Source organism: Streptosporangium sp. NBC_01469, assembly GCF_036227305.1.
In the GTDB taxonomy this organism is placed as follows: Bacteria; Actinomycetota; Actinomycetes; order Streptosporangiales; family Streptosporangiaceae; genus Streptosporangium.
Map to the genome: position 1 here is coordinate 3,612,081 of NZ_CP109465.1, position 922,746 is coordinate 4,534,826.

771 protein-coding genes, 2 tRNA genes, 3 rRNA genes, 9 pseudogenes and 1 riboswitch (2 of these 786 running past the window's edge) are annotated in these 922,746 nt (G+C 69.9%); of the genes and pseudogenes, 454 read left to right on the forward strand and 331 right to left on the reverse strand.

Features of this window, described 5'->3' with window-relative positions; all coding sequences use genetic code 11:
• The 3 genes from OG587_RS16330 to OG587_RS16340 form a co-directional block, all read left to right on the forward strand.
• Positions 1–229 carry the 3' end of an ABC transporter ATP-binding protein gene (locus tag OG587_RS16330; RefSeq protein WP_329091173.1) on the forward strand. It extends 1,499 nt beyond the left edge of the window, so the window shows 229 of its 1,728 coding nt (coding positions 1,500–1,728); its start codon lies beyond the left edge, outside the window; its stop codon occupies positions 227–229.
• A gap of 338 nt (positions 230–567) precedes the next feature.
• Positions 568–2,223: a urocanate hydratase gene (hutU, locus tag OG587_RS16335; protein ID WP_329091175.1), complete on the forward strand. Its 1,656-nt coding sequence runs from the start codon at positions 568–570 to the stop codon at positions 2,221–2,223.
• 314 nt (positions 2,224–2,537) lie between these two features.
• Positions 2,538–3,362 carry a MurR/RpiR family transcriptional regulator gene (locus tag OG587_RS16340; RefSeq protein ID WP_329091176.1) on the forward strand — a complete coding sequence of 275 codons (825 nt, stop codon included), beginning with the start codon at positions 2,538–2,540 and terminating at the stop codon, positions 3,360–3,362.
• A gap of 44 nt (positions 3,363–3,406) precedes the next feature.
• On the opposite strand, the gene OG587_RS16345 is transcribed toward OG587_RS16340, so the two are convergent.
• The 3 genes from OG587_RS16345 to OG587_RS16355 all read right to left on the reverse strand — a co-directional run bounded on the left by OG587_RS16345 (position 3,407) and on the right by OG587_RS16355 (position 5,781).
• Complete coding sequence (locus tag OG587_RS16345) at positions 3,407–4,156, reverse strand: ABC transporter permease (RefSeq protein ID WP_329091177.1); 750 nt, start codon at positions 4,154–4,156, stop codon at positions 3,407–3,409.
• A gap of 25 nt (positions 4,157–4,181) precedes the next feature.
• A complete protein-coding gene (locus tag OG587_RS16350; protein ID WP_329091178.1) occupies positions 4,182–5,141 on the reverse strand; it encodes an ATP-binding cassette domain-containing protein in 960 nt (319 codons plus the stop codon).
• 109 nt (positions 5,142–5,250) lie between these two features.
• Positions 5,251–5,781, reverse strand: a complete 531-nt coding sequence (locus tag OG587_RS16355) for a PadR family transcriptional regulator (RefSeq protein ID WP_329091180.1) — start codon at positions 5,779–5,781, stop codon at positions 5,251–5,253.
• A gap of 126 nt (positions 5,782–5,907) precedes the next feature.
• Between OG587_RS16355 and OG587_RS16360 the strand changes: the two genes are divergently transcribed.
• The 13 genes from OG587_RS16360 to OG587_RS16420 all read left to right on the forward strand — a co-directional run bounded on the left by OG587_RS16360 (position 5,908) and on the right by OG587_RS16420 (position 22,447).
• Positions 5,908–6,594, forward strand: coding sequence for an SDR family oxidoreductase (locus OG587_RS16360; protein WP_329091182.1), 687 nt, complete (start codon positions 5,908–5,910; stop codon positions 6,592–6,594).
• 182 nt (positions 6,595–6,776) lie between these two features.
• Positions 6,777–7,976, forward strand: a complete 1,200-nt coding sequence (locus OG587_RS16365; RefSeq protein WP_329093881.1) for an allantoate amidohydrolase — start codon at positions 6,777–6,779, stop codon at positions 7,974–7,976.
• A complete protein-coding gene (locus OG587_RS16370; protein ID WP_329091184.1) occupies positions 7,964–9,325 on the forward strand; it encodes a formimidoylglutamate deiminase in 1,362 nt (453 codons plus the stop codon). The genes OG587_RS16365 and OG587_RS16370 overlap by 13 nt, the downstream gene beginning before the upstream one ends.
• Positions 9,322–10,494, forward strand: a complete 1,173-nt coding sequence (hutI, locus tag OG587_RS16375; protein WP_329091186.1) for an imidazolonepropionase — start codon at positions 9,322–9,324, stop codon at positions 10,492–10,494. Before OG587_RS16370 ends, hutI (OG587_RS16375) begins: the two co-directional genes overlap by 4 nt.
• 211 nt (positions 10,495–10,705) lie before the next feature.
• A complete protein-coding gene (locus tag OG587_RS16380; RefSeq protein ID WP_329091188.1) occupies positions 10,706–11,653 on the forward strand; it encodes a sigma-70 family RNA polymerase sigma factor in 948 nt (315 codons plus the stop codon).
• A gap of 577 nt (positions 11,654–12,230) precedes the next feature.
• Positions 12,231–13,253 (forward strand): hypothetical protein, encoded by a 1,023-nt coding sequence (locus OG587_RS16385; RefSeq protein WP_329091190.1) that lies wholly within the window; start codon positions 12,231–12,233, stop codon positions 13,251–13,253.
• Positions 13,254–14,018: 765 nt separating this feature from the next.
• On the forward strand, positions 14,019–15,332 hold the full coding sequence (locus tag OG587_RS16390; protein ID WP_329091192.1) for an ammonium transporter: 1,314 nt from the start codon (positions 14,019–14,021) through the stop codon (positions 15,330–15,332).
• A complete protein-coding gene (locus OG587_RS16395; RefSeq protein WP_329091194.1) occupies positions 15,329–15,667 on the forward strand; it encodes a P-II family nitrogen regulator in 339 nt (112 codons plus the stop codon). The genes OG587_RS16390 and OG587_RS16395 overlap by 4 nt, the downstream gene beginning before the upstream one ends.
• A 3-nt stretch (positions 15,668–15,670) precedes the next feature.
• A complete protein-coding gene (locus OG587_RS16400) occupies positions 15,671–17,947 on the forward strand; it encodes a [protein-PII] uridylyltransferase (RefSeq protein WP_329091195.1) in 2,277 nt (758 codons plus the stop codon).
• A 204-nt stretch (positions 17,948–18,151) separates the two neighbouring features.
• Positions 18,152–21,058 (forward strand): sensor histidine kinase, encoded by a 2,907-nt coding sequence (locus OG587_RS16405; protein ID WP_329091197.1) that lies wholly within the window; start codon positions 18,152–18,154, stop codon positions 21,056–21,058.
• Complete coding sequence (locus OG587_RS16410) at positions 21,055–21,477, forward strand: roadblock/LC7 domain-containing protein (RefSeq protein ID WP_386261768.1); 423 nt, start codon at positions 21,055–21,057, stop codon at positions 21,475–21,477. Before OG587_RS16405 ends, OG587_RS16410 begins: the two co-directional genes overlap by 4 nt.
• A 39-nt stretch (positions 21,478–21,516) precedes the next feature.
• Positions 21,517–21,879 carry a DUF742 domain-containing protein gene (locus tag OG587_RS16415; protein ID WP_329091199.1) on the forward strand — a complete coding sequence of 121 codons (363 nt, stop codon included), beginning with the start codon at positions 21,517–21,519 and terminating at the stop codon, positions 21,877–21,879.
• Positions 21,860–22,447: a GTP-binding protein gene (locus OG587_RS16420; protein ID WP_329091201.1), complete on the forward strand. Its 588-nt coding sequence runs from the start codon at positions 21,860–21,862 to the stop codon at positions 22,445–22,447. Before OG587_RS16415 ends, OG587_RS16420 begins: the two co-directional genes overlap by 20 nt.
• Positions 22,448–22,588: 141 nt before the next feature.
• Here the strand turns inward: OG587_RS16420 and OG587_RS16425 are convergent, their stop codons facing one another.
• Positions 22,589–23,611 carry an ABC transporter substrate-binding protein gene (locus OG587_RS16425; RefSeq protein WP_329091203.1) on the reverse strand — a complete coding sequence of 341 codons (1,023 nt, stop codon included), beginning with the start codon at positions 23,609–23,611 and terminating at the stop codon, positions 22,589–22,591.
• 379 nt (positions 23,612–23,990) lie between these two features.
• Here OG587_RS16425 and OG587_RS16430 point away from each other — a divergent pair, with 379 nt between their 5' ends.
• Together OG587_RS16430 and OG587_RS16435 are read left to right on the forward strand one after the other, a co-directional pair.
• The gene (locus OG587_RS16430; protein WP_329091206.1) at positions 23,991–26,846 is read left to right on the forward strand and encodes a sensor histidine kinase; all 2,856 of its coding nucleotides are present in this window, start codon (positions 23,991–23,993) and stop codon (positions 26,844–26,846) included.
• A gap of 1 nt (position 26,847) precedes the next feature.
• Positions 26,848–27,435: a DUF742 domain-containing protein gene (locus OG587_RS16435; protein ID WP_329091208.1), complete on the forward strand. Its 588-nt coding sequence runs from the start codon at positions 26,848–26,850 to the stop codon at positions 27,433–27,435.
• Between the two features lie 13 nt (positions 27,436–27,448).
• Here the strand turns inward: OG587_RS16435 and OG587_RS16440 are convergent, their stop codons facing one another.
• Positions 27,449–28,468: an SIS domain-containing protein gene (locus OG587_RS16440; protein WP_329091210.1), complete on the reverse strand. Its 1,020-nt coding sequence runs from the start codon at positions 28,466–28,468 to the stop codon at positions 27,449–27,451.
• A 100-nt stretch (positions 28,469–28,568) separates the two neighbouring features.
• Entirely contained in the window at positions 28,569–29,561 is a 993-nt protein-coding gene (locus tag OG587_RS16445; protein ID WP_329091212.1) for a hypothetical protein, read from the reverse strand.
• A 313-nt stretch (positions 29,562–29,874) separates the two neighbouring features.
• On the opposite strand from OG587_RS16445, the gene OG587_RS16450 reads away from it, so the two are divergent.
• From OG587_RS16450 to OG587_RS16465, 4 genes are read left to right on the forward strand one after another with little or no spacing between them, the layout of a single operon-like run.
• Positions 29,875–30,999, forward strand: a complete 1,125-nt coding sequence (locus tag OG587_RS16450) for a polyamine ABC transporter substrate-binding protein (protein ID WP_329091214.1) — start codon at positions 29,875–29,877, stop codon at positions 30,997–30,999.
• A 29-nt stretch (positions 31,000–31,028) separates the two neighbouring features.
• Positions 31,029–31,880, forward strand: coding sequence for an ABC transporter permease (locus OG587_RS16455; protein WP_329091216.1), 852 nt, complete (start codon positions 31,029–31,031; stop codon positions 31,878–31,880).
• Positions 31,873–32,646, forward strand: coding sequence for an ABC transporter permease (locus OG587_RS16460; protein WP_329091218.1), 774 nt, complete (start codon positions 31,873–31,875; stop codon positions 32,644–32,646). Before OG587_RS16455 ends, OG587_RS16460 begins: the two co-directional genes overlap by 8 nt.
• Positions 32,646–33,671, forward strand: a complete 1,026-nt coding sequence (locus tag OG587_RS16465; RefSeq protein WP_329091220.1) for an ABC transporter ATP-binding protein — start codon at positions 32,646–32,648, stop codon at positions 33,669–33,671. The genes OG587_RS16460 and OG587_RS16465 overlap by 1 nt, the downstream gene beginning before the upstream one ends.
• Here OG587_RS16465 and OG587_RS16470 read toward each other — a convergent pair.
• A complete protein-coding gene (locus OG587_RS16470; protein WP_329091222.1) occupies positions 33,665–34,273 on the reverse strand; it encodes a TetR/AcrR family transcriptional regulator in 609 nt (202 codons plus the stop codon). The two genes, OG587_RS16465 and OG587_RS16470, sit on opposite strands and share 7 nt — an antisense overlap.
• A 124-nt stretch (positions 34,274–34,397) precedes the next feature.
• Between OG587_RS16470 and OG587_RS16475 the strand changes: the two genes are divergently transcribed.
• The 6 genes from OG587_RS16475 to OG587_RS16500 all read left to right on the forward strand — a co-directional run bounded on the left by OG587_RS16475 (position 34,398) and on the right by OG587_RS16500 (position 41,654).
• Positions 34,398–35,669 (forward strand): glycosyltransferase, encoded by a 1,272-nt coding sequence (locus OG587_RS16475; protein WP_329091224.1) that lies wholly within the window; start codon positions 34,398–34,400, stop codon positions 35,667–35,669.
• A 34-nt stretch (positions 35,670–35,703) separates the two neighbouring features.
• The gene (locus tag OG587_RS16480; protein ID WP_329091226.1) at positions 35,704–37,110 is read left to right on the forward strand and encodes an aminobutyraldehyde dehydrogenase; all 1,407 of its coding nucleotides are present in this window, start codon (positions 35,704–35,706) and stop codon (positions 37,108–37,110) included.
• 197 nt (positions 37,111–37,307) lie between these two features.
• Positions 37,308–40,277, forward strand: a complete 2,970-nt coding sequence (locus tag OG587_RS16485; RefSeq protein WP_329091227.1) for a sensor histidine kinase — start codon at positions 37,308–37,310, stop codon at positions 40,275–40,277.
• On the forward strand, positions 40,274–40,696 hold the full coding sequence (locus tag OG587_RS16490; protein WP_030906232.1) for a roadblock/LC7 domain-containing protein: 423 nt from the start codon (positions 40,274–40,276) through the stop codon (positions 40,694–40,696). Before OG587_RS16485 ends, OG587_RS16490 begins: the two co-directional genes overlap by 4 nt.
• 9 nt (positions 40,697–40,705) lie before the next feature.
• Positions 40,706–41,107 (forward strand): DUF742 domain-containing protein, encoded by a 402-nt coding sequence (locus tag OG587_RS16495; RefSeq protein WP_329091231.1) that lies wholly within the window; start codon positions 40,706–40,708, stop codon positions 41,105–41,107.
• A 7-nt stretch (positions 41,108–41,114) separates the two neighbouring features.
• The gene (locus OG587_RS16500) at positions 41,115–41,654 is read left to right on the forward strand and encodes a GTP-binding protein (protein WP_329091233.1); all 540 of its coding nucleotides are present in this window, start codon (positions 41,115–41,117) and stop codon (positions 41,652–41,654) included.
• 498 nt (positions 41,655–42,152) lie between these two features.
• On the opposite strand, the gene OG587_RS16505 is transcribed toward OG587_RS16500, so the two are convergent.
• From OG587_RS16505 to OG587_RS16525, 5 genes are all read right to left on the reverse strand, one after another.
• The gene (locus OG587_RS16505; RefSeq protein ID WP_329091235.1) at positions 42,153–43,157 is read right to left on the reverse strand and encodes a methyltransferase; all 1,005 of its coding nucleotides are present in this window, start codon (positions 43,155–43,157) and stop codon (positions 42,153–42,155) included.
• 65 nt (positions 43,158–43,222) lie between these two features.
• Positions 43,223–44,005 (reverse strand): ABC transporter ATP-binding protein, encoded by a 783-nt coding sequence (locus OG587_RS16510; protein ID WP_329091238.1) that lies wholly within the window; start codon positions 44,003–44,005, stop codon positions 43,223–43,225.
• A gap of 9 nt (positions 44,006–44,014) precedes the next feature.
• A complete protein-coding gene (locus OG587_RS16515) occupies positions 44,015–44,806 on the reverse strand; it encodes an ABC transporter permease (RefSeq protein WP_329091240.1) in 792 nt (263 codons plus the stop codon).
• Positions 44,806–45,594 (reverse strand): ABC transporter permease, encoded by a 789-nt coding sequence (locus tag OG587_RS16520; RefSeq protein ID WP_329091242.1) that lies wholly within the window; start codon positions 45,592–45,594, stop codon positions 44,806–44,808. The genes OG587_RS16515 and OG587_RS16520 overlap by 1 nt, the downstream gene beginning before the upstream one ends.
• Positions 45,591–46,577, reverse strand: a complete 987-nt coding sequence (locus OG587_RS16525) for an ABC transporter substrate-binding protein (RefSeq protein ID WP_329091244.1) — start codon at positions 46,575–46,577, stop codon at positions 45,591–45,593. Before OG587_RS16525 ends, OG587_RS16520 begins: the two co-directional genes overlap by 4 nt.
• 500 nt (positions 46,578–47,077) lie before the next feature.
• Here OG587_RS16525 and OG587_RS16530 point away from each other — a divergent pair, with 500 nt between their 5' ends.
• The 17 genes from OG587_RS16530 (at position 47,078) to dprA (ending at position 64,016) form a co-directional block, all read left to right on the forward strand.
• On the forward strand, positions 47,078–50,254 hold the full coding sequence (locus tag OG587_RS16530) for a nitrate- and nitrite sensing domain-containing protein (protein WP_329091246.1): 3,177 nt from the start codon (positions 47,078–47,080) through the stop codon (positions 50,252–50,254).
• Between the two features lie 43 nt (positions 50,255–50,297).
• Positions 50,298–50,711, forward strand: a complete 414-nt coding sequence (locus tag OG587_RS16535; RefSeq protein ID WP_326646986.1) for a roadblock/LC7 domain-containing protein — start codon at positions 50,298–50,300, stop codon at positions 50,709–50,711.
• A 174-nt stretch (positions 50,712–50,885) separates the two neighbouring features.
• Positions 50,886–51,194, forward strand: coding sequence for a DUF742 domain-containing protein (locus OG587_RS16540; protein WP_443075584.1), 309 nt, complete (start codon positions 50,886–50,888; stop codon positions 51,192–51,194).
• Positions 51,175–51,768, forward strand: coding sequence for a GTP-binding protein (locus tag OG587_RS16545; RefSeq protein WP_329091247.1), 594 nt, complete (start codon positions 51,175–51,177; stop codon positions 51,766–51,768). The genes OG587_RS16540 and OG587_RS16545 overlap by 20 nt, the downstream gene beginning before the upstream one ends.
• Before the next feature lie 85 nt (positions 51,769–51,853).
• Entirely contained in the window at positions 51,854–53,413 is a 1,560-nt protein-coding gene (gene ffh, locus OG587_RS16550) for a signal recognition particle protein (RefSeq protein ID WP_329091249.1), read from the forward strand.
• 1,198 nt (positions 53,414–54,611) lie between these two features.
• Complete coding sequence (gene rpsP / locus OG587_RS16555; protein WP_329091250.1) at positions 54,612–55,115, forward strand: 30S ribosomal protein S16; 504 nt, start codon at positions 54,612–54,614, stop codon at positions 55,113–55,115.
• Position 55,116: 1 nt separating this feature from the next.
• A complete protein-coding gene (locus OG587_RS16560) occupies positions 55,117–55,359 on the forward strand; it encodes an RNA-binding protein (RefSeq protein WP_329091253.1) in 243 nt (80 codons plus the stop codon).
• 93 nt (positions 55,360–55,452) lie between these two features.
• Positions 55,453–55,986: a ribosome maturation factor RimM gene (rimM, locus tag OG587_RS16565; protein WP_329091255.1), complete on the forward strand. Its 534-nt coding sequence runs from the start codon at positions 55,453–55,455 to the stop codon at positions 55,984–55,986.
• A 1-nt stretch (position 55,987) separates the two neighbouring features.
• A complete protein-coding gene (trmD, locus tag OG587_RS16570) occupies positions 55,988–56,797 on the forward strand; it encodes a tRNA (guanosine(37)-N1)-methyltransferase TrmD (protein ID WP_329091256.1) in 810 nt (269 codons plus the stop codon).
• 195 nt (positions 56,798–56,992) lie between these two features.
• Positions 56,993–57,346: a 50S ribosomal protein L19 gene (gene rplS / locus OG587_RS16575; protein ID WP_329091258.1), complete on the forward strand. Its 354-nt coding sequence runs from the start codon at positions 56,993–56,995 to the stop codon at positions 57,344–57,346.
• Between the two features lie 156 nt (positions 57,347–57,502).
• Complete coding sequence (gene lepB, locus OG587_RS16580) at positions 57,503–58,369, forward strand: signal peptidase I (RefSeq protein WP_329091260.1); 867 nt, start codon at positions 57,503–57,505, stop codon at positions 58,367–58,369.
• A 9-nt stretch (positions 58,370–58,378) separates the two neighbouring features.
• Entirely contained in the window at positions 58,379–58,972 is a 594-nt protein-coding gene (gene lepB, locus OG587_RS16585; protein WP_329091262.1) for a signal peptidase I, read from the forward strand.
• Between the two features lie 64 nt (positions 58,973–59,036).
• A complete protein-coding gene (locus OG587_RS16590; protein ID WP_329091264.1) occupies positions 59,037–59,723 on the forward strand; it encodes a ribonuclease HII in 687 nt (228 codons plus the stop codon).
• A gap of 39 nt (positions 59,724–59,762) precedes the next feature.
• Positions 59,763–60,086, forward strand: coding sequence for a DUF2469 domain-containing protein (locus tag OG587_RS16595; protein ID WP_030511723.1), 324 nt, complete (start codon positions 59,763–59,765; stop codon positions 60,084–60,086).
• A 242-nt stretch (positions 60,087–60,328) separates the two neighbouring features.
• Positions 60,329–60,682: a YraN family protein gene (locus tag OG587_RS16600; RefSeq protein WP_329091272.1), complete on the forward strand. Its 354-nt coding sequence runs from the start codon at positions 60,329–60,331 to the stop codon at positions 60,680–60,682.
• A gap of 113 nt (positions 60,683–60,795) precedes the next feature.
• Positions 60,796–62,466, forward strand: a complete 1,671-nt coding sequence (locus tag OG587_RS16605) for a YifB family Mg chelatase-like AAA ATPase (protein ID WP_329091274.1) — start codon at positions 60,796–60,798, stop codon at positions 62,464–62,466.
• A complete protein-coding gene (dprA, locus tag OG587_RS16610; protein WP_329091276.1) occupies positions 62,463–64,016 on the forward strand; it encodes a DNA-processing protein DprA in 1,554 nt (517 codons plus the stop codon). The genes OG587_RS16605 and dprA overlap by 4 nt, the downstream gene beginning before the upstream one ends.
• Here dprA and OG587_RS16615 read toward each other — a convergent pair.
• Positions 63,956–64,705 (reverse strand): murein hydrolase activator EnvC family protein, encoded by a 750-nt coding sequence (locus tag OG587_RS16615; protein ID WP_329091279.1) that lies wholly within the window; start codon positions 64,703–64,705, stop codon positions 63,956–63,958. The genes dprA and OG587_RS16615 overlap by 61 nt on opposite strands.
• Before the next feature lie 241 nt (positions 64,706–64,946).
• Entirely contained in the window at positions 64,947–66,197 is a 1,251-nt protein-coding gene (locus OG587_RS16620) for an MFS transporter (RefSeq protein ID WP_329091281.1), read from the reverse strand.
• 118 nt (positions 66,198–66,315) lie between these two features.
• Here OG587_RS16620 and OG587_RS16625 point away from each other — a divergent pair, with 118 nt between their 5' ends.
• From OG587_RS16625 to OG587_RS16650, 6 genes are all read left to right on the forward strand, one after another.
• Positions 66,316–66,924 (forward strand): helix-turn-helix domain-containing protein, encoded by a 609-nt coding sequence (locus tag OG587_RS16625; RefSeq protein ID WP_329091283.1) that lies wholly within the window; start codon positions 66,316–66,318, stop codon positions 66,922–66,924.
• Positions 66,925–67,150: 226 nt separating this feature from the next.
• Positions 67,151–68,107 carry a 30S ribosomal protein S2 gene (rpsB, locus tag OG587_RS16630; RefSeq protein WP_329091285.1) on the forward strand — a complete coding sequence of 319 codons (957 nt, stop codon included), beginning with the start codon at positions 67,151–67,153 and terminating at the stop codon, positions 68,105–68,107.
• Positions 68,108–68,215: 108 nt separating this feature from the next.
• Positions 68,216–69,049: a translation elongation factor Ts gene (tsf, locus tag OG587_RS16635; protein WP_329091287.1), complete on the forward strand. Its 834-nt coding sequence runs from the start codon at positions 68,216–68,218 to the stop codon at positions 69,047–69,049.
• Between the two features lie 50 nt (positions 69,050–69,099).
• Positions 69,100–69,867, forward strand: coding sequence for a UMP kinase (gene pyrH, locus OG587_RS16640; protein WP_386160956.1), 768 nt, complete (start codon positions 69,100–69,102; stop codon positions 69,865–69,867).
• Positions 69,868–70,221: 354 nt separating this feature from the next.
• The gene (frr, locus tag OG587_RS16645; protein WP_329091290.1) at positions 70,222–70,779 is read left to right on the forward strand and encodes a ribosome recycling factor; all 558 of its coding nucleotides are present in this window, start codon (positions 70,222–70,224) and stop codon (positions 70,777–70,779) included.
• Positions 70,780–70,835: 56 nt separating this feature from the next.
• Positions 70,836–71,705, forward strand: coding sequence for a phosphatidate cytidylyltransferase (locus tag OG587_RS16650; RefSeq protein WP_329091291.1), 870 nt, complete (start codon positions 70,836–70,838; stop codon positions 71,703–71,705).
• 61 nt (positions 71,706–71,766) lie between these two features.
• On the opposite strand, the gene OG587_RS16655 is transcribed toward OG587_RS16650, so the two are convergent.
• Positions 71,767–72,840 carry a suppressor of fused domain protein gene (locus OG587_RS16655; RefSeq protein ID WP_329091292.1) on the reverse strand — a complete coding sequence of 358 codons (1,074 nt, stop codon included), beginning with the start codon at positions 72,838–72,840 and terminating at the stop codon, positions 71,767–71,769.
• 72 nt (positions 72,841–72,912) lie between these two features.
• Between OG587_RS16655 and rlmN the strand changes: the two genes are divergently transcribed.
• From rlmN to OG587_RS16670, 3 genes are all read left to right on the forward strand, one after another.
• On the forward strand, positions 72,913–74,037 hold the full coding sequence (gene rlmN / locus OG587_RS16660) for a 23S rRNA (adenine(2503)-C(2))-methyltransferase RlmN (protein WP_329091294.1): 1,125 nt from the start codon (positions 72,913–72,915) through the stop codon (positions 74,035–74,037).
• A 329-nt stretch (positions 74,038–74,366) separates the two neighbouring features.
• Entirely contained in the window at positions 74,367–74,939 is a 573-nt protein-coding gene (locus OG587_RS16665) for an RNA polymerase sigma factor (protein ID WP_329091295.1), read from the forward strand.
• Entirely contained in the window at positions 74,936–75,622 is a 687-nt protein-coding gene (locus tag OG587_RS16670) for a hypothetical protein (RefSeq protein ID WP_329091297.1), read from the forward strand. The genes OG587_RS16665 and OG587_RS16670 overlap by 4 nt, the downstream gene beginning before the upstream one ends.
• Positions 75,623–76,027: 405 nt before the next feature.
• Here the strand turns inward: OG587_RS16670 and OG587_RS16675 are convergent, their stop codons facing one another.
• The 4 genes from OG587_RS16675 to OG587_RS16690 all read right to left on the reverse strand — a co-directional run bounded on the left by OG587_RS16675 (position 76,028) and on the right by OG587_RS16690 (position 79,377).
• Positions 76,028–76,609: a dihydrofolate reductase family protein gene (locus tag OG587_RS16675; protein WP_155355973.1), complete on the reverse strand. Its 582-nt coding sequence runs from the start codon at positions 76,607–76,609 to the stop codon at positions 76,028–76,030.
• Positions 76,610–76,674: 65 nt separating this feature from the next.
• Entirely contained in the window at positions 76,675–77,520 is an 846-nt protein-coding gene (locus OG587_RS16680) for a helix-turn-helix domain-containing protein (protein ID WP_443075623.1), read from the reverse strand.
• Positions 77,521–77,923: 403 nt separating this feature from the next.
• Positions 77,924–78,988, reverse strand: coding sequence for a hypothetical protein (locus OG587_RS16685; protein WP_329091303.1), 1,065 nt, complete (start codon positions 78,986–78,988; stop codon positions 77,924–77,926).
• Positions 78,985–79,377, reverse strand: a complete 393-nt coding sequence (locus OG587_RS16690) for a PadR family transcriptional regulator (protein ID WP_329091304.1) — start codon at positions 79,375–79,377, stop codon at positions 78,985–78,987. The genes OG587_RS16685 and OG587_RS16690 overlap by 4 nt, the downstream gene beginning before the upstream one ends.
• Before the next feature lie 14 nt (positions 79,378–79,391).
• On the opposite strand from OG587_RS16690, the gene OG587_RS16695 reads away from it, so the two are divergent.
• Positions 79,392–79,757 carry a hypothetical protein gene (locus OG587_RS16695; protein WP_329091306.1) on the forward strand — a complete coding sequence of 122 codons (366 nt, stop codon included), beginning with the start codon at positions 79,392–79,394 and terminating at the stop codon, positions 79,755–79,757.
• Positions 79,758–80,380: 623 nt separating this feature from the next.
• Here the strand turns inward: OG587_RS16695 and OG587_RS16700 are convergent.
• Together OG587_RS16700 and OG587_RS16705 are read right to left on the reverse strand one after the other, a co-directional pair.
• Positions 80,381–80,611, reverse strand: a complete 231-nt coding sequence (locus tag OG587_RS16700) for a hypothetical protein (protein WP_329091308.1) — start codon at positions 80,609–80,611, stop codon at positions 80,381–80,383.
• Between the two features lie 37 nt (positions 80,612–80,648).
• Complete coding sequence (locus tag OG587_RS16705) at positions 80,649–81,074, reverse strand: ATP-binding protein (protein ID WP_329091309.1); 426 nt, start codon at positions 81,072–81,074, stop codon at positions 80,649–80,651.
• A gap of 234 nt (positions 81,075–81,308) precedes the next feature.
• On the opposite strand from OG587_RS16705, the gene OG587_RS16710 reads away from it, so the two are divergent.
• From OG587_RS16710 to OG587_RS16735, 6 genes are all read left to right on the forward strand, one after another.
• Positions 81,309–82,322 (forward strand): helix-turn-helix domain-containing protein, encoded by a 1,014-nt coding sequence (locus OG587_RS16710; protein ID WP_329091311.1) that lies wholly within the window; start codon positions 81,309–81,311, stop codon positions 82,320–82,322.
• The gene (locus tag OG587_RS16715) at positions 82,309–82,515 is read left to right on the forward strand and encodes a DUF397 domain-containing protein (RefSeq protein ID WP_329091314.1); all 207 of its coding nucleotides are present in this window, start codon (positions 82,309–82,311) and stop codon (positions 82,513–82,515) included. Before OG587_RS16710 ends, OG587_RS16715 begins: the two co-directional genes overlap by 14 nt.
• A 206-nt stretch (positions 82,516–82,721) precedes the next feature.
• On the forward strand, positions 82,722–83,339 hold the full coding sequence (locus OG587_RS16720) for a radical SAM protein (RefSeq protein ID WP_329091316.1): 618 nt from the start codon (positions 82,722–82,724) through the stop codon (positions 83,337–83,339).
• A 294-nt stretch (positions 83,340–83,633) separates the two neighbouring features.
• Positions 83,634–84,485, forward strand: coding sequence for an aminoglycoside phosphotransferase (locus OG587_RS16725; RefSeq protein ID WP_329091318.1), 852 nt, complete (start codon positions 83,634–83,636; stop codon positions 84,483–84,485).
• A gap of 3 nt (positions 84,486–84,488) precedes the next feature.
• Positions 84,489–85,229: an AAA family ATPase gene (locus tag OG587_RS16730; RefSeq protein WP_329091321.1), complete on the forward strand. Its 741-nt coding sequence runs from the start codon at positions 84,489–84,491 to the stop codon at positions 85,227–85,229.
• A gap of 316 nt (positions 85,230–85,545) precedes the next feature.
• Entirely contained in the window at positions 85,546–87,057 is a 1,512-nt protein-coding gene (locus OG587_RS16735; protein WP_329091323.1) for an alpha/beta fold hydrolase, read from the forward strand.
• A gap of 151 nt (positions 87,058–87,208) precedes the next feature.
• On the opposite strand, the gene OG587_RS16740 is transcribed toward OG587_RS16735, so the two are convergent.
• From OG587_RS16740 to OG587_RS16750, 3 genes are read right to left on the reverse strand one after another with little or no spacing between them, the layout of a single operon-like run.
• Positions 87,209–87,880 (reverse strand): hypothetical protein, encoded by a 672-nt coding sequence (locus OG587_RS16740; protein WP_329091325.1) that lies wholly within the window; start codon positions 87,878–87,880, stop codon positions 87,209–87,211.
• Positions 87,877–88,620 (reverse strand): ABC transporter ATP-binding protein, encoded by a 744-nt coding sequence (locus OG587_RS16745; protein WP_329091327.1) that lies wholly within the window; start codon positions 88,618–88,620, stop codon positions 87,877–87,879. The genes OG587_RS16740 and OG587_RS16745 overlap by 4 nt, the downstream gene beginning before the upstream one ends.
• Before the next feature lie 55 nt (positions 88,621–88,675).
• The gene (locus OG587_RS16750) at positions 88,676–89,596 is read right to left on the reverse strand and encodes a LysR family transcriptional regulator (RefSeq protein WP_329091328.1); all 921 of its coding nucleotides are present in this window, start codon (positions 89,594–89,596) and stop codon (positions 88,676–88,678) included.
• A 146-nt stretch (positions 89,597–89,742) separates the two neighbouring features.
• On the opposite strand from OG587_RS16750, the gene OG587_RS16755 reads away from it, so the two are divergent.
• Both OG587_RS16755 and OG587_RS16760 read left to right on the forward strand, forming a co-directional pair.
• Positions 89,743–90,999 carry an MFS transporter gene (locus OG587_RS16755; RefSeq protein ID WP_329091330.1) on the forward strand — a complete coding sequence of 419 codons (1,257 nt, stop codon included), beginning with the start codon at positions 89,743–89,745 and terminating at the stop codon, positions 90,997–90,999.
• Positions 90,996–91,592: a cysteine hydrolase family protein gene (locus tag OG587_RS16760; protein WP_329091332.1), complete on the forward strand. Its 597-nt coding sequence runs from the start codon at positions 90,996–90,998 to the stop codon at positions 91,590–91,592. Before OG587_RS16755 ends, OG587_RS16760 begins: the two co-directional genes overlap by 4 nt.
• Before the next feature lie 199 nt (positions 91,593–91,791).
• Here the strand turns inward: OG587_RS16760 and OG587_RS16765 are convergent, their stop codons facing one another.
• Positions 91,792–95,121 (reverse strand): galactose-binding domain-containing protein, encoded by a 3,330-nt coding sequence (locus OG587_RS16765; RefSeq protein WP_329091334.1) that lies wholly within the window; start codon positions 95,119–95,121, stop codon positions 91,792–91,794.
• 48 nt (positions 95,122–95,169) lie between these two features.
• Positions 95,170–97,299: a ThuA domain-containing protein gene (locus OG587_RS16770; protein ID WP_329091336.1), complete on the reverse strand. Its 2,130-nt coding sequence runs from the start codon at positions 97,297–97,299 to the stop codon at positions 95,170–95,172.
• 622 nt (positions 97,300–97,921) lie between these two features.
• Between OG587_RS16770 and OG587_RS16775 the strand changes: the two genes are divergently transcribed.
• Positions 97,922–100,678 carry a glycosyl hydrolase family 95 catalytic domain-containing protein gene (locus tag OG587_RS16775; RefSeq protein WP_329091337.1) on the forward strand — a complete coding sequence of 919 codons (2,757 nt, stop codon included), beginning with the start codon at positions 97,922–97,924 and terminating at the stop codon, positions 100,676–100,678.
• 388 nt (positions 100,679–101,066) lie between these two features.
• Positions 101,067–101,609, forward strand: a complete 543-nt coding sequence (locus OG587_RS16780) for a DivIVA domain-containing protein (protein ID WP_329091338.1) — start codon at positions 101,067–101,069, stop codon at positions 101,607–101,609.
• Positions 101,610–101,809: 200 nt separating this feature from the next.
• Here OG587_RS16780 and OG587_RS16785 read toward each other — a convergent pair whose 3' ends face one another.
• Complete coding sequence (locus OG587_RS16785; RefSeq protein ID WP_329091340.1) at positions 101,810–102,304, reverse strand: Lrp/AsnC family transcriptional regulator; 495 nt, start codon at positions 102,302–102,304, stop codon at positions 101,810–101,812.
• Between the two features lie 193 nt (positions 102,305–102,497).
• Here OG587_RS16785 and OG587_RS16790 point away from each other — a divergent pair, with 193 nt between their 5' ends.
• The 11 genes from OG587_RS16790 (at position 102,498) to OG587_RS16840 (ending at position 115,155) form a co-directional block, all read left to right on the forward strand.
• Positions 102,498–103,955, forward strand: coding sequence for a gamma-aminobutyraldehyde dehydrogenase (locus tag OG587_RS16790; protein WP_329091342.1), 1,458 nt, complete (start codon positions 102,498–102,500; stop codon positions 103,953–103,955).
• Positions 103,956–103,981: 26 nt separating this feature from the next.
• A complete protein-coding gene (locus OG587_RS16795; protein ID WP_329091343.1) occupies positions 103,982–105,127 on the forward strand; it encodes an ABC transporter ATP-binding protein in 1,146 nt (381 codons plus the stop codon).
• Between the two features lie 43 nt (positions 105,128–105,170).
• Positions 105,171–106,379, forward strand: coding sequence for a polyamine ABC transporter substrate-binding protein (locus OG587_RS16800; RefSeq protein ID WP_329091345.1), 1,209 nt, complete (start codon positions 105,171–105,173; stop codon positions 106,377–106,379).
• Positions 106,380–106,421: 42 nt separating this feature from the next.
• The gene (locus OG587_RS16805; RefSeq protein ID WP_329091347.1) at positions 106,422–107,273 is read left to right on the forward strand and encodes an ABC transporter permease; all 852 of its coding nucleotides are present in this window, start codon (positions 106,422–106,424) and stop codon (positions 107,271–107,273) included.
• A complete protein-coding gene (locus OG587_RS16810; protein ID WP_329091349.1) occupies positions 107,270–108,118 on the forward strand; it encodes an ABC transporter permease in 849 nt (282 codons plus the stop codon). The genes OG587_RS16805 and OG587_RS16810 overlap by 4 nt, the downstream gene beginning before the upstream one ends.
• Positions 108,119–108,353: 235 nt before the next feature.
• Positions 108,354–109,748, forward strand: coding sequence for an NAD(P)/FAD-dependent oxidoreductase (locus tag OG587_RS16815; RefSeq protein WP_329093886.1), 1,395 nt, complete (start codon positions 108,354–108,356; stop codon positions 109,746–109,748).
• A gap of 237 nt (positions 109,749–109,985) precedes the next feature.
• The gene (locus tag OG587_RS16820; protein WP_329091351.1) at positions 109,986–110,873 is read left to right on the forward strand and encodes an alpha/beta hydrolase; all 888 of its coding nucleotides are present in this window, start codon (positions 109,986–109,988) and stop codon (positions 110,871–110,873) included.
• Between the two features lie 5 nt (positions 110,874–110,878).
• Positions 110,879–112,066: an N-acetylglucosamine kinase gene (locus OG587_RS16825; protein WP_329091352.1), complete on the forward strand. Its 1,188-nt coding sequence runs from the start codon at positions 110,879–110,881 to the stop codon at positions 112,064–112,066.
• 292 nt (positions 112,067–112,358) lie between these two features.
• A complete protein-coding gene (locus OG587_RS16830; protein WP_329091353.1) occupies positions 112,359–113,525 on the forward strand; it encodes a DUF418 domain-containing protein in 1,167 nt (388 codons plus the stop codon).
• A gap of 8 nt (positions 113,526–113,533) precedes the next feature.
• Positions 113,534–113,866: a hypothetical protein gene (locus OG587_RS16835; RefSeq protein WP_329091354.1), complete on the forward strand. Its 333-nt coding sequence runs from the start codon at positions 113,534–113,536 to the stop codon at positions 113,864–113,866.
• Between the two features lie 68 nt (positions 113,867–113,934).
• Positions 113,935–115,155: a cation:proton antiporter gene (locus OG587_RS16840; RefSeq protein ID WP_329091355.1), complete on the forward strand. Its 1,221-nt coding sequence runs from the start codon at positions 113,935–113,937 to the stop codon at positions 115,153–115,155.
• A 44-nt stretch (positions 115,156–115,199) separates the two neighbouring features.
• On the opposite strand, the gene OG587_RS16845 is transcribed toward OG587_RS16840, so the two are convergent.
• Positions 115,200–115,946, reverse strand: coding sequence for a TetR/AcrR family transcriptional regulator (locus tag OG587_RS16845; RefSeq protein WP_329091356.1), 747 nt, complete (start codon positions 115,944–115,946; stop codon positions 115,200–115,202).
• Positions 115,947–116,039: 93 nt separating this feature from the next.
• On the opposite strand from OG587_RS16845, the gene OG587_RS16850 reads away from it, so the two are divergent.
• The 3 genes from OG587_RS16850 (at position 116,040) to OG587_RS16860 (ending at position 119,383) form a co-directional block, all read left to right on the forward strand.
• A complete protein-coding gene (locus tag OG587_RS16850) occupies positions 116,040–117,107 on the forward strand; it encodes an amidohydrolase family protein (protein WP_329091357.1) in 1,068 nt (355 codons plus the stop codon).
• Positions 117,108–117,764: 657 nt separating this feature from the next.
• Positions 117,765–119,147 (forward strand): endo-1,4-beta-xylanase, encoded by a 1,383-nt coding sequence (locus OG587_RS16855; protein ID WP_329091358.1) that lies wholly within the window; start codon positions 117,765–117,767, stop codon positions 119,145–119,147.
• Between the two features lie 17 nt (positions 119,148–119,164).
• Complete coding sequence (locus OG587_RS16860; RefSeq protein ID WP_329091359.1) at positions 119,165–119,383, forward strand: hypothetical protein; 219 nt, start codon at positions 119,165–119,167, stop codon at positions 119,381–119,383.
• A gap of 36 nt (positions 119,384–119,419) precedes the next feature.
• On the opposite strand, the gene OG587_RS16865 is transcribed toward OG587_RS16860, so the two are convergent.
• The 3 genes from OG587_RS16865 to OG587_RS16875 all read right to left on the reverse strand — a co-directional run bounded on the left by OG587_RS16865 (position 119,420) and on the right by OG587_RS16875 (position 124,671).
• A complete protein-coding gene (locus tag OG587_RS16865) occupies positions 119,420–121,735 on the reverse strand; it encodes a WD40 repeat domain-containing serine/threonine protein kinase (RefSeq protein WP_329091360.1) in 2,316 nt (771 codons plus the stop codon).
• Between the two features lie 282 nt (positions 121,736–122,017).
• Positions 122,018–123,904, reverse strand: coding sequence for a propionyl-CoA synthetase (locus OG587_RS16870; protein ID WP_329091361.1), 1,887 nt, complete (start codon positions 123,902–123,904; stop codon positions 122,018–122,020).
• Between the two features lie 233 nt (positions 123,905–124,137).
• Positions 124,138–124,671 (reverse strand): NUDIX hydrolase, encoded by a 534-nt coding sequence (locus OG587_RS16875; protein WP_329091362.1) that lies wholly within the window; start codon positions 124,669–124,671, stop codon positions 124,138–124,140.
• A gap of 429 nt (positions 124,672–125,100) precedes the next feature.
• Here OG587_RS16875 and OG587_RS16880 point away from each other — a divergent pair, with 429 nt between their 5' ends.
• Positions 125,101–126,429, forward strand: coding sequence for an SWIM zinc finger family protein (locus OG587_RS16880; RefSeq protein WP_329091363.1), 1,329 nt, complete (start codon positions 125,101–125,103; stop codon positions 126,427–126,429).
• A gap of 95 nt (positions 126,430–126,524) precedes the next feature.
• Here the strand turns inward: OG587_RS16880 and OG587_RS16885 are convergent, their stop codons facing one another.
• Positions 126,525–127,124: a hypothetical protein gene (locus tag OG587_RS16885; protein WP_329091364.1), complete on the reverse strand. Its 600-nt coding sequence runs from the start codon at positions 127,122–127,124 to the stop codon at positions 126,525–126,527.
• 10 nt (positions 127,125–127,134) lie between these two features.
• On the opposite strand from OG587_RS16885, the gene OG587_RS16890 reads away from it, so the two are divergent.
• The gene (locus tag OG587_RS16890) at positions 127,135–129,312 is read left to right on the forward strand and encodes a hypothetical protein (RefSeq protein WP_329091365.1); all 2,178 of its coding nucleotides are present in this window, start codon (positions 127,135–127,137) and stop codon (positions 129,310–129,312) included.
• A gap of 87 nt (positions 129,313–129,399) precedes the next feature.
• On the opposite strand, the gene OG587_RS16895 is transcribed toward OG587_RS16890, so the two are convergent.
• From OG587_RS16895 to OG587_RS16900, 3 genes and pseudogenes are all read right to left on the reverse strand, one after another.
• Positions 129,400–131,115: an HAD family hydrolase gene (locus tag OG587_RS16895; RefSeq protein ID WP_329091367.1), complete on the reverse strand. Its 1,716-nt coding sequence runs from the start codon at positions 131,113–131,115 to the stop codon at positions 129,400–129,402.
• A 309-nt stretch (positions 131,116–131,424) separates the two neighbouring features.
• Positions 131,425–131,577: pseudogene (locus OG587_RS47180) on the reverse strand (acetyl-coenzyme A synthetase N-terminal domain-containing protein); the annotation flags it as partial.
• A 151-nt stretch (positions 131,578–131,728) separates the two neighbouring features.
• Positions 131,729–132,334 (reverse strand): site-specific integrase, encoded by a 606-nt coding sequence (locus OG587_RS16900; RefSeq protein WP_329091369.1) that lies wholly within the window; start codon positions 132,332–132,334, stop codon positions 131,729–131,731.
• Between OG587_RS16900 and OG587_RS16905 the strand changes: the two genes are divergently transcribed.
• A complete protein-coding gene (locus OG587_RS16905) occupies positions 132,315–132,728 on the forward strand; it encodes a response regulator transcription factor (RefSeq protein WP_329091371.1) in 414 nt (137 codons plus the stop codon). The two genes, OG587_RS16900 and OG587_RS16905, sit on opposite strands and share 20 nt — an antisense overlap.
• Here OG587_RS16905 and OG587_RS16910 read toward each other — a convergent pair.
• Positions 132,713–133,375 (reverse strand): stage II sporulation protein M, encoded by a 663-nt coding sequence (locus OG587_RS16910; RefSeq protein ID WP_329091373.1) that lies wholly within the window; start codon positions 133,373–133,375, stop codon positions 132,713–132,715. The genes OG587_RS16905 and OG587_RS16910 overlap by 16 nt on opposite strands.
• A gap of 111 nt (positions 133,376–133,486) precedes the next feature.
• On the opposite strand from OG587_RS16910, the gene OG587_RS16915 reads away from it, so the two are divergent.
• From OG587_RS16915 to OG587_RS16925, 3 genes are read left to right on the forward strand one after another with little or no spacing between them, the layout of a single operon-like run.
• On the forward strand, positions 133,487–133,732 hold the full coding sequence (locus OG587_RS16915) for a hypothetical protein (protein WP_329091374.1): 246 nt from the start codon (positions 133,487–133,489) through the stop codon (positions 133,730–133,732).
• A gap of 44 nt (positions 133,733–133,776) precedes the next feature.
• The gene (locus tag OG587_RS16920; RefSeq protein ID WP_329091376.1) at positions 133,777–134,868 is read left to right on the forward strand and encodes a sensor histidine kinase; all 1,092 of its coding nucleotides are present in this window, start codon (positions 133,777–133,779) and stop codon (positions 134,866–134,868) included.
• Complete coding sequence (locus OG587_RS16925) at positions 134,865–135,482, forward strand: response regulator transcription factor (protein ID WP_329091378.1); 618 nt, start codon at positions 134,865–134,867, stop codon at positions 135,480–135,482. The genes OG587_RS16920 and OG587_RS16925 overlap by 4 nt, the downstream gene beginning before the upstream one ends.
• Positions 135,483–135,509: 27 nt before the next feature.
• Here OG587_RS16925 and OG587_RS47185 read toward each other — a convergent pair.
• Both OG587_RS47185 and OG587_RS16930 read right to left on the reverse strand, forming a co-directional pair.
• A pseudogene (locus OG587_RS47185) lies at positions 135,510–135,626 on the reverse strand (IS5/IS1182 family transposase); the annotation flags it as partial.
• Positions 135,627–135,766: 140 nt separating this feature from the next.
• Positions 135,767–135,994, reverse strand: a pseudogene (locus OG587_RS16930) (class I SAM-dependent methyltransferase); the annotation flags it as partial.
• Between the two features lie 421 nt (positions 135,995–136,415).
• Here OG587_RS16930 and OG587_RS16935 point away from each other — a divergent pair.
• Positions 136,416–137,018, forward strand: coding sequence for an XRE family transcriptional regulator (locus tag OG587_RS16935; RefSeq protein WP_329091379.1), 603 nt, complete (start codon positions 136,416–136,418; stop codon positions 137,016–137,018).
• A 161-nt stretch (positions 137,019–137,179) separates the two neighbouring features.
• On the opposite strand, the pseudogene OG587_RS16940 reads toward OG587_RS16935, so the two are convergent.
• Positions 137,180–137,767: pseudogene (locus OG587_RS16940) on the reverse strand (MerR family transcriptional regulator); the annotation flags it as partial.
• Between OG587_RS16940 and OG587_RS16945 the strand changes: the two are divergent.
• The 3 genes from OG587_RS16945 (at position 137,767) to OG587_RS16955 (ending at position 139,422) form a co-directional block, all read left to right on the forward strand.
• Positions 137,767–138,312, forward strand: a complete 546-nt coding sequence (locus tag OG587_RS16945; RefSeq protein ID WP_329091381.1) for a TetR/AcrR family transcriptional regulator — start codon at positions 137,767–137,769, stop codon at positions 138,310–138,312. The pseudogene OG587_RS16940 and the gene OG587_RS16945 overlap by 1 nt on opposite strands.
• 268 nt (positions 138,313–138,580) lie before the next feature.
• Entirely contained in the window at positions 138,581–138,847 is a 267-nt protein-coding gene (locus OG587_RS16950; protein ID WP_329091382.1) for a CPBP family glutamic-type intramembrane protease, read from the forward strand.
• A gap of 182 nt (positions 138,848–139,029) precedes the next feature.
• Positions 139,030–139,422 (forward strand): ester cyclase, encoded by a 393-nt coding sequence (locus OG587_RS16955; RefSeq protein WP_329091384.1) that lies wholly within the window; start codon positions 139,030–139,032, stop codon positions 139,420–139,422.
• 57 nt (positions 139,423–139,479) lie between these two features.
• Here the strand turns inward: OG587_RS16955 and OG587_RS16960 are convergent, their stop codons facing one another.
• The 8 genes from OG587_RS16960 to OG587_RS16995 form a co-directional block, all read right to left on the reverse strand.
• Positions 139,480–141,366 (reverse strand): adenylyl cyclase, encoded by a 1,887-nt coding sequence (locus OG587_RS16960; protein WP_329091386.1) that lies wholly within the window; start codon positions 141,364–141,366, stop codon positions 139,480–139,482.
• 360 nt (positions 141,367–141,726) lie between these two features.
• On the reverse strand, positions 141,727–142,446 hold the full coding sequence (locus tag OG587_RS16965) for a DUF6188 family protein (protein WP_329091388.1): 720 nt from the start codon (positions 142,444–142,446) through the stop codon (positions 141,727–141,729).
• A 101-nt stretch (positions 142,447–142,547) separates the two neighbouring features.
• Positions 142,548–143,213, reverse strand: coding sequence for a hypothetical protein (locus OG587_RS16970; RefSeq protein ID WP_329091390.1), 666 nt, complete (start codon positions 143,211–143,213; stop codon positions 142,548–142,550).
• A 27-nt stretch (positions 143,214–143,240) separates the two neighbouring features.
• Positions 143,241–143,783 carry a hypothetical protein gene (locus tag OG587_RS16975; RefSeq protein WP_329091392.1) on the reverse strand — a complete coding sequence of 181 codons (543 nt, stop codon included), beginning with the start codon at positions 143,781–143,783 and terminating at the stop codon, positions 143,241–143,243.
• Positions 143,784–143,954: 171 nt separating this feature from the next.
• Positions 143,955–149,765 (reverse strand): ThuA domain-containing protein, encoded by a 5,811-nt coding sequence (locus OG587_RS16980; RefSeq protein ID WP_329091393.1) that lies wholly within the window; start codon positions 149,763–149,765, stop codon positions 143,955–143,957.
• Positions 149,766–149,888: 123 nt separating this feature from the next.
• Positions 149,889–151,169, reverse strand: coding sequence for an ROK family transcriptional regulator (locus tag OG587_RS16985; RefSeq protein ID WP_329091395.1), 1,281 nt, complete (start codon positions 151,167–151,169; stop codon positions 149,889–149,891).
• Positions 151,170–151,908: 739 nt separating this feature from the next.
• Positions 151,909–154,323, reverse strand: a complete 2,415-nt coding sequence (locus OG587_RS16990) for a hypothetical protein (protein WP_329091396.1) — start codon at positions 154,321–154,323, stop codon at positions 151,909–151,911.
• 531 nt (positions 154,324–154,854) lie between these two features.
• On the reverse strand, positions 154,855–156,288 hold the full coding sequence (locus OG587_RS16995; RefSeq protein ID WP_329091399.1) for an MFS transporter: 1,434 nt from the start codon (positions 156,286–156,288) through the stop codon (positions 154,855–154,857).
• A 60-nt stretch (positions 156,289–156,348) separates the two neighbouring features.
• Here OG587_RS16995 and OG587_RS17000 point away from each other — a divergent pair, with 60 nt between their 5' ends.
• A complete protein-coding gene (locus OG587_RS17000) occupies positions 156,349–156,969 on the forward strand; it encodes a TetR/AcrR family transcriptional regulator (protein WP_329091401.1) in 621 nt (206 codons plus the stop codon).
• A gap of 176 nt (positions 156,970–157,145) precedes the next feature.
• Here the strand turns inward: OG587_RS17000 and OG587_RS17005 are convergent, their stop codons facing one another.
• From OG587_RS17005 to OG587_RS17020, 4 genes are all read right to left on the reverse strand, one after another.
• Positions 157,146–160,034 carry a PEP/pyruvate-binding domain-containing protein gene (locus OG587_RS17005; protein ID WP_329091402.1) on the reverse strand — a complete coding sequence of 963 codons (2,889 nt, stop codon included), beginning with the start codon at positions 160,032–160,034 and terminating at the stop codon, positions 157,146–157,148.
• Positions 160,003–160,488: a MarR family winged helix-turn-helix transcriptional regulator gene (locus OG587_RS17010; protein ID WP_329091403.1), complete on the reverse strand. Its 486-nt coding sequence runs from the start codon at positions 160,486–160,488 to the stop codon at positions 160,003–160,005. The genes OG587_RS17005 and OG587_RS17010 overlap by 32 nt, the downstream gene beginning before the upstream one ends.
• Before the next feature lie 517 nt (positions 160,489–161,005).
• On the reverse strand, positions 161,006–161,707 hold the full coding sequence (locus OG587_RS17015; protein WP_329091404.1) for a hypothetical protein: 702 nt from the start codon (positions 161,705–161,707) through the stop codon (positions 161,006–161,008).
• A gap of 437 nt (positions 161,708–162,144) precedes the next feature.
• Positions 162,145–163,524: an IS1380 family transposase gene (locus tag OG587_RS17020; RefSeq protein ID WP_329089163.1), complete on the reverse strand. Its 1,380-nt coding sequence runs from the start codon at positions 163,522–163,524 to the stop codon at positions 162,145–162,147.
• A gap of 403 nt (positions 163,525–163,927) precedes the next feature.
• On the opposite strand from OG587_RS17020, the gene OG587_RS17025 reads away from it, so the two are divergent.
• Both OG587_RS17025 and OG587_RS17030 read left to right on the forward strand, forming a co-directional pair.
• Positions 163,928–165,166, forward strand: a complete 1,239-nt coding sequence (locus OG587_RS17025; protein ID WP_329091405.1) for an NAD(P)/FAD-dependent oxidoreductase — start codon at positions 163,928–163,930, stop codon at positions 165,164–165,166.
• 116 nt (positions 165,167–165,282) lie between these two features.
• Positions 165,283–165,861, forward strand: coding sequence for a hypothetical protein (locus OG587_RS17030; protein WP_329091406.1), 579 nt, complete (start codon positions 165,283–165,285; stop codon positions 165,859–165,861).
• A gap of 24 nt (positions 165,862–165,885) precedes the next feature.
• On the opposite strand, the gene OG587_RS17035 is transcribed toward OG587_RS17030, so the two are convergent.
• On the reverse strand, positions 165,886–167,496 hold the full coding sequence (locus OG587_RS17035) for a hypothetical protein (RefSeq protein WP_329091408.1): 1,611 nt from the start codon (positions 167,494–167,496) through the stop codon (positions 165,886–165,888).
• 328 nt (positions 167,497–167,824) lie between these two features.
• Here OG587_RS17035 and OG587_RS17040 point away from each other — a divergent pair, with 328 nt between their 5' ends.
• A complete protein-coding gene (locus OG587_RS17040) occupies positions 167,825–168,454 on the forward strand; it encodes an ATP-binding protein (RefSeq protein ID WP_329091410.1) in 630 nt (209 codons plus the stop codon).
• A gap of 50 nt (positions 168,455–168,504) precedes the next feature.
• On the opposite strand, the gene OG587_RS17045 is transcribed toward OG587_RS17040, so the two are convergent.
• Positions 168,505–169,650 (reverse strand): hypothetical protein, encoded by a 1,146-nt coding sequence (locus OG587_RS17045; RefSeq protein ID WP_329091411.1) that lies wholly within the window; start codon positions 169,648–169,650, stop codon positions 168,505–168,507.
• Between the two features lie 288 nt (positions 169,651–169,938).
• Between OG587_RS17045 and OG587_RS17050 the strand changes: the two genes are divergently transcribed.
• The 4 genes from OG587_RS17050 to OG587_RS17065 all read left to right on the forward strand — a co-directional run bounded on the left by OG587_RS17050 (position 169,939) and on the right by OG587_RS17065 (position 174,346).
• Positions 169,939–171,009: a hypothetical protein gene (locus tag OG587_RS17050; protein ID WP_329091413.1), complete on the forward strand. Its 1,071-nt coding sequence runs from the start codon at positions 169,939–169,941 to the stop codon at positions 171,007–171,009.
• Positions 171,010–171,209: 200 nt separating this feature from the next.
• Positions 171,210–171,719, forward strand: a complete 510-nt coding sequence (locus OG587_RS17055) for a GbsR/MarR family transcriptional regulator (RefSeq protein ID WP_329091414.1) — start codon at positions 171,210–171,212, stop codon at positions 171,717–171,719.
• 315 nt (positions 171,720–172,034) lie between these two features.
• On the forward strand, positions 172,035–173,408 hold the full coding sequence (locus OG587_RS17060; RefSeq protein ID WP_329091416.1) for a serine hydrolase domain-containing protein: 1,374 nt from the start codon (positions 172,035–172,037) through the stop codon (positions 173,406–173,408).
• A 62-nt stretch (positions 173,409–173,470) separates the two neighbouring features.
• Positions 173,471–174,346 (forward strand): patatin-like phospholipase family protein, encoded by an 876-nt coding sequence (locus OG587_RS17065; protein ID WP_329091418.1) that lies wholly within the window; start codon positions 173,471–173,473, stop codon positions 174,344–174,346.
• A gap of 222 nt (positions 174,347–174,568) precedes the next feature.
• Here OG587_RS17065 and OG587_RS17070 read toward each other — a convergent pair whose 3' ends face one another.
• Both OG587_RS17070 and OG587_RS17075 read right to left on the reverse strand, forming a co-directional pair.
• A complete protein-coding gene (locus tag OG587_RS17070) occupies positions 174,569–175,069 on the reverse strand; it encodes a MarR family winged helix-turn-helix transcriptional regulator (protein WP_329091420.1) in 501 nt (166 codons plus the stop codon).
• Between the two features lie 411 nt (positions 175,070–175,480).
• Positions 175,481–176,470, reverse strand: a complete 990-nt coding sequence (locus OG587_RS17075; protein ID WP_329091422.1) for an AraC family transcriptional regulator — start codon at positions 176,468–176,470, stop codon at positions 175,481–175,483.
• A gap of 249 nt (positions 176,471–176,719) precedes the next feature.
• On the opposite strand from OG587_RS17075, the gene OG587_RS17080 reads away from it, so the two are divergent.
• On the forward strand, positions 176,720–177,679 hold the full coding sequence (locus tag OG587_RS17080) for an alpha/beta fold hydrolase (protein ID WP_329091424.1): 960 nt from the start codon (positions 176,720–176,722) through the stop codon (positions 177,677–177,679).
• Between the two features lie 199 nt (positions 177,680–177,878).
• Entirely contained in the window at positions 177,879–179,369 is a 1,491-nt protein-coding gene (locus OG587_RS17085; protein ID WP_329091426.1) for an MFS transporter, read from the forward strand.
• Here the strand turns inward: OG587_RS17085 and OG587_RS17090 are convergent.
• Complete coding sequence (locus tag OG587_RS17090; protein ID WP_329091427.1) at positions 179,335–180,237, reverse strand: hypothetical protein; 903 nt, start codon at positions 180,235–180,237, stop codon at positions 179,335–179,337. The two genes, OG587_RS17085 and OG587_RS17090, sit on opposite strands and share 35 nt — an antisense overlap.
• Before the next feature lie 148 nt (positions 180,238–180,385).
• On the opposite strand from OG587_RS17090, the gene OG587_RS17095 reads away from it, so the two are divergent.
• The gene (locus tag OG587_RS17095; RefSeq protein WP_329091429.1) at positions 180,386–181,129 is read left to right on the forward strand and encodes a group II truncated hemoglobin; all 744 of its coding nucleotides are present in this window, start codon (positions 180,386–180,388) and stop codon (positions 181,127–181,129) included.
• Between the two features lie 870 nt (positions 181,130–181,999).
• Here the strand turns inward: OG587_RS17095 and OG587_RS17100 are convergent.
• The 3 genes from OG587_RS17100 to OG587_RS17110 form a co-directional block, all read right to left on the reverse strand.
• A complete protein-coding gene (locus OG587_RS17100; RefSeq protein ID WP_329091431.1) occupies positions 182,000–182,749 on the reverse strand; it encodes a class I SAM-dependent DNA methyltransferase in 750 nt (249 codons plus the stop codon).
• A gap of 151 nt (positions 182,750–182,900) precedes the next feature.
• Entirely contained in the window at positions 182,901–183,197 is a 297-nt protein-coding gene (locus OG587_RS17105) for a hypothetical protein (RefSeq protein WP_329091433.1), read from the reverse strand.
• Positions 183,187–183,594 carry an ATP-binding protein gene (locus OG587_RS17110; protein WP_329091435.1) on the reverse strand — a complete coding sequence of 136 codons (408 nt, stop codon included), beginning with the start codon at positions 183,592–183,594 and terminating at the stop codon, positions 183,187–183,189. Before OG587_RS17110 ends, OG587_RS17105 begins: the two co-directional genes overlap by 11 nt.
• 461 nt (positions 183,595–184,055) lie before the next feature.
• Here OG587_RS17110 and OG587_RS17115 point away from each other — a divergent pair, with 461 nt between their 5' ends.
• Both OG587_RS17115 and OG587_RS17120 read left to right on the forward strand, forming a co-directional pair.
• Positions 184,056–184,937, forward strand: a complete 882-nt coding sequence (locus tag OG587_RS17115; RefSeq protein WP_329091437.1) for a helix-turn-helix domain-containing protein — start codon at positions 184,056–184,058, stop codon at positions 184,935–184,937.
• Positions 184,934–185,224, forward strand: coding sequence for a DUF397 domain-containing protein (locus OG587_RS17120; protein ID WP_329091439.1), 291 nt, complete (start codon positions 184,934–184,936; stop codon positions 185,222–185,224). The genes OG587_RS17115 and OG587_RS17120 overlap by 4 nt, the downstream gene beginning before the upstream one ends.
• A 1,826-nt stretch (positions 185,225–187,050) precedes the next feature.
• Here the strand turns inward: OG587_RS17120 and OG587_RS17125 are convergent.
• From OG587_RS17125 to OG587_RS17145, 5 genes are all read right to left on the reverse strand, one after another.
• Positions 187,051–187,986 (reverse strand): type I-G CRISPR-associated protein, Cas3-extension family, encoded by a 936-nt coding sequence (locus tag OG587_RS17125; RefSeq protein ID WP_329091441.1) that lies wholly within the window; start codon positions 187,984–187,986, stop codon positions 187,051–187,053.
• A complete protein-coding gene (gene cas3g, locus OG587_RS17130) occupies positions 187,983–190,838 on the reverse strand; it encodes a type I-G CRISPR-associated helicase/endonuclease Cas3g (RefSeq protein WP_329091443.1) in 2,856 nt (951 codons plus the stop codon). Before cas3g ends, OG587_RS17125 begins: the two co-directional genes overlap by 4 nt.
• A complete protein-coding gene (csb2, locus tag OG587_RS17135; RefSeq protein WP_329091445.1) occupies positions 190,835–192,217 on the reverse strand; it encodes a type I-G CRISPR-associated protein Csb2 in 1,383 nt (460 codons plus the stop codon). The genes cas3g and csb2 overlap by 4 nt, the downstream gene beginning before the upstream one ends.
• A 5-nt stretch (positions 192,218–192,222) precedes the next feature.
• Positions 192,223–193,392 carry a type I-G CRISPR-associated RAMP protein Csb1/Cas7g gene (gene cas7g, locus OG587_RS17140; protein WP_329091446.1) on the reverse strand — a complete coding sequence of 390 codons (1,170 nt, stop codon included), beginning with the start codon at positions 193,390–193,392 and terminating at the stop codon, positions 192,223–192,225.
• A gap of 582 nt (positions 193,393–193,974) precedes the next feature.
• Complete coding sequence (locus OG587_RS17145; protein ID WP_329091448.1) at positions 193,975–195,090, reverse strand: LacI family DNA-binding transcriptional regulator; 1,116 nt, start codon at positions 195,088–195,090, stop codon at positions 193,975–193,977.
• A gap of 54 nt (positions 195,091–195,144) precedes the next feature.
• Here OG587_RS17145 and OG587_RS17150 point away from each other — a divergent pair, with 54 nt between their 5' ends.
• Positions 195,145–196,539 (forward strand): MFS transporter, encoded by a 1,395-nt coding sequence (locus OG587_RS17150; protein ID WP_329091450.1) that lies wholly within the window; start codon positions 195,145–195,147, stop codon positions 196,537–196,539.
• Positions 196,540–196,837: 298 nt separating this feature from the next.
• On the forward strand, positions 196,838–198,055 hold the full coding sequence (locus tag OG587_RS17155) for an MFS transporter (RefSeq protein ID WP_329091452.1): 1,218 nt from the start codon (positions 196,838–196,840) through the stop codon (positions 198,053–198,055).
• A gap of 91 nt (positions 198,056–198,146) precedes the next feature.
• Here OG587_RS17155 and OG587_RS17160 read toward each other — a convergent pair whose 3' ends face one another.
• The 4 genes from OG587_RS17160 to OG587_RS17175 form a co-directional block, all read right to left on the reverse strand.
• The gene (locus tag OG587_RS17160) at positions 198,147–199,079 is read right to left on the reverse strand and encodes an acyl-ACP desaturase (RefSeq protein WP_329091455.1); all 933 of its coding nucleotides are present in this window, start codon (positions 199,077–199,079) and stop codon (positions 198,147–198,149) included.
• A gap of 122 nt (positions 199,080–199,201) precedes the next feature.
• The gene (locus OG587_RS17165; protein WP_329091457.1) at positions 199,202–199,909 is read right to left on the reverse strand and encodes a DUF998 domain-containing protein; all 708 of its coding nucleotides are present in this window, start codon (positions 199,907–199,909) and stop codon (positions 199,202–199,204) included.
• Positions 199,910–200,111: 202 nt separating this feature from the next.
• Complete coding sequence (locus OG587_RS17170; RefSeq protein WP_329091459.1) at positions 200,112–201,341, reverse strand: glycosyltransferase; 1,230 nt, start codon at positions 201,339–201,341, stop codon at positions 200,112–200,114.
• 11 nt (positions 201,342–201,352) lie between these two features.
• Positions 201,353–202,183: a DMT family transporter gene (locus OG587_RS17175; RefSeq protein ID WP_329091461.1), complete on the reverse strand. Its 831-nt coding sequence runs from the start codon at positions 202,181–202,183 to the stop codon at positions 201,353–201,355.
• A gap of 210 nt (positions 202,184–202,393) precedes the next feature.
• On the opposite strand from OG587_RS17175, the gene OG587_RS17180 reads away from it, so the two are divergent.
• Both OG587_RS17180 and OG587_RS17185 read left to right on the forward strand, forming a co-directional pair.
• Entirely contained in the window at positions 202,394–202,795 is a 402-nt protein-coding gene (locus OG587_RS17180) for a lipocalin-like domain-containing protein (protein WP_329091463.1), read from the forward strand.
• A gap of 85 nt (positions 202,796–202,880) precedes the next feature.
• Positions 202,881–203,327 carry a hypothetical protein gene (locus tag OG587_RS17185; RefSeq protein WP_329091465.1) on the forward strand — a complete coding sequence of 149 codons (447 nt, stop codon included), beginning with the start codon at positions 202,881–202,883 and terminating at the stop codon, positions 203,325–203,327.
• On the opposite strand, the gene OG587_RS17190 is transcribed toward OG587_RS17185, so the two are convergent.
• The 3 genes from OG587_RS17190 to OG587_RS17200 all read right to left on the reverse strand — a co-directional run bounded on the left by OG587_RS17190 (position 203,311) and on the right by OG587_RS17200 (position 205,396).
• Entirely contained in the window at positions 203,311–203,940 is a 630-nt protein-coding gene (locus OG587_RS17190; RefSeq protein WP_329091467.1) for a DedA family protein, read from the reverse strand. The two genes, OG587_RS17185 and OG587_RS17190, sit on opposite strands and share 17 nt — an antisense overlap.
• A gap of 230 nt (positions 203,941–204,170) precedes the next feature.
• Complete coding sequence (locus tag OG587_RS17195) at positions 204,171–204,644, reverse strand: TspO/MBR family protein (protein ID WP_329091468.1); 474 nt, start codon at positions 204,642–204,644, stop codon at positions 204,171–204,173.
• A gap of 92 nt (positions 204,645–204,736) precedes the next feature.
• On the reverse strand, positions 204,737–205,396 hold the full coding sequence (locus OG587_RS17200; protein WP_329091470.1) for a VC0807 family protein: 660 nt from the start codon (positions 205,394–205,396) through the stop codon (positions 204,737–204,739).
• 294 nt (positions 205,397–205,690) lie between these two features.
• Here OG587_RS17200 and OG587_RS17205 point away from each other — a divergent pair, with 294 nt between their 5' ends.
• A complete protein-coding gene (locus tag OG587_RS17205; RefSeq protein WP_329091471.1) occupies positions 205,691–206,038 on the forward strand; it encodes a luciferase domain-containing protein in 348 nt (115 codons plus the stop codon).
• Between the two features lie 149 nt (positions 206,039–206,187).
• Here OG587_RS17205 and leuE read toward each other — a convergent pair whose 3' ends face one another.
• Positions 206,188–206,850, reverse strand: coding sequence for a leucine efflux protein LeuE (gene leuE, locus OG587_RS17210; RefSeq protein WP_329091472.1), 663 nt, complete (start codon positions 206,848–206,850; stop codon positions 206,188–206,190).
• Positions 206,851–207,092: 242 nt separating this feature from the next.
• Positions 207,093–207,674, reverse strand: coding sequence for a TetR/AcrR family transcriptional regulator (locus tag OG587_RS17215; RefSeq protein WP_329091474.1), 582 nt, complete (start codon positions 207,672–207,674; stop codon positions 207,093–207,095).
• Between the two features lie 55 nt (positions 207,675–207,729).
• Between OG587_RS17215 and OG587_RS17220 the strand changes: the two genes are divergently transcribed.
• The 8 genes from OG587_RS17220 to OG587_RS17255 all read left to right on the forward strand — a co-directional run bounded on the left by OG587_RS17220 (position 207,730) and on the right by OG587_RS17255 (position 220,024).
• A complete protein-coding gene (locus tag OG587_RS17220) occupies positions 207,730–208,872 on the forward strand; it encodes an FAD-dependent oxidoreductase (RefSeq protein ID WP_329091476.1) in 1,143 nt (380 codons plus the stop codon).
• Between the two features lie 621 nt (positions 208,873–209,493).
• Positions 209,494–209,700 carry a hypothetical protein gene (locus OG587_RS17225; RefSeq protein ID WP_329091478.1) on the forward strand — a complete coding sequence of 69 codons (207 nt, stop codon included), beginning with the start codon at positions 209,494–209,496 and terminating at the stop codon, positions 209,698–209,700.
• Positions 209,701–209,873: 173 nt separating this feature from the next.
• Positions 209,874–211,715 (forward strand): cellulose binding domain-containing protein, encoded by a 1,842-nt coding sequence (locus OG587_RS17230; RefSeq protein ID WP_329091480.1) that lies wholly within the window; start codon positions 209,874–209,876, stop codon positions 211,713–211,715.
• A 163-nt stretch (positions 211,716–211,878) separates the two neighbouring features.
• Positions 211,879–213,438 carry a cellulose binding domain-containing protein gene (locus OG587_RS17235; protein ID WP_329091481.1) on the forward strand — a complete coding sequence of 520 codons (1,560 nt, stop codon included), beginning with the start codon at positions 211,879–211,881 and terminating at the stop codon, positions 213,436–213,438.
• A gap of 255 nt (positions 213,439–213,693) precedes the next feature.
• A complete protein-coding gene (locus OG587_RS17240; RefSeq protein WP_329091483.1) occupies positions 213,694–215,364 on the forward strand; it encodes a carbohydrate binding domain-containing protein in 1,671 nt (556 codons plus the stop codon).
• Positions 215,361–217,394, forward strand: coding sequence for a carbohydrate binding domain-containing protein (locus OG587_RS17245; protein ID WP_329091485.1), 2,034 nt, complete (start codon positions 215,361–215,363; stop codon positions 217,392–217,394). The genes OG587_RS17240 and OG587_RS17245 overlap by 4 nt, the downstream gene beginning before the upstream one ends.
• 201 nt (positions 217,395–217,595) lie before the next feature.
• Positions 217,596–218,984, forward strand: a complete 1,389-nt coding sequence (locus OG587_RS17250) for a hypothetical protein (protein ID WP_329091487.1) — start codon at positions 217,596–217,598, stop codon at positions 218,982–218,984.
• A gap of 188 nt (positions 218,985–219,172) precedes the next feature.
• Entirely contained in the window at positions 219,173–220,024 is an 852-nt protein-coding gene (locus OG587_RS17255) for a PhzF family phenazine biosynthesis protein (RefSeq protein ID WP_329091489.1), read from the forward strand.
• A 168-nt stretch (positions 220,025–220,192) separates the two neighbouring features.
• Here the strand turns inward: OG587_RS17255 and OG587_RS17260 are convergent, their stop codons facing one another.
• Together OG587_RS17260 and OG587_RS17265 are read right to left on the reverse strand one after the other, a co-directional pair.
• Positions 220,193–220,951: a DUF6597 domain-containing transcriptional factor gene (locus tag OG587_RS17260; protein WP_329091492.1), complete on the reverse strand. Its 759-nt coding sequence runs from the start codon at positions 220,949–220,951 to the stop codon at positions 220,193–220,195.
• 4 nt (positions 220,952–220,955) lie between these two features.
• Positions 220,956–222,083 carry an AI-2E family transporter gene (locus OG587_RS17265; RefSeq protein ID WP_329091495.1) on the reverse strand — a complete coding sequence of 376 codons (1,128 nt, stop codon included), beginning with the start codon at positions 222,081–222,083 and terminating at the stop codon, positions 220,956–220,958.
• A gap of 551 nt (positions 222,084–222,634) precedes the next feature.
• Here OG587_RS17265 and OG587_RS17270 point away from each other — a divergent pair.
• From OG587_RS17270 to rrf, 3 genes are all read left to right on the forward strand, one after another.
• Positions 222,635–224,158: ribosomal RNA gene (locus OG587_RS17270) — 16S ribosomal RNA — on the forward strand.
• 436 nt (positions 224,159–224,594) lie between these two features.
• Positions 224,595–227,719: ribosomal RNA gene (locus OG587_RS17275) — 23S ribosomal RNA — on the forward strand.
• Between the two features lie 131 nt (positions 227,720–227,850).
• A 5S ribosomal RNA gene (gene rrf, locus OG587_RS17280) occupies positions 227,851–227,967 on the forward strand.
• Together the 16S, 23S and 5S rRNA genes form the textbook arrangement of a ribosomal RNA operon.
• Before the next feature lie 313 nt (positions 227,968–228,280).
• Here the strand turns inward: rrf and OG587_RS17285 are convergent.
• Positions 228,281–229,528, reverse strand: coding sequence for a phosphodiester glycosidase family protein (locus OG587_RS17285; protein ID WP_329091496.1), 1,248 nt, complete (start codon positions 229,526–229,528; stop codon positions 228,281–228,283).
• Positions 229,529–230,072: 544 nt separating this feature from the next.
• On the opposite strand from OG587_RS17285, the gene OG587_RS17290 reads away from it, so the two are divergent.
• Positions 230,073–230,210 (forward strand): hypothetical protein, encoded by a 138-nt coding sequence (locus tag OG587_RS17290; RefSeq protein WP_329091498.1) that lies wholly within the window; start codon positions 230,073–230,075, stop codon positions 230,208–230,210.
• Between the two features lie 275 nt (positions 230,211–230,485).
• On the opposite strand, the gene OG587_RS17295 is transcribed toward OG587_RS17290, so the two are convergent.
• The 3 genes from OG587_RS17295 to OG587_RS17305 all read right to left on the reverse strand — a co-directional run bounded on the left by OG587_RS17295 (position 230,486) and on the right by OG587_RS17305 (position 232,828).
• A complete protein-coding gene (locus OG587_RS17295) occupies positions 230,486–230,881 on the reverse strand; it encodes a cupin domain-containing protein (protein ID WP_329091500.1) in 396 nt (131 codons plus the stop codon).
• A gap of 9 nt (positions 230,882–230,890) precedes the next feature.
• The gene (locus tag OG587_RS17300) at positions 230,891–232,516 is read right to left on the reverse strand and encodes a PucR family transcriptional regulator (protein ID WP_329091502.1); all 1,626 of its coding nucleotides are present in this window, start codon (positions 232,514–232,516) and stop codon (positions 230,891–230,893) included.
• Positions 232,517–232,690: 174 nt separating this feature from the next.
• On the reverse strand, positions 232,691–232,828 hold the full coding sequence (locus OG587_RS17305; protein WP_329091504.1) for a hypothetical protein: 138 nt from the start codon (positions 232,826–232,828) through the stop codon (positions 232,691–232,693).
• A gap of 467 nt (positions 232,829–233,295) precedes the next feature.
• Between OG587_RS17305 and OG587_RS17310 the strand changes: the two genes are divergently transcribed.
• Positions 233,296–237,816, forward strand: coding sequence for a hybrid sensor histidine kinase/response regulator (locus tag OG587_RS17310; RefSeq protein WP_329091506.1), 4,521 nt, complete (start codon positions 233,296–233,298; stop codon positions 237,814–237,816).
• Between the two features lie 62 nt (positions 237,817–237,878).
• On the opposite strand, the gene OG587_RS17315 is transcribed toward OG587_RS17310, so the two are convergent.
• Positions 237,879–238,652 carry a TetR/AcrR family transcriptional regulator gene (locus OG587_RS17315; protein ID WP_329091508.1) on the reverse strand — a complete coding sequence of 258 codons (774 nt, stop codon included), beginning with the start codon at positions 238,650–238,652 and terminating at the stop codon, positions 237,879–237,881.
• Between the two features lie 54 nt (positions 238,653–238,706).
• On the opposite strand from OG587_RS17315, the gene OG587_RS17320 reads away from it, so the two are divergent.
• From OG587_RS17320 to OG587_RS17340, 5 genes are all read left to right on the forward strand, one after another.
• Entirely contained in the window at positions 238,707–240,221 is a 1,515-nt protein-coding gene (locus OG587_RS17320) for an MFS transporter (protein ID WP_329091510.1), read from the forward strand.
• Positions 240,222–240,719: 498 nt separating this feature from the next.
• A complete protein-coding gene (locus OG587_RS17325; protein ID WP_329091512.1) occupies positions 240,720–242,018 on the forward strand; it encodes an aspartate aminotransferase family protein in 1,299 nt (432 codons plus the stop codon).
• Positions 242,015–243,520, forward strand: a complete 1,506-nt coding sequence (locus tag OG587_RS17330; protein WP_329091514.1) for a CoA-acylating methylmalonate-semialdehyde dehydrogenase — start codon at positions 242,015–242,017, stop codon at positions 243,518–243,520. Before OG587_RS17325 ends, OG587_RS17330 begins: the two co-directional genes overlap by 4 nt.
• Positions 243,521–243,695: 175 nt before the next feature.
• The gene (locus tag OG587_RS17335) at positions 243,696–244,928 is read left to right on the forward strand and encodes an ABC transporter substrate-binding protein (protein ID WP_329091516.1); all 1,233 of its coding nucleotides are present in this window, start codon (positions 243,696–243,698) and stop codon (positions 244,926–244,928) included.
• A 197-nt stretch (positions 244,929–245,125) separates the two neighbouring features.
• The gene (locus OG587_RS17340) at positions 245,126–246,352 is read left to right on the forward strand and encodes a saccharopine dehydrogenase family protein (RefSeq protein WP_329091517.1); all 1,227 of its coding nucleotides are present in this window, start codon (positions 245,126–245,128) and stop codon (positions 246,350–246,352) included.
• Positions 246,353–246,656: 304 nt separating this feature from the next.
• Here the strand turns inward: OG587_RS17340 and OG587_RS17345 are convergent, their stop codons facing one another.
• Both OG587_RS17345 and gabT read right to left on the reverse strand, forming a co-directional pair.
• Positions 246,657–246,899: a hypothetical protein gene (locus tag OG587_RS17345; RefSeq protein WP_329091518.1), complete on the reverse strand. Its 243-nt coding sequence runs from the start codon at positions 246,897–246,899 to the stop codon at positions 246,657–246,659.
• 244 nt (positions 246,900–247,143) lie between these two features.
• Entirely contained in the window at positions 247,144–248,496 is a 1,353-nt protein-coding gene (gene gabT / locus OG587_RS17350) for a 4-aminobutyrate--2-oxoglutarate transaminase (RefSeq protein WP_329091520.1), read from the reverse strand.
• 98 nt (positions 248,497–248,594) lie between these two features.
• Between gabT and OG587_RS17355 the strand changes: the two genes are divergently transcribed.
• On the forward strand, positions 248,595–250,055 hold the full coding sequence (locus OG587_RS17355; protein ID WP_329091522.1) for a PucR family transcriptional regulator: 1,461 nt from the start codon (positions 248,595–248,597) through the stop codon (positions 250,053–250,055).
• A gap of 147 nt (positions 250,056–250,202) precedes the next feature.
• On the opposite strand, the gene OG587_RS17360 is transcribed toward OG587_RS17355, so the two are convergent.
• Positions 250,203–250,832 carry a TetR/AcrR family transcriptional regulator gene (locus OG587_RS17360; RefSeq protein ID WP_329091523.1) on the reverse strand — a complete coding sequence of 210 codons (630 nt, stop codon included), beginning with the start codon at positions 250,830–250,832 and terminating at the stop codon, positions 250,203–250,205.
• Positions 250,833–251,045: 213 nt separating this feature from the next.
• Here OG587_RS17360 and OG587_RS17365 point away from each other — a divergent pair, with 213 nt between their 5' ends.
• The gene (locus tag OG587_RS17365; protein ID WP_329091524.1) at positions 251,046–252,473 is read left to right on the forward strand and encodes an aldehyde dehydrogenase family protein; all 1,428 of its coding nucleotides are present in this window, start codon (positions 251,046–251,048) and stop codon (positions 252,471–252,473) included.
• Positions 252,474–252,508: 35 nt separating this feature from the next.
• On the opposite strand, the gene OG587_RS17370 is transcribed toward OG587_RS17365, so the two are convergent.
• Both OG587_RS17370 and OG587_RS17375 read right to left on the reverse strand, forming a co-directional pair.
• On the reverse strand, positions 252,509–253,570 hold the full coding sequence (locus tag OG587_RS17370; RefSeq protein ID WP_329091526.1) for a trypsin-like serine peptidase: 1,062 nt from the start codon (positions 253,568–253,570) through the stop codon (positions 252,509–252,511).
• Between the two features lie 53 nt (positions 253,571–253,623).
• A complete protein-coding gene (locus OG587_RS17375; protein ID WP_329091528.1) occupies positions 253,624–254,727 on the reverse strand; it encodes a trypsin-like serine peptidase in 1,104 nt (367 codons plus the stop codon).
• A 234-nt stretch (positions 254,728–254,961) separates the two neighbouring features.
• On the opposite strand from OG587_RS17375, the gene dxr reads away from it, so the two are divergent.
• The 4 genes from dxr (at position 254,962) to OG587_RS17395 (ending at position 260,311) form a co-directional block, all read left to right on the forward strand.
• Positions 254,962–256,146, forward strand: a complete 1,185-nt coding sequence (dxr, locus tag OG587_RS17380) for a 1-deoxy-D-xylulose-5-phosphate reductoisomerase (protein ID WP_329091530.1) — start codon at positions 254,962–254,964, stop codon at positions 256,144–256,146.
• A 35-nt stretch (positions 256,147–256,181) separates the two neighbouring features.
• Positions 256,182–257,348, forward strand: coding sequence for a flavodoxin-dependent (E)-4-hydroxy-3-methylbut-2-enyl-diphosphate synthase (gene ispG / locus OG587_RS17385; protein WP_329091533.1), 1,167 nt, complete (start codon positions 256,182–256,184; stop codon positions 257,346–257,348).
• Between the two features lie 446 nt (positions 257,349–257,794).
• The gene (locus OG587_RS17390; RefSeq protein WP_329091534.1) at positions 257,795–259,408 is read left to right on the forward strand and encodes an alpha/beta hydrolase; all 1,614 of its coding nucleotides are present in this window, start codon (positions 257,795–257,797) and stop codon (positions 259,406–259,408) included.
• 60 nt (positions 259,409–259,468) lie between these two features.
• Positions 259,469–260,311, forward strand: a complete 843-nt coding sequence (locus tag OG587_RS17395; protein WP_329093888.1) for a GNAT family N-acetyltransferase — start codon at positions 259,469–259,471, stop codon at positions 260,309–260,311.
• Between the two features lie 60 nt (positions 260,312–260,371).
• On the opposite strand, the gene OG587_RS17400 is transcribed toward OG587_RS17395, so the two are convergent.
• Positions 260,372–260,749 carry a DUF3037 domain-containing protein gene (locus tag OG587_RS17400; RefSeq protein WP_329091536.1) on the reverse strand — a complete coding sequence of 126 codons (378 nt, stop codon included), beginning with the start codon at positions 260,747–260,749 and terminating at the stop codon, positions 260,372–260,374.
• Positions 260,746–261,564: a HipA family kinase gene (locus OG587_RS17405; RefSeq protein WP_329091538.1), complete on the reverse strand. Its 819-nt coding sequence runs from the start codon at positions 261,562–261,564 to the stop codon at positions 260,746–260,748. Before OG587_RS17405 ends, OG587_RS17400 begins: the two co-directional genes overlap by 4 nt.
• 494 nt (positions 261,565–262,058) lie before the next feature.
• Here OG587_RS17405 and OG587_RS17410 point away from each other — a divergent pair, with 494 nt between their 5' ends.
• From OG587_RS17410 to OG587_RS17420, 3 genes are all read left to right on the forward strand, one after another.
• Complete coding sequence (locus OG587_RS17410; protein WP_329091540.1) at positions 262,059–263,381, forward strand: helix-turn-helix domain-containing protein; 1,323 nt, start codon at positions 262,059–262,061, stop codon at positions 263,379–263,381.
• Entirely contained in the window at positions 263,378–263,917 is a 540-nt protein-coding gene (locus OG587_RS17415) for a GNAT family N-acetyltransferase (protein ID WP_329091542.1), read from the forward strand. Before OG587_RS17410 ends, OG587_RS17415 begins: the two co-directional genes overlap by 4 nt.
• A 286-nt stretch (positions 263,918–264,203) precedes the next feature.
• Positions 264,204–266,255, forward strand: a complete 2,052-nt coding sequence (locus OG587_RS17420; protein ID WP_329091544.1) for a protein kinase domain-containing protein — start codon at positions 264,204–264,206, stop codon at positions 266,253–266,255.
• A gap of 118 nt (positions 266,256–266,373) precedes the next feature.
• Here OG587_RS17420 and OG587_RS17425 read toward each other — a convergent pair whose 3' ends face one another.
• From OG587_RS17425 to OG587_RS17465, 9 genes are all read right to left on the reverse strand, one after another.
• Positions 266,374–267,393 carry an ABC transporter permease gene (locus OG587_RS17425; RefSeq protein ID WP_329091546.1) on the reverse strand — a complete coding sequence of 340 codons (1,020 nt, stop codon included), beginning with the start codon at positions 267,391–267,393 and terminating at the stop codon, positions 266,374–266,376.
• Positions 267,380–268,906 (reverse strand): sugar ABC transporter ATP-binding protein, encoded by a 1,527-nt coding sequence (locus OG587_RS17430; protein WP_329091548.1) that lies wholly within the window; start codon positions 268,904–268,906, stop codon positions 267,380–267,382. Before OG587_RS17430 ends, OG587_RS17425 begins: the two co-directional genes overlap by 14 nt.
• 5 nt (positions 268,907–268,911) lie before the next feature.
• Positions 268,912–269,985, reverse strand: a complete 1,074-nt coding sequence (locus OG587_RS17435; RefSeq protein WP_329091549.1) for a sugar ABC transporter substrate-binding protein — start codon at positions 269,983–269,985, stop codon at positions 268,912–268,914.
• Positions 269,986–270,130: 145 nt separating this feature from the next.
• On the reverse strand, positions 270,131–270,439 hold the full coding sequence (locus OG587_RS17440; RefSeq protein ID WP_329091550.1) for a hypothetical protein: 309 nt from the start codon (positions 270,437–270,439) through the stop codon (positions 270,131–270,133).
• The gene (locus OG587_RS17445) at positions 270,439–270,885 is read right to left on the reverse strand and encodes a cupin domain-containing protein (protein ID WP_329091552.1); all 447 of its coding nucleotides are present in this window, start codon (positions 270,883–270,885) and stop codon (positions 270,439–270,441) included. The genes OG587_RS17440 and OG587_RS17445 overlap by 1 nt, the downstream gene beginning before the upstream one ends.
• Positions 270,886–270,937: 52 nt before the next feature.
• Complete coding sequence (locus tag OG587_RS17450; protein ID WP_329091554.1) at positions 270,938–271,861, reverse strand: VOC family protein; 924 nt, start codon at positions 271,859–271,861, stop codon at positions 270,938–270,940.
• Between the two features lie 12 nt (positions 271,862–271,873).
• Positions 271,874–272,662 (reverse strand): SDR family NAD(P)-dependent oxidoreductase, encoded by a 789-nt coding sequence (locus OG587_RS17455; protein ID WP_329091556.1) that lies wholly within the window; start codon positions 272,660–272,662, stop codon positions 271,874–271,876.
• Positions 272,663–272,888: 226 nt separating this feature from the next.
• Positions 272,889–273,827: a fumarylacetoacetate hydrolase family protein gene (locus OG587_RS17460; RefSeq protein ID WP_329091558.1), complete on the reverse strand. Its 939-nt coding sequence runs from the start codon at positions 273,825–273,827 to the stop codon at positions 272,889–272,891.
• A gap of 55 nt (positions 273,828–273,882) precedes the next feature.
• Entirely contained in the window at positions 273,883–274,182 is a 300-nt protein-coding gene (locus tag OG587_RS17465) for a Dabb family protein (RefSeq protein WP_329091559.1), read from the reverse strand.
• A gap of 174 nt (positions 274,183–274,356) precedes the next feature.
• Here OG587_RS17465 and OG587_RS17470 point away from each other — a divergent pair, with 174 nt between their 5' ends.
• Positions 274,357–275,034, forward strand: a complete 678-nt coding sequence (locus tag OG587_RS17470; protein ID WP_329091560.1) for a GntR family transcriptional regulator — start codon at positions 274,357–274,359, stop codon at positions 275,032–275,034.
• A gap of 68 nt (positions 275,035–275,102) precedes the next feature.
• Positions 275,103–276,008 (forward strand): NADP-dependent oxidoreductase, encoded by a 906-nt coding sequence (locus OG587_RS17475; RefSeq protein ID WP_329091561.1) that lies wholly within the window; start codon positions 275,103–275,105, stop codon positions 276,006–276,008.
• 138 nt (positions 276,009–276,146) lie between these two features.
• On the opposite strand, the gene OG587_RS17480 is transcribed toward OG587_RS17475, so the two are convergent.
• The gene (locus OG587_RS17480; RefSeq protein WP_329091562.1) at positions 276,147–276,680 is read right to left on the reverse strand and encodes a TetR/AcrR family transcriptional regulator; all 534 of its coding nucleotides are present in this window, start codon (positions 276,678–276,680) and stop codon (positions 276,147–276,149) included.
• Between the two features lie 124 nt (positions 276,681–276,804).
• Between OG587_RS17480 and OG587_RS17485 the strand changes: the two genes are divergently transcribed.
• A complete protein-coding gene (locus OG587_RS17485) occupies positions 276,805–279,039 on the forward strand; it encodes an MMPL family transporter (RefSeq protein ID WP_329091563.1) in 2,235 nt (744 codons plus the stop codon).
• Between the two features lie 151 nt (positions 279,040–279,190).
• Here the strand turns inward: OG587_RS17485 and OG587_RS17490 are convergent, their stop codons facing one another.
• The 4 genes from OG587_RS17490 to OG587_RS17505 form a co-directional block, all read right to left on the reverse strand.
• A complete protein-coding gene (locus tag OG587_RS17490) occupies positions 279,191–279,913 on the reverse strand; it encodes a calcium-binding protein (RefSeq protein ID WP_329091565.1) in 723 nt (240 codons plus the stop codon).
• Between the two features lie 38 nt (positions 279,914–279,951).
• Positions 279,952–280,125, reverse strand: coding sequence for a hypothetical protein (locus OG587_RS17495; RefSeq protein WP_329091566.1), 174 nt, complete (start codon positions 280,123–280,125; stop codon positions 279,952–279,954).
• A gap of 118 nt (positions 280,126–280,243) precedes the next feature.
• Positions 280,244–280,369, reverse strand: coding sequence for a hypothetical protein (locus OG587_RS17500; protein ID WP_329091568.1), 126 nt, complete (start codon positions 280,367–280,369; stop codon positions 280,244–280,246).
• Positions 280,370–280,489: 120 nt separating this feature from the next.
• On the reverse strand, positions 280,490–281,134 hold the full coding sequence (locus OG587_RS17505; protein ID WP_329091569.1) for a hypothetical protein: 645 nt from the start codon (positions 281,132–281,134) through the stop codon (positions 280,490–280,492).
• 102 nt (positions 281,135–281,236) lie between these two features.
• On the opposite strand from OG587_RS17505, the gene OG587_RS17510 reads away from it, so the two are divergent.
• The 3 genes from OG587_RS17510 (at position 281,237) to OG587_RS17520 (ending at position 284,774) form a co-directional block, all read left to right on the forward strand.
• Positions 281,237–283,999, forward strand: a complete 2,763-nt coding sequence (locus OG587_RS17510; RefSeq protein WP_329091571.1) for an ATP-binding protein — start codon at positions 281,237–281,239, stop codon at positions 283,997–283,999.
• Between the two features lie 86 nt (positions 284,000–284,085).
• A complete protein-coding gene (locus OG587_RS17515) occupies positions 284,086–284,412 on the forward strand; it encodes a hypothetical protein (RefSeq protein WP_329091572.1) in 327 nt (108 codons plus the stop codon).
• A gap of 116 nt (positions 284,413–284,528) precedes the next feature.
• Positions 284,529–284,774 carry a hypothetical protein gene (locus OG587_RS17520; protein ID WP_329091574.1) on the forward strand — a complete coding sequence of 82 codons (246 nt, stop codon included), beginning with the start codon at positions 284,529–284,531 and terminating at the stop codon, positions 284,772–284,774.
• Between the two features lie 158 nt (positions 284,775–284,932).
• Here OG587_RS17520 and OG587_RS17525 read toward each other — a convergent pair whose 3' ends face one another.
• The gene (locus tag OG587_RS17525; protein ID WP_329091575.1) at positions 284,933–285,601 is read right to left on the reverse strand and encodes a GAP family protein; all 669 of its coding nucleotides are present in this window, start codon (positions 285,599–285,601) and stop codon (positions 284,933–284,935) included.
• 82 nt (positions 285,602–285,683) lie between these two features.
• Between OG587_RS17525 and OG587_RS17530 the strand changes: the two genes are divergently transcribed.
• Positions 285,684–286,337 (forward strand): TetR/AcrR family transcriptional regulator, encoded by a 654-nt coding sequence (locus tag OG587_RS17530; RefSeq protein WP_329091576.1) that lies wholly within the window; start codon positions 285,684–285,686, stop codon positions 286,335–286,337.
• Between the two features lie 153 nt (positions 286,338–286,490).
• Here OG587_RS17530 and OG587_RS17535 read toward each other — a convergent pair whose 3' ends face one another.
• The gene (locus tag OG587_RS17535) at positions 286,491–288,068 is read right to left on the reverse strand and encodes a CHAP domain-containing protein (RefSeq protein WP_329091577.1); all 1,578 of its coding nucleotides are present in this window, start codon (positions 288,066–288,068) and stop codon (positions 286,491–286,493) included.
• A gap of 523 nt (positions 288,069–288,591) precedes the next feature.
• Here OG587_RS17535 and OG587_RS17540 point away from each other — a divergent pair.
• The gene (locus OG587_RS17540; protein ID WP_329091578.1) at positions 288,592–288,801 is read left to right on the forward strand and encodes a DUF5999 family protein; all 210 of its coding nucleotides are present in this window, start codon (positions 288,592–288,594) and stop codon (positions 288,799–288,801) included.
• Between the two features lie 142 nt (positions 288,802–288,943).
• Positions 288,944–289,354 carry an ATP-binding protein gene (locus tag OG587_RS17545; protein WP_329091579.1) on the forward strand — a complete coding sequence of 137 codons (411 nt, stop codon included), beginning with the start codon at positions 288,944–288,946 and terminating at the stop codon, positions 289,352–289,354.
• Between the two features lie 200 nt (positions 289,355–289,554).
• On the opposite strand, the gene OG587_RS17550 is transcribed toward OG587_RS17545, so the two are convergent.
• From OG587_RS17550 to OG587_RS17560, 3 genes are all read right to left on the reverse strand, one after another.
• On the reverse strand, positions 289,555–291,936 hold the full coding sequence (locus OG587_RS17550) for an ATP-binding protein (protein WP_329091580.1): 2,382 nt from the start codon (positions 291,934–291,936) through the stop codon (positions 289,555–289,557).
• Positions 291,937–292,170: 234 nt separating this feature from the next.
• Positions 292,171–294,432: a serine/threonine-protein kinase gene (locus tag OG587_RS17555; protein ID WP_329091581.1), complete on the reverse strand. Its 2,262-nt coding sequence runs from the start codon at positions 294,430–294,432 to the stop codon at positions 292,171–292,173.
• Positions 294,433–294,564: 132 nt separating this feature from the next.
• The gene (locus OG587_RS17560; protein WP_329091582.1) at positions 294,565–295,821 is read right to left on the reverse strand and encodes a serine hydrolase domain-containing protein; all 1,257 of its coding nucleotides are present in this window, start codon (positions 295,819–295,821) and stop codon (positions 294,565–294,567) included.
• A gap of 302 nt (positions 295,822–296,123) precedes the next feature.
• Between OG587_RS17560 and OG587_RS17565 the strand changes: the two genes are divergently transcribed.
• From OG587_RS17565 to OG587_RS17580, 4 genes are all read left to right on the forward strand, one after another.
• Positions 296,124–297,350 (forward strand): ROK family transcriptional regulator, encoded by a 1,227-nt coding sequence (locus OG587_RS17565; RefSeq protein ID WP_329091583.1) that lies wholly within the window; start codon positions 296,124–296,126, stop codon positions 297,348–297,350.
• A gap of 306 nt (positions 297,351–297,656) precedes the next feature.
• Positions 297,657–299,072: an aldehyde dehydrogenase family protein gene (locus OG587_RS17570; protein WP_329091585.1), complete on the forward strand. Its 1,416-nt coding sequence runs from the start codon at positions 297,657–297,659 to the stop codon at positions 299,070–299,072.
• Positions 299,069–299,701 carry a ThuA domain-containing protein gene (locus OG587_RS17575; RefSeq protein ID WP_329091587.1) on the forward strand — a complete coding sequence of 211 codons (633 nt, stop codon included), beginning with the start codon at positions 299,069–299,071 and terminating at the stop codon, positions 299,699–299,701. The genes OG587_RS17570 and OG587_RS17575 overlap by 4 nt, the downstream gene beginning before the upstream one ends.
• A complete protein-coding gene (locus OG587_RS17580) occupies positions 299,698–300,720 on the forward strand; it encodes a hydroxyacid dehydrogenase (RefSeq protein ID WP_329091588.1) in 1,023 nt (340 codons plus the stop codon). Before OG587_RS17575 ends, OG587_RS17580 begins: the two co-directional genes overlap by 4 nt.
• A gap of 134 nt (positions 300,721–300,854) precedes the next feature.
• Here the strand turns inward: OG587_RS17580 and OG587_RS17585 are convergent, their stop codons facing one another.
• On the reverse strand, positions 300,855–302,240 hold the full coding sequence (locus OG587_RS17585; protein ID WP_329091590.1) for a GH1 family beta-glucosidase: 1,386 nt from the start codon (positions 302,238–302,240) through the stop codon (positions 300,855–300,857).
• Positions 302,241–302,665: 425 nt separating this feature from the next.
• Between OG587_RS17585 and OG587_RS17590 the strand changes: the two genes are divergently transcribed.
• Positions 302,666–303,925, forward strand: coding sequence for an alpha/beta fold hydrolase (locus OG587_RS17590; protein WP_329091592.1), 1,260 nt, complete (start codon positions 302,666–302,668; stop codon positions 303,923–303,925).
• 10 nt (positions 303,926–303,935) lie between these two features.
• On the opposite strand, the gene OG587_RS17595 is transcribed toward OG587_RS17590, so the two are convergent.
• From OG587_RS17595 to OG587_RS17630, 8 genes are all read right to left on the reverse strand, one after another.
• Positions 303,936–305,357: an ATP-binding protein gene (locus OG587_RS17595; RefSeq protein WP_329091594.1), complete on the reverse strand. Its 1,422-nt coding sequence runs from the start codon at positions 305,355–305,357 to the stop codon at positions 303,936–303,938.
• Between the two features lie 44 nt (positions 305,358–305,401).
• A complete protein-coding gene (locus OG587_RS17600; protein ID WP_329091596.1) occupies positions 305,402–307,081 on the reverse strand; it encodes an FAD-dependent oxidoreductase in 1,680 nt (559 codons plus the stop codon).
• A gap of 85 nt (positions 307,082–307,166) precedes the next feature.
• Positions 307,167–308,084, reverse strand: coding sequence for a TrmB family transcriptional regulator (locus OG587_RS17605; protein ID WP_329091597.1), 918 nt, complete (start codon positions 308,082–308,084; stop codon positions 307,167–307,169).
• A 351-nt stretch (positions 308,085–308,435) separates the two neighbouring features.
• Positions 308,436–309,026 carry a TetR/AcrR family transcriptional regulator gene (locus tag OG587_RS17610; protein WP_329091599.1) on the reverse strand — a complete coding sequence of 197 codons (591 nt, stop codon included), beginning with the start codon at positions 309,024–309,026 and terminating at the stop codon, positions 308,436–308,438.
• Positions 309,027–309,308: 282 nt separating this feature from the next.
• Entirely contained in the window at positions 309,309–310,322 is a 1,014-nt protein-coding gene (gene glnII, locus OG587_RS17615; RefSeq protein ID WP_329091601.1) for a glutamine synthetase, read from the reverse strand.
• Between the two features lie 238 nt (positions 310,323–310,560).
• Entirely contained in the window at positions 310,561–311,217 is a 657-nt protein-coding gene (locus OG587_RS17620) for a MerR family transcriptional regulator (protein WP_329091603.1), read from the reverse strand.
• A gap of 46 nt (positions 311,218–311,263) precedes the next feature.
• Complete coding sequence (locus OG587_RS17625) at positions 311,264–311,857, reverse strand: HAD family hydrolase (protein WP_329091604.1); 594 nt, start codon at positions 311,855–311,857, stop codon at positions 311,264–311,266.
• Positions 311,858–312,054: 197 nt separating this feature from the next.
• Positions 312,055–312,423 carry a hypothetical protein gene (locus OG587_RS17630; RefSeq protein ID WP_329091606.1) on the reverse strand — a complete coding sequence of 123 codons (369 nt, stop codon included), beginning with the start codon at positions 312,421–312,423 and terminating at the stop codon, positions 312,055–312,057.
• 199 nt (positions 312,424–312,622) lie between these two features.
• On the opposite strand from OG587_RS17630, the gene OG587_RS17635 reads away from it, so the two are divergent.
• From OG587_RS17635 to OG587_RS17655, 5 genes are all read left to right on the forward strand, one after another.
• Complete coding sequence (locus tag OG587_RS17635; protein WP_329091608.1) at positions 312,623–313,498, forward strand: MurR/RpiR family transcriptional regulator; 876 nt, start codon at positions 312,623–312,625, stop codon at positions 313,496–313,498.
• 2 nt (positions 313,499–313,500) lie between these two features.
• Positions 313,501–314,259: an SIS domain-containing protein gene (locus tag OG587_RS17640; protein ID WP_329091610.1), complete on the forward strand. Its 759-nt coding sequence runs from the start codon at positions 313,501–313,503 to the stop codon at positions 314,257–314,259.
• A gap of 39 nt (positions 314,260–314,298) precedes the next feature.
• Positions 314,299–315,708 (forward strand): N-acetylglucosamine/diacetylchitobiose ABC transporter substrate-binding protein, encoded by a 1,410-nt coding sequence (ngcE, locus tag OG587_RS17645; RefSeq protein WP_329091612.1) that lies wholly within the window; start codon positions 314,299–314,301, stop codon positions 315,706–315,708.
• A gap of 156 nt (positions 315,709–315,864) precedes the next feature.
• The gene (locus OG587_RS17650) at positions 315,865–316,767 is read left to right on the forward strand and encodes a carbohydrate ABC transporter permease (RefSeq protein ID WP_329091614.1); all 903 of its coding nucleotides are present in this window, start codon (positions 315,865–315,867) and stop codon (positions 316,765–316,767) included.
• Positions 316,767–317,678: a carbohydrate ABC transporter permease gene (locus OG587_RS17655; RefSeq protein WP_329091615.1), complete on the forward strand. Its 912-nt coding sequence runs from the start codon at positions 316,767–316,769 to the stop codon at positions 317,676–317,678. Before OG587_RS17650 ends, OG587_RS17655 begins: the two co-directional genes overlap by 1 nt.
• Here OG587_RS17655 and OG587_RS17660 read toward each other — a convergent pair.
• Together OG587_RS17660 and OG587_RS17665 are read right to left on the reverse strand one after the other, a co-directional pair.
• Positions 317,671–318,507, reverse strand: a complete 837-nt coding sequence (locus tag OG587_RS17660) for an SDR family NAD(P)-dependent oxidoreductase (protein WP_329091617.1) — start codon at positions 318,505–318,507, stop codon at positions 317,671–317,673. The two genes, OG587_RS17655 and OG587_RS17660, sit on opposite strands and share 8 nt — an antisense overlap.
• Positions 318,508–318,622: 115 nt before the next feature.
• The gene (locus OG587_RS17665; RefSeq protein WP_329091618.1) at positions 318,623–318,940 is read right to left on the reverse strand and encodes an ArsR/SmtB family transcription factor; all 318 of its coding nucleotides are present in this window, start codon (positions 318,938–318,940) and stop codon (positions 318,623–318,625) included.
• A 457-nt stretch (positions 318,941–319,397) separates the two neighbouring features.
• Between OG587_RS17665 and OG587_RS17670 the strand changes: the two genes are divergently transcribed.
• Entirely contained in the window at positions 319,398–320,273 is an 876-nt protein-coding gene (locus tag OG587_RS17670; protein ID WP_329091620.1) for a chitosanase, read from the forward strand.
• Between the two features lie 200 nt (positions 320,274–320,473).
• Here the strand turns inward: OG587_RS17670 and OG587_RS17675 are convergent, their stop codons facing one another.
• The gene (locus OG587_RS17675; protein WP_329091622.1) at positions 320,474–320,710 is read right to left on the reverse strand and encodes a hypothetical protein; all 237 of its coding nucleotides are present in this window, start codon (positions 320,708–320,710) and stop codon (positions 320,474–320,476) included.
• A gap of 387 nt (positions 320,711–321,097) precedes the next feature.
• Between OG587_RS17675 and OG587_RS17680 the strand changes: the two genes are divergently transcribed.
• The 3 genes from OG587_RS17680 (at position 321,098) to OG587_RS17690 (ending at position 323,327) form a co-directional block, all read left to right on the forward strand.
• Entirely contained in the window at positions 321,098–321,526 is a 429-nt protein-coding gene (locus tag OG587_RS17680; RefSeq protein WP_329091624.1) for a hypothetical protein, read from the forward strand.
• A gap of 231 nt (positions 321,527–321,757) precedes the next feature.
• Positions 321,758–322,783 carry a hypothetical protein gene (locus OG587_RS17685; protein ID WP_329091626.1) on the forward strand — a complete coding sequence of 342 codons (1,026 nt, stop codon included), beginning with the start codon at positions 321,758–321,760 and terminating at the stop codon, positions 322,781–322,783.
• A 115-nt stretch (positions 322,784–322,898) separates the two neighbouring features.
• Positions 322,899–323,327 (forward strand): hypothetical protein, encoded by a 429-nt coding sequence (locus tag OG587_RS17690; protein WP_329091628.1) that lies wholly within the window; start codon positions 322,899–322,901, stop codon positions 323,325–323,327.
• 194 nt (positions 323,328–323,521) lie between these two features.
• Here OG587_RS17690 and OG587_RS17695 read toward each other — a convergent pair whose 3' ends face one another.
• Positions 323,522–324,205, reverse strand: coding sequence for a DNA alkylation repair protein (locus OG587_RS17695; protein ID WP_329091629.1), 684 nt, complete (start codon positions 324,203–324,205; stop codon positions 323,522–323,524).
• An 82-nt stretch (positions 324,206–324,287) separates the two neighbouring features.
• A complete protein-coding gene (locus OG587_RS17700) occupies positions 324,288–324,977 on the reverse strand; it encodes a TetR/AcrR family transcriptional regulator (protein ID WP_329091630.1) in 690 nt (229 codons plus the stop codon).
• A 530-nt stretch (positions 324,978–325,507) separates the two neighbouring features.
• On the opposite strand from OG587_RS17700, the gene OG587_RS17705 reads away from it, so the two are divergent.
• The 4 genes and pseudogenes from OG587_RS17705 to OG587_RS17720 all read left to right on the forward strand — a co-directional run bounded on the left by OG587_RS17705 (position 325,508) and on the right by OG587_RS17720 (position 330,381).
• Complete coding sequence (locus tag OG587_RS17705; protein WP_329091632.1) at positions 325,508–327,031, forward strand: glycoside hydrolase family 3 protein; 1,524 nt, start codon at positions 325,508–325,510, stop codon at positions 327,029–327,031.
• 137 nt (positions 327,032–327,168) lie between these two features.
• On the forward strand, positions 327,169–327,870 hold the full coding sequence (locus OG587_RS17710; RefSeq protein ID WP_329091634.1) for a pentapeptide repeat-containing protein: 702 nt from the start codon (positions 327,169–327,171) through the stop codon (positions 327,868–327,870).
• A gap of 107 nt (positions 327,871–327,977) precedes the next feature.
• Positions 327,978–328,916 carry an SDR family oxidoreductase gene (locus tag OG587_RS17715; protein WP_329091635.1) on the forward strand — a complete coding sequence of 313 codons (939 nt, stop codon included), beginning with the start codon at positions 327,978–327,980 and terminating at the stop codon, positions 328,914–328,916.
• A 467-nt stretch (positions 328,917–329,383) separates the two neighbouring features.
• Positions 329,384–330,381 (forward strand): annotated as a pseudogene (locus tag OG587_RS17720) (IS481 family transposase).
• Here OG587_RS17720 and OG587_RS17725 read toward each other — a convergent pair.
• The 4 genes from OG587_RS17725 to OG587_RS17740 all read right to left on the reverse strand — a co-directional run bounded on the left by OG587_RS17725 (position 330,378) and on the right by OG587_RS17740 (position 335,845).
• On the reverse strand, positions 330,378–330,884 hold the full coding sequence (locus tag OG587_RS17725; RefSeq protein ID WP_329091636.1) for a hypothetical protein: 507 nt from the start codon (positions 330,882–330,884) through the stop codon (positions 330,378–330,380). The pseudogene OG587_RS17720 and the gene OG587_RS17725 sit on opposite strands and share 4 nt — an antisense overlap.
• Positions 330,885–330,893: 9 nt before the next feature.
• Positions 330,894–332,315, reverse strand: coding sequence for an SGNH/GDSL hydrolase family protein (locus OG587_RS17730; protein ID WP_329091637.1), 1,422 nt, complete (start codon positions 332,313–332,315; stop codon positions 330,894–330,896).
• Positions 332,219–334,846: a hypothetical protein gene (locus tag OG587_RS17735; RefSeq protein ID WP_329091639.1), complete on the reverse strand. Its 2,628-nt coding sequence runs from the start codon at positions 334,844–334,846 to the stop codon at positions 332,219–332,221. Before OG587_RS17735 ends, OG587_RS17730 begins: the two co-directional genes overlap by 97 nt.
• 804 nt (positions 334,847–335,650) lie before the next feature.
• A complete protein-coding gene (locus tag OG587_RS17740) occupies positions 335,651–335,845 on the reverse strand; it encodes a transposase (RefSeq protein ID WP_329091640.1) in 195 nt (64 codons plus the stop codon).
• Positions 335,846–336,155: 310 nt separating this feature from the next.
• Between OG587_RS17740 and OG587_RS17745 the strand changes: the two genes are divergently transcribed.
• The gene (locus OG587_RS17745) at positions 336,156–336,629 is read left to right on the forward strand and encodes a hypothetical protein (protein ID WP_329091641.1); all 474 of its coding nucleotides are present in this window, start codon (positions 336,156–336,158) and stop codon (positions 336,627–336,629) included.
• 276 nt (positions 336,630–336,905) lie between these two features.
• Here OG587_RS17745 and OG587_RS17750 read toward each other — a convergent pair whose 3' ends face one another.
• The 5 genes from OG587_RS17750 to OG587_RS17770 all read right to left on the reverse strand — a co-directional run bounded on the left by OG587_RS17750 (position 336,906) and on the right by OG587_RS17770 (position 340,437).
• Positions 336,906–337,493 carry an RICIN domain-containing protein gene (locus OG587_RS17750; RefSeq protein ID WP_329091643.1) on the reverse strand — a complete coding sequence of 196 codons (588 nt, stop codon included), beginning with the start codon at positions 337,491–337,493 and terminating at the stop codon, positions 336,906–336,908.
• A gap of 184 nt (positions 337,494–337,677) precedes the next feature.
• The gene (locus OG587_RS17755; RefSeq protein WP_329091646.1) at positions 337,678–338,499 is read right to left on the reverse strand and encodes a hypothetical protein; all 822 of its coding nucleotides are present in this window, start codon (positions 338,497–338,499) and stop codon (positions 337,678–337,680) included.
• 1,322 nt (positions 338,500–339,821) lie between these two features.
• Entirely contained in the window at positions 339,822–340,028 is a 207-nt protein-coding gene (locus OG587_RS17760) for a hypothetical protein (RefSeq protein ID WP_329091647.1), read from the reverse strand.
• A gap of 56 nt (positions 340,029–340,084) precedes the next feature.
• Positions 340,085–340,270 (reverse strand): hypothetical protein, encoded by a 186-nt coding sequence (locus tag OG587_RS17765; RefSeq protein WP_329091649.1) that lies wholly within the window; start codon positions 340,268–340,270, stop codon positions 340,085–340,087.
• Complete coding sequence (locus OG587_RS17770) at positions 340,270–340,437, reverse strand: hypothetical protein (protein ID WP_329091651.1); 168 nt, start codon at positions 340,435–340,437, stop codon at positions 340,270–340,272. Before OG587_RS17770 ends, OG587_RS17765 begins: the two co-directional genes overlap by 1 nt.
• A gap of 353 nt (positions 340,438–340,790) precedes the next feature.
• Between OG587_RS17770 and OG587_RS17775 the strand changes: the two genes are divergently transcribed.
• Entirely contained in the window at positions 340,791–341,804 is a 1,014-nt protein-coding gene (locus tag OG587_RS17775) for a nitronate monooxygenase (protein WP_329091653.1), read from the forward strand.
• Between the two features lie 259 nt (positions 341,805–342,063).
• On the opposite strand, the gene OG587_RS17780 is transcribed toward OG587_RS17775, so the two are convergent.
• Complete coding sequence (locus OG587_RS17780) at positions 342,064–342,558, reverse strand: ATP-binding protein (RefSeq protein ID WP_329091655.1); 495 nt, start codon at positions 342,556–342,558, stop codon at positions 342,064–342,066.
• The gene (locus OG587_RS17785; RefSeq protein WP_329091657.1) at positions 342,555–342,845 is read right to left on the reverse strand and encodes a hypothetical protein; all 291 of its coding nucleotides are present in this window, start codon (positions 342,843–342,845) and stop codon (positions 342,555–342,557) included. Before OG587_RS17785 ends, OG587_RS17780 begins: the two co-directional genes overlap by 4 nt.
• 280 nt (positions 342,846–343,125) lie before the next feature.
• On the opposite strand from OG587_RS17785, the gene OG587_RS17790 reads away from it, so the two are divergent.
• Both OG587_RS17790 and OG587_RS17795 read left to right on the forward strand, forming a co-directional pair.
• Positions 343,126–343,986: a helix-turn-helix domain-containing protein gene (locus tag OG587_RS17790; RefSeq protein WP_329091659.1), complete on the forward strand. Its 861-nt coding sequence runs from the start codon at positions 343,126–343,128 to the stop codon at positions 343,984–343,986.
• Between the two features lie 28 nt (positions 343,987–344,014).
• Positions 344,015–344,254 carry a DUF397 domain-containing protein gene (locus OG587_RS17795; RefSeq protein ID WP_329091661.1) on the forward strand — a complete coding sequence of 80 codons (240 nt, stop codon included), beginning with the start codon at positions 344,015–344,017 and terminating at the stop codon, positions 344,252–344,254.
• A 513-nt stretch (positions 344,255–344,767) separates the two neighbouring features.
• Here the strand turns inward: OG587_RS17795 and OG587_RS17800 are convergent.
• Positions 344,768–345,133: a MerR family transcriptional regulator gene (locus OG587_RS17800; RefSeq protein ID WP_329091663.1), complete on the reverse strand. Its 366-nt coding sequence runs from the start codon at positions 345,131–345,133 to the stop codon at positions 344,768–344,770.
• Positions 345,134–345,226: 93 nt separating this feature from the next.
• Here OG587_RS17800 and OG587_RS17805 point away from each other — a divergent pair, with 93 nt between their 5' ends.
• On the forward strand, positions 345,227–345,670 hold the full coding sequence (locus OG587_RS17805) for a hypothetical protein (protein ID WP_329091664.1): 444 nt from the start codon (positions 345,227–345,229) through the stop codon (positions 345,668–345,670).
• A 342-nt stretch (positions 345,671–346,012) separates the two neighbouring features.
• Entirely contained in the window at positions 346,013–346,231 is a 219-nt protein-coding gene (locus tag OG587_RS17810) for a hypothetical protein (protein WP_329091666.1), read from the forward strand.
• On the opposite strand, the gene OG587_RS17815 is transcribed toward OG587_RS17810, so the two are convergent.
• Positions 346,198–347,397 carry a JmjC domain-containing protein gene (locus OG587_RS17815; RefSeq protein ID WP_329091668.1) on the reverse strand — a complete coding sequence of 400 codons (1,200 nt, stop codon included), beginning with the start codon at positions 347,395–347,397 and terminating at the stop codon, positions 346,198–346,200. The two genes, OG587_RS17810 and OG587_RS17815, sit on opposite strands and share 34 nt — an antisense overlap.
• A gap of 140 nt (positions 347,398–347,537) precedes the next feature.
• Positions 347,538–347,666 (reverse strand): hypothetical protein, encoded by a 129-nt coding sequence (locus tag OG587_RS17820; protein WP_329091670.1) that lies wholly within the window; start codon positions 347,664–347,666, stop codon positions 347,538–347,540.
• Between the two features lie 214 nt (positions 347,667–347,880).
• On the opposite strand from OG587_RS17820, the gene OG587_RS17825 reads away from it, so the two are divergent.
• The 4 genes from OG587_RS17825 (at position 347,881) to OG587_RS17840 (ending at position 350,763) form a co-directional block, all read left to right on the forward strand.
• Entirely contained in the window at positions 347,881–348,057 is a 177-nt protein-coding gene (locus tag OG587_RS17825) for a zinc ribbon domain-containing protein (RefSeq protein ID WP_329091672.1), read from the forward strand.
• Between the two features lie 100 nt (positions 348,058–348,157).
• Entirely contained in the window at positions 348,158–348,721 is a 564-nt protein-coding gene (locus OG587_RS17830) for an RNA polymerase sigma factor (RefSeq protein WP_329091674.1), read from the forward strand.
• A complete protein-coding gene (locus OG587_RS17835; protein WP_329091676.1) occupies positions 348,721–349,659 on the forward strand; it encodes a CU044_5270 family protein in 939 nt (312 codons plus the stop codon). The genes OG587_RS17830 and OG587_RS17835 overlap by 1 nt, the downstream gene beginning before the upstream one ends.
• 270 nt (positions 349,660–349,929) lie before the next feature.
• On the forward strand, positions 349,930–350,763 hold the full coding sequence (locus OG587_RS17840; RefSeq protein WP_329091678.1) for an ATP-grasp domain-containing protein: 834 nt from the start codon (positions 349,930–349,932) through the stop codon (positions 350,761–350,763).
• A 161-nt stretch (positions 350,764–350,924) separates the two neighbouring features.
• Here the strand turns inward: OG587_RS17840 and OG587_RS17845 are convergent, their stop codons facing one another.
• Together OG587_RS17845 and OG587_RS17850 are read right to left on the reverse strand one after the other, a co-directional pair.
• On the reverse strand, positions 350,925–353,450 hold the full coding sequence (locus OG587_RS17845; protein WP_329091679.1) for a M14 family zinc carboxypeptidase: 2,526 nt from the start codon (positions 353,448–353,450) through the stop codon (positions 350,925–350,927).
• A gap of 237 nt (positions 353,451–353,687) precedes the next feature.
• Entirely contained in the window at positions 353,688–354,449 is a 762-nt protein-coding gene (locus tag OG587_RS17850; protein WP_329091680.1) for an SDR family oxidoreductase, read from the reverse strand.
• A gap of 241 nt (positions 354,450–354,690) precedes the next feature.
• Here OG587_RS17850 and OG587_RS17855 point away from each other — a divergent pair, with 241 nt between their 5' ends.
• The 5 genes from OG587_RS17855 (at position 354,691) to OG587_RS17875 (ending at position 360,713) form a co-directional block, all read left to right on the forward strand.
• A complete protein-coding gene (locus OG587_RS17855; RefSeq protein WP_329091681.1) occupies positions 354,691–356,586 on the forward strand; it encodes an ABC transporter substrate-binding protein in 1,896 nt (631 codons plus the stop codon).
• A 6-nt stretch (positions 356,587–356,592) separates the two neighbouring features.
• Complete coding sequence (locus tag OG587_RS17860) at positions 356,593–357,636, forward strand: ABC transporter permease (protein ID WP_329091683.1); 1,044 nt, start codon at positions 356,593–356,595, stop codon at positions 357,634–357,636.
• Entirely contained in the window at positions 357,633–358,565 is a 933-nt protein-coding gene (locus OG587_RS17865; protein WP_329091685.1) for an ABC transporter permease, read from the forward strand. Before OG587_RS17860 ends, OG587_RS17865 begins: the two co-directional genes overlap by 4 nt.
• 97 nt (positions 358,566–358,662) lie before the next feature.
• Entirely contained in the window at positions 358,663–359,721 is a 1,059-nt protein-coding gene (locus tag OG587_RS17870) for an ABC transporter ATP-binding protein (protein ID WP_329091687.1), read from the forward strand.
• Positions 359,718–360,713: an ABC transporter ATP-binding protein gene (locus tag OG587_RS17875; protein WP_329091688.1), complete on the forward strand. Its 996-nt coding sequence runs from the start codon at positions 359,718–359,720 to the stop codon at positions 360,711–360,713. The genes OG587_RS17870 and OG587_RS17875 overlap by 4 nt, the downstream gene beginning before the upstream one ends.
• 150 nt (positions 360,714–360,863) lie before the next feature.
• Here OG587_RS17875 and OG587_RS17880 read toward each other — a convergent pair whose 3' ends face one another.
• Positions 360,864–362,162, reverse strand: coding sequence for a DUF2252 domain-containing protein (locus OG587_RS17880; RefSeq protein WP_329091690.1), 1,299 nt, complete (start codon positions 362,160–362,162; stop codon positions 360,864–360,866).
• Positions 362,163–362,484: 322 nt separating this feature from the next.
• Here OG587_RS17880 and OG587_RS17885 point away from each other — a divergent pair, with 322 nt between their 5' ends.
• Complete coding sequence (locus tag OG587_RS17885; protein ID WP_329091691.1) at positions 362,485–363,228, forward strand: SDR family oxidoreductase; 744 nt, start codon at positions 362,485–362,487, stop codon at positions 363,226–363,228.
• Between the two features lie 261 nt (positions 363,229–363,489).
• On the forward strand, positions 363,490–366,057 hold the full coding sequence (locus OG587_RS17890) for a glycosyl hydrolase family 18 protein (protein ID WP_329091693.1): 2,568 nt from the start codon (positions 363,490–363,492) through the stop codon (positions 366,055–366,057).
• A gap of 239 nt (positions 366,058–366,296) precedes the next feature.
• Here OG587_RS17890 and OG587_RS17895 read toward each other — a convergent pair whose 3' ends face one another.
• From OG587_RS17895 to OG587_RS17920, 6 genes are all read right to left on the reverse strand, one after another.
• On the reverse strand, positions 366,297–368,036 hold the full coding sequence (locus tag OG587_RS17895) for an ABC-three component system protein (RefSeq protein ID WP_329093890.1): 1,740 nt from the start codon (positions 368,034–368,036) through the stop codon (positions 366,297–366,299).
• Entirely contained in the window at positions 368,026–368,286 is a 261-nt protein-coding gene (locus OG587_RS17900) for an ABC-three component system middle component 6 (protein WP_326637041.1), read from the reverse strand. The genes OG587_RS17895 and OG587_RS17900 overlap by 11 nt, the downstream gene beginning before the upstream one ends.
• The gene (locus OG587_RS17905; RefSeq protein WP_329091698.1) at positions 368,283–369,188 is read right to left on the reverse strand and encodes an ABC-three component system protein; all 906 of its coding nucleotides are present in this window, start codon (positions 369,186–369,188) and stop codon (positions 368,283–368,285) included. The genes OG587_RS17900 and OG587_RS17905 overlap by 4 nt, the downstream gene beginning before the upstream one ends.
• A gap of 510 nt (positions 369,189–369,698) precedes the next feature.
• Positions 369,699–370,901: an FAD-dependent monooxygenase gene (locus OG587_RS17910; RefSeq protein ID WP_329091701.1), complete on the reverse strand. Its 1,203-nt coding sequence runs from the start codon at positions 370,899–370,901 to the stop codon at positions 369,699–369,701.
• Between the two features lie 292 nt (positions 370,902–371,193).
• The gene (locus OG587_RS17915) at positions 371,194–374,397 is read right to left on the reverse strand and encodes a BTAD domain-containing putative transcriptional regulator (RefSeq protein WP_329091703.1); all 3,204 of its coding nucleotides are present in this window, start codon (positions 374,395–374,397) and stop codon (positions 371,194–371,196) included.
• A 232-nt stretch (positions 374,398–374,629) separates the two neighbouring features.
• A complete protein-coding gene (locus OG587_RS17920; RefSeq protein WP_329091705.1) occupies positions 374,630–374,983 on the reverse strand; it encodes a hypothetical protein in 354 nt (117 codons plus the stop codon).
• Between the two features lie 136 nt (positions 374,984–375,119).
• Between OG587_RS17920 and OG587_RS17925 the strand changes: the two genes are divergently transcribed.
• From OG587_RS17925 to OG587_RS17935, 3 genes are all read left to right on the forward strand, one after another.
• The gene (locus OG587_RS17925; protein WP_329091706.1) at positions 375,120–375,866 is read left to right on the forward strand and encodes a GntR family transcriptional regulator; all 747 of its coding nucleotides are present in this window, start codon (positions 375,120–375,122) and stop codon (positions 375,864–375,866) included.
• A gap of 281 nt (positions 375,867–376,147) precedes the next feature.
• Positions 376,148–376,762 (forward strand): GNAT family N-acetyltransferase, encoded by a 615-nt coding sequence (locus OG587_RS17930; RefSeq protein ID WP_329091708.1) that lies wholly within the window; start codon positions 376,148–376,150, stop codon positions 376,760–376,762.
• Between the two features lie 43 nt (positions 376,763–376,805).
• A complete protein-coding gene (locus OG587_RS17935) occupies positions 376,806–377,480 on the forward strand; it encodes a copper homeostasis protein CutC (protein ID WP_329091710.1) in 675 nt (224 codons plus the stop codon).
• A gap of 192 nt (positions 377,481–377,672) precedes the next feature.
• Here the strand turns inward: OG587_RS17935 and OG587_RS17940 are convergent, their stop codons facing one another.
• Positions 377,673–378,887 carry a DUF6986 family protein gene (locus OG587_RS17940; RefSeq protein ID WP_329091713.1) on the reverse strand — a complete coding sequence of 405 codons (1,215 nt, stop codon included), beginning with the start codon at positions 378,885–378,887 and terminating at the stop codon, positions 377,673–377,675.
• A gap of 214 nt (positions 378,888–379,101) precedes the next feature.
• Positions 379,102–380,433, reverse strand: coding sequence for an FAD-dependent oxidoreductase (locus OG587_RS17945; RefSeq protein WP_329091715.1), 1,332 nt, complete (start codon positions 380,431–380,433; stop codon positions 379,102–379,104).
• A gap of 468 nt (positions 380,434–380,901) precedes the next feature.
• On the opposite strand from OG587_RS17945, the gene OG587_RS17950 reads away from it, so the two are divergent.
• The 3 genes from OG587_RS17950 (at position 380,902) to OG587_RS17960 (ending at position 384,114) form a co-directional block, all read left to right on the forward strand.
• Positions 380,902–381,336, forward strand: a complete 435-nt coding sequence (locus tag OG587_RS17950; RefSeq protein ID WP_329091717.1) for a hypothetical protein — start codon at positions 380,902–380,904, stop codon at positions 381,334–381,336.
• 355 nt (positions 381,337–381,691) lie between these two features.
• On the forward strand, positions 381,692–382,258 hold the full coding sequence (locus OG587_RS17955; protein ID WP_329091719.1) for a hypothetical protein: 567 nt from the start codon (positions 381,692–381,694) through the stop codon (positions 382,256–382,258).
• Between the two features lie 113 nt (positions 382,259–382,371).
• Positions 382,372–384,114, forward strand: a complete 1,743-nt coding sequence (locus OG587_RS17960) for a proline--tRNA ligase (RefSeq protein ID WP_329091721.1) — start codon at positions 382,372–382,374, stop codon at positions 384,112–384,114.
• A 373-nt stretch (positions 384,115–384,487) separates the two neighbouring features.
• On the opposite strand, the gene OG587_RS17965 is transcribed toward OG587_RS17960, so the two are convergent.
• The 4 genes from OG587_RS17965 to OG587_RS17980 form a co-directional block, all read right to left on the reverse strand.
• Positions 384,488–384,697 (reverse strand): DUF4236 domain-containing protein, encoded by a 210-nt coding sequence (locus OG587_RS17965; RefSeq protein ID WP_329091722.1) that lies wholly within the window; start codon positions 384,695–384,697, stop codon positions 384,488–384,490.
• Positions 384,698–384,780: 83 nt separating this feature from the next.
• Entirely contained in the window at positions 384,781–384,978 is a 198-nt protein-coding gene (locus OG587_RS17970; RefSeq protein WP_329091724.1) for a DUF4236 domain-containing protein, read from the reverse strand.
• 317 nt (positions 384,979–385,295) lie between these two features.
• Positions 385,296–385,778, reverse strand: coding sequence for a ferritin-like domain-containing protein (locus OG587_RS17975; RefSeq protein WP_329091726.1), 483 nt, complete (start codon positions 385,776–385,778; stop codon positions 385,296–385,298).
• Positions 385,775–386,266 (reverse strand): hypothetical protein, encoded by a 492-nt coding sequence (locus OG587_RS17980; protein WP_329091728.1) that lies wholly within the window; start codon positions 386,264–386,266, stop codon positions 385,775–385,777. Before OG587_RS17980 ends, OG587_RS17975 begins: the two co-directional genes overlap by 4 nt.
• Positions 386,267–386,457: 191 nt before the next feature.
• Here OG587_RS17980 and rimP point away from each other — a divergent pair, with 191 nt between their 5' ends.
• The 15 genes from rimP (at position 386,458) to OG587_RS18055 (ending at position 401,738) form a co-directional block, all read left to right on the forward strand.
• Positions 386,458–386,958 (forward strand): ribosome maturation factor RimP, encoded by a 501-nt coding sequence (gene rimP, locus OG587_RS17985; RefSeq protein WP_329091730.1) that lies wholly within the window; start codon positions 386,458–386,460, stop codon positions 386,956–386,958.
• Positions 386,959–386,970: 12 nt separating this feature from the next.
• Positions 386,971–387,978 carry a transcription termination factor NusA gene (nusA, locus tag OG587_RS17990; RefSeq protein WP_329091732.1) on the forward strand — a complete coding sequence of 336 codons (1,008 nt, stop codon included), beginning with the start codon at positions 386,971–386,973 and terminating at the stop codon, positions 387,976–387,978.
• Positions 387,962–388,264: a YlxR family protein gene (locus OG587_RS17995; RefSeq protein ID WP_329091734.1), complete on the forward strand. Its 303-nt coding sequence runs from the start codon at positions 387,962–387,964 to the stop codon at positions 388,262–388,264. Before nusA ends, OG587_RS17995 begins: the two co-directional genes overlap by 17 nt.
• Positions 388,265–388,407: 143 nt before the next feature.
• On the forward strand, positions 388,408–391,590 hold the full coding sequence (gene infB / locus OG587_RS18000) for a translation initiation factor IF-2 (protein ID WP_329091736.1): 3,183 nt from the start codon (positions 388,408–388,410) through the stop codon (positions 391,588–391,590).
• Between the two features lie 109 nt (positions 391,591–391,699).
• Positions 391,700–391,999 (forward strand): DUF503 domain-containing protein, encoded by a 300-nt coding sequence (locus OG587_RS18005; RefSeq protein WP_329091737.1) that lies wholly within the window; start codon positions 391,700–391,702, stop codon positions 391,997–391,999.
• A 65-nt stretch (positions 392,000–392,064) separates the two neighbouring features.
• Complete coding sequence (gene rbfA, locus OG587_RS18010; RefSeq protein WP_329091739.1) at positions 392,065–392,547, forward strand: 30S ribosome-binding factor RbfA; 483 nt, start codon at positions 392,065–392,067, stop codon at positions 392,545–392,547.
• Positions 392,544–393,551 (forward strand): DHH family phosphoesterase, encoded by a 1,008-nt coding sequence (locus OG587_RS18015; RefSeq protein WP_329091741.1) that lies wholly within the window; start codon positions 392,544–392,546, stop codon positions 393,549–393,551. Before rbfA ends, OG587_RS18015 begins: the two co-directional genes overlap by 4 nt.
• Positions 393,552–393,581: 30 nt before the next feature.
• Complete coding sequence (gene truB, locus OG587_RS18020) at positions 393,582–394,481, forward strand: tRNA pseudouridine(55) synthase TruB (protein ID WP_329091743.1); 900 nt, start codon at positions 393,582–393,584, stop codon at positions 394,479–394,481.
• A gap of 189 nt (positions 394,482–394,670) precedes the next feature.
• Positions 394,671–395,624: a bifunctional riboflavin kinase/FAD synthetase gene (locus tag OG587_RS18025; RefSeq protein ID WP_329091745.1), complete on the forward strand. Its 954-nt coding sequence runs from the start codon at positions 394,671–394,673 to the stop codon at positions 395,622–395,624.
• A gap of 278 nt (positions 395,625–395,902) precedes the next feature.
• On the forward strand, positions 395,903–396,172 hold the full coding sequence (rpsO, locus tag OG587_RS18030; protein ID WP_030904195.1) for a 30S ribosomal protein S15: 270 nt from the start codon (positions 395,903–395,905) through the stop codon (positions 396,170–396,172).
• Between the two features lie 319 nt (positions 396,173–396,491).
• The gene (locus OG587_RS18035) at positions 396,492–398,855 is read left to right on the forward strand and encodes a polyribonucleotide nucleotidyltransferase (RefSeq protein ID WP_329091750.1); all 2,364 of its coding nucleotides are present in this window, start codon (positions 396,492–396,494) and stop codon (positions 398,853–398,855) included.
• Complete coding sequence (locus OG587_RS18040) at positions 398,855–400,168, forward strand: M16 family metallopeptidase (protein WP_329093892.1); 1,314 nt, start codon at positions 398,855–398,857, stop codon at positions 400,166–400,168. Before OG587_RS18035 ends, OG587_RS18040 begins: the two co-directional genes overlap by 1 nt.
• Before the next feature lie 112 nt (positions 400,169–400,280).
• Positions 400,281–401,018 (forward strand): 4-hydroxy-tetrahydrodipicolinate reductase, encoded by a 738-nt coding sequence (dapB, locus tag OG587_RS18045; RefSeq protein WP_329091752.1) that lies wholly within the window; start codon positions 400,281–400,283, stop codon positions 401,016–401,018.
• Positions 401,019–401,083: 65 nt separating this feature from the next.
• On the forward strand, positions 401,084–401,260 hold the full coding sequence (locus OG587_RS18050; protein WP_329091754.1) for a hypothetical protein: 177 nt from the start codon (positions 401,084–401,086) through the stop codon (positions 401,258–401,260).
• Positions 401,229–401,738: a GNAT family N-acetyltransferase gene (locus OG587_RS18055; protein WP_329091756.1), complete on the forward strand. Its 510-nt coding sequence runs from the start codon at positions 401,229–401,231 to the stop codon at positions 401,736–401,738. Before OG587_RS18050 ends, OG587_RS18055 begins: the two co-directional genes overlap by 32 nt.
• Before the next feature lie 145 nt (positions 401,739–401,883).
• Here the strand turns inward: OG587_RS18055 and OG587_RS18060 are convergent, their stop codons facing one another.
• From OG587_RS18060 to OG587_RS18070, 3 genes are all read right to left on the reverse strand, one after another.
• Complete coding sequence (locus OG587_RS18060) at positions 401,884–402,753, reverse strand: 1,4-dihydroxy-2-naphthoate polyprenyltransferase (RefSeq protein WP_329091758.1); 870 nt, start codon at positions 402,751–402,753, stop codon at positions 401,884–401,886.
• A gap of 25 nt (positions 402,754–402,778) precedes the next feature.
• Positions 402,779–403,390 carry a GNAT family N-acetyltransferase gene (locus tag OG587_RS18065; RefSeq protein ID WP_329091761.1) on the reverse strand — a complete coding sequence of 204 codons (612 nt, stop codon included), beginning with the start codon at positions 403,388–403,390 and terminating at the stop codon, positions 402,779–402,781.
• A 132-nt stretch (positions 403,391–403,522) separates the two neighbouring features.
• Positions 403,523–404,095, reverse strand: a complete 573-nt coding sequence (locus OG587_RS18070) for a CGNR zinc finger domain-containing protein (RefSeq protein WP_329091763.1) — start codon at positions 404,093–404,095, stop codon at positions 403,523–403,525.
• Between the two features lie 94 nt (positions 404,096–404,189).
• Between OG587_RS18070 and OG587_RS18075 the strand changes: the two genes are divergently transcribed.
• A complete protein-coding gene (locus OG587_RS18075) occupies positions 404,190–404,348 on the forward strand; it encodes a hypothetical protein (RefSeq protein WP_329091765.1) in 159 nt (52 codons plus the stop codon).
• 117 nt (positions 404,349–404,465) lie between these two features.
• Here OG587_RS18075 and OG587_RS18080 read toward each other — a convergent pair whose 3' ends face one another.
• The gene (locus OG587_RS18080) at positions 404,466–405,863 is read right to left on the reverse strand and encodes an aminotransferase-like domain-containing protein (RefSeq protein ID WP_329091766.1); all 1,398 of its coding nucleotides are present in this window, start codon (positions 405,861–405,863) and stop codon (positions 404,466–404,468) included.
• Positions 405,864–405,885: 22 nt separating this feature from the next.
• Here OG587_RS18080 and OG587_RS18085 point away from each other — a divergent pair, with 22 nt between their 5' ends.
• The 5 genes from OG587_RS18085 (at position 405,886) to OG587_RS18105 (ending at position 410,401) form a co-directional block, all read left to right on the forward strand.
• The gene (locus OG587_RS18085; protein ID WP_329091768.1) at positions 405,886–406,872 is read left to right on the forward strand and encodes a DMT family transporter; all 987 of its coding nucleotides are present in this window, start codon (positions 405,886–405,888) and stop codon (positions 406,870–406,872) included.
• Positions 406,873–407,199: 327 nt separating this feature from the next.
• Positions 407,200–407,700: a SigE family RNA polymerase sigma factor gene (locus tag OG587_RS18090; RefSeq protein WP_329091770.1), complete on the forward strand. Its 501-nt coding sequence runs from the start codon at positions 407,200–407,202 to the stop codon at positions 407,698–407,700.
• 1 nt (position 407,701) lies between these two features.
• The gene (locus tag OG587_RS18095) at positions 407,702–408,598 is read left to right on the forward strand and encodes a hypothetical protein (protein WP_329091772.1); all 897 of its coding nucleotides are present in this window, start codon (positions 407,702–407,704) and stop codon (positions 408,596–408,598) included.
• Positions 408,599–408,892: 294 nt separating this feature from the next.
• Complete coding sequence (locus OG587_RS18100; RefSeq protein ID WP_329091774.1) at positions 408,893–409,738, forward strand: YoaK family protein; 846 nt, start codon at positions 408,893–408,895, stop codon at positions 409,736–409,738.
• Between the two features lie 186 nt (positions 409,739–409,924).
• A complete protein-coding gene (locus OG587_RS18105; RefSeq protein WP_329091776.1) occupies positions 409,925–410,401 on the forward strand; it encodes a peroxiredoxin in 477 nt (158 codons plus the stop codon).
• A 66-nt stretch (positions 410,402–410,467) separates the two neighbouring features.
• Here the strand turns inward: OG587_RS18105 and OG587_RS18110 are convergent, their stop codons facing one another.
• Together OG587_RS18110 and OG587_RS18115 are read right to left on the reverse strand one after the other, a co-directional pair.
• Positions 410,468–411,535: a glycerophosphodiester phosphodiesterase family protein gene (locus tag OG587_RS18110; RefSeq protein WP_329091778.1), complete on the reverse strand. Its 1,068-nt coding sequence runs from the start codon at positions 411,533–411,535 to the stop codon at positions 410,468–410,470.
• 270 nt (positions 411,536–411,805) lie between these two features.
• Complete coding sequence (locus OG587_RS18115) at positions 411,806–412,528, reverse strand: GntR family transcriptional regulator (RefSeq protein ID WP_329091780.1); 723 nt, start codon at positions 412,526–412,528, stop codon at positions 411,806–411,808.
• A gap of 570 nt (positions 412,529–413,098) precedes the next feature.
• Between OG587_RS18115 and dapA the strand changes: the two genes are divergently transcribed.
• Together dapA and OG587_RS18125 are read left to right on the forward strand one after the other, a co-directional pair.
• A complete protein-coding gene (gene dapA / locus OG587_RS18120; protein WP_329091782.1) occupies positions 413,099–414,025 on the forward strand; it encodes a 4-hydroxy-tetrahydrodipicolinate synthase in 927 nt (308 codons plus the stop codon).
• A 164-nt stretch (positions 414,026–414,189) separates the two neighbouring features.
• Positions 414,190–415,875, forward strand: coding sequence for a ribonuclease J (locus OG587_RS18125; protein ID WP_329091784.1), 1,686 nt, complete (start codon positions 414,190–414,192; stop codon positions 415,873–415,875).
• A gap of 248 nt (positions 415,876–416,123) precedes the next feature.
• Here the strand turns inward: OG587_RS18125 and OG587_RS18130 are convergent, their stop codons facing one another.
• Positions 416,124–416,801, reverse strand: a complete 678-nt coding sequence (locus tag OG587_RS18130; RefSeq protein WP_329091786.1) for a hypothetical protein — start codon at positions 416,799–416,801, stop codon at positions 416,124–416,126.
• 196 nt (positions 416,802–416,997) lie between these two features.
• On the opposite strand from OG587_RS18130, the gene kduI reads away from it, so the two are divergent.
• The 4 genes from kduI (at position 416,998) to OG587_RS18150 (ending at position 419,617) form a co-directional block, all read left to right on the forward strand.
• Positions 416,998–417,810, forward strand: a complete 813-nt coding sequence (kduI, locus tag OG587_RS18135; RefSeq protein WP_329091788.1) for a 5-dehydro-4-deoxy-D-glucuronate isomerase — start codon at positions 416,998–417,000, stop codon at positions 417,808–417,810.
• Positions 417,810–418,547 carry an SDR family oxidoreductase gene (locus tag OG587_RS18140; protein ID WP_329091791.1) on the forward strand — a complete coding sequence of 246 codons (738 nt, stop codon included), beginning with the start codon at positions 417,810–417,812 and terminating at the stop codon, positions 418,545–418,547. The genes kduI and OG587_RS18140 overlap by 1 nt, the downstream gene beginning before the upstream one ends.
• Positions 418,548–418,564: 17 nt before the next feature.
• Complete coding sequence (locus OG587_RS18145) at positions 418,565–419,329, forward strand: IclR family transcriptional regulator (protein WP_329091793.1); 765 nt, start codon at positions 418,565–418,567, stop codon at positions 419,327–419,329.
• A 102-nt stretch (positions 419,330–419,431) separates the two neighbouring features.
• Positions 419,432–419,617, forward strand: a complete 186-nt coding sequence (locus OG587_RS18150; RefSeq protein ID WP_329091794.1) for a tautomerase family protein — start codon at positions 419,432–419,434, stop codon at positions 419,615–419,617.
• Positions 419,618–419,789: 172 nt separating this feature from the next.
• On the opposite strand, the gene OG587_RS18155 is transcribed toward OG587_RS18150, so the two are convergent.
• Positions 419,790–421,301, reverse strand: a complete 1,512-nt coding sequence (locus OG587_RS18155; protein ID WP_329091796.1) for a sodium:solute symporter family protein — start codon at positions 421,299–421,301, stop codon at positions 419,790–419,792.
• 219 nt (positions 421,302–421,520) lie between these two features.
• Here OG587_RS18155 and OG587_RS18160 point away from each other — a divergent pair, with 219 nt between their 5' ends.
• The 6 genes from OG587_RS18160 to OG587_RS18185 all read left to right on the forward strand — a co-directional run bounded on the left by OG587_RS18160 (position 421,521) and on the right by OG587_RS18185 (position 428,171).
• Entirely contained in the window at positions 421,521–424,040 is a 2,520-nt protein-coding gene (locus OG587_RS18160) for a DNA translocase FtsK (RefSeq protein WP_329091798.1), read from the forward strand.
• A gap of 101 nt (positions 424,041–424,141) precedes the next feature.
• Positions 424,142–424,894, forward strand: coding sequence for a helix-turn-helix domain-containing protein (locus OG587_RS18165; RefSeq protein ID WP_329091800.1), 753 nt, complete (start codon positions 424,142–424,144; stop codon positions 424,892–424,894).
• A 167-nt stretch (positions 424,895–425,061) separates the two neighbouring features.
• Positions 425,062–426,471, forward strand: a complete 1,410-nt coding sequence (rimO, locus tag OG587_RS18170) for a 30S ribosomal protein S12 methylthiotransferase RimO (protein WP_329091803.1) — start codon at positions 425,062–425,064, stop codon at positions 426,469–426,471.
• 25 nt (positions 426,472–426,496) lie between these two features.
• On the forward strand, positions 426,497–427,102 hold the full coding sequence (pgsA, locus tag OG587_RS18175; RefSeq protein WP_329091805.1) for a CDP-diacylglycerol--glycerol-3-phosphate 3-phosphatidyltransferase: 606 nt from the start codon (positions 426,497–426,499) through the stop codon (positions 427,100–427,102).
• A 10-nt stretch (positions 427,103–427,112) separates the two neighbouring features.
• A complete protein-coding gene (locus tag OG587_RS18180) occupies positions 427,113–427,616 on the forward strand; it encodes a CinA family protein (RefSeq protein ID WP_329091807.1) in 504 nt (167 codons plus the stop codon).
• Between the two features lie 207 nt (positions 427,617–427,823).
• Positions 427,824–428,171: a helix-turn-helix domain-containing protein gene (locus tag OG587_RS18185; protein WP_030904158.1), complete on the forward strand. Its 348-nt coding sequence runs from the start codon at positions 427,824–427,826 to the stop codon at positions 428,169–428,171.
• Here the strand turns inward: OG587_RS18185 and OG587_RS18190 are convergent.
• The 3 genes from OG587_RS18190 to OG587_RS18200 all read right to left on the reverse strand — a co-directional run bounded on the left by OG587_RS18190 (position 428,168) and on the right by OG587_RS18200 (position 431,268).
• Positions 428,168–428,959 carry an Fpg/Nei family DNA glycosylase gene (locus OG587_RS18190; protein ID WP_329091811.1) on the reverse strand — a complete coding sequence of 264 codons (792 nt, stop codon included), beginning with the start codon at positions 428,957–428,959 and terminating at the stop codon, positions 428,168–428,170. The genes OG587_RS18185 and OG587_RS18190 overlap by 4 nt on opposite strands.
• A 168-nt stretch (positions 428,960–429,127) precedes the next feature.
• Positions 429,128–429,577 carry an RrF2 family transcriptional regulator gene (locus OG587_RS18195; RefSeq protein ID WP_326637143.1) on the reverse strand — a complete coding sequence of 150 codons (450 nt, stop codon included), beginning with the start codon at positions 429,575–429,577 and terminating at the stop codon, positions 429,128–429,130.
• A 20-nt stretch (positions 429,578–429,597) separates the two neighbouring features.
• Complete coding sequence (locus OG587_RS18200) at positions 429,598–431,268, reverse strand: condensation domain-containing protein (protein ID WP_329091813.1); 1,671 nt, start codon at positions 431,266–431,268, stop codon at positions 429,598–429,600.
• Positions 431,269–431,574: 306 nt separating this feature from the next.
• Between OG587_RS18200 and OG587_RS18205 the strand changes: the two genes are divergently transcribed.
• From OG587_RS18205 to OG587_RS18215, 3 genes are all read left to right on the forward strand, one after another.
• Positions 431,575–432,753, forward strand: a complete 1,179-nt coding sequence (locus OG587_RS18205; RefSeq protein WP_329091815.1) for an ROK family transcriptional regulator — start codon at positions 431,575–431,577, stop codon at positions 432,751–432,753.
• A gap of 184 nt (positions 432,754–432,937) precedes the next feature.
• The gene (locus OG587_RS18210) at positions 432,938–434,161 is read left to right on the forward strand and encodes a hypothetical protein (RefSeq protein ID WP_329091816.1); all 1,224 of its coding nucleotides are present in this window, start codon (positions 432,938–432,940) and stop codon (positions 434,159–434,161) included.
• Positions 434,158–434,856 (forward strand): PIG-L deacetylase family protein, encoded by a 699-nt coding sequence (locus OG587_RS18215; RefSeq protein ID WP_329091818.1) that lies wholly within the window; start codon positions 434,158–434,160, stop codon positions 434,854–434,856. Before OG587_RS18210 ends, OG587_RS18215 begins: the two co-directional genes overlap by 4 nt.
• Before the next feature lie 214 nt (positions 434,857–435,070).
• Here the strand turns inward: OG587_RS18215 and OG587_RS18220 are convergent, their stop codons facing one another.
• Positions 435,071–436,591 (reverse strand): glycoside hydrolase family 3 protein, encoded by a 1,521-nt coding sequence (locus OG587_RS18220; RefSeq protein ID WP_329091820.1) that lies wholly within the window; start codon positions 436,589–436,591, stop codon positions 435,071–435,073.
• A gap of 180 nt (positions 436,592–436,771) precedes the next feature.
• Between OG587_RS18220 and OG587_RS18225 the strand changes: the two genes are divergently transcribed.
• The 6 genes from OG587_RS18225 to OG587_RS18250 are packed head-to-tail and all read left to right on the forward strand — an operon-like array spanning position 436,772 to position 447,798.
• The gene (locus tag OG587_RS18225) at positions 436,772–438,271 is read left to right on the forward strand and encodes a condensation domain-containing protein (protein ID WP_329091822.1); all 1,500 of its coding nucleotides are present in this window, start codon (positions 436,772–436,774) and stop codon (positions 438,269–438,271) included.
• Complete coding sequence (locus OG587_RS18230) at positions 438,268–442,992, forward strand: non-ribosomal peptide synthetase (protein WP_329091824.1); 4,725 nt, start codon at positions 438,268–438,270, stop codon at positions 442,990–442,992. The genes OG587_RS18225 and OG587_RS18230 overlap by 4 nt, the downstream gene beginning before the upstream one ends.
• On the forward strand, positions 442,985–444,505 hold the full coding sequence (locus OG587_RS18235) for an MFS transporter (RefSeq protein ID WP_329091826.1): 1,521 nt from the start codon (positions 442,985–442,987) through the stop codon (positions 444,503–444,505). The genes OG587_RS18230 and OG587_RS18235 overlap by 8 nt, the downstream gene beginning before the upstream one ends.
• Positions 444,483–445,538 carry a methyltransferase gene (locus tag OG587_RS18240; RefSeq protein WP_329091827.1) on the forward strand — a complete coding sequence of 352 codons (1,056 nt, stop codon included), beginning with the start codon at positions 444,483–444,485 and terminating at the stop codon, positions 445,536–445,538. The genes OG587_RS18235 and OG587_RS18240 overlap by 23 nt, the downstream gene beginning before the upstream one ends.
• On the forward strand, positions 445,535–447,097 hold the full coding sequence (locus tag OG587_RS18245; RefSeq protein ID WP_329091828.1) for an FAD-dependent oxidoreductase: 1,563 nt from the start codon (positions 445,535–445,537) through the stop codon (positions 447,095–447,097). Before OG587_RS18240 ends, OG587_RS18245 begins: the two co-directional genes overlap by 4 nt.
• Positions 447,091–447,798, forward strand: a complete 708-nt coding sequence (locus OG587_RS18250; protein ID WP_329091830.1) for a DUF6875 domain-containing protein — start codon at positions 447,091–447,093, stop codon at positions 447,796–447,798. The genes OG587_RS18245 and OG587_RS18250 overlap by 7 nt, the downstream gene beginning before the upstream one ends.
• A 208-nt stretch (positions 447,799–448,006) precedes the next feature.
• Here OG587_RS18250 and OG587_RS18255 read toward each other — a convergent pair whose 3' ends face one another.
• The 4 genes from OG587_RS18255 to OG587_RS18270 all read right to left on the reverse strand — a co-directional run bounded on the left by OG587_RS18255 (position 448,007) and on the right by OG587_RS18270 (position 452,847).
• On the reverse strand, positions 448,007–449,464 hold the full coding sequence (locus OG587_RS18255; RefSeq protein WP_329091832.1) for a glycoside hydrolase family 3 protein: 1,458 nt from the start codon (positions 449,462–449,464) through the stop codon (positions 448,007–448,009).
• Between the two features lie 124 nt (positions 449,465–449,588).
• A complete protein-coding gene (locus OG587_RS18260) occupies positions 449,589–450,497 on the reverse strand; it encodes a carbohydrate ABC transporter permease (protein WP_329091834.1) in 909 nt (302 codons plus the stop codon).
• Positions 450,494–451,507, reverse strand: a complete 1,014-nt coding sequence (locus tag OG587_RS18265; protein WP_329091836.1) for a carbohydrate ABC transporter permease — start codon at positions 451,505–451,507, stop codon at positions 450,494–450,496. The genes OG587_RS18260 and OG587_RS18265 overlap by 4 nt, the downstream gene beginning before the upstream one ends.
• 2 nt (positions 451,508–451,509) lie before the next feature.
• The gene (locus tag OG587_RS18270; RefSeq protein ID WP_329091838.1) at positions 451,510–452,847 is read right to left on the reverse strand and encodes an extracellular solute-binding protein; all 1,338 of its coding nucleotides are present in this window, start codon (positions 452,845–452,847) and stop codon (positions 451,510–451,512) included.
• 208 nt (positions 452,848–453,055) lie between these two features.
• Here OG587_RS18270 and OG587_RS18275 point away from each other — a divergent pair, with 208 nt between their 5' ends.
• On the forward strand, positions 453,056–454,234 hold the full coding sequence (locus tag OG587_RS18275; RefSeq protein WP_329091840.1) for an ROK family transcriptional regulator: 1,179 nt from the start codon (positions 453,056–453,058) through the stop codon (positions 454,232–454,234).
• Positions 454,235–454,449: 215 nt separating this feature from the next.
• Here OG587_RS18275 and OG587_RS18280 read toward each other — a convergent pair whose 3' ends face one another.
• Positions 454,450–455,358 carry a MerR family transcriptional regulator gene (locus OG587_RS18280; protein ID WP_329091842.1) on the reverse strand — a complete coding sequence of 303 codons (909 nt, stop codon included), beginning with the start codon at positions 455,356–455,358 and terminating at the stop codon, positions 454,450–454,452.
• Between the two features lie 291 nt (positions 455,359–455,649).
• On the opposite strand from OG587_RS18280, the gene OG587_RS18285 reads away from it, so the two are divergent.
• The 7 genes from OG587_RS18285 to OG587_RS18315 all read left to right on the forward strand — a co-directional run bounded on the left by OG587_RS18285 (position 455,650) and on the right by OG587_RS18315 (position 460,509).
• On the forward strand, positions 455,650–456,294 hold the full coding sequence (locus tag OG587_RS18285) for a M15 family metallopeptidase (RefSeq protein WP_329091844.1): 645 nt from the start codon (positions 455,650–455,652) through the stop codon (positions 456,292–456,294).
• Positions 456,295–456,485: 191 nt separating this feature from the next.
• The gene (locus OG587_RS18290) at positions 456,486–457,817 is read left to right on the forward strand and encodes a helix-turn-helix transcriptional regulator (RefSeq protein ID WP_329091846.1); all 1,332 of its coding nucleotides are present in this window, start codon (positions 456,486–456,488) and stop codon (positions 457,815–457,817) included.
• A 17-nt stretch (positions 457,818–457,834) separates the two neighbouring features.
• Positions 457,835–458,443, forward strand: coding sequence for an HAD family hydrolase (locus OG587_RS18295; protein ID WP_329091847.1), 609 nt, complete (start codon positions 457,835–457,837; stop codon positions 458,441–458,443).
• Positions 458,444–458,684: 241 nt separating this feature from the next.
• Positions 458,685–459,188: an ATP-binding protein gene (locus tag OG587_RS18300; protein ID WP_329091848.1), complete on the forward strand. Its 504-nt coding sequence runs from the start codon at positions 458,685–458,687 to the stop codon at positions 459,186–459,188.
• A 130-nt stretch (positions 459,189–459,318) separates the two neighbouring features.
• A complete protein-coding gene (locus OG587_RS18305) occupies positions 459,319–459,612 on the forward strand; it encodes a hypothetical protein (protein WP_329091849.1) in 294 nt (97 codons plus the stop codon).
• A 203-nt stretch (positions 459,613–459,815) separates the two neighbouring features.
• Positions 459,816–460,154, forward strand: coding sequence for a hypothetical protein (locus tag OG587_RS18310; RefSeq protein WP_329091851.1), 339 nt, complete (start codon positions 459,816–459,818; stop codon positions 460,152–460,154).
• Positions 460,144–460,509 carry a hypothetical protein gene (locus OG587_RS18315; protein WP_329091853.1) on the forward strand — a complete coding sequence of 122 codons (366 nt, stop codon included), beginning with the start codon at positions 460,144–460,146 and terminating at the stop codon, positions 460,507–460,509. Before OG587_RS18310 ends, OG587_RS18315 begins: the two co-directional genes overlap by 11 nt.
• An 11-nt stretch (positions 460,510–460,520) precedes the next feature.
• Here the strand turns inward: OG587_RS18315 and OG587_RS18320 are convergent, their stop codons facing one another.
• Both OG587_RS18320 and OG587_RS18325 read right to left on the reverse strand, forming a co-directional pair.
• Complete coding sequence (locus OG587_RS18320; RefSeq protein WP_329091855.1) at positions 460,521–462,935, reverse strand: ABC transporter permease; 2,415 nt, start codon at positions 462,933–462,935, stop codon at positions 460,521–460,523.
• The gene (locus OG587_RS18325; protein ID WP_443075585.1) at positions 462,935–463,666 is read right to left on the reverse strand and encodes an ABC transporter ATP-binding protein; all 732 of its coding nucleotides are present in this window, start codon (positions 463,664–463,666) and stop codon (positions 462,935–462,937) included. Before OG587_RS18325 ends, OG587_RS18320 begins: the two co-directional genes overlap by 1 nt.
• A 116-nt stretch (positions 463,667–463,782) precedes the next feature.
• On the opposite strand from OG587_RS18325, the gene OG587_RS18330 reads away from it, so the two are divergent.
• From OG587_RS18330 to OG587_RS18340, 3 genes and pseudogenes are all read left to right on the forward strand, one after another.
• Positions 463,783–464,457 (forward strand): response regulator transcription factor, encoded by a 675-nt coding sequence (locus tag OG587_RS18330; RefSeq protein ID WP_329091857.1) that lies wholly within the window; start codon positions 463,783–463,785, stop codon positions 464,455–464,457.
• A complete protein-coding gene (locus tag OG587_RS18335; protein WP_329091859.1) occupies positions 464,450–465,523 on the forward strand; it encodes a sensor histidine kinase in 1,074 nt (357 codons plus the stop codon). Before OG587_RS18330 ends, OG587_RS18335 begins: the two co-directional genes overlap by 8 nt.
• A 72-nt stretch (positions 465,524–465,595) precedes the next feature.
• A pseudogene (locus tag OG587_RS18340) lies at positions 465,596–465,776 on the forward strand (IS5/IS1182 family transposase); the annotation flags it as partial.
• A 294-nt stretch (positions 465,777–466,070) separates the two neighbouring features.
• On the opposite strand, the gene OG587_RS18345 reads toward OG587_RS18340, so the two are convergent.
• Positions 466,071–467,036, reverse strand: a complete 966-nt coding sequence (locus OG587_RS18345) for a helix-turn-helix domain-containing protein (RefSeq protein ID WP_329091861.1) — start codon at positions 467,034–467,036, stop codon at positions 466,071–466,073.
• Between the two features lie 70 nt (positions 467,037–467,106).
• Here OG587_RS18345 and OG587_RS18350 point away from each other — a divergent pair, with 70 nt between their 5' ends.
• A complete protein-coding gene (locus OG587_RS18350; protein ID WP_329091862.1) occupies positions 467,107–467,439 on the forward strand; it encodes a cupin domain-containing protein in 333 nt (110 codons plus the stop codon).
• 300 nt (positions 467,440–467,739) lie between these two features.
• Here the strand turns inward: OG587_RS18350 and OG587_RS18355 are convergent, their stop codons facing one another.
• The 3 genes from OG587_RS18355 to OG587_RS18365 all read right to left on the reverse strand — a co-directional run bounded on the left by OG587_RS18355 (position 467,740) and on the right by OG587_RS18365 (position 469,974).
• The gene (locus OG587_RS18355; RefSeq protein ID WP_329091863.1) at positions 467,740–468,621 is read right to left on the reverse strand and encodes a hypothetical protein; all 882 of its coding nucleotides are present in this window, start codon (positions 468,619–468,621) and stop codon (positions 467,740–467,742) included.
• Entirely contained in the window at positions 468,618–469,169 is a 552-nt protein-coding gene (locus OG587_RS18360) for an RNA polymerase sigma factor (protein ID WP_329091865.1), read from the reverse strand. The genes OG587_RS18355 and OG587_RS18360 overlap by 4 nt, the downstream gene beginning before the upstream one ends.
• A gap of 211 nt (positions 469,170–469,380) precedes the next feature.
• Complete coding sequence (locus OG587_RS18365) at positions 469,381–469,974, reverse strand: DUF4291 domain-containing protein (RefSeq protein WP_329091867.1); 594 nt, start codon at positions 469,972–469,974, stop codon at positions 469,381–469,383.
• A gap of 151 nt (positions 469,975–470,125) precedes the next feature.
• Here OG587_RS18365 and OG587_RS18370 point away from each other — a divergent pair, with 151 nt between their 5' ends.
• Positions 470,126–473,245, forward strand: a complete 3,120-nt coding sequence (locus OG587_RS18370) for a BTAD domain-containing putative transcriptional regulator (RefSeq protein ID WP_329091869.1) — start codon at positions 470,126–470,128, stop codon at positions 473,243–473,245.
• A gap of 78 nt (positions 473,246–473,323) precedes the next feature.
• On the forward strand, positions 473,324–474,490 hold the full coding sequence (locus OG587_RS18375) for an FAD-dependent monooxygenase (protein ID WP_329091871.1): 1,167 nt from the start codon (positions 473,324–473,326) through the stop codon (positions 474,488–474,490).
• A 146-nt stretch (positions 474,491–474,636) separates the two neighbouring features.
• On the opposite strand, the gene OG587_RS18380 is transcribed toward OG587_RS18375, so the two are convergent.
• The 5 genes from OG587_RS18380 to OG587_RS18400 all read right to left on the reverse strand — a co-directional run bounded on the left by OG587_RS18380 (position 474,637) and on the right by OG587_RS18400 (position 485,064).
• The gene (locus OG587_RS18380; RefSeq protein ID WP_329091873.1) at positions 474,637–476,469 is read right to left on the reverse strand and encodes a N,N-dimethylformamidase beta subunit family domain-containing protein; all 1,833 of its coding nucleotides are present in this window, start codon (positions 476,467–476,469) and stop codon (positions 474,637–474,639) included.
• Between the two features lie 49 nt (positions 476,470–476,518).
• Positions 476,519–477,937 carry a hypothetical protein gene (locus tag OG587_RS18385; protein WP_329091874.1) on the reverse strand — a complete coding sequence of 473 codons (1,419 nt, stop codon included), beginning with the start codon at positions 477,935–477,937 and terminating at the stop codon, positions 476,519–476,521.
• Between the two features lie 25 nt (positions 477,938–477,962).
• On the reverse strand, positions 477,963–478,214 hold the full coding sequence (locus OG587_RS18390; protein ID WP_329091875.1) for an acyl carrier protein: 252 nt from the start codon (positions 478,212–478,214) through the stop codon (positions 477,963–477,965).
• Between the two features lie 75 nt (positions 478,215–478,289).
• Positions 478,290–478,463 (reverse strand): MbtH family protein, encoded by a 174-nt coding sequence (locus OG587_RS18395; protein ID WP_329091877.1) that lies wholly within the window; start codon positions 478,461–478,463, stop codon positions 478,290–478,292.
• 1 nt (position 478,464) lies between these two features.
• Positions 478,465–485,064 carry a non-ribosomal peptide synthetase gene (locus OG587_RS18400; protein WP_329091878.1) on the reverse strand — a complete coding sequence of 2,200 codons (6,600 nt, stop codon included), beginning with the start codon at positions 485,062–485,064 and terminating at the stop codon, positions 478,465–478,467.
• Positions 485,065–485,325: 261 nt separating this feature from the next.
• On the opposite strand from OG587_RS18400, the gene OG587_RS18405 reads away from it, so the two are divergent.
• The 6 genes from OG587_RS18405 (at position 485,326) to OG587_RS18430 (ending at position 497,669) form a co-directional block, all read left to right on the forward strand.
• Entirely contained in the window at positions 485,326–486,783 is a 1,458-nt protein-coding gene (locus tag OG587_RS18405; protein ID WP_329091880.1) for a class I adenylate-forming enzyme family protein, read from the forward strand.
• 155 nt (positions 486,784–486,938) lie between these two features.
• Entirely contained in the window at positions 486,939–488,843 is a 1,905-nt protein-coding gene (locus tag OG587_RS18410) for a condensation domain-containing protein (RefSeq protein ID WP_329091883.1), read from the forward strand.
• Positions 488,836–489,759: a thiamine pyrophosphate-dependent dehydrogenase E1 component subunit alpha gene (locus OG587_RS18415; RefSeq protein WP_329091885.1), complete on the forward strand. Its 924-nt coding sequence runs from the start codon at positions 488,836–488,838 to the stop codon at positions 489,757–489,759. Before OG587_RS18410 ends, OG587_RS18415 begins: the two co-directional genes overlap by 8 nt.
• Positions 489,750–490,733 (forward strand): alpha-ketoacid dehydrogenase subunit beta, encoded by a 984-nt coding sequence (locus OG587_RS18420; protein WP_329091887.1) that lies wholly within the window; start codon positions 489,750–489,752, stop codon positions 490,731–490,733. The genes OG587_RS18415 and OG587_RS18420 overlap by 10 nt, the downstream gene beginning before the upstream one ends.
• Positions 490,726–491,985, forward strand: a complete 1,260-nt coding sequence (locus tag OG587_RS18425) for a 2-oxo acid dehydrogenase subunit E2 (protein WP_329091888.1) — start codon at positions 490,726–490,728, stop codon at positions 491,983–491,985. Before OG587_RS18420 ends, OG587_RS18425 begins: the two co-directional genes overlap by 8 nt.
• The gene (locus OG587_RS18430) at positions 491,982–497,669 is read left to right on the forward strand and encodes a non-ribosomal peptide synthetase/MFS transporter (RefSeq protein WP_329091890.1); all 5,688 of its coding nucleotides are present in this window, start codon (positions 491,982–491,984) and stop codon (positions 497,667–497,669) included. Before OG587_RS18425 ends, OG587_RS18430 begins: the two co-directional genes overlap by 4 nt.
• Before the next feature lie 100 nt (positions 497,670–497,769).
• On the opposite strand, the gene OG587_RS18435 is transcribed toward OG587_RS18430, so the two are convergent.
• The 4 genes from OG587_RS18435 to OG587_RS18450 all read right to left on the reverse strand — a co-directional run bounded on the left by OG587_RS18435 (position 497,770) and on the right by OG587_RS18450 (position 507,908).
• Positions 497,770–499,959, reverse strand: coding sequence for a hypothetical protein (locus OG587_RS18435; RefSeq protein WP_329091891.1), 2,190 nt, complete (start codon positions 499,957–499,959; stop codon positions 497,770–497,772).
• A gap of 88 nt (positions 499,960–500,047) precedes the next feature.
• The gene (locus OG587_RS18440; RefSeq protein WP_329091892.1) at positions 500,048–500,386 is read right to left on the reverse strand and encodes a hypothetical protein; all 339 of its coding nucleotides are present in this window, start codon (positions 500,384–500,386) and stop codon (positions 500,048–500,050) included.
• Between the two features lie 74 nt (positions 500,387–500,460).
• Positions 500,461–501,963, reverse strand: a complete 1,503-nt coding sequence (locus OG587_RS18445) for a PrsW family glutamic-type intramembrane protease (protein ID WP_329091894.1) — start codon at positions 501,961–501,963, stop codon at positions 500,461–500,463.
• A 938-nt stretch (positions 501,964–502,901) separates the two neighbouring features.
• A complete protein-coding gene (locus tag OG587_RS18450) occupies positions 502,902–507,908 on the reverse strand; it encodes an ATP-dependent helicase (protein ID WP_329091896.1) in 5,007 nt (1,668 codons plus the stop codon).
• A gap of 285 nt (positions 507,909–508,193) precedes the next feature.
• Between OG587_RS18450 and OG587_RS18455 the strand changes: the two genes are divergently transcribed.
• Entirely contained in the window at positions 508,194–508,682 is a 489-nt protein-coding gene (locus OG587_RS18455) for a VOC family protein (RefSeq protein WP_329091898.1), read from the forward strand.
• 180 nt (positions 508,683–508,862) lie between these two features.
• On the forward strand, positions 508,863–509,057 hold the full coding sequence (locus tag OG587_RS18460; RefSeq protein ID WP_329091901.1) for a DUF3046 domain-containing protein: 195 nt from the start codon (positions 508,863–508,865) through the stop codon (positions 509,055–509,057).
• A gap of 181 nt (positions 509,058–509,238) precedes the next feature.
• Here the strand turns inward: OG587_RS18460 and OG587_RS18465 are convergent, their stop codons facing one another.
• The gene (locus OG587_RS18465; RefSeq protein ID WP_329091903.1) at positions 509,239–509,517 is read right to left on the reverse strand and encodes a hypothetical protein; all 279 of its coding nucleotides are present in this window, start codon (positions 509,515–509,517) and stop codon (positions 509,239–509,241) included.
• Positions 509,518–509,842: 325 nt separating this feature from the next.
• Here OG587_RS18465 and recA point away from each other — a divergent pair, with 325 nt between their 5' ends.
• From recA to rny, 3 genes are all read left to right on the forward strand, one after another.
• Positions 509,843–510,985: a recombinase RecA gene (gene recA / locus OG587_RS18470; RefSeq protein WP_329091905.1), complete on the forward strand. Its 1,143-nt coding sequence runs from the start codon at positions 509,843–509,845 to the stop codon at positions 510,983–510,985.
• 14 nt (positions 510,986–510,999) lie between these two features.
• Positions 511,000–511,851, forward strand: coding sequence for a recombination regulator RecX (recX, locus tag OG587_RS18475; protein ID WP_329091907.1), 852 nt, complete (start codon positions 511,000–511,002; stop codon positions 511,849–511,851).
• 286 nt (positions 511,852–512,137) lie between these two features.
• Positions 512,138–513,754: a ribonuclease Y gene (gene rny / locus OG587_RS18480; RefSeq protein ID WP_329091909.1), complete on the forward strand. Its 1,617-nt coding sequence runs from the start codon at positions 512,138–512,140 to the stop codon at positions 513,752–513,754.
• 272 nt (positions 513,755–514,026) lie between these two features.
• Here the strand turns inward: rny and OG587_RS18485 are convergent, their stop codons facing one another.
• The 6 genes from OG587_RS18485 to OG587_RS18510 form a co-directional block, all read right to left on the reverse strand.
• Complete coding sequence (locus tag OG587_RS18485) at positions 514,027–515,904, reverse strand: S9 family peptidase (RefSeq protein ID WP_329091911.1); 1,878 nt, start codon at positions 515,902–515,904, stop codon at positions 514,027–514,029.
• Between the two features lie 225 nt (positions 515,905–516,129).
• Positions 516,130–517,068 (reverse strand): amino acid ABC transporter permease, encoded by a 939-nt coding sequence (locus OG587_RS18490; protein WP_443075586.1) that lies wholly within the window; start codon positions 517,066–517,068, stop codon positions 516,130–516,132.
• Positions 517,069–517,073: 5 nt separating this feature from the next.
• Positions 517,074–517,742, reverse strand: a complete 669-nt coding sequence (locus OG587_RS18495) for an amino acid ABC transporter permease (protein ID WP_386262767.1) — start codon at positions 517,740–517,742, stop codon at positions 517,074–517,076.
• 59 nt (positions 517,743–517,801) lie between these two features.
• The gene (locus OG587_RS18500) at positions 517,802–518,620 is read right to left on the reverse strand and encodes a glutamate ABC transporter substrate-binding protein (protein ID WP_329091917.1); all 819 of its coding nucleotides are present in this window, start codon (positions 518,618–518,620) and stop codon (positions 517,802–517,804) included.
• A 39-nt stretch (positions 518,621–518,659) separates the two neighbouring features.
• Positions 518,660–519,415: an amino acid ABC transporter ATP-binding protein gene (locus OG587_RS18505; RefSeq protein WP_329091919.1), complete on the reverse strand. Its 756-nt coding sequence runs from the start codon at positions 519,413–519,415 to the stop codon at positions 518,660–518,662.
• A gap of 69 nt (positions 519,416–519,484) precedes the next feature.
• Complete coding sequence (locus tag OG587_RS18510; protein ID WP_329091921.1) at positions 519,485–519,724, reverse strand: hypothetical protein; 240 nt, start codon at positions 519,722–519,724, stop codon at positions 519,485–519,487.
• A 133-nt stretch (positions 519,725–519,857) separates the two neighbouring features.
• Here OG587_RS18510 and miaB point away from each other — a divergent pair, with 133 nt between their 5' ends.
• The 4 genes from miaB (at position 519,858) to OG587_RS18530 (ending at position 523,835) form a co-directional block, all read left to right on the forward strand.
• Entirely contained in the window at positions 519,858–521,351 is a 1,494-nt protein-coding gene (gene miaB / locus OG587_RS18515; RefSeq protein ID WP_329091922.1) for a tRNA (N6-isopentenyl adenosine(37)-C2)-methylthiotransferase MiaB, read from the forward strand.
• A gap of 526 nt (positions 521,352–521,877) precedes the next feature.
• Positions 521,878–522,411 (forward strand): hypothetical protein, encoded by a 534-nt coding sequence (locus OG587_RS18520; RefSeq protein ID WP_329091924.1) that lies wholly within the window; start codon positions 521,878–521,880, stop codon positions 522,409–522,411.
• Between the two features lie 140 nt (positions 522,412–522,551).
• Positions 522,552–523,220 carry a class III extradiol dioxygenase subunit B-like domain-containing protein gene (locus OG587_RS18525; RefSeq protein WP_329091926.1) on the forward strand — a complete coding sequence of 223 codons (669 nt, stop codon included), beginning with the start codon at positions 522,552–522,554 and terminating at the stop codon, positions 523,218–523,220.
• 87 nt (positions 523,221–523,307) lie between these two features.
• Positions 523,308–523,835 (forward strand): methylated-DNA--[protein]-cysteine S-methyltransferase, encoded by a 528-nt coding sequence (locus OG587_RS18530; protein ID WP_329091927.1) that lies wholly within the window; start codon positions 523,308–523,310, stop codon positions 523,833–523,835.
• Positions 523,836–523,864: 29 nt separating this feature from the next.
• Here OG587_RS18530 and OG587_RS18535 read toward each other — a convergent pair whose 3' ends face one another.
• Positions 523,865–524,200, reverse strand: coding sequence for an antitoxin (locus OG587_RS18535; protein WP_329091928.1), 336 nt, complete (start codon positions 524,198–524,200; stop codon positions 523,865–523,867).
• Between the two features lie 73 nt (positions 524,201–524,273).
• On the opposite strand from OG587_RS18535, the gene miaA reads away from it, so the two are divergent.
• The 4 genes from miaA to OG587_RS18555 all read left to right on the forward strand — a co-directional run bounded on the left by miaA (position 524,274) and on the right by OG587_RS18555 (position 529,606).
• Positions 524,274–525,179 carry a tRNA (adenosine(37)-N6)-dimethylallyltransferase MiaA gene (gene miaA / locus OG587_RS18540; protein ID WP_329091930.1) on the forward strand — a complete coding sequence of 302 codons (906 nt, stop codon included), beginning with the start codon at positions 524,274–524,276 and terminating at the stop codon, positions 525,177–525,179.
• 110 nt (positions 525,180–525,289) lie between these two features.
• On the forward strand, positions 525,290–526,096 hold the full coding sequence (dapF, locus tag OG587_RS18545; RefSeq protein WP_329091932.1) for a diaminopimelate epimerase: 807 nt from the start codon (positions 525,290–525,292) through the stop codon (positions 526,094–526,096).
• 254 nt (positions 526,097–526,350) lie between these two features.
• Positions 526,351–528,627 (forward strand): tetratricopeptide repeat protein, encoded by a 2,277-nt coding sequence (locus tag OG587_RS18550; protein ID WP_329091934.1) that lies wholly within the window; start codon positions 526,351–526,353, stop codon positions 528,625–528,627.
• Between the two features lie 220 nt (positions 528,628–528,847).
• Positions 528,848–529,606 (forward strand): SDR family NAD(P)-dependent oxidoreductase, encoded by a 759-nt coding sequence (locus OG587_RS18555; RefSeq protein WP_329091936.1) that lies wholly within the window; start codon positions 528,848–528,850, stop codon positions 529,604–529,606.
• A gap of 240 nt (positions 529,607–529,846) precedes the next feature.
• Here OG587_RS18555 and OG587_RS18560 read toward each other — a convergent pair whose 3' ends face one another.
• Positions 529,847–530,314 (reverse strand): peptidase inhibitor family I36 protein, encoded by a 468-nt coding sequence (locus tag OG587_RS18560; RefSeq protein ID WP_329091938.1) that lies wholly within the window; start codon positions 530,312–530,314, stop codon positions 529,847–529,849.
• Between the two features lie 317 nt (positions 530,315–530,631).
• On the opposite strand from OG587_RS18560, the gene OG587_RS18565 reads away from it, so the two are divergent.
• Positions 530,632–531,309, forward strand: coding sequence for an HNH endonuclease family protein (locus OG587_RS18565; protein WP_329091939.1), 678 nt, complete (start codon positions 530,632–530,634; stop codon positions 531,307–531,309).
• Here OG587_RS18565 and OG587_RS18570 read toward each other — a convergent pair whose 3' ends face one another.
• The 3 genes from OG587_RS18570 to OG587_RS18580 all read right to left on the reverse strand — a co-directional run bounded on the left by OG587_RS18570 (position 531,310) and on the right by OG587_RS18580 (position 533,351).
• Positions 531,310–531,702, reverse strand: a complete 393-nt coding sequence (locus OG587_RS18570) for a PepSY domain-containing protein (protein ID WP_329091942.1) — start codon at positions 531,700–531,702, stop codon at positions 531,310–531,312.
• 117 nt (positions 531,703–531,819) lie between these two features.
• Entirely contained in the window at positions 531,820–532,350 is a 531-nt protein-coding gene (locus OG587_RS18575; RefSeq protein WP_329091944.1) for a hypothetical protein, read from the reverse strand.
• Positions 532,351–532,502: 152 nt separating this feature from the next.
• On the reverse strand, positions 532,503–533,351 hold the full coding sequence (locus tag OG587_RS18580) for an STAS domain-containing protein (RefSeq protein WP_329091946.1): 849 nt from the start codon (positions 533,349–533,351) through the stop codon (positions 532,503–532,505).
• Positions 533,352–533,462: 111 nt separating this feature from the next.
• On the opposite strand from OG587_RS18580, the gene OG587_RS47190 reads away from it, so the two are divergent.
• Both OG587_RS47190 and OG587_RS18585 read left to right on the forward strand, forming a co-directional pair.
• On the forward strand, positions 533,463–533,699 hold the full coding sequence (locus OG587_RS47190) for a chemotaxis protein CheB (protein WP_443075624.1): 237 nt from the start codon (positions 533,463–533,465) through the stop codon (positions 533,697–533,699).
• Between the two features lie 31 nt (positions 533,700–533,730).
• A complete protein-coding gene (locus OG587_RS18585; protein WP_329093896.1) occupies positions 533,731–535,617 on the forward strand; it encodes a CheR family methyltransferase in 1,887 nt (628 codons plus the stop codon).
• 21 nt (positions 535,618–535,638) lie between these two features.
• Here the strand turns inward: OG587_RS18585 and OG587_RS18590 are convergent, their stop codons facing one another.
• Together OG587_RS18590 and OG587_RS18595 are read right to left on the reverse strand one after the other, a co-directional pair.
• The gene (locus tag OG587_RS18590) at positions 535,639–536,898 is read right to left on the reverse strand and encodes a HAMP domain-containing sensor histidine kinase (protein ID WP_329091948.1); all 1,260 of its coding nucleotides are present in this window, start codon (positions 536,896–536,898) and stop codon (positions 535,639–535,641) included.
• Entirely contained in the window at positions 536,895–537,578 is a 684-nt protein-coding gene (locus OG587_RS18595) for a response regulator transcription factor (protein WP_329091950.1), read from the reverse strand. Before OG587_RS18595 ends, OG587_RS18590 begins: the two co-directional genes overlap by 4 nt.
• 94 nt (positions 537,579–537,672) lie before the next feature.
• On the opposite strand from OG587_RS18595, the gene OG587_RS18600 reads away from it, so the two are divergent.
• Together OG587_RS18600 and OG587_RS18605 are read left to right on the forward strand one after the other, a co-directional pair.
• A complete protein-coding gene (locus OG587_RS18600; RefSeq protein WP_329091952.1) occupies positions 537,673–538,197 on the forward strand; it encodes a hypothetical protein in 525 nt (174 codons plus the stop codon).
• Positions 538,198–538,362: 165 nt separating this feature from the next.
• Positions 538,363–539,295: a hypothetical protein gene (locus OG587_RS18605; protein WP_329091953.1), complete on the forward strand. Its 933-nt coding sequence runs from the start codon at positions 538,363–538,365 to the stop codon at positions 539,293–539,295.
• Between the two features lie 75 nt (positions 539,296–539,370).
• Here the strand turns inward: OG587_RS18605 and OG587_RS18610 are convergent, their stop codons facing one another.
• From OG587_RS18610 to aceB, 6 genes are all read right to left on the reverse strand, one after another.
• Entirely contained in the window at positions 539,371–540,141 is a 771-nt protein-coding gene (locus OG587_RS18610; protein WP_329091955.1) for an IclR family transcriptional regulator, read from the reverse strand.
• A gap of 205 nt (positions 540,142–540,346) precedes the next feature.
• Positions 540,347–541,594, reverse strand: a complete 1,248-nt coding sequence (locus tag OG587_RS18615; protein ID WP_329091957.1) for a (Fe-S)-binding protein — start codon at positions 541,592–541,594, stop codon at positions 540,347–540,349.
• Between the two features lies 1 nt (position 541,595).
• Positions 541,596–542,879 carry an FAD-binding oxidoreductase gene (locus OG587_RS18620; RefSeq protein ID WP_329091959.1) on the reverse strand — a complete coding sequence of 428 codons (1,284 nt, stop codon included), beginning with the start codon at positions 542,877–542,879 and terminating at the stop codon, positions 541,596–541,598.
• Between the two features lie 23 nt (positions 542,880–542,902).
• Positions 542,903–544,360: an FAD-binding oxidoreductase gene (locus tag OG587_RS18625; RefSeq protein ID WP_329091961.1), complete on the reverse strand. Its 1,458-nt coding sequence runs from the start codon at positions 544,358–544,360 to the stop codon at positions 542,903–542,905.
• Positions 544,361–544,442: 82 nt separating this feature from the next.
• A complete protein-coding gene (locus tag OG587_RS18630) occupies positions 544,443–545,078 on the reverse strand; it encodes a DUF1016 N-terminal domain-containing protein (protein ID WP_329091963.1) in 636 nt (211 codons plus the stop codon).
• A 109-nt stretch (positions 545,079–545,187) separates the two neighbouring features.
• Positions 545,188–546,774 carry a malate synthase A gene (gene aceB / locus OG587_RS18635; protein WP_329091965.1) on the reverse strand — a complete coding sequence of 529 codons (1,587 nt, stop codon included), beginning with the start codon at positions 546,772–546,774 and terminating at the stop codon, positions 545,188–545,190.
• Positions 546,775–547,028: 254 nt separating this feature from the next.
• Between aceB and OG587_RS18640 the strand changes: the two genes are divergently transcribed.
• Together OG587_RS18640 and hflX are read left to right on the forward strand one after the other, a co-directional pair.
• Positions 547,029–547,718, forward strand: coding sequence for a DUF4097 family beta strand repeat-containing protein (locus tag OG587_RS18640; protein ID WP_329091966.1), 690 nt, complete (start codon positions 547,029–547,031; stop codon positions 547,716–547,718).
• Positions 547,719–547,971: 253 nt separating this feature from the next.
• Positions 547,972–549,342, forward strand: coding sequence for a GTPase HflX (gene hflX, locus OG587_RS18645; RefSeq protein WP_329093898.1), 1,371 nt, complete (start codon positions 547,972–547,974; stop codon positions 549,340–549,342).
• Positions 549,343–549,422: 80 nt separating this feature from the next.
• On the opposite strand, the gene OG587_RS18650 is transcribed toward hflX, so the two are convergent.
• Genes OG587_RS18650 through OG587_RS18675 form a run of 6 tightly spaced genes read right to left on the reverse strand, consistent with a single transcriptional unit; the run spans position 549,423 to position 555,326 of the window.
• Positions 549,423–551,006: a fused response regulator/phosphatase gene (locus OG587_RS18650; RefSeq protein WP_329091968.1), complete on the reverse strand. Its 1,584-nt coding sequence runs from the start codon at positions 551,004–551,006 to the stop codon at positions 549,423–549,425.
• On the reverse strand, positions 550,999–552,681 hold the full coding sequence (locus tag OG587_RS18655) for an ATP-binding response regulator (RefSeq protein WP_329091970.1): 1,683 nt from the start codon (positions 552,679–552,681) through the stop codon (positions 550,999–551,001). The genes OG587_RS18650 and OG587_RS18655 overlap by 8 nt, the downstream gene beginning before the upstream one ends.
• Positions 552,678–553,688 (reverse strand): SpoIIE family protein phosphatase, encoded by a 1,011-nt coding sequence (locus OG587_RS18660; RefSeq protein ID WP_329091972.1) that lies wholly within the window; start codon positions 553,686–553,688, stop codon positions 552,678–552,680. Before OG587_RS18660 ends, OG587_RS18655 begins: the two co-directional genes overlap by 4 nt.
• Positions 553,676–554,077, reverse strand: coding sequence for an anti-sigma regulatory factor (locus OG587_RS18665; RefSeq protein ID WP_329091974.1), 402 nt, complete (start codon positions 554,075–554,077; stop codon positions 553,676–553,678). Before OG587_RS18665 ends, OG587_RS18660 begins: the two co-directional genes overlap by 13 nt.
• Complete coding sequence (locus tag OG587_RS18670; protein WP_329091975.1) at positions 554,074–554,454, reverse strand: STAS domain-containing protein; 381 nt, start codon at positions 554,452–554,454, stop codon at positions 554,074–554,076. The genes OG587_RS18665 and OG587_RS18670 overlap by 4 nt, the downstream gene beginning before the upstream one ends.
• Complete coding sequence (locus OG587_RS18675) at positions 554,454–555,326, reverse strand: STAS domain-containing protein (RefSeq protein WP_443075587.1); 873 nt, start codon at positions 555,324–555,326, stop codon at positions 554,454–554,456. Before OG587_RS18675 ends, OG587_RS18670 begins: the two co-directional genes overlap by 1 nt.
• Positions 555,327–556,142: 816 nt before the next feature.
• Here OG587_RS18675 and hutI (OG587_RS18680) point away from each other — a divergent pair.
• From hutI (OG587_RS18680) to holA, 5 genes are all read left to right on the forward strand, one after another.
• Entirely contained in the window at positions 556,143–557,351 is a 1,209-nt protein-coding gene (gene hutI / locus OG587_RS18680; protein WP_329091979.1) for an imidazolonepropionase, read from the forward strand.
• Positions 557,352–557,644: 293 nt separating this feature from the next.
• Positions 557,645–558,520 (forward strand): DegV family protein, encoded by an 876-nt coding sequence (locus tag OG587_RS18685; RefSeq protein WP_329091981.1) that lies wholly within the window; start codon positions 557,645–557,647, stop codon positions 558,518–558,520.
• Between the two features lie 342 nt (positions 558,521–558,862).
• Complete coding sequence (locus OG587_RS18690; RefSeq protein ID WP_329091984.1) at positions 558,863–559,738, forward strand: ComEA family DNA-binding protein; 876 nt, start codon at positions 558,863–558,865, stop codon at positions 559,736–559,738.
• Between the two features lie 67 nt (positions 559,739–559,805).
• Complete coding sequence (locus tag OG587_RS18695; protein ID WP_329091986.1) at positions 559,806–562,712, forward strand: ComEC/Rec2 family competence protein; 2,907 nt, start codon at positions 559,806–559,808, stop codon at positions 562,710–562,712.
• A complete protein-coding gene (gene holA, locus OG587_RS18700; RefSeq protein ID WP_329091988.1) occupies positions 562,685–563,656 on the forward strand; it encodes a DNA polymerase III subunit delta in 972 nt (323 codons plus the stop codon). Before OG587_RS18695 ends, holA begins: the two co-directional genes overlap by 28 nt.
• Positions 563,657–563,807: 151 nt before the next feature.
• Here holA and rpsT read toward each other — a convergent pair whose 3' ends face one another.
• Positions 563,808–564,080 (reverse strand): 30S ribosomal protein S20, encoded by a 273-nt coding sequence (rpsT, locus tag OG587_RS18705; RefSeq protein ID WP_329091989.1) that lies wholly within the window; start codon positions 564,078–564,080, stop codon positions 563,808–563,810.
• A gap of 168 nt (positions 564,081–564,248) precedes the next feature.
• Positions 564,249–565,250 (reverse strand): hypothetical protein, encoded by a 1,002-nt coding sequence (locus OG587_RS18710; protein ID WP_329091991.1) that lies wholly within the window; start codon positions 565,248–565,250, stop codon positions 564,249–564,251.
• Positions 565,251–565,291: 41 nt separating this feature from the next.
• On the opposite strand from OG587_RS18710, the gene lepA reads away from it, so the two are divergent.
• A complete protein-coding gene (lepA, locus tag OG587_RS18715; protein ID WP_329091993.1) occupies positions 565,292–567,163 on the forward strand; it encodes a translation elongation factor 4 in 1,872 nt (623 codons plus the stop codon).
• Between the two features lie 63 nt (positions 567,164–567,226).
• Here lepA and OG587_RS18720 read toward each other — a convergent pair whose 3' ends face one another.
• Positions 567,227–568,504 (reverse strand): glycoside hydrolase family 18 protein, encoded by a 1,278-nt coding sequence (locus OG587_RS18720; RefSeq protein WP_329091995.1) that lies wholly within the window; start codon positions 568,502–568,504, stop codon positions 567,227–567,229.
• A 532-nt stretch (positions 568,505–569,036) separates the two neighbouring features.
• Between OG587_RS18720 and OG587_RS18725 the strand changes: the two genes are divergently transcribed.
• Together OG587_RS18725 and hemW are read left to right on the forward strand one after the other, a co-directional pair.
• A complete protein-coding gene (locus tag OG587_RS18725; protein WP_329091997.1) occupies positions 569,037–569,633 on the forward strand; it encodes a hypothetical protein in 597 nt (198 codons plus the stop codon).
• A gap of 220 nt (positions 569,634–569,853) precedes the next feature.
• The gene (gene hemW / locus OG587_RS18730) at positions 569,854–571,065 is read left to right on the forward strand and encodes a radical SAM family heme chaperone HemW (protein ID WP_329091999.1); all 1,212 of its coding nucleotides are present in this window, start codon (positions 569,854–569,856) and stop codon (positions 571,063–571,065) included.
• 34 nt (positions 571,066–571,099) lie between these two features.
• On the opposite strand, the gene OG587_RS18735 is transcribed toward hemW, so the two are convergent.
• From OG587_RS18735 to OG587_RS18745, 3 genes are read right to left on the reverse strand one after another with little or no spacing between them, the layout of a single operon-like run.
• On the reverse strand, positions 571,100–571,795 hold the full coding sequence (locus OG587_RS18735) for a DUF4870 domain-containing protein (protein ID WP_329092000.1): 696 nt from the start codon (positions 571,793–571,795) through the stop codon (positions 571,100–571,102).
• Positions 571,796–571,819: 24 nt separating this feature from the next.
• A complete protein-coding gene (locus OG587_RS18740) occupies positions 571,820–572,635 on the reverse strand; it encodes a DUF3097 domain-containing protein (protein ID WP_329093899.1) in 816 nt (271 codons plus the stop codon).
• 58 nt (positions 572,636–572,693) lie between these two features.
• Positions 572,694–573,443 carry a hypothetical protein gene (locus OG587_RS18745; protein WP_329092002.1) on the reverse strand — a complete coding sequence of 250 codons (750 nt, stop codon included), beginning with the start codon at positions 573,441–573,443 and terminating at the stop codon, positions 572,694–572,696.
• Between the two features lie 182 nt (positions 573,444–573,625).
• On the opposite strand from OG587_RS18745, the gene hrcA reads away from it, so the two are divergent.
• From hrcA to OG587_RS18760, 3 genes are all read left to right on the forward strand, one after another.
• A complete protein-coding gene (hrcA, locus tag OG587_RS18750) occupies positions 573,626–574,639 on the forward strand; it encodes a heat-inducible transcriptional repressor HrcA (protein WP_329093901.1) in 1,014 nt (337 codons plus the stop codon).
• Positions 574,640–574,653: 14 nt separating this feature from the next.
• On the forward strand, positions 574,654–575,796 hold the full coding sequence (gene dnaJ / locus OG587_RS18755; RefSeq protein WP_329092004.1) for a molecular chaperone DnaJ: 1,143 nt from the start codon (positions 574,654–574,656) through the stop codon (positions 575,794–575,796).
• Positions 575,797–575,898: 102 nt separating this feature from the next.
• Positions 575,899–576,630, forward strand: a complete 732-nt coding sequence (locus tag OG587_RS18760) for a 16S rRNA (uracil(1498)-N(3))-methyltransferase (protein ID WP_329092006.1) — start codon at positions 575,899–575,901, stop codon at positions 576,628–576,630.
• Between the two features lie 187 nt (positions 576,631–576,817).
• Here the strand turns inward: OG587_RS18760 and OG587_RS18765 are convergent, their stop codons facing one another.
• Together OG587_RS18765 and OG587_RS18770 are read right to left on the reverse strand one after the other, a co-directional pair.
• The gene (locus OG587_RS18765) at positions 576,818–577,528 is read right to left on the reverse strand and encodes a hypothetical protein (protein ID WP_329092008.1); all 711 of its coding nucleotides are present in this window, start codon (positions 577,526–577,528) and stop codon (positions 576,818–576,820) included.
• On the reverse strand, positions 577,525–578,004 hold the full coding sequence (locus OG587_RS18770; protein ID WP_043655278.1) for a SigE family RNA polymerase sigma factor: 480 nt from the start codon (positions 578,002–578,004) through the stop codon (positions 577,525–577,527). Before OG587_RS18770 ends, OG587_RS18765 begins: the two co-directional genes overlap by 4 nt.
• A 284-nt stretch (positions 578,005–578,288) precedes the next feature.
• Here OG587_RS18770 and OG587_RS18775 point away from each other — a divergent pair, with 284 nt between their 5' ends.
• The 7 genes from OG587_RS18775 (at position 578,289) to era (ending at position 584,223) form a co-directional block, all read left to right on the forward strand.
• Positions 578,289–578,639, forward strand: coding sequence for a histidine triad nucleotide-binding protein (locus tag OG587_RS18775; protein ID WP_329093906.1), 351 nt, complete (start codon positions 578,289–578,291; stop codon positions 578,637–578,639).
• A gap of 92 nt (positions 578,640–578,731) precedes the next feature.
• Positions 578,732–579,799, forward strand: coding sequence for a PhoH family protein (locus OG587_RS18780; RefSeq protein ID WP_329092010.1), 1,068 nt, complete (start codon positions 578,732–578,734; stop codon positions 579,797–579,799).
• A 132-nt stretch (positions 579,800–579,931) separates the two neighbouring features.
• A complete protein-coding gene (ybeY, locus tag OG587_RS18785; protein WP_329092012.1) occupies positions 579,932–580,414 on the forward strand; it encodes an rRNA maturation RNase YbeY in 483 nt (160 codons plus the stop codon).
• Positions 580,411–581,712, forward strand: coding sequence for a hemolysin family protein (locus OG587_RS18790; RefSeq protein WP_329092013.1), 1,302 nt, complete (start codon positions 580,411–580,413; stop codon positions 581,710–581,712). The genes ybeY and OG587_RS18790 overlap by 4 nt, the downstream gene beginning before the upstream one ends.
• A gap of 426 nt (positions 581,713–582,138) precedes the next feature.
• On the forward strand, positions 582,139–582,762 hold the full coding sequence (locus tag OG587_RS18795; protein WP_329092015.1) for a hypothetical protein: 624 nt from the start codon (positions 582,139–582,141) through the stop codon (positions 582,760–582,762).
• Between the two features lie 190 nt (positions 582,763–582,952).
• Positions 582,953–583,285, forward strand: coding sequence for a cytidine deaminase (locus OG587_RS18800; RefSeq protein WP_329092017.1), 333 nt, complete (start codon positions 582,953–582,955; stop codon positions 583,283–583,285).
• A gap of 17 nt (positions 583,286–583,302) precedes the next feature.
• Positions 583,303–584,223 carry a GTPase Era gene (era, locus tag OG587_RS18805; RefSeq protein WP_329092019.1) on the forward strand — a complete coding sequence of 307 codons (921 nt, stop codon included), beginning with the start codon at positions 583,303–583,305 and terminating at the stop codon, positions 584,221–584,223.
• Here era and OG587_RS18810 read toward each other — a convergent pair.
• The 6 genes from OG587_RS18810 to OG587_RS18835 all read right to left on the reverse strand — a co-directional run bounded on the left by OG587_RS18810 (position 584,214) and on the right by OG587_RS18835 (position 589,061).
• Complete coding sequence (locus tag OG587_RS18810) at positions 584,214–585,053, reverse strand: urease accessory protein UreD (protein ID WP_329092021.1); 840 nt, start codon at positions 585,051–585,053, stop codon at positions 584,214–584,216. The genes era and OG587_RS18810 overlap by 10 nt on opposite strands.
• Before the next feature lie 4 nt (positions 585,054–585,057).
• On the reverse strand, positions 585,058–585,726 hold the full coding sequence (ureG, locus tag OG587_RS18815; protein WP_329092023.1) for an urease accessory protein UreG: 669 nt from the start codon (positions 585,724–585,726) through the stop codon (positions 585,058–585,060).
• Positions 585,727–585,754: 28 nt separating this feature from the next.
• Positions 585,755–586,588, reverse strand: a complete 834-nt coding sequence (locus tag OG587_RS18820; protein ID WP_329092025.1) for an urease accessory protein UreF — start codon at positions 586,586–586,588, stop codon at positions 585,755–585,757.
• A gap of 78 nt (positions 586,589–586,666) precedes the next feature.
• Entirely contained in the window at positions 586,667–588,382 is a 1,716-nt protein-coding gene (locus OG587_RS18825; RefSeq protein ID WP_329092026.1) for an urease subunit alpha, read from the reverse strand.
• Positions 588,372–588,698, reverse strand: coding sequence for an urease subunit beta (locus OG587_RS18830; RefSeq protein ID WP_329092028.1), 327 nt, complete (start codon positions 588,696–588,698; stop codon positions 588,372–588,374). Before OG587_RS18830 ends, OG587_RS18825 begins: the two co-directional genes overlap by 11 nt.
• 60 nt (positions 588,699–588,758) lie before the next feature.
• Positions 588,759–589,061 (reverse strand): urease subunit gamma, encoded by a 303-nt coding sequence (locus OG587_RS18835; RefSeq protein WP_329092030.1) that lies wholly within the window; start codon positions 589,059–589,061, stop codon positions 588,759–588,761.
• A gap of 331 nt (positions 589,062–589,392) precedes the next feature.
• Here OG587_RS18835 and urtA point away from each other — a divergent pair, with 331 nt between their 5' ends.
• The 7 genes from urtA to OG587_RS18870 all read left to right on the forward strand — a co-directional run bounded on the left by urtA (position 589,393) and on the right by OG587_RS18870 (position 597,160).
• Positions 589,393–590,628, forward strand: a complete 1,236-nt coding sequence (gene urtA / locus OG587_RS18840; protein WP_329092032.1) for an urea ABC transporter substrate-binding protein — start codon at positions 589,393–589,395, stop codon at positions 590,626–590,628.
• A 117-nt stretch (positions 590,629–590,745) separates the two neighbouring features.
• On the forward strand, positions 590,746–591,612 hold the full coding sequence (urtB, locus tag OG587_RS18845) for an urea ABC transporter permease subunit UrtB (protein WP_329092034.1): 867 nt from the start codon (positions 590,746–590,748) through the stop codon (positions 591,610–591,612).
• A 265-nt stretch (positions 591,613–591,877) separates the two neighbouring features.
• On the forward strand, positions 591,878–592,984 hold the full coding sequence (urtC, locus tag OG587_RS18850) for an urea ABC transporter permease subunit UrtC (RefSeq protein ID WP_329092036.1): 1,107 nt from the start codon (positions 591,878–591,880) through the stop codon (positions 592,982–592,984).
• A complete protein-coding gene (urtD, locus tag OG587_RS18855; RefSeq protein ID WP_329092038.1) occupies positions 592,981–593,739 on the forward strand; it encodes an urea ABC transporter ATP-binding protein UrtD in 759 nt (252 codons plus the stop codon). Before urtC ends, urtD begins: the two co-directional genes overlap by 4 nt.
• Positions 593,717–594,406 carry an urea ABC transporter ATP-binding subunit UrtE gene (gene urtE, locus OG587_RS18860; RefSeq protein ID WP_329092040.1) on the forward strand — a complete coding sequence of 230 codons (690 nt, stop codon included), beginning with the start codon at positions 593,717–593,719 and terminating at the stop codon, positions 594,404–594,406. The genes urtD and urtE overlap by 23 nt, the downstream gene beginning before the upstream one ends.
• Positions 594,407–594,533: 127 nt before the next feature.
• Complete coding sequence (locus tag OG587_RS18865) at positions 594,534–596,063, forward strand: transporter substrate-binding domain-containing protein (RefSeq protein WP_329092042.1); 1,530 nt, start codon at positions 594,534–594,536, stop codon at positions 596,061–596,063.
• Complete coding sequence (locus OG587_RS18870) at positions 596,060–597,160, forward strand: hypothetical protein (protein WP_329092044.1); 1,101 nt, start codon at positions 596,060–596,062, stop codon at positions 597,158–597,160. Before OG587_RS18865 ends, OG587_RS18870 begins: the two co-directional genes overlap by 4 nt.
• An 81-nt stretch (positions 597,161–597,241) precedes the next feature.
• On the opposite strand, the gene OG587_RS18875 is transcribed toward OG587_RS18870, so the two are convergent.
• Positions 597,242–597,487, reverse strand: a complete 246-nt coding sequence (locus tag OG587_RS18875) for a DUF2630 family protein (protein WP_329092046.1) — start codon at positions 597,485–597,487, stop codon at positions 597,242–597,244.
• Between the two features lie 294 nt (positions 597,488–597,781).
• Between OG587_RS18875 and leuA the strand changes: the two genes are divergently transcribed.
• From leuA to OG587_RS18900, 5 genes are all read left to right on the forward strand, one after another.
• Positions 597,782–599,494: a 2-isopropylmalate synthase gene (gene leuA, locus OG587_RS18880; RefSeq protein WP_329092048.1), complete on the forward strand. Its 1,713-nt coding sequence runs from the start codon at positions 597,782–597,784 to the stop codon at positions 599,492–599,494.
• Between the two features lie 1,165 nt (positions 599,495–600,659).
• On the forward strand, positions 600,660–600,995 hold the full coding sequence (locus tag OG587_RS18885) for an SSI family serine proteinase inhibitor (protein ID WP_329092049.1): 336 nt from the start codon (positions 600,660–600,662) through the stop codon (positions 600,993–600,995).
• 258 nt (positions 600,996–601,253) lie between these two features.
• Positions 601,254–601,589 (forward strand): TraR/DksA family transcriptional regulator, encoded by a 336-nt coding sequence (locus OG587_RS18890; RefSeq protein ID WP_329092051.1) that lies wholly within the window; start codon positions 601,254–601,256, stop codon positions 601,587–601,589.
• A gap of 237 nt (positions 601,590–601,826) precedes the next feature.
• Entirely contained in the window at positions 601,827–603,104 is a 1,278-nt protein-coding gene (locus tag OG587_RS18895; RefSeq protein ID WP_443075625.1) for an FAD-binding protein, read from the forward strand.
• Positions 603,105–603,252: 148 nt separating this feature from the next.
• Complete coding sequence (locus tag OG587_RS18900) at positions 603,253–603,804, forward strand: hypothetical protein (RefSeq protein ID WP_329092055.1); 552 nt, start codon at positions 603,253–603,255, stop codon at positions 603,802–603,804.
• 209 nt (positions 603,805–604,013) lie between these two features.
• Here OG587_RS18900 and OG587_RS18905 read toward each other — a convergent pair whose 3' ends face one another.
• Both OG587_RS18905 and OG587_RS18910 read right to left on the reverse strand, forming a co-directional pair.
• On the reverse strand, positions 604,014–606,188 hold the full coding sequence (locus OG587_RS18905) for a GmrSD restriction endonuclease domain-containing protein (RefSeq protein ID WP_329092057.1): 2,175 nt from the start codon (positions 606,186–606,188) through the stop codon (positions 604,014–604,016).
• Between the two features lie 142 nt (positions 606,189–606,330).
• Positions 606,331–607,029 carry a TetR/AcrR family transcriptional regulator gene (locus OG587_RS18910; protein WP_329092060.1) on the reverse strand — a complete coding sequence of 233 codons (699 nt, stop codon included), beginning with the start codon at positions 607,027–607,029 and terminating at the stop codon, positions 606,331–606,333.
• 113 nt (positions 607,030–607,142) lie between these two features.
• Here OG587_RS18910 and OG587_RS18915 point away from each other — a divergent pair, with 113 nt between their 5' ends.
• The 3 genes from OG587_RS18915 to OG587_RS18925 all read left to right on the forward strand — a co-directional run bounded on the left by OG587_RS18915 (position 607,143) and on the right by OG587_RS18925 (position 609,512).
• Complete coding sequence (locus tag OG587_RS18915; protein WP_329092062.1) at positions 607,143–607,490, forward strand: YrdB family protein; 348 nt, start codon at positions 607,143–607,145, stop codon at positions 607,488–607,490.
• A gap of 36 nt (positions 607,491–607,526) precedes the next feature.
• Entirely contained in the window at positions 607,527–608,471 is a 945-nt protein-coding gene (locus tag OG587_RS18920; RefSeq protein ID WP_329092064.1) for an NAD-dependent epimerase/dehydratase family protein, read from the forward strand.
• A gap of 153 nt (positions 608,472–608,624) precedes the next feature.
• Entirely contained in the window at positions 608,625–609,512 is an 888-nt protein-coding gene (locus tag OG587_RS18925) for a Gfo/Idh/MocA family protein (RefSeq protein ID WP_329092066.1), read from the forward strand.
• Between the two features lie 113 nt (positions 609,513–609,625).
• Here the strand turns inward: OG587_RS18925 and OG587_RS18930 are convergent, their stop codons facing one another.
• From OG587_RS18930 to OG587_RS18940, 3 genes are all read right to left on the reverse strand, one after another.
• Positions 609,626–610,636: an acetamidase/formamidase family protein gene (locus OG587_RS18930; protein ID WP_329092068.1), complete on the reverse strand. Its 1,011-nt coding sequence runs from the start codon at positions 610,634–610,636 to the stop codon at positions 609,626–609,628.
• 145 nt (positions 610,637–610,781) lie between these two features.
• Entirely contained in the window at positions 610,782–612,197 is a 1,416-nt protein-coding gene (locus tag OG587_RS18935; RefSeq protein WP_329092070.1) for an APC family permease, read from the reverse strand.
• Positions 612,198–612,299: 102 nt separating this feature from the next.
• Complete coding sequence (locus OG587_RS18940) at positions 612,300–613,388, reverse strand: substrate-binding domain-containing protein (RefSeq protein WP_329092071.1); 1,089 nt, start codon at positions 613,386–613,388, stop codon at positions 612,300–612,302.
• Between the two features lie 89 nt (positions 613,389–613,477).
• On the opposite strand from OG587_RS18940, the gene OG587_RS18945 reads away from it, so the two are divergent.
• Positions 613,478–613,951 carry a MarR family winged helix-turn-helix transcriptional regulator gene (locus OG587_RS18945; protein WP_329092073.1) on the forward strand — a complete coding sequence of 158 codons (474 nt, stop codon included), beginning with the start codon at positions 613,478–613,480 and terminating at the stop codon, positions 613,949–613,951.
• A gap of 205 nt (positions 613,952–614,156) precedes the next feature.
• On the opposite strand, the gene OG587_RS18950 is transcribed toward OG587_RS18945, so the two are convergent.
• Positions 614,157–615,446: a Glu/Leu/Phe/Val family dehydrogenase gene (locus OG587_RS18950; protein WP_329092076.1), complete on the reverse strand. Its 1,290-nt coding sequence runs from the start codon at positions 615,444–615,446 to the stop codon at positions 614,157–614,159.
• Positions 615,447–615,704: 258 nt separating this feature from the next.
• Here OG587_RS18950 and OG587_RS18955 point away from each other — a divergent pair, with 258 nt between their 5' ends.
• Entirely contained in the window at positions 615,705–617,276 is a 1,572-nt protein-coding gene (locus OG587_RS18955) for an alkaline phosphatase D family protein (RefSeq protein ID WP_329092077.1), read from the forward strand.
• A 161-nt stretch (positions 617,277–617,437) separates the two neighbouring features.
• Here OG587_RS18955 and rocD read toward each other — a convergent pair whose 3' ends face one another.
• From rocD to OG587_RS18980, 5 genes are all read right to left on the reverse strand, one after another.
• Complete coding sequence (gene rocD / locus OG587_RS18960) at positions 617,438–618,649, reverse strand: ornithine--oxo-acid transaminase (RefSeq protein WP_329092078.1); 1,212 nt, start codon at positions 618,647–618,649, stop codon at positions 617,438–617,440.
• Positions 618,650–618,701: 52 nt separating this feature from the next.
• Positions 618,702–619,496 carry a dimethylargininase gene (gene ddaH, locus OG587_RS18965; RefSeq protein ID WP_329092080.1) on the reverse strand — a complete coding sequence of 265 codons (795 nt, stop codon included), beginning with the start codon at positions 619,494–619,496 and terminating at the stop codon, positions 618,702–618,704.
• Between the two features lie 135 nt (positions 619,497–619,631).
• On the reverse strand, positions 619,632–620,129 hold the full coding sequence (locus tag OG587_RS18970; protein ID WP_329092082.1) for an Lrp/AsnC family transcriptional regulator: 498 nt from the start codon (positions 620,127–620,129) through the stop codon (positions 619,632–619,634).
• Between the two features lie 148 nt (positions 620,130–620,277).
• Entirely contained in the window at positions 620,278–620,988 is a 711-nt protein-coding gene (locus OG587_RS18975) for a DUF5941 domain-containing protein (protein ID WP_329092084.1), read from the reverse strand.
• Positions 620,985–622,559, reverse strand: a complete 1,575-nt coding sequence (locus tag OG587_RS18980; RefSeq protein WP_329092086.1) for a CDP-alcohol phosphatidyltransferase family protein — start codon at positions 622,557–622,559, stop codon at positions 620,985–620,987. The genes OG587_RS18975 and OG587_RS18980 overlap by 4 nt, the downstream gene beginning before the upstream one ends.
• Before the next feature lie 170 nt (positions 622,560–622,729).
• Here OG587_RS18980 and recO point away from each other — a divergent pair, with 170 nt between their 5' ends.
• The 3 genes from recO to OG587_RS18995 are packed head-to-tail and all read left to right on the forward strand — an operon-like array spanning position 622,730 to position 625,082.
• Positions 622,730–623,467 (forward strand): DNA repair protein RecO, encoded by a 738-nt coding sequence (recO, locus tag OG587_RS18985; protein ID WP_329092088.1) that lies wholly within the window; start codon positions 622,730–622,732, stop codon positions 623,465–623,467.
• A complete protein-coding gene (locus OG587_RS18990) occupies positions 623,464–624,282 on the forward strand; it encodes an isoprenyl transferase (RefSeq protein ID WP_329092090.1) in 819 nt (272 codons plus the stop codon). Before recO ends, OG587_RS18990 begins: the two co-directional genes overlap by 4 nt.
• 44 nt (positions 624,283–624,326) lie before the next feature.
• Positions 624,327–625,082: a crotonase/enoyl-CoA hydratase family protein gene (locus tag OG587_RS18995; protein ID WP_329092093.1), complete on the forward strand. Its 756-nt coding sequence runs from the start codon at positions 624,327–624,329 to the stop codon at positions 625,080–625,082.
• A 203-nt stretch (positions 625,083–625,285) separates the two neighbouring features.
• Here the strand turns inward: OG587_RS18995 and OG587_RS19000 are convergent, their stop codons facing one another.
• Together OG587_RS19000 and OG587_RS19005 are read right to left on the reverse strand one after the other, a co-directional pair.
• Positions 625,286–626,062, reverse strand: coding sequence for an SDR family NAD(P)-dependent oxidoreductase (locus OG587_RS19000; RefSeq protein ID WP_329092095.1), 777 nt, complete (start codon positions 626,060–626,062; stop codon positions 625,286–625,288).
• A complete protein-coding gene (locus OG587_RS19005; RefSeq protein WP_329092096.1) occupies positions 626,059–626,781 on the reverse strand; it encodes a DUF998 domain-containing protein in 723 nt (240 codons plus the stop codon). The genes OG587_RS19000 and OG587_RS19005 overlap by 4 nt, the downstream gene beginning before the upstream one ends.
• Before the next feature lie 60 nt (positions 626,782–626,841).
• On the opposite strand from OG587_RS19005, the gene OG587_RS19010 reads away from it, so the two are divergent.
• Positions 626,842–627,432, forward strand: coding sequence for a TetR/AcrR family transcriptional regulator (locus OG587_RS19010; protein WP_329092098.1), 591 nt, complete (start codon positions 626,842–626,844; stop codon positions 627,430–627,432).
• A gap of 162 nt (positions 627,433–627,594) precedes the next feature.
• Here the strand turns inward: OG587_RS19010 and OG587_RS19015 are convergent, their stop codons facing one another.
• The 11 genes from OG587_RS19015 to OG587_RS19065 form a co-directional block, all read right to left on the reverse strand.
• Positions 627,595–628,089, reverse strand: coding sequence for a beta-class carbonic anhydrase (locus tag OG587_RS19015; RefSeq protein WP_329092100.1), 495 nt, complete (start codon positions 628,087–628,089; stop codon positions 627,595–627,597).
• 85 nt (positions 628,090–628,174) lie between these two features.
• Entirely contained in the window at positions 628,175–628,723 is a 549-nt protein-coding gene (locus tag OG587_RS19020) for a CGNR zinc finger domain-containing protein (RefSeq protein ID WP_329092101.1), read from the reverse strand.
• A gap of 224 nt (positions 628,724–628,947) precedes the next feature.
• A complete protein-coding gene (locus tag OG587_RS19025; protein WP_329092103.1) occupies positions 628,948–629,355 on the reverse strand; it encodes a Fur family transcriptional regulator in 408 nt (135 codons plus the stop codon).
• Entirely contained in the window at positions 629,352–630,185 is an 834-nt protein-coding gene (locus tag OG587_RS19030; RefSeq protein ID WP_329092106.1) for a metal ABC transporter permease, read from the reverse strand. Before OG587_RS19030 ends, OG587_RS19025 begins: the two co-directional genes overlap by 4 nt.
• On the reverse strand, positions 630,182–630,934 hold the full coding sequence (locus OG587_RS19035) for a metal ABC transporter ATP-binding protein (protein WP_329093907.1): 753 nt from the start codon (positions 630,932–630,934) through the stop codon (positions 630,182–630,184). The genes OG587_RS19030 and OG587_RS19035 overlap by 4 nt, the downstream gene beginning before the upstream one ends.
• Before the next feature lie 36 nt (positions 630,935–630,970).
• Positions 630,971–631,951: a metal ABC transporter substrate-binding protein gene (locus OG587_RS19040; protein ID WP_329092108.1), complete on the reverse strand. Its 981-nt coding sequence runs from the start codon at positions 631,949–631,951 to the stop codon at positions 630,971–630,973.
• A gap of 327 nt (positions 631,952–632,278) precedes the next feature.
• Positions 632,279–633,112 carry a formate dehydrogenase accessory sulfurtransferase FdhD gene (gene fdhD, locus OG587_RS19045; RefSeq protein ID WP_329092110.1) on the reverse strand — a complete coding sequence of 278 codons (834 nt, stop codon included), beginning with the start codon at positions 633,110–633,112 and terminating at the stop codon, positions 632,279–632,281.
• Positions 633,105–634,064 (reverse strand): 2Fe-2S iron-sulfur cluster-binding protein, encoded by a 960-nt coding sequence (locus OG587_RS19050; protein WP_329092112.1) that lies wholly within the window; start codon positions 634,062–634,064, stop codon positions 633,105–633,107. The genes fdhD and OG587_RS19050 overlap by 8 nt, the downstream gene beginning before the upstream one ends.
• Entirely contained in the window at positions 634,061–636,082 is a 2,022-nt protein-coding gene (locus OG587_RS19055) for an NAD(P)H-dependent oxidoreductase subunit E (protein WP_329092113.1), read from the reverse strand. The genes OG587_RS19050 and OG587_RS19055 overlap by 4 nt, the downstream gene beginning before the upstream one ends.
• Positions 636,083–636,089: 7 nt before the next feature.
• On the reverse strand, positions 636,090–638,024 hold the full coding sequence (locus OG587_RS19060; protein ID WP_329092114.1) for a molybdopterin oxidoreductase family protein: 1,935 nt from the start codon (positions 638,022–638,024) through the stop codon (positions 636,090–636,092).
• 46 nt (positions 638,025–638,070) lie between these two features.
• Positions 638,071–639,060, reverse strand: a complete 990-nt coding sequence (locus tag OG587_RS19065) for a 2-dehydropantoate 2-reductase (protein WP_329092115.1) — start codon at positions 639,058–639,060, stop codon at positions 638,071–638,073.
• Between the two features lie 72 nt (positions 639,061–639,132).
• On the opposite strand from OG587_RS19065, the gene OG587_RS19070 reads away from it, so the two are divergent.
• The 7 genes from OG587_RS19070 (at position 639,133) to OG587_RS19100 (ending at position 648,872) form a co-directional block, all read left to right on the forward strand.
• Positions 639,133–640,548, forward strand: a complete 1,416-nt coding sequence (locus OG587_RS19070) for a molybdopterin molybdotransferase MoeA (protein WP_329092117.1) — start codon at positions 639,133–639,135, stop codon at positions 640,546–640,548.
• Positions 640,549–640,626: 78 nt separating this feature from the next.
• Positions 640,627–642,318 (forward strand): thiamine pyrophosphate-binding protein, encoded by a 1,692-nt coding sequence (locus tag OG587_RS19075; protein WP_329092120.1) that lies wholly within the window; start codon positions 640,627–640,629, stop codon positions 642,316–642,318.
• A 10-nt stretch (positions 642,319–642,328) separates the two neighbouring features.
• Positions 642,329–643,552: a formyl-CoA transferase gene (frc, locus tag OG587_RS19080; protein WP_329092122.1), complete on the forward strand. Its 1,224-nt coding sequence runs from the start codon at positions 642,329–642,331 to the stop codon at positions 643,550–643,552.
• Positions 643,552–645,687, forward strand: a complete 2,136-nt coding sequence (locus OG587_RS19085; RefSeq protein WP_329092124.1) for an acetate--CoA ligase family protein — start codon at positions 643,552–643,554, stop codon at positions 645,685–645,687. Before frc ends, OG587_RS19085 begins: the two co-directional genes overlap by 1 nt.
• A 71-nt stretch (positions 645,688–645,758) precedes the next feature.
• Positions 645,759–647,264 (forward strand): Nramp family divalent metal transporter, encoded by a 1,506-nt coding sequence (locus tag OG587_RS19090; protein ID WP_329092126.1) that lies wholly within the window; start codon positions 645,759–645,761, stop codon positions 647,262–647,264.
• A 10-nt stretch (positions 647,265–647,274) separates the two neighbouring features.
• Positions 647,275–647,790, forward strand: a complete 516-nt coding sequence (locus OG587_RS19095; RefSeq protein WP_329092128.1) for a hypothetical protein — start codon at positions 647,275–647,277, stop codon at positions 647,788–647,790.
• The gene (locus OG587_RS19100; RefSeq protein ID WP_329092130.1) at positions 647,787–648,872 is read left to right on the forward strand and encodes a TerC family protein; all 1,086 of its coding nucleotides are present in this window, start codon (positions 647,787–647,789) and stop codon (positions 648,870–648,872) included. Before OG587_RS19095 ends, OG587_RS19100 begins: the two co-directional genes overlap by 4 nt.
• Positions 648,873–648,927: 55 nt before the next feature.
• On the opposite strand, the gene OG587_RS19105 is transcribed toward OG587_RS19100, so the two are convergent.
• From OG587_RS19105 to OG587_RS19115, 3 genes are all read right to left on the reverse strand, one after another.
• Positions 648,928–649,116, reverse strand: coding sequence for a hypothetical protein (locus tag OG587_RS19105; RefSeq protein ID WP_329092132.1), 189 nt, complete (start codon positions 649,114–649,116; stop codon positions 648,928–648,930).
• Between the two features lie 662 nt (positions 649,117–649,778).
• Positions 649,779–650,528, reverse strand: a complete 750-nt coding sequence (locus OG587_RS19110; protein WP_329092133.1) for a GntR family transcriptional regulator — start codon at positions 650,526–650,528, stop codon at positions 649,779–649,781.
• A gap of 127 nt (positions 650,529–650,655) precedes the next feature.
• On the reverse strand, positions 650,656–651,969 hold the full coding sequence (locus OG587_RS19115) for an MFS transporter (protein ID WP_329092136.1): 1,314 nt from the start codon (positions 651,967–651,969) through the stop codon (positions 650,656–650,658).
• Positions 651,970–652,068: 99 nt separating this feature from the next.
• Between OG587_RS19115 and sucC the strand changes: the two genes are divergently transcribed.
• The 6 genes from sucC to OG587_RS19145 all read left to right on the forward strand — a co-directional run bounded on the left by sucC (position 652,069) and on the right by OG587_RS19145 (position 659,329).
• Positions 652,069–653,232, forward strand: coding sequence for an ADP-forming succinate--CoA ligase subunit beta (gene sucC, locus OG587_RS19120; RefSeq protein WP_443075588.1), 1,164 nt, complete (start codon positions 652,069–652,071; stop codon positions 653,230–653,232).
• A gap of 79 nt (positions 653,233–653,311) precedes the next feature.
• Entirely contained in the window at positions 653,312–654,253 is a 942-nt protein-coding gene (sucD, locus tag OG587_RS19125; RefSeq protein ID WP_329092138.1) for a succinate--CoA ligase subunit alpha, read from the forward strand.
• Complete coding sequence (locus OG587_RS19130) at positions 654,250–655,035, forward strand: hydroxypyruvate isomerase family protein (RefSeq protein ID WP_329092140.1); 786 nt, start codon at positions 654,250–654,252, stop codon at positions 655,033–655,035. Before sucD ends, OG587_RS19130 begins: the two co-directional genes overlap by 4 nt.
• A gap of 141 nt (positions 655,036–655,176) precedes the next feature.
• Positions 655,177–656,046, forward strand: coding sequence for a 2-hydroxy-3-oxopropionate reductase (locus OG587_RS19135; RefSeq protein ID WP_329092142.1), 870 nt, complete (start codon positions 655,177–655,179; stop codon positions 656,044–656,046).
• Complete coding sequence (gene gcl / locus OG587_RS19140; RefSeq protein WP_329092144.1) at positions 656,043–657,773, forward strand: glyoxylate carboligase; 1,731 nt, start codon at positions 656,043–656,045, stop codon at positions 657,771–657,773. The genes OG587_RS19135 and gcl overlap by 4 nt, the downstream gene beginning before the upstream one ends.
• An 11-nt stretch (positions 657,774–657,784) precedes the next feature.
• Entirely contained in the window at positions 657,785–659,329 is a 1,545-nt protein-coding gene (locus tag OG587_RS19145; protein WP_329092145.1) for an aldehyde dehydrogenase family protein, read from the forward strand.
• A gap of 21 nt (positions 659,330–659,350) precedes the next feature.
• Here OG587_RS19145 and OG587_RS19150 read toward each other — a convergent pair whose 3' ends face one another.
• Positions 659,351–659,740: a DUF6703 family protein gene (locus tag OG587_RS19150; RefSeq protein ID WP_329092147.1), complete on the reverse strand. Its 390-nt coding sequence runs from the start codon at positions 659,738–659,740 to the stop codon at positions 659,351–659,353.
• A gap of 198 nt (positions 659,741–659,938) precedes the next feature.
• Positions 659,939–660,595, reverse strand: coding sequence for an NADPH-dependent F420 reductase (locus OG587_RS19155; RefSeq protein ID WP_329092149.1), 657 nt, complete (start codon positions 660,593–660,595; stop codon positions 659,939–659,941).
• 178 nt (positions 660,596–660,773) lie between these two features.
• On the opposite strand from OG587_RS19155, the gene OG587_RS19160 reads away from it, so the two are divergent.
• From OG587_RS19160 to OG587_RS19210, 11 genes are all read left to right on the forward strand, one after another.
• Positions 660,774–661,052 carry an antibiotic biosynthesis monooxygenase family protein gene (locus tag OG587_RS19160; protein ID WP_329092151.1) on the forward strand — a complete coding sequence of 93 codons (279 nt, stop codon included), beginning with the start codon at positions 660,774–660,776 and terminating at the stop codon, positions 661,050–661,052.
• Between the two features lie 203 nt (positions 661,053–661,255).
• Positions 661,256–662,641 carry a glycine--tRNA ligase gene (locus tag OG587_RS19165; RefSeq protein WP_329092153.1) on the forward strand — a complete coding sequence of 462 codons (1,386 nt, stop codon included), beginning with the start codon at positions 661,256–661,258 and terminating at the stop codon, positions 662,639–662,641.
• 411 nt (positions 662,642–663,052) lie between these two features.
• The gene (locus OG587_RS19170; protein WP_329092155.1) at positions 663,053–663,226 is read left to right on the forward strand and encodes a hypothetical protein; all 174 of its coding nucleotides are present in this window, start codon (positions 663,053–663,055) and stop codon (positions 663,224–663,226) included.
• On the forward strand, positions 663,223–664,275 hold the full coding sequence (locus OG587_RS19175; RefSeq protein WP_443075589.1) for an AAA family ATPase: 1,053 nt from the start codon (positions 663,223–663,225) through the stop codon (positions 664,273–664,275). The genes OG587_RS19170 and OG587_RS19175 overlap by 4 nt, the downstream gene beginning before the upstream one ends.
• Entirely contained in the window at positions 664,275–665,222 is a 948-nt protein-coding gene (locus OG587_RS19180) for a DUF58 domain-containing protein (protein WP_329092158.1), read from the forward strand. Before OG587_RS19175 ends, OG587_RS19180 begins: the two co-directional genes overlap by 1 nt.
• The gene (locus OG587_RS19185; protein WP_329092160.1) at positions 665,219–666,166 is read left to right on the forward strand and encodes a VWA domain-containing protein; all 948 of its coding nucleotides are present in this window, start codon (positions 665,219–665,221) and stop codon (positions 666,164–666,166) included. The genes OG587_RS19180 and OG587_RS19185 overlap by 4 nt, the downstream gene beginning before the upstream one ends.
• A gap of 10 nt (positions 666,167–666,176) precedes the next feature.
• A complete protein-coding gene (locus OG587_RS19190) occupies positions 666,177–667,067 on the forward strand; it encodes a S1C family serine protease (protein ID WP_329092162.1) in 891 nt (296 codons plus the stop codon).
• Between the two features lie 86 nt (positions 667,068–667,153).
• On the forward strand, positions 667,154–667,825 hold the full coding sequence (locus OG587_RS19195) for a response regulator transcription factor (RefSeq protein ID WP_329092164.1): 672 nt from the start codon (positions 667,154–667,156) through the stop codon (positions 667,823–667,825).
• On the forward strand, positions 667,822–669,033 hold the full coding sequence (locus OG587_RS19200) for a sensor histidine kinase (protein WP_329092166.1): 1,212 nt from the start codon (positions 667,822–667,824) through the stop codon (positions 669,031–669,033). Before OG587_RS19195 ends, OG587_RS19200 begins: the two co-directional genes overlap by 4 nt.
• A 246-nt stretch (positions 669,034–669,279) precedes the next feature.
• Positions 669,280–671,922: a pyruvate, phosphate dikinase gene (gene ppdK / locus OG587_RS19205; RefSeq protein ID WP_329092168.1), complete on the forward strand. Its 2,643-nt coding sequence runs from the start codon at positions 669,280–669,282 to the stop codon at positions 671,920–671,922.
• A 350-nt stretch (positions 671,923–672,272) separates the two neighbouring features.
• Positions 672,273–673,505 carry a deoxyguanosinetriphosphate triphosphohydrolase gene (locus tag OG587_RS19210; protein WP_329092170.1) on the forward strand — a complete coding sequence of 411 codons (1,233 nt, stop codon included), beginning with the start codon at positions 672,273–672,275 and terminating at the stop codon, positions 673,503–673,505.
• A gap of 134 nt (positions 673,506–673,639) precedes the next feature.
• On the opposite strand, the gene OG587_RS19215 is transcribed toward OG587_RS19210, so the two are convergent.
• Positions 673,640–674,518, reverse strand: a complete 879-nt coding sequence (locus OG587_RS19215; protein WP_329093911.1) for a M23 family metallopeptidase — start codon at positions 674,516–674,518, stop codon at positions 673,640–673,642.
• A 202-nt stretch (positions 674,519–674,720) separates the two neighbouring features.
• On the opposite strand from OG587_RS19215, the gene dnaG reads away from it, so the two are divergent.
• The 4 genes from dnaG to OG587_RS19235 all read left to right on the forward strand — a co-directional run bounded on the left by dnaG (position 674,721) and on the right by OG587_RS19235 (position 680,107).
• Positions 674,721–676,571, forward strand: coding sequence for a DNA primase (gene dnaG, locus OG587_RS19220; protein ID WP_329092171.1), 1,851 nt, complete (start codon positions 674,721–674,723; stop codon positions 676,569–676,571).
• Positions 676,572–676,723: 152 nt separating this feature from the next.
• A complete protein-coding gene (gene rpoD, locus OG587_RS19225) occupies positions 676,724–677,860 on the forward strand; it encodes an RNA polymerase sigma factor RpoD (RefSeq protein WP_329093914.1) in 1,137 nt (378 codons plus the stop codon).
• Between the two features lie 487 nt (positions 677,861–678,347).
• Positions 678,348–679,649, forward strand: a complete 1,302-nt coding sequence (locus OG587_RS19230; protein ID WP_329092173.1) for an MGH1-like glycoside hydrolase domain-containing protein — start codon at positions 678,348–678,350, stop codon at positions 679,647–679,649.
• Complete coding sequence (locus OG587_RS19235; RefSeq protein WP_329092175.1) at positions 679,646–680,107, forward strand: hypothetical protein; 462 nt, start codon at positions 679,646–679,648, stop codon at positions 680,105–680,107. Before OG587_RS19230 ends, OG587_RS19235 begins: the two co-directional genes overlap by 4 nt.
• Positions 680,108–680,262: 155 nt before the next feature.
• Here OG587_RS19235 and OG587_RS19240 read toward each other — a convergent pair whose 3' ends face one another.
• The gene (locus OG587_RS19240) at positions 680,263–680,574 is read right to left on the reverse strand and encodes a YtxH domain-containing protein (protein WP_329092177.1); all 312 of its coding nucleotides are present in this window, start codon (positions 680,572–680,574) and stop codon (positions 680,263–680,265) included.
• 170 nt (positions 680,575–680,744) lie between these two features.
• On the opposite strand from OG587_RS19240, the gene OG587_RS19245 reads away from it, so the two are divergent.
• The 4 genes from OG587_RS19245 to OG587_RS19260 all read left to right on the forward strand — a co-directional run bounded on the left by OG587_RS19245 (position 680,745) and on the right by OG587_RS19260 (position 684,231).
• Positions 680,745–680,820: transfer RNA gene (locus OG587_RS19245), tRNA-Asn, on the forward strand.
• A 273-nt stretch (positions 680,821–681,093) separates the two neighbouring features.
• A complete protein-coding gene (locus OG587_RS19250) occupies positions 681,094–682,356 on the forward strand; it encodes a nitric oxide synthase oxygenase (RefSeq protein ID WP_329092179.1) in 1,263 nt (420 codons plus the stop codon).
• 180 nt (positions 682,357–682,536) lie between these two features.
• Complete coding sequence (gene tnpA, locus OG587_RS19255) at positions 682,537–682,935, forward strand: IS200/IS605 family transposase (protein ID WP_329092181.1); 399 nt, start codon at positions 682,537–682,539, stop codon at positions 682,933–682,935.
• 6 nt (positions 682,936–682,941) lie between these two features.
• Positions 682,942–684,231 (forward strand): RNA-guided endonuclease InsQ/TnpB family protein, encoded by a 1,290-nt coding sequence (locus tag OG587_RS19260; protein WP_329092183.1) that lies wholly within the window; start codon positions 682,942–682,944, stop codon positions 684,229–684,231.
• 77 nt (positions 684,232–684,308) lie between these two features.
• On the opposite strand, the gene OG587_RS19265 is transcribed toward OG587_RS19260, so the two are convergent.
• Entirely contained in the window at positions 684,309–684,452 is a 144-nt protein-coding gene (locus OG587_RS19265) for a hypothetical protein (RefSeq protein WP_329092185.1), read from the reverse strand.
• Positions 684,453–684,475: 23 nt separating this feature from the next.
• Here OG587_RS19265 and OG587_RS19270 point away from each other — a divergent pair, with 23 nt between their 5' ends.
• Both OG587_RS19270 and OG587_RS19275 read left to right on the forward strand, forming a co-directional pair.
• A complete protein-coding gene (locus OG587_RS19270; protein ID WP_329092187.1) occupies positions 684,476–684,721 on the forward strand; it encodes a hypothetical protein in 246 nt (81 codons plus the stop codon).
• A gap of 43 nt (positions 684,722–684,764) precedes the next feature.
• Positions 684,765–685,538: an enoyl-CoA hydratase-related protein gene (locus tag OG587_RS19275; protein WP_329092188.1), complete on the forward strand. Its 774-nt coding sequence runs from the start codon at positions 684,765–684,767 to the stop codon at positions 685,536–685,538.
• 422 nt (positions 685,539–685,960) lie between these two features.
• Here OG587_RS19275 and OG587_RS19280 read toward each other — a convergent pair whose 3' ends face one another.
• The gene (locus OG587_RS19280; protein WP_329092190.1) at positions 685,961–686,698 is read right to left on the reverse strand and encodes a TetR/AcrR family transcriptional regulator; all 738 of its coding nucleotides are present in this window, start codon (positions 686,696–686,698) and stop codon (positions 685,961–685,963) included.
• A 100-nt stretch (positions 686,699–686,798) separates the two neighbouring features.
• On the opposite strand from OG587_RS19280, the gene OG587_RS19285 reads away from it, so the two are divergent.
• Together OG587_RS19285 and OG587_RS19290 are read left to right on the forward strand one after the other, a co-directional pair.
• Positions 686,799–687,737, forward strand: a complete 939-nt coding sequence (locus tag OG587_RS19285) for an ATP-binding cassette domain-containing protein (RefSeq protein WP_329092191.1) — start codon at positions 686,799–686,801, stop codon at positions 687,735–687,737.
• On the forward strand, positions 687,730–688,482 hold the full coding sequence (locus OG587_RS19290; RefSeq protein WP_329092193.1) for an ABC transporter permease: 753 nt from the start codon (positions 687,730–687,732) through the stop codon (positions 688,480–688,482). Before OG587_RS19285 ends, OG587_RS19290 begins: the two co-directional genes overlap by 8 nt.
• Positions 688,483–688,704: 222 nt before the next feature.
• Here the strand turns inward: OG587_RS19290 and OG587_RS19295 are convergent, their stop codons facing one another.
• The gene (locus OG587_RS19295) at positions 688,705–689,226 is read right to left on the reverse strand and encodes a DUF402 domain-containing protein (protein ID WP_329092195.1); all 522 of its coding nucleotides are present in this window, start codon (positions 689,224–689,226) and stop codon (positions 688,705–688,707) included.
• Positions 689,227–689,278: 52 nt separating this feature from the next.
• Positions 689,279–689,391, forward strand: a riboswitch (SAM riboswitch).
• Between the two features lie 39 nt (positions 689,392–689,430).
• Between OG587_RS19295 and OG587_RS19300 the strand changes: the two genes are divergently transcribed.
• From OG587_RS19300 to OG587_RS19325, 6 genes are all read left to right on the forward strand, one after another.
• Complete coding sequence (locus tag OG587_RS19300) at positions 689,431–690,375, forward strand: glutathione S-transferase C-terminal domain-containing protein (RefSeq protein WP_329092197.1); 945 nt, start codon at positions 689,431–689,433, stop codon at positions 690,373–690,375.
• Positions 690,372–692,129 carry an FAD/NAD(P)-binding protein gene (locus OG587_RS19305; protein ID WP_329092199.1) on the forward strand — a complete coding sequence of 586 codons (1,758 nt, stop codon included), beginning with the start codon at positions 690,372–690,374 and terminating at the stop codon, positions 692,127–692,129. Before OG587_RS19300 ends, OG587_RS19305 begins: the two co-directional genes overlap by 4 nt.
• A 221-nt stretch (positions 692,130–692,350) precedes the next feature.
• Entirely contained in the window at positions 692,351–693,991 is a 1,641-nt protein-coding gene (locus OG587_RS19310) for an ABC transporter substrate-binding protein (protein WP_329092201.1), read from the forward strand.
• Positions 693,988–694,965, forward strand: a complete 978-nt coding sequence (locus OG587_RS19315) for an ABC transporter permease (protein ID WP_329092203.1) — start codon at positions 693,988–693,990, stop codon at positions 694,963–694,965. The genes OG587_RS19310 and OG587_RS19315 overlap by 4 nt, the downstream gene beginning before the upstream one ends.
• 160 nt (positions 694,966–695,125) lie before the next feature.
• Positions 695,126–695,995, forward strand: coding sequence for an ABC transporter permease (locus OG587_RS19320; protein ID WP_329092205.1), 870 nt, complete (start codon positions 695,126–695,128; stop codon positions 695,993–695,995).
• The gene (locus tag OG587_RS19325) at positions 695,992–697,872 is read left to right on the forward strand and encodes an ABC transporter ATP-binding protein (RefSeq protein WP_329092206.1); all 1,881 of its coding nucleotides are present in this window, start codon (positions 695,992–695,994) and stop codon (positions 697,870–697,872) included. Before OG587_RS19320 ends, OG587_RS19325 begins: the two co-directional genes overlap by 4 nt.
• Here the strand turns inward: OG587_RS19325 and OG587_RS19330 are convergent.
• Positions 697,818–699,074 carry an MFS transporter gene (locus OG587_RS19330; RefSeq protein ID WP_329092208.1) on the reverse strand — a complete coding sequence of 419 codons (1,257 nt, stop codon included), beginning with the start codon at positions 699,072–699,074 and terminating at the stop codon, positions 697,818–697,820. The genes OG587_RS19325 and OG587_RS19330 overlap by 55 nt on opposite strands.
• 80 nt (positions 699,075–699,154) lie before the next feature.
• On the opposite strand from OG587_RS19330, the gene OG587_RS19335 reads away from it, so the two are divergent.
• Positions 699,155–699,826, forward strand: a complete 672-nt coding sequence (locus tag OG587_RS19335; RefSeq protein WP_329092210.1) for a MarR family winged helix-turn-helix transcriptional regulator — start codon at positions 699,155–699,157, stop codon at positions 699,824–699,826.
• 133 nt (positions 699,827–699,959) lie between these two features.
• Here OG587_RS19335 and galK read toward each other — a convergent pair whose 3' ends face one another.
• Entirely contained in the window at positions 699,960–701,126 is a 1,167-nt protein-coding gene (gene galK / locus OG587_RS19340) for a galactokinase (RefSeq protein WP_329092212.1), read from the reverse strand.
• Positions 701,127–701,288: 162 nt separating this feature from the next.
• On the opposite strand from galK, the gene OG587_RS19345 reads away from it, so the two are divergent.
• A tRNA-Ile gene (locus OG587_RS19345) sits at positions 701,289–701,362 on the forward strand.
• 73 nt (positions 701,363–701,435) lie between these two features.
• Here OG587_RS19345 and OG587_RS19350 read toward each other — a convergent pair.
• Positions 701,436–701,858, reverse strand: coding sequence for a hypothetical protein (locus OG587_RS19350; protein ID WP_329092214.1), 423 nt, complete (start codon positions 701,856–701,858; stop codon positions 701,436–701,438).
• 225 nt (positions 701,859–702,083) lie between these two features.
• Here OG587_RS19350 and OG587_RS19355 point away from each other — a divergent pair, with 225 nt between their 5' ends.
• A complete protein-coding gene (locus tag OG587_RS19355; protein WP_329092216.1) occupies positions 702,084–702,506 on the forward strand; it encodes a hypothetical protein in 423 nt (140 codons plus the stop codon).
• Between the two features lie 36 nt (positions 702,507–702,542).
• Here OG587_RS19355 and OG587_RS19360 read toward each other — a convergent pair whose 3' ends face one another.
• Positions 702,543–702,668, reverse strand: a complete 126-nt coding sequence (locus OG587_RS19360; RefSeq protein WP_329092218.1) for a hypothetical protein — start codon at positions 702,666–702,668, stop codon at positions 702,543–702,545.
• A gap of 66 nt (positions 702,669–702,734) precedes the next feature.
• The gene (locus tag OG587_RS19365; RefSeq protein ID WP_443075590.1) at positions 702,735–703,562 is read right to left on the reverse strand and encodes a sulfite exporter TauE/SafE family protein; all 828 of its coding nucleotides are present in this window, start codon (positions 703,560–703,562) and stop codon (positions 702,735–702,737) included.
• A gap of 425 nt (positions 703,563–703,987) precedes the next feature.
• Here OG587_RS19365 and OG587_RS19370 point away from each other — a divergent pair, with 425 nt between their 5' ends.
• Together OG587_RS19370 and OG587_RS19375 are read left to right on the forward strand one after the other, a co-directional pair.
• Positions 703,988–704,773 (forward strand): carbon-nitrogen hydrolase family protein, encoded by a 786-nt coding sequence (locus OG587_RS19370; protein ID WP_329092221.1) that lies wholly within the window; start codon positions 703,988–703,990, stop codon positions 704,771–704,773.
• A gap of 210 nt (positions 704,774–704,983) precedes the next feature.
• The gene (locus OG587_RS19375; RefSeq protein WP_329092223.1) at positions 704,984–705,487 is read left to right on the forward strand and encodes an NUDIX hydrolase; all 504 of its coding nucleotides are present in this window, start codon (positions 704,984–704,986) and stop codon (positions 705,485–705,487) included.
• Here the strand turns inward: OG587_RS19375 and OG587_RS19380 are convergent.
• From OG587_RS19380 to OG587_RS19385, 3 genes are all read right to left on the reverse strand, one after another.
• On the reverse strand, positions 705,427–705,834 hold the full coding sequence (locus OG587_RS19380; protein ID WP_329430866.1) for a transposase: 408 nt from the start codon (positions 705,832–705,834) through the stop codon (positions 705,427–705,429). The two genes, OG587_RS19375 and OG587_RS19380, sit on opposite strands and share 61 nt — an antisense overlap.
• 4 nt (positions 705,835–705,838) lie before the next feature.
• A complete protein-coding gene (locus OG587_RS47195) occupies positions 705,839–705,895 on the reverse strand; it encodes a hypothetical protein (protein WP_443075626.1) in 57 nt (18 codons plus the stop codon).
• Between the two features lie 203 nt (positions 705,896–706,098).
• Positions 706,099–706,839 carry a VOC family protein gene (locus OG587_RS19385; protein ID WP_329092225.1) on the reverse strand — a complete coding sequence of 247 codons (741 nt, stop codon included), beginning with the start codon at positions 706,837–706,839 and terminating at the stop codon, positions 706,099–706,101.
• A gap of 249 nt (positions 706,840–707,088) precedes the next feature.
• Between OG587_RS19385 and OG587_RS19390 the strand changes: the two genes are divergently transcribed.
• Together OG587_RS19390 and OG587_RS19395 are read left to right on the forward strand one after the other, a co-directional pair.
• A complete protein-coding gene (locus OG587_RS19390) occupies positions 707,089–707,517 on the forward strand; it encodes a hypothetical protein (protein WP_329092227.1) in 429 nt (142 codons plus the stop codon).
• Positions 707,518–707,899: 382 nt separating this feature from the next.
• Positions 707,900–708,598 carry a hypothetical protein gene (locus OG587_RS19395; protein ID WP_329092229.1) on the forward strand — a complete coding sequence of 233 codons (699 nt, stop codon included), beginning with the start codon at positions 707,900–707,902 and terminating at the stop codon, positions 708,596–708,598.
• Between the two features lie 157 nt (positions 708,599–708,755).
• Here the strand turns inward: OG587_RS19395 and OG587_RS19400 are convergent, their stop codons facing one another.
• Positions 708,756–710,858, reverse strand: coding sequence for a UvrD-helicase domain-containing protein (locus OG587_RS19400; protein ID WP_329092231.1), 2,103 nt, complete (start codon positions 710,856–710,858; stop codon positions 708,756–708,758).
• Positions 710,859–710,993: 135 nt separating this feature from the next.
• Here OG587_RS19400 and drmD point away from each other — a divergent pair, with 135 nt between their 5' ends.
• A complete protein-coding gene (gene drmD / locus OG587_RS19405) occupies positions 710,994–714,167 on the forward strand; it encodes a DISARM system SNF2-like helicase DrmD (RefSeq protein ID WP_329092233.1) in 3,174 nt (1,057 codons plus the stop codon).
• Positions 714,168–714,403: 236 nt separating this feature from the next.
• The gene (locus tag OG587_RS19410; RefSeq protein WP_329092235.1) at positions 714,404–718,462 is read left to right on the forward strand and encodes an Eco57I restriction-modification methylase domain-containing protein; all 4,059 of its coding nucleotides are present in this window, start codon (positions 714,404–714,406) and stop codon (positions 718,460–718,462) included.
• Between the two features lie 79 nt (positions 718,463–718,541).
• Here OG587_RS19410 and OG587_RS19415 read toward each other — a convergent pair whose 3' ends face one another.
• Together OG587_RS19415 and OG587_RS19420 are read right to left on the reverse strand one after the other, a co-directional pair.
• Positions 718,542–718,742 (reverse strand): DUF397 domain-containing protein, encoded by a 201-nt coding sequence (locus OG587_RS19415; protein WP_329092237.1) that lies wholly within the window; start codon positions 718,740–718,742, stop codon positions 718,542–718,544.
• Positions 718,733–719,635, reverse strand: a complete 903-nt coding sequence (locus OG587_RS19420) for a helix-turn-helix domain-containing protein (protein WP_329092239.1) — start codon at positions 719,633–719,635, stop codon at positions 718,733–718,735. Before OG587_RS19420 ends, OG587_RS19415 begins: the two co-directional genes overlap by 10 nt.
• Before the next feature lie 216 nt (positions 719,636–719,851).
• Here OG587_RS19420 and OG587_RS19425 point away from each other — a divergent pair, with 216 nt between their 5' ends.
• Together OG587_RS19425 and OG587_RS19430 are read left to right on the forward strand one after the other, a co-directional pair.
• The gene (locus tag OG587_RS19425) at positions 719,852–720,010 is read left to right on the forward strand and encodes a hypothetical protein (protein ID WP_329092242.1); all 159 of its coding nucleotides are present in this window, start codon (positions 719,852–719,854) and stop codon (positions 720,008–720,010) included.
• Between the two features lie 42 nt (positions 720,011–720,052).
• Positions 720,053–720,526 (forward strand): hypothetical protein, encoded by a 474-nt coding sequence (locus tag OG587_RS19430; protein ID WP_329092244.1) that lies wholly within the window; start codon positions 720,053–720,055, stop codon positions 720,524–720,526.
• A gap of 14 nt (positions 720,527–720,540) precedes the next feature.
• Here OG587_RS19430 and OG587_RS19435 read toward each other — a convergent pair whose 3' ends face one another.
• Positions 720,541–722,529, reverse strand: coding sequence for a hypothetical protein (locus OG587_RS19435; RefSeq protein ID WP_329092246.1), 1,989 nt, complete (start codon positions 722,527–722,529; stop codon positions 720,541–720,543).
• 28 nt (positions 722,530–722,557) lie between these two features.
• Positions 722,558–722,866, reverse strand: coding sequence for a hypothetical protein (locus tag OG587_RS19440; RefSeq protein ID WP_329092250.1), 309 nt, complete (start codon positions 722,864–722,866; stop codon positions 722,558–722,560).
• Positions 722,867–723,079: 213 nt separating this feature from the next.
• Here OG587_RS19440 and OG587_RS19445 point away from each other — a divergent pair, with 213 nt between their 5' ends.
• Entirely contained in the window at positions 723,080–723,406 is a 327-nt protein-coding gene (locus OG587_RS19445) for a hypothetical protein (protein ID WP_329092252.1), read from the forward strand.
• Between the two features lie 339 nt (positions 723,407–723,745).
• Here the strand turns inward: OG587_RS19445 and OG587_RS19450 are convergent, their stop codons facing one another.
• From OG587_RS19450 to OG587_RS19460, 4 genes and pseudogenes are all read right to left on the reverse strand, one after another.
• On the reverse strand, positions 723,746–724,003 hold the full coding sequence (locus tag OG587_RS19450) for a MafI family immunity protein (protein ID WP_329092254.1): 258 nt from the start codon (positions 724,001–724,003) through the stop codon (positions 723,746–723,748).
• Between the two features lie 10 nt (positions 724,004–724,013).
• Positions 724,014–724,250 (reverse strand): annotated as a pseudogene (locus OG587_RS47200) (EndoU domain-containing protein); the annotation flags it as partial.
• Between the two features lie 203 nt (positions 724,251–724,453).
• Positions 724,454–724,840, reverse strand: a complete 387-nt coding sequence (locus OG587_RS19455) for a hypothetical protein (protein ID WP_329092256.1) — start codon at positions 724,838–724,840, stop codon at positions 724,454–724,456.
• 936 nt (positions 724,841–725,776) lie between these two features.
• Positions 725,777–732,493, reverse strand: coding sequence for a polymorphic toxin-type HINT domain-containing protein (locus OG587_RS19460; RefSeq protein ID WP_329092257.1), 6,717 nt, complete (start codon positions 732,491–732,493; stop codon positions 725,777–725,779).
• 782 nt (positions 732,494–733,275) lie between these two features.
• Here OG587_RS19460 and drmA point away from each other — a divergent pair.
• Genes drmA through drmC form a run of 3 tightly spaced genes read left to right on the forward strand, consistent with a single transcriptional unit; the run spans position 733,276 to position 739,423 of the window.
• Positions 733,276–736,806, forward strand: a complete 3,531-nt coding sequence (gene drmA, locus OG587_RS19465) for a DISARM system helicase DrmA (protein ID WP_329092259.1) — start codon at positions 733,276–733,278, stop codon at positions 736,804–736,806.
• Positions 736,803–738,644, forward strand: coding sequence for a DUF1998 domain-containing protein (locus OG587_RS19470; protein WP_329092260.1), 1,842 nt, complete (start codon positions 736,803–736,805; stop codon positions 738,642–738,644). The genes drmA and OG587_RS19470 overlap by 4 nt, the downstream gene beginning before the upstream one ends.
• Positions 738,641–739,423, forward strand: a complete 783-nt coding sequence (drmC, locus tag OG587_RS19475) for a DISARM system phospholipase D-like protein DrmC (RefSeq protein ID WP_329092263.1) — start codon at positions 738,641–738,643, stop codon at positions 739,421–739,423. Before OG587_RS19470 ends, drmC begins: the two co-directional genes overlap by 4 nt.
• Positions 739,424–739,450: 27 nt before the next feature.
• On the opposite strand, the gene OG587_RS19480 is transcribed toward drmC, so the two are convergent.
• From OG587_RS19480 to OG587_RS19510, 7 genes are all read right to left on the reverse strand, one after another.
• Positions 739,451–740,596 carry a hypothetical protein gene (locus tag OG587_RS19480; RefSeq protein WP_329092264.1) on the reverse strand — a complete coding sequence of 382 codons (1,146 nt, stop codon included), beginning with the start codon at positions 740,594–740,596 and terminating at the stop codon, positions 739,451–739,453.
• Complete coding sequence (locus OG587_RS19485) at positions 740,593–741,054, reverse strand: DUF4365 domain-containing protein (RefSeq protein WP_329092266.1); 462 nt, start codon at positions 741,052–741,054, stop codon at positions 740,593–740,595. Before OG587_RS19485 ends, OG587_RS19480 begins: the two co-directional genes overlap by 4 nt.
• A gap of 415 nt (positions 741,055–741,469) precedes the next feature.
• Positions 741,470–742,042 (reverse strand): NADAR family protein, encoded by a 573-nt coding sequence (locus OG587_RS19490; RefSeq protein ID WP_329092268.1) that lies wholly within the window; start codon positions 742,040–742,042, stop codon positions 741,470–741,472.
• Positions 742,043–742,139: 97 nt separating this feature from the next.
• Positions 742,140–743,768: a heparinase II/III domain-containing protein gene (locus tag OG587_RS19495; RefSeq protein ID WP_329092270.1), complete on the reverse strand. Its 1,629-nt coding sequence runs from the start codon at positions 743,766–743,768 to the stop codon at positions 742,140–742,142.
• A 409-nt stretch (positions 743,769–744,177) separates the two neighbouring features.
• Positions 744,178–745,410: a hypothetical protein gene (locus OG587_RS19500; RefSeq protein WP_329092273.1), complete on the reverse strand. Its 1,233-nt coding sequence runs from the start codon at positions 745,408–745,410 to the stop codon at positions 744,178–744,180.
• On the reverse strand, positions 745,403–745,996 hold the full coding sequence (locus tag OG587_RS19505) for an RNA polymerase sigma factor (RefSeq protein ID WP_329092275.1): 594 nt from the start codon (positions 745,994–745,996) through the stop codon (positions 745,403–745,405). The genes OG587_RS19500 and OG587_RS19505 overlap by 8 nt, the downstream gene beginning before the upstream one ends.
• A gap of 307 nt (positions 745,997–746,303) precedes the next feature.
• Complete coding sequence (locus OG587_RS19510) at positions 746,304–749,186, reverse strand: DUF7824 domain-containing protein (protein WP_329092277.1); 2,883 nt, start codon at positions 749,184–749,186, stop codon at positions 746,304–746,306.
• A 159-nt stretch (positions 749,187–749,345) separates the two neighbouring features.
• Between OG587_RS19510 and OG587_RS19515 the strand changes: the two genes are divergently transcribed.
• On the forward strand, positions 749,346–750,206 hold the full coding sequence (locus tag OG587_RS19515) for a DUF4184 family protein (protein ID WP_329092279.1): 861 nt from the start codon (positions 749,346–749,348) through the stop codon (positions 750,204–750,206).
• Positions 750,207–750,336: 130 nt separating this feature from the next.
• Here OG587_RS19515 and OG587_RS19520 read toward each other — a convergent pair whose 3' ends face one another.
• A complete protein-coding gene (locus OG587_RS19520; protein WP_329092283.1) occupies positions 750,337–751,281 on the reverse strand; it encodes a metallophosphoesterase in 945 nt (314 codons plus the stop codon).
• Between the two features lie 545 nt (positions 751,282–751,826).
• On the opposite strand from OG587_RS19520, the gene OG587_RS19525 reads away from it, so the two are divergent.
• From OG587_RS19525 to OG587_RS19535, 3 genes are all read left to right on the forward strand, one after another.
• A complete protein-coding gene (locus OG587_RS19525) occupies positions 751,827–752,693 on the forward strand; it encodes a class II glutamine amidotransferase (protein WP_329092285.1) in 867 nt (288 codons plus the stop codon).
• 221 nt (positions 752,694–752,914) lie between these two features.
• Complete coding sequence (locus OG587_RS19530) at positions 752,915–753,226, forward strand: hypothetical protein (protein ID WP_329092287.1); 312 nt, start codon at positions 752,915–752,917, stop codon at positions 753,224–753,226.
• Between the two features lie 2 nt (positions 753,227–753,228).
• Positions 753,229–754,407, forward strand: a complete 1,179-nt coding sequence (locus OG587_RS19535; RefSeq protein ID WP_329092289.1) for a hypothetical protein — start codon at positions 753,229–753,231, stop codon at positions 754,405–754,407.
• Positions 754,408–754,425: 18 nt separating this feature from the next.
• Here OG587_RS19535 and OG587_RS19540 read toward each other — a convergent pair whose 3' ends face one another.
• From OG587_RS19540 to OG587_RS19560, 5 genes are all read right to left on the reverse strand, one after another.
• A complete protein-coding gene (locus OG587_RS19540) occupies positions 754,426–755,667 on the reverse strand; it encodes a TIGR02679 family protein (protein WP_329092291.1) in 1,242 nt (413 codons plus the stop codon).
• A 160-nt stretch (positions 755,668–755,827) separates the two neighbouring features.
• Positions 755,828–759,907, reverse strand: a complete 4,080-nt coding sequence (locus tag OG587_RS19545) for a TIGR02680 family protein (protein WP_329092293.1) — start codon at positions 759,905–759,907, stop codon at positions 755,828–755,830.
• Complete coding sequence (locus tag OG587_RS19550; protein WP_329092295.1) at positions 759,904–761,070, reverse strand: TIGR02678 family protein; 1,167 nt, start codon at positions 761,068–761,070, stop codon at positions 759,904–759,906. The genes OG587_RS19545 and OG587_RS19550 overlap by 4 nt, the downstream gene beginning before the upstream one ends.
• Complete coding sequence (locus tag OG587_RS19555; protein WP_329092297.1) at positions 761,067–762,617, reverse strand: TIGR02677 family protein; 1,551 nt, start codon at positions 762,615–762,617, stop codon at positions 761,067–761,069. The genes OG587_RS19550 and OG587_RS19555 overlap by 4 nt, the downstream gene beginning before the upstream one ends.
• A gap of 168 nt (positions 762,618–762,785) precedes the next feature.
• Positions 762,786–763,049, reverse strand: a complete 264-nt coding sequence (locus OG587_RS19560) for an SAV_915 family protein (RefSeq protein ID WP_329092298.1) — start codon at positions 763,047–763,049, stop codon at positions 762,786–762,788.
• A 775-nt stretch (positions 763,050–763,824) separates the two neighbouring features.
• Here OG587_RS19560 and OG587_RS19565 point away from each other — a divergent pair.
• From OG587_RS19565 to OG587_RS19585, 5 genes are all read left to right on the forward strand, one after another.
• Positions 763,825–764,688 (forward strand): SAM-dependent methyltransferase, encoded by an 864-nt coding sequence (locus OG587_RS19565; protein ID WP_329092300.1) that lies wholly within the window; start codon positions 763,825–763,827, stop codon positions 764,686–764,688.
• Position 764,689: 1 nt separating this feature from the next.
• Positions 764,690–765,574: an NAD(P)-dependent oxidoreductase gene (locus OG587_RS19570; protein WP_329092303.1), complete on the forward strand. Its 885-nt coding sequence runs from the start codon at positions 764,690–764,692 to the stop codon at positions 765,572–765,574.
• Between the two features lie 66 nt (positions 765,575–765,640).
• Positions 765,641–766,201 (forward strand): hypothetical protein, encoded by a 561-nt coding sequence (locus OG587_RS19575; RefSeq protein WP_329092305.1) that lies wholly within the window; start codon positions 765,641–765,643, stop codon positions 766,199–766,201.
• A complete protein-coding gene (locus OG587_RS19580) occupies positions 766,198–767,013 on the forward strand; it encodes a thioesterase II family protein (RefSeq protein WP_329092307.1) in 816 nt (271 codons plus the stop codon). The genes OG587_RS19575 and OG587_RS19580 overlap by 4 nt, the downstream gene beginning before the upstream one ends.
• A gap of 371 nt (positions 767,014–767,384) precedes the next feature.
• Positions 767,385–768,143 (forward strand): restriction endonuclease, encoded by a 759-nt coding sequence (locus tag OG587_RS19585; RefSeq protein WP_329092309.1) that lies wholly within the window; start codon positions 767,385–767,387, stop codon positions 768,141–768,143.
• A gap of 137 nt (positions 768,144–768,280) precedes the next feature.
• Here the strand turns inward: OG587_RS19585 and OG587_RS19590 are convergent, their stop codons facing one another.
• Positions 768,281–768,799 carry an O-acetyl-ADP-ribose deacetylase gene (locus OG587_RS19590; RefSeq protein WP_329092311.1) on the reverse strand — a complete coding sequence of 173 codons (519 nt, stop codon included), beginning with the start codon at positions 768,797–768,799 and terminating at the stop codon, positions 768,281–768,283.
• Positions 768,800–768,886: 87 nt separating this feature from the next.
• On the opposite strand from OG587_RS19590, the pseudogene OG587_RS19595 reads away from it, so the two are divergent.
• A pseudogene (locus OG587_RS19595) lies at positions 768,887–769,000 on the forward strand (hypothetical protein); the annotation flags it as partial.
• Positions 769,001–769,009: 9 nt separating this feature from the next.
• Positions 769,010–770,071, forward strand: coding sequence for a PLP-dependent cysteine synthase family protein (locus tag OG587_RS19600; RefSeq protein WP_329092313.1), 1,062 nt, complete (start codon positions 769,010–769,012; stop codon positions 770,069–770,071).
• A gap of 153 nt (positions 770,072–770,224) precedes the next feature.
• Here the strand turns inward: OG587_RS19600 and OG587_RS19605 are convergent, their stop codons facing one another.
• On the reverse strand, positions 770,225–770,812 hold the full coding sequence (locus OG587_RS19605; RefSeq protein WP_329092315.1) for an ATP-binding protein: 588 nt from the start codon (positions 770,810–770,812) through the stop codon (positions 770,225–770,227).
• A gap of 186 nt (positions 770,813–770,998) precedes the next feature.
• Between OG587_RS19605 and OG587_RS19610 the strand changes: the two genes are divergently transcribed.
• Together OG587_RS19610 and OG587_RS19615 are read left to right on the forward strand one after the other, a co-directional pair.
• The gene (locus OG587_RS19610; RefSeq protein WP_329092317.1) at positions 770,999–772,366 is read left to right on the forward strand and encodes a helix-turn-helix domain-containing protein; all 1,368 of its coding nucleotides are present in this window, start codon (positions 770,999–771,001) and stop codon (positions 772,364–772,366) included.
• Positions 772,363–773,271: a phosphotransferase enzyme family protein gene (locus tag OG587_RS19615; RefSeq protein WP_329092319.1), complete on the forward strand. Its 909-nt coding sequence runs from the start codon at positions 772,363–772,365 to the stop codon at positions 773,269–773,271. Before OG587_RS19610 ends, OG587_RS19615 begins: the two co-directional genes overlap by 4 nt.
• Before the next feature lie 203 nt (positions 773,272–773,474).
• On the opposite strand, the gene OG587_RS19620 is transcribed toward OG587_RS19615, so the two are convergent.
• The 3 genes from OG587_RS19620 to OG587_RS19630 all read right to left on the reverse strand — a co-directional run bounded on the left by OG587_RS19620 (position 773,475) and on the right by OG587_RS19630 (position 777,010).
• On the reverse strand, positions 773,475–773,768 hold the full coding sequence (locus OG587_RS19620; RefSeq protein WP_329092320.1) for a hypothetical protein: 294 nt from the start codon (positions 773,766–773,768) through the stop codon (positions 773,475–773,477).
• Between the two features lie 148 nt (positions 773,769–773,916).
• Positions 773,917–774,708, reverse strand: coding sequence for a neutral zinc metallopeptidase (locus OG587_RS19625; protein WP_329092322.1), 792 nt, complete (start codon positions 774,706–774,708; stop codon positions 773,917–773,919).
• Positions 774,709–774,835: 127 nt separating this feature from the next.
• Positions 774,836–777,010 (reverse strand): NACHT domain-containing protein, encoded by a 2,175-nt coding sequence (locus tag OG587_RS19630; RefSeq protein WP_329092324.1) that lies wholly within the window; start codon positions 777,008–777,010, stop codon positions 774,836–774,838.
• Positions 777,011–777,075: 65 nt separating this feature from the next.
• On the opposite strand from OG587_RS19630, the gene OG587_RS19635 reads away from it, so the two are divergent.
• Positions 777,076–777,369 carry a hypothetical protein gene (locus tag OG587_RS19635; protein ID WP_329092327.1) on the forward strand — a complete coding sequence of 98 codons (294 nt, stop codon included), beginning with the start codon at positions 777,076–777,078 and terminating at the stop codon, positions 777,367–777,369.
• 94 nt (positions 777,370–777,463) lie between these two features.
• On the opposite strand, the gene OG587_RS19640 is transcribed toward OG587_RS19635, so the two are convergent.
• Positions 777,464–779,818 (reverse strand): hypothetical protein, encoded by a 2,355-nt coding sequence (locus OG587_RS19640; protein WP_329092328.1) that lies wholly within the window; start codon positions 779,816–779,818, stop codon positions 777,464–777,466.
• A gap of 381 nt (positions 779,819–780,199) precedes the next feature.
• On the opposite strand from OG587_RS19640, the gene OG587_RS19645 reads away from it, so the two are divergent.
• Positions 780,200–783,637, forward strand: a complete 3,438-nt coding sequence (locus tag OG587_RS19645; RefSeq protein ID WP_329092330.1) for a BTAD domain-containing putative transcriptional regulator — start codon at positions 780,200–780,202, stop codon at positions 783,635–783,637.
• A 62-nt stretch (positions 783,638–783,699) separates the two neighbouring features.
• Here the strand turns inward: OG587_RS19645 and OG587_RS19650 are convergent, their stop codons facing one another.
• The gene (locus tag OG587_RS19650; protein ID WP_329092332.1) at positions 783,700–784,635 is read right to left on the reverse strand and encodes an AraC family transcriptional regulator; all 936 of its coding nucleotides are present in this window, start codon (positions 784,633–784,635) and stop codon (positions 783,700–783,702) included.
• A 111-nt stretch (positions 784,636–784,746) separates the two neighbouring features.
• Between OG587_RS19650 and OG587_RS19655 the strand changes: the two genes are divergently transcribed.
• A complete protein-coding gene (locus tag OG587_RS19655; protein WP_329093919.1) occupies positions 784,747–785,655 on the forward strand; it encodes an NADP-dependent oxidoreductase in 909 nt (302 codons plus the stop codon).
• 10 nt (positions 785,656–785,665) lie between these two features.
• Positions 785,666–786,085 (forward strand): DUF6069 family protein, encoded by a 420-nt coding sequence (locus OG587_RS19660; RefSeq protein WP_329092334.1) that lies wholly within the window; start codon positions 785,666–785,668, stop codon positions 786,083–786,085.
• A gap of 41 nt (positions 786,086–786,126) precedes the next feature.
• Here the strand turns inward: OG587_RS19660 and OG587_RS19665 are convergent, their stop codons facing one another.
• Both OG587_RS19665 and OG587_RS19670 read right to left on the reverse strand, forming a co-directional pair.
• Complete coding sequence (locus OG587_RS19665; protein WP_329092336.1) at positions 786,127–786,537, reverse strand: type II toxin-antitoxin system VapC family toxin; 411 nt, start codon at positions 786,535–786,537, stop codon at positions 786,127–786,129.
• Between the two features lie 3 nt (positions 786,538–786,540).
• A complete protein-coding gene (locus OG587_RS19670) occupies positions 786,541–786,813 on the reverse strand; it encodes an AbrB/MazE/SpoVT family DNA-binding domain-containing protein (RefSeq protein ID WP_329092338.1) in 273 nt (90 codons plus the stop codon).
• Positions 786,814–787,133: 320 nt separating this feature from the next.
• On the opposite strand from OG587_RS19670, the gene OG587_RS19675 reads away from it, so the two are divergent.
• Both OG587_RS19675 and OG587_RS19680 read left to right on the forward strand, forming a co-directional pair.
• Positions 787,134–789,545: a lamin tail domain-containing protein gene (locus OG587_RS19675; RefSeq protein WP_329092342.1), complete on the forward strand. Its 2,412-nt coding sequence runs from the start codon at positions 787,134–787,136 to the stop codon at positions 789,543–789,545.
• Between the two features lie 162 nt (positions 789,546–789,707).
• Positions 789,708–789,992 carry a putative quinol monooxygenase gene (locus OG587_RS19680; protein ID WP_329092344.1) on the forward strand — a complete coding sequence of 95 codons (285 nt, stop codon included), beginning with the start codon at positions 789,708–789,710 and terminating at the stop codon, positions 789,990–789,992.
• Between the two features lie 257 nt (positions 789,993–790,249).
• Here the strand turns inward: OG587_RS19680 and OG587_RS19685 are convergent, their stop codons facing one another.
• Positions 790,250–790,786, reverse strand: a complete 537-nt coding sequence (locus tag OG587_RS19685; protein WP_329092345.1) for a DUF4240 domain-containing protein — start codon at positions 790,784–790,786, stop codon at positions 790,250–790,252.
• A 105-nt stretch (positions 790,787–790,891) separates the two neighbouring features.
• Here OG587_RS19685 and OG587_RS19690 point away from each other — a divergent pair, with 105 nt between their 5' ends.
• The gene (locus tag OG587_RS19690; RefSeq protein WP_329092347.1) at positions 790,892–791,272 is read left to right on the forward strand and encodes an HNH endonuclease; all 381 of its coding nucleotides are present in this window, start codon (positions 790,892–790,894) and stop codon (positions 791,270–791,272) included.
• Positions 791,273–791,406: 134 nt separating this feature from the next.
• Here the strand turns inward: OG587_RS19690 and OG587_RS19695 are convergent, their stop codons facing one another.
• Both OG587_RS19695 and OG587_RS19700 read right to left on the reverse strand, forming a co-directional pair.
• Entirely contained in the window at positions 791,407–791,931 is a 525-nt protein-coding gene (locus OG587_RS19695; protein WP_329092349.1) for a hypothetical protein, read from the reverse strand.
• 292 nt (positions 791,932–792,223) lie between these two features.
• Positions 792,224–792,724, reverse strand: a complete 501-nt coding sequence (locus OG587_RS19700) for an ATP-binding protein (RefSeq protein WP_329092351.1) — start codon at positions 792,722–792,724, stop codon at positions 792,224–792,226.
• Between the two features lie 404 nt (positions 792,725–793,128).
• Here OG587_RS19700 and OG587_RS19705 point away from each other — a divergent pair, with 404 nt between their 5' ends.
• The gene (locus OG587_RS19705; protein ID WP_329092353.1) at positions 793,129–794,379 is read left to right on the forward strand and encodes a hypothetical protein; all 1,251 of its coding nucleotides are present in this window, start codon (positions 793,129–793,131) and stop codon (positions 794,377–794,379) included.
• 149 nt (positions 794,380–794,528) lie between these two features.
• On the opposite strand, the gene OG587_RS19710 is transcribed toward OG587_RS19705, so the two are convergent.
• A complete protein-coding gene (locus OG587_RS19710) occupies positions 794,529–795,827 on the reverse strand; it encodes a restriction endonuclease (RefSeq protein ID WP_329092355.1) in 1,299 nt (432 codons plus the stop codon).
• A 1,303-nt stretch (positions 795,828–797,130) separates the two neighbouring features.
• On the opposite strand from OG587_RS19710, the gene OG587_RS19715 reads away from it, so the two are divergent.
• The 9 genes and pseudogenes from OG587_RS19715 (at position 797,131) to OG587_RS47205 (ending at position 805,624) form a co-directional block, all read left to right on the forward strand.
• Positions 797,131–797,931 (forward strand): Lsr2 family DNA-binding protein, encoded by an 801-nt coding sequence (locus OG587_RS19715; protein WP_329092357.1) that lies wholly within the window; start codon positions 797,131–797,133, stop codon positions 797,929–797,931.
• 341 nt (positions 797,932–798,272) lie between these two features.
• Positions 798,273–800,396 (forward strand): DEAD/DEAH box helicase family protein, encoded by a 2,124-nt coding sequence (locus OG587_RS19720; protein ID WP_329092358.1) that lies wholly within the window; start codon positions 798,273–798,275, stop codon positions 800,394–800,396.
• A 12-nt stretch (positions 800,397–800,408) separates the two neighbouring features.
• Positions 800,409–800,597 (forward strand): hypothetical protein, encoded by a 189-nt coding sequence (locus OG587_RS19725; protein ID WP_329092359.1) that lies wholly within the window; start codon positions 800,409–800,411, stop codon positions 800,595–800,597.
• On the forward strand, positions 800,597–802,666 hold the full coding sequence (locus OG587_RS19730) for an AAA family ATPase (RefSeq protein ID WP_329092362.1): 2,070 nt from the start codon (positions 800,597–800,599) through the stop codon (positions 802,664–802,666). The genes OG587_RS19725 and OG587_RS19730 overlap by 1 nt, the downstream gene beginning before the upstream one ends.
• Positions 802,666–803,154: a DNA phosphorothioation-associated protein 4 gene (locus OG587_RS19735; RefSeq protein ID WP_329092364.1), complete on the forward strand. Its 489-nt coding sequence runs from the start codon at positions 802,666–802,668 to the stop codon at positions 803,152–803,154. The genes OG587_RS19730 and OG587_RS19735 overlap by 1 nt, the downstream gene beginning before the upstream one ends.
• Positions 803,155–803,559: 405 nt before the next feature.
• A pseudogene (locus tag OG587_RS19740) lies at positions 803,560–803,793 on the forward strand (transposase); the annotation flags it as partial.
• 660 nt (positions 803,794–804,453) lie between these two features.
• Complete coding sequence (locus OG587_RS19745) at positions 804,454–804,708, forward strand: hypothetical protein (protein ID WP_329092366.1); 255 nt, start codon at positions 804,454–804,456, stop codon at positions 804,706–804,708.
• Positions 804,705–805,196 carry a helix-turn-helix domain-containing protein gene (locus OG587_RS19750; protein ID WP_329092368.1) on the forward strand — a complete coding sequence of 164 codons (492 nt, stop codon included), beginning with the start codon at positions 804,705–804,707 and terminating at the stop codon, positions 805,194–805,196. Before OG587_RS19745 ends, OG587_RS19750 begins: the two co-directional genes overlap by 4 nt.
• Positions 805,196–805,624 (forward strand): DUF6941 family protein, encoded by a 429-nt coding sequence (locus OG587_RS47205; protein ID WP_443075591.1) that lies wholly within the window; start codon positions 805,196–805,198, stop codon positions 805,622–805,624. Before OG587_RS19750 ends, OG587_RS47205 begins: the two co-directional genes overlap by 1 nt.
• A 350-nt stretch (positions 805,625–805,974) precedes the next feature.
• Here the strand turns inward: OG587_RS47205 and dndE are convergent, their stop codons facing one another.
• From dndE to dndB, 4 genes are read right to left on the reverse strand one after another with little or no spacing between them, the layout of a single operon-like run.
• The gene (dndE, locus tag OG587_RS19760) at positions 805,975–806,352 is read right to left on the reverse strand and encodes a DNA sulfur modification protein DndE (RefSeq protein WP_329092372.1); all 378 of its coding nucleotides are present in this window, start codon (positions 806,350–806,352) and stop codon (positions 805,975–805,977) included.
• Positions 806,342–808,330 carry a DNA sulfur modification protein DndD gene (gene dndD / locus OG587_RS19765; RefSeq protein ID WP_329092374.1) on the reverse strand — a complete coding sequence of 663 codons (1,989 nt, stop codon included), beginning with the start codon at positions 808,328–808,330 and terminating at the stop codon, positions 806,342–806,344. Before dndD ends, dndE begins: the two co-directional genes overlap by 11 nt.
• Complete coding sequence (gene dndC / locus OG587_RS19770) at positions 808,317–809,840, reverse strand: DNA phosphorothioation system sulfurtransferase DndC (RefSeq protein ID WP_329092377.1); 1,524 nt, start codon at positions 809,838–809,840, stop codon at positions 808,317–808,319. Before dndC ends, dndD begins: the two co-directional genes overlap by 14 nt.
• Positions 809,837–810,988, reverse strand: coding sequence for a DNA sulfur modification protein DndB (gene dndB / locus OG587_RS19775; RefSeq protein ID WP_329092379.1), 1,152 nt, complete (start codon positions 810,986–810,988; stop codon positions 809,837–809,839). The genes dndC and dndB overlap by 4 nt, the downstream gene beginning before the upstream one ends.
• A 38-nt stretch (positions 810,989–811,026) precedes the next feature.
• On the opposite strand from dndB, the gene dndA reads away from it, so the two are divergent.
• Entirely contained in the window at positions 811,027–812,193 is a 1,167-nt protein-coding gene (gene dndA, locus OG587_RS19780) for a cysteine desulfurase DndA (protein ID WP_329092381.1), read from the forward strand.
• Here the strand turns inward: dndA and OG587_RS19785 are convergent.
• Positions 812,190–813,638: a DNA phosphorothioation-associated putative methyltransferase gene (locus OG587_RS19785; RefSeq protein WP_329092383.1), complete on the reverse strand. Its 1,449-nt coding sequence runs from the start codon at positions 813,636–813,638 to the stop codon at positions 812,190–812,192. The two genes, dndA and OG587_RS19785, sit on opposite strands and share 4 nt — an antisense overlap.
• A 519-nt stretch (positions 813,639–814,157) precedes the next feature.
• Between OG587_RS19785 and OG587_RS19790 the strand changes: the two genes are divergently transcribed.
• Positions 814,158–814,871 (forward strand): hypothetical protein, encoded by a 714-nt coding sequence (locus tag OG587_RS19790; protein ID WP_329092385.1) that lies wholly within the window; start codon positions 814,158–814,160, stop codon positions 814,869–814,871.
• A 2-nt stretch (positions 814,872–814,873) separates the two neighbouring features.
• Complete coding sequence (locus OG587_RS19795) at positions 814,874–817,126, forward strand: hypothetical protein (RefSeq protein WP_329092387.1); 2,253 nt, start codon at positions 814,874–814,876, stop codon at positions 817,124–817,126.
• A gap of 9 nt (positions 817,127–817,135) precedes the next feature.
• Here OG587_RS19795 and OG587_RS19800 read toward each other — a convergent pair whose 3' ends face one another.
• On the reverse strand, positions 817,136–817,867 hold the full coding sequence (locus tag OG587_RS19800; RefSeq protein WP_329092389.1) for a thymidylate synthase: 732 nt from the start codon (positions 817,865–817,867) through the stop codon (positions 817,136–817,138).
• Between the two features lie 395 nt (positions 817,868–818,262).
• On the opposite strand from OG587_RS19800, the gene OG587_RS19805 reads away from it, so the two are divergent.
• Genes OG587_RS19805 through OG587_RS19820 form a run of 4 tightly spaced genes read left to right on the forward strand, consistent with a single transcriptional unit; the run spans position 818,263 to position 819,804 of the window.
• Positions 818,263–818,517 (forward strand): hypothetical protein, encoded by a 255-nt coding sequence (locus OG587_RS19805; protein ID WP_329092390.1) that lies wholly within the window; start codon positions 818,263–818,265, stop codon positions 818,515–818,517.
• Positions 818,495–819,013: a DUF6879 family protein gene (locus OG587_RS19810; protein WP_329092392.1), complete on the forward strand. Its 519-nt coding sequence runs from the start codon at positions 818,495–818,497 to the stop codon at positions 819,011–819,013. Before OG587_RS19805 ends, OG587_RS19810 begins: the two co-directional genes overlap by 23 nt.
• Positions 819,014–819,026: 13 nt before the next feature.
• The gene (locus OG587_RS19815; protein WP_329092394.1) at positions 819,027–819,431 is read left to right on the forward strand and encodes a helix-turn-helix transcriptional regulator; all 405 of its coding nucleotides are present in this window, start codon (positions 819,027–819,029) and stop codon (positions 819,429–819,431) included.
• 34 nt (positions 819,432–819,465) lie between these two features.
• Positions 819,466–819,804 (forward strand): nucleoside triphosphate pyrophosphohydrolase, encoded by a 339-nt coding sequence (locus OG587_RS19820; protein WP_329092396.1) that lies wholly within the window; start codon positions 819,466–819,468, stop codon positions 819,802–819,804.
• Positions 819,805–820,008: 204 nt separating this feature from the next.
• Here OG587_RS19820 and OG587_RS19825 read toward each other — a convergent pair whose 3' ends face one another.
• Positions 820,009–821,028, reverse strand: a complete 1,020-nt coding sequence (locus tag OG587_RS19825) for a methyltransferase (protein WP_329092398.1) — start codon at positions 821,026–821,028, stop codon at positions 820,009–820,011.
• A 716-nt stretch (positions 821,029–821,744) separates the two neighbouring features.
• On the opposite strand from OG587_RS19825, the gene OG587_RS19830 reads away from it, so the two are divergent.
• From OG587_RS19830 to OG587_RS19880, 11 genes are all read left to right on the forward strand, one after another.
• On the forward strand, positions 821,745–821,876 hold the full coding sequence (locus OG587_RS19830; RefSeq protein WP_329092400.1) for a hypothetical protein: 132 nt from the start codon (positions 821,745–821,747) through the stop codon (positions 821,874–821,876).
• A gap of 203 nt (positions 821,877–822,079) precedes the next feature.
• Positions 822,080–822,310, forward strand: a complete 231-nt coding sequence (locus OG587_RS19835) for a hypothetical protein (protein ID WP_329092401.1) — start codon at positions 822,080–822,082, stop codon at positions 822,308–822,310.
• A gap of 99 nt (positions 822,311–822,409) precedes the next feature.
• Entirely contained in the window at positions 822,410–824,251 is a 1,842-nt protein-coding gene (gene asnB / locus OG587_RS19840) for an asparagine synthase (glutamine-hydrolyzing) (RefSeq protein ID WP_329092403.1), read from the forward strand.
• A 204-nt stretch (positions 824,252–824,455) separates the two neighbouring features.
• Entirely contained in the window at positions 824,456–824,923 is a 468-nt protein-coding gene (locus tag OG587_RS19845; RefSeq protein ID WP_329092405.1) for a PhzA/PhzB family protein, read from the forward strand.
• A gap of 229 nt (positions 824,924–825,152) precedes the next feature.
• On the forward strand, positions 825,153–825,380 hold the full coding sequence (locus tag OG587_RS19850; protein WP_329092407.1) for a hypothetical protein: 228 nt from the start codon (positions 825,153–825,155) through the stop codon (positions 825,378–825,380).
• A 39-nt stretch (positions 825,381–825,419) separates the two neighbouring features.
• Positions 825,420–826,043: an isochorismatase family protein gene (locus tag OG587_RS19855; protein ID WP_329092409.1), complete on the forward strand. Its 624-nt coding sequence runs from the start codon at positions 825,420–825,422 to the stop codon at positions 826,041–826,043.
• A complete protein-coding gene (locus OG587_RS19860) occupies positions 826,040–827,881 on the forward strand; it encodes an anthranilate synthase family protein (protein WP_329092411.1) in 1,842 nt (613 codons plus the stop codon). Before OG587_RS19855 ends, OG587_RS19860 begins: the two co-directional genes overlap by 4 nt.
• 64 nt (positions 827,882–827,945) lie before the next feature.
• Entirely contained in the window at positions 827,946–828,773 is an 828-nt protein-coding gene (locus tag OG587_RS19865; RefSeq protein WP_329092412.1) for a PhzF family phenazine biosynthesis protein, read from the forward strand.
• On the forward strand, positions 828,766–829,401 hold the full coding sequence (gene phzG / locus OG587_RS19870; RefSeq protein WP_329092414.1) for a phenazine biosynthesis FMN-dependent oxidase PhzG: 636 nt from the start codon (positions 828,766–828,768) through the stop codon (positions 829,399–829,401). The genes OG587_RS19865 and phzG overlap by 8 nt, the downstream gene beginning before the upstream one ends.
• Before the next feature lie 236 nt (positions 829,402–829,637).
• Positions 829,638–831,116 carry an SDR family NAD(P)-dependent oxidoreductase gene (locus OG587_RS19875; protein WP_329092416.1) on the forward strand — a complete coding sequence of 493 codons (1,479 nt, stop codon included), beginning with the start codon at positions 829,638–829,640 and terminating at the stop codon, positions 831,114–831,116.
• Positions 831,117–831,239: 123 nt separating this feature from the next.
• The gene (locus OG587_RS19880; protein WP_329092418.1) at positions 831,240–832,214 is read left to right on the forward strand and encodes a GNAT family N-acetyltransferase; all 975 of its coding nucleotides are present in this window, start codon (positions 831,240–831,242) and stop codon (positions 832,212–832,214) included.
• A gap of 183 nt (positions 832,215–832,397) precedes the next feature.
• Here the strand turns inward: OG587_RS19880 and OG587_RS19885 are convergent, their stop codons facing one another.
• On the reverse strand, positions 832,398–834,446 hold the full coding sequence (locus tag OG587_RS19885; RefSeq protein ID WP_329092420.1) for a hypothetical protein: 2,049 nt from the start codon (positions 834,444–834,446) through the stop codon (positions 832,398–832,400).
• A 416-nt stretch (positions 834,447–834,862) separates the two neighbouring features.
• On the reverse strand, positions 834,863–837,184 hold the full coding sequence (locus OG587_RS19890; RefSeq protein WP_329092421.1) for a M64 family metallopeptidase: 2,322 nt from the start codon (positions 837,182–837,184) through the stop codon (positions 834,863–834,865).
• Between the two features lie 176 nt (positions 837,185–837,360).
• Between OG587_RS19890 and OG587_RS19895 the strand changes: the two genes are divergently transcribed.
• Both OG587_RS19895 and OG587_RS19900 read left to right on the forward strand, forming a co-directional pair.
• The gene (locus tag OG587_RS19895; RefSeq protein WP_329092423.1) at positions 837,361–837,849 is read left to right on the forward strand and encodes a cupin domain-containing protein; all 489 of its coding nucleotides are present in this window, start codon (positions 837,361–837,363) and stop codon (positions 837,847–837,849) included.
• A gap of 5 nt (positions 837,850–837,854) precedes the next feature.
• A complete protein-coding gene (locus OG587_RS19900; protein ID WP_329092425.1) occupies positions 837,855–838,583 on the forward strand; it encodes an ArsR/SmtB family transcription factor in 729 nt (242 codons plus the stop codon).
• 169 nt (positions 838,584–838,752) lie between these two features.
• Here OG587_RS19900 and OG587_RS19905 read toward each other — a convergent pair whose 3' ends face one another.
• From OG587_RS19905 to OG587_RS19915, 3 genes are read right to left on the reverse strand one after another with little or no spacing between them, the layout of a single operon-like run.
• A complete protein-coding gene (locus OG587_RS19905; protein WP_329092427.1) occupies positions 838,753–841,146 on the reverse strand; it encodes an SDR family NAD(P)-dependent oxidoreductase in 2,394 nt (797 codons plus the stop codon).
• A 35-nt stretch (positions 841,147–841,181) separates the two neighbouring features.
• The gene (locus OG587_RS19910; protein ID WP_329092429.1) at positions 841,182–841,913 is read right to left on the reverse strand and encodes a TetR/AcrR family transcriptional regulator; all 732 of its coding nucleotides are present in this window, start codon (positions 841,911–841,913) and stop codon (positions 841,182–841,184) included.
• Between the two features lie 39 nt (positions 841,914–841,952).
• Positions 841,953–845,408, reverse strand: coding sequence for a BTAD domain-containing putative transcriptional regulator (locus OG587_RS19915; protein ID WP_329092431.1), 3,456 nt, complete (start codon positions 845,406–845,408; stop codon positions 841,953–841,955).
• A 150-nt stretch (positions 845,409–845,558) separates the two neighbouring features.
• Between OG587_RS19915 and OG587_RS19920 the strand changes: the two genes are divergently transcribed.
• The 3 genes from OG587_RS19920 to OG587_RS19930 all read left to right on the forward strand — a co-directional run bounded on the left by OG587_RS19920 (position 845,559) and on the right by OG587_RS19930 (position 848,563).
• Complete coding sequence (locus OG587_RS19920; protein ID WP_329092433.1) at positions 845,559–846,146, forward strand: NADPH-dependent FMN reductase; 588 nt, start codon at positions 845,559–845,561, stop codon at positions 846,144–846,146.
• A gap of 40 nt (positions 846,147–846,186) precedes the next feature.
• Entirely contained in the window at positions 846,187–846,756 is a 570-nt protein-coding gene (locus OG587_RS19925) for a dihydrofolate reductase family protein (protein ID WP_329092435.1), read from the forward strand.
• A gap of 280 nt (positions 846,757–847,036) precedes the next feature.
• Positions 847,037–848,563 (forward strand): serine/threonine-protein kinase, encoded by a 1,527-nt coding sequence (locus OG587_RS19930; protein ID WP_329092437.1) that lies wholly within the window; start codon positions 847,037–847,039, stop codon positions 848,561–848,563.
• Between the two features lie 111 nt (positions 848,564–848,674).
• On the opposite strand, the gene OG587_RS19935 is transcribed toward OG587_RS19930, so the two are convergent.
• On the reverse strand, positions 848,675–848,845 hold the full coding sequence (locus tag OG587_RS19935; RefSeq protein ID WP_329092439.1) for a hypothetical protein: 171 nt from the start codon (positions 848,843–848,845) through the stop codon (positions 848,675–848,677).
• A gap of 144 nt (positions 848,846–848,989) precedes the next feature.
• Here OG587_RS19935 and OG587_RS19940 point away from each other — a divergent pair, with 144 nt between their 5' ends.
• Positions 848,990–849,706 carry a maleylpyruvate isomerase family mycothiol-dependent enzyme gene (locus OG587_RS19940; RefSeq protein ID WP_329092441.1) on the forward strand — a complete coding sequence of 239 codons (717 nt, stop codon included), beginning with the start codon at positions 848,990–848,992 and terminating at the stop codon, positions 849,704–849,706.
• A gap of 210 nt (positions 849,707–849,916) precedes the next feature.
• Here the strand turns inward: OG587_RS19940 and OG587_RS19945 are convergent, their stop codons facing one another.
• The 4 genes from OG587_RS19945 to chvE all read right to left on the reverse strand — a co-directional run bounded on the left by OG587_RS19945 (position 849,917) and on the right by chvE (position 855,243).
• The gene (locus OG587_RS19945; protein ID WP_329092443.1) at positions 849,917–850,984 is read right to left on the reverse strand and encodes a TerC family protein; all 1,068 of its coding nucleotides are present in this window, start codon (positions 850,982–850,984) and stop codon (positions 849,917–849,919) included.
• Between the two features lie 183 nt (positions 850,985–851,167).
• Positions 851,168–852,451, reverse strand: a complete 1,284-nt coding sequence (gene mmsB, locus OG587_RS19950; RefSeq protein ID WP_329092445.1) for a multiple monosaccharide ABC transporter permease — start codon at positions 852,449–852,451, stop codon at positions 851,168–851,170.
• Positions 852,452–852,476: 25 nt separating this feature from the next.
• The gene (gene mmsA, locus OG587_RS19955) at positions 852,477–854,006 is read right to left on the reverse strand and encodes a multiple monosaccharide ABC transporter ATP-binding protein (RefSeq protein WP_329092448.1); all 1,530 of its coding nucleotides are present in this window, start codon (positions 854,004–854,006) and stop codon (positions 852,477–852,479) included.
• 100 nt (positions 854,007–854,106) lie between these two features.
• Entirely contained in the window at positions 854,107–855,243 is a 1,137-nt protein-coding gene (gene chvE, locus OG587_RS19960; RefSeq protein WP_329092450.1) for a multiple monosaccharide ABC transporter substrate-binding protein, read from the reverse strand.
• Between the two features lie 614 nt (positions 855,244–855,857).
• Here chvE and OG587_RS19965 point away from each other — a divergent pair.
• The 20 genes from OG587_RS19965 (at position 855,858) to OG587_RS20060 (ending at position 888,077) form a co-directional block, all read left to right on the forward strand.
• The gene (locus OG587_RS19965) at positions 855,858–856,847 is read left to right on the forward strand and encodes a LacI family DNA-binding transcriptional regulator (RefSeq protein WP_329093921.1); all 990 of its coding nucleotides are present in this window, start codon (positions 855,858–855,860) and stop codon (positions 856,845–856,847) included.
• A gap of 279 nt (positions 856,848–857,126) precedes the next feature.
• Positions 857,127–858,830: a ribulokinase gene (gene araB / locus OG587_RS19970; protein WP_329092452.1), complete on the forward strand. Its 1,704-nt coding sequence runs from the start codon at positions 857,127–857,129 to the stop codon at positions 858,828–858,830.
• 91 nt (positions 858,831–858,921) lie between these two features.
• A complete protein-coding gene (locus OG587_RS19975) occupies positions 858,922–859,590 on the forward strand; it encodes an L-ribulose-5-phosphate 4-epimerase (RefSeq protein WP_329092454.1) in 669 nt (222 codons plus the stop codon).
• Positions 859,587–861,083 (forward strand): L-arabinose isomerase, encoded by a 1,497-nt coding sequence (araA, locus tag OG587_RS19980; protein WP_329092456.1) that lies wholly within the window; start codon positions 859,587–859,589, stop codon positions 861,081–861,083. The genes OG587_RS19975 and araA overlap by 4 nt, the downstream gene beginning before the upstream one ends.
• A 254-nt stretch (positions 861,084–861,337) precedes the next feature.
• On the forward strand, positions 861,338–862,291 hold the full coding sequence (locus tag OG587_RS19985; protein ID WP_329092458.1) for a hypothetical protein: 954 nt from the start codon (positions 861,338–861,340) through the stop codon (positions 862,289–862,291).
• 199 nt (positions 862,292–862,490) lie between these two features.
• Positions 862,491–868,379 (forward strand): DNRLRE domain-containing protein, encoded by a 5,889-nt coding sequence (locus OG587_RS19990; protein WP_329092460.1) that lies wholly within the window; start codon positions 862,491–862,493, stop codon positions 868,377–868,379.
• Between the two features lie 468 nt (positions 868,380–868,847).
• Positions 868,848–870,527: an ABC transporter substrate-binding protein gene (locus OG587_RS19995; protein WP_329092462.1), complete on the forward strand. Its 1,680-nt coding sequence runs from the start codon at positions 868,848–868,850 to the stop codon at positions 870,525–870,527.
• Positions 870,528–870,530: 3 nt separating this feature from the next.
• Positions 870,531–871,541, forward strand: a complete 1,011-nt coding sequence (locus tag OG587_RS20000; protein ID WP_329092464.1) for an ABC transporter permease — start codon at positions 870,531–870,533, stop codon at positions 871,539–871,541.
• Positions 871,541–872,632: an ABC transporter permease gene (locus OG587_RS20005; protein WP_329092466.1), complete on the forward strand. Its 1,092-nt coding sequence runs from the start codon at positions 871,541–871,543 to the stop codon at positions 872,630–872,632. Before OG587_RS20000 ends, OG587_RS20005 begins: the two co-directional genes overlap by 1 nt.
• A gap of 6 nt (positions 872,633–872,638) precedes the next feature.
• A complete protein-coding gene (locus OG587_RS20010; RefSeq protein ID WP_329092467.1) occupies positions 872,639–874,777 on the forward strand; it encodes an ABC transporter ATP-binding protein in 2,139 nt (712 codons plus the stop codon).
• A gap of 8 nt (positions 874,778–874,785) precedes the next feature.
• On the forward strand, positions 874,786–876,843 hold the full coding sequence (locus tag OG587_RS20015; protein WP_329092468.1) for a hydantoinase/oxoprolinase family protein: 2,058 nt from the start codon (positions 874,786–874,788) through the stop codon (positions 876,841–876,843).
• Positions 876,840–878,669, forward strand: coding sequence for a hydantoinase B/oxoprolinase family protein (locus tag OG587_RS20020; protein WP_329092471.1), 1,830 nt, complete (start codon positions 876,840–876,842; stop codon positions 878,667–878,669). Before OG587_RS20015 ends, OG587_RS20020 begins: the two co-directional genes overlap by 4 nt.
• A complete protein-coding gene (locus OG587_RS20025; RefSeq protein ID WP_329092473.1) occupies positions 878,662–880,575 on the forward strand; it encodes a hydantoinase B/oxoprolinase family protein in 1,914 nt (637 codons plus the stop codon). The genes OG587_RS20020 and OG587_RS20025 overlap by 8 nt, the downstream gene beginning before the upstream one ends.
• Positions 880,572–881,858 carry an amidohydrolase family protein gene (locus OG587_RS20030; protein ID WP_329092474.1) on the forward strand — a complete coding sequence of 429 codons (1,287 nt, stop codon included), beginning with the start codon at positions 880,572–880,574 and terminating at the stop codon, positions 881,856–881,858. Before OG587_RS20025 ends, OG587_RS20030 begins: the two co-directional genes overlap by 4 nt.
• A 71-nt stretch (positions 881,859–881,929) precedes the next feature.
• On the forward strand, positions 881,930–882,388 hold the full coding sequence (locus OG587_RS20035) for a DUF4440 domain-containing protein (RefSeq protein WP_329092476.1): 459 nt from the start codon (positions 881,930–881,932) through the stop codon (positions 882,386–882,388).
• On the forward strand, positions 882,385–883,374 hold the full coding sequence (locus OG587_RS20040; protein WP_329092478.1) for a zinc-binding dehydrogenase: 990 nt from the start codon (positions 882,385–882,387) through the stop codon (positions 883,372–883,374). Before OG587_RS20035 ends, OG587_RS20040 begins: the two co-directional genes overlap by 4 nt.
• A 20-nt stretch (positions 883,375–883,394) precedes the next feature.
• Positions 883,395–883,742, forward strand: coding sequence for a TIGR04076 family protein (locus OG587_RS20045; RefSeq protein WP_329092480.1), 348 nt, complete (start codon positions 883,395–883,397; stop codon positions 883,740–883,742).
• A 217-nt stretch (positions 883,743–883,959) separates the two neighbouring features.
• Positions 883,960–884,988: an LLM class flavin-dependent oxidoreductase gene (locus tag OG587_RS20050; RefSeq protein WP_329092482.1), complete on the forward strand. Its 1,029-nt coding sequence runs from the start codon at positions 883,960–883,962 to the stop codon at positions 884,986–884,988.
• Between the two features lie 513 nt (positions 884,989–885,501).
• Entirely contained in the window at positions 885,502–886,746 is a 1,245-nt protein-coding gene (gene kynU / locus OG587_RS20055) for a kynureninase (RefSeq protein ID WP_329092484.1), read from the forward strand.
• Positions 886,743–888,077 carry an FAD-dependent oxidoreductase gene (locus tag OG587_RS20060; protein WP_329092486.1) on the forward strand — a complete coding sequence of 445 codons (1,335 nt, stop codon included), beginning with the start codon at positions 886,743–886,745 and terminating at the stop codon, positions 888,075–888,077. The genes kynU and OG587_RS20060 overlap by 4 nt, the downstream gene beginning before the upstream one ends.
• 28 nt (positions 888,078–888,105) lie before the next feature.
• On the opposite strand, the gene OG587_RS20065 is transcribed toward OG587_RS20060, so the two are convergent.
• A complete protein-coding gene (locus tag OG587_RS20065) occupies positions 888,106–888,735 on the reverse strand; it encodes a helix-turn-helix domain-containing protein (protein WP_329092487.1) in 630 nt (209 codons plus the stop codon).
• A 95-nt stretch (positions 888,736–888,830) separates the two neighbouring features.
• Here OG587_RS20065 and OG587_RS20070 point away from each other — a divergent pair, with 95 nt between their 5' ends.
• On the forward strand, positions 888,831–890,201 hold the full coding sequence (locus tag OG587_RS20070) for a damage-control phosphatase ARMT1 family protein (protein WP_329092488.1): 1,371 nt from the start codon (positions 888,831–888,833) through the stop codon (positions 890,199–890,201).
• Positions 890,202–890,234: 33 nt separating this feature from the next.
• Here the strand turns inward: OG587_RS20070 and OG587_RS20075 are convergent, their stop codons facing one another.
• From OG587_RS20075 to OG587_RS20090, 4 genes are all read right to left on the reverse strand, one after another.
• Positions 890,235–890,900 (reverse strand): AIM24 family protein, encoded by a 666-nt coding sequence (locus OG587_RS20075; RefSeq protein ID WP_329092490.1) that lies wholly within the window; start codon positions 890,898–890,900, stop codon positions 890,235–890,237.
• Positions 890,901–891,059: 159 nt separating this feature from the next.
• Positions 891,060–891,716 carry a DUF47 domain-containing protein gene (locus OG587_RS20080; RefSeq protein ID WP_329092491.1) on the reverse strand — a complete coding sequence of 219 codons (657 nt, stop codon included), beginning with the start codon at positions 891,714–891,716 and terminating at the stop codon, positions 891,060–891,062.
• Positions 891,713–892,693, reverse strand: a complete 981-nt coding sequence (locus OG587_RS20085; protein WP_329092493.1) for an inorganic phosphate transporter — start codon at positions 892,691–892,693, stop codon at positions 891,713–891,715. Before OG587_RS20085 ends, OG587_RS20080 begins: the two co-directional genes overlap by 4 nt.
• Before the next feature lie 64 nt (positions 892,694–892,757).
• The gene (locus OG587_RS20090) at positions 892,758–892,949 is read right to left on the reverse strand and encodes a hypothetical protein (RefSeq protein WP_329092495.1); all 192 of its coding nucleotides are present in this window, start codon (positions 892,947–892,949) and stop codon (positions 892,758–892,760) included.
• A gap of 209 nt (positions 892,950–893,158) precedes the next feature.
• Here OG587_RS20090 and OG587_RS20095 point away from each other — a divergent pair, with 209 nt between their 5' ends.
• The 6 genes from OG587_RS20095 (at position 893,159) to OG587_RS20120 (ending at position 899,386) form a co-directional block, all read left to right on the forward strand.
• Positions 893,159–893,851 (forward strand): RibD family protein, encoded by a 693-nt coding sequence (locus tag OG587_RS20095; RefSeq protein ID WP_329092497.1) that lies wholly within the window; start codon positions 893,159–893,161, stop codon positions 893,849–893,851.
• Position 893,852: 1 nt separating this feature from the next.
• On the forward strand, positions 893,853–894,320 hold the full coding sequence (locus OG587_RS20100) for a dCMP deaminase (protein WP_329092499.1): 468 nt from the start codon (positions 893,853–893,855) through the stop codon (positions 894,318–894,320).
• Positions 894,321–894,855: 535 nt separating this feature from the next.
• Positions 894,856–896,091 carry a glycosyltransferase family 9 protein gene (locus OG587_RS20105; RefSeq protein WP_329093923.1) on the forward strand — a complete coding sequence of 412 codons (1,236 nt, stop codon included), beginning with the start codon at positions 894,856–894,858 and terminating at the stop codon, positions 896,089–896,091.
• A gap of 34 nt (positions 896,092–896,125) precedes the next feature.
• Positions 896,126–897,160, forward strand: coding sequence for a glycosyltransferase family 9 protein (locus OG587_RS20110; RefSeq protein ID WP_329092501.1), 1,035 nt, complete (start codon positions 896,126–896,128; stop codon positions 897,158–897,160).
• Entirely contained in the window at positions 897,157–898,182 is a 1,026-nt protein-coding gene (locus OG587_RS20115) for a UDP-glucuronic acid decarboxylase family protein (protein ID WP_329092503.1), read from the forward strand. The genes OG587_RS20110 and OG587_RS20115 overlap by 4 nt, the downstream gene beginning before the upstream one ends.
• Positions 898,183–898,192: 10 nt before the next feature.
• Positions 898,193–899,386: an RNA-guided endonuclease InsQ/TnpB family protein gene (locus OG587_RS20120; RefSeq protein ID WP_329092505.1), complete on the forward strand. Its 1,194-nt coding sequence runs from the start codon at positions 898,193–898,195 to the stop codon at positions 899,384–899,386.
• A gap of 158 nt (positions 899,387–899,544) precedes the next feature.
• On the opposite strand, the gene OG587_RS20125 is transcribed toward OG587_RS20120, so the two are convergent.
• From OG587_RS20125 to OG587_RS20135, 3 genes are all read right to left on the reverse strand, one after another.
• Entirely contained in the window at positions 899,545–900,279 is a 735-nt protein-coding gene (locus OG587_RS20125) for a hypothetical protein (RefSeq protein WP_329092507.1), read from the reverse strand.
• Positions 900,280–900,394: 115 nt separating this feature from the next.
• Complete coding sequence (locus OG587_RS20130; protein WP_329092509.1) at positions 900,395–900,898, reverse strand: GNAT family N-acetyltransferase; 504 nt, start codon at positions 900,896–900,898, stop codon at positions 900,395–900,397.
• A gap of 202 nt (positions 900,899–901,100) precedes the next feature.
• A complete protein-coding gene (locus OG587_RS20135; protein ID WP_329092510.1) occupies positions 901,101–902,288 on the reverse strand; it encodes an ROK family protein in 1,188 nt (395 codons plus the stop codon).
• Positions 902,289–902,577: 289 nt separating this feature from the next.
• On the opposite strand from OG587_RS20135, the gene OG587_RS20140 reads away from it, so the two are divergent.
• The 5 genes from OG587_RS20140 to OG587_RS20160 all read left to right on the forward strand — a co-directional run bounded on the left by OG587_RS20140 (position 902,578) and on the right by OG587_RS20160 (position 908,329).
• Positions 902,578–904,050 carry a sugar ABC transporter ATP-binding protein gene (locus OG587_RS20140; protein WP_329092512.1) on the forward strand — a complete coding sequence of 491 codons (1,473 nt, stop codon included), beginning with the start codon at positions 902,578–902,580 and terminating at the stop codon, positions 904,048–904,050.
• The gene (locus OG587_RS20145) at positions 904,047–905,090 is read left to right on the forward strand and encodes an ABC transporter permease (RefSeq protein WP_329092514.1); all 1,044 of its coding nucleotides are present in this window, start codon (positions 904,047–904,049) and stop codon (positions 905,088–905,090) included. The genes OG587_RS20140 and OG587_RS20145 overlap by 4 nt, the downstream gene beginning before the upstream one ends.
• 78 nt (positions 905,091–905,168) lie before the next feature.
• The gene (locus OG587_RS20150; RefSeq protein ID WP_329092516.1) at positions 905,169–906,107 is read left to right on the forward strand and encodes an ABC transporter permease; all 939 of its coding nucleotides are present in this window, start codon (positions 905,169–905,171) and stop codon (positions 906,105–906,107) included.
• 30 nt (positions 906,108–906,137) lie between these two features.
• On the forward strand, positions 906,138–907,346 hold the full coding sequence (locus tag OG587_RS20155) for a substrate-binding domain-containing protein (RefSeq protein WP_329092518.1): 1,209 nt from the start codon (positions 906,138–906,140) through the stop codon (positions 907,344–907,346).
• A 143-nt stretch (positions 907,347–907,489) separates the two neighbouring features.
• Positions 907,490–908,329: a sugar phosphate isomerase/epimerase family protein gene (locus tag OG587_RS20160; protein ID WP_329092520.1), complete on the forward strand. Its 840-nt coding sequence runs from the start codon at positions 907,490–907,492 to the stop codon at positions 908,327–908,329.
• A gap of 174 nt (positions 908,330–908,503) precedes the next feature.
• Here the strand turns inward: OG587_RS20160 and OG587_RS20165 are convergent, their stop codons facing one another.
• The 3 genes from OG587_RS20165 to OG587_RS20175 all read right to left on the reverse strand — a co-directional run bounded on the left by OG587_RS20165 (position 908,504) and on the right by OG587_RS20175 (position 912,759).
• Complete coding sequence (locus OG587_RS20165; RefSeq protein WP_329092522.1) at positions 908,504–909,982, reverse strand: hypothetical protein; 1,479 nt, start codon at positions 909,980–909,982, stop codon at positions 908,504–908,506.
• 225 nt (positions 909,983–910,207) lie between these two features.
• Positions 910,208–911,713, reverse strand: a complete 1,506-nt coding sequence (locus OG587_RS20170) for a S1 family peptidase (protein WP_329092524.1) — start codon at positions 911,711–911,713, stop codon at positions 910,208–910,210.
• 86 nt (positions 911,714–911,799) lie between these two features.
• Positions 911,800–912,759: a LysR family transcriptional regulator gene (locus tag OG587_RS20175; RefSeq protein WP_329092526.1), complete on the reverse strand. Its 960-nt coding sequence runs from the start codon at positions 912,757–912,759 to the stop codon at positions 911,800–911,802.
• Positions 912,760–913,084: 325 nt separating this feature from the next.
• Here OG587_RS20175 and OG587_RS20180 point away from each other — a divergent pair, with 325 nt between their 5' ends.
• Positions 913,085–913,864, forward strand: coding sequence for a putative hydro-lyase (locus OG587_RS20180; RefSeq protein ID WP_329092528.1), 780 nt, complete (start codon positions 913,085–913,087; stop codon positions 913,862–913,864).
• 48 nt (positions 913,865–913,912) lie between these two features.
• Here OG587_RS20180 and OG587_RS20185 read toward each other — a convergent pair whose 3' ends face one another.
• From OG587_RS20185 to OG587_RS20195, 3 genes are all read right to left on the reverse strand, one after another.
• Positions 913,913–914,500, reverse strand: a complete 588-nt coding sequence (locus OG587_RS20185) for an AAA family ATPase (RefSeq protein WP_443075592.1) — start codon at positions 914,498–914,500, stop codon at positions 913,913–913,915.
• 256 nt (positions 914,501–914,756) lie between these two features.
• Positions 914,757–915,578, reverse strand: coding sequence for a patatin-like phospholipase family protein (locus OG587_RS20190; protein WP_329092530.1), 822 nt, complete (start codon positions 915,576–915,578; stop codon positions 914,757–914,759).
• 57 nt (positions 915,579–915,635) lie between these two features.
• Positions 915,636–916,034, reverse strand: a complete 399-nt coding sequence (locus tag OG587_RS20195; RefSeq protein WP_329092532.1) for a PPOX class F420-dependent oxidoreductase — start codon at positions 916,032–916,034, stop codon at positions 915,636–915,638.
• Between the two features lie 49 nt (positions 916,035–916,083).
• Between OG587_RS20195 and soxR the strand changes: the two genes are divergently transcribed.
• The 4 genes from soxR to OG587_RS20215 all read left to right on the forward strand — a co-directional run bounded on the left by soxR (position 916,084) and on the right by OG587_RS20215 (position 921,357).
• On the forward strand, positions 916,084–916,554 hold the full coding sequence (soxR, locus tag OG587_RS20200; protein ID WP_329092534.1) for a redox-sensitive transcriptional activator SoxR: 471 nt from the start codon (positions 916,084–916,086) through the stop codon (positions 916,552–916,554).
• Between the two features lie 246 nt (positions 916,555–916,800).
• Entirely contained in the window at positions 916,801–919,797 is a 2,997-nt protein-coding gene (locus OG587_RS20205; protein WP_329092537.1) for a cellulose binding domain-containing protein, read from the forward strand.
• Positions 919,798–920,049: 252 nt separating this feature from the next.
• On the forward strand, positions 920,050–920,577 hold the full coding sequence (locus tag OG587_RS20210) for a TIGR02611 family protein (protein ID WP_329092539.1): 528 nt from the start codon (positions 920,050–920,052) through the stop codon (positions 920,575–920,577).
• Positions 920,578–920,982: 405 nt separating this feature from the next.
• Positions 920,983–921,357 carry a hypothetical protein gene (locus tag OG587_RS20215; protein WP_329092541.1) on the forward strand — a complete coding sequence of 125 codons (375 nt, stop codon included), beginning with the start codon at positions 920,983–920,985 and terminating at the stop codon, positions 921,355–921,357.
• 381 nt (positions 921,358–921,738) lie between these two features.
• Here OG587_RS20215 and OG587_RS20220 read toward each other — a convergent pair whose 3' ends face one another.
• Complete coding sequence (locus OG587_RS20220; protein WP_329092543.1) at positions 921,739–922,509, reverse strand: TetR/AcrR family transcriptional regulator; 771 nt, start codon at positions 922,507–922,509, stop codon at positions 921,739–921,741.
• A 146-nt stretch (positions 922,510–922,655) separates the two neighbouring features.
• Here OG587_RS20220 and OG587_RS20225 point away from each other — a divergent pair, with 146 nt between their 5' ends.
• Positions 922,656–922,746, forward strand: the beginning of a protein-coding gene (locus OG587_RS20225) for an ATP-binding cassette domain-containing protein (RefSeq protein ID WP_443075593.1). Its footprint extends 929 nt past the window's final position; 91 of the gene's 1,020 nt are visible here — the first part of the coding sequence; the start codon lies at positions 922,656–922,658; the stop codon falls past the right edge of the window.

A 922,746-nucleotide genomic window follows, 5' to 3' on the forward strand; every position in this document is an offset into this window, starting at 1 on the left:
CCAGCTCGACGCGGTCAACGAGCTGCGGCTCCGTGAGGTGATCGCGGAGGTGGCGGCGGAGACGACCGTGCTGGTGATCGCCCACCGCCTCTCCACCGTGGCGGGGGCCGACCGGATCGTGGTGATGGAGGCGGGCCGGGTGCGGGCCGTGGGGACCCACGACGAGCTGCTCGCCGGCGACGCCCTCTACCGTGAGCTGGCCGCCACCCAGTTCCTGCTGCCCACCTAGACCTGCGGTCACCGGCTCGGTTGGGTAAATTCATATCGTTCATAAAGGAATAATTCGGACACCGGGCCGAGGGGCTGATTCGCCGTCCGGCGAACCGGGCATCCCCGCCTGTGCGAAGCCTCTCCTTCGCATCGGAGCGCCCATCGGGCGCGCGCGCCGCATTCGATCACCCGGTCCCGTCCGTGCGGGACGAGGATCGGGGCGTGGCGATCGTTACGGCTACCACCAGGGGGTGCCACGGGCGTGCTGCCCGCGGCACCCCCTTTTCCGGGTTGACCTGTAGCCTCCGGGTGACCAAATATGAATACGTTCATTCATTCCTGAGGGGGAGGTCGGGCATGTCCGGCAGCCGGATTGTGCGCGCGCCGCGCGGCACCACGCTCACCGCCAAGGGGTGGCCGCAGGAGGCGGCGCTCCGCATGATCCAGAACAATCTCGATCCCGAGGTAGCCGAGCATCCGGAACAGCTCGTCGTCTACGGCGGCTCGGGCAAGGCCGCCCGAGACTGGCGCTCCTTCGACGCGATCACCCGTACCCTGACCACCCTGGAGGGCGACGAGACGCTGCTGGTGCAGTCGGGCCGCCCCGTCGGGGTGTTCCGCACCCACGAGTGGGCCCCCCGGGTGCTCATCGCCAACTCCAACCTGGTGCCCGACTGGGCCAACTGGGAGGAGTTCCGGCGCCTGGAGGCCGCCGGGCTGACCATGTACGGGCAGATGACGGCCGGTTCCTGGATCTACATCGGCACCCAGGGCATCCTGCAGGGCACCTACGAGACCTTCGGGGCCGTGGCCGCCAAGCGGTTCGGCGGGAGCCTCGCCGGGACGATCACGCTGACCGCCGGGCTCGGCGGCATGGGCGGCGCCCAGCCGCTGGCCGTGACCATGAACGGCGGCGTGGTGATCTGCGTCGACTGCGACCCCAGGTCGATCGACCGGCGGATCGAGCACCGCTACCTGGACGTCCGCGCCGCCGACCTCGACGAGGCGCTGCGCCTGGCGTACGAGGCCCGCGACCAGCGCAGGCCGCTGAGCATCGGGGTCGAGGGCAACGCGGCCGAGGTCGTGCCCGAGCTGCTCCGCAGGGGCGCCGAGATCGACGTCGTCACCGACCAGACGTCCGCCCACGACCCGCTGATGTACCTGCCGGTCGGCGTGGCCTTCGAGGACATGGCCGACGAGCGCGAGAAGGACCCGGCGGGCTTCACCCGCAGGGCCCGTGAGTCCATGGCCGCCCACGTGGAGGCGATGGTCGGTTTCCAGGACGCCGGGGCCGAGGTCTTCGACTACGGCAACTCGATCCGGGGCGAGGCGCAGCTCGCGGGCTACACCCGCGCGTTCGACTTCCCCGGCTTCGTGCCCGCCTACATCCGGCCGCTGTTCTGCGAGGGCAAGGGCCCGTTCCGCTGGGCCGCGCTGTCCGGCGCCGCCTCCGACATCGCCAAGACCGACCGCGCGATCCTGGAGCTGTTCCCCGACAACGAGCCGCTCGCCAGGTGGATCCGGCTGGCCGGGGAGAAGGTCCACTTCCAGGGCCTGCCCGCCCGCATCTGCTGGCTCGGGTACGGCGAGCGCCACCTGGCCGGGGAGCGGTTCAACGACATGGTGGCCTCGGGGGAGATCGAGGCCCCGCTGGTGATCGGCCGCGACCACCTCGACTGCGGCAGCGTCGCGAGCCCGTACCGGGAGACCGAGGGCATGGCCGACGGCTCCGACGCGATCGCCGACTGGCCGCTGCTGAACGCCATGCTCAACGTCGCCTCCGGCGCCGCGTGGGTCTCCATCCACCACGGCGGCGGCGTCGGCATCGGCCGTTCCATCCACGCCGGGCAGGTCACTGTGGCCGACGGCACCAGGCTCGGCGCCGAGAAGCTCAACCGGGTCCTCACCAACGACCCGGGCATGGGCGTCATCCGTCACGTCGACGCCGGGTACGACGAGGCCGTCACCGTGGCCGAGGAGCGGGGCGTCCGCGTCCCGATGCGCGAGTCCTGACGCGCGAGTCCTGACGGGACGCGCGCCGTGACCGGGGCATGCGAGTCCTGCCCGGCCCGCTGTCGGCCGGGGGCATGCGAGTCCCGGCCGGCCCGCTGTCGACCGGCGACATGCGAGGTCCGGCCGGCGCGCGTCCTGACCGGGTATAACCGGCTTTCTGCTGGTTCGAACGGGCGCCGATTCGCGTACCGCGTCCCGATCGGGGGGCGAATCCTCCGGGCGCCGCTCGCTCCCTCCCGTCCGGGTGTATGAACGACAGCGGGGCGGGACGGGGGAGGGGAATGCTCGTGGGTGTTCGAGCGGTTGGAGGGGGCGTGGGTGACGGACTCGATCGGCTTCTGGAGGGGCGGCGGCTGTCGCCCGTGCAGCGGCGGATCGCGCGCTATCTGGGTGACCACCTGTCCGAGGCCGTCTTCCTGTCCAGCGTGGAGCTGGCCGACCGGGCCGGGGTCAGCCAGCCGTCGGTGACGAGATTCGCCATGGTGCTCGGTTTCGCGGGATACCCCGAGCTCAGGCAGGCGCTGCGGCCCCTGGTCGTGGGCGGCAGGAGGCCGTCGCGGGCCAACGACCTGCAGACCGCGATCGATGTGGAGATCGACAACCTGCGGAGCGTGCGCGACGCGCTGAGCGACCCCTCCGACCTCGCGGAGCTGGGCGCCAACCTGGCGGGATGCGAGCCCCTGCCGGTGCTGGGCCTGCGGGTGTCGAGCGGGCTGGCCACCACGTTCGCCTACTTCGCGCGCCGGATCCACCCCGACGTCCGCCTGCTGACCCACGGTGGTTCCGAGCTGGCCGACGGCCTGTACGCCGCGCGCCGGGCGGGGGCGGCCTGGCTGGTCGCGGTGGTCCTGCCCCGCTACCCGGCCGAGGCCGTACAGGCCCTGCGGAGCGCCCGCGACCTCGGCCTGCGTACGGCGGTGATCACCGACCGGCGGGACGTGCCCTTCGAGGCCGACGTGATCCTGGCCGCCCCCGTCGGCGAGCGGCTGGTCTTCGACTCGCACGCGGGGCCGCTCGCCCTGGCCATGGTGCTGGTGGAGGCGATGGCCGACGCGGCGCCGCTGCGCACCCAGGCCCGGCTGGATGAGTACGAGCGGATGATCGACCAGGCCGGGGTCTTCACCGAGCAGCTCGACTGACGGCACGGGGGCTCCACCGGGCGCCGTGGAGCCCTCGCCGGGGCCTATCCGGCGATCCGCCTCATCGAGGCGACCGACCAGCGCAGGCTGATCGCGGACAGGGCCAGGATGAGGCCGAAGGCCAGCGGGATCGAGCCGTCGGAGAAGTCGCCGTCGAACAGCGCCCGGCCGGCCTCGACCGCGTGGTAGAGCGGGTTGAACTGCGCGACCGCCCGCATCCAGTCGGGGGCCAGCGACATGGGCAGCATGATGCCGGTGAGCATGATCAGCGGCAGCGCGAAGAACTGCATGATCTGCGACATGCCGTTCTCGTCGCGCAGCGCCAGAGCCATGCCGTACGACAGGCCGGAGGCGAGCAGCCCGGTGGCGGCCATCAGCACCAGCATGAGCGCGAGCCCCGGCAGGCTGGCCCGCATGCCCATCAGTGTGGCCAGCGCGATCACCAGCAGGGCCTGGACGACCAGCACGATCATGTCGCGCAGGGTGCGGCCCAGCACGATCGCGGGTCGCCAGACGGCGCTGACCGCGAGCCGTTCCAGGTAGCCGTTGCGGATCTCGTTGATCATGCCGAAGCCCACGAAGAGCGAGCCGAACAGGGCGATCATCATCATCACGCCGGGAGTGAACATCCGCAGCGTGTCGCCCATGGTGCCGCCCGCGTTGGTGTTGGCCACCAGCGGCGCGAAGAGGATCAGGTACAGGACGGGCTGCATCAGGCCGAACAGCGGCCAGACGGGGTTGCGCAGGGTGGCCCTGAGCTCGTAGCCCAGGAACAGCATCGTGTGTCGGAGCACGGGGGGTCCTTGTCGTCCTAGTTCGCTAGTTCGCGTCGCGCAGGGAACGGCCGGTGTGGCGCAGGAACACGTCGTCGAGCGTGGCCCGGTCCAGGGAGATCGACCGGATCGGCAGCCCCCCGGACTCCAGGACGCGGAGCAGGGCGGGCAGGTTGTGCTCCCCGTCGTCGAGGTAGGCGCGCAGGACGTCCTCCTCCTCGCGGACCTCTCTGACGTACGGCTCGGCGTCGAGGAGCGTCCGCGCCTCGGAGGCCCGGTCGAGGCGGAGCGTGACGACGTCGCCCGCGACCTCCTTCTTGAGCTCGGCGGGGGTGCCCTCCGCGACGACGCGGCCGTGGTCGATGATGACCAGCCGGTCGCAGAGCGCGTCGGCCTCCTCCAGGTAGTGGGTGGTCAGCAGCACGCTGGTGCCCCGATCGCGCAGGGAGCGCACCTCGTCCCACAGGTTGGCGCGGTTCTGCGGGTCGAGGCCGGTGGTGGGCTCGTCGAGGAAGAACAGCGGCGGGTGGTTGACCAGGCCGACGGCGAGGGCGAACCTGCGCTTCTGACCGCCGGACAGCGTCCGTACGGGACGGTCGGCCAGCTCGGCCAGGTCGAAGGCGGCCAGGAGCTCGTCGCTTCGCGCCTTCGCCCGCGCGCGGGACATGCCGCCGATCCTGGCGGCGAGAACCAGGCCCTCGCGGCCGGGGGAGTTCTCGTCCACCCCGCCGCCCTGGCCGACGTAGCCGATCTTCTCTCGCACCCTGGCCGCCTCGGTGACCACGTCGTGGCCCGCCACCCGGGCGGTGCCGGAGGTGGGGGTCACGAGGGTGGCAAGCATCCGGATCGTGGTGGTCTTGCCGGCCCCGTTGGGGCCGAGGAAGGCGAAGATCTCGCCCTCGGCGACGGACAGGTCGACGCCTTTGACGGCCTCGACCTCCCGGGGACCGTCTTTGCCACGCCTGGTGGTGAAGGTCTTGCGCAGGTCGTGCGCTTCGATGATCATGACTCTCCGTCGTGGGGGGGAGGGGAAGAGTTTCGGGGAACCGCGGCGGCGGCTCAACCGGATTTCCGGCCCGGTGGTCTTCCGGGGGCCGGTGTCCCGGGGCGGGGTCTCAGGGGAGTTTTCCGGCCCTGACATCCGCGACGGACGCCTCGATCCAGTCGAGCTGCGCCTGGAACTGGAGGATGTTGAGCCGGAGGCACTCGTCGATGTGCCGGGGGGCTCCGTAGCCCTGCTTGCCGCCCAGTGCCCGCCGCATCATCGAGATCGACGCCCGCAGCTGCTCGGCCCTCGCCTCCATGGCGTTGACCAGGTCGGCCGGGGGAAGGCGGTCCATGAAGGTGAGCGCGACCTGGAAGGGGTCGACGATCGGCTTCACGAACCACCAGCTGTTCATCAGCTGCTGGTGGAATTCGGCCCGTCCCGCCTCGGTGACGCCGTAGACCGTCCTGCCGCCCCTGCCCTGCTCGACGATCTCCAACAGTCCCTCCTCGGCCATCTTGGCCAGGCCGTGGTAGATCGAGCCGTAGGCCACGTTGGCCCAGCTGTCGGCGCCCCACAGCTCGAGGCGGCGCCGTACCTCGTAGCCGTGCAGCGGGCCGTCGAGCAGCACGCCGAGCAGCAGGGTCCGGGTGGAAGACATATTCAAATTTATATTCAAGTTTGAGTAAAGTGTCAAGCATGCGAGAGATCAGGCGTGAGGACGTCCTCGCGGTGACGCCGGAGCGTCCCGGGCCGGAGACGTTCCGCCCAGAGTAAAGTGATCAACATGCCCGCACGCCCTACCGCGCTGGTCACCGGCGCCTCCAGGGGGGTCGGCGCCGCGATCGCCCGCGCCCTGGCTCCCACGCACGACCTGATGCTCGGCGGTCGCGACCCCGAGGCGCTGGCCGAGGTGGTCTCCGGCCTGCCCGGCGCGCGGTCCTGGCCGGTGGAGCTCACCGCCGTCACGGAGGCCGACGTCGCCGGCGTCGACCGGCTCGACGTGCTGGTGCACAGTGCGGGCGTGGTGACCCTGGGACGTGTCGAGGAGACCCCGGCCGAGGTGTGGCGGCGCACGATGGAGGTCAACGTGATCGCGGTGGCCGAGCTGACCCGGCTGCTGCTGCCCGCGCTCCGCGAGGCGCGGGGCCACGTGGTGCTGATCAACTCCGGCGCGGGGCAGCGGACCAACCCGAACTGGGTCTCCTACGCGGCCAGCAAGCACGCGCTGCGCGCTTTCGCGGACGGGCTCCGCCTGGAGGAGCCCGAGCTCCAGGTCACCACGATCTACCCGGGGCGGATCGCCACCGACATGCAGCGCGAGCTGCGGGCCGTCGAGGGCGGTCCCTACCAGCCGGAGAACTACCTCGACCCGGACTCGGTGGCCAGGGTGGCGCTGACGGCCCTGACCGCGTCCCCCGACGCCCACATCACCGAGATCACCGTCCGTCCCGCCGCCGGACCTCCGAACTGAGAACGGCGTGGCGGGCCGAGGGCGCGCCGGCGTCGAGAGCGTGGCGGGCCGAGGGAGTGCCGGGTCGAGGCTGAGAAAACGGCGGGCCGAAGGGGTGCCGGGTTGGGAGAGCGGCGGGCCGAGGGGGTGCCGGGCTCGCCAATGAATGGGCTCATTCACATAATGGGAGGGTGTTCGACGAGATGTGGGGTGCCATAGAGCACCTCGGACGTGACGGCCGGACCCGAGGCTACCTGCGAGACGCATGGTCGCCCGCGGATCTGGAACTCCGGCGGTGGTTCGGGCAGGAGGCCGCCCGGCGCGGCCTCGACCTGAGGGAGGACCGCAACGGCAACCTGTGGGCCTGGTGGGGTGACCCCTCGGCCCGGCCCGGCGTGGTCACCGGCAGCCATCTCGACTCGGTGCGGCAGGGCGGCGCCTTCGACGGCCCCCTCGGAGTCGTGTCGGCCTTCGCCGCCCTCGACCTGCTGCGGGCCGCGGACTTCCGGCCCGCGCGCCCCCTCGGAATCGCCTGCTTCACCGACGAGGAGGGCGCCAGGTTCGGCGTCCCGTGCGTCGGCTCCCGCCTGCTGACCGGGATCCTCGACCCGGACAGGGCCCGCGCCCTGAAGGACGACGAGGGCGACTCGCTGGCCGAGGTGCTGCGCGGGGCGGGGCGCGACCCCGGCGGCCTGGGCCGGGACGAGGAGACCCTGCGGCACATCGGCGTCTTCGTCGAACTCCACGTCGAGCAGGGACAGGACCTGGTCCACCGGGACGCCCGGGTCGGCGTCGCCTCGGCCATCTGGCCGCACGGCCGCTGGCGGTTCGACTTCCACGGCCAGGCCAACCACGCGGGCACCACCCGCCTGGCCGACCGCGACGACCCGATGCTGCCCTTCGCCCGTACCGTCCTGCACGCCCGCCAGGCCGCCGAGCGCGGCGGCGTGGTCGCGACCTTCGGCAGGACGCGCGTGTCGCCCAACAACGCCAACGCCGTCCCCGGCCTGGTCAGCGCCTGGCTGGACGCCAGGGGCGGCGACGAGGACGCGGTCAGGGCGCTGGTCGCCGAGCTGACCGAGTTCTCCGGCGCCGAGGTCACCGTCGAGTCGTGGACCCCGGTCGTCGACTTCGACGCGGTCCTGCGGGAGCGGGTCGCCGCCGCCGCCGGGGGCGCGGTCGCCGCCGGGAGTGCGGCCGGGGGCGGGAGCGCGCCCGTCCTGCCGACCGGCGCCGGACACGACGCGGGCATCCTCGCGTCCGCGGGTGTGCCCAGTGCGATGGTGTTCGTCCGCAATCCGACGGGCATCTCTCACTCTCCGGAGGAACACGCGGACAGGGCCGACTGCCACGCCGGGGTCGCCGCCCTCGCCGCCGTTATGGAGGACCTGTGCGGGAGCTGAGCTACTGGTGCGAGCTGGCCTGGCTGCCACCGGGCGAGGTCGTCGCGGGGGTACTCGTCAGGGTCAGGGACACCCTGATCGCCGAGATCGTCACCGGCGTGGCGGCCCCGCCGGGCGGAGCCGTCCGGCTGGCCGGGCTCACCCTCCCCGGGCTGGCCAACGCGCACTCCCACGCCTTCCATCGCGCCCTGCGCGGGGTGACACAGCGGGAGAAGGGCAGCTTCTGGACCTGGCGCGAGCAGATGTACGGCGTGGCGGGCACCCTCGACCCCGACTCCTACCTCAGGCTCGCCAGGGCCACGTTCGCCGAGATGTCGCTGGCCGGGATCACCTGCGTGGGGGAGTTCCACTACCTGCACCACGGGCCGGACGGCAGGCCGTACGACGACCCGAACGCCATGGGACACGCGCTCGTCCAGGCCGCGCGGGAGGCGGGGCTGCGCATCGCGCTGCTGGACGCCTGCTACCTGACCGGCGGTGTCGGCACCCCGCTGAGCGGCGTGCAGCGACGGTTCGGCGACAGGGACGCCGACGGGTGGGCCGCGCGGGCGGAGATGCTCGTGGCCGGCTACCAGGGCGAGCCGGATGTGGAGATCGGCGTGGCCGTGCACTCGGTCCGCGCGGTCAGGGCGGAGCACATCCCCGTGGTCGCCGAGTTCTCCCGGCACCACGCGGTCCCGCTGCACGCCCACGTCTCCGAGCAGCGCGCGGAGAACGCCGCCTGCGTGGAGGCCTACGCCGCGACCCCGGTCCAGCTGCTGGACGCGCACGGCGCGCTCGGCCCCCGCTCGACCGCCGTACACGCCACCCACCTGTCGGACGTGGACGTCGCGCTGCTCGGTGCCTCCGGCACGCGCGTGTGCATGTGCCCGACGACCGAGCGCGACCTCGCCGACGGCATCGGACCGGCCAGGAGACTGTTCGAGGCGGGCACGCCCATCACGCTCGGCTCAGACAGTCACGCGGTCATCGACCTGTTCGAGGAGGCCCGCGCGGTCGAGCTGGACGAGCGGCTGGCCACCGAGCGGCGCGGCCACTGGTCGGCCGCCGAACTCCTGAACGCCGCCACGGTCGCGGGGCACGACTCGCTCGGCTTCGCCGACGCGGGCATGCTCGTCCCCGGTGCGTGGGCGGACCTGGTGTCGGTGCGCCTCGACTCGGTCCGTACGGCCGGAGCCTCCCCGGCGCACCTGGCCGAGACCGTGCTCTTCGCCGCCACGGCCGCCGACGTGCACTCCGTGGTGTCGGGCGGGCGCCACGTGGTCGTCGACGGCAGGCACGCCCTCGGCGACGTGGGCACCATGCTCGGCGAGGCGGTCGCCGAGGCGCGAGAGGAGAGGTCGGTATGACGAGCGAGGACCGGCCGGCGACGAGCACCCTTTTCGACCGCATCGGCCTGCTTTACACGGGCGACCCGGCCCGGGAGGAGATCGAGAACGCGGCGCTGGTGGTCGAGGGCGGAGAGGTGGTGTGGGTGGGACCCGCCGGCGCGGCTCCGCACGCCGACGAACGGGTGGACGTGGACGGGCGATGCGTCATCCCCGGCTTCGTCGACAGCCACGCCCACCTCGTCTTCGCGGGCGACCGCACGGCCGAGTTCGCCGCCCGCATGGCGGGCCGCCCGTACACGGCGGGAGGCATCCGCACGACGGTGTCGGCCACCCGCGCCGCCTCCGACGCCGAGCTCGTGACGCGCACCGCCGGCCTGGTCGCCGAGATGCTCGCCCAGGGGACGACCACGGTCGAGATCAAGAGCGGCTACGGCCTCACGGTCGAGGACGAGCGCCGGTCACTGGAGATCGCGCGGGGGTTCACCCGGGAGACCACCTACCTGGGCGCGCACGTCGTACCCCCTGACGCCTCCTCGGCCGACGAGTACGTCCGCACCGTCACCGGGGAGATGCTGGAGGCCTGCGCGCCGCACGCCCGGTGGGTCGACGTGTTCTGCGAGCGCGGAGCCTTCGACGCCGACCAGAGCAGGGAGATCCTCCTCGCCGGGATGAAGGCGGGGCTGCTGCCGCGGATCCACGCCAACCAGCTGGGCGAGGGGCCCGGGGTGCGGATCGCCGCCGAGGTGGGCGCGGCCTCCGCCGACCACTGCACCCACCTGACCGACGACGACGTCTCGGCGCTGTCGTCGTCGGGGGTGGTGGCCACCCTGCTGCCGGGCGCGGAGTTCTCCACCCGCTCGCCCTACCCGGACGCCCGCCGCCTGCTGGACGCCGGGGTGACGGTCGCGCTGGCCACCGACTGCAACCCGGGCTCCTCCTTCACCTCCTCCATGCCGTTCTGCGTGGCGCTGGCGGTCCGTGAGATGCGGATGACGCCGCTGGAGGCGATCAGGGCCGCCACGTACGGCGGTGCCAAGGCGCTGCGTCGCGGGGACGTCGGCACGCTGCGGGTGGGCAGCAGCGGGGATCTGGTGATTCTCGACACACCCACGTACGTCCATCTCGCCTACCGGCCGGGGGTGCCGCTGGTGACACAGGTGTGGAAGGAGGGACGCCGCCTGGTTTGAGCCCCTTTGCAGGGGTTAGTTGTGGGCCGTGTCGTGGCGCAGGGAAACATCCTCCTTGAGGAGGAAATCCAAAACCATTCTCCAGGCGTACTTCTTGAGGGAATCTTTGCCCTGATCCATCCGTTGAAAAGACAAGCGATGTGTCTGCGCGCACGGGGCGTTGAGCGAGCGGGTGGACACGTCATAAGCAGGCGGAGCGAGGTGCCATCGGATGGCAAGGCCGACGGGGAATCGGACGCAGGATCAGCACGTCTCTGATCGAGACCTGCTGGGGACCTACCTGGCAGAGATCGGACGGGTGCCCCTGCTCACCGCGGAGGAAGAGGTCGAGCTCGCCAAGCGGATCGAGGCGGGTCTTTTCGCGGAGCAGTTGCTGGACGGTGGATTGGGCGGGTTGACGGAGCCGCGGATCGCGGACGCGGCCGACGAGGAGCTTGAACGACTGGCCGTTTCCGGACGGAGGGCCAAAGACGAATTCATCCAGGCCAATCTACGTCTTGTGGTGGCCGTCGCGCGCAAATATTCCGGGCGGGGAATGCCGCTGATCGATCTGGTCCAGGAGGGAAACCTGGGGCTGGTCCGCGCGGTCGAGAAGTTCGACTACCGACGCGGTTACAAGTTCTCGACATACGCCACGTGGTGGATCAGGCAGTCGGTGGGGCGCGCCATCCACGAGCAGGCCCGGCCGGTGCGCCTGCCCACCCACGCGGGCGAGCAGATGACCAGGCTGATGCGGGTCCGCCGCGACATGCTGGCCGAGTCCGACCAGGAGCCGACCGACGCCGATCTGGCGGCGGTGCTCGAACTCCCCATCGAGCGGGTCCGTGAGCTCCGCCGCTGGGCCTCCGACCCCGTCTCGCTGCAACTGGGCGTGGGCGACGAGGACGAGACCGAGCTCGGCGACATGATCGCCGACGACACGTGGGCCGATCCCGAGCAGCAGGCGATGGACATCCTGGAGCGCGAGCGTCTGGAGGAGTGGCTGACCGGGCTTGAGGGGCAGACCCGCGAGATGCTCCGCTGGCGCTACGGCCTGATGGACGGCCGCGAGCACACGCTGACCGAGGTCGGCGAGCGCTACGGCATCGGCCGCGACCGCGCCCGCCGGATCGAGCGTGACGCTCTGGCCCGGCTGCGGAAGATGGCCACGGCCGCCTGACCCTGATCCGGCACGGTCTCGTTTGGACCGTGCCGGATCGTCTTGGTTGTGCTTTCGCGCGGGTTTTGTCACTGCGGCGGTTCCATGGCCTGTTCACGCGGTGGTGGGTTTCATCACTTGTGCAGGCTCCGTGACCGTTCGCGTTGCGGTGGGTTCTGTGACCGTTCGCGCTGCGGTGGGTTTCGTCGCCGTTCACGCTGCGGTGGGCGGGTATTCCGGACGGCCGTCTCAGTCGCCGTCTTGTGGTTCAGGCCTCCGGCCTGCGCGGGCGTGATGGTTGCGGGCTCTTTTTAAGCCGTCCGGAACACCCGCCCACCTCCGCTGCACGAGTTCTCGCCGTACGGCGTGCGACCGTAGTGGCTTTCTCTCCGGCCGCCCGGTGTCCTGTGTGCGGCTGAAGCGATCCGTACGGGACCGTCCGGCGCGGGGCGCCGTAGCTGAAGCGTCACCCCGGAAAGGAGCGCAGGGCGGGGCACCGTACCGTGCCACGGTTGAGCCCCCCCGGCAGGACGGACACCCTCGCTCTACGGCTGTGCCCGTTAGTGTTGAACCTCACCTGGCAGGGGAGGATGAGGCCGTGAAGCGACGCCGGTTTCTCGCCGGGCTCACCGGTCTGACCGGGGCAGCCCTCCTCGCGGGGCCTCAGGAGGCGGCCAATGCCGCGACGATGGCTCAGCGTCTCGAGCGGTTCCTCACCACGGACACCGCCGGAACCCCGGCGGCCATGACCGAGTTGCGCGCGGCTCTGGACGTGGCGCGTACGACATTCGACGCCTGCCGGTACGGCGATCTGTCGATCATGCTTCCCAGGGTCGCGGCCACCGCTCAGGCCACCCTCGCCCAGGTGGAAGGACGGGAGCGGGAACAGGTGAACGCCTGTCTCGCGGAGGCCTACATGCTGACCAGTGAGCTCGCGGTCAAGCTCAATCAGGACGGCATGGCCTGGGTGGCGGCCGACCGTGCCCTGGCCACGGCCACCCTCTCGGGTGACCCGTTCGCGATCGCCGGGGCTTCCAGGGGTGTGGCGATCGCCATGCGGCGCCAGGGGCGTCATGAGGGTGCGGTCGGCATGCTCACGCGTACTGCTCTCGACCTGGGGGCGGATGGCGGGACTCCCGGGCCGCAGACGCTTCAGGTGTACGCCGCGTTGCTTTGTACCGCCGCCTACTCCTGCGCCCAGAACGGCCTGAGGGCCCAGTCGCTCGATCTGATCGGGGAGGCCGAGCAGGCGGCGGGCCGTCTTCCCGAGGCCATGTCGCGGGGGAGGCTTCCGACGCCCGCGAACGTCGCGGTGTATCGGGTCGGCATCCATACCGCCCTTGGTGAGCCGGGGGTCGCTCTCGATCACGCTCGTGGGGTGAACCACCGCCTGCTCACCACTCCTGAGCGCCATGCTCGCTGGTGTGTTGACACGGCTCGCGCCTGGGAGCAGTTCGGCCGCAGGGATCGGGCGGTGACCGCGTTGCTCGCCGCCGAGCGGACCGCTCCCCAGGAGATCCGCCGACCCTCGGTGTCCACGCTGATCTCGGGGATGCGGTACGGCACGGGCCCGGTCCCCTCGGAGCTTCACGCGCTGGCCATTCGTAATGGTGTGAACTGACCCGGTTGGCTGTTTTGTGGCTGGCGTTTCTGGGAGTTCCGCGACGTACGGTCGCATTGTGCGGTGAGAAGGACCGGCACGGTGGAGCTCTGGTTTTTTACGGTGCTCGCCGTGCGCTCCTTTCGAAAGTAACGCTTCAGTTACGGCGGCCCGCTCTGAACGGTCTCGTACGGATTGCTTCAGCCGCATAGCGTTCACAGGGCGGTCGGAGAGTGAGCGGCTACGGTCGCAACGCCGTGCGGCGGGGGTGTGCGCAGCGGAGGTGGGCGGGTGTTCCGGACGGCTTAAAAAGAGCCCGTAACCACCGCGCCCGCGCAGGCCGGAGGCCTGAATCACGAGACGGCGACTGAGACGGCCGTCCGGAATGCCCGCCCACCGCAGCGTGAGCGGTGCCGAAGTCGATCAAGACCGCGCGGGGACGTGGCCAGGGGTTACGGCTCTACCTATTTGTCCGGATTGAGGGGGCATGGTGGGCGTGGCGACGGTCATGGGCAGGGTCGCCGACGTCTCTGCGAACCCCCAAGCGGGGTTCACCTGGGCTCTTTTAAGGTCACCTCTAAGTCATGGCACACCGCGTCCGAAACATGTCTGAAACACCATGTGGCCGAGATTCACAGATGTGAAACACGCAAGGTCGCACCTTGAAACGGTGGAAGAACACGCTGTGGCGCAACGTCAGTGCGCGGCCGGTCGATGGAGCCCAGGAAGCGATCACTGCGACTGTGAAACCGGCCACACGCCATTTGTAAGGGAGGGTCGCGTCGAATGAAGATCGATAGCGGCACCACTGCCTGGATGCTCACAGCCACCGCGTTGGTGCTGTTGATGACTCCTGGCCTTGCGTTCTTCTACGGGGGAATGACCAGGGCCAAGAGTGTCCTGAACATGATGATGATGTCGTTCGTCAGCATCATCACCGTCACCATCACATGGGTGCTTTACGGGCACTCGCTGACCTTCACCGACAACGGCAGCGAGCTCGTCAACAAGTTCATCGGCGGCTTCGACGCCCTTGGGCTGCAGAGCCTGGTCGACACCGCCACCAAGGACGATGGCACGGGCATGCCGAGCCTGGTGTTCTCGGCCTTCCAGCTCACTTTCGCGATCATCACCGTCGCGCTGATCAGTGGTGCCATCGCCGACCGCGCCAAGTTCGGCGCCTGGGTGCTGTTCACCATCGTCTGGGCGACCGTCGTCTACTTCCCCGTGGCCCACTGGGTCTGGGGCAACGGCTGGCTGTTCAACCTCGGCATCGAGGACTTCGCCGGTGGCACCGTGGTCCACATCAACGCGGGAGCCGCGGCCCTGGCACTGGCACTCGTGCTCGGCAAGCGCGCCGGCTGGCGCAAGGAGCCGATGCGGCCGCACAACCTGACCCTGGTCCTGCTCGGCGCCGGTCTCCTGTGGTTCGGCTGGTTCGGTTTCAACGCGGGCTCCGAGCTCGCGGTGGACGGCACCGCCGGCCTGGCGTTCATGAACACCCAGATCGCCACCGCCGCGGCGGCGGGCGCCTGGCTCGTGGTCGAGAAGATGCGTGACGGCCACGCCACCAGCCTCGGTGTCGCCTCCGGTGCCGTCGCCGGTCTGGTCGCCATCACCCCGGCCTGTGGTTTCGTGGACCCCTGGGCGGCCCTCGTGCTCGGCCTCATCGCCGGCGCGGTCTGCGCCTACGCGGTCGGCCTGAAGTACAAGTTCGGCTACGACGACTCCCTCGACGTGGTCGGCGTGCACCTGGTCGGCGGTGTGATCGGCGCGGTCTCCCTCGGCTTCATCGCCGCCTACCCGTTCCTGGAGCAGCAGAGCACCGGCCTCCTGTACGGCGGCGGCTTCAAGCAGCTGGGCCTGCAGATCCTCGGCCCGGTCGCGGTCGGCGCCTACTCCTTCATCATCACCTGGATCATCGCTAAGATCATCGACAAGACGATGGGCTTCCGGATCGGCGCCGAGGAAGAGATCACCGGCGTCGACATCACCTCCCACGCCGAGACCGGTTACGACCTCGGCACCATCCACTCCTCGGGTGTGGCCGCCGTCAACGGTCCGGCCCCCACCCCGGCGTCTAAGAAGGTGGACGCATGAGACTCATCACCGCGATCATCAAGCCGTTCAAGCTCGATGATGTGAAGGCGGCCCTGGAGCAGTTCGGGGTCAAGGGCATGACGGTCAGCGAGGCCAGCGGCTACGGCCGTCAGCGTGGTCACACCGAGGTCTACCGCGGTGCCGAGTACCAGGTCGACCTGGTGCCCAAGGTCCGCCTCGAAGTGCTCGCCGAGGAGGAGGACGCCGAGGACGTCATCGACGTCATCGTCAAGGCCTCGCAGACCGGCAAGATCGGTGACGGCAAGGTCTGGTCCGTTCCTGTGGACACGGTGGTCCGTGTCCGCACCGGGGAACGCGGACCTGAGGCGCTCTAACCGGTGAGAGGCGACACTCGCTCGTACGCCGCGGCCCGTAAGGAACGGGCCGCGGACATCGACCGCTGGCTGACGGACCTGGTCCGCACCGCTGCCGGTACGCCGTACGGGCCCAACGGGGGAACGACGAGAAACGACGAGCGCGGCGCCCTCAGCGGAGTCGCGCTCGTCGCGGTTGGGAGCCTCGGACGCTCCGAGCTCGCGCCGGGCAGTGACCTCGACCTGGTCCTGCTCCACGACGGGCGGGAGGACGTGGCGCGCATCGCCGACCGCATCTGGTACCCGATCTGGGACTCCGGAGTCGGCCTCGACCACTCGGTGCGGACGGTGGACGAGGCGGCCAAGGTCGCCAGGGAGGACCTCAAGGCGGTTCTCGGCCTGATCCAGGCACGGCACGTGGCGGGAGACCCGGAGTTGACGCGCTCGGCGCGCGAGATCGTGCTCGCCGAGTGGCGTGCCGACTCCCGGCGCCGCCTGGGCGAGTTGCGCGACGCCGCCGACAAGCGGGCGGAGGCCAGCGGCGAGCTGGCGTTCCTGCTCGAACCCGACCTCAAGGACTCCCGGGGCGGCATCCGCGACGTGCAGGCGATGCAGGCCGTGGCGGCGGCCTGGGTCGCCTCGGCCCCCGGCCCCCGGGTCCGCGAGGCCTACGAGCTGCTGCTCGACATCCGGCACGGCCTGCACCTGGTGACCGCCCGCGGTGCGGACAGGCTGGTGCTCCAGGAGCAGGACGCGGTCGCGGGGGTTCTCGGCCTGCTCGACGCCGAGGCGCTGATGCGCAGGCTCGCCGAGGCCGCCAGGACGATCGGGCACGCCTTCGACGCCACCTGGCGCACCGTCGACCGGCTGCTGACCGGTCCCACTCCCCGTGGCCGCCGCCCGCTCGCCGACGGCGTCGTCGAGCACGGCGGAGAGGTCGTGCTCGCCCGCGGGGTCAACCCGCGCAAGGACCCGGTCCTGGTGCTGCGCGCCGCCGCCGCCGCGGCCGAGGCGGGGCTGCCGCTGGCGCCCGCCACGGTCACCACGCTGGCCGCCCAGTCGCCGCCGCTGCCCGTGCCCTGGCCGGACGAGGCGCGTGACGCGCTGGTGGCGCTGCTCGGCGCCGGTCGCGCGGCCGTGCCCGTCTGGGAGGAGCTCGACCAGGCGGGGGTGCTGGTCCGCCTGCTGCCCGACTGGGAGCGGGTGCGGCACCGCCCGCAGCGCAACCCGGTGCACCGTTACACCGTCGACCGGCACCTGATCGAGGCCGCCGCGGGGGCCGCCTCGTTCACCCGCGAGGTCTCCCGGCCCGACCTGCTGCTCATCTCCGCGCTCCTGCACGACATCGGCAAGGGATACCCCGGCGACCACTCCACCACCGGCGCCGTCGTCGCCCGCGACATCGGCACCCGGATGGGCCTGCCCCCGGCCGACGTCGACATCCTGGAGACCGTGGTCCGCCACCACCTGCTGCTGCCCGAGACGGCCACCCGCCGCGACCTGGACGACCCGGTGACGATCTCCCGGGTGGCCGAGGCCGTCGGCTCGCGTGAGGTCCTCGAACTGCTGGCGGCCCTCGCCGTGGCCGACGGTCACGCCACCGGGCCCGCCGCCTGGAACTCGTGGAAGGCCTCGCTCGTCGCCGACCTGGTGCGCCGGGTGCGCTCGGCGCTGTCGGGAACCCCGCTGCGCCCCGCGCCCTCGCTCTCGGTGGAGCAGGCGTCCCTGGCCCGTCACGGCGGCGGCGCCGTGCGCGTCAACGGGGGAGCGGTCACCGTGGTCGCGCCCGACCGCGCCGGTCTGCTCTGGCGCGCGGCCGGGGTGCTGGCCGCGCACCGGATGGTGGTGCGCGCCGCGTCGGCCGCCTCGGCGGGGGCGACCGCCGTCATCGAGTTCTCCGTCGTTCCCGAGTACGGCTCGCCGCCCGACCCCGCGACGCTGGAGGCCGACCTGAGACTGGTCCTGGCCGGTCGCCTCGACATCGAACAACGCCTGGCCAGGAGGACCAGGTCGCTGCGCCCGGCCCGGGTGCCGGTGGCGCCGCCGAGGGTGAATCTGGTGGACGACGCCTCCAACACCGCGACCGTCATCGAGGTGCGAGCCCATGATCGTCCGGGGCTTTTGTGGCGGATTGGTAGAGCATTTGGTGAATGTGGCCTTGACGTACGAGCCGCCCGTGTGGAGACTCTCGGCGCAGAGGCGGTGGACGTCTTCTACGTGGTCGACCGAGCCGGCCGCCCGCTGACCGACGAGGTCCAGCGGGCGCAGGTACGGGATCAGGTGCTGGCTGCCCTGCGGTAACCGTAAAAAATCGGTCTCTCGTCGCCTTCGTAACGATTAAAGTCGGTATGTCGGTTTTGCCGATTTTTTGCCATGACCTTGTGGTCTGATGTTGTCCACTTGTGTCGTGATTGAGGGGTAGCGAGAGCGGTGACTACGGCGACATCCGAAAGCGGAGGTGCTTCGGCACCCGACCGTGGCAAGCGGCCTGCCGCCCGGTTCGGTTTGAAGAACTGGCGCGTCCGTTCGCGCCTGACGGCCCTGATCCTGGTGCCGACGGCGGTGGGCGTCGTGCTCGCCGGCACGCGTGTGGTGGCCTCCGTCGACAGCGTGGCGGGATACCAGCGGACCGCCTCCGCGGCGGAGTACTCCGGCGGGCTCCGCGACCTGGCCCAGGCACTCGGGTTGGAACGTGACCGCGGCGCCTGGTCGTCGTTCCAGCCCTCGAACAAGGGCCTGAAGGACAGCTCCGACGCGCAGCGGAAGACCGTGGACGCGCTGGTCAAGAAGGTGCGGCTGGAAGTCCAGGCGATCGACGACTCCTACGGCGCCCGAGCCGTCGAGGCGGCCAAGAACGCGGACTACCAGCTGGAGGGCCTCCCCGAGCTGCGCCGCCTGGCGGGCGTCACCCGAGTGGAACGATACAGTTTCATGATCGCCCCGCTGCTCACGCTCCACGAGGAGCTCACGCTGGTCAGCGACGATCCGGGGATCATCGGCGACACCCGCGCGCTCAGCGCCCTGGCGTACGCCAAGGAGGAGGTCTCCAAGCAGCGCGCCCGGCTGCTGGCCGGTTACTACGCGCCCTCGCTCATCAACCCGCAGGAGGTCGAGAAGTTCATCGCCTCCCGCTCCCGCATGGACGAGTACGAGGCGGACTTCGGCGTCGAGACGAGCCCGGAGAACGCGCAGCTTCTCACCACCGCGCTGATCGACGAGAGGGTGCACCGGGCCGAGCTGACCAAGGCCAGGGTCATCGTGCTCGCCAGCGACCCCACGCGCACCGGGCGGCTGCTGTCCGACTTCGACGAGGTCAAGCAGTGGTTCTCGGACAACACCGCGGTCCTCGACCGGATGCGGAAGGTCGAGACGAAGGTCGCCGGTGACGTGGTCACCCGGGCCAGGGACCTGGAGGACGCCGAGCAGCGCAACGCGATCATCACCTCCGGGCTGATCCTGCTCCTGCTCCTGCTGGTGCTCGGCCTCACGGTCGTCATCGCCCGCTCGATGGTGACGCCGCTGCGCCGCCTACGCGCCGAGGCGCTGGAGGTCGCGAGCTTCAGGCTTCCCGAGATCGTGCGACGCCTCCGGGTCTCCGGCGACACCCGTACGCCCGAGATCGATCCCATCTCGGTCGACACCGCCGACGAGATCGGTGAGGTCGCCAAGGCCTTCGACGAGGTCCACCGGCAGGCCGTGCGCCTGGCCTCGGAGGAGTCCGAGCTCAGGTCCAACATCAGCGCGATGTTCGTCAACCTGTCGCGGCGCACGCAGACCCTGGTCGAGCGGCAGATCTCGCTGATCGACGGCCTGGAGAAGGGCGAGGAGGACGGCGGACGCCTGGCCGACCTGTTCAGGCTCGACCACCTGGCCACCCGCATGCGCCGCAACTCCGAGAACCTCCTGGTCCTCGCCGGTCACGAGCCGACCCGCAGGCGAAGCCAGCCGGCCAAGCTCGTCGACGTCGTCCGCGCCTCCCTGTCGGAGGTCGAGGACTACGAGCGGGTCCAGGTCAAGGTGCACCGCACGATCTCGGTCGCGGGCAGCACCGCCAACGACATCGTGCACCTGGTCGCCGAGCTGGTGGAGAACGCCCTCCAGTTCTCGCCCCGGGCCAGCCAGGTCGTGGTCTCCAGCAGCGTCATCGAGGGTGGTGGCGCGCTGCTCGCGGTCAGCGACCCGGGCATCGGCATGACCCACGAGGAACTGGTCGAGACGAACCGCCGGCTCGCCGACCCGCCCGTCGTCGACGTCTCGGTGTCGCGGCGGATGGGCCTGTTCGTGGTCGGCCGCCTCGCGCTGCGCCACGGCATCCGGGTCCAGCTGCGCCCGCAGGAGGGCGGCGGTCTCGTCGCCATGGTCCTGTTCCCGCCGGCGCTCGTCGTCCAGGCGGTGCAGCCGGTGCAGACGCCCTCCTGGGGGACCGAGCAGGTTCCCTCGCAGGCTCCCTCGCAGGACCTTTTCGCCGCCCCCGCCCGCCCGCCCGTCCAGCAGCCCTCGTACGGGCGGCCCGAGGCCGGGCCGGCGCACACCCACCCCTCGTTCGAGCAGGGTCGGGACCCGTTCGGGCGGGATCCGTTCGGGCAGCCGTCGTACGGGCAGAGCTCGTTCGGCCAGACGTCGTTCGGCCAGATGTCCGTGGACGCGCCCTCGTTCGGCTCCGCTCCGGCGCCCGGTGACCGCCCGGTCCCGGACTGGCCGGTTCCCGCCGGTCCCTCCGGCTCGCCCGGTGCTCCGGCGAGGGGCGGCCCGCCCCTGCCCAAGCGCCAGGTCAACGGCAACGGCGGCGCCCCCGCCTCCGAGTTCTCCCCCTGGAACCAGTCCTCGTACGAGGACACGACGGCGGGGGTGATGCCCGCGGTGGGCGTCTCCCCGCTCGAGGCCGAGGAGGAGGAGTACCTGCCCATCTTCGCCTCGATCGAGTCCGCCTGGTTCCGCCGCGCGGAGGGATCGGGCGAGTTCTCGGGACCGGTGGCGTCCCCCGGACCGGAGAGCGGGTTCCACGAGCCGGAGGCCGCGTGGGCGGAGGAGACGACACCCCCGACCGGCATGCCGGTCCGCGAGACACCGCCGAGGAGAGAGCAGGTGAGGGCGGTGGCGGCCGAGCAGCCCGCGCCGTCGGGCGACCCGGACAGCTGGAACACCCCCGCCGACGCCGGGTGGCGCGCCGCCCAGGCGGCGAGTGAACCCGCACTCGGCGGGGTGACCGCGGCCGGTCTGCCCAAGCGCACTCCCAAGGCGAACCTCGTACCCGGTACGGCCGCCGCCGTGCCGTCCAGCCCCATGCCGCCCCTGTCACCGGACAGGGTGCGCAACCGTCTGTCGAGCTTCCAGCAAGGCGTACGGCGGGGCCGCGCCGAAGTAGTCGAAACCACCACCGGAAACCCGGTGGACGAGGAGGAGGGCTCGTGACGATCCTGAGTCATGAGGCACGCAGGTTCGACTGGCTGATCACCGAGTTCGTCCGCGGCACGCCCGGTGTCGCGCACGCGGTGTGCGTCTCCGCCGACGGGCTGCGGATCGCCAGTTCCGAGGGGTTCCCGCCCGACAGGGCCGACCAGCTCGCCGCCGTCTCGGCGGGACTGCTCAGCCTGACGGTGGGCGCCTCCCGCGTGTTCGAGGGGGGTTCCGTCACCCAGACCGTGGTCGAGATGGAGCGTGGCCTGCTGCTGGTCATGGCGATCAGCGACGGCTCCGTGCTCGCCGTGCTGGCCTCCCCCGACTGCGACATGGGTCTGGTGGCGTACCAGATGACCCTGCTCGTCGACAGGGCGGGACAGGTGCTCACCCCGGCGCTCCGCGCCGAGCTGCAGTCTTCCCGGGGCCGGTGATGACCGCGCTCACACCCGGTCTCCTCACGGGAGAGGCTCGTGCTCGGGACTGACGGAACCGGGGACGACGAGCCCCTGTTCCGTCCGTACGCCGTGACCGGTGGCAGGTCGGAGCCCCGGTTCCACATGGCGATGGAGGCGCTGGTCTCCTCCTCCTTCATCATGGAGGAGGACCTGGCGCTGCTCACCCCCGAGCAGGATGCGATCATCAGGCTCTGCCGTTCGTACCGCTCGGTCGCCGAGATCTCGGCTCTGCTGAAGGTCCCGCTCGGAGTGGCCCGCGTGCTGGTGGCGGATATGGTCGACGAGGGCTTCGTCCGCATCCACCAGCCGCATCTCAACGAGGGACAACCGGACCTCAACATGCTCGAAAGGGTTCTCAGTGGACTTCGCAGGCTCTAGCCAGGGTGGCCTGACGTCAACGAAGATCGTTGTCGCGGGTGGGTTCGGCGTCGGCAAGACCACGTTCGTGGGGGCGGTGTCGGAGATCGTGCCGCTGACCACGGAGGCGGTGATGACCGACGCCAGCGCCGGGATCGACGACCTCGGGCTGACTCCCCACAAGACCACCACTACGGTCGCGATGGACTTCGGCCGCCTCTCGCTGGACCGTGACCTGATCCTGTACCTGTTCGGTACGCCGGGTCAGCACCGGTTCTGGTTCATGTGGGACGACCTGGTCCGCGGCGCGATCGGCGCGGTGGTCCTGATCGACACCCGGCGGCTGGCCGACGGCTTCCCGGCGATCGACTACTTCGAGGAGGCCAAGCTCCCCTTCGTGGTCGGCGTCAACGGCTGGAACGGGGAGTTCCCGCACCACGAGGAGGAGGTGCGCGAGGCCCTGACGCTGGCTCCGCACATTCCCGTCGTGCGGACCGACGCCCGCTCCCGCGACTCCGTCAAGAGCACGCTGATCACTCTGGTCGAGCACGTTCTGCGGGTCCGCACGGCCTACGGCACGTCGGTGTAGTTCCGGCGTTCTCTCCGGGGGCGGGCCCGCGTTTCACGGGACCGTCTCGGTGAGAACGCGACCGGGGGTTCCGGGCTCTCCGGGAGCGATCTTCGGGCGTCTCGGCCGGAAGAGGGGAACGCTCCGGTTCGTTTGGGGGGGTCAGCCCGGTATCCACTGCTTCCAGGTTATTTTGTTGGCGTCGATCCACTTCTGGGCCGCCCGAGCGGCGTCGAGGCCGTTGTCGGTCATGTCGTTCGCCACCGCGTTCTGCTGCTCGTTCGTCCAGGTGAAGTTCCTGACCAGCTCGTAGGCCCTGCCGCCGGTGTCGGCGAACCGCCTGCTCACGATCTTGTCGAGCAGGTAGGGCGGGTAGTCGCACCTGACCTTGGCGGGGTCGGCGTCGCAGCCGATCGCGTAGGGCGGAAGGCTGACCTTCGCCAGTTTGATCTGGGTGAAAAGCCACTGCGGCTCGTAGAAGTGCATCAGCAGCGGGGTCCGGTCGCGGGTCGCCCGCCTGGCGGCGTCGATCAGCGCCTTCTCGCCGCCCGCGTGGACGACCCGGTAGCCGAGGTCGAGGTTGCGGATCAGGGCCTCGTCGTTGGTGGCACGCGAGGGGTCTCCGTCGAGCAGCTGACCCAGATCGCCGGATTTTTTGGTTCTGAAGAGGCGGGCGTACTTGTTGAGCTGCCGCCAGTCGGTGATCCCGGGATACTCGTCCACCATCCACTGGGGGACGTACCAGCCGATGACGCCCCTGGGGCCGCTTCTTCCGGCGGAGACCGCGACCTTTTTCTCCTCGATGTAGGTCTGCTTCAGCGCCTCCCGTCCCCAGTTCTCCACGATCACGTCCACCGTGCCCTTTTCGAGGCCCTCCCAGGACTGGAGCGGGTCGAGGCTCACCGTCTGTACCCGGTAGCCGAGCTCCTGGGTCAGCAGGCGGCCGATGACCGCGGCACCGGCCTCGTAGCCCGCCCATCCGTTGACGGCGATCCTCACGGTCCCGCCGCCGGAGGCCGGGGACGCCGGCGCGGTCGCCTCCCGCGCGTCCTGGCCGGTGCACGCGGCGAGCGAGAGGAGCAGCGCGGTGGCCGCGCCGAGCGCCGGGAGGCGGGAAAGGGGCCGGGGAAGGGAGGGCGGGCGGGAAGCGCGAACCTGGTTCGCGGCGTCGCCGGGTGTGGCCACGGTCTCCTCCAGGGCCCGCCGCCCGGATTCGGTGGACCGGGGGCGTGGTGAGGATTACGGATGTAGGGAGTCAAGATAGGGGGTAAATATCGTGGATCACAATGTTGCGGTCTTCCGAAAGCCGACGGGCTCCCCTCGCGACCCCGGGTTGGAACGGTGCAAACGGCCATACGGGGCGGGAAATACCTAATGAGAGTATTCGGACGACCGAAACCGGGGTTCCAGCCATAGCTGGAGCACCGGATCCAGTCCCTACTTCACCACGAATACCCATTTATAGAGCTGTGTTCGCTTGGCCCCACCGGTTGATATGTGCTCGAATTGCCGGGAACCACGGGAAATTCGGCCAGGGGTTCATCCACCGAGAGGGCAGCGTTCGGTGAGTACACACGAGATCCAAGGCGCGGGCGGTCGTCTGCGCCTGCGGAACTGGCGGGTGCGCCGTCGCCTGGTCGCGCTCATTCTGGTGCCCACGATCGCCGCGGCGCTGCTCGGCGGTGTCCAGGTGTTCGCCTCGATGCGCGCCGCGGGCGACTACCAGCGGGTAAACGACCTCGCCCGGCTCTCCGCCCGCATCGGCACGCTCACCCACGAGCTGGCCGAGGAGCGCGACCACACCGCCTGGTTCATCGTCCGCGGCCGCCCGCAGGACGGCGTGGAGAACCTACGGGCCCAGATGGACCTGGTCGACAGCTCCGTGGCGCGCGTCCGCGAGAGCGGTTCCCTGCTCGGCGCGGAGGTGACCGGCCGTACCAGGGACGAGGTCGAGACCGCGATCACCCGTCTGGACGACCTCCTCCCGCTGCGCGAGCAGGCCCTGAAGTCGACGCTGCTGCCCGACGCGGCCATCGCCGCCTACTCCCTGGTCATCGCCGACCTGCTCTCCCTGCACGACGAGCTCGGCAAGGGCAGCGCCGACGACGTCCTGTTCGGCCAGGCGCTCACCCTGGACGCGCTCGCCCGCGCCAAGGAGGCCATCTCCTTCCAGCGGGCACTGCTGACGGTTGTGCTCGTGGCGGGACGGTTCGAGCAGGGGCAGATGGAGCAGTTCCTCGGCGCGCTCTCCACCGAGCGCAACGAGCGCAGGACCTTCGCCGCCGAGGCCGGCAGCCGGGACCGCCGTCTCTTCGACGAGACCGTCAACGGCCGTACCGCCGAACGCGCCGAGCTCATCCGCGAGCTGGTCCTGCTCCGCGCGGCCTCCGGCATCCCGCTGAAGGGCCTGGACCTGGAGCGGAAGGACGACGCCAAGGAGTGGTACGACGCAGCCACCGTCATCATCGGCAACATGCGCGAGGCCGAGGAGCGGCACGCCCAGGACATCGTCGCGCGCAGCCAGCGGCTCGGCGACGACGAGAAGAACCAAGCCCTGCTGGTCACGGTGGCCGTCGTCGCCCTGCTGGCGCTCGTGCTGGTGATCACCATCGGGGTGGTGCGCTCGCTGGTCAGGCCGCTGCGGCGGCTGCGCAGGGAGGCGCTGGAGGTGGCGGGGGAGCGGCTGCCCGCATACGTCCAGCGGGTCCGCGAGTCGCACGGAGGGGAGATCGTCGCCGACGTGCCACCGATCGGGGTGCTGTCGCGCGACGAGATCGGCGAGGTGGCCAGGGCGTTCGACGAGGTCCACCGGGAGGCCGTGCGGCTGGCAGGCGACGAGGCCAGGCTGCGCAACACCGTGAACGCGATGTTCGTCAACCTCTCCCGGCGGAGCCAGACCCTGGTGGAACGCCAGCTCAGCCTGGTCGAGCGGCTGGAGCGCGGCGAGCGTGACGACCAGCGGCTGGCGGACCTGTTCAAGCTCGACCACCTCGCCACCCGCATGCGCCGCAACAGCGAGAACCTGCTCGTCCTCGCCGGGCAGGAGGTGGCACGGCGCTGGAGGGAGCCGGTCGAGCTGATGGACGTGGTCAGGGCCTCGCTGTCGGAGGTGGAGAACTACGAGCGGGTGACGAACCGGGTCCAGTCGGAGGTGGCCGTCGCGGGCCCCGCGGTGAGCGACGTGGTCCACCTCCTCGCCGAGCTGGTCGAGAACGCCGTCTCGTTCTCACAGCCGGACACCAGGGTCACGGTGTCCAGCAGCCGCATCGACGGCGGCGGCGTGATGGTCTCGGTGACCGACAGGGGCATCGGCATGACGCTCGACGAGCTCTCGGAGGCCAACTGGCGCCTGGCCAACCCGCAGGCCGCCGACGCCTCAATCGCCCGCCACATGGGCCTGTTCGTCGTCAGCCGCCTCGCGCTCAAGCACGGTATCCGCGTCCAGCTCCGCCCCCAGGACTCCGGCCTGGCCGCGATGATCCTGCTCCCTGAGGCGCTCCTCGTCCTGCCGCCCATCGGGATCCAGCAGACCGGCTACCCGGGGTCCGCCGCGGCCTTCCCCGGCATGCCGCCGGGCGCGGCCGGTCTTCCCGCCGGTGTGGTCGGCTTCCCCGGGGCCGGTGCCCCGTTCCCCGGTGACACGGGTGGTTCACCCGGTTCGCCGTTCCCCCACGTTCCCGGCGACGCGTCCGGTTCGCCGTTCCCCCAGGCTCCGGGGGCCGCGGGCCCGCCCCCGAGGGTTCCCCTGCTCGCGGCGCCCACGACCACGGAATTTCCCGCCGAGCGGGTGCCGTCGCCGCCCTCGCGGAGCGTGTGGAGCCCGCCCGCGGAGCGGCTCCGCCCGCCGGGGGAACGAGGGGAGTTCCCGCAGCCGCCCCCCGGCCCGTTCGACCGCCTCCCGGGACCGCTCGACTCCCCGTCCGGTTCCTTCGCCGGCCAGGGCCCGGCGGAGCGGGAGGACGACTTTCTGCCGATCTTCGCCGCGGTCGAGTCCGGCTGGTTCCGGATCTCCGAGATCTCCCGGGACTCCGGTGCGCGGGCGGCCCACCCCGAGGAGGGCGCCGCCTCCGGCGACTCCGCTTCCGGTGACTCCGCCTCTGGTGAATCCGCCTCCGGCGATCCCGCGCCCGGGGAGTCCCCGGCCGAGCCCGAGCCGTGGACCTCGCCCGGTGACAGCGGCTGGCAGGCCGCCCAGGCGGCGAGCGCCCCCGCGCACGGCGGTACGACCGAGGCCGGCCTGCCCAGGCGCACTCCCCGGGCCAACCTGGTCCCCGGCTCGGTCGCGCCGCTCGCCCGGCCCGAGCCGTCCCCGGCGCCAGGCACGCCGCCCCTCTCGCCCGAGCGGGTGCGCAGCCGCCTGTCGAGCTTCCAGGAGGGCGTGCGCAGGGCACGCAACGAGCTCCCGAACCGGGAGGGGTAGCGTGCGGGCCGACAACCGGGACCGGGGGCAGGGGCTTCACGACGGCCGCGCCTTCCCGTGGGACGAGCGGTGGGAGGACACGCCCCGGTACGGCTTCCCGGCCGAGCCGTCGGGGGAGACGCCCGAGGTCGCGTCGTCCGTTCCCCCCACCGGCGCCGAACCGCCGCGATACGGCTCACCCGGGGAGACGCCCGGGTCCGGAGCCCGGCGGGACGGGCGTTTCGGGTACGAGCCCGAGCACGACGAGCCGGCCGACGAGGAGAGCTCGCTGGTCCGGATGTACGCCGTGACCGGGGGGCGGGTCGTCCCGAGTTCCAGGCTCGCCATGGAGGCGCTGGTCTCGACCACGACCACGGCCCCGCTCGGCCTGTCCTACGTCCGGGAATATCGCTTCATCAGCGATCTGTGCCGCAGTATCCGCTCGATCGCGGAGATATCCGCTCTCCTGAGTGTCCCTCTCGGCGTCACCCGCGTCCTGGTCTCCGACATGGAGTCCGAGGGCCTGGTGCGGATCCACCACCCCAGGGTCACCGCGGCGGGCCCCGGGCCCGACCTCCTCGAACGCGTCCTCAACCACCTCAGGGGCTAGTGCTCCGGGAGCCTCAGGCGAGCCACCAGCGGGCGGCGACGAGCTCGGCCACCAGGGTCTCGGTCAGGAGCGCCACGTCGGGGTCGTCGTCGTGGAGGTAGCGGACGGAGGCCCTGGCGCCGGGAAGGTCGCCGCCGACGGTCAGGACGGTGGAGCCACGCTGCCGGATCCAGTCCATGGCCTGCTCGTCGTAGCGGGAGCCGGGGAAGAGGATGGCCCGGTAGTCGAGGGTCTTGGTGAGGTAGACGTCCACATGGGCCCAGTCACCGGTCTCGCACGCGTCGGCCGCCCTGCGGGGGCCCTCCCGGAACATCAGGGCCGACTGCTCGGCCGAGGACAGGTGTTCGGCGGGAGCGATCGTGTAGACGCCGTGCGGGCCGTCGAGCAGCGCCGCCGCCGGTTCCAGCCACTCGCCACGGCGGTCGAGCAGGTCGGCGGTGGCCTCGGCCGTACGGCGGAGCAGCTCGGGCACGTCCCGGCCGAAACCACCGGGCTCGCCCCCCACCGGGCCCGATGTCGCCCCGGCCAGGGCGGGCACCTCCCGGCCGGGGGTGGTGAGACGGTCGCCGAGTGCCAGGAGCAGGGCGAGGGTGTGCTGGAAGGTCCGGCAGGAGACGCCGCCGCGCTCCTCGCCCGCCACCATCGGGACCACCAGGTCGGCGCCCTCGGTGACGGCCGAGTCCGGGTTGTTGGTCAGCGCGAGGACGAAGGACCGGCCTCGGTGGCGGGCGACCGCGTCCAGGGTCTCCCGGCTGCCGCCGGTGGCGGAGATGGCGACCACCAGGGTCTCCGGTCCCGGCGGGTACGACAGGGCGGCGGAGGCGTACTCGGCCACGGCGTCCACCCCCGCGGCCCGCAGGCGCAGCGCGGCCACCCGGGCGGCGTACCGGGAGCTGCCCATGCCGAGGAGGAGCACCCGCCGGATCCCCGAGGGGATCCCCGCGAAGGGGTCGCCCGTCTCCAGGGCACCGGCCAGGGCGGCCAGCGCGGAGGGCTTGGCCTCCAGGTCGGCGAGGTACAGCTCGGGGATCACGGGGTCTCCTTCGTCGGGTTCAGCGAGTTCGGCGAGTTAAGCGGGTTCGTCGGCTTTACCGGGTTCCTCGGGTTCCTCGGGTTCCTCGGAGTCAGCGGGTTCACCGGTATCGGGACCGCAGCACGCCCATCGGGGCGTAGCGCCAGCGGGGGAGGTGCCTGGCCGCGTAGACGAGCTCGCGGCACTCCTGCTCGATCTCGAACGGGCGCAGCAGGGAACGGTCCAGGAGTGCGGCGTGGCCCAGCTCGTCCAGCCGACCGAGGTAGGCCGACTCCAGGGTCGCGCGGGCCGTGGCGGCCCATCCGGCGATCACCTCGGGGTCGGCGTCGCGGCGCCTGATCGCGACCTGGCCGACGTGTTCGAGGCTCGTGGTGAGCTGGGCGAGGTCGCGGGCCGCGGGCTGGAAGGGGTCGGCGCCCGCGACAGTCGGGTTGCCGTCGAAGTCGATCACCGCGTAGCCGTCCCGCCAGCGCAGGATCTGGCCGACGTGCAGGTCCCCGTGGATGCGGATCAGCGGGGTGGCCGCCGCGGAGGCCAGGGGCGCCAGCTCGGCGCGGAGCACGCCCGCGTGCTCCGCGAGCCAGTCGCCGTCCTCGCCGCCGGTCAGCGCCAGCGCCTCCTCCAGCGCCTCGCCCGCCCGGAGCGACCACGGGTTCTCCCCCTTCTCCTCCGCTCGTACGGCGCCCGCGTGTCTCACGGGGGCGGGGAAGGTCGCGGACGGGGTGGCCATCGCCGCGTGCAGGTCGGCGGAGAGGACGCCCAGGTCGGCGGCGAAGGAGGTGCCGCCGGAGACGGCCTCGTCCACGCACCACTCCCAGCCGTCCGCGGCCTCGGGCAGGTACGCGGTGACGAGGGCGAGCAGCAGCTCGGAGCCGTCGTCGGCGCGCCGGGAGACGGACGCGTACGGCGTGGCGGTCGCGGTGAAGCCGACGGACGCCAGGTGCGCGAACACGTCGGGCGCGGGCTGGGGGAGCGGCGCGGGAGGGGTGAGCCATTTCACGACGACCCTCTCGCCGACGACCACCGAGTAGTTGGTCTGGTCGACCTCGAAGCCCCGTTCGGCCCCTCGGACGGCCCTGTCGATCGATGACAATTGAGTGTCGATTGAGAAAAGAGCAGTGATCGCCGCGGGGAGCGAGTGGAATCGGCGAACTCCGAATGGGGCGGGAACGTCGCAGGTCAGCGCCTCAATGAGCTCACTGGTCCGCCCGTCGCCGGCCCGGGGAACCGTGTCGATCCGGTCCCAGATTGAAGCAGGATTTAACAAACGGATCAAACTTTCCAGTGGTGATGTCGGGGGAAGTCTTGCTCAAGTTAATGTTGACTGCAACACTCCTGCTTTGGTCTGCCGTGTCCCTTACGGCCGGTCTACCCCACTTACACTGAATTCTGAAGGAGTAGCGGCCGTGTCCCGCACTCGGTACACCCGTCGTCTTCCGGCCGCCGCCCTGGCCGCCGGTCTCGCGCTCGCAGTCTCGGCATGTGGAGGGGAGGCCGCGGACACCGCTGCCGCGCCCGCCGCCAGTGCCTCGTCGGCGCAGCTCAACCCCAACGCCGATCTCTCCAAGCAGAGCGTCACCATCTCCGTCTGGGCGGGCTACACGCCCACCGACCTGCCCCAGCGGATCAAGGACAACCTCAAGACCACCCTCAAGGTGACGGAGCACGCCACCAACGAGGACATCATGGCGAAGCTCACCGCCGGCGCCGACACCGGTCTCGACGTGGCCTTCGTCTCCGGCCAGTACGCCCAGGCGCTCAACGAGGCCGGGCTGCTGGAGCCGATCCACCCCGAGCTGATCCCGAACCTCGCGAACCTCTATCCCGAGGCCAAGGAGCTGTCCTACGACAAGGGCAACGTCTTCTCGGTCCCCTACACCTGGGGCACCACGGGCATCTGCTACCGCACCGACCTGGTGAATACCCCGCCGACGAGTTGGAACGATATTCTCAACCCGCCGGCCGAGGCGCTCAAGAAGGTCACCATGATGACCACCGAGCGCTGGCTCGCCCTTCCCGCCATCAAGGCGCTCGGCTACTCGGTCAACACCAGGAGCGACGAGGAGCTCGCCAAGGTCAAGGCGAAGCTTGAGGAGGCGAAGCCGAAGCTGCTCAAGTACGAGGACGTCACCTTCGGCGACATGCTCAAGAGCGGCGAGATCGTGATGGCCGAGGCGTGGGACGGCTGGTGCCCGACCACCGAGAAGAACATCAAGTTCGTGATCCCGAAGGAGGGCAGCGACCTGTGGGTGGACACCATGGTCGTGCTGAAGTCCTCCAAGAACAAGGAGGCGGGGCACGCCTTCATCAACTACATCCTGGACCCGAAGGTCCACGGCTGGGCCGCGGAGAACATCCTCTACAAGGTCCCGAACAAGGCCGCGATGGACGCGATGGACCCCAAGCTCAAGGCTGACAACGCCCCGCTGCAGATGACCCCCTCCGACCTGCTCAAGGGCGAGTCGATCATCGACCTGGGTGAGGACTCGGTCAAGTTCGGCCGGCTCTCGACCGAGGTCACGGCGAAGTAGTGACACGCTCCACCGTTTCCGGCGCGTCCGTGAGATCGCGGGCGCGCCGGTCGCGTGCCCTGGGAAGGCTCGTCTTCCTGGGGCCCGGCCTGACCTATCTGCTCGTCCTCCTGCTGGTACCGCTCGCCCTGCTCATCGCTTTCACGGTGTTCCGCAGGGGCCGGTTCGGCGGGGTGGTCTACGAGGTCACGGGCGAGAACTTCGCCCGGCTGCTCGACCCGCTCTATCTGGAGATCGTGCTCGGCTCGCTGAAGCTGGCCACGATCGCCACGCTGATCGCCCTGCTGATCGGCTACCCGACGGCCTACCTGATCGCCCAGCTCCCGCGTAAGTGGAAGACGATCGCCCTGGTGGCGATCGTGCTGCCGTTCTGGACCAACTTCCTGGTCCGCATCTACGCCTGGATCATCCTGCTGAGCGGCCCCGGCCTGGTCAACAGCACCCTGCTGGACCTGGGGCTGATCGACAAGCCGCTGGAGCTGCTCTACAACCAGGGCACCATCGTCACCGGCCTGGTCTACTCGTACCTGCCGCTGATGGTCCTGCCGCTGTACGCGGCGATCGAGAAGCTCGACCCGCAGCTGCGCGAGGCCTCGGCCAACCTCGGCGCCTCACCGGCCCGCACGTTCGCGTCGGTGACGCTGCCGCTCACCCTGCCGGCCGTGTTCACCGGCTGCCTGTTCGTCTTCGTGCCGAGCTTCGGCAACTTCATCATCCCCGAACTGCTCGGCGGCGGCCGTTCCATCATGGTCGGCAACCTGATCAGGGACCAGTTCCTCAAGGCGCGCGACTGGCCGTTCGGATCCACCCTCATGCTGGCGCTGCTCGCCGTGCTGATCATCCTGCTGCTCCTGCAGGCCTGGAGTGCCCGACGTGCGTAGATCACGCCTGCTGTACGTCCCCTTCTGGGCGGCCTACGTCTTCCTCTACACGCCGATCGTCGTGCTCGTCGTGATGTCGTTCAACGCCGGCGAGTCCCCCTACGTCTACGAGGGCTTCAGCCTGGACTGGTACGGCGTTCTCGCCCAGAACGCCAAGATCCGCGAGGGGCTGGTCAACACCCTCATCGTGGCCGTCGGCTCCACCGCGCTGGCCACGGTGCTCGGCACCCTGCTGGCGGTGGGCCTGGCCCGGCACACCAGGTCGCGGACGCTGGACGCGCTGGGCGTGCTGCCCGCGGTCCTGCCCGACCTGGTGCTGGCCATCGGGCTGCTGGTGTTCTACGCCACGATCAAGTCGACCCTCGGACTGCACTCGGTGCTGCTGGCCCACACGGTGTTCGGCATGGCGTTCGTGACCGCGGTGGTCCGCACCCGCCTCACCGGCGCCGACACCTCCCTGGAGGAGGCGTCCAGGGACCTGGGGGCGACGCCGTTCACCACGTTCCTGCGGGTCACGCTGCCGCAGCTGGCGCCGGGCATCCTGGCGGGCGCGCTGCTGGCGTTCACGCTCTCGATCGACGAGTTCGTCATCGCGTACTTCACGGCGGCGCCCACCACGCCGACCCTGCCCATCGTCATCTACTCAATGGTCCGCTTCGGGGTCACCCCCGAGATCAACGCGCTGGCCACGCTGCTGCTGCTGGTGAGCTTCACCGCGGTCATCGTGACCCAGCGGATGACCCGACTGACGGAGTCGCTGTCCTAATGCTGAAGATCACAGGTGTCAGCCGCCGGTTCGGTGACGTCACGGCGCTGTCGGACGTCTCCCTGGAGATCCGGCAGGGCGAGTTCTTCGCGCTGCTCGGCCCCAGCGGCTGCGGCAAGACGACGCTCCTGCGGATCCTGGCGGGCTTCGAGTCACCCGACGAGGGCTCCGTCACGCTCGACGGCGACGACCTGCTCGGCCAGGCGGCCCACCGCCGCCCGGTCAACCTGATGTTCCAGTCGTACGCGCTGTTCCCGCACATGACCGTGGCGAAGAACGTCGCGTACGGCCTGGAGAGGGAGCGGCTGGGCCGGGCGGAGGTCCGCCGCCGGGTCGGCGAGGTGCTGGAGAAGGTCGGGCTGGACACCATGGCCGGGCGCAAACCGCAGCAGCTGTCCGGCGGCCAGCGGCAGCGGGTCGCGCTGGCCCGCGCGATCGTGAAGCGGCCGCGCCTGCTGCTGCTCGACGAGCCGCTGTCCGCGCTGGACAAGAAGGTGCGCGCGGAGATGCAGCTGGAGCTCAAGCGGCTGCAGAACGAGGTCGGCATCACCTTCGTCGTGGTCACCCACGACCAGGAGGAGGCCATGTCGCTCGCCGACAGGATCGCGGTCTTCCACGCGGGCTCGGTCGAGCAGGTGGACGCCCCGGTGGAGCTGTACGAGCGCCCGCGCACCCCGTTCGTCGCCGACTTCGTGGGGGCCAACAACATCTTCCCCGGCAGGGCCTGCTCGGTCGGCCTGGCCGGCGACGGGCTCGGCGTGCTTCCCGGGGTGTCGAACCTGCCCGACGGCACGCCCGCGCTGCTCGCCGTACGGCCGGAGCGGCTCAGGCTGGGTGCCGAGGGGGTGCTGCGCGGCGAGGTCGTCGACGTGAGCTTCTACGGCGGCGTCTCGCACGTGTCGGTCCAGGTGAACGGGCGTGCCACGCCCGTCCTGGTGGCCACTCCGGGGGCCACGCAGGTCCAGGCGGGTTCCCTCGTCGCGCTCAGCTGGGCGGACGACGACGGAGTGCTGATTCCTCAATGAGAAGACTTGAGCGGGTTGTTCGTCGCGGTCCTGGCGTAGTCGAGGATGAGTTCCGCCGCCTCCTGCGGGCCGATCACCGGGTGGCGGGCCGTTATGCGATAGCCGTACGCGTCCTCGAGCGCGACCAGGTTGCGGGCGATGGGCAGGGAGTCGCCGGACAGCCTGAAGGTCTCCAGGGCGGCCCCGGTGTCGAGGATGCTCTGGTAGAGCGAGACCTGGCGGTCGTAGAGGGTGGTCAGCAGGAGCGCGTACATCCTGTTGCGGGGCGCGGCGCCGCCGAGCTCGTTGAGCAGCCGGACGTCCGGGTCGTCCGGGCCGTGCGGCAGCCCCGAGCGGATGGTCACGACGAGCTTCTCCGCGGGGTCGCGCATGCCGCTGATCCGCTTGAGTCTCTGCTCGTAGAAGCGCTCCATCCCGGAGTGGTGGGCGTCGACGAGCAGCTCGCTGAGGCGCGGGTAGTGGTAGAGGACCGCTCCGGAGGTGAGACCGGCCTCCTCGGCGACGTGGTTGAGGTGCACCCCCTCGGTGCCGTGCCGGATGATCGCCCGATGTGCGGCCGCGATGAGATCCAGGCGCCGGTCCGCCCGTCCCTTGCGCGTCATATTCCCCCGCTCGTTGAAAACCACGCTCTGTGCCGGGGTCCATAGTGTCCCTTTCCCAGCGTTTTTGCCAGCCGAGAATTGAATCATTCTTCAAATTCGCAACCTCTAGACGCAAGGAGGCGTGATGTCTCTCACGATCCTGTTCATGCCGGAGAGTGCCTACGGGCCCACGAACAACTGCATCGGCATCGGTGACATTCTTCGTAAGCGCGGACATCGAGTCGTTTTCGCAGCTGAGGCCTCCTGGAAGGGGAAATTGGAGGCCCTCGGATTCGAGGAGGACCTCGTCGACCTCGCGCCTCCCTCCGAAGAGGAGCAGGACGCCGGGCAGTTCTGGAAGGACTTCATCAGGGACACCGCCCCCGAATACCGGAAGTCGACCCTGGAGCAGCTGGAGACGGTGACCAAGCCGATCTGGGACGCGCTTATCGACGGCGCCAAGTACTGCGAGCCTCAGCTGAAGGCGATTATCGAGCGCGTCCGGCCGGACGTCATCGTCGAGGACAACGTCATCACCTTCCCGGCGCTGCTCACGGCGGGCAAGCCGTTCGTCCGCATCGTGTCCTGCAACCCGCTGGAGGTGCGCGGTGAGGGCGTCGCCCCGGTCTTCTCCGGGCTGCCCGCCGACGACCGCTCCGAGTGGGGCGCCTTCAACGCCGAGTACGACCGCACCCACCGCGAGATCTGGACCGCCTTCAACGAGTGGGTCGTCGAGCAGGGCGCCCGCCCGCTGCCGGACCTGGACTTCATCCACGAGGGCGACCTCAACCTGTACGTCTTCCCGGAGATCGCCGACTACACCGAGGCCCGCCCGCTGGGCGACTCCTGGCACCGCCTGGACTCCTCGGTGCGCGAGACGGACGGCGGCTTCGAGCTCCCCGAGTCGCTGGCCGGGCGGGAGGGGCCGCTGGTCTACTTCTCGCTGGGCTCGCTCGGCTCGGCGGACGTCGGCCTCATGCAGCGGGTCATCGACGTGCTGGGCACCACCCCGTACCGCTTCATCGTCTCCATGGGCCCGCTGCACGAGGAGATCAAGCTGGCCGGCAACATGTGGGGCGCCGAGTTCGTCCCGCAGACGAAGATCATTCCGCTGGTCGACCTGGTCATCACGCACGGCGGCAACAACACCACCACCGAGGCGCTGCACTTCGGCAAGCCGATGATCCTGCTGCCCCTGTTCTGGGACCAGTACGACAACGCGCAGCGCGTCCACGAGCTCGGCTACGGCGTGCGCCTGGCCACCTACACCTTCTCCGACGAGGAGCTGACCGGCGCGCTGGACAGGCTTCTGGGCGACACCGCCCTCCGCGAGCGCCTGGCCGCCGCGGGCGAGGAGATCCGCGGCCGGGACGGCCTGCGCAGGGCGGCCGACCTGATCGAGCGGGCCGGCGCCTGACGGCTCTCCGCACCACCACGACAAGGGAAGTTCCATGGGCAAGTTGATCAATCCGGCGACCGGCGACCTTCTGCGGGAGGTGGCCGAGACCTCGATCGAGGAGGTGGCCGTCGCCGTGCGGCGGGCCCGCGCGGCGTTCGAGGAGTGGAGCACGGCGACCCCGGCCGAACGGTCCAGGGTGCTGCTGCGCTTCGCCGACCTCGTCGAGGCCGACGCCGAGGAGCTCACCCGGCTGGAGGTCATCGAGACCGGCAAGCCCGCGGCGGTCTTCCGCGACGGCGAGCTGCCGTTCGCGGCCGACAACCTCCGCTTCTTCGCCGGTGCGGCCCGCTCGCTGGACGGCACCGGCGCGGGGGTGCTCAGCTCCGGCTACACCTCGGTGCTGGTACGGCGCCCGGTGGGGGTCGTCGGATCGATCGCCCCCTGGAACTTCCCCCTGGTCATGGGGGTGTGGAAGATCGGCCCCGCGCTCGCGGCGGGGAACGCCGTGGTCATCAAGCCCGCCCCGCAGACGCCGGGCACCACGCTCAGGATGGCGGAGCTGTTCGCCCGCGCCGGCGCGCCCGACGGCCTGCTCCAGGTCGTCCTGGGTGACGCCGAGGTGGGCGAGGCGCTCGTCGCCGATCCGGGCGTCGACATGGTGAGCGTCACGGGCTCCACCGCGACCGGCCGCGCCGTCATGCGCGGCGCCACCGGCTCCCTGAAGCGGGTCCACCTGGAGCTCGGCGGCAAGGCCCCGGCGCTGGTCTTCGGCGACGCGGACCTGTCCGAGATGGCGAGGGGCGTCGCGATGGGCGCCACCTACAACACCGGCCAGGACTGCACCGCCGCGACCCGCGTCTACATCTCCCGCGACGTGTACGACGAGGCCGTCGAGGCGCTCCACGCGACGCTGGCCCAGATCACGGTGGGCGACCCCTGGGACCCGGCCACCGACATCGGCCCGCTGATCTCCGCCGGGCACCGCGACCGCGTGCACGGCTTCGTCGAGCGCGCCGTCGCCGCGGGCGCCTCCGTGCTCCACGGCGGTGTCCCGCTCGAAGGGCCCGGGTTCTACTATCCGCCCACCCTGATTTCGGGCGCCGCGCAGGATAGTGAGATCGTTCAGGGTGAGCTTTTCGGCCCGGTGCTTGTGGCCCTGCCCTTCGACGGTGAGGACGAGGCGGTACGGCTCGCCAACGACACCCCCTACGGGCTGGCCTCCTCGGTCTGGTCCAGGGACGTGGCGAGGGCGCTGCGCGTCTCGCACCGGCTCGACGTGGGCGTGACCTGGGTGAACGACCATCTGCCCATCGCGTCCGAGGCGCCGCACGGCGGGGTCAAGGGAAGTGGCTTCGGCAAGGATATGAGTCAGGAGGCGGTTCAGGAATACTCTGTGACCCGCCATCTGATGATCAAGCACCAGGCTCCGGAGGTGAGGGATTCCTTCCGGCCGGCCTGAAAGCTTTGACGCCGTATGTCCCTTTTGCGGGGATATGTCGGCACTTACTCCATTCGAAGTGACATAAAGGATGTGCTCAAATTGCTTCCGCCGCTTCCAAATCCGGCGAGGGGTTACGTAGGCCAGTGATGACACAAGACCGCCGGAGCCACCGCGCGTCAGGGGTGGGCAGTCGACTCCTGCCGGCGAACTGGCGCGTGCGTCCCCGTCTGGTCGCGCTGATCCTGCTCCCGACCGCCGCGGCCGTGCTCCTCACCGGCCTCCAGCTCACCACGGCCCTGTCCACGGCCAACGAGTACCGCCGGATGACCGAGGTCGCCTCGCTGGTCGAGTCGCTCGGAACCCTCTCGCACGAGATGGCCGAGGAGCGCGACCTCACCGCCTGGTGGATCGCCCTCACCAACCGCACCAACCTCGGCAAGGTCACGGAACAGCGCGAGGTGGTCGACCGGAGCAGTGCCCAGGCGCTGGCCGCCATGGACGCCCTCGACGCGTCGCAGGCCACCCGCGTCCGCACCGAGGTCGCCCAGATCCGCCGCTGGCTCAACGGGCTCCCCGGCCTGCGCAGGCTGATGACCGAGGGAAGCGTGCTCCCCCGCGCGGCCCTCGGCATGTACACGCGGATGATCACCGACTTCACCACCCTCCACGACGACCTGGGCCGCAGCGGCGGCGACGAGCGCCTCATCGGAGACGCGCTCGCGCTGGGCGCGCTGACCCGGGCCAAGGAGCAGGTCGCCAGGCAGCGGGGCACCCTCCTGGTCAGCTTCCTGGACCGCAAGTTCGACTTCGACGACCCCGCCGACCTCCTCGGCGCGTACCGGAGCCAGCTGGCCGAGGAGAACTCCTTCCGCGCCACCGCCTCCGCCAACGACATCAAGGCCTTCCGCGACGCGGTCAACGGTCCCAAGGTCGACCAGGCCGACTCCATGCGCGCTCTCGTCATGTCTCTCATGCGCGAGAACAAGCCGCTGGAGCGGATCGGCCGGGGCTGGCTCATAAGCGCCACCAACTGGTACGGGGCCTCCACCTCGATCGTGGACGGCATGCGGACCGTCGAGCGCCGCCTGGCGTCCGCGGTCGTCTCCCGCAGCCAGGAGATGGAGAGCGCCGAGCAGCGCAGCGCGGTGATCTCCGGTGCCTCGATCCTGGTCCTGCTGGTGCTGATCCTGCTCATCACCGCCTGGGTGGCCGGCACGCTCGTCCGGCCGCTGCGCAGACTGCGCAGCGAGGCGCTCGAGGTGGCCGACACCCGGCTGCCCGAGACCGTCCGGGTGCTGCGGGAGTCCGGAGACCAGGCCCCGCAGATCGAGGTGCCCTCCATCGGAGTGGTCTCTCGCGACGAGATCGGGGAAGTGGCCCGAGCCTTCGACGAGGTCCACCGCGAGGCCATCCGGCTCGCCGGTGACGAGGCCCGCCTGCGCAGCAACATCAACGCGATGTTCGTCAACCTCTCCCGCCGCACCCAGTCGCTGGTGGAACGGCAGATCGACCTCATCGACGACCTGGAGCAGGGCGAGCAGGACGAGGGGCGGCTGGGCAGCCTCTTCAAGCTGGACCACCTGGCCACCCGCATGCGCCGCAACTCCGAGAACCTCCTGGTCCTCGCCGGCCAGGAGCAGAGCCGCCGGTGGAGCGAGCCGGTACCGCTCAGCGACGTGGTCCGCGCCTCGCTGTCGGAGGTCGAGAACTACGAGCGGGTCAACCTCCGGGTCGAGTCGGGAATCTCGATCATCGGCCAGGCCGTCAACGACATCGTCCACCTGATCGCGGAGCTCGTCGAGAACGCGATCTTCTTCTCGCCGCAGGACACCAAGATCACGGTGACCAGCAACGGCAACGAGATGGGCGCCGTCATCCTGGCGGTCACCGACTCCGGCATCGGCATGAACGACGAGGAACTGGCCGAGGCCAACCGCCGCCTGGCCGAGCCCCCCGCGGTGGACCTGTCGGTCTCCCGCCGGATGGGCCTGTTCGTGGTCGGCCGGCTGGCCATGCGCCACGGCATCAGGGTCCAGCTCAGGCGCCCGGAGGCCGGCGGCCTCAGCGCCGTCGTGCTCCTGCCGGTGCAGGTGGTGGCCCAGTCCACGATGATGCCCGAGCTGGCGCTGTCGGGACAGAGCATGCCGTCCGGCTCCTTCGGCGGCCAGTCGAACTCGTTCGGCTCCATGTCCATCCAGGACCCGTTCGCCTCGGTGAACCCCGACCCGTTCGGCTCCGCCCCGAACCCGGACCCGTTCGGGACCGGTGCGGGGCGCGGCGGCCGGCCGCAGGCAGGTCTCGGGACGCCGCCCGCGCAGGCGCCTCCCCAGGTGCCGGCGCCGACGTCCGGGGACCTGTGGTCGGGGCCGGTGGTGCCCGCCTCGGCGGTGGAGGACCTGTGGTCGTCCCCGCTGGCGTCGACCGCGCCGCCGTCGTTCCCCTCGGCCTGGCCGGATCCGCCCGCGATCGACCCCTGGACGCCGCACCGGCTGGAACCGGTGGAGAGCACCCAGGCCCTTCCCGTGGTCGAGGTACCGCCGACGGAACCGGAGCCCGAGGAGTTCCTGCCGATCTTCGCGGCGGTGGGATCCGACTGGTTCCGCAGCGGCGCGTCCGCCGCTCCCGAGCCGGAGCAGGAGGTCGCTCCCGAGCCCGTGGCCGAGGTCAGGCCACGGCCGCTGGAGCAGCGGGTCAGGCGGGGTCCGCAGGGGCTGGAGACCCAGAACATCCCGCAGATCACGCATTCCTCGCCGCCGTCCCAGCAGCAGCAGCCCAGGCCACCGCAGCAGCAGGCGCCGCCGCTGCCGCAGCGGGCGCCTCAGCAGCAGCAGCAGCAACAGCAGCAACAGCAGCAGCAGCAGGCGCAGCCGCTCAGGCCGGCCGAGCCCGCGGCCGAGAGGCAGCCGTGGAGCACCCCGTCCGATCAGGGCTGGGCCGCCGCCGAGGTCGCCAAGAAGCCCGTGGAGGGCGGCGTGACCGGAGCGGGCCTTCCCAAGCGGGTGCCCAAGGCGAACCTCGTTCCCGGAGCCGCCTCGGCGGCCCCGGCGGCTCCGGCCCCCCCGATGCCGCCGATATCGGCGGAACGGGTGCGCAGCCGTCTGTCCAGTTTCCAGCAAGGCGTACGGCAGGGACGCGCTGAGATGAGCGAGCGCGCCAACGCCGTCGAGGGAGAGAACCAGCAGTGAACAACCAACTCAGCCAGGCCGCTCGCGGTTTCAACTGGCTGATCACCGAGTTCGTCAAGGAGATGCCCGGAGTGGCGCACGCGGTGATCGTCTCCGCGGACGGGCTCCCGCTGGCCTACTCCCAGGGTTTCCCCAAGGACAGGGCGGACCAGCTCGCCGCGATCACGGCCGGCCTGATCAGCCTCACCCAGGGTGCCTCGCGGGTGTTCGAGGGCGGTCCTGTGGCACAGACGGTGATCGAGATGCAGCGGGGCCTCCTGCTGACCATGTCGATCAGCGATGGTTCCGCGCTGGCCGTGCTGGCCTCGCCGGACTGCGACATGGGCCTAGTGGCCTACCAGATGACACTGCTCGCAGAGCGTGCCGGACAGGCGCTCACGCCTGCGCTCCGTGCCGAACTGCAGTCGGTTCAGCGATAGGGGGGTGATATGGACGCACCAGGTTGGCGCGGCCCGGGGGACGACCCCCCGAGCGCGCCTCAGGCCAAGAGCGGGCGAGATCGTTTGATTCGTCCGTATGCTGTGACCGGGGGCAGGACCGCTCCCCGGATGCAGCTCGCTCTCGAGGCGCTGGTCTCCTCGGCGACGTTCGCGGGCGTGGACCCCACCACGCTCTCCACGGAATATCAGGCGATCATCTCGTTGTCCCGGCAGGTGCGCTCGGTTGCCGAGCTCTCCGCCCTGTTGCGCATGCCTCTCGGCGTGACCCGGGTGTTGATCGCGGACATGGCGGCCGAGGGCCTGGTGCAGATCCACCAGCCGTCGCTGGATGCGGGTAAGCCGGATCTCAATTTGCTTGAAAGGGTGCTCAGTGGGCTTCGCAGGCTCTGACGCCGGCATGACGTCGACGAAGATCGTCGTTGCCGGCGGGTTCGGTGTCGGCAAGACGACCTTCGTCGGTGCGGTCTCCGAGATCATGCCGCTGACCACGGAAGCGGTGATGACAGAGGCGAGTGCGGACGTCGACGACCTCTCGCACATCCCGACAAAGCGAACCACCACGGTCGCGATGGACTTCGGCCGTGTCTCGCTGGACCGCGATCTGATCCTGTACCTGTTCGGTACGCCGGGTCAGCACCGGTTCTGGTTCATGTGGGACGACCTCGTGAAGGGCGCGATCGGTGCGATCGTGCTCGTCGACACCCGGCGGCTGGCCGACAGCTTTCCGGCGATCGACTACTTCGAGGAGGCCGGCCTGCCGTTCGTCGTGGCCCTCAACGGGTTCGGCGGATCGCACGTCCACGGTGAGGAGGAGGTGCGGGAGGCTCTGACGATCTCCCCGCACATCCCCGTCGTCCGGACCGACGCCCGGTCCCGCGACGCCGTGAAGTCGACCTTGATCACCTTGGTCGAGCACGTCCTGACGCTCAGGGTCTGACGTCACACGCTGTGGACCCCGTCCCTCCAGGGACGGGGTCCACAGCCGTTTCCGGCCGGGGGCGGTGTCCCGGGTCTCCGGACCGGGAGACATTCCCCCATTTGATAAGCCCATCCGAAACCAGCTGACAAAGCATGTCCTAAAGCGATCGAATTCGGTGAGGGCGGAGATTCGCGCGGTGGGTTCCCGGCCGCGGACGCGTCGCGTGCCCGATCGAAGGCGCGGCACCGTGATTCTGCCCGGCACGCCGACGGCACTCGGCGGTAATCGATCACATGGCCACCGATTTCACGGTGGTCATTTCTGTTTTGTGCGAAAAGCGGGTCCGGGGGAAAGCAAGCCGGCGCGAAGGCGGGTCCGTGAGAAAGCCGGTTCGTGTGAAGGCAGCTCCGCGTGAAAGCGGCTCCGTGCGATAGGCGGCTTCATGCGAAAGGCGGATGAAACAGCGGCGGCCGGTGGCGTGAACCTCACGCCACCGGCCGCCGCTGTTCGCGATTCCTACATCGGCAGAGCCTCGACTATGGAGGAACCGCCGGGAAGCTCTATCTGCCGGTTGAGCTGGAAACCGGACTTGCCCAGGAGCTCCGCGTACTCGGAGGTGCTGCGCTCCATACCCTCGCCGAACAGGGCGAGCATCCGCATGTCGACGTCCTTGCTGATGTGCGGCCGGTCGTCGTCCGGGACCACGAACTCCACGATGAGCACCCGGCCGTCGTCGGGGATGACCTCCCTGACGTTGCGCAGGATCCGTACGGAGTCCTCGTCGGACCAGTTGTGGATCACGCTGCTCAGCAGGTAGGCGTCCCCTCCGGGGGGCACGGAGGCGAAGAAGTCGCCGTCGACGAAACTACACCGGTCTTCAAGACCGACCTCGGTGAAGAACTCGCGAGCCCCGCTGACCACGCGTTCCTGGTCGAACAGCACCCCGCTGAGATCTGAGTGCTCCTTCAGTACGGCGGCCAGGATGTGTCCCTTGCCGCCGGCCACGTCCACCAGGGTCCGCACGCCGGAGAAGTCGTAACGGGAGGCCACGGCGTCCGCGAACGGCTGTGCCCTGACCACCATGTAGTCGTCGAACAGCGCGCCCGCCTCGGGGTTGGCCTTGAGGTACCCGTAGAGCGGTCCGTGCCGCTCGACGAAACCCGACCTCCCGGTGCGCACGGTCTGCTGGACCTTGCCCATGCCGTACCAGAAGCCGTCCTCGTAGATCATCCGTACGGCGGAGCGCAGCGAGTTGGGCGTGTCGTCGCGGAGGGTGGCACCCGCCTCGGTCAGCTCGTACGTGCCGGGCGCGGCCGTCGCGACCATGCCCATGGAGGCGAGCTGGCGCAGTACCCTGCCCAGCGCGGGCGCGTTGGCGCCGCAGCGCAGCGCGAGCTCGTCGACGGTGAGGGCGCCGTCTCGCAGGTGGTCGGCGCAGCCCAGCTCGGCCATCGTGGCCAGGGCGGCGAAACGGGAGACACCGCCGATCGCATCCCAGACCGGTGCCTGTGGGTCGCTCATGGAAATCCTCTCTTCTCCGGTGTGCGGTCCGGAGGGGAAGCCGTGGTTCTGGAGGTGGGGTCGTCTCAGGGAGTCGAGGCCGACGGGCTGCGCATGCCGCGTACCAGGCGGCCGACCTCGGCGCGCAGGTGCACGAAGTCGGGGTGCTCGCGGGTGGTGATCTGGTCGCGCGGTCCGGGCAGGTTCACGCGCAGGTCGCCCACGATCCCGGCGGGGGACTTGGACAGGACCACGACGCGGTCACCGACGTAGACGCTCTCGTCGATGTCGTGGGTGATCAGCACGATGGTCATGTTGTGCAGGCCGCGGACCCGCAGGGTCAGGTCCTCCAGGTCCTCGCGGGTCTGGGCGTCGACGGAGCCGAAGGGCTCGTCCATCAGCAGCAGGGCGGGCCGGTAGGCCAGCGCGCGGGCGATGGACACCCGCTGCTGCATACCGCCGGAGAGCTGCCACGGGTACTTGGCCGTGGCGCCCTGCAGCCCGACCTCCTCCAGCGCCTCCAGCGCCGACTCCCTGCGCCGCTGCTTGTCCAGGCCCTTGCGGCGCAGCGGGAGCGAGACGTTGTCGGCCACCGACATCCAGGGGAACAGGGACCTGCTGTAGTCCTGGAACACCACGGCCAGGTTGTCGGGTGTCTGCTCCACGCGGGTGCCGTTGAGCGTGACCTGGCCGCCGCTGGGCCGGATCAGCCCCGCGATGGAGCGCAGCAGGGTGGACTTGCCGCATCCGGAGGGGCCGACGACGCACACCAGCTCACCCTGGGCGACCTTCAGGTTGATGCCGCCCAGCGCGTTGTGCGCGGTCGGCCCGCTGCCGTAGGTATGGGAAAGGTTCGTGATTTCGAGCACAGCAGGTCCTCAGGTCGTCTGCTTGGCGGATCGGTGCCAGGACAGGACACGTCGCTCGGCCGCCAGGAACGCCGAGTTGAGCGCGTATCCCAGGACGCCGAGCACCACGATGGTCGCCCACACGCCGGGGAAGTCGTACGACCTCTGGGCGTCCAGGAGCTGGAAGCCGATCCCGTCGGTGCTGCCGATCAGCTCGGAGAGCACCATGAGGATCAGCGCCAGTGACAGGCTGACCCGGAGCCCGGCGAAGATCTTCGGCATGGCCGAGGGCAGGATGATCCGGAACAGCCGCTCGCGGCCCGTCAGCCCGAAGACGCTCGCGGTGTCCAGGTGCTGGCGGTCGACGTGCCTGGCCCCCTCGCAGGCGTTGATCAGGACCGGCCACACGATGCCGAACGCGATGAAGTTGATCTGCATTCGGGGGCCGATGGCGAACAGCGCCAGGAACAACGCCAGCAGCATGGGCGGGGGAATGGCGCGGGCGAACTGCACCAGGGGGTCGACGAGGCGGAAGAGCAGCGGGGAGCGGCCCAGCGCGACCCCGAGGGCGATCCCGACGACCCCGGCCAGCACCCATCCGGCCAGCAGCCGGCCGATGCTCGCGGGGATGTTCTCCAGCGCCGCGTCGGTGAGCCAGAGCCGCTCCGCGGGGCCGGTCAGCCACATCGTGTACGCGCTGGCCGCGATCTGCGACGGAGGCGGGAAGCTCAGTATCTCCAGGTAGCGGGTGAGCAACTCCCACAGCACCACGACGACCGGGACCGGCCACAGCCGGCCGACGGCGCGCAGCGGGCCGTTCATCACACCACCTCCGTACGGGCGGTGTGCCAGCGGAAGAGCCGCCGCTCCGCGAGCACGAACAGGCCGTTGGTGACCACGCCGATGACCCCGGCCCAGATGGCGGCGGCGATGACGTACTGCGTCGCGTCCACGCCGCCCGCGCTCTCCAGGACGTAGCTGCCGATGCCGTCGGCGCCGCCGCCGATCAGCTCCGCGCTGATCGCCACGATGAGCGCGATCGCCGACGCCAGCCGGACCCCGGTGGCGATGAAGGGCGCGGTGCTCGGCAGGGAGACCCGCCACAGCACGGCCGGCTTCCCGAACCCGAAGCTGCGGAGCGTCTCCTTGGCGAGCGGGTCGACGTCCTTGAGGCCGTACATCGTGTTGATCAGGACGGGCCAGGTCGCCGCGTAGACGACCAGGGTGACCTTCATGTCGAACCTGTCGGAGAACACGGCGAGTGCCAGCGGGATCAGCGCGATCGACGGGATCGGACGCAGGAACTCCACGATCGGCCGCAGCGCGCGCTCCACGCGGGGCAGGCTGCCGAGCAGGAACCCGGCGGGCACCGCGATCGCGACCGTGAGCAGCAGCCCGGTCGCCCACACGCCGAGGGTCGAGACGACGTCGGAGAGGAACTCCCCGTCCGTCACAAGAGTGACCGCCCGGCCGAGCACCGTGGAGGCCAGCGGGAACGCGAGCGGGTCGATCAGCCCGGCCCGGCCCGCGCCCTCCATGACACAGAACAGCCCCGCGACGCCGATGGCGCCGCAGAGCAGTCTGCTGTCGAGCGGGTTGCGCCGTGTCACCCGAGGTTTCCGGGGAGGATGGTCTTGGCCTGGAGCGGGCTCGTGAGGTAGCCCTGCTCGAGCATGAGGTCGGCGACCCGCTGCAGGCGGGTCTCGTCGAGGCTGGTGGGGAAGGAGCCGAGCGTGATGACGGCCGCGGTCGCCGCGTCGATCTTGGTGTAGGTCGGCAGGATCTCCTCGACGGCCTTGCGGTCGGTGGCGGCGATCTGCTGGGCCTTGGCGACGGCACGCTGGAAGGCGGCGACCGTCTTGGGGTTCTCGGAGGCGAACTTCTCGGTGACGGCCACTCCCGCGATGGGGAAGTCGGCGGTGGAGTCGACCATCGTGTCGGCGAGCTTCTGGGCGCCGAGGGCCTTCTGCACCGCGGTCAGGGCCGGCTCCGTCATCCAGGCGGCGTCGACGGTCTTGCTGGCCAGCTGGGCCCCCATCTCAGGGAAGGGGAACTCCACGAACTCCACGTCCTTCTCGGTGAGGCCGTGCGTCTTGAGCACCGTGGTCACCGCGAGGGTGCCGATGTTCTGCTTGCTGTTGACCGCGACCTTCTTGCCCTTGAGGTCCGCCGGCGTCTTGATCCCGGAGTCCTTCGGCACCATGAGGTTGAACGAGTTCGGGGCGGCCTGGTAGAGGTCAGAGATGATCTTCATCTTCTGGCCCTTGGAGACGGCGAGGAAGGTGGAGACGTAGTTCGTCTGCGTGGCGTCCAGGGTGCCGCCGATGAGGCCCTGCTGGGCCTGGGCGCCGCCGGGCACCACCTCGATCTCGACGGTGAGCCCCTCCTCTTTGAAGAAGCCCCTCTTGTTGGCGATGTAGAGCGCGGCCGAGTCGGGAATCGGCAGCGCCCCCATCTTGATGCTGGTCTTCTCGAGGCCCCCCGCGTTCGCGGAGGTGGTGTCAGCGGGGGTGTCAGAGCTTCCGCAGGCACTCAGCGCGAGGGCGGCGGCCACTCCTGCGATGACGGCCCGGCTCGCAAGTTTGAACCTCATGGGTCTCCTTAGCTGCATTTGACCGCCCCTGCCGGAACTCGCGGTAACTCATCGGGCGACATGGAGGGGGTCCCGGGAGGCATGTTGGTCAAGGGGGGTATGCCGACCGCGGATCAGAGTAGCGGAGTAGATCAGTCAAATTACAAATATCACCTCTTTCGCCCCTATCGTCCCGAAGCCACAAAACGGCCATAGGAGCCCCAGTTGCCACACCCGTTATCAATCGCGAGATGGGCAGGCGTAGCGGGCGTCGCGAAAGATGTCAATAAATCTGTTTGGCAACTTTGCGGAAGTTTGTGGTTACAGGACGGAGAGTCGTCGCCCGGTTGCGGGTGCTGTGTACCCGTTAAGTAGAGAATGCGAGTTATGTGCTGTTGGCCGAACTGATCCGGCTGTGCTCCAATAACCCCTACCCCATGGATGCGTCGGCGTCACTCGCACATCATTGCGTGACGCGATCCCCTCCAAGCAGACGATCCGAGGAGAGGCAGCGGAGGCCAGTGAGGACAGCGTCAATCCCCAGCGAACGCGAATCCGGGCTGGCACCTGCCCTGGGATTCGACAACCAGGGGAGGCGGCCGCAGAGCGGCCCGGGTCAGGACCTCGACGGTCGCGACTCCGAGAAGTCCGCGAGGAACGGCGGCAAGCTAGCGCTCAAGAACTGGCGGGTGAGATCGCGGCTGATCGCGCTCATCGTCATTCCCACGGTCGCCGCGATCGTGCTGGGCGGCCTGCGGGTCACCACCTCGATCAGCAGCGCCGCCGAGTACGAGCGCGTGCGCACCACCGCCGAACTCACCGCCGGGCTCAGCAACCTGGTCAACGAACTGCAGCTTGAGCGGGACCTGTCAGCCCGGTACGTGGCACAGGGCCGCCCGACCACCGGCAGGTCGAACCTGCGCAAGCAGTACGACGAGGTCGACGAGGTCGTCGGGCAGGTGAGCTCTCGCGTCAACGCGGCCATGGCCGACAGCGGCCTCCTGGCGGCCCTCGGCACCCGGGGCGAGACCGAGCTCACCCAGATCCGCCGCCGCATCGACGAGCTCAAGAGCGCGCGCGAACTGGCCTCGGGCACGGCCACCCAGCTGCCGGCCCAGCCCACGATCGCCATGTACTCCCGTACCATCGTGGACCTGCTGGCCCTGCACGACGAGATCATCCAGGGCGTCTCCGACCAGGAGCTCACCAGCGGCGCGGCCGCGTTCGCCGCGCTGACCAGGGCGAAGGAGCAGGCGTCCAGGGAGCGGGCGAACCTCGCCGCCGCCCTCGCCGTCAGGGAGTTCAGCGCCGAGGGCCTCGACGCCATGCTGGCCGCCCGCGCGCAGTTCGAAGGTGAGCTCGCGACCTTCCGCTCCGAGGCGTCGATCGAACAGCGCCAGCTCTACGACGACACGGTCAGCAGCCAGAAGAAGGACCGCGCGTCGGCTCTGCGAGCCCGCGCCGTCTTCATGGCGCTCAACGGCCTGCCGCTGAGGAACGTCGACGTCTCCAGAAGCGGGCTCGGCGACCAGTCGACCTGGCTCGACGCCTCCACCGACGTCATCGAGCGCATGCGCACGGTGGAGGAACAGGTCGCCAACACCCTCATCATGCAGAGCAGCGTCCTGCAGGCGTCCGAGCAGCGCGGCGCGCTGATCGCCGCGGGGCTGAGCGGGCTGCTCCTCCTCCTCGTCCTGATCGTCACCGCCGTCATGGCGCGGTCGCTGGTCAGGCCGCTGCGCAGGCTCCGCACCGAGGCGCTGTCCATCGCCGGCCAGCGTCTCCCCGAGACCGTCCAGAGCATGCGCGAGAGCGGCGAGGTCTCGACCACCGACATCGCCCCGATCGGCGTCGCCTCCGACGACGAGATCGGTGAGGTGGCGCGGGCCTTCGACGAGGTCCACCGCGAGGCCGTGCGACTGGCGGGCCAGGAGGCCACGCTGCGGAGCAACGTCAACTCGATGTTCGTCAACCTCTCCCGGCGCAGCCAGACCCTGGTCGAGCGCCAGCTCTCCCTCATCGAGAGCCTGGAGCAGGGCGAGCAGGACGAGGGCCGGCTCGGCAGCCTCTTCCGCCTTGACCACCTCGCCACCCGCATGCGCCGCAACTCCGAGAACCTCCTGGTCCTCGCAGGCCAGGAACCCGCCCGCCGGTGGAGCCAGCCGGTCCCGCTCATCGACGTGGTCCGCGCCTCGCTGTCGGAGGTCGAGAACTACGAGCGGGTGGACCTGCAGCTGTCCGCGGGCGTGTCCGTGGCGGGCACCTCCGTCAACGACATCGTCCACCTGATCGCGGAGCTCGTGGAGAACGCGATCTCCTTCTCCCCCCGCGAGACCAAGGTCATCGTCTCCAGCAACCGCATCGACGGCGGCGGAGTGATGGTCTCGGTGACCGACATCGGCATCGGCATGACCGCCGAGGAGCTCTCCCAGGCGAACTGGCGGCTGGCCAACCCGCCGGTGGTGGACGTCTCCGTCTCCCGCCGGATGGGTCTGTTCGTGGTCGGCCGCCTCGCCCTGAGGCACGGCATCCGCGTCCAGCTCAGGCAGCAGGACAGCGGCGGCCTGACCGCGATGGTCCTGCTCCCGGAGAACCTGCTCGCCGTCACCAACCGTCCGGGCGGGCCCTCCCCCAGCATGCAGAGCGGCGACTGGGCCGGGTCCATGGCCTCCATGGACCGCCCGCCCGTGCTGGCCAGCCCCACCTCCCCCCCGATACCGTCCTTCGCCTCGTTCGAGGCCGCCCACCAGAACTCGTTCGCCTCCTTCGACCTGGGGCAGCAGTTCAACTCCTTCGAGGCCTCGCAGCCTCCCTTCGGAGGCGGCCAGTTCGGGCAGGCGCCCGTCGACACCCCCTGGCCGGGACAGGTACCGCCGCCCGGCGCCGACCCCAACCACGGCTGGCCGAACGCCTCCCAGCCCGACCCCTCGGGGTGGCGGCAGGGACAGGGCGGACCTCGCGGCGACGCGGGGACGTGGTCCGGAGGCCAGGGCGCGCCCCCACGCGGCGACGCCCCCGTCTGGCCCGGCGGGCAGCAGCAGCAGAGCAGGGACAGCGGCTCCGACGTCTGGTCGACCTCCTCGCGCGGCGACTCCGGGGGATGGCCGTCCACCGGCAACTCCGGCTCGTTCGGGCGACGCGTCTTCGACCCGGCGGACAACACCGGCCCGCTGCCGGTGATCCCCGACTCCTCGCCCATGGAAGAGGCGAAGGAGGAGTTCCTGCCGATCTTCGCGGCCGTCGAGTCCGACTGGTTCAGGAAGGTCGAGCCGGCCCACGCCGTCCAGGAGCGGGTCGAAGAGGTCCCCGAGGCCCAGGCCGTCCAGGAGACCGTCCAGCTCTCGCAGCCGGCCGCCCCCGCACAGGGGAGCGGCGGCTGGTCGTCACCCGCGGACGTGGGCTGGCAGGCGGCCAAGGCCGCCAGCGAACCCTCACTCGGCGGGATCACCGGTTCCGGGCTGCCCAAGCGGGTGCCCAAGGCGAACCTGGTACCCGGTACGGCCGCGCCCGACCTGAGCGCGGCCCCGCAAGCTCCCGTGCACCGGCCGACGGTCTCTCCGGAGGCGGTGCGCAGCAGGCTGGCGAGCTTCCAGCAGGGAGTACGGCAGGGGCGCGCGGCCGCCAGAGGCGGAGCCGGAGACGGGCGGCCGTATCCCGACTTCGGCCGGGACGTTGAAGGAAACAAGGAGGACCGGTGAGCGAGCTCATCATGGTCGCCAAGGAGGATGACACGTGCGCGAAATGAGCCAGGCCGCCCGGGGGGTCAATTGGCTGATCACCGACTTTGTGAACAACGTCCCAGGTGTGGCGCACACGGTCGTCGTGTCAGCCGACGGTCTGCCGTTGGCGTATTCGGACGGATTTCCCAGGGACAGGGCGGACCAGCTGGCCGCGGTCGCGGCCGGTTTGATCAGCCTGACCCAGGGGGCCTCACGGGTTTTCGAGGGCGGGGCGGTCACCCAGACCGTGGTGGAGATGCAGCGAGGGCTGCTTCTCATCATGTCGATCAGTGACGGTTCCTGTCTGGCGGTGCTGGCCGCCGCCGACTGTGACATGGGGCTGGTGGCCTACCAGATGACGATGCTCGTCGAGCGGGCAGGTCAGGTGCTGACCCCGGCCGTCCGCGCGGAACTGCAGTCTTCCCACTCACGGTGACGGCGATGACGCTAGGAGGCTGCCGTGGCAGGCCGCGGCTGGACTGGTGAGGGCGACCCGCTCGGCGGGTATCCCTATCAATCAATGGACGACCCCCATCGGCATCAGGGCGGTCCTTCCCATCTCATGCACCCGGCGCCGTCGGAGCAGAGCTCCCTCGTTCGCCCGTATGCCGTGACCGGGGGGCGTACCGCCCCCCGGACCCAACTCGCCCTGGAGGCCCTGGTCTCCTCGGCGACCTCCATACATCATGATTTATCCACCCGCACCCCGGAGTATCAGGCGATCAGTGCTCTGTGCCGGCAAGTGCGCTCGGTCGCTGAGATCTCCGCGATGCTCCGCATCCCGCTCGGCGTGACCCGGATCCTGGTGGCCGACATGGCCGCCGAGGGCCTGGTGCAGATCCACCAGCCGCAGCTGGACGCGGGTAAGCCGGATCTCAACCTGCTGGAAAGGGTGCTCAGTGGACTTCGCAGGCTCTAGCCGCGGCGGCGGCCTGACATCGACGAAAATCGTCGTCGCGGGTGGGTTCGGCGTCGGCAAGACCACGTTCGTGGGGGCGGTGTCGGAGATCGTGCCGCTGACCACGGAGGCGGTGATGACCGACGCCAGTGCCGGGATCGACGATCTCGGCCTCACACCGAACAAGACCACCACCACGGTCGCGATGGACTTCGGCCGTGTCTCGCTGGACCGTGACCTGATCCTGTACCTGTTCGGTACGCCGGGTCAGCATCGGTTCTGGTTCATGTGGGACGACCTGGTCCGCGGCGCGATCGGCGCGATCGTGCTCGTCGACACCCGGCGGCTGGCCGACAGCTTCCCGGCGATCGACTACTTCGAGGAGGCCAAGCTCCCCTTCGTCGTCGCGGTCAACGGCTGGGACGGCACCTATCTCCACGGCGAGGAGGAGGTACGCGAGGCGCTGACACTGGCGCCCCACATCCCCATCTCCCGGACCGACGCCCGCTCGCGCGACGCGGTGAAGGCCACGCTCATCACGCTTGTCGAGCACGCGCTCACCATGCGGATGGCCGTCCCCGGCTGGGGTCGCTGACCGCGGGAGGGCGTCAGTCGCACCTCCCAGCGGATAGGCTGGGAGGTCGAGTCGCAGACCTGTAGCGCAGAGGCTGGCCAATCACGTGTTCGAGACGCTTTCCGACCGGCTGACATCGGTCTTCTCCTCCCTTCGATCCAAGGGTCGGCTGTCCGAGGCCGACATCGACGCGACCTGCCGCGAGATCCGCATCGCGCTGCTCGAGGCCGACGTCGCGTTGCCCGTGGTCAAGGCGTTCGTCGCCCAGGTCAAGGAGCGCGCCCGCGGCGTCGAGGTCTCCCAGGCGCTGAACCCGGCGCAGCAGGTCGTGAAGATCGTCAATGACGAGCTCATCGAGATCCTCGGCGGTGAGACCCGGCGGCTTCGCTACGCGAAGAACCCGCCGACCGTCATCATGCTCGCGGGCCTGCAGGGCGCGGGCAAGACGACCCTGGCCGGCAAGCTCGCCCGCTGGCTGCGGGAGCAGAACCACACGCCGCTGCTGGTCGCCGCCGACCTCCAGCGGCCCAACGCCGTCCAGCAGCTCTCGGTCGTGGCCGAGCGCGCGGGTGTCGCGGTCTACGCGCCCGAGCCGGGCAACGGCGTCGGCGACCCGGTCGTGGTGGCCCGCCAGTCGATCGACCACGCCAGGCGGCAGCAGCACGACATCGTCATCATCGACACCGCGGGCCGCCTGGGCATCGACCAGGAGCTGATGAGGCAGGCGGCCGACATCCGCGACGCGGTCTCGCCCGACGAGGTCCTGTTCGTCGTCGACGCCATGATCGGCCAGGACGCCGTCTCCACGGCCCAGGCCTTCATGGAGGGCGTGGGCTTCGACGGCGTCGTGCTGACCAAGCTCGACGGCGACGCCCGCGGTGGCGCCGCCCTGTCGGTCCGGCACATCACCGGCAGGCCGATCATGTTCGCCTCCACCGGTGAGAAGCTCGAGGACTTCGACGCCTTCCACCCCGACCGGATGGCGTCGCGCATCCTCGACATGGGTGACATCCTCACCCTGATCGAGCAGGCCCAGAAGACCTTCGACGAGACCGAAGCCGCCAAGATGGCGAGCAAGCTCACCTCGGGCGAGGGCTTCACTCTGGAGGACTTCCTCGAGCAGATGATGATGGTCCAGAAGATGGGCCCCATCAAGAACCTGCTCGGGATGATGCCCGGCATGGGGCAGATGCGCGAGCAGCTCAACCAGGTCGACGACCGCGACCTCGACCGCATCGCCGCCATCATCCGCTCGATGACCCCCGCCGAGCGCCACAACCCGAAGATGATCGACGGCTCCCGCCGCGCCCGCATCGCCAAGGGCTCCGGCGTGACGGTGACCGAGGTGAGCGGCCTGGTCACCCGCTTCTTCGACGCCCAGAAGATGATGAAGCGGATGGCCGGCGGCATGGGCATCCCCGGCATGCCGGGTGGTCGCAAGGCCGGCAAGGCCGCGCAGAAGAAGGCGGCCAAGGGACGCAGGGTCAGCGGTGACCCGCGCAAGGCGGCGCTCGGCAAGGCCGCCCCCGACAAGACCGACGAGCCCGCGACCCCCGCGGGCAACGGTCTCCTCGGCAAGCTGGGCTCCCGGCAGCAGTTGCCGCCGGGCCTGGAGCTGCCGCCGGGCTTCGACCCCTCGAAGTTCAAGCTCCCCGGCCAGAAATGAGCGACGACGGGTTCCACACTCGGGCCAGGTGGATCTGGGTGATCATTGTTGTGGGGTTCGTCCTCGTCGCCGTGCTCGAGCTTCTCGGGGTGCGCCCCAAGTAGTGCTCCCGCCCCTCCCATCCGTACGGTGAGTACAGCGGGAGCGGCAGGGGCGCCAGGAGCGACGGCCGGGACGGCGAGGACGGCGAGTACACGGACCGGGCGGGCGCTCCCGGCGGGATCGGGATCCCCGACGGGGCCGGGAATCCCAGCGGGACCGGGATCACCGGCGAGGCGGGCGTTTCCGGCAGGACCACGGTTCCCCGCGGGAACGGTGCCCCGGGTACGGCCTCCGGCATGAGGGGATCCTCGGGCCACGCGGACGCTCCGAGCGGGCCGGGGAGGATCGGTGCCCCCAGCCGCGTGGCGACCCGGGGCGGCACCGGTGTCAGGGGCGGAGTGGCCGCCCCAGGCCGTGCGAGGGTTCCCGGCGGGAGCTGAGCTCCCGGCAGAACGGGCGTTCCAGGCTGTTCCGGCGATCCCCAGGGGGTCTGGGAGTGCCCGGGGGCGCGGTCGTCGTGACCGGTCCCGATCCCGGGGTTCCCGAAGGTTCTTGGGGCGCGGGAGATTTCGGTGGTCCCGGTGGTCCCGGTGGTCCCGGTGGTCCCGGTGGTCCCGGTGGTCCCGGTGGTCCCGGTGGTCCCGGTGGTCCCGGTGGTCCCGGTGGTCCCGGGGAGCCCGAGGAGTCCTGGAAGTCCTGGAAGTCCTGAAGTGTCGGGGGGCCCCGAGGTTCCCGAGGTTTCTTCGAGGGGTCCGGCGGGGGACGAGACGGGCGCCGGGGACACGTCGGCCTGGCCCGCCGGGGTCGTCGCCCTGATGGCCAGCACCGCGCCCAGCACGATGATGGATCCGGTCGCGGTCAGCAGCAGAGATCTGAGGGTGGTTGCCACGGCGGCCATTTAGCGCACCAGGCCGGCCCGCCGGGGGTCCCGGACACACGGGGATTACCGAGATTTGCCCTCCGGCCGCCGTACCGGATGGCCGCGGGTTGGCCGGGCACTCCCGCACGTCTGGCACAATGACATGTTGGAACATCGTGACACGTGGTTGCCCTCTCACTCCCGCGTGCCATGCCTGTCCCTCGAACGGTCCTCTCCTCGTGCCCCACTCGATGAGACGCCGCTCACCCACGCTCTAATGCAGGAGAGACCACACCAGTGGCAGTCAAGATCAAGCTCAAGCGGCTCGGCATGATCCGCAACCCGCAGTACCGCATCGTCATCGCCGACAGCCGCACCAAGCGCGACGGCCGGGCGATCGAGGAGATCGGCCTGTACCACCCGAAGGAGAACCCCTCGCGCATCGAGGTCGACTCCGACAGGGCGGCCTACTGGCTGGGTGTCGGCGCGCAGCCGACCGAGCCCGTGCTCAAGCTCCTCAAGCTCACCGGCGACTGGCAGAAGTTCAAGGGCGAGCCGGCTCCGGCTCCGCTCCTGGTCGCCGAGCCCAAGGCCGACCGTCACGCCGTCTACGAGGCCGCGGCCAAGGAGGCGCTCTCCCTGGAGGCCGCCACCACGCCGAAGAAGTCGACCCGCAAGGCGGCTCCCAAGGCTGAAGAGGCTCCGAAGGCCGCAGAGGCCCCCAAGGCCGAAGAGGCCGCCGCCGAGACCCCGGCTGAGCCCACCGCGGCCGCCGAGGAGAAGCCGGAAGGCGAGGCCTGAGGTGCTCGAGGAGGCCCTCGAGCACCTGGTGAAGGGCATCGTCGAGCATCCTGACGACGTCCAGGTTCACGCTCGCCGCATCCGCAGCGGGCGTGTGCTTGAGGTCCGGGTCCACCCCGAGGACCTCGGTAAGGTCATCGGTCGCGGCGGCCGTACGGCCAAGGCGCTTCGCACGGTCGTGAACGCCCTCGGCGACGGCAAGTACGTCCGGGTCGATCTGCTCGACCTGAACGAGGCCCGCTAGCCAGCGAGACACGTCCATCGAGCGAACGGGCCACCCGCCCAGTGTGGGTGGCCCGTCTGCTTTCCATAGACATCACTACGTGAGGAGGCGGGCGTGCAGCTCGTCGTAGGCCGGATCGGCCGCCCGCACGGGCTCCGCGGGGACGTGTCCGTGGAGGTACGCACCGACGAGCCGGACAGGCGCTTCGCCCCGGGCACCGCCCTGGCCACCGATCCCGCGTCGACCGGCCCGCTGGTCGTCGAGTCCCGCCGCTGGCACTCCGGGATCCTGCTGGTCAGGTTCGAGGGTGTGACCGGCCGCGACCAGGCCGAGGAGCTCCGCGGCACCATGCTCGTCATCGACTCGGACGACATCCCGCCCTCCGACGACCCCGACGAGTTCTACGACCACCAGCTCATCGGACTCACCGTGGTCAAACCCGACGGCGAGGCGGTGGGAGAGGTGTCCGACGTGCTCCACCACGGCCAGGACCTGCTCGTGGTACGGCGCGGGAAGGCCGGGGCCACCGGGGCCACCGAGGTCTACGTGCCGTTCGTCAAGGCTCTCGTCCCGGAGGTCGACCTCGTCAAGGGCATCCTCGTCGTGGACGGCCCCGCCGGACTGCTCGACCCGGACGAGATCGCCTGACATGCGTGTCGACGTCATCTCCATCTTCCCCGAGTACTTCGCCCCCCTCGACGTCTCCCTCATCGGCAAGGCCCGCGAGCGCGGCATCCTCGACGTGCACCTCCACCAGCTCCGCGACCACGCCCACGACGTGCACCGCACCGTGGACGACACCCCCTACGGCGGCGGTCCCGGCATGGTCATGAAGCCGGGCCCCTGGGGAGAGGCCGTCGACGCGGTGCTCGCCTCCGGCCCGGCCGAACCCCCGAGGATGATCGTGCCGACCCCCAGCGGCGTGCCCTTCACCCAGAGGCTGGCGATGGAGTACGCCGCCGAGCCGTGGCTGCTGTTCACCCCGGCCCGCTACGAGGGCATCGACTCCCGGGTGATGGCCGAGTACGGCGCCCGCATGCGCGTGGACGAGGTCAGCGTCGGCGACTACGTGCTCGCCGGGGGCGAGGTGGCGGTGCTGGTGATGATCGAGGCCGTCGGGCGGCTGCTGCCGGGCGTGCTCGGCAACGTCAACTCGGCCGTGGACGACTCCTTCGCGCCCGGCGCGATGGAGAACCTCCTTGAGGGCCCCGTCTACACCAAGCCGCCCGAGTGGCGGGGGCACGAGGTGCCGGAGATCCTTCTCTCCGGGCACCACGGAAAGATCGCCCGGTGGCGCCGGGACCAGGCGCTGCGCCGTACCGCGAGGAACCGGCCGGAGCTGCTGGCGGCGCTCGACCCGGAGAGCCTGGACAAGCACGACAGGCGGGCCCTGGCGGAGCTGGATCTCCCCGAGACGGGGTCCGCGGGTTCCACCGGTCCGGCCGCCCTGACCGGTTGATTTCCGGTCGGTCGGAAAAATATGGCAGACTGAAGCGTTGCCGCCGACTGCCCATCCGGTCCCCAGACCGGTCTCATTGCGGCCGGCCAGCCAGCTCCCAGACATCGTCCACTTCAGCACGCGTGTCCGTCACGACGCCGCTCCATCGCGGCCGGATGGACCTCCGTGTGCGCTCGTAAATGAGGTACCACTGCCATGCACACGCTGATCACCGAGCTCGAGAAGTCCTCGCTCCGCACCGACGTCCCGGACTTCCGGCCCGGTGACACGCTTGAGGTCCACGTCAGGGTCATCGAGGGCAGCCGGTCCCGTGTCCAGGTCTTCAAGGGCTTCGTCCTGCGCCGCCAGGGCGGTGGCTCCCGTGAGACCTTCACCGTCCGCAAGGTCAGCTACAGCGTCGGCGTCGAGCGGACCTTCCCGGTGCACAGCCCGGTCATCGAGAAGATCACTCTCGTGACCCGTGGCGACGTCCGCCGCGCCAAGCTCTACTACATGCGTGACCTGCGCGGCAAGGCCGCCCGCATCCGCGAGAAGCGCGACGCCCGCTAGGCGCGTCAGCGTCCGCCGATTTGGCCCGTGCCCCCTTCGCCGGGGAGCGGGCCAGTCGCATGTAAGGAGGTTTGACCTCCTATGGCAATACGCATGGCTATGCGGTACCCCGTCACTCGACCACTTGGTACCGCCCATCATCTAGGCTCGTCAGCGATGACTAGCGAAGACCGGGAGTACGGCGCAGTCTCGCGTCGACCTGTCAAGGACGAGGTGGACGTGGTCGCCGAAGACACTCATAAGAGCGCCGAGGACGGCAAGGCCAAGAAGAAGGGCTCCTTCTGGAAGGAGTTGCCTGTCCTGGTCGTCGTGGCATTGGTGCTCGCCCTCATAATCAAGACCTTCGTGATCCAGGCGTTCTACATCCCCTCGGAGTCGATGGAGAACACCCTTCTCACGAACGACCGGGTCCTGGTCAACAAGCTCGTCTACCGCGTCCGCGACATCGAGCGCGGCGACGTGGTGGTCTTCTCCGGGGTCGACTCCTGGGACCCCGAGGTCCCCATCGAGGAGCCGTCCAACCCTGTCGTGGGATTCTTCCGCTGGATCGGCACCGCCTTCGGCGTGGTTCCCGGCGAGAAGGACTACATCAAGCGGGTCATCGGTGTCGCCGGTGACACCGTGAAGTGCTGTGACGCCCAGGGCCGGGTGACGGTCAACGGGGTCTCCCTCGACGAGAAGTACCTCTACCCCGGCGACGTGCCGTCCCAGAGCTTCTTCGAGGCCAAGGTCGATCCGGGGCGCCTGTGGGTGATGGGCGACCACCGATTGGTCTCCCTCGACTCCCGTTCCCACCTCGGCGACCCCGGTGGCGGGACGATCCCGGTGGACAAGGTGATCGGCCGGGCCTTCGTGATCGTGTGGCCGTTCTCCAGGGCCACGACCCTTCCCATTCCCGACATCTTCGGCCAGCCGGCCCTCAAGGCCGCCGCGGCCGTGGGAGGGGCGGCTCCGCTCCTCGCGGGCTTCGCGGGAGCCGTGCCGCTGGTGCTGTGGCGTCGTCGCCGACTCTCAAGGCGGTAGCCGAATCTGATGACCGTTGAACCCGAGGTTGAGAAGAAAGAGAAGAGCGGCAAGGGCGGTGGCCTGCGCGAGTCACTGTTCCTGCTGGTGTGCGGGGTGGTGGTGGCGCTGCTGTTGCAGGCCTTCGTCTTCCAGTCGTTCTGGATCCCGTCGGAGTCGATGCAGAACACCCTCCAGGTGGGTGACCGGGTGGTCGTCAACAAGCTGCACGGCGAATCCGAGCGCGGTGACATCGTGGTTTTCAAGGGCTGGAACAACGAGGACACCATCAAGCGGGTCATCGCGGTCGGCGGTGACACGGTGAAGTGCTGCGACGCCAAGAAGCGGATCACGGTCAACGGGGTGCCGCTCGAAGAGAGCTCCTACCTCTTCTCCGGTGACTTCCCCTCGGGGGAGTCGTTCAAGAAGGTCGTTCCCGATGGGCGGCTGTGGGTCATGGGCGATCACCGCACCGCCTCCGCCGACTCGCGTGCTCACGAGGAGAGGCTGGGGGAGGGGTCGATTCCCGAGAGTGACGTCATCGGCCGTGCCGTCGCGATCTACTGGCCGTTCTCCAGGGCCGCCGTTCTTTCGCGGCCGGAGAGCTTTCTCAAGGTGGGATAGCGGTACCGAATGCCCCGGAGGGGGCGTACTCTCTGGTCATGGTCGCTCTGTCACCCGTGGTGCCATGACGGTTGCGTTTCGCCCCAGACCCAGCGTGGTCCGGCGGGATTCGGGACTGTACGGCTACGAGCGGGCTCTCAGCCGTCGCGGGCTCGGTCCCGTGGCGGGGGTCGACGAGGCCGGTCGGGGCGCCTGCGCCGGGCCGCTGGTGGTCGCCGCCGTGGTGCTGGGCGGCCGGATCGACGGCCTGGACGATTCCAAGCTGCTGACGGCCTCCCGGCGCGAGTCGCTGTACGAGCGGATCACGGCGACCGCGGAGGCGGTGAGCGTGGTGGTGATCCCGCCGGGTGAGATCGACACCCGAGGTCTCCACAGATCCAACATCGGAGGAATGCGCAGGGCGGTGGCACGACTACCCTGTCACCCCGGCTACGTTCTGACCGACGGGTTCCCCGTTCCAGGCCTGCCCGCGCCGTCACTGGGCGTGTGGAAGGGAGATCAGGTCGCAGCCTGCATCGCCGCGGCCTCGATCGTGGCCAAGGTGACGCGGGACGAGATGATGGTGGCGCTGCACGAACGCCATCCCCGGTACGGATTCGCCGTGCACAAGGGGTATGGCACCGCCGACCATCGCAGGGCTCTCAGAACCTACGGTCCGTGTCCGGATCACCGCTTCTCGTTCTCGACGGTGGCGCGGTCAGGAGCGGGCGAGGTGATGGGTGAGAATGAAGTGGGGGCCGGTGCCGTCTGATCGGGCGGGCCGGGGTGGGCGTTTAACAGGAGGACCGGTATGAGCGCAGAGGATCTCGAAAAGTACGAAACCGAGATGGAGCTGCAGCTTTACCGTGAGTACCGCGACGTTGTCGGCCTTTTCACCTATGTCGTGGAGACCGAGCGGCGCTTCTATCTCACCAATTCCGTCGATCTTGACGTGCGCACCGCCGAGAACGGCGACGTGTTCTTCGACGTGAAGATGCAGGACGCCTGGGTCTGGGACATGTACCGCCCGGCGAGGTTCGTCAAGAACGTCCGGGTGGTGACCTTCAAGGACGTGAACGTCGAGGAGCTCGCCAAACCCGACCTGGAGATGCCCAAGGAGGGTTTCTCCTCCTGAGTGGCCGTCCTGAGCGCTGAGCCGCCGTCCTGAGCGGCTTTGAGAGCATCGTCCACGGGGGCCTGGGCCCCGAGGGGGGCCGAGGGTGGGGCCGAACGGTTTGAGGCGCTGTGAGGCGGCTGGGTCGCCGCGAGAGGTTATCCACAGGCGCGCCTCGCTCCCGGCTGGTTTTCCACAGAACCGCGTTCGGTTTCTTGGCGGTGCGGTGAACTGAGCGAAGGTCTGGAACCGGAGGTGGTTCCATGGCCGCGAAGGATGAGCTCGGCAGGCACGGCGAACAGATCGCCGTCGACTATCTGCTCGCACACGACCTGCAGATCCTGGATCGCAACTGGCGGTGCCCGGACGGGGAGATCGACATCGTCGCCCGGGAGGGGCGCACGCTCGTCGCGGTGGAGGTGAAGACCCGCTCGGGCCGCAGCCACGGCACCGCCTTCGAGGCGGTCACCGACGCGAAGATCGCCCGGCTGCGCAGGCTCGCGGCCGGCTGGCTCGCCGAGAGTCAGGACCGGTTCGACGCGATCCGCGTCGACGTCGTCGCCCTGGAGCGGTTCGCCGGGGATTTCGTCGTCCGCCACGAGCGGGGGGTGTGCTGATGTCTCCCGGCCTGTCGACGTCTCCCGGGTCTCCGGGCCTGCCGATGTCTCTTGGATCTTCGGGGTCTCCCGGCCTGTCGTGGATCGTTCGCTCCCCGTGGGGGGTGGGGTGAGTGGCCGTCGCACGCACGCGGTGCGTCGCCCTGGTCGGGGTGACCGGCCGTCTCGTCGAGGTCGAGGCCGATGTCGGCAGCGGCGTGGCGGGTCTCCACCTCATCGGCATGCTCGACACCGCGCTGAGCGAGGCCCGCGACCGGGTGCGTTCCGCCCTGGTCAACAGCCGCTACGCCTGGCCCGACTCCCGGATCACGGTCAGCCTGTTTCCCGCCAGCCTGCCCAAACGCGGGAGCCTGTTCGACGTCGCGATCGCCATGGCCCTGCTCGCGGCGGCCGGGTTCGTGCCCGCGGCCAGGGTCGCCGAGCCGTTCTTCCTGGGCGAGCTGGGCCTGGACGGCTCGGTCAGGCCGGTGCGGGGCGTGCTCCCCGCCGTGCTGGCGGCCGTCGCCGCCGGTGCCCGCACCGTCGTCGTCCCGGCCCGTAACGCCGCCGAGGCCGGTCTCGTGCCGGGGGTGACCGTGGTTCCGGCGACCACGCTGGGTGCGCTGGTGAGCTGGCTACGGAGCGACGAACCGCTGGGGGGTCTCCCGCCCGATGCCGGAGGGCCCGGTTTCGGAGGGACAGGAGGAGCCGGTGCCGGAGGGCCCGGTTTCGGAGGATCTGAGGCTGGAGATCGCGATTCGGGGGCCGCGTGCCTGCTCCCGCCGGGACTCCCCGGCGAGGCCGGCCCCGGAGACGCCCACGGTCCAGGTGACGGCCCGGGGGACGCTCCCGATCTGGGAGACGTCGCCGGGCAGCCCCTCGCCCGCCGCGCGCTGGAGATCTGCGCCGCCGGTGGCCACAACCTCTGGATGCTCGGTCCTCCCGGCACGGGAAAGACCATGCTCGCCGAGCGGCTGCCGACCCTGCTCCCCGCCCTGGAGCGGGACCAGGCCCTGGAGGTGACCGCCATCCACTCGGTCGCCGGTGTGCTGCCCAGGGACCGTCCCCTGCTGGTCCGTCCGCCGTTCGTGGCGCCCCACCACACCGCGACCGTCGCCTCTGTCATCGGCGGGGGCAGCGGGATGATCCGTCCGGGGGCCGTCTCGCTGGCCCATCGGGGAGTGCTCTTCCTGGACGAGGCGCCCGAGTTCTCGACGACCGTTCTCGACGCGCTCAGGCAGCCGCTCGAATCGGGGCGGGTGACGGTCTCCAGGGCGCTGGCGTCGGTGACCTTCCCCGCCAGGTTCGCGCTGGTGCTGGCGGCCAACAGGTGCCCGTGCGCGCGGCCCTCCACCCCGGACGACCCGTGCGCGTGCGCTCCCGCGGCCCGCCGCCGCTATCTCGCCAGGCTCTCCGGACCGCTGCTCGACCGGGTGGACGTCAAGGTCGGCCTGTTCCGTTCGACGAGGCGCGAGCTCCTCGCCGACCGCCGGTTCATCGAGTCGAGCGGGGTGGTGGCCGAGCGGGTGCTGTTCGCGCGTGAGCGGGCCGCCAAACGGTTCGCGAACAGGCCATGGCGGTGCAACGCGGAGGTGCCCGCCCGCGCCCTCCACACCGAATACCGGCCGCCGCCCGCGGCGATGTCGCCCCTGCTCGGGCACCTCGACAGCGGCCGGCTGAGCGCCCGGGGCCTTGACCGGATCCTCAAGCTGGCCTGGACCCTGGCCGATCTCGCGGGCAAGGACCGGCCGGAGCTCCACGAGACCAACTCCGCACTCGGGCTCTGGCTGGGGGAGGAACGATGAGCGACAGGCTGGCACGGCTCACCCTGATGCGCCTGGCCGAGCCGGGCGACGCCGTGATGGGCGCCCTCGTGGCCCTGCGCGGTCCCGAGGCCGCCGTCGCCCTGGTCCGGCAGGGCGCCGCGGACGCGGGGCTCACCCGATGGTTCGCCGCCACCCAGGGCCGCCTGGCGGGAAACCCGGGCTCACCGGTCGGAGACTTCGGCCCACCGGCAGGGGGTCCCGGTCCGGGTGGGACGGGTTCGGAGCCGCTGGGCGAGGGGTTCGGCTCACCCGGCGGACGTCTCTCCCCGCGTGACGGAGTCCGGGGTCCGCGCGACGGGAGCCAGGAGCCGAGAGACCCGGAGCCGAAAGGTCAGGAGCCGAGAGACGGAGCATCCGGCTCATCCGGGGACCGGCCCCTCCCTCGTGACGGCTCGGGGGCGGTGCGGCACAAGAGATCAAGTGTGCTCGGCGGCCGGTCCGGCAGCGGCCGGTCCGGCAGCGGCCGGTCCGGAGCGGATGACGGAGCGGGTGACGGAGCGGGTGACGGCTCGGGGGCCGCGCGGGATGGGCGGCTCGGGGCCAGGCTCGACCGGATGGTCGCCTCCTGGGCGGCCCGGCTCAAGACGGCCGACCCCGAGCGCGACCTGGCCGAGGGCGAGCGGATAGGGGCCAGGCTGGTGGTTCCCGGCGACCCCGAATGGCCGACCCAACTGGATGACCTGGGAGATTCCCGGCCCCACGCTCTCTGGCTCCACGGTGACGCCGACCTGCGGTTCTCCTGTCTCAGATCCATCGCGATCGTCGGTTCCCGAGCCGCCACGCCATATGGCGCGCACGTGGCGGCGGAGCTCGGGGCGGGGCTGAGCGAGAGAGGGTGGGGTGTCGTCTCCGGCGGCGCCTACGGCATCGACGGGGCTGCCCACCGGGGTGCCCTCGCCGGTGAGGGGCCGACCGTCGCCGTGCTCGCCTGCGGTGCCGATGTCGCCTACCCCAGCGCGCATCAGCAGTTGTTCGCCGCCATCCGGGCGCGGGGGGTGCTGGTCAGCGAGTGCCCCATGGGCGCGCACCCGACCCGGCCGAGGTTCCTCGTCAGAAACCGCCTCATCGCGGCCCTGTCCAGGGGCACGGTGGTCGTCGAGGCGGCCGTGCGCAGCGGAGCGCTCAACACCGCCGGGCACGCGATCGCGCTCAACCGTCATCTGGCCGCGATGCCGGGCCCGGTGACCTCGGAGTTCTCGGCGGGGTGCCATCGGCTGATCCGCCAGGGCAGGGCCATCTGCGTCACCGGCCCCGAGGAGGTGATCGAGCTCGCCGGATCGATGGGCACCGACCTGGCCCCGGAGCCGCGCGGCCCGGTGCTTCCCCGCGACCGGCTCGACCCGGAGAGCCGGAAGGTCGTCGAGGTCATGCCCACCCGGATCGGCGTGGGCCCCGCGACGATAGCCGTCGCCGCGGGCGTCGATCTGGAGACCGTGCTCGCCTGCCTCGGTGGTCTGGCCGCCGCGGGCTACGTCGAACGCGTCTCCCGGGGCTGGCGCCTCCGCCCTGACCGCCCTCCCGGCGGGTAGCTCTTTCTCGGCCCGTTCTCGGGTGTAGGCCACAGCGGGAGCAGGCGGACCTGGCCGTGGCCGAGGAGGAGCAGGGGGTCGAGATAGGCGCGGTCGCGGAGCAGGCCCCAGTGCAGGCAGGCGGCGGGGCAGTGCCCAGGGACGTCCTGGAGGGTGCCGATCACCTCGCCGACGGCCACCGCCTGCCCGCGCCGTACCGAGGGCTGGACCGGCAGGTAGGTCGTCCGCAGGCCGCCGGGGTGGAGCACGGTCACCACGCCCCGGTCCGCGAGCGGTCCGGCGTAGCCGACCGTTCCCGCTCCCGCGGCGCGCACCTCGGCTCCGGGAGACGCGGAGAGGTCGGTGCCCCGATGACCGGCCAGCCACGGCTGCGCGGGTGGTGCGAAGCCCCTGAGCACCCGTGGCCGCCCGGCGAGCGGCCACTCCCAGGGAGGGGACTTCCCGGAGGCGGGTTCTCGGGAAGGGGCGTGCGCCCCAGCTGAGCGCGTCGTCCCCGCCGGGTCGTGCGCAGTCGTGAGGGCGGTCACGGGGGTGGTCACGGGAGACGTCACGCCGTATACGCCGTATGCGAGGCCGGTTACGCCGGTGGAGTGCGCGAGGGCGGTCGCGAGGTGGGCGCCCGCCGCCGGGGTGGTCAGGACCAGTGAGCACAACAGGGCTCGCAGCCCCACGGTGTGGACGGACTTCATGCCGGTAAGCATGAAGACCCGTGACGCGTCGAGCATGGGCCGAACGGGATTCTGTGGACAGGCGGCCGGGGTGTGGCCAGTGGCCGAGGATGCCGAGGATGGGGAGCGGGGAGAGCCCTGAACGTCGGGTGAGCGGGGATCGCGTGGTCGAAGAGCGCGTTCGCGAGCCGGCCGCGGGGGCGGGCGTCGAGTCGCCGCCGGTGTGGGTGGGGAGGAGCGGTCCGCCGCGAGGTCATCGGGTTCAGGGGGCGGCGGGGGAATGGCGCAGTGGGGAGAGCCAGATCCACGCGATCGTGGTCAGGAGCCCGGCCGCGGAGATCCAGAACATCGGGCGCAGCCCGAGCAGCTCACCGGCCAGGCCGCCCGCGAGACCGCCGAGGGTGAGGACACCCTGGATCATGAAGGACTGCGTGGCGTTGACCCGGCCGCGCAGTTCGGCGGGGGTCTCGCGCAGGGTGATGGCGCCCATGCAGACGGAGAAGGCGACGACGGCCACGCCGGAGGCCACCGCGCTGGTCGACAGGAGGAGGAAGCTGCGCCACACCGGTCCTGAGGCGAGCGCGGCGATCACGAAGTCGACGGGGAAGAGCAGCACGGAGCAGGCCAGTATCCGGTTCTCGCCGTACCGTCCGATCAGGCGCGGGACGATGGCCGCGCCGAGCAGGCCGCCGACGCCGAAGAAGGCGGTGACGGCGCCGACCAGTCCCGCGGGCAGGCCGATCACGTTGAGCGCGTAGATCACGAACAGTGCCATGTAGACGCTGCCGAAGAAGTTGATCGTGATCCCGGCACCGCAGAGCGCGCGGAGCGTCGGGTGCCCGGCCACCGTGCCCAGGCCCTCGCGGATCTCGGTCCACATGCCGCGCGGGGGAACGGGCGTGTGGTTCTCCGGCGCCCTGATCGACCTGATCAGGAACGCCGAGGCCAGGAACGACACCGCGTCGACCAGGATCGCGAACGGTGCCGTGATCAGCTGGACGAGCAGTCCGGCGAGACCCGGCCCGGCGACGGTCGCCACGGCGAAGGCCGACTGGAAGCCCGCGAGGGCCTCGGTCCGCTGGCTTTCGTGGACCACGGTGACCAGATGCGGGAAGTTGACCGCCCGGAAGATCACCGAGCAGGTGCCGACGACGAACGCCACCGCGATCAGCCACGGCACGCTGAGCAACCCGGTGATCCAGGCCACCGGGATCGTGGCCATGGCGACGGCCGAGACCGTGTCGCAGGCGACCATGACCGGCCGATGCCGCCTCAGCCGGTCGGCGAGGGCACCCGCCTGGAGCCCGATCAGCAGGTAGGGCAGCGAGGTCGCGGCGGTGAGCACGCCCATCTGGGTCGGGGACGCGCCGAGCAGGACGGCGGCGGTCAGCGGCACCGCCAGCCGGGACACCTCGGTGCCGGTCTCGGTGACGGCACGGGCGGAGAGCAGGAGCCGGTAGTCGCGCTGCTTCCTGAGGGGCACCTGCTTGGCCACGGGGGTCACGGGTGTCACGGCGATCCGTCCCTTTCCGGCTTCCGGAAACTTTGAAGGGAACACTTCATAACTATGAAGATAACCCTTCATAGTTATGAAGGCAATACTTCACATGTGGAGTGGGTACGGTCTGCACATGACCGAGGTACCGATGCGCAAGTCCCTCACCGACCCCACGGCGATGCGCGCGCTGGCGCACCCCGCGCGGCTCGCGATCCTGAACCGGCTCCAGGCCGAGGGGCCCTGCACCGCGACCGAGGTCGCCGAGATCGTCGGGGTCACGCCCAGCGCGGCCAGTTACCACCTGCGCATGCTCGCCAAGTACGGCTTCGTCGAGGACGCGCCCGCGCGCGGTGACGGCAGGGAGCGGCTCTGGCGCTCCAGTGCCGTGGGTCTCAGCGTCAGCCCCGACCCGGACGACGGCCCGGACGTGCGCGGCGCCAAGGAGTTCCTGATCAAGGCGTTGCGGGAGCAGGCCGCCGAAGAGGTGGACAGGGCGATGGAGAACCTTGAGCGGGAGTCACGGGAGTGGCGCGAGGCCGCGCTGTTCAACCGTGCCGTCCTGCTGGTCGACGCCGAGGAGCTGAAGGCGCTGAACGAGCGGATCGACGAGCTGCTCGCCCCCTACAAGACCACCGTCAGGGATCGGGAGGACGCCCCGCCGGGGGCCCGGGTCTCCGAGGCGCAGGTCAGCCTCTTCCCCCGCGCCAGGCGCAGGCCGCACGGCCTTCCACGCGACGCGTAAGGGGCGCTTGACGGGCCAAGGTCGGGAAGAGGCGCGGTTGCGGGTACACTTTTGGTGGCCTGTGAGTCATGGGCCGACTTCGCATGCCCCGTCAAGAACCGGGATCCCTCGGTCTGGGCGAGAGTCCGGCTGGATCCGGTTCGGGGCATCAGGGCGACAGCCGCAGGCTGTCGCGTCCAACCGAGAACAGCGCCCAGAGATGGGCGCCCCGATCTGGAGGACATCAATGTCCACCCCCGTCGTCACCATGCGACAGCTGCTGGAAAGCGGCGTGCACTTCGGCCACCAGACCCGTCGCTGGAACCCGAAGATGAAGCGCTTCATCTTCACCGAGCGCAACGGCATCTACATCATCGACCTTCAGAAGTCGCTGGCCTTCATCGACAGGGCCTACGACTTCGTCAAGGAGACCGTCGCGCACGGCGGCACGATCATGTTCATCGGCACGAAGAAGCAGGCCCAGGAGGCCATCGCCGAGCAGGCGGCCCGCGTCGGCATGCCGTACGTCAACCAGCGCTGGCTGGGTGGCATGCTCACCAACTTCTCCACCGTGCACAAGAGGCTCCAGCGCCTGAAGGAGCTGGAGGAGCTCGACTTCGACAACGTGGCCGCCTCGGGGCTCACGAAGAAGGAGCTCCTCATGCGCCGCCGCGAGAAGGAGAAGCTCGAGCGCACCCTCGGCGGCATCCGGGACATGTCCCGGATCCCGAGCGCCGTGTGGGTCGTCGACACCAAGAAGGAGCACATCGGGATCAGCGAGGCTCGCAAGCTTCACATCCCGGTCGTGGCCATTCTCGACACCAACTGTGACCCCGACGAGGTCGACTACCCGATCCCGGGTAACGACGACGCCATCCGCGCCGTCGGCCTGCTGACCCGCGTCGTCGCCGACGCCGTCGCCGCCGGTCTCATGGCCCGCGCCGGCGCCAACCGCGGCGGGGACGACAAGCCGGCCGTCGCCGGTGGCGCCGAGCCGCTGGCCGAGTGGGAGCAGGAGCTGCTCGCGGGCGGCGCCGACGGCGCCCCGGCCGCCGAGGCCGAGACCGCCGAGGTCGAGACCGCGGAGGCCCCTGCCGAGACCGTCGAGGCCGAGACCGCCGAGGCTCCCGTCGAGACCGCTGAGGTCGCCGAGGTCGCGGACGCTCCCGCCGCCGAGGTCGAGTCCACCGAGAAGCAGGCCTAGGTCACTCCGTACGGCCCCGGCCGTACGACCCGCAAGACCCTTCCGGGTGGGTGCCGCTCAGTCGGGGGCACCCACCCGATCCACGACGATTCCCACGAGGAAAAGACAATGGCTTCCGTGAACATGGCCGACGTCAAGCGGCTTCGTGAGCTGACCGCCGCCGGCATGATGGACTGCAAGAAGGCTCTCGAGTCGTCCGAGGGCGACTTCGACCGCGCGGTCGAGATCCTCCGCCTCAAGGGCGCCAAGGACGTCGGCAAGCGTGAGGCCCGCACCGCCTCCAACGGCCTGGTCGCCCTGAAGCAGGAGGGCGACTCCGCCGCCGCGCTGCTGGAGCTCAACTGCGAGACCGACTTCGTCGCCAAGGGCGAGCGTTTCCAGGAGCTCGCGGCCCAGGTGGTCGACCACATCCTGGCCACCAAGCCGTCCGACGTGCCCTCGCTGCTCGACTCCGAGCTCGCCGGCAAGAGCGTCAAGGCGCACCTCGACGAGGCCAACGCCGCGCTCGGCGAGAAGATCGAGATCCGCAGGTTCGCCGTGCTCGAGGGCGGTTTCATCGGCTCCTACATGCACAAGACCGACCCCCAGCTTCCCCCGGCGGTCGGCGTGCTCGTGCAGCTCGACTCCCTGAACGCCGACGTCGCCAAGGACATCGCGCAGCACGCCGCCGCGATGGCCCCGAAGTACCTCAGCCCCGCCGAGGTCCCGGCCGACGTCGTCGAGAAGGAGCGCGCGCTCTTCGAGGAGATGACCCGCGAGGAGGGCAAGCCCGAGGCTGCCATCGGCAAGATCGTTGATGGCCGGATCAACGGCTGGTACAAGGACTTCACCCTCCTTGAGCAGTCCTTCGTCAAGGACAACAAGAAGTCGGTCGCGAAGTTCGCGGGCGAGAATGGTGTCAAGGTCCAGGCCTTCGTCCGCTTCAAGGTCGGCCAGGCCTAATCCCTGACATCCGCTCTTCAAGCAGAGCATCAAACGAGGAGGCCGCCGCCGTGCAGGAGAATCCAGGACCCGCTACGCCGGCGGTTTCTTCGTACTCGGACCCGCTTCGCTGGAAGCGGGTGATGTTGAAGCTGTCCGGCGAGGCGTTCGCCGGCGGCGAGCCGCTGGGCATCGACCCGGGCGTCGTGGGCCACCTCGCCGACTCGATCGCCGAGGCCGTCCGCGGTGGCGTGCAGGTCTCGGTGGTCGTGGGCGGCGGCAACATGTTCCGGGGCGCCGCCCTGTCCGAGCGCGGCATGGACCGCGCGAGGGCCGACTACATGGGCATGCTCGGTACGGTCATCAACTGCCTGGCCCTCCAGGACTTCCTGGAGAAGCGGGGCATCGACACCCGCGTCCAGACGGCGATCACCATGCAGCAGGTCGCCGAGCCGTTCCTGCCCCGCCGCGCCATCCGCCACCTGGAGAAGGGGCGCGTGGTCATCTTCGGGGCCGGGCTCGGCTCGCCGTTCTTCTCCACCGACACCTGCGCCGCGCAGCGAGCGCTGGAGATCGGCGCCGAGGCGCTGCTCAAGGGCACCCAGGTGGACGGTGTCTATGACGCCGATCCTCGCAAGAACCCCGACGCCGTCCGGTTCGACCATCTCGAATATGGTGAGGTGCTGACCCGTGGCCTCGGGGTCATGGACGCCACCGCCATCAGCCTGTGCATGGACAACAGCCTTCCCATCGTGGTCTTCGACCTCATGGGTGAGGGCAACATCCTGCGGGCGGTACGCGGTGAGAAGATCGGCACGCTGGTGAGTCCGGCCCGGTAACGAGCCGGTGTGGCAACAGGGCCGGCACGGTGACAGGACCGGTACGGCAACGGGAGCGAGCCCGACGCAGCGAGTGGAGTGGTACGCGAGGTAGGAGCGTCCCGCGAAGCGAGTGAGGAGTGGTGAGCGACCAGAGGACAGGGAGCGAGCCCGACGCAGCGAGTGGAGTGGTACGCGAGGTAGGAGCGTCCCGCGAAGCGAGTGAGAAGGGGCGCGTGACCGAGAAGACAGGGTGCGAACCTGACGTAGCGAGCCGAGCGGTACGCGACCGTGGAGGTCCAGTGGGCCTCCGGCGTGATGGCGTCCCGCGAAGTGCGTGAGGATGGGGAGTGACCGAGAAGACAGGGAGCCGCTGTGATCGACGAAACCCTCCTCGAAGCCGAGGAAAAGATGGACAAGGCCGTGTCGGTGGCGAAGGACGACTTCGCGGGCATCCGCACAGGTCGTGTCACCCCGTCGATGTTCAACAAGATCAGCGCTGAGTACTACGGGACACCCACCCCCATTCAGCAACTCGCCTCGTTCCACGTGCCCGAGGCACGCATGGTCATCATCCAGCCCTTCGACAAGGGCTCGATGGCCGCGATCGAGAAGGCGATCCGCAACTCGGACCTCGGTGTGAACCCCGGTAACGACGGAGTGGTGATCCGCGTGGCCTTCCCCGAGCTGTCGGAGGATCGCCGCAGGGAGTACATCAAGGTCGCTCGGAACAAGGCGGAGCACTCCAAGGTCTCCATTCGCAACATCCGTCGCAATGCCAAGGAGACCCTGGACAAGCTGATCAAGGATGGCGAGGCCGGTGAGGACGAGGTGCGCCGGGCGGAGAAGGAGCTCGACGACCTCACCCAGAAGCATGTCGCCAAGATCGACGAGCTGCTCAAGCACAAGGAATCCGAGCTGCTTGAGGTCTGAGCCATGATCCTTGTCCCGCGCGGGCCGTCCGTGCGGGACAAGGATTTTGTGTATGTATGAAAGTAGGACCCCCTGTGGAACCCGTGGCGGGCAGTAGCCGTACCGGCCGGAATCTCCCCGTCGCGGTGGCGGTGGGGCTCGCCCTGGCGGCGGTCATCATCGCCTCCCTCTATTTCGTGAAGGTGCTCTTCCTCGCCGTGGTGGTCGCGGCGGTGGGCATCGGCGTGACGGAGCTGGTCCGGTCGTTCAAGGCCAGAGGCACCAACGTCCCGCTGATCCCGGTTCTGGTGGGCATGGCCGCCATGCTGGCCGGCGCCTACTGGGGCGGGGATCTGACCGGCTCCGTCTGGGGCGGGGCCGCCTGGCTGGTCGGCGTCTTCGCGATGACCGTGCTCGGGCTGATGATCTGGCGGATGTTCCTGGGCACCGAGAACTACGTCCGCGACACCGCCGCGACCATCCTGGTCGTCGTCTACCCCTCCCTGCTCGTCGGGTTCGTGGCGCTGCTGCTCGCCAACCCCGACCAGGGCCCGGACCGGGTGGTCGTCTTCATCGCCACCACCGCCGCGAGCGACATCGGCGGGTATTTCGCCGGGATCTCCCTCGGCAGGCACAAGATGGCCCCGGTGATCAGCCCGAAGAAGACCTGGGAGGGCTTCGCCGGGTCGGCGCTGGCCTGCATGGCGGTGGGCGGCTGGTTGGTGGCGTGGCTGCTGGAGGACGACATCTGGAAGGGCGTCCTCATCGGCGCGGTCGTGGTGGTCTTCGCCACGCTCGGTGACCTGGTCGAGTCGGTGATCAAGCGCGATCTCGGCGTCAAGGACATGGGCAGCGTGCTTCCCGGTCACGGCGGCATGATGGACCGCCTCGACTCCCTCGTCGCCGCGCTGATCCCGGTCTGGATCCTGCTCACCCTGCTGGTCTGACCTGGCCTTACCTGGTCTGACCTGCCGGTCCCATCCACCCGTGAGGTCCCGTACGGCCCGGTCATCCCGCTTCGGTGAGCCGGGTCGCGGACAGGCGCGGGAGCACCGCCCGGTATCCCCTGGCCGAGACCAGGCTCAGCTCGTCCGGGGTGATCGGGACGAGCCAGAGCCACTGCACGGAGTCGCCGCCGAAGGAGAAGCCCGACAGGTCGGGCAGTCCCGGCAGCCCGGTCAGCATCATGACGCCGCCGTAGGCGGAGCCGAGCGGGAAGGTCTCCGGCCGGTGGTACCACTTGGCGGTGTGGCCGTGGCCCAGCCAGGTGACCGAGTGCCACGGGTACTGTCCCAGCCACAGGAACAGCCGGGCCGCGTCGCGGGCGTCGCCGGGGGAGGCGACGGCGAGCTCCACCCGGGCGTACGCGTCCGGCCGGTCGATGTACTGCTCGACGGTGGGCATCCGCTGGCAGCTCATCCCGACCGTGGACAGGATCGTGTGCTCCCTGTCCCGTTCCGGCGGGCGTTCGGTGATGCCGACCGTGGGCATCCGCTCGCCCCCCGCGTCCCAGAACCTGCCCGCGGTGCCGACCTTGCGGTCCAGGTGGCCCATCACGAACTGCTGGAACGAGGCCCAGGAGCCGTCTCCTCCGCGCCACTCCCAGTAGGCGCGGGCCTTGGAGATCCGGGAGGCCAGACCGTCGTGGGCCTCCTCCAGCGACCAGGCGAACGGGGACTCGCCCAGCGCGTCGCGGGAGTAGCCGGGCATTCCCCGGCTCATGTCCGCCCACCCAGGAATGACCGCGAGCAGCTCGTCGTTCTCGTACAGGGCGACGCCGTCGCCCTCCTCGAACCACAGTGATCGCAGCGCGCCCAGCGGGCCTCTGCCGTCGGGGTGGCGGGTGTTCGCCCGGGGGGCCATCGGCGGCAGTTCGGAGTTCAGGCGGTCCGGGTCGATCCCGTCCGGGGCCGGGCCGTGGTTGGCCAGCCAGACGGCTCCGTGCACCGTTCCCCCCGGCCCGCACAGGTAAGCTACCGAGGAAGTCTCGTCGCGTTCGACCACCAGGGTGCGGCTTCCGTAGGGATTGACGTCGGTGAGCACGACCTCGACGCGGTCTCCCGTGGGGCGGTTTGTCGCCATACCTCCGGACTCTAGATCACTGTCGGGCACCGCTTCGAGCATTCGCGTAACCGTTGAGAGAAGGCGTTGGACTTGTCGACCGTCAGCCCGCCCGGGACCCCCGTACCCGGCCAGCTCACCTTCGTGGCGCCGCGCCGGGGCAAGCCCGCCCGTCACCTGGCCGACCTGACCATGGCCGAGCGCCGGGCGGTCGTCGCCGAGCTGGGCGAGAAGCCGTTCCGTGCCGATCAGCTCTCCCGGCACTACTTCGAGAAGTTCAACGGCGATCCCGAGCTGATGACGGACCTCCCGGCCGCGGCCAGGGAGAAGTTCGCCGCCGCGCTGTTCCCCAGTCTGCTGACCTCGGTCAGGGAGATGACCACCGACGCGGGCACCACCCGTAAGACGCTGTGGCGTCTCTTCGACGGCGCGCTGGTCGAGTCGGTCCTGATGCGCTACACCGACCGGACGACCATGTGCGTGTCGTCGCAGGCCGGATGCGGGATGAACTGCCCGTTCTGTGCCACCGGCCAGGCGGGCCTCACCCGCAACATGAGCACCGCCGAGATCGTCGAGCAGGTCGTCGCCGGGGCCCGCGCGCTCGCGGCCGGTGAGGTCCCGGGTGGTCCCGGGCGGGTCAGCAACGTGGTCTTCATGGGCATGGGCGAGCCGCTGGCCAACTACAAGGCCGTGATCGGCGCCGTCCGCCGCATGGTCGAGCCCGCCCCCGACGGCCTGGGCATCTCCGCTCGTGGCATCACCGTCTCCACGGTCGGCCTGGTCCCGGCCATCGGCAAGCTCGCCGCCGAGGGCCTGCCGGTGACGCTGGCGCTCTCGCTGCACGCGCCCGACGACGAGCTCCGCGACACGTTGGTGCCGATCAACACCCGCTGGAAGGTCGCCGAGGTCCTCGACGCGGCCTGGGACTACGCGGCCACGACCAAGCGCCGGGTCTCCATCGAGTACGCGCTGATCAAGGACATCAACGACCAGGAGTGGCGCGCCGACCTGCTCGGCAAGCTGATCAAGAACAAGCTGGTGCACGTCAACCTGATCCCGCTCAACCCGACCCCGGGTTCGAAGTGGACCGCCTCCCGCCCGGAGGACGAGCGGGCCTTCGTTCGCCGCCTGGAGTACCACGGCGTGCCGGTGACGGTCCGCGACACCCGAGGCCGCGAGATCGACGGCGCCTGCGGCCAGCTCGCCGCCGCCGAATAACCCTTTACCGTACGGCTGCGCCCCCCCGAGGCGCAGCCTGCGGCCACCTCGCCGCCGAGTAGCTCTCCTACCGTACGGCTGCGCCCCCCGAGGCGCCGACCGCCGCCCCGGCGCACCCACCCGGGGCGGCGCTCCCCGGCCGCCACACGCCCCCGCCGCATCGCCGACCGGCCCGGCGTGGCCCGTCCGGGTCCTCATCCGTTCCGGGGCATGACCTCAGCCCCCAAGGAGTGCGCGTCGACGGGCTGACTCATCCGTTCATGTAACGCTTTGTCGGTCTCCTTCCAAGCAGTGGTGTATTCGGGAGGACGACGAAGGGAACATGGCCGGTGCGCCTCAAACAGACGGGGTTGGCGGAGATCTCCACCGACCCCGAGGCTTTCGAAGCCTTCTACCGGCGCCACGTCGAAGCGGTCACGCGATTTCTGGCCCGGCGAGTGGACGACCCCCACACGGTGGCCGACCTGGTCGCCGAGGTCTTCGTCGCGGTGCTCGACTCGGCGCACACCTACCGCTCCGGCCTGGGCAGTGAGATCGGCTGGCTGTACGGCGTGGCACGCAACACCCTGTCCGCCGAGCGGCGGCGGGCGGCACGTGAGATGCATCTCGCCAGCAGGATCGGCGGACGCCGGCTCCTCGACGCGGACGACCTGACGCGTATGGAGGAGCGGCTGGACGCGGAGAGCACGGCCCGGCGGGCCTTCGAGGCCATGGCCGGACTGCCCGAGAGCGAGCGCGCCGTCCTGGAACTGGTCGTCGTCGACCAGCTCTCCGTGGCGGAGGCGGCTACGGCGCTCGGCATCCGGCAGGGGACCGCCAGGGTCCGGCTGCACCGCGCCCGTCAGTCACTGCGCCACGTTCCCGGCGTCATCCCTCCCACGGTCATGGAAGGACTCCGATGAACTTCGAGGAGAGACTGCTCATGGAGCTCAAGACAGAGATCGGCGAAAGGGCCGCGCGGGGGCCGGTCCGTTCGAGGCCGCGCCGCCGCCTGCTGGTAGGGGTGGCGGTCGCGGGCATCGCCGCCGCGGCGCTGGTGGCGGTACCGCTGGTGACGGGGTCGGAGAACCCGGCGTACGCGCTGACGCAGGGCGACGACGGGTCGATCACACTGAAGATCAAGGAGTTCCGCGACCCCGACCAGGTCGAACAGGATCTGGCCGACCTGGGGGTGGCGGCTGACATCTCCTACCTCAAGCCCGGAACGTGGTGCGCCCCGGGGCGGTTCACGGGCCTGGGGGAGCCGACCTTCACCCCTGAGGAGTTGAAGAGCACGGACCCCGCCGTCAAGGCACGGATGAGGAAGGCGCTTGAGGCCTCGCCCTCGGAGAGGGTGCACGACAGGGTTCCCGGCGGGGTGAAGATCTACCCGAAGGAGATCAAGCCGGAGCAGCGCGTGGTCATGCAGTTCGCCGAGAACGCGGACCAGACCTCGGGGCCGGAGAAGCCGAGAGCGCTCTGGCAGTACTCCATCCAGCTCACCGAGGGCCCCGTCAAACCGTGTACGGTCGTCGAGGACCCGTCCTGGGACGCACCCCTCGACCCGGTGAAGAACCCCGAGGCGTTCCCGCCCGCGGGTAGCTGACCTTTCCGCTCCCCAGGGCCCGGGGTGTCGGTAAGACTCGTGCAGCCAGGTACACGCGATTGAGTTCGCCCAGTTCAGCGGTGGCCCTACTGATCGGTGGGGATGGAGGTCCGGGCGGTGCCGGCCAGGAGCGGGATCTCGCGGGAGGTCTCGCCCTTGCCGGAGCGGACGATGACCTTGCCTTTGCGCGCCGAGAGCGGGACGTCGTCGTCCAGGGCGACGAGTTCGGCGATCCGGACGCCGGAGTAGAACAGCAGCCGGCCGATGGCGCGGTCGCGGGCGAGGGGGCGGCGTTCGACGGCGCGCAGGTAGCGCTTCTGCCGGCGGGCGTCCAGGGCGCGGGGCGCGAGCTTGGGGGCGTCGTCGCGGCGGACGACGGCGGGGCCGAGTCCGAGCTCAGATCGGTCAACGGCGCACCCGATAGCGCAGGTGAAGCACCCGGTTGCCCTGAATCACCACGTCAGGATCCTCCAACAGGTGCTGCGCGTCGACCGACCCGAAGTAGCGCTTGCCGGACCCGAACACCACGGGTACGACGTCCATGCGCACCTCGTCGACCAGACCCGCGGCAAGCACCTGGCCACCGACGTCGCCAGCGGCGACCTCGACCAAGCGGTCACCCGCAAGCTCCTGCGCCTTGGCCACGGCTGCCTCGACGCCGTCGACGAAGTGAAACGGCGCCTCGGGGTCCCAGCCCTCGGGCATCGGCCGGTGTGTCACGACGACCACGTGGTCGATCCCGCTCGGAGGCTTCCCGTCCCAGCCGTCCGTCAGGTCGAAGACGTGGCGGCCGGCGATCGTGACTCCGATCTGGTCCCAGTACGCCCGGGTGTAGTCGTAGGACGTCTGCGACACCTTCAGCTCGCCGCTCTCGTCCAACGGGACGTCACCGCTGGACAACCAGTCGAACAGCGGTCCGGGCTGGTCATTCTCGTCCGCGACGAAGCCGTCCACCGACACCGAGCTGTACATGACCACCTTGCCCACGGGGCTCTCCTCTACTTTGGGGTGCCCCAAATTAGCGTGTCGTGAGCTGTCGCTCTTGTAAGAAATCAATCGGCCGGCAGCGGCCAGCCGTCCAGCACGTGGCCGGGATGTTCGCGCAGGAACCGCCGCCGGACTTCGACGTACCGGGTCGGCGTGAGCCCGGTGAACGCCCGGAACTCGTGGCCGAAGTGGGCCTGGTCGAAGTAGCCCGCGCCACCGGCGAGGTCGCCCCAGTCGATCGGTCCGGCGGGGTTGATCGCGAACACGGTGGCGGTGAAGCGGTAGGTGCGGGCCAGCCGCTTCGGCGTGACGCCGATGAGCTCCTTGAACCGCTGTGCCAGATGAGTGCTGCTGACACCGGCTGCCACGCTCAGGTCGCCGATCGCCACCGCCCCGCTGGTCGCCGCGATGACGCTGCTCGTATGGCGGACCAGCCCCAGGCCGGCGGTCTCGCACAGCCGTCGCATCAGCTCCTCCTCGAGCAGCGTCAGCATCTCGTGCGGTCCGGCCGCGGTGGCCAGCCGGTCTCGCAGCTCAGCAATGGCGGGCCGGCCCCAAACCTGCTCCAGCGTCACCGGCCGGTCACACAGCTCGGCCGCGGGCATCGGCAGGAACGGCGCCAGCCCCCACGGCTTGACGTGCACGCCGACTGACCGGGTCCCCGGCGGATAGCCGAACTCGAAGGCGCGGGTGGGCATGGTGACCACGCAGCCGTCGGCGTACTCGGCCGTCTCGATGTCGGTGCCGGCGCGGATGCGGAACGGCGCCCCGAGGTTGACGATGAGCAACGCCGACGGACTCGGCGGCAGCGTCAGCCGGGCGTACGGCGGCGCACCCTCCAGGTAGTAAAGGTCGTCGATCAGCCCGTCCAGCGGCGGTCGCGGCACTCTGGACACGTACTCCACGCCCACAGTATCGCCGACGCCCCGCTGGCCCGACAGCTGATCCAGCTCGTCCCCGACCAGCGTCCAGTTCCCAACGAGCTCGTTCTCGTCCAGCACACGCGCCACGCGGCATCCGGCTCTCTCGCGAAGCGGTCAGCCAAGCCGCCGCATACCCCGCGAATCCGCACCAATACTGGCCGCAGCCGATCATCTACGTCGGGCGATCCCGGAAAGATCCCGTAACGGTCCGTCAGTGGCATCGCTGACCTGGGCGAACTTAATCGCGTGTACCTGGCTGCACGAGTCTTACCGACACCCCGACCCCTGGAGAAGGCGCCCGGGGCCGGCTCGCCGCCGCCGAGTGGCTCCGGTGGCCGGTCACGCCGTACGCCGAAGCCGTACGCCACGCCGGTCAGCCTGGTCAGGCCGGTCAGCGGTCTTCGGGCCGTTGATCGGAGGGGAACGGCGGGGGCACCGGGGGGAGGGCGGGCATCGCCCTGACCGCCAGGCCGGTGAGCGCCAGCCCGCACAGCAGCACCGCGACGAGCTGGCCGATGTTCACGGCCGCCATGGTGCGGGTGGCGGGGTCGACGGCGTCGAAGGTCAGGTGGGAAACGTGGGCGAGCAGCACCGGCACGGACAGGATGGCCAGCGCCAGTGGCAGGGCGGGACCACGCCCGCCCCCCGGAGCCCACGGACGCGTCCCGAACAAGAACGCGCTCGCGACCAGGAGCGCCAGGCAGGCCAGCCCCGACGTGTCCAGCCAGGGCCACACCCATGACCAGAGCCGCCAGTCGATGGTCCGCGCCATCCCCAGCGAGCTCAGCACGTTCATGATCGCGTACAGTGGGACGCCGACGACGACGGGCAGGACGGCCGTCCACCGGGGGTGGCGTGCCTGCGGCGCGTCACGATGGAATCCGGCCATCAGGGAGAGAACGGGAACCGCGAACAGGAAGCCGTACACGAGGTTCTCACTCCTGAACGCGCTCCCGCCCTGGAGGATGGGGCTGTAGAACAGCGCGAGGGCGAGCAGTGCCAGGATCTTCGCGATGCGCGGGTGGCCGCGGACCAGCGAGGCGAAGGCCGAGATCCACAGCAGATAGCCGAGCGTTTGCACGATGTCCCACAGTCGCCGTGCCGACTCGGTGCCGCCGAGGGCGGCCTGGTCGGCGGCCCCGTAGAACCTCAGGAGGCTCAGGAGCCAGACGCAGCTCACCGCCGCGTGGAAGAACAGCCCCAGCACGGCCACCAGGCGGACCGCGTCGCCCCAGGCGAGGAAGCGTGGCGCCGCGCCGACGCCCCCCAGACGCACCCGCACCGACAGGGCGGCCACGCTGGCGATCTCCGACCAGCGCGGCCGGGGGTTGTCGGCGTCGGAGAGGCCGCCCGCCCCCTCCACGAAGGCGCAGACCATCTCCTCCTCGCGTTCGGCGCGGTAGGAGGCGGGCAGCAGGCGCAGCACGTGTCGGTAGCGGTCTTCCAGAAGGCTCACGCCAGACCTCCCGCGTGCCGGACGCGCAGCTGCTCGCGAGCGCTCCAGACGTGCAGCCGCTCGTGAGTGCTCCTGACGCGCAGCCGCTCGCGAGCGCTCCGGACGTTCTCGGCCAGGCGTGCGGCCTCCGCCTCCAGGGCCTGTGCCCCGGACTCGGTGAGCCGGTAGTAGCGGCGCAGCCGCCCCTGCTGTGCCTCCTCGCGGTCCAGCACCACCAGCTCGTCGGCGGCCAGCCGGTCCAGCACGCCGTACAGCGTGCCGATCTTCAGCTGCACCCGCCCTTCGGACAGCTTCTCGACCTCCTGCACGATCCCGTAGCCGTGCCGTGGAGCGTCGACCAGCGCGGTGAGGACGAGGAACGCGGGTTCCGTCATCGTTCGTTGGCTCATAGGTGCAATATATCGTGGAAGACAGGATATTGGGCGAGCCAGATCGAGGGAAATTTAGCCGCGTCCGCGATCCAACAGTCAGCGGCGGGGCGACCATTCCGTCAGCGACCCAGCGACCATTCCACCAGCGACCCAGCGACCAACCTGTCAGCAACCCGTACCGGACCGAGGAGAAGGTGGAGGTCGACGCCGTTCTGGAGAGTCTTCAGGGGCGTGTGGTCGGCGTGAAGGTGAAGGCGTCGTCGACGGTGCGACCGGACGACTTCATGGGACGGCACCTGGCGGCCCGGCTCGGCGACGATTCCGCAGTGGGAATCGTCCTCTACACGGGGGGACGCAGACGCTCCCGTTCGGTGACCGCATGCGCGCCATGCCGGTGAGCGCCCTCTGGGAGGTCACCGCTCCGCAGGGGTAGCTGTTCGACGATCGCTCAGGCTTCGGGAGAGACGGAACGGCCTTCGCCCTATTTTCCTGATCATGAAGTTTGCAGCGAACCACCGGGGTATTCTGCACAACCGAAGGTTCACTGCAATTTCCCCGGGATCGGTCGCAGCTATAGGTCAGCTGAGCTGCGACTTTACCTTGGGGTCCTCATCGCCCTTTCGAGGGTTCGCAACGCCGAGTGCAGGAAATCACGTCGAGCCGGTCGAGGCGTCCTCATCGCCCTTTCGAGGGTTCGCAACAAGGTGGCGGCGACGATCCAGACGTGGTCTTCGGAGGTCCTCATCGCCCTTTCGAGGGTTCGCAACGGAGCTCCACCGGCCTGCACTCGGATGGGCTGGCCGTCCTCATTGCCCTTTCGAGGGTTCGCAACCGGCCGGGAACGTACTCGTACACCTGCACGATCCACGTCCTCATCGCCCCTTTTGAGGGTTCGCAACATCGGGATCGGCGTGATCACGCCGACGCATCCGCTCGTCCTCATCGCCCCTTCGAGGGGGCGCATGGCAACCTCAGCTGGGTGTGATGGCTCAGGGGTTCCGCTGTCGCGCCTGGCTGCGGGTCACGGCATCGGGATCAACGGCACGCGTCGCCAGGGCTGGTTTTCCAGTTGTGTCTCCTCTTCCAGGTTGCGGGCCAGTTCCCTCACGGTCGCTCCGCAGCGGACGTTGCACAGGCCGTGCTCAAGTCCGTACGCCGACATGTTGGTACGCCGTACGGCGTACCAACCGCCTCCGGTGCCTTCGGAGATGGTCCAGGTCTGCCCGTAGCGGGTTATCAGTTCTCTCGACATCCGTATCCTCCCGCCAGGGTCGATGTGGGCATCGGTGTCATGGCACACATGCGGTTACGGCGAGATCGGCCCACACCACGCGTCCGGTGGCGACCTCGTAGGAACCCCATTTCAGGGCCATCTCGTCGATCAGTTCCAGGCCGCGTCCTCCGTCGCTGTCGGCTTCCACCCGCCGGACCTGCGGAGCGCTGTCCGACGCGCCCTCGTCGACGACGGCCAGCCGCAGCACCGGGCCTTTCGCCCGGAGTTTCACCGTGACCAGGCCGCCTTGGCGCCTGCCGGAGTTGGAGTGGCGCACCGAGTTGGTCACCAGCTCGCTGACCACCAGCAGCACCATGTACTCGTCGCCCTCATCGTGCGTGAGTGCCCGCAGCCGCAGGGCCGCCTTGACGAACGCCCGCGCCAGCGGGACCGATATCAGGGCTCCAGGAAGGATGACCGCGCCGAGAAATCGTGACGTCATCGGCTCACCGCCTCCCGGATGAGCTGCGCGGCTTCCTCGCTCAAGGCTCGGACCCGCTGTTCTGGAACGGTCGCCGTTCGTGGCGTGTTCGGAACAGGCTTGGGGCTACCCATGGATCGCACCTCCGAGGGCGGTCAAGACCCGTCAAGCATGTGGGCAGCGGCTTGGCGGGTCACTTTTTAAATGGGGGAATTGCGCGAATTGCGCGCCTTCTTCCTATGCCTGATGGCGTAGATGAACGCCAAATCAGCTCATTTGCCTGCCAAATTCGGCAGGACCAGTCAGCTCCATGTCATGATGCACACGCTGAGGCGCAGATGCAACGGCGCACTAACAATTCGGCGGGAAAATCGCTACCCTGAGCGCGTGGCAGGACGTAGCAAGGCCCCGACATTGCGACTGAGACGCTTCGCCTCCCGGCTGCGTGAGCTGCGAGAGGCGGCGGGCTTGTCGCCCATGGAAGCAGCGGAGCTGACGGGACTCGATCGAGCAACGCTGTTCCGGATCGAGGGGGCGAAGGTCCGACCTCAAGGGCGGAGTCTTCGGGCGCTCCTCGATGCGTACAACGCTTCAGCGGAAGACCGTGCCGAGTTGTCCGCGCTCCTCAAGGCGGCAGCGGAACAGACATGGATCCAGACGGCGGCTTCCTTGCCGAGCCCGTACGCGACCTTTATCGGGTTTGAGTCTGAGGCTGAAGGGGTGCGCACCTACGAGATCTTGGCCGTGCCTGGCTTACTTCAGACCGAGAACTACGCGCGAGCCATAATCAGGGGAACCGCTCCTGATGTGTCGCGCGATGAAGTCGAAAGCCGAGTTGCCGCCCGGATGGACCGCCAGCGCCTCCTCGCTCGGACCGAGCCGAACCCGCTGAAGTTGTGGGCCGTGATAGATGAGTCGGCCTTGCTGCGGGAGGTCGGCGGTCGTCAGGTCATGTACGAGCAGATCGCCAAGTTGCGGGAGGCGGCCGACGAGCCCAATGTCACGCTCCAGGTGATTCCTCGGGGCGCTGGGGCTTACCCTGGCATGCACGGGGCGTTCGTACTCCTTGAATTCCCTGGTCAGGGCCATGATGTTGTCTATATCGAGAACAGTATCAACGACCTGTTTATGGAGAGCGCCGAGGACGTTGCGCGCCATATCATGCTGTTTGAGCATCTAAGGGCCGTAGCCGATGCCCCGGATGCGACACGGGCACTATTGGCCGTGGCCCAACAGAACTGGAAGGAGGACGGGCATGACGGATCTTGACCTGTCCAGGGCCGACTGGCGCACGAGCACGCGTAGTCAAGGAAGTGGCAACTGCGTAGAAGTTGCCACCAACCTCTCTGGCGTCGTGGTTATGCGGGACAGCAAGGACCGCTCCGGTCCAGTGCTGGCCTTCGCGTCCGACGAGTGGAGTGCTTTCACCAGCGGCGTACAGAGCGGGGATTTTGACTTCTAGTTAGTACGTGACCCCTTGGCCACGCTCTAACCGGAGCCCCCATCAGCTGCGTGGATGGGGGCTCCAACTTTTTCCACTGAAAGCATTTGCGACGTTGCATCCACGTCGTTGCGATGTCACCTTGAAGGCAAGCCAACCCCCTCACAGCAGGAGGCGCCTTGACAAGGTCGAACCTTCTCCGTTTCGCGTGGTGGGAGGTCACGGGCATGTGCCAGCTTGCCTGTGCTCACTGCTACGCCTCATCAGGACCAGACGGAACCCACGGCACCATGACCCTCGCCGACTGGCGACGTGTCATCACGCAGACGCGCGAGGTTGGCGCGACGATGGGGCAGTTCATCGGAGGTGAGCCGACCTTGTACCCCGGCCTGCCGGACCTCGTTCGTCACGCCCTCAGCACAGATTTGGAGGTTGAGATCTACACCAACCTCGTTCACGTCACCCCCGCGCTGTGGGAGACCTTCCGACTGCCTGGCGTTCGACTCGCCACCTCCTACTACTCAGACCAGCCCGGCGAGCACGAGGCGATCACCGGGCGGCCCACACTTAAGGTCACAACAAAGAACATCGCCCGCGCACAGGACCTCGGCATCCCGCTTCGCGCGGGAGTAATCGGTGTCAACGACGGTCAGCGCACCCAGCAGAGCATCGCCGTACTGGAACGTCTCGGCGTTTCCGAAATCGGCTACGACGATCTCCGGGAAGTCGGACGCGGCACCCGGCGAGATGGCCCTAGCGTCGCGCAGCTCTGCGGCAACTGCGGAGACCGACAGGTCGCGATCTCGCCCACGGGAGAAGTCTGGCCGTGCGTGTTCTCACGCTGACTTCCGGCAGGCAACGTTCAAGAGACGCCCCTCGCAGACATCCTCACCAGCGAGGCGTTCGCGCGGATCACCGGCGAGCTACGGGAAGCATTCGGCCGGCGTAAGCCATGCAACCCGGACCCGTGCAGCCCGGACTGTAGCCCGTCATGTAGACCGGCAAGTAACTGCCGCCCGTCCAACAACTGTGCGCCGAACTACTCATGCGGGCCATGCGCGCCGAAGGACCAGAACTGCAACCCTGTGATGAGCTGCAACCCCAACAAGTGCCGCCCCACGAACAGGTAAGGACCGAACGTGAGCAGCCAGCACCGCGACCCCGACTCCGGACAGCGCGCGTTCCTGCGCCGCATCCTCGCCGAGGGCGCGCACAGACTCGGCGTGTCAGTGGCCGGGGAAGCGGTGTTCGGCTGGCATGACCGCACCATCGGATCGACGGCTCTCAGGGACGCGGACACGTTCTGGCTACGCGCGACCGCCGAACATCGTGATTGGGCGCACGGCGAGGCGTGGACCGGCAATCAGGACGCCTCGGCGATCACCGACGTCCCCAAACCCGCAGTGACCGCCCGCGTGGAGTGGGACGAGCCACCGGTGTCCATGTACGCCGAACTGCTCACCTACGTACCAGACCCGCCATGCTCAACTACTCCCGAACTCACCGCGCCTCCCACCGTGCCCGCCGACTGGTGGACCGACCTCCGCGCCGCGATGGACGCGCTCGCCGTGTATCCCACCGAACGAGGTGATCACGACCCGTCCGCGCTGGTCCAACGAGTCGAAGCCTTCTACCGCCGGCCGCTTGACCTGCCCTCGACTCCGACCGTACGGACCGAGCACACCGATCTGCATTGGGCCAATCTGACGTACCCCCGCCTGTGGGTGCTGGACTGGGAGTACTGGGGTAACTCTCCCGCTGGCTACGGGGCGGCCGTGCTCTACCTGCACAGCCTCCTGGTTCCCGCGACCGCCGCCCAGGTTCACGGCCTGTTCGCCGACCTCCTCGACACCCCGACCGGTCGCCTGGCGCAACTGTCCGCCGCCGCGCACATTCTCGACCGCGCCGGCCGAAGCGGTGACTATCCAACCCTCGCCGCCCCGGTACGCGTCCACGCCGACCGGCTGATCCAACCCGCAGGAAGGCGATAGCACATGCTCCTCACCCGACTGAGCGCCCGCCGCCTCCCCGCAGGGTGGCCCGCCACCTTGCCGTCCGTCCGTCACCTCTCCGAACACGGCCTGGAGTTCACCGCCCCGGTGTCATTCCTGGTCGGAGAGAACGGCTCCGGGAAGTCGACCGTCATGGAAGCGATCGCCGACGTCTGCGGCGTCAATTCCGAAGGCGGCAAGGCAGGCACCCGATACGCCAGCACAGGACCCGCCACCCCACTCGGGGAGGTCGTGGACGCCGACCTCACCACTACCGGCCTTCGTCTTCTTCACGGCCCCCGTACCAAGCGCCGAGCGTTCTTCCTCCGCGCCGAAACTCTCTTCAACCTCGGACAGAATGTCTCCGGCCGGTACGGGTTCTGGGAAGAGGACCTCACCGAGCAATCCCACGGGGAGGGGTTCTTCACCGTTCTGGAACGCATGGTGACCGGGCCGGGGCTCTACCTCATGGACGAACCCGAGGCGGCCCTCTCGTTTCACTCATGCGTGCGCCTGGTCGGCCTCATGGCCCGCGTCGCAGACGAGGGCGGGCAGATCATTTGCTCCACCCACTCGCCGATCCTCACCAGCCTCCCCGGCGCACAGATCATCGAGCTCGGCGACCACGGCACCCGCATCACAGAGTGGGAAAACCTCCAACTAGTCGATCACTGGCGACGCTTCCTCGCCAAGCCGGACTTCTACCTGCGGTACGCCTTGGACACAGCCACCGACGCTGACTGATCAGATGCCGGCCGTCGCCCTCGCCGACGAGCGGCCCGTCGGTTTCGGAGCGCTCGTGAGAGGACCCGAGGCGGACTCGGCGGGTCCTGCTTCACCGGTCGTACGTCCGTGTGGCGGTGTCGTCGGCCACGTCGATGACGGGGTACGAACCCCATCGGATCGGATACCCATTTAGAGGAAATGCTGCCATTTTCTCCTGTTTCTGCCTTCGAATATGTGGTGATCGGCTAGCGTCGCGCGTTACGACAGAAGATCGACTAGAGACTGGAGCATTGTGCGAAGAAGAACCTCTTGGTTCGCCGTCCTCCTGGCGACGGTGACGGTTTTACCGGTCGGGATGGCCAGCGCGGACACCGAAGTCCTGAGGGCGCAAACCATCGCGTGGGCGCCTTGTGAGGAGGAGCCTGCCGCCGAGTGCGGCACGCTGAGCGTGCCCATCGACTGGTCGAAGCCGGGCGGGGCGAAGGTCGACATCGCCGTCGCGCGGCGGAAGGCCACGGATCCGGCCGCGCGGGTCGGTTCGCTGGTGATCAATCCCGGTGGTCCGGGCGGGTCGGGCGTGGAGGCCGTGTACGGCGCCCCCGGGTCCTACACCGAGGAACTGCAGCGACGGTTCGACATCGTCGGGTTCGACCCTCGGGGCGTGGGGCGCAGCAACCCGGTGATCTGCTCGGCGTCGGTGTACAACCGGATGCCGCACACCGTCATGAAAAGCCAGGCCGACTTCGACGCCTGGAACGCGTTCACCAAGAAGCTGCACGCCGACTGCCGCGCTCGTACCGGTCCGCTGTACGACCACGTCGATTCCGCCGACGTCGCCCGTGACCTGGACGCGCTGCGCGCCGCCCTGGGTGAGGAGAAGCTCACCTATTACGGGATCTCGTACGGCACGCTGATCGGCCAGATGTACGCCGAGCTGTTCCCCGGCCGCGTCCGGGCCCTCGGGCTCGACAGCAACATGGACCACAGCCTCGGCGTCGCGGGCTTCCTGGCCACCGAGGCGATCGCCATCGAGGACGCGTTCGACGAGTTCGTCGGCTGGTGCGAGCAGGACACCAGCTGCGTCCTGTACGGGCGTGACATCCGTGGGATCTGGAAGGGCCTGCGGGAGAAGGCGCGGCGCGGTGAGCTGAAGTACCCGAGCACGGGCCAGACGATGACCGAGTTGCAGGTCATCTACAACGCCGCGCTGGGCACCGAGGGACCGGCCTGGAACATTCTGAGCCAGGTGATCAACTGGTTGGACGGCGGCCCGGAGCCGGAGTGGGTGCCCCCGCTGTCCGGCCGGCAGCCCGTGGAGGGTGATGTCGCGCATCTGCCGACCGCGGTTCTCTGCCAGGACTACAACCTCCAGGTGCGTAACTACTCGGAGTACGCCGCACTCATGCGTGTCTCCAGCGGGCTCGCACCCGACACGGGGTACCACCCGTACCCGATCGACGATCTGCCGATCTGCATGAACTACCCGACCACCAACGCGCCGCACGCACTGCGATACACGGGCGACGCCCCGCTGCTGCTCGGGAACTCCCTGCACGATCCGGCCACCCCGTGGATATGGTCCGCCAACGCGGCCCGTCAGCTCGGGTCCAAGGCGGTGTTGCTCACATACGAGGGCTGGGGACACCGCATCTACGGCAAGGACAAGTGCCAGACGGACATCTTCGACGAGTACCTGATCTCGCTGAAGGTGCCGCCGCGCGGCACGCGCTGCGCCGTGGGCACGCCCGAGGAGAGCGTGCTCAAGCAGCAGACGCCGTCGCGGACGTGGCCGACCGGCCCGAACCACTGGGCGGCCGGTCCGGTCGCGGCCTCGCCCGCCTTCTAACCCCGGAGGCGGGTCTCCGCCCGGATGCTCATCCGGGTGAGATTTGTATGGCTGTCAAGTGAGTGGGTGTCGTTGAACCACGGCGAGTCCGGTGGTTCAACGACACCCATGCCTGTGTAACTCGGGCCGGTAACGGGCCTCGAAATCCCGTTCAGGGGTTCAGGCGGCGGATGCGCGTGTACAGGATGACGGCTGCGGCGGTCCAGAAGAGGGTGGCGGCGGAGATGGGGAGGAGGACGGTGTCGAGCAGGCCGTCGTTGGCGGCGCGCATCCAGGGCATGATCGGCACCGAGAGGCGGCCCACGGGGGTGAGGCTGATCAGCAGCAGGGCGAGATAGCCGCCGAAGAGGGCGAGCATCGAGACGGCGGGGGAGGCCAGGATCGGGCGGCTGGTCAGGGCGCCCAGGGCCGTTCCCGCGCTCACGCCGAGCACGTGCAGCGCGATGCCGAGCGTCAGGTCGGCGGAGGTGGGCATGGCCGCGAAGCCGTGGATCAGCGGGAGCCCGATCGCGATCGCCGCCATGCCGAGGTTGACGGCCAGCGCGGCGAGCAGCCCGGCTCCGATCTCGCGGCCGGGCCGTCCAGCGGCCGTCATGGAGATCAGCCGCTGCGTCGGGGGCTCGGTGTCGAGCAGCCCTCGGGCGGCCCAGGCGAAGATGAGGATCAGCAACCCGGCCGAGTCGGCGTACGCGGACAGCTCCTTGCCGGGCGGGGTCAGCGTGGAGTAGAAGATGATCAGCATCGCGAAGAGCCCGATCATCGGCTGGAGCAGCCGGTGCGACCGGGCGTAGGCGGCGAGCTTGAAGCGTACGAGGTGGATCATGAGGACCGCCTGGTGAGGTAGCCGTCGGCGCGGAGCTTCTGTTCCACCTCGTCGGCGTCGTCCGCGTCCACGATCACCTCGATGACCACCTGCGGGGACGATTCTTCCGAGGAGGTGTCGCGCGGGGAAGAGGCGCGGGTGCCGGTGGTGACGTTGCCGTCCACGACGAGCCAGTGGTCGGCGCCGGGGAAGTCCTGGAGTTGCTTCTGGTGGTCGCTGACCGCGACCGTTCCGCCACGTGCGGCGATCTCTTCGATGATCACGGGGAGTTCGGTGCGGGTCTGCTCGTCGAGCCCGGCGAAGGGTTCGTCCAGAATGAGCAGGTCCGGTGGGGCCAGCAGTGACTGGATGAGTCCCACCTTCTGCGCGCTGCCCTTGGACAGGTCGCCGAGTGGCTGCTCCAGCAGGTGGGTCGCGTTCAGCCGTTCCGCCAGGTTCCCGGCGGCGGAGGTGGAGGAGATGCCCCGGATCCTGGCCATGTGGGCGAGGTAGGCGGCGACGGTGAACGGCTGGTCCACGGGGAACACGTCGGGGGCGTAGCCGACGACGCCGGGCCGATCGGAGATCGAGCCTCGGGACGGGGGGACGAAGCCCGCGAGCAACCGCAGCAGCGTCGATTTTCCCGCGCCGTTGCGGCCGGTGACCTCGATGACGGAACCGGGACGGAGCGTGAGCTCGACATCCCGCAGGACCCAGGGGCCGCGCCGCGAGTATCGGAAGGACACTGTGGAGAGCCGCATAAGCCGCAACCATACCGTGATCATCCGCTTTGCCGTCACCTGTCGCGGCGGCGTTTCAGTGCGGAAGCACCCAGCCCGGCGCCCAGGTCCCGGCGGCGTCGTGGCCGGCCGCTGTCGCGGCGAGGTGGGCACGGAGGGTGGCCAGCGCCGGGTGGGGGTTGTCGCGGCGCCACAGGAGCGAGTGCGGGTAGACGGGCGTCGGGCCGGTCACCGGGATGCGGCGCAGGCCGTGGCCGGCGGGCCAGACCAGGCGGGTCTGCCCGCCCATGAAAGTGGCCAGGGCCGGGGTGTCGGCGATGGTGTCGAGGAGCGCGTCGGAGCCGAAGTTGGGGCCGGTCGCCTCGATGGTGAGGCCGAACTCGGCGACGAGATCGTCGTAGTAGGCGGCCCACTCGGTACCGGGGACGATGCCGGGCATCCAGATCCGGTGCCCGGCGAGCTGGGCGACGGTCACCGACCGGGCGCCGGCCAGCGCGTGGGCGGGACCGGTGAGGAGCTGGAGCGTTTCGTCGAGCACCCGGGCAGACTCGATGTCCTCGGGAAGGGGCCGGCCAGGCACGGCGACGGCGCGGAAGGACGCGTCGATCGCACCGGACCGGATGGCGGCGAGGGCCGCCTCGATATCGAACAGCATCACCACGTCGAGCTCGATCTCGGGGTGCGCGCGGTGGAAGCCGCGCATCAGGCCCGACGCCGCGCTGCGCGAGGCGATCACGTCGACGCGCAGCGGACGGCTGCCGGGGAGCACGGACGCGACCGCGCGCTCGGCGACGCGCAGCAGCTCGCGCGCGTGGGGCAGGAACGCCTGCCCGTCGATGGTGAGCCGGGCCCCGCGCGCGGTGCGGGTGAACAGCCGCACGGCGAGGTTCTTCTCCAGCCCGGCGATGCGCTTGGAGACGGCCTGCTGAGTGATCGACAGATCCGCGGCGGCGTCCTGGAACTGGCCGGTGTCCACGACGGCGACGAACGTTCGCACAGTATCTAGATCCACACCAACCGACCTTAGTGTACAACTCACAGTTGTGCGTCTTCGGTCAGCTGGTTGTTTGACCTGCCTACTTGCTGCGCGTTTTGATCTCTCAATCAACGGATGGTTGTTTTCTGGAGATGGCGGGGTGCGCGTTGGGAAGGTCGCTGGGGCGGCGGTTCGGGTGGTTCTGGGCCGCGTACGCGGTCAGCACGTTCGGCACACGGCTCGCGTTCGACGCGTTCGCCCTGATCGCGATTCTCGCCCTGGACGCGGGGCCCGCCGAGGTGTCGGTTCTGGCCGCCGCGGGACTCGCGGTCGGGGCGGTGGTCGCGGTGCCGCTCGGGCCGTGGATGGAGTTTCGGCGCAAACGGCCGGTGATGATCGCGATGGACCTGATCCGGTTCGCGGCGCTGATGAGTGTTCCCGCCGCCTACGTGCTCGGCCGGCTGAGTTTCACTCAGCTCCTGGTCGTGGCGGTCGTTGTCGGTGCGGCCGACATCGCCTTCACCGCCGCGAGCGGAGCATGTCTGAAGGCGCTCGTCCGGCCCGAGGACCTGCTCGTCGCGAACGGGCGGTTCGAGGCCACGACCTGGACCGCCACCGCGCTCGGGCCGCCGCTCGGTACCGCCGCGATCGGGCTGCTGGGCCCGGTGGCGAGCGTGGTGGCCAACGCGGTCAGTTTCCTGCTCTCGGCCGTGGGGATCCGCGCCATCGGCGGGCGGGAGCCACGTCCCGCGCGAACCGCCACACCATCCCGGCCTGGAGCCGGCGACCTGCTGGAGGGATGGCGGTACATCCTCGCCAGCCCGGCGCTGCGCCCGTTGTTCTTCAACACCGTCCTGGTCAGCGGCCTGATCATGGCAGTCTCACCGTTGCTCGCCGTCCTCATGCTCGGCGACCTCGGATTCGCGCCCTGGCAGTACGGCCTCGCCTTCGGCGTCCCCTGCGTCGGCGGCCTCATCGGCTCGCGACTGGCCCGCCCGCTCCTCGCACGGTACGGACAGCACAAGGTCATGCTCACCGTCGGAACGCTGCGCGCGTGCTGGCCACTCGGATTGGCCTTCATCCACCCCGGCCCCACCGGGCTCTTCCTCGTCATCGCCGTCGAATTCGGGCTGATCACCTGTATGGGCGTGTTCAACCCGGTGTTCGCCACCTACCGGCTCGAACAGCTCCCGTCGGACCGGATCGCCCGCACCCTGTCCGCCTGGTCGATCACCAGTAAAACCACCATCGCGGCCATGACCGGACTGTGGGGCCTGCTGGCCGGCCTCACCGGCCCTCGCACCGCGATCGCGATCGCCGGTCTCCTCCTTCTGGCGACCCCGCTCCTTCTCCCTCGACACGACCGCACACCACAACACAAGAACGCCGACCAGGCGCCACTGGAAAGGCGAACACTCGCATGAGCGCCACCCCCGTACTCGACCCCGCGCACACCACCCTGCTCGTCATGGACTATCAGCCCGCGATCCTCGCGCTGCTCCCCGAAAGCGACAGTGAAGCCCTGCTGGGACGCATGGAAAAGGTAATCGCCGACGTTCGCGCCAGGGGCGGCACCGTCGCCTATGTCCGGGTCGGCTTCACCGAGGCCGACTGGGCCGCGATCCCGCCCACCAACAGGTCTTTCGCACCGATCGCGCAGCACCGTCTCATGCACCACGCGGACCTTGACACCGCTGTTCACGAACGTCTCGCTCCCCAGGACGGAGACATCATCGTGCGTAAGATCCGTTACGGAGGCCTGTCCACCACCGACCTCGATCAGCGGCTGCGCGAACAGGGCGTCACCACTCTGATCATCGCGGGCATCAGTACCAGCGGCGTCGTCCTGTCCACCGTCCTCGACGCGGCCGACCGCGACTACCGGCTCTACGTCCTGGCCGACGGCGTCGCCGACCCCGACCCCGAAGCGCACGACGTCCTGCTCCATCGGGTCTTCCCCTCACGGGCACACATCCTCGAAACCGCCGAGTTGCACACCCTCCTGCGGGCTGACTGACGTCGGCGAGCCGGGAAAACGACGCACTGCGCGCGGCCGACCTCGTACATCGGCCCGGGGACGGAGACGGCAACGGAGACCCCGCGTTGAGGCGAGGTCTCCGTTAGCGTTGAGACTGTTCGGTGTTATGTGCTGTTCGGCTTCGCGGCCACGAGGTCAGCTGCCTTCAGACATCGAAGTTCCGGCCGCGTTCACGGGGTCAGCTGCCGTAGACGTCGAAGTCCCACAGCGAGTAGCCGTAGGCGGGCAGTGAGCGCTGGGTGCCGTAGACCCGCACGTAGCGGCCGTTGCCGCTGACGGTGAGGTCGTCCACACCTCCGTCGCTCGTGGTGGTGGAGTAGACGTTGGTCCAGGTGGTGTTGTTGGTGGAGGTCTGGACCTGGTAGGCCCTGCCGTAGGCGGCCTCCCAGTTCAGCCGGACGCGGTTGACGGTGCGGTTGGCGCCCAGGTCGACCGTGATCCACTGGGGGTCGCTGTAGAGGCTGCTCCAGCGGGTGGCGGGGTCGCCGTCCACGGCCAAGGCCCCGACTCGCCCGTTGCCCTCCTCGACGCTGCTGGTCGTGACCGGCTTGCCGATGGACAGCAGTGACGGGTTCGAGGTGGCCGGGGTGCCGTAGACGCTGAGGTCCCACAGCGAGTAGCCGTAGGCGGGCAGGGCGCGCTGGGTGCCGTAGACCCGCACGTAGCGGCCGGTCCCGCTGACGGTGAGGTCGTCGACTCCGCCGTCAGAAGTGGTGGTGGAGTAGACGTTGGTCCAGGTGGTGTTGTTGGGCGAGGTCTGGACCTGGTAGGCCCTGCCGAAGGACGCCTCCCAGTTCAGCCGGACCCGGTTGAGGTTGTAGCTCGCGCCCAGGTCGACGGTGATCCACTGCGGGTCGGCGTAGAGGCTGCTCCAGCGGGTGGCGGAGTTGCCGTCCACCGCGTTCGCCCCGACGTGCGCGCTGCCGGTCTCCACGCTGGAGGTCGTGACCGGCTTGCCCTGCGCGATGTCGCCGCCCGGGTTGGGGTTGCCGGGCGGGGTGCTGGCCCCGGCACCGGTGAAGGTGTAGCTGTCCAGGTCGAACAGGGCGTTGGTGCCGGTGTTGGTCCCGGTGAAGACGAGATACAGGTCGTGGGTGTTGTCGTCGGGCTTGGTGACGGGGGCGGTCACCTCGGCGTAGTTGTCCCAGCCGCCGGTGCTGCCGACCGTGACGCGGGCGACCTCGGGGCCGGTGGGCGAGTCGAAGCGGAACGACAGGACGCCGCCCGCGTTGGCGGAGGAGACGCGAGCCTTCACGCCGGTGATGCCCTTGAGACTGACGGCGTGGTGCTTGACCCACTCGCCGCTCTGGATGTCACCGAGCCGCTTGGCGCCTTCCGCGGCGGCCTGGTCGACGACCCTGGGGCCGTTGAGCTGCGCGTAGTGCTCGGCCTGCCACTGCTTGGGCCAGAGCGTGATCTCCTTCTCGCCGGTGAGCGGGACGCTGCCGGTCGCGCCGCGGTCGGTGTAGCTGCTGCGGATCACGAAGAACTGCACGGCGTCGAGCCCGGCGTGGATGGGACCGGTGTTCACGGTGAAGCCGCAGCCGGTGCCCTGGCCCTCCTCGTGGGCGTGTTCCTGGTGGCCGAGCGCGGCGCGGATGACGACGTTGGCGCAGGGGGGCGTGCCGTCCTGCGCGTCGGTCGCGGTCGCGGTCGAGACCAGGTCGTCACCCCAGCTGTACATACCTCCGGCGGGGAGGCCGTTCAGCGTCACCGTGGGCCGGTTGTTGCCCACCACGATGGGGATCACGACGGTTCCGGTGCGATTGCCCGGGTCCCTGACGGTGAGCCTGGCCCGCTTGTCGCCGTTGGTCGTGTAGGTGTACGAGGGGTTGGCGGCGGTGGAGTCGACGGTGCCGTTGTCGTCGAAGTCCCAGGCGTAGGTGAGCGCGTCACCGTCGGGGTCGGAGGTTCCGACGCTGGAGAAGGTGACCGCCAGCGGGGCGAGCCCGTTGTCCCTGTTGACTGTGGCCTGGGCGATCGGCGACCGGCCGCCCTGCACGTGGTTGATCTTGTAGAGGCCGGCGTCGGCGGCGCCGGAGAAGTAGCCGCTGCCGTACTCCAGCAGGTAGAGCGAGCCGTCGGGGCCGAACTCCATGTCGATGGGGTGCACGAGGTTCATTCCCGCGAGCACCGGCTCGATGATGGTCGGCGTCCCCGTGGTCGGGTTGCCGTTGTTGAACTGGACCTCCTTGATCCAGTTACGGCAGTACTCGGAGATCAGCAGCTTGTTGTCGTAGTAGGCGGGCCACTTCACGTCCGAGACGAGGTTCGGGTCGTAGTGGTAGACCTCGGCGTGGTTGGGGGAGCCGCAGCCGCCGGGGTTGTCCAGGGCGGGCCACTCCTTGCTGCCGCCGTGCTGCTCCCAGACCAGCGAAGGCTTGGTGGGGGGAAGCTGCTGCAGGCCGGTGTTGCGCGGCGAGTTGTTCACCGGGCCGGTCGTGCCGCCGCAGGGGAACCAGCCGCGGGGGGCGTTGGCCGCGAAGTCCCAGTCGTTGTAGGCGACGTTGGGTCCGCCGCAGTAGGGCCAGCCGTAGTTGCCGGGGCCGGTGGCGCGGTTGAACTCGTCGTAGGCGGCGGGGCCGCGGTTGGCGAGGGTCGCGTTCGCGTCGGGGCCGACCTCACCCCAGTGCAGGGTGTTGTTCGACTTCTTGTCGACCCAGATCCGGTACGGGTTGCGGGTGCCCATGATGTAGATCTCGGGCCTGGTCTGCGCGGTGCCCGGCGCGAAGAGGTTGCCCGCGGGGATCGTGTAGGTGCCGTTGTTCTCCGGGTGGATCCGGTTGATCTTGCCGCGCAGGTCGTTGGTGTTGCCGGAGGTGCGCTGCGCGTCGTACTGCGGGTTGCGGCTGGTGCGCTCGTCGATCGGGGCCATGCCCGCCGAGTCGCCGCCGGAGTTGGTGTTGTCGCCGACGGCGAAGTACAGGTTGTTGTTGGTGTCCCAGCTCATCGAGCCGGCCGAGTGGCAGCACAGCTCACGCTCGGTGGGCCACTCGATGATCATGTCCTCGCTGCCCGGGTCGAGGACGTTGGTGGTGGTGTTGAAGGTGAACCGGGAGATCCGGTTCACCAGCGGCGTCACCTTGGGCGAGTAGAAGAGGTACACCCAGCGGTTGGTGGCGAACTGCGGGTGGAGGGTGATGCCGATGAGCCCGTCCTCGAAGCGCGCGTCCAGCTGGACGGTGAGCGCGACGGTCGTGGCCTTGGTCGTGGGGTTGTACAGGCGGACCTGGCCGCCGCCGGAGGTGGTGCCCCGGTTGATGTAGAGGACCTTGCCGTCGGGCAGGACGGAGAGCTCGATGGGCTCGCCCATCGACAGCCCGCCGTCCAGCTTGACCTTCTCGAAGGCGCTGGTCGGCGGGGGAGCGAAAGCGGCGGCGGCGCCCGACGTGGAGGTGGTGGCGGTGGTCGACGCCGCGGCGGTGGTGCCGGTGGCTCCCGTCGCAGCGGTGGCGAGAGCGAGAACGAGAACGCCTAAGGCCGTACGAAGGCGCGTGAAACCTAACACGAAGGTCTCCTGGGGGGTGAAAAGGCAGATGCGTGCGGGGAGGGTCTGTCAGGTGCCGTAGACGTCGAAGTCCCACAGCGAGTAGCCGTAGGCGGGCAGGGCGCGCTGGGTGCCGTAGACGCGGACGTAACGTCCGGTCCCGGTGACGGTGAGGTCGTCGACGCCGCCGTCGCTCGTGGTGGTGGAGTGGACGTTGGTCCAGGTGGTGTTGTTGGTGGAGGTCTGGACCTGGTACGCCCTGCCGTAGGCGGCCTCCCAGTTCAGCCGGACCCGGTTGATGGATCGGGTGGTGCCCAGGTCAACCGTGATCCACTGCGGGTCGGCGTAGGCGCTGCTCCAGCGGGTGGCGGGGTTGCCGTCCACCGCGTTCGTCCCGACGTGCGCGCTGCCGGTCTCCACACTGCTGGTCGTGACCGGCTTGCCGGTGGACAGCAGCGTGGGCGTGGGCGTCGAGGTGGCGGGGGTGCCGTAGACGTTGAGGTCCCACAGGGAGTAGCCGTAGGCGGGTAGCGAACGCTGGGTGCCGTAGACGCGGACGTAGCGTCCGGTCCCGGTGAGGGTGAGGTCGTCGACGCCGCCGTCCGAGGTGGTGGTGGAGTAGACGTTGGTCCAGGTGGTGTTGTTGGTGGAGGTCTGGACCTGGTACGCCCTGCCGTAGGCGGCCTCCCAGTTCAGCCGGACCCGGTTGAGGTTGTAGTTCGCGCCCAGGTCGACGCTGATCCACTGCGGGTCGGCGTAGGCGCTGCCCCAGCGGGTGGCGGGGTTGCCGTCCACCGCGTTCGCCGCGACGTGCGCGCTGCCGGCCTCCACGCTGGAGGTCGTGACCGGCTTGCCCTGCGCCAGGTCGCTGGTCGGCGGGTTGGTCGGGCCGTCCTGCTTGATGCGGATGTTGCGGTAGTTGATGTCCAGGCCCGCGCCGTCGTTCTGGATGCCGATGTAGCCGTTGGCGATGTTCCGGGTGCTCGTGTAGTCGTTGATCTTGGTGCCGTTGAGGTAGATCTCGACGCGCTGCCCGTGTACCGCGATCTCGTAGGTGTTCCAGGAGCCGGGCGGGTTGAGCGCCGCGGCGCGTGCGGCGGTGTCGGGCGCCTTGAAGCTGTAGACGCTGCCCGTGGTGCGGCTGGGGTCGGCGTCGGTGGCGTCGATCTGGATCTCGTGTCCCAGGTCGACCGGCTGCCACGGGTCGTTACCCGGGTCGGGGAAGCCGATGAAGACGCCGCCGTTGTCGTCGCCCGGCATCATCCAGTCGAGCTTGAGCGAGTAGTTGGAGAAGGTCGAGACGGGGTACCAGAGCAGGCCCATGCCGCCGACGGAGGACAGCGTGCCGTTGGCGAGGGTGAAGCTGCCGGCACCGGCCTGCCGCCAGCGGTTCAGGCTGGCCTGCGTGCCGTCGAACAGCGACGTGTAGCCGGTCTCGGGACGGCAGTCGGCGGCCTTGGCCTTCGCGGCGACCTGGATGCCGCCGAGCAGCGACGCGGTGAAGTTGGGGTCGGTGTAGGACTCGTCGGTGTGACCGAGGCCGGTGTACCAGGCCCGTCCGCCCTGGTAATCCTGGCACCAGGTGATCGGGTGGTCGGCGCCCATGCCGCCGCCGCTGTAGGACGACTCGTCCAGGTTGGCCAGCACCTTGACGGCGTTGCGCGGGTTGGTGCGGTAGTTGTACCACTCGTCGGTGCGGGTCCAGGTGGGCGCGAGGTGCGAGGTGGACGGGTTCGCCCGGTCCTCGACGCGGATCGTCGCCTGCTGGGTGGCGGGGTGGGAGGCGAAGTACGCCCCGACCAGGCCGTTGTACCAGGGCCAGTCGTACTCGGTGTCGGCCGCGGCGTGGACGCCGACGTATCCGCCGCCACTCGCGATGTACGACTGGAACGCGGTCTGCTGCGTGGCGTTGAGCACGTCGCCGGTGGTCGACAGCCAGATGACCGCCTGGTACTGGGCGAGGTTGGCGGTGGTGAAGGCCCCCGCGTCCTCGGTCGCGGTGACGGTGAAGCCGTTGGCCGCGCCGAGCTGCTGGATGGCGGTGATCCCGACGGGGATGGAGGAATGCCGGAAGCCGGCGGTCTTGGAGAAGATGAGGACCTTGGTCAGGGGGGCCGCCGAGGCGGTACCGGGTATCAGCGCGATGGCTCCGGTAATCATGACGGCCAGCGCGAGGAGAACTCGCGGGATCCGGCGCATACGCCTACTCCTAGGGGGTAGAGGAGCGCGCCGCCGCACCTGGTGACAACCTTTCGGCGGAGATGTCGATACATACGCCGCCGTACGACAAAAGATTCGCACGAACCGGCGAAAGCGTCAATGCGTCAGGGGTGTTACGCGCGATCCGCTCTCGATGATCTTGATACATCGGATGTATTTATTTGCGGCGGGCTGTAATTTCCGGCGGGAATGGACAAAATATGGCCTGGTCAGCGACTTACTGTGATCGGAAGGCTAATTTTTCCCGTCCAAAGGGAATATTTCCTATCTTGACGCGCGCAGACGTCCGATGTTAACTACGGCTGACAGATCCGATCTACCGAGTGTGAAGCAGGCCCTGCCTGTGACCACAGGTGTCCCGGTGACGGATCTGTACCTACGGGGAAGTTAGGGAGCCGCCGCCGGTCGCCGATTGCCGGCGGCGGCTCCCTAACTCCCCGGCGTGCTCCCTCTGCATCACGTCACCCATCCACCGCATCCGTCACGCCGAAGCGACCCGCCCTCCCCAGGCGGAGGCGCCGGCCACGTGGGTGGATGAGTCGCGCGCTTGGTCAAGGCGGGGCGGCGTGGCCGCCGTCCCCGGTGGCGATTAAGGAAGATCATGTCGAGAAAACCAGTACGCCTCTTACTCATGTGGTTCCTCGTGACATGCCTGGCCTCGGTCGGCATGGCCGTGCCGGCATGGGCGGCACCGGGTGACACGGCCTTCGACCAGGCGACCGGGGCTCTGAAGGTCGACTACGGGTCGTACCTGTCGAAGCACGACATCGTCTACAACCGCCCCAACACCAACCCGATTCAGGGGCTCACCGTCGGCAACGGCCGCACCGGGGCGATGGCCTGGAACCAGAACGGCCTGACGATGCAGGTGTCGGGGGTGGACCTGTCGCAGCAGTCGACCTACGCGGCGGGCCTGGCGAACCTCAGCACCACCCCGGCCATGGACACCGGGTACACGAACTTCCAGCAGCGGTTGTCGCTGTACGACGGGACGCTGACCACCAAGTACGACTCCAACCGGACCGTGACCGTGATGGGGTCGCCGAACTCCGAGGTCATGGGCATCCACGTCGAGGACACCCGGGGCGGCGTCTCCAACGTGGCCTTCGACCTCAGCATGTGGGACCCGGCCACCGTCCAGAACATCGCGGACGTGCCCGACCTGAACACCTGGCGGACGATCTCCACCTTCTCCGACGCCAACGTGGCCGGTTTCAGCCGGGGCCAGACCGACGCAGGAGGCTTCGGCTACACCATGGCCGCCACCGTCGAGGGCGCGAACTTCACCACCCAGGTCGTGAACGGCAGGAACGTGCGGCTGAACATCACGCCCACCTCCAGCTACACCATCTGGTTCACCGCCGCGAGCCGGATCAACGCCCCCAACCGCGACTCGGTCGCGCAGGCCCGCAGTCAGCTCGCCTCGGTCAAGAGCACCGGCTACACCAACACGTTCAACAACTACCGCAACTGGTGGCACGCGTTCTGGGCCAAGTCGTTCGTCCAGTACTCCAACTCCAACCGCGACGCGGACTACCTGGAGAACGTCTACTACCTCAGCACGTACATGATCGCCGCGGGCAGCTACGGCAACTACCCGCTGCACTTCATCAACGGTGTCTTCCGCGCCACGCAGGACAACTCCAAGTGGAGCAACGCCTACTGGTACTGGAACCAGCGAGACGTCTACAACTCGTTCTTCGCCTCCAACCACACCGAACTGATGAACAACTTCAACCGGCTCTACAGCCGTAACTACAACGGGCTGAAGTCGTACACACAGACGCGGTACGGGATCGACGCGCTGTGGGTGCCCGAGACCATGGGCTGGGACGGCAACGCGCGCGGCACGATCAACAGCGACTACACCAAGAACATCCTGACGACCGGCTACCAGGCCGCGTACAACATGTACCTGCAGTACCGCTACACCAACGACGCGAACTACCTGCGGGACGTGGCGTACCCGTACATGCGGGAGACCGCGAAGCTCTACAAGGGCCTGCTGTCCTTCGACGGGCCGACCGGCAAGTACTACATGGCCAACTCCAACTCGCACGAGACGTACTGGAACGTCCGCAACGCGATCACCGACCTGGCCGCGGTGCGCAGCATCTTCCCGCTCACGATCCAGGTCAGCCAGCAGCTCGGCCTCGACGCCGGCCTGCGCGGAGACTGGCAGAACATCCTGAACAACCTGACCGCCTACAGCGTGGTCAACAACGCCTACCAGCCGCACCAGCCGCCGATCTCGCAGTCGAGGAACAACGAGAACGTCGCCTCCGAGCTGATCTGGCCGTACAACATCACCGGTATCGGCTACCCCGACTACCAGACCGCGGTGAACACCTGGAACCAGCGGCCGTTCCCCTACGGCAACGTCTGGTCCAACGACGCGGTCCAGGCGGCCCGTCTCGGCCTCGGTGACCAGGCGTACCAGGGCATGAAGACGATGCTGCAGAAGTACCAGAACCACCCCAACGGCATGACGACCAACACCAACGGTGTCTTCGAGTATCTCGGCGTGCACCTGTCGGCGCTGAACGAGTCGCTCATGCAGAGCTACAACGACAAGATCAGGGTGTTCCCCGCGGTGCCGGGCGACTCCTCCTTCGTCGGCAAGTTCACCCTCCTGGCCAAGGACGGCTTCCTCGTCAGCTCCGAGCGCGAGGCCGGGGAGATCAAGTACGTCGGGCTCAGGAGCCAGCACGGCAAGCAGGCCACGGTGGTCAACCCCTGGGGCACCCAGCAGATCCGGGTGCGCCGCGCCTCCGACAACGCCATCCTGACCACCGTCTCCACCGGTGAGGTCTCCTTCGCCACCGCCGCCAACACCGTGTACGTCGTGGAGCGGACCGCCAAGCCGCTGAGCGGCTACGCCTCGACGACGCTGACCGGCTCCGCCAACCAGGGCGTCAAGGCCCTGAGCGGCACCGCCTCCACCCTGGGCCTGCCGGGGGGCACGAGCAACGGGACGATCAGCCTGCGCTCCAAGGCGAACGGCCTCTACGTCACCGCCTCCACCAGCTCGCCGCTGATCGCGAACGGGACGTCCATCGGGACGGCGCAGCAGTTCGACAGGGTCAACCAGAGCGGCGGCACCATCGCGCTGCGCGCGAGGGTCAACAACAAGTTCGTGGCCGCGGAGGGCGCCGGAGCCCAGCCGCTGATCGCCAACCGCGACAGCGCCGGTCCCTGGGAGACCTTCCAGCTCATCACCAACCCGGACGGCTCGGTCAGTCTCAGGGCCCAGGTCAACGGCAAGCTCGTGTGCGCCAAGGCCGCCGGAGCAGAGCCGCTGATCGCCGACCGCGACGCGGTCGGTCCCTGGGAGAGCTTCGACCTGATAAATAACTAAATAAGTAGATTTCATGGAAACCGAGTTCGGTGGGTCACCCGACCCGCCGGGCTCGGTTTCCGCCTTTCCCGCAGGTTGCCCGCCGGGCCCGTTTTCCATCGTCCCCGCTGGTCAGCCCTCTTCCGGGCTCCCTTTTCGCCATTCACGCCGGCCATCCAACCTGTCACGCCCACGTGTCGTCGATCCCACGGGATTTCCGGCCCCCCGATACCGGGGCCGTTTCCGCGGGTCTCGGCGCCCACGGGAACCCCCGGATCCACACCCGCCCCTGACCGCTCGCTTTTCCCCGGTGGCCCCCTCCAGAATGGATACAACGGGTAAAAGACCAATCGGGGAGAGGCGAAAGGACGCGGGTTTGAACCGCTTTCCACGGGTTCTCGGGGTTCGTATGGGATATGACACGGACCAGGTGGATCTGCTGATCCGCCGGATCGAGGGCACCCTCGGCAGGGGCACCCCGGAGGGGGAGCCGGTCACCGCGGACGAGATCCGCGGAGCTCGTTTCCGCACCAGGCTCGGCGGCTACCACGAGATCGCCGTCGACTTCGCGCTGGAGGCCTTCATCGTGGCGATCGAGACCCGGCCCGCCGGGACGGACGGGCGCCCGGTCGTCCCCGCCCGCCGCGCCGCGCCCGAAGAGCCGGAGCCGGGGGAACCGGGGGAGGGGTGGGAGGATCACGCCGCCCGGGTCGAGCGGGCCGCCTTCAGGCCCGGACGTCTCGGCATGGGTTACAACGAGGACGAGGTGGACGCCTTCCTCGACCGGATCGTGGCCACCCTGCGCGGCACCACCGACACGCCCCTCACCCCCGGCGACGTGCGCGAGGCCAGGTTCAGCACGGTGATGCTGCGGCCGGGGTACGCGATCGGCGAGGTCGACGAGTTCCTCGCCGAGATGGCGGGCGTCCTGGAGACCCACCCCGGCCGGTGAGGATGTCCGTCACGGCCCGCCCGGCCTGCCACGACCTGTCGCGGTCCGTCACGACCTGCCACGACCTGTCGCGGTCTGCCACGGCCTCTCGCGGCCCGTGCGCGACGCGTCTCTTGTGGTCGGGGCACGACGAGGCGGGCTGTCACGACAGGTGTCTCTCGCGGTCCGTCACGACGCGGCGAAAGGTGCGCGGGGAACCGTCAGCGGGTACCCCAGGAGTAGGTCTGCTTGTGAAGCTTGAGATAGACGAAGGTCTCGGTGGCGCGGACGGTCGGGATGGCCCGGATCTTGCCGAGGATCTCCAGAAGGTGCTGGTCGCTCTCACAGACGACCTCGACCATGATGTCGAGCGACCCGGCGGTCAGCACGACGTAGTCGATCTCCCTGATGGCCGACAGCTCGTCGGCCACCGTCTCCAGGTCACCCTCGCACTTGATGCCGATCATGGCCTGGCGGGGAAATCCCAAGGTCAGCGGGTCGGTCACCGCGACGATCTGCATGACCCCCGCGTCGAGCAGGCGCTGGACCCGCTGGCGCACGGCGGCCTCGGAGAGTCCCACGGCCTTGCCGATGGCGGCGTACGGCTTGCGCCCGTCCGTCTGCAGTTGCTCGATGATCTGCTTGGAGATCTCGTCGAGGACGACGGGGCCGGGCCTGGCGTCGTTTTCGCGGCGAACCTTGGGCGGCGTCGTCATGGGCGCTCCCTGGCGTCATGTTGCGGGGCTGTTGCCGTCATGTTGCGGCTCGGATGCGACATGCTGTCAGTTCCGAGGCTTCTGTCAAGCGATTTCGTAGCAATTTGGTATCTTAACAACGAAATCCCTTGTCGTAGGGCTCTAGCTCTGTAAGAGTCGCGACAACTCAGCCCCGATCCATAGGAGGCCGACGGTGACCACCCCGGTTGAGACCAGCGAACTTCCCCGCCTGCGGAATTACATCGGCGGCGAACTCGTGGAGACCAGGAGCGACCGGTTTTCCGACGTCATCGATCCGTGCACCGGTGAGATCTACCTTAAGGCCCCCGTGTCGGGCCCCGAGGACGTCGACGCGGCCTACGCCGCCGCCGCTGCCGCGTTCGAGTCGTGGAGCCAGGCCACCCCGGGCGAGCGCGCCAACCTTCTCCTCAAGGTGGCCGACGCGATCGACGCGCGGGCCGGCGAGCTGAACGAGGCGGAGTGCCGCAACACCGGCAAGCCGCGCGCCCGGATGGCCGAGGACGAGACCCCGATCGCCGCCGACCACTTCCGCTTCTTCGCGGGGGCCGCGCGCACCCTGGAGGGCCCGACGTCGGGCGAGTTCCTCGCCGACCACACCTCCGTCATCAGGCACGAGCCGATCGGCGTGGTGGGCCAGGTCACCCCCTGGAACTACCCGATGATGATGGCGGTCTGGAAGATCGCCCCGGCGCTCGCCGCCGGCAACACCGTCGTGCTCAAGCCCTCGGACACCACCCCCGTCTCCACGGTGAAGCTGGCCGAGATCCTCGGCGAGGTCCTGCCGAAGGGCGTCTTCAACGTCGTCGTCGGCGACCGGGAGACCGGCGCGCTGGTCGTCGGCCACCCGACCGCGTCGATGGTCGCGATCACCGGTTCGGTCGGCGCGGGAATGGCCGTGGCCAGGAGCGCGGCCGAGGACCTCAAGCGGGTCCACCTGGAGCTGGGCGGCAAGGCGCCCGTCGTCGTGTTCGACGACGTCAGGGATCTGAAGGCGGCCGCGGAGTCCATCGCCACCGCGGGCCTGTACAACGCCGGGCAGGACTGCACCGCGGCCTGTCGCGTGCTGGTCCACGAGGACGTCCACGACGAGTTCGTGGCCGCGCTCACCGAGGCGGCGGCGAGCACCGTGACCGGTGACCTCTCCGACGAGGAGGCCCTGTACGGCCCGCTCAACAACGCCGACCAGCTGGCCCGCGTCACCGGCTTCATCGACCGGGTCCCCGGCCACGCCAAGGTCCTGACCGGCGGGAACCGGATCGGCGACCAGGGCTACTTCTTCGCCCCCACCATCGTCGACGGCCTCAGGCAGGACGACGAGATGGTGCAGAACGAGGTGTTCGGGCCGGTCATCACCGTCCAGACCTTCTCCGACGAGGCCGACGCGGTCGCCAAGGCCAACGGCGTCAGGTACGGCCTCTCCGGCTCGGTGTGGACCTCCGACCACGGCCGGGCGATGCGGGTGTCGAACCGTCTCGACTTCGGCGTGGTGTGGGTCAACACCCACATCCCGTTCGTCTCGGAGATGCCGCACGGAGGCTTCAAGCACTCCGGCTACGGCAAGGACCTGTCCGTTTTCGGGCTGCACGACTACCTGCGTGTCAAGCACGTCATGCACTACATCGGTGAATAGCCACGAACAAGAGGGATAAGCCTGGCATGACCGAAATCCAGGCGGGCACGGAGACGGCCGACGCCGTCTCCCACTCGCCCCACGTGCCCGCAATCGAACTCGACGGGGTCGTCAAAGAGTATGTCTCCCACGGCGAGGTCGTCCAGGCGGTCAAGGGTGTCACCCTGTCGATCGCCGAGGGGGAGTTCTTCTCCCTCCTCGGCCCCTCGGGGTGTGGCAAGACCACCACCATGCGCATGATCGCCGGGTTCGAGGATCCCTCGCGCGGCAACGTACGGCTGCACGGCCAGGACGTCACCGACGTCCCGCCCAACAGGCGCGACGTCAACATGGTCTTCCAGTCGTACGCCCTCTTCCCGCACATGAACGTCTGGGAGAACGTCGCGTTCGGACTGCGGCGCAAGAAGGTCGCCGACGCGGAGATCAAGCGCAGGGTCGGCGAGATCCTGGAGATCGTCGACCTCACCGGGCGCGAGAAACGCCGCCCCCGAGAGATGTCCGGAGGCCAGCAGCAGCGGGTCGCCCTCGCCCGCGCCCTGGTCAACAACCCCCGCGCGCTCCTGCTGGACGAGCCTCTCGGCGCCCTCGACCTCAAGCTCCGCCAGGCCATGCAGATCGAGCTCAAGCGCATCCAGCGCGAGGTCGGCATCACCTTCGTGTACGTCACTCACGACCAGAGCGAGGCGCTCACGATGAGTGACCGCATCGCCGTCATGAACGACGGCATGGTCGAGCAGCTCGGCACCCCCAGAGAGATCTACGAGCGGCCCGCGACCGCTTTCGTGGCCGGGTTCATCGGCACGTCCAACCTGCTCAGCGGCACCGTCGACCGTTTCCAGTCCGGCTTCGCGGTGCTTAAGCTGGGTGACGACGACCACGTCCTCGCCGAGGGCGAATCGTTCCGGGCCGGGGAGCCGATCGCGATCACGGTGCGCCCGGAGAAGATCAGGATTACCACGGAGAAGCCCACCGGGGACCTCAGCGTCGTGCGAGGCACGGTCTCAGAGGTGGTCTATCTGGGCCTCTACACCAGCTACACGGTCTGCCTGGCCCACGGCGCAGAGGTGACCGTCTTCCAGCAGAACGCACTCGACAGCACGAGCACGGCGGAGCGTGACGACGCCGTCTGGCTGTCGTGGTTGCCGCACCACTCGTACGCGATCGGAAGTTGAGCCCGAAATGGACCCCCGCACGAACCCCGCCTTTCTGCGAGGCATGACGCAGAGCCGCTCCGTCACCCGCCGTGACGCCCTCCGCCTCGGCGGTCTGTCGGCCGCCGGTCTCGCCCTCGCGGCCTGCGGCGTGCAGGGCAAGAAGGTGGCGGCGGTCCCCCCGAGGGACGCCGTCGCCGAGTACTGGGGCTCCAAGAAGAAGAACGGCACGCTGCGCTTCGCCAACTGGCCGCTCTACATCGACAAGGACGGCAAGCGGTATCCCTCGCTGGAGCTGTTCACCGGCGACACCGGCATCCAGGTGGCCTACCAGGAGGCCATCCAGGACAACAGCACGTTCTTCGGCAAGGTCCAGCCGCTGCTCGCCGCCAGCAACGACATCGGCTACGACCTGATGGTCCTGACCAACGGCCTCCAGCTGAGCAAGGCCATCGCACTGGGCTACCTCGTCCCCCTCGACCACTCCAAGCTGCCGAACTTCGCGGCCAACGCCAGCTCCGCGGTGAAGAACCCCACCTGGGACCCCAACAACGCCCACACGATCCCGTGGACGGTCGGCGTGACCGGCATCGCCTACAACCCCAAGTACGTGGACGAGGTCAAGAGCATCCAGGACCTCTGGAACCCCAAGTACAAGGGCAAGGTCGGCATGATGCTCGACACCCAGGAGGTCGCCAACTTCGGGATGTTCGCCCTGGGCATCGACCCCGACAAGTCCACCGAGGCCGACTGGAAGAAGGCCGGGGAGAAGCTCAAGGCGCAGCGCGACGCGGGTCTCGTGCGCAAGTACTACGAGAACGACTACGTCGACGCCCTCGCCAGGGGCGACATCTGGATCACCATGGCCTGGTCGGGCGACATCTTCCAGCAGATCGCCGAGGGCAAGGACCTGAGGTTCGTGGTGCCCGACGAGGGCGGCACGATCTGGACCGACAACATGTGCATCCCGAAGACCGCGCAGAACCCGGTCGACGCGCTCACCCTGATGGACTACGTCTACCAGCCCAAGATCGCCACGATGCTGGTCGAGTACATCAACTTCATCACGCCGGTCTCCTCCGCCAAGGACCTCGTCCTCGCCGACGCCGCCAAGGCCAAGGGCGACGAGAAGAAGGCACTGGAGCAGATCGCCGAGAGTCCGCTGATCTTCCCCTCGGAGGCGGACATGGCCAAGCTGCGGTCGTACAAGACGCTGAACTCCGCGGAGGAGAAGGTCTTCGAGGACATCTTCCAGCCCATCACGCAGGGCTAGGCGGATGAGAGAGCGAATCAGCCCGGAAGGGGCCATCGGCCGGTGAAACGCCTCGCCCCCTACCTGCTCATCCTGCCCGGCGGACTCTGGCTCGCGATCTTCCTGGTGGTGCCGATGGTCTTCATGGCCTCGGTGTCCACCCAGGAGGGCAACGTGGTCGACGGATTCGTCCAGACGTTCAACTTCGCGGTGTACGGCGACGCCCTGTCGCAGTACCAGACGCAGTTCCTGCGCTCGGCGGGGTACGGCCTGGCCGCGACCGTCATCTCCATCGCGCTGGCCTACCCGATGGCCTACTGGATCGCCTTCAAGGGCGGCAGCCGCAAGTCCACCTACCTGCTGCTGGTGCTGCTGCCGTTCTTCGTCTCGTTCGTGCTGCGCACGGTGTCGTGGAAGTTCCTGCTCGCCGACGACGGCATGCTGCTGGGGCCGCTGAAGTCGGCCGGGCTGCTGCCCGAGGGCTTCCACGTGCTGCAGACGACGTCCGCGGTGATCGGCGGGCTGGTCTACAACTACCTGCCGTTCATGATCCTGCCGATCTACGTCGCGCTGGAGCGGGTGGACCCCAAGGTGGTCGAGGCCGCCCAGGACCTCTACGCGGCCAAGCGTGAGGCGTTCACCAAGATCGTGCTGCCGCTCTCGCTGCCCGGCGTGTTCGCCGGGGTGCTGATGACGTTCGTCCCGATGACCGCCGACTACGTCAACGCGGCCATCCTCGGCGGCCCGGAGAACACGATGATCGGCAACATCATCCAGCTCGAGTATCTGGTCAACAACGACTACCCGACCGCCGCCGCGCTGTCGTTCACGCTGATGGCGGCGATGCTGGTCGGCATCTTCGCCTACGCCAAGGCGCTCGGCACCGAGAACGTCCTGGAGGCGGCGGCCCGATGAGCACCATCGACGTCACGAAGGCCCCGGTGGCGGACGCGCCCGCCGGGCGGAGGTCCCCGCGCCGCGGCAGGCGGCTGGGTGACCGGCTGCTCTTCGGCTACGTCTGGCTGATCCTCGCCTGGCTGTTCCTGCCGATCGTCGTCATGATCGTGTTCGGCTTCAACGACACCCAGAGCAAGTCGAACGTGACCTGGCAGGGCTTCACCCTCCAGTGGTGGGGCCGCCTGGACGAGTACCCCCAGCTGCTTGAGGCGGTGTTCAACTCCCTCAAGATCGCCGTGCTCTCCACTGTGATCACGACGGTCATCGGCACGCTCATGGGCCTGGCCCTGGGCCGCTACCGGTTCCGCGGGCAGGGCTCCACCAACCTGGTGATGTTCGCCGCGATCGCCTCGCCCGAGCTCGTCATGGGCGCCTCGCTGTTGTCGCTGTTCATCAGCGTCGGCGTGCAGACCGGCTTCGCGACCGTGGTCGTCGCGCACGTGCTGTTCTCGCTCTCCTTCGTGGCGATCACCGTGCGGGCCCGGGTGATCGGGCTCGACCGGTCGATCGAGGAGGCGGCGCGAGATCTCGGCGCGTCCACGTGGACGACGTTCTGGCGGATCACCTTCCCGATGATCCTGCCCGGTGTCGTCTCGGGCGCGCTGCTCGCCTTCGCCCTGTCCATCGACGACTTCGTGATCACCCAGTTCACCAGCGGCGCCGTCCAGACGTTCCCGTTGTGGATCTGGGGCGCCACTCGTATCGGGGTGCCGCCTCAGGTGAACGTCATCGGAACGCTTATATTCGCGGTAGGCGTCGCCATCGCCGTGGTCAACACGGTCACCGCGCGCCGCCGCACCTAGGCCGCCGTCGAGCCCCGTGCCCTCACCGGGTGGCACGGGGCTTCGGTGTACCCGGATCCCCGGATCCACGGTCCCCGGAGACAACGGCTCCGGCGGACGATATCCCGGCAGAGACAGATTCCCGGCAGAGAACAGGGAGGCGAGATCGGACTCAGGCGGGGGGAACCCGCGCGTGATCTCCATGACCACGCGATACACACAAAAGCAACCTGACTCACGTAGGGAAGTGAGATTTGTGGATCCGCTGAAGGCTCTTGCTGACGCGGAGCGCAAGCCGTACTGGCTCGACAGTCCGGCGAAACCCGAGCCGCTCGCGCGGCTCTTCGGCGAGACCGGCGCCGACCTGGCGGTGGTCGGCGGTGGCTTCTCGGGGCTCTGGACCGCCCTGATGGCGAAGGAACGCGACCCGTCGCTCGACGTCGTCCTCCTTGAGGGGCGCAGGATCGGCTGGGCGGCGTCCGGCCGCAACGGCGGCTTCGCGATGGCCACGCTGACCCACGGCATCGCCAACGGGCTGGAGCGCTGGCCCGAGGAGATCTCCACGCTCGAACGCCTCGGCGTCGACAACCTCGACGAGATCGGCGAGGCGGTCGCCGGATACGGCATCGACTGCGGCTACGAGCGCACCGGCGAGCTGCACGTGGCCACCGAGCCGTGGCAGCTGGAGGAGATGAACCGCAACGTCGGCGTCGCCCGCGACCTGGGCGCCCGCTTCGACGTCCTCGACGGGGAACAGATCCGGGCGGAGGTGAACTCGCCCACGTACATCGGGGGCCACTGGGAGCGTGACGGCTGCGCCATGCTCGACCCCGCCCGGCTGGCCTGGGGGCTCCGGCAGGCCTGCCTCTCGGTGGGCGTGCGCATCTACGAGCGCACGCCGGTACGCACGATGAAGGACACCCCGACGAGCCTGGACCTGATCACCCCGCACGGCAGCGTCAGGGCGCGCAGGGTCGCGCTCGGCACCGGCGTGTTCCAGCCGCTGCTGCGGCGGCTGAGGCACTTCCTGGTGCCGGTCTACGACTACGCGCTGATGACCGAGCCGCTCTCGGCCGGCCAGCTGGCCTCGGTGGGCTGGCACAACAGGCAGGGGGTCGGGGACGCGGCCAACCAGTTCCACTACTACCGGCTGACCGAGGACAACCGGATCCTCTGGGGCGGTTACGACGCGGTCTACTACAACGGCGGCATGATCAAGCCCGAGTACGAGCAGCGCGACGAGACCTTCGTCAAGCTGGCGGAACACTTCTCCACCACGTTCCCCCAGCTTTCCGGGCTGCGCTTCACCCACAGGTGGGGCGGCGTCATCGACACCTGCAGCCGGTTCAGCGCCTTCTACGGCCAGTCGCACGGCGGGCGCCTCGCCTACGCCGCCGGATACACCGGCATGGGCGTCGGCGCGACCCGGTTCGGGGCGAACGTCATGCTCGACCTGCTCGCCGGAGAGCGGACCGAGCGGACCGAGCTCCGGATGGTCAGGGAGAAGCCCGTCCCGTTCCCGCCCGAGCCGGTCCGCTCGGCCGGGATCCAGATGACCCGCTGGTCGATCGCCCAGGCCGACCTGCACCAGGGACGCCGCAACCTCTGGCTGCGCACCCTGGACCGGATGGGTCTCGGGTTCGACTCCTAAGGACCGAGGGTTTTCCGGGGTCTCAAACAGCCCCAAAAAGGTCCAAGGGATCCCGGGGAGGTCCTAGAAGGCCGTTCCCCGCCCGCTCCCGGCTCAGGCCGGACGAGCGGGCGGGGGCGGTCGTGGACGGCGGGGGCGGCAGGCGGCGGCAGGTGGCGGCAGGTGGCGGCAGGTGGCGGCAGGGTGGCGCCGGGGAAGCCGCTGGCTTCCGCCGCACCGACCGTACAGACTTGGGGCATGTCCGAAAAGGTGAAGTTCACCGCCGGAGGGATCACCCTCTTCGGCGATCTGCGGATCCCGGCGACGCCGGGCCCGCACCCCGCCCTGGTCCTCACGGGCCCGTTCACCGGCACCCGCGACCAGGTCACCGGCCTGTACGCCGCCCGGCTGGCCGAGGCGGGATACGCGACGCTGGCCTTCGACCACCGCAACTGGGGAGAGTCCGGCGGGGAGCCGCGCAACCACGAGGACGCCCAGGGCAAGCTGGAGGACCTGCGGGCCGCGGTCTCGCTGCTGCGCTCGCGCCCGGAGGTGGACGGCGGCAGGATCGGCGCGGTCGGGATCTGTCTCGGCGGGGGCTACGCGCTCAAGTTCGCCGCGTTCGACCCCCGGGTGAAGGCGTTCGCGGGCATCGCGGGGGCCTACAACAACCCCTACGGCATGCGCGCCGGGATGACGCCCTCCGGGTACCGGGAGGCGCTGGCCTCGTTCACGGAGGTGCTGGAGCGTCAGGACGGGGGTGGTGAGGTGGAGTACCTGCCCGCGGTGGCCGAGGAGGGGGAGGCGGCGATGCCGGGCGACGAGCCGTTCGCCTACTACGGCACCTCCAGGGGCGCCTCGGAGCACTGGCGCAACGAGGTCACCCGGGCCTCCATCCGCGAACTGATCACCCTGGACAACATGACGGGCGCCGACTTCCTGTCGCCCAAGCCCGGCCTGATCGTGCACGGCGTGGTCGACCGCTTCTGCTCGCCGGAGGGCGCCGAGGAGGCGTACCGGCGGATGGACGAGCCCAAGAGGCTCGTCTGGCTGGACGCCAAGCTGCACATCGACCTCTACGACGCCGAGCCGCACGTCACGCGGGCTGTCGAGGCCGTCACCGCGTTCTTCGGGGAGCACCTCTGAACGCGATGTACGTCCTCGGGCTGGACGTCGGCGGGACCTCCTCGCGGGCCCTCCTGCTCGACGCCTCGGGGCGGCGGGCCGGGTACGGCAGGGCGCCGGGCGGCAATCCCGCGGCCCACGGCAACGCCGTCGCCGTGGCCAACATCGGCCTGGCACTGGAGCTCGCCCTGCGCGGGATCGACCCGGGCCTGGTGACGGGGGCGGTCATCGGGCTGGCGGGCGGCGGGGCGCTGGACCGCCTGGTCTTCGACCCCATGTGGGCAGCCGCCGGCCTGCGCGTCCCGCCCCGGCTCACCGGCGACCTGGGCATCGCCTTCGCCGCCGGTACGGCGGCACCGCGCGGCACCGCGCTCATCGCCGGGACCGGGGCGATCGCCGCCAGGATCGAGGACGGCGAGCCGGTGATGATCGCCGACGGGCTCGGCTGGCTGCTGGGCGACCAGGGCTCCGGGTTCTGGCTGGGCAGGGAGGCGGCCGGTGCCGCCGCCCACGCCCTCAGCCGGGGCGACGCGGGCGGCAGGCTCACCCGCCTCGTCGTGGGCGCCCTGCTGGAGGACGAGCCACTGCCTCCCGGTCCCGCGCGGCTCTCACCGGGCGGCTCACCCGCCCCCGCCGCGCGCCACTCACCGGGCGGCCCACCCGCGTCCGGGGAGCGGGGCGTGAAGGGCTCCGGCCCGGCGGCCGAGGAGTCCCGGCCCCCCCGGAGCGGGGACCGGGCGGCGGGGCAGGGCGCGAGCGGCCGGGGCCCCTCCCCGGCCCGGCGCGGGATCGGCGAGATGGGGGGCGGTGGCGCGGGCACGGTGGAGGAGCTGCGGGCACTGGCGATCAGGCTGGTGGTCCACGCGCAGTCGCGTCCCCCGCTGGAACTGGCCCGGCTCGCCCCCCTCGTCAGCCGGGCGGCGGCCGAGGGCGATCCGGCCGCCCTGAAGATCGTCTCCACCGGGGCCCGGCTGCTCTGCGAGACGGTGGCCGAGGTCCGCCAGGCGGGCGAGACGAGCCCGATCGTGCTGGCCGGGAGCGTGCTGACCAGCGAGGGACCGGTCGCCTCCGCCGTACGGGAGAGGCTGGGGCCCGCGACGGTCCTGGCGGGCGACGGCGCGGGGGCGGCGGCGTGGCTGGCCGGCCGGGAGGCGTTCGGCTGGGACCCGGCGACCGCCGCCCGGCTGCACGCCCGAATCGTCTCCGGCGACTGACCGGGCTTCCCGTTCCGGCGGTGGTCGCGGCTCGTCTCCGGAGCGGGCCGGGCGGCCCTCGCGAGCCCGCGCCTGCGGTTCGTTTCCGGCGTCCGGTCCGGTCCGGTCTGGCCCGGTTACGACGTCCGGCCCGGCCCGGCCGGTCCGGTCTGGCCCGGTTCCGGTGTCCGGGCCGGGTTGTCCGCGCGGCCCGGTGGTCCGGTGGTCCGGTCCCGGTACATACATCGATGTACGCCCCGGATGGGCCTGCGTGACGATGTCCGCGGGCCCGCGGGACGGGATCGTGGAAGGCGTGACAAATCGCCGCATCGAAGTGCTCGACCTGCTCAGGGGCATCGCCATCGTCGGCACCCTGGGCACGAACATCTGGATCTTCACCGATCCCGGCGGCCCCGCCGACGTCATCGCCGCGCTGGGGCAGCCGGGAACCGTGGAGACTTTCCTCCGCTTCCTCACCAACGGCAAGTTCCTCGCGCTGCTCACCCTGCTCTTCGGGGTCGGGCTCGAACTCCAGTACCGCTCGGCCGCGCGCCGTGGCGTGCCGTGGCCCGGCTGGTACCTGTGGCGGGCCGGGCTGCTGTTCGTCGAGGGCCTGATCCACTACCTGCTGATCTTCGAGTTCGACGTGCTCATGGCCTACGCGCTGACCTCGATCATCGTGGCGTACCTGATCGGCAGGAGCGACCGCGCGGTCAAGGCGTGGATGATCACCGTCGGGACGGTGTTCACCGCGCTGATCGCCCTGATCACCCTCGGCATGCTCTCCGGCCAGGCGAGCGTGAGCGGCGGGCCGGAGCCGTCCACGCTCTTCACCGACGGCACCTACCCGCAGCAGGTCGCCGCCCGGATCGAGATGATCGGCCTCTACCGGATCGAGATCGTCCTCATCGTCCCGATGGGCATCGTGCTGTTCCTGCTCGGCTCCCGGCTGATGCGCGCCGGGGTGTTCGAGGACTCGGCGCGGGGCGCCACGCTGCGCCGGAGGCTCATGGTCGCCGGACTCGCCGTGGCCCTGCCGCTGAACCTGGTCACAGCCTTCGCCGGTCCCGGCTGGTTCCTGGTGGACCGGTATCTACTGCCCCCGCTGGTGGCGCTGGGCCTGCTCGGTCTCGTCGCGACCCTCGCGCGGCGGGCGACCGGCGCCCCCGGCCCGCTGAGGCGAGGACTGACCAACGTCGGCCGTACCGCCCTGAGCTCCTACATCTTCCAGAACCTGGTCGCGTCGGCGCTCTGCTACGGCTGGGGGCTCGGCCTGGCCGCGACGTTCGACGGCCTGCGGCCGTGGTGGGTCCTGGCGGCCTGGGCGGGCATCTGCGCGCTCTTCATGACGCTGTCCACGCTGTGGCTGCGGCGCTTCGAACGCGGTCCCGTCGAGACGCTCTGGCAGTGGGCGTACCTGGTGCCACAGGGGCGCTCGAAGAAGCCTGATAAAATGGTAGAAGGTTCCACGAAACGTTAGGGCATGGTTTGTCGCGAAGGGTCGCCGGTACGGTCGCGGCCCTTCTGCTTTCCCTGATCGCCTTCGTGTACGCCCCGCTGCCGGGGCCCGCCGACCATCCCGCCGCCCCCGGGGCCGCGATCACGCTGGCCAGCGGGGTCGGCTTCGCTCCCGCGACCCCCCACTCACCCGCCTGCGACCTGTGCCCGCCGGGCCCCGGCCTCGCGCCGCCCGGCCCCCTGGCGAGGATCGCGCCGCTGCCCGCCTGGCCGGTCCCGGCCACGCACAGCCTGTACGACGACAGCTCTCCCCGAGCGCCCCCGTCAAGCGATCAGCAGAAGTTCCTGCCCGAGATCGTTTGACGGAGGTTTTTCCATGTTCCACGAATGTGTGTTCGCCATGCCCGCGATCGTCTTCGGGGGAGGGCCGCATGGCACTGGGTGACGCTCTTGTCGCGCTCGGCGGCTCCTTCCTCGCCGCCGGGATCATCGCCAGGCTCGGCACCCGGATAGGGCTGCCGACCATCCCCCTGTTCATGCTGGCGGGCATCATCTTCGGCCCGCACACGCCCGGTCTCGCCCTCGTGGAGAACCCGGCGGACCTGAAGGTCATCGCCGCGCTCGGCCTGATCTTCCTGCTGTTCTACCTCGGCCTGGAGTTCTCCCTCGACGACCTGGTGGCGGGAGGCAGGCGCCTGGTGTTCGCCGGGGTCGGCTACATCGTGCTCAACGTCGGAGGCGGCCTGGCCTTCGGGTTCGCCGTCGGCTGGGGGACCAGGGAGGCCATGGTCCTGGCCGGGGTGATCGGCATCTCCTCCTCGGCGATCGTGACCAAGCTCCTGGTCGACATGGGGCGCCTCGGTAACCCCGAGAGCCGCCTCATTCTCGGGATCATCGTCGTCGAGGACGTCTTCCTCGCGCTCTATCTCGCCGTACTGCAGCCGGTCCTCAGCGGCGCCGACAGCTTCGGCGCCGCCGCGATCTCCTTCGGCAAGGCGTTCGCCTTCCTGATTGCGCTCACCGCGCTGGCGCGGTGGGGTACGCGGCTGGTCGACAAGCTGGTCACCACCAGGGACGAGGAACTGCTGGTGGTGATGTTCACCGGCCTGGCGATCTTCACCGCCGGGATCGCCGAGGAACTGGGCGTCTCCGACGCCATCGGCGCCTTCATGATCGGGCTCATCCTGAGCTCCAGCAAGGCGGCCCCGCGCATCCGGCAGCTCGTCCACCCGCTCAGGGACGCCTTCGCCGCGCTGTTCTTCTTCGCCTTCGGCCTGTCCATCGAGCCGGGCGACATGCTGTCGGTGGCCTGGCCCATCACGATCGCGGTGCTGGTCACGGTGCTGCTCAACGTCGTGGCCGGGGTGCTGGCGGCGAGGCTCAACGCGTTCGGCCGGGTGGAGGCGGTCAACATCTCGCTGACCGTGCTCTCGCGCGGCGAGTTCGCCCTGGTCCTGGCGACCATGGCGCTGGCCGCCGGGCTGGACGGCAGGCTCGCCCCCTTCATCGCCGGGTACGTGCTCATCCTCGCCCTGCTGGGCCCGCTGGTCGCGAGCCGCTCCGAGCAGATCGCCCGGCTGCTCCCCGGCGGAAGGCGCGGGGCCGAGGTGGCGAACCCGGTGAAGGCCGGGGAACGGGAACAGGTCTCCTAACGCCGCGTTCCTTGAAGCAGGTAGACGAACCTGCGGCGCGGGGCTCAGCCGTCGGCGGCGAGGCGGTCGAGCCACTCGGTCAGCAGATACTGTTCCGCGCTGCTGAGGGTCGTCTGTTCGGGCAGTGCGGCGCGCAGGGCGCGGGCTGCGCCGGCCGGGCCCGAGTCCTGCACGGCGGGCTCCTGGGTGGTCACGGCGGCGATCATGGATTCCCGGAGAGTGGTCAGCAGGGCCGGGTCGCGCCGGTCTTCGGGCAGGGTCAGCCAGGTGAGCACGGCACCGCGCGCCGTGGCGTGGATGAGTGTGACCGCGAGTTCCTCGTCGACGCGGAGCCAGCCGCCGACGGCGAGGCGTCGGATACGGCTCATCAGGGTCTCCATGCCGACCTTGAAGGCGGCCGACGTCTCTTTCGTGGGCTCGCTGTACATCAGCGTGTACAGCGCGGGGTTGGCCAGGCCGAACTCGACCGCCAGGTCCCAGCCGGCCCTCAGGTCCTCGACGGGATGCTGCGGATCGGGGGCGGTGTGCTTGGTCTTGAGAAACCTGGCGAAGCCGTACTCGGCCACCGCGTCGAGCAGCCCGTCCTTGTCGCCGAAGAGGCGGTAGATGGCCGGTGGTTGTACTCCTGCCGCGACCGCGACCGCGCGAGTGGTGACCGCGTCGCGGCCCTCGCGCGCCAGCAGGTCGGCTGCCGCCTCGGTGATCCGCTGCCGGAGCTGCTCGCGGCCCAGGGCCGCGGTGTCGGATTCGACGACGGCCACGCCGTCCCCGCCGGGTGAACTCGATGTCATTTTCCAACGATACCGTGCTTGCGTTTCCGTTGATAGTTCCAGTGATACGGTGATAATGATTCCAATGGAAACAGCAGGGTGAAGGAGTGCGAAATGCCAGACAAGATTAAGATCGTGGCACTCGAGGAACACATCGCCCCGCCCTCGCTGCTCGACGCGTGGGCCAAGGCGGGTGTGCCGCCAATCCCGCAGCTCGGCTTCGGCGACGAACCCTTCGCGCGGCGGCTGCGGGACTTCGGAGAGGCGCGTCTCGCCGACATGGACGACCAGGGCATCGATGTCGCGGTCCTGTCCCTGGCCTCACCGGGCGTGCACAACCTCGCGCCCGAAGACGCCGTCAGCGTGGCCCGCGAGGTCAACGACACGCTGGCCGAGATCGTCACCGGGCGACCCGACCGGTTCCAGGCCTTCGCCGCCATCCCCACCGCGGCGCCCGAAGTCGCCGCGGCCGAACTGGAACGCGCGGTGACCCGGCTCGGCCTCCCCGGTGCGATGCTGTACGGACGCACGGGGGACAAGCTGGCCGACGCCCCGGAGTTCGACGACCTGTACGCCACGGCCGAGCGCCTCCAGGTGCCGCTGCACTTCCATCCCCAGACTCCGGTCCCCGAGGTTCTCAAGGCCTACTACTCGGGCTTGGGCGACGGAGTCGGGCCGGCGCGCAGCACCGGGATGGGGCTCGCGACGGCGGGCCTGGGCTGGTACTACGACCTGGGTGTCCAGTATCTACGGATGATCTTCTCCGGCGTCTTCGACCGGCACCCCGGATTGCAGGTGATCGCAGGACACTGGGGCGAGGTCGTCCTGTTCTACCTCGACCACACCGGGGTCATGGCGCACAACGCCAAGCTGGAGCGCCCGCTCGCCGACTACTTCACGCAGAACTTCTGGGTCTGCGGCAGCGGCACGGTCAGCGAGCGCTACATGAGGTGGACCTCGGAGGTCGTCGGAACCGAGCGCATGATGTACTCGACCGACTACCCCTACACCTTCGGGACCCGACCCGGCGGATTCCCCTTCCTCGACACCGCCAACGGGGTCGCCCGCTCGTTCCTCGAACAGGCACCCTTCACCCACGAGGAAAAGGCCGCGATCGGGTCCGGCAACTGGGAGAAACTGACCGGGCACATCACGGCGCGCCGCGAACACGACTCGGCGTAATACTCCGCCTCAACCGGCCGGATTACCCGCGGCGGGGCTCGCGCCAGGTGTCCGGAATCCGCTAGGCACCTCATTCCGCAGTGCGGCCTCCCTTCGGAATCTGACGTCTCCGGTGGTGATAGCGGTGAGTAAATACAGCAGGACCGGATTTCGTCAAGGGGCGGTAGCTCTCCGTGCCCGACCATGCCGAGAAGGTGTCGCTCGCCTGTGCCGGCACTCCTCGTGTCCGCAACTTGCGGACGCAAAGTGAAATTTTCAAGCTGCGTTATCTGGCAACTTCCCCCGGCTCACTTGGGAGAAGACATCCCTTAACGGCTCAGTCGTACCGGCTAGAGGCAGCAGCGAACTGCTATGCGGAGCCGAAAATTTCGTACAGGTGTTGACATATTTCGGTTACGTTTCCACACTAAGTCTCCGAGGCGGTCGGCCCTGGCTGATGTGGTGATCGGCGAGGGCCGCCGGTCATCACGCCGTCGTGGTGTGCGCCTCCGACCGGGGTGCGGCGTCGTTCGCCGGGTTCCCCACATTCCCTCTATCCGTGATTTCAGTATGGAGTCAGGCATGGGTATGAAAGCTTCAGCGTCATCTGCGTACCGACATTTCGGTGTCCTCCGCAGGAGCATCGTCGTTGGCACCGCGATCGTCGTAGGTGCGGCGATGATGGCGTCGGTTCCTGCTGACGCGGCCGCGAGCACGCTGGCCGCCGCCGCCCAGCAGAGCGGGCGCTACTTCGGCACCGCGATCGCCGCGGGCAAGCTCGGCGACTCGGCGTACACCACGATCGCGAACCGCGAGTTCGACATGATCACCGCCGAGAACGAGATGAAGATCGACGCCACCGAACCCAACCGGGGCCAGTTCACCTTCACCAACGCCGACCGCGTCTACAACTGGGCCGTGCAGAACGGCAAGCGGGTACGCGGGCACACCCTGGCCTGGCACTCCCAGCAGCCGGGCTGGATGCAGTCCCTGTCGGGCAGCACCCTGCGCCAGGCGATGATCGACCACATCAACGGCGTGATGGCCCACTACAAGGGCAAGATCTACGCCTGGGACGTCGTCAACGAGGCCTACGCCGACAGCGGTGGCGGCCGGCGCGACTCCAACCTGCAGCGCACCGGCAACGACTGGATCGAGGTCGCCTTCCGCACCGCCCGCGCCGCCGATCCGGCCGCCAAGCTCTGCTACAACGACTACAACATCGACAACTGGACCTGGGCCAAGACCCAGGGCGTCTACAACATGGTCCGCGACTTCAAGTCCCGCGGCGTGCCCATCGACTGCGTCGGCCTGCAGTCGCACTTCAACAGCAACAGCCCCTACAACAGCAACTACCGCACCACCATCCAGAGCTTCGCCGCCCTCGGCGTCGACGTGCAGATCACCGAACTGGACATCCAGGGCGGCTCGGCCGGCACCTACGCCAGCGTGACCAACGACTGCCTGGCGGTGCCGCGCTGCACCGGCATCACCGTGTGGGGCGTCCGCGACAGCGACTCCTGGCTCGGCGCCAACACCAGCCCCCTGCTCTTCGACAGCTCGGGCAACAAGAAGGCCGCCTACAACTCCGTCCTGAGCTCGCTCAACAGCGCGACCCCCAACCCCACGCCCACGCCGACCTCGCCCACCCCGACGCCCACGCCGACCCCGGGAGGCGGGGGGCAGATCCGGAACGTGGCGTCCGGCCGCTGTGTGGACGTGCCGAACTCCTCGACGACCGACGGCACCCAGCTCCAGCTGTGGGACTGTCACTCCGGCTCCAACCAGCAGTGGACCTACACGTCCGCGCAGGAGTTCCGGGTTTCCGGCAACAAGTGCCTGGACGTCGCGGGCACCGGAAACGGGGCCAAGGTGCAGATCTACACCTGCTGGGGTGGCGACAACCAGAAATGGCGCATCAACTCGGACGGCTCGATCGTGAGCGTCCAGTCGGGCCTGTGCCTGGACGCCGTCAACTCCGGCACCGGCAACGGGACCCAGCTCCAGGCCTACTCCTGCTGGGGCGGCAACAACCAGAAGTGGACCTGGACCCAGGGCTAGGTAGGGAGCCGAATCTCATGAGAAGGCACCAACCGGTGCCGATCGGGGTCGGGACGGTGATCACTACGGTGATCGCCGTCCTGGCCGGTCTCGTCGTTCAGGCGCCCGGGGCGAGGGCGGCGACGTTGCCCCAGATCGGCAACTTCGGGGCGCACCCCGGCAACATCCAGATGCACCCAGCGGTGGACCTGGGGTGGAAACGCCTGAAGGATGAACGGCACGGCCCGCAGACATGAATTACGCCTGGTGTCCCCTCTGAGTGATTCGGAAGCTCACGCTTCGGTGGCCTCCCGGGCCGAAGCCCGCCCGGCGCGGCGTCGCCGGATCACCAGCGCTCCCGCCGCCGCCACGACGAGCACGCCCGCTCCGGCGGGCCACGGCCACGGGACGGCCGTGCCCGCGCCGGACGGCGAGAAAGTGCCCCACATGATCACTTGACGGTCCTCGCCGGCGGTGGCGAGCGTCTCTCCGTCCGGGCTGAACGCCATCGACCACACCGATCCGGTGTGGCCGGTGAGCGGGTCGCCGATCGGCCGCCAGGTCCGCGTGTCCCACAGCCGGACGACGGAACCGGTGCCCACGGCCAGGGTGTCGCCGTCCGGGCCGAACGCGAGAGTGTGGATCTCGCCCGGATGGCCGGTGAGCGGGGCACCGACCGGACGGCGGGTCGCCGTGTCCCACACGATCACGGTCTTGTCGCCGCTGCCGCTGGCGAGGGTTTTGCCGTCGGGGCTGAAGGCGACCGACAGCACCGATCCGGTGTGGCCGGTGAGCGGGGCACCGACCGGCCGCCAGGTCGCCGTGTCCCACACGATCACCGTCATGTCGTCGCCGACGGTGGCGAGGGTCCTGCCGTCGGGGCTGAAGGCGATCGCCTGCACCCAGTCGTTGTGGCCGGTGAGCGGGTCGCCGATCGGCTGCCAGGTCCGCGTGTCCCACACGATCACGGTCTTGTCGCTGCTGCCGGTGGCGAGGGTTTTGCCGTCGGGGCTGAAGGCGACCGACTCCACCCAGTTGGTGTGGCCGGTGAGCGGGTCGCCGATCGGCCGGCGAGTCCGCGTGTCCCACAGGACCACCGTGTGGTCACCGGGGTCGGTCCCCTCGTTGTTGCTGCCGCCACTGGCCAGGAGCCCGCCGTCCGGGCTGAACGCCATCGCCTGCACCGCCCTGGTGTGGCCGGTGAGCGGGTCGCCGATCGGCCGCCGGGTCCGCGCGTTCCACATGATCACTGCGCCGTCGCCGCCACCGCTGGCCAGCGTCTCGCCGTCCGGGCTGAACGCCACCGCGTTCACCGTTTCGGTGTGACCCCTGAGCTGGGCGACGGCGGTCACCTTCGCCGGGCCCGTCGCGGGCCAGAGCAGGTAGGCCACGGTGGCGGCGGTGGCCAGGAGCGCCGCGGCCACGGCGGCCACCGGGCGGAGCCGGTGCCGGGGGGTGCGCGCCGTGGTCTCCGCGGACGCGAGCGCGGGCGAGGTGACGGCCGGCGGGGGGCCGGGCGGTGAGGTGGTGGGTGGGGAGGCGGGAGACACGGCGGTGAACGACAGGGTGACGGGCGGCCGTACCTCCTGGCCTACCTCCTGGTGCGCGGTGGCGTACGGCTCGGTCGGCGGGGGCGGAGCCGGTGTGGGGAGAGCGGGGCGGTCGGCGATCCGGGTGTCGCCGTCGTCCGGTCCCTGTCCCGATTCCGGTCCCGGTCCCCGTCCTGATTCCGGTCCCGGTCCCTGTCCTGATTCCGGTCCCGGCCCGGTGGAGGACTCACCAGGGGTCGGGGTGGCGGCGATCTCGGCGAGCGCGCCGGCGGCCTGGGGGCCGGTGAGGCGGAGGGCGGGGTCCTTGCGCAGCAGCCCCTCCAGGAGGGGGGCCAGGGGACCGGCGTGCACGGGCGGGGCGGGCGGCCGGGTGGCGATCGAGACGTAGATCGATCCGTGCGTCGTGCCGCTGAACGGCCGGCGGCCCTCGACCGCGGCGTACAGGGTGGCGCCCAGCGACCACAGGTCCGACGCCGCGGTGGCGGGATGGCCGTTGATCTGCTCGGGAGAGATGAAGGCCGGGGTGCCCAGGGTGACACCGGCGGCGGTGAGGGTGACGTCCCCCTCGACGGCGGCGATCCCGAAGTCGGTCAGCACGACCCGCTCACCTTCGAGCAGGACGTTGGCGGGTTTGATGTCGCGGTGGGTGATCCCGGCGGCGTGCGCGACCGTCAGCGCCGCGAGGATCTGCCCGCCGATCGCCGCCACCCGCTGGGGCGGCAGGCGCCCCCGGGTTCTCAGCACCTCGTCCAGTGAGGGCCCGTCGATGATCTCCGTCACGATCCACGGGCGGCCGTCGGCTTCGACGACATGGTCGTGAACGGTGATGATCGCCGGATGTTTCAGCTGCGCCGCGGCGCGGGCCTCACGCTGCATCCGCCTGTACAGCATCTCGCGCGCGGGAACGTCCAGGTGATCGGGAAGGGTGAGTTCTTTGATCGCCACCTGGCGGTGCAGGCTCTCGTCCCGCGCCCGCCACACCGTGCCCATCCCGCCGCGGCCCAGCACGTCCATCAGCCGATATCGCCCGGCGACCAGCCTGCCCGCGTCATTCGCCACGATAAAACCTTAACGACGAAACGGCGCGATAAGCCGTAAAGGGGAATTGATTGTGACCGTGATGATGCCGAGCGTCCGCAAATCGATGGGGGTGGTGGGCGTCGCGTGAATTTTCCGGAAAACCCGGGGTGACTTCCCGGAATTCCTGCCGGCGAGGTCAACGATGGATGACAGGAACGGTTGACAGGCCGCGAAACCATCACTTCAGTGATCTATATATCCCCGGTGAGATAGGCCTGCCCGATACGAATGCCGAAACAGGGTGACCCCGCCCGCCGGGACCTAGCCGTCCACGGTGGTGCGGCGTCCGATGATGGGGCGCAGCACGTCCAGCACCGTCGCGTCCTCGATGGTCGAGGGAGCGGGCTCGTCGGAGCCCTCCGCGATGCCGCGCATGGTCTTGCGCAGGATCTTCCCCGACCGGGTCTTCGGCAGGGCCGGGACCACGTCCACCTGCCTGAAGGCCGCCACGGCGCCCACCTGCTCGCGGACGGCCAGGACCAGCTCGGCCCGCAGGGTCTCCGGGTCGATCTCCACCCCGCTCTTCAGCACCACGAAGCCGCGCGGCACCTGCCCCTTCAGCTCGTCGGCGACCCCGATGACCGCGCACTCGGCCACCGCCGGGTGCGCGGCCAGCACCGCCTCCATGGACCCGGTCGACAATCGGTGCCCGGCCACGTTGATCACGTCGTCGGTGCGGCCCATCACGAACAGGTAGCCGTCCTCGTCCAGGTGGCCGCCGTCACCGGTCAGGTAGTAGCCGGGGAAGGCCGACAGGTAGGACCTCACGTAACGCTCGTCGTCCTGCCAGAGCGTGGGGAGCGTGCCGGGCGGGAGCGGGAGGCGGATGCAGATCGCCCCCTCCTCACCGGGGGCGCACTCGTCGCCCGAGGGGCGCAGCACGCGCACGTCGTACCCGGGGACGGGCACGGTGGGGGAGCCCGGCTTGACCGGCATGGGCTCCAGCCCGCGCAGGTTGGCGGCGACGGGCCAGCCGGTCTCGGTCTGCCACCAGTGGTCGACGACCGGCACGCCCAGCCTGCCCGCCGCCCAGTGGTAGGTGTCGGGGTCCAGGCGCTCCCCGGCCAGGAACAGCGTGCGCAGCGACGAGATGTCGTACCCGCCGAGCAGGGCCGCCTCGGGGTCGGCCCTCCTGATGGCGCGGAACGCGGTCGGCGCGGTGAACAGCGCGTTCACCCGGTGCTCGGCGATCACCCGCCAGAACGCGCCCGCGTCGGGGGTGCCGACCGGCTTGCCCTCGTACAGCACGGTCGTGGCGCCGCGCAGCAGCGGCCCGTACACGATGTAGGAGTGCCCGACGACCCAGCCGACGTCGGAGGCCGCCCAGAACACCTCGCCCGGCGCGATGTCGTAGACGTTGGCCATGCTCCACAGCAGCGCCGCCGCGTGCCCGCCGTTGTCGCGCACGACGCCCTTCGGCAGGCCGGTGGTGCCGCTGGTGTAGAGGATGTAGAGCGGATCGGTCGCCCGCACCGGCACGCATCCGGCGGGTTCGGCCTTCGCGCTCGCCCAGTCGACGTCCCGCCCCTCCACCAGCTCGGCGGGGGCCTGCTCGCGCTGGAGGATCACGCAGTGCGCGGGCCGGTGCCGGGCCAGGCCGAGCGCGGCGTCGAGCATCGGCTTGTACGGCACCACGCGGGTGGGCTCGATCCCGCAGGAGGCCGACACGACCACCTTGGGACGCGCGTCGTCGATCCTGGCCGCCAGCTCCTTGGGCGCGAACCCGCCGAACACCACCGAGTGCACCGCCCCCAGCCGCGCGCACGCCAGCATCGCGATCACCGCCTCGGGCACCATCGGCATGTAGACCACCACCCGGTCGCCCTGCTCCACCCCCAGGAGGCGCAGCACCCCGGCGAACCTCGCGACCTCGTCACGCAGCTCGGCGTACGTGTAGCGCCTGGCGGTGCCGGTCACCGGGCTGTCGTGGATCAGCGCGACCCGGTCGCCGTACCCCGCCTCGACGTGCCGGTCCAGCGCGTTGTGGCAGGTGTTCAGCTCCCCGTCGGGAAACCATCGGTAGAAGGGCGGCGCCCCGGCGTCCAGCACCTCGCGCGGCGGCCTGCTCCAGGTGACGGCCTCGGCCGCCTCCGCCCAGAAGTCCTCGGGATCGGCGATGCTGCGGGCGAAGGCGTCAGCGTACGACATCAGGCCATCATGCTCTTCACCGCCCGCCCGGTCGAGGCCCCTCTCCGGCCTTCGCGTACGGAGAACGCCTCCCGGTACCGCATTCGTAGATCTTGATTCGAGCGAAAGGATCCATCTCGCCAGGATGGAGCGGTGGGTGAGGTCCTGCCGTCATGAGCTTCTGTATTGAACCGCGCGGACGGGGTTTTCGGCAGGCACACTGTTGCCGGGTCTCGATTCCCGAGGGGCCTTGCTCATGCGCCGAGGAGGGTGGCGGCGCGGTCGATGGTTTCGCGCGTGTTGGCTTCCGTGGTCAACTTCCGCGCTTCGTCGAGCGCGAGCCAGCGCAGCGGCGCGTCCGGATTCTCGGGCCGTATCATGTCCGGCGTGTCGGTGGCCAGCAGGAAGCGCAGGTCGGCGTGCTCGTGGGCGGCGTCGTGCGGCGCGGCCGGCACCGGGACGATCACCAGGTGGACGGGACTTCCATCCGGCCACGGCTTCAGATCGGCCAGCCCGGTCTCCTCGGCGCCCTCCCGCAGCGCGATCCGCAACGGGTCGGACTCACCGGGGTCGGCGTGCCCGCCGACCTGAAGCCATGCCTGCTGGCGGGCGTGCCAGCGGAGCAACACCCGCAGGGTGGGCGGGTGCACGATGAGCGCGGACGCGGTGAGGTGGAGCGGGGTTCCTCGTCCCCATGGGTCGGGGCCGCCGAGAAGACCCCGGACCCGCTCGATGTCGGCGGTCTCGATCGTGGTACGCGGTTCGGGCAGGATCACCGGGCGGCTCACGTCCTTCTAGGCGGTTGCGTCATCGACCCCTCCGTGGAACGCCGGCGTTTGGCGGGGCTGCTTCTTCCCTTCCCTGGCACTGGGCCGGACAAAACCGACCCTGGGCCGCAGAACGCTGAACAGTTCGCCGCCCGCCGATAACTTCCGGGGCGTCCGGCGGAGGGGGAGATCGCCCTGTAACGTAGATTCCAAGGTCGAGGATACGTGATCACGTTTCAGTAAAGCCGAACGGTAAAAGCGTACCGGTGCGGCCGGGCGGCAGGGGCGGCCTCGTTCGGCGTCGGAGACGCGGATGTGCCGCACATCGTCCCCCTCGCCTGACAAATGACCTGGTCAATCCGGCGAGGGGCGTGGACGTTCACAGGGACTTCTCACCTCCTCGACATCTGCCGCGACGGTTTGTCGGTGGGGTGATCTAACGTCCCGGCCATGACTTCAGCGACGCAGGCGTACACGTACGCCGCGCCCTCCTCCCTGGTCGACGGTCGTCTCGGATTGGCGACCTCCGGCGGGCGGGCCCTGTCCGGCCCGGCCGTGGCCCCCCGGTTTTTCAGCGGCGTGGTGACCCAGGCGGCCCCCGCCGCGGCGGCCCTGCTCGGCGTCGCCGACGTGGCGCTGGCCCGCTACCACCAGCCGCAGGCGCGGCCCGGCTGGGTGCGCGACCCGGTGGTGACGTGCAATGGAGACCGATTGCGGTTCGAGTCGTTCTCGGCCTGTGGCGGCGTGTACGCCCGGCTTGATCTGCTGAACGGCGCGCTCGACGGCGAGGTGTTCGACCGGGGCACCACCAACGTCGACGTGAACGCGCCGCTCCGGGAGGCGCTGGCGCGCATCGGCGCGCGCGACCCGTTGCACCTGGGGGTCGGGCTCGACGAGCTGGTCGTGACCACGATGGACGGCGCGGTGGTGGAGAAGAAGGTGCCGCTGCCCGAGCGCTGGTTGCGCGGCTTCGCCGAGGTGCAGGTCATCGCCTCGGGCATGGACCAGCGCGGCGAGCTGACCGGCATGGCGGCGGTGCGGTTCCTGCGCGGGCTGCCCAAGAAGGGCACGGTGTGGGTGGCGCAGGCGGGGCGGGAGCTGAAGGTCTCCGACCGTCAGGTTCCGGGCTCGGTCCAGCTCGCCGGCCCCAACCGGCTCGGCACCCTCCTGCCGCTGCTGCGCTTCGCGAAGTCCTTGCGGGTGTACGGCCCGGCCGACGCCGCCTCCAGCGCCTGGGAGCTGGAGCTCCCCGGCATGCGCTACACGCTCACCCTCTCGCCCGAGCGCTGGCGCGGCTTCTCCGGCGAGGGCGCGGTGCTCGACGACCTGGCCACCGACGAGGCCGAGAACGACGCCGACATGGTGGGCATGCTGCTCAACTTCGAGCCCGAGGTCGAGATCGGCCTGCTGGCCGACCGCGCGGGCATGCCCGCCGACCGGGTGCGGGCCGCGCTGACGCAGCTCGGCGTCGCCGGCCGGGTCGGCTACGACCTGTCGGAGGCCGCCCACTTCCACCGTGAGCTGCCCTATGACAAGGACAACGTGATCCTGCTCAACCCGCGGCTGGCCAAGGCGCGCAAGCTCGTCGACGCGGGCGCCGTGCACTTCGAAGGCGAGCTGGCCACCGTCCATACCTCGGGCGGCGCGCGCCGGGTCTCGCTGGCCGACGGATCCTGCACCTGCGAGTGGTGGTGGGACCATCGCGGCTCCCGTGGGCCGTGCAAACACGTGCTGGCCGCCCGGATCGTCGCCCGCGCCGCCGTGGAGATCTCCCGATGAACCTCTGGACGGAGATCTGTGATCTGGTCACCCGCGACCAGGTCACCCGCCTGGCCGACCGGCTGGTCACGCTCACCGAGGAGGAGCGTGCCGAGCTAGGCGGGCGGTTGCCCGGCCTCGTCAAGGAGCTGCGCCGTGTCCACACCGAGCGGGCGCGCGCCCAGCATCCCGACGACTTCGAGGAGATGGCCTCCTGGGAGGTCGGCGACCTGCTCGACAGACTGGCCGGCGCGCTGCTGCTGACCGGTGTCGGCGTCATCACCGGCCCGGCGGCCGCGGTGACGTGGATGACCGGCCGCGACGTCAACCGCCGCTGGGCCGAGGACCCCGACGTCGCCCAGGTGTGCCGGGTGGCGGCCACCCGCCCCCGGGAGTGGCGTCGTGATGTCGCGGTCCGGCTGGCCCAGCGGGTGCGCCGTCCCGCCGACCGCATCGCGCCGCTGGCCGTGGCGCTGCTGCGTGAGTCCGGCGCCGTGCCGCCCGACCACGACCCGCTGGTGGCCGCCTGGCTGGCCGCGCTGAGCGTGGCCGCTGACCCGCTGACCCCCGTGCTGCTGCCTCGTGTCTTCGACGCCGACGGCGCGGGCCGCGCCCTCCGTGACGAGCGACTGGAGCCCCACCCGACCCGCTGGCTGGCCACCGCCGCCCGCGAGCTGCCCAGGGAGCAGGTGCTCGACGGTTGCGTGAGCCGTCAAGTCCTTCGACGTGCGCAACCGCGCGGTCGAGCTGACCCTGAAACACGCCGACCTGTTCGCCGACCACACCGACGCGATCCTCGACGTGATCCCCCAGCTTCCCGCCGACGTGGGCACCAGGCTCGCCGCCCGGTTCGGCGGGGAGAGGCCCGTCGAGGAGCTGGTCGAGGCCAAGGAGTTTCCGCCGCTGCCCGAGGTGCCCTCACCGGAGCGTTTCCCCGAGCCGTCGATCTTCCCCAACCACCACGAGCGTTGGGTCGGCCAGGAGCGCTGGCTGGCGGCCTTCGTCGCCGGGATCGCCGACGACCGGGCGGAACTGCGCCGCAAGCTCAAGCCCCACGTCGAGCAGCAGACGCAATACCGGCGGGACAGGAATGAGATCACCGACCCCGACGAATGGCAGGCTGTGCTGGCCGAGGAGCTCGTCGCGCCCGGCACCCTGCCGGAGATCCCCCCTGTCGGCCCGCAGAGGTTCTGGGACAGCCCGAGTTGCTCGTTCTCGATCCGCCCGGTCGTCCGTGGCGAGGAGATCGAGCTGGAGCCGCCGAAACGGCGGATCACGGTGGCCGGCCACTGGCGCCCCGGCCGCTACCTCGACGACGACACCCCGCTCCGCGTCATCTTCATCACCTGGACCAGCGACGACGGCCCGGCCGGGGCCGTGGCCGTCGAGGCCGGCCGGCCGATCCCCTTCGCCAACGGCCGGGTCTACCTGTACGGACAGCCCTCCGATGACGACCAGGCGCCGGACACAGGCCCCGACGAGTCCGAGGAGTTCGACGAGGATGAGGATTTCGACGACGACGTCCCGGATCACCGCGAGCGCCGTCCGGTGGAGCCCGGAGTCCTCTACGACGACTCGGTGACGGCCATGTCGTGGCACGACCTGCGTAGCGCCTACAAGCGCATGGCGGACCTGGGGGTGAACCCCGAGCGGATCACGGCGATGCGGGAGGGCCTGCCGGTGCCCCCGCCCGGCCCGGACGAGCCGCTCGTGGCGGCCACCTTCGGCTTCGTCCCGCCCCGGTTGCGCTCCTTCCAGCCCCAGCCGCTTCCTCCCCTGCACGAGTGGCGGCGGCGGCACCGGCTCCCGCACCCGAACCGTCTCTCGCCGCCGTCCGACTTCCTCGCCACCCGCTACGCGGAGCTGTACGGGGCCCTGCGCGCCGGCACGCTGCCGCCGGTGCTGCTGGCCACGCCGACGTGGATGACCGGCCACCTCGATCCCGACGTGCTGGTCGACCGGCTGGAGACGTGCGCCGCCGCGGGCGTGGAACCGCTGCGGGCCGATCTGAAGCAGGCGCTGCTGCGACTACCTCGGGGCAGCCACCCGGCCGCCGCCGACCGGGCCGCGAAGATCGATTCCATGGCGGCGCGTACGGCGGCCGAATGGCTGGCCGGGCAGGGTATGCCCGACCCGGAGTGCGGTCTCCGGTGGACCCACATGGTGGACGCGTCCATGGCCGAGTTCGGCGACGGCGAACCCGAGTACTTCACCGAGGTCCGCCTGACGCCGGTGCTACGGGCCACGCCCACCGGCGACGAGCTGATCGACGAGGTGCTGCTGCGGCAGCCGTTCGACCGGTCGGAAGAGGGCCTGGGCAGCGGGATCGGCGGGTGGCCGGCCATGCTGCCCTCGCACCGCGAGGTGGTGGCCGTGAACATGCTGCCGTTCGTGCTCCGCAGCCGCTGGTACGCGAGCGTGACCCCGGCGGAACTGTCCAGCCTGGCCGCCTGCGACGGCCCCGTGAGCGAGGCGACGGCGGTGATCATCGCTTTTCTGCTGGGGAGCGGCGTGCCCGGGACGATCCCGGTGGTGCTGCGGATGGCGGCCAGCGGCGACCTGCCCGCCGAGGCGATCGGTCGCCAGCTCGCGCTGGTGCTGCGCCGCACCCGGCGGGAGATCCACCCCGCCATCGCGGCCCTGACCGAGCTGGCCGACGCCGGCGGCCACCACGAGGTGTGGCGCATCCTGCGCGCCCTGCTGCCCGGGATGTTGCCGGGCGAGGGGCGGCGCATCACCGTGACCCACACCGAACTCGTCGCCTTCGCCGCCGACGTGGCACGCTGGACCGGCGCGCGCGGGGAGATCCCGGTCGTCGCCGAGTTCGCGCGCGGCCGCCGGACGACCCGCTTCGTCCACGAGTGCGGGCGCCTTCACGCCCAGCTCACCGAAGCCACGTCATGACCTCTGACGACAGAGGTGCTCCCACCGGTCCGGTGAGGACGGCGTGCTGGGCGGGGGCACGCCGTCCTCACCGGACCGGCCGGCGAATCAGGTGATTCCGCTCGGTTCGGCGGGGGCGGTGTAGCGGGCCTCGATGAGCTCGCGCACCCGTCCCCTGGTGTCGTCGACGGAGTCGGGATCCTGCTCAACCTCGGCCACCTCGGCCGACAGCTCCTCGTCCTTGACGCTGTCGGCCAGCCACCGCGAATAGTCGCCCCGGCGCAGGTGGTAGGTCCACGTGTCCTCGTCGACGCCGTCGGCGAGGCGGCAGAACGCGGTCAGGTTGCCGGCCCGCAGGTTCAGCGCCTTCTCGGGGCCACGGAAGTAGAAGCTGGCGTCCTCCCCGAGCTCACCGGCGGCGTACTTGCGGCGGTGCCTCTGGCGTTCCTCCTCGGGCGGGGCCAGCCGCACCCTGACCGGCTCGCCGTCGAGCTCCCAGAACAGCAGCTCCCCGGTCGGCAGGTCGGGAAGATCCCCGCCGGGGGCGTCGTGGCCGGTGGCGGCGGCGAACGCGCCCAGGACGCCTCCGGGCTCGTCCCCGACCGCGACGATCGTGTTGAGGGCCTGGACGACCGCCTCGCTGACCGCCTCGGGATGCACGGTGACCAGCAGGATCCCGCCTATCTCGCGCAGCATCTCCACCGACTGCAGTTTGAACCCGTCGGGCATCATGTGGTGGGCCTCGTCGACCACCAGCCAGTGCGGGTGCCCGGCGCCGGCCGGCAGTGCCGACAGGCGGGGCAGGAAGCCCTGGAAGAAACCGGGCCGGTCGTCGAGGGGCACCCCCAGCAGGTTGACCACGACGCTCTGTCCGGGGTCCTGCAGCACCTGGAGGATCTCCTCCTGGGTGGGTGCGCGCCGGACGTCGCCGAGCACGGCCGCGCCCTCGATCCCGTCGGTGTAGTCGCCCTCGGGGTCGATCAGGCAGAACTGGTAGCCGGCCTTGGTGATCCGCTCCAGCAGCGCGGCGGTGACGGTGGACTTGCCGCTGTGCGAGGGCCCGGCGACCAGCACGCGCATGCCGTACGGCGGGAACCGCACCTCCCCGGCGTCGCCGGTGCCCAGGAGCAGGCGGTGGCGCGTCACGTCCACGTCGGCCAGGTCGTTCTCGATGAGCCGGTCGATCAACTCGACGACCCCGGCGCCGCGCTCCCGCTCGGTCACCAGGTCACACCGTTCCTTGACGGCGGGGAGCGCGTTGGCCACCGCCACCGCGCACTCGCAGGCGGCCAGGAACGCGTGGTCGTTCTCGGCGTCGCCCACGCCTATCGTGCTGTGCGCCGACATCTCCAGCTCGGCGAGGGCGGCGGCGAGGCCGGTGGCCTTGTTGACGCCCGAGGGCAGGACCATCACCGCGCCCTTGTTGAAGATCACCTGCATTTCCAGGCCGAGCTCGCGGATGGCGTTGAGCACGGTCTCGGGGTGGGGTTCGGAGGTGGCCACGATCACCGAGCCGACGCTGAGCGGTTCCACGTCCAGCTCGCGCAGGCGCTCGACGAGGGCCTCGGGCGGCGCCTCCGCGAGAGTCGAGCTCTCCTGCTCGTCGGGATGGTAGAGCACGGCCCCGTTCTCGGCGACGACCAGGTCGAACAGGTCCAGCCGCGCGAAGTCCCGGGTGAGTGATTCGATCTCCCTGCCGGTCACCATGACCAGCCGCCGCCCCGAGCGTGCGAGGCGTTCGAGCGCGTCCAGGGTGCCGTCGTCGACGCGGCCCTCGGTGGCCAGCGTCCCGTCGTAGTCACAGGCCAGAACGTGATAACGCATGCCGGGCCACTTACCCCGCCCCAGGGAGGGAAACGGGATGCGGGGTGAACTTCTCCCGGCGGGAAGACGTTCCGGTGGCGGAGGGGGACCGTTGAGCGTGACGAGGTGGTGATCACCCGGAAGACCGGACGGTGACCGCGGTGAATTCGGTGTCCCGGTTGTGGAGGAGGGGTCCGGCTGTGTCGTCCGCGTCCTGCGGGGCCATGACGAGATCGCGGCCGAGTTGGTGACCTGGTGGCGCCAAGGATGTGGATGGCGTGTTCGACGATGGCGGCACACGATCGCCGTGGGCCGGGGGCAGGTGTTCAGCTCCCTGCCGACAAACCATCGGTGGAAGGGCGGGGCCCCGGCGTCCAGCACCTCGCGCGGTGGCCTGCTCCAGGTGACGGCCTCGGCCGCCTCCGCCCAGAAGTCCTCGGGATCGGCGATGCTGCGAGTGAAGGCCTCAGCGTACGACATCATGGTTTTTCCCAGACGCCGGGCCGAGGCCTCTCCTCTCCACCTTCGCACGTGGAGAACGTTCCTAGTGGAGCTGCGGACTTTTAATCCGTAGGTTCTGGGTTCGATTCCCAGGCGCCCTACTCAAAAATGCCTCCTGACCAGGCAAAACAAGCTAGACAGCAACCCCTGTGGGGTCGTTCTCAATGCCAGGAGTCAACGTTTCGTCAACATCCTGCGGAGCGAACGCGGCATCGATGGCCGCGCGGGTGGTCTCGTCTGCGGAGTCGTACAGGTGCCCGTACGTGTCCATGGTCTCGGTGATGCTCGCGTGCCCTAGCCGTTCCTGGATCACCTTGGGGGGCTCCCCCGCGTGGATCAGCAGGCTTGCGTAGGTGTGCCGAAGCGTGTGGAACGTGGTCTCTTCCGGGGCATCCTCCATGCCCACCAGGGTCTTCACCCAGGTGCGTGCTCGGAAGTTCTTGTAGTTCAGCGGTGATCCCGTCGGGCTCGTGAAGATCAGCCGCTCGGTTCCCTCTCCGAACTCCTTCAGGTGAGCCGCCAGAGCGTCTACGACGGTCTGAGGAAGCGGGATGACTCGGTTGCTGGCTTTGGTCTTGGGCGGGATGAACATGTCGCCGTCAGCCTTCGGTGTTCTGGCCAGCTGACGATCCACCTTCACCGTCCGGCGAAGGAAGTCCACCCGGTCCACGGTGAGCCCTGCCAGTTCCGACCAGCGCATGCCCGTTCCGGCCGCCGCGATGATGTCGCAGAAGAACATGGAGCGCTACTTCTCCCGGCAGCGCACCGCGCCCGCCGGCTCGCCCTTCCCGCAGCTCTCCGCGCGCGAGCACGAGGTGCTCGACCTGATCGCCACCGGACTCACGAACGCGCAGGTCGCCGCCCGCCTCGTGCTGAGCGACAAGGCCGTGCGGAACAACGTCTCCGCCATCCTCGTCAAGCTCGGCGTGAACTCCCGCGCCGCGGCGATCGCCCGTGCCAGGGAACCGACGAGTCCTGAAGCGGCCGGTGCTCGAGGATGCGCCTTCCCGTCAGGGCTTTTCGTCGGGATAAGTTCCTCTGAGGGAACCATCGACAACTCCTCTGAGGATCACCGGCGTGCCCGGGCGGCCTGTGAGCACCCGGTCTGCCGGTGGGATCACAGCAGCAGTTGACTGAGCGGGTACACGAAGTACCGCAGTGAGTACGCCTCCCACACCGCGCCGACGATGAGCAGCGCGAGTGCCGGCAGCGCCAGCAGGCCGATCCGCTGCAGGCCTCGGACATAGCCCTGGCGTCGGCTCTTCGCGCCGATGGTGCGGGGGAACAGCCAGTTCCTGCCCAGGAGGTACGCGCCGAGCAGAAGAAGCACGTACGCCTGGAACTCGATGACGAGGGTCAGCGAGTGGGGGATGAGTGCCACCCACCCCTGGGGGGATGCCGGAACGAGCGTGATGCCGGTCTCGACCGACCAGTAGCCGAAGAACGCGAGCCCCGCGAAGGGCACGATGAGTGACGGAAGCACGATGGTCAGCACACTGAGCCGGAAGAGGTTGACTCCGAGGATCGTGAGCGCGAACAGCGGCGGGGTGTTCACCAGCCAGCGCACCAGCTCGCCGGTGCCGTCCTCCTCCAGGGACGCAGACCGTGCCGCGCTGAGGTCGGGGAAGACGAGTCCGATCACGAACCCGATGATGGCGAGGCCGTAGGCGGCCGCGTTGATGACGAGATAGGCGCGCATGTTCTCGCGGATCACCCGGAAGGGTCGTCGCCAGAACGGTACGTGTGCGGGGTGCTCGATAGAAGCCGACTGGGATGTCATGCCCCCATCGCATCCCATCGTCCGCCGCGCGTGCAGTGGCGGGGTGTCACCGGACGATGTGACACCACGTCACTACCCCGGGCAGGCGACGGACGCGATCGTGGAGGGACTATGAAGATTCTCGACTCGGTGCTCACCGCGGTCATCCTCCTGTCCGTGACCGTCTTCCTCGCCTACATCGGGCTGTACTACTTCGACTTCGGCCTTTTCACGACGCTTCCTGAGAGCATCACGGGGTTCTTCACCCGCAATGGGGCTCTACAGTATGTAGCGCTCGGCCTCCTCGTCGCGGCGCTGATCGCGAAGCCCTTCGTCGGCCGCGCGATCAAGCGGCGGGAAGCCGAGAAGCGGATCTGACCATCGACGACCACGCGCAGGACGACGCCCCGACCGATACACGGATGCGTCGGGTGGTGATGGTCACCGCCGTCGCCGCGATCGCGCCGCTGAGCGTCCTCGGCGTAGTGCTCACGGCGACGTCCTGGTGGGAGGGGCTGACCATGGCGGTCGGTTTCCTGTCCGCCCTCGGCGTGCTGCGCGAATGGAGCCTGGACGGGTATCCCCGGCAGGCGCTCTTCGCACTCATGTTCACCACGGCGGCGTGGATCATCGGCGCCCTGACCACGTCCAGCCCCATCGGCTTCGTCCCGGTGTCGCTGGTGGGTGCGCTCCTGCTCGCCAGGACGAAGGGCTGGAAGCTGTGGATCGTGGCCTTCGCGCTGGGTGTCGCGGCGATCGGCGCGAGCTCGTTCTTCTTCCACCCGGCCACCTGGGAGCTCGCCGCGGCGTACCTCGTCACCCCGGCCGTCGGAACGCTCTTCATCGCCGGAGTGATCCTCGTCAGCGAGCAGGCCTGGCTGGTCGTGCGGCGCATCGAGCGTGCGAAGGAGACGGAGGCCGAGCTCGCTGTCGCGCACGAGCGGATGCGCTTCGCCGGCGATCTGCACGACATCCAGGGCCATTCGCTGCACGTGATCAAACTCAAGGCCGCGCTCGCCCGCCGCATGGTGCGGGCCGACCCCGACCGTGCCGAGGCGGAGATCGGCGAGATCCGCCGGCTCGCCGACGAGACCATCACCGAGACGCGGGCGCTGGCGTACGCGCGCTACGAGCTGAACCTGGCGGCCGAGCTCGAGAACGCCAAGCGACTGTGCGAGGCCGCGGGCATCGCCGTCGAGGCGCGGCTCGATGACGGGACCGGCACCTCTGCGCATCCTCTGCTGGCGCACGTGCTGCGCGAAGCCACGACCAATCTGCTTCGCCATGCGCGCCCCACGATCGTCACGATCACGGCGTCGCCGGGCGCGGTGGAGGTGACCAACGACGGTGTGATCGACGCTGCCGGCTCTTCGCTGCGCGGGCTCGCGCGCCTGCGCGAGCGTGTGGAGAGCGCCGGCGGTAGGTTGCGGATCGAGCGGCCACCGGGCAGGTTCGTCGTCGCCGCGCGGATCGATCCGGTTCCCGCCGACCGCGCGAAGGAGGATGCGCGATGACGAACGCCGATCCGATCCGGATCGTCCTGGCCGACGACGAGCACCTGCTGCGTGCGGCGCTTTCGGCGCTGCTCCCGCTCGACGGGACCATCGAGGTCGTGGCGCAGGCCGAGAACGGCGCCGACGCCGTGACCGTGACGCTGCGACACCGACCCGATGTGCTGGTCATCGACCTCGAGATGCCCGGGATGGACGGCCTCGAGGCGGTCGCTGCGATCAGGGCGGAGCGACCCGAGCAGCGCGTGCTGATGCTCACCCGGCACGCGCGTCCTGGTGTCCTGCGACGCGCGCTCAAGCTCGGGGTGCTGGGCTTCATGAGCAAAGGAGCTGACCCGGAAGACATCGCAGAGGTCATCCGCACGCTGCACACCGGGCGGCGTTGGATCGCGCACGATGTGCTCGAGGCGTCCGTCGTCGACGACTCCCCGCTCACCGATCGCGAGGTCGACGCCCTCCGTGAGACGCGCGAAGGCTACTCGGTCAAGGACATCGCACGGCGGCTGCACCTCGCGCCGGGCACCGTGCGCAACTATCTCTCGAGCGCGATGCAGAAGACGAGTACCGCAACCCGGCACGACGCAGCGAGGGTCGCTCGCGACCGCGGCTGGCTGTGACGCACCCTTGGGGCGTGATCTCGCTCGCGCAGCGCAGCTCAGGTGCAGCTTGGTGGTCAGCCCGCCCCGGGAACGGCCCAGCGCGTGATCGGCCGGCTGGACGTCGACCCCGCCCGGCGATTCGGCCTGCGACTGCGGCCGGGTACGTGCACCGGCCGCGTGCTGATGCGCCCGGCTTCATGAAGGACGAGGCGAACGTACTGCCACGTTCGCCGGTGTGGAGGCCGACTGGCTCACGGCAGGCGTAGTGCCCGCAGGACGCTGTCGCGGGTGTGGTGTGTGCCGGTGGCAGCCGCGGTGGCACGTTGCAGGGCGATCTGGGAAATGTCGACCGCGGTGACCTGCCAGCCGCGACGAGCAAGGAAGAGGGCGTCGGCGCCTTCACCGCATCCGACGTCGAGTGCCTGGCCCGGTGGCAGGTCGACGGTTTCGGTGACGAGTACTCCGTTGGGCTTGCCGCTGAATACCTGGTCGCAGCTGCGGTACATCTCGTCCCAGTGCTGGACGTCCATGGTGTCCGGTCCTCTCGCTGGTTTTTTGGTGGTCGATGTGGGGTGCGTTCAGGTCGCTGCCGTCAACGCTGGTTTGCCGTCGCCCGGTTCCGGTTGGCGTCCTGGCCGGACGAGGAGGCCGCAGGCAGGCGCCTGCGCGGTTCCGGTCACGTACGACCCGCATCGGCGGCAAGGGCTGCGCCACCCGGGTCTGGATCCACACGAATGTCTAACACCAGCACCGACCTACGGGCGCGCTCGGGCGTAAGCGCCGCGCTGAAGCCCGCCGGGCCTCTGCCGGCCACCACCACGTTGTACTGATCAACGCTGCCGACCTGGGATCTCGGATCATCGCGACCACCTCCGACGCCAACGTGCACCCATGCCGGGCAATTTGGCAAAGTTCTTTGCGAAAAATGCAAAGCGGGGCCACAGTGACCGTATGAGCGATGACTTCGACGCCCTGCTGGCAGCGGTCGGCCCCCGGTTGCGTGAGCTGCGCCGTCGCCGCGGCGCCACTCTGACCGCCCTGTCGAAGACCACCGGCATCCCGATCAGCACCCTGTCCCGGCTGGAGTCCGGACACCGCAAACCGGGCCTGGAACTCCTGCTGCCCCTGGCCAGGGCCTACCAGATGCCGATCGACGAGCTCGTCGGCGCCCCGGCCGATCTCGACCCCCGGGTGTATCCACAGCCGTTCACCCGAAACGGCATGACCGTCGTCCCGCTTACGCGCAAACCCGGCGGACTACAGGCGTTTAAGCACATCCTGCCCGCCGGTCTGACCGACGGCCGCGAACCCGACCCCCGGTCGCACGAGGGCTACCACTGGCTGTACGTCCTCAACGGCCGCCTACGCGTCGTCCTCGGCGACAAGGACTTCATCCTCACCGAGGGCGAAGTCGCTGAATTCGACACTCACCTCCCGCACTGGTTCGGCAACGCCGACGAGCGCCCAGTGGAATTCCTCAGCATCCTCGGCCCTCAGGGCGAACGCGTCCACATCAAAGCCCGTTACCGCCCAGATGACCTTCATCCCATCTGAGCACCCCCTGCAGGCACGTACCACCAGGACAGGACCACAGCTCACCCCTGGACAGCCCGCCTGCGGGATGTCAACAACGCGGCGGTACCGAGGCCGACCTGGCGAGTTGGGTTTTCGACCAGCAGACGATCCCCCGCGCGGTCTCTTCACGGAGGGAGAAGCGGCTCGCTCGACCACGGGTGCTCTTCCCGCTTCCTGCGGACCACTGGCAGCATTCGCTCGGCAAGCCGGTCGACCATGGCATCGTCGGCGTCAGGGGGAATGGCGTCGAACTCGTCATCGGTGTCGTCGCGCACGGCGATCATCTGACGGAATTTCTCCGTCACCTCTTCGCTGAAAACCGTCGAATAGACCATGAGTAAGGACCGGTTCGCGTCGGAGAGGTCCCGAGAGAGGGGAGCGAATTCGGGCGGTACATGCATCGGTGCGCGATGACGCAAGATGACAGCCAGCTCCGCGCGCACCCGGTTGAGCCGTTCGATCGTTGCCTCCAGCTCGGCATCCAGCACCTGGATTGCCTCGTCCGGCTCCTCGTCGGCCCGCTCCATCGCCGCGACCTGCGACAGCGGCACCCCTAGATCGCTCAGCCGCTTGATCTGCAAGAGCCGGAGCAGGTGCGAGACCTTGTACTGCTTGTATCCGTTGGCCGTGCGCTCGGGCACATCCAGCAACCCGATCTCGTGGTAGTGCCGGATGGCCTTCACCGTCGAGCCCGCAAGTTCGGCAAGTTGCCGGGTGCTCCACGCCATTGTCTGCCTCCCTCGTCGTCATCGACGAGGCGCTGGAGCGCGCCATGCAGGTGTTCTGGAAGCGGGGATACGAGGGGGCGACCCTCTCCGATCTGACCGGGGCCATGGGGATCACCAAGCCGAGCATGTACGCGGCCTTCGGCAACAAGGAGCAGCTGTTCCGCAGGGCACTGGAGCGCTACATCGAAGGGCCGGCCTCCTACGGGACGCGCGCCCTGGAGGAGCCGACCGCACGAGGGGTGGCCGAGGCGCTCCTGCGTGGAGCGGTTCGGACCACGACCCTTCCCGAAGGCCATCCTGGATGCCTGACAGTGCAGGGCGCGCTGGCGGCAAGCGACGGAGGGCGACCCGTGCACGATCTGCTCGTCGGCTGGCGGAACGATACCGGCCTACGCCTTGAGGAGCGCTTCCAGCGCGCCGTCGACGAGGGCGACCTCCCGTGCGACGCCGACGCTGGGCGACTCGCCCGATACATCATGACGGTGGCATTCGGTATCGCTGTCCAGGACATCGCCGACATGGCACTGCGCAGCTGGCAGCCATAGCGGGTGTGCGACTCTGCCGAGATGAAGGATGCGGAGGCGTCCGACACGCATCCGCGCAGAGCCTCACTGAGGGCCACGTCGGCCGTGCTTACAGAATCGCCCTCCAGTGCGAGGACGATGCCCCGGATCGAATCCGGCGCAGACACTCGCCAGGCGGACCGTTGACGTGCTCGCCCTGAACTTGCCGTACGAGCGATGTGTTGACTGTGTCCCGACAACATGGTTTCTCCTTTCAGCCAACCCATGCGGGAACAACAGTGGAAAGGCCATGACCGTCAACACACTTGGCGAAACCGCGGCCGCGGGCGTCCGGCTGAAGGCACCAGGGTGGCCGGAGATCCTGGCGGGAGGCGTCGCTTACGCGGCATCCTTCCTCCTTGTCAACCCCGTCCTGCCGGTGGCGTTCGTCGTCGGCGTGCTCGCCGCCCTGCTGTTCCGCTGGTCGGGTTCGATCTGGCCGGGCGTTCTGTTACACGGCGTCAACAACGCGACCGCGTTGCTCGTCCCGCTCCTCATTGCGCTTGCCGGGGCGTGACGAGATCCGCCGGCGCGAGTGCGTCAGTGGCGCGACGCACCAACTTATGTACCGATTGGAATAGAAGTCGCGGGGTCGAGGTTCCCCCTTCAGCGATGGCCGCCGCGACGAGATCGCGGAAGGGCGTCGTGAGTCATCACTATCCGACCACAGCCCCGATCCGGGGCGACAGAGAGGCCATCATGTCCGACACCAACCTGCGCGAGTTCTACGAGCGCTACATCGAGGCGCTCAACGCACACGAGTTCGACCGCATGGACGAGTTCGTCCACGAGTCCATCATCATGCACAGCGAGCCGAGCTCCCGCGCGGCCCTTGTCGCGCAGCTGAACAGCATCGTTGACGCGGTCCCTGACTTCCACTGGGAGACCCAGGAGCTCGCCATCAACGGCGACAGCCTCGCCGCCCGTCTGATCAATACCGGTACCCCCGCCAAGGAGTGGCTCGGAGCAGTTCCCACCGGTAAGTCGATCGAGATCGTCGAGTACGCCATCTACAGGATCCGCGACGGGAAGTTTCTGCACATGTCGGCCCTCCACGACGCCGAGGCTCTGCAGAAGCAGCTCGCAGGCTGACCCAGTCGAAATCCCCGGTGGGCCGGGTCCGGAGATTCCGGCCCACCGGGGCGGGCCCTACGGGGCCGGGTAATCCGTGATGTACACCGGCGCACCGATCTTCGTCATGTCGGCCGCGTCGCCCACGCCGTTGACGACGTGGTCGATTATCCCGGCACTGAGGTTGACGGTCATGATGTGGTGCAGCTTGACGCCCGGGGTCTGCGGAACCTCGAAGCCGTTCTCGGTGTGGATCTGCGGGTTGTTCTGATTGAAGACGTAGACCCCACCGCCGTAGAGGAGGTGCCTCTTCACGTGCCTGCCTACCTTGTAGCCGGCATAGCCCTCGACATCGCCGTCCATCCAGTCGGCCTGGGTCGGCGGGTCGTACGGCAGCTCGTTCTGGTAAAGGATCGTCGTGCCGTCCTCGCCGTTCCAGATGGTGTTGTGCCGCTGGAAGTGCTCGACGAACAGGCCGGTCGCGGTCACGTGGTCGCCGTTGATGATGGCGCCGTTGCGGCCGGTGTTGGTGTTCCACCGCTGGGTGTCGGTGAAGCCTTCGACACCGTGGTCGGCGCGCCACACCCAGGTGTGGTCGATGAGCACGTGGTCGCTGTTGACCTCGAGCGCGGTGTTGGTCCTGCCGACGTGGGGTCCGCCGACGCGGAAGTACACGTCGGACAGGGTGATCGGGTTGGCCGCCGTGCTGTGGCTCCTCTTGTCCTTCTTGCCCACCTTCAGCAGGACCTGCGACTTCTTGAGACCCGCGTCGATGGTCACGCCGGCGACGATCACGCCGGGGACGGAGTCGACCTCGATCGGGGTCGAGGCGTTGACGGCGGTCAGCGTGGCGTGCCCGATGCCGAGGACGACCGTGTTCGGGCGCTCGATGTCGATGCTCTTCTCGATGTCGTACACACCGGGTGTGAGCAGCAGGTGCTTGCCGCTCTTGAGCGCACTGTTGATGGTCTTCACCGAATCCGACGGCTTCGCGATGAAGAAGTCGCTGATCGGCAGCGTGTAACCCGGGGTCATGCCGTTGGCCCATGTGATGCCGCGTGAGTCCTTCTGGACGGCGGGCACGCGGACGTTGTAGTTGCCCTGCTCGTCGACGAACAGGTAGGGCTTCTCACGGCTGACGGGAGTGGTATCGAGGGTGGTATAGGGAGGGCTCGGGAACCCGGCCTCGGCCGGTGCGCCGACGACGCCCGAGAAGACCTGGTTCCACACGGCGTTCGACCAACCGGCGACCTCGCTGTTGCGGGTCAGCCACTGCTGCTGCGATCCGTTCGTGACGGACGGCAGCTTGGAGTCGGCGATGAAGCCCCCGCTGGCGTACTGCGGGCCGGCGGTGCAGTAGTCCATGAGCGACAGGGTGCCGCTGCTGATGTTGAGACGCCGCAGGGACACCGCCTGGGAGACGGCCCAGAAGTTCGCCGACCCTCGGCAGCCGTCCTGGCCGGCCGCGTTGATGTTGATCGACAGGTTGGACAGGGTGCGCCAGAAGTTGACGAGCGCGAGGCAGTTGCCGGTCCCGCCGCCCTCCAGGCAGCGGTTGTAGACCTCGACCTTGCCGTTGATGACGACGTCGGTGGGCGAGGCACCCAGGCCGGAGACCTCGGTGTAGTAGCCGACCTTGATCTGGAGTGGCTGCTCCGCGGTGCCGTACGTGCCGGGCTTGAAGAGGTACGCGTGGCGCGTGGTGCCCATCTCGTTGTCGACCTGAGCGGCGTGTTTCGCGTCGAGAGTCGCCTGGATTGAGCTGACGGGCATGCTCGGATCGAAGACGGTGACGTTCGGCCCGAGATCAGGGGCGCTAAGGGTCGGCGATGCGGCGGTGGCGGGTGTTCCGGCCGTCATGACGGCGGTCGCGAGTACGAGACCGAACGCTAGCGCCCGGCCGATCTGCCGACGGCGCGGGCGCCACGTCGTCACACTCCCGTTGCCGGGAGGCTTGGTCGTCATACGGTTCGTCCTTTCCGCTGCGTGTGCAGCGGTCATTTGGGGGGTGAGATCCTTCGACGGCGGCCGACACCGCCGGACCGTGAGAGCGCTCTCTCGGAGAAGGTACAAGGCTTGTATCAAGGGTTGAAGGAATTGATACGTTTCTATCGCGTGAACTGGTCGAAGCACAAGTACACGAACTGCGTCGGCCGGGCACGTTCCTCGGCTCCCGCTACAGCGCGGCCGAGAGGCACGGAGCCCACGCCAACGGACAAGAGATCCACGCGAGCGAAACCGGCGACCTTCACGCCGCCGTGGTCGCCATGGGTGATTACGCCGTAGGCAGCGACGCGAGAACGAAAAATCGTCTCCGCCTGGCACTCACCCGCGAACTCGTCGCCCGCGTGCAACGCATATCGAAAGCCCACCGCCCGGCGGGCAGACGAAGCGTAAATCGTCGGGACCGCGGGTGCTCCACGCCTCGTATCGAGAATCGGGCTTCACGTTCAGGTGTGTCCCGGTGTCGAAGACCACCCGCAGCGCACCTGACTTGAAGGCGACCGACGACACGACTGTCGCGCCGAAGAGAGCCAGGGCCGGCGCCACCTCCTGGCGCTCGGGAGCCAACTGGACCGGCTTTTCGCCGGAAGCGCTCAGTGGGCCGCTGGTGAGCGTCGCCGTGGACTCGATGTTCACCTGGGCATCACCGTCGAGGAGCAACGTCAACTGATAGCTCACCCGGACCTGAACCACCTGCATCCCCCGGTAGGGCAGGAGCCAACGGTCCTCCAGCTCGGCCAGATCCGCCGGTGTGGTCACGATGCCGTCCGAGCGCATGACCGCTTCCCGGATCAGCGGGTCAGCAGCCGCATGATCCCTCCTCCGGTGGTTCACCGAGATCACCATCCGAAGCGTCTCGTCGCCGTGCGGAAGCACGTAGGCGAGGAGTTTGTACTCCTGGCCATCCTCGCCGGTGACGTTCTCCCAGTCCTTGTCACCGTTCTCCTCCATCACGGCAAGCTCGTCGTAGCGCGCGACACGTCGCCACCGGTCCAGGTACTCCTCGGCGATCCCCGCCGCGACCTTCTCGTTCGGCTTCACCGGATCATCCTGCCGCTCCTGCCGTTGGAGTGCCATTGGCCAGGATGGCGAAGGGGCGACCACGGTTACTCACGACCGGCCTGACGCCCACGTCAGCCGCCCTATGAGGAGTTGGGGCAAGTCGGCGGATCAGCGGACCGCCAACGGTGTCCGGGCGGCAGTTCGCCCACCGGCGCGACGGTGTGTGTTCCGCCGCTCGTGCAGCGCCACACGGCGATCTCGTTCTCCAGCTCGGCGAGCAGGCCCCGGTCGTGTACGGGGCAGGCGGGCCACATCTTCCAGGTCGCCTCCACGACCACGTCCTGGGTGGCGTCGGCCACGTCTCGGAGGTCCGCTCCGGGCCCGAGGCCGTTGCCATGGCAGATGCCCCGGAACTCCACCCGTGCCATGCCCATGGTGTCCCGGTCGGGGACGATCATCCGAAGCGTCCCGGTGATCCCCGCGGTGCGGACGTCACGCTCCACGACCTTCAGCGCCTCCTCCAGCGGCACCAGCAGGCCCGGTTCCAGGGCGAAGGTCGGCCTGAAGCCGATCCCGTCGAGAAGGGCCTCGCCCAGCCGGGCCAGGTCGGCGGTCGTCAACCCGGTGGCGGGACGTTCGAGGAGTTCCCGCGTGACGGGAGTGGGCAGGTCCCACTCCTCCGTCAGGCGGGCCAGCCCGACGAGGGGCCCGGCGTCGAGACCACCGTCGCGCAACGCCGTGTAGATACGAACACTCAGTTTGTCGATGGCCTGGTCGAGCTCATCATCCTGCCCGTAGGGATACATACCGCGGTGGTTCTCAGGGCCCGAGGGTCAGCCGGACACGTTCCGGCGGCGTACGAGAACGACCATGATGCCGACGGCGGCCAGCGCGGCGGCGGCGATGATGCCGATCTGGAGGGGCAGGTCGTCCGACGAGCTCTCCTGGGCGCGTTCGGCCAGTGCCGTGCTGGACGCCGGCGCGACCGCGGCGGGGAGCTTGATGTCCTGTGCCTTCACGGTCGCCGACTTGCGGGCCTCGGCGGGCTTGGTGGCGGTCACGGTGACCTTCCACTCACCCGCGGGGAGCGGCTCGGCCGCGTTGTAGAGGTTCTGGCCCTCGGGTGCCGACTTCAGCGGGATCGGGCCGAAGGTACGGCCGTCGGGGGCCTTCGCGAGCAGGGTCGCCGCGACGATGTCGGTGACCGGGCGGCCGTCCTTCTTCCAGGTGAACAGCACGTTGACGTTGCGGCCGCCGTCCCCGGCGACCTCCAGTGCGATGGGTGAGTCGAGCGCGGCGGAGGCGGCTGGGGCGCCGAGCAGCAGCCCGAGCCCGGCCAGCAGGATGGTCGCGGCGTACCTCAGGGCCTTGTTCACGGGTCGTGGTTCCCTTCCGGGTTTGGCGACGGCGGTCCGGTGAGGTGTCCGCCGTCGCCGAAGTGCGAAACGGGGTGCCCCGTGCCGTGGGGCACCCCGACTACGGATCCATCGGGGGTGCCGGACTCAGGGAAGGAGTCCGGCACCCCCGGGTCGGGGCCGTGGCCCCACTTACACGGGCGTGCCGCCGTTCGCGACGATCAGGGCGTTGGCGTCACGCAGGAACGTGGCCTTCACCGTCGCGTTGGAGACGATCTTCGGGTCGTTGACCGCTTCGATGAAGCGCTCAAGCTTCTTGACGATCTTCTTCTTGTCGCGCTCGCGCTCCTTGTCCTCGGACACCATGACCTTGGAGATCTTGTCCTGGAGCTTCGCGGCGCCGGTGGCCGACAGCTGCCCGGCCGCCTCGAACCGCTCGATCAGGGCGGAGATCTCGTCGGTCGAGGTGACCGTCTTGAACGCGACCGACTGCTCGTACGTGCCGCCGGACTCGGTCTCGACGGTGACGGTGAGCGTGTGCTCGCCCAGGGCCAGCTTGTGGAGCTGCTGGACGGTCCCGGACGTGAACGGCTGGCCGTCCAGCTTGCCGGTCACGGTCTTGATCCCGGCTCCGGCGACCTCCCAGGCGATGGTCAGGTCCTGGCTGTCGCCGTACTCGGTGCCGTCCGCGACACCGGAGATGAGGATGGTGGGCTGGGTGCCCCCCTCCTCGATCTTGATGGTCGCGGCCTTGGTCTCCTCGACGTTGCCGGCCTTGTCGGTGGCGCGGTAGCGCAGCTCGTGGTCGCCGACACCGGTGACGTTGACCGTCGTGGTGTAGGGCGTCCAGTCGCCGCTGTCGAGGGCGTACTCGATCTTCTCCACGCCGGACGTCGCGTCCGCCGCGGCGAGGGTCACCGGCACGGTGTTCTGCCCGACCGGGAGGAAGTCCGCGGTCGTGGTGGGCGCGGTCGCGTCGACCTTGACGGCGAGCGTCTTGGTCGCCTCGACGTTGCCCGCCTTGTCGACGGAACGGTACGCCAGGGTGTGGTTACCGTCACCGGTGATGACCACCGGCTCCAGGTACGTGGTCCAGGCGCCGTTGTCGAGCTGGAACTCGGTCTTGTCAACGCCGCTGCCCTGCGCCTCGTCGGCGCCGGCCAGCGTGACCAGGATCAGGCTGTTGAACCACCCGTTCGCCGGCTGGGCCGGGTCGGGGGTGGCCGTGGTCGTCGGCGCGGTCGAGTCGGCCGTTCCGCCACCGTTGAGGCGGAAGTAGTCGAACTTGACCGTCTTGGACGCCTGCTGCGCGGTGCCGATGGTGTAGACACCGATCTTGCCGGTGCCGACGGCGGTGTTGGTCACCGCCTGCGCGAACTCGGTCCACGTGGTGCCGTCGGCGGAGTAGGAACCCTTGAAGCTGGTTCCCTCCTTCTTCAGGCGGAGGTGCCAGACGCCCTGGGTGAGCGAGCCGACCTGCGGCTGCGGGTCCTGGACGATTCCGGCGACCTCGCTGCGCAGCTCGATCCGCCGCGACACCGCGGAACCCGCGGTGTTGTCGACGACGTAGTCGAGCTTCACGTAGTCGTCGTCACCGGTGTAGAGGATCAGGCCGCCCTGCTGGTACTGCTCGTTGAGCGCCGACCCGTCGACCTTCGTCTCCAGCGTCCAGTCGCCGCTCGGCGCCGTCTGCAGGATGAAGTTCTTCGGTGCGGTGTTGCCGGTCCCGAAGATGTCGCCGGTCTGGGTGTCGATCTCCAGGTTGCCGCCGGTCACCCGGGCGGCGGAGGAGTCGCCACGGACGATCGCGTTCCAGCGGCAGGCGTCCAGGGACGTGCCGTTGAACTCGTCGCTCGGCTCCGCCGTACCGGCGGTGTCGTCGGGCGAGATGTGGAACCAGTCGAACGCGGCGTCGATGACCGGCTTGCTGGTACCGGTGCTCGCGAACGAGATGAGACCGATGCGCGGGTTGGTGATCCCGGCCAGCGCCTTGGTCTCCGGCATGGCGGTGAAGGTGGTGCCGTCAGCCGAGTAATGAGCGGTGAGGTTGGTGCCGTCGCTCATGAACCGGACGTAGTAGGTGTCGGGGAAGGCGTTACCGAGGTTGGCGGTGTTGCTCGCCGCCACTTCGTTCGGCACGCCGTTCTCTTCCCGGATGAACTGGAAGATACGAGCGGCGTGGTCGGGGGTGGCACTCCGGCCCTGGAGCACCATCTTGGCGTAGTTGTTGTCGTCGCCGTACACGACCAGGCCAGCCTGCTGGTACTGCTGGCTGGCGGCCATCGTCACCTTGGTGGTGGCGGTCCAGGCGCCCTGCGGCAGCGGCTGCACCGTGATGTTGGTCACGGTTCCGGCGCCGGTGTTGTAGATCTCGGTCAATGACGTCGGCAGGATGAGCTTGCCGTCCGCCACCCTCAGGTTCTGGTCCTCACGGACGACCGACCAGCGGTCGCGGTCCAGAGAGGTGCCCAGGAAGTCGTCGGAACGACCGGTGAAGCAGGTGGTGCTCGGCGGGTCCACCTTGATGGAGACCGTCTTGCTCGTCGAGGCACCCTTGGTGTCGGTCACGGTCACCGTGGCGGTGTACGTGCCGGGCGCGGTGTAGGTGTGGCTCGCGTTGGCGGTGGTCGGCTCCGGCGAGCCGTTCACGCCGAAGTTCCACTTGTAGGTGAGCGGGGTGTTGTTGTCGGGGTCGGTGGCGGTCGAGGTGAAGTCGACCTTCAGCGGGGCGACGCCCGTGGTCGGGGTCGCCGCCACGGTCACCGTCGGGCGCTGGTTGTCGGTGGCGCCCTGGCCGATGAAGTCGACCCAGTTGAAGTTGAGCAGGTAGGCGTCGTTGGCCGCGCTCGCCGGCTTGCGCACGATGAAGAACAGCGGGCCGGTCGTCGCCGGGACGTTGGTCAGGTCGACCGTGATGTCCTGGAATGTCTGCCAGCCGCCGGTCGGCGTGATGTCGACCGAGCCCACCAGGGTCCCGGTGTCGGCGTTGCCCGTCTTGATCTGCACGGTGCCGCCGGCGCCGCCGGAGGAGACCCGGAACCGGACCTTGGAGATGCCGCCCAGGTTGATCGGGGTGTAGGACCAGTAGTCGCCGTCATTGGTGAAGCCGATGTTCTGGGCGCCACCCTGGGGGTCGGTGGTCGTCTCGGTCTGGACGCCGGGGGTGTCGGTGCCCGTGCCGTTCGCGACCCGGCCGGTCGCCGAGAAGTGCTCGGCCTGCTTGCGCTTGGGCTGGAGGATGACCTCGCCCCGCCCGGTCAGCGACTGGGCGCCTCCCGAGCCGCCCTTGTCGGCGTAGGTGGCCTCAAGGATGTAGAACAGGTTGTCGTCGATGCCGTGGCCGCTGTCGGACAGCGTCTGGATGGTGCCCTCACAGCCCTCGTGCTGGTCGAGCGGGTGACCGTGGCTGTCGTGGCCCAGGTACGCCTGGATCTTGACGTCGTCACAGTCGATCGTGCCGTCCTCGGCGTCGGTGACGACGATCTTGTAGTTCACCTGGTCGCCGAACTCGAAGAACGCGCCGTTCGGCGGCAGTTCGAGGGTGACCACCGGACGGGTGTTGCCCGCCGTGATCGGCACGTTCGCCGTGCCGGTGAGACCGTCGGGGTTGCTGACGGTCAGGACCACGCTGTACTGCCCGGCCTCGGTGAAGGTGTGCGAGGGGTTGGCTTCGGTCGAGTCGGTGGTGTCGTCGCCGTCGAAGTCCCACGCGTAGGTGAGCGGCTTGCCGTCAGGGTCGCTCGATCCCTGGCTGGAGAACTGCACGGTCAGCGGGGCCGGACCGTCGGTCTTGTCCGCGGAGACGCGGGCGACCGGCGGGCGGGTGCCCTTGGCGTACTCGATGCGGTAGATGCCGGAGTCGGCGTTGTCGCCGCCGAAGCCGGAGCCCCACTCGATCAGGTACAGCGCGCCGTCGGGACCGAACTTGATGTCCATGGGGCGCTTGAAGCTCAGGGAGCTCAGGATCTGGTTGATCTTGATCTGGGCGTTGCCGGCCTCGTTGAGCTGGAACGAGAACATCTTGTTCGTGTTCCACTCGCCGAAGATCGCCTTGCCGTCCCAGTAGGCCGGCCACTTGACGGGCGACTGCAGGTCGGCGTCGTAGCGGTAGACCGGGCCCGCCATCGGCGCGCCGCCGTTGAGCTCCGGGAAGGAGTTCGGGTTGGTGGCGCTGGTGTACGGGATCGACGCCGCGATCGCCGGGGGCAGCGTGGTCAGGCCGGTGTTGTTGGGCGAGTTGTTCACCGGTGCGGCGCAGTTGAACGCCGAGCCCGACGTGCTGGTGGCGAAGTTGTAGTCGATGTACGGCGTGTTGTCGCCCACGCAGAACGGCCAGCCGTAGTTGCCCGGCTTGCTGACCAGGTTCCACTCGACGGTGCCCCGCGGACCGCGGGTGGCGCTCGCGGCGCCGGAGTCGGGTCCGTAGTCGGCCACCATCGGGAAGCCGGTCTTCGGGTCCAGGCCCATGCGGAACGGGTTACGGAAGCCCATGGCGTAGATCTCGGGCTTGGTCTTGTCCGTGCCCGGGGGGAACAGGTTCCCGGTCGGCACGGTGTAGGTGCCGTCGTCCTGCGGGGTGATGCGCAGCAGCTTGCCGCTCAGGTCGTTGGTGCTGCCCGAGGTGCGCTGCGCGTCCCACGAGGACCGGCCCGCCTGCTCGTCGATCGGCGTGTAGCCGTCCGAGGCGAACGGGTTGGTGTTGTCACCGGTGGCCAGCCACAGGTCGCCGGTCTTGTGGTCCATCATCATGCCGCCACCGTGGTGGCAGCACTCGGCCCGCTGCACCGGCACGTTGAGAACGACCTTCTCGCTGGAGAAGTCGAGCACGTCGCCGTTGACCGTGAACCGGCTCAGCCGGTCGACGTTCTGGCCCGTCGGCGAGTAGAAGAGGTACAGCCAGTTGTTGGTGGCGAAGTTCCGGTCCAGCGCCAGGCCGAGCAGGCCGCTCTCGTTGGCGGTGAACACGTTCAGGCGACCGGCGGTCACGGTCGAGCCGGTGGTCTTGATGATCTTGACGTCGCCCAGGCGGTCGATGTAGAAGACCCGCCCGTCCTTGGCGATGTCGGTCATCATCGGGTTCGCCGTGTTGTCGTCGAGGGTGACCTTCTCGAAGCTGCCGCTCTGCGAGGCAGAGCAGTCGGCCTTCTCGGCGCCCGCGGCGGTCTTGATCCCGCCGAGGAGCATCTTGGTGAAGTTCGGCTCGGCGAAGCTCTCCTTGGTGTGGCCGAGGCCGGTGTACCAGGAGCGTCCGCCGTCGTAGTCCTGGCACCAGGAGATCGGGTGGTCGATGCCCTGCGTGGAGCCGGTGTAGGACTTCTGGTTCATCGACTGCAACACGTGCACGCTGTTGCGCGGGTTGGCCTGGAAGTCGTACCACTCGTCGACGCGGGTCCACGAGGTCGGCAGGTGCGAGGTCGACGGGTGGGCGAGGTCCTCGGTGAGGACCGTGGCCTGCTGGGTCGCCGGGTGCGACTTGAAGTACGCGCCGACGAGCTTGCCGTACCACTCCCAGTTGTAGCCGCTGTCAGAGGCCGCGTGGATGCCGGCGAAGCCGCCGCCGCCCTGGATGTAGCGCTCGAAGGCGGCCTTCTGGTCCGGCGTGGTGATGGGGTCGCCGGTCGTGGACATGAAGATGACGGCCTGGTACTGCGCCAGGTTGGCGTCGGTGAACTGGGCGCTGTCCTCGGTCGTGTCGACCGCGAAGTTGTTCTCCAGGCCGAGCTTCTGGACGGCGGCGATTCCCTCGGGAATCGAGTCGTGCCGGAAGCCGCTGGTCTTGGAGAAGACCAGGACCTTGAAGTCGGGGTCGGCGGCGTTCGCCGACGACGCCAGGGCCTTGGTGTCGGAGGCTGCGTTCGCCGGCGACGCCATAAGTGTGAAGACGGGCATCAGGGGCACGACGAGGGCCAGGGCCACCGTCGCCGCCGTCCGGCGTAGAGAGGGGGTTTCGGTTATTGGCAGGATCTTTGAGAGCCTGGCCCACGTTCGAGAACGTGGTGACATGGGGTAATTCCTTCCCTGACTGGGGGGTGTCAGGCAAAGCGCGCGCCGCCGCACTGGTGCCAATTGCCACATGAGGTTGGGTACTGCGACTGGAGGGTGCCGCCTCCAGGCTTTTGGGGCCTGTCAGATAGCTGACAGGCGGGGTAAGGGATCCATGATCATGGTCGGGTGGTCGATGAGCCGGTTGACCACCATGCTCGCGGCGCCCCGTGAGGCGGCGCCGAAGCCGAGGTTGGAGGCGACGAACCGGCATTGGTTGGCGGAGCTGGCCACGACCAGGCGTTCCAGCTCCGCCTGGGCGTGGGGCAGCAGCCATTCGGCGAGGGTGGCGAAGTAGCCGCCGACGACGATCACCCGCGGGTTGAACAGGTTGGCCAGGATCGAGCCGCCGAGCCCGAGCCACCGCCCCACCTGCGCGACCGCGTCCATCATCTGGCGGTCACCCGCGGCCAATCCTCTGGCGATCTCCGTCGCGCGCTCCTCGGGATCGGACACCGGCTGGTCGGCCGGTTGGTACGCCTGGTCGGGCATGGCCATCCGTACCAGCGCGGCCAGTCCCACCTTGGTCTCCCAGCACCCGTGCCGCCCGCAGCCGCAGCGGGCGCCGGCCGGGTCGACCGGCAGGTGCCCGACCTCGCCGGAGAAGCCGTCCGCGCCACGGAGCAGCTTGCCGTCGACGAAGATGCCGCCGCCCACGCCGACCTCGCCGGTCAGATAGACGAGGTGGGGGGTGCCGGCGGCGACGCCGGAGGTGTGCTCGGCCACGGCCGCGAGGTTGGCGTCGTTGTCCACCGACACTGGAACGCTCCACGGGCTGAGTGCCGCCGACAGCCGTGCCGCCAGCGGCAGGTCGCGCCAGCCCAGGTTGGGCGCGAACGTGACGACGCCACGCGCCACGTCGACCAGGCCGGGGAGTGCCACCCCGAGGCCGGCCGGGACGGCCTCGGCCCGCTTCATCGTCTCGACGGCCTCCAGGGCCATCTGGCTGAGCACGCGCAGGGCGCGGTCCGGCCCGCCGGCTATCGTGTCGAAGCCGACCCGGCGCTCCACCAGGACCCGGCCGCTGAGGTCGGACCCGTGAACCGAGATGTAGTCAACGTTGATCTCCAGACCCAGCGCGCCGACATGTGCGCCGTGCAGGGCCAGGGGTCGCCGGGGACGGCCGATCGCGCCGACGTGCTCCGTGTCGACCTCCCGGACCAGTTGCCGGTCGAGCAGCTCGGACACCAGGTTGGAGACCGTGGCCCGGTGCAGGCCGGTCACCTCCGCGATGTCGGCCCGGGACTGGGAGACGTGGTCACGCAGGTGGCGCAGGACCAGCGAGAGGTTCGTCTGGCGCACCATGGGAGAGCTGGTCGGCAAGGCGGTGCCGGCCGCGTACGTGGCGTTGTGCTCCTGGGTCACGCGAGTCACCGCCTTTCGTTTGTCTCAGCAATCAACTAATGAGGTTTGTAACACGCACGTGTCCGGTGTGCACCTTGTTGCGAGGTAACGAGTTGACATCTTCGAATATGCGCAGGTAGATGGCATGCGCACTCTGTTGCTGGAACGTTACATTTGCGCTTTTTGTCTTTTCTGGGCCGGGGCCCCCTCCCCGGCGCCGCCGGGAGCGGCCCACGGCATCGTCGAGGGGGCCGGCGCCAGGGGGCAGGCTGCGAACGGCCGCGGGCGGGACCGCGCGGCGCCCGGCGCGCCGGGATACGCGAGCGTCCTGGCGTCTCCCGGAGGCTCGCCCGCCGAGCGGACGGGAATTTCCCGGGCACGCGTATCCCGGATCGAGCACGGCCGAATCGGCGGCCTGGACATTCTCCGCGCGGGGAGAACCACCGGAGGTGGTGGCCGGCTTCGGGGACCGCTTCGTGAAAGTCGCCCGGCCTTTGGTTCCCTACCGCTTCGAACCCGTCGCATAGGGCTTGAGCTGGGGGTTGTCCAAAGCGGGATTCAGGATTCCCGGTCGTCGCCCCACCGGCGCGCAAGACGGCCGAGCCCGGAGGAGCATGTCAACCACGCAGACACCCCCGCCGACGAGCCTCATTGGCTCGTCGGCGGGGGTGGCGGCCGTCGTGTTCACCGCCGGACGGGGCCCGGACAGCCCGCGGATCCTGCGGCGACGGGTACGGCCGGTGAGCCGTACCCGTCGAGATCAGAGCGCGTCGTCGTCGGTGACGATGAGGCGGGTGAAGCCACCCCCGATCGTCGCGTTCGTCGGCACGGACGCGACCACCTGGTACGACTGTTCGGCGGTCGCGGGTGTGGTGTCGCCCGCGATCGGCACCTGGAAGGTGGCCGACCTCGCCCCGACGGGGATGACGACCTGCTGGGCCAGCGCCGTGATCACCGGTGCGGTGCCGGCGGCGATCGACTGGACGTTGACCGTCACCGGCTTCTTGCTCCGCCCCGACAGCGTCAGCGTCATGGTGGCGGCGCCGGGGCCGTCGCCCTCGGGGACGGTGAGACCCTGGAGCGAGACCTGCGGCAGCTCGTCCAGCTCGGCCTTGCCCACGCGGACGTCGGAGAACGCGAGGTCGCCCAGGTACACGCCGCCGGTCGGGCTCGCGCCGGTGACGCGGACCTCCCGTACGTCACGCAGGTCGACCTCGTCGAGGGACGACATCGGGACGCGCACCGTCCGCAGCCACGTCTTGGGGAGCGGCGAGGTCGTGCCGGGGAACGGTGTGAGGGCGTCACTCACGCCGGAGACCAGCACGGTGCCGGTCGTGCCGCGACCGTCGACGACGGTGACCGCCAGGTCGACGTTCCCCGTGGCGCTCTCGTCGAGGGCGGCGCGGAAGGTCAGCGCGTCGTAGCCGTTGACGTTCCGCGACCCCTCGGGCAGCGGGACGCTCACCTCGCCGGTGGTGTCGGTCCAGGCGAACCGCAGGACCGGCGTGGCGGTGACGTTCCCGGCGTACGTCGCGGGTGTCCAGGACGGCGCCTGCGACGTGGTCAGCCTGGTGGCGCAGGTGGGCACGCCGCTCTGCGGCGAGCGGTCCAGCATGCCGGCGCAGATCACGCCGGTCGCCGCCCCCGAGACCGTGAAGGACGACGACGGCGACGTGAAGGGAGCCACGTCGAGGCGCTTGTCGGCCTCGGCCTGCGCGACCGTGTGGACGACCGCGCGCCCGGCGGACGCCGGAACAGCGCCGCTGCCGTCGAACAGCGGGAGCAGCTCGTGCTCCCCGCCCTGGACGAGACGGAAGAACCCGGCGATGTACGCCGTGCCCACCGCGTACTGCTCGGCCGGGGTCAGCCGGCCGGGGGCGGCGGTGCTGCCGCACACCGGGTCGTTCCGGTTGCTCCAGTCATCGGACGCCGGCGCGACGGCCACGCCCGGTGTCCACTCGGTGTTGAAGAAGTTGTGGTTCGTTCCCATGATCATGAGCGAGGAGCGGAACGCCTCGTCCTTCTCGAAGGCGTACAGGGAGTCGTCGTAGAAGTGCTGGCCCTGCTGGTTGGAGACGTCCCCGTCGCAGTACGGCAGGAAGACGGACATCGGGATGTTGGGCAGGGTCGCACGGGCGAAGTCGGTGGGCGCGAGCGGGAGGACCGCCCTGATCCCGTACGGCTTGGGACGCCCGGCGTTGAGCAGCGCCGCCTTGACGACACCCTCACCCCCGCGTGAGTGACCCATCAGGCCGATGTCGTCCATGTCGAGACGGTCCTTGAAGAGCTCGACGAGCTTGTCGTCGCCCGTCCCCTTCACCGCGTCGGCGAGCAGGTCGAGGTGGCGCATGACGACCTCGCCGCGCGCGAGCGCGCCCCGGTCCTCGCTGAACGGGTTGTCGGCGGCGTTGACGCCGTTGGCGCTGACCGACACGACGGCGTACCCGTGGCCGGCGAGCACGTCGGCGGGGCCGTCGTACCCGGTGAAGCTGAGGATCGGCTGCTGCCCGGCCGGGCACGGCCAGGTGCTGTTCGACGTCTGGCGCGTGACGGGGTTGTAGCACGCCGAGTGGCGGCCGTGCTGGAAGACGACCAGGGGAAGCCTGCCGGTGGCCTCCTTCGGCAGGTACACCTTCGCGCGGATCTCGGCCTGCCTGCCGCCGAGGCCCGCCAGGGTGATGGCGGTGTCACCGAGGTCGTACTCGTCGTGGACGACGGTGTAGCGCCCGGGGGACGCCGGGTCGATCGGGAGAGGAGGGGTGCCCGGCCTCTTCTGCCGGTTAGGCGCCGGTTCGGGGGCGATCCTCGCGGTGGGGGCGGCCTCCGAGGGGACCTCCCCGTTCCAGGCCACGTCGACGGACGCCGCCGAGGAGACCTTGGGGTCGGACGTGGTGATCGTCAGGGTCGTGCCGTCCGGCGACTCCACGGCGGGGCCGAGCGAGGTGCCGTTGACGGCGAGTTCCGGGATGGCGTCCCGTACCGGGAGCGGCTCGGCGAGCTGGAGTGTGATCTTGTAGCCACTCTCCACGGTCTCGACCGACCAGGCGCCGTCCTCACCGGTTCCCGATACGGGTGGGTCGGCGTGGGCGGGTCCGGCGAAGAGCATCGTGGAGACGACTACGGCGGTCACGGCTCCGGCGAGCGTCCGTGTCCTGGCCTGCGCGTGCAAGCGCATGTTTTTCCCTTCGAGCGCAATGCCCCAGCGGTGCTTACGTCCGCTATTGGTGGGGTTTTTGCATGTACACCCGAATCAGATCGCGCATGATCGCCCGCAAGGGTTACGGGGTTTTTGCGAGTCTGTAAATGACATTTGGGGATGACCGCTGGCAAACCGTTCGCCAGGTCCGCGCCGGAGCCCGGACCGGTTCGTGCCAAGCGACACGAGAGTGGGTCAGAGCCCGAAAGTCAGTAAGTCACGTAGATCCGCGTAGGCGGCGACACGTGTTGCGTGCGGAGAAACCGCCGGCGTCCGCGCCGCCCAGGCCGATCATCCCGCCCAGCATGCCCACCGCCGGCGAGGAAGCCCGGTGGCGCCGAGCGCACCGCGCCGGTGGGCGCGCGGTGGTCGTGGCGGTACTTCTTCGCCCTGCCTGAGCTTCCCGGAGGGCTGCGATCCCTGGGAGATCCGGGTATCGTCCACGACGATGACCTCGATGGCTGATCAGCCAGGACCGTTATGGGACGGCACCCCGCGTTCGGCGGCGTCTCATCGGCGGGTGCCGGCTCGGCCGGGTGTCAGGACGGCGGCCGGCAGGGCCGCGGCGCCTGCGGCGACCGCGGCGAGGATGAAGCCGTTGGTGAACCCGGACAGTGTGCCCCCGGTGAGGCTCGCCGCTGCGACGCTGGAGATGGCAGCGGCTCCGATGGAGGCGCCGAACTCGTGGAAGGTGCTGACGATGCCGGAGGCGATGCCGGATTCGTGCGGGGCCACCTGGCCCAGGGCGGTCGCGGAGGCGACGACGAACATCGCGCCGGTCCCGGCGGCTGCGACCGCCGTGCCCGCCACCACGGTCATCGGGTGCAACGACAGGGCGGGCACGGCCATGCCGATCGCGGTGGCGAGCAGCCCGGCCACCGCCGGCCGGCGCGCTCCGGCCCGGGCGATGAGCCGGCCGGTGAGGTTGGCGCCGAGCATCGTCGCCACCGCGACCGGCAGGAACAGCAGACCGGTCTGCAAAGCGCCGTATCCCTGCGCGTGCTGGAAGTAGAAGGTGCCGAGGAAGAACACCGCGATCAGCAGCGCCGTCGCCATCAGGATGAGGAACGTGCCGGTGGCCACCGGGCGCCGGACCAGCAGCGTGAGGTCCATCAGGGGAGATTTGGCGGTCTTCTGCCTGGCCACGAACGCCAGGTAGCCGATCACGGCCGCGAGCACGAGCCCCCCGGTCGCGGCGGTGAGCCACCCGTGGTCTCCGGCGCCGGTGATCGCGTAGATCAGCGCGCCGGACGAAGCGGTGACCAGCAGCGCGCCGAGCACATCGAGCCGGGGCCGGGGCGCGGCCACGGGTCGGTGCGGCAGCATCCGGGCCAGAGCGGCGAGGATCACCAGCCCGATGGGGACGTTGACGAAGAAGACCCATGGCCAGCCCGGGCCGGCGGTGAGCAGCCCGCCCAGCAGCACGCCGAGGGCCGCGCCCCCGCCGCCGAGCGCGGACCAGACACCGAGTGCCCTGTTCCGCTCGTCACCCTCGAACAGGTTCACCACCAGTGACAGGGCTGAGGGGGACAGCAGCGCGGCGCCGAGTCCTTGGGCGACGCGGCCACCCAGCAGCATGGCGGCGGAGTCGGCGAACCCGGTCACCAATGACGCCGCCGTGAAGATCGCCAAGCCGGCGAGGACCACCCGCCTGGCCCCGATCAAGTCGGCGAGCCGTCCGCCCAGCAGCATCAGGCCGCCGAACGTCAAGGTGTAGGCGGTGACCGTCCACGCCACCGCCTGGCGGCTCAGGCCCAGGTCGGTCTCGATGTGTGGCAGCGCGATGGCCACGACGGTGATGTCGAGGATCAGCATCAGCTGGGCCACCCCGAGGAAGGCCAGGATGCGCCATCGCAATGGATGGGGCGAACTGCTTTGCGGGGGTGTCTTGTTGATCTCCTGCTGTGTCATCCAGGACCTCCGGCCGGTAACTCGTATGTTCATATACGACTTCTGGTTCCGGCACGGTAACACATACATGCCCGTACGAGTTAGGGTGGTGGCATGCCTACCGCCGCTGCTGGTCCGCGTCGGCGCGCGGACGCCGAACGCAGCATCGCCCGTATCGTCTCCGCGGCACGCACGTGCCTGAGCGGTGATCCGAATGCGAGCGTCGACGACATCGCCAAGGCCGCCGGCGTGGGCCGGATGACGCTCTACGGCCACTTCCGCACGCGGCCGGAACTCGTCGAGGCCGCGCTGGTCGACGCAATGCACGCCGGTGAGGAGGCGCTGTCGGCCGTCGACCTCACCGGCGACGCACGAGAGGCCCTGTCCCGGTTGCTCGACTCCAGTTGGTCCCTCGTGGCCGAGTCCATGGCATTGCTGGCCGCTGCCCAGAAAGTCCTTCCCGCCGAACGTATCCGTGAGCTGCACGCCGCCCCCGCGCAACGTGTCGGAGAGCTCATCCGCCGTGGTCAGAACGACGGTGTGTTCCGCGTCGACCTGCCGATCACCTGGCTGATCAATGTCCTGCACTACATCCTCAAAGGCGCCGCGGAGGAGAATCGCGCTGGACGCATGGAGACCGGGGAGGTCTCCCGCGTCGTCATCGCGACGGTGCAGTCGCTCCTACGGCCGGCTGGCGCGCTCACGGAGGGTTGGCCCCGGCCACCGAGCAGGTGAGCGAGGCGACTTGGAGGCATCTCCCGGGAGACGGCCTCTCGGAGGCGGTGCGACAGGTGCTCCGGCGACACCGCCGGCAGCGGTCTCGCCCATGCGAGCCGCGAGTGAGCCACGGGTGAACCACGAGCGAGCCGTGAATGAGCCGTGAGAGAGCCGTGAGAGAGCCGCGCGCCCGGTCAGGTGGCGGTGACGACGCCGGAGGCGCCGTCGACGGTGATCTCCTGGCCGGTGACGATGTGCTCGGTCGCCCCGCTCACGCCCACCACGGCCGGGATCCCGTACTCGCGGGCCACCACGGCACCGTGGGAGTTCGCGCCGCCCATCTCCATCACCAGGCCGCCCGCCGTGAGGAACAGCGGCGTCCAGCCGGGGTCGGTGGAGGGGCAGACCAGGATCTCCCCGGGCTCCAGGTGCGCGCCGACCGGGTCGAGGACGACCCTGGCGACGCCGGTGACGGTGCCCGCCGAGGCCGGGGTGCCGGTCAGCGCCCCGTCCACCGGCGTCCGTACGCCGACCGCCTCCGGCTCGGTGCCGTCCGACAGCAGGACACGAGGGACGTGCCTGCGGCGCAGCTCGCGGGCGGCCTCCTCACGCCGCCGCGCCACGAGATCCGCCAGGGCGGGCCGCGCGGCCTCGCCGGACGAGGGAGTGCCGTCCTTCATCGGGGAAACCGGGGAAGCCGGGGAAACCGGTGAAGGAGAACCGGTCGGGGAGGGGGCCGGTCCGCTGCCGGGCGCGTGACCGGCCGTGGCCGACGCGGAGATCTCCCCGGAGGGCGCGGCGAGGGCCGCCCTGGCCTCGCGGAAGGTCAGGAAGAAGACGTCGTCGGCGGTGGCCAGCAGCCCGCGTGCCGCCAGCTCGACGCCGACGGCGAGCAGCTCGGCCCGCATCGCGGCCAGGGCGGTCACCATGGCGTACTTGGGCATCTCGCGCAGACCCGCCAGCGCCCGGGTCCTGCCGAGCGCGAAGCGGACGAAGCGCCCGCGAAGACCTCCGGCACGCCGGCTCAGGGTCTTGATCATGAGGGCGGCCTCGGCGGCGCCCCCGGCGAACAGGGCGTCGGGGGCGAGGGCCGGGTCCTCCAGCCGCAGGTAGTTGGCGAGGACGCCGATGATGTGGGTCGGGTCCTCCGACCAGCGCGGCAGCCCGAGGTCGATCTCGGCGACCGCCCTGACGCCGTAGACGGAGAGGAAGTCCGTCAGGCCCTTCCCCGCGACGCCGGGGAGCGATCCGGTGCGGAAGCGCTCGGCCAGCTCGGCCGCGGGGGTGCCCAGCAGCAGGGAGGTGGCCTCGCGGTCCTCGCGGATGCGGGTGGCCAGCCGCCACAGCGCCAGGTCCATCTCGGTGGTCACGTTGTGCGGCAGCCCGCGCAGGACCGTCTGCAGCTCGCCCGGCCTGACCCGGTCACCCAGCACCTTGGCGGCCAGGCCGAGCATCGCGAAACCGGCCACCGCCGCCGGAGCGATGGTCGGCAGCAGCGGAAAGATCTGGCGGCTCAGCACCCGCTCGACGTGGTCGAGCCGCCGGCTCGGGGCGGAACCCTCGGGCGCGGCCAGCCCCCTCCCGAGGCGCGCGTTCAGCAGCTCCACGTCCCGGTGCGCCGCCGCGGGGTTGAGCAGGGCCCGTACGGCACGCTGCGGGACGCGGAAGCGGGACGCGAGCCTGACCGCCCGGCGCAGGGGCGGACGGAGCGAGGGCTGGGTGACGCCGAACCGGGGATCGTCGAGCAGGCCGCGCAGCACCTTCGCCGACCTGGCCTCCATCACGTCGAGCACCTTCGGGAAGGCCACGCGGCCCACCCTGCCGCGCATGAAACCGGTGACGTCGAAGAACAGCCGCCCGCCCGACTCCGCGATGACGGGGGCCCCGGCCACCGGGTCGGCCACCGGGATCCCCAGAATCTCGAACGCCGACGACGACAGCAGCCTGAAGGCCGACATGCCCATGGGCGTGATCGGCCGGTAGAGGCCCTGGGCCAGGCTGAAGCAGAAGTAGATTCGCGTGCCATCGGGTTCGAAGCCTCCGGACCGCGCGTCCAGGGCGCCGGTCTCCCCCGCGCGCGTGCCGCCCGCCCCGGGCAGCGGCTCCGCGGACGGCTCCGCGTGGCGGGGGATCGGATAGAGCGTGGTGATGGGACGCGACTGGGTCAGCCAGAGCACGCCGTCGGAGTCGATCGCCCACTCGGTGTCCTGGGGCGTCCCGTAGTGCCGCTCGACCCGGTCGCCGAGCTCGGCCAGCGCCCGCAGCAGCGCGTCGGTGACACAGGCCTTCTCCGCGGCGCCCGTGAAACTCGCGGGCGCCTCGACGTACTCGACGCCGCCGCCCGCCAGTGACCGTACGGCCAGCCGCTTGTCACCGAGGCGACGCTCGGTGACCTCGCCGGTGGCGGTGTCGACCACGAAGTGGTCGGGGTTGACCGCGCCGGAGACCACGGCCTCGCCGAGCCCCGGGCCGGCGTCGATCACCGCCTCGCGCCGCCGCCCGGTGACCGGGTTGGCGGTGAACATCACCCCGGCCACCTCCGACTGGACCATCTCCTGGATGACCACCGCCAGGCGCACCGCGCCGTGGTCGATGCCGTTCGCGGCCCGGTAGGCGACGGCCCGGTCGGTCCACAGCGAGGCCCAGCACCGCCGGACCGCGTCAAGCACGGCGTCGGCGCCGATCACGTTGAGGTAGGTGTCCTGCTGCCCGGCGAAGCTGGCGTGCGGCAGGTCCTCGGCGGTCGCGGAGGAGCGGACCGCGACGGGACCGGTCGAGCTGTTCCGTACGACACCCGCGATGTCGTCGGGGACCGGTGCGGCGAGCACGAGCTCGCGAGCCTTCGCGGCCAGCGCGTTCAGGGCGGGGACGTCCCCGGCGGCCGTCGTGGTGAGTGCCGCGAGCACGTCCTGCAGCCCGGCTCGCTCGGTGACCCTGCGGTAGGCCTCGGTGGTGACGCACAGACCGGGGGGAACGGGGAGCCCGGCGCTGGTGAGCACGCCGAGATTGGCGGCCTTGCCGCCGACCAGGGGCAGCATCTCCGCCCCGATGTCATCGAATTTCAGGATGAGCGGCTTGGACATGGGGGCGTCTCCTTGAGGCTTCGCCGAGAAGCGCCATGGCCCGGATCACGAGCTCGCGTTCCTCGGCGGTCAGATGGGCCATGACTTCGAGTTGGGCGTCGGCCCGGACGCGCTCGAACGTGCGGAGGAAGTCCGTTCCGGCCGGGGTGAGGGCGATCCGCCGCACCCGCCGGTCGCCGGGATCCTCCCGGCGGTCGGCCAGCCCTCGCCGTACGAGCTGGTCGACCAGGCGGCTGGTGGCCGAGACGGACCGGCCGACACGCCCGGCGAGTTCGCGGAGCGTCGGGGCGGCCGGGGTGTCGAGGGTGTAGAGCGTGGCGATCTGGATCATGGAGGGCTCGTCGCCCTCGAACCCGCTCAGCAGATGGAGCAGCAGGCCGGGGATGAGCGCCCGGCGGAGGTCGCCGATGTCATCGGCCATCCGATCGCGCTCCGCGCCGTTCACGGGGTCCATCGGACAACTCCTTGCATCACTGCAACCAATGCGTTGATGCAACGTTAAGCCGGAGAGACCAGGAAGTCAACAAGTGATGAAATTAGCGCGCGGGCCGTCGGTCGAGCTCATGAGATGTCCGGTTCGCGGGTGAGCGGGCGGCCCGAGGTGGTGCCGAGCGTGCGGTCCCCCGTGGGCCGCTGTCCGGCCTGGACGCGGCGGTGCGGGCGACGTGTCAGCCGAACCCCGACGGCTGGGGCGCCGAAGCGGGGCTCGGCTGAAGGTGGACGAGCCGGGCCGTTCATGGTCAGGCCGATCGGCAAGGTCTCCCTGTCCGCCGGGCGCTGTCCCTCCCTCCCACCTCCGGGCAGGCCGCATCGACCGGGTCAAGGAGCGGGGGCCTGCCCCCCGCTTCGACGGGTTCGACGGGTTCGACGGGTTTCCGGAGAGCCGCCTGGCCGGGCCTCACCCGCGAGGCGCCGCCTTGTGGGTCCGGAGCCTTTGGGGCGCCCGAGGATCCGAACCCGGGACACGCCCTCTAGTTGCCCCAGCCGAGCAGCCAGAGCTGGCCGTTGGCGCCGTAGCGGTTCTTCTGCCACGGGTATATCCGGGCGGAGCACACGCCCGTGAGACGGTCGTAGGCCGTGCAGAAACGCCATCTGTCGGTGACGTCCCAGACGTTCCAGCCGACTCCGTAGGCCTGGACGTTCTGGCAGCCCTCGTAGATGTAGGTGGAAAGGCTCGTGCTCCCGGTGCAGGTGGCGGAGGTGTATGTGACCAGGACGCCGTCGCCGCACCAGGTGTGGTAGGCGCTTCCCTGAAGAGCGGGGGCTCCGTATGTCGTCGTGAGATACCAGCAGCCCGTCGCGGAATCGGCGGAACTGACGTTTCCCGGCCGCTTCGTGGGAGAGAGGAGGTCGCTGGCGAATTTCCCCTGGGACGTGTCGACGACGCTGGGGACCGTTTCCTGCTGGCGGGACATGTCGATGTATTGATCGAGCCCCTTTTCCCGGATCTCGGCGGCCGTCAGGGCGCGCACGGTGGGCTTGGGCGGCGGTGCCACCTCCCCGGGCTGGGGCGCGGGCTCCCATGACTGGAGCGCGGGTTCCCACGGCTGGGGTGCGGGCGGGTTGTCCGGAATGCTCGGCGGTACGGGAGAGAACGCTCCGAGACTCAGGACGGCGGCCACCGCGAAGGCGCAGCTGACCGTGACTCGGGCAAATCGTCGCTTCAATGGCATACGGCATGCTCCTTATCAAAAAAAGCGCGCCGTTGGCGAGTTCGTTGATAGCCTCGTCGGCGGCGCGATCTTGATGGCGTGAAAAATATATACGCCCCCCTTTGGGGGAGGGCTGTAATTCCGTTTCCGGCAGGGTAAACGAAAATTTCCTCGTCCTGTCACCCGAGGGTGTTGAGTGTCTTCCCCGGTCCACGAGGCCGATGTTCGGGGCGATTTCATGGTGATTTCCTTATATGTGTCAAGAGGGGGAGAAGGGTTTGTTTCTCGTGTTAACCTCGATGTTTCGTGATGTTGGTCGGGTCGCGTAGCGAGCCGACCAACTGATGCTTTTCAGTCGCCTGTCAGCCCGGCGGCCCGACTTTCGCGTCGGGTGGGCGGGGTTCCACGAGCCCGGGCCTGTGCTCCTTCCTGGGGTTATCGGGACGAGTCGGCGTTGGTCAGGGTGCGGGCAGGGTCTGCAGGCGCGTGACCGCAACGGTGATCAGACCAGCCCAACGCCATCGCCCGGCCAAGCGGAGCCGTACTCTTCTGCCGCCTCTGACCAGGCGTCCGGCGACCGAGAACAGGCGCAGGCGCAGCCGTTTGGGTTCCCACCGGCGAGCCGGGTCACCCTGGAGAGCCAGTAACTGAGTCCAGGCGGTCAGCTCACAGGCCAGAGCGACCAGCTCAAGCCAGACCTGGTTGGCGGCGAACCCGTGCAGCGGCAGATTACGCAGGCCGGTGTCCTTGGCCGCCCGGATCCGGTCCTCGCAGCGGGCCCGCCGCCGATGCCGCAACTCCAGATCGGCGAGCTGGCCACGCCCGCCGCCGGGCCGGGTGCCGGTGACGAAACACGTGAAGCGGTGCCCGTCGATATCGGTGAACCGCAACTGCGCGCCCGGATGCGGGCGCTCCTTGCGGACGATGACCCGCATCCCCTTCGGCCAGGAGGAAAGGTCCAGCAGCCCGGTCAGCTCCGCCACCCACGCCCCGTCCCGGACCTGCCCGCCCGCGTCGTAGGCGACCTCCCACATGTCCTTCGGCAAGGCCAGGATCGCCGCGCAGATGTCCTCGGTCAGGGTGAACCCGATCGAGTACTTCAGGCGGCGGGCGCTCACCCAGGTGAGGAACTCGCGGGTGCCGCCCCCGCAGTCGGTGCGGATAAGAACCTGTTTGTGCAGATGGGCGGGCACCTGAGCCAGGGCCAGGCGTCCTGCGGTGATGTGGTCTTGCGCGGTGTTGGAGCCGGCGTTCCCGCCGCGCAGCAGCAGCGCCGCGGCCTCACCGGTCCCGCCCGGGCCGTGGTCGACGAACGCGGTCATCGGGTGGAACCCGAAACTCTTCTTCCAGGTCGGCGCCGCCGATTCCTTCTCCGAATGCGCGATCACGATGGTGGCGTCCAGGTCCACCGGGATCAGCGCGCCGTTCGCGCCCGGAGCGTGTTCTGCGGCGAGTCTCCAGACCCGTTCCCGTGCTGCCGCCCGCGCCGCGCGGATCAGGCGTAATGCTTTCGGCCCAGCCTCGGCCAGCGTGGTGACCAGGCGGGAGATCGTCGGGTCGGAGGCCACCGGCCCGAACAATTCCGGGGAGGAGCGCAGCACCGCCACATCGGACAGGCAATCCCCGCCCAGTGCGAGCGTGACCGCCAGATCGGTGATGGTCTTTCCCGGGTCATGGACCGCCCGGGGCTTGCGCCATCGGGACAGGGCTTGTGACAACCCGCGCTGCAGGCCGCTGACCCGCAGGGTCTCGACCAGCAGCAGCCCACCGGCCTGGCTGAGGATTCCCCGGCCGTCCGGTGACACGACGATCTTGTGGCTGGAAGCGGTAGTGTGCACGGGAAAAGTGCTCCGGAACTCGGCGCGGACAGGTCCTTCGACAAGTCCTATCCTCCCAGTTCAGAGAGCACTTTTCTTATGTAAACGATCTGATTCCCCGCAGCCCAGGCGAAAGCCCGAGGTTAACCGCGATGTGTTCCGGAATCGCGTCCCGCCCGCGCCTCTCGCCCTGTCGCCATCCGTTCCGGCGGCGTTCCGCATCGCACCGGACCACATCCCGCACCGGAACGGATCACGCCGAACCGGACCATGTCGAACCGGACCGGTTCGGTGCGGGTGCGGTGCGGGGAAAGTTGTCCGGCCGTCTCCTCGCACGGCCCGTCCCCCCCGTCCGAAGAGGCCGCGGCCCGCGGCTTCTCGCGATCGTTGGAACCGGTACGGGAATCGGAGTAGGAAGGGACTCATGACTACCGAGCAGACGTTCGTCATCGTCGGAGCGGGCCTGGCGGGTGCCAAGGCGGCGGAGTCCCTGCGCGACGAGGGCTTCGAGGGCGGGATCACACTGATCGGCGCCGAGACCGAGCTTCCCTACGAGCGGCCCCCGCTCTCGAAGGGCTACCTGCTCGGCAAGGAGGAGAAGGCCAAACTCTACGTCCACGACGAGGGCTGGTACGCCGGCAACGCCGTGGAGCCGCTGCTCGGGCGCCGGGCGACGGACCTCGACCGGGCCGCGCACCACGTGGAGCTCGACGACGGGCGGCGCGTCCGGTACGACAAGCTGCTGCTCGTCCCCGGCGCCTCCCCACGTCGCCTCGACGTACCCGGCGCCGACCTGGACGGCGTGCACCACCTCCGCGATCTCGGCGACTCGGAGCGGCTGCGCGAGGCCGTCCGCGGCGGCGGCAGGAGGGTGGTCGTCGTCGGCGCGGGCTGGATCGGGCTGGAGACCGCCGCGGCCGCCAGGGAGTACGGCTGTGAGGTGACCGTCGTCGAACCGAGGGCGGTGCCGCTGCACGCCGCGCTCGGCCCCGAGCTGGGCGCCTTCTTCGCCGACGTGCACCGGCGCCACGGCGTCGACGTACGGCTCGGCCGCGAGGTGACCGGGCTCCTCGGCCCCGGGCACGTCCGCGCGGTCGCCACCCACGACGGGGAGGAGATCCCGGCCGACCTCGTGATCGTCGGCATCGGCGTCAGCCCCAACACCGAGCTCGCCGAGCGGGCGGGCCTGGCCGTGGACAACGGGATCCTCGTCGACGAGTCCCTCCGCACCGACGACCCCGACGTCTACGCCGCCGGTGACGTGGCCAACGCGTTCAATCCCCTGTACGGTACCCGCGTCCGCGTCGAGCACTGGGCCAACGCCCTCAACGGGGGAGCGGCCGCGGCCAAGGCCATGCTCGGCCGGAAGGTGGTCTACGACAGGCCGCCATACTTCTTTACCGACCAGTACGACGTCGGCATGGAGTTCTCCGGCTGGTTCGCGCCCGGCGAGTACGACTCCGTGGTCATCCGGGGGGACCTGGAATCGGGGGCCTTCCACGCCTTCTGGCTCGCCGGCGGGCGTGTCGTGGCGGGTATGCACGTCAACCGGTGGGACGAGGGCATCTCCGCGACGCAGGAGCTGATCCGCGGCGGCGCGACCGTCGCCCCCGACCGGCTCGCCGACCTCTCCGTACCGCTGGCCGACCTCGCGAAGAGCTGACCGGCTCCCGCCCTCTCGCCCCCTCCCCCTCCACCTGAGCCGGAGCGGCTACCCCGTCCTTCCACGGGTAAAAAGCTCTCGGGGGAGGACGGCGAGACGAAGGCGAGGAGACCGGTATGACCGACACGACCCCCACCGACAAGATCACCATAGAGACACACGGCCGCCGGGAGGCGCTCGCGCTGACCGGGACGATCTGTGCTCTCTACGAGGCGGTGTTCTCGCTGCCTCCGTTCAACGGGACCGCCGCGGAGTTCGCCAACCAGCGCTCCTACTACCCAAAGCTGGTCGACCGGCCGGGGTTCCGGCTGACCACCGCGCGATCCGGGCCGGAGTTCGTCGGGTTCGGGTACGGATACCTGCTGCCGACCGACACCCGCTGGTGGAGCGCGCTGGCGGAACCGGTCGGCGAGGAGTTCGCGGCCGAGACCGGGACCAGGACGTTCGCCGTCATCGACTACGGAGTGCTGTTCGACCGGCGAGGCGCCGGAGCCGGGCACCGGATCCACGACGAGCTGCTCTCCGGATCCGGGGCCGAGCGGGCCACGCTCTCGGTGCAGCCCAAGGCCGTACGGACCAGGGAGGTCTACCGGAGGTGGGGATGGCGGAAGGTGTCCCACAAGCTGATGGACCCGCCGATCCCCGCCCCCGTCTTCGAGATCCTGGTGCTGGAGGAGATGCCCGGGGCGCGCTGATCGGTCGCGACGGGCCGGAAGCCGTCAGGCGATGAGCTGGAAGGTGCGCAGCTTCTCGTCCAGGGCGGCGACCTGGCGGGTCCTCGCCCACGGATTCAGCGTCTCGCGGACCTCCACCACCGAGCGGGCCAGCCGAGGTGAGGTGTTCTTGCAGGTGAGGCGGGCGGCCTCGCCGATCTGCTCGCACGCCTCGTCGATGGAGCGCAGCCGCAGGTGCCCACGCGCCAGATCCAGGCGGCTGAACGCCATGTTGCGGACGAACGCCGGATCGATTTGGGCCAGGGACCGGGCGGCCATCTCGACCGCGGTCTGGGCGTCGTCCATGTCCAGCAGGCACTTGGTCCTGGTCGACAGGTACTGCCCGTCGCCGTAGAAGTAGAGCAGTTTGGCACCCACGTCGCCCTCGCCCGCGTGCCCCAGCTCGTGGCGGGCCTGGTCGAGGCTGGTCATGCACCGGGCATGGTCCTTGTGACGGTCGCTCCTGGCCGAGCGGCGCAACACCGCCGAGTAGGCGCGGGCCCCCACGTCACACGCGTACGACACCAGCAGCTTGCTGTTGGCGCGCTGCCCCCAGGCCAGCGCGCCCAGCGCGTACTCGACGCCCTGCCTGGGGTCGCCCCGCCAGGTCGCCAGCTGTGACCAGTTGGCCAGGACGAAGCTGTTCATCGCGTCGTCGTCGGCCTGGTGCGCGGCTAACTTGGCCTGCTCGTAGTAGTGGTTCGCCCCGTTGAAGTCGTTGAGGTTGAACAGCACCCAGGCGGTGAACCGGCAGATGTTGGCCAGCAGCGACAGCAGCCGGTCGCGCACCTCGTCGGTGGACGCGGCCGGGATCAGCGACCGCACCAGGTGCTGCTGGGCGAGCACGGTCCCCAGCACCGACTGGGGGCCGAGGGTGTCCTCCTGGCGCATGCAGTGGTGCAGCACGGCGTCGATGTGGTCGACGGTGGCCTCGTCCACCCGGGACGGTTCGGCGGCGATCAGGGCGAGCCGGTCGAGCTCGTCGTCGTTGAGCCGGGCCAGCAGCGGAGAGGCCGCCGCCGCGGCGGCGGCGGCCCTGATCAGGGCCAGGACGTCGCGTCGTTTCATGGTCGCCGCCCACTGGGCGAGCGCCTGCACCAGCGCGTCGTACTCCTCGTCGCGGGGGCTCCCGAACGGCACGGGTCCCGCGGGCAGGGTGGGCAGGGCCGCCAGCACCCCCCGGATGTCCTCGGGGCCGAGGCTGCCCGCCGCCCCGGCCGCCACCAGTGCCCGCCCCCGGGACCGGACGGCCGGTGTGTTGTGCTCGTCGGCATCGCGGTGATCTTCACCGTCGACCAGGTCGGCGGTGCGGCACTGGTATATGCGTGCCAGCCGGTTGAGCCCGGCGATCGGCGGCTCGTTGCCGGTGGGGCCGGGCCACGCTTCCCACGACCCGAGTTTTCGGGTCGTCAGCGGCTCGTTCGGCCAGTACTCGTTCCATAGATGGCAGACCTTGGCTTGTGTCAGGCGATGCGCCTCACGGAAGCCCTGGCGGGAGTTCAGGCGCCAGCGTCGCTTGAACTCAGCGGCGACCTCGGCCCACGTGAAACCACGTTCGCGAAGCTCAGCGCTGAAGGCGTCCATCTGCTGTTTGACGCTGCGCGGTGCACGTGGCATCGGCTCGGCCCCTCCCGGCGGGTTCTCCGGCGGCGATTCTTCGGGCCGAACGTTACTGGTCGATCACGTTCGGTGACTGTCGAGTGCAGAAATCGGCGACCAGATCACCGCTCCTTGCAGCGCCATCGCTCTGCGGGGTGGATTGACACCTCAGAGTGACGAACAGACTCGGTGGCGTCGCCTGTTTCCAGCACGCTCCGTACAGCAGGGTTGAGAACAACGCCGGAGCCGTCAGATTCGCGTGGTCTCACCGCTCGGGCGGGGGCGTCCCCAACTCTGCGCCGGGGGCGCGCGACCGAACCTTCGTTGAACCTCCCTGGAGCCATCAATGACCGTGCTCCCCGTCGAACGGCCGGGACCGATGCACTCACCATTTCATCCTGATCTGGACGCCGCCGACCACCTGTCCCTGGACGCGAACGAGCTGTGGCTGGCGGCGCAGCCGGCCTCCGCCTCCCAGGCGCGCGACTTCACTCGCGCGCAACTGCGGACATGGGGCCTGGAGGAGCTGACCGACCTCTGCGTCCTGGTCGTCTCCGAGATGACGACCAACGCCATCAAGGCCACCGCCACCCCGTCCATCCCGTACGGCTACGCCCGTCCGCCCGCCGACCACCCGCACACCTCCGACCACCCGCCCGGTCGTGCTCGCGCGCGAACCGCCGGCCCGTACCCGATCCTCCTGCGGCTCCGCCTCACCACGGGGGGCCTGTTCGCGGAGGTCTGGGACAGCTGTGACGGCTCGCCCGAGATCGCCGAGGTGGGGGAGGACGACGAGAGCGGCCGGGGTCTGCGGCTCGTCGGCATGTGCACCGACGAGTGGGGCCACTACCCGTCACCGGACGGGGGAAAGGTCGTCTTCGGCCGCTGGGCACTGCCGTCCGCCTGGCACACCCCGGCCGTGGCGCCCCCGCGGTTGTACGCGTACTCCTCCCGGGGGCGCGCGGCGCGCGGGTGATCCCCGGACGCCTTCCCACGCCGACCTCGGCGCGGGGAACGGCGAGCCCCTCACCTACGTGGGACGTACGCGGGGTACGCCGTCCGCTCCACGTCCGTGTCCGGCCACCGGCGGCGCAGCGCCTGCGCCGCCCGCCGGATCCATCCGGCCAGGTGGGGTAGGGCGCGGTGCTCCTCGGCGGCCCGCGCCGCGGCGTCCAGTGTGAAAACCATCTGGAGCCGGCTCCTCTCGCCGGGAGCGCGCGCGTCGAGCGCCGGGAACCGGGTCAGACGGGTGGCGGCCCAGGTCAGGCATGCCGAGGCCAGGCCGAAGCCGAACAGGTGATCGTCCTCCGCCTCCGGCACGCCCCGGGCCAGCGCGCGGCGGTAACCGGCCTCCAGGCCGGTCGCGATCGGGTCGGACACCGTCAGCCAGGCCGGGCCCGGCACGTACAGGCACACGGCTGAGATCAGGGTGTGCCGGTAGTCGGCGAACTCGAAGTCGATGAGCCGCCCGTCGCCACCCGCCGCCAGGAAGTTGTTCGCCTCGGAGTCCCCGTTGGTCAGCGCCAGGAAGGGGCCCGGATCGGCGAGTTCCGCCAGTAACCGGGCCAGCTCGGCCTCGGCCGGGCCCGGCAGCGCGACCCCGAACCCCGCGCCGTACTCCATGGCCCGCCGCCACGCATCGGCGCCCGCGTACATGGGGTCGGGGCCCACGGCCGGTTGTCTCGCGAGGTAGGGCTCCGCGTGCCCGGCCGTGGCCGCGCCCAGCTCGCCCAGCGCCCGCGCGAAGGCCGCCAGCCCCGCCGGTGGAGGCGCCGCGCCGTCGCGGCGCAACACCTGGTCCAGCGGTGTGCGGGGAGTGAGATCCTCCAGGACCAGGAGCGACGCCGCCATGTCATCGGCCAGCACCCTGGGGGCGAGGCCGAGCCCGAGGTCCTCGGAGAGGAACCGCAGCGCGGCCCGCTCGGTCACCACCTGTCCCGCGTCCATGCGCAACCCGGACGGATGGCTGCGCAGCCACTTCACGATCACCGACGCGGGCAGCCCGGCCTCCGGCCCGGCCAGGTACGCGCGCAGGACCGCCCACGGGGCCAGGTGCTCCAAACGGTCCAGCACCACCGGCACGCCGAACGCCTTCGTCAGCAGCGCCTCCAGGCCGGACCGATCGGGCAGCGGAAAGGTCGTCGCGGAGGGATCCGCCGGTGGCGTCGGCACCCTGGCAGGGTGCCAGCCGAGGGGCGCGGCCTTCAACAGGTTTCCGCCTCCCGGACCGGTTCGGGGCGCGGCGGTCGGCACCACGCCCTTCGCCGGGTTTTGCCTCTTATCGGGCGGTGCCGACTCCTCAGGCTCCTCAGGCTCCTCAGGCTCCTCAGGCTCCTCAGGCTCCTCAGGCTCCTCAGGCTCCTCAGGCTCCTCAGGCTCCTCAGGCTCCTCAGGCTCCTCAGGCTCCTCAGGCTCCGAAATCGGCTTTCTCGCCCGGCTCGCGAACGGCAGAATGCCGGGATGGATGAGATCCTGCGCGCCGCGGGCGAAGTGGTGGGCGTCGAGCTGTCCGATCCGGTCGACCTCGGTGGCAACCCGCGCAGCGTCGTCCTGCGCTGCCGGACGGCTTCCGGCGGCAGCGTCGTCGTCAAGAGGTTCGGCTCGGAGCCCGACGGCCTGCGCGCCTTCGCCGCGGAGGCGGCCGGGCTCTCGCTGCGGCTGGCCGGTCCCGAGTTGCTGGGCGTGGACGCCTCGGTCCCGCTGGTGGTGATGGAGGACCTCGGATCCGCGCCGACACTCGCGGACGTGCTGCTCGGTGACGATCCGCGGGCCGCCCTGGACGGTCTGTCGGCCTGGGCACGCGGGCTCGGACTGCTGGCCGTCGAGTCGGTGCGCCGACGCGACGACCTGGCCTCCCTGTCGGCCCGCCACGGCAGGAGTGTGCCGTCCTGGGACGAGGATCCGTGGGCCGTCCGGTGTGCGGCCGAATTCCCCTCGGCGCTCGCCGGGATCGGAGTCGAGGCGCCGCCCGAGCTGGCCGGGGAGCTGGGACGGATCGTGACGACGGGCGCGGACGAGTATCTCGCCTTCACCCCCGGCGACACCTGCCCGGACAACAACCTGCTCACCCCGGACGGCCTGCGGCTGATCGACTTCGAGTCTGCCTGCTACCAGCCCGTCTTCATGACGGCCGCGTACTGCCGGATGCCCTTCGCCACCTGCTGGTGCGTCTTCACACTGCCGGCCGGGTTGGCGGAGAAGATCGAGGAGACCTACCGCGCGGAGGTCGTCGAGGCGTACCCGGAGCTGGTCGAGGACGAGATCTGGCGGCCGGGGGTCCGGCGTGCGGTCGCGCTCTGGACGGTGTACATGACGACCAACCTGATCCCGCGCACGGCGAAGGACGGGCCGGCGCACAGGACCCGGCGTCCCGTCCCGACGCTGCGGCAGCTGCTGAGACACCGCTGGGAGATGGCGAGCACCCTGGAGGAGTTCCCGGCCTTCGCGGAGACGATGCGGCTGCTGCTCCGGGAGGTGGCCGACGGCTGGGACGTCCCCCCGCTGCCGGGATATCCCGCCTTCGGCGGCTGAGGAGTCGGCGAGGACCGGTCGGGGGCCGGTTGGGGGGAGCCTTCGCCCGCCGGAAGGTACGGGACCGAGGTGGAGCCGGTCGGGATGATCGGGATCGCCGGGACCTGACGTGGTCGTCCACAGATCCGAGGTGACAAGCCGATAGCATCGCAAATGTCGGAGATTTGCGTCATTTCGGTTATGTGTGTAATGTCGGCGATATGGATTACGAGGCCGAGCTTGCCTACGCCGACGAGGTCGGCCGTCATTTCGCCCGGCAGAACGGCCTGCCCACGATGACCGGCAGGGTGGCCGGGTGGCTCCTCATCTGCGATCCGCCGCAGCAGACCATCGCCGAGCTCGGCGAGGCGCTGCGGGCCAGCCGCACCGCCGTCAGCGGCGCGGTCTCCATGCTTGAGGAGTGGTCCTGGATCCAGCGTTCGCGTGCCGCCGGTGAACGGGTGGATCGTGTCAGCATCCATTCCTCGATCTGGCTGAGGATGGTCGACAAGCCCTCGGCGTACACCTCGCTCGGCGCGCTCGCGCACCAGGGCCTCAAGGTGCTCGGCGAGGCGTCCCCGGCCCGGCGGGCGCGTCTTCTGGAGGGGGCCGCCTTCGCCGAGTTCCTCGTCGAGCGGATGCCCGCGCTCGCGGCCGAGTGGCGCGAGCGCCGCGACGCCCTGCGCGCCTCCGGTGAGCTGCCCGACGACACCGGGACGCACCGGCCCTAGCCCGAGGTCACCGGACCGTCCGCGAGGGCGGTTCCCTCCCGGCCCGAAGCCACCGTCCCCTCGGGGCGTTCCTCCCTTACCCCGAAGCCCGGCAGACCGTCCCCGAGGGCGATTCCCCTTCAGCGCGATTCCCCCTCGGCGCGATTCCCCTTCAGCTCGAAGCCACCAGGCCGTTCCCGAGGTGGTTCCCCCTTTTCCAGCCGGTGCCCCGACGGCACCGGTGTCACCGGCATGCCCCGGCTCGCGTCCCCGCCCGATCGACGGACGCCTCGCCCGGCATCCGAACTTTCGAACTTTCGAACCGAGGAGATCTCCGTGACTTTCGACTCCGCCCGCTGGCAGGCCCGGCTCGACGAGCTTCGCGCCGCCCACCGTGTGCCGGGGGCGTCGCTGGCCGTACTGGTCGACGGGAACGTTCACGAACTGGCCAGTGGTGTGCTGCACCGGGCGACGGGGGTGGAGGTGACGACCGACTCGGTGTTCCTGTCCGGCTCGCTCGCCAAGGTCTACACCGCGACGCTGGTGATGCAGCTGGTCGACTCCGGCGAGCTGGACCTCGACGCACCCGTGGTGAGCGTGCTGCCGGAGTTCGCCACCCCGGACCCGGAGGCCACGAAGACGATCACGATCCGCCAGCTGCTCAGTCACACCGGCGGGCTGACCTGCGACTTCACCTACGACTCCGGCCGCGGCGACGACTGCCTGGCCAAGTACGTCGAGGCCGCCAGGCAGGTGGCGCCGGACTGCCCGCCCGGGACGGCGCTGTCGTACAGCAGCGTCGGGTATGTCGTGCTGGGCCGCGTCGTCGAGGTGCTGACCGGCCTGACCTGGGACCAGGCGCTGAAGGAGCGGCTCCTCACCCCGCTCGGGCTGGAGCACTCGATGACGCTGCCCGAGGAGGCGCTGCGGTTCCGCGTGGCCATGAGCCACCTGGGGGAGCCGGGGGCCGACCCCGACCCGGCCCCGGCCTGGGACCTGATGCCGCGCTCGGCCGGGCCGTACGGCAGGGTCATCATCTCCGCGGGCGACGTCGCCCGGTTCGCGCGGGCGCACCTGGACGGCGGCGTCGCCCCCGACGGCACCCGGATCCTGTCCGCCGAGACCGCCGCGGAGATGCGGCGGCGCGTGGTCGACAGCCCGGACAAGTGGACCGTCAGCGCCGACGGCTGGGGCCTGGGCTGGACCCTGTACGACTGGGACGGCGTCTCCGGCTACGGTCACGACGGCGCCGCGATCGGCCAGTACTCCTACCTGCGCGTCGTTCCGCACGCGGGGGTGGCGGTCGTCCTGCTGGCCAACGGAGGCCACACCGGCGGGCTGTACGCCGACCTGTTCAGGGAGCTGCTGGGCGAGCTGGCCGGGGTGCGCGTGCCGGAAGCCTTCGGACCGGCGGCGAACCCGCCCGCGGTGGACATGAGACGGCTGGTGGGCACCTACCGGCGCGAGGGCGTCGTCACCACCGTCACCCAGGACGACGACGGCGCGCACATCCGGTACGAGTTCGTCGACGGCATGAAGGACTTCTCCCCGCCCCTGGAAATGGACCTGGTGCCGGTGTCGGAAACGGTCTTCGCCGCCTCCGGCGGCCCCTCCTTCAGCGAGGGGCACATTCCCGTGGTCTTCTCCACCCTGACCGACGGCACCGAGTGCGTGTACATCGGCATGCGCGTCACCCCCAAGGTCGCCTGAACCCGTCCCGGCGCCGATGCACATCGCGCCGCGAATTGCCGCAGAATGAATACGCGTATCCGATGTTCACATTGGAGGGGGCGGCGATGGGGAGCAGGGCCCTGGTCCTGGGCGGCGGAGGCATCACCGGAATCGCCTGGGAGCTTGGCATGCTCACCGGCCTGGCCGAGGCGGGCGTCGACCTGGGGCAGGCCGACCTCGTCGTCGGGACCTCCGCCGGAGCCGTCGTGGCCGTGCAACTCCTGGCGGGCCTCGATCTGGAACAGCGGTACGCGGCCCAGTTGAAGCCACCCGGTGGGGAGACGAGGCCACGCATTCCCCACCTGTACCTGACCCGGCTGGTGTGGAACACGATCCGGGCCGCCGACCCGGTGGAGTTCCGGGTACGGATGGGCAGGATGGCACTCGCCGCCAGGACCCCGTCGGAGGCCGAACGGCGGGCGGAGATCGTCCGATGGATCGGGGGCGTCCACGCCTGGCCGAAGCGCCGACTGGTGATCACCACCGTGGACGCGGAGTCGGGAGAGTTCGTGACGTTCGACTCGGCGAGCGGTGTCGAGCTGGTGGACGCGGTGGCGGCCAGCGTCGCGACCCCCGGAGTCCGGCCGCCCGCGACCGTTCGTGGCCGTCGTCACATGGACGGCGGGATGTGTTCGGCGGCGAACGCGGATCTGGCGGCGGGCTACGAGCAGGTGGTGGTGCTGGCGCCGGTGACACGCGGAGGCGGGCCGATGCCCGCCGTGGCGGACCAGATCGCCGCGCTGGGGCCGGACGCGCGTGTCACGCTGATCTCCCCGGACGAGGACGCCCGGCGGTCGATGGGGTCGAGCTCGCGGGACATACTCGACCCGGCTCGTCGGCCCGCCGTCGCCCGCGCCGGCCGCGCCCAGGCGGCCCAGGCGGTCGAGCAGGTGGCCGACGTGTGGCGAACGACCTGATAGACCCGCTGACTCGGGACGCCGAGGGCTGGAAAGGCCGCTCTGGGCAGCCTGTTGCGCGCCATTGGTCGTGACCATGGAACGTCACTGCCGATGAACACGCACGCTGCGATATGCCCTGACCGAAAGTCTCCGGTCACGCCCACGCTGACGCCGTGATGACAGGGGCGCGACTCGCGGCGGACGAGGATGCCGGTGATGATCGACTGTGAGGCGCGTGGCCTACGCGGCCGTGTCACCCAGGGCGATCAGCACGTCCCGAAGGGCTTCGATGGCGGCGCGGGTCGTGCGCGGTGCCACTTCTCGTAGTGCGGCGGCCTGCGCGGCGCTGGCGGCGCGCACGGCCTCCTCGGCCACCTTCACCCCGCGTGTCGAGAGCCGCACCCACGAGCTGCGCGCGTCGGACGGGTCGGGGTCGCGCTCGATCAGGTCCGCGGCGGCGAGGCGGCGCAGCACGTTGCTGGTGCCACCGGAGGTCAGCACGAGCCGCTGGGTCAGCACCGACGGACGCAGCCGGTAGGGCATCCCGGACGCCCGGAGCGCGGCGAGGATGTCGTACTCCGCCTTGGTCAGACCCAGCCGCGCCAGCTCCGCCTCGACGGGCGCGTTGAGCAGTGCGGCCAGCCGTGCGGCCCGTTTGCTCAGCTCCAGCTCGGTGCCGACCACGCCGGGCAGCTCCCTGCCCCACGCATCGGCGATCTCGTCCACTGTGTCCCTGGCCATCAGCACATCGTACTTGCACTCAGAAAGCTTTATGGATAGCTTTTCGAAAAGCTGTTTTTCCCCAAAGGCTTCATGGAGGCGGAATGGATCTCTTGATCAAGGGTGGCCATCTGGTGTCGGGACACCGTGCCGACATCCTCGTCGACAACGGCGAGATCATCACGGTCGGCTCCGTCGCGGACGCGGCCGCGGCCGACGCCAAGGACCGGTGCTCGGGGCGCGCGGCGCCGGCAGCCGCTTCCTTGGACGTGACCTGGGCAGTTGGCCTGACAGGTGCTCCACACCATGGACCACATTCCAGCTCCACGCCGTACCGGATGACGACCGGCTCGTATGCGCAGCCTCAAGTATCCGATGCGCGCAGGCCGGTTCGGGGCGTCAGCTGGACAGGGGCCGTCGTTCGGTCTGTGCTTATCGGCACTGTCGTCGGTACTTGCCGGGAGCCGTCCCGTACTCTCGTTTGAATGCCTTGGCGAAGGCGAACTCCGACGTGTAGCCGATCCGCTCGGCCACAACCGCTATGGGTGCGTCGGAATCGCGGAGGTGCCTGGCGGCGAGGGTCATCCGCCACCAGGTCAGATAGGTCAGCGGAGGCCGGCCGAGGAGGGTGGCGAATCGCCGGGCGAAGGCAGCCCGGGACAGTCCTGCCTGCTCGCCCAGTTCCTCAACCGTCCACTGCCGGTCGGGGGTGTGGTGGATGCTGTGCAGTGCGGCGGTGATGCCCGGGTCGGCCAGCGCTGTGGCCCAGCCGGTGGCCGTGTCGTGGCCGGACTGCTCTTCATACCAGGCTCTGAGGATGAACAGCAGCAGCATGTCGAGCAGTGCGGGCAGCACGGCGTCGGCTCCCGGGCGGGGCTGTTCCAGTTCGGTTCCGAGTAGGTCGATCGCGGAGCGCACCGAGGGGTGGCGTCCCAGGCGGGCCGGTAGGTGGATCACCTCGGGGAGGTCGCTCAACAACGGGTGCGATCGGGACCTGTCCATAAGGTACGCACCGCACATCAAGACGGTGGAGGCGCCCGATCCGTCGATGCGGACGTCGCTGTCCAACGACGATTCATCGTCGTGCTCGGGGCGAGGCTCGGGCAGTGAAGCGGTCGGGATGTCAGTCTGCGGGGTGGACAGGTCATCGGTCATCCAGTGCCCGCACCCGTGGGGAAAGAACACCAGGTCGCCGACGCTCAGTGCGATCGGCGCATCGTCCGGCGGGGTCAGCCGGCACGACCCCTGAACGACGACGTGGAAGCCGGCCCCGGCGAACGGTTCGGAGTACAGACGCCAGGGCGCCCGCATCTGGGCGCGCGAGGAGTGGGGCCGTCCGGTGCGCATGGCGGCGAGCGCGTCGCTGAGCACGTCCATGTCGTAAGCGTACTGCTGGTACTTGATCCAGAGACGCTGGGACATGAATACAAGATAGATGGACATTGGTTGTCTCCCATGGTCGCCATACGGTGAATCGCGAGCGGGATGGACACTCGTCCCGGGCGATGACGACGACTCGACTGGGAGACGTGATATGAAGATCGTCATTTATGGCGCGCGCGACAACACAGGAAAGCCGATAGCCGCTGAGTCCGCCTGGCGGGGCAACGGCGGTGTGCCGACCGGCCGCGGCCTTGAGCTTGTGCGCGCAGCCGGGGCGGAGGCACAGCGATGACCGAGATCACTGAGCGTTTCGTCGACGCGGGCGGAATCCGTATGCACCTGGCCGAGGCGGGCTCGGGTCCGCTGGTGCTCCTGCTGCACGGCTTTCCCGAATCCTGGTACTCCTGGCGGCACCAGCTGGCCGCGTTGGCTGAGGCCGGTTATCACGCGGTCGCCCCCGACCTTCGCGGGTACGGTCACACCGACCGGCCCGACAGGGTAGAGGACTACACGATGCTGCATCTGGTCGGCGACGTCATCGGCCTGATCGACGCGCTCGGCGAACAGCGGGCGGTCGTGGCGGGCCATGACTGGGGCGCCAACGTCGCATGGCATACGGCGCTGCTGCGGCCCGACCGGGTGCGCGCCGTGGCCGGATTGAGCGTGCCGCAACTGTTCTCGCCACGACCGGTCACCGCCCCGCTGGCCACCATGCGCACTGAGATCGGCGACGGCTTCTACGTCGTCTACTTCCAGCAGCCTGGGGTGGCCGATGAAGAACTCGGCCGGGACCCGCGCGCCACGCTGCGGCGCTTCTTCCACAGCGCCTCCGGCGAGGAAGCCTCGTGGCAACTGGTCGTCCCGCCCGGCGGCGGCTTCCTGGACACCGTGGCCGAGCCCGACAACCTGCCCGGCTGGCTGACCGAGGGGGACCTCGACACCTTCACCGCCCAGTTCGAACACGCGGGATTCACCGGCGGGGTGAACTACTACCGCAACCTCGATCGCAACTGGGCACTGCTCGCCCCCTGGCGCAGTGCGGCCGTGCTCCCACCGGCACTGTTCATCCTCGGTGACCGAGACGTCACCTTCACCTGGCCGGAAGCGAAAGACCTGATCGCCGGCGGATCGACGGTCGTGCCGAACCAGCGCGAGACAGTCGTGCTGCCCGGCTGTGGCCATTGGACCCAGCAGGAACGCCCCGCAGAGGTCAACCAAGCGCTGATCGCCTTCCTGCGATCCCTGTGACCGATCGCGGCTGACAAGGAAGCGGGGGCGCGCTTCTGCCCAGCGCGCCCCCGCGCCGTTTCCTGAGCTACCGGGCACGGGAGGCGCCCGTGCACCCTTCGAACGCCGGGACGGCCAAAGCGCCTGGACATACGCTCAGCCGCCTGTTCCCGGCGCGGGCGTCCGTCCCGCCCGAGGACTCTTCAAGGACCTGGAATCTGTGAATGCATCCCCACGGCGGCGACGGCCCGCGCTCACACTCGCGCTGCTCGCGTTCGCCCAGTTCATCATCACCATCGACTACAACATCGTCTACGTCGCCCTTCCCGACATCGGTGACGAACTCGGCTTCACAGCCCAGTCGCTGCAATGGGTGGTCAGCGCCTACCTCGTGGGCTTCGGTGGCTTCCTGCTGCTCGGCGGCAGGGCAGTCGACCGGCTCGGACAACGACGCATGTTCATCCTCGGGCTCGCCATCTACGGCGTCTCGTCCCTGGCCGGCGGCCTGGCCGCCGATCCCGGGATGCTCGTGGCCGCCCGCGCGTTCCAGGGCCTGGGCGGCGCGCTGCTCACCCCCGCCACCCTGGCACTCATCTACACCGGCTTCCCCGAAGGGACACAGCGCAACCGGGCCATGGGTGTCTGGGGTGCGGCCGGAAGCTCCGGCCTGGCCGCCGGTGCACTGCTCGGCGGCATACTCACCAACGACCTGGGTTGGGAGTGGGTGTTCTTCGTCAATGTCCCCCTCGCCCTCGGCGCGGCACTCGCCGCGCCGCGCCTGCTGTCCGCCGATCCGCCGCCCGAGAACCATCGGGGCGGCTTCGACATGCCAGGCGCGCTGATCGCCACAGCGGGCGCCTCCCTGATGGTGTTCGGCCTGGTCAGCGGACCGGACGCAGGCTGGGGCTCGATCCGCGGCGCCGGGGCACTGGCCGCCGGAGCAGTACTCATAGGCGTCTTCGCCCTTGTCGAGTGGCGCACCCGCAACCCGCTGGTGCCCCTGCGGCTGTTCGCCAACCGCAGCCTGGCCACGGCCATGGCGGTGATGTTCCTCTTTCTGGGGTCCCTCAGCGGGCAGTACTACCTGTTCACCACCTACCTGCAGAACGTGCTCGGCTATAGCGCCCTTGAGGCCGGCCTGGCGTTCCTGCCGCTGACACTGATCTCCGTGGCGACCACCGGGAAGCTCTCCACCGTGCTCCTCGGTAAGTGGGGCACCCGCACCACTCTGTCCATCGGGCTACTCGTCATCGCAATCGGAATGATCCTGCTCGCCGCGGGAATGTCGACCGGCGGCTCGTTCTGGGCACTGCTGCCAGGCATCGTCATCTGGGGCGTCGGCAGCTTCGGCTTCCCTGCCATGTTCGTGGCCGCCGCATCTGGAGTCGAGCCCGCCGAGCAGGGCGTCGCCTCCGCACTGGCCTCCACCTCCCAGCAGATCGGTGGCGCCGTGGGCCTGGCCGCCATCGTCGCCATCGCCAACACCGGCCTGACCGCAGAAACGGGCGCAGCGGCATCCGACGTCGTCGACGGACTACGCACGGCCGGGTGGGTAGCCGGACTGGCCATGGCCGCCGCCGCCATCATCGCGGCCACGCTCAAGAAACCGCAGGCAACAGCCACACCGAAACCTCCCGGGCCGGTGGGGATCTGCACTTCCAGTGAGGAACGCAGCACTAGCCGAGATCGAAGGCGACGTCGGCGAGGTTGACCGTCCGCACCTCCGGGTCGTCGAGGAGCTTGCGCAGGTCGGCGAGTTTCCAGCGATCGACGACGAGCCCGTACACGACGCCCTCCTCGGCCGCCCCAGTGAGCCAATCGTGGCTCAGCTCGAACTCGCTGAAGTCATCTCCCTCACCAAGCAGCCCGGCCCACCTGCGGAACTCCGCGAGCGCAGCCTCGGGCTCGGTCTCGCACTCATAGGTGAGATCCTCCCAGTGCTGCTTGGTCATGTCGCGGTTCCAGACGACCGCGTTCACGGAGGTCACCTTGCTGGAGTCGTCGTAGAAGGACGGGGCGTAGATGTAGGAGACGTCCTTTCCCCCGCAGAATTCGTGCCTCCGGTTGAAGGCGACAAGCCGCTCAGTGGTCATCGGGTGTGTGAACTCCACGACCGCGACGGCCTCAAGCGTCTGGGGGAGCCCGTCGACGGTCTTCCTGGCCTCCTCCGTCAGTGCCTTGTTGACGCCGAGGTCCACATCCACGGAATCGATCGCGTCGCCCAGGCCGCCGGACGGGCCGTCGAGGTGGGGGGCCCGGATGGTGCCGAACAGGTTTTCCACGATCTTGTACCCCGTCCGGCCCTCACCAGGACCGGCCCGGCGCGGCTCGCCCCGCAGCGTGTAGGTCGTCTCCAGCAGCCCCCCGCCATCGCTGTAATCGAACAGCAGGCGCTTGTCCGGGTTCGCGACGCGGGCGGCGGTTCCGTACACCCGAGCCGTTCGCTCGTCGTCGAAGTCGACGAACAGCCACAGCACCCGCTCGACCGCGCTGAGGGCGAGGAACAGCGCCGCGGCGACGGCCAGGACCTTGACGAGGGACCTGGCCACGTACGCCCAGTCGGGCTCCCTCGCGTTCATCACCGCGTGCTCCTATGACCTAGATCAAATCGGGTACGGCGCACCATAGCCGCCCGGAACCGGCGCCGGAGGGCATTGACCCTCCCGATCTTGGTCGCTGGCCCGTAGGATGATTACATGCTTACTTGATCACTTGGAGGTGGAGACGATGATCGTCGAGTACATCCGTTACCGCGTTCCCCGGGCCGAGGAGTTCGAGGCCGCCTACCGCCGGGCGGTGGTGCCGTTGGGCAGAGCGCCCCAGTGCCTGGACTACGAGTTGTCGAAGTGTGCCGACGAGCCGGGCGTCTACATCCTGCGCATCGTCTGGACCTCGGCGAAGGGTCACCTGGAGGGCTTCCGCGGCAGCGAGCACTTCACGGAGTTCTTCGCCGAGATAAGGCCGTACGTCGAAGACATCGAGGAGATGCGGCACTACGAACCGGTGCTCAGGAAGACCGAGCCGACACTGTTCGACTGGGCGGGCGGCGCGGCGGCGTTCGAGCGGCTGACCGAGACGTTCTACGGCCACGTGCGAAAGGACGAGGTGATCGGCCCGCTGTTCGCGCACATGGACCCGGACCATCCGCAACATGTGGCGCTGTGGCTGGCGGAGGTCTTCGGCGGCCCCGACCGCTACACCCGCGAGCGCGGAGGATACGCGCACATGCTCTCCCAGCATCTCGGCAAGCACCTCACCGAGCGGCAGCGCCGCAGGTGGGTAAGCCTGTTGATGGACGCGGCCGACGAGGTGGGGCTCCCCGCCGACCCCGAGTTCCGGGCGGCGTTCGCCGGATACATCGAGTGGGGCACCCGCCTCGCGGTACAGAACTCCCAGCCGGGCGCCACCCCGCCCCTCCAGGCACCGGTCCCCCGCTGGGGCTGGGGAGTCGCCCCGCCGTACCAGCCGTGACCCGGGGGCTCCGCGCCGAACGACGGTGTCACAGGCGGGCGCGGCGGTGTTGAAGTCGTCCCAGCTGTTGAGTCTGCTGTAATGAGACCGGTCCGGAGACTGGAGTGAAACAAGCTAGCCGTGGTCGGCCAGGCGTTGTAGAGCTTCCCGCAATGAGACCGGTCTGGAGACCGGAGTGAAACATGGAGTACTTGTCCCGATACGGTGGGTCGATATCACCCCCGCAATGAGACCGGTCCGGAGACCGGAGTGAAGCCGTGACCGACAGTTCAGGCCACTCGACCTCGATTTCCCCGCAATGAGACCGGTCCGGAGACCGGAGTGAAGCGGTTCGCGAGCTGGCCATATAGCGGAAAGTAATCAAGTCTCTACTTGAAAATGTCCGGTTTGACCCCATGGCTGCTTGTCTGGGGTTAGGAACCTCCCAGGGAAAGCGTGCGTGCTTGGGGTTCCTAACCGCTGCCAGAAGTCGATGACGTGGGCCGAGGAACTCCAGTAGACCAAGGATCGAGACGCTGTACATTTTCAAATGGCGAGGCATGCGTACGAGACAGGATGCCCTCGCGGACCTGCTCTGACAACCTGTGTCCCTCTACGCGGTGAAGCGACGACGCAGCGCTCGGAGGGCGACACGTGCGGAGCGGGCGCGTAACTTCCCGCCCGGGTCGCCGGGTACGTTGTGGTGTCGCCAGAGCTGTTTGAGGATCCGTTCAGCGATCTTCCCGATCAGCGCGATCGCGTTCTCCGGATAGCCGTCACCGAGTGACTTGATCGGCCGCTCGAAGTCCAGGCCGAGGTGACGGGCGACGCGGGAGTGGTAGTCCAGCTCGTTGTGGAGTTAATGGAGATGGCTGTCGAGCTCCACTCTGCTCACGCTTTCACCCCAAATATGAAGGCGAACCGGTCGAGGCACTGTAACTCGGCACCCGGATGTCTACCTCGGATTTCCTCGACACCCTTTTCCAACTCTGCATCATCGAAGCTGGAAAGCAGTGACATATAGCGATTTCGGACCATTTTCAGATAACGCTCGGTGCTGAAAGCGAGCGGGAACTCGTCGTAGGTGAGCTCGGTATCGAGACCGCTGCCGCTCATCGCGTCGGCGATGCCGACGGGATCGGGCTGGCGCTCGCGAAACAGCCTCAGCGCCGCGTCGAACAGCGGGTAGTCGATGCTCGTCGGCAGCATGACCACGAGCATCCGCCCACCCGGCCGCAGGAGACGAGCCAGCCCGTCGAGGACCCGGGGCGGATCGGCGATGTGATGAATCACCTCCTTGAGCAGGATCGCGTCGTAACCGTCATGCGGAGGTCGTACGCGCTGCTCCGCGAGCTCCTCGGCCCCGGCGCGCAGCGGGACCAGACGCTCATGGGCGGGAAGCTGGTCGAGCATCGCGGGGGAGGGGTCGGCGCAGACCACCACCTCGGCGTGCTCTGCGAGCTCCCGCGCGTACAGGCCGGTCCCGCCCCCGACGTCCAGCACCCGATGATCCGGAGTGATCCGGAGCCGGTCGAGAATGTTTCCGGTCATCCATTGAATGAATTCCGGACTGTATGCCCAGTTCTCGTCATATTTGTCAGCGAGGCGATCGTAGTGAGCCCGCGTGACATCGCTCCGCACGAGACATCCCCTCCAAGCCGAGACACCAGGGCAAACCAAGGGTCCAACGGCCGGTGAGGTGGGTCAAGGCCGGTCCGAAAGCGGGGGGTGAGGAAACGCGGACGCTCTTTTGGAGGGGTGTGGATTTGATAGGAGTGAATTCAGCAGTGGATTACCGTACGAGGCCGTGCAGCAAGGCGATCCACACCGCGTCCGCCTCCCGGACCTGCCAGCGGTCGCTTTCGGCGATCGAATGATGCCGTGTGCGGCGGATGAACCTCAGCCCGCCCGCCTGGCACAGCTCGTAGAACAGGGCGCCGCAGTCGCAGGTCCACCTGACGACCCGGGCCTGCCCGTCCCCGCGCGGAGGGCGCCAGGTCAGTGCCTCGCAGTGGGAGCGGGCGGGGAGGACGTGCGGGCTGAGGCAGCGGGGTGAGTAGTCCCAGCCGACCAAAATGTCACCGTCCACCCAGCTGGAACCAGACCACGCGCCCGGCCAGGGTCTCGTACCAACCCCAGGCCGAGGACAACTCCTGCACCAGCCAGAGCCCGCGCCCTCCACCGCTGTCGGGACTCACACCCGCGCAGAGGCGAGGCCGTTGCCCGGTCGATCCGGCGTCAACGACATCAACGTGGAGCGTTCCAAGGTGGTTGGCGACGGCGATGATGACTCGGCCGTCGGAGCGTTGGCCGGAGTCGGAGTGGCGGACTGCGTTGGTGACAAGCTCGGTGACGAGCAGCAGCGCGTCGTCGATGTGCGGGTGGTCGAGCCCTTTCAGTAGGTCGTGGACGTAGCGGCGGGCCCGGGGAACGGCGGCGACCTGCGCGGGCACCTCGACCCGGCCCAGCAGCCCCAGCGCCCTCACCGCGTCCCCCGCGTGATCCGCTCGCAGGCATTCCGTGCCCTGGTCCGGAGGCCTCGCTCGTGCCTCCGATCCCAGGCGCACGCCGAGCCGTGGTCTTGCTGCTCGGTTACGGGCCTCCGCCCGCCGGGCGACAGGAAGATCTCCATGCTCGCTGGTCCACCAGGAGACAGCCGCACCACGGAGTCAACCCCCAACTCATGCAACTCCCAGGCCAGCTCCACCAGCTGCCCGCCCCACCCCTGAAGATCACGCGCTCTCATCTTCCCGCCACCCCTTTTCGGTTTTGAAGGCGTTCGACCGGAAGTTGACGATTGCTCTCCATGAGCAATCCGTCACTCTGAGTGCTTAGTTTGCATGACCGTAGCTCTCTCGGCAATAAGAATCGAAATGAACATCGTGCATGTTGATGAACGAAGATCACTTCGGCAGACTGCGGTACGTCAGTTACGGAGAGGAGTGGAATGGGTGCTCAGCGGAGCCCATCGGTTCGGAGACGTCGCCTCGCAGCGGAGTTGCAACGCCTCCGGAAGGAGGCGGGGCTGACGCGAGACCAGGTGGCCGAGCACGCAGGATGCTCACCCGTCACCATCACGCGGATCGAATCGGCCACAAGTGCAGCCACGGTCGCCCTCGTAGCCATGATGCTCGATCTCTACAGGGTCACCGGTGATCGCCGAAAAGCGCTCATGCAACTCGCCCGTGACGCGCGCAAGCGCGGGTGGTGGCACAAGGTGTCCGAGGCGATCCCGGAGTGGGTCCAGAGTTACGTGGGCCTCGAAGAGGAGGCAACGACCCTCCAGGAATACCAGTCGGAGTTCGTTCCTGGATTGCTTCAAACCGAGGACTATGCGCGAGCTGTCATGAGGTCGGCACCCGTGTTGCCGCCGGACGAAGAACTGGAACGACGGCTCTCGATCCGGATGAAGCGACAGGAACGAGTGCTGGAGCGTCCCGACCCGCCCATGATGTGGTGCATCCTCAACGAAGCGGTCATACGCCGGCCTGTCGGAGGAGTTCAGAGCATGCGGGATCAGCTTCGCAGGCTGATCAAGCTCTCCGAAACAAATCACGTCACGATCCAGGTCCTACCGTTCGCCGCCGGTGTCCACCCCGCGATGGATGGCGGATTTACTCTCCTCAATTTCCCCAAGCTGTCCGATCCGGACACCGTGTACGTTGAGTATTGGCAGGGAAGTGTCTATTTAGAGGATCCGAGAGAAGTAGACGCATACGTCCTGCTCTTCAACCATCTGCGCGCACGAGCCCTCGGGCCGGACCAGACCCGCAGCTTGATCGCGCAGGCTATCCGAAACATGCAAGCGGACGGAGAGGCGCACCCATGATGGATCTTTCCCGTGTGGTCTGGCGCAAGGCGAGCTTGAGTAACGCCAACGGCGGCCAGTGCGTTGAGGTCGGCGTCTGGCACGAGAGCACTCTCAGCGGTAGCTGTGTTGAACTTGCGTCCACCGACAACGCCCAAGCCGCCCCCGAACACACGATAGACGCCGAACGCCTTTTCCTGGTTCGCGACTCCAAGGACCCTTACGGCCCAGTGCTTTCCTTCACCCCTGCCGAGTGGGACTCCCTCCTTGTGAGCATCAAAGAGGGCTATTTCGCGGATCTGACTTGATGACTTGGAGGGCCGCACTCTTGTTATCGCAATGAGACTAATTCAGCATAACGAGACCGGTCCAGAGACCGAAGTGGAGCGAGGATCGCGTGGTCGATGGCGGCCCGGTTGTCACCGCCGCAATGAGAGCGGAGTGGAACGGGTGAGTCGCCGCGCGGACTTCGTCGCGGACGAGTGCCTGCAATGAGACCGATCCCGAGACCGGAGTGAAACGGTGTCCGTCAGGAGCTGGGAGGTTCAGACCTCGGGGATGCCGCAATGAGGCCGGTCTGGAGACTGGGGTGAAACCTACCGTTGTCCGTGATGATCACGGTCGGGTTCAGCTGCCCACAATGAGACCGGGCCAGAGATCGGGGTGAAATATTCGCGCTGGGCCTTGGCTGACATGAGTACGGCGGGCTCGCAATGAGACCGGTCTGAAGATCGGGGCGAAACGATGGGTCGCCGCTCGAAACGAGCCGCCTTCAACGGCCCGCAGGGAGACCGGGGTGAAAGCCGGGTTCGGGCTGCGAATGTCATCGCTGGGTTCTGCCCGCAATGAGACCGGCATGGAACCGCCGCCGTGATCCGCGTCATCGGCGAGTCCTGGCGTTCGCAATGAGACCGATCCGGAAACCGGGATAGAACAGCCCAGATCGCTGGCATGAGTGCCCTCAGTCGCGCGATCCTGCAATGCGACCGGTCCGGAGCCTGAGGTAGAACGAGACTCGCTTCCTTCAGGAGACCTCGTGAGCAACATGCCCGCAATGAGACCGGTCCAGAGACCGGAGCGGAACTAACCTGTCGCAGGTCAGGCGCTTCAGATCGCGATCAACCCGCAATGAGACCGATCCGGAGACGGCGGCGACCTTGGTCTGGAGCTGGTGCAGGAAGTTCACCTCAAAGTGCCCGCAATGAGGCCGGGGACCTAGGCAACGCTTCGATTTTCAGCGCGCCCATTCTCCCGGAATGAGGTCGGTCTAGAGACCGGAGTGGAACTGTTGAGGATGCGGATCGTCACCGTGTTCGTCGCGGAGACACCACAATAAGACCGGTCCGAAGATCAGAGCGGAACAAGAACGCAACGGCGGCCGGAAACCACGAACCGCACCCACAATGAGATCGCAGTGGAACCGTATCCGGCGGGACGCCGAGGCCATGTGGAGGGCGCCGCAATGAGACCGGTTCGGAGACCGGAGTGGAACACGACCAGAAAGCTGAGCAAGGCGACGATGCTCCTGTCCCGCAATGAGACCGAGCTGGAACCACTTGAGGAAAAAGGCCCTTGCGAGGGTCTTCTATAGCCTGCAATGGGACCGATCGAAACGCTGTGACCGTAGCTCGGTGGCAGAGTGCCGGGTTGTCCCGCGATGAGACCGATCCGGAGATCGGAGTGGAACGACTTGCGCTTGGGGCGTCCTGGACTCAGTGCTGGCGCCCGCAATAAGACCAATCCGGATAGCGGAGTTGGAACTAGCCCAGTTGGCAACGCCGGTCGGGTTCCACAGACCCCCGCAATAAGACCGATCTGGAGATTGGAGTGGAACTGGCGGTGGCCGGGTACGGAGTGTAGCTGGACGGAGTCCCGCAATAAGACCGATCCGAAGATCGGAGTGAAACGGTTCGCGAATTGGGCTTACGGCACAGAGTAATTAAGCTAAGTCGAAGCAATGCCCGGTTTGGTGCTTCAAGTGTTCGTTTGAACTTCGGAGCCTCCTAGGAAAAGTGGGCGTGCTTGAGGTTCCTAACCGCCGCCGGGGCAGATGGAGCAAGACAAGATCCCCATCGGGGCGGGGATCGGGCGCTATGTAGTTTTCAAATGGCGAGTCATGCGTACGCGCCCGCAATTAGGTGACAGTCACGGGAAGTGGCGCCAGGACGCCATCGAAGTTGCGGCCGGGGATGCGTTGGCGTTCCGCTCCGTAGACGTTGAAGACGCCGAGGGTCGGCCACATGGCGGAGTCGACCGTGGGGGTGCGGTCGCGGGGGGCGAGGGCGCGATGGTCGAGGAGACACCTCACAGAGGGGAGATCGAGGGCGGGGCGCCAGAGGGGCCAGAGCATGACGGAGGCGGAGCCTGTTCGGTGCCAGAGGGTGGCGCGGAGGCGGTGGCCGTCGCCGGTGATGCGGAGGAGGGGCAGGGCCATGGTGGCCAGCCAGGTTGCTCCGGGGACGCCGCTCTCCCGGCCGGGGCGGCCCTCGGTGTCGTCGCTGTTGCTGCGCAGCACCCGGTGGTCGAGGTATTCGCCGGTGAATCCTTCGACACGTCGCCAGCCGACGAGGGCTTCCAGCAGTCGCTGAGGCTCGTTCCGTACCGCTTCCAGGGGTTTCTCGAAGAAGGTCCGTAGCTTCTGCTGCCCGCTGGGGGCGGTGAACGGCGTGATGGCGCAGCGTCCCTGCTTGTCGAGGGCGAGGTCGGTGACCAGGGAGGGCAGCCAGGTCTCCGCAGCCTCGGGATGGCTTGCCATCAGCTGGTGGAAGTCCTCGCGGGATCGGCGCAGCGGATCTTTTCCCGAGCCGGACGGTGGTGGGAAACCGGCTCCGCCATCGGGGAGAACGGCCGAGTCGGGGATCGACGCGACAACACCGCGCAGAGCGTCTGCTACCTCCTCGGCCGTCTCGTACGGGCTGTGCAGGATCGCGCAGGCGGCGGTGTCGGAGAAGGAGAGCGCCGTCGGCACGCGGCAGATGTCGGCGCAGACGCGCAGGAGGCCCAGGGCGGCGAGGAAGCCGAGCGGGTCTCGTCCGTCGAGGGCGGGGAGCTCCGTGCTGAAAGTCGTCATGTCCGCTCCTCGCTGAGAGCCGAGCACCAGATGTCGGCCAGTCGAACCACGGCTTCCATCCGGGCGAGCCCCCAGCGGCCGTAGCGCTGATTGAGGCGCTCGAAGCGGCCCGGAGACGTCCAGTCGACCGATCGGGAGGTGTCGACCTCGATCGGCCGGCCGTCCCGCTCGATTTTGGTGGTCGGCGCGGGGTCGATGACCGGAGGGAACAGCGGGCGGCTCCGTCCGTGGTGGCTGGCGACGAGGTGCAGGACCAGGTCGTGGTCGACATCGGGTACGTCGGCCAGTAATGCTGTCGCGATCTGGGTGGAGAGCACCTCGTGGCGCATCGGGCCCGGGTAAGACGCTCTCCGGCGGGCTTGCCGGAAGACGGCGCGGTCGCTGGGGTTCATGCCTGACTTCGCGAGCGGTTCGTCGCTGGCCGCTGCCGCCCAGCGGTCGCCGCCGTGAAGCATGATTTGGAAGCGCGGGTCGCGTTTGCCCTCGTCATGCCATATTGCGGCCAACCTGATGGCCCGGATGACTTCTGGCTCCATGCCCAGGTTTCGGGCGAACTCCTCGGCCTTCTTCGCCACCTCTTGCTGGTGGACGACCAGCGAGAGCTTCGTGGAGGAGATGGAGGACCCTGCGGCGGTGGTGTCCTCACGGAACGAGGCGGTTCCGAATGACAGGAGGAGGGTGCCGGTGTCGATGTGGTCGATCAGCCGGCCCCGGGAGCTGCCGGTGAGCCGTCTGAGCATCGTCAGGTGAGGCAGCTCGTCCTGACCTGGCTGAGGTTTGCTCAGCGTTGATTGGAGCGACAGCGTGGGGTCCGGGGCGGGGGCGTCCTGGTGGTCGGTTCGCAGGCGTTCGACCCAGGCCGCGACCTCGGGGGCGAGGTCGGGAGCGTAGGTCTCCATGGCACGGACCAGGCTCGGGCCGACGCGGATCGTCATTCCTCCCCGGACGCCGGGCTGCGCGAGGTCGGCGATGTCGATCGCGGGCTCGCGGCTGTCGGGATGCCAGCCGTACTCGTCACAGCCGCCATAAGAGGTGGGGACGACGACGAGATCGGACGCGCGGATTTTCGCGGGGTCGACCACTTCGGCGCTGCCGCGTGGGCGGTAGCGCAGCACGGACCTGCCGCCGGGCGGGACGGGGACGTCGGGGAGGTGCTCGGCCTCCAGGTCGCTGATGTCGTCGCCGCCCGTTTCCCCGCGGAGCCAGCGTCTGACGTAGGGGAGTGGCAGCTCGATGCTCTCGGCCGAGGTCGGGGGCACCAGGCCGACGAGGTCGGGCCACAGTTTCTCGTCGTCGGGGAGGTCGCGCCAGACCACCGTCACCTGAGGTCTCTCCCGCTCGATTCCGTGCAGGTAAAAATCCACCGGGATATCGTTGATGGGGATCGGCGAGGTGCGGGCCCAGACGTCCAGGTGGGCGCGGCCCAGGAAGGGGACGTAGGAGCGGGGCTCCCGCAGCGTCGCCCACTGACCGGGGGGCATGGCTCGCACCAGTGCGCGCAGTGCCGAGGGGAAGACGTCCATGCCCGGTTCGGCGGGGAGTCGCGCCTTCTGCGAGTGGGTGAGGGGTGTGCCGCCCTGCTCGCACAACCAGGCCCAGGTCGCCGGACGGGCCGTGTCGTACACGCCGTCGGAATCCGCCGAGCCGTGCAGCACGACCGCCGAGGCCACGGTCTTCTGGTCGCCGAGGCGGTTCAGGCGGCCGAGGCGCTGGATGAGCGCGGGCAAAGAGGATGATTCAGTCACAAGTGCGTCTAAGTCGATATTTGCGCCGACTTCGATCGTCTGGGTCGCTATGACGTACATCGGCTCGGCGGATGCGCGTTTCCGGCCTGCCCTGATGCGCTCGTAGTGGTTGGCCAGCAGATAGTCGCGGTCGAGCGGACGGATCTTGCCGGTCAGCAGCACGCAGCGGCTCTCGCGGTCGGTGCGCAGGAGCTCGAACACGGCCCGCGCCCGCGCCACGGTGTTGACGACGACACCGACGACCGGGTGTTTGCGGTGAAGCTCCCGCGCCCAGTGGGCCAGGGCGTCGGGCATCACCTTCGCCGTGTTGGCCTTGGTGGTCGGCACATCCACCAGGTGGAGCCGTTTGGCCGCCTTCAACCTCTTGGACGCTTCCTCGTGGTTCTCGTCCGCCTCGGTGATGCCGTGCACGTTGGCGATATCGGCCTCGGGGCTGGCGGACATGCTGACCACGACCGGACGGATCGGGGCCGGCGTCTCGTCACAGGTCGTGGCCCCGCGCACGCTGGCCAGGAACGCCTCCGAGAGGTGGGCCTCGTCCACCACGATCAGGCTGTCGGTGCCCACCAGCGCCGCGTCGATCGGGCGCAGGTATTCTCCGACGCCGTAGCCGCGGAAGAGGAACCGGCTGCCCACCTGGTCGACGGTTCCGACGACGATCGCGTGCCGGTCAGGTCGCTCGACCCACCGCCACGACCAGTTGACCCCGCCGCGCATCCGGGTCACCTCCACCGGAGTTCCGGCGATGTCTCCATCCATCCGGAGGGCGGCGGCGACCTTGGCCGCGAAGCTGTCGTCTTCGGGGGTGCGGAGAGCTTTGGCGATGGACGCGGCGTGCTGGTACGCCTCGTCGACGATGAGCCGACGGTCGACCACGAAGAAGACGCGTCTGGGCACTCCGGTCTGTTTCTGAACTCTGCCGAGGGCCGCCGCGAAGAGGGCGACATCGATTACGGATGTTTTGCCCAGGCCCGTGGGGATATCGATCAGTTCTGGCCAGCCCTCTTCGACCACCCGCTTGAGAAGCTCGAATTGCCAGGGGAATGGTTCGTAGCCGTGAACCTCCTCATAGAAGGCGGGGAAGTCCGTGACGGTGAAGGCACTCATCCGGAGCCCCCCTCGGGAACGAAGAGGCCGAGGCCGAGGTAGCGCAGGGAACCTGCGATCACCGGCCCCACCACCGGCCGGTCAAAGGTGACCCTGGCGTGCACGATGGGCTTCTTCGGCCGGTTGGCAGGGAGGGACCCTGGGCGGGGACGCCAGATCGCGCCGCGCGTCAGCGGCGCCGTCGAGACCTCGACGTTGGTGACGTCGGGGAAACCGGCCCGGCGTAGCGACTTGGCGACCATCTGCTCGTACGAGCGGCCGGGACGGGCGAAGCTGTCGGTCATCATCGGGGTGGCCGTGACCCAGGTGCGGGTCCCCTCCGATCGGCCGGTCCACCGGCCGCGACGCAGGGTGCGCAGGTTCTGCCCCTGGCCGAGCCGTAGAGGCTCACCGGGCCAGGGGGTGAGCCTGGTCAGCGGGTCGGCCATGACGGCCTTGGCCAGCCGGTTCCAGTCTTCGGCGGGCATGTGGCGGGGGAGTGCCAGCGCCACTCCCAGGAGGTGGCCGTCGGAGTGTGGCTGGTCGATGTCGGGAAGCGCGAGGAAGGCGACGTGGGTCTTATCGTCAGCCCCGTGCCCGCTCACCTGGGCGGGGATCGGCTCGGTGACCCTGGACATGACGGCTTTGCGCAGGGCGAGCGTGAGCCGGGCGACCTGGTCGCCGCTGATGCGGGCGCTGGGCCGCTCGAATCCCCAGACGATGAGGTCGTCCCAGGGGGAGAGGTGTGTCGGGACGGGTTCTTCCATCGCCACGACTTGCGAGTACGGCAGCGCCCGCGCGGCCTCCCACGCTCTCCCGCCACGGTTGTAGGCGTCTTGGAGCGCGTCGGTGTATCCGACGTAGGGCACGCGCAGCTCGATCGCGCCGGGGGTGCCGAGTGCGACCGGGGCCAGCTCCGACCAGGCCGATTCGTCGTCGGGCAGGGAGTCGGTCACGGTCACCTCGGCCTGGCTGGTCGAGCGGCCGACGTACGGCACCCGACGGGCCAGGGCGCCGAGCTTGGCGAGCACGCCGGGGTCGGGGTCGGCGCCCGGCCACACCACGGCGAACTGGTCACAGGCCGGGGTGACGAACGCGCGGCTACGTGCCCCGTTCGTGCGGCCCGGCCAGCTCTGGCTGCCGCTCTTCTGCTCGGTCTGGTTCGTCACCACGTAGGAGTCGGTCCTGCCCGGTCGCGCGTCGTCCATGGCCGCGCGTACCACCGGTGCCCCGGCGCGTTCCAGCCAGCGCAGGGCGTCCCAGTCGTCCGCCTGCACCGCCGAGGCGGCCAGGGCGCAGAACAGCCGGGCCGGGTGAGGGGGCCATTCGGCCCGACTGGGCCGCATGTCACCGGCGTCGTAGCGGCCATGGCGCAGCCGCACCGTGAGAGTGAGCGCCACGGCTGCTACTCCTCGTCGGCGGCGGACTGGGCGAAGGCGAACTCGATCGCCTGCTGGAGCGAGGGGATCGGAGTGACCTCGATCGTGTCGTCGGCCATCAGCACACCCAGCCGGGCCGCCTCGTCGCGCAGCTCGTGATAGGTGTCCAGCGCCTCTCGTACCGACACCTCAAGCTCGTCGGCGCTGCCGCCCGGAAGCTCCAGGCCGACCGTCTCGGACGCCTTGGCCAGGTCGCAGCCCGAGCGCAACCAGACCGACGGGCGTCCGAACGCCAGCCGGTCGCCGACGAGTGTGAGGGCGGCGAGCGTGGCGCGGCCGGCCACGCAGGCTTCGGCGGAGGCGTCACCGAAGCGCAGACGCTCAAGGCCCGCGAAGGAGATGCTCGCGATCCGGCGGATCTCCTTGACGGTGGCTCCACCCGGCACCGGGTTGGGGGCGATGTTGCCGTGCCCGATCTCGCTGAGCTTGCCGCCCTTCTTCTTCTCCCCGTCGGCGACGAACTTCCAGTGGTTCTCCGCCTTGGCCTTGTCGTCGACCGAGCCGGTGAGGTTCTGCGGATCGAGCCGCCCGCCGCGTCTCGCGCCGAAGTGAGGGGCCACGCCGTACATGGTCGCGGTGTAGAGGCGGGCGAACTTGGGCCAGCGCCCCTTGCGGTGGGAGTCCCACGCGCCGAGCACGAGGGACAGGGGCTCCCGCTCGAACAGCGGCCGGACGTCGGTCACGCTGACGGCACGCAGCCGCTCGCCGATCACGCTCTGGTCGAAGCGAACCCCTCCGATCGTGCTGTCGCGCAGGTAGGCGTCGGCGTACCGGTGGGGGAAGTCGAGCGAGGTCAGCCGGATCTCGCCCCGGGACGTCTTCGTCCGGAGCTCGAACATCGGCAGGGTGAGACGGCCTCCGTCGCGGGCGTCGCGCAGGGCCTCCTCCAGCCGGTTGGACTGGGACTGCTCCTGGTCGATTGTCACGGTCTTGACCTGCTCGCCGTCGACCAGACGATCGGCGATGACGTACTTCTTCGTGAGGTCCTTCTCGTTCTTGTCGGTGGGGAAGGTGGGGGGCATCACGACGTTGCCCTCACCGCCGACCGGTTGATATCTGGCCTGCACCACCAGTGCCGTGTGCTTCCTGTCATCGCCGAGCGCGTCCAGAAGACGCGCCGAAAGACTCGTGCCCACTGCGGACACCTCCTTGTGTCGCCTGACCACCAGAAATTGCTTGGAGAGAGAGTGGCAGGCGGGACCGACAGAATTGGACCCGCCCGCGATACCGGCAGCAATGGGGGCTGCGGAAGCGCCTTGCGCGCACCTGCGAACGCGATAAACAGAACCGCAATGAGACCGCAATGTCCGAATAGTTCGGTTATCGCGGAAATATCGCTTACGAGCGAAGGGGGCTAGTCCGAAAAGCAGAGACTGTTTTGTCTTCTATGTGTGTACTGAGATCTGTATAGACCTGCTGGAGTGCTGGTACCGCCAGATCGCGGCTGCGATCAATATCGCTGCTGCTGGCCAGGCAACACTCTTGATTTTGATCTTCTTTTTGACCGCATGTTCGCCCATGGCAACCTCGTATTCATGAAGGCGGCTTGCTGTCTTCGAGACGTGAGAGTACCGATCGGCGAGATGTCGGGTGCGGGAACAGGGAAAGTTGCCAGAGGTTCACGGGACCTTCGAACCCCACAAACAGAGAAGCTCCTCCGAGCTACTTACACAGAAAAGCCTGCGCCCTTTTGATCCCTGAATAGATAAATATCGCCTTCATGGTCTTTGGGTGGATTCGCGGCTTATTAGGTGCCAGGCGACCTCGTCGTCCCGGTCAGCGGGGGTGGGGTGGCCGAGGGCGGTACGGGCGCAGCGGGCGCCCTGGTCGCGGAGGGATTGGGCGACGGTGGTGAGCCCGGCCGGGGCGGCGGCGTCGGAGTCGTCCCAGCCGCTGAGGGTGAGGTCGCCGGGCACGGCCAGGCCCAGGCGGGTGGCGGCGCGCAGGACGCCGAGGGCCAGCTCGTCGCCCATGGCGGCGATCGCGTCGCAGGCGTACGGGCCGGTGAGCAGTTCGCCCGCGAGTGCCTCGGCCTCGTGCGTGTTGTTGGTAGAGCAGACGGCCACCCGGACCTGTGACCAGTCGCCGCCGGTCCCGGCCCAGGCGTCGCGGTAGCCGCGCAGGCGCTGGCGGGTGACTCGGAAGGTCGAGGCGTCCGGATCGATCCCGCCCGGCGGCAAGGTGCCGGATCCGGCAGGCGCGGCATCGTCCAAGGGTGCGCCGGAGGTGACACCGGAGAGCCTCGCGCGGTTAAGGGGAAAGCTCAGCACCCCAGGGCGCCGTGCCCCTGCGAAGACCTCGCGGCCCACGGCCGTGGCGGCGGCGCGGTCGTCGGCGGCGACGAAGGAGAGGCCGTCGCGGCGCGGGCCCCCGTGGACCACGGCGGGCAGGCCGGTGGCGGAGATGGCGTCGATGACGGGGTCGTCGTCGGCGGTCGTCCAGACCACGAAGGCGTCGACGGCGGCCTCGGTGACCCGGTCGACGTCGGAGGGGCTTCCGGTGACGGGGACGAGGGTGAGCGCCATGCTGTGGTCGGCGCAGACCTGGGCGACGCCGGACAGGAAGCGGGCTGCCTGCGGGTCGTCGAAGGCGTAGGTGAGGTGCTCGCCGAGGACGACGCCCAGGTTACGGGTCCGGCCGCTGCGCAGTGACCGCGCGCCGGGGTGCGGGCCCGGGTAGCCGAGGCGTTCGGCGGCCTCGCGGACCTTGGCCCGCGCCTCGTCGGAGACCCGGCCCGGCTGGCCGTAGGCGTACGAGACGGTCATCACCGACACCCCTGCCGCGCGGGCGACCTCGGCCATGGTCACCCGGCGTCGCGCCGTCCGTCCGCTCATGGGCCGAGGATATCTGTGTATCGATACACAGCTGATTTGTGTATCGTTACACGCATGTCAGGCGGAAAGGGCGGAATCCAGGCGCGTACCGCTTATATGGGGTTCGCCGCGTTCGGTGTTTTCTGGGGGGTGTGGGGTGCCTCGGTGCCCGCGATCCGCGCTCAGGCGGAGCTCAGCGACGGGCAGTTGGGTACGGCGCTGCTGTTCGTCGGGGCGGGGGCGCTGCCCGCGATGCTCGTCACCGGCAGGGCGGTTGACCGCTGGGGGCTACGGGTGGCCGCGCTCCTGCTGGTGACGCTCGGCGCGGTGGGGACGCTGGTGGCCGTGGCCGGCCGTGACTTCTGGAGCCTGTCGGCGGGACTGGCGCTGCTCGGCGCCTCCTCGGGGGCGGCCGACGTCGCGATCAACTCGGCGGCGGCCTCGGCGGAGCGGGCGTCCGGCAGGCCGGTCATCACCCGCGCGCACGGCACCTTCTCCACCATGGTGGTGGTCGGCAGCCTCTCCGCCGGGCTGCTGCTCGGCGGCCTGGGGGTGCCGGTCGTCGTGCCGTTCCTGCTGGTCGCGGGAGCTGCGGTCGGCGCGGCATTCAGCGTCGTGGCCGACTGGCGAGCCGCCTCGGCCGCTCCGGTCACCGACGGAACCGTCCCGGGCCAGGCCGGAGCCGTTTCGGTCATGGAGGGAACCGTCCCGGATCCGGTGAGGGCCACCCCGGTCGCCGACGGAACCGTTCCGTACCCGGCGGGGGCCGCTTCGGTCACCGAGGAGACCGGCCCGGTCGCGGCGGGGGCCGCCCGGGACGGTGGGCGGCGGGGATACCCGGGGTACGCCGTGCGCCTGTTCCCGTTGCTCGTGGTCGGCGGCCTGGGCGCGCTGGCCTTCGCGGTGGAGAACGCCCACCAGAGCTGGGGCGCGGTCTACCTGGCCGACGTGGCCGGCGCGGGTCCCGCGCTCGCCTCGGCCGGTCCGGCGGTCTTCGCCGCCGTCGTCGCCCTCACCCGCTTCGCGGCCGGTGCGGTCGGTTCCCGGCACGCTGCGACCGTGCTCGTCTGCGGCGCCGTGACGGCCGCCGCCGGGACCACGCTGGTGTCCGTCGCGACGGCCGTCCCGGTGGTCCTGCTGGGACTGGCCCTGGCCGCGGTCGGTACGGCGGTGCTCTTCCCCATGCTGATGGGGGTCGTCGCGGCACACGTGGGCGAGGCCGCCAGGGGGAGGGCGACGTCCGTGGTGACCACCGTGGCCTACCTGGGGTTCCTCGCCGGTCCGGTCTACGTCGGTCGCTGGGCCGAGACGACGGGACTGCCGGGGGCGATGGTGGCCGTCGCCGCCCTGGCCGCCGCCCTCGCGGTCCTCACCTGGCCGTCACTGCGATCGGCCGTCGGCACCGGCTCCCCGTGGGACTCGCTTCCGGCCTCCGGCCGAGCGGAGGACGTCGCCGGTCGCGCTCGATGACGGCCTGTCGGCTTTCGATCCGCCGAAGGGTTGCCTTCCGATCTGCCGAAGATCACGATCTGGTCTGCCGGGTGAAGAACTGCCAACCGCCATTCCCGGCCCTCGCACACTTCCCGACCCTCGAATGTGAGAGAAGGGAGGTTCGTGGCATAAGGTAGCTCGTCGGTGCGTTCGGGATGGACGCACACGATGACCGCTCGGCGGCCGCGAGAGCGGTATCAACCCCGGTCGAAGCCCGCCACTCCGGCGGGCTCCCGAACCGGGCGGAGTCTCCGTCTGGATGATGGACGGAGATCTGTTGACCTCGTACTTCGCCGTGCTCGGCTCGCCCGGGGCGTGGCGCTTCCTGCTTCCCGCCTTCGTCGCGCGCCTTCCGAACGCGATGCTCCAGCTCGGTGTGCTGCTGCTCGTGCACTGGTCCACCGGCTCGTACGGCGCGGCCGGTGTCGCCGCCGCCGCTGCCGCGGTGGCGCCCGCGCTGGTCGGCCCGCGGACCGGGCGGCTGGCCGACAGGTACGGCCAGGCGAGGGTGCTGGTCCCGCAGGTCGTCGTGCACGCCGCCGCGTTGGGCGCCCTGCTGGTGCTCGCCTCGGCACACGCCCCGGCGGTCTCGCTGGTGGTCGTCTCGGCGCTGGCCGGGGCCACGATGCCGCAGGTCGGCTCGATGGTCCGTGCCCGCTGGGCGTACGTGCTCGGCGGGTCGGGCAGGCTGGACACGGCCTTCGCCCTCGAATCCATCACCGACGAGCTGACCTTCACCCTCGCTCCGGTGCTGCTCGTGGCCATCTCGACCGGGTTCTCACCGGTGTGGGCACTGTCGGTGGCGCTCGTCATGGTCGTGGTGGGGACGCTCGCGTTCGCCGGGGTCCGCAGGGGAGCGCCCGAGCCGATGCCGGTCCGGGTCCGTTCGCGGCGCGGCGTGCTGCGGCTGCGCGGGGTGGCCGTGCTCGCGGGGGCCTTCGTCGCCCTCGGTACCGTCTTCGGCAGCCTCCAGGTCGGCGTCACCTCCTACACCGCGGCCCTCGGTCAGGCCACCGCCGCCGGAACGGTGTACGCGACCTTCTCCGGCGCCAGTTTCGTCGGGGGCATCCTCTACGGCGTGGTCCGCTGGCGGATCGGCGCCCCGGCCAGGCTGGCCGCCACCCTCGGACTGCTCTCCGCGGCCACCGTCGCCCTGACGCTCGCCGGATCGGTCCCGCCGCTGTACGCCGGAGCCGCCGTGGCCGGGTTCGTCATCGCCCCGGCCGTCATCACCGGCTACACCCTGGTCGAGGGCCTTGTCCCGGCCGAGGTCAGGACCGAGGCCTTCACCTGGCTCAACGGCTCCGTCGGGGTGGGCATCGCCGCCGGGGCGGCCGTCGCGGGCCAGCTCGTGGACCGCTTCGGCGCGGCGCTCGCCTTCCTCGTCCCCCCGGTCACGACCGGCCTGGCCGCGCTGCTCGTACTGGCCTTCCTGCGCAGCCTGCGGCCGGGGGCCGACAGCTCCCCGGCCCGCGAGCTGGTCTCCGCCGCCTGAGGCGCTCGGGTACGCGGGCGACGAGCGTCCGCCCGGTGCGAGGTGTGAACACCCGGGGGACCGCCTCAGGCGGTCCCCGTGAGGGAGGGGATCAGGCGGTGGCGGCCTCGCGGGCGCGGCGGGCCTCGCGGCGCTCGACGAAGCGGGAGGCGGTGGTCTCCAGCTTGGCGAGGAAGTCGGCCAGCTCCTCGCGGGCCTTCTCACCGTCGGCGCCGAGGTTCTGCATGTTGAACACGTCCCACTGGCGCAGCACCGGCTGCAGCACGTCGTCGATGTGCAGGCGCGTGTCGTAGATCCCGGCGTGGGCGATGGTCATGGCCTTGCGGGTGAAGCCCTCGATGCCGGTTCCCGGCATCTGGAAAGTGGTGACGACGTCGGTCACGGCGCGCATGGTCTGGTCGGGGGCGAGCTGGAAGGCCGCGCTGAGCAGGTTGCGGTAGAAGAGCATGTGCAGGTTCTCGTCGGCGGCGATCCTGGCGAGCAGCCGCTCGCAGTTCGGGTCCTCGGATGCCTTGCCGGTGTTGCGGTGCGAGATGCGGGTGGCCAGCTCCTGGAAGGAGACGTACGCCACCGAGGCGAGCACGCCCTCGTAGGAGTTGGTGAAGCCCTCGCTCATGTGCACCATCCGGGCCCGCTCCAGCGCGACCGGGTCGACCGCGCGGGTGACCGTCAGGTAGTCGCGGATGGCGGTGCCGTGGCGGCCCTCCTCGGCGGTCCAGCGGTGCACCCAGGTTCCCCACGCCGCGTCGCGACCCAGGGTCGTGGCGATCTCGTGGTGGTAGCTGGGGAGGTTGTCCTCGGTCAGCAGGTTGACGATGAGGGAGATGCGGGCTTCCTCGGGGATCTTGGTGTCGGTCTCGACCCAGGCGTCCCCGCCGTAGAGGCCGTCGTAGTTTCGCCCCTCCGACCAGGGGACATACTCGTGCGGGAACCACTCCTTGGCCACCTTGTGGTGCCGGTCCAGCTCCCCCGCGACGACAGGCTCAAGTTCGAGCAGCAGCTCGGTCTCACTGAACTCTCGCATCAGGTTTCTCCCTCGAAGACTACGCAACCGTAACCTACGTTAGCGTAGGTAAGGCCGTAATCAGTACGTGTTGCATGTCTCATTTACTCACCCGTGGGCGATTCAAGGGAGCCGCTTCGCCGTCAGCCGAGACCGATCGGCCGGCGAGGATGCCGGGTGTCGTCCGGGCCGGGCTGGGCGGGAATCGTCATGCCCCGCGCCCGCACGCCCGGCCGGTCGGCCACGCCGTCGCGGTGGTCCGCCCAGAGGGCGGCCATGAGGACCAGCGCCATCTCGGAGAGCACCAGCAGCCGTTCCACCAGGCCGTAGTGGTCGGCACCGTCGATCAGGTCCGAGGTCAGCGAGCCGGGGTGGGCGGCCAGGAACCAGGCGAGGAGCACCGTCGACAGGACGGAGACCGCCGCCAGGGGCCCGTTCCCCGACCGGCGGCCGAGCATCCATCCCGCGCAGGGCAGCGCGGTGAAGACCACGGCCGCCGACCAGCGGTGGATCTCCCCGGCGACGGAGACGACGCCGGGCGCCGCGTCGGTGGGGAACGCGGCGGTGAGAAGGAGTCCCAGCGCCGCGGCCACGAACAGCGCGCGCGCCGCCGCGCCGCGCACCGGTTCCACCCAGGCCAGCAGGTACGCGACCCAGAGGCAGCCCATGGCCAGGGCGAGCGTGCCGCCCATCGTCGCCCAGGCGCTGTCGTCGCGCAGCGCGTAGTCGCTGATCAGGCCGTTGAACGGATTCACCGTGTCCGCCGCGACCAGGTGCGCGTAGCCCATCGCGGCCAGGGCGAGCAGCGGCCCGGCCACGCCCGGCCAGCGGGACGGCGGGCCCTCGCTCATCGCGCCACCTCCTGGCGGGTCATTTCGGAGTTCGTCGCCCCGCCTCCTGGCAGGTCGCCTCGGAGTTCGTCGCCCCGCCTCCCGCTGGATCGTCTCGGAGCTCATGGGCCGGCCTTCCGGTGGATCGCGCTGAGGCTCGGTCCCATCACCCGGCGGGCCGTCTCGAAGTCCGGCCCCACCTTCCGGCGGATCGTCTCGGACCTCATCGCGCCACCTCCTGGTAGATCCGCTCGAACCTGGTCAGGGAGGCCTGGTGGTCGTGGGTCAGCGCGATGGAGCGGCTCGCGGCGCCCATCGTGGCCCGCAGCCGGGGTGAGGCGAGCAGGGCGCCCAGGTGCCGGGCCAGTTCCTGGACGTCGCCGGGCTGGAACAGGTGGCCGTTCTCGCCGGGCCGTACCAGGTGCGGCAGGGCCATCGCGTCCGCGGCGACGATCGGCAGGCCGCTGGCCATGGCCTCCAGCGTGGCGATGCTCTGCAGCTCCGCGACGCCCGGCATGGCGAAGACGTCGCCGGCGGCGTACACCTGGGGCAGCGTCTCGTCGGGGACGAACCCGAGGAAGGACACCCGGTCCCCGACCCCGATCCGGTCGGCCAGCCTGGTGAGCGCGGCCCGCTGGCCGCCGGTGCCCGCCAGCGCGATCTGCGCGTCGGCGCCGTTGAGCACGTGCGGCAGGGCGCGGATGAGCTCGTCCAGCCTCTTCTCCTCGTCCAGCCGGCCGACGAACACGATCGTGTCCCGGTCGGGCAGGCCGAAGGCCCTGCGGGCCCACGCCTTCGGCTCGGCGCGCGGCTGGAACCTCGCCAGGTCGATGCCGCAGGAGATGGGCTCCACCGGCGGGCCGAAGCCCTTGCCCGTGAGCAGCCCGGCCGCGATCTCGGTGGGCGTGGTGACGCGGTCGGCCTTGGAGAAGACGCGGTTGAAGTCCTTCCAGGCCAGCGCGCCCGCCTTCTCGCGGAGCCGGCCGGGGATGTGCGCGAACTGGAAGAGGTTGTCCGGCATGAAGTGGTTGGTCGCCACGACGGGGACGCCCACGCGCCGGGAGGCGGAGATGGCCGCGCGGCCGACGACGAAGTGCGCCTGCACGTGGACCACGTCGGGGGCGATCCTGCCGATCAGCCGGTCCAGCCGGGTCGGCACCGTGATCCGCATGGTGGGGTGGACCAGCGTCGGCGCCGAGCGCAGCCTGTGCACGGTCACCCCGTCCACCTGCTCGGTCCTGCCCGGTCCCTCGTCCGAGGCGCACACCACGTGGACCTCGTTTCCCCGCTCGGCCAGGCCCTGGGCCAGCCGGTGGGCGAAGTAGGCGGCACCGTTCACGTCCGGCGGGTAGGTGTCGGCCCCGATCAGCACCCGGCGGGGCCGGGCGGTGAGGAGGGCCGGTCCCTGCACGGGGGTCCGCAGGGTGGTGGCTGACGTGGCTGACATCGCCATCGGTGCTCCGTTCATCGTGCTGTCACTTCGTGTGAGGGGGACATCGGGGTGGTACGGGCCAGCGCGACGGTTCCGGCGGCGGTGAGAGCGGCCGCCGCCAGCGCGGTGAGCGTGCTCGCCGCGCCCGTCGGCAGGGGCTCGCCGAGCAGGAGGGCGCCGAAGGCGACGGCGGTGAGGGGATCGGCCACCTGCAGGGCGGCGAACGCCACGCCGAAGTGGCCGACGGCGTAGGCGCGCTGGAGCAGCACCAGCGCGATCAGGGCGGGCATCGGGACGGCGAGCAGGAACCAGAACTCCCAGTTGCCGTCGACCAGGACCCGGGTGAGTGTGGCCGTCGCGCCGTACAGCACACCCGCCCCCATGGCGAGCAGGCAGGCCCGCGCGGCCGGTGAGACCTGCCTGGCGAGGACCCACAGCACCAGGGCGGCGGTGGCCGCCCCCGCGAGCAGGGTCACCGCCTCCCCGGTGCTGAGATGAGGCTCCCCGCTGTGCTCGGGCACGACCATCACCAGGCCGATGAGTCCGATGGCGATCACCCCCGCCGAGGCCAGCTCGCCGGGCCGCGGCCTGCGGTGTTGCAGGGCGGCGGCGCAGGGCAGGGCGAACAGGAGGCTGGCCACGCCCATCGGCTGCACCAGGGTGAGCGGGCCGTACTTCAGCGCGACGATGTGCAGGGCCGTGCCGCCCGCGATGGACAGGCCGCCGAGCAGCCATCGGGGGCGCCTCACCAGATGGCCGAGGCCGGCGCGGGGCGTCCTCGCCGCCTCGAACTGCTGCAGCGCGGCACCGAGTGCGAAGAACAGGGATCCCAGCAACGCCAGGCCGGCCGCCAGCACAGTCATGCGCACTCCTCCCAAGCAGATGAAGACATGGCGAGATGACCGGATCACCTCGTGGAGGCGTCCGTTAAGGGGCTTGCGGTGAACAGTCGAAGCGTCCCCTGCGGGGAGGTGCCGGAGCCATAGGGGTTCACCCTGACTTCGCAGGGAATTCCCCGAGATTCGCGTCGGGGCTGTTGACCTGCTGGCTTTTCTTATCGTAGTTTCGCGGGCATGGATCTCGTGGGCGCCTGGCGCCTGGTCGAGTGGCGGATCGTCAGTGCGGAGGGACGGGTCTCGCACCCCTTCGGCACGGACGCGGTGGGCCTGCTCTGCTACACCCCCGACGGCCACATGAGTGCGACCATCGCGCGGGCCGGGCGCGCCCCGCTGCCCGGCGCCACTCCACGGCGGGCGCCCCCGGAGGCGCTGGCCGGGGCGTTCACGTCGTTCTTCGCCTACGCGGGTCGCTACGAGGTCCGCGACGGTCACGTCGCCCACGACGTCGAGGTGGCGCTCAACCCGGCCCTCTCCGGCACCGTCCAGGTCCGCGAGCTGAACGCCGACGGCGACCGCCTGGTCCTGGCCGCCGCCGAGGACGACCGGTGGCACACCCTGATCTGGAAGCGGTCATGAACACAGGGCGTTCGGCACGGCTCTGGAAGCGGCCGTCCTGGCCGCCTGGCCCGCCCTGCTGGACGAGCTGCGCGGCCGGGGCGGCGTGCTACTGGACGCCGCGCCGTACGAGCACCCGGAGTTCCCCGCGGCGCGCACCAGCGGGCCGCTGCTGCTCGCCACCGAAGACCCGGTGGTCTACGGCGAGGAACGGTTCGGGCCGGTCGCCTTCCTCGTCCCCGCCGAGGACCGGGAGGCCGCGCTGCGGACGGCCTCCGCCGACGCCCGGGACAAGGGCGCGATCACTGCCTTCTGCTACTCGGTCGACGAGGATTTCGTCGGCCGGGCCGAGGACGCCTTCGCCCTCGCGGGCGCCGCGCTGACCTCCAACCTCACCGGCCCGATGCCGCTCAACTTCTCCGCCGCCTTCAGCGACTACCACGTCAGCGGGCTCAATCCGGCGGGGAACGCCTCCCTCACCGACGACGCCTTCGTGTCCGGGCGCTTCCGCGTCACGCAGTCGCGCCGACCCGCCGTCAGTCACGGGAGGTGACCAGCTCCGCCTTCACCTGCGGCGCGGTGCGGCGGTGGCGGAGGTAGCGGACGACCTCGACCACGGCGGTGATGCCCAGGGCGATGCCGAGACCGAGCAGCAGCCCCTTGATCGGGTCGTTCTCGAAGGCCGCGCCGCCCACGTAGCCGATCAGCCCCGAGTAGACCGCCCAGGACACTGCGGCGACGGCGTCGAAGAGGGCGAACGAGCGCCGGGGATAGGCGACCGCGCCCATGGTCAGGGTGCAGGCGGTCCGGCCGCCGGGAATGTAGCGGGCCACCACGAGGACGAGCCCGCCCCGCTCGGCCAGCGCCCGCTCCGCCCAGGCGAACGCCTTGCGGCTGCGCCTGCCGTTGCGCAGCCGGTCGTTGGTGGTACGCCCGATGGCGTACGAGATGTGGTCACCCGCGAACGCGCCCAGCGCGGCCACCACGATCACCAGGAACAGGTCGGGCGCCCCGGTGGCGGCGGCGAACACCCCGGCCGTGATGACGGACGTCTCCGCCGGGACCACGGGAAAGAACCCGTCGAGCATCGCCAGCGCGAACAGCGCCAGGTAGATCCATGGAGATGTCATCACGTCGTGCAGGATGTCAAGGATGGCCTGTGTCACGTCGGGCTCCAGCCGGGGGGTCGTGGATGTCTCACGCAGCAGGCTGACGGCCCGGTGAGCCCCGGGGCATCGGGGAGGAACCCCGGTGTTCGCAGAGCACGCCCCTGAGATCACCGGGGGTCCGTCCCGTCGACTCTAGGAACCGGACGCAGCCGGCCACATCGATCGAACGGCTTGAGTCACCCCCTCTTCAGTCGGGGGGTCCCTCCTCCTCAAGGGGGAGACGCGGCTCAGTTGAGCTGCCAGATGGCGAGGTTCAGCGAGGCCGCGTACGTCACCCAGAGCAGATAGGGCACCAGCAGCCAGGCGGCCGGGCGGCTGATCCGCCGGAACAGCACGATGGTGAGCACGATCGCGAACCAGAGGACGACGATCTCCGCGAACGCCAGGCCGTACTGCCCGGCACCGAAGAACAGCGGCGTCCAGGCCGCGTTGAGGACCAGCTGGACCGCGTAGACGCCGAGCGCCGGGGTCAGGCCGCGCGCCGACCAGGCGAGCCAGCCGGACAGGGCGATCATGACGTACAGGACCGTCCAGGCGGGGCCGAACAGCCACTGCGGCGGCGCCCAGGCCGGCCGCTCCAGCGACAGGTACTCACCGCCGGCGTTGACGGCCGCCAGCGACCCCACCACCGCCACCAGCACGAGCGCGGCGGCGAATACCGGCAACCCGGCCCAGCGTTTCGGTTGTCGCGCGATGACCATGAGAACCTCCTGCCCCCTTCTTCGTCCGTCTACCGCGCGGCGGTTTCCGTACGGGGGAGCCGGATCCCCACTCGGCGGGGGGAACGGTCGTCCTAGGCGGACGGGGCGGCGATGGCCGGGGTGGTGACGGGGTCGTAGTGCAGGCGGCGCAGCATCCGGCGGAAGGCGTACAGCGAGAAGGCCACCGCCAGGCCGCTGATCGCGGCCACGGCGGTGGTGCGGACCAGCAGGTAGGTGCCGATCGACTCGTGCAGCAGGAGCCAGATGCTCACCGCGGAGTTGGCCAGCAGCACGAAGGCCCACAGCAGGGTGATGCGGGCGAAGAACCGGCGGACCCGCTCGTGTTTCAGCACCGCCGAGGGCAGGTGGATGTAGTCGAGGGTCAGCTTCTGCACCAGCGGGCGGTTGAGCCGCACCGAGGCGAGGAAGACCACGCTGATGCAGATCGTCCCGAGCTCCGGCTGGAGGAAGTAGATCACCGCGCTCCCGGTCCAGAAGCCCAGCAGCGCCCGCACGGTGATCGCGATGACGGCGAGGATCATCGTCCCGGGCACCGGGATCCGCCGGACCAGCCGCCACCCCACCCCCGCGTACACCCAGGTGACCGCCGCGACCAGCGCGCCCTTCAGACCGAGGAGGGCCAGCGCGGTGTAGAAGACGGCGAGGGGGGCGACGACGCCCTCCAGCAGCTTCGGCACCGCCTGCCTGGCGAGAGCGGCGAGGCGGGGGAGGACGATGGGCTGGTGGCTCATGACGCTCCACGGGCTGGTGCGGTGGCAGACGCTGGGCGTTCTCGCCTACCCCGGCATGACACGGGCATGTCAGGCCGTCGCAGGGGGTTGCTGGAGAGGGCTACTTCCGGATGTTCACCGGCCACTCACCGTACCTGACCTCGGCTCGTGCTCTCGTGAAAACAACTCAATAACACTGCAATAACGGTTGAGAACGGTGAGGATCATTACGATTCACAAAAAGGATCACTATCCCGGTAACGGTTAAGAAACGGGAGCTTTCCTGATCGGGTCCGGTCCGCGACGATGAGAGACATGGCAGTGCTGCGCACGCACGCGTCCCGCCGTTCCACCGAGGGTGTCGAGAATGTGGCGGCCCAGCTCGTCCGCTGGCCGGACCTGGCGCTGAAGCGCACCAGAAAAGGGCTGGGATTCCGGGCCGGCGGCCGGGAGATCGTCAGGATGTCCGGTGACCACACCGCGGAGTTGCTCCTCACCAAACCCGTGATCGACCGATGGGCGCGGGTGCTCACCGACTGCCACCGGGTCACCCCCGGCGCCGACGCCGGGTGGGTGGCCATGTCCATCGAGGGCCGGGCCGACGCCGAGCTGTTCCTCTCCCTCGTCAGCGTCGCGATCAAGGCCAACCAGGGCTCGGGGTAGCCGGGGCCGGCGTGGTCAGGGGTCGCGGTGGCCGGCATGACCACGGTTCACGGTCACCGGCGTGGCCGAGGGGCGCGCCGCAGGGATGGCTGAGGGGCGTGACCATGGGTCCTGGTGGTCGGCGTGGTCAGGGTTCGCGGTGAGCGGCGTCAGCCGAGGGTCGCGGTGGCGAGCCTCGCCCCGAAGCCGATGAACAGCGCGCCCACGCCCGTCCGCAGCCCGGCCGACAGCCCGCGCCGGGCCCGGAACCGGTCGGCCAGGAACGTACCGCCGAAGATCAGCACCGACAGGTAGAGCGCGCTGAACAGCTGGCAGATCGCACCCAGGATCAGGAACGACAGCGCGGGAGTGCCGTAGGCCGGGTCCACGAACTGGATGAAGAACGAGATGAAGAACAGGATCGCCTTCGGGTTCATCAGGCTGACGATCAGGGCCTTGCGGAAGGGGCTCTCCGCGGCTCGCTCCCGGTCGGAGGTCGCCTCCGCGGTCCCGCTCCCGGCATCGGGAGAGCGCCAGGAGCGCCAGGCCGACCGGAGCATCTGGAACCCGATCCACGCGAGGTAGGCCGCACCGGCGTACTTGACGACGTTGAACAGGATCGGCGTCGACCTCAGCAGGGAGGCGACCCCCGCCGCCGCCAGCACCATCAGGACGGTGTCGCCGACGAAGACCCCCATCGCCCCCCGGTAGCCCTGCCGCACCCCGCGCTGGGCGGCGGTGCTGAGCACGTACAGCGAGTTCGGGCCGGGCAACAGGATGATGAAGAAGGCACCGGCCACGTAGGTCCAGATGTCGGTGATGCCAAAGAACACGGCGTTACTCCAGGGGGCGTTACGGATGCATCATTACCGTACCGCCTAAAGGTACTTATCTCCTTTTTCGGGTTTTCCGAACGCCGTGAATCGGGTCACCCGGCCATCGCGGACCATGCCACTCAGGCGCGACGGACCTTGTCACGCGAAGCCACTCGAAGCCACTCGAAGCCACTCGAAGCCACTGAAGCCACTCAAAGCCACTCGAAGGCGCTCGATGCGGCCTCGGCCACGTTCCCGCGCTAGTCGTCCGGTACGGCCGCGCCGTACACCATGGTGTCGACGATGACCTCGACGGCGGGCCGGGTGACACTGCCGGGAGGCGCGCTGACCAGGGTGAACAGGGCGCTGCCGTAGAGCGCGATGAGCGCGGGGACCTTCTCGCGCGCGATCTTCAGCCCCAGCTGGTCGTGATGCGCGGCGGTGAAACGCACCGCGACCTCCTGCAGCCCCGCCAGCGCCGCGGCCAACACCGGGCGGCGCACCGCCTCCAGCTGTAGCTCGAAGATCGCAAGGTAGCGGTGGCGCAGCGTGGTCGCCGCCGTGAGCAACGACTCGGTCAGCATCTCCACCAGGTCGGCGCCGCCCGCGGGTCGGTGCTCGGCCGCCTGGTCCATGTCGGCCAGGTGGAGCTCGACCACCCGCTCGGCGGCGGCCACCAGCAGCGCCTCGCGGCTGCGGAAGTAGTTGGAGGCCGTACCGGTCGGCAGCCCCGCCTCCCTCTCCACCGCGCGATGGGTCACCCCGTGCACCCCCGAGGCCGCCAGCAAATCGATGGCGGCGTCCGTCAGGGCCTGGCGGCGGGCTGGATTGGTGGGCGGCACCCCGCCATGCTACCAATAACCGTAGTAGTACGATCGTAGTGAATGGAGTGATGTCATGCGCGTCGTCGTGGTCGGTGCCGGGCTGGGCGGGGTGGCGGCCGCAGTGGGTCTGCACCGTCAGGGACATCGGGTGACCCTCTACGAGCGGGGCGCCGAGCTCCGCGAGGCGGGCACCGGCGTGGTGATCATGCCCAACGGGCTCCGGGCGCTGGAGGAGCTCGGCTACGACATGAGGGGTCGGTCCACCCCCGCCCGCAGCGCCGGTCTGCGCGACTGGCGCGGGCGGCCGCTGCTGATCACCGACGCCGTGCGGGCGCAGCGCGAGGTCGGGTCGATGATCGTGGCCGACCGGGCGGAGCTGCACCGCACCCTGCGGGCCCCGCTGCCCGCCGAGACGGTGCGGACCGCGACACCGGTGGAGCGGCTGGAGCCCGGCGCGGACGGAGTGGCGGTGTTCAGCGGGGGCGAGCGCGTCGACGAGGCGGACGCGGTGATCGTGGCCGACGGGATCGGCAGCAGGCTGCGCGGGCAGCTGTTCCCCGGTCACGGCGGGTCGCGCAGGATCGGCCGCATGGACCTGCGCGGCACCCTGTTTCGTCCCGCGGGGCTGGACGTGAGGGAGCTGCTGGCCGGCATCCTGCTGGACCGGCGCACCGGGGCGATGTTCGGGTTGTTCCCCATGGGCGCGGACGGGCTCTACTGGTTCACCGACTCCGTGCTGCCGGAGCCCGTCCCGGGGCCGGAGGAGGCGCGCGAGCAGATGCTGGCGCTGATGGCCGACTGGCACCCGGCCGTCCCCGCGCTGCTGGCGGCCACCGCGGCCGACGACGTCTACGTCGACCCGATCGCCTGCCTGGCCGAGCCGCTGCCGACGTTCGCGACCGGCAGGATCGCGCTGCTCGGCGACGCCGCGCACGCCATGACGCCCGACCTCGGTCAGGGCGCCAGCCAGGCCTTCGAGGACGCCGCCGCGCTCGCCCACCACCTGTTGGGGGCCGGGCCCGCCGAGGTGGCCGAGCGGCTGCTGCGCTACGACGCGCAGCGCCGCCCGCGCGCCAACCGGCTGATGCGGGCCGCGGAGCGGCAGTCGCGGCTGACCTCCCAGACCGGGGCCGCCGCCTGGGCGCGCGACACCCTGCTGCGGGCGATCCCGGCCCGCCTGGCCACCCGGCAGCTCGCGGCCATCTGGCACGCCTAGCGCGACGTTCCTCAAAGCAGGTCGCGAACAGGCGATCGAGAACCCAAGGTTGCCGGGGTGGCCTTTCCCGCCCTCAACCTCCCGGGCCGGTGGGGATCTGCACTTCCAGTGAGGAACGCAGCATTAGCGCGGCTCGCGGGCATCCGGGGCGGATCTTTCCCGGTCGTTGAGCAGCCGCCAGGTGGTGCGGGCGAGCCTGGCCCGGATCGGTCCGGCGGATTCGAGGAGGTCGACGCCCGGGAGCCCGCCGATCCGTTCGAGCCGGCGGGAGAGGGGCGCCGTGCCGTTCCTCCGCGCGTCCGGGGGGCATGCGTTGGAGCGCCCCCGGACGAGGCGTCGGCGGTTGACGTTTTTGGGCCTTGTGGCAGGGGTCTGTCAAGGCTACGATCGCGACAACTCTTAGGAAACTTTCCTAAAAGAAATGCCGACTGGGGGTGCCCGTGGCCCGTGCGTCCCCTCCGACCGATTGCCAGCTGCGAAAACTCGACGGCGGCAGCCGTCGCTGCTGAAGGTCCGACCGTCCGGACGCCTCACCCCCCAGGTTCCACGTCCATGGGAGCGATCATGCGGCGCACCTTTTCCTTACTTGTCCTGACTGCGGTTGCAAGCCCTCACCGAGGCATGCCCGCGCCCGGCACCACCGCCGCCTCCGGCGTCACGGCCGTCCCCGCCATCGCGGCCACCGCCGCGCCCGCAATCGGTACGGCCGTCGCGGCGGCCACCGTCGGCGCCGCCGTCGCCCGTCCCGATGCCTCAGGCCGGAGCCCGCGAGTCAGACGTCCAGAGAGCGTGACGGTGGCGGCGGCACAGGCGCCGGCGACCCGGTGACGACTCGCTGAACACGGCGGTACCCGGCGTCCCGCGCCGATCAACGGAACGGTTCCGCCCCCCGGCGAAACCGTGCCCACCCCGCCGTACGGCTCGCGCCCACGTTCGCGCCCGCGCACCCCCCGCGTGGCGCGGGCCGTACGGTCACCCCCCACGGAATGCATGAGGTTAACGTGAAATTACGCGCCATCGCTCGTTCTCTCGTCGCCCTGGCGGCCCTCGTCCTGGCGATGACGGTCGCGCTCCCCGCCCAGGCCGCCTCGGCCACCGCCGTCTTCACCAAGACCTCGGACTGGGGCAGTGGTTTCGAGGGCAAGTACACGGTCACCAACGGTGGTACGACGACCATCAACGGCTGGTCGGTGGCCTTCGATCTGCCGTCGGGGGCGAACATCGGGTCCTTCTGGGACGCGTCGATGAGTCGTAGCGGGCAGCGTTTCACCTTCACCAACGTCGGCTGGAACGGCACTCTCGCCCCCGGCGCGACCGCGAGCTTCGGCTTCAACGGCAGTCCGGGTGGTGTCACCCCGTCCAACTGCACGCTCAACGGCGCGGCCTGCGGCGGCGGCAGCACTCCCGTCACCCCCGGAACGCCGGGCAATCCGTCGGTCACCGGCACCACGAACTCCTCGATCTCCCTGTCGTGGGGTGCCTCCAGCGGTACCGTCACCGGTTACCGGGTCTACGAGGGCGGCACGCAGCGGGCTCAGGTCACCGGTACCAGCGCGACCATCGGCTCGCTGGGCACCTGCACCTCGCACACCTACACCGTCAGGGCGTACAACGCCCAGGGTGAGTCGGCCGCCAGCGGCGCGGTGAGCGCCACCACCACCGGCTGCACCGGCGGCGCCCCCGGCAAGCCGGGCGCGGTGTCCGCGACGGGCGGCGCGAACAGTGTGGCGTTGTCGTGGGGCGCGTCGTCGGGGACGGTGACGGGCTACCGGGTGTACGAGGGTTCGACGGTCAGGGCGACCGTGACCGGAACGAGCACGACGGTGTCGGGGCTGGGGGTGTGCGAGGCGCACACCTACACGGTGGCGGCGTACAACTCCGCGGGCGAGGGCCAGCGGAGCGACCCGGCCGGCGCGACCACGACCGGCTGCACCAGCGGTGGTCAGCTGCCCAAGCACTTCCTCACCGGCTACTGGCACAACTTCGACAACCCGGCCGTCGAGCTGCGGCTGTCGGCGGTGCCCAACGAGTACGACCTGGTCGCGGTCTCCTTCGGCGAGGCCACCGCCACCCCCGGTGAGGTCGTCTTCGGTGTCGACCCGGGCCTGTCCGCCTCCCTCGGCGGCTACACCGACGCCCAGTTCAGGGCCGACGTGCAGACCCTCCACTCCCGTGGCAAGAAGGTCATCCTCTCGGTCGGCGGCGAGGCGGGCCGCGTGCAGGTGGCCAGCGCCGCCGCCGCGACCAAGTTCGCCGACACCGTCTACGCCCTGATGCAGAGCTACGGCTTCGACGGCGTCGACATCGACCTGGAGAACGGGCTCAACTCCACCTACATGGGCCAGGCGCTCCGATCGCTGCGGGCCAAGGCGGGGGCGAACCTGATCATCACGATGGCGCCGCAGACCATCGACATGCAGTCCACCGGCGGCGAGTACTTCAAGCTGGCGCTGGCCATCAAGGACATCCTCACCGTCGTCCACACCCAGTTCTACAACTCCGGCTCCATGCTCGGCTGCGACCAGAACGCCGCCTACTCGCAGGGCTCGGTCAACTTCATGACCGCGCTGGCCTGCATCCAGCTGGAGAACGGCCTGCGCCCCGACCAGGTGGCGCTCGGCCTGCCCGCCGGACCCGGCGCGGCGGGCGGCGGGATCGTCGCCCCCGCCCTGGTGAACCAGGCCCTGACCTGCCTGGCCACCAGGACCAACTGCGGCAGCTTCGTGCCGCCGCGCGCCTACCCCGGGATCCGTGGCGCGATGACCTGGTCCATCAACTGGGACGCCAGCAACAACTGGAACTTCTCCAGGACCGTCAAGCCGCACCTCGCGACCCTGCCCTAGCCCCCGCCACCTCCCGACCCCCGGACCTGCCCGGCACCGCACCACCCACGACCCGGCCGGGCAGGCCCCGAACCCCGAACCTCACACCCCGAACCTCGCACTCCCGGATCTCGCACCCCCAACCTCGCCCCCCAACCTCGCACCCCCCAACCGAGGAAGAGCCATGAGATTTCGACGAACGCTGACCGCGGTCCTGGCCGCGCTCGGCATGTCACTCGGCCTGTCAATGGTCGCGACCCCCGCGTTCGCGGCGCCCCCCACCGCCGTCTTCACCAAGGTCTCCAACTGGGGCACCGGCTTCGAGGGCAAGTACACGGTCACCAACGGTGGTACGACGACCATCAACGGCTGGTCGGTGGCCTTCGATCTGCCGTCGGGGGCGAACATCGGGTCCTTCTGGGACGCGTCGATGAGTCGTAGCGGGCAGCGTTTCACCTTCACCAACGTCGGCTGGAACGGCACCCTGGCCCCCGGCGCGACCGCGAGCTTCGGCTTCAACGGCACCCCGGGCAGCGCCACCCCGTCCAACTGCACCCTCAACGGGGCGGCCTGTGGCGGCGGCAGCACCCCCGGAACGCCGGGCGCCCCCGGTACCCCGTCGGTCACCGGCACCACCAACTCCTCGATCTCCCTGTCGTGGGGCGTCTCCAGCGGTACCGTCACCGGTTACCGGGTCTACGAGGGTGCCACGCAGCGGGCTCAGGTCACCGGTACCAGCGCCACCATCGGCTCACTGGGCACCTGCACCTCGCACACCTACACGGTCAAGGCGTACAACGCCCAGGGTGAGTCCGTCGCCAGCGGCGCGGTGAGCGCCACCACCACCGGCTGCACCAACCCGCCGCCGGGCGGCAAGATGGCCGGAGCCCCGTACCTCTACATGGGCTGGGGCAGCCCGCCCAACCCCGCGACCGTGATGAGCGCCACCGGCGTGAAGTCCTTCACCATGGCGTTCATCCTGTCCAGCGGCGGCTGCAACCCCGCCTGGGACGGCAACCGGCCGCTGACCGGCGGCACCGACCAGGCCGCGATCAACCAGATCAAGGCCGCGGGCGGCAGCGTGCAGATCTCCTTCGGCGGCTGGTCCGGCAACAAGCTCGGCCCGAACTGTTCCACCCCGGCCGCCTTCGCCGGAGCCGTGCAGCAGGTCATCAACGCCGTCGGCCCCGCGGTCGTCGACTTCGACATCGAGAACACGGACGAGTTCGAGAACTACACCGTCCAGGACCGCATCCTCAACGGCCTGAAGATCGTCAAGCAGAACAACCCGAACGTCAAGATCGCCGTCACCTTCGGCACCTCGACCACCGGCCCGACCTCCCACGGCATCCGCCTGATCAACCAGGCCAAGGCGCTGGCCGTGCCGATCGACAACTACACGATCATGCCGTTCGACTTCGGCAGCTCCAACATCTACAACGACACCGTCAACGCCTCCGAGGGCCTGAAGAACGCGCTCAAGGCCGCGAACGGCTGGACCGACGCGCAGGCGTACGCCCGGATGGGCATCTCCGGCATGAACGGCCTGTCCGACCAGCAGGAGCTCACCACGGTGGCGGCCTGGACCCAGATCCGAGACTGGGCCAAGGCCAGGGGCCTGACCCGCTTCGCCTACTGGGCGGTCAACCGCGACCGTCCCTGCCCGGGGGGCGGCGTGACCTCCACCTGCAGCGGGATCGCCCAGAACGACTGGGACTTCACCCGCGTCACCGCCGGCTTCTGACCCGAACGGAACCGCGCGAAGCGGGCCCGCCCGGCACGAGAACGGCTGACGCGGGCCCGCCCAGAACGAACCAGAACAAGTCAGAACGAACCAGAACAAGAACGCGGTGCGAAAGCACCAGCGGACACGCGTCGCGTACGCGCCGGGCGAGTCCGCACGACCCGTACGGCCGGCACGACCCGCATGGCCCGCACCCCGCCCGGGGGGCGGGCCGTGCCCCACGACCCTCCTAAAGATCTTTGCGGGGTACACCGGATGCACCTCAGGAAACTCGCCGCGGCCGCCGTGCTGGCGCTCGGCGGGACGATGCTGGCCGCGACACCGGCCCACGCGGCCAACATCGCGACGAACCCGGGCTTCGAGAACGGGCTGAGCGGGTGGACCTGCTCCGCCTCCTCGGGCGCCACGACCGTCTCCTCGCCGGTACACGGCGGGACCAGGGCACTGCAGGCCACACCCCAGGGCTCGGACCAGGCCCGCTGCCAGCAGACGGTGAGCGTCAGGCCGTCCTCGTCCTACTCGCTGTCGGCCTGGGTGCGCGGCGGCTACGTCTTCCTGGGGGTGAGCGGCACCGGCACCACCGACACCAGCACGTGGGCCTCGTCCCCGTCGGCCTACACCCAGCTGACGCGCACCTTCACGACCGGCGCCTCGACCACCACAGTGACGATCTACACCAGCGGCTGGTACGGCCAGGGCGCCTACCAGGCCGACGACGTCGTTCTCGACGGCCCGCCCGGCACCGGTATCCCCGGCGACACGATCCCGCCGACCGTACCGGGCAACCTCACCGTGGGCGGCCCGACCGCCACCTCGCTGACCCTCGGCTGGTCGGCCTCCACCGACAACTCCGGAAGCGTGGCCCGCTACGAGGTCTCCCGCGACAACGGCGCGGCGGTCGCCACGGGCTCCGGCACCGGCCACACCGCGACCGGGCTGAACCCCGACACGGCCTACGGCTTCCGCGTCCGGGCCTGCGACGCCGCGGGCAACTGCTCCGCCTACACCGCCTCCGTCAGCGGCCGTACGAGCCGCGACACCGGCCCGCCCCCCGGCGGCGAGATCCGGTACGCCCCCTACATCGACATCACGATGCCCACGCCCTCCCTGGTGAGCGCGGCGGCGGCGACCGGGGTGAAGAACTACACCCTCGCCTTCGCCCTCGGCGACAGCAGCGGCTGCAACCCGGCCTGGGGCGGCACCATCCCGATCAACGACTCCCGGATCGTCAACGACGTCAGGGCGCTCCAGGCCCAGGGCGGCCAGGTCATCGTGGCGACCGGCGGCGCGATGGGACCGTACCTGGAGCACGTCTGCGGCACCTCCGCCGCGCTGGTCACCGCCTACAAGAGGGTCCTCGACACGGTCGGCACCAACCACCTCGACGTCGACGTCGAGGCCGCGATCGACGCCGCCAAGGTCAACACCGCCCTCAAGCAGCTCCAGGCCGAGCGCGGCACCGTGATCAGCTACACCCTGCGCATCCAGGGCCAGGACTACGGTGTCGACCCCTTCTCGCTGTCGATCCTCCAGGACGCCGCAGCCAAGGGCCTCAACGTCATGGTCAACCCGATGCTGATGAACTTCGGCTACACCGGCAACTGGGGCGACGCCATGATCGCCGCCGCGCAGGCGACCCTCGCCCAGATGAGGACCGTCTGGCCCGCCAAGACCGACGCCCAGCTCAAAAAACTGCTGGGCCTCACCCCGATGATCGGCAGGAACGACACCGGGATGACCACCACCCAGGCCGACGCCCGCAAGCTGCTCGCCTGGGCCAACACCAACCACGTCGGCTTCGTCGGCTTCTGGTCCAGCGCCCGCGACAACGGCGGTTGCCCGACCGGCCAGGTCTCACCGACCTGCAGCGGCATCTCCCAGTCGGCCTGGGAGTTCACCAACATCTTCAAGGGGTTCACCGGATGAGGTTCAGGAAACTCGCGGCGATCGCCGTACTGGCGCTGGGCGGGACGATGCTCGCCGCGTCGCCCGCCCACGCCGCCAACATCGCGGTCAATCCCGGCTTCGAGAGCGGGCTGACCGGCTGGACCTGCACGGCGTCCTCCGGGGCCACCGCGGTGTCCTCGCCGGTGCACGGCGGCACCAGGGCCCTGCAGGCCACCCCGGCCGGGAACGACACCGCCCGGTGCCAGCAGACGGTGAGCGTCAGGCCGTCCTCGGCCTACACCCTGTCGGCCTGGGTCAGGGGCGGCTACGTCTTCCTCGGCGCGACCGGTACCGGCGGGACCGACCCCAGCACGTGGACGTCCTCGCCGTCGTCCTACGCCCAGCTGTCGACCTCGTTCACCACCGGCGCCTCGACCACCTCGGTGACGATCCACGTCAACGGCTGGTACGGCCAGGGCGTCTACCAGGCCGACGACGTCGTCCTCGACGGAGCGCCGGGGCAGGGACAGCCCCCCGCGGCGCCCACCGGACTCACCGGCACCGGCAACGCCACCACCGCCTCGCTGAGCTGGAGCGCCTCCTCGGGCGCGACCGGCTACAACGTCTACCGCAACGGCACCAGGGTCGGCACCGCCACCGGGACCACCTTCTCCGAGACCCCCGGCACCGGCACCCACTCCTACCAGGTGAGCGCGACCAACGCCTCGGGCGAGTCGGCGCGGTCGGGCGCGGTCTCGGTGACGGTCGGCACCGGCCAGCCGCCGCTCCCGGCCGTGCCTTCGGGGCTGGCCGCCACCGTCAGCGGCACGAGCGTCTCGCTGAGGTGGAACGTCTCCTCGGGCGCGACCGCCTACAACGTCTACCGCAACGGGACGAGGGTGGGCACGCCCACCGCGGCCTCCTACACCGACACTCCCGGGGCGGGGACGCACAGCTACCAGGTGAGCGCCTCCAACTCCGCCGGTGAGTCGGCGAGGTCCGGCGCGGTCTCCGCGACCGTCACCAACACGCCGCCCCCCGGCAACCTGCCCAAGCGGGTGCTGGTCGGCTACCTGCACGCCTCCTTCGCCAACGGCTCCGGCTACATCCGGATGGCGGACGTGCCCAACGAGTGGAACGTCATCAACCTGTCGTTCGGCGAGCCCACCTCGGTGACCTCCGGAGACATCCGCTTCACCCAGTGCCCGGTCGCCGAGTGCCCCAACGTCGAGTCCGAGGCCGAGTTCATCGCCGGGATCCGGGCCAAGCAGGCGCTCGGCAAGAAGGTGCTGATCTCGATCGGCGGCCAGAACGGCCAGGTCCAGCTGAGCACCACGGCCGCGCGCGACAAGTTCGTCCAGTCGGTGGGCGCCATCATCGACAGGTACGGCCTCGACGGGCTGGACATCGACTTCGAGGGCCACTCCCTCTATCTCGACAACGGCGACACCAACCTGTCCGCCCCCACCACCCCGGTGATCGTCAACCTGATCTCCGCGCTCAAGACCCTCAAGGCCAGGTACGGCGCCAGGTTCGTGCTGACCATGGCCCCCGAGACGTTCTTCGTCCAGCTGGGCTACCAGTTCTACGGGCCGGGCCCCAACGGTTCCGCCGACCGGCGGGCCGCCTCGTACCTCCCCGTCATCCACGCGATGCGCAACGACCTGACCCTGCTGCACGTCCAGGACTACAACTCCGGGCCGATCATGGGGCTGGACAACCAGTACCACACCATGGGCGGTCATGACTTCCACGTCGCCATGACCGACATGCTGCTCGCGGGCTTCCCCATCGCGGGCAACCCGAACAACGTCTTCCCCGCCCTGCGCCAGGACCAGGTCGCCATCGGCCTGCCCGCCGCCCCGTTCGCGGGTAACGGTTTCACCACGGTCGCCGAGGTCCAGAAGGCCTTCGACTGCCTGGCCAAGGGGACCAACTGCGGGACATACCGGCCGAGAGGCGTCTACCCGAACCTCCGCGGCCTGATGACCTGGTCGATCAACTGGGACAGGTACAACGCCTTCGAGTTCTCCCGCAGCCACCGGGCCTATCTCGACGGCCTGGGCTGAAAGCCCCTCGCCGCCGGGGGAGACGGACTTCCGGCGGCGAGGTTCCCCCTCGGCGGGCGTCCGGGGCACGCGCCCGCGTCCCGAGGCGGTCGCCCGTCGTGACGGCCCGGATCCCGAAGGCCGAGAAAACTGGCAGAGTGGTCTCGGTTTGGAGATCCGGGTGGCTGGTTGGTCGCCAGGTCCGGCAGGCTAGGGGCCGTCATGGACTACGCAATTCTCACGGGGTTCGTCCTCGTTCTCGGTGTCGTGCTCGCCCTGGTCGCGCAGTGGAAGGGCTGGAGGCCCTCACTGCTGGTCGTGCTGGGGGTCGGAATCGCCTTCCGGGTGCTCATCATGGCCACCTCGGCGGTGGACACCTGGCAACCGGTCGACTTCATCAACAGCTTCAAGCCCGCCGGTGAGGCGGTCCTGAACCGTGAGGACCCCGTTCTGGGCAGTTCGGGAGGCTGGCACTTCCTGCCGACCATCCCCTACGTCTACGGCCTCCTGCTCTGGCTGGGCATCCCCTGGGAGATCGGCGGGCGCCTGGTCACCGTGGTCGCGGACATCGTGCTGATCCCGCTGGTCGGCAAGCTCGCCGGGGGGCCCAAGGCGTCGCTGCGCGCTTTCCAGTACGCCTGCAACCCGCTGGCCATCCTCGTCGCCTCCGTCCACGGCCAGGTCGAGCCGGTCGCCCTGGTCTTCGGCGTCGCCGCCTTCGTCGTCGCCCGAGGCCCCGGCGACCCGCACCGGCCGGGCATGACCACCAACCCGGTCGCGCTGGCACGGCAGAGCGTCGCCCTCCACGGCCTCGCCGGCGCCGTACGGCACGCCTTCGGTCCCGAGGGGGTGCTCCGCGGGGCGCTCACCCCGCGCCAGGGTGACCGGCAGTCCCTGCGCCGGGCCCTGTTCGCGGGACTGCTGATGGGACTGGCGCTGTGCGCCAAGAGCTGGCCGATCTGGCTCATCCCCGGCATGCTCCTGCTGCTGCCCACCTTCCGCGCCCGCGCCGTGGCGTTCGTGGCCACCGGCATCGCGCCGGTCTTCTTCCTGGTCACCCTGCCGATCTTCGCCGGCACCTCGCTGAGCCAGATCCCCGAGGTCATCCGGGTGATCCAGGACGTCCGCCCGATCGTCGGCCAGTGGGGCTACAGCGCCATCTGGATGCACGGCGTCAACGACCTGAACCAGCAGATCGCGACGTTCGGCACCCGCCTGATCTACGTCACCCTGCTGGCGACGGCCTTCGTGTGGCGCCGCGCCGACCCGATCGACCTCACCACGGCGCTGCTGCTCGCCTTCATGGTCACCACGCCCAGGCTCGGCGCGCAGTATCTCCTGTGGTTCATGCCGTTCCTGATCGCCCGTCCCACCCGCTTCGCCTGGCCCGCGATCCTCGGCGTCTCTCTCTGGGCGGGGTACGGCTACCTCTACATGACCCAGTTCGACTCCGCCACCTGGCGAAGTCTCCACGTCGTCTGGTCCCAGGCATCCATCGTGCTGCTGCCGATCCTGGCGCTCGCCATGCCCTGGGGGCGCCGGGTCTCCCGCCCACCCGCCGAGCCCTCCGAGGGGCCGCCGCCCTCGGCACCCGTTCCCGCGTCCGCCTGAACTCCCGAGTCCACGTCCGCCTTCGCTTTCGTTCTCGCCTGAGCCTTCGAATCCGCCTGAACGCGCGGGCTGGTCTTGCCCGTCCCCGCAGTCCGTTCGTGTCGCCCGCTCCCGGGCCCGCCCGACCCGTCACCGCCGCGTGACGGGGTATCGGTGAAGCCCGGGAGCGGCTGCTAAATTCCGGTTCTGTGACGAGCACCGTGGAAATCCTGCGCTACACCGCTTTCACCCACGATCCCGAGGGGGGCAACCCCGCCGGGATCGTCCTCGACGCGGCCGGGCTCTCCGACGCGGAGATGCTGGCCGTCGCCGCCGAGGTCGGATACTCCGAGACGGCTTTCCTGACCGCCCGCGACGACGAGCGGCGCGCCTTCCGGGTCCGGTATTTCGCCCCCTCGACGGAGGTGGCGTTCTGCGGGCACGCCACGATCGCCACCTCGGTGGCACTGGCCGAACGCCTCGGGACCGGGCGGCTGGCCTTCGACACCAACGTGGGCGAGATCGTCGTCGACACCGACATCGTCGACGACACGCTCCGCGCCACGATCACCAGCGTTCCCACGCGCTCCCGGCCCGTCGCGGAGGACGCGCTGCGGGAGGCCCTCGCCGCCCTCGGCTGGTCCCGTGACGAGCTCGACCCGGCCTTTCCCTCGCACGTCGCGTTCGGCGGCGTCGAGCACCTCATGATCGCCGCCGCCTCGCGCGAACGCCTGGCCGGCCTCGACTACGACTACGAGGGGCTGAAGGCGGTGATGACCCGCGAAGGCTGGACGACGGTGAACCTGTTCTGGCGAGAGAGTGACGAGCGGTTCCACGCCCGCGACCCGTTCCCGGTCGGGGGCGTCGTGGAGGACCCCGCCACCGGGGCCGCCGCCGCCGCGTTCGGCGGCTACCTGAGGGTCCTCGGGACCGGTTCCCCGGAGTTCACGGTCATCCAGGGGGTGGACATGGGACGGCCCAGCACGCTGAAGGTCTCGATCGCCTCCCCCGACGGCCGAAGCCGGGTGAGCGGCGGGGCGGTCGCGCTGGAGACCGCCTGATCCCCGGCCGGAGGCACCGGGCCGCTCGGCCTCGACCGGAGTCCGGGTGCGGTGGCTTCTACGTGCCGGGTCAGGCCTACGTTCGTGGGTCTGGCCCGCCTCGTTCAAGGCCCGGAAGGCTTGTCCGGCTCGCTCGGGACCCTGGTGCGACGGCCTGTGCGAACCCGGTCAGGCGGTCCCGCCGCCGGACCGGTCGAGCAGCCGGCCCAGGGACACCCCCGCCAGCCGCCGTACCTCGTTCGCCATGTGGGCCTGGTCGGCGTACCCGCTGAGCGCGGCGGCCTCGGCCGCCGTGACGCCGCGCCTGGCCAGCCGCAGTGCCCGCTGGAACCTGACCACCCGCTGCAGCGTCTTCGGGCCGTACCCGAAGGCCCGCAGGGACCGGCGCAGGAGCTGCCGCTCGCCGAACCCCAGATCCCAGGCCACCTCCCTGACGCTCCGCCCCGCCCGCAGTGCCTCGGCGATCGCGGGCGCGGCCGGGTCGGGTTCGGGCGCCGCGCGCAGCCGTACGGCCAGAGCCCGCTGTACGACGTCGGAGAGTGGCTCCGGCGTCCGGACCCCGGCCGTCCCGGTGGGCGGCTCCGGTGTGAGCAGCGCGGTGAGCGGTCCCAGGTCGGACAGTTCCGCGAGGGGTTCGAGGTCGGACAGCGGCACCCGCAGGTCGCGCAGGCTGTCGAGCGGCACGCCGAACAGCTCACCCGCCGCGCCGGGCCTGAACCGGATCCCGGTATAGCGGTCACCCGGTGCCATCCGGACGGGTTTCGGGCCCGTGTCGGGCCCCGCGACCTGTGCTCCCCTCGGGCCCCAGACCAGATCCACACAGCCGTCGGGCACGACCAGCTGCGTCGTGGCGGAGGTCGACTCGTTGATCCACAGGCAGGCCACCCGCCCGGCGATGCGGGGGCCAGGTGCCCACTCGCGATACATGACCTCAGGGTACGTGCGACGAAGTCCTTCCCCGGTCTCCGTGGTCCTTCCCCCGGTCTCCGTCTGGTTTCCCGCCCGTCGCGGGGTGCCCGTCGTCGGGAACGTCCCCGGAGACGAGGGCGGCGGCCCAGCCGCCGTCGGGATCGCTGTCGATCAGCAGCGCGCGGGTCAGCAGGCTGAGCGGGATGGCCAGCAGCGCGCCCAGCGGGCCGAGAAGGAACGTCCACAGGATGAGAGAGAGGAAGGTCACGGTGGTGGACAGGCCGACGGCGTCACCGAGGAACTTCGGCTGGATCAGCGACTGCACCACAAAGTTGATCAGTATGTAGGCGACGATCACGAAGAGCATGGTCCTGGGCCCGCCCTCCAGGAGGCCGAGCAGGGCGGGCGGGATCAACCCCAGGACGAAGCCGACGTTGGGGATGTAGTTCGTGATCAGCGCCAGTACCCCCCAGAGGAGGGGGAGCGGTACGCCGAGGACCCAGAGCGCGGCCACGTCCAGTGCTGAGCAGACCAGCCCGAACCCCGTCGAGACCAGGAGATAACGGCGGGTCTTGTGGGCGAAGTCGCCGAGTGCCCCGATGAGCAGGGGCCTGCGCGCCGCCCCCATGGCGAGGATCCTGGAGAAGGCCCGCGCGTCCAGGCACATGGCCAGGAGCAGGACGATGACGAGGACCAGGCCGGAGAACACGCCCAGCAGTCCTGAGACGAATCCCTGCGCGAGCGCGAAGATCTTGCCGGGGTCGAAGGAGTTGATCGCCTCGTTCATCTGCTGGGTGCCGATGCCGAGCCTGGCCGCCTGCCGCTGCGCCTCCGCGACGAGCTGGTTGAACTGCGCGTCGTAGGTGGGGGCGAGTGCCGCCATCTGCGCGACCGCCACGGTCAGGATCGCCACCATGCCCAGGAGCACCAGCAGCACGATCGCCAGGGGGACCGCCACCAGCGTCCACCCGGGAGCGCCGCGCTCGCGAAGCCGTGTTCTGACCGGGGAGACCGCCAGGACCAGGACGAGGGCCAGTAACACCGGCCCGACGATCGACCCGATCTCCCTGATCCCCGCCAGGGTGACCACGGCTCCCGCGGTGCAGAGGAGCACGACGAGCGCTCTGGGCAACACTCTTTGGTCCGTCATAACGGCCCCCTACCCAGCGGATGAGAAACACGTCATGGCAGGGCGCCTGCTTCGATTTGACGGACCTCGGCGCCGTACATAGAGTTCACAGGCCCGAGGGGGTTGGCGGAGATCGCCAAAGCCTCGGGACCCTCCTTCTGATCATCTCCCTTCGTTGGGACGCGTGCGTCACGACGAAGTTCGATTGGACAACAATCGGATGTTGGAGTAAGTTAGAGGGGTTGCCCTGGAAACGGGGTGGTCGCAATCCTAGCGGGTTCGGCGGGTTCGAGTCGAGGGTCGGAAAATCCGACAGTTTGACACGAAACCGGCACTCCCGATAAGATAGTAATACGAAATGGAACGCCCCGGAGTTCTGGTCGGCCGGTTGGTCGGGTCAGGGTGATGGTGTACGCGTCCGTTTCTTGAGAACTCAACAGTGTGTTAAAAGCCAGTGCATGAAGCACAACCCCGTCCTACCACTCTTTTCGGGTGGGGGATGGATTCCTTTGGTTGATTACATCCACCATGTGTGGTGGGTGCTTTCAGCTGGGTAAGGACTGTTCAGACATTGTTTGGAGAGTTTGATCCTGGCTCAGGACGAACGCTGGCGGCGTGCTTAACACATGCAAGTCGAGCGGAAAGGCCCTTCGGGGTACTCGAGCGGCGAACGGGTGAGTAACACGTGAGTAACCTGCCCCTGACTCTGGGATAAGCCCGGGAAACTGGGTCTAATACCGGATATGACACATGACGGCATCGTTGGTGTGTGGAAAGTTTTTCGGTTGGGGATGGACTCGCGGCCTATCAGCTTGTTGGTGGGGTAATGGCCTACCAAGGCGACGACGGGTAGCCGGCCTGAGAGGGCGACCGGCCACACTGGGACTGAGACACGGCCCAGACTCCTACGGGAGGCAGCAGTGGGGAATATTGCGCAATGGGCGAAAGCCTGACGCAGCGACGCCGCGTGGGGGATGACGGCCTTCGGGTTGTAAACCTCTTTCAGCAGGGACGAAGTTGACGTGTACCTGCAGAAGAAGCGCCGGCTAACTACGTGCCAGCAGCCGCGGTAATACGTAGGGCGCAAGCGTTGTCCGGAATTATTGGGCGTAAAGAGCTCGTAGGTGGCTTGTCACGTCGGGTGTGAAAGCTTGGGGCTTAACTCCAGGTCTGCATTCGATACGGGCTGGCTAGAGGTAGGTAGGGGAGAACGGAATTCCTGGTGTAGCGGTGAAATGCGCAGATATCAGGAGGAACACCGGTGGCGAAGGCGGTTCTCTGGGCCTTACCTGACGCTGAGGAGCGAAAGCGTGGGGAGCGAACAGGATTAGATACCCTGGTAGTCCACGCTGTAAACGTTGGGCGCTAGGTGTGGGGACCTTCCACGGTTTCCGCGCCGTAGCTAACGCATTAAGCGCCCCGCCTGGGGAGTACGGCCGCAAGGCTAAAACTCAAAGGAATTGACGGGGGCCCGCACAAGCGGCGGAGCATGTTGCTTAATTCGACGCAACGCGAAGAACCTTACCAAGGCTTGACATCGCCCGGAAACACTCAGAGATGGGTGCCTCTTCGGACTGGGTGACAGGTGGTGCATGGCTGTCGTCAGCTCGTGTCGTGAGATGTTGGGTTAAGTCCCGCAACGAGCGCAACCCTTGTTCAATGTTGCCAGCACGCTCCTTCGGGGGTGGTGGGGACTCATTGGAGACTGCCGGGGTCAACTCGGAGGAAGGTGGGGATGACGTCAAGTCATCATGCCCCTTATGTCTTGGGCTGCAAACATGCTACAATGGCCGGTACAGAGGGTTGCGATACCGCAAGGTGGAGCGAATCCCTAAAAGCCGGTCTCAGTTCGGATTGGGGTCTGCAACTCGACCCCATGAAGTCGGAGTCGCTAGTAATCGCAGATCAGCAACGCTGCGGTGAATACGTTCCCGGGCCTTGTACACACCGCCCGTCACGTCACGAAAGTCGGCAACACCCGAAGCCCGTGGCCCAACCAGCTTGTCTGGGGGGAGCGGTCGAAGGTGGGGCTGGCGATTGGGACGAAGTCGTAACAAGGTAGCCGTACCGGAAGGTGCGGCTGGATCACCTCCTTTCTAAGGAGCACCGGCTCACTTCCGTCCAGCTTGGCTGGGTGGGATGGGTCTATGTCGCGGTCAGGGGCGAATGTTCCCTGCGTGACACGCTCATTAGTGGAGCACTGGCTACTCGGATCGGCTTGGTCGCTGGCCGGCTAGTACCGCCCTCTTCGGAGGGAGTGGGAACGACGGTTTCAGGGGTTGGGCTGGTTCGAACACACTGTTGGGTCCTGAGGAAACGGACCATGTTCGGGGCTGCTGCCGGTTGGTGGTGGCCCTGGTGCCTGCCCCGGGTTCGGGGTGGGTGTCTGTTTTGCCTCGTGCGGGGCCGACCTCCTGTCAGACCAGTTCACAGCTGCGCATGTTTTGTGTGTGGTGGTGGGTGTTGGTGGCGGGGTGGGTTTGGTCGCTGTTTGTTGTTTGAGATTTGCATAGTGGACGCGAGCATCTTTGTGGCCAAGTTTTTTAGGGCACACGGTGGATGCCTTGGCATCAGGAGCCGATGAAGGACGTGGGAGGCTGCGTTAAGCCCCGGGGAGTCGCCAACCAGACTTTGATCCGGGGATGTCCGAATGGGGAAACCTAGCACCAGTCATGTGGTGTTGCCTCCGCCTGAATGTATAGGGCGGTTGGTGGTAACGCGGGGAAGTGAAACATCTCAGTACCCGTAGGAAGAGAAAACAAATAGTGATTCCGTGAGTAGTGGTGAGCGAAAGCGGATCAGGCTAAACCGTAGGCGTGTGATAGCCGGCAGGCGTTGCGTTTGCGGGGTTGTGGGACCCTCTGGGAGGAACTGCCGTTTCTCCAGACAGTTAGAAATCCTTCCGATAGTCGAAGCTTCTGGGAAGTTGCGCCGTAGACCGTGAGAGTCGGGTAGGCGAAATTGGTTGGACTGTTTGAGGGGATCCCAAGTAGCACGGGGCCCGAGAAATCCTGTGTGAATCTGCCAGGACCACCTGGTAAGCCTAAATACTCCCTGATGACCGATAGTGAACAAGTACCGTGAGGGAAAGGTGAAAAGCGCCCCGGTGAGGGGTCGTGAAATAGTACCTGAAACCGTGTGCCTACAAGCCGTAGGAGCGTAAACGAGGTTCGCCTTGTTTGTGATGTGACTGCGTGCCTTTTGAAGAATGAGCCTGCGAGTTATGGTGTGTGGCGAGGTTAACCCGTGTGGGGGAGCCGTAGCGAAAGCGAGTCTGAATAGGGCGTTTGAGTCGCATGCTGTAGACCCGAAGCGGAGTGATCTAGGCATGGGCAGGTTGAAGCGCGGGTAAGACCGCGTGGAGGACCGAACCCACCAGGGTTGAAAACCTGGGGGATGACCTGTGTTTAGGGGTGAAAGGCCAATCAAACTCCGTGATAGCTGGTTCTCCCCGAAATGCATTTAGGTGCAGCGTTACGTGTTTCTTGCCGGAGGTAGAGCACTGGATGGCTAATGGGCCCGACAAGGTTACTGACGTCAGCCAAACTCCGAATGCCGGTAAGTGAGAGCGTAGCAGTGAGACTGCGGGGGATAAGCTCCGTAGTCGAGAGGGAAACAGCCCAGACCACCGACTAAGGCCCCTAAGCGTGTGCTAAGTGGGAAAGGATGTGGAGTCGCAGTGACAACCAGGAGGTTGGCTTAGAAGCAGCCACCCTTGAAAGAGTGCGTAATAGCTCACTGGTCAAGTGATTCTGCGCCGACAATGTAGCGGGGCTCAAGTACACCGCCGAAGTCGTGGCATTCACACATGTACCGAGCCTTTGTGGTTTAGGTGTGTGGATGGGTAGGGGAGCGTCGTGCGGCCGGGGAAGCAGCGGAGTGATCCAGCTGTGGAGGCTGTGCGAGTGAGAATGCAGGCATGAGTAGCGAATCAGAAGTGAGAAACTTCTGCGCCGGATGACCAAGGGTTCCTGGGGCAGGCTAATCCGCCCAGGGTAAGTCGGGACCTAAGGCGAGGCCGACAGGCGTAGTCGATGGACAACGGGTTGATATTCCCGTACCCGCTACGATGCGCCAATACTGAATCCAGTGATACTAAGGGTCCTTAACCCCCTTGAGCCTTCGGGCTTGGGGTGAGGGTGAACGCCTGGCCTGAACTGGTAGTAGGTAAGCGATGGGGTGACGCAGGAAGGTAGCCCAGCCCAGGCGATGGTAGTCCTGGGGTAAGCATGTAGGACGCGTTGTAGGCAAATCCGCAGCGCATTAAGTCTGAGATGTGATGCCGAGCCGATTGTGGCGAAGTGGGTGATCCTATGCTGCCGAGAAAAGCCTCTAGTGAGTGTCGTGGCGGCCCGTACCCTAAACCGACTCAGGTGGTCAGGTAGAGAATACTAAGGCGATCGGGTGAACTGTGGTTAAGGAACTCGGCAAATTGCCCCCGTAACTTCGGGAGAAGGGGGGCCTTCGCTGGTGATGAGCTTCGCGCTCTGAGCTGGTGGGGGTCGCAGAGGCCGGGGGAAGCGACTGTTTACTAAAAACACAGGTCCGTGCGAAGTCGTAAGACGATGTATACGGACTGACGCCTGCCCGGTGCTGGAACGTTAAGGGGACCGGTTAGTGCACTTTGGTGTGCGAAGCTGAGAACTTAAGCGCCAGTAAACGGCGGTGGTAACTATAACCATCCTAAGGTAGCGAAATTCCTTGTCGGGTAAGTTCCGACCTGCACGAATGGCGTAACGACTTCCCCGCTGTCTCAACCGCAGACCCGGCGAAATTGCACTACGAGTAAAGATGCTCGTTACGCGCAGCAGGACGGAAAGACCCCGGGACCTTCACTATAGCTTGACATTGGCGTTTGGAACGTCTTGTGTAGGATAGGTGGGAGACGGTGAAGCTATCACGCTAGTGGTGGTGGAGTCATTGGTGAAATACCACTCTGGTCGTTTTGAACGTCTAACTTCGGTCCGTGATCCGGATCAGGGACAGTGTCTGGTGGGTAGTTTAACTGGGGCGGTTGCCTCCTAAAGAGTAACGGAGGCGCCCAAAGGTTCCCTCAGCCTGGTTGGCAATCAGGTGTCGAGTGTAAGTGCACAAGGGAGCTTGACTGTGAGACCGACGGGTCGAGCAGGAGCGAAAGCTGGGACTAGTGATCCGGCGGTGGCATGTGGAAGCGCCGTCGCTCAACGGCTAAAAGGTACCCCGGGGATAACAGGCTGATCTTCCCCAAGAGTCCATATCGACGGGATGGTTTGGCACCTCGATGTCGGCTCGTCGCATCCTGGGGCTGGAGTAGGTCCCAAGGGTTGGGCTGTTCGCCCATTAAAGCGGTACGCGAGCTGGGTTTAGAACGTCGCGAGACAGTTCGGTCCCTATCCGCTGCGCGCGCAGGAGACTTGAAAGGAGCTGTCCCTAGTACGAGAGGACCGGGACGGACGAACCTCTGGTGTGCCAGTTGTTCCGCCAGGAGCACGGCTGGTTGGCTACGTTCGGAAGGGATAACCGCTGAAAGCATCTAAGCGGGAAGCTCGCCTTGAGATGAGGTCTCCCACCATGAGAGTGGGTAAGGCTCCCGGTAGACGACCGGGTTGATAGGCTGGAAGTGGAAGCGCAGTAATGTGTGGAGCTGACCAGTACTAATAGGCCGAGGACTTGACCACAAAGCAACATGCTTGGTCTGTGCAGCGCTCTGTCCCTTCGCCGGGTCCGGAGCAGCGCCAGACCAAGGTCTTGCTCGCGTCCACTACGCAATTCTGAGACAACAAACAATGGTTTGTGTGTTTCATAGGGTTACGGCGGTTATGGCGAAGGGGAAACACCCGGTTACATTCCGAACCCGGAAGTTAAGCTCTTCAGCGCCGATGGTACTGCACCGGGGACGGTGTGGGAGAGTAGGTCACCGCCGGACAATCTTTTACGAAGGCCCCCACCATTGGTGGGGGCCTTCGTGCTTTCCCGAGTCTTTTCCGGCTCGCGGCTCTTCCGCGGGCCCTGGCCACTCCCGACCTGTTCATGCCCTGCTTACGGGTCTTTCCTGCGGTCGGGCCTCCCCGGGTTCACGCCGGATCCCGTAAGAAGCAGCCCTCGGAACAGGAAGAGCGATCCGAGGAAAGGTGACCCTCGGAAACGAGGACCACCGACGAACGAGAGTCCGGACAACGGAGAGGCCCCGGCCCTCCCGGGCCGGGGCCTCTCCGTCAAGTCACCTGAGTCATCGCTCGTCAGGGCGTGATGAAGAGGCCGTCACCCACGGTTCGCTCCGCGCCGTCCGAGGGCCGGTTCACGGCCTTGTGGCCGACGACCATCACGCTGGAGCCGCCGCCGTCGAAGTTGATGGCCTGCTTGGCTCCCAGCCACCGCATCAGCTGGGCCGCCTCCACCATCGAGGCGCCCACGGTGACGCCCGGGTTGCGCCCGTCGACCGTGGCCAGGATCAGCCCGCCCGACTTGTCGATACCGACCATCGTGCGCGGGTGGCGCCGGAGCATCATGTTGATCGAGGCGTGTCCGTCGGCCGCCGCGGTGATGCGTACCCGGCCGTTCCTGACCAGCCCGACCCCGCCGCCCATGACGTGTGTCTCCGGGGTGAGCGGTATGGCCTGCTGGGTACGCAGGTCGATGACCTTGTTGTCTACCTTCATCCAGGTTCCCTGACCGTGTTCCTGGAGCCAGACGGCCATGAGGCCGGTGCCGTGGAGCAGGTAGGTGCCCCGGGCGACGATGCCGCCGGCCTGGCGGACCTTGATGACCTTGCCCTGGGCGGCGTCGACGACGACCTCGATGCCGCCGTCGGCGGCCGTCTTGCCGCCGAACTCCTCGGTGTAGAGGACGAGCTCGTCGGTGCCGGCGGCCCGGTTGATGCCGTTGACCTCGGTCTTCGTCCCATCGGAGGAGATCGCGGTGACCGTGGTCTTCAGCTCGGTGATCCGCGCCTTGCGGCCCTGGGTGATGACGAGGCCGCTACGGCCCGGCACGGCCTCGCTGAGGAGCCTGCCGCCCACGACGGACACGCCGACCGGGTCGCCCTGGAGCGCCTTGGCCGTGTGGATGTTGAAGAAGCCACCGTTGACCCCGGCGATGGCGCCGGTCAGCTTCGACATCGAGCTGGTGCTCTCGCGCTTGGCCACACTCTTGCCGATGCTCGTCTTGAAGGATCCCCTGAACGCCTTCGGGTCCACCATCAGCACGCGCATGTCCCAGGGGCCGGTGGTCTCGGTGCCGTCGTCACCGAGATAGTCGGTCTTGGCCCGGACGTCGAGCTCCTTGAGTTCCTTCACAACCTTGTCGGCCTTGGCCCGCTGGCCGAACGACCACAGGCCGGTCCGGACCATGTAACGCTCCACGGAGGGAGCGTCCGCGGCGGCGGGCTGCACGACTTTCAGAATCTCGGGGGTGAATCCCGCGGCTTCCACCGCCTGGGCGACCGTCTGCGCCGTGACAAGGGAACCGGCATCATGCCCGTTGGGCATAAGAGCGGAAACTGTCCATCCTTGGGTGGATTTGCCGTGTTTCACACTAAAAAGGGTAATTCCTGGCGCCACGCTCTGCTGGTTCTTCACCGGCGCCATGCTCACGCCCAGAGGGAACGCGGAGGAGGGAAACCCCGAACCCACCTGCTCCGCCTCGGCGGGAATCGCCACGGTGGCAGTGAGTGTCAAGGCCGTCAATCCGGCGACAAGGTGTCGCGACATGTGCATCTCTCCCCGTTGGTCTCCGACTTCGTGCACCATCGTGCCGAGATCTACGAGTCAAGGGGAGCGAAACGCGCGAAACATCCCGAGAAAGTGTTGTTACTCACGCGCGGCCATCGGACGGACGGGAAGAGGCCGAGGGAAATTCACATGCCCGTGAAGACCCCGGCCGGGTCAATGCCCCTGGTCAATAAGGATTAGTCCCCGGGCGTTTCGTCACGTGGGCGAGAAAGTGGCGCTACGGTGCGGTAGGCCGCATTTCCTCAGATCAAGCGGCACAACTTTCCGAGAGGCAGCCGTCATGGGGCTGAGCGTTCTCATCGTGATCATCGCAAGCGTGCTCCTGGGTGTCATCCTCGGGGCGATCCTGACGCGTCCGCGCCGCTGGGATCTCCACATCTGCGCCGATGACCCCGTCGACCACGTCCGCATGGACACCGCGTCCGACAGACACGGTTAGTCCAGACACCCACTTCAGACACCGTCAATTCAGGCAGACACGGTTGGCCGGGGAGGTCCGGAAGATTCCCGGGAGTCACGGGGAGCTCGAAGAAGTCGCCGCATGACTTCGAGGCACCGCATGACTTCGGGAATCGTCACGTGACAGACCCGGAGACGCGCCGAAGGACGGACCGCGAGACACGGTCACCACGGAAACCGGTGACCGTGGGAAACGGTCGAGCACCTGCGGGCCGTACGGAATGCGGATTCCGTGCGACCCGCGCCCTGATTCCGTCAGCCCACGCAGTGATACACCTTGCGCAGGGTCTCGTGGACGATCCAGACGGTCTTGGCGCCCTCGGCGAGCAGGCAGACCGACCCGGGGACGAGCTCCAGCGTGGCGCCGCCGTCGACCTCCAGCGTGGCGCGGCCGGACAGGACCACGAACATCTCGTCACGTTCCACATCGATGACCGTGCCCGGCGTGATCTCCCAGATGCCCCGGCTCTGCCCGCCGTCCGGCGAGGACCACAGCTCGACCGACGAGACGCGCGGAGTGCCCGCCAGGATCTGGTGGGGCTCCAGCTCGCCGGGTGACAGCCGTACGTCGTCGGTGGGCACGGAGAACGCCCCGGCGGCGACGACCATCCGGGCCAGATCGGCGGTCTCGGGGACGAAGATCTCGGGCATGGGGACCTTTCAGGAACGGGGGCTGTCTCTCCGGAAGGACTCCAGCGCCAGGAGGGCGACGTGGAGGGAGAGGCAGGATTCGACATCGTCCAGATCGGTGTCGAGAACGCGCTCCAGCCTACGGAGGCGATCGTAGAAGGCGGGCCTGGAAAGGTGGGCCCTCTGGGCGGCGACGGCCTTGTTGCGGCCCGCGTCGAGATAGACCCGCAGGATCCTGGTGAGATCGCCGCCACGCTGGGCGTCGTGGGCGAGCAGCGGTCCGAGCTCGCGCTCGGCGAAGGTCTGCAGCCGGGCGTCGTCGCGCAGAAGGTGGAGCAGGCCCCTCAGGCGGAGGTCGGGCAGCCGGTAGAAGGCACGGCCGTCGGGCTGCCTGACGGCCACGTCGGCGACCTGCTCGGCCTCCAGGAAACTCCTCCGTACATCGCGGACCGACTCGACCACGGAGCCGGCGGCGAGGACGAAGGGGATCGTGAAGGCCGCGCGCAGGCGGTCGGCGAGCGTGGTCAGCGCGGACTCGGGGAGGACTCGCGGCGGCAGGGGAAGCAGGACGCCGATCCGGTTCTGGTCCAGGGCGCCGACGAGGGCGGGGAGGCGGGCCTCGCGGCAGGCGGCGGCGGCCGCGTCCGCGAGCTCGCCGAGCTGGGCGAGCTGTTCCTGGCCCTCCAGCGGTTTCTCCGTGGACTCGGCCAGGCGGAGTACCACGCTGATGAGCTTGCGGCCGGTGAGCGACACACCGACCGCGCGGGCGCGTGCCGCGGCCTCCTCGGGGTCGGCGTACGCGTGCGTCAGGATTCCGGTGATGATCGTGCCGTGTGCCTGGCGTTCCAGTGACTCCTGGTGGCGCTCCAGCAGGCGGCCCAGGGCGAGGGTGGTCGCGGCGCGCTCGGCGAGCACGATGTCGCGCGGTCCCGGCTCCGTGTCGCAGAGCATGATCAGGCGGCCCCAGTCCTGGCCCCGCGCGCCGACCATGGTGACCAGCCAGCCGGAGGCGGCGTCGTAGGCGGTGCGCAGGTCGGATGCCACCGCGCGGGAGCGGGTCTCCCAGCCCACCAGCAGCGAGCCGGTGTCGCGGCCGGCGGTCTCGCAGGCCAGCACCTGGTGGGCGAGGTTCTCCAGCAGCGCGGGGTGTCCGGACAGCCGGGCGACCTGGCCGAGGACCTCCGCGGGGGAGGCGCCCTCGACCGACAGCTCGGTGAAGACCTCGTGCAGTTGCTCGGAGGCGCGGAGCTCCTCCAGCTGGATGTCGATGATCCGGGCGTGCACCGACTCGGTGATCTGCACGAACGGCGTCTCCCTGGCCAGGGTGATCAGCGGCAGACCGTGATCCTCGGCGGCGCGGACCACGGCGCCGGGCAGCTCCCCGATGAACTTGCGGCCCAGCTCCACGATCAGCCCCGACGCGCCCACGGCGACGAGCTCGGCGATGTAGTCGGCGAGCTTGCCGGGATCGTCGGGCAGGGCTATGCCGGTGGTGAGCACGAGCTCGCCTCCGCGCAGCAGGTGCGCGATGTCGGTCACCTCGCCCACGTGCACCCAGCGCACCCGGCTGTCCAGCCGGTCCGCTCCCGCCACGACCCGTGGGTTGCCCCGGCGGACGGTGTCCAGGGCGAGGACGTCGGCGACAGTAGGGAGCACCTGTCGAGAATATCCGATCAGCATGTAAGCGCGAGTGGGCTTTGCTTTACAGCCTGTTCGCTCCTGCCCGTTTCCCACCTGCTTCTCGTCCGGATACCCCCTTTTTTCCCTGCTTTCCGACTGCTTTCACCGCTTGCCGAAGAGTGTGATGGAAAAGTGGACACGGCGGCATAATCACCCGCCGAAGGTGTCCGCGAGGGCTTCCGGGCGTTCTGATCCGTCTGATCCGGCCTCCTGCAGCAGGGTGAGCGCCGTCTGCCACGCGGTCGATCTCGGTTTCTGCCCGCTGGTCGTCGGATCGGTGTCCGGCATGCTCAGGTACCTCCTTGAAGAATCGGTGACGGAGCCGGGCCGGCGCGCTACTTCTTCCCGGCGGAGGTCCGGCCCGGCCAGTCGCCGTACCGGATCTCGCCGAGGATCACGTCGTCGCCCTCCGGCACCGAGGTGTCCCAGAGCGGGGGCTCGCCCAAGTAATCCCAAAAATCGCCGTCGTGATGACCGGGCTGGTGCTCGTCGGCCTGTCGGCGCCCGCCGGGCGGCCGTCGCCGACGGCCTGAGCACGGGGAGACCTCCGCCCTCCGGTGTGGCGGCGGATCCGTGTGCCGTCGGTCCGTGACGGCCCGTGACGTTCCGGGGTGGGAGAGCGAGCGAAGGAGGCCGCTCACCAGGTCGGATGGCCGTCGGGCGCGCAGGATGATATTCAGGACGGCGGGGTTCTTTCCAGTTTCATCACCCTAGGATTACTTCACCTTTTACGGCCGAGGGACGCGATGGTGGACATGGTTGAGACCGCCGGCACGGTGCGGGGCAGGGCCACGAAGGGCGCTTCGGGCGTGGAGGAGCTGGATCTTCGCCAGCTCCTGGCCGGCCTGACCGCGGTGCGCGACGGCGACTTCGGCACACATCTGCCCGAGGACGGCGACGGGCTGCTGCAGGAGATCGCCACCGTTTTCAACGGGATGGTGGACCAGCTGTCGCTGTTCACCTCCGAGGTGACCCGGGTGGCCCGCGAGGTGGGCACCGAGGGGCAGCTGGGCGGGCAGGCCGAGGTGCCGGGTGTCTCCGGCACCTGGAAGGACCTCACCGACTCGGTGAACGCGATGGCGGGCAACCTCACCGACCAGGTGCGCGACATCGCCCAGGTGGCGACCGCGGTCGCCACCGGCGACCTGTCGCAGAAGATCACCGTGGACGTGCGCGGTGAGATCCTGGAGCTGAAGAACACGCTGAACACGATGGTGGACCAGCTGTCGTCGTTCGCCGACGAGGTCACCCGGGTGGCGCGTGAGGTGGGCACCGACGGCAGGCTGGGCGGCCAGGCGGAGGTGACCGGCGTCGCCGGTACCTGGCGTGACCTCACCGACTCGGTCAACTTCATGGCCGGCAACCTCACCGACCAGGTGCGCAGCATCGCGCAGGTCACCACGGCCGTCGCCAAGGGCGACCTGTCGCAGAAGATCACCGTGGACGCCCGGGGCGAGATCCTGGAGCTGAAGAACACCATCAACACGATGGTGGACCAGCTGTCGTCGTTCGCCGACGAGGTGACCCGGGTGGCGCGTGAGGTGGGCACCGACGGCAGGCTGGGCGGGCAGGCCGACGTCAAGGGCGTCTCGGGCACCTGGCGTGACCTCACCGACTCGGTCAACTACATGGCCGGCAACCTCACCGACCAGGTGCGCAACATCTCGCAGGTGGCCACCGCCGTCGCCCGCGGCGACCTGTCGCAGAAGATCACGGTCTCGGCGCGGGGCGAGATCCTGGAGCTGAAGAACACGCTGAACACGATGGTGGACCAGCTGTCGTCGTTCGCCGACGAGGTGACCCGGGTGGCGCGTGAGGTGGGCACCGACGGCAGGCTGGGCGGGCAGGCCGACGTCAAGGGCGTCTCGGGCACCTGGAAGGCGCTGACCGAGTCGGTGAACGTGATGGCCGACAACCTCACCGCCCAGGTGCGCAGCATCGCGCAGGTCACCACGGCCGTCGCCAAGGGCGACCTGTCGCAGAAGATCCGGGTCGACGCCCGCGGCGAGATCATGGAGCTGAAGGAGACCATCAACACGATGGTCGACCAGCTCTCGGCCTTCGCCGACGAGGTGACGCGGGTGGCGCGCGAGGTCGGCACCGAGGGCAACCTCGGTGGCCAGGCCACCGTGCGGGGGGTCTCCGGCACGTGGAAGGACCTCACCGACAACGTCAACTCGATGGCCAACAACCTGACCAGCCAGGTGCGGAGCATCGCGCAGGTCACCACGGCGGTGGCCAGGGGCGACCTGTCGCAGAAGATCACCGTCGAGGCCAAGGGCGAGGTCGCCGCGCTCGCCCAGACCATCAACACGATGGTCGACACGCTGAGCGCGTTCGCCGACGAGGTGACCCGGGTGGCCCGCGAGGTCGGCACCGAGGGCGAGCTGGGCGGCCAGGCGCGCGTGCCCAACGTGGCCGGTACGTGGAAGGACCTCACCGACAACGTCAACTCGATGGCCAACAACCTGACCAACCAGGTCCGCAACATAGCCCAGGTCACCACGGCGGTCGCGCAGGGCGACCTGACCAAGAAGATCGACGTGGACGCCCGGGGCGAGATCCTGGAGCTGAAGACCACGATCAACACGATGGTCGACCAGCTGTCGTCGTTCGCCGCGGAGGTCACCCGGGTGGCCCGCGAGGTCGGCAGCGAGGGGCGGCTGGGCGGCCAGGCCGAGGTCGAGGGCGTGTCCGGCACCTGGAAGCGGCTGACGGAGAACGTCAACGAGCTGGCCGGAAACCTCACCCGCCAGGTGCGGGCCATCGCCGAGGTGACGAGCGCGGTGACCTCCGGCGACCTCACCCGCTCGATCACCGTCGACGCCTCGGGCGAGGTGGCCGAGCTCAAGGACAACATCAACTCCATGGTGAAGTCGCTGCGCGAGACCACCCTGGCCAACCAGGAGCAGGACTGGCTCAAGTCGAACCTGGCCCGCATCTCGGGGTTGATGCAGGGCCACCGCGACCTCGCCGTCGTGGCCGAGCTGGTGATGAACGAGCTGGCCCCGCTGGTCTCCGCCCAGCACGGCACGTTCCTGCTCGCGGAGGAGAAACCGGACGGCTCCGAGCTGCGGGTGGTCGGCTGCTACGGCCACCGGGAGACCGGCCGCCGCCACTTCTTCGGGGACTCCCTGGTGGGACAGGCCGCCGTGGCCAAGCGGTCCATCCTGGTCGAGGACATCGCCCCCGGATACATCACCATCTCCTCAAGCCTGGGAGCGGCCGGTCCGGTCAACCTCATCGTGTTGCCGATCATCGTCGAGGACCAGGTGCTCGGGGTGATCGAGCTGGCCAGCCTCAACCGCTTCACCCAGGTGCACCGGGCCTTCCTGGAGCAGCTGGTGGAGACCATCGGCGTCAACGTCAACACGATCGTCGCCAACGCCCGTACCGACTCCCTGCTCACCGAGTCGCAGCGCCTCGCGACCGAGCTGCAGGTCGGGCAGGAGGAGTTGCAGCGCTCCAACGCCGAGCTGGAGGAGAAGGCGGAGCTGCTGGTCCGGCAGAACCACGACATCGAGACGAAGAACAGGGAGATCGAGCAGGCGCGGCAGGAGCTGGAGGACCGGGCCAAGCAGCTCGCGCTCGCCTCCAAGTACAAGAGCGAGTTCCTGGCCAACATGAGCCACGAGCTGCGCACGCCGCTCAACTCGCTGCTCATCCTGGCCCAGCTGCTGGCGCAGAACCCGGCCCGCAACCTCACCGCCAAGCAGGTGGAGTACGCCAACGTCATCCACTCGGCGGGCACCGACCTGCTCCAGCTGATCAACGACATCCTCGACCTGTCGAAGATCGAGGCGGGCAAGATGAACATCAGCCTGGAGCCGCTGCCGCTGCGGCAGCTCCTGGACTACGTCGAGGCCACCTTCCGCCCGCTGACCACGGAGAAGGGGCTGCGGTTCGACGTCGTGGTCGCCCCCGACGTGCCCGAGGAGCTGCTCATGGACGAGCAGCGGCTCAGGCAGGTGCTGCGGAACCTGCTCTCCAACGCGGTGAAGTTCACCGAGCGGGGCTCGGTCGAGCTCCGCATCGAGCGGGTGGGCATGATGAACCTGCCGGGGGCGTACGGGCAGGAGGCGCTCGCCTTCCAGGTCGTCGACACCGGCATCGGCATCGCCGAGGAGAACCTCTCCCAGATCTTCGACGCCTTCCAGCAGGCCGACGGCACGACCAGCCGCAAGTACGGCGGCACCGGGCTGGGGCTGTCCATCAGCCGCGAGATCGCCGCGCTCTTCAACGGCGAGATCCGGGCGGTCAGCGCCCTGGGCTCGGGCAGCACTTTCAGCCTCTACCTGCCGATCGCCGACCTCACCCCGGGCGCCTCCCGCGCGGACAGCGGAAGGAGCCTCGGCGCCGCGTCCGCCTCGGTCCTCCAGGCACTTCCCGCACCGGCGCCCGTACCTCTCCACGAGAGGTTCCCGGGGGCCGACGGGCGGCGCCTGCTCGTCGTGGAGTCCCGGCCCAACGGGCTGCTCTCGCAGCTGGCCGAGAGCGTCGTGGCCGACCTGCCCGAGACGCACGGTCCCGTCCAGGTGTCGACCGCGAACGACCCGGCCTCCGCGCTGGAGATCCTGGGGGCGGACGACCACCACTGCATCGTGCTCGACCTGGGCATGCGCCAGGACGCGGCGGCCGACTTCCTCCGCATGCTGGACGACGACCCGGTCCTGCGCGGGCTGCCGGTGCTCGCCCACCACACCCGCACGCTCACCCGGCCGCAGGAGAACCTCCTCAAGGGACGGTCCAACACCCAGCCGCTGGAGCGCCTGCCCAGCCTCGACGAGCTGCGCGAGCGCATCACCCTGCACCTGTCGGCGCCGGAGCCCGGCGACGTGCTGCCCCTGGTGCAGCCCAGCCCCGACGAGCGGCCCCAGCCGGTGGAGGAGGCGGACGCGGTGCTGATGGACAGGAAGGTCCTGGTCATCGACGACGACGTCCGCAATGTCTTCGCGCTGACCAACATCCTGGAGCTGCACGGCATGCAGGTCCTCTACGCGGAGAACGGCCGCAAGGGCATCGAGATCCTGTCGCGCAACGAGGACATCGACCTGGTCCTGATGGACATCATGATGCCGGAGATGGACGGCTACGCCGCGACCGCCGCCATCCGCAAGATGGCCGACTTCGCGGATCTGCCGATCATCGCGGTGACCGCCAAGGCCATGCAGGGAGACCGGGAGAAGACCCTGTCCGCGGGGGCCAGCGACTACGTCACCAAGCCCGTCGACGCCCAGGAGCTGCTCCGCCGCATCCAGCGGTGGCTGGAGATCTGAGGCGGGGCCTCCGGTGACCGTGAGCCGTCCCGGCGCGGCCGGGACGGCTCACGGTCACCGGGTCAGCGCGAGGCGGCGCCGTCGTCCTCGGCGGGCGAGCGGACCCGCGACGTCCGAGGTGAGGCCGCGCGGTTCAGGCGGGCCTCCAGGCCGTCGAGGAAGCAGGTCAGGCCGAACTCGAAGTTGAGCGCCCTCGCGGTGTCGACGTCCATGCACCTGTACTCCTTGTAGCGGGCGACCAGGTCGGGGTAGTCCGCCGCGGCCTTCTCCAGCGACGGCTGGATGGCCGCGTTCAGCTCGTTGGAGTCGAGGCCCGCCTCCTCGCGCAGGGCCCGCCAGGAGAGTTCGGGCGCGGTGACCCCCAGCACGTACGCCATGAGCGTGGAGGCGGCGTGGTCCTGGTCGAGGCCGCGGAACCCGGCGTGGTCGAAGGTGGCGACGAGCCGGCTCATCATCCGCATCGCGTTGGGGCCGATGGCGGGGGTCGTCCCGATGAAGCTCATGACCCAGGGATGTTTGAAGAGCGCCTGGCGGATGCCGTACGCGAAGGAGGAGGCGGCGTTGCGCCAGGTGGTCTCCTGGACGTCCAGGACGGTGAACTCGCCGTAGACCTCGTCGAGGACCAGCTCGAGCAGCTCGTTCTTGTTGGCCACGTGCCAGTAGACGCTGGTCGTCCCCGAGCCGAGTTTGGTGCCCAGGCGGCGCATGCTCAGTGCGTCCAGCCCCTCGGCGTCGAGCAGTTCCATCGCCGCGCGCACGATCTGCGCGCGGCTGAGGAGAGGACTCTTCGCGGTGCGCTGCTCGCGCGTCCAGACGGAGCTGAAGTGCTGTTTCACTGTTCAAGCATAAATCCGGTGGCACGCTGTTCGAGGTTATCGTACAGTGTGCGAGTGGAATCGAACACTGTACGAGTCGAACGCGATCCGAGGCGCTGGTGGATCCTCGGAGTGCTCTGCCTGAGCCTGCTGGTCCTCGTGGTGGACAACACCGTCCTGAATCTGGCGATCCCCGCCCTCATGGTCGACCTGGGGGCCAGCCCGGCGGACATCCAGTGGATCATCGACGCCTACGTCCTGGTCTTCGCCGGGCTGCTGCTCACCTCGGGCAGCCTGTCCGACCGCTACGGCCGCAAGCGCTTCCTGATCATCGGCCTGGTGCTGTTCGGCGGTGCCTCGCTGCTCGCCGTGCTGGTCACCGAGCCCTGGCACCTGATCGGCGCTCGCGCGCTGATGGGAGTCGGCGGCTCCATCCTGATGCCGAGCACCCTGTCGATCCTGATCACCGTCTTCGACGAGGAGGAGCGCCGCAAGGCGATCGCCGCGTGGAGCGCGGTGGCGATGGTCGGCGTGATCGCCGGTCCGACGCTGGGCGGCTTCCTGCTCGAACACTACTGGTGGGGATCGATCTTCCTGCTCAACGTGCCGGTCGCGGCCGTCGCCGTGATCGCGGCGGCGCTGCTGATGCCCGAGTCGCGCGGTCCGGCGAGAAGGCTCGACCCGATCGGAGTGGTGCTGTCCACAACCGGCATGAGCGCCCTGGTCTACGTGGTCATCTCCGCGCCGGCCGCGGGCTGGACCTCGGCGGAGTCGCTGACCGCCGCCGGGGTGGCGGTGGTCGCGCTGGGGGCGTTCGTGATCTGGGAGCTCAGGTCGGACCACCCGATGCTCCCGCTCGAACTGTTCCGCAACCGGAACTTCAGCGGGGCGTCGTTCTCGATCGTGCTGATGTCGTTCGGTACGGGCGCGCTGCTGCTGATGCTCACCCAGTACCTGCAGTTCGTGCTGGCCTACGGCCCCATGCAGGCCGGTCTCGCGCTGCTGCCGTACGCGGTGGCCGCCGCGCTGTTCAACGGGGTCGGCGCCGCTCTGGGGCAGAAGGTCAGCAACCGGGTGCTGGTCGCCGTCGGTCTCGCCGTGATGGCCGGCGGTTTCGGGGTGCTCGCCTTCATGACCGCCGACACCGGGTACGGCCTGCTGATCACCGGCCTCATGCTCATGGGGGTCGGCGGGGGCCTGGCGGGGCCCGCGGCCTACGCGACGCTGATGGGCGCGGTGCCGCCCGCCCACGCCGGTGTCGGGTCGGCGCTCAACGACACCGTCCAGCAGGTCGGCATGGCGCTGAGCATCGCCGTGCTCGGCAGCGTGCTGGCCGGGGTCTACACCTCGTCGATGCCCGCCGACGCCCCGGCCGCCGCACGCGAGTCGATCGGTGCGGCGCTGCGGCTGGGAGACGCGGGGGTGATCGGGACCGCGCGCGAGGCGTTCGTCTCGGCCATGTCGTTCGGCTCCTGGGTGGGTGTCGGCTTCACGCTGGCCGCCGCCACGCTGGCGTTCCTGGTGCTGCGCCCCGCGCCCGCGCCGGGGACCGGTTCGGACGACGCGGACCTGGTGAGAGCGGAGAGCTGAGAGGTTCTCCAGACCGTCGATCCCGTGCGTCCGCCCATCGGTGGCCGGCCTGCCCGAGCAGGTCGGCCACCACGCGTGGCGGCAGTACCCGGCGGCGCGGGTGCCCGGGTCCGGGCGTCGTACGTCACGCACCCGTGCTCGGTGCTGAGCCGGTAGCCCTGCGTGACTCCGGCGGGCGGCCGTGCGAGCCGGGCATGATTCATGTATTTCAGGTTGCTTTGATAGGAAATATGGGCGATGCTGGATTTTACAAAGCTTCATGACTGACGAAGCTCGGGCGGGGAACCTGGGGGGTGCTCCGCCCGACCCTCCTGTGCGGCTCGCGCCATCCGTCGCGTGGCGCGAGCCGCACAGGTTCCCGCCACGGGGCGCGAGCCGCACGGGCCCTTCGGGGAAGGGGGTCCTCGCGGGCGAGGCCTGACAGTGTGATGGGTTACGCGAGAATATGCCGACATGTTGCAGGTATGAGCGATGGCGCCGAGAGGCGATACTCGAGGTATGTCGGACCTTCTTGCGCGCCATCGCGCGGTAATGCCCAACTGGCTGGCCCTTTACTACGACGAGCCCATCGAGATCGTCTCGGGCAAGGGCAACCGGGTCGTCGACGCGTCGGGCAAGAGCTACCTCGACTTCTTCGCGGGCATCCTGACCAACATGATCGGGTACGACGTGCCCGAGGTGCGGGAGGCCGTCGAGCGGCAGATCGCCACCGGCGTGGTGCACACCTCCACGCTCTACCTGCTGCGCGGCCAGGTCGAGCTGGCCGAGAAGATCGCCAGGCTCTCCGGCATCCCGGACGCGAAGGTCTTCTTCACCAACTCCGGCACCGAGGCCAACGAGACCGCGCTGCTGCTGGCGACCTACGCGCGCAAGTCCGACCAGGTGCTCGCCATGCGGCAGAGCTACCACGGCCGCTCCTTCGGCACGGTCGGCGTCACGAGCAACCGCGCGTGGAAGAACAACTCGCTGTCGCCGCTGAACGTGCACTTCCTGCACGGAGCCGACCGGCACCTCGCCCAGTTCCGCGGCCTGTCCGACGAGGGCTACATCGCGGCCTGCGTCGACGACCTGCGCCACGTGCTCTCCACCGCCGTCTCCAGCGACGTGGCGGCGCTGATCGCCGAGCCGATCCAGGGGGTGGGCGGTTTCACCATGGCCCCCGACGGGCTGTTCGCCGCCTACAAGGAGGTCCTCGACGCCGAGGGGATCCTGTTCGTCTCCGACGAGGTGCAGACCGGCTGGGGCCGTACCGGCTCGGCCTTCTTCGGCATCCAGAACCACGGCGTCACACCCGACATGATGACCTTCGCCAAGGGGCTGGGCAACGGCTTCGCGGTGGGAGGCGTCGTCGCCCGCGGCGACCTGATGGACAACCTCCACGCCGTCGGGCTGGCCACCTTCGGCGGCAACCCGATCTCCATGGCCGCCGCCAACGCCACCCTGGACTACGTCCTCGACCACGACTTGCAGGCGAACGCCGCCAGGACCGGCACCCTGATCATCAACGGGCTCCGTGAGGCGGCGCCGCGCCTGCCGATCGTCGGCGACGTCCGCGGCAAGGGCCTGATGTTCGCCGTCGAGCTGGTCGACCCGGCGACCGGCGAGCCCTCACCGGCCCTCGCCGGCCGGTTCATGGAGGAGACCAGGAAGTCCGGCCTGCTGGCGGGCAAGGGCGGCCTGAAGGGCAACGTGCTCCGGATGGCCCCGCCGCTCACCCTCACCCTCGACGAGGCCGCCGAGGGACTCGGGATCATCGTCAGCGCGCTCGAAACCATCAACGCCGAGGTCGTCTCGTGAAGAACGTCACCCACTGGATCGGCGGCGGCCCCGTCGAGGGCTCCGGCCGCACCTCGGAGATCTTCAACCCCGCGACCGGAGAGGTCGCCGGGCGGGTCCACCTCGCCTCCGTGGCCGAGGTCGACGCGGCCGTGGCCGCCGCCGTCGCGGCCTGGCCCGCCTGGCGGGACGCCTCGCTGGTCAAGCGCTCGCAGGTGCTGTTCCGCTTCCGCGAGCTGATGTACGCCAACCGCGACGAGCTCGCCCGGCTCATCTCCGAGGAGCACGGCAAGGTCCACTCCGATGCGCTGGGCGAGGTCGCCAGGGGCCTGGAGGTCGTGGAGTTCGCCTGCGGCATCCCGCACCTGCTCAAGGGCGGTTTCTCCGAGGGCGTCTCCACCCGGGTCGACTCCTACTCGATCCGGCAGCCGCTGGGCGTCGTCGCCGGGATCACCCCGTTCAACTTCCCGGCCATGGTGCCGATGTGGATGTTCCCGATCGCGATCGCCGCGGGCAACGCCTTCATCCTCAAGCCTTCGGAGAAGGACCCCTCCGCGTCGCTGCTGATGGCCTCGCTCTGGAAGGAGGCCGGGCTGCCCGACGGCGTCTTCGGCGTCGTCCAGGGTGACAAGGTGGCGGTGGACCGGCTGCTGGAGCACCCGGACGTGCGCGCGGTCTCGTTCGTCGGGTCCACGCCCATCGCCAGGTACGTATACGAGACCGGCACCTCCCACGGCAAGCGGGTCCAGGCGCTCGGCGGAGCCAAGAACCACATGCTGGTCCTGCCCGACGCAGACCTCGACCTCGTCGCCGACGCCGCGGTGTCGGCCGGTTTCGGCTCGGCGGGGGAGCGCTGCATGGCGATCTCCGTCGTGCTGGCCGTGGACCCGGTCGGGGACGAGCTGGTCGACAAGATCGTCTCCCGGGTCTCCGCGCTCACCGTCGGCCCCGGCGACGACCCGGCCTCCCAGATGGGCCCCCTCGTCACCGGGGTCCACCGCGACAAGGTCGTCTCCTACCTCGACCTGGGTGTCTCCGAGGGCGCGAAGCTCGTCGTGGACGGCCGCCTCACCCCCGTCCTGGGCGGCGGCGCCGCTCAGGAGACCCCCGGCTTCTGGCTGGGCCCCACGGTCCTCGACCACGTGCCCGCCGGTTCCCGGGTCCACCGGGAGGAGATCTTCGGCCCGGTGCTGTCGGTCGTCCGCGTCTCCTCGTACGAGGAGGGCCTGGAGCTGATCAACGGCGGCGAGTTCGGCAACGGCACCGCGGTCTTCACCAACGACGGCGGCGCGGCCCGGCGCTTCCAGAACGAGGTGGAGGTCGGCATGATCGGCATCAACGTGCCGATCCCGGTGCCGATGGCCTTCTACAGCTTCGGCGGCTGGAAGGCCTCACTCTTCGGTGACACCCACGTTCACGGGACCGAGGGCGTGCACTTCTACACCCGGGGCAAGGTCGTCACCTCCCGGTGGCTCGACCCGAGCCACGGGGGCGTCAACCTCGGCTTCCCGACCAACGGGTAGCCTCCGACCCGCGAGGCCCGCGCCCCTCCTGCCGGGGCGCGGGCCTCGCGTATTCTCCGGCCTCTCCGGTTCCGCCCGGCGCGGCGTGCCGATCCCGCGCGTCCGCGGGGCCCCGGGGCGGGTGCGGGCCGGTAGGCTCCCGGGCAGGTCGGTGGCGACGTCGGGAGGAAACCTCGTGGGCCTCGTGGGCAGGGACAGGCTCCGCCGGGCGCGTCTCGGAGCGCTGCTGGGAGTGGGCGGGCTGGCGCTCGCCGCCTGTGCCCAGGCGGGAGCCGCGAGCGCGGTGCCGCCGGTGCGCGGCCCCTCGCCCTCCGCCACGCCCGTGACACCCGCCTCCTCCGCCGCGACCCCCGGGGTCACCCCGGGCCCGACGCCGTCGGCGTCCATCGGCAGGGGCGAGGGCACGCTCCGGGTGCTCACCTTCCAGGGGTACGTCGAGTACGGCGGGACCAGCTCGCGGGTCAACTGGCTCACGCCCTTCGAGCGGGAGACCGGCTGCGTCGTCAGGCTCGACCGGGTCCGCACGAGCGAGGAGATGGCCGCCAGGTTCGCCACCGGCGCCTACGACGCCGTCTCGCCCGCCCCCGACCTGGCCGGGCTGCTGGTGGCGCAGGGGAAGGTGGCGCCGCTCGACACGGCGCTGGTCAAGGACTACAAACAGATCCCCAAGCGCCTGCGCGAGCTGTCCGGCCTGCGCGAGGACGGCAGGGTCTACGGCATCCCCTACCTGTGGGGGGTCAACCGGGTGGTCTACGAGGAGGGCAGGCCCGAGGGGTCGTCGGCCCTCTACGGGACGTCTCCGGCGGCGATCAGGAACAGCCCGCTGAGCATCGCCGACGCCGCGCTCGCCCTCGGAGAGACGCGTCCCGAGCTGAAGACCGAGGATCCGTTCCAGCTCACCTCCGCCCAGCTCGACGCCGCCGTGCGGCTCCTCGCCGCAGGCGACGGCCCCGACCGGGTCTACTGGGACGGCTCGCTCGACCTGGTCAGGGCCCTGTCGGCGGGACCGGTGCGGATCGCCCAGGCCCTCCCGTACCACCTGGACCTCTTCCGGCGCGCGGGCCGGCCGATGAAGGCGCTGGAGGGGGTGCCGATGACCGGGTGGGTCGACTCGTGGATGCTCGCGGCCAGGCCCGCCAGCCCGAACTGCGCCTACCGGTGGCTGAACTGGGTGAGTTCGGCGTCGGCGCAGCGCCCCGCCGCGGCCTGGACCGGGCTCGCCCCGGCCAACCCGGAGGCATGCGGCGGTCACGCCCGCCGGATGTGCGAGGTCTACCACGTGCGGGACAAGCGGTGGTTGCGCGACGTCGTCTTCGCCACCCGCCCGACACGCGACTGCGGGGGGCAGGGCGGGGAGTGCACCGACTACACCGACTGGGCGGAGCGCTGGAAGCAGCTCCTGAAGTGACCGGTTCCCCGCCGGTCCGAGCCTGACGGGCCGCGGGCCCGTCCTTTCCCGCCGCGGCGCTCTTCCCCTGCCATGCCCGAATGCTTCGCGTCTTGCCACGTTTTTCGTTGCCGTGATCGCTTTTGGCGATGGATTCAGTGGGAAAATCATGGTCTCGCTATCGACTGGTTGACCAGTCAGTGGGTAGGCTGGCCGCCATGAGAATCCTTCTTGTTGGAGCGGGCGGCGTCGGTTCCGCCGTCGTGCCGATCGCCGCACGCCGAGATTTCTTCGAACACATCGTGGTCGCCGACTCCCAACAGGACCGGGCCGCCGCCGTCGTGGCCAGGATCGCGGACCCGCGCTTCAGCGCCATCGGGCTGGACGCCTCCGACCGGGCGGCGGTCGAGGCCGCCCTCGCCGAGCACCGCTGCGACGTGCTCTTCAACGCGGTGGACCCCCGCTTCACCATGTCCCTGTTCGAGGCGGCGCTCAACGCCGGGGTCCGCTACCTCGACATGGCGATGTCGCTCTCACGGCCCCACCCGCGCAGGCCGTACGAGCTGACCGGGGTGAAGCTCGGCGACGAGCAGTTCGCCCTGTCCGAGGCCTGGCGCCGGAAGGGCGGGCTGGCGCTGGTCGGGATGGGCGTGGAGCCGGGGCTGGCCGACGTGTTCGCGCGCTACGCCGCCGAGCACCTGTTCGAGAGCATCGAGGAGATCGGCATCCGCGACGGCTCCAACCTGGTGGTCGACGGCTACGACTTCGCGCCGACGTTCTCCATCTGGACGACCATCGAGGAGTGCCTCAACCCGCCGGTGATCTGGGAGAACGGCGACTGGCACACCACCGAGCCGTTCAGCGAGCCCGAGATGTTCGACTTCCCCGAGGGGATCGGGCCGGTCGAGTGCGTCAACGTCGAGCACGAGGAGGTGCTCCTCGTGCCCCGCTACATCGACGCCAAGCGGGTGACGTTCAAGTACGGCCTGGGGGAGGAGTTCATCGGGGTCCTGAAGACCCTGCACAAGCTCGGCCTGGACAGCGCGGAAAAGATCAAGGTGGGCGGCGTCGAGGCCTCGCCGCGCGACATGGTCGCGGCCAGCCTCCCAGACCCGGCCACGCTCGGCGACCGGATGCGGGGCAAGACCTGCGCCGGGACCTGGGTGAAGGGCGTGGGCAAGGACGGCGCGCCGCGCGAGGTCTACCTCTACCACGTGGTCGACAACGAGTGGTCGATGCGGGAGTACGGCTGCCAGGCCGTGGTCTGGCAGACGGCCGTGCACCCGGTGGTCGCCCTGGAGTTGCTGGCCACCGGCGCCTGGTCGGGCAGCGGGGTGCTCGGCCCCGAGGCGTTCGACGCGGTGCCCTTCCTGGAGCTGCTCAACGCCTACGGCTCGCCGTGGGGCATGCGCGACGAGATCCCCAGGACGCTCCTGTCCGCCTGACGTTTCTCGACTTACTTCGTAAAGGCGGTCCGGGGTGGCGTCCGGAATTCCGGGTCCGGGATTCGGGCCGTGCCGGCGCCGCGAAGACGGTCCGGGCGACGCCCTCGGCCGTACGGTGGCTCGGTCCCGGGCGCGGGCGTGTTCTGGTGTTCCGGTGCTCTGGTGCTCCGATGTTCCGGTGGTTCGATGTGGAGAAACTACCGGATTGGCCGGTTCGGCTGAGTCGCTTCCGGCGGGCCGCCGGGTGAGCCGGTTCCGGTGGCCGGTGCGGGCTCGCACCGGCCGTCGGAGAGGTTCGGCGGGTTCAGAAGAAGGCCACGCGCCGGGGCCGGGAGCGGGTGTCGTCCTGCTGCGGCAGCAGCGCGTCGGCGCACTCCGGGCAGGCGAAGAGGGCTGTGCCGTCGGGAAGGCGGCCGATCCTGATCCGCGGGCGGGGCCACTTCTTGTGGCAGGCCACGCAGGCGTCGCCCTCACGCTGGGTGCGGGTCAGCCCCTCGGGATCGAAGGTCATCGTGACGTGTGCCGTTCTGGGCGGCCCCCAGTTCATCTACATACCTCCGGCGTGGAGACTCCTTGTCTTCTCCCGTGGCTCGGCCGCGGGGAGGACGTCGACACGTTTCCTGTCTTGATCGCGCACTTTCATATCGGAACCGTTATAACGCGGTCACGATCCGTGATCGCTGTGGCGGATGTCAAGCGGTGGTTAAATCACGGCCTACATGCGGGCCGTATAACGGCAAAAGGGACACTCGGCATCAAGCCGGGTGCCCCTTTTGGTGTGTTCTAAACGGTCAGACCTCGTTCATGGCCTTCTCCAGGATCGCGAGACCCTCCTCCAGGAGATGGTCGGGGATGACCAGTGGGGGCAGGAAGCGCAGCACGTTGCCGTAGGTGCCCGCGGTCAGCACGACCAGGCCCTCGGCGTGACACCTCCTGGCGATCTCGCCCGCCGCCGTGGGGTGCGGCTCCTTGGTGCCGGGGACGACCAGCTCGATGGCGATCATGGCGCCCCGGCCGCGCACGTCGCCGATCACCGGGTTCCGCTCCGCCATGGCGCGCAGCCGGGGAAGCATGGTCTCGCCGATGCGGCGGGCCTTCCCGGTCAGGTCGTCGGCCTCGATGGTCTCCATCACGCCCAGTGCGGCCTCGCAGGCGAGCGGGTTGCCGCCGTAGGTGCCGCCCAGCCCACCCACGTGGACCCTGTCGAGGATCTCGGCGCGGCCGGTGACGGCGGCCAGCGGCAGGCCGCCCGCGATGCCCTTGGCGGTGACGATGATGTCGGGCACGATGCCCTCGTCCTCGCAGGCGAACAGGTGGCCCGTGCGGGAGAAGCCGGTCTGGACCTCGTCGGCGACGAAGACGATGCCGTTGTCGCGGCAGAACTCCAGGATCCTCGGCAGGAAGCCCCTGGCGGGCTCGATGAAGCCGCCCTCGCCCGAGATCGGCTCGATCACCACGGCGGCGACGTTCTCGGCGCCGATCTCCTTGGTGATCTGGTCGATCGCCTGGGCGGCGGCCTCCTCGGCGCAGTTCTCCGGGCCGGTGGGCCAGCGGAAGGGGTAGGCCAGCGGCACCCGGTGGACCTCGGGGGCGAACGGCCCGAAACCATGCTTGTACGGCATGTTCTTGGCGGTCAGCGTCATCGTCAGCAGGGTCCGGCCGTGGTAGCCGTGCTCGAAGACGACGACCGCCTGGCGGCCGGTGGCGTGGCGGGCGACCTTGACCGCGTTCTCCACGGCCTCGGCGCCGCTGTTGAGCAGGAAGGTGCGCTTCTCGTGGTCGCCGGGGGTGATCTCGTTGAGCTTCTCGGCGACCCGCACGTACGACTCGTACGGCGTGATCATGAAGCAGGTGTGGGTGAAGTCCGCGACCTGCCTGCTCACCCGCTCGACGACGCGCGGGGCGGAGTTGCCGACCCCGGTCACCGCGATGCCGGACCCGAAGTCGATCAGCGAGTTGCCGTCGGCGTCGACCATGACACCGCCTCCGGCGTGCGTCACGAAGACGGGCAGCGTGGTGCCGATGCCCGGCGGTACGGCGGCCTGCTTGCGCGCGAGCAGCTCGCGGGACTTCGGGCCGGGAATCTCGGTGACGAGGCGGCGCTCCTGCGGAAGCGAGGGGCCGCCCTCGGTGACGGTGCTCATGATGCGAAGCTATGTCGCGAATGCCGGTGTGCCGATGATGCACTATGGCAAAATTGCAGGGAGCAGAATAGACATAACGGATAAAAACGGGGGTGGTCGTGGCGCCGAGACTGAGCACCGTCGTACGACGGCTTCCGCTCGGACTCGTCGTCCTCGCCGGGCGGGAGGCGCTCGACCGGCCGGTGCGCTGGGTGGCGGTCAGCGAGCTGGAGGACCCCACCCCGTTCCTCGAGGGCGGCGAACTGGTCCTGACCACGGGCATGCGCCTGGACGCCCGCAACGCCGCCCCCTACGTCGGGCGCCTGGTCGCCAGGGGGGTCGCCGGGCTCGGGTTCGGTGTCGGGCTCGGGCACGAGACGATCCCCGAGGCGCTGGTCGAGGCCGCCGCGCGGGCCGGGCTGCCACTGGTCGAGGTGCCGCGCGACACCCCGTTCGTCGCCATCGGCAAGGCCGTCAGCGAGCTGATCGCCGCCGAGCAGTACGACGAGCTCAGCAGGGCCTTCGCCGCCCAGGGCCGCCTCACCCGCGCCGCGCTGCGCCCGGAGGGCCCCCGCGCGGTGATCGACCGCCTGGCCCGCGAACTGGGCGGCTGGGCGATCCTGCTCGACGAGGCGGGGGCCGTACGGCACCTGGCGGGCAAGGGCGCCGCGGCTGCGGTCGGAGACCTCGGCCCCGAGCTGGAGCGGCTGAGAAGGATCACGAGCCGGGGCGCTCCCGCGAGCGTGGCCCTCTCCTCGCCCGAGGAGCACGTCATCGTGCGGCCGCTCGGGGCCCGCCGCGTCAGGGGATTCCTCGCCGTCGGCATCGGCCGGTCCTTCACCCCGGTCGCGCACACCGTGGTCAACGCCGCCGCGTCCCTGCTGACGCTCGCCGCCGAGCACGGCGGGGAGCACCTGGCCGCCGAGCGCCGGGTCCGCTCCGCGGTGCTGCGGCTGCTGCTGGCCGGGCAGGTGGAGGCCGGGTGCGAGACGCTGGAGCGGCTGGGGGAGCGGCTCGACGGCGAGCCGCTGGTGGCGGTCGCCTGCGCCGGGGAGCCGGAGGTGGTGCTGGAGGCCGCCGGGGGCGAGTTCGCGGCGGCCGACGGCGACCGGGTGGTCCTGCTGGTCCCGGCCTCGCGGGCCGGTGCCGTGGCCACGGCGCTCGGCGAGCACGGCCCCGTCGGGGTCGGTGGCCCGGCGGGTCTCGGTGATCTGCGCGCGGGGCTCGACCAGGCCGACCGGGCGCTCGCCGCGGCCAGGCGCGGCACCGCGCGGGTGGTGCGTTTCGCCGACCTGGCGGGCCAGGGACTGCTCTCCCTGTTCGACCCCGGCGTGGCGGAGGCGTTCTCCTCCGCGCTGCTCGCCCCGCTCAGGGAGTACGGCTCGCGCGCGGACCTGCTGGGGTCGCTGCGCGCCTACCTGGACTGCAACGGCCACTGGGACGCGGCGGCGCAGCGGCTCGGGGTGCACCGCCACACCCTGCGCTACCGCATGCGCCGGGTCGCGGAGCTGGTCGGCCGCGACCTTGAGGACCCCGCGGTCCGCGCCGAGCTCTGGGTCGCCCTGGCCGTCGTCAGGTGACACGCCGCGCGGGCGGAGGCGGGGGCTCTGCCGAGGGGCGTTGTCAGGATGAGCCGTGACCGCTGCTTTCGCCCGAAAGGCGGCGGAGACAGCGGAATCGGGGAGCGCCGTCGGGGGCGACCGCCGGGTTCGGAGAGCGCCGTCGGGTCAGTGGCGGTCGACCACCAGGTAGCGGGAGATGACGGCGTAGGTGACCGTTTCGTAGGTGCCGCTGTCGCGCAGGTGCCCGGCACGTTCCAGGCTGATCGCGCCCTGGGCGGCGGCCCACACGGCGTCGGCGATCTTCCTGGGCTGGGTGGGGACGATGTATCCGGCCGAGATGCAGTCGGCGATCACCCGGTCGAGGATGTTCAGCGCCGCGCGGGCGAGGGTCCTGGCCCGCTCGCTCGGTACGAAGCCGGGGATCGCGCGCTCGAACATCAGGGCGTAGTAGCCGGGCTCGTCCAGCGCGGCCTCCCGGTAGACGGGGCCCAGCGCGATGAGGTGCTCCAGGGCGTCCTTGCGCGAGGGGACGGCCTCCAGGCGGCGCCGGAAACGCTCGAAGCCTTCCAGGTACAGCGCCTCGGCCAGGCCCTCCTTGCTGCCGAACATGGTGTAGATGACGGTCGTCGAGCAGCCCGCCTCGGTGGCGATGCGGCGCATCGACAGGCTCTCCGGCCCGATGGTGACCAGCAACTGGCTGGCGACGTCGAGCAGCCTGGCGCGAAGCTCGTCCTGAGATGCCCGCTCACCGACCAGGTAGGCACCCTGAAGGCCGCGCGGCGCCGAGGAGGTCATGCGCCCACGCCCTTCCAGTCTCATCGTCCATTCGGTGACTTAGCCAGGGTGAAGATCATTCAAACCGGCACCTTGTAATGAATATCCCCGAATACCCCTGTTTTCGTTACAGGGAACGTGCGGACGGGTTTTATGCGGAACGGCGTACCGGTACGGGGCTGTTGTGCGGAGTGGAGTAAGGCCGCTCCCGCGCCGGTGACATAGCGTCGGGGTATGGACGTGCGCTCCTTCTGGCTCGCCGGACGCCCCGCCAGGGGCGAGGCCGAGCTCACCGTGACCAACCCGCATGACGGCCGTGTCGTCGCCGTCTGCTCCGTGCCGACCGACGGCCAGGTCGAGGAGGCCGTCGCCGCCGCGGCGGCCGTGCGGAAACGGGCCGCCGCGCTCCCGATCCACGTACGGGCCGAGGCCCTCGCGCACGTCTCGCGCCGCCTGGCCGAGCGCGCCGACGAGATCGCCGCCCTGATCACCGCCGAGAACGGCAAGCCGATCTTCTGGGCCCGCGGCGAGGTCGGCCGCGCGGTCTCCACCTTCAGGTTCGCGGCCGAGGAGACCCGCCGCCTCGGCGGCGAGACCGTGCGCCTGGACACCGAGGCCGCCTCCGCGGGCCGCCTCGCCTACGTCTCGCGGGTTCCGCACGGCCCGATCCTGGGCATCAGCCCGTTCAACTTCCCGCTCAACCTGGTGGCGCACAAGGTGGCCCCCGCCATCGCCGTCGGTGCCCCGATCGTCCTCAAACCCGCCCCGGCGACGCCGGTCTCCTCGCTGGTCCTGGGCGAGATCCTGGCCGAGACCGACCTGCCGGAGGGCATGTTCTCCGTGCTCCCCGTGCCCAACGACCGCGCCGGCGCGCTGGTCGAGGACCCGCGCCTGCCGGTCGTCTCCTTCACGGGCTCGGCCCCCGTGGGGTACGCGATCATCGACCGGGTTCCGCGCAAGCACGTGACCCTGGAGCTCGGCGGCAACGCCGCGGCGGTCGTGCTCGCCGACGCCGACCTCGACTGGGCCGCCTCGCGGATCGCGCTGTTCTCCAACTACCAGGCCGGTCAGAGCTGCATCGCCGTCCAGCGGGTGATCGTCGAGGCGTCGATTTACGACGACTTCGTGGCCCGGCTCGTCCCGGCCGTCGAGGCCCTGGTCACCGGCGACCCCGCCGACGAGAAGACGCAGGTCGGGCCGCTCGTGTCGGCCGAGGCCGCCGAGCGCGTGGAGCAGTGGGTCGGCGAGGCCGTCTCGGCGGGCGCCCGCCTGCTGACCGGCGGCACCCGCGACGGCGCCACGTTCGCGCCGACCGTGCTCGCCGACGTGCCGGCCGACGCCAAGGTCTCCCGCGAGGAGGTCTTCGGCCCCGTGATGGTCGTCCAGAGGGTGTCCGGGGTGGACGAGGCGTTCGCCGCGGTCAACGACTCCAGGTACGGCCTGCAGGCCGGGGTGTTCACCCGCAGCCTCGACAACGCCTTCCGGGCCAACCGGGAGCTCGAGGTCGGCGGTGTGATCATCGGTGACGTGCCGTCGTACCGCGCCGACCAGATGCCCTACGGAGGGGTCAAGGACTCGGGCGTCGGGCGCGAGGGCCTCCGCTCGGCCATCGCCGACTTCACCTACGAGAAGGTCATGGTCCTCACCGGCCTCACCCTCTGAACCGGTCGCGTCTCAGCGCAGCCTCCGCGCCGGTGTCACGACGCGGAGGCCGTGGCGTAGAGGGTCTTGGCGGAGTCGCCGAAGTAGGGGCCGTACATGGTGTGGCGGTCGTCGCTGTACTTGAAACTGCTGACCGAGACGATCGTGCCCCGGCCGGTGGAGGCGTCGAAGCCGCTCAGCCATGGACCCCCGCTGGATCCGGCGGTCATGTCGCAGCGCATGCCCTGGTCGCCGGTCTGCCCGTTCGGGTCGTCGCGGAGCGGGCCCGCGCAGTAGACCAGGTGCTCGCCGTCGTAGGGCGCGTCGGCGGGAAAGCCGAAACCGCTGGCGAGGCGTCCCCTGGGAGCGCCGAAGGCGATGTCCTGGCCGCCGACGGTGTCGCCGAGGTGCTCGCCGCCGCTGGTGTTGACCGCCACCATGCCGATGTCGTGGCTGTCGTCGCCCTGACGCGACCAGGGGCCCGCGACGAACATGCGGCGCGCGGTGTACTGCCCGTACGGGCGGCGGCCCTGGCTGTAGCCGGGGACGAAGGTCCAGTTGTCGGCCCAGGCGCCGGTGCCGTCCTTGACGCAGTGGCCGGCGGTCACCACCAAGTCCTTGTTGGCGCTTTTGACCGAGCTCGCCGAGCACACGAAGTCGCTGCCCTTGATGGTGAGGAACACCCGCCCCGTGGTGCGCCCCACCGCCCCGCCGGAGGTCCAGCGGGCGCCCGCGGTGCGGGACGCGGCGCCGTGCGGGCTCCGGCGGGGGGCGAACCCCCGCCCGGCGGCGGAGAGCCGCCTGAGCAACCCGGTGACCTTGGCGAGCCGGTCGATGGGGAGCGCCGAGGCCATCCGGCGGGGGGTCCAGTAGCCGAGCACGCGTTTCCGCTCCGACGCGGTGGGAGCGGTGGCGCGCTCGACGACGTCCGGCATGCCGGACGCCGCGACTGTTCCGGTTTTCCCGGTTCTTTCTGTGGAGGGGGAGACGGGGGTCTTCGCGGCCCGCTGCCCGGACTCGGTGGCCGGCTGCCAGGTGGCCGTCGCGCCGGTCGCCGGGGCGCTCAGCAATCCGGCGACGAGCGGGACGGCCGCAAGCAGGGGAAGGCTTGAGGTCATGAAACCCGAGTTTGCACTACGAGGGGTGTTCTTGTGATTACTTTTGGTGAATATCAGGGGGTGCCGGTGGTCTGGGCCGCCTCGTAGACGGCCCGCGCCTCGGTCCCGAAGTAGGGGCCGAACATCCAGCCGGCGGCGAAGCCGTACTTGAAGCTGTTCACCGAGTTCAGGGTGCCCAGGCCGGTGCGTTCGTTGAAGGTGAGGAACCAGGGGCCGCCGCTCGACCCGCCGGTCATGTCGCAGTTCAGCCCGATGTCGCGGGACATCAGGAAGTCGTCGAACGCGCGCCCGGCGCAGTAGACCAGCTTGGATCCGTCGTACGGGCCGGCCGCCGGGTAGCCGAAGGAGTGCATCTGCTGGCGGCGCCCCTGGTTGAAGGAGACGCCCTGGCCGCCGACCACGTCGGTCAGCGACCTGCCGTTCAGCGGGGCCACCACGGCCGAGGCCACGTCGTAGTTGACGTCCTCGCTGTTGTTCCACTGCGGGGTGGTGTAGAGGGTGGTCGCCACCCACGTGCCGTGGGGCCGGTTGCCGTTCTGGTAGCCCGGCACGAAGACCCAGTTGTCGTGGAAGGCGCCGCCCATCCTCACGCAGTGCCCCGCTGTGATCACGGTGCTCTTGTTCTCGCTGGTCACCGCGCTCGCCGAGCATGAGGCGTTGCGGCCCTGGTAGGTGAAGAACACGCGGCCCGCGGTCTTGACGATCGCCCCGCCGCGGGTCCACGCCGCGCCGGTGGAGGTGCGGGCCGCCGCCGAACCCTTGGTGACCGTGACGGTGTCGCCGCCGGGCTCGGTCGCGGGGACGGAGACGGGGTCGGCCGCGGTCTGGGCCGCGAGCGCCCCCGCGGTGAGCCGGGCGCCGTCCTTCTCGGGGACGAGGGCGGCGAGCGGCCGGGCCGCCTCCATCTTCGCCTCGGTCCAGTAGCGCTGGACGGTCTGCTGCTCCTTCTTGGTGTCGGCCGCCTCCTCCTCGACCGGCTGGGGAACGGCCCGCGCCGCGGTGACGCCGCCCCCGCCCGCGCCCGCCGCGCCCGCTGTGGCACCCGCGCCGGCGCCCGCCGTGGCATCCGCCGTGGCGCCGTGCGCGATCGTCGTGGAGAGCAGGGTGCTTCCCGCGATGGCGGTGAGAATAGGGATGAGCCGTGCCGTGCGCCGCATATGTACCTCCCGAGGGCCTGTTGCTGTTCCGGGAAGCTAGTGCGCTATACATACGCATTTCTCAGGCTTTACAACTATTGATATGACTAAATTCGGACTTAAGTGTTGCCTTTTATCGCACGTTCCACGGCTAACAGATTTTCGCCGTGATCCGGCCTGATCCAGACTGATCCGGCCCGGTACGGCCTGGTACGGCTGATTCGACAGCGCGGTCCGAGCCGGGAGAATGGGACGGTGCAGTCAGACACCGTCCGTTCCGTCGTCCTGCTCGGCTCGACCGGGTCCATCGGGACCCAGTCCCTCGACGTCATCGCCCGCAACCCCGCCAGGCTCCGGGTGGTCGCGCTGGCCGCCTACGGTGGCCGGATCGACCTGCTGGCCAGGCAGGCGGCCGAGTTCCGGCCCGACGTGGTCGCCGTCGCCGACCCCTCCGCGGTGCCGGAGCTGCGCGAGGCCCTGGCCGCGCACGGGGTGGGCGCGCGGGTGCTGGCCGGGCCCGAGGGGGTGGCGGAGGCCGCCGCCTGGCCCGCCGACGTCGTCCTCAACGGCATCACCGGGGCGCTGGGGCTGACCTCCACGCTGGCCGCGCTGGAGGCGGGCCGGGTGCTCGCGCTCGCCAACAAGGAATCGCTGATCGTCGGCGGGCCGCTGGTGAAGCGCCTGGCCAAACCCGGTCAGCTGATCCCGGTCGACTCCGAGCACGCCGCGCTGGCCCAGTGCCTGTGGGCGGCGGGGCCCACCGGCCCCGACGCCTCCGCCGTGCGCCGCCTGGTCGTCACCGCGAGCGGCGGGCCCTTCCGCGGCAGGTCGCGCGCGGACCTCGCCGACGTGACCCCCGAGCAGGCCCTCGCCCATCCCACCTGGTCGATGGGGCCGGTCATCACGGTGAATTCCGCCACACTCGTCAACAAGGGCCTCGAGGTCATCGAGGCCCACCTGCTCTTCGACATCGGCTTCGACCGCATCGAGGTCGTCGTCCACCCGCAGTCGGTCATCCACTCGATGGTCGAGTTCGTCGACGGCTCGACCATCGCCCAGGCCAGCCCGCCGGACATGCGCCTGCCCATCGCGCTGGCCCTCGGCTGGCCCGAGCGGGTCGCCGGCGCCTCCCCGGCGGTCGACTGGACCACCGCCCACACCTGGACGTTCGAGCCGCTCGACGACGAGGCCTTCCCCGCCGTCGCGCTGGCCCGGCGGGTCGGCGAGGCCGGCGGCACGGCCCCGGCCGTCTACAACGCCGCCAACGAGGTCTGTGTCGAGGCCTTCATGGCCGGGCGCCTTCCCTTCCCCGGCATCGTCGACACCGTGGCGGCGGTGGTCTCCGAGCACACCGTGACCGAGGCCGGTTCGGTCGCCGAGGTGCTCGATGCCGACTCCTGGGCGCGGATACGGGCACGCGAGCTCACCGGGACTGCCTAGACTGATGGTTGTCGTCGACTCTTCAAGGGCTGAAAATGACTTCTGTTGCTCTCGGAATCCCGTCCGTAAGGACCAGGCCGATCGCCGAGCGACGCATATCCCGTCAGATCATGGTCGGCTCCGTCCCCGTGGGCGGGGACGCGCCGGTCTCCGTCCAGTCGATGACCACCACGGTCACCGCCGATGTCAACGCCACGCTCCAGCAGATCGCCGAGCTGACCGCCTCGGGCTGCCAGATCGTCAGGGTCGCCGTCCCCTCCCAGGACGATGCCGACGCGCTGCCGATCATCGCCAGGAAGTCGCAGATCCCGGTGATCGCCGACATCCACTTCCAGCCGAAGTACGTCTTCGCCGCGATCGAGGCGGGCTGCGCGGCGGTCCGGGTCAATCCCGGCAACATCAAGAAATTCGACGACAAGATCGGTGAGATCGCGCGGGCGGCCGGCGAGCGCGGCGTGCCGATCCGGATCGGCGTCAACGCCGGCTCGCTCGACCCCCGTCTGCTCCAGAAGTACGGCAAGGCCACCCCCGAGGCGCTGGTGGAGTCGGCGCTGTGGGAGTGCTCGCTCTTCGAGGAGCACGGCTTCCGCGACATCAAGATCTCCGTCAAGCACAACGACCCGGTCGTGATGGTCCAGGCCTACCGTCTGCTCGCCGCCCGGTGCGACTACCCGCTCCACCTCGGCGTCACCGAGGCGGGCCCGGCCTTCCAGGGCACGATCAAGTCCGCGGTCGCGTTCGGCGCCCTGCTCGCCGAGGGCATCGGCGACACCATCCGCGTGTCGCTGTCGGCCCCTCCGGTCGAGGAGGTCAAGGTCGGCAACCAGATCCTGGAGTCGCTCAACCTGCGCGAGCGCGGCCTGGAGATCGTCTCCTGCCCCTCCTGCGGGCGCGCCCAGGTCGACGTCTACACCCTGGCCGAGCAGGTCCAGGCGGGGCTCGAAGGGCTGAAGGTCCCGCTGCGCGTCGCGGTGATGGGCTGCGTCGTCAACGGTCCCGGCGAGGCCCGCGAGGCCGACCTCGGCGTCGCGAGCGGCAACGGCAAGGGCCAGATCTTCGTCAAGGGCGAGGTCATCAAGACCGTCCCCGAGTCGCAGATCGTGGAGACCCTGATCGAGGAGGCCCTGCGCCTCGCCGAGGAGATGGGCGTGGAGGTCGACCTCGACGACGACGCCCCCGGGCCCCAGGTCGTCGTCGGCTAGCCGCACCGCCCGCACCGGCTCCACACCCGCGACCACCACCGCGGCCACACCGCACCGAACGGCCGACCACCCAGCGGCCGCTCGACCGGAGAGTTCCGCCGCCCGTCCCCGGGATCGCGTACCGCGCGGGGGTGCGGGCGGTTCCGCGTGGCGGTCCTTCCCGCGTCGAGGCGGGGGGAGAACCCGTACCCGCCGGCCCTCCCCGCGCCGGGCGCGAGCGGGCCCGCCACCCGCGACTCCTTCCCGCGCCGGACTCCGCGCGCCCGTGCCGAGGGCGCGGACAGGTCTCCCGGACCTCCACGGCCCTCCGTCGTGCCGCACTACCTGGTGTCATTACACTTAGCAATTATCTGACTACACTTTGCTAGACCTTCGGCTGTGTTCCGGATGATCGCGCCGCCTCCGGGAGACCATCGCCTCTGCCGTACGAGTAGGGGGATCACACAGTGAAGAAGAGGGTCGTCGGGATCGCCGCGAGCATCGCGATGCTGGCCGTGGCGGTGGGGGTGCCGCAGGGGGCGGTGGCCCAGGAGAGACAGGAGAGGGAGGCGCTGGTCTGGGGGCCCTGCGAGGGCGGGGCCTCGGTGACCGGGGCGGTGCTCGCTCCCGCCGGGCGGGTGGACAACCCGATGGAGTGCGCCACCCTGAGGGTGCCGCTCGACTACGCCAACCCGTCCCAGACCATCGGCATCGCCCTGAACCGGATCAGGGGGAAGGCCGTCCACGACCGTCTCGGCGCGCTGCTGGTCAACCCGGGTGGCCCCGGGGCGTCCGGCCGCGACCTGGTCAAGGGGGTCGCGGCGGGGCTTCCCGACGGCCTGGCCGACCGGTTCGACGTGGTCGGCTTCGACCCGCGCGGGGTGGGGGCCAGCGATCCCGCGCTGAAGTGCGTCGACCCCAAGAAGTACTACGAGGCGCCCCGCGCCGACCAGGTGCCGGTCACCAGGCGCGACGAGAGCGTGCTGATCGGCCGGGCCCGCAGGTACGCCCAGGCGTGCGGCGAGCGGTGGAGCTGGATGCTGCCGCACATGACCACCGAGAACTCCGCCAGGGACATGGACCTGATCAGGGAGGCGCTCGGCGAGTCGAAGATCAGCTTCCTGGGTTACTCGTACGGGACCTACCTCGGCGCGGTCTACGCGACGCTCTTCCCCGACCGGCTCAAGCGGCTCGTCCTGGACAGCGTGGTCGATCCGCGAGGTATCTGGTACCGCTCGAACCTCGACCAGAGCATCGCCTTCCAGGACAGGCACGAGGACTTCCTGAAGTGGATCGCCCGCCACAACCCGGTCTACCGGCTCGGCGCCACCGAGAGGGCGGTCTCCTTCGCCTGGAACGCCATGCGGCACCGGCTGGCCGACCGCCCGGCCGGAGGGGTGGTCGGCCCGAGCGAGCTCGACGACGTCTACACCCTGGGCGGCTATTCCGACGTCGTCTGGCCGCAACTGGCCAAGGCCTTCTCCGCCTACGTCAAGAAGGGGGAGGCGGCCCCCCTGGTCAACACCTACCGCAAGCACGCGGTGAACGACGCCAAGGACGAGAACAACTACGCGGTCTACCTCGCGGTGCAGTGCCGCGACGCCGCCTGGCCGCGCGACTGGGCGCGCTGGCGGGCCGACATGACCAGGGCCAACGCCAGGGCGCCCTTCCTCACCTGGCCCAACGCCTGGTACAACGCGCCGTGCGCGTTCTGGCCCCAGCCGGCCGGGACCCCCGTACAGATTCACGACGACGACAAGCTGCCGCCGATCCTGCTGATCCAGGGGCAGCGCGACGCCGCCACCCCGTACGCCGGGGCGGTGCGGATGCGCGCCCTGTTCCACCGATCCCGGCTGCTGGCCGTGCCCGGCGGCAACCACGGGGTCGCGCTCAACGGGAACGCCTGCGTCGACCGGCGCCTGGCCGCCTACCTCAGGGACGGCACCCTTCCCGGCCCTCGCCAGGCCTCCGCCCCGGACGCCCGGTGCCCGGGAATCCCCGCGCCCGTGCCGGTGACCGCCCCCGCGACCGTCCGCGTGCCCGCCGGGCACACGGCGGAAAGAGGTGACCAAAGCAGGTAGATGAGAGGCTCTGTGTTGGTTCCTGCCAAATTCAAGGGGGTCGCGTAGGCTGAGCACGTGATGCTGCGCACAACGGCGTCGCGCGTGCTCGACGACAACGATCGAGACGAGGTCCTGGCGCTTCTCGACACCGACCCCGTCGGCAATGTCTTCGTCGCCTCCAGGGTCCGTTCGGTCGGGCTCAATCCGGCCAGGCTCGGTGGCCAGATGTGGGGGTTCGGGCCGCGCGGCGGCCTGACCTCCATCTGTTACGCCGGGGCGAACCTGGTCCCGGTCAACGCCGGTACGGACGCCGTCTACGCCTTCGCCGAGCGCGCGCGCAAGCAGGGCCGCCGCTGCTCCTCGATCGTCGGCCCGGCGGACGCGGTGGAGGTGCTCTGGGAGCGGCTGGAGCCGTACTGGGGGGCCGCCCGCGCGATCCGCTGGGCACAGCCGGTCATGGTGATCGCCGAGCCGTCGCCCGTCCCCGCCGACCCGCTGGTGCGGCGCGTCCGGCCCGACGAGTTCGACATCCTGCTTCCGGCCTGCGTGGCGATGTTCACCGAGGAGGTGGGCGTCTCCCCGGAGGCAGGGGACGGCGGTGCCCTCTACCGGTCCAGGGTCGCCGAGCTGATCAGGATCGGCAGGTCCTACGCCCGCATCGAGGGCGGCAGGGTCGTCTTCAAGGCCGAGATCGGTGCTGTGACGCCGCACGCCTGCCAGATCCAGGGGGTCTGGGTCCACCCCGACCTGCGCGGACGCGGCCACGCGGTGGCGGGGATGGCCGCGGTGGTCAAGCACGCGCTCGACTACTTCGCGCCGGTGGTCTCGCTGTACGTCAACGACTACAACGCCCCCGCCAGGGCCGCCTACCGCAGGGCCGGTTTCGCCGAGGTCGGCACCTTCATGTCGGTGCTCTTCTGAGGCTCGGTGCTCTTCTGCGGTTCGGTTCTTTCCCGAGGCCGGGGCACCTCGGGTGCCTGGTCAGGGGCTGCGGACCAGACGGGTCACGAGGTGCTCCAGCTCCGCCTCCGGGTCGGCGGTGAGACCGGCGTGGACCGGGCCGGTCTGCACGATCGTGCTGCGCGGGGCGGTCAGCCAGCGGAAGCGGCTGCCCAGCGGCTCCTTGGTCAGGGGCCCCGAGTCGCTGTCGCAGGTGCGCTGGTAGGCGCCGAGCGCGTCCCGTACCCCGTCGAGGTCCACGCCGGTGTCGAGGGCGCGCAGGCGCGCCTCGTCCAGCTCCACGCGGGCGCACAGGTAGCCGCGGGGCTGGCAGTAGAGCAGCACGCCGGCGTTGATCAGCTCGCCGCGCTCCACGCGGGGGATGACCCGGATGACCGCGTACTCGTAGACGTCCCTCACCGGTTGTCCTTCCAGAACGCGCCCACCGAGCCGGTCTTCCTGTCCTGGTCCTGACGGGGCTCCTGGCCCGACGGCCGCGGCAGCCAGGTGCGCGGCCCCTGGGCTCGGGCCAGCAGGTGCTCGACGTACGCCTGCCGCACGGCCTGCGCCCCGTCGAACCCCGGCTCGTCCTCCAGCCACTCGTCGGGGACCTCGTCCACCACCCCGTCGAGCAGGTCCCTGGTGATCATCTCGCTGAACTCGGCGTCGGCCTCGGGCACCCGGGTGGCGAAGGGGGCCATCACGTGGTCGCTCGCGTCGAAGTCGCGCAACGGGTCGGCCGAGGGCCAGTTGTGGTGGAACCAGAGCGCGGCGCCGTGGTCGATCAGCCAGGTGTCGCCGTGCCACAGGAGCAGGTTCGGGTTGCGCCAGCTCCGGTCGACGTTGTGGATCAGCGCGTCGAACCAGATCAGGCGGGAGGCGAACCCGGGCTCGGGGGGCCAGGCCAGCGGCTCGAAGCCCAGCGCGCCCGGCAGGAAGTCGACCGCCAGGTTGTTGCCCTCGCTGGCCTTGAGCAGGTCCTGGATCTCCTCGTCGGGCTCGCGGGCGCCGAGCTGCGGATCGACGTCGATCACCTTCAGCTCGGGCGTGCGGAACCCCAGGCGCCGGGCCAGCCCCGCGGACACGATCTCCGCGACCAGGACCCGGCGACCCTGCCCGGCGCCGCGGAACTTCACCACGTGGGTGCCGAGGTCGTCCGCCTCCATCACCCCGGGCAGCGAGCCGCCCTCGCGCAGCGGTGTCACGTAACGGGTGGCTTTGATCGCTTCAAGCACCTCGCCAGGCTACCCGGTCGGTTCGGGATCGCCGCCCGTGCCAGGTGGTCGACCCTTCCTCCCCAGAGGTTCAGGCATTGGCATGGTGTTTGGAAGCCAGAACGTGATCGTCGGGGATCGCCGGGTAGACGCGGTGGGTGTGGAGTTCGACGCGCAGGCGCTGGAGGGCGGTGTTCTGGGATTTGGTGGGATTTAGAACCTAATGACTTCTATGAGCGGTATATGGCTTGCCGCTGGTTGCCGATCAAAAAGGTGGGGCTGTGCTGTCTGTCGAATCGGGGCGGAAGGAGATGGTTCCGACAGGCATTGTGTTGACTCATGAGCTCCCCTTTCGCGAGAGAAATGTAGGGAACGCGGCTCATCAATGAGAGTCGCTAACTTCCCGTGGTCGATGAAGCGTTACGTGCCATAGTGAAGGCGCGCTCAGGGGTCATCCAGAGATCTGCTTTGGTCAATCGAATTGGCCAAAGCCGCCAAAACAGCAGTAGGTCGCTATGCCTCGCGTTTCCGGTCCGGTTGATCCTTCGCGATCGCTGTGGCATCTGCTCGGGGCGGTTTTGCGGCACTGGAGAGAGTGCCAGGACCTTTCCCTGAAGGATGTGGCAAAGGAAGTCCTGGTGGACTGGTCCTTGCTTGGCCGATGGGAACGTGGAGAGCGGCCAGTACCTCGTGACGTGGTGAAACGCCTGGATGATTACTTTGGTGGCGATGGTGTTCTGATCGCTCTGCGCGAGGTTGCCCTGACCGGATCGGCATCCACGCCTGTGGCAGGAACCCCGAATGTGCAGGATGCTGTCGATATGGACAAGCTACGGCGAAAGCTCCTCGCAGGTGTCGCCATGGTCGGCGTATCGGCGGTGGTTCCGCCGATGGAGGGCCTTGAGCATCTCCGTGCCGTTGTCGATCACAATGTGGGCGCTTCCGGTCTGTCGGAGTGGGAGGAAGTCGCCTGGGAGTACGGCTTGCAAATGGCCTCGCGGCCTCCTGCGATGATGATCGCTGATCTGTCCCTGGACTATCTCGCCTTCCAGCAGGCCATGGTGGCCAACGCGTCCGGACACGACATGCACCGGTGGCGGCGGCTCAATGCTCGGTTTGCATTCGTCCTTGCCGACGCGCTCGGTTCCGCCGGACACGCTCGCGAGTCCAGACGTTGGTGGGGATCTGCGCGCCGGGCGGCGGAACAGGCCGACGATCACGAGGCGATGGCATTGGTGTACGCCTCCGAAGCCGTCCAGGGTCTGTACGAGGACCGTCCTGCCGCGCTGGTACTGTCCCGCGTTGACTCGGCTCTGGCGCTGACCAGCGGTCGACCCTGTCAGGCGACCGCCAGGGCACTCGGCGCTCGCGCTCACGCGCTGGCCCTCGTCGGTGACCATGCCTCGGCACACGAGAGCTTGGACCAGCAGGCCCGTGTCTTCGACGCCTTGCCCGACCGTGTTACCCGGGATGAGCTGTCAATGGACGGCTGGCCGGAGTTTCGTCTGCTTCATACCCGCTCTCTCGTTTACGCCCTGTCAGGTCATTCCGCCGCAGCGCGCGCCCAGCGGGAAGCACTCGCCGCTCACCCCTCTGGCCGTCCGCGACCAACCGTTCAGGTGCGTCTGCACGAGGCGATCTCAGCGGTTCGGGACGGAGACGTCGAGGAGGTCTTGGAGCAGGCCCGCCGTACGGTCGAGGGGCTCGGAACGAACGTGAACTGGTTTGTGCTGCGTACCGCTCAATGGGTGGCCGATGCCGTCCCCCCGCGAGAGCGGTCCCGCTCGGCTGTGATCGATTACCGTGAACAGCTGACTCTGTCGCGGGGAGAGACATGAACGAGATCGTTTTTCGGGCTCTGGTCGGTGACGCGGTGGCGACTGTGCTGAGCGATCCCTATGTTGACCTGTATCTCGCCACTCGTGCGGAGCCGCCCTACAACTCTGGGCCGCTCTATCGGCGGGAGCGCTACCTGGAACGTACGGCTCGGCAGGTGGAGCGCGACGGGTTCGCCGCCGTTTGTGCCGAGGACGGGCCGACGATGGTCGGTTTCGCCTTCGGACTTCCGCTGGAAGGCTGGTGGGGCGGCCGGGCCACGGCGTGCCCGCCCGAGGTGGCCGAGGCCGGGAGGCTGTTCGCCGTCATCGAGTTGAACGTCCGCGAGGACTATCGGGGCCGTGGCGTCGGCGGGCGTCTGCTGGAGGAGCTGCTGGCCGACCAGGATGCGCTGTACGCGACGTTGCTCGCCAATCCGGCGGCTCCGGCGCACGGCATGTATCTGCGTCGTGGCTGGCGGGTGGTCGGCACTGTCCAGGCCGCGCCCGATTCCATGGTGTCCGACGCCCTGGTGCTGGATCTGGCCGCGAACCGGTAGCGCGGTAGCTGCGTTACGAGGTTGTCCGTTCACGGGGTGAGGGCGGAAAGCTTGCCGGTGTTGGGTGTCGTTCACGGGCGAGACGGCTTGGGAAAATTCTGCCGGTGTTGGGTTCCATGATCAGGCCGGGTGGAAAGGCGGCTGCGTATTCGGGGGATGTGTTGTGGCTTGCCCTGACCTGAGCATCACATGAGTGTCACGGTGAGGAAGACAAGACCTTCATCCCCGTTGACTGTCGGCGATGCTTCTTCTTGAGTGAGAAGGGTGGCGGCGAGGGGAGGCTCGCGTGCCGTATGCGCAGCCGCTCAAAACGGGGGATCCGGCGGCGCTCGGTGAGTACGAGATCATCGGGCGTCTCGGAGAGGGTGGGCAGGGGGTGGTCTACGTCGGGGTGCGCCCCGACACCGGCTCCGAGCCCTACGCGGTCAAGCTTCTGCACGGTTCGGTGGGCGAGGATCCCGAGGTCTTCCTGCGCGAGGTCGAGCTGGCCAAGCAGGTGGCCCGGTTCTGCACGGCCCAGGTGATCGACGCCGGGCTGGACGGCGACCGGCCCTACATCGTCAGCGAGTACGTCGACGGCCCGTCGCTCCACCGCGAGGTCGCGGTCAGCGGGCCCCGCGAGGGGGGCAGGCTGGAGCGCCTGGCCATCGGCACGGCCACCGCGCTGGCGGCCATCCACCGGGCCGGGATCGTGCATCGCGACTTCAAGCCGCAGAACGTGCTGCTCGGTCCCGACGGGCCGAGGGTGATCGACTTCGGGCTGGCCAGGGCGCTGGACGCCGCGGCCACCCAGAGCGGGCGCGGCGCGGGCACCCCCGCCTACATGGCGCCCGAGCAGGTGGAGGGCGCCGAGATCAACCCGGCGGCCGACGTCTTCGCCTGGGGCGCCACGATGTGTTTCGCCGCCAACGCCCAGGCGCCCTTCGGGCAGGACTCGATCGCCGCCGTCCTGAACCGGATCCTCACCGCGGCCCCGCAACTGGGCCGTCTCGACGGGCTGCTCGGCGCGCTGGTGGTCGACTGCCTGGACAAGAACCCCCGCAACCGCCCCACCAGCAGGGAACTGCTGCTCGCGCTGCTCGGCGACGACGGGGGCCGGTCGGTGGCCGAGTCCCGCTTCTCACCGGTGCCGGGATTCCCGTTCGAGCCCGGCGGTCCCGACGTCTCCGGCCCCTCGGTCTCCTCCGGCCGGTCCGGCCTCACGAGTCTTTCCGGCCGGCGAGGCACGCCGGGGGCCGCCTGGCGGGCCGGGCTCGGCGGGTCCGGCGGGTCCGGTGAATCAGGCGGTCCGTCCGCGAGATCCGGTGGGCGCGCGTTCCACACCGGGGGCGAGGGCTTCGACGAGCCCCGGACCCACCCGGGACGGGCGGCCACCAGGGCCTCGGTCGCGGTCTCCGGCGCGCTGCTCGTCAGCGCCGCCGTGCTGGTGGGGGTGCTGGTCCCGGCGCTGAGCGGTGTGGCGCCGGGAGGCGCGCCCGCCCCGCCGGTCGTCCCGGCGGTGGAGGCCACCTCCCAGGGCGACACAGAGCCGCACGCGGGCAGGACGAGCGCTCCGATCAAACCTCTCCCGATCCTGCCGACGGTCCCGGCCAGGCCACCGCGCGCGGAGGGCGTCAAGTCCTCACCCCTGCCGCCTCCCGTCGCCACGGTGGTCGTGCCCGCGATCGTCGGACTGGATCGTTCCGAGGCGGCACGCCTGATCAAACGGGCCGGACTGGTCGCCGGGGTCGTCAAGGAGGTCGACTCCGACCGGCCGCTCGGGGAGGTGCTCGGCAGCAGCCCGGCGCCGGGGACCGCGCTGCCGAAGAAGGGCAGGGTCGACCTGCGGGTCTCCGGCGGCACCCAGGTGCCCACGCTGGTCGGCCTCGCCAGGAGGAGTGCCCAGGCGGCGCTGGCCCAGGCCGGGCTGGTCTCCGGCGGGGTCGGCACGCGCTGCTCCGACCAGCCGGCGGGGCGGGTGCTGGCGAGCACCCCGGGCGCGGGCAAGCGTGTCTCCCCCGGGAGCGCGGTGGCGCTCGTCGTCTCCAGGCAGGGTGTCCCGGTGCCGCCGGTCACCGGCCAGGGCGCGGCCGACGCCTCCAACACCCTCGGCGGGGCGGGCTTCGCCGTACGGACGCGGGCGCGGCTGGTCACCGACGAGGCCCAGGACGGAGTGGTGCTGGCGCAGAGCGTGGCGCCCGGCACCTGCGCCAGGTCCGGCGCGACGATCGTGATCACGGTTGGTGTCGAGGGCCAGAGCGGGCCCGGACCCGGACCGGGTCCCGGGGAGACCACCGAACCTCCCGATCCCTCGGTCCCGCCGGAGCCCGTTCCCGGGGAGGCCGCTCCTTCCGGGTGAGGGGGCGGGCCGGAAGCGATGGCCGTCACCTCCGCGGAGTCCAGGCGAGCCGGTTCCCCGGCCACCGGCGCATGGATGCCTCGCATTCGGGTCGTGCGCCGGTGGAAACCCGCGGGTGTCAGGGTTCTTCGCCCGTCTCCCCGGTCGCCCGCTGGATGAGCAGCGCACCGAGGATGATCGCGCCGTTGGCGGCATCGATCCAGAAGGTCGAGATCTGGGACAGCGTCAGGATGTTCGAGATGATCCCCAGCAGCAACACGCCGGTGAGCGCGCCGAGAATCGACCCCTTGCCCCCGTTGAGGCCGATGCCGCCGATGACCGCCGCCGCGAACACCGAGAAGATCATATTCTGGCCCTGACCTGCCGTCACCGCGGCGAGCCGTCCGGCCAGGAGCAGGCCCGCGAGGGCGGCCAGCAGACCACCGACGACATAGACCGCGAGAATCGCCGATGGAACGCGGATCCCCGCGGCCCGCGCGGCGGTCGAGTTACCGCCGACGGCGTACAGCGCCCGCCCGTGCCGGTGGTGGCGGAGGAACCAGTGAACGCCCGCGAACAACGCGGCCGCGATCCATACCGTGAAAGGCAGGCCGAGGAAGGCCGTGCTGCCGAGATAGGTGAACGGAGCGGGCAGGTCGGCCAGGGTACGGCCGTTCGCGACGCCCAGGGTCGCGCCGCGCAGCAGGATGAGCATGGCGAGGGTCACGATGAAGGCGTTCAGCCGCAGCCGGGTGACCATGAGGCCGTTGAACAGCCCGGTCAGCGCCCCTACCGCGAACAGGACGACCAGGCCGACCGTCGCGGGCAGCACGCCCACCCCGCCCACCGCGGCGGGCAGGACCAGCCAGACGGCGAGCATCGGGGCGAAGGCGACGACCGATTCCAGGGAGAGGTCGAATCTCCCGGTCAGCAGGATGAGAGTCTCCGCGACCACCAGGATCGCCAGCTCCGAGCTCTGCTGCAGCACGTTGACCAGGTTGCCGGGGGTGAGGAAGGCGTCATTGACAAGGAAGCCGATGGCGAGTGCGATCACCACCGCCGGAATCATGCCGAGTTGAACGGAGAGCGCCCTTCCACGGCCCTCTCCCGGGCGGCGCCGCAGCCCCTCGGGCGCGGGCATCGTCTCAGTCTTCGACATCGTTGGTCCCTTCGATCGCGCCGACGAGCTGCCGGTCGCTCCAGCCCGCGTTCAGTTCTGTCGCGAGACGCCCGGCGCGCATGACCAGTACGCGGTGGCAGATGCGCAGGTCGTCAAGGTCGTCGGAGCAGACGATCACGGTGGTGCCCTCGGCCGAGGCCTGGTTGAGCACGTTGAGCAGGGTGGTCTTGCTGGCGATGTCGACACCGGCGGTCGGCTCGACCGCGATCAGCACCCGCGGACGCGTCGCCAGCGCGCGCCCGAAGACGACCTTCTGCTGGTTGCCGCCGCTGAGTGCGCCGACGGGCACGTCGCGGCGCGCGGGCCGGACGTCGAGTTCGGCGATGAGCGAGTCGGCGAGGTGCCGTCGGCGACGTGCGCTGACCACGCCGAGCCTGCCTGTGGACAGGCACTCGTCGGCGAGGGTGAGGTTGTCGTCCACCCGCATCCCCGCGACCATGCCCGCCTGGTGCCGGTCGCGCGGGATCAGCGCGATCCCGGTGGCGAGCGCCGCGTCGACCCGCCCGAGGGGCACCTGTTCGCCGTCGAGGAGCACCCGCCCCGAGGCCTCACCCAGCCCGCCCAGGGCCTCGCCGACCTGCGAGCGGCCCGAGCCGACCAGCCCGGCGAGCCCCACGATCTCCCCGGCGGACGCGGTCAGGTCGAGATCGTGGAACCGTGCCCCGGAGAACCCCGAGACCGTCAGACGCGGCCGCCCGGAAACCATCGCGGACGCCGTCGCCGGTGGTGGCGGGACATCGCCGACCATCTGCTCGACGAGGTCGGACGCGGTGACCTCGGCGGTGGAGTGTGTACCGACGCGGCGGCCGTCGCGGAGCACGGTCACCTCGTCGCACACGTCGAAGACCTCGTGCAGGTAATGCGAGATCAACAAGAACGTGGCACCGGCGCCCTGCAGCCGCCGGACGGTGGCGAACAGCCGGGCCGCGGCTCCGGAGTCGAGCCTGGCCGTGGGTTCGTCGAGCACGATCAGGTCGCTGCCGTGGGACAGCGCCTTGGCGATCTCCAGGAGCTGGGCCTGCTCGACGTCGAGGTCCCCGGCGCGCGCGGTCGGCGCGACGCGCAGGTCCCACTCCTCAAGGATCTGCGCGGCCTGGAGCCGGGTGCGCCGCCAGTCGATTCCCAGTCGATTCCGGGGAAGCCTGTCGAGCAGCAGGTTCTCGGCCACCGACAGGTTCGGGATCAGCATCGGGTGCTGGTAGACGCAGGCGACGTGCCTGCGCCACCGCCGGGGCGCGTCGAACGGCGCGGGCCGGCCGCCGAAGGTCAGCACACCGCTGTCCGGGTGGTGCAGGCCGGTGAGCACTCCCACCACGGTGGACTTGCCCGCCCCGTTTCTCCCGATGAGCCCGTGAGTCCGTCCCGCGTGGACGGTGAGGTCGACTCCGTCGAGGGCGAGCGTCGCGCCGAACCGCTTGGTGATGGTTCTCAACTCGGCGACCTGGTGACCCCGCGTGCCGCCGGGTGGCTGCCGTCGCGTTTCGGCTGTCATCGCGGTCAGCTTCTCCGGTTGGCCCACAGCGCGGGGTCGTCGACGTTGCGACTGTCCACGAGCAGGGGCAGATAGGTGTCGGCGGGGTACCCGTCGCCGGTGGGCGCGACCGTGCTCCCGTAGTCCGTCGGACCGGACGGGATCTCCTCGCCGCCGGCCAGTGCCTGGAGGTGTTCGAGGCCTCGGGAGACGAAGGCGGTGATGGGCTGGCTGATGCTGGCGTCGAGCCGATCGGCGCGGATCGCGTCGATCGCCGCCGGTGTGCCGTCCACGCTCACCGTCCATACGTGATCGGCGTCGGCCCGGCCTTTCGCCGCCCCGGCGCGCTGGAGCACCGGGTGGATGCTTGGGACGTAGCCGTCGGTGTGCATGAAGATTCCGCGGATCTCCGGATCGGTGCTCATCGCCCCGGCCGCCGACTGCGCGGCCTTCACCGGGTCCCACTGACCTCCGGATTTCGTGATCACGGTGATGCCGGGGTGATCCCGTTTCATGCAGGCGTCGAAGCCGGCTTCACGCTCCTGCGCGGTCGTCGAGCGCATGTCGCCCTCGAGCTGAAGGACCGTGCCACGCTCGCCGACCTTCTCGGCGAGGAAGCGGCACGCCTGCTCGCCGATCTGCTTGTTGTCGACCTGCATGCTGATGGTCGTCCTCCCCCCGGACGGGCCCTGCATGAGCGTCACCACGCGGACCCCTCGGTCCATCGCGTATTTGATGGACGGCACGACGGCCTTGGGGTCGGCCGGGATCACGAACAGGCTCTTGGCGCCCGCGTTGACCAGGTTGCGCAGGTCGGAGTCCTGCTTGGCCGCGTCGCCGTTGGCCGAGGTGGGAGAGAGCGCTTTCAACCCGCGCTGTTTCGCCTCGTCCTGAAAGATCCGCACCATGGCGGACTGGGCGGGATCCTGCAGGAACAGCGCGCTGTAGCCGATCGGGCCGACGGCGTCACCCGCCTGGGCGGCGCCCTTGCCGGTGGAGGCGGAGGAGGTGAGGCCGCATCCCGTCAGTGCTCCGGCGAGGAGCAACGCGGCGGCGATATGAGGCGTACGGGATGTGGGAAATTGGGGGGTGTTGCGCATGTCCTACTCCAAGCGAGGACGGTGATGGGTATTTGGCGGAGGGAGCCGGTGGCGCGGCGGACCAGCCGCCGCGCTCGACGGTGGACCCTCCGCGACCGCCGCTCCCCGTAAACGGCGGCTCGTCTCGTCAACCGGGCCCGGTCCGTTATCCGAGGTCGACGTTGAGTGTGGTGATGAACAGTTCCGCGCCGTTCTCACGGGCCACCAGGTCCACCCGGCTGCCCAGCCCGACGGCCAGCGCGCCGCCTTCCTCGACCGGTGTGTCGGTGTCGCCGACGCGTACCGAGACGGCGCCGGACATCACGAAGATCGCGGCCTCAACCGTGTCGCCGACCACGGTCTCGGACGCGCCCGGCTCGATCCGAACGCGTCGGAAGTCCCTCCAGGGACCGGCGAAGTGGCCGGCGGCCGAGAGCGTGTCCCCTGTCTGGAGCACCGTGACGAAACCAGCCATCACACACCTGCCTTCCTGGTCGTGTCCTCACCGAGCAGGATCTGGTCCGGTTCCTCGGTCGGTCGTCGCGGCGGCAGGGCACCGCTGATCGCGGGCGGGAAGACCTCGATGACCACGAACTCCAACCGCTCCTCGCCGGTGTTGCGCACCGAGTGGCTGCTGTGGTGCGGGGTCAGCACGAGCGAGCCGGGGCCGACGTCGTGCTTGACGCCGTCGAGTTCCACCACGCCCGTACCGCGGAGGAAGAACCAGATCTCCTCCGTGTGGCTGTGAACGTGGCGTCCCGCGCTGGCCCCTGGCTCGAATCCCACCCACTCGAAGCCGTCCCACTCCCCGTAGAGGTGGGAACCGGTGGCGATCCGCAACCAGTGCATGCCCCCGGCTCCGCCGTGCACGCCGAGCACACGACCGGGTGACCGGGTGTCGCCTACGATGACGCTGGACATCTCTTTCTCCTTTCGAAGGTGTTCCTTGGTGACACGGGCCGACGCGGGAATGTCACGTGGAACCGTGCGCGCCGACCATCAGGCCGGCCAGATCCTCCGGGTGGAGGAAAGAGGGCGGTGGCGGCGGTCCCCACAGATAGAGCCCCTTGTGTCCCTCCCAGACCTGGGGAGACCACAGCGCGTCGTCGACGATGGTGTCCATGTCGCTGTAGTACTCGGCGAAGTTGCCCGCCGGATCGCGCAGGTACCAGAAGAAGTTCGCACCGATGCAGTGCCTGCCGAACCCCCAGATGTGACGGCTGGGATCGGCCTCCAGCATCCGCATCGCGCCACGTCCGACCTCGTCGGCGTCGTCGACCTGCCATGAGGTGTGATGCAGGAAGTTCACCGGCGCCTGATGGATGAGCAGGTTGTGGTGGTCGACGGAGCAGCGCAGGAACACCGCGGCGTCCTTGACCTCGTCGCTGACCTTGAACCCGAGGCCTTCGACGAAGAAGCGCCGGAGGGCCTCGGGCTCCGGGGTGCCGATCACGCAGTGGCCGAGCCTGCGGGGGACCACCGGTCCGGCGCGGTTCACCACGGCGGCGCGCTCGTTCACACGTTCCACCCGGCCGGGACCGTTGTAGGCGGTCGGCGAAATCCTCCGCTGAACGAGCCGGGGCAGGACCCGCACCTCGACCCGTGTCCCCGTGACGGGTTCGACGCAGTACAAGGACGAGCCGAGAAGACGTGCCACCACCCCCCGCGCGTCCAGCGATCGCCGGACGCGCTCCAGGTCATCGGGATCGTCGGCGGCGATCACCATCTCCAGCAGCCGCCGGTACGGCGAATGTTGGATCCTGAGCTGCTCACCGGCGTCGGCGGTGGCGAAGACGTGTCCGGTGCCCGAGCCGAGGCCGAACTCGGCGTAGAAGGCCGCGGTACGGACAGGGTCGGGGACGCCGATGGTCAGGGATTGCAAGGCGTGCAAGGCCATGACGACCGCCTCTCAGATCAGGGAACGTACGGTTCCGCCGATGTCGAAGGCCGAGCCGTTGACCCGTCGGGCCAGCGGTGAGACGAGATAGGCGACCATGCTCGCCACGTCGTCGGGGTCGGCGATGCCGAACGTGAGCTGCCGGTCGGCGAGATAGCGGGCCAGCGCGGTGTCCCGGTCGGTGCCGTAGTCCGCCGCCAGCATGTCCACCAGTCCACCGGGCCTGGACCACAGGCCGGTCCACACCGGCCCCGGCAGCACCGCGTTCGTCCGCACGGCGGGCGCGAACTCCAGGGCGAGCACCTTGGTCAGGTGGAGCACCGCCGCCTTCATCGCCCCGTAGTCCGCCGGCACGACCTCGGGCTGCTTGGCCAGGTCCGAGGCGATGTTGACGACCGCCCCCGACTTCATCCTGGGCATCAGTGCCCGGGTGACCCGCACGTAACTCATGAAGTTGAGGTCGAACGTGCGCTGCCATCCCGCGTCGTCGATGTCGGCGAAGGCCCGGGACAGCGCCACCCCGACGTTGTTGACCACGATGTCCGGCGGCCCGGAGAACGCCCCCAGTGTGGCGTCGATCGCACGGGCGACACCCTCGGCGCTCGACAGGTCGGCCTCGATCAGTGCCGGAGGGCGGCCGTCGACGGTCCACCGGTCCTCATGCTTGAGCAGCTGCTCATGGTCGATGTCCGCGACGGCCAGGCGCACGCCCTCGCCGTGGAGCCGATCGGCGATCGCGAGGCCGATGCCCTGTGCGCCGCCGGTCACGAACGCGGTCTTGCCGCGAAGTTGAAGGTCCATCACATACCGGTCCTAAATGGTGGTGCGGATTAACGTTTTCGCCCTCGGCCGGGGCCCTCAGTGGTCCGGCCGGGTCTTGGAGACCGGCGCGTGGCCGGCCTCGGGTTCAGCGGGTTCGACAGGGATGAGCAGGTGCGCCGTACGGCCGTGACACCGAGGTCCACCGGGTTTCACCGGGTTTCACCGGGTTCCCCGCTTCTCGGCCGCTCGGCACGAACCTGCCCGCTCAGCGTGAACCCGCCCCTACGGCGGATTCACGGGAGGGATCCGATCCGGCCCGGACGGCGCTGACGACGCGGTTGGACAGCCGTCCGATCGAGTCGATCTCGACCTCCACCAGATCGCCGTGACGCAGCAGGATCGGGGGCGTCCGCTTGAATCCGACGCCCGCGGGAGTTCCGGTGGCGATGATGTCGCCGGGTTCGAGCGTCATCGCCTGGCTGACATAGGCGACGAGCTGGGGGACGGTGAACACCATCTGCGAGGTCGAGCCGTCCTGCACGGTCCTGCCGTTGACCAGGGTGCGCAGCCGCAGGTCGGACAGGTCCGGGATCTCGTCGAGGGTGACCAGATACGGACCGCAGGGGCCGAACGTGTCGACGGACTTGCCCAGCGTCCACTGGCTGGTGGCGAGCTGCAGGTTCCTGGCGGTGACGTCGTTGAAAACCGTGACGCCGGCGATGTGGTCGAGGGCACGCTCCTCGGTGATCGCCCTGCCCCTGCGCCCGATCACTACGGCGAGCTCGGCCTCGTAGTCGACCCGCTCGCTCTCGTCGTGCAGCACGATCTCGTCCTCGGCCCCGATCAGGCAGTTCCTGAACTTGGCGAAGACCATCGGCTCGCTCGGCAGGGCGAGTCCCGCCTCCTTCGCGTGGTCGCGGTAGTTGAGCCCGATGCAGAGGATCTTGTCGGGGTCGGGTACGGGCGGCGCGAGACGCAGCTCGCTCAGCGGGCGGGCACGGCCCCGCTCGACGAGCTGGGCCGCCGCCGCCAGCACCGCGTCTCGGTCGTAGTCACGGCCGAGGAAGACCCGGACGGACAGCGGCTCGCCGTCGGGGATCGCGAAACCGGCGTGCGCGACCGCCGCGCCGAGCTCGACGACATGCTCACCGAGCGCGACACCGCCTTGTGTCCGGCCGTTCTCGGTATGGCTGATGATCCGCATGACAGGAATGCCTTCCTCATGAGGTTGGTGGAAACGCGGCGGGGACGCCGGCGCGTCAGTCCTTTACGGAGAACTGGACGGTGATCCGCTGTGCGGCCATCACCCTGGTGAACTTCTCGACGACCCTGAGATGCGCGGGGTGATCGAGATACCCCGAGACATCCGCCTCGTCCGCGACGACGGCCATGACGCCGAAGTCGCCGTTGCCCTCGCGCAGCCCCAGATCCTCGCCGAACCGGTAGGTCACCAGTGCGGGGATGAGGTCGGGCAGCTCGGCGAGCGCCTCGCGGAGGCCGGCGATCTGGGCCGGGTCCACGTCGTTCTTCCATCGGAAAACGGCTAGGTGGGTGATCATGCGGCACTGTTCTTTCTGCCTGCCTGCGCATGGCTGCCACCGCGTGACCTGCAGCCGGTCGGGGCTTCAGGTGGTGCGTTAACTTTGCTGTAACACCGTCGCAGCTCTAAGTTCGACAAGTCAATAAAGAATCGAAAATTTGCTTTTGATTCGGCGATCTGATAGCCATAAGGCATGAAGCAAGGGGCCAACACGCTCAACGGAGTCGCGTATGACCGGATGCGAGCCGACATCCTCGCCGGGCGGCTGCGCCCGGGGGATCGGCTCAAGTTCGCCGCGCTCTCGGAGCGCTATGGAACCAGCATCAGCGTTCTCCGTGAGGTGCTGGCGAAGCTCAGCGCGGAGAAGCTCGTGGTGGAGGCGCCGAGACAGGGATTCCGGGTGATCCCTCTCTCACCGGAAGACCTTGAGGACCTCACCGCCGTGCGGTGCGACATCGAATGCATGGCCTTCCGCTACTCCATCGAGCGCGGTGACCTGGCCTGGGAGAGCCGTGTCATCGCGGCGCACCACACGCTGGAGAACACGCCCATGACGGTGGACGGTGATCCCGAGCTCTTCAGCGAGGAGTGGGCGAAGGCGCACTCGCACTTCCACGTGACCCTGTTCGACGCCTGCGGCAGCCGCCGGTTGCGTGATCTCGCCATGTCCCTCCGTGACGGCGCGGAACTCTACCGCCGCTGGTCACGCCCGATCGGCAAGGACCGGGAGCGGGACATCGCCGGCGAGCACCGCCGGTTGACGGAGGCGGCTCTCGCCCGTGACGCCGACACGGGAGCGGAGAGGCTCCGGGCCCACATCACCCGTACGACCCACGTTCTGCTGAACGCGGCAGACGGCTTCAGCGACTGAGCGAAGGCGCGCCCGCGAGTGCCGGCGTCCAGGTCTCACACCGTCATATTTCAGCTAGGAGAGATGTTTTGCGCGCACTTCGCATCGACAGGTTCGGCGGGCCGGAGGTGGTGGCGGTCCGGGAGATCCCCGCGCCGGAACCGGGTCCTGACGAGGTCCTGGTCCGGGTCGTGGCCGGCAGCCTCAACCCGGTGGACGTCAAAACCCGTAACGGCACGATACGCGGTGGCTCCCCCGCCCTGCCGATGACCCTCGGCTGGGATCTGGCGGGCGTCGTCGTCAGTCCCGGTGGCAGTGGCCTGAGCGTCGGCGAGCGCGTGATCGCGATGTCGGCCCAGCTCGCGGCCGGACGCGGGACATGGGCCGACCTGGTCGCCCTGCCCGCCCGCACCCTGGCGGTCGCCCCGCTGAACACGAGCCTGGTCGAGGCGGCCACCCTGCCGCTGCCCGGTCTCACCGCCGCCCAGACCCTCGACTGGCTCGGTGTCTCCAGCGGTCAGCGGCTGCTGGTCACCGGAGCCGCGGGAGCCGTGGGCGGGCTCGCCGTGCAACTGGCGCGGGCGCGGGGGATCACGGTCGACGCGCTGGTGTCCCGTCCGGCACAGCTGGAGGTCGTCACCGACCTGGGCGCCCGGAGGGCCGTGACGGACGTCGCGGAGCTCGACCGGCGACACTACGACGCGGTGTTCGACACCTGCGGGGCCCCGGTCGGCGAAACGGTCTCCGACGGCGGCCGGTACGCCACGATCGCCAGCGAGCACGGCGATCCCCCGGACCTGAGTCACCGTGGTGTCACCACGACACTGCACCAGGTCAAGGAGGACGGGGCGGGCCTGGCCGAGCTGGTCAAGCTGGTCGAAACAGGTGATCTGCGGCTACGCCTCGATTCGAGCTTCCCGATCGCCGAGGTGCGCAAGGCGTACGAACGCCTTGAGACCCGCGGGCTCACCGGAAAGGTCGCCCTGGTGTTCTAGTGTCGCGTGCCGGAAGTAGCGGGCGTGCCGCCGTCACCGGACGTATCGCCCCACCCCGCGGACTCCATCAACCAGCAGAACCTGGAGCTTCGATGTCTTTCTCCCGCGTTCCGGGTGAAGCGGGGAAGTGCGGAGAGGTCAGAGGGAGGCCAGGACGGTGGCCAGGAGGGCCTTCCTGACGTCCTCCTGAGGGAGGTCGATCGTCTTGACCACCGCGTACTGGAGCGAGCCCAGCGTGGCCCAGGCCCAGACCCGGTGGGCGGTGTCGGGGTCGGGTCCGGCCAGGCGCCGGTAGATCTCGTCGCGGAAGACGCGGATGGCCTCGCCGAGGGAGCCGGGGGGCGCGTCGTCGGCGCAGCTGATGTCTTCCATGATCAGCCGTATGATCGCCCGGTGCCTGACCGCGAAGGTCACCAGGGCCTCGACGAAGGCGCGGTCGTCGTCGAACTCGCCCTCGATCAGGGCCACGATGTCCTCGCCCGCGGGGGCGGTCAGCTCCGCGACCAGGCGGTCCTTGGGATGGAAGTGGTAGGCGACGGCCGTCTTCGTCAGGCCGACGGCGGAGGCGATGTCGGCCAGCGAGGTCGCCGCGTAGCCGCGCTCGGCGAACAGCCGGCGGGCGGCGTCGAGGATCCGTTCCCGCGTGTCATGCCCGTGCTCGAGTGTGGTCATCGTCTCACTCCCACGCCGCCTAGAGCATTTCCTGATTTGTCCCCCTACTCTCTACCGTAGGTTCTGTACGAGCGTACAGTACGGCTTTTCAGGGTGTTTGATACTAAAAGCGGGGCGGTCACCGATGTCTGGTTTGCTGGGGCGGCTGGGAAGCTGGTGCGCGCGGCACGGCAAGGCCGTGCTGGCCCTGTGGGTGGTCGCCGCGGTGCTGCTGACGGCGGGATCGGTGTTCTTCCCCGGCCCGGTCAGCAACGACGTCAGCATTCCCGGCACCGACGCCCAGCGGGCCGTCGACCTGATGAAGGACGGTTTCGGTCCCGGTTACGGGGCGGGGGGCTCGGCCCAGATCGTCCTCTACTCACCCGACGGCCCCCTCATCACCGAGACCAGGAAGCGCGCGGTGGAGCGCGCCGTGGACCTGATCCGCGAGGTGCCGCACGTGAAGGAGGTGAGATCCCCCTACCAGGTGGGCGGTCTCGCTCCCAGCCTGGAGATCGGCATCATCGCGGTCAAGCTGGAGGGGAACGACACCTCCAAGCTGGCCGAGACCACCAGGCTTCTCTCCGAGGCGGCCGCACCCGCACGGGCGGCGGGCATCGAGGCGGTCCCCGCGTCCTCGGGCAGCCCGGCGGACAAGGAGATCAAGACCGGGACCAGCGAGATCATCGGCGTGGTCTGCGCGCTGCTGGTCCTGCTGCTCGCGTTCGGCACCCTGGTCGCCGCGATGATCCCGATCTTCGCCGCGCTGGTCAGCATCGCGACCGGGCTCGGCGTGGTGAGCCTGCTCGGCCACGTCGTGGACGTGCCCAAGCAGGCGTCGATCATGGCGACGATGATCGGTCTCGGCGTCGGCATCGACTACGCGCTCTTCCTGCTCAGCAGGCACCGCAAGCTGCTGGCCGACGGCCTGCCGGTCCGCGAGGCGGTCCGCCGGGTGGTCGCCAGCTCGGGCGGCGCGGTGGTGTTCGCCGGGGGCACGGTGATCATCGCGCTCAGCGCGCTCATGCTCGCCGGCTTCCCCCTGCTGCAGACGCTCGGCTGGATCACCGGCATCTCGGTCGTCTGCGCGGTGTTCACCTCGGTCACGCTGGTCCCCGCGCTGCTCGGCCTGCTCGGACACCGGATCAACGCGCTGCGCCTGCCGTTCACGGGACGGCGGGGCAGCCACGGCTCCTCCGGCTGGGCCTCGCTGGGCAACTGGGTGGCCCGGCGGCCGTGGAGCGTGCTCGCGCTCAGCGTCGCCCTCCTGGCCGCGCTGGCCGCCCCCGCGCTCGCCCTCAAGCTGGGCCCGCTCGACAACGGCTACGCCGACCGCGGCACCGACACGCGGCGCTCCTACGAGCTCCTGCAGGCCGGGTTCGGGCCCGGCATGAACGGCCCGCTCGTCGTGGTGGCCGACCTGGACACGAGGGTCGTCGACCGCGAGCCGGCCCCGGCCGTACTGGGCAACCTGAAGGACCGCGTCGCGGACGTCGAGGGAGTGGTCCACGTCGGCGACCCGGTCCTCAACAGGGGCGGTACGGCGGCGCTGATGCAGGCGATCCCCGCCTACGCCCCCGGCGACCCCCGGGCGCTCGACGTGGTCAAGGCGGTGCGCGCGCTCGACGTCGAGGGGGCCCAGGTGCACGTGGGCGGGCAGGTCGCCGGCATGGCCGACGCCGGTGAGAGGATCGCCGGACGCACGCCCCTGGTCGTCGGCGTCGTGGTCCTGCTGAGCGCGCTGCTGCTGCTCCTGGCGTTCCGCTCGCCGGTCGTCGCGATCAAGGCCGCGCTGATGAACCTGGTCTCCCTCGGTGCCGCGTTCGGCGCGCTCTCGCTGGTCTTCTCCCTGGGACTGGGCAGCCGCCTGGTCGGCATGGACACACCGGTCAGCGCGGACGGGTCCTACCTGAGCACGGTGTTCTTCACGGTGCCGATCGACAGTTACATCCCGCTGATGCTGTTCGCGATCCTGTTCGGCCTGTCGATGGACTACGAGGTCTTCCTGCTCACCGCCGTGCGGCAGGCGTACCTGAGGCACGGCGACAACCGCAGGGCGGTGGCCGAGGGGCTGGGGTCGACCGGCAGGGTCATCACCTCCGCCGCCCTGATCATGGTCGCGGTCTTCGTCGCGTTCGTCGCCTATCCCGACCCCATGGTCAAGATCTTCGGTGTCGGCCTGGCGGTGGCCATCGCGGTGGACGCCACGATCATCCGGGGTCTGCTGGTCCCGGCGACCATGGCCCTGCTCGGCAGGGCCAACTGGTGGTGCCCCGCCTGGCTGGACCGCATCCTGCCCGACCTCTCCGTCGAGGGCCACGAGGAGGACGAGGAGAAGGAGGAACCGCACCGGGAGCTCGTCGGCGCCGGTCGCGGCTGAGAGGCGGCGACCCGCCCCGGTCGGTGTCCAAGTCCTCCCAAGTAGCCTCCACGGCGGCCCGCACGTGACGATCACGTGCGAGCCGCCGCCCCTCTGTGCATCGAGCGGATTCAAACTCGAGACGCGGCGGACGAGGTCCGGCCGAGTCTCGTTATTCGCAGCGGGTCGCGGTGTCGGTGCCCGGACCGCCGTTGCACACGTCGGTGCCGGCGCCGCCGTCGAGTTCGTCGGGGCCGCCTCCGCCGTTCAGCTCGTCGGTGCCGGCCTCGCCGCGCAGTTCGTCCTCGCCGCTGCCGCCGTTCAGTTCGTCCGCACCGGCACCGCCGCTCAGGTCGTCGTCGCCGCCTCCGCCGATCAGCACATCGGCCTCGTTGCCGCCGCGCAGGTCGTCGTCGCCCGCGTCACCGCGGAGCATGTCGTTGCCCTCGATGCCGCGAATGCTGTCGTCGCCGAGGCCGCCGCGCAGGTCATCCGCGTTCACGCTGCCGAGCAGATCGTCATCGCCCTCGCCGCCGAACACTGTCAGCTTCTGCCCCTGCGGCAGGACGTTCACGGCCACGGCGTCGCTCTCGTCGCCCAGCAGCACCCTGATCACCGTGGCGGGACCGGCCTCGGCGGCGTCCCCCAACGTGTTGCAGCCCGCGACCTGACCGGCGGCGTCCTCCAGCAGGAGCGTGGTGCCGTTCTGGGTGATGGTGAGTTCGTTCGCGATACCGGGCTCGGCGGTGTAGGTCAGCAGCCCGGCTTTGGGGCCCTCCTTGCACGTCCCGGCGAGGACCGCCGTCGCCGAGGCGGGAGCCGCGAGCGCGGGAAGCAGTAACAGCGTGGCACCGACGAGCAGGGCCGCTGGTCGAAGGCGTGCGGAGATGGTCATCAGACGTTCCTTCTTTCGTGAATTCGTATGGATGGTGATCACGCGGATCGGTGCCGCGGGAGCGGTTCGACTCCCACGGCCATGGCCCAGACCGCGATGCCCGCGGCGGCCGGGAACAGGAAGTCGAGCTGGTCGGTCATCAGGAACGTTCCACCGGCCAGGCCGTACCCGACGCCGCCGACGCCGGGGTCGGGGAACAACGGGACAGTCATTAGCGGTACGGGCTGTTCGAGCAGGTCAGGGCGGTGCACGACCAACAGTGTCGAGTCAGCTTTCGGGCTTCGCCCGAGACCCGGGCGTAGCGAGCCGGCGAGGCAACCGACGTGTCGATCAGCCGTGCCACGCCGCACGGGCCCAGTTCGGCCAGGCGGTCTTCTCCAGGAGCGCCGGGTTCAGCGAGGCGACCTTCACCGGGAGCACCGCGGCCGCACCCGTGATCCTGCGGATCCTTTTCATGACACTTTTCCTTTGCTGGAAGCAGGTCTTGAGCGCCACTGTTTGTTCTACGCGTAGTGGCGAAGCGCGACCATCCCTCGTTCCAATGAGGAATCAGGTCTTGAATTTCCGGCGAGAATCTCACCGGTCGTTTGGAGCCGACCGGCGGCTGAGAGCCAGACCCAGCGCGGCGAAGGCGAGCATCCAGGCCATCAGGGTCAGCTTGCCGACGGTGAAGGTGTTGTCGCCGGACAGGAAGACACCGGGGAGGACGAGCACGAAAACCGCCAGGCCGCAGGCGAGTGGGGTGTACGGGGCCCATCCCGTCCACTTTCCGGTCTTGATGGCGGCGATTCCGGCCAGGATGAACCCGATGCCGATGGCGATGCTGGTGATGCCGTAGCCCGTGTCGAGGGCGTCGGTCTGAGACGTGGGATACGCGGAGTCGGCCAGCATGATCGCGCCGACCTCGCACAGGGTCAGGCCCACGAGACCGACCATCGCCGTCCACGAACCGGTGCGGCCCAGACCGCCGCCCGCCGCGTTGGAGCGCATGAGCCCGGCCACACCGGTGAGCAGCAGCAGATGGTTGACGATGACCGAAATCTCCAAGACGACGAAGGCGCCCGGGGTGAGTGGGTAGCTGTACCGGTCGATGGCGACGGCGGGTGACATATAGAGGCCCACCAGTGCGCCGAGCACACCGATGACCGCGCCAAGCAGGCAGAACAGCCCGGAGAGGCGCACGAAGCCGGGCCGCGTCTCGGTTGCGGACGTGATGTTCATATGCCGGACGTTAGGGAACGGTCGGCGCGGTGCCATCCGGGAAACCACTCAGCGGAGTACTCAGACCCACCACACCCCTGGATATCGGCTTACGATCACGCAATGGAAGACAGTGTCTTCGTCGGCAGGGCCCGGGAGCTCGCGGATCTGGAACGCCGCGTGGCCGCGGCCCGCGAGGGCAGCGGCGCGCTGGTCCTGGTGGAGGGCGAAACCGGTGCCGGGAAGACGGCGCTGGCCCATTCGATCGTGCGTCGCGCGCGGCGTGCCGGTGTGCGGACGGCGTGGGGCGCCTGCCGCGAGGGCGAAGGCGCCCCGGCCTACCAGCCGTGGGTCCAGATCCTCCGCGGGCTGGGGCAGCCCGCCACGATGCTGCTCGACGCCGAGACGGACAGCCGCTTCCAAGTCTTCGAGGACGTGGTGGGAACGCTCTACCGCGCGGCTGGAGACGCAGGCTTGCTGCTGATCCTCGACGACCTGCACTGGGCGGACGTGCCGTCGATACGGCTGCTGCAGGCGGTCGCGTCGACGGTCGCCGACTCCCGGCTGCTGGTGATCGGGCTCTGTCGCACCCGCGACGCGTTCCCGCCCGCCGGGCCGTCCGACGAGCTGCGACCGTTGACCAGGGAGCGGGCCACCACCCGCCTGAGCCTGGGCGGTCTCGCCCCGGCCGAGGTGGCCGAGCTGGCCGGGCTGGTGCTCGGAAGCCGCCCGGAGCCTGCCCTGCTGCGCACGCTGGAGGAGCGCGCCGCCGGCAATCCGCTGTTCCTACTGGAGCTGCTGCGGCTGGTCGATACCGCGGGGAGCCTCGACCCCGGACTGCCCAGCGGCGTACGCCATGTCGTCGGTCGCCGCCTGGACGGTCTGCCGGCCGGGACCCGCAGGCTGCTGAGGCACGCCGCGGTGCTGGGTCGCGAGTTCACCGGTGAGGCGGTGGGCGCGCTCGTCGGCGAGAAGATCGAGGAGGTGCTCGACCTCCTGGATCCCGCACTCGCGGCGAACGTGATCCGCGCTGACGGGCATTCCCTGCGCTTCACCCATGTGCTGACGCAGGAGGTGCTGTACGCCGAGCTCTCCACCCTCACGCGCCGTCGGTTGCACGCGCGGGCGGCCAACGCCGTCAGGTCGACGAGTGCGGAGGAGGTCCCTGTCGACGCTCTGGCGTATCACCTGCGTCAGTCCGCTCAGCTCGGCAACGCGGAGGAGGCTCTGCGGGTCACGCGTACGGCCGCGACGAGGGCACGCGCCCAGCTGGCCTACGAGCACGCGGCCTTCCAGTACCGCGCGGCGCTCGACCTGCTCACGCTGTTGCCGTACGGCGCCGCCCAGCGCCCGGAGCTCCTGCTGGAGCTGGCCCGATGCGAGTTCCGTTCCGGCGCGGTGGAGGAGGCGTGGCGGTCGTGCCAGGCGGCGGCCGACCTGGGGCGGGCCACGGGCGACGGAGCGGTCGTCGCGGACGCCGCGACCGTGTTGCGGGGTATCTCCAACTCGCCGGTGACGGCCGCGATCCACGTGCTGTGCCGGGAGGCGCTGACCATGCTGGCCGGCTCCGATGAGATACGCGAGGCGAAGGTACTGGCGCAACTCGTGATCACGGCGGATCCTTTCGCCGAACGTGGCGAGAGCGACGTGAGTCTGCGCGCCTTGCGGGCGGCCGAGGCGACCGGCGACCCCGATGCCCGGTTTCTGGCCATGCAGGCGCGCTACACCGAGCTGGTCGACGGCCGGCACGTGTTGGAGCGTCTGTCCATCGGGCAGCGCGCGATCCGGCTCGCGGACGAGACCGGGCACGGCGAATACGCGGCGTGGGGACACACATGGCGGCTGGACGCGTTCTGGGAGCTGGGCAGGCGAGTGCAGCTTGATGCCGAACTGAAGGCGTTCGGCGCGGTGGTGGCGCAACTGCGAGAGCCGCTGTGGCGATGGAGACTCATCTTGATGCAGGCGACGGTGGCCCTGCTGGAGGGCCGGTTCGAACAGGCACGCCTGCTGGCCGAAGAAGCACTGGTGATCGGATTACATGGCGGCCACGAGGGCGCACACTTCGTCCACCTGGTCTTCCGCTCACACGTGGGCCTGCAGGACGGAATGGGCCTCGACCAGGTCGAGGCCGCCGTACGCGGGTTCGTGGAAACCGGGCCCTATCTGGCGCGGAGCTGGCATGCGCTCGTACTCGCCGGTATGGGACGGCACGAGGACGCCGCGGCGCTCTGGGAGGCGATCACCCCGCATCTGGCCGCCTTCCCCCGCGACGCACCGGAGTGGATCGTCGCCGGGGCCGGGAACGCCCAGCTCTGCGTCGCGTTCGACGACCGAGTCACGGCCGCCGCCGTCTATGAGGCCCTGCTGCCGTACGCCGACCGGCAGATCGCCTCCGGGGCGCACACCCCGAGCTCCGGCCCTGTGTCGCTCTATCTCGGCATGCTCGCGAGGCTCCTGAGGCGCTGGGAGGAGGCGGAGGCGCATCTGCACGCCGCGCTGATGGCCTGCCAGGCGATGGGCTCGGCACCGTACGAGGCGTACACCCGGCTGGAGCTGGCCCGGATGCCGCGGCCATCGTCCGGCGCGGCCACCGACGAGCATCTCGACGGCGCGCTGCGGATCGCCCGCCGCGTGGGCATGCCGTCGCTGCTGGCCCACGCCGAGACACTGCACGAGACCCGGGGACGCGCGGGCGTGCTCACCCCACGAGAGGAACAGGTCGCCGAACTGGTCGCCGAGGGGCTCAGCAACCGGCAGATCGCCCACCGTCTGCGCATGGCGGAACGCACGGCGGAAAACCACGTCACGCACATCCTGACCAAGCTCGGCTTCGACTCCCGCGCCCGCGTCGCCACCTGGTACACCGCACGCCGGCAGACCGGCTGAGTACCCGCCTGAGTGATCCCCCCGATGCGCACCGTGGCGCCTGGCGTGACCATGGCATAGGCCGATCGGCGGAGGGAGGACGCGGCGTGATGCATGCGGTGATCGGCATCTGGACCGTGGACCCGGCCTGGCAGGACGAGCAGCGCCGCCTGCTGTGGGAGGAGATCATCCCGCTGGTCACACGCCAGCCCGGATTCCTGACCGGCTACTGGATGCACGATCCGGAGAGCGGCAGAAGCCACACCACGGCCATTTTCGGCGACCCGGAGTCAGCAGACGTGTTCAAGGCACTCGTCGAGAGCGGCACCCGGCAGGCCGCCCGGGTCGGCCTCGTCAGCACCGTCCTCACCACCGTGGAGATCGTCGCGCACGTGGGCCACCAGCACAGCCCGCGCCGGACACCCGGCGGGTGATGGAACGTGCTCTCGAGGTCGTCCCGAGGACGACATCAAGGAAGAGCAGGAAGTCGACTACAAGGAGCTCGCAGCCATCCTGGAAAAGACCTCGGCCGCTCTGTGATCGCGGCTGGGTGAAGCACGGGCACGGTCTGAGCGAGCCGTACGGCGCGCCGCGGCAGTACCGGCAGCGGGCGCCCTACCCGCTCCCCGCCGCGCCCGAGGAGACCCGGGCGGTCCGCCCGCACTCGCCCTACGGTCCACCACAGTCCCATCCGGGCGGCGGGGGGCCCGGGGTTAACACCCGGATCGCGGGCCTGGAGGCGGAACTGGAGCAGCTGCGCCGCACCATGGGGCAGCACCCGCCCGAGCAGCGCTGAAGGCGCCCGGCCGGGTGGCGCCGGGTCGGCCCTCGGGGGCGAGACCCGGCCTTTCCAGCGCTCCCTCGCCCTTCACCACCACGCCGTGCCGGTGGAGTTTCCGCCCGAGGAGCGGGTCGCGGAGTACGCGAGCTTCGCCATGGCGCCGATGCGGGCGGTTATGGGCTCATCGTGATGGTGATCTGGTCCGGTGCCGCGTCCAGGAGGATCAGGAATCCCGCTATCCCGACGATCCAGCGCAGGGTCGCGCGGGATCCTGAGGAGAGCTTGGACTGCCACCGTTCGAACCGTTCGCGCATCCGTTCGCCCAGGGTGGCCCAGGCGGCGAAGAGCAGGATGCCCGGGATCACCATGATGGTCACGTACACGCCGAGGAGCGGTGACCATTGGACGGTGGGCAGGTTGGCCGAGGTCATGACGCCGATCGCGGCGAAGTACGGCACGGCGGTGGCGAACTCGAACAGCCAGGTCCCCAGCCCCAGCAGCAGCATCGAGCCCAGGGTGAAGGACCGGGCCCTGACGGATGCGCGTTCGGGGTTCTTGTCGGGGATGAAGTAACTTCCCACGATGAGCGCCGCGCCGAGGACGGCCTGTCCCCAGGCCCACACGCTGTCATCGACAATCGGCACGACAGCGCCCAGGCCGAGCATGAGCAGTACGCCCAGGGCGAAGTACGCGATCGCGACCGATCCGAGGTACACGCCGAGCAGCGCGCCCACGCGGTGCGGCCTGGCCAGCAACAGATAGAGGGTTACCCCGATCACGGTGGGGCTCAGCGTATCGAGCAGGGCCAGTGCGAGCACCGCCCCGATCGTCTCGATCGACAACCCTGCCTCCTTACGGGAGCCAACGAATCGTAATAATACGCCCGTGTCAGTTAAAATAACACACGCGTGTTAGCATGTGAACGTGCCGCGACTCGTTGATCATGACCAGAGACGGGCCGAGCTCGGCGAGGTCGCCATCCGGGTGATCCTGCGCGAAGGCCTTGCCGGCGTGAGCGTCCGCGGAGTCGCCGCCGAAGCCGGCTGGTCCACCGGGTCCCTGCGGCATTACTTCGGCAATCAGCACGAACTGCAGGCCTACGTCGTACGGGCCACCACCGACACCCTCCGCCGACGGGTCCTCCCACGTGTCCAGCGGCCCCGCACCCAAGACTCGGTGGTCGAACGGATCGCCTCGATCGTGGAGGAGATGCTGCCGCTCGACGCCGAGCGACGCGAGGAATACGCGCTGTGGTCAGCGATCGTGGAATGGGAACGTCAACATCCTCCGGAAGGAGGCTCTGTGACGTGGAACGACCAACGGGCGCTGTACCGCCAATGCGTCGCCTCCATGCGCGGACACGAGACGACCCGCGAACCGGGTCAGGCCACGCTTCCGCACCCTGATGCCCAGGTCGAACTCTGGGCGGCACTCCTGCACACGTTCGTCGACGGACTCGCCGCCCAGATCGTGAACACACCCGGCGAAGTGTCCGCCGACACCGCCGCGCGACTGCTGCGTTCACTGTTGCAGGCCGTACCCCGTGCACGGCCGGATCGGTGTGCGCGCCAACCGTGAGTCGAAAGCGCCGCAGGCCGCGCAGACTCACCGACGTCGGGACTGACGGGTTGGATGACCGGTCCCGGACCGGTCGTGAACGGCGCCTCACCGCGGCGGAGCGTTCTGCGCCTGTTGCGCCGGTCTCCTTCGCGCCCCCGGCGGGACGCGCGGCTAGACCAGTGCCTCGGCCCGGCGGCGTCCCCGGTAGCCGCTGTGGACCAGGATGTCGCCCGGCTCCGCGGGGAGCGCGGCGGAACCGGGCGGGACGGCGGAATCGCCCCGACCGGTCCGGGGAACCGAGACCGGAACGGCCGTTCTCGGTCCGGCGACCGGGTGGGCGGGACGGGCAGGGCGAGCGGGACGGGTGGGACGCGTCGGGGTGGCAGGGGTGGCAGGGGTGGCGGGGATGGTGGGGATGGTGGTGGTGATCACGGAGTCGGCCCGACGGTGGCGGCGGCCGCGCGGCGGGGCGTCCCGCACCCAGGTCGACGACTCCACCGCGGTCTGCTCGTGCAGGCGGCGTCTGCCCCGGTAGGGGGCGGGGGCGTTCCCGAGGCCGTGGGCCAGGGCGGGGGTCTCCACGAGGTCGCGGGAGACGGACGCGTTCCCGGGGGCACGGGAGAGGGCGGGGGCGTTCCTGGGCATGCGGCGGCGGCCCGGGGCTCGGCGGCGGCCCGGGGTTCTGCGGGACGAGGGCGAGGGGGCCGCCGCGGTACGCCCCGAGGCGGGCGCGAGGAGCCGTACCCTCGACTGCCTGGCCTTGCCGTGCGCGAGGATCGCGACCGCGGCGAGCAGCACCGGGGCGAGCACGGCGGGGGTGTCGAAGCCGGGGACGGGCGTGGCGAGGTCGCGGACGGTGGCGGTGGGGGTGACGGCGAGCGCGCTGGTGTCGGCGGTGGAGGCCTTGGCGTGCTTGCCCGGCGCGGTACGGCCGCTGGAGGCCGGTATCCGCGGTGTGACGGGCGCCCCCGCGGTCACCCGGTCGCCTCGCGGGGCGTTCTCCCCGGACGCGGTCCGGCCGTCGTTCCCCGAGGCGGTCTTGCCGGTCTTGCCGGTTTTTCCGGTCGCCGTCACGGCGGCGTGCTCGGGAGCCGGTTCGGCCCTGTCCGTTCCTCTGTCCCTCTTGTTCCCCCTGTCCGATCCCTTGCCCGGCCCTGTGGACGCCCGGTTCTCCTGCGTGGGCGCGGGGGCAGGGACCATCGCGAGCAGGCCGGGCCCGGGGCCGATCACCACCGCGTTGTCCCCGGCCGCGGCGGGCTTGACGATCGTCTGCTTCTCGGTGGCCTCCCGGTCCAGCCGGGCCTTGATCTTCTCCGGATACCCGTAGCCGACGACCTTGCCGGTGTCGCGCTCCTTGCGTTTGGCGATCCCGCCGTCGATGTTGCCCTCGATCGTGTGGATCCTGTTCCCCTCGACCTCGGTGACGATTCCGACGTGGTCGATGTGGTCGATCCTGTTCGAGCCGCTCCAGTCGAAGAAGACGATGGCCCCCGGCCTGGGAACGGTGCCCCAGGCGTCCTGCTGCCGGAACCACTGGGCGTGGTGGACGGTGTAGGCGAACTGGCCGACCCACTCCTGGTAGCCGAGCTTCTCCGCCGCCCACGACAGGTACATGTCGCACCAGGGGGCGGTGGAGTAGTCGGCGTCGAACTCGACGTTCCTGCCGTACCAGTCACCGAACTTGGTGTAGCCGCCGCTCTTCTCGGAGTATCCGAGCTGGCTCTCCAGCAGCTCGACGAACTTGTGCATCTCAGGTGTCATAGGGGGTTTCAGGGGGACCCCCGGCGGCCGTGCGGGCATGGCCGCTCCGCCTCGCGACCTGGCCACCGGGAGACGGGTTGAGCGACGGCACGTTCACGCGAGCCCACCGAGGAGGGACGCGTGTGGCGGCACCGCTGGCCAGTTGTCTTCCGTGACGAGGGAGATTACCCGCCCCCAAGGACAGGTCACGACAGACTAAAGGGTGCGTCAAGTCGATCATCGCCATATAAGTGGACAAAAGTCGATGTCAGGGGGCTGCTACGTGATCTTTGATGGTAAAACGCTCGGGAAAAAGATCTACCGGACGGCCGCAAGCGGGGCCGGGACCGCCGTAACCGCGCCGATCGATCTTGTCGATCGTCCTTTGCGTCGATGCCCGGTTTCTTTACCTTTGGGCGAAATAGGTAGACATATAGGTATTTCTCCCGATATGCGGGTGACGTCATCGGGAGATGCTGGTCACACCAGGAAAGGCTCAACAGCAACCAGCGAAGGTTAAAAGGTACGAGCCATGTGTCAGCACCAGCCGCGATGCCCACTCGCAAGCGCACCCGATCACGAAGCCGCGTCTCTCGTGGCCTTCCACCCCGAGCAGGGGTGGGGTCTGCTCTGCAACGGTGTGGTGGTCTTCGACGACACCGGAGCGCTCATGCCTGACGGTCGTAGCACCCCCGTCCACGGCATGGCGCTCCACCGGGTCTCCTTGGGCCAGGCGGCATGATCTCGCGCCGCGCGCCCGCCGGACCGGGACCGAACGCGCCACGCGGACAGGTAGTTCCGCGGTGGCCGGCGGCCTCCGGCAGCGGACGCGCGTGCGGACCGCATTCGATCGAGACAACCGCCGACCAGGTGGGAGAACGCTCATGAACCCTCTCCTCGAAGAGTCGTACGTCCAGGAGACGTCGTACTCCTTCCCACCCGAGTCGGCATCGGTGCCCCAGGCACGCCACCTGACCCGCGCCTGCCTGGCGGACTGGGGACTGCACGAGCACAGCACGGTCGCCGAACTGCTCGTCAGCGAGCTGGTCACCAACGCGCTGTGCCACTCGCGAGGAACCATCAGGCTCGTCCTCTCCTTCCAGGACGGTCTGCTGCGCTGCGAGGTCGAGGACGCCGACCCCTCCCTGCCCCGCGCGTGCCGGGCACGCGACGACGAGGAGCGGGGACGAGGGCTGCACCTGCTCGAACTCCTGTCCTGCTGCTGGGGCAGTGCCCGCACCTCCGAGGGCAAGGCCGTCTGGTTCGAGCTCACGGCGAACGCGATCGCGGCCTGACCGCGAGGCCGACCGGCGAACCTGGCGCCGGACACGCGGAAAACCCCCCGCGCGGCCCCTTCGGGGGCTGAGCACACATACCACCTCCGAGGGCTGGCGCCGAGTCCCCCGACTCGGTCTCGGCCGGACGCCGGAGCCGACGGGATCATCGCACTCGTCGGCTCCGGCGTCCCCCTTCTCCGGCCGCTCCGTCCCGCCCGTCAGGCGCCTGGCGGGCGTTCCTCGTTCGCGTTCCGGATCCGCTCGCCGGTCCAGACGGCGATCTGGGCCCGCGAGTGGAAGCCGAGCTTGGTCATGATGTGCTCGACGTGACCCTCCGCGGTGCGCTGGGCGATCGTCAGCGAGGCCGCGATCTCCTTGTTGCTCAGCCCCTGGGCGACAAGCTTGGCGATCTCGGTCTCCCTGCGGGTCAGCGGCGACGGTTCCTCGGCCTCGCCTGCGGGCTCGCCGCGGTGCGCGCTCTCCTCGAGGGCGAAGGCGATCGCCTCGTCGCACTGCATCTTCGAGCCCTGCCTGACCACGGTGTCGAAGGCCTGCTTCCCGAGAGCCTCGCGCGTACGGTCCTCACATTCGTCGTGGTAGCGCGTCAGGTGCCCGAAACCGGACAGTGGAGCCCCGATCGCCCGCCAGACCGGCTCCAGGATCCCCAGCAACCTGGCCGCCCGCTGGTGGTCGCCGTCCCCGGCGGCGATCCAGGCCAGCACCTCCAGGTTGACGCCGACGCCCAGAAGATCGTCGATCGAGCGGTTGAACTTGAGGCTCTCCTTCTCCAGCTCGGCGGCGCGCCGGGCGTCGCCCTGGCACCAGACCCCGACACCGAGCGCCATCATCGCGTATGCCCGGTGCCAGCCCTCCCCGTGGGCGTCGCACAGTGCGACGCACTCCTCGCCGGCGGCGACGGCGCCCGACCAGTCGCCCCGGAAGGAGCGGGCGAGGCAGAGCCGGACGAGCGCCAGGGCCTGGCCCGCGGGGTCGTCGTCGGCGTGGTGACGCGCCGCCGCCTCCTCGTACAGGCTGATCGCGAGATCGACGTCTCCCCGGAACATCGCGATCATCCCCGAGTAGAGAGCGACGTAGGCCAGGATCGGCTCGTGTCCCGGACGCCCCCCGAGTTCCCGGGCCTCCTCCAGCATCGTCGCGGCGGAGACGACATCGGCCTGGATGATCGCCAGCCAGCTGTTGGACCACAGCGCGCGGCCCCGGATCTCGTCCGTTCCGGTGCCGCTGAGGAGGCTCAGGTCCATCCAGCGGCGCCCCTCCCTGAGGTAGTAATTCGTGATCCAGTGGTAGAGCAGGTCGGTGGCCACACCCAGGGCGGTGGAGATCTCCCCGGGTTCGGCGAAGCAGTACTCCAGTGCGGTGCGCAGGTTGGCGTGGTCGAGTTTCAGCCTGCCGAGCCAGGACACCTGGAGCGGGCCGAACCGCTGCGCGTACGCCTCCGCCGCCAGCCGCCGGTAGTGGTCGCGGTGCAGCCGCTGCAGCGTGCCCTCCTGCCCCGAGGTCACGAGTCTCTCCCTGCCGTACTGCCTGATCGTCTCCAGCAGCCGGTAGCGGGTCGCCGTGGAGGCCGAGGGAGGATCCTCCCGGATCAGGACCGACTTGCCCACCAGCCCGATCACCAGGTCGACCACCTCGTCGCGGTCGATGCCGTCCCCCGAGCAGACCGCCTCTGCGGCTTCGAGGTCCAGGCCGTCGACGAACACCGAGACGCGCTCCCACAGCAGCTGCTCTTTCTCGGTGCACAGGACGTAGCTCCAGTCGATCAGTGCGCGCAGCGTCTGCTGGCGGGGCAGCGTCGCGGGCGAACCTCCGGTGAGCAGCCGGAACCTGTTGTCCAGCCTGGACAGCAGTTCCTCGGGGGAGAGGGCGCGCAGCCGCACCACCGCCAGCTCGATCGCGAGCGGGATGCCGTCCAGCCGGCGGCAGATCCGCTCCACGGCGGACCGGTTGGCCTCGGTGAGCGTGAAGTCCGGCAGGACGGCGGTGGCCCGTTCGGTGAACAGGCGTACCGCCTCCGACGGCGCCGACAGCTCGGCGGGCGGCCCGAGGCCGGAGCCCGGCGGCGGTGGCAGCGGCAGCGTGGGGACGACCAGCGTCTGCTCGCCTGCGATGCCCAGCGCCTGCCGGCTGGTGGCGAGGATCCGAAGGGAGGGGGCCGAGCGCACGAGGGTTCCCGCCAGTACGGCGCAGGCCCGCAGGAGATGCTCGCAGTTGTCGAGGATCAGCAGTGCCCGCTTGTCCCGCAGGTGGTCGATGAGCACCTCCACGGGAGACCGGTGGGAGACGTCCCTGATCTCCAGGGCCTCGTTCACCGTTCCGGCGAGCGGCTCCGGACTCTCCAGCCCGGCGAGCTCGACCAGCCACACCCCGTCGGGAAACGCCCGCTGGACGTCGGCGGCGACGTGCAGCGCCAACCGGGTCTTGCCGACCCCGCCGGGGCCGGTGAGGGTCACCACGCGTGCCCCGGACAGCAGGCGCTTGACCTCGGCCATCTCGTGCCGACGCCCCACGAAACTGGTCACCTCGGGGGGCAGGCCCGTCGCCTGCCACCGCCTCTGGGTGGCCGGTGCCATCTCTTTCATCAGCGCCTCATGCCGGTTTTGGCAAGCGGATCGCCGTATGTCCGAATCCGCTCGGCACAGTCCACACTATGTGCCGGGCGTTTTCCCGTGCACACCTCGTGGCCGGTCGGGCACTCACCGGGGCGGGCCCGCGGATCGGTGACCCGCCGCCCGGGTCGTCGGGTCCGGTGATCGCGTCCGGTGATCGGGTCCGGTCGCCGGTTCGGTCACCGCGCCGGCGCGGGCCCGGTCACCTCACAGGATGCCGCCCAGGTCGATGCCCAGGTCGATGTCCACCAGGCCCGGCTCGTCCCCGGTGGGCCGTTCCGAGTTCCGAGGCTCCCGCGGACCAGGGTCCGTGTCCGGATCCGTGCCCGTGTCCGGGGCAGGGCCGGTGTCCGGGCCCGCGTCCGCGTCCGAGTCCGAGTCCGGGCCGGTGCCCGGGTCGGGGGCGCAGGAGGGTAGGTCGATCCGGACGGCCCGGGAGGGCGTGTCGCCCTCGGGAACGGTGGTGATCGTCACCAGCCGGGTGACGTAACCCCCGCACCGGGGCGGATCGGCGAACTCCCCGGTCACCTCCCGCTCGTACTCGGTGTCGCCGGACAGCTCCAGCTCCCGCGTGCCGCCGCCCGGCGTCTCGCGCGTGCCCCCGAGCCGCTGGGCGAACTCGAGCCGCACGGTCACCGCCGAGGGGCCGGAGGTCTTCACCCGGAAACCGACCGTGGTGCCGTCGAAGGAGGTGATCGAGACCGCGGGCGGCGCGCACGGCTCGCCGCGGACCCGCTCGGTGCGGCCGGCCGTCCCGCCCGAGGAACGCGGCACGGTGGAGACCGTGACCCGGCGGTAGAGGGTCTGCCCGCAGGCGGGGGCGGTGAAGGTGTGCGGGACGGTGTGGGAGTAGGTCCTCAGCCCGCCGATCACGGAGGTGCGCGAGGCCGCCCGGACGAGCCGGTCACGGTCGGGTCCCTCGGCGAAGGTGACGGTCACCGCGACGTTCCCCGTGGTGGAGGCCCGGAAGCCGACCGTGGTCCCGTGCGCGTCGATCCCCACGACCCTCAGTCCGCTGACCGTGTGCACGGACCCCGGTGCCCCCGTCCCCGTGGGGTCGGGCACCGGCGGGCGGGTGGACGTGGGCACGGGCGTCGGCGTGGGCGGGCGGGTGGGGGCCGGGGTCCGGGTGCGTGTGGGCAGCGGGGGCGGCGGCTGCGAACCGGTCGGCGAGGGAGGCGGGGGAGGCGAGGGGGTCGAGGGAGATGAGGGGACCACCGTCCGAGTGGAGGACGGGACCTGTGAGGGGGGCGAGGTGACCTGGCCGGGGTTCGCGCCGTTCGAGGGGGAGCCGGGCCTCCTGGCGGCGGCGCCCCCCGAGGGGCGGCCAGGGCCGGGGGAGGGCTCCGGCGGCGCCGACACCTGGCTCCGCCGCCGCTGCGCTGGGGTTTCCTCGATCATCGCGGAACTGGGCGGCGGGGTGAAGATCGTGTCGGCGGAGAGCCGGTCCTGCGGCCGGTTGGCCGCGATCACACCGGCGGTCATCGCGACGGTGATCACCCCCAGCCCGGCCAGGGTCCTGGGGCCCAGCCGGGGGCGGCGCACCCGCCTCACCCGCCCCACCCGGCCGAGCACCGTCTGGGCGACCGAGGAGCCGGCCTTCGGCGCGGGCTTGGCCAGCGGGAACGCCAGTGCCAGCAGCGTGGCGAGCTCGGCCAGGTGCCGCCGCCCGCGCTGCTCCCACTCCGGCCCGTACGCCGCCTGCGCCGCCGCCTCCAGCTCCTCCAGGAACGCCCGCGCGCTCCGCGGCCGGTCCACCGGATTCTTGGCCATGCCCCGCGTGACCAGCCCGCGTACCGAGCTCGGCACCTCCTCCACCGGGATCGGCTCGTGCCGGTGGCGGTGCATCAGCACGACGCGGTGGTCGGCGAGATAGGGCCTGCGCCCCGTGAGGCACTCGAAGAACACGCACGTGGCCGCGTAGACGTCGGTCGCCGTGCTCGCCGGCGCCCCCTCCCACTGCTCGGGAGCCATGTAGGCCGGGGTGCCGGCGATCCCACCGGCCTCCCCGACGTGGGCGGCGATGCCGAAGTCGGCCAGCTTGCTGCCGCCGTCGGCCTGGATCAGCACGTTCTCCGGCTTGTAGTCGCGATGCACGACCCCGGCCGAGTGCGCGAAGGCCAGGCCGAGCAGCGAGCCCTTGAGCACGGTCAGCGCCGCCTCCGGGCTCGTGCTGCCGTGCTCGGACAGGATCCGCCTGAGCGCGACCCCGTCGACCAGCTCCATCACGATCGCGGCCTCGAGCACGTCCTCGTAGTACTCGTAGAGCTGGACCACGTTCGGGTCCTGCAGCTCCACCATGACGCGCGCCTCCGCGCGGAAGCGCGCCAGGAAGCGGTGATCGTCCTTGAGGGTCGCGTTGAGGTACTTGATGGCCACGTAGGCGCCGGTGGGGGCATACGTGGCCAGCACCACGCGCCCGCCCCCGCCGACGCCGAGCTCTCGAACCTCGCGGTATCCCGGAACCATCCCGTCCCCTTCCGAGTGCCGTCGACTTGTTCGACGGTCTCACCCCCGCGGTTGGTTGTCACGATTGGTCAACTTTTGCGGGGGGTGACGTTGAAATCGTGATCGATAGCCGATCGGGTCGCGTACGCGGGGTCAGCGGGCCGCGCGAGTCCGGGGGAGGGACTCGTAGACGGCCTCGGCCAGCCGGTAGGCGCGGAGGGCGCCCGAGGCGGCGCCCGCCATCCTGTTCATCGTGTACGCCATGCCCAGGCCGTGCTCGGCGTCGCCGAGGCCCAGCGACCCGCCCATGCCGGTGTGGCCGAACGCGGACTCCGCGCCTCGCGCGGGGGTGAGGAAGGTCATCGCCGGGCGCATGTAGCCCAGGCCGAAGGAGCTGTCGACGAACAGCACCCTGTCCGGGCCGTTCACCCTCCTGCGCGTCGCGGTGCGCAGGGTCTCCGGGCGTACGATCCGCCCGGCCACCAGGTCACGGTAGAAACCCGCCAGGCCCCGCGCGGTGGTGACGGCGCCCATCGCGGGCCAGCCCGCGCGCAGCACGACCGGGTTGTTGGCGCCGCCCCGCAGCCGGTGGATCGGGGGGTTGCCCAGGGCCCGGTTCATCAGGCTGTCCCTGTCGAGCGCGGCCCTGGCCATCTCGTGGACCGGGTCTCCCGGCCCCTGGCCCGGCAACTCCGCCCCCGAGGGTTCCGAGGGGTCCGCGGGTTCGTCGGGCGGGCTGGGGCGATCCCCGGCGGACAGCCGCGCCGCCCGCGCCGCCACCTCGTCCGGGGCGCCGACCCAGAGCTCCAGATCGAGGGGCCCGGAGATCTCGGTGGCCACGATCTCGCTCACGGACTTGCCCGACACCCTGCGGATCACCTCGCCGACCAGGAACCCGTACGTCAGCGCGTGGTAGCCGTGCGCGGTGCCAGGCTCCCAGATCGGCTCCTGCCCGGCCAGCCGGTCCGCGATGGCGGCCTGGTCCTCGAACTCCTCGACCGGGACCTCCTCCTCGATCACGGGCAGCCCCACCTGGTGGGTGAGGAGCTGCTCGACGGTGACGCGCTCCTTGCCGCGCCGCGCGAACTCCGGCCAGACGTCCGCGACCGGGGCGGCGACGTCGAGCAGGCCGCGCTCGGCCAGCAGTTGCGCGGCCGTCGCGGTCACCGCCTTGGTGCACGAGTACGCCAGCACGGGGGTGTCGCGCTTCCAGGCCCGCCCGTCGCGGCGGTCGGCGACCCCGCCCCACAGGTCCACGACCGGTTCGCCGTCCAGGAAGACCGCGAACGCCGCGCCCAGTTCCTCACCGTCGGCGAAGTGCGCGTCGAACGCCTCCCGTACCCGCGAGAACCGTGGGTCGCAGTGCCCGTAGGTGTCCACCCGACCTCCGCTCCCACTCTCTGCCGCCATCGCCCGTCCTCGCATCCACCTGAATTGAGCACTTGCTTGGTGGCCGAGCCTAACAACCGGAGCCGTCCAGGCCCAGAAGACAGGGGGTCCGGCCTGCGGGGCCCATGCCGCGGGGGCATGGCGACGCGTGGCGCGGCCCGGGAAAGCGGGGCATGGCGACGCGTGGCGCGACCTGGGAAACTCGCCTCACACGCGTCCCGGGGGCCGTTCCCGGCCAGGTGGGAGCGTGACAGAGAAGCCTGGACCGGCAGTGACTAGAATAGTTGTACTAACATCTGAAATTACTTCCCCGGGGGAGAAGCATGAGTCGTCCACAACGGGGGACCCTTCGTGACGTGCGCAAGGGCAACCGGTCCGTGGTCCTGTGGACGCTGTATTTCGCCGGCGAGCTGAGCAGACACGACCTGGCCCAGCTGACCGGGCTCAGCGCCGCCACGGTCAGCAACGTGATCGGCGACCTCATCGCGGACGGCATCGTGGTGGAGACGGGTTCCGTCGACTCCGACGGCGGGCGACCGCGGATCATGCTCAAGGTCGACCCCTCGTACGGGTACGTGGTCGGGGTGGGCGTCGGGGAGACGCGCGTCCGCGTGGAGCTGTACGACCTGGCGATGGAGGAGCGGGCGAGGAAGGAGTTCGCCCTCGACCCGAGCCACCACGAGCCGGCCGTGGTGGCCCGTCACATCCTCGACGGTCTCGAGGCGGTCCTGTCCGACGCCGGAGCCACGGAGTCCGAGGTGCTCGGCATGGGCCTCGGGGTCCCCGGAGTCGCCGAGCAGGGCGCCGACCTGCTCATCCACGCCCGTGCGTTCGGCTGGGACGGCGTGCCCCTGGGCGCGCTCATCCGGGAGGGCACCTCGCTCCCGATCTTCGCCGACAACGGCGTCAAGACGACGGGCCAGGCCGAGCTCTGGTTCGGCGCGGGCAAGGGCGCCCAGCACCTGGTCATGACCTTCATCGGTACGGGAGCCGGGGCGAGCATCATCAACAGCGGCGTCACCTACCGGGGAACGGCGAGCGGCGCGGGCGAGTGGGGCCACACGAAGATCGCTCTCGACGGGCGCCCCTGCCGGTGCGGCAGCCGGGGCTGTCTGGAGGCCTACATCGGCGCCGAGGCGATCCTCGCCGGCGCGGGAAGGGACCTGGGCGGCGACGACGAGGAGAGCGTCTTCGCCGAACTCCTCACCGACCCGCTGGCGCGGCCCGCGCTCGACGAGGCCATCCACTGCCTGGGGGCCGGGCTGGCCAACCTCATCAACCTCTTCAACCCCGAGCGGGTCATCCTCGGCGGCTGGGCCGGGTCCCTCCTCGCGCGGAGGTTCCTCCCCGAGATCCGCGCCGCCGCCGCCCGATACTCCCTGCCCCTGCCCTTCTCGCAGGCGTCGATCGAGCTGGGCAGGCTCGGCGCCGAGGCGGTCGCCCTGGGCGCGGCCACTCTGGTGGTCGAGGACTTCCTGCTGCGCAGCCACGCGGTGCGCCCCGCAGGCCGCGTCGCGACCCCGGCGCCGGCGGGACACGCGCCCGCCTGACCTCGGGCGCGCCCGGCCCCGCGTTCACCACGCCTCGGGCTCGCTCGGCCTCGGGCGCGCCCGGCTCGGCGCTCACCCGCCTCGTACCCACCCGCCTCGGACCTGCTCGATCTCGCGTCCGCCCGGCCTCGCGCGCACTCGGCCTCGCGCGCCCGGCCCCGGGGGCGCTGGACCCGCGCCCGTCGTGACCTCGGGAGCGAGGCGCCGGGACCGCTTTCACGGCGTCCCCGCGACTGTTGACGCCGCCTCTGTTCAGCACTTATTTTGCATTCTGTACTAAGAGTAATAATGAAGTAGGGGATGGCTGTGGGCAGGTTGTACATCGACGGGACATTCCAGGACGCCGCCTCGGGACGGGTCGCCCCCGTGCACGAGAAGGCGACCGGCGCGCGGATCGGCACGTACGCGCTGGGAGGTCCCGCCGACGTCGATCGGGCCGTCGACGCGGCCCGCGCCGCGCAGCCCGCCTGGGCCGCCCTCTCGGCACCCGATCGGGCCGGATACCTGCGCGGCCTCGCCGAGCACCTCCAGAGCCGCTACGAAGATCTGGTCGAGCTGAGCATCCGCGAGACGGGCGGGGTGCGGGCCAAGGCCGAGGACGAGGTGACCACGAGCATCCGCCAGCTCCTCATCTCCTCGGTCCAGGCGACCGAGAACGCCGGGGACATCCTGCCCCCGTACAAGGCGGGCAAGCTCTCGCTGTCGCGCGCGGTGCCGCTGGGTGTCATCGGGGTCATCACCCCGTGGAACTACCCGATGAACCTCGCCATGCGGATGGTCGCGCCCGGCCTGGCGTTCGGCAACACCATCGTGCTCAAGCCCGCCGAGCTGACCCCGCTCGTCGGCGGCCACGTGCTGGCCGAGGCCGCCGAGGCCGTCGGGCTGCCCGCCGGCGTCTTCAACGTGGTCACCGGCGACGGTCCCGAGGCCGGCTGGGCGCTGGCCGACCACCGGGAGCTGGACCTGCTGGACTTCACCGGCTCCCGCGAGGTCGGCCTGGCCATCGCGGCCTCCGCCGCCACCGACCTGCGCGCGATCCGGCTGGAGCTCGGCGGCGACAACGCCTTCATCGTCCTGGAGGACGCCGACGTCGAGCTGGCCGCGTCCCACGCCATGATCGCCTCGCTGGAGTTCCAGGGGCAGACGTGCATCAGCTCCAGCCGGCACATCGTCGTCCGCGAGGTCGCCGACCGCTACCTGGAGGCCGTGACCAGGCGGGTCGAGGCACTGCGCCTGGGCGACCCGATGTCGCCGGACACCGACCTGGGACCGCTGATCAGCGAGGGCCAGCGAGATCGGCTCCACGAGCGGATCGTCGCGCCTTCGATCGCCAAGGGCGCCCGGCTGGTCACCGGCGGCACCTACGACGGGCTGTTCTACCGCCCCACCGTGCTGGCCGACGTGACCCCGGACATGCCCGCGTTCACCGAGGAGATCTTCGGGCCGGTCATCCCGGTGACGGTCGTCGACTCCGAGGACGAGGCCGTCGAGCTGGCCAACCGGCACCCGATGATGATGGACTCGGTGTTCACCGCCGACCTGATGCGCGGCATGGACGTGGCCGAGCGGCTGCGGGCGGGCGAGGTCCACGTCAACGACGCGCACGCCCGCCACGGGGCGGAGAACCAGATGCCGGGCTTCACCAGGCGCCAGTGGATCGGGGTCCAGCGCACCCCGCTGACCCTGCCCGACTGGGCGAGCGACCCGGCCGGCCGCCGATGAGGAGGGCGCTGGTCGTCCGCGGCGGCTGGGAGGGGCACGTCCCCGTCGAGGCGACCGAGCTGTTCGTCCCCGAGCTGGCCGACGCGGGCTTCGAGGTGACCGTCGCCGAGGACCTGGAGGTCTACGCCGACGGGCCGCTGCTGGCCGGGACCGACCTGATCGTGCAGTGCTGGACGGGCGGCGTCCTGACGCCGGAGCAGGAGGCGGGACTGGTGTCCGCGGTCCGCGCGGGCACCGGCTTCGCCGGCTGGCACGGCGGCCTGGTGGCGACCTTCGACGGCAGCCACGACTACCTGCGGATGGTCGGCGGGCTCTTCCTGCACCACCCCGAGGACTTCCTCACCTACGACGTCGTGATCGACCCCGCGCACGCCGACCATCCGATCGTCGCCGGGCTGGACGACTTCACCGTCGAGACCGAGCAGTACTGGATGCTCACCGACGCCCACAACGAGGTCCTCGCCGGCACGCGGTTCGTCTCCCCCGAGACCCCCATGCCCGTCGTCTGGACCCGCCGGTGGGGGAGGGGCAAGGTCTTCTTCTCCGCGGTCGGCCACCGGCTGGAGGACCTGCGGCACCCCACCGTGTACGAGCTCACCCGGCGCGGCCTGATCTGGGCCGGCCGGTGACCGGCGGTCCGCCGTCGGTGGCGCTGGCGATGTATCCGGGGCTGCCGGCCCGCCTGTTCCCCGCCGCCGTCGGCGACCGCCTCCGCGCGGTCGCCGAGGCCGACCTGGCGGCGCCGCTCACCGAGTTCGGGTCCGGCGAGGCGCGGGCCCGTCTGGAGCGGGCGGAGGTCCTGGTCACCGGCTGGGGCTGCCCGGTCATCGACGAGCACGTGCTGCGGCACGCGCCACGCCTGCGGGCCGTCGTGCACGCGGCGGGAAGCGTCAAGGGCCACGTCGGCCAGGCAGTGTTCGACCGGGGCATCCCGGTGAGCTCGGCCGCCTCGGCCAACGCCCTGCCGGTCGCCGAGTACACCGTGGCGATGATCCTGCTCACCGGCAAGTCCGTCCTCGCGCTCGCCCGCGAGTACCGGGCCAGGAAGGAGGACCTCCGCCTGTTCCAGGAGGCCGGTGACCACGGTGAGTACGGCAACTACGGCAGGACCGTCGGCCTGGTCGGGGCTTCCAGGATCGGCAGGAGGGTCGCCGAGCTGCTCGCCCCCTTCGACCTGGACGTGCTGATCGCCGATCCGTACCTGGACACCCGGGACGCGCGGACGCTCGGCGCCCGCCTGGTAGGGCTCGACGAGCTGTTCGCCGCCGCCGACATCGTCTCCCTGCACGCCCCCGCCACCGACGACACGCGGGGGATGGTCACCGCGGCCCGCCTGGCCGCGATGCGCGACGGCGCGACGCTCATCAACACCGCGAGGGGCTCCCTGGTGGACCAGGGGGCGCTGGTCGCGGAGCTGGCCACCGGCAGGCTGTCCGCGGTGCTCGACGTGACCGAGCCCGAGGTCACCCCCGCGGACTCGGTGCTGTGGGACCTGCCCAACGTCATCCTCACCCCGCACGTCGCCGGAGCGCTGGGCAACGAGCTGGCCAGGCTGGGGGCGTGCGCGGTGGACGAGGTGCTCCTGGCGCTGGCGGGCCGGCCGCTGCGCCACCCGGTGGACCCGGACCTGCTGGCGATCATCGCGTGACGTGAGGACGGCGGTCCCGAGGGGCCACCCCGGAGCCCCGTGGCCGATCGTGCGATCGCCGAACACGGCCGACCGCCCGACGGGATGCCCCCGCCCCCTTCCCGAGGGCGGGGGGCATCCGTGTCGGGCTCTCGTCAGATCCCGTTCCTGGCGATGACCCCGCTGTACCACAGGGCGCTGTCCTTGGGGACGCGCGTCTGGGTGTCGTAGTCGACGTGGACCAGCCCGAACCGCTTGTCGTAGCCGTACGCCCACTCGAAGTTGTCCAGCAGCGACCAGGCCAGGTAGCCGCGCAGGTCGACTCCCTCCTGGATCGCCTGGTGGGCGGCGAGCAGGTGGGTGCGCAGGTAGTCGACGCGCTCGGCGTCGGCCACCCTGCCGTCCTCGGCGGAGTCGGTGTAGGCCGCGCCGTTCTCGGTGATCATCAGCGGGGTGGACGGGTAGTCCCGCGCCAGCCGCACGAGGAGCCTGCGCAGGCCGTCCGCCTCGACGGGCCAGCCCATGGCGGTCACCGGCAGGCCGGGGTCGAGGTGCTCGACGCCCTCGGTGCCGGGGAAGCGGTCGGAGGAGGGCGTGCCCACCTTCGCCGCGACGTGGGTCGGCGCGTAGTAGTTGATCCCCAGAAGGTCGATCGGGGCGCCGATGAGCTCCTCGTCGCCGTCGAGGATGTGGTCCAGGCCGGTGAAGCGGGCCATGTGCTCCAGCATGTCGGCCGGGTAGTGGCCCTTCACGATCGGGTCGAGGAAGATCCGGTTGTGCAGGCCGTCGACGAGCCTGGCCGCCGCGACGTCGTGCCGGTCCTGCGGGTCGCGGGGGGACACCGGGGTGAGGTTGACCGTGACCGAGACCTCCCTGGCGCCCGCCGCGCGCAGGGCGCGGGCCGCCAGGCCGTGGCCGAGCAGCAGGTGGTGCGTCGCGAGGAAGGCCGAGGCGGGCTCGGTGCGGCCGGGCGCCTGGTCGCCGGTGGCGTACCCGAGGAAGGCCGAGCACCACGGCTCGTTGAGGGTGGTCCAGGTCTTGACCCGGTCTCCGAGCCGGTCGTACACCGCCTCCGCGTACGCGACGAAGTGGTGGGCTGTCTCCCGTACGGTCCACCCGCCCCGGTCCTCCAGGGTCTGCGGCAGATCCCAGTGGTACAGCGTGGTCATGGGCTCGATGCCGACGGCCAGCAGGGTGTCCACCAGCCGGTCGTAGAAGTCGAGGCCGCGCGGGTTCACCGGTCCCGTGCCGTCGGGCTTGATCCGGGGCCAGGAGACGGAGAAGCGGTAGGTGTCGACGCCGATGCCCTTCATGAGGGACACGTCCTCGGCGTAGCGGTGGTAGTGGTCGCAGGCGACGTCGCCGGTCTGGCCGAGGTGCACCCGCCCGGGGAGCCTGGAGAAGGTGTCCCAGATGGAGGGGGTGCGGCCGTCCTCCGTGGTGGCGCCCTCGATCTGGTAGGCGGCGGTGGCGACCCCCCAGCGGAAGGCGGGCGGGAACAGGGCCAGGCCGGTGCCGGTCCGGTCGTCGGTCTGGGTCATCCCTTGATCGCTCCTTGCGTGGTTACGCGGATGTGTCGCCTTCGGAGCAGCGCCGGGACGACGATCGGTGGCGGGGGCGCCGGGGCAGCGCCCACCGGTGCCCTCTGCGCATCGAGTCACCCTCCCGCGCTTTGTGAGCGCTCACGGGGAGTGGTGACTGCTCAACTTCGAGGCTTAATTCATATTGAAATTTAAGAGGCAAAGCTCCGTCTGCGTCAAGGTGGTGTTATCGAGTCGTTTCCCAGGTTACGGACAGTACCGATCCATGTCGGAGGGCTGCCGCAACACCCCTAGGAGCCGGCTCCCGGGAACCGGCCCTCGTCGCGGTCCGTGAGAGACCGGCGACCATGACCGTACGGCATGCCGGCCGGACACCGAGGCGGTCAGGGGGAGGGACGTCGCGCGGGTCCGATAGCTTTCCGTGGGTGACTGTCCTTCTGCCCGGTGTGGCGCTCACCGACCACGTGTTCACCGTTCCCCTCGACCACGCCGACCCCGGTGGCGAGACCATCGAGGTCTTCGCCCGCGAGGCGGTGGATCCGGCACGGCGGGGGGAGGACCTGCCGTGGTTGCTCTTCCTTCAGGGCGGTCCCGGGGGCAAGTCGCCACGCCCGGCCGCCGCCGACGGGTGGCTGGGGCACGCGCTGCGGACCCACCGGGTCCTGCTGCTCGACCAGCGGGGGACCGGCCGCAGCACCCCCGTCACCGCGAGGACCGCGCGCGGCACGGACGCCGAGATCGCCGCCCGGCTCGGACACTTCCGGGCCGACTCGATCGTGGCCGACGCCGAGCTGATCCGGCGGGAGCTCTCCGGCGACCGGCCGTGGGAGACCCTCGGCCAGAGCTACGGCGGTTTCATCACGCTGACCTACCTCTCCCGGGCTCCCGAGGGCCTGGCGGCCTGCTACGTGACCGGTGGCCTGGCCGGGCTCGACGCCACCGCCGACGACGTCTACTCCCGCACCTACCCGCGCGTCCGCGACAAGGTGAACCGCTACTTCGCCCGCTACCCGCAAGACTCGGAGCGCCTGGACGAGATCGCCGCCCACCTGCGCCTCCGCGAGGTCTCCCTGCCCGACGGCGACGTGCTGACCGTACGCCGCCTGCAGACCCTCGGCATGTGCCTGGGCATGAGCGACGGGGCCGAATACCTGCACTGGGTGCTGGAGGAGGCCTGGACCGGCGACAGGCTCTCCGACCTGTTCCTGTACGAGGTCATGATGGCCACCGGCTTCGTCGGCAACCCGCTCTACGCGGTCCTGCACGAGTCGATCTACGCCCAGGGCGCCGCCACCGGCTGGGCCGCGCACCGGCTGCTGCCCGAGGAGTTCCGCGAGGACGCCGGGCCGACGCTGCCCACCGGGGAGATGATCTATCCCTGGATGTTCGACGAGATCGCCGCGCTCCGCCCCTTCAAGGGCGCCGCCGAGATCCTCGCCGCCGCCTCGGACTGGCCCGCCCTCTACGATCCCGTCCGGCTGGCCGCCAACCGGGTCCCGGTGACCGCCGCCGTCTACTACGACGACATGTACGTCGACGAGGGCCTGTCCATGCGCACCGCGCGGGCGGTGGGCAACGTGCGGACCTGGGTGACCAACGAGTGGCAGCACGACGGCGTCCGCGTCTCCGGGGGCGGCGTCCTCGCCCGCCTGATGGACATCTCCAACGGCGTCCACGGCTCCTGAACGCCCGTGATCAGGTGGGGCCGGCCGCCTCGGTCAGGGGGAGACGCACCTGGAAGCGGGTGTCGCCGGGCTCCGACTCCACGCGCAGGTCGCCGCCGTGCCGACCGGCGACGATGCGGAAGGAGATGTCCAGGCCGAGCCCGGTGCCCTCGCCCACCGCCTTCGTGGTGAAGAACGGCTCGAAGATCCGCTCGCGCAGGGCCTCGGGGACGCCGGGGCCGGTGTCGCAGATCTCGATCAGCGCGATCGTGTCGTGTTCGAGCCGGGTGCGGACGGTCAGGACGCCGGTGCCGGCCATCGCGTCCAGTGCGTTGTGGATCAGGTTGGTCCACACCTGGTTGAGCTCCCCGGCGTAGGCGGGGATGGGCGGCAGCTCGGGGTCGTAGTCGGTGGCGATGGTGATCCCCGGCGGGATCTTGCCGCGGAACATGGTGAGGGTGCTGTCCAGCAGCTCCCGCACGTTCACCGTCTGGTACGGCGCCCGGTCCATCTGGGAGTACTGCTTGGCGGAGGCGATCAGGGAGGAGATCCGCTCGGTCGCGTCCGTCACCTCGTTCAGCATCTGGGTGATCTCGATGGCCTCCGACAGCCAGTGCATCGCCCCGTCCAGGTAGCGCTCGCCCAGCGCCTCGCGGACCTTGTCCATTTTGCCGACCTTGAACCCGGCCGCCACCAGCGGCGGGGCGATCTCCCAGGCGTCCTCCACCCCCGCCTCCTCCAGGGCGTCGGCCAGCTCGTCCTCGGCGTCGGAGATCTCCAGCGGGGAGCGGGCCGGGGCCTCGGCGATGCTGGCGGCGCACGCCTCCTGCAGGTCGATCAGGGCGCGCAGCCGCTGGGGCTCGATACCGTCCTCGGCGAGCGCGGCCAGCCGCCTGCGCGAGGTCTTCGTCCTCTCCCGCAGGTCGTCCACGGCCCGTACGGCCGCCGCGGCCGGGTTGTTGAGCTCGTGGGTGAGCCCGGCCGTGATCGTGCCGAGCGCGGTGAGCCGCTGCCGCCGGTCGACGAGCTCCCGCTGGGCCATCCCGCCGATCCGGGCCCCGTCGAGCAGGTGCACCGCCATCGGGAACCACTCGGCCATGATCATGCCGTACTTTTTGGCCGGGAGCATGAACATGCGCGTCGGCTTGGTGGCGCGCAGCGAGTGGTTGTAGGTGGCCGGGGCGCGGTCGCCCATGTAGGCCAGGACCGCGCCGCCGTAGGCGCCGGGCTGCGAGGTCGGGGTCATGGTGACCGGCCCGGCGGTGGTCTCGGTGATCATCACCACCTCGCCCTCGACGAGCACGGCGAAGCAGTCGGCCGGATCACCCTGCTTGATGATCGCCTCGCCCGCGTCGTACTCCTCCTCGTCCCCGTACCTCGCGAGCCACCGGAGCTTCTCCTCGTCGAGCTTCTCGAAGAGGAACAGCCCGCGGAGCATCTCAATGTCGATCATGTGACCTCCTCCGTGAGCGCCGCGAGGGACCTTGTCCGGGGCGGTCAAGTCTTCTCCAGGTAGCGGTGGACGAGGGCCACGGCCATCGCGCCCTCGCCGACCGCCGAGGCGACCCGCTTGATCGAGTCGGCCCGGACGTCGCCGGCGGCGAACACCCCCGGCACGTTGGTCTCCAGGTGGTACGGCTCCCGCCGGAGCGGCCAGTTGCGCGGCCTGTTCTCGTCGGCGGTCAGGTCGGGGCCGGTGAGGACGAAGCCTCTCGCGTCGCGCTCGACGGTGTCGCCGAGCCACTCGGTGAACGGCTGGGCGCCGATGAAGACGAACAGCCACTCGGCCTCGACGGTGCGCTCGCCCTCGGGACCCTTCAGCGTGATCCGCTCCATGTGGCCGTCGCCCTCGGCGCCGACCACCTCGGTCTCGGTGTGCACCTCGATGTTCGGGATCCGCGAGATCTGCTCGATCAGGTAGTGCGACATGGTCCTCTCCAGCCCGTCGCTCCTGACGATCAGGTGGACCTTGCTGGCGTATCCCGACAGGTAGACCGCGCCCTGGCCGGCCGAGTTGGCGGCGCCGACGATGTAGACCTCGCGGTTCGCGCACTCGGGCGCCTCGGTGACGGCCGCGCCGTAGTAGCAGCCGGAGCCGATGAAGTCGTCGAGGCCGGGGGCGTTCAGCCGCCGGTAGGAGACGCCGGTGGCCAGGATGACGGTGTGCGCGGCGATCGTGCCGCCGTCGGCGAAGCCGACCACCCGGGCCCGGCCCTTGACCTCCAGGCTGGTGACCGTGCGGGCGGTGAGCAGCTCGGCGCCGAACTTCGCGGCCTGGCGCCGCGCCCGGTCGGCGAGCTGGGCGCCGGAGACGCCGTCGGGGAAGCCCAGGTAGTTCTCGATCCTGGAGCTCTGGCCCGCCTGCCCGCCCGAGGCGTGCTGCTCGACCATCACGGTGCGCAGTCCCTCGGAGGCGCCGTAGACCGCGGCGCCCAGCCCGCCGGGGCCGCCCCCGATCACGATCAGGTCGTAGAAGTCGGTGGCCGGGGCGGTGGACAGCCCCACGGCCTGGGCCAGCTCCGAGGGGCTCGGCGCGGTGAGCTTCGTACCGTCGCCGGTGATGACCAGCGGCAGCCTGGCCGGGCTGACGGCCTCCCAGCCCCCCGTGCCCTTCTCCCCGGCCGCCGCGATCAGCTCGGCGCCCTCGGGGGAGTCGGCCAGCATCCAGCGGTAGGGCACCTGGTTGCGCGACAGGAAGTCCCTGACCGCGTACGACGGGGCCGACCAGCGCGCGCCCACCACCCGCAGCTCGTCGGACTCGCGCCGGTCCGTCCGCTGCCAGGCGTCGAGCTGGGCGTCCAGCACCGGGTAGAACTTCTCCTCCGGCGGGTCCCACGGCTTGAGCAGGTAGTGGTCGAGATCGACCACGTTGATCGCCTGGATCGCGGCCTCGGTGTCGGCGTAGGCGGTCAGCAGCACGCGGCGCGCGTAGGGATACAGGTCCATGGCCTGCTCCAGGAACTCCACACCGTTCATCTGGGGCATCCGGTAGTCGGCGAGGATCGCCGCCACGTCGTCGCCCCGCAGCCGCAGTTCGCGGACACTGGCGATGCCGTCGGCCGCTGTGTCGGCCCGGACGATGCGATAGGAGTGGCCGTAGCGGCGCCGCAGGTCGCGGGCGACGGAACGGGACACGCCGGGATCGTCGTCGACCGTCATGATGACCGGTTTATCCATGTCCTGCCTTCCCCCGAGATGGAGACAATCGATATGGGGACAATCTCTCCGAAGGATGTCACATCCGCGTTAAAGCGAACATCGATCAGGCGTGGTCGTGGGGGGTGTGGGCACCGGGGGGCGTGGGGGAACCGTAGGGACGATGACCGGGCATCCCGGCGGCACGCAGCAGGGCGGCCGAGCGGTCGCGGTCCGTGAGGAAACGCCTGAGTTCGGGGTCGGTCGCCCAGATCTCACGCATGGCCTCGTGCCCGACCCGGTCGGCGACGATCTGCAGGGCGATGTCCTGCCTGACGTACTCGACCGCCATCGCGACGACGGCAGGGTCCTCGGTGTAGACGCCCCACGCGGTGCCACCGGCGAAGCCGCCGACCAGGGCCTCCCGCCGGTCGCCCGTGACGACGAGCAGCCGGTGGTCCGGGTTCTCCTTGCCCCCCTCGCCCTCGGGGACGGCGCAGGGGAAGCGGTGCTCGTACAGGTGCCCGACGGGCTCCCGCGCCGTCCCGAAGTGCATCACCGAGGTCTCGACCCCGCGCTCGACCGCCCGCTTGATCAGCGGGGAGAGCAGCCCCATCTCCTGGGGCCAGATCGACACGAACAGGTCGCCCCGCGCCCCGGCCACCACGTCCTCGGCCCGGTCGAGCAGCGCTCCGGCGTCCTTGAGGTTGTGGATCAGGTAGGCCTTGGGCGGCGCCACGATCGCGGGCAGCGCGACCTCCAGCGACTCGATCGAGTCGTCGAACTCCCTGCGCATGCGCTCCAGCAGGGATCGCGGGGGCAGCGGCAGGTAGTCGGTGGCGTCGTCGGAGCCGCGCAGCTCGTAGGCCGCGCCCTTGGCCACCAGCTTGCCGAGGGTCTCGTAGACCGTGCTGCGCGGCACGCCCGACCGTTTGGCGACCTCGTAGCCGTTGAGAGGCTGTCCGGCACCGACCAGGGTGACATACGCCTTGGCCTCGTAGCCCGACATGCCCAAGCGCTGTAATTGCTCCACTACGTCCCGCATCGCAGTTATGGTACGGCGCGAGCTACCCGTTTAGCGCTGTCCTAAAGCACCTGTTTTGTAGGATTTTCGTGACGTGAAGTCGTCCGGGCCCGTGGAACTGGGGTAACGGAACGAGGGAGCGCTCCACGGGTGGATATTTTACTTTCATTTGGTTTCAGCGGATTCATCGTGCGTGCTCAGACGCCCGGTGACGAGCACGCGCCGGAGCCGGTCCCGGCCCGGATCCCGCCCGGCCCGGCAGGGGTCCTCCGGAGGACGCGCCACGGGCCGGAGCCCGTCCCGCGCGGATGGCGTGCGCGGTAATTTCGGTCCTGTCCCGCGCCTCCCGGTCACCGCCGGGTCGCCACCCCGCTACGCCACCCTCAGGGCCCTGAGGGCGAACTCCACGACCGTGTCGGCGTACTCGTGGGTGAGCGGGGCGGTACGCAACATCCAGCGGTGGTGGACGGGGCCGTACAGCAGCTCGACGGCGACGCTCAGGTCCGCGTCCTCGGCCACCTGCCCCGCCCGCTGGGCGCCGCGCAGCCGCTCCCTGGTCGCCTCCAGGTGCGGCTCCATGATCCGCGCGGTGATCTCGGTGTTGATCGCGGGATCGTTCAGCGACTCGACGATCAGCGCCCGGGTCATCGTGTCGAGCCTGGGATCGTTGTACTCGTCGACGATGGCCCGGAGCACGAGGCGCAGGTCGGCCCCGAGGTCGCCGGTGTCGGGCAGCGCGAGGCCCCCCTCCTCGTCCGAGGTCCGGGAGAGGAAGGCGTCGACGAGCACGGCGCCCTTGGACGGCCACCAGCGGTAGATCGTCTGCTTGCCCACCCCCGCGCGGGCGGCGATCGCCTCTATCGTCAACCTGGCGTATCCGGACTCGGCGACCAGGTCGAAGGCGGCGCTCAGGATGGCCTGGCGCGACTGCTCGCTGCGACGGGCCGGGTTCGATGTTTTCACGTGCCCGAATGTATCATTTTGCGATCCGAAACGTCTCGTCTTGTCTGGCTCGTCACGCCCGGCGGCCTCGCGGGCCGATCCTCCCGGCGCCGATTCTGCCCGCGGGGATGCGGGCACCCGCGACAGGGGCGCGGGCGGAGAAGGCGCGGGCGGGCGGGCGGAGGGGTGGGTGGACGGAGGCGCAGGTGGTCGGGGGCAGGGGGGTGGGGGGCGGGGGCGGAACGCCGAAGGCCGCGGACGCCCCCGGCAGGGCGTTCGCGGCCTTCGAGTCTGTCGGCCGGATCAGACCTGGTCGGCCTTCTCCAGCGCGGAGCAGCAGGTGTTCACGATGAGGCGGGTGACCAGGTAGGGGTCGATGTTGGCGTTCGGACGCCGGTCCTCGATGTAGCCCTTCTTCTCCACCTCGACCTGCCACGGGATGCGGACCGAGGCGCCGCGGTCGGAGACGCCGTAGCTGAACTCGTTCCAGGGGGCGGTCTCGTGCAGGCCGGTGAGGCGCTCCTCGATGCCGGCGCCGTAGTGCTTGACGTGCTCCAGGGCGTTCGCGGCGAGGGCCTCGCAGGCGGTGATGATCGGGTCGTAGTCCTCGCGCATCGCCTTGGTGGAGAAGTTGGTGTGCGCGCCCGCGCCGTTCCAGTCACCCTTCACCGGCTTGGCGTCCAGGGTGGCGCCGACGTTGAAGTCCTCCGCGGTGCGGTAGAGCAGCCAGCGGGCGATCCACATGTGGTCGGAGGCCTCGACGGGACCGGCCGGGCCGATCTGGAACTCCCACTGGCCCGGCATGACCTCGGCGTTGATGCCGGAGATGGCCAGGCCCGCCTCGATGCAGTAGTCGAGGTGCTTCTCGACGATCTCGCGGCCGAAGACCTCGTCGGCGCCGACGCCGCAGTAGTAGCCGCCCTGCGGGGCGGGGAAGCCGCCGATCGGGAAGCCGAGCGGGCGGCCCTCCTTGAAGAAGGTGTACTCCTGCTCGATGCCGAACCACGACTCCTGGTCGGCGTACTTCTCGGCGACCTCGACGAGGGCGGCGCGGGCGTTGCTGGAGTGCGGGGTCATGTCGATGTCGAGCACCTCGCACAGCACCAGCACGTTGCTGCCGCCGCGGATCGGGTCCGGGCAGGTGAAGACCGGCTTGAGGACGCGGTCCGAGGAGGAGCCGTCGGCCTGGTTGGTGCTGGACCCGTCGAAGCCCCAGATCGGGAGCTCCGCACCGTCCGCCATAACCCTGGTCTTGGAGCGAAGCTTGGCGGTCGGCTGAGTGCCGTCGATCCAGATGTATTCGGCCTTGAAGCTCATCGGCGGAGTCCTTGAGGATGGAGGGATCTGCTGCTCTCAAAGATTCGCAAGTCGCGATTTCGCAACTGTTGCCCGTGTGTGAACAGGGTGTTACCCAGGCCTATATGAGCAGGCAGTGGCTGTATTGAAATCCGCACACACGCGGTTTCAGGGCTGTGAGCTGCCCTTTCGCGGGACGATTGGAACGATGGAGACATTCGTCACAGGTGAAATGGATTATTGCTCTAGTGGGTTTTCATCACTTTTGTCCCATGTGGGGACGGGTGCCGAAGACGCCGGCCGAGACCGACTCGTGGGCGAGCCGCCGCATGATGTCGAGAACCCTGCCGTGCACGACGGTGCCGAGGACCATCGCCTCGACCGCGGCCTCGCGGGGGCCGTCGAGCGGGATGGCGCCGATCTCGTGCTCGGTCACGAGTCGCAGGGCGGCGTCGGCGTAGGGCCGCAGGGCCTCGCCGCCGGCGGGCATGCCGAGCCGGCCGAGGGTGATGATGGCCTGGGCCAGCTCGTCGCGGGCCGGGGCATCGGGGTCGACCCGCCAGCCGAGATCGGTGATCATGGTGTCGGCCTCGGCGCGGGCACGCGCCCACTCCTCGCCGGACGCCTGCGGCTCGACCGCGGGCGCGAGGGCGTACTGCGCGGTGCCGAGGACGTGGTGCAGGTCCAGGTTCTCGTCGTCGACGGCGGCCATCACCTTGCCGATGGAGGCGATGGACAGCCGCCCGACCTCCAGCAGCGCCCGGATCAGCCGCAGCCTGCGCACGTGCTCCTCGCCGTACCGCGCCCTGGTGGCCGAGGTCTGCTCCCCGGCGGGAAGCAGGCCCTCGCGCAGGTAGTACTTGATCGTCGGGATGGGTACGCCCGATGCGGCGCTGAGCTCGGATATCCGCATCATTGGATAGTACAGATAGCCAACGCGGAGGCCGTGAGCCGGGACGCGCCTAGCGCAGTGAGGGGCGGACGTCGATGACGGTCATCCCCGCGGCGAGGGCGGAGTCCACTCCCTCGTCGGTGTCCTCGTAGGCGACGCAGGCGTACGGGGCGACGCCGAGGAGACGCGCGGCGAGGAGGTAGACGTCGGGGGCCGGCTTGCCGTAGCGGACGTCGTCCCTGGTGACCACGGTGTCGAAGAGGGGGCGCAGGCCGGTGACGCGCAGGGTCTCCTCCACGGCCTGGCGGGCGCCTCCCGAGGCCACGGCCATCGGCACCCGCCCCCGGTGCGCCTCGGCGACCGCGCTGACCGGCTGGTGCGGGGTGACCGTGTGGATCAGCCACTGGTAGGCGTCGAGCGCCGCCGCGCGCACCGCCTGGTAGTCGAACTCGGCTCCGGTCTCGGTCTCCAGCTCGGCCAGCAGGCGGTCGGCCGACAGGCCCGTACGGGCCCGGTACCACGCGGGGTCGAGGTCCACCTGCCACCCGGCCAGCGCGGTCCGCCAGGCGCTCTCGTTGGCGGAGGCGGTGTCGACGAGGGTCCCGTCGCAGTCGAAGACCAGGGCGGCGTAAGGCGTGGAGGGCTGGAGTCGCTGGTGAAGCATGGTCGCCTAACACGTGACGGTGGATCTCCGCCCACTTTACGCGGACGGAACCGGCGGGCGCCTGCCCGGGGGGTGGTCGCGTCACCGTGACGGTGAGATCGCGACGGCGGGCGCCTGCCCGGGGGTGGTCGCGTCACCGTGATGGTGAGATCGCGACGGCGGGCGCGGGCGCGGGGGCCGGTCGGAGCGGGGAGGACCTAGCTGATCTCGCCCCAGCCGTCGTGCCGTGCCCTGGACAGCTCGGCCTCCATCTCCTCCAGCTCCTGCATGAACCCCTGGAACCCCTTCGGGCCCAGGCGGCGCCAGACGAGCAGCTGCAGGGAGCGCGTCTCCTCGTCGACGGGCGGCTCCTGGCGGAGCGGTGCCAGCAGCTCCTGGGCCTGCCGGTCCGCGGCCTGGAGCTCCTCGACGGTGAAGCGGATGCCGTGCTCGCGCTCCAGCAGCCGGATGTGCGGGTCGTTGCGCAATCTCTGGTCCCAGGCGCGCCGGGCACGCCGGGCGGCCAGCTCGTCGTGGACGTGCGCGCTGGAAACGTGGTGCGGCGTGTCGGCCGGACGTCGAGTCATCGTGGGGTTCGCCTCCGTCAGGCGGCTCCTTTTCTGGAACCTCTGTTAGGAACGACGCTTGAAAGGCGCCGGAGGTTGTCGGAATTTTCCTCCGAAGCCCCGGCGCCACAGGCATCGTGTCCCCAACTGTGCCACTGACGGCCTTGACGCGAGCTTGACTTGAGAATAATTTTCACCCAGATGACTTCCAGTGAAAGGAATGCTTGTGGCCGCAGGTGCACTCGGACGCATACAGACCGAGACACCCACGCTGCCCGAGGCGCTGCGCCGGGTGGGGGAGGCGATCCTGGCCGACCCAGCCGAGGCGGCGCGATCCACGATCATCACGCTGGCCGAGCGGAGCGGCAGCTCGCCCGCCACGGTGACCCGCTTCTGCCGGGTGTTCGGCTTCGCCGGGTACGCCGGGCTGCGGGTCGCGCTGGCCACGGAGAACGGGCGTGCCGCGCAGGCCAACTGGGACGCGGGGGTGGGTCACGAGATCGGCCCCACCGACCCGCTCGACGCGGCGATCGGCGTGATGGCCGCCGCCGACTCCCGGCTCATCCAGGAGACCGCGGCCCAACTGGACGCGGGCACGGTCGCCACGGTCGCCGAGGCCATCGTCGAGGCCCGCCGCGTCCTCATCTTCGGGGTCTCCACCAGCGGGGCGGTGGCCGTGATGATGGGCGGGCGGCTGCGCCGCATCCGGGTCCCCTGCTGGAGCCACGCCGACGCGCACGAGGCGCTCGCCGACGCCGCGCTGCTCGGCGAGGGCGACGTCGCGATCGGCATCTCCCACCAGGGCCGTACCCGCGAGGTGCTGGAGTCCCTCGGCGAGGCCGGGGACCGGGGCGCGCTGACCGTCGCGGTCACCTCCTTCGCCCGCTCCCCGCTGGCCGAGCTGGCCGACCTGGTGCTGACCACCGCGAGCCGCGAGACCACCTTCAGGCTCGGCGGCCTGGCCGCCGTCCACTCCCAGCTCTTCGTCCTCGACACGGTCTACGTCGCGGTCGCGCAGCGCACCTACGAGCAGACCAACGAGGCCTTCGAGCTGACGATCCGGGCTCTGGAGAGCCATCGCGTGGAGAGGAGCTGACCGTGGAGATCGGTGCTTCCGAGTACGTTCACGAGGTCAAGGCCCTGGTGGACGAGGTCTCCAGGACCCAGACGGACGCGGTGGGGGCCGCGGCGGCGCTGATCGTCGCGTCCCTGCGCGGCGGCGGCGTGATCCAGGCGTTCGGCTCCGGGCACTCCGAGGCGATCGCGATGGAGATCGCCGGGCGCGCGGGCGGCCTGGTGCCCAGCAACCGCCTGGCCCTGCGCGACGTCGTCCTGTACGGGGACGCCCCGGTCGGCACCCTCCTCGGCGCCCCCGGTGAGCTGGAGCGCGACCCCTCGGTCGCCCGGCGGATCTACGACCTGGCTCCCGTCCGGCCGCCGGACGTGTTCGTGCTGATCTCCAGCTCCGGGGTGAACGGGTCGGTGGTCGAGCTGGCCTCGATCGTCAAGGAGCACGGGCACGACCTGATCGCCCTGACGTCGGTGCAGCACAGCACCGCGATGACCTCCCGCCACCCCTCGGGCCGCAAGCTGCTCGACCTCGCCGACGTGGTGCTCGACAACCGCGCCCCGTACGGCGACGCGGTCCTCCCGCTCCAGGACGGCGGCACGTTCGGGGCGGTGTCCACGATCACGTCGGCGCTGCTGGCCCAGATGGTCGTGGCCGAGGTGGTGCGCGGCCTGACCGAGGCGGGCCTGACCCCGCCGATCTACCGCTCCGCCAACGTGACCGGCGGCGACGAGCACAACCGCACGCTTGAGAACCGCTACGCCGGAAGGATCCGGCGAGGTGCCTGACCACCGCCTTCCACTCCCAGGCCACTTCCAGGAGGAAGCATGACCCAGCTATCCAGGCGTGAGCTTCTGCGCAGCGCGGCCCTGGCCGGCCTCACCCTGCCGGTCCTGTCCGCGTGCGCCACCCCCGCGGGCAACGGCGGCGCCGCCTCCCCGGCACCCGTCGTCGGGGCCACCAGCGCGGCCAACCCGCTCGGCTTCGCCGAGAACAAGCCCCTGGAGGTCTGGATCTTCGACGGCGGTTTCGGCGACGCCTACGCCACGAACGTCCACGAGCCGCTGCTCAAGGCCAAGTACCCCAAGCTGGAGATCAAACACAACGCCACCAAGGAGGTCGCCAAGACCCTCCAGCCGCGCTTCGCCGGCGGCGACCCGCCGGAGTTCGTCAACAACTCCGGCGCCAACGCGATGGACTTCGGCGCCCTGGTCCAGGACGGCCAGCTCGCCGACCTCACGCCGCTGTACGACGCGCCGAGCTGGGACGACCCCGCCGTCAAGGTGCGCGACACGATCGACCCGAACGCGATCGAGCTGGGCAGCTACGACGGCAAGCCGTACGTCCTCAACTACGCCAACACCGTCTGGGGCATCTGGTACTCGCGCAAGCTCTTCGAGGCCGAGGGCTGGCAGGTCCCCAAGACCTGGGCCGACTTCCTGGCCCTGTGCGAGACCATCAAGAAGTCGGGCAAAATGGCGCCCTTCACCTACGCGGGCAAGCACCCGTACTACATCTACGAGGCCATCCTCACGCTCGCCGCGAAGATCGGCGGCAAGGACGTGCTGAAGAACATCGACAACCTCCAGGACGGCGCCTGGAAGGCCGAGCCGGTCAGGCAGGCCGCGGGGGCCTTCGTCGAGCTCGGGTCGAAGTACCTGCTCCAGGGCACCGCCGGGCTCGACCACGTGCAGACCCAGACCGCGCACAACAAGGGCCAGGTCGCGATGCTGCCCTGCGGCTCCTGGCTGGAGAACGAGCAGAAGGACTCCACCCCGGCCGACTTCGACTACGCGATGTTCGCGCTCCCCGACTTCGGCTCCTCCGACGCCCTCCCGTACGGCACCCTGCACGCCCAGCCGGGCGAGGAGTACGTCGTCCCGGCGAAGTCGGCGAACCCCCGCGCGGGCATGGAGTACATGCGCGCCATGCTCTCCAAGGAGGGCGCGGGCAAGTTCATGGAGCTGGTCTCCACGCTCACGGTCGTCAGGGGCGCCGACGAGGGCCGTACGCTCAAGCCCGGCCTGAAGAGCGCCTCGGCCGCGCTGGACGCGGCGGGAGACAACGCCGTCTGGTTCCTGTTCCGCAAGTGGTACGTCGAACTGCACGACGAGGTGGCCGCCGCGACCGGGCAGCTCATGAGCGGCAAGCTCACCGTCGACCAGTGGGCGGACCGGGCACAGGGCAAGGCCGACGCCATCAAGAAGGACTCCTCGGTGAAGAAGTTCAGCCGATGACGGCGGCACGCGGTGGGGCGTCCGGGGGACGGTCGGCCGGTCACGAGGCACGGCGGGACGGGACGGCGAGCCGCCCGGGGAACGGTGACCGGGTCATGAGCCACGGCGGGACGACGACGGCCGGCGGCGAGTCGCAGAGGGAACGGTAAGCCCGCCATGGACCACGGCAGGACACGGTTCGTCGCGAGCTTCCTCGCGATCCCGGTGGCGCTCTACCTGATCTACGTGATCGCGCCATACGCGCAGGCCTTCTACATCGCGTTCACCGACTGGCGCGGGGTGAACGCGACCCCGCGCCTCGTGGGGCTGGAGAACTTCCAGCGGCTCCTGGCCGACAACGTGTTCTGGCAGGCGGTCAGCCACAACCTCGTCCTGCTGGTTCTGATGCCGATCCTCACGCTCGGCATCGCGCTCTTCTTCGCCTTCCTGCTCAACGCGGGCGGGCGGGGCGGCACCGGGGGTATCTGGGGGTCGAAGTTCTACCGCGTGGTGTTCTTCTTCCCCCAGGTGCTGGCCGTCGCCGTGGTCGCCGTGCTGTTCCAGCAGGTCTTCAGGCCCGACCGCAGCGGCATGCTCAACGCGCCGCTCATCGCCCTGGGGTTCGAGCCGGTCGGCTTCCTGTCCGACACCGACGTCGCGTTCTGGTCGATCCTCGCGGTGCTGGTCTGGCAGGCGGTCGGCTTCTACGTCGTGCTCTTCTCCGCGGGCATCGCCTCCATCCCGCGCGACCTGTTCGAGGCGGCGGCGATCGACGGCGCCGGGGGGCCGCAGCTGTTCCTGCGGGTCACGCTGCCGCTGCTGTGGGACACCATCCAGGTCGGCTGGGTCTATCTCGGCATCGCGGCGCTGGACGTCTTCGCCATCGTGTGGGTGATGACGGCCGAGCACGGCGGCCCCGACCACTCCACGACCGTGATGGCGGCGGAGATCTACCGCACCGCCTTCCAGTACTTCAAGTTCGGCTACGCCTCCGCGATGGGCGTGGTGCTGTTCTTCTTCACCATCGGGTTCGCGGCGCTGGCTCTGCGCCTGTCGCGGCGTGAGCGGATCGAGTTCTAGTGGCGGACGTCGTGATTCCCCGGAGCAGGGCCCTCGCCCGCGAGGAGCGCAGGAGGCGCCTGGGGCCCCTGTCGGCCCTGACGCACGTCGCGCTGCTGGTCTGGACGGTCCTGGTCGTCGTGCCGATCGTGTGGACGTTCCTCGCGTCGGTGAAGAGCGAGGACGAGATCTTCGGCGACGCCTGGTCGCTGCCGGCCTCCCTCCGCCTCGACAACTGGGCCCGCGCCTGGGAGCAGGCGCACATCGGCCAGTACATGATCAACAGCGTCGTCGTGGTGGCCTTCGGCACCTTCGGCACGATGCTGTTCGGCTCGATGGCCGCGTACGTGCTGGCCCGTTACCGCTTCCGGGGCAACCGGGCGATCTATCTGCTGTTCGTCTCCGGCCTGGCCTTCCCGGTCTACCTGGCGCTGACCCCGCTGTTCTTCGTCGTGCAGAACATGGGGACGGTCCCGGTGATCGGCCCGTTCATCGGCCTGAACACGCACGGCGGGCTGGTGCTGGTCTACATCGCCTACTCGCTGCCCTTCACCGTCTTCTTCCTCGCGGCCTTCTTCAGGACGCTGCCGGGAGCGGTGGCCGAGGCGGCCTTCGTGGACGGGGCCTCGCACGCCCGGGTGTTCTTCCAGATCATGCTGCCGATGGCCAAGCCGGGCATCGTCAGCGTGACCATCTTCAACGTGCTCGGCCAGTGGAACCAGTACCAGCTGCCCCTCGTCCTGCTCAACTCCGACCGGGACAAGTGGGTGCTCACCCAGGGCATCGCCGACATCTCCACGGCCGCGGGCTACGACGCCGACTGGTCGGCCCTGTTCGCCGCGCTGAGCATGGCCATCCTGCCGATGCTGATCGTCTACACGCTCTTCCAGAGCCAGATCCAGAAGGGCCTCACCGCGGGCGCGCTCAAGTAGGGGTGTGACCGCCGGGCTCCATCAGTTCCGCCGTGAGGTCCGCGAGGCGGGCCGCCGCCGCGGGGGAGAACAGGCCGGTCCGGACGCTCAGTTCGGTGTGCATGCTGAACGCGCTGAGCGGTTTCCCGGGAGGATCGTCAAGAAGCCGGAGGATCGGGGGGACGACGTCGGTGGCGGGTTTCGCCAGCGCCTTCTGCTGTTCGATGTACGCCCCCGTCGGGGCGTCGAACTCACCGGCGAAGCTCGTCGACGTCGTTCCCGGATGGAAGAGCACGTACCTGACCGGGCCGTCGCCGTGGCGCTCGGCGAACGTGACCCCGAGCAGGTCGTTGTACCGTCCGGTCACGAACATCGCGTTCACGCCGTCGTATCGCCTGGCCCCCTGCAGATCCTCCCAATCGATCGGTGTGTCGTGGCCCGGACCCGCCACGTTGACGACGACCGGCCTGTCCGCCTTCTCGAGAGCGCCTCGCAGTCCGTAGCCGAACAGGACGCGGCTCAGGTAGAAGAGCGCGAAGTTGTCCTCGAATCCCTCGGAGGTGACCGATCGGTGTGTCCGGAAGTAGCGCGCGCACAGGACAAGGCCGTCGATTCTCGGATGGGCCTCGACCACCTCGTCGACGGTACGCCTGGTGCTGGACATGAGGCTGAGGTCCGCCTGGACGAAGGTCACGCTTCCCGGCGCTCCGGCCGCCTCCCGGACGAGCCGATCACCTTTCTCCGGGTTCTTGCCGATCACCACGACATGGTCTCCCCTGGAGAACAGCGCCCGGCTGACGGCCGCGCCGATCCCGTCGGTGCCACCTGTGACCACGAATGTCCTCGTCAAGCCGGTGTCCTTCTTTCTTCTCGATGATGTGATTCACCGCCGACCCGAACCGGCCGGGCGCGTTCGCCGCCCCTCTCGGCCGGCGACCCCTCCCGGTCCTCCGGCGGGGCGGGAGTCAGCGCACCCTGGCCGGGCGCGTGATGAGGGCGTCGAGCAGGCCCGGGAACGCCTCGTCCATCTCGGTGCGGCGGAGGGAGTTCATCCGCGAGGTCCCGACGTAGTACTGCCGGATCAGGCCCGCCGCGCGCAGCACCTTGAAGTGGTGGGTGGCGGTGGACTTGCTGACTGATATGTCGAAATCGCCGCACTTGATGTCCTCGCCGGCGATGTCGAGCTGCGTGATGATGCTCCGGCGTACCGGATCGACGAGCGCCTCCAGCACCTGCTGGAGGTCGAACTGCGACATCTCTGGATGCGGCGGTGTGCGTCCCATGGACCCAATAGTACGACCTCCATCAAAGTTTGACAGCCATCATACTTCTGCGTGACAGTGGATCGCGTCCACAACGGGCGGAGGACGGCGACTACGCCGGGCCGAGGCGTTCGTCGTCAGAGCGCATGATCCTGCGGGTTGGGGGCTGACGGCACGCTTGTCGACGGCACCTCGATCAGGGTCGCTTGAGCCTTTCGTAAGGCTGCCTTCAGGTTCGATCGGCGCGAACGGGTTGACGGGCGGGGAGGGTTGAGGGGTAGGTTCGTTAGGAAAGTTTCCTAACGAGCGGTGCAGGTTTCCTCACCTGGGGTCACCCCTCCGCCCGTGCCCCTGCCCGCGATCGTCCCCGTCCCCGGCTCCATTCCCGGAGGGCCTTCACAGAACCTCTCCCTCCTCCGAGGGGGTTCCCCCAGAAGAGCCCCCGGGCGTTCCTCCGTCCCCTTCCCTGGAGAGACACGTGCCCTTCTCGTCGAACCCCCGCTCCGGCCGCCGTGCCCTGAGCTTCCTGCTGGCGTCGGCCGCGACCGCCGTCCCGGTCATGATCGCCCCCGCCGGCGCCGGGCACGCCGCCACGCTCCCGCCCGCGTCGTTCTCTCCCGCCGGGCTGTTCGCGTCCTCCGCCGCGGTCGACCTCACCGACCCGCGCAAGAAGGACATCGCCATGCAGCTGGTGTCCAGCGCCGAGAACTCCTCGCTGAACTGGAAGGCGCAGTACAAGTACATCGAGGACATCGACGACGGCCGGGGCTACACCGCCGGGATCATCGGCTTCTGCTCCGGCACCGGGGACATGCTCGACCTCGTCGAGCGCTACGCCAAGCTCAAGCCGGGGAACGTGCTCGCCAAGTATCTTCCCGCCCTGCGCAAGGTCGACGGCACCGACTCCCACCAGGGCCTCGACCCGAACTACACCAGGGACTGGGCCACCGCAGCCAAGGACACGGTCTTCCAGCAGGCCCAGAACGACGAGCGCGACCGGGTCTACTTCAACCCCGCGGTCAACCAGGCCAAGAAGGACGGCCTGCGCGCCCTCGGGCAGTTCGCCTACTACGACGCCATCGTCATGCACGGCGGCGGCACCGACCCCCAGAGCTTCGGCGCGATCCGCAAGAACGCCCTGAAGAAGGCGAAGCCCCCCGCGCAGGGCGGCGACGAGACGAAGTATCTGCACGCCTTCCTCGACGCCCGCAAGGTCGCGATGAAGGCCGAAGAGGCCCACGAGGACACCAGCCGCGTCGACACCGCCCAGCGCGTCTTCCTCAACAACGGCAACCTCGACCTCAACACCCCGCTGTCCTGGAAGGTCTACGGGGACCCCTTCAAGATCAGCTAACCCCCGCCGGGGCCCCGGCGGCACCCCACCCCGCCGGGGCCCCGCACCGCTCGTACCGTCCGCGTTCCCCCGAGGCCTTCCGCCTGGTCGACGACCCGTTCGACATGCCCCGCACCGCTCGTACCGCCCGCGTTCCCCGTGCCGTTCGGCACCGCCCTCGCCCTTGCCCTCGCTCTCCTCCGGCCCGCCTCGGCGCGGATTCATCGCCGGTGGATTTTGAGCACTTCGGGGGAAGCGGCCTCAGCGATCTCAGCGGCCTCGCATGCCCTCGCCATGCGCCCGGCCATGCCGAAGCCGGGCGGCGGGCCTTTTCCGAGCGGTGACGACGGACCGCCGGGCCGTGTCCGGGCCCTGTCGAGGTCGTCCTGGTCGAGCTGTGCGTCGGCGACGGTGGTCAGGCCGAGCGCGGTGTCGGCGTAGGCGTGCCGCATCGCCATGAGCGACAGGATATGGGCGCCGGTCAGGGTGCCGCCTCCGGCCGCGGAAGTACGCAGCCCGGCGTGCCAATACCGTGCCGCGCTGGATCACGATTTCTAAAAGCCTCCTGAGCGCGGTTGACGCAAATGGGCAAGAGTCCGTGCATGCAAAGTCAACTACGTGGCCTAAGAATCGCCGATACTTCTATGTGAGTAAGGGATATTCGTAAAGAAGAGCAGCTTCACGGGCCTCGCCCGGGTCCGTGCGACCAGCCCCAAAGTGAAGTGTCGTCCCAGGTCACAGCAGGCCGAATGTCATCGAAGCCAGGCGCTGAACTGCGTATGCGCTTAATCAAGGGAAATGGCACTCCGTGGTCACGGAGGCCGCTCGTCTCGTTGGAGGACCTCATGTCAGGAAAACTCACGGTGGCCGGGCGGGCGCTGCTCGTCGCCGCGGTCATGCTGGCCGTCGGATCGGTCTCGACATCCCCGGCCAGAGCAGATTACTTGGGTTACGCCATATTAAAAGGCGACACGATGCAGAAGGGAGACTGGTTGAGCCGGGTGATCACGAGCGAGGGCTACACGGTCCAGCTCATCATGCAGCCGGACGGCAATCTAGTATTGAAGCGGACCAACGGCCACATCTGCTGGGCGGCCGGATCGAACCCCAGCGGTCACCGGGCCACCTATCAGGGTGATGGGAACTTCGTCGTCTACAACACTTCCAACCGCGGGGTGTGGTCGAGCAACACCGTGGGAGTGTCCGGCTCATCGGTGAGCATCGAGTCCAACGGCGACCTCTGGGTCGGTAACCGGAGGATCGCCCTCTGCTGATCGTGTGCCTTCCGCTGTGAACTCGTGGTGGTCATCCGCGCTTTGGGCCGGAGGCTGAGGACAGCCTGAGCCATCGGCCTGATGCGGTGTGGTGGCAGGGGTTCCCCGACCTGGCGGACACCGGGGTCGGGGAACGACGGGACAGCCATTGAGAACGCCGAGCCGACTACTTCGCATCCTTCGTCCGCTACCGCCGACTCACCAAATGGGTCACTGTCCAAGGGGGAATTCGTGAGGGAAGGCGGTGGCCGCAACCACGGGGGCGTCGCGGCGAGAAGGGCCGGGATATTCGGCCTCGTGGCGGTGCTGGTCTCCGGCTGTACGGCCGGTGCCGGGGAAGCCGGTACGAGCCGGCCGCTGCGGATCATGGCTGCGTCCGGTGAGGGGGCGGTGCTCTTCGACCCCGCCACCGGCGCGATGTCCGGCCACCTCAGGTCGGGCGGTCGTGCCTGGCAGGATCGCGAGAGCGCCGAGTCCGGGGCGAACGTGACCTGCGTGGCCCGATGCCCGGACGTGGCCGTCTCCCAGACCCCGGCCGACGAGAGACCGGCGATGGCGCCGTTCCTGCTCACGGGGAAGGGCCGGAGCCCGTTCGCCGTCTCGGCCGCCGAGCGCGCGCACGTGCTGTCGGCCCGGTCCGTCACCGACGCGGTGGTGGAGGAGGCGGACGGCTCCGGCCACTCCTGGATCCGGGTGGCCCGCCCCGGTGGGACGGACCGGGTGAAGGCAGGCCACCGGGGTTACCAGTGGGTGGAGTCCACCGACGGGAACGTCGGGTTCGCCTTTCCCTGGCGAGCCGAGAAGCCCGCGTCGTACCTGCTCAGGTTCGTCCGCGGTGCGGACGGCTGGCGGTTGTCCACGTCGGCGGCGAAGACCGTCGCGGAGGCGTGTGTGGCCGTCGCCATCGCCGACAGGGGCGAGTGCGTCACGGGTGACCGCGCGGCAGCGGTCGTCACCCGGTCGATGGACGGTCAGGGGGGATTCGCGACCACCGTGCGCGGGCTCGGCCCGGACGGCCGTATCGCCTGGCGACGCGAGTTCGCGACCGAGGCGGGCGTCACGGCCCATCCGACCGGCCCCTCCATCGGGATCTCCGACGGCGACACCTTCACCCTGCTCGATCCCGGCGGGAGAACCGTCAGGGAGAGGAGCGGCGTCATGGCGGCCCGGTTCACCCCTCAGGGAGAGCTGGTGCTCCTCTCTCCCACCGGTGAGGTCGAGTGGCTGCCGGCCGGCTCCATCGAGAGGACCCTCTGACCTCCGTACCCGACCGGGTACGGCGACACCGAGCAAAGGAGGAGAAAGTCGTTTTCCCTAGTTCGATGCACTACCGACCTGAAATAAGGCTAATTCTCGCTTAGGAGAACGCATCATGAAGAAGCTCATCGGAAGCGCCGCGGTGTCGATGCTCGCCGCGGCCAGCATCCTGGCGAGCGCCACCGGCGCCAGCGCGGCCACGGCGAGTGGCAGCTGCAGCACGAGCGGTCTCAGCGCGACCGGCCGCATCGAGTACACCAACTCCGGCAGCAACCACAACGTCTCCAGCTACACCTGGACCATCAACGGGCAGTCGGGCTCGACGGCGAACGACGTGAACGGCCAGGTCCGGCATGACCGGAACAACGTGCCCGACGAGAGGCTGCACAGCTTCAGCACGACCAACGCCCGCAACGGCAACGGCTCCTCCGGCATCGGGCGGAGCTGGCCGACCAGCTATGCCCTGTTCGGTCAGTTCACGTTCGTCTTCGACCGGAACAACGCCACCGACCCCAGCTGCACCGCCACCACCGGACGCTTCTAACCCCGCAGCCGGACAACCCCGCAGCTGGACGCCCCCGGGCGGGAGCACCCTGCTCCCGCCCGGGGGCGTCCGCGTCCGTCGGGTTCCCGCCGGCCACGGACGCGGGCACGAGGACGCGGCGATCACGCGACATCTTCACCCGCCTCGCCCCGCCTCGCGCCACGGTGCGGCCGGAGGTGTGGCTCCGGCTCCGGCTACGTGACCGGGAGGTTCTTCAGGGCCTCGCGGCGGCTCAGGCCGCTGATCCGGGTGTGGTCGACGTAGCGGACGACCTCGCCGGGGTTCGTCTTGGCGTACTCGCGCAGGGCCCAGCCGATCGCCTTGCGGGCGAAGAAGTCGTTGTCGGACAGGCTCGGCTCGATGCAGGCGTACAGCAGGCCGGTGTCGGTGGCGGACTTGAAGCGGTTCTGGCTGAGGATGGCCGTACGGCGCTTCCACAGGTCGGTGCCGCGGGCCCAGCGGAGCATGAGGGGGCGCATGGTGTCGGGGAAGGCCGAGAGCAGGCCGCCGACGCGGTGGACGGCGAGCTCGTCGACGTAGTCCCACCAGGCTCCGGTGACGATCATCTCCTCGTACATCGGCAGCGCGTCGAGCGTCTGGAAGGCGCGATAGAGGCGGAAGCCGGTCAGCTCGATCGCCGCGTAGCGCTCCTCGCGGTATTCGGCGCCGCGCCACAGGGTCAGCGTCGCCTCCCGCCACGCGGGCGCCGCGTCGACGGGATAGTCGGCGAAGACCTGCTTCAGCGCGGCGCGGCGGGGCGCGGCCTGCACGCCGAGGAACGGCATCGCCGACTTCATGTAGGCCTGCATGACCGGGGCCTTGGCGGGGTCGGCCACGTCGGTGAGCGCCATTCGTACGGCCTTCTGCAGGATCTCCACGCTCGCCCACCACTTCCCGTTCGCTTCGCGGATGCTTGATTCTCACAGGCCGCGCCGCTCGCCGCGCCGGGTTCGGCGGGCGTCATGCCTTTTGGCTACTCCGCTCGCCGGTCGCCAGGCCGTCGAACAGGACGGTGATGTAGTGCTCGGCGAGGCCGGTGGTGTTGAGACGGCCCCCCGGGCGGAACCAGCGAACCGTCACCCAGATGGTGTCGCGGATCATGCGGTAGGTGAGCTTGGGGTCGACGTCGGCGCGGAACAGGCCGTCGGCCTGGCCGAGCTTGATCTGCCCGACCCACATGCGCTCGACCTCCTCCTCGGCCCTGACCAGGTAGTCGAAGCGGTCGCCGGGCAGTGACCTCAGATAGTTCCAGTCGTTCTGCATGACGGTGATCGCCGCGCGGTGGGGCTCCAGCGTGCTGAACCCGATGCGCACCATCTCTGAGAGGATCGTGCGGGGGTCGCCGTTCTGGTCCAGGGCGGCGCGGTAGCGGCCGACGAGGTCGTCGAGGAAGGTGGTCAGCACCTCGTCGACGATCGTCTCCTTGGAGTCGAAGTGGTGGTAGAGGCTTCCGGACAGGATGCCCGCCTCCTCCGCGATCTCCCGGACGGTCGTCGCCTGGAAGCCCTTGCGGGCGAAGAGCTCGGCGGCGAGCTTGACGAGGTGGTCGCGGCGCTCTGAGGCGGGGCCGGATGTGGCCGCGCGCTTGGTCCCGCCCTGGCGCCTGACCGGGGTCGTGGTCGCGCCGCCGGAGTTCTTTCGCGTGTTCACGTCCCCATTATGAGCCCTTGCGCAATCGCTTGTTCACCGGAACGCGCCAGCTCATCCCTGTTTTCCATCGTGACCAAATGCTTGCTACCTTCCCGCCGGGCGGACGCGGAGGGGCCGGACGGTGAGCGAGGCGCGCGTCGTCCGGCGCGGCCCGTACTCCGGGTGGCCGCCGGAGCCGAGACCCGTGCCGGGCGACGGCCGGTCGGCGACCCGTGCCCGGTGCCGCGCGGGCGGATTCGCCGACGTCGGCGGCGGATTCGTCTTCCGGACGGGCGGTGGCGGTTCTCGCCGTACGCGGAGACGCCTCGTTTCCCGGCTCCCTATCAGCGGGCCTTCGGCTCGTCCATCGTGCCGATCCGCAAAATCCTGAGTCAAAGGCCTATGGTCAGCCCACTAGCAATTAGGAAACTTTCCTATTAGATTTGCGCAGAGCCGCTGTGGGAGCGCTTTCCCTCAGGGGTCCGGTGACAACGTGGTGTCTGCGCGTCTTCGGCAGGAACGCCGACCGGCCGTCAGGCGAGGAGGGGTGAATGAAGCGCGGCCCAGAGCTGCTCCGTCTGGCGGAGACGGTCGTCTTTCCCGGCTTCGAGGGCAAGTCCCCGCCCGACTGGATCCGGCGCCGGCTCGGCGAGGGACTGGCCGGGGTGGTGCTCTTCTCCAGGAACATCGCCACCCCCTCCCAGGTCGCCGATCTCACGGCCGCGCTCCGCGGGGAGAACCCCCAGGTCCTGATCGGCATCGACGAGGAGTCCGGCGAGGTCACCCGCCTGGAGGCCGCGGGCGGGAGCACCCGGCCCGGCAACTTCGCCCTCGGCGTGGTCGACGACGTCGAACTCACCGAGGAACTCGCCGCCGACCTCGGCCGCGACCTGGCCCTGGCGGGGGTCAACCTCAACTTCGCCCCCTCGGCCGACGTGAACTCCAACCCCGACAACCCGGTCATCGGCCTGCGCTCCTTCGGCGCGGACCCCGACCTCGTCGCCCGGCACACCGCCGCCTGGATCCGGGGCATGCAGTCGGCGGGAGTGGCCGCCTGCGCCAAGCACTTCCCCGGCCACGGTGACACCTCGGTCGACTCCCACCACGGCGTGCCGCTCGTCGCCGCCACCCCCGCGGAACTGCGCGACGTGGCGCTGCGGCCCTTCCGCGCGGCCGTCGAGCAGGGGGTGCGCACGGTCATGACCGGGCACCTGCTCGTCTCCGCCCTGGACCCCGCGATGCCCGCCACCCTCAGCCGTCCGGTCCTGCACGACCTGCTCAGGGTCGAGCTGGGCTTCGAGGGCGTCATCGTCACCGACGGCATCGAGATGGCCGCCGTCTCCGGCCCGTACGGCATCGGCGGGGCCTCCGTCCTCGCCGTCGCCGGGGGCGCCGACGCGATCTGCGTGGGCGGCGAGCACGCGGGGGAGGAGACCGCGATCGGGATCCGCGACGCGATCGTGGACGCCGTGATCGAGGGCAGGCTCTCCGAGGAGCGGCTCGCCGACGCCTCCCGGCGCGTCTGCGAACTCGCCCTCTGGGCCACGACCACCCCCCGGAGCGCGCTCTCGCGCTCCGACGCCTCCGGCCGCCCCGGAGACCCGTCGATCGGCCTGGCCGCCGCCCGGCGGGCCCTGCGGATCACCCGCCGCTCCGCGAGCGCGGTGTTCCCCCTGCCCGCCCCGCCGCACGTCGTCGAGCTCGCCCCCGAGATGAACCTCGCCATCGAGAAGGACACCCCGTGGGGCGTCGGCGAGCCGCTCGGCAAGCTCCTCCCCGGTACCACGGTCACCCGGCTGGCCGCCTCCACCGCCACCGGAGGCGCCATCGAGGCCGTGCTCGCCGCGGCGGCCGAGCGCCCCCTGGTCATCGTCGTCCGCGACGCGCACCGCCACCCCTGGCAGGCCGACGCGCTCCGGCACCTCCTGGCCGCCCGCGCCGACGCGGTCGTGGTCGAGATGGGGCTGCCCGGCCGCTCCGACCTCGGCGCCGTCCACATCGCCACCCACGGGGCCTCTCGCGTCTGCGGCCAGGCCGCCGCCGAACTCCTCGCCGGGGACACGGGCACCGCCTGACCGGTGGCCCTCTCCCCGGGTACGGCGGTCTCCTGGCGTACGGCGGTTTCTCGGCGTACGGCGGCTTTCCGGAGCCCAGCGGTTTTACGGGGTACGGCGGTGAGGATTCTGTCGGGGCGGACTGCTTGAATCGCGGGATGAATGCGGCACAGTTGCTGGCGGACCAGCGGGAGATCCACGGCGTCGATCTGGCGGGGCTCTCGCTCGGCGATCATCTGACCGGTGACGGGCCCTACGTGTTCAGGGAGTGCGACCTCACCGGCGCGGATTTCACCGGGGCGTCGCTGGTCGAGGCCACGTTCGAGAAGTGCGTGCTGGAGCGGGCCGACTTCCGCCGTGCGGACCTGGACGGAGCGCGTTTCTCCGGCGGCGGGGGAGCGGGGCTCAGGTTCGCGAACGCCGAGCTCGTCGACGCGGCCTTCACCGACGTCGACCTGTCGGGCGCGCGCTTCGAGCTGGCCCTGCTCACCGACGTCACCTTCACCGGTTGCCGCATGATCGGCGCGGTGCTGTCCGCCTGCCGGGGCACCGGCTACCGGTTCGGCGGTTCCAACCTGGCGCTGGCCGACCTCACCGGTTGCTCGTTCCGAGGTCTCCACCTGCGGGGCGTCCGCTTCGACGACGCCAACCTGTCGGGCTGCGACTTCACCAAGACCGTGTTCGACGACTGCCGCCTGATCGGCGCCCGCACCGTCGAGACGGTCTTCACCAAGGCGGACCTGCGCGGTGCCGACCTCGGCGAGGTCGACGACACCCGGCTCAGGTCGCTGCGCGGAGCGGTCATCAACCCCACCCAGGCCGCCATGATCCTCGCCGCCCGCGGCCTCACCGTGAACTGACGCCTCGGGCCCCCTCACGGCTTCACCGCGTCGATGCAGGGTCGCATCTAGACATGAAAGGTGAACAACCGGGAAACTCTGCATGATCGAGGCGAAAGGGGACCTGCATGGGCGGGATCTGTGACGGGCGTGTGGTGGTCGTGACCGGCGCCGGGCGCGGCATCGGCAGGGAGCACGCCCTGGAGTTCGCCAGGCAGGGGGCCAGGGTCGTGGTCAACGACCTCGGCACCGGACGCGAGGGCGACGGGCGCTCCGCCGGCCCCGCCCTGGAGGTGGTCGAGGAGATCCGCGACCTGGGCGGCCGGGCCGTGGCCAACAGCGACGACGTCACCGAGTGGGACGGCGCGGCCCGCCTGGTCAAGATGGCGCTGAGCGCCTTCGGCCGGCTGGACGTGCTGGTGAACAACGCCGGGTTCGTCCGTGACCGGACGCTCGTCTCGATGACCGAGCAGGAGTGGGACGACGTGATCCGGGTCCACCTCAAGGGCCACTTCCTGCCGCTGCGGCACGCGGGCGCCCACTGGCGGGAGCGGTCGGAGGCGGGCGACCCGGTGGACGCCCGGGTGATCAACACCTCCTCCGGGGCCGGGCTGTTCGGCGGCGTCGGCCAGGGCAACCACTCCGCGGCCACGGCGGGCGTGGTGGCACTCGGCCAGACCGCCGCCGCGGAGTTCGGCCGCTACGGCGTCACGGTGAACACGATCGTCCCGGCCGCCCGCACCCGGATGACCGAGGAGGCCCTCGCCGCGACGGCCTCGCCCGACTCCGAAGCTGCGAAGGCCAAGCCCAGGGGCGGCTTCGACGCCACGCACCCGGCCAACATCGCGCCCCTGGTGGCGTGGCTCGGCTCGGCCGAGTCCCGGCACGTCACCGGCAGGGTCTTCGAGGTCGAGGGCGGGCTCGTCTCCCTCGCCGACGGCTGGCGGCACGGCCCCCGCGCCGACCGGAACACCCGCTGGAACCCCGCCGACATCGGCGACGCCGTCGCCAAACTCCTGATCGACGCCCCCGACCCAGAACCGGTTCGCGGGGCTTGGAGCGCCTAACAAAATGAGCTCTGCTGTGCTTTGATCTCTCGCTGTGGCGACGGTGAGAGGAGCAGCGGGTGGCGCGGCTGAAGCCGTGGGCGGTCATCGAGTCGCTGCTGCCGGGAGCGCCGAGCCAGTCATCGATCTTGACGTAGAGTGCGGTCAGAAGGGTGTTGAGGTCGTTGGTCACACATCGATCCTCGACACCCTTCGTCGCTTGCGCTCTGGCGCCGAGGGCAGGTTCGTCTGTCGTGAGGCGCAGCCTGGGTGGGCGACGCCCGGCCCACCACGGACGCGCTCCACGGGTGGGCTCATCAGTCGGCACATCTCGCCCACCCGTTCTCAGCCTTAGGACTTACTCGTCTAGGTGTACTGACCACAGAGGTTGAGTACGGGGGCGACACGAGCCCGATGATGTTGAAATAGGAAGGGCCTACGGGTTCGGTGTGGATTGCGACGTCTACACCGAGTTCCCGGAGGCCCTCGTGTCCCACCGTAACGCGCCCTTGACCGAGACGGGCAGGCTTCGCCTGGCCAGGTGTGTCGTAGAGGACGGCTGGCCGCTGCGACGCGCCGCCGAACGCTTCCAGGTCGCGGTTACCACCGCCCAGCGCTGGGCAAGCCGCTACCGCCGCTACGGCCGGGCAGGCATGACCGACCGCTCCTCACGCCCCCACCACAGCCCGCGCCGTACCCCCACCCGCACCGAACGCGCATCATCAAGGTCCGCCTGGCACGCCGCTGGGGACCGGCCCGCATCGCCTACCTACTCGGCCTGAATCCCTCAACCGTGCACCGCGTACTGGTCCGCTACCGACTGGCCCGCCTGTCGCACCTGGATCGTGCCACCGGCCGCTCCATCCGCCGCTATGAACACAACACGCCCGGCGATCTGATCCACGTCGACATCAAAAAGCTCGGCAACATCCCCGACGGCGGCGGCCACAAGATCCACGGCCGCGCCACCGGAGGCCGCGACAGCTCCGCCCATCGCGACCCCGCCCGCCCGCGCACCACCCACGGCCGCCCCAACCTCGGCTACAGCTACCTGCACAACGCCGTCGACGACCACTCCCGCCTGGCCTACAGCGAAATCCTGGCCGATGAGACCAAGGAAACCGCCGCCGCCTTCTGGCACCGAGCCCAGACCTACTTCACCAGTTGCGGCATCACCATCACCCGAGTGCTTACCGACAACGGCTCCTGCTACCGCTCCCACCCGTGGCGCGACACCCTGGCCGCAGCCGGCATCACCCACAAACGCACCCGCCCCTACCGGCCCCCGACCAACGGCAAAGTCGAACGCTTCAACCGCACCCTGCTGGAGGAATGGGCCTACGCCCAGCCCTACACATCAGAAACCGAACGCCGACAAGCACTGCCGCACTGGCTCCACACCTACAATCACCACCGCGGCCACACCGCACTCAACGGCCAACCACCCGCCAGCCGCGTACCTAACCTCTCAGGTCAGTGCAGCTAGTCGACCTCGTAAGCGCAGCCAGGAAGCGGCTCGATCGAATAGCGTGGACGGGCGGAATGGATCATGGCGAACGACACCGTGTGGCAGCGGACGAACGGGCTCGTTCCAAGGAGCGTCTGCCGACTGGAGGACGCGTTCGTCGACACGACGAGGGTCGTGGAGGTCCGGATCGACGAGAACACGGACACCTCGGCGATGGAGTCGTCGATTCGCCGGATCGACGACTCGTCGATGTTCCCACCGGCGATAACCCGGTCGGCGAACACGGTGGTGACCTTCAGTATCAGCCGTTCGGCCGCGCTGGTCAAACTCCGGTTGTAGAAGTAGTAGGCAAGCGGCGGCCCCAGCACGAACAGGATGGCGATCGCCGAGGCGACGAACAGACATCCGCGCAGTCTCCTGTCGATTTCCGGGATCTTCGCATCGTCGTCCACCGTCCACCTCACCCGCATGCCGACCGGCCGCGCCGGAAAGTGCCGGTGCGGGGTGTCCCGCACCGGCACCGGCCTACTTTACCATCCGGTGTAATTCACTGCCGAATTCTCCAGGTGTTCCTCAAAAACGGTGGCGTGTGCTCGGGCACCATCTATGTTCGGATGGATGGAAGTGCGGCTCGCACATTGGAACCACTCCGCGACGCAGCCGTCCCCGACATCCTGGAAGTCACCCGGGCCGGTTTTGGTGAAATTGACGTAGTGTATCCACTTGTCCCCGGGGAAGTTGGAGTCTATACACGCGCCATGACCCTGGAACGCGGGCAGCGGGTTGGCGAAGGATACCTCCAGGCCGCCGGCTTTGAGCGTCTGGACCATGCCAGCCTCCTCGGTCGCGAAATGCTGGCTAAGCCGCTGGAACATTCCCTTCGCCTGATCGTCGAACTCCGGACACGACGTTCCAGCGCCGGCGATCTCGGGATATCCCATTAGGGCTATTTTCGCCTTCTTGCCTCGTCCTGGTGCAGCGTTTTCCACCTTAGCCTCGACCCGATAGAGGATATCCTTTACATTGGCCTGGACCCCGCTCTCCATCCGGTCCCTCACCGCATGCGCTATATCGGCCTTGATGTCATTCTCGTAATTGGCACTGTAACAGGAGAAGACATAGCAGTTGACGATGATGCTACTGAATTTCGCGTCGTTTCCGCCTATCGAAAGGGCGACCAGCGTGGTGTTCTTGTTGAGGAACCCGCTTTCCATCTGGGCCACCTCTCTGAATCTGCCCTCAGCGTCTCCTCGATAGTCCGGCCAGTCGCCGAGCGGATCGGCGGTGTACTGGTACTCCCGCGTTGTCATGTCCCGGGTGATCGCACCGGAGCAGGCCACGAACGCGAAATCCATCTTCGGGTCGAAGGAGTCGGCGAGTTGGCCGACGGTCTGTGTCTCGCCCGGCAGGACGGCCTGCCTTATCCAGGCGTCCTTGCTCCGGCGGCAGGCGTTCCACCTGACGCTCTTGTAACCCATGTCGGTCTCGGGATAGTAGTTTCCGGCTCCCTCCCCCGACGCGAAGGAGTCGCCCATGCCGACGACGAAGTGCTTCGGCCTCTTCGCGAGGGTCTGGAAGGCGATGGCGTCCCAGGCGATCGCCGCCGTACCGTCGCCCTCCAGGTTCAGGTTGGTCAGCGACACCTTGGGCGTTCCGGCGAACTGGAAGACGCCGAGGTTGTGCCAGGCGCTCTGCTCCCTCCCCTGGGAGAGATACCGCGTCTCGGACTGGCCGCCGCCGAGGTAGACGGTGTAGGGGGCCTGCTGGGTCTCGGCCCGCCGTTTCGGAATGTGGACCAGCACTCGGGCCCACCCGTTGACGGCCCGGTCGAGCTCCCAGGTGCCGGTCACCTTCATCACGTCGCCGTTGCGGCCGGCGGTGCGGGTATAGCCGAACCACTCATGACCGCCGAACCCGTTGCCGAGTTGCTGGAAGTCCGCTCTGGCCGGCACTTTCCCCGAGGCGTCCTGGCCGAACTCGAACGAGAGCGTGCCGGAGTTGGCCCAGCCGGAGTTGTCGCAGCCCCCCGGATCGCGGGAGCGGAATCGGGCACGTCGTCGACGATGAAAACGTTGGTGGTGTCACCCGTCTTCGGAGGAAGTCCCGGGGTCAGGCACGGTGCCAGATGGTCAGTAGGCTCCTCCCGTTCCCGGTTGTACCACGTCGCGTCGTAGCGGAGATACGCCTCGTTCCCGCACTGCGAAGGGCAGGTTTTCCATGCCTTGGGCAGATGCCACCAGCACTTGTAGTCCTGCCGCAGGCAGGTGCCGGCGACATTGAGCCCCGGAGGATTGGGCGGCTGGCAGTTGTTGTGGTTGTCACCTCCCGCCGAGGGCGGGACACAGAAGGCGTTGACATCGACCGCGTTGGAATTCACAGCGTTCGGCACGATCCTGGCGCGATCGGTCTCGCTGTTCCACCAGGCATAGTTGTAGCCACCCTCGGTAAGCCATTTCTGCTGGGCGGCGTTGTAGTAGGTCTTGGCGATCGGCCACGCCGCCCACCCCAGGACCTTCTCCTGGTAGGGCCAGTCCTGCGGGTGCGCGGCGTCCGCGTAGCTGTTGTTGTCCAGGAACGCGAAACGCCCCGGGCGGTAGTCACCGTTGGCGGGATTGTTCGTCCATCCCACCCCCCAGGCTCCGTTGTTCGGCTGGCCCTTGTCGTCGTTACCCCACGCGGCGGACTTGGGGTGCCATCCGGAGTTGTAGGCCCAGATCGCGAGATACCAGTTCTCGATCTTCGACGGGTCACCGTTGTTGACCTTCGCCTGACCGGCGGTGTCGGTCCAGACCTCGTTCCACTTGGAGGCCAGGGTCTGCATACCCGCGGCGATGTTGGTCACGTAGTCCAGCGCCACGCGCCGCTGCTTGTCGGCATCCCAGGCGGACCCCGTCTTGCGCATGTTGTCGGTCTGCTGGGTGATGCCATAGCCGCAGTCGGCCTTGGAGAAGTCGACCTCCCAGTCGTTGGCCGGATTGTCGTCGTACAGGTTGAGGCCGTAGTAGTTGCCGACCAGCGGATTGCCCGTCTCGCCTTCCAGCACGTTGCGCTGGGCCTGCCACAGATTCGACTCCTGGGCCAGGATGCCGAACATGACCGACACCGGGATTCGGCCACCGCCTGCGAGGTCCGGCGCGGGGAAGAGGTCCTGGGGATTCCAGGCCGGAACCCCGGAGCCCTTCCAGTTCGCCGAACGGGCCACGTCCAGCCGGTCTTTGAAGACCAGCTGGTCGACGGCCCACTCCACCTGGCGCCAGTGCGGCTGGTACACCTGGATCTTGGGATCGTTACGCGGCACGGCACACGTGTACCCCTGGTCGACCGTCCCGGTGGCGGCCGCCGTGGCGTCGGACTTGACGGTCAGACCGACGCGCGCCAACCGGGGGTTCGCCAGCCGTCCACTGGCGGACTTGGACGCCGGCCGGGCTTCCGGGTTCACCTCGAAGCCGAGCTCCGCGCCGGTGGCGGTGACCCTCGCGGCCACATCCACGGTTTCCGGTCCGGAGACATCCGCCCCCGTTCCGGCGATACCGGTGTCGGCGGGGTCGCCCTGCCGCCCCTCGCGCAGCCCACGTCGCGCCACGGTCTTGATCAGCAGCCCCCCTTCGGACGAGACGCCGGCTCCCGGAGGGGCGTCCAGCAGGGAAACCTCCCGTGGCAGGACGTGCCGCTGTCGGGCCTTGCCGACGAGGAAGACCCGGCCTTGTACGCCCGAACGGATCGACAGTTCGCCCAGGCGTCCAGAGGCCAGCTCGCGCGTCGACTCCTGCTGGTACTGCTTGATCTTGACCACACCGTCGGCGTGTTCAGCGAAGGCGACACCGCCGTCGGCGGTGGGGCGAAGATCGAAAGGCAGGGAGCCGGTCGTGGCGAGCGTCTTGAGTCCTCCGCCCGGCGCCACCTCGACGAGCCGGTGGCCGGTAGCCGCCACCACCGTCTCCCCCACCGGAATCGCGGAGGTGACCTGGCCGGGAACGGTGATGGTTCTCGTCAGCCGTTTGGCCCCGGTGTCCACAACGAGCAACCGTGTGGAATTGCGCTCCTCGATGGTTCCCTGCGTGAGGGCGACGCTGTCCCCCGAGCCGCAGCCCGGATTGAAGTAGGCCAGTGACACCTGGTCCTTGAGCTTGGTGACCGCGCCGGTCGTGAGGTCGATGACGGCCGCGAAGGCTCCCCGGGCGAACAGCCACGAGCGGTTGGTGAAGTGCCGCGGTGCGTAAACCGCGACGACGTTACGTCCGGACCCGGTCAGGCAGGCGTTGCCCACCCACTGGTCGGTCTCCATGCCCGGCTCGCTGAGCGTGGCGACGGTACGCCACTGGTACCCCTCTCCGGCCTCCGCGGCGAGCACGTGGAACCCCGTCGCGTCACCGGCCGTGGTGACGGCGACATCCTTGGAGGCGCGCCAGCCATCGGGTAACAGGCTGTCTCGCCGAGCCGGTTCGACCGAAGAACGAGCGGGGTCACTCGTGGGTGGGTCCATGGGTGCCCGAGCAGAGGACCCCTGGGTTTCAGGAGAGTCGTGAAGCGCCGACCGGCTCGTCGCCGGTGCGGCCTGAGCGCTGTTTCCCGATAGGACCAGCATAGGGAAGAAAATAGCGGCGGCAATACCGGCGGTGATGAACCGGCGTCGATCGCGTTTCGGCACGCACCCTCCAGGGCGATCAGCGGGCACGGAGCACCCACTATTAAGAAAACCGACACCTCGTTGAGAACGCGGTCATCAACGAAGAGGACCTGACCACTCTCCCGCGGCGGTTTCCGACGGCCCGGATCGAGGTGGTTGTCGGCCGCACGGATAGTGATCTTGCCTAAGGGCTATCACGGGAAACAAACGTGATCAAGAGAAAAAGAAACATTTTCCTTTTCTGGACACCACGCTGGATGGCACGATGCGTCTTGCTATGGCCGCCACAGGAAAAACTCCCTTTGGAGATGCACTGTTTCATATGCCCCGGTCACGGCCAAGAGGTTTCCCGAAAATCGCCCCTTCGTTCCCCTCTTCGACCGGCGCCTCGGACGCCTGTTTCGCGGATGGCCTTACCCTTGGATATGGCCGAGGCCCGGCGCGGTGTCTGTCCATCCCCGTCGGCAACACCAGAACCACACCGCACGTCCACCGTCGGCACCGGCGTATATCGCTGGAGGGAAAGAGGAATGCTTCGCGGCCACCCCCGTCGACTCCTCGCCGTCCTTGGGAAAAGACACATCATCGATCCCCCAGGCGGCCGGGCCGATCGCCGCGTCCATCCGCCAGGCCGGCTCAGCCAACACCAGTTGATGCGAATTACTGCAGCCCCTGGCAGTTCACATCCAGCCGGGCCGCCATCGTCTCCATCGATTTGTTGGCCCCGTCGGTCAATAGACCACGCACATACCGCTCACCCCATCGCCGCTGATCAGCACAGGAAAAACAGGAGAACACCTCAGCGGCGAACATCTCCAGTCGCGCCCGCACGGCCTCAAGTTCTTGAGGGGTCATCTTCTCCCACCCCCACCGCAGGTGACATACCATCTCCTACCCGAGGCAACCAAGTCCTATTAGGTGAGTCCCGGCGGCGGGCCCTGATGCGGGAAGTGCGAGAACGGTGGTCACCCGAGTAGGGTTTGGGTCGCTCCGATGATCCTTTTCGGGTGTCCATATAGGGCATTTCGGATGAATCATTAAACATGGGGCATATGGTGCGCAAATGCATCCTCCAGAACAGCCCCCACAGCACCCTCCCTCCATCGGTCCGCCACCCGGACGGCGGCCAGGCTTACCTCCGCCGCCCAGGATGAGCGGCAAGAGCGTGGCGATCATCATCGTCACCGCGCTCATCGCGCTCATCGCGGTGGTAGGCATAATTGGCCTACTGGGCGGCCTGGCCACCTTGCCAGGCGACGGTGCCGAGAGGTCCGTGGCGAAGTCTGCGGCTTCGACGCCGACGTTCGCGAAGGTGTTTCCCACGGTCGATGACGCCGAACCAAGCATGGAGCCGACACCGACACCCGACCCGTTGACGCCGGCCCCCGACCCGTCGGCGTCGGCACGCGAAGCCGTGTTCACGGCCTCGGTGAAGCAGCGGAAAGCCCTGAAGGACGCCGATTCCTACAAACTGGGGCGGCTCGGCTGGAACATATGCAAGGCGCTGGAGGAAGGAAAGGGCTTCGCCGAGGCTGCGGCCCTCGGCACCAGCGGGTTTGACCTGAATGCGTCTGAGTACATAGCGAGGGTCGCCATCGTCAACCTCTGCCCCCACCAGCGGGACAAAATTCCCGTCTAATAGCACTTCGTTAGATTGAGTCGAGCTAATTTTATTGTGTCGCCTTTCGGGTAAGCAGTTGGCGGTGGCAGGTAGAGCATATGCGCCGGTCCAGCGCCCCAGCAGGTCCTGCGTGGCCGCATTCCGAAGGCGCGTTTGAACACGTCGGGCGTTCGCTTTGGCTGTCCGGTCACGGCGGGCACGCTCGGGCCCCGCGTTCGCCGTGACCGGAAGTATGGAATCGAAAAGATTTCAGGGATGCGCGGACAGGCGACGACCGGGCGCGTTCAAGGATCCTTACTCCCCGTTTCTTTTCCACTTGCAATGGTCGACGATCCAGTACGGCCCGCCGGTGTAGTCACAATATTCGGTGTGGTACAGGGTTGTGTGCATGCCGCCGGCGGCGTCCGCGGAAAGAACGTCGTGGTACGGGTCTTCAAAACAGCCCGCCTGGTTCTTCCACATGATGAAATCACGCCGGTGGCCGCTGTCCCAGACTCTACGGTACTTCCATTGCTGCCACTGCTGGCCGGTCCACTGATACTGAATTCCATGGCCGCATCCTCCCGTGGAGTCGATGGATCTCGAGTCCCAGCGGTCGAGCGTTTTTCCACTGTTGTAGTTCGTCAGACTGTAATAACCGTTGTCGAGTTTAAAGTCCATCCACGCCTGGTTGTTTGACGGAGGCCCGTCCCAGGTGATGACTTTGGCAAGGTCGTCTAGAGACGAGAGCCATATCTCAAGAAATCCGTTGGTGGCCTGGTTCCTCCACCGATATATTCCGTCGGCTTGCGCCGAGGTCGCCGGAACGATGGTCGCGGCTGTCACGAGCGCCACGAGCGTGAAGAGCATGCGTTTGGCTTTTCGCCCTGAACGCGGATCCATTTCTCCATCCTTTCAAGGTGTCATTCGAGGCGGTCGGAGGATGAGGCCGCCGAGCAGGGAACCGAACGGCATCCGAAGGTCTCACGGCGGACGTCGCTCACCGCCGCCCGGCGGCGCGCATACCGGCGTCGTCCGGGTCCGGAGTGGTGATGTCCGACCGCGGGGCCCATGCCTGGAGGGTTCGCTACCTTCCGGCGAGGATGGACTCCGCGTTTCTCACCCAGCCCTCGAAGATCGCATTTTTCTGGATCAGCTTGCTCTTGTTGGCGTCCACCAGCCGGGTCTCGTACGCGGCTCGCACGGTTTTGTAGACGCCGACGATGTTCACCTCCTGTTGGCATCGCGCGTCGACGGCGGCCGTGTGCCTCTCCCGGTCATCTGCCGGCGTACCGGCCTTACGGGACACCCACAGGGGGTTCAAACGCAGGATGACGGGGTCCTGGTGCTGCAGGCCGTTCTTCTGCATGCAGGATCGCCAGGAGTCCAGTGCGGCCTTCACCCGGCTGTCCTGCATCGCGGACCTTCGTGAATCGACGGCCAGGGAACGGGCGTCGACCGGAAGCGCCTCGTCGCGGACCTTTCTCTGCCCCTCCCCGAGGCACCCCCCTTGCGGGACAGCGCGGTCAGTGGTCGTCCCGGTCCTGATTCCCTCGAAGGCCTCCACCTCCCGGCTGGTGGGAGACTTCTTCGGGGCCTTCTCGCCGTCGGTCATCTTGAGCGTCGAGTCGGCCGGAGGCTTTGGATAACCTGATCTCGCCGCCTCTTCCGGGTCGATGTACTCGAAGAAGTCGAACTCCTTGTAGCTCTCCTCGTCCCACGTGCGCAGCATGTTGGCGGTCCACCCGGTGTATCCCAGAGCCCTCATGCAATCCGCCGCTGCCGCCTCCTGGGCCACGTCGATGGTCTTCAGGTCCCTCATCGAGCTCATGTACGGGTCGAGCGGCATGGGAATCTTGCCGCTGTCGGAAATCTTGGGTATGTCCCCCAGCACCGGTTCGTCGATCACCCTGGGCTGGGGAGTCGAACTCGGTCCCGTGGGTGAGGGGAAGGCGGAGAGACCCGGTGTCGAAGCCGGTGGAGCCGCGGTCCTCCCGGCGGAGCCGCCCGCCTGGGTTTCGGTGCCACAGCCAACGAGAACTCCGCCCAGAACGGCGCAAAGCACCAGAGTTGCCGGCTTCGGTCTTTTGAATCGCCGCATGGATGTCATCTGGACTCACCTCTGTGATCTCTGTGCCGGAAAATTGGTGAATGACGTTTCTCGTTCGCGCGGACCGTCCTGGTGGGGCTTCACGCGTGGATTTTGAAGGTTCGCGCGGAGAGGGCGGGACGGACTCGACGGATCACGCGGTGTCGGGGACCGAGGCGAGCCCTTCATCTTCGTGGCAGACTTCCCCCGCTACTTTCCGTTTCTCTTCCAGTAGCAGTGTGTGGGTATTCCATAGGTGGTGTCGTTGCAGTGACTTTCGGTGTGCAGAAAAGTCAGGGCGCTGTCCTCGATGTCCGCCGAAAGGACGTCATGATACGGGTCGCCGTTGCAACCGTATTTGTTAATCCACATTATGAAATCTCGACCGTAGTGCGCGCTCCAGTACCTTCGATACCTCCATTTCTGCCAGTCCTGCCCGGTGTAGGAAAACTGCATCACCCTGCCGCACCGACCGGTGCTGTACATTCCTTCGTCCCAACGGTCGAGAGCCTTCCGGCTGTTGTAGTTCTCCAGCCTGTAATGGCTTTCGCTCTCCAGCTTGTAGTCCTCCCACGGGGTTTACGGCGAATATCTGGGGCCAGGTACTACATTCGTGGGTCGGCTGGGAGTGGGTCGCCGCGCCTTCGATAGTGGCTGATCAGGGCACGCATCTGGTGAAGCCGCCGGAAGTCCGACCAGGCCAGGTCATGATCGATGGCATTGGCCGCGGGGATGAACAGCCGGGCCAGAACACGACGGATCTCGGCCAGAGACAGCCGCAGGGGCCTCAGCGCGGTGATGCCTCCAGGGACGAATGGTCTTTTCCCTCGTTAGGCCAGATCGGTCGGGAAGTCGTGCCAGGCGTCGGTCGATTCGGCTGCGGCGGCCGACAGGCCGATGAAGACGGGTTTCCCCTCGGTGGTGATGCCCCAGGCGGCCGGCACCGGCTCGGGGCGGCGTCACCGGCCGCAAAGTAGCAAGAAAGCCCAGGTCAAAGCCTTCTGGCAGTATCCTTGATCAAGGTGCGAATCCATAGCGCTCCGCGGTCGTCTGGGGCAGCGGTCTTCTCACGGGGCCGATGGACAGCCACGATGCGGTTCAGGCTCTCTACCAGATGATGGAACCAATCACTCACGGTTACTTCACCCCTGGTGACGCCGCCCCGAGCGGAGGACCGGGTCTGGCTGCCCGCCGAACACGCGCCCCTTGACGACCTTGCTGGCCAGCCGGAACCGGCACCCACCACCGGGGACCTCCACCGGTTCGCGCCGGGAGCCCACGGCGATCTCCATGAGTTCGCTGCCCCGCATGCCGCTGATCGCCGCCGTGACCGTGATCGTCGCGGTCATGATGATCGAGGTCAGGCTATAGACCTGCCGATTGAGTATCGGCTCGGTCCAGGCGATCAGCTCCGGCTCGGGAGAGCCCACGCTGTCGGCCCGGGGAACGAGCAGTGCCTGACGGCCCCATACTCCTCCAACCCCAGCTCGGCGACCGCGCGCTCCAACGTGGGCCTGATTTTTGGTCTCAGGGACCGGCTGATCTCCCGCAGCCCGACCTGCCAGGCCAGCACCCCGGTATGCAGATGCATCAGCGGATCGCCGGGGTCCTTTTCGACACCTCGGCATACACCCGCCACGTACACGGCGCCGGGGCACCGCTGACGGGCAGCTCGCGCAGCCATCCGTTTGCCACGACTGATGGCCGTGACTGTCCGGACTCCTCCAGGACCAGGTCCTCATCGATCAGGATCGGCATGCCTTCGCGAATGATCGGAGGCTGGTCCAGTCCTCAGTTCTCCCCGCCCTCAGAAGTGAACGGAACTGGCAGCATTGGTCGAACCTCTATTCGGTACTTGTCGGAATGCAAGTGACTACAGAGGATGATGAGCAAGCTTGGGCCAGACCAAGAAGAGGAATCAGGACACGTCAACTCAGCAGCGACAACCTGACAAAGCACTGCCAGGCGCCTGACCTGGAGCTAGGTGGCGCCGCGGTGGCATAGCCTTCCAGGGACTGAGGGAGACATCGCCTGTGGTGTGGCCATCCGGTCCCGTTCACTGTTGCGGCGCCGATGGTCAGGCCGCGAGGGCGCTGGGGGAGGAGGATCCGATGTCCGATCCGGTGCCGTGGTCGTTCAGGTTGCCGGTCGTGCAGGCTCCCATGGCCGGTGGGGCGTCCACTCCCGAACTGGCCGCGGCCGTGTCCGAAGCGGGCGGCCTGGGGTTTCTCGCGGCCGGTTACAAGACAGCCGCGCAGACACGCCAGGAGATCGAGCGGACGCGTGAGCTCACGTCCCGTCCGTTCGGGGTGAATGTGTTCATGCCTACGGCCGACGAGGTCGATCAGGCCGAGATCGACGCCTATGCGCGGGTCATCGAGGGGGAGGCGCGGCTGCTGAGCGCCACTCTGGGAGTCCCGCGCGGGGGCGACGACGATTTTACGGCCAAGGTCGCGGATCTGCTGACGGATCCGCCCGCGGTGGTGGGGTTCACGTTCGGTTGTCCGGAGGACGAGCTGATCCAGGCGTTTCGCCACCGGGGGACCACTGTGATGGTCACGGTGACGTCGGCGGCCGAAGCGCGGCTCGCCTCGGCGGCCGATGTGCTGTGCGTCCAGGGGGAGGAGGCGGGGGGCCATCGCGGGTCGTTCACCAATGCGGACGTCGAGGCGATGAGCCTGGAGCGCCTGCTGTCCCAGGTGCGAGAGGTGTCACGGCTTCCCCTCGTCGCGGCCGGCGGTGTCGCCTCGTCCGCCGACGTCTCCCGGGTCCTGTCCGCGGGAGCGGTCGCGGCCGTGGCGGGCACCGCCTTCCTGCTCTGCCCCGAGAGCGGGACCAGCGTGGTCCACCGTGCGGCGCTGACCGATCCCCGCTTCACGCGTACCGCCGTCACCAGAGCCTTCACCGGACGTCCGGCGCGCGGCCTGGTCAACCGATTCATGACGGAGTACTCCGGCCGGGCACCCGCGGCCTATCCGCAGGTCCACCACCTTACGGCGCCGCTGCGTCGCGCCGCGGCGGCCCGCGGGGACGCCGAGACACTGCACCTTTGGGCCGGGACCTCCTGGAACCAGGCACGGAGCACACCGGCGGCGAACGTCACCGCGGACCTGGCCGCGATCTGAGAACGGTCTCCGAAGTCTCCGGCTCACCCGAAAATCCGAACTCCTGCGTCTGTTGGACTTCGGGCGGGCTGTCGCCGTACCGGATCGCGTTGAGGCGGGTGGCCATCTCGATCGGGTTCGGTGTGCTCACGGTTGAGCGGGCCGCCGCCGCGTTCAGGTGAGGTGATGCCGTTGTGGCCGATGTCGTCAGCGGTCGCGGAGCGCATCTCGACCATGTAGGCCACCGTGGCCTTGCCGACCGCGTTTACCAGGGCAGCGTTTACCGAGAGGGAAGGGGGCCATGGCCCGACGGGTGACCGGTCGCGAGCCGGAACCAGACGGCCCCGCCCGCTTCGTCGTCCTGGCTGCTGCCCCACGTGCTCGCCATCAGGTTCACCCAGCTCAGGCCGCGACCGCTGAGGCTCTCGCCGTCTGCCGTCCGGATCGCGGGCACACTGGTGGCCGAGCCGTCGTCGATCACCTCGATGTGGATCACATCTCCGCCGAGGCCCACAAGGACCGTGACCAGCCCATCGGGGCCGGCCGAGTCGCTGTGCAGGATCGCGTTGGTGACGACCTCGCTGACCAGTAGTTCGAGTGTCTCCATCGTCTCGGCGGCCGTGTGGCCGTCCAGGAGTTCCAGTACCCACCTGCGGGCGGCCCCCGCCGACTGCGGGACGCCGGGGAAGTCGCGCTGCCCCACGACGCACAGCCCGTCCCAGCGTTCGATCGTCGTGTCCGACGCGCGGTGACCGGCCTGCTCGTCCGCGCTCATCCGGCCACCGCCGAGACGATCATGTCGGCCGCGTTGTCCGCCTCGGCCCATACCCATTCGCCGCGCCGCCAGAGCACCGACCACCAGGGACGCCAGACGAAGGCCCAGCCACAGGCGCGGCGGGTGACCTGGACCCGGACCCGCACCTCGGCGGTGGACATGAGCTCCAGGACCGGCGGTCCGGTGGCGGGGACGACGAGCGAGGTGGGCACCCCGAGAACCCGCAGGTCCCAGCCGAGTCGTACGAGATGGATGTACTGCTCTTGTTGCGGATCACGCACGTCCATGGCTCGGCTCCGGAGTTCGCTGACACACGGCAGATTCCACGGGTGTGATCGTCAGCTCAGTAGCGCTGTCAGATCGCAGGTGTAGAACCCCTGGGGCTCTCACCTGGGGCGTGGCCCGATCCACGCTTGGTGCACTGACATCATGTGGGCACTCTGAGTTAGCTGGCAATATGATTGACAATATTGCCAGCACAAATGTCGGAGAGGATCTTCGGTCTCGCTTGCCCGACATCTTGGGTGACGGCAGACTGAAGCGATCTCAACGCAAGGGGAGCCCATCGTGAGCGCCGAGCAGCCGGCCACCATACGAACCCGCAGGCTCGCGGGTGAGTTGCGACGCCTGCGCGAGGTGACAGGTCTCACCGGCGACCAAGCGGCCAAGCAGCTGGGCTGGGACCCCTCCAAGCTCAGCCGCTACGAGACGGCCCGCAGGCGCGTCCAGTCCAAGGACCTGCAGGCACTTCTCGATCTCTACGCCGTCCCCGACGGCAAACGGCAGGCCCTTGTCGATCTGGCGCGTAACTCACGGTTCAAAGGGTGGTGGGACGCCTACGGCGACACCCTGCCCACCGAACTCGCCGCCTACATCGCCCTCGAAGCCGAAGCCACGTCTATCCGGGGTTTCTCCGCGCAGATCGTTCCCGGAATGCTTCAAACCGATGAGTACGCACGCTCTGTCATTCGCGCCGGACTCATGGACCTCGTGCCCCGGGGTGAAATCGAACGCCGGGTGGAAGCCCGCAAAACCCGCCAGCGGCTTCTCGGCCGAGAGTCCTCCCCTCTCGACTACTGGATCATCCTGAGCGAGGCCGCACTTCGAAACAGGGTGGGCTCTCCGGAGGACATGCGGACCCAGTGCCACCACCTGATGAAGCTGAGCCGAACCGCCAATGTCACCATCCAGGTCCTCCCCTTCGTCTCCGGCGCCCATCCCGCAACAGCGGGGACCTTCTCCATCCTCAGCTTTCCGGCCCACTATGACGATGACGTTGTGTACGTCGAGACGCTCACCAGCAACCTCTGGGTAGAGGACGAAAGGGACGTTCACCGCTATACACTTGCTTTTGATCACCTTCGCGTAACGGCATACGAGGTCGAGGAGTCTCTCTCCTTTATCGCCGCCGTTGCCGACGAGCTGTGATCGTCGACTCGACGGAAGGAGTTGCGGGATGACTGCGTTCGAGCATCCGCACGCCGTGTGGCGCACGAGCAGCCTGAGCGCCAACGGCGCCGACTGCGTCCAAGTCGGCGTCGTGAACGATGTCAGCGGGCACAAAGCGGATCCAAGTCAGACGTTCCTGGTTCGCGACTCCAAGAACCCCAACAGTGGAACCCTGGCCTTCACTCCTACGGAATGGCGCACCTTCCTCGGCGGAGTGAAGAGCGGCGAATTCAACGACCTGGTTTAGCCCGCCAACCCATGGTTGACATCGCTGTTTGCGATGGAGGCCGCAGGGTGCCCGGCCAAGTTACGGTCGGCCTCTTCGCGCACCTCGTGACTATGCTGCCCCCAAATCAGCAGTTGTGTGCGCCGTGGAAGAATTTCCCTGCTGGATTAAGCTTGTGTCCGATCCCTAGACGAGATCGGCCACCCTCGATCCATTTTTGTGATCATGGATTTTGCAGCGAACCTCCGAGGTATTCTGCACAACCAGAGGTTCACTGCAATTTCCCCAGGATCGGCCGCAGCTACAGGCCCTTTGAACTGCGACTTTACCTTGGGGTCCTCATCGCCCCTGCGAGGGGTTGCAACATCTCGCCGACTCCGCTGGCCCAGACGGCGATGCTGGTCCTCATCGCCCCTACGAGCAGGGCCCCGGCGTTGATTCACTATGTCCAGTTCCGGCATGTTGATCAGATGTTGTAGACGGCGAAGATGGCATCGCGGTAACAGGGCCGACCCGTAGGGCTCTGCCGGGTGCTCAGCCGGCCTGGTCGGCCGCCCGCAAGGGACATCCGGTGCCGACGCGCGCGGTGAGCTCGGTCCGCAGGGCGGCGAGTTCGGCCATGCGCGCGTCGACGATCTGGATCTTCTCCTCGAACAGCGCGGACAACGCTTTCGCGGCGTCCGGCGCGTCGTGCAGTTCCTCGCCATGCCGTGCGATCTCTGCCAGTGAGAATCCGAGAGTCTGCGCCGTGCGGACGTAGTGCAGCCAGGCCACCGCCTCGGGAGGAAAGTCGCGGTAACCGTTGGCCAGCCGTCGACCTGCGACGAGGCCGACCTTCTCGTAGAAGCGGATGGTGTCCCTGGTCATACCCGCCTGGGCGGCCAGTTCTCCGATGCGCATGACCCTCCGTCGGATTCCGGGACTTGACCTTGGAGCGTACTCCACCCTTTACCGTGAGGCGTCGTTGCCGTGAGAACAGCAAGGAGGCTCGTCGTGATCCCCCGTTTCACCCCTTCCCGCCCCGCCTATCTTCGCGCCGTACGTGCCAGTGCCTGGTACGACCTCGTCGTCACGGCGGGATTCGCGACGCCGTGGACGTACGCGCTGTTGCATGGTGCGCTGTCGTCGTTGAGTGGCGCGTTCGGCCTGGGCGTCATGCCGGCACTCGACCCGATGCAGACCCTGTTCGCGAATCTGATGGGCTCGGTCGTCGTCGTCTGGGCCGTTCTACGCATCGTCAGGCCACTACCGGTGCACGGACTGTTCGACGGTGCCGCGCGCACGCTGTTCGCGGCATGGCAGGCATACGCACTGGCCCACGGCGCCACGCGGCTGTTGTGGCTGTTCCTCATCGCCGAGGTCGCGTTCGGCGTCGTCCAGCTTGTGCCGTGGTGGCGCAGCCGACGTCCTCAGCCACTCCCCGCCAACCTGTCCTGATCGCCCACGCAGCCACGGCGAGAGTGGTGAAGCCGATCGCGGGCGGGTCCGGGTCCAAGTCATCGGGGCGCAGTCGTAGAACACTCGATGCCTGTACCTCCCGGGCCGGGGCGGGGCGCGGTGAAGGCGCGGTGTCGGGTTCTCGACACGCCGCGGACGGTGGACCGGGCCGGTTCAGGGGCGGCCGCGTGCCCAGATCGCTGGTGTGATCCCCTGGCACTTCGCGCTGAGGTCCACGCCGACAGCGCCACCGCACACGAGGACTGGCGGGCTGACCACGGTTCCCTGAGATATGCGGTCACCGAAGTTCCGGCCGAGGTCCGGGCCGATGTGCTCACCCTTATGCGTGATTTGGGGCTGCGGTTCGGCGCCTTGAACTTCGTGGTGGACCACGAGGGCCGATACTGGTTCCTGGAGGTCAACCCTTGCGGCCAATGGGATTGGAACCAGGCCGCCACCGGTCTGCCCATCTCTGACGCCATCGCCGACGAGCTGCCGGCGATGGAGACCGAGTTCCAGCGCTCCGGTCAGGAGGCGGCGTTCAGAACGAGACCGGTGTAGCCCGCGGCCAACTCGGGAGTGAGGGTCGCGCACAACTCTTCCTTCGTCAAGATCTCGGCCAGTTGGTGCACCTCGGCTCCGACCGTGTCGGCTGCTCGCTCCAGGTGCACCGGATGCCCACTCAGCAGGAGACGCAAGGCCGGCAGGGCCTTGGCCTTGAACGTGAGCTTTTTCCCGGACGCGAGCACCTCGACCGTCTGGCCGTGATCGCGGAGCTGGGGACGGAACTCACTGACGCAGACGACGGAGGCGATCTGTCCGAAGGTCTCCAGGAAGGGGACGTGCCGGGGCGGGGCGACGTCCTGCTCCCGGGCCGCCAGAAAGTCCGCGGGGCTGCGGGATTCGACGAGCCGGACGGCCGCTTCGACCAGCGCGGAGTGCTGCTCCGGGTTGGTCGAGCGGTCCAGATCGCGACGGAAGAGCTCGTTTTCCCGAGACCAGTCAGTGAGCCAGGACAGCCAGCCCGCTCCGGTCCGCGTGGTGAACCCGAGCGTCATGTGCAGGCTGTGACCTGAGCCGCGGCCGCTGCGGCCGGCTTGGTGCCAGTGGCCGCGCGGGATGTGCATGACGTCGCCGGCGTTCATGGTGCCGGCCCAGATGGTTTCCTCGCTGGGCTCGTTGTTCTGAGCGGTATCGCGGTAGAGCGGTGCCGCCCGCGACATGCCCCGTACCTCCCAGTCCTTCTCGCCCGAAAGCTGGACGACCAGGACGTCGTGATCGTCCCAGTGCAGGCCGAAGCCGTCCGCGCCGTTCGTGGTGAGGTAGATGTTGACCGTGACCCGCTCCCCCGACCACCACTGGATGGCCCGGCAGGCCACTTCGAGTGTGGGGTCAAAGACGTTCGCCCGATCCAGAACCATTGTCACGCCCTCTCGGAGGAGATTCCCGAGGTAGCGCATGTTCACCATGCCGATGGCCTGGCCGGGGCTGTTCATGTCATGGCTCAAGTACTTGCCGGGGTGCAGCTCCTGGCCGTCCCGGAAGCAGCGGATCTGCGGACTTCCCAGGCTCCGGCGCATCACCAGATCCAGGATCCGGGTGGGGGAGAGCATGCGCGTGGCCAGATCCGGGTCGCGGAGGCTGCCCCGGGCGAACCGGGCGCCGAGATGATCTGGCCCGTCCCACCCCAACGCCTCTTCGATACCGGTGACCAACCTGTGGTCCACTGCTCCTCCTGATGTGGGAACGATGGTGATTCCGGATGGGGGAGGCCGCGCAACCTCTCGGCGGCGCGGCCCCGTTACCGTCCTGCGAAGCCAGCCTTAGACGTGGTGGTGAAGCGCCACGGTCTCGCTGTTCGGCCAGGCTAGCCCCAGGCGATGTCGGCGGTGATCGCGTTGGGCATGGAGCTGTCGAAGCGGTCGCGCACGCTCTCCAGCGCTTCCACCGCTACCAGGAGGTCATCGCTGTTTCGGGTGTTTTGCGTATCACTCACGTGTGTCGCTCCATTTGGTGAGAGGTTCAATGCCTCGCGGATAATGTCATAGATCATATCCGTGAGGCGGAGTTGTCCCGATTGCCTTCCTGGATGCGTGCGGACGTGCTGGACGTCGATACAGGGTCCGGCCACAGCGCCGCTCTGCTGCCTGCACCGGCTAGGCGGCTAGGCGGCGGCCGGGTGACCGGCATCGACGTAGACCCGTACCTCGTTGAGGCAGCCGCCGGGCGGCTGGAAAGCGAAACGGTATGGCCGCCACTTCGGGAAGATCGACCGCTGGGTTCCGTCGTCGAAGCTGTGCTCGGCGTGCGGGACCATCGCCACCTCAATGCCGTTGAACGTCCGGTCGCGGATCTGCCGGTGCTTCAAACGGTCGGAGAGGGAGTGACGGCACTGTGCCGTGCGTCACGTTTTCCTCCGGATCGAGAACCTGGTTGCGGTCTGCGGGAGACAGCAGGGCGACCAACCGATCTCACTAAGGAGGGCCGTTGACCATTGAGACGGCCGAACTCGACGACGCCGAGCTGATCAGGCGATCCGCGGACGATCCAGAGCAGTTCGCCGCGCTGTTCGATCGGTACGCCCGGCAGATCCACCTGTACGCCGCACGGCGGATCGGCACACAGGCAGCCGACGACATCGTGGCCGAGACGTTCCTGGCCGCGTTCCGGCGGCGCGACTCGTACGACCAGTCGTTCCCGCTGGCGCGCCCCTGGCTGTACGGCATCGCCACCACGCTCATCGCCCGGCACCGGCGCCAGGAGGAGCGGATGCTGCGGGCGCTGAGCCGTACCGGTGTGGATCCGCTGCCGGAGCCGGTGGCCGACACCGTGGTCAGCAGGGTCGCCGCGCGAGACAGGGAACGCGAGCTGGCGGGGGCGCTGGCGTCGCTGTCTCGCGGCGACCGCGACGTGCTGCTGCTGGTGGCGTGGGAGGACCTCAGCTACGAGGAGGTCGCGCAGGCGCTCGGCATCGCGTTGGGGACCGTGCGGTCGCGGCTGCACCGGGCCAGAAAGAAGGCACGAGCCGTACTGGGAGATGAGGAGCTGTGATGAGCACGATCAAGGACTTCCGACGGGACACCCCGCCGATGACGGCGCGGGTGGAGAACACCGCTCGGGCGCGGCTGCTGGCGGCGGCGCGCGAGCCCGAGCCCCGCAGCGGGCTGTGGCGTGCGCCGCGGCTCGGCCGGCGGCTCGTGATCGCCGGCGCACTGGCCGCGGTGGTCGGCGCCGGCGTGGTGGTGGTACGCGACCAGCCGCGCGCGGTCTCGGTGGCGAGCGTGCAGGAGTTGGGCGAGCGGGCCGCGCGGGCCGCCTACGACGACCGCGGGCAGGTACCGAATCCCGGCCAGTGGTTGTACATCAGGGAGCTCCAGGCGCCGCAGTCCGAGGACGGCGGCTATGGCGTGGACGTCTCCAAGCGCGCGGTCTGGGAACGGTGGACCAGCGTGGACGGCAAGCAGGAGGCCTCCCTGATCAACGGAAAGCTGCTCGTGCAGCGCAACCACCCGGGGCTCGGCGCGGCCGATCTGGCCGATCAGCCCATCACCCCGGAGGGGGTGCTCGCGAAGATTCGCCAGAAGCTGGAGGACATGCGCATGGTGTCGGCAACCGGGCCACTTCCCTCCATGGATCAGCGGCTCTTCCAGGCCGTCTACCAGCTCATGGGCACCCAGGCGCTCCCGTCGGAGGTGCGGGCGGCGCTGTTTCGCGGCCTGGCCACGATCCCCGGCGTGAGTTTCACCGAGAACGTCGCGGACGCCGACGGCAGGCGGGGGGTCGCGTTCAGCTACACCGGTGAGTGGGCCCGCTACGACCTCATCCTCGACCCCGTCGACTTCCGCTTCCTCGGCACCTACGGCGTGACCGTCAAGGATCGGACCACGAACCACACCGGCGTCCCGAACCTCGTCATCAAGGCGGGCACGCCGCTCACGCTGACGGCCTGGCTGGAGTCCAAGGTGGTGGACGGTCCCGGCCAGAAATGAGCCTTCCCAGGGTATGGCGGTAGCGCCACGGCGAAAGAGCGGCTTCGGCTGACCGCGCGCCGGGGGATCGCATCACAGTCCGGATCGACATCCCGGCCCGCACATCGTGTCGGATCGCCGCGTAGAGCTCGGCCTTGGACTGCGACGGCATCGACCCGCACGGCATCGACCCGCACGGGCCGTAAATATGCGACATCCGGCCCATAGCCCGATATGTCGCTTCTAGGTAAGGTGCCTTCTGTTTATTTGGTGCTGACGCAGGGGGTTTTCATGGGCGTTTCCGTGGCGTACGTGACCTTCGCCGACCCGGACGGGCTCGACGACGAGAAGGAGGTCGCCGTCGCGGCGTGGGCCGAGGAGGGGATCACCGGGCAGATCGTGCGGTGGGACGACCCCGGGGTCGACTGGGCCGCGTTCGACGCCGTCGTGGTTCGTACGCCCTGGGACTACGTGAGTCGGCGGGCGGAGTTCCTCGCGTGGGCCTACCGGACGGAGGCGGTCACGCGGGTGCTCAATCCGGCGGCCGTGCTGGAGCGCAACACCGACAAGACCTACCTGCGGGACCTGGACGTGCCGTTCATTCCCACCTACTGGGTCGCGCCGGGTGAGGCCGTGGACTTCCCGATCCTGGGCGAGTACGTGGTCAAGCCCTCCATCTCGGCCGGGGCCCGCGACACGATCAGGACCGGGGACCGGGAGGTGGCCGAGGCCCACGCGGCCCGGCTGGCCGCCGGGGGGCGGACCGCGATGATCCAGCCGTACCTGGACATGGTCGAGACCGAGGGGGAGACCTCGCTGCTGTATTTCGGCGGCCGGTTCAGTCACGCCATCCGGCGCAACGCGATGCTGGTGGAGAGCGCCACCAAGCCGGGGCAGGGGAACGACCACGGAGAGCTGCGCGTCCCCGAGCCCGACCAGATCGCCCTGGCCGAGCGGGTGCTCGGTGAGTTCCCCGAGGTGCTCTACGCCCGCGTGGACCTGGTCCGCCTGGCCGACGGCAGCCCGGCTCTCATCGAGGTCGAGCTCACCGAGCCGTACCTGTTCCTGCGGTACGCGCCCGGCGCCGCCGCGACCCTGGCCCGTGCCCTGGCCGAGACGCTCTGACGTCCCGTACAAGGCGTCCCGTACAAGGCGGTCTGTACGAGGCGGTTCGTACGAGGCGGTCCGTACAGGTTCCTGCGGTACGCGTCCGGCGCCGTCGCCGATCGGACCCGTACAGACGCGACGGCGCGCGTCCCGGGGGAGGGACGCGCGCCGTGCGGTTGTTACTGCGGCATCACCACCGCGAGCGGGGAGACCCCGGCGGTGCGCAGGGCACCGGGGAGCTTCCGGGCCCAGGGGTGTTCGTGCAGGTCGAGCTCCTCGGGGTTGGCGACCGTGAACCGGACGGCTCCGCCGGTGGCGGGCTGCTCGGTCCAGGTGGCGCCGAAGCCCTTCAGAGCCGCGGTGACCTTGTCACGGTCGGACGCGGGGACCGTGACGCGGATCGGCGATCCGCGGTCCGGGATGGCCGCGGCGGCCTGGGAGGGGGCGGGGGCGAGCGCCCGCGCCCGCGCGGAGGCGGACGGCAGGTCGGCGGTGATCGCGTTGGAGATGATCTTCATCGTGCCGTCGGTGAAGGCGCGGAAGTTCGGGTCGGCGGCGAACAGCACCGCGTGACCGTTGCCCACCGGCTCGTCGACCGCGGCCGCCGTCCCGCCGAGCTCCTCGGCGCCCAGCGCGAAACCGGACTGGTACCAGTCGGGCGAGTTCGCGGCAGGGTAGGAGGAGACCACGTGCGCGGGGTTGGCGGCGCGCATGATCAGGTCGTACGCGTAGAACTGCATCACGCTCGACCCGACGCCCTTGCTCAGCGGACCCTGGGCCACGGTGGTGCGGAAGAGCGTGCCGGGGACGTCCGAGGTCGGCTCGGTCAGCGTCACGCCGGAGACACCGGCCAGGACGGCGAGCTGGGTGCCGCCCGCCCAGCCGACGTACCGTCCGCCGCCGTTGACCCAGTCGCGCAGTGCCGCGCGCCCGGCGTCGCCGAGGGCGGTGTTCGCCGAGTTGGCGGAGCCGTCGGGCACGAGGACCACGTCAAGCCCGGTGAGCTTGCCCGCGGCGACGTCGGCCGGGGTGAGCACCGTGTAGGGCAGCTTCCAGTCGCGGTCGAGGCGGTGACGGAGCCAGCCGGAGGACTCGGCGGCGTTCTGCGCCGCGCCGCCGGACAGCTGCAGGACCCCGATCTTGCGGGAGGTGGTGACCTTGGTCGACGGGGCGTCCACCGGCTGGACCGGCGTCGCGAGGGGCAGCAGCACCTGGCCGGAGGATCCGCCGGAGACGTTGCCGAGCAGCGGCATGCTCCACGCGGTCACGTCGTAGAAGTACGGGAACGGCGTGTAGGTGTCCTCGTTCAGCATGGCCTGGACCCAGTGCTTCTGGCCCTGGGCCATCGGGATCCAGTAGGTGCCCCTGGGCAGGGTGGTCCTCGCCTCGGGCTTGCCGTACGCCTTGAAGTCCTTGACCGTGAGCGGCAGGGCCAGCTTGAACACCTGGACGTCCATGCGCTGGAGCCGCCGTACGATCAGGTCGGTCTCCGCCTTCTTGGCCGGGTCGTCGGCGCGCAGGAAGTAGTGGCGGACCTTGCGGTCGGGAACCTGGGTGATGACCTCGTTGCCCGGGTTGTAGACCTGGTTCGGCTCCAGCTTGCCGTCGAGGCCCTGCTTGAGCGCGTCGGCGTACATGCGGTGCCAGGTGGTGAGGATCTCGGTCTTCTTGGCGGCGGCGGCCGAGAGCGAGACCCACTGGGTCAGCCACTGCTCGAAGGCCCGGGTGGCGATCGGGGAGGAGCTTCCCTTCTCGTACGTCATGCCCGCCGCGTTGAACCCGGTCGTCGGGACCGTGTCGCCGTAGCCCATGTAGAACATGTCGTAGACGTCGCGGTTGAAGAACGGGATCCCGCGCTCGGTGAACTCACCGATCATCGCGGCGCCGTAGGTGTTGTTGATCCAGTCGATCGCCGGCTCGGCGATGTCGTGGTAGAACGGGTCGGCGTTCGGCGGGAAGAAGAACTCGGTGCCGCCCATCTCGTGGGCGTCGATGAAGAGCTGCGGCGGATACTTGCGCATCAGCTCGATCTTGCCGTCGGTCTCCGGCTGGGTCCGCGCGAACCAGTCGCGGTTCATGTCGAACGAGTAGGCGTTGCGCCTGGTGTCGGCCTCGCGGCCGTCGGGGTTCTGCGTCGGCAGGATCACCACGATGGCGTTGTCGAGAATGCGCTTGGCCGCGCAGTCGTCCCGGCCGGCCAGGTCGTGAAGGGTCCGCAGGGCCGCGTCGGTGCCGCTCTCCTCGCCGCCGTGCACGTTTCCGGCGATCCACAGGATCGCGGGCGTGTTCCTGGCGAGGACCTTCGCCGCGGAGGCGGGGGTGAGGGGGTTGCGCAGCAGCTTGATCGAGGACTCGATCGCGCGCAGGTTCCTGATGTTGTTCGAGGTGCCGACGATCGCGTACTTCAGCGGGCGTCCCTCGGCGGTCGTGGCCAGGGTGCCGGAGACGACCCGGTCGCTGGCCCTGTCGATCGCGGTGAGCAGGGTGTCGGACTCGGCCGAGGTGACCTCCCGCTCGCCGAGCTCGAAGCCGAGAACGCTCTTCGGCGTCGGCACCTTGCCGTTGTACGCCGGGGGAGTCTGGGTAGCGTCACAGGTGGTCACGGAGGGTGCGGCCGGAGTGGGATCCGCCTGGGCGGCTCCGGCGGGAAGGGCGATGGCGACGGCCAGTACGGCCGGTGCCATCACCTTGAAACGCTTCAGCATGAGGTAAAGCTGTCATCTGGAAGAAATGACGGCAAGAGATAAAATTTTACACTTGTGTTACGAATGGTGCTTTTGAGACTTTTGTGACCCAGGATCCCGATTATCTGGTCGTGAGCGGAGAGTCCCGCGGCCCGATGGGGTCTACGCGTGACCGGAGAGCGGTCCGCTGGGTCCTGCGCGCGGCCGGAGAGCGGTCCGGTGGGTCCTATGCGTGACCGGAGAGCGGCCCGGTGGGGTCTACGCGTGACCGGAGATGCCGCCGTCGACCGGGATCACGGCCCCGGTGAGGTAGGCGCCGGCGCGCGAGGACAGGAAGATCGCGGTGCCCGCCATGTCCTCGGGGCTGCCGATCCTGCCCAGCGGGACGTGGGAGGCGACCGCCGCGCGCGTCGCCGGGTCGTCGAGCGCGAAGGCCATCATCTTCGACTCGAACGGCCCCGGGGCGATCGCGTTGACCGTGATCGACTCTTTGGCGAGCCGCTGGGACAGGTGCCGGGTGAGCATGTGCACGGCGGCCTTGGCCGCCGAGTAGGCGTAGTTCTCCATCGTCGGCACCCGGAGGCCGTCCACCGAGCCGATGTTGATCACCCTGGCCGGGCTCTCCGGGGTCGCGGCGGCGCGCAGCAGCGGCAGGAAGCGCTGGGTCAGGTAGAACACGCCCTTGACGTTGATCCCCCAGAGCTTGTCGAAGGCCTGCTCGGGGTATTCCTCCAGCGGCGCCCCCCAGGTCGCCCCGGCGTTGTTGACCAGCACGTCGAGCCGGGACTCCCGCTCCGCGACCGCCTCGAACAGCGCGGAGACCCCGTCCTCCGTGGACAGGTCGGCGGGTATGGCGGTGCACCCCAGCTCGGCGGCCGTCTTGCCGACCTCGGCCGCCTTCCGCGAGGAGATGTAAACCGTGGCTCCCGCGTCGACGAACCCGGCCGCGATCATCCGGCCGATTCCCCGGGATCCGCCGGTGACGACGACGGTCTTGCCTTCCACTGAGAACAGAGTCATGTTCTGTAGCATGCCGTACCCCCGATGACCACGTCCATACCGACCGGTTGGTTCCGCGCGTTGCGGTATCCCATTTCTGGTTTTAAATCCCCTTTGTGGGAGTTTGTGGCGGGGGGCCTGAAAAATAATGCCGCCAAATAAAACGAGAGTGAAACAATCTTCCACCGCTCGTTGACACACGTCGTTCGTATGGTGAGCCTTCGTTGTCAGGGAGTCACCGATCCGAAGGTGGGGGTACGGCATGCTCAAAACGGGTGCGCGTCTGGTGGCGCTGAGCCTGGGACTGTCGATGGCATTGGCGACGGCGGTCCTTCCCGGGGCACACGCGTCATCTTCCGGGGCTTCCGGATCCGGGGTGATCGGGCTTCCCGCGCATCCCGCCCTGCGGGCTTCGGCCGCGCGGGCGCCCCAGCCGGAGAAGAGGATCGTCCGGCTGGGCGCGACGCAGAGCATGGACTCGATGAACCCGTTCCTGGCGGTCCGGCTGATCTCGACGTCGATCCACCGCTGGACGCACGGCTATCTCACGGTGCCCGATTCGAAGACCCTGAAGCCCAGCCCCGACCTCGCCGAGTCGTGGAAGACGTCACCGGACAAGCTGACCTGGACTTTCACGATCCGGGCCGGAGCCACCTGGTCTGACGGCAAGCCCGTCACCGCCGGGGACGCCGCGTGGACCTTCAACAAGATCATGACGGACGACGCGGCGAAGACGGCGAACGGCCCCGCCGTCGAGAACTTCGACACTGTGACGGCGCCCGACGACCGGACCCTGGTCATCAAGACCAAGAAGCCGCAGGCCTCGATGCTGGAGCTGCCGATCCCGATCGTGCCCAAGCACGTGTGGGAGGGCGTTCCCGACATCGGCACCTTCGAGAACGAGACCTACCCCGCCGTCGGCAGCGGGCCCTACATCGCCGTCGAGCACAGCAAGAACAACTACGTGAAGCTCAAGGCCAACCCGTCGTACTGGCGCGGCGCTCCCGCCATCGACGAACTGCACGTCGTCTTCTACGAGAACCCGGAGGCGGCCAACGCCGGGCTGAAGAAGGGCGACGTCGACTGGATCGGCCGGCTGGCACCCCCGCAGTTCCAGGCCCTCGCGGGCGACCCGAACCTCGTGCAGTGGAACACCCCGGGCCGCCGCGCCAGCTACCTGCAGTTCAACCCGGGCGCCGAGACGGCGGGCGGCGAGCCGATCGGCGACGGGCACCCCGCGCTGAAGGACGCCAGGGTGCGCCGGGCCATCCACCACGCGATCGACAAGAAGACCCTCGTCGAGCAGGTGCAGAACGGGCTCGCCGTCCCGGCCGACGGCTCGATCATCCCGCCGATGTACCAGGAGTTCTTCTGGAGGGCCGAGGGCGACAAGGCCGTCACCTTCGATCCGGCCGAGGCCAACCGCCTCCTCGACGAGGCCGGATACGCCAAGGGCGCCGACGGGATCCGGACCATGCCCGGCGGGGGCCGCAAGCTGGAGATGCGCTTCAGCATCCACACCGAGGACCCCGTCGAGGACAAGCTCGCCCAGTTCCTCACCGGCTGGCTCAGGGACGTCGGCATCCAGATCACCACCCGCAAGCTCGACTCCAACAAGTTCACCGAGGAGACGGGCGGCACGGCGCTCTACGACATCGCGATCAGCGGCTGGTCGGTCAACCCGGACCCCGAGGAGATTCTGGCCACCCACCTGTGCAGCCGCAGGCCCACCGCGAGCGGCGAGGGCGGCGGCACCGAGTCGTTCTTCTGCGACGACAAGTTCGAGAAGCTCTACCAGGAACAGCTGGCCGAGCTCGACCGGGCCAAGCGGGTCGACCTGATCAAGCAGATGCAGGAGCGGCTCTACACCGAGGCCCCCGTCATCGCGCTCTACTACCCCAACAACCTGGAGGGCTACCGCAAGGACAGGATCGCCTCCATCACCCCGATCCCGGAGGACAAGGGCATCCTGTACGGCGGGAGCGGCTACTGGCCGGTCTACTCCCTGCGGGCGGTGGAGCGTCCCGCGGCCCCGGCCGGCGAAGATTCGGGGAACGGCGTCATCCTGGCCGTCACGGCGGTCGCCGCCGTGGTGGCCGGAGCCGGGATCCTCCTCCTCGTCAGGCGGCGCCGCACCACCGCCGACGACCGCGAGTAGCGGCCGATGAGCACATCGCCGGCCGAGCTGACGAAGGCGCCGCCGAAGGACGATCGGGGCGGCGCCCGCCGGAGCCTGGCGCGCTACGCGCTGGTCAAGCTCGGCGGGGCGCTGCTCGGCATCGGGCTGGTGGTCGTCGCGACGTTCTTCCTGTTCCGCCTCATCCCCGGCGACCCCACCATCGCCTACACCCGCGACGTGCCGGTCACCCCCGAGCAGCTCGCCCTGCTCAGGCGGCAGATGGGCCTGGACAGGCCGCTGGGCGAGCAGTTCCTGGACTTCGTGCTGCGAACCCTGCGGCTGGACCTCGGCACCTCGTACGAGTATCGCAGGCCGGTCGCCGAGCTCATCGGCGAGCGGGTGGGCCCGACGCTGCTGCTGGTGGGCACCGGGCTCGCCGTCGCGGTCGGCCTGGGCATGTGGCAGGGCACCAGGGCCGCCTGGCGCCACGGCGGCCGGTTCGACCGCTTCTCCACGGGGACCGCGCTGACCCTGTGGTCGGTGCCGACCTTCTGGCTGGGACTGCTGCTGCTCATGGTCTTCGCCGCGGGGATGGGCCCGATACCCGGCCTGTTCCCCACCCGGGGCATGGAGGACGTCGACGCGCCGGACGGGCCGCTCTACCTCCTGCACGTCGCCCACCACCTGGTGCTGCCGTGCCTCACCCTGGTCGCCGTCGTCTACGCGCAGTACCTGCTGGTCATGCGCTCCTCGCTGCTCGACGAGATCGGCCAGGACTACGTGACCACCGCCCGCGCCAAGGGCCTGCGCGACGACGACGTCCGGCGGCGCCACGCGGTGCCGAACGCGCTGCTGCCGACGGTGACCCTGGTGTTCATGCAGATCGGGTTCGTGGTCGGCGGCGCGGTCTCGGTGGAGTTCGTCTACTCCTGGCCCGGCCTCGGCCTGCTGTTCGTCGAGGCGATCAGGGGACCCGACTACGCGGTCATGCAGGGGACCTTCATGCTCGTCTGCGTCGCGGTGATCGTCATGAACACGCTGGCCGACGTGGTCTACCACGTCCTGGATCCGAGGGTGAGGTCGGCGTGAGCACGAAGGAGGAGGAGGCGAGGGAGGTCGGCGACGGCGCCGGGACGTCGCGTGCGATCGCGAGGGCGCGCCGCCGTGCCGCCCTCGCGCGGTTCTGCCGCGCGTACGGCGGGAACAGGGCCGGGCTGTACGGCGCGGCGATCCTGCTGGTCGCCGTCCTGGCGGCCCTCGTCACGCCGCTGGTCACCGACCCGTCCGGCATGGACGTGACCAGGGCGACGGGTGCCAAGATGGCGCCGCCGAGCGCGGACTTCCCGCTCGGCACCGACGAGTCCGGCCGCTCGGTCCTGCTCATGCTCCTGTGGGGCGCGCGGGTCTCGCTGCTCATCGGGTTCATGTCGGCCCTGCTCAGCATGGTGATCGGTACGGTCTTCGGCATCGCGTCCGGGCACTTCCGGGGCTGGGCCTCGGCCGTGCTGATGCGCGTCACCGACTGGTTCCTGGTGCTGCCCGCCCTGGTCCTGGCCCTGGTGCTCGCGGCCGTCCTCGGCGGCGGCGCGTCCACGATCATCCTGGCGATCGGGGTGACCTCCTGGGCCTCCACGGCGAGGCTGATCCGGGCCCAGACGCTGGCGGTCGAGGCCAGGCCCTACATCGAGAGGTCCAGGGCGCTGGGCGCCGGGCACTGGCACGTCATGACCCGGCACGTGCTGCCGAACGTCGCCCCGCTGGTCCTGGCCAACACCACCCTCACGGTGGCGAGCGCCATCGTCACCGAGTCCACCCTCGCCTTCCTCGGCGCGGACTCGGGCCAGGTGTCATGGGGCGGAATGCTGCGCGGCTCCTACGACTGGGGCGCGGCCACCTCGGGCGCCTGGTGGTACGTGCTGCCGCCCGGTCTGTGCATCGTCCTGGTCGTCCTGGCGTTCACCCTCTGCGGACGCGCCCTGGAGACCGTACTCAACCCACGCCTTCGGGGGGCCTCGTGACCGTACTCGACCCATGCCCGCGGGACCTCGTGACCGTGATCGACCCCTGGTCTCCAGGGGCCCCGGCCGTGTCCGGCCCACGCCTCCGGGGGGTCTCGTGACCCTGCTCGAACTGCGCGACGTGGCGGTGACCTACCGGAGCGCGGCCGGGGACGTCCCCGCCGTGCGGGGCGTCTCGCTCGACCTGGCGGAGGGCGAGGCCCTCGGCGTGGCGGGGGAGTCGGGGTCGGGCAAGTCGACGCTGGCCATGTCGCTGCTGCGGTTGCTGCCCAGGGACGCGCTGGTGTCCGGGGAGATCCTGCTGGACGGCGAGGACGTCCTCACGATGAGCTGGGGGCGGCTGCGCGCGGTCCGGTGGGCGTCGGCCTCCCTGATCTTCCAGGGCGCCCAGCACGCCCTGAACCCGGTGCGCAGGATCGGCGACCAGATCGCCGAGCCGCTGCGGGTGCACGGCATGGCGACCGGCGCGGCGGCGCGGCGCAGGACGGCGGAGCTGCTGGAGCAGGTCGGCCTGCCCGCCTGGCGGGCGCGCGGCTACCCGCACGAGCTGTCCGGCGGACAGCGCCAGCGCGTGATGATCGCGATGGCGCTCGCCTGCTCCCCGCGCCTGATCGTCGCCGACGAGCCGACCACCGCGCTGGACGTGATGATCCAGGCGCAGGTGCTCTCACTGATCCGCTCGCTCATCGCCGAGCACGGGATCGGCCTCGTCATGATCTCTCACGATCTGTCGGTCCTGGCCGCGACGTGCGACCGGCTGGCGGTCATGTACGCGGGCCGCGTGGTCGAGTCCGGTCCCTCGCACGAGGTCTTCGGAAACGCCGGGCACCCCTACGGCAGGGCGCTGGCCGAGGCCTTCCCCACCGTCGGCGACCCCGCCTCCAGGATGGCGCCCAGGGGACTGGGCGGGGATCCGCCCGACCCGGCCCACCTGCCCACGGGGTGTTCCTTCCATCCCCGCTGCCCGGTGTCGCTCGTCTCGTGCGCGTCGGAGTCGGTCGAGCTCTGGCCGGTGAGCCGTACCAAAGCGGGCCGTACCAAAGCGGACGGCACCGAAACGAACGGCACCGAAACGGGCCGTACCGAGGCAGGCCGTGCCGAGGCGGCGCACACCGCCGCGTGCGTCCACGTCCGCGTCCACGAGGAGACTCGATGACCCTGCTCGAAGCGCGGGACCTGCACGTGGAGTTCGTCTCGCGCGGGCGCCGCGCCCGCGCGGTGGACGGGGTGAACCTCGTCGTGGGCCAGGGGGAGATCGTCGCGCTGGTCGGCGAGTCCGGCTGTGGCAAGACGACGCTGGCCCGCACCCTGCTCGGCCTGGAGCGGCCCGCCTCGGGGTCGGTCCTGTACGGCGGCGTCCCGCTGGCCTACTCCTCGCGCGCGCTGCGGGCCCACCGGCGCGAGGTGCAGCTCGTGCTCCAGGACCCCACGGGATCGCTCAACCCCCGGCACACCGTCTACGAGGCGGTGGCCGAGGGGCCGCGCATCCACCGCCTGCCCGCGGAGGGGGAGCGGGTCGCGTCGGCGCTGTCACGCGCCGGGCTGCGGCCCCCCGAGCGGTTCCTCAACCGCTACCCGCACGAGCTCTCCGGCGGCCAGCGCCAGCGCGTCGTCATCGCCGGGGCCCTCGCGCTCGACCCCAGGGTGCTGGTCGCCGACGAGCCGGTGGCCTCGCTGGACGCGTCGGTGCGCGGCGAGATCCTCGCCCTGCTGCTCCGCCTCCGCGACGAGTTCGGCCTGTCGGCACTGGTCGTCACCCACGACCTCGGGCTGGCCTGGAACATCGCCGACCGCGTCGCGGTGATGTATCTCGGCAGGATCGTCGAGTCGGGGCCGGTGGAACGGATCCTCACCGCGCCCTCGCACCCGTACACCCAGGCGCTGCTGTCGGTCCTGCCGGAGTCGCCGTCGCCTGTGGTGCTGGGCGGCGAGCCACCGGACCCGACCCGGATCCCGCCGGGCTGCCGCTTCCACCCGCGCTGCCAGGTCCTGGCCTCGGGCGCGGCGGCCGGGACGGGGGTCGACGGGCTGTGCGTGTCACGGCCGCTGCCGGTGCTGCCGTCCTCGGCCGCCGCCCAGGTCGCCTGCCATCACGCCGGGGCCCGCCCGGCCTCCGTCCGGCGCGAGGCCGAGGCGGAGCACCGGTGAACGGCGGTGAACGGCGGTGAACGGCGGGGTGGGGCCGGACGGTGTGCCCGGCCCCGGCCCCGGCCCCGGCTCCGGCGGGCGGCGAGGGGCGGGACCGGGTGAGGCGTGCCCGGCCTCGGGGAAGACGTTTCGCGGAGGCCGGGCGAGGGGTCAGAGGCCGGGGAGGCGGCCGTTCCTGAACAGGTCGACGAAGAGACCGTGGTCGGCCCTGGCCCGAGCCCCGTAGGCGTGGGCGAAGTCGACGAGGCCGCGGGTGAAGCCGTCGGTGTCGCCGCCGATCACGGCCACGATCGCGTCCTCGGTGGAGAAGTCGACCAGGTCGTGGCTGGACTCGTCGTCGGCCACCGAGTGCATCCTGGCCACGGCCCGGCCCAGGTCGCGGACGACCGAGGCCAGCTCGTCCGGCTCGTTGACGTCACCCCAGGCCAGGTCGGCGGAGTAGGGAGAGACCTCGGCGACCAGCTGGCCGACGCCGTTCAGCATGGTGTAGCCGAGCCACGGGTCGGCGTACGCCTGCAGGGCCCGCTGCGACTCCGCGGTGCGGTGGCCCTGGTGCTTGAAGTAGCCGTGCACCTTCTCGTCGGTGATGTGCCGCGCCACGGCCGGGACCTGGGCCTGCTTCATGTAGAGGATGACATCGTTCTCCAGGGCCTGGGTGTGGCCCTCGAGAAGCATGTTGTACGAGGGCAGCCCGGCCGAGCCGATCCCGATGCCGGTGCGCAGCGCGAAGTCCTTGATCTTGTGCTCGACCTCCGAGACCGTGGGAAGGGTCGTCAGGTAGTCGTGGAAGGCCGCCTCCACCGCCTCGCGGGTCTCCTGGTCCACCGGATAGCGGCCGTCCATGACGGCGAACCTGCGGTCGAAGTTCTCGACGGTGGTCTCCAGGTCCAGCAGCGCCACCCGGGTGTTCAGCCGGGCGAGCTGCAGCACCCGGTGGAGCACCCCGCTCGTGGTGTCCAGGGTCAGCGAGCCGATCGCGTCGTCCCCGCCGTCCGAGATGCCGTGCAGCTCGGAGAGGTACGAGTGGGCGAACTCGGTCACCAGATCGGTGATGACGTCGTCCGACAGCGCCTTGGCGTACCCGATGAGCGCGACGCTGGCCGCGAAGCGCCGCAGGTCCCAGATGTACGGGCCGACGTAGGCCTCGTCGAAGTCGTTGACGTTGAACACCAGGACGCCCGAGGCGTTCATGTAGGTGCCGAAGTTCTCGGCGTGCAGGTCGCCGTGGATCCAGACGCGCCGCGTCTGCTCGTCGAGGAAGGCGTCGTCGGCGAACGCGCCGGTCATGTCCGCGTAGAACAGGCAGGCGCTGCCCCGGTAGAAGGCGAAGGGCGAGGCGGCCATCTTCCGGAACTTGCGCCGGAAGGCGGCGGGGTCACGTTTCATGGAATCACCGAACTCGGTGATCAGGACGTCGAGAATGTGCGCCGAGCGCCCATCGGTGGTCATGGTGGGCAGATTAGGTCGCGGGACCGAAACTCGCCACATCCGGAGCATCACGGATCTGGAACGCACCAATGAACCGGCCCGTTTTCGCCTGGTTCGCGGGGCCGGGCACGTCCCGGAAAGGCGTCGACAACCGCGCCCGTCGATCATAGGTTCGCGGTGGGGTCCGAAGCCGCGGGAGGCCGAGGGGCCCGAAAATGGGAGCGGGCGCGGCGGGCATGGGCGTTCCCGGGACGAAGGCGATGACGGCGGGGGGAGCGCGGCAGGCGTGGACGCGGGGCCCGAAGGACGGCTGAGAGCTCACGGGAGAGGCACGGAGGTCGGCATGGCGGTACTGGAGGGTAGGACGGCGGTGGTCACCGGGGGGTCCCGGGGCATCGGCCGGGCGATCGTGGAGCGTCTCGCCCGCGACGGGGCGGACGTTCTCTTCAGCTACGCGAACGCCGCCGCGTCCGCGGGCGAGGTGGAGCGGGTGGTCAAGGAGGCGGGCGGGAGCGTCCGCGCCGTCCAGGTCGACCTCGCGAGGCGGGGCGCCGCGGAGTGGCTGATGGAGACCGCCGAGGAGCTTCTCGGCGGCCTCGACATCCTGGTCAACAACGCCGCGCTGAGCTTCACCCCGATCCCCATCGCGGAGACCACCGAGAAGCTGTACGACCGCGCCATGGCGGTCAACGCCAAGGCGGCCTTCCTGACCATCCGGTACGCGGCCAGGCACATGCGCGACGGCGGCCGTATCGTCAACATCTCCACTCTCAACACCGTCCGCCCCGCATCGGGTATCGCCCCCTACGCGGCGAGCAAGGGCGCCCTCGAACAGCTGACCTCCGTCGCGGCCCGCGAGCTCGGCGAGCGGGGCATCACCGTCAACACGGTCTCCCCGGGCGCCACGGACACCGACCTGCTGCGCGGCACCAACCCGGAGGAGCTCCTCACCCAGATCGCCGCGCTGACCCCGCTCTCCCGCCTCGGCGACCCCTCGGACATCGCGGACGTCGTGGCTTTTTTGGTGGGTCCCGACGGCCGCTGGCTCACCGGCCAGAACCTCCAGGCCAACGGGGGCCTTAGCTGAGGGCCTCCCGGCGGGTTCCGGTCACGGAATTCCGGCCGGTCGCCGTCGCGCCCGAGGACGGTCGCCTCCGCTGATCGCCTGACGGCCCCCGCCGATGTCGACGACCCGGCCCGACCGGCTTTCCGTCCTCGGGCGCCCGAGCGGGGGACCGCAGGGGCCGAGCCCGGCGGGAGACGCTGTTTTGGGCCTTGTAGGCATGGGATACCGGGGTTACGATCCGCGTAATTATTAGGAAACTTTCCTAAATGGAAGGGCATCTACGTGCGCCGATCAGCCTCTGTGCTGCTGGTTCTCGCCCTGGCAGCCGCTCTCGCCGTTCTCTCGTCCCCCGCCTCGGCCGCCGCCCGGCTCACCGCGGCCTTCACCCTCACCGGCACCCAGGGCAAGTTCGTGGTGAGTAATCCCGGCACCACCCCGGTCACCGGCTGGTCGATCACCTTCGACCTGCCCTCGGGCGTCACGGTCAGCGGTGCCCAGCACGCCACCACCACGCAGAGCGGGACGCGGGTCAAGCTGACCCCCGCCTTCTACATCAACACGGTGCGGGCGAACGGCAACACCGAGCCGTACAGTCCCACGTTCACGCTCAGCGCGGCGGCCCAGCCGGTGAGCTGCACGATCAACGGCGCCAACTGCGACGGCAGCGGCGACCCGCCGCCCCCCGACGCGCCCCTCACCGCCACCTACTCGGGGAGCGGCACGCAGGGCAGGTTCGTGATCGCCAACAACACCGACACCGCGCTCACCGGCTGGTCGATCACCTTCGACCTGCCCGCGGGGGTCACCGCGAGCGCCGCGCAGAACGGGGCGCTGAGCCAGAGCGGGCGCCAGGTCACGCTGAGCCCGGCCCACTACAACACGACCGTGGCGGCACGCGGCACCACCGAGCCGTACAGTCCCGCGTTCACGCTCAGCGGCGCGTCCGCCGAGCCGGAGAACTGCAGGATCAACGACGTCAGATGCGACGGCGCGGCGGACACCCCGCCCGGCGCGCCCGGCAACCTGCGTTCGCCGGTCAAGACGACCAGGACCGTCTCGCTGGCCTGGGACGCCGCGACCCCTGGAAGCCTCCCGATCTCCGGCTACCAGGTCTACCGGGGCGCCGACCTCGTCGCGACGGTCACCGGGACGAACACGACCGTCACCGGCCTGACCTCGAACACCGAGTACACGTTCACCGTGCGGACCAGGGACCGCAAGGGAACCCTCTCCCCGGCGAGCGCGGCGCTGAGGGTGACCACCAACAACGCCGGCGACGACACCCAGCCGCCGACCGCGCCCTCCGGCCTGCGCGTCACCGGCAAGAGCTCCTCCGGCGTCTCGCTCGCGTGGAACGCCTCGACCGACAACAGGGGCGTCGCCGGGTACGAGGTCTACACCGGCGCGACCCTGGCCACGACGGTGACCGGCACCTCCGCCACGGTGAACGGGCTGTCGCCGTCCACCGAGTACACCTTCACGGTGAAGGCCCGCGACCTGTACGACAACACGTCCGCGGCGAGCACCGCGCTGAAGGTGAGCACCGACGACATCATCGGCAGCGGGTACGCCAGGATCGGCTACTTCGTCCAGTGGGGCATCTACGGCCGCCAGTACTTCGTGCGCAACCTCGACACCACCGGCGCCGCCGCGAAGCTGACCCACCTCAACTACGCCTTCGGCAACATCGACCCGGTGAACCTGACGTGCCTGCAGGGTGTCACCAAGGGCACCACCCCGAACCCGCAGGACCCGAACCAGGGTGACGGCTCCGGTGACGCGGACGCCGACTACGGCAGGCCGATGAGCGCGGCGCAGTCGGTGGACGGCGTCGCCGACACCGGCTGGGAGAAGCTGCGCGGCAACTACAACCAGCTCCGCAAGCTCAAGGCGAAGTATCCGAACCTCAAGGTGCTGATCTCGCTCGGCGGCTGGACGTACTCGAAGTACTTCTCCGACGTGGCGGCCACCGACGCGGCGCGGAAGAAGTTCGTGAGCTCCTGCATCGACACGTACATCAAGGGGAACCTGCCGGTCTACAACGGCGCGGGCGGCCCCGGCAGCGCCGCGGGCATCTTCGACGGCATCGACCTGGACTGGGAGTGGCCCGGTTCCGAGGGGCACGCGGGCAACCACATCGGCCCGAACGACAAGGCGAACAACACGCTGCTGATCGCCGAGTTCCGCAGGCAGCTCGACGCCCTGACCCAGGAGACCGGCAGGCGCTACCAGCTGACCGCCTTCACCCCCGCCGACCCGGCGAAGATCGCCGCGGGCTGGGACCTGCCCGAGGTCGCCAGGTCCCTGGACATCTTCAACGTCCAGGGCTACGATTTCCACGGCGCGGGCAGCGACAACTCCTGGGAGCCCAATCGGGCCGGGCACCAGGGCAACCTGTACACCGACGCCGAGGACCCGTACCCGTTCCACTTCAGCGTTGAGGACACGGTCGACGTCTATCTCCAGGCGGGGGTGAACCCGCGCAAGATCACCATCGGTCTCGCGTACTACGGCCGGGGCTGGCAGGGCGTCGCCGACGGCGGGAGGTTCGGCGAGTGGCAGTCGGCCACCGGTGCGGCGCCGGGGCAGTTCCCGGACGAGGCGGGCACCCGCGGGTACGCCAACCTGCTGGCCTCCGTGCCGGGGTGCGCGGTGAGACACGACGAGCAGTCGGTGGCGACCTACTGCTACACCGGCAACGGCGGTCAGTGGTGGACCTTCGACGACGTCTGGTCGATCGGGAAGAAGACCGCGTGGCTCCGGAGCAAGGGCCTGCTCGGCGCGATGGTCTGGGAGATGTCCGGTGACACCGGCACCCTGACCACCGCCCTGGACGCGGGCCTGAGGTAACCGTCCCGGCGGCGTCCCAGGGTGACTACTCCTGAAGGTGGCCTGAAGGTGGCCTGAAGGTCACCATTCCGGAGGATCGTCTTCGCGGCCTCCGATGTCGCGAAGACGGTTTCCCCGGTGCCCGAACTCGTGTCGCGGAGCACCCCTGGCCGACTCCCGGTCGGAGGCCGGAGTCGCCAGGGCGGTCCCGACGAATTCGAAATAACGCATAGGCGTCGACCCGGAACGGGGAGTGATCGTTAAAATCTGAAGCCGAACAGTCCGCCGTCCGGCTGGTCGGTCAGATGGGGCTCGATGATGTAAGGATTCGCTTCGAACCCCATTGAAACCGCTTTGTTCAGATCGTCGGAGTTCATGGTGACGATGTACTGCATCCGCTCGGTCTCGGTAACCTCGGCCGCCAGCTGGAGGGCTCGTGCCACTTGACGTTCGTCCACACCGTCGTACAGATGGCTGTCGTGAACGAGGAAGTCCGGACCCCGGCCGGCACGGTGGGCGATGACGGCGGCGGTCAGGTCGAAGCAGAAGATCACCATGTTGTGGATTCCCCTGCTCCCGTCGTCTTCGATCTTGGGTTCGATCTGCATTCGCTGCTTACCCGGGCTGAAGGTCAGATAGGGGTTTTTCCCGTCTCCGTACAGGCGCCGGGCGTACGTGTTGAAAAGGCTGCTCGCTTCGAAGGTGATGGTGTCCCGGTCCTCAAGGTCGGTCACCATCTCCTGTTCGAGCTCAAGGCGTTTCGCCTCGATCTCCCGTCGGCTCGCCTCAAGTGCCTGCGCGGCCTGGAATCGGTGGCGGAGAGACTCCAGATGCGCCTGTTCGCGAGCCAGGGCATATTGCAGGGAGTTGAGCGCATCAAGCGCGCCACCCGAGTTCAGCGTATGCAGGAGGGCGGCTTGTCGCTCGCCGAGTCGCGTGCGCGTCCGGGTGCGCTCCTCCAGAAGTCGACGGAGCCGGGATATCTCCTCGTGTAACTGCTTCTCACGGTTTCGGACCACGGTCTCGTGGAAGGCGCGCACATCGTCGAACCGGCGGCGCACCTCCTGGCCGAGAATCAAGTTCAGCTGCTTGTAGGCCGATTCCAGATACCGGTCATCCGGCTCGGCCACCTCGTCGACGGACTGTTCCATGTCCTGAAGGTTGCGTCGGTCCACCGCTTCGGACGCCCGGAGTGATCGGATGCGCCGATCGAGCTCGTCGGCCTCCCGGCGAATGTTCTCGTATTCGGGGACGACCTGAAAACTCGCGATTTGGTGCTCAAGTTCACTCACCCGCTGTTCTATGGCACCGATCTCACCTCGGAGTTCGGCGGAACGGCCGACGATTTTCCCCCAGACAGGATCTTTCGCGGCTTCGACGAGCTTCTTTCTCGTGGCCTCCTGATTGGACAGGAGGCGATACCGTGCTGCCAGGCCGACGTCCAGGCCGAAGAGGTGGCACAGGTTGACCATCGCGTCGTGAGGTGACTGCTGGGCGAATGTCCTGGTGGGCTCAAGAAAGCCCCCCGCATCGACACGGCGGATCGCGAATGACAACAGCGTCCGGCCGCTGACCTCCGCTCCCTCGGAGTCGACCCCGTAGAGATCCCGTTCCATCGCCCACTGCCAGTCTTTCGTCGACACCTCGGCGGCGTGTTCGAACAGGCCCCCGGGGGAGCTCCGTGTTATGTCCGGATCGAGCGTCACTCTGTTCGGCCGTGTCGTCGAGCGCGTCACCGTCAAGGTCTCTGGTCGGCCCGGCCAGTCAAGTTTCAGCCTGAATGTGTGGTCGCGGAGCTTCTCGCCGGCCCAGACGGCCTTGGGTTCGTTGCGGGCACCCAGCAGAAAATGCAGTAACTCGACCATGCTCGACTTGCCGGCACCGTTGCGGCTGTCGGTGTCAGTGGAGGCGTCGGTGCGTTCGGCGACCAGGAGGTTCAGCCCCGTCCCGAAGCGGATCGTTCGGAACCTGTCGTCGTCAGAAGTCAGGCTATGCAGCATTGTCACGAGCCCGGAAAATCAACATGTCCTGTTCAAGTTCGACCAGGCCCAGGGCGTAGAGCAGGTCGAGCGCGAGAGCGAACCACCAGAACGTCAGGGGCGCCCGATGGTCGTTGTCCTCGCGCCAGGTCAACAGACGGCGCCAGGCCTGGGTGACGGTCACGGGCTGACGCCCGGTGGCCATCACGATCTGAGCCCCCACAGCCAGCAGGGCGCGCTGGGGAGCGACCCCTTTGGTCGGCACGATCACGTGGTCACTCCCATCTCGGCCTCCGGGACCCAACCCGTGGGCGGCACCTTGAAGATCTCACATTCACCGAAGAAGTACATCAGGACAACGAGCGCGTTCAGCTCCATAGGGGATTGTTGCGAGGCATTGCCGAGAACGTGCCGCTCAAGCCGCCAGAGGATGTCGTCGGAGTCCTCACACGTCTGGGCGATCATCTCGTAGTGCTCGCGAAAGCCCGCCGCGACCTCGTCCCTCTCGTTGGGATCGAGCCTGCTCCGGTAGTAGTCCTCCACGTGGTTGACGTAGGACAGGGCGAGCTTCATGCGATGCTGAATATCCCAGGAGAACCCGTTGTATTCCATTTTCTTGAGCGGAGGCCTGGGGATGGCCGGTAGGTCTTCGAGGGGGCGTCGGTATTCGGCGAGGTGATCCAGGAGCGGGATCAGTTCCTCAAGCACGACGCTGACCACCACAGGCTTCGCGGGAAACGGGCCAAGGAAGTCCTCGACCTGCCACTTCTCCATCCTGCAGAGTTCGGTGTAGAAGTGCCGTCGGCCGAAGTTCTCGAAAAACAGTTCGGGGTGATCGTCGCGTGCTGTCGCGAGTAGCGATGCCAGCTCGGGGTGTATGCCTCTGCGGTCGTTGTGCACGAAGACGAAGGTGCCGAACTCGCCATCGCGCTTCGCGATGGCCTTGGCGAGGTCGGTCCGGAACTTGCGGGCGATCTTGGAGGGGACGACGGTCTGGGGCGCGTAGCACGCGTACAGCTTCTTCCCGATCAGGAGAAGGCCGTCCGCCCCTTGGTCGCCGAGACGTCCAGCGGTTCGGACATTCAGGAAGCCAGGGTTCAGAACATGCATAACTTCATGGAAGAAGTCCTCGAACCCTTCGCCATGAAGTTCGTCGAGCTTCGCATTGAGCATGAAACGAATCGACGAACGCTCCCAAATCTCCAAGTACTCCTCCGTGGGCCTCGTTTCGATGTGCCTGACGAGTTTTGAACTCGATTAGCCTGAAGGAGGATAGCCGGAGTAGGCGGGGAGCGTAGGTGGATTCGAGGCGCCGAGGCTTGGAAAATTCAAGTTCGCGGCGAATTGTCGTTTTTCTAGTTTTGTTGTACGGTTTTTGCTGGTCGTCATGGTCAGAGCTGTCGGTTGTCCCGGATCTGCTGACTTCCTGCATCTGCATACCGGCGAACAGGTAGAAACTCTCAGTCTCGCCAAGGTTCTGCGGGAAAGCCGGAGCGTGCGGCAGTGGTGCCCCGGATACCCGCCCTTCTTCGCTCGCGCCGAGGAAGGACTTTGCCGGCGGTGTGACGTTCCATGAGTTCGGCGGCTTACGAGCTAAGCACGAGGTCTCCGGGAGAGGGCAGGGAGGTGGCCCGCCCTCGTGACGCCCGCCGGGGCCTCCGTCCTTGAAACGAGGAAAGCGGGTCAGCGCTCGTAGTCCTTCAGGGTGACGGCGTTCGCCGTCTGCCGGATGCCCTTGGCGATCAGTCCCTTCCACGGCACGTAGGGCAGGAGCCGGTAGTTCTGGTTGATGAACCAGGCCATGAACCGGCTGTCGGGAACCATCCACTTGCCCACCCCGTCACCCGACTTCTGGCATCCCGTCGCGTACTCGCGCATGGCCTCCTCGTAGCGGGCGAGGCCCGCGCGGTGGTCACCGCCCGCGGCGGCGAGTTCCCCGGCGAGGACGTAGGCGCCGATCATGGCCAGGCCCGTGCCCATGCCCGAGAGCGGCGAGGCGCAGCAGGCGGCGTCCCCGAGCAGCGTGACCCGGCCGCGCGACCAGCTGTCGACGTGGACCTGGCTGATCGAGTCGAAGTAGAAGTCCCGGGCGTCCCGCATCGCGTCCAGCAGCCGGGGAGCCTCCCAGCCGACGTCGGCGAACGCCTCGGCGAGGATCTTCTTCTGCTGCTCGACGTCGTGGCGGTCGTAGCTCAGCGGCGGGGAGGCGAAGTAGAACGTCGCCTTCGCCTCGGTGTTCCCCCGGGCGCTGTACATGCCGACGAGCTTGCCGGGAGTGTTGTAGATCTGCCCCGTGTGGTCGAGTCCGAGGTGGTTGGCGGTGGTGAAGATCGCGCAGTACAGGCCCATCTCCCTCACGAACCGCGATTCGGGCCCGAACGCGAGCGCCCGGATGTTGGAGTGCAGCCCGTCGGCCCCCACGACCAGGTCGAACCGGCGCGGCTCACCGCGTTCGAAGGTGACCTGTACGCCCTTCGTGTCCTCGGTGAGGGAGGTGATGGAGTCGTCGAAGAGATACTCGACGTGGTCGCGGGTGCGCTCGTACAGGATGCGCGCCAGGTCGCCGCGCAGGATCTCCACGTCGCCGCTGAAGACGTCGGCGGGCATGCTGGAGATCTTCTTGCCCGCGCCGTTGACGTACGCCATCGCGCCCATGTTCGTCTGCTCGCGCCGGATGTCGTCCAGGATCCCCATCCGGTCGAGCATGGTGAGGTGTGCCTCGCCACGGAAGTCGACCGCGTAGCCGCCGTCGCGGACGTCGGGCGCCCGCTCCACGATCGTGGGGGTGAAGCCGTGGCGGTGCAGCCAGTAGGCCAGCGCCGGACCGGCGACGCCGGCCCCGGAGATCAGGATGTTCGTGTTCTTGAGCCGCGGTGTGGTGTTCATGGGGAGAGCCTGTCCAAGAGCGCTCACCGCTCCCTCACAGCGTGCTCACCACCTTCCCGGGCGCTCACCGCTCGCGGTGAGCGCCCGGCGGGGGGCGGATGCCCGGCGTGTGCTGAACATCCCGCACATACCGACTGCCCTGCGCGGGCGGATGCCCGGCACATGCTCAAAGCTCCGTACGCGCCGAACGACTGATACAAGCCGAACGTTTCGCACAAGCCGAACACCCTGCGAGTGCGAACGCCCGGCGCATGCCGGACACCCCGTACGTCCGGAGACCTTCGCGGGCCGGTCAGCCGGGCAGGACGGGCTTGTGGTCGGCGAAGCCGCTGATCGGCGAGGTCCGGATGAAGGTCTCGGAGATACCGGCCAGGCGGAGCGCGGCCGTCGCGGACAGGCACGCGCCCTCGCCGTGGGCGGCCTCGTACGGCGTCTCGCCCAGCGCGGCCCGCGCGGTGGCGGCCGTGCGGGAGACATCGGGGTCGTTCTCGACGGCGATGCCCCGCAGGGCGACGGCCGCGCCGAGCAGCATGGCGGCGCCGGGGGCGTCCCCTTCGAGCAGGGCGATTCCCGCCAGGGCCTCGACCGGGCGGGCGCTCTCGGTGATCGCCCCCGTTTCCACCGCCACCTCGGCGGCCCGCCGGTGCAGGGCGCGGGCCGCGGTGAGATCGCCGGAGGCCTCGGCGATCCTGCCGAGCCCGAGGAGCGCGGCCGTCCGGTTTCCCGCGCTCTTCACCCAGTGCGTCTCGAACCGGTCGAGCGCCTGCTCGTACAGCACGCGCGCCCCGGTCAGGTCGCCCTCCAGCCGCGCGATGTCGCCGAGGCCGCGCAGCGCCGCGGCCAGGTAGGTGGGGCTGCCCGCGCGGCGGGCGATCTCGGCCGCCCGCTCGTAGTCGGCGCGCGCCTCGGGAAGACCGGTGGCGGCCGGGTCCCTCCCGGCCCGGGTGGCCTGGACGCGGTAGTCACCCCGGTTGCACAGCAGGTCGGGAACGTCCTCGAGGGCGCCGAGCCGCTCGGTGAGGGCGAGAGCCTCGTCGGTCAGGACGATCGCCTTCCCGGGGTCGCCGCGCAGGGCCGCCAGGCCGGCCAGCGCGTCCAGGGCCAGCGACGTCCCCCACCGGTCGCCCAGCGAGCGGAAGGCGTCGGCGGCGGAGGTGAACTCGTACTCGGCCCGCGCCAGGTCCCCGGCCGCGAGCTGCGGGTATCCCCACAGCAGGTGGACGACGGCCCTCTCCCACGGGTCGTTCCCCGCCCGCCCGCGGGCGATCACCGCGAGGGCGACCCGCGGATTCTCCGCACCGGAGTTGATCATCGGCCAGAGGAAGGTGATGACCGGGTGGCGGTGCGGCCGGTCCGGGTCGACGACGGCCGCCTCGGCCGTCGCCCGGTGGCGCTCCCACGCCTCCCGGCCGCCGCTACCGGCCGCCGCGGCCAGGGCGCAGAGCACGTACCCGTCCCCGAGCCCCGGGGGAGGGCTGTCGCCGATCGTGTCCAGGAGCGTGACCGCCGGCGCCGTCGCCAGGGTCCGCATACCGCGCATCCAGAAATATGGTGACAAAAAGGCGAACAGTGCGAGGGCGAGCTCGACCTCCCCGGCCTCGGAGGCCCAGCGCAGCGCGGCCTGGAGGTTGGCGTCCTCCGCGACGAGGATCTCCAGCCATCGGAGCTGCTCGGCACGCCGCAGGTGGGGGTCCGCGTCCCGCGCCAGCTCCAGGAAGTGGTCCGCGTGCGCGCGCCGCAGGGCCTCGGACTCCCCGGCCACCTCCAGCTGCTCGGCGCAGTAGGCGTGAATCGTGTCGAGCATCCGGTAGCGCCCGCCGCCCGCCTCCACCAGGGACTTGTCGGCGAGGGAGTCCAGCAGGTCCTCGGCGTCGGGCACCCCGCAGACCCGCGCCGCGGCCTCGGCGGTCGCACCGCCGGAGAAGACCGTCAGGCGCCTGGCCAGCACCTGCTCGGCTCCGGACAGCAGGTCCCAGCTCCACGCCACGACCGCGCGCAGCGTCCTGTGCCTGGCGTCGGCCGTACGGCTGCCCCTCGACAGCAGGCGGAACCGGTCGTCCAGGCGGGCGGCGAGCTCGGGCAGCTCGTACGTGCGGGCCCTGGCCGCCGCGAGCTCGATGGCGAGCGGCAGGCCGTCGAGCTCGCGGCAGATCCGCCGTACGGTCTCGGCCCCGGTCTCGTCCAGCGCGAAACCGGGGCGTACGGCCGAGGCCCGGTCGGTGAAGAGCCGCGCGGCGGGGGAGGGGCCGAGCGGCCGGACCGGCCACAGGTTCTCGCCGGTGATGCCGAGCGGCTCCCGGCTCGTCGCCAGGACGTGCAGCTCCGGGCATCCGGCGAGCAGCCGCGCGACCAGGTCCGAGGCCGCCTCGACGACGTGTTCGCAGTTGTCGAGGACGAGCAGCAGCGGGCGGTCGGCCAGCGCCGCGAGCAGCCGGGAGACGGGCTCCGTCTCCTCGGGCACGGTGAGCAGCCCGCTCTCGCGGAGACCGAGCGCGCCGAGCAGGGTCTGCGGCAGCCGCCGCCCGTCGCGCAGCGCCGCGAGTTCGACGAAGCAGACGTCCGGCAGCCTGCTCGCGACCTCGATCGACAGCCTGGTCTTGCCCGCCCCGCCGGGGCCGAGCAGGGTGACCAGGCGCGCCGCCCCGAGCAGCCGGGTGACCTCGGCCAGGTCCTCGTCGCGGCCCACGAAGCTCGTCAGCTGCGCCGGTGGCGCGGGCGGCTCGTACGGCCGCTCGCCCCGGAGCAGTTCCCGGTGGACGGCCGCCAGCTCGGCCGAGGGGTCCGCGCCGAGCTCGTCCGCCAGCAGCCGCCGTGTCTCCTCGAACGCGAGCAGGGCCTCCGCCTGCCTGCCACCCGCCCGCAGGGCGCGCATGAGAAGGCTCCTGAGCCTTTCCCGCAGGGGGTGCCGGGCGGTCAGCTCCTGCAACTCGGGCACCGCGGCCCGGTGCTCGCCCCGCTGGAGGTCGGCCTCGATGCGGTCCTCCAGGGCGCCGAGCCTGCGCTCCTCCAGCCGCAGGACCAGGGCCCGCACGGAGGCGGCGTCCGCGGCGTCGGCGAGCGCGGGTCCCCGCCACAGGTCCAGGGCCTCCCGCAGTAGTACGGCCGCCCCCGCCGGGTCCCCGCCGAGCAGGGCCCGGCGTCCCTCGTCCGACAGCCGCTCGAAGCGGTGGGCGTCGAGGTCGCCCGGCTCGATCGCGAGCCGGTACCCCGAGGGGACGGCCTCGATCTCGGCCTCGCCCCCCAGGACCTGGCGGAGCCGGGACACCTGCGACTGCAGGGCGTGCGCCGCCCCTCCCGGTGGCCGAGAGCCGTAGAGGTCGTCGATCAGGAGGTCGGCCGTCACCACCTCGCCGGCGCGGGCGAGCAGCAGGCCCAGCAGCGCCCGCCGGGCCGGCCCGCCGACGCGTACCTCCCCTGCGGAGGCGTCGCCGGTGTCGGTGACGTCGGTGACGCCGTCGTGCCATGCCCGCGTGGTGCCCAGGATCCCGAACCGCATGAGGGCAATTGTCTTCCCTCGCGCGGTCTCACGTCTTCCGTCCCGACGGGCCGCCCGCCGCCGGAGCGGGGGGTGAGGGGAGGCGAGCGGCCACGCCCTGGCGGGTTCCGTCCCGTGGACGCGTTCCCGCGATGGGAATCGCGCCCTGGCGGGCGTGGGGGACCCGCCAGGACGCGTTCCGTCCCCGGCGCGGCGGCGGAGGACCCCGGCGAGGGATGGGGTCCTCGACCTGCTAGTCGCGCTCGGAGTCTGTGGCGGTGAAGGCGGGGACCGGGTGGTCCACCTCCTCCTCCGAGAGGTCGTCGTCGGGTGCGGGCCGCCGGTAGTGCCGTGAGATGAGGCGGGCCGCCCCCACCGGGTCGTCGGCCGGATGGGACGACTCAACGCCGTCCTCATTCCAGATGAAGAGCCCGTTCTTGCACCAAACAGTTAGATCGGTCAGCACCGAGAGCACCGACATGCCGTTCCCGTTGCTCTGGTAGGTGTGGGTGAATCCCTGGCGATGCAACGCGTAACGCAGTAAACGTGTTGCCTCGCGGGGATCGCGCCAGGGCAGGTACGGCGTATCCGTGCGGACCGACAGCACCGGCCTCCACCCCCTCGCTGACCTTTCGATGGATTTGTACCAACGATTGGATGATGCGGGTCTTGGGAGGTTGGGTCAAGGGGCTGTTCCCCGCTAGAACCAGATCGTCTAGTTTTGTTGGCACAAAGGGGACTTAATGGCACGGTCAACGCTGTATCAACAGGTGGCCTCCGACCTGCGGAGGACCATCTACTCCGGTGCGCTCGGACCGGGTGATCAGCTGCCGACCGAGGCGGAGCTCATGCTCGTGCACCAGGTGAGCCGCAACACCGTGCGGCTCGCCCTCGGCGAGCTCGTGAACGAGGGCCTGGTCACCCGTACCCCCCGCAGGGGCACCGTCGTCAGGGAACGCCGCCCGCTGCTCATGCACCCCCAGCGCGAGCTGCAGCCGCGCCGCGAGGAGACCCTGGAGGCCTTCGCCTGGGCCGTCTCCCGCGAGGGACGCGCGCCGAGCCAGGAGATCGAGGTCTCGATCGTGCAGCCGGTCGAGGAGATCGCCAGCAGGCTGGAGCTCGCGGACGACGAGCTCGCCGTGGTCCGTCGCAGGCTGCGCTTCGTGGACGGCCAGCCGTACAACACCAACGACTCCTACTTCCCCCTGGCCCTGGTCGCCGACTCCGAGATCACCCGCCCCGGCGACATCGTGCGCGGGGCGAACAAGGTCCTGGAGGAACTTGGCCACCGGCAGGTGCGGGTGGTGGACGACATCTGGGCGCGGATGCCCAACAGCGCCGAGACCGAGCGGCTCCAGCTCCAGCTCGGCACGCCGGTCGTCGTCTACATCCGGGTCGGCTACGACGAGGACGACACCCCCGTACGCGTGGCGGTGTCGGTCCTGCCCGCGGACAAGCACCTGATCCGGTACGAGCTGGAAAGCCGTTGACGTCTCCGTGACCGCCCTGACGGGCCGGCCCCCGTTCCGCCCGCGCCGCGGGCGAGCACAGGGCCGCGCCCGCCGGGTGGCCGGGCGCCGCTCTTCCCGCTCTGACTGCCCGCCCATGCCTTTCGCGCAGGCCGGGCTCTCCCCGCCGCTCCTCCCGATCGCGGTCTCGCCGCTCGCCTCAAGCCCCTAGGCATCCGCCTAGCCCGGCATGGACGCCGTGCGCCATCACATGGACACGCTCCGTGTCATCTCATGCACCGAACGCAACGAAGGGATGAACCATGCACTCGAACACCGCCAGTCCCACCGCCACGCGCCCGTTCACGCTGCGCAGGGCCACGGACGGTGACCTCGACGGGGTGCTCGCGCTCCTCGCCGAGACCGCCGGGTGGCTGAACGGCCGCGGCGTGCGGCAGTGGCCCGCCGACGGCTTCCCCGCCGGGCGCATCACCCCGCTGATCGACGAGGGGGTCCTGTACCTGCTGGACAGGGCGGACGGGCAGAGCGGGCCCGTAGCCACCCTCGCCCTGGACGGCCACGCCGACCCCGAGTTCTGGGACCGGGGGGACGACCCCGGTTCGGCGCTCTACGTCCACAAGCTGGCCGTGGCGCGCGACCACGCCGGCACGGGCCTGGGGGAGGCGCTCCTCGACTGGGCGGGCCTGCGGGTCCTGTCCTTGGGGAAAAGATGGCTCAGGCTTGACTGCTCCAAGGACAACCAGAGGTTGCAGGACTACTATCGGGGACAGCGTTTCGCGCATCTCCGCACGGTCGACCTGCCGCATCGCGCCTCCGGTGCCCTGTTCCAGCGGCCGGGGGGCCTGCGCGCTCGCACGTCCGGCCTCGCGCTGCCCTTCTCGGATCGGCGGGGGTCGTCCGTCCCCGAGCATGTCTGAACCATGGCGATCCCAGGACAAAGTCATCCGATAGCCTCCAATCATGACCGGATCCTTGCTTGAGGTGATCACGCTCGATGTGCGTGACGCCGTCGCCGCAGAAGCGGGCGGCGCCGATCGCTTGGAGGTCGTCGCCGACATGGCCTCCGACGGGCTCACCCCGGCGGCGGAAACGGTCGCGGCGATCTCCAAGGAGTGCGCGCTTCCGCAGATGGTGATGTTGCGCGGCGAGGCCTCGTTCCTGGCCACGCCCGAGTCGCTGAAGGCCCTGAGCCGCGATGCCAGGGCCCTCGCCGACGCGGGCGCGGCCGGGTTCGTGTTCGGTTTCCTCGACGAGGCGGGAGCGGTCGACCTGGCCGCCACCGAGGTGCTCATCCACGCGGTCGCGCCGTTGCCCTGGACCTTCCACCGGGCGGTGGACCACGCGGCCGACACCCAGGCGAGCTGGCGCGCGGTCCGTCTCCTGCCCAACCTCGCCACCGTGCTCACCTCGGGTGCGCCCGGTGGCGTGGCGGACGGGCTGCCGCTGCTCAAGACCCGGTGCGAGGCCGGCGACGGCCCGCTGATCATGGCCGGCGGCGGGCTGCGGCCCGGCCACGTCGGGGCGCTGATGGAGTACGGTGTGCGGGCCTTCCACGTCGGCAGCGCCGTGCGGGCGTCCTGGTCGGACCCGGTCGACGCCCGCCGGGTCCGCGAGTGGCGCACCCTGATCGACTGAGGCCCGCCGGGCCTCGGCGGTGATCGGCCGCGAGAGGTTCGCGGTGATTGACCGCGAGAGGTTCGCCGTGATCGGCCACGAGGCTGTGGTGATCGGCTAGAGGCCCCACGGCGACCTGCCGTGGAGCGCCGGGATCCCCGGCTGTGCCGTCCGGATCGGGCGTCCCGCCCTCGGCGGGACGGGTGGCCGGGGTCAGGCCGGTGGCTCCGCGGGGCCGGTGCCCAGCGCCAGGTCGGCGCGGCGGAGGGCGGCGGCCATGGTCCTGACCGTGGCGGGCTCGTCCATCACGCCCTCACCGGCGTCGCGCCGCTCCTCCCAGGCGCGCACCCGGTGGGCGTACTCCCCGTACCTGGACAGGTGGAAGGCGTAGACCGCCGCGTACCGGCTGACCAGGTGTGACGGGTGCATGTCCCAGCCCTGGTAGAAGCCGTGGGTCAGGGAGTGCCCGACCAGCTCCGCGTGGCGCCGCCACAGGTCCAGCACGTCACCCCTGCCGTCCGAGGCGGGGGAGGCGGCCAGCGAGCCGTCCGACAACTCCACCCCGGTCCCGGCGAAGACGGTCTGCATGACGTGCCTGGCGTGGTCGCAGGCGGGGTGGTCCAGCCGCTGCTCGTGCGGAGGAAGGGCGCAGCTCGCCGTGTAGTCGAAGACGCCGAAGTGCGCCGCCGCGAGCCTGCCCCGCAGGGAGGTCACCAGGCCCGCGTCGAGGAACAGCACCGTCTGCGGCGCCTCCACCTGGATCTCGAACCTCAGCGTGCCCCGGCCGAGGCCCAGCCCGTCCTCCAGCGCGTCGAGGCAGTCGGCGAACTGGTACAGGTAGTCCCTCATCAGCACCTTCGGGAAGGTGACGACGAACCCCTCGGGCAGGTGCCCGGCCCGGTCGACCACGCCGGTGAGGAAACCGTCCAGGGTCCTGACGGCGCGGACCGGGTCGCCGTCGGCGAACGACTTCACCCGCAGTCCCCAGCGCCGGGGGAGCGTCCCGGCCGCGTGCATGGCCGCGACCGCCTTGGCTGCGGAGGAGGCGTGGCCGTCCTCCTCCCCGGGACGCGTCCCGTAGCCGTCCTCGAAGTCGATCCGCAGGTCCTCGACGGGCTCCCGGGCGAGCTTGGCGGCCACCCTCCCGTGCACGGCCCCGGCGGCGTCCTCGCCCGAGTCGAGGGACACGCCGGAAGTCGTTTCAAGGATCGTGGCGAGGTCGCCTTCCGGCAGGTGCCGCCGGAACAGCTCCAGCGCGGCGTCACCCCACTCCCGCGTCGTCCCCGCGTCGAACCGGTCGGCCGGGACGTAGACCGTGTGTACGGGCTGCCATTCGACCGGCCGGTACGGGTACAGCGCGGACTGCTCGCGATGGGCCTGCTCGAAACCCGGGATCAGGGCGGACGGGTCGGCGAGCGTGACGCGCATGCTGGTGCTCCTCCTGGACGTACCGGTTCGAGTGGGGCCGGTCCGGCTGGATCTGCCGGTTCGGGGGAATGTGTCGGTTCGGGGGGATCTTCCGATCCTGGCTGGACCTGCTGGTTCGGCTGGACCTGCTGGACCTGCTGGACCTGCCGGTCCTGGCTGGGCCCGCCGGTCCGGCGGGCCCGGCCGTCTCGCCGGTCCGGCCCGGCCGGCCCGTTCAGCCGGTCTCCAGGTCGCTTCCCCGCCGTGGCTCCCGATCGCAGGCGGTGAGCATGGCGGCGATGCCGAGAAGCTTCACCCGCTCGCCCCGGTCGAGGGATCTGGCCAGGGCCGCCTCGGCCGCCTCGATGGACAGCCAGTGCTCGTAGGTGATCGGCGAGACGCCCCGGGCGGCGAGAAGGTCGTCGAGGTCCGCCCTGGGTACCGGATCGAGGTCGGCGAGGTCGGCGAGGAGGGTGCGGACCGTCTCGGCGGCGTCGGACTTGTTGGTGCCGATCACACCGGTGGGGCCCCGCTTGAGCCAGCCCGCGACGTACTCCCGGTCGCGGACCCGGCCGGCCTCGTTCGGCACGGTCATGGTGGCCTCGGAGAAGGGGACGCCGGGCAGTGGCACGCTCTGGTAGCCGACCGAGCGCAGCACCATGCCGACCGGGAGGGTCTCGAACTCGCCGGTGCCGACGACCCGGCCGTCCACCAGCCGGGTGCGCTCCAGCCTGAGCGCCTCCACCCGTCCCTCGCCGAGGATCTCCACCGGGCGCATCCAGAACCGCACGTCCAGCCGCCGGGGGCGGCCCCCGGAGGCGCGGGTGGCCCAGCTCCGCAGGACCTCGACGTTCCCCCGGACCTGCCGGGAAGCCGCCGTGACGTCCGCCACGCACTCCTCGGCCCGTACGCGCACGTCCGCGTTGGCCAGCTCGCCCAGCTCCCTGAGCTCCTTCAGGGTGAACTTGGCGTGTTCGGGCCCCCGGCGTCCGATCATGTGGATGGTCTTCACCTCGCTGGCGGCCAGCCGGGTCAGCACCTCCTCGGGCACGTCCGTGGCGCGCAGCTCCTCGGCGGTCTTGGCCAGGACGCGCACCACGTCGACCGCCACGTTGCCCACGCCGATCACCGCGACCTCGGGGCTGTCGAGGACGAAGCGGTCGGCGGGCATGTCGGGGTGGCCGCAGTACCAGTTGACGAAGTCGGTGGCGGCCACGCTGCCCGGCAGGTCCTCGCCGGGAATGCCCATCCGCCGGTCCACCATAGCGCCGGTGCAGTAGACCACGGCGTCGTAGCAGGCGAGCAGGTCGGTGACGTCGAGATCCTTGCCCAGCTCGACCCCACCGAGGAACCGCACCTCGGGAAGCTCCAGCACGCCGCGCAGGTAGCCCGCTATCGACTTGATCGAGGTGTGGTCGGGAGCCACCCCGTACCGGACCAGCCCGTACGGCGTCGGCAGCCGCTCCAGCACGTCCACCCTGAGAGGAACGGCGGCCTGCTTCGTCAGGGCCTCGGCGGTGTAGATCCCGGCTGGTCCTGACCCCACGATCGCGACTCGCAGTGACATATCGCCTCCTCGGCGTTGGATGTCATGAACGCGATGCCTGCTCGATTCTGTATCACCGAGGGGGCAACCTGCCAGACTCACGCGCCGACATGATCGAGTTGTTCGCCGGGCACCCGCCCCGGCCGGTGCGCGCGGCCTCTCCGGCCCGCGCTCCGGCGGCGACCGGCTCGGCCGGTCTCGTGGTGTACGGCTGGCTACCAAATCAGCACTTGCGGGGACAAGCCTGGCGGATCACAGTTGGTTCTCGTGAGTTCAGGAGCGGAGAAGCGCCGCAAAGCGGATGCCCGGCGTCCAAAGGACGGTCCGCTTCAGGGCGCGAGAGGACCACGAGGAACAGGACGCACTCCCGGCTTATCGGCTTCTCCTGGCTCATCCGGCACCCCGGCCGTCTCCGGTCCCCCCGGTGTTCCCGGTCCCCTCGGTCCCCCCGGTGTTCCCGGTCCCCTCGGTCCCCCCGGTGTTCCCGGTATGTCCGGTGTCCCCGGCGAGGGCCGGCCCTCGCGTGGGCTCCGGTACGAGGCGTTCGGGCGGGTGATGGCCGCGCTGGCGGGCGAGTCGGAGCTCCTGGAGTCCTGCCGCGACCTGACCTGGTGGCGCGGGGCCGACCACGGCTGGCACATCGAGTGGCGCGACGGCCCCGGCGCGGCCGACATCGCCGCCGTACTGGCCAGGCAGGTCCGCGACCCCGGCTGCCCCGACGCCCTGGTCACCCGCTCGGGGCCCGCCACGGCCGGTGACGCCACCCTGGACGTCATGGGCGTTCCGTTCGTCCTGCGCGCCGTCGACCCCGTGCACCGCGAGCGCTTCCGGGGCAGGGCCGGCCTGCGCCGCCTCGGCGAGGCGCTCGACACCACCCGCAGGACCACCTCCCGCCATCCCTGGGAGGTCCTTCTCGGCGGCTGACACGCCCCGGGACGTGTTCTCTCGGGCGGTCCGCCACGGTGAACCGGTCACGGGACGTCCGGACGCCGGAGGGCCGCCGGAATGCCGGGAGAGAAAGGCGCGGGCGGTGTCGCGGAGCTCCGGCCGTCCTTCAGCGGAAGGTCATGGAAATGCCCGCGGAAAGGCTCGCGGCGACAGCGTTATCAAGCGCTCGCTTGCTTTGTGAACTTGACGTGCTCAAGGTATTACCCCAGGTCAGATACACTGGTGATAGCCACTATCGAGTGCGATCGGGGGATCAGTGGCTTTGGCAGAACGTAATTACACGCTTGACTTCGTCGCGGGAGACCGTCGGGATCGTGCCATTCTCCGGCACATGGTCCTCTCGCTCTTCGTGGGGATGCTGCTCGGAGGTGTTGGAGCGCTGCTGGCCTACGGGCCCGATTTGCTGTACGCGCTTTACAACCCGTACGCGTACCTTCTCCTCGTCGTCGTCATGGGGCGGACCGCGGCCGGCTTCGGCTGGGCGGTGCTCTCGAGCGTGCTGGCCGCGTTCGGGCCGATACTCTCGCTGCTCGTCGCCACGATCTTCGAGTCGAACGCCTGGCGCATGAGCCTCGGCGACGACGGAGCCTCGATGAACCTCATGATCGCGAATCTCGTCGCGATCGGCGTCCTCTCCTACCTCGCCAAACGCTACGACCGCTGGGGAGACGTCGCGGCCGGCGGCGCGGCCGGGCTGGCCCTGTTCGACGGGATCGACAAGGCGATGCCCGGCGGGCCCGAACACGTCTCCGGTTTCTGGCCGTGGGGCGTCACGGTGGTGGCCGCGATCACGCTGGGGATGCTGGTCTCGCTGGGACGCGGCTGCGACCGGGCCTGCTCCGCGCTGATCGCGCTGGTCCTCGGGGCCTCGTACTTCGTTTTTCTCACCGGGCTCTGAGGCGCCGGGCTCCGAGGCCTCACCGCCCGGCTCGGAAGCGGTCGACGGCAGACAATCGGCTTGCGAGACTCGATAGCCTGTAGAGCATCGAACCTCGCTAACTAGGAGTAGCCGTGCTGCTGCGCATGTCGTCGCTGTTTCTTCGAACGCTGAGGGACGACCCGGCAGATGCGGAAGTCCCGAGCCACAAGCTGCTCGTCCGCGCCGGTTACGTCCGCCGCGTCGCCCCCGGCGTCTACTCCTGGCTGCCGCTCGGCAAGGCGGTCCTGGAGAACGTCACGCGCGTCGTGCGCGAGGAGATGAACCGCATGGGCGGCCAGGAGGTGCTCTTCCCCGCCCTGCTGCCCCGCGAATACTACGAGGCGACCGGCCGCTGGACCGAGTACGGCGACACGCTTTTCCGCCTCAAGGACCGCAAGGGGGCCGACTATCTCCTCGGTCCCACCCACGAGGAGATGTTCACCGACATGGTCAAGGGGGAGTACGCCTCCTACAAGGACTATCCGGTGACCCTCTACCAGATCCAGACCAAGTACCGCGACGAGGCCCGTCCGCGGGCCGGCATCCTGCGCGGGCGCGAGTTCATCATGAAGGACTCCTACTCCTTCGACCTCGACGACGACGGCCTCAAGCGCTCCTACGAGCGCCACCGCGAGACCTACATCAAGACCTTCGACCGCCTCGGCATCGCCTACAAGATCTGCTTCGCCACGTCCGGGGCGATGGGCGGGTCGGCCTCCGAGGAGTTCCTCGCCCCCGCGGCCACCGGCGAGGACACCTTCGTGGCCTGCCACGACTGCGGCTACGCGGCCAACGCGGAGGCCGTCGTCACCACCGCGCCGGCCGCGATCACCGGTGAGCGGCCCGCCATGCGGGTGCTCGACACCCCCGACACCCCGACCATCGAGTCCCTGGTCAACCACGTCAACGAGCACCACGGCCTCGGCGTCACCGCCGCCCAGACGCTCAAGAACATCGTGGTCAAGGTGACCGTCCCCGGCTCGGGCAAGACCGAGACCCTGATCGTCGGCGTTCCCGGAGACCGCGAGGTCGACTTCAAGCGGCTGGAGGCCTCCCTGGCCCCCGGCGAGCCCGCGATCTTCGAGGCCGAGGACTTCGCCAGGCACCCCGGCCTGGTCCGCGGCTACATCGGCCCCCAGGTCCTCAAGGACCTCGGCATCCGCTACCTCGTCGACCCCCGGGTGGTCGACGGCTCCGCCTGGGTGACCGGCGCCAACGAGCCCGGCAAGCACGCCGCGGACGTCGTCGCCGGCCGTGACTTCGTCGCCGACGGCACCATCGAGGCCGCCGAGGTCCGCGCGGGCGACGCCTGCCCGGTCTGCGGCTCCGGCCTGTCCATCGACCGCGGCATCGAGATCGGCCACATCTTCCAGCTCGGCCGCAAGTACGCCGACGCCGCGAAGCTCGACGCCCTCGGCCCCGACGGCAAGCCGATCCGGGTCACCATGGGCTCCTACGGCATCGGCGTCTCCCGGGCCGTGGCGGTGCTGGCCGAGCAGACGCACGACGGGCTCGGCCTGGTCTGGCCCCGCGAGGTCGCCCCCGCCGACGTCCACGTCGTGGGCACCGGCAAGGACGGCCAGGTCGAGGCCGCCACCCGGATCGCCGAGGAGCTGGAGGGCCGCGGGCTGCGCGTCCTGGTGGACGACCGCGCCGGCGTCTCGCCGGGTGTGAAGTTCAAGGACGCCGAGCTGCTCGGCATGCCGACGATCCTGATCGTCGGACGAGGCCTCACCCAGGGCGTCGCGGAGCTGCGCGACCGCGCCACCGGTACCAAGGAGGAGATCCCGCTCGCCGAGGCCGTCGACCGCGTCGTGGCGGCCTGCCAGGGATGATCCCGGCGTGCCAAGGGGGACCCAGGGCGCCTGCCGGAGGTGATCCCGGCCCGACGGAGGAGATCCCGGGCGCCCGCCAGGGTGAGGCTGTGCCTTCGGGAATGACCTCGGCCCGCCGAAGGTGATCCGGACGCTGCCGGGGGTGATCCCGGGCCGCCGAGGGTGACCCCGCGCGGCCCGGGGACCTCGGCCCCGCCGAAGGTGATCCCCGACGCCTGCCGGGAGTGATCCCCGGCACCGGGAGAGCGAGGATCGCGCCACGACTGGACGGAACCGGGCCGGATGGACCCGGAGAGGCGCGTCACCCCGAACGCGTGAGAGCGGCGCACCCCTTCGAAGGGGTGCGCCGCTCTCCCATGTGTACGGCCCCGCGTCAGTAGTGGTGGTGACGATGCCGGGAGCTCCGGCCGATCGCCTTGCCCACGTGGAACCCGCCCGGCAGGTTGACGGTCACGTATTTGCGGCCGTCAGGAGTTCTGGTGACGTGAAATCTGCGATTGCCGAAGCTGTGGCCGACCCCTCGCGGGGACAGATCGATCCTGAAGGGACCGACTTTGATCGACTTCCTGTATCCCCAGCCCATTGCCTTCTCCCCGGACTCCCCGAAACGTCGCGTCGTGTCATGAGAACGAGCGGCGCCCGCGAACGGTTCCCGGGTAATGCCCATCAGCGACGGCTGCCGTTACCGCTGAGCGTCTTGCGCCAGTGGAAGCCACCGGGAAGGTTGACGCTCAGAGTGCGGCGCCCATCGGCCGTCTTGGTGACTCTGAAGGCGCGGTTTCCCCAGCTGTGACCCACTCCGCTCCGCGAAAGGTTAAGACGGAACGGACCGAACTTCATGGATTTCCGGTATCCCCAGCCCATTACTTCCTCCTTAGGCGTATTTCGCGAGACTCAGCTACCCGGCAGACGCGGTGCAAACATGGTCGAAAGCGGGTTTGAATCGCGGCTCGCGAATTCGGAGCCCCTCATCAGAGATCGATTTCCACGCTGACCAGTCCGATTCCCGCGCTTCCGCCGGAAGGCGGCCACCCGCGAAAACCGGCGGGAAACGTCACCGGGACGTGGCCGCGGTGGCCGGTGGCTTCGGATGGTCACCGGGACGCGGCCGCGGTGGGGGCCGGTGGTCTCGGACGATCACCGGGACGCGGTCGCGCTGAAAGGCACGTGCCTTCGGACGCTCACTGGGACGTGGTCGCCGTGGGGGTGGCAGTGGGTTCCGGCGCCGTCCGGGGCGGCATGCCGGGAAAGGCCTCGATCTCTGGACGCAGGCTGTAGGAGCGGGTGGTGCACTCCTGCATGACCAGCGCGGCCATCTCGCGCAGGGTGGTGTCCGCGGACGCCGCCAGCTCCAGGTAGGCGCCGGTCACCCCCCGCTCGACCAGCACGGCCAGCTCCACCGCCTGGGCCGGGCTGGACGGCGTGACCGGGAGCTCGTAGACCGCCTTCGGCTCGGCGGGCGTGCCGCCCGCCGCGATGACCATGGTGCGGAGCTGGTCGCGGTGGGCCCGGTGGGCGTTGTAGGCCGTCGTCATCGCCGCGCGCATCCTGCCCGTGGTCCTGGCCCCCAGGACCCCGTACGCGTACACGGCGGCGTGCTCGGCCGCCAGCGCCGTGCCGAGGCCCTGATCGGCCCTCGCGCCGGACCCAGAAGCGCCTCTCACAACGGCCTCGACAGGGCCAGGGCGTGCGCGGCCTCGCAGGCGCCGATGGACGCGAGCAGCTGGGCGAGCGGGGGCGACACCCCCGCGACCTGGCGGGTGCGCAGCGCCGCGGCCCTGCGTTCCAGGTTGCGCAGGGTCCGTACCGACGCGCCGCCCTGAGCCGCGCTCCCGGACGGAGACGGCGTGGGCGACGGCGCGGGGGTCGAGGCCGCGGACGCCGGGGCGGGCGGGAGGCGGCGGCGGAGCTCGGCCAGATGGGCCTCGTGCCGCTGCCTGAAGGGTTCGAGCCGGGGCGAGGCGGCCGAGGCGTACAGCGCGACGGTCCGCTCCTTGCCCGCGATCAGCTCACGCAGGAGCAGCGTCTCGGGGTCGGGCGGCGCGGCCACGGGCGGCGGCACCCGTTCCTCGGTGGCGCACCCCGCGACCGTCGCGGCTGCCACCCCGAGAGCGCCGCCCCGCAGCAGGGCGCGCCGGGAGACGGAACGCACGACGACCTCCGGTTCTGTGTCGGCAGCTGACGCACTTAGCATCGTACGGGCTTGGAATAATGGCACTCACCTCGCTTCTCGGGCGGCTCCGCCACACCGAGTGGCGCTGTTTCTACGCCCTGGTGTGGATAGGCTGGTTAATCGCATGGGCGAGGTCCGCCCGGCTGAGATCGTGACAATGGGAGGTCGGCATGGGCAGCGCCACATCCCGCGACCGCCTGATGGAGCTTCTGGAACCTGTCGTCGAAGCCGAAGGGCTCGACTTGGAGGACGTCACGGTCACCCCCGCGGGCAAGCGGCGGCTGCTGCGTGTCGTGGTCGACCGTGACGGCGGCGTGAGCCTCGACGACGTAGCGGAGGTCAGCCACGCCGTTTCCGCGACGCTGGACGCCGACGAGGCGATGGGGGCCACCCCGTACGTGCTGGAGGTCTCCTCTCCGGGAGTCGACCGCCCGCTCACCGAGCCGCGCCACTGGCGCCGTGCGGTGAAGAGGCTGGTCAAGGCCGACCTGCGGGACGGCACCGCCGTGGAGGGCCGGATCGTCGCCACCGACGAGACCGGCGTGGAGCTGGACGTCGACGGCGCGCCGCGCCGCATCGACTATGAGGACCTGACCCGAGGACGGGTGCAGGTGGAATTCCGCCGGCTCGACGACGCCGAAGACGACGGCGAAGACGGCGACGAGGGCTAAGGGGGAAGCCTCGTGGACATCGACATGAGCGTCCTGCGCAGCCTGGAGCGGGAGAAGGACATCTCCTTCGACCTGGTCGTCAAGGCGATCGAGGACGCGCTGCTGATCGCATATTTCCGGAGCGAGGGCGCGGCGGCCAAGGCGCGTGCCGAGCTCGACCGCAAGTCCGGGCACGTGACCATCTTCGCCGCCGAACTCGACGACGAGAGCGGGGAGGTGCTCAGGGAGTTCGACGACACCCCGGGCAACTTCAGCCGCATCGCCGCGACCACGGCCAAGCAGGTCATCCTGCAGCAGCTCCGCGACGCCGAGGACGAGATCAACTTCGGTGAGTTCGCCAGCCGCGAGGGTGAGCTGGTGGCCGGGGTCATCCAGCAGGGCAAGGACCCGAGGGTCGTCCTGGTCGACCTGGGCAAGATCGAGGCGGTGCTGCCGCACAGCGAGCAGGTCCCGGGCGAGGAGTACGTCCACGGAGACCGCATCCGCTGCTACGTGGTGCAGGTCAAGAAGGGCCACAAGGGCCCCTCGGTGACGCTGTCGCGCACCCACCCCGGCCTGGTGAAGAAGCTCTTCGCGCTGGAGGTGCCCGAGATCGCCGACGGTACGGTCGAGATCGCCGCCGTCGCCCGCGAGGCCGGTCACCGCACCAAGCTCGCGGTTCGGTCCCGGCGCCCGGGGGTGAACGCCAAGGGCGCCTGCATCGGCCCGATGGGCTCGCGGGTACGCAACGTGATGACGGAGCTGCACGGCGAGAAGATCGACATCATCGACTGGTCGGAGGATCCCGCGGATTTCGTGGGGAATGCCCTGTCTCCGGCCCGCGTTTCCCACGTAGAGGTGATCGATTTCGACGGTCGCGCCGCGCGTGTGACCGTGCCGGACTACCAGCTCTCCCTCGCCATCGGCAAGGAGGGGCAGAACGCCCGGCTGGCCGCCCGCCTCACCGGCTGGCGGATCGACATCCGTCCCGACACCCAGCCGGGGGACGCGGCCGGTTCCGCAGATGCGCCCACACGGTAAGCTGGAATATGGTGGCCAGGCTGCCCCACTGAGAACTTGTGTGGGGTGCCGGGTTCGCACGGTTTCCTCCGAGCTGCTCCGCCTGGTGGTGGTCGAGGGCGTTATCGTCCCTGACCTGCGAAGACGGCTCCATGGGCGTGGTGCTTCACTGCATCCCACCCTGAGCTGTCTCGAACTCGCAGAGCGTCGCCGAGCGTTTCCGCGTGCTTTTCGCGTCGCGGAGGCGCTCGACCTGTCGCGGCTGCGCGGCCACCTGGAAGAGCAACAGGCTGAAAGGATCGGGTGAAATGGTTACCGACTGTCATGTAGGACGCCGATTTGATGGGCTGGTCAGATAGCTATGAGCGCCTGATGAGCATGCGGCGATGAGTACGTCAACGTAACGACGGTCCGGCGGCACAGCCTCCCGGGCCGAGACAAGGGAGTGCAGTGGCGAAGGTCCGGGTATACGAGCTCGCCAAGGAGTTCGGTGTGGAGAGCAAGGTCGTTATGGCTAAGCTCCAGGAGATGGGCGAGTTCGTGCGTTCGGCGTCCTCGACTATCGAAGCACCGGTAGTCCGCAGGCTCACGGAAGCTTTGGGCGGCCCCAGTAAGGGCTCGTCCGACAGGGGCAGAGGCCCCAGGCCGCCTCAGGCGGCCCCTCGGCCGGGTGACGGCCAGCCAAACGGCGCCCCCTCGGCGTCGACATCAATCCCCAAGCCGGGACCGGCCCCCAGGCCGGGTCCTCGTCCGGGGCCCGCACCGGCTCGTCCCGCGGCCCCCGCGCCGCAGGCCCCGCCGGTCGTTCCCCCGGCTCCGCCGGTCCAGCCCCCGCAGCCGCCGCGTCAGCAGCCGCCGCAGGTGCAGGCACCGCGGTTCGAGGCGCCCCGCACCGACAGCGGTCGCCCCGCGGCCTCCGGCCCCGGTCCCAAGCCGGGTCCCAGGCCCGCGCCGCGTCCGGGTCCCGCGCAGCGCCCCGAGGCGCGTCCCGAGGGCGGTCGTCCCGCGGGCGGTCCGGGTGGAGCGCCTTCGGGCCCCAGGCCCGGAGCCGGTGCCCCCGGTGCCGGTGCGCCCAAGCCCGGTCCGCGTCCGGGCCCGCGTGGCCCGCGCCCCGGCAACAACCCGTTCTCGTCGAACGCCAGCGGCATGGGCCAGGCCCGTCCGCCGCGCGCCGGCGGCCCCGGTGGTCCCGGTGGCCCCGGCCGTGAGGGCGGTCCCGGCGACAGGGGTCCGCGTCCCGGTGGTCCCCGCGAGGACCGCGGTCCTCGTCAGGACCGCGACAACGCCGGTCCCCGTCCGCCCGGCGCCCGTTCGGGCCCGCCCGGATCCGGTGGCCCGCGTCCGGGTCCCGGTGCCGGTGGTCCGCGTCCCGGTGGCGGCGCCGGTGGTCCCGGTGGCCCGCGTCCCGGTGGTCCGCGTCCCAGCCCGATGATGATGCCCCAGGGCCGGCCCGCCGGTCCCGGTGGCGGCGGTGGCGGCGCAGGCCGTCCCGGTGGCGGTGCGGGTGCCGGTCGTCCCGGCGGCGGTGGCGGCGCGGGCCGTCCCGGCGGTGGCGGCGGTCGTCCCGGTGGCGGCGGCGGTTTCGCCGGTCGCCCGGGTGGCGGTGGCGGCGCAGGCCGTCCCGGCACCGGAACCGGTGGTCCCGGTGGCGGTGGCGGCGGTTTCGCCGGTCGTCCCGGTGGCGGTGGCCGTGGTCGCGGTGGAGGCACCGCGGGCGCGTTCGGCCGTCCCGGAGGACGCCCGACCCGCGGTCGCAAGTCCAAGCGTCAGCGGCGTCAAGAGTTCGACAACATGCAGGCCCCGGCGATCGGCGGCGTGCAGGCTCCCCGCGGCAACGGGCAGACGATCCGCCTGTCGCGCGGCGCCTCCCTGTCGGACTTCGCCGACAAGATCGGCGCGATCCCGGCGTCCCTGGTGCAGATCATGCTGCACCTGGGCGAGATGGTGACCGCCACGCAGTCGGTCAACGAGGAGACGCTCCAGCTTCTGGCCGCCGAGCTCGACTACAACCTGCTTGTGGTCAGCCCGGAGGAGGAGGACCGCGAGCTCCTGGAGACCTTCGACATCGAGTTCGGCGAGGACGAGGGCGACGAGTCCGACCTGGTCGCGCGCCCGCCGGTGGTGACCGTCATGGGTCACGTCGACCACGGTAAGACCAAGCTGCTCGACGCCGTCCGCAACACCAACGAGGTGGCGCGGGAGGCCGGTGGCATCACCCAGCACATCGGTGCCTACCAGGTCGCCACCGTGCACGAGGGCGAAGACCGGAAGATCACCTTCATCGACACCCCGGGCCACGAGGCGTTCACCGCCATGCGTGCCCGAGGCGCCAAGGTGACCGACATCGCCGTCCTGGTCGTCGCGGCCGACGACGGCGTGAAGCCGCAGACCGTCGAGGCGCTCAACCACGCCCAGGCGGCCGACGTGCCGATCGTCGTCGCGGTCAACAAGGTCGACAAGGAGGGTGCGGACCCGGGCAAGGTGCGGGCCCAGCTCACCGAGTACGGTCTGGTCGCCGAGGAGTACGGCGGCAGCACGATGTTCGTCGACATCTCCGCCAAGAACGGGACCGGCATCGAGCAGCTGCTCGAGGCCATCCTGCTCACCGCGGACGCCGAGCTCGACCTGCGGGCCAACGCCACGATGGACGCCCAGGGCGTCGCCATCGAGGCGCACCTCGACAAGGGCCGCGGCCCGGTCGCGACCGTGCTGGTCCAGCGCGGCACGCTTCACGTCGGCGACTCGATCGTCTGTGGCGAGGCCTTCGGCCGCGTCCGGGCGATGCTCGACGACAAGGGCGAGGCGATTCAGGAGGCCGACCCGTCCCGTCCGGTGATGGTCCTCGGTCTGACCGCGACGCCGGGAGCCGGTGACAACTTCATCGTCGTCACCGACGACCGGATGGCGCGCCAGATCGCCCAGCAGCGCGCCGCGCGCAAGCGCATCGCGGACATGGCCAAGTCCGGCCGTCGCCGTACCCTCGAAGAGCTCTTCAGCGAGATGGAGAAGGGCCAGGTCGACGAGCTCAAGCTCATCATCAAGGGCGACGTCTCCGGTTCCGTCGAGGCTCTGGAGGACGCGCTGCTCAAGATCGACGTCGGCGAGGAGGTGCGCCTGCGGGTGCTCCACCGCGCCGTCGGTGCGATCACCGAGTACGACGTCAACCTGGCGGTCGCCGACGACAACGCCGTCATCATCGGCTTCAACGTGCGTCCCGAGGTCAGGGCGCGCGACCTGGCCGAGCGCGAGGGCGTCGACATCCGCTACTACTCGGTCATCTACCAGGCGATCGAGGAGATCGAGGCGGCCCTCAAGGGCATGCTCAAGCCGGAGTTCGAAGAGGTCCAGATGGGCACCGCCGAAGTCCGCGAGGTCTTCAAGGTGCCGAAGATCGGCAACATCGCCGGTGCTCTGGTCCGCTCGGGCACGATCGTCCGCAACAGCAAGGCCCGGATTATCCGCGGCGGGGTCGTCATCTCCGACAACCTCACCGTCTCCTCGCTGCGCCGTTTCAAGGACGACGCGACCGAGGTCCGCGATGGGTTCGAGTGCGGTATCGGTGTCGGCTACAGCGACATCAAGATCGATGACGTCATCGAGACCTTCGAGATGCGGGAGAAGCCGCGAGCCTGATGCCTCGACAGGCAGAGGAACCGTTCCACCGGCCGCGCCCCTCGGGTGCGCGGCCGGCGGGCGGGGCCCGAGCCCGTGGCACGGTGATCATCGTGGCGAGTGACCCACTATGTATGTAGGTGCCCTGACATTGGACATCCTGCTCGGCGACGTCCACTCGCTGAAGCAGAAGCGCTCGGTGGTGCGTCCCATCGTCGCCGAGGTACAGCGACGGTTCCCGGGTGTGGCCGTCGCGGAGACCGGCCACCTTGATCTGCACCGCCGTACCGAGATCGGGATCGCGGTCGTCTCCTCCACCGCCGCCAACTGCGGCGCGGTGCTGGACGACTGCGAGCGACTGATCGCCTTCCACCCGGAGATCGAGCTGCTGTCCGCCAGACATCGGCTCTACAACGAGGACGAAGACTAGATACGGAGACGGCCGGTCGCGGATCCCCTACCGCCACCGGCCATCCCCGTGAGAAGGGGGGAGCTATGGACGCCGCACGCGCGCGCAAGATCGCCGACCGGATCCAGCAGATCGTGGCGGAGATGCTGGAGCGCCGGATCAAGGACCCCAGGCTGGGGTTCGTGACCGTGACGGACACGCGCATCACCAACGACCTGGGCGAGGCCACGGTGTTCTACACCGTGTTCGGCTCCGAGGCCGAGCGGGCCGACTCCGCCGTGGCACTGGAGAGCGCCAAGGGGCTCATCCGCTCGGAGGTGGGCCGTCAGACGGGCCTGCGCCACACGCCGACGCTGACGTTCACCCACGACCCGCTCCCCGACACCGCTCGTCACCTGGAGGACCTGCTCGCCGAGGCGAAGGCCAGGGACGTGGAGATCGCCAAGCGGGCCGAGGGGGCCTCGCACGCCGGGGACGCCGACCCCTACCGCAAACCCGAGGACAGGGACGACGAATCCGGGGACGAAGAAGACGAATCCTCGGAACGCGCGGGACACTCCGCGACGTGACGCCCGCCCTGCGTGACGACGACTCGACGGGCCCGGTGTCCGGTCAAGACTGGGCCCGGGCCGTCGAGCTCATCTCCGACGCGGACGAGATCGCGCTGGCCTGTCACGTCTCGCCCGACGGCGACGCGCTCGGTTCCATGCTGGCAGTCGGGCTCGCACTGCGCGCGGCGGGCAAGCGGGTCACCGCCTCCTTCGGCGACCGGCGCTTCACGGTGCCCAGGCTGCTGCGTTTCCTCCCCGGGCAGGAGCTGCTGGCCGACCCCGCGCACTACCCCGCCGCGCCCGAGGTGATGGTCACCTTCGACGTTCCCACCGTCGGGCGTCTCGGTGTGCTGACCGGCAACACGGTCAAGGCGAACGAGCTGGTCGTGCTGGACCACCACCCCTCCAACACCGGGTTCGGCACCCTCAACCTGGTCGATCCCGGCGCCGCGGCCACCGCCGTGCTCGCCGAGGAGCTGATCCACCGGCTCGGCCTGCCGGTCGACAGGGACATCGCGACCTGCCTGTACGTCGGGCTCGTTACCGACACCGGCTCCTTCAGGCACTCCTCCACCACCCCCGAGGCGCACGCCATGGCCGCCCGGCTGCTGGCCACCGGGCTCGATCCCGAGAAGATCGCCCGAGAGCTGTGGGATCGTTCCCCGTTCGGCTACCTGAAGGTACTCGGCGTCGTGCTCGGCAGGGTGCGGCTGGAGGCCGAGGTGGGCGGCGGCCTGGTCTGGACGTTTGTCACCCGCGCCGACCGCGCCGCGTACGGGCTGCCGTACGACGAGGTCGAGGGGATCATCGACGTGATCCGGCGCACCGACGAGGCGGATGTCGCCACGATCCTCAAGGAGGACGACGACGGCGTCTGGCAGGTCTCCATGCGCTCCAAGGGCGGGGTGGACGTCTCGCGCGTCAGCGCCGCGCTGGGGGGCGGCGGCCACGCCAAGGCGGCGGGTTTCACCTCCCACCAGCCCGTCGAGGAGACGATCGCGAGTCTCCGGGCACTGCTGTAAAACCTTCCCGGCACGCCTGTAAGGACCAAAATGAGTACGGCTCGCGCCAAGCGCACCCCGCCGCCGAGCGGGCTGATCATCGTTGACAAGCCCGCGGAGTGGACCTCGCACGACGTCGTGGCCAAGCTCCGCGGCATCGCGGGCACCCGGAAGGTCGGCCACGCGGGCACCCTGGACCCGATGGCCACCGGTGTGCTGGTGGTCGGCGTCGAGAAGGCCACCCGCCTGCTCGGCCACCTCGCGCTCACCGAGAAGGGCTACGACGCCACGATCCGCCTCGGCCAGACCACCAACACCGACGACGCCGAGGGCGAGATCATCGCCACGGCCTCGGCGGCACAGGTCGCCGAGGAGGACGTCAGGAAGGGCGTCGCCACGCTGACCGGTCCGATCATGCAGACCCCGCCGCAGGTCAGTGCCATCAAGGTGAACGGCGAGCGGGCCTACAAGCGGGCCAGGGCGGGCGAGGAGGTCGAGCTCAAACCTCGCCCGGTGACCGTGTCCGGCTTCGAGATCACCGCCGTACGCCGGCACGGTGACCTCGTCGACGTCGACGCCTCGGTGTCCTGTTCCAGCGGCACCTACATCCGCGCGCTCGCCCGCGACCTGGGCGCCGACCTGGGGGTCGGCGGGCACCTGACCGCCCTGCGCCGTACCCGGGTGGGTCCCTACGACCTGTCGGCGGCCCATACCCTGGAGCGGCTCGCCGCCGAGTGCGTGATCCTGCCGATGGCCGACGCGGTCGCGGCGGCCTTCCCCCGCCGGGACGTGACCGCCGAGGAGGCGGCCTCCGTGGCGCACGGCGGGCGGCTGCCCGCGCTGGGCCTGGGGAGCGGGCCGATCGGGGTGTTCGGCCCCGACGGCACCCTGGTGGCGCTGGTGGAGGAGCAGGGCCAGATCGCCAGGTCCCTGGCGGTCTTCGTCCCCTGACGGCCCGTCCGTCGATCGCCCCGCTCAGTTCCCGCGAGGGCGTCCGGGGGTCCTCCGGGGCCCTTGGGCTCCTCCGGAGACCTTTCCAGGTCAGGGACGCGCCACGGACAAGGGGCTCCCCGATTGGGGAGAAGGGCCGGGAGCATGGCAGGCTTTAGGGGTTCATCCGCTACGAGGGAAGAGGCTGCGGTGCGAGGCTGGCACGGATTGGACGACGTGCCCGGAGACTGGGGCAGGTCCGTCGTCACGATCGGCGTCTTCGACGGCGTTCACCGCGGGCACCAGCAGATGGTGGCCCGTGCCGTCGCGATGGCCGCGCGTCTCGGGGTGTCCTCGGTGGTGGTGACCTTCGACCCGCATCCGGAGGAGGTGGTGCGGCCGGGCACGCACCCTCCGAGGCTGACGACGGCCAGGCACCGCACCGAGCTCCTCGCGGGGCTGGGCGTCGACGCGGTGTGCGTCCTGCCGTTCACGCTGGAGTTCTCCCGGATGAGCCCGGACGAGTTCGTGCAGACCGTGCTCGTCGACCGGCTGCACGCCGCCGGGGTCGTGGTGGGGGAGAACTTCCGCTTCGGCCACAAGGCCTCCGGTGACGTGGAGACGCTGCGCACTCTCGGGGAGAAGTACGACTTCGTGGCCGAGGCGGTCCCGCTGGTCAGCGACGGGGAGACGATCTCCTCCACCCTGATCCGCGAGCAGATCGCCTCCGGCGACATGGAGGCGGTCAGGCAGACGCTCGGCCGCCCGCACCGGGTCGAGGGCGTGGTCGTCCGCGGTTACCAGCGCGGCCGGCAGCTCGGGTTCCCGACGGCCAACCTGGAGTCGCCGGAGTTCACCGCCATCCCCGCCGACGGCGTCTACGCCGGCTGGCTGCAGGGTGTCGAGACCGGCAACCTGCCCGCGGTCTACGGCGGCGAGCGCTGGCCCGCGGCGATCTCCGTGGGCACCAACCCGACCTTCGAGGGCGTGCCCCGCACCGTCGAGGCGTACGCCCTCGACCGCGACGACCTCGACCTCTACGGCGCGCACGTGGCCGTCGACTTCGGGCCGAGGCTGCGCGGCAACACCAGGTTCGACTCGATCGAGGCGCTCGTCGCGCAGATCCACGCCGACGTGGACGAGGTGCGGCGCCTGACGAGCTGACCTTCTCCCGCGCGGTCCCACCCGGCCCTCGTGTCCCACGGTCCTCGCGCCAGGTGGCCCTCGGGTCCCGGAACCCCGGTCCCGCCGGGGTTTGCGGGCGGGGCTCGCCGGGCTCTCGTAGGATGTGCGGGGCCGCTGAAGCCGGTGGTAACCTGGCATGTCAGCTCTGTAACCGGTGTCTTACGATCCCGGTGCTGATCTCGCCACGGCGACTGTAGGCACGCACGGTCGTTCGGGGAGCCGGAATTGCGCGTGCCCGCAGAGGTTCAAGGAGAAAAGTGTCGCTCGACACCGCAGCAAAGAAGCAGATCATCGGTGACTACGCCAAGGGTGAGACCGACACCGGTTCCCCCGAGGTGCAGATCGCGCTGCTGAGCAAGCGCATCAGCGAGCTCACCGAGCACCTGAAGGTGCACAAGCACGACCACCACAGCCGTCGTGGCCTGCTGCTGCTCGTCGGCCGCCGTCGCCGGCTGCTGAAGTACCTGCAGAGCAAGGACATCGCGCGCTACCGCTCGCTCATCGAGCGGCTCGGCCTGCGCCGATAGTGTCATGAGGGAGTGGCGTTCGCGCCGCTCCCTCATCTCATATGGGGTGGTGTCGGCGCGTCGCGCCACGAAGACGCCGCTCCGGTGAGCAAACTGAATAGCCGAGACAGTGCCCCGCGTCCGCAAGCAAGCGCGCCCCACGGCGTCGGAGGGCCGGTCCTCGGTAGTGGCCCCCGGTCATCATGGCACAAGCCATACGGAACCGGGCGCTTCGATCGAAGACCGGCGCTGCACCTACGGGGAGCCGGCAAAACGACGAACCAGGCGCGACACGTGCGTCTGGCCGGACGCGGGCGACCGACCCACAAGGAGGTCCCCCGTGGAGGGTGTCCACAGCAGCGAAGCCGTTATCGACAACGGCTCATTCGGCACGCGTACCATCCGGTTCGAGACCGGGCGGCTCGCGCGCCAGGCGGCGGGTTCCGCCGTCGTCTATCTGGACGACGACACGATGGTCCTTTCCGCGACCACCGCGTCCAAGAATCCCAAGGAGAACCTCGACTTCTTCCCTCTCACGGTGGACGTCGAGGAGCGAATGTACGCCGCGGGCCGCATTCCTGGCTCGTTCTTCCGGCGTGAGGGCCGTCCCTCCGAGGACGCCATCCTCACCTGCCGCCTGATCGACCGGCCGCTGCGCCCCTCGTTCGTCAAGGGCCTGCGCAACGAGATCCAGGTGGTCGCCACCGTCATGGCGCTCCACCCCGAGCACCTGTACGACGTCGTGGCGATCAACGCCGCGTCCCTCTCCACCCAGCTCGCCGGGCTGCCGTTCTCCGGCCCGATCGGCGGCGTCCGCGTCGCGCTGATCGAGGGCCAGTGGATCGCGTTCCCGACCAACACCGAGCTGGCCAGCGCCACCTTCGACATGGTGGTCGCGGGCCGCGTCCTGGACGACGGCGACGTCGCGATCATGATGGTCGAGGCCGAGTCCACCCGCGACACGCTCAAGCTGGTCGCCGAGGGTGCCGTGGCGCCCACCGAGGAGACCGTGGCCCAGGGCCTCGAGGCCGCCAAGCCGTTCATCAAGGTGCTGTGCGAGGCGCAGGCCAAGGTCGCGAAGGTCGCCGCCAAGGAGACCGCCGAGTACCCCCTGTTCCTCGACTACCAGGACGACGTCCTGGAGGCCGTGACCGGCGCGGTGCGGAGCGAGCTCGCCGCCGCGCTGACCATCGCCGGCAAGCAGGAGCGTGAGACCGAGCTCGACCGGGTCAAGGCCCTGGTGCTGGAGAAGGTCGGCCCCGACTTCGAGGGCCGCGAGAAGGAGATCGGCGCCGCGTTCCGGTCGCTGACCAAGAAGCTCATGCGCGAGCGGGTCATCGCCGAGGGCGTCCGCATCGACGGCCGCGGCGTCAAGGACATCCGGCAGCTCAGCGCCGAGGTCCACGTCGTTCCCCGGGTGCACGGCTCGGCCCTGTTCGAGCGCGGCGAGACCCAGATCCTGGGCATCACCACGCTCAACATGCTCCGCATGGAGCAGATGATCGACACGCTCAACCCCGAGCGCACCAAGCGCTACATGCACAACTACAACTTCCCGCCCTACTCCACCGGCGAGACCGGCCGGGTGGGCTCGCCCAAGCGGCGCGAGATCGGCCACGGCGCGCTCGCCGAGCGGGCGATCCTGCCGGTGCTGCCGCTGCGCGAGGAGTTCCCGTACGCGATCCGCCAGGTCTCCGAGGCGCTGAGCTCCAACGGCTCGACCTCGATGGGGTCGGTCTGCGCCTCGACGATGGCGCTGCTCGACGCGGGTGTCCCGCTGAAGGGCATCGTCGCGGGCATCGCGATGGGCCTCATCAACGAGGGCGACCAGTACGTCACGCTGACCGACATCCTCGGTGCCGAGGACGCCATGGGCGACATGGACTTCAAGGTCGCCGGCACCAAGGACGTCATCACCGCGCTCCAGCTCGACACCAAGCTGGACGGCATCCCGGCCTCCGTGCTGTCGGCCGCGCTGCGGCAGGCCAAGGGCGCCCGCCTCGCGATCATCGACGTGATGCAGGAGGCCATCGACTCCCCGGCGGAGATGAACGCGACGGCCCCGCGCATCATCACGATCAAGATCCCGGTGGACAAGATCGGAGAGGTCATCGGCCCGAAGGGCAAGATGATCAACCAGATCCAGGACGACACCGGCGCCGAGATCACCCTGGAAGACGACGGAACCATCTACATCGGCGCCACCGACGGCCCGTCCGCCGAGGCGGCCAGGTCGGCGATCAACGCCATCGCGAACCCGCACATGCCGGAGGTCGGCGAGCGCTACCTGGGCACGGTCGTCAAGATCGCCGCCTTCGGCGCCTTCATCTCCCTCATGCCGGGCAAGGACGGCCTCCTGCACGTCTCCCAGATCCGCAAGCTGCACGGCGGCAAGCGCATCGAGAACGTCGAGGACGTCATGAACGTCGGCGAGAAGGTCCAGGTGGAGATCGCCGAGATCGACTCGCGCGGCAAGCTCTCCCTGGTGCCCGTCGAGGTCATCGAGAAGGAGGCCGCGGCCAGGGCCGAGTCCGGCGACGCTGAGACCTCGGCGACCTCGGCGGACCCGGTGGCCGAGACGTCCGCCGCGGCCGACGACCGGCCCCGCGAGGAGCGGCCCCGCCGCACCCGCACCCGCAGCAGTAGCAACGGCGGTGGCGGTGGCAACCGCGGTGGCGGCGGAGGGGAAGACCGCAACTCGTGATCACCACCACTCTGCACCCCGGCAAGGACGGCGCCGGGGTCGTGAAGCGCACCGTCCTTCCCGGTGGGCTCCGGGTGGTGACCGAGTCCATGCCGACCGTGCGTTCCGTCGCGGTCGGCATGTGGGTCGGCATCGGGTCGAGAGACGAGTCCCCCCAGCACATGGGCTCCTCCCACTTCCTTGAGCACCTGCTGTTCAAGGGCACGCCCACGCGGGACGCCCTGGAGATCTCCGCGGCCATCGAGGGCATCGGCGGCGAGATCAACGCCTTCACCGCCAAGGAGTACACCTGCTACTACGCGCGGGTCCTCGACGAGGACCTGCGGGTGGCGATCGACGTGCTCGCCGACGTGGTGACCTCCTCGCTCATCACCGAGGAGGACGTGGAGGCCGAGCGTGGCGTGATCCTGGAGGAGATCGCCATGCACGACGACGATCCCTCGGACGTGGTGCACGAGCAGTTCTCCGCGGAGCTGTACGGTGACACGCCGGTCGGCAGGCCGATCCTCGGCACGGTCGACTCGATCACCGCGGTCACCCGCGACCGGATCGCCGAGTACTACCGGCGCTACTACCTGCCCACCCACACCGTGGTGTCGGTGGCGGGCAACGTCGACCACGAGCGGGTCGTGGCCCTGGTCGCGGCGGCCTACGAGCGGGCCGGGGCCCTGGGCGGGGACGCCGCGCCGGTGCCCCCGCGCCTGTCGGGGCCCGGCGTCGAGCTCCGCTCCGGCACGCGGGTGGTGCACCGGCCGACCGAGCAGGCCAACCTGGTCCTCGGCACGACCGCGCTGACCCGCACCGACGAGCGCCGCTTCGCGCTCGGCGTGCTCAACGCGGCACTGGGCGGCGGCATGTCCTCGCGGCTGTTCCAGGAGATCAGGGAGAAGAGGGGCCTGGCCTACTCGGCCTACTCCTACACCTCCGCCCTCGCCGACACCGGCCAGTTCGGCATCTACGTCGGCTGCCTGCCGTCGAAGATCGACGACGTGCTGAAGATCTGCCGCGAGGAGGTGCTCCGGGTGGTCGCCGACGGCATCACCGAGGAGGAGATCGTCCGCGGCAAGGGCCAGATGCGCGGCGGTCTCGTGCTCGGCCTGGAGGACACCGGATCCCGGATGTCCAGGATCGGCAAGGGCGAGCTGGTCTTCGACGAGCTGCTCTCGGTCGACGACCTGCTCGGCAGGATCGACGCGGTGACCCCGGAGCAGATCGCCGAGGTCGCCTCGGAGGTTCTCACTCGCCCGATGTCCCTCGCGGTCATCGGCCCCTACAAGGAGGACCGGGACTTCAGCGCGGTCGTCACCGGCTGACGCGGTTTCCCCAGGCTCCCGATTTCCGCGATTTCCACGTACGAGCGGCCCCGGCGCATCCCGCGCCGGGGCCGTCCGTCGTCCCGGGGGCCTGCGGTATAGCCTTGGGCCCGTGATCAGGGTTGGAGTTCTCGGCGCCCGAGGGCGCGTCGGTGTCGAAGTGTGCAGGGCCGTCGAGGCGGCGGACGATCTGGAGCTGGTCGCGGCCGTCGACCAGGGTGACCCGATCGAGGAGCTGGAAGGCGCCGAGGTGGTGGTCGACTTCACCCACCCCGACGTCGTGATGGGCAACCTCGAATGGTGCGTCTCCCACGGCATCCACCCGGTGGTCGGCACCACCGGCTTCGACGCCGCCCGGCTGGCGGCCGTGAGGGGCTGGCTGGACGCCAACCCCGGCGTCAACGCGCTGATCGCCCCCAACTTCGGCATCGCGGCCGTGCTCATGATGCACTTCGCCCAGCAGGCCGCCCGCTACTTCGAGTCGGCCGAGATCGTCGAGCTGCACCACCCCAACAAGGCCGACGCGCCCTCGGGCACCGCCCGCCGCACGGCCGAGCTGATCGCCGAGGCCCGGCGCAAGGCGGGCTCGGCGCCGATGCCCGACGCCACCAGCACGGAGCTCGACGGGGCGCGCGGCGCCGACGTCGACGGGGTCCGCGTGCACGCGGTGCGGCTGGCCGGGCTCATCGCCCACCAGGAGGTCATCCTGGGCGGCGACGGCGAGATCCTCACCATCCGCCACGACACCATGAACCGCTCGTCGTTCACCCCGGGTGTGCTCCTGGGCGTGCGCCGGGTCCGCGAGCTGCCCGGCCTGACCGTCGGCCTGGAGCATCTGCTCGACCTCTAGCGCGTGATCCCGCCGGGCCCGCCGTTCTTTGGAACCCCGGGCCCGGCGCCGCTCGTTGTACGGCCATGACACCTCCCGAGCTTGCCTGCCCGCTCTGTCACGGCACCGAGTTCCAGCGGGAGGAGGGCAGGCTCGCCGGCCGCTGGGGCATGACCTCGCACCGGTTGACCCTGATGATCTGCGTGCGGTGCCGCTATATCCTCCAGTTCTATGACAAGCACTCGATCTTCAACATTGGCTGAGGTCCGCCGGGCGCGGCCGGAGGAGCTGGCAGGGCTGGTCGCGGTGGAGCTCGCGGCCGACGGGGTCTTCGCCCAGGTCGGGATCACCTTCCCGCCGGGGACCACGATGATCGAGGAGGCCGACGACCCCTCCCGGGTGCTCGTGGTGGGCGACCCGCCGATCGGGTTCGCCCTGTTCGGCCCGGTCGACGGGCAGCTCCACCTCGACCAGCTCGCCGTCCACCCCGACCACGGGCGCAGGGGTGCCGGTGGTCGGCTGCTGGAGGCCGTCTGCGAGCACGCGGCCTCGACCGGCTTCGCCGCCGTGACGCTGACGACCTACCGCGACGTGTCGTGGAACGCCCCCTGGTACGCCCGGCGCGGCTTCGCCGTGCTCGACTCCGCCGAGTGGGGTCCGGAGCTGGCCGAGCTGGTGCGCCACGAGCGGGAGCTGGGCATCGAGATCGTCCCCCGCGTCGTGATGCGCCGCATCCTGTGAAACCGCGTCCCGCGAGGGGGCCGACTCGGCGGACCGGAAGGCCGTGCTTCGGCGGGGCCGGGGAAGCGGGGTTCGACGGGGCCGGGAAGCGAGGATTTGGCGAGACCGGGGGCCGGGGGTCGGGGAGCCGGGCCTCGGGGCTGGGTCAGAGGGCCAGGCCGATGGTGAGCAGCAGGCCGTAGACGAGCTGGAAGCGGCCCGTCTGCTGGAGCGTGGCGATGAGCGCGGGGCCGGTCGCGCCCGCCCGTACGGCCTTCACCGGGGCGACGGCGAGCGGGGCGGCGAGCAGTGCCAGCGCCGCGAACGGCTGCCACGGCGCCAGCGCGGGCGCGATCACCAGGGGCAGGACCAGGCAGAGGGTGTAGAGGACGCGGGTGCGGGTGTCACCGAGCACCACGGCCATGGTGCGCTTGCCCGCGGGGCCGTCGGTCACGATGTCGCGCAGGTTGTTGACCACGAGCATCGCGCAGGCCAGCAGGCCCGCCGGGACGGCCGCCACCACCGCGAGCCAGGGCAGGTACTCGAGCTGGACGTACGTGGTGCCCGTCACCGCCACCAGGCCGAAGAACACGAAGACCGAGACCTCGCCCAGTGCCCGGTAGCCGTACGGGCTGGAGCCGCCGGTGTAGAACCAGGCCGCGGCGATCGCCAGCGCGCCGACCAGCAGCAGCCACCAGGCCCCGGTGGCCACGACGAGCACCAGCCCGGCCACCGCGGCGGCCAGGAAGCAGGCGAGGGCCGCGGTGAGGACCTGGCGGGGTGACGCGGCGCGCGAGCCGACCAGGCGCATCGGGCCGACCCGGTCCTCGTCGGTGCCGCGTACCCCGTCGCTGTAGTCGTTGGCGTAGTTGACGCCCACCTGGAGGGCGAGGGCCACGAACAGGGCGAGCAGGGCCCGCCACCACACCCCTCCGGCGTCCCCGATGGCGACCCCGGTGCCGATGGCGACGGGGACGACGGCGGCGGGAAGGGTGCGCGGACGTGCTCCGGCGATCCACTGGCTCGGGGTGGCCATGGGGGTGCGGGGTTCCTCTCCGGCTCTAGCTGATGTCGGTCGCCAGGCGGATCATCCGCACCGTACGGCCCATGTCGATGACCCGCTCGGCCCCGTCGGCGCCCCACCCGGCGGACTCCAGGAAGCCTCGCACCGCGTAGTTCTCGGCGAAGACCCAGGTCACGATGGTGTGGTAGCCGTCGTCACGGAGGTAGTCGACCGTGGCGTTCAGCAGCCGGCTGCCGTGGCCGCGCCGGACGTGGTCGGGGTCGATCAGGAACGTGAGCATCTCTCCGGCGGTGGTCGGGTCGAGGTCGGGATCCTCCGCCGGTGCGTGTGAGGCCAGGCCGGCGACCTTCTCGGCGCCCTGCAACGCGGCCATGGCCTCGATGCCGCCGGGACCGAGCGCCGGGAAGGCGTCGGTGTCGAGGACGACCTGCTCCACGGCCACCAGCACGCGGTGCCGGCGGCTGGGTGGCGAGGTGATCGCGTCCTCCCACTGCTGCCGCCACATGTTCTCGGCCGCCGGGCCGGTCATCTGCTCCAGCGGTCCTTCGGGAAGGAAATCCCGGTAGCCGTATTTCCACGCGCGGATCTGGGTGCCCGTCACCGCGGCGACATCATCGTGCCGAGCCGCCCGCACGCCTACGTCTGCCATCTCGGCCCGCTCCTTCTCTGCCGTCTGCCGTCGCCTCGGAACGCGCTGTCTCGCGGATCTCGTGCCACGCGAGCGGGCATCAGGCGGGTGGATCCGTGAGGCAGGCTCTTACACCGTATCGGGGAATCCGACTCAGAGATGACGTGAACCCGGCTCCGTCTGCCGCCGAGCCCGATATGCCCTTGTCTTCGTGCGGTTGCCGCAGACCTTCATGGAACACCACGACCGCGAGCGGTTCTTGGACGAGTCGACGAACGCCCACTGGCAGGTGCTCTCGGTACAGACCTTCAGACGCGGCCACATCCCCTCGGAACGGGCGCTCATCACGGCGGCGACGATCCCGGCCAGCCCTCCGGGAACCCCTGTCGCGACGGGTTCGAGCACCGGTCCGTCGGCGGTCAGGGCAACGCGCAGCGGGAGGGCGGCGAAGGACCTCGACGGCCCGGGGTCGTGATCGTCGGCGCCACGGCCTCCGCCGGGGCGGTCGTGGTTGTGGCGAAGCGCCTCGCGGAGGGCCTCGCGGAGCCCGACGGCCGTCGCCAGATCCCTCTCGTCGGCCGCGTCTCCGGAGCCGATCAGGTCCCGCCTGCCCAGCCAGGCGGTCAGCGCGGCCGGGGAGGGGATCGAGTCGGTCCTCTCCTCGACGTCGTAGGTGTTCACGAAGTCGATCACCAGGCCGGAGGGGTCGTCCATCTCGTCGCTCACCTCTTCCCCCTTCGCAACCACTGTACGCCATTAGGGGGTTGTGTTCTCTTCGACACCGCCATAGTGTGTTAGATGGTGTTTTAAGGAGGTTGCCATGTGGTACCTGGCCTATCTCGCGTTCAGGGAGAGCGGCAGGCGCGCGTCGTACGCGGGGGACGATCCCTCGCGCGCCGTCTTCTACGACGAGGACGACCGCTTCCTGGTCGAGCGAGAGCTCACGGTCACCCACCACGAGGTCTTCGCGGCCACCTGACCACTCTCTCGCGGGGTCGGGGGGCAGGGGGCGCCGCCCGGCCCCGCGGGAGGGTGACCAGGCGGTCAGGGGCCTTCCAGGGCCGTCGCCCGGTTCCGTGGGGAGACGGGGCGGTGGTCAGGGCCCGTCCAGGGCCGTCGCCAGTCTGCGGACGCCCTCGACCAGCTCGGCCGTGTGGACGGCCGCCGAGTGGGTCACCCTGATGCGCGGGCCCGGCGGCTCGGCGGGGTAGTAGATGCGCCCCGGACTCACCAGGGCGCCCGCCCTCCCAGCGGCCTCGACCACGGTCTCCTCGTCCAGCTCCTCGGGGAGCCGTACCCACAGGTGCAGGCCGCCGCGGGGGACGAGGTGGATCCCGGCGCCGGGCATCCGGGCGGTCAGGGCGGCGGCGAGGGTGTCCCTGCGGAGCGCCAGTTCGGTGCCCAGCGCGGCCAGGTGGCGCCGCCAGGCGGGCGAGCCGACGAACTCCAGCGCCGTCTCCTGGAGCGGCCTGGCCACGAAGAACGACTCCACGAGCTGGCTCGCCCTCAGCCGCCGGGCGGCGGGGCCCCGGGCGACGACCCCGGCGACCCGCAGGCTCGGCGACAGGGCCTTGGTCAGGGAGTTGATGTGCACGACCGTGCCGTGGGCGTCCAGCGCGACCAGCGGCGGCGGTACGGGGGCGGTGGTGAGGTAGCGGGCGTAGTCGTCCTCGATCACGAACGCCCCGGCGGCGCGGGCGATCGCCAGCACCTGCTCGCGCCGCTCCAGGGTCAGGGTCGCGCCGGTGGGGTTGTGCAGGGTCGGCTGGCAGAGGAGGACCCGCGCGCCGGTCACGGCGAACGCCTCCGCGAGGAGTTCGGGCCGCACCCCGTCGCGGTCCATGGGCACGGCCGTCGCGCGGAGGCCGGCGGCCCGCGCCGCCGCGAGCGCGCCCGGGTAGGTGGGGGTCTCGACGAGTACGGGGGTGCCGGGGGCGGCGAGGGCGCGGAAGGCGTGGATGAGCGCCGCCTGCCCGCCGCTGACGACCAGCACGTCCGACGGGGTGACGTCGCCGCCCAGCTCCTGGGCGAACCACCTGCGCAGCTCGGAGAGACCGGTGAGCGGCGGCATCGCCCAGACGTCGGGGCGGCGGAGCGCCCGGGAGGCGGCGGCCGACAGAGCCCTGGAGGGGCGCAGGGCCGGGTTGAGGTAACCGCCGGTGAGCGGGATGACCCCGTCGGGCGGGGCGGTGAGCAGGCCGCTGACCTCGCTGTCGTCCACCACCCTGTCGCCGAGCGCCACCGTCTGCCACGACATGTCGGCGCTGTCGCCAAGCCGCGTGACCGCCGGGGCCACGTAGGCGCCGCTGCCGGGCCTGGTGATCACCCGTCCCTCGGTGGCGAGTCTGCCGATCGCGCGCGACACGGTCACCGGGCTCACGTTGTGCAGCCGGACCAGCTCCCGGCTCGACGGCAGCCGATCGCCCGGACGGAGCCGCGACACCTCCTCACGGAGCGTGGCGGTGAGCCGGACGATACTGCTATCGTCATTCATGAGTGAAAAGAGTAGCGCTATCGTGCCAAATCGGATAGCGGCGGATACGGCCCCGCCCGCGGAGGCACTGCCCGGTGTGGTGCCTCCGCGGGAGGCGCGTCACGATCGGCGGCCGGCCGGCGCGCTGCCGCCCGGGGCGCCGGACGGGGCCTGGCGGGGGACCCTGCTGGCCGGGCTCGGGGTGCTGGCGTTCTCGGGGTCGTTCCCGGCGACGGTCTTCGCGATGGAGGGCTTCGACCCCTACCTGGTGGCGGTTGGCCGGGCCGCCGTCGCGGCCGTCGCGGCCGCCGCCTTCCTCCTCGTGGCCAGGGTGCCGCTGCTGCCGCCCAGGTCCCGGCTCCGGTCGTACGGCGTCATCGTGGCAGGCGTGGTGTTCGGCTTCCCCCTCTTCAGCGGCCTGGCGCTCCACGCCGGGGCCTCCACCTCGCACGCCGCCGTGGTGATCGGGCTGCTGCCCGCGGCCACCGCGGCCTGCGCGGTGCTGCGGGCGGGGGAGTGGCCCAGGGCGCTGTTCTGGGTCTCCTGCGGCCTCGGCGCCGTGTCGATCACCGCCTTCACCCTCAGCATGGGCGGCGGCCACGTCACCGGGGCCGACCTGCTGCTCGTCGGCGCGCTGCTGTCGGCCGCCGTCGGCTACACCGAGGGCGGGCGCCTGGCCCGCGAGACCCCCGGCTGGCGGGTGATCTCCCACACCCTCGTCCTCGCCGCCCCGCTGACCGTGCCGATCACCGTCGCGCTCGCGCTCACCACCGACCTGCGGCCCACCGCCGCCTCGCTGGCCGGATTCGCGTACGTCGGCCTGGTCTCGATGTTCCTCGGCTTCATCCCCTGGTACGCGGGCCTGGCCATGGGCGGCATCGCCCGCGCCGGGCAGACCCAGCTCGCCCAGCCGCTGCTGACGCTGCTGTGGGCCTGGCTGCTGCTCGGCGAGCTCTTCGGCGCGGTCACGATCGCGGCGGCGCTGGCCGTCCTCGCGTGCGTCGCCCTGACACAGCGGGCCCGCTCCTGAGCGCCGCCGTTCCCGTGGCGGATTTTGAAGCGGGCGCGCCGGACCGGATCCCGGCGTTGCCCTGAGGCCCGAGGGGGGCGTCCGCCCTTATCCCGGTGTTCTGGTACGGACGCGTGACGAGCGCCTGATCGGCGGCCCGCGAAAGCCCCGGCCCTCCCGGCGGATTCCAGGGACCGTCGCGACGAGGCGCCGGGGCGAGCCGCCAGGTGCCGCGCGACGATCTCGGACCGACACCGCCTCCCGGAAGGTCGGCAGAGTCAGTCGCGGTAGTACGCCATAGATGCACGGCCTCGGTCGCATCTAAACGGATGAGACCCGAGGAGAGCCTTGCATCCCAATCAACAACGCGAATTCGCTGAATTCGTGGTCAGCCGATCGGACAGCCTGATCAGGCTCGCCTACGTCCTGACCAACGACCAGCACGCCGCGGAGGACCTGCTACAGACAGCGCTGATGAAGACCACCGGCCACTGGCGGAGAATTCGCGGCAATCCCGAGGCCTACGTGCGGCGGGTGATGTACCACGAGCAGGTCGGCCGCTGGCGAAGTCCCCGCTGGGGCCGCGAACGAGTGGTTCGGACGCCCCCCGACCAGGCGGTCGGCGACCGCGTCGGCGAGATCGAGAACCGTCTCACCCTGCAACAGGCACTGCGTGCCCTGCCGGTGCGCAAACGCGCGGTGCTGGTGCTGCGCTACTACGAGGACCTCTCCGAATCGGAGGTCGCGAAGATCATGGGCTGCTCGGTGGGAACCGTCCGCAGCCAGACCCATCAGGCGATCGTCCGGCTCCGCGAGCTGGTCGGCGAAACCGTCACCCTGGAGGCCTGACATGACCGTCAACGAGCAGAAGATCACCGAGGAGCTGAGGCTGATGGCGGGCGAGGCCCGGCCGGTCGACGCCCTCGCCTACGCCTCCCGGGCAGCCGCCGGAGCCTCAAGGCGCCGCCGCCTGTCGTGGTCGCTCGCCGGACTGGCGGTCGCCGCGGCCTCCGTGGCCGGTGTCTTCGTCGTGGGCTCTTCTTCCGGATTTCCCGAAGGCCGGAACATCGCCGCGAAGGTCGCCGGACTGCCGCGGAACACTCCCGAGCAGCTGCGGGCGGTACGCGAGTGCATGCCCACGGGCGGGCCGGTGCACAACATGGACGGCAATCGGCGAATCCCCGAACACGGCAGGGCCGAGGACTTCCGCGTACTGGTGGAGTACCGCGACAGGGGAGGATCCACCGCGCTGGTCGGCAGCACCGCCGGCTTCGTCCTGTGCACGCCGACCACGCAGAAGGAGTTCGCGGGGCGCGCGGTGTTCACCTACTGGGGCTACAACCCCCCCGGGGACCTGACCGGCTTCTCCGGCGACCTCAACGTGGACGCCTACGAGGGGCAAACTCACTCGTACGCGGTGGGGCCGGAACGCGAGCAAAGGGATGACAACTACCTGGTTGTCGTCGGGCGTGTCACTCCTGACGTGCGGCGAGTGGAGATCGACTGGGCAGGCAGGCGGCGCGTCGACGCGCAGGTGGCCAACGGTTTCTTCATCGGGCGGATGCTCACGAAACCGGTCCCGGATCCCGGGGGGCGCGTTGACGCGAACGGCGAACCCCTGGAAGTCGTCGACACCCCCCTGGCCACCGTGACCGCCTACGACGAGGCGGGCCGGGTCGTCGGCCAGGAGAAGGGCGTCAACTACATGTGGAGGGGGCCCGCCCACCGGCCCACCCCCGGGGACTGACGGCCACTGCGGCGAGTCGCCTCCGGCGGATCGAAACGTGACCTGAGCGCGTCAGGCACAGTTGGGCAGTTGGGCTCCGCGGGGACAGGGCGCGTTCGAGGGGACGCCGCAACATCGTGATCGATCGGGGGATCGGACCCCGTGGAGCCGGAAGTTCATCGCGCTTCCCGAGCCGACGTGTCGCGACGGCCGCCTCCGGAGGCGGGAAGCCGGGTGAAACCGCTTCAAGCTGGGAAAATCCACCATGCGCGCAATCGCATGACCACGGAGGACGGCAGATGGCCGATCAACCCCATGACCCGCCCTGAGGGCGAAGACCCCTCGGTGCCCGTCGGCCCACCTCCCGCGCCCGCCTCCGATCCGGCTCCCACACCTGGTCCGCCCCCCGCGCTCGCTCCGGCTCCCGCCTCCGGTGCCGAGCCCGTTCCCGTGCGGGTCCCCGAGACGGGGTCCGTCCAGCGGCGAAGCCATGTCGCTCTCGTGCTGCTGACGCTGGCGGCGGGGGCGATGGACGCGATCGCCTTCCTCGGGCTCGGCGGTGTCTTCACCGCGAACATGACCGGAAACCTCATCCTCTTCGCCCTCGCCGGCCGCGAGGACTGGGTGCTCCACGCGCTGCGTTCCGGACTCGCCTGCGCGGGGTTCTGCGCGGGGCTTCTCATCGGCTTCAAGATGCCCGGGCGTCACCGAGGGAACGCGTGGTGGCCGTTGGCCGTCATCAGGCTCCTGCGGGCCGGCCTGGCCCTCCAGGTCGCCTTTCTCGCCGGCTGGGCGTTCAGCGGGGGCGCACCCGGCCCGGCCGTGATTCTCGCGCTGATCGGGGCGGGATCCTGCGCCATGGGCATGCAGGCCGCGGCGGCCCGTCGCGTCAACCTCGCCGGCATCACGGCGACGTTCGTCACGGGTACCCTCACCGCGCTGTTCGAGACCTCGGCGTCGGGCTGGTCCGCCGACAACCGGCGTCGTGCCGCCATCGTCGTCGCGCTCGTCCTCGGTGCCCTCTGCGCGTCCCTGCTCCTGCGCTTCGCGCCGCCCTGGGCCGGTGTGGTCGCCCCGGTCTTCACACTTCTCGCGCTCGTCGTCGTGCGCCCGTACGCTCGAGGGGGACGCCGAGGACGACCGGGCCGGAGTGACGGCTGAGGGGCCCGGCGGTGATTCGCGGGGTTTCCGGAGGACGAGAACGGATATTCCAGGGTGGGGCGGCAGGGGGCCTGTCACTCGGCCGGTGAATCGCTTAGAAATGAGGTTGGGACTCCGACTCCCAGTCTCGCCGATCACGACGGCCGGGGCGAGCGGAGATCCTCCGACGACGTAAGGAGATGACTCGTGGGCGTGAGCCTCGCGGTGGGAGATGTGATCGAGGACTTCGAGCTCCTCGACGAGACGGGCACGCCGAGGCGGCTCAGCGAGTTCCTGGCCAAGGGGCCGGTGGTGCTCTTCTTCTATCCGGCGGCCATGACCTCCGGATGCACGGCCGAGAGCTGCCACTTCCGCGACCTGGCGGCCGACTTCGCCGCCGAGGGGGCGACCAGGATCGGGATCAGCCGCGACCAGGTCGACCGGCAGGCGAGGTTCGCCCAGGCCAACCAGCTGGGTTATCCCCTGCTCTCCGACCCTGACGGCACCGTCGCCCGACGTCTCGGCGCCCGCCGCGCCGTCGCGGTGGGCCCCTTCCTCACCCGCCGGATGACCTTCGTCATCGACGTGGACCACCGCCTTCTGGAAGTGATCCACAGCGAGACCTCCATGGAGGCCCACGCCGACCGCGCCCTCGAAGTCCTCCGCTCCCGCCCCCACCCCTGACCTCAGGAGTCGTCTTTCTCCTGTTCCCACGGCGTCGCGAAACCGGCGCGGGCCCCCGGCCGGGGACTACCTGGGGAAGTACGGCCGGGGAAGCTTGAACCCGCGGTCGGACATCACCTTCCGCAGGCGGTCGGGGTAGTCGGTGATGATGCCGTCGACGCCGTCGTCGATGAGCTTGTTCAGCGTCGGCTCGTCGTCGACGGTCCACGGGATCACCTTGATGCCGAGGCGGTGCGCCTGGTCGACCATCTCCCTGGTGACGTAGGGCTGGTAGCCGGGGTCGGTGACCTTCCCGTTCTGCGGCGTGCCGTGCACGGGGGAGAAGGCGGTCGCGCCGAAGGACTTGATCGCCTTGAGCGGGTCGCCGCCGAAGTCGTCGATGTCGATCCCGCCGAGCCAGGGGGACGCGCCGGGCTGTCCGGTCTGGAGGAAGTCCCGGTTGGTCAGGGCCACGAGAGGCAGCCTCCGGTCGACCTGGCGCATCCGCATCAGGGCGCCCCAGTCGAAGCTCTGGACGGTGACCTGGCGCCGCATCCCGGCTTTGCGGATCTCGGCCGCGGTGACCTGGACGAACTGCTCCCTGGGGGCCGTCTGATGCGGCGCCCCGGCCTCGACCTTGGTCTCGACGTTGAGCGTGACGTCGTGCGCGCGGTAACGCTTGACCAGGTCGAACACCTCGCTCAGCAGGGGCATCCGAGCTCCGGGGACCGGTCGCTGGCCGGGGAACTCCGCCAGCGTCTGGCTGCCGCAGTCCATGGTCCTGACCTGCGCCAGGGTCAGCGTGTTGACGAACTTGCCGACATAGGGGAACTCGGGGTCGCCGTCGAACGCGGGGGCGGTGTCCCGGCACTTCCTGCCGTTGATCTGCCGGTCATGGGTCACGACCGCCCTGCCGTCCTCGGTGATCTGCACGTCGAGTTCGAGCGTGCTGACCCCGACCTCCAGCCCGTTGGCGAACGAGGCGAGAGTGCTCTCCACGACCAACCCCAGCCCACCCCGGTGGGCCTGCAGGTCGAAGGTGCGACGGTGGTGCCTGTCGCGATCGCCGTCTCCGTCGGCGGTCGCCGTCCCGGACAGCGCCCCCACCGCGACACCGATCGTTGCGATCACTGTGGCCGCACGCCATCTACGCATCTGTTGTCCCTCTTCGTGGCTGATCCATCAGCTGACCGGATCATGGTCAGCCACATGTGCGGCCAGAGGGGATATTGGGACTGAAGGGAGCTTTAAAGCTTTGTGACCGCTTCCCTGCCCGGCGCGGCATCGCAGGTCGGCGGAGGTCCTTCCGGCTTCCGGGGCTGCCACGACGGGCGACACGCGGGTGCTGCGATACGGGACGGTGAGGACCCGCCCCCGGTCGCGCGGAAACGCCCTCGCTGCCGCGCCGGCCTTCGGGCCGGGGTGTCAGGGGTGCAGGGGGTGGGCGTAGACGAGGCGGAAGCGGTCGCCGGGGATGACGATGTCGCTGGTCTCCACCGGGCGGTCTCCGGCCCAGTGGGTGCGCTCGACGTGCAGGACCTGGACACCCCCGGGCAGGGCGAGGGCGTCGCTCTCGGCCGGTTGCGGGACGCGGGTGTAGACCTGCTCGACGATCTCGGTGACCTTGACGCCGATGGCCGACAGGCGGGCGATCAGACCCCGGGGGCTCTCCTCGGCGGTCTCGCCGAACTCGGCGGGCTCGTAGGAGGTGGCGAGCTGGATCGGTTTGCCGTCGCCGCGGAAGACGTAGTGGGTGCGGGTGACCGGGGCCGACTCGTCCAGCCGGAGGCGGTGGGCGATGTCGGGGGTGGCGTCGGCGGGCTCGGCCCGCCAGTCCCAGGTGGCCCGGGTGCCCTGCGACTGGATGTCGGCGCCGAACGGGGCGTGGTGGTCGTGGAAACGCCATCGGTGCAGGGGGAGCAGCACCGGCTGCTCCCGTACGTAGTGGCCCGAGCCGACGCGGCCGACGATCAGGCCCTCGGCGGCGAGCACGCGCAGCGCGTGCCGGGCGGCGGTCTCGCCCACGCCGTACTTTCTGGTCAGCTGGGCGCGTGAGGGGATCGGGGCGCCGGGGGAGAGGGAGCCGTCGACGATCTGGCGCCGGATGTCGGCGACGACGCGCAGGTAGACAGGATCGGAGCTTGCCACGTGTCCATCCCTGGGGGTCTGGGGCGTTGTCCCATCCTGTCGTATTCAATGCACAACGCAGGGTAATGGCTCCGATTTGGAGCTCCAACTTTACCGCCGCACCCAGAAGTGTCCAAAAATATCTCAGAGACCCTGTAACGCCCGCGTAAGGACCACCGATTCAACGGTAGAGGTCGTCGATGTGTGTACCCCCGAGCACATATCGGCGGCCTCTTTCTCGTTCAAGGAAGTCCTCGCCGCCGCCAAAGCGGACAAAGTTCTCGTTATTTCACGTAACCGGGCGCTAGGCGCACGAGTGCCGGTTCCTGGCCCATCTCTCCCACGGCGACCGGCCGGATCCGTCCCGGCCGTTCCGACCGTCCCGCCGCCCGGGACGCCCCCTCCACCCGGCGTTCCGCCCCCGTACGACACGGTGCCCGGCGGGGTCCGTCGCCGCGGTGGTGTATATCCGCGTGTACGGTGTGCAGCGGGCACCTCGGGGGGATGTTCGCTCTTGGGCCCATCGGTGGACGGAGGTTAGGCGGGGTGGCGGGGTCCACCGTTTCAGCGGATCCAGGTAGCGTTCGGTCTATGGCAGCGCCAACTGGAACCTCCGACGCCCCCTTCGGCCGCATGCTGACCGCGATGGTCACACCGTTCACGAGTGACGGAGAGGTCGACTACGAGACAGCGGCGCGACTCGCCACCTACCTGGTGGACGAGCAGCGTAACGACGGCCTCGTCGTGAGCGGCACGACGGGGGAGTCCCCGACGACCACCGACGACGAGAAGGAGCGCCTCCTGCGCACCGTCGTCGAGGCGGTCGGCGACCGCGCCGCGGTCGTCGCCGGAGCCGGGACCAACGACACCCGCCACAGTGTCGAGCTGGCCAGGGCCGCCGAGCGCGCCGGGGCCCACGGTCTCCTGCTGGTGACGCCGTACTACAGCAAGCCCCCCCAGGAGGGGATCTACCGCCACTTCACCACGGTGGCGGACGCGACGGCCCTGCCGGCCATGCTCTACGACATCCCCGGCCGAAGCGGCGTGCCGATCCGGAGTGAGACGCTGGTGCGGCTCGCCCGGCACGAGCGGATCGTCGCGGTGAAGGACGCCAAGGCCGACCTGTTCGAGGGGTCGCAGATCATCGCGTCCACCGGCCTGGCCTACTACTCGGGTGACGACACGCTCAACCTGCCGTGGCTGTCGGTGGGGGCCGTGGGGTGCGTCAGCGTGATCGGCCACGTCGTGGGCGCGGAGATCGCCACGATGATCGAGGCGCACCGCTCGGGGAACGTCGAGGGCGCGCTCGCCATCCACCGCAGGCTGCTGCCCGTGGTCTCCGCGATCATGATGCAGGCCGGTGGCGCGATCATGGCGAAGGCGGCGTTGTCCCTGGTCGGGAAGCCCGCGGGACCGATGCGGCCGCCCCTGGTGGAGGCGACCCGGGAGCAGCTCGCCAGGCTGCGCGAAGACTTGATCGCGGGCGGTGTGAAGCTGTCCGACGAAGTTGTGACATGAGATAAAACACCGCGGCCTTCACCGGCCGCATCCGGGAGGAACGAGAGTTTGCGAGAAAGAAGACACAACGGTCCGCTGGGGGACGGAGTGCTCGGCGAGGGAGTAGTCCTGCTGCTCGCGGGGACCTCCGTCGCATGTGAGACCTCTGAGAGAGGTGTGGCCGGATGAGTCACCCCCATCCCGAACTCGGGCTGCCGCCCGCGCTGCCCGACGGTGCCCTGCGCATCGTCGCGCTGGGCGGTCTCGGCGAGATCGGCCGCAACATGGCCGTGTTCGAGTACGAAGGCCGGTTGCTGATCGTCGACTGCGGGGTACTTTTCCCCGAGCCCGACCAGCCCGGCATCGACCTGATCCTGCCCGACTTCGAATACATCCGGGGCCGCCTGGACGACATCGAGGCCGTGGTCCTGACCCACGCGCACGAGGACCACATCGGTGCCGTGCCCTACCTGCTGCGCGAACGCCGCGACATCCCGATCGTGGGATCCAGGCTGACGCTGGCGCTGATCGAGGCCAAGCTCACCGAGCACCGCATCCAGCCGAACAAGCGTGAGGTCGTGGAGGGCGAGCGGCACAGGTTCGGGCCGTTCGAGTGCGAGTTCCTCGCCGTCAACCACTCCATCCCCGACGCGCTGGCCGTCGCGATCAGGACGCCCGCGGGCATCGTCCTGCACACCGGCGACTTCCGGATGGACCAGCTGCCCAGCGACGGGCGGCTGACCGACCTGGGCGGGTTCGCCAGGCTCGGCGCCGAGGGCGTCGACCTGCTGATGTCCGACTCGACCAACGCCGAGGTGCCGGGCTTCGTCACCAGCGAGCGGGAGATCGCGCCGGTCATCGACGAGGTCATCCGCACCGCGGAAAAGCGCGTGATCGTGGCGAGCTTCGCCTCCCACATCCACCGCGTCCAGCAGGTCATCGACTCGGCGGAGAAGCACGGCCGCAAGGTCGCGCTGGTCGGCCGTTCGATGGTGCGCAACATGGGCGTCGCCCGCGACCTGGGCTACCTGAGGGTCTCGCCCGGCCTGATCGTCGACGCCAAGGAGATCGAGGGCTGGCCGCCGGAGGACGTGGTGCTGATCTGCACCGGGTCCCAGGGCGAGCCGATGGCGGCGCTGTCGCGGATGGCCAACCGCGACCACCCGATCCGGATCGCCGAGGGCGACACGGTCCTGCTGGCCTCCTCACTGGTGCCGGGCAACGAGACCGCGGTCAACAACGTGATCAACGGGCTGTCGCGCTGGGGCGCCCGCGTGGTGCACAAGGGCAACGCGAAGGTGCACGTCTCCGGGCACGCCGCCGCGGGTGAGCTGCTGTACGTGCTCAACCTGACGCGGCCGTCCAACTTCATGCCGGTGCACGGCGAATGGCGCCACCTGCGGGCGCACGCCAAGCTCGCCGCGCTGACCGGGGTGCCCGACGACCACATCGTGATCGCCGAGGACGGCGTCGTGGTGGACCTGATCGACGGCCGGGCCAAGATCGTGGGCGCGGTTCCCGCCGGTTACGTCTACGTGGACGGCACCTCGGTGGGCGACGTCACCGACTTCGCGCTGAAGGACCGCCGCATCCTGGGCGAGGAGGGCTTCATCTCCATCGTCATCGTGGTCGACACCGCCACCGGCAAGCTCGCCGGGGGCCCGGAGATCCACGCCAGGGGATCCGGCATCGACCCGGCCATGTTCGACGACATCCTGCCGCAGGTCGAGAGGGCCCTTCAGGAGAACGCGGCCGACGGGGTGGTGGACATCCAGCAGGTCCGCCGCGTGGTCCGCAGGACCGTGGGGCGCTGGGTGAGCGACACCTACCGTCGCCGTCCGATGATCATCCCCGTGGTGGTCGAGGTCTGACCCCCGCACCGTACGGCGGTCTCACCGGCCGCCGTACGGACCATCGGGCCGCCCGATCGGGGCGGCCCCCCCGCCGCGCCCGTCGCCGTACGGGCGCGGGCATCGATATTCCTCGCTTTCCCCCGCGGTGGGCCGGCGAACGCGGCCTTTCCCGCGGTGGCCGGCGGACGCGGCTTCTCCCGCGGTGATCCGGCGGACACGGCTTCTCCCGCGACGGATCGGCGGACGCCGGTTTTCCCCGCGACGGGTCAGCAGACGCCGGGCAGGGAGCAGATCTTGACCGCCATCCTCCTGGCGTTCTTCAGCTGACGGGTGAAGTCGGAGTCGCGCACCCTGCCGTACTCGCCCGCCAGCAGGTAGATCGCCACGGCCCGGCCCTCGCGCACGACGACGGCCCGGTGCCCGCCGATGGCGGGACGCGCGCCCTTGGCGTCGTAGCTCTGGCCGGCGATCCGCACGGCCCGGTCTCCGGCGCGGACGGGTTCGGCCCAGCTCCTGAAGACCGTGCCCTCGTACTTGACGCGCGCGCACCTCTCGACCTGCCCGAGGAGCCCGGCCAGCGCCCTGCGCGCGGCGGCCGTGGAGCGGTAGATCACCAGTTGCTCGCCGGAGCGGTGCTCGGGGGCCTGGTAGACGACGGTCCGCATGGCCACCCGGTCGCGATCGGCGGGGCGGCGCAGGTCACACGGGTTGATCTCCAGATTCCCTCCCAGCCTCTGGCTGATGGTCCACTTCTCCTCCTCCGGATATCTCACCGGCTTGCGGGCCTGGGGCTCGTGCAGGAGGAAGTTCTTCGGGATCCTCGCGCCGGCCCCTCCCGTCTCGGCGAGGGCGGTGCCGCCCGCGAAGGCGGTCGCGAGGACCAGGCCCGCGGCCGTGCCCGCCGCCGCCAGCCGGATCGTCGTCCGTGCCGTGCCAGTCGTCATCGGTCTTTCCCATCTGTCGGTGGCGATCTCCTGTTGAGACCCGGGTACGGCCGGGAAAGTTCTCACCTCGGGGATCGTTTTCCGGGCGCCGGTGCCCGGGGAATCGCGGTGAGTGCGCGGGGAAGGGGGTCGTTGTATGCTCACAGTGTTCTATGTAGCAGCTTCTAATTCCATGTAATAGAACAATGGAGGGTCGATGGAGGTACGGCACGCCACGGCACCCGACCAGCTCACCGGGGCGACCACCGACTGGCTGCGCCGCCGGTTCCTGGTGGAGCAGCTCTTCGTGCCCGGAGAGGTCCGCCTGCTCTACTCCCACGAGGACCGCATCGTGGTCGGCGGGGCCCTGCCGGACGACGGGCCACTGAGACTGCACTGTCCCGACCCGCTCAGGTCGGAGTACTTCCTGGAGCGCCGCGAGCTCGGCGTGGTCAACATCGGCGAGCCCGGCACGGTGACCGTCGACGGCACCGCGTACCGCCTGGCCCCCAAGGAGTGCCTCTACGTCGGACGAGGGGCCCGCGAGGTGGTCTTCGAGGGGGGCGCGTTCTACCTGGTCTCCACTCCCGCGCACGCCGCCCTGCCGACGACCGCCGCGACCCTGGAGGACGCCGAGCCCGTGCGGCTGGGCGGCCGGGACGGTTCCAACGACCGGACGATCTACAAGTACATCCACGCCAAGGGCGTCCAGAGCTGCCAGCTCGTGCTCGGCGTGACCGTGCTGGAGCCCGGCAGCATGTGGAACACCATGCCCTGTCACACCCACGAGCGCAGGACCGAGGTCTACCTCTACTTCGACCTGCCGCCCGGCGAACGGGTGATCCACCTGATGGGACGGCCAGACGAGACGCGCAACCTCGTCGTCGCCGACCGGCAGGCGGTCGTCTCCCCGCCCTGGTCGGTGCACTGCGGCTTCGGCACCAGGAATTACTCCTTCGTCTGGGCCATGGGCGGGGAGAACCAGGCCTTCGAGGACATGGAGCAGGTCGAGATCGGCGAGCTGCGCTGATGTTCTCGCTGGAGGGCAGGACCGCGCTCGTCACCGGCGCGCGGACCGGGATCGGCCGGGCCCTGGCCGTGGGCCTGGCGGCGGCGGGGGCCGACATCGTGCTGCACGGCCGCGACGACGACCTGGACGACGTCGAGGCCGAGGTCCGCAGGACCGGCAGGCGGGCCACCCGCTGGATCCTGGACCTGTCGGACCCCCGGGACGTCCCCGAGGCGGCCGGGCGCCTGGGGCCGGTCGACGTGCTGGTCAACAACGCCGGGATCATCCGCAGGGCCCCGGCCGCCGAGCACCCCCACGAGTCCTTCCGCGAGGTGCTCGACGTCAACCTGGACGCGGTCTTCCTACTCAGCCAGGTTCTCGGGACGCGGATGCTCGCCCGGGGCTCCGGGAAGATCATCATGATCGCCTCCATGCTGTCCTTCCAGGGGGGCGTCAACGTCGTCGGCTACACCGCGGCCAAGCACGGCGTCGCCGGGCTCACGCGGGCGCTGGCCTGCGAGTGGGCGGGCTCGGGGGTGCAGGTCAACGCGATCGCCCCCGGCTACATCAGGACCGGCAACACCGAGCGGCTCTGGGACGACCCCGAGCGGGAGGCCGAGATCAGGGGCCGCATCCCCGCCGGGCGCTGGGGCACCCCCGAGGACCTCGTGGGCGCCGCCGTCTTCCTGGCGTCCGGCGCCTCCGACTACGTCAACGGGCACCTGCTGGCGGTCGACGGAGGCTGGTTGGCGCGCTGACCAGTAGGCTCACGATCGTGGTCAGGGAAGGCAGTTCCATCGACAAGGCGCTGGCGGTGCTGGAGGCGATCGCCGAGCACCACCGCGTGACCGACATAGCCGCCGCGACGGGCGTGTCCAAGTCGACCGTCCATCGCATCCTCCAGTCGCTCGTCGAGTGGGGGTTCGCGCGGGCCGACGGCCGCGGCGGCTACGAGCCGGGGCCGCGGATCCTCACGCTGGCCGGCCGGGTCATGAGCCGCTTCGACCCGGCCCGCCAGGCCTCCGGCGCGCTCAACGCGCTGCACGAGCGGATCGGCTACACCACGCACTTCGCGATCCGCAGCGGGGACGAGGCGGTCTACGTCGACAAGCTGGAGGGCCGGCGGCCGTACCAGATGCCCTCGCGCGTCGGCATGAGCCTGCGCCTGCACTGCACCGCGATCGGCAAGGCGGTCCTGGCCCAGCTCGGCGCCGACGAGGTTCGCGCCATCTGCGCCCGTACGGGCATGCCGGCCCCGACCCCCACCACGCTGGCGACGCCGGAGGACCTGCTGGCCGACCTGGCGTTGGTACGGTCCCGCGGCTACGCGCTCGACAACGAGGAGAACCTGCCCGGCATCCTCTGCGTCGGCGCCCCGGTCTTCGACCACACCGGCCAGGTGCTCGGCGGCATCTCCATCTCCGCTCTCGCGATGGACATGGGCCGCGAGGACCTGGAGCGGTTCGCGCCCGAGGTCGTATCCGCGGCCCGCGACGTCTCCGCCGCCCTCGGCGCCCCCGCCCCGGTGCTCAACGGCTGATCCGCCCGCCTCCTGGTCCGCGTCCGGTCAGGGCTACCCGTTGTTCCATGTAATGGAATGTGGTCTCATGTTATGCAATAACCTGAGCCTGGAGGATTCGACATGCCGAACATCACCGTGGAACTCCTGTCCGGCAGGACCCTCGACCAGCGCCGCGAGTTCGTGGCCGCGCTGACCGAGGCGGCCGTGGACATCCTGAAGGCGCGTCGCGAGTCGGTGCGCGTCGTCTTCACCGAGATCGAGAAGTCGGACGTGGCCAACGGCGGCGTCCTGGAGTCCGACAAGTAGTCCACCGGGAGTCCGCCCCGCCCGGGACCGGCCGGATTCCCGGTCCGCGTGTTTCCCTCCCCCTCCCGGTGGAAGGAGCATGTCCCCGGGCGGGCGGGTCCTGGAGCCCGCCACGCCCGGGGACGGCCACGCGACCGCTCCGGAGGCCGGAGGGCCGCGGGGAGGGCGGCGGTCAGCCGACCGCTCCGGCCCGCCGCTGCTCCGGGTCGGTGGAGGCGGGGTCGCTGGACAGGGAGTCGATGAGCACGTCGCGGTCCTCGCGGTTCTCCGGCTTCAGCAGTCCGATCGCCACGTACAGGACGAGTGAGGTGACCAGCGGCACGCCGACGACCATCGCGGTGTCCTTGGACTCGATGATCCACTTGACGTACGCCCAGACGCCCAGCCCGGCGGCCCAGGAGACGATGGCCGCGGTGGGGCCGCTCCGCCGGAACCACGGCAGCATGCCCAGCATCAGCGGGATCGAGATCGGCCCCATCGTCGCCGCGACCAGGTCGACGACGATCTTCAGTACGACGCCCTGGCCCTCGGTCGAGATCGCGATCGCCATGCTGACCAGGACGAAGGTGAACGTGGTCACCCGGGCGAAGGTCAACTCGGCCCGCGCCGACAGCTCGCGCACCCTGCGGACGATCACCGGGGCGATGTCCCTGGTGATGACCGAGGAGATCACGTTGGCGTCGGAGGCGACCATGGCCATGGTGTGCGAGAAGAAGCCCGCGAGCACCAGCCCGATCACCCCCTGCGGCAGCAGGGTCTGGGCCAGCCGCACGTACGCCTCCTCGGCGTTGGCCAGGCCCGGCACGATGAGCGGCGCGGCGAACATCGGGATGAACAGGATCAGCGGCCAGACCAGCCACAGCGCGCTGGACAGCAGCGCCGAACGCTTCGCGGCCGAGCCCGAGGGGGAGGCCATGTAGCGCTGGGCCAGGTTCCACATGCCGCCGTTGTACTCGAAGGTCTTGATGAAGAGCAGCGCGAGGAAGAACGTCGTGGTGTACGGCCCGGCGAACGGGTCGCCGTGGCCGGGGGGCAGTTTGTCCCACATGGTCCACAGCGTGGCGACGCCGTCCAGCTGAATCATGATCGCGACGAACATGGCGATGCCCGCGACGCCCTGGATGACGAACTGCCCGAAGTCGGTGAGCACGTCCGCCCACAGCCCTCCGGCGGTGATGTAGACCAGCGTGACGGCCCCGGTGACCAGGATGCCCCACTGGATCGGGATGCCCGCGAAGCCCTTGAGCAGGATGGCGATCGCCACCCATTTGGCCGCGATGTCCACGACCTTCAGCAGCGCGCCGCTGTAGGCCAGCACCTGCTGGGTCGGCAGGTTGTAGCGCCGGGCGAGGTATTCCAGCGGGGAGATCACGCCGTGCTTGGAACGGAGCCGGTTCCAGCGGGCCGCCCAGACGAAGGCGCCGATGCCGATCCCGATGCCGATCGTCAGTGCCCACCAGACGTACATCGCGAGCCCGTAGTTGTAGGCCACGGCCGCGAACGCCACGAACATGACCGCGCTGTATCCCGACATGTGGTGGGAGATGCCGGACAGCCACCAGGGGATACGGCCCCCCGCGGTGAAGAAGTCGATCACGGTCTTGATGCGGCGCTTCGACCACACGCCGATACCGATCATGACAAGGAAGTACGCGCCCAGAACGGACCAGTCGAGTGCGGACATGTGTCTCCTCCCAACGCCCTGTTGGTGAGGAGGTTCTACTACATGAAACGCAATGTCAATACACGGAATGGAATACGCTTTCCGGCGGGCTAATGGGATATTCAGCGCTCTTCATCACTGTTCACGAAGTATCGACCGATCTTGTGAAACGCCGCCGAGGGCCGGCCGCTCCGGCGAGTCGGCGCGCAATCCACCACCCGTCTCGTTAACCTCCCTAGCATGGCCACCCGTACGTCTAAAGGCTCCTCAGGAAAGCCCCCCGGCAAGGGGTCCTCCGGTCGTTCGGGCGCCTCCCAGGCCCGTACGGCCCCCGCCAGGCGGGCGCCCGCCGGACGGCCGAGGGGCGCGAGCCAGGCCCGCAGGCCCTCGCCCCAGCATGACCCGATCAGCTGGGTGCTCATCATGATCGGCAAGCTGTTCATGGGCATCTGGATGCTGCTGGCGGGGGGCATCGGCGGCGCCGCGCGGGCCCTGGGGCAGAACGCGCGCGAGCTCGATCCCGTCCACCGCCGCGACGGGCTCGGCCTGGCGGTGTTCGCCGGGGCGGTCGTGCTGGCGGCCATGACCTGGCGGAAGAACACCGGCACGGTCTCCACCGTGGTCGACAGTGTCATGCGCGGTGTCTTCGGCTCGCTGACCTGGGTGATCCCGATCCTTCTCGTGCTGCTGGCCTGGCGGCTGCTGCGCCACCCCGACCAGAACGCCGACACCGGCCGGATGATCATCGGCTGGTCCGCCCTCACCGTCGGCGTGCTCGGCGTCGTCCACGTCGTCCACGACACGCCGTACCCCTCGGGGGGCAGCTCCGACGGCATGGACAAGGTGTCGGCCGCCGGAGGCATGATCGGCTTCATCGTCTCGGCGCCCCCGGCGAGCATCCTGCCGTCCTTCATCACGATCCCGCTGCTGCTGATCCTGTCGGGCTTCGGCATTCTGGTGATCACCGCGACGCCGGTGCACCGGGTCCCCGAGCGGCTGGCCGAGATCCGGCACATGCTCTTCAACCGCGACCTGCCCCCCAAGCCGCGGGTGTCCAGGAAGAAGCCCGCCACCCGCAAGAAGCCGGAGTCCGAGGGCACCGAGCTGGGCGACCACGTCAAGCCCTACGACACGCCCCTGATCGCCGAGACGCCCGGCGGGACTCCGGGACACTCCCCGGAGATCGTGCCCGGCCTGGTGGACGAAGAGGCGGCCGAGGCGGTGGCCAGGGCCGAGCCCCCCGACCCGACCCCGGCCCCGCGCAAGGTCGAGCAGCTCGTCCTGTCGCCCCAGGCCGGTCCGTACACCCTGCCCGAGTCGCAGCTCCTGCGCCCCGGCAGCGCGCCCAAGCCGCAGACCAAGGCCAACACCGTCGTCGTCAACGCGCTGACCAGCGTGATGGAACAGTTCATGATCGACGCCCAGGTGATCGGCTTCACCCGGGGGCCGACGGTGACGCGCTACGAGATCGAGCTCGGCCCGGCGGTCAAGGTCGAGAAGGTCACCGCGCTCACCAAGAACATCGCGTACGCGGTCAAGTCGGCTGATGTCCGGATCCTGTCCCCGATCCCCGGCAAGTCGGCGATCGGCGTCGAGATCCCCAACACCGACAAGGACCTCGTCTCGCTGGGCGACATCCTGCGCTCCCCGGTGGCCCAGGCCGACCACCACCCGATGATCGTCGGGCTCGGCAAGGACGTCGAGGGGCGCACGATAGTGGCCAACCTGGCCAAGATGCCGCACCTGCTCATCGCGGGCGCCACCGGCGCGGGCAAGTCGGTCTGCGTCAACGGGCTGATCACCTCGATCCTGATGCGGGCCACCCCCGACGAGGTCCGCATGGTCCTGGTCGACCCCAAGCGGGTCGAGCTCAGCGTCTACGAGGGCATCCCGCACCTGATCACGCCGATCATCACCAACCCCAAGAAGGCCGCCGAGGCCCTGGAGTGGGTCGTCGGGGAGATGGACCGCCGCTACGACGACCTGGCCGCCAGCGGCTTCCGGCACGTCGACGACTTCAACAAGGCGGTCCGCACGGGCAAGCTGGTGCCGCCGCCGGGCAGCGAGCGCGTCTACCAGCCCTATCCGTACCTGCTGGTGATCGTCGACGAGCTCGCCGACCTGATGATGGTCGCCCCGCGCGACGTCGAGGACTCCATCGTCCGCATCACCCAGCTGGCCCGCGCCGCCGGAATCCACCTCGTCATCGCCACCCAGCGCCCCAGCGTGGACGTGGTCACCGGCCTGATCAAGGCCAACGTGCCCTCCCGGCTGGCCTTCGCCACCTCCTCGCTGGCCGACTCCCGGGTCATCCTGGACCAGCCCGGCGCCGAGAAGCTCGTCGGGCAGGGCGACTCGCTCTTCCTGCCGATGGGCGCCAGCAAGCCCATGCGGCTGCAGAACGCCTTCGTCTCCGAGAAGGAGATCGGCGAGATCGTCGGGCACTGCAAGGCCCAGATGGCGGCCGAGTACCGCGACGACGTGTCCGCCGTGGCGACCGCCAAGAAGGAGATCGACGAGGACATCGGCGACGACCTCGACCTGCTGGTCCAGGCGGCCGAGCTCATCGTGACCACCCAGTTCGGCTCGACCTCGATGCTCCAGCGCAAGCTCAGGGTCGGCTTCGCCAAGGCGGGCCGCCTGATGGACCTGCTGGAGAGCAGGAACGTCGTCGGGCCCAGCGAGGGGTCGAAGGCGCGGGAGGTCATGGTCAAACCCGACGAGCTCCCCGGCCTGCTGGCCGACCTGCGCGGGGGCTGACGGCGCCGTACCGGAATGGCACCCCCCGCCGCACACCTTCCGTCCGGTTACTGATTGAATAGGTATCGCTACGCAACGTCGGGGGCTGAGAGGCGTGCGCCATGGGCATTGGAAGCGATCTGGCGGATGCCAGGCGGTCGATGGGGATGACCGTCGGGCAGTTGAGCGCGCGGACACGCATTCGCGAGGTTCTCATCCAGGCAATCGAGAGGAATGACTTCTCCCAGTGCGGGGGAGATTTCTACGCGCGGGGCCATATAAGAAACATCGCCAAGATCGTCGATCTCGATCCAGAGACGCTGGTGCACCGCTACGACGAGCAGCACGGGGGCGTGCCGCTGCCGGTGCGGGCCTCCAGCGTCTTCCAGGCCGACATGCCCCTGAAGATCCGTGAGCGCCGCTCGCCCAACTGGACGACGGCGATGGCGGTGGCCCTGGGCATCGTGGTCATCTTCGGCGTGGCGCGGACCATGGGCGGGGGCGACACTCCCGTGGCGGAGCTCCGCCCCATGCCGGTGCCCGCCGCGCCGCCCCATGCCGGTCCCGGTCCCGACTCGCCGCGCCGGGCGGCGTCGCTGGCCGAGGAGAAGCGGCGCGACATGGTCGTCCTCCAGGTCAAGGCGAAGCGCACGTCCTGGCTCGACGTGCAGGACGCGGGCGGCCGGAGACTCTTCTCGGGAACGCTCGCGGCGGGCAAGACCTCGACCTGGAAGGCGAAGACCGGGATGAGGGTCACCTTCGGCGACGGGGGAGCCGTCTCGCTGAAGCTGAACGGCAAGAACCTGGGCGCCCCCGGCCGCCGGGGGCAGGTCGTCAACCGCTCCTACGAGGCACCCGCCGCCAAGAAGCGCTAGGTCAGGCCGTAGGGAACGCTTTCCGGGCCCCGCGTTCCGGGGGCCTCCCGGGCTCCGGGGCCGCCCGCGACGGCGGCGCGTCCGGGGCGGGGCGGGGGGTGCGGAGGTGCCTGAATGGGGGGAGGTGCATCGGGTAGTGGCCAACTCCCGATACCGTAGTGTTCACCATGTCATCCCGCCGAACCGCATCGCTGATCACGCTTGGTTGCGCACGCAACGAGGTCGACTCCGAGGAACTCGCCGCTCGTCTTGAGGCTGCCGGTTGGCAGCTGGGCGACGACGACCCCGATGTCGTCGTCGTCAACACGTGCGGCTTCATCGACTCGGCGAAAAAGGACTCCATCGACACGCTGCTCGCCGCGGCCGACTCCGGGGCCAAGGTGGTCGCCGCGGGCTGCATGGCGGAGCGGTACGGTGACCAGCTCGCCGACGCGCTGCCCGAGGCCGCCGCCGTCATCTCCTTCGACGACTACACCGACATCGGCACGCGTCTCGACGACGTGCTGGCGGGCAGGTCGCTCGTCCCGCACAGTCCCCGCGACCGCAGGACCCTGCTGCCCATCTCGCCGGTGGAACGCGCCTCCGCTCCCAGGACCGCCATTCCCGGCCACGGCGAGCTGCCCGAGGGCGTGGCCCCCGCGAGCGGCCCCCGGCCGCTCCGCAAGCGCCTGGGCGACGGCCCGGTGGCCTCGCTGAAGCTCGCCTCCGGTTGCGACCGGCGCTGCACGTTCTGCGCCATCCCGGCCTTCCGCGGGGCGTACGTCTCGCGCCGCTCCGAGGAGCTCCTCGGCGAGGCCGCCTGGCTGGCCGAGCAGGGCGTCAAGGAGCTGGTGCTGGTCAGCGAGAACTCCACCTCCTACGGCAAGGACCTGGGTGACCTGAGGGCGCTGGAGAAGCTGCTGCCCTCCCTCGCCGCGACCGAGGGCGTCGAGCGGGTGCGCGTCAGCTACCTGCAGCCCGCCGAGCTCCGTCCCGGGCTGCTGGAGATCATCGCCTCGACCGAGGGCGTGGCCCCCTACTTCGACCTGTCCTTCCAGCACGCCAGCGGCCCGGTGCTGCGCCGGATGCGCCGCTTCGGCGACCCCCGGCGCTTCCTGGACCTCCTGGAGTCGATCCGCGCCCACGCCCCCGAGGCGGGCGTGCGCTCCAACTTCATCGTGGGCTTCCCCGGCGAGACCGAGGAGGAGTTCGGCGAGCTGGTGGGCTTCCTGGAGGAGGCGAGGCTCGACGTGATCGGCATCTTCGGTTACTCCGACGAGGACGGCACCGAGGCGGCCTCGCTCCCCGGCAAGCTCGACCAGGAGATCGTCGACGCCCGGGTGTCCGCGCTCACCGAGCTGGCCGAGGAGCTTATGGCCCAGCGGGCCGAGGAGCGGATCGGCACCGAGGTCGACGTCCTGATCGAGGAGGACCTGGGCGACGGCGGCTACGAGGGCCGCGCCGCCCACCAGGGGCCCGAGGTCGACGGTTCCGTAACGGTCCAGGGCATCGGGCTGGTCCCCGGCCAGATCGTCCGGGCCGTCGTGGTCGACTCGGAGGGGGTCGACCTGATCGCCCGGATCAAGGCGGCTCCATGAGTGCGCCGCCGGGCCGGGAGAGCGTATGACCAACACGCCAGAGACCGGCACCGACCCGACAGCGGCATCCGCGCGCCCCAAGGTGAGCGCCTGGAACATCGCCAACGTCGTGACGGTGATACGGCTGGCGATGGTTCCGTTCTTCGCGGCCTGCCTCTTCCTGCCGGGATCCGGCTGGCGGGCCGCGGCGCTGGTGGTCTTCATGGTGGCCTCGCTCACCGACCTGCTCGACGGCGAGCTGGCTCGCCGCTACGGCCTGATCACCGACTTCGGGAAGATCGCCGACCCGATCGCCGACAAGGCGCTCATCGGCGCCGCCCTGATCAGCCTCTCGATCCTGGGGGAGCTGCCCTGGTGGGTCACCGTCGTGATCCTGGGCAGGGAGCTGGGCGTCACCGCGCTGAGGTTCGCGGTCATCCGGCACGGCGTCATCCCGGCCAGCTACGGCGGGAAGGTGAAGACCGTCCTGCAGATCGCCGCGATCGTCTCCTACGTCTGGCCGGGCGTGCCCGACCTGATCCGCTGGGTCGTGATGGGCGCGGCGGCCCTCGTCACCGTCGTCACCGGCCTCGACTACGTGATCCGGGCGATCAAGTTGCGGCAGGTCGCGAAACGGGCGCGGGCGATATGAGGCGGGCCGGATGAGTCACCGCCTGCTCGCGGCCACCGAGGTCCTCTCCCTTCTCGTCCGCAGGGGCGAGACGGTGGCGGTCGCCGAGTCGCTGACCGCGGGGCTGATCTGCGCGGCCCTCACCGGTCCCCCCGGGGCCTCCGCGGCCTTCCTGGGCGGGGTCGTCTCCTACGCCACCGAACTCAAGCACCGGCTGCTGAACGTCCCCGCGGACCTGCTCGCCCGCGAGGGGGCCGTGCACCCTCGGGTCGCCGCCGCGATGGCCGAGGGGGTACGCCTCCTCGCCGGTTCCACGTACGGCCTGGCGGTCACCGGGGTGGCCGGCCCGGACCCGCAGGACGGTAAACCGGTGGGTACCGTGCATCTCGCCGTTAGTGGCCCGGACGGGCGGGTATGGCACCGGGATCCGCGACTTGCCGGGACGCGCGACCAGATCCGGGAGTCGACCGTGAACGAGGCCGTGGACCTCCTCCGAGGTGTGCTGGAGACGAACGTGAGGGAACATTCAGGGTGATTACCGCGTTACGTCCCCAGCGAACATGCTCCACATGGTCTGCCGCGTTGTCGGTTGATACAGGTACGGTGGAACTGTGAGTGAGGTAAAGGTCAAGCGATGATGACGGCGAGGAGTATGTACCAAGGGTCGCGTTCGAAGAACGGGCGGCACGAACCGATAGCGCGGAGTGTCGTGAAGACATCCGTGCCGGGGAGGGAGCGACAGATGGTCCTGCTGCGTCAGCTGCTCGGTGACGTGCTGCGGCGGCTGAGGGTGCGGCAGAGTCGCACCTTGCGTGAGGTGTCCACATTGGCTCGGGTTTCTCTCGGCTATTTGTCCGAGGTGGAGCGTGGCCAGAAGGAAGCCTCCTCAGAGCTGCTCGCGTCGATCTGCGGTGCCTTGGGCGTGCCGCTTTCACAGGTTCTCCGCGAGGTTTCCGATCAGTTCGCCCTGGCCGAGCTGCAGCATGCTCCGGTGCTGGCGGGCGACGTCCCCGAACGGGAGCGTCTGCCGATTCCCGAAACCGTGCCTGATTCCGTGTTCCCCGAGGTCAACGACATGGTCGCCGCCTAGCCGGTCGGTTCTTCCGGCTGGCAGTGACGGCACCAGACGATCAGCCGTTCCTGCGGCTGTGCGCCCATCTCCCCATGACTGATCCGACGCCCGCAGCGTAGGCAAGGCCGCCCGGCCCTGCCGTAGACCCAGGTGCTCCGTCCCGGACGGAGGTCGCCCGTCGTCGTTCTGCTCGGACGTTCCTTGTTGGCGTCCAGCAATCGCCGCGCGATCGACACGATCGCCCCCAGATCCTCAACCGTCCCCACAGGTCGCCACGGCGACACTCCGGCGAGGAAAAGCGTCTCGGCGCGATAGATGGTGCCGATTCCCGCCAGGTTGCGCTGATCGAGCAGCGCGACCCCGATGCTCGTTTCAGGCCGTCGTGCCAACCGCCGTACGGCTTCGGCCTCGTCCCAGTCCTCCCCGAGCAGATCGGGTCCGAGATGGCCGACGAGCCGTCCTTCCTCCTCGGTCGACACCAGGTCGACCATGCCCAGCCGCACCCCCGCCGCCTGCCATTCCGCGTTGGCCAGCACCAGGCGGACGACGTCGCCTCCGGGCAGCCCCCGCCCCGCGGGTGAGATCTGCCAGCGGCCCTCCATCCGCAGGTGGGTGTGGACGGTCAGCCCGCCCTCGACCCTGGTGAGCAGGTGCTTGCCGCGTGAGACGGTCTCCAGCACCGCGCGCCCGGTCAGGTCCGCCGTGGAGTGGCGCGGTACGCGGAAGTCCGAGCGGGTCAGCACCCGTCCGTCGAGCGCCCGGCCGAGCCGCAGGGCGGAGCGGTGGACGACATCACCCTCGGGCACGACGCCCACCCCGAGACGCGAGCCGGTCCCGGGTGGTGAGCCGCTCCCACGAGACGGGCCGCTCCCGGTCGGTGAGCCGCTCCCTGGTGGTGAGCCGGTCACGTGAGGTGATCCGGTCCCGGGCGGGCCGGGCCGGCCGGACCCTGGTGGGCGGCCACACCGGCACGTTCAGTCCCAGGCCGCGGGGTCGGCCGACAGGCTGCGGACCCGCTCGGGGAGCGCTCCGGTGGCCACGTTCTCCAGGGTGACCTCCTCCAGGATCGCCCGTTCGCTGGCGCGCAGCGCGATCCAGACCTGCTGCAGCGACTCGGCGGGACCCCGGTAACCGACGTGCTCGGGCCGCTCCCCCCTGACGTTGGCGAGCGGGCCGTCAACGGCGCGGATCACATCGGCGAGACTGATCTCGGCGGGCGGGCGGGCCAGCACGTAGCCCCCCTCGGGGCCGCGCTGGCCGCGGACCAGCCCGGCGCGGCGCATCTGGAGCAGGATGTTCTCGAGATACTTGGGAGGCATGTCCTGCTCTTTGGCCAGCTCACCCACCGTGGTAGGGCCGTCACCCGCGGCGGCGAGTTCGGCGGCGGCGCGGAGGGCATAGTCGACACGAGCGGATAGGCGCATGTAACCGATTATCCCGCCTGCTATTGGTTCCTTACGCGCGAGGGGCCGAAGGAGGTTGAGTGGCGTCCGTCGCCCTCGGTGACGACGGGCCCGTAGAGCGACGCGCCGGTGGGTTCCGGGGCGTGCACGACGTAGTGGTGAGGTGCCATCGCGGAGGTGCGGCCCGGCAGCAGGACGAGGCAGGCGGCGCGGATCTCCTCTGGGGTTCCGGAGGTGACGTGGCAGGTCAGACGCCCGTCCGGATCGTGCGTCACGAGGTGGGGGCGCCCCCGGACGGCCTCGCCGACGAGCCGCTTCACCGCGCCGAGGTTCACCCAGCAGGAGTCGGTGTAGATCCATTGCGGATCGCGCTCGATAGGCGAAATTACCGATATATTCGAAATGTCGGAAGCCTGGACGTCCCCGTCCCCGGCCGCGATCAGCAGCCGGACGAGCCCGGTTCCGAAACCCTCCGCCTCCGCCCGGCTCATCACCCGCGGATCGATCCAGAGGGTCAGGTCCACCACGTCCTCCAGCCGGTTGGCCCAGAGCGCGAGGTGCGCGGGGAGCGAGGCCGCGGGAAGCCAGCCGCACTCGATCTCGGCGGACGGCGCGGGCTCGGGCTCGGGGAGGGTGACGCCGCTCATGTCGTTGAAGACGCAGTCGCGGGCGAAGTCCACCCCCCGCTCGGCGTTGACGGCCTCGATCACCTCCCAGAGCGCGACGGAGTCGAAACGGCTGTGCTGGTATCCGGAGAGGGACGCGCCTCGGAAGCGGCGGACCGCCTCGTCGAAGGTGGGGACGTCGAGGTCCGCGGTCATCAGCGCGTCCTGGGCGAGTGGCCCGACGTAGTCGCGCAGCTCGGGCCGTACCCTGTTGCTCGCCAGCGACGCGATCACGCAGGTCCGCTGGGTGTTGCGCAGGCCGATGAGGACGCCCAGGGCGGCGAGCGTGACCGCCGAGCGGCTGGCGCCCGTGCGGCTCGCGACGGCTTCCAGCGCCTCGGCCGCCACCGCCGAGCGGATCCGCAGCCGGGGCCGGATCGCGTCGGCGTCGGCCTCGGCCGCCTCGTCGATCGCGAACATCGACTGCGGTGCCCGCCTGAGCCCGCTCTCCCAGTGCCGCAGGGCCGCCTCGGTCCGGCGCAGGGTCGTCGGGCCGCCCTCCGCGGTCGCGAGGTCCAGCGGCTGCATCGGGCACGGTGCCGGTACGGCGACCCCCCGGATCAGGCGCTCCCACTCCCTCATGACGGTGGCCAGCCCGATGGCGTCCACCGAGGTGTGGGGCAGAACGAAGATCACCAGGCGGGGCGCCTCCCCCTCGGTGATCACGGCGACCCTGATCGGAAGCTCGGACTCCAGGTCGAACCGGGTGCCCTGCATCCGCAGGCCCACCTCCTCGGCGACCTCGTCGAGGAGACCGGTCCCGGCGCCGTGTATCTCGACGGGCAGGGAGCCGGAACCGGCCACGACCTGGACGTCCGAGTGGATGGTGGCCCGCAGTCCCTCGTGCCGGGAGAGCAGGCGCCCGACCGTCTCGGTGACGGCGGACAGGGGCGTCCCCTCGGGGAGGTGCTTGGTGACGCGGAAGTTCATGTGGAGCGGCGGGTCGCGGAGCACGCACCGCGCCATGTTGGCCTGGCCCATGGTCACGGGCCCCTGCCGGGTCCGCAGACCCGTGTATTCGGCTGCGATCGTGATGACGGTATCCATGTCGAAACCTGCCTCGCCACCCGACGGCAAGGGTCTTACTGAAAAGAACCTTTACCGTTTTCGGGAGTGTTCCACGCGCCGGGCCGACGTCGCAAGCCCTTGATTTCCGGGCATCGTGGTGTTGGGCGTGAGGGGAGTGGGGGCGGAACGGCGGTGAGCAGGGGCGCGACGGCGCCGGGACGTCCTCGTCAGCCCCCGCCGGGCCCGAGCGGGGCTAAACTATCAGGAAGCCTTATTAAGAATAGAACCGTTATTCTTGCTTGAAAGTAATCGCGACGGGGAAACGGCGAACAAGAGAGCATGCGTATGGAGCGACGTCCTGGCGTGCCCAGGCTATTGAGGGAGATCAACGACAGGGCCGCCCTGGAGCTGTTGCTCGCTTCCGGACCGCTGACGCGGGGGCAGATCGGCGAGCTCACGGGCCTTTCCAAGGTGACGGCGTCGCAGACGCTCGCCCGCCTGGAGGGGCGCGGGCTGGTGGAGGTCGCGGGGGAGCAGGCGGGGGGCCGCGGGCCCAATGCCGCGCTTTATGGGATTATTTCCTCCTCGGCCTATGTGGCTGGTCTGGATGTCGGCCCGGAATTCGTCACGACCGCCATCGCCGATATCCACGGGGAGATCGTCGCCGAGGTGCGGGTGGCACCGAGCGGGCACGACGATCCGGTGGCCCTCGTGCACAACGCGGTGGTCAAGGCGTGCCGGTCGGCCAAGGTCGCGCTCTCCAAACTGCGCTCGGTCGTCATCGGCACCCCGGGCGTGGTCGACCCCCGCACCGGAGACGTGCAGTTCTCCTTCGACCTGCCCGGCTGGCACGAGGGCATCCACGAGGCGCTCGCCCGTGACCTGCGTCGCGACGTCAGGATAGAGAACGACGTGAACCTCGTCGCCATCGCCGAGCGCACCCTGGGGGCCGCCCGCGAGGTCGACGACTTCGTGCTCCTCTGGGTGGGGCGCGGCATCGGCCTCGGCGTCGTGCTCGGCGGGCGGCTGCACCGGGGCCGGTCCGGCAGCGCGGGCGAGATCGGCTACCTGCCGGTGCCCGGGGTGCCGCTGGCCGAGGACGTGCGGGCCGTGCCGGGCAGGCTGCCGTCGCTCGCCGGGGGCCTGCAGTCCCTGGTCAGCGCCGAGGCGGTCGCCGAGCTCGCCGCGACGTACGGCTTCGAGGGGGAGAGCGCCGCCGAGTGCGTCGCGGCGGCGGTCGCGGCCGGGGAGCGGGGAGAGCCCCTGATCGACGACATCGCGGGGCGGCTGGCGCTGGGGGTGGCGTCGGTGTGCGTCGTGCTCGACCCCGGGCTCGTGGTGCTCGCGGGGGAGGTCAGCAGGGCCGGGGGTGACGAGCTCACCTCCAGGATCGAGGAGGCGGTGGCCAGGAGCTGCCCGGTACGGCCGCAGGTGGTGGCCAGCGAGGTGGGGGGCAACCCGGTGCTGCGCGGGGCCGTCATCGCCGCCCTGGAACAGGCCAGGGAGGAGATCTTCACCTCCTGAGCCCCCAGTTTCAACCCTGAGCCTGGAGTCTTTGGGGCCGGACCCCGGAGCCCCGGATCCCGGATGTCCGGCGGGGCAGGGGACTCTTCTCGGCGAACGGCCGTCGCGCGGCGGGCAAGATCCCCTATGCTGGCGCGGAAATGTCATGAAAAAGACATCTTTCCGTGATCGAGGATGGGGACAAATGACGGCTGTCATCGCCGTGCTGCATGCCGAGGACGTCGCCCTGGAGTTCGTCTCCGTCCTGCGGGACCACGCAGACCAGGACGTCCTGGTGGTCGTCGGGCAGAAGAGGACGAGCGTGACCCTGCCTGCGGGGCTGTCCCTGCGGGAGCGCCTGGAACTGCTCGGCCCCATGGTGGAGCCCGGGGGCAACACCGCGGAGCTGCCCGTCCCCGCCGACGTGGCGGCCCTGCTCGGCGAGGCGCCCGGCCAGGTCTGGACCCACTCGCCCGCCGACCACCGCATCCGCCGGGCCCGGTTCGGCTGGATCGTCTCCCGCGCCGTGTCGCCGTTCTCGCCGGCCTCCGTGTCCTCGCCGTCCTCGCCGTCCTCGCCGTCCTCGCCGTCCTCGCCGTCCTCGCCGTCCCTGCCGGCCGTGACCTGCTCGGTCGGCGACAATCCCTTCCTGCAGACGATCCCCGCCACGGCGACCGCGATCACCGCCGCCGAGGCCGGGGCGAAGATCGATTTCATCAACCGGCGTGCCGGTGAGCTGCTGCGCAGCCGGGTGGCCGACCGGCTCGTCACCACGGACCGGGTTCCGGCCGTCGAGAGGTTCTTCACCGCGAGCGCCGCGCAGGCCAACCGCCTCTACGCGCTGATCTCCAGCCTCGGGGACGACGCCGCGGTGGCCGACGACCCGTGGGAGTTCGGGCGCTCGGCCTACGAGGCCGCGCGGCTGGACGCGACCGCCGCGTGGACCGCCCGCTGGTGCTCCCCGCAGGACGGGCCGATCGTGGAGGTCGGGGCGTGCCAGGGGGAGCTCACCCGCCGGCTGGCGGGGAAGGGCTACCGGGTCCAGGCGACCGAGCCCAACGCGGGTTTCCGCGCCCGCCTGGCCGAGCGGGCGGAGCCGGGAGTGGAGGTGCTCCCGGACAGCCTGGAGGACCTCGCCGACCACGGGGAGCGCCAGGCGGCGGCGTACCTGCTCGTCGAGATGCTCTACTACGACCAGGACCTGACACTCCTCGACCGGTTGCCGACCGACCTGGTCCTCCTCGCGCTGGAGAGCGGCCAGCTCAACGAGCGGATCTGGCCCTGGCTGCGCGAGCAGCACACCTGGCGGGTCGCCGAGCGCGTCGAGCTCGCCCCGCCGACGCTGGAGTCCGTCTGCGACGGCCTCGCCTACCTGCGCAAGCGGGGCAGCCGCGGTCTCGTCCTGGCCAGGGCGGGGTGGAGACGATGAGCTGGGAGACGATCGTGGTCTCGCCGCACTTCGACGACGCGGTGCTGTCGGCGGCGGGTCTGCTCGCCCGCCGCGAGGGGAACGCGGCGATCGTCACGGCGCTGGGCGGCGCCGGTGAGACGCTCTCGGCGTGGGACCGGCTGTGCGGGTTCGCCTCGGCGGAGGAGACGGCGCGGGAGCGGCGGGCCGAGGACGCGCGGGCGTGCGAGATCCTCGGGGTCGACCAGGTGGCGCTGGACAATCCGGACGTCCCCGCGGCCCGGCTCCCGCTGGACGACCTGGAGGCGTTCCTCACCGAGCACGTCACCCCGCGCACGCGCGTGCTGGTCCCGATGGGGATCGGCAACGCCGACCACGAGGCCGTACGCGACCGGGCGCTCGACGTGCTGGAGAAGCTCGACACCCTGGAGCCCTGGGTCTACGCCGACCTTCCCTACGCCGCCGTCGTGCGGGAGTGGGGGAGCCCGGCGGCCGGGGAGGCCCTGGCGGCGAGTCCGCCGGTCCGCGCGCTCGCCGGGCGCCACCGCCTCCGGCCGGGGCCGAGGCTGCGCCTGGACGGGGACGGGTGGACGCTCAAGCGGCGCGCCGTCCTGGCGTACGCCTCGCAGATCGCGCCGCTCGCCTGCGACTACGGGGAGTTTCTCGCGATGCCGGGCCCCCTCCAGCACGAGCTGGTGTGGGTCCTCGGCGACTGACCTCCCACGGCGCCGTACGTCGACGCCCCGCGGCTCGGTCGCGGGCCCGCGGTGTGGGCGGGGGCGCCGTGAGGGTCGTACGTCACGTCCGGCGGTGAGCCGCGCGGTCACGGGTCGCGGTAGGGGCAGGGGCGCCGTGAGAGCCGTGCGTCAACGCCCCGGTGAGCCGTGCGGCGCGGTCGCGGGCGGGGCGCCGTGAGGGCGGTGGCGGGGGTCAGCCGCCGGTGGCCGGAAGCGGGTGGCGGCCCGAGAGGAGTTCGGCGGCGGCCTGACCCGAGGCGGTGGTCGCGCCGTGGGTGGTGATGTGGACGGCGCCCGGGGTGGCCGGGCCCGGCAGGCCCATCTCCACCACGATCGCGTCGGGGCGCCGTGACAGCAGGGCGTCCAGGCGGTCCGAGACCCAGGCGTGCCGGTGGGCGTCGCGTACCACGATCACCAGCGGGCGCCCGTCGGGGGGCGGCGGGACCGGGTCGCCGGAGCCGAGCCGCAGGGCCGTCGTGCCCGGCAGCAGCGCGGCCAGCGGCGAGGCGACACCCCACGGGGTGGCGCGGTCGACGGCGATGTTCGTCTCGGAGACGAACTCGATCACCTGGGGCGCGGCGGGCAGCGGGAGCCCGTCACCGCGGACCCGCAGGGCCCGCCTGGCCGCGGCGAGCCCCGCGGGCTTCCCCGCCGGGCTCGTCTCGCCGGCCGTTCGCCGTCGCTCCGCCGACCAGGCGGCCAGGCGGCGGACCCGGAAGGCGGCCTCGGCCAGGCGTTCCTCGGAAAGGGTCCCGTCGGCCACCGCGCCCATGATGGCGTTGCGCATGAACCCGACCACCCCGGGGCCCTTGCGCTCGCCGCCCACGCAGATCGCGTCGGCCCCGGCGGCGAGGGCGCGGACCGCCGCCCCGGTCACGCCGTACCGCTCGGCCACCGAGGGCATCTCCACGCCGTCGGTCACGATCAGACCGTCGAAGCCCAGTTCCTCCCTGAGCAGCCCGACCAGGATGCGGGCGCTCATGGTGGCGGGGAGGTCGGGGTCGTAGGCGGGCACGAGCAGGTGGCCGGTCATCACGGCACGCACCCCGGCCTCGATGGCGGCCCGGTAGGGCGGGAGCGTGGTGGCGGCGAGCTCCTCGGCCGAGTAGGCGACGGTCGGCAGGTCGTCGTGCGAGTCGACGGCGGTGGCGCCGTGGCCGGGGAAGTGCTTGGCGCAGGCGGCGACCCCCGCCGACTGGAGGCCGGTGACCCAGGCGCGGGCGTGCCGGGCGACCAGCCGGGGGTCGGCGCCGAACGCGCGGGTGCCGACGACGGGATTGTCCAGGTCGGAGTTGACGTCGACCACGGGAGCGTAGTTGAGGGTGATGCCCGCCGCGGCCATGTCCAGCCCGATCTCGCGGGCGACCCGCTCGGTCAGCCCGGGGTCGTCCACCGCGCCGAGCGCCAGGTTGCCGGGACGCGAGCTGCCGGTGAGCGCCTCCAGCCGGGTGACGTCGCCCGCCTCCTCGTCGGTGGCGATCACCACGTCCGGGTTCTCCGCGCGCAGTGCGGCGGTCAGCGCCCTGGTCTGCTCGCTGTCTACAAGATTCCGGGAGTAGAGCGCAACCCCTCCGAGCCCCTCGGCGAGCCGCCTCCGCAGCCAGTCGGGCACCTCCACGCCCACGAACCCGGGCTGCAACACGGTGTCGGCAAGCCCGGCCAGTTCGGGGCTCGCGCCGTTCGGTCCGGTCGTCCGGCCACCACGAACGGTCATCAACGCCTCCAGGTCGGTTCACGGCAAGTCGCTTGTCTCAGGCGTACCACATGTGTAGCATTCGGGTTGCGTAAATAGACAGGAAACTTTCCTAATAATTGTTTGTCAAGACTGCTGTCAGGGGCGACGCGGCCCCCGGCGCCTGCCCGAAGTGAGTCACCCACGAGGGAGACGGACAGGATGTCGCACGGCCCCTTCGACCTGCGGGGAATCCCGCTGGCGCTTCACCTGAACGGTCCCGTCGACGTTCCGGCGCTGCTGGGCGCGTGCGCCGACGTGGCCGACAGGCACCCGGTGCTCGGGCGTGTCAGGGTCACCCGCACGGAGTCGACCCCGGAGCGCTATCCCGGGGTCGCCACGGCCGAGGCGGCGCGCCCGTTCGACCTGGAGCGCGGCCCGCTCGCCAGGTTCACGCTGGTCACGGTGGGTCCCGAGCGTGTCAGGCTGCTCTTCACGGCGCACGGACGGGTGTTCGACGCGGACTCCAAGGACGTCCTGGTCCGCGACCTGGCCGACGCCTACTTCTCGCGGGCCACCCTGCCGGGGCCGACGTCGCACTCCTCCCCGGTCCCGTCGCCCTACGGCGCCTCGCCGGGCTCGCCGTCCGCGCGGACGGGCCGGCGCGACGGCGCCGGGGCGGACGGCGGGGCCTTCCAGGCGCCGCCCGACGGCGCCGAGGAGTTCTGGAAGGAGCGCGACCGCGAGCCCGCGGAGCTGGTCCTGCCCGGCCTGCGCGCCGTCCCGCGCGGCACCGGCCCCGGGGAGATCGTCGAGATGGTGCTCGGTGGCGCGGAGTCCGGTGCCCTCACCGGGGCCGCCACGGCGCTGGGCGCGACCAGGTTCGAGCTGCTGCTGGCGGCCGTGGGCGTGCTGCTGCGCCGGTACGGCACCTCCGCGTCACCGCTCGCCCTCGACCTCGGCACCCGGACGTGCGAGACGCGCGACCGCGTCGGGCCGTTCGTGGCGCGGGTGCCCTTCGTCCCGCACCCCGAACTCGACGAGGGGTTTCCCGGCTATCTGCGCACGGTCCGGGCCGAGCTCCACGCCATGTACCGGTTCCGGCACGCGCCCCCGGAACCGCCCTCCTCGCCGGTGCTGCTCAGTTACCGCAGGAGGGCGGCCGTCCCGGAGTTCCCCGGTCTCGGGGCGGGCGTGGAGTGGACGGTCTTCAACGGGGCCGCCCACGGCGCGCTGCACATCCAGGCGGTGGACGCCGGGCTGAGCCTCACCCTCGGCCTCCGCTTCAACCCCGCCGCGATCGACCACGACGACGTGTCCAGGATCGCGGGTCACCTGCGCGCGCTGCTGCGCGCCATCTCCGCGGAACCCCGTGCGAAGGTCGCGGATCTGGCGGAACCACCCCACCCCACGCCCCCAGAGGAGTCTCCCGTGACCGACCTGTTCGTCCCGGCCCCCGGCAACGTGACGGAACCCCCCGCCGGGGAGGATCCGATCACCACGGAGGTGCGGGAAATCTGGCAGGAGATCCTCCGCCTCGACGACATCGGGCTGGACGAGGACCTCTACGACCTCGGCGGGCACTCGCTGACCATCACCCAGATCATCGCCAGGACCCGCCGCAGGCTCGGCGTGGAGGTCTCGCTGGACGTCTTCTTCGACAACCCCACCATCGCCGGCCTCGTCGAGGAGGTCACGCGTCTGCGGGGCGAGGCCGCGTGAGCACGCTCTCGTACGCCCAGGAGCGCCTGTGGTTCCTGGACCGGCTCACTCCCGGGGACGGGACGTACAACATGATCGTCTGCGAGCGGCTCACCGGGCCGCTCGACGCCGACGCCCTGGAGCGGGCACTGGGCGAGGTGGTGGCCAGGCACGAGGCGCTGCGGACCGTCTTCCCCGAGGTCGGGGGCTCCCCGGCCGCGAGGGTCCTGGATCCCGCGCCGCTGGTCATGGAGAGGCTCGACCTGACCGGTGAGCCGCCGTACGGGACGCCGGAGCGGGGGACGGGCGGCAGCCTGGACGGGCCGTCGGGAGGTCCGCCGGGGGGTTCGCCGGGAGGTTTGCCGCACGAAGCGCCGGGGGGTTCGTCGGGCGGGGGTGAAGGTGGAGGTGCGGGGGCGTCGCGGGAGCGGGAGCTGGCGGCGTTGCTCGCCGAGCGGAGCAACCGGCCGTTCGACCTGGTCACCGGGCCGCTGCTGCGGGTGAGCCTGGTGCGTACCGGGCCCGGCGAGCACGTCCTGCTGGTCGTCGTGCACCACATCGCCGGGGACGCCTGGTCGATCGAGCAGGTCATGTTCGGGGAGCTGGCGTCGCTGTACACGGCCTTCAGCCTCGGGTTGCCGTCGCCCCTTCCGCCGCCCGCGCGGCAGTACGCCGACTACGTGCGCGAGCAGCGCGAGCACCCGGTGGACGTCGCCGCCGTGGTGCGCGAGCTCGACGGCGTCCCGGTGCTGGAACTGCCCACCGACCGGCCGCGCCCGGCCGTGCGGACCACCGAGGGCGACCTGGTGGTCCACCGGATCCCGCTGGAGCTGTGGCGGGGCATCACCGGGATGGCGCGGGCCGAGCGGTGCACGCCGTTCATGGCCGTGCTGGCCGCCTACCAGGTGCTGCTCTCCCGCTACACCGGCCAGGACGACTTCTGCGTCGGCACCCCCGTCGCGGGTCGCGCCGAGGAGGAGTTCGAGCGGGTCTTCGGCGTCTTCATCAACACCCTCGCCCTCCGCGCCGACCTGGCGGGCGACCCGACCTTCCGCGAGACGCTCAAGAGGTTGCGGCGGCGCGCCTTCACGATGTACGGCCACGCCGCGGTGCCGTTCGAGCACGTGGTGAGCGAGCTGCGCCTCGACCGCGACCCGGCCAGGACCCCCGTGTTCCAGACGATGCTGATGCTGGGCAACCCGGACGCCGGATCGCTCGACCTCGACGGCGTCCGCACCGCGCCGGTGGCGTCGGGCCTGGCCGTGGCCAAGTTCGACCTCTCCCTGGACGTGATCGTCTATCCCACGCACGTCCAGCTGATGTTCTCCTACAACACCGGCCTGTTCGACCGGTCCACGGTGGAGCGGATGGGCGCCCAGCTGGAGACGCTGTTCCGGTTGATCGTCGCCGACCCCGGCCGCCGCCTGTCGCGGCTGGAGATCCTGCCCGCCGCCGAACGCGCGATCGTGCTCGGCGGCGGATCGGCACCGGAGCCGGGGGACGTGCTCTCGGACGATCCGGACCGGGACTCGGGGGATGTGCTTTTCGACGGCCAGGTGGTGAGTGCGGTCGCCTCCCCTCCGGATGACCGGATTCGCGGGGACGTGCTCTCGGACGATCCGGCAGGGGATCCGGGGGACGTCCTCTCGGACGGCCCGGTTCGGGCGGTTCACGGGGCGGGGGAGTTCCTCGATCGGCTGATCGCCCGGCAGGCCGCCCGTACCCCCGGCGCCCCCGCCGTGATCACCCCCGCCGCTCCCGGCGGGGAGGGCGCCGTGCTCACGTACGGGGAGCTCGACCGGGCCTCGGACGCCGTGGCCGACCGGCTCCGGCCGCTGCTTGAGCGGCCGGTGGGGGACGGTATCGCCGAGGGCGGGGAGGCGCGGGTCGCGCTGGCGCTGGCCGCCGGGCCCGAGGCGATCGTGGCGCTGCTGGGGATCCTCAAGGCGGGTGCCGCCTACGTGCCGCTGGATCCGGCGCAGCCCGCCGAGCGGCTGGCGTACCTGCTGGCCGACTCCGGCGCGCGCGCGGCGATCGCGGACGGGGCGGAACTCGCCGGGTTCACCGGGCCGGTCGTCAGCCGGGACGACCTCGCCCTCTGGACGGACCTCTGGACAGATCTCTGGACGGACGGCGGCCCCACCGGAGGGGCGGCGGCGCGCGAGCCCGTCGCGGGGCACCCCGACCGGGCCGCCTACGTGATCTACACCTCCGGCTCCACCGGACGGCCCAAGGGGGTCGTCGTCGGCCACCGCACGCTCGCCCACCTGGCCCGGTCGTTCAGGGACCTGCACGGGTTCGGGCCGGGGGAGCGGGTGCTGATGGTCCCGCCGCTCAGCTTCGACGCCTCGGCGGGGGACGTCTTCCCCGCCCTGATCAGCGGCGCCGCGCTGGTGCTGCACCCCGCTCCCGCCTCGCTGACCGGACCCGCCCTCGCCGCCCTCTGCGCGGAGCACTCGATCACCATGGTCGACACCGCCTCGGCGCTCTGGCAGCAGTGGGTGGAGGAACTGGACGAGTTCACCGCCCCGGTCACCACCATGATGGTCGGCGGCGAGAGCGTACCGGTGGAACGCCTGCGCGCCTGGGCCGCGCTGACCGGCGGCCGGGTCGCGTTCCACAACCACTACGGGCCGACCGAGGCGACCGTCTGCGCCACCTCGTACCGCACGGTCGACGGCGCCGAGCTGGGCGCGGCCACGCACCTGCCGATCGGCGCCGCGCTGCCGCACACCCGCGTCTACGTGCTCGACCGCCACGGCAACCCGGCCCCGATCGGGGTGCCGGGCGAGATCCACATCGGCGGCGAGTGCCTGGCCCGCGGCTACCTGGGCCGCCCCGGGCAGACCGCCGAGCGCTTCCTGCCCGACCCGTTCTCGCCTCGGGCGGGAGCGAGGATGTACGCCACGGGTGACCTGGGAAGATACCGGCCCGAGGGGAACCTGGAGTTCCTGGGGCGCACCGACCGGCAGGTGAAGCTCCACGGTAACCGGATCGAGCCGGGAGAGGTCGAGGCGGCCTGCCTGGCCCACCCCGGCGTCCGCGAGGCCGTGGTCACCGCCGACACCCGGCGGCTCATCGCCTACCTGGTGGGAGACCGGCTCACCGTCGCCGAGCTGCGCGCGTTCCTCGCCGGGCGGCTTCCCGGCTACATGATGCCCGGCGCGGTCGTCACGCTCCCCGCGCTCCCGCTGACCTCGCACGGCAAGGTCGACTTCCGGGCGCTGCCCGAGCCGGACGCGGACGGCGAGGCCCCGCCGTACGAGCCGCCGAGGGAGGGCACCGAGCGGGTCATCGCCGCGATCTGGGCCGACGTGCTCAAGGCGGACCCCGGCCGGGGGGACAACTTCTTCGACCTCGGCGGGCACTCGCTGCTCGCCCCGCAGATCGTCTCCAGGATCGGCGCGGAGCTGGGGGTGACGGTCCCGATGACCGCGCTCTTCGCCGCGACCGACCTGGCCGGGCTGGCCGCCGCCGTGGACGAGCGGATCGGCCGCCCGGACGGGATACCCGGCCACGCCGAGGACGGGGGGCTCTCTCACGCCGGGTCCGCTTGGGTGGGCGGGAGCGCGGACGGCTGGGCGCCCGCCGCCGTGGACCTGTACGCGGAGGCGGTGCTGCCCGGCGACATCGCGTACACCGGAACGCCCGTCCCCGAGGGGCCGCCGCGCCGGGTGCTGCTCACCGGCGCCACCGGCTTCCTCGGCGCGTACCTGCTCGCCGGGCTGCTGGGCACCACGGACGCCGAGATCCACTGCCTGGTCAGGGGCGACACCCCGGCCGGGCGGCTGCGCGACAACCTCGACAGGTACGGGCTCTGGGACGAGCGCTTCGACGGCAGGATCGTCCCGCACGCCGGGGACCTCGACCTACCGGGCCTCGGGCTGACCGCCGGGGAGTTCGCGGAGCTGGCGGACTCGGCCGATCTCGTCGTGCACAACGGGGCCCTGGTCAACTTCGCCCTGCCCTACCGGCGGCTGCGCCGGGCCAACGTGGACGCCGTCCTGGAGATCCTGCGGCTGGCCGCGTCCGGCCGCGTCACCACGCCCGTCCACCTGGTCTCGACGCTCGGCGTGCACCTGACACCCGGGGAGCGCACGGTCAGGGAGGACACCCCGCTGCCGGATCCCGGCCCGCTGCACCTGGGCTACGACCAGAGCAAGTGGGTCGCCGACCGGCTCGCGGGCGCCGCCAGGGAGACCGGGCTGCCGATCGCGATCCACCGCCCGGCCAGGGTCTCCGCCGACAGCCGCACCGGCCGGTCGGTGCCCGGTGACTTCCTCGGCCGCCTCTTCGCCACGTGCGCCCGCCTCGGCGCGGTGCCCAAGGGGGAACGGATCGACATGGCCCCGGTCGACCACGTCGCCTCGGCGATCGTGCACCTGGCGACGAGCCGGGCCGTCGGCGACTTCCACTACCACAACCCGCGCGTGCTGACCTCGGAGGAACTCGTCGAGGGACTGCGCGAGCACGGCCTCCCGGTACGGCTCATGCCGGGCGTCCGATGGCGGCGGCTGGTCCGCGACCGGCTGGAGGTCGGCGACGACCTGCCGATCGCCCCCTACCCGGCGTTCTTCGCCGAGTACGGCACGCTGCCCGGCCCGTCCTTCGACTGCTCGGCCACCGAGGAGATCCTCGCCGCCGCCGGGCTGCTCTGCCCTCCGGCGGACGGGAAGCTGCTCGACCTCTATCTCGGTGACCACATCGGCACCGGAGTCCTCATGGGAGACAGCCGTGCATGACGGGATACGCCGGTTCGTCGTCATCTGGGCGGCGCAGCTGCTGTCGATCATCGGGTCGAGCCTGACGGGGTTCGTGCTGGGCGTCTGGGTCTACCAGCGCAACGGCTCGGCCACCGAGTTCGTGCTGATCATGCTGTGCGCGGTGCTGCCCGAGGTGCTGCTCTCCCCGCTCGCCGGGTCGCTGGCCGACCGGTGGGACCGCAGGCGGATGCTGATGGCCGCCGACGCCGGGGCCGCCGCGGTCACCGGTGCCCTCGCGCTGCTGCTCATCTACGGCTCGCTGGAGGTCTGGCACGTCTACGTGATCACGGTGGCCGGGGCCGTCTTCGGGACCTTCCACATGGCCGCGTACCACGCGATGATGCCGCTGATCATGCCGCAGCGGCACCTGGGCAGGGCGAACGGCCTGATGCAGGTCGCCGACTCGGTGAAGATCGCGGCGCCGCTGCTGGCGGGAACGCTCCTGGTCACGGTCGGCGTCACCGGCGTGGTCGTGATCGACCTGGTCACCTTCCTGGTCACCCGGGTGGTCATGTTCGCGGTGCGGCTGCCGCGCGAGGTCACCCGCCCCGGAGCCTCGGCCGCGCCGGAGCCGCTGCGCGGGGACCTGCTGTTCGGCTGGCGCTACCTGCGGGCCAGGCGCGGGCTGTTCCAGCTGGTCATGGTGCTGGCCGCCTACAACCTGTTCTTCGGGATGTCCGGGGTGCTGGTCCAGCCGCTGATCCTGTCGTTCGGGTCGGCCGCGGTGCTCGGGGCGCTGATGTTCGCGGGCGGCGCGGGGGTCTTCGCCGGGGGGCTGGTGCTGAGCGCGTGGGGCGGGCCGAGGCGGCGGGTGCGCGGTGTCGCGGTGTTCGTCGCCCTGGGAGGGGTGCTGCTCGCCCTGCACAGCCTCGCGCCCTCGCCCTGGCTGATCGCGGTGGTGGCGCCCGCCTTCCTGTTCACGCTGCCGTTCGTGCAGGGCACCGGGATGACCGTACTGCAGATCAAGACCGACCCCGCGGCGCTCGGCCGGGTCCTCAGCACGGTCCGCGCGCTCACCCAGACGGCCACGGTGCTCACCTACCTGGCCGCGGGACCGCTGGCCGACCGGGTCTTCGAACCGATGCTCGCCCCCGGCGGGGCGCTCTCCGGAACTCTCGGCGCCGTGATCGGCACGGGCGAGGGACGGGGCATCGCGGCGATCTTCCTGATCACCGGCCTGTGCCTGGTGGTGCTCGCGCCGCTCGCCTACCTCCGGCCCCGCCTGCGGAAGGTGGAGTCCGAGCTGCCCGACGCCGAGGACGTGCACGCCCCTCCGGAACCCGTCTCGGAACCCGTCTCGGAACCCGTCTCGGAACACGGTGTGGAAGCCGGTTCGCGTTCCGTCCCGGGACCTTTGACGGAAGGCGGTGTGGAAACCGTCCCGGAATCCGTCACGGAACGCCGCTCGGGGACCGGCCCGGAGGCCGGCCCGGGAACCGACGTCGCGCAAGTCGCGCAAGGAGACAGCGATGCCGCTCTATCTCGACCCTGAGGAACTCCGCGGGGCGCCGGGCGCCCACATCGACCTGATCGGCGCGATGGCGTTCCGGGCGGCGGGGGCCGCCCAGCGCCTGGGGGTCTTCGAGGCGCTCATGCCCGGCCCTCTCTCCGTGACGGAGCTGGCGGCCAGGACGGGCACCGACCCGGCGGGGCTCGCCGTGCTGCTGGAGGCGCTCGCCTCCTTCGGTTACCTCGACCGGGCCCCCGGCCGGGCGGGGGTGTACGGCAACAGCCCGATGGTGGCGGGCACCCTGGACAGGCGGAGCCCGTGGAGCTACGCCCCGGCCCTGGCCTTCTGGCAGGACGTCCTGGCCGAGCTCTGGGACGGCCTGGAGGAGTCGGTACGGACCGGCACCCCCCAGGTCGACTTCTACGCCTGGCTCGAGGAACGGCCCAGGACGCTGGCCGAGTTCCAGAGCATGCTCGACGGGATGGCCGCCGGGCTCGCCCCGCTGGTCGCCGCGAGCGCGCCGCACCCCGGGGAGCGCCTGCTCGACGTCGGCGGCGGGCACGCCCGCTACAGCATCGCGTTCTGCCAGGCGTACCCCGGGCTCACCGCGACGATCGCCGACCTGCCGAACGCCCTGGAGGGCGGCCGGGCCAGGATCGAGGCGGCCGGGCTGAGCGACCGCGTCGCCCTGCTCCCGGGTGACCTGGCCGGCCCCGGCGCCGGCCCCGGCATGGACCTGGGTGCCGGGCACGACACCGCGCTGCTGTTCAACCTCTGCCACGGGTTCGACGAGGCGGGCAACCGCGCGCTGTTCAAGAGGGTGGCGGGCGCGTTGCGCCCCGGCGGCGCGGTGGTCGTGCTGGAGACCTTCGCCGACCTGCCCGAGGGCACGCCCGCGACGGTCGAGGCGTTCATCCGGGCCTTCAGTCTCAACCTCGCCACCACCCAGGGCGGCAGGATCCACCCCTTCGCCGACATCGCCGCCTGGCTGTCCGACTCCGGATTCGGCCGGATCGAGCGGCGGCACGCCGACGGCCCCAACGAACTGCTCGTCGCCCGCCTGGAGACCGCATGAAGATCACTGTCATTGGAGCGGGTCCCGCGGGCACCCTCCTCGCCTGCTACCTGGCCGGGCGCGGGTTCCGGGTGGAGGTCTACGAGCGGCGGGCCGATCCCCGGCTGCTCGACGAGGACGAGAGCAGGTCGATCAACCTCGGCCTGTCCGCCAGGGGCATCGCGGCGCTCACCGACATCGGCCTGATGGACACCCTGTGGCCGCTCACCGTCCCGATGCGCGGCCGGGCCATCCACCTGCCCGGCGGCGTGGTGCCGTTCCAGCCCTACGGCGCCCACGAGGGAGAGATCCTCCACTCGGTCCTGCGCCACGACCTGATCACCACGCTCGTCGACCACGCCGAGGCCCAGCCGGGGGTGACCTTCCACTTCCGGCACCGGCTGGTCGGCCTGGACCGCGAGACGGCCGCCGCCCGCCTCGTCCACGAGGAGACCGGGGCCGAGAGCACCGTCGAAGGCGACGCGGTGATCGGCGCGGACGGCGCGTTCTCGCAGGTGCGGGCGCACATGCAGCACGGGCTGCGGGCCGACCACCACCAGGAGTTCCTGGAGTGGGGCTACAAGGAACTGACCATCCCCGCCGCCGACGACGGGTCGGCCAGGACCATGCTGGAGGCCCTGCACGTCTGGCCCGGTGAGGACGCCCTCATTGTCGCCCATCCCAACCGGGACAACTCGCTCACCGGCACGCTCTTCCTGCCCGTCGAGCGGTTCGGCGAGATCACCGACCCCGAGGAGTTCCTCGGGGAACGGTTCCCGGACACGCTCGACCTGATGCCCCACCTGGCCAAGGAGTACGCCGAGCACCCGGTGGGGCACCTGGTGTCGATCCGCACCTCGCCCTGGCACCACCGGGACCGGGTGGCGCTCATCGGCGACGCCTGCCACGCCGTCTACCCCTTCTACGGCCAGGGCATGAACTCGGCGCTCGAGGACTGCACGGTCCTCGACCGCTGCGTGGGCGACCACCCCGGGGACCTCGGGGCCGCCTTCGCCGAGTACCAGCGGCTGCGCAAACCGCACACCGACGTGCTCGACGAGCTGTCCAAGCAGAACTTCGTGGAACTGCGCGACCGGCTCAGGTCCCCGCTGCACCTGCTGCGCAAGAAGGCGGACCTGCTGCTCGCCCGGACACTCCCGGGCCGGTGGGTTCCGCTCTACACGATGATCTCCCACACCACCGTCCCGTACGCGGACGCGCTCGCCCGCGCCCGGCGGCAGGACGCGCTCCTGCGCCGGGCGGGGGCGGTGGCGGCCCTCGCCGGGCTGCTCGCCGCCGCTCCGGCCGTCGTCCGCCTCGCGCGCGGCTCCGGCCGCTCTCCGGGTGGCATCGACCTCACACCTGCCGTACGCGCCGCCGACGCCGCACACGTCGCACGCGCCGCCACGGCCGGCACCGACCTCACATCTCCCGTACGCGCCGCCGACGCCGCACACGTCGCACGCGGTGCCGACCCCGCACCCCGCACCGTCTTCGCACGTCTCGTACGCCTCACGCGCTTCGCACGTCGCGCACGCCTCGCACAGCGAAACACCCGGAAGGGCGAACCACCATGCTGACCGATCCCGCGGACCCCTCTCGCGTCCTCCTGGAGACCGCCGATCTGGCCGGTGACCACGATCTGGTCCTGCGCTACCGCACCCCGCTCAGGGAGATCGTCACCTGGGCACGAGAGTACCTCTGCCGCCCCCACGAGGAACTGGGCAGGAAGGGGCCCGTCTGCCCGTACGCCCAGACCGCGCTGGAGCGCGGCACCTTCTACCTGGCGGTCCGCCCCGGGCGGCCCGGCGGGCCCGAGGCCGCCGAGACCCTCGCCGGCTACCGCGACTGGTTCCCGAGGCTGCCCGCGACGCCGGGGGTGTCCTCGCAGTACCGCACGATCCTGGTCCTCTTCCCCGACCTGCCGGAGTCCGAGGCCGCGGCGGTGATCGACCACGCGCAGGAGACGCTCAAGTCGCGCTACGTCTCGGAGGGGCTGATGATCGGGGAGTTCTACCCCGGGCCGCCGCCCAAGGCGGGGCTGTGGAACCCCTCCTTCCGCCCGCTGGGCAGCCCGGTCCCGCTGCTGGCGATCCGGCACATGGTCGCCACCGACTTCCCGTTCCTGCGTGACGACCCCGCACAGGTCGCGGCGTACCTGGAACGTTTCGGCGACCGTCCGCCGGCCGCCCTCAGGGCGGAGATCCAGGCCGTCGCCGACCGCTACGGCCTGGTACCCGCGAACACGTCCTGCGCCGCCCCGTCCCTGACGGCGTCCTGAGAGAAGACACGACGGCCCGCCCCCGCGGTTCTCGCGGGGGCGGGCCGTGTCGTCGCCGGTACGTCCTCGATCGTGTCGCCGGGTGCCGCCCGGCCGCGGCAGGAGCGGCCGGGCGGTGGGACGGGCCGGCGGGGGCGGTGCCGTCAGACGCCGAGGAGCCAGCGCCCGCACCGCGCCCGCAAGCGCCTGGCCACGGGGGCCGGTGCCGTCAGACGCCGAGGAGCTCGGCGGCGGCCTGGGCGTTGGCGCGGGCGGCGCCGTAGGTGGCCAGGTAGGTGACACCCTCCGGGCGCCAGATCGGCAGGCCCATCTCGACCACCGTGGCGTCGGGGCGGGCGGCCAGCAGCGCGGAGACCACCGACTGGCTGACCTCGTAGCGGTGGGCGTCCTTGACGACGACGATCAGGGAGCGGCCCGAGGCGCGCTCCAGGATGTCCGCCACGTCGGCCACCTCCGGCTTGACCCGCAGCACCTCCGCCTGCGGCAGCAGCAGCGGCGTGAAGCCCCACGGCACGTCGCCGACCGCGATGGTCGGCGGGGTGTCCACCTCGACCACCAGCGGGTCGACCAGGGGGGAGGCCGAGCCGGTGAGGCTGACCGCGCGGCGGGCGGCGGTGAGGCCGATCACGTCCGGCTCGGCCTCACCGGTGTGGGGCGTGCCGAACCAGGCGCGCAGGGCGGCGACCCGCTCGGCCGCCGCCTCCAGGCGGGCCGCGGGGAGCCGTCCGTCGTGGACGGCCGCGACGATCTCGTCCACGATGAGGCGGATGTCGTCCTCGGTGGGGATCGGGCCGAGGCAGAGCAGGTCGGCTCCGGCGGCGAGGGAGAGCACCGAGCCTCCGGCGAGGCCGTAGGCGGCGGTGACGGCCTTCATGTCGAGGGCGTCGGTGATGATCACGCCCTCGTAGCCCATCTCGCCGCGGAGCAGGCCGGTCAGGGCCGCGGGGGAGAGCGTCGCGGGAAGCGCGCCGGTGACGGCGGGGACGCGGACGTGCGCGGTCATGATGGACCTGGTCCCGGCCTCGATCGCGGCGCGGAAGGGCACCAGCTCGCGCTCGCGCAGCAACTCCACGGAGGCGTCGACGAGCGGGACCTCCAGGTGGGAGTCCTGCCGGGTCGCGCCGTGGCCGGGGAAGTGCTTGACGCAGGCGGCCACTCCCGCCGACTGCAGACCGTGGACCGCGGCGACGGTGTGCCGGGCGACGAGCGCGGTCTCCGCCCCGAACGAGCGGGTGCCGATCACCGGGTTGTCGGCGGCGGTGTTGACGTCCGCGGACGGAGCCATGTCCAGGTTGACGCCGCAGCGGGCCAGGTCGTCGCCGATGGACCGGTAGACCCGCCGGGTGAGCTCGACGTCGTCCACGGCGCCGAGGGCGGCGTTGCCGGGGTACGGGCTGCCGACGTGGTAGGCGAGCCGGGTGACGTCACCCCCCTCCTCGTCCAGCGATATGACCGGATCGGCGGACGCGCGCAGGCGGGAGGTGAGAGCGGACAGCTGTGCGGCGTCGGCGACGTTGAAGCCGAAGAGCGTGACGCCGCCGAGACCGTTCTCCAGCTCCCGCAGCACCCACTCGGGTGCCTCGGTGCCCTGGAACGCGGCGAGCAGCGTACCGGCCGCGAGACGACGCAGCCCCTGATCGCCGCGATCCGCGATGAACTCAGACATGGCGGTAGGTGTTCCTTACCTGAGATGTAGGGGGGTGTCGGACATGGGAGTAAACAATGTGAAAACAGGCAGGGCTGGTACGGCCCGCGCCTTGTGGGTGCGCGCCGTACCAGCACCGATGGGGTCAGCCCTTGACGGCGCCCGCGACCAGTCCGGAGACCATCCGCCGCTGCACCAGCAGGAAGAAGATGATGACCGGGATGGTCATCAGGGTGGAGGCGGCCATGATGCCGCCCCAGTCCACCGACCGCTGGCTGACGAAGTAGCGCAGCGCCACGGGCATGGTGTAGCTGCCCTGGTCGCCGATGAGCGTCAGCGCGAACACGAACTCGTTCCACGCGGTGATGAACGAGAAGATGCTGGTCGCCACCAGGCCGGGGGCCACCAGCGGGAACAGTACCTTCCAGAAGGTGGCGAACCGGCTCGCGCCGTCGATCCAGGCGGCCTCCTCCAGCTCCTTGGGCACCGCCGCGACGAAGGTGCGCAGCATCCAGATGGCGAACGGCAGCGTCATGGCGACGTTCACCACGATGAGGCCGAGGAGCTGGTCGTACAGCCCGGCCCGCCTGACCATCATGAACAGCGGGATGAGCAGCGCCTCGCCGGGGACCATCTGCACGATGAGCAGCAGGATCAGGAACGAGGTGCGGAAGCGGAACCGGAAGCGGGCCACCGCGGTCGCCGCCAGCAGGGAGAACACCGCGCCGATGAGCACGGTGCCGAGGGCCACGATGGCGCTGTTGAGCAGGTAGCGCCAGATGGAGTGGCCCGCGACGCCCTCGGTGAAGACCCGCTTCACGTGTTCGAGCGTGAAATCGGTGGGGAACGGGATGAAGTCCGTCGTGAAGATCTGCTCGCTGCTCTTGAAGGCCGTGGTCACCATCCAGTAGACGGGGAACACCGCGAACAGGAACACCACGACGGCCATGGCGTTCAGGCCGGCCTTGCCGAGCTTCTTGCGCCTCTTGAGGTTGCCCTGCGTCCCGTACGAGGGCTTCCCGCGCCGGGGTGCCCGGGTGTCGTAGGTGGTCATCGCACGTCCTCCGTCTTCACGATCTGGCGGACGTAGAAGAAGGTGATGACGAGCAGGATCAGCGTCAGCACCACCGCGATGGCCGCGCCCATGCCCATCTTGGGCGGCGCGCTGAAGGCCTGGGTGAAGGCGAAGAGCGACAGGTTGAACGCCTCCCGGTTGGACGTGCCGCCCGCCAGCACGAACAGCTGGGTGAAGACCTTGAAGTCCCAGATCACCGAGAGCACCGTCAGCACCGCGAAGACCGGCTTCAGCAGCGGGAAGGTGATCCTCCAGAAGATCCGCCACGCGGAGGCGCCGTCCACCCTGGCGGCCTCGTACAGCTCCTGGGAGATGCTCTTCAGCCCGGCCAGGATCGAGACCGCGATGAACGGGAACGACGCCCAGACCACCGCGATGATCAGCACGATGTAGATGGTGAACGCGTCGTTGAGCCAGGGCTCGCCGGTCCAGTCGGAACGGCCGAACAGCAGGGAGGAGAACCAGTCGGGCAGCGCGTTGAGCGCCCAGTTGATGACGCCCGACTCCGCGTCGAACAGCCAGCGCCAGATGATCGCGGTGGCGATCTGCGGGGTGGCCCAGGCGGCCATGATGCCGACGATCAGGAAGGTCGACATCTTCTTGCCCAGCTTGTGCAGGAGCAGGCCGACCAGCGTGCCGAGGATCAGGGTGCACGCCACCGTGACGACGGCGAAGACGACGGTGTTGCGGAGCGACGTCCAGAACAGCTCGGACTCGACCAGCTTCTGGTAGTTCTCCAGGCCGACGGACTCGGCCGGCACTCCCCGGATCTGCCGCAGTCCCACGTTCTGGAAGGACATGACGACCATCTGGTACAGCGGGTAGAGCAGCAGGCCGGCGATGACGAGCAGGCCGGGGACGAGCAGCGCGTAGGGGACCACCCAGGCGGGCAGTCCGCTGGACCTGCGCGGGGGCGTGGCGCCTCGGTGCCCCCGCGCCGGGACGGAGGGGGTGCCCCCGTCCCGGGCGATGGTTGAGGTGTTCGCCATGGTTACTGGTTCAGGATCTCTTCGAGTTCCTTGTTGGCGTCGGTCAGCGCGGTGTCGACGTCCTTCTTACCCTCGATGACCGAGCGGGCCGCGCTCTGCAGGACCGCCTTGGTGTCGTTCGCCTCGGCCCAGTTGGTGTCGTTCGGGAAGCCCTTGGCGACCTTGAAGGTCTCGGCGAACGGCGCCTGCACCGGGTCGGCCGCGTACTCGCTCAGAGCCTCGGGGTAGAGCGGCAGCAGGCCACCCTCCTTGGCGTAGCGGGTGCCGAACTCCTTGCCGGCGGCGAGCTTGACGTACTCGGCGGACAGCTCGACGTTCTTGCTGTCCTTCCAGATGGCGATGTCGTTGCCGCCCTGGAAGGCCGGGGCCGGGCCGCTGCCGTCCTTGGCCGGGAGCGAGAAGAAGGACATCTTCGCCTCGTCGACCTTGCCGCCGCTCTGCTCCTTGATGGTGGTGATGTCCCAGCCGCCGGTCACGTACATGCCGACCTTGCTGTTGGCGAAGCGGGTCGCGATGTCCACCGAGTTCTGGGTCAGGGCGGACTTGCGCGAGACGCCGTGCTTGGTCACCAGGTCGGTGTAGTACTGGAAGCCCTCCTTGAAGCCGGGCTCCGTCAGCTTGCCGACCCACTTGCCGCCCTCGAACGCGGCGAAGTCGCCACCGGCCGACCAGACGAACGGCGACAGCGACATGTTGGCGTCGGAGCCGCCGTTGAAGGCGAAGCCGTCGACGTCCTTGCCCTTCTCGGCGACGATCTTCTTGCCCGCCGCGACGAGGTCCTCCCAGGTCTTGGGCACCTCGATCTTCAGGTCCTCGAACCAGTCCTTGCGGTAGAGGACGGCGCGGGTGCCGCCACCCCACGGGGCGGCGTAGATCTTGCCGTCCACCGTCTCGTAGCCCCACAGGTTCTGCGGGATCTGCTGGAAGTCGGGTGCGGCCTTGACGATGTCGGTGATGTCGGTCAGCGCGTCCTGCGCGACCCACGCGGCCACCTGGTCGTTACCGAACTCGGTGACGTCGGGGCCCTCGCCGCCGGCGAGCGCCGCGGTCCACTTGGCCTGCGCGTCGGGCCAGGGCACCCACTGGAGCTTGACGTCGGCGCCGGTGGTCTCCTTGAACTTGGCGTTCAGGTCGGCCATCAATTTGTTCTGCTTCTCGTCCGGAGCGCCGAGGCGCCAGACGGTCAGCGTCTGACCTGCGAATTTGGGGCCGGACGCGGCGGGTGCCGTCGCGTCGGAGCCGGCGGCCGGGGCGGCAGGCTCACTGCTGCCACACGCGGCGAGACCCAGGGCGAGGGCGGCCGTGGTGGCCGTCGTGGTGGCGATTCTCGCGAACTTCACTGGAGTTCTCCCTTTCAGGCTTTCGCCGGGGTTTGCGCTCATCTGTTATGGCCGGGGTCCCCGTGACCCTCTGCACTCACTGGGAGCGTTCGGAACTACCGCAACCCGCGGTTCCGACTCGCTTGCCTGCGGGCTGACTAGGGTTAAACTAACAAGAAACTTTCTTAAAAGAAACGATCGTTAGCGGATCGTGACGGGGAGGACGACCTTGCCCACACGCCCGGGGACCCCCCGGCTGCTGCGCCAGCTCAACGACCGCGCGGCGCTGGAACTCCTGCTGTCCAGCGGCCCTCTCACCCGGGCTGAGCTGGGAGAATATACCGGGCTCTCCAAGGTGACCGCGGGTCAGCTGCTCTCCAGGCTGGAGGAGCGCGACCTCGTCACGGTGGTGGGCGAGCAGGCGGGCGGGCGCGGCCCCAACGCCGCGCTCTACGGGGTGGTGCCCTCCTGCGCGTACGTGGTCGGACTTGACGTGCTGCCTGACAGGATCAGCGCGGGGGTCGCCGACATCACCGGCGCCCTCGTCGCCGAGGTCTCCGCCGATCCCAGCGGGCACGACGACCCGGTACGGCTCGTGCGGAGCGCGGTCAGCCAGGCGTGCGAGTCGGCGGGCATCGGCGTCGACCGGCTGCGCGCCTTCGTGATCGGCACCCGGGGCGTCGTCGACCCCGGCACCGGCGACGTGCGCTTCTCCTTCGACCTGCCCTCCTGGCACAACGGCGTGCTCGCCGAGCTCCGCCGCGACCTCGGCGTCCCGGTCACGATAGAGAACGACGTGAACCTGGCCGCGCTGGCCGAGCGCGCGTACGGGGCGGCGCTGGGCGTCGACGACTTCGTGCTTGTCTGGGCGGGGGTCGGGCAGGGGCTCGGCGTCATGCTGGGCGGACGGCTGCACCGCGGCTTCACCGGCGGCGCGGGCGAGATCGGCTGGCTCCCCGTGCCCGGCGAACCGCTCCCCACCGACGTGAGCGAGCCCCAGTCGGGCTCGTTCCAGCGTCTGGTCGGCGGCGACGCTGTGACCGGGCTGGCGAACGCCCACGGCATCGGCTCCGCCTCGGGGGCCGACGCCGGTTCCGTGGGAGACCTCGTCCGTACGGCCGTCGCGGAGGGCGCCGAGGCGTTCCTGGACGAGCTGGCCGGGCGGCTGGCCGTCGGCGTCGCCGCTGTCGCGGTGGTCCTGGACCCCGGACTGATCGTGCTCAGCGGCGACGTCGGCAGGGCCGGGGGAGACGCGCTCGCCGCCAGGGTGCAGGACGCGGTGGCCCGGTTCTGCCCGAGCCAGCCCAGGGTGGTGGTCTCGCGGGTGAAGGGGAACCCCATACTGCGCGGCGCCCTGGTGTCGGCGCTGAACCAGGCCCGTGAGCAGGTGTTCTCGGACACGGTCTGATCTTGTTCTTCAACCTCCGAGATCGCGTTCGGCGGTCGGGGACGTCGGTCACCTGTGGACTTTCCCCAGGTCATGTTGGGGAGCATGGCCTCGGTTGTGGGAACCGGTGTGCCGCTTGGGCGGAGCCCGGCCCGACAGGGTCCTACGAGGCGAGGGCCAGCCCGCACACGGCTTTCACGGCCTTCTCACGGGACGCGTCCGCGATCGGGACGGGATCAACGGTGGGCGCGCAGCGCGGCGAGCAGCCATTGGAAGGCCGGCACCGCCTCCGGGGCCGGCGGCAGGCCCCGGAGGAGGTTCAGAAGCTGCCAGTACCGCTCCACCCGGGGCTCGGCGACCAGTTCCAGCCAGTCCGCCAGGGAGACGGTTTCCTCGGCGGGAAGCTCCACGGGGATGATCCGGTCCAGAATCACTTTTGCGCCAGGCGACTCCGGTGGGATTCCCTTCCTGAGGGCGTCGGCCGCGTGCTCGAGGACCAGGGGCCGGAGGTTGAGTCCGAACTCAAGGCGATTGTCCTGCCTTCCGCTCAGGACCATCTGCCGGACCGTCCGCTGGAAGCTCTCGTCGCCGACCAGTTCGGCCAGCTCCATCCAGGCGTTCACCTGCTCGGACGTCGGCTCTTCTGGAAGCTCGGAGGGGATGTCGCGCATCCATTCCGCGACGAGGGTGGCGTCCTCGTCGACGACGTCGGCGAATGCCCCGTTGACGAACTCGTCGATGATCTGCTGGCGTTCCCGCGCCGACAGTCGGGCCAGTGCATGCATCAAGGTGATCTCCTCGGTGGTGCTGTCACGTTTGGCGAGAACACGCAGGACGGCACGCCGTATCTTCAAGGTGCGGATCTCCGCGTCGAGCGCTTTGACGTGTGTCTCCGCCAGTTCCCTCAGCGGGGCCCGCTTTTCCAGGATCTGCTGGATGGCATCAAGACTGAGCCCGAGATCGCGAAGGGTCCTGACCAGGTCCAGCCGTGCGACCGCCTCCGCGTCATAAAGCCGGTATCCCCCGCCCGACCTGCGGGCGGGGGGGACGACGCCACTATCGGACCAGAAGCGGATCGCGCGCGCCTGCAGCCCGGTGCGCCGGGCCAGCTGCCCGATCGTGTAGAGATCCGTCGCGTCGCTCATGGCTCGAATCTGCACCTTCCACCCACTGGAACCTCAAGCGATGCACCCAAATTCTCGCCATAGAGCGGGCGTTTGGGCGTTATTTCCGCTTTTATGTCGTCCACTGACTCGGCCGGTTCGTTGGGCTGGGTGGAGGTTTGGCGGCGAAACGCAGACTGATGTCTCGTGCGACGAGGCCGGTGCCGGACCGGCGTACCGGGAGCGGGTGTTTCCTTGTGAACGGGGTCCGGTACTCCCGTTCCCTCGTGAGCGGGGCCCGCGCACCGTGGCGCTTGGGGAAGAATTGCCGCCATGCGTGACATCGTTCTGATCTCCGACCCCCGAGTCGCCTCGATCCCCGTCGAGGAGTCAGGAGAGCAGCTGGTCGACGTGCGGGGGCGGCTGCGGACGGACGGGCGGCTCGCCGACCCCGAGGGGGCCTTCGCCCACCTCAGGCTCGGACTGCTGACCCGGCTGGAGGAGGCGCAGGCGCAGCTTCCCGGGGGATACCGGCTGCTGGTCGTGGAGGGGTACCGGCCACCGGCGACGCAGAAGAAGATCTTCGACGGCTACTCGGCGGAGCTCCGGGCGCTGTATCCGGAGATGTCGCCCGCCGAGCTGCGAGCCGCGGCGAGCCGCTACGTGTCACCCGTCGAGATCGCCCCGCACACCGCCGGAGCGGCGGTCGACCTGACCCTGTCCGCCGAGGACGGGACCGAGCTCGACATGGGCACCCGGCTCAACGCCACCCCCGAGCAGAGCGGCGGCGCCTGCTACACCGACGCCCCCGGCCTGTCGCCCGAGGCCCGCCACCACCGCAAGCTCCTCGCTGTCGCCCTGGAGGCGGCCGGACTGGTCAACTACCCCACCGAGTGGTGGCACTGGTCCTACGGCGACCGCTACTGGGCCCTCACCACCGGCTCCCCGACCGCCCTCTATGGGCCGGTCTCCGTCTGACCTCGCCTATTGAACCGGCAGATCGCGGGACGCGCGTGGGTGTCGAGTGTGATTGTGGAGCAGGTGGGCATCGCAGCGGATGATTCTGTCGATCAGCTTCCTGACCGTGGTCATGCCGCGGGCGATGCGTTGGTTTTGGTGCTTCCTGGCGGGGGCGAGTGCGATACCGGATTTGAGACGGTGGGTGCACCATGGACAAGGTCGACACCTTGGTTGGGCGCCGGGTGGCTGAGGCCCGCCGCCGCAGGGGTCTGTCACAGCTGGAGTTCGCCGATCTGATCAGCCGAAGCGAGAGCTGGGTGTCGAAAGTCGAGACGGGTGTAATTCGTCTGGATAGTCTCAGTCTTGCTCAAACGATCTCTGAGCTGCTCGGAGTTCCCCTGCGGCATCTGATCGCCCTGGATGCTCGTACCGGGCGTGCGCAGGAGCAAGCCGGGCAGGAACAGACTTTGAAATTACTGCATCTGCTCATCAATCCACATGACTGGGAGATGTGGGACGAGGTGAAACGTCGATGGTTCTTCGGGCAGGCTGCGGCTTCTGTCATGTCCATGCTGGACCTGCTCCGCGACCAATCGGCTCATGACCTCGGCGATCGGCTTGAATCGGTTCGATCCAATCGGATTCGGCTGGATTCAGAGACCTTGGAGGGGCTGGAACAGGCAACGCTCGGTTACCGCCGCGCTTATCGGTCCTCATCGGCGTTCTCACTGATCGGACCGGTCCACGGCACGCTGAACGTGCTCATCGAGCTCGCGCCGGACGCTGGTGCGCACCGTGACCGGGTGGTGTCGATGATCGGGCAGATGGGTGCCTTGATCGGCACGATGCTGATGTTGGATTTGGGGGATTTCGATTCGTCCAGGCAGTACCTGGCGATCGCGGCCCGCGCGGGTCAGCAGGTTGAGGATCCAGAGCTGCTGGCGTTCGCGCTTGGTTGCCGCGCCTTTCACTCCTCCTACAGTGGCAACCGGAGAGCCGGCGTCGGCTTCGCCCAGGGCGCTTTGGACTTGGCAGGGCGAGGAATCCACCCCGTCACTCATGGCTGGTTGTCGGCTGTGGCCTCGGAGATGCATGCCGCGTCCGGTGAGGATCGGGAGTGTGAACGGTTCCTGGACGATGCGGCTTCCCACCTGGTACACGCCGATCGGGCCGATCCGTGGCTGGGGATCGGAGTTTTCGACTCCGACAAGTTGACCGCCTATCGGGGCGGCGGACTGATGCGCCTGGGTCGCTACTCCGAAGCCCAGACCGAGTTGCTGGCCGCACTCGACAGCCTGGATCCGGCGTTGCGTAAACACCGTTGCACCGCCCATATCGATCTCGCCGAAGCCTACGTGCGTGATCACAAGGTCGATGACGGTGCCGAGCATGCCATCGACGCGCTGAAGATCATCGTGGATACCCGGCACGCCGATAGCCTGCGTCGGGTGGCGAAGCTCTACACCGTCGTACGGCCCGTACGGACTCCGACAGTCCGGCGGTTCGGTGAGAAACTCATCGAATTGAAGGCGATCTCGTAACCGGAGGAATGACGTAGATGTATCGCGGGCTGATTCTGGACTTCGGCGGAGTGATCACCACGGACTTCTACGGGGCACTGCGCGCGTTCGGTATTCGTGAAGGGCTCGGCGCGGGTGCGGTCGAGCATGTGCTGCGCGAAACCGAGGAAGGTCGCGCCGCACTGGCCGCGGTCGAGGACGGGCAACTGTCTCAGCATGAGTACGAGACCATTCTGGCGCGCCTTCTCGGAGTCGACGCCGACGGACTCCTCGGCCGCGCCCTCGCTGACCTGCGACCCTGCCAGCCGGTTTTGGATCTGGTCGCCCGTGCCCGGAACGCGGGAATCGCCACCGCGGTGCTGTCGAACTCCTGGGGCACCGGCGTCTATGACCCATACGCCGGTTACGATCTGGAGGGCCGGTTCGACGCGGTTGTGATTTCTGACCAGGTCAGGCTCCGCAAACCGGGTGAGCAGATCTACCAGCTCACCGCCGACAAGCTTGGCGTTCCGCCATCGGCGTGTGTCTTCGTCGACGACACCGCCCACAACCTGCCACCGGCCGAACGGCTCGGCATGGTCGGCGTTTTGTTTTCCGACGTCGACTCAGGCATCGCCCGGCTCGAAGAACTTCTTCGCCTCGGCTGACAGCGGGGATGTAGGTCGACGACCCCTGCGTGAACTGGCTCATCGTCTGACTGACCAGGGTCACCCGGAATCTGGCTCCTACCCCGTAACCACGTTCCGGAAGTGAGGCACGCGACCGGTTTACCTTCAAGGCGGGAATTACCTCCTGTCCACGGAAGGCGGCTATGAACGCGCGTCGCACGCTCCGCTCGCGCCTGCCTCGGCTCACGCCGATGGGCGGTTTGAGTACCAGGAGGCGAGGATGCCCCTGACAACCGTCGATCTGATCTGTCGCCAGGATCTCGGAAAGCTGGTCGACCACCGTGACATTGATCTCACCGGTCACGACGCTCCCCAGAAAGTAGTCCGTGTCGAGGTGCGCACAGCGTTGAACGGCCGGTTCGGCACCGAGCGGACCGACGACGCGATCCTGGTGGCCGATGAACTCGTAAGCAATGCGCTCAAGCACGCCGGTGGCCCGGTCTCGTTCATCCTTGACATCTACGAGAAGGGCGCTGCCGTGGCGGTCGTCGATCGCGGCACCGACATCGATGCCGTTCCAGCCGCTCCGTCCAACCCCTCGAACGACCTGGATGACATACCCGAGGACGGTCGCGGGATGTTCCTCATCGCTTTCCTTTCGACCGCTTGGTCGGTGGAGAAAGCGGAAGCCGGAAAAGTCGTGATGGCGTTCTTCGCGGCTCCGTGCCCCACGCGTACGTCGTCCGCTGCATCACAGTCTCTCGATCGATCAACTGGCAAGTGAGCTGGGAGGAGTTCTCGATGACCATCGACAGCATGGCTAAGACTGACTCCTTCGACCTGGGCATCCGCGTCGTGGAGATCGGCAACGAGATCAACGGGCTACTTTCGACCACTGACGGCGGAGGCATTTTGTGATCCTGCTTGACGAGTGCCTGAGTCCGCACGTGGCCATGGTTCAGCGGGATCATGTACGGCTGGAGTGGCGGCAGTTATACGCGGATTCGGTGCTTGAGCGGGCTCGCCCGGTGCTGTGGACCTGCCTGTGCCGCGCCACGGCCTACGAGCTGTACGAGGGCGGCGGGCAGGCGTTCATCCGGCGAACCGTCCAGCTCGATCGCACTCCCGAGGTCCATGACACCTTCATGTATCCGATCGGTGAAGCTCGGGCCGTCTGGACGGGGCTCCTGTCCGGAAGTGCCCGTTAGACGGCGTGGCGGCGTGGGATCTGGAGGGACCCACGCCGCCACGCCTGCTGGAAACCGTCGGCCACAACGCGAAATCTGATTTCCTTCGTCCCCGTATACCTGCGGATCTCGGATTAGTCCTGCTCGCCGAACGTGAGTAGCGGGACGCCATCACCCCCTGATGCCCACGCGAACCACACCCCTTAGGGAAGGAGCGCCACGAGATGGAAGGATCTTTGGATTTCAATCGATGGTTCGGCCGGGCCAAGACCCTGGTACTCCAGCCGACCACGCTATGCAACCTCGATTGTATGTACTGCTACCTGCCATTCCGGCGACTCAGCAATGAGATGTCACCTGAGGTGGCTCAGGCCGTTGCCGCCTCGGCTGCGGATCTGACCGGCTCTGGTGACGAACTGGACATTGTGTGGCACGGCGGGGAGCCCCTGGCCCTGGGCCGACGCAAGTTCGCCGCCCTGCTCGCGCCGTTCGAGGAGTTGCGTCACGCGGGCCGGATACAACACCCTCGCCATCAGAGACACAATCCGGCAGGTGATGAGTGAGCAGGCCCAGCACGGTGTGCAAGCAGCCGCGGTCCCCCGACCCGAGCGAGCCACCCCCGCCAGCCTGTACACCGACCTTGCGATGGCCCGCGAAGAAATCCAAGAACTGAAACGAGAGCGCGATGCCTTGAAACGCCGCCTCCAGCTTGCTCTGGGCGCGGAAATCGACAACGCGGCCCAACCCGAACGCGTTCAGAGAGTGCAGGACCTGGAAGGCCGCACCCAGGCCCTGACCCGAGACCTCGCCGAGGCACGTGCCCAAGCTACACGCCTCACCGAACAACAACAGGAATCTGACGAGACCATCGCCTCGCTCCGGCTCGCCCTGCGCAAGGCGATGCGCACCGTCCCATGATCCGCAGACCCTCAGTCGAGTGACAGTCCTGCGACCGGACTCACCCGGGCGGCCCGGCGTGCGGGGAGAACGGCGGCGAGGAGTCCGGCCAGGGCGGCGATGAGGACGACGACGCCGAGCGACAGCCAAGGGATGTGCATGGTGGCGTCGCGGAGGGCCCGTTTCACGATCGTCTCGCAGGCGACCCAGGCGAAACCGACGCCGAGCACGGTGCCGAGCACGGTGGCCACCAGCGACAGCAGGACGGCCTCGGCCGCCAGCATCCGCCGGAGCTGCCCGCGGGTGAGCCCGAGCGCGCGCAGCATCGCGTGTTCGCGGGCCCGTTCGAGTACGGAGAGCCCGAGAGTGTTCGCGATTCCGATCAGGGCGATCACGATGGCGATGCCGAGCAGGCCGAGCGCTGACCAGGTGTAGATCTGCAGCTGCTGGTCCAGCGACTCCCAGGTCCGCAACCCGTTCTCGATCGTCGCGCCGACGGGATCGGCCAGCTCGTCCAGGTCGGCGCCGAGCCGAGCCGGGTCGGCGCCGGTGGAGGCGCGGATCCAGACGGCACGCGGCTCGGGGGCGTCGGTGAGCGTCGCCAGCGTCTCGGGCGCGACCACGCCCGCCGGGCCCCAGCCGGTGCCGACGGCCACCTGCAGCTGGGCTCGCCGGTCGCCGACGCGCACCGTGACCCGGTCACCCGGCCGCAGAATCAGGCCCTTACCGAAGGCGTCGGAATCGATTCTGATCTTCCCTGGCTCGACCCGTGCGAACACTCCGCCGTCGCGGGCCACTTGCCCGGCGGAGGGTGCGGTGACGACCGGGATCGGGTCGTGGAGCCCGGCCACCTGGGCCACGGCGCCATACACGGGAATCGCCCGCTCCACACCGGGAGTGCGACGTATCCGGGTGAGGAGGTCGGTGGTGAGCGGGCCCTTGGGCGAGGTGAGCGTGATGTCTATGGGGTGGTCTCTGCCGATCTGCTCATTCAAGGACGTACGCCAGGTGGTCATCCCGGTGAGTACGGCGGTCGTCAGGGTGACGCCGACCAGCAGGGAAGCGGTGGTGGTGGCGGTCCGCCGCGGATTGCGCACGGCGTTCTTGGTCGCCAGCCGCCCGGCGGGGCCGAGCAGCGCGCCGGTGATCCGGACCAGGCGGGGAACGAGCACCGGCCCGAAGAGGAGTACGCCGGTGAACACCGATCCTCCGCCCGCCACCATGAGCGCCGTACTGCCCCGGACCATCGCCACCCCGAGCAGGGCCGGCCCGGCGACCAGGAGGAGCGCGGCGAGCGCCAGCCGCACCAGGCCGGTGGCCGTGTGCGCGTCGACCGCGCCATCCGGGCGCAGCGCCGCCAGCGGGCTCACCCGGACCACGCGCCGGGTCGGCAACCAGGACGCGACCATGGTGACCACCAGGCCGATGGTGAACCCCCCCAGCAGCCAGAGCGTGGGCAGCTCGGCGGCACCCATCGGGACGGCCGGCGCGAGGGCGCTGATCAGGGCGATCAGCGCGTAGCCGAGACCGACGCCGACCAGTGTCCCGGTCAGCGACGCGAGCACGCCGACGACGGCCGCCTCGCGGCGTACAGAACGCACCACCTGCCGCCGGGTCGCGCCGATGCAGCGCAGTAGCGCGAAGTCGCGGAGTCGTTGCGCGAACAGGATGGAGAAGGTGTTCGCGATGACGAGGATCGAGACGAAGAGCGCGATGCCGGCGAACAACAGCAACATCACCGACAGGCTGTCGACCCTGTTCTGCACGTGGGTCAGCCGCTCAGCGGTGAACGCCTCCGGCGACAGCGCCTTCGCGCCTTCAGGGAGCGGGCCCACCTCGCCGCGCACCGCCACCGAGCCCAGATGGAGGTGGTCGCGCCACAGCAGCAACTGGGGCCAGGTGACGTACATCGAGGCCTGGGCCGGGGGAGAGGGCGACTCCACGAGACCGACCACCTGGACGTCGGCCGCGGCGGCTCCCACCCCGATCCTGATCCGGTCGCCGACCGCGATGTCCTCGGCCAAGGCGACATACACGTCCACCGCGGCCTCGCCCGTACGTGAAGGGAAACGGCCCGAGCTGAGCTCCTGCCAGCGCCACACCTGCGAGGTGGCGATCGGCCCTACTGTCGTCGTGTCCGAGAGCTGCCGGCTCCCGGCGCGCGCCGGAAGCGTCGCCCGGCCGATCGCGGACGCGTTCTCGCCGTGCCGCTCGGTGAAGGCGATCACGGCCTCCGGGTCCAGCTCGGACGACGGCCACCCCTCGGGGGAGACCACGTGCTCGGCATTGCGGTACGGCGCCCCCAGGCCGTCCATGAGCCCGCTTTGCGCGCCGGAGGTGAGCATGCCGACCACGACGACGAAGGCGACGGCGACGGTGACCGCGACCGCCGCCGCGACGTACCTGCGGATGTACGTGCGCAGCGACGCGAGGAAGACGGTACGCATCAGACGATCCGCCCGTCCTGCATGGTGACCACGTGGTCGGCGTACGCCGCCGCGTCCCGCTCGTGGGTGACCATCACGACGGTCTGGCCGAGTTCGCGTGCCGAGCGGCGCAGGTGGTCCAGCACCTCCGCCGACGTGGTGCTGTCCAGGTTTCCGGTGGGCTCGTCGGCGAACAGCAGGTCCGGCTGCGTGATCAGGGCGCGCGCGATCGCGACCCGCTGCTGCTGGCCGCCGGACAGCTCCGCGGGCCGGTGAGCGAGCCTGTCGGCCACGCCGAGGATGTCGGCGAGCAGGTACGCGCGCTCGCGTGCCGCATCGTCGATCCGGCGGCCGCCCAGTTCGAGCGGGAGCACGATGTTCTCGCCCGCGGTGAGCATCGGCAGCAGGTTGAACGACTGGAACACGAAGCCGACGTGCTCGCGGCGGAAGATCGTGAGTGCGTCGTCGTCGAGCAACCCGAGGTCGGTGCCTGCCACGGTGACGGTGCCGCCGCTGGCCTGGTCGAGTCCGGCCAGGCAGTGCATCAGCGTGGATTTACCCGATCCGCTCGGGCCCATGATCGCGGTGAACCCGCCTCGCGGGAGGTCGAGGTCGATGCCGCGCAGTGCATGGACCTGGGTTTCGCCCCGGCCGTAGGTCTTGGTCAGGTTCCGCGCGCGGGCGGCCACGGCGTCGGGGCTCGCGGCCGTCCGGGGAAGCCGCGGGGCCGGGTCATGCCGTGAGCCGGTCACTGCTGGGTCCTCGCTTCGCTGTAGGCCATGCCCGCAGTCAAGGCGGCGCGGTGTTGTCAGCACGTATGGAATTTTCGATACGCCGACGATACGCCCGGGCTCCTAGCATCGAGTGCATGCGTGTGTTGATCGTCGAGGACGAGCCCTACCTGGCAGAGGCCATCCGCGACGGGCTGCGCCTGGCGGCGATCGCCGCCGACATCGCCGGTGACGGCGACACCGCGACGGAGCTGCTGAGCGTCAACGCCTACGACATCGCCGTCCTCGACCGCGACATCCCCGGCCCCTCGGGCGACGAGATCGCCAAACGCGTCATCGCCTCCGGCAGCGGCATGCCCATCCTCATGCTCACCGCCGCCGACCGGCTCGACGACAAGGCCTCCGGGTTCGGGCTCGGGGCCGACGACTACCTCACCAAGCCCTTCGATCTCCAGGAACTCGTGCTCCGCCTCCGGGCACTCGACCGCAGGCGCGCGCACAACAGGCCGCCCGTACGCGAGATCGCCGGCCTGCGCCTGGACCCATTCCGCCGCGAGGTCTACCGCGACGGCCGCTACGTCGCGCTCACCCGCAAACAGTTCGCCGTGCTCGAAGTCCTCGTCGCCGCCGAAGGCGGTGTCGTCAGCGCGGAAGAACTCCTGCAGCGGGCGTGGGACGAGAACGCCGACCCCTTCACCAACGCCGTCCGCATCACGGTCTCGGCGCTGCGCAAACGGCTCGGCGAACCGTGGCTCATCGCCACCGTGCCCGGCGTCGGCTACCGCATCGACGCAGGAGGCGAGAGTGGATAGGGCGCGCGGGATGAGCGTCCGGCTCAAGCTCACCCTCAGCTACGCCGGATTCCTCATGCTCGCGGGCGCGTTGCTGCTCGCCACCGTGTGGGTGTTCCTCCTGCGGTACGTACCCGACGGCTGGCCCGCCCTTCTCTACGTGGCGCCCAACCGCATCCTCCTCCTGGGCGCCTTCGCCCCTGCGGCGGCCGCGGTGATGGCGTTCCTGCTGGTGTTCGGCCTGCTGGGAGGATGGATTCTCGCCGGACGCATGCTCGCCCCCCTGACCCGCATCACCGACGCCACGCGCATGGCCGCGAACGGATCGCTCTCCCACCGGATCCGGTTGCCTGGCCGCGCGGACGAGTTCCGCGAACTCGCCGACGCCTTCGACGCCATGCTCGTGCGGCTCGAAGCACACGTCGCCGAGCAACAGCGATTCGCGGCCAACGCCTCACACGAACTCCGCACCCCGCTGGCGATCTCACGGGTGCTTCTCGACGTGGCCCGCCGCGATCCCGACCGTGACATCGGCGAACTCGTCGAACGCCTTCACGCCGTCAACACCCGGGCGATCGACCTCACCGAGGCGCTCCTCATGCTCAGCCGCGCCGACCAGAGATCCTTCGCACGGGAACGCGTCGACCTGTCCCTGGTCGTGGAAGAGGCCGTCGAGACACTGCTCCCGCTCGCGAAGAAACGCGGTGTCACCATCGAGACTTCAGGTGAGATCACCCCGGTTGAGGGGTCGCAGGCGCTCCTGCTGCAACTGGCGACGAACCTGGTGCACAACGCGATCGTGCACAACCTGCCCGTACAGGGAACCGTGTGGATCAAGACCGGCATCGGCCCCGAGGCGCTCACCGTCGAGAACACCGGCGAGAAGCTGTCCCCAGAGGTGGTCCCTGCACTCACAGAACCGTTTCAGCGCGGCACGGGAAGAATACGCAACGACCACGCAGGCGTCGGACTCGGCCTGGCAATCGTCAAGAGCATCACCCACGCGCACGACGGAACACTCACTATCGTCGCGCGTCCCGCGGGGGGCCTCAGCATCGCCGTTCAACTACCCGCGTGTAAGCGATAAGCTGCGACTGCAGAAAAATATAGATTTCCTGAACCAATCGCCGGATATTACGTCGATTAGCGTCGCCTGTCGATACCAGAAATGAGTATCGAGTCCAGCCAGCGCCTGAGACGTCACCGCTGGGTGGTGGAGCGCACCTCTCCTGGCTGGCTGCCGCCGTTTACACCGGCGCTACGAGCGCCGGGCCGACCACTTCGCGTCCTTCGTTGCCCTCGCTGCGGCCCTCATTTGCTACCGCCGACTCGCCAAATGAGTCACTGTCTTAGTTCAGAAAAGTGCTCCAGATCTCTCGCGGGTGGCTCAGCGCCTGACCTCGAAGGCGTCCGTGATCACCGTAAGGTCCGCTCGGGTGCGCAGGCACGCGAGAAGGAGAAGGCGCGCCTTGTACGAATCCAGCGTTCCGCCGTTGATGAGGCCACGTGCCAGCAGGTCGCTCTCGGATCCTCTGAGTGGTGGCACTGGTTCTACTGCGACCGCTACTGGGCCCTGACCACCGGCTCCCCGGCCGCCCTCTACGGGCCGGTCTCCGTCTGGCCTTGGGTCCGTGTCACGGAGAAGAGGGCTCACCGCCGTGGAAGGCGCGTCGGTAGGCGGTGGGGGTGGTGCGCAGGGCGCGGTGGAAGCGCCGACGGAGGTTGGTGGCCGAGGAGAGGCCGACCCTGACGGCGATCGTCTCGACGGGCAGGTCTGTCTCCTCCAGCAGGGCCTGGGCGGCCGCGATCCGCTTGCCGAGCAGCCACTGACCGGGACTGACGCCGAGCTGTTCGGCGAAGCGGCGGGCGAGGGTGCGGGCGGAGACGCCGGCCTGGGAGGCGAGGTCATTGGCCGAAAGGGGTTCGTGGAGTCGTTCGGTCATCCAGTCGAGTACGGAGGCCAGGGAGCCGAGCAGGTGGTCGGCGGGAGGGGGTGCGGCGTACTGAAGCTGCCCGCCTTCACGGTGTGGCGGCATGACCATGTGCCGGGCGACCTGCGCGGCATAGGCGGCCCCCTGGTCCGCACGGACCAGATGCAGGCACAGGTCGATACCGGCGGCTGTGCCTGCGCTGGTGGCGACGTCGCCGTGGTCGATGTACAGGGCGTCGGGATCGACCTGGACGTCGGGGAAGCGGGCCGCCAGCTCGGCGGCCATTCGCCAGTGCGTGGTGGCCCGGCGGCGGTCGAGCAGACCGGCCTGGGCCAGCAGGAAGGTGCCGGAGCAGATCGCGACGATCCGGGCTCCGCGCCGATGAGCCAGCCGCAGCGCGCGCACCACGGCGGGCGAGGCGGGCGTGTCCGGTCGCTGCCAGCCGGGGATCACGACCGTGTCCGCGGCGTCGAGCGCTGCCAGGCCCGTGGTCACCGCCATGTCGTAACCGGCCAGGGTGGGCAGCCTGCCCGGGTGCTCGGCGCAGACCTCGAACTCGTAGCGGACGGGCAGGCCGGGACGGCGCACACCGAAGACCTCGGCGGCGCATGCGAGTTCGAAGGTTGACTGCGGCGGGAGGGCCAGGGCGACGACGCGATGAACGGTCATGGCAGGAAAGTACCGGAGGATGTCATTCTGGACACTGGGCGGTCTGACCGTGCCCGGCCACGATGGGCTCATGAACGAAGAACACGACGACGTACAGATCCTGAACGTCGATGAGGTCGACCCTGTTGAGGTCGCCTCCGGCATCTTCCGGCGGCAGCTGCCCACCACCGAGTCGGCTCGTGGCTGGGTCTACGACTTCGCACCGGGCAGTGAATGGCCGGAGATCGACGTGCACGACGGGGAGGAGCGCTACTACGTCGTGTCCGGCGAGTTCATCGACAGGGGTCACCGGCTCGGGCCGGGCAGCTACGTGGTGTTCGCCCCGGGCAGCACCCATCGCCCGCGTACGGAAACCGGGGCGCGCATGCTCGGGATCAGCATCCCCCGGCGCCAGGCGTACTGAGCTGAGAGTGCCCGCGAGTAGTCGGTTTCGCGGTGGAGGAACAGCCATGACGGGCCAGGAACCCGTGTTTGTACGGACGTTTCTCAAGCCCGGAATCTGCCGGTACCGGCTCGTCTCACGGATTCGTCCGCCGCCGGCCCCCGCGAGAGTCGGCGGCGGGTGATCAACAGGAAGACCACGCGCCGCCGAGCCCTCTGCCTAGCCTCGCGCGGATCGGTGGGCGGCTCGGCTCCGCCGCGCGGATGGTTCCCGTTCGCCGGTCCAGCCGACCGCCCGGGGGATGTCAGGTCCGTACGGGCGTTAAGGGCAGACCGGGTCGACGCAGAATCCGGGGGGCGGGGTCGCGTCCGGGCCCGGTTCGGCGCGTAGGACGATCACGCCGTCGTTGTAGGTCTGCGCCGTCGTCACCGACCAGCCGGGATCGACGCGGGAGGCGGGAACGTCATCCTCGAAGCGAACTCCCTCGGCACCTCGCAGCGGCCAGTCGAGGCCGTAGGCCACCTTCAGGTCGTGCTCGCGCACGACGCGTGCCGCCTCGGCCACCGAACGTCCCCGCAGCTTCACCCCGGCCAGCGCCTCGCCTGGCAGGCTCGCGTCGGCGGGGAAGGCGTACTTTTCGCCGGGGTTCGCCGGGCGGCTCAGGTTGACCTCCGCGGGTCCCTCGATGTCCGCGGTGATACTGAAGGCCGTCAGACAGGTTTCGACCCGTTGAAGGCAGTCACCCCCGGTGAACCTCGCTATTGCGTCGGGGTCGGTCTTCTCGAAGCCGAAGACGGAGCCCGGCGGCAGTTGCGGTGAGACGGGGATCAGCGTCACCGTGAGATTGTCCAGGCCGACCTTGTGGAAGGCCTTCCGCAGCTCGACGGGATCGGGATCGCCCTCGGTGAAGTAGAAGGCGTACTCGTCGCCGACCCGGTCGATCGTCACGGCCTGACTGGCGTACACCTGCTCGGACGCCTTGAACAGGGACGGCCCGACGACAATGGCTCCGGCCAGGACGGCGGCCGCGGCCAGGCCGAGCAGGGCGCGGCCGGGAGAGCGCATGAGCCTCCGCCGGGCCGGAACACGCTCCAGCGAGACGATCTCCGCCAGCAGCGCGTCCGCCCCCGTGGTGGACGCCCGGCCGGCCAGGCTCTCGTCCAGCACCCTCGCCCGGTCCTTGAAGATCTGGTCGTTGTTCACCGTGACTCCTTCTCGACGAGTGGCCGTGACACGAAACGGGCGGCCGATGGGCGGGTCTTCTCCAGGGCCTTGGCGAAGCGCCTGCGTGCCCGGTGCAGGCGGATACGGGCGGCGTTGCGGGAGCAGTCCAGCACCGTGGCGATCTCGCCGGGATCGAGCTCCTCCCAGAGAGCCAGGGCCAGCAGTTCACGATCTCCGTCGGAGAGCATGCCCATGGCCTCGTCCACGCCGTGCTGCTCACCGTGGTGGGAGGGAGCGGTGTAGAGGTGTTCGATCTCGGCGGTGAGTTCGGTGTGCCGGGTGAGTCTGCGCCGCTCGCTCCGGCGGTGGTTGGCCAGGACCCGCCGGGCCACGCCGTACAGCCACAGCTTGCCGCCCTCACCGTCGGGGAGCTCGGTTATCCGCCGCCAGGCGATCACATAGGTCTCGGCCACGACGTCGGCGGCGTCCTCGGGAGAGGAACACCGCCGCACGGCGTATCCGAGGATCTGCTCATGGGTTCGCCGGTACACCGCCTCGAACCGGGACCGGTCGTCTTGTTCACTCACGCGTCATCCTCGTCAGACCTTCCGAACGCTGCAGGCTTTCAACTCCTACGTGTCCGCGGGCGACGGCAGAATTTCAGGCCGGGCACAGAACGGCTGAGCCGATCGGAGCGAGTCGGCGATCGGAGGGCGGCGTACTCGGCGCGGACCTGTTTCCGCCGCCGGACTACGCGGCCGTGATCGAAGCGAGCCGGCGCCTGGCGTTCATGACCACTTACGGACGCAGGTGAGCCAGAAGGTCGTCTCCGGCGGGGTAGGGGCGCTCCTCGGGCAGGAGCCGGGCAGCGGTATCCGGTTCGCCCTCACGCAGGAGTGCGTGAATCTCGCGGACGAGCGGAGTGACGTCGGTGATGGCGACCGTCCACTCGTCCGCGTACCGGCGTGCGCTCTCACCCGAGAGGCCGAGCTGCAGTGAGCGGTAGGGCAGTCGCTGCAGGCGGAGATCGCGTTCGGGATCCCACTGCACCCGGGCCGGCGCGTGTTGCAGCTGCCGCTTCCAGGTGTTCTGGTCAGGGTGAAGCCCAGGCTCGTGGTGCGACAGGCACGCGTGGCGCAGGGCCCATTCGAACCCCTCACGGGTGATCTCGATGGCCAGGACGGTCTCCTGTCCCTCCTTGGTGCCCCAGCCGCAGCGGTACATCATCCACAGGAACGATGGTTTGATCCACGTCATCCGGTCTCGCTTCCAGGCGGCGGGGAAACGGCCGTGACGAGCGGCGGGGAGACCGATCTCCGGAGTGTAGGCCTGGTAGACGGTGATCGTGGACGCGCTGTGGACCGCCCGGATCCTGTGCTTCGGTTCTTCCATGGCGGACAGGATGAGTCCGGTCGCCCGGGAAAAGCCATTGATTTACCAACGGCCTTCTTCGGATTCGTCCATATCCTTGCTCCGGTCCGGTCGGTGAATCGGGAGGTCATCCCGTTACGGCCCCGCTGTACGGGGGGAGACAATCGAGGTCATGCGGTTCGGTGTCCTCGGTCCCCTGGAGGTGCGGTCCCCCACCGGTGAGGAGATCTCCGTGGGCGGGCCCCGGCCGCGTGCCCTGCTCGTGATGCTGCTGCTCGACGCGGGCCGGGCGGTCGGCGTCCAGCGTCTGATCGACGGCCAGTACGGCGACGATCCCCCCGCCGGTGCCGCCAACGCGGTGCAGGCCCAGGTCTCCCGGCTCCGCCGGAGCCTGCCCGGCGAGGTGATCGAGTTCCACGGGACCGGCTACCGGCTCGTGGCCGATCCCGACGACGTCGACGCCCACCGGTTCGAACGACTGGCCCGCGAGGGGCGGCGGCTGCTGGCGGCTGGCCGTCACGCGGTCGCCGCCGGTCCGCTGCGGGAGGCGCTCGCCCTGTGGCGCGGGCCCGCGCTGGCCGACCTGCCCTTCGGGCGGGCGCGGGCGGCTCGGCTGGAGGAGCTCCGGCTGTCGGCGACGGAGGACCTCGCCGAGGCGGAGTCGGCTCTTCCCGAGGGCGGTTCGGCGGCTTCAGCGGTTTCGGCGGTTTCGGTGGCGGAGCTGCAGCGGCTGGTGGCCGCGCATCCGTTGCGGGAGCGGCTCAGAGGGCAGCTGATGCTCGCCCTGCGGGCGGCGGGGCGGCAGGCCGAGGCGCTGGCGGTGTTCGAGGAGGCCAGGCGGCTGCTCGCCGAGGAGCTCGGTGTCGATCCCTCGCCCGAGCTCGCCGCGATCCATCTGGCCGTCCTGCGCGCCGAGCGACCCGCGCCGCCGCCACGGCGGAGGCCCGCGGCCCAGCTCACCAGTTTCGTGGGACGCGAGCGGGAGCTGGAGCGGATCGACGCGCTGCGCGACTCGCGGCTGATCACGATCACCGGGCCCGGCGGCACCGGCAAGACCCGGCTGGCGATCGAGGCGGCCGGACGCGGGCGGCGCGAGGTGTGCTTCGTCGACCTCTCCCCGGCCGGTGGCGGTGACCAGGTGGCGCGGGCGGTGTTCGGCGCGCTCGGGCTGCGCGAGCCCGGCTTCCACGCGCCGCGCCCCGCCGACCTCGTGGAGCACCTGGTGGCGGCACTCGCCGGGCAGGAGCTGCTGCTGGTCCTCGACAACTGCGAGCACGTGAACGCCGCCGCCGCCACGCTGGCCCGCAGGCTGCTGGGAGAGTGCCCCGGACTGGCCGTCCTGGCCACCGGTCGCGAACCCCTCGGCATCACCGGCGAGACGCTGGTGCCGCTGGCACCGCTGGAGACCCCGCCGCCGGACTCCCCGCCGTCCGTCGCCCTGGCCTGCCCGGCCGTGCGGCTGTTCGCCGACCGGGCGGCGGCCGTACGGCCGGGATTCGAGGTACGGTGGGCCAACGTGGAGACGGTCATCCGGATCTGCGCGGCGCTGGACGGACTGCCGCTGGCCATCGAGCTGGCGGCCGCGCGACTGCGCTCCTTCACCGTCGAGGAGATCGCCACGCGCCTGGCGGAGCACGGCCGGTTCCGGCTGCTGTCGCGCGGCGACCCCACGGCGGCGGCCCGCCACCGGACCCTGCGCGCGGTGGTGGAGTGGAGCTGGGACCTGCTCTCGCCCGGCGAGCAGGTGCTGGCCAGGCGGTTCTCCGTGTTCGCGGGAAGCGCGTCCCTGGAGGCCGCCGAGGCGGTCTGCGAGGTGGAGGACGCCGCCGGGCTGCTGGCCGACCTGGTGGACAGGTCGCTGGTCGAGACGGACGGCGACCGCTACCGGATGCTCGACACGATCAGGCTGTTCTGCGCGGAACGGCTGGCCGAGGCGGGGGAGGAGGACCGCCTGCGCGGCGGCCACGCCCGCCACTTCCTCGACCTGGCCCGGCGCGCCGATCCCCACCTGCGCCGGGCCGAACAGCTCAGGTGGCTGGCCAGGCTCTCCTCCGAGCACGCCAACCTGACGGCCGCGCTGCGCTGGGCCGTGCGCGGCGACAGGGAGACGGGGCTACGGCTGGTCGCCGCGCTGGCGGCGTACTGGTGGCTGGGCGGCCGGCGCGGCGACGCGGGGGAGGCGGCGGCCGAGCTGCTCGCGGTGACCGGTCGTCCCCTCGCCGGGCTGGAGGAGGAGTACGTCATGTGCGTGGCGCACGCCGTACCCCGGGCGCTGCCGGAACACTGGGAACGGGCCGAGGCGATCATGTGGTCGCGGGACCGGCCGCTGCGCCACCCCTTCGCCGCGGCACTGTGGGGCATGTCCGCCGGGCCGCCGGAGCCGGCGCCGCCCGCCGGACCCGAGACCGACCGGCTGTTCGGTTCCGATCCGTGGAGCCTGGCCCTGGTCGGGCTGAGCCGCGCCCTGCTGAAGGTGCTCGACGGTGATCCTGCCGGGGGCGAGCGGGAGCTGGAGGAGGTGCTGGCTCGCTTCAGGTCCCTGGGGGAACGCTGGGGGACGGCCCAGGGGCTCGACTGGCTGGCCCTGGTCGCGAGCTGGCGTGGAGAGTGGGCACGCGCCAGCGGCCTGTGGCGGGAGGCGCTGGAGCTGCTGGAGGAGCTCGGCGCCCTTGAGGAGACCGCGGACGTGCTGGGGCGTCGGGCCGAGGCGCTGGTACGCGAGGGAGATCTCGCCGCCGCTGCCGCCGACCACCGGCGCGCCGGGGAACTCGCCCGGAAGGCGGGTGCGCCGGGCGTGCCCGCCGCGACGCATCTGGGGCTCGGTGAGATCGCGCGGCTCGAAGGCGATCGCACCGAGGCCCGTCACCGGATCGACCTGGCGCTTCGAGAGGCGGAGACCGGGGCCTTCGGCGCGGAGTCGGCGCGGGCGCGCGCGCTCACCGCGCTGGGACGGCTGGCCGAGGCCGAGGGTGACCTCGCCGGGGCCCTGCTCCACCATCGCCAGGCGCAGGCCCGCGCGCGCAGGTCGCCGTTGGCGGTGGACCTCGCCGACGCCGTCGAGGGCCGGGCGGGAGCCGCCCTGCTCGAGGGGACGGGGACACGGGCGGCACTGCTGCTCGGCATGGCGGTGGCGCTGCGCGGGACGGCCGTGGCCGGTGACCGCGACGTCGCCGGAGTCGCCGCGGGCGCCCGCGACCTCGTCGGTGCGGAGGTGTTCGCGTCGGCGTACGCCCGCGGGGCCGCGATGCGCCACGACGAGGTGCTCGCGGCGCTCGATCCGGACGACGGCTGACGGTGTTCGGTGTGGAGGGCGCTCGGCTGTCAGTCGACGGTCGGCGAGCTGTCAGCGCTCCCCCCGAAGCTCGTGAACATGAAGAACACCACGGTCCTCATCTCCGGTGCGAGCATCGCCGGGCCCGCGCTCGCCCACTGGCTGAGCCGCTCCGGCCACACCGTCACCGTCGTCGAGAGGGCGCCCGCGCTCCGTCCCGGCGGCCAGGCCGTCGACTTCAAGGGTGAGACCCACCGCGTCGTGCTGGAGCGGATGGGAATCCTCCGGGAGGTGCGGAGGCGCCAGACCGGCGGAACCGACCAGGTCATCGTCGACGCGGACGGCAGACGGCTGGCGGTCATGCCCGGCGAGTTCACCGGCGGCGACATTGAGATCCTCCGCGGCGACCTCGCCGCCCTGCTGTACGAGAGGACCGAGAAAGACTGCGAGTACGTCTTCGGCGACTCCATCACCTCGTTGACCGACACGGCGGGCGGCGTGCACGTCACCTTCGAGCGCGGCGCGCCGCGTACCTTCGACCTCGTGGTGGGCGCCGACGGCATCCACTCCAACGTGCGGCGGCTCGCCTTCGGCCCCGAGTCCGACTACGTGCGCTTCCTCGGTCACTACTACGCGCTGGCCGACCTCGGTACGGGTGACGGCAACGTGATGTACAACGAGCCCGGCCGGATGGTGGCGCTCGGCGGACCCAAGTCGCCCGCGTTCTTCGTCTTCGCCTCCGAGCCGATGGACCTCGACCGCGACGACGTCGAGCAGCACAAACGCGTCCTGGCCGACGCCTACCGGGGGATGGGCTGGCGGATCCCCGAGCTCATGGCCAGGCTGCCGGAGGCGCGCGAGCTCTACCTCGACTCGCTCAGCCGGGTCGAGATCGACCGCTACGCCAGGGGCAGGGTGGTGCTGCTCGGCGACGCCGCCTACGGCAACACCCTGGGCGGCTTCGGCACCGGCCTGGCCGTCGTGGGCGCGTACGTGCTGGCCGGGGAGCTGGCGGCGGCCGGTGGCGACCACCGGACTGCGTTCCGCGAGTACGAGGAGGCCTTCCGCGGCTACGCCAAGGTGGCAAAACAGGGTAGCGCCGGTCCCTTTCTCGCCCCGGCGACGTGGCGGCGGATCAGGATGCGCAACTGGGTCTTCAAGCGCCGGTTCCTGCTGCGGGCGATGCTCAGGGTGACGGACAGGTTCGCCACGGATATCGAGCTCAAGGACTACCCGGCGCTCACCGGGACCTCCGCCGCGCCCTGAGAAGCGGAGGTTTCACCGCGGTTGACGACGGCGGCACGAACGCGCCCCGAGGAGCGGTGGCTTCGAACCCGCCACGAGGGGACTCCCAGACGGGAGGGTCACGGAGTGGGCACCCCGCCTCCGACACGAGGTGGGCGCAGCCCCCGTCATGGCGTGGGCGCCGCCTCCTTCAGGAAGTTCGCGCGCCGGAGCAGGGGGCGGTCGGGGGCGGTGCCGATCAGGGTGCCCGCGTGCCCGGTCAGCACGGTGCAGCCGCCCGCGTCGCACAGGTCGGCCCATCCGGCCGGGGTCGCCACCGGCAGCCGCGTGCTGATCCGGCCGTCCGCGTCCACCATGTACAGTCGGCCGTTCATCGCGGCCAGCGCCACGGCACCGGCGCCGGCCTCGACCAGGCTCCAGGAGGAGGTCTCCGGGTCGAGCAGCCACAGGCCCTCCGCGGCGGCGGCGAACAGCTCGCCGTTCACCATGCCCAGGCCGACCCCGCCGCGGGGCCCGTCGGCGAGGGTGGTCCAGCCGTCCTCGGGGTCGCGGTAGACGAGCCGGTCGTCGGCGGTGAGGCCGTACAGGCCGATCGGGTGGACGGCGGTGGCCTCCCTGGGGGTGGCCAGGGCGACCAGTGCGGGGGCGGTGCCCGCGGGGCGCCAGCGCAGGTTCTGGTCGGAGACCTCGCGGGTGAGCAGCGAGCCGCCCGGGGTGACGCCGTACAGCAGGGAGTCGAACACGGTGAGCGCGCCGACCTCGTCCGCGCCGCCGATGGTCTCCCAGCCGCCCGCGCGCACCGACAGCCGGTCCAGCACGTTGCGGGTGATCCGGTCCACGACCGGGTCGTGCAGGGTGTTGCCCCAGTTCACGGTGGAGGCGGTGAACACCGTCCCGGCGCCGAGGCCGAAGACGCCCATGGTGGCCATGCCGCCCTGGCCGTACCGGTGCCAGTGCCGCAGGTCGGCGGTGGCCAGGATGACGAAGGACGGCGGGGTGCCGTCGCGCCCGGTGGCCACCGGGACGCCGTCCTCCTCGACGAAGTCGCAGGCGTCGGTCTCGTAGCCGATGGCCCCCCTGCCGAACGTGTCGCCCTCGTCCATCTTGGTGCCCTCGAACACCCAGTGCTCGGGGAACCGGACGGTGTAGGACTCCTCGTGCATGAGCTGCATGTACGGGCCCCAGGTCCCGGCGCCGCGCCGGAAGCTGACCCCGGTCAGGCCGTTCTCCGGGCGGTTCACCGGCGCGCTGGACCACTCGACCGTCGTGAGGGCGGGGTCCACGGCGGCCATCGGGTCGGCGATCGCGTCGCGGTAGCAGACCATGGTGCGCCCGTCGTCCTCCAGCCGGAACTGCCACCAGCAGGTGTTGCCGGAGAAGACGGCCATGTTGCCGCCCCGTCGGACGAACTCCTCGACGCTGTCGCGCATCCCCGCCGACCAGTACTCGTCGTGCCCGCTGACCATCAGCAGCCGGTAGCCGGAGAGCAACTCGCGCCCCTCGTGCAGGTCCAGGGCCGAGCAGTAGTCGACGTCGTACCCGGCCGGACCCAGCCAGCGGATCATGCCCTCCTCCCAGCGTTCGGGCGGCGGCCCGCCGCCGGGCCGGTCGAAGGAGACGCGCGAGGCGCGGGTCGGCTGCTCGCTCCAGTAGATGGACTCGCCGGGGATACCCGCCCGGTTGTAGGCCTGCCAGGTCGGGAACGGGATCGACAGCAGGATCGGCGAGCGGGGACGGGCAGCCCGTACGACGAAGTAGACCTCGCAGGTGCCCTCGTCGGTGGTGAAGATCGCGCGGTACAGCGAGCTGCGCCAGCCGGGGGGGACGTCGAGCGTCCACACCGGCCCGGTGAACTCCCCGTCGAGCACGGCCAGGTCCGCGGCCACGTCCTCGACCAGCACCGAGCCGCGCAGCGGGGCGCGGGAGGCGCGGGCGAGGTGGAAGCGGAGCGCGCCGCCCTGGACGCAGGACGTCGACTCGGCGTAGGCGTGGACCGTCATCGGATACCTCCAGAGTGCGGTCTTCGGGCCCCGGTCGTGGGTGGGACGCTCAACCGACCGGCTCCAGCACCTCGCGGAACGCGGCCTCGACCAGCAAGGACTCCAGGTCGAGCAGGTAGCGTTCCATGGCGGGGCGGGAAAGGTAGCCGGTGTCGGCGGTGAGCGAGACGCCCAGCCCGCCGGGCTCGCCGGTCACGTGCAGGCAGAACCGGCAGTTGAGCCGCTCCTGGCTGAGCGGCCAGGTGAGGGTCGTCTCGTTCAGTGCCCGCCGCACGCTCGGCTCGTCGGGGGAGGCGTCCACCCGGTCGGTGAAGCGCATGTCGTTGAAGCAGCAGTACGGGTGGATCCGCACGCCCCGCTCCCGGCTGGCCCGTTCGGTGAGCCGGTCCCGGTCGTCCGGGTCGTGGTAGGCGGACTGGTAGGCGCGCAGCGCGGCGGGCTTGGCCGCGCGCAGCAGCTCGGTGAAACCGCCCTCGCGCAGGTCCAGCACGAACAGGCCCTCCTGGGAGAGCGTGGTGACCGCGTTGACGGTGTCTCCCCGGAAGCGGTTGCCCACGATCGGCAGCATCGCGCTCATGTCGTGGCCGTTCACCCTCCCGGCCAGCACGGACGCGGCGGTGAGCAGGACGGTCGAGGTGCTCGCGCCCCTCAACGCGGCGATCCGCTGCACGGCCAGGTCCATCGCCCGGGAGACGAGGTGGGCCCGCCAGATCGGGGGGTCCGCGGGGGCGTCCGCCCGCCGGTCGAACATCGTCGGGGGGATGCGCCGGTACTCGCTCTCCCAGTGTGCCGCGGCCACCGCCGCGACCTTCAAGCCTTGCTCCGAGCCCTGCCAGCGGGCCAGCTCCAGCGGCGAGGGCGGGGGCGGTCCGGGTACGGAACCGCGCAGCAGGAGCAGCCGCAGGTCCGTGACCGTCACCTCGGCCCCGAGGCCGTCGGCGGCCAGGTGGCAGAAGACGAGCACGATGTGGGTGACCTCGTCGCGGTCGACGACGAGCCCGATCCTGAGCGGCCACTCGTTCCCGTAGTCGAACGCGGTCTCCGCCAGCGCGTCCCGCAGCCGCTCGGGGTCGCCCTCCGACACGGTGACCGGGATGGAGCCGCCGGTCGCCAGCACCTGCCACGGCTCCGCGCCGCCGCCCTCCCGGGCACCGCCTCCGTACGGTGCCGTGCCGCCCGGGTGGAGGCCGCTCCCGTCGGCTACCGTGCCGCTCGCGTGGACGGCCTTCCCGTACGGCGCCTCGCCCAGCCTGGTGCGCAGGGACTCGTGCCGTTCCACCAGCGTGCGCAGCACCTCGGCCGCCCCCGCCACGGTGAGCGGCCTGGCCCGCCTGGGCACGGCGAGCACGCGGCCGAAGTTGAAGTAGTGGTCGTCCGGTGCCGTCTTCTGGATCGTGTCCCAGATGGCCCGCTGCCCCCAGGTCAGCGGTGCCGTCCCCGATCGGCTCCCCGAGAACCGGATGTCCATGTGTTTCCCCCGTTCGGAAATGCGTTCAGGAATGCGCGCGCCGCGCCTCGTTGATGTGGCGTTCCAGCGCGTCGAGGTCGTCCAGCAGGTCGAACCCGTCGCCCGACAGGTCGATCTCCACCCCGAACTCGGTCTCCACCGCGTCGATCAGCCGCATCTGCGCCAGGGAGGTGACCCCCAGCGCGGACAGCGGGACCGTGGCGGCCAGTGCCTCCCTGGCCGTGACCGCTCCGTCGGAGGCCGAGGCCACCATCGCCGCGAGCCGTTCCCTAACCATTGCCAGCCCCTCTCGTACGGTCTCCGGCGCCTCTCGCCGGGATCCGGATCCAGCCGTCGGACATCTCAGCATCTTTCACGATCTTCTCGCGCTGAGCGGGCGCAGATCGGTCCAGACGCGGTCGATGTGGGCGAGGCAGTCCTCCTTGGTACCGGAGACGCCCTCCTCCCGCCAGCCGTCCGGGAGGTCCCGGCCGTCCGGCCAGATCGAGTACTGCTCCTCGTGGTTGACCACGACGCGGTAACCCATCTCAGCTCCCGGTTTCCATGAGGCGCTCGGCCTCCTCGTCGGACATTTCGGCCAGCTCGGCGACGAGCAGCTCCTCCACCGCCGCCGCGAGATCGGCCACGGTGCTCCGGGCGAACAGGGTGCGGATCGGCACGTCCACCTCGACGGCGGCGCGGAGCCTGGCGATCGCGCGGGTGGCGAGCAGCGAGTGCCCGCCCAGCGCGAAGAAGTCGTCGAAGGCGCCGATCCCCTCGATGCCCAGCACCTCGCCGAAGATCTCGGCCACCAGCTCCTCGGCGTCACCGCGCGGGGCGGTCCTCGTCCGGGACCCGGCCTCGGGCGCGGGCAGCGCGGCCCGGTCGAGCTTGCCGTTCGCGGTCAGCGGCAGGGCGGTGAGGCTCACCCAGAGGGCGGGGACCATGTAGGCGGGCAGCGTCCCCGCCAGGTGCCCGGCCAGCTCGTCTCCGGTGGCGGTGCCGACGACGTAGCCGACGAGCGTCTCCCCGCGGACGGCCACCGCCGCCTGGCCGACGCCGGGGTGGGCGAGCAGCCGCGCCTCGATCTCGCCGAGTTCGATCCGGAAGCCACGGACCTTGACCTGGTCGTCGAGGCGGCCCAGGAACTCCAGCCGCCCGTCGGCCCGCCAGCGCGCCAGGTCTCCGGTCCGGTAGATCCGCTCCCCGCCGAGGAACCCGGGAACGCCGGGAACGCCGAGGACACCGGGAACGCCAAGGACACCGGGGATGTCCGGGACGCCGGGAAGGCCGAGGGTGGGGAAGCGCTCGGCCGTGAGGTCCGGCCTGCCCAGGTAGCCGACGGCCACCCCGGCCCCGCCGACGCACAGCTCACCCGGGGCCCCCGGTGGCACGGCCTCGCCCGAGCCGTCCAGGAGCAGGATCGAGGTGTCGGCGATCGGGACGCCGATGGGCGGGCGCCCGGGGGAGCCGTCCAGCTCGGCGGCGGTGGCGATGATCGTCGCCTCGGTCGGGCCGTAGGTGTTGACCAGCCGCACCCGGTCACCGAAGCGCTCCCGCCAGCGGGTCACGGCCGCCTCGTGCACCTGCTCGCCGCCGAGGATCACCAGCCGCAGGGTCGGCGGCCAGGCGATCTCGCCGATGTCGTCGACGAGCGCGTGCCAGTACGCCGTGGGCAGGTCGAGCACGGTGACCCGGTCGAGGTGGTCGGGCAGGGTGACGCCGCCCTCGGGCAGCAGCTCCAGCCGGGCCCCGGCGGCCAGCGCCGGGTAGATCTCCTCGGCGTGGGTGTCGAAGCTCAGCGAGGCGAACTGAACCACCCGGTCGTCGGGACGCAGCCCGTACGCCTCGCGCATCCACCCGACGCGGGCGGCCAGGTTGTGGTGCGAGACCACGACCCCCTTGGGCGTTCCGGTGGATCCGGAGGTGTAGATCACGTAAGCGGCCGAGCCGGGCGCGGAACCTGGCGCCGGTGCGCCCTCCGGCGCGAGGGGGCGGTCGTCCGCGTGCGCGCGTGGCGTGCCGGGCTGGGTCGTACGGGCGGCGGGCAGGAATCGGTCGTCCGTGTGCGCGCGCGGCGTGCCGGGCTGGGTCGTACGGGCGGCGGGCAGGAATCGGTCGTCCGTGTGCGCGCGCGGCGTGCCGACGGGCAGGCGGTCGCCCAGGTTCGCCGAGGTGAGGACGAGGGAGGCTGCGCTGTCGTCCAGCATGAAGGCGAGCCGCTCGGCCGGGTGGTCCGGGTCGAGCGGCAGGTAGGCCGCCCCCGCCCGCCAGACGGCGAGCAGGGCCGCGACGGCGTCGGGCGACCTGTCCAGGCAGACGCCGACCACGTCGCCACCGGCGACGCCTCGTGCCCGCAGCAGCGCCGCCAGCTCGTCCGCGCGGGCGTCCAGCCCGGCGTAGGTGAGCGTGGCACCCCCGCATCCGATCGCCACCGCGCCCGGCGTGTCCCGTACGGTCGCCGCGAACAGGTCCGGCACCAGGGGAGCGGGCGGGCGCGCGGGTCCCCGCGAGAGACGCCGCAGCAGGGCGTCGTCGTCCCCGGTGCGCAGCGGCAGCTCGGAGACCCGGTTGCCGGACGCGTCCGGCAGCGCGGTGAGCAGCAGGCGGAACCGCGCGGCCATGGCCTCGATCGTGGCCCGGTCGAACAGCTCGGCGTCGTAGACGAAGCTGAGCGTCAGCTCGTGCTCGTCCTGCCAGGCCTCCAGCATCAGTTCGAGCTTGGCCTGCCGCATGCCGTGCTCGAACCCCGTCGTGGTCAGCCCCGCGAAGGCGTCGCGGGACTGCGCGAAATCCTGCGTGTGCAGGATGAGCATGGTCTGGAACAGCGGGGTGCGCGTCAGGTCGCGCTCGACCCTCAGGGCCGTCACCAGCTCCTCGAACGGCACGCCCTGGTGGGAGAAGGCGTCCAGGACGCCGATCTGGGTCGCGCGGAGCAGCCCGGCGAAGGTCGGGTCGGCCGACAGGTCGCCGCGCATGACCAGGGTGTCGCTGAGGTAGCCGACGACCGGTTCGAGCTGGACCCGGTCCCGGCCCGCGGTGGCCGTGCCGACCAGGATGTCGCTCCGCCCGGTGTGCCGGGACAGCAGGACCTGGTAGGCGGCGAGCAGGACCATGAACATGGTGGCGCCGTGCTCCCTGCCCAGCCGGGCCAGGGCGGCGGCCTCCGCCGCGTCCAGCCGGACGCTCGCCACGTCGCCGCGCCTGGCGGCCCCGGCGGTGCGCGGCCGGTCGACCGGCAAATCCAGCGGGGTGGGGTCGGCGAGCCTGTCCCGCCAGTAGCCGAGCAGGTCGCCGAGGTCGCGCCCGCGCTGCCAGAGGGCGACGTCGCCGAACTGGAGCGGGACCGGCGGCAGGGCGGTGGCGCCGGAGTACAGGCGAGACACCTCGTCGAAGATGAGGTTGAGCGACCAGCCGTCGCCGAGGATGTGGTGCAGCACGACGCACAGGACGTGGTCGTCCTCGGCGATCCTGATCAGGGTGACGCGCAGCGGCGGCCTGGCGCCCAGCTCGAAGGGCGCGTTGGTCAGGGCCGCGACCAGCTCCAGCGCCCCGGCCTCGCCCGCCGCGTCCGTCTCCTCGACGGTCACGGGCCCCGGCGGGTCGACGACCACGACCGGCACGCCGTCCACCTCGGGGAAACGGGTGCGCAGGCTCTCGTGCCTGGCGACCGTCCCGGCCAGGGCCCCGGTGAGCGCCTCCCGGTCCAGTGGCCCGCGCAGCCGCCTGACCAGGCACATGTTGTACGACGCGTCGTCCGGGTCGAGCCGGTTGAGGAACCAGAGCCGCTCCTGGCCGAAGGAGAGCGGCGGGACGGTTCCCTCGGGCCTCGGCCGAGGGCCGTCGCTCCGCTCGCCGGGCGCGGTGGCGATCAGTTCGGCCAGCGCGGCGACCGTCGGCCGCATGAACACCTCCCGGACGGGCACCTCCGTCCCGGACAGCGCCGTCAGCCGCGCGGTGACCATGGTGGCCAGCAGCGAGTGCCCGCCTAGGGTGAAGAAGTCGTCGTACGCCCCGACCTCCGCGACGCCGAGCACCTCGGCGAAGACCTGCGCGACCATTCGCTCGCCCGGGGTGCGGGGGGCGACCGCGTCCCGCGAGGGCGCCGCGTCCACGTCGGGGAGCGCGTTGCGGTCCACCTTCCCGTTGGGGGTGAGCGGCAACGTCTCCATCTCGACGAACACGCTGGGCACCATGTAGCCGGGCAGCTCGCGCGCGGCGTGCTCCCCGAGACCGTCGAGCGCTCCCGCGCCGTTCGGGCTCCCCCCGCCGTCCGTCTCCGGTGGCGCTGCGGGTACGGCGGGTACGACGAAGGCCACCAGCCGGTCCCCGCGCACCGCGACGACCGCCTGCCGCACGCCGGGGTGGGCGTCCAGCACGGCCTCGATCTCGCCCAGCTCGATGCGGTGGCCCCGCAGCTTGACCTGGTTGTCGGTCCGGCCGAGGAACTCCAGGGTGCCGTCGTTGCGGCGGCGGACGCGGTCTCCCGTCCGGTAGTGCCGCGAGCCTCCGGGGCCGGGCACGAAGCGCTCCGCGGTCAGGGCCGGGCGGCCGAGGTAGCCGGTGGCGACCCCCTCGCCGCCGATGAGCAGCTCCCCGGCCACCCCGATCGGGCACGGCCCGCCGCCGGGGTCGGCGACATGGACGACGGTGTTGGCGATCGGGCGGCCGATGACGATCTCGCCGGGGTCCTCGGGGACGTCCCAGGCCGTGGACCAGATGGTGGTCTCGGTCGGACCGTAGACGTTGACGAGCCGGTCCACCCGGGGACGCAGCTCGCGGGCCAGCCGGGGGGCGAGCGGCTCGCCGCCGGTCAGGCCCACCACGCGTGGCAGGTCCCCGGCGAGCAGGACGCGCCACCCCGAGGGCGTCGCCTGGACGTGGGTCACGCCCTCGTCCCTGACGAGGCGCGCGAGCCGCACCCCGTCGCGGGCCGTCTCCGCGTCGGCGACGACCACCCGCCCGCCCGTCACCAGCGGCAGGTAGAGCTCCAGGGCGGAGATGTCGAACGACAGCGAGGTCAGCGCCAGCCACACGTCCCGCGGCGAGGACCGCACCAGGTCGCGCATGGCCAGCAGGAAGTTGGTCAGCGCCCGGTGGGGTACCACCACTCCCTTCGGCCGCCCGGTAGACCCCGAGGTGTAGAGCACGTACGCGGTGTCGCCGGGAAGCGGTCGCGCGGGTGCGCCCGTACCCGTCGCGAGGGGAAGGTCGTCGAGGCAGGTCAGGACCAGTGCCGCCGCGGAGTCCTCGATCACGTACGAGACGCGCGCCTCGGGGTAGTCGGGGTCGACGGGAAGGTAGGCCGCGCCGCTCATCGCCACGCCCAGCAGGGCGACGAGCATGTCGGCGCCGCGCTCCATCCGGACCGCGACCAGCGAGCCGCGCCCGATCCCGGCCGCGCCCAGTCTCCCGGCCAGCTCCGCCGCCCGCGCGGCCAGTTCCGCGTACGTCAGCTCCCGCGCGCCGGGCCCGTTCACCGGCGCGCTTCCGCTCACCGACTCGCTCACCGACTCGCTCACGGGCCCGCTCCCGTTCACCGGCCCGCTCGCGGTGACCGGCGCGGTCCCGGCCGGGGTCGCGGCGGGGGTCGCGGTACGGGCGGGCGCGGCGCGTACCGCGACCGCGTCGGGGGTCGCCGCGGCCTGTTCGAGCAGCAGGTCGACGAGCGTTACCTCCGGCAGCCCGGTCGCGGTGTCGTTCCACTCCTCCAGCAGGCCGAGCTCCGCGTCCGGCAGCATCCGCAGCGAGCTCACCGGAGAGCCGGGATCCGCCACGACGGCCGTGAGCAGCTCCTGGAGGCGGGCGACCATCCGTTCCACGGTCTCGCGGTCGAAAAGCTCGGTGCTGTAGATGGCGGTGCCGTGCAGGGCGCCGTCTTCGCCGCTGTAGAGGTCCACCGACAGGTCGAGCCGGGCGCGGGCCCAGCCGTTGGGGAAGGACGTGGCCTCGAGGCCGGGCAGGGGCTCGCCCCACTCGCCGTGGGTGTGGAAGGCGAACAGGGTCTGGAACAGGGGCGTGCGGCTCAGGTCCCGCTCCACGTCGAGGTCGGCCACGAGGCGCTCGAAGGGGACGTCCTGCCGCGAGAGCCCGTCCAGCACGACCCTGCGGGTGCGCTTGAGCAGCTCCTCGAAGGTGGGGTCGCCGGACACGTCGCAGCGCAGGGCCAGCGTGGTCGAGAGGAAACCGATCATGGTCTCCAGCTCGGTGCTGCCGCGACCGGCGGAGGGGGTGCCCACGCAGAAGTCGGTCTGGCCGGTGTGCCGGTGCATCAGGATCTGGTAGGCGGAGAGCAGCACCATGAACGGTGTGCACCGGGCTCGGCGGGCGAGGGCGCCGATCGAGGCGGCCACGTCGGGCGGGATCCGGAAGTCGACCTGGGCGCCCGCGCCGGTCCGCCGGGCGGGGCGCGGCCGGTCCGCCGGGAGCTCCAGGGGAGGCACCCCGGCCAGTCGTTCGGTCCACCAGCGGAGCTCGGAGTCCGCGGGGCGCTGGGCGCGCGCGTACTCGCCGTACTGCAGGGGCAGCTCGGGCAGCGGGGCGGTGCCCCGGCTCCCGTAGTGGGTGGCGACCTCGGAGCGGAGCACGTTCATCGACCAGCCGTCGCCGTTGATGTGGTGCAGGACGACGCAGAGCACGTGCTCGGCGGGGCCGAGCTCGATCAGCGAGACGCGGAACGGCGGTGCGGCGGCCAGGTCGAAGGCCGTGTTGGTGAGCGCCGAGACCAGGGCCGCGGTCTCCTGCTCGTCCTGGGCGGTGAGCCGCTCGACCGTCACCGGCGACGGCGGCTCGACGATCGCCACGGGCTCCCCGGCCACTTCACGGAACCGGGTCCGCAGGCTCTCGTGCCGTGCCGCCACCGCGGTGAAAGCGGCCGCCAGGGCGATCTTGTCAAGAGGACCTTTCAACCTGTAAACATAGGATGTGTTGTAGGCCGAGTCGCCCGGATCGAGCCGGTGGAGAAACCAAAGCCGCTGCTGGCCGTACGACAGGGGGTATTCCGTCCCTGGCTGGCCGGTTGGAACGGTCTCCGGTGGGAACACGCAGGGCTCCTTTGTCGGCCGCGGGCCCGGTAGTTCACGCAATCGCGTTGGAGGTTGGTACGCAAAAAGCCCGCTCTGTGCACATTTGCCCAGTTGGGCGGGCATTGAGAAGGTTTCTTTTTGGAAAGAAACTTTCCAGTTAGTTCTGCGGTCGTCAGTGTTACACCTTCGCCCTGAGGGCGCAAGGGTCACTTTCGCGCGGGTTTTGTTGCCTCTGTGAACCTCTCCCCAAAGTCTTGCGCGACCCTTACGATCATGTAAGACTGACGCTCGATTTTAAATAGTAAAGATTCTTTCCTGTAGTGCCCTCGGTGCTCGCACACACCGAAGGCATATACATCCGATCTTTAGTGGGAGGTTCACTTGGTGAACCTGACCGTCCCCCAACTGCTCAGAGACCGGGCGCTCACCGACCCCGACGGGGTCGCGCTGATCGTGCACGGCTCGGCTCAGCTCACCTACCGTCAGTGGCACGAGCGGTCCACCGCGCTTGCTAACAGCCTGGTCGCGCGGGGTGTCGCCCGGGGCGACCGGGTGGGTCTGGTGTTCGGGGCCGCGGACTGGGCGGACTACGCCGTGGCGTTCTGCGGGGTCCTGGCGGCCGGAGGGGTGGCCGTACCGCTCTCCGACCGCCTCACCCTCGATGACCTGCGTTTCATGCTGGAGAACTGCCGCGCGACCGGCGTCGTCCACGCCGCGGGTCTCGCCGTGCCCGAGGTCGGCTGGAGCGCCACGGTCGACGGTCTGAACGTCGAGACGTCCTACGACAAGGCCGATATCGCGCCTCCGGAGCCCGGAGATCTCGCCCAGATCCTCTACACCTCCGGTACGACCGGCCGTCCCAAGGGCGTCTCGGCCACCCATGCCAATCTGGCCTACGGCTGCGGTGCCAAACGCCGCCCGTTCGCACACTCCCGGCATCTCGTCCACGCCTTCCCGATCGGGACCAACGCCGGGCAGGCGATGCTGATCAACGCGCTCGACGCCCAGCCGGCCGTCGTGACGCTGCCGCGCTTCACCCCGGCCCGTTTCGCCTCGCTGATCGAGTCGTACCGCGCGGGGACGGTCTTCCTGGTCCCCGCGATGGCCATCGAGCTGGTCAACGCGGGGGTGGCCGAACGGCACGACCTGTCCAGCGTGCTGCTGCTCGGTTCGGCCGCCGCGCCGCTGCCCTCGGCCGTCGCCCAGGCGCTGACCATGGCCTTCCCCAACGCGACGATCACCAACTACTACACCTCGACCGAGGCCGCCCCGGCTCAGACGGTCATGATGTTCGACCCCGACCGGCCGGGAAGCGTCGGCCGAGCCATCGCCGGGGGACGGGTCAGGATCGCCACCGTGGAGGGGGAGCCGCTGGCGGCGGGGGAGACCGGGGAGGTCTGGATGCGATCCCCCGCGGCGCCGCGCGCCTACTACGGCGACCCCGACAGCGGGACCTTCCGCGACGGCTGGGTGCGGATGGGCGACCTCGGCTACATCGACGCCGACGGCTACCTCTACCTCGTCGACCGCGAGAGCGACGTGGTGAAGTCCGGGGCCTTCAAAGTCTCCACGATCCACATCGAGGAGGTCGTCTACCGGCACCCGGCCGTGGTCGAGGCCGCCGCGTTCGGGGTTCCCCACCCCGTGCTCGGGACCGTCGTCACCGTGGCCCTCGTCACCAGGGAGCCCCTCACCCCCGAGGACCTGCGGATCTTCCTCAAGGATCGCCTGGCCCCGCACGAACTGCCCGCGCACGTCGTCACGGTCGACGCCCTGCCGCGCAACGCCGGCGGCAAGGTCGACAAGAAGGCCCTGCGCCGGACGACGGAGGGCGCGCGATGACCCCGCTCCCGTCCGAGAACGCCTCCGAGCCGGCGCCGGAGAACGCCACGTCCCGGCTCACCCCCGGACCGCCAGGTGAAGGCACGTCCGGTCCCGTGTCAGGGAGCGCGTCTGTCCCTGTGCCCGGGAGCGCGTCCGGTCCCGTGTCCGCGAGCATGCCGGAGGTCACGTTCACCCAGCAGGGGATGTGGGTGACCGAGCAGACCGTGGGCGGGGGCGCCGCCTACCACATGCCGATACTCGTCCACCTGCGCGGCGACCTGGACACCGGTGCGCTCCTGGCGGCCTGCGCGGCGGTGGTCGCCCGGCACCCGATGCTGGGCAGCGTGGTGGCGGAGGTGGACAACGAGCTGCGGCTGGTGCCCGGCGCTCCGGTTCCCGTACGCCAGGTGACGATCTCCGCCGACTCCTCCGACTTTTTTGACTCCTCCGACTCCTCCGACGACGCCACCGGCGGGTCCCCGCCGGGCACGCAAGATCTTCCGGAGTCACCGAGTGCGCCGGACTCGCCGTCCGAGAGCGGTGAACACGGCGAGCACGGCGAGCACGGTGAACACCGCGAAAACGGCGGGAGCGGCGAGCGGTACGGGCCGGCCGTGCGGGCGGCGGTGCGGGAGGAGATCCTGCGCGCGTTCGACCTGGAGAAGGGCCCGCTGGCCAGGTTCACCCTGTTCGAGGCCGGCCCCGGACGGCACCTGCTCCTCTTCGTTGCCCACCACCTGGTCTTCGACGGGCAGTCGAAGGACATCCTGGTGCGCGACCTGGCCGCCTTCCACAACGGCGAGCCGCCGCCCCCGCTGCCCGGCATCGACCACGGCCGGGCCGAGCGCGAGCGGGTGGCGGCCGTGCTTCCCGGCGCGCGGGAGTTCTGGAAGCCCCGCTGGCGCGATCCCGGCGAGACCGTCGTCCTCGGCCGCGCGCTGAAATCCCGGCGGGCGGGCGAGGGCCGGGTGCTGCGGTTCACCGTGAACCCGTCGATCCCGTCCCGTCCGTCTCCCAGCCTGTCTTCCGGTACGCCGTCCGGTCCGGCTTCGGACCTGCCCTCCGGCACGTCTTCCGGTCCGGCCTCGGGCCTGCCCTCCGGCACGTCTTCCGGTCCGGCCTCGGGCCTGCCCTCCGGTACGCCGTCCGGTCCGGCTTCGGGCCTGCCCTCCGGCACGTCTTCCGGTCCGGCCTCAGATGTGCCCTCCGGCACGTCTTCCGGTGCGCCGTTCGGCACGTCTCCGGATCTGCCGTCCGGTACGTCTTCCGGCCCGGACGCGCCGGCCCCCGGCCTGACCCGGTTCGAGGTGCTGCTCGCCGCGCTGCACACCCTGCTCCTCGGCTACGGCAACACCGCGGTGACCACCGCCGTCGACCTGTCCACCCGGCCCCCCGAGGCCGCCGGACACATCGGCCTGTTCGTCAACGAGCTCCCGGTCGCCTCCAGCCCGTCCCCGGAGGCGACCTTCCGCGAGTTCGCCACCGCGCTGCGCGCCGAGCTGCGGGAGGTCTACCGGTTCCGCCGGGTACCGCTCTCCCGGGCGATGCCCCGCCTGCGGCCGCACGCCGCGCTGGTCCCCGTCTCCGTCAGCTACCGCACCCGCCGCGACGCCGACCCGGTGTTCACCGGGCTCGACGCATCGGTGGAGTGGACCGTCTTCAACCACGCGGTACGCGGCGCGCTGCACCTGCAGTGCGTGGACGGCCCCGGCGGGCTGGAGATCAGCCTGCGCCACGACCCCGAGACGGTGCCCGACGCCGCCCGGGTCGCCGACGACCTGCGTCTCCTTCTGGAACGCGCCACTCACGACCCCGACCTGTCACTGCACGAAATTCTGGAGAACGAGATGGGTTCCGTCACCACGCTGACCGACCAGGTGCGCGAGATCTGGGAGGAAGTACTGGGCATCTCACCGATCGCCGACGACGACGACATCTTCGATCTGGGCGGCCACTCCCTCACCATCACGCAGATCATCGCCCGCATGCGCAAGCGCCTGGACGTCGAGGTCTCCCTGGACGCCTTCTTCGACAACCCGACGATCGCCGGGATCGTGGACTCCCTCGGCGATGACTGAGACCCTCGACGGGCTCCGTCTCTCCCCCCTCGCCGACGAGGACCTAGAGCTCCTGCTCCTGGTCAGGCACTTTGAGCTCAAGCTCCTGGAGCTGTACGGCAGGGGCGACCTCAACGGCACCACGCACACCTGCCTGGGCCAGGAGTACGTCCCGGTCGCGCTGCGATCCCTGCTCGGCCCGGCCGACCACGTCTTCAGCAACCACCGGGGACACGGCCACTACCTGTCCAGGTTCCGCGACCCGCACGGCCTGCTCGCCGAGATCATGGGCAGGGAGGGCGCGGTCTGCGGGGGTGTCGGCGGCAGCCAGCACATCCACCGCGACCGCTACATGTCCACCGGCGTGCAGGGCGAGAGCATGCCGGTCGCCGCCGGTGTCGCGCTGCACCTCAAGCGCTCCGAGCCCGGCACCCTGGCCTGCGTGCACATCGGCGACGGCACCTGGGGCGAGGGCGCGGTCTACGAGGCGCTGAACCTCGCCGCGCTCTGGCGGCTCCCGCTGCTCGTCGTGGTGGAGAACAACGGCATCGCCCAGTCCACCCCGACCGCCTCGCAGATGGCCGGTACGGTGGCCGACCGGGCGGCGGCCTTCGGCATCCCGCACCGGCTGGTCGTCTCCACCGACGTCAACGAGATCCGCATCTCGCTGGAACGCGAGATCGCGCGGGTGCGCGAGGGGCGGCCGCTGGTGGTCGAGTTCGTCACCCACCGCCTCGGACCGCACAGCAAGGGCGACGACATCCGCCCGGCCGACGTCGTACGGACCGCCAGGGACAACGACTGGTACACCCGCTACGCCCACGACCACCCCGAGCAGTTCCACCGGCTCGACGGTGCCGTCAAGGCCGAGGTCGAGGCCGTCGCCGACGAGGTGGCCGCGCGCCCCCTCTCCCGCTGGGAGGGACCGTGCGCGTAGCGGAGAACCTCAACGCGGCCCTGCACGGGCTGCTGGACGACGACCCCACCGCCTACGTGCTCGGCGAGGACATCCTCGACCCGTACGGCGGCGCCTTCAAGGTCACCAAGGGGCTGTCCACCCGCTTTCCCGAGCGCGTGATCGGCACCCCGATCAGCGAGGGCGCGCTGACCGGCGTCGCGGCGGGACTGGCGCTCACCGGCAACACCGCCGTGGCCGAGATCATGTTCGGCGACTTCGTGGCGCTCGCCTTCGACCAGCTGTGCAACTTCGCCAGCAAGTCGGTGTCGATGTACGGCAAGCGGCTGCCGCTGCGGATGGTGGTGCGCTGCCCGACCGGTGGCGGCCGGGGCTACGGCCCCACCCACAGCCAGAGCCTGCAGAAGCACTTCGTCGGCATGCCGGGGCTGTCGCTGTACGAGATGTCCCCCTTCCACGACAACCGCGCGGTGTTCGCGGCGATGCTGGGACAAGGCGAGCCGTGCGTGTTCTTCGAGGACAAGGTCCTCTACACCCGGCAGATGGAGCGGGTGGACCCGCTGTTCCTGGTGCGCCGCGACGGGGACCTGGCCGTGGTGGACATCCGCGACGCGGGCGACCGCCCCGACTGCGTGGTCATCGCCCCGGGCGGGATGGCCCACCGGGTGCTGGGCGCGATGCGCTCCCTGATGATGGAGGAGGAGATCTCCGTCCGGCTGCTGGTCCCCTCCCGGCTCTACCCGCTGGACGCCGACGCGCTCCTGCCCCACCTGGGGGACGTCGTCCTGGTCGCGGAGGAGAGCACCGCCGGGGGCACCTGGGGCAGCGAGGTCGCCCACCTGCTGCACGCCCGCGTCTGGGACCGCCTGCGCGGACCCGTCCGCCTCGTCCACTCACGGGCCTCCGTGATCCCCACCGCCGCGCACCTGGAGAACGAGGTCCTGGTCGGGGAGTCCACGATCCACCACGCCGTACGGGAGGCTCTGCGTGGCTGACATCCACGTCCCCAAGCTCAACAACAACGACACCGAGTACCTGATCGTCGAGTGGCTGGTGGGGAACGGCAAGCCCGTCATCGCCGGGGAGCCGATCGCCGTCCTGGAGACCTCCAAGGCGACCGACGAGCTGGAGGCGGGGGAGACCGGCTACCTGCACCACGCCGCCGCCCTCGGCACCCTGATCGCTCCCGGCGCGCTCCTCGCCCGCATCACGGCCGAGGCGGCCCCGCCGCCCGCCCCGGTGTCCGACGCGCCCGAGCCCGTGGCCTCGGAAGACGCATCGGGACAGGAGGACGCGCCGGTGGCCGAGCCGGTCGTCACCGCTCCCGCCCGCGCGGCGATGGAGGAGCTCGGCGTCTCCCACGCCGAGGTCGCGTCCCTGGGCCTGGCCGTCATCCGCAGAACCGACGTGGAGGCCTTGGCCTCCCGCCGTACCGGGCGGACGGCCGCCGACGTGCGAGAAGACGCGCGGGAAGACGTACGAGAAGACGTGCAGGGAGACGTGCAGGGAGACGTGCGGGGAGACGTGAGGGAGAGCGCGCCGGAGGTCGTGCCGGGAGACGTGCTGGAGGACGTGCCGGAACCGGTCGCGGTCGCGGGAGCGCACCGCCTCTCGCGGGTGCAGCGGGCCGTCGCGCGCGCCGTCACCACCTCGCACGGCACGATCCCCGCCGCGTACACCGTCGTGAGGTTCGAGGTGGGCCCGCTGCTGGAGCGGGCCAGGGGACTGAGCAGGGAGGTACGCAGGCCGGTCGGGCTCGCGGAGCTGTTCGTCCAGGCCGTGGCCGCGCTGCATCCGGCGTTCCCGCTGTTCTTCGCCTCGCTCGACGGGGACCGGGCGCATCCGGCCGACGCCCCGCGCGTGGGCGTCACGTTCGACATGGGCGAGGGCCTGTACGTGCCGGTCGTCCACGACACCGGCTCGCTCAAGGCCATCGCCGACGCGCTCATGCGCTACCGGCTCGCCGCCACCGAGGGCGACTTCCGCGAGAAGGACCTCACCGGTGCCAACATCGCCGTCACCCTGCACACCGACGCCGACGTCATCCTCGCGATCCCCCTCATCTTCCCCGGTACGGTCTGCGCCCTCGCGATCACCTCGCCGCAGCCCGAGCTGGTACTCGCCGAGGACGGCACGGTGGCCGCGAGGACCGTCGCCAACATCGGCCTCGCCTACGACCATCGGCTGATCAACGGCCGGGACGCCGCGCTCTTCCTCGCGGCCCTCCGGATGGAGTTACACGCGTGACCGAGACAACGCTGTCGGACGCCAAGAAGGCGCTGCTCGCCAAGCGGCTCAAGAGCCGGGGGGAGTCGCGGGCCGCCGTCGTCCGCCGCGCCCCGGGAACCGTCCCACCCCTGTCCCACGCCCAGGAACGCCTGTGGTTCCTCGAGCAGTACCGGCCGGGCACCACCACCTACACCGTCCCCGTCGCGGTGCGCCTGCGCGGGGACCTGGACGCCGACGCGCTGCGCCGGGCGCTGGACGAGATCGTCGCACGCCACGAGGCCCTGCGGACGCGGTTCCTCACCACCGACGACGGCACCCCCGAGCTGGTCATCGACGAGCCGGGGCCCGCCGCGCTGCGTGTCGCCGAGGCGGACGGCGTGGACGCCGCGATCGAGCTGCTCGACGCCGACCTCGCCGTCCCGTTCGACCTGGAGCACGGCCCGCTCTTCCGCGCCGTGCTGGTCAGGATCGCGCCCGACGACCACGTCCTCCTCATCGCCGCCCACCACACCGTCATCGACGGCTGGTCCAGCGACCTGCTCATCCGCGAGCTGCTCGCCCTGCACGACGGCGGGACCCCGCCGCCCGCGCCGGTCGGCTACGGCGACTACGCCCTCTGGCAGCGGGGCCGCGACCACCGCCGCGAGATCGACCACTGGCGCGACCGGCTCGCCGGGCTGCCCGCCATCGAGCTGCCCACCGACAGGCCGCGCCCCGCCGAGCAGCGCCACGAGGGAGCCGCCCTCGACGTCAGGGTGGACGCCGACCTCGCCCGGCGGCTCGCCGAGCTGGGCGCCGCGGCCGGTGCCACGCCGTACATGACGCTGCTGGCGGCCTTCCAGGTGCTGCTGGCCCGCTACTCGGGGCAGACTGACTTCGCGGTCGGCTCCCCGGTCGCCGGGCGCGGGCTGCCCGAGCTGGACGGGGTCGTCGGCATGTTCGTCAACACCCTGGTCCTGCGCGCCGACCTCGCCGACGACCCGTCGTTCACCACCTTCCTGGCCCGGACGCGCGAGGCCGCGCTGGACGCCTACGCGCACCAGGAGCTCCCGTTCGACCAGCTGGTCAACGAGCTGAACGTGGTCCGCGACGTGAGCCGGTCGCCGCTCGCGCAGGTCACGTTCGCGCTGCAGAACTTCAAGGCGGGCGAGGAGGACGGGCGCGTCTCCTACCTCACGCTCCCGGCCAGGACCACCCGCTTCGACCTCGGCCTCTACCTGTTCGAGAGCCCGGACGGCGGGCTGGTCGGCCACCTCGCCCACAGCACCGCCCTGTTCGACCCGGAGACCGTGGAGCTGCTGGCGGCGCGCTTCGAGACGCTGCTGCGCTCGATCGTGGCGGACCCGGACACGCGGGTGGGTGAGCTGTCGCTGCTCTCCGACGACGAGCGCGACCTGGTTCTGGGCTTCGGCTCGGGACCCGCCCTGCGGCCCTCCGGCCACGACCTGCTGCACGACCTCGTCACCGCGCAGGCCGCGCTCACCCCCGGAGCGACGGCCGTGGTCCACGAGGGCTCGCCCGCCTCGGGGACGGCGCCCGCGACGCGTGGCGGCTCCGGTCCGCGGAAGGCGTCCGCGGTGAGCGGCGGTTCGGGTACGGCGTCCGGGGCGCGTGGCGGTTCGGGTGCGGCGTCCGGGGCGCGTGGCGGCTCGGGTCCGGGTACGGCGTCCGCGGCCGGCGGCGGCTCGCTGACGTACGCCGAGCTCGAGGAGCGCTCCACCAGGATCGCCGCCCTGCTGAGGAACCGGCACGGCGTGGGCCCCGACACCAGGGTGGGCGTCTTCCTCGAACAGTCCACCGACCTGGCGGCGGCCGTCGTCGGCGTGCTGAAGGCCGGTGGCGCCTACGTGCCCCTCGACCCCAAGCAGCCCCGCGACCGGCTGGCGTACATGCTCGCCGACGCCGGGGCCGTCGCTGTCCTCACCACCTCCGCGCTGCGCGACCTGCTTCCCGACCTTCCCGGGGCGCCGGTGATCTGCCTGGACTCCGAGGCGCTGGACGAGACCGGGTTCGAGCCCCCCGAGGTCTCGCCCGGCGACCTCGCGTACGTGATCTACACCTCGGGGACCACCGGACGGCCGAAGGGCGTCGGGGTGCAGCACCGGCAGGTGCTCAACTACCTCGCCGGGGTCAGGGAGCGCTTCGAGGTCGAACCCGGCGCGGTCTACACGCTGCTGCAGTCGCTCTCGTTCGACTTCGGGGTGACGATCTTCTACCTGTCGCTCATGACCGGCGGAGAGCTGCACCTGGCCGATCCCCAGGCCCCCGCCGAGGAGCTCGCCGGGCTGCTGAGCGGCACCGACTACCTGAAGATGACCCCCTCCCACCTCGCCTCGCTGCTCGCCGCGGTGGACGATCCCGCCGAACTGCTCCCGCGCAAGCTCCTCGTCCTCGGCGGCGAGGCGTCCAGGTGGAGCTGGGCCCGCGAGCTGACCGCGCACACCACGGTGGTCAACCACTACGGCCCCACCGAGGCCACGGTCGGCATCTCCACCCACGCCGTCACCGGCGAGCGCGAGCGGGCGCTGAACCTGCCGATCGGCAGGCCGCTGCCCGGCGCCGGGGTCTACGTGCTCGACGAGCACCTGCGGCTGGTCCCGCCCGGCATGACCGGCGAGATCTACCTCGGCGGCGACCGTCTCGCCCGCGGATACCTCGGGCGGCCCGGCCTGACGGCCGAGAGATTCCTGCCCGACCCGTACGGCGGGCCCGGCGCCCGCATGTACCGGACCGGTGACCTCGGCCGGTGGCTGCCCTCCGGCGACCTGTGCTTTCTCGGCCGCCGCGACCTGCAGGTCAAGGTCAGGGGCTACCGGGTGGAGCTGCCGGAGATCGAGTCGGTGCTCGCCGGCCAGCCGGGAGTCGCCCACGCCGTCGTCGACCTGCGCGGGGACCGGCTGGTCGCGTACGTGGTCGGCGAGGTCGGCGGAGAGCGGGTCAGCGTCAGTGAGCTGCGGGCGCGGCTCGGTGAACGGCTCCCCGAGTACATGATCCCCGGGCGGTTCGTCTGGCTGGACGAGCTGCCCCTGAAGTCGCACGGCAAGGTCGACCGGGCCAGGCTGCCCGAGCCCGACGAGGCACGACCTGACCAGGAAGCCGGATTCGTCCCGCCGGAGACGCCTCTCGAAGAGGCGATCGCGGCGGTGTGGGCGAAGGTGCTCGGACTGGTCCAGGTCGGCGTGCTGGACGACTTCTTCGACCTGGGCGGTCATTCGCTGCTCGCCGCGCAGGTGGTCGCCCGCCTTCGGAAAGCCATTCCTGAAGGCGGGCGCCAGGTCACCATCCTGGACCTGTTCAAGAACCGGACCGTCCGCGAGCTCGCGCGGCTCGTCGAGACGGCCGACGACGGCCCGCGCATGCTCCTGCACCGGCTCACCCCGGCCCGCACGGCCACCTCGACCCTGGTCTGCGTGCCGTACGGCGGCGGCAGCGCGGCCATCTACCAGCCGCTGGCCGACACGCTGCCCCAGAACTGGGCGCTGCACGCGGTCGCCGTCCCCGGCCAGGAGATGGGGCTGATCGAGGAGACCCGGCCGGTGGCGGAGGTCGCGCAGGGCTGCGTGGAGGAGATCCTCAAGGACATTCGCGGCCCGCTCGCGCTGTACGGGCACTGCGGGCTCGGCGTCATGCTGACCGTGGAGATCGCCCGCCGCCTGGAGGCCGCGGGCCGCCCGGTCGAGGCGATCTACCTCGGCGGCATCTTCCCCTTCGCGCGTCCCACCTCGGTGCTGGCCAAGCTGTCGAACCTGACCGACCGCCTGCGCAGCGACCAGGTCTGGGCCAACGCCCTGCAGGCCGCGGGTCTCGACGTGGAGGACCTGGAACGCGACCAGCTCAAGCTGATGATCGACAACCGTCGCAAGGGCACCAAGGAGGCAGAACGCTACTTCACCCGCCTCTTCGAGGAGGGCGTCGAGCCGCTCAGGGCACCGATCATCTCCGTGGCGGGCGACCGGGACCCGGCCACCGAGTTCTACCAGGAGCGCTACCGTGAGTGGCATCTCCTGACCGGCTCCACGGCCGTGGTCGTCCTCGACGAGGCCGGGCACTTTTTCCTGAAATATCGGGCGGAAGAGCTCGCCACCATCGTCACCGGCACCCACCGGGCCATCGCCTCCGGCGACACGGCCAAGCTGGCCCGTACCGGCCGATCGACCTGGTGGCTCGGCGGCGTCTCCACCCAGGACGCCGCCGCGGAGATCCTCCCGGCGACGACGGCACCCGCGGTCACCGGCGCGGGACCGGCCCCCACCCTCGTCGGTTCGGGCACGGGCGGCGCGCCACCGGAGACGGGACGCCCGGTCGCGACGGATCCCCCGGCGCGCTCCGGCCCTCCGCCGAGCATGAAGCGGTTCGCCGCCGTGGCGGCCGGACAGCTCATCTCGATCGTCGGGTCGTCGCTGACCGAGTTCGCCATCCCGCTGTGGATCTACATCACCACCGGCTCGCTCCCCATGATGGCCCTGTTCGCCGTCCTCGCGCTGGTCCCCGGCATGCTGGTGTCCCCGCTGGCCGGTGCCCTCGTCGACCGCTACGACCGGCGCAAGGTCATGCTCGCCGGAGACGTCGGCGCTTTCGGCACCCAGCTGGCACTGGGCGTCCTGCTGTGGACCGGCAACCTGCAGATCTGGCACATCTACCCACTCCTGGTGCTGCTGTCGGTCGCGCTCACCTTCCAGCGCCTCGCCTACAACTCCGCCATCCCGCAGCTGGTCCCCAAGCGCTTCCTCGGCCACGCCAACGGCGTGGTCCAGATGGTGACCGGTACCGCCCAGCTGGTCGTCCCGCTGGTCGCGGTCGGCCTGATGACCGTGATCGGGCTGGAGGGCATCCTCGTCCTGGACGTCGTCTCGTACGTCTTCGCGATCGGGGTGCTGATCTTCGTCCGCTTCCCGAAGACCATGGCGTGGAAGCGCCGGGAGTCGCTGGTCGCCGAGATGGTCGAGGGCTGGAAGTTCTCCTGGGGCAACCGGGGCTTCCGCGGCATGCTGTTCTTCTTCGCGGTGCTGAACATCTTCCTGTCCCCGCTGTTCCTGCTCATCTCGCCGCTGGTCCTGGGCTTCGCCACCCTGGAGGACGTCGGCCGGATCTCCTTCTTCGGCGGCCTCGGGGTATTCCTCGGCGGCCTGACCATGACCGTCTGGGGAGGCCCGCGACGGCGGCGGCTGCGCGGCGTGATGCTCTCCACCCTCGTGCTGGGTCTCTTCTGCCTGGTCACCGGCCTGCAGCAGAACCTGGTCCTGATCGCGGTCGGCGCCTTCGGGATGTCGTTCTGGCTGACCATGCTCAACGGCGTCTACGCGACGATCATCCAGGTCAAGGTGCCGCAACGCTTCCACGGCCGCGTCATCGCGCTCAACACGCTCATCGCCTGGTCCACCCTGCCGATCGGCTTCGGCCTGGTCGCCCCGTACGGCAGCACGCTGTTCGAACCGCTGCTGGTTCCGGGGGGGCCGCTGGCCGACACGGTCGGCCTCGTGCTCGGCACCGGAGAGGGCCGGGGCGTCGGCCTGATGTACGTGCTGTTCGCCGTCGCCATCGCGGTCACGGCGCTGGTCGCGATGCGGACCCGCACGCTGTCCAGGTTCGACGTGGACGTCCCCGACGCGCTCCCGGACGACCTGGTCGGCTTCCAGACCATCCAGCGGCGCCAGGAGCGGGAGCGCGAGGAACGAGGTGAGGCGGTCCCCGTCGGGGGCTGACCCCTTCCTCGCCCGGTGCCGGCCGGGCCTTGGCCTCGTCCTGGCGGGGTCTCGGCCCGGGCCACATCGTCGTGGCGAGACGCGCGTGTGCAGCCGGTCTTCACGGTGTCGGCCGTCGCCTGCGAGCGGACCCGCCGCGGAAGCCGAAGACGATCGCTCCGAGCGCGACAAGGATCAGGGCCAGGACGCCGACGCGGCCTTCCACAAGACCGCCTATCCCATCGGTGATCCGGAGCCACGGACCGGGGGGTGGCGGCCCGCCGGCCTCTCCGAGCCAGGTGGAACCGTCCATGCCCTTTTCCGGGTGTTTTACCGAGGCCTCCACGGTCTGCGTCAGTCGCGGGTGCCGCCGGCCCATCTCGGCGACGCCGACGGCGGTCATGGGCACGTCGCTGAAGTCGACGCCCCCGAACCTCATCTGATAGATGAAGACGGCTCCTTTCTTGCGGACGGTCCGCTTGACGGAGAACTCACCGTCTCTGATCGAGCGGAGGTAGGCGTCGAACACCTGCCGAGGCCTCCAATCGTCCGTAAGTTTCGCGCCGCCGATGTTCCCCGAGTCGATCAGCCGGTCGAACGATGTTCGGTGGCCCTTCCGGTGTCGTTCGCGGATCCACTGTGCGATCACCCGGGCCGTGAACGCCCGGCGCAGCGGGGCGTACTCCGGCGCGGTGTTGACCGCTTTCACGATCTTCGGCAGCACTGTCGACCGGTGGAGTTCCTCGTTGCGGGCGTCGGCTGCCTGGTTCGGGGACGGGCACGAGTAAGAGCCGCCGATGTCTTCGGCCTTCAGTTTCACGGCAAGAGGGGCTTTCAGGACGTAGAGCGAATCCTCGTCCTCGTGTACCTCAACCCGGCCGGGGACGATCCACATCCGGGCGGAGAAACACGCCCTGTCCACACCGCGGCTCAGCGCGGCCTTCCAGTACTTCGCCCCGAATTTGCTGTTCGGGTTCAGCAGCTTCCCTTCGGTGCGCTTCATCTGCAGGTCCGCCTCAAGCATCGCCCGGCCGGCTTTCGTTCGCCCCAGCTCCGGGTCGATGATGCGGTCGGGCTGTGTCGGATGGAGGTTCACCCAGAACAGGTTCGGGTTCAGCACCAGCCAGGTCCGGAGGTCCGCGGTCGCGTCCGTGGCCGCCTGCAGGCGGGACTCCGGGCTCTGGCGGAGGCCCGGGGCCGCGGGGCGCGCGGAGAAGGAGTACCGCACATCACCGGAGTGGGGGCGATCGGACATGTAGCGCAGTTCCAGGGTGGAGAAGTCGACACCGCCGTAGTCGTCCGCCAACAACGCCCCGGTGACCCCGCCCGGCTCGCCTCCGGCGCACGGCGTGGCCGGAAGGGGCGCCGCCATCGCAAGGACCTTTCCTCTGCCGGCCTCGTGATGGCCGGGCGGCGCGCCGACCCCGTCACAGAATCCGAGATTCGCCTGGCGTCGCCGCCACGCCTGATCGCTTTCCTGCCTGCGTAGTGCCGCCTCCGCCTTCTGCATGACCTTCGGTACGAGCAGCTTGGCGCGTTGCGCGTGCTCACTGTTGTTCTTGCCGTAATAGGCGATCGCCAGACCGTGGGGAAATGCTCTGGTGGCCGCATCGCACGCATCGAGGCAGGGCGTCCGCTGGCTCGCGATATAGAGAGGCGATTCCCGCAGAATTCTTTTGCTCAGTCTGCCCGTCGTCCCGCGGGCGATGTATACGTCGCCTGCCTTGGCCATCCGCAGAAGGATGCGAGGAACCACATACCGAAGCCAGTCGAGGGGGATGATCTCGGAGTGTCTGGTCCGGTACTCACTGCTGGTGGATACCTGTAACAACAGGCTGCTCGGTGTCGCGCCGATCTGCTGGTGAAGCTCTTGGTTTCCTTCGTGCTTTACGATTTTCGTCGCGGTCTTATACCTGCCGGTGTCCGCCGGGGTCGCTCTGGCCTCCAGGAGGCGGGTGAGCAGGTCTTCGGGCTTCAGCCAGTCGGGGAGAGCGTCCGCGTGTTTCATCCAGCCCAGATCGAACCACTCGACTGAGACGTTTCCCACCGATCCAGAAAGCTGTGGCTTGGTGGTTTTGACGAACTCTCTGTCGGCTTTGACGAGTTCCCGTCCCGCCGGGTTCTCGAGCAGTTCCTTGGCGGCCTTCTCGGCAGCTTGATCGTCTTCGGCCGTGGTCCCGGGCGGCAGCAGGACGGTGAAGCGGTCCGGGACGGTGGGCGAGGGCCCCGGGGCCGTCGGTGCCCCGGGGCCCGGCGGCGTCGGCGCCGCCAGCGTTCCCGGTACCGAGAGCGAGGTGACGCCGACCACCATGGTGATGAGGGTGGCGAGGCGCCGCCACCGGTGGGAGCGTGCGTCACGATTGGCCCGGTCCGCCGGCGCCTCCTTCTCCCCTCGCGGCTCATGGACCGGTGCGCGCATCCTCACCCTCCGCAGGTCCCGGCTCGGGGCCGGATTTCACCGACCCCGTCACGGTCAGGTAATCCGACAGGACCTCCGCAGGTTCGCCCCATCTCGAGAGGGTTTTTCGTGCGACCGCCTCGCCGCGTCTGAAGGCACGGGCGCCGACGATGACCACACCGGAGATCGTCAACATGGCGACGATGCCGGCGCCCGTGAGCGACGCCGCGTTCGAACACCGCCTGTCGAGCCCGAGACGGGGCAGGTCGAACCGGAAGGAAGGCATGTGCCCGTAGCTGACGCCGCAGGCCAGGGCCTGCTGTGGGGCCAGCGGCAACATGAGGCACGCGAGGAGCAGCGCGCCGAGAGCGACACGGACTGTGCGTACCGGCACGACGCCGAACCCGCGGCCCCTCATGGGGTCGTCTCCGGGACGGCGCCGCTCGGCGACTTCAGCAGGATCACCCTGGCATGCAACTTCTCGCCTTCCTTCTGGGCCTGATTCGGGTCGGAACGGGCACCTTGCCACCAACGCCAGGCGGCCAGGTCCAGCTGAGCGGACTGCAGGCGGCTCAGGGCGAGCGCCGCGTGCCCGCCGTGCCGGCGCCAGGTGCTCGCCACGGCCCACAGGCGAAGCGCCGGGTCGACCAGGAACGGCACCTCCCGCTCGGTGATGGCCTCACCCACCGCCTCCGGTACGGCGGCTCGCGCGGCCGCTGCCCTCGCACACGCCCCGTTCCGCAACAACATCAGGGCGAGCACGATGAACGGCAGCTGCACGAGCAGCCAGAGGAACGGCGAGACGAGTAGTGTGTCGGCCGGTCCGCCGACCTCGATATGAGGTGCGGCGAGCTTGAAGAGCCAGGGGGACAGCAGTTCGGTGCCCACGGCGCCACCGGCCGCGGCCAGCAGGCCCGCCCCCGCTATGAGCACGCGTTGCCCGCGCCGACGTGCCTGCGCGGCCAGCCCCAGCCCGGCCCCGAGCAGGGCTCCGAACGTCACAGGCCCGCCGACCAGACCAATTGACTGCCGGATCCAGTACTCGAAGCCACCGGTCACGCCGGTGATCCCCCCCAGCAGATCGGCGAGTTGGATGAACCCCACGCTTTCTGTGAAGGCGTATCCGAGTCCGACCGCCGCCCCGAGCACCAAACCGGTCATAGCGTCGGTGACGCGGTGCCGGTACCAGAGCAGCAACAGGATCACACCGGCCGCCGCAGCCAGCTGGCTCACGATCTTCATATGCAACACGAAAAAAGAGAGCATCCGGTACAACGCCCCTGTCAGCCCGCCGAGGCCGGGCGCCTGTGTCCCGGTCGTGAATCCGATGATGGTGCCGACCGCCAGGCTGTTGTAAGCGCGGCCAAGGCCGAACATGATCAGCGCCCCCCAGCCGAACGCGGCCAGCAGCATGCGGATGGGCAACCGGGGAAACCAGTGGAAGAGATAGAGCAGCCACAGGACGAAGGCGCTGCCGGGGACACAGGCGAGAGCGGCCAGTGGGGAGGAGCCGATGACCGTCAGGGGAATCAGGGCGAACGGCCCGAGCATGACCGCCAGGGTCACCCACGTCAGGACGGTGGCCCGGCGACCTTCCGCGAACCTGGCGGTCGTGGCCGGAAACTGCAGTACCACGCCCGCCACGATGCCTGCCAGGACGGTCCAGAAGACTGCCGGCGACATGGAGAGCATCCGGCCGAGCATGCCCGGCAACGGGGGCTGCGGCCAGAAGATCGTCAGCGTTGGCTCGTTCGGCACCGTACGTGGCCGGAACAGGTCAAGAAGCACGTACGCCAGGTAGGCCCCGATGAGCACCCGGGCGATCAGGATCGTGCGGGCTCTGGCCACCTCGTCATCGGACAGGGGGCGGGAAACAGTCGCTGATGCCGGTTCGCCGGTCGCCGGTGCATCGGTCATGGGACGTCCTCCGGGACGGGTTTCGGGACCGGCAGGTCAGGGAGCGACGGCAGGCTCGTCGGGAAGTCTGTGGGGAGGCCCGAGGGCAGGCTCGTCGGGAAGTCTTTCGGGAAGTTCGTGGGGAAGTTCGTCAGAAAGTCTGTGGGAAAGTCCGAGGGCAGGCTCGTCGGGAATCCTGACGGGAAATCCGTGGGGAAACCGCTCGGCAGCCCGGTCGGGAGAGACGGAAACCTCGGAGGTAGTCGAGGGGATTCCGGTTCAGAAATTCCGGTCAGAACGACGGTGAGAGACGCGGCCAGCAGCAATGCGCCGCTGACGGCACCCGCCATTAGAATTCGCGCCTGCCTGTGCGGCACATCGGCTGCGATGTTTTCACCCATAATCTCTGTCGCCCCTGGGTCGCCCGGATCGTGCCGGAGGAATGCTCGATGTGCGTTGTCATGGCGTCACTCGCGGCTACGAAGAAGGAGAGGCCGTTTGGACCCGCCAGGTCACCTGCGGCGCGTAAGCGGAAGGCGGTAGCCGGTCGACCTGTTCGCCGAGGCCTGGGCGCACTGTGACGGCAGCTCAAGGCGATTTTCGCGGACCGTGGAGTAATCCTGTGTGATCCCCTGGATCGGAAGCCGCCACCGTCGAGAATTCTCTCGAATGCCTGTTCCCGGCGAAGGGCGGGAGTGGACGGCGCGGGCGCAGCCGACCTCGTCAAGTGACCAGCGTTCGGTTCCCCGCGTGCCATCCTGCCCTTTTGTGTGTCTTTCTCCCCGGACACAATCGCAGAGTAGTCATATTCTCGCGATTGTCACAAGATTTCACATGTAACTGGATGATATAGGTTGTTGATCACGCATTTTGGGCAATCCGAAAATGGGGAATTGGCATCATCTATCGCGATCGTCGCTGCCCTCGTTTGTCACCGCAGACTCGACAGGAGACGACGTCTAGGCCCGCAGGCGCAGCCCTCTCGGGGTCGGGTGGAACCCGGCGGACTCCAGGGCGGCGCCCAGAGGGGAGTCGTTGATCGCGGTGCCGTCCGCCCGCTCGACGGTCAGCTTGCCCAGGGCGCCGTCGCGCACGGCGAGCGCGAGGGCGTCGACGGCGGGCTGGAGGCGGTCGTCGCCGGAGAAGGACAGCAGGGTCCTGCCGCCGCGCTCGACGTAGAGGACCAGGTGCCCGTCGACGAGCACGACCAGGGATCCGGCCTTCCTGCCGGGCTTGTGGGACACCTCCCCGGGGTGGGCGGGCCACGGCAGGGCCGCCCCGTACGGATTGGCCGGGTCGGCGGCGGCCAGCACCACCGCCCGCCGGGTGTTTCCCTCCGGCCGCTCCGGCTTCCGCGTGCTCCACGGGTCGGGCTCCGGGACCGTGTCCGGCTGGGCGGGCGAGGGGGACGTGGCGCGCATCCGATCGACGGCGCCGGGGAGGGCGAACTGGGCGCCGCCCAGCCCTTCCACGAAGTAGCCCCTGCGGCACCGGCCGCTCTCCTCGAAGGCACGGAGCACCTGGTAGACGGCGGCGAACCCGCCCGGCGGCCGCTCGGCGGTCACCGCGCCCCTGGTCACCACGCCGTGCCGCTCCAGCAGCACCTCGGCCTGGGCGCGGGCGCGCTGGGTGGTGTCCTCCGCGAGGGCGGGCAGCGCCCACCAGCGCCCGCCCACGGTGGGCGGGCCGCTCCTGGTCGGCAGCACCGCCCGCCGTCGCCGGGTCGGGGCCGGGCGGTGCGCGGGGCGCCCCGTCCCGAGGACGGCGCGCAGCGGCGCCAGCGTGTCACCGGTGATCCGGCCCGACCACACCAGATCCCACACGGCGGCGGACAGGGCACGGTCGTCCGGGACGGAACCGGCCAGGAGGGCGCCGACCCGGCCGCCCAGCTCGCGGAAGAACAGCGCGCCCCCGCCGCTCAGAACCTCCAGCACCGCCTCGTGCACCGGCGTCAGGGTGATGTCGCCGGGGTCGGGCATCAGCAGCGGCGCGGTGTCGGCGAAGTAGAGCGACACCCAGCCGTCGCCGCCCGGCAGGGACCCCTGACCCATCCAGATCACCTCGCCGGAGGCCGTCAGCTCGTCCAGGAAAGACGGGTCGTATCCGGGCACCCGCGAGGGCAGGATGAGCGTCTCCAGCGCCGACGCGGGCACCGCCGCGCCCTGCAACTGCTCGATCGCGCCCACCAGCGCGTCGATCGGCGGCCTGCCCCGCTGCGGGGAGCCGGTGACGCCGTGCCAGGCGGGCGCGAAGGCGGCCAGGGTCTCCGGGGAGACCGGCTCCACCTCCTTGCGGAGCCTGGCCAGGGACCTGCGGCGCAGCATCCGCAGCACTCCCGCGTCGCACCACTCCTCGCCCCGGCCACCCGGCCTGAACTCCCCGCTCACCACCCGCCCGGAGGCGGCCAGGCGGCGCAGCGCGTCGGTGACGACCGCGGGGCCGAGGCCGAACCTGGCCGCGGCGGTGCTCGCGAGGAAGGGGGTGCGCGTACGGGCGTGCCGGGCCAGCAGGTCGCCCAGCGGGTCGTCGACCGGCTCCAGGAACGCGTGCGGCACCCCCACGGGCAGCGGCACGCCGAGCGCGTCGCGCAGCCGGGCGGCGTCCTCGATCGCCGCCCACCGCTCCTGCCCCGCCACCCGCACCCTGATGGCCCGCCGGGAGCCCTCCAGCGCGGTCAGCCACGCCGGGTCGCCCTCGCGCACGCCGACGTCCTCGGCCACCAGGGGGCCGTGGGAGCGGAGCAGGTCGGCCAGGTCCTCGGCGTCGCGCAGCGGCCGGTCGAGCCGGGCCAGCTCCCGCTCGGTGTCGGTGATCACGTCGAGGTCGAGCAGCTCGCGCAGGTCCGCCTGGCCCAGCAACTCGGCCAGCAGGCTCGTGTCGAGCGCGAGGGCCTGGGCACGGCGCTCGGCCAGCGGGGCGTCCCCCTCGTACATGAACGCGCCGATGTAGTTGAACAGCAGCGACGCCGCGAACGGCGACGCCTTGTCGGTCTCGACCTCCACCAGCCGGACCCGCCGTGCCTCGATGTCGCGCATCAGCCGGACCAGCCCCGGCACGTCGAACACGTCCTGGAGGCACTCGCGCATCGTCTCCAGCACCACGGGGAACGACCCGTAGCGGCCCGCCACGTTCAGCAGGTGGGAGGCGCGCTGCCGCTGCTGCCAGAGCGGCGACCGCCTGCCCGGCACGCGGCGCGGCAGCAGCAGGGACCGCCCCGCGCACTCGCGGAACCGCGCCGCGAACAGCGCCGAGCCGCCCAGCTCCTCGGTGACGATCCGCTCGATCTCGTCCGCGTCGAAGACCGCGACATCGGACGGGGGGTCGGAGAGCGTGTCGGGGATACGCAGCACGATCCCGTCGTCGGAGTGCACGGCCTGCACGTCGACGCCGTAGCGCTCCCGCAGCCGCCGCCCGATCGCCAGCGCCCACGGCGCGTGCACCCGCGCCCCGTACGGGGAGTGCACCACCACCCGCCAGTCGCCCAGCTCGTCGTGGAAGCGCTCGACCAGCAACGTCCTGTCGTCCGGCACGTAACCGGTCGCCTGCCGCTGCTCCGCCAGGTAGGAGAGCAGGTTGGCGGCGGCGAACTCGTCCAGCCCCGCCGCCCTGATCCGCTTCAGGGCGACCTCCCGTGCCGCGTTCCCCGCTCCCGCTTCCCCGTGTCCCGCTTCTCCGCGTCCCGCCTTCGTGTTCCCCGCTTCCCCGTTTCCCGTCCCCGGGTTCCCGGCTTCTCCGCGTCCCGCTCCCGTGACTCCCGCTTTCGCCTCACCCGTCCTCGCGCCTCGGGTGCCCCCGCCTCCCGCCTCGGCGTCCGCGCCCGCCGCCGACATCTCGCGGAGGAACGCGCCGATGGCCCTCCCCAGCTCCGCCGGCCGCCCGGCGGTGTCGCCGTGCCAGAACGGGAGCTTTCCCGGCTGGCCGGGGGCCGGTGTGACCAGCACCCGATCGGCCGTGATCTCCTCGATCCGCCAGGAGGTCGCGCCCAGCACGAACACGTCCCCGGCCCGCGACTCGTAGACCATCTCCTCGTCCAGCTCACCCACCCGGGAGGACTTCTCCCCGACCAGGAACACGCCGAACAGCCCCCGGTCGGGAATCGTGCCGCCGTTGGTGACCGCCAGCCGCTGGGCCCCGGGACGGCCCCGCAGGGTGCCGGTCACCCGGTCCCAGACGATGCGCGGCCGCAGCTCGGCGAACTCCTCGCTCGGGTAGCGCCCGGCGAGCATGTCGAGCGTCGCCTCCAGCGCGCTCCTGGGCAACGTCCGGTAGGGGGCGGCTCGCCGCACGACCTCCTCCAGCTCGTCGACCGTCCATTCGTCCAGCGCGGTCATCGCCACGATCTGCTGGGCGAGCACGTCGAGAGGGTTGCGCGGGTAGCGCAGGTCCTCGATCTCCCCGCTTCTCATCCGCTCGGCCACCACGGCCGTCTGGACCAGGTCCCCCCGGTACTTGGGGAAGATCACGCCGCGCGAGACGGCTCCCACCTGGTGCCCGGCCCGGCCGATCCGCTGCAGCCCGCTCGCCACGCTCGGCGGCGCCCCGACGCAGGCCACCAGGTCGACCGCGCCCATGTCGATGCCGAGTTCCAGGCTGGAGGTCGCGACCACGGCGGGCAGCCGCCCGGACTTGAGCGCCTCCTCGATCTGGGAGCGCTCCTCCTTCGACACCGAACCGTGGTGGGCCCTCACGATCTCCGGGACGACCCCCTTGGCCGCGCCGGCCTGCGCCATCATCGCCGCCGGGGTGGAGGCGGAGGCCGGCGGCCCGGGGAACCCCTCGGCCCAGTGCACCGGATCCGCCTCCGCGCTCTCCCCGGCGCGTTCCCCGCCGTCCTCCCGCCGCTCCCACGCCAGCTCGTTGAGGCGGGTGCACAGCCTCTCGGCCAGCCGCCGGGAGTTGGCGAACACGATCGTGGAGTTGTGGCTCCGGATCAGCTCGAACAGTCGCTCCTCCACATGCGGCCAGATCGACCGCCTGGCCGGGGTCTCGGTCAGCCAGCGGTCGTCGTCGGGGGCGGGGGAGGCGGGAGGCGTGTCGAGCTCGGTCATGTCCTCGATCGGGACGACCACCTCGACCTCGATCTCCTTGTCGGAAGGCGGCTGGACCACGGTCGCCGGGCGCGCCCCGCCCAGGAAGGCGGCCACCTCGCTCACCGGCCGCACGGTCGCCGACAGGCCGATCCGCTGGGCGGGCCGGGGCAGGAGGGTGTCGAGCCGCTCCAGGCTGAGGGCCAGGTGCGCGCCGCGCTTGGTGGCCGCCACCGCGTGCACCTCGTCGACGATGACCGTCTCCACGCCGCGCAACGCCTCGCGGGCCTGGCTGGTGAGCAGCAGGAACAGCGACTCGGGGGTGGTGATCAGGATGTCGGACGGCCTGGTCGCGAACCGGCGCCGCTCCTCGGGGGAGGTGTCGCCGGACCGGATCGCCACCGAGATGTCCGGCACCGGGAGACCGAGCCGCCGCGCGGTCTGCCCCAGCCCGGCCAGCGGCGCCCGGAGGTTGCGCTCGACGTCGACCGCCAGGGCCTTGAGCGGCGACACGTACAGGACCCGGCACCGCCTCACCGGCTCGCCGTCCCCCCGCGAACGCCTCCGCCCGCCTCGGGTGCCCGCACCGCCCGCCGTGTCCGTATCCGCCGAACTCCCGCCGTCCGTCGAGCCCGCGCGGGTGCCCGGGACGCCCGTGACGGCGCCGCCCGCCGGGGTGTCCGCGCTCGCGATGGCGCCTCCGGCGCCTGAGGGGGAGCCGGGAGCGGAGGAGGCGAGCCGGTCAAGCGACCACAGGAAGGCGGCGAGCGTCTTGCCGGAGCCGGTGGGCGCGACCACCAGGGTGTTGTCACCCCGGGCGATCGCCGCCCACGCCCCCTCCTGCGCGGCCGTCGGCGCGGCGAACGCCCCGGTGAACCAGTCTCTGGTCATCCGGGTGAAGTGGTCGAGCGCTCCGCCCGCGCCCGTCGTCTCACTCATCGTCGCCCCCTGACTCCCGGTCCGGCCGACCAACCGGGTCACCGCCCATACTGCACGGCACCACCGACAGAACCCGCCACCGCCGACCGGCGGACGGGAGCGGACGGCCCGTGCGTCACCTGCGGATAAATGATCCACCGATCTCGCGGCCGGACCTCGGGAGACCGCGCCCCGAGGCGTTCCCGAGGCCTCGCCACCGGGACATGACGTCCGGGATAGGTTGGCTCCCTGTCGTCACGGACATGGCTTTGACGAACACACGACGCATTGAGTGGTGAGCTAACGGTGAGCATCGACCATCAGGCCATCGAGGCGACACGTGAGCGGATCAAGGCGGAGCACCTCAGGGCACACCGCCCGCCGAGCAGCGCGAGGGGGCTGCACCACTTCGCGCTGATCTCCTCCGACGTCGAGACGACGATCGCGTTCTATCAGGACCTCCTGGAGTTCCCGCTCACGGAGATCTTCGAGAACCGTGACTACCGGGGATCGAACCACTTCTTCTTCGACATCGGCAACGGCAACCTCCTCGCCTTCTTCGACTTCCCCGGCCTGGACCTCGGCCCCTACAAAGAGGTCCTCGGCGGGCTCCACCACGTCGCGATCTCCGTCGATCCCTCCACGTGGGAGCGCCTGCGGGGCAAGCTGGAGGCGGCGGGCGTGCCGCACACGGTCGAGAGCGGCGCGTCCATCTACTTCGCCGACCCCGACGGGGCCCGCCTGGAGCTGCTCGCCGACCCCCTCGGCGAGATGTACGGCTCCCGCGTGCTCTGACGACTCCGTACCCGACCTCCCCGGCCGTCCGGGCTCCCATCTGCGGCGGTCCTTCCCCCGTACGTCTCCCGTCCCCGTCCCGGTCCCGTCGGGCCGTGGGACCTGGACGCGGGGCGGCCGACGGCCCGGAGTCGTGCCGGGACGGGCCATGGCACACCGGAGTGGATCCATACTTGGGGCATGCGCCTGTCGGAATTCTGGAAGCGGATGAAGTCACACTTCGGCGACCAGTACGCCGATTCGTGGGCCCGCGACTACGTCATCGCCGATCTCGGCGGCCGGACCGTGATCCAGGCACTGGCCGAAGGCGTCGGGACCAAGGAGGTCTGGCGCGCCGTGTGCGGGGTGACCGACGTCTCGCCCAGGCTCCGCTGAGGGCCGATGAGCCCGAGGGGGCCGGTGAGCCCGGAGAGGAACGCGAAGATCCGAGGAGTACCCGAAAGTCCGGGGACCGGGGAGCCGGGGAGTACGTGAGAGCCCGGAGTGCCGGAGTGAAGCCCGAAGGTTTTCCGGGGTTGGGGCGAAGCCCCGGCCGGGGAGACCGGGGGAGGGCCGGTCAGGACGGCCCCGGGAGCGGGGCGAGGAGCTTCTCCACCGAGTCGGCCGCGTGCGCGGGATCGTCGGCGCTCTCCTCGCCGTCCGGTGACCACAGGAACAGCCAGCCGTCCCTGACCGGGGTGGCGAAGACGATGGTCTGCCGGAGGCTGTCCGGATGCCATACCCACAGCACCGGGGCGGTGCCGCCGAGGGTGCGGCTCGCCAGCCCCCGTTGTCGCAGTTCGGTGGCGAGGGAATCGAGATGGGCTAGGCGTTGCTGCGTGAACGCGTTGGGCACGTTGGGCACCTCGGGTCGTTTCCCCTCAGGATCACCCCAGGTCAGCCTGGTTACAACAGGCCCAAGGTAATTCTCGGAAATGTCGCCTCCCGGATGGGTTCCGTACTCTTCGGGGCGGTGACCCGCCGGTCGTGCCCGGTCATGCGCGGGGGCCTCCGTGGTGGTTCGCGACTCCCGTAACCCGTGGTGCCAACGGGCGGCGATCGAACAGTCGTTCGGCTATATTGAACAGGCCGTCGCTCCTGGCGTGCCCTCCCGAAATTGTCGGCGGCACCCCGTAGCTTTCTGGCAACCGATCCAACCCGCGACCCTTCAGGGGGCTCCCATGGCAGCTAACGACCGCGAAAAGGCGCTTGAGACCGCACTCGCTCAGATCGAGCGTCAGTTCGGCAAGGGCTCCGTCATGCGCCTGGGCGATGAGGTCCGTGCGCCCATCGAAGTGATCCCGACCGGCTCCATCGCGCTCGACGTGGCCCTCGGCATCGGCGGCTTCCCGCGCGGCCGCGTCGTCGAGGTCTACGGTCCCGAGTCCTCGGGCAAGACCACGGTCGCCCTGCACGCGGTGGCCAACGCCCAGCGCGGTGGCGGCATCGCCGCGTTCATCGACGCCGAGCACGCGCTCGACCCGGAGTACGCCCAGAAGCTGGGCGTCGACACCGACGCGCTGCTCGTCTCCCAGCCCGACACCGGGGAGCAGGCGCTGGAGATCGCCGACATGCTGATCCGGTCCGGCGCCGTCGACCTGCTGGTCATCGACTCGGTCGCGGCCCTGGTGCCCAAGGCCGAGATCGAGGGCGAGATGGGCGACAGCCACGTCGGTCTCCAGGCCCGCCTGATGTCCCAGGCGCTGCGCAAGATCGCCGGCGCGCTCAACAACACCGGCACCACCGCGATCTTCATCAACCAGCTCCGCGAGAAGATCGGCGTCATGTTCGGCTCGCCCGAGACCACGACCGGTGGAAAGGCGCTGAAGTTCTACGCCTCGGTCCGTCTCGACATCCGCCGCATCGAGACGCTGAAGGACGGCACCGACGCTGTCGGCAACCGCACCCGGGTGAAGGTCGTCAAGAACAAGATGGCCCCGCCCTTCCGCGTGGCCGACTTCGACATTCTCTACGGCATCGGCATCTCCCGCGAGGGTGGCCTGATCGACATGGGTGTCGAGCACGGCTTCGTCCGCAAGTCCGGCGCCTGGTACACCTACGAGGGCGACCAGCTCGGCCAGGGCAAGGAGAACGCGCGAAACTTCCTCAAGAGCCACCCGGACATGGCGAACGAGATCGAGAAGAAGATCAAGGAGAAGCTCGGCGTCGGCCCGCGCGTCGACAACCCGGCCACCCCGTCGCCCGCCCCCGCGGCCTCGGCTCCGGCCGCCGCGTCGGGCCGCGCGTCCGGTGCGGCCGCGGCTCCCGCCGCGTCCGGTCGTGGTGCCAAGGCCGCCGCCGCCCCCAAGCCGGGTGACGCCTGAATCCGGGCTGATCGATGACGACGGGACCTGACTCCGGTCCGGCCGGCGAGGCCGGGCCGAGAGACTGGGGTGCCTGGCCCGACGAACCTCGGGCGGGCTCACCGGGCAGGCGTGGGCGCGGGCGCGACTACGGTCCGTCCGTCCCGGAAGGAGGGTTCCGCGAGGAGATCGCGGAACCTGCGGATGACGCGCCGCGAGGCCGGAAGAAGCGTGCCTCCCGGCGTGGCGGGCGGCGGTCCGGGGATGCCTCCCCCGGCTTCCTGCCTGACGGACCGGATGGATCCGATGGATCCGACGGACTCGGTGGATCCGGCGGGTCGGCCGAGGGGGCTCCGGCGAGCCGGAGGTCCGGGGCCGATCCGCAGGCGGTGGCGCGAGGCATCTGCCTGCGGCTGCTGACCATGGCGCCGCGCACCCGAGCTCAGCTCGCGGAGGCGCTGCGCAAGCGCGAGGTGCCCCAGGAGGCGGCGGACGCCGTGCTGGACCGCTTCTCCGAGGTCGGGCTCATCGACGACGAGGCGTTCGCCGCCGCGTGGGTGAGTTCGCGCCACGCCGGGCGGGGGCTCGCCAGAAAGGCCCTCGCCTCGGAGCTCCGCCACCGAGGGGTGGACAAGGAGACCGTGAATGAGGCGGTGGATCAGCTCGACCCCGAGGAGGAGGCGGAGACCGCCCGTCGCCTTGTGCGACGCAAGCTCTCTTCGACCCGGGGCCTGGAGCCCGCGGTCAGGACCCGCAGACTGGCGGGCATGCTCGCCCGTAAGGGATACGGTCCGGGCCTGGCGTTTCGCGTCATCCGCGAAGTGCTGGAGGACGAGGGGGCGGAAACATCGCCATTCGCGGAGGATCCGGGCTATCCCCTCGACTAGTTCAAAGCGGCTTGACAGCGGGTCTTTGCTTGCTCGTTACCTCTCTGACGCTTAATCTCAACGGCAGTGAGGAGTTACTCCGCGCAGCGCGGATTGTCATAGCGGTGTAATACGGACAAGCAGGCTTGACGGATGAGGACGGGACGACGGACCGGCGGGAACAGCCGGTGGGTGATCCCCTCTGGGTTCACCACTGTCCCGACAGCGCCGCCTCTTGGGCTTTCCGTGCCGTGCGTGTGACCCCTCGTGTGCCTGATATTTGCGACGCGAGGAAGGTGAGGCGCGCATGGATCCGGTCGTGGTCGTCATGTTGGTAGTGGCGGTTGTGGCTCTCGCCGTGATGACAGCCGTGCTGGTCGTGTTGCTGCGTCGCATCGGTGGAGTCGGGGCGGTGCCGAAGGGCCCCACCCCCGAGCAGGAGGCCGAGGCCGAGGCCCACCTGGAGGAGGCCAGGCGCGAGGCCGCCGACATCCGGGCGAAGGCCCAGGACGAGGCCGGAGAGCTCCTGCGCAGGTCGGAGACGGCGGTCGAGGCGGCGGCCGAGATGCGCAAGGAGGCCGAGGCCGAGGGCAAGATCCTGAAGTACGAGCTCAAGGAGCTCCGGTCCGACCTCGAACGCAGGGAGAACCGGCTGGCCGAGCGGGAGCAGCGCCTCGACGAGGAGGCCAGGCGCCAGGCCGACCGGGCCCGCAAGCTCGCCGAGACGGAGACCGAGCTGGCCGACCGCCGCGAGGATCTCGAACGGGTAGCCGAGGAGCGCAAGGCCATCCTGGAACGGGTGTCCGGGCTCACCAGCGACCAGGCCAGGGCCGAGCTGGTCCGGGAGATCGAGAACCAGGCCAAGCGCGAGGCCGCGCTGATCATCAGGGAGATCGAGGGCGAGGCCCGTAAGGAGGGCGAGAAGCGCGCCACCAAGATCGTCACATTGGCGGTCCAGCGGGTGGCCACCGAACAGACCGCCGAGTCCGTGGTGAGCGTCCTGCACCTGCCGGGCGACGAGATGAAGGGGCGCATCATCGGCCGTGAGGGTCGCAACATCCGCGCCTTCGAGTCGACCACCGGCGTCAACCTGATCATCGACGACACGCCGGAAGCCGTGTTGCTGTCGTGCTTCGACCCGGTCCGCCGCGAGACCGCGCGGCTGACCCTGGAGAAACTCGTCCTCGACGGCCGTATCCATCCGCAGCGCATCGAGGAGGCCCACGAGCGCAGCAAAGCCGAGGTCCAGGAGCTGTGCGTGCGCGCGGGCGAGGACGCCCTGGTGGAGCTCGGCATCACCGACATGCATCCCGAGCTGGTCACCCTCCTCGGTCAGCTCCGTTACCGCACTTCCTACGGGCAGAACGTGCTCGGCCACCTCATCGAGTCCGCCCACATCGCCGGAATCATGGCGGCCGAGCTGCGGCTCGACACGACGCTGCTCAAGCGCTGCACGCTCCTGCATGACATCGGCAAGGCGCTCACCCATGAGGTCGAGGGCAGCCACGCGCTCATCGGCGCCGAGATCGCCAGACGGTATGGCGAGCACGAGGATGTCGTCCACGCCATCGAGGCCCACCACAACGAGGTCGAGGTCAAGACCGTCGAGGCCGTCCTCACCCAGGCCGCCGACGCGATCAGCGGCAGCCGCCCCGGCGCCCGCCGCGAGTCGCTGGAGGCCTACGTCAAGCGATTGGAGCGCCTTGAGGAGATCGCCACCTCCTACGAGGGCGTCGAGAAGGTCTTCGCGATGCAGGCGGGGCGGGAGATCAGGGTCATGGTGAAGCCCGACGCGGTCGACGACATCCAGGCCCAGGTGATCGCCCGCGACGTCGCCAAGCAGGTCGAGGAGGAGCTCACCTACCCCGGCCAGATCCGCATCACGGTCGTCCGCGAATCGCGGGCCACCGAGTTCGCCCGCTGAACCCGCCGAACCCGTCGAACCTGCTGAACCCGCCGAACCCGTCGAATTCACCGGATCCACCGAACCCGCCGAATCCACCGCACTCGCAGAGCCGGGCGCCCTCACCGAAGCAGGCGGCCTCGTCGAACCCACTGACCCCGCCTCACCGGTGAGCCCGCCGAACCGGGCGAGCTCGTTCGATCGCCCGGCACGCCGATCCGTCCAGCCCGTTCCCTCCTTCGGGCCTTCAGGGGCGCAGCCCCTCGTCCGGCAGTCCGGTCCCGGTCTTTCGCTCAGGAGTGGAAGATCTGCTGGTAGAAGGCGAGCTCGGTGGCCAGGGCCGCGCTGCGGGTCTCGGCGCGGCGGAAGCCGTGGGCCTCGCCCTCGAACGTGAGGTAGGTGCAGGGAACGCCGCGTTCGGCGAGAGCGTCGACGAAGGCCTGCGACTGCGCCGGAGGGACCACCGGGTCGGACAGGCCCTGCAGGAGCAGCATGGGACAGCTCACCCCCGCCACCCGGCCGACGGGCTCGCGCGAGGCGTACAGGGCGGGGTCCTCCGGGCCGATCAGCCACTCGATGTAGCGTGACTCGAAGTCGTGGGTGGTCGCGCTGAAGTTGGCGAGCGCGCTCACGCCGTAGTAGGAGACGCCCCCGGCGAACGTGTCGGACGCGCAGCAGGCCGCCATCACCGTCCATCCGCCCGCGCTGCCGCCCCGGATCGCGATCCGCGCCGGGTCGCCCAGCCCTTCCGCCGCGAGCCACTCGGCGCCGGCGATCGAGTCCTCGACGTCGACCACGCCCCACTGGCCGCGCAGCCGCTCGCGGTAGACGCGGCCGTAACCGGTGGAACCGCCGTAGTTGACGTCGAGCACGCCGATGCCCCTGCTGGTGAAGAACGCCTTCTCCAGGTCGAGCGCGCCGACGCTGTGCCCGGTGGGCCCGCCGTGCACGAACACGACGTACGGGGCGGGGCCCTCGCCGCGCGCCACGGGGTTGGACGGCGGATAGAGGAAGGCGTGCACCTCGCGCCCGAACCGGGTCTCGAACTCCACGGGCCTGGCGAGTGGCAGGTAGCCGGGGTCGGGCAGCTCGTTGACGTCCCGGCGGAGCTCCTCCACCCGCTCGGTCACGGTGTCGACCCTGACGATCGACCGGGGCAGCGCCGGGCCGTACCCGATCCCGACCAGGGTGTGCCCGTCGGTGGCCAGCACCGCGTCCCAGCCCTTGTAGGGCACGTCCAGGTCGCTCAGCACGCCACTGTCCGGGTCGAAGACCCCCAGCCGCAGGTCGCCCCGCCCGTGCAGGACCGCGAGGCTCCCGTCGGCCATCGGCGCGTACGGCACCGCGCCGAGCTGCCACAGCGGACCCGCGAACTCCTGCTCCGCCGGGTAGAGCGCTCTCGGTGAGGTGCCGTATATCCCGACCAGGTAGAGGTTCCACCAGCCCGACCAGTCGGAGATCAGGTAGAGGCTCTGCCCGTCGCGCCACCGCGGGGCGAGCACCGACTCGGAGGTGCCGCCCTTGACCTTCCAGGAGGTGTCGTCGGCCAACCGGGAGATCCACAGCTCGGTGCCGTTCCACGGCATCCGGGGGTGGTCCCAGCAGATGAAGGCCAGGTGCTCGCCGTCGGGGGAGATGGTGGGGGCGGCGTAGAAGTCGTGGCCGCCGGCCCGCTCGCGCGGCTCGCCCTCGCCGGACAGCGGGATGGACACGATCGACCGGCTCACCCGGCCGTCGTCGTGGCGCTCCCTGACGCACCAGACCTGCCCGTCGTGGACGACCAGGTCCGCGTAGCGCAGGGCCGTCGGCTCCTCGGGCTCCGGCGTGAGCGGCCGGGGCTCGCCGCCGGTGGGCAGCAGGTAGAGCCGCTGGTCGGCGAAGTTCGTGAACACCACACCCTCGCCGGGCACCACCGCGTACGACCGTCCGCCGTACTCGTGGACCCTGGTCCTGGCGCTCCACGGCGCGCTCAGCAGCTCGCGCTGGGCGCCGTCGGCGCTCCGGTGCACGATGGTGGTCCGCCCGCCCTCGGCGGGACGGTCCTCGGTCCACCAGACCTCCTCGCCGAGCACCGTCGGATATCCGAGGCGCAGCCCGGAACGGGCGACGTCGGAGGTGGAGACCGGCGACGGCCAGGTGGCGTACGGCAGGACGACCTGCTCGGGGGACATGGCGCAATCCTGCCCGATAACCCGCCGCGTGTCGCCGGTATCACGCTCGCGTCACCCGAGATATACCGCCGGTGAACCGCGCGAGCCGTGAGATCAGGGGGAATGATGAGATGAGGGCGGTTGGCCCGGTCTCCGCCATAAGCCGGCCCTGCGGATGTTTTCACCCGCCCCTCACGAGGAAGGGCGGTCACCGGATCCGGTGACCGCCCTTCGACCGCCGTACTTCTACGGTGCGGGGGTGGGGGTTCCGACGCCGCCCTCGACCGCGGTCGGCGAGTCGGGCCGGGCGATCGGCTTGGCCGAGGTCTTCCTACTGCGGCGGCTCCGCCTTTCCAGCCAGGTGGCGACGGCGCCCACCATCACGTTGATGATGATGTAGATGATCGCGATGACGATCACAGCGGGAATGATGTTGTTGAAGTTGGAGGGCAGCACGCGTGCCCCCGCGTTCAGCAGGTCCTCGAACGACACGATGAAGCCCAGGGCGGTGTCCTTCAGGAGCACCACCAGCTGCGCGACGATCGCCGGCATCATGACCGTGACCGCCTGCGGCAGCAGGATCATCCGCATCACCTGGCTCGGACGGAGGCCGACTGCGAGTGCGGCCTCACTCTGTCCCCGCGGGATGGACAGGATGCCCGCCCGTACGATCTCCGCCAGCACCGAGCCGTTGTACAGGACCAGGCCGATCACCACCGCCGAGAACGGCGTCACGGTGAGCCCGAAGACCGCGCTCCCGCCGAACATCACCGCGAAGATCATGATCAGCAGTGGGATCGCCCTGAAGAACTCGACGACCGCACCCGAGGAACGGCGGATCCAGACGTTCGTCGAGAGCCGGCCGATACCGAAGACGAACCCGAACGGCACCGCGATCACGGCGGCGACCGCGGCCGCGCTGAGTGTGTTCAGCAGGCCGGGCAGGATCAGGTTGATCCACACGTCGCCGCGCAGGAACGGTGTCCACAACTCGGCGTTGAGCTGGTTCTTCTCGCCGAGCTTGGTCACGAGCACGTACGCCGCGAACAGCACGGCGAGGACGGCCAGCACGGTGAGCACGTTGTTGCGTATCCGGGCCTTGGGGCCGGGAATGTCGTACAGGACGCTGACGCGCTCGGAACTCTCGACGCGCCGCTTGCGCGCCGGGGGCCGCTCTGTGGTCACCGCGGTCATCGGACCACCGCCAAGCGCTTGGCCAGCCAGCCGAACAGCAGTCCGGTCGGCAGGGTCAGGATCAGGAAGCCCAGCGCGAACCCGGCGAAGATCTGGATGACCGCGTCGCCGTGCGCCTCGAACAGCGTCTTCATGGTCAGGGACGCCTCACCCACCCCGATGGCCGCGGCGATCGTGGTGTTCTTGATCAGCGCGATCAGGATGCTGCCCAGCGGGGCGATCACCGCGCGGAACGCCTGGGGCAGCACGATCAGCCTCAGGTTCTGGCCGAACGTGAGCCCGATGGCGCGGGCCGCCTCCGCCTGGCCGACCGGGACCGTGTTGATCCCGGCCCGGATCGCCTCGCAGACGAACGCCGCCGTGTAGGCGGACAGGCCGATGATGGAGAGCCACAGGTAGTTGGTGGACAGACTCTCGGAGAACGAGACGTCCAGGACCAGGCCGAGGCCCAGCCCGCAAAACACGATCACCAGGGTCAGCGGGGTGTTCCGCAGGACGTTCACGTACGTCGTGCCGATTCCGCGCAGGATCGGCAGCGGGCTGACCCGCATGCCCGCGAGGATCGTCCCGAGCACGAGCGCCACCAGCCCGCTGGCGAGGGTGAGCCGTATCGTCAACCAGAAAGCGTCCCGAATCATCGGGAACTCATCGAAGAGTGCCTGCACTCATCCCTCCAGTGGTCACAGGCCGGGGCATCCGTACGCCCCGGCCGGGGTGTGACCGGTCAGTAACGCTCGACAGCCGGCGGGGTGGTGAAGAACTTGCTGAACTCGCCGAAGTTGGCGTCGATGGCCTTCTTCCAGCTGCCGTCCGTGAACATCTTCTCCACGGCCGCGTTGACCTTGTCGCGGGTCGCCTTGTCGTCCAGCTTCAGGCCGATGCCGTACTTCTCCTCGGAGAAGGGCTTGCCGACGAGGCGGAACTTGCCGGGGGACTGGGTGGCGAAGCCGGCCAGGATCGTCGCGTCCGTGGAGATCGCGTCGACCTGCTTGTTCTCCAGCAGCGGCAGGCAGGCGCCGTAGCCCTGCTGCTCGGTGAGGAACCCGCTCTTCCACTCGTCGCCGAACTTCTCGACCAGGCGGGCGGGGGAGGAGGAACCCTGGGCGCCGCAGACCTTCTTGGTCTTGAGGTCCTCGACGCTGTTGATCGTGGTGTCGTCCGCGCGGGTCAGGATGTCCTGGCCGGTGACCAGGTACGGGCCGGCGAAAGAGATCTTCTTCTTGCGGTCGTCGGTGATCGAGTAGGTCGCGATCACGGTGTTGACCTGGCCCTGCTGGATGAAAGATTCGCGGTTGGCCGAGATGGCCTCCTTGAACTCAATCTTGTCGTCCGTGTAGCCGAGCTCCTTGGCGACATACCTGGCCACGTCGACGTCGAAACCCTTGAAGGAGCCGTCGGGCTGCTTCTGCCCGAGGCCGGGCTGGTCGACCTTGATGCCCACGACGAACTTGTCGCTTCCGCTGCCGCTGTCACCGCACGCGGTCAGACCGGCCATCGCCGCTGCGGCTGCGATGACCACGGCTCCAATACGACGTACACGCATTCTTGCTACCTCGTTTTTCGTCAGGGATGAGCAGAGCCGTCAGTGAGTGAGGATCTTGGAAAGAAAATCCTTGGCCCGGTCGGTCCGGGCGTTGGTGAAGAACTCCTCGGGGGTGTTCTCCTCCACGATCTGGCCCTCCGCCATGAACACCACGCGGTTCGCCGCGCGGCGGGCGAAGCCCATCTCATGGGTGACGACCATCATCGTCATGCCTTCCAGGGCGAGGCCGATCATGACGTCGAGCACTTCCTGGACCATCTCCGGGTCGAGTGCCGAGGTCGGCTCGTCGAACAGGATCATTTTGGGGTCCATGGCCAGGGCGCGGGCGATCGCCACGCGCTGCTGCTGGCCTCCCGAGAGCTGCGCGGGATACTTCGACGCCTGGGCGCCGATGCCGACGCGCTCCAGCAGCTCCATGCCCCGCCGTTCCGCGTCGCCCTTCGCGATGCCGCGAACCTTGATCGGCCCGAGCGTGACGTTCTCGAGGATCGTCTTGTGGGCGAACAGGTTGAAGGACTGGAACACCATCCCGACCTCGGACCTGAGCTTGGCCAGGGCCCTGCCCTCCGCCGCGAGCGGCTGCCCGTCGAAGGTGATGGTCCCCTCGTCGATCGCCTCCAGCCGGTTGACCGTCCGGCAGAGGGTCGACTTGCCGCCGCCAGATGGGCCGATGACGACGAGAACCTCGCCGCGGGAGATCGTCAGATTGATGTCCCGAAGGACGTGCAGGCTGCCGTAGTGCTTGTTGACACCTTCAAGCACGACCAGAGGAGTCTTGTCCCCGTTCTCCGTCATGGTGGACAAGGTAATTCTGTAAAGGGCACCTGGGGCTAACCCTGCGGTACCGATCGGATCACGGCTTGATCATCGAATCCTGCTCAAGGCTTCGGGATCAACCTTGAAGGCGAACGGTTCCCTCAGGTTCACGGTCGTTCCGGTGGCGACACGATGGATGAGCTGGTGCTCGTCGTTCTCGTCGAGGGCGTACGTGAAGATCACGGGAAGCTCGTCGGATCCCTGTCCCCGGAACGGGTTCATCTCGACGCGCCGGAAGCGGGGTATCCCGGCCTCCGCGTACTTCACCGGTTTGACGATCCGATCCACAGCATTCTCGTACGGGGCTTTGGAGCCCCGGCTTGGCGCGTTCGTTGACGTTGGGTGACCGATTGATTACCTGTGGTTCGGTGGGGTGAGGGCGTACCTGAAGGTCCGGCGGAGCGCCTACCCTTGTCTCGAGATGACTGTCACCGTGGAGAGCGCCCGCACGTACGAGGTCCGTACCTATGGGTGCCAGATGAACGTGCACGACTCCGAGCGCCTGTCGGGCCTGCTGGAAGACGCCGGATACGTCCCGGCCGCCCAGGGGGAGACGGCCGACGTGGTCGTGTTCAACACCTGTGCCGTACGGGAGAACGCCGACAACAAGCTCTACGGCAACCTCGGCCACCTGCGCCCCTCGAAGGTGGGCAACCCCGACATGCAGATCGCCGTGGGCGGCTGCCTGGCGCAGAAGGACCAGGGGGAGATCGTCCGCAGGGCGCCCTGGGTGGACGTGGTGTTCGGCACCCACAACATCGGCTCGCTGCCGGTGCTGCTGGAGCGGGCGCGCGTCCAGCGGGAGGCCCAGGTCGAGATCAAGGAATCCCTGGAGACCTTCCCGAGCACGCTGCCGACCAAGCGCGAGTCCGCCTACGCCGCCTGGGTGTCGGTCTCCGTGGGGTGCAACAACACCTGCACGTTCTGCATCGTGCCCGCGCTGCGCGGCAAGGAGAAGGACCGCCGCCCCGGCGACGTCCTCAACGAGGTGCGCACCCTGGTCGACCAGGGCGTGCTGGAGATCACCCTCCTCGGCCAGAACGTCAACACGTACGGCGTGGAGTTCGGCGACCGGCTGGCCTTCGGCAAGCTGCTGCGGGCCTGCGGCGACGTCGAGGGGCTGGAGCGGGTCCGCTTCACCAGCCCGCACCCGGCGGCGTTCACCGACGACGTCATCGCGGCCATGGCCGAGACGCCCAACGTGATGCACCAGCTCCACATGCCGCTGCAGTCGGGCTCCGACCGGGTCCTCAAGGCCATGCGCCGCTCCTACCGGGCCGAGCGCTACCTGGGCATCATCGAGCGGGTCCGCGCGGCCATGCCCGACGCGGCGATCTCCACCGACATCATCGTGGGCTTCCCCGGCGAGACCGAGGAGGACTTCCAGGGCACCCTCGACGTGGTGCGCGAGTCGCGGTTCGCCAACGCCTTCACGTTCCAGTACTCCATCCGGCCGGGCACTCCCGCCGCCACCATGGACCACCAGGTTCCCAAGGAGGTCGTGCAGGAGCGCTACGAGCGGCTCGTCGCCCTGCAGACCGAGATCTCCTGGGCGGAGAACAAGAAGCAGGTCGGCCGGACGCTCGACGTGCTGGTCGCCGAGGGCGAGGGCCGCAAGGACGAGGCGACCCACCGCATGTCGGGGCGGGCCCCCGACAACCGCCTGGTGCACTTCGCCCCCGGTGCCGAGGCCCCGCGGCCGGGCGACGTGGTGAGCGCCGAGGTCACGTACGCGGCACCGCACCACCTGGTCGCCGACGGTCCCGCCCTGAGGCTCCGCCGTACCCGCGCGGGCGACGCCTGGCAGGCCCGTCAGGGCGCCCCGGCCGGAGCCGGTTCCGGGGTCATGCTCGGCATGCCCTCGGTCGGCCGCCCCGCCCCGCTCCCCGAGACCTCGGGCTGCTCCGTCTCCTGAGGTCCGTCCTTCCGGCGTGACCCGCCGGGAACGGCTCTCCTGAGGTCCGTCCTTCCGGGGGTGGCCCACCTGAAGCACCTCTCCTGAGGTCCCGTCCCTCCGGGTGACCCGCCGGGAACACCTCCCCGAGGTGTTCCTCGCCGGTGGGTTTCGCGGGGCGCCCTTCCGAGGTGTCCCCTCCGGGCCGGTTCCCGTGACGCGCTCCCACCGGGACCCGGGACCCCGGATGTCCCCGGGGTTTTTCCTCCGGGCGAGGCCTTCCGGATGTCCTTTCCGAAGGCGTTTTCCCGCGCGGCGCGAGTCCATGATCGAATCGCCGGAATCCCCGACGGGGACGGCGATTCCGGCGACGTCACCGCTCCTGCCAGGGGGTACGCGTGCGGCGACGCCGCCAGTCCCCTAACGGATGATATTTCGTGATTCATCTGTGATTGATGTGCAAGCATTTCCCTGCTGTGGCTACTGTGGTTCAGCACCCTCGGAAGCCGTGGAGGTTTCCCCCCGAGAACCGCAGGGAGTTTTCCCCATGCACGTCCCTCCATCCCCGGGCAGTCCCGGAGAGCCAGAGATCCTCGCCGGCCCCGCCGGCGAGCCCAGGAAACGTCGTAAGCCCCAGCGGAGAAGCGGCCTGGCCATAGCCGTCTTCTCCGTCCTCGCCGCCGCCCTCCTGGGCGGAGGTGCCGTCTTCGCCTTCGTGAACGCCGGAGGCGACGACCCCGGGGTGCCACCGGTGCCGGACAGCGCCCAGGAGGCGTCCCAGGAGCCCGAGCCGGACCAGAGCCCGCCGCAGGCCAGGAAACAGAAGCCGGAGAAGGGGGCGGACGCCGCCTCCGGAGCCGGCGACACGTCCACCGGAGGCGGCGACTCCGGAGCCGGCACCGGCGGGGCGGACGAGAGCGAGCCGGGAGCCGAGTCGGCCGCCGGGAGGCCCGCGGAGGACAAGCCGTCGAAGCAGCGGCAGAGCGGCGGCCCGCAGAAGCCGCAGGACACCGAGCAGGGCTATCTGAACGACGGCCCTCCCGGCTACGTCCATCCCCAGGGGCCCGTCGGCGGCTACTGACCCAAGGACCGGAGACGATCGGCACGTCGGGGCACGGTGAGAGGATCACCGTGCCCCGACGCGTTTCCGGACCCCGTACGGCCGCCCTCGCCGCGAGACGCCGGGGCGGTTCCCGGGGAGGGCTCCGTTAGTCTGGCGAGGTGCTTGTCGCCGCGGCCGTGTGCCCGCATCCCCCGCTGCTGGTCCCCGAGCTGGCCGGGACCGCGGCCTCGGAGCTCGACGACCTCAGGACGGCCTGCGCGGCCGCGATCGGGGTGTTGCGCGACGCCGGAGCCGACGAGATCGTGGTGGTGGGAGGCGCGGACCGGACCGCGACGTACGGCGCGGACGCCGCCGGGAGCCTCGCGCCCTGGGGCGTCGACGTCCGGAGCGGAGTGGGGGAGCCCGTCCTGCCGCTGTCCCTGTCGGTCGGCCGCTGGCTCCTCGGAAGAGGGCGCCTGACCGCCTCGGGATTCCACGCGATCTCCTTCGGCGCGGCCCCGGGGGAGTGCGCGTCCCTGGGCGGCCGGCTGGCGGCCACGGCCGGTCGCGTGGCGATGCTCGTCATGGCCGACGGCTCGGCCTGCCTCACCGAGAAGTCCCCCGGATACCTGGACCCTCGCGCGAAACCGTACGACCGGGCGATCGTCGAGGCGCTCGCCCGCGCCGAGGTCCCGGCGCTCGACCCCGGCGAGGCCGCCGAGCTGTGGGTCGCGGGCCGCGCGGCCCTGCAGGTCCTCGGCGGGTGCGGAGGCGCCCTGCGCGGCGAGATCCTCTACGACGACGCGCCCTACGGCGTCGGCTACTTCGTGGCCCGCTGGACGGAGTGATCCCGCCCGGAAGTGATCACGGTGGCGGGTGAGGACGGCGCCCAGGGGTGCCGGGAACGACGAGTTCGCGAAGGGGACACGAGGCCGATGGCGGGGACCGTGGCGTTCGGGAGCGTTCCGACGCGGCTGGGGGACATGACCGTCGCCGTGACCGAGGACGGCGTGGTGAGCGTGGGCTGGGGCGACCCGGCCCGGTTCAGGGCTCGCCTGCTCGAACGGCTGGGGCTGGAGGAGGCGGACGATCCCGGCATGACGGCGCCCGTGCTCGGCGAGCTGGGCGACTACTACGCGGGCAGGCTGAAGGTCTTCGGGGTGCCGGTGGACTGGCGGCTGACCTCGCCGGTGCAGCGCAGGGTGCTCGGCACGCTGTACGAGACGGTTCCGTACGGCAGGGCGGTGACCTACGGGGAGCTGGCGGCCCGCAGCGGGACGGGTGTTCCGGCGCGGGCCATCGGGTCGATCATGGGAGCCAACCCGATCCCCGTCATCGTGCCGTGCCACCGGGTGGTCGCGGGCAACGGGCTCGGCGGGTTCAGCGGTGGCGACGGCGTGGAGTCGAAGCGCTGGCTGCTGACCCTGGAGGGTTACCTGCAGCCGATGCTCGACTGGGACTGACCGGGACCGCGATCGGCCCCGCCGATCGCCTACGGCCCGTAGGGCGGTGGTGTGGTGCCGGGCTGGCCGGGACCGGGTGCGGTGTCGTCCCGCCCGGAAGGTGAGGCGCGGCCCGGCGCGGGTGTCGTACCCGGCGGCGTGGTGCGGCCGGGCGCGGGTGTCGTGTCCGGCGGTGTGGTGCCCGGCTCGTCGATCTTGTCGGCCATCTCCCTGGCCTTCTGCGCGGCGGTGTCGACCTGCCGGGCGTGCTTTCCGCCCAGCCTCTTCTTGGCGAACTGTTCCGCCTTGTCGATACCCTGTTTGGCGAGTTCTTCGGTCCTGGCGCCGCCACCCAGCATGTGCTTGACCTTGTCGAGGATCGACATGGTGAATCCCCCAATTCCGATGCGAGGACGCATCGCCTCTCATCCATACCCGGGGAGTTGGCAGACTTACCCCGTGCCTCAGCTACCCGTCATCGCCGTTGTCGGCCCGACCGCGGCCGGAAAGTCCGACCTGGCCGTGGATCTCGCCCTCCGACTGGGGGGTGAGGTGATCAACACCGACTCCATGCAGCTTTACCAAGGAATGGACATCGGGACGGCGAAACTCTCCGTGGCGGAGCGCAGGGGGGTGCCCCACCACCTGCTGGACATCTGGGACGTGACCAGGGCCGCCAGCGTGGCCGAGTACCAGTCGCTGGTCCGGCCGATCATCGACGACCTCCGGGCCAGGGAGATCGCGCCGATCCTGGTGGGCGGATCCGGGCTGTACGTGCGGGCCGCCCTGGACGACCTGGAGTTCCCCGGTACCGATCCGGAGGTCCGCGCCCGGCTGGAGGCCGAACTCGACCTGCGCGGCCCCGGCCCGCTGTACGAGCGGCTCCGCGAGCGCGACCCGAAGGCCGTCGAGACCATCCTGCCGGGCAACGGGCGCAGGATCGTCCGCGCCCTGGAGGTCATCGAGATCTCCGGGCGGCCGTTCTCGGCCACGATGCCGTCGTACGATGCCGTCTACGACAGCGTCCAGCTGGGGGTGGAGGTGCCCAGGGAGGTGCTGGACGCCCGGGTCGAGGCGCGGGTCGACCACATGTGGCGGGCCGGGCTGGTGGACGAGGTCAGGGAACTGGCCGCGCGCGGGCTCGCCGGAGGCCGTACGGCCAGCCGCGCCCTCGGGTACGCGCAGGTGCTGCGCTTCCTCGGCGGTGAGTGCACCGAGGAGGAGGCGAAGCAGGAGACGGTACGGGCGACGCGGAGGTTCGTCCGCCGTCAGGAGTCGTGGTTCCGCCGCGATCCCCGTGTGATCTGGCTCTCCCAGCGGGAACCGGACCTCCTGGACCGCGCGCTCGCCGCGATTCGCGGCTGACCCCTCCCCGGACCGTGCCGGGGCGGCGGGGACGGCCGGTGCGGCGGGGACGGACGTGTGCGACCGGCCGGGGTGGCGGGGGCGGACGCGTGCCTGGATAGAGTTGGGACATGCGATTCGCGAAGGGACACGGCACCGAGAACGACTTCGTCATCCTCCCCGATCCGGACGGTGAGCTGGAGTTGTCCGCGACGATCGTGGCGGCGGTGTGCGACCGGCGCGCGGGGATCGGCGCGGACGGCGTGCTGCGCGTGACGCGGACGAAACTCAGCCAGGAGGTCTCCGGCCAGGCGGGCGAGGCCGAGTGGTTCATGGACTACCGCAACGCCGACGGCGGCGTCGCCGAGATGTGCGGCAACGGGGTGCGGGTCTTCGCCCGCTACCTGGTCGACACGGGCCTCGCCGAGCCGGGCGAGTTCGGCGTCGCGACCAGGGGAGGCGTCAGGCGGGTGCGGCTGGCGGAGACGGGTGACGTGACCGTCGACATGGGCCTGCCCCGGGTGCTGGGGTCGAGCCGCACGACCGTCGCGGGCCACGAGTACGAGGGTCTCCACGTCGACATGGGCAACCCCCACCTGGCCTGCGTCATCGGCGACCCGGTGGCCCAGCTCGACCTGAGCCACCAGCCGGCGTTCGACCCCGAGGTGTTCCCCGGCGGGGTCAACATCGAGCTGCTCAATCCGGTGGGCCCGCGCCGGGTCGTCATGCGGGTCTTCGAGCGCGGCTCGGGCGAGACGAGGTCCTGCGGCACCGGCACGGTCGCCTCGGTCGTGGCGGCCGCGCGGCTGGCCGGGGAGACCAGCGGCACCTGGACGGTGGAGGTGCCCGGAGGCACCGTCACCGTCACCCTCGACGAGCACACCAGCTACCTGGCGGGTCCCGCCGTCCTGGTCGCGTCGGGCGAGATCACGCTCTGAGCGGTACGCGGAATCCCGGCGCCCCGGTTTCCGCGCGGCTCCCGCGACGTCGTGCGGGTGCGGTGTGTCCGTCGAGGTCACGCTCCGGGGCGTACAGGTGAATCTTCCGTGACCCTCGTGGTGTCGCCGCGGGCCTCGCGTCCGGCGAGATCGTGTTCATCCGCACGTGCGGGGCCACACGATGAGGCCCCGGGGCTGTGCGGGATCGTCAAGCCGTTTGGGGCATGCTCCCCGACCTGGCAGACTGACGTCTCATGGACGTGGACATCTGGGCCTGGGTGGGCGACACCCAGCGGCAACTGCATGAAGCAGGTAACACCGGTCTGGCTATGGCGATCGGAGATGTGCCCGCGCAGGCGCTGGAAGGCCGGTACGCGCAGCTCGACGTGCTCGCGCCCGCCATCGCGCAGCAGGCGGAGAACCTGCGGCTGCCCTGGCTGGAGTTCTACGCCCGCTACTGGCACCTGATCGGCCGCGTCGGCGACCGCGCGCAGGGGACGGTCGCGATCGCCGACGCCGAGACACTGGTGGAGTTCACCAGGCGGGAGGACGTCCGCGATTGCCCGTCCGTGCCCGGTGCCGTCGTGGCGCTGGCCATCTCGCAGGCGAACGCAGACGGTCCCGGCTACGCCGCCGAGCGGCTGGCCGGGCTCTCGGCCCTGGACGTCGAGCCCGGCTCGCTGGCCTTCGCCGCCGTCGCCGAGCACTACGTCGCGGCGCTGGTCGACGCGGGTCGTGTCGACGAGGCGGTCTCCCACGCCGAGACCGCGGTGGCGGCGCTGGGCGGCGCGGGCCGCGAGGCGAGCTGGGAGCTGGGGGCCGCCTCGGCCCGCGCGCTGCTCGCCGCCGGACGCGCCGAGGACGCGCTCACCGCGCTCGACGCCGCGACCGGTTTCAAGCCCGACGACCCGGTGGCCAAGGAGCATCGCGAGGGAGTGCTCCGCTCGCTCGTGCTCGCCACCCTCGGCCGGGTGCAGGAGTCCGTCGACGCCCTGCCCGACCTCGACGTGGTCGGCGACCACCCCCGTGTCTGGGTCGAGTGGTCGCACGCCATCCGCGCGCTCGCCGGAGCGGCGCAGATCACCAACACCTGGCAGCTGGGCCGGGTGCTCAAGCAGTGGATCGACTACTTCGCCATGATGGGCGGCTACCGCGCCCGGGTCGAGCTGGCGCTCGTCGCCGGGCACCTGGCGGTCGCCCGCCAGGGGATCTGGCAGGCGCGTCTCCTGGCCGACCTGGCGGAGTCGGCGGCCGGGGAGCTCAGGAGCCCCGGTGACGTCGCCAAGCGGATCGCCGAGCTGCGCACCGCGACGGACGAGGCCACCGAGCTTCCGGCTCCGGGCCCCACGGACGAGCTGGTCGGCTACTTCGACGCCGCCGACGGCTTCAACGCCGACCCCGAGCGCTGGGTGGGCTGGCTGACCCCGCTGTCCGGCCGTGACGTGGAGGCGACCCGGCGCCACACCACCACGCTGGGCTTCCTCGGCTACCCGGCCAGGGGCGCCGACATCTACTGGACCATGCTGGTCGAGTCCGGCGACATCGAGAACGCCGACCCGCAGGACGCGTCGTACCTCAGCGGCCTGCTGATCGAGGCCCGCCAGGACGAGCGCCTGGAGCAGGTGGCCGAGCGGCTGCCCGCCGCGCAGCGCCACCTGGCCCTGGGCCGCCTGTACACCGCGCGGGAGCGCTGGGAGCAGGCGGCGGCCGAGGGCGAGGCGGCGGCCGCCGCGGACGGCGGCATCGAGGCGGCCCGCCTGTGGTCGGCCGCGGTGCAGCAGCTCGGCGACAACGCCAAGGGTGCGGGCATCCTGCGCGATCTCCTCGACTCCGCGGAGATCGAGCAGCAGGACGTCTGGCGAATGGTCGTCATGGCGACGGCCGCGGAAGACTGGGAGACCGTCCGCCTGGGCGCCGCCAAGATCGGGATGCCGCTGCAGTCGAGCGAGGGGCCGATCGAGGAGGAGATGGGCCTGGTGCGCATCATCCTTCCCGCCCCCGACGGCAGCCAGCGCCAGGTCCTGAGCGTGCGCACCGGCCCCGCGACAGCGCGCCTGGCCATCCCCCAGCCTCCCGGCATGGAGTACAACGCCGGTGACCTGGTCGTCTTCGAGCCGCAGCTGCTTGAGCCGATCCCGGAGAGCGCCGAGGAGCAGGAGAGCTTCGTGCCGCCCTTCGCCGCGGTCAGCATGCTCCGCCCGGGTGGCTACACCAGCTGGTTCTTCGACGGCGCCGCTCCCAGCCAGACCGACTGGACGGAGTTCAACGACGTCATGGTCGAGCGCGGCTGGCCGATGTGGGTCTACAGCGACGACAACTACACGGTGACCCACCCGACCTCGGGCGAGCCGCTGCCCGGCGTGTTCGGCTGGATCGCGGTCCCGCCGGACGTGAGCCCGGTCGAGCTCGACGCGCTTCTGGACGACGCCACCGAGCGCTGGGTGCACCCGCTGGCCTGGCTCGACCTGGCCAAGGCCGTCGACGTCGAGGTGGAGCGGCACGAGCGGATCACCAAGGAGTACGGCCTGTAGGACGGCTCGCCACGGCCGCGCCCGGTGGCCCGTGGCGTCGTCCGGTCTTCCGAGGGGGAGGCCGAGCCATCTCCGAACCGCTCGGAGCCCGGGAAACCGTGCCGTTCGTCGAACCGTCCACAGGACACCGCGTCGCCCGTGAGGAACCCCCTCACGGGCGATTCTCGTCACGGTCACTAGAATCTCATTCGGCACGTTGGGTGGATGAGGGAGGATCCGGATGCTCGAACGATTCCGGCTGGACGGCAAGGTCGCGATCGTCACCGGCGCGTCCTCGGGGCTGGGGGTCGCGTTCGCGAGAGGGCTGGCCGAGGCGGGCGCGGACATCGCGATCGGTGCCCGCAGGAAGGACCGCCTTGAGGAGACCCGCGCCCTGGTCGAGGAGACCGGCAGGCGGTGCGTGGCCCTCGTCACCGACGTGACCAAGCCCGAGGACTGCCGGGCACTGGCCGAGACGGCGGTGGCCGAACTGGGCGCGGTGGACATTCTGATCAACAACGCGGGGGTGGGCTCGGCGGTCCCGGCGCTGAAGGAGACGCCCGAGCAGTTCCGGCAGGTCGTGGACATCAACCTGCACGGCACCTACTGGATGGCGCAGGCCTGCGCCAGGGTCATGAGGCCCGGCTCCTCGATCGTCAACGTCGGGAGCATCCTGGGCGAGACGACCGCCGGGCTGCCGCAGGCCGCCTACAGCGCCTCCAAGGCGGGGGTCGTCGGCCTCACCCGCGATCTCGCCCAGCAGTGGACGGGACGGCGCGGCATCCGGGTCAACTGCGTCGAGCCGGGCTTCTTCGCCTCGGAGATGACCGACCAGTACGCCGAGGGCTATCTGGCCTGGCATCTTGAGCACCGGGTGCTGATGGGGCGTCCCGGCGACCCGGCCGAGCTCGTCGCCGCCGCGGTCTTCCTCGCCTCGGACGCCGCCTCGTACGTCACCGGGGCCGTGATCCCGGTCGACGGTGGGATCCTGATCACCTGATCCGGGTGGTTCGGTCATATCCGGTCTGGATGGTTCGGCCGGCTGGTCCGGGTGGTCCGGTCACATCTGAGGCGAACGGTCCGGTCGGCTGGTCCGGGCGGTCGGGAGACCTTCTCCCCGGCTCCTCGGAGCGCCTATCTCCGGGGCACGCTCCCCTGGAGCGCCTCTCCCTGGAGCCCCTCTCCCCGAGGCCCGGATGAGCGGGCGTGCGGGGAGAAGGGGAGGGGCGGACCGGCGATGTCAGGAGAGCCAGTAGATGGCGTCGACGCTGTCGTTGGTCTCGAACGACTCTTCCAGCGAGTGGTAGGGAGGCAGGCTGCGCTCCGCGCCCGCGTAGTCGACGAGCTGGACGTAGTAGCCGGTGTTGTTGATCCACGACGAGACGTTGTCCGCGGCGGTGGAGGAGCCGCCCACGCCGCCCGGCATCGGCACGTCGTTCAGATCGGTCGGGTAGCCCGCGGGGATGCTGTATCCCGGCCCGCTGAAGTCGTAGTCACGGTAGAGGCAGAGGCTGTTGAAAGGGCACTCGGCGCTGTCGTCGAGCTGGACCACCTGCGGCGGCAGGGCGGGGGCCCGGCGCTCGGCGGCCGGGGCGGAGGCCGCCGCGGCGGAACCGGCCCCGGAGGCCAGGATCAGGGTGGCCGCGGCGGTGGTCAGTCCCGTAACGGTCCGTGCGAGGTGGGGATGACGCGATGAGATCCGTCTCACGCGATTCCTCTCCGTAGCGAATTGCTCACCTAATGTGAGCGCTCTTGGCCATTAGAGCATCGTTGCTTTACGTAGTCGATAGTCGCGCTGAGTGAATATCTGAGGGCGTGTGTTTCGGAAGGGCCGCGTCCTCTCATCTCCGGGCGGAGTGCTGGCGATTGTCTTTGTGCAGGTCAAGCAAGAGATGTCGTTAAGGTGTGGATTGATAGCTCAGAAATTTTCTCGTTCCTCCAAAGACTGCTTGAGGCTTTTAAGATTGAGGGCGGTATCTGGGGTAATTTGCCGCTTCAGAGAGTGAACGCGTGAGAGGTGGCAGGGTGCGGGCTGCGCTGGTACGAGGTGTGGTCGTCGCGACGATCGCGTTCACGGTGGCGGGTTGCGGCCCGGTGCCCGGCGGAGGAGCGGACGAGGGGACGCGGTCCTCCGGGGGCGGGCAGTCCGCGTCCGAGGCGCTCAAGGACCTGGGGAAACTCGAGGTCAAGGGGCGCGCCCCGATGACGGGGTACGATCGCGACGAGTTCGGTTCGGCGTGGTCGGACGTCGACAAGAACGGTTGTGACACCCGCAACGACATTCTCATTCGCGATCTGAAGGAAGAGGTCTTCAAGAAGGGCGGGGACGGCTGCGTCGTGCAGTCCGGAATTCTCGAGGACCCGTACAGCGGCAAGACCATCAAGTTCGAGCGTGGGACGCGGACCAGCATGGCGGTGCAGATCGACCACGTGGTCGCGCTCGCCGACGCCTGGCAGAAGGGCGCCCAGCGGTGGTCCGAGTCCGAGCGGAAGGAGCTCGCCAACGACCCGCTGAACCTGCTGGCCGTGGACGGGCCGCTGAACAGCCAGAAGGGCGCCGGAGACGCGGCGACCTGGCTGCCGCCGCGCCGCGCCTACCGGTGCCCTTACGTCGAACGTCAGATCAGGGTGAAGGTCAAGTATGGCCTGTGGGTGACGGCCGGAGAGAAGAACGCCATGGAGACCGTTCTCAAAGCCTGCTGATCAGTCGTCGTAGTCGCGCTTCAACTTGATGATCTTCCCGGTCTTCGCCGACACGTAGACGTCGTACTCCCAGGCGCCCTTGTGCAGCTCGACCTTCCAGGCTCGCTGTCCGTGCTCCCACTCGCGCTCGACATCGCTCACACGTGCGCCGGGAACACGCTTCTTGGCGATCTGCACGGCCTTGCGGGAGGAGATGTACGCCGAGGTGGTGACCGGTGCGGCGGCCGTGCCCGCGGCGCCGGTCGCGGTCGCGCCGGTCGTGCCGGTGCCGGCCGCGGTGGCGGTGATCGCCGCGCTGTCCGTCTGGTGCGCGGCGAGGGCGATGCCGCCTCCACCGGTCAGGAGGGCGGCGGTCGCGAGGGTTCCGACGGTGATTCGGGTAATTCGTCTCATGTGCCAAGATTTGCGGAGAATTTGCTAGGGGCACGCTAAGGGATCGTTAACCCCGGGCACGTCCGGCTCGCGGCCGGATTCCGGCGCGTTTCCGTACGCCACTTCGGGCAGGCCACATCAGAGGCCGGTCCGTTCGGGGCCGCCTTTCAGGGGGTCGCCTTCCGAGAGGACCGGGCCTTCGCGCTCGGCCATGGACGACCTGTGCTCGTCGGCGGCGGCCTGGCGGCGATGCTCCAGCGCCTGGAGCCGGTGGGTCTCCGCGTCCCCGCTCCCCGCCGCCGCGGCCCGGTCGTGACTCGCGGCCGCGTTCCTGTGGGCCTGGGCCGCCGACCGGTATCCGGCCACCGCGCGTTCCCTGGCCTGGTCGGCCCGCAGGCGGGCCTTTCCCAGGCGGGCGCCGGCCCGCTCCATCCGTTCGGTGCGCGACGGGAGTGAGGAGGGGGGCGAGAGTGAGGACGGCGCGGTCTCGCCGCGGGCGAGCTCGGAGCGGCGCTCGGCGGCCTGCCCGGCCCGCTCCCCGGCCTGGGCGATGCGTTCGCGGGTGCGCTCGCCCCGCTCGTTCCGAGCCTCGCCCCGCTCGTTCCGAAATTCCTTCTGAGGTTCGTCGCGGGCGGCTGGGTTGTCATGGACTTCGGGATCGCCCGCCATATGGCTCGCCCTTCATGGAGCTGCGGCAGTGGCTCGGCGGAAATCCACTCCCTTTGGGGAGCGGAAAAGTCACGACATCATGCTTTCCGCCATGGCCGCCGGTAACCACGGGGGCGCGTGATCATCCGCTCGGTGATCGGCCGCGGCGCGACTCAGCCGGATCCGGCAGGGAACGAGGTGGCGAGCTCGCGCATCCGATCCGCCCGGTGGAAGTGCTCGTCGCAGGCGCGCCTCACCGCGGCCCGCATCGCGATGTGGGTTTCCAGCCCGGCCTGGAGGGCGGCCATCCGGTCGTGGATCTCGGCCAGCGTCGCGCAGGTCGTCTGCGTCTGGAGGCGGAGCATCTCCAGGCGTGCCGCCGCCTCCCGTCTCAGGTGCGCTGCCCTCTCCAGCACCGGGTGCGCCGCGCGTTCGGCGGGCGGGTGTGCCGCCTCCCGCCCGGCCGGGGGCGTCGTACCCCCCGGAACACCCCTTGGATCCGGAAGGGCGGTGGTGCTTCGCGTGCTTTCCGCGGAGGTGGTGCGCTCCGGCGGGGAGGACGTTTCCGAGGCGAGGATCCCGGTGCGCGGGGCGACGTCCCGGTGGGCGCGGCGCCTGCCGCCGATGCGGCGCAGGACCGGGACGTGCCGCCGGGGGAGCGGCGAGGCCTCGGGGAACTCGTCCAGGCTGGAGATGTCGACCAGGCCGGGGTGCTCGGGCCCCTGTGCTCCCCAGAGCACGTTGAACAGCCGGATCACGGTCGGGGAGGGGACGACGAACAGCTCTCCTCCGGCCGCGCGGAGGCCCTCGTGGATCCGCTCCAGCGCCCGGGCCCCGCTGACGTCGCAGAAAAGCAGCTCGCCGGCGTCCACGAGGATGTGTCGTGTGCCTCCGAGCATCAGTGACTCCAGCTCCGACTCCAGCAGCCGGTAGTTGAAGGCGTCCAGCTCGCCCATCACGGCCACCAGGGCCGTGTCACCATATTGGTGAATGACATACACCGACATGTCCATATTGGCCATACCCTTCAAGGGTCTTTCCGAGGCCCTACCGACCACCCTACGACTCCCCAGTATGAATGGGTCCCGGCGGGATAGAAGCTAAATGTGGCAGGTTCCAGCGGGTGTGATGTGGTGGTCGTCGCGGCTTCGGCCGGTGGTGTGGAGGCCCTGAGCGTTCTCCCCGCGAGGATGCCCGGCGATCTCGCCACCTCCGTTCCGGTGGTGCCGCACCTGCCCCCGCGCGGAGAAAGTAGTCTCGCCCGGAATCCTCGACCGTGCCGGGCCGCTGGAGGCCGCCACCGCAAAAGGACGATGCGAATGCCACAAAGCCGCATCGACGGCACCGAGGAAGCCCTTGCCCTCACGTAGCGGTCGGTGACGGGCCTAGGCTTGCAGGGTGATGCCCGGCGACGAACGTGAATTCGACGATCTCCTGCTCATGTTGAAGGAGGCACGCGGCTTCGACTTCACCGGATATAAGCGCACCACCCTCATACGCCGCATCAGCAGGCGTCTGGAGGCGCTCAAGCTCCGTGACCACGGCGAGTACCGTGACTACCTGGAGCTGGAGCCCGAGGAGTTCAACCTGCTCTTCGACAGTCTGCTGATCAACGTCACCGCCTTCTTCCGCGATCCGGCCGCCTGGCAGACGCTCCGTGAGACCGTGATCCCCACCCTGCTGGCGAGCAAGGGGCCGGGCAAGATGATCCGGATCTGGAGCGCGGGCTGCGCGACGGGCGAGGAGGCCTACACTCTCGCGATGGTGCTGGCCGAGGAGCTCGGCATGGACCAGTTCCGCGAGAGGGTGAAGATATACGCCACGGACCTGGACCAGAAGGCCCTCCAGACGGCGCGGACGGCCGTCTACGGCGAACGACAGCTCGCCGAGGTGCCGGAGAAGCTGCGCCAGACCTACTTCGAGCCGGTGGAGGCGGGGTTCGGGTTCCGGCGTGACCTGCGGCGCCAGCTGATCTTCGGCCGCAACGACCTCACGCGCGACGCGCCGATCTCCCGGGTCGACCTCCTGCTGGCCCGCAACACGCTGATGTACTTCAACAGCGAGACCCAGCTCAGCGTCGTCCGCCGCTTCCACTTCGCGCTCTCCGACCCCGGTTACCTCTTCCTGGGCAAAGCGGAGATGCTGCTCAACCACAGCGACAGGTTCGAGCCGGTGAACCTCCGCATGAGGCTGTTCAAGAAGATCGGATCATCCCCGCCGGGCGGCCGCGCCACCCGGGCGTCCGCCGCCGACGCGTCGCAGACCCGCCCGTACGCGCGGCACACGGTGCTGCAGGCGGCGGCGCTCGCCACCGGCTCGGTCGCGCAGATCGCGCTCGACCGCTCCAGGAACCTCGCCCTGGCGAACTCGCGCGCCGAGCTGCTCTTCAACCTCAACCTCCGCGACATCGGGCGGCCGTTCCAGGATCTGGAGGTGTCCTACCGGCCGGTCGAGCTCCGCTCGGTGATCGAGCAGGTGGAGCTGGACCTGCGCGTCGCCGAGCTCCAGGACGTCATCTGGCACCGGCCGAACGCGCCGGAGCCCAGCGTCTTCGACATCACCGTCGTCCCGTTGCTGGAACCGGGCGGTGAGCTGGTCGGCGTCGGAGTCAACTTCCACGACGTGACGCGCTACCGCCGGCTCCGCGACCAGCTGGAGCAGACGAACCGGGAGCTGGAGCACGCCTACGAGGAGCTGCAGTCCACGAACGAGGAGTTGGAGACCACCAACGAGGAGCTGCAGTCCACGAACGAGGAACTGGAGACCACCAACGAGGAGCTCCAGTCCACGAACGAGGAACTGGAGACGATGAACGAGGAGCTGCAGTCGACCAACGACGAGCTCCAGCAGATCAACGACACCCTGAGCTCCCGCAGCGAAGAGCTCAGGCGGGTCACCGCCCTCGTCTCCTCGGTGGTGCGCAGCCTCGGCGACGCGGTGGCCGTGGTCGACACGGACCTGCGGGTGCTGGTCTGGAGCCCGGGAGCCGAGGAGCTGTGGGGGCTCCGTGCCGACGAGGCGATCGGCTACCGGCTGGCCTCCCTCGACATCGGCCTGCCCGTCGGGGAGATCCTGGCCAAGGCACAGCGGATGCTGGACACCGGCCCCGAGCCGGGGAACGGCCGCGATGAAGGCGTCACCCTGGACGGCGTGAACCGCAGGGGACGCCCCGCCCGGCTCAACGTCGAGCTCTCCCGCCTGCACACCGACGACATGTTGCCCCACGGAGTGATCATGGTGATGACCCTCCTCCAGCAGGAGCAGGAGCAGGAGCAGGAGCAGGACTGACTTCCAGGGCTTCCAAGGCTTCTAGGGTGTGACGGCGGGCAGGAACAGGACCACGCTCGCCCCGCCCTCGGGGGAGGTTCGCAGGGACAGCGAGCCACCCGCCGACTCCGCCGTGCGGCGGGCGATGTCGAGACCGAGACCGGTCGACCCGGCACCGCTCTCGCCGCGCTGCAGCGGGTCGGGCGTGGCGAAGCCGGGACCGGCGTCGGCGACGGTCAGCAGCGCGCCGCCGCCGGTCGCCTCCAGCCGTACGGAGAACGAGACCCCCTCCGGGGTGTGCGCGAACACGTTGCCGAGCAGGGCGTCCACGCAGGCGGCCAGGTCGTCCGCGGCGACCCCGACCGGCAGCGGGCCGGGGGCCAGGTCGAGGGTGAAGTGCCGCGCCTGGTCCTCCGCGAGCACCGACCAGAACGCGACCCGCGCCCCGGTCACCGCCGCCGCGTCGCACTCGGCGCGCTCACGCACCCGCCGCCTGGCCTCGGTGATCACCGAGGTGACGGCGCGCTCCAGGGCGTCCACCCTGGCCTCGATCCTGGCCGACTCCTCCGGGTCGGCCAGCGACTCCGCCTCCAGCCTCAGCCCGGTCAGCGGGGTGCGCAGCCGGTGGGACAGGTCGGCGGCGCTCTCCCGTTCCTCCGCGAGCAGGCCGGTGATGCGCTCGGCCAGATGGTTGAGGGCGAGACCGACCGCGTGCACCTCCGGAGGGCCGTCGGGCACCGTCCTGGCGGACAGATCGCCCGCCGCGAGCCGGTGCGACACCCTCGCCAGCGCGGCGATCGGCCTGATCACCGCGCGGGCCAGCCGGTCGCCGACCAGCAGGCCCAGCCCGATCAGGGCGAGGCCGAGCGCAGCCAGTCCGGCCCAGACCTGGGGTACGCCCCTGGTCAGACGGCCGTCGTCCAGGAACACCCGGACCACCGCCGTACCCCCGGGCGCCCCCTGGACCGCGACCAGGATCTCCCGGCCGCCGGGGGCGGCGGCGGTGACGCTGCGACCGCGGGAGGCCAGTTCCACGGCGGTGGAGCGCGGGGCGGGAGCGCCGACCACCTCCCCGCCGGGGAGGAAGATCGTGACCGGGTACTCGGCCTGCTCGGCGGTGAGCCGCAGGGTCTCGGTGTCCGCCGCGCCGACCACGACCGCCACCGACTCGGCCTCGCTCTCGGCCTCGCTGACCGCCCCGCTCACCGCCACCGTGCGGACCAGCAGGGCCAGCGGGACCAGCAGCGCGATCAGTACGAGGGAGGTGGTCGCCGCGACCAGCAGGGTCAGCCAGCGCCTCATGCCGGGGCGGCCAGTCGCACGCCGACACCCCGGACGGTCTGCAGGTAGCGGGGTTCCTGGGACGTCTCGCCCAGCTTGCGGCGCAGCCAGGAAAGGTGGACGTCCACCGTCTTGTCGGCTCCGCCGTAGGGGATCTGCCAGACGTGGGTGAGCAGCTCCCGCTTGGTGACCACCTCGCCGGGCCTGGCCGCCAGGTAGTGGAGCAGGTCGAACTCCCGGGGGCTCAGATCCAGCGGCGTCCCGTCCAGGGTCGCCTCCCGGGTGCGCGGGTCGATCCGCAGACCCCCGACGGTGACCGCGCTGTCGGCGCGGCTCTCGCCCGCCATCCGCCGGAGCACCGCCCGTATCCGCGCGTCGAGCTGGGCCGCGCTGAACGGCTTGACCACGTAGTCGTCGGCGCCCGCGTCCAGCAGCCTGACCATCTCCGCGTCGCCGTCTCGCGCGGTCGCCACGATCACCGGGACCCGGCTCACCGCGCGGAGCATCCGCAGCAGGTCCAGGCCGTCCATGTCGGGCAGGCCGAGGTCCAGGACGACCAGGTCGGGGCGTTCCTCGACGGCCAGCCGCAGGCCGTCGAGAGCGGCGGGGGCGGACGACACGGCGTGGCCGCGGTCGCGCAGACCCCGGGTGAGGGAGGTGCGGATCGCGGCGTCGTCCTCGATGAGCAGCACGTTTGACATTTGCCGCCACGTTAGCCTCCTCCCGCACCGCGTCAAAAGCGGGTTAGCCGCTCCTTAGCGTTGTCTTATCGTTCCGGGTGGCACAGTGAGGGGCATGCGCAAGCGTCTTCCCCTGGTCGTGGCCGGATGGCTGATCACCGGGCTCCTCGCGATCGGAGCGGGTGTGGCGGTGATCGACCGTCTCAGCGAGCCGCTGACGGACACCGGGCTGCGGCCGCTCTCCGCCGCCGAGGTCGACGAGGCGCTCGCCCTCGCCTCGTCCCTTCCCGGTGCCCCGCCCACCGTCCCTCCCGCGTCCCCTCCCCCCTCGGAGGGCGCCCCGGATCCCGGTGAGCCCACTCCCGTGCCGACCGTCACCGTCACCACCACCGCCACACCCGTCGCGGATCCCGGCAAGAGCCGGGTGATCACCACGGCGGGCGGCAGGGTCATCGCCCGGTGCGAGAACGGCCTGGTCACCCTCCGGTCGTGGAGTCCGGCCCAGGGATTCCAGGCCGACGACGTCGAGCGCGGACCCGCCGGCCGGGCCCGCGTCGAGTTCGAGTCCGAGGAGGACGAGGTCAAGGTCGAGGTCCACTGCGCGGCCGACGGATCACCCGTCCACAGCGTTCACACCTGACCCGAGGGACGGACGGGGCCGGGACCTCAGGCCCATGGTGCGCGGGCGGGACCGGGAGGCCTCGAATGGACATGTCTCCGTTGGGTGTCGGTCGCCGCGGGCCCCGCTGCCCGTGATCGGACGCCACTAGGATCCGCCTTCACGAAACGGGTGCGAAAGGGAGAGATGATGAGCGCTCAGAAGGCCGGTGGCGGCAGGCGGCTGCTGCTGAAGGGGTTCCTCCTCGCGGTCGCCCTGCTGGTGGTCTCCGGGTTCGCCCTCAGCGCGTGCTCGCGGGTGAGCACCCAGCCCGACGAGGTGGTCCTGCACTACGCGGGCGGCGTCCTCGAGGCCATCAAGTTCGAGAAGTGCATCAACCCCTCCAGCGGCGCCACACTTCTCGGCCCCGGCGACAACGGATACTCCTACCCGTTCGGTCAGCGGACCTTCGACTTCTCCGGGGCGGACGACGCCGAGACCAAGCCGCTGTCCGTGGTCTCCAAGGACAACGTAGAGATGACGGTGTCCGGGGTGGCGACGTTCACGCTGAACACCGACTGCAGGACGCTCCAGCAGTTCCACGAGAAGATCGGGCTGAAGTTCCGCGCCTACTACGAGGAGGGCGAGTCGTCCGACGGCTGGCGGCGGATGCTCAACATCTACATGCGGGTGCCGCTGGACCGCGCGATGGACGCCGCCTCGCAGGAGTTCGAGTGGCGGGGGCTGTTCAACGACCCGAAGGTGAAGCAGGCATGGGAGGCGCGGGTCGGCCAGCTCGCCAGGGAGTTCATCAAGGCGACGGCCGGGGGCGACTACTTCTGCAACCAGAACTACGGGGGCAGCGGGCAGTGCGGTGACATCGCCCTGACCATCCAGAAGCCCGAGCCGCCGGAGGCCCTGGTCGCCGCCCTGGCCTCGGAGCAGGCGGCCAAGGCGGAGAACGTCGCGCAGACCCAGCGCAACGCCAAGGTCCGCACCGAGATCGAATCGATCAAGGACCTGGTCAGGGTCCTCGGCCCGCAGGGCGCCGTGCTCTGGCAGGCCATCCAGAAGGGGCAGGTCAGCGTGGTCCCGGTGCCGCAGGGCAGCAACCTCAACATCACCCCTCCGGGCCGCTGACCCCGGCGGCCGGGACCCTCGTCCGGCGGCCGTCGCCACGGATCCACGCCATACCCGTCAGGGCGAGCGACCGGCTCACGACGTGCGGTCCGCCCTGACGGGCATGACCGGGCCCAGCTCGGAGCCGAAGTCGTGCGCGATCCTGCGCATGCCTTCGGCGAGGTCCCGCCGGTCGAGCGCGGCGATGCGCTCGGCCGGCCCGGACACCGACAGGGCGGCGACCGTCCGCGCCCCGTCCCGTACGCCCACCGCCAGGCAGTGCACGCCCAGCTCCTCCTCGCCCAGGTCCATCGCGTACCCGTGTTCCCGCACCCGCTCCAGCTCGGCGAGCATCCCGGGCAGGTCGGTGATCGTGTTGGCGGTCCTGCGGGGCATACCGGTCCGCTCGACCAGTGACGCCACCTCGGTGTCCGCCCTGCCGGCCATCAGGACCTTCCCCACGGCCGTGCTGTGCGGCAGCACCCGCCTGCCGACCTCCGCGAACATCCGCAGCCGCCTCGGGGAGGGCACCTGGGCGACGTAGACCACGAAGTCACCCTCCAGCACGGCCAGGTTGGCCGTCTCGCCCGACAGCTCGACCATCCTCGTCAGGTACGGCTGCGCCCACACGCCCACCATGCGCTCGGCCACCCCGCCGAGCCGCACCAGCGCGCCCCCCAGGGCGTAGCGGCGGTCGGACTCCTGGCGTACGTAGCCCCGGGCGAGCAGGGTGCGCAGCAGCCGGTGGATCGTCCCGTACGGCAGGCCGGTCCTGGCCGCGATCTCCGAGAGCCCGGCCTCCCCGCCCCGCTCGGCCAGCGCCTCCAGCACGTCCAGCGCCCGGTCGACCGACTGCACCGCGCTCATGCGCCCCCCTCGCCGGACGATCCCGGATCCCGGCACGTCCCGTACCGGCCGGGTGGGCCGCTCACGGCACCCGCGCTCACCACCGCACTCCCGCTCACGGCACTCCCGCTCACGGCACTCCCGCTCACGGCACTCCCGCTCACGGCACCCGCGCTCACCACCGCACCCCTGCTCACCGCACTCGCGCTCACCATCGGACCCCCGCTCACGGCACCCTCGCGAGTCCGCGCAGCGAGGCGTCGAGGACCTGGGCGGTGTGCGCGACGGGGATGGGCTCGGCGCCCCGGCGGCGGATCGCCGAGGCGATCTGCATGGTGCAGCCGGGGTTGGCCGAGACCAGCAGGTCGGCGCCGGTGGCGAGCACCCGCTCCGCCTTGCGGTCACCGAGGTCCCTCGCGGTCTCCGGCTGGAACAGGTTGTAGGTCCCCGCCGAGCCGCAGCAGATCGCCGACTCGGCGATCTCCCTCACCTCCAGGCCGGGCACGCCGTCCAGGAGCTTACGGGGCTCCGACCGTATCCCCTGGGCGTGGGCCAGGTGACAGGCGTCGTGGTAGGCCACGGTGAGCGGCAGCGGGTGCCGCTCGGCCGCCGGGCCGAGCGCGACGAGATACTCCGCCAGGTCGACGGTCCTGATCGCCCGTGCCCTTTCGACCCACTCGTCGCCCTCGGTCTCGAGGATCTCCGCGTAGTCCTTCATCGTCGACCCGCACCCGGCGGCGTTGACCACGATCGTGTCGACGCCCGCCCGCTCGAAGGTGGTGATCGTCCGCTTCGCGAACCGCAGGGCCTGCCTCTCCTGGCCGGAATGCAGCGACAGCGCTCCGCAGCAGCCCTGCGAGGGCGGGATCACCACGTCGCAGCCCTCCATCGCGAGCACCCGGGCCGTGGCCTCGTTGACCTGCGGGAAGAACTCCCCCTGCACGCAGCCGGTGAGCATCCCGACCGTGGCCCTGTGCGGCCCCCGCGCCGCGACCCTTCGCGGCAGCCGCACCCTGGCGGCGACCGGGGGAGCGAGGTCGGCCATCGCTGCCAGGGACGGGTTGATCCGCTCCAGCCTCGGCGCGACCGCGCGGCGCAGCCCGGCGCTGAGCCGCAGCGGCAGCCGCATCGCCCGCAGCCGCCGGGGATAGGGGAACAGCTGGAAGACCAGCGCCCGCAGGGCCCTGTCGTCCGGCTCCCTCACGTGCACCCGCTCCACCTCGGCCCGGGTCTGCTCGATCAGCCGGTCGTACCTCACCCCGGACGGGCAGGCGGGCACGCACGCCATGCACCCCAGGCACGCGTCGAAGTGCCCGGCCATCTCCGGCGTCAGCGGTGTGCCCTCGACGTGCTGTTTCATCAGGTGGATCCGGCCGCGCGGGGAGTCCATCTCCTCGCCCCACAGGACGTACGTCGGACAGGAGGGCAGGCAGAACCCGCAGTGCACGCAGTCGTTGATCAGCTCAGGGTCCACGTCAGATCCCTCCCGCGAACCGGCCGGGGGACATCCTCCGGCCGGGGTCGAACCGTTCCTTGACCCGCCGCATCAGCGGCAGGGCGCCCGACGGGCCCCAGCGGTCGATCCCGCGGACGAGATCGGGTGGCGCGGCGAGCACCGTCAGCCCGCCGCCGAGCCGCCGGAGGTCGTCGCGCACACTCGTCACGAACCCGGAGAACTCCGCCTCGCCGACGTCTCCCGGCAGGGCGACCAGCAGGACCGCGGAGGCCACCGACCCGCGCACGCGCGCGGGCAGCCCGCGCGCGGCGACGGCGCGCAGCGCCGGGTGCGCGGCGGACGGCGGGACCCGCAGCTCCAGCAGCACCTCCTCGCCGGGCGGCGTCGCCCACCAGGCGGGCGCCTCGGTGGTGATCCGCGCGTTCCCGTACTCGTCCGCCGACTTGCGGACGGCCTCCGCCCGCGCGTCGGCCGCCACCCCCTCGACGAGCACGGACACGGTGGGCCCGCCGGTGAGGTCCGGCCACTCCAGCTCGATGGCGCTCGGCTCGGCCTGCGAGGCCGCGAGCTCGGCGACCAGCGCGTCCAGTGCGGCCAGCGCGGCCTGTGCCGTGGGGGAGCCCGGCTCGGCGGCGGCGGGCAGGTCCACGGTGACCCAGCGGCGGTCGGCGGGGATCGGGTGGAGGCGGAAGGTGGCCTCGGTGATGACCCCGAGCGTGCCGTACGAGCCGGTGAAGAGCTTGCCCAGGTCGTAGCCCGCGACGTTCTTGACGACGTTGCCGCCCGAGGTGGCGATCGTGCCGTCGGCCAGTACGACCGTGATGCCGATCAGCAGGTCGCGGGCGGTGCCGTAGCGGAACCTGCGGGGGCCGGCGACCGCGGTGGCGAGTGTGCCGCCGACGGTGCCGGCGCGCAGGGTACTGTCCAGGGCCAGCTCCTGCCGGAACTGCGAGAGCATGGAGTTGAAAACGTCGAGGGGGAGTCCCGCGGCGGCCCGTGCCACGAGGTCGCCCGAGGAGTGCTCGGCCACCGATCCGCTCCCGAGGAGCAGGCAGCAGGTGTCGATCAGCAGGTCGCACCGTTCGGGGGGATTGCCCCAGCCGAGCTTGGTGCCGTCTCCCACCGGGACCACGGCCAGGTCGTGCGCGGCCGAGACGCGCATCAGCGCGGCGACCTCCCCGGTGTCCTCCGGCAGGGCCACCCAGCGCGGCGGGACCCCGCCCACCGCGTCGTCGGGGGTCGCCTCCCGGATCGTCACCCCCGTCTCGCGCAGTGCCTTCAGTGCCTTCACAGGTGCCTTCAAGGATGCCTCCAGCGGTGCTCCCATCAGAAGTGCTCCGCCTGTCCCGACTCGACCAGCGGGTGCACGCCCTTGCGGACCCCGGGGACCTCGCCGCACAGCCGGGGGGTCGGGAAGATCTTGCCCGGGTTCGACAGGCCGCGGGGGTCGAAGGCGCAGCGCACCAGCTGCATGGTGTTGAGATCGTCGTCAGAGAACATTTTCGTCATATATCGGGACTTGTCCACGCCGACACCGTGTTCGCCGGTGATGGAACCGCCGTGCTCGATGCACAGGTCGAGGATCCTCCCCGAGACGATCTCCGCCCTCTCGGCCGCGCCCGGCTCCGCGTCGTCGAACAGCACCAGCGGGTGCAGGTTGCCGTCACCGGCGTGGAAGACGTTCGCCACCCTGATGCCGTACTCGCGGGAGAGGGCGTCGATGCTCGCCAGCACCTCGGGCAGCGCGGTCCGGGGGACGACGCCGTCCTGGACGATGTAGGCGGGGCTGATCCGGCCCACCGCGGCGAACGCCGACTTGCGGCCCCGCCAGATCGACGCCCGCTCCGCCGGGTCGTCGGCGACCCGTATCTCGAACGCGCCGCTCTCCCGGCAGATCCGCGTCACCTCGCCGAACTGGTGCGCGACCTCCTCGGCGGGCCCGTCCAGCTCCACGATGAGGACCGCCCCCGCGCCCTCGGGATAGGCGCACGCCACGGCCGCCTCGGCCGCCTCGACGGCGAGGGCGTCCATCATCTCGATCGCGGCGGGCACGATGCCGCCGCCGATGATCGCCGACACCGCCTGCCCGCCCCGCTCGATGTCCTCGAACGCCGCGAGCAGCGTCGTGACGGCCTCGGGCAGCCTGCTCAGCCGTACGACGACCTTGGTCGCGATGCCGAGGGTGCCCTCCGAGCCGACGAACGCGCCCAGCAGGTCGTAGCCGGGGTCGGTGTCCGAGAGCTCGACGATGTCGCCGTCGGGGGTGACGATCTCCAGGCCGACCACGTGGTTGACGGTGAAGCCGTACTTCAGGCAGTGCGCGCCGCCGGAGTTCTCCGCCACGTTGCCGCCGATCGTGCAGACCTGCTGGCTGGAGGGGTCGGGCGCGTAGTAGCGGCCCAGGTCGCGGACGGCCTCGGTGATCGCCAGGTTGGTGACCCCCGGCTCCACGGTCGCCCGCCGGTTCGGCAGGTCGACGGAGAGGATCCGCCGCATCTTCGAGGTCACGACCAGCACCCCGTCGGCCCGCGGCAGGGCGCCGCCCGACAGCCCCGTCCCGGCGCCCCTGGCCACGAACGGCAGGCCGTACTCGTTGCAGATCCGCACCACGGCCGCGACCTGCTCGGCGCTCGAAGGCAGCACCACGACGCCCGGGGTGACCCGGTGGTGGGTCAGCCCGTCGCACTCGTAGGTGCGCAGCCGTACGGGGTCGGTGATGACCGATCCGGGGCCGAGGAGTTCCTCGAACCTGCGGGTCGGCTCGTCCAGGGGCTTCGTCGACATCGTTCCTCCTCAGGCGTGCCCGGCGGTCTGCCGCCGCCGGCGCCCGCCGGCCTCCATCGGCCGATCGAGGACGGCACCCTCGTCATCCTCGTCTCGAATTCTCGCTCAGCGTGGCGGCGCCGGCGTTCCTGCCGTGTCTGGGACCCTCGTCCACGAGCCCGGCGAAGCGGGGCTCCCCGGCCGGCCGCTGCGGGGCGCGGCGGTCGGGGGGAAGCGGCGCACGGGCGGGACCGGGCGAGGAGTGGCGGATGCGCAGGTGGAGCCGGCCCTTGATCATTGTGATCAGGACGCCTCGGGCCCATCCCTCGTCCGCGGTCTTGCGCGCGTAGAACTCCCTGGTCGCCCTGTTGTCCAGCATATCCAGCAGGACGATGTGGTGGCCCCAGGGAATCGGCCGCCCCGTCTGCGGGATGGAGTCCGGCCAGGCCGCCGCGAAGGCCCTCATGTAGAGGAGGTTGGTCCGCGAGTAGCCCATCGCCTCGGGGAACGCGCCGCGCAGGTCGGCCGAGAGCCGGGGCACCGCCCTCCTGCCCCAGTCGTCGTCCGGCTGCCGGTCGAGGATGTGGCGGCCGATCCGCCAGTACTGCCGGATCAGCTCGGTGTCGGTGGTGAGCAGCGCCACCCGCCCCCTGCTGCCGATGATCTCGCGCTTGACGGCGTCGAGCAGCGCCGCGTACTCGCTCTGATCGACTCCTCCGCCGTTCCTGTCATCGCTCATGCACGCAAAGTATCCACTGGGCCCGGCGTCCGCATCCGTCCGGGGTGACCGCCCGGAGTGAGGAATCCCCGCCGGGGGATGAGGATTCCGCACCGTCGGAATGGTCATGTCACGGCATACGCGCATAGGCCGGGAGGGTAAGGAACTCCGCGAAGTCGTCGTCCAGGGCGACCTCCTTGAACAGGGCGGTGGCCTGACCGTAGCGGGCCTCGTCGTAGCCGGGTTCCGCCTCGATCTTGGCGAGCTCCTCGTCGATGATCTCCTCGACCAGCTCCCTGGTCACCACGGCGCCGGTGTCGGCGAGCTCGATGCCGTTGTGGATCCACTGCCAGATCTGGGAACGGGAGATCTCGGCGGTCGCCGCGTCCTCCATCAGGTTGTGGATCGCCACCGCGCCCAGCCCGCCCATCCAGGCGGCCAGGTAGCGCAGCGCCACGTCCACGTTGTTGCGCAGCCCCGCCTCGGTGATGTCGCCGGGGGTCTTGGAGACCGCGAGCAGGTCGGCGGCGGAGACGGAGACGTCCTCGCGCAGGCGGTGAAGCTGGTTCGGCCGGTCGTCGAGGACGGCGTCGAAGACGTCGCGGCAGATCGGCACGAGGTCGGGGTGCGCCACCCACGAGCCGTCGAAACCGTCGCCGGACTCGCGGGTCTTGTCGGCGGTGACCTTCTCCAGGGCGACCTTGTTGACCTCGGGGTCGCGGCGGGAGGGGATGAACGCGGCCATCCCGCCGATGGCATGGGCTCCGCGCCGGTGGCAGGTGCGGACCAGCAGCTCGGTGTAGGCGCGCATGAACGGGGCGGTCATCGTCACGGCGTTGCGCTCGGGCAGCAGGAACTCGCGGCCACGGGTGCGGAACTTCTTGATCACACTGAAGAGGTAGTCCCAGCGGCCGGCGTTGAGGCCCGCGGAGTGGTCGCGGAGCTCGTAGAGGATCTCGTCCATCTCGAACGCGGCCGGGTAGGTCTCGATGAGCACCGTCGCCCGGATCGTCCCGTGGGGGATGCCGAGCAGTTCCTGGGCCCTGACGAAGACGTCGTTCCAGAGGCGGGCCTCCAGGTGCGACTCGATCTTCGGCAGGTAGAAGTACGGGCCCCTGCCCTTGGCCATCTGCCGCTGTGCCGAGTGGAAGAGGTAGAGGCCGAAGTCGACGAGGGAGGCGGAGAACGGGCGGCCGTCGAGGGTGAGGTGCTTCTCGTCCAGGTGCCAGCCGCGGGGCCGGACCACGATGGTGGCGAGCTCGGTGTCCGGCTTGAGGGCGTAGCTCTTCTCCCCGGCGGAGAAGTCGAGGGTCCGGTCGAGCGCGTCGCGCAGGTTGAGCTGGCCGCTGATGGTGTTCTCCCAGGTGGGAGCGTTGGCGTCCTCGAAGTCCGCCAGCCAGACCTTGGCGCCCGAGTTCAGTGCGTTGATCGTCATCTTCCGGTCGACGGGGCCGGTGATCTCCACGCGGCGGTCCACCAGGCCGGGCGCGGGCGGGGCGACGTGCCAATCGGACTCGCGCACGTGCCGGGTCTCCGGCAGGAAGTCGAGGGTGCCGCCCGCCGACAGCTCCGCCTGGCGGGCCCGGCGGGCCTCCAACAGCTCCAGACGCCGGCCGTCGAACTCGCGCTGGAGGGTGGCCACGAAGGCCAGTGCCTCCGGCGTGAGGATCTCGTCGAAGCGGTCCTGGATGGGACCGCCGATCTCAACGCCGTCCATGAGTCCTCTTTTCCTCGCGACTTTCCATGTTTTCCATATGGTGGAAAAGTAATTCTGAATTGTGGAATCGACGCTACTTGAGGGTCGGTTACCGGTCAAAGGCAGGGTCCCCCTCAGGGGTCGCTCCGGGGATTCCCCGATGATCTGGGAGGCCCGCTCGGACAGAGTGAGATCAGCGCCCTCGGCAGAGGGAGGGAACGGGCCGGCCGCATGTTGGGAAGTGAAGACTTCCCGGGAAATCGAGGATTGGGCACATGAAGAAGAACATGGTCGTCGCAGGGGCGGTCCTGGGATCGGTGTTCGTCCTCTCGGGGTGCGGCGACCTCGCCCTCGACTTCCGCGACCGGCAGCAGGAGGTCGTCTCCTACGACGTCACCGGCGAGCTGGCGGTCCTGGACGCCGCCACCGGCTCGGGTGACATCGTGATCGTCGAGTCGGGCCGCCAGGCCGTCCGCGTGACCGAGACCCTCCACTGGCGCGGGCAGAAGCCCGTCACCGAGCACCCGGTGGACGGCGGCACGCTCACCCTGCGCGAGAACTGCGAGGGGATGAGCTGCTCGGTCGACTACAAGGTCGAGATCCCGCCGGGCCTCACCGCCAAGCTCGACACCGGCTCGGGCACCATCACGCTGCGCGGGCTGACCGGGGAGGTGACCGCCGCGAGCGGCTCGGGCGACATCGAGGCCGGCGGCCTGAACTCCAAGCGGTTCACCGCCGACACCGGCTCCGGCGACATCGAGGCGAGATTCTCCGCCGCGCCCGAGGGGGTGCGGCTCGAGACCGGGAACGGCGACGTCGCCGCGTATCTTCCCAAGGGCGGCTACGACGTCACCGCCGAGACCGGCTCCGGGGACAAGATCGTGGAGGTGACCAAGGACCCCTCCTCGCCCCGCAAGGTCACGCTGAGGACCGGCTCCGGCGACGCCGAGGTCCTGCTTTCCTGAGGCCGCGCCCCCGAGCCGTTCCCCGGCGCCCCGATCGGGGGCGTTCGCGTCCCGGCGGGGACGAAGTGGTGATAACCAGGTGATGGCGTAGGGGTTCCCGTGGCACCATCGGGGGGAAGAGACCCGGGGTGTTCGGGCGTTCACTCATATGAGAAGAACGCATGCGCACCAACCATCTGAATGGAGCGACGACATAGACACTCGTGAGCCGCTGGACCTCGACCGATTCGACGACCTGCTCGACAACGGAGAGATGGATCTGGCCGAGCGCCAGGCGCTCCGCCGGGTGGCGGGCCTCTCCACGGAGCTGGAAGACGTCACCGAGGTCGAATACCGCCAGCTGCGACTTGAGCGGGTCGTCCTGGTCGGCGTCTGGACCTCCGGTACGGCGACCGACGCCGAAAACTCCCTCCTGGAGCTGAAGCTCCTCGCCGAGACCGCGGGTTCGGAGGTTCTGGAGGGGCTGATCCAGCGCCGGCAGAAGCCCGACACCGCGACCTACATCGGTTCGGGCAAGGCGCAGGAGCTCGCCGACATCGTCTCCGCCACCGGTGCCGACACCGTGGTGTGCGACGGAGAGCTGAGCCCCGGCCAGCTCCGCCAGCTCGAGGAGATCGTCAAGGTCAAGGTCATCGACCGGACCATGCTGATCCTCGACATCTTCGCCCAGCACGCCAAGAGCCGCGAGGGCAAGGCGCAGGTCGAGCTCGCGCAGCTCAACTACCTGCTGCCGCGCCTGCGAGGCTGGGGTGGCAACCTGTCACGCCAGGTCGGCGGTCGCGCCGCGGGCGGCGTCGGCATGGGCGGTCGCGGTCCCGGTGAGACCAAGATCGAGCTGGACCGCCGCCGGATCCGCGAGCGGATGGCCAAGCTGCGCCGCCAGATCGGCGAGATGACCACCGCCCGCGTGACCAAGCGCTCGCGGCGCCTGCAGCGCGAGGTTCCCGCCGTGGCCATCGCCGGATACACCAACGCGGGCAAGTCCTCGCTGCTGAACCGGCTGACCGGCGCGGGAGTGCTGGTCGAGGACTCTCTGTTCGCCACGCTCGACCCGACGGTCCGCAGGGCGCACACGCCCGACGGCCGCCTGTTCACGCTGGCCGACACCGTCGGATTCGTCCGGCACCTGCCGCACCAGCTCGTCGAGGCGTTCCGCTCCACGCTGGAGGAGGTCGGCGACGCCGACCTGATCCTGCACGTGGTCGACGGCTCGCACCCCGACCCCGAGTCGCAGCTCGCCGCGGTGCGCGAGGTGCTCGGCGACATCGAGGGCGCCGGAGACATCCCCGAGATCGTGGTCATCAACAAGGCCGACGCCGCCGACCCGGTGGTGCTGGCCCAGCTGACCGCGAAGGAGAAGCACACCGTCGTGGTCTCGGCCCGCACCGGCGCCGGGCTCGACGAGCTGAGGGCCGTGATCGAGCGGGAGCTGCCCCGCTTCGACCAGGAGGTCAGGCTTCTCGTGCCGTACGAGCGCGGCGACCTGATCTCCCGGGCGCACAAGGAAGGCGAGGTCCTCGGCGTCGAGCACACCGGGGACGGCACGGTCCTGCACGCCAGGGTCCTGCCCGGCCTGTTCGCCGAGCTGGAGAAGACCGCCAAACCGGTCGAGACCGCGGTCTGACCCGCCCCTGTCTTTCCGGCCGCACATGTGCGGCCGGAAAGACAGGGAAGGCCCGTCCCTTCCGGGCGCGAAGGAGGCGGTCAGTGACGCCTCTCGCGCCGGAACATCACCAGCGCCACGTCGTCCTCCCTGGCGCCGAACCGCTCGATCAGCCGGTCGCAGAAGACCTCCAGGTCCTCCTCCACCCGCTCCGCCAGGTGCCGCACGATCTCCAGGCTCTCGTCGAGCAGCTTGTCGCGGTCCTCGATGAGGCCGTCGGTGAACATCAGCACCGAACCTCCCTCGGGGACGTTCACTCGGTCGACCCGGTAGGTCTCCTCGGCCACCCCCAGCAGGAGATTGCCCAGGCGGTGGTAGCGGGCGTGGCCGTCCGCGATGAGGAGGGGCGGGATGTGCCCCGCGTTCGAGACCTCCATCTCCCCGGTCGCCGGGTCGATCAGGAGCAGGCACACGGTGGCGGTCATGCCGGGGTGGTAGCGCCGCAGCACCTCGTTGAGCAGCGCCATCGACGCGCCGAGGTCCGAGGTGCCGATGACGGAGGCGCGCAGCGCGTGGCGCAGCTCCGCCATGACGGTGGCGGCCAGCAGCGAGTGTCCCTGGACGTCGCCGATGGCGATGAGCACCCGGTGGCCCAGCCGCAGGACCTCGTAGAAGTCGCCGCCGACCTCGACGTTGTCGACCGCCGGCTGGTACCGCCAGCTGATCGTGAGCCCGGGGGTCTCGGGGATCCGCGCCGGCAGCAGGCTGCGCTGCAGGGTGAGGGCGATCGCGTGCTCCTCGGCGTACGCCCGCAGCGCGTCCACGGCGAGGGCGAGGGCCTGACCGAGCTGGCGCAGCACGTTGGACTCGTCGGCGTCGAGCGGCGGCACCTCCACCACCCCGAGGTAGACGGGGGGCCTGCCCAGCTTGGTGCGGCAGATCACGGCCGAGACGTCGCCGTCGAGTGTCGTGTCGGGCGCCAGCCTCGTCCACTCGGCGGCCGGGACGGTGAAGACCTGGGTTCCGGCGGAGGCGCCCAGGGACATCGCGCTCAGCCTGGGCAGTGTTTCCGGCGCCGCGACCTTGGCGACGGCGGTGTTCTCCGGAGGGGTGGCGGAGAACCTGCGGGTCCGGCCGTCAGGGGGCAGGGCGAGTGTGCCCGCCCGCCGTCCCAGGATCCGCGAGGCTCCCTCGACGGCCGTGGTGAGGAGCTCGTCGAACGTCTCGGCGGAGTTCATCGAGAGCGTGACCTCGGTGAGGGCGGCCAGCCGGCCGGCCATCAGCTCGGCCCGTTGCCGGGCGCGGTAGTAGCGCAGCGTGGCCTCGACCGTCGCGGCGAACTCGTCCGGCTCGACCGGTTCGGCCAGGTAGGCGTCCGCCCCGCGTTCGAGCCCCTGGGCCCGGTCGGCCGGGGTGATCGCGGCCCCGGAGATCTGGATGACCGGGATGGATGACGTCACCGGGTCCGCCTTGATCTGCTCGCAGACCTCGTAGCCGCTGATGTCGGGCAGCCGTACGTCCAGGACGACGAGGTCCGGCCGGAGCTCCCTGACCTTCGCGAGCGCCTCCATGCCGCCGGTGGCCTGCACGACCTGGTGTCCCGAGCGCCGCAGCCAGCTCGACAGGATGTACAGCTTGGTCGGGGTGTCGTCCACGACCAGTACCGTCGCCTCGTTCCTACTCATCGACGTGTCCCAGGGCGCTTCCGATCGCCTCCAGAAGAGTGTCGCGGCGGAGCCCCTGCTTGGAGATCACCATGTGCGCGCCGTCGGGGGCCTGGCGCGCCGTGGCGACGGTCACGACGATCACCGGCACCTGGCGCAGCCGCTCGTCGTCGGACATCCGCAGCATCAGCGCGGTGCCGTCGAGGCGGGGCATCAACAGGTCCACCAGGGCGATGTCGGGCGGGTTCTCCCTCATCATCTCCAGCGCTCTCAGGCCGTCGGAGGCCTCGTCGATGTGCGCGGCGAACCCGGTGAGCATCCGCCGTACGGTGGCGCGGAACTCCTCGTCGTCGTCCACGACGAGCAACCGGCCGGTCACCGGAGCCCCGTCGTGCCGGTAGGGCAGCCTCAGGGTGGCCGTGGTGCCGGACCCCGCGACGCTGGTCAGGTGCAGCGCGCCGCCCAGCGCCTCCGCCAGCCGGCGGGCGTACGGCAGGCCGAGCCCCGTCCCCTTGCTCCGCACCTGGATCGGCCCCGGCACCTGGAAGAACTCCTCGAAGACGCGTTCAAGGTGCTCCTCGGGCACGCCTATTCCCGTGTCGGTCACGGTGAAGACCAGATCGTGGGTGGTCGCGTCGAGGCTCGCCTCCAGCCTGACCTCGCCGTGCTCGGTGAACTTCAGCCCGTTGGAGAGCAGGTTGCGCAGGATCCGGGTGAGCATCACCTCGTCCACCAGCATCTCCGGCGGCACCTGCGAGACCTCCACCGTGAGCGTCACCCCGTCGTTGCCACTGGTGGGGTGCAGCGTCATGCGCAGCCGTTCGGCCAGGGCCACCAGGTCGACCATGGAGGGCTGGGGGTCGAGTCTGCCCGCCTCGGCCTTCGCCATGTCGAGCAGCTCGCTCACCAGCGACAGGAGCGTCTCCGCCGAGGAGCCGATGAGGTTGATCTGATGGGACTGCTCGGCGGCCAGGGGCTCCCCGCCCGGTCCCACCAGGAGGCGGACCAGGCCGATGATCGAGTTGAGAGGGGTGCGCAGCTCGTGGCTGACGGTGGCCCAGAACCTGTTCTTCGCGTCGCTCGCCGCCCGGAGCTGCGCGGACTTCTCGTCCAACTCGGCGTAGAGCGCCACGACGCCGCGGTTGGTCTCCTCCAGCTCCTCCGACAGCTGGTTGTAGAGCGCGAGCACCCCCTGGTTGGTCTCCTGCAGCTCGGTGTTGAGCTGCAGGACCTCCTCCAGGGTCTCGGCGAGCTCGCGGTTCTGCCTGCGTAGCTCGTCCAGAGCCGTGGTGGGCGCCGCCGCGGCCAGCCTGGCGCGGATCTCCTCCGCCGAGAGTCTCGGCTTGCGGCCCTGCGGGAGCCGTTTGACCATGCTTATTCTTCCCTCGGCGGGATCGAGCTCGATGAGGTCAACGAGACGCCCCGCCAGCGTCACGCCGTCCGAAGGGCGGAAGTCGGTCTTCGCCGAGAAGTCGACCGCGACGAGCAGGGCGTCCCGCTCCAGCCGGAAGGCGACGGAGGCGTCGGTCCCCGCCTCGACGAGCTCCCTGCCGATCTCGCTCAGCGCGGTGGCCACCCGGATCTGGTCCTGGGCCTCCAGCCCGACGCTCTCCGCCACCTCGCGGCCCAGCTTGCGCATGGCGAAGACGTCCTGGTCGTCCCGGACCTGGATCCGGATCAGCTCGTCCCCGGTCATGTGCCCGGCCTGACGGCGACCACGCAGGCGTCGTCCCTGCGGGTCCCGGCCTCGCGCAGCAGCGTGCCGGCGACGACGGAGGGGAGGCGCGTGACGAGGCCGGGGTAGGAGGTGATGTCCCAGCGTTCGGTCAGGCCGTCGGAGTGGAGCAGGACGACGCTGTGCGGCGGCACGGCGTACTCGTACTGGCGCAGGGTCCGGGCCTTGTGCCCGGCGATGCCCGGGACCGAGATCATCCCTTGGCGGCCGTCGTTGTGGGCGATCCACGCGGAGACGTTACCGAGGCCGGCGAAGCTCACGGTGCCCGCGGCGCCGTCGACGCGGGCCACGGCGACCGCGCCGCCCCTGGTGTGACCGAGACCGGTGTGGATGCGCTCCAGGACGGTGACGGGGGCGAGGTCGGCGTGCCGCAGGAAGAGCCGCACCGCCTCCTGGGAGGCCTGGGCGGCCGCGGGGCCGTGGCCGAGGCCGTCGCAGAGCATCACGGTCGTCGTGGCACCCTCCTCCGTGACCACGAACGCGTCACCGCAGACGGTCTCCTCGCCGATCGGGCGGGTCAGGCCGCTCACCCGGGACGGGGGCCGCGGAGCGCCCTGCGCGGCGAAGTACATGCCGAGCACCGTGCCCCGGCCGGGTATGGAGTGAACCTCGTACCCGCTGGCCATCCGGGCGATGCCGCCCAGCCCGATGCCGAGCGTGCCGGCCGTGGAGTAGCCGTCGCGCAGGGCGCGGGAGACGTCCTGCATCCCCGGCCCTCGGTCGATCGCGAGGACCTCCACCGCCGAGTCCAGCTCCGGATGCGGGCGGATCAGCATGACCCCCTCGGTCGCGTGCTTGACCAGGTTCGACGCGGCCTCGCTCACCGCGACGGCGACCCGCCCGGTGTCCTCCTCGTTGAATCCCCGGATCTCGGCGAGCGTCACGGCGGCACGGCGGAGGGCACCGATCGCGCTGGCGTCCTCCGCCCGTACCCAGGTGTCGCGCTGGGAGTGGATCAGCGCGCCCATTTCGTCACCGTGATCAACGTTCCCTCACCGGGAGTCGATTCCAGGTCGAACTCGTCGACCAGGCGGCGGGAGCCGCTGAGGCCGAGCCCCAGGCCTCCGCCGGTGGTCCACCCGTCGGTCAGCGCCTGCTCGATGTCCGGGATGCCGGGCCCGTTGTCACTGAAGACCATCCGCAGGCCCCGCCGCACGCCCTTGTGGACGACCTCGACCCTTACCTGTCCGCCTCCCGCGTATACCAGGGCGTTGCGGGCCAGCTCACTGGCCGCGGTCACCACCTTCGTCTGGTCGACCAGGGACAGGCCCACGTTCACGGCGACGGTCCTGACGTGCTGGCGGACCAGCACGACGTCGCCGTTGACGTTGATGGGCAGCTCCTTGGCGGTCGTCACCAGGAGGCCTCGGAGCGGTGGGAGTTTTCGATCTGGTTCAGCAGCGCGACGCCCTTCTCGAGGTTGAGCGCCGTGCGAACGCCGCCGAGGGAGAGGCCGAGCTCGACGAGGGTGATCGCCACCGCCGGTCGCATGCCGACGACGATCGTCTCGGCGTCGAGCATGCGGGAGATCGCCGCGATGGTGGCGAGCATCCGGCCGATGAAGGAGTCGACGATCTCCACGGCGGTGATGTCGATGATCACCCCTCGCGCACCGGTCTCGACGACCTTCTCCGACAGGTCCTCCTGGAGCGCGAGCACGCTCATGTCCTGCAGGTCGATCTGGATGGAGACGATCAGGATGTCGCCGAGCTTGAGAATGGGGACGCGATCCATCACCCCTCCACCGTCCGTACGGCGATGCGTGACTCCCCGCCCTTGACGAATCTGACTCCGCTCGCCCGCAGCGTGTGGGCCAGCGCGTCGGCGAGGGTGGCCTTGGTCACGATGTCGCCGAACTCGATGCCGAGGGTGACGATGGTGTGGGCGATCTGCGGGCGGATGCCGGAGATCACGCACTCGGCGCCCATCAGCCGGGCCGCCACCACGGTCTTGAGAAGGTGCTGGGCGACCTCGGTGTCGACGGCGGGCACCCCCGTGATGTCGATGACCGCGTGCTCGGAGCCGGTGTCGACGAGCGTCTGGAGCAGCTTCTCCATGACGACCTGGGTCCTGGCCGAGTCGAGCGTGCCGACCAGCGGCACCGCGACGATGCCGTCCCAGAGCTTGACCACCGGGGTGGACAGCTCCAGCAGCTGCTCCGCCTGATCGATGATGATCTTCTCCCTGGCCGTCGCGTAGCTCTCCATGGTGAAAAGCCCGAGGTCGTCGATTACCCGGGAGAACCAGATGAAACCTCGCAGGGCCTCGGCGGAGCCGTCCTCCTCGACGAGCTCGTAGAGCGCCTCCTTCAGGCCGAACACCACGATCGCGGTCTCGGTCGGGGTGAACCCCTGGCGGGCCCGGTCCCGGGAGAGTTCGGCGAGCAGGCCGCGCAGGTCGCTGAGGTCGCCGGAGTCGTTGAACGACTGGCGCAGCGCCTGGTAGAGCTCGCGCAACTGGTCGGCGAGTCCTCCACGGTCCAGCTGGTTGCCGGTGTTGCCCGTGGGCGAACGGGCGATCTCAAGCCAGCGTTTGAAGACGCGTGCCTCGTGCTCCTGGAAAAGTTCTTCGATGCGACGCCGACCGGCGTCCGCGTGGACGGACAAGGCAACTCCCATGCGTACGACCTGGAGACAACTCGGACGAAAGGCTACATGGAGCGTCCTGCTTACAACCTTTTTTGGGGGTTCTGTGGGCCGCTTGTGGCCAGAGCTCGGGAAGGTGGAACGACCAGGTCGGACGGCTGGTGCCGCCGTGTCGCGTCGCGGGTTTTCCGGGCGTTCGCGGGGGATGTGTGCCCCGCGAGGGGACTGTGGGAGATCGCGGGCGGCCGCGGGGGCGAGGGACGGTTGCCGAGGATCGTGGCCCGAGCCTGCCGGGCGCCAGCCTAGAGTGGTGGTGAACCATGTTTCAACAGCGGAGCTTGCGCTGAAGGATCGATGAGGGCTGCACTGTAAGAACAAGAAAACGTACAAAAGCCTCAAAAGTGACAGTGGTCGCCCAAGGTTTGGATTGCTACCATAAGGCAAATCTAGCGAGATGTTATGACGCAAGTTGCTCTGGTGACTACTGTTACGCGCGATGAAGAAGTAGTCTGAGCTGTGGAAAGTTGTTCAACGCCACGCGTGATCGCCGAGCCGGCGGGTGAGGTGCGGTCGCGGAGGGGCGGCGTTCTTCCCAATTAGCCTGTACAGCGGGCTGACTTGTGAAATAACGTAACTGAACTGAAATCGCCCGATCATGATCCCGGCGATACTGTCGCCGCACAACAGATACGCGGATGAGAGCAGGAGACCCCCGATGCCGTCCGGACTCACAGCGGGCTTGAAGGGCACGGTGCCCGGCGACGTCCGGGTCGGCCCGCCCCGTCCGGGTGCGGCCCTCCTCCAAGTGTCTTCCCCTGAACACAAGGCGGTGATGCGATGACGGTCCGCCTCCTGACCAACATCGGCCGGCTCTGGACCGGAAACGACGTGTTCAGCAACGCGGCGATCCTCGTCCACAACGACCGGATCGCCTGGGTCGGCCGCGCCGCGGACCTTCCGCAGAGCGTGCCCGGTGTCGTCGACGACATCGTCGACGTCGACCACGTCGAGAACCTGGGCGGCGCGCTGGTCACCCCCGGCCTGATCGACGCGCACACCCACCCGGTCTACGCGGGAAACCGCTATGCCGAGATGGCGATGCGCTCCAGCGGTTCCACCCCCTCCGCGATCACCGCGGCGGGCGGCGGCATCGGCTCCACCGTGACGGTCACCCGCGGCACCGACCCCTGGACGCTCTGCAACGGCGTCCGCGAGCGACTCCGCGACTGGCTGCTCAGCGGCACCACCACCATCGAGGCCAAGACCGGCTACCACCTCACCCGCGACGGCGAGCTGGCGGACGTGCGACTCCTGCGTGAGCTGGAGAAAGAGCCGATGATGCCGCGGGTGCACGTGACCTTCATGGCCGCGCACGTCGTCCCGCCCGAATACTTCGGCCGCCAGCGCGACTACGTCGAGGCCGTGGGCGCCTGGTGCGCCGACGCCGCCGCGGCGGGAGCCGACGGTGTCGACGTCTACTGCGACGAGGGCCACTTCACCGCGGAGGAGGCCCGCTGGGTCCTGGCCTCCGGACGCAACGTCGGCCTGCTGCCGCGTGTGCACGCCGGCGCCTACACCCGGCGCGGCGCCGTCCAGCTCGCCGCCGAGCTCGGTTGCGCCTCCGCCGACCTGCTCCACCACACCACCGACGAGGACATCGCGATCCTGGCCCGCTACGGCGTCCCCGCCGTGGTCTGTCCCGGGACCGCCCTCCAGCGTGGCAGCCTGCCCCCGGTCCGCCGGATGCTCGCCCAGGGGGTCACCGTGGCCCTCGGCAGCGACCACAACCCGGGCCACTGCGGCATCACCTCGATGTCCCTGGTCATCAGCCTCGCCGTCGCGGCCTTCGGGATGAGCGTCGGCGATGCCCTCCGAGCCGCCACCCTCGGCGGTGCCACGGTTCTCGGCGCCCCCGACCGCGGCGTTCTCGCCCCCGGCCGCCTGGCCGACATCGTCCAGTGGGACGCCGACCACGAGGGCGCCTTCGCCTGGTCCTTCGGTCTCAAGCCCCGCCGGGTCTGGCGCGGCGGCACCCCCGTCCAGTAGGTCTCTCCTCTCCCTTTCCGGCGGGCCGGCTCTCGGAACCTCCGCCCGTCGGCTCCTCTCTCCCCCCGACGATCCTCCTTCCGGAGGACCCGCCTCTCGGGAGCCCGATCCCTTCCCGCTGTCTTTTGCCCGTGGGCTGTCTGCGCGGCTCCTTGTTGCCCCGTGGCCCCGTGGCCCCGTGGCCCCGTTGCCTCGTTGCCTCGTTGCCTCGTTGTCTTGTTGTCTTGTTGCTCACGAGGAGGGGAGGTCGATCCCGTCTCCTTCACGTGATCTCCTCCACATAGCCTCTGGACATGCCTCCACCGGTCGCCGTCGTCACGGACTCCACCGCCTACCTCCCGCCGGAGGAGGTCTCCCGCCTGGGGATCGTCGTGGTGCCGCTCCAGGTGGTCGTGGGAGGCAGGTCGTTCGACGACACGGCGTGGATCGACGGCGCGAGCATGGGTGACGCGCTGAGGGAACGAGGCCGGGTGACGACCTCCAGGCCGGCCCCGCGACGTTTCACGGACGCCTACCGCGAGGCGGCGGACCGGGGCGCGACCGGCATCGTCTCCGTCCATCTGTCGGCGGAGATGTCCGGTACGGTCGAGGCCGCCCGCGCGGGAGCCGAGGGCTCGCCCGTTCCGGTCACCGTCGTCGACAGCGGGTCCATCGCCATGGGCCTGGGGTTCCCCGTCCTCGCCGCCGCGAGCGCCGCCGCGGGGGGCGCGACCCGGACCGAGGTGGCGGACGCCGCCCGCCGCCGCGCGGAGTCGGTCCGCAGCTTCTTCTACGTCGACACCCTGGAGTATCTCCGCAGGGGAGGCCGGATCGGCGCCGCGGAGACCCTCCTCGGCTCGGCACTGATGATCAAACCGATCCTGCACATCTCCGGCGGCACGATCGTTCCCCTGGAGAAGGTCCGTACAGCGAGCCGCGCCATCGCCCGCCTCGAAGACCTCGCGGTCGAGGCCGCGGGCGCGGGCGCGGGCCCGGTGGAGATCGCCGTCCAGCACCTCGGTGCACGGTCCCGTGCGGAAACCCTGGCCGCACGCCTGCGGGGGCGCATCCCCTCTCTCACCGAGGTCATCGTCGTCGAGGTCGGTTCGATCATCGGCGCCCACGTCGGCCCCGGCATGCTCGGCATCACCGTCTCCTCTCGTGAGTCTCTGACGTCTTCGGAGCCGTGACGTCTTCGGAGCCGTGACCTCTTCGGGGAAGCGCTGGACGCCCGCAGGCCTCTGTATCCGCAGGTCTCCGGCCCGTACGTCGCTGGGCCCGCAGGCCGCTGGGTTCCCGGGGCTCTGTGCCCGCATCTCTCCGGGGCTGGACGTCTTTGGCCTTGTCCTGTCCTCGGGTCCGCAGGTCTTTGGATTCCCAGGGTTCCGGGCCCGCGTGTTTCCGGGTTTTCGGTACCCCGCGCGTCGACCGGGCGGCCTGTATCCATATCCTCCGCCACGCGATCTGCGGATTATCCACAGAAGGGGATTCGGTGAAAATTCGCTCGCCGTCGTCGTCGTAGCGTGCTGCGGGTGCGGACCACAGGCCAGAACATCGAGCGGTTCCAAGCCGAGTCGCGGCTGCGGACCCTGACGGGGCGCGAGTCACCCGACCCCGCGTCCCTGCCGCGTCGTCGGGCCGTCACATCGCACCCGGGCAGGCACGCGCGGCCCGGCGGCCAGGACCGGCCGGAGGACGTCATCGTCCACGACGGCCCCGCCTCGCGCATGCGTTCGGCGCCGATTCCACCGTCCTTCGAGGCGCTTCGCAAGGTCGTGGCCACCCAGGGGCCCGCGCTCGGGCCCGGCCGTCCCGGGCTGCGCCTCCTGCTGCTCGTCGCCCTGGTGGCCGCCGTCGCGGGCGGTGTGTACGCCTGGCGGTCCCAGCCTGAGCCTGAGCCCCTCGCCCCACCGACGCCGATCTCCGGATCACCGCTGTCGGCGCCCGTCACCGCTCCACGGCAGCGGCCCGTGCCGGCCACCGAACTGACCGTTCACGTGACGGGTAAGGTCCGGCGCCCCGGGGTGATCACGCTGCCCGGCGGTTCCCGGGTGGCCGACGCGGTCCAGGAGGCCGGGGGCATTCGCGGGGCGGCCGCCCCAGGATCCCTCAACCTCGCACGCAAGCTCGTCGACGGCGAGCAGATCGTCGTCGGCGCCTCCGGCGCGGCCGTCGTCGCGGGGTCCACCCCGGTGAATCCCGCGGATCCCGCCACCGCCGTCGTCGACCTCAACACGGCCACCCCCGAGCAGCTTGAGCAGCTACCGGGTGTTGGCGAGGTGCTCGCCCGGCGCATCGCCGAATACCGCGACGCCCACGGAGGTTTCCGCACCGTCGAGGAGCTCCGCGACGTGAGCGGGATAGGCGACCGTAAGTACGCCGAGATGCGCGACAGGGTCCGTGTCTGACACGCCGGTCGCGAGGGCGGTCATGACGCGGTTCGCCAGGGACGGCGGCTTTGGTGTGTCGAGAAGCTTGGACGGTTTCGGAAAGGGGTGGCATGCGCATGCCGCGCATCTGGTCCTGCCGGCGGCGGCCTCATGGGTGACCGCCCTCGTCCTGCTGGGTTGCTCAGCCGCGACCGGTGCCGTGACGGCCGGTCTCCTGGCCGCGGGCGCCCTGGCCGTGGCCGTCCTGACCCGGGCACGGGGAGCGGCGGACCGGCGGAACGCGGTGATCGCGGTTCTGGGGTGCGCGGCCGCGGTGGCGGGGTCGGTGGCCTTCCGGGTGCACGCGGTCGGCACCGGGCCGGTCGCCGAGCTCGCGGGAAGAAACGCCTTGGCGGTGGCCGCGGTGGTGGTGACCGACGACCCCCGAGAGACGGGCCGGAGGGGAGGGCCTTTCCCCCGGGAGAGTTTCGTGGTGCCCGCCCGGGTCGAGTCGGTCGGGGCGGGAGCGGGCAGGGTGGCGCTGCGGGCTCCGGTGGTGCTGTTCGTCTCGGGCTCCGGGTGGCGCTCCCTGCTGCCCAGCCAGCGAGTGGAGGTCACCGGGCGCTTTGGTCCGGCCGACCCCGGAGAGCTGCTCGCGGCGGTGGTGCTGGTCAGGGGGGCACCGCGAGTCCTGAGCGGGCCCTCCTGGGAGCAGCGCGCGGCCGGGGCGCTCAGGTCGGGGTTGCGGGAGGCGGCCGACGTGTTGCCGCCGGCGCAGCGCGGGCTGCTGCCCGGCCTGGTGGTCGGCGACGTGTCCCGGATGGACGAGCAGGTCAAAGCCGACTTCAAGGCGGCGGGCCTCAGCCATCTGCTCGCGGTCTCCGGCGCGAATCTCGCCGTCGTGGCGGGGGCGGCGGTCGCGCTGGCCAGGGTGGCCGGGCTGCCTCTCGCGGCGCGGGCGGTGCTGGCGATGTCGGCCATGGTCGCCTTCGCGGTCGTCGCCCGGCCCTCGCCCAGCGTGCTCAGAGCCCTCCTGATGGGCGGGGTCGCCGCCCTCGCCCTCGGCACGGGCCGCTCGCGCGACGGCGTCGCCGCCCTGTCGGTGACGGTCCTGGGGTTGGTCTTCTTCGTCCCCGGCCTCGCCCGCTCCTACGGCTTCGCCCTGTCGGTCTCGGCCACCGCGGGCATCCTGGTCCTCGCCCCGGGCTGGCGCGACCGGCTCTCGACCCGCATGCCCCGATGGCTCGCCGAGGCGACCGCCGTGGCGGCCGCCGCCCAGGCCGCCGTCACCCCCGTCCTGGTCCTGATGTCGGGGCAGCTCGCACCGGTGGCGATCCCGGCCAACCTGCTCGCGGGCCCGGCCGTGGCCCCCGCCACCCTGCTCGGCTTCGCGGTGGCGTTGATCGCACCCCTGCACATGGGGCTCGCCCAGCTGCTGGTCCGGCCGGCGGGACTGGCCACCGGATGGATCATCGAGGTGGCCGAGCACACGGCCGGGTTGCCGCTGGGCGTGATCCCATGGCCGGGCGGTGTCACCGGGCTGCTCCTGCTGGCCGGTGCCGTCCCGCTCGCCGTGCTGGTGCTGCGGCACCGGCGGCCACGCCTGATCGCCCTGGCGGCCCTGGCAGGGCTCGTCCTCGCCGTGACGGTGGCCGCGCCGATCGTGGCACGCTGGCCGCCTCGCGGATGGTTGCTCGTGGCCTGTGACGTCGGCCAGGGGGACGCGTTGCTCGTTGCGGCGGGGCAGGGGCGGGCCGTGGTGGTGGACGCGGGCCCCGACCCGGTGCGGGTGGACCGTTGCCTGCGCTCCATGGGGGTCGGAGAGGTGCCGCTGGTCATTCTCACCCATCCGCACCTCGATCATGTGGGAGGGCTCGACGGTGTCTTTCGCGGGCGCGCGGTGGGGGCGGTGATGGTGACCCCGCACGGTGCCGGAGAGCGTGACGGGGCGAGGCTGAGCGACGATCTCGCCCGTCGCCATGTGGTCGAGTGGGCGGCGAGGTCCGGTGTGAGCTGGCGGTTCGGCCCCTCGGAGCTCACCGTCATCGGCCCGGCGGCCGAGGCGTCCCCGCCCGGCGCGGGGGAGGGGGCGGCCGTCAACAACGCCAGCGTGGTGGTGCACGTCCGCTGGGCCGCGGGGTCGGCCCTGCTCAGCGGCGACATCGAGACCGAGGCTCAGGCGGAGCTGCTCCGGCGCGGCCTGCCGCCCGCCGAGATTCTCAAGGTTCCGCACCACGGATCGGGCAGGCACGACCCGGCCTTCCTCGCCGCCTCCGGTGTCCGTGCCGCCCTGATCAGCGTGGGGGCGGACAACGGCTACGGTCACCCCGCGCCGTCGACCCTCGCCGCGCTGCACCGGCTCGGCGCGCGCGTCTATCGGACGGATCTGGCGGGAGATCTCGCGGTGGTGGTCAGCGAGGGGGCCCTGGCGGTCGTCGCCCGGGGACGCGGGGACCCGCTGGCGGGCGGTCCGATGCACCCGGCCGGTGCGGCGGGGCCGGGTCGGCGGGGCCGGGGTGACCGAGCCGGGTCGGCAGGGCCGGAGACGACCGGGGCGGCGGGGTCGAGCCGGCCGGGGCGGTCTCGTGGCCGCCGCCACGCCCGGCCTGATCTCCGGAACGCCCCCGCTCCCGGCCAGGTGATGGCCGACGCCGGTCAGGTCCTGCTCATGGCCGAGTGGGTGCGGGGCGGTTCCAGCCTCCGGCCGGGGCGGCGCGGGTCAGTTCCCCGTTCTGGCCGGGCGGCGGAACTCGGTGTCCACGTCGGCGGCGTAGACCGACCGGCTGCAGCGCGCGCAACGGTACATGATCGGTCCCTCGTCGAGGGACGTTCCGCAGCGGGGGCAGACGTGGCGGCGAATAGTGGAGTTTGTCATGGTTCTCACCTCCTCTGGTGTTTCCAGGGTGCCTCGCGGCACCTGCATTCCGATTGCGAACGACTTGCCGACGACCCATCCGGTCACCGGGACGTGGCATGCTGCTCGACATGGCGGCAACCGATCCGGCACCCGTGATCCTGATACTCGGCGACGAGGAACTGCTGGCCGACCGCGCGGTGAGCGAGGTGACCTCGGCGGCCAAGGCGGCTGATCCGACCGCCGAGGTGCACGACCTCCCCGGCTCGAAGATGGAGCTCGGGGAGCTCACCCGCATGACGTCGCCCTCGCTGTTCGGCGACAGGTCGGTGGTGGTCGTCCGTTCGGCCCAGGACCTCGGCAAGGACGTCATCGCCGAGGTCGTCTCCTACGCGGCCCACCCGGCGGACGAGACCGTGCTGGTCCTCGTCCACCCGGGAGGTGTCAAGGGGAAGGCTCTGGTCGACGGGGTCAAGAAGGCCGGAGCCCAGGTGGTCTCCGTCACCAAGGTGACCAAACCGGCCGAGCGCCTGGCGTTCGTCAAGGCGGAGCTGAAGCGGGCCGGACGCACCATCGGGGCCGACGCCGCCTCCGCGCTCCTCGACGCCGTGGGCAACGACCTGCGCGAGCTGGCCGCCGCGTGCAGCCAGCTCGCCTTCGACACCCCCGGCAAGACGATCGACGAGGCCGCCGTCGCGCGCTATCACCGGGGCAGGGCAGAGGTCAGCGGGTTCACCGTGGCCGACTCGGCCGTCGAGGGGCGGCTGGGCGACGCTCTGGAGCAACTGCGCTGGGCGCTCTCGACCGGTACGGCACCCGTCCTGCTGGTGAGCGCGCTCGCCGGAGGCCTGCGCTCGCTGGCCAAGGTGGGGGGCGCTCCCCGCAACCTCCGGGGCGGTCAGCTCGCCAGCCATCTCGGCATGCCGCCCTGGAAGATCGACCGGGTCCAGCGGCAGCTGAACGGCTGGGGTCCGGAGGGCCTCGCCCGCGCGATCCAGGCCGCCGCCACCGCGGACGCCCAGGTGAAGGGCGGCGGAGCCGACCCCGCGTACGCGCTGGAGCACATGGTCCAGACCGTGGTGGCCAGCCGCACGGGACGTTAGAGGAGTGCCATCCGGGTGATCGGGAGGTTCCCGGAAACCGGGTTCCTCCCGGAAACGGATGGTGACCCGGCCTGAGCCTTCGCCGGCGGGGCCCAGAGAGACACGAGAACGCCGCACCCCGTGGGGATGCGGCGTCCGGCGGTGCGTGGAACTACTTGGCGACCGACAGGGCGGCGGCGCGCTGGGCGATCGCCGACTTGCGGTTGGCTGCCTGGTTCTTGTGGATCACGCCCTTGCTGGCGGCCTTGTCCAGCTGGCGGGAGGCGGCGCGCTGCAGCACGAGGGCCTGCTCGGCGTTACCCTGGTCGGCGGCCTCGCGGAACTTGCGGATGGCCGTCTTCAGGGAAGACTTGACAGCCTTGTTACGCAGCCGGGCCTTCTCGTTCTGCCGGTTGCGCTTGATCTGGGACTTGATGTTCGCCACGAAGAAGCCTCGGTGAATGTCGTTGGATGGGGCGCGCGGGCAGAGAGGGCGCGCCACACGCAGTTGACTAGGCTACCAACTGCCGTGGTCGACACTCAAATCGACAGGCCGGGCAGAGGGATGCCTGATCAGTTTAGCGTGTGATCCCGATGACTCGGACCAGAACGCTCACGGCTTGAACCAGAACTTGTCGTACTCCGCCCAGTCCTCCTTGGTGGCGGCGAAGTCGACGTAGAGCGCCAGGCCGAACCGCTCGCGAGGTTTGCCGTACGAGGTCAACGCCAGCCGGGCGCCCCTGGCCGCCTTCTCGACGCTCTCGGCCTCGTCGGCCCAGGAGACGCCGTGGTCATGATAGGCCGGGGCGCCGATCAGCACCGTCTTCTCCTCGGGGACGAGCTCCAGCGCCAGCGAGCTCTGCCGTACGACGTAGCCGCCGTAGACGGAGGGGAAGGGGAGGTAGGAGTCGTAGGTCATGATCGCCACCTGGTCGGTGAGCTTCGCCACCTGGCGAAAGTAGTCGGGTGACCAGTACTTGTCGCGGCCGGTGGCGGCGCGCGCGGCCGGGCGGACGAGCGGGAACGGCTCGATCTGCGGGGTCGAGGTGGAGAGCAGGCCGTCGCCCACGATCGCGCGGGTCCGGGTCAGCAGGTCGAGGAAGTCGGTGTCGCCGTCGCCGATCGGCTCGAAGTTGTAGTGGACGCCGTCGAAGCCGAGCGCCGTGATCGCGCGGGCGCCGTCCAGCACGCGCTGTCTGGAGGCCGCGTCGTCCAGGTCCAGGACGCCGTCGACCTTCTGGCCGAGCCAGGCCGACACCCTGACCTTTGGGAGTTCCTCGCGCCACCATTTCAGGAAGTCGGCCGCCTTCGGATACTTGCCGATGGGCAGGGTCCCGTCCGGGTCGAACGGGCCGGAATGGACGTACACGTCCTTGATCCCGGTCTTTCGCAGCCGGGTGGCGAGGGTTCGCACGTCGTCGGCCGTCTTGCGGCCGTCGACCCACGCGTGGCCCAGCCACAGGGCGTCGTGGCCGGTCGTCTTCGCCCAGGGGGCGGGTGTCCCGGTAAACTGCAGGGTGAGGGTGGCCACGGCCACCCCTGGAAGCGCGAGGAGCAGGGCCGCCACCATAGCGAGGAACCGCAGGCCGCGCCGTGCTCTGGTCCGGGCAATCACCCGGACATGTCACCATGGAAGACGGCTGGCATGCCAGCCGTATGATCGTCATCAATCTGTTGAAACGGACCCCGGTGCGCATTCAGCCTGGCCAGACCGACCCCGCTGTGCTCCGCAACTTCTGCATCATCGCGCATATCGACCATGGCAAGTCGACGCTCGCCGACCGCATGCTGCAGATCACCGGAGTGGTCGACGACCGTTCCATGCGCGCCCAGTACCTCGACCGGATGGACATCGAGCGCGAGCGCGGCATCACGATCAAGTCGCAGGCGGTCAGGCTCCCGTGGCAGGTCGGCGACACCGACTACGTCCTCAACATGATCGACACCCCCGGGCACGTCGACTTCACCTACGAGGTTTCCCGGTCGCTCCAGGCGTGTGAGGGCGCGATCCTGCTGGTCGACGCCGCGCAGGGCATCGAGGCGCAGACGCTGGCCAACCTCTACCTGGCCATGAACAACGACATGACGATCATCCCGGTGCTCAACAAGATCGACCTGCCCGCCGCCCAGCCGGAGAAGTACGCCGCGGAGATCGCCCACCTCATCGGCTGCGAGCCGGAGGACGTGCTGAGGGTCTCCGGCAAGACCGGCATCGGCGTCCGCGAGCTGCTCGACCACGTGGTGGCGAGCGTCCCGGCCCCGGTCGGCGACGCCGACGCGCCCGCCCGCGCGCTGATCTTCGACTCGGTCTACGACACCTACCGCGGCGTGATCACGTACGTCCGGGTGATGGACGGTCATCTGGGCAAGCGCGAGCGCATCCTGATGATGTCCACCACCGCGGCCCACGAGACGCTGGAGATCGGCGTCATCTCGCCCGAGCCGAAGATCGCCGACAAGGGGCTGGGCGTCGGCGAGGTGGGCTACCTGATCACCGGCGTGAAGGACGTCCGCCAGTCGCGGGTCGGCGACACGGTGACCTCCGTGACGAGGCCGGCCCTCAAGGCGCTCAGCGGCTACGACCACCCCAAGCCCATGGTCTTCTCCGGCCTGTACCCGATCGACGGGGACGACTATCCCGACCTTCGCGAGGCCCTGGACAAGCTCCAGCTCAACGACGCCGCCCTGGACTACGAGCCGGAGACCTCCGCGGCACTGGGCTTCGGATTCCGCTGCGGCTTCCTCGGCCTGCTCCACATGGAGATCGTCCGCGAGCGGCTGGAGCGCGAGTTCAACCTCTCGCTCATCTCGACCGCGCCCAACGTGGTCTACCGGGTGATCATGGAGGACGGCAAGGAGGTCGTCGTCACCAACCCCTCGGAGTTCCCCACCGGCAAGGTGGAGAAGGTCTTCGAGCCGATGGTCAAGACGACCGTGCTCGTCCCCTCGGAGTTCATCGGCGCCATCATGGAGCTCTGCCAGAACCGCCGGGGCAATCTGCAGGGCATGGACTACCTGTCCGAGGACCGCGTCGAGATCCGCTACACCATGCCGCTCGGCGAGATCATCTTCGACTTCTTCGACCAGCTCAAGTCCCGTACGCGCGGCTACGCCTCGCTGGACTACGAGCCCTCGGGCGAGCAGGAGTCGGACCTGGTCAAGGTCGACATCCTGCTCCAGGGCGAGGCCGTGGACGCCTTCAGCGCCATCGTCCACCGGGAGAAGTCGTACGCCTACGGGGTCGAGATGGCCAAGAAACTGCGCGAGCTCATCCCCAGGCAGCAGTTCGAGGTGCCGATCCAGGCGGCCATCGGTGCCCGGGTCATCGCCCGTGAGAACATCCGCGCCATCCGCAAGGACGTCCTCGCCAAGTGCTACGGCGGCGACATCTCCCGCAAGCGCAAGCTGCTGGAGAAGCAGAAGGAGGGCAAGAAGCGGATGAAGATGGTCGGCCGCGTCGAGGTGCCCCAGGAGGCGTTCGTCGCCGCGCTGTCCACCGAGTCCTCCACGGACAAGGCCAAGAAGTAGAACGTGCGGGCGAGGCCGCAGGTGACCCAGATCCTGCGGCCTCGCCCGGTATGAGAGGGTCGCTCAGCGCAGGACGCTGTAGAGCGCCGAGGTGAGGGACGCCCGGGTGTCGTCCTGGTCGATGGACCACATCATCGAGCCGCCGAGACCCTTCAGGCGGATGTAGGCCGCCTTCTGGAGCAGCGAGGTCGGGTCGTCGTAGGACCAGAACTCGTTACCGTCGTAGAGCCACACGGACCCGGTCAGCAGATCGCGGTAGCGCTTGCCGGGCTTGTTCACGAGGACCTTGTAGTCCTCGGTCCCCGGGGCGAAGGTGCCGGGAGCGGGGCCGGTGGAGGTCCCGTACAGGCCGTTCTTCCCGCCGGTGACGCCGGTCCAGCCCTGGCCGTACGACGGCACGCCCACCACGATCTTCTTGGCGGGGGCGCCGCGCGTCAGGTAGTCGCGGACGGTCTGGTCCACGCTGTACTTCACCGGGTTGGGGTCGCGCCGGTCGTTGAACAGGTTGCCGTTGTGGCCGGTGACGGTCTCCCACGGGCCGTGCAGGTCATAGCCCTGGACGGTGGCGAAGGTGAGCTGCTTGAAGACGTCGCGGACCTCGAAGCCCGCGTCGATCTTCGCGGCGGCGGCGGGCAGGAAGGCGGTCAGCTCGGTGCGCCGGTCGAACTGGTTCATCTGGCGGCGCAGCTCGGTGACGAACAGGGTGAAGTTCCGCTTGTCCTCGGGACGGATGACGTTGCCGACCTCGCCGGAGGAGCCGGGCCACTCCCAGTCGAGGTCGATGCCGTCGAACACGCCCGCGCCGGTACCGGCCGCGGTGCCGGGCAGGTTGCCCTTGAGCCACAGGTCGATGCAGGAGGAGGCCAGCTTGGCGCGGCCCTCGGGGGTGAGCACCGCGTCGGAGAAGTACTTCGAACCGGTCCAGCCACCGAGGGAGATCAGCGCCTTGAGACCGGGGTGCTTGGCCTTGAGCTTCTTCAGCTGGTTCAGGTTGCCGTTCAGCGCCTGGCCCTCGGCGTCGGCGACGCCGTCCACGCTCTGCTCGGCGGGCACCGGGCGCTGCCAGTCGGCCCACGGGTCGGGGGAGTAGCAGTCGCCACCGGCGTTGACGAAGCCGAAGGCGTAGTTGATATGGGTCAGCTTGGCGGCCGCGCCGCTGGTCTCCATGTCCTTGACGTGGTAGTTGCGACCGTAGACGCCCCACTGGATGAAGTAGGCGACCCGCTTGTAGCGGTCACCGTGTCCCTGGGAGGTCTGGGCCTGGGCCGGGGCCGGTACGGCCACCGCCACCAGACCCGCGGCGAGGGCTGCCGCGATCACTTTACGGAGGAGTCTCTGCACGGGCTTCTCCACTGCTTGGAATAGTAACTTATAGGAAACTTTCCTTTAAGTTTTCCCGGATCGTAGACCTGCGTGATCTGGCCGTCAACGGCCAACGGCGTTTTGACCGGTGGACGGCGGGTCGCTTCGGCTAACTTGGTAAGGCATGGAGCAGCAGGCGTTCTGCAATCGATGTGGCACCCCTGTGAGCGGGCTGCCGCGATGCCCCGGGTGCGGGGCGCCGACGAGGGGTGGGCCCCCGGTGAGTCAGTCCCCGTCGGCCGGTTTCCCGCCGGCCCAGATCCCACCTGCTCAGTCACCACCTGCTCAGTCACCACCGGCTCAGTCCCCGCGGGGCGTTCCTCCGGGCGGGAGCCGGATCCCGCCGGGAGAGTGGCGGCAGGATCCCGCCGACTGGCAGCAGCATCTCCCGCCGGACGAGCGACCTCCGCAGCCCACGCCGGGGGATCGGGCTCCGGCACCGCCGCGGGGCCGGGCGCCCCGCGGGGACCGCAAGGTCTGGCCGCCGGTCGCGCTGGCCACGGTCCTCGCGGTGACGATGGTCGCCGCGGGAGCCTTCTGGCTCACCCCGCGAGACGGCGGCACCTCCGTGGCGGGCGGCATCCGGACGGCGGCGAGCGGCGACCGGGCGGAGGCCGAGACCGGGACGCCCCCGGCCGGGCGGGCTCCCCAGGGGCCCGAGGACGCCGAGACCCAGGCCAGGGTCCTCGACGCCCTGCTCGCCGACAGCGGCGGCTCCCGGTCGGGCCTCGGCTCGGCCCTCGGCCTGCTGCGTTCCTGCGAGGGCACCGCCACCGGGCTCGCCACGCTCCAGCGGATCACCGCCGCCCGCCGCGAGCAGGTGGTCCAGGCCAACGCGCTGGGCACCGGCGCGCTCGACGGCGGCGACGCGGTCAAGGAGCGCCTCACCCGGGCCCTGACCGCCTCGTTCGACGCCGACGAGGCGTTCCTCGCCTGGGCGACCCGCCAGGAGGCCGGGTGCAGCCGCGCCTGGAGCGGCGACGCCGACTACCGGCGCGGTCTCGCCCTCTCCGGCGAGGCGACCACGGCGAAGAAGGGCTTCCTGAAGCTGTGGAACCCCCTCGCCCGGCGGTACGGCCTGCCGGTTCGGGGCGAGCACGAGATCTGACCCTCGGGAGCGCCGCGAGAGACGCCTCGGCGGCTCGCGGCACGAGGGCCGGGATGCCGGACGGGCGGGCGGGGCCGGGGCGCCGGACGGGCGGGCGGGGCCGGGGTCTCCCTCCAACGGTTCGGCTTCGAGCCGGCCGGCGTCCCCGAGCACCTCGTCCTCGGCGTCCTCGGCATCCTCGGCGTACCGGGCATCGCGGGGGAGACGGCAGACTTGGGGCGTGCCATCCACACTTCCCGACGGGGATCCCGTACCCGCCTCGGGCGAGCTCCCGGAGAGCGCGCTCGCCGGGCTCGGCGAGCGGCCCTTCGGTTTCTACGTCCACGTCCCCTTCTGCGTGACCCGGTGTGGTTACTGCGACTTCAACACCTACACGGCGTCCGAGCTCGGCCCCGGCGCGTCGCAGAAGGACTACGCGGACACCGCCGTCGACGAGGTGCGGCGGGCGCGGGCCAACCTCGGCAGCGCGCACCTCCCCGTCGAGACCGTGTTCTTCGGCGGGGGAACCCCCACCCTGCTACCCGCCGGAGATCTCGTACGGATCCTGGGGGCGATCGAGGAGGAGTTCGGGCTCGCCCCCGGCGCCGAGGTGAGCACCGAGGCCAACCCCGAGTCGGTGGACCCCGCCTACCTGGCGGAGCTGCGCGCGGGCGGGTTCAACCGGATGAGCTTCGGGATGCAGAGCGCCCGCGAGCACGTGCTCCGGGTGCTGGACCGCCGCCACACCCCCGGCCGCCCCGCACGGGCCGTCCAGGAGGCGAGGGAGGCGGGGTTCGACCACGTCAACCTCGACCTGATCTACAGCACGCCGGGGGAGAGCGACGACGACTGGCGCGCGTCGCTGGTCGCGGCGATCGAGGCGGGGCCCGACCACGTCTCCGCGTACTCGCTGATCGTCGAGGACGGGACGAAGCTGGCCGCCAGGATCAGGCGCGGCGAGCTCCCGATGCCCGACGACGACGTGGCCGCCGACCGTTACCTGATCGCCGACGCCATGCTGGCCGAGGCGGGGTTCGAGTGGTACGAGGTGTCCAACTGGGCGACCTCGGAGGCCGGGCGCTGTCGGCACAACCTGCTCTACTGGACCGGCGGCGACTGGTGGGGGGTCGGCCCCGGGGCGCACAGTCACGTCGGCGGCACCCGCTGGTGGAACGTCAAGCACCCCGCCGCCTACGCCCAGCGCCTGGCCGCGGGCACCTCGCCCGCGTACGCGCGCGAGGTGCTCGGCTCCCAGGACAGGGCGGTGGAGCGGCTGATGCTGGAGCTGCGGCTCGCCCGGGGCTTCCCGCTCGAAGAGCTGGAACGCCCCCCGGTGGTCGCTCGCGCGCTCGCCGACGGCCTGCTGGAGGTGGAGCCGTTCAAGGCGGGCCGCGCGGTGCTCACCCTGCGCGGACGCCTGCTGGCCGACGCCCTGGTCCGCGACCTCACCTGAGAAACCCGAGGTCCCGTTCGGACCGCAGGCAGGGTCAGCTGATGAAGCGGATGTTCATCGGATAGCGGTATCTCTCTCCTCGGTTGGCCGCCACCGCGGCGATGATCGTCATGATGATCGATCCGATCCAGAGGAAGAACATCAGCACGAAACCGATGAGTACGAACGCCAGGACCCAGGAGACGACGTAGGCGATCAACACCGTGAGCTGGAAGTTGAGCGCCTCGGCGGCCTGGTCGCGCACGTAGGGCGACTCGTCCTTCTTCGCCAGATAGAGCACCAGCGGCCCGACGAAGGAGGTCAGCAGGCCCAGCAGGTGGGCGAGCATCGCCATGGTGGTGTCGTCGCCGCCGGGCCGCGGGCCGTACGTCCCCGGGGGCGCCTGGTAGCCGTACCCCTGCGGCGCGCCGTACGCGCCGTACTCGGGGTATCCGGGCTGGTGGCCCGGGTCGTAGGGAGAGCCGGGCGGGTAGCCCCCGTAGCCCTGCCCCGGCTGCCCGTAGCCTTGCCCCGGCTGTTCGTAGCCCGGCCCTGGCTGCCCGTAGCCCGGCCCCGGTTGGCCGTAGCCCTGGCCGGGCGCGCCGTGTCCCTGGCCGGGGTGGTCGTACCCCTGGCCCGGGGGCGGGGGCGGGGGCGGGGCGCTCTGGCCCGGTCGGGTGTGGCCGGGCGGGGGATCGCCGATGCGCCGCGTCCGGTCGGCGTCCGGTGGGTCCTCGGGGTTCTCGCTCATGTCCCCTCCTGATGGGTTGACGGCCTAGCCATCCTCGCCGGGAACCGTCACGAAGTCGATCAATTCCTCGACGGGCCCGAGGAGCTCGGGCTCCAGATCGGCATATGTCGTGACTGATCCGAGAATGTGACGCCATGCGGCGCCGGGCTCCACGTTCCAGCCCAGCGCGGCGATGACGCCCTCCTTCCAGGGCACGCCGCGCGGCACCGACGGCCAGGAAGGGATCTTGAGCACCTGCGGCCTGACCGCCTGCCAGACGTCCACGAACGGGTGCCCGACGATCAGCACGTGCGGTGAGGAGACCCGCGCGGCGATCCGGCTCTCCTTGGAACCGGGGACCAGGTGGTCGACGAGCACGCCCAGCCGCCGCTCCGGCCCCGGGCCGAACTCCTCGACGATCGAGGGCAGGTGGTCGACCCCCTCCAGATACTCCACGACCACGCCCTCGACCCGCAGGTCGTGCCCCCAGACCTTCTCCACGAGCGCGGCGTCGTGCACGCCCTCCACGTAGATCCGGCTCTCCTTGGCGACCTGGGCCCGCAGGCCCTCCACCGCGATGGAGCCCGACGCGCTCCGCCTGGGACCGCGCGGCGCCGCGGCGGGCCGTACGAGCGTCACCACCTTGCCCTCCAGGAGGAACGCGGCCGGCTCCAGCGGGAACACCCGCCGGCGCCCGAAGCGGTCCTCCAGGGTGACGGCCTCCTTGTCGCAGGCCACCACGGCGCCGCAGAAGCCGCCGTCGGCGTCCTCGACGACCAGGTCGAGCTCCGCGGGCACCTGGGGGATCGTCCCCCTGCGCGGGCGCCGCCAGTCTCCCGCCAGAACGTCACGCTCGTACATCACCGACCGCCCACCCTCTCTCGCCGGGGATCAGGTGGGACGCTAGCAAACACCACCGTCACCTGCCGTAGGGTCCCGGCTGTCCCCACTGCCCCACCGGCACCGCGGCGGCCCGGCGCTTGCGAGCGTTGCCCCGCTTCACCAGTACGACGATCGTCACGACGATGGCGAGCAGGATCCCGACACCGGGGATCACGAACAGGGCGACCACCCCGCCCACCAGCGAGTCGGCGGCCAGTTCCTTGCCCACGCCGAAGGTCGTGCCCTCCGCGGGCTCGGCGGAGCACTGGACCTGGTAGTCGCCCGCCTGGTCCACGCCGACCCGCAGGCCCATCTCCCAGGTGACGCCGTCGGACCCCGCGACGGTCTGCTGGATGTCGGGCTTCTGCAGGCGGGGCGTGCCCGTGCCGCCCTTCAGCGTGCACTCGAACTTGGTGGGCCCGCCCGTGGCGACGTAGATCGCCGGCTTGTCCGCCGGGTCGATCGCGACCGTCGCGGTCTCGCCGGGGGCGAACGTCCGCGTCGGGGCCGCGTCGGTCACCGCGCCGACGAGGCCACCGGCGAAGCCGCCGATGCCGACGATGATGCTGACCAGGGCGAGCAGCCAGACCCCGACGATCCACCCGATACCAGGCTTGATCTTCCCGATGGGGGGCGGCGGTCCCTGCGGGGCGCCGTAGCCGGGGGGTGCGTAACCGTACGAGGGGGGCTGCTGGCCGTACTGCTGCTGGCCGTACGGCTGCTGGGGGCCGCCGTGACCGGGGCCGCGGGAGGCGTCGCCCGGATAAGAACCGAAATCTTGGGACATGCCCAAATTCTGGTGGGTGCCGCTTGGATCGCGATAGCAGTTGACTTGACAACGGCTTGCCGTCATCATCCGCAGCTCTTGCTTATCGCGCCTTCCGCACCGGGGCCGTACACTTGGCACTCGGGAACACAGAGTGCCAAGCCTCGTGTTTCCCTCTGAACGCAGGCAGGGAGGTGACCACGTTGGTCGACGACCGCAAGCTCGCCGTGCTCCGCGCCATCGTCGAGGACTACGTGTCCACCAACGAGCCGGTGGGTTCGAAAGCCCTCGCGGATCGGCACAACCTGGGGGTGTCCCCGGCGACGATCCGCAACGACATGGCGGTGCTGGAGGAGCAGGGCTACATCGCCCAGCCCCACACCAGCGCAGGCCGGGTGCCCACCGACAAGGGTTACCGGCTCTTCGTCGACCGGCTCTCGCAGGTGAAACCCCTGTCGAGCGCGGAACGCAAGGCCATCGAGAGCTTCCTCGCGGGCGCGGTGGACATCGACGACGTCGTCATGCGGACGGTGCGGCTGCTGGCCCAGCTCACCCGGCAGGTCGCCGTGGTGCAGTATCCGACGCTGACCCACTCGACGGTCAGGCACGTCGAGCTGGTGCCGCTGAGCGAGCGTCGGCTGATGTTCGTGCTGATCACCAACACCGGCAGGGTCGAGCAGCGCGTGGTCGAGCTGCCCGACGTCGTCGACGAGCAGCGCGTGGCCCACCTGCGCGCGATGCTCAACGCCTCCCTCGACGGGTGCGGGCTCACCAGCGTTCCCGACAAGATCGTTGACCTGCCCGAGCGGCTGCCCACGGAGGATCGGCCGCTCGCGGCCACTATCCTGTCCGTACTGCTCGAGTCCCTGGTGGACAGGCATGATGAGAAGATCGTTTTTGCCGGGGCCGCCAACCTCGCGGGAGCCGACTTCACCGTCGGGCTCCGCGACGTGCTGGAGGCCCTGGAAGAGCAGGTCGTGCTCATGCGACTGCTCGGTGAGACCTCGGACCTTTCCGCGCTGACCGTGCGGATCGGCTCGGAGAACCCCTACACCGGACTCCAGGGCACGTCCATCGTCGCCGCCGGATACGGTTCTGGGGACAAGCAACTGGCCCGGCTCGGTGTGCTGGGCCCGACGCGAATGGACTACCCGGTCACGATGGGCGCGGTGCGCGCGGTGGCACGCTACGTCAGCCAGATCCTGGCTGCATCATAAGAGGTCAACGAAAAGTGGCTAAGAGCGACTACTACGGCACCCTCGGGGTGCGCCGCGACGCCAGTGCGGAGGAGATCAAGAAGGCGTACCGCCGCCTGGCGCGCGAGCTGCATCCCGACGTCAACCCCGACCCCGAGACCCAGGAACGCTTCAAGGAGATCACGCAGGCCTACGAGGTCCTGTCCGACTCCAGCAAGCGGCAGATGTACGACATGGGTGCCGACCCGTTCGCCTCGGGCGGCGGCGCGGGGGCCGGGGGCTTCGGCGCCGGTTTCCCGTTCAGCGACATCATGGACGCCTTCTTCGGCGCGGCCGGCGGTGGCGGTGGCCGAGGCCCCCGCTCCCGCGCCCGCCGCGGGCGCAACGCCACCATCAGGGTCGAGCTCGACCTGCGCGAGTCGGGCTTCGGCACGACTCGCGAGCTGGTCGTCGACACCGCCGTGGTCTGCGAGGTCTGCACGGGCTCCGGCGCCGCGGCCGGCACCCACCCCGACACCTGCGACATGTGTCACGGCCGGGGAGAGGTGTCCCAGGTCACCCGGTCCTTCCTCGGCCAGGTCATGACCTCCCGGCCCTGCCCCCAGTGCGGCGGCTTCGGGTCGATCATCCGCAACCCCTGCCAGGAGTGCTCCGGCGACGGCAGGGTCCGCACCCGGCGGACCATCAAGGTCCGCATCCCGGCCGGGGTCGAGGACGGCACCCACATCCAGCTCGCCGGCGAGGGCGAGATCGGGCCGGGCGGAGGCCCGCCCGGAGACCTGTTCCTGGAGATCGTCGAGCGCCCCCACGAGATATTCGAGAGGCGCGGCGACGACCTGCACTGCACCGTGCAGATCCCGATGACCGCGGCCGCGCTCGGCACCATCCTGACCATGGAGACACTCGACGGCGCCGAGGAGCTCGACATCCGTCCCGGCACGCAGTCGGGGCAGACGATCCCGCTCTACGGGCGGGGCGTGCAGCGCCTGAACGAGACGGGCCGTGGCGACCTGCTGATCCATGTGAACGTGGAGACCCCCTCCCGCCTCGACGCGGAGCAGGAGGGGCTGCTGAAGGAGCTCGCGAGGCTCCGCGGCGAGGAGCGCCCGCCGGGCAAGTTCGCCCCCGGGCAGCAGAGCTTCTTCTCCCGCCTGCGGGACGCCTTCAATGGCCGCTGACCCGGCTCGCCCCCGGTCGCGCCGCCCCGGCCGGGCCCGGCCCCTGCCGGGGGGCGTCGTCCCGACCGGCCGGCACCCCGGCACGGTCCGCCCCGACGGCCCATGACCGTTCCGGTCTTCCTGGCCGACCCCGCCGACCTCGCCAGACCGGAGTTCGTCTTCGGCGGCCCCGAGGGACGCCACGCGGCGGCCGTACGGCGGCTGCGGGCGGGTGAGCGGCTCGACCTGACCGACGGGGCGGGCTCCGTCGCCGAGTGCGTGGTGACCGAGGCGGGCAAGGACTCGCTCCGGGTCGAGGTGCTGCGCCGCCACGAGGTGCCCGTGCCGTCACCGCGCCTGGTCGTGGTCCAGGGCCTGCCCAAGGGTGACCGGGGCGAGCTGGCCGTGGAGATGATGACCGAGGCGGGGGTCGACGTGATCGTCCCGTGGTCCGCGGCCAGGTGTGTCACCCAGTGGAAGGGCGAGCGGGCGGCCAGGTCACTGGCCCGCTGGCGCTCCACGGCACGTGAGGCGGGCAAGCAGTCGCGCCGCTTCCATCTGCCCGAGGTGACGGAGCTCGCGTCCACCGTGAGGGTGGCCGGCCTGCTGTCGGCGGCGGCGCTGGGGGTCGTGCTGCACGAGGAGGCCGCCTCCCCGCTGTCCGGCCTGCCGCTCCCCGCGGGCGGCGACATCGTCGTGGTGGTCGGCCCCGAGGGCGGGGTGTCGGGGGAGGAGCTCGCCGCGTTCCGCGAGGCCAAGGCGGTGCCGGCGCTGCTCGGGCCGACGGTGCTGCGTACCTCGACGGCCGGGGTCGTCGCGGCGGCGGTGCTCCAGACGCGCAGTGGCCGCTGGTAACACCCCGCTGCCGGTGTCGCCGATGCCGCCGGTGTGCGGCCGGTCACGCTCACGCGGTCACCCCCGGCGGTCACGGGTCCCGGCGAATCCGTGCCGTGAGGACCCGGGAGACCCGTCGCGCGGAGGGGCGATGAGGAAGAGAGGAAGATGAGAAACCGGTCAGGGCTCGCCGTGACCGGTCGCCGCGCTAGTTCTGGATGGGGGTTGGAACGGGGGTGCCCGCCTCCGTCGGCACGGGGGGCGACACGTCGCCCGAGGGCGCGCACTCGTCGGGCGAGCACGGGCTCTCCGAGGAAGCCGGGGGTCTCGTCCTTGTCTTCGTCGGCGTCGGTGTCGCCTCGATCTCCTCGCACCTCCTGGTGATCCCGCCGGGCTCGAGGGTGGGGCTGTCGAGGGGGGTGGGGCAGGTGGGCGTCGGCGTCGGTGTCGGCCTGGGAGCCGTCGTCGCCGGGTTCGACCTGGAGGTCGGCCTCGTGCTGGGCCTCGCGCTCCTGGACGGGGTGGGCGTCGGCGGGAGCATGGTGGCGCCGGGACCCGACCTGCTGACGGCCGGGAGCGGGGCGTGGTTGGACGGCGGCTGCGAGTTGGAAGCCGGGGGGCGCGAGGTGGCGGACCCGTCGACCGGAGGGGTCGACTCGGCGTACTTGACCCCTTCGGTGCTCACTCGGGGGATCACCTGTTCGCGGAACTGGGGAACCACCATGACGACGGTCGCCGCGACGAGGACCGCGCCGGCGACGGAGGCTCCGGCGCGCCACCACACCAGCCAGCGGAGCCCGCGCCGCTCGATGCGGCCGCGGATTATCTCCAGCCCGTCCGGGGAGGGAACGACCGAGTTCGCCTCCGCGCTGAGCGCGCGGCGAAGCAGCTCGCCGTACTCATCCGGGGAGTCGGTCATGACAGTTGCTCCAGTGAGGTTCGTAGGGCGGCCATCCCGCGAGCCGTGTGGCTCTTGACCGCGCCTTTGCTGATGCCCATCGCGTGGGCGATCTGCGCCTCGGACAGGTCTCCGTAGTAACGCAGGACCAGGGCCTCCCGCTGGCGTGCGGGCAACCCGCGGAGCGCCTCGATGACGGCGGAACGCTCGAACTCGCCGATCGCGCCGTTCTCGGCACTCGGCGCGTCGGGCATGCCCTTGGGCGCGTACTTCTCGACGACCGCCCGGTGCCGAAGCACCGAACGTGATCGGTTGACGACCGACTGTCGCAGGTAGGCCAGTGCCTTGTCGGTGTCGCGCAGTCGACGCCAGGCGCCATGGATGGCGACGAACGCGTCCTGCACGACCTCCTCCGCGGTTGCCATATCGCGGACGAGCAAGACGGCGAGACGGACAAGAGACCGATAGTGCGCGCTGTAGAGCGCGGTAACGGCCATGTCGGCATCCCATCCGACGGGCACCGCCCCGAGCGACCTGTCGGCCACGAGGGTCTCGGTGGTCACATCAGTGGGACGCTTGGCCTTCCCAGAGGGTTTACGCTCTTCCGGTTCATTAGGGGGCATGACCCAGTCGTGTCCTCGCCAGGCGGCCATATATTGCTGTGCGCAAAGGGCTGTCGTGGTTGAAGTTTTGCACACCCACCATATCCGGGCGGATCTTTGTTTGCGGACGGGAACCATCACCGATTCGCAACGTCCTCGGCGGTATGGTGCCTGTCATGGTGAGCGAAGCCGACTGCCTGTTCTGCAGGATCGTGGCCAAGGAGATTCCCGCGGAGATCGTCTACGAGACCGATCGCGCGCTGGCCTTCCGCGATGTCAATCCCCAGGCGCCGACCCACGTGCTGGTGATCCCCAAGGACCACTACAGGGACGCGGCGGCCCTGGCCGCCGCCGACCACGGCCTGGCCGACGAGGTGATCAAGGCCGCGCACGAGGTCGCCCTGCGGGAGGGGGTCGCGGAGTCGGGCTACCGGCTGGTGTTCAACACCGGGCCCGGCGCCGGCCAGACCGTCTTCCACGTGCACGGACACGTGCTCGGCGGGCGCGGCCTGCAGTGGCCGCCCGGCTGAAAACCGGTAGGCGCGATCCCGGCGATCGCGGATAGCATGGCGTTGAAGTTCCGCGCCTATATCTGGAGGCGAACAGGCCGTAAGGCCCGCTCATGTCCGAGACAAACGATTCCAGCAGAACGCCGTCGAGGTCCCGGGGTGCCAGCCGGACCCAGGCGAAGGTGGTTATTCCGGACGATCAGTCGATGGTCAGCCTGCTGGGCTCGCGCGACGAGCTGTTGCGCGTCATCGAGGGCGCCTTTCGCGCCGACATCCACGTCCGGGGTAACGAGATCACCGTCACCGGCAGTCCCGAGGAGAGCAGCACCGTGGTGCGGCTCTTCGAGGAGATGTCCGAACTCGTCCGCGGGGGCGCGCAGCTCACGGCCGACGCGGTCGAGCGCAGCATCGCCATGCTGCGGATGACCTCCGACAGGCCCGCCGAGGTGCTCTCCCTGGACATCATCTCCTCGCGGGGCCGGACCATCCGCCCGAAGACCGTGAACCAGAAGCGTTACGTCGACGCGATCGACAAGTTCACCATCGTCTTCGGCATCGGCCCGGCCGGCACGGGCAAGACCTACCTCGCGATGGCGAAGGCGGTGAAGGCCCTCCAGGAGAAGAAGGTCAACCGGATCATCCTCACCCGCCCCGCCGTCGAGGCGGGCGAGAGGCTCGGCTTCCTGCCCGGCACGCTCTACGAGAAGATCGATCCCTACCTGCGCCCCCTCTACGACGCGCTGCACGACATGCTCGACCCCGATTCGATCCCCAGGCTGATGGCGGCGGGCACGATCGAGGTCGCCCCCCTGGCCTACATGCGCGGCCGTACGCTCAACGACGCCTACATCATCCTGGACGAGGCGCAGAACACCTCGCCGGAGCAGATGAAGATGTTCCTGACGCGGCTGGGCTTCAACTCGAAGATCGTCGTCACCGGTGACGTCACCCAGGTCGACCTGCCGAACGGCACGCAGAGCGGCCTCAGGGTCGTCCAGGACATCCTCGACGGCGTCTCCGACATCCACTTCAGCCGCCTGACCAGCGCGGACGTGGTGCGGCATAAGCTGGTGGGAGACATCGTGGACGCGTACGGGCGTTACGACGAGACCCAACGCCAGAGCAGCGCCGTGGAGCAGATCAAGGGCGTGGTCAAGCAGCGCCCCCGGGGGAGATCATGAGAACGGACGGGCCGGCGGCCGGTCGAGAAGCGGTGGGCGAGCGATGAGCACGGAGCGACTCCGGCGCGACAGGCGGATCGGGTCGCGGGGCACGAACCGGTCGCGCGGCGAACGGGGAGCGGGGAACGGCCGATGAGCGTTGAGGTCAACAACGAGTCCGGTGTCGAGATCGACGAGGGGCTCATCGTCTCGCTGTCGGGGCACGTGCTGGAGCGGATGGGCATCAACCCGCTCGCCGAGCTGTCGATCCTGGTCGTCGACGAAGAGGCCATGTCGGTGCTGCACGAGCAGTGGATGGGCGAGCCCGGTCCCACGGACGTGCTGGCCTTCCCGATGGACGAGCTGCGCCCCGGGCCCGGCGCGGGGGCCAGGCAGGAGGGCGACGCGCCCACCGACCCGGCGCTCCTCGGCGACGTGGTGCTCTGCCCGCAGGTGGCCGCCAAGCAGGGGGCCGAGGCCGGGCACGGCACCGAGGCCGAGCTGGAGCTGCTGTGCACGCACGGCATCCTGCACCTGCTCGGCTACGACCACGCCGAGCCCGAGGAGCACAAGGAGATGTTCGGCCTTCAGGGCGAGCTTCTGGAGTCGTGGCGGGAGGTGCGCCCCCAGCGGTGAGCTTCGCCAACGGGTGGTTGTTCTCGGCCGTCGTCCTCGTCGTGGTCGGCGGGTTGATCGCCAGCGCGGAGACGGCCCTGACCCGCATCTCAAGGGTTCGCGCGGAGGAGTTCGCCCGCGACGGCCGCCGGGGCGCGGGGCGCCTGCAGGCGATCGTCGCCGACCCGCCGCGCTACCTGAACCTGCTGCTCCTGCTCCGGCTGAGCTGCGAGCTGGTCGCCACGGTGATCGCCACGCTGCTCTTCATCGACTGGCTCGGCGACCAGGGCTGGGCCTACGCCGCGGCGGCGGCCGTCATGATCGTCATCAGCTACGTGATCGTCGGGGTCTCCCCGCGCACGCTGGGCCGCCAGCACGCGGAGCCGATCGCGCTCGCCAGCGCGCCCCTGGTCTACGGTCTGACCCGGATCTTCGGCCCCCTGCCCAAGCTGCTCATCCTGCTCGGCAACGCCGTGACGCCCGGCAAGGGCTTCCGCGAGGGGCCCTTCACCTCGGAGGCCGAGCTGCGCGACCTGGTCGACCTGGCCGAGGAGCGCAGGGTGATCGAGCCCGACGAGCGGGAGATGATCCATTCGGTCTTCGAGCTCGGTGACACGCTGGCCCGCGAGGTCATGGTGCCCCGTACCGACATGGTGTTCATCGAGCGCGGCAAGACGCTGAACCAGGCCCTGTCGCTCGCCCTGCGCAGTGGTTTCTCGCGGATCCCCGTGGTGGGTGAGAACGAGGACGACGTCATCGGCATCGCCTATCTCAAGGACATCGCGCGTCGGGTGCAGGACACCGGCGACGAGGGGCGCGCCGAGCCGGTGGAGTCCCTCATGCGCCCGGCCACTTATGTGCCGGAGAGCAAGCCGATCGACCAGCTTCTCCGCGAGATGCAGGCCCGCCAGATCCACCAGGCCATCGTCATCGATGAGTACGGCGGCACGGCCGGCCTGGTCACCATCGAGGACATCCTGGAGGAGATCGTCGGTGAGATCGCCGACGAGTACGACCAGGAGGCCCCCAGGGTGGAGCCGCTGGACGACGGTGCGGTCCGGGTGACCGCGAGGCTCCCGGTGGGCGACCTGGAAGACCTGTTCGGCATCGAGCTCGAGGTCGACGACGTCGAGACCGTCGGGGGGCTGCTGGCGCACGCGCTGGGCCGGGTGCCGATCGCCGGTTCCCAGGCGGTGGTGGAGGGGCTCAGCCTGACGGCCGAGAGCCTGGCCGGTCGCCGCAACCGGATCGGCACGGTCCTCGTCACCAGGGCCGTCCCCGCCGAGTCCGACTCGGTCTCGGCCTCCGCCGACCAGTGAGGGGCCCCGGGTCGTAGTGGTCAGGGGAGGTGATCCGGACGGCCGGATCCGGGCGGATCATCCGTCCCCAAGTCGTCCGCAAGTCTTCTGCAAGCGGGGCGCGCGAGGCTTCTCCCACGGCACCCGGTCGCGCGGGAGTCGGTGGGGAAGGTCCCGGCGCCCGGAGGGGTTCGCGGTGCGAGGGACCGGCTCCAGGGGGAGACAGAGTCACGCAGGGCTCCGAGGCTGTTCTGCGTCACTCGCTCAAGGGTGTTCTCGACCGTGAAATGCGGTTGAGGGCACCCTTAGGCGTTTATCGAATGGTTGCCGCTTTTTCTGACGGGGAAGAAAGCGGGTCGGCGGGGACGGGTCGCCTCGCGCATGACACTCGCACATGACATCGGGGGAATGCTCATGACACGGGGGTTGAGTTTTGTGGTTTTTGCGGTGTTGTGTGGATTTGTATCGACCGTTTCGGGCGGGTGCGGCGACGAGGGGTCCGGCGGCGCCACGGACCGCGCCGCGGAGCTGAACCGGCTGCGGGGGGTGCTCAGCGGGGCGCGGGACCTGCCGGAGGGATTCTCGGCCCGCCCGCGGGACGGCTGGCGAGCTCCCTTCAAGCCCGTCGACGAGGACTGCAGGCTCGTCCTCGACGCCGCCGGAGGCAGGCCGCCGAAGCGGGCGCTGGACGCGCGGGCCGCCGTGACCTACCAGGGCGACGGGGTCGGGGAGCTGGCCGGGTTCGGCCTGGCCTCCTACGACGGTGACGACGCCGCGCTCCACTTCGGCGAGCTCGCCGAGGCGCTGGGCGGCTGCCCGGTCGCGCGCGCCCCCCTCGCTGGTCGCGGCACCGCCTTCAGGGTCTCCGGCCTGGACCTGGGCGGGATCGGTGACGGGGTGCAGGCCAGGCGGCTGAACGGCAGGCTGAACGGATACCCGTACGAGATCCACCTGGTGTTCGCCCTCAGCGGCCACACCCTGGTCTCGCTGGTGCACGCCGGGGTCAGGGACGTCGACGCCGCGCGTACCGGGCAGCTCGCCCGCCTGCTGGTCGGGGAGGTCGGCGCGTGAGCGGGAGTCACCGTCCGAGGGGGCGTCGTTCCAGAGGGCATCTTCTGAGGGGGTACCGCCTGGGGGAGGACCGCCTGAGCGGGGGCGCCGCCGGGGGAGGCCGCCGGGGCGGAGCCTCGGCCCGGAAGGGGATCGCCGCCCGGACGAGGCCGGGTCGCCGTGCGGGCCGGAAGCTGAATACCCTTGTGCCGTGAGTGACGCGACCCTCGATCCCGAGGACAAGAAGATCATCGTGCTGGCCCGTTCCGCCCGCGCCCGCAACGGCGCCGCCGAGGGGGCCGCCGTGCGGGACGAGACCGGCCGGACCTACTCGGCGACCAATGTGGCGTTGCCGTCGCTGACCCTGTCCGCGCTCCAGGTCGCCGTGGCGATGGCGGTGTCCAGCGGAGCGGAGTCGCTGGAGGCCGCCGCGCTGGTCACGGCGGGTGACGGTCCCTCCGACGCCGACACGCGGGCGGTCCGCGATCTGGGCGGCGAGACCGTGCTCGTGGCCGGTCCCGACGGGACACCGCGTCAGAGCTGAGTCCGGCATCGGCGACAATGGTTGACGTGAGTTCCTCAGCTGCTGATTTCCATGCCGGTTTCGCCTGCTTCGTCGGCCGGCCCAACGTCGGCAAGTCCACGCTGATGAACGCGTTGGTCGGCACGAAGGTGGCGATCACCTCCTCCAAGCCCCAGACGACCCGCCGCGCCATCCGTGGCATCGTGCACCGCCCCGACTCCCAGCTCATCATCGTCGACACGCCGGGTCTGCACCGGCCCCGCACGCTCCTGGGTGAGCGGCTGGACAGCCTGGTGCTGTCCACCCTCACCGAGGTCGACGCGATCGGCTTCTGCGTGCCCGCCAACGAGCCCATCGGCAAGGGTGACCGGTTCATCGCGGAGAAGCTCGCGGGCATCAAGAAGACCCCGGTGGTCGCCGTGGTGACCAAGTGCGACCTGGCGACCCGCGAGCAGATCGCCGCACAGCTGCTCGCGATCTCCCAGCTCGCCGACTTCGACGACATCGTCCCGGTCTCCGCGCGGTCGGGCGAGCAGCTCGACGTGCTGGCCGACGTGCTGGTCCAGCACCTCCCGGAGAGCCCCCCGCTGTACGAGGGAGGCCAGCTCACCGACGAGCCCGAGCAGGTGCTGGTGGGCGAGCTGATCCGCGAGGCGGCCCTGGAGGGCGTACGCGACGAGCTGCCGCACTCGATCGCGGTCGTCGTCGACGAGATGATGCCCAGGGAGGGGCGCGACGACCTCCTCGACATCTACGCGCACATGTTCGTCGAGCGCCCGTCCCAGAAGGCCATCGTGATCGGGCACAAGGGCTCCCGGCTCAAGGACGTCGGCAGTCGCGCCCGCCAGCAGATCGAGGCCCTCCTCGGCACCCGCGTCTACCTCGACCTGCGCATCAGCGTCGCCAAGGACTGGCAGCGCGACCCCAAGCAGCTCCGCCGCCTGGGCTTCTACGACTGAGGGCCCGCCACCCCCTCAGGGGTGGCCGCCTCCTCACCGTGCCGGAGCCGCCGCCGCAGCTCGACGGCGTCCCGGCCGAGTGCGGAGACCAGGGTGCCGGGGCCGGCCAGCGGAAGGACGGCCCAGCCGTCCCCGACCACCGTCTCCGGCGCCCGTCCGGTGATCAGGGTGCTGCCCACGCAGCGGGCGTCGCCGTAGACGGCGGAGCTGCCGTCGATCTCCGGGTCGCCCACCACGAACTCCTGCCGGAGCAGCGGCACCCCGCCGAGAACGGCGTCGAAGCGCGAGTGACAACGTCCGGGCCGCTCGCCGTACCGGCCGAAGACGATCTCCTCGCGCCAGAACACCCGCGCGTCCTCGGCCAGGTCCAGCCGGACGATCGCGCGGTGCAGGCAGCCCGCCGCGAGCACCGTCGGTTCCGGCGCGAAGCGCAGCGAGGCGCCCGCGCCGACCCTGGCCGTGATCGTCATCAGCGACTCGGCCCCCGCGGAGCCGGGCAGCACCAGCGTGCTCGCGACCGACCGCACCTCCAGCGCGGTGCCCGGCGCCACCTCGATGTCGAGGGCCAGGTCGTCGCCGCCCAGCGGACCCGCGGCGGTGGACACCAGGTGTACCCGGCCAGGCGCGGTCGCCCGCACCGTGAGCGGCGGCCCCGAACGCATCGTGGCCAGGACGGTCCGGCCGCCGGAGTCCAGCCGGGTGGCGATCGCCGCCCGCGCCCTCATCGACCGCCGCCCGGCCCGCCCCGGCTCGGGACGTACGGGCCGCGCGGGCGTGGGGGCGTCGTCGTGGACGGGGGCGGGAGCCGGGGCGGAGTCGGTGACGGACATGAGGTCAGGCGTTGGAGTGCTCGTGGGCCCAGGACTCGACCAGGCCGGTGACCCAGTCGGAGACCGCGTGCGCGCTCGGATCCTCCCTGATCGAGGTGAACAGCACGGGCCTGCCCTCCCGTACGGCCGCCGCGTCGCGGGACATGACCGTGAGGTCCGCGCCGACCATCGGGGCCAGGTCGGTCTTGTTGACCACGAGCAGGTCGGCCGTCGTCACGCCGGGGCCGCCCTTGCGCGGGACCTTGTCGCCGCCGGACACGTCCAGTACGAAGATCTGCCGGTCGGCCAGGCCCCTGCTGAAGGTGGCCGTGAGGTTGTCACCGCCGCTCTCCACGATCACCAGGTCGAGCGGGCCGAACCGCTCCTCCAGGGTCTCCACCGCGTCGAGGTTGGCCGCGATGTCGTCGCGGATGGCGGTGTGCGGGCAGCACCCGGTCTGGACGGCGACGATCCGCTCCGGATCGAGCACGCCCGCCCTGCGCAGGAAGTCGGCGTCCTCGGTGGTGTAGATGTCGTTGGTCACCACACCCAGGCGCATCGAGGGGCCGAGCGTCCGGCACAGGGCCGCGGTCAGCGCGGTCTTGCCGCTGCCGACGGGCCCTCCGATGCCCAGACGCAGTGCTCGTCCGTGAGGGTCGGCGGCGTGGTGGTGGTCGTCGTGGTTGGCGCCCATGGGGGGTCACCGTCCTTCCAGGTGGTCGTCAGGAGACGAAGAGCCTCAGATCTGCGCGGATGTGCTGTTCGGCGAGCAGGTCGAGCGCGGGGGCGGCGTGCGCGGGCAGTGACTCCCAGGACTCCCAGGACTCCCAGGAGCCCGGGGAGTCCCGGGACTTCCCGGACTCTCCGGTGGTAACGGTGGCCGCGACCCTTTCCATGGCCGGGGCGAGGTCGGCGAGCAGGCGGTGGACGGCGACCGGGTCGAGGCCCAGCAGCCGTACCGCCGCCGTGGCGGGTCCGGTGACGGAGGTGTAGGCCGCCGCGAGGGCGGCCTCGGCGGGGGAGCAGCCCGCGACGGCCGCCACCGCGCCGAGCGCGAGGGGGTGGTGGACTCCCTGGGAGACGGCCCCGGCCGGCGCGTCGAGCACCGGAGAGGGCCAGATCCTCCGCGAGGTCCGCAGCAGCAGCCTGCCCTGCGTGCGGCTCGCCACCCGCTGGGCGGGCGAGGAGATCCTGGCGTCGGCCTCCGCGTCCAGGCGTATCCACCCGGAACGGCTCGTCTCCGGATCCGGAGACGAGCCGTTCGCGGGAGCGGGACCGTGCCTGGGAGCGGGGGCGACGCCGTTCGCCCGCGCGGGAACCTCCGCCGGTGGGCCGCTCGCCGGGGGCGGGAGGCTCGCGGAGAGGTGGGCCGCGCCGAGCTCGCAGGCCGCGGCGGCGAGGGCGGCCGTCACCAGGCCCGCAGTGGCCAGGCGGCCCCGCAGGAAGGCGGCGAGGCCGGGAAGGTCGTGGATCGCACCGATCCTGACCGCCTCCTCGGCGCCCCCGGAGTGGGCGTGGCCCCCGGCGGGCAACCGGGAGTCGGCCAGGAGCAGCAACGCGGCGTTGATGCGCGGGCCTCCTTCGGCTGGACGAGACGGCTGGACGAGATGGTTCGGCGGTCGACCGGGGGCCGGTCAGAACAGGAAGTAGCGCTGGGTCATGGGCAGGGTCTCGGCGGGGGCGGGTTCGATCACCTCGCCGTCGACGCTGACGGCGAAGGTGTCGGGGTGGATGTCGATCCTGGGCATGGCGTCGTTGAGCGGCATGCTCTCCTTGCCCCTGCGGCGGACGTCGGCCACCGGCAGCAGTCGCCTGCGTACGGCCAGGCGGTCGGCGAGGCCGTCCTCGATCGCGAGGGGGGCGACGAAGTGAACGGACGTGGCGGCGGCGGTGACCGGGGCGGCGCCGAACATCGGGCGCGGCATGACCGGCTGCGGGGTCGGGATGGAGGCGTTGGCGTCGCCCATCTGGGCGTACGCGATGACACCACCCTTGACCACCAGGTCCGGTTTGACGCCGAAGAAGGCCGGGTCCCACAGGACCAGGTCGGCCAGCTTGCCGGTCTCCACCGAGCCGACCTCGCCGTCCAGGCCGTGGGCCACGGCCGGGCAGATCGTGTACTTGGCGACGTAGCGCCGGGCACGGAGGTTGTCGGCGGGGCCGTCGCCGGGAAGCGCGCCCCGGCGGCGCTTCATCACGTGCGCGGTCTGCCAGGTACGGATGATCGTCTCGCCCACCCGGCCCATCGCCTGGGAGTCCGAGCCGATCATCGAGATCGCGCCCATGTCGTGCAGGATGTCCTCGGCCGCCATCGTGGACGGCCGGATCCGGGACTCGGCGAACGCCAGGTCCTCGGGGATGGACGGGTTGAGGTGGTGGCAGACCATCAGCATGTCGAGGTGCTCGTCGAGCGTGTTGACGGTGTGCGGGCGGGTCGGATTGGTCGAGGACGGCAGGATGTTGCCATAGGAGGCGACCCGGATGATGTCCGGCGCGTGGCCGCCCCCCGCCCCCTCGGTGTGGTACGCGTGGATCATCCGGTCGCCGATCGCCGCCAGCGTCGACTCCACGAACCCGGCCTCGTTGAGGGTGTCGGTGTGGATCGTGACCTGGGTGCCGGTGGCGTCGGCGACCGACAGGCAGGCGTCGATGGCGGCGGGGGTGGTACCCCAGTCCTCGTGCAGCTTGAAGCCCGAGGCCCCGGCGCGGAGCTGTTCGAGCAGGCCGTCGCGGCTGACCGTGTTGCCCTTGCCGAGCAGTGCGACGTTGATCGGGTAGGAGTCGAGCGACTCCAGCATCCGGGCGAGATACCAGGTGCCGGTGACGGTGGTGGCCTTGGTGCCCTCGGCGGGCCCGGTGCCGCCGCCCACGATGGTGGTCACCCCCGCGGCGAGGGCCTCGTCGAGGATCTGCGGGCAGATCAGGTGGACGTGGGAGTCGATCGCCCCGGCGGTCAGGATCTTCCCGTTGCCCGCGAGGATCTCGGTCGAGGGGCCGATGACCAGGTCGGGGTGGACGCCGTCCATGGTGTCGGGGTTTCCGGCCTTGCCGATCGCGACGATGCGGCCGTCCCTGATCCCGATGTCGGCCTTCACCACGCCCCAGTGGTCGAGGATCACCGCTCCGGTGATCACCAGGTCGGGCGAGCCCTCGGCCCTGGTGGTCCTGGCCTGGCCCATCGACTCCCTGATGACCTTGCCGCCGCCGAAGACGGCCTCGTCGCCCGCCCCCGACGGGCCCATCGACAGGTCCTCGGTGACCTCGACGAGCAGGTCGGTGTCGGCCAGCCTGATCCGGTCGCCGGTGGTGGGGCCGTAGAGCGCGGCGTAGCGGGATCGTTCAATGAACACTGGGGCTCCCGTCGAGAGGTCCGGCCCACTCGGAGCGGAGACCGGGGACGATCCGCAGGCCGCCGATCGGCACGAGGGTCACGTCGCGCTCCACACCGGGCTCGAACCGCACCGCCGTGCCGGCCGGGACGTCGAGCCGGGTGCCCCAGGCCGCCTGGCGGTCGAACTCCAGGCCGGGGTTGCACGCGGCGAAGTGGTAGTGCGAGCCGACCTGGATCGGTCGGTCGGCGGTGTTGACGACTCGGACGGTGACGCGCTCGCGGCCCGGGTTGAGCGGGATGGGCGTGTCGCCGTACTGGATCTCACCGGGTGTCATCGGCGCTCACCGTTCCTGGGGTGCACGGGATCGGCTGGTCCTCACGAGATCGGCCGGGGCTCACGGGATGGGGTGGTGGACGGTGACGAGCTTGGTGCCGTCGGGGAAGGTGGCCTCGATCTGCACCGACGACAGCATCTCGGGCACCCCGTCCATGACGTCGTCGCGGGACAGCACCTTGCGGCCCGCGTCCATCAGCTCGGCGACGGTGCGTCCGTCCCTGGCGCCCTCCATGAGGAAGGACGCGATGATCGCGGTGGCCTCGGGGTGGTTGAGCCGGAGGCCCCGTGACCTGCGGTCGCGGGCGACACCGGCGGCGACGTGGATGAGCAGGCGTTCCTGCTCGTGTGGTGTGAGCCGCATTCCCGGACCATAGGAACCGGCGGTTTCCATGATGTTGCACGTCGATGTCGTGCTGGTTTCCAGGTGGCGCGAGCCGCACGAACGGGGCAGAAGCGTCCATCGGCGCCCCCTTTCCTGCGGGTATACCGGCGCGCTCCGAAGTAGATATCACGAAATTTGCTGATTTGTCGGGACAAAAAACGGCGTGGTGTTCGCGCTGCCACGTCCTGTCACGGCGGTTAGCTCCCGGCAAAGTGCAATTAACAATTATGAACTGGGCGGGAAACCTCACTCAGTCACCTTGACGGCAGATAGATCGGTGCGGGGGCCGTACCGGCAAGGAGGAAAGTCATTGAGGAACACAGCATGGCGCTCCGGAGTCACCGTCGTGGCGCTGGCCGCGGCGCTGGCCGCCTGTGGAAGCGAAGCCCCTGCGGGCACGGACGCGGCCTCCGCCGGCGGTGGTGAGGACGGCATCAAGGTCGGCATCCTGCACTCGCTCAGCGGCACCATGGCCATCAGCGAGGTGACCGTCAGGGACTCCGAGCTGCTCGCCATCGAGGAGATCAACGCCGCCGGCGGCGTGCTCGGCAAGAAGCTGATCCCCGTGGTCGAGGACGGCGCGTCCGACTGGCCCACCTTCGCGGAGAAGGCCACCAAGCTCATCCGCCAGGACAAGGTCGCCACCACCTTCGGCGGCTGGACCTCCGCCAGCCGCAAGGCGATGCTGCCGGTGTTCGAGCGGAGCAAGGCCCTGCTGTGGTACCCGGTTCAGTACGAGGGCCTGGAGAGCTCGCCGTACATCTTCTACACCGGCGCCACCACCAACCAGCAGATCATCCCCGGCCTCGACTACCTCAAGGAACAGGGCAAGAAGAAGATCTTCCTGGTCGGCAGCGACTACGTCTTCCCGCGCACCGCCAACAAGATCATCAAGGCGTACGCGGCGGCGAACGGGATGGAGATCCTCGGCGAGGAGTACACCCCGCTCGGCCACACCGAGTACAGCACGCTGACCAACAAGGTCGTCCAGGCCAAGCCGGACGCCGTCTTCAACACCCTCAACGGTGACAGCAACGTCGCCTTCTTCAAGCAGCTCAACAGCGCCGGGGTCACCGCCGAGCAGATGCCCGTCCTGTCGGTGAGCGTCGCCGAGGAGGAGGTCAAGGGCATCGGCGTCGACAACATCGCCGGACACCCCGTCGCCTGGAACTACTACCAGACCACCGAGAACCCGGCCAACGAGAAGTTCGTCGCCGCGTTCAAGGCCAAGTACGGCGCCGACAAGGTGACCTCCGACCCGATGGAGGCCGGATACAACGCCGTCTACCTGTGGGCCGAGGCCGCCAAGAAGGCCGGATCCGTCGAGGTCGAGGCCGTCAGGAAGGCCGCCGGGGGCATCGCCCTGGAGCGCCCCGAGGGCCTGGTCACCATCGACGGCGAGAACCAGCACATGTACAAGACGGCCAGGATCGGGGTGATCCAGCCCGACGGCCTCATCAAGGAGGTCTGGAACTCCGGCAAGCCGATCAAACCCGACCCCTACCTCAAGGGCTACCCCTGGGCGAGCGGCCTGGCCAACGGCTGATCCCCTCTCAGACCGGCTCCGGACCGGGCCGTGACCAGATCACGGGCAGCACCGTGACGCACCCACATGCGGTACGGCCCGATCCGGAGCCAAACACTCGTAGGAAGGGGACCTTCGGTGGAGGCTTTTCTCAACCAGCTCCCGATCGGCCTGTCCATCGGCGCCGTGCTGCTCCTCATCGCCCTCGGCCTGACGTTCACGTTCGGCCAGATGGGCGTGATCAACATGGCCCACGGCGAGTTCATCATGGCGGGCGCGTACACCGCCTACCTGCTCCAGGACCTCACCGGCCGGATGGCCGTGATCGTCGCTCTGCCCGTCGCCTTCCTGGTCGCCGGGCTGATGGGGCTCATCCTGGAGCGGACCGCGATCCGTCACTTCTACGGCCGCCCGCTCGACACCCTGCTGCTCACCTGGGGCGTCAGCCTCGTGCTGCAGCAGCTCGCCCGCGACCTGTTCGGGGCGCCCAACGTGCAGGTCCAGGCGCCCACCTGGCTGCAGGGCGGCATCGCGTCCCTGCCGTACAACCGGCTGTTCATCTTCGCCCTGGCCGTCCTCACCGTCATCGGCATCTGGGCCTACATGAACCGCACCGGCCAGGGCCGGCGGATGCAGGCGGTGATGCAGAACCGGCAGCTGGCCGCGGTCAGCGGCATCAACACCGCCCGCGTGGACCAGCGCACCTTCTTCATCGGCTCCGGCCTGGCCGGGGTCGCCGGGGTCGCCCTCACCCTCATCGGCCCCGTCGGGCCCGCCCTCGGCACCTACTACATCGTCGACGCCTTCCTCGTGGTCGTCGCCGGAGGGCTCGGCCAGCTGCGCGGCGCCGTCATCGCCGCCGCGGGACTCGGCCTGCTCAACTCGTACGCCGAGTTCTGGAGCGACGCCAGCCTGGCGAAGGTCATTGTGTTCGCCGCGATCATCGCCTTCCTCCAGTTCCGGCCGCAGGGCCTGTTCGTACTCCGATCGAGGGCGCTGACTTGACATTCTCCCCACGGCTGAAGCCGAAGGATTCCAACCTTCACAGGTCGGAGTTCCTGTTTCACCGCCGACCGCAGACACCCGGGACGAGTGCCGTGTCTTACATCAGCTCCGCAGGCGTTTCACCTCTCCACCAGCCCGGCGGCGAGGATTTTGCGACTCTGCAGGGTCTGCTTGGTTGTCGCAAACCCGCGAGTGACCATACCGGAAGGGAGGGAGGGGCCTCCTGCCTTTGGCTGAAGCCAGGGGACTTCGCCCCGGAATTCCGATGAACCTCGCACGACTCAAGGGGCCCGGGGTCTTCGCGGTGGTGGCGGTGCTGGCCCTGGTGGTCGCACCGCTCCTGCTGGAGCCCTTCCGCCTCGGCCTGCTGGCCAAGTATCTCTGCTTCGCGATCATCGCCCTGGGCATCGGCCTGGCCTGGGGGCAGGGCGGCATGCTCGTCCTCGGCCAGGGCGTGTTCTTCGGGCTCGGCGGCTATGCGATGGCGATGCACCTGAAACTGGTGGACGCCCAGGGCGACCTGCCCGACTTCATGGTGTGGAGCGGGGTCGAGCAGCTGCCCGCCCTGTGGAAACCGTTCGCCAACCCGGTGTTCGCGCTCGCCATGGTCGTCGTCGGGCCGATGCTGATCGCCACGGTGCTGGGCCTGCTGGTGTTCAGGCAGCGGGTGCGCGGCGCCTACTTCGCGATCCTCACCCAGGCGCTCGCCGCCGCGTTCGTCATCCTGCTCGTCGGCCAGCAGGGCCTGACCGGCGGCACCAACGGCCTGACCAACTTCTACGACCTGTTCGGCCAGGACCTGGCGGCCGACTCCACCCAGCGCGGGCTGTACTTCGCGGTCGCGATCGTCACCGGCCTGCTCTACCTCGGTGCCCGCCAGCTGGTGAAAAGCCGCTTCGGGCGGCTGCTCGTCGCCATCAGGGACGGCGAGGACCGCGTCAGGTTCCTCGGCTACGACCCGGCCAGGGTCAAGACCGTCACCTTCGCGCTGTCGGCGGGCATGGCCGGGCTCGCGGGTGCCCTGTTCGTGCCCGTGGTCGGCATCATCTCGCCCGCGCTGCTGGGGGTGGTCCCCTCCCTCGAACTCGTCGTCGCGGTCGCGGTGGGCGGCAGGTTCGCGCTGGCCGGGGCGATCCTCGGCGCGGTCGTCATGGGGTACGCCAAGACGTCCTTCAGCGAGCAGTTCGCCGACGGCTGGCTCTACCTCCAGGGCGCGCTGTTCATCCTCGTCATGACCCTGGCCCCCAAGGGGATCCTCGGCGTGGCGGCGTCGGCGCGCGACGCCTGGGCGCGCAGGTCGAGGCGCCGTACGGACCCCGAGCCGCCGCCCGCGGACGCTCCCGACACGAGAGTCATGGAGGAGGTCCGATGAGTCCGATGATCGAGGTACGCGGGCTGTCGGTGGTCTTCGACGGCTTCCGCGCCATCGACGGCATCGACCTGACGGTCGAGAAGGGGGAGCTGCGCTTCCTGATCGGCCCCAACGGGGCGGGGAAGACCACGCTCATCGACGTCATCACCGGCCTCACCCGCCCGACCACCGGCGAGGTCGTCTTCGACGGGCACAGTCTGGTGGGCCTGCGCGAGCACAGGATCGTACGGCTCGGCGTCGGGCGGACCTTCCAGACCTCGGTGGTCTTCGAGGAGCTGAGCGTCCTGGAGAACCTCGACCTGGCGGCGTCCTTCCGCCGCCCGCTCTGGTCGCTGGCCCGGCGCAGGCGCGGCATCTCCGACGCCGTCGCCGAGGCTCTGGAGACCACCGGCCTGAAGGAGTTGGCCGACCGGCCCGCGGGGGTGCTCTCCCACGGGCAGCGGCAGTGGCTGGAGATCGGCATGCTGCTCACCCAGCGCCCCAAGCTGCTCCTGCTGGACGAGCCGGTGGCCGGTATGTCCAAGGACGAGCGGGAGCGTACCGGCGAGCTCCTGACGTCCGTGGCGAACGACCACACGGTGATCGTGATCGAACATGACATGGAGTTCCTGCGCAGGTACGCCTCGCAGGTCACCGTCCTGCACGAGGGCAAGGTGCTGATCGAGGGATCGGTCGACCAGGTCCGCGACGACCCGCGCGTGCAGGAGGTCTATCTCGGAAGGAAGCGCAGCGATGCTGTCGGTACAGGAACTTGACGCCGGGTACGGCAGGGCCCGGGTGCTGTTCGGGGTCTCCCTGGAGGTGGAACCCGGGCAGCTGATGTGCGTGATGGGCCGCAACGGGGTCGGCAAGACCACCCTGCTCAACACCGTGATGGGCGTGCTGCCCGCCACCGCGGGGTCGGTCACCTTCGAGGGCCGCGACGTGACGCGCATGCCGCCTCACGAGCGGGTCCGGCTCGGCATGGCGTACGTCCCCCAGGGGCACGAGACGTTCCCCCAGCTCAGCGTGCTCGGCAACCTTCAGGTCACGCTGGAGGCCGCCAAGGGGCCGCAGGAGGCGCTGGAGGAGGCCCTGGAGACCTTCCCGCGCCTGAAGCCGCTGCTCAAGCGGCGCGCCGGGTTCCTGTCCGGCGGGCAGCAACAGCAGCTCGCCATCGCCCGAGCCCTCGTCACCCGTCCCAAGCTGCTCATTCTCGACGAGCCCACCGAGGGCATCCAGCCGTCGATCATCATCGAGATCGAGGAGGCGATCGAGCGGCTGCACGCCACGGGCCTGTCGCTCCTGCTGGTCGAGCAGTATCTGGATCTGGCGCTCCGCCTCGCCGACCGCTTCCTCATTCTCGACGCCGGGCACGTCGTCCATTCGGGGGCGGCCGAGGAATTGCGCGGGGAGGGAATTCACCGCCTTCTCGCCGTCTGACCCCCAAAGCATCTGAATCGGACTTTTCATATCAATAAGGTCCTATTTGATCACTTCTTGATGAAGAGGCTCCCACGGTGGGTGATGACGACATAGCCTGCCCAGAAAAGCGGAGTCCGGGGGTGTCATGGCAAAGGAACCTGCGGACGGGGAAAAGCGGCCGGAGGGGGTGTCCTCCCCTCCCGAGACGCGGGGCCGGTCTTCCCGGGAGGAGACCGGCGGCCCGGCCGGTGACGCTCCCGGTCGGCGAGCCGGGGTGGAACGCTCCCGGCGAACCGGCGGGGAGACCGGGGAGACCGGGGAGACGCCCGCCGGCGAGCGCCGGGACCGGGCCGTGGGCGAGCGTGACCGGCGGCCGGGTGACGAGCCCGCCCGGCGGGACGGCGACCGGTACGAGCGTGACCGGCGGCCCGACGACCGCTATGAGCGCGACCGGCGAGACGACGATCGCCACGGGCAGGGGCGGCGGCCCCGGGGACCGTACGAGCGTGACCGCTGGGACGACGACCGCTATGAGCGCGACCGGCGCTCCGACGAGCGGTACGACCGCGACCGGTGGGACGACGACCGCTACGACCGTGACCCGCGGTCCGAGGGCGCGGACGCCGGAGACGCCCACTCCGGGCCGCCGATCGGCCCGCCGGGACCGTCGGGGCCGCCCCGCAGGCGCCGGTTCCGCCGCTTCCGGCTGGCCGCCTGGATCGCGCTGGTCCTCGCCTCGGTCGTGGTCGGGGTGTCCATCGCGTGGGTGGGCGGGCCTCCCACCGAGGCCGAGCTGCGCGAGAAGGCGGGGCTTCTGAACAAGGACAGGCTCCTGGTCGGCGTGAAGGAGGACACCCCGGGCATCGCCCTGCGGAAGCCGGGCGAGACCGGTTTCGCCGGCTTCGACATCGACATCGCCTACATGATCGCGGCGGATCTGGGTTTCCGGCCCGACCAGGTCGACTTCCTGTCCATCGAGACCGAGGACAGGGCGCGCATGCAGGCCCGCGACACGGACGGCACCTTCGTCAAGGTCGACCTCGTGGTGGCGACCTTCAGTGTGACGCCGGAACGCAAGGCCGACCCCTCCGTCGGCTTCTCCACCCCCTACCTCTACACCGAGCAGTCGGTGGTGACCAGGTCCGACTACCCCGACGACAACGTCACCTCCCTGGGGCAGCTCGAGGGCAAGAGGGTCTGCTCGCTCGGCACCTCGACCTCCCTGACCGAGCTGAAGAAGGCGATCAAGGTCGATCCCATCGCCGAGCTCCTGATCAGCAAGTGCGTGGACCGTTTCGCGGACGGCCTCGCGGCCAACAGGGCGGTCGACGCGGTGACCACCGACGCGGCCCTGCTGGCCGGGTTCGTCGCCGAGCCGGGCAGGAAGTTGCGTCACCACGACATCGCGCTGGAGAAGACGGAGATGTGGGCGGTCAACGCGGGTTCCAACGGCGCGCTGCGCACCCTGGTCGACCTCGCGCTCTACCGCTCCTACGCCGATCCGGCCAACAAGATGTGGGAGGAGGCGTACGAGAAGCACATCCGGCCGTTGCTGGCGGCCAACCCGGGGGTGGACGTGGCCCAGGCGCGGCAGCCGTGCGCGCTCTCCCCGGACGTGCGACGCTGGCCGTGGGAGCGGACCCTCCCCGTGCAGGATTGCCCCTCCGCCCCTTGAAGTCCAACGTGCGGGTGAGGGACGCGCCAAGGAACCAGGAGTGGTTCCTCACGCTGCTGCCGGTGTTCCCGATCGTCCTGCTGGTGATGCGGCTGTGGTACGCCAGCAAGCAGGACACCCAGACGCTGCTCCTGCTCGTGCAGACCATCAGCCCGCTGGGCCTGCTGAGCGCGGTCCTGCTGACCACGGTGTGGGTGCTGCCCGTCGTCGTGGTCGGCGGCAGGCTTCTCGGCACCCTCTGCTGGATCAGCACGGGCCGTTCCTCGTGGCTGGTGCACAGCGCTCAGCGGCTGCCCGGCTGGGTCGTGGTCCTGGCCATCGCGATAGGCGTGTGCACCTGGCAGCTGCGTTTCCTGCCGACGCTGGCGATGTTGTCGCTGGCCCTGCTGGGCCTGACCGTGCGCGAGCGGTTCCCGGCCCACGAGGAGCTGCGGACCACGTTCTGCTACGCGCTGCCGGTGATCGCCGCCGTGCTGTCGTACGTCCTGCTGTGGCCGGCCATCGTCTCCGCGTTCACCGCGCGGGACGTGGCGACCGCGATCCTCCTGACGCTTCCCCCGGTGTTCGCGGCGCTGCTGACCGGCCCGGTGCCCGAGGCGCCGGCCAGGGTGCTGACCCACGGCATCGCGATCGGGATGGCGGTGTTCACGCCGTTCCTGGTCGGCGTGGTCGTGATGAGGGCGCCGATCCTCCCGCTGGTCGCCATGCAGATCAGCCTGGAGAGGCCGACCGAGGAGAGGCCCGCGGAGGTGGTCGTGGGCTACATGGTCGCCAGCGACGACCAGATGACCACCGTCCTCAAGCGTGACGGCGCCGTGGAGTTCATCCAGAACGCCCGGCTGCAGTCGAAGGTGCTCTGCCCCGACCCCGGCGAGGTGCCCAGGACGTGGGTGAACCTGCACGGCTGGTACGTCGAGCACAGTGTGATCTCCTGGCTCGCCCCGGTCTCGCGGCGGGCTCAGGCCGACCCGCGCTGCGAGGGCCGCCCGGCCAAGGAGACCGACCAGGCCGTACCGTCTCCGAGCGCATCCCCGTCCCCGTCTTCGGACCCGAGCGCGTCCCCGTCCCCGTCTCCGGCCGGGTCGCGTGAGGGGTGAGCGCGGCGGGCGAGCGGGAGTGACGCGGTCAGCCCGCGGGGCGGCCGGCGACCTCCCGGCGGGGGTGTCCGGGGCGGACGGTCACTGGCGGTAGTCTTCGACCTCGTCGATCGGGCGGGGGGCCGCCGAGTCGGGGTCCTCACCGAACTCGCGGCGCGCCCGGCGCTGCCTGAGCAGATCCCACGCCTGGTCGAGGGCCTCCTCCAGATTCTTGATCCGGTTGTTCTCCTCGTGCGAGGAGATGGAGTGCGAGCCCAGCTTCGCCCGGAGCTCCCGCTCCTCGGCGATCAGCTCGTTGATGTGGGCGAGGATGTCGCCGTCCCTCATGTTCGTTCCCCCTGTCTGAGTTCTTCTGGACTTTATCCGATCAGCGGATGACCGAACCGCCGGAGGCCGGGCCGCCCGTCGCGAGCGCGCCGCGCGGACGGGATCCCGAAGATCTTCGGGTCCCGCCATGTGAGACCGGGGCTCGGGCATCCGGGGCCGTCTGCTAACGTGCTAAGCATGCTGCGCGGCCTGCTTCTTAGCTGCCGCGACGAGGGCCTGTAGAGGCCGGCTCCCTCGTCGCGGAGCGAGCCATGCGCGTCGGCCACGATTGTTTTCCCAGTCGAGGAGCCTTGCATGTATCCGCAGCAGCAGCCCAGTCCCATGCCGTTCAAGCGCTATGAGTCCTTCGCGCCGATCCAGCTGACCGACCGTACCTGGCCCGGCAAGGTCATTGACCGGGCTCCCCGGTGGTGCGCCGTCGACCTGCGTGACGGCAACCAGGCACTGATCGACCCCATGGACTCCCATCGCAAGCTCAAGATGTTCGAGCTGCTGGTGAAGATGGGTTACAAGGAGATCGAGGTGGGCTTTCCCGCCGCCTCCCAGACCGACTTCGACTTCGTACGGCAGATCATCGAAGAGGATCTGATCCCCGACGACGTGGTGATCCAGGTCCTGACCCAGGCCAGGGCCGAGCTGATCGAGCGGACCTTCGAGTCGGTGCGCGGGGCCAAGCAGGCGATCATCCACCTTTACAACTCCACCTCCACCCTCCAGCGCAGGGTCGTCTTCGGCCAGGACCGCGAGGGCATCACCGCGATCGCGGTCGAGGGCGCCAAGCTCTGCAAGAAGCTGGCCGCCGAGATGGACGGCACGGAGATCTACTTCCAGTACTCCCCGGAGTCCTTCACCGGCACCGAGCTGGAGTATGCGGTGGAGGTCTGTGACGCCGTCAACGACGTCTGGCAGCCCACCCCCGACCGCAAGGTCGTCGTCAACCTGCCCGCCACCGTCGAGATGGCCACGCCCAACGTCTACGCCGACCAGATCGAGTGGATGCACCGCAACCTGGCCTACCGCGACTCGATTGTGCTGTCCCTGCACCCCCACAACGACCGCGGCACCGCCGTCGCCGCCGCCGAGCTGGGCTACATGGCCGGGGCCGACCGGATCGAGGGCTGCCTGTTCGGCAACGGCGAGCGCACCGGCAACGTCTGCCTGGTCACGCTGGGCATGAACCTGTTCTCGCAGGGCGTCGACCCGGAGGTCGACATCTCCGACATCGACGAGATTCGCCGGGTCACCGAATACTGCACCCAGCTGCCCGTCCACCCGCGCCACCCGTGGGGCGGCGAGCTCGTCTACACCGCCTTCTCAGGCTCCCACCAGGACGCCATCAAGAAGGGCTTCGAGCACCTGGAGCGCGACGCGGCCGCCGCTGGCGTCCCGGTCGAGGAGTTCACCTGGGCGGTCCCGTACCTGCCGATCGACCCCAAGGACATCGGCCGTACGTACGAGGCGGTCATCCGGGTCAACAGCCAGTCCGGCAAGGGTGGCGTCGCCTACATCATGAAGGCCGACCACCACCTGGACCTGCCGCGCCGCCTGCAGATCGAGTTCTCCCGCGCCGTCCAGGCCCACACCGACACCATCGGCGGCGAGGTGAACGCCGCGCGGATGTGGGAGGTCTTCACCGACGAATACCTGCCCAACCCGGCCAGTCCGTGGGGCCGCCTGGGCCTGCTGGCCCACCGCACCACCTCCAGGGGTGACGGCAAGGACGCCATCAGCGCCGACCTGCGCCTCGACGGTGAGATCCGCGAGGTCGAGGGGGTCGGCAACGGTCCCATCTCCGCCTTCTGCGACGCCCTGGCCAAGGTCGGTGTCCAGGTGCGCGTCCTCGACTACGCCGAGCACGCCATGAGCGCGGGGACCGACGCCAAGGCCGCCTCCTACATCGAGTGCGAGATCGCCGGTGAGACTCTGTGGGGGGTCGGCATCGACTCCAACACCACCACCGCCTCGCTCAAGGCGGTCATCTCCGCGGTCAACCGCGCCGGCCGCTAGCGGACCGGGCGGTACGGCCGGGCCGCTTTTTGGCGGCGTCCGCGTCACCCCCGTACCGCTTCGTCCCGCACCGCCCCCGCCCCGTACGGCACGATCTGCCGTGCGAGGTCCGACAGCCGCCCACAAGGCACCGACGTCGCTCACTCGACCGCGCCCACCGCGAAATCCGTCCGGGCGCGGTCGAGTCGTTTCCGCTCGCCTTCCGGTACCGGGAACGCGCGTGACCTCGGGGCGGAGGCCGTACGGTGACTCCCGTCGCGTGGGCGGCGATGGATGCCTCCGTGAGAATTGCCGTGAAACCAGCTTTTCCAGGACGGATCATGCCACGGACCGGCTGCGAGACCCTTCTCCGAACGGGCCGTCCGGAGGCTTCCCCGACCGGCGAATTCACGGTGTTCCGTGGCGGGTCGCTGCGAGACATCCCAACGTCGCCGACATAGCCTCTTTGCAGCTCAGGGTCTAACTCGCTCCCCTCGAACAAGCCGAAAACGGTTTTTTCGGCTATGTGCGAAATTCGTATTTATCGGGGGAATTCATGCGATGTATTATCGGCCTGGCCACCGCCGGGCTCGTCATCCTCGGCGGCACCGCCACCGCGGACACGCGGCCACCGCGCCACGCACCCGATCCGTCCGTGGCCCGATCGACCGTCGACCCGCCCCCGTGGCCGCCCCGGCCGATCCTGCCCCGTCCCACCCCGACTCCCACTCGTCCGGATGTGGGGTCGCTCATTCCCCGGCCTCCGTGGCCGCCCCGGCCGACCCCGACCCCGACCCTGATTCCGATTCCGACTCGTCCGGATGTGGGGTCGCTCATTCCCCGGCCCCCGTGGCCGCCCCGGCCGACCCCGACCCGTCCGGACGCGGGGCCACCGATTCCCCTGCCGCCGCCGTGGGTCGAGCCGACCCCGCCCTGGCCCGACCCGTGGCCGCCACGGCCGATTCCGCCTCGTCCGGATGCGGGACCGCCGATTCCCCTGCCGCCGCCGTGGGTCGAGCCGACCCCGCCCTGGCCCGGCCCGATCCCACCGCCGCCGATTCCGCCCCGCCCCCCGTGGGGCGAGCCGATTCCGCCCCGCCCCATCCCGATCCCGCCGCCGATTCCGCCCCGTCCGCCGTGGGGCGAGCCGATCCCGCCTCGCCCCACTCCGCCCCGTCCGCCCATCGTGATCCCGCCGTGGGGACCGACGGTCGGCGGCCCGTACATCAAGCGGCTCACGCTGACCGTCTCGCGACCGGGCGGGGTGCGGACCGTCTGGCTCGGATGCGGGCCGACAAGCGGCACGCACCCCCGAGGGGAGGAGGCGTGCGCGCTGCTGATCCGGGCGCAGGGCGACCCCGCCCGCGTCGGACCGCTGTCGTGGGCGGCCTGCCCGCAGCGGTACGACCCGGTCGCCGCGTCCGCGACCGGCACCTGGAACGGCCGCCCCATCCGGTACCAGCGAACCTTCAGCAACCAGTGCGAGCTGCGTGCCGAGACCGGGGTGATCTTCTCCTTCTAGAACCCGTCCCGTGGCACGCGTCCGACGGGGCCCGTACGGCGGTGAGGACGTCCTCGCCGCCGTACGGCCGTTCCGGACCCCGGGCGGGGGCCGCTCAGCCCCGAGAGTCGTAAACTGGGAGGAAGTCCCAGGTCAGCGGCCTCGTGCCACAAACCGGCGATGCCCACGGCCAGGAGTGGATCCGCGGTAGGACGGGGTGAGTCGATGATGGGCAAGCAGTCATCCGGAACCGTGCTGTCTTCCTCTCAGCGGGCGGCCATGCGGGATCTTCTGACCGCGGACCGCGAGAGGACGGTGACCCAGATCACGGCGCTGACGCGCGACTGGGACGACCTCGTCGACTCGTCGGCGCTGGTGGCCAACGACGACGAGCACGATCCGGAGGGGGCGACGATCGCCTTCGAACGGTCCCACCTCCAGGCCCTGCTCGACAGGGCGCGAGCCCACCTCGACGATCTCGACGAGATGTTCAGACGACTCCACCAGGGCACCTACGGTGTGTGCGACGGCTGCGGGCGACCCATCGCCCTGGGACGACTGAAGGCGCGTCCAAGCGCCCGGACCTGCATCGAGTGCGCCGAACGCGGGCGGTGACGACCCGCGGGCGACGCACCGAGGTCCCTGAACTACCCTGGGTGCGGCAATGCCCGCCGTCGCGCCCCGCATGACCATCGGCCATGAGCCGTGCCCCGCACGACCACGACCGTCCGGCCGTGACCCGTGCCCCGTACGGTCACCCGAGTGAGCCCGTGTCCCGCGCGATCACCCGCGTGTGGCGAGCATCCGCCGCGTACGGCCTGACGTGAGGCGTAGAGAGGGCACATCGTGACCATAGGGCTGCTGAACTGGGCGGGCAACATCACCTACGGCGCCGCGCGGATCCACCGCCCCGGCCGTGTCGAGGAGCTTCAGGAGCTGGTCGCCCGCAGCGGCGCCGTCCGGGCGCTCGGCACCCGCCACTCCTTCAACGAGATCGCCGACCGTCCCGGCGGTGACCTCGTCTCGCTGGAGGGTCTGCCCGCCGACTTCGAGCTCGACCCGGTGCGGGGCACGGTCACGGTTGGTGGCGGGGTGCGCTACGGCGAGCTGAGCCGATGGCTGTACGGCGAGGGCTACGCGCTGCCCAACCTCGGTTCACTGCCGCACATCTCGATCGCCGGTGCCTGCGCCACGGCCACGCACGGTTCCGGGGTCGCCAACGGCAACCTCGCCACCGTGGTCTCCGGCCTCGAACTGGTCACCGCGGACGGTGAGATCACCGTCCTCGGCCGTGAGAAGGACGGCGACCGCTTCGCCGGAGCGGTCGTCGCCCTCGGGGCGCTGGGCATCGTCACCAGGGTCGTCCTCGACGTCGTCCCGGCCTTCGAGGTGCGGCAGTACGTCTACGAGAACCTGCCGTGGGCGCGCATGGAGGAGCACTTCGAGGAGATCATCTCGGCCGCGTACAGCGTGAGCCTGTTCACCGGCTGGAGCGGCCCCGTGATCGACCAGGTGTGGGTGAAGCGCCGCGACGGCGAGCCCGGCCCGTGGGAGCCGACGCCGCGCTGGCTGGACGCCACGGCGGCCACGGCCGACCGCCACCCGCTGCCGGGGATGTCCGCCGTCAACTGCACCGCGCAGATGGGCGTGCCCGGCCCCTGGTACGACCGGCTGCCGCACTTCCGCCTGGACTTCACCCCGAGCAGCGGGGACGAGCTCCAGTCGGAGTATCTGTTCCCCCGCCGCCACGCCCTCGCCGCGCTCCGCGCGCTGGACGCGGTCAGGGACGTCATCGCCCCCGTCCTGCAGATCTCGGAGATCCGTACCGTCGCGGCGGACGACCTGTGGCTGAGCTCCTCCTACCGGGAGGACGTCGTCGCCGTCCACTTCACCTGGAAGAAGGACTGGCCCGCGGTGAGCCGGGTGCTCGCCGTGATCGAGGAGCTGCTGGAGCCCTTCGAGGCCCGCCCCCACTGGGGCAAGCTCTTCCTCATGGGGCCCGAGCGCCTGAGCTCCCTGTATGACCGGCTTCCGGACTTTCGGAGCCTGGCCGCCGACCTCGACCCCACGGGCAAGTTCCGCAACCCGTTCCTCGACGCCCGTCTCTTCCCGGCCGACTCCTCTTCCTGACCGTTCGCAGCCCCAACCTTGATCCGGACATCAGCTCACAAGCGGATCTTACGACTGGATCAGGGTAGTCAACTCCCATCACAGTGGTAACGGTGCGATATCCACCATAAAAGATCGTGAATCCAGCACCGGTGATGAGGGGGAGAGCATGGAACGTAATACGGTCGTGCGCGCGATGCACGATGTCGGGCTGGCCACCTGGTTCGGCGGCTCGTTGATGGGCGCGATCGGCCTCAACGCCGCCACCGCCGTGGTCAGTGACAGGAGCGAGCGCCTGAAGGTGGCGAACGCCGGATGGGGCCGGTGGGCGCCGGTCAGCGCCGCGAGCATCGGCGCCTTCCTCATCGGCTCGGCCGGTCTGCTGACGGCCAACAGGAAGCGCGTGGCGCACCAGCGGGGCGTGGGGGCGAGCACCGCGGCCAAGGCCGCGCTGACCGCCGCGGCGCTGGCCGCGACCGCCTACACCGGCGTGCTCGGGACCAGGCTCGCGGACGCGGGCGACGTGCCCGTGGAGGGCGCTGTGAAGCCCGACAAGGAGACCCCGGACGACGTCGCCAGGACGCAGCAGCAGCTGCGCCTCATGCAGTGGGTCGTCCCGGCCGTCACCGGGCTGATCGTCGTTCTCACCTCCCTGCACGGGGAGCAGCAGCGGCCAGGCCAGGTCATCCGGGGAGCCGCGCGCAAGAGGTTCTCCCGGTAGGGGGCTGTGTTCTCCACGGCCTCCGGTCGTCGATGGGCAGGGCCGTGAGCAGGTGGCGATGGCGACCGTGCCCATCTCGCGGGCGACCGCGCGGGGACGTGCCGCTCGCGCCGCCGCCGAAGGCCGGCCTCGGGTGACGTCGCGGCACGTCCCTCTCACCGGTGAGAGGGACGTGCCGCGTTGTTCGCCGGGCGCGGCGGGAACGGCCGTCAGGGTTTGGAGGTCAGGCCGCGGTTGATGGCCTCCTCGCGGAGGCGTTTCAGCGGCAGTGCGGTGCCATCGCGGTCGACGCGCCAGACGTCCCACCCGGCACAGGCCTTGGTCCCGGCGACCGCGGCTCCGGCGGCCGACAGGGAGTGGTAGGGGCGGCCCGTCGCCTCCACCCTGATCGTCCCGTCCTCCTCGACCGTGGCGAAGTGGATCTCACCCCTGACCGTACGGAAGATCTTGGTGTTCGGTGCCATCAGGCCGTGCGTGATCAGGTCGACGACCTCGACGCCGTAGTGGCGGCGGGCCCCGGACTGCTCGGGGACGCGGGGTGGGAGAACGATCGCCGGCAGGCGGAAGCCGAGCCTGGCCGGGTTCCAGATCTCCTCGCAGAGGAGCCGGTAGAGGTCCTGCCGCCGCTCGATCTCCGGCACGCCGAACCGGGGGCAGGGCTGGAACGGCTTGTCCAGGCCCGAGTCCCTGAGGTAGTGGGTGAACGGGGTGTTGCGCAGGCGGCTCTTGGGGTGCAGGGAGGCCGCGAGCCGGTTCTCTGCGTAGTAGTGCTCGATCTTCCGGTCGTAGGGGTCGTCGCGGAAGCTCGCGTTGACGGACTTGGGCAGGAGCAGCAGGGCGCCGAGGCGGTTGCGCCGGATGTAGAACTCCGCGGTGGTCTCCACCTCGGAGCGGTGCCGTTCGAAGCGGTTGGCCCAGATGTGCTCGATCTCGTACTCGCGCGCTCCCCGCAGGAACTCGTACTCGTGCTCTCCCCCCTCACACGCGCGCTGGACGTGGGCGGTCATCCGGGAGAGCAGGTAGCGGACCAGGCGGCGGTTGTTGGCCCGGAGCCCGAAGGAGGTCAGTTCGCGGAAGTCGTGTTCGATCAGGGAGGTTTCCCGGCCGAGGACCGTGGCCACGTCGTCGGTGGTCCGGCACATCCGCAGGACGGGGATGAGCCGGTGGACGATCTCGTCGAGGTCGCGGCGGTGCACGGGGAGGTTGTTGACGGACCTACGCACGTAGACGAGGTCGAGGAACGACGCGACCATCGAGCACTTCCGGGTGAACACCTCGTCGGAATCCTCGGACGAGACCACGGAGAGCAGCAGGGTGAACTGGTTGTCGATGCCGTTGTGGCCGTTGAAGTAGACGCCGGCCAGGGCGGGGGTGAACTCCCGGCAGGCGCGGAGCAGCTCGCAGTAGCGTTTGGACACGTTCGTGAGCCTCTGCACGAACGCCTGCGCCTCGGCCGGGCGGCCGAGACCGAGCTGGACGTCGTTGCGCAGGATCCACTCGTGGACGGCCCGCCCGATCTCTGCGGCGTCCGCGGACCCCTCGCCGAGATCCGCGTACTGCGCGAGGAGGAACGAGCGGACGTACGCGCTGGGCGTGTTGGCCTCGGGGGAGTCGGTCTCGGCCGTGGTGAGGCGGGCCAGCATGTCGGCCCAGGCCCCGCCGAGATCCTCGCGCGTCTGCTCGCCGACCCGCCGGAAGAGGTGGCCCTTCAGCAGGTCCACGTGGCTCAGCCGGAGCCCCCGGTCGTTCATCGACACGAAGATCTCGCGGCCGTTCTCCTGGTCGAGGGCCCGGATGCCGACCAGGCAGACGCGATCGAGCAGCCAGTGGACGAAGGGCTCCAGGGCCTCGCCGCGCAGCACCTCGGGGAACTCCCCGTCGATCTCCCGGCTCCTGTCGTGCAGGTTGCGCACCGAGACGTGGGCGTTGTCGGGCAGGGTGAATCCCTTGAGACCGTTCCAATCGGTGACCAGGGAGTTGAGCAGCCGCGCGCGGGACAGTTCCTCCGAGCTGCCGACCTTGAAGCTCCGCTTGCCGTGCCGCGCCGTGTAGGTGAGCCTCTCCAGCTCGTCGGCGTCGATCCACCTCTCCTGGTCGATCAGCAGCTGCCGGAGATAGATCAGCACGAGGTGGAGCGTGGTGACGCGCTGCTGGCCGTCGACGAGGAAGGTGCGGCCCCTGCTCTCGTGGTAGACGTAGGGCCCCAGGAAGTACGGGGCGTAGCGGCCGACCTCCTCGCGGTCGTGCAGGGGGTTCCACTGGCTGAGGAAGCGCTGGCTGAGGTCGTCGATCAGCGTGCCGACCTCGTGGCGGGTCCAGGTGTATTCCCGCTGGTAGTAGTCCAGCGCGAAGGAATTGCTCTCGAAAAGAGTGCGGACCGTCACGCCTTCGCCGTGAATTGGACTTTCCACCATGAAATCGGGGGTGCCTTTCGCCCATCGGGGAGACGGCTCATTCGAGAGCCGTTCACCCCGTTTATCACGTCAGACACCCAGACGTTACTCATCGCGGCCAAGTCGTGACGTATCAGGCAGGTAGGCCGAGGGTGCGGGCCTGGCAGCGCATGGCGTGGTCGAAGGCCGGCGCGAGGTCGAGGATCGTGTTGTTGAACTGGCCGAACAGCTCGAAGCTGATCCAGCCGAACAGGCCGGTCCAGGCGATCAGGCCGCGGATGATCGCGTCGTCGGGGGCGTCGGGCATCAGCTCGCGTACGCGCGCGGCGTCGTCGCGGAAGGACGGCGGGACGGGCGGGTGGGGGCCGGGCGGGTTCAGGGCCCCGGCGTGGTGGGCGTCGGAGACGATCCGGCCGTAGACGGCGACGTCGCGGACCGCGGCGGGGATGGTGTCCTGCGGTGCCCGGTAGCCGGGGACGGGTGAGCCGTACAGCAGGGCGTACTCGTGGGGATGGGCCAGCGCCCAGTCCCGTACGGCGTGACAGACGGCCATCCACCTGCCCGCGTGGTCCTCGCGCGGGACGGCCGCGTCGGCGTTCTCCACGGCCTCGCCGACGGCGTTGTAGCCGTCGATGATCAGGGCTGTGAGCAGGTCGTCCCTGGACGGGAAGTAGCGGTAGATCGCCGAGGAGGCCATGCCCATCTCGCGGGCGACCGCGCGCAGGGACAGGCCGCTCGCGCCGTCGACGGCCAGCTGCCTCCGGGCGACGTCGGTGATCTCGCGGGTCAGCTCGGCTCTGACCCTCTCGCGTGCGGTGAGGCTCGAACTCATGTCGCGACCATATCAGAGCATTGACAACAAAAGAGAGCACTGCTCTTGACGAGCAGTGCTCTCTGGAGAGAGCATTGCTCTCAGAACGGAACGGCAATCCTCAAGGAGCCTCCATGCTGTCCCAGGCCAAGAACGTCAACCTCCTCGTCATGTTCCTGCTGGAGTTGGGCGTGCTGGCCGCCGTCGGTCACTGGGGCTTCGTCGTGGGCCCGAACTGGCCGCTGAAGCTGCTCCTCGGCCTCGGCGGGCCCGGCCTGTTCATCGCGATCTGGGCGGTCTTCGGCGCGCCCAACAACCCGGCGATCCCGCTCACCGGCTTCGCCCGCGTCGTCCTTGAGGTGCTCTGGTTCGGCGGCGGCGCCACGGCGCTGGTCATGGCGGGCCACCTCGTCCCCGGGATCGCCTTCGCCGCCGTCTTCGTCCTCAACAACGCCGTCCTCCGGCTCGTCTGGAACCAGTGAGCCGGCACGTCAATCACCACCGAAGGAAGAAGGATCATGGCCAAGCACGTCATCGCGGGAGCCGGTCAGGTCGGCTCCGAGGTCGCCCGGCTGCTGGCCAGGCAGGGGCACGAGGTCGTCCTCGTCAGCCGCTCGGGCTCGGGGCCCGACCTGCCGGGCGTCCGCAGGGTCGCCGCCGACGCGGGCGACCGCGAGGGGCTGACCACCCTGACCCGGGGTGCCGCAGTCCTCTACAACTGCGTCAACCCGCGCTACCACGAGTGGGCACGCGACTGGCCGCCGCTCGCCGCGTCACTGCTGGGAGCCGCCGAGACCACCGGCGCGGGGTACGTCATCCTCGGCAACCTCTACGGCTACGCGGCGCCCGACCGGCCGATGAGAGAGGACGACCCGCTGGACCCGCCCAGCGTCAAGGGCGCGATACGGGTCAAGGTGTGGCGGGAGGCCCTGGCCGCGCACGAGGCGGGCCGGGCCAGGGTTACCGAGGTGCGCGGATCCGACTACTTCGGCCCCGGCTGCCTCGACCAGTCACACCTCGGGGACAGGTTCGTCCCCAAGCTCCTGTCCGGTAAGACCGTCCGCTTCGCCGGCGACCCCGCCCAGCCGCACAGCTGGACCTACGTGCCCGACGTCGCGCGGACCCTGGTCGCGGCGGGCGAGGGCGACCGCGCCTGGGGCCGTGCGTGGCACGTCCCGACGAACGAGCCGATGACGGCGCGCGAGGTCGCCGAGCGCCTGTGCGCGCTCGCCGGAGTCCCCGACCCGGGGGTCAAGGCCCTGCCCCACTGGCTGCTGCGCGCCGCCGGGTCCTTCTCGCCGATGCTCAGGGAGCTGGAGGAGATGCGTTACCAGGTCGTCCGCCCCTTCGTCCTCGACTCCGGCGCCTCCGAGGCCGTCTTCGGCATCGCGCCGACCCCGATGGACGAGGCGCTGGCCGCGACGCTCGCGTGGTGGCGCGACCGCCTGGCCGTGGCGGCGTAGGAGGAGACGTCCCACGCCATACGCGGAGGAGCGGCGCGGGGGCGGGGAAGCCAGGGGAGCGGGGGCGGGCCGGGGACCGCGGGCGTACGCGCCGGGATGGGCCGCGGCGTACGCGCCGAAGTGGGACCGGGGGGCACGCCGTACGCTCTGAGCATGAAGATCGCTGTCATCGGCCTCGGGGACATCGCGGAGAAGGCGTACCTGCCGGTCCTCGGCGCGACCCCCGGCCTCGACCTGCACCTGTGCACCCGCGACCGCGCCACGCTCGACCGCCTCGGCGACGCCTACCGGGTCGAGCGCCGCTTCTCCTCGGTGGACGAGGTGCTCGGAGCGGGGATCGAGGCGGCCTTCGTGCACGTCGCGACCGGCGCGCACGCGAAGGTCGTCGAGCCGCTGCTGCGGGCGGGCGTCCACGTCTACCTGGACAAGCCGATCGCCTACACTCTCGCCGAGTCCGAGCGCCTGGTACGGCTGGCGCGCGAGAGCGAGCGGTCGCTGCTCGTCGGTTTCAACCGGCGCAGGGCGCCGTCCTACGCGGCCCTGCGCGAGCTTCCCCGCGATCTGGTGGTGATGCAGAAGCACCGGGCGCGCCACCCCGCCGACCCGCGGACCGTCGTCTACGACGACTTCATCCACGTCGTGGACACCCTCAGGTTCCTGGTGCCGGGCGAGGTCGAGCACACCGGCATCCGCACCCGGGTCAGGGACGGGCTGCTGGAGCACGTGACGCTGGAGTTGTCCGGGGACGGTTTCACCGCCTTCGGCATCATGAACAGGATGGGCGGCGCGGCCGAGGAGACCGTGGAGGTGATGGGAGGCGGCTCCAAGCGCCGCGTGGTCAACCTGGCCGACGTGACCGACCACGCCGACGCCGAGATCCTCACCAGGCGAGGCGACTGGACCCCGGTCTCCCGACAGAGGGGCATCGAACAGGTCTGCCTGGAGTTTCTCGACGCGGTCCGCTCCGGCACCGTGCTCGGCGCCGACGACGCCCTGGCCACCCACGCGCTCTGCGAGGACATCGTCGCCGCCGCGGGCTGACCGTCTCGCTCTGAGTCGACGGTCCGCGCCGTGAGCCGGCCGTCCGCGTCGCGCGCCCCGGTGGCACGACGCGGGCGGCCGGCCCGCCGGGTTCCCGGCGGGGACGGCCCCGGTCAGCGTTCGGCCAGATACCGCCGGCCGAGGGCGCGCAGGCGATCGTGGGCCGACTCGTAGACCTCCGGACGGCCGAGGGTGGACTTGGGAAGCTTGGCGACCATCGTGTAGTTGGTGTCGCAGACGTTGCCGACCGGTGCCTCGCCGATCTGGCTGACCAGCTGATAGGCGTCCAGGGGGTCCAGGCCGGTGAGCTCGGAGGTCCAGGTGACCAGGTCGTGCTGGCTGATCCGGTACGCGTCCTCCAGCGGGCGGGCCGAGCCGGTGGACATCAGGTGGCCGTCGTCCTCCAGGCGGGGCCACGGGGTGCTCACCCCCTTGATCAGCTCCACGGCGACGACGGTGTTCATCGCCGCCTCCACGGCGGTGCCGCACACCTCGCCGTGCCCCTGCCTGGCGTGCCCGTCGCCGATCGCGAAGAGCCCGCCCTCGACGTTGACGCCGAGGTAGACGGTCACCCCGGCGCGCAGCTCGGGGGTGTCCATGTTGCCGCCGTGGGCGTCCGGGGTGATCGTCATACGGGCCTCGGACGCGGCGGGCGCGACGCCGACCGTGCCGTGCATCGGGTCGAGCGGCAACTCGACCGTGAAGTCGCTCCTGCGGGCGTGGTAGCGGACCACGCCCGCGGCCGTGTCGATGTCGTAGCGCCACACCAGCTCCTCCAGGGGAGGGGTGAGCATGGCGGTGGTGTGGGTGCCGGTCAACGCGCCGAAATGCGGGAACGTGGCCGACACGGCCCAGTCCCTGGCGGGTTCGATGGAGACGAAGTGCAGCGCGAGCGTGTCTCCGGGTTCGGCCCCCTCGACGTGGAAGGGGCCGGTGACCGGGTTGAGGTAGGGGAACTCGCAGACGCGCGAGGGCAGGTCGTCCACCGACCTCACCCGGCCGCCGAAGCAGTCCTCGGTGTACGTCTCGACGATCGAGCCGGGGGCGACCCTGGCCACCGCGGGCCGCCCGCCGAAGGTGTAGCTGAGGTCCTCGGGCGCGGGCCGGTAGGAGAAGACGTTCATCGCGCACCCACTGCGGTAACGCGCTTCGCGGTGGGGGCGGCGGGGGTACGGAAGGAGCCGAGCCCCTCCTCGACCTCCTGGAAGATCTCGAACACGGTTCTGCCCTCGCAAGCTGTCGGGTCGGCGGGATGGGGGTCGTGGGCTTTCAGGGCTTGCCGGACGTCGCGGACGTGCCGGGGGCGGGGGTGTCGACGAGTCCGGCCAGGGTGGGGCGACGGCCCGTGGCGTAGGAGACGCCGAGCACCACCAGGCCGACGACGAACCAGACGACGCCGAGCGTCTGGGCCGCGATGCTGGCGTTGATCACGACGTAGAGCAGGATCGCGAAGCCGAGCACCGGGGCGACCAGGTGCCGCCACAGGTCGCGGCTGCCCTGGCGCACGACGTAGTGGACGACCACCGACACGTGCAGCGCGAGGAAGGCCGTCATCGCGCCGAAGTTGACCAGCCCGCTGATCAGCGTGATGCCGTCGTCGCGGGTGGTCAGGTAGAGCCCGACGATCAGGGATATCGCGGCCACGACGAGGGTGGCGTTGACGGGCACCCTGTGCTTGGGATGGATCCTGGCCAGGAAGGAGGGGAGCTGGCGGTCGCGGGCCATCGCGAACAGCAGGCGGGAGGTGGCGGCCTGGGCGACCAGGGAGTTGGCGAAGCCCCAGGCGATGGCGGTGGCGACCGCGGTCAGCACGCTGAGCCAGTGGCCCCCGGCGAACTCGGCCATGTCGTAGAAGGCGGTGCCCGCGGGGTCGCCCTTGGTCAGCAGGTCGGCCCGGTTGGGAGTGAGCAGCGCGGCCACCCAGGTCTGCGCGATGAACAGCACCCCGGCCAGGCCCAGCGCCGCGACCATGGACTTGCCGAGCCGCCGCGAGTCCTCGCGGCTCTCCTCGGCCATCATCGAGATGCCGTCGAAGCCGAGGAAGGACAGGACCGCGATCGAGACCGCGCCGAAGACGAGCGACCAGGAGAAGGTCGAGGAGTCGAAGAGCGGGCTGAGCGCGCCCGCCTGGGCCTTGCCCTGGGCCAGGGCGACCACGCCGACGATCATGAAGATCGCCAGCACGATGAGCTCGCCGATCAGCATGATCTTCGTGATGCGCGCGGTCATCTGGATGCCCGTGTAGTTCACGACCGTGTTGAGCACCACGAACACGATCAGCCAGCCCCAGACGGGGATGGCGGGCACGAAGGAGGCCATCGCCGCGCTCGCGATGAGATAGAGCAGGGCGGGCACCAGCACGTAGTCGAGCAGGATCACCCACCCGGCCAGGAAGCCGACGGGCGCGGCGATGCCGCGGCCCGCGTAGGTGTAGACCGATCCCGCCATCGGGAACGCGCGGGCCATCTGCGCGTACGAGAGCGCGGTGAAGGCCATCGCGACCATGCCGATGGCGTACGCGAGGGCGACCATGCCACCCGAGGCCTGGAAGACGCCGCCGAAGATGCCGAACGGCGCGATCGGGACCATGAAGATCAGGCCGTAGACGAGCAGGTCGGTGAAGCTCAGTGACCTGCGGAGTTCTTGGCGGTAGCCGAATTGCTCCAGTGAGGGCTCGGTTGTCATGTACGGCTCCTTGAAGTGGGTGCAGCCGTACCCTAGAACTTTTCTTTGCAAAGGAAAAGTTTTCAGTCGGAAGTTTTTGCCCGACTTTGACCCGCCGCGCGCCTAGCGGACGATGTCGAAGTCCAGCCCGTCGGCCCGGCCGATGTGCGCCTGGCGCCGCACCCCGTGTCCGCGCAGGGTCAGCCGTCCCCGGGCGGTGACGATGGAGGTGCCGTCGGCGATCGCGTCCACCTCGGGCACGGCGAGCGTCCCGGCGCGCGAGCCCAGCGCGGCGAGCATCAGCACCGCCTCGTAGCACCCCTGCCCGTGCCCGTTGAGCAGCGGCGCGGTCGAGCCGAACCGGCGGGTGTAGCGCTCGCCGAGGCTCAGGCTGTCGTCGGTGACCAGGCTCGCGAAGTAACCCATCGCCCCGTACAGCTCGCCGGTGGCGTCACCGCCGATGCCGAGCAGGCCGTGCTCCTCCAGCGCGCCGCAGAGCCGGGGCCACGACAGCCCGGCCGCCGCGAAGGCCCGGTTGAAGGCGACCAGGTCGCTGCCTATCAGGCTGAGCAGCACCGCGTCGGGCCTGCCGGCGACCAGCCTCTCCAGGATCGAGGGGATGTCGCGCATGCCGTACGGCACCAGGAGCTCGCCGACGACCCCGACGTCCCGTGCGGCGAGGTGGCGTCTGGCCGCCCCGTGGACCAGGCGCGGCCAGACGTAGTCGTTGCCGAGCAGGAACCACCTGCGCGCCCGGCGCCGGTCGATCAGCCAGTCGAGGCCGGGCCGCAGCTGGCGGGCCGGGGTCTCGCCCAGGAAGTAGACCCCGGGCGCGTGGCCGCCCCCCTCGTACGGCGGCGCGTAGACGAACGGCACCCTCCCGGCCAGCGCCCGCACCAGCTCGATCCTGACGTCGCTGCCGTGGGTGCCGACCACGGCGTCGATCGCGCCCCAGCGCGCGAGCCCCGCCACCTCGGCGGCCACCTGGGCCGCCGGACGGCCGCCGTCGACCAGGACCAGCTCCACAGGCCTGCCGAGCATCCCGCCCGCGAGATTCACCTCGTCGGCGGCGAGGATCGCGCAGTTGATCGCGCACGGACCCACCAGGCCGAGCACACCGGAGATCGGCACGACCAGTCCGACGCGCAGCGCGTCACCCCGGAGCAGCTGGGCTTCCAGGGGTTCTATGACGGGTGTGATGGCTTCTGCCACAGGGACGAGTATCCTCCGGAATGGATGGGTACGGCAGTCCCGTTACCTGGACGGGACACGGATCGTGACGCAGACGGGAGCTCCATGTGGTGACGACCGGGCTGGGATCCTCGCTCGCCTACCTCCTCAGCAGGGCCGAGCGCAGCGTCAACCGGGCACTCGCCGCCGCGGTGACCGCCGAGGACGTCTCCGTCGAGCAGTGGCGCATCCTGCGCGCCCTCGCCGACGGCCGGGGGCACTCGATGGGCGACCTGGCCGAGGCCGTGCTGATGCCGCATCCGACGCTGACCAAGGCCATCGACCGGCTCATCGACCGTTCCCTCGTCTATCGGGGCCATGATCCGGGCGACCGCCGCAAGGTCGCCGTCTTCCTCGCCGACCGTGGCTCCGAGCTGCTCGCCCGGGTCGAGGGCGGGGTGGCCGAGCACCACCGGCTGATCGAGGCGGTCTACGGCACCGAGCGCACCGAGCGGCTCATGCGGGACCTGGAAAGGCTGGTCGCCGCCCTGGACGAGGCTCCGGCGGCCCCGGAGCGTGCCCCGGGCGGCCTGAGCCGCTCGTGACGCGCCCCGGGCGACGGCCTCCGAGTTCATGACACACGCCGGTCCGCGGTTGTGAGGTCTATGACGCGTCCCCTCACGGCCTCTGAGCTCATGACACGCTCCGGTCCTCGGTTGTGGGATCGATGACGCGTCCCCTCATGGCCTCCGAATTCATGACACGCTCTGATCCGCGGCCTCGGGATCCATCGCACGTCCCCTCACGGCGTCAGGGGTGCAGCCCGCGCGCCCGGTGGGCCTCGGCGACCCGGCCGACGCCGATCACATGGGCCGCCTGGCGCAGGGTGATCCCGCACTCGGCCGAGACCGTCGCGGTGGTGTCGAACGCGTCCTCCACGATGCCGCGGAGCCTCGCGTCGACCTCGCGCGCGCTCCAGCGGCGCGCCTGCATGTCCTGCAGCCACTCCAGGTAGGAGACGATCACGCCGCCCGCGTTGGCCAGGATGTCGGGGACCACGGTGACGCCCGCGTCGGCGAGGACGCGGTCCGCCCCGGGCGTGGTGGGGGAGCTGGCGCCCTCCACGATCAGACTGGCCCTGACCCGGACGGCGTTCTCCTCGGTGATCGCCCCCTCCATGGCGGCGGGGACGAGCACGTCCACGTCGAGCTCCAGCAACTCCTCCCACGACAGCGCGTCCGCCCGGCGGTAGCCGCGTACGCCGCCGGTCTCCTCCGACCACGCCCGCAGGTCGTCGACGTCCAGGCCGGAGCGGTCGATCACGGCCCCGGTACGGTCGGAGACCGCGACCACCAGGCAGCCCGCGTCGGCGAGGTAGCGCGCGGCGGGGGCGCCGACCTTGCCGAAGCCCTGGATCGCGACGGTGCGGCCCTCGGGGGAACCGCCCAGGGCCCTGAGCGCGGCGATCCGCACGCCGCGGGAGGTGGCCCCGACCCGGTCGGGCGCGCCGCCGGGGGTCACGGGACCGCCGATCGTCACGCCGGGCACCGGGTAGCCCGCGTTCATCGAGTAGGTGTCCATGATCCAGGCCATGGTCCGCTCGTCGGTGCCGACGTCGGTGGCCGGGATGTCCCTCTCGGGGCCGATGATCGGCAGGACCTCGTTGACGTAGCGCCGGGTGACCCGTTCCAGCTCGCGGGCGCTCAGCGAGGCGGGGTCCAGGGAGACGCCGCCCTTGGCGCCCCCGTAGGGAACCCCGGCCAGCGCGCACTTCCACGTCATGCCCATGGCCAGGGCGGTGATCTCGTGGACGTCGGTGCGAGGGTGGAAACGGATGCCGCCCTTCGCCGGGCCGCGGGTAGTGTTGTGCTGCACCCGGAAACCCTGCACGACGTCCATCCGGCCGTCCTCGAGGCGGACCGGAACCGAGACGGTGAGCGAGCGGCGGGGAGTGGCGAGCATGGCGCGCAGGCTGTCGTCCAGGTCCAGCCGGTCCGCCGCCTGGTCGAGCTGGAACAGCGCGGAGTCGAGGGCCTGCCGGCCCGGACTGACGGAAGCGGTGGCGGCCGGCGTCGTCGACGGCACCGTGAGCGTTCTCAAGGGAAACCTCCGTACGGTGAGTGGAGCGCCTTTGCTCCGCTCGGGGCACATGGTCACGATCAGACTAGGTGTGGTTTTTTGCCCGCAGGGACGGACCGTGTTTCGTTCTCATGACTGATTCCCTGACCCGGTCGCGGGCCCGCGACCGGGAGGTGCGTTGTTATCTGCCGGCCCCCCTGGGCAATCTGGGAGTAACACGCAGATTTGCCAGGACCTGGTCAGGGGTCCCGGCGTTGTGCAGTGGCTGAGGGGATGAACGTGCCGGAACTTGTGGTCGGACCGATGCTGCGTTACGTGGACGAGACGAGCGCGTCGGTGTGGGTGGAGACGAGCGAGCCGTGCGAGGTGACGGTCGAGGTCGGCGACGTGCGCTCGGAGGCCAGGACGTTCACCGTCCACGGTCACCACTACGCGCTCGTGGACGTGGAGGGCGGCGGGACCTACGAGGTGCGCCTGGACGGGGAGACCGTGTGGCCCCTGCCCGACCGGCCGCCGAGCCGCATCCGGCTGCTCGGCCCGGACGGTCCGAACCGGGTGATGTTCGGCTCCTGCCGGACCAGCGTGCCGCACGACCTCGTGTACACGATCTCCCACGGGGTGGACGTGCTGCGCGCGTACGGCGGCACCCTGCCGGACGCGTCCGACGAGCGCTGGCCCGATCTGTTGCTGCTGCTCGGCGACCAGGTCTACGCCGACGAGCCGTCCGCCGAGATGCTGGAGTTCATCGCGAGCCGCAGGGACACCGACCCGAAGAAGGAGATCGCCGACTTCGAGGAGTACGCCGAGCTGTACCGCCTGGCGTGGACCGACCCGGAGATCCGCTGGCTCCTCTCCACGGTGCCCACCGCGATGATCTTCGATGACCACGACCTGCGCGACGACTTCAACACCTCCATCTCCTGGCGCACGGCGATGGAGGACGTCCCGTGGTGGCGGCACCGGGTGGTCTCCGGGATCGGCGCCTACTGGGTCTACCAGCACCTGGGCAACATGTCGCCGGCCGAGCGCGCCTCGGACGAGGTGCTCAGCAAGGTGTACGCGGCAGAGGGGGACGGCGCCGAGGTCCTCGACGTCTTCGCCGAGCACGCCTACGACGTTCCCGCCGACAGCCGGTGGAGCTACGCCCGCGACCTCGGCGACACCCGCCTGATCATGCTCGACTCCCGCTGCTCCCGCCAGCTCGACCCCGCGGACCGGCGCATGATCGACCCGGTGGAGTGGGAGTGGCTCACCGAGCAGCTCCACAAGGGGGGCGCGAAGCGCTTCGTGATCGGCTCCTCGGTGCCGTTCCTGCTCCCGGCGGGCATCCACCACATCCAGAACTGGAACGAGGCCCTGGCCCAGGGCGCCTGGGGCAAGACCGTGGCCCGCTGGTCGGAGGCCCTGCGCCAGGCCGTCGACCTGGAGCACTGGGCGGCCTTCCGCCGCTCGTTCGAGGACCTGTCCAAGCTGCTGGCCGGGCTGGGAAAGCCGGTGATCATGCTCTCCGGGGACGTGCACTACTCCTACGTGGCCAAGGCGCGCGGGCTCCCCATCTACCAGCTGGTCTGCTCCCCGATCCGCAACCCGCTGAGCCGCACCCTGCGCCTGGCCAACATCGTCGCCCAGTTCGGCGTCGCGAGTCTGATCGGCCGCTCGCTCTCCCGTACGGCGAAGATCCCCAAGCCGCCGTTCAAGTGGCGGATCACCAACGGCCCGTGGTTCTCCAACGCGGTGGCGATCCTCTCCCTGGACACGAACCCCACGTCGGTCCGCTGGGACACCGCCGCGGGCACCGAGGTCTCGGAGATCACCGTCGTGGAGCTGGGTGCGGACTCCGCCGTCCACTAGAGGGCCCTGGCGTCGCTCAGCCGTCCGCCGGCGGATCCGGGCGTCGCTCGGCGGAGCGGCGGTTCCGGTGCGGCGCGCCCCACCGGGGCGCGGGCCGCACCGGAGGGATCACCTCGCAGTTCCCGCAGGACCGCACCGAGCTGACTCCCGCAACTCAGGGGTCACCTCGCGAGTTCCTCCAGGACCGCGCCGAGCTGGTCGACCGCCCACAGGAGGTCCTCCTCGGAGACGACGATCGGCGGGGCGAGGCGGATGGTCGAGCCGTGGGTGTCCTTGGCCAGGACGCCGTGGGCCATTAGCGCCTTGGAGACCTCCCGCCCGCTGGCCAGCGACGGGTCGATGTCGATCCCCGCCCACAGTCCGCGCCCGCGCACGGTGATCACACCGTGGCCGATCAGCCCGCGCAGCCTCTCGTGCATGACCTCGCCGAGCTCCCTGGCCCGCGCCTGGTACTCGCCGGTGCCGAGCAGCTCGATGACCGCGTTCGCGACCGCGCAGGCGAGCGGGTTGCCGCCGAAGGTCGAGCCGTGCTGCCCCGGCCTGATCACGCCGAGCACGTCCTCGTTCGCGGTGATCGCCGAGACCGGGACGACGCCGCCGCCCAGAGCCTTGCCCAGCACGTAGATGTCGGGGACGACGCCCTCGTGGTCGCAGGCGAAGGTCTCGCCGGTGCGGCCGAGACCCGACTGGATCTCGTCGGCGATCATCAGGATGTTCTCCGCGGTGCACAGCTCGCGGACCTGGGTGAGGTAGCCGTCCGGTGGTACCAGCACCCCGGCCTCGCCCTGGATGGGCTCCAGCAGCACCGCGACCGTGTTGGCGTCGACGGCCTCGCGGATCGCCTCGACGGAGCCGTACTTCACGATCCTGAAACCGGGGGTGTACGGGCCGAAGCCGCCCCGGGCGTCGGGATCGGTGGAGAAGCCGACGATCGTGGTGGTCCGGCCGTGGAAGTTGTCCTCCATCACGATGATGTTGGCCTGCTCGGCGGCCACGCCCTTGACCTCGTAGCCCCACTTGCGGGCCACCTTGATCGCGGTCTCCACGGCCTCGGCGCCGGTGTTCATCGGCAGGACCATGTCCTTGCCGGTGAGGTCGCCCAGCCCGGCGGCGAAGGTGGCGAACTGGTCGTGGAAGAAGGCGCGGCTGGTCAGGGTGAGCCGCGACAGCTGCTCCTGGGCCGCTGCGATGATCTTCGGGTTGCCGTGCCCGAAGTTCAGGGAGGAGTAGCCGGACAGGCAGTCGAGGAACCGCCTGCCCTCCACGTCGACGACCCAGGCGCCCTGCGCCTCGCGGATCACGACGGGCAGGGGGTGGTAGTTGTGCGCGCTGCGGCGCTCGCTCAGTTCGATGAAGTCGTCGGTGCCGGTCATCCGATATCCGCCCCTCCCTGGTTTGTCTGGTCCGTGGCCGTGATGTCGGGCACTATGCCCGGATTTCCAGCGTGCAGCACTTGGGACCGCCGCCCGCCTTGCGAAGCTCCGACAGATCCACCGGGATGACCTCGAAGCCCCGGCGCTTGAGTTCGAGCTGCAGGTCGGCGGCCTCGACGTTGATCACCACGTTGACGCCGTCGCTGACGGCGTTGAGGCCCAGTACGGCCGCGTCGTCCTCGCTCGCGATGACGGCGTCGGGGAAGAGGTTGCGGAGCACCTCCTGGCTCCCCGGAGAGAAGGCCCCCGGGAAGTATGCCACGTTATGTCCGTTTAGCGGGAAGAGTGCGGTGTCCAGGTGGTAGAACCGGGGGTCCACCAGTTGCAGCGTCACCACCGGGCGGCCGAGGAACTCCTGGGCCTCCTTGTGCGCGGTGATGTCGGTGCGGAACCCGGTCCCGGCCAGTACCAGGTGGTCGAGCGTGAGGAAGTCCCCCTCGCCCTCGTTGACGAAGGCCGCGTCGCGGACCCGCTCGTAGCCGTTGTCGACGAACCACCGCAGGTACGCCGGCCCCTCGGCCGCGCGCTGCGGGTGGGTGAACCGCGCGCCGTACACGCGGCCGTCCACGACCAGCGCGCCGTTGGCGGCGAAGACCATGTCCGGCAGGCCCTCCACCGGCTCGATGAGACTGACGCGGTGCCCGAGCTCCTCGTAGGCGCTCCTGAGCGTCTCCCACTGCCTGATCGCCACCTCGCGGTCGGCTCCGGCCTCGGGGCGCATCCACGGGTTGATCGCGTACTCGACCGCGAAGTGGTCGGGCCGACACATGAGGTAGTGCCTCGTCATGGATAACCCCGCATATGAAAAGATCGTGATGACAGCCGCCGTCACGGTCCCGATGGCGGCGTCATCAGCCTAGGAACAGCGTTCTCGCAGGCCAAGAGCCTGCTTTTGCGCGCTGACGCGGGTTTCCCGCGTGCTTCAGGCCAGGAACGTCGATTCGTTGTGCGGGGCGATGAACGGCTCGCTGCGCGAGGTCACCAGGGGTGCCTCGATCAGGCGGGAGAGCACGATGGAGCTCTTGGTCCGCACCACGAACGGCTCCGCGGCGATGCGCTCGATCACCCTTTCCACGTGCCGCACGTCGGTGGCCCTGATGTGCAGCAGCGCGTCGGCCTCACCGGTGATGGTGCACGCCGAGACCACCTCGGGATGGCGGCCGATGGCCACCCCGATCTCCGACGGCGAGGTCTTGCCCGCGCAGTACAGCTCCACGTAGGCCTCGGTGGTCCAGCCGAGCGCCGCGGGCTCCACCCGGGCGGTGAACCCGGTGATGGCGCCGGTCTCGCGCAGCCGGTCCACCCGGCGTTTCACCGCCGACGCCGACAGGCCCACCCGCTGCCCGATCTCCGCGTACGTGGCGCGGGCGTCCTCGACGAGCGCCCCGATGATGTCGCGATCCAGCCTGTCCAGTTCCACGCAGACCTGTATACCGCTTCGGATCGGCGCGGGTTCGCGGTGGGCGGCGAGTGAGCGGCGGTGGCGGCCGGCCCGGACGCACGAATGCCGCCGGACGGGTGATTCGTCCGGCGGCATTCGCCGTTCGTGAGGTTCAGGTCAGGTCAGGTCAGGTCTGGTCGGCCTCGCCGGTGGCCTGCTCCTGGGCCTCCTCGGGGGAGGTCTCCAGGTCGTCGCTCGCCTGCGCGGCGTTCGCCGTCTGCTTGTCCAGGCCGACCCAGCTCGTCACGCTCTCGACCGCGAACAGCACGCCGAGGTAGAGCGTGAGCGCGGCCAGCACCCACGTCAGCACGCCCAGCGCGGCACCGGCGCCGATCAGCAGCAGCCGGAGCTCCCAGCCCAGCCCGGCCCGGAACACCCAGGGGGCCGGCCAGATGCTCTGCCGCGTCCGGTACACCGTGTCGTAGGTGTGGTAGCCGATCACGTAGATCAGCACGTACAGCAGCCACTTGGGCGCGTCGGCCGCCAGGCCGATGAGGATGATCGTGAGGAACTCGGTCCCCCGGATCAGCGGCGGCGTCAGCCAGTCGAGCTTGCCGAGGTGGTCGCGGGCCGCGGTGGGCAGCACCAGGACGAGCATGACCAGCACCGGGACGAGCAGGATCGGCCCGTCCACCAGCATCCCGGTCACGGCCATCGCGACGATCGCCAGCAGCGCGGCGAGCGCGGCGGGCACCGGGGGCAGCCCCGGTCCCACCCTGTCGCGGAGCAGCGTCACCAGCGGGCCGTCGTCGCGGTAGGCGAGCAGCCGGGCGGTCTGCACGCGCAGCCGCTCCTCGTACGGATCCGGAACGGGGGTGGTCTGCGGCTGGGTGATCATGCGAGAGACCTCATCAGGCGTCCGGTGAGCGAGTAGGCGGCCCCGATGCCGCCCCAGATGATCAGCGTCAGGAAGGTGATCCTGGCGTCGAACAGGGCACTGACGATCGCGATGGCGGCGAAGCGCTCGCCGATGGGGAACACGATCATCTTGCGGGCCCAGTGCACGGAACGGTATCTACCGGCCCGGCCCCACATCTTCAGCAGGTTGCGGATCCCGCCGGTCCTGGCGTTCTTGCGCTCCTCCAGCGCCTGGCGCAGGCCGGTGTCGGCGCTGATCGACAGCGCCACCGAGGGCAGCGGCGACGGGGGCTTGCGCCGGTTCGCCGCGCCGTAGGAGAAGTCGAGGAGGTGCTTGATGGACTGCACGCCGAGCGCGATCAGCGCCAGCGTCCAGACGTCGCCCACGCCGGAGACCGCCGCGCCGACCGCCAGGCCCGCGAAGACCACGTACTCCTTGAACCGGTCGAACGTGGCGTCCAGCCACGCCCCGAGCACGCCGAACTTGCGGGCGTACCGCGCGACCTGGCCGTCCACGCAGTCGAACACGAACGCGAAGTAGATCAGCACGCCACCCGCGACCATCCCGGCCCGATCGCCGGTGGCGAAGCACAGCGCCGCCGCCACCCCCAGCGCGATCGAGATCAGCGTGACCTGGTTGGGGGTGAGGCCCCGCCTGGCCGCCCATCGGGCGATGAACCGGGAGTAGGTGCTGACGAAGTACGTGGTGAAGAAGCCGTCGGCGCCCTTCACCGCGTTGTTCAGCCGTGCCTTGTCCTCGTTGAACGTGGCCATCTCGGCCAGCGCCTCGGCGGCCTGCTCGGGGGTGGAGACCCGGCGGAAGAACAGGTCGCGGCGGCCGCGGATGCCGACGGAGACGCCCTTGCGCACCAGGCCCAGCACCAGCAGCTGGACCAGGTCGTCGTCAGGACCCAGCAGGTGGGCCATGTCGGCCAGCTCGCGGGCGGCCTCGGCGAGGACGGGCGCGTGCTTGTGGTGCAGGTGCAGCGGGCCGAGCAGGACCGAGTTGGGCCTGGTCACCCCGTGGAAGGCCGAGCCCACCGAGATGACCCGGGACTTGCGGGCGCGTACCCGGACGGGCAGGCCCTCCAGCCTCCGGTCGCCGATCTCCGGCAGGGCCTCGTCGATCGGGACGTCCGGGACGATGACGTCGCCGTTCTCGTCCTCCTCGCGCGGCTCCTTGGTGATCAGCGCGAGGGCTCCGCGCTTCGACTTGGTGATCTGGTAGATCAGCTCGTCGTGGATCAGCGAGTTGGCCGGCAGGAAGAGCAGGCTCTCGGTGGCGCCCTCGACCGCGTCGGCCACGGCGCGCAGGTCACCGGCGAGGTCGGAGGTCTCGACGAGGCTGCCGGGGAAGCCCCGGTGGGCGGCGGCGTCGCCCGAGCGGACGATCGTCACCGGCTCGGGGTCGAGTGAGGCGAGCTGACCGTGCAGCTTGCCGATCACCGTGGGGCAGCCGGGAAGCGCGGGCAGGGTCAACGCGGCGGGCGTCGCCTGGCCGGGAGCGGCATCGGGGCCGGGCGATGAGCCCAGCAGGACCACGCGGGGCATGGCACCCTTTCGTGCGGAGACGGGTGTGGGGCGGTATAACCGGGGGCGGCATTTCGCCAGAGGCCAAAGTTTAGTGAGTTTTAGGTGAACAACACGCACCGGTGATCTATCCGTGTCGTTTGATCATGGTTCCACCTCTGCCAAGTGGACGGTCCCACTACACTGTGCGGGTGAGTCTGTACCGTGACGACGGCATCGTCCTGCGCACCCACAAGCTGGGCGAGGCCGACCGTATCGTCACCGTCCTGACCCGGCGGATGGGCAAGATCCGGGCGGTCGCCAAGGGGGTCCGGCGGACAACATCACGATTTGGCGGCCGGCTCGAACCTTTTACCCACGTCGACCTCCAGTTCCACACCGGCCGCACGCTCGACATGATCACCCAGGCCGAGACCATCAGGCCGTACGGCGAGCCGCTCGTCTCCGACTACCCGCGCTACACGGCGGGCTCCGCGATGCTGGAGACCGCCGACCGCCTGGTGATGGGGGAGAAGGAGCCGGCGCTGCGCCAGTTCCTGCTGCTCGTCGGCGGCCTGCGCACGCTCGGCTCGGGGGACCACGAGGCCAGGCTCGTCCTGGACGCCTACTTCCTGCGCTCCCTCGCCGTCGCCGGTTACGCCCCCGCCCTGGACGCCTGCGCCCGGTGCAAGGCCGTCTCGGTGCGGGCCTTCGCCATCGTGGCCGGCGGCGTGGTGTGCGGGGCCTGCCGTCCCGCGGGCGCGGCGGTGCCCGAGGGGGAGACCCTCGCCCTGATGCTGGCGCTGCTCAAGGGCGACTGGCTCACCGCGGACGCCTCCGTCGCCCGGCACCGCGCCGAGTGCAGCGGCCTGGTTGCGGCATATCTCCAATGGCATCTCGAACACGGCATACGCTCTCTTCGACACGTAGAAAGGGAGCTCGCCACGTGAACGTCCGCCCACCCGTCCCGCATCCCTCCGGCGCCACCCCGCCCCCGATCCCGCGCGACCTCGTGCCCCGGCACGTGGCGATCGTGATGGACGGCAACGGGCGGTGGGCCAAGCAGCGCGGCCTGCCCCGCACCGAGGGCCACAAGGCGGGCGAGGCGTCGCTCTTCGACGTGATCGAGGGCGCGATCGAGCTCGGCATCCCCTACCTGTCGGCCTACGCCTTCTCCACGGAGAACTGGAAGCGCTCTCCCGACGAGATCCGCTTCCTGATGGGTTTCAACCGCGACGTCATCCGCCGCCGCAGGGACCAGCTCCACGCGCTGGGCGTGCGGGTCCGCTGGGCGGGCCGCCCCGGGCGGCTGTGGCGGAGCGTCATCCAGGAGCTGCGCGACGCCGAGGAGATGACCGAGGGCAACTCCACGCTGACCCTGCAGTTCTGCGTCAACTACGGCGGCCGCGCCGAGATCGTGGACGCCGCCCTGCGCCTGGCGCAGGACATCGCCGACGGGCGGGTCAAGCCGGGCCGGGTGAAGGAGGAGACCTTCGCCCGCTATCTGGACGAGCCGCAGATTCCCGACGTCGATCTGTTCGTACGGTCCTCGGGCGAGCAGCGCACCTCCAACTTCCTGATCTGGCAGATGGCGTACGCCGAGATGGTCTTCCTCAACCGCCTCTGGCCCGACTTCGACCGCCGCGATCTGTGGGAGGCCTGCGAGACGTACGCCAAGCGCGACAGGAGATACGGGGGAGCGGTGCCGAACGCGGTCCCGTCCGCCAGGGACTCCTCGGGTGCTCCCGGCGCCTCCGCAGAATAATGTTATGTTCCGGGTGACGCCGACCCGCTGAGAGGTGCCCCCGGATGACTGTCAGGATCGAACGCGACGGGCCCGTCACCACCGTCGTGCTCTCCAGGCCCGAGGTCCGCAACGCCGTCGACGGCCCCACGGCCCGAGCGCTCGCCGACGCCTTCCGCGACTTCGACGCCGACCCCGGCGCGGCGGTGGCCGTGCTGTGGGGCGAGGGCGGCACGTTCTGCGCGGGAGCCGACCTCAAGGCCGTCGCCGAGGGCCGTGCCAACCGGGTGGACGCCGAGGGGGACGGGCCGATGGGGCCCACCCGGATGCGGCTCGGCAAGCCCGTGATCGCGGCCGTCGCCGGGCACGCGGTCGCCGGGGGGCTGGAGCTGGCCCTCTGGTGCGACCTGCGGGTGGCCGAGGAGGACGCGGTGTTCGGGGTCTTCTGCCGCCGCTGGGGCGTCCCGCTGATCGACGGCGGCACCGTCCGGCTGCCGCGGCTGGTCGGGACGGGCCGGGCGATGGACATGATCCTCACCGGCCGTCCGGTGGCCGCCGCGGAGGCCCTCGGCATGGGGCTGGTCAACCGGGTGGTGCCGACCGGCACCTCGCGCGCCGCCGCCGAGAACCTGGCCGCCGCCCTCGCGCGCTTCCCCCAGGAGTGCATGCGCGGCGACCGCCTGTCGGTGCTGGAGCAGGAGGGGCTGCCGGAGCGGGAGGCGATGGCGGGGGAGCTGCGCCACGGCCTGAACGCCCTGCCCGGCGCGGTGGCCGGCGCGTCCCGCTTCGCCGCGGGAGTCGGCCGCCACGGCGCCTTCTGAGTCGTGAGAGCCGGTCGTCACGGTGCCTGCGGCGCCCTTTGACCGCCCTTTGACGGGGCCCCGGTAGTGATCCGCCCGCGATGCCTGGGCGCTGGCCGCGGTCACCCTGCGGTACGCCCGGGTGGGCGTGCGGATGCGCAGGCCGCCGCCGTCGAGCGCGTCTTCGCGTGGCCGACCCCGGCCTCTTCGGCGCAGGGGCGGTGTCATCGGGCGGCGAGGAAGCCGCCGTCGACGGGAAGGGTCGCGCCATGGATGTGTGACGCCTCGTCGCCGGCGAGGAAGACCACCGCGGCGGCGACTTCCTCACCGGTGCCGGGGCGTCTGTCAGGCTGGCCCGCGGTCAGTTGCCGGAGGTTGTCGTGGAAGGCGGCGTTGGCGGGCGTCATGGTCGGGCCAGGGGCGACGGTGTTGACGCGGATGCCATCGGCGGCGAGCTCGGCTGCCCAGGAGGCGGTGAGCGAGTGCAGGGCTGCCTTGGTCGCGCCGTAGAGGGCTGCCACGGCCATGCCGACCGTGCCGTTGATCGAGCCCATGTTGATGATCGCGCCACTGCCGGACTCGAGCATGCCCGGGACCACTGCCTTGGTGAGAAGAGCGGGCGCTTTGACGTTGACCGCGAGGGCACGATCGAGGAGTGCCTCGTCGACGTCGAGCAGAGATTGTGCGGGGATCAGCTGGGCGGCGTTGTTGACGAGCAGGTCGATCGGCCCTTCGGCGGCTTTTGTTGCCTGGGCGACGAGCCGCTCGACGGCGGCGGCTCCCTCGGCGAGGTCGGCTGCGACGAAGTGGGCGGTTCCGCCGGCCGTCGTGATCGCTTCGACGACCGCGGCACCTGCGGTCTCGTTACGGCCGGAGACAACGACGGTCGCGCCCTCGCGGGCGAGGGCTTCCGCGACAGCACGGCCGATGCCGGAGGTTGAGCCGGTGACGAGGGCACGGCGTCCGGCGAGACGCCGGTAGGTGGCGGTGGTGGCACTCATGCGATGGATTCCTTCTTCATGGTGGCTGAGGTGATGGGCCGGACCCCGGTACGGGAGACGAGAAGCGCGATGCCCGTGACAGCCTCCCAAGCGATGATCGTGTAGACCGCGATCCGCTCCGGGACGCCGCCCGCGGAGACGTAGAGCGAGTGGTTGACCTGAAGCAGCACGAACGCGGCCAGGCCCAGCACTCCGAGGGTGAAACCGAGGACGCGATGCCAGGCGGGGACCGCAAGTCCGCGCCCGGCGGCGGCCACGACGATCGCGATCACGTTGCCGGTGATGATCGTGGTCGCGGCGCCGATGCCGTGGGCGATGATGACGCCGTTGGTCAGCGCGGCGGCGGATTCGGGGAAGAGACCGACCATGATCACCCCAATGCCGTGCAGGACCGCGAGCACGAGCAGCGCCTTGCCGAGGCGGCGGCCCGCCGCCCGGTAGAGGGGGTGGAGCAACACGGCGGCGGCGGCGGCGAACAGGACGCCCTGAGCGATGAACGCCGTGTCCATCACCAGGTGAAGGGGCGAGTTGATGGTGCGGCCGTCGAAGACGTCGCCGGCCACGGGGTTGCCGAGGTCGGAGATGAAGTTGACGGCGTAGTTGTAGGGCGGGTCGTGCCACGCGGCGGCGGCCACGGCCTCCAGGACGACGTATTGCACGGCGGCGAGCGGCAGGAGCACCTTGCCGATGACGGCGCGCGAGACATTCGGAACTCTCACGGCCACGAGTTTCGTTCCATAAATTTGGACTTGCAAGTCCAGAAATAGTAGATTCACATCATGACCACGACAAAAGGTGAGGCGACGAAGAGGCGCATCCTTGAGGCGGCGGTGGATCTGCTGGTGGCCGGCGGTGCGGCCAGGCTCAACCTCGACGAGGTGATGCACGTCACCAAGACCAGCAAGGGACAGCTTTTCCACTACTTCCCGGGCGGGAAGGACGAGCTGCACCGGGCGGCCACGGAACGGCAGCTGGAGCGCCTCACCGACTACGGCATGCCGGCGAGCCTGCTCACCTGGGAGGACTGGGAAGACTGGTTCGGGCAGATCATCGGCCTGCATGCCCAGCAGTCGCAGGACGACGCCTGTGAAGTCGCGGCCCTCGCAGGCCGGGCGCTCGACAGCAATCCCGACGAGCGTGTCGTGATCGGCCGCGTCTTCACTTACTGGGACGAGGTGCTGCGTGAGCGTCTGGAGGCCATGAGGAACACCGGCCTCCTGGGGCCCGGCGCCCCTGTTGAGCAACTCTCCTCGCTGGTCATCTCCGCCCTCGAGGGCGGCGCCGTCCTGGACAAGGCGACCGGATCGACGAAACACCTGGCCAACGCGCTGAACCAGACGCTGTTCCTGCTTCGCGCGCACGGGGCATAGCCCTGCCCTGTTTTGCCCGGCCTCCCCGAGGCCCGCGCCCGCACAGGGCGTAATGGCCACCACTGACTCGCGGGCCGCCCCGCGCCGTCCCTCCGCCGTTCCTGACGCTCCGGCCCCGCGAGGACCGGTATCTCGGACGTCGCGGGGCAGGTGCCTCGGCGGTCAGGCCTTGACCTCGCGCAGGCGGCCGGTCTCCACCTCGTAGACGAAACCACGCACCGAGTCGGTGTACGGGATGAAGGGGTCGTTCCTGATCCGGTGGAGAGACTGGACGAGGTCCTCGTCGAGGTCGGTGAAGGCCTCGGCCGCCCAGTCGGGCTTGACCCCGACCTCGTCCTGGATCTGCCGCTTGAAGTCGTCGTCGGTGAAGGTGAGCATGCCGCAGTCGGTGTGGTGGATGAGGATGATCTCCCTGGTGCCGAGCAGGCGCTGGCTGATGGCCAGGCTGCGGCGCTCGTCGGCGGTCACCACGCCGCCCGCGTTGCGGATGATGTGCGCGTCGCCCTCCGAGAGCCCGAGCAGGCCGTACGGGTTGAGGCGGGCGTCCATGCAGGCCAGCACGGCCAGCCCGCGTGCGGGCGGCAGGGGCAGGTGGCCCCTGGTGAAGGTCTCCGCGTAACGCTCGGCGTTGGCGAGCAGCTCGTCGGTGACGCTCATGGGCTTCTCCTCGGGGGTAGGCGACGTCACGTCACAACCTACCCGCATTACCTACTCAGTCAATAGGTATTAGCGGAGAGTGACGTCAGGCCCGGCGTCGTGCGCGGTAGGCGGCGACGTGCATCCGGTTCCCGCAGGTGCGGCTGTCGCAGTAGACCCGTGAGCGGTTGCGTGACTCGTCCACGAAGACGTGGTCGCAGTCGGGCGCCGAGCAGGTGCGCAGGCGCTCCCACTCGCCCTCGACGAGCAGGTGGGCCAGGGCGACCCCGATGTCGGCCGCGAGGTGCTCGTGCAGCGAGGCGTCCGGCGCGAAGTAGTGGACGTGCAGGGGGTGGCCGTCGTGCTCCGCCAGGCGCGGGGTGATGCGGGTCCCGCTCAGCAGGGTGTTCAGCCGGATGACCGCGGTGGGCTGGTCCGGGGCGGTGAAGACCTTGTGGAAGGCCTCGCGCAGCGCGCGCACCTGGGTCAGGTCGGCGGCGTTCAGCTCGCCGATCCCGCTGACCTCCCAGCGTGCCACGAAGTCGCCGAGTTTTCGCAGGTCGGTCAGGGTTTCCTCGCCTCCGGTGGAAGGGGAGGTGTTGACCAGGTCGACCGCGGTGGCGAGTGAGTGCACCATGTCATGTCCGAATGGCATGTTGACTCCTGTAGAAGCGGTTGCAGCGTGGAGGCGCGTACGGCGGCTCGCCGTGTCGGAAGCGTATCTCTCCCGTGGGCTTCCGGCGCCCCCTCGCGTGCGCCCATCGCCGTGGCGTGCCCCGGGTCATGAGGCTTCCCGCGGAATCATGTCCTGGTACGTCATGATGTGTCTGCTGCGTCCTGAACCGCTCTTCCGTACCCGCGTCTCGCCGGGGCGTCCGCTCAGGCGCGACTCGGCGTGCGGAGCGGCTTGGCGGCGGTGGAGCAGGAGGCGCAGGTCCCGAAGACCTCCACCGTGTGGGTGATCTCGGTGAAGCCGTGCTCGGAGCCGATGGCCTCGGCCCAGCGCTCCACCGTGGGCCCGGCCACCTCCACCGTACGGCCGCACGTGCGGCAGACCAGGTGGTGGTGGTGGTCGCCGCTGGCGCACGCCCGGTAGACCGACTCACCGTCGTCGGTTCTCAGCACGTCGACGTGGCCGGTGTCGGCGAGCGCCTGGAGCGCCCGGTAGACGGTGGTCAGTCCGATCTTGGCGCCTTCCGCGCGCATCTCCGCGTAGACGTCCTGCGCGCTGCGGAAACCCTCGCTCTGGCGGAGGATCGCGTGGACGGCATCACGCCTGTTGCTCATGGGCTGGACTCCTGAGGTCGGCTTCGACGTACGAATCTACCGAGCCCGAGGGCGAGGACGAACCCCGTGAGAGCAACGATGACGATGATCGCGCCCGGCGGGACCTCGACGTAGAAGGAGGAGGTCAGGCCACCGACCGTGGAGATCATCCCAAACAGCATGGAAAGGAACATCGTGCTCACGAACCCCCGGGTGAGCTGCTGGCTGGTCGCCACCGGCACCACCATCAGCGCGCTCACCAGAAGCAATCCTACGACGCGCATGGCGATGACCACAGTCAGCGCGGCGGTCACGGCGATCAGCAGGCTGAGGAAGCGGACCGGCAGGCCGCTGGCCTTGGCGACCTCCTCGTCCTGGCACAGCACGTAGAGCTCCCGCCCGAAGACGGTCACCACGCCGAGCACCGCCACCGCCAGCAGGCCGATCACCCACACGTCCTCGACGGCGACGCTGCTGATCGAGCCGAACAGGTAGGACATCAGCGTGGCGTTGCTGCCACCGGGGGCCAGCGAGATGAGCAGCACGCCCCCGGCGATACCGCCGTAGAACAGCAGTGCGAGCGCCACGTCCCCGCTGGTCCTGCCGCGCTCGCGGACCAGCTCGATGGCCACGGCGCCCAGTATCGAGACCAGCACGGCCGTCAGCACCGGGGCGGTTCCGGTCAGGAAGCCCAGGGCCACGCCGGTCAGCGCGACGTGCCCGATGCCGTCGCCCAGCAGGGCCAGGCGGCGCTGCACCATGAACGTGCCGATGGCGGGGGCGGCCAGGCCGACCAGGAGGGCGGCGATCAGTGCCCGCTGCATGAAGTCGAACCGCAGAAGCTCGATCACGAGGTCGGCCTCCAGTCGAGCGGGCTCACGGGCTCCTCCTCGCCGTGCGGGTGCACGTGGTCGTGGCCGGGCAGCGCGTGCGTGCCGACCGCCCGGGGCGGCGGGCCGTCGTGGCACACGTACCCGTCCCTGAGGACCACCGCCCGGGTGATCAGGGGCTCCAGCGGGCCCAGCTCGTGCGCGACCAGCAGGACCGTCTTGCCCTGCTCGACGAGTGCGGACAGCGTCTTCGCGAGGAGCAGCTGGCTCTCGGAGTCGACGCCCGCGGTGGGCTCGTCCATGACGAAGGTGTCGGGCTCTCCGGCGAGGGCGCGGGCGATCAGCACCCGCTGCTGCTGCCCGCCGGACAGCGCCTGCACCGGGTCGGAGGCGCGGTGGGCCAGGCCGACGGCCGCCAGGGCCCTGCCGGTCGCCTCGCGGTCGGCCGCGCCGGTCAGGCGCAGGCGTCGCTGCCTCGCGATCCTGCCGGAGGCGACGACCTCGCGGATCGTGGTCGGCACGCCCCCGCCCACCGATAGCCGCTGGGGGACGTAGCCGATCCGCCACCATTCGCGAAACCGGGTGGGAGGACTGTCGTACAGGAGGGTCTCGCCGCCGGACAGGGGGACGAGGCCGAGCAGGGCGCGGATGAGGGTGGACTTCCCCGACCCGTTCGCGCCGAGCACCGCCACCGCCTCGCCGGGTTCGACGGACAGGTCGATACCGCGAAGCACCGGACGGCGGTCCAGGTTGACCTGGCCGCCGTTCATGGTGAAAACCGTTTTGCTGGATGTCACGTGTGACCTTTACGAGCAGCTGAGCGCTGTCTGGAGTGTGGAGAGGTTCTGGCGCATGGCGGACAGGTAGTCGCCGTTCGACGGCCGGCTTTCCACCGGGTCGAGAACCGCGGTCTTCGCACCGACCTCCTGGGCGAGAATCTCGGCGACCTTCGGGCTGACGAGGGTTTCGGTGAAAATCGTAGTTACTTTCTCCTGCTTGGCCACTTTTGCCACTTCGGCGAGGCGGGCGGGAGAGGGCTCGGCGTCGGGATCGAGGCCGCTGATACCGATCTGGTGCAGCCGGTAGCGGTCGGCGAGATAGCCGAACGCGGCGTGGCTGGTGACGATCGCGTCCGACGAGCAGGTGGCCAGGCCCTTGGCCAGTTCCCGGTCCAGGGCGGTGAGGTCGGCGGCGGTGGCGGCGGCGCGGTCCCGGTAGCCCCGCGCGTGCGCGGGGTCGGCGGCGGCCAGCCTCTCGCCGAGCTTGGTGGCGACCGTCGCGAAGCGAGCCGGGTCGAGCCAGAGGTGGGGGTCGTAACCGGTCTCCTCGTGGTCGTGTCCCTCCTCACCGTGGTGTTCCTCCTCCGCGACCGCGGGAAGGGGGGTGACCGCGGTGGCCGCGTCGAAGGCCCGGTCGGCGGCGTGCTGCTCGACGGCCTCGTCCACCGCGGGCTGGACGCCCCTGATATAGACGACGAGCCCCGTCGTCTCCAGCCCGCCCACCTGGATCGGGGACAGCTCCAGATCGTGCGGCTCGACGCCGGGCTTGGTCAGGCCGGTGACGGCCGAGTCGGGGCCGCCCACCCGCTCGGCGAGCCACTGCAGGGGATACATGGCCGCGGTGACGGCGGTCTTCCCGTCCGTGGAGGCGCTCGACGCCCCCCCGGGTGAGTCGCCGCTGGTCGAGCCGACTTCGGCGCCGCAGGCGGTGGTGGCGGCGAGAAGGGCGGCGGACGCAGCCAGGCTGACATTACGTATGCGGATACGTCGGGAGGACTCGGACATCATGTCGACTAGTATGCGCGTAAATGAAAACGGTTGTCAAAATCGAGTCTCGCGCGACGCCCCGCCGAGGGCGCCACTCCACGCGCGGGGAGCCACCGTACTGGAACGGGGCGCGGGCGTCAGAGAGCCCGGCCGGCGAAGGGGGCGAGTATCGCGGGCCGGGCTCTCGTCGCCGGGCCGGGGAGCCGCCGCTCCCCGGCCTCGGCGGTCGGTGTGGGGCGAACGCGGTGGCTTCAGCCCGGTGAGGAGTGTCGCGGGCCGCACCTCCCGGCTCCCGGTAGGCCGCGGCGCTGAGGGTGTGGGCGCCCGGCGTGGGGGTGCGGCCCGAGCTCAGCCGGGGACCAGGCCGACGCGTCCTTCCCCGGTGTAGACGTTCATCGAGCTGCCCCTGACGAACCCGATGAGTGTCAGCCCCGCCTCGGCGGCCAGCTCCACGGCCAGCGAGGAGGGGGCCGAGACGGCGGCGAGGATCGGGATGCCGGCCATCACCGCCTTCTGGACCAGCTCGAAGGAGGCGCGTCCCGACACCATGAGCACGGTCGAGGCGAGCGGCAGACGTCCGTCGCGCAGCGCCCAGCCCACCAGCTTGTCCACCGCGTTGTGCCGGCCCACGTCCTCGCGCACGCAGAGCGCGTCGCCGCCGAGCGTGAACAGGCCCGCGGCGTGCAGCCCGCCGGTCCGGTCGAACACCCGCTGGGCCGCGCGGAGCCGGTCGGGCAGCGCCGCGATCACCTCGGCCGTCACCGGCGCGGGGTCGCCGTCCACCCGCCACTTGGCGACCGTGCGGACCGCGTCGAGCGAGGCCTTGCCGCACACCCCGCACGAGGAGGTGGTGTAGAAGTTGCGCTCCAGCGAGGTCGCCGGCGGGGACGTGCCCGCCGCCAGCCTGACGTCGAGCACGTTGTAGGTGTTGGCGCCGTCGGCGGTGGCGCCCGCGCAGTAGCGGATCGCGGTGACCTCCTCGGCGGAGGTGACCACTCCCTCGCTCACCAGGAAGCCCGCCGCCAGGTCGAAGTCGTCGCCCGGCGTGCGCATGGTGATCGTGAGCGGCCGCCCGTCGAGCCGGATCTCCAGCGGCTCCTCGGCCGCCAGCACGTCGACCCGATGGGCGGCCGCGGTCTCCCGCAGCCGCAGGACCCGGCGTTTGACGGTGACCCTACCCATCGGCCGGGGCCGTCCGCGCGCCGGGAACGGAGCCTGGGGCAGAGCCGGAGACAGAGCTGGACACAGGGCCGGAGACGGGGATCGCGTCCTCCTGGGAGGCCACGTTCTGGACGTGCTGGAAGCCGAAACGGCCCTTGATGCACAGGTTGCCGTGGGTGACCGGGTTGTCGTGCGGCGAGCTCACCTTGACGATCCGGTTGTCCTGCACGTGCAGGGTCAGGTTGCAGCCGACCCCGCAGTAACTGCAGATCGTCGTCGTCTCGGTCTGCCGGGACTCGTCCCAGCTGCCCGCGGCGCGCATGTCGAACTCGCTCTTGAACGACAGCGCCCCGGTGGGGCAGACCTCCACGCAGTTGCCGCAGTAGACGCAGGCCGAGTCGGTGAGCGGGGCGTCGTGCTCGGTCGAGATCATCGCGTCGAAGCCCCGCCCGGCGACCGAGATGGCGAAGCTGTTCTGCCACTGGTCGCCACAGGCGTCGACGCACTTGTAGCAGAGGATGCACTTGGAGTAGTCGCGCACGTAGAGGTCGTTGTCGACCTTCGCGGGCTGCGCGACCGTGGCGGCCTCCTCGCCGAAGCGGTCGGGCCGCGCGCCGTACTCCTCGATCCACTCGGCCGCGCGCGGCGTGGTGGACAGGTCGGCCGTCGAGGCCAGCAGCTCCAGGACGATCTTGCGGCTGTGCCGGGCGCGCTCGGTCGCGGTGCCGACGACCATGCCGGGCTCGGCCCTGCGCGAGCAGGCGGGGGCGAGCGTACGGGCGCCCTCGACCTCGACCACGCAGACCCGGCAGGCGTTCTTCGGGGTGAGGGTGTCGCCGTAGCAGAGGGTCGGGATGTCCTTGCCCGCCGCCGAGCAGGCGTCCAGCACGGTCGAGCCCTCCGGCACCCGGACCGGGTCGCCGTCGACGGTTATCTCGATCAGCCGCCGGGGCGGCTGCAGGGGAACACTCATGATGCCTCCGAGGGGGAGAAGACGCCCAGCCGGTCGATGGCCGACTCGACGGCGTTCCAGGCGGTCTGGCCGAGCCCGCAGATCGAGGCGTCGCGCATGGCCTGGCCGACCTCCCGCAGCAGCGCGATGTCGCCGGCCGTGGGCCTGCGGCTCAGCCGGTGCAGGGCCTCCTCCTGCCGTACGGTGCCCACCCGGCAGGGCACGCACTGCCCGCACGACTCGTCGCGGAAGAACTCCGCGATGCGCAGGAGGATGTGGGCCAGGTCGACGCTGTCGTCGAGCACCAGGACCACACCCGAACCCAGGGTCGTGCCGGCCGCCCGGGTGCCCTCGAAGGTCAGCGGGACGTCGAGCTCGTCCGGGCGGACGAACCCGCCGGCCGCGCCGCCCAGCAGCACCGCCCGGAGCGTCCCGGTCGCGCCCCCGGACAGCGTGAGCAGCTCGCGCAGGGTGGCGCCGAACGGCAGCTCGTAGACACCCGGCTTGGCGACCGTGCCCGAGACGCAGAACAGCTTGGTGCCCGTCGAGCCCTCCGTGCCGGTCGCCGCGTAGGCGGCGGCCCCACCGGCGAGGATGGGCAGCACGTTGACCAGCGTCTCGACGTTGTTGACCACGGTGGGCTTGCCGAACAGGCCCTTCTCCACGGGGAAGGGCGGCTTGCTGCGCGGTTCGCCGCGGAAGCCCTCGATCGAGTTGAAGATCGCGGTCTCCTCGCCGCAGATGTAGGCGCCCGCGCCGCGCCTGATCTCGATGTCGAAGGCGAAGCCCTGTCCCATGACGTCGGCCCCGAGCAGGCCGCGTGCGCGGGCGACGTCGATGGCGTGGGCCATCCGGCCGATCGCCCGGGGATACTCCCCGCGGATGTAGAGGTAGCCCTTGGGACAGCCGGTGGCGTACGCGGCGATGGTCATCGCCTCCACCAGCGCGTACGGGTCACCCTCCATGATCACGCGGTCCTTGAAGGTGCCCGGCTCGCTCTCGTCGGCGTTGCAGACCAGGTAGTGGGGGTGGTCGAGCTGGCGGGCCGTGGCCTCCCACTTGCGCCCGGTGGGGAACGCCGCGCCGCCCCGCCCGACGAGGCCGGATTCGAGCACCTCGCGGATGACTCCGGCGGGACCGATCCTGACGGCCTCGCGCAGCGCGGCGTAGCCGCCCTCGGCCCGGTAGTCGTCCAGGCTCGCCGGGTCGACGATTCCCACCCGGCGCAGCAGCACGAGGGAGGGGTCGCCCGCCTGCGGGACGGCGTGCTCGGCGGGAGGCTCCGCGCGCTCGGCCAGGGCGGGGCCGCCGGTGGCGTCCATGCCGCTGAGGCCACCGAGCCTGCTGAGATCCTGCGCCCGGCCCGCGCCGCCGGCGCCTGCGCCGCTCGTGGTGCCGGTGGTGCCCGTGCCGCTCGTGCCTGCCGCGCCGTCGGCGTCGTGGGCCTGGCCGGCTCCGTTGGCCGCACCGCTTCCGTTGGCACCGCCGCTTCCGTTGGCGCCGCCGGTGGGAGCCGGTGCCGGTTCGGCGGGGCCGTACACGGTCGCCCCGGGGAACTCGCCGGCCTGCAGGGCCAGCGCGGCGGGTGCCCGCTCGCACAGGCCGAGGCAGGGGCTCGGCTGCCAGGACATGCCGGGCGGCCCGAGCCTCTCCTCGGTGCTTCGCCGCACCGCGTCGGCGCCGCGCGCCTGGCAGGCCAGGTCGGTGCAGACGTGCAGCACCCGCGCCGGTCGCGGCTTCGTCGAGAACAGCGAGTAGAACGTCGCCACCCCGTACGCCTCGGCGGGCGGCACGGTCAGGCGGCGGCAGATGTAGTCGAGAGCGCCCTCGCTGATCCAGCCGATCCTGTCGTTGACCGCGTGCAGCGCGGGGAGCAGCAGGTCGCGCCGGTCACGGGCCTCGTGCCCGCCGACGGCGACCCGCAGGTCGCCGTCGGAGCGGATGCCACCCTCCCAGCCCGTCGTGGGGGCGCCGAGGAACGCGTCGATCGCGGCGCGCTCCTCGGCCGAAGGTTCGGCGTCGCTGAACCGGAGATCCACTCCCCCTTCACCCGGCCTTCGCGGGTACGAGCTTGTCGACGCGCACGGCGGCGGCCTTGAACTCGGCGGTGCCCGCGATCGGGCAGGTGGCCTCGATGGTGAGGGCGTTGGTGTCGACCTCGTCGGGGAAGTGCATCGTCATGAAGACCAGGCCGGGACGGAGGGCCGGGTCGACGTAGACGGGGGCGATGACCGAGCCGCGCCGGGAGCTGATCCTGACCTCCTCGCCGGGACTCACCCCCAGCCGCGCGGCGTCCTCGGGGGAGAGCTCGATGTTCTCGCCCCTGCGCAGCGGTGAGGCGAACCCGGACGACTGCACGCCGGTGTTGTAGGAGTCGAGACGGCGGCCGGTGGTGAGCCGCAGGGGGTATTCGTCGTCGAGCAGGTCGACCGGTGGGGAGTGTCTGAGCACCGCGAACGGCGCTGCTCTGCCCCGCCGGGCCAGGTCGGTCTCCCAGAGCCGCCCGTGCAGGAAGGGCGGTTCGAGGGAGTCCTCCGACGGGCAGGGCCACTGGATGCCCTGGAGCCTGTCGAGCCTGTCGTAGGTCATGCCGGTGTGGGCGGGGGAGAGGGCACGGAGCTCGTTCCAGACCTCCTCGGCGCCGGTGTAGTTCCAGTCGTGGCCCAGGAGGCGGGCGAGCTCGCAGAGGATCCAGATGTCGTCGCGGGCCTCGCCCGGCGCATCGAGCGCCTTGCGGACCCGCTGCACCCGCCGTTCGCTGTTGGTGAAGGTGCCCTCGCTCTCGCACCAGGCCGCGCCCGCCGGCAGCACCACGTCGGCCATCTGGGCGGTCTTGGTCAGGAAGATGTCCTGCACGACCAGGTGGTCGAGCATGCTGAGCCGCTTGATGCAGCTCAGCGAGTCGGCCTCGGACTGCACCGGGTTCTCCCCGATGAGGTAGCAGGTGGTGACCTCGCCCTCGGCCATCGCCTCCAGCATCTCGGTGAGGTTGAGGCCGTAGCGCGGCTGGATGGGCTTGTCCCACGCCTGCTCGAACTTGCCGCGGATCTCGGGGTCGAGGATGTCCTGGAAGCCGGGCAGCCGGTTGGGGATCGCGCCCATGTCGCCGCCGCCCTGCACGTTGTTCTGGCCGCGCAGCGGGGACAGACCCGAACCGTAGCGGCCGACGTGGCCGGTGAGCAGCGCCAGGTTGATGAGGGCGCGCACGTTGTCGGTGGCGTTGTGGTGCTCGGTGATGCCGAGCGTCCAGCACAGCTGGGCCCGGTCGGCCCTGGCGTAGGCGTGCGCGAGCTCCCGGATGGCGGCCGCGGGCACCCCGGTGACCTGCTCGGCCACCGGGAGCGTCCACGGCTCGACCGAGGCGGCGTACTCCTCGAAGCCCTCGGTGGCGCGCTCGATGAACGAGACGTTGTGCAGCCCCGCGTGGATGATCTCCCGGCCCACCGCGTGCGCCAGGGGGATGTCGGTGCCCACGTTGAGGCCCATCCAGAGGTCGGCCCACTCGGCGGTGCCCGTGCGGCGGGGGTCGACCGCGAACATGCGGGCGCCCTTTCTTATCCCCTTGAGCACGTGGTGGAAGAAGATCGGGTGCGCGTTGCGTGCCGCCGAGCCCCACATCACGATCACGTCGGCGTCCTCCACCTCCTGGTAGGAGGAGGTGCCGCCGCCGCTGCCGAAGGCCGCGGACAGGCCCGCCACGCTCGGGGCGTGGCAGGTGCGGTTGCAGGAGTCGACGTTGTTGGTGCCTATCACGACCCGGGTGAACTTCTGGCCCACGTAGTTCATCTCGTTGGTGGAGCGGGCGCACGACAGCATCGCGAAGGCGTCCGGCCCGTGTGCCTCGACGTTGCGGCGGAAGCCCTCTGCGGCCCGTCGCAGCGCCTCGTCCCAGGTGGCGCGGCGCAGCACGCCGTTTTCACGGACAAGGGGATGGGTGAGCCGGTCGTAGTGCTCGGCGCGGTCCCCGCGGTCCCTCTTCATACCCCATCCTTTCGACAGTCCTGTATACAGTCTACGGTATGTCGCATCAACTGGCGGCGGCAAGATTTTCCCGGACCCGCTCGTCCAGGAGGTCGGCGACCGCGTGGATCGCCCGCAGCGTGGGCACCTCGGCCCCGGTCAGGTCGGCCAGTTCCACGACGGCGGCGAGAAGCACGTCGAGCTCCAGGGGCTTGCCCTTCTCCAGGTCCTGGAGCGTGGAGGTCTTGTGCTCACCGGCCCGCTCGGCGCCCGCGATCCGGCGCTCGATCGAGATGTCCGGCTCGCAGCCCACCCGGCGGGCCACGTCGACGGTCTCGCGCATCATGGTGACGACGAGGTCGCGCGTCCCGCGGTGGCGGCAGATGCCCGCCATGGTCGCCCGGGTGAGCGCGCTGATCGGGTTGAAGGCGATGTTGCCCATGAGCTTGATCCAGATGTCACGCCGCAGATCGGCCTCGACGGGACACTTCAGGCCGCCCTGGATCATGGCGGCGCTGAAGTCGACGCAGCGTGACGAGAGGGAGCCGTCGGGTTCGCCGATGGAGAAGCGGGTGCCCTCCAGATGGCGGATCACGCCGGGCGCCTCGATCTCCGTCGCCGCGTAGACGACGCATCCGATGGCGCGCTCCAGCGGCAGCGCGGAGGTGACCGCCCCGCCGGGGTCGACGCTCTCGATCACATGGCCCTGGTAGGGGCCGGGCAGCCGGTGGAAATACCACCACGGGATGCCGTTCTGGGCCGCGATGAGGCCGGTGGTCTCGTGAAGCAGCGGCTGGATCATGGGTCCGGCCGCCGCGTAGGAGTTGGCCTTGAGGCCGAGGAAGACGTGGTCCACCGGGCCGATCTCACGGGGGTCGTCGGTGGTGTGGGGGTGGGCGGTGAAGTCTCCGCGCGGGCTGAGCACGCGCACTCCCGATTTGCGCATCGCCGCGAGGTGCTCTCCGCGGGCGATCAGATGCACCTCGGCGCCTGCCCTGCACAGGGCGGCGCCGACGTAGGCGCCGATGGCGCCGGCGCCAAGAACAGCGACTTTCACAAGAGGCTCCGTCCTCGCGTCCATAGTGCATTCGGTATACAGTATGGAAAAAATCCGGTCAAGGAGTCGCCGATGGCCGTCCTCAGATCCACCGTCCACGAAGCCCCGTCCCGAGATCCGGCCGCCCTGTCCTCGCCGGGGCCCTCACCAGCGCCGTCACCGGCGGGGGCACCGCACCGCGGCGCCCATGCGGAGGCGCTCCCGTGGGAGTCGGCCCGCCGGGTCGCGGCGTCCGCCGCGGGGCCGCTCTCCCCGGTCGACCTCCCCCTCCACCTGGCGTACGGCTGCCGCCTGGCCGGGCCGCTGCGCGCCCTCGTCCCGGTGCCCGGCGCCGACGTGGCCGCGATGGACGGCTACGCGGTCGCGGGCGATCCGCCCTGGCGGATCACGGGTCTCGTGCTCGCAGGGGGCGCGGCCTACGGGGCCGCGCTCGCGCCCGGTACGGCGGTGGAGATCGCCACCGGCGCCCCGGTGCCAGAGGGCGCCGAGGCGGTGCTGCCCTACGAGGCGGCCGTACGGACCGGCGCACCGCCGCCGGGAGGCGGGGTGCCCGGCCGGTCCGCGCCACCGGGCCGGTTCACGCCACCGCTCGGCCGGTTCGCGCCACCGGGCGGGGAGTCCCGTACGGCGGGCGGGCCGGTCGGCGAGTGGGTGTCGGCCCCTTCCGGGGCGGTCGAGCCCGGCAGGCACATCCGCCGGCGCGGCGAGGACTGCCCGCTGGGGACCGTCGTTCTCACGGCCGGTTCGGCCGTGACGCCCGCGGTGCTCGGCCTCGCGGCCGGGCTCGGGCACGACGTGCTCCGCGTGCGGCCCAAACCCCTGGTGTCCGTGCTGGTCACGGGCGACGAGGTGGTCACGCTGGGGCTCCCGGGCCCGGGGCGGGTGCGTGACGCGATCGGTCCCATGCTGCCGGGGCTCGTCGAGTGGGCGGGCGGCCGGGCCGAGGCGCCGTCGTGGCTGCCCGACGGGGCGCGGGCGCTGACCGCCGCGCTCGCGGGGACCCAGGACGGGCCGCCGGGCCAGGTGATCGTGGTCTGCGGCGCCTCGTCGAAGGGGCCCGCCGACCACCTGAGGGCGGTGCTCGCCGGGCTCGGGGCGGAGATCCTCGTCGACGGTGTCGCGGTGCGTCCGGGCCACCCGCAACTCCTCGCCAGGCTTCCCGACGGGCGCCTGGTGGCCGGGCTGCCGGGCAATCCCTACGCCGCGCTGGTCGCCGCGCTGACGTTGCTCGCCCCGGCGGTCCGGGCGCTCGCGGGCGGGCCCGAGGCCCCGCGCGAGCGGTCCGCGCTCACCGGTCACGTGCGGCCCCACCACGCCGACACCCGCATGGTCGCGGTGCGGCGCGGCGGGCGTGGCGCGGTGCCCGTCGGGCACGACCGGCCGGGATCGCTGTGGGGGGCCGCGCTCGCCGAAGCGCTCGCGGTCGTCCCGCCCGGGTGGAGGGGCGAGCCGGTCGAGCTTGTCTCACTACCCGCACAAAGGGTCTAGACATCGCCGGACCCCGGGGGTAACCATTGCCCTCATACGGTATGCAGTATGGAGAACACAATCGAGAGGACCACCAGAATGACCCAGCCAGCGGACACGGCGCCGGAAACCATCTCCGGAGGCCACCTGGTGGCGAAGGCGCTCAAGGCGGAGGGGATCGATGTGATCTTCACGCTCTGCGGCGGCCACATCATCGACATCTACGACGGTTGCGTCGACGAGGGCATCGAGGTCATCGACGTCCGCCACGAGCAGGTGGCGGCGCACGCGGCCGACGGTTACGCCAGGATCACCGGCAAGCCGGGTTGCGCGGTCGTGACGGCGGGGCCGGGCACCACCGACGCGGTGACCGGCGTGGCCAACGCCTTCAGGGCGGAGAGCCCCATGCTGCTCATCGGGGGGCAGGGGGCTCTGAGCCAGCACAAGATGGGCTCGCTGCAGGACCTTCCCCACGTCGACATGATGACCCCGATCACCAAGTTCGCGGCCACGGTCCCCTCGACCGAGCGGGTCGCCGACATCGTCTCGATGGCCTTCAGGGAGTGCTACCACGGCGCTCCCGGGCCGTCCTTCCTGGAGATCCCGCGCGACGTCCTCGACGCCAGCGTCCCGATCTCCAAGGCCCGCATCCCCGAGGCCGGCCGCTACCGCGCCTCCGTACGCCAGGCCGGAGACCCCGAGGCCGTCGAGCGCCTCGCCGACATGCTGGCCCACGCGGAGAAGCCCTGCGTCCTGCTGGGCAGCCAGGTCTGGACCACCCGGGGCACCGACGACGCGATCAACTTCGTCCGCGCGCTCAACGTCCCCGCCTACATGAACGGCTCGGCCCGCGGCACGCTGCCCCCGGGCGACCCGCACCACTTCCAGCTCTCCCGGCGCTACGCCTTCACCAACGCCGACCTGATCATCATCGTCGGCACCCCGTTCGACTTCCGGATGGGCTACGGCAAGCGCCTGTCGCCCTCGGCGACGGTGGTCCAGATCGACCTCGACTACCGCACCGTCGGCAAGAACCGCGACATCGACCTGGGCATCGTCGGTGACGCCGGGCTGATCCTGGCCGCGGCCACCCAGGCCGCCTCGGGCCGCGTCGAGAACGGCGCGACCCGGCGCAAGGAGTGGCTGGAGGAGCTGCGCGCGGTCGAGACCGCGGCCTACGAGAAGCGGCTGCCCCGCCAGCTGTCCGGCTCACAGCCGATCGACCCCTACCGCCTGGTCCACGAGATCAACGAGTTCATCACCGAGGACACCATCTACATCGGCGACGGCGGCGACATCGTCACCTTCTCCGGCCAGGTCGTCCAGCCCAAGTCGCCCGGCCACTGGATGGACCCCGGGCCGCTCGGCACCCTCGGCGTCGGCGTCGCCTTCGCCATGGCGGCCAAGTACGCCAAACCCGACAAGGAGGTGCTCTGCCTCTTCGGAGACGGGGCGTTCAGCCTCACCGGCTGGGACTTCGAGACGATGGTCCGCTTCAACCTGCCGTTCATCGGCGTCATCGGCAACAACTCGTCGATGAACCAGATCCGCTACGGCCAGGCCGCCAAGTACGGCGAGAACCGCGGCCGGGTCGGCAACACCCTCGGCGACGTCAGATACGACGAGTTCGCCCGGATGCTGGGCGGCCACGGCGAGGAGGTCAGGGACCCCGCCGACATCCGGCCCGCGCTGGAGCGGGCCCGCGAGTCGGGCAAGCCCGCACTGATCAACGTGTGGGTCGATCCGGACGTGTACGCGCCCGGAACCATGAACCAGACCATGTACAAGTGAGGGGGGCCCCATGAAGGCACTGGAAGGTGTCCGCGTCCTCGACATGACCCACGTGCAGTCGGGTCCGTCCTGTACGCAGCTCCTGGCCTGGCTCGGCGCCGACGTGATCAAGCTGGAGGCGCCCTCCGGCGACATCACCCGCAAGCAGCTGCGCGACGTCCCCGGCGTCGACAGCCTCTACTTCACGATGCTGAACTGCAACAAGCGCAGCATCACCCTCAACATGAAGAGCGACCGCGGCAAGCAGATCTTCACCGACCTGGTGCGCGACTCCGACATCCTGGTGGAGAACTTCGGGCCCGGCGCGGTCGACCGGATGGGGTTCTCCTGGGACCGGCTCCAGGAGCTCAACCCGCGGCTGGTCTACGCCTCGATCAAGGGTTTCGGCCCGGGACGCTACGCCGGTTTCAAGGCGTACGAGGTGATCGCCCAGGCGATGGGCGGCTCGATGAGCACCACCGGCTTCGAGGACGGCCCGCCGCTGGCCACCGGCGCCCAGATCGGCGACTCGGGCACCGGCATCCACGCCGTGGCCGGCATCCTGGCCGCCCTCTACCAGCGCGAGCAGACCGGGCGCGGCCAGCGCGTCCAGGTGGCCATGCAGCACGCGGTGCTCAACCTGTGCCGGGTGAAGCTCCGCGACCAGCAGCGGCTCGGCCACGGACCCCTGTCGGAATACCCCAACAAGACCTTCGGCGACGAGGTGCCGCGCTCGGGCAACGCCTCGGGCGGCGGCCAGCCCGGCTGGGCCGTGCGGTGCGCCCCCGGCGGTCCCAACGACTACATCTACGTCATCGTGCAGCCGGTCGGCTGGGCGCCGCTCGCCGGGATCATCGGCCGCCCCGAGCTGGGCGACGACCCCGAGTGGGCCACCCCCGAGGCGCGCCTTCCCAACCTCGACAAGATGTTCCAGCTCATCGAGGAGTGGAGCATCACCCGCGACAAGTGGGAGGTCCTCGACCGGCTCAACGCCGCCAACATCCCCTGCGGCCCGATCCTGTCCACCAAGGAGCTGCTGGAGGACGAGAGCCTGCGGCAGGAGGGCGCGCTGATCGAGGTCGACCACCCCGAGCGCGGCTCCTTCGTGACGGTCGGCAGCCCGCTGCACCTGTCCGACTCGCCGGTGGACGTCACCGCACCGCCCCTGCTCGGCGAGCACAACACCGAGATCTACGCCGGCCTCGGCCTGTCCGCCGACGAGCTGGCCGACCTGAAGACGAACGGAGTCATCTGATGGCGCATGACCAGGCCGCCGTACGCGAGGTGCTGGACAAGGCCCGCGTCGAGGGCCGCACCGCGCTGACCGCCCCCGAAGGCAGGAAGATCTGCCAGGCGTACGGCATCTCGACCCCCGGCGAGGGGGTGGCGACCTCGGCCGAGGAGGCGGTGTCGCTCGCCGGGGAGATCGGCCTGCCGGTGGTGCTCAAGATCGTCTCTCCTGACATCCTGCACAAGACCGAGGCGGGCGGGGTGCTCGTCGGCCTGGCCGACCTCGACGCGGTGCGCGCCGGCTACGACCGGATCGTGGCCTCCGCGCGCTCGTACGACCCCGAGGCGTCGATCGACGGCGTCCAGGTCCAGGCCATGGTCGGCGCCGGGCACGAGGTGATCATCGGTGCGGTCACCGACCAGACCTTCGGCAAGGTCGTCGCCTTCGGGCTCGGCGGGGTGCTCGTCGAAGTCCTCAAGGACGTGACCTTCCGGCTGGCCCCCCTCTCGGGTGATGATGCACTCGGGATGCTGGACGACATCAGGGCGGCGGAGGTGCTGCGCGGTGTCCGTGGTGCCGAAGCGGCCGACAGGGGGGCGCTGTCGAACATGATCGAGCGAGTCGGCGCCCTCGTCGGGGACTTCCCCGAGATCGCGGAGGTGGACCTGAACCCCGTCTTCGCCACCTCCGACGGCGCGACGGCCGCCGACGTGCGCATCCTTCTCGACGCCGACCCCGTCGTCGCGCCCGCCCGGCTCTCGCGGGAGGAGATCCTCACCGGGATGAACCGGATCTTCAAGCCGCGCGCCGTCGCGGTGATCGGAGCCTCCGGCGAGACCGGCAAGATCGGCAACTCGGTCATGCGCAACCTGATCAACGGCGGCTACCGGGGGCACATCTACCCGATCAACCCGAAGTCCTCGGAGATCCTCGGGCTGCCCGCCTACCCGAGCATCGCCGACGTGCCGGGCGAGGTCGACGTGGCGGTCTTCGCCATCCCGGCCAAGTTCGTGCCCGCGGCGCTGGAGGACGCCGGGCGCAAGGGGGTGGCCGGAGCCATCATGATCCCGTCCGGGTTCGCCGAGACGGGCAATGTCGAGGGCCAGCAGGAGATCGTCGAGATCGCCCGCAAGCACGGCATGCGCATGCTCGGCCCCAACATCTACGGCTACTACTACACGCCGGAAAACCTGTGCGCCACGTTCTGCACGCCGTACGACGTGAAGGGCGGGGTCGCGCTGACCTCGCAGAGCGGTGGTATCGGCATGGCCATCCTCGGCTTCAGCCGTACCACCGGGATGGGCGTCTCGGCGATCGTCGGGGTCGGCAACAAGGCCGACGTCGACGAGGACGACCTGCTCACCTTCTTCGAGCAGGACGACAACACCAACTGCGTGGCCATGCACCTGGAAGATCTCAAGGACGGGCGCGGGTTCGTCGAGGCCGCCCAGCGGATGGTCGCCAAGAAGCCGGTGATCGTGCTCAAGGCCGGGCGCACCGCGATGGGCGCGCGGGCCGCGGGCTCGCACACCGGAGCGCTGGCCGGCGACGACAAGGTCTACGACGACATCCTTCGCCAGGCGGGCGTCGTGCGGGCCCCGGGCCTCAACGACATGCTCGAGTACGCCAGGTCGCTACCGCTGATGCCCACGCCCAAGGGCGAGAACGTCGTCATCATCACCGGGGCGGGCGGCTCGGGAGTGCTGCTCTCCGACGCCTGCGTCGACAACGGACTGACCCTCATGGAGATCCCGCCGGATCTCGACGAGGCCTTCCGCGCCTACATCCCGCCCTTCGGGGCGGCGGGCAACCCCGTCGACATCACCGGTGGCGAACCGCCCAGCACCTACGAGAACACCATCAGGCTGGGCCTGGCCGATCCCCGCGTGCACGCGCTGGTGATCGGCTACTGGCACACGATCATCACCCCGCCGATGGTCTTCGCCGAGCTGGTCGCGCGGGTCGTGGCCGAGGAGCGGGCCAAGGGCAACGACAAGCCCGTGGTCGCCTCACTGGCCGGTGACACCGAGGTCGAGCAGGCCTGTGACCATCTCTTCGCGAACGGGGTGATCGCCTACCCGTACACCACGGAGAAGCCCGTGGCCGTGCTCGGCGCCAAGTATCGCTGGGCCAGGGCCGCAGGGTTGCTGCGCGGCTGAGCCGCGCTTCATGAGCGAGGGGGCGAATCGGGGCACTCGCAGGATCAACCAACCCCCCAGGAGGTCCGCAGGTGGACACATCGAGAACACCGGCTGCAGCGGAGCCCGGCGAAGCCGCCGCCGCATCCGGCCAGGAAGAAAAAGTATGGCGGGCGGGCGGGCTGGAGCCGATGCCCATACGCACCCTGCCCGACGCTCCCCCGTCGATCCACATCCTCGGGCCGACGGTGTTCCTCGTCGCGCTCGGCGTGGGCATGGGCGAGTCGTACATGTGGCCCCGGCTGGTCCTGCTGTTCGGGCCGGAGATCCGGTGGCTGTTCCTCATCGGAGTCACCCTCCAGGCCGTGGTCATGCTGGAGATGGCCCGCTACGCCATGGCGACCGGGGAGAGCATCTTCTTCGGCGCCGCCCGGGTCTTCAAGCCCCTGATGTGGTTCTTCTTCGTCGTCGCGATCCTCGTCTACATCTGGCCGGGTCATCTGTCCGCGGGGGCCGCCGCCTTCGAGCAGATCACCGGCATTCCATGGCTGATCACGGCCATCGCGGGCCTGATACTCGTCGGCGTCGTCTTCAGCCTGGCGAAGGTCATCTACAACCTGCTGGAGAGCGTGCTGTCGATCCTGATCGGCACGCTCGTCGTCGGAACCGCCGTGGTGGCGGCCATGGTCGGCACCTGGGGCGACGTGGTGAGCACGATCACCGGGATGTTCGCCTTCGGCTACCTGCCGCAGCAGGCGCTCTCCGAGGCCTGGTTCCCGGTCATCGTGGGCTCGATCGCCTTCGCCGGACCGTCCGGGATGCAGCAGATGTGGTACACCCTGCATCTGCGTGACTCCGGAGCCGGCATGGGCGCCCACATCCCGGCCGTCCGCGGTCTCCGGCACGCCGGCGAGGAAGAGGCCATGCCCTCGCGCGGCTTCATGTTCGACACGAACAACCCCGAGGAGATGCGCAAGTGGAAGGGGTGGCGGCGCTGGGTCACCTTCGACGCGCTTCTGCTCTTCTGGGGCATCACGATGCTGGTCACCGTCTCCTTCACCGTGATCGCCCAGGCGGCGGCACGGAACACCCCCGGCGTCCGCACCGTGATCGAGTCGGGCGACAGGGAGGTGGCGCTGAACGCGATGGCCGACTCCTTCGCCTCCGCGGGCAGCTCGGTGCTGGGCGGGGTCTTCCTCGGCTTCATCGCGCTGATCGGGCTGAACGCCACCCTCGGCCTGTTCGACTCCTTCTCCAGGGGACAGGCGGACATGAGCTTCCACTTCGTACGCGGTGCGAAGAAGTTCGGGATGTCCCGCCTGTACGCCGGGTTCCTGTGGGGCGTCATCGCGTTCGGCATCCTGATCCTGCTGTTCGGCCCGGCCGACGGCCCGAGCGGGATCCTCGACACGCTGGCGTTCCTGTCCACGTTCGCCATGGGCGCCTACTGCGTGACGCTCCTGCTGGTGAACAACCGCATGTTGCCCAAACCGATCCGGCCGAAGATCTGGACCAACCTGATCATCGGCTTCGGGGCGGTCTTCTATCTGGGGATGCTGCTCTACAGCCTGTTCGCCTTCGGTGTGGTCGTGGGCTGAGACCGTGCCGATGCGACAAGCTGAACTCGCCCTTCCCGGGGCGCTGATCGGAGTCGTCGCCGGCGCCATGGCCGGGGGGCTGACCCTGCTCGCAGGGCAGCCCGCCGGCTGGGCCGCGATCTCCGCGGTGACGCTGGCCCTTCCCCTGGGCCTCCTCGGGGCCGGATACTCCATTCTGCTCGGCCAGAACCTGTTCAGACCGGGGCTGTTCGCCCCCGCGGGTCTCTACTGGCTGGCCGGCTTCCCCCTGGCCCGGCTGTTCCAGGAGACGACCACCAGCCTGGCCGTCTTCGGTCACGTCAGCCTGCCCGGCGGGGTGGCGGGATTCCTGGCCTACCAGGCAATGGTGAGCCTCGGCTTCGCGATCGGCTTCCTCTGGTTGCACGAGAGGCTCATGCCCCACTGGTTGATGCGCCTGAGAGAGCGCAATCCGCAGGCGCGCGAACTGTTCGCCGCCTACGTTGAGCACGCTGAGGCGCTGTGGCTCGCCAAGGAACGCCGCCGCGCACGGAAAGGAGCGCGTTGAACATTCCCACCTGGGTGTGGCTGGTCACGATCGCCGGCTTCGGCCTCGTGCTGGCCGTTGACTTCTACCTCGTGGCGCGCAACCCGCGAAAGCCCTCGTTCCGCGAGTGCACGTTCTGGGTGATCTTCTACGTGTCGCTCGCCATCGCCTTCGGCGTGGGGCTGCTGGTGGTCACGGGACCGTCGTACGGCGGCGAGTTCTTCGCGGGCTGGATCACCGAGTACTCCCTCAGCGTCGACAACCTGTTCGTCTTCCTGCTGATCATGAGCCGCTTCTCGGTGCCGGACCGCTACCGGCAGAAGGTGCTCCTGATCGGCATCGTCCTGGCCCTCCTCATGCGTGGCATCTTCATCGCCGCCGGTGCGGAGGCCGTGACCCGCTTCGACTGGCTCTTCTACATCTTCGGCGCCTTCCTCATCTACACCGCGTGGAAGCTCATCGGTCATGAGGAGGAGGAGGCGGAGTTTTCCGAGAACATCGCGCTGCGCACGGTCAGGCGGGTCGTCCCCACCACGGAGACCTACCACGGCTCGTCGCTCTCCGTGATGGTCAACGGCCGCCGTGCCGTCACCCCGATGCTGATCGTGATGGTGGCGATCGGGACCACGGACCTGCTCTTCGCCCTCGACTCGATCCCGGCCATCTTCGGGCTGACCAAGGAGCCCTACCTGGTGTTCACCGCCAACGCCTTCGCGCTGATGGGGCTGCGGCAGCTGTTCTTCCTGATCGGAGGACTGCTCGATCGCCTGGTCTATCTCAGCAAGGGCCTGTCGGTGGTCCTGGCCTTCATCGGCGTCAAGCTCATCTTCGAGGCACTTCACCACGACGGCGTCTCCTGGGCGCCGGAGATTCCCATCCTGGTCTCCCTCGGGGTCATCATCGGCACGCTGGCCATCACCACCGTGGCCAGCCTCCTCAAGTCGAGGAGCGACCGCGGCCGCACCCCGGCGGACCAGAACGGCTCCGCGGAGGATCCGGCGGCCGGTCCCACGGACCCGGTGACCGACCCCTCCGCTTCTCCCGGCGCCATCGATCCCGCCGACCCCGCCGCGAAGCGGAGCGAGGCGCACGCGGACGGCTGAGGCGCGGCCGGCCGTCGCGAGCGGGTGGTCTTCCCAGCGGAGGCCTCCCGCTCGCTCATTTGGGAACGTCGATCCCATCGGTCCGCTGCTCGGTCGCCCAGCGGCGCAGATGGCGCTCGGCGTTCTCCGCCGAGCCGTATTTCCGCATGGCCGTCGCGAGGCCGATCCCCATCATCCGGCCGTCGGCGGAATAACCCGCTGATCCAGAGGTGAGAAAGCGGAACCTGTTGAGAAACGCTCTCATCGATCATCACCACCAATTCTTTCGTTCAGTATCTGCCCTGGGTGTTTCACTCAAACGGGCCAACGGTGAATTCTGTGTCAACTGGTCCGTGAGCTGCTCGGGCCGGGTGGGAAGGGCCCCGGAACGGCCGTATCCCGTGCCGGTCCGCGCGGGGTGCCCGCGCTTTTCCGCGCCGGTCGGTACGGATTAGCCGGTGCCGGCCCGCCCGGATTAGCGCCTGCCGATCCGCTGGATTGTCAGGCTCCGGCCCGTGCGTGATCGGCCGATGCCGGTTCGTTTGATTCGTTCGATTTGTTAGTGTCGGCCCGCGGGGTCCGGAGGCCGGCCCGCATGGGTTCGTCCGCGCTTGCCCGGATGTGCTTCCCGGATGTGCTTCCTGGACATGCCTCCCGGACGTGTTTCCCCGGACGTGTTTCCCCGGACGTGCTTTCCCGGACGTGTTTTCCGGACCGGGACGCGCGGGACCGTCTCGTGCCGGATCGGATCGGCACGAGCGGGTTTCCAGCGATCAGCCCGTACCGGACCGAACCAGCACGGGAGGGGACGGCTCGCGCCGGATCGGACCAGCGCGAGCAGGGGAGCGGGGAAGGGGATCGGAATCGGCTCGCGCCGACCGGGAAGGGGCGGCTCGCGCCGGGCGCCGGAGCCGGGGGAACGGAGGGTCAGCTCGCGCTGAGCGAGCGCGGGCGCCGGCGGCGGACGGTGGGCGCGGGCTCCTCCGGCTCGGCGGGCTCGGCGGCTCGCTGCTCCAGGTAGGAGGAGCGGGTGTGCTCGGTGTGGTCGCGCATGATCTCCGCGGCCCTGGTCTCGTCGCGGGTCTCGATGGCGTCGATCAGCTGGTCGTGCTCCTCCCAGGAGGCGCGGCCGCGCTGGCGGGCCACCGGTGTGTGGTACCAGCGCACGCGGCGGGAGACCTGGGAGGCCAGCTCCGCCAGAACCGCGTTTCCGGACAGCTCGGTGACCAGCGCGTGCAGCTCGGAGTTGGCCGCCACGGAGGCGTCGATGTCGTCCGCCTCCAGGGCCCGGAGCCCGCGCGCGCACACCTCGCGCAGCCGGGCCACGCCCGCGGCGTCCGAGTTGAGCGCGGCCAGCCGCGCCGACTCGGTCTCCAGCAGGGCGCGTACGGCGAGCAGCTGGTCGGCCTCCTGCACGGTCGGCGCGTGGACGAACGCCCCGTGGCCGGGGCGGAGGTCGACCCAGCCCTCGCCGCTAAGCATCTGCAGCGCCTCGCGGACCGGCTGGCGCGACACGCCGAGCAACTCGGCGAGCTCGCTCTCCGCGAGGTGCTGACCGGGGCTGAGGCTCCCGTTCACGATGAGCTCCAGGATCGCCTCGAAAACGCTCTCCCGGAGGGTGGTCGGGCGCGGGATCTTGGGCGCCGCTCCCGAGTTCGCCAGTTCCGACCGCACCATGTCTCTTCAGCTCCAGGATGAGAAAATATGGCGGCCCCTCGTCTGGCCAGCCCATTGTCTGTTGTCGACTGCCTACAGTATACAGTTTCGGACAGAGTGCCCGTCGTGAGCCTGATCACATCACCGCTCACCCCGGAAGCGTGACCGGATGGCCAGGTTGGCGCAGGGTGGCGCTGAGGCTCGCGGCGGCCAGCACCAGGCCTGCGGCGAGGAAGAACGCCGCGGCGTGCCCGGACGAGGTCAGGGCCAGAGCGGCGAGGCCGACCCCGACGAGCCCGGCGACCGCCTTCGCACTGTAGACCACGCCGTGGATCGAGGCGGTGTGTCTCTCGCCGAAGTATTCGCGGACCAGGCTGGCGATGAGCGGATAGAACGCGCCCCCGCCCAGGCCCGCGGGCACCGTCGCCACCAGGATCATGACGGCCGACCCGGTCACCGCCCCCCAGGCCAGCAGCAGCTGCCCGAGGCAGAGCAGGGCCAGCACGGCGCTGAGCGCGCGCCCCCGTCCGGTCACCTCGGCGGCGAGCACGGCGCAGGCGCGTCCCGCTCCGTTGAGCACCAGGAGCAGGGCGACCGCCGCCCAGGGGGAGAAGCCGCCGAAGGTCGCCAGCGCGACCACGTCGAAGATGGAGACCGCCCCCGCGCAGACCAGGATCGACACCAGGGTGGGGAGCGAGCCGGTGCGCAGCGCCTGACCCAGGGAGAACTGGCGGACGGCCCGGGGCTCCCTGCGCAGCGCCACCCGGTCGTCGGCCCAGGCGCGCGGGTCGATGTGGGCGGGCCACCAGTGCGGCGGCGGCAGGCGTACGAAGGCCGCCGCCAGGCCCACCGTGGCCAGCGCGACGGCCGCCGCCACGATGAACACCGGCTGGAGCGTGTTTTCCGCGCCCACCGGGTCTCCGGGGAGGCCGGCCACCACCGCGAGCGGGGCCGTGCCATAGGCGAAGGCGCCGGTGGTGAAGCCCACCCGCGCGGCCGGGCGCTCGGGGTACCAGCGGGCGACGGCCTCGGTGCAGGAGCCGTACACCAGTCCGGCGCCCACGCCGCCGAGGAGGGCGTAGCCCGCGACGACCACGGGGAGGTCGCGGGCGAAGGCCACCGTGAGCAGCGCGGCGGCGCTGAGCGGCGCGCCGGCCCACAGCGCGACGCGGATCCCGAGCGCGCCGCGCCGCAGCAGCAGGACGGTGGGCAGGGCGACGGCGGCCTGGCAGATGATCCAGACGGCCAGTGGCGCCAGGGTCTGGGCGAGCGGCCAGCCGCGCGCCTGCGCCAGGGCGGGCACCGCCGCCGCGTAGCCGTACTGCATGGCGCCGATGGAGGCCATGGCGGCCCAGGGGAGCCAGAACATCCATGACCGGGGACGGTTGATCAGATCCTGCGGGGTGTCGCCGACGAGGTAATCGCGTCCCCGCCAGTCTCGTACGAGCTGCGTCTTCTCCATACCGTATGGAATATCCGTCGCCGGAGTCCCTGTCGAGGTCTGGACGGGTAGATTTCCATACGGTATACCGTCTACAAGAACCATATCCAGGGAGGTCGCGTGGACCTGTTCGAATACGAGGCGAAGCAACTCTTCGCGCGGCACGGGGTCCCCGTCCCCATCGGCGAGGTCGTGGCCACCCCCGAGGCCGCTCGCGCGATCGCGGCCGGTCTCGGGGTCCCGGTCGTGATCAAGGCCCAGGTGAAGACCGGCGGCAGGGGAAAGGCCGGGGGCGTGCGGCCCGCCCCCGGTCCCGCCGCCGCCGAGCAGGAGGCACGGCACATCCTCGGCATGGACATCAAGGGCCACATCGCCGAGACCGTGCTCGTGGAGACCGCCACGGTCCCGGTCGAGGAGTATTACGTGGCCTATCTCGTCGACCGGGCCAACCGGTGCTTCCTCGCCATGGCGTCCGTCCACGGCGGCATGGACATCGAGGAGGTGGCCGCGACCAAGCCCGGGGCGCTGGTCAAGATGCCGATCGACCCGCTGTCCGGGATCGACGAGGGCACCGCGCGCGAGCTGGTGACCCGCGCCGGCTTCCCCTCCGACCTGCAGAGCGCGGTGGCCGAGGTGCTGGTCCGCCTCTGGCGGGTCATGGTGGAGGAGGACGCCCTGCTGGTCGAGGTCAACCCCCTGGTCTGGACGGCGGGGAGCGCGATCCTCGCCCTCGACGGCAAGGTCAGCCTCGACGAGGGCGCGGCCTTCCGCCACGACCACGCCGCCCTGACCGCCGGGCCCGGCGACGGCGGCCTCGAGTCACGGGCCAGGGCCAAGGGCCTCAACTACGTCAAGCTCGACGGCCGCGTGGGGGTCGTCGGCAACGGCGCGGGGCTGGTGATGAGCACCCTCGACGTCGTCGCCCAGGCCGGGGAGCGCTTCGGCGGGGTCCGCCCGGCCAACTTCCTCGACATCGGCGGCGGAGCGTCCGCGCAGGTAATGGCCGACAGCCTGGAGATCATCCTCTCCGACCCCGACGTCAAGTCGGTCCTCGTCAACGTCTTCGGCGGCATCACCGCCTGCGACGCGGTGGCCGACGGCATCGTCTCCGCGCTCGGGCTGCTCGGCGACCGCGGCCTGAGCCGCCCCATCGTCGTGCGGCTCGACGGCAACAACGCCGAGGAGGGCCGCCGGATCCTCACCGAGGCAGCGCACCCCGCGGTCCGCCAGATCACGACCATGGACGGCGCCGCCGAAGAGGCGGCCAGGCTCGCCGCGGCATGAGCGGGCCGACCATCGGACACGGCGAGCCCGCCGGTCCCGCCCACGGAGGGCACGCGAGCACTGAGAGGGAGTGGCAAGCATGGCGATCTTCTTGACAGGCGACAGCAAGGTGGTCGTGCAGGGCATGACCGGCGCGGAGGGACGACGGCACACCGCCAGGATGCTCGCGGCGGGCACCGACGTGGTGGCCGGCGTCACGCCCGGCAAGGGCGGCGGCACGGTCGACTTCGCCGAGCGGGGAGTCCCGGTGTTCGGCACGGTCGCCGAGGCGATCGCCTCGACCGGGGCGGACGTCTCGGTGGTCTTCGTGCCGCCGAGGTTCGCCAAGGCGGCGGTCATCGAGGCCGTCGACGCGGGGATCGGCCTCTGCGTGGTGATCACCGAGGGCATCCCCGTCCACGACACGCTGGCCTTCTGGGGCCACGCCCAGGCGGCGGGCGGCAGGACCCGGATCATCGGCCCCAACTGCCCGGGGCTGATCAGCCCCGGCGCCTCCAACGCGGGGATCATCCCGGCCGACATCACCAGCGCGGGCCGCATCGGCCTGGTCTCGAAGTCGGGCACGCTGACGTACCAGCTCATGTACGAGCTGCGCGACATCGGGTTCTCCACCGCGGTCGGCATCGGCGGCGACCCGGTCATCGGCACCACCCACATCGACGCGCTGCAGGCCTTCCAGGACGACCCGGGCACCGACGCGATCGTGATGATCGGTGAGATCGGCGGCGACGCCGAGGAGCGCGCGGCCGCCTACATCGAGCAGCACGTCACCAAGCCGGTCGTCGCCTACGTGGCGGGCTTCACCGCCCCGGAGGGCAAGACCATGGGCCACGCGGGCGCGATCGTGTCCGGCTCGGCCGGCACCGCCCAGGCCAAGAAGGACGCCCTGGAGAAGGTCGGCGTCCGCGTCGGCAAGACCCCGAGCGAGACCGCCCGCCTGATGCGGTCGGCGCTGGCCGCGCTGGGCACGCTGGACGGGCCGCCCGCGAAGGTCTCCCTGGGAGTGGGGGAGGCGCCGTGAAGTTCGACGTCAACCTCTCCATCCTCTTCACCGAGCTGCCGCTGCTGGAGCGGCCCGCAGCGGCGGCCAAGGCGGGCTTCGACGCGGTCGAGCTCTGGTGGCCCTTCGCCGTCCCCTGCCCGGCCGACCGTGAGATCGACGCCCTGCGGCGGGCGATCGAGGAGGCCGGGGTGCGCCTGGTCGGCCTCAACTTCGACGCCGGGGACATGGCGGCGGGGGAGCGGGGCCTGCTGTCGCGGCCCGACGGCTCGGCCAGGTTCCAGGCCAACGTCGACGTCGCGGTGGGCCTGGCCGGAGCGCTCGGCTGCCGGGTGCTCAACGCCCTCTACGGCAACCGGGTGGCCGGGCTGTCCTCGCGGGCCCAGCGCGACCTGGCGCTGTCCAACCTGTCCCTGGCGGCGAAGGCGGCGGCGGGGGTCGGCGCCACGGTCGTGGTCGAGGCGCTCAACTCCTACGAGAGCCCCGACTACCCGATCACCTCCTCGGCCGCGGCCCTCGAGGTGATCGACCAGGTGGGCGCGGGCAACGTGGCCTTCCTCGCCGACCTCTACCACCTGCACCGCATGGGCGAGGACGTGCTCACGCTCATCGACCGGAGCGTCCACCGGTTCGGCCACGTCCAGATCGCCGACGACCCCGGCCGGGGGCAGCCGGGCTCCGGAGCCATGCCGTACGACCAGATCTTCGAGTGCCTGGAGACCTCGGGATACCGAGGCCACGTCGGGCTCGAATACCGCCCCACCGGCCCCAGTGCCGAGAGTTTCGGCTGGAGGAACGCTTGACCTCCCCACCGGCTCCACAGGGCACACCACCGGACCGCGCGCGGCGACCGGCCGCGCTTTCCGCCCCCGGGCCGCGGCCCAGGGTCTCCACCTTGGAGGTATTCGATGAACGCTGAGAGAGGGAGGAGCGGTGAGCCGCTCATGAACATCGGATTCATCGGCCTGGGGATCATGGGCAGCCCGATGGCGGCCAATCTGGTCAGAGCCGGGCACACCGTCGTCGGCTACGACATGAGCGCCGAGCGGATGGACGCCCTCGCGGTGGCCGGCGGCAAGTCCGCGGGCAGCGTGGCGGAGGCCATCGCGCAGGCGGAGGTCGTGATCACCATGTTGCCCGACTCCCCCCAGGTGGAGGAGGTGGCCTTCGGCGACGACGGGCTGCTCCAGCGAGGGAGGGAGGGGCTGATCCACATCGACATGAGCACCGTGCGGCCCGAGACCTCCCGCAGGGTCGCGCAGGCCGCGGCCGTCAAGGGCATCAGGGCGCTGGACGCGCCGGTGAGCGGAGGGGAGCGCGGCGCGGTCGACGGCACCCTGTCGATCATGGTCGGCGGGGACGCCGTCGACTTCGCGGCCGTACGCCCGCTCCTCGCGGTCGTCGGCACGACGATCGTGCACGTGGGTCCCGCGGGGGCGGGGCAGACCGTGAAGGCCGCCAACCAGCTCGTCGTCGGGGGCATCTACGGCCTGGTCGCCGAGGCGATCGTGCTGCTCGAGGCCTCGGGGGTCGATCCCGGCAGCGGGCTCGACGTCCTGGCCGGAGGGCTGGCGGGTTCCCGCATCCTCGACCTGAAACGGCACTCCATGATCAGGCGCGAGTTCGCGCCGGGGTTCCGGATCGACCTGCACCACAAGGACATGGGCATCGCCATCGCCGCGGCGCGGGAGGCGGGCGTCTCACTCCCGCTCACCGGGCTGGTCGCCCAGCTCGTCGCCGCGGCCCGTGCCCAGGGGCACGGCTCCCTTGACCACTCCGCCCTGCTCAAGGTGATCGAAAGGATCAACCAGTGAAGCGGATCCCCTGCATGGAGGCCGTGGTGGCCGTCCTGGAGTCCGAAGGCGTCGACACCGTCTTCGGCATCCCGGGCGCGGCGATCCTCCCGCTCTACGCGGCGCTCCAGCACAGCGACATTCGCAACATCACCGTCCGCCACGAGGAGGGAGGCACGCACGCCGCCGACGGCTGGGCCCGGGTCACGGGCAACGTCGGCGTCTGCATCGGCACCTCGGGCCCGGCGGGCACCAACATGATCACCGGCCTCTACACCGCCCTCGCCGACTCCATTCCCATGATCTGCATCACCGGGCAGGCGGCGCGCGACAAGCTCCACCAGGAGGCGTTCCAGGCGGTCGACATCGTGGAGATCGCCAAGCCTGTCACCAAGTGGGCGGTCCAGCTCAAGGAGCCGGCCCAGGCCCCGTGGGTGTTCAGGGAGGCCTTCAGGATCGCCAGGTCCGGGCGCCCCGGCCCCGTCCTGATCGACCTGCCGATCGACGTGCAACGCGGCACCTGCCTGTACGACAGGGAGATCGACACCCCGCTCCCGGTGGAGGTCCCGCAGCCCAGGCCCCTGGCGATCCGGGCGGCGATAGACCTGCTCATGGGCGCCCAGCGGCCCCTCATCCTGGCCGGCGGAGGGGTCGTCATCGCCGACGCCGACGCCGAGCTGCGCGCGCTCGCCGAGCACCTGCAGATTCCCGTCCAGGTGACGCTGATGGGCAAGGGCGCCTTCCCCGAGGACCACCCGCTGTTCGCCGGCATGGCGGGCATCCAGACCCAGACGCGCTGGGGCAACGCGGCGCTGCTGGAGAGCGACCTGGTGCTGGCGGTGGGTGCCAGGTTCGGCGACCGGCACACCGGTGACCTCGACACCTACCGCCGGGGGCGCAAGTTCATCCACGTCGACATCGAGCCCACCCAGATCGGCAAGGTCTTCGAGCCCGACCTGGGCGTGGTCGGCCACGCCCGGCCCACGCTGGCGGCGATGGCGGGGGAGGCGAGCAGCCGCACCAAGGCCCGCCGTCCGGGACGGTGGCCAGCGCGGGTCGCCGAGCTGCGCGGCACGCTGCTGCGGCGCGACGACTTCGACGACGTGCCGATCAAGCCGCCGAGGGTCTTCCGGGAGCTGAACGACTTCTACGGGCCCGACACGACGTTCGTCACCGCGATCGGCCTCTACCAGATCTGGTCGGGGCAGTTCCAGAAGACCTACCTCCCGCGCCGCTACCTCGTCTGCGGGCAGGCCGGGCCGCTGGGCTGGGAGGTGCCCGCCGCGATGGGCGTCAAGTGCGCCTATCCGGAGCGGCAGGTGGTGGCCGTGGCGGGCGACTACTCCTTCCAGTTCCTGATGGAGGAGATCGCCGTCGCCGCCCAGTACCGCATCCCGTTCGTCATCGTGATGATCAACAACGAGTATCTCGGGCTCATCCGCCAGGCCGAGATCCCCTATGACATGAACTACGCCGTCGACCTCCACTACGGCGAGGGCGGGGTCGACCACGTGAAGCTCATGGAGGCGTTCGGCTGCCCGGCCCGGCGCGTCGAGCTGCCCTGCGAGATCGGCGACGCGCTGGCCTGGGCGAGTGCCGAGTCGGAGCGCCGGCAGCTCCCGGTGCTGGTCGAGGTCATGGTCGAGAGAGAGGCCAACGCGGCCATGGGCCCCTCACTCGACGCGATCAAGGAGTTCGAGCCGCTGCCCGAGCAGGAGCTCGCCCTGGCCATCGACTGGTCCGACTGAGGAGACAGCCCATGTCACCCATACTCAAGCCGGGGTCGGCCTGGTCCGACGCCTACGAACGGTGCGTGTCGGCGGCGCCCCAGGCCTTCCACGACGACCGGGTGCTCAACCACTGGGGCGGCTTCTGGCAGCGAGACGGCCGCCCGGAGCCCGCTGCCTCGCCGGTGGACGGCACCGCCATCGCCGGCCCGCCCCGCCTCGACAGGGCCACCGCCCTGCGCGCGGTACGGGCCGGTCTCGACGAGCACCGGCTCTGGCGCCACGTGCCGCTCGCCGAGCGCAAGGCGCGCGTCACGGCGGCGCTGGAGGCGATGACCGCCCACCGCGACCTGCTGACCCTGCTGCTGGTCTGGGAGATCGGCAAGCCGTGGAAGCTGGCCGCGGCCGACGTCGACCGGTGCATCGAGGGGGTGCACTGGTACGTCGGCGAGATCGACCGGATGGTCGGCGGGCGCGTCCCCCTGGGCGGCCCGGTCAGCAACATCGCCAGCTGGAACTACCCGATGAGCGTGCTGATGCACGCCATGCTCGTGCAGGCCCTCGCGGGCAACGCGGTCATCGCCAAGGCGCCCACCGACGGCGGTCTGGCCTGTCTCACCCTCGCGACCGCGCTCGCCGCCCAGGAGGGGCTGCCGTTCACCCTCGTCAGCGGGGGAGGCGCCGAGCTCTCCCCGGCGCTGGTGCGCGGCAAGGAGCTGGGCTGCGTCTCCTTCGTCGGCGGGCGCGACGCGGGCGGGCAGGTGGCCACCTCGCTCGCCGACCTCGGCCACCGGCACGTCCTGGAGCAGGAGGGGCTCAACTGCTGGGGGGTGTGGGAGTACGGCAACTGGGAGCTGCTGACCGGGCAGATTCGCAAGAGCTTCGACTACGCCAAGCAGCGGTGCACGGCCTACCCGCGGTTCGTGGTGCAGCGCTCGCTGTTCCACGAGTTCCTGGCCGCCTACCTGCCGGCGGTCCGGTCGGTGCGCTTCGGCCACCCGCTGGCCGTGGAGGGGCCCGACGACCCGCCGCCCGACCTCGACTTCGGCCCGCTGATCACCAACGCCAAGGTCAAGGAGCTCGCCGACCAGGTGGACGAGGCGGTGGCCAAGGGCGGGGTCCCCCTGTACCGGGGCTCCCTCGACGACGGGCTGTTCCTTCCCGGCCAGGACACCTCGGCCTACCTGGCGCCCGTCGCCATCCTCGCCCCGCCGCGCTCGTCCCCGCTCTTCCACGCCGAGCCCTTCGGGCCGGTCGACACGATCGTGCTGGTCGACACCGAGGCCGAGCTGCTGGCCGCGATGAACGCCAGCAACGGCGCGCTGGTCGCCACGATCTCCTGCGACGACGAGGAGACCGTCAGGCGGCTGGCCCCGGAGGTGCGGGCGTTCAAGGTGGGGGTCAACGCCCCCCGCTCGCGCGGTGACCGGGAGGAGCTGTTCGGCGGTCTCGGCGCCTCCTGGCGGGGTGCCTTCGTCGGCGGCGAGCTGCTCGTCCGGGCCGTCACCCAGGGGTCCGACACCGAGCGGCTGCCGGGCAACTTCCCCGGCTACACCCTCCTGCCCACGTCCCGCTGAAGGCCGAAAGAGAAGAAGGTGTCAGAAGGCGCCGAAGCGGTCGGCGGCGAGCAGGATCAGGAAGGTGAGCAGCACGACGCGCAGGAGACGCCCCCCGGCCCCCAGGGACGGCCACGACATGTAGGCGAGCCAGCCGACGAACCCGATCACCGGAAGCACGGCGACGCCGCCCCAGAAGGACGGCACCGCGAACCCGGCCAGGAGAAGGACCACCAGCACCACCGGGGCGATCCACCGGGGGAGCTGGAACAGGAAGACGAGCGGGGCCGCGCTGCGCTGCTCGACCTTCCGCCGCAGCCCGGTCGCCCCCGGCGTGAAGAACTGCTCACCCGGGGGCAGCGGGCGCCTGCCCTGCCTGGGGCGGGGCTGTGCCAGCGGGTGTGCGGGGCGTTCCTCGCGCTTGTCGGCCACGAGTCGAGCCTAACGCCACCGCGCCCGCCGCAACATGCCCGGAGCCCGGGGCCGTCCACGGTGCCGGGGCGCCGCGGGCGGCCGGTGGGGGGACGTGAACAGGTGCGTGCGGCCCTGGACACGTCTCAAACCCGGCCGCCCGCGGTGCCGGGACACCGCGGGCGGTCCGCGGGGGGAGGTGAACGAACGCGCGCCGTCCTACGGGAGGTCGCGATAGCGCTTCGCCGCCGCGAGGTCGCCACGCAGTTCCTCGGCGGTCCTGCGCGGCCCGTAACCGGGGGTGTCGCGCTGGATGCGCCACCCCTCGCTCAACGGCCCCGCGTCGACGGTGTCGAAGCCGAACTGGTCGTAGAGCCTGGTCGCGAACGCCTTCGCCTCGGCGTCGTCACCCGCTATGACGAGCGCCCGGCGGTTCGGGGCTCCAGAAGGAAGGGCGTCGTCGGCGAGGTGCGCCGCCAGGATGTGGTTGAAGGTCTTGACCACCTTGGACGTCGGCAGGTGCGCCTGCAGCAGCTCCGCCGTCGTGGTGGACTCGTCCTCCAGCTCGGGGATCACCCCGTCCCGCTCCGGATAGTAGTTGTTCGTATCAAGGACGATCTTTCCGGCGAGCGGTTCGACCGGGACCTGCCGGTAGTTGCGCAGCGGGACCGTCACAACGGCCACGTCCGCCGCCTGCGCCGCCTCTGCGGCGGTCGCCGCCCTGGCACGCGGGCCGAGCTCCGCGATGAGCTCGGCCAGCGTCTCCGGCCCCCGCGAATTGCTGATCACCACGTCGTAGCCGTTCGCCACCGCGTGCCGGGCGACCTGGCTTCCGATGAGACCCGCGCCGATGATGCCAAGAGTTGTCATGTTCACCGGGAACCCACGAGGTTCAGCGAGTATTCCGGGCGAGGGCGAGGGCGAGGGCGAGGGCGAGGGCGAGGGCGAGGGCGAGGGCGAGGGCGAGGGCGAGGGCGAGGGCGAGGGCGGACACGGGCGCACGGTCGTCCGCCCGTCGTCCAGGAGCGGGACCGGGCTCTGGCATGCTGGGCGGATGCTTGCTCTCATCCGCTACATGGTGCCCCCGGGCCAGACCGAGGAGTTCACGCTCCGGGCCCACGAGATCGTCGACACCCTGGCCGGACAGCCGGGATATGTGCGCGGCCGGGTGTCGAGGTCGGTGGACGAGCCGGAGCTGTGGGCGCTGGTCAGCGAGTGGGAGGGCGCCGGGTTCTACCGCAGGGCGCTGGGCGCGGCGCGGATGGCGATGTATCCGCTGATGACGCTCATGATCAACGAGTCGAGCGCGTTCGAGGACGTCGAGCGCCCCTGACGTCCCGCCCGTGGGTCCCCGTCGTCCCCCGCCGGTCCCTGTGGGTCCCCGTCGTCCCCCGTGGGTCCCCGTTGTTCCGGGGAAGCTTTGCCGGGGCGAGGCGGGCGGCGTGGTTTAACCGCACGTCCCGCAGGTCCGTCTCCCCTAAGCTGGAGACTCAATCAATTCCTCGCCGACCTCCAGCCGGATGGAGATTCTCCCTTATGGCACGCCGTACGGACATCATGGACACCATCGTCAGCCTCGCCAAGAGGCGCGGTCTTGTGTATCCCTCCAGCGAGATCTACGGCGGCCTGCGCGCGTCGTGGGACTACGGTCCGCTGGGCGTGGAGCTCAAGAACAACGTGAAGCGGCAGTGGTGGAAGACCGTGGTGCAGGGGCGTGACGACGTGGTCGGCCTCGACTCCTCGGTGATCCTCGCCCGCGAGGTGTGGCAGGCCAGCGGCCACGTGGAGACCTTCACGGACCCGTTGACCGAGTGCCAGTCGTGTCACAAGCGCTACCGGGCCGACCACCTCGAAGAGGCCTACCAGGAAAAACACGGCAAGCCCGCGGCGGGCGGCCTGGCCGACATCACCTGCCCCAACTGCGGCACCAAGGGCGCCTTCACCTCGCCGAAGCAGTTCAGCGGCCTGCTGAAGACCTACCTCGGCGCGGTCGAGGACGAGTCGGGCCTCGCCTACCTGCGCCCGGAGACCGCCCAGGGCATCTTCATCAACTACCTCAACGTGCAGCAGTCGGCGCGTAGGAAGATCCCGTTCGGCATCGGCCAGATCGGCAAGTCGTTCCGCAACGAGATCACCCCGGGCAACTTCATCTTCCGCACCCGCGAGTTCGAGCAGATGGAGATGGAGTTCTTCGTCAAACCGGGCAGCGACGAGGAGTGGCACCAGTACTGGATCGACGAGCGCTTCCGCTGGTACACCGACCTCGGCATCAACAAGGACAACCTGCGCATCTACGAGCACGCGCCGGAGAAGCTGTCCCACTACTCCAAGCGGACCGTCGACATCGAGTACCGCTTCAACTTCACCGGCACCGAGTGGGGTGAGCTCGAGGGCATCGCCAACCGCACCGACTTCGACCTGACCGCGCACGGCAAGGCCTCCGGCACCGACCTGAGCTTCTTCGAGCAGGACACCGGCGAGCGCTACGTCCCGTACGTGATCGAGCCGGCCGCCGGTGTCGACCGCGCCACACTCACCTTCCTGATCGACGCCTACACCGAGGACGAGGCGCCCAACGCCAAGGGCGTCATGGAGAAGCGCACGGTCATGCGCCTGGACCACCGGCTCGCGCCGGTCAAGGTCGCGGTGCTCCCGCTGTCGCGCAACGCCGACCTGTCGCCCAAGGCCAAGGACCTGGCGGCCCAGCTCCGCCGCCGGTGGAACGTCGAGTTCGACGACGCGGGGGCGATCGGCCGCCGCTACCGCCGCCAGGACGAGATCGGCACGCCGTTCTGCATCACCGTCGACTTCGACACCCTCGACGACCAGGCGGTGACCATCCGCGAGCGCGACTCGATGGCCCAGGAGCGGGTGGCCCTCGACCAGGTCGACTCCTACCTCCGTCAGTACCTCAACGACTGAGGTCCCCCCGCCCGACCGGCCACGGCCGGCGACCCCCGCACCCGGGGGTCGCCGGCCGTCGTCGTTCCCCTCGGCAGAGTTCCCCGGCCCGGCCCCCGGCCCGGCCCCCCGGCCCGGCCCCCCGGCCCGGCCCCCCGGCCCGGCCCCCCGGCCCGGCCCCCCGGCCCGGTTCTCCGACCGGGCCTCTCCCGCCCGTCACCTCTCATGCCCGTCACCTCCACAGCGGCTCCCCTCCCGGCCCGTCTCCGCCCCGGCGGCTCCCGGTGGTTTCCCCGGTGACTCCCGCCGGGAGCCGCCGGGAGCTGCCGAGAGCCGCCGGGGCGAAAGATGAGATAAAAAGCGGGCTTACAGCGGTTTTCGGAGGCCTTTGATGACATCAGGGTGATCGTTCGTTCAACGAAGGGGAGAACGATGGCGCGCGTATCACCTTGGAAGGCCGTACCGGGGGTGGTGGCCCTCGGCGGGGTCGTCTTCCTGCTCACGGGAAGTGCCGCTCACGCCGACCCGCGACCCGCCCACGACGCGATCGAGCTGCGGCTGCTCGTCGACGACTGTCCCGCCTCGACCTCCGCGATCGCCCCGTGACCGAGTACGCCGAGCACGTGAGGGAGATCCCGTCCGGAACGGACGGCGGGGCGGAGAGGGCGGAGAGGGCGCCGGAGAGCGCCGTGCTGGGGCGGGCGCTGTTCGAGGTCAAGCGGGTGATCGTCGGTCAGGACCGCATGGTCGAGCGCCTGCTCGTCGCGGTCCTCGCCCGGGGGCACTGCCTCCTGGAGGGGGTTCCCGGCATCGCCAAGACGCTGGCGGCCGAGACGCTCGCGGGCGTCGTGGGCGGTTCGTTCGCCCGGATCCAGTTCACTCCCGACCTGGTGCCCGCCGACATCGTCGGCACCCGTATCTACCGGCCGTCCACGGAGAGCTTCGACACCGAGCTGGGGCCCGTGATGGCCAACTTCGTGCTCGCCGACGAGATCAACAGGGCTCCGGCCAAGGTCCAGTCGGCGCTGCTGGAGGTGATGGCCGAGCGCCAGGTGAGCATCGGTGGGCGCACCCACCCGGTGCCCGCTCCGTTCCTGGTCCTGGCGACCCAGAACCCGATCGAGTCCGAGGGCGTCTACCACCTGCCGGAAGCCCAGCGGGACCGCTTCCTGATGAAGATCGACGTGGGGTACCCGAGCGAGTCGGAGGAACTCGCGATCCTCTACCGGATGAGCACCGGCCGGCCGGTCTCCCGGCGGGTGCTCGATTCACCGAGGCTGCTGGCGCTCCAGGCCGCCGTGGACGACGTCTTCGTCCACCACGCCGTCGCCGAGTACGCGGTCCGGCTGGTGTACGCGACCCGGGAGCCCGCGCGGTTCGGGCTGGCGGACGTCGCACCGCTGCTGGCCTTTGGGGCGAGCCCCCGGGCGACGCTCGGCCTGGTCGCCGCGGCCCGCGCGCTGGCGCTGCTGCGCGGGCGTGACTACGTCCTGCCCGAGGACGTCGCGGACCTGGCCGGCGACGTGATCGCGCACCGGCTGGTGCCGTCGTTCGACGCGCTGGCCGACGACGTCCCCCCGCGGCGGATCGTGGACCGGGTGGTCGCGGCGATTCCGATGCCCAGGATCGCCCCCGGGCAGGGAGAGGCGGCCTGATGCGGCACCTGCTGTCCGAGCGGGTGCTCCGGCGGCTGGAGCTGACGGTCGTCAGACGCCTCGACGGGCTGCTCCAGGGGGATTACCGGGGGCTGACCCCAGGCCCCGGTGGCGAGCTCGCCGAGGCGAGGCCGTACGCGCCGGGTGACGACGTGCGCAGGATGGACTGGAACGTCACCGCCCGCACGACGGAGCCGCACGTGCGCGACCTGATCGCCGACCGGGAGCTGGAGACCTGGGTGCTGCTCGACGCCAGCGCCAGCATGGACTTCGGCACCGCGCTGATGGAGAAGCGGGAACTCGCGCTCGCCGCCGTCGCGGCGGTCGGTTTCCTCACCGAGCGGACGGGCAACCGCGTGGGGGCGCACCTCCTGCACGGCGGTGAGGTCCGGCGGTTCCCCGCCAGGAGCGGGCGGCCGCATCTCATGGCGCTGCTCGGTGAGGTGTTCTCGCTGCCGCGTACCGAGCCGGGCACCCCGGCGCCGCGCGTCGGCCCGGCCGCCGACGACCTCCGCCGCGTCGTGCGCCGCCGCGGGCTCGTGGTCGTCGTCTCGGACTTCCTCGATCCCCCGGAGACCTGGGAGCGGCCGTTGCGCCATCTCGCACTCCGCCACCAGCTCCTCGCGGTGGAGGTCGTCGACCCCAGGGAGCTGACCCTGCCCGACGTGGGCGTGCTCACCCTCGTCGACCCGGAGACCGGCCGCCGCAGGGAGATCTCCACGGCCGGAGGCCGTCTCCGCGAGCGCTACGCCGAGGCCGCCGCGGGGCAGCGGGCGGCCGTCGCGACCGCCCTGCGCCGGTCGGGGGCCGCGCACCTGCGTCTCGGCACCGATCGGGACTGGGTCCGCGACCTGGTCCGTCATGTCGTGCTCCAGCGCCGCCTGGCGCGGGCCCGCGGGGCGAGTGGTGCGAGAGGTGCGAGAGGTGCGAGAGGTGGTGTGGCATGACGTTCTTGTCACCCGTCTGGTTGTGGCTGCTGGTGCCCGCCCTGGTGATCGCGATTCTCTACGTGGTCATGTACCTGCGGCGCAGCCGGTACGCGCTGCGGTTCACCAACCTGGACCTGCTGGACAAGCTGGCGCCCAGCAGGCCGGGATGGCGCAGGCACGTGCCCGTCACGGCGTTCATGGGGATGCTGGTGCTCCTCGTCGTCGGGTTCGCGCGGCCGACGGCCGAGATGCGGGTTCCGAGGGAGCAGGCGACGATCATCGTGGCGTTCGACGTCTCCGCGTCGATGCAGGCCACGGATGTGGCGCCCAACCGGTTCGCGGCGGCGCGGCAGGCCGCGCGGCGGTTCGTCGCGGACCTGCCCCCTCGGTTCAACCTCGGCCTGGTCACGTTCTCGTCCTCGGCCTCGGTGAGCGTGCCGCCCACCGCCGACAGGGCGGCGGTGCTGTCCGCGATCGACCGGCTCACCACGGACTCCGGCACGGCCATCGGCGAGGCGGTGTTCTCCTCCCTGGACGCGATCGACACCCTGGAAGGTCTGGAGGGCGGGGACCGGCCGCCCGCCCACATCGTGCTGATGTCCGACGGGTCGAGCACCATGGGGCGGTCACCGGAGCTGGCGGCACAGGAGGCGGTCTCCCGGCGCGTGCCGGTCTCGACCATCGCGTACGGCACGTCCGAGGGCACGATCCAGATGGGCGGCCGGGAGACCGCGGTGCCGGTGGACGGCCCGGCGCTGCGCGAGCTGGCCGAGAGTACCGGCGGAGGTTTCTACGAGGCGGCCTCCGGCGGCGAGTTGCAGGCCGTCTACGACGACATCGGCAGCTCGGTGGGCTACCGGACCGAGCGGCAGGAGATCTGGCCGTGGTTCGTCGGGGTGGCCCTGCTCGGCGCTGTCGTGGCGGCCGGAACCTCCCTGTTCTGGTTCTCGAGGATCCTGTGAGGAGTCGGCCATGGTGACATCACACGATCGGCCCCCGGGTCTCGGGCGGCCCCGGGGGCCCGGTTTCGCACCGGGGGACCCGCCTTCGGCCGCGCAGCCGGAGGCGACCGGCCCGCCACCGGGCCCGGCGGCCACCGCGCGGAGGGCGGGGGCGGGACGTGTCCTGGTCGCCGCGGCGCTCGTCGCCATGGTCACCGGTGGCGTGGCGGGCGTCGCGGGGGCCCGGCTGACGGAAGAGGAGCGGGCGGCTCCCGTGGCGCTGCCCCGGTCCACCGCGGGCCCGGTCGGCCCGTCCGCCTCGGCGGGTGTCGCGGGCGGTCTCAGCGGCACGGCGGCGAAGGTGCTGCCGAGCGTCGTGTCGGTCGAGTCCGGCCGGGGCTCGGGCTCCGGCTTCGTGATCGACGGCGCCGGGCACCTGCTCACCAACGCGCACGTCCTGGCCGGTGGTACGAGCGTCACCGTCGTGCTCAGCGACGGGCGGCGCCTGCCCGCCACCGTCGTGGGCACCGACGAGGCGTACGACCTCGCGGTGCTCAGGGTGGACGACGCCCGCGGGCTGGTCCCCGCGGAGCTGGGGAGATCCGCGGACGTCGCGGTGGGTGACCAGGTGCTGGCCATCGGTTCCCCGCTGGGCCTGGCGGGTACGGTCACCGGCGGCATCGTGAGCGCCCTCGACCGTCAGGTGAGGCTGGGCGGGGGCGGGCAGACCGCGTTGCAGACCGACGCCTCCATCAATCCCGGCAACTCCGGAGGCCCGCTGGTCAACGCCCGGGGCGAGGTGATCGGGGTCAACACCGCGATCGCGACGCTCTCGCGGCGGGGGGCCGGGTCGATCGGCATCGGCTTCGCCATCCCGATCGACAGGGCGGCACCTGTCGCCGAACGGATTATCCGGGAGTGACCGGAAGGAGGGGAACGAAGGGGAAGGGAAGCGCGGTATGGCGGTGGCATCCGCGTTTCCGGCCGTACACGACCTAGGTTCGTACTATGCGACTGCTCGTTGTCGAAGATGAGGAAGATCTGGTCGACGCCCTGCGGGTGGGGCTCGTCCGGGCCGGGTACGCGGTCGACGTCGCCTACGACGTGGCCCAGGCGCGAGAGAAGCTCCAGGTCAACTCGTACGACCTGGTTCTTCTCGACCTCAACCTGCCCGGAGGGGACGGCTTCGAGGTGTGCCGGGCACTGCGCGGCACCGACCAGGGCCAGGCCGTGCGGATCATCATGGTGACCGCGCGGGACCGGCTGGACGACCGGGTCAGGGGGCTGGACGAGGGCGCCGACGACTATCTGGTCAAACCGTTCGCCTTCCCCGAGCTCCTGGCCCGCGTCCGTGCGCTGCTGCGCAGGGAGCCGGGTGGCGGCACGGCGATCCTGCAGGTGGGTTCACTGCGGCTGGACACCTCCCGGGTGGAGGCTCACTCGAGCGGGCGCGAGCTGGGACTCACCCCGAAGGAGTTCGGGGTCCTGCACTACCTGATGACCCGCCCCGGGCACGTCGTCTCCGCCGAGGAGCTGCTGGAGCACGTCTGGGACGAGCACACCGACCCGTTCACCAACACCGTGCGGGTGACGGTGGGAAACCTGCGGCGCAAGCTCGGAGCCGACGCCGTGATCGAGACCGTGGTGAGCAAGGGCTACCGGCTGCGGGAGGACACGTGAGGCTCTCCTTCGTGCAGACGATCCGCTTCCGGTTGACCGTTCTCTACTCCAGCCTGCTGTTCCTGCTCTCCGCGCTGGTCATCGGCCTGTTGTACGTCGCCGTGGCCAGGAGCGCCGAGGAGCGGCCCTACACCGTCCAGCAGGCCAAGCTCTACAGCGTCGACACCGAGCGCTACGTGGGCAAGGCACCCGTCGTCGAACTCGCCGAGGTCGAGAACGCGGTGAACCTGCTCACCCTGCGGACCCTGCGCGACTACTCGCTCCTCACCCTGGGCGGGCTCTTCCTGGCGAGCTTCGGCATCGGCTGGGTGCTCTCCGGCCGGGTGCTGCGCCCGGTGCGCTCGATCACCAGGGCCGCCGCCGAGATCCAGGGCACCGACCTGTCGCGGCGGATCCTGCTCACCGGCCCGAAGGACGAGCTCCGCGACCTCGCCGACACCGTCGACACCATGCTCGGCCGCCTCGAGGGCGCCTTCCTGGCGCAGCGGCAGCTCATCGACGACGCCTCCCACGAGCTGCGCAGCCCGCTGGCCATCATCCGGGCCAACGTGGACGCCGTCCTCGCCTCGCCCGACAGCACCGAGGAGGAGCGGATGCGCGCGGTGGCCATCGTGGACCGGGCCACCACCCGGATGACCCGCCTGGTCGAGGATCTGCTGGCGACCGCGCGCCGGTCCGCGCCCGCGCTGGCCGATGCCGAGGTGGACGTGGGGGCGCTGGCCGCCGAGGCGGCCGAGGAGTTCACCACGCTCGCCGCCGGGCGCGGGCTCTCGATCCGCAAGGTGCTGCCCGCCGGGCTGCGCGGGGTGGGGGACCACGACGCCCTGCGCCGGGCCGTGGGCAACCTGCTCTCCAACGCGGTACGGCTCGCGCCCGGCGGGAGCGAGGTCGTCGTGGCGGCGGGCGGTACCGGGGACTGGATCTGGGTGGCGGTGCGCGACGCCGGGCCCGGGGTGCCCGAGGACGACCACGCGCGGGTGTTCGACCGTTTCTGGCGCGGCCAGACCAGCCGCCGCGACCGGCACAGCGGGCTGGGCCTGGCGATCGTCCGCCAGATCGTGGAGTCGCACGGCGGGCATGTGCGGCTGTTCTCCCGGCTGGGCGCGGGGAGCGTGTTCGTGCTGTGGCTGCCGTCCGGAGAGGGCCCCGCGGAGGGGGAGGTTCCCGACCTGAACCCCCTCGCCGAAGCGGGCCTGGCGGGTCGCTGAACCGGCCGTGAACGGGGTTGAATGCCAGGGAAATTGGTTTATACCAATTGGTGTAAACCAATTTTCAAAGTGATCTATATCATCATGTATTTGGGCTTGATTTGAATTGGATTAGACCGGTTTACATGCCCTGAGCTGCGATAATGCTGTGTCACCTGGTGAGTGCCGTTTCGTTGCCTTGTTCGTCGGTAGAGTCCGGAGAGAGGCGGAACCAGACGTCGTTTTGAAGTCGCAGAAGGAGCAACCGTGCCGAAGTACGTTTACGACTTCACCGAGGGCAACAAAGATCTCAGGGATCTGCTCGGCGGTAAGGGAGCAAACCTCGCCGAGATGACCAACCTCGGGCTGCCGGTGCCCCCCGGCTTCACCATCACCACCGAGGCCTGCCGCAGCTTCCTCGCGAACGGGACCCTTCCCGAGGGGATGCAGGAGGAGGTCTCCGAGCACCTGGCCGCCCTGGAGAGCGCGATGGGCCGCAGGCTGGGCCAGGCCGACGATCCGCTCCTGGTGAGCGTGCGCTCCGGGGCCGCGTTCTCCATGCCCGGCATGATGGAGACCGTTCTCAACATCGGGCTCAACGACGACTCGGTCCACGGGCTGGCCAAGCAGGCGGGCGGCAACGAGCGCTTCGCCTGGGACTCCTACCGGCGCCTCATCCAGATGTTCGGCAAGACCGTCCAGGGCATCGACGGCGAGCTCTTCGACAACGCCCTGGAGGAGCTCAAGGACGGCCGCGATGACCTGGAGCTGGAGGCGGCCGACTTCAGGCGCCTGGTCGCGACGTACAAGGAGATCGTCCACGCCAAGACCGGCGAGGACTTCCCCGCCGACCCGCACCTGCAGATGCGCATGGCGGTGGAGGCCGTGTTCGCGTCGTGGAACGCTCCGCGCGCGGTCCTGTACCGCCGCCAGGAGCGCATCCCGGCCGACCTGGGCACCGCGGTCAGCGTCTGCTCGATGGTCTTCGGCAACTGCGGCATGGACTCCGGCACCGGGGTGGCCTTCACCCGTGACCCCGGCAGCGGCCAGCAGGGCGTGTACGGCGACTACCTGCAGAACGCCCAGGGCGAGGACGTGGTCGCGGGCATCCGCAACACCATGCGGCTGCAGGAGCTGGAGGGCATCGACAAGCTCGTCTACGACGAGCTCATGCGGACCATGAAGACGCTGGAGGACCACTACCGCGACCTGTGCGACATCGAGTTCACGGTCGAGCGCGGCAAGCTCTGGATGCTCCAGACCCGGGTGGGCAAGCGGACCCCGGGCGCCGCGTTCCGCATCGCCGTGCAGCTCGTCGACCAGGGCGTGATCGACCTGGACGAGGCCGTGACCCGCGTGACCGGCGACCAGCTCGCCCAGCTCATGTTCCCCCGCTTCGCGGAGGACTCCGGCAACAAGGTGATCGCCAGGGGGATGAACGCCTCGCCGGGCGCGGCCGTCGGCAAGGCCGTCTTCTCCACGGCCAGGGCCGTCGAGCTCGCCGCACAGGGAGAGGCCGTCATCCTGGTCCGCCGCGAGACCAACCCCGACGACCTGGCCGGGATGATCGCCGCCCAGGGCGTGCTGACGAGCCGCGGCGGCAAGACCTCGCACGCCGCCGTGGTCGCCAGGGGCATGGGCAGGACCTGCGTCTGCGGCGCCGAGGAGCTGGAGGTCTCCGCCAGGGACCGCGCGTTCACCACGGCCTCCGGCCTCGTGGTCTCCGAGGGCGAGGTCATCTCCATCGACGGCACCAGCGGGGCCGTCTACCTCGGCGAGGTGCCGGTGGTCCCCTCCCCGGTCGTGGAGTACTTCGAGGGCTCGGGCGACGAGGACGACGAGCTCGTCCGCGCCGTGCACCGGATCATGTCCCACGCCGACGAGGCGCGCCGGATGGCCGTGCGCGCCAACGCCGACACCGGCGAGGACGCCGCCAGGGCGCGCAGGTTCGGCGCCCAGGGCATCGGGCTCTGCCGCACCGAGCACATGTTCCTCGGCGAGCGCCGCAGCCTGGTCGAGGACCTGGTGCTGGCCAACTCCGCCGAGGAGCGCGAACGGGCCCTGGCCGCGCTGGAGCCGCTGCAGAGGGAGGACTTCACGAAGATCTTCCAGGCGATGGAGGGCATGCCCGTCACGATCCGCCTGATCGACCCGCCGCTGCACGAGTTCCTGCCCGACTACACCGAGCTGTCGGTGAAGATCGCCGTGGCGGGGGACGCGGCGGAGGAGAAGGACCGCAGGCTCCTGGTCGCGCTCAAGCGGCTGCACGAGGAGAACCCGATGCTGGGCCTGCGCGGCGTGCGGCTCGGCCTGGTCATCCCCGGCGTGTTCGCCATGCAGGTCCGGGCGATCGCGGCGGCGGCCAAGGCCGTGCCCGGCAGCCGCCCGGAGATCATGATCCCGCTCGTGGCCGCCGTCCAGGAGCTGGAGCACGTCAAGGACGAGGCGCGGCGGATCCTTGAGGAGACCGGCGTCGACGCGCTGATCGGCACGATGATCGAGGTGCCCCGCGCGGCGCTGACCGCCGGGCAGATCGCCGAGGCCGCCCAGTTCTTCTCCTTCGGCACCAACGACCTGACCCAGATGACCTGGGGCTTCTCCCGGGACGACGTCGAGGCCGCCTTCTTCTCCAGGTACCTGGAGCTGGGTGTCTTCGGCGTCTCCCCGTTCGAGACCCTGGACCGCGACGGCGTCGGCAGGCTCGTCGAGATCGCCGTCGAGCAGGGCCGCGCGACCCGTCCCGACCTGAAGCTGGGCATCTGCGGTGAGCACGGCGGCGACCCCGACTCGATCCACTTCTGCCACGATGCCGGTCTCGACTACGTGTCCTGCTCGCCGTTCCGCATCCCGGTCGCCCGCCTGGAGGCCGCCCGCGCCACCCTGGTGTGCGGCGGCTCCGACACCCGCTGACCCTCACGGCCGGCACCCTGACTTCGCGGGGTGTCGCCTCCGGCGCCGCCGGAGGCGACACCCCGCGGAGCCGGTTCCCGCGGCCCGCCCCACCCTCACCGGGGCGGCCGCGGGCCCGGTGAACGCCCCACCCGCGCGGTCGGGGAACGGCGGTCACGTTCGGCGGCTCCGAGAAGGAGACGATGGCCACCCCCGCGCGGTCGGGGAACGGCGGTCACGCTCGGCGGCTCCGAGAAGGACACGACGGCCACCCCCGCGCGAGCGGGGAACAGTGGCACATGCCCGATAACCAGGTGTTTTCTCGCTGTTCGGCATGGCAGGGTCCTTTCGCGGATAAAATCAGGGCACTTATGCATGGCTATGACGAGCACGATCAGGTCAGGTGGGTGCCGGAACCACCCGGTAACCCAGGCAGAAGCCCGTTCGAGCGCGATCGGGCGCGGGTGCTGCACAGCGCCGGGCTGCGGCGGCTCGCCGCCAAGACCCAGGTCGTCGGCCCGGGAGAGACCTTCGGCAGCGGCCAGCACATCCCCCGCACCCGGCTGACCCACTCCCTGGAGTGCGCGCAGATCGGCCGTGAGATGGGGGAGACCCTCGGCCGCAACCCCGATCTGGTGGAGACCGCCTGCCTGGCCCACGACCTCGGCCACCCGCCGTTCGGCCACAACGGGGAGACGGCGCTCAACGAGCTCGCCGCCGGGTGCGGCGGCTTCGAGGGCAACGCGCAGAGCCTGCGCCTGCTGACCCGGCTGGAGGCCAAGGTCGTCACCGAGGACGGCCGCAGCGCCGGGCTCAACCTCACCCGCGCCTCCCTGGACGCCGCGGTCAAATACCCGTGGACCCGCGAGAGAAGTGCCAAGTACTGCGTCTACGACGACGACACGCCGGTCTTCGAGTGGATCAGGGAGGGCGCGCCGGAGGGGCAGGTCAGCTTCGAGGCCCAGATCATGGACTGGGCCGACGACGTCGCCTACTCCGTACACGACCTGGAGGACGCCCTCCACTCCGGCAGCGTGGTGCTGGAGGCGATGCGCGATCCGGCGGAGCGCCGCGAGGTCTGCGCGACCACCCGAGAGTGGTACGCCCCCGACGCCGAGCCCGGCGAGCTGGAGGACCTCTTCTACCGCCTGATCACCCAGCCGCTCTGGCCCCGCCACTTCGACCGCTCACTCGCCGACCTTGCCGCGATCAAGGGGCTGACCAGCTCGCTCATCGGCCACTTCTGCAAGTCCGCCGAGGTCGCCACCCGCGAGGCGTACGGACCGGCGGCCGGGCGCTACAGCGCCGACCTGATCGTGCCCAGGGCCACCCGGCTGGAGTGCGCGCTGCTCAAGGGGGTCACGGCCCACTACGTGATGACCAGCGACGCGCACAACGCCAACCAGGTCAGGCAGCGCGAGCTGATCCACGACCTGGCCCACCACATCATGCTGGGCGCCCCCGGGACCCTGGAGCCCGCGTTCAGGCCCGCCTTCACCAGGGCCGCCGGTGACGCCGGACGGCTCCGCGTGGTCGTCGACCAGATCTCCTCGCTCACCGACACCTCCGCGGTCGCCTGGCACCGCGCCCTGGCGGGCCGCTGACCGGGTCGTGTCGCGTTCGCCGGGGCTTGTCCCGTTCCCGGTACCTCCGCGGTCGCCTGGCACCGCGCCCTGGCGGGCCGCCGGCCGGGTCGTGTCGCGTCCCCGGCCGGTGATGTGGTGTCACGTTCCCGGTGTCAGTTGCCGCCGTTCAGCGGGATCTGCACCGGCTCCTGCGGGCGCTCCGGTTTCTTGGTGGGCTTCCTCGTCGGCGTCGGCTGCGGTTTCGACGCGCACAGGGTGAAGCACCGGGGAGCCGCCCCGGTCTGGTTCATCACGGCCCGCATCTCCTCACTGGGGGAGAGCGTGGGATTGCCCTTCAGCCAGGCGTCCAGATAGTTCCAGGGCTTGACCATGCCCCGGCGCACCCACCACATCGAGGGGGAGGTCTTCCAGGAGATCGCGAAGTAGAGGTTGCTGGCGGTCGAGCGGGCGTTGCCCGAGTTGCCGATCTGGCCCAGGACCTGACCGGCGCTGACGCGCAGTCCCGGCCTGACCCCCAGGGCGATCTTGTCCAGGTGGCCGCCGAGGTAGCGGACGCCGTCGTCGCCGATGACCGTGACGAACCGGCCCTCACGGTCGGCGCCGCGATCGGTGGAGGGCGTCCACCGGTTCTTGACGTTGACCTCGTCGACCACGCCGTTCACCGGAGAGACGAACGAGCAGCCCTTGCCCGCCCAGATCGTGGTCTTGGGCAGCACCAGGAGCCTGCTCTCGTAGGTGGACGAGCAGCCCTTCACCGGGAAGACGTAGGTGTGCTTGGAAACCTTCGGCGGCGGGACCTGCACCGGGGGGTCGGCCTTGGGGCGGTCGACCGCCGTCCGGGGGACGGGGGTCGGGGTCGCCTCGGGCATGGTCGCGGTGACCGACGAGGCCGGAGACCCGGCCGCGGGCTCCGCTCCGGGGGTCGGGACCGCAGTGCCGATGCCCGCCACCCCGCCCGGCGACGCGCAGGCCCCGGTAACGAGCACCGCGCCGGTCACGGCGGCCAATCGTGCTATGTGCCCCGATCGCATGATCTCCACCCGCGTACATTATCGAGAATCCGCCTTTACCTTTGTAACCGACGTCCTGGTTGGTCACGACCACTTCGGGAAAGTCATCGTTCCTCCCGTACCTCCCGTCCCGGTGGTGGCACTCCGGCATGCCGGAGGATCGGAGCGGAGCCGGGCCGGCTCCTCGCCCCGACCTGTCGGGGGGCCGGACTAGACTCGCGGCGTGGCAGGCCGGATCAGTGATGAGGACATCGCGCTCGTACGGGAGCGCTCGCCGATTGCCGACATCGTGGGCGAGCACATCCAGCTCCGCAACGCCGGCGGCGGCAACCTGAAAGGGCTCTGCCCCTTCCATGAGGAGAAGAGCCCGTCCTTCAACGTGACCCCCACCCGGGGTTACTGGTACTGCTTCGGCTGCGCCGAGGGCGGCGACGTCATCACCTTCGTCCGACGCCTGGAGCATCTGTCGTTCGGCGAGGCGGTCGAGCGGCTGGCCAACCGGGCGGGCGTCCAGCTCCGTTACGAGCAGGGCGGCTACGTCCCCGGGCGCGAGCAGGGCGAGCGCATCCGCCTGATCGAGGCGCACCGGGCGGCGGCGGAGTTCTACGTCTCGAAGCTGTCCGCCCCCGACGCCGCGATCGGGCGCAGGTTCCTGTCGGAGCGCGGGTTCGAGCGGGTCGACGCCGAGCGCTTCGGCGTCGGGTACGCCCCCGCCGAGTGGGAGGCCCTCTCGCGGCACCTGATGGCCCGGGGTTTCACCACCGCGGAGCTGATCAAGGGCGGGCTGGCCAAGGAGGGGCGGCGCGGCCCGATCGACCGCTTCAGAGGACGGCTGGTCTGGCCCATTCGCGACATAACCGGCGACGTCATCGGTTTCGGCGCGCGGAAATTGAACGACGCCGAAGACGGACCGAAATACCTGAACACCCCGGAAAGCCCGCTCTACAAGAAAAGCGAGGTCCTCTACGGCGTCGATCTGGCCAAGCGCGAGATCTCCAAGCGCTCCCAGGCCGTGATCGTCGAGGGCTACACCGACGTGATGGCCTGTCACCTGTCGGGCGTGCCGACGGCGGTGGCCACCTGCGGCACCGCGTTCGGCGAGGAGCACATCAAGGTGCTCCGGCGGCTGCTGCTCGACCAGTCGGGGTCGCACGGCGAGGTGGTCTTCACCTTCGACGGCGACGCGGCGGGCCAGAAGGCGGCGCTGCGCGCCTTCGCCGACGAGCAGAAGTTCGTCACCCAGACCTTCGTCGCGGTGCAGGCCGACGGCCTCGATCCGTGCGACCTGCGCATCAGGCACGGCGAGGCGGCCGTGCGCGACCTGATCGCCGGGCGGGAGCCGCTGTTCGCATTCGCCATCCGCAGCGTGATCTCCCGCTACGACGTGAGCACCAACGAGGGACGGCTCTCCGCTCTCGACGCCGCCGCCCCGATCGTGGCCGGCATCAAGGACAGGTCCCTGCGCCAGCTGTACGCCGTCGACCTCGACCGGTGGCTGGGCTTCAACAACGAGCGCTTCGTCCTCGACCGGATCACCGAGGTCTCCGCGGCGGCCCAGCCGCGCGCCCAGCGCCCCGCGGGGCCCCGCAAAGTCGCCGACCTCACCGACCCCGGCGTCCGGACCGAGGCGGAGGTGCTGCGGCTGGCCGTGCAGCGTCCCGCGCTGCTCGGCCCGGGTTTCGAGGCGCTGGGAGCGGAGGCGTTCACGCTCGCCGAGCACGCGGCCCTCTACCGGCTGATCGTCGACTCCGGCGGCACCGCCACGGCGGGGCAGGGCGGGCGCGAGTGGGTCGACCTGCTGCTCCGCGGGGCCGAGGACTCCCTGCGCGGGGTCGTCACCCGGTTCGCCGTCGAGGAGCTGCGGGCCGATCTGGCGAGCGAGGAGCGCTACGCCTCGGCCATGCTGGCGGCCCTGGAGCTCGTCTCGGTGGGGCGGGCCATCGAGCAGCTCAAGTCGAGAATGCAGCGGACGAACCCGGTCGACGAGCAGCAGGAGTACAACCGGCTGTTCGGAGAGCTGGTCGCGCTGGAACAGCAGCGGCGCGTGCTCAAGGATCGCGCGGCCGGGAGCTGACGGCGTAAATGGCATTAATATCCGCGGGCTGATTACACCAAACCCGAATAAGGTCTCGATCCGATAATGATCGAGGCCTTACCTCCGGTGACAAAAATAGGTCTGCCATTTAGGGGACCCAATACAGCAGACTGTCTCCCGTGGGTGCATCGGTGCTGCCAAGTGGGCCGCCATCGGTAGACCAGGTGGCCGACCTCGTCACGAAGGGAAGAGAGCGCGGAAGCGTCACGGTTGATGACGTGGCCGCCGCTCTCGACAAGTCCGAGCTGCCGTCCGACGCGCTCGAACGCGTCGTCCGAATGCTCGCCGAGCAGGGAGTGGAGGTCCTTGAGCCCCAGGGCGACGAGGAACCCGCCCGGGCCGATGAGGAGGATGTCGGGAAAAGAGCCCCGACCAGCGATCTTGTCCGCATATACCTGCGGGAGATCGGTCGCGTGCCCCTGCTCACGGCCGAGGAGGAGGTGGAGCTCGCCAAGTCCATCGAGGCGGGTCTGTTCGCCGAGGACAAACTGGCCAGCGTCGTCTCGCGTCTGGTCTTCCCGGAGTTCAAGGAGCTCGCCTGGCAGGGCACACGGGCCAAGCAGCGGCTGATCGAGGCCAATCTGCGACTGGTCGTGTCAATCGCCAAAAGATATGTGGGACGCGGGATGCTGTTCCTGGACCTCATCCAGGAGGGCAACCTCGGGCTCATCCGGGCGGTCGAGAAATTCGACTACACCAAGGGCTACAAGTTCTCCACATATGCCACCTGGTGGATTCGCCAGGCGATCACCAGGGCCATCGCGGACCAGGCGCGCACCATTCGGATTCCGGTGCACATGGTCGAGACGATCAACAAGCTGGTACGGGTCCAGCGTCAGCTCCACCAGGACCTCGGCCGCGAGCCCGCGCCCGAGGAGATCGCGATGGAGATGGACCTGCCGATCGACCGGGTGATCGAGATCCAGCGGATCGCCCAGGAGCCGGTCTCGCTCCAGTCGCCGATCGGCGAGGAGGACTCCGACCTCGGAGACTTCATCGAGGACGCCGACGCGGTCGTGCCGATGGAGGCGGCGGCCTTCATCATGCTGCAGGACCAGCTCGACGACATCCTCGCGACCCTCTCCGATCGTGAGCAGCGCATCATCCAGCTGCGCTTCGGGCTCGCGGACGGGCATCCTCGGACCCTGGAGGAGGTCGGCAGGGAGTTCGGCGTGACGCGCGAGCGCATCCGGCAGATCGAGTCAAAGACCCTCGCCAAGCTCCGGCACCCGACGCGGGCGCAGATGCTTCGCGACTACCTCGACTGAGGAGCCACACGGCGCGGGCCCCGGGAACCTCCGTTCCCGGGGCCCGCGCCGTTCGGCGGCTTCGTCGCCGTGATCGTCGGGGACCCTCGTTTCCGGCCCGCGCCCCTCGGCGGTTTCGCCGTCGTGGCCGTCGGAGGACCTTCTTTTTGGACCTGCGCCGTTCGGTGGTTCCGTCGCCGTGATCGTCGAGGGTCCGGTCCGCGCCGTTCACGCCGATCGCCCGGGAGCCCTCGTGCTCCGTGCCCGTGCCCGTTCCGGTTTTTCGGGCCGCGCCGTTCTCACCGATCACCCGGGGTCCCCGTGTTCCGGGCCCGCGTCGTTTCGGCGGTTCCGTCGCCGGTCACCTGGGACTACCGCTGCCGCGATCATCCGGAAGCCCCTGTTTTCCGGGCTCGCACCCGTTCCGGGGGCCGTACGTTAACCCTGTTTGGTGCATTCGAGGCGGGCTGGACTGTTTTCCTGGCCGATACAGGCGCAGACTGGGCGGATGGAGTCGCGAGCGGCGGTCGACGACGCCGCGCTCGGGCGCGAGGCGTGGTCCGTGCTCGACGCGAACTGGACGGGGTCCGCGACCGTTCCCGCGCCCGGCCTCTACCCCCACCAGTGGAACTGGGACTCCACCTTCGTCGCGATCGGCCTGGCCCGCTGGGACACCCGCAGGGCCGGAACCGAGCTGATCAGCCTGCTGGCGGGGCAGTGGGGCACCGGGATGGTGCCGCACATCGTCTTCCACCCCGTCCACGCGGAGGGCTACTTCCCCGGCCCCTCGGTCTGGCGCTCCCGGGACCACCCGGCCTCGCCCCACGCCGTGTGCACCTCCGGGCTGACACAGCCGCCGCTGCACGCGCTGGCCCTGTGGTGGATATGGCGGCACGCGGCCGACCGTGACACGGCCGTGGCCCTGGTGCGGCGGCTCTACCCGATGCTGGTCGCCCAGCACGACTACCTCGCCACCTCCAGGGACCTCGGCGGGGGAGGGCTGGCCGCGATCGTGCACCCGTGGGAGTCCGGGATGGACGACAGCCCCGCCTGGGACGCGCCGCTGGAGGCGCTGCCCCCGGTCCACCACGCCTACCGGCGGAACGAGGAGCCCGCCGACCGGCGTTCCGACAGCCGCCACGACCGCTACATGGCGCTCGCCCTGGCCTACCGGGACTCCGGCTACGATCCGGCCTATCTACGGGACGAGCACCCGTTCGCGGTCGAGGACCCGATGTTCAACGGCATCTGGCTCGCCTCCTGCCAGGCGCTCGCCGAGCTGGCTCCGGTGGTGGGCGCGGACGCGGGCCCGCACCGGGAGGCGGTGGAGCGGATCCGTGCGGCGCTGCTGGAACGCCTCTGGGACGACGGCGTCTTCCGCGCCCGCGATCTGCGTGAGGGGCGGCTCAGCCCCGTGTGCACGGTCGGCTGCTTCGGGCCGATGCTCGACCAGGGGATGCCCGGCGAGCGGGTCGCGGAGCTGGTGAGGGTGCTGGAGTCGGCCCGTTTCATGGGGGCCGCCGGATATCCGGTGCCGAGTTGCGAGATCCGCGCCCAGCAGTTCGACAGGTCCTGTTACTGGCGCGGGCCGTCCTGGGTGAACGCCAACTGGCTGCTGCGCCGGGCGGCGGCCGTGCACGACCTGCCGGGGCTGGTGCGGGTGCTCGGCTCGAGCACCCTGCGCCTCGTACGGCAGGCGGGTTTCCGCGAGTGCTTCGACCCCTTCGACGGCAGCGGGCGGGGCAGCCGGGACTTCTCCTGGTCGGCGGCGCTCACCCTCGACCTGCTGGCGGATACCGTGGAACGGTGAAGCTCTTCAATCGCATGCCCTCCGAGGTCCGCGCGGCCGTCGCCCCGGGCGACCGGGTGCTCGCCTACGCCGAGGGTCCTGACGGCTACGTGATCGCCGCGGACAAGGCCCTCTACCTGGGCGGTGAGCGCCTGCCCTGGTTCCGGGTGGATCGCGGGGTGTGGGACGAGGAGGGGCTCACGGTCGGCACCACCGACGGGCGGTCGCACCGGGCGCTGCTGCCCGAGCCCGGCCGGATCCCCGAGGCCGTGCGGGAGCGGGTGACCGCCTCGATCGTGGTCAACCAGTACGTCCCGCTGGACGCGCGAGGGGGAGTGCGGCTGGTGGCGAGGAAGGCCGACGCCGACCGGTTGATCTGGGAGTTCGTCTTCGACTCCGGTCTCGACCCGGACGACCCCGGCCTGCGTGCCCTCGCTGAGCAGGCGCTTGAGGAGACACGCCGGAGCTTCGGCGTCTGAGATCCCGGGCAGGGCGCCTTCGCGAAGCCGCCCGTTTCCCGCGCGGGGCCTTCCCTCGAGATCGGCTCCGGACACGCGAAAGGCCCCCTGAGGGGCCTTTCACATCGGCGGGCCGTTCCCGGCCCGTGGGTGCCGATGGGGCTGCGGCAGGAAGATCAGTAGGGCGCGTTCGTCCTCTGGTTGTCCGGCCAGCCGGTGCCCGTGTCGTCATGCTCCTCGCCGTGCCAGCCGTTGGCCGAACGCAGGAACGGCAGCCGGTTCCTGGCCACGTCGCTCACCTTGGTCCTTGCCACCCCCGTCGCCTTGGAGACCTTGGCGCCCATCAGGCCGGCCGTCTCCTGCACGGCGGGGTTGTCGGAGACCCGCTGGGCCATCCGCTTGATCTGCTCGTACCGTTCCCGGCCGGCGCGGCTTCCCAGGATGTAGCCAACCGCGAATCCCACCCCGAGCATCAGTCGATAACGCATGTCCACCTCCACAAGCATGTTCCGCGGACCCTGTCCTGTGATCACTCGCGGATCGCCTCGTCTCGCACCTACCCCGGAGTATCGATGCGACACACACCCATGGAGTGCGCTAATCTATTCCTGCGCCGCAAGGAACGGGGGACACCCGGTCCGACCAGCGCAAAGCGCAATCCCGTGTAGCTCAATCGGCAGAGCAGCCGGCTGTTAACCGGCAGGTTATAGGTTCGAGTCCTATCGCGGGAGCCAGTTGAAAGGCCCCGGAAGCTCAGCTTCCGGGGCCTTTCGCCGTCTTCCGGCCTGTTTTAGACAGCCTCTCGCGTTCCGATTCGCCGGACAAAACCCGGTGAATCACAGAAAATGAGGAGCGCCGCGCCCGGTGTCGCCATGATCTTGGCGAGCTAACCGGTGCGAGGTTGCCGCGGACAACAGCGATCGCAGCGGGGAAGGGCCGCCGCGTTCAGGGCACCGCGCCGCCCGGAACGGTCGTCGTGCCCGTGAGCCACAATTGGTGGTTTTTCTGTGCTGACCTGGCGAAGGTCCCGGCGGCGTGCGCCGGATCCGCTCCGCGACGTCCCCGGTGTCCCCGGTGTTCCCGATGTCCTCAGGGTCCTGGGCGCCCCCGGCGGCGTCTCTGACGGCGTCCCCGGTGGTGTCCCCGAGGTGCTCCCGGTCGACGTGGCGGCGGCCGAGGACTACCTCAGGCTGTTCCACGCGGAGAATCCCGGGGCGGGAGTCCTGCGAGAACGCCTGCGTGAGGTCCGGCAGGAGATCGCCAGGACCGGGACGTACACGCACACCCCCGGCGAGCTGACCTTCGGCGCCAGGGTGGCCTGGCGCAACAGCGGCAGGTGCATCGGACGCCTGTACTGGCGCTCGCTGCGGGTGCGCGACCGGCGGCACGTCACCACGGCCGAGGGGGTCGCCGTCGAGTGCGTGAACCACCTGCGGGACGCGGCGCCGAGCCGCCGGATCCGCCCGACGATCACCGTGTTCCCCCAGGACCGGCCGGGGACCCCGGGACCGCGGATCTGGAACGAGCAGCTCATCCGCTACGCCGGGTACGCGATGGAGGACGGCTCGGTCGTCGGCGACCCCCGCTACACCGGTTTCACCGCGATGCTGCGCGAGCTCGGCTGGCCAGGCGGTCCCGGAAGCCCCTTCGACGTCCTGCCGCTCGCGATCTCGGTGGGGGACGGGCCGCCGCTGCTGTCCACGATCCCCGGCGACGCCGTGCTGGAGGTCGCGCTCTCGCACCCCACCCACCCGTGGTTCGAGCAGCTGGGACTGCGCTGGCACGCGGTGCCGGTCATCTCGAACATGTGCCTGGAGATCGGCGGGATCTGCTACCGGGCGGCCCCGTTCAACGGCTGGTACATGGGAACCGAGATCGGGGCCCGCAACCTGGCCGACGCCGACCGCTACGACCTGATGCCGGTGATCGCCCAGCGCATGGGACTGGACACCGAGAGCGACCGCTCGCTCTGGCGGGACTACGCGCTGGTGGAGCTGAACATGGCGGTCCTGCACTCCTTCGAGCGGGCGGGGGTGACGATGACGGACCACCACACCGAGTCCAGACATTTCCTGATGCATCTGGAACGCGAGGAGAAGGAGGGGCGGGTCTGTCCGGCCGACTGGACCTGGATCGTGCCCCCCATGTCGGCCTCGGCCACGCCGGTCTTCCACCGCTACTACGAGGATCGGCTGCTGTCGCCGAACTTCGTCCACCACCCGGACTCCCTGGAACGCGCACTCGGTCACTGGACTGCAACGGGGGGTTAATCCAGGGGAAACGTACCGGCGATCGGAGATGCCGGGCTCACCCCTGGCTTCAGCCATGGGGGTGAGCCCGGCGTGGGAGGGTCGCCAGGCCCGAGCGTGCTCTGACCTGAAGAGGGTTCTCCTTGATGGGCAATCGAATCTTTGAGCGGCAGATGACTTCCTTCTGCATACTGACTCAGTGTGGCCGTGACGCTCCGGAGGAACGGCACTATCGCCTTCCAGTGTGCGTTGCGCGTGGTGTGGTGCCCCGAGTACCGGCGGCGGGTTCTGGACGCTCGGATCGAAGAACGGTTTGAACGGTTGATCCGTGGGGTGATCGAGGAGAAGGGAGCATGGCTGGTGGAGTGCGACGTCATGTCCGGCCACGGTCACCTGCTGGTCGAGGTGGACCCCCGGTTCGGGATCCACAAGCTGGTCAAGGCCGTCAAAGGCCGTACCTCTCGCCTGCTCCGCGAGAAGTTCCCGGCACTGACGTCGAAGCTGCCGACCTTGTGGACGAACTCCTCCTTCGTGGCGACCGTGGGTGATGCGCCCCCGCAGGTGGTCGAGGGCTACATCGAGAATCAGAAGGACCGGTGATCGCCGGTGCTTACCGGACGCAAGTATCGCCTGGACCTCACCCCTGAGCAGGGTGAGTTCGCCGAACGCGTCGGCGGGGCGTGCCGGTCGGTGTGGAACACCGCGCTGGAACAGCGCCGCCTCTATCGTCGGCGCGGGGGGTGGATCGGCTACCACGACCAGGCCCGCCAGGTGGCTGAGGCGAAAGCCGACTTCCCGTGGCTGGCCGAGGTGCCCGGTCACTGTCTGCAGCAGGCGTTGATCGACCTGGATGCCGCGTGTGCCAAGCACGGCACGTGGAAAGTCCGCTGGAAGTCGAAGGTCGCCAACCCGCCGAGCTTCCGGTTCCCCGAGGGCGGGAAAATCGCGGTCGAGCGGCTCAACCGGCGCTGGGCGCGGGTGAGGCTGCCGAAACTCGGCTGGGTCCGTGTGCGGATCACCCGCCCGCTCGGCGGGAAGGTCAAGAACGCCACCGTCAGCCGGGACGGCGAGCACTGGTACATCAGTTTTCTCGTCGAGGATGGGGTCACCGCGCCTGAGCGCCACGCCGGCCCTGGCAGCGCCGTGGGGATCGATCGGGGCGTGGTCAAGGTCGCGACCCGCTCGGACGGCCGCTTCCATCACCGGGTGTTCGCCCGTGATCGGGAAGTTGAGCATGTCAAGAAGCTTCAGCGCGACTTCGCCCGGACCACGAAGGGATCGGTCCGGCGTAAGAGAGCCGCCGCGCGGGTCGCCGACATGGTGCGGACGGTCCGCAGGCGCCGGGAGGACTTCGCCGCCAAGACCGCCCATACCCTGGCCACGGGTTTTGAGATGGTCGTGTTCGAGGCGCTCAAGACCAAGAACATGACCGCCGGCGTCGAACCCAGGCCAGATCCTGAGCGGCCGGGCGCGTTCTTGCCGAACGGGGCCGCTGCCAAGGCCGGATTGAATCGGTCCATCTTGGACAAGGGCTGGTATCGGATCGAGTTGGCCACTCGTAGTAGGGCCCGGTATACGGGCACCCATGTGATCACTGTCAATCCGGCGTACACGAGTCAGACGTGCAACGTGTGCACGGTGGTGGATCGGAAGTCCCGCGAGAGCCAAGCGGTCTTTCGGTGTACCTCTTGCGGACACACCGAACACGCCGACGTGAACGCCGCCAAGAACGTACTCACCGCCGGAAGGGCGGAGTTCGCACAGCCCGGACCGGGTGTGCGAGCTGGGGCGCGCAAACCACGCAACCGCGTGGGCCGCAAGGCCAACCGCCAAGCAACAGCAGCGCAGACCACCGCAACAGCGGCGTCCGGGCTGGCTGGAATCCCCCGACCTTAGCCGTAGGGAGCGCTTCAAGCACTTGCAGTGACCCACCTCATGGTGGGGCGCACCTAGGGTTCCGCCGACGCCGGGCGTCACGCGACTGTGAGGCCGTACGGCGGGTGCCCGGCGAGCTGGGCTAGGCCGGCGGCGACCCTCGGCGCCCGGCGCGGAGAGATCCTCAGGAAGGTGACCTGGCCGTACGCGCTCCCGGCGGTCGTGGACGCGGCGCGGATCAACGCCGCAACTCTTCCTGCGCGAGGTGTGGCGCGACACGGGCACCACCGTGCTGATGGTCACCCACGACGTGGAGGAGGCCGTTCTGCTCGCCCAGCGGGTGCTCGTCTTCGCCTGCGGCCCCGGCAGGGTCGCCGCCGAGGTGCCGATCGACCTTCCCGCCTACCGGGCCCTCGCCGTGAAGCGCACCTCCTCCTTCCTCGGTCTGCGCGCCACGGTCGAGGATCTGGTCCGCTCGCACATGCTGACGCCGGAGAGGGAAAAGGTGTAGAACGATATTCTGTGGCTCTCCGGGCTCGCGAGGGGGATGCGGGATGGTCGATCTGGTGCTGTCGTCGATCGAGCGGGGCGTGCTGACGCTGACGTTCAACCGCCCGGACCGGCTCAACGCCTGGACCGACGAGATGGGCCGCCGCTACTTCGACCAGCTTGCCGAGGCCGAGAAGAACCCCGAGGTCCGGGTGATCGTGGTCACCGGCGCGGGGAGGGGGTTCTGCGCCGGTGCGGACTTCCGGACGCTCACCGCCCTCCATGACGGCTCCTACGCGGGGCGGCCGGATCCGCGCCCCACCACCTTCCCGACCACGATCCGCAAACCGATCGTCGCCGCCGTCAACGGTGCCTGCGCCGGGCTCGGCATGGTCCACGCCCTCCTCTGCGACCTGGTCTTCACGGCCGCCGAGGCCAAGTGGACCACCGCCTTCGCCCGGCGCGGCCTGATCGCCGAGTACGGCATGTCATGGGTCCTGCCCCGCCTGGCAGGCCAGGCCAGGGCGATGGACCTGCTGCTGTCGGGCCGCACCTTCACCGGTGCCGAGGCGTACGAGCTGGGCTTGGCCGGCCGGTCGGTGCCGGGGGAGAGGCTGATGGAGGAGACGCTGGCCTACGCCCGCGAGCTGGCGACGTACAGTTCCCCGGCCTCGATGGCGGTGATCAAGCGTCAGGTCTGGGGTGACGGCCAGCGGAGCCTGGAGGCGTCGGAGGCGGCCGCGACGCACCTGATGGCCGAGTCCTTCACCCGGCCGGACTTCGCCGAGGGCGTCGCCAGCTTCGTCGAGCGCCGCGCCCCCGGCTTCCCTCCCCTGTAGGCCCCTGTAGATCCTTGTAGAACCCCGTAGGCCCCTGTAGGTCCCCGCGCGGGCGGATCCGGCGGGGTTCCGTTCCGCCGGGCGCGGAACGAACGCCGCCGGGATGGCGGTGCGGATCGGGTACCGGGGCGGACGGGATGGCGGTGTGGATCGGATATCGGTACGGACGGGATGCCGGTGTGGATCGGGTACCGGGGCGGACGGGATGGCGGTGTGGATCGGATATCGGTACGGACGGGATGGCGGTGCGGATCGGGTACCGGGGCGGACGGGATGCCGGTGTGGATCGGATATCGGTACGGACGGGATGGCGGTGCGGATCGGGTACCGGGGCGGACGGGATGCCGGTGTGGATCGGGTACCGGGGCGGGATGCCGATTGCGGATGGGCTTCCGGCGTGGGCGGTGTGAGGTCGTCGAGGATCAGGCGGGTGGTTTTCCGGTCACGAGCACCGTGAGGCCGTCGAGGATGCGGTCCATGCCGAAGACGAACTCGTCGTCGGGGCCGCCGGGCATGTCGAAGACCCGGGCCTCGAGAAGCTCGTGGATCTCCGGGAAGCGCTGAGCGTCGGTGAGCCTCGCGAGTGACCGGCCGTAGCCGGACATCGCCTCCTCGTCGGTGACCCGGGAGGCGTCGAAGGCGTCCTGGAGATCGGCCAGGAGCGCCACCTCAGTCCTGACGAAGCCGTCGACCAGCAGCAGCGCCGCCATCTTCGTGTCCGGGGCCAGTCCGGTGCCGCGCAGGCAGCGCAGCCCGGCCTCCATCCAGGCGACGTGGTTGGGCATGAGCCCCGGGCCCGTGATGGGGATGCGCAACGACCAGGGGTGCCGCTGCAGCGCGGCGCGCAGGGCGCCGGCCCACCGGTAGACGCCGTGACGCCAGTCGTCGCCCGGCTCCGGGAGCTGGGGAGGCGGGCCGATCACCGCGTTCGTGATGAGCATGAGCAGGTCACCCTTGGAGGTGACGTAGCGGTAGAGCGCCATCGTGGAGACGTCGAGCTCGGCGGCGATCTTGCTCATCGAGACCGCGGCGAGTCCCTCCGCGGAGCCCACTCTGATGGCGGCCTCCACGATGTGCTCCAGGCTCAGGGTGCGTTTGGGCCCCTTGCCCGGCCGCTCGCGCAGGCCCCAGGCGATCTCCACGCTCTCCGGCACTTCCATCGCGCTCCCGGGCTTGACCGTCCTTTCCTGTGAGTGTATACCTTACGCAATACCGCGTACGCCATAAACAGTAGAGCGTACGCCATACGCAGGAGGGGTAGTGGAACCAGCGATAGAGGCGGTCGGCCTCACAAAGTCCTATGGCCGGCTCGCCGTCCTGAACGGCGTCGACCTGCGCGTCGCCAAGGGCAGCGTGTACGCGCTGCTCGGCTCGAACGGCGCGGGCAAGACCACGACCGTGCGCACCCTGGCGACGCTGGTCAGCCCGGACGCGGGACGGGCCACGGTCGCCGGGTTCGACGTCGTGCGCGACCGCCGCCGCGTCCGCCGCGCCATCAGCCTGACCGGCCAGCACGCGGCGGTCGACGAGCTGCTGACCGGCGAGGAGAACCTCCGGATGATGGGCCGCCTGTCCGGCCTGTCACGCGCGGGGGCTCGCAGCAGGGCGGCCGAGCTGCTGGAGCGGTTCGACCTGGTCGAGGCGGGGAAGCGGCGGGTCGGCACGTACTCGGGTGGCATGTGGCGACGCCTGGACCTGGCCGCGGGGCTGGTCGGCGCGCCGTCGGTGATCTTCCTCGACGAGCCGACCACGGGTCTCGACGTGCGGAGCAGGCAGGCGATGTGGGAGGTGATCACCCAGCTCACCGGCTCGGGCACCACGGTCTTCCTGACCACCCAGTATCTGGAGGAGGCCGACAGCCTGGCCGACCGGATCGCGCTGCTCGACGGCGGGCGGGTGGTGGCGGAGGGCACCGCCGACGAGCTCAAGGCGAGGGTCGCCGCCTGGCGGCTGGACCTCGTCCTGACCGACGCCCGGTCGTTCGCCGAGGTGACGCGCCTCCTCGGGGTGCGTGCCGTCCACGCCGATCTCGCCAGGCTGACCGTCGGGGCGGCTGTCGGCGGGAGCGCCTCGGAGGTCCGCGCCCTGCTGGACGAGGTGGACCCGGAACGTTCGGCGATCGAGAGGTTCACCGTGCGAGGCGCCACGCTCGACGACGCGTTCCTCGCCCTGACGGACAGGGAGCGGGCCGGTGTCTGAACTCGCCGCCTGGCCGGTCATGACCGGCCGCGCCGTCCGCCTGTCGCTGCGCAACCTCGACGCGCTGTTCATCTCGTTCCTGATGCCCGTCCTGGTCATGCTGCTGTTCGTCTACCTGTTCGGCGGCGCGATCCAGACCGGCGTCGACTACGTCACCTACGCCGTCCCCGGCATCCTCGTCATGTGCGCCTCCTACGGCGCCTCCCTGACGGCGGTCGCCGTCAGTCACGACATGAGCCGGGGGATCGTCGACAGGTTCAGGTCGATGGACGTCGGCGGCGGGGCGTTCCTGGGCGGGCACGTGGCCGCCAGCACCGTGCGCAACCTCACCTCGCTCGTCATCGTGTTCGTCGTCGCGTTCCTGCTCGGCTTCCGGGCGGAGGCGGACCTGGCCGGCTGGGCCGCGGCGGTGGGCGTCCTGGTGGTGTTCGTCCTGGCCATCTCCGCGGTCTCGGCCGTGGTCGGCCTGCTGGCCAAGACGCCGGAGGTCGCGGGCGGTTTCACCTTCTTCGTGATGTTCCTGCCCTACCCGAGCAGTGCCTTCGTCCCGGTGCACACCATGCCCGCATGGCTGCACGGGTTCGCGGAGAACCAGCCGGCCACGCCGATCATCGAGTCCGTGCGCGGTCTGCTGCTGGGCCAGCCCGTGGGGAACGATCCGTGGAAGGCGCTGGCCTGGTGCGGTGGTTTCCTGCTGGTCTCGGCGATGCTCTCCGGCAGGCTGTTCCGCCGCCGCGCCCGCTGAGGTTCGCGAGGAAACCGGGCCGCATGAGAGGCGCCGGGCCGGGCCGGGCCCCACGGGGGCGGGGCCCGGCCCGGTCGGGTTTCGGGGGCGTGGCTTGGACGGCCGGGATTCGGGTGACCGGACCCGGCCGGTTGGATTCCAGGGGCCGAGACCTGGGGGATCGGGCCCGGCCGGTCGGGCTTTGGGCGCGGCGCCGGATGGCCGGGACCGAGGCGACCGGGCTCAGCCGACCAGGGTGAGCCAGTGCGGCGCGTCCCCGAAGGGGGCGGTGCGGGCGGTGACGGCCTCCATCAGCCAGGTGGCCGAGGCGCGGGCGCTCTCGACCACGTCGGGCGGGTAGGCGTACTTGACCCGGTGCTCCTCGAACTCGTCCTCGTCGTCCAGGAAGACCTGGCTCGGGCGGCCCTTCAGCAGGTTCCGGCGGGCTCGGATCACGTCGAGGTCCAGGTCGACCATGGTGACCTCGCCGTCGCTCCACTCCGGCACCGTGGAGATGTCGCAGTAGATCTCGTACTTGTGCGGGGCGGCGTTGAAGGCTGCCGTCCACCAGGCGTCGCGGGGGAAGAGCATCACGAACGGGTGCGGAGAGGGGACCGCGGGACCGTCACCCTTGCGGCCGATGGAGTTGGCGAGGCAGCCCGTCCACACCCCGTGCTCGTCCTCGCCGAGCAGCAGGCCGCGGTGGTGCCAGTGCAGTGACCCGTCGTACTTGCGGTAGACCACGTTCACGCTCTCATAGGACATTCCCCGACATTAAGGCTTGACAGAGATCTATGTATTTCCTACCTTCTAAATAGGTTAAGAGTGTCAGTGAGAAGCCCCGGCTGGCTGACCGGCAACCCTCGCACCGCGGCGGGGTGCCCCCGGGGGAGACCTGGCGGCACGGTGGGCGTGCCGCAAGCGCGGATCCCTTCATCGGGGTCACCGAGACATGCCCGGGAGTGCCAGATGCCGAAGACCAGCACACTGAACCACGCGAGCCCCGTCGACCTCGACACCCACGGCCACTACCGGCCCGGTGGCAGGCCCGGCCCGCGCTACCCCTTCCAGGGGCGGATCGGCACACCCGCCTTCCCCGCAGAGCCGGGCCGCTACCACCTCTACGTCGCGGCCGTCTGTCCGTACGCGCAGCGCGCGGCCATCGTGCGCTCCCTCAAGGGACTCCAGGACGTGGTCTCGCTCTCCTACGTCGACGACGGGCGTGACGGGCGCGGGTGGGCGTTCCGCGAGCGGCGCGGGGCCGACCCGGTCAACGGGTTCACCATCCTGCGGCAGGCGTACGAGGTGACCGAGCCCGGCTTCGACGGGCACGTCTCGGTGCCGGTCCTGTGGGACAGGACGAGCGGCCGCATCGTCAGCAACAACTTCCCCGACATCACGATCGACCTGGCCACCCGGTTCGGCGGCGACCTCGAGGCCGACCTCTACCCCGAGGAGCTCCGGCCGGAGATCGACGAGCTCAACACGAGGATCTACGAGATCGTCAACACGGCGGCGGGCCGCGTGGCGTCGGCCACCACCGAGGCCGCGTACACCGAGGCGCGCGGGACCGTGGTCGCCTTCCTGGACGAGCTGGACGCCCGGCTGGCCGACCGCAGGTTCCTGTTCGGCTCGGGGATCACCGAGGCGGACGTGCGGCTCTGGCCGACCCTGCTCCGCTTCGACCTGAGCGACAACCCGGCGGCCAGGATCAGCGAGCGCCCGCTCACCGCCTTCCCCAACCTGTGGGCCTACGCCAGGGACCTGTACGCCCACCCCGCCTTCCGCGAGAACACCGACTTCACCGCCATCTCCCACGTCTCCGGCCAGGAGGGCGAGACCGACGCCTGGCGGATCCCGGTCGAGCCGCTGCACGCCGACTGGGACCAGCCGCACCGCAGAGCCGCCGTATGAGCGCCTCGATCGCCGTCGTCGGCGCGGGACCGACGGGCACCTGCCTGGTGGAGCGGATCTGCGCCAACGCCGCCGACCTGCTCGGCTGGCCGTCGCTGGACGTCCACGTGATCGACCCCCACCCGCCGGGCGGCGGGCGCGTCTGGCGCCACGACCAGCCGGACCTGCTCTGGATGAACTCCACCGCGGCCGACGTGACGCTCTTCACCGACGAGTCGGTGCGCTGCGAGGGGCCGATCCGCCCCGGACCCACGCTGGCCGAGTGGCTCGGCGGCGACCCCGGCAGGTTCGCCTCCCGCCCGGCGCAGAACGGCTACCTCTCCCACGTCTTCCGGCACGCGGTGGCGAACGCCCCGCGCGGCGTCCGGGTGCACGTGCACGCCGCCCGCGCCGTCGACCTCGCCGACGTCCCCGGCGGCCAGACGGTGACCCTGGAGGACGGCCGGACCATCGAGGCCGACGCGGTGATCCTGGCCCAGGGGCACGGCGACGTGACCCCGACGAGGGAGGAGAACGCGCTGGCCGGCCTGGCCGCGCGCGGGGGGCTGCGCTACCTGCCCACCGGCTACGCGGCCGACCTCGACCTGGACGGCATCCCCGCCGGGGAACCGGTGATCATGCGGGGGATGGGGCTGGCCTTCGTCGACCTGATGGTGCTGCTCACCTCGGGCCGGGGCGGCCGGTTCGTCCGCGAGTACGACGGGGAGCTGGTCTACCTGCCCAACGGGCGCGAGCCCCTCCTGCACGTGGGGTCGCGGCGCGGGGTGCCGTACCACTCCAAGACCGGTTACCCCTTCACGGGCGCCCGCCCGCCGGTGCCGCGCTTCCTCACCCGCGAGGCGCTGGGCGAGGGGCCGTGGAACTTCCGCCGGGACGTGTGGCCGCTGGTCGCCAAGGAGCTGGCCTTCGCGTACTACCACGAGCTCATCACCGCCCACCCCAAGCGCGCCAAGCTGGGCTGGGAGGAGTTCGAGGAGGGCTTCGCCGCCGAGGAGTGGCGCAGCCTCGGGATGCGCAGGCTGGTCCGCGAGGCCGTGCCCCGGCACCTGGACCGGCTCGACTTCGACCGGCTCGACCGGCCGCTGGACGGCATCCGGTTCGGCGACCAGGCCGGCCTGCAGAAGTGGATGCACGGCTATCTCGCCGTCGACCTGCAGCGACGCTCGGACCCGGCGCACAGCGCCGACCACGCCATGATCCTCGGGCTGCTCTCCGTCTACGGCGTCCTCGCCGAGCTGGGCGTCTCCGACCCGTGGTTCGGCGGGTTCTTCAGCTACGTCGCCAGCGGCCCGCCGGGACCCCGGCTGGAGGAGCTGCGCGCCCTGGCCAGGGCCGGGGTGGTCACCTTCCTCGGCGCGGACCTCAAGGTCGACCACCACGACGGACGCTGGCGGGCGCAGAGCCCCACCGTGCCCGGCGGCGTGACGGCCACGACCCTCGTCGAGGCCCGGCTGCCCGCGCCCAGCGTGAGCCGGGCCGTCGACCCGCTCATCACCGCGCTCCGCGACCGGGGCGAGCTCGACGAGGAGTCGGGTCTGGTGAACGTACGGCCCGCCGACCGCCGCCTGCTCGACAGGTCCGGCACCCCGCACCCCCGCAGGTTCGCCTTCGGCCCCTGGGTCGTCGGCGGCCGGGCCACCGGCGGCTTCGCCAGGCCCCGCCTCAACGCCCCGCTCTTCCGCCACGCCGACGCCCTCGCCCGGATCGTGCTGTCCGAGGCCGCCGGAACCCAGATAAGACGGCACGTCGCATGAACCGTCCCGACCACCCCGACCACCCCGATCACCCCGACCATCTTGACCGGCGCGTCACAGAGCCGGCCGAGCACGCCGTACGGAAGCACGTCACTCAGGGCCCCGCCGAGCAGGGCCCCGCTGGACAAAGCCCCGTCCCCCGGAAGCACGTCACGCGGGACCCCGTGACACAGAAACACGCCCTAGAGAAGCACGTCGTACGAAAGCGCAAGGAGAAGAACGTGAAGTTGCGATGGGGCGCCCTGACGCTCGCCGGGGTGCTGGCGCTCGCGGCGTGCGGAGCCGAGAGCGGGGCCCCGAGCGCGGCGGCCGGCGGTGAGGGAGCCGGTGGCGACGGCGGGTCGCTCGTGTGGGCGGTGGAGACGCAGCCGATCACCTTCAACCCGCACCAGTGGGGCCAGAACAAGGCCCGCCTCCTGGTCCACAACCAGTTCGACGCGCTGATCGCCCGCGGGAAGAACGGCGAGTTCCTGCCGTGGCTGGCCACGTCCTGGAAGGTCTCCAAGGACGGGCTGACCTACACCTTCGAACTCCGCGACGACGTCACCTTCCACGACGGCGAGAAGTTCGACGCCGCCTCGGTGAAGGCCAACCTCGACCAGCTCGTCTCGCCCGGCTACAACGCCGCGGTCAGCGCCATCCAGCTGCGCAACTTCGACAAGGCGGAGGCGACCGCGCCGCACACCCTGAAGGTCACGCTGAAGGCCCCCGACGGGCTGTTCCTCGACTTCCTCTCCTCCCCGTACGCGGGCCAGGTCTCCCCGAAGTCGTTGAAGAGCGCCAAGGACCTCAAGGCGGGCGGCGTCGACGTGGTCGGCACCGGGCCGTTCATCCTCGACCGGTTCACCCCCGGCCAGGAGGTCCACTACAAGCGCAACCCGAACTACAACTGGCCGCCCACCGGCGCCGCCCACCAGGGACCGGCGCACCTGGCCGACATCACGTACCGCTTCCTGCCCGAGGCGGCGGTCCGGGTCGGCGCGCTTACCTCCGGGCAGGTACAGGTGATCGAGGGCGTGCCCGCCACCGAGATCGCCCTCATCAAGAGCGACCCCGAGCTGAAGCTGGAGACCAGCCTCAACTCGGGAAGCGCGTTCTCCTACTACTTCAACACCTCCCGTCCCCCGTTCGACGACAAGCGGGTCCGCGAGGCCTTCCGCGACGCCGTCGACGTGGACGCCGTGCTCAACTCCGTCTACCAGGGCACCGCCAAGCGGGCCTGGAGCGTCATCGGCCAGGGCAGCCCGCAGTTCTACGACCCCTCGCTGGAGAAGACCTTCGGCAACAACCCCGCGCGGGCCAACCAACTGCTCGACGAGGCGGGCTGGAAGGAGCGTGACGCCGAGGGCTTCCGGGTCAAGGACGGCAAGCGGCTGACCGTGCGTACCGTCAACGCCGCCCCGTTCGTCCGCGACCGCCGCGACATCCTCGCCCAGGCCTTCCAGGCGGCCGTCAAGCAGAGCGCGGGAATCGACTTCCAGGTCAAGATCGTGGACCAGGGCACCGCGCAGAAGGCCATCGACGACAACGAATACGAGATCTTCGAGAACTCGCGCGGTGACACCGACGCCGGGGCGGCGCTCAACCTGATCCTGCCGGGGGGCGCCGCGATCAACCGCACGAAGTTCCAGAGCGACGAGCTGGACAAGCTGCTCACCGACGCGTCGGTCACCGCCGACCTCGCCGAGCGCAAGGAGCTCTACGCGAAGGCGCAGAAGACCGTCGTCACCGACGAGGCGATCCTGCTCCCGCTCTACGTTCCCGCCGACCAGATCGCCTACGGCTCCGGGGTCACCGGCATCACCTTCGAGCCGGTCTCCGGCACCCCCAACAGTGCTTACGACGTCCGGATAGGGACGTGAGCACTCTCACACTCACCCGGCGGCGGGGGCTGGCCGCCGCCGGGTGGCTCGGCCCGGTGGTCCGGCGGCTCGGAGCGGGCGTCGCCGTGCTCTGGGCCGCCGCCACCGCGGCCTACCTCGCCCTGCTGTTCGCCCCCGGCGACACGGTCGACGTGCTGATCGGCGGCGACGGCGGCCTCGACACCCCCGAGCGGCGGGCGCAGATCATCGCCGAGTGGGGGCTGGACCGCTCCCCGCTCCAGCAGTACGTCGACTATCTGTTCCGCCTGCTCCAGGGAGACCTGGGCCGCTCCTACATCCTGCAGCGCGGCGTCGGCGACGTCCTCGCCTCGCAGATCGGGCCGACGATCCAGCTCGCGCTCACCGCCGCGCTCTTCGGGGTCGTCCTGGCCCTGGTGCTCGCCCTGACCACCGCCGGGCGCCGTTCCTGGCTCGGCGGCCTGGTCGGGCTGTCGGAGCTGGTCGTCGTCTCGGTCCCGCCGTTCCTCATCGGCATCCTGCTCCTCGCGGTCTTCTCCTTCACCCTCGGCTGGTTCCCCGTCTCCGGGGACAAGGGGCTCGTCTCCCTCGTACTGCCGGGGCTGGCGCTCGGGCTGCCGATCGCGGGGGTGCTCGGCCAGGTGCTCCGCGAGGGGCTGGAACGGGCGCTGGAGGAGCCGTTCGCGGTGACCGCCCGCTCGCGCGGCATCACCGAGTGGCGGCTCGTCGCCCGGCACGCCCTGCGGCACGCGCTGCTCCCCGCCGTCACCCTCACCGGCTGGTTCACCGGCTTCCTGCTCGGCGGCGCGATCATCGTGGAGGCCGTGTTCGGCCGCCCGGGGCTCGGCCAGGTCACCGTCGGCGCGGTGACCGCCAAGGACCTGCCCCTGGTGATGGCGGTCGTGCTGATCTCCGCCCTCGCCTACGTGACGGTCAGCACGATCGTCGACCTCGCCTACCTCGCGATCGACCCCCGCCTGAGGAGGAGCCGATGACGGTCCCGTTGGAAGAGGAGCCGATGGCGGTTCCTCGGAGGGAGAGGCCGGTGGCGGTCTTGTCGCGGGAGCGGAGGGAACCGGTGGCCGTTTTGTCGTGGGTCACGTCACGGAAGGAGCCGGTGGCGTCGCGGTCGCCGTACCGCCCGAGGAGGAGCCGATGACGGCGATCACGGAGGTCCCCGGTGTCGTGGCCGCCGCCCCCGCCGCGGCCGGGCGCCGGTACGGTTTCAGCGCGCCGCTGGTCGTACCGCTGCTGTTCCTGGCGGTCGCCGCGGTCGCGGCCGTGGCGCCCGGCCTGCTGACCGGTGTCGACCCGCTGGCCGCCGACCCGCTGCACGCGCTCGCCGGGCCGAGTGCCGAGCACTGGTTCGGCACCGACCACCTCGGCCGCGACGTGCTGTCGCGCGTCGTCCACGGCGCCGGGCACTCGCTGAGCATCGGCGCCGCCGCCGTCCTGCTCGCCGCGGGGGCCGGTACCCTGCTGGGCGTCCTGGCCGGGCTGTCCCCCCGCTACGTCGACGAGCTGCTCAGCCGCCTGTTCGACGTCGTGGCGACCTTCCCCGAACTGCTGCTCGCCCTGCTGGTCATCGCCATCACCGGTCCCGGCACCGGCAACGTGATCCTCGCGATCGGCATCGCGCAGATCCCCAACTACGCCCGCGTGGTCCGCGCCCAGACGTTCGTGGTGCGCCGCTCCGGCTACGTCGAGCAGGCGGTCACCTTCGGTCTGGCCAGGCCGGTACTCGTCGCCCGCCACGTGCTGCCCAACGTGCTGGGCCCCCTGCCGGTGCTCGCCACGATCGGCATGGGCACCGCCATCATCGCCACCTCCGGGCTCAGCTTCCTCGGCATGGGCCCGCAGCCGCCCAGCCCGGAGTGGGGCTCGATGCTGTCGGAGGCCCGCAACTACCTGCGCGTCGCCTGGTGGAGCGTGCTCTTCCCCGGCCTCTCCGTCACCCTGACCGTCATCAGCCTGACGCTCGTCGGGCGCCGCCTGCAGCGTCGTTTCGAGGGGAGAACCCGATGAGCCTCATCGACGTCGAGGACCTGCGGGTCGGCTTCCCCCGGGCCGGGGTGCGGGCCGTACGGGGAGTGAGCCTGTCGATCGAGGCGGGCGAGTGCGTGGCGATCGTCGGGGAGTCCGGCTCCGGCAAGAGCGTCACCGCCAGGACCCTGGTCGGGCTGACCGGTCCCGGCGCCGAGGTCACGGCCTCCCGGTTCGCGGTGAACGGCGCGGACGCGCTCCGGTTCGGCGCCCGCGACTGGCGGCGGCTGCGCGGCCGGTTCGCCGGGCTGGTGCTCCAGGACGCGCTGACCTCGCTCGACCCGCTCCGTACCGTCGGCGACGAGATCGCCGAGGTGCTCGCCACCCATGACGTCGTACCCCGCGCCGCCCGGAAGGAGAGGGTGATCGAACTGCTGGAGGCGGTCGGGGTGCCGGAACCGGAGGTGCGGGCCCGGCAGTACGCCCACCAGCTGTCCGGGGGGCTGCGCCAGCGCGCCCTGATCGCCTCCGCCATCGCCGCGGGGCCGCCGCTGATCATCGCCGACGAGCCGACGACCGCACTCGACGTCACCGTGCAGGCCCAGATCCTGCGGCTGCTCGCCGCCCGCAAGGCCGAGGGCACCGCGCTGCTCATGATCAGCCACGACCTCGCTGTGGTCTCCGCCGTCGCCGACCGCGTACTGGTCATGAAGGACGGGGTGATCGTCGAGGAGGGGCCGACGGGACGCGTGCTGTCCGCGCCCCGGCACGACTACACCAGGCTGCTGCTCGCCGCCGTCCCCTCCGCCGCCTCGCGCGGCACCCGCCTGTCCGCCGTCGCCGCCGGGGGAATCGCGCTGCGCACCCCGCTGCCGGAGCGGACCGTCGACCACGCCGCGCCGATCCTGGAGGTCTCGGGGCTGTCGGCCGCGTACGGCTCGCGCACGGTGGTCGACGATGTGTCCTTCGAGGTCTACCCCGGTGAGACGCTCGGCATCGTGGGAGAGTCGGGTTCGGGGAAGACCACGGTCGCCCGGCTCGTCCTCGGCCTGCTCGAACCCGCCTCTGGGGAGGTCCGGCTGGGCGGCGAGCCTTGGTCGGGGGTCCGCGAGCGCGGGCGGCGGTCGCGCAGGTCCCGCATCCAGGTCATCTCGCAGAACCCGCTCGACTCCTTCGACCCCCGCTACACGGTGGGCCGCCTGATCGCGGAACCCCTCCGTGGCGTGTCCTTCGACAGCAGGTCCCACCGTGGAGCCCCCTCCGAGAGCGGGCCGCACCGTGGAGCCCCCTTCGAGAGCGGGCCGCACCGCGGGGCCTCCCCGGGGAGTGGGCCGCACCGTGGAGCCCCCTTCGACAGCGGGCCGCACCCCAGGAATCCCCCGGGGAGCGGGTCTCTGCGGGATCTTCTCCGCGCCTCCCTCCACGGACCCGTTTCCCCGGGGGATTCCTGGGGTGAGGAGAGCTCGCCGAGGGGTGAGCTCTTCCGGGGACGCCCGAGCTCGTGGAGAAAGGACCGGGTGGCCGAGCTGCTGGACCGGGTCGGCCTCCCGGCGGACGTCGCCGACTCACACCCCCGGCGCCTGTCCGGCGGCCAGCGCCAGCGGGTGGCCATCGCCAGGGCCCTCGCCACCCACCCCGACGTGCTCGTCTGCGACGAGCCGGTCTCCGCGCTGGACGTGTCGATCCAGGCCCAGGTGCTCGACCTGCTCGCGGAGATCCAGGCCGCCGACGGGACCGCGCTGATCTTCATCTCCCACGACCTCGGGGTGGTCCACCACGTCGCCGACCGGGTGCTGGTCATGCGCGGCGGGCGGGTCGTGGAGGAGGGACACGTTGACCAGGTGTTCTTCCTGCCCCGGCACGACTACACCCGCGAGCTGCTCGGCGCGGTGCCCAAACTGGTGTCGGTCGAGCCCTGACGGAGGCCGCGGATGTCGGGCAGGACCAGCACCCCCAGACAGGAGACCGCCAGCAGCGCCGCCGCCCCGTACAGGGTGGGGGCCGTGCCCACCGCGCCGGCCAGCGGCCCGGCCAGGGCCATGCCGAGGGGGGTGAGCCCGAGGGAGAGCAGCCAGTCGTACGCCGACACCCGTGAGATCGCCTCGGCCGGGATGTGCTCCTGCACGGCGGTCTCCCACAGGGGGGCCATGAACGCCAGGCCACCGGTCATCAGCCCGTAGGCCGCCGCGACGATCAGCGCGGGTGCCCCGGCGGCGAGCAGGGCCAGGGGCAGCGCGCCGAGCGCGAGCGCGAGGTTCGCCGCGACCAGTGGCTTGCGCGGTCTCGCCCGGAGCGCCAGCAACGCGCCGCACAGGGCGCCGACCGTGCCGCCCTGCACGATCGTGCCCCAGGCGAGCTCGCCGCCGAGACTCGTGACGGCGATCACCGGCCCGATCGTGATCAGGGCGCAGCGGCTGAGGTTCCACATGGAGTGGCCGACGAGGTTCGTCCAGTACCACCGATGGCGGCGCAGCTGCGCCCAGCCCTCCGCCAGCTGCCTGACGAACCGCTCGCGAGGTGCGGGCGGGATCGGCGCGAGCCGGAGCCGGCCCAGCAGCACCGCGCTGGCCGTGAACGTCACGGCGTCCAGGAGCAGGGCCCAGCCGGGGCCGGCGGTCAGGGCGAGGGCGGTGGCGATCCCCGGGCCGAGCAGCACGGACCCGCGCTGGGCGATCGCCATGAGCGCGTTGGCCCGAGGAAGGTGCTCCGCCGCCACGGTGGCGGGCACCAGACCGGTCGCGGCGGGCAGGAAGAACGCCGAACCGGCCCCCGAGACGGCGGCCAGCGCCGCCAGGTGGACGATGTCGACCGTGCCGGTGATCAGCTCGAAGCCCATCGCGGCGTGGGCGAGCCCGCGTACCACGTCCGCGCCCATCATCACGCGACGGCGCGGGAGCCGGTCGGCCCAGACACCGCCGGGCAGCATCAGCGCCACCATGGCGATCGACTGGGCGGCCAGGACCACCCCGAGGTCGGTTGCCGAGCCCGTCGCGGTGACGATCGCCAGCGCGAGGGCCACCGCGGTGATGGAGTCGCCGATGTACGACAGGGCCTGGCCGGTCCACAGCAGGCGGAAGCGGGGGTCTCGCAAGGGGGCCCACGAGCCGCGCGAAGGGGTCATGGACGAAAAGTACTACGAAACCATAATATACGCATCCGTATTAAGAATGGCTCGACGGAGGACGGCGTTACCCTGTGGGCATGTCAGAGCCTGACTCCATCGATCGGCACATCGCGCACTGGTCCCGGGAGCTGTCCGACCTCGACCCGCAGATCGAGGGGATCGTCACGCGCATGCAGGTGCTCGTGCGGCTGCTCAAACGGAACAGGGACGCCTGGCTGACCGCCGGAGGGCTCAAGGCCTGGGAGTTCGAGGTTCTTCACCACCTGGTCGCGGCCGGGCCGCCCTACCGGGCGACCCCTTCACTGCTGGCCGGGTGGCTCGACACCCACCCGGCCACGCTGACCAACCGGCTCGACCGGCTGGAGCAGGCCGGGTACGTCGACCGCGTGCACGATCCCGGCGACCGCCGCCGCCTGCTCGTCGCGCTGACCCCCGCCGGGCGCGCCGTCTGGCAGGAGCGCATGGACCAGGGCGACATCTCGGAGCGGGCACTGCTCGGCCCGCTCGACCCCGGCGACCGCGAGGTGCTCGACGACCTCCTGCGCCGGTTGGTCCGCGCGGCGGAGGGGGAGGGCCCGCCGCTGATGCCCGACTGGCCGTCGAGTTCGGGCTCGGGTTCGGGTACGAACGCGGGCTTGGACGCGCGTTCGGATGTGCATTCGGCGGGTTCGGATGCGGACGCGGGTCCGGGCACGGGGTTGGGGGCGGGCCCGGATTTGGCGCTGGGGTCGAGCTCGGCACCTACCTGACCGCGCTGGACCATGCGACGGGAGCCAATGACACGGGCCCGGTTGGCCGGGTGATCCCATGCTGGACTACGCGACGGGAGCCTATGACACGGGCCCGGTTGGCCGGGTGATCCCATGTGCGGGAGCGGGCCGCTCAGAGCAGGCGGCGGGCTCCCTCGGCCGGGGTCGCCGGGTAGATCTCCGGTGTGGCCCAGCCGCGCTCGGCATAGGCCCCGGCCACCGACTCCCGTACGGACTCCACTCGGTCGTCGGCGACCAGCGCGATCGCCGACCCGCCGAACCCGCCCCCGGTCATCCGCGCCCCGCGCGCCCCACCCCTGACCGCCGACTCCACGGCCACGTCCAGCTCGGCGCAGGACACCTCGAACTGGTCGCGCAGCGACAGGTGGGAGGCGTTCAGCAGCGCCCCGATCTCCCGTACCGCCCCGGCTCGCAGCAGCCCGATCACCGCCTCGACCCGATGGTTCTCCGTCACCACGTGCTGGGTGCGCCTGCGCTCGTCGCCGCTCAGCTTCGCGAGGGCGCCCGCCAGGTCCGTGACGTCGCGCAGCGCGTCGACCCCCAGGCGCTTGGCGGCGTTCTCGCAGTCCTTGCGGCGGCGGGCGTACTGCCCGTCGGCGAGCTCGTGGTGCACCCCGGTGTTGATGATCAGCAACTGCAGGCCGTGACTCGCCAGGTCGAACGGGATGTTCCTGGTCCCGAGGCTCCGGCAGTCCAGGAACAGCGCCTTCCCCTCCTCACCGAGCGAGGAGGCCGCCTGGTCCATGATCCCGCACGGCATGCCCACGAAGTCGTTCTCGGCCTTCTGCGCGGCGAGGGCGATCTCCATCTTGGTCAGGCCGAGCCCGTACAGCTCGTTCAGCGCCGTGGCGACGACCACCTCCAGCGCCGCGCTCGACGACAGTCCCGCCCCCTGGGGCAGGTCCCCGTCGATCACCACATCCGCCCCGCCGACCGGGCGTCCCTGTCCCTGTCCCTGCCCTTGGCCTTCCTGCTGTCCCTGCTCCCGCCCCGCTTCGCGGAGCGCCCAGAACACCCCGGCCACGTAGCGGGCCCAGCCCTCGGCCTCATCGGGCGTCGCCAGCGTCACCGGCTCATCCGCCTGCAGCGACCGCAGCCTGATCACCCCGTCCTCGCGCGGTGACACCGCCGCGGTCACCCCCCACGGCAGGGCGAACGGCAGGACGAACCCGTCGTTGTAGTCGGTATGCTCCCCGATCAGGTTGACCCGCCCCGGAGCGTGCCATACCCCGGCCGGCTCCATGCCGTACGAGTCCCTGAAAGCTCCAACAACGCGCATGATTCAACACTCCTCAACAAGGTCCACCAGTAGGGTAGCGATTCCGTCCGAGCCCGGTTCCATGCTCGGTTACCGCCGAAGGTCACATCTTGAACCCGTCCCGCCCGGCAGGTGTGCGAACAGCGCCTACGTTTGGTTGAATGCCGCGTACGGCGTGCGCGAGGGGCGGTAGCTCAGCCGGTTAGAGCAGGGGACTCATAATCCCTGGGTCGCGGGTTCGAGTCCCGCCCGCCCTACCTCTCGTGAGCAGGAAAAAGTACCTCTGACCTGCCCTTTTGTGTTCCTGGCAGTTTTTGCGATGTCCGGTTGTCAACGACCGTCACCGGCGTCCTGCGGTTGGCCGTGCTGAATACGTGCTGAAGTCCGGCCGAGATCATTGGCCTTCCAGGGCGTCGGAGATGCGGCGCTTGACCGCTTCATCCACTTGGCGTAGATCTTCAGCAGCACGTCCACACTGTGCCTCAGCCCGGTCCAGTGGGCGACCTGGGTCGCGGGCACCCCGGCGTCGAGCCAGGTGGACAGGCGGGCATGTCGAAGGTCGTAGATGCGATTGCCGAGCGGTGAGGCGTACTCGGCTCTGTCCAGCACCGTGACACGAGTTCTGTCCCACGCTCGCCGGTAGGTGATGGTCGGCAGGTCCCCGCCGTTGATCCCGGTGAACAGCCGGCACGCCTGGGCGTCACGCTCGGCGACGTCGGGGTCGCGGGCGTAGCAGCCGTTACCGCATCGCACCTCGGACAGGCCGGCCTCCCTTCGTCCATCAAGGGCGCCAACGGGCCTTGCTGAGGCTTGCCCCTGCGACTCCCTTGAAGCTTACAGGGTCACAAGATCACGGCTAAATGGTAATTATTAATAGATTCCGCATGCCGGAGTTATTCGGAATGGAAAGGGCGATTCAGGCTTCATGTCGTCTCGCAAACCCTCGGTCCTCGGGAGAAACCTGCAATGAATGGCTTTATGAAGAAATTGCGTGCCCCCCTCCTGGTAGCGGCCTGCGTCGCCGCCCTGACGGTTACGGCCGCAGCCCCTGCGCACGCGGCGGGAGGCAACTGGCTCCACGTGTCCGGAGGCCAGGGCAAAGCAAGCTGGACCTGGTCGTCCAGCAATCCCGCCAACCTCGACGGCATCACCCTCGTGGCCTGGGATCAAAAGTGCGACAACATAGGTGTCTACACCTACATGCGGATCGTCAATGAACTGGGTTCCGGGAAAGACACTCGTAAGCACACCGACTCGTGCAGTGGTGGGGAGTCCGGAGTGGGAGGACTCATCTGGCGAGACAACGCTCGCGTCAAGGGTGTAACCGTTTATGTCTGCGCGGACGTAACGGGGACCGATATCTGCGGATGGAGCTACTACGATAACCCTTATTCGAGCTAACGCGTTAATGCTTTCGAGGGCATACCCGGTGTAAGCCTATAACGCGGCGCACAGGTTCTGATCTGTAAAGCGCCAAAGGGTGGGCTGGTCGAGCTGCCCGAAGCCGGGCAGCTCGACCAGCCCGTAGGTCCGCGGGATGGTCTCGACCCTAACGGACCACATGTCCGGAACCTTCGAGGCACCCCCAGGCGCTCAGGGGCGGAGACTGTGTGGCACAAGGGGCCTGGATCAGTGATGCACCAGCCGGACGATGGCGACGATACCGACCGCCACGATGAGGAAGCGCAACACGGCGGGGCTGAGGCGGCGGCCTATTTTGGCCCCGATCAGGCCGCCGAAGGCAGAACCGATCGCGAGGAGCACGACGGCCGTCCAGTCGAAATCCGCGGAGAAGAGGAAGAAGAGCGCGGCGACGGTGTTGACGACGGCGACGAGGACGTTCCTGACGGCGTTGAGGCGTTGCAGGGTCTCGTCAAGGAGCACGCCCATCAGGGACATGTAGATGATTCCCTGGGCGGCGGAGAAGTAGCCGCCGTAGACGCTGGCGAGTGTCAGTCCGATGAGAAGCAGCGGGCCGCCGTCGGGGTGGGGTGAGCCGCTGGTGCGCTCGCGGTGCCGCCGCACGCTTTCGCTGATCCGGGGCTGGAGCAGGACCAGGACGAGGGCGAGGCCCACCAGGGCCGGCACGATCCTCTCGAACCACGTGGCGGGCCGGGCCAGCAGGAGCATGGCGCCCGCGAGGCCGCCGAACAGGGAGCCGACGCTCATCTTCAGGATGCGCCGGCCCTGGCCGCCGAGCTCGGCGCGATAACCGATGGCCCCGCTGATGGAGCCGGTGATCAGGCCGAGCGTGTTGGAGACCGCGGCGGTGACAGGTGGCATGCCGGTGGCGAGCAGAACGGGAAAAGTGATCAGCGACCCGGAGCCGACGACGGTGTTGACGACGCCTGCGCTGATGCCCGCCGCGAGGACGGCGAGCATCTCCCACGGCGTCACTCCGTCGCTTCCCTCGCGGAATCGGCGTCCATGCCCGGCCAGGCGGCGCGCGAGGGCCATGCTTTGCGGCGTACCGGCCCAAGCGCCCTTGGAGCCGGCGATCCGGTGAGGAGCCGTTCCGGCAGCAGGGCTCCCGGTGGATGGGGCCGGTCGGTTACCGAGGACCACAACGCGGCGGTGACGCCTGCTTCGGCCAGGGCGGGTGATTCCGTCTGACGTGCGGTGTCCGGCGAGATTCTCACGTGGCCGACGCTAGACCGGAAACGCTTCGGAGCCTGGCGAAGTGTCCCGGTTGTCCGTTCCGGCCGAACCCTGCCGACAGCCGGTGCGTCAAGCCGCAGAAAGCAGAATAGGTCTGACGAAGTTGTTCGAGCTCACCCTGCAACTTCGGCGCGCAGCACCCCATGGTCGCATCCGACCGATGCCGAGCACCGGGAGGATGCCAGCGATCATCTGGATGCGCCCGCCTGATACCTTCCTGGCCCATGCTCGTGCGCACAGCCGTTGCCCAGATCCCGATCTCCTGGAACATCCCCGGAAACCTGCGCGAGATCACGCGAGTGGTCGAAGCCTGCGCCGATGACGACCTGGTGGTCTTCCCCGAAGGAGCTCTGTCCGGCTACGGCGCCGACCTGGCTCCGCTTTCCCTGCTGGATCCAGCCGAGCTGGATGCGGCTGTTACCGGGCTCGCCGAGGTGGCCGCGCGAACCGGTGTCCACGTGATCTGCGGATCGCTGGTCCCCGATGCCGGGCAGTGGTGGAACGCCTCCCTCGTCTTCACCCCCCAAGGTGAGCGGCACACCTACCGGAAGATCAACCTGGCGATGAACGAGCGTGGCGTGCTGGCCGCAGGCTCCGCCCTTCCCGTGTACCGGCTCGCGCTTCCCGTGGGAGAGGTCACTGTCGGGACGCAGCTCTGCCGGGAGATCCGCTTCCCCGAGCAGTGGCAGCACCTCGCCCGCTGCGGCGCGCAGATGCTCGTGTATCTGACGAATGCCGCCAACCCCACCGAGCCGTACGGGGTATGGCGCAGCCACCTGATCAGCCGAGCGGCCGAGAACCAGCGATGGGTGCTGTCCGCCAACGTCGCCGATCCGGTCACCCACTGCCCGACGATGATCATCTCCCCGAGAGGCGAGGTCGTCGCCGAGACGGCCGACGGGGAACCTGCCGTGCTGCGCGCGGCGATCGACACCAGCGGCGTCGGTGACTGGTATCTCGGCCAGCGCCGCCACGACGTCATCGACGCCCGCTATCTCGGTTCGGTCTGACGGGGTCGCGTCCAGGTACGGGCTGCGTCGCTTCCCCTTGCGTCCTGGATGCTCCACAACCCCGTTGGCAGGGTGCATGCGAACGTGGCAGGCGCGTTGGCAGCCTGATTCCGGAATTCTGATTTCGGAATCGGCAGTGTTCATCCGAACAGGACCGGTGCGCGTAATCCCCGGGATGTAGACATCTGATTTGCGTAGAGCGTCAAGCCCTTGGTTTCGGCAAATGCTTTCAAGATTGCTTTTTGGGATGATGGCGGGATGTCTCGCCCGCGAATTCGCGTCGCCGCCTACATCATCCGTTATCGATCCGCTCCGGAGCTGCTTGTCTTCGATCACGTCGGCATGCCCGAAGCGGGTTCTCAAGTACCGGCGGGAGGGGTCCGGCCCGATGAAAGCCTGGAACAGGCTGTCCTGCGAGAAGTCATCGAGGAGACCGGCCTGACCGGACTCTCCATCATCGGGCCCATTGCGGTGGACAACAGGCCGCGTGCTGATACCGGGCAGCCGCGGCGGACAACGTTCTTCCAGCTCACGGCCCACCCGGATAGCGCTGATGCATGGCACCACCATGTTCGCGGTGATGGAGAGGACGCGGGGCTTGAATTCGCGTGCCGCTTCGTTCCGATACCGCTGGTAGAGCGGTTGGCCGATGCTCAGGACGCGTGGCTGAGCCGCATCGATCGACGATGGGGGAAGGCGGCTGACTCGTCGTAGGTCTTGCGGTTGTGCAGGCAGTGGAACAGGCAGCCGAGCATCCGATCGAAGGTGTTGCGCGGCGCGCTGGAGTGCCGGTCGCCCTCGGCACGCCGGTAGTCGTAGTGCGCTCGGGGACCTGGTGCCCGTAGGGAGGCGAAGGACCACACGTAGCTGACGGCGGCCAGGCGCTGATTCTTCACCTTGCGATGGTGGACGACCAGGCTCTTGCCCGAAGCGCGGGTGATGGGCACCGATGCGGCGTAGGCCTTCAGCGCGTGGGCGTCGGAGAAGCAGGTGCGGTCGTCGCCGAGTTCGGCGAGCACGCGGGCGCCGGTCAAATCGGCCCGGCCGGGGAAGCCGGCGATGACCTCAGCGGCGGGCCGGCACCTGGCACGACCAGCCGTTGCGCACCAGAAGCTTCCGCACGCCCTGAATCGTGTAGGCCAGATGAAAGCGTCAGCCGATCAACGTCTTGATCCGGGCGAGCGTCCATCGTCGGTCCTCCCAGCCGTGCTCGGCCGGACCCTTGGCCAGGTCCGCCTCCAACTGCGTGAACTGCTTCTGGCTGAGCCTCGGCAGCGACGCCGGTCCCTGCGCCCGCGGCGCCCGCGGACCGCCCTCGTTCCATGTTAGGACGGGGCGAGGACGCAGAACTCGTGGCCCTCCGGGTCGGCCAGGCATGTCCACGGGACGTCGCCCTGGCCGAGGTCGAGGTCGGTGGCGCCCAGAGCCCGCAGCCGGGCCACCTCCGCTGCTTTGTCGTCACCGGGGTACGGCAGCAGGTCGAGATGGACGCGGTCTGGCACGGTCTTCACGCCGGGCGTGCGGAGGAACTCGAGATACGGGCCGACACCCTTGGCGGAGCGCAGCGTCGCCTGGTCGTCGGTCACCTCGTGCAGGGGCCAGTCGATCGCCTCGCCCCAGAACCGGGCCATGTCCCGCGGATCGGCGCAGTCGACCACCACCGCGGCGATCGGCCCGGTGTCCCGGTAGATCTCCCGAGGCTCCAGCACGCAGAACTCGTTGCCCTCCGGATCGGCGAGGACCGTCCATGGCACGTCGCCCTGGCCAACGTCGGCGGGCGTCGCACCGAGAGCCTGGAGGCGCGCGACCAGGTCCGCCTGATGGGCCGTGGAGGTGGTGGCGAGATCGAGGTGCACACGGTTCTTTGTCGTCGTCTTGGGTTCCGGGACGGGAACGACGTCGATGCAGACGGCGACCGGGTCCGGCCAGACGAGGCCGCCGACGGGTCCGACGTAGGTGGTCACGCCGGGGCTGTAAGCACTCCAGCCGAGGGCTTCCGCCCAGAACCGGCCGACGGCCGAGGCATCAAGAGCCTTTATGTTCACCTGAACAGGTCGCAGCGCCATGCCGGCGATCCTATGCGCCCGCTCCGCGACGACATCCGCACCATCGCCAAACAGAGATCAACTCGCTCACCGGCCGCGATGCTCAGCTCGCTGACCAGAGCGCTCAGCCCACCAGGTGAACCGCTCACCTGACAGATGAAGTGCTAAGTCACAGTCGGCCCCTGCGACACCACGAGTTCAACCAGCCGTGGCAGGTGGCCCGGCCACCTTGGCGGCGCGCGTTCCGACGGGACGTCGTAGAGTCCGATCATGATCGAGTCGATCCCTCCCACCGCGTCACTTCGCTTCCTTCCCGTCCCCTGGCCTGACTCGGGCGTTGGTACGTGGGCGAACGATCTGGAGGAACGCCTGGTGGCCCTGGCGGGTGAGCACGGCTTCCAGCCCTCGCATGCCACCAAGAGCAAACTTGAACTTGTCCATCCCGGCCGACACCGGGTCGTCTACCTCGACCGCAAGAGGCTCCGGCGGCAGACCATCGCCGTGATCGTGCCGCCCTGGGTAAGGCTGGACGACATACGTACGGTCTCAGGAGTGACCCTCCCCGAGAAGTTCTTCCACAGCTCCAACATGCGGACGTTTCCCAAATCCGTGAACACCGGTGAGAACGAGATCCCGTACGGATACTCGCTGGAGTGCGTGGGCCTCACCGTCTTCGGTCACCTGCTCGATCGGATCTGACGATCGTCGTACGGATGAACGAGTTGCCGGCGGCGGCTCCGCCCTATGCGGGCAGGGCCGATCCCGGAAAACTCGGTCGGTGGGTATGCGAGTAGCCGGTGAACTTTTGGGTCCGCGGTGAGATTCGCGAGTTGTGCGGCTTTCGAAAAACGTCCGCCGATTCGGACAACCGAAAATGTGAGCGGCTGCTGAAGCAGGCACCGTTCGGCCATGACCCAGCTCATTCTGTCCTGGGACGGCCAGCCCTGGACTGTGCGTCCTCGCGGTGTGCCTGCCGCAGGAGAGTCGAAAACGGACCGGCATGCCCCTGCTCGTATGGTCCAGCCGATATCCCCGCGGGTCGGCAGACTCTTATTAAATCGTATTGCGGATCATGCCGTGCATGCCGATGATGTTGCTCATCTCTATGGCATGGGCGGTGTATGTGACGACGGACAACTCGATTCGGCTCGCAGGGAACAGCCTCGTCATCCGTTTTCCCAAGAATCCCGAGTTCAACAGAGAGCTACGACGGATAACCAGCGGGCTAGTTCAGTTCGACTATCGGCTCGGCGGTTATCGGATGGACGCCGACGAATTGGAGCACTCCACGGTAAGGGAGAGCCTGAGAGGTTTCGCGCGACGCCACGGCCTGTCCTTCCGAGGCGAGGCATGCGTTCGTGCGGGGGCGTTTCTGACGGCCAACGCGGTCGAGCGGGTCCGGGCCGAGATCAGGGCGATCGAGAACAGGCTCCGAAGCACTCGTTCCATCGGTTCGAGCGCTCGAGACGAGAACGTCGAGCCCTATCGGGATCAGTTGGGCGTCCGGCGTCGTGACCTGTACTCCATGCGCGGCTGGCCTCGCCTGAAGAGCCGCCCCGCCGGATGCGGCCTGGTCACACCGGGCAGCCTCGTGCGCATCCGCCACCCCGATGGAGAAGAGGGGACGGTCGTCGTTTCCGCGGTCGAACTCGACGGCTACGAACGAGTGTCTCCTTTCGCCGAACTCGGACAATTCCTCACTGCGGCTTCCGTGGGCGAGGACCATAGGCTCAAAGGCGGTTCGGCACGAACGGTCAGGGTCGTCGCGGTGGACGACTGATGTAGCCGTGTCACGGTATCCCGGCCGACCTTCGAAGGGCATTCGCCGGGTCCCGCGTGGTCCGATCAACGGACGTCGTGAAAGCGACCGCAGGAAGCTAGGCGAGCACCGTGCGAGCAAACCCGAAAGACGCTTTCCCGTGGTTTCCAGGTGTGCCTCATTTACCGAGGAACGCGCTCGCCCCGCCGCTGTGCGACACGTACAACGCGTCGCGGGCTCGGGTGCAGGCCACGAAGAGCAGGCACCGCTCGCGCTGGAGGTCCTGGCGATGGGTCGCCGCGTCCTCGTCCTTCGGCGTGACCGCGAACGGGGCGGGGACGACACCGTCGTCCACGCCCACGACGGCGACACAGCGAAACTCCAGTCCCTTCATGCGGTGCATCGTCCCGACCCGGACCGACTGTGGCGAGACCTCCGTCGCGGCAAGGGGAATGCTCTCGATTCCCGCCGCCCGGAGGGCGTCGCCCACCGCGTTCGCCAGCTGGACGGTTCTGGTGGCGACGCCGATGGCGTGGAGTTCCACGCCGGAGCCGACCCAGCTTCGTACCTGATCGCAGAGCGCGTCGAGTTCGGCGGCCCTGTCGTTGAACTCTTTGACGACGGGCCGCCGTCCGTGCAGGGTCGAGTGGTAGCCCGCCAGGGTGTCGGGTTCGTCGATCAGGGAGTCCACCGGATCCGGTCCCAGGAGCCGGACCGCCCAGTGAAGGATTTCCTGCGTGGTGCGGTAACTGAGCTTCAGCCGATGACTGCGGCCCCTGACGGCGACGCCGAGGCTTCCGAGCGACACCCGGTTGTCGTAGATCCGCTGATGGGGGTCGCCGACGAGGAAGATGTCGTCCGGGCCGGGATCCACCAGGGCCCGCAGCATCCGCCACTGCGCCGGGTGGAGGTCCTGCGCCTCGTCGAGGATCACGTGCCGGTATGGCTTCCGCGGTGTGGCCGTCATGATCCGGGCCGCTTCCTCGTCGACCTGGCGGTGGGTCAGGTAACCCGCCTGCCGTAGTCGCGAGGTGAACCCGGTGATCGCCTGCCAGACCAGGCGCCGCTCGTCCGCGGAGAGCTGGGTTCCCCGGCCGTGGCGCCTGCAGGTCAGGTAGGCCCGCTCGTCGCGGATGTCCTGGGCCAGCACGACCTGCTCCCACTCGCGCTGCAGGAACGACGGCCTTCGGTCGAGCCCCACGTGCGTGGCGACGGTGTTCCAGAGGGCCTCGCTCTCGCCCGCCCCGATGATCTTCGGGTGTCGCCCCAGGTGTTCGGAGACGATCTCGTTGGCGAGCTTGTCCACGTGCACCACGGTGATCTGCTTACGCGGCTCGGACTCGCCGATGAGCAGGTCGAGCTGCTGCGCGAGCGCCTCGGCCAGTGTCTTGGTGAACGTGGTGACCAGGATCTGTCCTCTTTCCCCGGCCGCCAGGTGCCTGGCCCGGTGCAGGGCGGTGACGGTCTTGCCGGTTCCGGCACCTCCGGTGACCTGGACCGACCCCGAGAAGGACTCCCTGTACGCGATCTTCCTCTGGGCCGGGTGCAGGAAGATCCGCCACGCGGCGAACGGGTGCTCCAGGATCCAGGCCAGCTCTCCCGGGCCGGAGACGAACGCGATCTCGCCGGGCGTCCGCTCCATGGCCGCCGCCAGGTCTCCGGGATCAACCCGGTGGGGAGCCTCCTCGGTGACCAGTAGCGCGCTGATCTCCGCCAGGGTCTCCTCGACGGTCATCCCGCCGGCCAGGGCGATCAGGGCGTCACGCTGGACGGCGGGGAGCACCTTCTCCAGGGCCTGCAGGTGGGCTTCGCCGGTGAGCAGCCGGACGAGGGGGAGAAGATCGGCGTCCACGCCGAGCCGTACGAGATCGGCGTCGGAGACATGGTCGAAGAGGCGGTCGGGTACGCTCTGGGCGGTCGCCTCGAGCGCCGGGCGCACCCGGTCCAGCGCGACCTCGTTGCGGACCTCCAGGACCCCCAGGACCTGGTTGACGGTGAACCTCCGGCTCGTGGCGTATTTGATCGCCTCGTCGTGCGGGAGGACCGCGACCATGCAGTAGACGTCGCCCCGTTCGGGTTTGAGGACGACGCCGCGCCAGAAACGGTCGATGCGGACGGTTCGCACGTGGGGATCGGCGGCCTTTTGCAGCTTTTCCAGATGGAGTCCGGCGAACGTGTGCTCGCGGAACTTGGAGATCGTCTCCCTGACCTGCCTGCGGACGTGCTTCTCAAGCCTGCCGTATTCGTCAAGGAACTCCTTGGAGAGCGCAAGCTCGGGCACGCCGTCGCCACCTTTCGCCGGTTCGAATTCTTATCGATACGCTCTGGAATATTGGTAGATCATGGTAGGACGTAATCGCCGGCCTATGCCATGAGGCAAGAAAACGTAAAGTGATGACTCGTGTGGGGAGCGGCGATGACGCAGGTGGCGGTTGAGACGTCGGGGCTGCCGGCCATCGGCCAGGTGGTGACCGTCAGGAACCGGCCGTGGGTCGTGGCCGACGTCCGCCAGGGCAGTGTGGCCGGCTCCGACGACAGGACCCTCACGTCCCGGGCTCCCCACGTGGTGAGCCTGGTGAGCATCGAGGACGATGCCCGTGACGAGCGGCTCCGGGTGGTCTGGGAGCTGGAGCCGGGTGCCACCGCCTACGAGCGGCACGCGTTGCCGAACCCCGCCCGGGGGTTCGACCCACCCGGCCATCTGGACGCGTTCCTCGACGCGGTCCGGTGGGGCGCGATCGCCTCGGCGGACACGACCGTGCTGCAGGCGCCGTTCCGTTCCGGCATCCAGATCGAGGAGTACCAGCTCGACCCGGTCGTGCGGGCGCTGTCGATGCCGCGCACCAATCTCCTGATCGCCGACGACGTCGGCCTGGGCAAGACGATCGAGGCCGGGCTGGTCATGCAGGAGCTCATGCTCAGGCACCGGGCCCGCACCATGCTGATCGTCTGCCCGGCGGGCCTGACGCTGCAGTGGCGGGACGAGATGCGCGACAAGTTCGGGCTGGAGTTCCGGATCGTCGACAGCGGGCTGCTGAAGGAACTCCGCCGCACCCGCGGACTCTACGCGAACCCGTGGACGCACTTCCCGCGGTTGATCGTGAGCATCGACTGGCTCAAGCGCGACCGCCCCCGGCGGTTGCTGCGCGACGTGCTCCCCCCGGTGCCGCGCTACCCGCGCGCCTTCGACCTGCTGGTCGTGGACGAGGTGCACACCTGCGCGCCGGCGACCCGGGGGAAGTACGCCGTCGACTCGCAGCGGACCGAGGTCGTCCGCGAGCTCGCACCGCACTGCGAGCACCGGCTGTTCCTGTCCGCGACCCCCCACAACGGCTACCAGAACTCGTGGACCGCCCTGCTGGAGCTGCTGGACGACCAGCGGTTCGCTCGGGGCGTCCCGCCCAGCGACGAGCAACTCGCCCAGGTGATGATCCGCCGGCTCAAGAGCGAGCTGCCGCCGAAGTGGGACGGTTCGGCGCGCTTCGCGACCCGCGTCATCCACGACCTGGACGTCCGCTACTCGGAGGCCGAGCGCCTGGCGCACCTGAGGCTGGCCGAGTACGCCGAGTCGCGCAGGCGGACGTCCGGCGGCAATGCCCAGCATGGCGCCGCCGACTTCGTCACGATGCTGCTGAAGAAGCGGCTGTTCTCCTCACCGCAGGCGTTCTCCGAGACGGTCGACAAGCACCTGGAGACCATGGTCCGGCGCGAGGACGGTGAGCGGCCCCTGCCCGCCAGGGCGCGGGAACGCGTGCTCAGACCGCTCGTGGAGCGGCTGGAGGAGACCGCCGAGGACGACGCCGCGTACGGCGAGGCCGAGACGACCGCCCTGACCGCCGTCCGACGGCTGCTGCCCCCGCTGACCGCCACCGAGAAGAGGCTCCTCGGCGACCTGCGCGACTGGGCGAGGGAGGCGAGGAAGCGGCCCGACGCGAAGTTCGACGCGATGCGCGCCTGGCTCGACCCGATCGTCCGCCCCGGCGGGAAGTGGAACGACGAGCGGGTCATCGTCTTCACCGAATACCGCGACACCCAGAACTGGCTGCGGGATCAGCTCATCCACGCGGGCTACCCCGCCGAGCGGATCGCCTGCCTCTACGGCGGGATGGACGACTCCGAGCGCGACCGGATCCGCAAGGTCTTCCGCGACTCCCCGGATCTCGACAAGATGCGGATCCTGCTCGCCACCGATGCCGCCAGCGAGGGCATCAACCTGCAGGACCACTGCCACCGGCTGCTGCACTGGGAGATCCCGTGGAACCCCAACCGGCTGGAGCAGCGCAACGGCCGCATCGACCGGCACGGCCAGCCGGCGCCGCAGGTCGACGTCTTCCATTTCGTCCCCTCCGACTGGCAGGAGGCTCGGGAAGGCTCGCTTGAGGACGAGCTCCAGTTCCTCACCGTGGCGGCCAGGAAGGTCGACCAGATCCGGGAGGACCTCGGCAGCGCGGGCGACGTGATCGCCGCCAACGTCGAGCGGAAGATGCTGGGGCGCCCCGCCGACTGGAGGGCCGCCGAGACCGAGATCGTCAGGCGGCGCGGCACGGCCGAGCTGAAGATCCGCCGTGACCTCGCCGCCGACCTGGAGAGGCTCACCGAGACGCTGCGTGGCAGCCGTACGAAGCTGAACCTGTCCCCGGAGACGGTGGAGCGGGTGGTCCGCACCGCGCTCTGGCTGGCCCACAACAGGGACCTGGTCGACGCCGATCCGCCCCGGGGGCTGAACGCGCGGTGTTTCCGGCTGCCGCCGATGTCCGGAGCGTGGGCCGAAGCCAGAAACGACGGGCTGCTGCACCCGGTCACGCACATGGAGCGCGTGGTCACCTTCGACCACGCCGCCGCGGTCAGCCGGACCGACGTCGTCCTGCTCCACCTCGGCAGCCGCCTCGTGCAGATGTGCCTGCACCTGCTCCGCGCCGAGCTGTGGACCTCCGGGGCCGACGGCGGCGCGAAGCTGGCGCGGGTCGCCGCCCGGGTCGTCCCCGGAGACCCGCTCACCTCTCCCGCCGTGGTGGCGCACATGCGCATCGTCGTCACCGGGGACGAGGGCACCCGGCTGCACGAGGAGGTCGTCCTCGGCGGCGGCACCCTCACCGAGGGCCGCCTGACCCGGGTGAGCGCCGAGACCCTGGAGGGCTGGCTCGCCGCGTCCACCGACGAGCAGCCACCCCGGCACGTTCTCGACCGGCTCACCGACGCCTGGGAGCGGCTGGAGCTGGAGCCGAGGATCGCCGGCATTCTTGAAGACCGGGCCAAGCGGCGCACCAAGCGGCACGCCACCGACCTGGCGGCCCGCCGCGAGAAGGACATCGCCGCCATGACCGCCGTCCTCGACGAGTTGCGCCGCACCATCGGCGCCGCCCTCGACGACGAAGGCTACTGGCAGCCCAGCCTGTTCGAGGCCGACGAGGAGCGGACGCAGCTCGCCAGGGACCGCCAGGCCCTGATCGAGCGGCGCGAGTCGATCCCCCGGCAGCTCGCCGACGAGATCGAGGCGATCACGCGCCGCTACGCCAATCCGACCGTCCGGTGGTTCCCGGCCGCGGTCACCTTCCTCGTGCCCGCCTCGATCGCCCACCGGGGGGCCTGATGCCGCCGCGCCGCAGAACCACGACCCCGTCGATCGCCCGTCAGCACGCCGACTGGATCAGCCTGCTGCGACCGGACGGCCCGTTCGTCTCGGTCGGCGTGCTCGCCGAAGCGCTGCCCCAGGGCCTGGAGACCCCCGCCGAGCGGAAGCTGGAACGCCTCGTCCAGGCGTGGGACGAGGTCCAGGCCGCTCCCGACGAGCTGAACTCCGCCTGGCAGGACCTCGTCCTTCGCGAGGTGCTCGGCCTGACCGGCCCGCTGGTCGCCGAGGGCGCCGGGTTGCCCGAGGAGGTGCGCGGGTACGGCCCCGCCGACACGCGCGTACGGCCCGACGGGGTCGCCTTCGGCCCGGACGGCGCCGGAGGCCGGGCCGAACGGCTGCACATCTACCGGCGCGGCTGGGCCGAGTCCCTCACCAAGGCCACCAGGGACCGCCGCTCCGCGGTCGAGGAGGCCGCCGACCTCTGCCGCCGCCGGGGTGTGCCGCTGGCGCTGCTCACCAACGGGCAGCTGTGGGTCCTGGTGCACGCCCGGGTCCAGGAGCCCTCCACGGTCGCGACCTTCGACGCCGACCTGTGGCTGGAGGAGCGCGACCTGCTCCGCGCCTTCACGACGCTGCTCGGCGCGACCCGCGTGCTCAAACCCGCCACAGGTGCGGCGGGTGACCCCACCGACAGCCTGGCCGCGTTGTTCTCCCGCAGCGCCGACGCGCAGGCCGAAGTCACCAACACCCTCGGCAGGCAGGTGCTGCGCGCTGTCGAGCTGCTCGTCGGCGAGCTAGCCCGCCTCGACCGGGAGTCCGGCGGCGAGCTTCTCGCCGCCGTGCCCGAACGCCGGGTCTACCGGGGCACGCTGAGCGTGATGATGCGCCTGGTCTTCCTGCTCTACGCCGAGGACCAGCGCCTGCTGCCCGTCGACTCCGAGCTGTACGCCCACTCCTACTCGGTCGGCGGTCTCTTCGACGAGCTGGAGGAGGCGCGCAGCAGGAACGGCGAGGCGGTGGGCGACCGCCGCAGGTCCGCCTGGCCCCGGCTGCTCGCCCTCTTCGGCGCCGTGCACGGCGGGTGCGAGCACGACGACCTGCGCATCCCCCCGTACGGGGGCGCGCTGTTCGACCCGGAGCGCTTCGCGTGGCTGGCCGACATGAAGGTCACCGACCGGGTCGTCCACGAGATCCTGCGGGCGCTGCTGATCCTGGTCGGTGACAGCGGCGCCCCGGAACGGCTCAGCTACAAGGGCCTCAACGTCGAGCAGATCGGCCACGTCTACGAGGGCCTGCTGGAGTTCTCCTGCGTCCGCGTGACCGAGCCGTACGCCGGGCTGTTCGGCAAGACCGAGCCCGAGCTTCCGCTGGCCGAGCTGGAACGTGCCCGCCGCGAGGAGGCCGACCTCGCCGCCTGGGTGGTCCGGGCCTGCGACACGACGGCGAACCGGGCGGCGAAGGCGCTGGCTGCCGAGGCGAAGCCGGTCGACCTGGAACGGCTCCGCGCGGCCTGCGACAACGACGACGCGCTGTCCGACCGGGCGACCCCGTTCCTCGGCCTGCTCCGCCGCGACCTGCGGGACCGGCCCACGATCTTCCCGGAAGGCTCGCTGATCATCACCCAGGTCGGCGACCGGCGCTCCACCGGCACCCACTACACGCCGCGCCCGCTCGCCGAGGAGGTCGTCGAGCACACCCTGGCCCCCCTCTGTTTCTCCCCCGGTCCCGCCGAGGGCGCCGAGCCGCACATGTGGCGGGCCAAGCGCTGGGACGAGCTGCTGGCGCTGAAGGTGCTCGACCCGGCGATGGGCTCGGGCGCGTTCCTCGTCTCCGCATGCCGCTACATCGCGGATCGGATCGTCGACGACTGGGAGCGGAACGGCGTGCCGGGGGAGATCCTGGACGCCGTCGGACCCGACTACGACCGCGACGGCCTGCTGCTGGAGGCCCGCCGCCGGGTGACCGCGAGCTGCATCTACGGGGTGGACCGCGACGACCAGGCCGTCGAGCTGGCGAAGCTGTCACTGTGGCTGGTCACTCTGGCCAAGGACCGGCCGTTCTCCTTCCTCGACCACGCGCTGCGCTGCGGCGACTCCCTGATCGGCGTCGTCGACGACCGGCAGCTCGTCGCCTTCGACCTCGACCCGGAGGCGGGGAATTTCCGGAACACCCGGCTCACCAACACCCTGGGGGAGACGGTCGGGACGATCCTCGACGAGGCCGAGCGGCTCCGCGTCGAGATCGAGAGCGAGCCGGTCCGCGACACCGCCCACGGCCGCGAGCTGGAGGCCAAGCTCGCCACCGCCGAGGCGCTCACCGGGCGGCTCCGCTTCGCGGCCGACGCCGTCGTCGCCGCCGCGCTCGCCGCCGCCGACGAAAAGAAGCAGAACCGCCGCCCGCACTGGGAGGAGCAGGAGGACGAGGACGAGTACGGCAGGCGCCTTGCCGAACTCGCCGAGGACGTCGAGGACGTCCTCGCCCCGCTCGCCCTGGCCATCAAGCTGGCGGGCGACCCCGGCGAGGAGGGGTACGGCTCCCGCCTCGCGGCCTTGGTGGAGCACCTCGACGCGGTCGAGGACGGGGAGCTGTATCGGGCGGTCGCCACGGCCGTGGACGCCGAAGACCGGGTCCGCGAGCTGATCACGCCCATGCTCACCGGCGACGGGCGCAGGCCGGAGCCGATCAGGCCGTTCCACTGGCCGCTGGAGTTTCCTGAGGTCATGCGGCACGGCGGCTTCGCCGCCGTGGTCGGCAACCCGCCGTTCATCGGCGGGCAGTTCATCTCGGGAATCGCTGGTGATGACTATCGCGAATATCTTGTGGAGTGGATTGCGAAGGGTAAGCGTGGCAGCGCAGACCTGTGTTCCTACTTCCTGCTTCGCAACCTGGCGCTGGCCTCCGCTGGTCGGGTCGGTATTATTGCCTCTAAAGCAGTCGCTACCGTGAAGACTCGCGCTGTTGGTCTTGATCAGGCTGTCGAATGGGGGTGGAATCTTTATCGTGGCACTAGCCCAAAAATCTGGCCCGGAACCGCATCTGTGTTCTATGTGCGGATTTGGCTCGGGAAAACATCCACGGATGAGAAGTGTTGGATCAACGATGAGCAAGTCCTCCAGGTAGCAACATCGCTGGGTGCTGAGGAGATCAGAATAGAGGGTGAACCAATTCCTCTCATCGGCAACCTGGAGCAGTCATTTCAGGGGGTAAACGTTTTAGGGCTTGGGTTCACGTTGTCTCCCGAAAATGCGCAGTCCTTGATTGATGAGGATCCGAGAAATAATGATGTTATCTTCCCGTATGTCGATGGAAAAGAGTTGAATTCGCGCTGGGACTCCACCCACTCCAAGCGATGGATAATTAACTTTCGAGGCTGGACGCTTGAGGAAGCTCAACGGTATCCTGGGCCCTTTGCAATCGTAGAGCGAGAGGTTAAGCCCTTTCGGGCGACCAATAAACGTCAGGCGCGTAGGGAGAGATGGTGGCAGTATGCAGAGCGGGCGCCCGGGCTCGTAGATGCCATCGTGGACCTCAATGATGTTGTTGCGATCGCTCGGGTAAGCAGTACCGCGATGGCGACCCTCGCTCCCGCTCGTCAGGTGTTGAACGAAAAAGTCATCGTTTTCACCACTGATGATCGCCGTTTACTTGCATTGTTGGCCTCGCAGATCCACATTGCGTGGGCGTGGAAACATTCCGGTTCACTGAAGGGCGATCTTCAATATACGCCGACGCGGTGTTTTGAAACTTTTCCGCAACCAACGCTGGTTGAGCGAATGAGACTGGCCGGACAAGAGCTAGACGTTATCCGAAGGCGGGTGATGACAGACAGGAGAGAAGGGCTCACCAAGATTTACAACCGAGTTGATGATGATTCTCAAAACGATGACCATATCCGTCGTCTGCGCGCCATCCATGTCGAAATCGATGAGGCAGTTCGGGAGTCGTACGCACTAGATGAGGAGCGAGAGCCCGCGATCAGAGAGTTCGAGATGCGAATGGCTTCAGCTCAGCTACCGTCCTGGCGTGAGATCGACTTGAGCTATGGATTCCACTTGACTCGACAGGGGATAAAGTTCACGATCAGCCCAGAAGCTCAAGCTGATGTGCTTGACAAGTTACTCGTGCTTAATCACTACCGGCACCGGCAGGAGCTTGAGCAGGGGATTCGCAAGTCCAAGAAGGCGCGCGCCACCCGCAGAGCAAACCCCGTCTCGCCAATTATGGATCGCACCGGCAGCTTGGACCCGGTAGCGGAGGGAATCGATTCCTCCTTTGAGGATGGACTGTTTCCGCCGGACGGGGCTCTCTTCTGACTGGGCTTGTGTTGTTCCTGATCTCGGCCTGAGGCGTCCTCCTGCTCTGGGCGGACGGTTTCCCCTGACCGAGAACAGGTCAGTGATCGAAGTTGCCTGTCTTTATACCGTTGACGAACACTTCCCACTCGGTGGGGGTGAAGAGCAGCCTGGGGCCGTTCGGGTCCTTGCTGTCGCGGACTGCGACCACCCCGGGCAGGTTGGCCGCTACCTCAACACACTGGCCGCCGCTGTCTCCGGAACGCGACGACTTCCGCCACACGGCGCCGCTCAGACCCATCCCCGCCTCGCCTTCTCGATCATTTTGAGGGACACGTGCTCAGGATAGGCCCAGAGCCGTATCGCCTCATAGCGCTTCCAAACCGATGTCACGGAATCAAGATCTGTCATGATCTGTCCTTCCGCTGAAGATTCTGCATGAATGGCACCCGGTTGCCCGTCTGGAAGTTCGGCGATCGTGAAAGCGCCCATCATGCCCGCGAGGCATTCCGGGCTGACAATCTGGATGGAAACGGTCGGTCTTTGAGTGATCTCCAGCAGGTGGCCGAGTTGTTCGTGCATCACGTCAGCTCCACCGACCTTGCGACGCAGAACGCCCGCGTCGATGAGTACAAGGAGGAGGGGAGGATTTTCCCGACTGAGTATCCACTGCCGGTGCATACGAGCTCGAACTCGTTCTTCCACCTCGTCGGGGGTGATCTGAGGAGCCTGAGCGAAGAGGTAACGGGCATAGGCCTCCGTCTGGAGAAGGCCGGGGATGAGGAGCGGATCCCAGGAGCGCAGGACGAGGGCGGTCGGCTCGATCTCCTCGACCCAGCTCTGGAACCAGATCGGGCCGCCAGGCTGGGCGAGGATGCGCTGGCGGAGCCGGGTGAAGGCGTTGCCATCGGCTGTCGCGAAGAGCCGGTCCAACTTCTCGGCGTCGGACTTCGACGGTGTGCGACTGGCGCCTTCCAGTCGGCTGACCTGGGTCTGCGTGCATCCCAGCCGGGAAGCCACGGAGGACTGCGAGAGCTGCGCGGCCTCCCGCAGCCGACGCATTTCGGCACCAAACCGCACGCGAGGGGATCCAGGGTCGAGGGGCGGCACGCCTTCCATCGCATTTCCTCCCGATTTAGAAAAAACGGACTTAATGGTCGGCCGGTGATATCGAATCCAGTCCAGATAGACCAACGGCTGTCATCATCCGCTCTAGCCTGGATTGCCGATCCAGTAGTCGGTCGACTACCGATAAGGCATTCTAGGCACAGGAATCCTCCTCATGAAAGTCTTGACAAGAAAGCGGTAAGCCATTTTCTTAACCGGAGACGAATCGGGCCGGGAATGAATGAGATGATCCTCTTTCGGTCGCCTGTCGCGAGCACCGGAAAGCATTCGAAAGGTGAAATCATGACGACGAGCGAGCCGCCGACCGAACGGATCACGGCTTCAACCCGTGAGGACATGCTCCTGCCCTGGCTGACGACAGTGGTCGGCGTGACCTGGCAACTCCCCTTGGCTGACGAACGAGTATGGAAAGGGTGTGGCGAACGCGTGCCGGGTGGGTAAAGATTGATACGTCCCGGCGCCCACCATCCCCGGAGGTCCTGAATGCGCTCCACCCGGTTACTCTCGGTCGGTCTGGCGCTGATGATAGTGGCCTCAGGATGTGCTTCCGATCCTTCCCTGAAGGACGCGGCAGCAGAGCTTCAGAAGGACACGCAGCGCCTGGAAACCGACGACGTCTTCAAGAACCCGCTCAAAAAACTGCGCATCCTACAGCGCCCAGACAAGAATCTTCCATGTGGTGGAGAGAACGTTAAGCGGGTGCTCCGGGCAACGGCCGACTATACGCGTGCCGACCAATCGCTGGACTCTCATCTAGACCAGGCGCAGAGACTTATGGAGAACACTCTTTCCCAAGTCCTGGATTACAAGGTGGAGTACGACATCAGTCAGGTAGACGCCCCCGAGGGGCGATTCATCTCTGGTAGGAAAGAGGTCGGGGTTATGGTGAATGTATATGTGGCACCGGAGGCGCCGACCTGGCGGCTGCATGCGGAGACCCCCTGCCTGCCGCAGTGAGACAAGCTTTTGTGTTAATTCGGGGTCTTCAGTAGATTCTCGGCTAGGTCGCTGGTCTGGAATCGCGAGGAGTTTTCAACCTTTTCATCTAGCTTCCCGTTGCTGTCCATCCAGCCATCGTAAGCATCCAGCTTTATTTGAAGTAGCTGTTCCCACTTCTTGTTGCCGGTGGCCTCGCGCCTAGCCTCGGCCGCGAGTTCGTCATATGTTTTGAGAGTTCCGGTGGTTGCGCTGAGGAGCTCATTGGGAGGTTCGCTCGCCGGGTAGCCGCCACTGTGGAGAAGGTATGCCATCTCGTACTTCATGCGTTTGGCCAGGTCGCCCCGGATTTCGGTAGCCGCTTGGACCTGTGTCTCGAAACTGTCGGCCCACTTATCCGATAGGCCGCTGACGATGTAAGCCTGGGCGAACTCCCAGCCAACTTCAGCGACCGGCTTCACGAAGCCAATCCCGCCGAGCATCAAACCGACGGTGTTCTTGGTGATGTCCCGGGTCATATCGGCGATAGCGTCTTCTTCGCCGAGCACGTCTTTTGCTGTCTTGAACGCGACGCTGCCGAAGTCGCCGAACATTACTGAGGCCTTGCCGAAGTATTCGGTGTTGCCCTGTGCGTCCAGCCTGGCAGCGCCCAGCAAGGTGTCATGGCGCAACTTCGCCACCGTCGAGTCGAACGCGTCAGCGACCTTGTCCTCTCCGACGAAGGTTTTCATGAATTGATAGGTGTCGCCGGGACTTAGGTAGAACGCGGGGGTCACCCCGGGGAAGGCTTCCCAATGTTCGGGGATTTGCATGCCGGAGGAACGGTCGGCGGCTCTGTCGAAGCGTCCGCCCGAGACCAGTTCATGGACATACGAATTCGCGATCACGCCCATGGAATCCTTGGCAGGCCATGGCAGGTCGGCGCCGAAGGAGCCTGCGACTTTTATCAGGTCCAGGGCGAAGGCTGCGGCCTCCGGGCTGTGCTGACCGGCCTTCTCGGTCTTGGCCTCGGTGCCCGCCTCCATCGCCCGGCCGAAGGCGTCGGCCACCTCGTCCCCGGTGCTCGCGCCCTTGGCGTAGTCGAGGAACAGCTTCATCTTGTCGGGCTGGCTGAGCTTGATGTCGGTCCCGCCCATCTTGGCGAAAGCGTCCCGTACGGCCGCGCCGTCTCCGTCGAGCAGCTCCAGGCCCATGGCGACCAGGTCGTCAGGCAGGTCGTACTTCTTGCCCCCCAGGGAGCCGGCGCGCCACTCCTGTCCGGGCCTCTTGGCGAACTCGTCCAGGACCAGCGCGCGGGCCGCCGCGCTGCGGATGGAGGAAGGGGCGTTCGCGCCCTTGAACAGCGCGAGCCGGTTCCACGCGACGATATTGCCGTCGACCGGCTTGACCAGGTCGTCTCTGACCTTGGCGAACGCTGGAATGAGGGTGGGAGCGTTCAGGGCCGCGCCGAGGGCCTTGCTGAAGGTTTCCAGGTCCTTCTGGGCGGTCTTGCTACCGGTGACCGCGAGGATGCTGGGCAGGCTGTCGCGGACTTTTGGAGACAGCAGGGCGAAGAAGGCGGCGGCGGCCTGGGGGTTGTCGGCGAGTTTGGCGACGTCGTCGATGTGCTCGTGGATGAGCTTGGCCTGCGACTCGCCGTGGAAGTTCACGAGAATGTCCTCGCCGTACATCCTGGCCAGGCCCTGGGCGAGGTCGAAGTCCTTCAACTCGTCGGGGAGGCGGACGAGCCCCTGCCCGCCCGCCGCCATCGAGACCGCGCCGCCCGCCCCGCCCAGCTCAGGGGCGCCGTTGCCCAGGGCATTGATCAGGTCGATCCGGCCGTGGAGCATGGAGACCTGGGTCCGGCCCCAGTCGGCGATGTCTGCGATCTCCCGCAGCGCGGGGACGCTGATCCCGTTCTGGCCGAGCTTCCTGTCGAACTCCTCGCGGAACGCGGTCAGCCGGTCGGCGGCGCCGCCCAGGGAGGTGGCGAGCTGCCCCATCTGCTCGGGGTCGATGCCGCAGAACTCGGCGGTCGGTGCCATGGAACGCTCCCCCTCATGGTCATGACGGTCACGTGCGTCCGGCCATCTCCCGGCGCATGGCGTTCGCCTCGGCCTCGGTCACCAGCGGAGGAGAGCGGCGCAGCTCCTCCTCGACCGCGTCCACCACGTTCTGGGCGAGCCGTCCGAGCCGTTGGTGCCGGTCTTCCAGCTCGGTGGTCCAAGTGGTGGCCGTCGGCCCCGTCCACACCTGTCCCGACCGCATCGCCGAGGAGGCGCGCTGGTATGCCTGCCGAACCTCGTGAGCCCGCTCCTCGGCCTCCACGAGCAGTTGCCTCAGCCGCTCGTGCCGGGGACTGGGCACCATCCGCTCGGCCACGCCGCCCCCGTCCTCTCCTGACCCCTGATGGAAGAGAAAGTCGAATACCACAGTAGGTATTGATCATCCATGTCGACAAGGCCCCGAGGCCGCCGAGATCGCGTTTCGGGCGCCGTACCCGTGCCCGTGGTCGAGAGAGCCAACAGCCCGACATCTCGGTCATTCCATCTCATGCCAAACCGACTACTCCACCCAACAGCACCGGGGTAACGAATGACACTGTTCGAAGCTCACATCGACGCGATAGAAAATGCTGCCAAGGCCGCATTATGGGTGTGCTTCATAGCTACTTTCGTGCTGCTCCTCACCGGCCATGTGAACATGTCCATGGCCATAGTTATCGCGGTCGTCTGGATATCCCGCGCCACCCTGTACCACATCAAGGAGACCCGGGCACGCTGGGACGACAAGGCCGCCGAAGAAGGGGAGCTGCGGCGTGAGCAGCGGCATGCGAACCGCGAACGGGAGCTGCTCCTCCAGATCCGGCGGCTACAGCGGCCGGAGGGCCGTGGCGACGGGTCATCCGTCGGCGGCCCATGAGCCATACCGCTCGTCCTCCCGTGGCCGCCCGCCGCTCCACGGATGAAAACATTCATTGCGCACCCTATAGATCTTTTTCTGCGAGCTCTTTAAGGATCAGTCAGATGAATTCGACCCGGTTCGAGGAGAACGCGCTGGAGCCCTATGGGCTGCTGTCCGTCTTCTGCGGCACCTTGTGCAGGCGGGCGAGCATGTCGACCACGAGTTGGGGCTTCCGAGGTGCAAAAGCCCCGCCAGGACGCACCTGGCGGGGCTTCGGACTTGCGGTCGCTCACTCCGGTTCGACCCACATCAGACGATTACGACGCGGTCCATTCGAAGTGGCGGGAACGCACTCAGTTATCCCGTTACCAGCTCACGCATTCGCGCGATTAGATCGCGAGATCCAAGATCCTCCGACAGTCGGACAAGCTGTGCGTAATATTCTTCGCTAATCGACAACTCGTCCTCGTAAATCCATGAGCACATGGTGTCGAAAGCTAGGGCGAACTCTCCGGCCGTCAGAAGGTCACGCACATCGACTACGACCGAAGATGCAGTGATGGGCGATCCCTCTAGTAGTTCTTCGATCTTGGCGATGTACTCAACAGCTTCCACTGCGCCTCCATCAGGGCCGGTACGGGAAACCGGTTACAATTCGATCCGTTGCAGGTTCATAAATGACCCTGATGTTCGCACCGTCCACCGCTCCTTCTATCTTCCACCGCGACGGATCCCCGTTCCTCGTGTACAGGGCTCCATTTCGGCCTGTCTGCTGCGTCCTAACGCTGTTCGGACTCGTCGCCACGTCGACAACACTGTCAAGGATCTTGTCGGTGTCCCAGCCGCGCGGGAAAACAGTCTTCCCCGGCTGTCCCGGCCACTGACGTTGCCGTCAAGAACCCCAGAAGCCCCACCGGGCAAGCTCGGTGGGGCTTCATCGGCGGAATTGGAACTCCCGTTTGATCGAAGCTGTCGAGAGTCAAACACCACACCCATGATAACCCGCACAGGGCCATCCACGGAGAATCCCGCGTAATCTTCCCCTGTGCCTTTTGGCTAGATCACCTACAGTTCATACGGGTAGAGCTGAATTTCGGGAGCCTGGAAGGAAATTAGACCCTCCACGGAAAGCTCCGACCTTCGATTCGGGATTTCAATCAGGAGGATAGCCGTTCCCACTCTGATCTCTATGACTGAATCGTCACTATCGTTGAATCTGACAACTTCGCCCGTAATGAGGGCGACAGGCTCCGCCCCGGCGGCCTCCGAGAGGGAAGTAACACCCGAGGGGACTGCCGCCCACTCTGCGACCTCCTCCGGAACCTCGATCTCGATATCGAATTGACCCGTCTTAGCGGGATTCGACCCCATCCAGCGGCCAGATGCGACGCCGGACTCACACCTGAAGCGCACGATCCCCTGCGAAGAGTCCAGGACCTGCAGAACTTCCACTCTCATCATTTCACCCCCCAATCGGGGGCCGTACTTCACGCTCTTGGAGACCGTGTATCGCTCCCTTCAGGCAACGATCGTCGTCAAGGACCTCTTAGGACGCGGTCTTTATGGAGCGCGAGACCGCCTGCGGCCAGTTGAGTTCAGACAAAGTGATCCGGTTGGCACCCAAAAAGCCCCCGGAGACGGAGCCGCTTTTTTGAAAACAGAGTGAAGACCCCGGCAATCGTCAACACCAGATCGACGCTTCTTGTCGTCGTAGACAGAACCGACCCTTCAGTGCAAACTACCCGCTCGATCTTCGAACCTCGACACGTCCGGAGCAGTCCCAAATCAGGACACCCCGTCCTGGTGCACCGTATGGCAGGACGCCAGTGATGCCGAAATCCTCGTGCCGCCTGCCGAGCTTTCAAATGTTTTAATTCGGTGCTATATATCCGTAGGAGCATCCATCGAGACGGCATGAGCGGTCTAAGCGGCGATTTTGGCGTTCAAATAGGCGCAAGCCTCGGCTGGGGAATAGGAGCCATCGCCCCGTTATTCTTCCCATGTGCTGCTATCCGTTTTCTAATCAGTCCCCCGAAAGGGGCCGAACTTCGACGGCGAACGGGCATCACCGTTATCCTCATGCCACTGAAAATGAGTAGCAGTTACAAAGTCAGGACCTCCGTTGATTAGAAATATCTTCCCATATTCTGGCATGAGGATATCGGCTTTCGGAAACTTAATGTCAATTGGTGAGGAAAATTCCTCTACTGTTAGGCGATCGTATTGTGAGTCGACCTGCATCCGCTCGACGTTACTGAAAAGCAGGTCAATTCTTTTATGAGAATCGTTGGTAACGATACTCCTTAGCAATAGCTGTGAATAGCTTACGGTGTAGTGCCAGAGTCGAAATTCTCGCTCCCAGCTAACTATCTTTGCCATCTCGCTCTTTCAGAAGTCGGGGCGTGGAACATCAACTACTTTTCCGCCGCGATAGAAAGTAATACTACCCCAGTCCCGATAACCTCTCCGCACCGAGTCCCCAATGATTTTCATCTCGCGTTCTGTTGTAAACCAATTGTTGCCACCTCCCCGCTTGTATGCCGTTTTAAAGGCGAGGGCTGGATTGTCTTCGTGATCGAAACCGTCAAGGTTGACATGAATTCGCTTTCCGGGATTATGGAAAGCTAAATCTCGTACAGCCCCGAGTGCTCCGTCTTTGGTTTTGTCAAGGAAGTGAGTGAGTCCACGCGAACTCGCGAAATTGCGGAGGTCGCCTTCTTTTCTGATGCCGAGAGCTACCTCACAGTCGCCCGAGTTGTGTACGAGCACCGGCATGTTGCTGGCTAGTACATAGTACGTGTGGATGTCGGCAACGGTGAGGTTGTGAACACGCTGCTTGTGAACGAGTCGAGTCTCTACAGCCGAGACCTGTGTAAATGTACCCGTTCCGGTGCGGAGCCACATACCCGCCTTGAGTTGATCGGCATCGACCCAGCGGCGCTCGAACTCAACCCAGAACGGGTGTTGGTCTGTCGCTAGGACCGCCCCGCTCTTGCCAGACTTGCCGTCGTCGGTAATTACGCTGATCTGCACAAGCCGCTTTTCACCTGCACTGCCGATCAGAGCGGTTACGGGCTTGGCCTCGGTCTTACCGGTGTACGGATCCGTCGCGAGAACCTTGTCTCCGACCTTGATCTTTTCAATCGGCTTGGAAGAGCCGTCGGCCATGAGGACCTTGGTCCCCGGGACAAAACTGCTACATCCGCTCCTCTTTTTCCGGCCAGGCTTTAAAGCTTCTGATGCGGCATCAGTACATGCTCTGGACCTATCGTTTTCCGCACACGCCGCAACCATCTCGACGGTGTCCGCCATCCCCCCTATCCAAAGATCAAGGAACCCCAGAGCAAGGTCTTCGGCAGGAGGGGTGCCCTTCTTGCAGGTACCTCCGGAAGAGCAGTCCAGGTAAACCATAGGGGCATTTTTGCTGGCCTCCTTCTCCTTTCTCTTTTCCTCTTTCCACTTCTTGGCCTTCCTCGTGGACTCCTTGTATTCCTTGTCTTTCTTCCGGGTGATCTTCGCTTCTTTGCGGTCGGAGGCATGGGCGGCCTTCAGCGCTGCTGCTTTCTTCTTCGCGTTCTTCTGGTTGTGCGCCTGGGTGTACTGCATGGCGCTCTTGGTGGGGCAGTCGCCGGGGCGGCATGCGGCTTGGCCGTCGGGGTCGGAGAAGCCGATGGGGTTGTTGCCGGCGTAGCTGTAGGGGTTGGCGAACTGCGGGTTGCGCAGGTCCAGGAGCGGGTCGGTGGAGATGAACTTGGCGATGGCCGGGTCGTAGTAGCGCGCGGAGAGGTAGGTCAGATCAGTGGAGGCGTCTTCGGTCTTGCCGAGGAAGCCGCGGTCGGTGAAGGGCAGGTCGTCGCCGCCGCGGCGTTTACCGAAGGGGGTGTAGCGTTCACGGCTGATCTGGCCGGTGGCGTCGTTGACGGCGAGCTGGTTGCTGCCGTGCAGCCCCGACAGCATCCAGGTGAGACCGGTGGAGGTGCGTAGGGCAACGGTGGAGCCGTCGGCGGCGGCGTAGTAGCGCTTGGCACTAACCGCTCCGCCGGCCAGGGTGAGTTCCATCGCCCCCAGATAGAGGGTGGTCGCGCCGCCGGGGTCGCGGCGGATCAGGCGTTCGCCGGCGGCGTCGTAGACCATGGAGGTCTGCTGGCCGTCGACGACGGCTTGGGTGAGCCGGCCGAGCTCGTCCCAGTCGAAGGTGGCCTGTTTGCCCGCGACGGTGCGGCCGGTCATCTGCCCCGCGTTGTCGTAGGTGTAGGTGTCGGTGCCGCCGGGCCGGGTGATGGAGGTGACCGCGTTCGGCCGCACCGTGCCGGTGGGGTAGGTGTAGGTGGCGGCCTGGCCGTTGTCGGTCAGGGTGGTGATGTTGCCGACCGTGTCGTAGCCGTAGGCCTGGTTGTAGGGGTCGAGACCTTGGCCGTCGGCGGGGCTCGCGCAGGAGGCGCCGGTGGTGGTGAACGCGGCGCTCAGGCGGCGGCGGGCGTCGTAGGTGTAGCACTCCGACTGGCCGGCGGTGCCGTTCGGGACGGCGGAGGCGGCGTCCAGGATCCGGGTGATCTGGGCGGCGGTGTCGTAGAAGAACTCGTCGTTTTGCGCGGTGACCGGGGCCGGGGTGTCGGCCTTGGTGACGGTGGTGACCCGCTTGAGCAACCCGGTGGCGTCATCCCAGGTCAGGGCTCGTTTGAGCTGGCCTGCGGCGCCGTGAGCGCGGTCGTTCAGGCGGGCGGTGGCGGTGTAGGTGGTGTCCTTGACGTAGGTGAAGCCGCCGCCGTGGTTGGAGCTGAGGGTCTTGGGCAGGCCCAGGTCGGTATAGCCGAAGGTGAGCTTCTCGGCCGCCAGGCCACCGGCGGTGGGCAGGTTCTGCTCGATCAGGTTGCCCGCGGCGTCGTAGCCGGAGGTGAAGGCGTACTCGCCGCCGAGCAGCCCTTCGCTGCCGGGGATGGTCACCTTGGAACCGGTCACGCGATAGTCGGCGTCATAACCGGTGACGGTCTGGGTGTAGGCCTGGCCGCCGGTGTAGCGGACCGCCGCGGTCGGCCGGCCCTTGGCAGGAGTGTCGTAGGTCCATTCGGCGAGCTTGGTACCGGTGCTCGCCTCCCCTGACCACTGGGTGGTCCGCCGTCCCAGGTCGTCGTAGGTGTAGGAGACCTTCTGGTTCTTGCCGTTGATGTTCCAGGTCAGGTTTCCGGCCGCGTCATAGCCGGAGGAGGAGGCGCCGGCGTCGGGGTCGGTGGCGGCGGTGCGTCGGCCCAGCCAGTCGAAGGTGAAGGTGCGGATCTTGCCCTTGGCGTCGGTGATCGTGGTGAGGTTGCCGTCCAGGTCGTAGCCGTAGACGGTGTCGTGATGGGTGGTCGCGTCCACCCATTCCTCGACCTTGACCGCCTGGCCGAAGGCGTCCAGCACATTAACGGTCTTGGCGCCGACCGGCGGGATCGTCTCGGTTCGGTCGGCGCCGGGGTAGGCGGTGGTGGTGCGGCGCAACTCGGTGCCCAGGTGGTAGTCGACAGCCGCGACCGGCCGTTCCTGGCCGTCGTAGAAAGTCTTGGACCACTGCGGCAAGCTGGTCAGCGCCGGATTCAGCAACCCGGATCCGGCCGAGGCGGCGTTGTGCACCGGATCAGACACCGTCGCCACCAGGCCACGCGCGTCATAGGCGGTGACGGACACCACCCGTCCTCCGGCCGGAGAAGTGGCCTGGGCCTCGCGCTGGCGGCCGAACCCGTCGTCGAAGGTGTGCGAGGTCAGCCATTTCGCACCGCTGCCGGTACCTGATAGCAGCCGATTGACCGTGGTCTTGGCCGGAGCGGTACCGGTCAGCTCATAGGTCATGCTCGCGGTGGGCGTGCCGCCACCACGCGGCTGACTCGGCCCCCAGGCTCTGATGGACCGGCCGAGGGCGTCGTAGTCAATCTCGGTTTTCCTGGTGTTGGCATCGACGATCGAGACGACCGCCCCGTGTACGTGGGAGGTGCGTGTGGTCGTGGTGTAACCAAGCGGGTTGGTGACGCTCACCCCGATGTGCGGCCAGCCGACGGCTGGGCTGTAGACGGTGCTGGTGGTCTTGTTGCGCGGATCCACGCTGGTCAGGATGCGGCCGTAGTCGTCGTAGGTGGCCTTGCCCACCGACAGAGTGCTGGCGTTGGCGTAGGAGCGGCTCTCGGTGACGTTGCCGTCGGTGGGTTTGTTGGTGGCCGGGTCGGTGCCGCCGTCATACAGCGCGATCGACTTGCCGATCAGCGTCCCGGCCGTGCAGTCGTCCCCGGCGCGGCTTTCCGTCACCGACGGGTAGTCGATCATCCACTGGCCGGAGTCGGTGTTGCGGGCGTAGGTGATCGACACGCACGAGTTGTCGGTCGTGACGCCGTCTTGGCCGTAGTCGTTGACCTTGTTCGGCAGGCCGTCGGCGTTGTAGGCGGTCTTCTCGTCGGTGTAGCGCCACGAACCGTTCGCGAGGAGTTCGCGGCCGCGTTCGCGGGTGGTCAGCACCTTGACCGGGTCATGCACCCCCGGGCCGGTACCGGCCGCGACGAGGGAGTACTCATACCTCGTTCCGTCGACCTCGGCGAAGGCGTGCGGGCTCAGCGAGGTCAGCTTCCAGCTCTGCTCTTGCAACACCCGGCCCTGCAGGGCGCGGACGTCGCTGACCGTGCTGCCCTCGAAGTTCGTGACCGTACCTCCCATGCCGCGCAGGAAGGTGGCGGAGGTGACGGTGTAGCCGGTTGGGTCGGTGCCTGAGCCTTGGGTGGTGCGGACGGTGGCGTACCCGCGCCAGTCGGTCGAGGGCGGCGACAGCCCCGGTTCGGCGTACTCCACCGGGGCGGCCCAGCCCGGCGTGCCCAGGTACTCGTAGCTGTTGACCATGTCCGGGGAGGCGGCGACCACGTCGCGTTCGGTGACCTTGGTGACCAGCTGCTTGTAGTACAGCGTCCAGGCCTCGTTGCCGCTCTCACTCATGTCGACCTTGTAGCAGTCGCCGGTGTGGTCGGCGTGGTAGTTGGTGCCGTCGCGGCCCTTGCCGCCCGAGCATGGGTCGGCCTGGCCGTAGGCGACCTCGACGCGCCCGCCCATCCCGTTGGCGATCGCGCCGATCCGCGGCACCATCCGCCACGACAGGTACTGCGTCCAGTCCGAGACGTCGTCGTAGACCATCTTCCCGGCCAGCATGACGGCGTCGAAGTCAGTCGCCGGTAGCGTGGCCGAGCCTCCCCCGGCCAGACCGGTGTGCTGCGCGGTATCCAGCCACAGCACCGGGTCGTACGGTGCGCCGAAGTCGGTGCGGGTGTAGACCCACGCGTAACTCAGATCCAGGCGGTCCACCGGATCCCAGCCGCCGGCGGCGTTCAGCGACTCGGTCAGCACCGAGTTCAGCCTGCGGGTGGAGTAGAAGGCCAGCGCCCCGTTGGCGCAGCCCACCTGAACGTCGCATCTGAGGTCGGTCGGCACGTCGGTGGTGCCCCGGTCGGCGGTGGTCAGCGTGGTGCGGGCGGTCGGCACGCTGCCGGCCACCTGCGTGTTGTGGCCCCACTCGGCCTTGGCCAGGAACCCGCCCCGGTCATAGGGCAGCACCCGGTAGATCTCGTGGAAACAGCTGGGCAGGCAGAAGTAGTTGGTCTCGCGCTCGTAGGTGTAGTCGATGACGTTCTCGTCGGCGTCGATCTCCTGGTCCAGGTTCCAGCGCCACACCCCGGTACAGGTCGGCGGGATCGCATCGGCCAGGTAGCGGTCATAACACGGCTCGCCCGAATCGTTGCCGACATAGGGCACCTGCCACTGGGCGTCTTTGCGGAAGCCGAACCGGGAGACCTGCCCGTCGGTGGAAGTGATCTTCCAGTACGCCTGGCTGTCGGCGCCACCGGGCAGCTGCTCGATCTTCCAGCCGAAGTCCGGCACCGTCTTCCACAACCCCGAGACCCGGTCCTTGACGATCTGCGCCGAACGGCTGCCCAGGTTGAGCACCAGCTCCGACTGCGTCATGTCGGTGGTGGAGGCGTCGTTGTCGTTGGCGTCCGGCGACTCCCAGCACAACGCCTTGCCGAACGTGCCGGTCTCTTGGGCTGTCCAGATCAGATCGGCTTGCTCGTTGTAGAAGTTGTCCACGACGCAGCGGCGAAAGCGGCGCTCGATGAACCCGGCGTTCAGCTCCCAGCCCGCTCCCACCGCACTGGACTGGTTGTTGGTCCAGTTGCCCTGACCATCGACGGAGGAGGCGTCATAGCCCAGCGACAGATCCGGGCCGTTACCGGCCGGTGACGGCGCCTCGGGCAGCGGGTAGTCATAGCTGAAACCGCCGCCGGAGGTACCGGCCTGCCAGGTGCCGGACGGTTTGAGATCGGTGGCGCCGAAGTTCCCGTCCGGACCGGTCAAACCGGCGGCCATCAGATACACCGACCCCTCGGCCAGCTGCTTGGCCGCCGTCGCCTCGGCCGCGACCTTGGCCGCGGCTTTCGCATCGCCCTTCGCCGCAGCGGGCACCTTGACCGGAGTGCTCTGACCGATCTCCACCTCGGCGACCAGCACGCCGGCCTTGAGATCGTTGGACGCCTTCACCACCTGCGGCTGAATCACACAACCGCGCGGGCGCGGCGTCTGAACCGCACAGGCGGGCAGCCGCAGAATCTGCAGACGGCCGGCGAAGTTACCGCCGAACCCGTCCCGGAAATCCGCGTAGGAGAACTCCGCTCGCACCTTCCCCGGCTGATCACCGCCGTCGGCCCGCTCGAACCGGGCCGCCACCCCGACCCCGCTCAGCGTACGCACCACCTCGGCCGACAACGTCTGCACCTTCACCGCGCCGGTACCGGTACCGGAGTCCACCGCCCCTATCCGAACCGGCAGCTCACCGGCCCGCACCAACGCGGATGTCACCTCCACCTCGGCACTGCCCGCCTTGGGCCACACCGGAGGCTTCGGCTTCACCACCGGCGCGCTCTCCTCGGCCCCCTTGGCAGCCTTGGGTTTCGGCACGGCGCGCCCGTCCACCGACGGCTCGGGATCGGAGCCGGGAACGGCTGCGGCCGCTGGTTGAACCAGGCGTTCGGGAACTCCCACCCCGGAGATCAAAACCGCCATCACCACCCCGATCACCAGGGCAATCAGACGAAATCGCACGCGCCGAACCCGCATCCCGAACCCTTCCGCAGGCACGCTGACGCAGACCCCGGACCCGGGGCCGTCACACATCAGCGAGCAGATAAAGAGCAAACAAGAGGACGATCACCGTGGATGTTGATCGAGATGACAAGAGCAGTCAACCCGCGGGAAAGTGTCTTACCGGTTACCCGGGGCAATGGCCCGCCGTGATGCCGCGCCGTTGAGACCTTGTTAACCCTGGTCAAGATCACGTCTGCGGATACGAGCTAATTGGATGACATCTAGCGAAATTCGCTAATGTGACTTACCTCACTCCAAAGACCGAAAATGTGATTTTGTGAGGGTGTTGACCGGAAACTATACTGACGATGATTAGGCGGACGTTACACAAAGGCCGCCTATCACTGCAGGTAAGAGGTGTGATCACGAGTTACGTCGAGCTTTCGGATTCAGTAGGCATTGATTCCAGCCGGTCGAATAAATCGATCTTCCTGAAGTGGATCTTGAAGCGTGACGGGCTCAGCCCTCGTGACACATGGTGACCATGAAGGGTCGAGGGGTACGCGTAGGCCGCTCGCGTTTGAAGATCGTGAGGAGGCCTCACGATGCCTGGTGGCGAAAATGTCCGGAAAGGACATGGCGGCGCACTTCGCTGGGCTCCGTGCTGAACGGACTCGCTGGGCGGGGAGGGGCTACGCTTCACACTCCACCTCACAGTAAATCGAGGGCCCACGAACCGTGCCGCCTGTCCTCCGGCGAGCGCCTGTGGAATGTCGTGGTCTGCCCCTACAGTGATCGGCATGAGCGGTGAGACGGTGCTCGAACGCCCCGACGAGGCTCGGATCCGGGACGAGCTGGAGGAGCTGGTCGTCCATGATCTCCACGGTCCCTTCGGTGACGAGGGGGAGGAGTTCAAGGAGCGCCCGACCGATCGTTACATCCTGGGCAGGCTCGCCCCCGACGGTGAGCTGATCGAGCCGGACCTGATGGACGACGCCGCCGACACCGACGGCGCCGACGTGGGTGAGGACGAGGCCGAGCCGTCCGTCCTGACCGTCGCCAGCATGATGCCCTCCGCCCTGGGCTGCACGGTCTTCGTGGACGGTGACACGGCCGAGCTGAAGGTGACCGGCCACTGGGCGCGTTACAAGCGCGTCGAGAACCCCGATGGCGCGGCGGGCGGGCGGGTCTGGCATCGGGTGCCCGACTCGGGGGCCGTGCGGCTGGCCCTCAGGGAGGGGCGGCTCGATCCGGAGCGCATGCCCTCCGACGAGCATGTGGTGGTCCGTGGCCGGGCGCGCCGTCATGACGGCGGCTGGCTGGTCTCCGTCTTTCTGGTCAACACCACGCCCCGGCCCGAGAGGCTGGAGGGCGCGGCATGGCTGTTCCAGGTGCGGATGGGCGTCACCGCCGTGGACGACGGGCCGATCTTCCGGGCCCGGCCCGACACGTTCGGTGGCGGTGACGAGATCGATCGTGGCGAGCAGCGGCGGCTGGCCATGGCCTACCGGTTCCATCCGGAGTTCGCGATCGGCCACGGGGTAGGGGTGACGGCGCGGCGGGCGCCGGACGACCCGATGCGGGCGGTGGAGGTCGAGACGCGGGCCGTGCCGACCCACGAGATCCCGTCCACCGGCGTGCCCGACCCGGGAAACGATCCGGACCTGCCGGAGCTGGCCGATCTGGTGCTGGACATGGAGGTGCTTCGCGGCCTGCCGGCCGACGCGCTGCGCAGAGGGTTGTCGCCGCTGGTCACGGGGTACCGGGCCTGGATCGCCCGGCAGGAGAAGCGCCTCTCCGACCCCGGCGAGCGGCTCGTGCCGTACGGGAAGACGCCCGGTGAGGCGCTGGCCACGGCACGCAGGGCGGCCGACCGGATCGAGGCCGGGATCGACCTGCTCACCGGAGACGAGAACGCGCGCGACGAGAACGCGCTCAAGGCCTTCCGGTTCGCCAACGAGGCGATGTACCTGCAGCGTGTGCACACGCTGGCGGCGGCCGTACGACGGAAGACCCCCACCAGAACGCTCGAAGACGCGCTGAGAGAGGTCGGCACGCCGGAGAACCACAGGTGGCGCCCGTTCCAGCTCGCGTTCATGTTGCTGAACCTGCCCGCGCTGGCCGACCCCGGGCACGCCGAGCGCGGTGCCGACGAGAGCGACGGCGACGCCGTGGCCGACCTGCTCTGGTTCCCCACCGGTGGCGGCAAGACCGAGGCGTATCTCGGTCTGACCGCGTTCACGCTGGCGATCCGCAGGCTCAGCCCGGCGCTTGGCGGCTACGACCCGTCGGCGGGCGTGGCGGTGCTGATGCGCTACACGCTTCGGCTGCTCACCATCCAGCAGTTCCAGCGCGCCACCGCGTTGATCTGCGCGTGTGAGCATCTGCGCCGCGGTGACGAGACCGTGTGGGGGACGACACCGTTCCGGATCGGCCTCTGGGTCGGCGCGCGGGTGACGCCCAACAAGACCGACGACGCAGGCGAGTGGCTGAAGCAGCTCCGCAAGGCCGGGAAACGGGGGTTCGTGCGGGCCGTCGGCTCACCGCACCAGCTGACCGGTTGCCCGTGGTGCGGCGAGGTGCTGGAGGCGGGCATCAACATCGCGGTCGATCCGACCCGGCGCCGCACCCAGGTCTTCTGCAACAACCTCTACTGCGACTTCAACGACGTCACCAACCCCGAGGGTCTTCCGGTCGTCCTGGTCGACGAGGAGATCTACCGGCTGCTGCCCAGCCTCATCATCGCGACGGTGGACAAGTTCGCCCAGCTCCCGTGGCGTGGTGAGACCCAGGCGCTGTTCGGCCGGGTCAGGCAGCGGTGTGAGCGGCACGGATACGTGACGGAGGACACCGGGGCCAACGACTGGGAGCTGTCGTCGGCGTCCACCCGGCATCCCGCCAAGGGGCTGCTCCCGTCCGCGCGGATCGTCGACGTGTCGCGCATCCGGCCGCCGGACCTGATCATCCAGGACGAGCTGCATCTGATCTCCGGCCCGCTGGGGTCCCTGGCCGGGCTGTACGAGGCGGCCGTCGACCGGCTCGCCACCTGGGAGCTCCCTGGCGGCAGGCGGGTCAGGCCCAAGGTCATCGCCTCGACCGCGACCGTACGCCGGGCACAGCAGCAGATCGGGGCGCTCTTCGACCGGCGGACCGAGATCTTCCCGCCCCCGGGGCTGGACATCGGCGACAACTTCTTTTCCCGACAGCGCCCGGTGGATCCGGCGGCACCCGGGCATCGGCCCGGCCGCCGCTACGTTGGCATCTGCGCGCACGGCGTCCGCAACAAGTCGGTGCTGATCCGGGTGTACGTCGCCGTGCTCGGCGCGGCCCAGACCCTGCACGACAGGTACGGGCGCAATCGTGTCACCGACCCCTACATGACCCTGGTCGGCTACTTCAACAGCCTGCGCGACCTGGGCGCGATGCGCCGCATGGTGGAGGACGACGTCTCCACCCGCCTGTCGCGGGCCGAGGATCGTGGGTTCTCCCGTCGCTGGGATCCGGTCGTCAAGGAGCTGACCTCCCGGCTGTCGTCCTCGGACATCCCGGTCGTGCTCGACCACCTGGAGCAGGCGTTCACCGACGACCGCGAGGAGCGCAGGCGCCGCCCGATCGACATCCTGCTGGCCACCAACATGATCGCTGTCGGTGTCGACGTGTCCCGCCTCGGCGTGATGGTCGTCTCCAACCAGCCGAAGTCCGCCGCCGAGTACATCCAGGCCACCAGCCGGGTCGGCCGTGCCGCGCCGGGCCTGGTGTTCACGGTCTACAACTGGGCTCGGCCGCGTGACCTGTCGCACTACGAGACGTTCGAGCATTTCCACGCCACCGTCTACCGGCACGTGGAGGCGCTGTCGGTGACACCGTTCGCCGACCGCGCGGTCGACCGCGGGCTGACCGGGGTGCTGGTGTCCCTGGTGCGCAACCTGGAGTTCTCGTACAACGGCAACCTGCGCGCCGGACAGTTCGACCGGGCCGGTGAGCTGGCCGACCACGTGGTGCGGTTCCTCAAGCGCCGGGCCCGGGAGGTCACCGCGGAGAACCGGGTGGGCGTCGAGGTCGAACGCCACCTGGACGCCCGGCTCGACCAGTGGCACAACGAACGCCGGGTGCCGGGCAGGCGGCTGGCCTACAACGACAGGGCGCCGGGAGTGCCCGGGGACGCGGCCGGTCTGCTGCGCCGCCCGGAGGACGGGCGCTGGCGGCCGATGACGTGCCCGACCTCGCTGCGGGACGTCGAGCCGGGGGTGCGCCTGCTGCTCCTGCCCGAGGACGACCACCTCGCCATCACCCAGGAACCGCCGTTCACGGCCGGAGGGAGCGCCTCATGACCGGGTCGAGTCTGCGGGTCGGCGAACTGCGCCCCAATCAACTCCTGCACACCTACGGTGTGGGGGCGGTCGCCGACATGCCCAACCTGTCAGTGATGGTGTGCGGGCTGGACGAGTGGGATCCGTCCAAGACCCGGGTGGTCCCCGAGGAGCGACTGCTCGCGGCGGTGCGGGCGAAGCTGCGGGCGCCGGTGGAGGCGTTGCGTACCCCTCCCTACGTCCCCGAGTCGTCCGACCCCTTCGGTGAGTGGACCCGCGTGGGAGTGCCCGTCACCCTGTTCCCACGCTGGCTGCGCTGCACCAACCCCAAGTGCGGACTCCTGGCCCCGGTGGAGACCGGCCTGTTCGAGCTTCTCCCGCACGCGTTCTCTCCGGACCGGATCCGCTACGTGCACGGCTGCCGGGGCAACGGCGGAGGCCGTCCCACCGCGGTGCCCGCCCGGTTCGTCCTCGCCTGCGTCCACGGGCACCTCGACGACTTCCCCTGGTTGTTCTTCGCCCACAGCGGGATCGTCCCCGAGTACGGCGGGCACACCCTCACCCTTGAGGAGAAGGGCACCACGGGTGACGCGGCGAGTCTGTGGGTCCGGTGCTCGTGCGGTGTCCCGCCCCGGTCGATGGCGCAGGCGATCGGCGAGAAGATGGTCCCGAACCTGCCGCGGTGCCGGGGCCGCCACCCGCACCTGCGGTCCGAGCAGTTCCAGGGCTGTGGCGAGGAGACCCGGACGATCGGTCTGGGCGCCACCAACAGCTGGTTCGGCATGCAGCTCAGGGCCTTCACCCTGCCGCAGGCCGACATGGAGGTGGACCAGCGGGTCGCCGAGCTGTGGAAGATGCTGAAGCTGGCGGCGCTGCTCCCCGAGGGGGACGGCAAGGAACTGCTTCCCAACCTGCAATGCTGGTCGGAGCTGGAGCAGTACGGCGTCGACGAGGTCTGGAAGGCGATTCGGCGGCACACAGAGAGCTCCGATGACGACGACCAGGGTGACGACCTGGATCTGATGACCCCCGAATGGAACGCCTTCACCCGCGCCCTGCCGGTCAGGCTGCCCGACTTCACGACCGAGAAGGAGCGGCCCCCCGCCGACGGCAAACGGTGGCTGGAGGAGGTCGTCCTGGTCACCCGGTTGCGCCAGGTGTCGGCCCTGTACGGCTTCACCCGGATCGACGCCCCCGAATGGGGAGAGGACGGGGGCGACGCGGGTTTCGCGCCGATCTCCATCGCCAGGCCCACGTGGGTGCCGTGCGCGGAGATGCGGGGCGAGGGCATCTTCCTGCGTTTCCGGGAGGAGGAGCTGGCCGCCTGGCAGCGACGTCCCGACGTCCGCAGACGCCGGAGACAGCTCCGTGAGGGACATGACAGGTGGCGGGGCCGGCGCCGGCTCGAACCGGGCCACTGGCCGGGTATCCGCTATCTGCTGTTGCATACCTTCGCCCACGCCCTCATCCGGGAGTTCGCCCTGGAGAGCGGCTACAGCGCCGCAGGCATCGGCGAACGGATCTACTCCGGAACCGGTGCGCAACCCATGGCCGGGGTGCTGCTGTACACCGCCGCCCCCGACAGCGAGGGCACGCTGGGCGGTCTGGTGTCCCTGGGTCGCCGAGACCGCCTCGGCACGCTCATCGAGCAGGCGCTGGACGCCGCACGGCTGTGCAGCTCCGATCCGCTCTGCTCCGAACGCGATCCCCGCGAACACGGACACCTGTACGGCTCGGCGTGCCACGCCTGCCTGTTCGCGTCCGAGACCTCATGCGAACGGGGCAACCACTACCTGGACCGGGCCCTGCTCGTCGACACCGTCAGCGACCTCGGCATCGGATTCCTGGCCACGCGGTGAACGACCTGCCCGCCGTCATCGCCGCGCTCGCGCGGGAGCTCCCCGAAGGCCACGTACGGGCATGGGCGCAGATCCTGCGCGGGCATCCTGCACCGCATCCCGCGGTCCGGGGACTGCTGACCCGGGCCAGGACCGGGGCCGTCATGGGGGCCAGAGCGGCCCGGCTCGTCGCCGCCTGGTCGGCGGCCGACCCTCCGCCGCCGGGTTCGGCGGTGGCACTGGCGCTGGAGACCGCGTCCCGGATGCACGGTGAGACCCACCGGCACAGGACCGACGTCGTGGTCAGCGGACCGCACAGCGACGAGGTCCCCGTCCGGCTGACCAGCTCGGTCATCATCGAGGTGATCCGCGCCAGCCGCACGTCGCTGCTCGTGGTGAGTTTCGCCGCGTTCGGTGTCGCCGAGGTGGCGCGGGAACTGGCCAGGGCGGCCGGGCGGGGTGTTCGGGTCGATCTGGTGCTGGAAGGCAGCATTGAGGACGGCGGTGCGTTGCGTGGCACGCCCACCGAGCCTTTCGAAGCGCTCCGTTCGCTGGCCACGTTCTGGGCCTGGGCGGACAGGCCGAAAACCGGTGGTTCGGTTCCGGCGCTGCACGCGAAGGTCGTCGCCGCAGATGAGGACGTCGCGTTGCTCGGCAGCGCGAACCTCACCGATCGGGCGCTCGCCCACAACCTCGAAGTCGGCGTCGTCCTCCGAGATCCCGACGTGGTGCGCAGGCTCGTCAGGCATTTCCGCGCGCTCATGCGGCCCGAGGACGGTCCGCTACGTCCTACGGGGTGAGGTTCACCGTGCTCCACTGGGTGACGGTCAGCCGCGCTCCAGCACGGTGAACCCGCGCACAGCCTCCAGCTGCGTCCTGCTCGCCGTCCGCACGAGCACGCCGTTCATGCGAACTTTCAGTCCGAAATCATGGGCACGGGTCGCGGAGCTGTAGTCCTCGCCTCCAAGACGGATCCAGATCCGCCGCCGGGTGCGTCGCTCTGATCCGCGTATGGTCGCCATTCCCTGGACCACCACCCAGCCGAGTTGCTCCGGGGTGGTCCGCTCCAGCTTGAAGATCGTGCCGGTGACCTCTGCCTCCTGCTCCTGTCGCTCGTGTCCGAGATCCTCTCCGGCCTGGGTGAGCATGGCTATCTCCGGTTCGGAAAAACGGATGGCCGAGGTCCGCACACCGGTGGGAAGCGTGCTCGCCCACGAGAACTGGATCTTGAACGGCCGGTCCCGGTCCATTCCGCCGAACAGGGCCAGCGCGCGGCAGAGCGTCACCGAGATGCCCTCACCCACCCGGTCGGCGAACGGCGAGAGATCAGAGCTTTCCGACGCCTCGATCGCGGATGTCTTGGCCGTACGGATCGTGTCGTAGAGACGTAACAGCACCCGGCGGGAGAACGGCGTGTCCAGGGAGAACAAGGCCCCGTTCTCCGGCCGCAGATCCAGGGGGACCTCGGCGGTGATCACATAACTGCCTTCACGGGGTGGGCGCAGCCGTACGTGGCGGGGGAACTCCTCCACGGTCCGGGATTTTCGATTCGGCAGTATCAGCCGGGGTTCGCCGTCCACGGCGTAAGCCCCCGCGATGTACAGCCACCGGAGTCCCTCATAGGCATCGACGGCATCGGCCACCGAGGTCGTTCCCGGAGGTCCTTCCGGATAAGTGGTGAAGTGCTGGGAATCGATGTCTTTGGCGGTGACGTCACGGAGGATCTCCGGTTGTGGCCGTTGCTCGGCCTCACTGAGCACCTGGAAGAGACTCACCATGCGTGGCAGGTAGTCGCGCATCCCCTCATCGCCAGGGAGGAGGACTTCGAACTCCCTGTCCGTGTCGTCCAGCACCCAGAGGCGGGAACGACCGATGACGTCACTGTCCAGCCAGCCGGAATTGGCGAGATAGACGGAGACCTCTTCCGGGCGCAGGCCCGCGAGAGCGTCCAGATACCCCTGTCCGAGATTCATGACGCCTCCGGGCGGATCATAAGCCTCAGCAGTGCTGCCGGCGTCACATGGTTCGCCCGTGGCAGCCTGACGGTCTTGGACTTCTGGCCGGTTCCGACAATGGGCGTGTGGTCCTCCAACGAGACCCAGTAACCGCGATGGCGGACTCTGAGCTCGGTGTCTTCCTCCTCCGCGTGAATGTAGTCACAGGGGTCTTGGGGTACGTGAATCACGATGAGGTAGCGCGGCGTGTCGAAGCCGGTGCCTGCGAGCTCGTTGAAATGTTTCGCCGCAAGGGAGTAGGTCAGTTCCTTGTTGTCTGCGTACTCCGGCTTGCGAACCGTCTTGACCTGCACGTCGATCTGGGGCCGATACCGTGTGCCGCGTGCCTTTGGGTAGTTGAGGAACAGGTCGATTCCGTCGACGTCCGGTTGCGGCTTGGCGACCGTCAGCCCCGCGCTCGCTGCGATCAGGCTCACGTAGGACTCGCCGTACCATCCTTGAAGGATGTTGTGATCGATCGGCAGATCCGGCCTCCTCGCCGATCGGCCCGGCCAGCCGGGTCAGCCCAGTGCCACGACTTCCTCTGAGGAAAGTACTGCGTTGAAGCGCCTTTGAAAAGATCTTCGCGGGAAAAGGGAAAACTTTAATCTCGGCATGGTGGGCCAAACCTCATTCGAGCAGGATTTCTGGCACTCATCCCGGTAAGGATGCAAATGCCAGTGTCCGAGATGAGGAGGCGACGTGGCCATTCGACTCTCGGTCATGCCCCTGACACCTGTCACCCTCGGAAGCTTCGACGGGGCGCTGGGGCGTACCGCGCGCGGGCCGGAGACGCGGTACCGCAGGATGTCCCGGTGCTCGTACTCTCCGTCAAGGTGGATTTGGATTGTTTCACGGTGTGGCGTCCAGGGCGTCGCGGGCGTCCATGAGGGCGAAGCCGAGCAGGTTCAGGCCCCGCCAGGTGGTGGGGGAGGCGGCGCGTTCGTCGTCGGCGGCGAGTCCGATGCCCCAGATCCGGTCGACGGGGCTGGCCTCGACCAGGACGCGGGAGCGGGTGCCGAGCAGGAAGTCCTTCATCTCGGGGTGTTCGCCGAACTTGGCGATGTTGCCGCGCACCACGATCCCGTAGCGGTGCTCGTCCCACACGGCCCCGTCGAAGCCGCGGACCTCGCGGCCGAGTTTCTTGGCCTCGCCGGGGTGCTCGGCGGCGAGGATCCGCGCGGCCGTCTCACCGTCGCCGAACAGCCATGCCTTGTGCGCCATCATGTAGTGCTCGGCCGACCGGAAGTCGTGCCCCTCCGAGGTGAAGGTGGCCTCCCACCACTGGCTGAGGCACCCGGCGCCGACTCCGCCGTCACGCGGCGGCCGGTGGCCCCAGAAGAACAGGTAACGCAACCGCTCGCCGTCCCGCTCGGCGGCGACGGCCTCGGCGACCGAGCGGGGCGTTCTGATGAGATCGGACACCGGTACACCGTGTCATGGGCGGCCGTCGGACGGCCACCGGGTTACCGGCTCGACGGGAACAGACGGGAACAGACGGGAACAGGGGGCGCGGCGCCCGTCACGAATGGTCGAGCGAGGGCGAGAAGGAGACGGGGCCGCCGGAGGTGTGGACGGTCATCCTCCCCTCGGAGAGGGTGACCTCCGGGTCTCCGGTGCCCGGGACGACCAGGGTCAGCAGGGAGGAGGCCGGAGGGGAGAGTACCGTCGCGGTGTCCGCCTTCCTGAGGTAGCCGGTCGAGATCTCGCAGGCCAGCACCTCCTGGCCGCCGACCGGCCGGAGGGAGGGCATCGCGAGTTGCAGCAGCGTCGCCCGCCAGTTCCCGTCGGCCAGCACCACCCTGCCGTCGCGGTTGGAGACCACCCTGAGCGACGGGCCGAGGTGCCACAGGTTGCGCAGCGCCGACCCTGCCGGGACCGTGTCCAGTACGGCCATCAGGTCGGCGCCGTGGCAGACCAGGACCGAGCGCGTGCGACTGACACCGTACGCGTCGTCGGTGAGCGTGTAGGACTGGCGGGTGCGGCCCACGGACGAGCTCGCGAGGCGTGTCGCCGTACCCGCACGGAAGGCGGCGTCCACGACGATGGGAACGTTGTGCGCCTCGGGGGAGGCCGTCCACTCCCGGTAGGCCGTTCTCTCGTAGGAGTGGAAACCCGCCTCCACCAGGATGTCCCGGCCGTGGGCGTGATAGGTGACGCCCAGATGGTCCTCGTGGCCGTGCAGGCGGCGCCCGGGGCCGAACCTGATCGAGTAGTAGGCGGATTCCGGGTCGTCCCACGCCGTCCTGCCGAAGACGTAACCGCCGTCGAACACCTTCACCGTGCTCTCCCCGTGCGGGAAACCCTCGGGGCGCGTGTCGGCCGGGCTGTCACCGATCGGCACCAGGCGGCCGTCGGGCTGGGTGGCATGGCTGACGTACGTCTCCAGCGATGTCCGCCGCGCGGCGAGACCGGCGGGGATCTCGGCCCCGCACCTCTCGATCGCCTCCATGGCCGTCTCCAGCCGCCGGTGAACGTAGACGCCGTATCTCGGAGCCTGCTCGTGCAGCGCCCCCTGCGCGTCGATGGAGAGTTCCGCCGACTCGGCCATCCGCCGGATGGCCAGGTCCTTCCACCGTTCCCGCCCAAGACGGCAGCCGATCGCCAGCAGCGCGATGTCCTGGTCCAGGCCGTGGTTGTGGCCCCGGCGGTAGAGCGCGGGGTCGGACAGGATCCCGGCGTGCTCGACCAGACTGTCGGACAGCCAGTCGGCACGCACGTACGCGCTGAGGCAGACCAGGGCCGGTGCGCGCAGCGCGACCGGGTGCTCGGCCCAGGCCCAGGGGCTGACACCGTTCCCGCCGCGCGGGTTCTTCCTGACCCAGTCAGCGGCGATCTCCACGGCGCGGGTGAGGTACTCCGGTCTCCCTGACCGCTCGTACTCCCCGACCAGCCGTCCCATCCATCTCAGCGCGTGCAGGTTCAGTGCCCAGGAACGGTTGCGGTACGGGTCGAGGCACCAGTCGATGTCCGGGTCCAGGTCGACGGGGGGCAGGCCGACGAACGTGACCCGGCCCCGCATGACCTCGGCCACTTTGATCGCTGGGAACCGCCCGGCCGGGTAGACGACCGGGCCGTCCGCTGTCGCGAGGGAGGACGGGGCGGGACGGTTCGCGATCAGGCCGAGGGCCCCGCGGGCATGCTGAAACAAGTGATCGCTCCAAAGGGTGCTGGTACGGGCGTCTTCACGCCCGCGGAACGTGCGCCGGGGCGGGCGTGGCTGAACGGGGGCGGCCGGGGCCCGAGCTCCGCCGGTCTCACACCGGTGCGGGCTCCACGAACCGGTGGGGAAGGTCGGCGGACATGGCCGGGCCACGGGTGCCCGGAGACGACGACCGGCCGGCCCGCCGTGGTCCGGAGAGGATGCCGGACCGGGTCGGCGCGGCCCGGAGACGGCGGGTGGGCCACGGGAGTGTGGAAACGATGGCCGGTCCGGTGAGGGCGGATGGGTTACGGGAGTGTGGAGACGAGGGCCGGTCCGGCGTGGTTCGGCGAGGGCGGGTGGGTTATGGGGGTGTGGGACGGGGTCGGGCCGGCGCGGCCCGGAGACGGCAGGTGGGTTACGGGAGTGCGGGCGGGGTGGGTCTGTCGTCCGTCCAGCCCGCCTCCAGGACCACCTCGACCTCGTCCCCCACGGCCCCCGGGCCGCCCCCCGTGTCGGTCGAGGACAGCACCCGGGAGCTGGCGACGTCGATGATCAGCGTCCGCTGGACGGGGATGGGGACGGGGACGGCCGGGGAGGTTCGTACGGTGAAGGAGAACGCGGCCCCCTTCCGGCCCCGCTCGTCCGTCGCCGTACCCAGGTAGCGGACGTTCGGCAGCTCCGCCAGGGCCCGGTAGGCGGCCGCCCGAACCTCGGGCGACGACGGCTTGCTCCACAGCAGGCCGCTGAGCGCGTCCGCCAGGACACCGCCGTCAGGGCCGTCCGGCGCGTCTCGCACCATCCCGGAGATCCGGTCCTTCAGGACGGCGGGGTCGGCCGGGAGCTCCCGGATCTGCTCGAAGGTCATGTCGTGACCGGCCATGCTGAAAGCCGCCCTGCCGGTGACGGCCCTGAGCAGGCCTTCGCCCGGCGACGCGGACAGCGCTCCTCCCTCGCCCTGTGACGGGCCTCGTGAGGAGCTTTGCGAAGGGTCCTGTGAGGAGCTTTGCGAAGGGTCCTGTGACGGGCTTTGCGAAGGGTCCTGTGACGGGCCTCGCGACGAGTCCCGTGACGGGCCTCGCGACGGATCCTGTGACGGATTCCGTGACGGGTCCTGTGGCGGATTCCGCGGCGGGTTCCATGACGGGGCCACACCCCTCCACTCGGTGGGAGACCCGTCACGGCGCCACGCCTCCGTGTCGGCCTCGCTCCCCGGGCGCGCCCCCAGCGCCCGGGAACCGGCCCAGATCCTGCCGTCCCTGGCGGCCCACTGCTCGGTGAGCCACGACTCCACCACCCGGTAGCGGTTCTCGCCCCTTCCCAACGGCTCCGGGTGCGTTCTGCGGTGCAGCTTCCTGACGCGCCAGTACGCGCCCGTCGTCGCGGGATCGGCCTCCGCCCTGGTCGCCGCCGCGAGGAGGACAGACCGTCCGGAGATCTCCGGGGTCGGGCTCCCGGTCGTCGCCGGGACGGTCACCGCCACCGCTACGGTCACGGCCACGGCGGTGGCGAGACCGGTCACCGCCATCGTCCACGGAAATCGGCGACGGCGACGGGGTTCGGCCTCCAGCCGCTCGAACACCCTGGCCTTGAGGAACGGGTCGGCCTGCGGCTCGCCGTACAGCTCACGGACCCTGTCCAGCTCATCCATGATCGGTCTCCTCGGGTTCGAGCATGGGATTGGTGCCACCCAGCGCGGTGCGCAGCTTTTTCCTGGCTCGGTTCAGGCGTGACCCGACGGTTCCGTACGGGATGCCCAGGGCGCTGGAGATCTCCTCGTGGCTGAGCCCGGCCAGGGCCACGAGGAGCAGGACGTCGCGGTCTCGCCGGTGGAGCCCGGCCAGGGCCGTTGCCAGGCTCGGCCGCAGGCTCTCCGCGCTGACCCGCGCCGCGACCCGTTCCTCGTGCCCGGGGAAGTCGGGATCCGGGCCGTGGCGCCCGAGCGCGCGCAGCGTGCGCACCTCGACGCGGCGCTGCTTGCCGATGAGGTTGGTCGCGATGCCGTACAACCACGCCCGCACGCCGGCGCGCGACGGGTCGTAGAGCGCCCGTTTGCGGAACGCGGTGAGAAACGTCTCCGCCACGACGTCCTCCGCGATGTCGGCGCCGAGCCGCTGGGCGACATAGCGGTGGATCTCGTGGAAGTGCAGGTCGAAGATCGCGCTGAACCGCTCGGACTCGACGAGGGAGAGCCGGACGACCTCGGCGTCGTCCGCCGGACGAGCGGTCCAGGACATCGTGGTCACGATGGTCTTCCCGTCATGTGCAACCCTTCGGACGCGATCAGCGGTCACCCTTCATCACCCGATCCGCCGATCTGCTTTCACGGACGACGTCCGCGCGCGACGTTCACGGACTCAGCGGTCACCTTTCATCACCCGATCCGCCGATGTGCTTTCACGCGCGACGTCCGCGCACGACGTCCGCGCACGACGATCACGCACGACGATCACGCACGACGGTTACGGACCACGGTCACGGGCCACGGGCCCGCCGACGGCCGTCCCTGCGCCCCCATGGTGGTCCGCTGAAGCGGCTCCCGCCTCAGCCGTCGGTGTCCGCGGCCGGTGACGCCAGCTGATCGTCGAGGGCCCTGGCGTGCCGGAAGACGTGGCTGCGGCCCTTGCGCGCGGCGAGCTCGGTCAGGGCGGGGATCCGTCCTCGCGCCCGTGCCCAGCGGGCGAGGCGGGCCGCCCGGGCGACCAGGTCGGCGTGGGCGGGCGTGGGGCGGCTGTCGGGGGCGGGGAGCATGGAGGGCAGCGCCACGGCGAGGATTCGCCACATCTCACGGTGGGCTCCGTCCGCGGCCTCGGCCTCGAGGGCACCCAGCAGGAGCTTCGGCGTGATCTCGCCCCTGACCACCCGCTCCGCGAGCTCCGCGCCGATCTCCTCGGCCGGGAGGTCTCCGGCGGCGGCCAGCTGCCGGAGGGCGGTGAACGCGGGGAGGCTGTCGTCGTGGGCGAACGGCCCGGGGAAGGTCCGGTGGGCGAGCAGGACGGCGACGGCCCGCCCGGCGGGTCCCTCCGCGGCGGCGAGGTCGACCAGGCGCAGCGAGTCCATCGCCGCGCTCCAGTCGGGCACCGGCTGGTGCGGGACGAGGTGGGCGGCGACCACTTCCCGGTGGGAGGGCAGGACGGCGGCCCACCATTCCATCAACCCGCCGAGGTGCCCGTCCGCCATGAAGTTGACGTGCCGGGGCTGGTCGGCGAGCAGCTCGTCGACCAGCGGCAGGCCGGTGGGCTCGGCCTGGACGGTGCAGGCCATCCAGACGCTCGAACCGAGCCCGTCGTTCTCTCCCGACCGGGTCACCCGCACGACGGGGTCGGGCAGCCCGCCCTCGGCCATCCAGCGGGCCGCCCGGCGGCCCGCCTCCGACCTCAGGGCCTCCGCCCGTACGGTCACCGCCGGGTCGACGCGGCGGGGCAGCCTGAGCAGCGCCTGCTGGAAGTCGGCGGACAGCGGCGTCACGTCGGCCGCCTCCAGGGTCTCCAGCCTGGACACCAGCTCGGCCGGGTCGAGCAGGCCGTTGGACAGGGTCGGCGTGGCGAGCAGCAGCGGCGGCAGGGTCCCGGCCCGCAGCGCGTCGAGGATCTCCGCGTGCCGGAGCAGGACGAAGCGGTGCAGCGGCGAGGCGCGCCTGCGCTCCGGCAGGTGGTCGGGCTCCTCGTACACGACGGGCGGAAGCCCGCGCTCGCGACGGGCCCGGTTGACGAACGCGACGCGGCCGGTCTCGTACGTCCGCCCGGGGTCGGCCAGCTCGGCCGCGAAGGCGGTCATCCAGTCGCCGTGTTCCCGCCACTCGTCCGGGTGCCACGGCTCCTCCTCGCGCGCGAAGAGCGGCGTCAGGGCGGCGCGCAGCGACTCCCTGTCCCGCGCGGCCAGCCGGACGAAGGCGGACAGGCGGCGTTCGGCCACCCGCCAGCCGTCGCGCCGGTACATGCCGGCCAGCTGACCCGGCGTGTCCGGCGGCGCGACGACCGGGACAGGACGGGGCGGGTCGGGCAGCCGCCGTGGCACGAAGACCTCCTCGGGCGCGGGTTCGGGCACCGATGCGGGTTCTGGCTCCTCGACGCGCTCGCCGCCGACGGCCGCGGCCAGCCGGTTGTGCAGGTCGGGCGTGAGCGTGCCCATGCCGCCGCGGAGGATCTCGGCGCCGAGCGCGGTGAGGTGCGCGGCGTGCCGGACCGCGAGGCGCACGGCCCTTTCCCGCACGGCCCGCGCCTCGTGGCCGAACGCCATGGCCAGGGCGGGAGCCAGCTCGTCGGCCCGGCCCGGCGACCGCCGTATGGACTCCTCCAGCCAGGCCAGACCGGTGCGCACCAGCCCGCCCTCCGCGCGGAACAGCAGCCCTTCCAGTGCCTCCACCACGTCCGCCGGATCGAGGCCGTCCAACCGGCGCACGTGCTTCAGCGACAGCTCGGCCACCGGGCCCGGCGCGGTGGGCAGGAGCCTCAGGTAGTCGACGGCGTGCGGCTCGATCTCGGCCGGAGTGGGGTCGAGCAGCTCGTGCAGGCGCGCGAAGAACCGCAGGTCGGGGCCTTCGCCTCCGCGCAGGAAGCGGCTCCGGCAGCCGTTGAGCAGCAGCTCGCGCGGCACCCGGCCCTCGGCCGCGAGGGTGCGGAGGGCGCCGAGCCAGCGGGTGGTGCCGCCCGGACCGGACCGCTCGTCGCGCAGTGCCCGGCCGATGCCCTCGGCCTCGAAGAGCCGCGGCAGCAGGTGGTCGAGCAGCGGATCGGCCCGCAGCTCGCCGAGCCTGGCGTCCCGGGACACCCACCCCACCACGAGCGGGTCGTGCGCGGGCGGGGTGGCGCCGGTACGGCGGAGCAGGGCGAACGCGAGCGGCAGGTTCCGGTCACGAGGGGCGCGGCGACGCCGGGGACGGAGCCGGAGCGCGACCCGTACGGCCAGGTCGGCCTGCCACGCGGCGGGCCGCGAGGCGATCACTTCGAGCAGCGGCTCGATCCCGTCGACCACCCGGGCATCGTCGAGGTCCCAGCGCTCGAACTCCCTGCGGTTGATCCACGTCACCACGGCCGCGGCGCCGCCGATCGTGCCCGCGCCCGCGATCCGCATCGGCTCGATCCAGCCGTCGCCCCCGGAGGCGCCCTCCCACCCGTCGTAGTCGTCCCAGGTCATGGACCATGCTCGCTGGTACTGGTCCTCGGAGATCTCCCCGGTGTCACGCCACCGCAGCAGCTCCTCCTGCCGGTCCTGCCGCGCCCGGTCGAGCCTGGCCTCGCGCTCCGCCAGCGACCGCTGTTCCCTCTCCTGGAGCACCGTGACGTATCCGGGCAGCTCGCGCGCCACCTCACGCCGTCCGGCGTCGTCGAGCGCCGTCACGGCCTTCACGATCCCGGCCACGTCGCCGGTGTCGATGAGCGCGCGCACCCCGTCCCAGGCGGCCGGCCGGACGTCCTTCGCTTCCATGGCGTGAATCTCCAAGATCAGGTCTTCGGTCAGGTGGCGAGATCCTGGCAGGACCCGCCGACAATTCCGCCGGAGCAGGCGCCTCTCGTGCGTCCGGGCGGTGGACGACCGGCCGTCCGGCATGATCACCGCCCGCGTCGACGACGCCGATAATGGGGCGTGCCCTTCACCCTGAGCCATACCGTCGCGATCCTGCCGCTGCGGTGCCGGCTGCCCCCCTCGGCGCTGGCGGTGGGCGCGATGGTGCCCGACCTGCCGTACTACCTGCCGCTGCCCTTCTCCTCGAAGACCACCCACGGCTGGCTGGGCGCCGTGCTGGTGGACCTGCCCGCGGGAGTCGCGGTGCTCGTCGTCTTCCACCTTCTGCTGCGCGCGCCACTGACGGCGCTGGCCCCGGACGGGTTGCGCGCGCGGCTGCCCGTCCGGGCGCCGTCCGGGCGCGGGGTCGCGGTGATGGCCGCGCTGGCGGCCGGCGTCGCCACGCACCTGGTGTGGGACGGGTTCACTCAGGTGGGGGGCTTCGCCGTGGTGCACTGGCCGGTGATGCGCGTCTCGGTCGTCGGAGCGCACCGGGTGTTCAACGTGGTGATGTATGTCAGCTCGCTGGGCGGGCTCGTGGTCCTGGCCGGCTGGTTCGTCCTGTGGTACCGGCGCGCCGCCGTACGGCCGGAGCCCCGGCCCGGCGTGACGGGACGGTCACGCGGGTGGGTCCTGGTCGCCGGGGCGGTCGCCGCGGTCGCCGGCGCGGTCATCCTGGGGAGCGGTGACCGTGCCGCGGTGAGCCTGTACGACCTGGTGCGCTGCGTGATCCTGGGCGGGACGGTCGGGTTCGGCACCGTCCTGCTCTGCTACGCGGTCGCGTGGCACGTGTGGCCGGCACCGCGTTCCCGGACGGGCGCGCTCCCGCCGGGCACGCCCTCGTCAGGTCGCGCCGGGACGAGTGGTCGCGCCGGGACGAGTGGTCGCGTCGGGACGAGCAGGAGTGCCGGGACGAGCGAGAGTGACGTGCCCCGGGGATGAGCGTCGTCGGGGCGGTCGCGGGGGAGCCGTTCCCCGACGAGTCTCGGGGAACGGCGTGCGCCCCGGTGCGGCGTCCGCGCCGACGGAGTTCGCGACACCGGGGCGTCCACGTGCCGGTGGGAAGGGCCGGTTATCGGGACGTCACCGTCTGCGGCTCCCAGGAGAAGACTCCGGGCGCCTTGGGGGCGGCGGTGACGCGCAGCCACTGGGTCGCGGTGGAACCGTACGTCTCCAGCCGGGTCAGGTTGGGCACCCCCGCGTAGGACGGTTCCACCTCGTAGACGTGTTCGTCGCCGTGCACGAGCAGGACCGGCTTGCCGTACGCGCGGGCCCTGTCGATCACGCGCTTGCGGATCTTCGTGAACCCGGGGGTCTCGACGGGCTCGGCCTGCATGAGCAGCAGCACACCCGGGGCGCGGGTGAGCCTGGCGGTGGCGAACGCCGTGTCGATCCAGTCGAGCGCGGCGGCCTCGCGAGCCTCGAACTCGGCCTTCCGCGGCTCGGGCCGGTCCCCGCCGGGCAGCTGGGCCCACGGCGCCAGGTCGTTGTCGCTGCCGACGACGTGCACCGCGGCGAAGACGACGCGCTCACGCGTGAAGAGCACGTTCTCGCGGTAGTCACGGTGGCGCCGGTCGACGGCCTGGGTGAGGACCGGCATCGAGTGGCGGCCGGGAGTACGGCCGGGAATCGGGAAGAACACCCGGCGAAGCGCGTCGAGGCGCTCGGTGGGCAGGTAGCCCCCCGCCGTGGTGCGGTGGCAGTCGGTCCAGTCGTTGTCGCCGGGGGTCAGCACGAACGGGTCGTCGAAGGTGCCGAACAGTTCGGCCAGATCGGCGAAGCGCGCGTCGTCGCAGGTGGAGGAACCGTCCTTGATGTCACCCGCGTGCAGTACGAAGCGCACGTTCCGGTCGGTGTTGACGTCCTTGACGAGGGCGGGGAACTCGGCGCGCTGCGCGTCGCCGTACGGTGTGTCGCCGAGCAGGGCGAAGGTCACGGCGGGGCCGCGGCCCGTCTGGGCCTCGGCGATGGACGGCAGGACACCGGCGGCCAGCGAGGCCGCCATAACGGCTGCCACAAACAGGGGTTTACGCATGAGCGATTCTCAGCAGCCTCCCGCCACCGACCGATGAAGTCGATCCGGCCAATCAGGGAAACCTGGTCGACAAGTCCGGCCGGGCTCGGGCTCCGGTCGCGTCGAGGAGAGGCCCCTCAACGTCCTCACGCTCTGACTCCCGATCTTCGGCGAGGGTGTCGAGCGGCGGTGGCGGGGTACCCCGTCCAGGGGAAAACTCCAGCTCACGGTGCTTGATCAGCTCGGAAAGGACACGGACGACGCCTCTGGGGGCGGCCCGGTCACACCGGGAGCGGAAAGCGCGTCGTCGTCCGCAACGGTTTCGGTCACGACCTGGCCGATCTGTTGACGGAGGACCCGCGCGGGGTCGGCTGGGGGCGGGGCGCACCGCACCGCCGATGACGCCGGAGGCTTCGCGCACGACACCGAGAGCAAGATTCCTCGGCACCACGGTCATGTCTGACGGCTGACGGTGGCGCCCGGAGACGTCCGCGCCGGTCGGGGGAGGACCGGTGTGGGCGGAGGACGAGGGAGAAGGGGATGTTGGAATGTGCCGTCTGTTCGGCTTGAGCAGCGCGCCTCGGCGTACGTGTGCCACCTTCTGGCTCCTGGACGCGCCGGACAGCGTCAGCGAGCAGAGCCGCCATTATCCCGACGGGATCGGTCTGGGGTACTTCGACACCGACGGCACCCCGAAGGTGCACAAGGCCCCCGTCGCCGCCTACCAGGACCGGTGTTTCGCCGAGGAGGCCAAGGAGGCGGAGTCCGCCACCTTCGTGGCCCACGTGCGTTTCGCCTCCACCGGTGGCCTGGAGGAACGCAACACGCATCCCTTCCTGCAGGACGGGCGGCTCTTCGCCCACAACGGGGTGATCGAGGGGTTGGACGACCTCGACGCGGAGCTGGGCGAGTATCGGGAACTGGTCGAGGGAGAGACCGACTCCGAGCGTTTCTTCGCGCTGATCACCCGTGAGACCAGGGCGCGCGGCGGCGACGTCGCCGCCGGTATCGAGGCCGCCGCCCGCTGGGTCGCCGAGAACCTGCCCGTCTACGCCCTCAACCTGGTCCTCACCACCCCGCAGGATCTGTGGGCGCTGCGCTACCCCGACACCCACGGGCTGTATGTGCTCCGGCGGGCCGCCGGCGGGTGCCACGGTGGCCGGCACCTCGACCAGAGCGGCACCGACGGTCGCATCCGCGTCCGCTCCCGCGACCTGGCCGATGTCCCCGCCCTCGTGGTCGCCAGCGAACGCATGGACGACCATCCCGACTGGTGCCTGATGGAGCCCGGCGAGCTGCTCCACCTCGGACCGGGCCTCAGCCCCACCCGCCGGATCGTCCTGCCCGACGAGCCCGCGCACCGGCTGAGCCTCGCCGACCTGCGCCCCGAGGCCGCCGCCTCGCAGGCCGTCTGACATCACGTCCCGCGATGTCCGGACCGGACGTACCGACCGTGAAGTCTCAGCGTGGCGGTGTGACCGGGGCCGATTCCGGTGCGTTGGTCGCGCAGGCGCAGACCTGAATGCCTGGATGTATGAGAGCAGGTGCGGACCTGAACGTACGAGATACGCGGGCGGAAGCGGGAGCTTGTCCGTCCGGAGGCGGTCGCAGCGTGAGAAGCCCTAGGCTTGGCGTTGTGGCAGAGCTGAGTGAGGCGGAGCTGGACGCGCTGGTCGAGGAGGCCACCGTCGACGCCTACGACGAATACGAGCAGCTTTCGGGCTTTCACGTCATGCTCGACGAGCACCTGGCGACGCCGTTCCAGACGATCGTGCTGGGTGTCGAGGTCACGGTCAAGAAGATCGATCTGCTCGCGGGGAGCGGTATCGTCGCGATCTGCGGCCGAGAGGAGCACCGGCAGGCGATCGGCATCCTCGACCTCCCACTGCCGACTCCGCCACCTGAGGGCTCGGAGTGGATCGACGCCTACCGGCACTGGGCGCCCTGACGATGAGCGAATATCAGTACTACGAGTTCCTGGCGGTGGACCGCCCCCTGGACGCCCGTCAGCAGGCCGAGGTCCGTGCGCTGTCCACCCGGGCCCGGATCACCGCAACCAGCTTCACCAACGAGTACCACTGGGGCGACTTCAGCGGCGATCCGCGCCGGATGATGGAGCGCTACTACGACGCCCATCTGTACCTGACCAACTGGGGTACTCACCGGGTGATGCTCCGGCTGCCGCGGGCGCTCCTCGACATGAACGTCGCCGAGCAGTACTGCGTCGGGGACGAGATGTCGGCGTGGGTTTCTGGCAAGCATCTCATTCTCGACCTGACCAGCGAAGACGAGTCGGGAGAATGGGACGAGGACGCCGAGGACTCCCTGTCGGCCATCGTCGGTGTCCGTGCCGAACTCGGCGCCGGTGACCTGCGCCCCCTCTATCTCGCCTGGCTGTCGGCCTTCGGCCGGTGGGAACACGACGAGGACGCCTTCGACTACGCCGACGAGGACGAGCTCGAACCCCCGGTGCCGGCGGGGCTGGGATCGCTGAGCGCGGGGCAGCGGGCCCTCGCCGACTTCCTCCGCCTTGACGCCGACCTGCTCGCGGTCGCGGCCGAGGCGAGCCCGGCGCCTGTCGTCGTGCGGGACGATCCGCGGAGGCTGGCCAAGGGGATCGCGAAGCTGACCGAGACCGAGAAGGACGAGCTGCTGCTGCGGGTCGTCCGGGACCAGGGGGCGCAGGTTCGGATGGAGCTGCTGCGCCGGTTTCGTGGCGAACCCGGGGGCGACACCGGTGGCCTTCCCCGGCGTAGCGTGGCCGAGCTGCTGGACGCCGCGGCGGAGCGCCGCCAGGAACGCGAACGCGAGGAAACGGCCAGGCACGCGGCGGAGGAAGCCCGCCGCGAACGGGAGCGGGCCCTGGCCAGGGAGAAGAAGTTGGACAAGCTGGGCAGAGACGAGGACGGGGCCTGGCTGCGCGTCAACGCGATGATCGGCGCCAGGAAGGCAGTTGAGTACGACGCGGCCGTCGAGCTCCTGAAGGACCTGCGGGCCGTGGCCGAGCGCGCCGACCGGCTCGGCGACTTCGCGCGGCGCTTCGCGCTCCTGCGGCAGGAGCATCTGCGCAAGCCCAGTCTCATCGAGCGTTTCGACCGTGCCGGGCTCGACCGTCCGCTCCCCGTCTGAGCGGTCCCGGCCATGTCGTCACCGCTGGTCGGAGGCCAGGTCGGCGAGCAGGTCGCTCAACACCAGCTCCTCCTCCACCCGTACCGCCCGCCGTGCCATCGCGATCGACAGCGCGGGATCCCAGGGGGTCGGATGGGGGCGTCCGGCCAGGGGAGCCCGGGAGGCGGCGGCCTCGTAGGAGGCGGCGTCGTAGCGCCACGGCCGCCATCCGACTCGCCCGTGGACGGCCGCGGCGATGCCGACGCCGCCCCAGTCGAAGTCGCCGTGGTAGGCGAAGGAGGTGCCTCCGGCGGCGAGCAGGTCGAGCAGGCGCCAGACGGCCGCGGAGGGTCTGCCGTTGACGCAGACCAGACCTGGGCAGAGCGGCCCGAGCGCGTCCGCCGCGGCGGCGATCACGATCGGGTTCTCGCACATCCGTACCAGACCCCCGGCGATGGGCGTCTCGTGGCGGCGTAGCTGGCGCAGGGTGAGTACGCATGGCTCGCCCGCTTCGCGGGCGACCGCGAGCACGCGCCCGGTCGGGGTGCGGTCGTCTCCGGGCAACCCCAGGCAGACGACGGTTGACGAGAGGTCGTCGAGGTGGACCCCGACAGCGGCCCATGCCTTCCTGCGAGCGTCGGCCGTGCCCTCACCGGCGTAGGGCAGTCCGGCCAGGGCACGGGCGGCTGAGATCGCCAGCGTGGCCAGCGGCCGGCCCTCGTCGAGAGCGTGCGCGTCGTCGCAGCTTTCCGCCGCCAGACGGCCGAGGGGAGTCCCCGGGTGCGGCAGGCGGCGCAGCACCTCGGCCAGCCTGTCCAGCAGGACGCGGGCCTCGCCGGGGTCAGGGGCGCTCCGCCGCAGCTGGCCGGTGGTGTCCAGCCACGAGCGCCAGCCGTGCAGCTCCGGGCGACCGGCCACGACGGCGTCGAGTCCCGCGCAGGCGCCGCGCCAGGCCGTTTCCCGCTCGGCGTTCTCTCGCGTGAGGTCGCGGACGGGGCCGTGCAGCAGGACGACCGCGGCGGCCAGGCCGTCGCGGCAGGCGCCGCTGGAGCGCAGGACGCGGTCAACCTCGTCGAGGGAGACCGACAGTGAGGTGCCGGTACCCGCGCGACGCCCCAGGAGCAGTTCGACCGCGCGGCGTTGCTCAGACGAGGCCCTGCCCAGGGTGACCGTACCGGTCAGCGGTCTGCCCTGTTCGAGGCGGCGGCGGGCCCGTTCGACCAGCCACGCGGTCTCCCGCGTGCCGAGCAATCGCTCCAGCCGCTCCGGCGCGTCGTTCATGCGAACGGTCCGTCGCTCACGCGACCCGCCGCTCGCGTGAACGCTCCATCGGTCACGTGGCCCGCCGCTCGCGCGAACGGTCCGTCGCTCACGCGGCCCGCCGCCTGCGCGAACGCTCCACCGGTCACGCGGACGATCGGCTGTTCGCGCGGCCCGCCGGTCATGTGAACAGCCCCTCTGGCTCCTGCTCGGGGACGATCGCGGCGGGGCGTGGAGCGGGCCGCTCCATCTGGCGGCGTTCGCGGCCGTCCCACCGCCAGGTGGTGACCAGGACGGCGTCGATGCCGTCGCGCCTGGACAGCTGGCAGATCGCCAGTCCCGGCACCTGCGGGTAACAGCCCCACTCCCGTTCGCTGGTCATCACCACGTCCATGTCGAACGTCGCCAGCAGTCCCAGGCACTTGGCGCGCGAGTCGTCGTCCACGCCCGCGAACGCCTCGTCGAGCGCCACCAGCCGGGGAGCGTGCGGGTTGCCCGCCGACTTGTAGTGGGCCGACGCCGCGGCGAACAGTGGCATGGACGCGGCGAGCACCCGCTCGCCACCCGAGGCCGGCCCCGTGGCGCCGCGCCACTGGCCGTCCTGCAGGCGCTGGATCGCGAACTCGTGCCAGGTCCGGTAGTCCAGGGCCCTGGTCAGCTGCTCGGTCCGCCCGGCGGCCGGGTTGCCGGCGTACTCCCGGGCGATCTGCTCCTGCAGGAAGGCGCCCACCGTGGTGCGGTCCTCGGCCGACCAGGCATCCACGGTCTGGCGGAGCTTCTCGCGGATCCGGCCGAGCCCGTCGGGGGCGCTCCTGGCGGTGTTCCAGACAAGGCGCAACCGCATGCCGGTGGAGGTCGGGCGGGACTCCAGCTCGGCGTTCATCTCCCGCACCTCGGCCTCGGCCGTGGCGATCAGCTCGTGCAGGGTGCCGGCCACCTCGTTGAGGAGGTGGTTCTCCAGAATCTCCCGTTCCTTGGCCGACAGCAGCTGCGCCCGGTGTGCGGTCTCCTCCGACAGTGCCTCCGCCAGACCGGGGATGTCCCTGGTGTGACCGTGGAACAGTACGTCGACGACCATGATTCCGTCCTGGAGGGTCAGGCCCACCGAGTGCCCGTGTCTGGACATGGCGTCGGAGAGCAGTTTGTGCTCCTCGGTGACCCGTCTCTGGATCCTGTCCCACGGCCCGTCGCCGTCGTCGACGCCGTCGAGCTCGGCGTTGACCGCGCGGGCGAGGAGGACCGCGGGGGTCGCCGGCCACTCCACGCCGGGATCGGCGACCTCCAGCGAGGGTACGGCGACGCGCAGCAGTCCGGTGGCGGCGAACGCGCGGAACTCGGCGACCGCCGCGTCGCGTACCAGCCCGGCCTGCTCGATCTCGTCGCGCAGGGTGTCGCGCCTGCCCTCGGCCTTACCCCGCTCGCTCAGGGCGGCCTGCTCGGCCTCCCTGGTGGCGCGTTCGGCGACGTCCCGTTCCCGCAGGGCCCGTCGCACCTCCTCAAGGCGGCGGTAGAGCTCCTCGACGGCGGCTCCGGCGGTCTCCACCAGAACCCGGTATCTCTCCGCCGCGGCCTCGGCACCCTCCCGCGCCTCCGCCGCCCGCTGGACGGCCTCCCCGTGCCGTTCGAGAGTGAGGGAGAGCTCCTCTGCCGTCTCCGCCGCGGCCTCGCGCGCCGCGAGCGTCGCCTCGGCGGCCGGCCATAGCCCGGCCAGGGCGAGACGGTAGCCGGCCACTCCGCGCCTGACCGCCGCGAGTTCCTCGGCCTCCGTGGGCAGACCGACGTCCTCGGCGAACTCGGCCGCCAGCGACCTGGCCGTGTCCGTCTCCGCCCGTCGTGCGGTCATCGTGTCGCGCGCCGCATGGTGCGCGCCGTTCAGCTCGCGCCGCCGCTCGTGCTCGGTGGCCAGCTTGACGTGCGCCTCGCGCAGCGGCGCGTCCGGCGGTAGCGCGCGGTGCTCCTCGGCGAGGGTCCGCTGCCGTACGGCGAGCGCCGCCAGCTGCCGCCGGAGTTCCTCCATCCGCTCACGCACCCGGTCCAGCTCTTCCCGCAGCAGGGCGAGACGGGCGCGTCTGGCCGTTTCCCGCGCGCCTTCGCCGATGAACTCGGCGCTCTTCTTGTGCCAGGACCCGGCAAGCACGCCATTGGCCCAGCGGCCGTCCGCCGCGACCCAGGTGACCGTACCGGGGCCGAGCCCGATGGCGCCGAGCACCGCGTGGACGGCGGTGTCCGGCAGCGCGGCCGCCCGGGGGTCGGCGCGGTCGACCGCCGGGCGGAGCACCGCGCGGCAGGAAGGACCCGCGATGGCCGCGCCCGTGAGCAGGACGGTGTCGTCCTCCGCCACGAGCGTGCCCGATGGGGTCATCCAGGCGTCGAGGATCCCGGCCGCCTCCAGCGCCGCCTCCAGCCCGGCCCGATGGTCGGCCGGGATCGCGTCGGTGAAGTCGACCGCTCTCCAGAACGGCGCGCCCGGCCGGTCCGCGCGGGAGTTCGGTGCCCGGGTGTGCGGGACGGGCGGCGCGTCGTGACCGCCCGCCTCCAGCCGGGTGATCTCCTCTGTCAGGTCCGACGCGGCCTGCCGCCGCGCACGCAACTCGGCGTCGTGGTCCGCCTGCTCACGGGCCAGCTCGGTGGTGGCCGTCCTGGCGGCGTCGTCGACCGCGGCCGCGGCCGGGTTGGGGCCCTCGGCGGCGGTGGTCCAGGATTCCAGGATGGCGAGCACCGCGTCCGGGTCGTCGAACCGCAGCTCGACCATCCCGGCGAGATAGCCGACATAGGCGCCGACCAGCTCGCCGGCCTGCCCATCGGTGGCCCGCTCGGCGGCGGAGACGCGCTCGGCGGCGGCCTGGAGCTCGCCGGTCAGCCGGTCCGCCTCGGCGCGGGCGGCGTCGAGCCGGGCCTGGGCACGGGCGACGGCCTCGGACAGGCGGTCGAGCTCGGTCACCGCCTCGGACCGCCGGTCGGCCAGCGTCTCGGCGGCACGGCGGGCACCGGCCGGATCCTCCTCCCACCGGGCCACGATGTCGAGATGTGCCGGCTCGCACAGGGCCGCGCGGGCGCCCGACGCGGCCGAGTCCCGCGCGGCGGACAGCTCGCGGGCCGCCTGGGCGGCCCTGGCCTCGGCGGCGTCCGCCCGGACCCGGCGTCGCCGCGCCTCCGTGGCCAGAGCGTCCCTGTCCTTCTCTCGGGTACGGGCGTGCTCCGCCTGCCGCCCGGCCTCCTCGCCGACCCGCTCAAGCTGCTTGGCGTCGCGCATCTCGGGACTTGTCTCAAGGGTTTCCCTGCGGGCCTCCAGGAGCGTCCGCGTCGCCGCCAGCTCGGCCATCCACTTTCGCGCCGCCTCCAGGTCCGCCTGGGCTTTGGTGTGGCGGCTCTCGGCCTCGTTGAGATCGCGGCCGAGGTGTTCGTAGCGGCTCTGGGCCGTGCGGGGCACCGCGGCCTTGCGCTTCGCGGCGATTCCGGCGTACCTGCGGTAATGGCCGAGGAAGTCGGTGGCGGCCCTGCGGGCTTCCTCCAGGGCCTTCAGCGCGTCGCGCTCCTCGTCGAGCCCGCGGAACGCCTCGGCCACCGTGCCGATCAGGGAGGGGCTCAGCGGAGGCAACGCTTCGGTGAGGGCGCGGGAGAGCAGCCTCTCGTCCGGTTTCTTGGACAGCTGCGGCTGGCGGAGCTGGATGAGAAGGTTGACCAGGGCCTCGTAGCGGTGCTCGCCGAGGCCGAACAGCGCCTCGTCCACGGCCCTGCGGTAGTCGGAGGCCCGATCGTAGACCAGACCGTGTCCGTCGACGGCCTCGCGCAGCTTCTCCCTGGTGAGCGAGACGCCGGTGGGGGAGACGAGGTCCAGCCCGGCGCCGATCCGCTGCGGGGTGACGAAGAACCAGTGCCTGACGATGCCGCGGTCCTTCACCGCCTTCAACCCGCAGCCGACGGTGCGGAACTCGGTGGTGCCGTCGGCGGCGCGCCGGCCGAACTCCATCCACGTGTAGCCGAGCCGCTCGGGGTGCGGGTGCCTGCCGCCCAGGAGCAGGTTCCACTCCATCCGCTTCTGGCGGTCGCCGTCGGGCTCCACGCGGTGCGGCGCGAGCTCCCCGTCGAGAAGGAACGGCATGGTCAGGGCGAGGACTTTCGACTTTCCCGTACCGTTGTTGCCGCGCAGCAGCAGCCGCCCATCGTGGAAGCGGAACTCCTCGACGTCGTAGTGGAACATGTCGACGAGTCCGGCCCGCAGGGGCTTCCAACGCTCGGAGGTCGGGATGGGGTGCGTCACCGCCGGGCCTTTCCTGGTTCGCGGATGGTCGGTTCGTCGAGGGCGTAGCGGGCGATCGCCGGAAGCCCGCGCACGTGACCGGGGCGGATCTCGATCAGCCGGAGTGCCGCCAGCCTGTCCAGTGCGTCGGCCAGCAGCTCCTCCTCGGCGCCGGGCTCGGTCACGCCCTTGCGCCAGAAGGCGGAGTGGGCGGCGGCGGCCTGGCGTACGAAGGCGTGCAGCTCGTCCGTGCTCGCCTCACCGCGGGCGGCCAGGTGCTCGGCCACCAGCAGCGTCACGTGGCCGTCGGTTCGCTGCTCGGGCATGCGTACGTCGGTCAGCTCGTCGTCGGGGTCTACCATCGAGATGCCCTCGGCACGGATCTCGGGCAGGAGACCTGTCGCCTCCTCGATCCTGCGGGTGATCGCCTGGCGCTGGGAGACGAGGTAGGTGCGCTCGGCCTCGTCGAGGTCGTCGTAGTAGACGACCGGGTCTTCCAGGAGCCTGCGGGTGAGCCTTCTGCGCATCGCCTGGTTGCGCAGGTCGTCGGTGTCGGCGACGGGCTCGGCGGTCAGCTCGGCCAGCCTTTCCTCGAAGGCGGTGGCGCCGACCGTGGAGGGGCCGCGCGTCCCGGTGAGGAGGGTGGCGAGCACGGGCCTGCGCACGTCGTACAGGACGTCGCCGGTGGCCGACAGGTAGGCGTCCTCGTCGCCGGAGACCCTGCGCAGCACGCCCCAGCCGAGCAGCATGCGCACGACGGCCACCAGATCGGCCCTCTCCGCCCGGCTGTCCAGGGTGAACGCGAAGCCGAGCCCCGGTTCGGCGGCGGCGTTGAGCACCTCCTCCGCGAGCCGGCCGAGCGTGGTCTGCGCGTCCGCCCTTTCCAGGACGGCGAGGGCCAGGCAGAGCACGACGTAGCGGCGGCGGCCGAAGGGCTCACCGGCCCGCCCGCGAGCCGGATGGGTGGCGTCGGAGAGGGACGGAGCGGTCTTGAACAGGCGGGCCGTCTCCGCGTCGGCCAGCAGCCGCCAGCCGGTCTCCCGGCTCAGCCAGTCGCGCAGCTCGGTCAGGTGGCGGCGGACGAGCACGAGCCTGTCGGCGTCGGTCTCGGCGGTGAGCAGCGGCTTGGACAGCAGGGCGCGCAGCGCGGCCCGTCGCTGCGCCACCTCCTCGTCGCGGATCACGAGGCCGCCATCAGATCGATGATCTCGATGAGGTGTTCGGGACCGGTGAGCACCCCGTCCTCGGTGCGGATCTCGACACTGCCCCCGTCCGGGACGAGCGAGAGACGCACCTCCATCGAACCGTCGCCGGTCACGGTCTTCACCTCGGTGTCGCCGGGCAGGCGGGCGGCCAGGGCGTCGCCGAGCAGTGCGAGGAAGAGCCGGAACGCCCGCGGATCGAGGACGTCCAGCTCCGACAGGAGGGCCGGTCCGCCGGTGTGAAGCACGGCGCGGGCCCTGGCCGTCTCCGCGGCCTCGCGCTCCATCTGTTCCAGCAGGAAGGCGCGGGCCTCGGAGCGGTCCTGCACCCGGTTCGGCTTTCCGCGCCGTTCGTAGGAGCCGGTTCTGCGCAGTTGCGGGGAGATCCGGACCGGCGGGGCGACATTCCACGGCGTGTTGGGGGTCGGCTCCTCCTTCTGCCAGGCGCTCACGGTCTCGGCGGTGACGGTGAGGTGCCGCGCGGGCGACAGACCGAAGGCCGCCCGCCACAACCGGTGCGCCGCCGCCTCGTCGGGGGCCTCGGCGAACCAGCGGGCCAGCGTACGGAAGTCGGCCGAGCGGTCGGAGCGGCCCGAGCGGCGCTCGTTGATCAGGCCGACCGCGTCGATGAGCTGTTTGATCGCCGTCACGGCCGCCTGCCTCAGCAGCCGGGCCTGCGAGGGGCGGCCGGCGTCGCGGGAGACGAACCAGTCCTTCAGGCCGCGCCAGCGGTTCTGCCACGAGCCGAGCGCTGCCGCCTCGGCCCTGGCGTACGCGTCGGCCGCGTCCGCTCCCTCCGGCACGGCGTCGGCGGCCTCCCGCCGCGCGGCCAGTCGCAGCAGCTTCTCGTGATCACCCGACTCCAGCTCGGTGAGGAGCGCGGCGATGCGGGCGCCGGAGTTCGCGAGGTCGGCGATGAAGCGGTTGATGTAGTCGATCAGCCGCTCCTTGTAGGCGATGAACCCTTCGACGTCGCCGTCGGAGAAGTCGATCGCGCGGCGCAGCGACGCCATGAACGCCTGGGCGTTGTCGGCGAGGGAGGCGAACCGCTCGGCCAGGGAAAGGAGCAGCAGATGTGTCTTGGCGGGATCGGGATCGGCCTGGCCCGCCAGCGCGGACAGGGATCCGAGCTGCTCGGCGATGTCGCCCAGGGCCACCGACTGGAGCGTACCCCGCCGGCCGATCGCCTCCTCGTAGAAGGCGATGGCCTGCTCGGCCGCCTGCCCGGCCGCGGTGAGCTGGAACAGGAACCGCTTGCGGTGGAAGTCCTCGACGGAGGTCACCCTGCCGGTGTCGGCGTCGGCGCGCAGATTTCCCCATTCGGTCAGCTTCTCCAGCGCCTGCGCGAGCTGGTCGTCGCTGTCCCGTCCCAGCTCGGCCGCGACGTCCTCGGGGCGCAGATGCACGATGAAGCGTTCTTTCGCCTGGGCGAACGTACGCAGCACCCGGCGGTAGAGCTCCGCGTTCGGCGCGCTGAGGTGGGCGAAGGGGTGGGAGTCGCGGTGAGTCGCCTGGGACAGGTCAATCACCGTGTCATTTTGCCTGATGAATGTGGCCTGATGCGCGGGCACGATCGATCTCGGTGATTTTTTGTCGGTCGGCCGCGAACGCGTCGCCAGATCTGGCCTGCCGATGTTCCCGTACGCTTCCCGTCGCGGAGGCCGTCCAGCGTTCCAGGTCCTGCGTGAGAACGCACATCACGCGGCCTGGGGGGACTTGTGGTGAGCCGTCGTCCCGGCGGGGTCGATCACGATGCCGGTGACGTCCAGATCTTCGATCATGCGCCGGAGCGCGGGCTCGGTGAGCCGGATCCAGCGCTGGCCGGCACCGAGCACCCTGGTCAGGCGCATCGGCGACGAGAAGGCGGCTGCCGTCCTCCTGCCCGAATCGGTCCTGAACAGGCGCAGCGACATGCTGAAGGCGCCTTCACGGACCGGCACGTATAACGGGACTTCCGACATTACTTCCTCCTGATGAGAACTCGTACGAAAGTGACGTTATCTCCTCGTTGGTGCTTTTCGGTGCGATCTCTACGGGAATCAGACGGGGATGGCGGGAGCGCTGACGCCATGTTGACGCTCCGCGCACCGCTGTCCGGGGTCCGCGGGAGGTCGTCGCCTCCGGTCGGGGACCGCGAGGGAGGGGAGCTCACCGGCCTGCCGGCCGTCCTGTCGAGCCGGGTGGCCCGGCCGGATGGGGCGCGTACCGGACCGTGACGGGGTGGAATCTGGGAGTTCTCCACGGTCTCTCCGGTGAAGGACCTGGTTCGCCGGTTGTGCTCTGGTCCGGACTCGGCTGTCGCGCTGGACTCCGCCGCCGTTGACACCCATCGGCCTGACCGACTTACCAGCAAAAATGCTCATTTTGCGAGTAGTGGTGCCAATAGTCGTTGATTCCGCATTCGCGGGACGGCCGGTTTCGTGGCCGGAATGCCCGTGAGCCGGAAAACCCGAAAGCGGGAAAGGGGTATTGATTTTTGGTGTCCTTTGCTCGGGAATGGCTTTATGGTGAAAGAGTGGGCGTCAACACTGATATCCGTGGAAATGTTGACCTTGTCTGGTGAGAAACCAATATTCGGGGTCATCGACTGTGTCGGCGCCCGCTGCTAGTGTTTTGCTCGGCCGGCGGATTAGTTCGACCGACGATTTACGCTTATCGGCGTAATTCGCGTTTCTCTGGTTGAGGAGGTCTCTCATTTCTGTTCTGGATGGTGACGACTCCGGACTCCGGACGGACGTGGGAAACGTCAGGACCGGCCCCTCTCCCTCCTCGGGGATCGAGTCGACCTACAACGAGCTCGCGGCGCTGATGGGTGAGACCGCGGGGCCCGAGCCGCACCACGGCCGCCGGGCGGGGTCCCACGACGACGCGTCGATCCTGGAGGCCATGGAGCGGATGACCGACTTCGTGGTGGCCAGGCTGGGCGTGGGCCGGGGCTCCCGGGTGCTGGACGTCGGCTGCGGCAACGGTCGCCCGGCGGTGCGCCTGGCCCGGACCCTGGGCGCGCGGGTCATGGCGATCGACATCGACGAGGAGGCACTGCGCGACGGAGCCGAGCACGCCGCGGCGCAGGGCATGGCCGAGATGGTGCGGTTTCGGCGCGTCGACGCGCTGGACCTGCCGTTCGCCGACGCCTCGTTCGACGCGGTGCTGGCCTTCGAGGTCACCCCGTACCTCGACGTCGCGGCCCTCTACCGGAGCATCGCCAGGGTTCTGCGACCGGGGGGTCGCCTGGTGGTCGAGACCCCCTACCCGCTGGTTCCGATGACCGAGGAGATCCGCGAGCGCATCGGCCCCTACCTCGCCGTGTCGAACGCCGTGTCGAACGCCGTGTCGAACGCCGGGTCGTTCGACGTGCCGGAAGACCACCTGTCGGCGGCGCGGCGGGCCGGAATGGCCGCCACGGAGCTCGTCGACATCACCGAGAGCGTGCGCGACTCCTTCTCCCGGCTCACGCGCGGGCCGGGGGAGCGCGGGGCACGGCCGGAGGCCGGGTACGGGGCGTCCGGCACCGCGCGGCTGCTCGACACCTTCGCCGCGTGGGCGGACGCCGCCGAGGTCGGCGGGGTCGTCATGACCTTCACCAGGATGGAGCAGTGACATGACGGATGTGACGGTCATCGGGACCGGCGTGATCGGTTCCGCGATCGTACGGGCCTGCGCCGACTCCGGCCTGGAGGTCTCGGTCTGGAACCGTACGCCCGAACGCCCGGCGAGGCTCGAGGGAAGGGACGTCCACCTCCGAGCGACGGCGGCCGAGGCGATCGAGGCCTCCCCGATCGTGCTGCTGTGCCTTCTCGACTACGAGATCACCCACGCGGTCCTCGACGAGGCCGCGGCCGACCTCTCCGGCAGGCTCGTCGTCCAGAGCGCCAGCGGCATCCCCGACGATGTCGCCCCCCTGCGGGAGCGGGTGGAGGCCGCCGGAGGCAGATACCTGGAGGCCGCGATCCTCAACTACCCGGACGCCATCGGCACCGAAGACTGCTTCACCGTCTACGGCGGGGCGGCCGAGGACTTCAAGGAGCTGGCGGGCGTCACCGAGGCGCTGTCCGGCAAGCAGGTGCGCCTGGGCCCCGACCCCGCCTACGCCAAGGCCTACCACGTCGTCTCCAGCGCCTTCTACTACGCGTTCGTCAACGGCTTCCTCGAGTGCTCGGCCATCGCGGAGAGCATGGGCGTCCCCCTCAACGACTTCGCGGAGTCCGTGCCGCTCTACGACCCCGGTTTCCAGAACACGATCGGTGTCGGCCTCGGCCTCATCGCGCGCCGCGACTACACCTTCGAGCAGGCTCCGCTGACCTCACACCTGAACGTCCTCAACAACCTGGCGGGCATCGCGGAGCGGGCGGGGATCGACCACTCCTACCTCGGTGTGATGCGCGAGCGCGTGCTGAGGGCGATGGACCAGGGCTACCGGCGCGAGCACGTGGCGGTGCTCACCGAGCAGTTCCGCAGCCGCCGAGCGGTCCTTTACAACCGCTGAGGGGAAGCACCCGCGGGGTTCGAACCGGTTGGCGGCGCGGCCGTGCCGCCGGAAAGGACGACAGAGTTGAGCGCGACGCACGCGGCCGGCACCGACGGTACCGGCGGGGGTGGCGGCATCGACGGCATCGACGGTACGGATGGCACTCACGGCGTCGACCGGGGCGGCGGCACCCGAAACCACGGCACCTCGGTCGCCGGCATGGCGAGACGTGGCTTCCCGGGTCCGGGCACTCCCGGTCCCGGCCTTCCCGACCCGGCCGTCCCCGGTCCGGGAATCCCCGGTCGCCCAGGTCCCGGGGGCCCCAGTCCAGGCACTCCCGGCCCCGGCACTCCCGGCCCCGGCACTCCCGGTCCCGGCACTCCTGGTCCAGGCACTCCCGGTCCCGGCACTCCTGGTCCCGGCACTCCTGGTCCCGGCACCCCTGGTCCCGGCACTCCCGGTCCCGGCACTCCCGGTCCCGGTTCCGGGGCTCCGGAGGCCGACGTCTCGGGGGCCGGCATCGCGGTCGCGGACCGGATCACGATCGACCCCCGGTTCGGGGAGGACCGTGAGCGGCTCCCGAAGACGGTGGAGGGTGAGACGGCCGGCCCGTACGCGGTCCTCGAAAGGAACGACCTCCCATGACCGAGACGGTCCCGGCGGACTCTCGCATGTGGCTGCGCAGGCAGCGCACGCTCGCCGAGCCTCGCCTGCGCCTCGTCTGCTTCCCCCACGCCGGGGGTGCCCCGACGTTCTACCGGGGATGGCAGGACCGGCTGCCCGCCGACGTCGAGCTCTCCGCCGTGTGTTATCCCGGCAGGCAGAACCGCGTCAACGAGCGGCCGATCGACCGCATGGAACCCCTCGTCGACCACGTCTGCCAGGCACTGGTCACCCTGGCGGACCGGCCGCTCGCCCTGTTCGGGCACGGCATGGGTGCCGTGGTCGCGTACGAGGTCGCGATCAGGCTCGCCGGACGATACCGGATCTCCCCGGCGGCGCTGCTGGTGTCGGCGCACGCGGCGCCGCACCTGTGCGCGGACGACGCGAGGAGGATCCCCATCGGTGATCGTCAGCTCGCCGAGCAGGCCGCCGCCGCGGATCCGATGCTCCTGCGCTTCCCGGAGCTGATGGACCTGGCGATGATCGCGCTGCGAGCCGACCACGACCTCCTGCACGCCTACCGGCCCGCGTTCACTCCGGCGGTCACCGCTCCGATCACCGGCTACCTGGGGACGGACGACCCGCGCGTGAGCCACGGGGAGATGCGTGCCTGGAGCCGCGTCGCGGCCTCCGGTTTCGAGCTGCGGACCTTTCCCTGGGGCCACTTCTATCCGGTGGACGCGGAGGCGGCACTCGTCACCGACATCGCGGAGCGCCTCGTCGACGCCTCCGGCACCGGAGGCGTCGACGAGGCGCTCCGCGAGGATTCGGCCGCTCCTTCCCCGCACGCGTGAGATTCCGGCACGCGGGGGAAGAGGTGTCACGATCGTGATCGGCGACAGCCCGGCCGTTCGGGCACCTGTCCCTTCGACCCGGCCGAGGAGTGCGCGCGGTTCCGGGCCGGGGGCCGGTGTCACTCTCAGCCGGCTGGCCCGGCTGGGTTTTCCGGTCGGTGAGGCCGCGCCGGTTCGGGGTTCGCACGGTTCGGGAGTGGTCATGCCGGGGTGAGGTTCGGGAGTGCGGGCGGGGTGCGTCCGATACGGCCGGTACGAATCCGCGTTCGCCGGTCGTCCCGAAGCACGTCGCCCTGGAAATTGTCGGTACCCGTTGTCAGAGTCGACAGGGTCAGCGGCAACGTTCCAACCTCGTCCCCCGGAGGTGCGCGATGGCACGGCGACGGACACCCGCCAAGACGGTGCGACGGCGGGCGTCCGGCGGGCGAAGACCGCGCCGGCGCAAAGGAGACGGCGACTGGTTCCTGTGGGTGGTCGCGGCCGGGGCCATCGTCGTGGTCGCCATATGGCTCGTCGACGTCGTCGTCGCCAACTGGCAGCTGGTGATCGGCGGCACGATCGTGCTGATCGCAGCTCTGGCCGGGGCGCTCCTGCTCCGTCATCAGGTGATCGAGGCCCGGGAGCGGGAGTGGCTGGAGGACAACGCGCGTCTCGAACGCGTCGACCGCATGAGCGGTGACCGGTTCGAGGCCCTCGTCGAGGCCCTGCTGCGGCGAGAGGGTTTCCGCGGGGTGCGCAGGATCGGCGGCAGCGGTGACGGCGGCGTCGACGTCGTCGCGACCGGGCCCGGCGGCGACCGCCTCGTCATCCAGTGCAAGCGCTGGGGCACCTCGGTGGGCTCACCCCAGATCCGCGACCTCCTCGGCGCGCTCCACGCCTATCCCGGTCACCGCGGCGTGCTCGTCACCTCGGCGACGTTCACGGCTCCGGCCAGGGAGTGCGCGGCGGGCACCGACCTGACGCTGATCGACCGCACGCTGCTCGCCGCCTGGTTCACCGGGTCCTTCACCCTCGCGCCGCGGGCACGCCGCGGGACCGGCCGATGGTCCCTGCCGGGACGCCGTCCCGTGACGCGCTACCCGGATGGAGATCTGGGCCTGGAAAGAGCGTTCGGCGACGAGCCCGCCTGACGACCGCGCCGTCCACCGCGCCGTCCGCCTGTGCGCGGCGGACCGGCGAACCGGCGGGCACGGGAAGGCGGTGGCGGTGTCCGGGAGTCTCCCGGGTGGGCCGTGGGTGGCCCCGGGCCCGTTCGGCCGGGACCGGCTCACGACCCCGCGGTGTCGAGGGCCTTTTCGAAGGCGGCGTGGGCGTCCGGGGTGAACAGGACGAACCGCAGATCCGTCACCTGCGTCGGGGTGGCCCGTACGGTGTCGACGGCGGTGCGGGCGGCGTCGTCCATCGGCCAGCCGTAGATCCCGGCCGACACGGCGGGGAAGGCGACGCTGGTGGCGCCGAGTTCGTCGGCCACGCGGAGGGATTCGCGATAGCAGGAGGCCAGGAGGTGCGTGCGGTCCTCGGTGGGGGAGTGGACGGGGCCGACGGTGTGGATGACCCAGCGGGCCGGGAGGTCTCCCGCGGTGGTGGCCACGGCCTGGCCGGTGGGGAGCCCCCTGCCGTAGTGGGAGGCGCGCAGGTCGCGGCATTCGGCGAGGATGGCGGGGCCGCCGCGCCGGTGGATGGCCCCGTCGACTCCGCCGCCACCCATGAGCGAGGAGTTGGCGGCGTTGACGACGGCGTCGACATCCTGCGTGGTGATGTCCCCCTGGACCAGCGTGATCCTCATGAGCCATGGCCTTCCTCGGTGGTACGTCTTCTCGTCCGGGTCCTTCCCCGCTTTCCCATGCTCTGACATGTTGGCTCAGGTGGTGGCGCGATCGTCAACATGGCGTCCATCGCCGGGATGCGGGGCACCGCCAACCTCGCCGCCTACGTGGCCGGCAAGGCGGGCGTCATCGGCCGCCGCCAGCTCGGTGAATCGCACTAGATTGCCGTCATGAGCGGCGGTGGTGCGTGGGCGGTGGAGGCGATCGCGAAGCTGGACGGCGAGAGGGAGCGGATCCCTCCCACGCCGCTGCGCCGGTTCCCGCTGCCCGCCGGGTGGGAGGTGCGGCTGTGGCTGAAGGACGAGTCCGCGCAGCCGACGGGCAACCTCAAGCACCGGCTGGCGCGGGCGCTCTTCGTCCGGGCGATCACCGCAGGCCTGATCGTGGAGGGCACCACCGTGGTGGACGCGAGCGGGGGTGCGATGGCCGTCGCGCAGGCGTACTTCGCCCGGCTGCTCGGCCTGCCGTACATCGCCGTCATGCCGAAGAGGTCGTCCGGGGAGGGCGTCGAACGGCTGGGCGGGAGGTGCCTGCACGTCGACCCGCCCCTGGCGATCTACGCGGAGGCGGCGAAGCTGGCCGAGCGGGTGGGCGGCCACTACCTGGACCACTACACCTCGGCGGCGACCGTCGACTGGCGCGGGGGAAGCCTGGCCGAGGAACTGTTCGGGCAGCTGGAGGAGTGCCCGCGCTGGGTCGTGGTCGGCGCGGGCACCGGTGCCACGTCCGCGGCCGTCGGCCGCCACCTGCGCGCCCATGACCTGCCCGGACGGCTGGCCGTGGTCGATCCGGAGAACTCCGCCTACTTCCCCGGCTGGGCGAGCGGCGCCGCCGACTACGCCACGGGCATGCCCTCCAGGATCGAGGGGATCGGCCGGCCGCGCCTGGAGCCGGGGTTCGTCCCCGACCTCGTCGACCTGGTCGTCCCCGTACCCGACGCCGCGAGTGTGGCCGCCGCCCGCCGCGTCCGCCGGGACATCGGACCGCCGGTCGGCGCCGCCACCGGCACGAACCTGTGGGGCGCGCTGGAGATGGTCACGCGCATGCGCGCCCGGGGCGTCCGAGGTGCCGTGGCGACCGTGATCGGCGACGCCGATCCGCGCCACCTGCGAACCTGCCACGACGACACCTGGGCGGAGAGCAAGGGGCTGGACTGGCGGCCGTACGCGGAGAGGCTGGAACGCCTGCTCGACCACGGCGGGCCCTGGCAGCCGGATCCGGCGCCGGAGTGACCGGAGCCGACGGCCCGGGGGTGCGGAGGTCATGTCCGGGAGTGGTGTACGAACAGGTCGGACCGGACGCCGGTCCGGGACCGTTCGGGAGGCTGAAAGAACTTCTCGGCGGGGGCGGTGCGCGGGCAGGCCGGTCCGGAACCGCCCGGGAGGCTAAGGGACTTCTCGGCGGGGGCGGTGCGCGGGCAGGTCGAACCAGACGCCGGTCCCGATCTGCCCGGTGCCGCACAGCCGCGTCCAGCGGGCCCCGCAGCGCCCGGCGGTGAACTCGTTGACGATCCGCAGGCCCCGCCCGCCGAGCTCCAGCTCGTCCACGTGGCCCGGGGCGGTGAACGGGCGGTGCAGCAGGCGTTCGATCAGCGGGACCCCGCCGCCGGCGTCGGCCACCTCGACCTTGATCGGCAGGTCGTGGTCGTGCAGGACCCGCAGCTCGTACGGGCCCGGGGCGTAGCTGCCGGCGTTGGTGGCCAGTTCGGTGACCACGACCTCCAGCTCGGCGACCTCGTGGGCGGCGAAGGGCGGCCGGGACAGCAGGTCGCGGAGCAGCCTGCGGGCGCGGCGGGCGGTGTCGCTCTGGGGAAGGCGCCAGACGGCCACCCGGAAGCGGCCGTGGATCTTGCCGTGCACGCCGAAGTCCAGAGCCAGAGCGTGCTCGGTGAGCATCGTCGCTCCTATCGCGTAGGGCACCAGCGGCACGGGGTCGCCGAGGCGTCCGGCCACTCGCTGGTCTGAATTACCCATGGTGCGGGACAAGACCGATATACGGAGAGTCGCAGGACCAATACTGTCCGCAGATCGGTTCGGTGACAGGCAGGGCCGATCACCTTGCATGATCGGTCGTACCGATACGGCTTCGGCGGTGCCGGGTCGCCGGTTACCTTGGCGTCAAGGGAACCCGTCAAGGGAATTCGGCCGGGAAAGGTCGGCATGAACGTCAGCAGTGGGAACGCGCAGGAAATCGACCCGGCGCTCTGGGAACGTCCGCAGATGCGCCAGGCTCTGGCCGCCCGCGACATGGCCACCGTGTACCGGTTACTCCAGCGGATCGGAGTCTCACAGCGTCACATCGCCGCCCTCACGGCGCAGTCCCAGTCGGAGATCTCCGAGATCCTCAAGGGCCGCCAGGTGATGGCGTACGAGGTGCTCGGCCGGATCGCCGACGGTCTGGGAATCCCGCGCGGTTACATGGGGCTGGCCTACGACGCCTCCTCCACGGCGCTGGCCGGGACGGCGGCGGACCAGCGCGACGACCCCGGCGAGGACGAGCAGGTACGCCGCCTCCTCGCGCACGCCGCGCAGGTGACCATCGGCGCGACGGTCGGGGACGCCGAGGAGTGGGCCGAGCCGCTGCCCCCCACGGAGACCCCCGTCCCGTACCGCATCGGCATGGCCGACGTCGAGCAGATCGAGACGGTGACCCGGACGCTGCGCGCCCTGGACTACCGGCACGGGGGCGGTGTCTGCCGCGACGCGGTGGTGGCGCAGCTGACCTGGTCGCAGCGGCTGCTGCGGGCCACGTGCCCGGAGTCGGTCACCCTGCGGCTGCACCAGGCGCTGGCCGACCAGCACAACCTCGCGGGCTGGACCTCCTTCGACGTCGGCCTGTACGGAGCGGCCAGAGGCCACCTGGCCCGCGCGCTGGAGCAGGCCAAATACGCGAGGAACTCCTCGCTCGCGGCCAACGTCCTGTATCGGATGGGACGCGTCCACCTGCACTGCGACCGCATCCTGGACGCGCTGCGGTTCTTCCAGCTCGGGCAGATCTGCGCGCAGGACGCCAGCTGCGAGCGGACCGTGGCGATGCTCTTCGCCAACGAGGCGTGGGCCTACGCGCTGCTGGGCGACAGCGATCTCGCCCTCAAGTCGATCAACAGGGCGAGCGACGAGCTGGCCCGTGCTCGTGACCGAGAGTCACCCGCCTGGGTGAGCTTCTTCGGCGCCGCCGACCTCGACGCGACGAGCGGCATGGTCCACGCCGACCTCGCCGTGACCCACCTCGACAGCCACCTGGGCATCGCCGAGCGATTCCTCACCGACGCGCTCGGGCAGCGCGACCCGAGCATGGCCAGGAGCAGGGTCTTCGAGCTGACGGCCCTCGCGACGGTGCAGCTCAGAGCGGGTGACATGACCTCGGGGATCGCCAACGGCGACGAGGCCGTCACCCTGGCGACCGAGATCCGCTCGGTGCGGATCATCGACCGCCTCGCCCCGCTGCAGGCCGTCGCCATGATGCGGGCGCACAGCGGCGACGCACAGGACCTCGCCCGGCGCATCTCGGCGGTGCGCGCCGCATGACGATGACCACCGAGCACGCCGGCGGCCTCACCCGCGACCGGCTCCACTCGCTGCTGGCGTCGGTCTGCGCCCGGGTGGGGCTCGCACCCGGTGACGCCGAGCTGATCAAGTTCACCAACAACGCCGTCTTCCGCCTCCGGAGGGCATCCGTCGTGGTGCGCGTCGCCGGATCCTCGGCCGCCCGCTCCCGCGTGCCGACGGTGGTGCGGGTCGCCCGCTGGCTGGCCGGCCACGACTTCCCCGCCGTGCGGCTGCTGCCCGGCTGCGAGCAGCCGCTCCAGGTCGAGGGTCACCTGGTCACCCTGTGGGAGAACACTCCCGAGGTGGGGCCGCGCCCCGGTGGCGGTGACCTGGCCGCCGTGCTCAGGCGACTTCACACGCTTCCCGACCCGCCGGTGGACCTGCCGGAGTGGACCCCGATGGCCGAGGTCCGCCAGCGGCTCGACGAGCCGGAGGACCTGTCCCCGGGCGACCACGCCTTTCTGCTGGACGAGTGCGACGAGATCGAGGAGCGGCTCGCCGCACTCGACTACGTGCTCCCCGCCGGGCTCATCCACGGTGACGTGTTCATGGGCAACGTCATCGCCGGCCCCGGCGGGCCGGTGCTGTGCGACTTCGACGGTACGGCGATCGGCCCGCGCGAGTGGGACCTGGCCCCCGTCGCGGTCGGACGCCTGCGGATGGACTATCCCTGGGACGAGCACACGCCGCTCGCCGAGGGCTACGGCTTCGACGTCACCCGCTGGCCGGGCTTCCCGGTCCTGCGCCGCCTCCGCGAGCTGAAACTGGTCACCAGCGTCGTGCCCGTCCTGCGCAGCAACCCGGGCATCCGGCCACAGTGGGAGCACCGCATGCGCAGTTTCAGGACCCGCGACCAGACGGTCAGGTGGCAGCCGTACCGGTGACCGGTCCGGGAAGGAGCCGCGAACGAGCCGGAGGGAGATCGGGGCCGGTCATTTCCCCGAAGCCTTCGAACATCGCCCCAGTATTTCGCGGGGGTGCGGTCGCACTCGTTCCGAGTGGCTCGTCGGCCATCGGTCCGGGGCGTTCGGCGACCGTGTCCAGGGGGTGGCTTTCGAGGGGCCTCCGGGGAGGGGGAGCGTGGGGATCAGGTGATGTCTCCCTCCTCCGTCTCCGTTGAGACAGGCCTGCCCGGGGTGACGCCGAGGCTTGGTGCCTCGATGTTCTCGATCGTCGCGGCGCGCCCGCCCGCTCCGGAAGGAATCGGCCGCTCGGCCGCCAGCTGGGCGAGGGCGCACAGCAGAAGCTCGCTGCTGGACCAGTCGACGCGGTCGCCGCGCCCCAGCTCCACGACGCGCCGCATGACCTCGTCGGGGGTGCGGCCCAGCGCGGCGGCGATGCGTTTGGCAGCGTGCAGGAGTTCGTGGTCTCGAGCCGCCATGACGATGTTCTACCCTTCGGTGCGGCTGTGATGGGTGACGCCGGCGGTGAAGTTCCGACCGCTCGAGCGTCGGAGTACCTTCACCTGGTTGCTCAGGGATCCGCCGCCTGCGTCGCGTGGGGTCCGCTGCTGCTTTCCCGCTCGCGGGTCAGGACACCCGGGACGGAGTGGCGGCCCACGTGTCGCAGGCGGCGGGGGAGAGCGCCCGGTAGCCGCGCTTGAACCAGTGGAGCCGGTTGGCGCCGGTGCCGTGGGTGCGGCGACCGTCGTCGCCGCTGGCGCGGAGCGCACCGGACAGTGCCTCCCAGTCCTGTTCGGTACGGGGCAGCGAGCCTCGTACGCTGCCCAGGAACACCCCCGACAGGCAGTCGGCCTGAAGCTCGTAGCGGCGGCCGAGTTCGGGCTGGTGGGAGCGGTCGGAGCGGACGCGGGCCTCGTAGTCGTCCCGGACACCGGTGAGGCTCTGCAGGTGGTGGCCGTATTCGTGGGCCGCCACCTTGAGGGGGTACAGGTCGGTCCTGCCCTCGATCCAGTGGCCGGTGAGCGGGAACACCAGCGTGGCCCGTTCGGTGCAGTAGAAGGCCGCCGCGTTGGCGGGCCAGCGCACCCCGCACACGCGTCGCTCGGGTTCCTCGTAGAAGCGGACCACGGGCTTGCGGAACCTCAGCCCGGCGCGGGCGAAGTGGGCGGACCATGAGGTGTTCAGGCATTTCACGGCCGCCGTCAGATACTCCCGCATCAGCGGCACGCCCCTGTCGATGATCGGCGGTTCCTGGCACGAGGTGGCCGCCAGCTTCCCGGTCCTCAAAAGCGGGCTCTTGGGCGAGGCGGCCTGTGCGACCCCGTACGGCAGGACGGTGAGGCACACGGTCGCGAGGAGGGCGCACCGGGTGGAGACGGCGAGGCGCCGGGGGGTGACGCCGGACGGGAGGAAGCGCATGGTCGGACAGCTTAGGACTCCCGCGTGTCGAGCCGAGGCGACGCCGGCCATGTCGCCGACGCGGCCGGGCCGGTCGGTGCTCTCCCCGGGAGCGCGCACATCGCCTCCGCGGGGAAAGCGGTCCCTGTCACCGGGTGATCTGAACCGGATGAACTTTCAGGCCGGGAAGCTCTGCCAGCGGGCTCAGGTCGGTGACCGGAGTGTTGGAGAGGTCGAGCCGGCGCAGGCGCGGCAGCCTGGTCAACGGGGTCAGGTCGGTGACGGCCGTGTCGGCGAGGCTGATGGCTTCGAGCCGGTTCGGGAGGCCGCCGAGTCCTACCAGTGCCTTCAGCGTGTCGGAGTCGGCTTCGCGGGGCAGCCGCAGGTTCCGAAGGCCGGTGATCAGGCGGAGTGTGGGCAGCGCGGAGACGTGGGGAAGGTCAAGCCAGGTCGAGCCGAGGGCCGCGTCGCTCAGCACCTCGCGGGCGTAGCGCTCATACTCGCGGCCCCGGCACCAGCCCGCGGCCAGTTCCCGCTGGATCCCGGGGTCGTCGGCGTGACGGAACCGCCTGATGAGGGGAATCGCCTGGTCGGCATCGATCAGCGCCGCGGTGCGGATGACGGCCGGTGCCATGGCGTTCGTGACGGAGCCCGACCGTGCCACGTCCGCGAGAAGGTCGAGGACGAAGTCCCCGGCCTCGGCGATCTCGTCGGCTTCGCCGAGGTCGCGAGGTGGCAGGAACTCCCGGACCGTGTAACGGATCTGGTCGGTGAGTTCCGGGCACCTGTCGGGGGCGAGGTCCGCGACGCACGCGGCCGCCAGCAGCCACAGCCGGCGATGGTTGTCGCGACTTCTCCTGGCCCGGTCGACCAGCCCCGACAGCACGTGCCAGGAATCGTGCTCCGCCTCCTGCTCGACCGCCATGATCACCACCTCCTGGTAGGAGGGCAGGTGAGCGTGGCTGACGAGGTGCCGGTGGTGCATCTGGTCCAGGAACTCCTGGGCGGCCAGGTAATCCTGGAACCCGGGGAACCGGAATCCGACCCGTTCTCCGTCGACGAGTTCCAGGAGGCCGGTCTGCTCCATCATGAGCTGGAGCATGTAATCCGCCTGGTGGTGGTCCCCATGTGTCACCCGGTCGATCAGTTTGACCGCTGTCTTCCGTGGGAGCGTGTCCTCGCCCGCTAGGACCAGCCAGTGGGCGAGCGGCGCGAGAAGGCGGTGCCAGTCGGACCTCTGGCGGATGGACCGCTGTACGTCCCGGCGCTCGATCAGGAAGTCGACGAGAGTGCCTCTGCGGAAGAGCTTCGAACGTGAGTCGCCCAGTTCGTTTCCCCTGAGGTGCTGCGCGCTGAGGATCGCGCACATCAGCGGCGACCTGGCCAGCCGCGCGAGATCACGGCGCGCCGCCAGTTCGCCCTTCAGGAGTTGTCCTGATTCCCACACCTGGCCGGGGCGGTAGGTATGAGCGCCTTCGGCCACGGCAAGGTGCCAGCGATCGATGAAGCCGTCCACCTGGGTAGGCGTCATCGGCTCCAGTCTCGCGGTCACGAAGCCGTGGGCTCGTAATCGCTCGCGCCAGGCCTTGTTGACGGCGGCGGGCCTCGAGGTCAGGACATAGGACGCGTCCGGGTAATAGGCGAGGAGTTTTTCCAGCCATTTGAGGACGGCCGGACGGTCCTTGTCGGATATCTCGTCGATACCGTCCAGAAAGATCATTCCCCGGCCGTGCTTCAGGAGATCGGCCACCCAACGCTCAGGCTTACCGTCGGCGATCGTATCGGCGACGGCCGCGACGAACTCTTCCACCTGGGGAAGGCGCAGGCGTTTTCCCTCGTCGTGGCAGCCGCGCATTTTGATGAGGAATGGCACCATCGCCGGGGAGTCGTCCCCCTCCCGGAGCAATTCTCCGCGGAGTCCGCGAATGGCCAGATGGCGCAGAGCGGTGGTCTTCCCGGAGCCGGCATGACCCTCCAGCAGCAGACGGCGTCTGCCGGTGACAGCGTCCTCGACGCGCAGACCGCTCCCGTTGAGGGTGGGGCCTTCTCCTGTTTCCTGGAGCGAAAGATTCATGTAGGCGGTGCTCAGCCGGTAATTGCGCAGTTCCCAGGGCAGCTCGTCCACACCCCAGAGTTCGATGTGGTCCAGGAGGTGGAGGACCCCACGTCGGAATTGATCTTCGAACTCCCGGGCCTGGGCTGTCCGCGCCTCGTCGCCGGCGTAAAAAATGATGTTTCCATAAACATCGCGAGCCTGGACGGCGTTACCGTGCACCGTGCCGTCGATCTCGTTGTGCACGCCTTCTGGCTCGGAGCCGCTCATGAATCGAGGGTACGCTCTGCGCCGTCCGACTTCCGGAATTTCCGGATCTGAATGAAGATGGCGTTATGTCAAAAAGGGTGCAGGTCTGGTGTGGCGCGGTCGTGGCATTCGCCGTTCTCGTGGGACTCGGCGTTTACTTCCTGTCCGTCGGCCTGGACAAGGCGGACAAGGTCGCGAGTGTGATCGGCGCCTTCGTCGGCCTGGCCGGACTCGGCCTGGCTCTGCATGGAATGCTGTCCGCTCCTGCACAGGCCGTGGGCGACGTCCACAATGAGATCAGCGGCACAGTTCACGGTGATTCCATCCAAGCCCGGGACATTCATGGCGGAATCACTTTTGGAGGCCCTGACCCATCCTGACGCGCTCGTCCGGGGAAGCGTCGGACGAGATCGTTCAGGAGGATGAACGGCCTCTTCCGGTCACGGTGAACAACCCCGGCGGCCCACCTCGCGGTCACTGGCGGGACAGGGCACGGGTGATGCCGGTGGCGATGGTGGTGACCAGCACCCAGCCCGCGATCACGAGACCGTAGGCGACCCACTGGGGGGCGCCAACAGGCTGGTACGCCTTCTCCTGCCCGAAGTCGATCAGCGGGAACAGCAGGTCCAGCGCGTAGACGAGGGCGTTGAAGACGGGACCCTTGCCGGGTTCCGCGCGAGGCGGGTTGTTCATGGCGAACACGACGGTGCCGGTGACGAGCAGGGCCAGGAACCACAGGGCGGCGCGGACGGGGCGGTAGCCGTACCCGACGGTGACGTCCTGCAGCCGGCCCCAGGCCCGGGCGTACAGCGGAAGCGTGGAGCGCTGCCGCCGCTGCTTGACCAGCAGGACGGTGCGGGCGTCGACGTCGTGCCCCAGCCGTCGGTAGATGGCGGCGAGCTGCTCGTACGGCTGCGGCGCGTACCCGCCCGGGTCGTCCTTCAGCCAGGCCAGGCGCCGGGCGGCGGGCAACATCGGATCCAGGGCCTCGTAGGTGAGACCGTCCTGGCGGCGTGGCGACCAGGTGGCGGGGTCGTCGCGGATGACGCCGATCCGGGCGTGCCGCAGGTCGACGGTGCCTTCGGGGGTCCGCCTGGGGCGCAGATACAGCTCACGGGCCTCCAGTTGCCAGGCGGCCAGGGCACGGCCGCCCGGTGCGGACAGCGTCGTGTCGTTGAGATACAGGTGCCGGCCGACACGGGTCCCGATCAGGGTGAGTTCGCCTTCCGCGACGAAGCCGCGCCCGCATTCCAGGCCGCCACCGACACTCGCCCCGGCGAGGTCGAGCGCCTGTCCGCCGGGGTTGCTCAGGTGGGCGCCGTTGAAGTCGGCGAACGTGCCGATGCGCGCGTCGGCGAGACGGACCGCGCCCTCGGCCCGGAAACCTTTGGCGCACGACAGCCCGCCCCCGACGTTCACCCCGTCGGCGTCGAGGGCGACCGCGCGGGACGCGCCGGGACCGGGGGCGGTCCCGCCGAACGCATCCGGATCGAGCGTGATCCCACTGGACGTACCGGGACCGGGAGCGGCTCCGCCGGAGGTGTCGGTGTCGAGGGCGGTCCCAGTGGACGTACCGGGACCGGGAGTGGCTCCGCCGGACGTACCGGTGTCGAGGGCGGTCCCGCCGGACGAGGCAGGATCGAGGATGCTTTCGCCGGGCGCGCCGGGAACGACGGCGGACAGGTTCGCGTCGGGAACGACGGCGGACAGGTTCGCGTCGGGAACCACGGCGGACAGGTTCGCGCCGGTCAGATCCAGCGACCCCGCGATGCGTGCCTGGGAGAGATCCACCCGCCCCTCGGCGGTGAGCCCGCGTGCGTCGAGGGTCCCCTCGACCTGCAGCTCCGCGGCCTGAAGCGCGTCACCGCCGAGATGGGTCAGGCGGGCGCCGTCCAGGCTGAGCTCCCGGTCGACCCGCGAGTTGGCCAGCCGTACGGTGCCCGTCACGGTGAACCCGACGCCCAGATACAAACCGCCCTCGGCGGTGATCCTGGAACCACGGAAGGCCATCTCGCCGGGGTGGTCGATCACGGTTCCGGTGAAGCCGAACGGCCCGGTCACGCGGGCGTTGCGCAGGCTGACCATCCCCGTCACCGTCATCCACCGGCAGAAGACGCTCCCGTCGGCGATCAGCTCGTCCAGCACGAGCGCGATCCCGTCCGAAGCCGCGGGATGGGCGCGATCCGCCGCCAGGTGGGCATGATCCAGAGTCACGGTGCCGCTCACCTTGACGTTGGAGAACCTGACCTGACCCGCGGCGCTGAGCCCGATCGCGGAGATGCGCCGTCCGGCCTGGAGCCGGTCGCAGTCGATCGCCAGATCGGTCACGGATGTCCGTGTGTGGTCAAGTATGAGACTTCCGGCGATCTGGGCCCCGTGCAACTCCACCCGGCCGGTGAACACGCACCCCTCCAGCAGCAGATGCCCGTCGATCTGCGCGTTGGAACCGGTCAGGCCCGGCAGGTGGGAGCCCTTGAAGCTCAGCTGCGAGCACCGCGCCCAGTACAGGCTGGGGTCCTCCTCGAAGAGGCAGGACTGGAACCGCGCGGAGTGCCGGAGGGTGGAGTGGGCCAGGTTCACCCGCTCGGTTATTCGGGCCCCTTTGATGCGAAGCGCCGGGATCCGGTGTGACCGGGGCGACTCCTCACTCATGTCGCTCATCAGCAGGACGGCGATCACCCTCGCCCGGACCGTCCGCTCCGCGCCCCAGACCGCCCCCGCCGCCGGGTCGTCCTCCTCCGGTTTCCCGGTGGTGAAGTCGACCTCCTCGCCTCGCGGAAACGCCTCCCACACCCGGCGCTCGGCTTCGGACAAGTCCTCGGTACGCACATAGCCCCCCGTCGCTCTTTGATCGTTCGCGCCCTGGAGAAGGTTACGGACCACCGGGGGATCATCACCTTCCAGCAGCTCCACACGGTGTCCCCACCTTCCGTGTCCTGCCGGGCGCCCCAGGGCTGATCTCAAGGGGGGCGACACATGGTGATCGCGGCACCGACATGCCGGCGGGCGGGCCTCTCGATCCTGGAGGGATCCGGTGGCCCCCGGCCTTGCCGGACTACCCCGTCGTACCCGGGACCACTGCCGCCGGGCGTTGAAGCGCGGCTGACGTGGTGCTGGAACGCGGCGACTTAATCCAGTGTTCAACCACGTTCCGGCCGGTTAGCCTGAATTCGTCTCAGCTCAGACGGCGCACGGCCCCAGGGGGTGGCGATGGCTGTCTCCGGTGCTCTCGATGGCGATCCGGAACCAGTCCTGGTGCGGCTCCTCGGCCCGGTGGACGTCGTCGTGGGGGACGACGTCCTGCCGGTCTCCGGACTGCGCCGCAAGGCGGTGGTGTCCGCCCTGGCCCTGCGAGCCGGCGGCGTGGTCGACGCGGACCGGCTGATCGACGCGGTGTGGGACGGCAGGCCGCCCGCGACGGCGACGAACACCCTGCAGAGCCACATGTCCTATCTGCGCAGGCTGTTAGGGGTGCCCGGGGCGATCGTGGCCCGCCCGCCGGGGTACGTGCTCACCCTCGACGCGGTGGCGACGGATGTCCGGATGGCCGAGTCCCTCATCGAGCGAGGAACCGGGGAGACCGATCCCGCCGCGCGGGCGTCCACACTGAAGGCCGCCCTGGAACTGTGGCGCGGGCGTCCCCTGGAGGATGTGGCGGGGCTGTCCTGGTTCAAGGAGCAGGCGGCCAGGCTCGAGCGGCTACGTCACGGCGCGGGGCGGGGGCTGGCGGAGGCCAGGCTGGCACTCGGGAAGCACCTGGAGCTGGTGCCGGAGCTGGAGAGCCTGGTCGAGCCGTATCCGTACGACGAGGATCTGCACGGTTTGCTGATGGTCGCCCTGTACCGCGGCGGCCGGCAGACCGACGCGCTGGCGGTCTATCACCGGTTACGCGACCGGCTGCTCGACGAACTGGGCATCGACCCGAGGCTCCCGCTCCGCGAGCTCGAAACGGCGATCCTCCGGCAGGATCCCAGCCTCGACCTGCCCGCCCCGGGCCCGGTGGTCGTGTCCGAGCCCCGGGGGGCCGGGAGCGGTCCCCCCGAGACCCGGAGAAGCGAGAGCGGTTCCTCCGAAACCCGCAGAGCCGAGAGCGGCCTCCCCGCGCCCGCCCTGGTGGAGCGGGCGGCGGAGACGCGCCTCATCGGTCAGATCCTGAACGCCGCGGCGGCCAAGCGGCAGGGCGGCTTTCTGCTCGTGGAGGGGCCGGCCGGAATCGGGAAGACGAGCCTGCTGGACCACGCCCGGACGCGGGCGGAGAAGCTGGGCTTCACGGTCGCCGGCGCTCGCGGCACCGACCTCGAGGTCGACTACGCCTGGGGCTGCGTCCGGCAGCTGTTCGAGCCGTTCGCCAGGGATCCCGCGGCGCCCGCGCCGGCCATCCTGCGACCGGCGAGCGCCGATCCGGCCGCCCCGCAGGGCGAGTACTCGATCATCAACTCGCTCTTCTGGCTCGCCCACGATCTGGCGTCACGCAACCCACTGCTGATCGTGGTGGACGATCTACACTGGATCGACGCCTCGTCGGCCCAGTTCCTCGCCTACCTGGCCGCGCGGCTGGACGGGCTTCCGGCGGTGGTCGTGGCCGGACTGCGCCCGGGTTCCGAACGCGTCGCCCACATCGCCTCGGTCATCGCCGGACTGCCCCCGGCCGTCACGGCCACGCTGCCCCCCCTGACCCCCGGCGGCTGCGCCGAACTGCTGGCCGGTCTCATCGCCGCCCCGCCGGACGAGGAACTCATCCGGCGATGCTACGACTCGACACGCGGGAACCCGTTCCTGGTACGCGAGCTCGGCCGTCAGCTGAACGCGCCGGAAGGCCACGAACCCGCCCTGCTCCAGGGCTCGCCGAACATCGAACGCTTCGTCGCCGGGCAACTCCGTCACCTGCCGGCACACGCCACGAGCGTGGCGCACGCCCTGGCCGTACTCGGTGACGGCGTCGGTGCCCACGCGCTCGGTACGGTGGCCGGGCTCTCGTCGCGCGAGGCGCTCGACGCGGTGTCCTCGCTGGTCGTCAACGGTCTGGTCACGTCACGCGGCGTGCCCGCGCGATTCTCGTTCGGCCACTCGCTGATCCAGTCCGCCGTCTACGCCGGGATCAGGGCGAGCAGACTGGTCGACCTTCATCTGCGAGCCGTCGACACCGCGATGGCCGGCCATGACCCGATCAGGGCGGCGACCCACCTGCTCCGGATTCCTCCCGGCGTGGGCGATCACGATCCGACGGCGATACTCGGTGAGGCCATCGACGTCAGCCTGGCCCGCGGATCGGTCGACGGCGCGGTCGCGTTCCTGCGCAGGCAACTCGACGAGGCCCGCACCGACCAGCGGCTGGACGTGCTGACCCGGCTCGGCATGGCCGAGGCGCTGGTGAACATGCCGCAGGCCATCGAGAGCCTGTCCGAGGTGCTCACCCTGGAACCCGACCCCGAGCGGCGCGCCGAGATCGCCTTCATCCTCGCCTGCACCACATGGACGATCGGCCGGCCCAGGCAGGCGGCGCTGGCGTGTCAGGCCACCCTCGACAGAGAGCGCCGTCTCTCGGTCACCGCGCGCAGGGCACTGCAGTCCTGCATCGGCATGGTGGCCTACGGGACGCCGCACGGCACCGACCTCGTCGCGTTGCTCGACGAGTTCGGCGCGCAGGAACCCGACTCCTCCTCCGGCGGCCTCATGCTCGAATGCAGTCTCGCGCTCCACGACGCGATGCGGAACAGGCGCGCGTCGGCCGAGCGGCGCGCCCTGCGGGCCATCACCGGTGATCGCCTGACCGGGCAGCCGCAGGCGTTTCCCCTGATGACGTGCGCGTGGTACGCGCTGACCCCGTGCGACAACCCGCGACTCCTGTCGTCCATCGAGGAAGTGCTCGAACACAGCCGCAGGGCCGGCTCACTGCGCGGGACCGCCCCCGCGTTCACCTACAGATCGATGGTCATGCACGCCAGGGGCGATCTCGGCGAGGCCGTCCACGACGGGCGGCTGGCCGTGGAGGCGGCCAAGAACAGCGGCCTCGACCTCGGGCTGGTATTCGTCGGAAACTCCCTCATCTCGGCTTTGCTGGCGCGCGGCGGCATCGAAGAGGCACAGTCCATCCTCAACCAGGTCAAGGCCGCCCACGGCCCCGAGCTCAACCGGTACATCTACGTCAACGGCGAGATCGATCTGCTCATCGCGCGGGGCCACACCCAGCGTGCGCTGGAACTGACGCAGGCGGCCAGGGAGCACTGCCACACCATGGGCATCACCAATCCGGAGATCCTCGACTGGCGCACACCGCTCGTACGATGCCTGCTCCTGCGGGGACGGCACGAGGAGGCGCACGCCGTGGCCCAGGACCTGCTCACCGCCGCGGCCGAATGGGGGACGTCCAGGGCGGTCGGCAGGGCACTTCGATCAGCCGCCGGCACCGTGGCCGGACCGCGGAGGCTCGAAATGCTGACGGAGTCGGTCCGGTTGCTCGAAGCGACCGACGCCCGCCTCGAACACGCCACCTCCCTGTACGAACTCGGCGAGGCCCTGCGACGGTCCGGCCACCTTCCAGAGGCGTGCTCCCAGCTGAAGGCGGCGCTGGAGCTCGCCGACCTGTGCGGAGCCCGGCCACTCCGGCGAACCGTGCTGGCCGCCCAGGCGGAGATCGGTAGTTCCTAGGCCGCGCATCTCCCCGGCCCTGTCCGCCGGCCTCTGTTCTTTCCCGGCGTCGCGTACCGGCGTCACCCGGTGCGGCGGTATCTGCCGGGGGCGGTGCCGTACCGGCGTTTGAACGCGCTGGCGAAGGCGAACTCCGACGTGTAGCCGACCCTGGTCGCGACGGCGTGCAGCGGGGCGTCGGATTCCCGCAGCAGACGGGCGGCGGTGGTCATCCGCCACCAGGTCAGGTAGGTCAGCGGCGGCTGGCCGAGCAGGGCGGTGAAGCGGCGGGCGAACGGAGCCCGGGACAGCCCCGCCTCGGCGGCGAGCGTCGCGACGGTCCACGGCCGCGCCGGGTCACGGTGCATGGCCTGCAACGCGGCGGTGGTGGGCGGGTCGTTGAGCGCCGCCGCCCAGCCCGTGGTCTCGGAGGCCGGCCGCCGGTCGAGCCAGGCGCGCAGGATGTGCAGCAGCAGGGTGTCGAGCAACGCGGGAACGATGGCGTCCGTGCCGAGGCGGGGGCGCTCCACCTCGGAGGCGAGCAGGTCCACGGTGGAACGCAGCTCGGGGTGCCGGCCGAGGTGCGCGGGAAGGTGGATGAGCTCGGGCAGATCGTTCAGCAGCGGATGGGCGCGGGCCGGATCGAGGTGGTATCCGCCGCAGAGCGTCACGGCGGACGGAGCCTCGGTGCCGGTGGGGACGCCTACGGTGTCGGTGACGTAGAGCTGGAGGAACCGGGGGTCGTCCGGGTCGCAGTCGAGCGCGGCCGGTGGGGTCGAGGGGCTGTCGGCCAGCGTGTGCCCGCGCCCGTGGGGCCGGAACACCACGTCCCCGGCGACCAGCTGCACCGGGTCGCCGTCCGGCCCGATGAGCCAGCACGGCCCCTGGAGGATCACCTGCAGACCAGCGGCCCCGGGCATCGTGCCGAACCGCTGCGCCCACGGGGCGTGCCAGGCGACCCGCGCCGAGCGTGGCTGTCCGGTTCGCATGACCGCGATCACGTCGCTGAGCACGTCCATACGGCGAGGATATCCCCGCGATATCTCTGAGGAGACGATCGATTATGAATGAGGGACCGCTGAGCATGGCTCGTCCTCCGGCCTCGCCCATAGGTTCGATCCGTGAAAGCCATGCGAATTCATCGGTACGGTGACGCGTCCGTCATCCGCCACGACGACATCCCCAGGCCGATGCCCGGCCCGGGGGAGGTGCTGATCGACGTCGCCGCGACCTCGTTCAACCCGTCCGACATCGGCCTGCGCCGTGGGCTCCTGCGCTCCGTCTTCCAGCTCGACCTGCCGTGCACGCTCGGCGGGGACGTCGCCGGTACGGTCGTCGAGGTCGGCGGCGGTGTGCGCTCCCTCGCCGTCGGCGACCGGGTCATCGGTCTGCTCAGCGGCGGCGGCGGTGCCGCCGCCGAGTACGTCACCGCCGCCGAGGACATCCTGGTCGCGGCACCGGCCACCGTTCCGCTCGCCCACGCCGCAGCCCTCCCCATCGCCGGCCTCACCGCGTGGCAGGCGGTGTTCGAGCACGCGGGCGTCACGTCCGGGCAGCGGGTGCTCGTCAACGGCGCGGGCGGCGGCGTCGGGGGGTTCGCCGTCCAGCTCGCCAAGTACGCCGGGGCGCACGTCATCGCCACGGCCGGTCCGCGCAGTACCGAGATGGTCCTCCGGCTCGGCGCGGACCAGATCGTCGACTACACGACCACTCCCCTCGCCGACGCGCTGGACGAACCGGTGGACGTGATCCTCAATCTTGTCGCGATCGGCGCCGAGACCCTGATACCGCTGGTCCGGCCGGGCGGCGTCGTCGTGTCCATAACCGTCCCGGTCACGACCCCCGCCGGCTCCCCGGTGACCGCGGTGCACTTCGTGGCCCGCAACGACACGAGCCACCTCGCCGCACTGGTCAAGCTCGTCGACGCCGGTGCCGTCCACCTCGACATCTCCGCGTCCCGCCCGCTCGCCGACCTGGCCTCGGTACACCGCGACGCCGAGTCCGCCCGTACGCGCGGAAAGATCATTCTCGTTCCCTGAAGGAGTTCGTATGACCACCTCGTCCACCTCGTCCACCTCCCCGGCGACCACGCGGCCGCGCGCCGCCGCCCTCGCGGTCGGGGGCGCCGTCCTCGCCACGGCGCTGCTGTGGGCCGTTGCCCAGATCCTGGGCACCGATTTGCGCGTCGACCCCCGCAACGGCCAGCCCCCCGGGGTCATCAGCCTGCCGTTCGCCGCCGTCCTCACACTCGTCCTGTCCCTGCTCGGCTGGGGCACGCGTGCGCTGCTGGACCGGCTGACCCGCCGGGCACCGGTCATCTGGGCCGTGATCGCCGTTCTCGTGTTGCTGGTGTCGTTCCTGCCGCTGTTCGCGGTCGAGGCGACCGGCGGGACCAAGGCCATTCTGGCGCTGATGCACCTCGCCGTCGGCGCGGTACTGATCCCGGTCTTCGGCCGCCGGACAGCGTGATCACCCGCTGTTCGCGGTGCTGGTTCCGGTCTCCGGCCGGCTCACCCCGGCTGTAGCAGTTCGACGAGTTCCGGGGCGATGCCCCGGAATTTCCGGTCCGCGGTGAGCAGCGCGTCGGCCCCCGCCTCGCGGGCGGTCGCGACGATGAGGGCGTCCGGTACTCGAATCGTCAGGTCCGCGGCCCTGAGCAGGGCCGCGCCCTCAGCCGTCGCCTCGTCCACCCCGACGATTTGATCGATGACGGCGGCACGGAACGTTCCGAGCATCCTCTCGGCCGCGACACCCTTGCGGACCGCACCCACCCGCAGTTCGCCCCAGGTGATTACGGAGATGGCGAACGAGGCCGCTTTGTCCTCCCAGCGGCGAACGGCGTCACGGGCATGACTGTGCAGTGCGTCGTCGGGATCGAGCAGGCCGACGATGACATTGGTGTCGAGCATCACGGTAGGCACCCGTCATCCCCAGCTCTCGCGGCTCGCCTCGACGTCCACGGCCTCGGTGAAGCCGGGGATGGTGCCGATCACCCCGTAGAGACGGCTGCGGTGTCGCCGGATGATGATCTGGCCGCCTTCTTCGGCGATGTCGACCGGGTCTCCCGGGTGAAGACCGAGCTTGCGCAGCACCGCCGCCGGCAGGGTCACCTGGTTCTTGCTGGAGATGCGCGCCGGCCCCGTACGCCTGACACGTGTCCTCTTGCCGTGCTCCATAACCTTTACCTTAACCGTCATAGGTAAAGGTTAAACAGTGTCACGTGGAGGATGTGGACGATTACCGAAAGTTTCCTCCCCGTCGTCGGCATCGGTCGGGCAAGAGGCCGGGGAGTGGGAGGGGGCGGTGGAGGATGCGGGGCGGGAAACGGACGTCGCGGGCCGGGTCGCGCCGACACCGCGCGGAAGAGTCAATGAACTTTTCCGTCGAATAGGCAAATAAACGATAACGCCGCTTTTGGAACGATGTACGTAGCCCCATGCTTCTGGGGAGACACCTATCGATCTACTAGGAGCAAACTCCTGTGGCACCCCCCCGAGTACGTCGGCTGCTCACGGCCATGAGTCTGCCGCTGGTGGTCGCGGCGACCATGACGGCACTGCCCAGCACCGCGAACGCCCTCTCGTCCGACGTCGTCATCTCCGCCGTGTACGGCGGCGGCGGCAACTCCGGAGCGATCTTCAAGAACGACTACATCGAACTGGCCAACACCACCGGCAGCCCCATCGACGTCTCGGGCTGGAGCGTCCAGTACGCCTCGGCCGCGGGCGTCGTCTTCCAGCTCACGAGGCTGACCGGCAGCATCCCCGCGAACGGCAAGTACCTCGTCCAGCAGGCCGCGGGCGCCGCGGGCTCCGTCAACCTGCCCACCCCCGACGACATCGGCACGATCCCCATGTCGGGCACCTCCGGCGTCGTCGCCCTGGTCACGACCCAGATCCCGCTGGTGGGCTGCGGCACCCTCTGTTCGACCGCTCCGAACGTCAAGGACCTGGTCGGTTACGGCGCGACCGCGAACGTCGAGACCCTCGCCGCCTCCGGGCTCACCAACACCACGGCCATCGCCCGCGTCGGAGCGCTGACCGACACCGACAACAACGCCGCCGACTTCGTCTCCGGCGTGCCGAAAGCCACCAACTCCGCGGGCACCACGGTCACCGCGGGCGACCCGGGCGGCCCCGTCGACCCGACCCCCGGTACCACCCGTATCCACGACATCCAGGGCTCGGGACGGATCTCCCCGATCGTCGGGCAGAACGTCACGAACGTCCCGGGCATCGTCACCGCCGTCCGGGTGACCGGCAACTCGCGCGGTTTCTGGTTCCAGGACCCGTCCGCCGACGCCGACCCCCTGACCAGCGAGGGCCTGTTCGTCTTCACCGGCTCGACGTCGCCGACGGTCGCCATCGGGGACTCCGTCCTGGTCACCGGCCGCGTGACCGAGTACCGTCCGGCCACCGGCGCGCAGACGCTCACCGAGCTCGGCGGCACGATCAACACCATCAGGCTCACCGGCGGCAACGCGCTGCCCGCGGCCGTCCCTGTCGCCTTCCCCGACGCCTACACCAAGAGCGGCAGCCTGGAGGCCCAGCCCCTGGAGCCGTCCTCCTACGTGCTTGACTGGCTTGAGATCCACGAGGGCATGCGGATCACCGTCGCCCAGGAGACCCGTCTGATCAGCCCGGTCAACACGGAGTTCTCCGAGCTCTGGGTGACGCTCAAGCCGGGCCAGAACCCGACCCCGCGCGGCGGTTCCATCTACGCGGGCTACGACGCCCTGAGCAGCGGCCGGCTGCTGATCCTCTCGCTGAACGGCGCGCCCGCCGCCAACGTCGGCTCCACGCTGGCCGCCGGAACCACCGGACCGCTCGACTACCAGTCGTTCGGCGGCTACGTCCTGCTGGCCACCCAGCTCGGCACGATCACCGAGGGCGGCCTCAAGCGCCAGAAGGTGCTCCCGCCGAAGAAGCAGGGCGACCTGTCCGTCGCGACCTACAACGTCGAGAACCTCGCCGCCACCAACCCGGCCGCCAAGTTCGCGCGGCTGGCCGAGGCCGTCGTCAACAACCTCGGCAAGCCCGACATCATCGCCCTGGAGGAGATCCAGGACAACAACGGCGCCACCAACAACGGCGTCGTCGCGGCCGACGAGACCGTCGCGAAGTTCATCGCGGCGATCCAGGCCGCGGGCGGACCCACGTACGACTGGCGCTCCGTCAACCCGAACGACGGCACCGACGGCGGCGAGCCCGGCGGCAACATCCGCCCGGTGTTCCTGTTCAACCCCGCGCGCGTGACGTTCGTCGACCGCCCCGGCGGCGACGCCGACACTGCCGTCTCCGTCGTCCGCGAGCGGCCGACCAGCAACCAGATCTCCCTGTCGGTCTCACCCGGCCGGATCAACCCGACCAGCGGCGCCTGGGCCTCCAGCCGTAAGCCGCTCGTCGGCGAGTTCCGCTACGACGGTGACAAGCAGCTGTTCGTCGTCGCCAACCACTTCAACTCCAAGGGCGGCGACGCCCCGCTGAGCGCGGCCGTGCAGCCCCCCGTCCGGAGCTCCGAGGTCCAGCGCGTCAAGCAGGCCACCGAGGTCCGCGACTTCGTCAAGGACCTCTCCGTCAAGAGCGCCGGCCGCGCCGAGGTCATCGTCCTGGGCGACCTCAACGACTACCAGTTCAGCCCCACCCTCCAGACCATCACCGAGAACGGCACCCTCCTCAAGACCCTGATCGACACCCTCCCCGTCGACCAGCGCTACAGCTACGTCTTCGACGGCAACTCCCAGGTCCTCGACCACATCCTCATCAGCCCCGCCATCAAGGGCTACTCCTACGGCGTCGTCCACATCAACGCCGAGTTCTCCGACCAGGCCAGCGACCACGATCCCCAGATCGTCCGCATCCTCACCGGCTGCAACGTCGACCCCCTCCCCACCCGCTGCCGCCCCGGCAGCCCCGTCGTGGACGAGTAACCCTGTGAAAAGCGCCCGCCCCCGGAGGGGCGGGCGCTTTTCCGTTCCGTCCGCCGCCGCCACCGGATCGAGCACGACACCCCGGCCGCGCGGTGGACAAGGAGGTCATACGCCATCTCATACGGCGGTGATTCTGTCGGTGGCGGACCGTACAGTGGCGGCATGATCATCGTCTCTGGTCGGATCAGTGTCGATCCCGGTGCTCGCGACTTCTACCTGCGGAGCTGCGTCAGCGTGGTCGAGCAGGCGCGTGCCTCGTCCGGCTGCCTCGACTTCGCGCTCAGCGCCGACCTCCTCGAAGCCGATCGGATCAACGTTTACGAGCGCTGGGAGTCCGAGGAGAGTCTCGACGCCTTCCGGGCCTCCGGGCCGAGCGACGACCAGACGGCGATGATCCGCGACGCCGAGGTGGCCCGCTACCAGATCTCCGGATCCGGCCCGGCCTGATCCGGCTGCCCATACCCGTTTTCGGCCTCCTGTTCGGGCGGGAGTGGTTCGTCGATCCCGCCGCCTCGCCGGAGACCACCATGTGCGATGACGTCCTTCGGACGTCCGCTGCCCAAACGTGGGTTGAGCTCCCCCTGTAGTACGCGCAGACCGTACGTCAGCTGGGAAGAAGCGCTCGGTGTCCGCGCCCTGAGCCCCACGGCCCTCGGTTTTCGTAGCGTGGCCCCATGTCGTACGCGAGCCTCGCGGGTGGTGGGTCAGCTGGGCCAGCCGACCGGGTTCGAACACGACTCGCGGGAGACTCCCGATCCGGTGTCCGGGAAAGCTCCATAGCGCTCGTGGTGCAGGTGGGCGAAGAAGTAACACATCTCCTCACATTCAGCGTCCAGCACCGCCTTCTTCGGATCTTTGGCAACCGCGGCGTAGAAGTCTCGGCCCAGCGCAACGATGAAGCCACGTGCGTAGAGGAAACCGTCATCGGAACCGTCGGTGACCGCTTGGATGTCCGCGCGGTCGATGTCATAGAGCTTGCGCTCGACCATCCGATCGAGATCCGTCAGTTCGTCCGCGGACAACCCCTCGCCGATGGAGCCGAGGTTACTCAGGAACTCCTCCAGAGCGGCTTCGACCATGGCAAACGGAGGCTTGCCATGAAGGTCCTCGTGGGGGCCAGGCGTCCGATGTGTCAGCGCCTGTCGTGCCTGATTGACGTCCACCCCCAGCGGTGCCCAGGCCGCCTCCACCAAGCCCCAGAAGCCTTCCTCGTCTCCCATCGGGAGCCGCCGATCCTTCATGCTCGTCGCCACCTCTCATGACCAACCCCGCGATCCGTGCCGCTCACAAAACCAGGAGCCACCGACAATCAGCTTCCGTCCGGGCGATGATCAGCCGATATCAGCTTGACGACCAGCGCGGAGGCCGTCGTGGAGCGCATCATCCGCGACTCCCCGCTCGCCGAGCAGATCAATCGCGCGCACGACTTCCACTGCCAGATCTGCGGTGACCGTCTCACTCTCCACCGGGGCTTCTACGCCGAGGGAGCCCACATCCGCCCGCTCGGAAAACCGCACAACGGCCCCGACGAGCCCGGCAACCTGCTCTGCCTCTGCCCCAACCACCACGTCCTGTTCGACCGGGGGATGATCACCATCCAGGCTGACCTCACGGTGATGGACACGGCATCCGGCAACTCGCTCGGCCATCTCCGGGTCATCCAGAACCACGAGACCAACCAGGATCACCTGGACTACCACCGGGAAATCATCGCCAAGCAGAGCTGAGGTTCTTCCTTTCCGCGTCAGGTCGGAGACGACGGACATTCACAACTCGCTGGTCCGCGCTGCTGAGGGAGTTGGCGGGGGCTCTGTCCTACGTGAACGATTAGGGGGCCTGGCTCTTCTCGGCTCAGCTGCTGTTAGTCGCACGAGTCGCAGGCGCCGGTTGAGGGAAGCTGCACGAAGCAGCGGGGACAGAGCCGGGGAGGCCTCTCCGGGCGTACGCGTCGACGCTCTATGGCGGCCTGATACAGCGGGGCGAGTGCGAGAACGCCGCCGTCAGCGGGCAGGGTCGCACCGAAGCACCGGTAGCACTCCAGCCGGGCGCGAGCGGCGTGCTGCTCGCGATCCGGAACGCTTTCTGCCGGCGGCTCTCCGGCAATCTCAAGAACTTCCTTGTAGCCTTCGCCCACCATGCCGTCATCGACGCGTACCACCAGAGCGGTGAGTGGCGGGTCGCCACGGCGATGAGCCTCCCGAACCACCTTGCCCAGGACGGCTCCGATCCAGTTGTGGAGCAGAGCCCTGGTGCGGATGCCCGTGCTCTCCTGAATCTTCTCGGCAAGCTCCCCGTAGGTGATGACCGCGTGATAAGTGCGTGCCACCCCAACGAGCAAGGGGTAGGCCTCACGGGCCCAGATCTCCAGGGCCTCAGCTCTTGTCACGGGAGTGCCGTCAGATACGCGCCAATGGCCATGTTGCGACATGCATAGTTCTCCGAGGTTCACCGTGCGTCCAGTCGTCCGGCGTCATCCTTCCGCACGCCGCGCGTGTACGTCACGAACTTGCTTGAGCTGACATCGGGGAGGCCGGCGTCCCGGACGAGGGTGGGATCGGGTCCGTGGACGCCGGCCTCTTCGTACGGCCCACGCTCGGCACGGGGGAGCCGTCGGCGTGGACCGGCTCCGGGGTCAGCGGGGATCGGGGGACGACCCCGGCTGCCCGGAGATCGGGGAGTCAGGGGCGGTGCCGCTGGGTGGGGAGGTCGAACCAGACGCCGGTGCCGAGCTGGCCGGTGCCGCACAGGCGGGTCCATTGGGTGCCGCAGCGTCCGTGGGTGAGTTCGGTGACGATGCGCAGGCCCCGGCCGCCGAGTTCGAGGTCGTCGATGCGCTCGGGGACGGGCGGGGGGCGGTGCAGGAGGTGGTTGATGAGGGTGGTTCCGGCTCCGGCGTCGACGATCTCGGCGCGGACGGGGAGACCGTTGTCGTGCAGGAGGCGGAGTTCGTAGGGGCCGGGGGCGTAGCGGGTGGCGTTGGTGACCAGCTCGGAGACCACGATCTCCAACTCGTCGAGCACGTCCGGGTCCAGCGGCAGCTTGGCCAGCTGGTCGCGAAGCACTTCCCGGGCTCGACGGGCCGCGCTGCCGGGAGGCAGGCACCAGGCGGTCATCCGGAAGCGGTTGCGGGGTCTGCCGTACTCGCCGGGATCCGGGACGGGAACGTGCTCGATGAGCATCGTTGCTCCTAACGGGTGGAAATGGAGACGTTTCACCGGCGACGGAAACCGGCTTCGGCGGGTCGCTCTTGGGGGCCTGCTCATCAGTGCATTCGCGAAATAGCCGCCCTGTCCATCTAGTTGTAATGAGTTGATTGCGGAGTGTGATGCGACAAGGGCAGGCTGGATCCGACGGCCTCCAGAAAACCCTGTCACCCACCTCGTGAACAGGCGAATCTCGTTGTCTCCGGTTGTCCCCTCTGGCGGGAAGCCCTCATGGCCTGTCCGAGTGGATTAATCAGATTTACAGTCCGAGGAAGGAGGGGATGTGAATGCCTGGACCAGCGCCCACGCAGCCTGGCGGAGTTTTCGTACACCCCTTGAGCTACGTCCGTGCCGAACGCGGATGGACCTACCAGGACCTGGTGAACGTCATCGCCAGGCGAGTCGGCAACATGGCACGAAGGAGGGAGAAGGCATGGCGCTGGGAGCACTGGGGGGTCGTGCCCGACCGTGAGACACAACTCGCTCTGGCGGCCGAGCTCGAGGTCTCCGAAGAGCTTCTCCACACGCAGCCATGGCCCGACTGGCTGCCGGTGGGCGACCCCATCCGAGTCGACTTCTCCTGGGACCAGTCGGGCAGCACGATCGCTCTCAACCACACACTGGAAAAGGCGATGATGGACCGACGAGGTTTCATGCGGCTGACCGGAATGAGTCTGGCCGGGTTCGCGACCGATTGGCTCAACGTCGAACCGGCCCAGTTGGTGGCTGTACTGCGCGGCGGCCGGATCACTGAGGAGTTCGTGGCCCAGATTGAGGTGAGTTTGCCCCGCTTGCATACTCTGGGAGACATCTACGGCGGGCAGCAGGTACGCAAGCTGCTCGACGCCGAGCTCGGCATGGTCGCCGAAGTGCTGGAGAAGTCTTCCTACAACGCGGCCATCGCCCAACGCTTCCACGGACTGGCCGCAGAACTCGGGAGTATGGCAGGTTTCGCCTCCTTCGACACAGGACTGCATTCCGCAGCTCAGCGTTACTGGATCGCAGCCGTCCACTCCGCGCATACGGCCGGTGACCGGGCCGTAGGTGCAAACATTCTCAAGTCAATGGCTTTGCAATGCAGGGATTTCGGGGATTTTCCCGGTTCCTTGACTATTGCCCGCGCTGCCTACGAAAGCGCTGGAAAGGTCACACCGCGTACCGCCAGCATGCTGGCCATGCGCCTGGCCTGGGCCCACGCGAGCATTGGTGACAAGGCTGAATCCCATCGCTTGCTAAGCATCGCTGACACCCAGTTCGGGCACGGCACCCGCCCAGACGACCCCCGATGGGTCCTGTGGTTCGACGAGGGGGAATTCCACAACCATATCGGTGCTTGTCAGCTCGACCTGGGCAACCTGCGACGAGCGGACTTCCACCTGGACAAGGCCCGAGAAGGGTTCTCCCCGACCAGACGCAGAGACTATGCCACCTACCTGATCAGGCGTGCTCACGTCCAGAACGACCTCGGCAACGCCGACCATGCTGGCGACCTGCTCCACCAGGCGGTTCCAGTGATCGAACATGCTCCTTCTCAACGCAACATCAGCAAGCTACTCGCCGTTCGCGACCGCCTACCCAACGGCACCCACCGAAGCGGCCTTGACCAGCGGCTGTCCACTCTGACGGGGTAACCATTGCTGAATCCAAAGCCAGCGGAGCTAACCGCGGCCTTGGCCAGGCTATTACGAGCTCCTGCCAGCTGGGAGGGTCGGGAATGTTGCTAACGGAAAAAAGGAGTGGAGAATGCTCCACGAGTCCTGGGTCACCGCACCGTTGTCGATTACTTAGAAAGTGCGGACCGGGTCAAATGGTTGAGCCACTTTGCTACCAAGCCGGCTTGCGTGGGTGAGAGGCCTGCGGGAGGTTCGGCCCGAAGTCTGCTACGCAACTGGGTTCGCGTCAGGGACAGTGCGAGGTCCTGGATCTCCTGGGCGCCCGCGATGCGGCTTATGAAGACATCATGGAGGAAGTCGGTATCTGGGTTCTCCAGCAGTCGTCGGCCGGTGAGTGTCAAATTCATGTAGCCATCCTCGATATCGACCAGACCGAGGGAGATCAGGACGCGTGATCGCCGACGTGCTTCATCGAAGCGGGTGATAGTCGGGAAGTGCTGTTGGAAGCTGGTGATGTAGTTGTCCCAGGTCGGCTGGCCATCGGCAAGCGAGGTCATGGTGACGATGGAATCTAAGATATGACTGTCGCGGTCCGAGGGCATCTTCCCGATGTAGTAGCGGGGCTGAGTGCTGCCTGATGGTCTTGAGGGGGTGTCCTGAGCAGAGCTCTCAGCCCTGCCAGTGATGGTCGCCAAAGCATCCAGGTCTAGGGAGAGTAAAGAAAGGCGTGAGGCCTGGACCCCGATACCGTGCTCGGTGAGCAGGTCAGCCAACAGCTGACCGTCGATGAGGTGAATGGGAGTAAGAGTGTTGCCCAACGCCTCACTGGGCGCGTCCTTGGTGTACTTCCCGGTGGTCACGATGATGCCTTGAGTGCCAGATGGAAGCGTACCTCTGAGCTCCCTGACCTCCTTGACTGTTACCGACTTCGTCGTCCAGCGCTTGGCCTGGATCGAGGTGGGGACGGTCATCACGCCGCCCGCGACGAGCGTGGCGCGAACGTCGACTCCACCGTCTTTGGAACGCTTGGTGACGGTCACCTCTTCGTACTTCATCGCGGTGAACAGAGCCGCGACGAGATGCTCGAAAACCTCCGGAGGAACTTCTCTCAGCTGCTCCAACAGCTGCCCCTTAACCTGCTCGTTCTCCTGCTCAATGGCCTGCTCGGCCTTGTTGCCGGGCGGACGGAGACGAACAGATCTGCCTGACATCGAGAAGCGCTGCCGGTAGCCGCGGGTCGAGCGCAACCGGTCATCCCTCAGCAGCGCCTCGAGTAGCTGTTCCTCTGCGAGAGTGCTGTTAGCTATATGCTCATCGCCCAGTTCCTTCAAGATGCGGTCGAGTTCAAGAGGCCCTCCGTTGTGCTCACGGAGGATGTCGTGGACGCGGAGCGCGGTGAGCTGCCCAGGAGTGGTAAGGAGTTTGGAGACAGGATCCATCGGGGAGTGGTGGGCCTTCTGTGGCATGGTTCACATAGTGCCATTTGGGTCTGACAATCGGGAGCAAGACGTACGATTGGCAGGCGAGCGAGACAAATGGGCTGGAACTGCGAACCGAGCTTCCCCCTGTTAGCTCAGGTCCGTCAACAACCCCATGAAGTTGACAAGGATGGCGAGCTATGATAAGCCCTCCTCGTTGAATGAGGGTGGATTTTGGGGCACCTTCAGTCTTCTGGCCAGACCCTTTGGCGGCGACTTGTGTGGCGAGAGGTGGGTGACTCAATCTCCACTTCTTTCCTCATTAATGTCACTGCGAGTAGCCGAATGCAAGGCTTTATTACTCTAGGTAATCGACAATTGCCTTGGTGGAGTTGGGTCGGAGGCGGTACTTGATGAGCAAGTCGGGTCTCCTGCTGGTCGCATGCTGAATCTGAAAGCTTGACGTCGCTTATGGTCACGCCTCTGACCTGGGAAGATAGATATGTTCTGGGTGGCGCCGGCTTTTGGTCGCCAGCACGCAAGCGAAGCGTTCCTGTTTGACAGCAGCAAGTCATCATTCTCGACAGCGGACAGATTCCTTCCTTGCGGAACAGGGTCCACCTGCTGCGATGCTCAGAGAAGAGCTATATCCGCCGGAACCATTGTGTTCCGAGGGGTGTAGGTGGTTTGATGAGGAAGTCTTGGTGTTCATGTAGCCAATGTTACGTTCGGCTTGTGTGCCTCCTAGAGGGGTGTATCTTCGTCCATACCCCACATGCTCCAAGGAGTCGGACTTCCAGTAGATGATGTATGCGTGTGTGGACCTCAGCTAGCGGCTAACGTCACGCTCAGGGGAAATGTTGGAACAACATGCCCCACCGCGACATCTCAAACTGGATAGAGAGCGGCGTTCGCCAAGTTGTCCATCCGGAAGGTGCTGCTCTCCTGCCGACTTGCGACTCCATCAACAACTTGATGGCCAGCTCGTCGACCTACCCCGAATAGGACATGAGCTATCGACTGATAGATATATCCCGTCTCTGGGAGCGTTCACAGATACCTTCACTTGTTGCTTGGAGGGGGGAGGTTCCTGGTGGAGGGAACTGCTGATCCCCTGTGCCTCACCTGGTTCGTTGACTCCGTCCCGCATCCACTCCGTCGAGGGGGCGGCGAACATGATGCGTTGCAAAGGCAGTCGCCATCCCGATCGACCGCACCGAAACATGGCCATCACCAGCATCGGCGGCGCTGGCACCAGTTTCGGTAGATCCGGCTACCAAAGTTGGCCGCTAGTCCCGCTGCATGCAGGGCTAAGCAGCCTCTCAGAACATGTGCAACCAGGGGAGGGTCCATGACCGACGAGGCGGAAACCTCACCGTGGGAGCGGCTTCGGCAGCTTTCGGAAATGTCCGTGCTCGAACGGCCCATTCACGTCACACGGTGGGCTGATGAACTCATGAGCCGGAACGGAATGGAAGTGATGCCCCGCTACTTCCGGACTGCCCACCGGGACACGATTGCAGCGGTCCTTCTCTCATTGGTAGACGACCAGACCGCAGCTTCGGGTTACGCGGAAACCGGGACCGCAGGTCAGTTGAATGCTGTGGGCCCGGTAGATGCCCTGCGCTCCACCACCTACCGTTCGGATGAGGTGCCAGCGCATCTGATTCGTACCTGGGCAAAGCAGAAGGGCATCTCCGTCAACGACCGGGGCCGGATTCCCCAGTGGGTCATCACGAGGTACCGCGCCGAGCACGCCAACCATGAGTCTGAGAAGGCACTGGCTTACAAGATCCGTGAGGCGCTGGAGCAGTACGGTGAGCTGACCAAATCCGAGCTGTGGAACATCATCGGACGCAATCATTCCTCCGGAAAGATTGAGGAGGCACTCAAGTTCCTGCCGAACGTTCAGACGCTTGAGGGTGAGAGTAGTGGTGGGCGTCCGCCGACGATTTTCCGTCTGGTCGAAGAGGAGATCGGCGAGATTGATGAGTCGGTGGAAGTGACTGCCAGCAGCCAACTCGCCCTAGAGGGCTTCGGGAATACGGACAATTTTTCAAGCATTACCGATGGTTCTTCTGGTTCTAGCGCGACCGATTCCAAAGTTTATGACTTCCTTCAGATTCTGCGCGGCGAGTCGCATAGCGGCTGACCTAGCCCGTGGGCGGGGGGACGCGTCATCCTCTCCTACCGAAGAGCCTGATTGAACTCCGTCTGAACCCGTCAAAGCTGGAGAAACGCAGTGTTTGATCCCCTCGTTGCACAGGACGCCAATGGAACCGGCTTCCGAAATGCCGGGTGCTTTCGCTTTGAAGGCGGCCTGCGAGCAGGCGTCCAGTCCCCGGCTACTTCGGGCGACAACCTGTTGATCCTGCGGGTGTGGTCTAACGGCCACAATGGGTACGACGTGGATTCTACGGTTGAACCGGAGGAAACGACGCCTGCGGTCGTCATCACGGAGCCCCTTCAGTCGATTAACAACGGGGCCAGAGGATGAGCCTGTCCAGCATTCCGATTGGGGACTCCTATAGGAGTGACACCAGCGACGTCGCCCGCGGCTTTTACATCCCGGTGCTCGCGGAGGCAGTGCGGTATGACCGCGCAGTCGGCTACTTCACCAGTGCCTCGCTGGAACTGGTAGCACGTGGCATCGACGGGTTGCGTGCGAACGGCGGCAAGATCCGGCTGGTCGCCGGCCCGCTGCTCTCAGCCGACGATGTCGAGGACATCCGCCGGGGCTACGAGTACCGCGAGATCGTCGCGCGGGCCATCGCCCGGGAGGTCACTCCCAAAGCGCTCGATGCACAGGCGGCCGAAATGCTTGGAACGCTAGGCAAGTTGATCGCCGAGGGTGCCCTCGAGATCAAGATCGCGGTTATGGCGAACACCAATGGGCTCGGTATCTACCACGAGAAGATCGGTGTCGTCACCGATGACGAGGGCAACATGGTCGCCTTTACTGGCTCGCTAAACGAGACACGTGCCGCGATGGAGAACAACTTCGAGTCCATCGAGGTGTTCGCCTCATGGGCGCCGGAGGACGCACGCCGAGTACACCGCATCAAGGAGAATTTCGTCGCTCTTTGGGAGGACAAGACCGAACACCTGGAGGTGCTGGAGTTCCCGAAAGAGGCGGAGGAGCACCTGCGAGAGCTAGCCGTACAGATGGCCAAGGCCGGTTCGGACGCCTTCACACGGAAGGCTCGTCAGCGTCGTCCCGAAGAGGTCAACAAATACGGATGGGCCAGCACTCCTGGGGAAATCGAGCTGCGCGACTACCAGAAGGAGGCCATCACAAAATGGCTCCAAGCAGGGGGGCGTGGCATCTTTGAGATGGCAACCGGTACGGGTAAGACCATCACCGCCTTGGCAGCGCTTGACCAGATTGGCCGCCAGTTGCGGGCGCATGACAGCTCCCTCGTCACCGTGATCGTGGTTCCACTGCTCGACCTCGTGGAGCAATGGGCGCAGGAGCTCAACCGATTCGGGGTCGTTCCGATCAAGTGCCGGGACTCGGTGGCGACATGGCGGGCGCAGGCGAACAACGCGATCGCGGGTCTGCGACCAGGACGGACGGTGACCCTGGTCGTTACCAACAAGACCTTCAGCTCGGCCACCTTCCGGGATGTTCTGTCGTCGGTCGGGGACAAGCTACTGATCATTGCGGACGAGGTCCACCACCTGGGAGCCGAGCACAACCGCTCTAGCCTGCCGGAGCAAGCGCCGTGGCGACTGGCCCTCTCGGCCACGCCGGAGCGCTGGTTCGACGAAGAGGGTACTGAGGCGCTTCGCGACTACTTCGGAGAGACCCTGATCAGCCTTGGGCTCAAGGACGCGATCGAGCTAGGCGCCCTCACTCGGTACCGGTATCACCCGGTGCTGGTTCCCCTTACCGACGAAGAGGCTGCGTACTACACCATCCTGACTGGCAAGATCGGCGCTCTCTACGGCCAGGTCAAGGGAGGCAAGGGAAAGACGCGAGACGATGCTAAAGCGCGGCTCGGGCAACTGCTCAACAAACGAGCCAAGGTACTTGGCCACGCTGAAGGGAAGGTCGCCGCACTCCGAGAGGAAGTTGGCAAGCGGCGGGAGTTACCGTTCCAGCTGGTCTATTGCGCCGAGGGAGGCCGCCCGTGGGAGGACGATCCGGTGGGCGGTGAGCGCCAGGTAGATCAGGTACTCGATCTACTGGGTAACCGGCTCGGCATGCGTGTGCATTCCTATACCTCTCAGGAGTCTAAGCAGGGGCGGCGCGAAATCCTCGAAGCGTTCGGAGCCGGCCACTTGGAAGCGCTGGTTTCCATGCGCTGTCTAGACGAAGGCATCGATCTTCCGGACGCCCGAATCGCCTACCTACTGGCTAGCAGCAGCAACCCCCGGCAGTTCATCCAGCGTCGCGGGAGAATCCTGCGCCGGGCTCCAGGAAAAACAGAGGCCGAGGTCGTCGACTTCATCGCGGTTCCACCGCAAGACCAGGAACTCTTCGAGATGGAGAGAAACTTATTCCGGCGGGAGATGCAGCGTTTCGTCGAGTTTGCTAAATACTCTGAGAACTATGGGGAGTCCCTGAGTGAGCTGCGCGACCTGCGCGAGTATTACGAGCTGATGGATGTTTAGGGAGAAACTTCAGTGACTGACAAGATGGACCAGCGGGAAATCGAGCAGATTCAGCAGATCCTTAATGGTATCGATCCCAACGCGTACGAGGTGATCAAGATGGTTCTCACTCTGGAACAGGAGAACCTGCACAAGTCCGAACCGTTGGCTCGGAACACCGTCAGGGATGAAATGGTGAAGAAGGTCGAGGGTATCGCGTAATGAAGTTCATCTCAGTTGAGTTGGAGAACTTTCGTCCTTACCAAGGGACACAGAAGATCATCTTCGCGCAGACCCCGGAGACCAACGTCACCGTCCTGTGGGGCACCAATGGCGGCGGCAAGACAACACTTCTGAACGCCTTCACTTGGGCTCTCTATGAAGTGCTCAGCAACGATGTCGAAAATCATGACCAGCTCATCAATACCACCGTCTGGAATAATGCGCCCGAGGGAACCCCCTTAACCGCATCGGTGACTATTGAGTTTGAGCATGGCGGCCACATCTATATCGCGAAAAGATCCGTTTATGCATCTAAGCGCGGCGTGTTTCAGCCCAGGCCTAAGCCCGAGCTTCAATTGTGGCGAGGTGCGAAGGATGGCAACCTCGAACAAGTGCTCAATCCGAGCGGACGTCTCGATCAGATGCTTCCTGAGCGCCTGAGCCGCTTCTTCTTCGTGAACGGTGAACGTATCGAAGCCTTGGCGAAGCATGAGGGTGGTGACGATGTGCGCGAGGCCGTCAAGACGCTCCTCGGGCTGGAGGCCATGGAGCGCGGGGTCATGCATCTGCCTAAAGTCGCACAGAATCTACGCCGAGGTATGAAGGCTGAGGACGCGTCTCAGCAGAAATTAAACGATATCCGTGGGCAGTTGGAGGACACCGAGCGATCGATCCAGGAACAGCAGCGGCGCCGCAACGCGGCCGAGAAGGAGCGGAGGCACTTCGACTCCGAGATCAAAGCGCTCAACCTCAAGATGACGCAGCTCGCCGAAGCGAAGGAGCTTCAGCAGAACCGGTACCGGCTAGAAGACCAACTGAAGCGTACCCGGACAACACGACAGGAGCAGGAGGAGGAGCGCGCCAAGCTGGTTGGAACCAGTGGCTTTCTCGCCTTTCTCCCCGCCCTGCCGGGCAAGATCTTGGCCGCTTGCGAAGAGTTGCGCGAACGTGGCGAGCTCCCAGCACCGCTCAAGCGGGCTTTTATCGATGACCTTCTCGAGCGTGGAGAGTGCATCTGTGGGACGCCTCTGGCAGAGGGTAGTTCACACCGTGATGCTCTGAAGCACTGGCGTGCTCGGGCCGGGCTCGCCGAAGTCGAGGCCGCCTGGAACCAACTTCGAGGCACGGTGGAGAGCATCGACGACCAGAGGGCGCAGATGCAGGACACATTGCGTGGCTTCGATGAGCGGATTGCCCAGGCTCAGGAGGAGGAGCGCCGCCTTGAGAGTGATATCGATGAGATCGGCAAGAAGTTCAAGCGCTTGCCCTCCGAGGAGGTCGTCAAGACCGAGGAAAGGTTGGAGGCGGCCAAGCTCGCGAGAGATGAGAAGGTAGCGGCCAGCGGTGCCGCCAGTGCCGAGATCCAACGGCTGGAGGGTGATAAGGCGAGCCTAAGAAGCCAGTTCGATAAGCTCGAGGTCAAGGATGCCCGCAGTCTCCGGATCAGGGACCGGATCATGGCTGTCGAGGAGGCAGGCGCGGCGTTAGCCCAGATCTTGGAGATCCTTTCTCAGGGGGTCCGACGTCGGCTTGATGTCCGCATCCAGGAGCTCTACCGCTTGGTGTCGCTTAAGAGCTATGAGCCGGAGCTCACACCGGACTTCGCGCTGGAGCTGTGGGATCTGAGCGGCAGCGAGCGAATCCCGGCGCCCAAGTCCACCGGGGAGAACATATTGCTGTCCCTCGCCTTCGTCGGTTCGCTCATCGGTGAGGCACGGGAGGCACAAGAGCGCGGCCGCACCTTCGTCCAGGGGATCGGTGGTGACTTCCCGGTGGTGATGGACGCGGTCTTCGGCAACCTGGACGATGACTACCGCAAGGCTGTCGCTGACTTCCTGCCCAGGCTCGCCTCTCAAGTGGTGATCCTCACTAGCAAGGCGCAGGCGGGAGAGGTTGTTGAGCAGGAGGTGCGTCCTCGTATCGGGAAGCAGTACGTGATCACCACGCATACAACCAAGACCGATGTGAGCGGTGCGACCGAAACGCTGACGTTGAACGGCAACACCTACCCTTACCAGGTCATCGGTTCCGACCGGACCGGCGCTGAGCTCACGGAGGTTCGGAACTGATGGTTCTCAACGCTGATGTCCGCGTCCGGCGCCCTATGGAGCACAACGAGCTCATCAGCCGGCTGACCAGTAAGGAAGGCGGTCCGTTCCCTAATTACTGGCAAGTTCTCGTCTTTGCGGCAGTGCTCGGCTGGTCGCGAGGCAGACAGGACTCGTTCGAAAAAGCCGGTGAGTCGATCCGTTACGGATTGTTCAACGATTCTGCAACCATCTCGGCGGTGATTGACTCTATGGGGGTCTTGGCCCACCCGAACGACGCGGGGATCATGGCCGATGAACGTCTCCCTGAGCGGATCAAGGTGTTCGAGGAGTACGCCAACGGAGGGCTCGCCATCATCCAAGGTGAGCTCAACATCGGCGCGCACATTCGCCCGATGGACGTCGTCCTGAACCTCTGTCGGCGGGGAGTGACGCACACCGAAAATTTGGTGCAGAATATTCTCGGTTTAGGGATTTCCGGATTTAAGAGGCCTGACTTCGAATCCTGATCCACTGCTTCACGGCGGGGCTTCGCTCGGTAATTTCTGAGCGAAGCCCCACTAATTGCGGTATGAGTGTGTTTGAGAGGTGATTGTGTTGCTGTTTTATTGGGTGGGGAAGAGAAGCATGAAACCAAAATGGTTTTTGCTCCTCCTGTCTGACTGATGAGCAGTGGGCGCTGATAGAGTCGCTGCTTCCCATCCCGAAATTGGATGATGGTCCGAAAAGCAACCACGGCGAAAAGTGGTAGACGTGATCGTGTATGTGGTGCGTACCAGTTGCTCCTGGCGGCAGTTGCCGGTCATTTTCTGCCCTGGCAGATCGTTTACTGGCACTTCGTGCGCTGGAGAGGAACGGGGGCGACTCAACAGGTCGTGATGTGCTGAGCCAGCGGGCCTGCAGGAAGGTCGGCTGCGGTGATGGACAGTCAGGGCATTAAGGGTGTCGGCACCGTCGGCCATGACAGTCGCGGCTACGACGCGAACAAGAAGATTAACGGTCGTAAACGGTTCGTGATTACCGACACGCTCAGGCTGCTGTTGGCGGTTCTGGTCACCGCAGCCTCCGTACAGGACTTCGGTCGCCGGTACCCATCCCAGCATCCGCAAAGCCCGGGTGAACGACGGCTACCGCCAGCACCTCATTGAACACGCCACCGCCCTGGGCGTCGATGTAGAGATCGTCCGCCGCGACCCGGGGATTCACCCTGCTGCCGCGTCGTTAGGTGTACTGCCCAGGCAGGTTGGTGACGCGGCTGGCTGGTGCTCCGTCGCTGCCTGGCCCGTGACTGTGAAACCCTGCCCACCAGCTCCGAAGCCATGATCCACCTCGTGGTGATCGACAACATGACCCACCGCCTCACCAGAGAATCCCCCAACTTGGCGTGGCCTTGTAACCGGACCAGACAAAAATCTATGGGATCAAACACCCGCTGAGAGCCTCCACTGAACCCGGACCGCTTCAGCTTCTGCGCCTGGCCTGACGGCCCGGAAGCCTGGACCGGCCAGCCAACGGGAAAGTCTGCGATGTGGCGATGTAACGAATCATGTCGCCTTTCTGCTCTTCGACGGACCACGATGTTACGGCTCTGCCAGGGTGATCTTGTCGACCCTCTGGAGACAATCGCCACCTCGGGAGGTACAGTTTTGACTGTACGCAGGGCTGTGTGCCCGGACTGTGGACGCACCTACTACGAGCGAGGGCCAGCGCGGATGATCGAAGCTGCGAGGACCACAGCTGGCGAGTGCAGGGCCGATGACTTCGTCAGGAGGTTAGAAAAGTCCTCGAGGGCCAAGGACGTAGCTCGCTTGGCAGACATCATCATCCGGCTGGAGCGGTATGCGGCGACAGGCACACTTGCGGTACCCCGCGAGCTCAACGACCTGCGTGACGGGATACGCGAGATCAAGGTGGGCGACGTCAGACTTCCTTTCTTTGACGTTCCAGGGTCAGTAGCCAACGCCATCCGTCTTACCAGTGGATTTCTCAAGAAGTCTTGGCAGACCCCACGTGGGTACATCGACGAAGCTATCTGGGTACGAAAGGAGGATTTAGCATCATGAGTCTTTATGAACGGTTCGCTTCAACAATTCGCGGTGCCCGTGCCCTGGCTGCGGCACGACTTCGCCATGAGATTCTCGGTGTCCTACACCAAGGGCTCTCACTGTCCGGTCTGACGCAAAGTGATACTGCTAAGTCCTTGGGAATACGTCGCTCGGCTGTGAATCAGGTCTTCCGCGGCGATGGCAATCTTCGAGTCAACACTATCGCGGATTACTTGGACACTATGGGCTTCGAGCTCGACGTCCGGCTTGTCCGTGCTGGTGAGCCGCGGAAGGCCACCATGGAGAAGCGAGCAATAAGGCCGGCCGTTCCTGACTGGCGGGTTCAAGCGCCGCAGCAGGTGTCGACTGGAGTTTTCTCTCCTGACAGTGTCAACGATGCCCACATCAACGTGCGCTGGAACAGGATAACGGACATGCCTATCGCGGCCTACTCGCCTCCGACGACGAATCCGGCCATATCGATGAAGCTGGAAGCGGTGAGCTGATGGAAGCATTTATTCTCCTAGCTGACGCAGCGACTACGGACAGCGGATCGAGCAAAATAAATTTACTCGGTGCTGGTTGGTCGCTAACAGGTCCCGAGGTTCCACCATCAGCTGTGTCCGTCTTTCTCCGCATACCCTGGAGCGAGGCAAAGAACGAAATTTCCTTCAGACTTCGACTTCTCGACGTAGCAGGCGGGGAAGTGCGCGTGGCTCTCAACGGCGACCGCAATTTAAGCATTGGTGGATCATTTGGTCTTCCGGAGGATACGGCAGTAGACGATGACGGAAGGAAAGTTCCGTTAAATATCGCTTTCTGTGTGCCGCTTCCACCTCTACCGCTTGAACCCGGGCAGATTTATCGGTGGGCATTTGAAGCTGCAGGTACAGAAATTGCTTCGGCCAGCTTCGCTGTTCGCCCAAAGGCTTGATTGACCCGGCAGCGTGCGTGCTGGTGTCTCAGTACGTGTTTGAGAGGTGATCGTGAGGTTGTCTTGCCGAGTGGGTGGAGGCATGACACGACAACGGTTTTTACCCCGCTGGTCTGCCCGATGAGCAGTGGGTGCTGATCGATTTGCTGCCCGTCCACGCACTGGGGTGGTCACCCCGCCCGCTCAAACGGGTCCCTCGAACTAAATGATCATTACTCGAACACGCACTGAGACCAGAGACTCCTCCCTGGAGGCAATCTCAATGATCTGGTTGCAGTTGGTTCACTCCCTGATCGTGCGATAAATAAATCATCTCTCGGTAAAATTGAGCTATTCTGATGTGGATTGAGCTATTCTGATGTGGTCAGAATAAGATCGCTAATCGTATTGAGGTTTTTTCGTCCGGCTAGATATCCGATGCCGCGATGAAGGTGAACGATTAGCGCCTGTCCAAGCGTTTCTTCCGTTGGAGCTTCTCCGTCGTCTATGCATCGCTGTTTTAGGAGAGCAAGATACATATCCCCGTAGGTGCCGGCGAAGGTTCGCCAGGTCATTTCAACATTGGAGTCGGCGACGATCTCCCTTACCAAGGGTGGTGATGGGTCTGCCAGAGATAGGGAAAGGGCCCATCGGCAGAGGACGTTCCAATTCTTGATCCCGGTAACCCGCTTGAGCTTGATGAGCTGATCGCGAGCCGGCTGGGAAAGACGGATGGTGTCAAGCGACATAAGAAGTTCCACCCCACCCGTAGCCTCGCTCCACCGTGGTGGTGAACGTGGTGTCGTCGTGAACCAAGGTATAAGTCTGTGCGATGGCTGGGATCAGTCTCTTCAGCAAGTCGTCATCGATCTCTTCGTCTGTGGAGAGGAGCAGCACCTGATGACTGGCCTGGGGGAAGTAGCGTTCGACCAGGTTCTGCCGATGACGGCTGTCGAGTCGGCCGAGCGGAGTGTCGATCACGCTGGGCAGCCGGTTGCCGGCAACTCGGGCGAGGCCCCAGAGCAGTGAGACCGCCAGCAACTGTCGTTCACCGGCGCTTAGGCGCCCAGGATCCAGTTCTTCACCGTCAGCGCCGATCAGCGTCAGTGTGAACTTGCTGGTATCGATTCGAAGGTCCTGAATGAGTTCACCCTTGCGCATTAGGCGGGTAAAGCTGTCGAGGACAGCCACTTCAAGACGGCTGATGTGACGTTGCAGCAGGGCCTCGCCGAACTTCTCGAGGGTTGTGCGTACCCGGTCGGAATAGGAGACGACCCGTGCGGCGTGTTCCGCTTTCGCCAGCCCGCTGGCGCGTTTGCCGTAGGCACGCTCGCGCATCACCGTTAGGTTCTCGTGCTCGCGCGCCGCGCTGGCGTGAGCTTCCTCCATAGTTCGCAGATCATGTTCCAGCTGGCTGACACGCTTGCGTTCCTCGTCCTGCTGCTTTATCAGTCCAGCGATTACTTCTTCATCGGGGACGCCGGCAAGCTGGCGCTCAATGACACTGAGCTGATCGCGAAGGCTTGCTACCTCGGCGAGGAGATCGCGGGCGCGGGCGCGTTCGCTGCTGAGGATCTGATCAAGTGAGTCCAATTGCTGAATCGCGCCACGAGACATCTGAAGAAATCTAGGGATGTCCGCACTGACAGCGCGGCTCTGCCGGTCGGCTTCTAGGTGCTGGGTGATTTGACTAACCTGCTCGGCTGTAAGGGTGTTCCTTAGTAGGTCGAGAAGTTGCTGATCCCGATCATTCAGCACTTCGAGGACTTGCTCGGACTGGGCCGCTTCCTCTTCCCGAGTGACTTGCTGCCGTATCGCATCAAGGCGTGAGCCAAGGAGAAGTAGGGGAAGAGGCCCAGCTGCCAGGGTGTTGGCGAGCATATCGTTGAGGGCCTGAAGCTGTTTTTCTGCATGATCCTGTTGCGCTGCCAATTCGGCGCGCCGTCGGAACAGGTCGCCACCTTCCTTGGCAAAGGCCGTCTCAACTGTCTTCAGGTCCATCCGAGCCCGGAGGAGGAGAGCGCGGACCGACGCAACCCGCTGTAGCGCATCCGCGCGCGCTACCTCATTCTCCTCAAGCTGCTTTTCGATTGAAGCGATCTGATCGAGTGCGGTCCTATCTTCGTCCGAGACTTTCTGCCGCCGTTGAAGCGCTAGAAGGTCTGTACGAAGTTGCTCGACGGTGTTGACGCCCAAGAGTGAATACACCGCTGACTCGATAACTGGAGCAGCTCTATCGGGATCGGCGAGTGACTCGATCTTTTCGCCATCGAAGAAGAACAACGATGCTACTTCGAGGGGAAGTAAGTCTTCGATGTGGTCTGCCCAACCCTCGCCAATCACCTTGTCCATCTCGCCGTTGATGAACACGGCCAGTGACTCGCGCACGGCCTTACCGGTGAGCTGCCAAAAGCGCTCGATGCGGTAGTGACGCTGTTCGCCTTCAACCGTGGTGGAGAACCACAGCTTGATGCCGGCTTTTTTAGGGCTGGCCTGCCGGTTGATGCTGTCTCGCAGGTAGATGTCGTAGGAACGTGTCCCCCTGCCGCTACAGCGAGCCCGGGCGCCGTACAGGGCGAGTTGGATGGCATCAAGCAGCGTTGTCTTCCCACACCCGTTAAGACCACCGATCAGGATGATCGGCTTCCCTGGCTTGGGGGTGAGGTTAAGCGTTTGCTTGCCCCTGTAAGCCCCGAAGTTTTCCAGCGTGATGTCATGCAGGAGCATCTGTGGTCTCTTCGTTCAAGGAAAACAGTTCAGGGGCAATCTTGTTGTCGCGCATGCGTCGCGCATGCTCCGCCGCATCATCGGCGTCGGTGTAGTAGCCGCGCCGGATCGTGTCTTCCAGGGCTTCGAAGAGCCCGGAGCGACGGGTCATCGTCCGGAACTTGCGTTCAACAGCGAGTAGCTCACGCATCGTTCTGAAATGTAGGTCATCCCCGTCGCAGATCTCACGGAGTAGGTCCACTTCGTCTGCCGCCACGGTGAGGTGCTCATCCAATGGTTGCCCTGGGAACTCCTCGCCGGTCTCCTCCTTGTAGATTCTGGGGAGAGAGTCTTCGACTTCATGCTTGTCAAACACCCATATACGACGGATCTCGTGCAGCTCATCCATGGTGATGAGCTCGATGCCGCGGACGTACTCGGGGGCGTTCTTACGGATCCAAGTCTGCGCGTTAAGTAGCTTGCGTAGCCATGTCTCGCGAGACTTTTGGGTGTACGGCCCATGCACGACGCGGTCGTTGAAGAGCTGGATGTTTCCATTCATCTTGCGGAAGTCACGGAGATGACGGTCATCAGCAACGTCGAGCTCGTCGCGGAGCTCAAGGAGCGGCAGCATCCACTCCTTCTCCTCATCGTTCTGGATCATTGCCGACATGGACTTGTCCTTGTCGACAAGGGTGCACGTCCAGCAGCCAAAACGGCTGTCGCCGCAGGAAGGGGTGGTGTTGTCGACAACCAGTGGGCACTCGCCGTCACTGGAGGCGCCCTGGTACATGGTCAGCAGGTCCTTGTTGGGATGTCCCCACGGGTTAGGTTGCTGCATGAGGAAGGTCCAGACCTCGTCGTTGCTCCAGTCTTCGACGGGGCTATACACAAGGGAGTTGGGCAGGTTCCCGTTGGGCGAGAGACGCTCCCGTACTCGACGCTTCTCGTGCTTTTCCATCACCCGGGCCCGGACCTGGCTCTCGGCCTTGCGGATGCCGAGGACCAGGATCGCTTCTCCGTGATGGCGGACCACGTTTCGGATGAATGCGTTTGAAGGGCGGATCTTCAGCCGTTCTGTGCACCAGCGGAACTTCGGCCGTGGAGCGGGGTAGCCCTTACCAATCAGGCCGACCCAGAAGGTGTCCTTGACTTCCGGCGTCAGCCGGTTCGGTTCGATCGGTAGCTGCTGTGCCTCGGCCGCCTTGCGCATCGTCTCCAGAGACTGGGTGACCCAGGCGGCGACAACAGGGTTTTCAACGAGAGTGTCGGTGCTAATGACGTACACCGGCTTGGTCCGTTGCTCGGCAGGGAGCTCCTGGAGGGCTAGCCAGACGAGCTGGAGAATCGCAGTCGAGTCCTTGCCGCCGCTATAGCCGACCACCCATGGGACCTCGTCCGCGCAATAGAGCTCCCGGATCTCTTCGGTCAATCCGTTGACGACTGCGGCGAGACCACCGCGGTCCTGGAAGGGGGCGATTCGTCGCGTCGGGGTGTTCAGCGGTACAGCCGCACGCGTAGGGGTGCTCATCGCTCTCCTCGCAAGTAGGCGTCTTCGGCCTGCTTCTCTTCGGTGGTCAGTTCGAGGCTAAGGTGCTGCCTTAGGTAGTTCACGGTAAGTACGACGTTTTGGTGGCTTTTCGAGACCCGGCCGCCGACGATCGCACGCCCTTCCCAATCGCAGTTGTTTCGCGACCAATCCACTTGCCCCAGCGGATCCAGTTGAGGACGCCAGATTTCGGGATCGAGGGATTCCTGCAGGAGGGTGTTTCCGAGGCGGCCAAGGGCGTGCAGCGCGATGCCATGGGTGTGCAGGTACTGTCGCCGGATCTCGGCCGCGCTGAGGCTCCGTTTGCGGACAAGCCCCCACTCTGGAACCAGTTGATCGATGGCTTCCCAGTAACCTGCCGCGAGGTCGTACGCCTGCTTCTCACTGACGTCTATGTCTTGAAGGAGGGCGGTGGTCGCGTAGTACAGGGCACTCAAGGTGAAGAGCTTGCCGGATCGTCCAGAGAGCGTGCTGCTCTCCATGTCCACGAAACCGCGAAGGGCCGGAGACTTCAGAGCGAGCAATCGAGTCAGCTTCGACAACTCATCGCGATGATCATAGAGAACGCCGATGGACCTGGCCGGCCGCACAGCATGCCGGTTGAGATCGGCGAACATCTGTTGGCTGCGCTCCAGCCCCGCGTCGTGGAAGAAGACCACCGCGATCGTCTCATCGCCCAGGGAGGGATTGTCGCGCAGTGCCGCTTCGATCGCCGCACGCCGGTGCTGACCATCGTTGATCAAAACCCGAGAGGCCATCGGGACGTGCAACTGGCCGATCCGCATGCCAAGGCCCTGGCCGGAGGCGCTGACGAAGCGCATGGTGCCGTCGACGGAGGCTGTGAGGGCACTGAAAACGTAATCATCTGGATTGTCGATTATGTACCTGGCCAGGGCAGGAACACGGCCCTTGTTCAAGACTCGTTGAGCGCGTACCTCTGGGGCGAGCTCCTCTTCGTCGAAGAGGAAGATCTTGGGGATGAGGCTGAGCGGACACATCGATGCGTAATACTCACGCCCCGCCTGCACCCCCCTGATCGCTGGGAAGATGTACTCGAAGCCTGTGGCGGTCGATTCCCCGCGAAACTGGGTTGGTCCGTGTGTTCCCACCAGCCACACGGTAGCATGCACGTCACCTATTTAACGTACGTACGTTAAACCGACGAGCGGTGGAAGTGCTGGTGAGCAACGTGGTCGCGTACTTGGACGCTGCGGCGACAACCCGAGTGGAACCGCAGGTCGCAGAGGTCGTACTGCACTGGATGACCGAGGAGTTCGGCAACTCGGGCAGTCGTACCCATGAGTACGGGACTCGGGCAAAGCGGGCAGTGGCGCGGGCGCGGGAAGCGCTGGCGCATAGCCTATCGGCTCGCCCCGACGAGTTGATCTTTACAAGCGGAGCGACCGAGAGCAACAACATTGCGATCCTTGGGCTCGCTCCGCACGGTGAGAAGCAAGGACGCCGACACATCATCAGCTCCGCGGTTGAGCACAAGGCGGTCCTCGAACCGCTGGAGCATCTCAGTTCCCGGGGGTTTGAAATCGATCTCATCAGCCCTGGAACGTCGGGGCGTGTCAGTGTCGAAGCCGTCCAGGAGCGCCTGCGTCCTGACACCTTGCTCGTCTCCCTTATGCACGTGAACAACGAGACCGGTGTGATCCAACCGGTGACCGAATTGGCGAAGAAACTGCGTGAGACCTCTACGTACCTCCACGTGGATGCGGCTCAGGGGTACGGCAAGCTGACCGAAGATCTTCATGCGCCGATCGACCTTGTCAGCTTCACCGGTCACAAGATTGGCGGTCCCAAAGGCATCGGTGGACTGCTGGTCCGCAGACGGGGACGTGACAGCGTGCCGCTGACGCCTCTGATGTACGGCGGCGGCCAGGAGCGCAAGCTTCGCCCCGGTACTCTGCCGGTTCCCCTAGTGATGGGACTCGCGAAGGCCGCCGAGGTTTTCGAGAAGGAGCGGAAGCAGTGGTGGAGCGATGCGGAGAACTTCCGCCGCCAGCTTTTGCGATCGCTCGGCAGGACCAGGTTCCGGGTGAACGGGGACCAGGAGAACTCGATACCACACATCCTTAATCTGGCCTTTGACGATGTGGATGCTGAGGCGCTCATCCTGCAGCTCAAGGACTACGCCGCGGTCGCGACCGGATCGGCCTGCACCAGTGCTTCCTACACACCTAGCCATGTGCTGGCGGCGATGGACCTGCCCGAGCACGTTGCGAGCAACTCGCTCCGCCTCTCCTGGTTCCCCGGCCAGGTACAGGAGCTGGACATCGAGAGTTTCACAGACGTGATCGTGGACTACCAGGTGGGAGTTAGCTCCTAACCACGTCGAATCAAACGGTGGCCGCGTAGTGCTCGCTCACACCGGACCAGCTCAGCTTCCCAGCCGTCCTCGGTGCCGATCAGATGCGGGTTCTTGTACAGGCCGGCCTTGATCTCGCTCTGCGTTAGCCGTTCGTACTTTGGTACGTTGGGATCGTCTGATGCGAGGAATTCGTGTTTCCGATGGAGCAGGGGCCGATTGGCTGACTGGTCGTAGGAGATGAACGATGTCTTCAACGTGGCCAGGTCGACAACGTAAGAGCTCTTGAGTCGCGGGTGCGGGTCCGAATCGAACTCGGGGTAGTCCAACCAGCTCACCGCTCTGCCCTGGTGACGAAGTTTGAGAACCGACCATTCAGAAGGCCGGCCTGCGGCGATCGCAGCGCAGTGCTCGTAGAGTCTCAGCACGATGGGCATGAGGTCGATTGCACGCCGGTGTACATACAAGGCGGTTGGGGTGAGCTTGCCGACCTTGGATGCCTGCATGGCTCCGCGCACGTAGGAGTCGTCACGGAGCTTCAGCAGGATTCTGTCGGCTCGCTGGCATGCCTCCTTGTAAGAACTGAAGAACGCCCGCACGTCCAGTTGCACAGAAAGCGGCAGGCAGCTGAACGGTCCACGGCCATTGAACAGCTCCAGCGCGAGGAACAGCAGCGTGGTGAGGGTGGACCGCTTGGCCCCTTCGGCGATCTTGGCCGAGTCCGCCGATGAGCGGACAAGCCTCTGCAACTCGGAGATGCTGAGATGCGCCAGCAGCTCAGCCATCTGCCCAGGCATCTCCTCCAACCGGGGGATTCTTCCGCGCTGCTCGCTATGGTCGATGACCGAGGCGATGGCCGAGGCAGCGTCGTCGGACGCTAGCCAAGCGATATCCGGAGCGATCCGGCGAGCCAGATAGCTCAGGCGAGCCTCGTCCCGTTTGAACGCGTAGACGATGCCGGGGGCCGCGGAGACGCAGCGGACACCGGTCACATCTTCGACGTATCCCCGTAGCTCGCTCGCTCCAAAGAGATGCTGAAAGGTGCGACGGCTGGTGAGCACCCCATCGCCGAACTCGGCGCCCTTGACCTTGGATCTTTCCCACGTCAGACGGGTGGAGACCACCAGGGACTGTTCCGCGAGCTCCCAAGCCCTCAGGAGGGTACGGCGACGCTCCTGGGGGTCCTCAATGATGTTGAGAACGTAGGTGAGCAGGACCACATCGGCAGCTTCGAGACGCCCATTGGGGTGATAGTAGGGATCCCAACCGGATGCGGCGATGTCCATCGAGGTGAGGGCTTCAACGTCGGCGCCGCGACCGCATCCGTAGTCGAGAACCGAGGATCCAGGGATGATCTGCTGATCGATCACTGCCTGCCGTGCAGGGACGGATAGCCCAGTCCGTCCGATCGCCGTAAGGCGACGCTCACTCTGCCAAGCGTCGCCTGTCTCTTCTGTCAGGGTCACCCATCCATCATGGCGTGGAGAAGTTCGGCGCTTCGGAGAACTGGTCGAGATCTGAGGAGAAGGCCCTCGGGGTCCTCATCGCTCTTCCGGTTCATGTTGGTCGCGGCGAGTGCCATCAGGCCAGGTCGGATGTGGTCCGAGAAGTTAGAAGGGAGGGGGCTTAGCCATCGTTCCCGCTTTTGTGGCTTGCGAGATTGTTCGGTAGCGAGTTGCCTCGTGGTGAGGAGTTGGGGGCAGGATGGGCGAACGTTGGCCTGAGGTAGTCCCTGACAGGTAGCGTTAGAGACATCTACCGTTGAGACATCGCCAATGAGCACGAAGTGCGCGTGGTTCGCTCATCGCCCAATAAGAACAAACCAGTCCTTCGAAGACGAGTTCGCGCATACCTGAACAATGTGGTACCGCGAATGCCCTAGTCTGAACTGCAGGGGGATCTCCATAGCTGAACAGTTGCGATCGAGGTAGCACTCCATGAGCACGGGAACAAGTCAGGTAGAGCCGCCATGCAGGCGCCTATCCATGTTCGATGTGGATTCGGCCCCCAATGGTCCGGGGCTCTACGCGTGGTATGTCCGCCCTCAAGTATCGATCTCAAAATCGGATACAATCGCTGATGAGGAAGAAGCTGCCGCAGCATTCTTGGACGCCCTGCAGCGATATGCTCTCGTTTACGAGCCGCCCAGCATCGACCTTCGCGGCGAATCGGCCTACGAAGCCCGCTGGGCAGGGAAAATTCATGTCGAATATCCCCTCAGTGCACTGGGCGAATTTGTGCAGCCAGGCACACCACAGATCCAAGGAGGGGCTTCAGATACCGGTGGTGCCGAAGAAAGCGCTGCGCGAAGCCTTTTTCGAGCAGCTCATTCATACACAAAGAGGAACTCTTTAACACAAGTCCTTGACCAGGCCATACCGATATTCGCAGCACCGCTCTACATCGGTATCGCTGCAGACCTGAAGAAGCGCCTATCTAGGCACAAGAGCGACTTCACGCGGATCAGTGACTATTTGCGAAATCGACCGGATGATCGCTCGCGGGCGATAAAGCAGGCCAGGTCGTTCGGACATCGAGCTGCTGCACGTCAGGTAGCGATGGAAGACCTGGAGGTCTGGGTTTTAGATCTGGAGCCACTCATCCACGCGGGTATGAGCGGGGATGACCTTCGAGACATCACGCGCTCTGCTGAGTGGTATCTACATAGACTATTTTCGCCAATTCTTGGGAGGCGTTAGGCATGACAATGTTCGGATCGGGAAGCGGTCCGCGTTTCCAGGAATTCGTCCGTGGCACATGGGGCAGCTTCACCACGCCTGCAGGGCGTGTTGAGTACATCATGACCAAAGCACGCCTCGGCGACGAGAGCTCAGATCCTGAGCGTTTGCTCACTAAGAGCCTTGCGCCGGTCCGAGAAGTTATGGATGCTGAGGATCTAGACTTCAATCATCTGCTCCAGCGGGACCTTGACGATCATCGTGTCGCGATCAACTTGATCCCCTACCTTCTTCGTCCTAGGGCCACCGGACCGGCATTCTTTCCGCCGGTTGTCGCTGTCCTTCTTCCGTTCAAGAACAAGCGTCCGCACGAGCTTCCACCGTTGGGTTCTGAGGAATTTGTCAGTGACAACGATGGAAATTGGGTTCAGGCAACTGCCGGTGAGGCAATGCGCGTTAGACGCCTTGCCTACCCCGATGGGAAGCTTCACCCTATCCCAGTTGGTGAACTGTACTGGAATGAAGCCCACGCACGACTGGTTGTAATCGACGGTCAGCATCGGGCGATGGCGCTGCTTGCCATCGAGCGGACCCTTTCTAAGACTTGGGATCAGAGCGGTGGTGAACGCTTCAAGTCCTTTTACGAGATTCCGGTCCAACGAGAGCTAGAGCTCTGGCATCAACGCAACGGAGGATCTCTGGATCTCTCCCGCGTCGAAGTACCGGTAACCGCGTGTTGGTTTCCCGACCACGCAGGCCCGAAGGGCGATCCTCACGGCGTTGCACGAAAGCTATTCGTCGATGTCAACAAGGAGGCACGTCAGCCAAGTGAGTCGCGTCTCATCCTCCTTTCGGATGGGGAGCTTCAGAAAGTGCTTACACGTAGTCTGCTTAACGATCTCAGGAGCAAGTCGAATAGTAGGTTTCTACCGCTGTATGCCGTGGAGTACGACAACCCCGGGGAAACAACACAGTCTGCCCGCTGGTCCGCCATGACCAACATTCATCTACTCCAGATGGCGGTTGAACGTTGCGTCTTCGGTCCGCCCAAATACCTTCAGAAGGTTGATCTCACATTCAGCGGACGTGAGAGTGAGACAGTGCGGGACGCTTTTATGCGCGGCCAGCTAGAAATCTCAAGCCTCTTCCCTGTCCCGGTCAAGGATGGCGATTTTACATACATCGCGAACGAGATCGGAAATGCGAGTTTCCCTCTCGGTAAGGTCGAACAGATCACCGAGCAGTTTAAGCAGTCATGGGGTGACGCAATTTTAACCCTTCTTTCGGAGGTAGTGCACTATCGGGCCCACGCGGAAGCTCTCACGCAAGTCAAGGAGCATTGGGCTCCTGGTGATGTCCTCGCGCGCCTCGCTAGCGATGCCTTGTTTGGGGGCGTTGGCGTCTACTGGACCCTTCGAGACAGTAGTTCTCACTTCAAGCACGAATCCACTCTGCCGGGCATCAATCCAAACAGGACGAAGCCCGACATAGTCAAGGCTTGGGACTACCTTCAAGGAAAGCAAGAATCGTTTGAGAAACAGCGCACTAAAGAGCTTTTTGGTTCCGAAAGTGCCGACGCCATTAAGCGCAGCGTAGATGCGTACGACATGATGAACACACACGCATGTCAGCTGGGTATGATGCTTACCCTCGGCACTCTATGGAGGCTGCATGTAAAGGGCCGTGAACTTCGTGAAATTCCGGCATTCGCCAAAGATCTCGCCAATGCCTGGAATGCATACTTCATGCAGGAGGAGTGGCAAGGCAGAGCTCACGACAGGCGGCGTGTCTTCGCGAAACGTGGAGTGACGCACCCACTTAACGCCATCGCATCCATGGACACGCCTCAGGCTGTCTACTTTCGGTATTTCTGGCTCGAGATACTTGCAACGCCCGTCGCGTGGGAGCATGTGGCAGACTGGATCAAGGATCGCGAAATGTTCGAGCAGACTCTCAGCACTGCCCGGTCGCTTTACCACGGGTTCTTAGTGAAACAACACGAGAAGGCTCTCAAGGGCAGCGAACCATCTTTGATGGACGCGAAGCGAAAGCAGAAGGCAGAAAAGCACGCTGATCAAACTCTCAGGAGTGCGCTTATCGCCTGGTTTGACTTTCCCGTGGAACGATTTGATGCCTGGAAGGTTGGCGCCAAGATCATCGACGTATCGATAAACGGCGACTCCGTTGAAGGCGATGATGACGAATCGATCCCGGCGGCTGAGGGCGTTCCTGCGAATCTTCCTGAAGCGCTAGCGGAAGACATCCTTGACGACTAAGTCCGGTTTCTAATTGGACGTGATCGGCTGATCGGTATGCTTGATCTGCCGGTACGCCTCGAAGACCAGCAATATCTGCTGCCAGTAGGACGGCAGCCCGGTGGCCTTGACACTGGCCGAGGTGTGCTGGACGGCGTTGGTCCGCAGTGCCTCCTCCTGTTTCAGTACGGCACGCACTTCATGCCACCAGGAGCTGGTGGGCATCACGGGTGGGGTGAAGGTCGGCCGCCGGTAGTCCTCCTGGTTCACTTCGTTCAGTACACGGCGTACCGACTTGTAGTGGGGTTCGTTGACGTGCATCGACCCGACGTGATGGGTGTAGTGGCCGACCTGAACGCCGAGGAGGGTGGCGGCGAACTCCATCCCCGTGTAGGCGTCATTGCCGCGCACGTACGACGTCAGGTGCAGCCGGTTTTCGCGCAACATGAACTGGGCGGCGATCGTGCAGGACACGTCCGGATTGACCTGCTCGACGAGCTCGACGAGCTCGTTTGGGCGGAAGAAGCCCAGCACGGCGCGTTTGCTGTCGGGGTCTCTGCGCAGCAGGTCCAGGACCCGGTCCCACTGGGTGTGGCCGTCTTGGCCTCGGGTGAACAGGGCGCGGCCGTAGGCGGTACCGGTGAGCATGTGTCCATCCGCGGAGTAGGTGCCCATCCCCGGCGCGTAGTAGCCGATCATGCTGAGGTCACATCGTCCGGACAGGTACCACAGGGCCTCGGCGAGGTTGTAGACGACGTTCACCGGACGGCGGGTGAGGAAGGGCAACCGGTCCCGGGGGGGAGATCCGATAGGACACGTTCAGGAGTTCGGCGGAAGTGTTGCCTCGGGTGGAGATGTTGTGGTCCGGGCGGTTGGTGACTGCGTCCAATACGGCGATGTACACCTCATGGAAGGAAGGGAAAGTGGGGATGCTGAACACCAGCATCACCTGTCTTGGAGAGGTTCACGACAGCCCAGGGCGTCCAAACCGATGGAGCACATACACCGGACGGTAGGAAGCCGCTCACCTGGACTTCAACGAGTGTGCGAGCGTTTGCCGCGCTGGGTACCCAGACCGACGGATCCGCCGCGTGTGAGAAAACTCAAGCAAAACCGTTGAGGCGGGGAGCGGCCATCCGCACACTCAAGCAGAGCTGGTGACCTGCTCGGCGAAGGAGATCAGGATGGCGCTTCGGTTTCTCGGCAAAGATCCCGACAGCCCGAACGGTGACTCCGCGACGGTGTGGGAGGACACCGAGACCGGCGAGTATGTCCTTCAGGGGTATGTGGTGACCGACCCGGCCGCTCTTGGTGTCGGTCCCGTTCCCGACGGGGAGACGGTGATTCGGTTCCCCAGGCGCATGATGCGATTCTTTCCGGAGGTGAACGGTGGCGGTCGGGCAGACGCTTGAGCAGTGGCTGCGCGTGTGCACGTACTCCGCCCTGCATCTGGAGATGCGTGACGGCTACATGCTCGACGACCCCGACTACCATGCCTGGCAGGCCGGCCACCGGATCGACCCGGACGATCGGACTTCCTGGTGGCGGCCGTGGCTGCAGAACGTCGTCGACGCGACCGCTCGCGGTGTGGAGATGCGGCGCGCCCGGATCGTGTCCGAGCCTGTCAGCCAGTACATCCGGTACGAATACGACGTGACCTTTCCCAATGTGCGTGCGGGGGAGCAGGTGCGGTGGCTGCCCCGGCGTAACGCCACCGGTCTGGCGTTACCCGGTAACGACTTCTGGTTGTTCGATGAGGAGACGTTGCTGGTCAGCTACTTCAGCGGCGACGGCGACAAGGTGGGGGCGGAGACCTTCACCGACCCGGATCTCGTGAAGTTCTGCGTCACGGCGTTCGAGGCGGTGTGGGAGCGGGCCATTCCCCATGGCGACTACCGGCCCGCCTGAGCAGTAACGGATCATGCGTTCCTCGTCCTCCAGCGCTCACAAGGCGCTCGAAGCCCTCGGTGTGAAGCTGCGAGGTATCCGTCTCGATGCCGGCCTGTCGGGCCGTGCCCTCGGTCATCTGACCGGCTGGCACTCCTCCAAGGTCAGCAAGATCGAACACGGTAGGCAGACTCCCACGGTCTCACTGGGCATCATCCCGCTTGGCGCTGATCGTTCGAACATCTGGCCTGCTGAGGGATTTTGGATGTTCGACGCCGCGGAGGTGACGGTCGAGCTCGTGTCCGGGCACTTGACGATCACTCAGCCGCGCGAGGTCGCCATGTACGGCGATGCGTTCGCCGCGCTCGCCGAACTGGCGGTATACGGTTCCGATGCTCGTGCGTTGATCACATCGGCTATCGCCGCGTTGGACGGATGAGTGACACTTCCAGGTGCGGCCCACCATGGGGTGGGTGTCAGTGGCGATGCGCATACGAAGGAGTGGGTCCGAGGTGGGGAAACTCGTGCGGGACAGGATTCCGGAGATTATTCGCGCGGGTGGCGGGGATCCGGTGGTGACCGTTCTCGGGGATGCGGACTATCGCGAGGCGTTGTTAGAGAAGCTGTTCGAGGAGGCGGCGGAGTTGCGTGAGGCTTCGGCGGCCGGGGTGGCGGAGGAGATCGCCGACGTGCTCGAAGTGCTGCGGGCCGTCGCCCATGTCCACGGGTACGAGTGGTGGGACATCGAGAAGATCGCGGAGGTCAAACGCACCGAGCGGGGCGCGTTCCTCGAACGGCTCCACCTGGGTTGAGAGTGCCGGCCGAGTCGGCCCCCTGGCCTCAGGAACGACTGGCCTCAGGAACGACTGGCCTCAGAAACGACTGGCCTCAGAAACGACAGGCGAGGCGATGGAAGACGGCGGTCCGGGATCTTTGGAGCACCTCACCCGCGGCGGCAGCTGTCCCCCAGGCAGCGTCGCGATCGTCCGCCGCGGGATCGGCGAAGAAGAACGGCCCTAGTGTCGCGCCGAGGGACGTGGCGCCGCGATCATGGCGGTCGTCTCCATGGGTAGCTCGGCGACCCGTTCGACGTCCAGGCCGGCCCGGTTCAGCATCTCCTTGAACCTGTCAAGGGTGCGGTGCCGGCCGCCGGTTATCATCAGGAGCTGCAGATCCCACAGAGCGGGCAGCACGGTGGAGTCCTCGTCCACGACAAGACGATCGATGACCAGCAGTCGCGACGAAGAGCCCTCCATGGCACGCCGGCAGTTCTCGAAGACTTCGACGACCGCGTCATCTTCCCAGCCCGCCAGCACCCGGCAGAGAATGTAGACGTCCCCACCCGCCGGGACGGATTTGAACATGTCACCCGCGACCAGTTGGACGCGGTCCAGTCCGACCGTGGCGGCCAGGTGCTCACGCGCCGCGGGCATCATGTGTTCGCGGTCGAAGAGCGTGCCCCTGGCATCCGGTGTGGCGCCCAGGATCGCGGTGAGCAGGTGCCCGCCTCCCGCACCTACGTCCACGACCCTCTTGCCGGAGAAGTCGAAGATCTCCGGTACCTGGTCGAAGAACATGTTTGCGGCGTTCATGTTGCGCTGGAAACGCTTGGCGATGTCCTTGTCCTGGCTGAGATAGGTGTAAAACGACTGGCCGTAGGCCACTTCAAAACCCGAGCTGGTCGTGCTGATGGCGTGGTGGGCGTGACTCCAGGCGGTGTAGTACTCCTCGCCGTGGAGCAGGCACATGTCGCGTAGGGACTGAGGGCCGTCGAGCAGTGCCGCGCCAATAGTGGTATTCCGGTAACCGGTCCGCTCGTTGCCCTCGAATACGCCCATGGCCACCAGAAGTCGCATCAGGCGGTGAATGCCTTCTTCATTCGCCCCGGTCGATTCGGCGAGTTCGCCGCAGGTGGTCCGGCCGGCTTCGATATGGTCCGGCAGTCCGAGTTTGACCGCGGTGTAGAGTGCCTGCGCCCGCCACCCCCCGGTGATCATTTCAATCACATTCCGAGTCGTTTGAACGTCGACCGTCATTCCGACCTCCCGACCTTCCGACAGATTTTCCCAACAGTACCGATCAAGGACAGGCGCCGGAAGATGACAATCTGCTGAACAAGATCCTCACCGCCCACCACGCCGCTGCCGAGGGTGGCGCCGGTGGGGCCGGCAGGTGCGTCAGGAAGGGATGAAGGGCCTGGCCAGGAGCCATTCGATCCGCGCCACACTTCCGGGCGGATGCCCTGCTGCACGAAGAGTGACGCCCTGGATGTGTTGAGAATCAGAGAGAGGTCGTCGGCGGATTCCCTTGCTTCATCATGCGCACGGCGTGCGGTCGTTCCTCGAACGTGGCTCACCACCCATTTAATGCCATGAATTTACTGTTTTATTGTCAGGTCCGGAAGCCCGTAATTGTCTTGGTCCCGGCGCTGTAGTGCTGGCTTCCATTCGGTGTTCGAATCACGCACTCGGCTCGGGATCTCCCGTCTTTTCACCGTTGACAGGCGCCACCTCCAGAGTGTTATGTGGTCCTTAACGTCGATCCGGACGGAAAAAAACAGGTAGGGGTCCAGGCGTCTTCGATCCGGGGGGCAAAACGGGGAGCAGGCATCGCGCAAGACATCTCATTTTCCCCATGCTGTCACCTCTGGTTTAGGGAGCTGCCATGAATCGCCTGCGAATTATCGGTCGTCATCACAGCCCTTATGTCGGTGGTTGGCCACCCCGGCGGTCCCACTGCCGCCCGAGTAACCGTGGCGACTGACGTTGCGATGCAGGTGGACGCCGGCGGGAGGTCGCTGACCACCGCCAGGACCCCTGTCGAGTTGCTGAAGATCTTGGGCGAGAGGATTAAGGCCAAGGACTTGAACGGAATCATCGACTGAGCAGCCGGACGGTACGTGGTCGTACCTCCGGGATAACCCGTACCCGCCCCACGACGGCGCCGCCGCGCACCACTGATCGAACTACCTCGGCGGTCTCGTCTTCTTTGTGCTCAGCCGACCGGTCGGCGAGCCGGCTGTACAAACGGGAGCTTGATCCGCCGTACCCAAAATCGAGCATTTCACGGAAACCCCCGCCACTTTAGTTGACGTTCTGGACCTCCGATCGGCTGACCAACCGCTGGGGCGCGGTGATGCTGTGGGAGTCCACGGCCGATCTCACGGTGCCGATGCCGCCGAACCGGGTCACCGAGCTCATCGGATACCCGCCGACCCACCGAATGACGACCGACATCGAGGTCATCGTCGAAGGTGTCCACTCCGGTCAATTGGTCGATCTCGGCCTGGCCTTCGAGCCGGTCGGGAAGTCGCCGTGAGCGTACCGAACCCAGCCCCAGAGGCCCCGAGTTCTTGGCGCACTGATCGACTCCAACCTTGCCCCGCACAGTGCGCATGAGACGTAGGAAGGTAAAACGATGTGTGGAATCGCTGGCTGGGTCTCGTTCGATCGGGATCTGACCCGGCAGCAGGCGGACCTCGACGCGATGACGGCGACCATGGCCTGCCGGGGACCGGACGCCGAAGGCACCTGGCTTGATCGGCATGCGGGGCTGGGCCACCGAAGACTGGCGGTCATCGATATCGAAGGTGGCAGCCAGCCCATGTCGGTGCGCACCGACGACGGTGAGGTGGTGATCACCTACAGCGGCGAAACCTACAACTTCGGCGAGCTCCGGAGCGAGCTGGTCCGCCGTGGCCACCGGTTCCGGACCCGCAGCGATACCGAGGTGGTGCTGCACGGCTACCTGGAGTGGGACGAAGCAGTCGCCGAACGGCTCAACGGCATGTACGCCTTCGCCGTCTGGGATGCCAGGGCCGACAAGCTCGTCATGATCCGTGACCGGATGGGCATCAAGCCGCTCTACTACTCCAGTACCGCTGACGGGGTGCTGTTCGGTTCCGAGCCGAAGGCGATCCTCGCCAACCCGCTGGCGGATCGCGCGGTCGACCTCGACGGCCTGCGTGCGCTGTTCAGCTTCACCCAGCCGCCCGGAAGTGCGGTGTGGTGCGGGATGCGCGAGGTGGCACCGGGTGGCGTGGTCATCGTCGACCGTGCCGGCCTGCGTGAACGTCGCTATTGGACCCTGCGGACCCGTGCGCACACCGATGACCGGCAGACCAGCGTCGACACCGTGCGCTCGTTGCTCGAGGACATCGTGCGCCGTCAACTGGTCGCCGACGTGCCGCGCTGCACGCTGCTCTCCGGTGGGCTGGACTCCAGTGTGACCACCGCGCTGGCTGCCGCACAACTCGCCGAGCACGGCGAGCAGGTACGCAGCTTCGCGGTGGATTTCGTCGGGCAGACGGACAACTTCGTCGGCGATCACCTGCGCGGCACGCCGGACGCCCCCTATGCGCGTGAAGTGGCCGAGCACGTCGGCTCGCAGCATCAGAACATCATGCTCAAGCATTCCGAGCTGGCCGATCCGGCGATGCGCCGCGCGGTGATCACCGCGCGGGACAGTCCGTTCAGCCTCGGTGAGATGGACGCCTCACTGTACTTGCTGTTCAAAGCCATCCGTGAGCACTCCACGGTCGCCCTGTCCGGGGAGTCCTCCGACGAGATCTTCGGCGGGTACAGCTGGTTCCACCAGCCCGAGATACAGGCCGCGAACACCTTTCCGTGGATGGCCGTTTTCGTGACCGGCGCGCGAGCCCAGGTGTCCAACCGGTTCAACGCCGAGCTCAACGCCGCCCTCGACCTGCCCGGCTACATTCGCGACCAGTACGCCGGCGCGGTTGCCGAGGTCGAGCGGGCCGACGGTGAGACCGACCACGAGAGGCGGATGCGGGTGATCTCCTACCTGCATCTGACCCGGTTTGTGCGAATGCTCCTGGAGCGCAAAGACCGGATAAGCATGGCCGTCGGGCTGGAGGTCCGGGTCCCTTTCTGCGACCACCGACTCGTGGAGTATGTCTACAACACCCCGTGGTCGTTGAAGGCCTTCGACGGCAGGGAGAAAAGCCTGCTCCGCGCCGCGAGCGCCGACCTGCTGCCCCAGTCGGTGCTGTATCGGGTGAAAGCTCCCTACCCGGCCACTCGGGACCCGCTCTACACCGGTGTCCTGCTGCAGCAGGCCAAGGAACTCCTCACGACCGACGATCCGGTGTTCGAGCTCGTCGACCGCGGCTGGCTGGACGATGTCGCGCGGCAAGACTCGGCCACGATGCCCATCTATGTCCGCAACGGTATCGAGCGAGTACTCGATCTGAGCACCTGGCTGGACATCTACCGTCCCCAGCTCCGGCTGCTCTGACACATCGGGCCGGCCGATCAGGGGCACATCGCCCCACCGGTCGCCGCTTGAGGTGTCGGAGGCGACGTCCAGGTTGACCACCGGAGGCGATCGCGTGGGTCGTCATGGACCACGGCGATCGCCACCACCGCAAGGTTCCGATCTCCGATAAGGCCGGAACGTGGATTTCGAACACCGCAGTCAATCGGCAGGGAAAGGGAAGTCATGTGGAATGACGAGCACGCTGAACTTCGCCAGAAAAACTGGGCCACGGTCGAGAAATACATGAACACGACCGGCCAGGACCGGCTCAAGCGCCATCTGCTGTTCACCGACGACGGCGTCGGCGGCCTCTGGACGAACGACACCGGAAAGCCCATAGTCATCAACGGGAAAGACCGGCTCGCGGCGCACGCGGTCTGGTCGCTGGAATGCTTTCCCGACTGGGTGTGGACCAACATCCAGATCTTCGAGACGCAGGATCCGAACTTCTTCTGGGTGGAGTGCGACGGGGTCGGGGCCATCCGATTCCCCGGTTACCCGGAAGGACGATACGAGAATCACTTCCTTCACTCCTTCGAGCTCGTCGACGGCCTGATCAAGCGGCAGCGCGAGTTCATGAACCCCTTCGAGCAACTGCGCGCGCTCGGCATCCCGGTGCCGCAGGTCAAACGCGAGGGCATCCCGACCTGAGCGGAGCCCGGACGATGGCGGGTATCCAGCGCCGCGGCAGCCGGTCCGGGACGATCCCGCGCGGGTTCGCCGGGTGACCGAGGTGCCGGCTGGCCGGTCGTCCGGCGCCGGTCCGGGCGGGTGACGTGCGCGGCGTGCTCGCCAAGGTCGCCGAGGTCGCCGCCGGGCGGCCCCTGGTTCTGCGGGCGGACATCCCGCGCGTCGGCCTGCCGTCCGGGGGGCCAACCCGGTGGCCTGCGCCGGCGGCGTGCCGGGCGGGCTCCACCCGGAGGCCACCCCGGACGGCGTCACCGAGTGCGTCACCGAGTGCGTCACCGAGTGCGTCACCGAATGCGTCACCGAGTGCGGCGCCGATGAGAGCCGCTTCGACCAGGCGGGGGAGCGCGACGCCACGCTGTGCGACCCCCGCCTCCCCCTCTGGCAGGCCGTACAGGCCATCTCCGCCTGGAGCGACTGACGCCCCGGGCCCTCACCGGACCCTCGAAGGAGGACGATCATGCCCGGGATCCCCCCGATCACCCCCTACCCGCTGCCCACGACGGGAGATCTGCCCCGCAACACCGCCCGCTGGACTCCCGACCCGGCGCGCGCGGTCCTGCTCATTCACGACATGCAGCGTTACTTCCTCAAGCCTTTCCCGCCGTCGATGCGCGAAGAACTCGTCGGAGCCGTCGCCCGGCTCCGCGAGCAGAGCGCCGCGCTGGGCGTGCCCGTCGCCTACACCGCCCAGCCGGGCTCGATGACCGAGGAGGAACGCGGCCTGCTCAAGGACTTCTGGGGGCCCGGCATGCGCCGCGCCCCGGAGGACCGGCTCATGGCCGACGAGCTCGCCCCGGCGCCGGGTGACTGGGAGTTCGCCAAGTTCCGCTACAGCGCCTTCGCCCGCACCGACCTGCTGGAGCGGCTGCGTGCCGCCGGGCGCGACCAGTTGATCGTCTGCGGCGTGTACGCCCACGTCGGCGTACTCATGACGGCGGTCGACTCCTTCACCCACGACCTGGAGACCTTCCTGGTCGCCGACGCGGTGGCCGACTTCTCGTCCGACTACCACCGGCTGGCCCTGACCTACGCCGCCGAGCGCTGCGCCGTACTGCTCACCGCGAAGGAGGTCTGGCCATGACGGACCTACTGGACCGCCTGCGCGAGGCCCCCGCCTTCGCCCTGCTGCACCGACCGGAGTCCGGCGCGCCCGGCACGGTCGACGTGCTGCTGGGCGAGGTGATCGAGGTGGCACGCCTGGCCGACCTGCCCCTGGAGGACCAGGCGCCCGCCCGGGAGCGGCCGTGGCACGAGGTGCTGGCGATCATCCCGTTCCGGCAGATACGTGAGCGCGGTTACGCCTGCTCCGACGACGGCGTGCCCCTGCTGGCGATGAAGGTGACGGACCAGGAGATCATCTCGACCGACCAGGCGCTCACCCGCCTTCCCGACCGGCTCATCTCCACCACCGGCGGCGAGTTCGACGTCTCGGACGACCAGTACGCCGAAATCGTCCGCCGGGTGCTCAAGGAGGCGATAGGTGAGGGCGAGGGGGCCAACTTCGTCATCAAGCGCTCCTTCGTCACCACCATCGACGACTACACGCCCGCCCACGCCCTGGCCTTCTTCCGCAGGCTGCTGGCGATGGAGTCGGGCGCTTACTGGACCTTCCTCGTCCACACCGGAGAGCGCACCTTCGTCGGCGCCACCCCCGAGCGGCACCTGACGCTGCGCGACGGCGTGGCGACGATGAACCCGATCAGCGGCACCTACCGCTATCCGCCCACCGGCCCCGCGCTCGGCGACCTCATGGACTTCCTGGCCGACCGCAAGGAGTCGGAGGAGCTCTACATGGTCCTCGACGAGGAGCTGAAGATGATGACCCGCTTCTGCGCGCCCGGCGTGCGGGTGGCGGGCCCGCGACTGAAGGAGATGTCGCGCCTGGCGCACACCGAGTACTACATCGAGGGTACGAGCGACTGGGATGTCCGCGACATCCTGCGCGAATCCATGTTCGCCCCGACCGTCACCGGCAGCCCGCTGGAGAACGCCTGCCGCGTCATCGAGCGCTACGAGCCGCACAGCCGGGGCTACTACAGCGGAGCCATGGCCCTGATCGGCCGCGACGCCGCCGGCGCGCGGACGCTCGACTCGGCGATCCTCATCCGCACCGCGGAGATCGACACCCGCGGTGAGACGAGGATCGGGGTGGGCTCCACCCTCGTGCGCCACTCCGACCCGGTCTCGGAGATCGCCGAGACCCGTGCCAAGGTGGCCGGGCTACTGGCCGCCCTCGCCCCCGGCATCAGGACGCGGCTCGGCCGCCACCCCGACGTCCGCGCGGCCCTGGCCCGCCGCAACAGCGACATCTCCGGCTTCTGGCTCGGGTACGGCGACGCGGAGGGCCGGGACCTCACCGGGGTGCGCACGCTGATCATCGACGCGGAGGACACCTTCACCTCCATGCTCGACCACCAGCTCCGCTCCCTGGGCATGGCGGTCACCGTCCGCCGCTACGACGACGACCCCGGCCTGAGCGGCCACGACCTCGTCGTGCTCGGCCCCGGCCCGGGTGACCCCCGCGACCTCACCCACCCCAAGATCGCCTACCTGGACCGGGCGGTTCGCGAGCTTCTGGACGGCCAGACCCCCTTCCTCACCGTATGCCTCAGCCACCAGGTGCTCTGCCGGGTGCTCGGCTTCCCCCTGTGCCGCCGTGCCGTACCGAACCAGGGAGCGCCGCGCACGATCGACCTGTTCGGAGCCACCGAACGCGTCGGCTTCTACAACACCTTCGCCGCCCGCCCGGACGCCGAGGCCAGGGGAGACGTGGAGCTCTGCCTCGATCCGGACAACGGCGAGATCCACGCCCTGCGTGGTGCGCACTTCGCCTCGATCCAGTTCCACGCCGAGTCGGTGCTCACCCGCAACGGCCCGCGCATCCTCTCCTCCCTGATCGAAAGGGCAATGACATCATGACCGAGCCTGCCGAGGTCATCTGCGAACACCGTGACCTGGTCACGAGGCCGGCGAAGGAGGTCTCATGACGCATCCCTATGTGGTCGTCGACTCCTTCACCGACACCCCGCTGTCCGGCAATCCGGTCGCGGTCCTCTTCGATGCCGAGGACCTGACCGCCGACCGCATGCAGGCCATCGCCAAGGAGATGAACCTCTCCGAGACGACCTTCGTCCTGCCCGCCCGCGAGGACGGTGACTACCACGTCCGCGTCTTCACCCCGGTCAACGAGCTGCCCTTCGCGGGCCATCCGCTGCTGGGCACCGCGGTCGCCCTCGGCGAGTTCTTCGACGGCGACCGGCTGCGGCTGGAGACCAAGATGGGCGTCATCCCCTTCGACCTGGTGCGCGAGGGCGACGCGGTGGTCGCGGCGACGATGGAGCAGCCGACCCCCACCTTCTCGACGTTCGAGCGGGAGGAAGAGCTGCTGGCGGCGCTGGGGCTGGAGAGCTCCACCCTCCCGGTCGAGATCTACGTCAACGGACCGCGCCACGTCTTCGTCGGCCTGCCGAGCGTCGAGGCGCTGGCCGGGCTCCGCCCCGACCACCGGGCGCTGGCGGCCTTCGAGAACATGGCGACCAACTGTTTCACCGGATCGGGGACGTACTGGCGCAGCCGCATGTTCTCTCCGGCGTACGGGGTGCAGGAGGACGCGGCCACCGGCTCCGCCGCCGGCCCGCTCGCCCTGCACCTGGGACGGCACGGCCGTGTCGGGTTCGACACGTGGATCGAGATCCACCAGGGCGTCGAGATGGGCCGCCCCTCCCTGATGCGGGCCCGTGCGGAAGAGGGCGGCCGGATCCTGGTTTCCGGCGCCGCCGCACCCGTGGCCAGAGGAGTGATCCTTGTCTAGCCGATACGAAAGTCTCACGGGCCCCACGGACCTGGACTTCCCGGAGTACGACTGCCCGCCGCCCGAGCCGCTGGAGCTGGCGGGCCGATGGCTGGCGACCGCCGTCGACATCGGCGTGCGCGAGCCCAAGGCGCTGGCCCTGGCCACTGCCGACAGCCGAGGCCGCCCTTCCAGCCGGACGGTGATCGTGCAGGAGTTCGACCGGCGCGGCCTGCTCTTCATCACCCACGCCACCAGCCAGAAGGGCCGGGAGATCGCCGAGAACGGCTGGGCTTCCGGACTGCTCTACTGGCGGGAAACCGCCCAGCAACTGATCTTCTCGGGTCCGGTCGTACGGCTCGGCGCGGCCGAGGCCGACCTGCTCTGGGCGGGCAGGCCCACCCCCTTGCTCTCCATGTCCACCGCCTCCTGGCAGAGCGCCCCCTTGGAAGATCCAGAGGCGGTGCTGAAGGAGGCCGAGCGCCTGGCCGTACTCCGGGAACCGCTGCCGAGACCCGACCGGTTCGCCGGTTATCGCCTGGAACCCACCGCGGTGGAGTTCTGGGCCGCGGCCTCGTCCCGGTTGCACCGCAGGCTCCGCTACGACCTGACCGAGGACGGCTGGCGGCCCGTCCGGCTCCATCCCTGATTCCCGGCTGAAGGGCTCACTCGGGGACGCGGGGTATCGCGAGGCGTTGCTGGAGAAGCCGTTCGAGGAGGCGGGGGCCCTCCGGAGTCCGGCGAATCATCAAAAATGAGTTGATCTTCTCGGTAGGGTGAACGCAGGTGCCGGTTCGAAAATGAGCCGTTCTGCGTGGGGCCGTCGCGCTTTCCCTGACAGGGGAAGAGGACATCCAGCCGGCCCCACCCCCGGGAGGATGACGCGTGGACTCCGAGACCGTCCGGACGGTCCTGCGGGCGCTTGGCGAGGCCAGGCGGCTCCCGCTGGACGATCCGGATCGCAGGTGGATCGCGCACGCGGCGCTCGCACTGGTCCGTGACGGGCGGCAGCGCCGCAGGCAGAAGCGCGGTCGTGCCGTGAAAGAGGCCGACGCCGCGGTGCTGGCGGCCACCGCGATGGGCACTCCGGAGCGGGTGATCGACGCTCCCATCTCGGAGAGAAGGGCGGGAGAGCCGGCCGGAGAACTGCGCAGGCCGCGACGCTGCTACGTCTGCAAGGAGTACTTCACTCGGGTGGGCAGCCTGTATCACCTCCTCTGCCCCTCGTGCGCGGCCTTCAACGCGGCCCGTCGTACGGCCCGCGCCGACCTGTCGGGGCGGCGGGCGCTGGTCACCGGGGGGCGGACGAAGATAGGGCACCAGCTCGCGCTGATGATGCTCCGCGACGGCGCCCACGTCACGGTGACCACCCGTTTTCCGGCCGACGCGGTCAGAAGGTTCGCCGAGACCGGTGACTGGGGCGGGCGTCTGGAGGTCGTGGGGATCGACCTGTGCGACCCTCGCCAGGTCATCGCGCTCGGCGACCGGTTCCTGACGGCCGGGAATCCGTTGGACATCCTGGTCAACAACGCCGCGCAGACCCTGCGCCGGCCGCTGTCGGCCTACGCCGCCCTGATGGAGGGGGAGCGGGCCGGGCTTCCGCCGGGGGCGTCGACGGTGCCGGGATTCATGCCCGGTCTTCCGGTGTCGCCCCCTGGTGACGGGGTCTGGGGTCTGCCGGGTCTTCCGGTCTCGAATCCCGGTGACGCGGCTCGGGATCTGCCTGGTCTCCGGGTCTCGCCTTCCGGTGGCGCGGACGGGGATCCGCGAGATCCTCTGGCCTCGCCTGCCGATGACGTGGCCGGGGATCCGCGGGGTCTTCCGCTGTCACGTCCTGATGACGTGGCCCCGGGGCTGCCGGACGCGTCCGGTCTGCTGCCGGACACGTCGGCGCGTAACTCCTGGTCGGCGCGGATCGGTGGGGTGGACCCGGCCGAGTTGCTGGAGGTCCAGCTGGTCAACGCGGTCGCGCCGTTCCTGCTGATCGACCGGCTGCTGCCGTTGCTGCTCGCCGCGCCCTTCCCGCGCCGCTACATCGTGAACGTGTCGGCGGTGGAGGGGCAGTTCGCGGTGGCGAACAAGACCGGCCGTCACCCGCACACCAACATGGCCAAGGCCGCTCTGAACATGCTGACCCGTACCAGCGCCGCCGATCTGGCGCGGCAGGGTGTGTATCTGTGCAGCGTGGACACCGGCTGGATCACCGACGAGAACCCCGTGCCGTTGCGGGACCTGCTCGATCGCCGGACGCCGCTGGACGTGGTCGACGGCGCCGCGCGGGTCTACGACCCGATCGTGCGCGGCGAGGCGGGTGACCCGGTGCACGGCGTCTTCCTCAAGGACTACGCGGAGGCACCGTGGTAGGCGGGCCTCACGACCAGAACCGTACGGAGGTGTCGTGGTAGCCGAGCCCTCCGCTCGTCAGGCGTGGAGCCCGCCGGAAAATCGGTCGCCGCGTGGGGTGGCCTGCTTCTACGCTCGGTAACCATGACCTTCGAGTGGGCTCCGCTGACCAAGGGTGACGTTGGGGCGTGGGCGGAGTTGCTGGCGGCGATCGACGAGGTGGACCAGGTCGGGGGGAGAGAGTCCGCGGACGACCTCGCCGAGGATCTTGCCAACCCGCTGCTCGATCCCGTCGAGGGCACGCTGGGGGTGTGGGAGTCCGGCCGGCTGGTCGCGTACGGGGTGACCATGGCTCGGGCCGCAGCCGAGCCGGTCCATCGGATGAGCCTGTGGGGCGGTGTGCGTCCGGAGTGCCGGCGCCGGGGGCTGGGGGGTCACCTGCTGGAGTGGGCGATCGGCAACGCCCCGGTGCTGCACGAGCGCCGCTTTCCCGGGCAGCCCCTCGAGCTCCATGTCGAGGTGGACAGTCGCAACGAGGGCCTGCGGGCGCTGGTCGCGAGGGCGGGGATGAAGCCGGCCCGGTGGTTCTACGGGATGACCCTCGATCTGGGCGCCGAGCTGCCGAAGGTCTCGCCGCCGGAGGGGCTGGAGATCGTCACCTATCGCGATGACCTGGAGGATGCCGTCCGGGAGGTGCGTAACCGCTCGTTCGTCGACCACTGGGGGAGTGTCCAGCACACCCCGGAGTCCTGGCGGAACAACATCGTCGGGGTGCGGGCGTTCCGGCCGGAGGGGTCCTTCGTCGCGCTGGACGCGTCGGGGAAGAGCGTGGGCATCCTGCTCACCCACTATTTCGAGGCCGACACCGAGGCGACCGGGGTCCGCGAGGCGTGGATCCAGATCATCGGCACCCCGCGTGAGTGGCGGGGGCGCGGGGTGGCGAGCGCGCTGCTCGCGCACGCGCTGGGCGAGTTCCGCGCCCAGGGGTACGACACGGCGGGGCTGGGGGTGGACGCGGACAATCCGACCGGAGCCCTCGGCATCTACACCCGCGCCGGGTTCGAGATCGCGCGCCGTACGGCCGACCACGGGCTCCCGCTGGTTCCCGGGGTGGCGTGACGACCGCCGTTGTGGAGTGACGGCCGCCGCCGTTGTGGGGTGACGGCCGCCGTCGAGGAACGACCCGGTGGACCGGTGGCGCGAGCGGAACCGACGGGAACGGCATCCCGTCCGGCTCGGTGCCCTCCCATGGTCCGCGGAATTTCAATACGGCCGGTGACAACCGGGGTTCCGGCGGGACCGTCAGTGCCTGTGCTTTTTGCCGCGGCCGCTGGGGCGGCCACGCGAGCCGGGCGCGGGGCTCGGTACGAGGCGGAGCCGGGAGTTCCTGGCCAGCATCGGCTCGTACACCAGTGCGCGCAGCTCCTCCAGGGCCACTCGCGTGGGATGCCCCGAATCCAGCACCTCCGCGACGAATTCGGGCGCCTCCCTGCCCGCCGACTCGCGGAGCTGCTCCACGACGGCCTCGGGGCCGCCCAGCTCCAGCAGGATGATCAATCCTTCGGCGAGGAGCAGTGAGTGCTCGTCGGTGGTGAGATCCCCGGGGCGCAGTTCCCCCGTCTCCAGGAGGGCGGTCAGGACGAGGGGCCCCAGCGCCGGGTCACGCCGGAGCCTCGCCCGCATCGACCGGCCGTCGGGGAGCGTCTCCACCAGGGTGGAGAGCATGGCGGAGGCGCGGGTACGGAAGGGACAGGCGCGTACGGCGTCCAGGAGCGGCTCGACGTCACCTCCGTGCGCCGCCAGCCAGCCGTTCAGCTCGGCTGCCGCCGTCTCCTGGGTGTAGTGCTGGGCGAGCACCCCGAGCAGTTCGCCCGCCTCGGCGTCCGTCAGCTCCCCGAGCAGCGGGGCGTCCCGCCCGTCGGCGAGCAGTCGCTCCCGTACGGCTCGGGTGCCCAGGGGCGTCAGCCGTACCAGCGGGCCCGGCTCCGCCAGGCGCGGCAGGAGCCGGGCGCGTGCCTCGGGCGGCAACGGCAGGTCGTCCTCGGTGAGCTCCCCGAACTCACCGAACACGCCGGGACGCAGGTCGCTGGAGTAGAGCTCGTCGGGCAAGCCGTGGCTCTGCTCGACGGCACCGAGAGCGGAAAGGGCGTCGAACACCTCGAGCAGATCCCTCTCGACCTGGCGGCGCCAGATGTCCTGGCGGAAGCCGTCCTCCTCGGGGTCGAGCAGGAAGTACTCCTGGCAGGCCAGCCATACGGTCTCCTGCAGCCGGGCCACGGGGATCGGGGTCGGCAGGCTGTACATCGTGTTCAGCACGTCGGGCAGCAGCACGTCGAACGTCGTGGCGAGCATCGAGGAACCGGCCCCTTCGAAGGCGGGCACGCAGATCGCGGTGCCCAGCTCGAAGACCGCCTCGAACGCGCGCCGCCACAGCGCCTCCGGGTCGCGCAGGACGGGGCCGGCCTTGGCCACCGGGACCAGGCGACCCTTGCGCACTCGGACCAGGCCCGCCTTTTTCGCCCACGCCAACAGGAGGCTCACCCGGGGCATCTCGGCGGAGCTGCGCACCTGCAGATCCCGCTCCCCGGTGTCCAGCAGCGCTGCCAGCTCGCGGGCGTCGGCCAGCCGCAGGTTTCCGGTCTTGGTGAGGAGCCGTCCGTCCGTCCCCACCCAGCCGGTCAGGGCGGTCAGCTGCCGTACGACCTCGCTCCGGGCGGCCTCGGCGGCGAGTTCGGCGGCGGGAGGGAGGGCGACGGGACACTGGGGGAAGGCCCGTTCGTCGTCGGGTCCGGCGCCGATGAACTCGGCTTCGAGAAGCTTGTCGAGCACTTCGGAGTCGAACCGCACCCGGCCGGCGTCGACATCGCGCTGGAACCTGGCCACGGCCCGCTCGTCGTCGAGGACGACGCCGTTGTCGAGGGCGGTCTGCGCCCAGAACCTCCCGATGCCCTGCCGGGCCGGGTCGGCCAGCGCCGCCGGATACTCCGCCGCGGCCTCGGCCACGGCCGCCTCCAGCTCCGCCGGGGAGGCGCCCCGAGGGTCGCGCAGGCCGGACGCGGTGAGGTAGCGCAGGAACGTCAGCAGGCTTTCCGGCGCGGTGGCGAGGACATCCCGATCGGCCGCGAGGTGCCGAGGAATCCATTCCAGGAGGAAACGCCGCACCTGCCGTGCGTCCCAGCAGGCCAGCCGCCCGTCGCGGCTGCGGTGCCGCGCGTCCAGGGCCGCCGCCAGTATCGCCTCGTCGGCCTGCATGCCGTGCTCACCCGCCCAGGCGAGGCAGCGGCGGACCAGTAGGTCCTTCGCCGACTCGAACTCCTCGGCCTCGTCAGGATCGAAATGCGTCCGCACCATGAACCCCCGTACTCATGTTGCCGTGACCAGGTCGGGTCGCTCTTTCCCGACCGCGCTCGTTGTCCGTGTCACGTCCCGGCCATCCCTTTCCGCCCCTTTCGCCGGGACGGTGTGTGCGGGTCGGCGGCCAGGTCGGCCAGGAGGTCGTAGGACGGGATCCTCCTCGGCGCGCACGGGATCCATCGTGCCATCATCGCCGCCGGTGCGGGATGCAACCGAGGCCGGTACGGGGAGCCGATACGGGGCGCTGTGGAGGCCGCGGTCGCGTCGTCCCCGTTGTCCCCGTCGCTCTCGTCGTCTCCGGGAAGTGAGGGGTTCGGCGGCGTTGACCTTCCGCGGGTGAAAGCTTGACCGCCGGACAGGGCGACTCCCGGGCGGGACGCCCCCTCGGAGGGGGCGTCCCGCCGTCATGCGTGTCAGCGGTGGTGCTGGTCCAGGCCCTTCTCGGGGACGTCGCTGGACATCACGGCCTCGTAGGACCTGTCCCGGGCCTTGGATCGAGGGTCGGCGACGAGGTCGGCGCACTGGCCGCTGCCGGTGATCTGGTTGGGCACCCCGGCGTCGGACGGCGCGGGCGTGTTGCCGCCGCAGGAGAGCGCGCCGCGGATTCTGGTGCCCGCCATCACGAGGGCGTCGACGGTGGTGTTGCCGTTCAGGACCGCCGCGCCCCTGAGCTCGGAGCCGGCGACGACCAGTTGGCGGGTGGTGCCGGAGACGACGACCGCACCGCTGACCTGGGTCTTGAGCAGGTGCACCTCGGCGGCGGCGGACGAGGTGATCGCTCCGTTGACACTGCCGCCGTTGACCACCAGGGACGCGCCGGAGCCGACGGTCACCCCGCCGTTGACCCGGGCGTCGTTCAGGCAGGTGACGCCGGAGCGGACTACGATCGTCCCGTTCCTCGTACCGGTGATCGTGGTGGTGCAGGCGGGCGGCGCCGCGAGGGTGGTGACCGTGAAACTCCCGGCCGTGCCGTGGTTGCCGCTGGGGTCGATCGAGCGGTACTCGACGGTGTGCCTGCCCCGGGGCAGCTTGCCGAACGTGAGGCTGTCGATGACGGTGCCGCTCTCGCTGAACGTCCACGGCAGGTCGGCGGAGGTCGGCCAGCCGAAGTAGTTGAACCAGCCGTCGCCGTCCACTCGGGACTCGTGCACGACGTACCCGTCCTGGTCGTCGCCGCCGGTGAGCCTCATGGTGAAGGGGCCGTTGTAGACATGGGCGTCGCCGGAGGCGACCAGCGGCTCGGAGAGCTCGTAGCCGGTCGTGGGCAGCGTGTTGTCGACGGTCCAGGATCGGGTGTCGTCGCCGGAGGTGGCGGTGAGGATGTGGTTGCCGGGGGTGAGCGTGAGTTCTCCCAGATTCAGGTCCCCGTCGGCGTCGCCGAGCCGCGTGCCGTCCAGCGTCCAGGTGACGGCGGGGATGCCGTCGTCGGGGTGGGTGGTCTCGACGTAGACGACCTCGTCGCGGCCGACGGCCTGGTCGGCAGGCGTGGAGGAGAGCAGACCCGCGTCGACCGAGGCGGGGACGGTGGTCACGGTCGTGTCCACCGTCCAGGTGCGGGTCGCGGTGAGGGCGCCGGCGCGGATGGCGGGGTCCCGTACGAAGTCGCTCGGGTCGACGACGGTCGCCTTCACCGTGTGCGTGCCGGCCGGCAGGTTCAGTGTGCGCAGGTCGAGCGCGGTGCGGTCGCCCGGGAGCTCGGTGCCGCCGACGCTCCAGGTGGTGGTCAGCGAGTGGCTGTTGGGGTGCAGCGGCTCCACCCAGAGCACCCGGTCGGCGCCGACCGGCGACGCGGTGGGCGTGCCGTCCTGGATGAGGCCGACCTTGGCGGAGATCTTCTGGGTCATCACCTCGCGGCTGACCTGGTCGTAGTAGTAGCCCAGTGTCCTCATGAGCGAGTGCTCGCTGGGCCGCCAGACTCCCCTGCCGAAGTACAGGCCGCCCTCGTGGCGGCCGATGACGCCGCCCGCCTCGCTCGGCTCGCCCAGCCAGCGCCACCACTTCCGCCGCTGGTCCTTGATCTGCTGTTCGGTCAGCAGGGTGTGGTGTACGGAGCCGGGTTCGCCTCCCGTGTAGGCGCCGCCTTCCACGCCTCGCGTGTAGTAGGTGTACTCGTCCTGCAGTCCGCCCAGCGAGTGGCCGATCTCGTGCGGCGCGATGAGGGCCGACATCGAGTTGTGGCCCGAGGAGGTGGCGTAGGCGCCGCCCGCTCCGCCGTAGGTCCCGCTGTTGCCCAGGGCCAGGATCTGCCGGTTGGCGCCGCTGGTCCCGGTCACCAGGTTGGCGTACGAGTTGGCCGCCGAGTTGCTCATGGTGATCAGCCGCTGGACGCTGGCGGGGTTGCAGCCGCCCCAGAAGGCCATGCTCAGCGGGGTGTTCTTCTTCCCGGAAGCCAGGTCGGGGTCACAGCCGATGCCGGACTCGCCGGAGACGATGTCCACCCGGTAGACGTTGAAGTAGTTGCGGTAGGACTTGTACGGCTCTATGGACCACATCACGTTGAGCTGCTGGTCGGTGTCGGCGGCGAAGGAGGACTGCTCGCCCTCGGTGTAGCCGTCGCCCATGATGATCAGATTGAACCGCTTGTCCGGGGCTCCGGTGACCTGGAGCGGCACCACGGTGGCGCTGCCGACGTCGGCACCGGTGACGTCGGCGCCGGCGGGTGTCGCGGGAACGGTGAGCAGGGCGGCGGTCATCGAGACGGCCGCCAAGGCGGTGAGCGGCCTGGTGATACGCATGGTGGGGGGAACCTCCGTGGGCCAGTCGAGACTCCCTGCACTATCGTGCGTCGCCGCTCCGGGCGTCCATTACAAATACTGATAAATCTGGATTTATGGATCAAGCTGCTCTTTATCCCGCTACTGTCTTGTTCTATAGTTCTTTAGAACATTGGCTCATAGGGATGGAGAGCGAGATGTCGTACCCAGAGGCTCGTTACCTGGGCGAGGCGGGCGAGAGCAGCGGGGTCTTCCGGCCGGCGAGCGCGGGACCGGATCTGATGATCGGCGGCACGGCGGTGCGCTACCTGGGCACCGGCGCCTCGACGGACGGGCAGTTCGGCCTGTACCGCTGGGAGATGGGGCCGAATCCGTCCGGCCCGGCACCCCATTTCCACCGGACGATCTCCGAGTCCTTCTACGTCCTGTCCGGGACGGTGCGGCTGTTCGACGGGCAGGGCTGGACCGACGCGACGGCCGGAGACTTCCTGCACGTCCCGGCGGGCGGGATCCACAGTTTCCGCAACGAGTCCGGCGAACTGGCCTCGATGCTGCTGCTCTTCACCCCCGGGGCACCGCGCGAGGCGTACTTCGAGGAACTCGGCTCGATCGTGGCCGAGGGGCGTCGGCTCAGCGACGCGGAGTGGACGGACCTCTATCTTCGCCACGACCAGTACATGGTCTGACGGCCATGGCGGAGTTTCGCGAGGAACCGATCTACCGGCAGCTGGCGCGGATCGGGAAGACGCTGGCCAGTCCGGTGCGGCTCAGACTGCTCGACGTGCTCGACCAGGGGGAACGCACCGTCGAGCAGCTGTCCGACGAGGCGGACGTCCCGCTGAAGAACACCTCGGCCCAGCTGCAGCAGCTCCGCGCCGCCCACCTGGTGACGAGCCGCAAGGACGGTACGCGGGTCTACTACCGGCTCGCCGACGAGCGGGTCTCGCGGTTCCTGGGCGAGCTGCAGGACTTCGCCGGGGAGAGGCTCGCCGACCTGCGGGAGGCGGTGTCCGAACACCTCGGCGACCCCGCCGTGCTGGAGCCGGTGACCGCGGGCGAGCTCGCCGCGCGTCTCGCCGACCCCGAATCCGGCATCGTGATCGTCGATGTCCGCTCCGCGGCCGACCACGCCCGCGGCCATGTGCCGGGGGCGCTGTCGGTGCCCCTGGCCGAGCTGCGCGATCGTCTCGACGAGCTCCCCCGGGACGCCGAGATCGTGGCCTACTGCGGCGGGCCCTACTGCGTGGTCTCCCCGGAGGCCGTACGGCTGCTGCGCGAGCGCGGCTTTCACGCGCGCCCGCTGGACGGCGGGCTCGCCCGCTGGCGGCGTACGGGCAACCGGCTGCACCGGGCCTCCGCCGACCCCGGTTCGCTCGCCGCCGGTTCCACCGGCACCGTTTCCGACGCGGGGACTCCGTGACAGGCCCTCGGGGGTCTGCGACAGGTCCTCAGGGGGAGGAAGCAGCCCTCACCGGATTCTGACGTGCGGGCCGGGCAGGGGGCCGGTCGTGGCCGGCAGGACGGGCGGGACGAGGGGACGAGCAGGGCGGGCGGGGCGCCCTCGAACGTGCCCGCCGCCCGCTGGCCTCCTAGCTCCGGTGCCTGCTCACCATCCCCGCCGCGAGGGGGGCGTTCGCGAAGTCGCCGGCCGCCACGCGGGCGGCGACGGTGCGGCGGACGAGGCGGTCGGCCAGGGAGGGGACGTGCCTGCCGACCATCATCTCCACGCGTCCCCTGACGGTGGTCGCCACGTCGCGCGGGGCGCGGCGGGCGGTGACGGCACGGACGATCGCGTCGACCACGCCCTCGACGGGCTCCGGTCTGGACACCGCGTCCAGGGACAGCCCGGCCTGCCGCGTACTGTCGTGGATCGGGCTGCGGACCATGCTCGGGTAGACCGTCGTCACGCCGACGTGCGTGCCGACCTCCAGCCGGAGCGCGTCGGCGTAGGCCGCGAGGGCGCGCTTGGAGACGCCGTACGCCGCCGCCAGCGGCAGTGGCAGGACCGCCATCCGCGAGGCGATGAAGACCACCCGCCCGCGCGTGCGCACCAGGTGGGGCATGACCGTCGCCGTCACGCGCCAGGCGCCGAGGAGGTTCAGCCGCAGCTGCGCCTCGACCTCCTCGCCGGGGGCGAGTTCCGCCGGGGCGGGCCCGCCCCGGCCCGCGTTGTTGACCAGCAGGTCGATGCCGCCGAGCAGGGCCGCGGCCTCGGTCACCGCGGCGTCGACGGACTCCTGGGAGGTGATGTCGCACGCGATGATCGGGATGTCGGAGTCGCCGGGACGGGCGATGTCCAGGCCGACCACGTGCGCGCCCTGGGCGGTGAACCGCGCGCTCATCGCCCTGCCGAAGGTGCCCGCCGCGCCGGTGACCAGGATCCGGCGCCCGGCCAGCGCGTGGGACGGGGCGGCGCGCAGCTCGCGGTCCATGACGCGGAGGTACTGGTCGACGTCGATCCGCATGTGGGGCCTGCGCTGTCCCCAGCGGTCGCGGGCGGCGTCGAGTTCGGCGGCGGCGATCCGCCGCGCGGTCCCGGGGTCGGGCAGCCGGTGGGTGCCCGCGCGTACGGCGGCGACGAGGCGGCCCTGCGCCTCGACGACGGGCAGCGCCGAGCCGGTCGACTGCATCAGCCCGACGTAGCTGATCGAGTCGTCGCCGACGGGGAAGACGTGGCGGTAGAGCAGCGTGCTCGCCGGGTCCGGCATCGTGGCGGCGTCCAGGAACGGCGTCACGGCCCGGTAGCCGGTGCACCAGACGATGTGGTCGACCTCGTCCACCCGGCCGTCGGCGAACTGGACCCGCGAGCCGTCCAGGCGCGCGATGCCCTGGCGCGCGAGCACCCTTCCCTCCGCGATCAGCCGGGGAACGGAGTCGCTCAGGGTGGGGTGGTCCTGGAGCACGCCTCGGCGGGGATCGGGAAGGCGCGGTCCGGCGGGTTTCCTGTCGGCGACCCTGAGCACCGCCTGGGAGATCACCTGCCGCACCCGCCAGGGGAGCAGGGCCGCGAGGGCGCCGTTGAGCTGGTCGGAGGGGCGGCCCAGCAGCCGCTTGGGCAGCACCCAGACGCCTCGCCTGGCCGACAGCAGCACGGCGGACGCGTGGCCGGCGAGTTCGGTGGCGATGTCCATCGCGGAGTTGCCGGTGCCCACCACGAGCACGCGCTTCCCGGCCAGCTCGGCGGGGGTGACGTAGTCGTGCGCGTGCGACTCGGTGCCGGTGAACGTCCCCGGGTACGGAGGCTCGGGCAGCCGGGGCTCGTGGTTGTGGCCGTTCGCCACCACCAGGTGCTCCACCGTCTCGCGGTACGGCCCGCCGGGACCGGTCAGCTCCAGCTCCCAGCCGTCCTCGGTACGCCGGGCCGATTCGAGGGTCGTGCCGAACCGGAAACGCTCGCCGACCCCGAAGCGGTCGGCGTAAGACCGCAGGTATTCGAGCATCTGGGCGCGGGTCGGGTAGTCGGGCCACTCGGCGGGCATCGGGAAGTCGGAGAACTCCGTGCGCGGCTTGCTCGTGTTGAGACGGAGGCCCTCGTAGGACGCGGTGTCGCCGTCCAGCCGCCACAGGCCGCCGAGGGAGGCGGCCCGCTCGACGCCGAGGACAGGCAGACCGGCCTCGACGAGGGCCTTGGCCGCCGCTATCCCCGCCGCACCGCCGCCGACGACGGCGGTCACGCCCCGGCCCGGTACGCCTTCGCGGTCGGTGGTCACGCTTCGGTCCGGTGTGCCTACGTGGTCGGTGGTCACGCCCCGGCCCGGTACGTCTTCACGGCTGGCGGTCACGCTTCGGTCCGGTGTGCCTTCGCGGTCGGTGGTCACGCCCCGGCCCGGTACGTCTTCACGGCTGGCGGTCACGCTTCGGTCCGGTGTGCCTTCGTGGTCGGTGGTCGCCCCCTGGCTCGCTCCGGTGTCGCCGCCGGCGGTCGCCTCCGGGCCCGGCACGCCGCCGACGGTCGCTTCCCGGCCCGGTTCCCCTGTGCGCATCCGTTGCCTCCCATATTCCATCGAATGATGGAATATTAGCCTGTGGAGCCGCCCGAGCCAGGGGTCGCGTAGAGCCGGTCGATGAAGCGGTGGGCGTAGGCGCGGAACTCGCGCTTCTCGCGGTCGGCGGTCACGGCGTCGCCGCCGCGGGCGCTCAGCGCGGTCACGTGGCCGTGGGCCGCCCAGACCAGGCTGCGCACGGTGATGTGCGGCGTCGGCTCGACGACGAGGCCGCGGGTGGCCGCCTCCAGCAGGGCGCGCTCGATCTCGCCGTAGATCGGCAGCGAGTACGCCTCGTCCAGGGACAGGTGGAGGGTGGGGTCCAGCCACCGCCGCAGCCACAGGAACGTGGTCTGGGGATGCTCGTCGAGGAAGTCGACGAACGCGTCCACCAGGTCGTGCATGGCGCCCACGACGTCGCCCGCGGGTTCGGAGCGCACGGCGGCGAGGAAGGCGCGCACCGGCGGCGTCAACGTCGCCTGCTCCAGCTCGAAGACGCGGGCGAAGCAGGCGTCGTACAGGGACGCCTTCGACGGGAAGTGGTGGTGCACGCTGGAGACGTCGATCCCGACCCGGGTGGCGATGTCGCGCATGGAGACGCCGTCGGCCCCGTGCCGGGCGAAGAGGCCGGTCGCCTCGGTGAGGATGCGGTCTGGAGTGGACGGCGCCGAGCGGTCCCTGGGCGGGCGCCCCCTGCGGCGTGCCCGGGGCGCGGAGACGTCCTCTCCGCCCTCCTCGCTCTCCTCGTTTTCCGCGCTCTTCCTCATGCCGGACAGTCTGCCAGGATCGCCCGGCCTCCTAATCCATCACGGAGTTGATTTACTTGCCTGGGCGGGCACGCCCCCGTCCCCGGCCACCGCCGGCCCGGCGGGGACGCGGATCCGGTCCGGTGAGGACGCGGCGGTGTCCGGTATGACGGCCAGGGATCTGATCTGCTCGGCGGTGAGCGAGGCGCCGCGTCCGGATTCGGTGGCGAAGCGCTCCTCGCCCAGCGCGTCGCGGATCCGCGCGGTGATCCGGTCGATGTCGCCGCTCTCCAGCGGGGTCAGGGGCATGGAGCCCGACGCGAGGGCCGCGGCGCCCGCGCCCAGGAGCCGGGCGGCGCGGTCGTGGTGTCCGGCGACGGCCAGGGCCCCGGCCAGACCGTACACGGAGACCGTCATCGCCCGGGCCCCGTCGAACCTGGCCACGAGATCGAGGGCCGAGAGGTGCAGGGTGAGGGCCGTCGCCGCGTCGCCGCGCAGCTCGGCGACGAAGCCGAGCTCGGTCACGACCATCGGGAGGTACGGCGGCGGCTCCCCGGCGTCGGGCGGGGTACCGTCCAGCACGTCGCGCAGGTGGGTCTCCGCGACGTCGAGGCGGCCGTCCCTGCGCGCGGCGAAGGCCAGTCCCATCCGGGCGAAGGTCTGCCCGGGCCGGTGGCCCTGCTCCACGGCGAGCCGCAGCGATCTCTCGCTCGACTCCGCCGCCCGCGCGTAGTCGCCGCGCTGCAGCGCGATCCAGCCCAGCCAGCCCAGCCGCCCGGCGAACTCCGTCCACAGCCCGAGCTCCTCGGCCAGGCGCATGCCGTCGCGCTGCAGCCGTTCGGCCCGGTCGAGGTCACCGGTCATCTCGGCCAGCGCGCCGAGCCAGCCGCCGGACTCCAGCTGTCCCCAGCGCTCCCCGAGCTCGCCGAAGATCCGCGCGCTGCGCTCGCCGTCGCGTCCGAGTCCGTCCAGGTCACCGCGTACGTGCGCGAGCTTGGCCCGGAGGGCGAGGGTCGCGGCCGTCCCCCATCGGTCGCCGAGCGCCTCGAAGGCGGGTAGCGCCCGGTCCAGCAGGTCCCCGGCGGCGGACAGGTCGCCGAGGTCGACCCCCGCGTAGGCGAGGATCCACCACGCCCTGGCCCGCCCGCCGGGATCGCCCGCGTCCTCGTACGCCTCCAGGGCGGTCCGGCGGAGCTCCTCCCGGTCGGCGACGGCGACGTCACCGCGGAGGAACACGATCACGGCCTTCCAGGTGAGGGCCCTGGCCCGGAGCGCGGCGAACGGTACGCCTCCGGAACCGTCGGCGATGTCCGGTTCGCGGTCCAGGAGGGTGTCCGGCGCGTGGTCTCGGACGGTGCCGGATTCGTCGCCCCCGGGGACGGCGCCCGGGGGTCCGCCGGGGACGGCGAGTGCCGCCGCCAGGGACCGGTGGGCCTCGGTCAGCCGGCCGCGCAGGAACCAGTACCAGGCCATCGCGCCGACGAGGCGCAGCGCGCCGCCCGCGTCGCCGTCCCTGACGGCCGCGTTCAGCGCGGCGCGGAGGTTCGCGGCGTCGGAGTCGAGGCGCCGCAGCCAGCGTCGCTGGTCCGCCTCGTAGAGGCGCGGCTCGGCCCGCTCGGCTAGGCCGGTGTAGTGGCGCAGGTGCCGCCGCCGCACCCGCTCGTACTCCCCGGAGTGCTGGAGGCGCTCGACGCAGTACGCCGCCACCGACTCCAGCAACCGGTATCTCGGCCCGTCGGCACCGTCCACCATGACCACCAGCGACCGGTTCACCAGCCGTGCCACCAGGTCGAGCACGTCCGCGGCCGGAAGGTCGTCCTCCGCGCAGACGGCCTCGGCGGCCTCCATCGTGCAGCCGTCGGCGTGCACGGCGAGGCGGCGCAGGACGGCGCGCTCGGCGTCGGTCAGCAGGTCCCAGCTCCAGTCGATCATCGCCGTCAGGGTCTGCTGGCGCGGGGGGACACCCCGGTGCCCGGTGGACAGCAGCCTGAACCGGTCGTCGAGGCGGGCGACGAGACCGTGCACCCCGAGGACGGGGACCCTCGTCGCGGCCAGCTCCAGCGCCAGCGGGATGCCGTCCAGCCTGCGGCACAGCGTCGCGACCGCCGGGGCGGTGTCCGCGTCGAGGGCGAACCCCCGGGCCCCCTGGGTCACTGCGGACGCGCGTGCCACGAACAGCCGTACGGAAGCCGTCCGCTCCAGGGCGGGGATGTCGTCGACGGCCCGGCCGGGCACCTCCAGCGGCGGGACGCTCCAGACCACCTCGCCGGGCAGGGCGATCGGCTCCTGGCCGGTCGCGAGGATCCGCAGCCCCGGGGCGGCGCGCAGCAGCGCTCCGGCCAGCTCGGCGACCGGCTCGACGACGTGCTCGCAGTTGTCCAGCACCAGCAGCAGCCGCCGGGGGCGCAGCGCCTCGGTGAGCCGGTCGGCGGCGGTCACCGGCGCGGCACCCGCGATGTCCTGGACGTCCAGCACCGTCATGATCATCTCAGCCAGCCGGTGGACCGCGTCCTCGTCGCCGGGACGGTCGAGCGCGGCCAGCTCGACCAGCCACACCCCGTCACGCACGATGCCGGGGGGAGCCGAGCCGGTCAGCTGTCTGGCGGTCTCGACCGCCAGACGGGTCTTGCCCACGCCGCCGGGACCGGTGAGCGTCACCAGCCGTTCCGCCTCCAGCAGGGCGCGGATCCCGGCGACGGCCTCCTCCCTGCCGACCAGGTCGGTGAGGGGCGCGGGGAGGTTGGTGCCGGGCCTGTCCGGGAGAGGGCCGGGCGCGGCCAGTGCCGGGTCCTGGGCGAGGACGGCCCGGTGCAGGGCGACCAGGTCGGAGCCCGGATCCAGGCCCAGCTCGCCGGCGAGCAGGACGCGCAGTTCCTCGTAGCTGTCCAGTGCCTCGCTCTGCCGCCCGGACCGGTACAGGGCGCGCATGTGCGCGGCGCGCAGCCGCTCCCTGAGGGGGTGCGCGGCGAGCAGGTCGCCGAGTTCTCCCGCGAGCCGGACGTGTTCGCCCAGCTCCAGCCGTACCTCCGCGCGGTCCTCCTGCGCGGTGAGCCACCGCTCCTCCAGCCGCGCGATCGCGGGGCGCGCGAACGGCTCGTCGCCGAAGTCGGCGAACGCGGGACCGCGCCACGACGCCAGCGCGTCGGCCAGCAGCGCGGCCCTGGCCGATGGGTCCCCGGCCAGGGCCGCCTCGTCGAGCAGGCGCAGGAAACCGGCCACGTCGGTGTCGGCCCTCATCACGTAGCCCGCGGGGTGGCGGGCGACCAGATCCCGGCAGCCGGGCTCGGCGTCCTCCAGCACCCTGCGCAGCTGCGAGACCTTGGCGGCCAGGGCGCCGGCCGGGTTGCCGGGCGGATCGTCGCCCCACAGGTCGTCGATGAGCCGGTCGGCGGGCACCGGGCGTCCCTCGTGGACGAGGAGGTCGGCCAGCAGGGTGCGGACCTTCAGCCCGGGGATCGCCACCGGTTCGCCGGAGGTCGTCCACACGGCCAGCGGCCCAAGCACCCCGAAACGCATGAAGGCCACCATAGTCCCGCGCACCTACCGTCCCACCACGGATTTTCGCGCTCCCCGGTCCGGCCGTAAAACGGCGGGAGCTTTTCCGTAAAAGGGGTGCGACATGCTGAGGACACGTCGAACCGAGCGGAACACGAGGGAGGTACGGAGATGCCGGAAGACGACCGGCTGCGGCTGGCGGTCATCATCGGGAGCACCCGCGACGGCCGGTTCGGGCCCACCGTGGCGGGCTGGTTCACCGCTCGGGCCCGCAGGCGCGGCGATCTGGACATCGACCTGATCGACCTGGCCGAGACCGGCCTGCCGCAGACCCTCAGCGACCAGGACGAGCCCGCTCCCGCCGAGGTGGCCGCCCTGGCGCCGAGGCTGGCGGCCGCCGACGCCTTCGTCGTGGTCACCCCCGAGTACAACCGGAGCTTTCCGGCCCCGCTGAAGACCGCCATCGACTGGTACCACGAGGAGTGGCAGGCCAAGCCCGTCGCCTTCGTCGCCTACGGCAGGGACTCCGGTGGCCTGCACGCGGTCGAACAGCTCCGACAGGTCTTCACCGAACTGCACGCCGTGGCCATCCGCGACGCCGTCACCCTTCCCCGCTACTGGGAACTCTTCGCCGCCGACGGCACCTGGCCCAAGGCCACCGCGGAGTGCAACACCGCGGTGCGGACCACGCTCGACCGGCTGGCCTGGTGGGCCCGCGCCCTGCGCGACGCCCGAGCCAGGAGCCCGTACGTCACCTGAACACCTTTTCTCGTCCAACATGAACGACACGGAGAAAACCATGCGGAAGATCATCACCATGACCCAGACCACCCTCGACGGCTTCATCGACAACCCGCATCTGTGGTCCATGCCGTACACGAACGAGGAGTCGATGGCGTACGCCATGGACCTCGCGCTCGGCAGCGACGCCCTGCTGCTGGGACGGGTCACCTACGTGGGCATGTCCCAGGCCTGGCCCGGCATGAGCAACCCCTACGCCGACCACGTGAACAGCATCCAGAAGTACGTGGTCTCCTCGACCCTGGAGAAGGCCGAGTGGGAGCCCTCGACCATCATCCACGGCGACGACCTCGTCGCCACGGTGACCGAGCTGAAGAAGCAGCCCGGCGGGAACATCATGATCTGGGGCTGTGGTCAGCTCACCGACACACTCATGGAGCACGGCCTGCTCGACGAGTACCGGCTCCTGGTCTCCCCCGTCATCGTCGGCCAGGGGCAGCGGCTGTTCCGGGGGGAGAACGTCACGGCGACCCTGGAACTCGTGGACAGCACGACGTTCGACACCGGCCTCCTCGCCCTCACCTACCGCCCGGTGAACGCGGCCGGAGAGCAGGCGACCGCCGGCTGAGCCGTACGGCCGGAGTCCCGGAGGCGCACGCCGCTTCCGGGACTCGGTGTTTCCGGCACGCTCCCGGACCGCCAGGTCGCCGTTCACCGGATGACGCGGAGAACCCGCCGCCGGGATCGCCCGCGGCTCAATGAGACCCGACAGGACGCGAAACCCCAGCTCAGAGATGATTTAAGGCGTATATCCGCAGGTCGGAACCTCCCCTCATATAGTTGTGTGCCAATTGTCGGGCTCAGAATCGATGGCGGGGATCGTGGGCGTTTGGGAAGGGACAGCGGCCGTGCTCGCCGGTCGGTACCGGCTGGACGAGCTGATCGGCCGTGGCGGCACGGGCGAGGTCTGGCGCGGGTACGATCTGCGGCCGGGCTGGGCGGTGGCGGTCAAGATCCTGTCAGCGGAGGTGGCCGACGCCGCGACGCGTGAGAGGTTCGCCCGGGAGGCCAGGACCGCCGCGCGCGTCGTCCATCCCAACGTGGTGACGGTGCTCGACATGGGCGAGCACGAGGATCGGCCGTACCTGGTGATGGAGTTGCTGACCGGCCGGGACCTCGCCGCGGAGCTGGCCGAACGGGGGCCGCTGAGCGTGTCCGAGACGTGCCACCTGGTCAGGCAGGCCGCGCTCGGGCTGGACGCCGCGCACCGGGCCGGGGTCGTGCACCGCGACGTCAAGCCCGCGAACCTGCACCTGGGCGCGGGGGGTGCGCTCAAGGTCGTCGACTTCGGTACCGCCAGGGTCGCGACCGAGGCCGCGATGCGGCTGACCTCGGTGGGAAGCGTCATCGGCACGGCCGCCTACCTGTCTCCCGAGCAGATCCTCGGCGAGCCGGGAAACACGGCCTCCGACCTGTACGCGCTCGGCTGCGTCTGCTACGAGCTGCTGTGCGGGCGGCCCCCGTTCGTCGGCGCGGCCACGGAGGTGATCTCCCAGCACGTCCGCGACCGGCCGGACCCGCCCAGGCGGTACCGGCCCGATGTCCCGGTGGAGCTGGAAAGACTGGTCCTCGCCCTGCTGGAGAAGGATCCCGCCGCGCGGCCGACCGGGGGAGAGGTGGTCCGCCAGGTCACCGTGACGGCCCGCCACGCGTCGCCCGCCCGCGACACCGCGCCGCCGGCACCCACGTCCACGTACGACACCGTGCCGCCGCCGACGGCCACGCCGGGACCGGTACCGGCGCCCTTGTCCGCTGTCCTCTCCGGCGCCCTCTCCGCGCTCGTGCGGGGGCGATCACCCGGGCGGTCCGCCGCGATCGCGCTGGGCACGGTGGCCGTACTGGTGGCGACGGCTCTCTGGGCGCTGGCACCGTCGGACCCGGCCGGGCAGGTCACCGCGGCGGTGTCGTCCTCGATCGCGGCGGTGCCGTCCGAGACGCGGTCTCCGGAGCGGCCCGCGTCGCCGTCACCCACACCGGCCGTCTCGGGGAGCGCGTCCGCGGCGCCGTCCCCGATACCGATCCGGTCGCCACCGGCGGCGACCGGATGGCATACGCTGCTGCCGGTCTTCCACCGGGCGGTCACCGGCCAGGAGCGCCAGGGGAAGATCGACCCCAAGGTGGCCCGCCAGATCCGCAAGAGGGTCTCCGAAGTGGCCCAGGCCCTTCAGCGGGGCGAGAACGAGAAGGCGCGCGACGAACTGCGCCGGCTGAGCCGGGACCTGTCCGAGGCGCGGCGCAGGGGCAGGCTCGCCTCCGACGGGCCGCTCATCGACTTCCTGCGCGACTCCGGGTTCGTCTTCCCGCCGGACGACCGGGACGAGGGGCCCCGTCGTCGTCACTCCAGGGGAGACGACGACGGGGATGACGACGACTAGTTCCATGCCGGAGGGACGGTCCGTCGCGGACGGCGGCGTGGTCGCGCCGGAGCCCTGTCCGGACAACGAGCTCGGCGGGCAGGAAGGACGACCGGACGCCGCGCGGGGCCCTCACCTCAACTGGTCCCGCAGGGCGGCCGGCGGACCGTCCCAGTCGCGGGCGAGCGCGGCGAGGAACTGCTGTGCCACCTTGTGCTCTCCGGCGTCCGGCAGTTGCGCGAACCCGCTCTCGACCATGGTCAGCGTGGTGCCGGTGCCGGTGGACTCCAGCGTGAACTCCACGTAGGTGCGTCGCGGGTCGCCGCCGGGAAGGCCGTAGACCGGCCAGGTGTAGCCGCGTGCGGCGGTGACGGCCCCCGCGCACCGCAGGGCCGGGCAGGCGGCTCGACCAGGGGACGTTCGCCGTTCTCCGGGTACGGCTGAGGCATGACCAACGAATCGAAGGACCCTCTGGTGGGGCTCGACCCGTTCGACGTCTTCGACGCCGAGGCGGAACGCCTCGACCGCCACTTCTCGGGACTCGACGCGAAGGGCTGGGACCGCCCCTCGCGGGCGGCCGGCTGGTCGGTGCGGGACGTGCTCGGGCACCTGGCGGGGGAGGAGTTGTACAACCACGCCTGCCTGGACGACGACCTCGACGGTTTCACCGCGATGCTCCGGCGCGAGGGCGTGGGAGGCGGTTTCGACGGTTTCAACGAGTGGTGCGTGGAGGGGCGTCGTGGCCTTCCGGTCGAGGAGGTGTTCCAGGAGTGGCGGCGCGAGAACGGGGACACGCGCGAGCGGATGCGCGCGCTCGGCTACGAGGCCCCGCTGCCGACCTTCGCCGGGCCGTACCCGGTGGGGCTGCAGACCTTCCACTACGCCTCCGAGTACGCCACCCACGCCGACGACGTCGGCGCGCCCGTCGCGGAGGAGGAGGCCGGGGAGCGGGCCCGGTGGCGGGCGCGGGTGGGCGTGTTCGTGCTCGCCGAGCAGGACTCGAAGGCCCGGGTGGAGCTGACCGGCGACGAGGTCCGGGTGCGTGTGGACGGGATGAGTGAGCGGCTGCCGGTCCCGGTGTTCGTGGAGGCGACGGTCGGCCGCCTGCCGGACGACCATCCTCTCGACCGCGGGCTGAAGGCCGCCCTGCGCTGCCTGGCCTGAGCGGCGGCCCGCACACTCGCGTCTTCCCGCCACCGACCCGCTCGCGCGGTGCTCCGCCGGGGATCCGTCCGGCGCGGCGCCGGTTCGCCGGGCGTCCGCCTCCGAGGAGATCCGTCCGCCGGGTACTACCTGGCGGGACCTTCGTTCGCCGGGCATCCGTCCACGGGGAATCCGCCGGCGAGACCTCCGCCCGCGGGGGGATCCGGCTTCTCAGCCGTCGGTGGAGCCCCGACGGCCGGAACGGCCCCCCTGTCCCCGGCCCTCGCTCCCGTCCTGGTCTTGCTTCTTGTCCTTGCGGCGCATCCGGTGCAGGGTGCCCGCGTGCGCGCGCTCCTCCGGGTGCGCGCGCACCCTCCGCAGGCTGGCGATGACGGTGACCAGCAGCACCAGGAAGATCACCCCGAGGGAGACCGGGGTCGGGACCTCGGGGAAGGACTTCGAGACGTCCTCGTGCAGGAACGACAGGATGAGCTTGAGGCCGATGAAGCCGAGGATGACCGCGAGGCCGATCGACAGGTAGACCAGGCGTTCGAGCAGGCCCTCGATCAGGAAGTACAGGGCGCGCAGCCCCAGCAGCGCGAAGGCGTTGGCGGCGAAGACGATGAGCGGGTGCCGGGTGACTCCGAAGACGGCGGGAATGGAGTCGAGGGCGAACAGCAGGTCGGTGCTCCCGATGGCGAGGAAGACCACGAACAGCGGCGTGACCACCCGCCTGCCGTCCTCGCGGGCGACGAGCCTGCCGCCGTGCATGTCGTCGCTGACCGGCAGCACCTTGCCCGCGCGGCGGATCAGGGGGTTGTTCTCGACGTCGGGGTCCTGGTTCCTGTGCCGGACGAGCTGGACCGCCGTCCAGATCAGGAGCAGGCCGAAGATCAGGAACGTGAAGGAGAAGAGGGCGATGGCCGCCGCGCCGACCGCGATGAGGACGGCGCGCAGCACCAGGGCGGTGGCGATGCCGAAGAGCAGCACCTTCTGCTGGTGCTCCTCGGGCACCGAGAACCGCGCCATGATGATGACGAAGACGAAGAGGTTGTCGACGGAGAGGCTCTTCTCCACCATCCACCCGGCGAAATACTCCGTCGCGAGCCCCGACCCGGCCAGCCACCACAGGACCAGGCCGAAGGCCATGGCCACGCCGATGTAGAAGACCGTCCAGGCGGTGGCCTCGCGCATGCCCACGGTGTGCGGCCGGCGCGCCGCCACCACGAAGTCGAGGGTGAGCAGCGCCACCACCAGCGCGATGACCGCGATCCACATGCCCACCGAGTCGATCGCCATCCGTGTCCCCTCTTCCCGGCCGAGATCACTCGCTTTACCCCGGGCGGGGACCCCCACACCCCGTGGCCACCGGCCGGTCCGCCCCCGCCCGCCGGGGTGTCCGGCGGGCGGAGGAGACACGAGGGGAACGGGACGGGGCCGCGGGCGAGGGAGAGCGGCGGCCGGGCCCGGGGCCCGGCCGGGTCAGCGGGCCGTGCCCGCGCGGCGCTTGGTCCACACGTCGAGGGCGACGGCGGCGAGCAGGACCAGGCCCTTGAAGAGCATCACCCGCTCGCTGGGCGCGCCGATCAGGGACATGCCGTTGTTGATCACGGCCATGATGAGGCCGCCGGTGAGCGCGCCGACGACCTTGCCCACGCCGCCCTGGACGGCGGCGCCGCCGATGAACGCGGCCGCGATGGCGTCCAGTTCGAAGCCGTTGCCCGCCGTAGGGCCCGCCTGGTTCAGCCGCCCGGCGAAGATGATCCCGGCGAGCGCGGCGAGCACCCCCATGTTGACGAAGATCCAGAACGTGACGGACTTGACCTTGATGCCCGACAGGCTCGCCGCGTTCAGGTTGCCGCCGATGGCGTAGATGTGGCGGCCGAAGACGGCGCGGTTGGTCAGGAGCGTGTAGCCCAGGACGAGGAGGGCGAGCAGCACCAGCACCCAGGGCAGGTTCTTGAACCTGGCCAGCTGCACGATGACGACCATCACCACCGCCGAGGCGGCACCGATTTTCAGGAGGAACAGGGGCAGCGCGTCGACCTTCTGCCGGTAGCCCAGCCGCGCCTGGCGGGCCCGCCACTGCGTACCGGCGATCCCGGCCACCGCGGCTAGGCCGACGAGCAGCGTGAGCAGGTCGGCGCCGTCGAGCGGGCCGAGGGGGATGTTGCCGAGGAGGCCCGGCACGAAGCCGTTGGCGAGGGTCCGCACCTCGTCGGGGAAGGGGCCGATGCCCTGGTTGCCGAGCACGGTCAGGGTGAGTGCCCTGAAGATCAGCATTCCGGCCAGGGTCACGATGAACGCCGGGATGCCGAAGTAGGCGATCCAGTAACCCTGCCAGGCCCCGATCAGCGCGCCGACGACCAGCGTGACGAGGATCGCCAGCGGCCACGCCACATCCATGTCGACCATCAGCACGGCCGCGACGGCGCCGGTGAGCCCCACCACCGAGCCCACCGAGAGGTCGATGTGCCCGGCGATGATGATCAGGATCATGCCGATCGCCAGGATCAGGACGTAGGAGTTCTGCACCATGATGTTTGAGATGTTCTGCGGGCTGAGCAGCTCACCGTCGGTCAGGACGGAGAACAGCACGATGATCAGCGCGAAGGCGATGTAGATGCCGCTCTGCCGCAGGTTCACGGAGAAACGGCCGCCGGGTGTCTTCGCGGGCACCGCCAGGAGGTCGCCGCCCGGTGGCGGTGCTCCGGTGTCTCCCGCGGGTTCGGCTTTCTCACGTGCCGGGACCTGGCCGCTGCTCATCGGGCTCCCTACTCCTTTTCCTTGGTCATGAACTTTCCCTGGTCATGAGCTGCATGAGCCGCTCCGGGGTGGCCTCCGCCCGGGAGACCTCACCGGTGATGCGCCCGGCCGACATGGCGTAGAGGCGGTCGCAGACGCCGAGCAGCTCGGGAAGCTCCGAGGAGATGACCAGGATGGCCTTGCCCTGGTCGGCGAGCCGGTTGATGATCGAGTAGATCTCGTACTTGGCACCCACGTCGATGCCCCGGGTGGGCTCGTCGAGGATGAGCACGTCCGCGTCGGTGAAGATCCATTTCGACAGCACCACCTTCTGCTGGTTGCCGCCGCTGAGCTTCCCGGTGACCGACAGCACGCTGGGAGCCTTGATGTTCATGCTCTCGCGGAAGCCGTCGGCGACCTGGTACTCCTTGTTGTCGTCGACCCAGCCGCGCCTCGCCAGCTTCCCCAGCGCCGCGGCGGAGACGTTCCGCTTGATGTCCTCGATCAGGTTGAGCCCGTACCGCTTGCGGTCCTCGGTGGCGTACGCGAGCCCGTGGCCGATCGCCTCGCCGACCGTGCGGAGCTGGATCTCCCGCCCGTCCTTGTAGACGCGGCCGGAGATGCCGACCCCGTAGCTGCGGCCGAACACGCTCATCGCCAGCTCGGTGCGCCCGGCGCCCATCAGCCCGGCCAGGCCGACGATCTCGCCGCGGCGCAGCGTCAGGTTCGCGCCGGAGACGACGACGCGGCCGTGCCGGCTGGGGCTGTGCACCGTCCAGTCCTCGATCCGCAGCGCCTCCTCTCCGATCCTCGGCTCGCGCGGCGGGAAGCGGTGTTCGAGGTCGCGGCCGACCATGCCCGAGATGATGCGGTCCTCGGTGACCCGGTCGTTCCTCATGTCCAGGGTCTCGATCGTCCGGCCGTCGCGCAGGATCGTGGTCGAGTCGGCGATGGCCCGGATCTCGTTCAGCTTGTGCGAGATGATCACCGAGGTGATGCCCTCCTCGCGCAGCCCGCGCAGCAGGTCGAGCAGGTGCGCCGAGTCCTCGTCGTTGAGCGACGCGGTCGGCTCGTCGAGGATGAGCAGCCTGACCCGCTTGGACAGCGCCTTCGCGATCTCCACCAGCTGCTGCTTGCCCACCCCGATGTCCATCGAGAGCGTCACCGGGTTCTCCCGCAGCCCGACCCGCTCCAGCAGCTCGGCGGCCTCGGCGTTCGTCCGGTTCCAGTCGATCAGGCCGCGGCTGGTCCGCTCGTTGCCGAGGAAGATGTTCTCGGCGATCGACAGGTGGGGGCTGAGCGCCAGCTCCTGGTGAATGATCACGATGCCGCGCTTCTCGCTGTCCCTGATGTCGGAGAAGCGGCACGGCTCGCCGTCGAAGACGATCTCGCCGTCGTACGAGCCGTGCGGGTACACGCCGGACAGGACCTTCATCAGTGTCGACTTGCCGGCGCCGTTCTCCCCGCAGATCGCGTGTATCTCGCCTCTCCGCACCACCAGGTTGACGTCCTGCAGGGCCTTGACGCCTGGGAACGCCTTGGTGATCCCGCGCATCCGAAGTATGTCGTCGGTCATGCCGTCCGCCTCCGCACTGCCTTCCCGCTCCGCGGGCACCCGGCCGGCGAGGGATGGGGACGTCGCCGGCCGGGTGCCGTCCTTCATGGCACCGGTACCGTTATTTGAGCTGGTCCTCGGTGTAGTAGCCGGAGTCGACGAGGACCTTCCTGTAGTTGTCCTTGTAGACGATCACGGGGTCGAGCAGGTTCGACGGGACGACCTTGTTGCCGTTGTCGTAGTCCTCGGTGTTGTTCACCTCGGGCTTGCCGCCCTTGAGCACGGCGTCGGCCATCTCGACGGTGATGGCGGCCAGCTGGCGGGTGTCCTTGTAGATCGTCGCGTACTGCTCGCCCGCGATGATCGACTTCACCGAGGCGACCTCGCCGTCCTGGCCGGTCACGACCGGGTACGGCTGGTCGGCGGTGCCGTAGCCGCTGCTCTTCAACGCCGACAGGATGCCGATGGACAGGCCGTCGTACGGGGAGAGCACGCCCTGGACCTCGGTGCCGCCGGAGTATGACTTGGTGATCAGGTCCTCCATGCGCTTCTGCGCGGTGGCCGGGTCCCAGCGCAGGATCGCGACGGTCTTGAAGTCGGTCTGGCCGCTCTTGACGACCAGGGTGCCCTTGTCGATGTACGGCTTCAGGGTGTCCATCGCGCCGTTGTAGAAGAAGGTGGCGTTGTTGTCGTCCGGGGAGCCGGCGAAGATCTCGATGTTGAACGGGCCCTTGGCGTCGCCGTCGGAGCCGTCCTCCTTCTTCAGCTTCAGGCCGACCAGCAGCGAGGTCGCCTGCTGCACGCCCACCTTGTAGTTGTCGAAGGTGGCGTAGTAGTCGACGTTCGGCGAGTTGCGGATGAGCCGGTCGTAGGCGATCACCGGGATCTTCTTGTCGGCCGCCTGCTGGAGCTGCGTGGTGATGGCGGTGCCGTCGATCGAGGCGATGATCAGCAGCCTGGCGCCCCTGGTGATCTGGTTCTCGATCTGGTTGACCTGCGTGGGGATGTCGTTCTCCGCGTACTGCAGGTCGACCTTGTAGCCCAGCTTCTCCAGAGCGCTCTTGACGTTGTCGCCGTCGTGGATCCAGCGTTCGGAGGACTTGGTGGGCATGGTGACGCCGACGAGGGTGTCGGCGGGCGCCGCGGAGGCCGCCCCCGACGCGCCCTGGTCGACGGTCTTGACGCTGGAGCCACAGGCCGTCACTCCCATGGCGAGAGCCAGGCTCACCGAGAAGGCGGCCAGCTTCGCGAACTTCATCGAATACCTCCAGTGTGGGGACCCGGGGTCCCGGTCCGGGGGCGGGCCGGGAGAGGGGCGGGACGCGGTGTGTCCCGGGAGTGGCGGGTGCCGTGGCGGCGCGTCCCGGCCTCCGGCGTACCGCCGCCGGGGCGCGTCCTGTCCGGGGCGCGCCCACGGCGACACCGGAACGGGCCGGGTCCCGGCGCGCTCCGGCGTCGGTGATCGTGGTTGTGAACGTGTCCGTGAGCGTCTTCGCGGACGTCGTCGTGAGCGTCTTTGCGAGCATCTTTGTGAGCGCTCACATCGGCGGCGTCAGGCCGCCTGGTGATCCGTTCGGCTGTGTGACGAGCTATCAAATGCCCGGGTCGGCCGACTGTCAACCCCCGGACGGTCAGGAGTTCTCGCATCATGGAGACCTTCTCGCAGGAGATGTGAGCGCTAACAACGGGGTATGCGCCAGTTAAGGGCGTCATGACGGCAACGTCAAGTAGGTGTTAACGGATGATCTACGAGTAATCAGAATGTAATGTCTGAGGTGCTTGACGTAGGGTGTTGTTAGCGCTCACAGTCTGTCCCAAGCCATCAGAAGGAGCCGACCAGTGAGCCCGAGCCTCGAACGCCGTCCGCCGGTGATGGCGGACGTCGCCACGAGGGCCGGGGTGTCGCACCAGACGGTCTCGCGCGTACTCAACGACCACCCCAACGTCCGCGCCGAGACCCGCGACCGGGTGCTGGCGGCGATCCACGAGCTCGGCTACCGGCGCAACATGGTCGCCCGCGCCCTGGTCACGAGGCACACGCGCACCCTCGGCGTGGTCAGCTTCGACACGACCCTGTACGGACCCGCGAGCACGGTCTACGGCATCGAGCAGGCGGCCAGGGCGGCGGGTTACTTCGTCAGCATGGTCAGCCTCAAGACCATCGACACCGCGGGCGTGCGCGACGCGCTCGGCTACCTGGCCGAGCAGGCCGTCGACGGCATCGTGGTGGTCGCGCCGCAGCGCTCGGCCGCCCCCGCGCTGGCCGGCGTGCCCACCGACATCCCCGTCGTGGCCGTCGAGGGCAGCCACGCGGGCGACGTGTCGGTGGTCAGCGTCGACCAGGTCGAAGGCGCCCGCCTGGCCACCCGGCACCTGCTCGACCTCGGCCACGAGACCGTGTGGCACATCGCCGGCCCGTCGGACTGGCTGGAGGCCGACGGGCGCGTCGACGGCTGGCGTGAGGTGCTGACCGCCGCGGGCCGCCCGATCCCCGAGTCGCTGTCCGGCGACTGGAGCCCGCGCTCCGGCTACGAGGCCGGGCTGCGCCTGGCCGCGACGTCGGGCGTCACCGCGGTGTTCGTCGCCAACGACCAGATGGCGCTCGGGGCGCTGCGGGCCTTCGCCGAGCTGGGCGTGCGGGTGCCCGAGCAGATCAGCATCGTGGGGTTCGACGACATCCCCGAGTCGGAGTTCTTCACCCCGCCGCTCACCACGATCAGGCAGGATTTCGGGGCGGTGGGGAAGTACAGCATCGAGATCCTGCTCAGGCAGATGGAGGCAGGAGCGGAATGGTCCCAAGAGCGACATGTCGTCCCGCCGCGGTTCGTGCCGAGGGCCAGCACCGCGCCGTTCCGCGCCTAGGCTCGCGTACCGTTCCCTGCGCGGGCCCGAGCACGGTTCCGGGCCCGCACGTCGTCCCGCGTCCGGCCGCCGTTCCGCGCCTAGGCTCGCGTACCGTTCCCTGCGCGGGCCCGAGCACGGTTCCGGGCCCGCACGTCGTCCCGCGACCGGCCGCCGTCCCGCGTCCGCTTCCCCGGCGTCCCGTCCCGCCCCGCCGAGGCTGAACCCCGCGGACCCGGCGTGGTCGCGCCGGAGTCCCCCGTGGTCGAGGTCCCGCCGTCCCGATGTCCTGGAGAGAATGTGAACGCTAACAACAATAGTTACGTGGTCGGTGTCGACTTCGGTACGCTGTCGGGCCGCGCCGTGGTGGTCCGGGTGGGCGACGGCGCCGAGATGGGCACCGCCGTGCACGAGTACGCCCACCGGGTGATCGAGGACCGGCTGCCGGACACCGCCGTGCGCCTGGGCCCGGACTGGGCGCTGCAGTCGCCGGAGGACTGGCGCGAGGTGCTGCGCCAGGCGGTGCCCAAGGCGGTGGCGGCGGCCGGGATCCCCCCGTCGCGGATCATCGGCCTGGGGACCGACTTCACCGCCTGCACCGTGCTGCCCGCCACCGCCGACGGCACCCCGCTGTGCGAGGTCGACGGGTTCGCCTCCCGCCCGCACGCGTGGCCGAAACTGTGGAAGCACCACTCGGCGCAGCCGTACGCCGACCGGATCAACGCCGTCGCCGCCCGCAGGAAAGAGGCGTGGCTGCCCCGCTACGGCGGGAAGATCTCCTCGGAGTGGGCGTTCGCCAAGGGCCTCCAGGTGCTGGAGGAGGACCCGGAGGTCTACGGCCGCGCGGAACGCTGGATCGAGGCCGCCGACTGGATCGTCTGGCAGCTCACCGGCGTGGAGACGCGCAACGTGTGCACCGCCGGGTACAAGGCCATCCTCCAGGACGGCGGCTACCCCTCCGCGGAGTTCCTCGCCGAGCTCAACCCCGCCTTCGCCGGTTTCACCGCGAAGCTCGGCGGGGAGCCGTCCCCGCTGGGCGGCCTCGCCGGACGGCTGGACGCCCGCGCCGCCGCCTGGACGAAGCTGCCGGAGGGCATCGCGGTCTCGGTCGGCAACGTCGACGCCCACGTCACGGCCGCCGCCGCCGACGCCGTGCGGCCCGGCCAGATGGTCGCCATCATGGGCACCTCCACCTGCCACGTCATGTCCTCCGAGGCCCTGGCCGAGGTGCCCGGCATGTGCGGGGTGGTGCGCGACGGCATCGTGCCCGGCCTGTGGGGGTACGAGGCGGGCCAGTCCGGGGTCGGCGACATCTTCGGGTGGTTCGTCGAGACCTCGGTGCCCGGCTCCTACGAGCGCGAGGCGGAACGGCGCGGGCTCACCGTGCACGAACTCCTCACCGAACTGGCCGCCGCGCAGCGGGTCGGGCAGCACGGCCTGGTGGCGCTCGACTGGCACAACGGCAACCGCTCGGTGCTGGTCGACCACGACCTCTCCGCCGTGGTCGTCGGCCAGACGCTCGCGACGAGACCCGAGGACACCTACCGGGCGCTGATCGAGGCCACCGCGTTCGGCGCCCGCACGATCGTGGAGACCTTCGAGAGCTCCGGGGTGCCCGTGACCGAGTTCGTCGCCGCCGGTGGCCTGATCAGGAACCGCTTCCTGATGCAGGTCTACGCCGACGTGCTGCGCCGCCCGATCTCGGTGATCGGCTCCGAGCAGGGGTGCGCCCTGGGCTCGGCCGTCCACGCCGCGGTCGCCGCCGGGGCCTACCCCGACATCACCTCGGCCTCGGCCGCGATGGGCGGGCGCGCCGAGGCCGCCTACGTTCCCGACGCCGGGCGCGCGGACACCTACGACCGGCTGTACGCCGAGTACCGCCGTTTGCACGACCACTTCGCGGGCGGGGAGACGCTGCACGGCCTGCGGGCCCTGCGCAACGAGGCGAGCACACCGGCCGGCGAGGACGGGAAGAGCACGTCGACGAACGAGGAGGACGCGTGACCGGGCGCGAGGAAGATCCGATCGGGCGAGCACTGCCCCCGTCCCCGCGCGCGGCCGGGCGCTCTGCCGCGCACGGAACGGCGGCGGCCGGATGAGCGCCGTCGTCAGGAGACTGCGGGAGACGGTGTCCGCGCTCCACCAGGAGCTGGTCCGCTACAACCTCGTCGCCTGGACCGCGGGCAACGTCTCCGGGCGGGTCCCCGGTGAGGACCTGTTCGTCATCAAGCCGTCCGGGGTGACGTACGAGGACCTGACCCCCGAGTCGATCGTGGTGTGCGACCTGGACGGTGAGCCGGTCGAGGGCGGGCTGTCACCGTCCAGCGACACCGCCGCGCACGCGTACGTCTACCGGGCGATGCCGCGGGTGGGCGGGGTGGTGCACACCCACTCCACGTACGCCTCCGCCTGGGCGGCGCGGGGTGAGTCCATCCCGTGCGTGCTGACGGCGATGGCGGACGAGTTCGGCGGGGAGATACCGGCCGGGCCGTTCGCGCTGATCGGCGGGGACGACATCGGCAAGGGAATCGTCGCCACCCTGGACGGCCACCGCTCCCCGGCGGTCCTGATGCGCAACCACGGCGTCTTCACCGTCGGCGCGGACGCCCGCGCGGCCGTCAAGGCCGCGGTGATGTGCGAGGACGTCGCCCGTACCGTGCACATGGCCCGCCAACTGGGCGAGCCGCTGCCCATCGCGCAGCCGGACATCGACAGTTTGTACGACCGCTACCAGAACGTCTACGGGCAAAGGAGTCCGCGGTGACCCTCCACGAGCGTGAGATCTGGTTTCTCACCGGAAGTCAGGGCCTGTACGGCGAGGACACGCTGGCCCAGGTGGCGGAGCAGTCCCGGGGCATCGCCGGGCGGCTCGACGACGCCCTGGCGTTCCGGGTGGTGTGGAAGCCCGTGCTGACCGACGCCGCGTCGATCCGCCGGGTCTGCCTGGAGGCCAACGCCTCGGACGCCTGCGTCGGGGTGATCGCCTGGATGCACACGTTCTCCCCGGCCAAGATGTGGATCGCCGGGCTGGACGCGCTGCGCACGCCGCTGTTGCACCTGCACACCCAGGCCAACGTGGCGCTGCCGTGGAGTTCCATCGACATGGACTTCATGAACCTCAACCAGGCCGCCCACGGCGACCGCGAGTTCGGCTACGTCCAGTCCCGGCTGGGCGTGGCGCGCAAGACCGTCGCCGGGCACGTGAGCGACCCGGCCGTGGCGGCGCGCGTCGGCGCGTGGGCGCGGGCCGCGGCCGGGCGCGCGGAGATGGGCTCGCTGCGGCTGGCCCGCTTCGGCGACAACATGCGCGACGTGGCGGTCACCGAGGGCGACAAGGTGGAGGCGCAGCTGCGCTTCGGCGTCTCGGTCAACACCTACGGCGTCAACGACCTGGTCGCCGCCGTCGACGCCGCGGCGGACGCCGGCGTGGACGCCCTGACCGCCGAGTACGAGGACACCTACAAGGTCGCCCCCGAGCTGCGCGCCGGAGGCGAGCGCCACGACTCCCTGCGCTACGCCGCCCGCGTCGAGCTGGGACTGCGCCACTTCCTCACCGAGGGGGGTTTCGGCGCGTTCACCACCAACTTCGAGGACCTCGGCGGGCTGCGGCAGCTGCCGGGGCTCGCGGTGCAGCGGCTGATGGCCGACGGCTACGGCTTCGGCGGCGAGGGCGACTGGAAGACCTCGGTGCTGGTGCGGACCCTGAAGGTGATGTCGGCCGGGCTTGAGGGCGGCACCTCCTTCATGGAGGACTACACCTACCACCTGACCCCCGGCCAGGAGGTCATCCTGGGCGCGCACATGCTGGAGGTCTGCCCGACGATCGCCGCCGGGGTGCCCTCGTGCGAGATCCACCCGTTGGGCATCGGCGGGCGCGAGGACCCCGTCCGGCTGGTCTTCGACGCCGAACCCGGGCCCGCCGTGGTGATCGGCCTGTCCGACATGGGGGACCGGTTCAGGATGGTGGCCAACGAGATCGACGTGGTCACCCCCGCCGAGCCGCTGCCCAGCCTGCCCGTCGCCCGCGCGGTGTGGCGGCCCCGCCCCAACCTGAGCACCTCCGCCGAGGCGTGGCTGACCGCCGGAGGCCCGCACCACACCGTCCTGTCGTCCGCCCTGACCACCGAGGAGCTCACCGACCTCTCCGACATGCTCGGCGTCGAGCTGCTGGTCATCGACGCCGACACCACCTCCCGCCAGTTCGCCAAGGAGATCCGCTGGAACCAGGCGTACTACCGCCTCGCCCAAGGTTTCTGAACCGCCACACCACACGCCGCCCGGATCCTCCCCCGCCCCCCGGCGGGGTCGCGGTGAACATGAGGGATTGTCCGCCACGTTCACATGTCCGGCCGTTGAACGCCCGGCGTCCATCCGCTGCGCCCGCCTGGCCATTTCGTGATCACCAACTGTTCGCCGCCCGGACTTGAGAGATCACCTTGGTGTCCAATCAAGATCCATAGCTTTACGGCGCCCGCGTTAATCCCCAGCAACGCGGGCGGAAGGAACATCCCATGCGCATCGGCACACGGGCGGTCGTCGCCATAATGGCGGCGACACTCACGCTGAGCACTGCGATCATGAGCGGCACCCCTGCCGTCGCCGCCGACGACCCCGCTCTGGAGGCACTCACCCAGGTCGTCCCCGACATCGTCGAGGAGGCCAGGACCGTTCCCCCGACCGAGATCCCCGACGGCAACGTCCAGCGGGTGTTCTCGGTCGTCCCCGACCGCACGCTGCGGGTCGACGTCAGCGACGTGGAGATCGGCTTCGGTGTCCCCGAGGCCGCCGGTGCCGGTAACCAGGCCCTGCCCGGCCTGGTGACCTACGCCGCCACCCAGCCGAGCGTCGCCTACGCCCACCAGCGCACCGGACAGATCGCCCGCGTGCTGACCGTGATCAAGGACGCCTCCGCGCCCACCGAGTACCGCTTCCCGATCGTCGCTCCCGAGGGCAGCACCCTGGAGGTGGAGGAGGACGACCAGACGGTCCTCATCTACAACGAGGACGTGTACCTGGCGGAGATCGACGCCCCCTGGGCCAAGGACGCCAACGGCAACCCCGTGCCGACCAGCTACCGCGTCGAGGGCATGACGCTCATCCAGACCGTCAACCACGCGGGCGCGGCCTACCCCGTGGTCGCGGACCCGGCGCTCAAGCTGCAGTGCGAGTGGTGGAAGGCCATGTGCCGGCTCATCTTCTCGAAGGCCCTGACCAAGAAGATCTACAACACCTGGCTCTACGCCGGTGCCGCCGCTGCCGTCGAGGTACTGAAGGCGGCCTGCGACAAGATCAAGAACAGCAAGGTCAAGCTGATCTGCAAGGTGGCGGTCGCCGCCGGAATCGTCTCGTTCATCCGCAAGATCAGGGAAGCGGCGAACAAGAAGCAGTGCTTCGCGATCCGGGCGCAGTGGCCCGGTCCGATCACCTGGGGTGAGGTCCGCAGCAAGAGCTGCTCGGCCAAGTAGCAGTCGAACGTCGGCCAGTAGCCGATCACCGGCGCCCCCGTCCTCGTGGCGGGGGCGCCGTCGTGCACGGACATCCCGTCGGATCCTCCGGCGGCGCGGGCCCGACGCCGACGAGATCGCCCGGTCAGGGCGCCGTCACGCGCGGACACGCCACCGGATCCTCCTGTCGAACCGGATCACCTCTCTCCCCGGAGCACCGATGAACCACCTCCCGTCACGCGCGGGAACGCGGGCGATCGCCGGCGGCCTGGCCGCCCTCCTCGCCCTGACCGTCCTGAACACCTGGCAGACGGGAGCCGCGCTGGCGGCCGGCCCCGTACCCGGGCCCGCGACCGCCCCCGCCGACCCGTCCGCGACCGTCCCCGCGGTTCCCCCGGCGACCGCCGACCCGTCCACCGTGGGCGGCGCCGGTCCCGTCGCCCCCGACGAACCCTCGGCCAGGCTCACCGCCCGGCTCACCGGCAAGCGGGTCGAGGTGGAGTCCGCGCGGACCGAGACCGCCACGACCTACGCCAACCCCGACGGCTCGCTCACCGTGGAGGCGTTTGCCGGCCCGATCCGGTTCCGCCGGGACGGCAGATGGGCGCCGGTGGACATATCCCTCACGACGGCCCCGGACGGTGAGGTCGTGACCCGAGGACACCGTCGCGGGCTCCGGTTCGGCGGGCGTGGCGTCACGCGCCGGGGCGCGGAGGCCGTGGACCTCATCACCCTCGGAGAGGGGGACGCCAAGGTCACCCTGCAGTGGAAGGGCAGCCTGCCCGCGCCCCGGATCGCCGGTGAGAGCGCCACCTATCCCGAGGCGCTGCCCGGCGCCGACCTCGTCGTCTCCGCCACGCGGACCGGAGCCGAGCAGTTCCTTCTCCTCGACCGCGCTCCGGACCGGCCGCTGTCCTACTCGCTGAAGCTGAAGGCGCCCGGCATGAGGCCGCGCCAGACGGCGGACGGAGGTGTCGAGCTGACCGGCCGCGCCGGTGGGAGGGCCGGTGGGGAGGTCGTCACCATCCCCGCGCCCGTGATGTGGGACGCCCGGGTGGATCCCGGCTCCGGCGAGCATCGGCACCGCGCCAAGGTGGACATGAGGCTCTCCGGGGACGAGCTCGTGCTCACCCCGGACCCCGCGTTCCTCTCCGACCCGGCCACGGTCTATCCGGTCACCGTCGACCCGTCGCTGAACCTCGGCCAGGTCTTCGACACCTTCGTCCAGGAGGGGTACGGAACCGACCAGTCCGGCGCGACCGAGCTGAAGGTCGGCGACAACGGCGGCGGGCAGGTGGCCCGGTCCTTCATCACCTGGAAGACGCCCGGCATCGCGGGCAAGAAGATCCAGTCGGCCACGCTCAACCTGTGGAACTTCCACTCCTGGTCCTGTGAGGCCCGAAGCTGGGAGGTCTGGACGGCGAACAGGGCCTCGACCTCCTCGCGGTGGCCGGGGCCGGCGCTGGCCGCCCGCTACGCCACCTCCTCCCAGACCAAGGGATGGGGCACCGGCTGCGCGGACGGGTGGGTCAACGCCAACGTGACCTCGCTGGCGCAGCACTGGGCGGACAACGGCTGGACGGAGTCCGGCATCGGCCTGCGAGCCACCAGCGAGACCGACGAGTACGCCTGGAAGCGCTTCAACTCCGGCAACGCCTCCTCGCACGTGCCGTACATCGCGGTGACCTACAACTCCTACCCGACGAAGCCCCCGAGCACGTGGGTCACCCCTGGCGCCGCCTACGACGCGGTCAACTGGACCACCACCGTGACGCCGCAGCTCCAGGCCCACGTCGGCGACGCCGACGGTGGCAACGTGCGGGGCCTGTTCGACGTCTACGACGGCACCACCCTGGTCGTCGACAACCTGCTCGGCGGCTACGTCGCCAGCGGCAAGTTCTCGGCGGCGACCGTACCGGCGGGCAAGCTCGTCCCGGGCAGGACCTACACCGTCCGCGCCTGGTCCAACGACGGCTCGCTGAGCTCCACGGCCTACGCCACCCACACCTTCACCGTCGACACCGCCAAGCCGCCCGTGCCCACGGTCAGCTCGGCCGACTACCCCGCCGACGGCACCTGGCACGGCGGCGCGGGCAAGGCGGGCACCTTCACGGTCAAGCCCGCCTCCACCGACACCGGCTGGATCGCCCATCGCCTCGACGGCGGCGCGATCGTCAAGGTGCTCACCACGGGCGCCGCCAAGCAGGTCGTCGTGACGCCCGCCACGACCGGCGCCCACACGTTCCAGGCGTACACGATCGACAAGGCGGGCAACGCCTCCCCGACCGTCACCCACACCTTCAACGTCGGCTCCGGTACGGGAGCCGTCGCGCTCGTCTCGCCCGCGGACGGACGGCGTAGCACCGGGCAGGTCGGGCTGGCCGCTACCGGCGGCGGCTTCGACCGCGCCACGTTCCAGTGGCGGCGGGCCGAGACCGACGCCTGGGCCGACATCCCCGTGGCCCACGTGCTGGGCGCCGACGGCAGGCCCCTGGCCGCCTGGCCGGTCCCGGTCACCGTCGCCGGAGGTACGGGTACGGTCTCCGGGCTCACCTGGAACCTCTCCGGCCAGCTGGGCGGTGACGGCGCGGCGCAGGTGCGCGCGGTCCTGTCGACGGCCGGTGGGGTCACGGGTACCTCCGAGGTGGCCGACGTGGTCGCCGACCGCCGGGCCACCGGCGCCGCGGCGGACCCGATCGATCCCGGCGCACCGGCGGATCCGTCCGGTTCCCGTGCGGACGCGGACCCCTTCGCTCCCCGCGCGAACGAGGACCGGGCCGGTCAGGACGAGGCTCCGGGCGGGACCGCTCCCGCTCCCGGTTCCGATTCCAGCTCCGCTCCCGGCTCCGCTCCCGGTTCCGGCTCCGGCTCCGCTCCCGGCTCCGGCTCCGGTCCCGCTCCCGGTCCCGGCGCGGTGAACCTGCTGACCGGTGACCACGTCCTCCGGACGACCGAGGCGGCGGAGTTCGGCCTGTCGCTGTCCCGTACGGCCTCCTCGCGCGACCCGGAACTCGGCGCCCGGGTCACCGGCCTCGTCGCACCCTTCGGGCCCCAGTGGTCCGTGGGCGGCGCCTCCCCGTACGCCTCGCTGAGGGAGACCTCGGCGAGCTCGGCCGAGCTGCTGCTCGCCGACGGCACGCCGATCCAGTTCACGAGGACCGCGAGCGGCTGGAAACCGGAGAGGGGCGCCGAGGAGCTGACCCTCACCGGCACCTACACCCTCAGGGACCCCCGAGGGTCGGTGACCACCTTCACCAAGCAGGGGGAGGTCTACCTGCCCGGCGGCCACCTCTACGAGACCGTGGACGGCCGGAGCAGGCTGAAGGCGATCACCTCGGCGGGCGGCTGTTCCCTTCCCTCGCCCGTCGTGGGCTGCCGCGTCCTGGAACTGGTCTACGCGACCACGACCACCGCGAGCGGCACCGTCCTCGGCGACCAGGCGGGCCGGGTCAGCGAGGTGCTCTTCCACGGGGCCGTCCCCGGCGCCGCCGCCGGGCAGGCCGTGATGGGGGCACCGGTCGCGATCGCCCGGTACGCCTACGACGCGGCGGGCCGGTTGCGCGAGACCTGGGACCCCAGGATCGTCCCCGCGCTCAAGACCGCCTACGGCTACGACGCGGCGGGCCGCGTCGTCTCGCTCACCCCGCCGGGCGAACTGCCCTGGACCTACCGCCACGACACCGACGGCCGCCTGCTCGCGGCCACCCGGTCCACCCTCAGGCCCGGCACCGCCGACCAGGTCACGGGCGAGGCCACGACCAGCCTCGTGTACGGCGTACCGCTGGGGAAGGCGACGGGGGGACCGGCCGACCTGCTGCCCGCGCACACCGCCGTCTGGGGGCAGCGGGACAATCCCGTCACCGCCACCGCGATCTTCCCCGCCGACCAGCGGCCCGCCTCGAACACCGGCGCACAGGCCACCTGGAGCCGCGCCACGGTGAGCTACCTCAACGCGGACGGCCGGGCGGTGAACACCCTCGTCCCCGGCGGCCACCTCTCGGTCACCGAGTACGACCGGTCCGGCCACGCGGTGCGCGAGCTCACCGCGCACAACCGGGCGCTCGCCCTCGACGAGGAGAACTACCGTCTCGCCGAGCTGTCCATCACCCAGTTCGACGCGCCCGAGCGCGCCGAGCTGCTGTCCACCCGCTCGGTCCACGACGCCACCGGGCGGCGCGAGCTGGAGAGGGTCGGCCCGGTCCACATCATCACCCTGGAGGCGGATGTGCCCGGCGCGGAGGACGAGCTCCCCGCCGGATACGCGATCGGGGCCCGTACCCGTACCGTCACCACCTACGACGAGGGGCGGCCCGCCGACGCGGTCACCCGGGATCTGGCCACCACGGTCAGGGTCGGCGCCAGGATCGTCGGCAGGGAGCGCATGCCCGACACCGACGTGCGGACCACCACCATCGCGTACGACTGGGCCGTGGGACGGCCTGCCAGGGTCGTCCGGGACCCCGGAGGGCTGGCGATCACCACGGGCGCGGCCTACAACGCGGCGGGCGGCGTCACCAGGACCACCCGGCCCAAGGGTGCCGGGGTCGAGACCACCTACTACGAGTCCGGCGGCTCGGGAACCTGCGCCGGGCGTCCGGAATGGGCGGGACTGACCTGCCAGGAGAAGCCGGTCGGCAACGCGGGCTCGGTGCGTACCTTCACCCACACCCGGTTCGGCGACCGCGCCACCGTGACGGAGTCCGCCGGCGGTGTCACCACCACCGGCTACGACGCCGCGGGGCGTCCGGTCACGACGCTGGTCACCGGAGGTGTGGGGCAGCCGCTGCCCACGGCGGGCGTCCTCTACGACCCGGGTACCGGCAGGGTGCTTGAGGACCGGCGCCTCGACGGCACGGGCACGGTGACCGAACGGGTCGTGACGGCCTATGACCGGCTCGGCCGCGTGCTCTCCGTCACCGACGCCGACGGCGGGACCACCCGGACCGAGTACGACGCCCTGGGCCGACGTGCCAAGGTCGTCGACTCGGCCCCTTCGACCGTCACCTACGCCTACGACCACGCCGCCGAACCGCGCGGCCTGGTCACCTCCGTCACCGACTCGGTGGCGGGCGTGTTCACCGCCCGCTACGACGAGGAGGGCGTCATGACCACCGGTGACCTGCCGGGCGGCCTGCACGTGATGAGCCTGGTCGACGAGGTCGGAGCCGAGTTCGGCCGGATCTACACCAGGGACGACCTGGAGGGGCCGGTGATGATCGACCAGGTCTCCGCGTCGGTGCACGGGCAGACGATCCTGCACCTGCGCACCGACACGATGACCGACCGCACCCTCGGCTACGACGCGGCGGGGCGGCTGTCCTCCGTCCAGGAGTACATCGGCCTGACCTGCGCGGTGCGCGCCTACTCCTTCGACGCGAACACCAACCGGAGCCGCCTGGCCGCGCACAGCTCGGACGAGGACTGCCCGCGGCCGGACGATCCGGCCGCCACCGTCACCACCTACGCCCACGACGCGGCGGACCGGCTCACCGGTGACGGATACGGCTACGACGCGCTGGGCCGCACCACCTCGCTGCCGGGCGGCCGGACGGTGAACTACCACGTCAACGGCGTGCCGTACCGCCAGACGGCCGGTTCCTCGACGATGACCTGGGCACTCGACGCCAGGAACCGGATCCGGTCGGCGACCTCGGAGACGGGGACGGTCAAGGTCAGCCACTATGGTTCCGGGGACGACCGGCCCTCGTGGATCGTGGAGGACACCCGCGACGGCGAGATCACCAGGAACGTCGTCGGCCCCGACGGACGCCTGGCCGCGATCACCGCGAAGGCCGGGCCCGCGCGCCTGCAGCTCACCACCGTCCACGGCGACGTCGGCACCGAGCTGGAACTCGGCACCGGCGCCGCGACCGTGCTCGACTACGACGAGTACGGCGTGGCGCGGTCGGAGGCACGGCGCTACGGCTGGCTCGGGGGCCTGCGGCGCTCGGCGGAGACCGTCGACGGGACCGTCCTGATGGGCGCCCGTCTCTACGATCCCGCGCTCGGACGCTACCTCCAGCCCGTCGTCTCGGCCGCGGACGCGGGCAACCCCTACGAATCCTGGTCCGCCGACCCGGTGAACCACCGGAAGGCGGGTTCGCCGTGAGAGAAGGTTCCACAGGGCGACGACAGCGGTAGCGGGACAGGAATACCGCGTATGGAGCCGGAGGGCGTGGTGACGGTCAGTCGCTGTCGCAGCTGTCGTTCAGCAGGCGAGAGAGCACACTGACGGTCGCCGCGCCCGCCGCTTTTCCCGCCGCTCGCGCGTGGTTCGCCGTCCCGCCGTCCGGACGGGATCTCGGGGGTGCGCCCGGCCCTGTCGACAGGGTAGGGAGCGCCGGTCACATCTGGGCGTCGTTCTTGTGAAATTCAGTGAACATGGCCCAGTGTAATTGATCTTTGAGTTGCTCGATCGCCTTTCTGAGCACGGGTTTTCGTTCGTGAACAAGCATCGATCTCTTGTTCACCAAACTCAGGTCTGATAGAACAAACGGCACATGCAGGTCGGGTGAGCCGTCAGTGGAGCGATCCGCTAACCTCGCGGCCTATCCCTCATGGCCCCTGGAGGACTGCGATGCCCGGTTTCTCTCACCCCCACGGTCTGGTATCTCCCGAGCTGTCCCGTCGCTCGATCCTGCAGCTCGGGGGTGGGGTCGCCCTCCTCCTCGCGACCGGGTGCGCCGCGGGCACCAAGGCGGGCGGCTCAGGCACCCCCGCGGCGAGTGCCGCTCCCGGCGGGAGCGCCGCCCCCGCCGCCTCGGCGCTGCGGATCGCGGTGGGCAGCTACCTGAGCAGCTGGGACCAGGACTTCGTCGGATTCGACCTGACCGCGCTGATGCTCTACAAGAACGTCTTCCCCTACATGGTCGACTACGGGGTCACCTCGGTCGGCGACGGCCGGATCCTCGACACCGAGGCGATCGCCCCGACCTTCGCCGAGTCCTTCGAGCCCGACGCCGACAACAAGGTCTGGACCCTCAAGCTGCGCAAGGGCGTCAAGTTCGCCGGCGGCAACGAGATGACCGCCAAGGACGTCAAGTGGTCCAAGGACCGCGCCTTCGCCGCGAAGGCCAACGTCGCCGGGATCTACCGGCTGATCGGGCTCACCAGGGCCGACCAGGTCGAGGTGGTCGACGACTACACCGTGACGTTCACCCAGGCGTTCCCCAGTGCCCTCACCCGGCAGATCCAGGCCATCTCGCTGTACGTCTTCGACTCGGAGGAGGCCAAGAAGCACGCCACCGGCGACGACCCCTGGGCCAAGGAGTGGTTCGCCAAGAACCCCCCGACCGGCGGCTACTTCAACGTGGAGAAGGCGGTCCAGGGCCAGGAGATCCTGCTCACCGCCAACACCGGCTATCCCGGCACCGACGGCGCCAAGAGCGCCGAGATCAGGCTCACCGTGGTCCCCGCCGCCTCCAACCAGCGCCTCCAGCTGCAGAACGGCGACATCGACATCGCCTTCGGGATCGGCCAGCGCGACATCAAGGACCTCAAGACCACGCCGGGCATCAAGGTCATCTCCGCGCCGAGCAACAACCAGGTCGCCATCCAGATGTCGGTTACCACCGCGCCCTTCGACGACCCCGCGGTCCGCAGGGCGCTCGCCCACGCCGTCCCGTACGAGCAGATCATCGCCAACGTCTACGGCGGCGACGCGCGGCCCGCCAGGAGCGTCGTCCCGCTGGACATGCCCGGTTACTCCGAGACCGGCTACCCCTACGCCTACGACGTCGCCAAGGCGAAGGAGACGCTGGCCGGGGCGGGCAAGACCTCGGTCACCTCCGAGCTGGTCTTCCAGACCGACAGCGAGGAGCAGCAGCAGATCGCCGTCCTGGTGCAGAGCGAGGCCAGGAAGGCGGGCATCGAGCTCAAGCTCACCCCGCTCGACCCCGCCACGCTCGCCGAGCGCAGGGAGAAGAAGAACGTCCCGCTGCAGATCACCGTGGGCCAGCTCTGGGTCAACGACGTGGAGTACATGCTCGGGACCAGCTTCACCAAGGGCGCCAGCCTCAACTACTCCAACTACGTCAACGACGAGATCGAGAAGATCTTCGAGGACTCCCACACCGTCGTCGACGAGGCCGAGCGCGCCAAGCTCTGGCTGCGCGTGCAGGAGATCCTGGCCGGGGACGTGCCGTGGGTCGTCGTCTGCCAGCCCAACTTCAACCTTCCCGTCAGGGAGGAGGTGGCGGGGTGGGTCCAGCCGATGGACGGTCTGGCCCGGCTGCGCTACCTGAGCCTCGCCGGGTGATCCATGCGCATCCTCCGGTTCCTCCTCAGACGGCTGCTCCAGCTCGTCCCGGTGCTCCTCGGGGTGGTCGTCCTGACCTTCCTCCTCGTCAGGGTCCTGCCGGGCGACCCGATCCGTACCATCCTCGGCCCCAACGCCACGGAGGCCGACGCCGCCGCCGCGCGGGCCAGGTTCGGGCTGGACCAGCCCCTGTGGCGGCAGTTCCTCGACTACGTCGGGGGACTGTTCACCGGTGACTTCGGCACCTCCATCCAGAGCGGTGCCTCCGTGGGCTCCGAGATGGCCGTGCGCGTCGGGCCGACCGTGGAGCTCGTGGTGATCGCACTGGCCGTGGCGCTGGTGCTGGCCACGGTGCTCGGCATCTGGTCGGCGCGGAACGCGGGCCGGTTCGGCGACCACACCGTCCGCGTCGCGGCGCTCGTCGGCAACTCGGTGCCGGAGTTCTGGCTCGGCCTGGTGCTGGTCCTCGTCGGCTACAGCGTCCTGGGCTGGGCCCCGGCGCCCAGCGGCCGGGTGGACCCGGACACCGATCTCAGCCTGATCACCGGTGCCGACCTGCTCGACGCGGCGCTGACGGCGAACGGCCCCGCGTTCGTCTCCGCGCTGGAGCACCTCGTGCTGCCGGTGGCCACGCTGGTGATCGTCATCGTCGCGCCGCTGCTGCGCAGCGTCCGGGCCTCCGCGCTGGAGGTACTGGCCTCCGAGGCGTACGCGGCCGCCGCCGCGCACGGGCTCGGGGACCGGCTGCTGCTCCGCGGCTACCTGGTACGGGCCGCGCTGGTGCGGCTCCCCGCGCTGGCCGCCCTGGTGTTCGGCTTCTCCATCGGCTCGACCGTTCTCGTGGAGTACGTCTTCTCCTGGCAGGGCTTCGGGCAGTGGGCGCTGCGCGGCCTGCTCTACCGGGACTACCCGGTGGTGCAGGCGTCGGTGCTCGTGATCGCGCTGTTCTACGTGGTGGTGTTCCTCATCGCCGACGTCGTGCACGCGGTCCTCGACCCGAGAGTGAGGATCTGATGCCCGACGCCGAACGCGCCTCCGAGGCCGGAGCCGAACGCGCCTCCGAGGCCGGAGCCGGAGGCGCGTCCGAGGCCGACACCGGACGCGTACGGAAGCCCGGCGAGGCGCGTGCCCCGGAGCCCGCGCGTGCCCCGGAGCCCGCGCGTGCCCAGGACGGCGCGCGTGCCCCGAAGACAGTGCGTGCCCCGAAGACGGCACGTGCCCCGGAGACCGCGCGTGCCCCGGAGACCGCGCGTGCCCCGAAGACGGTGCGCGTCCGGGAGGCCGGTGGGGACCGCCGTTTCGCGTCGTCCCTGATCACGGCCGGATCCGCCGTCCTGGTGCTGGTCGCCGTGGCGGTCGTGTTCGCGCCGCTGCTGAGCGCGTGGGGTCCCGAGGAGATCGACCCCCTCGCGTCCCTCGCGCCGCCGGGCGGTGCCCACCCGCTGGGCACCGACCTCAACGGCATGGACGTGTGGAGCCGTGTCCTGCACGCCGCCAGGCTCGACGTCGGCATCGCGGTCGCCGCGGTCGCCCTGGCCGTGGTCGCGGGCAGCCTCGTCGGCCTGGTCGCCGGATACCGGGGCGGCTGGCCGGACGACGTGCTGATGCGGGTGCTCGACGTCTTCCAGGCGTTCCCCACCTTCATCCTGGCCCTCGCGGTGGCCGCGCTGCTCGGCGGCGGGACCGCCAACCTGGTCGCGGTGATCGCCCTGGTGAACGCGCCCGCGTACGCCCGGCTGGTGCGGGCCGAGGTGCGCTCCATCAGGGAACTGCCCTTCGTGGAGGCGTCCCGCGTCTCCGGCTCCTCCTTCTGGGGGGTGCTCTGGCGGCACGTCCTGCCCAACAGCCTGACGCCGGTGCGCGTCATCGCCCCGCTGAACTGCGGCTGGGCGATGCTCACGCTGGCCGGGCTGTCCTTCCTCGGGCTCGGCGTGCCGGTGCCCACCGCCGAGTGGGGAGCCATGATCAGCCTCGGTACCGGCGACGTCGTCGCCGGCCGGTGGTGGACCTCGGTACCGCCCGGTCTCTTCCTGCTGATCTGCGTCCTGGGCTTCAGCCTCCTCGGTGAGGGCCTGCAGGAACGCGCCGACTCCACGAGGAGGTGACGGACGATGACACTCCTGTCGATCGAGGACCTCTCCGTCGTGATCCACCGCCCCGGACGCCGGGTCGCCGCGCTGAGCGGGGTGAACCTGAGCGTCGAGCCCGGCGAGGTGGTCGGCCTGGTCGGCGAGAGCGGTGGCGGCAAGAGCATGGTGGCCCGCTCGATCGTGGGCCTGCCGCCCGGCGGCTCCCGTACGACCGGGCGGGTCCTGTTCGACGACGCCGACGTGCTGACGATGGGCGCCGCCGAGCTGGAGTCCTTCCGGGGGCACGGCGCCGCGATCTGCTTCCAGAACCCGCGCGGCGCACTCAGCCCCACCAGGACCGTCGGCCGCCAGCTCGTCGACCGGCTGGTCACCCACCGGGCGCTGGCCCCCGCCCCCGCCAGGGAGGTCGCCGCCGAGTTGTTCGAGTCGGTCGGCATCCGCAGCCCGAGGCGCCGCCTGGACGCCTACCCGCACGAGCTCTCCGGCGGCATGGCGCAGCGCGTCATGATCTCGCTGGCCACCGGGTGCGCCCCCGGCCTGCTGATCGCTGACGAGCCCACCACCGGGCTGGACGTGACCCTCACCAGGGAGATCCTCGGCCGCTTCCGGCTCGCCGCGAACGCCGAGCGGTGCGGCGTCCTGCTGATCTCCCACGACCTCGCCTCCATCGCGGAGGTCTGCGACCGCGTCGTGGTGCTCTACGCCGGGACGGTGGTCGAGAGCGGCCCCGGGCCGCAGGTGCTCGACGAGCCCGCCCACCCCTACACGCGGGCGCTGCTGCGCTCGGTGCCCGACATCGACGGGCGCCCGGTGACCGCCACCCCCGGCGTAATGCCGCTGCTCGCGGAGGCGCCGTCCTCCTGCCCGTTCGCGCCGCGCTGCGCGCACGCGACGGAGCTGTGCACGACGGAGCTCCCGCGCGCCGGGGCCCTGGCCTCGGACTGGAGCGTCGCCTGCTTCCACCCCCGATCCGGGCCCCTCACCGATCTCACCGGTCTCGCCGGCCCGCCTCCTCGGCCGTTCGCGGAGCCGCCCGCCCGTACGGCTCTCTCGTCCGGCGCGGGGGTGGGCTCCGGAGGGAGGACGGGCTCCGGCGCGGGGGCGGGTTCTGGAACGGGGACGGGCTCCGGCGCGGGGGCGGGTTCTGGAACGGGGACGGGTTCTGGCGAGAGGACGGGTTCTGGAACGAGGACGGGCGGAGAGGTGCTGCGCGTCGAGGACGCGCACGTCGTCTACGGTGCCCGCTTCGGCGGCGGGGGCCACCACGCCCTGCGCGGCGTCAGCCTCAGCGTCGCCGCGGGCGAGACCCTCGGCGTCGTCGGGGAGAGCGGCTGCGGCAAGAGCACGCTGGCCAGGTTGATGCTCGGGCTGGTACCGCCCTCCCGGGGGAAGGTCGAGGTGGCCGGGCGGGTCCTCTCCGAGCTGCGCGGCCGGGAGCTGCGCCGCCTGCGTACCCGGGCCCAGCTGGTCTTCCAGGACCCCGTGGGGTCGCTCAGCCCCCGGCGGACCGTGGAGGACGCGATCGGCGAGCCGCTGCGCGCAGCCGGGGTGCCCGCCTCGGAGCGCGCGTCGCGCGTCGCCCGAGTCCTGGAGCGCATGGAGCTGGACCCGTCGATCCTCGGGCGGCGCCCGCACGAGCTGTCCGGCGGGCAGGCGCAGCGCGTCGGCATCGCCCGCGCGCTCGTCGGCGATCCCGACCTGATCGTCTTCGACGAGCCGACCTCGGCGCTCGACGTCACCGTGCAGGCGCAGATCCTGAAGGTGATCGCCGAGGTGAGCGGCGACCGCTCGCGCGGCACGGTCCTCATCTCCCACGACCTGGCCGTCGTCCGGGGGTTCTGCGACCGCGTCGTGGTCCTCTACCTGGGGCGGGTCGTCGAGGAGGGGCCGGTGGAAGAGGTCTTCGGCAATCCCCTGCACCCCTACACCCGGGCGCTGCTGGCCGGTGCCCCGAGCCTCGGCGCCCGGTACGGCGGACCCCGGGTCGAACTGACCAAGGATCTGGAGGAGGCGGACGCCGCCGCGGGCTGTGCCCTCGCGCCGCGCTGTCCCTTCGCGACCGACGAGTGCCGGGAACGGGAGCAGGAACTCCGCCCGTACGACGCGAGCCTGGTCGCCTGCCGTCGCGTCGCCGAGATCCCCGCGCTGATCGAAAGGTGACACCCGCAATGCCCGACCCCAAGCACATCCGGCTGGCCGTCGACATCGGCGGCACCTTCGTCGACGCGATGGAGCTGGACACGCGTACCCACGAGGTGCGTTTCAGGAAGGCCTCGACCACCCCGGCCCGCCCCTGGGAGGGCGTGCTCGACGCGGTCACCGCGCTCGGCACCGACCTGTCGGAGGTGGAGCTGTTCATCCACGGCACCACCCTCGGCCTCAACGCAGTCCTGGAGCGGCGCGGCGAGCCCACCGGGATCATTACCAACGACGGCTTCCGCGACATCTTCCTGATCGGCAGGGGCAACGTGCCCGCCGACCGCATGTACGACTTCCAGTACGAGCGGCCCCAGAGCCTCGTACTGCGACGCCACACCGCCGGGGTGCGGGGGCGGCTCGACCACCGGGGCCGGGTGGTCGAGGAGCTCGACGCCGCCGGGGTCAGGGAGGCCGCCCGCGTCCTCGTCGAGGAGCAGAGCGTGGTGTCGATCGCCGTCTGCTTCCTGCACTCCTTCCTCGACCCCTCCCACGAGCGGGAGGCCGCCCGGATCATCCGCGAGGCGTACCCGGAGGTGACGGTCTCGGTCTCCACCGACATCGTCAGGGAGTACCGCGAGTACGAGCGGACCAGCACGACCGTCCTCGACGCCTACATCCGGCCGATCTTCGAGAGGTACGTGGACCGGCTGGAGCGCGGCCTGGCCGAACGCGGGTTCGGCGGGCGATTCCTGATCATGCGGTCCGGCGGCGGTTCCATGACGTCGGCCGTGGCCAAGACCTCCCCGACGCACACCGTGCTGTCGGGCCCGGCGGGCGGCATCGTGGGCGCGGCGCACATCGCCGCCGCCCTCGGTCGCCGGGACCTTCTGACCTTCGACATCGGCGGTACCTCGCTGGACGCGTGCGTGATCGAGCACGGGTCCCCGGTGGCCGCCTACGAGGCGCAGCTGGAGCACTTCCCGCTGCTGATCCCCACCTACGACATCCGCACGATCGGCGCCGGAGGGGGCTCGATCGCGTGGTTGGAGCGGGGATTGCTGAAGGTGGGGCCGCAGAGTGCGGGTGCCGACCCCGGCCCGGTGTGTTACGGCCGGGGCGGCACCCGTCCCACCGTCACGGACGCGGCGGTCGTCCTCGGCTACGTGGACCCGGACCGTTTCCTGTCCGGGACCATGGAGCTGCGGGCCGACGCCGCCCGCGCGGCGCTCGACGAGCAGGTGGCCGGGCCCCTCGGGCTCAGCCCGGAGGCCGCGGCGGCGGGCGTCTTCGACGTGCTGCTGGCCAGGACCGTCGGCGCGGTCCGGCAGATCACCGTCGAGCGGGGACACGACCCCCGCGGGTTCTCGCTGCTCGCGTTCGGCGGGGCCGGGCCGCTGCTCGCCCCGCTGCTCGCGGCGGAGATGGGCATCGGCGAGGTCATCGTGCCGTTCGCGCCGTCGGGCTTCTCCGCCTGGGGCATGCTCAGCGCCGACATCGTCGACGACTTCTCCCGCACGGTGATGGCCACCCTGGACGACGCCGACCTCGACGGGCTGGAGACGGTGTTCAAGGGCGTCGAGGCCGAGGCGGTCGCCTCCCTGGAGGCGCAGCGGGTCCCGGCCGGGCGCATGGTCCTTGAGCGCCAGTTCGAGCTGCGCTACCTGGGACAGGAGCACTCGCTCATCGTCACCGCGGGCCGCGACCTCGACCGCGACGCGATCAGGCGGGCGTTCGAGGAGACCCACGCGGCGCGGTACGGGCACGCCATGGACAACCGGGTGCAGATCCTCAACCTGCGGGTGCGCGGCGTCGGCCGTACCGACAGGCCCGAGCTGACGGTGCGCCCGCCGGGTGACGGCGACGCGGGCCGGGCGCTGCTCGCCCGCAGGGACGCCTACGACTTCGGCACCCGCGCCACGGCGTCGTTCGCCGTCTACGACCGCGCGCTGCTGGAGCCCGGCGACGCGTTCGACGGGCCCGCCCTGGTCGACGAGGGCACCTCGACCACCGTGGTCCCCTCGGGACAGCGGGTCGAGGTCGAGGAGCACGGCTACCTGCTGGTACGGCTTGCGGAGGCGGCGTCATGACGGAGCGGCTGGACGACGGGCGACGGGACGACGGGCGGCCGGATGGTGGGCGCTCGGACGGCACGCGGTCGGATGACACGCGGCCGGACGGGGCGCGCTCGGACAGAGGACGCTCGGACGGGACCCGGCCGGACGGGGCGCGCTCGGACGGGGAGCGCTCGGACGGTGCTCGGCTGGACGGCGCGACCGTCGAGGTGGTGCGCAGCTACCTGCTCGCGGCGGCGGAGGAGATGCGGGCCACGCTGATCCGCACGTCGTTCAACCCGGTCATCTACGAGGTCCACGACTTCGGCATGTCGATGTACGACGCGGACCTGCGGCTGATCGCCGAGGCGACCGGGCTCACCTTCTTCCTCGGTGCCAACGACTTCTCACTCCGTAAGGGTGTGGAGTATGTGGGGCGGGAGAATCTGTGTCCGGGTGATGTGGTGTTGTTGAATTATCCGTATTGGAACGCGGCGCATTCTTATGATGCGACGTTGTTCTGTCCGGTGTTCGTGGGTGTGGATCTGGTGGGTTTTTTGTGTGTGCGGGCTCACTGGATGGATCTGGGGGCGAAGGATCCGGGGTATGTGTTGGATTCTACGGATATGCATCAGGAGGGGATTGTCTTTCCGGGGACGAAGGTGTTCTCGGGGGGTGTGCCGAATCGGGAGATCATTGAGTTGATCCGGTTCAATTCGCGGATGCCGGATCTGGTGATCGGTGATCTGAACGCGCAGGTCGCCGCGCTGCGCACCGGCGAGCGCCGGTTCCTGGAGATCCTGGAGAAGTTCGGCCGCCCGACCGTGGACGCCGCGGTCCGGCGAATGGTCGAGGACGGGGAGGCGCGCACCCGTGCCGCCCTCGCCGAGCTGCCGCAGGGCTCGTGGACGGCGGTCGACTGGCTGGACGACGACGGCGTCACCGAGGACCCGGTCCGCATGCAGGTCACCGTCACCGTCGCCGACGGCACCTTCACCGTCGACTTCGCCGGTTCCGCGCCCGCCACGCCCGGTCCCGTCAACATGCCGTTCGGCGCGACCATCGCGATCTGCAAGGTCGTCCTCAAGGCGCTCACCTCGCCCGATGAGCCGTCCAACTTCGGCACGACCGTTCCCCTGGAGGTGCGGGCCGAGCCGGGCACGCTCTTCCACGCCGTCTACCCGCAGCCGACGTTCACCCTCTGGACCGGCATCGTCGCGGTCGAGCTCATCCTGAAGGCGCTGGCGCAGGGCATGCCGGACCGGTTGCCCGCCTCCTCGGGGGGTGACGTTCCGGGGTTCATGATGGTCGGGATCCATCCGGAGACCGGGCAGATGTTCGCGGTCAGCAACAACGATCCGGTCGGCTGGGGTGCCACCCCCTCCCACGACGGCATGAACGCCGCCACCCACGTCTCGGGCAGTACGGGGCGCATCACCCCGATCGAGGTCCTGGAGGCGAGGACGGGGATGTTCTTCGAGCGGATGGAGATGCGGGAGGACTCCGCGGGGGCGGGGCGGTTCCGGGGTGGGGTGGGTCTGCGAAGGGACATCCGTTTCGTCACGGAGGGGGAGTTCCTGTCGGTGATCAAGAAGACGCGGTCGCGTCCGTGGGCGCTGGAGGGCGGGCTGGAGCCGGAGCCCAACCAGGTGGTGGTTTTTCCCGGCACCGAGCGCGAGCACCGGGTCAGTACCAAGCGGACCAGGGTGGAGGTCGGGGATCGGGTCATGTTGCTGACGGCCGGGGGCGGCGGGCATGGCGATCCGCGCGAGCGTGACCCGGAGCTCGTCCGCCGCGACGTCGCCGAGGGCTACGTCTCCCCGGACGCCGCCCGCGACACCTACGGGATCGACGATGTCTGAGCCCTCCGCCCCCGGCCCCGCCGCCCAGGCGTCCGCCGTTTCCGGATCGTCGGGCCTGGCGGTCTCAGGAGGCACTGTCTCCGGACCATTCGGCTTGGCTTTCCCCGGAAGCACCGTTTCCGGACCGTCGGGCCTGGCCGCCTCCGGAAGCACCGTTTCCGGACCGTCCGGCCTGGCCGTCTCCGGCGCCACCCTGCCCGCCGCCGTCCGGGGAAGGAACTCCGGCCCGGCGGGCGAGGGCCGCGGCCCGGTGGACGGCGCGACGGTCGAGGTGGTGCGCAGCCATCTCACCTCGGCCGCCGAGGAGATGCGGGCCACGCTCGTCCGTACCGCCTTCAACCCGGTCATCTACGAGGTCTTCGACTTCGGCATCTCCGTCTATGACGCGGACCTGCGCCTGGTCGCCGAGTCGACCGGGCTGAGCCGTTTCCTCGGTGCCAACGACTATTCCATCCGTAAGGGTGTGGAGTATGTGGGGCGGGAGAATCTGTGTCCGGGTGATGTGGTGTTGTTGAATTATCCGTATTGGAACGCGGCGCATTCTTATGATGCGACGTTGTTCTGTCCGGTGTTCGTGGGTGTGGATCTGGTGGGTTTTTTGTGTGTGCGGGCTCACTGGATGGATCTGGGGGCGAAGGATCCGGGGTATGTGTTGGATTCTACGGATATGCATCAGGAGGGGATTGTCTTTCCGGGGACGAAGGTGTTCTCGGGGGGTGTGCCGAATCGGGAGATCATTGAGTTGATCCGGTTCAATTCGCGGATGCCGGATCTGGTGATCGGTGATCTGAACGCGCAGGTCGCCGCGCTGCGCACCGGCGAGCGCCGCGTCCGCGAGCTCTACGTTCGTTACGGCGGGGACGTCGTCGGGTCCGTCGTCGAGACCGTGATCGCCGCCGCCGCCGAGTCCGCCGCCGAGGCCGTCGCCCGCCTCCCGCAGGGCTCGTGGACGGCGGTCGACTGGCTGGACGACGACGGCGTCACCGGCGACCCGGTCCGCATGCAGGTCACCGTCACCGTCGCCGACGGAACTTTCACCGTCGACTTCGCCGGGTCGTCCGGCGCGACCGCGGGACCGGTCAACCTCCCGTTCGGCGCGACCATCGCGACCTGCCGGGTCGCGTTCAAGGCGATCACCACCCCGGGGGAGCGGACCAACGCCGGGCACTTCGCCCCGCTGGAGGTGCGGGCCGAGCCGGGCACGCTCTTCCACGCCGTCTACCCGGCGGCGACCTTCACCCAGTGGACGGGGACGGTCGCCCTGGAGCTGATCTACAAGGCGCTGGCGCAGGGCATGCCGGACCGGCTTCCGGCCTCCTCCGGGGGCGACGTTCCGGGGTTCATGATGGTCGGGATCCATCCGGAGACCGGGCAGATGTTCGCGGTCAGCAACAACGACCCGGTCGGCTGGGGTGCCACCCCCTCCCACGACGGCATGAACGCCGCCAACCACCTGTGCCAGACCCAGGCCCGCAACACCCCCGTCGAGGTCCTGGAGGCGAGAACCGGGATGTTCTTCGAACGCGTCGAGATGCGGGAGGACTCCGGGGGTGCGGGGCGGTTCCGGGGTGGGGTGGGTTTGCGGCGTGACATTCGTTTCGTCGTGCCGGGTGAGTTCCTGTCGGTGATCAAGAAGACGCGGTCGCGTCCGTGGGCGCTGGAGGGCGGGCTGGAGCCCGAGCCCAACCAGGTGGTGGTCTTTCCCGGCACCGAGCGCGAGCACCGGGTCAGCACCAAGCGGACCAGGGTGGAGGTCGGGGATCGGGTCACGTTGCTGACGGCCGGGGGCGGCGGGCACGGCGATCCGCGCGAGCGTGACCCGGAGCTCGTCCGCCGCGACGTCGCCGAGGGCTACGTCTCCCCGGACGCTGCCCGCGACACCTACGGAGCCGGGGACGCCCGATGAACGACGTGGTCCTCGTCAACTGCACCGTCACCGACGCCCGTGCCACCGGTGTTCCCGGTACGGCCTCGGGAAGCCGTACGACGGAAGCCGGGGCGGCGGGCGGCAAGGGGCGGATCGCCGACGCCGCGGTGTGGGTCCGGGACGACCGGATCGCGGCCGTGGGCCCCCGCGAGCGGATCCTGGAGCGGACGGGCGACGCCCGCCCGCTCGACCTCGACGGCGCGTACGTCACCCCCGGCCTGGTCAACATGCACACCCACCTGTCCCTGTCGCTCCCGGGCGAGGGAGGCGACAGCGTCAAGAACATGACGGCGCACGAGCTCGCCCTCTACATGGCCGACGGCGCCCGGCGCACCCTGCGCTGCGGGGTCACCACGGTGCGGTGCGTGGCCGAGAAGGACCACGCCGACTTCGCGCTGCGCCGGGCGATCGAGTCCGGCCGGGCGATCGGCCCGCGCATCTTCACCGCCGGTCGGGCTCTGGTCTGCACCGGCGGCCACGGGCACGAGGGGAGCGACACCCTGGAGTGCGACGGCGCCGACGGGTTCCGGCGCGGGGTGCGCAGCCAGGTCAAGGCGGGCGCCGACCTCATCAAGATCATGATTTCGGGCGGGATCGCCGGGAAACACGAGAAGATCGACACCCCGCAGCTGTTCTCCGACGAGATGGCGGCGGCGATGCAGACCGCGCACGCCTGGGGCCGCAAGGTCACCGCGCACGCGGGCCCGGCGGCGGTGATCGCCGAGGCCGTCGAGCTGGGCCTCGACTGCGTGGAGCACGGCTACCAGCTCACCCCCGAGGTCGCGAAGAGGATGGCCGAACGCGGCACGTCCCTGGTGCCGACGCTGCTCGTCACCCGCTGCAAGGAGTTCTTCGACGAGCTCGGGGTGCCGGAGTGGATGCAGTGCCGCTCGCTCGGCGCCGGACCCCGGCACCTGGAGAGCTACGCCATGGCCCTCGACGCGGGGGTGGACGTCCTGCTGGGCAGCGACATGCCGCCGTTCTGGGACTTCGAGGGGACCAACGCCTCGGTGCGCGAGCTGGAGTGCATGTCCGAGGGCGGCCTCGGCCCGGCAGGGGCGCTGTACGCGGGCACGCTCGGCCCGGTGCGCTGGCTCGGCGCCGACGCCGACCTCGGCACCGTCGAGGTCGGCAAGTACGCGGACCTCATCGCGATGGACGCGGACCCGCTCGCGGGCACCTCGGCCTTCCGGGGGGTCCGCTGGGTGATGAAGGGCGGCCGGGTCGTCCGCGACGACCGGTCGGGATGGGAGAAGCCTTGAACACCGTTTTCCCGGGATCCGGAGACCGGGGACATCCCGGTGGGCCTCCGGCGATCGACGGACCGGATGAGGTGCCGGGTGACGTTCCGGGTGACGTTCCGGGTGACTCCGCCGTCGACTCCGGGGGCGGTTCCGCCCCCGCTTCCGGCGCGGATGCCGATCTGATCGCCGCGGGCATCGACGACATGTACGACGCGTTCCTCGCGGCGGACCGCCGGCGGTTCGACGGGCACCTGCACGACGAGGTGACCACCTGGGAGACGCACCTGCCGGGACCGCTGCGGACCCGGTCGGAACTCGACGCCTACCGCGACGACAGGGACGGCTCGGGTGCCCGTCCCCACCTCGACAGGCTGGCGGCCGAGGACAAGCGGATCGACGTGTGGGACGACACCGGCGTCGCCCGTTACGTGCTGGTCGCCGAACCGCCCGGCGGGCCCGCGCGGCACAGCCGGGTGACCGACGTGCTGCGCCGCGTCGACGGCGACTGGCTCATCGTGCACCACCACTCCGAACTGCTCGCGCCTTGAACCGGCGGCTGGTCGCCTACGCGCACGGCGAGCCGGAGGAGGTCCTCTCCCTGGCGGAGGTGCCCGAGGACCGCGCCCCCGGCGACGGGGAGGTCAGGATCGCGGTACGGGCCGTCGGGCTGAACTACCTCGACGTCATGCTGTGCAGGGGCACCTACCCGGTACGCCCCGACCCGCCGATGACGCCCGGCGTCGAGGCCGCGGGGACGGTGGTCGCCGCCGGGGCGGGTGCCGGGCACCTGGAGGGCAGGGCGGTCCTCGCCTGTCCCACCCTGCCGCGCGGCGCCCTCGGCGACGTCGTCACCGTCGACGCCGCCCTCGTCGTGCCGTACCCGGCCGGGCTCGATCCCGTCACGGTCGCGGCCCTGCCCGTCACGTACCAGACCGCGTGGTTCGCGCTGCGCCGGGCCGGGCTGGCGGCGGGGGAGACGGTGCTCGTGCACGCGGGCGCGGGAGGCGTCGGCATCGCCGCCACCCAGCTCGTGCTGGCCCTCGGGGCGCGCGTGATCTGTACGGCGGGCGGCCCGGCCAAGACCGCGCTGTGCCGGGAGAACGGGGCGGGCGAGGCGATCGACTACCTGGACGCCGACTTCGCCGCCTCGGTCATGGACCTGACGGACGGCCGCGGCGCCGACGTCGTGGTCGATCCCGTCGGCGGCGACGTCCTCGCGCGCTCGCTGGACTGCCTGGCCTTCGAGGGGCGCCTGGTGGCCGTCGGGACGGCCGGAGGGTCCCCGCCGCCGGTCGACCCGATGGCGCTCGTCGCAGCCAACGCCTCCCTGGTCGGGGTGTCGTGGGGGTCGGTGTACCCGTGGCGGCGGCCCGGCGCGGTGCGGGACGCCTACGAGGAGTTGTTCGCCCTGCTCGCCTCGGGCGCCGTCCGGCCGCTCGTGTCGCGCGTGGTGGACCTGGCGGGGACCCCCGCCGCCCTCGCCGACCTGGCCGCACGCCGTACGACAGGAAAGATCATGGTCCGGACGGACTGAGGACTGAGGGAGGAAGCGGCATGGACGACATCGGCGGGCACGACGACGGCGACGAGGGGGACATGGAGCTGTACGACCTGCGGGTGGTGGTCGACCGCATCGAGGGCAGGTCCGTCTGCGGGATGGAGGTGGGCGACTGCTTCACGCTGGAGAACAGCGCCCACCTGCGGCTCCCCGACGGCGAGCACTTCTGCGTCTACGCGCTCGCCTCGGTCCTGCCGTTCCTCGCCGCGAAGCAGCGCGACCTCGCCGAGGGCGACTGGCTGGCGCGGGACACCCTGTTCTCCTGCCCCGACCCGGAGGAGCGGCTGGTGATGCGGGTCGAACGGACCCGGCGCCGCCGGATGAACTCCGCCGACCTGACCTGAGGGATCCACGATGACTGTCGCGATGACCGCCGCTCTGAGGGATCCACGATGACTGCCGCTCTGAGGGGACCTGTGGCGACCGTCGCCGACCCGAGGGGACTTGCGACGATCGCCGATCTGAGAGAACCCGAGATGACCGACGCCGATCTGAGAGATTCACGATGACCGCCGACTCGCAGGAAACCGCGATGACCGCCGTCGATCCGGGAAGTCCGCGATGACCGCCGTCGAGATCGGCCTCGGACTGCAGAGCGACAAGCGGGCCGGTGACTACGCGCGGCTCGCGCGCCGCGCCGAGGAGCACGGCTTCGACGTGCTGAGTGTGTTCGGCGACCTGATGTACCAGCCGCCGATCTTTCCCCTGCTGGAGATGGCCGCCGCCACCGAGCGGGTGCGGCTCGGCGCGGCCTGCCTCAACCCGTACTCGGCGGCGCCGTACGAGATCGCCGGGCAGCTCGCCGCCCTCGACCTGGCCTCGCACGGCCGCGCCTACCTGGGCCTGGCACGCGGCACCTGGCTCGGCGCGGTGGGCATCGCCCAGCCCAGGCCGCTGACCGCGCTGGCGGAGGCCGCCGAGGTGGTCTACCGGCTGCTGGCCGGTGACACCGCAGGGTACGAGGGGGAGATGTTCCGTCTCGCGCCCGGAACCCGGCTGCGCTATCCCGTGTACCGGCCCCGGCCGCCGCTGCTGCTCGGCGCGTGGGGACCGCGAGGGGCGGCGCTGGCCGGGCGGGTCGCCGACGAGATCAAGGTGGGCGGCAGCGCGAACCCGGCGATGGTCGGGGTGATCCGTGAGCGGGTCGCGGCCGGGGCGGCGGCGGCCGGGCGCGACCCTCGCGAGATCGGCGTCGTCCTGGGCGCGGTGACCGTGGTGGACGCCGACGGTGGCGCGGCCCGCGCCAGGGCGCGCGGCGAGGTCGCCATGTACCTCGCGGTGGTCGCCGATCTCGATCCGACCGTGGAGGTCCCCGCCGACCTGCTGGGCAGGGTCAAGGAGCTGGTCGGCGAGGGAAGGGACGCGGACGCCGGGCGGCTGATCCCCGACGACCTGCTCGAGCTGTTCGCCTTCTCCGGCACCCCGGAGCAGGTCGCCGCGCAGGCCCAGGCCCTGATCGACGCGGGCGCGCACCGGGTGGAGTTCGGTACGCCGCACGGTCTCACCGACGACCGCGGCGTGGAACTGCTGGGCGCCGAGGTGCTGCCGCTGCTGGACCGCTCCCCGAGAGGGGTGGTGACGGCGGGGTAACCCGGTGTGAGGCGCGACACTCCCGGGTGACGCTCCGTCATCTCGAAGCCGGATGCCCTGAGAACCTTCCGTCCGGAAAGCGCGCGGCCCGAATCCTCTCGCGCTCCTAATTTCACCTGAGTTCAGTATGGGTGAACATAAGGGGGGAGAAGGAGGCGACGTGACGAGTGAGCGCGCCGGGGGCCCGGCAACGAAGGCGTCGGCGTGACGGCCGCGAGGACCGGGGGTCTCGGCGACCTCCGTGACCCGGGCCGTGATCCGAGCCGTGGCCTGGACCATGACACGGGCGGTGACACGGGCCGTGGTACAGGCGGTGACACGGGAGGTGACACGCGCCGTGACCTGGATCGTGGCGCGGGAGGTGACCTGGATCGTGGCACGGGAGGTGACCCGGGCGGAGATGACGGATCCGGTGGTCGCGGTGGTCCCGGAGACCCCGGCGCGCCCGGTGAGCGGGAGGCGCTGGCCGCCGACGCCGAGTGCGCCGGGCGGGCAGGGGACGCGGGGAGGCCGGTGTGCCGCCGGGCGGAGTTCCTCGTCCCGCCCGCTCCCGCCGCCTCCCGCTATCCCGAGGTCGCCTACTTCGCCGGCAACTCGCTCGGACTCCAGCCCCGCGCCGCCCGCGCCGCGATCTCCGCCGAGCTGGACGACTGGGCCCTGCACGCGGTCGAGGGGCACCACCGGGCGGCGCACCCCTGGCTGCCCTACCACGCGGAGCTGCGCGAGGACGCGGCCGCCCTCGTGGGCGCGTTCCCCGACGAGACCGTGGTGATGAACTCCCTCACGGTCAACCTGCACCTGATGATGGCGACCTTCTACCGCCCGGCGGGCGAGCGCACCCGCATCCTCATCGAGGACAACGCCTTCTCCTCCGACAGCTACGCGGTGCGCAGCCAGGCCGTGCACCACGGCCTCGACCCCGACGAGACGGTGGTCCGCCTGCGCCCCCGCGAGGGCGAGGGCTGCCTGCGCACCGAGGACATCGTGGACCACCTGGCCCGCGAGGGGCACCGGGTGGCGCTCGTGCTCCTCGGCGGGGTCAACTACCTGACCGGCGAGTTCCTCGACATCCCCGCCGTCACCGCCGCCGGGCACGCGGCCGGGTGCCTCGTCGGCTGGGACCTCGCGCACGCCGCCGGGAACGTGCCGCTCGCGCTGCACGACTGGGACGTGGACTTCGCGGCCTGGTGCTCGTACAAGTACCTCAACGCCGGTCCCGGCGCCGTCGCCGGATGCTTCGTGCACCGGCGCCACGTGACCGACCCGGAGCTGCCCCGGCTGGCCGGGTGGTGGAGCACCGAGCAGGCGACCCGCTTCGAGATGCGGCCCGAACTCGTCCCCGTCCCCACCGCCGACGCCTGGCAGATCTCCAACCCGCCGATCCTGGCCATGGCCCCGGTCCGGGTCTCGCTGCGGATGTTCGCCGAGACCGGGATGGCGGCACTGAGGGAGCGGAGCCTGGCGCTCACCGGCTACCTGGAACGGCTGCTCGCCGAGGTGGCCCGCGACCGCCCGCTGGAGATCGTCACGCCCGCCGACCCGGCCAGGCGCGGAGCCCAGCTCTCCCTGCGGGTGACCGGGGGCGGCGTCATCGTCGACGCCGCCGACCTGGCCGCCCGGCTGCACGAGGTCCACGGCGTCCTCGCCGACGTGCGGCGCCCGGACGTCATCCGGTTCGCCCCCGTGCCCATGTACTCCACGTTCCACGACTGCTGGCGGGCGGCCGACGCGCTCGCCAGGGAGGTGAGTCCGGTATGAGGTCCCCTGGCGAGGTCGCCGTGGTCGGCGCCGGGCTGGTCGGCTGCCTGATGGCCTGCTACCTGGCCCGCCGAAGGTACGAGGTCACCCTGTACGAGCGCAGGCCCGACCCGCGCGAGGCCGCCCCCGAGCGCGGGCGCTCGATCAACCTGGCGATCTCCGAGCGGGGGATCGACGCGCTGCGCGGGATCGGGCTGGACGAGACCGTGCTGAAGGCCGCGCTGCCGATGCCCGGCCGGATGATGCACGCCCCCGACGGCACGCTCAGCTTCCAGCCGTACAGCGCCGGAGGGCGGCGGGCGATCAACTCCATCAGCCGCTCCGAGCTCAACCGCACCCTGCTGGACGCGGCCCTCGGCATGCCCGGGGTCCGTGCCCTCTTCGAGCACCGGCTGACCGGGCTCGACGTCGACTCGGGCCGGATGGACTTCGACACGCCCGGCGGTCCCGTCACCCGCGCCGCCCCGGCCGTGCTCGCCGCCGACGGCGCCTACAGCGCGGTACGGGGACGGCTGCAGTTCCTTCCCGGCTTCGACTTCAGCCAGGAGTATCTCGACTACGGCTACAAGGAGCTGACGATCCCGGCGCGCGACGGCGGGTTCGCCCTCGACCCGGGCGCGCTGCACATCTGGCCGCGCGGCAAGGCCATGATGGTCGCCCTGCCCAACCCGGACAGGTCCTTCACATGCACGCTGTTCTGGCCCAAGTCGGGGCCGGGCAGTTTCGCGGAGCTGGACACCGTGGAGCGGTTCGAGGAGTTCTTCGCCGCCAACTACGCCGACGCCCGCGCCCTCATGCCCGACCTCGCCGGAGACTACGCCCACAACCCGATCGGGCACCTGGTCACCATGCGGGCCCGCCCCTGGCACGTACGCGGCACCGCCGGAGCGGTGGTCGGCCTGCTCGGCGACGCGGCCCACGCCATCGTCCCCTTCTACGGCCAGGGCGCCAACTGCGGCTTCGAGGACTGCGTGGAGCTCGACCGCTGCCTGGAGGAGACCGGCGACGACTTCCCCCGGGCCCTCGCCATGTACGGGGCCCGCCGCAAGGAGCACGCCGACACCATCGCCGAACTCGCGCTGGAGAACTTCGTCGAGATGCGCGACAAGGTCGCCTCCCCGTCGTTCCTGCTGCGCAAGCGCGTCGAGCACGACCTGGAACGGCTGCTGCCCGGCCTCTACGTCTCCCGCTACGAGCTCGTGTCGTTCAGCACGGTGCCGTACGCCGAGATCCAGCGGCGCATCTCCCGCCAGCGCGGGGCGGTCGCCGCCGGGGCGCTCGGCGCGCTGGCCGCGGTCGCGCTGGCCGTCCGCGCCCTGCGCCGCCGCTGACCGCCCTCGCGGCCCGCGCGGGGAGGGGTCAGAACAGCCGGGGGGTCACCACGGACACGACCGTGGTGACCCGGTCGGTGTCGTTGAACATGCTGTGCGGGACGGTCGACCTCAGGTGGACGCTGTCGCCCGGGTGCAACCGGTGCTCGACGCCGTCGACCTCGTACAGGAGCTCGCCCTCCAGCACGAAGGCGAACTCCTCCCCGGCGTGACCGTAGGAGTTCTCGCGCCTGCCGCCGGGCGCGATGTGCACCAGCAGCGGTTCGAGCACCAGGTTCGGGCCCCTGGCCGAGAGCATGCGGTAGGTCTGCTGGCCCGAGATGTACTCGGTGGCGGCCGTCGCCGAGCGGGTGAGCGTGAAGTGGCTCGGCAGGTGGGAGACCGTGGCGTGCTCCTCCTCCGTCTCCTCCTCGGGCGGCACGTCGTTGAAGAACTCCGCCACGCTGCGGTCGAGCGCGGTGGCCACACTGTTGAGCGCGGTCAGGCCGATGGAGGAGATCCCCCTCTCGACCTGCGAGAGAAACCCGATCGAGAGCCCGGAGTGAGTGGCGAGACCGCGTAGTGTCAGACCGCGCTCCTTGCGGAACTGCCGCATCCGGGCTCCGACGGCGTCGTGGCGGTCCAGCTCCTCACCGCTGCGACGCTCCGATGTGCCCACCTACGGCTCCCTCCGTCAAGCGGCGTGGCCGCCTGTTCGCTCTAGCTAAACACATTTCATAACAAGAGTCGTCCTGCGTCAAAAAGGAGTCGGAAATGGCAGACGGTGATTCCCGGCAGGGGTCCGGAGGGCCCGCGGCGCCGTACGGTCCGCCGGAGTTCCTGAGCGACGTCCCCGGGTCCTATCCGTGGCGGGTCCTTCATGAACGGCACCCCGCCCTGATCGAGCGGGTCCGCGCCGCCACGCCGTACGACGCCGGTGTGAACCGGGCACTTGACCTGCTGCTGGAGGAGATCGAGGGGGTCATCGAGCCGCTCGGGGACACCGCGCACGACCGTGACCTGTGGGAGAGCTGGGACCGGGGCCACATCGGGCGGCGGTGGGACGACGCGCCGTTCCTGTGGGCGGAGAGTTACTTCTACCGCAGGCTCCTGTCCGCGGTCGGCTACTTCGGGCCCGGCCCGTGGCGCGGCGTCGACCCGTTCGAGCCCTTCAAGCAGGCCGAGCTGCTCGGCGAGGCCGTCGACGAGGAGCTCCGCGAGCTCGACGCCCTGGCCGACCTGCCCTCCGCCGAGCGGGCCCAGGCACTGACCCTGAGGGCGCTGTGGGGGAACCGGGCCGACCTCGTGTTCCGGGTCGCGGCCGGTCCCGAGCTCGCCGGGCGGGAGTCCGGGCTGGTCGCCGACGACAGCGCGCTCCTGTGGTCACTCGTCGGCGGCGACGAGACCGGTGTTCCGGGTGTTCCGGGTGCCTTGGACGTCTCGGACGTCTCGGACGTTTCCGGGGGCGGGTCCGGCCGGGCGGCGGGTGGTGCCGGTCGTGTGACGGCGGGCTCTCCCGGGGGCGCGGGTCGTGCGACGGCGGATTCCCCCGGGGGCGCCGGTCGCGGGGGTGCCGCGCGGATCTGCCTCGTCGCGGACAACGCCGGGAGCGAGCTGCTGCCCGACCTCGTCCTGATCGACCACCTGCTGCACGCCCGGGGGACCGGCGAGGTCGTCCTGCACGTCAAGCCCCTGCCGTACTACGTGTCCGACGCCACCCCGGCCGACGTACTAGCCTGCCTGCGACGGATGTCGGCCGTGGGCGGCGAGGCGGGAGAGATCGCGGGGCGGCTGCGGGCGGCGCTCGGGTCGGGGCGGCTGCTCGTACGGGCGCACGCCTTCTCCTGCGCGCCCCTGCCCTACCGCGAGATGCCGTTCGGCCTGCGGGAGGACTTCGCGTCCGCGTCACTGACGATCATGAAGGGTGACCTGAACTACCGTCGCCTGGTCGGCGACAGGGCCTGGCCGCACACCACCCCGTTCGCCGAGGCCACCGCGTACTTCCCCGGCCCGGTCGCGACGCTGCGCACCCTGAAGTCCGAGGTCGCGGTCGGCCTGGACGGCGACGTGGTCAAGGCTCTGGAGGCCACCGGCCGCCCCTGGCTGACCACCGGCGCCCACGGCCTCATCCAGGCCAGGCCGTAGGCGAACGGGCCGATTGTTTCCCGGTCCGGGTCGTCAGGCGGACTGGGGGACGATCGGGCCCTCGCTCGCCTGGACGAGGACGAAGCCCTCTCCCTTGAACGCGAGCTGCGCGGCCTCGCCGCTGCCTCGCCCGATCAGCGCCCCCGCCTTCATCGTGCGGTTGACGCCCACGTGCAGCCCCGCGCTCCAGCACACCGCGGACTGGCTGTCGGCGAAGGTCGGCGCCTGGGAGGTGTCGAGGAGCACGGGGGCGCCGTGCGCGGTGACCGCCACCCAGCCGGTGCCCTTGAGCGTGGTGTTGAACAGGCCGCCGGTGGCGACGCCCGCTCCCTGGACGCGCTGGATGTCCCAGGTGAGCTGGGGGTCGAAGGCCAGCAGGTTGGTGCCGTTGACGGTGAGCGCCTCGTCCTCCAGGTAGAACAGGTGCACGTCGTCGGCGTTGGCGGCGAAGAAGATCACGCCCTGCCCGCGGACGCGCATCAGCGGGGCGCCCTCCCCGGAGACCATCTTCTTCAGGAAGCGGCCGACGCTCCCCGCACCCTCGTAGTCGAAGTCCATCTGCCCCTGAAAGGCGACCATCGCCCCCTGCCGGGCCAGCACCTCTCCGCCCAGCCGCACCCGCAGCATCTTGGTGTTCTGCAGGGCGAAATGGTCGGGGAGCCGGTCCTGGTCAAGGTTGCCGAAGAATGAGCTACGCACGGGAGATGCCTCTCAGCGTCAGGGACGTCACACGGTGGATGGTCGCATGTGAAGGACGAACCCGAAGGCGCGGGAGTTCCCGCCCGCCGTTCCGGCGACCCCGCCCGAGCGTCCGCGCCGCGTCCCCGCGGCGCCCGGACGCGGCGCCTCGGGCCGTCCTCAGTGGCTCCGCTTGAGCATCGCGTCCGCGAGCGCGTCGGCGGCCTCGCCGAGTCGCCGGCCCACCGCGTCGAGCCGCGAAAGCAGCTCGCGCCTGCGCAGGGTGTCCATGTCCAGCGGCCCGGCGAACAGCTCGGCGAGCCGAGCCTGGTAGAGCTGGCGGACGCGGCTGCACGCCTTGCGCGTGGCCAGCACGGCCACGGTGACCGAGGCCGGGTCGTCGATCACCTTCAGTACGGCGTCCTCCAGCTCGTCGAGGCCGTCGATCACCGCCCGCAGCGGCTCGGCCGCGAACCGCAGATCCTCCGGCCCGAACAGGTCGATCTCGCGCACGTGGTCGCGCAGCTGGTCCAGCACGTCGTCGATCGAGCGGGAGAGCCTGAACAGGTCCTCCCTGTCGATGGGGGTCGCCAGCACCCGCCGCAGGATCCGTACCAGCTCGGCCCTGGCCTCGTCCCCCTCGTGCTCCACGTCGGCCATCCGGGCACGCGCAGCCGACCGCTCGATCTCGCCGGACGCGACCGAACGGGCCAGCTCGGCCCCCGCCCGCGCGATGGCGACCTGGTCCCGTACCAGCCCGACGATCCGCCGCCCCGACCTGCCGCGCAGGTCGTCCCAGGCGCGCGCGAACCTCCGGGGCCGTCCCTTCGCGCTCACAGCAGCCTCAGCGCGAGACCGCCGAGACAGCCAAGCGCCATCGACGACGGCAGCGTGACCAGCCACGCCGTACCCACGTTCACGACATCCTGCCATCGCACTCTCCTCGCTCCCTCACTCGTCGCCGCGCCGACCACCCCCGCGGTGATCGACTGGGTCATGCTCACCGGGCTTCCCAGGGCCGAACTGCCGAGGACGGCGCCGGTGGCCGCGGTCTCGGCGGAGACGATGTGCAGCGGGCGGGTGATGACCACCCCGCGGCCCAGCCGGCCTCCGACGCGGATCAGGCTCGCCAGGGCACCGGCGAGGAAGAGCGCCACGAGGGCGGCCATCCACACCGGCGGGACCTCGACGGGCCCCACCCCGCCGAGCCCGTCGCGGCTCACGCCGATCGCCACGCTCACCACCGCGATCATCTTCTGGCCGTCGTTCACCGCGTACGCCACGCACTGGGCCGAGTAGGCCAGCAGGTGGGTGGTGAACACCAGCCGAGGCATGCGGCGGTAGGACGGCACGCGGTGTGACACGGCTCCCAGCAGGTAGCCCAGGATCAGTCCGGCCAGGGGCGCGCAGGCCCCGATCGTCAGGACGGTGCCCAGGTCCCGCCACGACACGGGGAGCCCGGCGCCGAGTCCCGCGCCGCTGATGCCGCCGATCACCGCGAGGGTCAGGCTGGTCGGCAGGCCCCGGCCGGTCAGCACCGCGACCACCGCGACCGCGATCACCACTCCCACCAGGAACGCCGCCGCGCCGCCGCTCGTCCCGAGCCCGGCCAGCCGCTCGGTGAACGTGCGCGCGACCGCGACTCCCAGGAGGTACGGGACGGCGAAGAGCACGGCCACGAGGAGTACGGTGACCGCCCAGCCGGGGGAGCGGGGGAACCTGAGCCCGAGACCGATGATGGTGGCGCCGTCGTTGGCCCCGCTGGCCAGCACGAAGAGGATCGCCACGGCGGCGAACGCCAGGGTCCACCCCATCAGAGGTGGTACCGCCGTCCGTGCCCCGCGCCCGCGCGGCACTCGCGTGCCGGGTGGCTCGCCGTCACGCCTCTCCCTCGCCCCGGAAGGCGCGGGTCGCGTGGGCGGTGCGGAAGGCGCGGGCGGCGTGGACCGTGCGGGTGGCGCGGGCGTGCGAGGTGCCGGTGTCGTGGAGGCGGTGGCCGGTCTGCCCGCGAAGCGGGCGAAGCGGGCCTGGAGGGCGCCCGTGACCACGTCTCAGGGAACTCGCACGCATTTATGCCCCTTCATTTGGAAAGCTTCAGTTTTAGGTTAACAGAGGGTAAACAATCGGGGAATTACTATCGACTTACAGATGACATCCCGTATTCGCCGACACGCGATCGATCGGGACCCGCCGGGCGGGACGCGCGGGGCGGGCCTCGCCGCGGGCGGGCGGGACGGGAGTTGTTACGATCGGCCGGTGCCCGACCGGGGAGGTGGAGGGTGGGCGAGCGCCCGTACGTGCTGCTGAGCTGCGCGATGTCCGTCGACGGATACATCGACGACGGCACGCCGCGACGGCTCCTGCTCTCCAACGACGAGGACTTCGACCGGGTCGACGCGGTCCGCGCCACCTGCGACGCGATCCTGGTCGGGGCGGGAACCGTCCGCCGCGACGATCCCCGGCTCCTGGTCAGGTCACCGGAGCGCGCGCGGGAGCGTGCCGCGCGCGGCCTGCCGCCGTCTCCCGCGAAGGTGACGCTCACCGCCACCGGAGACCTCGACCCGGGCGCCGCCTTCTTCACCGCCGGTGACGCGGAGAAGATCGTGTACGCCGCGTCGGCGGCCGTGGCGAAGCTCGCCGACCGTCTCGGCGGGGCCGCCGAGGTGGTCGACGCCGGTGACCCGGGTGCCCCCGGCGATGCGGTCGGTCTCGGCCGCGTCCTCTCGGACCTGCGCGGGCGGGGGGTGCGCCGTCTGATGGTCGAGGGCGGCACCTCCGTCCACACGCGCTTCCTGCGGGAGGACCTCGTGGACGAGCTCCACCTCGTCGTCGCCCCGTTCTTCGTCGGCGACCCCGCGGCCCCGCGTTTCGTACTGGGCGGGGACTTCCCCCGCGACCGCCGTCGCAGGATGGACCTGGCGGAGGTCCGCAAGATGGGCGACGTCACCCTCCTGCGCTACCGGCTGGCCTGACATGCCGTCCACCGGAGAGGCCGGGATGAGCGACCACGACTGGCTGGAGCTGGCGTGCGACCTGGCGAGGTCGTGCCCGCCCTCGGAGACGGCCTTCTCGGTCGGCGCCGTGGTCGTCTCCGCCGACGGCGAGGAGATCTCCCGGGGATACTCGCGGGAGGGCGATCCGCGGGTCCACGCGGAGGAGTCGGCGCTCGGCAAGATCTCCCCGGACGACCCCCGGCTGGCCGGTGCCACGGTCTACAGCAGCCTGGAGCCGTGCAGCGCGCGCCGGTCGCGTCCCAGGACCTGCACCCGCCTGATCCTGGACAGCGGCGTCCGGCGCGTGGTGATGGCGTGGCGCGAGCCGCTGGTCTTCGTCGACTGCCACGGGGCCGAGGAACTCGCGGCGGCCGGGGTGACCGTGCTGGAGATCCCCGAGCTGGCTGACCGCGCCCGCGAGCCCAACGCCCACCTTCTCCCCGGCTGACCGTCTCCCCGGTCACCCCGTCCCGTATGGACCTCTGTCCCGTACGGACCTTTGACCCGTATGGAGCCCTGACCTGTACGGACCTCTGTCCCGTACGGACCCCCTGGCCAACTGATCATCCGGGTCGTCCGGATCACCTTGGCCGTCCGGTCGTCAGGGGTCGCCCGGTCTCGTTCGGGGCGGCTCGGTCCCGCTCAGTTCCGCTCGGTCCCGCTCGGTTCCGCTCGGTTCCGCGAGGGAGATCACCGTCGCGGTGAACCGCCTCGTCGTGCGGCCTCGTTACCCGATCGACGGGTCAGATAATCATGAGAATGATTACTTATAGTGATAAAAGTAATCGCATAATCCTCTCAACTGCGCTTATATACGATTTTTCGGTTTGTGTGGCCGCTCCTCTCGGTAGTCATTAGATATCGAACGAGAGGCCGAGCACCATGGGATTTCTCGGAAAAAACGTGACATTTCATGATCCGTCGGCCGGTCCCGTGGTCAACGGGGAGGTCACCACTGTCGTGACGCGGCCCGGGGAGCGATGGTGACCGGCACCGTTCTCGTCGCCCGCATGGACAGGGCCGGCGACGTCCTGCTGGCGGGGCCCGCGATCCGCGCGGTGGCCGCGGGCGCGCGGGAGGTCGTGCTGCTGATCGGACCGTACGGCCGGGCCGCCGCCGAGCTGCTGCCCGGGGTGTCGCGGGTGGTGGAGTGGCGCACGCCGTGGATCGACGCCGCCGCGCCACCCGTGACCAGCCCGCACGTCCTGAGGTTGCTGCGCGTCATCCGTGACGTGGCCCCCGAGCAGGCGCTGATCCTCACCTCGCTCCACCAGTCTCCGCTGCCGCTGGCCCTGCTGCTCAGGCTGGCGGGTACGACGAGGATCGCCGCGATCTCCGCCGACTACCCCGGCTCGCTGCTCGACGTGCGGCACGTCGTCGACGAGGATGTGGACCTGCCGGAGCCCGAGCGCATGCTCGGGCTGGCCGGCGCGGCGGGATTCGAACTCCCCGAGGGGGATCAGGGCGGCCTCGCCGTGCGGCGCCCGCTGCCCGACGTCGGCCACCTCACCGGGGCGCCGGGCTACGTGGTCCTGCACCCCGGCGTGTCGCTCCCGGCCAGGGCGTGGCCGGAGGAGAGCTGGGCACGCGCGGTCCACGACCTGGTCCGCTCGGGCCGCAGGGTCGTGGTGACCGGCGGCCAGGACGAGCGGGGACTCACCGCGCGGATCGCCTCCGGCGCCGGGCAGCACGGCCTGTCGCCGGGCCCCCTCTTCGCGGGCGGCTGGATGGGGGGCGGCCCCGTCCGCCTGCGCGGCTGGGAGGTGGACGAGCCGGCCTTCACCGAGGGCTGGGTCGACGGGGAGTCCGCCGCGACGGGCGGCCGGGGCTCGGACGGCCCCTCGGCCCCGCGCGGCGGGCGGCCGGGTGGGCGCGGGGGAAGGTCCGTCGTCGACCTGGGCGGCAGGACGACCTTTCCCGAACTCGCCGCGGTGCTCGAAGGAGCGTGCGCGGTGGTCGTCGCCGACGCCGGCCCCGCCCACCTCGCGGCGGCGGTCGGCACACCGGTCGTCAGCCTGTTCGCCCCCGTGGTCCCCGCCGGGCGCTGGGCGCCGTACGGGGTGCCGACCGTGATCCTCGGCGACCAGCAGGCCCCCTGCAGGGCGACGCGGGCCGGGACCTGCCCGGTCGCCGGTCATCCGTGCCTGTCGTCGGTGTCGAGCGCGCGGGTCGTCGAGGCGGTCGACCGCCTGACATTCGTGAAAGAGGCCGTCACATGAGGATCGCCCCGATGCTCACGAAAGAGGCAGTCAGATGAGAGTCCCCCCGGTACCGGACCACGCGAGCCCCCTCGAGGCCGTCGCCGACACCGACGCCGGAGGGCGGGGTGTCGATGTCGCGGGACCCGTGGAGGACCGGCCGGTCATGGTGGTGCTGCGCGGGCTGGGGCTGGGGGACCTGCTCACCGTGGTCCCGGCCCTGCGCGCCCTGCGGCGCTCCCACCCCGGCCACCGGATCGTGCTGGCCGCACCCTCCGCGCTGGCGCCCCTGGTGCCGCTGATCGGCGGGGTGGACGAGATGTGCGACGTGTCCGGCCCCGGTCACGTACCGCCGCTCGGCCGGCGCGTCGACGTCGCCGTCAACCTGCACGGCGGCGGCCCGCACAGCATCGCCGCGCTCCACCGCACCGGCCCGGCGCGGCTGCTGACCCACAGGCACCCCGCCTTCCCTGACGCGTACGGACCGGACTGGCCGGACGGCGTGCACGAGGTGCGGCGCTGGTGCGACCTGCTCGGCTGGTACGGCATCGAGGCCGATCCCGCCGATCTGGAGCTGGAGCGCCCCCACCCCGATGACGAGGGGGCGCGGCCGGTCGTCATCCACCCGGGAGCCGCGTACCCGGCCAGGCGGTGGCCGCCGGAGCGGTTCGCGCTCGTGGCCGCGGAACTGCGGGACAACGGGCACCGGGTCGTGGTCACCGGGAGCGAGAAGGAGCGGGACCTCGCCGAGCGGGTGGCGCTGCTCGCCGGGCTGCCGTCCACGTCCGTGCTCGCCGGGCGCACCGGGCTGCTCGAACTGGCCGGGCTGGTGGCGAGGGCCAGGCTGGTGATCTGCGGCGACACCGGGGTGGCCCACCTGGCGGCCGCCCTCGTCACCCCCTCCGTGGTGCTGTTCGGTCCCGTGGCCCCCGCCCGGTGGGGACCCCCGCGGACGGGACCGCACACCGTCCTGTGGGCCGGGGGTCTCGGTGACCCCTACGCGTACCAGCCCGATCCCGGCCTGCTGGAGATCGGCGTCTGGGACGTCCTCGACGCCGCGGCGCGGTTGACGGAGGTGGGGGTGCGATGAACGGGCGGCGGGTGGTGGTGACCGGCGGTGCCGGGTTCGTGGGGTCGCATCTGTGCGAGCGTCTGCTGGCCGAGGGGGCGGAGGTGGTCTGCCTGGACAACTTCCTGACCGGTTCGCCGCGCAACGTCGGGCACCTGACCGGGCTGCCCGCCTTCCGGCTGGTGGAGTGCGACGTCACCGATTTCGTGCACGTGCCCGGCACGGTGGACCTGGTGTTGCACCTCGCCTCCGCGGCCTCGCCGGTGGACTACCTGCGCCACCCGATCGAGACGCTGAAGGCGGGCAGTCTCGGCACGCTGCACGCTCTGGGACTGGCCGGGGAGAAGGACGCCCGGCTCGTGCTGGCCTCCACCAGCGAGGTGTACGGCGACCCGCTGGAGCACCCGCAGCGCGAGACCTACTGGGGCAACGTCAACCCGGTCGGGCCGCGCAGTGTCTACGACGAGGCCAAGCGGTTCGCCGAGGCGCTGACGACCGCGTACCGGACCTGCCATGGCGTCGACACCGCGATCGTACGGATCTTCAACACCTACGGGCCCAGGATGCGGCCCTACGACGGACGGGCCATTCCCACCTTCGTGCGCCAGGCGTTGCGCGGTGAGCCGATCACGGTGGCCGGAGACGGCGGGCAGACCCGGTCGGTGTGCTACGTCGACGACACCGTCGAGGGGATCCTGGCCCTGGCCCGCGGTGAGCTCACCGGACCGGTCAACATCGGCAATCCCACCGAGCTGACCGTGCTGGCCCTGGCCGAGACGGTCCGCCACCTGACCGGCTCCGAGTCGCCGATCCGCTTCGTCGGCCGTCCCGAGGACGACCCCGAGGTCCGCCGCCCCGACATCTCCCTCGCCGTCTCCGCACTGGGATGGCAGCCGAAGGTCGACGTCATCGAGGGACTGCGCCGCACCATCACCTGGTTCACCGAGTCCCTGCAGCGTGGATGCCCCGTCCTTCAGAACGGGGAAGAATCGCGGAACGGTCGGGCATGGTGGTCTCCGGGTTTTGTCGGGGGGTGTCGGTAGGTTGGTCGGCGTGTCGCGTTTTCGGCTTCAGCCCTCGCCCGCTCAGGAGCGGGTGTTGCTGGAGCATTGCGGGCATGCCCGGTTTGTGTGGAATCTCGCGCTGGAGCAGCACGCCCACTGGAGACCGGGACGCGCCTCGGCGCCGGGGTTCGCCGAGCAGTGTCGTCAGCTCACCGAGGCGCGGGCCGCGTTCGAGTGGTTGGGTGCCGGGTCGGTGACGGTGCAGCAGCAGGCGCTCAAGGACTTTCACCAGGCCATGTCCAACTTCTTCGGTAGAACCCATCGGCGATCCACCTGGCGCAGCCGGGGACGCGGCGAGGGTTTCCGGATCGTCGCGGTCAAGCCGGACGATATGCGCCGGGTGTCGCGCAACGTCGGCGAGGTGAAGATCCCCAAAGTGGGGTGGGTGCGGTTTCGCTGGTCGCGCCCCGTCGCGCAGGCGAGGTCCTACCGGGTCACCCGGGATGCGGCGGGCCGCTGGCATGTCGCGTTCGCCGCGATTCCCGAGCCGATCCCCGCGCCGGGTGCGGGTGGGGTCGTCGGGGTGGACCGGGGGGTGGCGGTGTCGGCCGCGCTGTCCACGGGTGAGCTGCTGAGCGTGCCCGCCCTGCGCGACACCGGGAGGAAACGGCTGCTGAGGCTGCAGCGCAGGCTCGCCAGGGCCAGGCGCGGGTCGAACCGGCGCGCGAAGGTGAAGCTCGCGATCGCCCGTTTGAAGGCTCGTGAGGCTGATCGGCGTAAGGATTGGGTGGAGAAGACCTCGACCGATCTGGCGCGTCGTTTCGAGGTGATCGCGGTCGAGGAGTTGAAGGTCTCCGCGATGACCCGGTCGGCTAAGGGCACCCTTGAGGTGCCGGGCCGTAATGTTCGGCAGAAGGCGGGCTTGAACCGGGGGATTCTCGCCGCTGGGTGGGGTCGGCTCGTGACCCGGTTGGAGCAGAAGGCTCCGGGCCGGGTTCGGAGGATCGATCCGCGTTTCACGTCGCAGACCTGTAACGCCTGTGGGCACCGTGCCGGGGAGAGTCGCGAGAGCCAAGCGCTCTTCTCGTGTGTGGGCTGCGGGCATCGGGTCAACGCCGATGTGAACGCGGCCAGGAACATCCGAGATACCGCCGCGGGGCACGCGGTGGCTGCGCGGGGAGGCTCGCCATTGGGCGAGCCTGCGAACCGTGAACCTCAACGCGACCTCCTCTTCGTGGGGTAGTTGCCGTTGGAATCCCCTGCCTTCAGGCGGGGGAGGATGTCAAGCGGGAGCTCAGCGCGTCGCGGGAACTGGTCCCCCGCTGAGAGCGTCCTATCCCGCTTCCCGCTTCCCGCTTCCCGCTTCCCGCTTCCCGCTTCCCGCTGTACGCGGAACGGCGGTCAGGCGTGGCCGTGGCCGTGGGCGTCGGCGCGGACGAGGCGCAGGAAGGCCTTGAGCCCGGTGATGACCTCGTGGTTGTCGGTGAGGCCGTCCACGGTGTCCTCGAAACGCCGGGCGAGCCCGGTGATCCGGCGCTCCAGGGCCTCGTCGCCGTTCCGCAGGTCGGCGCCGAGCGTCTCGGTGAAGTCCCTGAGCCGCTCGGCCGACTCGGTCAGCGCGGTCACCTCGGCGGCCAGGCCGTCCACCCGGGCGACGAGGGAGACGATGTCCTCGCGAGGGTGGCGAGCCTCGCTCATCAGCGTGGTGACCCGCTCGCGGAGGTGGGACAGGTAGGCGCCCGCCGGGCGGAAGCCGGTGCTCAGCAGGTAGAACCCGGCGAAGTAGTAGCCCACCGAGGCGCCGGAGAAGTAGGTGACGACCGCCAGGAGCGCCGCCGAGACGATGTGCCCGCCGATGGCGAACCGGCGCATCCGCCGGGCGATCTCCAGGGCCTCGGCCTCGTGCCCCTCGGGCACCGCGATACCACGCTCCCTGGAAACGTGGATCTCGTGGACGACCTGGCGTGCCCCGAAGTAGAGGTTCCACGGCAGGGTGAGGAGCACGATCAGCCAGACGAGGCTGATCGCGCCGAGCCCGAGCGACAGGAACGTGGAGAGCGGGACGTGGGCGTACACGAGCAGCCACGCCGCGACCACCGTGGTGACGAGCGCGACCAGGAAAATCCACCATTTCATGATCTGAGCATTTCGAAGATCGCGGAATTCGGGGAGGGCACGCGCACTCAGCCGCCCCTGAGCATTCCTACTCAGATCCGTCCCCCTTCCACGCGGGGAACACCCGGTCCCGGACCTAGCCGGATCTCCAGACGACCTCGCCGTCCACCCTGCCGTCGGTCGGTGACAGGCCCGCGCGACGGGCCACGGCCGACGAGGCGACGTGGTCGGGATGGATGGTGGCGACGATGACGGCCGTGCCGTGCTCCCTGAGCCAGGCGACGAGCGCGACCGCCGCCTCCCCGGCGATGCCACGGCCCTGCCAGGGTGTCCCCACGACCCAGGCCACGACCGCGCGGTCACGGGTGACGGTCGCCTGGACGTAGCCGACCAACCGGTCCGAGCCGCCGTCCGGGTCGTCGAGACGGATCACCCAGTTGAGCCACGACTCGTCCCGGCCGGGAGGAGGGGCGGTGACCAGGCGGGCATAGCGGTCGCGGAGCTGCCGGGGGGTCTCGGGCGAACCGCCGATGAAGGCGTGCAGGGCCGGATCACCGAGCACCTCGGCCATCTCGGCCGCGTGGTGCACCGCGAGCGGCTCCAACGTGAGCCGGGCGGTCCTTACGGGTTCGGCGTTCATGGTCGGACGAGTGTCCCACGAGCACCGGCCGGACGGCGGGACCGGTCACCCGGCGGTGATGAACCCGCGCCGGCCGGACGACGGGGACGGACACGGGCCGGCCGGCGGACACGGGCACGCACCGGTCGAGCAACGGGGACGGGCACGCACCGGTCGAGCGGCGGGAGGACACGGGCACGCACCGGTCAGGCAGCGGGGACGGTCAGACGGTGGGCACGGACACGGACCGGTCGACGCTGCCGGGGGCCAGTACGTGCTCGATGACCATGACGGCGGCGCCGATCACACCCGCGCGGTCGCCCAGCTCGCTGGCGGTGATCGTCAGGTGCTGGGTGGCGAGGGGGAGCGACCGGCTGTAGATGACCTCGCGGAGGCCGGCGAGCACCTGCTCCCCGGCCTCGGAGATGTCGCCGCCGACCACTATCACCGAGGGGTTGAAGAAGTTGACGATCGAGGCGAGCACGTCGCCGACCTCGCGGCCCGCCTGCCGGATGAGCTGCACGGCGTGGGTGTTGCCGCCGCGTACGAGGCGGACCACGTCGCGGCTGTCCTCGGCCTCCACCCCGTCCGCGGACAGTTTGGCGGCCATGGCGGCGCCACTGGCGACGGCCTCCAGACAGCCGACGTTGCCGCAGCGGCAGACGGTGCCCAGGGCCGAGGCCACGCGGATGTGCCCGATGTCACCGGCCGCGCCCTGGGCGCCCCGGTGCAGGCGGCGGTCGCTGATGATGCCGCAGCCGATGCCGGTGCCGATCTTGACGAAGATGAGGTGGTCGGCCTCGGGGCGGGCGGCCCAGTGCTCGCCCAGCGCCATGATGTTCACGTCGTTGTCGACGAGCACCGGGGCGCCGAGGCGCGAGCCGAGCCACTCGGGGACGGGGAAACCATCCCAGCCAGGCATTATCGGCGGATTGACCGGGCGTCCCGAGCTGTGCTCGACCGGGCCTGGGAGGCCGACGCCGATGCCGCAGATCTCGTCCGGGCGGTGACCGGTCTCGGCGAGCATCTCCTCGAAGGTGCGCTGGAGCCAGCCGAGCGTCTCCTCGGGGCCTCGGTCTATCGACACCTCGGCCGCGCGCTCGGCCAGGACCGTGGTGCCGAGGTCGGTGACCGCCACCCGGGCGTGGGTGGCGCCGAGGTCGGCGGAGAGGACGACGCGGGCGGTGCGGTTGAACGTGAAGGCGATGGCCGGACGGCCTCCCGAGGAGATGGCCTCCTCCGTCGGGATGATCCACTGTTGGCTCAGCAGAGCGTCGAGACGCTGGGCCAGGGTGGACCTGGCCAGCCCGGTGAGCTGGACCAACTCGGCCCTCGTTCTGGCCTGACCGTCGCGCAGGATGTTGAGAAGCGCCCCCGCGCCGGCGATCGAACCGTTCGCTTCGCTAAGCATGCGCACAGTCAACACTCCTTGTTTCCACTGAGTCAAAGCGACTTCGGCCATCTACCAGCCCCATTATGCCAAATGGTGACATCCTTTTGCTTGACCATCGCCATAAGAGCGCTTTAGCATCCGGAAACATGGAGGAAATCGGGCGGTTACCGACGAATCAATTGCCATCCTGTGTCGTCGGAACCGGCTTTTCGGATGTGTTCGCCCTATCCCTGACGCCCTTGAAGCCCCTGACCCTGACATCCCTGACATCCCTGACGAGTGGACCTCACGCGGGGACGGTAACCCCATGATCCTGAGGATGCGCGGCATCGCCAAGAGCTTTCTCGGGGTTCGCGTACTGAACGGGGTCGACCTGGACGTCGCCGCCGGAGAGGTGCACGCGGTCGTCGGAGAGAACGGCGCCGGAAAGTCCACGCTGATGAAGGTCCTCGCCGGGGTACACGCCCCGGACGAGGGCACCGTCGAGATCGACGGCGCCCCGGTCTCCTTCGCCCACCCGGTCGAGGCCCAGCGCGCCGGGGTCGCGATCATCTACCAGGAGTTCAACCTGCTGCCCGAGCGCAGCGTCGCCGAGAACGTCTTCCTGGGCCGCGAGCCCGTCCGGCGGGGGCTGGTCGACAGGGAGGCGATGGAGACCGCCACCACCCGGCTGCTCCAGGAACTCGGCGAGACCTCCTTCGCCTCCCGCGACCTGGTCCGCCACCTCTCCATCGCCCAGCAGCAGGTCGTGGAGATCGTCAAGGCGCTCTCCCAGGACGCCCGGATCATCGTGATGGACGAGCCCACGGCGGCGCTGGCCGGACACGAGGTGGAACTGCTCTACCGGCTGGTGGCCCGCCTGCGCGAGCGGGGGATCGCCGTCCTCTACATCTCCCACCGGCTGCGAGAGGTCTTCGACCTGTCCACCCGGGTGACGGTCCTGAAGGACGGCGTGCTCGTCAGGACCGCGGACACCACCGGGATCACCTCCGACGAGCTGGTCCGGCTGATGGTCGGCCGCGACCTCGGCACCTACTTCCCCGCCAGGGGCGCCGAGCCGGGGGAGGTGCGGCTCAGCGTGCGCGGCGGCGGCAACGCCGTGCTCGACGGGATCGACCTCGAACTGCGCGAACGCGAGATCCTCGGGGTGGCCGGCCTGCAGGGGTCGGGCCGCACCGAGCTGGCCAAGGCCCTCTTCGGGGCCGAGCCGTTCACGCGCGGCACGATGAGCCCGCTGCGGCCGGTGTCGGTACGGCAGGCCGTGGCCGCCGGGATCGGCCTGGTGAACGAGGACCGCAAGGCCGAGGGGCTCGCGCTGCGCCAGTCCGTACGGGACAACGCCCTGCTGGTCTCCCGCTCGGTGCGCAGGATCGGCAACGGCGGCCGGATCGGCGGGACCGGCGGCACCGGCGTCCTCGAACTCCTGGAGGCGGTACGGCTCCACCCGCCCCGCCCCGACCAGGAGGTCCGCTACCTGTCCGGCGGCAACCAGCAGAAGGTCGTGCTGGCCAAGTGGATGACCGTGGCGCCGAAGGTCCTGATCTTCGACGAGCCCACGCGCGGAGTCGACGTGGGGGCCAAGGCCGCCATCCACGACCTGATGCGCGGCCTGGCGGAGGACGGAATGGCGATCATGATGATCTCGTCCGAGCTTCCCGAGCTGATCGGCATGAGCGACCGCGTCGTCGTGATGCGCGACGGCCGCGTCGCCGGGGCGCTCCCGGCGGGTTCCTCCGAGGAGGCCGTCATGCGCCTGGCCGCCGGCGAGGTGCAGGCATGACCGGCCGGGTCCGGCCCGTGGCGGTGACCGGCACCGCCGGTCCCGCCGCCCCCGTTCCACCGGGGGGAGGCGGACGGCGCGCCCTGGCGGGCCGCGTCGGCTCGACCCAGGTCATCTACCTGGCCCTGGCCGGGGTCATGCTCGTCGGGTGGGTGCTGGTGGCCTTCGACGGGGGAGACTTCCTCACGCTGGAGACCGTCGTCGGCATCCAGCAGCGTTCGGCCGCGCTGGGCATCGTCGCGGTGGGGCAGACGCTGGCGATCCTGGTCGGGTCGCTGGACCTGTCGGTGGCGTACCTGATCAGCCTCACCTCACTCGTCGCGGCCGAGATCATGGCCGGGCAGGACGGCGGGATCGTCCCCGGCGTCGCGGCGGTGCTCGCGGTGAGCGCGCTGATCGGGCTGGTCAACGGCCTGGTCATCACCCGGTTGCACGTACACGCCTTCATCGCGACCCTCGGTACGGCGCTGATCGTCAAGGGGATCGTGGACCACCTCTACGACGGGCCCGCGGGCAGCGTGCCCGAGTCCTTCCAGCGGCTCGGCTACGACAGGATCGGGCCGGTCCCGGTCTCGGCGCTGCTCTGGGCCGCCGTCGCGGTCGCCGTCTGGTTCCTGCTGCGCCGCACGAGGCTCGGGTACCGGATCTACGCGGTCGGCGGGGACGAGGAGGTGGCCCGGCTGTCCGGCGTGCGGACCGGCAGGGTCGTCATCGCCGCGCACGTCCTGTGCTCGGTCTGCGCGGGCGTCGCCGGGCTGCTGCTCGCGAGCAGGCTCGGCGCGGGCGCGCCCACGGTCGGCACCGACGGCGGCTACGACCTGGAGTCGATCGCCGCGGTGGTCCTCGGCGGCACGGCGCTGGCCGGGGGCCGGGGCGGGGTCGCGGGGACGGTCGGCGGGGTGCTGCTGCTCGCCGTGCTCGACAGCGTCTTCAACCAGCTGGAGGTCAACGCGTTCTTCAAGGACGTGGTCCGCGGCGTGGTCATCGTCGCCGCCGTGGCCGTCTACGCCCGCCGTACCGCCCGGAGGCGATCCCGATGACCGTCCACGCCTGCTGTACCGCCCGGAGGCGATCCCGATGACCGTCCACGCCCGCCGCGGCGCCCGGAGGCGATCCCGATGAGAGCCCTCAGGTCCATGGGGCCGATCCTGGCCGTGCTGGCGGTGCTGCTGGTACTGATCGCCGTGGCCAACCCGTTCTTCCTGGAGCCCGCCGGGTTCCTCGCCTTCCTCAAGCGGGCCGCGCCGCTGGTCATCCTGGCGGCCGGGCAGTACTTCGTGATCGTCTCCGGGGAGTTCGACCTGTCGGTCGGGTCGCTGGTCACCGTGCAGGTCGTGGTGGCCGCCCGGCTGATCGACGGGCAGGAGCAGGCGACCTGGCCGGTGCTGGCCCTGCTGATCGTGATCGGGCTGCTGGTCGGGCTCGCCAACGGAGTCATCACCACTGGGCTGCGGGTGCCGTCGTTCATCACCACCCTCGGCATGATGCTCGTGCTGTCCGGCGCGGTGTTCCTGTGGACCGGCGGTGCCCCGCGCGGCGCGCTGTCGGAGACGTTCAGGATGTTCGGCCGCAAAGACCTCGGCCCGGTGCCCTGGTCGGTGCTCATCCTCCTGGCCGCGGGCACCGCGGCGATCCTCCTCATGCGCTCCGACTTCGGCAAGCGGCTCATCGCCACCGGTGACAACGAACGCGCGGCCGGGCTGTCCGGGGTCCGGGTCGACCGGACCCGGATCGCCGCCTTCGTCCTCTCCGGCCTGGCCGCGGCCGTCGCGGGCATCCTGCTCGGCGGATTCGCGGGGGTCTCGGCCCAGGTCGGACAGGGTCTGGAGTTCCAGGCCATCACGGCCGTCGTCCTCGGCGGCGTGGCGCTCGGCGGCGGGCGCGGCTCCGTGGTCGCCGCGATGGCCGGGGCCTTCACCCTCGAAGCGCTGTTCACCCTGCTCAACCTGTACGGGATCTCGGGGGCCCTGGAGTTCGCGGTCCAGGGCGTGATCATCATCGCCGCCGTCGCGGCGAGCGCCGTACGGCTTCCGTTCAGGCGCGCTCTACGCGTCTGAACGCACCCTTAGAAAAGAAGGAGACCTTCATTGAACAGGTCGATCACGGCGCTTGTCGCGGGTGTCTCCGCGATGTTGCTCGCCGCGGGATGTGCCAGTGACAAACCGGCGACCTCCAGCGCCGCACCGGAGACCTCGGCGGCGGCCTCGTCCGCCGCCGCGTCCCCCAACACCGGTGAGCAGTCGAAGTTCTTCGTCCAGGCCGACTACGACGCCCAGCTGGCCATGCGGACCCAGAGTGCGGAGGGGCCCGCGGACAAGCCGTGGGAGCAGGCCATCGCCCCCGAGATGGTGAGTACGGCCAAGTACAAGAAGGACGGTCCCTACAACCTGTGCTTCTCCAACGCCGCGGTGAACAACCCGTGGCGCCAGGTGGGCTGGAAGACCATGCAGGCCGAGGTGGCGCTGCACAAGGAGATCAAGCAGTTCACCGCCCTCGACGCGGAGGGCAAGGACGACAAGCAGATCTCCGACATCGCCGAGCTGGTCGGCAAGGGCTGCGACGCGCTGATCGTCTCGCCCAACACCACCGCGACGCTGACCCCCGCGGTGACGGGCGCCTGCCCCAAGGTCCCGGTGATCGTCTTCGACCGCGGCGTGGAGACCGACTGCCCGGTGACGTTCATCAACCCCATCGGCGGCTACGCTTTCGGCGCCGACGGCGCCGAGTTCCTGGTGGAGAAGGTGCCGGCCGGGGGCAAGGTCCTCGCGCTGCGGATCCTGCCGGGCGTCGACGTGCTGGAGACCCGCTGGTCGGCGGCGAAGGTGACCTTCGACAAGAGCCGGCTCGACGTGGTCGGCGTGGAGTTCACCGACGGCGACGCCGCCAAGACCAAGAGCATCGTGAGCGACTACATCCAGCGGCACGGCAAGATCGACGGAGTGTGGATGGACGCGGGCGCGACCGCCGTGGCGGCCGTCGAGGCGTTCGAGGACGCCGGGGTTCCGGTGCCGGCGATCGTCGGCGAGGACCAGCAGGACTTCCTGCAGAAGTGGAAGAGCGGCGGCCTCACGGCCATCGCGCCGACCTATCCCACCTACCAGTGGCGTACCCCGATCATCGCCGCCCTGAAGATCCTCAAGGGCGAGGAGGTGCCCAAGATCTGGAAGCTGCCCCAGCCCAAGATCACTTCCGAGACCCTGGACACCTACCTGCGGCCCAACATGCCGCCGCTGCACTACGCGCTCTGCGGCTGCGAGAAGCTGCCGGACTTCCCCGCCGGCTGGGGCGGTAAGTAAGACCGGTCCACCGGGCTCCGGGCACCGCCGGTCGGTGCCCGGAGCCCCCGGTACGTTCACGGGCCCAGGACGGGCTCACGAGACGGGTCCGCAACGGGCTCGGGACGCGTCGAGAACGCGCTCAGGACGGAAGGGGTTTGCCGATGTTCCCCATCGGGGTCAACACGTGGGTGTGGGTCTCGCCGCTGACGGACGAGGATCTCGCCCGGCTGGCGCCGAAGGTGGCCGCCTGGGGGTTCGACGTGATCGAGCTGCCGGTGGAGCGGCCCGGCGACTGGGACCCCGAGTGGGCGGCCGAGCTGCTGGGGAACCTCGGGCTGAGGGCCTCGGTGGTCCTCGTCATGCCGCCGGGCAGGGAACTGGTCGGCGCCGACGCGGGAACGGTCGCCGACACCCAGGACTACCTGCGGCGGTGCGTGGACGCCGCCGTGACGGTGGGTAGCCCGGTGATCGGCGGACCCGCCTACGCCTCGGTGGGGCGGACCTGGCGGATGTCGGACGAGGAGCGCAAGTCCTGTTACGCCGAGCTGAGGGAGAACCTGGCCCCGGTCGGCGAGTACGCGGCCGAACGCGGGGTGACGGTCGCCGTCGAACCGCTCAACCGCTACGAGACCAGCCTGGTCAACACCGTCGAGCAGGCCGTCGAGGCGGTCGGCGGGGTCCCGGGCGTCGGCCTCGCGCTGGACGTCTACCACATGAACATCGAGGAGCGGGACCCGGCGGCGGCCGTACGGCGGGCCGGGGACCTGGTCGCGCACGTGCAGGTCTGCGCGAACGACCGGGGCGCGCCGGGGGCCGACCACCTGGACTGGCCCGCCCTCGCCGACGCCCTGCGCGCCGTGGACTACCGAGGCCCGCTCTGCATCGAGTCGTTCACCGCGCACAACCGGACGATCGCCACGGCCGCCTCGATCTGGCGCCCCCTCGCCGACACCCAGGACGCCCTCGCCACCGCGGGCCTGGCCTTCCTGCGCACGCTCTGACGGTCTCCGGTTCCGCCATCGGCCGCCCGGCCCGTGCCGGACCCCTCGCCCGTCGGCGTCCCCTCCGACGGGGCTCCGGCTCCGCTTTCGCCGTCGGCCGCCCGGCCCGCGCCACGCTCCTCGCCCACCCGTGAATCCTCCGACGAATCCCGGCTCCGTCCCGGCCGGGGCCGTTCAGCGGCCGGAGTCCCCGTCGGCGCCGCCGGTCGCGCCGGGTGCCCGCCGGGGGCGCCTGAAGAAGCCGGCCACCGCGTAGGGGTCGACGGGGTCGGAGAGCAGGCCGAGCATCTCCTCCCTCCGCTCCGGATCGACCTTGAACGGGTGACCGAACACGTGCGGTCCCGTCCCGTCGCCCAGCACCCTGGTCAGCATCAGGTCGCCGGGCAGCGCCTGCCCGGAGAGCAGCTCGTCGGTCAGCCTCACCCGCTCCCCGTCCTCGCCCCCCGCTCCATCCCCGGCGGCGGCCACGGTGATCTCGTCCCCGGACACGCCGAGGACCTCCCACAGCCGCAGCGGCGTCCGCCGCCAGGACTCCAGCAGCTCCACCTCGTCGTCGCGCAGCCACTCGGCCCGCGCGTCCAGGAACTCGCCGACGACGTCGTTCTCGAACAGCGCCAGGTCCGCCAGGGCGGGCTCGGCCACCCGGACGCTCAGCGCGATCAGATCCTCGATCAGCCGGTGGCGGGCCGGGCGGTAGGCGTACGCGAGCAGCTGCCGGAACAGGTGCGCGGCCCGCTCGGGCAGCGGGGCGCCGGGGTCGGTGCGGCACGCGGCGTACTCGGCCGCGTCGCGCACGGCCGGTGCCAGACCGGGGGAGAGGGAGAGCACCTCGGAGATCAGCCCGGCCGCCTCGAACGAGCGGCCCTCGCCCTCGGCCGACCTCGCGATCAGCAGCAGCGCGGCCGGTTCGGTGCGGGGCAGGGCCTCGACCAGCGCCGGGCCGAGCGGCTCGCGCTCCACCTCGTCGGCGATCCTCGCGAGCACCGCCTCCGAGCGCGACAGGTAGGTGACGGCCTTGGAGAGGTCGGCGCCCTCGCCGTACGTCCGTAGCGCGCTGCGCACCAGGGCGAGCCTGATGATGTCCAGCGGCGCGAGGTCGGCGACCGACGCCGGGTCCCACGGGGCGCCCACGATGCCCACCCGGCCGTCGCGCAGCTCCAGCGAGGCGTTGCGCAGCAGCGGGGACAGCGGCGGCAGCGGGTCGGCGAAGGTCTCGGGGGCCTTCATCAGCAGCTCCAGGACCACGACGTCGACCGGCACGCCGGGACCGGGCTCCAGCCCCTCGGCGAAGGCGCGCAGCGCGTCGAGCGCCTGCTCCCCGAACTCCTGGACGACCCGCATCACCCGCTCGGCGGGGACGTCGTCCAGCTCGGTGACCGACAGCTCCAGGGCGCCGTCGCGCAGGCGCAGCGCGACCACCTGCTCGGGCTCCACCCCGGCGAGCCAGCCGTCGGGCCCGGTCAGGACGGGCTCGCCGAACTCGAGCGAGGTCCGCACCCGGCCGCCGCCCGCCAGGGGCACCCCCTCACCGTCGGCCAGCCGCGCCCACAGCCGCAGGTCGTCGGAGGCGGGTAGCACCCCGCTCGCCAGCTCGGCCCGGGTGGCGAGGTGCGTCAGCACCGCGCCCTCGCTCAGCGTCAGAAGGTCGCTCATGCTCCCATTGTTCTCGACGTCCGGGCATGGCGAGGCCGCCCTCCCGTCCAGGAGCTCGCACAAGCTCGTGGCGGGGAGGGCGGCGGGGGTGGCCGGTCCGCGGGGGCGGCGGACCGGCCTGGTCTCGGGGCACCTTTCCGGGGTCCGCTCGGGAGGTGCGACCGCCCCGGTCCCGGTGCCCGGCGTGTGCCCGGCCGGACCCGGTCGGGTCCGGCCGGGAGACCCTTACGGCCTGGTCAGGCCGAGGGTGTAGGAGCCGGAGCCGCTGTAGGCGTGCACCCGCACGCGGTAGGTGCCCGCGGTGCCGTTGTAGGTGAAGGCCTCATCCGGGTTGGCGGAGGTTCCGCTGGCCACGTTCGTCCAGGTGGAGCCGCTCAGCTTCTGCAGGTAGGCGTCGTAGTCGGTGCCGTTGGGGCCGTCCAGGCAGACGCGGTGGACGCCCGAGGCGGCGCTGTAGCCGGAGGTGCCGGGCTGGTAGGCGTTGGCGTTGGACGTCAGCGAGCCGGTGTAGGAGCTCTGGTAGCCGCTGCAGCCGGTGGGCGGCGGGGTCCCGTTGGTCACCAGGGTGAGCCCGTACACCGAGAGGATCTCGTTGATCGGCTGGTGGTAGGTGGTGCCGCCGACGCTGCAGTTGCCGGAGCCGCCGGAGGTGACGCCCTGGGCCTGGCTGCCGGAGATGTAGGAGCCGCCGGAGTCGCCGGGCTCGGCGCACACGGTGGTGCGGGTCAGGCCGGTGATGGTGCCCTCGGGGTAGGTGACGCTCGTGTTGTGCTGGCTGATGGTGCCGCAGCGGTACTGGGTGGTGGAGCCGGAGCGGCAGATGGAGCTGCCCACGACCTGCTGGGTGGAGCCGGTCACCGGGAGGATGCCCGCGCTGTAGCCGTTCACCACGCCGGTCGGGGTCCAGTTGGAGTTGACCGCGACCCACGCGTAGTCGTTGCCGGGGAAGGACGAGCCCTGGAAGGTGCCCTGGGCGACCTGGTTGTAGCCCTGGGTGGCGGTGCCGGGCGTGCCGCAGTGGCCGGCGGTGGCGAAGCCGCCCTGGCTGCCGCGGGTGACCGAGAAGCCGACCGAGCAGCGGCCGCCCATGTAGAAGGCGTCGCCGCCGCGCACGTCGTAGAGCGGCTTGGGCTTCTCCTGAGAGGCCTCGACACGGACCAGCGCCCTGTCCACGCCGCTGCCGTCCACGAACGCCTGTGCCTCGGCGACGTCACCGGCCAGCACGACGACGCTGTTGCTCCGCACGTCGACGTACCAGGACGGGACCGACTTCGGCGCGGAGGCCACGAGCTGGTCGAGCCGCTCCTTGGCCGTGTCGAGCGTGGCCAGCGAGTTCTTGACGAGTTTGACCTCCGCGCCCGACCTGGCGAGCGAGGCGACCTTGGTGGAGTCGCTGGTGGCGATCACCAGGTTGGAGGTGGCACCCGTCACCCAGGATCCGGCGAAGGAGGTGCCGAGCTGCCCGCGGAGGGCGGGCTCGACCTTGGCGGCGGCGGCCTCGTTGATCAGTCGGGCCGCGGCCTGCTCACCGGTGCCGCCGAGGTCGCGCCGGATGGCGTCGACCAGGCCCGGAGACGGCTTGGCGGTGGCCTCCACCAGTGTCCGGGCCTCGGCGAGGGTGTACGGGGCGGCGGCGGTCTCGCCAGGTCCCTGGTGGGCGGCGGTGGCGGGGGTGGCCACCATCGCGACAGCGAGCGCGAAACCCGCTGTCACGGCACTTCTGCGGAGCATGTGGTTCTCTCCTCATGTGGGGGGTGCCGTCAACGTAACGGTGTGCACATGAGGCGCGCCTCTACCGAATGTCCCATACCGTCACGTTATGGAGAGGTGCCCAGTCCGGGATTCTCGGCCAGCCACGCGGCGTACCGTCTGCTCCGTCCGACCGCGTCGGAATGCGCGGCCTTCGCGTGCTCGAAGATCGACGTCGCGACCGCGGCGCTGGACGCCTCCGGATGCCAGCCGAGCAGCTGCCGCCAGCGCAGCGGAGCTCCCGCGAGCGGTACCAGCTTCAGTCCCTCGGCGGGCTGGAAGGTCGCCTGGCACAGCGCGGCGGCGCGGCCGACCTTGGCCAGATGCATGCAGGTGGCCACGTCGGTCTCGTAGATGGTCTTGGGGGTGAAGCCGGCGCGGGCGCAGGCCGTGGCGAAGCAGTCGCCGAAGCAACTGTCGCCGGGGGTGACCGTCCACTGCTCGTCGGCCAGCTCCGCGAGCTCCACCTCCTTCCTGTCCACCAGCGGATGGTCCTCGTTGAGCAGCACGAAGACCGGGTCGGTTCCCACGGTCGACCACACCACGGGACCCTCCACCGGCGGCGGGCTCTCCCCGCAGGCGCCGATGAACGCGAAGTCGATCCGGCCCAGCATCACCATGGCGGTGAGCTCCCTCGCGGACCAGGAGGTGTGGGTGCTCACCGGGGTGGACGGCCAGGCTGTGGCGAGACGGTCCATCAGACCGCCGAGTATCGGCCCGTTGGTGGCGCCCAGCCGGTAGCTGGGGATGTCTGCGTTCGCGTTGGCGAATCGGAGTGCCTCCTCCTGGAGTTCGCGGGCCGCGGGCAGCAGCACCAGCGCACGTGACAGGACCAGCTGCCCCAGGGGCGTGGGCCTGGCACCGTTGTGGTCGCGTTCGAAAAGAGCTCCCCCGAGAACCCGCTCTATCCGTTTGAGCTGCGCCGTCAGCGCGGGTTGGGCCAGGCCGAGGTGGGTGGCGGCCTTGGTGACGCTGCCGGCCTGTGCCACCGCGCGCACGATCTTGAGGTGTCGGAGCTCGAGATCCATACCGGGAACGTAAGGCCGGGACGTTATACCCGCAATGCAAACTTGTCATGAAATATGACTCAATTTTGTCGAATCGTTCCAAAAATGATTTAGGCCCTGTAAATATGGCATTTATGGATGACCGCTAGTGCCTTCTCGGCCGTCTCATCTAGAGAGCGCCCACTTCCCCGTGCCGAGCCCTGACAGCGGTGTCCGACATTCGAGATTCTCGGAACTGGGGTTTCGCCGGTGTTTCGGCTGCCGGAGCCGCCGTTATCCGGCAGCCGTATCCCCGCGCGGGCGAGGGACGCTGGGCCGAGGCCGGGGCCGGGGTTATGATCCGCCGATGGACGTAGCGGCGCTCACCCCCGAACGGGCCCGGAGCCACTTCAGGGAGGGGCTGCGGACGCCCACCGCCGGGTGGTGCCGGGGCTGGACCCAGGCCAACCTGCTCGCCGTGCCCCGCGAGCTCGCCTACGACCTGCTCCTGTTCGCCCAGCGCAACCCCGTCGCCTGTCCCGTCCTGGACGTCGGCGACCCCGGCGCGGTGAGCACCGCCCTGTTCGGCGGCGACCTCCGCACCGACCTGCCCGCCTACCGCGTCTACGAGGACGGCAGGGCCGTGGCCGACGTCGGCGACGTTCGCGACGCCTGGCGGGACGACCTGGTCGCCTTCCTGCTGGGTTGCAGCTTCACCTTCGAGGACGCGCTGCTGAGGGCCGGGGTCCCGGTGCGGCACATCGAGGCGGGGACGAACGTGCCCATGTACCTCACCTCGATCGCCTGCCGTCCCGCGGGATCGCTGAGCGGCCCGCTGGTCGTCTCGATGCGCCCGGTCCCGGCCTCCCTGGTCCCGGCCGCCGTACGGGTGACCGCGAGGTATCCGGCCGTGCACGGGGCGCCGGTCCACGTCGGCGACCCCGGCGAGATCGGGATCGCCGATCTGGGCGTTCCCGACTTCGGCGACCCCGTCGAGGTGCAGGCGGGGGAGATCCCGGTCTTCTGGGCCTGCGGGGTGACGCCGCAGGCGGCCGTCATGGCGAGCGGGGTGTCCTTCGCCATCGGCCACCTCCCCGGCCACATGGCGATCACCGACGCCAGGGACGACCGCTTCCAGGTCCCGTGATCCCGCTCCCCGGCCGTCGTGGGACCACGCGCGCAGGAGAGCCGGGGGCTACGCGCGGGCGGTGCCCCGGGAGGTGACGAGCCGTTCCAGCTGTGACGTGAGCGAGGGGGCACCGGGGCGGTTGTCGATCTCGTCGTGGGGCACGACGGGCGGTTCGTCCACCCTGATGGCCCGCAGGTAGTCCTCGAAGCGGCCGAGCTTGCCCGCGTCCCTCGCCAGCCCCCTGCCCTCCAGCCGGGCTCGCAGCGCCGGGCCGTCCGAGCGGACCCAGAGGAGATGTACGGGTGGCCCGCCCAGCCGCCCGACCCAGCGCTCCCACACCGCCGCGTCGTGCACCTGGGTGGTGAAGGGGCCCTCCAGCATCACCGGGCAGCCGTGGGAGCGGACCTGCCGGGTGACCTCGGTCAGCCCCTCGTATTCGTACCGCTTGATGTGCTCGTCGTACCAGGGCCCCTCGCGTTCCCCGTCGTCGCGGCCGTGGGCGCGGAGGGTGGCCGCGACGAAGCCGCCGTAGAGGGTGTCCTTGTCGAGCAGCGCGGGAACCGGGTCGAGCAGTGCCAGCAGTGCCGCCGCCACGGTCGACTTCCCCGCTCCCGGCGGCCCGCTCACCACCCACAGCGGCGCCACCCCGCCCACGCCCGCTCCACCGTGGCCCCCCTCGGAAACCCTGTCGTGAGTCCCGCTGTGGATCTCACCGTGAACCGCGTCGGAAACCCCGTCGTGGACCTCACCATGAATCGCTTCGGGAACCCCGTTGGGAACCCCGTCGTGAGTCCCGCCGTGAACCCCGTCGGGAACCCCGTCGTGAGTCCCGCCGTGGACCGCGTCGGGAACCCCGCCGTGAGCCTCACCGTGAACCCTGTCGCGGGCCCGCCTCCCGCTCACGCCGGTCTCAGTCCTTCCAGGCCCTGGCCACGCTCTCCGCGACGGCGGGCGCCTGGGCGAGACCGGCCTGGAAGGCGGGGCGCCACAGGGCCGGGTCGAGGACGTTGGCGCCGAACACGGCGATCGACGCCTCGTCCGGGACGACGTGGGCGATCGTGGCGTCACCCAGTTCGGCGAGCTCGGCCTCGAGGCGGTCCCTCGGCGAGACGTGCGCCAGCGGCTCCAGGAGGACCACGGCGGAGCTGCCCGCCGCCAGGTCGGCGTTCGTCACCGAGCGGACCCCGCCGTCCATGTAGCGGCGCCCGCCGATCTCCACCGGCGGGAACACGCACGGGACCGCGCAGCTGGAGGCGACCGCCGACACCAGTGGCACCCCCGATCCGCGCTCCCAGACCACGAACTCGCCGGTCCTCGCGTCGACGGCGGTGATCAGCAGGCGGCGCTCCGGCCACTCCTTGACGGGCAGCCGGCTGCCGACCGTCTCGATCCTGGCGCCGGTGTCCTTCACCCCCAGAGCCATCTGGCCGACCCGGCGCCGGGCCTCCTGTGGCTCCAGGGACGGGTCGTGGAGCACGCCGAAGGCGGCCATGACCGCCTCCGTGTCGATGGTGAAGGCGGTCGCGGCCTCGGCGTCCGCCTGGACGGCGACCGAGCCCTCCAGGTCGACCTCGGTGGCGACGAGCGTCCCGACCACCGACCCGGCGGAGGTGCCGACGACCAGCTCCGCCTCTCCCAGCTCTATGCCCGCCCGGCGCAGACCGGTGATGATCCCCGCCTCCCAGGCGATGCCCGCCACGCCTCCGCCACCCAGCACCAGTGTTCTCGTCATGCGTCATTCCTGCCTGATCGGTTTTCCCGGCCGGGAAACGCCCCTGAGGATACGGGGTCAGACGTCGCGGCCCTTCATGCCCTCCTGGGCAGGGTCGACGCCCCAGGAGATGATCCGCCGGGGGTGGATGCGGATGATCTGCCGGCTGAGGTGCGGGGAGGACGGCTCGTGGTCCTCGACGGCCTCGGCCTCGCCCCGGATCTCCACGCCCCTGACCCGCCAGGGATCGGTGGAGGCGACGTCGTCCACCACGAAGGCCACCTGCGGATTCGTCCGGACGTTGTGGAACTTCCTGGTGGTGCCCATCGCGCGGCCGTAGATGTCGACGACGCCGGTCTCGGTGTCGACGCGGAAACCGGTCGGGCTGTTCTGCAGGGAGCCGCCGGGGCCCGTGGTGGCCAGGCGGCCCAGGCGCTGGCCTTCGAGATAGGTGAGCTCCGCCTTCGTGAATGTCATGCCCCACTCTGTAACCTCAATATTGATTGAGGTCAAGTTAGACTGGCGCATGCCCAACAATCCGGAGATGACCGTCGGCCAGCTCTCCTCACGCAGCGGGGTCGCGGTCTCCGCCCTGCACTTCTACGAGGCCAAGGGCCTGATCCGCAGTCGCCGCACCGCGGGCAACCAGCGTCGTTTTTCCCGCGACACGCTCCGCAGGATCGCCTTCATCAGGGTCTCCCAGCGGGTCGGGATCCCGCTCAAGAAGATCCAGGGGGCGCTGTCCGCCCTCCCCGACGAGCGCACCCCCACCAGGGAGGACTGGGCGAGGCTCTCGACGATGTGGCAGGACGAGCTCGACGACCGCATCAGGCAGCTCGAACGGCTCCGGCACGGCCTGACCGACTGCATCGCCTGCGGCTGCCTCTCGCTGGACCGCTGCGCGCTGGCCAACCCCGACGACGTGGCCGCCGCGAGGGGGCCGGGCTCGCGCCTGATGCTCCCTCCCCGGGAGAGCTGCGCCCCCTGTGAGGTGTGAGGCTCTCCGTGCTTGCTCCAGCGGGGTCCCCGGGTGCGGGACGGCGGCGCGGCGAAGGCGGCGGGGCCGTGCGCCGTGATTCGCCACGAGTTTGTTAGTTGTCTATTCAAACTATTGACGGCCCGGGGTCCGGCATGTGAATCTCTGGGCGTTCATGCACGCGCATCATGGGCGGTCGAAGGTCAGGGTCCCGTCACCTGATCGTGCATGGCGGTTTGTCCGTTGCATTGCGAAGGGAAGCCGTACATGCGAAGAAGGCTGTTCAGCATGCTCGCCGCCGTGGCGGTGGCGTGCGCGTCGGTCGGCGCCGCCGTCGGGGGCGGAAGCGCCCAGGCGTCCGCGTCCGAGGCCGTGACGGGGACGGGGACAGGGACGGGGACCATGGTGACCGGGACCGGTTCCACGGCCGCCGCCGACCCGTACGAGTGGAAGAACGTCAGGATCGACGGCGGCGGGTTCGTGCCGGGGATCGTCTTCAACCAGACCGAGAGAAACCTGATCTACGCCCGTACCGACATCGGCGGCGCGTACCGCTGGGAGCAGGCGAGCAAGAGCTGGACCCCGCTGCTCGACTGGGTCGGCTGGGACAGGTGGGGCTACAACGGCGTGGTCAGCCTGGCCACCGACCCGGTGGAGACCAACCGGGTCTACGTCGCCGCCGGGATGTACACCAACAGCTGGGACCCCAACAACGGGGCCGTCCTGCGCTCCGCCGACAAGGGCGCGACCTGGCAGGCCACACCGCTGCCGTTCAAGCTCGGTGGCAACATGCCGGGCCGGGGGATGGGAGAGCGCCTGGCCGTCGACCCCAACAGGAACAGCGTCGTCTACCTCGGCGCGCCCGACGGCAACGGCCTGTGGCGCAGCACAGACAAGGGCGTGACCTGGGCCAAGGTCGCGAGCTTCCCCAACCCGGGAAACTACGCGCAGGACCCCTCCGACCCCAACGGCTACCTCAGCCACCGCCCCGGCGTGGTCTGGGTGACCTTCGACCCGACCTCGGCGACCGCGGGGAACGCGACGCAGAAGATCTACGTGGGCGTCGCCGACAAGGAGAACACCGTCTACAGCTCCTCGAACGGCGGGACCACCTGGAGCAGGGTCGCCGGGCAGCCCACCGGCTACATCGCGCACAAGGGCGTGCTCGACCACGTCAACCACACGCTCTACATCGCCACCAGCGACACCGGCGGCCCGTACGACGGCGCCAAGGGCGACGTGTGGAAGCTTGACACCACCACCGGGGCCTGGACCCGGATCAGCCCGGTCCCGTCCAGCTCGGCCGACGACTACTTCGGCTACAGCGGCCTCACGATCGACCGGCAGAACCCCGGCACGATCATGGTCGCCACCCAGATCTCCTGGTGGCCGGACGTGATCTTCTTCAGGTCCACCGACTCCGGCGCGACCTGGACCCGCATCTGGGACTTCACCTCCTACCCGAACCGCAGCCTCCGCTACACGATGGACGTCTCCTCCTCGCCGTGGCTGAGCTTCGGGGCCAACCCGCAGCCACCGGAGACGACGCCCAAGCTCGGCTGGATGACCGAGTCGCTGGAGATCGACCCCTTCGACGGCGACCGGATGATGTACGGCACCGGCGCCACCCTCTACGGCACCGAGGATCTCAAGAAGTGGGACACCGGCGGCAAGCTCACCATCAGGCCCATGGTCAAGGGGCTCGAGGAGACAGCCGTCCTCGACCTGATCAGCCCGCCGTCGGGCGCCCCGCTGGTCAGCGGGCTGGGCGACATCGGCGGCTTCCGGCACACCAACCTCGACGCCGTACCGCCCATGATGTTCACCTCGCCGAACTTCACCTCGACGACCAGCCTCGACTACGCCGAGACCAACCCGGCCGTCATGGTCCGCGCGGGCAACTTCACCGACTCCGACCGGCCCGCCGACAGCCACGCCGCGTTCTCCACCGACGGCGGCGCCAACTGGTTCCAGGGCACCGAGCCCGGCGGGATCAACGAGGGCGGCACGATCGCAGCCGCGGCCGACGGCTCCCGGTTCGTCTGGGCGCCCAAGGGCGTGGGCGTGCACCACTCGGTCGGCTACGGCAACTCCTGGACCGCCTCCACCGGACTCCCGGCGGGAGCCGTGGTCGAGTCCGACCGGGTGAACCCCGGCAGGTTCTACGGCTTCAGCGCCGGAAGGTTCTACGCCAGCACCAACGGCGGCGCCTCCTTCGCGGCCACCGCCGCGACCGGGCTGCCCGCCGAGGGCAACGTCAAGTTCAAGGCCGTACCCGGCCGCGAGGGCGACATCTGGCTGGCCGGCCCCGCCGGTGACACGGGCGCGGCCTCGGGCATCTGGCACTCCACCAACGGCGGCGCGTCGTTCACCAAGCTGTCCGGCGTCACGAGCGCCGTCAACATCGGGTTCGGCAGATCCGCCTCCGCCGGGGGCTACCAGGCGCTGTACACCGTCGCCACGATCGGCGGCGTGACCGGCGTCTTCCGCTCCGACGACACCGGCGCGAGCTGGGTCAGGATCAACGACGACAGGCACCAGTACGGCAACGCGGGCGAGGCCGTCACCGGCGACCCGCGCGTCTACGGCCGCGTCTACCTCGGCACCAACGGCCGCGGCATCCTGTACGCCGACAACGGCGGGACCGTCCCGCCCCCCGACACCGTCCCGCCGACCAGACCGGGCACCCCGGCCGCCTCGGCGATCACCTCGTCGGGGGCGACGCTGGCCTGGACGGCCTCGACGGACGCCGTCGGGGTCAGCGGCTACGACGTCTACCGCGAGGCGGGGGCGACGGACGTCAGGGTCGGCTCGCCCACCTCGGCGTCGTTCGCGCTCACCGGGCTCACCCCGGACACCTCGTACACCTTCTACGTGATCGCCCGCGACGGGGCGGGGAACAGCTCGCCCGCCTCCAGCCCGGTCACCCTCAGGACCCTCACGGGGCCGTCACCCGGCGGCGGCTGCACCGCGGCTTACAGGGTGTCGAACTCCTGGCAGGGCGGCTTCCAGGGTGAGGTGACGGTACGGAACACCGGCACCTCGGCGACCACCGGCTGGACGGTCAGGTGGTCGTTCCCGAACGGCCAGACGATCACCCAGCTCTGGAGCGGCACCCACACCCAGACCGGTGCCGACGTCACCGTGCGGAACGCGGGCTGGAACGGAGCCCTGGCCGCCGGGGCCTCCACGGCGTTCGGCTTCGGTGCCTCCTGGACCGGTACCAACGGCGTCCCGTTCACCGTCACCTGCACCGCTTCCTGAGGTTCCTGACGTTCCTGACGGCGGGCGGGCACCTCGCCCGAAACCCGGGGTGTCCCGCGAGAACCGCGGGACCGCCTGAGCCCGAATGGTCCCGCCGTGCCCCGAACGGGTGCGGCGGGACCGTCCGGGTGGTCTCGTGACTCCCCCCGGCGGACCCCGGCCCTCCGCCTTGAGGATGATCTGGGGGCGTCGGCGGGGCCCGGCCGCCCAGCAGAGCCTATTGTGGAAGAAACCGACTGTCCTGGAGAGAACATGACGATCTCAGATGGGGTGCGCGAGCCTCACGGCGCGACCGGGCAGCCGTCTGAGACCGGCGGCGTGCGGGGCGAGAACGGCCTCGGCGGCGTCCGGGGTGAGACGGGCGACGCCGACGCGCTGAAGGACGCGGCGGCCGAGCGGTCCGGCATCCACGGCTGGCTCGACGGCGTCAGGTCCACCCGCGCGGGCCGCCTCACCCTGAAGATCGTTATCGGTGCCATCGGCGCCGTGCTGGTCATCGGCGGCCTGATCATGGTGCCCTTCCCCGGTCCGGGCTGGCTGGTCGTCTTCGCGGGGCTGGCGGTGCTGGCCACCGAGTTCCACTGGGCCCACCGGGTGCTGGAGTTCGGCAAGCGGACCCTGTCGGCCTGGACGGGCTGGCTGGGCCGTCAGGGCTGGACGGTCAAGATCCTGGTCGTCCTCGTCGCCGCGATCACCGCCACCGCCATCGTCTACTACGGTCTCAAGCTCAGCCTCCACATCGATCTGATCGTCGAGGCCCAGAAGCTCCTCACCCGATAGTCCGGTCCCGCTCGGTCCCCCTGCCGGTCCCGCTCGGTCCCCCTGCGGGTCCTGCTCGGTCCCTCTGGCGGTCCCGTCCGGTTCCTCTGGCGGTCCCGCTTGGTTCCGCTGCCGGTCCCGGCTTCGCTCGACGTGACGACGGCACCCGCTCCGCCCGTCCCGCGGGGCTTTCGCCGGGTGATCCTCGCCCTATGTCCGATCCACGGTGATTACTCACGGCAACGGCATCGGTGACACTTTGGCCGCCTATGACACCCGGTGCCGGGGAAACAAAACCGGCACTCCCTGGAGTTTTACCCGGACCCGCCCACCTCGTTATCCATCCTGGATATGACTCTCCGTAGTGTCTCCACGTCCGATCCGCAGGGACGGATCGGCAGAGACGAATAAGGAGAGTGACGTTCGATGCGCGCCCTGTCCTCGATGTTGGTCCTGGCGGCCGCCGGAGCCGTCGCACTGACCGGCACCCCCGCCCACGCCGACGACGTCAACCTGGCCGCGAGGGTTCAGCCCGGCGAGGAGGTGTTCCTCACGCCCGAGCTTGTCCCCGCGGCCCAGTACAACGGAAACGTGCTGGTCAAGCTCGACGAAAACAGCATGCCCGTCAAGGTCAAGATCGGTAACTGCCGCGGCAGGTACATCGGGTCGGTGCCGATCGCCGCCAACGACCACGCCGCGTACGTCGCGGCCAGTACCTCCCCGCCCACCCAGTGCATCCGCTACCGGGTGAAGAACCTGGGCAACCAGCCGGCGACCATCACGGGCACCGGTTACTACTAAACCGGCCCGCCGGGGTGTGCGGGACGGGAACGGCTACCGAGGGCGTTCCCGTCCCGCACACCCCGGTTTTTCGGTTTCCGGCCACCGCGCTGATGGCCGCCGCTGACGACCGCCGCGCTGACGGTGACCACGCGGACGGTAACCGCGCTGACGGTGACCACGCGGACGGCCGCTGTGCCGATGACCGCTGTACTGACGGCGACCGCACTGACGGCGCCGCCACGAGAACGCTCCCATCTGGGGGTGGCGTGCCGGGACATCCCCGCGGAGCTGTGTTCACGCCCGCGTCGTCGTCGGGCACGCCGTTCTCGTACGCCACCCCGCGCGCCGTCGGGCACGCCGTCCTCGCGTCGTGCCGCGGTCTTCGGTGGCCCGCCGGCGCTACGGGCGATCCCGGCCCGCGATCAGGCCGGCGATTCCGTCCAGGATGCGGTCCAGCCCGAAGGCGAGGGAGTGGGTGGGGTCGGAGACGGACTGGTAGGCCTCTCCCGCCGCCTGGCCGACGCGGGAGGCGAGGGGGAACCGGCCGGCGTCCATGATCTTGTCGAGGAGCGGGGCGTTGGTCAGCCACCACTCGGCGTCGGTGACCCCGCTCTCCTCCTGGATCCGGGCTTTGTTGGCCTTGGCCCTGGCGGTGCTCTCCACGTGGCTGAGCACCAGGGTCAGGACGGAGTCCATCTCGACGTCCGACAGGCCGGTGCCGTCCAGCGGGCGCAGCTCGGCCTCGTACTTGAGTGACGCGTTCGGCCCCAGCGTGGAGCGGACGTCGATGATCTGCAGCATCCACGGGTTGCGCCGGTAGAGGTCCCAGTTGCGGGTGGCGATGAACTCCAGCGCGCCCCGCCACCCGCCGGGCTGCCGGGACGGGGCGTCCACGTCGTCGTAGAGCTCCCCGTACGCGGTGTCGATCATGAGGTCGACCAGCTCGCCCTTACCGGGGACGTGGGTGTAGAGGGACATGGTCCCGACCTCCAGCCGCTCGGCGACGTGCCGCATGGAGACCGCGTCGAGCCCCTCGGCGTTGGCCAGCTCGATGGCCGCCAGGACGATCGAGCGCACTGTCAACCCGGAGCGTCCCGCCTTGCTGTGTGATCCCCACAGGAGCGCCAGGCTGCGTGCCGGGTCGGCGTCGGAAACTTTTTTCGCACTCATGGGAACAGTCTCCAGATTCTCGGCGTTGGGACCACCGTAGCTGAGTCGTACGGCGTACGGTACGCTATACGCTTCATGGGCATGTCGATGTCGGGCGAATTGTCCAGGTATGCCAGATGGGAAGACGGGTGCGAAGGGTGAAACAAGTGGATGTGAAGGCGGCAGGGCAGGGCGCGGTGGCGATCGCCGCGCATGGCCTGCACAAGAACTACGCGGGCGCCGAGGGGACGGGTCTCA

Coding starts and splice junctions, on each gene's coding strand:
- OG587_RS19720 (WP_329092358.1), top strand. CDS start 798,273: ATGAGCCTGTCCAGCATTCCGATTGGGGACTCCTATAGGAGTGACACC.
- OG587_RS20215 (WP_329092541.1), top strand. CDS start 920,983: ATGCGCGCCCTGTCCTCGATGTTGGTCCTGGCGGCCGCCGGAGCCGTC.
- OG587_RS17265 (WP_329091495.1), bottom strand. CDS start 222,083: ATGACGGACCAAAGAGTGTTGCCCAGAGCGCTCGTCGTGCTCCTCTGC.
- OG587_RS20145 (WP_329092514.1), top strand. CDS start 904,047: ATGACCGGCCGGGTCCGGCCCGTGGCGGTGACCGGCACCGCCGGTCCC.
- OG587_RS17455 (WP_329091556.1), bottom strand. CDS start 272,662: ATGGACCTTCAACTTCGCGGCAAGACCGCGTTCGTGACCGGCGGCGCA.
- frc (WP_329092122.1), top strand. CDS start 642,329: ATGAAGGCACTGGAAGGTGTCCGCGTCCTCGACATGACCCACGTGCAG.
- OG587_RS16810 (WP_329091349.1), top strand. CDS start 107,270: ATGAGCACCATCGACGTCACGAAGGCCCCGGTGGCGGACGCGCCCGCC.
- OG587_RS18380 (WP_329091873.1), bottom strand. CDS start 476,469: ATGACGGTCCACGCCTACGCCGAGTCGACGTCCTGCGTCCAGGGCGGC.
- OG587_RS19170 (WP_329092155.1), top strand. CDS start 663,053: ATGGCGCGCGTATCACCTTGGAAGGCCGTACCGGGGGTGGTGGCCCTC.
- OG587_RS17955 (WP_329091719.1), top strand. CDS start 381,692: ATGGTCCTCTCGCTCTTCGTGGGGATGCTGCTCGGAGGTGTTGGAGCG.
- OG587_RS17785 (WP_329091657.1), bottom strand. CDS start 342,845: ATGGACGTGCGTGATCCGCAACAAGAGCAGTACATCCATCTCGTACGA.
- OG587_RS19300 (WP_329092197.1), top strand. CDS start 689,431: ATGCCGAAGACCAGCACACTGAACCACGCGAGCCCCGTCGACCTCGAC.
- OG587_RS17860 (WP_329091683.1), top strand. CDS start 356,593: ATGAGCACATCGCCGGCCGAGCTGACGAAGGCGCCGCCGAAGGACGAT.
- OG587_RS19855 (WP_329092409.1), top strand. CDS start 825,420: ATGCCCGGGATCCCCCCGATCACCCCCTACCCGCTGCCCACGACGGGA.
- OG587_RS16710 (WP_329091311.1), top strand. CDS start 81,309: ATGAACGCCAAATCAGCTCATTTGCCTGCCAAATTCGGCAGGACCAGT.
- OG587_RS18900 (WP_329092055.1), top strand. CDS start 603,253: ATGGAACGTAATACGGTCGTGCGCGCGATGCACGATGTCGGGCTGGCC.
- ddaH (WP_329092080.1), bottom strand. CDS start 619,496: ATGACGAGGCACTACCTCATGTGTCGGCCCGACCACTTCGCGGTCGAG.
- gabT (WP_329091520.1), bottom strand. CDS start 248,496: ATGAGCACCGTCACCGAGGGCGGCCCCTCGCTTCCGCAGGAGCGCCGC.
- OG587_RS16845 (WP_329091356.1), bottom strand. CDS start 115,946: ATGACATCGAGTTCACCCGGCGGGGACGGCGTGGCCGTCGTCGAATCC.
- OG587_RS20195 (WP_329092532.1), bottom strand. CDS start 916,034: ATGACATTCACGAAGGCGGAGCTCACCTATCTCGAAGGCCAGCGCCTG.
- OG587_RS17145 (WP_329091448.1), bottom strand. CDS start 195,090: ATGAGCGGACGGACGGCGCGACGCCGGGTGACCATGGCCGAGGTCGCC.
- OG587_RS19715 (WP_329092357.1), top strand. CDS start 797,131: ATGACCGACGAGGCGGAAACCTCACCGTGGGAGCGGCTTCGGCAGCTT.
- OG587_RS19070 (WP_329092117.1), top strand. CDS start 639,133: ATGGCCGTCCTCAGATCCACCGTCCACGAAGCCCCGTCCCGAGATCCG.
- OG587_RS20110 (WP_329092501.1), top strand. CDS start 896,126: ATGAGAGTCCCCCCGGTACCGGACCACGCGAGCCCCCTCGAGGCCGTC.
- OG587_RS17490 (WP_329091565.1), bottom strand. CDS start 279,913: ATGACCATCTCCGCACGCCTTCGACCAGCGGCCCTGCTCGTCGGTGCC.
- OG587_RS18065 (WP_329091761.1), bottom strand. CDS start 403,390: ATGGCAGACGTAGGCGTGCGGGCGGCTCGGCACGATGATGTCGCCGCG.
- OG587_RS19975 (WP_329092454.1), top strand. CDS start 858,922: ATGAGCGCCGTCGTCAGGAGACTGCGGGAGACGGTGTCCGCGCTCCAC.
- OG587_RS19115 (WP_329092136.1), bottom strand. CDS start 651,969: ATGGAGAAGACGCAGCTCGTACGAGACTGGCGGGGACGCGATTACCTC.
- OG587_RS16525 (WP_329091244.1), bottom strand. CDS start 46,577: ATGAGGTTCAAACTTGCGAGCCGGGCCGTCATCGCAGGAGTGGCCGCC.
- OG587_RS16870 (WP_329091361.1), bottom strand. CDS start 123,904: ATGTCGTACGCTGACGCCTTCGCCCGCAGCATCGCCGATCCCGAGGAC.
- mmsA (WP_329092448.1), bottom strand. CDS start 854,006: ATGACCGACGACATACTTCGGATGCGCGGGATCACCAAGGCGTTCCCA.
- OG587_RS18930 (WP_329092068.1), bottom strand. CDS start 610,636: ATGAACGTCTTCTCCTACCGGCCCGCGCCCGAGGACCTCAGCTACACC.
- OG587_RS16590 (WP_329091264.1), top strand. CDS start 59,037: ATGACGGTTGCGTTTCGCCCCAGACCCAGCGTGGTCCGGCGGGATTCG.
- OG587_RS18155 (WP_329091796.1), bottom strand. CDS start 421,301: ATGTCCGCACTCGACTGGTCCGTTCTGGGCGCGTACTTCCTTGTCATG.
- OG587_RS18910 (WP_329092060.1), bottom strand. CDS start 607,029: ATGAGTTCGAGCCTCACCGCACGCGAGAGGGTCAGAGCCGAGCTGACC.
- OG587_RS16825 (WP_329091352.1), top strand. CDS start 110,879: ATGTACGTCCTCGGGCTGGACGTCGGCGGGACCTCCTCGCGGGCCCTC.
- OG587_RS19230 (WP_329092173.1), top strand. CDS start 678,348: ATGGAGTCGCGAGCGGCGGTCGACGACGCCGCGCTCGGGCGCGAGGCG.
- lepB (WP_329091260.1), top strand. CDS start 57,503: ATGACTAGCGAAGACCGGGAGTACGGCGCAGTCTCGCGTCGACCTGTC.
- OG587_RS17675 (WP_329091622.1), bottom strand. CDS start 320,710: ATGGCGATGCGGCACGCCTACGCCGACACCGCGCTCGGCCTGACCACC.
- ispG (WP_329091533.1), top strand. CDS start 256,182: ATGACTTCTGTTGCTCTCGGAATCCCGTCCGTAAGGACCAGGCCGATC.
- OG587_RS17595 (WP_329091594.1), bottom strand. CDS start 305,357: ATGATCGACATTGAGATGCTCCGCGGGCTGTTCCTCTTCGAGAAGCTC.
- OG587_RS16780 (WP_329091338.1), top strand. CDS start 101,067: ATGGGATATGACACGGACCAGGTGGATCTGCTGATCCGCCGGATCGAG.
- OG587_RS18390 (WP_329091875.1), bottom strand. CDS start 478,214: ATGGTTAGGGAACGGCTCGCGGCGATGGTGGCCTCGGCCTCCGACGGA.
- ybeY (WP_329092012.1), top strand. CDS start 579,932: ATGAGCGTTGAGGTCAACAACGAGTCCGGTGTCGAGATCGACGAGGGG.
- OG587_RS16515 (WP_329091240.1), bottom strand. CDS start 44,806: ATGAACGGCCCGCTGCGCGCCGTCGGCCGGCTGTGGCCGGTCCCGGTC.
- OG587_RS16910 (WP_329091373.1), bottom strand. CDS start 133,375: ATGACATCCCAGTCGGCTTCTATCGAGCACCCCGCACACGTACCGTTC.
- OG587_RS19615 (WP_329092319.1), top strand. CDS start 772,363: ATGACGATGACCACCGAGCACGCCGGCGGCCTCACCCGCGACCGGCTC.
- OG587_RS17535 (WP_329091577.1), bottom strand. CDS start 288,068: ATGCACAAGTTCGTCGAGCTGCTGGAGAGCCAGCTCGGATACTCCGAG.
- OG587_RS16950 (WP_329091382.1), top strand. CDS start 138,581: ATGACCGTCAACACACTTGGCGAAACCGCGGCCGCGGGCGTCCGGCTG.
- OG587_RS19540 (WP_329092291.1), bottom strand. CDS start 755,667: ATGAACGACGCGCCGGAGCGGCTGGAGCGATTGCTCGGCACGCGGGAG.
- OG587_RS17710 (WP_329091634.1), top strand. CDS start 327,169: ATGAATGCGGCACAGTTGCTGGCGGACCAGCGGGAGATCCACGGCGTC.
- OG587_RS16740 (WP_329091325.1), bottom strand. CDS start 87,880: ATGATCCACCTCGTACGCTTCAAGCTCGCCGCCTACGCCCGGTCGCAC.
- OG587_RS18875 (WP_329092046.1), bottom strand. CDS start 597,487: ATGAGGGACGGCGACATCCTCGCCCACATCAACGAGCTGATCGCCGAG.
- OG587_RS16505 (WP_329091235.1), bottom strand. CDS start 43,157: ATGAGCGACCCACAGGCACCGGTCTGGGATGCGATCGGCGGTGTCTCC.
- rbfA (WP_329091739.1), top strand. CDS start 392,065: ATGGACGCCGCACGCGCGCGCAAGATCGCCGACCGGATCCAGCAGATC.
- OG587_RS18260 (WP_329091834.1), bottom strand. CDS start 450,497: ATGACCACCTACGACACCCGGGCACCCCGGCGCGGGAAGCCCTCGTAC.
- OG587_RS20010 (WP_329092467.1), top strand. CDS start 872,639: ATGACACTCCTGTCGATCGAGGACCTCTCCGTCGTGATCCACCGCCCC.
- OG587_RS17690 (WP_329091628.1), top strand. CDS start 322,899: ATGAAGAAGCTCATCGGAAGCGCCGCGGTGTCGATGCTCGCCGCGGCC.
- holA (WP_329091988.1), top strand. CDS start 562,685: ATGGCGGCAACCGATCCGGCACCCGTGATCCTGATACTCGGCGACGAG.
- OG587_RS18300 (WP_329091848.1), top strand. CDS start 458,685: ATGCCCCTGACAACCGTCGATCTGATCTGTCGCCAGGATCTCGGAAAG.
- OG587_RS19165 (WP_329092153.1), top strand. CDS start 661,256: ATGGCACGCCGTACGGACATCATGGACACCATCGTCAGCCTCGCCAAG.
- OG587_RS17005 (WP_329091402.1), bottom strand. CDS start 160,034: ATGTCCAAGCCGCTCATCCTGAAATTCGATGACATCGGGGCGGAGATG.
- OG587_RS16705 (WP_329091309.1), bottom strand. CDS start 81,074: ATGACGTCACGATTTCTCGGCGCGGTCATCCTTCCTGGAGCCCTGATA.
- OG587_RS16500 (WP_329091233.1), top strand. CDS start 41,115: ATGACGTCGACGAAGATCGTCGTTGCCGGCGGGTTCGGTGTCGGCAAG.
- OG587_RS20060 (WP_329092486.1), top strand. CDS start 886,743: ATGAGGTCCCCTGGCGAGGTCGCCGTGGTCGGCGCCGGGCTGGTCGGC.
- OG587_RS19560 (WP_329092298.1), bottom strand. CDS start 763,049: ATGTCGGAAGTCCCGTTATACGTGCCGGTCCGTGAAGGCGCCTTCAGC.
- rimO (WP_329091803.1), top strand. CDS start 425,062: ATGTCATCCCGCCGAACCGCATCGCTGATCACGCTTGGTTGCGCACGC.
- OG587_RS19035 (WP_329093907.1), bottom strand. CDS start 630,934: ATGAACGGCGGCCAGGTCAACCTGGACCGCCGTCCGGTGCTTCGCGGT.
- OG587_RS18350 (WP_329091862.1), top strand. CDS start 467,107: ATGAACGAAGAACACGACGACGTACAGATCCTGAACGTCGATGAGGTC.
- OG587_RS17540 (WP_329091578.1), top strand. CDS start 288,592: ATGTGTCAGCACCAGCCGCGATGCCCACTCGCAAGCGCACCCGATCAC.
- OG587_RS17220 (WP_329091476.1), top strand. CDS start 207,730: ATGCGCGTCGTCGTGGTCGGTGCCGGGCTGGGCGGGGTGGCGGCCGCA.
- OG587_RS20140 (WP_329092512.1), top strand. CDS start 902,578: ATGATCCTGAGGATGCGCGGCATCGCCAAGAGCTTTCTCGGGGTTCGC.
- soxR (WP_329092534.1), top strand. CDS start 916,084: ATGCCCAACAATCCGGAGATGACCGTCGGCCAGCTCTCCTCACGCAGC.
- OG587_RS18285 (WP_329091844.1), top strand. CDS start 455,650: ATGCGTGACATCGTTCTGATCTCCGACCCCCGAGTCGCCTCGATCCCC.
- OG587_RS18650 (WP_329091968.1), bottom strand. CDS start 551,006: ATGAGTAGGAACGAGGCGACGGTACTGGTCGTGGACGACACCCCGACC.
- OG587_RS18600 (WP_329091952.1), top strand. CDS start 537,673: ATGCGCAAGCGTCTTCCCCTGGTCGTGGCCGGATGGCTGATCACCGGG.
- OG587_RS19650 (WP_329092332.1), bottom strand. CDS start 784,635: ATGGACGTGCTCAGCGACGTGATCGCGGTCATGCGAACCGGACAGCCA.
- OG587_RS18180 (WP_329091807.1), top strand. CDS start 427,113: ATGAGTCACCGCCTGCTCGCGGCCACCGAGGTCCTCTCCCTTCTCGTC.
- OG587_RS19210 (WP_329092170.1), top strand. CDS start 672,273: ATGCATGGCTATGACGAGCACGATCAGGTCAGGTGGGTGCCGGAACCA.
- OG587_RS18185 (WP_030904158.1), top strand. CDS start 427,824: ATGGTCCTGCTGCGTCAGCTGCTCGGTGACGTGCTGCGGCGGCTGAGG.
- OG587_RS18995 (WP_329092093.1), top strand. CDS start 624,327: ATGACTGTCAGGATCGAACGCGACGGGCCCGTCACCACCGTCGTGCTC.
- OG587_RS19885 (WP_329092420.1), bottom strand. CDS start 834,446: ATGGTGCGGACGCATTTCGATCCTGACGAGGCCGAGGAGTTCGAGTCG.
- pgsA (WP_329091805.1), top strand. CDS start 426,497: ATGACCAACACGCCAGAGACCGGCACCGACCCGACAGCGGCATCCGCG.
- OG587_RS17010 (WP_329091403.1), bottom strand. CDS start 160,488: ATGGACCCCGTGAACGGCGCGGAGCGCGATCGGATGGCCGATGACATC.
- OG587_RS16770 (WP_329091336.1), bottom strand. CDS start 97,299: ATGCGCCGGATCCCGCGAGTTCTCCTCGCGCTGGCCGTCATGATTACC.
- OG587_RS18165 (WP_329091800.1), top strand. CDS start 424,142: ATGGGCATTGGAAGCGATCTGGCGGATGCCAGGCGGTCGATGGGGATG.
- OG587_RS19295 (WP_329092195.1), bottom strand. CDS start 689,226: ATGTCCTATGAGAGCGTGAACGTGGTCTACCGCAAGTACGACGGGTCA.
- OG587_RS19625 (WP_329092322.1), bottom strand. CDS start 774,708: ATGCGCTTCCTCCCGTCCGGCGTCACCCCCCGGCGCCTCGCCGTCTCC.
- OG587_RS16920 (WP_329091376.1), top strand. CDS start 133,777: ATGCGTCGGGTGGTGATGGTCACCGCCGTCGCCGCGATCGCGCCGCTG.
- OG587_RS19845 (WP_329092405.1), top strand. CDS start 824,456: ATGTGGAATGACGAGCACGCTGAACTTCGCCAGAAAAACTGGGCCACG.
- OG587_RS18225 (WP_329091822.1), top strand. CDS start 436,772: ATGTCGCACGGCCCCTTCGACCTGCGGGGAATCCCGCTGGCGCTTCAC.
- OG587_RS16465 (WP_329091220.1), top strand. CDS start 32,646: ATGCTGAAGATCACAGGTGTCAGCCGCCGGTTCGGTGACGTCACGGCG.
- OG587_RS19180 (WP_329092158.1), top strand. CDS start 664,275: ATGCGGCACCTGCTGTCCGAGCGGGTGCTCCGGCGGCTGGAGCTGACG.
- OG587_RS16475 (WP_329091224.1), top strand. CDS start 34,398: ATGTCTCTCACGATCCTGTTCATGCCGGAGAGTGCCTACGGGCCCACG.
- OG587_RS16595 (WP_030511723.1), top strand. CDS start 59,763: ATGAGCGCAGAGGATCTCGAAAAGTACGAAACCGAGATGGAGCTGCAG.
- OG587_RS17930 (WP_329091708.1), top strand. CDS start 376,148: ATGCACTCGAACACCGCCAGTCCCACCGCCACGCGCCCGTTCACGCTG.
- OG587_RS18255 (WP_329091832.1), bottom strand. CDS start 449,464: ATGTCTGAGTTCATCGCGGATCGCGGCGATCAGGGGCTGCGTCGTCTC.
- OG587_RS20100 (WP_329092499.1), top strand. CDS start 893,853: ATGCCGTCCACCGGAGAGGCCGGGATGAGCGACCACGACTGGCTGGAG.
- OG587_RS17450 (WP_329091554.1), bottom strand. CDS start 271,861: ATGGCCTTGCACGCCTTGCAATCCCTGACCATCGGCGTCCCCGACCCT.
- OG587_RS18265 (WP_329091836.1), bottom strand. CDS start 451,507: ATGGCGAACACCTCAACCATCGCCCGGGACGGGGGCACCCCCTCCGTC.
- OG587_RS20125 (WP_329092507.1), bottom strand. CDS start 900,279: ATGAAATGGTGGATTTTCCTGGTCGCGCTCGTCACCACGGTGGTCGCG.
- OG587_RS17740 (WP_329091640.1), bottom strand. CDS start 335,845: ATGACCCCTCAAGAACTTGAGGCCGTGCGGGCGCGACTGGAGATGTTC.
- OG587_RS19390 (WP_329092227.1), top strand. CDS start 707,089: ATGATCGAGTCGATCCCTCCCACCGCGTCACTTCGCTTCCTTCCCGTC.
- OG587_RS17295 (WP_329091500.1), bottom strand. CDS start 230,881: ATGCCCGAGATCTTCGTCCCCGAGACCGCCGATCTGGCCCGGATGGTC.
- OG587_RS19895 (WP_329092423.1), top strand. CDS start 837,361: ATGTCGTACCCAGAGGCTCGTTACCTGGGCGAGGCGGGCGAGAGCAGC.
- dprA (WP_329091276.1), top strand. CDS start 62,463: ATGAGCGACAGGCTGGCACGGCTCACCCTGATGCGCCTGGCCGAGCCG.
- OG587_RS17680 (WP_329091624.1), top strand. CDS start 321,098: ATGTCAGGAAAACTCACGGTGGCCGGGCGGGCGCTGCTCGTCGCCGCG.
- OG587_RS17560 (WP_329091582.1), bottom strand. CDS start 295,821: ATGGCGGCAGAGAGTGGGAGCGGAGGTCGGGTGGACACCTACGGGCAC.
- kduI (WP_329091788.1), top strand. CDS start 416,998: ATGGAGGTACGGCACGCCACGGCACCCGACCAGCTCACCGGGGCGACC.
- OG587_RS17600 (WP_329091596.1), bottom strand. CDS start 307,081: ATGGATAAACCGGTCATCATGACGGTCGACGACGATCCCGGCGTGTCC.
- recX (WP_329091907.1), top strand. CDS start 511,000: ATGACGACGGGACCTGACTCCGGTCCGGCCGGCGAGGCCGGGCCGAGA.
- OG587_RS18915 (WP_329092062.1), top strand. CDS start 607,143: ATGCTGTCCCAGGCCAAGAACGTCAACCTCCTCGTCATGTTCCTGCTG.
- OG587_RS17180 (WP_329091463.1), top strand. CDS start 202,394: ATGGATCTCGTGGGCGCCTGGCGCCTGGTCGAGTGGCGGATCGTCAGT.
- OG587_RS16670 (WP_329091297.1), top strand. CDS start 74,936: ATGAACTTCGAGGAGAGACTGCTCATGGAGCTCAAGACAGAGATCGGC.
- OG587_RS17440 (WP_329091550.1), bottom strand. CDS start 270,439: ATGGCTGGTTTCGTCACGGTGCTCCAGACAGGGGACACGCTCTCGGCC.
- OG587_RS19280 (WP_329092190.1), bottom strand. CDS start 686,698: ATGGAAGTGCCGGAGAGCGTGGAGATCGCCTGGGGCCTGCGCGAGCGG.
- OG587_RS17605 (WP_329091597.1), bottom strand. CDS start 308,084: ATGCGGGACGTAGTGGAGCAATTACAGCGCTTGGGCATGTCGGGCTAC.
- OG587_RS19000 (WP_329092095.1), bottom strand. CDS start 626,062: ATGAGTGCCACCACCGCCACCTACCGGCGTCTCGCCGGACGCCGTGCC.
- OG587_RS18670 (WP_329091975.1), bottom strand. CDS start 554,454: ATGGATCGCGTCCCCATTCTCAAGCTCGGCGACATCCTGATCGTCTCC.
- OG587_RS19600 (WP_329092313.1), top strand. CDS start 769,010: ATGAGCGGCGGTGGTGCGTGGGCGGTGGAGGCGATCGCGAAGCTGGAC.
- OG587_RS19355 (WP_329092216.1), top strand. CDS start 702,084: ATGAAGAAATTGCGTGCCCCCCTCCTGGTAGCGGCCTGCGTCGCCGCC.
- OG587_RS16745 (WP_329091327.1), bottom strand. CDS start 88,620: ATGCGGCTCTCCACAGTGTCCTTCCGATACTCGCGGCGCGGCCCCTGG.
- OG587_RS17780 (WP_329091655.1), bottom strand. CDS start 342,558: ATGAGCGCGGACGAGCAGGCCGGTCACCGCGCGTCGGACACGACGATC.
- OG587_RS18195 (WP_326637143.1), bottom strand. CDS start 429,577: ATGCGCCTATCCGCTCGTGTCGACTATGCCCTCCGCGCCGCCGCCGAA.
- OG587_RS17545 (WP_329091579.1), top strand. CDS start 288,944: ATGAACCCTCTCCTCGAAGAGTCGTACGTCCAGGAGACGTCGTACTCC.
- OG587_RS17625 (WP_329091604.1), bottom strand. CDS start 311,857: ATGCTTCACCAGCGACTCCAGCCCTCCACGCCTTACGCCGCCCTGGTC.
- OG587_RS20205 (WP_329092537.1), top strand. CDS start 916,801: ATGCGAAGAAGGCTGTTCAGCATGCTCGCCGCCGTGGCGGTGGCGTGC.
- OG587_RS16625 (WP_329091283.1), top strand. CDS start 66,316: ATGACCGAGGTACCGATGCGCAAGTCCCTCACCGACCCCACGGCGATG.
- OG587_RS16990 (WP_329091396.1), bottom strand. CDS start 154,323: ATGCGCTTGCACGCGCAGGCCAGGACACGGACGCTCGCCGGAGCCGTG.
- OG587_RS18770 (WP_043655278.1), bottom strand. CDS start 578,004: ATGGCCGTTACCGCGCTCTACAGCGCGCACTATCGGTCTCTTGTCCGT.
- OG587_RS19865 (WP_329092412.1), top strand. CDS start 827,946: ATGACGCATCCCTATGTGGTCGTCGACTCCTTCACCGACACCCCGCTG.
- OG587_RS16785 (WP_329091340.1), bottom strand. CDS start 102,304: ATGACGACGCCGCCCAAGGTTCGCCGCGAAAACGACGCCAGGCCCGGC.
- OG587_RS19685 (WP_329092345.1), bottom strand. CDS start 790,786: ATGAAGGATCGGCGGCTCCCGATGGGAGACGAGGAAGGCTTCTGGGGC.
- lepB (WP_329091262.1), top strand. CDS start 58,379: ATGACCGTTGAACCCGAGGTTGAGAAGAAAGAGAAGAGCGGCAAGGGC.
- OG587_RS19915 (WP_329092431.1), bottom strand. CDS start 845,408: ATGCGTTTCGGGGTGCTTGGGCCGCTGGCCGTGTGGACGACCTCCGGC.
- OG587_RS20115 (WP_329092503.1), top strand. CDS start 897,157: ATGAACGGGCGGCGGGTGGTGGTGACCGGCGGTGCCGGGTTCGTGGGG.
- OG587_RS17460 (WP_329091558.1), bottom strand. CDS start 273,827: ATGCGGATCATCAGCCATACCGAGAACGGCCGGACACAAGGCGGTGTC.
- OG587_RS19335 (WP_329092210.1), top strand. CDS start 699,155: ATGTCAGAGCCTGACTCCATCGATCGGCACATCGCGCACTGGTCCCGG.
- OG587_RS20220 (WP_329092543.1), bottom strand. CDS start 922,509: ATGAGTGCGAAAAAAGTTTCCGACGCCGACCCGGCACGCAGCCTGGCG.
- OG587_RS19360 (WP_329092218.1), bottom strand. CDS start 702,668: ATGTGGTCCGTTAGGGTCGAGACCATCCCGCGGACCTACGGGCTGGTC.
- OG587_RS18570 (WP_329091942.1), bottom strand. CDS start 531,702: ATGAGACGAATTACCCGAATCACCGTCGGAACCCTCGCGACCGCCGCC.
- OG587_RS47205 (WP_443075591.1), top strand. CDS start 805,196: ATGGAAGCATTTATTCTCCTAGCTGACGCAGCGACTACGGACAGCGGA.
- OG587_RS19585 (WP_329092309.1), top strand. CDS start 767,385: ATGGCACGGCGACGGACACCCGCCAAGACGGTGCGACGGCGGGCGTCC.
- dapF (WP_329091932.1), top strand. CDS start 525,290: ATGCGATTCGCGAAGGGACACGGCACCGAGAACGACTTCGTCATCCTC.
- OG587_RS16960 (WP_329091386.1), bottom strand. CDS start 141,366: ATGACGACCAAGCCTCCCGGCAACGGGAGTGTGACGACGTGGCGCCCG.
- OG587_RS18130 (WP_329091786.1), bottom strand. CDS start 416,801: ATGACGACTGGCACGGCACGGACGACGATCCGGCTGGCGGCGGCGGGC.
- OG587_RS19730 (WP_329092362.1), top strand. CDS start 800,597: ATGAAGTTCATCTCAGTTGAGTTGGAGAACTTTCGTCCTTACCAAGGG.
- galK (WP_329092212.1), bottom strand. CDS start 701,126: ATGCGCGTTGTTGGAGCTTTCAGGGACTCGTACGGCATGGAGCCGGCC.
- OG587_RS19670 (WP_329092338.1), bottom strand. CDS start 786,813: ATGACGGTTAAGGTAAAGGTTATGGAGCACGGCAAGAGGACACGTGTC.
- OG587_RS20210 (WP_329092539.1), top strand. CDS start 920,050: ATGACGATCTCAGATGGGGTGCGCGAGCCTCACGGCGCGACCGGGCAG.
- rimP (WP_329091730.1), top strand. CDS start 386,458: ATGGGCAGCGCCACATCCCGCGACCGCCTGATGGAGCTTCTGGAACCT.
- OG587_RS19325 (WP_329092206.1), top strand. CDS start 695,992: ATGAGCCTCATCGACGTCGAGGACCTGCGGGTCGGCTTCCCCCGGGCC.
- OG587_RS20050 (WP_329092482.1), top strand. CDS start 883,960: ATGACCGCCGTCGAGATCGGCCTCGGACTGCAGAGCGACAAGCGGGCC.
- OG587_RS16795 (WP_329091343.1), top strand. CDS start 103,982: ATGACCGAAATCCAGGCGGGCACGGAGACGGCCGACGCCGTCTCCCAC.
- OG587_RS19995 (WP_329092462.1), top strand. CDS start 868,848: ATGCCCGGTTTCTCTCACCCCCACGGTCTGGTATCTCCCGAGCTGTCC.
- OG587_RS18745 (WP_329092002.1), bottom strand. CDS start 573,443: ATGTCCCAAGATTTCGGTTCTTATCCGGGCGACGCCTCCCGCGGCCCC.
- OG587_RS17340 (WP_329091517.1), top strand. CDS start 245,126: ATGAGAATCCTTCTTGTTGGAGCGGGCGGCGTCGGTTCCGCCGTCGTG.
- OG587_RS18110 (WP_329091778.1), bottom strand. CDS start 411,535: ATGCGTAGATGGCGTGCGGCCACAGTGATCGCAACGATCGGTGTCGCG.
- OG587_RS17765 (WP_329091649.1), bottom strand. CDS start 340,270: ATGCATCTGCATACCGGGGTGCTGGCCTGGCAGGTCGGGCTGCGGGAG.
- OG587_RS16655 (WP_329091292.1), bottom strand. CDS start 72,840: ATGGCGACAAACCGCCCCACGGGAGACCGCGTCGAGGTCGTGCTCACC.
- OG587_RS20130 (WP_329092509.1), bottom strand. CDS start 900,898: ATGAACGCCGAACCCGTAAGGACCGCCCGGCTCACGTTGGAGCCGCTC.
- asnB (WP_329092403.1), top strand. CDS start 822,410: ATGTGTGGAATCGCTGGCTGGGTCTCGTTCGATCGGGATCTGACCCGG.
- OG587_RS19060 (WP_329092114.1), bottom strand. CDS start 638,024: ATGAAGAGGGACCGCGGGGACCGCGCCGAGCACTACGACCGGCTCACC.
- OG587_RS17905 (WP_329091698.1), bottom strand. CDS start 369,188: ATGCTCAATGCGAAGCTCGACGAACTTCATGGCGAAGGGTTCGAGGAC.
- OG587_RS17635 (WP_329091608.1), top strand. CDS start 312,623: ATGCTTGTGGCCGCAGGTGCACTCGGACGCATACAGACCGAGACACCC.
- OG587_RS17485 (WP_329091563.1), top strand. CDS start 276,805: ATGTCTGGTTTGCTGGGGCGGCTGGGAAGCTGGTGCGCGCGGCACGGC.
- OG587_RS16900 (WP_329091369.1), bottom strand. CDS start 132,334: ATGTTCTTCTGCGACATCATCGCGGCGGCCGGAACGGGCATGCGCTGG.
- OG587_RS18935 (WP_329092070.1), bottom strand. CDS start 612,197: ATGACAACCGAGCCCTCACTGGAGCAATTCGGCTACCGCCAAGAACTC.
- OG587_RS17345 (WP_329091518.1), bottom strand. CDS start 246,899: ATGAACTGGGGGCCGCCCAGAACGGCACACGTCACGATGACCTTCGAT.
- OG587_RS18330 (WP_329091857.1), top strand. CDS start 463,783: ATGCGTGTGTTGATCGTCGAGGACGAGCCCTACCTGGCAGAGGCCATC.
- OG587_RS17915 (WP_329091703.1), bottom strand. CDS start 374,397: ATGCGGTTCGGGATCCTGGGCACCACGCGGGCATGGCACGACGGCGTC.
- OG587_RS19900 (WP_329092425.1), top strand. CDS start 837,855: ATGGCGGAGTTTCGCGAGGAACCGATCTACCGGCAGCTGGCGCGGATC.
- OG587_RS18920 (WP_329092064.1), top strand. CDS start 607,527: ATGGCCAAGCACGTCATCGCGGGAGCCGGTCAGGTCGGCTCCGAGGTC.
- OG587_RS16690 (WP_329091304.1), bottom strand. CDS start 79,377: ATGAGCCAACGAACGATGACGGAACCCGCGTTCCTCGTCCTCACCGCG.
- OG587_RS18865 (WP_329092042.1), top strand. CDS start 594,534: ATGGCAAAGGAACCTGCGGACGGGGAAAAGCGGCCGGAGGGGGTGTCC.
- OG587_RS18365 (WP_329091867.1), bottom strand. CDS start 469,974: ATGGAAGAACCGAAGCACAGGATCCGGGCGGTCCACAGCGCGTCCACG.
- OG587_RS18580 (WP_329091946.1), bottom strand. CDS start 533,351: ATGGCCAATATGGACATGTCGGTGTATGTCATTCACCAATATGGTGAC.
- OG587_RS19590 (WP_329092311.1), bottom strand. CDS start 768,799: ATGAGGATCACGCTGGTCCAGGGGGACATCACCACGCAGGATGTCGAC.
- rpsB (WP_329091285.1), top strand. CDS start 67,151: ATGTCCACCCCCGTCGTCACCATGCGACAGCTGCTGGAAAGCGGCGTG.
- OG587_RS17795 (WP_329091661.1), top strand. CDS start 344,015: ATGACTGCGTTCGAGCATCCGCACGCCGTGTGGCGCACGAGCAGCCTG.
- OG587_RS16820 (WP_329091351.1), top strand. CDS start 109,986: ATGTCCGAAAAGGTGAAGTTCACCGCCGGAGGGATCACCCTCTTCGGC.
- mmsB (WP_329092445.1), bottom strand. CDS start 852,451: ATGAGCAGCGGCCAGGTCCCGGCACGTGAGAAAGCCGAACCCGCGGGA.
- OG587_RS17650 (WP_329091614.1), top strand. CDS start 315,865: ATGGACCACGGCAGGACACGGTTCGTCGCGAGCTTCCTCGCGATCCCG.
- OG587_RS17735 (WP_329091639.1), bottom strand. CDS start 334,846: ATGGACCCACCCACGAGTGACCCCGCTCGTTCTTCGGTCGAACCGGCT.
- OG587_RS17965 (WP_329091722.1), bottom strand. CDS start 384,697: ATGGGCTGGGGATACAGGAAGTCGATCAAAGTCGGTCCCTTCAGGATC.
- OG587_RS20045 (WP_329092480.1), top strand. CDS start 883,395: ATGGACGACATCGGCGGGCACGACGACGGCGACGAGGGGGACATGGAG.
- OG587_RS17285 (WP_329091496.1), bottom strand. CDS start 229,528: ATGCCCAACGGGCATGATGCCGGTTCCCTTGTCACGGCGCAGACGGTC.
- OG587_RS16860 (WP_329091359.1), top strand. CDS start 119,165: ATGAGAAGGCACCAACCGGTGCCGATCGGGGTCGGGACGGTGATCACT.
- OG587_RS18590 (WP_329091948.1), bottom strand. CDS start 536,898: ATGAGGCGCTGGCTGACCCTGCTGGTCGCGGCGACCACCTCCCTCGTA.
- OG587_RS17375 (WP_329091528.1), bottom strand. CDS start 254,727: ATGCGGCGCACGGCACGGCTCATCCCTATTCTCACCGCCATCGCGGGA.
- rocD (WP_329092078.1), bottom strand. CDS start 618,649: ATGACCGGCACCGACGACTTCATCGAACTGAGCGAGCGCCGCAGCGCG.
- OG587_RS17080 (WP_329091424.1), top strand. CDS start 176,720: ATGACCGAGATCACTGAGCGTTTCGTCGACGCGGGCGGAATCCGTATG.
- OG587_RS19825 (WP_329092398.1), bottom strand. CDS start 821,028: ATGACGGTCGACGTTCAAACGACTCGGAATGTGATTGAAATGATCACC.
- OG587_RS18125 (WP_329091784.1), top strand. CDS start 414,190: ATGAGTCACCCCCATCCCGAACTCGGGCTGCCGCCCGCGCTGCCCGAC.
- OG587_RS18685 (WP_329091981.1), top strand. CDS start 557,645: ATGCCTCCACCGGTCGCCGTCGTCACGGACTCCACCGCCTACCTCCCG.
- OG587_RS19160 (WP_329092151.1), top strand. CDS start 660,774: ATGCTTGCTCTCATCCGCTACATGGTGCCCCCGGGCCAGACCGAGGAG.
- OG587_RS20070 (WP_329092488.1), top strand. CDS start 888,831: ATGGCAGACGGTGATTCCCGGCAGGGGTCCGGAGGGCCCGCGGCGCCG.
- OG587_RS19425 (WP_329092242.1), top strand. CDS start 719,852: ATGACGACGAGCGAGCCGCCGACCGAACGGATCACGGCTTCAACCCGT.
- OG587_RS19430 (WP_329092244.1), top strand. CDS start 720,053: ATGCGCTCCACCCGGTTACTCTCGGTCGGTCTGGCGCTGATGATAGTG.
- OG587_RS17000 (WP_329091401.1), top strand. CDS start 156,349: ATGCCTACCGCCGCTGCTGGTCCGCGTCGGCGCGCGGACGCCGAACGC.
- OG587_RS17115 (WP_329091437.1), top strand. CDS start 184,056: ATGGGTGCTCAGCGGAGCCCATCGGTTCGGAGACGTCGCCTCGCAGCG.
- OG587_RS17025 (WP_329091405.1), top strand. CDS start 163,928: ATGACTACCGAGCAGACGTTCGTCATCGTCGGAGCGGGCCTGGCGGGT.
- OG587_RS17035 (WP_329091408.1), bottom strand. CDS start 167,496: ATGCCACGTGCACCGCGCAGCGTCAAACAGCAGATGGACGCCTTCAGC.
- OG587_RS17065 (WP_329091418.1), top strand. CDS start 173,471: ATGTTCACATTGGAGGGGGCGGCGATGGGGAGCAGGGCCCTGGTCCTG.
- OG587_RS18660 (WP_329091972.1), bottom strand. CDS start 553,688: ATGGGCGCGCTGATCCACTCCCAGCGCGACACCTGGGTACGGGCGGAG.
- cas3g (WP_329091443.1), bottom strand. CDS start 190,838: ATGAGTGCCTTCACCGTCACGGACTTCCCCGCCTTCTATGAGGAGGTT.
- OG587_RS17875 (WP_329091688.1), top strand. CDS start 359,718: ATGACCCTGCTCGAAGCGCGGGACCTGCACGTGGAGTTCGTCTCGCGC.
- OG587_RS17620 (WP_329091603.1), bottom strand. CDS start 311,217: ATGATGCGGATATCCGAGCTCAGCGCCGCATCGGGCGTACCCATCCCG.
- OG587_RS17855 (WP_329091681.1), top strand. CDS start 354,691: ATGCTCAAAACGGGTGCGCGTCTGGTGGCGCTGAGCCTGGGACTGTCG.
- OG587_RS19435 (WP_329092246.1), bottom strand. CDS start 722,529: ATGGCACCGACCGCCGAGTTCTGCGGCATCGACCCCGAGCAGATGGGG.
- OG587_RS20160 (WP_329092520.1), top strand. CDS start 907,490: ATGTTCCCCATCGGGGTCAACACGTGGGTGTGGGTCTCGCCGCTGACG.
- ngcE (WP_329091612.1), top strand. CDS start 314,299: ATGACCCAGCTATCCAGGCGTGAGCTTCTGCGCAGCGCGGCCCTGGCC.
- OG587_RS17550 (WP_329091580.1), bottom strand. CDS start 291,936: ATGAAAGAGATGGCACCGGCCACCCAGAGGCGGTGGCAGGCGACGGGC.
- OG587_RS17090 (WP_329091427.1), bottom strand. CDS start 180,237: ATGAACGCGAGGGAGCCCGACTGGGCGTACGTGGCCAGGTCCCTCGTC.
- OG587_RS20190 (WP_329092530.1), bottom strand. CDS start 915,578: ATGACGAGAACACTGGTGCTGGGTGGCGGAGGCGTGGCGGGCATCGCC.
- OG587_RS19570 (WP_329092303.1), top strand. CDS start 764,690: ATGACGGATGTGACGGTCATCGGGACCGGCGTGATCGGTTCCGCGATC.
- OG587_RS19020 (WP_329092101.1), bottom strand. CDS start 628,723: ATGCCATTCGGACATGACATGGTGCACTCACTCGCCACCGCGGTCGAC.
- OG587_RS18140 (WP_329091791.1), top strand. CDS start 417,810: ATGTTCTCGCTGGAGGGCAGGACCGCGCTCGTCACCGGCGCGCGGACC.
- OG587_RS16355 (WP_329091180.1), bottom strand. CDS start 5,781: ATGTCTTCCACCCGGACCCTGCTGCTCGGCGTGCTGCTCGACGGCCCG.
- OG587_RS17845 (WP_329091679.1), bottom strand. CDS start 353,450: ATGCTGAAGCGTTTCAAGGTGATGGCACCGGCCGTACTGGCCGTCGCC.
- OG587_RS17310 (WP_329091506.1), top strand. CDS start 233,296: ATGGTTGAGACCGCCGGCACGGTGCGGGGCAGGGCCACGAAGGGCGCT.
- OG587_RS20005 (WP_329092466.1), top strand. CDS start 871,541: ATGCCCGACGCCGAACGCGCCTCCGAGGCCGGAGCCGAACGCGCCTCC.
- OG587_RS19605 (WP_329092315.1), bottom strand. CDS start 770,812: ATGGGTAATTCAGACCAGCGAGTGGCCGGACGCCTCGGCGACCCCGTG.
- lepA (WP_329091993.1), top strand. CDS start 565,292: ATGATCGTCATCAATCTGTTGAAACGGACCCCGGTGCGCATTCAGCCT.
- OG587_RS19790 (WP_329092385.1), top strand. CDS start 814,158: ATGTTCGATGTGGATTCGGCCCCCAATGGTCCGGGGCTCTACGCGTGG.
- OG587_RS17415 (WP_329091542.1), top strand. CDS start 263,378: ATGAACGAGATCGTTTTTCGGGCTCTGGTCGGTGACGCGGTGGCGACT.
- OG587_RS19010 (WP_329092098.1), top strand. CDS start 626,842: ATGACCACGACAAAAGGTGAGGCGACGAAGAGGCGCATCCTTGAGGCG.
- OG587_RS17245 (WP_329091485.1), top strand. CDS start 215,361: ATGAGGTTCAGGAAACTCGCGGCGATCGCCGTACTGGCGCTGGGCGGG.
- OG587_RS19105 (WP_329092132.1), bottom strand. CDS start 649,116: ATGAGAGCGTTTCTCAACAGGTTCCGCTTTCTCACCTCTGGATCAGCG.
- OG587_RS16850 (WP_329091357.1), top strand. CDS start 116,040: ATGCCAGACAAGATTAAGATCGTGGCACTCGAGGAACACATCGCCCCG.
- OG587_RS17750 (WP_329091643.1), bottom strand. CDS start 337,493: ATGGATCCGCGTTCAGGGCGAAAAGCCAAACGCATGCTCTTCACGCTC.
- OG587_RS17940 (WP_329091713.1), bottom strand. CDS start 378,887: ATGCGCGTCACGCTCGCCGACCCGTCCGCCCTGATCCCGGGTTTCGAG.
- OG587_RS18605 (WP_329091953.1), top strand. CDS start 538,363: ATGATGAGCGCTCAGAAGGCCGGTGGCGGCAGGCGGCTGCTGCTGAAG.
- OG587_RS17465 (WP_329091559.1), bottom strand. CDS start 274,182: ATGATCACCCACCTAGCCGTTTTCCGATGGAAGAACGACGTGGACCCG.
- OG587_RS17945 (WP_329091715.1), bottom strand. CDS start 380,433: ATGTCACTGCGAGTCGCGATCGTGGGGTCAGGACCAGCCGGGATCTAC.
- OG587_RS17925 (WP_329091706.1), top strand. CDS start 375,120: ATGGCACGGTCAACGCTGTATCAACAGGTGGCCTCCGACCTGCGGAGG.
- OG587_RS17575 (WP_329091587.1), top strand. CDS start 299,069: ATGAGGAGGGCGCTGGTCGTCCGCGGCGGCTGGGAGGGGCACGTCCCC.
- OG587_RS16880 (WP_329091363.1), top strand. CDS start 125,101: ATGACTTCAGCGACGCAGGCGTACACGTACGCCGCGCCCTCCTCCCTG.
- OG587_RS17585 (WP_329091590.1), bottom strand. CDS start 302,240: ATGACCCAGACCGACGACCGGACCGGCACCGGCCTGGCCCTGTTCCCG.
- OG587_RS17075 (WP_329091422.1), bottom strand. CDS start 176,470: ATGTCCCAGCGTCTCTGGATCAAGTACCAGCAGTACGCTTACGACATG.
- OG587_RS17885 (WP_329091691.1), top strand. CDS start 362,485: ATGGCGGTACTGGAGGGTAGGACGGCGGTGGTCACCGGGGGGTCCCGG.
- OG587_RS18410 (WP_329091883.1), top strand. CDS start 486,939: ATGCCGGAGGTCACGTTCACCCAGCAGGGGATGTGGGTGACCGAGCAG.
- OG587_RS18395 (WP_329091877.1), bottom strand. CDS start 478,463: ATGGGTTACCGCGTCGTGGTCAACCACGAGGAGCAGTACTCGATCTGG.
- OG587_RS17770 (WP_329091651.1), bottom strand. CDS start 340,437: ATGCCGATCCTGATCGATGAGGACCTGGTCCTGGAGGAGTCCGGACAG.
- OG587_RS19965 (WP_329093921.1), top strand. CDS start 855,858: ATGGCGGACGTCGCCACGAGGGCCGGGGTGTCGCACCAGACGGTCTCG.
- OG587_RS17470 (WP_329091560.1), top strand. CDS start 274,357: ATGAAGCAAGGGGCCAACACGCTCAACGGAGTCGCGTATGACCGGATG.
- urtE (WP_329092040.1), top strand. CDS start 593,717: ATGCTGTCGGTACAGGAACTTGACGCCGGGTACGGCAGGGCCCGGGTG.
- OG587_RS19635 (WP_329092327.1), top strand. CDS start 777,076: ATGTCAAAAAGGGTGCAGGTCTGGTGTGGCGCGGTCGTGGCATTCGCC.
- OG587_RS16895 (WP_329091367.1), bottom strand. CDS start 131,115: ATGCGTTATCACGTTCTGGCCTGTGACTACGACGGGACGCTGGCCACC.
- OG587_RS19795 (WP_329092387.1), top strand. CDS start 814,874: ATGACAATGTTCGGATCGGGAAGCGGTCCGCGTTTCCAGGAATTCGTC.
- OG587_RS20150 (WP_329092516.1), top strand. CDS start 905,169: ATGAGAGCCCTCAGGTCCATGGGGCCGATCCTGGCCGTGCTGGCGGTG.
- OG587_RS18535 (WP_329091928.1), bottom strand. CDS start 524,200: ATGTCGATCCTCGACAAGGTCAAGCACATGCTGGGTGGCGGCGCCAGG.
- OG587_RS17715 (WP_329091635.1), top strand. CDS start 327,978: ATGGGCGGGATCTGTGACGGGCGTGTGGTGGTCGTGACCGGCGCCGGG.
- OG587_RS17665 (WP_329091618.1), bottom strand. CDS start 318,940: ATGGGACGCACACCGCCGCATCCAGAGATGTCGCAGTTCGACCTCCAG.
- OG587_RS18735 (WP_329092000.1), bottom strand. CDS start 571,795: ATGAGCGAGAACCCCGAGGACCCACCGGACGCCGACCGGACGCGGCGC.
- dndC (WP_329092377.1), bottom strand. CDS start 809,840: ATGAGCACCCCTACGCGTGCGGCTGTACCGCTGAACACCCCGACGCGA.
- OG587_RS17950 (WP_329091717.1), top strand. CDS start 380,902: ATGTCCGGTGTCCCCGGCGAGGGCCGGCCCTCGCGTGGGCTCCGGTAC.
- OG587_RS19920 (WP_329092433.1), top strand. CDS start 845,559: ATGCCGGAAGACGACCGGCTGCGGCTGGCGGTCATCATCGGGAGCACC.
- OG587_RS19505 (WP_329092275.1), bottom strand. CDS start 745,996: ATGTCCTGGACCGCTCGTCCGGCGGACGACGCCGAGGTCGTCCGGCTC.
- OG587_RS19040 (WP_329092108.1), bottom strand. CDS start 631,951: ATGATGTCCGAGTCCTCCCGACGTATCCGCATACGTAATGTCAGCCTG.
- OG587_RS17880 (WP_329091690.1), bottom strand. CDS start 362,162: ATGACCACCGATGGGCGCTCGGCGCACATTCTCGACGTCCTGATCACC.
- OG587_RS16650 (WP_329091291.1), top strand. CDS start 70,836: ATGAAAGTAGGACCCCCTGTGGAACCCGTGGCGGGCAGTAGCCGTACC.
- drmD (WP_329092233.1), top strand. CDS start 710,994: ATGACGCAGGTGGCGGTTGAGACGTCGGGGCTGCCGGCCATCGGCCAG.
- OG587_RS20180 (WP_329092528.1), top strand. CDS start 913,085: ATGGACGTAGCGGCGCTCACCCCCGAACGGGCCCGGAGCCACTTCAGG.
- OG587_RS17850 (WP_329091680.1), bottom strand. CDS start 354,449: ATGACTCTGTTCTCAGTGGAAGGCAAGACCGTCGTCGTCACCGGCGGA.
- OG587_RS16600 (WP_329091272.1), top strand. CDS start 60,329: ATGGCCGCGAAGGATGAGCTCGGCAGGCACGGCGAACAGATCGCCGTC.
- OG587_RS19025 (WP_329092103.1), bottom strand. CDS start 629,355: ATGAGCAACAGGCGTGATGCCGTCCACGCGATCCTCCGCCAGAGCGAG.
- OG587_RS16840 (WP_329091355.1), top strand. CDS start 113,935: ATGGCACTGGGTGACGCTCTTGTCGCGCTCGGCGGCTCCTTCCTCGCC.
- OG587_RS18415 (WP_329091885.1), top strand. CDS start 488,836: ATGACTGAGACCCTCGACGGGCTCCGTCTCTCCCCCCTCGCCGACGAG.
- OG587_RS18095 (WP_329091772.1), top strand. CDS start 407,702: ATGACCGTCAACGAGCAGAAGATCACCGAGGAGCTGAGGCTGATGGCG.
- trmD (WP_329091256.1), top strand. CDS start 55,988: ATGCGTGTCGACGTCATCTCCATCTTCCCCGAGTACTTCGCCCCCCTC.
- chvE (WP_329092450.1), bottom strand. CDS start 855,243: ATGAAGTTCGCGAAGCTGGCCGCCTTCTCGGTGAGCCTGGCTCTCGCC.
- OG587_RS17235 (WP_329091481.1), top strand. CDS start 211,879: ATGAGATTTCGACGAACGCTGACCGCGGTCCTGGCCGCGCTCGGCATG.
- OG587_RS17200 (WP_329091470.1), bottom strand. CDS start 205,396: ATGAGCCACCAGCCCATCGTCCTCCCCCGCCTCGCCGCTCTCGCCAGG.
- OG587_RS18460 (WP_329091901.1), top strand. CDS start 508,863: ATGCGCCTGTCGGAATTCTGGAAGCGGATGAAGTCACACTTCGGCGAC.
- dndE (WP_329092372.1), bottom strand. CDS start 806,352: ATGTCGCTTGACACCATCCGTCTTTCCCAGCCGGCTCGCGATCAGCTC.
- OG587_RS19135 (WP_329092142.1), top strand. CDS start 655,177: ATGAACATCGGATTCATCGGCCTGGGGATCATGGGCAGCCCGATGGCG.
- OG587_RS17070 (WP_329091420.1), bottom strand. CDS start 175,069: ATGGCCAGGGACACAGTGGACGAGATCGCCGATGCGTGGGGCAGGGAG.
- OG587_RS16715 (WP_329091314.1), top strand. CDS start 82,309: ATGACGGATCTTGACCTGTCCAGGGCCGACTGGCGCACGAGCACGCGT.
- OG587_RS16535 (WP_326646986.1), top strand. CDS start 50,298: ATGAGCCAGGCCGCCCGGGGGGTCAATTGGCTGATCACCGACTTTGTG.
- OG587_RS16480 (WP_329091226.1), top strand. CDS start 35,704: ATGGGCAAGTTGATCAATCCGGCGACCGGCGACCTTCTGCGGGAGGTG.
- OG587_RS19305 (WP_329092199.1), top strand. CDS start 690,372: ATGAGCGCCTCGATCGCCGTCGTCGGCGCGGGACCGACGGGCACCTGC.
- OG587_RS17030 (WP_329091406.1), top strand. CDS start 165,283: ATGACCGACACGACCCCCACCGACAAGATCACCATAGAGACACACGGC.
- OG587_RS16390 (WP_329091192.1), top strand. CDS start 14,019: ATGAAGATCGATAGCGGCACCACTGCCTGGATGCTCACAGCCACCGCG.
- OG587_RS18215 (WP_329091818.1), top strand. CDS start 434,158: ATGAGCTGGGAGACGATCGTGGTCTCGCCGCACTTCGACGACGCGGTG.
- OG587_RS16615 (WP_329091279.1), bottom strand. CDS start 64,705: ATGAAGTCCGTCCACACCGTGGGGCTGCGAGCCCTGTTGTGCTCACTG.
- OG587_RS18240 (WP_329091827.1), top strand. CDS start 444,483: ATGCCGCTCTATCTCGACCCTGAGGAACTCCGCGGGGCGCCGGGCGCC.
- OG587_RS17555 (WP_329091581.1), bottom strand. CDS start 294,432: ATGGTTCCGGGATACCGCGAGGTTCGAGAGCTCGGCGTCGGCGGGGGC.
- OG587_RS18630 (WP_329091963.1), bottom strand. CDS start 545,078: ATGAGCGATGACAGGAACGGCGGAGGAGTCGATCAGAGCGAGTACGCG.
- OG587_RS19675 (WP_329092342.1), top strand. CDS start 787,134: ATGAGTCTGCCGCTGGTGGTCGCGGCGACCATGACGGCACTGCCCAGC.
- OG587_RS17305 (WP_329091504.1), bottom strand. CDS start 232,828: ATGCCGGACACCGATCCGACGACCAGCGGGCAGAAACCGAGATCGACC.
- OG587_RS16955 (WP_329091384.1), top strand. CDS start 139,030: ATGTCCGACACCAACCTGCGCGAGTTCTACGAGCGCTACATCGAGGCG.
- hflX (WP_329093898.1), top strand. CDS start 547,972: ATGGATCTGGCCGAGCGCCAGGCGCTCCGCCGGGTGGCGGGCCTCTCC.
- OG587_RS17150 (WP_329091450.1), top strand. CDS start 195,145: ATGTCAGGCGGAAAGGGCGGAATCCAGGCGCGTACCGCTTATATGGGG.
- truB (WP_329091743.1), top strand. CDS start 393,582: ATGAGTACGGCTCGCGCCAAGCGCACCCCGCCGCCGAGCGGGCTGATC.
- OG587_RS18550 (WP_329091934.1), top strand. CDS start 526,351: ATGGACGTGGACATCTGGGCCTGGGTGGGCGACACCCAGCGGCAACTG.
- OG587_RS16720 (WP_329091316.1), top strand. CDS start 82,722: ATGTGCCAGCTTGCCTGTGCTCACTGCTACGCCTCATCAGGACCAGAC.
- OG587_RS20000 (WP_329092464.1), top strand. CDS start 870,531: ATGCGCATCCTCCGGTTCCTCCTCAGACGGCTGCTCCAGCTCGTCCCG.
- OG587_RS20085 (WP_329092493.1), bottom strand. CDS start 892,693: ATGGGGTGGACCCTGGCGTTCGCCGCCGTGGCGATCCTCTTCGTGCTG.
- OG587_RS16350 (WP_329091178.1), bottom strand. CDS start 5,141: ATGATCATCGAAGCGCACGACCTGCGCAAGACCTTCACCACCAGGCGT.
- OG587_RS17935 (WP_329091710.1), top strand. CDS start 376,806: ATGACCGGATCCTTGCTTGAGGTGATCACGCTCGATGTGCGTGACGCC.
- OG587_RS19990 (WP_329092460.1), top strand. CDS start 862,491: ATGAACCACCTCCCGTCACGCGCGGGAACGCGGGCGATCGCCGGCGGC.
- OG587_RS18205 (WP_329091815.1), top strand. CDS start 431,575: ATGGAGCGACGTCCTGGCGTGCCCAGGCTATTGAGGGAGATCAACGAC.
- OG587_RS17970 (WP_329091724.1), bottom strand. CDS start 384,978: ATGGGCTGGGGATACCGGAAATCCATGAAGTTCGGTCCGTTCCGTCTT.
- hutI (WP_329091979.1), top strand. CDS start 556,143: ATGACGGTCCGCCTCCTGACCAACATCGGCCGGCTCTGGACCGGAAAC.
- OG587_RS17835 (WP_329091676.1), top strand. CDS start 348,721: ATGAGCACGATCAAGGACTTCCGACGGGACACCCCGCCGATGACGGCG.
- hutI (WP_329091186.1), top strand. CDS start 9,322: ATGACGAGCGAGGACCGGCCGGCGACGAGCACCCTTTTCGACCGCATC.
- dndD (WP_329092374.1), bottom strand. CDS start 808,330: ATGCTCCTGCATGACATCACGCTGGAAAACTTCGGGGCTTACAGGGGC.
- OG587_RS16495 (WP_329091231.1), top strand. CDS start 40,706: ATGGACGCACCAGGTTGGCGCGGCCCGGGGGACGACCCCCCGAGCGCG.
- OG587_RS19940 (WP_329092441.1), top strand. CDS start 848,990: ATGACCAACGAATCGAAGGACCCTCTGGTGGGGCTCGACCCGTTCGAC.
- OG587_RS19395 (WP_329092229.1), top strand. CDS start 707,900: ATGCCGATGATGTTGCTCATCTCTATGGCATGGGCGGTGTATGTGACG.
- OG587_RS17500 (WP_329091568.1), bottom strand. CDS start 280,369: ATGAAAAGGATCCGCAGGATCACGGGTGCGGCCGCGGTGCTCCCGGTG.
- OG587_RS19085 (WP_329092124.1), top strand. CDS start 643,552: ATGGCGCATGACCAGGCCGCCGTACGCGAGGTGCTGGACAAGGCCCGC.
- OG587_RS17195 (WP_329091468.1), bottom strand. CDS start 204,644: ATGGTCATCGCGCGACAACCGAAACGCTGGGCCGGGTTGCCGGTATTC.
- OG587_RS19330 (WP_329092208.1), bottom strand. CDS start 699,074: ATGACCCCTTCGCGCGGCTCGTGGGCCCCCTTGCGAGACCCCCGCTTC.
- OG587_RS17410 (WP_329091540.1), top strand. CDS start 262,059: ATGCCTCGCGTTTCCGGTCCGGTTGATCCTTCGCGATCGCTGTGGCAT.
- OG587_RS19700 (WP_329092351.1), bottom strand. CDS start 792,724: ATGCTCATCGAGCACGTTCCCGTCCCGGATCCCGGCGAGTACGGCAGA.
- OG587_RS17040 (WP_329091410.1), top strand. CDS start 167,825: ATGACCGTGCTCCCCGTCGAACGGCCGGGACCGATGCACTCACCATTT.
- OG587_RS16730 (WP_329091321.1), top strand. CDS start 84,489: ATGCTCCTCACCCGACTGAGCGCCCGCCGCCTCCCCGCAGGGTGGCCC.
- OG587_RS18075 (WP_329091765.1), top strand. CDS start 404,190: ATGTGGTACCTGGCCTATCTCGCGTTCAGGGAGAGCGGCAGGCGCGCG.
- OG587_RS19215 (WP_329093911.1), bottom strand. CDS start 674,518: ATGCGATCGGGGCACATAGCACGATTGGCCGCCGTGACCGGCGCGGTG.
- OG587_RS18760 (WP_329092006.1), top strand. CDS start 575,899: ATGACCGTTCCGGTCTTCCTGGCCGACCCCGCCGACCTCGCCAGACCG.
- OG587_RS20175 (WP_329092526.1), bottom strand. CDS start 912,759: ATGGATCTCGAGCTCCGACACCTCAAGATCGTGCGCGCGGTGGCACAG.
- OG587_RS19050 (WP_329092112.1), bottom strand. CDS start 634,064: ATGAGTGTTCCCCTGCAGCCGCCCCGGCGGCTGATCGAGATAACCGTC.
- OG587_RS17760 (WP_329091647.1), bottom strand. CDS start 340,028: ATGACCGCGACGATCACGGTCACGGCGGCGATCAGCGGCATGCGGGGC.
- OG587_RS17840 (WP_329091678.1), top strand. CDS start 349,930: ATGGGCGTTTCCGTGGCGTACGTGACCTTCGCCGACCCGGACGGGCTC.
- OG587_RS16365 (WP_329093881.1), top strand. CDS start 6,777: ATGTGGGGTGCCATAGAGCACCTCGGACGTGACGGCCGGACCCGAGGC.
- OG587_RS19095 (WP_329092128.1), top strand. CDS start 647,275: ATGCGACAAGCTGAACTCGCCCTTCCCGGGGCGCTGATCGGAGTCGTC.
- tsf (WP_329091287.1), top strand. CDS start 68,216: ATGGCTTCCGTGAACATGGCCGACGTCAAGCGGCTTCGTGAGCTGACC.
- OG587_RS18080 (WP_329091766.1), bottom strand. CDS start 405,863: ATGAATGACGATAGCAGTATCGTCCGGCTCACCGCCACGCTCCGTGAG.
- OG587_RS16700 (WP_329091308.1), bottom strand. CDS start 80,611: ATGTCGAGAGAACTGATAACCCGCTACGGGCAGACCTGGACCATCTCC.
- OG587_RS19905 (WP_329092427.1), bottom strand. CDS start 841,146: ATGCGCACAGGGGAACCGGGCCGGGAAGCGACCGTCGGCGGCGTGCCG.
- OG587_RS16760 (WP_329091332.1), top strand. CDS start 90,996: ATGAGCGCCACCCCCGTACTCGACCCCGCGCACACCACCCTGCTCGTC.
- OG587_RS18200 (WP_329091813.1), bottom strand. CDS start 431,268: ATGGATACCGTCATCACGATCGCAGCCGAATACACGGGTCTGCGGACC.
- OG587_RS16915 (WP_329091374.1), top strand. CDS start 133,487: ATGAAGATTCTCGACTCGGTGCTCACCGCGGTCATCCTCCTGTCCGTG.
- hutU (WP_329091175.1), top strand. CDS start 568: ATGTCCGGCAGCCGGATTGTGCGCGCGCCGCGCGGCACCACGCTCACC.
- OG587_RS18780 (WP_329092010.1), top strand. CDS start 578,732: ATGTCCGAGACAAACGATTCCAGCAGAACGCCGTCGAGGTCCCGGGGT.
- OG587_RS19535 (WP_329092289.1), top strand. CDS start 753,229: ATGAGCGAATATCAGTACTACGAGTTCCTGGCGGTGGACCGCCCCCTG.
- OG587_RS19645 (WP_329092330.1), top strand. CDS start 780,200: ATGGCTGTCTCCGGTGCTCTCGATGGCGATCCGGAACCAGTCCTGGTG.
- OG587_RS18925 (WP_329092066.1), top strand. CDS start 608,625: ATGAAGATCGCTGTCATCGGCCTCGGGGACATCGCGGAGAAGGCGTAC.
- OG587_RS17205 (WP_329091471.1), top strand. CDS start 205,691: ATGGCAGTGCTGCGCACGCACGCGTCCCGCCGTTCCACCGAGGGTGTC.
- OG587_RS17055 (WP_329091414.1), top strand. CDS start 171,210: ATGGATTACGAGGCCGAGCTTGCCTACGCCGACGAGGTCGGCCGTCAT.
- OG587_RS19655 (WP_329093919.1), top strand. CDS start 784,747: ATGCGAATTCATCGGTACGGTGACGCGTCCGTCATCCGCCACGACGAC.
- OG587_RS18530 (WP_329091927.1), top strand. CDS start 523,308: ATGGCGGGGACCGTGGCGTTCGGGAGCGTTCCGACGCGGCTGGGGGAC.
- urtC (WP_329092036.1), top strand. CDS start 591,878: ATGAACCTCGCACGACTCAAGGGGCCCGGGGTCTTCGCGGTGGTGGCG.
- OG587_RS17630 (WP_329091606.1), bottom strand. CDS start 312,423: ATGACTCGACGTCCGGCCGACACGCCGCACCACGTTTCCAGCGCGCAC.
- recA (WP_329091905.1), top strand. CDS start 509,843: ATGGCAGCTAACGACCGCGAAAAGGCGCTTGAGACCGCACTCGCTCAG.
- OG587_RS16395 (WP_329091194.1), top strand. CDS start 15,329: ATGAGACTCATCACCGCGATCATCAAGCCGTTCAAGCTCGATGATGTG.
- OG587_RS17325 (WP_329091512.1), top strand. CDS start 240,720: ATGTCGGACCTTCTTGCGCGCCATCGCGCGGTAATGCCCAACTGGCTG.
- OG587_RS17260 (WP_329091492.1), bottom strand. CDS start 220,951: ATGTATCGCGAGTGGGCACCTGGCCCCCGCATCGCCGGGCGGGTGGCC.
- OG587_RS19190 (WP_329092162.1), top strand. CDS start 666,177: ATGGTGACATCACACGATCGGCCCCCGGGTCTCGGGCGGCCCCGGGGG.
- OG587_RS18585 (WP_329093896.1), top strand. CDS start 533,731: ATGCCCGGCGACGAACGTGAATTCGACGATCTCCTGCTCATGTTGAAG.
- OG587_RS17565 (WP_329091583.1), top strand. CDS start 296,124: ATGAGTCGTCCACAACGGGGGACCCTTCGTGACGTGCGCAAGGGCAAC.
- OG587_RS18575 (WP_329091944.1), bottom strand. CDS start 532,350: ATGGCGGGCGATCCCGAAGTCCATGACAACCCAGCCGCCCGCGACGAA.
- OG587_RS16980 (WP_329091393.1), bottom strand. CDS start 149,765: ATGTCACCACGTTCTCGAACGTGGGCCAGGCTCTCAAAGATCCTGCCA.
- OG587_RS18245 (WP_329091828.1), top strand. CDS start 445,535: ATGAAGATCACTGTCATTGGAGCGGGTCCCGCGGGCACCCTCCTCGCC.
- OG587_RS17365 (WP_329091524.1), top strand. CDS start 251,046: ATGGACGTGCGCTCCTTCTGGCTCGCCGGACGCCCCGCCAGGGGCGAG.
- OG587_RS17995 (WP_329091734.1), top strand. CDS start 387,962: ATGCGCCCACACGGTAAGCTGGAATATGGTGGCCAGGCTGCCCCACTG.
- OG587_RS18400 (WP_329091878.1), bottom strand. CDS start 485,064: ATGCCCGCCCAACTGGGCAAATGTGCACAGAGCGGGCTTTTTGCGTAC.
- OG587_RS19510 (WP_329092277.1), bottom strand. CDS start 749,186: ATGGAAGCGAAGGACGTCCGGCCGGCCGCCTGGGACGGGGTGCGCGCG.
- leuA (WP_329092048.1), top strand. CDS start 597,782: ATGTATCCGCAGCAGCAGCCCAGTCCCATGCCGTTCAAGCGCTATGAG.
- OG587_RS17225 (WP_329091478.1), top strand. CDS start 209,494: ATGCCCGCGCCCGGCACCACCGCCGCCTCCGGCGTCACGGCCGTCCCC.
- OG587_RS19500 (WP_329092273.1), bottom strand. CDS start 745,410: ATGGATGAGCTGGACAGGGTCCGTGAGCTGTACGGCGAGCCGCAGGCC.
- glnII (WP_329091601.1), bottom strand. CDS start 310,322: ATGAGCTTCAAGGCCGAATACATCTGGATCGACGGCACTCAGCCGACC.
- OG587_RS18445 (WP_329091894.1), bottom strand. CDS start 501,963: ATGACCGATGCACCGGCGACCGGCGAACCGGCATCAGCGACTGTTTCC.
- rny (WP_329091909.1), top strand. CDS start 512,138: ATGGATCCGGTCGTGGTCGTCATGTTGGTAGTGGCGGTTGTGGCTCTC.
- OG587_RS18295 (WP_329091847.1), top strand. CDS start 457,835: ATGTATCGCGGGCTGATTCTGGACTTCGGCGGAGTGATCACCACGGAC.
- OG587_RS18250 (WP_329091830.1), top strand. CDS start 447,091: ATGCTGACCGATCCCGCGGACCCCTCTCGCGTCCTCCTGGAGACCGCC.
- OG587_RS18655 (WP_329091970.1), bottom strand. CDS start 552,681: ATGACCGGGGACGAGCTGATCCGGATCCAGGTCCGGGACGACCAGGAC.
- OG587_RS19075 (WP_329092120.1), top strand. CDS start 640,627: ATGACCCAGCCAGCGGACACGGCGCCGGAAACCATCTCCGGAGGCCAC.
- aceB (WP_329091965.1), bottom strand. CDS start 546,774: ATGGACGGCGTTGAGATCGGCGGTCCCATCCAGGACCGCTTCGACGAG.
- OG587_RS18640 (WP_329091966.1), top strand. CDS start 547,029: ATGAAGAAGAACATGGTCGTCGCAGGGGCGGTCCTGGGATCGGTGTTC.
- OG587_RS17095 (WP_329091429.1), top strand. CDS start 180,386: ATGATCGTCGAGTACATCCGTTACCGCGTTCCCCGGGCCGAGGAGTTC.
- OG587_RS18005 (WP_329091737.1), top strand. CDS start 391,700: ATGTATGTAGGTGCCCTGACATTGGACATCCTGCTCGGCGACGTCCAC.
- OG587_RS18100 (WP_329091774.1), top strand. CDS start 408,893: ATGACCCGCCCTGAGGGCGAAGACCCCTCGGTGCCCGTCGGCCCACCT.
- OG587_RS16360 (WP_329091182.1), top strand. CDS start 5,908: ATGCCCGCACGCCCTACCGCGCTGGTCACCGGCGCCTCCAGGGGGGTC.
- OG587_RS17775 (WP_329091653.1), top strand. CDS start 340,791: ATGTCCGATCCGGTGCCGTGGTCGTTCAGGTTGCCGGTCGTGCAGGCT.
- OG587_RS17510 (WP_329091571.1), top strand. CDS start 281,237: ATGGAAGACAGTGTCTTCGTCGGCAGGGCCCGGGAGCTCGCGGATCTG.
- OG587_RS19415 (WP_329092237.1), bottom strand. CDS start 718,742: ATGGGTCTGAGCGGCGCCGTGTGGCGGAAGTCGTCGCGTTCCGGAGAC.
- urtD (WP_329092038.1), top strand. CDS start 592,981: ATGAGTCCGATGATCGAGGTACGCGGGCTGTCGGTGGTCTTCGACGGC.
- OG587_RS19145 (WP_329092145.1), top strand. CDS start 657,785: ATGTCACCCATACTCAAGCCGGGGTCGGCCTGGTCCGACGCCTACGAA.
- OG587_RS17395 (WP_329093888.1), top strand. CDS start 259,469: ATGCTGCGCACAACGGCGTCGCGCGTGCTCGACGACAACGATCGAGAC.
- sucD (WP_329092138.1), top strand. CDS start 653,312: ATGGCGATCTTCTTGACAGGCGACAGCAAGGTGGTCGTGCAGGGCATG.
- OG587_RS19750 (WP_329092368.1), top strand. CDS start 804,705: ATGAGTCTTTATGAACGGTTCGCTTCAACAATTCGCGGTGCCCGTGCC.
- OG587_RS17240 (WP_329091483.1), top strand. CDS start 213,694: ATGCACCTCAGGAAACTCGCCGCGGCCGCCGTGCTGGCGCTCGGCGGG.
- OG587_RS17170 (WP_329091459.1), bottom strand. CDS start 201,341: ATGGCGATGTCAGCCACGTCAGCCACCACCCTGCGGACCCCCGTGCAG.
- OG587_RS19480 (WP_329092264.1), bottom strand. CDS start 740,596: ATGAATCTCGGACAGGGGTATCTGGACGCTCTCGCGGGCCTGCGCCCG.
- OG587_RS18980 (WP_329092086.1), bottom strand. CDS start 622,559: ATGCCCCGCGTGGTCCTGCTGGGCTCATCGCCCGGCCCCGATGCCGCT.
- OG587_RS16970 (WP_329091390.1), bottom strand. CDS start 143,213: ATGTATCCCTACGGGCAGGATGATGAGCTCGACCAGGCCATCGACAAA.
- OG587_RS18810 (WP_329092021.1), bottom strand. CDS start 585,053: ATGTCCGTCACCGACTCCGCCCCGGCTCCCGCCCCCGTCCACGACGAC.
- OG587_RS19470 (WP_329092260.1), top strand. CDS start 736,803: ATGACCGGGTCGAGTCTGCGGGTCGGCGAACTGCGCCCCAATCAACTC.
- OG587_RS18150 (WP_329091794.1), top strand. CDS start 419,432: ATGCCGAACATCACCGTGGAACTCCTGTCCGGCAGGACCCTCGACCAG.
- OG587_RS18210 (WP_329091816.1), top strand. CDS start 432,938: ATGACGGCTGTCATCGCCGTGCTGCATGCCGAGGACGTCGCCCTGGAG.
- OG587_RS20170 (WP_329092524.1), bottom strand. CDS start 911,713: ATGCTCCGCAGAAGTGCCGTGACAGCGGGTTTCGCGCTCGCTGTCGCG.
- OG587_RS17125 (WP_329091441.1), bottom strand. CDS start 187,986: ATGACGACTTTCAGCACGGAGCTCCCCGCCCTCGACGGACGAGACCCG.
- OG587_RS17370 (WP_329091526.1), bottom strand. CDS start 253,570: ATGACCTCAAGCCTTCCCCTGCTTGCGGCCGTCCCGCTCGTCGCCGGA.
- OG587_RS18055 (WP_329091756.1), top strand. CDS start 401,229: ATGACAAGCACTCGATCTTCAACATTGGCTGAGGTCCGCCGGGCGCGG.
- OG587_RS18835 (WP_329092030.1), bottom strand. CDS start 589,061: ATGCGGCTCACACCACACGAGCAGGAACGCCTGCTCATCCACGTCGCC.
- OG587_RS17015 (WP_329091404.1), bottom strand. CDS start 161,707: ATGCCATTGAAGCGACGATTTGCCCGAGTCACGGTCAGCTGCGCCTTC.
- OG587_RS17160 (WP_329091455.1), bottom strand. CDS start 199,079: ATGCGAGAGTTCAGTGAGACCGAGCTGCTGCTCGAACTTGAGCCTGTC.
- OG587_RS19630 (WP_329092324.1), bottom strand. CDS start 777,010: ATGAGCGGCTCCGAGCCAGAAGGCGTGCACAACGAGATCGACGGCACG.
- OG587_RS17425 (WP_329091546.1), bottom strand. CDS start 267,393: ATGTCGAAGACTGAGACGATGCCCGCGCCCGAGGGGCTGCGGCGCCGC.
- OG587_RS18500 (WP_329091917.1), bottom strand. CDS start 518,620: ATGCGTGTACGTCGTATTGGAGCCGTGGTCATCGCAGCCGCAGCGGCG.
- OG587_RS20030 (WP_329092474.1), top strand. CDS start 880,572: ATGAACGACGTGGTCCTCGTCAACTGCACCGTCACCGACGCCCGTGCC.
- OG587_RS18555 (WP_329091936.1), top strand. CDS start 528,848: ATGCTCGAACGATTCCGGCTGGACGGCAAGGTCGCGATCGTCACCGGC.
- OG587_RS17250 (WP_329091487.1), top strand. CDS start 217,596: ATGGACTACGCAATTCTCACGGGGTTCGTCCTCGTTCTCGGTGTCGTG.
- OG587_RS19660 (WP_329092334.1), top strand. CDS start 785,666: ATGACCACCTCGTCCACCTCGTCCACCTCCCCGGCGACCACGCGGCCG.
- OG587_RS18450 (WP_329091896.1), bottom strand. CDS start 507,908: ATGAGTGAGACGACGGGCGCGGGCGGAGCGCTCGACCACTTCACCCGG.
- OG587_RS20165 (WP_329092522.1), bottom strand. CDS start 909,982: ATGAGCGACCTTCTGACGCTGAGCGAGGGCGCGGTGCTGACGCACCTC.
- OG587_RS19185 (WP_329092160.1), top strand. CDS start 665,219: ATGACGTTCTTGTCACCCGTCTGGTTGTGGCTGCTGGTGCCCGCCCTG.
- OG587_RS20020 (WP_329092471.1), top strand. CDS start 876,840: ATGACGGAGCGGCTGGACGACGGGCGACGGGACGACGGGCGGCCGGAT.
- OG587_RS17120 (WP_329091439.1), top strand. CDS start 184,934: ATGATGGATCTTTCCCGTGTGGTCTGGCGCAAGGCGAGCTTGAGTAAC.
- OG587_RS18595 (WP_329091950.1), bottom strand. CDS start 537,578: ATGTCAAACGTGCTGCTCATCGAGGACGACGCCGCGATCCGCACCTCC.
- OG587_RS19015 (WP_329092100.1), bottom strand. CDS start 628,089: ATGAGCGTCACCGACGAGCTGCTCGCCAACGCCGAGCGTTACGCGGAG.
- OG587_RS19680 (WP_329092344.1), top strand. CDS start 789,708: ATGATCATCGTCTCTGGTCGGATCAGTGTCGATCCCGGTGCTCGCGAC.
- OG587_RS17705 (WP_329091632.1), top strand. CDS start 325,508: ATGAAGCGCGGCCCAGAGCTGCTCCGTCTGGCGGAGACGGTCGTCTTT.
- OG587_RS18290 (WP_329091846.1), top strand. CDS start 456,486: ATGGACAAGGTCGACACCTTGGTTGGGCGCCGGGTGGCTGAGGCCCGC.
- OG587_RS18385 (WP_329091874.1), bottom strand. CDS start 477,937: ATGGACATCCGGTTCTCGGGGAGCCGATCGGGGACGGCACCGCTGACC.
- OG587_RS16925 (WP_329091378.1), top strand. CDS start 134,865: ATGACGAACGCCGATCCGATCCGGATCGTCCTGGCCGACGACGAGCAC.
- OG587_RS19945 (WP_329092443.1), bottom strand. CDS start 850,984: ATGGCGATCGACTCGGTGGGCATGTGGATCGCGGTCATCGCGCTGGTG.
- OG587_RS16905 (WP_329091371.1), top strand. CDS start 132,315: ATGATGTCGCAGAAGAACATGGAGCGCTACTTCTCCCGGCAGCGCACC.
- OG587_RS19580 (WP_329092307.1), top strand. CDS start 766,198: ATGACCGAGACGGTCCCGGCGGACTCTCGCATGTGGCTGCGCAGGCAG.
- OG587_RS17495 (WP_329091566.1), bottom strand. CDS start 280,125: ATGACTGTCCCGTTGTTCCCCGACCCCGGCGTCGGCGGCGTCGGGTAC.
- OG587_RS16775 (WP_329091337.1), top strand. CDS start 97,922: ATGTCGAGAAAACCAGTACGCCTCTTACTCATGTGGTTCCTCGTGACA.
- OG587_RS17175 (WP_329091461.1), bottom strand. CDS start 202,183: ATGACTGTGCTGGCGGCCGGCCTGGCGTTGCTGGGATCCCTGTTCTTC.
- OG587_RS18505 (WP_329091919.1), bottom strand. CDS start 519,415: ATGACGGAGAACGGGGACAAGACTCCTCTGGTCGTGCTTGAAGGTGTC.
- OG587_RS19735 (WP_329092364.1), top strand. CDS start 802,666: ATGGTTCTCAACGCTGATGTCCGCGTCCGGCGCCCTATGGAGCACAAC.
- OG587_RS18220 (WP_329091820.1), bottom strand. CDS start 436,591: ATGACCGTTCGTGGTGGCCGGACGACCGGACCGAACGGCGCGAGCCCC.
- OG587_RS18975 (WP_329092084.1), bottom strand. CDS start 620,988: ATGATCACCCAGCCGCAGACCACCCCCGTTCCGGATCCGTACGAGGAG.
- era (WP_329092019.1), top strand. CDS start 583,303: ATGGTTGACGTGAGTTCCTCAGCTGCTGATTTCCATGCCGGTTTCGCC.
- OG587_RS18440 (WP_329091892.1), bottom strand. CDS start 500,386: ATGTTGCCGCTGGCCCCACAGCAGGCCCTGGCCTGCGGCGTCAGCTAC.
- dapA (WP_329091782.1), top strand. CDS start 413,099: ATGGCAGCGCCAACTGGAACCTCCGACGCCCCCTTCGGCCGCATGCTG.
- OG587_RS19985 (WP_329092458.1), top strand. CDS start 861,338: ATGCGCATCGGCACACGGGCGGTCGTCGCCATAATGGCGGCGACACTC.
- OG587_RS19445 (WP_329092252.1), top strand. CDS start 723,080: ATGACACTGTTCGAAGCTCACATCGACGCGATAGAAAATGCTGCCAAG.
- OG587_RS17480 (WP_329091562.1), bottom strand. CDS start 276,680: ATGACCACACTCGAGCACGGGCATGACACGCGGGAACGGATCCTCGAC.
- OG587_RS19910 (WP_329092429.1), bottom strand. CDS start 841,913: ATGAGGAAGAGCGCGGAAAACGAGGAGAGCGAGGAGGGCGGAGAGGAC.
- OG587_RS20025 (WP_329092473.1), top strand. CDS start 878,662: ATGTCTGAGCCCTCCGCCCCCGGCCCCGCCGCCCAGGCGTCCGCCGTT.
- OG587_RS19240 (WP_329092177.1), bottom strand. CDS start 680,574: ATGCGTTATCGACTGATGCTCGGGGTGGGATTCGCGGTTGGCTACATC.
- OG587_RS17810 (WP_329091666.1), top strand. CDS start 346,013: ATGCGTGATTTGGGGCTGCGGTTCGGCGCCTTGAACTTCGTGGTGGAC.
- OG587_RS20015 (WP_329092468.1), top strand. CDS start 874,786: ATGCCCGACCCCAAGCACATCCGGCTGGCCGTCGACATCGGCGGCACC.
- OG587_RS19370 (WP_329092221.1), top strand. CDS start 703,988: ATGCTCGTGCGCACAGCCGTTGCCCAGATCCCGATCTCCTGGAACATC.
- OG587_RS16380 (WP_329091188.1), top strand. CDS start 10,706: ATGGCAAGGCCGACGGGGAATCGGACGCAGGATCAGCACGTCTCTGAT.
- OG587_RS20135 (WP_329092510.1), bottom strand. CDS start 902,288: ATGCTTAGCGAAGCGAACGGTTCGATCGCCGGCGCGGGGGCGCTTCTC.
- OG587_RS18320 (WP_329091855.1), bottom strand. CDS start 462,935: ATGCGTACCGTCTTCCTCGCGTCGCTGCGCACGTACATCCGCAGGTAC.
- OG587_RS17435 (WP_329091549.1), bottom strand. CDS start 269,985: ATGCGCAACACCCCCCAATTTCCCACATCCCGTACGCCTCATATCGCC.
- OG587_RS16855 (WP_329091358.1), top strand. CDS start 117,765: ATGATGGCGTCGGTTCCTGCTGACGCGGCCGCGAGCACGCTGGCCGCC.
- OG587_RS18890 (WP_329092051.1), top strand. CDS start 601,254: ATGCGGGATCTTCTGACCGCGGACCGCGAGAGGACGGTGACCCAGATC.
- OG587_RS18610 (WP_329091955.1), bottom strand. CDS start 540,141: ATGAGCGCGGTGCAGTCGGTCGACCGGGCGCTGGACGTGCTGGAGGCG.
- OG587_RS17895 (WP_329093890.1), bottom strand. CDS start 368,036: ATGCTGCATAGCCTGACTTCTGACGACGACAGGTTCCGAACGATCCGC.
- OG587_RS17430 (WP_329091548.1), bottom strand. CDS start 268,906: ATGACAGCCGAAACGCGACGGCAGCCACCCGGCGGCACGCGGGGTCAC.
- OG587_RS18485 (WP_329091911.1), bottom strand. CDS start 515,904: ATGTCCCCCGAGCAGGTCGTCCTGCCGTACGCCACCTGGCCGTCGCCG.
- OG587_RS19110 (WP_329092133.1), bottom strand. CDS start 650,528: ATGGTGCGGTCGGAACTGGCGAACTCGGGAGCGGCGCCCAAGATCCCG.
- miaB (WP_329091922.1), top strand. CDS start 519,858: ATGACTGTCACCGTGGAGAGCGCCCGCACGTACGAGGTCCGTACCTAT.
- OG587_RS19275 (WP_329092188.1), top strand. CDS start 684,765: ATGGTCGATCTGGTGCTGTCGTCGATCGAGCGGGGCGTGCTGACGCTG.
- rplS (WP_329091258.1), top strand. CDS start 56,993: ATGCACACGCTGATCACCGAGCTCGAGAAGTCCTCGCTCCGCACCGAC.
- OG587_RS18060 (WP_329091758.1), bottom strand. CDS start 402,753: ATGGCCACCCCGAGCCAGTGGATCGCCGGAGCACGTCCGCGCACCCTT.
- OG587_RS19385 (WP_329092225.1), bottom strand. CDS start 706,839: ATGGCGCTGCGACCTGTTCAGGTGAACATAAAGGCTCTTGATGCCTCG.
- OG587_RS18740 (WP_329093899.1), bottom strand. CDS start 572,635: ATGTACGAGCGTGACGTTCTGGCGGGAGACTGGCGGCGCCCGCGCAGG.
- OG587_RS18160 (WP_329091798.1), top strand. CDS start 421,521: ATGGCCACCCGTACGTCTAAAGGCTCCTCAGGAAAGCCCCCCGGCAAG.
- OG587_RS19525 (WP_329092285.1), top strand. CDS start 751,827: ATGTGCCGTCTGTTCGGCTTGAGCAGCGCGCCTCGGCGTACGTGTGCC.
- OG587_RS19860 (WP_329092411.1), top strand. CDS start 826,040: ATGACGGACCTACTGGACCGCCTGCGCGAGGCCCCCGCCTTCGCCCTG.
- OG587_RS18345 (WP_329091861.1), bottom strand. CDS start 467,036: ATGACCGTTCATCGCGTCGTCGCCCTGGCCCTCCCGCCGCAGTCAACC.
- OG587_RS18050 (WP_329091754.1), top strand. CDS start 401,084: ATGACACCTCCCGAGCTTGCCTGCCCGCTCTGTCACGGCACCGAGTTC.
- ureG (WP_329092023.1), bottom strand. CDS start 585,726: ATGGGCGCCAACCACGACGACCACCACCACGCCGCCGACCCTCACGGA.
- OG587_RS18375 (WP_329091871.1), top strand. CDS start 473,324: ATGAAGAACACCACGGTCCTCATCTCCGGTGCGAGCATCGCCGGGCCC.
- OG587_RS16995 (WP_329091399.1), bottom strand. CDS start 156,288: ATGAACATACGAGTTACCGGCCGGAGGTCCTGGATGACACAGCAGGAG.
- OG587_RS19925 (WP_329092435.1), top strand. CDS start 846,187: ATGCGGAAGATCATCACCATGACCCAGACCACCCTCGACGGCTTCATC.
- OG587_RS16800 (WP_329091345.1), top strand. CDS start 105,171: ATGACGCAGAGCCGCTCCGTCACCCGCCGTGACGCCCTCCGCCTCGGC.
- fdhD (WP_329092110.1), bottom strand. CDS start 633,112: ATGGGTAGGGTCACCGTCAAACGCCGGGTCCTGCGGCTGCGGGAGACC.
- OG587_RS16935 (WP_329091379.1), top strand. CDS start 136,416: ATGAGCGATGACTTCGACGCCCTGCTGGCAGCGGTCGGCCCCCGGTTG.
- OG587_RS19320 (WP_329092205.1), top strand. CDS start 695,126: ATGACGGCGATCACGGAGGTCCCCGGTGTCGTGGCCGCCGCCCCCGCC.
- OG587_RS19880 (WP_329092418.1), top strand. CDS start 831,240: ATGACCTTCGAGTGGGCTCCGCTGACCAAGGGTGACGTTGGGGCGTGG.
- OG587_RS17360 (WP_329091523.1), bottom strand. CDS start 250,832: ATGACCTCCTCGGCGCCGCGCGGCCTTCAGGGTGCCTACCTGGTCGGT.
- OG587_RS19365 (WP_443075590.1), bottom strand. CDS start 703,562: ATGGCCCTCGCGCGCCGCCTGGCCGGGCATGGACGCCGATTCCGCGAG.
- OG587_RS19620 (WP_329092320.1), bottom strand. CDS start 773,768: ATGGCGGCTCGAGACCACGAACTCCTGCACGCTGCCAAACGCATCGCC.
- OG587_RS18830 (WP_329092028.1), bottom strand. CDS start 588,698: ATGACACCCGGTGAGATCCAGTACGGCGACACGCCCATCCCGCTCAAC.
- OG587_RS17445 (WP_329091552.1), bottom strand. CDS start 270,885: ATGTCCAGCGTCATCGTAGGCGACACCCGGTCACCCGGTCGTGTGCTC.
- drmA (WP_329092259.1), top strand. CDS start 733,276: ATGAGCGGTGAGACGGTGCTCGAACGCCCCGACGAGGCTCGGATCCGG.
- OG587_RS18370 (WP_329091869.1), top strand. CDS start 470,126: ATGCGGTTCGGTGTCCTCGGTCCCCTGGAGGTGCGGTCCCCCACCGGT.
- OG587_RS18310 (WP_329091851.1), top strand. CDS start 459,816: ATGGAAGGATCTTTGGATTTCAATCGATGGTTCGGCCGGGCCAAGACC.
- OG587_RS17050 (WP_329091413.1), top strand. CDS start 169,939: ATGGATGAGATCCTGCGCGCCGCGGGCGAAGTGGTGGGCGTCGAGCTG.
- OG587_RS19195 (WP_329092164.1), top strand. CDS start 667,154: ATGCGACTGCTCGTTGTCGAAGATGAGGAAGATCTGGTCGACGCCCTG.
- OG587_RS19815 (WP_329092394.1), top strand. CDS start 819,027: ATGCGTTCCTCGTCCTCCAGCGCTCACAAGGCGCTCGAAGCCCTCGGT.
- OG587_RS18280 (WP_329091842.1), bottom strand. CDS start 455,358: ATGAGCGACGCGACGGATCTCTACACGATCGGGCAGCTGGCCCGGCGC.
- OG587_RS19710 (WP_329092355.1), bottom strand. CDS start 795,827: ATGCCACAGAAGGCCCACCACTCCCCGATGGATCCTGTCTCCAAACTC.
- OG587_RS18520 (WP_329091924.1), top strand. CDS start 521,878: ATGCACGTCCCTCCATCCCCGGGCAGTCCCGGAGAGCCAGAGATCCTC.
- OG587_RS19890 (WP_329092421.1), bottom strand. CDS start 837,184: ATGCGTATCACCAGGCCGCTCACCGCCTTGGCGGCCGTCTCGATGACC.
- OG587_RS16470 (WP_329091222.1), bottom strand. CDS start 34,273: ATGACGCGCAAGGGACGGGCGGACCGGCGCCTGGATCTCATCGCGGCC.
- OG587_RS17505 (WP_329091569.1), bottom strand. CDS start 281,134: ATGAACATCACGTCCGCAACCGAGACGCGGCCCGGCTTCGTGCGCCTC.
- OG587_RS19610 (WP_329092317.1), top strand. CDS start 770,999: ATGAACGTCAGCAGTGGGAACGCGCAGGAAATCGACCCGGCGCTCTGG.
- OG587_RS18625 (WP_329091961.1), bottom strand. CDS start 544,360: ATGTCGACGAAGCCCCTGGACGAGCCGACCCGCAGGTTCGAGGAACTC.
- OG587_RS18435 (WP_329091891.1), bottom strand. CDS start 499,959: ATGGTGGTCGGCGTCACCTCGCTCTCGGTACCGGGAACGCTGGCGGCG.
- OG587_RS18765 (WP_329092008.1), bottom strand. CDS start 577,528: ATGACCGACTCCCCGGATGAGTACGGCGAGCTGCTTCGCCGCGCGCTC.
- OG587_RS17910 (WP_329091701.1), bottom strand. CDS start 370,901: ATGAACACCACACCGCGGCTCAAGAACACGAACATCCTGATCTCCGGG.
- OG587_RS20090 (WP_329092495.1), bottom strand. CDS start 892,949: ATGCGTGCGAGTTCCCTGAGACGTGGTCACGGGCGCCCTCCAGGCCCG.
- OG587_RS17165 (WP_329091457.1), bottom strand. CDS start 199,909: ATGAGCGAGGGCCCGCCGTCCCGCTGGCCGGGCGTGGCCGGGCCGCTG.
- OG587_RS17800 (WP_329091663.1), bottom strand. CDS start 345,133: ATGCGCATCGGAGAACTGGCCGCCCAGGCGGGTATGACCAGGGACACC.